Origin of the sequence: Pandoraea pneumonica (genome assembly GCF_049918595.1) — a bacterium.
Lineage (GTDB): Bacteria > Pseudomonadota > Gammaproteobacteria > Burkholderiales > Burkholderiaceae > Pandoraea > Pandoraea pneumonica_A.
Genome location: NZ_JBNCRZ010000003.1, coordinates 1 through 897,712 on the forward strand (window position 1 = coordinate 1; position 897,712 = coordinate 897,712).

Annotated in this window: 795 protein-coding genes, 10 tRNA genes, 2 other RNA genes and 3 pseudogenes; 302 read left to right on the plus strand and 508 right to left on the minus strand. The window is 62.3% G+C overall.

Annotated elements, in window-relative coordinates; translation table 11 throughout:
- Positions 1-149: 149 nt before the first annotated feature.
- The 11 genes from uraD to ACPWR9_RS12550 form a co-directional block, all read right to left on the minus strand.
- Entirely contained in the window at positions 150-665 is a 516-nt protein-coding gene (gene uraD, locus ACPWR9_RS12500; RefSeq protein ID WP_426298037.1) for a 2-oxo-4-hydroxy-4-carboxy-5-ureidoimidazoline decarboxylase, read from the minus strand.
- A 119-nt stretch (positions 666-784) separates the two neighbouring features.
- A complete protein-coding gene (gene puuE / locus ACPWR9_RS12505; RefSeq protein ID WP_426298039.1) occupies positions 785-1,741 on the minus strand; it encodes an allantoinase PuuE in 957 nt (318 codons plus the stop codon).
- A 326-nt stretch (positions 1,742-2,067) separates the two neighbouring features.
- A complete protein-coding gene (gene ldcA, locus ACPWR9_RS12510; protein ID WP_426298041.1) occupies positions 2,068-3,000 on the minus strand; it encodes a muramoyltetrapeptide carboxypeptidase in 933 nt (310 codons plus the stop codon).
- On the minus strand, positions 2,997-3,617 hold the full coding sequence (gene tadA / locus ACPWR9_RS12515) for a tRNA adenosine(34) deaminase TadA (RefSeq protein WP_426298043.1): 621 nt from the start codon (positions 3,615-3,617) through the stop codon (positions 2,997-2,999). The genes ldcA and tadA overlap by 4 nt, the downstream gene beginning before the upstream one ends.
- A gap of 113 nt (positions 3,618-3,730) precedes the next feature.
- Positions 3,731-5,038 (minus strand): MFS transporter, encoded by a 1,308-nt coding sequence (locus ACPWR9_RS12520; protein WP_426298045.1) that lies wholly within the window; start codon positions 5,036-5,038, stop codon positions 3,731-3,733.
- Between the two features lie 108 nt (positions 5,039-5,146).
- On the minus strand, positions 5,147-5,950 hold the full coding sequence (gene dkgB, locus ACPWR9_RS12525) for a 2,5-didehydrogluconate reductase DkgB (protein ID WP_426298047.1): 804 nt from the start codon (positions 5,948-5,950) through the stop codon (positions 5,147-5,149).
- Between the two features lie 208 nt (positions 5,951-6,158).
- The gene (locus ACPWR9_RS12530; protein WP_150678391.1) at positions 6,159-6,818 is read right to left on the minus strand and encodes a GntR family transcriptional regulator; all 660 of its coding nucleotides are present in this window, start codon (positions 6,816-6,818) and stop codon (positions 6,159-6,161) included.
- Between the two features lie 142 nt (positions 6,819-6,960).
- The gene (locus ACPWR9_RS12535) at positions 6,961-7,845 is read right to left on the minus strand and encodes a hypothetical protein (RefSeq protein ID WP_426298049.1); all 885 of its coding nucleotides are present in this window, start codon (positions 7,843-7,845) and stop codon (positions 6,961-6,963) included.
- A gap of 138 nt (positions 7,846-7,983) precedes the next feature.
- Positions 7,984-8,598: an LON peptidase substrate-binding domain-containing protein gene (locus ACPWR9_RS12540; protein WP_426298051.1), complete on the minus strand. Its 615-nt coding sequence runs from the start codon at positions 8,596-8,598 to the stop codon at positions 7,984-7,986.
- Positions 8,599-8,617: 19 nt separating this feature from the next.
- Complete coding sequence (locus tag ACPWR9_RS12545; RefSeq protein WP_426298053.1) at positions 8,618-9,556, minus strand: LysR family transcriptional regulator; 939 nt, start codon at positions 9,554-9,556, stop codon at positions 8,618-8,620.
- A gap of 122 nt (positions 9,557-9,678) precedes the next feature.
- Entirely contained in the window at positions 9,679-9,837 is a 159-nt protein-coding gene (locus ACPWR9_RS12550) for a hypothetical protein (protein WP_426312004.1), read from the minus strand.
- On the opposite strand from ACPWR9_RS12550, the gene ACPWR9_RS12555 reads away from it, so the two are divergent.
- Positions 9,827-10,960, plus strand: coding sequence for an MFS transporter (locus ACPWR9_RS12555; protein WP_426312003.1), 1,134 nt, complete (start codon positions 9,827-9,829; stop codon positions 10,958-10,960). The genes ACPWR9_RS12550 and ACPWR9_RS12555 overlap by 11 nt on opposite strands.
- On the opposite strand, the gene ACPWR9_RS12560 is transcribed toward ACPWR9_RS12555, so the two are convergent.
- The 8 genes from ACPWR9_RS12560 to ACPWR9_RS12595 all read right to left on the minus strand — a co-directional run bounded on the left by ACPWR9_RS12560 (position 10,950) and on the right by ACPWR9_RS12595 (position 18,397).
- The gene (locus tag ACPWR9_RS12560; protein WP_426298057.1) at positions 10,950-11,429 is read right to left on the minus strand and encodes a VOC family protein; all 480 of its coding nucleotides are present in this window, start codon (positions 11,427-11,429) and stop codon (positions 10,950-10,952) included. The two genes, ACPWR9_RS12555 and ACPWR9_RS12560, sit on opposite strands and share 11 nt — an antisense overlap.
- Positions 11,430-11,438: 9 nt before the next feature.
- A complete protein-coding gene (locus ACPWR9_RS12565) occupies positions 11,439-11,900 on the minus strand; it encodes a hypothetical protein (protein ID WP_426298059.1) in 462 nt (153 codons plus the stop codon).
- A gap of 32 nt (positions 11,901-11,932) precedes the next feature.
- A complete protein-coding gene (locus tag ACPWR9_RS12570; protein ID WP_426298061.1) occupies positions 11,933-13,360 on the minus strand; it encodes an efflux transporter outer membrane subunit in 1,428 nt (475 codons plus the stop codon).
- A 3-nt stretch (positions 13,361-13,363) separates the two neighbouring features.
- Positions 13,364-14,293 (minus strand): biotin/lipoyl-binding protein, encoded by a 930-nt coding sequence (locus ACPWR9_RS12575; protein WP_426298063.1) that lies wholly within the window; start codon positions 14,291-14,293, stop codon positions 13,364-13,366.
- Entirely contained in the window at positions 14,286-14,480 is a 195-nt protein-coding gene (locus tag ACPWR9_RS12580) for a DUF1656 domain-containing protein (RefSeq protein WP_426298065.1), read from the minus strand. Before ACPWR9_RS12580 ends, ACPWR9_RS12575 begins: the two co-directional genes overlap by 8 nt.
- Entirely contained in the window at positions 14,470-16,389 is a 1,920-nt protein-coding gene (locus tag ACPWR9_RS12585) for an FUSC family protein (protein ID WP_426298067.1), read from the minus strand. Before ACPWR9_RS12585 ends, ACPWR9_RS12580 begins: the two co-directional genes overlap by 11 nt.
- A gap of 106 nt (positions 16,390-16,495) precedes the next feature.
- A complete protein-coding gene (locus tag ACPWR9_RS12590) occupies positions 16,496-17,410 on the minus strand; it encodes a LysR family transcriptional regulator (protein WP_426298069.1) in 915 nt (304 codons plus the stop codon).
- A gap of 36 nt (positions 17,411-17,446) precedes the next feature.
- Positions 17,447-18,397 (minus strand): LysR substrate-binding domain-containing protein, encoded by a 951-nt coding sequence (locus ACPWR9_RS12595; RefSeq protein ID WP_426298071.1) that lies wholly within the window; start codon positions 18,395-18,397, stop codon positions 17,447-17,449.
- A gap of 136 nt (positions 18,398-18,533) precedes the next feature.
- Between ACPWR9_RS12595 and ACPWR9_RS12600 the strand changes: the two genes are divergently transcribed.
- The gene (locus ACPWR9_RS12600; RefSeq protein ID WP_426298073.1) at positions 18,534-19,238 is read left to right on the plus strand and encodes an SDR family oxidoreductase; all 705 of its coding nucleotides are present in this window, start codon (positions 18,534-18,536) and stop codon (positions 19,236-19,238) included.
- On the opposite strand, the gene ACPWR9_RS12605 is transcribed toward ACPWR9_RS12600, so the two are convergent.
- A complete protein-coding gene (locus ACPWR9_RS12605) occupies positions 19,235-19,912 on the minus strand; it encodes a GntR family transcriptional regulator (RefSeq protein WP_426299328.1) in 678 nt (225 codons plus the stop codon). The two genes, ACPWR9_RS12600 and ACPWR9_RS12605, sit on opposite strands and share 4 nt — an antisense overlap.
- A 196-nt stretch (positions 19,913-20,108) precedes the next feature.
- Between ACPWR9_RS12605 and ACPWR9_RS12610 the strand changes: the two genes are divergently transcribed.
- The 6 genes from ACPWR9_RS12610 (at position 20,109) to ACPWR9_RS12635 (ending at position 26,290) form a co-directional block, all read left to right on the plus strand.
- A complete protein-coding gene (locus ACPWR9_RS12610) occupies positions 20,109-20,876 on the plus strand; it encodes an alpha/beta fold hydrolase (protein ID WP_426298075.1) in 768 nt (255 codons plus the stop codon).
- Complete coding sequence (locus ACPWR9_RS12615; protein ID WP_426298077.1) at positions 20,873-22,138, plus strand: iron-containing alcohol dehydrogenase; 1,266 nt, start codon at positions 20,873-20,875, stop codon at positions 22,136-22,138. Before ACPWR9_RS12610 ends, ACPWR9_RS12615 begins: the two co-directional genes overlap by 4 nt.
- 148 nt (positions 22,139-22,286) lie before the next feature.
- Positions 22,287-23,669, plus strand: a complete 1,383-nt coding sequence (locus ACPWR9_RS12620) for an MFS transporter (RefSeq protein WP_426298079.1) — start codon at positions 22,287-22,289, stop codon at positions 23,667-23,669.
- Between the two features lie 146 nt (positions 23,670-23,815).
- The gene (locus ACPWR9_RS12625) at positions 23,816-24,625 is read left to right on the plus strand and encodes a fatty acid hydroxylase family protein (protein WP_426298081.1); all 810 of its coding nucleotides are present in this window, start codon (positions 23,816-23,818) and stop codon (positions 24,623-24,625) included.
- A gap of 53 nt (positions 24,626-24,678) precedes the next feature.
- Positions 24,679-25,623 carry an alpha/beta hydrolase gene (locus tag ACPWR9_RS12630; RefSeq protein WP_426298083.1) on the plus strand — a complete coding sequence of 315 codons (945 nt, stop codon included), beginning with the start codon at positions 24,679-24,681 and terminating at the stop codon, positions 25,621-25,623.
- Between the two features lie 52 nt (positions 25,624-25,675).
- On the plus strand, positions 25,676-26,290 hold the full coding sequence (locus ACPWR9_RS12635; protein WP_426298085.1) for a 3'-5' exonuclease: 615 nt from the start codon (positions 25,676-25,678) through the stop codon (positions 26,288-26,290).
- A gap of 91 nt (positions 26,291-26,381) precedes the next feature.
- Here the strand turns inward: ACPWR9_RS12635 and guaA are convergent, their stop codons facing one another.
- Genes guaA through guaB form a run of 3 tightly spaced genes read right to left on the minus strand, consistent with a single transcriptional unit; the run spans position 26,382 to position 30,114 of the window.
- Positions 26,382-27,965: a glutamine-hydrolyzing GMP synthase gene (gene guaA, locus ACPWR9_RS12640; protein WP_426298087.1), complete on the minus strand. Its 1,584-nt coding sequence runs from the start codon at positions 27,963-27,965 to the stop codon at positions 26,382-26,384.
- Positions 27,940-28,647 (minus strand): hypothetical protein, encoded by a 708-nt coding sequence (locus tag ACPWR9_RS12645; protein ID WP_426298089.1) that lies wholly within the window; start codon positions 28,645-28,647, stop codon positions 27,940-27,942. Before ACPWR9_RS12645 ends, guaA begins: the two co-directional genes overlap by 26 nt.
- A 6-nt stretch (positions 28,648-28,653) precedes the next feature.
- A complete protein-coding gene (guaB, locus tag ACPWR9_RS12650; RefSeq protein WP_150678408.1) occupies positions 28,654-30,114 on the minus strand; it encodes an IMP dehydrogenase in 1,461 nt (486 codons plus the stop codon).
- 191 nt (positions 30,115-30,305) lie between these two features.
- Between guaB and ACPWR9_RS12655 the strand changes: the two genes are divergently transcribed.
- A complete protein-coding gene (locus tag ACPWR9_RS12655) occupies positions 30,306-31,235 on the plus strand; it encodes a DMT family transporter (protein WP_426298091.1) in 930 nt (309 codons plus the stop codon).
- A 17-nt stretch (positions 31,236-31,252) separates the two neighbouring features.
- On the opposite strand, the gene ACPWR9_RS12660 is transcribed toward ACPWR9_RS12655, so the two are convergent.
- The gene (locus tag ACPWR9_RS12660; protein WP_426298093.1) at positions 31,253-31,588 is read right to left on the minus strand and encodes an RnfH family protein; all 336 of its coding nucleotides are present in this window, start codon (positions 31,586-31,588) and stop codon (positions 31,253-31,255) included.
- Positions 31,578-32,012, minus strand: a complete 435-nt coding sequence (locus ACPWR9_RS12665; protein WP_426298095.1) for a type II toxin-antitoxin system RatA family toxin — start codon at positions 32,010-32,012, stop codon at positions 31,578-31,580. The genes ACPWR9_RS12660 and ACPWR9_RS12665 overlap by 11 nt, the downstream gene beginning before the upstream one ends.
- A 153-nt stretch (positions 32,013-32,165) precedes the next feature.
- Here ACPWR9_RS12665 and smpB point away from each other — a divergent pair.
- Positions 32,166-32,627: pseudogene (smpB, locus tag ACPWR9_RS12670) on the plus strand (SsrA-binding protein SmpB); the annotation flags it as partial.
- 128 nt (positions 32,628-32,755) lie between these two features.
- Here the strand turns inward: smpB and ACPWR9_RS12675 are convergent.
- The 3 genes from ACPWR9_RS12675 to ppsA all read right to left on the minus strand — a co-directional run bounded on the left by ACPWR9_RS12675 (position 32,756) and on the right by ppsA (position 36,867).
- Positions 32,756-33,772, minus strand: coding sequence for an SPFH domain-containing protein (locus tag ACPWR9_RS12675; RefSeq protein WP_426298097.1), 1,017 nt, complete (start codon positions 33,770-33,772; stop codon positions 32,756-32,758).
- A gap of 123 nt (positions 33,773-33,895) precedes the next feature.
- Positions 33,896-34,330: an NfeD family protein gene (locus ACPWR9_RS12680; protein ID WP_150678414.1), complete on the minus strand. Its 435-nt coding sequence runs from the start codon at positions 34,328-34,330 to the stop codon at positions 33,896-33,898.
- 146 nt (positions 34,331-34,476) lie between these two features.
- Positions 34,477-36,867, minus strand: a complete 2,391-nt coding sequence (gene ppsA, locus ACPWR9_RS12685; RefSeq protein WP_426298099.1) for a phosphoenolpyruvate synthase — start codon at positions 36,865-36,867, stop codon at positions 34,477-34,479.
- A 265-nt stretch (positions 36,868-37,132) separates the two neighbouring features.
- On the opposite strand from ppsA, the gene ppsR reads away from it, so the two are divergent.
- Complete coding sequence (ppsR, locus tag ACPWR9_RS12690) at positions 37,133-38,032, plus strand: posphoenolpyruvate synthetase regulatory kinase/phosphorylase PpsR (RefSeq protein WP_426298101.1); 900 nt, start codon at positions 37,133-37,135, stop codon at positions 38,030-38,032.
- Between the two features lie 123 nt (positions 38,033-38,155).
- On the opposite strand, the gene ACPWR9_RS12695 is transcribed toward ppsR, so the two are convergent.
- The 16 genes from ACPWR9_RS12695 to rpsB all read right to left on the minus strand — a co-directional run bounded on the left by ACPWR9_RS12695 (position 38,156) and on the right by rpsB (position 53,781).
- Complete coding sequence (locus tag ACPWR9_RS12695; RefSeq protein WP_426298103.1) at positions 38,156-38,935, minus strand: TrmH family RNA methyltransferase; 780 nt, start codon at positions 38,933-38,935, stop codon at positions 38,156-38,158.
- Positions 38,932-39,567 carry a ribonuclease HII gene (gene rnhB, locus ACPWR9_RS12700; RefSeq protein WP_426299330.1) on the minus strand — a complete coding sequence of 212 codons (636 nt, stop codon included), beginning with the start codon at positions 39,565-39,567 and terminating at the stop codon, positions 38,932-38,934. The genes ACPWR9_RS12695 and rnhB overlap by 4 nt, the downstream gene beginning before the upstream one ends.
- A 122-nt stretch (positions 39,568-39,689) precedes the next feature.
- The gene (lpxB, locus tag ACPWR9_RS12705) at positions 39,690-40,865 is read right to left on the minus strand and encodes a lipid-A-disaccharide synthase (protein WP_426298105.1); all 1,176 of its coding nucleotides are present in this window, start codon (positions 40,863-40,865) and stop codon (positions 39,690-39,692) included.
- Between the two features lie 3 nt (positions 40,866-40,868).
- The gene (gene lpxA, locus ACPWR9_RS12710; protein WP_426298107.1) at positions 40,869-41,684 is read right to left on the minus strand and encodes an acyl-ACP--UDP-N-acetylglucosamine O-acyltransferase; all 816 of its coding nucleotides are present in this window, start codon (positions 41,682-41,684) and stop codon (positions 40,869-40,871) included.
- A 17-nt stretch (positions 41,685-41,701) separates the two neighbouring features.
- Entirely contained in the window at positions 41,702-42,175 is a 474-nt protein-coding gene (fabZ, locus tag ACPWR9_RS12715; protein WP_426298109.1) for a 3-hydroxyacyl-ACP dehydratase FabZ, read from the minus strand.
- Complete coding sequence (lpxD, locus tag ACPWR9_RS12720; RefSeq protein ID WP_426298110.1) at positions 42,172-43,230, minus strand: UDP-3-O-(3-hydroxymyristoyl)glucosamine N-acyltransferase; 1,059 nt, start codon at positions 43,228-43,230, stop codon at positions 42,172-42,174. Before lpxD ends, fabZ begins: the two co-directional genes overlap by 4 nt.
- Positions 43,231-43,244: 14 nt before the next feature.
- Positions 43,245-43,781: an OmpH family outer membrane protein gene (locus ACPWR9_RS12725; protein ID WP_426298112.1), complete on the minus strand. Its 537-nt coding sequence runs from the start codon at positions 43,779-43,781 to the stop codon at positions 43,245-43,247.
- 52 nt (positions 43,782-43,833) lie between these two features.
- On the minus strand, positions 43,834-46,137 hold the full coding sequence (gene bamA / locus ACPWR9_RS12730) for an outer membrane protein assembly factor BamA (protein ID WP_426298114.1): 2,304 nt from the start codon (positions 46,135-46,137) through the stop codon (positions 43,834-43,836).
- Positions 46,138-46,225: 88 nt separating this feature from the next.
- Positions 46,226-47,629 carry an RIP metalloprotease RseP gene (gene rseP / locus ACPWR9_RS12735; protein WP_426298116.1) on the minus strand — a complete coding sequence of 468 codons (1,404 nt, stop codon included), beginning with the start codon at positions 47,627-47,629 and terminating at the stop codon, positions 46,226-46,228.
- Between the two features lie 47 nt (positions 47,630-47,676).
- Positions 47,677-48,876, minus strand: coding sequence for a 1-deoxy-D-xylulose-5-phosphate reductoisomerase (gene ispC / locus ACPWR9_RS12740; protein WP_426298118.1), 1,200 nt, complete (start codon positions 48,874-48,876; stop codon positions 47,677-47,679).
- 2 nt (positions 48,877-48,878) lie between these two features.
- Entirely contained in the window at positions 48,879-49,688 is an 810-nt protein-coding gene (locus ACPWR9_RS12745; RefSeq protein ID WP_426298120.1) for a phosphatidate cytidylyltransferase, read from the minus strand.
- Positions 49,688-50,470, minus strand: coding sequence for a polyprenyl diphosphate synthase (gene uppS, locus ACPWR9_RS12750; RefSeq protein ID WP_426298122.1), 783 nt, complete (start codon positions 50,468-50,470; stop codon positions 49,688-49,690). Before uppS ends, ACPWR9_RS12745 begins: the two co-directional genes overlap by 1 nt.
- Positions 50,471-50,535: 65 nt before the next feature.
- Positions 50,536-51,096, minus strand: a complete 561-nt coding sequence (gene frr, locus ACPWR9_RS12755) for a ribosome recycling factor (RefSeq protein WP_426298124.1) — start codon at positions 51,094-51,096, stop codon at positions 50,536-50,538.
- Between the two features lie 89 nt (positions 51,097-51,185).
- Positions 51,186-51,899: a UMP kinase gene (gene pyrH, locus ACPWR9_RS12760; RefSeq protein WP_150678428.1), complete on the minus strand. Its 714-nt coding sequence runs from the start codon at positions 51,897-51,899 to the stop codon at positions 51,186-51,188.
- Positions 51,900-51,997: 98 nt separating this feature from the next.
- On the minus strand, positions 51,998-52,879 hold the full coding sequence (tsf, locus tag ACPWR9_RS12765; RefSeq protein WP_426298126.1) for a translation elongation factor Ts: 882 nt from the start codon (positions 52,877-52,879) through the stop codon (positions 51,998-52,000).
- A 152-nt stretch (positions 52,880-53,031) separates the two neighbouring features.
- On the minus strand, positions 53,032-53,781 hold the full coding sequence (rpsB, locus tag ACPWR9_RS12770; RefSeq protein ID WP_426298127.1) for a 30S ribosomal protein S2: 750 nt from the start codon (positions 53,779-53,781) through the stop codon (positions 53,032-53,034).
- Between the two features lie 564 nt (positions 53,782-54,345).
- Here rpsB and map point away from each other — a divergent pair.
- The 3 genes from map (at position 54,346) to ACPWR9_RS12785 (ending at position 59,578) form a co-directional block, all read left to right on the plus strand.
- Complete coding sequence (gene map, locus ACPWR9_RS12775; protein WP_150678431.1) at positions 54,346-55,173, plus strand: type I methionyl aminopeptidase; 828 nt, start codon at positions 54,346-54,348, stop codon at positions 55,171-55,173.
- Positions 55,174-55,247: 74 nt separating this feature from the next.
- A complete protein-coding gene (locus ACPWR9_RS12780) occupies positions 55,248-57,830 on the plus strand; it encodes a [protein-PII] uridylyltransferase (RefSeq protein ID WP_426298129.1) in 2,583 nt (860 codons plus the stop codon).
- A complete protein-coding gene (locus ACPWR9_RS12785) occupies positions 57,827-59,578 on the plus strand; it encodes a pseudouridine synthase (protein ID WP_426298131.1) in 1,752 nt (583 codons plus the stop codon). The genes ACPWR9_RS12780 and ACPWR9_RS12785 overlap by 4 nt, the downstream gene beginning before the upstream one ends.
- A gap of 102 nt (positions 59,579-59,680) precedes the next feature.
- Here ACPWR9_RS12785 and def read toward each other — a convergent pair whose 3' ends face one another.
- The 5 genes from def to ACPWR9_RS12810 all read right to left on the minus strand — a co-directional run bounded on the left by def (position 59,681) and on the right by ACPWR9_RS12810 (position 68,844).
- A complete protein-coding gene (gene def / locus ACPWR9_RS12790; protein ID WP_426298132.1) occupies positions 59,681-60,214 on the minus strand; it encodes a peptide deformylase in 534 nt (177 codons plus the stop codon).
- A 16-nt stretch (positions 60,215-60,230) separates the two neighbouring features.
- Positions 60,231-62,354, minus strand: coding sequence for an NAD-dependent DNA ligase LigA (ligA, locus tag ACPWR9_RS12795; protein WP_426298134.1), 2,124 nt, complete (start codon positions 62,352-62,354; stop codon positions 60,231-60,233).
- A gap of 269 nt (positions 62,355-62,623) precedes the next feature.
- A complete protein-coding gene (locus tag ACPWR9_RS12800; protein WP_426298136.1) occupies positions 62,624-64,147 on the minus strand; it encodes a cell division protein ZipA C-terminal FtsZ-binding domain-containing protein in 1,524 nt (507 codons plus the stop codon).
- Positions 64,148-64,186: 39 nt separating this feature from the next.
- Positions 64,187-67,702 carry a chromosome segregation protein SMC gene (smc, locus tag ACPWR9_RS12805; RefSeq protein WP_426298138.1) on the minus strand — a complete coding sequence of 1,172 codons (3,516 nt, stop codon included), beginning with the start codon at positions 67,700-67,702 and terminating at the stop codon, positions 64,187-64,189.
- 155 nt (positions 67,703-67,857) lie between these two features.
- Positions 67,858-68,844 carry a DMT family transporter gene (locus ACPWR9_RS12810; protein WP_426298140.1) on the minus strand — a complete coding sequence of 329 codons (987 nt, stop codon included), beginning with the start codon at positions 68,842-68,844 and terminating at the stop codon, positions 67,858-67,860.
- A gap of 309 nt (positions 68,845-69,153) precedes the next feature.
- Between ACPWR9_RS12810 and dapC the strand changes: the two genes are divergently transcribed.
- From dapC to ACPWR9_RS12845, 7 genes are all read left to right on the plus strand, one after another.
- A complete protein-coding gene (gene dapC, locus ACPWR9_RS12815; RefSeq protein ID WP_426298142.1) occupies positions 69,154-70,368 on the plus strand; it encodes a succinyldiaminopimelate transaminase in 1,215 nt (404 codons plus the stop codon).
- 25 nt (positions 70,369-70,393) lie between these two features.
- Positions 70,394-71,221: a 2,3,4,5-tetrahydropyridine-2,6-dicarboxylate N-succinyltransferase gene (gene dapD / locus ACPWR9_RS12820; protein ID WP_039374306.1), complete on the plus strand. Its 828-nt coding sequence runs from the start codon at positions 70,394-70,396 to the stop codon at positions 71,219-71,221.
- Positions 71,222-71,303: 82 nt separating this feature from the next.
- Entirely contained in the window at positions 71,304-71,651 is a 348-nt protein-coding gene (locus ACPWR9_RS12825; protein ID WP_426298145.1) for an ArsC family reductase, read from the plus strand.
- A 4-nt stretch (positions 71,652-71,655) separates the two neighbouring features.
- Positions 71,656-72,807, plus strand: a complete 1,152-nt coding sequence (dapE, locus tag ACPWR9_RS12830; RefSeq protein WP_426298147.1) for a succinyl-diaminopimelate desuccinylase — start codon at positions 71,656-71,658, stop codon at positions 72,805-72,807.
- Positions 72,808-72,823: 16 nt separating this feature from the next.
- Positions 72,824-73,723 (plus strand): 50S ribosomal protein L3 N(5)-glutamine methyltransferase, encoded by a 900-nt coding sequence (gene prmB / locus ACPWR9_RS12835; RefSeq protein ID WP_426298149.1) that lies wholly within the window; start codon positions 72,824-72,826, stop codon positions 73,721-73,723.
- Positions 73,724-73,802: 79 nt separating this feature from the next.
- On the plus strand, positions 73,803-75,230 hold the full coding sequence (gene cls / locus ACPWR9_RS12840; RefSeq protein WP_426298151.1) for a cardiolipin synthase: 1,428 nt from the start codon (positions 73,803-73,805) through the stop codon (positions 75,228-75,230).
- Positions 75,231-75,433: 203 nt separating this feature from the next.
- Positions 75,434-77,356: an ATP-binding cassette domain-containing protein gene (locus ACPWR9_RS12845; protein WP_426298153.1), complete on the plus strand. Its 1,923-nt coding sequence runs from the start codon at positions 75,434-75,436 to the stop codon at positions 77,354-77,356.
- A 157-nt stretch (positions 77,357-77,513) separates the two neighbouring features.
- Here the strand turns inward: ACPWR9_RS12845 and radA are convergent, their stop codons facing one another.
- The gene (radA, locus tag ACPWR9_RS12850) at positions 77,514-78,893 is read right to left on the minus strand and encodes a DNA repair protein RadA (RefSeq protein WP_426298155.1); all 1,380 of its coding nucleotides are present in this window, start codon (positions 78,891-78,893) and stop codon (positions 77,514-77,516) included.
- Positions 78,894-78,901: 8 nt separating this feature from the next.
- Positions 78,902-79,972 carry an alanine racemase gene (gene alr / locus ACPWR9_RS12855; protein ID WP_426298157.1) on the minus strand — a complete coding sequence of 357 codons (1,071 nt, stop codon included), beginning with the start codon at positions 79,970-79,972 and terminating at the stop codon, positions 78,902-78,904.
- Positions 79,973-80,438: 466 nt separating this feature from the next.
- Between alr and lplT the strand changes: the two genes are divergently transcribed.
- Together lplT and thiD are read left to right on the plus strand one after the other, a co-directional pair.
- Entirely contained in the window at positions 80,439-81,731 is a 1,293-nt protein-coding gene (gene lplT, locus ACPWR9_RS12860; protein WP_426298159.1) for a lysophospholipid transporter LplT, read from the plus strand.
- Between the two features lies 1 nt (position 81,732).
- Positions 81,733-82,581 (plus strand): bifunctional hydroxymethylpyrimidine kinase/phosphomethylpyrimidine kinase, encoded by an 849-nt coding sequence (thiD, locus tag ACPWR9_RS12865; RefSeq protein ID WP_426298161.1) that lies wholly within the window; start codon positions 81,733-81,735, stop codon positions 82,579-82,581.
- A 101-nt stretch (positions 82,582-82,682) separates the two neighbouring features.
- Here the strand turns inward: thiD and ACPWR9_RS12870 are convergent, their stop codons facing one another.
- From ACPWR9_RS12870 to tsaB, 4 genes are read right to left on the minus strand one after another with little or no spacing between them, the layout of a single operon-like run.
- Positions 82,683-83,816 (minus strand): DUF1853 family protein, encoded by a 1,134-nt coding sequence (locus tag ACPWR9_RS12870; protein WP_426298163.1) that lies wholly within the window; start codon positions 83,814-83,816, stop codon positions 82,683-82,685.
- A complete protein-coding gene (locus ACPWR9_RS12875) occupies positions 83,777-84,853 on the minus strand; it encodes a uracil-DNA glycosylase (protein WP_426298165.1) in 1,077 nt (358 codons plus the stop codon). Before ACPWR9_RS12875 ends, ACPWR9_RS12870 begins: the two co-directional genes overlap by 40 nt.
- Entirely contained in the window at positions 84,840-85,319 is a 480-nt protein-coding gene (gene rimI, locus ACPWR9_RS12880; RefSeq protein ID WP_426298167.1) for a ribosomal protein S18-alanine N-acetyltransferase, read from the minus strand. The genes ACPWR9_RS12875 and rimI overlap by 14 nt, the downstream gene beginning before the upstream one ends.
- Complete coding sequence (gene tsaB / locus ACPWR9_RS12885) at positions 85,319-86,080, minus strand: tRNA (adenosine(37)-N6)-threonylcarbamoyltransferase complex dimerization subunit type 1 TsaB (protein WP_426298169.1); 762 nt, start codon at positions 86,078-86,080, stop codon at positions 85,319-85,321. Before tsaB ends, rimI begins: the two co-directional genes overlap by 1 nt.
- A gap of 437 nt (positions 86,081-86,517) precedes the next feature.
- Between tsaB and ACPWR9_RS12890 the strand changes: the two genes are divergently transcribed.
- The gene (locus tag ACPWR9_RS12890; RefSeq protein ID WP_426299332.1) at positions 86,518-88,359 is read left to right on the plus strand and encodes a DEAD/DEAH box helicase; all 1,842 of its coding nucleotides are present in this window, start codon (positions 86,518-86,520) and stop codon (positions 88,357-88,359) included.
- Between the two features lie 189 nt (positions 88,360-88,548).
- Here the strand turns inward: ACPWR9_RS12890 and ACPWR9_RS12895 are convergent, their stop codons facing one another.
- On the minus strand, positions 88,549-89,421 hold the full coding sequence (locus ACPWR9_RS12895; RefSeq protein WP_426298171.1) for a hypothetical protein: 873 nt from the start codon (positions 89,419-89,421) through the stop codon (positions 88,549-88,551).
- 207 nt (positions 89,422-89,628) lie between these two features.
- Here ACPWR9_RS12895 and ACPWR9_RS12900 point away from each other — a divergent pair, with 207 nt between their 5' ends.
- Positions 89,629-89,841 (plus strand): hypothetical protein, encoded by a 213-nt coding sequence (locus tag ACPWR9_RS12900; RefSeq protein WP_426298173.1) that lies wholly within the window; start codon positions 89,629-89,631, stop codon positions 89,839-89,841.
- A gap of 216 nt (positions 89,842-90,057) precedes the next feature.
- Here the strand turns inward: ACPWR9_RS12900 and ACPWR9_RS12905 are convergent, their stop codons facing one another.
- The 5 genes from ACPWR9_RS12905 to ACPWR9_RS12925 all read right to left on the minus strand — a co-directional run bounded on the left by ACPWR9_RS12905 (position 90,058) and on the right by ACPWR9_RS12925 (position 95,965).
- Positions 90,058-90,720: a hypothetical protein gene (locus tag ACPWR9_RS12905; RefSeq protein ID WP_426298175.1), complete on the minus strand. Its 663-nt coding sequence runs from the start codon at positions 90,718-90,720 to the stop codon at positions 90,058-90,060.
- A gap of 132 nt (positions 90,721-90,852) precedes the next feature.
- Entirely contained in the window at positions 90,853-91,782 is a 930-nt protein-coding gene (gene pip / locus ACPWR9_RS12910) for a prolyl aminopeptidase (RefSeq protein WP_426299334.1), read from the minus strand.
- A gap of 196 nt (positions 91,783-91,978) precedes the next feature.
- Positions 91,979-93,340, minus strand: coding sequence for a hypothetical protein (locus ACPWR9_RS12915; RefSeq protein WP_426298177.1), 1,362 nt, complete (start codon positions 93,338-93,340; stop codon positions 91,979-91,981).
- Positions 93,341-93,548: 208 nt separating this feature from the next.
- The gene (gene aceB, locus ACPWR9_RS12920) at positions 93,549-95,147 is read right to left on the minus strand and encodes a malate synthase A (RefSeq protein WP_426298179.1); all 1,599 of its coding nucleotides are present in this window, start codon (positions 95,145-95,147) and stop codon (positions 93,549-93,551) included.
- 110 nt (positions 95,148-95,257) lie between these two features.
- Positions 95,258-95,965, minus strand: coding sequence for a haloacid dehalogenase type II (locus ACPWR9_RS12925; protein ID WP_426298181.1), 708 nt, complete (start codon positions 95,963-95,965; stop codon positions 95,258-95,260).
- A gap of 104 nt (positions 95,966-96,069) precedes the next feature.
- Between ACPWR9_RS12925 and ACPWR9_RS12930 the strand changes: the two genes are divergently transcribed.
- Both ACPWR9_RS12930 and ACPWR9_RS12935 read left to right on the plus strand, forming a co-directional pair.
- Entirely contained in the window at positions 96,070-97,020 is a 951-nt protein-coding gene (locus ACPWR9_RS12930) for a LysR family transcriptional regulator (RefSeq protein WP_426298183.1), read from the plus strand.
- A gap of 210 nt (positions 97,021-97,230) precedes the next feature.
- The gene (locus ACPWR9_RS12935) at positions 97,231-97,665 is read left to right on the plus strand and encodes a universal stress protein (RefSeq protein WP_426299336.1); all 435 of its coding nucleotides are present in this window, start codon (positions 97,231-97,233) and stop codon (positions 97,663-97,665) included.
- Between the two features lie 130 nt (positions 97,666-97,795).
- Here ACPWR9_RS12935 and ACPWR9_RS12940 read toward each other — a convergent pair whose 3' ends face one another.
- Complete coding sequence (locus tag ACPWR9_RS12940; protein ID WP_426298185.1) at positions 97,796-98,668, minus strand: pirin family protein; 873 nt, start codon at positions 98,666-98,668, stop codon at positions 97,796-97,798.
- Between the two features lie 100 nt (positions 98,669-98,768).
- Here ACPWR9_RS12940 and ACPWR9_RS12945 point away from each other — a divergent pair, with 100 nt between their 5' ends.
- From ACPWR9_RS12945 to ACPWR9_RS12965, 5 genes are all read left to right on the plus strand, one after another.
- Positions 98,769-99,677: a LysR family transcriptional regulator gene (locus tag ACPWR9_RS12945; protein WP_426299338.1), complete on the plus strand. Its 909-nt coding sequence runs from the start codon at positions 98,769-98,771 to the stop codon at positions 99,675-99,677.
- A gap of 113 nt (positions 99,678-99,790) precedes the next feature.
- Complete coding sequence (gene wrbA, locus ACPWR9_RS12950; protein WP_426298187.1) at positions 99,791-100,390, plus strand: NAD(P)H:quinone oxidoreductase; 600 nt, start codon at positions 99,791-99,793, stop codon at positions 100,388-100,390.
- 117 nt (positions 100,391-100,507) lie between these two features.
- Positions 100,508-101,284 (plus strand): SDR family NAD(P)-dependent oxidoreductase, encoded by a 777-nt coding sequence (locus tag ACPWR9_RS12955; protein ID WP_426298189.1) that lies wholly within the window; start codon positions 100,508-100,510, stop codon positions 101,282-101,284.
- Between the two features lie 34 nt (positions 101,285-101,318).
- The gene (locus tag ACPWR9_RS12960; RefSeq protein ID WP_426298191.1) at positions 101,319-101,747 is read left to right on the plus strand and encodes an ester cyclase; all 429 of its coding nucleotides are present in this window, start codon (positions 101,319-101,321) and stop codon (positions 101,745-101,747) included.
- A 98-nt stretch (positions 101,748-101,845) separates the two neighbouring features.
- Positions 101,846-102,799, plus strand: a complete 954-nt coding sequence (locus tag ACPWR9_RS12965; RefSeq protein WP_426298193.1) for a quinone oxidoreductase family protein — start codon at positions 101,846-101,848, stop codon at positions 102,797-102,799.
- A 277-nt stretch (positions 102,800-103,076) separates the two neighbouring features.
- Here the strand turns inward: ACPWR9_RS12965 and aceA are convergent, their stop codons facing one another.
- The 4 genes from aceA to rraA all read right to left on the minus strand — a co-directional run bounded on the left by aceA (position 103,077) and on the right by rraA (position 106,794).
- Positions 103,077-104,399: an isocitrate lyase gene (gene aceA / locus ACPWR9_RS12970; protein ID WP_426298195.1), complete on the minus strand. Its 1,323-nt coding sequence runs from the start codon at positions 104,397-104,399 to the stop codon at positions 103,077-103,079.
- Between the two features lie 366 nt (positions 104,400-104,765).
- Positions 104,766-105,677 carry a DMT family transporter gene (locus tag ACPWR9_RS12975; protein WP_426298197.1) on the minus strand — a complete coding sequence of 304 codons (912 nt, stop codon included), beginning with the start codon at positions 105,675-105,677 and terminating at the stop codon, positions 104,766-104,768.
- A gap of 158 nt (positions 105,678-105,835) precedes the next feature.
- Complete coding sequence (locus ACPWR9_RS12980; RefSeq protein WP_426298198.1) at positions 105,836-106,303, minus strand: gamma-glutamylcyclotransferase family protein; 468 nt, start codon at positions 106,301-106,303, stop codon at positions 105,836-105,838.
- Complete coding sequence (gene rraA, locus ACPWR9_RS12985; protein WP_426298200.1) at positions 106,300-106,794, minus strand: ribonuclease E activity regulator RraA; 495 nt, start codon at positions 106,792-106,794, stop codon at positions 106,300-106,302. Before rraA ends, ACPWR9_RS12980 begins: the two co-directional genes overlap by 4 nt.
- Positions 106,795-107,035: 241 nt before the next feature.
- On the opposite strand from rraA, the gene ACPWR9_RS12990 reads away from it, so the two are divergent.
- Positions 107,036-107,926 (plus strand): AraC family transcriptional regulator, encoded by an 891-nt coding sequence (locus ACPWR9_RS12990; protein ID WP_426298202.1) that lies wholly within the window; start codon positions 107,036-107,038, stop codon positions 107,924-107,926.
- On the opposite strand, the gene ACPWR9_RS12995 is transcribed toward ACPWR9_RS12990, so the two are convergent.
- The 4 genes from ACPWR9_RS12995 to clpB form a co-directional block, all read right to left on the minus strand.
- A complete protein-coding gene (locus ACPWR9_RS12995; RefSeq protein ID WP_426298205.1) occupies positions 107,889-108,797 on the minus strand; it encodes a LytR/AlgR family response regulator transcription factor in 909 nt (302 codons plus the stop codon). The genes ACPWR9_RS12990 and ACPWR9_RS12995 overlap by 38 nt on opposite strands.
- A gap of 27 nt (positions 108,798-108,824) precedes the next feature.
- Entirely contained in the window at positions 108,825-109,988 is a 1,164-nt protein-coding gene (locus ACPWR9_RS13000) for a sensor histidine kinase (RefSeq protein WP_426298207.1), read from the minus strand.
- Positions 109,989-109,996: 8 nt separating this feature from the next.
- The gene (locus ACPWR9_RS13005) at positions 109,997-110,428 is read right to left on the minus strand and encodes a DUF2306 domain-containing protein (protein ID WP_426298209.1); all 432 of its coding nucleotides are present in this window, start codon (positions 110,426-110,428) and stop codon (positions 109,997-109,999) included.
- A gap of 313 nt (positions 110,429-110,741) precedes the next feature.
- Positions 110,742-113,369, minus strand: coding sequence for an ATP-dependent chaperone ClpB (gene clpB / locus ACPWR9_RS13010; RefSeq protein WP_426298211.1), 2,628 nt, complete (start codon positions 113,367-113,369; stop codon positions 110,742-110,744).
- 221 nt (positions 113,370-113,590) lie between these two features.
- Here clpB and ACPWR9_RS13015 point away from each other — a divergent pair, with 221 nt between their 5' ends.
- On the plus strand, positions 113,591-114,175 hold the full coding sequence (locus tag ACPWR9_RS13015) for a group III truncated hemoglobin (protein WP_426298213.1): 585 nt from the start codon (positions 113,591-113,593) through the stop codon (positions 114,173-114,175).
- Positions 114,176-114,220: 45 nt separating this feature from the next.
- Here the strand turns inward: ACPWR9_RS13015 and moaE are convergent, their stop codons facing one another.
- The 6 genes from moaE to ACPWR9_RS13045 are packed head-to-tail and all read right to left on the minus strand — an operon-like array spanning position 114,221 to position 120,407.
- Complete coding sequence (gene moaE, locus ACPWR9_RS13020; protein WP_426298215.1) at positions 114,221-114,721, minus strand: molybdopterin synthase catalytic subunit MoaE; 501 nt, start codon at positions 114,719-114,721, stop codon at positions 114,221-114,223.
- Positions 114,722-114,778: 57 nt separating this feature from the next.
- Positions 114,779-115,036: a molybdopterin converting factor subunit 1 gene (gene moaD / locus ACPWR9_RS13025; RefSeq protein WP_426298217.1), complete on the minus strand. Its 258-nt coding sequence runs from the start codon at positions 115,034-115,036 to the stop codon at positions 114,779-114,781.
- A gap of 44 nt (positions 115,037-115,080) precedes the next feature.
- A complete protein-coding gene (gene glp / locus ACPWR9_RS13030; RefSeq protein ID WP_426298219.1) occupies positions 115,081-116,307 on the minus strand; it encodes a gephyrin-like molybdotransferase Glp in 1,227 nt (408 codons plus the stop codon).
- A 6-nt stretch (positions 116,308-116,313) separates the two neighbouring features.
- The gene (gene thrC, locus ACPWR9_RS13035) at positions 116,314-117,777 is read right to left on the minus strand and encodes a threonine synthase (RefSeq protein WP_426298221.1); all 1,464 of its coding nucleotides are present in this window, start codon (positions 117,775-117,777) and stop codon (positions 116,314-116,316) included.
- Between the two features lie 55 nt (positions 117,778-117,832).
- Positions 117,833-119,143 carry a homoserine dehydrogenase gene (locus ACPWR9_RS13040; RefSeq protein ID WP_426298223.1) on the minus strand — a complete coding sequence of 437 codons (1,311 nt, stop codon included), beginning with the start codon at positions 119,141-119,143 and terminating at the stop codon, positions 117,833-117,835.
- A 37-nt stretch (positions 119,144-119,180) separates the two neighbouring features.
- Positions 119,181-120,407 (minus strand): pyridoxal phosphate-dependent aminotransferase, encoded by a 1,227-nt coding sequence (locus ACPWR9_RS13045; protein ID WP_426298225.1) that lies wholly within the window; start codon positions 120,405-120,407, stop codon positions 119,181-119,183.
- A 362-nt stretch (positions 120,408-120,769) separates the two neighbouring features.
- On the opposite strand from ACPWR9_RS13045, the gene ACPWR9_RS13050 reads away from it, so the two are divergent.
- From ACPWR9_RS13050 to ACPWR9_RS13100, 11 genes are all read left to right on the plus strand, one after another.
- Positions 120,770-121,156, plus strand: a complete 387-nt coding sequence (locus ACPWR9_RS13050; protein WP_426298227.1) for an Mth938-like domain-containing protein — start codon at positions 120,770-120,772, stop codon at positions 121,154-121,156.
- 47 nt (positions 121,157-121,203) lie between these two features.
- Positions 121,204-122,916, plus strand: coding sequence for a glycosyltransferase family 39 protein (locus ACPWR9_RS13055; protein ID WP_426299340.1), 1,713 nt, complete (start codon positions 121,204-121,206; stop codon positions 122,914-122,916).
- Positions 122,917-123,172: 256 nt separating this feature from the next.
- Positions 123,173-123,544, plus strand: coding sequence for an SMR family transporter (locus tag ACPWR9_RS13060; RefSeq protein ID WP_426298229.1), 372 nt, complete (start codon positions 123,173-123,175; stop codon positions 123,542-123,544).
- Positions 123,545-123,580: 36 nt separating this feature from the next.
- Complete coding sequence (locus tag ACPWR9_RS13065) at positions 123,581-124,747, plus strand: DegT/DnrJ/EryC1/StrS family aminotransferase (protein ID WP_426298231.1); 1,167 nt, start codon at positions 123,581-123,583, stop codon at positions 124,745-124,747.
- On the plus strand, positions 124,744-125,823 hold the full coding sequence (locus tag ACPWR9_RS13070; RefSeq protein WP_426298233.1) for a glycosyltransferase: 1,080 nt from the start codon (positions 124,744-124,746) through the stop codon (positions 125,821-125,823). Before ACPWR9_RS13065 ends, ACPWR9_RS13070 begins: the two co-directional genes overlap by 4 nt.
- A 16-nt stretch (positions 125,824-125,839) precedes the next feature.
- Positions 125,840-126,745, plus strand: coding sequence for a formyltransferase (locus tag ACPWR9_RS13075; protein WP_426298235.1), 906 nt, complete (start codon positions 125,840-125,842; stop codon positions 126,743-126,745).
- A 7-nt stretch (positions 126,746-126,752) separates the two neighbouring features.
- A complete protein-coding gene (locus tag ACPWR9_RS13080; RefSeq protein WP_426298237.1) occupies positions 126,753-127,796 on the plus strand; it encodes a bifunctional UDP-4-keto-pentose/UDP-xylose synthase in 1,044 nt (347 codons plus the stop codon).
- 166 nt (positions 127,797-127,962) lie between these two features.
- Positions 127,963-128,868, plus strand: coding sequence for a polysaccharide deacetylase family protein (locus tag ACPWR9_RS13085; protein ID WP_426298239.1), 906 nt, complete (start codon positions 127,963-127,965; stop codon positions 128,866-128,868).
- A gap of 54 nt (positions 128,869-128,922) precedes the next feature.
- Positions 128,923-129,384 (plus strand): peroxiredoxin, encoded by a 462-nt coding sequence (locus ACPWR9_RS13090; protein WP_426298241.1) that lies wholly within the window; start codon positions 128,923-128,925, stop codon positions 129,382-129,384.
- Between the two features lie 343 nt (positions 129,385-129,727).
- Positions 129,728-131,464: a PhoH family protein gene (locus tag ACPWR9_RS13095; RefSeq protein WP_426298243.1), complete on the plus strand. Its 1,737-nt coding sequence runs from the start codon at positions 129,728-129,730 to the stop codon at positions 131,462-131,464.
- A 206-nt stretch (positions 131,465-131,670) separates the two neighbouring features.
- Positions 131,671-132,492: an NlpC/P60 family protein gene (locus ACPWR9_RS13100; RefSeq protein ID WP_426298245.1), complete on the plus strand. Its 822-nt coding sequence runs from the start codon at positions 131,671-131,673 to the stop codon at positions 132,490-132,492.
- Between the two features lie 316 nt (positions 132,493-132,808).
- On the opposite strand, the gene ACPWR9_RS13105 is transcribed toward ACPWR9_RS13100, so the two are convergent.
- The 8 genes from ACPWR9_RS13105 to ACPWR9_RS13140 form a co-directional block, all read right to left on the minus strand.
- A complete protein-coding gene (locus ACPWR9_RS13105; RefSeq protein WP_150678489.1) occupies positions 132,809-133,819 on the minus strand; it encodes an inorganic phosphate transporter in 1,011 nt (336 codons plus the stop codon).
- Between the two features lie 13 nt (positions 133,820-133,832).
- Positions 133,833-134,459 (minus strand): DUF47 domain-containing protein, encoded by a 627-nt coding sequence (locus tag ACPWR9_RS13110; RefSeq protein ID WP_150678490.1) that lies wholly within the window; start codon positions 134,457-134,459, stop codon positions 133,833-133,835.
- A 113-nt stretch (positions 134,460-134,572) separates the two neighbouring features.
- Positions 134,573-135,940 (minus strand): replicative DNA helicase, encoded by a 1,368-nt coding sequence (locus ACPWR9_RS13115; protein ID WP_150678491.1) that lies wholly within the window; start codon positions 135,938-135,940, stop codon positions 134,573-134,575.
- A gap of 278 nt (positions 135,941-136,218) precedes the next feature.
- Complete coding sequence (gene rplI, locus ACPWR9_RS13120) at positions 136,219-136,671, minus strand: 50S ribosomal protein L9 (protein WP_426298247.1); 453 nt, start codon at positions 136,669-136,671, stop codon at positions 136,219-136,221.
- A 27-nt stretch (positions 136,672-136,698) separates the two neighbouring features.
- Complete coding sequence (rpsR, locus tag ACPWR9_RS13125) at positions 136,699-136,980, minus strand: 30S ribosomal protein S18 (protein WP_010803800.1); 282 nt, start codon at positions 136,978-136,980, stop codon at positions 136,699-136,701.
- Positions 136,981-136,982: 2 nt separating this feature from the next.
- Complete coding sequence (gene priB, locus ACPWR9_RS13130; RefSeq protein ID WP_426298249.1) at positions 136,983-137,285, minus strand: primosomal replication protein N; 303 nt, start codon at positions 137,283-137,285, stop codon at positions 136,983-136,985.
- Between the two features lie 46 nt (positions 137,286-137,331).
- Entirely contained in the window at positions 137,332-137,709 is a 378-nt protein-coding gene (gene rpsF / locus ACPWR9_RS13135; RefSeq protein WP_150678494.1) for a 30S ribosomal protein S6, read from the minus strand.
- A gap of 114 nt (positions 137,710-137,823) precedes the next feature.
- Positions 137,824-138,735 carry a LysR substrate-binding domain-containing protein gene (locus tag ACPWR9_RS13140; RefSeq protein ID WP_426298251.1) on the minus strand — a complete coding sequence of 304 codons (912 nt, stop codon included), beginning with the start codon at positions 138,733-138,735 and terminating at the stop codon, positions 137,824-137,826.
- 121 nt (positions 138,736-138,856) lie between these two features.
- Between ACPWR9_RS13140 and gcl the strand changes: the two genes are divergently transcribed.
- From gcl to glxR, 3 genes are all read left to right on the plus strand, one after another.
- Positions 138,857-140,626 carry a glyoxylate carboligase gene (gene gcl, locus ACPWR9_RS13145; protein WP_426298253.1) on the plus strand — a complete coding sequence of 590 codons (1,770 nt, stop codon included), beginning with the start codon at positions 138,857-138,859 and terminating at the stop codon, positions 140,624-140,626.
- Positions 140,627-140,786: 160 nt separating this feature from the next.
- The gene (gene hyi, locus ACPWR9_RS13150; protein WP_150678498.1) at positions 140,787-141,578 is read left to right on the plus strand and encodes a hydroxypyruvate isomerase; all 792 of its coding nucleotides are present in this window, start codon (positions 140,787-140,789) and stop codon (positions 141,576-141,578) included.
- 176 nt (positions 141,579-141,754) lie between these two features.
- Entirely contained in the window at positions 141,755-142,732 is a 978-nt protein-coding gene (glxR, locus tag ACPWR9_RS13155) for a 2-hydroxy-3-oxopropionate reductase (RefSeq protein ID WP_426298255.1), read from the plus strand.
- A 235-nt stretch (positions 142,733-142,967) separates the two neighbouring features.
- On the opposite strand, the gene ACPWR9_RS13160 is transcribed toward glxR, so the two are convergent.
- The 6 genes from ACPWR9_RS13160 to ACPWR9_RS13185 all read right to left on the minus strand — a co-directional run bounded on the left by ACPWR9_RS13160 (position 142,968) and on the right by ACPWR9_RS13185 (position 149,089).
- The gene (locus tag ACPWR9_RS13160; RefSeq protein ID WP_426298257.1) at positions 142,968-144,008 is read right to left on the minus strand and encodes an asparaginase; all 1,041 of its coding nucleotides are present in this window, start codon (positions 144,006-144,008) and stop codon (positions 142,968-142,970) included.
- A 101-nt stretch (positions 144,009-144,109) separates the two neighbouring features.
- The gene (locus ACPWR9_RS13165; protein ID WP_058379051.1) at positions 144,110-145,048 is read right to left on the minus strand and encodes a CysB family HTH-type transcriptional regulator; all 939 of its coding nucleotides are present in this window, start codon (positions 145,046-145,048) and stop codon (positions 144,110-144,112) included.
- Between the two features lie 92 nt (positions 145,049-145,140).
- Positions 145,141-146,217 carry a sulfate/molybdate ABC transporter ATP-binding protein gene (locus ACPWR9_RS13170; protein WP_426298259.1) on the minus strand — a complete coding sequence of 359 codons (1,077 nt, stop codon included), beginning with the start codon at positions 146,215-146,217 and terminating at the stop codon, positions 145,141-145,143.
- A gap of 18 nt (positions 146,218-146,235) precedes the next feature.
- Positions 146,236-147,141: a sulfate ABC transporter permease subunit CysW gene (cysW, locus tag ACPWR9_RS13175; RefSeq protein ID WP_426298261.1), complete on the minus strand. Its 906-nt coding sequence runs from the start codon at positions 147,139-147,141 to the stop codon at positions 146,236-146,238.
- A 20-nt stretch (positions 147,142-147,161) separates the two neighbouring features.
- Positions 147,162-148,025 carry a sulfate ABC transporter permease subunit CysT gene (gene cysT, locus ACPWR9_RS13180; protein ID WP_426298263.1) on the minus strand — a complete coding sequence of 288 codons (864 nt, stop codon included), beginning with the start codon at positions 148,023-148,025 and terminating at the stop codon, positions 147,162-147,164.
- A 32-nt stretch (positions 148,026-148,057) separates the two neighbouring features.
- On the minus strand, positions 148,058-149,089 hold the full coding sequence (locus tag ACPWR9_RS13185) for a sulfate ABC transporter substrate-binding protein (RefSeq protein WP_426298265.1): 1,032 nt from the start codon (positions 149,087-149,089) through the stop codon (positions 148,058-148,060).
- Between the two features lie 258 nt (positions 149,090-149,347).
- Between ACPWR9_RS13185 and lexA the strand changes: the two genes are divergently transcribed.
- Both lexA and ACPWR9_RS13195 read left to right on the plus strand, forming a co-directional pair.
- On the plus strand, positions 149,348-150,001 hold the full coding sequence (lexA, locus tag ACPWR9_RS13190) for a transcriptional repressor LexA (RefSeq protein ID WP_426298267.1): 654 nt from the start codon (positions 149,348-149,350) through the stop codon (positions 149,999-150,001).
- A gap of 172 nt (positions 150,002-150,173) precedes the next feature.
- On the plus strand, positions 150,174-150,584 hold the full coding sequence (locus ACPWR9_RS13195) for a hypothetical protein (protein ID WP_426298269.1): 411 nt from the start codon (positions 150,174-150,176) through the stop codon (positions 150,582-150,584).
- 97 nt (positions 150,585-150,681) lie between these two features.
- Here the strand turns inward: ACPWR9_RS13195 and ACPWR9_RS13200 are convergent, their stop codons facing one another.
- On the minus strand, positions 150,682-151,803 hold the full coding sequence (locus ACPWR9_RS13200) for an enoyl-CoA hydratase/isomerase family protein (protein WP_426298271.1): 1,122 nt from the start codon (positions 151,801-151,803) through the stop codon (positions 150,682-150,684).
- Between the two features lie 150 nt (positions 151,804-151,953).
- Positions 151,954-153,777 carry a translational GTPase TypA gene (gene typA, locus ACPWR9_RS13205; protein ID WP_426298273.1) on the minus strand — a complete coding sequence of 608 codons (1,824 nt, stop codon included), beginning with the start codon at positions 153,775-153,777 and terminating at the stop codon, positions 151,954-151,956.
- Positions 153,778-154,050: 273 nt separating this feature from the next.
- On the opposite strand from typA, the gene ACPWR9_RS13210 reads away from it, so the two are divergent.
- The 6 genes from ACPWR9_RS13210 (at position 154,051) to ACPWR9_RS13235 (ending at position 160,494) form a co-directional block, all read left to right on the plus strand.
- Positions 154,051-154,584, plus strand: coding sequence for a MarR family winged helix-turn-helix transcriptional regulator (locus ACPWR9_RS13210; RefSeq protein WP_426298275.1), 534 nt, complete (start codon positions 154,051-154,053; stop codon positions 154,582-154,584).
- A 110-nt stretch (positions 154,585-154,694) separates the two neighbouring features.
- Positions 154,695-156,215 carry an efflux transporter outer membrane subunit gene (locus tag ACPWR9_RS13215; protein ID WP_426298277.1) on the plus strand — a complete coding sequence of 507 codons (1,521 nt, stop codon included), beginning with the start codon at positions 154,695-154,697 and terminating at the stop codon, positions 156,213-156,215.
- Positions 156,216-156,306: 91 nt separating this feature from the next.
- Positions 156,307-157,542 (plus strand): HlyD family efflux transporter periplasmic adaptor subunit, encoded by a 1,236-nt coding sequence (locus ACPWR9_RS13220; protein ID WP_426298279.1) that lies wholly within the window; start codon positions 156,307-156,309, stop codon positions 157,540-157,542.
- A gap of 37 nt (positions 157,543-157,579) precedes the next feature.
- Positions 157,580-159,130, plus strand: a complete 1,551-nt coding sequence (locus tag ACPWR9_RS13225; RefSeq protein WP_426298281.1) for a DHA2 family efflux MFS transporter permease subunit — start codon at positions 157,580-157,582, stop codon at positions 159,128-159,130.
- Positions 159,131-159,360: 230 nt separating this feature from the next.
- The gene (locus ACPWR9_RS13230) at positions 159,361-159,855 is read left to right on the plus strand and encodes an acyl-CoA thioesterase (RefSeq protein ID WP_426298283.1); all 495 of its coding nucleotides are present in this window, start codon (positions 159,361-159,363) and stop codon (positions 159,853-159,855) included.
- A 426-nt stretch (positions 159,856-160,281) separates the two neighbouring features.
- Entirely contained in the window at positions 160,282-160,494 is a 213-nt protein-coding gene (locus tag ACPWR9_RS13235) for a cold-shock protein (RefSeq protein ID WP_426298285.1), read from the plus strand.
- A gap of 324 nt (positions 160,495-160,818) precedes the next feature.
- On the opposite strand, the gene truB is transcribed toward ACPWR9_RS13235, so the two are convergent.
- From truB to scpB, 7 genes are all read right to left on the minus strand, one after another.
- Positions 160,819-161,808 carry a tRNA pseudouridine(55) synthase TruB gene (gene truB, locus ACPWR9_RS13240; RefSeq protein ID WP_426298287.1) on the minus strand — a complete coding sequence of 330 codons (990 nt, stop codon included), beginning with the start codon at positions 161,806-161,808 and terminating at the stop codon, positions 160,819-160,821.
- A gap of 171 nt (positions 161,809-161,979) precedes the next feature.
- Complete coding sequence (rbfA, locus tag ACPWR9_RS13245) at positions 161,980-162,426, minus strand: 30S ribosome-binding factor RbfA (protein ID WP_150678517.1); 447 nt, start codon at positions 162,424-162,426, stop codon at positions 161,980-161,982.
- A gap of 83 nt (positions 162,427-162,509) precedes the next feature.
- Positions 162,510-165,482, minus strand: coding sequence for a translation initiation factor IF-2 (infB, locus tag ACPWR9_RS13250; RefSeq protein WP_426298289.1), 2,973 nt, complete (start codon positions 165,480-165,482; stop codon positions 162,510-162,512).
- 80 nt (positions 165,483-165,562) lie between these two features.
- Entirely contained in the window at positions 165,563-167,038 is a 1,476-nt protein-coding gene (nusA, locus tag ACPWR9_RS13255) for a transcription termination factor NusA (RefSeq protein ID WP_150678519.1), read from the minus strand.
- Entirely contained in the window at positions 167,035-167,493 is a 459-nt protein-coding gene (gene rimP, locus ACPWR9_RS13260) for a ribosome maturation factor RimP (RefSeq protein WP_150678520.1), read from the minus strand. Before rimP ends, nusA begins: the two co-directional genes overlap by 4 nt.
- Positions 167,494-167,846: 353 nt before the next feature.
- Positions 167,847-169,643 carry a pseudouridine synthase gene (locus ACPWR9_RS13265; RefSeq protein ID WP_426299342.1) on the minus strand — a complete coding sequence of 599 codons (1,797 nt, stop codon included), beginning with the start codon at positions 169,641-169,643 and terminating at the stop codon, positions 167,847-167,849.
- Positions 169,644-169,821: 178 nt separating this feature from the next.
- Positions 169,822-170,919 (minus strand): SMC-Scp complex subunit ScpB, encoded by a 1,098-nt coding sequence (gene scpB / locus ACPWR9_RS13270; protein ID WP_426298291.1) that lies wholly within the window; start codon positions 170,917-170,919, stop codon positions 169,822-169,824.
- Between the two features lie 495 nt (positions 170,920-171,414).
- Between scpB and fnr the strand changes: the two genes are divergently transcribed.
- On the plus strand, positions 171,415-172,143 hold the full coding sequence (fnr, locus tag ACPWR9_RS13275; RefSeq protein WP_426298293.1) for a fumarate/nitrate reduction transcriptional regulator Fnr: 729 nt from the start codon (positions 171,415-171,417) through the stop codon (positions 172,141-172,143).
- A 249-nt stretch (positions 172,144-172,392) separates the two neighbouring features.
- Positions 172,393-172,827: a YybH family protein gene (locus ACPWR9_RS13280; protein WP_426298295.1), complete on the plus strand. Its 435-nt coding sequence runs from the start codon at positions 172,393-172,395 to the stop codon at positions 172,825-172,827.
- Between the two features lie 3 nt (positions 172,828-172,830).
- Here the strand turns inward: ACPWR9_RS13280 and ACPWR9_RS13285 are convergent, their stop codons facing one another.
- Positions 172,831-173,754 carry a LysR family transcriptional regulator gene (locus tag ACPWR9_RS13285; protein ID WP_426298297.1) on the minus strand — a complete coding sequence of 308 codons (924 nt, stop codon included), beginning with the start codon at positions 173,752-173,754 and terminating at the stop codon, positions 172,831-172,833.
- A gap of 135 nt (positions 173,755-173,889) precedes the next feature.
- Here ACPWR9_RS13285 and ACPWR9_RS13290 point away from each other — a divergent pair, with 135 nt between their 5' ends.
- Complete coding sequence (locus ACPWR9_RS13290; RefSeq protein ID WP_426298299.1) at positions 173,890-174,906, plus strand: zinc-binding alcohol dehydrogenase family protein; 1,017 nt, start codon at positions 173,890-173,892, stop codon at positions 174,904-174,906.
- 37 nt (positions 174,907-174,943) lie between these two features.
- Here ACPWR9_RS13290 and ACPWR9_RS13295 read toward each other — a convergent pair whose 3' ends face one another.
- From ACPWR9_RS13295 to hrpA, 5 genes are all read right to left on the minus strand, one after another.
- Complete coding sequence (locus tag ACPWR9_RS13295; protein ID WP_426298301.1) at positions 174,944-175,783, minus strand: competence/damage-inducible protein A; 840 nt, start codon at positions 175,781-175,783, stop codon at positions 174,944-174,946.
- 204 nt (positions 175,784-175,987) lie between these two features.
- Positions 175,988-176,917, minus strand: a complete 930-nt coding sequence (locus ACPWR9_RS13300; protein WP_426298303.1) for an EI24 domain-containing protein — start codon at positions 176,915-176,917, stop codon at positions 175,988-175,990.
- Positions 176,914-177,963, minus strand: coding sequence for a sterol desaturase family protein (locus ACPWR9_RS13305; RefSeq protein ID WP_426298305.1), 1,050 nt, complete (start codon positions 177,961-177,963; stop codon positions 176,914-176,916). Before ACPWR9_RS13305 ends, ACPWR9_RS13300 begins: the two co-directional genes overlap by 4 nt.
- Positions 177,964-178,026: 63 nt before the next feature.
- Entirely contained in the window at positions 178,027-179,037 is a 1,011-nt protein-coding gene (locus tag ACPWR9_RS13310) for a beta-propeller fold lactonase family protein (protein ID WP_426298308.1), read from the minus strand.
- A 213-nt stretch (positions 179,038-179,250) separates the two neighbouring features.
- The gene (gene hrpA, locus ACPWR9_RS13315; RefSeq protein WP_426298310.1) at positions 179,251-183,357 is read right to left on the minus strand and encodes an ATP-dependent RNA helicase HrpA; all 4,107 of its coding nucleotides are present in this window, start codon (positions 183,355-183,357) and stop codon (positions 179,251-179,253) included.
- Between the two features lie 44 nt (positions 183,358-183,401).
- Here hrpA and argA point away from each other — a divergent pair, with 44 nt between their 5' ends.
- The gene (gene argA / locus ACPWR9_RS13320; protein ID WP_426298312.1) at positions 183,402-184,751 is read left to right on the plus strand and encodes an amino-acid N-acetyltransferase; all 1,350 of its coding nucleotides are present in this window, start codon (positions 183,402-183,404) and stop codon (positions 184,749-184,751) included.
- 174 nt (positions 184,752-184,925) lie between these two features.
- A complete protein-coding gene (locus tag ACPWR9_RS13325) occupies positions 184,926-185,201 on the plus strand; it encodes an oxidative damage protection protein (RefSeq protein ID WP_150678533.1) in 276 nt (91 codons plus the stop codon).
- A 206-nt stretch (positions 185,202-185,407) separates the two neighbouring features.
- Here ACPWR9_RS13325 and ACPWR9_RS13330 read toward each other — a convergent pair whose 3' ends face one another.
- Both ACPWR9_RS13330 and rpiA read right to left on the minus strand, forming a co-directional pair.
- Positions 185,408-186,475: a serine endopeptidase gene (locus ACPWR9_RS13330; protein WP_426298314.1), complete on the minus strand. Its 1,068-nt coding sequence runs from the start codon at positions 186,473-186,475 to the stop codon at positions 185,408-185,410.
- Positions 186,476-186,497: 22 nt separating this feature from the next.
- The gene (rpiA, locus tag ACPWR9_RS13335; RefSeq protein ID WP_426298316.1) at positions 186,498-187,187 is read right to left on the minus strand and encodes a ribose-5-phosphate isomerase RpiA; all 690 of its coding nucleotides are present in this window, start codon (positions 187,185-187,187) and stop codon (positions 186,498-186,500) included.
- Between the two features lie 158 nt (positions 187,188-187,345).
- Here rpiA and tal point away from each other — a divergent pair, with 158 nt between their 5' ends.
- Complete coding sequence (gene tal / locus ACPWR9_RS13340) at positions 187,346-188,296, plus strand: transaldolase (protein ID WP_426298318.1); 951 nt, start codon at positions 187,346-187,348, stop codon at positions 188,294-188,296.
- Between the two features lie 132 nt (positions 188,297-188,428).
- On the opposite strand, the gene rlmB is transcribed toward tal, so the two are convergent.
- Both rlmB and rnr read right to left on the minus strand, forming a co-directional pair.
- Positions 188,429-189,199: a 23S rRNA (guanosine(2251)-2'-O)-methyltransferase RlmB gene (gene rlmB / locus ACPWR9_RS13345; protein WP_426298320.1), complete on the minus strand. Its 771-nt coding sequence runs from the start codon at positions 189,197-189,199 to the stop codon at positions 188,429-188,431.
- Positions 189,200-189,477: 278 nt separating this feature from the next.
- Positions 189,478-192,036 (minus strand): ribonuclease R, encoded by a 2,559-nt coding sequence (rnr, locus tag ACPWR9_RS13350; protein ID WP_426298323.1) that lies wholly within the window; start codon positions 192,034-192,036, stop codon positions 189,478-189,480.
- Between the two features lie 279 nt (positions 192,037-192,315).
- Here rnr and ACPWR9_RS13355 point away from each other — a divergent pair.
- Positions 192,316-192,400, plus strand: a tRNA-Leu gene (locus ACPWR9_RS13355).
- A 270-nt stretch (positions 192,401-192,670) separates the two neighbouring features.
- On the opposite strand, the gene ACPWR9_RS13360 is transcribed toward ACPWR9_RS13355, so the two are convergent.
- From ACPWR9_RS13360 to ACPWR9_RS13370, 3 genes are read right to left on the minus strand one after another with little or no spacing between them, the layout of a single operon-like run.
- Entirely contained in the window at positions 192,671-194,884 is a 2,214-nt protein-coding gene (locus ACPWR9_RS13360; protein ID WP_426298325.1) for a xanthine dehydrogenase family protein molybdopterin-binding subunit, read from the minus strand.
- The gene (locus ACPWR9_RS13365) at positions 194,881-195,918 is read right to left on the minus strand and encodes an FAD binding domain-containing protein (protein ID WP_426298327.1); all 1,038 of its coding nucleotides are present in this window, start codon (positions 195,916-195,918) and stop codon (positions 194,881-194,883) included. Before ACPWR9_RS13365 ends, ACPWR9_RS13360 begins: the two co-directional genes overlap by 4 nt.
- 5 nt (positions 195,919-195,923) lie before the next feature.
- Positions 195,924-196,472, minus strand: a complete 549-nt coding sequence (locus ACPWR9_RS13370) for a (2Fe-2S)-binding protein (RefSeq protein ID WP_426299344.1) — start codon at positions 196,470-196,472, stop codon at positions 195,924-195,926.
- Between the two features lie 560 nt (positions 196,473-197,032).
- On the opposite strand from ACPWR9_RS13370, the gene ACPWR9_RS13375 reads away from it, so the two are divergent.
- The 11 genes from ACPWR9_RS13375 (at position 197,033) to ACPWR9_RS13425 (ending at position 208,306) form a co-directional block, all read left to right on the plus strand.
- Positions 197,033-197,947, plus strand: coding sequence for a LysR substrate-binding domain-containing protein (locus ACPWR9_RS13375; protein WP_426298329.1), 915 nt, complete (start codon positions 197,033-197,035; stop codon positions 197,945-197,947).
- 138 nt (positions 197,948-198,085) lie between these two features.
- Positions 198,086-198,170 (plus strand) — tRNA-Leu (locus ACPWR9_RS13380).
- 338 nt (positions 198,171-198,508) lie between these two features.
- Entirely contained in the window at positions 198,509-199,561 is a 1,053-nt protein-coding gene (locus ACPWR9_RS13385) for an AraC family transcriptional regulator (RefSeq protein ID WP_426298330.1), read from the plus strand.
- A gap of 101 nt (positions 199,562-199,662) precedes the next feature.
- Entirely contained in the window at positions 199,663-200,229 is a 567-nt protein-coding gene (locus ACPWR9_RS13390; protein ID WP_426298332.1) for a carboxymuconolactone decarboxylase family protein, read from the plus strand.
- Positions 200,226-201,374, plus strand: a complete 1,149-nt coding sequence (locus ACPWR9_RS13395) for an acyl-CoA dehydrogenase family protein (RefSeq protein ID WP_426298334.1) — start codon at positions 200,226-200,228, stop codon at positions 201,372-201,374. Before ACPWR9_RS13390 ends, ACPWR9_RS13395 begins: the two co-directional genes overlap by 4 nt.
- Complete coding sequence (locus tag ACPWR9_RS13400; protein WP_426298336.1) at positions 201,371-202,351, plus strand: ABC transporter ATP-binding protein; 981 nt, start codon at positions 201,371-201,373, stop codon at positions 202,349-202,351. The genes ACPWR9_RS13395 and ACPWR9_RS13400 overlap by 4 nt, the downstream gene beginning before the upstream one ends.
- Before the next feature lie 3 nt (positions 202,352-202,354).
- Positions 202,355-203,539, plus strand: coding sequence for an ABC transporter substrate-binding protein (locus ACPWR9_RS13405; RefSeq protein WP_426298338.1), 1,185 nt, complete (start codon positions 202,355-202,357; stop codon positions 203,537-203,539).
- Between the two features lie 109 nt (positions 203,540-203,648).
- Positions 203,649-204,428, plus strand: a complete 780-nt coding sequence (locus tag ACPWR9_RS13410; RefSeq protein ID WP_426299346.1) for an ABC transporter permease — start codon at positions 203,649-203,651, stop codon at positions 204,426-204,428.
- Positions 204,429-204,608: 180 nt separating this feature from the next.
- Positions 204,609-205,187: a TetR/AcrR family transcriptional regulator gene (locus ACPWR9_RS13415; RefSeq protein ID WP_426298340.1), complete on the plus strand. Its 579-nt coding sequence runs from the start codon at positions 204,609-204,611 to the stop codon at positions 205,185-205,187.
- A 314-nt stretch (positions 205,188-205,501) separates the two neighbouring features.
- On the plus strand, positions 205,502-207,487 hold the full coding sequence (locus ACPWR9_RS13420; protein WP_426298342.1) for a tyrosine-protein phosphatase: 1,986 nt from the start codon (positions 205,502-205,504) through the stop codon (positions 207,485-207,487).
- 96 nt (positions 207,488-207,583) lie between these two features.
- Positions 207,584-208,306 carry a pseudouridine synthase gene (locus ACPWR9_RS13425; protein ID WP_426299348.1) on the plus strand — a complete coding sequence of 241 codons (723 nt, stop codon included), beginning with the start codon at positions 207,584-207,586 and terminating at the stop codon, positions 208,304-208,306.
- 113 nt (positions 208,307-208,419) lie between these two features.
- Here the strand turns inward: ACPWR9_RS13425 and ACPWR9_RS13430 are convergent, their stop codons facing one another.
- The 6 genes from ACPWR9_RS13430 to ACPWR9_RS13455 form a co-directional block, all read right to left on the minus strand.
- Positions 208,420-209,424: a 23S rRNA (adenine(2030)-N(6))-methyltransferase RlmJ gene (locus tag ACPWR9_RS13430; RefSeq protein WP_426298344.1), complete on the minus strand. Its 1,005-nt coding sequence runs from the start codon at positions 209,422-209,424 to the stop codon at positions 208,420-208,422.
- Between the two features lie 48 nt (positions 209,425-209,472).
- Complete coding sequence (locus ACPWR9_RS13435; RefSeq protein ID WP_426298346.1) at positions 209,473-210,072, minus strand: DNA-3-methyladenine glycosylase I; 600 nt, start codon at positions 210,070-210,072, stop codon at positions 209,473-209,475.
- Between the two features lie 171 nt (positions 210,073-210,243).
- A complete protein-coding gene (locus ACPWR9_RS13440; protein ID WP_426299350.1) occupies positions 210,244-211,005 on the minus strand; it encodes an SDR family NAD(P)-dependent oxidoreductase in 762 nt (253 codons plus the stop codon).
- 25 nt (positions 211,006-211,030) lie between these two features.
- Positions 211,031-211,891, minus strand: coding sequence for a fumarylacetoacetate hydrolase family protein (locus ACPWR9_RS13445; protein WP_426298348.1), 861 nt, complete (start codon positions 211,889-211,891; stop codon positions 211,031-211,033).
- A 46-nt stretch (positions 211,892-211,937) separates the two neighbouring features.
- Positions 211,938-212,693 (minus strand): SDR family oxidoreductase, encoded by a 756-nt coding sequence (locus ACPWR9_RS13450; RefSeq protein ID WP_426298350.1) that lies wholly within the window; start codon positions 212,691-212,693, stop codon positions 211,938-211,940.
- Positions 212,671-213,429, minus strand: coding sequence for a FadR/GntR family transcriptional regulator (locus ACPWR9_RS13455; protein WP_426298352.1), 759 nt, complete (start codon positions 213,427-213,429; stop codon positions 212,671-212,673). The genes ACPWR9_RS13450 and ACPWR9_RS13455 overlap by 23 nt, the downstream gene beginning before the upstream one ends.
- A 325-nt stretch (positions 213,430-213,754) precedes the next feature.
- Between ACPWR9_RS13455 and ACPWR9_RS13460 the strand changes: the two genes are divergently transcribed.
- Positions 213,755-214,837, plus strand: a complete 1,083-nt coding sequence (locus tag ACPWR9_RS13460; protein WP_150678556.1) for a calcium:proton antiporter — start codon at positions 213,755-213,757, stop codon at positions 214,835-214,837.
- 71 nt (positions 214,838-214,908) lie between these two features.
- Here the strand turns inward: ACPWR9_RS13460 and ACPWR9_RS13465 are convergent, their stop codons facing one another.
- Together ACPWR9_RS13465 and ACPWR9_RS13470 are read right to left on the minus strand one after the other, a co-directional pair.
- The gene (locus ACPWR9_RS13465; protein WP_426298354.1) at positions 214,909-215,148 is read right to left on the minus strand and encodes a hypothetical protein; all 240 of its coding nucleotides are present in this window, start codon (positions 215,146-215,148) and stop codon (positions 214,909-214,911) included.
- A gap of 85 nt (positions 215,149-215,233) precedes the next feature.
- Entirely contained in the window at positions 215,234-215,488 is a 255-nt protein-coding gene (locus ACPWR9_RS13470; protein ID WP_426298356.1) for a hypothetical protein, read from the minus strand.
- Positions 215,489-215,594: 106 nt separating this feature from the next.
- Here ACPWR9_RS13470 and ACPWR9_RS13475 point away from each other — a divergent pair, with 106 nt between their 5' ends.
- Together ACPWR9_RS13475 and xth are read left to right on the plus strand one after the other, a co-directional pair.
- Positions 215,595-216,314: a riboflavin synthase subunit alpha gene (locus ACPWR9_RS13475; protein WP_426298358.1), complete on the plus strand. Its 720-nt coding sequence runs from the start codon at positions 215,595-215,597 to the stop codon at positions 216,312-216,314.
- Between the two features lie 47 nt (positions 216,315-216,361).
- Complete coding sequence (gene xth, locus ACPWR9_RS13480) at positions 216,362-217,141, plus strand: exodeoxyribonuclease III (RefSeq protein ID WP_426298360.1); 780 nt, start codon at positions 216,362-216,364, stop codon at positions 217,139-217,141.
- Between the two features lie 101 nt (positions 217,142-217,242).
- On the opposite strand, the gene ACPWR9_RS13485 is transcribed toward xth, so the two are convergent.
- From ACPWR9_RS13485 to glnA, 6 genes are all read right to left on the minus strand, one after another.
- A complete protein-coding gene (locus ACPWR9_RS13485) occupies positions 217,243-218,235 on the minus strand; it encodes a flagellar brake protein (protein WP_426298362.1) in 993 nt (330 codons plus the stop codon).
- Between the two features lie 236 nt (positions 218,236-218,471).
- Positions 218,472-221,267 carry a pentapeptide repeat-containing protein gene (locus ACPWR9_RS13490; RefSeq protein WP_426298364.1) on the minus strand — a complete coding sequence of 932 codons (2,796 nt, stop codon included), beginning with the start codon at positions 221,265-221,267 and terminating at the stop codon, positions 218,472-218,474.
- Positions 221,268-221,415: 148 nt separating this feature from the next.
- Complete coding sequence (gene rfbD, locus ACPWR9_RS13495) at positions 221,416-222,297, minus strand: dTDP-4-dehydrorhamnose reductase (protein ID WP_426298366.1); 882 nt, start codon at positions 222,295-222,297, stop codon at positions 221,416-221,418.
- Positions 222,298-222,395: 98 nt separating this feature from the next.
- Positions 222,396-223,979 (minus strand): nitrogen regulation protein NR(I), encoded by a 1,584-nt coding sequence (ntrC, locus tag ACPWR9_RS13500; RefSeq protein ID WP_426298368.1) that lies wholly within the window; start codon positions 223,977-223,979, stop codon positions 222,396-222,398.
- A 62-nt stretch (positions 223,980-224,041) separates the two neighbouring features.
- The gene (gene glnL, locus ACPWR9_RS13505) at positions 224,042-225,136 is read right to left on the minus strand and encodes a nitrogen regulation protein NR(II) (protein ID WP_426299352.1); all 1,095 of its coding nucleotides are present in this window, start codon (positions 225,134-225,136) and stop codon (positions 224,042-224,044) included.
- 265 nt (positions 225,137-225,401) lie between these two features.
- Positions 225,402-226,817, minus strand: coding sequence for a type I glutamate--ammonia ligase (glnA, locus tag ACPWR9_RS13510; RefSeq protein WP_150678565.1), 1,416 nt, complete (start codon positions 226,815-226,817; stop codon positions 225,402-225,404).
- A gap of 486 nt (positions 226,818-227,303) precedes the next feature.
- On the opposite strand from glnA, the gene ACPWR9_RS13515 reads away from it, so the two are divergent.
- The 7 genes from ACPWR9_RS13515 to ACPWR9_RS13545 all read left to right on the plus strand — a co-directional run bounded on the left by ACPWR9_RS13515 (position 227,304) and on the right by ACPWR9_RS13545 (position 230,261).
- Positions 227,304-227,771, plus strand: a complete 468-nt coding sequence (locus tag ACPWR9_RS13515) for a rhodanese-like domain-containing protein (RefSeq protein WP_426298370.1) — start codon at positions 227,304-227,306, stop codon at positions 227,769-227,771.
- A 58-nt stretch (positions 227,772-227,829) separates the two neighbouring features.
- Positions 227,830-228,447 (plus strand): LysE family translocator, encoded by a 618-nt coding sequence (locus tag ACPWR9_RS13520; RefSeq protein WP_426298372.1) that lies wholly within the window; start codon positions 227,830-227,832, stop codon positions 228,445-228,447.
- Positions 228,448-228,952: 505 nt separating this feature from the next.
- Positions 228,953-229,192, plus strand: coding sequence for a DNA-binding protein (locus ACPWR9_RS13525; RefSeq protein WP_150678568.1), 240 nt, complete (start codon positions 228,953-228,955; stop codon positions 229,190-229,192).
- A 205-nt stretch (positions 229,193-229,397) separates the two neighbouring features.
- Entirely contained in the window at positions 229,398-229,583 is a 186-nt protein-coding gene (locus ACPWR9_RS13530; protein WP_150678569.1) for a hypothetical protein, read from the plus strand.
- A 72-nt stretch (positions 229,584-229,655) separates the two neighbouring features.
- Positions 229,656-229,731, plus strand: a tRNA-Lys gene (locus tag ACPWR9_RS13535).
- A gap of 64 nt (positions 229,732-229,795) precedes the next feature.
- Positions 229,796-229,871: transfer RNA gene (locus tag ACPWR9_RS13540), tRNA-Lys, on the plus strand.
- A 201-nt stretch (positions 229,872-230,072) separates the two neighbouring features.
- A complete protein-coding gene (locus ACPWR9_RS13545; RefSeq protein WP_426298374.1) occupies positions 230,073-230,261 on the plus strand; it encodes a glycine zipper 2TM domain-containing protein in 189 nt (62 codons plus the stop codon).
- 276 nt (positions 230,262-230,537) lie between these two features.
- Here ACPWR9_RS13545 and ACPWR9_RS13550 read toward each other — a convergent pair whose 3' ends face one another.
- Positions 230,538-230,915, minus strand: a complete 378-nt coding sequence (locus ACPWR9_RS13550) for a hypothetical protein (protein WP_426298376.1) — start codon at positions 230,913-230,915, stop codon at positions 230,538-230,540.
- Between the two features lie 316 nt (positions 230,916-231,231).
- On the opposite strand from ACPWR9_RS13550, the gene ACPWR9_RS13555 reads away from it, so the two are divergent.
- From ACPWR9_RS13555 to fusA, 4 genes are all read left to right on the plus strand, one after another.
- The gene (locus ACPWR9_RS13555) at positions 231,232-231,501 is read left to right on the plus strand and encodes a MoaD/ThiS family protein (RefSeq protein ID WP_426298378.1); all 270 of its coding nucleotides are present in this window, start codon (positions 231,232-231,234) and stop codon (positions 231,499-231,501) included.
- Positions 231,502-231,565: 64 nt separating this feature from the next.
- Complete coding sequence (locus ACPWR9_RS13560; protein ID WP_426298380.1) at positions 231,566-232,675, plus strand: WD40/YVTN/BNR-like repeat-containing protein; 1,110 nt, start codon at positions 231,566-231,568, stop codon at positions 232,673-232,675.
- Positions 232,676-232,971: 296 nt separating this feature from the next.
- Positions 232,972-234,621, plus strand: coding sequence for a methyl-accepting chemotaxis protein (locus ACPWR9_RS13565; protein WP_426298382.1), 1,650 nt, complete (start codon positions 232,972-232,974; stop codon positions 234,619-234,621).
- A 206-nt stretch (positions 234,622-234,827) separates the two neighbouring features.
- A complete protein-coding gene (gene fusA, locus ACPWR9_RS13570) occupies positions 234,828-236,927 on the plus strand; it encodes an elongation factor G (protein ID WP_426298384.1) in 2,100 nt (699 codons plus the stop codon).
- Between the two features lie 74 nt (positions 236,928-237,001).
- Here fusA and ACPWR9_RS13575 read toward each other — a convergent pair whose 3' ends face one another.
- A complete protein-coding gene (locus ACPWR9_RS13575) occupies positions 237,002-238,354 on the minus strand; it encodes a hypothetical protein (protein WP_426332241.1) in 1,353 nt (450 codons plus the stop codon).
- A 245-nt stretch (positions 238,355-238,599) separates the two neighbouring features.
- Between ACPWR9_RS13575 and pdxY the strand changes: the two genes are divergently transcribed.
- Positions 238,600-239,457 carry a pyridoxal kinase PdxY gene (pdxY, locus tag ACPWR9_RS13580; protein ID WP_426298388.1) on the plus strand — a complete coding sequence of 286 codons (858 nt, stop codon included), beginning with the start codon at positions 238,600-238,602 and terminating at the stop codon, positions 239,455-239,457.
- An 82-nt stretch (positions 239,458-239,539) separates the two neighbouring features.
- Here the strand turns inward: pdxY and fghA are convergent, their stop codons facing one another.
- On the minus strand, positions 239,540-240,394 hold the full coding sequence (gene fghA / locus ACPWR9_RS13585; RefSeq protein ID WP_426298390.1) for an S-formylglutathione hydrolase: 855 nt from the start codon (positions 240,392-240,394) through the stop codon (positions 239,540-239,542).
- Positions 240,395-240,659: 265 nt separating this feature from the next.
- Here fghA and ACPWR9_RS13590 point away from each other — a divergent pair, with 265 nt between their 5' ends.
- The 8 genes from ACPWR9_RS13590 to ACPWR9_RS13625 all read left to right on the plus strand — a co-directional run bounded on the left by ACPWR9_RS13590 (position 240,660) and on the right by ACPWR9_RS13625 (position 246,762).
- Positions 240,660-241,502, plus strand: a complete 843-nt coding sequence (locus tag ACPWR9_RS13590; protein WP_426298392.1) for a winged helix-turn-helix domain-containing protein — start codon at positions 240,660-240,662, stop codon at positions 241,500-241,502.
- 86 nt (positions 241,503-241,588) lie between these two features.
- Positions 241,589-243,193: a glycoside hydrolase family 18 protein gene (locus ACPWR9_RS13595; protein WP_426298394.1), complete on the plus strand. Its 1,605-nt coding sequence runs from the start codon at positions 241,589-241,591 to the stop codon at positions 243,191-243,193.
- 2 nt (positions 243,194-243,195) lie between these two features.
- The gene (locus tag ACPWR9_RS13600; RefSeq protein ID WP_426298396.1) at positions 243,196-243,372 is read left to right on the plus strand and encodes a hypothetical protein; all 177 of its coding nucleotides are present in this window, start codon (positions 243,196-243,198) and stop codon (positions 243,370-243,372) included.
- A gap of 436 nt (positions 243,373-243,808) precedes the next feature.
- Positions 243,809-244,015 (plus strand): hypothetical protein, encoded by a 207-nt coding sequence (locus tag ACPWR9_RS13605; protein WP_426298398.1) that lies wholly within the window; start codon positions 243,809-243,811, stop codon positions 244,013-244,015.
- Positions 244,016-244,174: 159 nt separating this feature from the next.
- Positions 244,175-244,363 carry a hypothetical protein gene (locus ACPWR9_RS13610; RefSeq protein ID WP_426298399.1) on the plus strand — a complete coding sequence of 63 codons (189 nt, stop codon included), beginning with the start codon at positions 244,175-244,177 and terminating at the stop codon, positions 244,361-244,363.
- A gap of 295 nt (positions 244,364-244,658) precedes the next feature.
- Positions 244,659-244,952, plus strand: coding sequence for a hypothetical protein (locus tag ACPWR9_RS13615; RefSeq protein WP_426298401.1), 294 nt, complete (start codon positions 244,659-244,661; stop codon positions 244,950-244,952).
- A 125-nt stretch (positions 244,953-245,077) separates the two neighbouring features.
- Entirely contained in the window at positions 245,078-245,812 is a 735-nt protein-coding gene (locus ACPWR9_RS13620) for a GntR family transcriptional regulator (protein WP_426298403.1), read from the plus strand.
- 2 nt (positions 245,813-245,814) lie between these two features.
- On the plus strand, positions 245,815-246,762 hold the full coding sequence (locus ACPWR9_RS13625) for an AEC family transporter (RefSeq protein WP_426298405.1): 948 nt from the start codon (positions 245,815-245,817) through the stop codon (positions 246,760-246,762).
- A gap of 10 nt (positions 246,763-246,772) precedes the next feature.
- Here ACPWR9_RS13625 and ACPWR9_RS13630 read toward each other — a convergent pair whose 3' ends face one another.
- Entirely contained in the window at positions 246,773-247,750 is a 978-nt protein-coding gene (locus tag ACPWR9_RS13630) for an Lrp/AsnC family transcriptional regulator (protein WP_426298407.1), read from the minus strand.
- A 108-nt stretch (positions 247,751-247,858) separates the two neighbouring features.
- Here ACPWR9_RS13630 and ACPWR9_RS13635 point away from each other — a divergent pair, with 108 nt between their 5' ends.
- Both ACPWR9_RS13635 and ACPWR9_RS13640 read left to right on the plus strand, forming a co-directional pair.
- A complete protein-coding gene (locus tag ACPWR9_RS13635; RefSeq protein WP_426298409.1) occupies positions 247,859-249,151 on the plus strand; it encodes an MFS transporter in 1,293 nt (430 codons plus the stop codon).
- A 57-nt stretch (positions 249,152-249,208) separates the two neighbouring features.
- On the plus strand, positions 249,209-250,669 hold the full coding sequence (locus ACPWR9_RS13640) for an amidase (RefSeq protein WP_426298411.1): 1,461 nt from the start codon (positions 249,209-249,211) through the stop codon (positions 250,667-250,669).
- A gap of 16 nt (positions 250,670-250,685) precedes the next feature.
- On the opposite strand, the gene ACPWR9_RS13645 is transcribed toward ACPWR9_RS13640, so the two are convergent.
- Positions 250,686-251,768 carry a DUF484 family protein gene (locus ACPWR9_RS13645; RefSeq protein WP_426298413.1) on the minus strand — a complete coding sequence of 361 codons (1,083 nt, stop codon included), beginning with the start codon at positions 251,766-251,768 and terminating at the stop codon, positions 250,686-250,688.
- 349 nt (positions 251,769-252,117) lie between these two features.
- Here ACPWR9_RS13645 and ACPWR9_RS13650 point away from each other — a divergent pair, with 349 nt between their 5' ends.
- The 4 genes from ACPWR9_RS13650 to ACPWR9_RS13665 all read left to right on the plus strand — a co-directional run bounded on the left by ACPWR9_RS13650 (position 252,118) and on the right by ACPWR9_RS13665 (position 255,112).
- Positions 252,118-252,675, plus strand: a complete 558-nt coding sequence (locus ACPWR9_RS13650) for a hypothetical protein (RefSeq protein WP_426298415.1) — start codon at positions 252,118-252,120, stop codon at positions 252,673-252,675.
- A 212-nt stretch (positions 252,676-252,887) separates the two neighbouring features.
- Positions 252,888-253,421: a GNAT family N-acetyltransferase gene (locus ACPWR9_RS13655; RefSeq protein ID WP_426298417.1), complete on the plus strand. Its 534-nt coding sequence runs from the start codon at positions 252,888-252,890 to the stop codon at positions 253,419-253,421.
- A 319-nt stretch (positions 253,422-253,740) separates the two neighbouring features.
- Positions 253,741-253,944, plus strand: coding sequence for a cold-shock protein (locus tag ACPWR9_RS13660; RefSeq protein ID WP_010807210.1), 204 nt, complete (start codon positions 253,741-253,743; stop codon positions 253,942-253,944).
- 151 nt (positions 253,945-254,095) lie between these two features.
- Positions 254,096-255,112 (plus strand): glutathione S-transferase family protein, encoded by a 1,017-nt coding sequence (locus ACPWR9_RS13665; RefSeq protein WP_426298419.1) that lies wholly within the window; start codon positions 254,096-254,098, stop codon positions 255,110-255,112.
- 3 nt (positions 255,113-255,115) lie between these two features.
- Here the strand turns inward: ACPWR9_RS13665 and purT are convergent, their stop codons facing one another.
- Positions 255,116-256,318 (minus strand): formate-dependent phosphoribosylglycinamide formyltransferase, encoded by a 1,203-nt coding sequence (gene purT, locus ACPWR9_RS13670; RefSeq protein WP_426298421.1) that lies wholly within the window; start codon positions 256,316-256,318, stop codon positions 255,116-255,118.
- Positions 256,319-256,512: 194 nt separating this feature from the next.
- Positions 256,513-257,238, minus strand: coding sequence for a TetR/AcrR family transcriptional regulator (locus ACPWR9_RS13675; protein ID WP_426298423.1), 726 nt, complete (start codon positions 257,236-257,238; stop codon positions 256,513-256,515).
- Positions 257,239-257,396: 158 nt separating this feature from the next.
- Here ACPWR9_RS13675 and ACPWR9_RS13680 point away from each other — a divergent pair, with 158 nt between their 5' ends.
- The 4 genes from ACPWR9_RS13680 (at position 257,397) to ACPWR9_RS13695 (ending at position 262,766) form a co-directional block, all read left to right on the plus strand.
- Positions 257,397-258,332 carry an SDR family NAD(P)-dependent oxidoreductase gene (locus ACPWR9_RS13680; protein WP_426298425.1) on the plus strand — a complete coding sequence of 312 codons (936 nt, stop codon included), beginning with the start codon at positions 257,397-257,399 and terminating at the stop codon, positions 258,330-258,332.
- Positions 258,329-259,903, plus strand: coding sequence for a flavin-containing monooxygenase (locus ACPWR9_RS13685; RefSeq protein ID WP_426298427.1), 1,575 nt, complete (start codon positions 258,329-258,331; stop codon positions 259,901-259,903). Before ACPWR9_RS13680 ends, ACPWR9_RS13685 begins: the two co-directional genes overlap by 4 nt.
- Before the next feature lie 26 nt (positions 259,904-259,929).
- On the plus strand, positions 259,930-260,946 hold the full coding sequence (locus ACPWR9_RS13690) for an alpha/beta fold hydrolase (RefSeq protein WP_426298429.1): 1,017 nt from the start codon (positions 259,930-259,932) through the stop codon (positions 260,944-260,946).
- Positions 260,947-261,074: 128 nt separating this feature from the next.
- Complete coding sequence (locus ACPWR9_RS13695) at positions 261,075-262,766, plus strand: MBL fold metallo-hydrolase (protein WP_426298430.1); 1,692 nt, start codon at positions 261,075-261,077, stop codon at positions 262,764-262,766.
- 32 nt (positions 262,767-262,798) lie between these two features.
- Here the strand turns inward: ACPWR9_RS13695 and ACPWR9_RS13700 are convergent, their stop codons facing one another.
- Both ACPWR9_RS13700 and ACPWR9_RS13705 read right to left on the minus strand, forming a co-directional pair.
- Positions 262,799-263,044 (minus strand): hypothetical protein, encoded by a 246-nt coding sequence (locus ACPWR9_RS13700; RefSeq protein ID WP_426298432.1) that lies wholly within the window; start codon positions 263,042-263,044, stop codon positions 262,799-262,801.
- 73 nt (positions 263,045-263,117) lie between these two features.
- Entirely contained in the window at positions 263,118-263,375 is a 258-nt protein-coding gene (locus ACPWR9_RS13705; RefSeq protein ID WP_426298434.1) for a DUF1488 family protein, read from the minus strand.
- 476 nt (positions 263,376-263,851) lie between these two features.
- On the opposite strand from ACPWR9_RS13705, the gene ACPWR9_RS13710 reads away from it, so the two are divergent.
- Both ACPWR9_RS13710 and ACPWR9_RS13715 read left to right on the plus strand, forming a co-directional pair.
- Positions 263,852-265,093, plus strand: a complete 1,242-nt coding sequence (locus tag ACPWR9_RS13710; protein WP_426298436.1) for a hypothetical protein — start codon at positions 263,852-263,854, stop codon at positions 265,091-265,093.
- A 149-nt stretch (positions 265,094-265,242) separates the two neighbouring features.
- The gene (locus ACPWR9_RS13715; RefSeq protein WP_426298438.1) at positions 265,243-266,406 is read left to right on the plus strand and encodes a hypothetical protein; all 1,164 of its coding nucleotides are present in this window, start codon (positions 265,243-265,245) and stop codon (positions 266,404-266,406) included.
- 252 nt (positions 266,407-266,658) lie between these two features.
- On the opposite strand, the gene ACPWR9_RS13720 is transcribed toward ACPWR9_RS13715, so the two are convergent.
- Together ACPWR9_RS13720 and dusA are read right to left on the minus strand one after the other, a co-directional pair.
- A tRNA-His gene (locus tag ACPWR9_RS13720) sits at positions 266,659-266,734 on the minus strand.
- Between the two features lie 183 nt (positions 266,735-266,917).
- Complete coding sequence (dusA, locus tag ACPWR9_RS13725; protein WP_426298440.1) at positions 266,918-267,955, minus strand: tRNA dihydrouridine(20/20a) synthase DusA; 1,038 nt, start codon at positions 267,953-267,955, stop codon at positions 266,918-266,920.
- 240 nt (positions 267,956-268,195) lie between these two features.
- Here dusA and ACPWR9_RS13730 point away from each other — a divergent pair, with 240 nt between their 5' ends.
- A complete protein-coding gene (locus ACPWR9_RS13730) occupies positions 268,196-269,080 on the plus strand; it encodes an EamA family transporter (protein ID WP_426298442.1) in 885 nt (294 codons plus the stop codon).
- Here ACPWR9_RS13730 and ACPWR9_RS13735 read toward each other — a convergent pair.
- Together ACPWR9_RS13735 and ACPWR9_RS13740 are read right to left on the minus strand one after the other, a co-directional pair.
- Positions 269,049-269,513: a GNAT family N-acetyltransferase gene (locus ACPWR9_RS13735; protein ID WP_426298444.1), complete on the minus strand. Its 465-nt coding sequence runs from the start codon at positions 269,511-269,513 to the stop codon at positions 269,049-269,051. The two genes, ACPWR9_RS13730 and ACPWR9_RS13735, sit on opposite strands and share 32 nt — an antisense overlap.
- Positions 269,514-269,621: 108 nt before the next feature.
- Positions 269,622-269,698 (minus strand) — tRNA-Met (locus ACPWR9_RS13740).
- Positions 269,699-269,897: 199 nt separating this feature from the next.
- Between ACPWR9_RS13740 and ACPWR9_RS13745 the strand changes: the two genes are divergently transcribed.
- The 6 genes from ACPWR9_RS13745 (at position 269,898) to ACPWR9_RS13770 (ending at position 274,937) form a co-directional block, all read left to right on the plus strand.
- On the plus strand, positions 269,898-270,512 hold the full coding sequence (locus ACPWR9_RS13745; protein WP_246182470.1) for an NUDIX hydrolase: 615 nt from the start codon (positions 269,898-269,900) through the stop codon (positions 270,510-270,512).
- Positions 270,513-270,542: 30 nt separating this feature from the next.
- Complete coding sequence (gene aat, locus ACPWR9_RS13750; RefSeq protein ID WP_426298446.1) at positions 270,543-271,307, plus strand: leucyl/phenylalanyl-tRNA--protein transferase; 765 nt, start codon at positions 270,543-270,545, stop codon at positions 271,305-271,307.
- On the plus strand, positions 271,304-272,116 hold the full coding sequence (locus tag ACPWR9_RS13755; protein WP_426298448.1) for an arginyltransferase: 813 nt from the start codon (positions 271,304-271,306) through the stop codon (positions 272,114-272,116). The genes aat and ACPWR9_RS13755 overlap by 4 nt, the downstream gene beginning before the upstream one ends.
- A gap of 112 nt (positions 272,117-272,228) precedes the next feature.
- On the plus strand, positions 272,229-273,257 hold the full coding sequence (locus tag ACPWR9_RS13760; protein WP_426298450.1) for a quinone-dependent dihydroorotate dehydrogenase: 1,029 nt from the start codon (positions 272,229-272,231) through the stop codon (positions 273,255-273,257).
- A gap of 86 nt (positions 273,258-273,343) precedes the next feature.
- On the plus strand, positions 273,344-274,141 hold the full coding sequence (locus tag ACPWR9_RS13765) for a transporter substrate-binding domain-containing protein (protein WP_426298452.1): 798 nt from the start codon (positions 273,344-273,346) through the stop codon (positions 274,139-274,141).
- Positions 274,142-274,277: 136 nt separating this feature from the next.
- Positions 274,278-274,937, plus strand: a complete 660-nt coding sequence (locus tag ACPWR9_RS13770) for an amino acid ABC transporter permease (RefSeq protein ID WP_150678606.1) — start codon at positions 274,278-274,280, stop codon at positions 274,935-274,937.
- 7 nt (positions 274,938-274,944) lie between these two features.
- Here the strand turns inward: ACPWR9_RS13770 and ACPWR9_RS13775 are convergent, their stop codons facing one another.
- From ACPWR9_RS13775 to ACPWR9_RS13790, 4 genes are all read right to left on the minus strand, one after another.
- Complete coding sequence (locus ACPWR9_RS13775) at positions 274,945-276,354, minus strand: lactate utilization protein B (RefSeq protein WP_426298454.1); 1,410 nt, start codon at positions 276,352-276,354, stop codon at positions 274,945-274,947.
- 82 nt (positions 276,355-276,436) lie between these two features.
- Positions 276,437-277,162, minus strand: a complete 726-nt coding sequence (locus tag ACPWR9_RS13780) for a (Fe-S)-binding protein (RefSeq protein WP_426298456.1) — start codon at positions 277,160-277,162, stop codon at positions 276,437-276,439.
- Positions 277,163-277,255: 93 nt separating this feature from the next.
- Entirely contained in the window at positions 277,256-278,539 is a 1,284-nt protein-coding gene (locus ACPWR9_RS13785; RefSeq protein ID WP_426312000.1) for a hypothetical protein, read from the minus strand.
- Between the two features lie 202 nt (positions 278,540-278,741).
- A complete protein-coding gene (locus ACPWR9_RS13790) occupies positions 278,742-279,554 on the minus strand; it encodes a hypothetical protein (RefSeq protein ID WP_426298460.1) in 813 nt (270 codons plus the stop codon).
- Positions 279,555-279,659: 105 nt separating this feature from the next.
- Between ACPWR9_RS13790 and ACPWR9_RS13795 the strand changes: the two genes are divergently transcribed.
- Positions 279,660-280,487: an IclR family transcriptional regulator gene (locus ACPWR9_RS13795; protein WP_426298462.1), complete on the plus strand. Its 828-nt coding sequence runs from the start codon at positions 279,660-279,662 to the stop codon at positions 280,485-280,487.
- On the opposite strand, the gene ACPWR9_RS13800 is transcribed toward ACPWR9_RS13795, so the two are convergent.
- The 5 genes from ACPWR9_RS13800 to ACPWR9_RS13820 form a co-directional block, all read right to left on the minus strand.
- Positions 280,488-281,012, minus strand: coding sequence for a hypothetical protein (locus tag ACPWR9_RS13800; protein ID WP_426311999.1), 525 nt, complete (start codon positions 281,010-281,012; stop codon positions 280,488-280,490). It abuts the gene before it with no gap.
- A 468-nt stretch (positions 281,013-281,480) separates the two neighbouring features.
- Complete coding sequence (gene pbpG / locus ACPWR9_RS13805) at positions 281,481-282,749, minus strand: D-alanyl-D-alanine endopeptidase (protein ID WP_426298466.1); 1,269 nt, start codon at positions 282,747-282,749, stop codon at positions 281,481-281,483.
- 188 nt (positions 282,750-282,937) lie between these two features.
- Positions 282,938-283,786, minus strand: a complete 849-nt coding sequence (locus ACPWR9_RS13810) for a nitroreductase (protein WP_426298468.1) — start codon at positions 283,784-283,786, stop codon at positions 282,938-282,940.
- A 19-nt stretch (positions 283,787-283,805) separates the two neighbouring features.
- Complete coding sequence (locus tag ACPWR9_RS13815; RefSeq protein WP_426298470.1) at positions 283,806-284,843, minus strand: DMT family transporter; 1,038 nt, start codon at positions 284,841-284,843, stop codon at positions 283,806-283,808.
- A gap of 125 nt (positions 284,844-284,968) precedes the next feature.
- On the minus strand, positions 284,969-285,910 hold the full coding sequence (locus tag ACPWR9_RS13820) for a histone deacetylase family protein (RefSeq protein WP_426298472.1): 942 nt from the start codon (positions 285,908-285,910) through the stop codon (positions 284,969-284,971).
- A gap of 483 nt (positions 285,911-286,393) precedes the next feature.
- Here ACPWR9_RS13820 and ACPWR9_RS13825 point away from each other — a divergent pair, with 483 nt between their 5' ends.
- Entirely contained in the window at positions 286,394-286,954 is a 561-nt protein-coding gene (locus tag ACPWR9_RS13825; protein WP_150678617.1) for a phasin family protein, read from the plus strand.
- A 289-nt stretch (positions 286,955-287,243) separates the two neighbouring features.
- Here the strand turns inward: ACPWR9_RS13825 and lpdA are convergent, their stop codons facing one another.
- The 4 genes from lpdA to aceE all read right to left on the minus strand — a co-directional run bounded on the left by lpdA (position 287,244) and on the right by aceE (position 294,168).
- Complete coding sequence (lpdA, locus tag ACPWR9_RS13830) at positions 287,244-289,025, minus strand: dihydrolipoyl dehydrogenase (RefSeq protein WP_426298474.1); 1,782 nt, start codon at positions 289,023-289,025, stop codon at positions 287,244-287,246.
- Between the two features lie 20 nt (positions 289,026-289,045).
- On the minus strand, positions 289,046-289,627 hold the full coding sequence (locus ACPWR9_RS13835; RefSeq protein WP_150678619.1) for an MFS transporter: 582 nt from the start codon (positions 289,625-289,627) through the stop codon (positions 289,046-289,048).
- Positions 289,628-289,688: 61 nt separating this feature from the next.
- On the minus strand, positions 289,689-291,383 hold the full coding sequence (gene aceF / locus ACPWR9_RS13840) for a dihydrolipoyllysine-residue acetyltransferase (RefSeq protein ID WP_426298476.1): 1,695 nt from the start codon (positions 291,381-291,383) through the stop codon (positions 289,689-289,691).
- Positions 291,384-291,480: 97 nt separating this feature from the next.
- A complete protein-coding gene (aceE, locus tag ACPWR9_RS13845; protein WP_426298478.1) occupies positions 291,481-294,168 on the minus strand; it encodes a pyruvate dehydrogenase (acetyl-transferring), homodimeric type in 2,688 nt (895 codons plus the stop codon).
- A 342-nt stretch (positions 294,169-294,510) separates the two neighbouring features.
- Between aceE and ACPWR9_RS13850 the strand changes: the two genes are divergently transcribed.
- From ACPWR9_RS13850 to ACPWR9_RS13865, 4 genes are all read left to right on the plus strand, one after another.
- Positions 294,511-296,994: a PAS domain-containing sensor histidine kinase gene (locus ACPWR9_RS13850; protein WP_426298480.1), complete on the plus strand. Its 2,484-nt coding sequence runs from the start codon at positions 294,511-294,513 to the stop codon at positions 296,992-296,994.
- On the plus strand, positions 296,991-297,617 hold the full coding sequence (locus tag ACPWR9_RS13855; protein ID WP_426298482.1) for a response regulator transcription factor: 627 nt from the start codon (positions 296,991-296,993) through the stop codon (positions 297,615-297,617). Before ACPWR9_RS13850 ends, ACPWR9_RS13855 begins: the two co-directional genes overlap by 4 nt.
- Before the next feature lie 268 nt (positions 297,618-297,885).
- A complete protein-coding gene (gene folD, locus ACPWR9_RS13860) occupies positions 297,886-298,740 on the plus strand; it encodes a bifunctional methylenetetrahydrofolate dehydrogenase/methenyltetrahydrofolate cyclohydrolase FolD (RefSeq protein ID WP_426298484.1) in 855 nt (284 codons plus the stop codon).
- Positions 298,741-298,957: 217 nt separating this feature from the next.
- The gene (locus tag ACPWR9_RS13865) at positions 298,958-301,036 is read left to right on the plus strand and encodes a M3 family metallopeptidase (RefSeq protein WP_426298486.1); all 2,079 of its coding nucleotides are present in this window, start codon (positions 298,958-298,960) and stop codon (positions 301,034-301,036) included.
- 169 nt (positions 301,037-301,205) lie between these two features.
- Here the strand turns inward: ACPWR9_RS13865 and ACPWR9_RS13870 are convergent, their stop codons facing one another.
- The 17 genes and pseudogenes from ACPWR9_RS13870 to ndk all read right to left on the minus strand — a co-directional run bounded on the left by ACPWR9_RS13870 (position 301,206) and on the right by ndk (position 318,654).
- Positions 301,206-301,841 (minus strand): DUF4189 domain-containing protein, encoded by a 636-nt coding sequence (locus ACPWR9_RS13870; RefSeq protein ID WP_426311998.1) that lies wholly within the window; start codon positions 301,839-301,841, stop codon positions 301,206-301,208.
- A gap of 216 nt (positions 301,842-302,057) precedes the next feature.
- Complete coding sequence (locus ACPWR9_RS13875) at positions 302,058-302,594, minus strand: phosphoribosyltransferase (protein ID WP_039374700.1); 537 nt, start codon at positions 302,592-302,594, stop codon at positions 302,058-302,060.
- Between the two features lie 27 nt (positions 302,595-302,621).
- Positions 302,622-303,962: an adenylosuccinate synthase gene (locus tag ACPWR9_RS13880; RefSeq protein ID WP_426298490.1), complete on the minus strand. Its 1,341-nt coding sequence runs from the start codon at positions 303,960-303,962 to the stop codon at positions 302,622-302,624.
- 74 nt (positions 303,963-304,036) lie between these two features.
- On the minus strand, positions 304,037-305,197 hold the full coding sequence (locus ACPWR9_RS13885; RefSeq protein WP_426298492.1) for an ATP phosphoribosyltransferase regulatory subunit: 1,161 nt from the start codon (positions 305,195-305,197) through the stop codon (positions 304,037-304,039).
- A gap of 39 nt (positions 305,198-305,236) precedes the next feature.
- Positions 305,237-305,428 (minus strand): DUF2065 domain-containing protein, encoded by a 192-nt coding sequence (locus tag ACPWR9_RS13890; protein WP_058379249.1) that lies wholly within the window; start codon positions 305,426-305,428, stop codon positions 305,237-305,239.
- Between the two features lie 72 nt (positions 305,429-305,500).
- Positions 305,501-306,400 carry a protease modulator HflC gene (gene hflC / locus ACPWR9_RS13895; RefSeq protein ID WP_150678628.1) on the minus strand — a complete coding sequence of 300 codons (900 nt, stop codon included), beginning with the start codon at positions 306,398-306,400 and terminating at the stop codon, positions 305,501-305,503.
- A 12-nt stretch (positions 306,401-306,412) separates the two neighbouring features.
- Entirely contained in the window at positions 306,413-307,768 is a 1,356-nt protein-coding gene (hflK, locus tag ACPWR9_RS13900; RefSeq protein WP_426298494.1) for an FtsH protease activity modulator HflK, read from the minus strand.
- A gap of 310 nt (positions 307,769-308,078) precedes the next feature.
- A pseudogene (gene hflX, locus ACPWR9_RS13905) lies at positions 308,079-309,158 on the minus strand (GTPase HflX); the annotation flags it as partial.
- A gap of 100 nt (positions 309,159-309,258) precedes the next feature.
- Positions 309,259-309,495, minus strand: a complete 237-nt coding sequence (gene hfq, locus ACPWR9_RS13910; RefSeq protein ID WP_010807283.1) for an RNA chaperone Hfq — start codon at positions 309,493-309,495, stop codon at positions 309,259-309,261.
- Between the two features lie 126 nt (positions 309,496-309,621).
- A complete protein-coding gene (gene der, locus ACPWR9_RS13915; protein ID WP_426298496.1) occupies positions 309,622-310,959 on the minus strand; it encodes a ribosome biogenesis GTPase Der in 1,338 nt (445 codons plus the stop codon).
- Positions 310,960-311,035: 76 nt separating this feature from the next.
- Positions 311,036-312,223, minus strand: coding sequence for an outer membrane protein assembly factor BamB (gene bamB, locus ACPWR9_RS13920; protein ID WP_426299354.1), 1,188 nt, complete (start codon positions 312,221-312,223; stop codon positions 311,036-311,038).
- Between the two features lie 85 nt (positions 312,224-312,308).
- Positions 312,309-312,938 carry a YfgM family protein gene (locus ACPWR9_RS13925; protein ID WP_426298498.1) on the minus strand — a complete coding sequence of 210 codons (630 nt, stop codon included), beginning with the start codon at positions 312,936-312,938 and terminating at the stop codon, positions 312,309-312,311.
- Between the two features lie 32 nt (positions 312,939-312,970).
- Positions 312,971-314,347, minus strand: a complete 1,377-nt coding sequence (gene hisS / locus ACPWR9_RS13930) for a histidine--tRNA ligase (protein WP_426298500.1) — start codon at positions 314,345-314,347, stop codon at positions 312,971-312,973.
- A 60-nt stretch (positions 314,348-314,407) separates the two neighbouring features.
- Positions 314,408-315,688 (minus strand): flavodoxin-dependent (E)-4-hydroxy-3-methylbut-2-enyl-diphosphate synthase, encoded by a 1,281-nt coding sequence (gene ispG / locus ACPWR9_RS13935; protein WP_150678635.1) that lies wholly within the window; start codon positions 315,686-315,688, stop codon positions 314,408-314,410.
- An 18-nt stretch (positions 315,689-315,706) separates the two neighbouring features.
- The gene (locus ACPWR9_RS13940; RefSeq protein ID WP_426298502.1) at positions 315,707-316,786 is read right to left on the minus strand and encodes a helix-turn-helix domain-containing protein; all 1,080 of its coding nucleotides are present in this window, start codon (positions 316,784-316,786) and stop codon (positions 315,707-315,709) included.
- 261 nt (positions 316,787-317,047) lie between these two features.
- Positions 317,048-318,169 (minus strand): 23S rRNA (adenine(2503)-C(2))-methyltransferase RlmN, encoded by a 1,122-nt coding sequence (gene rlmN, locus ACPWR9_RS13945; RefSeq protein WP_150678637.1) that lies wholly within the window; start codon positions 318,167-318,169, stop codon positions 317,048-317,050.
- A gap of 59 nt (positions 318,170-318,228) precedes the next feature.
- Positions 318,229-318,654, minus strand: coding sequence for a nucleoside-diphosphate kinase (gene ndk, locus ACPWR9_RS13950; protein WP_150678638.1), 426 nt, complete (start codon positions 318,652-318,654; stop codon positions 318,229-318,231).
- Between the two features lie 409 nt (positions 318,655-319,063).
- On the opposite strand from ndk, the gene ACPWR9_RS13955 reads away from it, so the two are divergent.
- Positions 319,064-319,762, plus strand: coding sequence for a Bax inhibitor-1/YccA family protein (locus ACPWR9_RS13955; protein ID WP_426298504.1), 699 nt, complete (start codon positions 319,064-319,066; stop codon positions 319,760-319,762).
- Between the two features lie 131 nt (positions 319,763-319,893).
- Here ACPWR9_RS13955 and rlmD read toward each other — a convergent pair whose 3' ends face one another.
- The 11 genes from rlmD to ACPWR9_RS14010 all read right to left on the minus strand — a co-directional run bounded on the left by rlmD (position 319,894) and on the right by ACPWR9_RS14010 (position 331,530).
- Positions 319,894-321,429 (minus strand): 23S rRNA (uracil(1939)-C(5))-methyltransferase RlmD, encoded by a 1,536-nt coding sequence (rlmD, locus tag ACPWR9_RS13960; RefSeq protein ID WP_426298506.1) that lies wholly within the window; start codon positions 321,427-321,429, stop codon positions 319,894-319,896.
- A 111-nt stretch (positions 321,430-321,540) separates the two neighbouring features.
- Entirely contained in the window at positions 321,541-322,317 is a 777-nt protein-coding gene (locus tag ACPWR9_RS13965; protein ID WP_426298508.1) for a 3'-5' exonuclease, read from the minus strand.
- A 138-nt stretch (positions 322,318-322,455) separates the two neighbouring features.
- The gene (gene rpoS, locus ACPWR9_RS13970; RefSeq protein ID WP_426298510.1) at positions 322,456-323,559 is read right to left on the minus strand and encodes an RNA polymerase sigma factor RpoS; all 1,104 of its coding nucleotides are present in this window, start codon (positions 323,557-323,559) and stop codon (positions 322,456-322,458) included.
- A gap of 15 nt (positions 323,560-323,574) precedes the next feature.
- Positions 323,575-324,363, minus strand: a complete 789-nt coding sequence (locus tag ACPWR9_RS13975; protein ID WP_426299356.1) for a peptidoglycan DD-metalloendopeptidase family protein — start codon at positions 324,361-324,363, stop codon at positions 323,575-323,577.
- A gap of 85 nt (positions 324,364-324,448) precedes the next feature.
- A complete protein-coding gene (locus tag ACPWR9_RS13980) occupies positions 324,449-325,549 on the minus strand; it encodes a protein-L-isoaspartate(D-aspartate) O-methyltransferase (RefSeq protein WP_426298512.1) in 1,101 nt (366 codons plus the stop codon).
- A 41-nt stretch (positions 325,550-325,590) separates the two neighbouring features.
- Positions 325,591-326,352 carry a 5'/3'-nucleotidase SurE gene (gene surE, locus ACPWR9_RS13985; RefSeq protein WP_150678643.1) on the minus strand — a complete coding sequence of 254 codons (762 nt, stop codon included), beginning with the start codon at positions 326,350-326,352 and terminating at the stop codon, positions 325,591-325,593.
- A gap of 106 nt (positions 326,353-326,458) precedes the next feature.
- Positions 326,459-327,277 (minus strand): ABC transporter permease, encoded by an 819-nt coding sequence (locus ACPWR9_RS13990; RefSeq protein ID WP_150678644.1) that lies wholly within the window; start codon positions 327,275-327,277, stop codon positions 326,459-326,461.
- 140 nt (positions 327,278-327,417) lie between these two features.
- On the minus strand, positions 327,418-328,230 hold the full coding sequence (locus ACPWR9_RS13995) for an ABC transporter ATP-binding protein (protein ID WP_426299358.1): 813 nt from the start codon (positions 328,228-328,230) through the stop codon (positions 327,418-327,420).
- Positions 328,230-329,261 carry an ABC transporter substrate-binding protein gene (locus tag ACPWR9_RS14000; protein ID WP_150678645.1) on the minus strand — a complete coding sequence of 344 codons (1,032 nt, stop codon included), beginning with the start codon at positions 329,259-329,261 and terminating at the stop codon, positions 328,230-328,232. Before ACPWR9_RS14000 ends, ACPWR9_RS13995 begins: the two co-directional genes overlap by 1 nt.
- Positions 329,262-329,332: 71 nt before the next feature.
- Positions 329,333-330,664 (minus strand): CaiB/BaiF CoA transferase family protein, encoded by a 1,332-nt coding sequence (locus ACPWR9_RS14005; RefSeq protein WP_426298514.1) that lies wholly within the window; start codon positions 330,662-330,664, stop codon positions 329,333-329,335.
- Between the two features lie 140 nt (positions 330,665-330,804).
- Entirely contained in the window at positions 330,805-331,530 is a 726-nt protein-coding gene (locus ACPWR9_RS14010) for a response regulator transcription factor (protein WP_426298516.1), read from the minus strand.
- A gap of 406 nt (positions 331,531-331,936) precedes the next feature.
- On the opposite strand from ACPWR9_RS14010, the gene ACPWR9_RS14015 reads away from it, so the two are divergent.
- The gene (locus ACPWR9_RS14015) at positions 331,937-332,332 is read left to right on the plus strand and encodes a hypothetical protein (RefSeq protein ID WP_426298518.1); all 396 of its coding nucleotides are present in this window, start codon (positions 331,937-331,939) and stop codon (positions 332,330-332,332) included.
- 90 nt (positions 332,333-332,422) lie between these two features.
- Here the strand turns inward: ACPWR9_RS14015 and ACPWR9_RS14020 are convergent, their stop codons facing one another.
- From ACPWR9_RS14020 to ffs, 12 genes are all read right to left on the minus strand, one after another.
- Positions 332,423-333,754, minus strand: a complete 1,332-nt coding sequence (locus ACPWR9_RS14020; RefSeq protein ID WP_426298520.1) for a hypothetical protein — start codon at positions 333,752-333,754, stop codon at positions 332,423-332,425.
- 377 nt (positions 333,755-334,131) lie between these two features.
- Positions 334,132-334,899 carry a hypothetical protein gene (locus tag ACPWR9_RS14025; RefSeq protein WP_426298522.1) on the minus strand — a complete coding sequence of 256 codons (768 nt, stop codon included), beginning with the start codon at positions 334,897-334,899 and terminating at the stop codon, positions 334,132-334,134.
- A gap of 12 nt (positions 334,900-334,911) precedes the next feature.
- Positions 334,912-335,622, minus strand: a complete 711-nt coding sequence (locus tag ACPWR9_RS14030; protein ID WP_426298524.1) for a C39 family peptidase — start codon at positions 335,620-335,622, stop codon at positions 334,912-334,914.
- 52 nt (positions 335,623-335,674) lie between these two features.
- On the minus strand, positions 335,675-337,054 hold the full coding sequence (locus ACPWR9_RS14035) for a cell wall anchor protein (protein ID WP_426298526.1): 1,380 nt from the start codon (positions 337,052-337,054) through the stop codon (positions 335,675-335,677).
- Positions 337,055-337,084: 30 nt separating this feature from the next.
- A complete protein-coding gene (locus ACPWR9_RS14040) occupies positions 337,085-337,735 on the minus strand; it encodes a hypothetical protein (protein ID WP_426298528.1) in 651 nt (216 codons plus the stop codon).
- On the minus strand, positions 337,732-338,232 hold the full coding sequence (locus ACPWR9_RS14045) for a hypothetical protein (RefSeq protein ID WP_426298530.1): 501 nt from the start codon (positions 338,230-338,232) through the stop codon (positions 337,732-337,734). Before ACPWR9_RS14045 ends, ACPWR9_RS14040 begins: the two co-directional genes overlap by 4 nt.
- A 5-nt stretch (positions 338,233-338,237) precedes the next feature.
- Positions 338,238-338,882: a hypothetical protein gene (locus ACPWR9_RS14050; RefSeq protein WP_426298532.1), complete on the minus strand. Its 645-nt coding sequence runs from the start codon at positions 338,880-338,882 to the stop codon at positions 338,238-338,240.
- An 811-nt stretch (positions 338,883-339,693) separates the two neighbouring features.
- Complete coding sequence (locus ACPWR9_RS14055; protein WP_426298534.1) at positions 339,694-341,055, minus strand: sigma 54-interacting transcriptional regulator; 1,362 nt, start codon at positions 341,053-341,055, stop codon at positions 339,694-339,696.
- Between the two features lie 249 nt (positions 341,056-341,304).
- On the minus strand, positions 341,305-341,901 hold the full coding sequence (gene recR / locus ACPWR9_RS14060) for a recombination mediator RecR (RefSeq protein WP_150678654.1): 597 nt from the start codon (positions 341,899-341,901) through the stop codon (positions 341,305-341,307).
- A gap of 47 nt (positions 341,902-341,948) precedes the next feature.
- Positions 341,949-342,275, minus strand: coding sequence for a YbaB/EbfC family nucleoid-associated protein (locus tag ACPWR9_RS14065; protein WP_150678655.1), 327 nt, complete (start codon positions 342,273-342,275; stop codon positions 341,949-341,951).
- Between the two features lie 97 nt (positions 342,276-342,372).
- Positions 342,373-344,289, minus strand: a complete 1,917-nt coding sequence (dnaX, locus tag ACPWR9_RS14070; RefSeq protein ID WP_426298536.1) for a DNA polymerase III subunit gamma/tau — start codon at positions 344,287-344,289, stop codon at positions 342,373-342,375.
- A 322-nt stretch (positions 344,290-344,611) separates the two neighbouring features.
- Positions 344,612-344,710, minus strand: an RNA gene (gene ffs, locus ACPWR9_RS14075) — signal recognition particle sRNA small type.
- A gap of 305 nt (positions 344,711-345,015) precedes the next feature.
- On the opposite strand from ffs, the gene trxA reads away from it, so the two are divergent.
- From trxA to ACPWR9_RS14090, 3 genes are all read left to right on the plus strand, one after another.
- Positions 345,016-345,342, plus strand: a complete 327-nt coding sequence (trxA, locus tag ACPWR9_RS14080; RefSeq protein ID WP_426298538.1) for a thioredoxin TrxA — start codon at positions 345,016-345,018, stop codon at positions 345,340-345,342.
- 193 nt (positions 345,343-345,535) lie between these two features.
- Positions 345,536-346,798: a transcription termination factor Rho gene (gene rho, locus ACPWR9_RS14085; protein ID WP_042115527.1), complete on the plus strand. Its 1,263-nt coding sequence runs from the start codon at positions 345,536-345,538 to the stop codon at positions 346,796-346,798.
- 153 nt (positions 346,799-346,951) lie between these two features.
- Positions 346,952-347,986, plus strand: coding sequence for a tetratricopeptide repeat protein (locus tag ACPWR9_RS14090; RefSeq protein ID WP_426298539.1), 1,035 nt, complete (start codon positions 346,952-346,954; stop codon positions 347,984-347,986).
- A 109-nt stretch (positions 347,987-348,095) separates the two neighbouring features.
- Here ACPWR9_RS14090 and ACPWR9_RS14095 read toward each other — a convergent pair whose 3' ends face one another.
- Positions 348,096-349,151, minus strand: coding sequence for a Fe(3+) ABC transporter substrate-binding protein (locus ACPWR9_RS14095; protein WP_426298541.1), 1,056 nt, complete (start codon positions 349,149-349,151; stop codon positions 348,096-348,098).
- 384 nt (positions 349,152-349,535) lie between these two features.
- On the opposite strand from ACPWR9_RS14095, the gene ACPWR9_RS14100 reads away from it, so the two are divergent.
- Positions 349,536-350,591: a patatin-like phospholipase family protein gene (locus ACPWR9_RS14100; RefSeq protein ID WP_426299360.1), complete on the plus strand. Its 1,056-nt coding sequence runs from the start codon at positions 349,536-349,538 to the stop codon at positions 350,589-350,591.
- Positions 350,592-350,724: 133 nt separating this feature from the next.
- On the opposite strand, the gene ACPWR9_RS14105 is transcribed toward ACPWR9_RS14100, so the two are convergent.
- The 5 genes from ACPWR9_RS14105 to ACPWR9_RS14125 all read right to left on the minus strand — a co-directional run bounded on the left by ACPWR9_RS14105 (position 350,725) and on the right by ACPWR9_RS14125 (position 357,506).
- Positions 350,725-351,459: a C40 family peptidase gene (locus ACPWR9_RS14105; protein WP_426298543.1), complete on the minus strand. Its 735-nt coding sequence runs from the start codon at positions 351,457-351,459 to the stop codon at positions 350,725-350,727.
- 309 nt (positions 351,460-351,768) lie between these two features.
- The gene (locus tag ACPWR9_RS14110) at positions 351,769-353,364 is read right to left on the minus strand and encodes an ABC transporter ATP-binding protein (RefSeq protein WP_426298545.1); all 1,596 of its coding nucleotides are present in this window, start codon (positions 353,362-353,364) and stop codon (positions 351,769-351,771) included.
- The gene (locus tag ACPWR9_RS14115; RefSeq protein WP_426299362.1) at positions 353,361-354,446 is read right to left on the minus strand and encodes an ABC transporter permease; all 1,086 of its coding nucleotides are present in this window, start codon (positions 354,444-354,446) and stop codon (positions 353,361-353,363) included. Before ACPWR9_RS14115 ends, ACPWR9_RS14110 begins: the two co-directional genes overlap by 4 nt.
- Before the next feature lie 37 nt (positions 354,447-354,483).
- Positions 354,484-355,539, minus strand: a complete 1,056-nt coding sequence (locus ACPWR9_RS14120; RefSeq protein ID WP_426298546.1) for a microcin C ABC transporter permease YejB — start codon at positions 355,537-355,539, stop codon at positions 354,484-354,486.
- A 32-nt stretch (positions 355,540-355,571) separates the two neighbouring features.
- Positions 355,572-357,506 (minus strand): extracellular solute-binding protein, encoded by a 1,935-nt coding sequence (locus ACPWR9_RS14125; protein WP_426298547.1) that lies wholly within the window; start codon positions 357,504-357,506, stop codon positions 355,572-355,574.
- Between the two features lie 330 nt (positions 357,507-357,836).
- Here ACPWR9_RS14125 and ACPWR9_RS14130 point away from each other — a divergent pair.
- Positions 357,837-358,547, plus strand: a pseudogene (locus ACPWR9_RS14130) (aspartyl/asparaginyl beta-hydroxylase domain-containing protein); the annotation flags it as partial.
- A 322-nt stretch (positions 358,548-358,869) separates the two neighbouring features.
- Here the strand turns inward: ACPWR9_RS14130 and ACPWR9_RS14135 are convergent.
- The 8 genes from ACPWR9_RS14135 to cysS all read right to left on the minus strand — a co-directional run bounded on the left by ACPWR9_RS14135 (position 358,870) and on the right by cysS (position 367,928).
- Complete coding sequence (locus ACPWR9_RS14135) at positions 358,870-360,102, minus strand: MFS transporter (protein ID WP_174987747.1); 1,233 nt, start codon at positions 360,100-360,102, stop codon at positions 358,870-358,872.
- Between the two features lie 131 nt (positions 360,103-360,233).
- Positions 360,234-360,575 carry an FKBP-type peptidyl-prolyl cis-trans isomerase gene (locus ACPWR9_RS14140; RefSeq protein WP_150678665.1) on the minus strand — a complete coding sequence of 114 codons (342 nt, stop codon included), beginning with the start codon at positions 360,573-360,575 and terminating at the stop codon, positions 360,234-360,236.
- Positions 360,576-360,698: 123 nt separating this feature from the next.
- Positions 360,699-360,792 (minus strand) — tRNA-Ser (locus tag ACPWR9_RS14145).
- A gap of 313 nt (positions 360,793-361,105) precedes the next feature.
- Positions 361,106-362,356, minus strand: coding sequence for an aspartate kinase (locus tag ACPWR9_RS14150; RefSeq protein WP_426298549.1), 1,251 nt, complete (start codon positions 362,354-362,356; stop codon positions 361,106-361,108).
- A 335-nt stretch (positions 362,357-362,691) separates the two neighbouring features.
- Entirely contained in the window at positions 362,692-364,071 is a 1,380-nt protein-coding gene (gene tilS / locus ACPWR9_RS14155; protein WP_426298551.1) for a tRNA lysidine(34) synthetase TilS, read from the minus strand.
- A gap of 148 nt (positions 364,072-364,219) precedes the next feature.
- Positions 364,220-365,188, minus strand: a complete 969-nt coding sequence (locus tag ACPWR9_RS14160) for an acetyl-CoA carboxylase carboxyltransferase subunit alpha (protein WP_150678668.1) — start codon at positions 365,186-365,188, stop codon at positions 364,220-364,222.
- A gap of 154 nt (positions 365,189-365,342) precedes the next feature.
- A complete protein-coding gene (locus ACPWR9_RS14165; RefSeq protein ID WP_426298553.1) occupies positions 365,343-366,500 on the minus strand; it encodes a hypothetical protein in 1,158 nt (385 codons plus the stop codon).
- Positions 366,501-366,524: 24 nt separating this feature from the next.
- The gene (gene cysS / locus ACPWR9_RS14170) at positions 366,525-367,928 is read right to left on the minus strand and encodes a cysteine--tRNA ligase (RefSeq protein WP_426298555.1); all 1,404 of its coding nucleotides are present in this window, start codon (positions 367,926-367,928) and stop codon (positions 366,525-366,527) included.
- Positions 367,929-368,249: 321 nt separating this feature from the next.
- Here cysS and ACPWR9_RS14175 point away from each other — a divergent pair, with 321 nt between their 5' ends.
- From ACPWR9_RS14175 to ACPWR9_RS14190, 4 genes are all read left to right on the plus strand, one after another.
- Positions 368,250-368,915 carry a tetratricopeptide repeat protein gene (locus tag ACPWR9_RS14175; protein WP_426298557.1) on the plus strand — a complete coding sequence of 222 codons (666 nt, stop codon included), beginning with the start codon at positions 368,250-368,252 and terminating at the stop codon, positions 368,913-368,915.
- A gap of 53 nt (positions 368,916-368,968) precedes the next feature.
- The gene (locus tag ACPWR9_RS14180) at positions 368,969-369,571 is read left to right on the plus strand and encodes a peptidylprolyl isomerase (protein ID WP_426298559.1); all 603 of its coding nucleotides are present in this window, start codon (positions 368,969-368,971) and stop codon (positions 369,569-369,571) included.
- A gap of 56 nt (positions 369,572-369,627) precedes the next feature.
- Positions 369,628-370,122: a peptidylprolyl isomerase gene (locus ACPWR9_RS14185; protein WP_150678673.1), complete on the plus strand. Its 495-nt coding sequence runs from the start codon at positions 369,628-369,630 to the stop codon at positions 370,120-370,122.
- Between the two features lie 64 nt (positions 370,123-370,186).
- Entirely contained in the window at positions 370,187-370,990 is an 804-nt protein-coding gene (locus tag ACPWR9_RS14190) for a UDP-2,3-diacylglucosamine diphosphatase (protein WP_426298561.1), read from the plus strand.
- A gap of 4 nt (positions 370,991-370,994) precedes the next feature.
- On the opposite strand, the gene cysE is transcribed toward ACPWR9_RS14190, so the two are convergent.
- Positions 370,995-371,774, minus strand: a complete 780-nt coding sequence (gene cysE / locus ACPWR9_RS14195) for a serine O-acetyltransferase (RefSeq protein ID WP_426298563.1) — start codon at positions 371,772-371,774, stop codon at positions 370,995-370,997.
- A 376-nt stretch (positions 371,775-372,150) separates the two neighbouring features.
- Positions 372,151-372,984, minus strand: coding sequence for an RNA methyltransferase (locus tag ACPWR9_RS14200; RefSeq protein WP_426298565.1), 834 nt, complete (start codon positions 372,982-372,984; stop codon positions 372,151-372,153).
- Positions 372,985-373,283: 299 nt separating this feature from the next.
- Here ACPWR9_RS14200 and ACPWR9_RS14205 point away from each other — a divergent pair, with 299 nt between their 5' ends.
- Positions 373,284-374,150 (plus strand): inositol monophosphatase family protein, encoded by an 867-nt coding sequence (locus tag ACPWR9_RS14205; protein ID WP_426298567.1) that lies wholly within the window; start codon positions 373,284-373,286, stop codon positions 374,148-374,150.
- A gap of 123 nt (positions 374,151-374,273) precedes the next feature.
- Here ACPWR9_RS14205 and gltX read toward each other — a convergent pair whose 3' ends face one another.
- The 6 genes from gltX to ssuE all read right to left on the minus strand — a co-directional run bounded on the left by gltX (position 374,274) and on the right by ssuE (position 379,736).
- Positions 374,274-375,665, minus strand: a complete 1,392-nt coding sequence (gltX, locus tag ACPWR9_RS14210) for a glutamate--tRNA ligase (protein WP_426298569.1) — start codon at positions 375,663-375,665, stop codon at positions 374,274-374,276.
- Positions 375,666-375,864: 199 nt separating this feature from the next.
- Complete coding sequence (locus ACPWR9_RS14215) at positions 375,865-376,080, minus strand: TOBE domain-containing protein (RefSeq protein WP_010807342.1); 216 nt, start codon at positions 376,078-376,080, stop codon at positions 375,865-375,867.
- A gap of 32 nt (positions 376,081-376,112) precedes the next feature.
- Entirely contained in the window at positions 376,113-377,036 is a 924-nt protein-coding gene (locus ACPWR9_RS14220; protein ID WP_426298571.1) for an ATP-binding cassette domain-containing protein, read from the minus strand.
- Positions 377,033-377,887: an aliphatic sulfonate ABC transporter permease SsuC gene (gene ssuC, locus ACPWR9_RS14225; protein WP_426298573.1), complete on the minus strand. Its 855-nt coding sequence runs from the start codon at positions 377,885-377,887 to the stop codon at positions 377,033-377,035. Before ssuC ends, ACPWR9_RS14220 begins: the two co-directional genes overlap by 4 nt.
- Positions 377,888-377,956: 69 nt before the next feature.
- On the minus strand, positions 377,957-379,126 hold the full coding sequence (ssuD, locus tag ACPWR9_RS14230) for an FMNH2-dependent alkanesulfonate monooxygenase (protein ID WP_426298575.1): 1,170 nt from the start codon (positions 379,124-379,126) through the stop codon (positions 377,957-377,959).
- Positions 379,127-379,142: 16 nt separating this feature from the next.
- A complete protein-coding gene (gene ssuE, locus ACPWR9_RS14235; protein ID WP_426298577.1) occupies positions 379,143-379,736 on the minus strand; it encodes an NADPH-dependent FMN reductase in 594 nt (197 codons plus the stop codon).
- Positions 379,737-379,948: 212 nt separating this feature from the next.
- Between ssuE and ACPWR9_RS14240 the strand changes: the two genes are divergently transcribed.
- Entirely contained in the window at positions 379,949-380,734 is a 786-nt protein-coding gene (locus ACPWR9_RS14240) for an AraC family transcriptional regulator (protein WP_426298579.1), read from the plus strand.
- 119 nt (positions 380,735-380,853) lie between these two features.
- A complete protein-coding gene (locus ACPWR9_RS14245; protein ID WP_426298581.1) occupies positions 380,854-381,192 on the plus strand; it encodes a tRNA-binding protein in 339 nt (112 codons plus the stop codon).
- Between the two features lie 9 nt (positions 381,193-381,201).
- On the opposite strand, the gene ACPWR9_RS14250 is transcribed toward ACPWR9_RS14245, so the two are convergent.
- Entirely contained in the window at positions 381,202-381,774 is a 573-nt protein-coding gene (locus ACPWR9_RS14250; RefSeq protein WP_426298583.1) for a peptide deformylase, read from the minus strand.
- A 248-nt stretch (positions 381,775-382,022) separates the two neighbouring features.
- Between ACPWR9_RS14250 and ACPWR9_RS14255 the strand changes: the two genes are divergently transcribed.
- Positions 382,023-383,663 carry a phosphoethanolamine transferase gene (locus ACPWR9_RS14255; RefSeq protein ID WP_426298585.1) on the plus strand — a complete coding sequence of 547 codons (1,641 nt, stop codon included), beginning with the start codon at positions 382,023-382,025 and terminating at the stop codon, positions 383,661-383,663.
- A 193-nt stretch (positions 383,664-383,856) separates the two neighbouring features.
- Complete coding sequence (locus ACPWR9_RS14260) at positions 383,857-385,104, plus strand: MFS transporter (RefSeq protein WP_426298587.1); 1,248 nt, start codon at positions 383,857-383,859, stop codon at positions 385,102-385,104.
- A gap of 142 nt (positions 385,105-385,246) precedes the next feature.
- Here the strand turns inward: ACPWR9_RS14260 and ACPWR9_RS14265 are convergent, their stop codons facing one another.
- The gene (locus ACPWR9_RS14265; protein WP_150678689.1) at positions 385,247-386,680 is read right to left on the minus strand and encodes an NAD-dependent succinate-semialdehyde dehydrogenase; all 1,434 of its coding nucleotides are present in this window, start codon (positions 386,678-386,680) and stop codon (positions 385,247-385,249) included.
- 183 nt (positions 386,681-386,863) lie between these two features.
- Here ACPWR9_RS14265 and ACPWR9_RS14270 point away from each other — a divergent pair, with 183 nt between their 5' ends.
- The gene (locus tag ACPWR9_RS14270; RefSeq protein ID WP_426298589.1) at positions 386,864-388,099 is read left to right on the plus strand and encodes a hypothetical protein; all 1,236 of its coding nucleotides are present in this window, start codon (positions 386,864-386,866) and stop codon (positions 388,097-388,099) included.
- Positions 388,100-388,248: 149 nt separating this feature from the next.
- Here ACPWR9_RS14270 and hisC read toward each other — a convergent pair whose 3' ends face one another.
- From hisC to ACPWR9_RS14395, 25 genes are all read right to left on the minus strand, one after another.
- The gene (hisC, locus tag ACPWR9_RS14275; RefSeq protein ID WP_426298591.1) at positions 388,249-389,319 is read right to left on the minus strand and encodes a histidinol-phosphate transaminase; all 1,071 of its coding nucleotides are present in this window, start codon (positions 389,317-389,319) and stop codon (positions 388,249-388,251) included.
- A gap of 16 nt (positions 389,320-389,335) precedes the next feature.
- A complete protein-coding gene (locus ACPWR9_RS14280) occupies positions 389,336-390,532 on the minus strand; it encodes an O-succinylhomoserine sulfhydrylase (RefSeq protein ID WP_426298593.1) in 1,197 nt (398 codons plus the stop codon).
- Positions 390,533-390,726: 194 nt separating this feature from the next.
- The gene (gene purF / locus ACPWR9_RS14285; protein ID WP_426298595.1) at positions 390,727-392,259 is read right to left on the minus strand and encodes an amidophosphoribosyltransferase; all 1,533 of its coding nucleotides are present in this window, start codon (positions 392,257-392,259) and stop codon (positions 390,727-390,729) included.
- A gap of 59 nt (positions 392,260-392,318) precedes the next feature.
- Positions 392,319-393,044 carry a CvpA family protein gene (locus tag ACPWR9_RS14290; RefSeq protein WP_426298597.1) on the minus strand — a complete coding sequence of 242 codons (726 nt, stop codon included), beginning with the start codon at positions 393,042-393,044 and terminating at the stop codon, positions 392,319-392,321.
- 1 nt (position 393,045) lies between these two features.
- Positions 393,046-394,098, minus strand: a complete 1,053-nt coding sequence (locus ACPWR9_RS14295) for an SPOR domain-containing protein (RefSeq protein WP_426298599.1) — start codon at positions 394,096-394,098, stop codon at positions 393,046-393,048.
- Between the two features lie 63 nt (positions 394,099-394,161).
- Positions 394,162-395,460, minus strand: a complete 1,299-nt coding sequence (folC, locus tag ACPWR9_RS14300) for a bifunctional tetrahydrofolate synthase/dihydrofolate synthase (RefSeq protein ID WP_426298601.1) — start codon at positions 395,458-395,460, stop codon at positions 394,162-394,164.
- A 217-nt stretch (positions 395,461-395,677) separates the two neighbouring features.
- Complete coding sequence (accD, locus tag ACPWR9_RS14305; protein WP_150678697.1) at positions 395,678-396,553, minus strand: acetyl-CoA carboxylase, carboxyltransferase subunit beta; 876 nt, start codon at positions 396,551-396,553, stop codon at positions 395,678-395,680.
- 101 nt (positions 396,554-396,654) lie between these two features.
- On the minus strand, positions 396,655-397,479 hold the full coding sequence (trpA, locus tag ACPWR9_RS14310) for a tryptophan synthase subunit alpha (protein ID WP_426298603.1): 825 nt from the start codon (positions 397,477-397,479) through the stop codon (positions 396,655-396,657).
- The gene (locus tag ACPWR9_RS14315) at positions 397,433-398,266 is read right to left on the minus strand and encodes a DNA-methyltransferase (protein WP_150679201.1); all 834 of its coding nucleotides are present in this window, start codon (positions 398,264-398,266) and stop codon (positions 397,433-397,435) included. The genes trpA and ACPWR9_RS14315 overlap by 47 nt, the downstream gene beginning before the upstream one ends.
- Before the next feature lie 175 nt (positions 398,267-398,441).
- Entirely contained in the window at positions 398,442-399,641 is a 1,200-nt protein-coding gene (gene trpB / locus ACPWR9_RS14320) for a tryptophan synthase subunit beta (protein ID WP_150678699.1), read from the minus strand.
- A 57-nt stretch (positions 399,642-399,698) separates the two neighbouring features.
- Positions 399,699-400,355, minus strand: coding sequence for a phosphoribosylanthranilate isomerase (locus ACPWR9_RS14325; protein WP_426298605.1), 657 nt, complete (start codon positions 400,353-400,355; stop codon positions 399,699-399,701).
- Positions 400,352-401,164 (minus strand): tRNA pseudouridine(38-40) synthase TruA, encoded by an 813-nt coding sequence (truA, locus tag ACPWR9_RS14330; protein ID WP_426298607.1) that lies wholly within the window; start codon positions 401,162-401,164, stop codon positions 400,352-400,354. Before truA ends, ACPWR9_RS14325 begins: the two co-directional genes overlap by 4 nt.
- 192 nt (positions 401,165-401,356) lie before the next feature.
- Positions 401,357-404,419: a FimV/HubP family polar landmark protein gene (locus ACPWR9_RS14335; protein ID WP_426298609.1), complete on the minus strand. Its 3,063-nt coding sequence runs from the start codon at positions 404,417-404,419 to the stop codon at positions 401,357-401,359.
- A gap of 222 nt (positions 404,420-404,641) precedes the next feature.
- On the minus strand, positions 404,642-405,772 hold the full coding sequence (gene asd, locus ACPWR9_RS14340) for an aspartate-semialdehyde dehydrogenase (protein WP_426298611.1): 1,131 nt from the start codon (positions 405,770-405,772) through the stop codon (positions 404,642-404,644).
- 60 nt (positions 405,773-405,832) lie between these two features.
- Positions 405,833-406,900: a 3-isopropylmalate dehydrogenase gene (gene leuB, locus ACPWR9_RS14345; RefSeq protein ID WP_426298613.1), complete on the minus strand. Its 1,068-nt coding sequence runs from the start codon at positions 406,898-406,900 to the stop codon at positions 405,833-405,835.
- 24 nt (positions 406,901-406,924) lie between these two features.
- On the minus strand, positions 406,925-407,575 hold the full coding sequence (leuD, locus tag ACPWR9_RS14350; RefSeq protein WP_426298615.1) for a 3-isopropylmalate dehydratase small subunit: 651 nt from the start codon (positions 407,573-407,575) through the stop codon (positions 406,925-406,927).
- A 133-nt stretch (positions 407,576-407,708) separates the two neighbouring features.
- The gene (locus ACPWR9_RS14355) at positions 407,709-407,837 is read right to left on the minus strand and encodes an entericidin A/B family lipoprotein (protein WP_023596599.1); all 129 of its coding nucleotides are present in this window, start codon (positions 407,835-407,837) and stop codon (positions 407,709-407,711) included.
- Positions 407,838-407,892: 55 nt separating this feature from the next.
- A complete protein-coding gene (gene leuC / locus ACPWR9_RS14360; protein ID WP_426298617.1) occupies positions 407,893-409,302 on the minus strand; it encodes a 3-isopropylmalate dehydratase large subunit in 1,410 nt (469 codons plus the stop codon).
- A 279-nt stretch (positions 409,303-409,581) separates the two neighbouring features.
- Entirely contained in the window at positions 409,582-410,883 is a 1,302-nt protein-coding gene (gene gltA, locus ACPWR9_RS14365) for a citrate synthase (RefSeq protein WP_426298619.1), read from the minus strand.
- A gap of 29 nt (positions 410,884-410,912) precedes the next feature.
- Positions 410,913-411,185 (minus strand): succinate dehydrogenase assembly factor 2, encoded by a 273-nt coding sequence (locus ACPWR9_RS14370; RefSeq protein WP_058379326.1) that lies wholly within the window; start codon positions 411,183-411,185, stop codon positions 410,913-410,915.
- A 9-nt stretch (positions 411,186-411,194) separates the two neighbouring features.
- Positions 411,195-411,899 (minus strand): succinate dehydrogenase iron-sulfur subunit, encoded by a 705-nt coding sequence (locus ACPWR9_RS14375; RefSeq protein WP_064675097.1) that lies wholly within the window; start codon positions 411,897-411,899, stop codon positions 411,195-411,197.
- A gap of 12 nt (positions 411,900-411,911) precedes the next feature.
- Positions 411,912-413,687 (minus strand): succinate dehydrogenase flavoprotein subunit, encoded by a 1,776-nt coding sequence (gene sdhA, locus ACPWR9_RS14380; RefSeq protein ID WP_150678708.1) that lies wholly within the window; start codon positions 413,685-413,687, stop codon positions 411,912-411,914.
- A 3-nt stretch (positions 413,688-413,690) separates the two neighbouring features.
- Positions 413,691-414,056, minus strand: coding sequence for a succinate dehydrogenase, hydrophobic membrane anchor protein (gene sdhD / locus ACPWR9_RS14385; RefSeq protein ID WP_150678709.1), 366 nt, complete (start codon positions 414,054-414,056; stop codon positions 413,691-413,693).
- Between the two features lies 1 nt (position 414,057).
- Positions 414,058-414,471: a succinate dehydrogenase, cytochrome b556 subunit gene (gene sdhC, locus ACPWR9_RS14390; protein WP_426298621.1), complete on the minus strand. Its 414-nt coding sequence runs from the start codon at positions 414,469-414,471 to the stop codon at positions 414,058-414,060.
- 186 nt (positions 414,472-414,657) lie between these two features.
- Positions 414,658-415,500 carry a GntR family transcriptional regulator gene (locus tag ACPWR9_RS14395; protein ID WP_426298623.1) on the minus strand — a complete coding sequence of 281 codons (843 nt, stop codon included), beginning with the start codon at positions 415,498-415,500 and terminating at the stop codon, positions 414,658-414,660.
- 341 nt (positions 415,501-415,841) lie between these two features.
- Here ACPWR9_RS14395 and ACPWR9_RS14400 point away from each other — a divergent pair, with 341 nt between their 5' ends.
- From ACPWR9_RS14400 to ACPWR9_RS14425, 6 genes are all read left to right on the plus strand, one after another.
- Positions 415,842-416,825 (plus strand): malate dehydrogenase, encoded by a 984-nt coding sequence (locus ACPWR9_RS14400; protein WP_039368527.1) that lies wholly within the window; start codon positions 415,842-415,844, stop codon positions 416,823-416,825.
- Positions 416,826-417,372: 547 nt separating this feature from the next.
- Complete coding sequence (locus ACPWR9_RS14405) at positions 417,373-417,849, plus strand: hypothetical protein (protein WP_426298625.1); 477 nt, start codon at positions 417,373-417,375, stop codon at positions 417,847-417,849.
- 176 nt (positions 417,850-418,025) lie between these two features.
- The gene (acnA, locus tag ACPWR9_RS14410; RefSeq protein ID WP_426298627.1) at positions 418,026-420,734 is read left to right on the plus strand and encodes an aconitate hydratase AcnA; all 2,709 of its coding nucleotides are present in this window, start codon (positions 418,026-418,028) and stop codon (positions 420,732-420,734) included.
- A gap of 178 nt (positions 420,735-420,912) precedes the next feature.
- Positions 420,913-422,400 (plus strand): AlkA N-terminal domain-containing protein, encoded by a 1,488-nt coding sequence (locus tag ACPWR9_RS14415; protein WP_426298629.1) that lies wholly within the window; start codon positions 420,913-420,915, stop codon positions 422,398-422,400.
- Entirely contained in the window at positions 422,397-422,972 is a 576-nt protein-coding gene (locus ACPWR9_RS14420; RefSeq protein ID WP_426298631.1) for a methylated-DNA--[protein]-cysteine S-methyltransferase, read from the plus strand. The genes ACPWR9_RS14415 and ACPWR9_RS14420 overlap by 4 nt, the downstream gene beginning before the upstream one ends.
- A gap of 75 nt (positions 422,973-423,047) precedes the next feature.
- Positions 423,048-424,226, plus strand: coding sequence for a DUF2863 family protein (locus ACPWR9_RS14425; RefSeq protein WP_426298632.1), 1,179 nt, complete (start codon positions 423,048-423,050; stop codon positions 424,224-424,226).
- Between the two features lie 109 nt (positions 424,227-424,335).
- On the opposite strand, the gene trmB is transcribed toward ACPWR9_RS14425, so the two are convergent.
- Positions 424,336-425,037 carry a tRNA (guanine(46)-N(7))-methyltransferase TrmB gene (gene trmB / locus ACPWR9_RS14430; RefSeq protein ID WP_426298634.1) on the minus strand — a complete coding sequence of 234 codons (702 nt, stop codon included), beginning with the start codon at positions 425,035-425,037 and terminating at the stop codon, positions 424,336-424,338.
- Positions 425,038-425,124: 87 nt separating this feature from the next.
- Positions 425,125-425,505 carry a hypothetical protein gene (locus tag ACPWR9_RS14435; RefSeq protein ID WP_426298636.1) on the minus strand — a complete coding sequence of 127 codons (381 nt, stop codon included), beginning with the start codon at positions 425,503-425,505 and terminating at the stop codon, positions 425,125-425,127.
- A 102-nt stretch (positions 425,506-425,607) separates the two neighbouring features.
- On the opposite strand from ACPWR9_RS14435, the gene ACPWR9_RS14440 reads away from it, so the two are divergent.
- Positions 425,608-426,231: a BspC domain-containing protein gene (locus ACPWR9_RS14440; protein ID WP_426298638.1), complete on the plus strand. Its 624-nt coding sequence runs from the start codon at positions 425,608-425,610 to the stop codon at positions 426,229-426,231.
- A gap of 38 nt (positions 426,232-426,269) precedes the next feature.
- On the opposite strand, the gene ACPWR9_RS14445 is transcribed toward ACPWR9_RS14440, so the two are convergent.
- A complete protein-coding gene (locus ACPWR9_RS14445) occupies positions 426,270-427,427 on the minus strand; it encodes a M14 family metallopeptidase (protein WP_426298640.1) in 1,158 nt (385 codons plus the stop codon).
- A 66-nt stretch (positions 427,428-427,493) separates the two neighbouring features.
- Positions 427,494-428,273 carry a peroxide stress protein YaaA gene (yaaA, locus tag ACPWR9_RS14450; RefSeq protein WP_426298642.1) on the minus strand — a complete coding sequence of 260 codons (780 nt, stop codon included), beginning with the start codon at positions 428,271-428,273 and terminating at the stop codon, positions 427,494-427,496.
- 46 nt (positions 428,274-428,319) lie between these two features.
- On the opposite strand from yaaA, the gene ACPWR9_RS14455 reads away from it, so the two are divergent.
- Complete coding sequence (locus ACPWR9_RS14455; protein WP_426298643.1) at positions 428,320-428,832, plus strand: putative toxin-antitoxin system toxin component, PIN family; 513 nt, start codon at positions 428,320-428,322, stop codon at positions 428,830-428,832.
- Between the two features lie 99 nt (positions 428,833-428,931).
- A complete protein-coding gene (locus ACPWR9_RS14460; protein WP_426298645.1) occupies positions 428,932-430,122 on the plus strand; it encodes a pyridoxal phosphate-dependent aminotransferase in 1,191 nt (396 codons plus the stop codon).
- Between the two features lie 65 nt (positions 430,123-430,187).
- Here the strand turns inward: ACPWR9_RS14460 and ACPWR9_RS14465 are convergent, their stop codons facing one another.
- On the minus strand, positions 430,188-430,847 hold the full coding sequence (locus ACPWR9_RS14465; RefSeq protein ID WP_426298647.1) for a glutathione S-transferase: 660 nt from the start codon (positions 430,845-430,847) through the stop codon (positions 430,188-430,190).
- A 103-nt stretch (positions 430,848-430,950) separates the two neighbouring features.
- A complete protein-coding gene (locus ACPWR9_RS14470) occupies positions 430,951-431,853 on the minus strand; it encodes a LysR family transcriptional regulator (RefSeq protein ID WP_426298649.1) in 903 nt (300 codons plus the stop codon).
- A gap of 183 nt (positions 431,854-432,036) precedes the next feature.
- Here ACPWR9_RS14470 and ACPWR9_RS14475 point away from each other — a divergent pair, with 183 nt between their 5' ends.
- The 9 genes from ACPWR9_RS14475 (at position 432,037) to ACPWR9_RS14515 (ending at position 441,494) form a co-directional block, all read left to right on the plus strand.
- Positions 432,037-433,062, plus strand: coding sequence for a zinc-dependent alcohol dehydrogenase family protein (locus tag ACPWR9_RS14475; protein ID WP_426298651.1), 1,026 nt, complete (start codon positions 432,037-432,039; stop codon positions 433,060-433,062).
- On the plus strand, positions 433,059-434,255 hold the full coding sequence (locus tag ACPWR9_RS14480; RefSeq protein WP_426298653.1) for an MFS transporter: 1,197 nt from the start codon (positions 433,059-433,061) through the stop codon (positions 434,253-434,255). The genes ACPWR9_RS14475 and ACPWR9_RS14480 overlap by 4 nt, the downstream gene beginning before the upstream one ends.
- Before the next feature lie 250 nt (positions 434,256-434,505).
- Positions 434,506-436,062 (plus strand): 3-hydroxyacyl-CoA dehydrogenase, encoded by a 1,557-nt coding sequence (locus tag ACPWR9_RS14485; RefSeq protein ID WP_426298655.1) that lies wholly within the window; start codon positions 434,506-434,508, stop codon positions 436,060-436,062.
- 16 nt (positions 436,063-436,078) lie between these two features.
- The gene (locus ACPWR9_RS14490; RefSeq protein WP_426298657.1) at positions 436,079-436,858 is read left to right on the plus strand and encodes an oxepin-CoA hydrolase, alternative type; all 780 of its coding nucleotides are present in this window, start codon (positions 436,079-436,081) and stop codon (positions 436,856-436,858) included.
- Positions 436,859-436,926: 68 nt separating this feature from the next.
- The gene (locus tag ACPWR9_RS14495; protein WP_426298659.1) at positions 436,927-437,682 is read left to right on the plus strand and encodes a histidine phosphatase family protein; all 756 of its coding nucleotides are present in this window, start codon (positions 436,927-436,929) and stop codon (positions 437,680-437,682) included.
- A 45-nt stretch (positions 437,683-437,727) separates the two neighbouring features.
- Positions 437,728-438,813 carry a phosphotransferase gene (locus ACPWR9_RS14500; protein ID WP_426298661.1) on the plus strand — a complete coding sequence of 362 codons (1,086 nt, stop codon included), beginning with the start codon at positions 437,728-437,730 and terminating at the stop codon, positions 438,811-438,813.
- Positions 438,814-438,840: 27 nt separating this feature from the next.
- Complete coding sequence (locus ACPWR9_RS14505; protein WP_426298663.1) at positions 438,841-440,064, plus strand: acyl-CoA dehydrogenase family protein; 1,224 nt, start codon at positions 438,841-438,843, stop codon at positions 440,062-440,064.
- A gap of 159 nt (positions 440,065-440,223) precedes the next feature.
- On the plus strand, positions 440,224-440,916 hold the full coding sequence (locus tag ACPWR9_RS14510) for a glutathione binding-like protein (RefSeq protein ID WP_426298665.1): 693 nt from the start codon (positions 440,224-440,226) through the stop codon (positions 440,914-440,916).
- Between the two features lie 242 nt (positions 440,917-441,158).
- Entirely contained in the window at positions 441,159-441,494 is a 336-nt protein-coding gene (locus tag ACPWR9_RS14515; protein WP_426298667.1) for a YegP family protein, read from the plus strand.
- Between the two features lie 60 nt (positions 441,495-441,554).
- Here ACPWR9_RS14515 and ACPWR9_RS14520 read toward each other — a convergent pair whose 3' ends face one another.
- The 5 genes from ACPWR9_RS14520 to ACPWR9_RS14540 all read right to left on the minus strand — a co-directional run bounded on the left by ACPWR9_RS14520 (position 441,555) and on the right by ACPWR9_RS14540 (position 450,116).
- On the minus strand, positions 441,555-442,517 hold the full coding sequence (locus ACPWR9_RS14520; protein WP_426298669.1) for a hypothetical protein: 963 nt from the start codon (positions 442,515-442,517) through the stop codon (positions 441,555-441,557).
- On the minus strand, positions 442,514-443,605 hold the full coding sequence (locus ACPWR9_RS14525; protein ID WP_426298671.1) for a hypothetical protein: 1,092 nt from the start codon (positions 443,603-443,605) through the stop codon (positions 442,514-442,516). Before ACPWR9_RS14525 ends, ACPWR9_RS14520 begins: the two co-directional genes overlap by 4 nt.
- A gap of 37 nt (positions 443,606-443,642) precedes the next feature.
- A complete protein-coding gene (locus tag ACPWR9_RS14530) occupies positions 443,643-448,544 on the minus strand; it encodes an RHS repeat domain-containing protein (protein ID WP_426298673.1) in 4,902 nt (1,633 codons plus the stop codon).
- Positions 448,545-448,577: 33 nt separating this feature from the next.
- Entirely contained in the window at positions 448,578-449,537 is a 960-nt protein-coding gene (locus ACPWR9_RS14535) for a hypothetical protein (RefSeq protein WP_426298675.1), read from the minus strand.
- 123 nt (positions 449,538-449,660) lie between these two features.
- Positions 449,661-450,116 (minus strand): MaoC family dehydratase, encoded by a 456-nt coding sequence (locus ACPWR9_RS14540; protein ID WP_426298677.1) that lies wholly within the window; start codon positions 450,114-450,116, stop codon positions 449,661-449,663.
- Between the two features lie 375 nt (positions 450,117-450,491).
- On the opposite strand from ACPWR9_RS14540, the gene ACPWR9_RS14545 reads away from it, so the two are divergent.
- Positions 450,492-454,952 (plus strand): dermonecrotic toxin domain-containing protein, encoded by a 4,461-nt coding sequence (locus tag ACPWR9_RS14545; RefSeq protein ID WP_426298679.1) that lies wholly within the window; start codon positions 450,492-450,494, stop codon positions 454,950-454,952.
- A 15-nt stretch (positions 454,953-454,967) separates the two neighbouring features.
- On the opposite strand, the gene ACPWR9_RS14550 is transcribed toward ACPWR9_RS14545, so the two are convergent.
- The 23 genes from ACPWR9_RS14550 to ACPWR9_RS14660 form a co-directional block, all read right to left on the minus strand.
- Positions 454,968-455,456, minus strand: coding sequence for a DUF1178 family protein (locus tag ACPWR9_RS14550; protein ID WP_426298681.1), 489 nt, complete (start codon positions 455,454-455,456; stop codon positions 454,968-454,970).
- A gap of 19 nt (positions 455,457-455,475) precedes the next feature.
- Complete coding sequence (locus tag ACPWR9_RS14555; protein ID WP_426298683.1) at positions 455,476-456,069, minus strand: NUDIX domain-containing protein; 594 nt, start codon at positions 456,067-456,069, stop codon at positions 455,476-455,478.
- 96 nt (positions 456,070-456,165) lie between these two features.
- The gene (locus tag ACPWR9_RS14560) at positions 456,166-456,477 is read right to left on the minus strand and encodes a DUF2818 family protein (RefSeq protein ID WP_150678741.1); all 312 of its coding nucleotides are present in this window, start codon (positions 456,475-456,477) and stop codon (positions 456,166-456,168) included.
- A gap of 114 nt (positions 456,478-456,591) precedes the next feature.
- Positions 456,592-458,061, minus strand: a complete 1,470-nt coding sequence (gene nuoN / locus ACPWR9_RS14565; protein WP_150678742.1) for an NADH-quinone oxidoreductase subunit NuoN — start codon at positions 458,059-458,061, stop codon at positions 456,592-456,594.
- Between the two features lie 20 nt (positions 458,062-458,081).
- Positions 458,082-459,563: an NADH-quinone oxidoreductase subunit M gene (locus ACPWR9_RS14570; protein WP_150678743.1), complete on the minus strand. Its 1,482-nt coding sequence runs from the start codon at positions 459,561-459,563 to the stop codon at positions 458,082-458,084.
- A gap of 18 nt (positions 459,564-459,581) precedes the next feature.
- The gene (gene nuoL / locus ACPWR9_RS14575; RefSeq protein WP_150678744.1) at positions 459,582-461,630 is read right to left on the minus strand and encodes an NADH-quinone oxidoreductase subunit L; all 2,049 of its coding nucleotides are present in this window, start codon (positions 461,628-461,630) and stop codon (positions 459,582-459,584) included.
- Positions 461,631-461,647: 17 nt separating this feature from the next.
- Complete coding sequence (nuoK, locus tag ACPWR9_RS14580) at positions 461,648-461,959, minus strand: NADH-quinone oxidoreductase subunit NuoK (protein ID WP_023596640.1); 312 nt, start codon at positions 461,957-461,959, stop codon at positions 461,648-461,650.
- 9 nt (positions 461,960-461,968) lie between these two features.
- Entirely contained in the window at positions 461,969-462,604 is a 636-nt protein-coding gene (locus tag ACPWR9_RS14585) for an NADH-quinone oxidoreductase subunit J (RefSeq protein WP_426298685.1), read from the minus strand.
- 78 nt (positions 462,605-462,682) lie between these two features.
- A complete protein-coding gene (gene nuoI / locus ACPWR9_RS14590) occupies positions 462,683-463,174 on the minus strand; it encodes an NADH-quinone oxidoreductase subunit NuoI (protein ID WP_039399235.1) in 492 nt (163 codons plus the stop codon).
- Between the two features lie 23 nt (positions 463,175-463,197).
- Complete coding sequence (gene nuoH / locus ACPWR9_RS14595; protein ID WP_058379365.1) at positions 463,198-464,262, minus strand: NADH-quinone oxidoreductase subunit NuoH; 1,065 nt, start codon at positions 464,260-464,262, stop codon at positions 463,198-463,200.
- Complete coding sequence (gene nuoG, locus ACPWR9_RS14600) at positions 464,263-466,575, minus strand: NADH-quinone oxidoreductase subunit NuoG (protein WP_426298687.1); 2,313 nt, start codon at positions 466,573-466,575, stop codon at positions 464,263-464,265. It abuts the gene before it with no gap.
- Positions 466,576-466,604: 29 nt separating this feature from the next.
- Positions 466,605-467,897: an NADH-quinone oxidoreductase subunit NuoF gene (nuoF, locus tag ACPWR9_RS14605; protein ID WP_426298689.1), complete on the minus strand. Its 1,293-nt coding sequence runs from the start codon at positions 467,895-467,897 to the stop codon at positions 466,605-466,607.
- Positions 467,894-468,394, minus strand: a complete 501-nt coding sequence (gene nuoE / locus ACPWR9_RS14610; protein WP_150678748.1) for an NADH-quinone oxidoreductase subunit NuoE — start codon at positions 468,392-468,394, stop codon at positions 467,894-467,896. Before nuoE ends, nuoF begins: the two co-directional genes overlap by 4 nt.
- A gap of 175 nt (positions 468,395-468,569) precedes the next feature.
- Positions 468,570-469,823, minus strand: a complete 1,254-nt coding sequence (locus ACPWR9_RS14615) for an NADH-quinone oxidoreductase subunit D (RefSeq protein ID WP_150678749.1) — start codon at positions 469,821-469,823, stop codon at positions 468,570-468,572.
- A gap of 9 nt (positions 469,824-469,832) precedes the next feature.
- Positions 469,833-470,432: an NADH-quinone oxidoreductase subunit C gene (locus ACPWR9_RS14620; RefSeq protein ID WP_150678750.1), complete on the minus strand. Its 600-nt coding sequence runs from the start codon at positions 470,430-470,432 to the stop codon at positions 469,833-469,835.
- Between the two features lie 11 nt (positions 470,433-470,443).
- Positions 470,444-470,923 (minus strand): NuoB/complex I 20 kDa subunit family protein, encoded by a 480-nt coding sequence (locus tag ACPWR9_RS14625; protein ID WP_010807413.1) that lies wholly within the window; start codon positions 470,921-470,923, stop codon positions 470,444-470,446.
- Positions 470,924-470,969: 46 nt separating this feature from the next.
- Positions 470,970-471,329, minus strand: coding sequence for an NADH-quinone oxidoreductase subunit A (locus ACPWR9_RS14630; protein WP_058379371.1), 360 nt, complete (start codon positions 471,327-471,329; stop codon positions 470,970-470,972).
- A gap of 130 nt (positions 471,330-471,459) precedes the next feature.
- A tRNA-Leu gene (locus ACPWR9_RS14635) sits at positions 471,460-471,544 on the minus strand.
- Positions 471,545-471,686: 142 nt separating this feature from the next.
- The gene (secG, locus tag ACPWR9_RS14640; protein ID WP_426298691.1) at positions 471,687-472,055 is read right to left on the minus strand and encodes a preprotein translocase subunit SecG; all 369 of its coding nucleotides are present in this window, start codon (positions 472,053-472,055) and stop codon (positions 471,687-471,689) included.
- Between the two features lie 89 nt (positions 472,056-472,144).
- Positions 472,145-472,912, minus strand: coding sequence for a triose-phosphate isomerase (gene tpiA, locus ACPWR9_RS14645; RefSeq protein WP_426299364.1), 768 nt, complete (start codon positions 472,910-472,912; stop codon positions 472,145-472,147).
- A gap of 176 nt (positions 472,913-473,088) precedes the next feature.
- The gene (locus ACPWR9_RS14650) at positions 473,089-474,093 is read right to left on the minus strand and encodes an NAD(P)H-quinone oxidoreductase (RefSeq protein ID WP_426298693.1); all 1,005 of its coding nucleotides are present in this window, start codon (positions 474,091-474,093) and stop codon (positions 473,089-473,091) included.
- A gap of 394 nt (positions 474,094-474,487) precedes the next feature.
- Complete coding sequence (locus tag ACPWR9_RS14655) at positions 474,488-474,859, minus strand: response regulator transcription factor (protein WP_426298695.1); 372 nt, start codon at positions 474,857-474,859, stop codon at positions 474,488-474,490.
- A 338-nt stretch (positions 474,860-475,197) separates the two neighbouring features.
- Complete coding sequence (locus ACPWR9_RS14660) at positions 475,198-477,171, minus strand: diguanylate cyclase domain-containing protein (RefSeq protein ID WP_426298697.1); 1,974 nt, start codon at positions 477,169-477,171, stop codon at positions 475,198-475,200.
- 290 nt (positions 477,172-477,461) lie between these two features.
- Between ACPWR9_RS14660 and mutS the strand changes: the two genes are divergently transcribed.
- Together mutS and ACPWR9_RS14670 are read left to right on the plus strand one after the other, a co-directional pair.
- Positions 477,462-480,194, plus strand: coding sequence for a DNA mismatch repair protein MutS (mutS, locus tag ACPWR9_RS14665; RefSeq protein ID WP_426298699.1), 2,733 nt, complete (start codon positions 477,462-477,464; stop codon positions 480,192-480,194).
- A gap of 122 nt (positions 480,195-480,316) precedes the next feature.
- Complete coding sequence (locus tag ACPWR9_RS14670) at positions 480,317-481,708, plus strand: hypothetical protein (protein WP_426298701.1); 1,392 nt, start codon at positions 480,317-480,319, stop codon at positions 481,706-481,708.
- A gap of 163 nt (positions 481,709-481,871) precedes the next feature.
- On the opposite strand, the gene ACPWR9_RS14675 is transcribed toward ACPWR9_RS14670, so the two are convergent.
- Positions 481,872-482,399: an FKBP-type peptidyl-prolyl cis-trans isomerase gene (locus ACPWR9_RS14675; RefSeq protein ID WP_426298703.1), complete on the minus strand. Its 528-nt coding sequence runs from the start codon at positions 482,397-482,399 to the stop codon at positions 481,872-481,874.
- A 187-nt stretch (positions 482,400-482,586) separates the two neighbouring features.
- Between ACPWR9_RS14675 and ACPWR9_RS14680 the strand changes: the two genes are divergently transcribed.
- Complete coding sequence (locus tag ACPWR9_RS14680) at positions 482,587-483,807, plus strand: JmjC domain-containing protein (RefSeq protein ID WP_426298705.1); 1,221 nt, start codon at positions 482,587-482,589, stop codon at positions 483,805-483,807.
- A gap of 178 nt (positions 483,808-483,985) precedes the next feature.
- A complete protein-coding gene (locus tag ACPWR9_RS14685; protein WP_426298707.1) occupies positions 483,986-484,249 on the plus strand; it encodes a hypothetical protein in 264 nt (87 codons plus the stop codon).
- A gap of 138 nt (positions 484,250-484,387) precedes the next feature.
- On the opposite strand, the gene ACPWR9_RS14690 is transcribed toward ACPWR9_RS14685, so the two are convergent.
- From ACPWR9_RS14690 to ACPWR9_RS14735, 10 genes are all read right to left on the minus strand, one after another.
- Complete coding sequence (locus ACPWR9_RS14690) at positions 484,388-485,185, minus strand: MBL fold metallo-hydrolase (protein ID WP_426298709.1); 798 nt, start codon at positions 485,183-485,185, stop codon at positions 484,388-484,390.
- An 8-nt stretch (positions 485,186-485,193) separates the two neighbouring features.
- A complete protein-coding gene (bamC, locus tag ACPWR9_RS14695) occupies positions 485,194-486,342 on the minus strand; it encodes an outer membrane protein assembly factor BamC (protein ID WP_426298711.1) in 1,149 nt (382 codons plus the stop codon).
- Positions 486,343-486,394: 52 nt separating this feature from the next.
- A complete protein-coding gene (gene dapA / locus ACPWR9_RS14700; protein ID WP_426298713.1) occupies positions 486,395-487,312 on the minus strand; it encodes a 4-hydroxy-tetrahydrodipicolinate synthase in 918 nt (305 codons plus the stop codon).
- Positions 487,313-487,354: 42 nt separating this feature from the next.
- Positions 487,355-487,933 (minus strand): class I SAM-dependent methyltransferase, encoded by a 579-nt coding sequence (locus ACPWR9_RS14705; RefSeq protein WP_426298715.1) that lies wholly within the window; start codon positions 487,931-487,933, stop codon positions 487,355-487,357.
- Positions 487,930-489,132 carry a tryptophan--tRNA ligase gene (locus tag ACPWR9_RS14710; RefSeq protein WP_426298717.1) on the minus strand — a complete coding sequence of 401 codons (1,203 nt, stop codon included), beginning with the start codon at positions 489,130-489,132 and terminating at the stop codon, positions 487,930-487,932. The genes ACPWR9_RS14705 and ACPWR9_RS14710 overlap by 4 nt, the downstream gene beginning before the upstream one ends.
- Before the next feature lie 107 nt (positions 489,133-489,239).
- Positions 489,240-489,905, minus strand: a complete 666-nt coding sequence (locus ACPWR9_RS14715; protein WP_150678763.1) for a site-2 protease family protein — start codon at positions 489,903-489,905, stop codon at positions 489,240-489,242.
- 106 nt (positions 489,906-490,011) lie between these two features.
- The gene (locus ACPWR9_RS14720; protein WP_426298719.1) at positions 490,012-490,638 is read right to left on the minus strand and encodes an L-threonylcarbamoyladenylate synthase; all 627 of its coding nucleotides are present in this window, start codon (positions 490,636-490,638) and stop codon (positions 490,012-490,014) included.
- 12 nt (positions 490,639-490,650) lie between these two features.
- Entirely contained in the window at positions 490,651-491,484 is an 834-nt protein-coding gene (locus ACPWR9_RS14725; RefSeq protein ID WP_426298721.1) for a 3',5'-nucleoside bisphosphate phosphatase, read from the minus strand.
- A 133-nt stretch (positions 491,485-491,617) separates the two neighbouring features.
- Complete coding sequence (locus ACPWR9_RS14730; RefSeq protein WP_426298723.1) at positions 491,618-492,517, minus strand: alpha/beta fold hydrolase; 900 nt, start codon at positions 492,515-492,517, stop codon at positions 491,618-491,620.
- Between the two features lie 74 nt (positions 492,518-492,591).
- Complete coding sequence (locus ACPWR9_RS14735; protein ID WP_426298725.1) at positions 492,592-493,575, minus strand: DUF455 family protein; 984 nt, start codon at positions 493,573-493,575, stop codon at positions 492,592-492,594.
- A 49-nt stretch (positions 493,576-493,624) separates the two neighbouring features.
- Here ACPWR9_RS14735 and ACPWR9_RS14740 point away from each other — a divergent pair, with 49 nt between their 5' ends.
- From ACPWR9_RS14740 to ACPWR9_RS14750, 3 genes are all read left to right on the plus strand, one after another.
- The gene (locus ACPWR9_RS14740) at positions 493,625-494,149 is read left to right on the plus strand and encodes a gamma carbonic anhydrase family protein (RefSeq protein ID WP_150678768.1); all 525 of its coding nucleotides are present in this window, start codon (positions 493,625-493,627) and stop codon (positions 494,147-494,149) included.
- 174 nt (positions 494,150-494,323) lie between these two features.
- Positions 494,324-495,259, plus strand: coding sequence for an Hsp33 family molecular chaperone HslO (hslO, locus tag ACPWR9_RS14745; protein ID WP_426298727.1), 936 nt, complete (start codon positions 494,324-494,326; stop codon positions 495,257-495,259).
- 71 nt (positions 495,260-495,330) lie between these two features.
- A complete protein-coding gene (locus tag ACPWR9_RS14750) occupies positions 495,331-495,735 on the plus strand; it encodes a hypothetical protein (protein WP_426298729.1) in 405 nt (134 codons plus the stop codon).
- 142 nt (positions 495,736-495,877) lie between these two features.
- Here ACPWR9_RS14750 and ftsB read toward each other — a convergent pair whose 3' ends face one another.
- The 9 genes from ftsB to ACPWR9_RS14795 form a co-directional block, all read right to left on the minus strand.
- Positions 495,878-496,294 (minus strand): cell division protein FtsB, encoded by a 417-nt coding sequence (ftsB, locus tag ACPWR9_RS14755; RefSeq protein ID WP_370865841.1) that lies wholly within the window; start codon positions 496,292-496,294, stop codon positions 495,878-495,880.
- A gap of 71 nt (positions 496,295-496,365) precedes the next feature.
- Positions 496,366-497,649, minus strand: coding sequence for a phosphopyruvate hydratase (gene eno, locus ACPWR9_RS14760; RefSeq protein WP_150678771.1), 1,284 nt, complete (start codon positions 497,647-497,649; stop codon positions 496,366-496,368).
- Between the two features lie 389 nt (positions 497,650-498,038).
- Positions 498,039-498,893 (minus strand): 3-deoxy-8-phosphooctulonate synthase, encoded by an 855-nt coding sequence (kdsA, locus tag ACPWR9_RS14765; protein ID WP_426298731.1) that lies wholly within the window; start codon positions 498,891-498,893, stop codon positions 498,039-498,041.
- Between the two features lie 35 nt (positions 498,894-498,928).
- A complete protein-coding gene (locus ACPWR9_RS14770) occupies positions 498,929-500,587 on the minus strand; it encodes a CTP synthase (protein ID WP_426298733.1) in 1,659 nt (552 codons plus the stop codon).
- Between the two features lie 135 nt (positions 500,588-500,722).
- Positions 500,723-501,553 carry an alpha/beta fold hydrolase gene (locus ACPWR9_RS14775; RefSeq protein WP_426298735.1) on the minus strand — a complete coding sequence of 277 codons (831 nt, stop codon included), beginning with the start codon at positions 501,551-501,553 and terminating at the stop codon, positions 500,723-500,725.
- A gap of 94 nt (positions 501,554-501,647) precedes the next feature.
- Positions 501,648-504,338 carry a DNA internalization-related competence protein ComEC/Rec2 gene (locus ACPWR9_RS14780; protein WP_426298737.1) on the minus strand — a complete coding sequence of 897 codons (2,691 nt, stop codon included), beginning with the start codon at positions 504,336-504,338 and terminating at the stop codon, positions 501,648-501,650.
- Positions 504,339-504,391: 53 nt separating this feature from the next.
- The gene (locus tag ACPWR9_RS14785) at positions 504,392-505,222 is read right to left on the minus strand and encodes a TatD family hydrolase (protein WP_426298739.1); all 831 of its coding nucleotides are present in this window, start codon (positions 505,220-505,222) and stop codon (positions 504,392-504,394) included.
- Positions 505,223-505,474: 252 nt separating this feature from the next.
- Positions 505,475-506,203: a lipoprotein-releasing ABC transporter ATP-binding protein LolD gene (gene lolD / locus ACPWR9_RS14790; RefSeq protein ID WP_426298741.1), complete on the minus strand. Its 729-nt coding sequence runs from the start codon at positions 506,201-506,203 to the stop codon at positions 505,475-505,477.
- Positions 506,196-507,449 (minus strand): lipoprotein-releasing ABC transporter permease subunit, encoded by a 1,254-nt coding sequence (locus ACPWR9_RS14795; RefSeq protein WP_426298743.1) that lies wholly within the window; start codon positions 507,447-507,449, stop codon positions 506,196-506,198. Before ACPWR9_RS14795 ends, lolD begins: the two co-directional genes overlap by 8 nt.
- Positions 507,450-507,644: 195 nt before the next feature.
- Between ACPWR9_RS14795 and ACPWR9_RS14800 the strand changes: the two genes are divergently transcribed.
- Together ACPWR9_RS14800 and recJ are read left to right on the plus strand one after the other, a co-directional pair.
- On the plus strand, positions 507,645-508,724 hold the full coding sequence (locus ACPWR9_RS14800) for a regulator (RefSeq protein WP_426298745.1): 1,080 nt from the start codon (positions 507,645-507,647) through the stop codon (positions 508,722-508,724).
- The gene (gene recJ, locus ACPWR9_RS14805; RefSeq protein ID WP_426298747.1) at positions 508,721-510,418 is read left to right on the plus strand and encodes a single-stranded-DNA-specific exonuclease RecJ; all 1,698 of its coding nucleotides are present in this window, start codon (positions 508,721-508,723) and stop codon (positions 510,416-510,418) included. Before ACPWR9_RS14800 ends, recJ begins: the two co-directional genes overlap by 4 nt.
- A 57-nt stretch (positions 510,419-510,475) precedes the next feature.
- Here the strand turns inward: recJ and ACPWR9_RS14810 are convergent, their stop codons facing one another.
- The 5 genes from ACPWR9_RS14810 to ACPWR9_RS14830 form a co-directional block, all read right to left on the minus strand.
- Entirely contained in the window at positions 510,476-510,928 is a 453-nt protein-coding gene (locus tag ACPWR9_RS14810; protein WP_426298749.1) for a hypothetical protein, read from the minus strand.
- A complete protein-coding gene (locus tag ACPWR9_RS14815; protein ID WP_426298751.1) occupies positions 510,918-511,514 on the minus strand; it encodes a hypothetical protein in 597 nt (198 codons plus the stop codon). Before ACPWR9_RS14815 ends, ACPWR9_RS14810 begins: the two co-directional genes overlap by 11 nt.
- Positions 511,515-511,551: 37 nt before the next feature.
- Positions 511,552-513,723, minus strand: a complete 2,172-nt coding sequence (locus ACPWR9_RS14820; RefSeq protein WP_426298753.1) for a TonB-dependent siderophore receptor — start codon at positions 513,721-513,723, stop codon at positions 511,552-511,554.
- A gap of 139 nt (positions 513,724-513,862) precedes the next feature.
- Positions 513,863-514,819 (minus strand): helix-turn-helix domain-containing protein, encoded by a 957-nt coding sequence (locus ACPWR9_RS14825; RefSeq protein ID WP_426298755.1) that lies wholly within the window; start codon positions 514,817-514,819, stop codon positions 513,863-513,865.
- Between the two features lie 119 nt (positions 514,820-514,938).
- A complete protein-coding gene (locus tag ACPWR9_RS14830; RefSeq protein WP_426298757.1) occupies positions 514,939-515,835 on the minus strand; it encodes a LysR family transcriptional regulator in 897 nt (298 codons plus the stop codon).
- 239 nt (positions 515,836-516,074) lie between these two features.
- On the opposite strand from ACPWR9_RS14830, the gene ACPWR9_RS14835 reads away from it, so the two are divergent.
- The 4 genes from ACPWR9_RS14835 to lysS all read left to right on the plus strand — a co-directional run bounded on the left by ACPWR9_RS14835 (position 516,075) and on the right by lysS (position 519,633).
- On the plus strand, positions 516,075-516,296 hold the full coding sequence (locus tag ACPWR9_RS14835) for a hypothetical protein (RefSeq protein WP_426298759.1): 222 nt from the start codon (positions 516,075-516,077) through the stop codon (positions 516,294-516,296).
- A gap of 194 nt (positions 516,297-516,490) precedes the next feature.
- A protein-coding gene (gene prfB / locus ACPWR9_RS14840; RefSeq protein WP_426298761.1) for a peptide chain release factor 2 occupies positions 516,491-517,595 on the plus strand; the annotation gives its coding sequence in 2 pieces (ribosomal slippage) (positions 516,491-516,562 and positions 516,564-517,595; 1,104 coding nt in all).
- Between the two features lie 3 nt (positions 517,596-517,598).
- Positions 517,599-518,078 (plus strand): Ivy family c-type lysozyme inhibitor, encoded by a 480-nt coding sequence (locus ACPWR9_RS14845; RefSeq protein ID WP_426298763.1) that lies wholly within the window; start codon positions 517,599-517,601, stop codon positions 518,076-518,078.
- A gap of 16 nt (positions 518,079-518,094) precedes the next feature.
- Positions 518,095-519,633 (plus strand): lysine--tRNA ligase, encoded by a 1,539-nt coding sequence (lysS, locus tag ACPWR9_RS14850; RefSeq protein ID WP_426298765.1) that lies wholly within the window; start codon positions 518,095-518,097, stop codon positions 519,631-519,633.
- Between the two features lie 78 nt (positions 519,634-519,711).
- Here the strand turns inward: lysS and ACPWR9_RS14855 are convergent, their stop codons facing one another.
- A complete protein-coding gene (locus ACPWR9_RS14855) occupies positions 519,712-520,791 on the minus strand; it encodes a hypothetical protein (RefSeq protein WP_426298767.1) in 1,080 nt (359 codons plus the stop codon).
- A gap of 120 nt (positions 520,792-520,911) precedes the next feature.
- On the minus strand, positions 520,912-521,523 hold the full coding sequence (locus ACPWR9_RS14860) for a hypothetical protein (RefSeq protein WP_426298769.1): 612 nt from the start codon (positions 521,521-521,523) through the stop codon (positions 520,912-520,914).
- Between the two features lie 339 nt (positions 521,524-521,862).
- Here ACPWR9_RS14860 and ACPWR9_RS14865 point away from each other — a divergent pair, with 339 nt between their 5' ends.
- Positions 521,863-522,558, plus strand: a complete 696-nt coding sequence (locus ACPWR9_RS14865; RefSeq protein ID WP_426298771.1) for a glycine zipper 2TM domain-containing protein — start codon at positions 521,863-521,865, stop codon at positions 522,556-522,558.
- Between the two features lie 144 nt (positions 522,559-522,702).
- Here ACPWR9_RS14865 and iscX read toward each other — a convergent pair whose 3' ends face one another.
- The 12 genes from iscX to uvrB all read right to left on the minus strand — a co-directional run bounded on the left by iscX (position 522,703) and on the right by uvrB (position 533,639).
- Positions 522,703-522,897, minus strand: a complete 195-nt coding sequence (iscX, locus tag ACPWR9_RS14870; protein WP_150678792.1) for a Fe-S cluster assembly protein IscX — start codon at positions 522,895-522,897, stop codon at positions 522,703-522,705.
- A gap of 59 nt (positions 522,898-522,956) precedes the next feature.
- The gene (fdx, locus tag ACPWR9_RS14875; RefSeq protein ID WP_150678793.1) at positions 522,957-523,298 is read right to left on the minus strand and encodes an ISC system 2Fe-2S type ferredoxin; all 342 of its coding nucleotides are present in this window, start codon (positions 523,296-523,298) and stop codon (positions 522,957-522,959) included.
- A gap of 23 nt (positions 523,299-523,321) precedes the next feature.
- Complete coding sequence (hscA, locus tag ACPWR9_RS14880; protein ID WP_426298773.1) at positions 523,322-525,199, minus strand: Fe-S protein assembly chaperone HscA; 1,878 nt, start codon at positions 525,197-525,199, stop codon at positions 523,322-523,324.
- 87 nt (positions 525,200-525,286) lie between these two features.
- Positions 525,287-525,817, minus strand: a complete 531-nt coding sequence (hscB, locus tag ACPWR9_RS14885) for a Fe-S protein assembly co-chaperone HscB (RefSeq protein ID WP_426298775.1) — start codon at positions 525,815-525,817, stop codon at positions 525,287-525,289.
- Between the two features lie 107 nt (positions 525,818-525,924).
- Complete coding sequence (locus ACPWR9_RS14890; protein WP_426298777.1) at positions 525,925-526,194, minus strand: DUF3565 domain-containing protein; 270 nt, start codon at positions 526,192-526,194, stop codon at positions 525,925-525,927.
- Positions 526,160-526,483 (minus strand): iron-sulfur cluster assembly protein IscA, encoded by a 324-nt coding sequence (iscA, locus tag ACPWR9_RS14895; RefSeq protein WP_058379415.1) that lies wholly within the window; start codon positions 526,481-526,483, stop codon positions 526,160-526,162. The genes ACPWR9_RS14890 and iscA overlap by 35 nt, the downstream gene beginning before the upstream one ends.
- 37 nt (positions 526,484-526,520) lie before the next feature.
- Positions 526,521-526,928, minus strand: a complete 408-nt coding sequence (gene iscU / locus ACPWR9_RS14900) for a Fe-S cluster assembly scaffold IscU (RefSeq protein WP_426298779.1) — start codon at positions 526,926-526,928, stop codon at positions 526,521-526,523.
- Between the two features lie 18 nt (positions 526,929-526,946).
- The gene (locus ACPWR9_RS14905) at positions 526,947-528,170 is read right to left on the minus strand and encodes an IscS subfamily cysteine desulfurase (protein ID WP_150678799.1); all 1,224 of its coding nucleotides are present in this window, start codon (positions 528,168-528,170) and stop codon (positions 526,947-526,949) included.
- Between the two features lie 31 nt (positions 528,171-528,201).
- A complete protein-coding gene (iscR, locus tag ACPWR9_RS14910) occupies positions 528,202-528,726 on the minus strand; it encodes a Fe-S cluster assembly transcriptional regulator IscR (RefSeq protein ID WP_058379418.1) in 525 nt (174 codons plus the stop codon).
- A gap of 116 nt (positions 528,727-528,842) precedes the next feature.
- On the minus strand, positions 528,843-530,942 hold the full coding sequence (locus ACPWR9_RS14915) for a site-specific recombinase (protein ID WP_426298781.1): 2,100 nt from the start codon (positions 530,940-530,942) through the stop codon (positions 528,843-528,845).
- A gap of 98 nt (positions 530,943-531,040) precedes the next feature.
- The gene (locus ACPWR9_RS14920; protein ID WP_426298783.1) at positions 531,041-531,517 is read right to left on the minus strand and encodes a low molecular weight protein-tyrosine-phosphatase; all 477 of its coding nucleotides are present in this window, start codon (positions 531,515-531,517) and stop codon (positions 531,041-531,043) included.
- A gap of 34 nt (positions 531,518-531,551) precedes the next feature.
- Positions 531,552-533,639: an excinuclease ABC subunit UvrB gene (uvrB, locus tag ACPWR9_RS14925; RefSeq protein ID WP_426299366.1), complete on the minus strand. Its 2,088-nt coding sequence runs from the start codon at positions 533,637-533,639 to the stop codon at positions 531,552-531,554.
- 339 nt (positions 533,640-533,978) lie between these two features.
- Here uvrB and ACPWR9_RS14930 point away from each other — a divergent pair, with 339 nt between their 5' ends.
- Both ACPWR9_RS14930 and ACPWR9_RS14935 read left to right on the plus strand, forming a co-directional pair.
- On the plus strand, positions 533,979-535,178 hold the full coding sequence (locus ACPWR9_RS14930; protein WP_426298785.1) for an amino acid aminotransferase: 1,200 nt from the start codon (positions 533,979-533,981) through the stop codon (positions 535,176-535,178).
- A gap of 221 nt (positions 535,179-535,399) precedes the next feature.
- Positions 535,400-536,641: a polyhydroxyalkanoate depolymerase gene (locus ACPWR9_RS14935; protein ID WP_426298787.1), complete on the plus strand. Its 1,242-nt coding sequence runs from the start codon at positions 535,400-535,402 to the stop codon at positions 536,639-536,641.
- Between the two features lie 104 nt (positions 536,642-536,745).
- Here ACPWR9_RS14935 and ACPWR9_RS14940 read toward each other — a convergent pair whose 3' ends face one another.
- A complete protein-coding gene (locus ACPWR9_RS14940) occupies positions 536,746-537,384 on the minus strand; it encodes a TetR/AcrR family transcriptional regulator (protein ID WP_150678804.1) in 639 nt (212 codons plus the stop codon).
- Between the two features lie 102 nt (positions 537,385-537,486).
- Here ACPWR9_RS14940 and rsxB point away from each other — a divergent pair, with 102 nt between their 5' ends.
- Together rsxB and nth are read left to right on the plus strand one after the other, a co-directional pair.
- A complete protein-coding gene (gene rsxB / locus ACPWR9_RS14945) occupies positions 537,487-538,389 on the plus strand; it encodes an electron transport complex subunit RsxB (protein ID WP_426298789.1) in 903 nt (300 codons plus the stop codon).
- A gap of 81 nt (positions 538,390-538,470) precedes the next feature.
- Positions 538,471-539,115 (plus strand): endonuclease III, encoded by a 645-nt coding sequence (gene nth, locus ACPWR9_RS14950; RefSeq protein WP_426298791.1) that lies wholly within the window; start codon positions 538,471-538,473, stop codon positions 539,113-539,115.
- A 105-nt stretch (positions 539,116-539,220) separates the two neighbouring features.
- Here nth and ACPWR9_RS14955 read toward each other — a convergent pair whose 3' ends face one another.
- Both ACPWR9_RS14955 and ACPWR9_RS14960 read right to left on the minus strand, forming a co-directional pair.
- Positions 539,221-539,814 (minus strand): malonic semialdehyde reductase, encoded by a 594-nt coding sequence (locus tag ACPWR9_RS14955; protein WP_426298793.1) that lies wholly within the window; start codon positions 539,812-539,814, stop codon positions 539,221-539,223.
- A 152-nt stretch (positions 539,815-539,966) separates the two neighbouring features.
- Complete coding sequence (locus tag ACPWR9_RS14960; RefSeq protein ID WP_426299368.1) at positions 539,967-540,875, minus strand: DMT family transporter; 909 nt, start codon at positions 540,873-540,875, stop codon at positions 539,967-539,969.
- Positions 540,876-540,964: 89 nt separating this feature from the next.
- Between ACPWR9_RS14960 and ACPWR9_RS14965 the strand changes: the two genes are divergently transcribed.
- Positions 540,965-541,396, plus strand: coding sequence for a DUF1841 family protein (locus tag ACPWR9_RS14965; RefSeq protein WP_426298795.1), 432 nt, complete (start codon positions 540,965-540,967; stop codon positions 541,394-541,396).
- Positions 541,397-541,584: 188 nt separating this feature from the next.
- Here ACPWR9_RS14965 and ACPWR9_RS14970 read toward each other — a convergent pair whose 3' ends face one another.
- Together ACPWR9_RS14970 and ACPWR9_RS14975 are read right to left on the minus strand one after the other, a co-directional pair.
- Complete coding sequence (locus ACPWR9_RS14970) at positions 541,585-541,986, minus strand: c-type cytochrome (protein ID WP_426299370.1); 402 nt, start codon at positions 541,984-541,986, stop codon at positions 541,585-541,587.
- Positions 541,987-542,023: 37 nt separating this feature from the next.
- Positions 542,024-542,380 carry a c-type cytochrome gene (locus ACPWR9_RS14975; RefSeq protein ID WP_150678810.1) on the minus strand — a complete coding sequence of 119 codons (357 nt, stop codon included), beginning with the start codon at positions 542,378-542,380 and terminating at the stop codon, positions 542,024-542,026.
- Positions 542,381-542,662: 282 nt separating this feature from the next.
- On the opposite strand from ACPWR9_RS14975, the gene ACPWR9_RS14980 reads away from it, so the two are divergent.
- The 4 genes from ACPWR9_RS14980 (at position 542,663) to ACPWR9_RS14995 (ending at position 546,400) form a co-directional block, all read left to right on the plus strand.
- Positions 542,663-543,505, plus strand: a complete 843-nt coding sequence (locus ACPWR9_RS14980; RefSeq protein WP_426298797.1) for an AAA family ATPase — start codon at positions 542,663-542,665, stop codon at positions 543,503-543,505.
- Positions 543,506-543,518: 13 nt separating this feature from the next.
- Complete coding sequence (locus ACPWR9_RS14985) at positions 543,519-544,694, plus strand: vWA domain-containing protein (protein ID WP_426298799.1); 1,176 nt, start codon at positions 543,519-543,521, stop codon at positions 544,692-544,694.
- A gap of 53 nt (positions 544,695-544,747) precedes the next feature.
- Entirely contained in the window at positions 544,748-545,944 is a 1,197-nt protein-coding gene (locus tag ACPWR9_RS14990; protein ID WP_426298801.1) for a benzoate/H(+) symporter BenE family transporter, read from the plus strand.
- A 114-nt stretch (positions 545,945-546,058) separates the two neighbouring features.
- The gene (locus tag ACPWR9_RS14995; RefSeq protein ID WP_426299372.1) at positions 546,059-546,400 is read left to right on the plus strand and encodes a DUF2322 family protein; all 342 of its coding nucleotides are present in this window, start codon (positions 546,059-546,061) and stop codon (positions 546,398-546,400) included.
- Positions 546,401-546,538: 138 nt separating this feature from the next.
- On the opposite strand, the gene ACPWR9_RS15000 is transcribed toward ACPWR9_RS14995, so the two are convergent.
- The 5 genes from ACPWR9_RS15000 to ACPWR9_RS15020 all read right to left on the minus strand — a co-directional run bounded on the left by ACPWR9_RS15000 (position 546,539) and on the right by ACPWR9_RS15020 (position 552,305).
- The gene (locus ACPWR9_RS15000) at positions 546,539-547,369 is read right to left on the minus strand and encodes a spermidine synthase (protein ID WP_426298803.1); all 831 of its coding nucleotides are present in this window, start codon (positions 547,367-547,369) and stop codon (positions 546,539-546,541) included.
- 78 nt (positions 547,370-547,447) lie between these two features.
- Complete coding sequence (locus ACPWR9_RS15005; protein ID WP_426298805.1) at positions 547,448-547,972, minus strand: DNA-deoxyinosine glycosylase; 525 nt, start codon at positions 547,970-547,972, stop codon at positions 547,448-547,450.
- Between the two features lie 7 nt (positions 547,973-547,979).
- On the minus strand, positions 547,980-548,594 hold the full coding sequence (locus ACPWR9_RS15010; RefSeq protein WP_426298807.1) for a chorismate--pyruvate lyase family protein: 615 nt from the start codon (positions 548,592-548,594) through the stop codon (positions 547,980-547,982).
- A 192-nt stretch (positions 548,595-548,786) separates the two neighbouring features.
- The gene (gene htpG / locus ACPWR9_RS15015; RefSeq protein ID WP_426298809.1) at positions 548,787-550,673 is read right to left on the minus strand and encodes a molecular chaperone HtpG; all 1,887 of its coding nucleotides are present in this window, start codon (positions 550,671-550,673) and stop codon (positions 548,787-548,789) included.
- 204 nt (positions 550,674-550,877) lie between these two features.
- Positions 550,878-552,305 carry a PLP-dependent aminotransferase family protein gene (locus ACPWR9_RS15020; RefSeq protein ID WP_426299374.1) on the minus strand — a complete coding sequence of 476 codons (1,428 nt, stop codon included), beginning with the start codon at positions 552,303-552,305 and terminating at the stop codon, positions 550,878-550,880.
- Between the two features lie 276 nt (positions 552,306-552,581).
- Between ACPWR9_RS15020 and ACPWR9_RS15025 the strand changes: the two genes are divergently transcribed.
- The 5 genes from ACPWR9_RS15025 (at position 552,582) to ACPWR9_RS15045 (ending at position 556,617) form a co-directional block, all read left to right on the plus strand.
- Positions 552,582-552,920: a DUF2917 domain-containing protein gene (locus tag ACPWR9_RS15025; RefSeq protein WP_426298811.1), complete on the plus strand. Its 339-nt coding sequence runs from the start codon at positions 552,582-552,584 to the stop codon at positions 552,918-552,920.
- Between the two features lie 166 nt (positions 552,921-553,086).
- Complete coding sequence (locus ACPWR9_RS15030; protein WP_426298813.1) at positions 553,087-553,785, plus strand: VOC family protein; 699 nt, start codon at positions 553,087-553,089, stop codon at positions 553,783-553,785.
- 73 nt (positions 553,786-553,858) lie between these two features.
- The gene (locus tag ACPWR9_RS15035) at positions 553,859-554,755 is read left to right on the plus strand and encodes a DMT family transporter (protein WP_426298815.1); all 897 of its coding nucleotides are present in this window, start codon (positions 553,859-553,861) and stop codon (positions 554,753-554,755) included.
- A gap of 156 nt (positions 554,756-554,911) precedes the next feature.
- The gene (locus ACPWR9_RS15040) at positions 554,912-556,102 is read left to right on the plus strand and encodes a PLP-dependent aminotransferase family protein (protein ID WP_426298816.1); all 1,191 of its coding nucleotides are present in this window, start codon (positions 554,912-554,914) and stop codon (positions 556,100-556,102) included.
- A gap of 59 nt (positions 556,103-556,161) precedes the next feature.
- On the plus strand, positions 556,162-556,617 hold the full coding sequence (locus ACPWR9_RS15045; protein ID WP_150678823.1) for a RidA family protein: 456 nt from the start codon (positions 556,162-556,164) through the stop codon (positions 556,615-556,617).
- Positions 556,618-556,756: 139 nt separating this feature from the next.
- On the opposite strand, the gene ACPWR9_RS15050 is transcribed toward ACPWR9_RS15045, so the two are convergent.
- Entirely contained in the window at positions 556,757-558,022 is a 1,266-nt protein-coding gene (locus ACPWR9_RS15050) for an MFS transporter (RefSeq protein WP_426298818.1), read from the minus strand.
- 121 nt (positions 558,023-558,143) lie between these two features.
- Between ACPWR9_RS15050 and ACPWR9_RS15055 the strand changes: the two genes are divergently transcribed.
- Positions 558,144-559,085, plus strand: coding sequence for a LysR substrate-binding domain-containing protein (locus tag ACPWR9_RS15055; RefSeq protein WP_426298820.1), 942 nt, complete (start codon positions 558,144-558,146; stop codon positions 559,083-559,085).
- Positions 559,086-559,130: 45 nt separating this feature from the next.
- Here the strand turns inward: ACPWR9_RS15055 and ACPWR9_RS15060 are convergent, their stop codons facing one another.
- The 9 genes from ACPWR9_RS15060 to ACPWR9_RS15100 form a co-directional block, all read right to left on the minus strand.
- Positions 559,131-559,583 carry a CopD family protein gene (locus ACPWR9_RS15060; RefSeq protein ID WP_426298822.1) on the minus strand — a complete coding sequence of 151 codons (453 nt, stop codon included), beginning with the start codon at positions 559,581-559,583 and terminating at the stop codon, positions 559,131-559,133.
- Between the two features lie 12 nt (positions 559,584-559,595).
- Positions 559,596-561,932, minus strand: coding sequence for a DNA topoisomerase IV subunit A (gene parC / locus ACPWR9_RS15065; protein ID WP_426298824.1), 2,337 nt, complete (start codon positions 561,930-561,932; stop codon positions 559,596-559,598).
- Between the two features lie 289 nt (positions 561,933-562,221).
- Positions 562,222-563,166, minus strand: a complete 945-nt coding sequence (locus tag ACPWR9_RS15070) for a lytic transglycosylase domain-containing protein (protein WP_426298826.1) — start codon at positions 563,164-563,166, stop codon at positions 562,222-562,224.
- Positions 563,147-563,611 (minus strand): DUF4399 domain-containing protein, encoded by a 465-nt coding sequence (locus tag ACPWR9_RS15075; RefSeq protein ID WP_174987772.1) that lies wholly within the window; start codon positions 563,609-563,611, stop codon positions 563,147-563,149. The genes ACPWR9_RS15070 and ACPWR9_RS15075 overlap by 20 nt, the downstream gene beginning before the upstream one ends.
- A gap of 110 nt (positions 563,612-563,721) precedes the next feature.
- Positions 563,722-565,701 (minus strand): DNA topoisomerase IV subunit B, encoded by a 1,980-nt coding sequence (locus tag ACPWR9_RS15080; protein ID WP_426298828.1) that lies wholly within the window; start codon positions 565,699-565,701, stop codon positions 563,722-563,724.
- Positions 565,702-565,953: 252 nt separating this feature from the next.
- Complete coding sequence (locus tag ACPWR9_RS15085; protein WP_426298830.1) at positions 565,954-567,885, minus strand: ATP-binding cassette domain-containing protein; 1,932 nt, start codon at positions 567,883-567,885, stop codon at positions 565,954-565,956.
- Positions 567,886-567,977: 92 nt separating this feature from the next.
- Positions 567,978-568,451 carry a GNAT family N-acetyltransferase gene (locus tag ACPWR9_RS15090; protein WP_426298832.1) on the minus strand — a complete coding sequence of 158 codons (474 nt, stop codon included), beginning with the start codon at positions 568,449-568,451 and terminating at the stop codon, positions 567,978-567,980.
- 91 nt (positions 568,452-568,542) lie between these two features.
- Complete coding sequence (locus ACPWR9_RS15095) at positions 568,543-568,776, minus strand: hypothetical protein (protein WP_150678831.1); 234 nt, start codon at positions 568,774-568,776, stop codon at positions 568,543-568,545.
- Between the two features lie 495 nt (positions 568,777-569,271).
- The gene (locus ACPWR9_RS15100; protein WP_150678832.1) at positions 569,272-569,787 is read right to left on the minus strand and encodes a hypothetical protein; all 516 of its coding nucleotides are present in this window, start codon (positions 569,785-569,787) and stop codon (positions 569,272-569,274) included.
- Positions 569,788-569,923: 136 nt separating this feature from the next.
- On the opposite strand from ACPWR9_RS15100, the gene ACPWR9_RS15105 reads away from it, so the two are divergent.
- The 3 genes from ACPWR9_RS15105 to ACPWR9_RS15115 all read left to right on the plus strand — a co-directional run bounded on the left by ACPWR9_RS15105 (position 569,924) and on the right by ACPWR9_RS15115 (position 573,232).
- The gene (locus tag ACPWR9_RS15105; protein WP_150678833.1) at positions 569,924-570,103 is read left to right on the plus strand and encodes a hypothetical protein; all 180 of its coding nucleotides are present in this window, start codon (positions 569,924-569,926) and stop codon (positions 570,101-570,103) included.
- A 187-nt stretch (positions 570,104-570,290) separates the two neighbouring features.
- Positions 570,291-572,009 (plus strand): glutamine--tRNA ligase/YqeY domain fusion protein, encoded by a 1,719-nt coding sequence (locus tag ACPWR9_RS15110; RefSeq protein ID WP_426298834.1) that lies wholly within the window; start codon positions 570,291-570,293, stop codon positions 572,007-572,009.
- 347 nt (positions 572,010-572,356) lie between these two features.
- Positions 572,357-573,232: an urea transporter gene (locus ACPWR9_RS15115; RefSeq protein ID WP_426298836.1), complete on the plus strand. Its 876-nt coding sequence runs from the start codon at positions 572,357-572,359 to the stop codon at positions 573,230-573,232.
- Between the two features lie 304 nt (positions 573,233-573,536).
- Here ACPWR9_RS15115 and ACPWR9_RS15120 read toward each other — a convergent pair whose 3' ends face one another.
- Positions 573,537-574,991 carry a cryptochrome/photolyase family protein gene (locus tag ACPWR9_RS15120; RefSeq protein WP_426298838.1) on the minus strand — a complete coding sequence of 485 codons (1,455 nt, stop codon included), beginning with the start codon at positions 574,989-574,991 and terminating at the stop codon, positions 573,537-573,539.
- A 101-nt stretch (positions 574,992-575,092) separates the two neighbouring features.
- Here ACPWR9_RS15120 and ACPWR9_RS15125 point away from each other — a divergent pair, with 101 nt between their 5' ends.
- Entirely contained in the window at positions 575,093-575,584 is a 492-nt protein-coding gene (locus ACPWR9_RS15125; protein WP_426298840.1) for a hypothetical protein, read from the plus strand.
- A gap of 223 nt (positions 575,585-575,807) precedes the next feature.
- On the opposite strand, the gene ACPWR9_RS15130 is transcribed toward ACPWR9_RS15125, so the two are convergent.
- The 10 genes from ACPWR9_RS15130 to ACPWR9_RS15175 all read right to left on the minus strand — a co-directional run bounded on the left by ACPWR9_RS15130 (position 575,808) and on the right by ACPWR9_RS15175 (position 587,571).
- Positions 575,808-576,317 (minus strand): MgtC/SapB family protein, encoded by a 510-nt coding sequence (locus tag ACPWR9_RS15130; protein WP_426298842.1) that lies wholly within the window; start codon positions 576,315-576,317, stop codon positions 575,808-575,810.
- Between the two features lie 116 nt (positions 576,318-576,433).
- Positions 576,434-577,552, minus strand: a complete 1,119-nt coding sequence (dinB, locus tag ACPWR9_RS15135; RefSeq protein WP_426298844.1) for a DNA polymerase IV — start codon at positions 577,550-577,552, stop codon at positions 576,434-576,436.
- Positions 577,553-577,609: 57 nt separating this feature from the next.
- Positions 577,610-578,368, minus strand: coding sequence for a hypothetical protein (locus ACPWR9_RS15140; protein WP_426298846.1), 759 nt, complete (start codon positions 578,366-578,368; stop codon positions 577,610-577,612).
- 136 nt (positions 578,369-578,504) lie between these two features.
- Complete coding sequence (locus tag ACPWR9_RS15145; RefSeq protein WP_426298848.1) at positions 578,505-579,542, minus strand: CaiB/BaiF CoA transferase family protein; 1,038 nt, start codon at positions 579,540-579,542, stop codon at positions 578,505-578,507.
- Between the two features lie 83 nt (positions 579,543-579,625).
- Positions 579,626-580,948 carry a CaiB/BaiF CoA transferase family protein gene (locus ACPWR9_RS15150; protein ID WP_426298850.1) on the minus strand — a complete coding sequence of 441 codons (1,323 nt, stop codon included), beginning with the start codon at positions 580,946-580,948 and terminating at the stop codon, positions 579,626-579,628.
- A 52-nt stretch (positions 580,949-581,000) separates the two neighbouring features.
- Positions 581,001-583,058, minus strand: coding sequence for an aconitase family protein (locus tag ACPWR9_RS15155; protein WP_426298852.1), 2,058 nt, complete (start codon positions 583,056-583,058; stop codon positions 581,001-581,003).
- Positions 583,059-583,209: 151 nt separating this feature from the next.
- A complete protein-coding gene (locus ACPWR9_RS15160) occupies positions 583,210-584,286 on the minus strand; it encodes an ABC transporter substrate-binding protein (protein WP_426298854.1) in 1,077 nt (358 codons plus the stop codon).
- A 133-nt stretch (positions 584,287-584,419) separates the two neighbouring features.
- A complete protein-coding gene (locus tag ACPWR9_RS15165; protein ID WP_426298856.1) occupies positions 584,420-585,340 on the minus strand; it encodes a LysR family transcriptional regulator in 921 nt (306 codons plus the stop codon).
- A 298-nt stretch (positions 585,341-585,638) separates the two neighbouring features.
- Positions 585,639-585,767 (minus strand): hypothetical protein, encoded by a 129-nt coding sequence (locus ACPWR9_RS15170; protein WP_426298858.1) that lies wholly within the window; start codon positions 585,765-585,767, stop codon positions 585,639-585,641.
- A gap of 97 nt (positions 585,768-585,864) precedes the next feature.
- The gene (locus tag ACPWR9_RS15175; protein WP_426298860.1) at positions 585,865-587,571 is read right to left on the minus strand and encodes an ABC transporter permease; all 1,707 of its coding nucleotides are present in this window, start codon (positions 587,569-587,571) and stop codon (positions 585,865-585,867) included.
- 296 nt (positions 587,572-587,867) lie between these two features.
- Between ACPWR9_RS15175 and ACPWR9_RS15180 the strand changes: the two genes are divergently transcribed.
- Genes ACPWR9_RS15180 through ACPWR9_RS15190 form a run of 3 tightly spaced genes read left to right on the plus strand, consistent with a single transcriptional unit; the run spans position 587,868 to position 590,349 of the window.
- Positions 587,868-589,046 carry an ABC transporter ATP-binding protein gene (locus tag ACPWR9_RS15180; protein ID WP_426298862.1) on the plus strand — a complete coding sequence of 393 codons (1,179 nt, stop codon included), beginning with the start codon at positions 587,868-587,870 and terminating at the stop codon, positions 589,044-589,046.
- 23 nt (positions 589,047-589,069) lie between these two features.
- Complete coding sequence (locus ACPWR9_RS15185; protein WP_150678848.1) at positions 589,070-589,864, plus strand: thymidylate synthase; 795 nt, start codon at positions 589,070-589,072, stop codon at positions 589,862-589,864.
- Entirely contained in the window at positions 589,861-590,349 is a 489-nt protein-coding gene (locus tag ACPWR9_RS15190) for a dihydrofolate reductase (RefSeq protein ID WP_426298864.1), read from the plus strand. Before ACPWR9_RS15185 ends, ACPWR9_RS15190 begins: the two co-directional genes overlap by 4 nt.
- Positions 590,350-590,386: 37 nt before the next feature.
- Here the strand turns inward: ACPWR9_RS15190 and ACPWR9_RS15195 are convergent, their stop codons facing one another.
- Positions 590,387-591,823 (minus strand): sensor domain-containing diguanylate cyclase, encoded by a 1,437-nt coding sequence (locus tag ACPWR9_RS15195; protein ID WP_426298866.1) that lies wholly within the window; start codon positions 591,821-591,823, stop codon positions 590,387-590,389.
- Positions 591,824-592,345: 522 nt separating this feature from the next.
- Here ACPWR9_RS15195 and ACPWR9_RS15200 point away from each other — a divergent pair.
- Positions 592,346-593,077 (plus strand): PAS domain-containing protein, encoded by a 732-nt coding sequence (locus tag ACPWR9_RS15200; RefSeq protein WP_426298868.1) that lies wholly within the window; start codon positions 592,346-592,348, stop codon positions 593,075-593,077.
- A gap of 104 nt (positions 593,078-593,181) precedes the next feature.
- Here ACPWR9_RS15200 and ACPWR9_RS15205 read toward each other — a convergent pair whose 3' ends face one another.
- The 6 genes from ACPWR9_RS15205 to pmbA form a co-directional block, all read right to left on the minus strand.
- The gene (locus tag ACPWR9_RS15205) at positions 593,182-593,895 is read right to left on the minus strand and encodes an ABC transporter ATP-binding protein (RefSeq protein WP_426298870.1); all 714 of its coding nucleotides are present in this window, start codon (positions 593,893-593,895) and stop codon (positions 593,182-593,184) included.
- A complete protein-coding gene (locus ACPWR9_RS15210) occupies positions 593,892-594,692 on the minus strand; it encodes an ABC transporter ATP-binding protein (protein ID WP_426298872.1) in 801 nt (266 codons plus the stop codon). Before ACPWR9_RS15210 ends, ACPWR9_RS15205 begins: the two co-directional genes overlap by 4 nt.
- A gap of 18 nt (positions 594,693-594,710) precedes the next feature.
- Positions 594,711-595,586: a branched-chain amino acid ABC transporter permease gene (locus ACPWR9_RS15215; RefSeq protein WP_426298874.1), complete on the minus strand. Its 876-nt coding sequence runs from the start codon at positions 595,584-595,586 to the stop codon at positions 594,711-594,713.
- Between the two features lie 13 nt (positions 595,587-595,599).
- Complete coding sequence (locus tag ACPWR9_RS15220; RefSeq protein ID WP_150678854.1) at positions 595,600-596,481, minus strand: branched-chain amino acid ABC transporter permease; 882 nt, start codon at positions 596,479-596,481, stop codon at positions 595,600-595,602.
- 130 nt (positions 596,482-596,611) lie between these two features.
- The gene (locus ACPWR9_RS15225; protein WP_426298876.1) at positions 596,612-597,763 is read right to left on the minus strand and encodes an ABC transporter substrate-binding protein; all 1,152 of its coding nucleotides are present in this window, start codon (positions 597,761-597,763) and stop codon (positions 596,612-596,614) included.
- 218 nt (positions 597,764-597,981) lie between these two features.
- Entirely contained in the window at positions 597,982-599,340 is a 1,359-nt protein-coding gene (pmbA, locus tag ACPWR9_RS15230) for a metalloprotease PmbA (RefSeq protein WP_426298878.1), read from the minus strand.
- A gap of 115 nt (positions 599,341-599,455) precedes the next feature.
- Between pmbA and yjgA the strand changes: the two genes are divergently transcribed.
- Both yjgA and mog read left to right on the plus strand, forming a co-directional pair.
- Positions 599,456-600,064 carry a ribosome biogenesis factor YjgA gene (gene yjgA, locus ACPWR9_RS15235; RefSeq protein WP_426298880.1) on the plus strand — a complete coding sequence of 203 codons (609 nt, stop codon included), beginning with the start codon at positions 599,456-599,458 and terminating at the stop codon, positions 600,062-600,064.
- Positions 600,061-600,681, plus strand: a complete 621-nt coding sequence (mog, locus tag ACPWR9_RS15240) for a molybdopterin adenylyltransferase (protein WP_426298882.1) — start codon at positions 600,061-600,063, stop codon at positions 600,679-600,681. The genes yjgA and mog overlap by 4 nt, the downstream gene beginning before the upstream one ends.
- A 122-nt stretch (positions 600,682-600,803) precedes the next feature.
- On the opposite strand, the gene orn is transcribed toward mog, so the two are convergent.
- A complete protein-coding gene (gene orn / locus ACPWR9_RS15245) occupies positions 600,804-601,424 on the minus strand; it encodes an oligoribonuclease (protein WP_426298884.1) in 621 nt (206 codons plus the stop codon).
- A 102-nt stretch (positions 601,425-601,526) separates the two neighbouring features.
- On the opposite strand from orn, the gene ACPWR9_RS15250 reads away from it, so the two are divergent.
- A complete protein-coding gene (locus ACPWR9_RS15250) occupies positions 601,527-602,774 on the plus strand; it encodes a M48 family metallopeptidase (protein ID WP_426298886.1) in 1,248 nt (415 codons plus the stop codon).
- On the plus strand, positions 602,771-603,712 hold the full coding sequence (gene rsgA, locus ACPWR9_RS15255) for a ribosome small subunit-dependent GTPase A (RefSeq protein ID WP_426298888.1): 942 nt from the start codon (positions 602,771-602,773) through the stop codon (positions 603,710-603,712). The genes ACPWR9_RS15250 and rsgA overlap by 4 nt, the downstream gene beginning before the upstream one ends.
- A 95-nt stretch (positions 603,713-603,807) precedes the next feature.
- Here the strand turns inward: rsgA and ACPWR9_RS15260 are convergent, their stop codons facing one another.
- From ACPWR9_RS15260 to rpsP, 6 genes are all read right to left on the minus strand, one after another.
- Entirely contained in the window at positions 603,808-604,746 is a 939-nt protein-coding gene (locus ACPWR9_RS15260; RefSeq protein WP_426299376.1) for a CobD/CbiB family protein, read from the minus strand.
- 134 nt (positions 604,747-604,880) lie between these two features.
- Positions 604,881-605,396 carry a CoA pyrophosphatase gene (locus tag ACPWR9_RS15265; protein WP_426298890.1) on the minus strand — a complete coding sequence of 172 codons (516 nt, stop codon included), beginning with the start codon at positions 605,394-605,396 and terminating at the stop codon, positions 604,881-604,883.
- Positions 605,397-605,778: 382 nt separating this feature from the next.
- The gene (gene rplS, locus ACPWR9_RS15270) at positions 605,779-606,165 is read right to left on the minus strand and encodes a 50S ribosomal protein L19 (protein WP_150678862.1); all 387 of its coding nucleotides are present in this window, start codon (positions 606,163-606,165) and stop codon (positions 605,779-605,781) included.
- Positions 606,166-606,266: 101 nt separating this feature from the next.
- Complete coding sequence (trmD, locus tag ACPWR9_RS15275) at positions 606,267-607,037, minus strand: tRNA (guanosine(37)-N1)-methyltransferase TrmD (RefSeq protein WP_426298892.1); 771 nt, start codon at positions 607,035-607,037, stop codon at positions 606,267-606,269.
- 61 nt (positions 607,038-607,098) lie between these two features.
- A complete protein-coding gene (gene rimM / locus ACPWR9_RS15280) occupies positions 607,099-607,749 on the minus strand; it encodes a ribosome maturation factor RimM (protein WP_426298894.1) in 651 nt (216 codons plus the stop codon).
- 127 nt (positions 607,750-607,876) lie between these two features.
- Positions 607,877-608,128, minus strand: coding sequence for a 30S ribosomal protein S16 (rpsP, locus tag ACPWR9_RS15285; protein WP_058379480.1), 252 nt, complete (start codon positions 608,126-608,128; stop codon positions 607,877-607,879).
- A gap of 198 nt (positions 608,129-608,326) precedes the next feature.
- Between rpsP and ACPWR9_RS15290 the strand changes: the two genes are divergently transcribed.
- The 5 genes from ACPWR9_RS15290 (at position 608,327) to ACPWR9_RS15310 (ending at position 613,382) form a co-directional block, all read left to right on the plus strand.
- Complete coding sequence (locus ACPWR9_RS15290) at positions 608,327-609,532, plus strand: PQQ-dependent sugar dehydrogenase (RefSeq protein WP_426298896.1); 1,206 nt, start codon at positions 608,327-608,329, stop codon at positions 609,530-609,532.
- Positions 609,533-609,726: 194 nt separating this feature from the next.
- On the plus strand, positions 609,727-610,539 hold the full coding sequence (locus ACPWR9_RS15295; RefSeq protein WP_426298898.1) for a DUF4377 domain-containing protein: 813 nt from the start codon (positions 609,727-609,729) through the stop codon (positions 610,537-610,539).
- A 9-nt stretch (positions 610,540-610,548) separates the two neighbouring features.
- Positions 610,549-610,998 carry a hypothetical protein gene (locus ACPWR9_RS15300; RefSeq protein ID WP_426298900.1) on the plus strand — a complete coding sequence of 150 codons (450 nt, stop codon included), beginning with the start codon at positions 610,549-610,551 and terminating at the stop codon, positions 610,996-610,998.
- A gap of 75 nt (positions 610,999-611,073) precedes the next feature.
- A complete protein-coding gene (locus ACPWR9_RS15305) occupies positions 611,074-612,006 on the plus strand; it encodes a Rossmann-like and DUF2520 domain-containing protein (protein ID WP_426298902.1) in 933 nt (310 codons plus the stop codon).
- A 194-nt stretch (positions 612,007-612,200) separates the two neighbouring features.
- A complete protein-coding gene (locus ACPWR9_RS15310; RefSeq protein ID WP_426298904.1) occupies positions 612,201-613,382 on the plus strand; it encodes a PA0069 family radical SAM protein in 1,182 nt (393 codons plus the stop codon).
- 19 nt (positions 613,383-613,401) lie between these two features.
- Here the strand turns inward: ACPWR9_RS15310 and ACPWR9_RS15315 are convergent, their stop codons facing one another.
- Positions 613,402-613,890: an Lrp/AsnC ligand binding domain-containing protein gene (locus tag ACPWR9_RS15315; protein ID WP_150678868.1), complete on the minus strand. Its 489-nt coding sequence runs from the start codon at positions 613,888-613,890 to the stop codon at positions 613,402-613,404.
- 104 nt (positions 613,891-613,994) lie between these two features.
- Here ACPWR9_RS15315 and ACPWR9_RS15320 point away from each other — a divergent pair, with 104 nt between their 5' ends.
- Together ACPWR9_RS15320 and ald are read left to right on the plus strand one after the other, a co-directional pair.
- Entirely contained in the window at positions 613,995-615,281 is a 1,287-nt protein-coding gene (locus tag ACPWR9_RS15320; RefSeq protein ID WP_426298906.1) for a D-amino acid dehydrogenase, read from the plus strand.
- 164 nt (positions 615,282-615,445) lie between these two features.
- On the plus strand, positions 615,446-616,579 hold the full coding sequence (gene ald, locus ACPWR9_RS15325; protein WP_426298908.1) for an alanine dehydrogenase: 1,134 nt from the start codon (positions 615,446-615,448) through the stop codon (positions 616,577-616,579).
- A gap of 105 nt (positions 616,580-616,684) precedes the next feature.
- Here the strand turns inward: ald and ACPWR9_RS15330 are convergent, their stop codons facing one another.
- Both ACPWR9_RS15330 and ACPWR9_RS15335 read right to left on the minus strand, forming a co-directional pair.
- Positions 616,685-619,819: an efflux RND transporter permease subunit gene (locus tag ACPWR9_RS15330; protein ID WP_426298910.1), complete on the minus strand. Its 3,135-nt coding sequence runs from the start codon at positions 619,817-619,819 to the stop codon at positions 616,685-616,687.
- 3 nt (positions 619,820-619,822) lie between these two features.
- Positions 619,823-621,103: an efflux RND transporter periplasmic adaptor subunit gene (locus ACPWR9_RS15335; protein WP_426298912.1), complete on the minus strand. Its 1,281-nt coding sequence runs from the start codon at positions 621,101-621,103 to the stop codon at positions 619,823-619,825.
- 529 nt (positions 621,104-621,632) lie between these two features.
- Here ACPWR9_RS15335 and ubiG point away from each other — a divergent pair.
- From ubiG to ssrA, 4 genes are all read left to right on the plus strand, one after another.
- Entirely contained in the window at positions 621,633-622,328 is a 696-nt protein-coding gene (gene ubiG / locus ACPWR9_RS15340; RefSeq protein ID WP_426298914.1) for a bifunctional 2-polyprenyl-6-hydroxyphenol methylase/3-demethylubiquinol 3-O-methyltransferase UbiG, read from the plus strand.
- Position 622,329: 1 nt separating this feature from the next.
- Positions 622,330-623,088: a phosphoglycolate phosphatase gene (gene gph, locus ACPWR9_RS15345; RefSeq protein WP_426298916.1), complete on the plus strand. Its 759-nt coding sequence runs from the start codon at positions 622,330-622,332 to the stop codon at positions 623,086-623,088.
- Between the two features lie 121 nt (positions 623,089-623,209).
- On the plus strand, positions 623,210-627,223 hold the full coding sequence (locus tag ACPWR9_RS15350) for a DUF748 domain-containing protein (RefSeq protein ID WP_426298918.1): 4,014 nt from the start codon (positions 623,210-623,212) through the stop codon (positions 627,221-627,223).
- Between the two features lie 30 nt (positions 627,224-627,253).
- Positions 627,254-627,612: a transfer-messenger RNA gene (ssrA, locus tag ACPWR9_RS15355) on the plus strand.
- A 99-nt stretch (positions 627,613-627,711) separates the two neighbouring features.
- Here the strand turns inward: ssrA and ACPWR9_RS15360 are convergent.
- From ACPWR9_RS15360 to ACPWR9_RS15370, 3 genes are all read right to left on the minus strand, one after another.
- Entirely contained in the window at positions 627,712-628,290 is a 579-nt protein-coding gene (locus ACPWR9_RS15360; RefSeq protein ID WP_426298920.1) for a hypothetical protein, read from the minus strand.
- A 304-nt stretch (positions 628,291-628,594) separates the two neighbouring features.
- Positions 628,595-629,674, minus strand: a complete 1,080-nt coding sequence (locus ACPWR9_RS15365) for a linear amide C-N hydrolase (protein ID WP_426298922.1) — start codon at positions 629,672-629,674, stop codon at positions 628,595-628,597.
- A 101-nt stretch (positions 629,675-629,775) separates the two neighbouring features.
- On the minus strand, positions 629,776-630,375 hold the full coding sequence (locus tag ACPWR9_RS15370; RefSeq protein WP_426298924.1) for a LysE family translocator: 600 nt from the start codon (positions 630,373-630,375) through the stop codon (positions 629,776-629,778).
- A gap of 325 nt (positions 630,376-630,700) precedes the next feature.
- On the opposite strand from ACPWR9_RS15370, the gene ACPWR9_RS15375 reads away from it, so the two are divergent.
- The 3 genes from ACPWR9_RS15375 (at position 630,701) to ACPWR9_RS15385 (ending at position 634,034) form a co-directional block, all read left to right on the plus strand.
- Positions 630,701-631,618 (plus strand): LysR substrate-binding domain-containing protein, encoded by a 918-nt coding sequence (locus tag ACPWR9_RS15375; protein WP_426298926.1) that lies wholly within the window; start codon positions 630,701-630,703, stop codon positions 631,616-631,618.
- An 83-nt stretch (positions 631,619-631,701) separates the two neighbouring features.
- Complete coding sequence (locus tag ACPWR9_RS15380; protein ID WP_426298928.1) at positions 631,702-632,985, plus strand: MFS transporter; 1,284 nt, start codon at positions 631,702-631,704, stop codon at positions 632,983-632,985.
- 176 nt (positions 632,986-633,161) lie between these two features.
- The gene (locus tag ACPWR9_RS15385; protein ID WP_426298930.1) at positions 633,162-634,034 is read left to right on the plus strand and encodes an alpha/beta fold hydrolase; all 873 of its coding nucleotides are present in this window, start codon (positions 633,162-633,164) and stop codon (positions 634,032-634,034) included.
- 57 nt (positions 634,035-634,091) lie between these two features.
- Here the strand turns inward: ACPWR9_RS15385 and ACPWR9_RS15390 are convergent, their stop codons facing one another.
- The 7 genes from ACPWR9_RS15390 to ACPWR9_RS15420 all read right to left on the minus strand — a co-directional run bounded on the left by ACPWR9_RS15390 (position 634,092) and on the right by ACPWR9_RS15420 (position 643,208).
- Positions 634,092-634,559, minus strand: a complete 468-nt coding sequence (locus ACPWR9_RS15390; protein ID WP_426298932.1) for a hypothetical protein — start codon at positions 634,557-634,559, stop codon at positions 634,092-634,094.
- A 160-nt stretch (positions 634,560-634,719) separates the two neighbouring features.
- A complete protein-coding gene (locus ACPWR9_RS15395; RefSeq protein WP_426298934.1) occupies positions 634,720-636,120 on the minus strand; it encodes a c-type cytochrome in 1,401 nt (466 codons plus the stop codon).
- Positions 636,121-636,131: 11 nt separating this feature from the next.
- Positions 636,132-637,907 (minus strand): GMC family oxidoreductase, encoded by a 1,776-nt coding sequence (locus tag ACPWR9_RS15400; RefSeq protein ID WP_426298936.1) that lies wholly within the window; start codon positions 637,905-637,907, stop codon positions 636,132-636,134.
- 3 nt (positions 637,908-637,910) lie between these two features.
- On the minus strand, positions 637,911-638,633 hold the full coding sequence (locus ACPWR9_RS15405; RefSeq protein WP_426298938.1) for a gluconate 2-dehydrogenase subunit 3 family protein: 723 nt from the start codon (positions 638,631-638,633) through the stop codon (positions 637,911-637,913).
- A 367-nt stretch (positions 638,634-639,000) separates the two neighbouring features.
- A complete protein-coding gene (locus tag ACPWR9_RS15410) occupies positions 639,001-639,711 on the minus strand; it encodes a hypothetical protein (protein ID WP_426298940.1) in 711 nt (236 codons plus the stop codon).
- Between the two features lie 385 nt (positions 639,712-640,096).
- Positions 640,097-641,875: a hypothetical protein gene (locus ACPWR9_RS15415; RefSeq protein WP_426298941.1), complete on the minus strand. Its 1,779-nt coding sequence runs from the start codon at positions 641,873-641,875 to the stop codon at positions 640,097-640,099.
- Positions 641,876-642,293: 418 nt separating this feature from the next.
- Complete coding sequence (locus tag ACPWR9_RS15420) at positions 642,294-643,208, minus strand: helix-turn-helix domain-containing protein (protein ID WP_426298943.1); 915 nt, start codon at positions 643,206-643,208, stop codon at positions 642,294-642,296.
- 273 nt (positions 643,209-643,481) lie between these two features.
- Here ACPWR9_RS15420 and ACPWR9_RS15425 point away from each other — a divergent pair, with 273 nt between their 5' ends.
- The 6 genes from ACPWR9_RS15425 to ACPWR9_RS15450 all read left to right on the plus strand — a co-directional run bounded on the left by ACPWR9_RS15425 (position 643,482) and on the right by ACPWR9_RS15450 (position 649,674).
- Positions 643,482-644,537: a porin gene (locus ACPWR9_RS15425; RefSeq protein ID WP_426298945.1), complete on the plus strand. Its 1,056-nt coding sequence runs from the start codon at positions 643,482-643,484 to the stop codon at positions 644,535-644,537.
- A 160-nt stretch (positions 644,538-644,697) separates the two neighbouring features.
- The gene (locus ACPWR9_RS15430; RefSeq protein WP_426298947.1) at positions 644,698-645,021 is read left to right on the plus strand and encodes a hypothetical protein; all 324 of its coding nucleotides are present in this window, start codon (positions 644,698-644,700) and stop codon (positions 645,019-645,021) included.
- 130 nt (positions 645,022-645,151) lie between these two features.
- On the plus strand, positions 645,152-646,411 hold the full coding sequence (locus tag ACPWR9_RS15435) for an MFS transporter (RefSeq protein WP_426298949.1): 1,260 nt from the start codon (positions 645,152-645,154) through the stop codon (positions 646,409-646,411).
- Positions 646,408-647,262 (plus strand): dihydroorotate dehydrogenase electron transfer subunit, encoded by an 855-nt coding sequence (locus ACPWR9_RS15440; RefSeq protein ID WP_426298951.1) that lies wholly within the window; start codon positions 646,408-646,410, stop codon positions 647,260-647,262. Before ACPWR9_RS15435 ends, ACPWR9_RS15440 begins: the two co-directional genes overlap by 4 nt.
- A gap of 61 nt (positions 647,263-647,323) precedes the next feature.
- Positions 647,324-648,265, plus strand: coding sequence for a dihydroorotate dehydrogenase (locus ACPWR9_RS15445; protein ID WP_426299378.1), 942 nt, complete (start codon positions 647,324-647,326; stop codon positions 648,263-648,265).
- Between the two features lie 119 nt (positions 648,266-648,384).
- Positions 648,385-649,674, plus strand: a complete 1,290-nt coding sequence (locus ACPWR9_RS15450) for a hydantoinase/carbamoylase family amidase (protein WP_426298953.1) — start codon at positions 648,385-648,387, stop codon at positions 649,672-649,674.
- 60 nt (positions 649,675-649,734) lie between these two features.
- Here ACPWR9_RS15450 and ACPWR9_RS15455 read toward each other — a convergent pair whose 3' ends face one another.
- From ACPWR9_RS15455 to ACPWR9_RS15465, 3 genes are all read right to left on the minus strand, one after another.
- A complete protein-coding gene (locus ACPWR9_RS15455; protein WP_426298955.1) occupies positions 649,735-651,186 on the minus strand; it encodes a M20 family metallopeptidase in 1,452 nt (483 codons plus the stop codon).
- 181 nt (positions 651,187-651,367) lie between these two features.
- Positions 651,368-651,772 carry a hypothetical protein gene (locus ACPWR9_RS15460; RefSeq protein ID WP_426298957.1) on the minus strand — a complete coding sequence of 135 codons (405 nt, stop codon included), beginning with the start codon at positions 651,770-651,772 and terminating at the stop codon, positions 651,368-651,370.
- Positions 651,772-651,939, minus strand: coding sequence for a hypothetical protein (locus ACPWR9_RS15465; protein ID WP_157125820.1), 168 nt, complete (start codon positions 651,937-651,939; stop codon positions 651,772-651,774). The genes ACPWR9_RS15460 and ACPWR9_RS15465 overlap by 1 nt, the downstream gene beginning before the upstream one ends.
- Positions 651,940-652,079: 140 nt before the next feature.
- Between ACPWR9_RS15465 and ACPWR9_RS15470 the strand changes: the two genes are divergently transcribed.
- Positions 652,080-652,331, plus strand: coding sequence for a hypothetical protein (locus ACPWR9_RS15470; RefSeq protein WP_426298959.1), 252 nt, complete (start codon positions 652,080-652,082; stop codon positions 652,329-652,331).
- A 768-nt stretch (positions 652,332-653,099) separates the two neighbouring features.
- Here ACPWR9_RS15470 and ACPWR9_RS15475 read toward each other — a convergent pair.
- From ACPWR9_RS15475 to ACPWR9_RS15500, 6 genes are all read right to left on the minus strand, one after another.
- Positions 653,100-653,381, minus strand: a complete 282-nt coding sequence (locus ACPWR9_RS15475; protein ID WP_426298961.1) for a hypothetical protein — start codon at positions 653,379-653,381, stop codon at positions 653,100-653,102.
- Positions 653,382-653,411: 30 nt separating this feature from the next.
- On the minus strand, positions 653,412-654,380 hold the full coding sequence (locus tag ACPWR9_RS15480) for a DNA/RNA non-specific endonuclease (protein WP_426298963.1): 969 nt from the start codon (positions 654,378-654,380) through the stop codon (positions 653,412-653,414).
- A gap of 49 nt (positions 654,381-654,429) precedes the next feature.
- On the minus strand, positions 654,430-654,588 hold the full coding sequence (locus ACPWR9_RS15485; protein WP_426298965.1) for a hypothetical protein: 159 nt from the start codon (positions 654,586-654,588) through the stop codon (positions 654,430-654,432).
- 119 nt (positions 654,589-654,707) lie between these two features.
- A complete protein-coding gene (locus tag ACPWR9_RS15490) occupies positions 654,708-655,352 on the minus strand; it encodes an FMN-binding negative transcriptional regulator (protein ID WP_426298967.1) in 645 nt (214 codons plus the stop codon).
- Positions 655,353-655,467: 115 nt separating this feature from the next.
- On the minus strand, positions 655,468-655,965 hold the full coding sequence (locus ACPWR9_RS15495) for a DUF2501 domain-containing protein (RefSeq protein ID WP_426298969.1): 498 nt from the start codon (positions 655,963-655,965) through the stop codon (positions 655,468-655,470).
- A 124-nt stretch (positions 655,966-656,089) separates the two neighbouring features.
- On the minus strand, positions 656,090-657,727 hold the full coding sequence (locus ACPWR9_RS15500) for a restriction endonuclease (protein WP_426298971.1): 1,638 nt from the start codon (positions 657,725-657,727) through the stop codon (positions 656,090-656,092).
- Between the two features lie 351 nt (positions 657,728-658,078).
- Between ACPWR9_RS15500 and ACPWR9_RS15505 the strand changes: the two genes are divergently transcribed.
- The 5 genes from ACPWR9_RS15505 (at position 658,079) to ACPWR9_RS15525 (ending at position 661,762) form a co-directional block, all read left to right on the plus strand.
- A complete protein-coding gene (locus tag ACPWR9_RS15505; RefSeq protein ID WP_426298973.1) occupies positions 658,079-658,795 on the plus strand; it encodes a phosphatase PAP2 family protein in 717 nt (238 codons plus the stop codon).
- A 163-nt stretch (positions 658,796-658,958) separates the two neighbouring features.
- Positions 658,959-659,711, plus strand: a complete 753-nt coding sequence (locus tag ACPWR9_RS15510) for a sulfite exporter TauE/SafE family protein (RefSeq protein ID WP_426298975.1) — start codon at positions 658,959-658,961, stop codon at positions 659,709-659,711.
- Between the two features lie 69 nt (positions 659,712-659,780).
- Positions 659,781-660,431 (plus strand): phosphoribosyltransferase, encoded by a 651-nt coding sequence (locus tag ACPWR9_RS15515; protein ID WP_426298977.1) that lies wholly within the window; start codon positions 659,781-659,783, stop codon positions 660,429-660,431.
- A gap of 175 nt (positions 660,432-660,606) precedes the next feature.
- Positions 660,607-661,137 carry a glycine cleavage system protein R gene (locus ACPWR9_RS15520; RefSeq protein WP_426298979.1) on the plus strand — a complete coding sequence of 177 codons (531 nt, stop codon included), beginning with the start codon at positions 660,607-660,609 and terminating at the stop codon, positions 661,135-661,137.
- 10 nt (positions 661,138-661,147) lie between these two features.
- The gene (locus ACPWR9_RS15525; protein ID WP_426298981.1) at positions 661,148-661,762 is read left to right on the plus strand and encodes an SRPBCC family protein; all 615 of its coding nucleotides are present in this window, start codon (positions 661,148-661,150) and stop codon (positions 661,760-661,762) included.
- Here ACPWR9_RS15525 and ACPWR9_RS15530 read toward each other — a convergent pair whose 3' ends face one another.
- Both ACPWR9_RS15530 and ACPWR9_RS15535 read right to left on the minus strand, forming a co-directional pair.
- A complete protein-coding gene (locus tag ACPWR9_RS15530; protein WP_150678903.1) occupies positions 661,763-662,521 on the minus strand; it encodes an IclR family transcriptional regulator in 759 nt (252 codons plus the stop codon).
- Positions 662,522-662,700: 179 nt separating this feature from the next.
- On the minus strand, positions 662,701-663,618 hold the full coding sequence (locus tag ACPWR9_RS15535) for an NAD(P)-dependent oxidoreductase (protein WP_426298983.1): 918 nt from the start codon (positions 663,616-663,618) through the stop codon (positions 662,701-662,703).
- A gap of 300 nt (positions 663,619-663,918) precedes the next feature.
- Here ACPWR9_RS15535 and ybgC point away from each other — a divergent pair, with 300 nt between their 5' ends.
- The 9 genes from ybgC (at position 663,919) to ACPWR9_RS15580 (ending at position 670,932) form a co-directional block, all read left to right on the plus strand.
- Complete coding sequence (ybgC, locus tag ACPWR9_RS15540; RefSeq protein ID WP_426298985.1) at positions 663,919-664,410, plus strand: tol-pal system-associated acyl-CoA thioesterase; 492 nt, start codon at positions 663,919-663,921, stop codon at positions 664,408-664,410.
- Between the two features lie 39 nt (positions 664,411-664,449).
- Positions 664,450-665,124 (plus strand): protein TolQ, encoded by a 675-nt coding sequence (tolQ, locus tag ACPWR9_RS15545; RefSeq protein WP_426298987.1) that lies wholly within the window; start codon positions 664,450-664,452, stop codon positions 665,122-665,124.
- Positions 665,125-665,145: 21 nt separating this feature from the next.
- Positions 665,146-665,580 (plus strand): protein TolR, encoded by a 435-nt coding sequence (gene tolR, locus ACPWR9_RS15550; RefSeq protein ID WP_046291400.1) that lies wholly within the window; start codon positions 665,146-665,148, stop codon positions 665,578-665,580.
- Entirely contained in the window at positions 665,577-666,620 is a 1,044-nt protein-coding gene (gene tolA, locus ACPWR9_RS15555; protein ID WP_426298988.1) for a cell envelope integrity protein TolA, read from the plus strand. Before tolR ends, tolA begins: the two co-directional genes overlap by 4 nt.
- A 102-nt stretch (positions 666,621-666,722) precedes the next feature.
- A complete protein-coding gene (gene tolB, locus ACPWR9_RS15560; protein WP_426298990.1) occupies positions 666,723-668,015 on the plus strand; it encodes a Tol-Pal system beta propeller repeat protein TolB in 1,293 nt (430 codons plus the stop codon).
- A gap of 30 nt (positions 668,016-668,045) precedes the next feature.
- Positions 668,046-668,546, plus strand: a complete 501-nt coding sequence (locus ACPWR9_RS15565) for an OmpA family protein (protein ID WP_150678909.1) — start codon at positions 668,046-668,048, stop codon at positions 668,544-668,546.
- Positions 668,547-668,556: 10 nt separating this feature from the next.
- Positions 668,557-669,300, plus strand: coding sequence for a tol-pal system protein YbgF (ybgF, locus tag ACPWR9_RS15570; RefSeq protein WP_174987791.1), 744 nt, complete (start codon positions 668,557-668,559; stop codon positions 669,298-669,300).
- Between the two features lie 335 nt (positions 669,301-669,635).
- The gene (locus ACPWR9_RS15575) at positions 669,636-670,751 is read left to right on the plus strand and encodes a YeeE/YedE family protein (protein ID WP_426298992.1); all 1,116 of its coding nucleotides are present in this window, start codon (positions 669,636-669,638) and stop codon (positions 670,749-670,751) included.
- 105 nt (positions 670,752-670,856) lie between these two features.
- Positions 670,857-670,932, plus strand: a tRNA-Lys gene (locus ACPWR9_RS15580).
- 85 nt (positions 670,933-671,017) lie between these two features.
- Here the strand turns inward: ACPWR9_RS15580 and ACPWR9_RS15585 are convergent.
- The 4 genes from ACPWR9_RS15585 to ACPWR9_RS15600 are packed head-to-tail and all read right to left on the minus strand — an operon-like array spanning position 671,018 to position 675,602.
- Positions 671,018-671,980 (minus strand): Csu type fimbrial protein, encoded by a 963-nt coding sequence (locus ACPWR9_RS15585; RefSeq protein ID WP_426298994.1) that lies wholly within the window; start codon positions 671,978-671,980, stop codon positions 671,018-671,020.
- Complete coding sequence (locus tag ACPWR9_RS15590; RefSeq protein ID WP_426298996.1) at positions 671,977-674,325, minus strand: fimbria/pilus outer membrane usher protein; 2,349 nt, start codon at positions 674,323-674,325, stop codon at positions 671,977-671,979. Before ACPWR9_RS15590 ends, ACPWR9_RS15585 begins: the two co-directional genes overlap by 4 nt.
- Positions 674,312-675,061 carry a fimbrial biogenesis chaperone gene (locus ACPWR9_RS15595; RefSeq protein WP_426298998.1) on the minus strand — a complete coding sequence of 250 codons (750 nt, stop codon included), beginning with the start codon at positions 675,059-675,061 and terminating at the stop codon, positions 674,312-674,314. Before ACPWR9_RS15595 ends, ACPWR9_RS15590 begins: the two co-directional genes overlap by 14 nt.
- Positions 675,062-675,074: 13 nt before the next feature.
- Positions 675,075-675,602: a Csu type fimbrial protein gene (locus ACPWR9_RS15600; RefSeq protein WP_426299000.1), complete on the minus strand. Its 528-nt coding sequence runs from the start codon at positions 675,600-675,602 to the stop codon at positions 675,075-675,077.
- A gap of 352 nt (positions 675,603-675,954) precedes the next feature.
- Here ACPWR9_RS15600 and ACPWR9_RS15605 point away from each other — a divergent pair, with 352 nt between their 5' ends.
- On the plus strand, positions 675,955-676,674 hold the full coding sequence (locus ACPWR9_RS15605; RefSeq protein ID WP_426299002.1) for a hypothetical protein: 720 nt from the start codon (positions 675,955-675,957) through the stop codon (positions 676,672-676,674).
- Positions 676,675-676,741: 67 nt separating this feature from the next.
- On the opposite strand, the gene ACPWR9_RS15610 is transcribed toward ACPWR9_RS15605, so the two are convergent.
- From ACPWR9_RS15610 to ACPWR9_RS15630, 5 genes are all read right to left on the minus strand, one after another.
- Positions 676,742-678,307, minus strand: coding sequence for a complex I subunit 4 family protein (locus ACPWR9_RS15610; protein WP_426299004.1), 1,566 nt, complete (start codon positions 678,305-678,307; stop codon positions 676,742-676,744).
- A gap of 461 nt (positions 678,308-678,768) precedes the next feature.
- Complete coding sequence (locus ACPWR9_RS15615) at positions 678,769-679,389, minus strand: flavin reductase family protein (RefSeq protein ID WP_426299006.1); 621 nt, start codon at positions 679,387-679,389, stop codon at positions 678,769-678,771.
- Positions 679,390-679,456: 67 nt separating this feature from the next.
- Positions 679,457-680,407, minus strand: a complete 951-nt coding sequence (locus ACPWR9_RS15620; RefSeq protein ID WP_426299008.1) for a glycerophosphodiester phosphodiesterase — start codon at positions 680,405-680,407, stop codon at positions 679,457-679,459.
- A gap of 13 nt (positions 680,408-680,420) precedes the next feature.
- A complete protein-coding gene (locus tag ACPWR9_RS15625) occupies positions 680,421-681,995 on the minus strand; it encodes a hypothetical protein (RefSeq protein ID WP_426299010.1) in 1,575 nt (524 codons plus the stop codon).
- A 2-nt stretch (positions 681,996-681,997) separates the two neighbouring features.
- Entirely contained in the window at positions 681,998-682,900 is a 903-nt protein-coding gene (locus tag ACPWR9_RS15630) for a hypothetical protein (protein ID WP_426299012.1), read from the minus strand.
- A gap of 430 nt (positions 682,901-683,330) precedes the next feature.
- Between ACPWR9_RS15630 and ACPWR9_RS15635 the strand changes: the two genes are divergently transcribed.
- The 3 genes from ACPWR9_RS15635 (at position 683,331) to ACPWR9_RS15645 (ending at position 686,944) form a co-directional block, all read left to right on the plus strand.
- Entirely contained in the window at positions 683,331-684,695 is a 1,365-nt protein-coding gene (locus tag ACPWR9_RS15635; RefSeq protein WP_426299014.1) for a caspase family protein, read from the plus strand.
- Between the two features lie 164 nt (positions 684,696-684,859).
- A complete protein-coding gene (locus ACPWR9_RS15640) occupies positions 684,860-685,513 on the plus strand; it encodes a DsbA family oxidoreductase (protein WP_426299016.1) in 654 nt (217 codons plus the stop codon).
- A gap of 6 nt (positions 685,514-685,519) precedes the next feature.
- The gene (locus tag ACPWR9_RS15645; protein WP_426299018.1) at positions 685,520-686,944 is read left to right on the plus strand and encodes an MFS transporter; all 1,425 of its coding nucleotides are present in this window, start codon (positions 685,520-685,522) and stop codon (positions 686,942-686,944) included.
- 79 nt (positions 686,945-687,023) lie between these two features.
- On the opposite strand, the gene ACPWR9_RS15650 is transcribed toward ACPWR9_RS15645, so the two are convergent.
- Entirely contained in the window at positions 687,024-687,659 is a 636-nt protein-coding gene (locus ACPWR9_RS15650) for a DJ-1/PfpI family protein (RefSeq protein WP_426299020.1), read from the minus strand.
- 89 nt (positions 687,660-687,748) lie between these two features.
- On the opposite strand from ACPWR9_RS15650, the gene ACPWR9_RS15655 reads away from it, so the two are divergent.
- Positions 687,749-689,080: a PLP-dependent aminotransferase family protein gene (locus tag ACPWR9_RS15655; RefSeq protein ID WP_426299022.1), complete on the plus strand. Its 1,332-nt coding sequence runs from the start codon at positions 687,749-687,751 to the stop codon at positions 689,078-689,080.
- A 60-nt stretch (positions 689,081-689,140) separates the two neighbouring features.
- Here the strand turns inward: ACPWR9_RS15655 and ACPWR9_RS15660 are convergent, their stop codons facing one another.
- Complete coding sequence (locus ACPWR9_RS15660; RefSeq protein ID WP_426299024.1) at positions 689,141-689,902, minus strand: YdcF family protein; 762 nt, start codon at positions 689,900-689,902, stop codon at positions 689,141-689,143.
- Between the two features lie 115 nt (positions 689,903-690,017).
- On the opposite strand from ACPWR9_RS15660, the gene ACPWR9_RS15665 reads away from it, so the two are divergent.
- Complete coding sequence (locus ACPWR9_RS15665; RefSeq protein ID WP_426299026.1) at positions 690,018-690,371, plus strand: VOC family protein; 354 nt, start codon at positions 690,018-690,020, stop codon at positions 690,369-690,371.
- Positions 690,372-690,373: 2 nt separating this feature from the next.
- Here ACPWR9_RS15665 and ACPWR9_RS15670 read toward each other — a convergent pair whose 3' ends face one another.
- Positions 690,374-690,892: a lipocalin-like domain-containing protein gene (locus ACPWR9_RS15670; RefSeq protein WP_426299028.1), complete on the minus strand. Its 519-nt coding sequence runs from the start codon at positions 690,890-690,892 to the stop codon at positions 690,374-690,376.
- 137 nt (positions 690,893-691,029) lie between these two features.
- Between ACPWR9_RS15670 and ACPWR9_RS15675 the strand changes: the two genes are divergently transcribed.
- On the plus strand, positions 691,030-691,926 hold the full coding sequence (locus ACPWR9_RS15675) for a LysR substrate-binding domain-containing protein (RefSeq protein WP_426299030.1): 897 nt from the start codon (positions 691,030-691,032) through the stop codon (positions 691,924-691,926).
- Between the two features lie 332 nt (positions 691,927-692,258).
- Here ACPWR9_RS15675 and ACPWR9_RS15680 read toward each other — a convergent pair whose 3' ends face one another.
- The 5 genes from ACPWR9_RS15680 to ACPWR9_RS15700 form a co-directional block, all read right to left on the minus strand.
- Positions 692,259-694,199: a hypothetical protein gene (locus tag ACPWR9_RS15680; protein ID WP_426299032.1), complete on the minus strand. Its 1,941-nt coding sequence runs from the start codon at positions 694,197-694,199 to the stop codon at positions 692,259-692,261.
- A gap of 519 nt (positions 694,200-694,718) precedes the next feature.
- On the minus strand, positions 694,719-695,705 hold the full coding sequence (locus ACPWR9_RS15685) for a hypothetical protein (RefSeq protein WP_426299034.1): 987 nt from the start codon (positions 695,703-695,705) through the stop codon (positions 694,719-694,721).
- Positions 695,696-697,303: a hypothetical protein gene (locus ACPWR9_RS15690; protein ID WP_426299036.1), complete on the minus strand. Its 1,608-nt coding sequence runs from the start codon at positions 697,301-697,303 to the stop codon at positions 695,696-695,698. Before ACPWR9_RS15690 ends, ACPWR9_RS15685 begins: the two co-directional genes overlap by 10 nt.
- A 22-nt stretch (positions 697,304-697,325) precedes the next feature.
- On the minus strand, positions 697,326-698,684 hold the full coding sequence (locus ACPWR9_RS15695; protein ID WP_426299380.1) for a TnsD family Tn7-like transposition protein: 1,359 nt from the start codon (positions 698,682-698,684) through the stop codon (positions 697,326-697,328).
- A 56-nt stretch (positions 698,685-698,740) separates the two neighbouring features.
- Positions 698,741-700,147: a hypothetical protein gene (locus ACPWR9_RS15700; RefSeq protein WP_426299038.1), complete on the minus strand. Its 1,407-nt coding sequence runs from the start codon at positions 700,145-700,147 to the stop codon at positions 698,741-698,743.
- 871 nt (positions 700,148-701,018) lie between these two features.
- On the opposite strand from ACPWR9_RS15700, the gene ACPWR9_RS15705 reads away from it, so the two are divergent.
- Positions 701,019-701,534, plus strand: coding sequence for a DUF6471 domain-containing protein (locus ACPWR9_RS15705; RefSeq protein ID WP_426299040.1), 516 nt, complete (start codon positions 701,019-701,021; stop codon positions 701,532-701,534).
- A 553-nt stretch (positions 701,535-702,087) separates the two neighbouring features.
- Here the strand turns inward: ACPWR9_RS15705 and ACPWR9_RS15710 are convergent.
- Positions 702,088-703,473 carry a PD-(D/E)XK nuclease family protein gene (locus ACPWR9_RS15710; RefSeq protein WP_426299042.1) on the minus strand — a complete coding sequence of 462 codons (1,386 nt, stop codon included), beginning with the start codon at positions 703,471-703,473 and terminating at the stop codon, positions 702,088-702,090.
- A gap of 394 nt (positions 703,474-703,867) precedes the next feature.
- A complete protein-coding gene (locus tag ACPWR9_RS15715; RefSeq protein ID WP_426299044.1) occupies positions 703,868-704,059 on the minus strand; it encodes a YqaE/Pmp3 family membrane protein in 192 nt (63 codons plus the stop codon).
- Between the two features lie 213 nt (positions 704,060-704,272).
- Between ACPWR9_RS15715 and ACPWR9_RS15720 the strand changes: the two genes are divergently transcribed.
- Entirely contained in the window at positions 704,273-704,953 is a 681-nt protein-coding gene (locus ACPWR9_RS15720; RefSeq protein WP_426299046.1) for an HNH endonuclease, read from the plus strand.
- Positions 704,954-705,456: 503 nt separating this feature from the next.
- Complete coding sequence (locus ACPWR9_RS15725) at positions 705,457-706,191, plus strand: hypothetical protein (protein WP_426299048.1); 735 nt, start codon at positions 705,457-705,459, stop codon at positions 706,189-706,191.
- Positions 706,192-706,475: 284 nt separating this feature from the next.
- Here the strand turns inward: ACPWR9_RS15725 and tcmP are convergent, their stop codons facing one another.
- On the minus strand, positions 706,476-707,315 hold the full coding sequence (tcmP, locus tag ACPWR9_RS15730) for a three-Cys-motif partner protein TcmP (protein ID WP_426299050.1): 840 nt from the start codon (positions 707,313-707,315) through the stop codon (positions 706,476-706,478).
- A 117-nt stretch (positions 707,316-707,432) separates the two neighbouring features.
- Between tcmP and ACPWR9_RS15735 the strand changes: the two genes are divergently transcribed.
- Positions 707,433-708,698: a three-Cys-motif partner protein TcmP gene (locus ACPWR9_RS15735; RefSeq protein WP_426299052.1), complete on the plus strand. Its 1,266-nt coding sequence runs from the start codon at positions 707,433-707,435 to the stop codon at positions 708,696-708,698.
- Here the strand turns inward: ACPWR9_RS15735 and ACPWR9_RS15740 are convergent.
- From ACPWR9_RS15740 to ACPWR9_RS15755, 4 genes are all read right to left on the minus strand, one after another.
- Entirely contained in the window at positions 708,691-709,503 is an 813-nt protein-coding gene (locus ACPWR9_RS15740) for a DUF5131 family protein (protein WP_426299054.1), read from the minus strand. The two genes, ACPWR9_RS15735 and ACPWR9_RS15740, sit on opposite strands and share 8 nt — an antisense overlap.
- Before the next feature lie 317 nt (positions 709,504-709,820).
- Entirely contained in the window at positions 709,821-710,363 is a 543-nt protein-coding gene (locus tag ACPWR9_RS15745) for a gamma-glutamylcyclotransferase family protein (protein WP_426299056.1), read from the minus strand.
- 99 nt (positions 710,364-710,462) lie between these two features.
- Positions 710,463-710,921 carry an arsenic resistance N-acetyltransferase ArsN2 gene (arsN2, locus tag ACPWR9_RS15750; protein WP_426299057.1) on the minus strand — a complete coding sequence of 153 codons (459 nt, stop codon included), beginning with the start codon at positions 710,919-710,921 and terminating at the stop codon, positions 710,463-710,465.
- Between the two features lie 6 nt (positions 710,922-710,927).
- Positions 710,928-712,229: an MFS transporter gene (locus ACPWR9_RS15755; RefSeq protein ID WP_426299058.1), complete on the minus strand. Its 1,302-nt coding sequence runs from the start codon at positions 712,227-712,229 to the stop codon at positions 710,928-710,930.
- Positions 712,230-712,374: 145 nt separating this feature from the next.
- Between ACPWR9_RS15755 and arsH the strand changes: the two genes are divergently transcribed.
- Genes arsH through ACPWR9_RS15770 form a run of 3 tightly spaced genes read left to right on the plus strand, consistent with a single transcriptional unit; the run spans position 712,375 to position 713,943 of the window.
- The gene (gene arsH, locus ACPWR9_RS15760) at positions 712,375-713,145 is read left to right on the plus strand and encodes an arsenical resistance protein ArsH (protein ID WP_426299060.1); all 771 of its coding nucleotides are present in this window, start codon (positions 712,375-712,377) and stop codon (positions 713,143-713,145) included.
- A 3-nt stretch (positions 713,146-713,148) separates the two neighbouring features.
- A complete protein-coding gene (locus tag ACPWR9_RS15765; RefSeq protein WP_426299062.1) occupies positions 713,149-713,478 on the plus strand; it encodes an ArsR/SmtB family transcription factor in 330 nt (109 codons plus the stop codon).
- The gene (locus tag ACPWR9_RS15770) at positions 713,479-713,943 is read left to right on the plus strand and encodes an ArsI/CadI family heavy metal resistance metalloenzyme (RefSeq protein WP_426299064.1); all 465 of its coding nucleotides are present in this window, start codon (positions 713,479-713,481) and stop codon (positions 713,941-713,943) included.
- A 79-nt stretch (positions 713,944-714,022) separates the two neighbouring features.
- Here ACPWR9_RS15770 and ACPWR9_RS15775 read toward each other — a convergent pair whose 3' ends face one another.
- The gene (locus ACPWR9_RS15775) at positions 714,023-714,364 is read right to left on the minus strand and encodes an ArsR/SmtB family transcription factor (protein ID WP_426299066.1); all 342 of its coding nucleotides are present in this window, start codon (positions 714,362-714,364) and stop codon (positions 714,023-714,025) included.
- Positions 714,365-714,596: 232 nt separating this feature from the next.
- On the opposite strand from ACPWR9_RS15775, the gene ACPWR9_RS15780 reads away from it, so the two are divergent.
- The gene (locus ACPWR9_RS15780; RefSeq protein ID WP_025249482.1) at positions 714,597-715,112 is read left to right on the plus strand and encodes an arsenate reductase ArsC; all 516 of its coding nucleotides are present in this window, start codon (positions 714,597-714,599) and stop codon (positions 715,110-715,112) included.
- A 2-nt stretch (positions 715,113-715,114) separates the two neighbouring features.
- Positions 715,115-716,188 carry an ACR3 family arsenite efflux transporter gene (gene arsB / locus ACPWR9_RS15785; RefSeq protein WP_150568097.1) on the plus strand — a complete coding sequence of 358 codons (1,074 nt, stop codon included), beginning with the start codon at positions 715,115-715,117 and terminating at the stop codon, positions 716,186-716,188.
- Positions 716,189-716,222: 34 nt separating this feature from the next.
- Here the strand turns inward: arsB and ACPWR9_RS15790 are convergent, their stop codons facing one another.
- From ACPWR9_RS15790 to ACPWR9_RS15800, 3 genes are read right to left on the minus strand one after another with little or no spacing between them, the layout of a single operon-like run.
- Complete coding sequence (locus tag ACPWR9_RS15790; protein WP_426299068.1) at positions 716,223-717,584, minus strand: sigma-54-dependent transcriptional regulator; 1,362 nt, start codon at positions 717,582-717,584, stop codon at positions 716,223-716,225.
- Positions 717,581-719,044 (minus strand): sensor histidine kinase, encoded by a 1,464-nt coding sequence (locus tag ACPWR9_RS15795; protein WP_426299070.1) that lies wholly within the window; start codon positions 719,042-719,044, stop codon positions 717,581-717,583. The genes ACPWR9_RS15790 and ACPWR9_RS15795 overlap by 4 nt, the downstream gene beginning before the upstream one ends.
- Positions 719,045-719,051: 7 nt before the next feature.
- Positions 719,052-719,942 (minus strand): PhnD/SsuA/transferrin family substrate-binding protein, encoded by an 891-nt coding sequence (locus ACPWR9_RS15800; RefSeq protein ID WP_426299072.1) that lies wholly within the window; start codon positions 719,940-719,942, stop codon positions 719,052-719,054.
- Positions 719,943-720,108: 166 nt separating this feature from the next.
- On the opposite strand from ACPWR9_RS15800, the gene ACPWR9_RS15805 reads away from it, so the two are divergent.
- The 4 genes from ACPWR9_RS15805 to ACPWR9_RS15820 all read left to right on the plus strand — a co-directional run bounded on the left by ACPWR9_RS15805 (position 720,109) and on the right by ACPWR9_RS15820 (position 723,516).
- Positions 720,109-720,633 carry an arsenate reductase (azurin) small subunit gene (locus ACPWR9_RS15805; protein WP_025249487.1) on the plus strand — a complete coding sequence of 175 codons (525 nt, stop codon included), beginning with the start codon at positions 720,109-720,111 and terminating at the stop codon, positions 720,631-720,633.
- A 10-nt stretch (positions 720,634-720,643) separates the two neighbouring features.
- On the plus strand, positions 720,644-723,121 hold the full coding sequence (locus ACPWR9_RS15810; protein WP_426299074.1) for an arsenate reductase (azurin) large subunit: 2,478 nt from the start codon (positions 720,644-720,646) through the stop codon (positions 723,119-723,121).
- Between the two features lie 65 nt (positions 723,122-723,186).
- Positions 723,187-723,357 (plus strand): c-type cytochrome, encoded by a 171-nt coding sequence (locus ACPWR9_RS15815; protein WP_426299076.1) that lies wholly within the window; start codon positions 723,187-723,189, stop codon positions 723,355-723,357.
- Between the two features lie 18 nt (positions 723,358-723,375).
- Complete coding sequence (locus ACPWR9_RS15820; protein WP_426299078.1) at positions 723,376-723,516, plus strand: c-type cytochrome; 141 nt, start codon at positions 723,376-723,378, stop codon at positions 723,514-723,516.
- 18 nt (positions 723,517-723,534) lie between these two features.
- Here ACPWR9_RS15820 and arsC read toward each other — a convergent pair whose 3' ends face one another.
- The 5 genes from arsC to glmS all read right to left on the minus strand — a co-directional run bounded on the left by arsC (position 723,535) and on the right by glmS (position 730,203).
- On the minus strand, positions 723,535-723,963 hold the full coding sequence (arsC, locus tag ACPWR9_RS15825) for an arsenate reductase (glutaredoxin) (RefSeq protein WP_426299080.1): 429 nt from the start codon (positions 723,961-723,963) through the stop codon (positions 723,535-723,537).
- Entirely contained in the window at positions 723,960-725,042 is a 1,083-nt protein-coding gene (locus tag ACPWR9_RS15830; protein ID WP_426299082.1) for an ArsO family NAD(P)H-dependent flavin-containing monooxygenase, read from the minus strand. Before ACPWR9_RS15830 ends, arsC begins: the two co-directional genes overlap by 4 nt.
- 229 nt (positions 725,043-725,271) lie before the next feature.
- Positions 725,272-726,765 (minus strand): AAA family ATPase, encoded by a 1,494-nt coding sequence (locus ACPWR9_RS15835; RefSeq protein ID WP_426299084.1) that lies wholly within the window; start codon positions 726,763-726,765, stop codon positions 725,272-725,274.
- A 325-nt stretch (positions 726,766-727,090) separates the two neighbouring features.
- On the minus strand, positions 727,091-727,762 hold the full coding sequence (locus tag ACPWR9_RS15840; protein ID WP_426299086.1) for a hypothetical protein: 672 nt from the start codon (positions 727,760-727,762) through the stop codon (positions 727,091-727,093).
- Between the two features lie 611 nt (positions 727,763-728,373).
- Positions 728,374-730,203: a glutamine--fructose-6-phosphate transaminase (isomerizing) gene (glmS, locus tag ACPWR9_RS15845; RefSeq protein ID WP_426299088.1), complete on the minus strand. Its 1,830-nt coding sequence runs from the start codon at positions 730,201-730,203 to the stop codon at positions 728,374-728,376.
- Between the two features lie 159 nt (positions 730,204-730,362).
- Here glmS and ACPWR9_RS15850 point away from each other — a divergent pair, with 159 nt between their 5' ends.
- The 4 genes from ACPWR9_RS15850 (at position 730,363) to ACPWR9_RS15865 (ending at position 734,153) form a co-directional block, all read left to right on the plus strand.
- Complete coding sequence (locus ACPWR9_RS15850; RefSeq protein WP_426299090.1) at positions 730,363-730,848, plus strand: Lrp/AsnC family transcriptional regulator; 486 nt, start codon at positions 730,363-730,365, stop codon at positions 730,846-730,848.
- Positions 730,849-730,968: 120 nt separating this feature from the next.
- Positions 730,969-731,724 (plus strand): DeoR/GlpR family DNA-binding transcription regulator, encoded by a 756-nt coding sequence (locus ACPWR9_RS15855; RefSeq protein WP_426299092.1) that lies wholly within the window; start codon positions 730,969-730,971, stop codon positions 731,722-731,724.
- Between the two features lie 46 nt (positions 731,725-731,770).
- On the plus strand, positions 731,771-732,724 hold the full coding sequence (locus ACPWR9_RS15860) for a glycerophosphodiester phosphodiesterase family protein (RefSeq protein WP_426299094.1): 954 nt from the start codon (positions 731,771-731,773) through the stop codon (positions 732,722-732,724).
- A 172-nt stretch (positions 732,725-732,896) separates the two neighbouring features.
- A complete protein-coding gene (locus ACPWR9_RS15865; RefSeq protein WP_426299096.1) occupies positions 732,897-734,153 on the plus strand; it encodes a porin in 1,257 nt (418 codons plus the stop codon).
- A gap of 56 nt (positions 734,154-734,209) precedes the next feature.
- On the opposite strand, the gene ACPWR9_RS15870 is transcribed toward ACPWR9_RS15865, so the two are convergent.
- From ACPWR9_RS15870 to leuC (ACPWR9_RS15895), 6 genes are all read right to left on the minus strand, one after another.
- Entirely contained in the window at positions 734,210-735,100 is an 891-nt protein-coding gene (locus ACPWR9_RS15870) for a cupin domain-containing protein (protein WP_426299098.1), read from the minus strand.
- A 95-nt stretch (positions 735,101-735,195) separates the two neighbouring features.
- A complete protein-coding gene (locus ACPWR9_RS15875) occupies positions 735,196-735,504 on the minus strand; it encodes a DUF4148 domain-containing protein (RefSeq protein ID WP_426299100.1) in 309 nt (102 codons plus the stop codon).
- A 306-nt stretch (positions 735,505-735,810) separates the two neighbouring features.
- Entirely contained in the window at positions 735,811-736,296 is a 486-nt protein-coding gene (locus ACPWR9_RS15880; protein ID WP_426299101.1) for an Rrf2 family transcriptional regulator, read from the minus strand.
- Between the two features lie 109 nt (positions 736,297-736,405).
- Positions 736,406-737,746 (minus strand): 2-hydroxycarboxylate transporter family protein, encoded by a 1,341-nt coding sequence (locus ACPWR9_RS15885; protein ID WP_426299102.1) that lies wholly within the window; start codon positions 737,744-737,746, stop codon positions 736,406-736,408.
- A gap of 112 nt (positions 737,747-737,858) precedes the next feature.
- The gene (gene leuD / locus ACPWR9_RS15890) at positions 737,859-738,506 is read right to left on the minus strand and encodes a 3-isopropylmalate dehydratase small subunit (RefSeq protein WP_426299103.1); all 648 of its coding nucleotides are present in this window, start codon (positions 738,504-738,506) and stop codon (positions 737,859-737,861) included.
- Positions 738,493-739,911, minus strand: coding sequence for a 3-isopropylmalate dehydratase large subunit (gene leuC, locus ACPWR9_RS15895; RefSeq protein ID WP_426299104.1), 1,419 nt, complete (start codon positions 739,909-739,911; stop codon positions 738,493-738,495). The genes leuD (ACPWR9_RS15890) and leuC (ACPWR9_RS15895) overlap by 14 nt, the downstream gene beginning before the upstream one ends.
- 126 nt (positions 739,912-740,037) lie before the next feature.
- On the opposite strand from leuC (ACPWR9_RS15895), the gene ACPWR9_RS15900 reads away from it, so the two are divergent.
- Positions 740,038-740,949, plus strand: coding sequence for a LysR family transcriptional regulator (locus ACPWR9_RS15900; protein WP_426299105.1), 912 nt, complete (start codon positions 740,038-740,040; stop codon positions 740,947-740,949).
- A gap of 12 nt (positions 740,950-740,961) precedes the next feature.
- On the opposite strand, the gene ACPWR9_RS15905 is transcribed toward ACPWR9_RS15900, so the two are convergent.
- The 8 genes from ACPWR9_RS15905 to ACPWR9_RS15940 all read right to left on the minus strand — a co-directional run bounded on the left by ACPWR9_RS15905 (position 740,962) and on the right by ACPWR9_RS15940 (position 750,321).
- Positions 740,962-742,605, minus strand: a complete 1,644-nt coding sequence (locus ACPWR9_RS15905) for a sulfite reductase subunit alpha (protein ID WP_426299107.1) — start codon at positions 742,603-742,605, stop codon at positions 740,962-740,964.
- Entirely contained in the window at positions 742,602-743,666 is a 1,065-nt protein-coding gene (locus tag ACPWR9_RS15910; RefSeq protein WP_426299108.1) for an FAD:protein FMN transferase, read from the minus strand. Before ACPWR9_RS15910 ends, ACPWR9_RS15905 begins: the two co-directional genes overlap by 4 nt.
- A 3-nt stretch (positions 743,667-743,669) precedes the next feature.
- Positions 743,670-744,491, minus strand: a complete 822-nt coding sequence (locus tag ACPWR9_RS15915; RefSeq protein ID WP_426299110.1) for a DUF4198 domain-containing protein — start codon at positions 744,489-744,491, stop codon at positions 743,670-743,672.
- Between the two features lie 99 nt (positions 744,492-744,590).
- On the minus strand, positions 744,591-745,115 hold the full coding sequence (locus tag ACPWR9_RS15920) for a DUF2271 domain-containing protein (protein WP_426299112.1): 525 nt from the start codon (positions 745,113-745,115) through the stop codon (positions 744,591-744,593).
- 97 nt (positions 745,116-745,212) lie between these two features.
- Positions 745,213-745,848, minus strand: a complete 636-nt coding sequence (locus ACPWR9_RS15925) for a PepSY-associated TM helix domain-containing protein (RefSeq protein WP_426299114.1) — start codon at positions 745,846-745,848, stop codon at positions 745,213-745,215.
- A gap of 262 nt (positions 745,849-746,110) precedes the next feature.
- Positions 746,111-746,845 (minus strand): transporter, encoded by a 735-nt coding sequence (locus ACPWR9_RS15930; RefSeq protein WP_426299115.1) that lies wholly within the window; start codon positions 746,843-746,845, stop codon positions 746,111-746,113.
- Positions 746,846-746,877: 32 nt separating this feature from the next.
- On the minus strand, positions 746,878-749,643 hold the full coding sequence (gene mgtA, locus ACPWR9_RS15935) for a magnesium-translocating P-type ATPase (protein WP_426299117.1): 2,766 nt from the start codon (positions 749,641-749,643) through the stop codon (positions 746,878-746,880).
- 315 nt (positions 749,644-749,958) lie between these two features.
- The gene (locus ACPWR9_RS15940; protein ID WP_426299119.1) at positions 749,959-750,321 is read right to left on the minus strand and encodes a hypothetical protein; all 363 of its coding nucleotides are present in this window, start codon (positions 750,319-750,321) and stop codon (positions 749,959-749,961) included.
- 609 nt (positions 750,322-750,930) lie between these two features.
- On the opposite strand from ACPWR9_RS15940, the gene ACPWR9_RS15945 reads away from it, so the two are divergent.
- The 7 genes from ACPWR9_RS15945 to ACPWR9_RS15975 all read left to right on the plus strand — a co-directional run bounded on the left by ACPWR9_RS15945 (position 750,931) and on the right by ACPWR9_RS15975 (position 758,191).
- Positions 750,931-751,452 carry a sigma-70 family RNA polymerase sigma factor gene (locus ACPWR9_RS15945; protein ID WP_426299382.1) on the plus strand — a complete coding sequence of 174 codons (522 nt, stop codon included), beginning with the start codon at positions 750,931-750,933 and terminating at the stop codon, positions 751,450-751,452.
- Positions 751,453-751,459: 7 nt separating this feature from the next.
- Positions 751,460-752,479, plus strand: coding sequence for a FecR domain-containing protein (locus ACPWR9_RS15950; protein ID WP_426299121.1), 1,020 nt, complete (start codon positions 751,460-751,462; stop codon positions 752,477-752,479).
- Positions 752,480-752,654: 175 nt separating this feature from the next.
- Positions 752,655-755,108, plus strand: a complete 2,454-nt coding sequence (locus tag ACPWR9_RS15955) for a TonB-dependent siderophore receptor (protein ID WP_426299123.1) — start codon at positions 752,655-752,657, stop codon at positions 755,106-755,108.
- A gap of 46 nt (positions 755,109-755,154) precedes the next feature.
- The gene (locus ACPWR9_RS15960) at positions 755,155-755,901 is read left to right on the plus strand and encodes a DUF4198 domain-containing protein (protein WP_426299124.1); all 747 of its coding nucleotides are present in this window, start codon (positions 755,155-755,157) and stop codon (positions 755,899-755,901) included.
- Positions 755,902-755,913: 12 nt separating this feature from the next.
- Positions 755,914-756,243, plus strand: a complete 330-nt coding sequence (locus ACPWR9_RS15965) for a DUF3649 domain-containing protein (RefSeq protein ID WP_426299126.1) — start codon at positions 755,914-755,916, stop codon at positions 756,241-756,243.
- Between the two features lie 47 nt (positions 756,244-756,290).
- Positions 756,291-757,910, plus strand: a complete 1,620-nt coding sequence (locus ACPWR9_RS15970; protein WP_426299128.1) for a PepSY-associated TM helix domain-containing protein — start codon at positions 756,291-756,293, stop codon at positions 757,908-757,910.
- A complete protein-coding gene (locus tag ACPWR9_RS15975; RefSeq protein ID WP_426299130.1) occupies positions 757,910-758,191 on the plus strand; it encodes a DUF3325 domain-containing protein in 282 nt (93 codons plus the stop codon). The genes ACPWR9_RS15970 and ACPWR9_RS15975 overlap by 1 nt, the downstream gene beginning before the upstream one ends.
- 35 nt (positions 758,192-758,226) lie before the next feature.
- Here the strand turns inward: ACPWR9_RS15975 and ribA are convergent, their stop codons facing one another.
- Entirely contained in the window at positions 758,227-758,874 is a 648-nt protein-coding gene (gene ribA, locus ACPWR9_RS15980; RefSeq protein WP_426299131.1) for a GTP cyclohydrolase II, read from the minus strand.
- A gap of 142 nt (positions 758,875-759,016) precedes the next feature.
- The gene (locus ACPWR9_RS15985; RefSeq protein WP_426299133.1) at positions 759,017-761,095 is read right to left on the minus strand and encodes a TonB-dependent siderophore receptor; all 2,079 of its coding nucleotides are present in this window, start codon (positions 761,093-761,095) and stop codon (positions 759,017-759,019) included.
- A gap of 394 nt (positions 761,096-761,489) precedes the next feature.
- On the opposite strand from ACPWR9_RS15985, the gene ACPWR9_RS15990 reads away from it, so the two are divergent.
- Positions 761,490-762,275, plus strand: coding sequence for an AraC family transcriptional regulator (locus ACPWR9_RS15990; protein WP_426299135.1), 786 nt, complete (start codon positions 761,490-761,492; stop codon positions 762,273-762,275).
- A gap of 25 nt (positions 762,276-762,300) precedes the next feature.
- Here ACPWR9_RS15990 and ACPWR9_RS15995 read toward each other — a convergent pair whose 3' ends face one another.
- From ACPWR9_RS15995 to ACPWR9_RS16015, 5 genes are read right to left on the minus strand one after another with little or no spacing between them, the layout of a single operon-like run.
- Positions 762,301-763,083: an ATP-binding cassette domain-containing protein gene (locus tag ACPWR9_RS15995; RefSeq protein WP_426299137.1), complete on the minus strand. Its 783-nt coding sequence runs from the start codon at positions 763,081-763,083 to the stop codon at positions 762,301-762,303.
- Positions 763,084-763,089: 6 nt separating this feature from the next.
- Entirely contained in the window at positions 763,090-764,751 is a 1,662-nt protein-coding gene (locus ACPWR9_RS16000) for a cyclic peptide export ABC transporter (protein WP_426299139.1), read from the minus strand.
- A 43-nt stretch (positions 764,752-764,794) separates the two neighbouring features.
- On the minus strand, positions 764,795-766,882 hold the full coding sequence (gene fhuB, locus ACPWR9_RS16005; RefSeq protein ID WP_426299141.1) for a Fe(3+)-hydroxamate ABC transporter permease FhuB: 2,088 nt from the start codon (positions 766,880-766,882) through the stop codon (positions 764,795-764,797).
- Positions 766,879-767,820, minus strand: a complete 942-nt coding sequence (locus tag ACPWR9_RS16010; protein WP_426299143.1) for an iron-siderophore ABC transporter substrate-binding protein — start codon at positions 767,818-767,820, stop codon at positions 766,879-766,881. The genes fhuB and ACPWR9_RS16010 overlap by 4 nt, the downstream gene beginning before the upstream one ends.
- Entirely contained in the window at positions 767,814-769,979 is a 2,166-nt protein-coding gene (locus tag ACPWR9_RS16015) for a TonB-dependent siderophore receptor (RefSeq protein WP_426299145.1), read from the minus strand. The genes ACPWR9_RS16010 and ACPWR9_RS16015 overlap by 7 nt, the downstream gene beginning before the upstream one ends.
- Before the next feature lie 299 nt (positions 769,980-770,278).
- Between ACPWR9_RS16015 and ACPWR9_RS16020 the strand changes: the two genes are divergently transcribed.
- Positions 770,279-771,070 carry an AraC family transcriptional regulator gene (locus ACPWR9_RS16020; protein WP_426299148.1) on the plus strand — a complete coding sequence of 264 codons (792 nt, stop codon included), beginning with the start codon at positions 770,279-770,281 and terminating at the stop codon, positions 771,068-771,070.
- Between the two features lie 16 nt (positions 771,071-771,086).
- Here ACPWR9_RS16020 and ACPWR9_RS16025 read toward each other — a convergent pair whose 3' ends face one another.
- The 3 genes from ACPWR9_RS16025 to ACPWR9_RS16035 form a co-directional block, all read right to left on the minus strand.
- Positions 771,087-772,181, minus strand: a complete 1,095-nt coding sequence (locus ACPWR9_RS16025; protein ID WP_426299150.1) for a GntG family PLP-dependent aldolase — start codon at positions 772,179-772,181, stop codon at positions 771,087-771,089.
- Positions 772,178-773,488 carry a dicarboxylate/amino acid:cation symporter gene (locus ACPWR9_RS16030; RefSeq protein WP_426299152.1) on the minus strand — a complete coding sequence of 437 codons (1,311 nt, stop codon included), beginning with the start codon at positions 773,486-773,488 and terminating at the stop codon, positions 772,178-772,180. The genes ACPWR9_RS16025 and ACPWR9_RS16030 overlap by 4 nt, the downstream gene beginning before the upstream one ends.
- An 82-nt stretch (positions 773,489-773,570) precedes the next feature.
- Positions 773,571-774,257: a GntR family transcriptional regulator gene (locus ACPWR9_RS16035; RefSeq protein ID WP_426299154.1), complete on the minus strand. Its 687-nt coding sequence runs from the start codon at positions 774,255-774,257 to the stop codon at positions 773,571-773,573.
- Between the two features lie 902 nt (positions 774,258-775,159).
- Between ACPWR9_RS16035 and ACPWR9_RS16040 the strand changes: the two genes are divergently transcribed.
- From ACPWR9_RS16040 to ACPWR9_RS16055, 4 genes are all read left to right on the plus strand, one after another.
- Positions 775,160-776,323, plus strand: a complete 1,164-nt coding sequence (locus ACPWR9_RS16040) for an efflux RND transporter periplasmic adaptor subunit (protein WP_426299156.1) — start codon at positions 775,160-775,162, stop codon at positions 776,321-776,323.
- The gene (locus tag ACPWR9_RS16045) at positions 776,316-779,423 is read left to right on the plus strand and encodes an efflux RND transporter permease subunit (RefSeq protein WP_426299158.1); all 3,108 of its coding nucleotides are present in this window, start codon (positions 776,316-776,318) and stop codon (positions 779,421-779,423) included. The genes ACPWR9_RS16040 and ACPWR9_RS16045 overlap by 8 nt, the downstream gene beginning before the upstream one ends.
- An 88-nt stretch (positions 779,424-779,511) precedes the next feature.
- The gene (locus ACPWR9_RS16050) at positions 779,512-781,011 is read left to right on the plus strand and encodes an efflux transporter outer membrane subunit (RefSeq protein ID WP_426299159.1); all 1,500 of its coding nucleotides are present in this window, start codon (positions 779,512-779,514) and stop codon (positions 781,009-781,011) included.
- A gap of 180 nt (positions 781,012-781,191) precedes the next feature.
- Positions 781,192-781,836 (plus strand): LysE family translocator, encoded by a 645-nt coding sequence (locus ACPWR9_RS16055; RefSeq protein WP_426299161.1) that lies wholly within the window; start codon positions 781,192-781,194, stop codon positions 781,834-781,836.
- Between the two features lie 32 nt (positions 781,837-781,868).
- On the opposite strand, the gene ACPWR9_RS16060 is transcribed toward ACPWR9_RS16055, so the two are convergent.
- From ACPWR9_RS16060 to ACPWR9_RS16085, 6 genes are all read right to left on the minus strand, one after another.
- On the minus strand, positions 781,869-783,005 hold the full coding sequence (locus ACPWR9_RS16060) for a porin (RefSeq protein ID WP_426299163.1): 1,137 nt from the start codon (positions 783,003-783,005) through the stop codon (positions 781,869-781,871).
- Positions 783,006-783,145: 140 nt separating this feature from the next.
- Positions 783,146-784,309, minus strand: a complete 1,164-nt coding sequence (locus tag ACPWR9_RS16065; protein WP_426299165.1) for a hypothetical protein — start codon at positions 784,307-784,309, stop codon at positions 783,146-783,148.
- Positions 784,299-785,639 carry an MFS transporter gene (locus ACPWR9_RS16070; RefSeq protein WP_426299167.1) on the minus strand — a complete coding sequence of 447 codons (1,341 nt, stop codon included), beginning with the start codon at positions 785,637-785,639 and terminating at the stop codon, positions 784,299-784,301. The genes ACPWR9_RS16065 and ACPWR9_RS16070 overlap by 11 nt, the downstream gene beginning before the upstream one ends.
- Positions 785,640-785,746: 107 nt before the next feature.
- Positions 785,747-786,913, minus strand: coding sequence for a DUF5624 domain-containing protein (locus ACPWR9_RS16075; RefSeq protein ID WP_426299169.1), 1,167 nt, complete (start codon positions 786,911-786,913; stop codon positions 785,747-785,749).
- Between the two features lie 19 nt (positions 786,914-786,932).
- Positions 786,933-787,823, minus strand: coding sequence for an amidohydrolase family protein (locus ACPWR9_RS16080; protein ID WP_426299171.1), 891 nt, complete (start codon positions 787,821-787,823; stop codon positions 786,933-786,935).
- 66 nt (positions 787,824-787,889) lie between these two features.
- Positions 787,890-788,678 carry an HpcH/HpaI aldolase family protein gene (locus ACPWR9_RS16085; protein ID WP_426299173.1) on the minus strand — a complete coding sequence of 263 codons (789 nt, stop codon included), beginning with the start codon at positions 788,676-788,678 and terminating at the stop codon, positions 787,890-787,892.
- 133 nt (positions 788,679-788,811) lie between these two features.
- Here ACPWR9_RS16085 and ACPWR9_RS16090 point away from each other — a divergent pair, with 133 nt between their 5' ends.
- The 3 genes from ACPWR9_RS16090 to ACPWR9_RS16100 all read left to right on the plus strand — a co-directional run bounded on the left by ACPWR9_RS16090 (position 788,812) and on the right by ACPWR9_RS16100 (position 791,927).
- Entirely contained in the window at positions 788,812-789,768 is a 957-nt protein-coding gene (locus tag ACPWR9_RS16090; RefSeq protein ID WP_426299175.1) for a LysR family transcriptional regulator, read from the plus strand.
- 66 nt (positions 789,769-789,834) lie between these two features.
- Complete coding sequence (locus ACPWR9_RS16095; protein ID WP_426299177.1) at positions 789,835-790,512, plus strand: heavy metal response regulator transcription factor; 678 nt, start codon at positions 789,835-789,837, stop codon at positions 790,510-790,512.
- Positions 790,512-791,927: a heavy metal sensor histidine kinase gene (locus ACPWR9_RS16100; RefSeq protein WP_426299179.1), complete on the plus strand. Its 1,416-nt coding sequence runs from the start codon at positions 790,512-790,514 to the stop codon at positions 791,925-791,927. Before ACPWR9_RS16095 ends, ACPWR9_RS16100 begins: the two co-directional genes overlap by 1 nt.
- Here ACPWR9_RS16100 and ACPWR9_RS16105 read toward each other — a convergent pair.
- The 3 genes from ACPWR9_RS16105 to ACPWR9_RS16115 are packed head-to-tail and all read right to left on the minus strand — an operon-like array spanning position 791,902 to position 797,988.
- Positions 791,902-793,404: an efflux transporter outer membrane subunit gene (locus ACPWR9_RS16105; protein WP_426299181.1), complete on the minus strand. Its 1,503-nt coding sequence runs from the start codon at positions 793,402-793,404 to the stop codon at positions 791,902-791,904. The genes ACPWR9_RS16100 and ACPWR9_RS16105 overlap by 26 nt on opposite strands.
- A 12-nt stretch (positions 793,405-793,416) precedes the next feature.
- The gene (locus tag ACPWR9_RS16110) at positions 793,417-794,760 is read right to left on the minus strand and encodes an efflux RND transporter periplasmic adaptor subunit (RefSeq protein ID WP_426299183.1); all 1,344 of its coding nucleotides are present in this window, start codon (positions 794,758-794,760) and stop codon (positions 793,417-793,419) included.
- A 9-nt stretch (positions 794,761-794,769) separates the two neighbouring features.
- A complete protein-coding gene (locus ACPWR9_RS16115) occupies positions 794,770-797,988 on the minus strand; it encodes an efflux RND transporter permease subunit (protein WP_426299185.1) in 3,219 nt (1,072 codons plus the stop codon).
- A 302-nt stretch (positions 797,989-798,290) separates the two neighbouring features.
- On the opposite strand from ACPWR9_RS16115, the gene ACPWR9_RS16120 reads away from it, so the two are divergent.
- The gene (locus ACPWR9_RS16120; RefSeq protein WP_426299187.1) at positions 798,291-798,617 is read left to right on the plus strand and encodes a DUF4148 domain-containing protein; all 327 of its coding nucleotides are present in this window, start codon (positions 798,291-798,293) and stop codon (positions 798,615-798,617) included.
- Positions 798,618-798,639: 22 nt separating this feature from the next.
- On the opposite strand, the gene ACPWR9_RS16125 is transcribed toward ACPWR9_RS16120, so the two are convergent.
- The 7 genes from ACPWR9_RS16125 to fdnG form a co-directional block, all read right to left on the minus strand.
- A tRNA-Sec gene (locus ACPWR9_RS16125) sits at positions 798,640-798,735 on the minus strand.
- 84 nt (positions 798,736-798,819) lie between these two features.
- Positions 798,820-800,730, minus strand: coding sequence for a selenocysteine-specific translation elongation factor (gene selB, locus ACPWR9_RS16130; RefSeq protein ID WP_426299189.1), 1,911 nt, complete (start codon positions 800,728-800,730; stop codon positions 798,820-798,822).
- Positions 800,727-802,157 carry an L-seryl-tRNA(Sec) selenium transferase gene (gene selA / locus ACPWR9_RS16135; RefSeq protein ID WP_426299191.1) on the minus strand — a complete coding sequence of 477 codons (1,431 nt, stop codon included), beginning with the start codon at positions 802,155-802,157 and terminating at the stop codon, positions 800,727-800,729. The genes selB and selA overlap by 4 nt, the downstream gene beginning before the upstream one ends.
- Positions 802,158-802,161: 4 nt before the next feature.
- Positions 802,162-803,214, minus strand: coding sequence for a formate dehydrogenase accessory protein FdhE (fdhE, locus tag ACPWR9_RS16140; protein ID WP_426299384.1), 1,053 nt, complete (start codon positions 803,212-803,214; stop codon positions 802,162-802,164).
- A gap of 51 nt (positions 803,215-803,265) precedes the next feature.
- Entirely contained in the window at positions 803,266-803,904 is a 639-nt protein-coding gene (locus tag ACPWR9_RS16145) for a formate dehydrogenase subunit gamma (protein ID WP_150678992.1), read from the minus strand.
- Positions 803,905-803,906: 2 nt separating this feature from the next.
- A complete protein-coding gene (fdxH, locus tag ACPWR9_RS16150) occupies positions 803,907-804,851 on the minus strand; it encodes a formate dehydrogenase subunit beta (protein ID WP_150678993.1) in 945 nt (314 codons plus the stop codon).
- A gap of 10 nt (positions 804,852-804,861) precedes the next feature.
- Entirely contained in the window at positions 804,862-807,930 is a 3,069-nt protein-coding gene (fdnG, locus tag ACPWR9_RS16155; RefSeq protein WP_426299193.1) for a formate dehydrogenase-N subunit alpha, read from the minus strand.
- 186 nt (positions 807,931-808,116) lie between these two features.
- On the opposite strand from fdnG, the gene ACPWR9_RS16160 reads away from it, so the two are divergent.
- From ACPWR9_RS16160 to ACPWR9_RS16175, 4 genes are read left to right on the plus strand one after another with little or no spacing between them, the layout of a single operon-like run.
- Positions 808,117-808,800, plus strand: a complete 684-nt coding sequence (locus ACPWR9_RS16160) for a paraquat-inducible protein A (protein WP_426311991.1) — start codon at positions 808,117-808,119, stop codon at positions 808,798-808,800.
- Positions 808,797-809,441, plus strand: a complete 645-nt coding sequence (locus tag ACPWR9_RS16165; protein WP_426299197.1) for a paraquat-inducible protein A — start codon at positions 808,797-808,799, stop codon at positions 809,439-809,441. Before ACPWR9_RS16160 ends, ACPWR9_RS16165 begins: the two co-directional genes overlap by 4 nt.
- The gene (locus ACPWR9_RS16170; protein WP_426299199.1) at positions 809,434-811,104 is read left to right on the plus strand and encodes an intermembrane transport protein PqiB; all 1,671 of its coding nucleotides are present in this window, start codon (positions 809,434-809,436) and stop codon (positions 811,102-811,104) included. The genes ACPWR9_RS16165 and ACPWR9_RS16170 overlap by 8 nt, the downstream gene beginning before the upstream one ends.
- On the plus strand, positions 811,101-811,802 hold the full coding sequence (locus tag ACPWR9_RS16175; protein ID WP_426299201.1) for a PqiC family protein: 702 nt from the start codon (positions 811,101-811,103) through the stop codon (positions 811,800-811,802). Before ACPWR9_RS16170 ends, ACPWR9_RS16175 begins: the two co-directional genes overlap by 4 nt.
- Before the next feature lie 10 nt (positions 811,803-811,812).
- Here ACPWR9_RS16175 and ACPWR9_RS16180 read toward each other — a convergent pair whose 3' ends face one another.
- On the minus strand, positions 811,813-812,766 hold the full coding sequence (locus tag ACPWR9_RS16180; RefSeq protein ID WP_426299203.1) for a succinylglutamate desuccinylase: 954 nt from the start codon (positions 812,764-812,766) through the stop codon (positions 811,813-811,815).
- Between the two features lie 217 nt (positions 812,767-812,983).
- Between ACPWR9_RS16180 and ACPWR9_RS16185 the strand changes: the two genes are divergently transcribed.
- Positions 812,984-814,231: an ABC transporter substrate-binding protein gene (locus ACPWR9_RS16185; protein WP_426299205.1), complete on the plus strand. Its 1,248-nt coding sequence runs from the start codon at positions 812,984-812,986 to the stop codon at positions 814,229-814,231.
- Between the two features lie 24 nt (positions 814,232-814,255).
- On the opposite strand, the gene mdtD is transcribed toward ACPWR9_RS16185, so the two are convergent.
- The 5 genes from mdtD to ACPWR9_RS16210 all read right to left on the minus strand — a co-directional run bounded on the left by mdtD (position 814,256) and on the right by ACPWR9_RS16210 (position 820,899).
- Complete coding sequence (gene mdtD, locus ACPWR9_RS16190; protein WP_426299207.1) at positions 814,256-815,668, minus strand: multidrug transporter subunit MdtD; 1,413 nt, start codon at positions 815,666-815,668, stop codon at positions 814,256-814,258.
- A 125-nt stretch (positions 815,669-815,793) separates the two neighbouring features.
- Positions 815,794-816,396 carry a hypothetical protein gene (locus ACPWR9_RS16195; protein WP_426299209.1) on the minus strand — a complete coding sequence of 201 codons (603 nt, stop codon included), beginning with the start codon at positions 816,394-816,396 and terminating at the stop codon, positions 815,794-815,796.
- 202 nt (positions 816,397-816,598) lie between these two features.
- Positions 816,599-818,461, minus strand: a complete 1,863-nt coding sequence (locus ACPWR9_RS16200) for a glycoside hydrolase family 15 protein (RefSeq protein WP_426299211.1) — start codon at positions 818,459-818,461, stop codon at positions 816,599-816,601.
- Positions 818,462-818,879: 418 nt separating this feature from the next.
- On the minus strand, positions 818,880-820,118 hold the full coding sequence (locus tag ACPWR9_RS16205; protein WP_426299213.1) for a CaiB/BaiF CoA transferase family protein: 1,239 nt from the start codon (positions 820,116-820,118) through the stop codon (positions 818,880-818,882).
- Between the two features lies 1 nt (position 820,119).
- Positions 820,120-820,899 (minus strand): enoyl-CoA hydratase/isomerase family protein, encoded by a 780-nt coding sequence (locus ACPWR9_RS16210; protein WP_426299215.1) that lies wholly within the window; start codon positions 820,897-820,899, stop codon positions 820,120-820,122.
- Between the two features lie 209 nt (positions 820,900-821,108).
- On the opposite strand from ACPWR9_RS16210, the gene ACPWR9_RS16215 reads away from it, so the two are divergent.
- The gene (locus tag ACPWR9_RS16215; RefSeq protein WP_426299217.1) at positions 821,109-821,783 is read left to right on the plus strand and encodes a GntR family transcriptional regulator; all 675 of its coding nucleotides are present in this window, start codon (positions 821,109-821,111) and stop codon (positions 821,781-821,783) included.
- Positions 821,784-821,813: 30 nt separating this feature from the next.
- Here ACPWR9_RS16215 and ACPWR9_RS16220 read toward each other — a convergent pair whose 3' ends face one another.
- Positions 821,814-822,554 carry a GntR family transcriptional regulator gene (locus tag ACPWR9_RS16220; protein ID WP_426299219.1) on the minus strand — a complete coding sequence of 247 codons (741 nt, stop codon included), beginning with the start codon at positions 822,552-822,554 and terminating at the stop codon, positions 821,814-821,816.
- Positions 822,555-822,889: 335 nt separating this feature from the next.
- Here ACPWR9_RS16220 and ACPWR9_RS16225 point away from each other — a divergent pair, with 335 nt between their 5' ends.
- Positions 822,890-823,648 (plus strand): 2-keto-4-pentenoate hydratase, encoded by a 759-nt coding sequence (locus ACPWR9_RS16225; protein WP_426299221.1) that lies wholly within the window; start codon positions 822,890-822,892, stop codon positions 823,646-823,648.
- Positions 823,649-823,668: 20 nt separating this feature from the next.
- Here the strand turns inward: ACPWR9_RS16225 and ACPWR9_RS16230 are convergent, their stop codons facing one another.
- The 4 genes from ACPWR9_RS16230 to ACPWR9_RS16245 all read right to left on the minus strand — a co-directional run bounded on the left by ACPWR9_RS16230 (position 823,669) and on the right by ACPWR9_RS16245 (position 828,035).
- Positions 823,669-824,910 carry an MFS transporter gene (locus ACPWR9_RS16230; protein WP_426299223.1) on the minus strand — a complete coding sequence of 414 codons (1,242 nt, stop codon included), beginning with the start codon at positions 824,908-824,910 and terminating at the stop codon, positions 823,669-823,671.
- Between the two features lie 293 nt (positions 824,911-825,203).
- A complete protein-coding gene (locus ACPWR9_RS16235) occupies positions 825,204-826,649 on the minus strand; it encodes an NAD(P)/FAD-dependent oxidoreductase (protein WP_426299225.1) in 1,446 nt (481 codons plus the stop codon).
- On the minus strand, positions 826,646-826,954 hold the full coding sequence (locus tag ACPWR9_RS16240; RefSeq protein WP_426299227.1) for a (2Fe-2S)-binding protein: 309 nt from the start codon (positions 826,952-826,954) through the stop codon (positions 826,646-826,648). The genes ACPWR9_RS16235 and ACPWR9_RS16240 overlap by 4 nt, the downstream gene beginning before the upstream one ends.
- Entirely contained in the window at positions 826,932-828,035 is a 1,104-nt protein-coding gene (locus tag ACPWR9_RS16245; RefSeq protein ID WP_426299229.1) for an NAD(P)/FAD-dependent oxidoreductase, read from the minus strand. Before ACPWR9_RS16245 ends, ACPWR9_RS16240 begins: the two co-directional genes overlap by 23 nt.
- 191 nt (positions 828,036-828,226) lie before the next feature.
- Here ACPWR9_RS16245 and ACPWR9_RS16250 point away from each other — a divergent pair, with 191 nt between their 5' ends.
- On the plus strand, positions 828,227-829,177 hold the full coding sequence (locus tag ACPWR9_RS16250) for a LysR substrate-binding domain-containing protein (RefSeq protein ID WP_426299231.1): 951 nt from the start codon (positions 828,227-828,229) through the stop codon (positions 829,175-829,177).
- A gap of 122 nt (positions 829,178-829,299) precedes the next feature.
- On the opposite strand, the gene ACPWR9_RS16255 is transcribed toward ACPWR9_RS16250, so the two are convergent.
- The 5 genes from ACPWR9_RS16255 to ACPWR9_RS16275 all read right to left on the minus strand — a co-directional run bounded on the left by ACPWR9_RS16255 (position 829,300) and on the right by ACPWR9_RS16275 (position 833,703).
- Complete coding sequence (locus ACPWR9_RS16255) at positions 829,300-830,268, minus strand: LysR substrate-binding domain-containing protein (RefSeq protein WP_426299233.1); 969 nt, start codon at positions 830,266-830,268, stop codon at positions 829,300-829,302.
- Positions 830,269-830,358: 90 nt separating this feature from the next.
- A complete protein-coding gene (locus ACPWR9_RS16260; protein WP_150679012.1) occupies positions 830,359-831,798 on the minus strand; it encodes an NAD(P)(+) transhydrogenase (Re/Si-specific) subunit beta in 1,440 nt (479 codons plus the stop codon).
- Position 831,799: 1 nt separating this feature from the next.
- Entirely contained in the window at positions 831,800-832,138 is a 339-nt protein-coding gene (locus ACPWR9_RS16265) for an NAD(P) transhydrogenase subunit alpha (protein WP_150679013.1), read from the minus strand.
- Positions 832,139-832,155: 17 nt separating this feature from the next.
- The gene (locus ACPWR9_RS16270) at positions 832,156-833,286 is read right to left on the minus strand and encodes an NAD(P) transhydrogenase subunit alpha (protein WP_426311990.1); all 1,131 of its coding nucleotides are present in this window, start codon (positions 833,284-833,286) and stop codon (positions 832,156-832,158) included.
- Positions 833,287-833,328: 42 nt separating this feature from the next.
- On the minus strand, positions 833,329-833,703 hold the full coding sequence (locus tag ACPWR9_RS16275) for a hypothetical protein (protein WP_150679015.1): 375 nt from the start codon (positions 833,701-833,703) through the stop codon (positions 833,329-833,331).
- 196 nt (positions 833,704-833,899) lie between these two features.
- On the opposite strand from ACPWR9_RS16275, the gene ACPWR9_RS16280 reads away from it, so the two are divergent.
- A complete protein-coding gene (locus tag ACPWR9_RS16280; protein ID WP_426299237.1) occupies positions 833,900-834,877 on the plus strand; it encodes a LysR family transcriptional regulator in 978 nt (325 codons plus the stop codon).
- A gap of 130 nt (positions 834,878-835,007) precedes the next feature.
- Here ACPWR9_RS16280 and ACPWR9_RS16285 read toward each other — a convergent pair whose 3' ends face one another.
- The 7 genes from ACPWR9_RS16285 to oxlT all read right to left on the minus strand — a co-directional run bounded on the left by ACPWR9_RS16285 (position 835,008) and on the right by oxlT (position 842,817).
- Entirely contained in the window at positions 835,008-835,778 is a 771-nt protein-coding gene (locus ACPWR9_RS16285) for a fumarylacetoacetate hydrolase family protein (RefSeq protein WP_426299239.1), read from the minus strand.
- 79 nt (positions 835,779-835,857) lie between these two features.
- The gene (frc, locus tag ACPWR9_RS16290) at positions 835,858-837,105 is read right to left on the minus strand and encodes a formyl-CoA transferase (protein WP_426299241.1); all 1,248 of its coding nucleotides are present in this window, start codon (positions 837,103-837,105) and stop codon (positions 835,858-835,860) included.
- A gap of 15 nt (positions 837,106-837,120) precedes the next feature.
- Positions 837,121-837,258, minus strand: coding sequence for a hypothetical protein (locus ACPWR9_RS16295; protein ID WP_426299243.1), 138 nt, complete (start codon positions 837,256-837,258; stop codon positions 837,121-837,123).
- A 392-nt stretch (positions 837,259-837,650) separates the two neighbouring features.
- Positions 837,651-838,100 carry a PAS domain-containing protein gene (locus ACPWR9_RS16300; RefSeq protein ID WP_426299245.1) on the minus strand — a complete coding sequence of 150 codons (450 nt, stop codon included), beginning with the start codon at positions 838,098-838,100 and terminating at the stop codon, positions 837,651-837,653.
- Between the two features lie 156 nt (positions 838,101-838,256).
- Positions 838,257-839,507, minus strand: a complete 1,251-nt coding sequence (gene frc / locus ACPWR9_RS16305) for a formyl-CoA transferase (RefSeq protein ID WP_426299247.1) — start codon at positions 839,505-839,507, stop codon at positions 838,257-838,259.
- 25 nt (positions 839,508-839,532) lie between these two features.
- Complete coding sequence (gene oxc / locus ACPWR9_RS16310) at positions 839,533-841,323, minus strand: oxalyl-CoA decarboxylase (RefSeq protein ID WP_426299249.1); 1,791 nt, start codon at positions 841,321-841,323, stop codon at positions 839,533-839,535.
- A gap of 147 nt (positions 841,324-841,470) precedes the next feature.
- Positions 841,471-842,817, minus strand: a complete 1,347-nt coding sequence (gene oxlT / locus ACPWR9_RS16315; protein WP_426299250.1) for an oxalate/formate MFS antiporter — start codon at positions 842,815-842,817, stop codon at positions 841,471-841,473.
- Positions 842,818-843,548: 731 nt separating this feature from the next.
- Between oxlT and ACPWR9_RS16320 the strand changes: the two genes are divergently transcribed.
- The 7 genes from ACPWR9_RS16320 to ACPWR9_RS16350 all read left to right on the plus strand — a co-directional run bounded on the left by ACPWR9_RS16320 (position 843,549) and on the right by ACPWR9_RS16350 (position 852,028).
- Complete coding sequence (locus ACPWR9_RS16320; RefSeq protein WP_426299251.1) at positions 843,549-844,562, plus strand: 2-dehydropantoate 2-reductase; 1,014 nt, start codon at positions 843,549-843,551, stop codon at positions 844,560-844,562.
- 521 nt (positions 844,563-845,083) lie between these two features.
- Positions 845,084-845,302, plus strand: a complete 219-nt coding sequence (locus tag ACPWR9_RS16325; RefSeq protein WP_150679023.1) for a hypothetical protein — start codon at positions 845,084-845,086, stop codon at positions 845,300-845,302.
- A 29-nt stretch (positions 845,303-845,331) separates the two neighbouring features.
- Complete coding sequence (locus ACPWR9_RS16330; protein WP_150679024.1) at positions 845,332-846,045, plus strand: GntR family transcriptional regulator; 714 nt, start codon at positions 845,332-845,334, stop codon at positions 846,043-846,045.
- Between the two features lie 612 nt (positions 846,046-846,657).
- Complete coding sequence (locus ACPWR9_RS16335) at positions 846,658-847,125, plus strand: formate dehydrogenase subunit gamma (RefSeq protein WP_426299252.1); 468 nt, start codon at positions 846,658-846,660, stop codon at positions 847,123-847,125.
- The gene (locus tag ACPWR9_RS16340; RefSeq protein ID WP_426299254.1) at positions 847,122-848,723 is read left to right on the plus strand and encodes a formate dehydrogenase beta subunit; all 1,602 of its coding nucleotides are present in this window, start codon (positions 847,122-847,124) and stop codon (positions 848,721-848,723) included. Before ACPWR9_RS16335 ends, ACPWR9_RS16340 begins: the two co-directional genes overlap by 4 nt.
- A gap of 13 nt (positions 848,724-848,736) precedes the next feature.
- Positions 848,737-851,601, plus strand: a complete 2,865-nt coding sequence (gene fdhF, locus ACPWR9_RS16345; RefSeq protein ID WP_426299256.1) for a formate dehydrogenase subunit alpha — start codon at positions 848,737-848,739, stop codon at positions 851,599-851,601.
- A gap of 193 nt (positions 851,602-851,794) precedes the next feature.
- Positions 851,795-852,028, plus strand: a complete 234-nt coding sequence (locus ACPWR9_RS16350; protein WP_150679028.1) for a formate dehydrogenase subunit delta — start codon at positions 851,795-851,797, stop codon at positions 852,026-852,028.
- 7 nt (positions 852,029-852,035) lie between these two features.
- On the opposite strand, the gene ACPWR9_RS16355 is transcribed toward ACPWR9_RS16350, so the two are convergent.
- A complete protein-coding gene (locus ACPWR9_RS16355) occupies positions 852,036-852,884 on the minus strand; it encodes an EamA family transporter (RefSeq protein WP_426299258.1) in 849 nt (282 codons plus the stop codon).
- Positions 852,885-853,088: 204 nt separating this feature from the next.
- Positions 853,089-853,586 (minus strand): hypothetical protein, encoded by a 498-nt coding sequence (locus tag ACPWR9_RS16360; RefSeq protein WP_426299260.1) that lies wholly within the window; start codon positions 853,584-853,586, stop codon positions 853,089-853,091.
- Between the two features lie 314 nt (positions 853,587-853,900).
- On the opposite strand from ACPWR9_RS16360, the gene ACPWR9_RS16365 reads away from it, so the two are divergent.
- Positions 853,901-854,494 carry a DNA-binding protein gene (locus ACPWR9_RS16365; RefSeq protein ID WP_426299262.1) on the plus strand — a complete coding sequence of 198 codons (594 nt, stop codon included), beginning with the start codon at positions 853,901-853,903 and terminating at the stop codon, positions 854,492-854,494.
- Here the strand turns inward: ACPWR9_RS16365 and ACPWR9_RS16370 are convergent.
- From ACPWR9_RS16370 to ACPWR9_RS16390, 5 genes are all read right to left on the minus strand, one after another.
- Positions 854,478-855,779, minus strand: a complete 1,302-nt coding sequence (locus ACPWR9_RS16370; RefSeq protein ID WP_426299264.1) for a ShlB/FhaC/HecB family hemolysin secretion/activation protein — start codon at positions 855,777-855,779, stop codon at positions 854,478-854,480. The two genes, ACPWR9_RS16365 and ACPWR9_RS16370, sit on opposite strands and share 17 nt — an antisense overlap.
- A gap of 552 nt (positions 855,780-856,331) precedes the next feature.
- Positions 856,332-857,954 carry a bifunctional aspartate transaminase/aspartate 4-decarboxylase gene (locus ACPWR9_RS16375; protein WP_426299266.1) on the minus strand — a complete coding sequence of 541 codons (1,623 nt, stop codon included), beginning with the start codon at positions 857,952-857,954 and terminating at the stop codon, positions 856,332-856,334.
- 104 nt (positions 857,955-858,058) lie between these two features.
- Complete coding sequence (aspT, locus tag ACPWR9_RS16380) at positions 858,059-859,744, minus strand: aspartate-alanine antiporter (RefSeq protein WP_426299267.1); 1,686 nt, start codon at positions 859,742-859,744, stop codon at positions 858,059-858,061.
- Positions 859,745-859,807: 63 nt separating this feature from the next.
- Positions 859,808-861,496 (minus strand): aspartate-alanine antiporter, encoded by a 1,689-nt coding sequence (aspT, locus tag ACPWR9_RS16385; protein ID WP_426299269.1) that lies wholly within the window; start codon positions 861,494-861,496, stop codon positions 859,808-859,810.
- A 776-nt stretch (positions 861,497-862,272) separates the two neighbouring features.
- Positions 862,273-862,641: a YXWGXW repeat-containing protein gene (locus tag ACPWR9_RS16390; protein ID WP_426299271.1), complete on the minus strand. Its 369-nt coding sequence runs from the start codon at positions 862,639-862,641 to the stop codon at positions 862,273-862,275.
- Between the two features lie 146 nt (positions 862,642-862,787).
- On the opposite strand from ACPWR9_RS16390, the gene ACPWR9_RS16395 reads away from it, so the two are divergent.
- Entirely contained in the window at positions 862,788-864,128 is a 1,341-nt protein-coding gene (locus ACPWR9_RS16395) for an MATE family efflux transporter (RefSeq protein ID WP_426299273.1), read from the plus strand.
- On the opposite strand, the gene hisN is transcribed toward ACPWR9_RS16395, so the two are convergent.
- Positions 864,116-864,931, minus strand: a complete 816-nt coding sequence (hisN, locus tag ACPWR9_RS16400; protein ID WP_426299275.1) for a histidinol-phosphatase — start codon at positions 864,929-864,931, stop codon at positions 864,116-864,118. The two genes, ACPWR9_RS16395 and hisN, sit on opposite strands and share 13 nt — an antisense overlap.
- A 233-nt stretch (positions 864,932-865,164) precedes the next feature.
- Between hisN and rarD the strand changes: the two genes are divergently transcribed.
- The 3 genes from rarD (at position 865,165) to ACPWR9_RS16415 (ending at position 867,052) form a co-directional block, all read left to right on the plus strand.
- Positions 865,165-866,085 carry an EamA family transporter RarD gene (gene rarD / locus ACPWR9_RS16405; RefSeq protein ID WP_426299277.1) on the plus strand — a complete coding sequence of 307 codons (921 nt, stop codon included), beginning with the start codon at positions 865,165-865,167 and terminating at the stop codon, positions 866,083-866,085.
- Between the two features lie 46 nt (positions 866,086-866,131).
- On the plus strand, positions 866,132-866,386 hold the full coding sequence (locus ACPWR9_RS16410; protein ID WP_426299279.1) for a hypothetical protein: 255 nt from the start codon (positions 866,132-866,134) through the stop codon (positions 866,384-866,386).
- Positions 866,387-866,590: 204 nt separating this feature from the next.
- Entirely contained in the window at positions 866,591-867,052 is a 462-nt protein-coding gene (locus ACPWR9_RS16415) for a universal stress protein (RefSeq protein WP_150679040.1), read from the plus strand.
- A gap of 72 nt (positions 867,053-867,124) precedes the next feature.
- Here ACPWR9_RS16415 and ACPWR9_RS16420 read toward each other — a convergent pair whose 3' ends face one another.
- The 14 genes from ACPWR9_RS16420 to ACPWR9_RS16485 form a co-directional block, all read right to left on the minus strand.
- Positions 867,125-868,018, minus strand: coding sequence for a carbohydrate ABC transporter permease (locus ACPWR9_RS16420; RefSeq protein ID WP_426299281.1), 894 nt, complete (start codon positions 868,016-868,018; stop codon positions 867,125-867,127).
- Positions 868,015-868,890, minus strand: coding sequence for a carbohydrate ABC transporter permease (locus ACPWR9_RS16425; RefSeq protein ID WP_150679041.1), 876 nt, complete (start codon positions 868,888-868,890; stop codon positions 868,015-868,017). Before ACPWR9_RS16425 ends, ACPWR9_RS16420 begins: the two co-directional genes overlap by 4 nt.
- 147 nt (positions 868,891-869,037) lie before the next feature.
- The gene (locus tag ACPWR9_RS16430; protein WP_426299283.1) at positions 869,038-870,351 is read right to left on the minus strand and encodes an ABC transporter substrate-binding protein; all 1,314 of its coding nucleotides are present in this window, start codon (positions 870,349-870,351) and stop codon (positions 869,038-869,040) included.
- 59 nt (positions 870,352-870,410) lie between these two features.
- A complete protein-coding gene (locus tag ACPWR9_RS16435; protein ID WP_426299285.1) occupies positions 870,411-871,610 on the minus strand; it encodes an ABC transporter ATP-binding protein in 1,200 nt (399 codons plus the stop codon).
- Between the two features lie 187 nt (positions 871,611-871,797).
- On the minus strand, positions 871,798-872,667 hold the full coding sequence (locus ACPWR9_RS16440; RefSeq protein ID WP_426299287.1) for an alpha/beta hydrolase: 870 nt from the start codon (positions 872,665-872,667) through the stop codon (positions 871,798-871,800).
- A gap of 2 nt (positions 872,668-872,669) precedes the next feature.
- Positions 872,670-873,551, minus strand: coding sequence for a DUF4118 domain-containing protein (locus ACPWR9_RS16445; protein WP_426299289.1), 882 nt, complete (start codon positions 873,549-873,551; stop codon positions 872,670-872,672).
- Between the two features lie 149 nt (positions 873,552-873,700).
- Positions 873,701-874,519: a M55 family metallopeptidase gene (locus tag ACPWR9_RS16450; protein WP_426299291.1), complete on the minus strand. Its 819-nt coding sequence runs from the start codon at positions 874,517-874,519 to the stop codon at positions 873,701-873,703.
- A gap of 62 nt (positions 874,520-874,581) precedes the next feature.
- Positions 874,582-875,703 carry a P1 family peptidase gene (locus ACPWR9_RS16455; protein ID WP_426299292.1) on the minus strand — a complete coding sequence of 374 codons (1,122 nt, stop codon included), beginning with the start codon at positions 875,701-875,703 and terminating at the stop codon, positions 874,582-874,584.
- A 19-nt stretch (positions 875,704-875,722) separates the two neighbouring features.
- Complete coding sequence (gene gsiD / locus ACPWR9_RS16460; RefSeq protein WP_426299294.1) at positions 875,723-876,628, minus strand: glutathione ABC transporter permease GsiD; 906 nt, start codon at positions 876,626-876,628, stop codon at positions 875,723-875,725.
- 10 nt (positions 876,629-876,638) lie between these two features.
- Positions 876,639-877,559, minus strand: a complete 921-nt coding sequence (gsiC, locus tag ACPWR9_RS16465; protein ID WP_426299296.1) for a glutathione ABC transporter permease GsiC — start codon at positions 877,557-877,559, stop codon at positions 876,639-876,641.
- 136 nt (positions 877,560-877,695) lie between these two features.
- Positions 877,696-879,255, minus strand: a complete 1,560-nt coding sequence (gene gsiB / locus ACPWR9_RS16470; protein WP_426299298.1) for a glutathione ABC transporter substrate-binding protein GsiB — start codon at positions 879,253-879,255, stop codon at positions 877,696-877,698.
- A gap of 22 nt (positions 879,256-879,277) precedes the next feature.
- On the minus strand, positions 879,278-881,164 hold the full coding sequence (locus ACPWR9_RS16475; RefSeq protein ID WP_426299300.1) for a dipeptide ABC transporter ATP-binding protein: 1,887 nt from the start codon (positions 881,162-881,164) through the stop codon (positions 879,278-879,280).
- A 65-nt stretch (positions 881,165-881,229) separates the two neighbouring features.
- Entirely contained in the window at positions 881,230-882,210 is a 981-nt protein-coding gene (locus ACPWR9_RS16480) for an isoaspartyl peptidase/L-asparaginase family protein (protein WP_426299302.1), read from the minus strand.
- Complete coding sequence (locus tag ACPWR9_RS16485) at positions 882,207-883,388, minus strand: MurR/RpiR family transcriptional regulator (RefSeq protein ID WP_426299304.1); 1,182 nt, start codon at positions 883,386-883,388, stop codon at positions 882,207-882,209. Before ACPWR9_RS16485 ends, ACPWR9_RS16480 begins: the two co-directional genes overlap by 4 nt.
- Before the next feature lie 649 nt (positions 883,389-884,037).
- On the opposite strand from ACPWR9_RS16485, the gene ACPWR9_RS16490 reads away from it, so the two are divergent.
- Entirely contained in the window at positions 884,038-884,331 is a 294-nt protein-coding gene (locus ACPWR9_RS16490; protein ID WP_426299306.1) for a hypothetical protein, read from the plus strand.
- 57 nt (positions 884,332-884,388) lie between these two features.
- On the opposite strand, the gene ACPWR9_RS16495 is transcribed toward ACPWR9_RS16490, so the two are convergent.
- The 3 genes from ACPWR9_RS16495 to ACPWR9_RS16505 form a co-directional block, all read right to left on the minus strand.
- Entirely contained in the window at positions 884,389-884,946 is a 558-nt protein-coding gene (locus ACPWR9_RS16495) for a YggT family protein (RefSeq protein WP_426299308.1), read from the minus strand.
- Between the two features lie 64 nt (positions 884,947-885,010).
- Positions 885,011-886,147 carry an enoyl-CoA hydratase/isomerase family protein gene (locus ACPWR9_RS16500; protein WP_426299310.1) on the minus strand — a complete coding sequence of 379 codons (1,137 nt, stop codon included), beginning with the start codon at positions 886,145-886,147 and terminating at the stop codon, positions 885,011-885,013.
- A gap of 93 nt (positions 886,148-886,240) precedes the next feature.
- A complete protein-coding gene (locus ACPWR9_RS16505) occupies positions 886,241-887,374 on the minus strand; it encodes an acyl-CoA dehydrogenase family protein (RefSeq protein WP_426299312.1) in 1,134 nt (377 codons plus the stop codon).
- A 448-nt stretch (positions 887,375-887,822) separates the two neighbouring features.
- On the opposite strand from ACPWR9_RS16505, the gene ACPWR9_RS16510 reads away from it, so the two are divergent.
- From ACPWR9_RS16510 to ACPWR9_RS16520, 3 genes are all read left to right on the plus strand, one after another.
- Positions 887,823-889,484, plus strand: a complete 1,662-nt coding sequence (locus ACPWR9_RS16510; protein WP_426299314.1) for an acyl-CoA synthetase — start codon at positions 887,823-887,825, stop codon at positions 889,482-889,484.
- A gap of 74 nt (positions 889,485-889,558) precedes the next feature.
- Positions 889,559-890,326 carry an SDR family NAD(P)-dependent oxidoreductase gene (locus ACPWR9_RS16515; RefSeq protein WP_426299316.1) on the plus strand — a complete coding sequence of 256 codons (768 nt, stop codon included), beginning with the start codon at positions 889,559-889,561 and terminating at the stop codon, positions 890,324-890,326.
- Between the two features lie 130 nt (positions 890,327-890,456).
- The gene (locus tag ACPWR9_RS16520) at positions 890,457-891,467 is read left to right on the plus strand and encodes an AraC family transcriptional regulator (protein ID WP_426299318.1); all 1,011 of its coding nucleotides are present in this window, start codon (positions 890,457-890,459) and stop codon (positions 891,465-891,467) included.
- A gap of 88 nt (positions 891,468-891,555) precedes the next feature.
- Here the strand turns inward: ACPWR9_RS16520 and ACPWR9_RS16525 are convergent, their stop codons facing one another.
- The 3 genes from ACPWR9_RS16525 to ACPWR9_RS16535 form a co-directional block, all read right to left on the minus strand.
- Complete coding sequence (locus ACPWR9_RS16525) at positions 891,556-892,917, minus strand: MFS transporter (protein ID WP_426299320.1); 1,362 nt, start codon at positions 892,915-892,917, stop codon at positions 891,556-891,558.
- A 15-nt stretch (positions 892,918-892,932) separates the two neighbouring features.
- Complete coding sequence (locus tag ACPWR9_RS16530) at positions 892,933-894,015, minus strand: porin (RefSeq protein WP_426299322.1); 1,083 nt, start codon at positions 894,013-894,015, stop codon at positions 892,933-892,935.
- A gap of 373 nt (positions 894,016-894,388) precedes the next feature.
- A complete protein-coding gene (locus tag ACPWR9_RS16535; RefSeq protein ID WP_426299324.1) occupies positions 894,389-895,192 on the minus strand; it encodes an IclR family transcriptional regulator in 804 nt (267 codons plus the stop codon).
- A 725-nt stretch (positions 895,193-895,917) separates the two neighbouring features.
- Between ACPWR9_RS16535 and ACPWR9_RS16540 the strand changes: the two genes are divergently transcribed.
- Entirely contained in the window at positions 895,918-896,313 is a 396-nt protein-coding gene (locus ACPWR9_RS16540; RefSeq protein ID WP_024788698.1) for a transposase, read from the plus strand.
- A gap of 189 nt (positions 896,314-896,502) precedes the next feature.
- Here the strand turns inward: ACPWR9_RS16540 and ACPWR9_RS16545 are convergent, their stop codons facing one another.
- Positions 896,503-897,606, minus strand: a complete 1,104-nt coding sequence (locus ACPWR9_RS16545) for an NAD(P)/FAD-dependent oxidoreductase (protein WP_426299326.1) — start codon at positions 897,604-897,606, stop codon at positions 896,503-896,505.
- Positions 897,607-897,712 lie beyond the last annotated feature (106 nt).

The window sequence follows — 897,712 nt, forward strand, 5'->3', positions numbered from 1 at the left end:
CCCAGACGCGGATCGGCCAGATTGACGTAACGGCGCACGAATTCCGGTGCGTTCGGATCTTGCGGGACGAGGGCCATGCCAACTCCTAAATGCTTTGTAGTGTCTGAAACTGTCTTGCTAATGCTTGCGAATGCTCGCTGCCCGGTAGCTTAGTCGCTCACCAGATCCTGCAAGCGGAAACCGGCGATGCGGAAAATCTGACGCAGGCACTCTTCGATTTCGTCAGCACGGCTGTTTTGCAGACGCGTGCTGAAGTTCTCGATGATGCTCATGCGGGTATGGCCACGCACCGCGAGGATGTACGGGAAACCAAACTTGGCCTTGTAGTCGTCGTTCAGCTTCGTGAGCTGCGCAAACTCTTCGGCGCTGCATTGATCCAGACCGGCACCGGCCTGCTCGCGCGTCGACTCTGCCGTCAGCTCGCCACGCACGGCGGCTTTGCCAGCCAATTCCGGGTGGGCACGGATCAGGTCGAGCTGCGGGCCTTCGCCCGCATCGATGACGGCTTGGCACATGGCGTCGTGCAAGGCAGCGACGGTGGCAAACGGACGGTCTTCCCAAGCGGCTTCGGCCACCCACGGGGAATGTTCGAAAATGCCGTCGAGCGCCGCGATAAATTCGGCACGCGGCAAGTCCGACAACGCGGCAACGGTACGTTGGGTCATAGGCAACGGGGCGTTCATTAACTGCTCTCCTGGAGAACAAGGGTGGCGCCCCGCCGCGCTTGTCTTGCGCAGCCCGATGACGCCTATCGGTTCTAGATTAGATGTTTAACGATGTGTGTTTAAGCCGCGACGAACGGGTGGCGCTCCTGCCAGTGGCGCGCCACGTCGATACGACGGCACACCCACACCCGGTCATGCTTCTCGATGTGATCGAGGAATCGCTGCAACGCAGCAAAACGCCCGGGGCGGCCCAGCAAACGGCAGTGCATCCCGATCGACAGCATCTTCGGTGCCTCGTCGCCCTCGGCGTACAGCACGTCGAACGCGTCGCGCAGGTAATGGAAGAAGTGGTCGGCCGTGTTGAAACCCTGCGGCGCGGCAAAGCGCATGTCGTTGGTGTCGAGCGTGTACGGCACGACCAGATGCGGCTTCACTTCGCCGCTGCTCGTCTCGACCTTCGTCCAGAACGGCAAGTCGTCGCCGTAGTTGTCCGAGTCGTAGACGAAACCGCCCTGCTCGACCACCAGCCGGCGCGTGTTGGGGCTGTCGCGGCCGGTGTACCAGCCGAGCGGCGCGCTGCCGGTCATCTCTTTGAAGATCTCGATGGCGATGCGCATGTGTTCGCGCTCGGTCGCCTCGTCCATGTTCTGGTAGTGAATCCAGCGCCAGCCGTGGCACGCAATCTCGTGCCCCAGTTCCTGAAACGCCGCCGTCACTTCGGGGTGACGCTGCATGGCCATCGCGACGCCGAACACGGTGAGCGGCAGCCCACGGCGCTCGAACTCGCGCAGAATGCGCCACACACCGGCACGCGAGCCGTACTCGTAAATGGACTCCATGCTCATGTGACGGGCTTCGTACGCCGCCGCGCCAATGATCTCGGAGAGGAACTGCTCGGACGCACGGTCACCGTGCAACACGCAGTTCTCGCCACCTTCTTCGTAGTTCAGAACGAACTGCACGGCGATGCGCGCACGGCCCGGCCAATCGGCAAACGGCACGTGGCGGCCATAGCCGATCAGGTCGCGGGGATAATCCTTGGAACTTGCGGTAGTGCTGGCAGGGCTGCTGGCCATGATGTCTTGGCATCCTTGTGACGGCGAAACGATCGAAGCAGTGTAGCCAAATCCACTCCGGCAAAACATAGCCGTACACAGATATTCAAGCTGCGCCGTGACATATAGTCGCGGGCCGCCGCCCGCGCCCAGACCGCCGCCACACGCCCCCGCGAGCCCGGTAAGTGGCCTTCCACCCGCGAGCAATCTCCCGCCATCTGGTGGCGATCACCCTCGCAAATCGCAGAATTCGCCACCGATCTGCACGAAACGCAAAAAACAACGCCGGACCGAAAAATCGGCCCGGCGTGCTTTGTAAAGCGTTGGTGTCGCGGTGTTCCCGGCCCTCACACCGCCTTATAGGGATATCCCGTAAGCGTGAGCGTGACGTGCTCGCCCGCGGTCTGCAACCGCGCTTGACCACCCACGGGCAGGGTCAGCTTGTCGGGGCAATGACCGAACGGCAGCCCGGTGACGATAGGAATGCCGATGACCTTGCGCATGCTGGCGATCATGGTGTCCATGTCGTAACCGTTGTCGTAATCGCTCACGCGGTACTCGGAAAAATCGCCCAGCACGAGCGCGCGCTGACGCCCGAGAATGCCCGTCTGATGCAGTTGGTACAACATGCGCTCGACCCGGTACGGCGGTTCGTTCACATCTTCGACAAACAGCACGCCGCCGTCGATTTCCGGCAAATATGGGGTGCCAATCAAGCTGCATACCATCGCCAGATTGCCGCCCCACAAGGTGCCCGCCACGTCGATATCGCCTGCACCGCCATCGCCGGTCCATTCAGCAACGTGCTGCGGTGCGCTAAGAATCGACTGGAAATGACTTAGCGTGAAGTCGCTCAGGGTCTCGGCGCCGAAGTCGGCCGTGAGCATCGGGCCGGAGAACGTCGTCAGATGCGCGCACGCCAACAAGGCAAGTTGCAACGCCGTGAAATCGCTGTGGCCCACGATAGCCGCCGGCGTGCCGGACAAGCGCCGATGCAGACCCTCGTAGTCGAGTTGATCCAGCAAATGCACCGCGCCGTAGCCGCCGCGCACGGCCAGAATGACGTCCGGCACCGGATGGTCGCGACGTGCGAGCGTGTTGAGCTCGGCAATGCGCTCGGCATCGGTGCCCGCAAAACGCAGATACTGGCGCGCCAGCGCCTCGCGGTTGCCCACGGTATAGCCAAGGCGCTCGAGCGTTTCGACACCGCGTGCAGCCACGTCAAGACTGGCCGGATAACCGGAAGGGGCAATCAGTTCAAGCAGCTTCGTCTGGGTCAATTGGGTTGTCCCGGGATAGGCGTTGGGGGAATGTCTGATGGGATGTCGGCGGCGTCAGTCGCTGCCGCAGCAAGCCGCCGTGCCCGCGCTGCTGCACGCCGTTCGCTGAAGAAGCGCTGCAAAATGCCGACGCACTCGTCGCGCCGCACACCGCCGATGACTTCGGCATGGTGATTGAGCCGCGGTTCCGCAAACAGGTCGACCACGCTGCCGCACGCGCCCGTCTTCGGGTCGGCGGCACCGTACACGACACGTTTGATGCGCGCATGCATGATCGCCCCCGCGCACATTACGCAAGGCTCGAGCGTGACGTACAACTCGCATTCGGGGAGACGGTAGTTGCCCAGCGCTTGCGCAGCAGCGCGCAAGGCCTGCATTTCGGCATGGGCCGACGGATCATGGCCGCCCACCGGGCAGTTGTGCCCAACAGCCACGACTTGCCCGTCGCAAATGACGACCGCCCCCACGGGCACTTCGCCCTGCAACATAGCGGCGCGCGCCTGTTCGAGCGCCAGCCCCATATAGGTGGCATCGGCACTCGATTCAGGTGTGCTTTGGGTGGTCGGGGCGGGGGGCACGCCGGGACTGTCGTCCGAGGCGGGTAAATCTCGATTCATGTCACGCTGACGGAGAGCCGCTGCACACCGTCCAGCCCCTTCGGCCAGACGCCGCGCAGCGCAATGGGCCGCTTTGGCAATGCGATATTCTCGCACAGCGCCCCGTCAGGACGTCACGCCATTGCCGCGTTGGTCGCGCCGCGTTTGCGATACAGCACGAGGGTCGCGATCAGACCGCACACGGCCGCGAAGGTCATCCACCAGCCGGGCGCGGCCTTGTTGCCGGTCAGGCCGATCAATCCCGTGGCCACGGCAGGCGTGAAGCCGCCGAACAACGCCGTCGCCAGACTGTAGGCGAGCGAGAAGCCCGCCGTGCGCACGTCCACCGGCATGATCTCGGTCAGCGCCACCACCATGGCCCCGTTGTAGCTCGCATAGAGGAAGGACAGCCACAACTCGACGAGAAGCATCTTGTTGAACGTCGGCTGCACCACCAGCCACGCCATCGCCGGATACGCCGTGAGGATGGTCAGCACGGTGAACACGATCAGCAACGGCCGCCGCCCGATTCGGTCGGACAGCGCGCCCATGATCGGCAGCCAGATGAAGTTCGAGACGCCCACACAGAACGTGACGACCAGCGCATCGGTCGTCGAGAGCTTCAGAACAGACTTGCCGAAGGTCGGTGTGTAGACGGTGATGAGGTAGAACGACACGGTGGTCATCGCCACGAGCATCGTGCCCGCGACGACCAGCCCCCAGTTCTCCAGCATCGAGCGGAAGATCTCGCGCGTGCTCGGGCGATGCTTGCGCGCCAGAAACGCTTCGGTTTCCTGCAACGAACGGCGAATGTAGAACAGCACCGGCACGATCATGCAGCCGATGAAGAACGGAATACGCCAGCCCCAATCGGCCACTTGCCCCGGCGTCAGCCACTTGTTGAGCAAGTACCCGAGCAGCGCCGCCACGATAATCGCGACCTGCTGACTCGCCGACTGCCAGCTCACATAGAAACCCTTGTGTCCCGGCGTCGCCATCTCGGACAGGTAGACGGACACGCCGCCCAGTTCCACCCCAGCCGAGAACCCCTGCAACAACCGACCGATGAGCACAAGCAACGGGGCTGCGTAACCGATCGTCGCAAAACCGGGCACGAACGCGATCAGGATGGTCCCCATCGCCATCACCGACAAGGTGACGATCAGCCCGCGCCGCCGCCCGATGCGGTCGACATACGCCCCGAGAATGATGGCGCCCAACGGCCGCATCAGGAACCCTGCGCCGAACGTCATAAACGTCAGCATCAACGAGGCGAACTCGTCGCCCGATGGGAAGAACGTCGCGGAAATATGGGTGGCGTAGAAGCCGAACAGGAAGAAGTCGAACATCTCCATGAAATTGCCACTCGTGACGCGAATCACAGTGGCAAATTTCGACGGAGGCGGTTGCGACACAGCAGAATTTGCGGGATGGGCAGCCATGATGCGTACACCTCTGTCGGGGACGATGTCACTCAAGATAGCACTTGAAGCGACACTTGACATCATGGCTTTCACTTCGCCCGCCACGCGCTTGTTACACGGTGTTGCTTAGTCCCAAGCCGGGGCCAGCGAGGCCGGGTTGGCCTGACGGTCGTTGCGGTCGAGCGTGGCGATTTGCTGCATGTCGTCATCGCTCAGATGCAGTGCGCGCGCCTTCATGTTGCTGGCCAGATTCTCGCGCTTCGTCGACGACGGAATGACGGCATAGCCCTGCTGCATCGCCCACGCCAGCGCGACTTGCGCCGTCGTTGCGCCATGCGCCTCGGCAATCTTCACCAGCACCGGATCGTTCAGCACTTTGCCGTAAGCCAGCGTCATGTACGACGTCACCGGCACACCCTGCGAGCGGGCGAATTCAGCCAGCTTGCGGTTTTGCAGATACGGGCTCAACTCGATCTGGTTGGTCGCCAATTGGCCCGGACCGGCAATCGCGATCGCCTGTTGCAGCAACGCAATGGTGAAGTTGGACACGCCGATGGCCTTGGTCAGCCCCTGCTTGCGTGCTTCGATCAACGCGCCGAGATACTCGTCCATCGGCACGGCGTTGGCCGGCGACGGCCAGTGGATCAGCGTCAGATCGACACTGTCGGTTCCGAGCTTCGACAGGCTGTCTTTGAGACTCGGAATCAGCTTGTCTTGGGAAAAGTTGTCGACCCAGATTTTGGTCGTGAGATAGAGATCGTCGCGCTTGACGTTCGATGCCGCCAACGCACGGCCAATATCGGCCTCGTTCTCGTAAATCTGCGCGGTATCGATGGCGCGATAGCCCAGATCCAGTGCGTTGGTGACGGTATCGAAAACGGTTTGGCCCTTGAGACGGAAAGTCCCGAGACCGAAAGCGGGCAGCGTCATGAGTGGTAGCTCCTGTCAGAACGTCGCGCCGGAAAAATCAACGACGGTTGAATGGCGCGACGCGAAAACGACAGTGTGGCCCAATCCGTCAGCCACCAAAAGTCCTCGCCGCCGCACAAGATTCGTGACGCCGATTCACAAATCTGCGGGACTTAGGATGTTGCGTTCAGGAATGATGCGAGGCCGGGCTAGCGGCAACTAACGCTAACTAAGCGAGGAAACTCACGTCCTCGCGCGCCATCGCTTTGATTTCATTGCGCGTCGCGAGAATGTGCGCTTCGAGCAACGCCACGACGCCGTTGACATCGCGACGGCGGCAGGCCGCGAGGATTTCGTAGTGATCCTGCTGCGGCTTCTCTTTGCCGGTGGCCTGCGACATCGCGAGATGCGAGTGCCGCTCGGTGTTGAGGCAGTACTCTTCGATGAGCATGCGCAGACGGCGATTGTTGGCCGGTGCACACAGCGCGAGATGGAAACGCCGGTTGTACTCGGCCCATTCCGACACGACTTCCGACGCGGCGTAATCCGTGAGGATCTGCTCCATCACCTGAAAATCGCGCTCGGCCATGTTCGGTACCGCGAGCTTTGCCGCGTGGCATTCGAGCGCCACCCGGATGTCGAGCAACTCGCACAGCTGCTCGAGATTCATGCTCGCAACCGTCGCGCCACGGTTGAGATGGTGCGTGACCAGCCCTTCCGCCTCTAGCTGGCGCAACGCTTCGCGCACGGGCACCCGGCTCGCGTGGAATCGCTCGGCTAACGCTTCTTGCCGCAGTTGGTAGCCGCCCGGGAGCACGCCGCTCAAGATCTCGTCTCGGAGCGTGTCGCGGATAGCCTGATGAAGTGCTTGGGGACCGGGGGTTCGCATGGCGCGATTAAAGCATTTTCCGACGGAGTTTGCGATTCTGGACCCCATCACGCTTTATTGGATCCAATATACGAAACTATATTTTTATCGATATATATCGCATGCCCGGGCGATCAAATGCCCCGGAGCATGCGGGTCAAGCTCACTTCCCGGCGCGTGCTTCCGCGAGCGCGATGGTCAGATGCGCCACCTTCTTTTTCAGCGCATCGCGCTCGGCGGTCATCGCCTTGAGTTCCTTCGCCAGACGCGTCATCTCGTCCGGATACTGCGACGGGTCGAGGCTGGTGTCCCACGGCGGCGTGCCGTCGTCTTCCATCTCGGTCTCGTCTTCGTCCTTCTTCTTACGCGGCTTGACCGGGCGCGCCTCGCGCACCTGACGCGCCAGCTCGCGCAGCTCTTGCTTGCCTGCGACGACAGCTGCAACCTGCGCCGCCTGCGGCAGCGTGGAGACGGCGGCCGCGGCATTGATCGACACTTCACCGCGCTTGACCGCGTCGACCAGTTCCGGCGCTGCGGCGTTGTGAATCTGTTCGATCTGGCCCAGCGTGTTGCTCGACAGCTTCGCGGCACGCGCAAGCGCTGCACGCGTCAGCGCCATCGTGTGGGCGGGAATCAGCGAATTCGACGCTGCTGCGGCGTCCTGATCGCCGCCAGCCGCAGGTGCGCTCGCCGGGGCTTCATCGGCGGTGGCGATGGCAGCGGTGCGCGCTTCGAGAATGGTCTTCTTGCGCAGCGCCAGCACGCCGCGCTGGTAATCCGACACGCTGCGGCGGCCCAGATGGTTATCGATCATCCACAGGCGCACATCGTCCATCGACTGAAACGACGGGTTTTGCGTCGTGCGGAATTCGATGTTGTGCTTGCTGCAAATTTCGTAGCGGTTGTGGCCGTCGACGAGGACATCGCCCCACAGGACGAGCGCATCGCGGCACCCTTCGGCCAGCAGGCTCTGTTCGAGCGCTGCGTACTCGTCCGCGGTGAGCGGATCGATGTACGCCTTGAGTTCTTGGTTGATCTGGACTGTCATGGATTGTCGTTACGGTCGCGCCGCGCAGAGGTCGCCCTGGGGTCGTCACAAGGCGAAGCGGCACGTGAGAGGAAACTTGGCAGGCGGCATTATCGCCGATCTACCGGCGGGCAGACCGAAGAGAATGCCGTGAACGTGTCAGGACAACACGCCGTGATCGGTCAGAAACGCCTGAATACGGGCCAGACGCGCGATCGGATCGTCGATGCCGAGCAGTGTCTCTTTTTCGTGCGCGGGCAACGGCAGCAACTCTGCCCAGCGGTCCGCCACCCAGCCGCATTCGTCCAACCGGTACGGCGGTGCGAGCGGCAGCTTGGCGGCGCGGGCCGGATCGCGCTGCAACCCGGAAATCAGCTTACCGAGCGTGTCGGCACTGACTTGCAAGGTATCGGGAATGGCGATGGCGGCATCGTCGGGCAGCATCTCGGCCTCGCCCATCCACAAGCCATACTTGGCCAGTTCGACAGATGAGAGCCGGAATTTCGTGGTCCCCCGGCAGACCAGTTCGAGCAGCGCCGGCATCGGTGCGCGCCAGTCGTCGATGCGCGCCATGGTGCCGATCATCGCCGGTTCCTCGTCAGCGTCCGGCAGGCGCACTTCGCTGCCCTGTCGCAACACGACGACCCCGAACTCGGTGCCATCGGCGAGGCACCGTTTGATCATGTCGAGATAGCGCACCTCGAAGATGCGCAGATGCAGCACCCCAGCAGGAAACAGGGCGTTGCCGAGCGGAAAAAGGGGGATTTTTGCCATGGCATATGATGACATGAAGTCAGACTTGGCAGCGGTCGACATTCGGCCAGCGCGCCGTCTCTTGAGCGAACCGTTCCACCAGAAAATCGAGCAGTGCGCGCACGCGCGGCACCATGTAGCGCGTGCGATGCCGCACCGCGTAGACGCCCGGCTCCTTCGCAATGTAGTCGGCGAGCAGAATCTTCAGCCGCCCGGCGCGCACGTCGTCGGCGGCGTCCCATAGCGTCTTGCGCACGATGCCTTTCCCATCCAACGCCCAACGTCGGGCCAGCATGCCGTCGTTCGTCTCCCACGCCTGCGCCATCGGCACCGTGAACTGCCACGTCGCTTCGTGCTTGCGGAAGTGGAATTCGTTGAGCGGCCCGGACGATGTCACCAGCACGATGAACTGATGCTCGGCCAACGCTTCAGGCGTGTGCGGCTCACCGTACCGAGCCAGATATTCGGGCGACGCGCATAGCACGCGGCACATCGGCGCGAGACGCCGTGCCACCAATGCGCCATCGTCAGGTTCGCTAAAGCGGATTGCGAGATCGACGTCGTCCTGCACGAGATGGGATATCGAATCGGTCAGGGTCATCGACAGCCGAACGTCAGGATGGCGCGCCGTGAATTCGTCGAGCCACGGCGTGAGCGTATGCAGCCCGAAGTCCGTCGACGCCGACAACCGGATCTTGCCGCGAATGGCTGCACACCCCGCTTGCAGCGCCGCCTCGCCGTCGTCGATCGCCTGTAACGCCACGAGGCAATGCGAGAGATAGACGCGCCCCTCGTCCGTGAGACGCAACTGACGCGTGGTGCGCACGAACAACCGCGTCTGTAGCGACGCTTCGAGCTTCATCAGCCGCGCGCTCGCCGCCGCGGGCGAGAGCCCCAGCTTGCGACCCGCCGCTGACAGACTCCCAAGTGAGGCGGCTGTCGTGAATAGGCGCATATCGCCCAGCTTGTCGGTGGCCATCGGCCCTCATCGCTCCATTTATCGACTAAATTTGAAAGTCATTCAATTTTTCAACGAATTATCAAATATAGCGTGGGTTGGCAGACTTCGTCGTGTTGTCCCTACAGGGGACGTGACGATGTTCAACGAATGACGATGCCCTCCTCCACAGCTTCCGCTTCCGCCTCCGCAACTTGTCCATCTAATCCCAGCGTGTCGCCCGGCCAGTCGCCGCAAGCGTCAACCAGCGTCGCCGACGACGCGACGCCGTGGGCCTCGATGGTGGCGCTAATGCTCGCCACCTTCATCGCCGCTGCCAACGAGACGGTGCCCGCGGGCTTGCTGCCGCAGTTGGCAGAAGGCTTCCAAGTCTCCGAAGCGTGGGCCGGTCAGTGGGTGACGCTTTGCGCCCTCGGGGCGGGCCTCGGTGCCGTCCCGCTCACGATGCTGCTCCAGCGCTGGCCGCGCCGCCGCGTGCTGAATACGGCCTTGTTTGGCTTCTTCCTCTGCAATTTGGTGACGGCGCTCTCCAGCCATTTCCTGATCACGCTCGGCGCACGCTTCGTTGTCGGGCTAGCGATCGGTCTGGCGTGGAGCGAGATCGCCACCTATGCACGCCGCCTCGTGCCGCCTGCGCGTCAGGGACGAGCGTTGGCCATTGCCATGCTCGGCGTGCCGTTGGCGCTAGCCCTGGGTGTGCCGATGGCCACATGGCTCGGGCATCTGATCGGCTGGCGCTGGGTGTTCGGCGGCCTGTCGGCGGTCGCGTTGGTCTTGATGGGATGGGTGCAACTCATCGTGCCCGACGTTCTCGCGCAGGCGACTGGATCGCGTGCCAGCATCGGCCATGTGCTGCGATTGCCGGGAGTGCGGTCGGTGTTGGCCGTGGTGATGCTGTGGGTCATCGCGCACTACACGCTCTACACCTATATCGCGCCGTTTCTCGCGTCGGTCGGCATGGACGATCGGCTGGCGACCGTGTTATCGACGTTCGGCGTGTGCACGCTCGTCGGACTGTGGGGCGTGGGGATATGGGTGGATCGCTGGCTGCGCCAACTGGTGCTGGTAGCGCTGGGGACGTTTGCGCTGGTGATCGTCGCGTTCAGCGGCTGGGGCGCGTCGTGGCCGGTGCTCTGCGTCGGCGCCGTGTTCTGGGGTTTGAGCTTCAGCGGTGCCCCGACGTTGCTGCAAACGGCGCTCGGCGATGCGGCGGGCGAACACGAGCACGTGGCGCAGTCGATGCTGGTGACCGTGTTCAATCTCTCATTCGCGGTGAGCGGCATACTCGGCGGTGCCCTACTCGAAACGCTCGGGGCAACGGCCATGCCGTGGGTGTTGCTCGGTTTGGTGATAGCGGCTTGGCTAGTCGCCTTCACGGCCCGACGGCATGGCTTCGCGCAACGAGGCCGGCGCGTCAGTCCGTAGCGGCGACGGCACGCTCAAGCGCGGCGATATCGATCTTCTGCATGGTCATCATGGCTTCCATGGCCCGGCGTCCCGCGACGGGATCGCTGCCGCCGATGAGATCGAGCAGGCGCTTGGGCGTGATTTGCCACGAGAAACCCCAACGGTCTTTGCACCAGCCGCAGTCCATCGCCGCACCGCCGTTGCCGATGATGGCGTTCCAATAGCGATCGGTTTCCTCCTGATCGCCGGTCTCCACCATGAAGCTCACGGCCTCGTTCGGCTTAAAGTTCGGCCCGCCGTTCAGCCCGATGAATCGGCGGCCCACCACGGTAAAGTCGACGGTCAACTCCGGCCCGACGCCCACGCCCGGGATAGGCGAAACGTGCCGGGCATCGACGCGGCTGTCGGGAAACGTGGCGGCATAGAATTCAGCGGCCTCGCGGGCCTGCCCCTGATCGAACCAAAGCATTGTGACGAGCTGTGTCATGCCTATCTCCTATTCGAATGGTGCTGCGCGCACATCATAGTCCCCGTCGTTGTCGCCGGTCTTTGGCAATCCCAAACTTCCGATCAGCCTGCGCACCAACGCGATGGCCTCCTCGCGCGTGGCGACCGCCTCGTGCGGGATGCCGAACGCTTTCACGGCCGTCTCGCCCATCACCTTGACCATGGCGCGCTGCGCGTCGTCGGGTTCGATGCTCACGAGCGCCTTGCAGACCTCGGCCAGCGCCGCCTTATTGTGCTTGAGCCAGACCGCGCGTTGCTTGCGGTCTTCGTGCGATTCGTCCGTCCTTAGCTGATCGTAGACCACCACGAACGGCTCGCCGTGATTGACCAACGCCACCATTTCCGCCCCCCACTGACGGGCATACCCAGGGCCAGCGGCCCGTTGATTGAATACGACATAGGGCAACGCGCTAACGTCGTGAACCGTGAATATCTTGGGATCGAGCGTCATAAAAACTTCTCCTGTTTAACTGACTCACTGACTTAACCATTCGCCCACCCTGCGCCGAGCGATTTGTATAACGCGATGGCGCTGCGCACTTCCGCCCCCTGACTCAACGCGAGCGCGTCGCGTGCGTGGTTAGCCGTGCGTTGCGCAGTAAGCACGGGCAAATAGCCGCTCAAGCCGCGTCGATACAACCGCGTCGCCCGGTCGAGCGCGAGCTGACTGTCTTGCACGGCTGCCGTCAATGCAATCTGCCGCGCCCGTTCGCTGTTTAGTCCGGTCAGCGCATCTTCCACATCGCGCAAGGCTAGGCGCACATCGCGCTCGTAGGCCAACCGTGCTGCATCGGTCTGCGCTTGTGCCAGCGTCACACCCGCACGTGCACTACCGCCGTCGTAGAGCGTCTGACTCGCTTGCAGACCCACTGACCACGCGAGACTCGCGCCTGAGAACAGGTCACGAATCAGGCTGGCCGTGGTGCCCAGACTCAGCGGAATGTTGAAGCGAGGAAAGCGCGCCGCTTCCGCCACGCCGATGCGTGCCGTTGCCGCCGCGAGCCTGCGCTCGGCAGCACGTACATCGGGGCGCTGCCGCATCACCTCCGACGGCATCGACAACGGCAACGAAGGCGCGACGGGCAACGGCGACGACGGCTGCGCCAGCGATTCGCGCCAGTCGCCAGAGAACCCGCCGGTCAGTACACCGATGGCATGACCTAGCCGCGCCACTTCCGCTTCGAGCTGCGGCGGCAACGCTTGCGCCGTCTCTCGCTCTGCCCGCGCCTGCGCGACATCGGCGGATGTGCCCAGCCCTTGCGCGAGCGCCCGCTCCGCCAAACGCTCGCCCTCTAACAGATTGCGAATGTTCGCTTGTGCGATATCCCGCCGCGCCTGTGCGGTGCGCAACATCGCGTAATCGTCGGCCAATTCGGCAAGCAAACTGACCTGCACGGCGTGCGCGTCGTCAGCCACCGCCTCGATATGAGCGTCGGCCGCCTCAACCGCACGTTGTGTGCCGCCGAAGATGTCCAACTCCCAACTGGCGTCAAATCCTGCGCGCCACGTACGCGACTCGCCGATGCCGGGCGGCCAGTCGAGCCGTTCACTTGAACGCAGTGCTTGTCCCACGCCGCCAACCGAGACGCTTGGCCCCAGCCCGGCCGCGATCTGCACGCGCTCGGCCCTCGCTTGCGTCAAACGCGAGCGGGCAATGGCGAGGTCTTGATTACGTGCGAGCGCCGCGTCGACCAACCGATCGAGCACGGGATCGTTGAAGGACCGCCACCACGTGCGCAACGTCAGCTGCTGCGCGGTGTCGCTGGCGGCGTGCGCATTCGGCGCTTCGTGCCATTGCGACGGCACGTCGATAGGCGGCGTCCGATAGTCCGGACCGAGTGTCGTACAGCCGCTGACCAATAAGGCGAGCGATGCGGCGAGGACCGACTTCGAATGAAGGGCGGATGCCATGGCTTACATCCACCGCATCAGCAAACTGGCCAGCCGCCCTTTCGGCGCGTCGCCCTGCCCCGTCGGGCCAACGTCCACACTGCACGTCATGCCTGCGGCCAGCACGATCCCCGGCGGTACGTGGTCGATGGCGACGCGCACGGGAATGCGTTGCGCGAGACGTATCCAAGTGAAGGATGGCTCGACGCTTGGCAGCCCCTGCGCATCGGCATGTTCGTTGAGATCGGTGATACCGCGCCCGATGCTCGCCACATGGCCGTCGATCCGATCGTCGAATCCCATCAACTTGACGCGTGCCGGTGCGCCCTCGCGAATACCGTGAAGCTTCGTTTCTTCGAAGTAACCGGTAATCCAGAAGCTGTGCGAATCGAGCAAGGCGATGTTGGCGTGTCCGGCGAGTGCGTAGTCGCCCGGACGCAGCCGCAGGTGCGTGACATAGCCGTCGACGGGCGCACGCAACTCGGTGCGCGCAAGATCGAGACGCGCCACATCGAGCGCGACCTGTGCCCGGCGTTGCTCCGCCAAGGCGATGGCGACGGCCTGCCCGGCGCGCTGAATTTCCTCGCCCGGCACCAGATCGTCCATGCCGCGACGGCGCTGCGCATCCTGACGCTTTTGCTGCAACATCGCACTCGCCGCACTTAGCTGCGCTTCGGCTTGTGCGAGCGCCAGTTGAAAACGTTCGGGATCGACGCGGTACAACACGTCGCCGCGCCGCACGAACTGATTGTCGCTAACGGCCACGTCTTTCACCGTGCCGGAAATTTCAGGCGCAATGCGCACTACTTCGGCACTGACGCGGCCGTCGCGCGTCCACGGTGCGAGCACGTACGCGCGCCAAAGCGTCACGACAAGCACTACTGCAAGACCAAGAACCAAAAGTGTGCCCGCCGCTTTTGCGACCGGCCGGAACCACAGCGCACGATTAGACATAAAGCATCAAGACAGAAACCAGACAAAGAGAAAGGGCGAACTCGAAGAGCGCCGGATGCCACACACGCCGAAGCACTCCCGTGCGCGCGAGGACATAGCGCACGCCCAGAAACATCGGCACAGCGACGCAGGCATAGACGAAGAACGGGGGCAAATAGATGCCCGCGACGGCAACTTCAGAGCGCATGAGAACGAACCGGTGAAGCCGGTGATGAGGGGAAGAAATAATCGGCGTGCGCGTCGAGCAAGTCGGCGATGTCGGTCCGGGCGGCGATGACGCGCGGCGATTCACCTTCGTCATGCCGGGACCACGCGTGCAATCGCAACACGGCTCGGCCGAGGTGCAGGCTGGCGAGTGCGTGCGAAATTTCGCGCTCCATCGCCTCGGGCTGCAACTTAAGCAGCGCGCCCAGTTGCGCGATTCGGTGCTGCTGCCGCCATTGCCAAGCACGTGCGTTGATCGAGCGGCGACGCTTGCCCGGCTTGGCGCGCAACAAGCGCATGGCATCGTCGCGAATGCGCGCACGCAGGCGGGCAATTTCCTTCGACAATTGGCGCGGCAAGAACAACCGGAAGCCCGTCCACGCGAACAGTGTCCCAAGTACCCACGCCATCGACCAGTTCAGGAAGAGCGCGAGGTTGTAGTGCATTGGGTTGTCGGCCCCGGTCAGCGTATTGAAGCCGACCAGATACGCGAGTGCGGCGAGCCCATGCTGCGGCATCGTCGTCGCGACGATGCCCGGCAACCAGAACAGCGCAAGGACGATCAGCAACAACGGTAGACCGACGATGTGCGGCATCACGACGAATGCACAGACGAAGGCCATCGGCACGGCAATCACGGTGCCCTTGAAGAATTGGAACGCCCCGGCCGCCGGATTCGGGGCCGTCGCGAGCAGTGCGCAATACGGCGCGACGATCAACAGCATCATGTCGCCGTGCGGCCAGCCGGTCACGATCCAGAAAGCGCCCGTGCAGACGAGGGTGAGCATGGCCCGCAAGCCGTTTTGCCACGCTGCACGAATATCGCGATGGAAATGCACGGGCGGCACGGGTGTCGATGTCATGCCGGGACGCGGCCGATGTAGCGACGCCACGCCATCCAACGCCGCGAGATAGTCGTCGAGTTGTTCGATTAGACGGTCGATGGCGATGTGGGCCGCGGGAGACACCAATCGCATCTCGTTCGATTTTGCGTCGCGCAACGCAATCAGACCGTCGCGTGCGTTTTTCAGGATGACTACAGCACGCGGCACGCCGGAGGCACCTTCGGCGACCGCCTGCCCGGCCTCACGCCACGTGGTAGCGAGCTTCGGCATAAGCGCTTGCGCGCCTGACACCCCGCCCACCAACGTCGCGAAGAGCGACGCCATCGCATGGCGCACCGCACTTGCACGATGCGACAGGTCAGACGATTCGGCCTTACCCAGTGCGAGCAAATCGTCGACGCCGTAGATCTCGGCGATGAGTTGCCGCCGTGTGGCCAACGCTCGGACCGATGGCGTTGCTTCGCGCATGTCGGTTGCGATAGTGCCGTCAGCGCCGTGTTGATTGGCAACGGCATCGGCAACCTGCGCGGCCAGCCGCCCGAGCATGGCTTCAAGCTTGCTGCGCACGCTGCGACGACTAAACAGCGCCGACACCAACCCCAGACTGACAACGCCGATCATCACGGTCGAGCCGCGGCCAATGACATGCTCGAAGGTCAGTTGTGGGTGCCCAAGCGCGCCGAACGTTGCCAGCCCGACCGTATAACCCGCGACGACGACGCCCGATGCGCGGAAGTGTCGCAACAGCGTCATGCCCGCCACACACAGCCCGAGCCAGAGGCCGAAGCCCAACAGAAACAACCACGGCATCTGACCGAATGCACTCATCAGCAGCACCGAGACGACCATGCCGCCGAGGGTGCCAAGCACGCGCCATGTGCCCTTGCCGATCACCGCCCCCTGAATCGGATGGATGACGAGCAACACCGTCGATGCCGCCGAATATGGCATCTCCAGTTCCAACGCGTAAGCGACGATCAGCGCAAGCCATGCCGCAAGGATGCAACGCAGGACATAGGTGGCGCGAGGCGATGACGCGGATTGCACGATGACCCTTTACCGAAGTGATGTTGATCACCACTGTAGGGGCCGTCGCGATGCTGCGAAAAGTGACTTGATTGGAATTGAGGCGTGCGTCTGACGCAATGATCGATCAGTGACCCGCGGGCGCGGGCGCGCACAACTCGCGAATCGTGCGTCGCAGCCATTGATGCGCCGGGTCCGCCTGAAAACGCGGATGCCAAGCCTGCGTGAGCACCACCGTCTCAAGCGGCACGGGCAGATCGAACGTGCGAATGCGCATGCCTGCTGCGATGGCGCTTTGCGCCAGATCTGACGGCAGTGCGAGCAACAGGTCCGAGTCCTGCAAGGCAAATAGCGCAGTGAACGGCGTCGACACGACCAGCGCTACGTGACGGCGAAGCCCCAACCCATCGAGTGCGGTATCGATCGGCCCGGCGAACTTGCCGCGTCGCGACACGCCGATATGTCCCCATCGGGTGATGCGCTCGGGCGTGATGTCCTCGTTGAAGATCGGATGGTCGTCACGCGCGATGCCGACAAAGCGCGTCGTGAAGAGCGACTGCACGCGAATCTCCGGGCCGAGTTGGCGCGATGCGCTGATGAAAAGATCGATGCGGCCACTTCGAAGCGCTTCGTCGTCGATATCGTCTTCCTCCGGGGCGAAACGCAGCATCGCGCGTGGCATCTCGTTGGCCATGGCTTCGAGTAGCCGTCCGGAATGCAGACCGACGAAGATATCGTTGGCGCGCACGTTGAAGCGCCGCTCCAGCGTCTTCAGATCGACTTCGGCACTGGGCGACAGCACTTGCGTGGCCTGCTCGACCGCACTGCGCACCTGCTCGCGTAGCGCGAGTGCGCGAGGCGTCGGCACAAGCTTGCGACCCGCCTGCACAAATACCGGATCGCCGAGCGTCTCGCGAATACGGCTGAGCGTTCGACTCATCGCTGGCGGGCTTAAATGCATACGCCGAGCGGCGCCGACAACGCTCCCCTCCTCCAACAGAACGTCGAGAGCGTGAAGCAAATTCAGATCGGGATACGCCATGGCAAGTCGGAGTCGTTGATTGCGTCTGGCGAAATGCTAACCCGTCATGCGTGCTTGCTGCAAAAGCCAATCGCGCACGTTTGCGACTTGCCCGGCATGCCGCTGCCGACGTGGCGACACGATGTAGAAGCCAGCGCCGGTGCGCAGTTCGGTGTCAAAGAGGCGCACGAGACGGCCCGCGTCTACGTCGGATGCGATGAAGTCCGTGTGCGCCAGCGCGAGACCTTGCCCGGCGACGGCGGCGTCGATGGCAAGGGCCGTTTGGTTGAAGCGGATGTTTTTGGCGGCGGCTAACAGTAACGGCGTCGAAGTGCGTGATGACGGTGACGATGATGATGATGATGATGAGGGCGTATTCGGCATCGCTCGTTCGAGGAACTGCGGCCACGCGTTGTGGGCATCGTGCAGCAACGCATGCCCATGAAGCGTACCAGTCGCCGCAGGATGGCCTGTCGCAGCAATCAGTTGGGGGCTGGCGACGGCGACCTGCACTTCTTCGAACAACAACTCTGCGCTAACCCCGCCACCAAACGGCGGTCGGCCGTAGCGCACGGCGAGATCGACCGCATCGGCCTGAAAATGCGATAACCGGTCGGTCGCGAGAATGCGCAGATCGATATCGGGATGCGTTGCCAAAAACGCGGGAAGCCTCGGAATCAGCCATTTGGCTGCAAAGGTCGGCGTGACGCTGATCGTCAGACGAAGCGGCTCGGGACGTAACGCCTGCGTGGCTTCCGTGAGCAGTTCGAAGGCGCGGCGCACGCTGCCCGCATAACGCCTGCCGTTCTCGGTGAGCGAGAGCGTGCGCGGATGGCGCTCAAACAGCTTCATGCCGAGTTCAGCTTCAAGGCCCCGGATCTGCTGCGCGACCGCGCCCTGCGTCACCCCGAGTTCCTCGGCCGCCACCCGAAAGTTCAAATGACGACTCGCGGCCTCGAAAGCCCGCAGCGCATTGAGTGACGGGAGACGGCCAAAAGCTTCGGACATGGTGTAGTTTTTCTACTGGATCAAGCGTTGAAATCTGGTGCATCGACTAGGGCGGACGATGTTACGCTTTCACCCATGATTTTCGAGAGTCGGCGTGCCATTGTGGCAGTCGCTGGCGTATCAGGAGGATATCAGGATGACTGTAGAAAAAGTGGCGTTGGTGACAGCGGGTGGCAGCGGCATGGGCGCGGCGGCGGCACGGCGCTTGGCAGCAGACGGTTACAAGGTCGGCATTCTGTCGTCGTCGGGTAAGGGCGAAGCGCTGGCCGCCGAGTTGGGCGGCGTGGGCGTAACGGGATCGAATCAGTCGGTGGAGTCGCTCCAGCAACTGGTCGACGCGGTTGTGTCGCGCTGGGGCCGCATCGACGTGCTGGTCGATAGCGCCGGACATGGTCCGCGCGCGCCGATTCTCGAGATCAGCGACGAGGACTGGCATCGCGGCATGGATACGTACCTGATGAACGTGATTCGTCCGACGCGACTGGTGACACCGATCATGCAAAGCCAACGCTCGGGCACGATCATCAATATTTCGACGGCGTGGGCATTCGAGCCAAGCGACATGTTCCCGACCTCGGCCGTGTTTCGCGCGGGTCTCGCGTCGTTCACGAAGCTGTTTGCCGACAAGTACGCGAAGGACAACGTGCGGATGAACAATATCCTGCCCGGCTGGATCGACAGCTTGCCGCAGCAAGACACCCGTCGCGACAGCGTGCCGATGCAGCGTTACGGCAAAGCCGAGGAGATTGCCGCAACGGTGGCGTTCCTTGCATCGGAAGGCGGGGGCTACATCACGGGCCAAAACATTCGCGTCGACGGCGGTTTGACGCGCTCGGTTTAAGCGCGGTCGCCTAACACAGTCGCGCGGGTAAATTCCTCGATGTTGTCCAACAGCGCATCGAGTCCGTCGCCCGCGCGCTTCACTTCGCCAGCAGCAATCGCGTCAGCCACTTCGGCATGCAGCCGCGCCATCGTCGGCAAGTCGGCGGCTTCCTTGTAGTGGTAGTACCAGAAGCGCCGCGACAAGCCGTGCATCAAGCGCATTGCGCCTTCGGCAAACTCGTTACGCGCGGCCACCAGACACAACTCATTGAATTCACGGTCGGCACGGATGAACTCCACATCCTTGCCGGTGCGTGCCGCGCTCTTGAATTCCTTGGCGAGACGCGCGAAATGTTCACGCTGCTCAGCGGTGGACTTCTTCGCCGCGCTGCGGGCAATGAGCCGCTCCACTTCACGTCGCGTCTCCAGCAAGCGCAGTTGCTTAGCCACGTCCATCGTCGGTACGAGCAACCCGCGCTGCGGCAGCACGACGATCAAATGCTCGCGGGCTAATCGCTGAATCGCCTCACGAATGGGCGTACGGCCAAAGCCCGTCATCTCGCTTAACTGCAACTCCGACATCGTCGAGCCTGGAGCCAGGCGCAGCGTCACGATGGCTTCTTCAATCCACTCGTACGCCATATCGACCATGCGTCCGCGCGGGATGGCATCGACTCGGTCGTTTGCGGCCATCGCTTCCGATTTTTCCGCGCGTTGCGTCGCTTTCTTTGTGGCCATTGGGTCAAAGCCGAAAGGAAATATTAATTGTATATCACCTGCTTTCCGCGCCCTCGCCTCCGGGCTTTCCCGGGGGTTACATGACCGAGGCAGTTGATCTAATATGCCGTTACTAACCAACTAATATATTAGTTAACCCCAAGGATCTGCGATGGACATTAGGTGCATTGGCAAGCCCGACGGTTTTCCGGTGATTGCGCTGCACGGAATTCAAGGCACCAGCGACGCGTGGGTGCCGGTGGCGACCGCGCTTGGTGACGCGTATCGGTTCCTCATGCCCAACATGCCCGGTCGCGGCGACGCGCCCTATCCGGTCTCTGCGCAGGCATGCAGCGCGGCGGTGTTCGCGCACCTCGCCAGCGAGGTCATTGAGCAAGAAGTCGGTGACCGTCCCTATGCGCTGGCCGGTTGGAGCATGGGCGTGTCGGTGATTCTCGAATTGATGGCGCAGTTGGCGAACGGCACCGCGCGTCATACGCCGCCAGTGGCCGTGATGCTGATCTCCGGGACAGCCCAATTGAATGAGGTGGCGTGGTTCAAAGCGTCCGAGCCCACGGCGCTGCTCGAAGAAATCGCCCAACGCGAAGTTCGTTTGGGGCTCAAGCAAGCCGCGCATCCGCAGGTCGTTGCGTGGACTTGGGGCGCGTTGAAACCCGTCTCACACCTTACGAACTTGGTGCACGTCACGATGCCCGCCCTTATCGTCCACGGCAGCGACGACGAGGACTGTCCCGTCGCACATGCACGTCGCATGCGCGACGGTATCCGCAACGCGGCGCTGCATGTGATCCCTGGCGCGGGCCACTCCCTCCTGTCACAGAACACGCAAGACGTCGGCGCGACGATGCGAGCCTTTCTGACACAGCACTGCACGCCGTCGACACCGGCCGCCCCTGTTCATCACGAGATCCCCTTATGAGAATCGACGACTGCATCCACTTTTGCGTGCCATCCCGGCTCATCATCGAGTTGGGCTATCGCCACAAGCTTCCCCAGCTTTTGCAAAGTCTGGGTTATCGGCGCGGACTGCTCGTCACCGATAGCTTCTTCGCAGAGCAGACGCCATGGGTTCGTGACTACGTGGCCGAGTGCAAGCGCCTAGGCGTTCACGTCGACGTCTATGCGGGCGGTCGGCCCGACCCCACCACCGACCTCTGCGACCGCGCCACCACCGAGCTGCGCGGCACGTTGGGCGTTCTGCTGCCGGACCACATCGTCTCGCTAGGCGGCGGCAGCAACATCGATCTGGCCAAGGCGCTGTGCGTCACGCTCCCGCAAGGCCGTCCCGTTCGCGACTTCGCGGCCGGCGTGACGAGCGACGCGGCGGTCATCGACCACATCTCGGTGCCGACTACCGCTGGCACCGGTTCGGAGTTGACGCCGGGCACCATCTTGTTCGATCCGGCGAGCGGGATAAAAACCGCTGTGATGGACAACCGCTTGCGTCCGGTCATCGCCGTCGTCGACCCTGAACTCACCTTCACCTGTCCGCCGAAGGTGACGGCCGAGTCCGGCATCGACGCGCTGACGCACGCACTCGAATCGTTCGTCACCCTCGACTCCAGCCAATTCGACCGGGGCGGCAGCATCGACCCCGGCTACAGCGGCCGCAGCAGCCTGACCATGCTCTTCGCCCGTGAATCGATTCGACTCGCGGCGATGTATCTGCTGCGCTGCTATCGCAACGGCAGCGACGTCGAAGCGCGCGTCGGCATGTGCTACGCCAGCGTCTATGCGGCCATGTCGTATGGCAGTGCTGGGCTTAACGCCGTCCACGGCATTGCGTACGGCGTCGCCGCGCTGACGCACCAGTCGCACGGCGCCACCAATGCCGTTGTGTTGCCGTACGTCGTCGATGCCCTGCGCGAGTCGCGCCACACCGAGTTGCTCGAAGTCGCGCGTCTGTTCGGCATCGATGCCGACGACGACGCGCAGGCCGTTCGCGCGCTGCCGCATACGCTGCGCGAGCTCGTAGGCCAGTTGGGCATCCCCACCGATCTGCATGCGTTCGGCATCGCCCGGACGTCACTGAAAGATTTGCTCACCGACTCGCTTGGCGTGACCCGGTTGGCGAAAGCATTCCCCGTAGGGAATATCGAAGCGTGCTATGCGCAGATCATCGACAACGCATGGCAAGGAGCGCTTCGAGACGAGAAGGCAGAGAGACTGACGGCCGCCTGATCGCGTCGGATCACATCGATCCGACGCGATCGCCACCGCGCCCGCAAAGACACAACACCTTACCGGTCCGGAATCACCGGCCACTTTGCGTCTCGATGCCTAATATGTTAGATGCCTATTAGAAGTTTGCATTGGAGGAGACACCCCCATGGAAATGTCGACAGCCGCGTCGCGGCTAGGTGTTGACGTCGTCGCGCGTCTTGAGCGATTACCGATGACCCGTTATCAACGAACCCTGTTCTCGATCATCGCCACGGCTTGGTTTTTCGACTCGATGGATCTCGGGTTGATGACGTTCGTTCTCGGTTCGATTAAAGCGGAATTTGGTTTGTCTGCATCACAAGCCGGGCTGCTCGCCAGTTCGAGTTTTCTCGGCATGTTTGTCGGTGCCGCAACCGCGGGTTTGCTGGCCGACAAGTTCGGGCGAAAGCCGATCTTTCAGATCAGCATGATCTTCTGGGGCTTCGGCAGCCTGATGTGCGGCTTTGCGCACAACGTCGAGTCGCTGATGCTGTATCGCGTGGTGCTTGGCTTCGGCATGGGGATGGAGTTCCCCATCGGTCTGTCGATGGTCTCGGAAATTGTGCCGGCGAAGAGCCGGGGCAAGTACGTGGCCATTCTCGAGGGCTTCTGGCCGATTGGCTTTATTGCAGCGGGTGCGTTCTCGTACTTCATGCTGCCCGTGATCGGCTGGCGCGGCATTTTCATTGCGCTGGCGATTCCCGCCGTGTTCGTGTTCGTCATCCGGCGCATGGTGCCGGAGTCGCCGCGCTGGCTGGAGGACACCGGGCGAATGAAGGATGCGGCGGACGTCATGGACCATATCGAAGCCAAGGTGGAAAACGCCTACGGCCGCAAGTTGCCTGAGCCAGTCAAAACGACGGGCGCACCTCGTGTTTCGTCGGATCGTAAGGCGCTTTTCGCCGAGATTTGGCGCGGGGTCTATGCGAAACGGACGGTCATGCTCTGGACCACGTGGTTCTTTGCACTGCTGGGCTACTACGGCTTGACGACATGGCTGGGCGCGTTGCTGCAACAAGCGGGTTACGAGATCACCAAATCGGTGCTCTACACCGTCTATATCTCGCTGGCCGGAATTCCGGGGTTCCTCTTTTCAGCGTGGCTGCTCGAGAAGTGGGGGCGCAAGCCGACGTGCGCGCTGATGCTGCTCGGCAGTGCCGTCGCGGCGTATCTGTACGGTCAGGCGGCGGGGACCAAGGCCCCTATCGAACAGTTGATCGTGACGGGTCTGATGATGCAGTTCTTCCTGTTCGGCATGTGGTCGGTGTTGTACGCCTACACGCCGGAGCTCTACCCAACGCGCATGCGCGCCACGGGGTCCGGCTTCGCCTCGTCCATCGGACGCGTTGGCTCACTTGCTGGCCCCTTCGCCATCGGCGTGCTGCTGCCGACATGGGGTCAGACAGGCGTGTTCACGATGGGCGCCCTCTCCTTCGTCGTTGCCGCACTCGCCGTGTTGCTGCTCGGTGTGGAAACGAAGGGGCGTTCGCTGGAGGATGTGTCGCACTAAGCCATCGCATTGCAAGATGGCTGCCGGCGGGAGCCCTGCTCTCGTCGGCGAAACGCCCTTGGTGTGGTTGATTTTTTTCTTTCCCAAACTAATATATTAGTTGTGTATTTGTAAATTTCTCATCGATCAAATGCAGGAGATTTGCCATGATTACCGAGCGCCAATTGAAGTTCAGAGAGCAGTACAAATCCGATATCAGTCCGATGTACAACGGGCTGTTACATATCGTTGTGATGTATGTCGTGGCCGTTGGCGCGGTGTGTTACGCGGTGAGCCGGTTGCAGCATCCGACGTGGGAATGGTTGCTGATCGTGCCGGTGTTTCTGGCGGGCAATTTTGTCGAGTGGTTCATGCATCGTTTCGTGATGCATCGCCGGGTGGACGTCTGGGGGCTGCGCGAGATTTACAACCGGCATACGCGTCAGCATCACCAGTACTTCACCGATCAGTTGTCGACGATCGACACGACGCGTGAATTCCGGATCGTGTTCTTTCCGTGGCGTGTGCTGATGACGCTGGGTGTCGGGGGCGGCGTGTTTGGCTACATCACCTCGCTGGTGCTGAACACGAACGCGGGATGGATGGTGTTTCTGACGATGGTTGGGCAGTACGTGATTTATGAGACGTTCCATTACTGCTGCCACTGCCATGAGAACTGGTTCGTGCGCAATATGCCGTTTATCAATACGATTCGTCGCCATCATACGGCTCACCACAACATGGGCATCATGATGAAGTACAACATGAACCTGACGTTTCCGATTGCCGACTGGTATATGGGCAGCAGCGATTTGCGGCGCGGTTTGATCGGTCATTTGTTCAACGGGTATAGCGAGAAGCACATTAAAGCCGAGCTTAAGCCGATCATCGCGAAGTTCCGGGACGATCATTCTCGCGTGACGCTCGACGGTCCGATCCTCACGGACGAAGAGCGCCGCGCGATGACGGCGATCTGAGTGTCGCGGCTTTGATAGAATCTGCCGCACACTACGCGCGATGAGAGACCTTCATGATCGACCGACGCCAGTTTGTCCGCTATGGGTTAGGCGCCATGGCCGCAGCATCGATGTCCCCGTTCGCCAATGCACAAGACGCGGATAAGAAGGTCTTTCTCGATTACACGCAAAAGCAATTGGATGACGCCTACACGCAGACCGTGTGGGCGCCCAACGCCAAGCAGGTCATCGACGGGTACACGCGCACCAGCGAGGAAGTGCGTCAGAAGTTGCCGCCGACGACGTATGCCTATGGTGGCAAGGCGTCGGAGAATCTCGACGTGTTTGCACCGCAGGGCGCGCGCAATTTGCCGGTCATGGTGTTTATTCACGGTGGCGCGTGGCAAATGCTCTCCAAGGACGATAGCTCCGGCCCCGCGCCGACGTTTGTTGGTGCGGGCGCGATTTATGTCGCCATCAATTTCGACAACATGCCGGGCAACACGCTACCGGGTATGGTCGATCAGTGTCGTCGAGCGCTCGCTTGGGTCGGTGCCAATGCGAGGCGCTTTGGCGGCGACCCTGAGCGCATTTATGCCTCGGGGCATTCGTCGGGCGGGCATCTCACGGCGGTAATGCTGACGACTGACTGGAAGGCCCATGGTGCGCCGGCGCAGTTGCTCAAGGGCGGCGTGGTGCTGAGTGGGATGGGCGATCTCGCGCCAGTGGTGCAGTCGGTGCGCGGGTCGTATGTGAAGCTGAGTGCTGCGCAGGTGATTGAATTCAGTCCGATCAAGCAGTTGGACAAAACGAATTGTCCGGCGTTGGTGGCTTGGGGGACGTTGGAGAGCCCTGAATTTAAGCGCCAGAATCGGGAGTTGGCCGATGCGTTGGCCGGGCACGCGCGTCTCGCGGGGGTGTTTCAGGTGAGAGGCGCGAATCACTTTGAAGTGGTCAACGAGTTGAATCGGCCGGATTCCGAGTTGTCGCGAGCGACATTGGCGTTGATGAATATTTGACTCGGCGTTCGGCCGGGTGATTGGTAATTCCTGATTCCAGATTGAGAGACGGATGCAGACAGTTGCAGTGCTTGACTTCGAAACCACCGGCTTGTCGCCCACGCAAGGCGACCGGGCGACCGAAATTGCGGTGGTGTTGTGGCGTGATGGCCAAATCGTCGACCGCTATCAGAGCTTGATGAACGCGGGACGGCGAATTCCTTCGGATGTGGTGGCGCTCACGGGCATCACGAACGAGATGATTGCGTCGGCTCCGTCTGTTTCGAAGGTGATGCGTGAGGCGGCGGCGTTCGTGGGCAACTGCCCTGTCGTGGCGCACAACGCGGGCTTCGATAAGCGGTTTTGGCAGGCGGAGTTGGCGCTGCTCGGGGAATCGGCGAATCACGCGTTTGCCTGCACGATGCTCACAGCGCGCCGGATTTATCCGCACGCGCCGAATCACCGGCTTTCGAACTTGGCCGCGATGCTGCAATTGCCCCAAACCGGACGTGCCCACCGCGCGATGGTCGACGCGGAGATGACGACGCATCTTTGGCATCGGATGCAGAGCGATATCGCTCGCATGTATGGGCTGGCGCATGTGGATCATGCGTTGATTTCGCGCGTGCAAGTGACCAGTAAGGATAAGGTGGCCGTGATGTTGAGGGGGTTGGCGGCGGGGGGCTGACGATTAGCGCGAGCGTGGCGGTTTGCATGCCTCCCAGAAAGAAAAACGGCTTGGCAGATGCCAAGCCGTTTTTTTATTCACCGCGGGAGTGTTATTCCCACTCAATCGTCGCAGGCGGCTTACCGGAGATGTCATAGACAACCCGGTTCAAACCACGCACTTCATTGATGATGCGGTTCGACACCTTGCCGAGCAACTCATGCGGCAGATGTGCCCAATGAGCCGTCATGAAGTCTTGCGTCTGCACCGCGCGCAGTGCCACAACCCACTCGTACGTGCGGCCATCGCCCATCACGCCCACGCTCTTGACCGGCAGGAACACCGCGAACGCCTGGCTCGTCAGTTCATACCAAGTCTTGCCGCTGTTCGGCTCGACCGTGTTACGCAGTTCTTCAATGAAGATCGCATCCGCACGGCGCAGCAATTCGGCGTACTCGAACTTCACTTCGCCCAGAATACGAACGCCCAGACCCGGGCCCGGGAACGGATGGCGATACACCATATCGTGCGGCAGACCCAGCGCCACGCCCAACTCGCGCACTTCGTCCTTGAACAGGTCGCGCAGCGGCTCCAGCAGCTTCAGACCCAGCGTCTCCGGCAGACCACCCACGTTGTGGTGGCTCTTGATCGTCGTCGCCTTCTTCGTCTTCGCACCGCCCGACTCGATCACGTCCGGATAGATCGTGCCCTGCGCCAGCCACTTCGCATTCTTCAGCTTCTTCGCTTCCGCCTGGAACACTTCCACGAACTCGCGGCCGATGATCTTGCGCTTCTGCTCCGGATCGGTCACGCCCTTCAGGTGACCCATGAACTGCTCCGACGCGTCCACGTGCACCACCTTCGCGTGCAGACGGCCCTGGAACATCTCCATCACCATCTGGCCTTCGTTCAGACGCAGCAGACCGTGATCGACGAACACGCACGTCAACTGATCGCCAATCGCACGGTGAATCAGCGCCGCCGCGACGCTCGAATCGACGCCGCCCGACAACCCCAGAATCACTTCCTCATCGCCCACCTGCTCACGAATGGCCTTCACAGCCTCTTCGATGTGGTCGCGCATGATCCAGTCCGGCTTCGCACCCGCGATCTGAAGCACGAAGCGCTCCAGCAACTCGCGGCCCTTCACGGTGTGCGTGACTTCCGGGTGGAACTGCACGGCGTAGTAGTTGCGCGACACGTCGGCAATACCCGCGATCGGGCAGCTCGGCGTCGATGCCATCAACTCGAAGCCCGGCGGCAGCGCCGTGACCTTGTCGCCGTGGCTCATCCACACCTTGAGCATGCCGTGGCCTTCGGCCGTACGGAAATCCTCAATGCCTTCGAGCAGCGGCGTATGCGCATGCGCACGCACTTCGGCATAACCGAATTCGCGATGATCGCTCGCCTCGACCTGACCGCCCAACTGCACCGTCATCGCGAACATGCCGTAGCAAATGCCCAGCACCGGCACGCCCAGATCCCAAACGGCCTGCGGGGCACGCAGATCCTGATCTTCGTACGTGCTCGCGTGGCTGCCCGACAGAATGACCGCCTTCGGATTGAATTCACGAATGAATTCGTCCGTAACGTCGTTCGGGTGAATCTCGCAGTAGACGTGCGCTTCGCGAACGCGGCGTCCGATGAGCTGGGTGACTTGCGAGCCGAAGTCAAGAATGAGGATTTTGTCGTGCATCGTGAGGTACGGATGAAGTGGATTCGTTGGACGTCGGCGCCGTGGCGGAAGGCACGGGCGTGACAATGCCGGTGGCACCTACAGGCGCGACCGGCGTGGCGGGTGCGGAGCCGCCGCGAGGCGCCTCCATGCGCGGCTCAGCGCGCGTGCCTCGAGCCTCATCGGCCCGGGCATCGGGGTAGTCGTATTGAGCAGGGCCGCGGGCATCGCGCGAATCACGTCGCGCGCCGTCGGTCACGACGCCGCCACGCACCTGCTCTGTAGACTGCTGTGCCGCCTTCACACGCTCTTTCGTGCGTACGCTGGAGGCCAGCTTAACGAGAATTGCGCCAATCACCAGCAACACGCCCCCCAGCGCCGGCATCAACAACTTGCCGCCACCGGTGACGGGCAATTGCCCGGAAATCAGCCAGCCCAGCACGAACGCACCGATGACCCAGTTGATATGCCCCGTCACTTTCGCAACGGTGGCCGTCAACTGGCCATTCACGGTGGCGTGCCATTGCAGCCAGGCCACACCGATGAACGCCACGCCAAGCGCCTGCGCATAAAGCACAGGCGATGGCGCAGGCACCTCGATGGCTGCATACAGCGAGGACCAGAACGACGCGATCAATAGCACGCCAAGTGCCAGATTCAACGCCGCATCGAGGAACAGTACCGTACGCAACATGGCCTTCATGGGCAATTACTCCACGTGGTAGTTGGGGGCTTCCTTCATGATCTGAACATCGTGAACATGCGACTCGCGCATGCCGGCCGACGTGATTTCCACAAACTCAGCACGGTTGTGCAGGTCTTCGATCGACGGGCAACCCAGATACCCCATCGACGAGCGGATACCGCCGGTCAACTGGTGAATGATCGCCAGCACACTACCCTTATACGCCACACGGCCCTCGATGCCTTCCGGCACGAGCTTGTCGGCGTTGTTGGCCGGGTCCTGGAAGTAACGGTCAGCCGCGCCATCCTTCATCGCGCCCACCGAACCCATGCCGCGGTAGCTCTTGTACGAACGGCCCTGATACAGGAACACTTCTCCCGGCGCTTCTTCCGTGCCGGAGAACATGCTGCCCATCATCACGGTATGCGCACCCGCTGCCAATGCCTTGGCGATGTCACCCGAGTAACGGATACCGCCGTCCGCGATCAGCGGCACGCCGGTGTCCTTCAGGGCTTCAGCCACATTGGCAATTGCGGTGATCTGCGGCACGCCAACGCCTGCCACGATACGCGTCGTGCAAATCGAACCCGGGCCGATACCGACCTTGACGGCGTCTGCGCCGTGCTCAACCAGCGCCAGCGCGGCGCTCGCCGTGGCGATGTTGCCGCCGACGACTTCAATTTGCGGGAAATGCTTCTTGACCCATTGCACGCGGTCCAACACGCCCTGGCTGTGGCCGTGAGCCGTGTCCACCACGATGACGTCCACGCCAGCCGCGACGAGCAGCTCGACGCGCTCTTCGTTGTCTGCGCCAACGCCGACTGCCGCGCCAACGCGCAGCTTGCCGTGTTCATCTTTGTTCGCGAGCGGGTGTTCGGTTGCCTTGGTAATGTCCTTGACGGTCATCAGGCCGCGCAGCTCGAACGCATCGTTCACAACCAGCACGCGCTCAAGGCGGTGGCTGTGCATCAGATGTTCGGCATCGGCCGGCGATGCGCCTTCAGGCACCGTGATCAGCTTGTCCTTGGGCGTCATGATCGCGCGCACCGGCTCGTCCAGGCGCTTCTCAAAACGCAAGTCGCGGTTGGTGACGATACCGATGAGTTGTGCGCCTTCGACAACCGGGAAGCCGGAAATGCCATGCTGGGCCGACAGCGCCATCACGTCGCGCACCTTCATGTGCGGCGGAATCGTGATCGGGTCGCGCACCACGCCAGACTCGAAGCGCTTGACCTTGGCGACTTCGCGCGCCTGCTCGGCCGGCTTCAGATTCTTGTGAATAATACCGATACCACCCTGCTGCGCCATGGCAATGGCCAGACGCGCCTCGGTCACCGTATCCATGGCGGCCGACAGCAAAGGCATATTCAAGGTGATGTTGCGCGTGAGCTTGGTTTTCAGGCTGGTGTCGCGCGGGAGAACGGCGGAGTACGCCGGGACGAGGAGCACGTCATCGAAAGTGAGTGCTTTTTGGATCAGACGCATGGCAAATCCTATAGGCGCAAAACCGAATTATACAGAAATCGCGCGCGGGATGGCACGTCTACCCCATATGTCAAGGGGCTTTTTCCCCGATCAAATGCCGGCGCCCGCCGACTGCCGGATTCCACAATCGGCGCCCAATGGCCCCATGCTATTCTTGCGCCCTCTCAGATGGTGCGAATCACGCGAATTTCATGGGCCAAGGCATTTCTTTCGGACTGGCGGCAGGCGCCCTGTGGGGACTGGTCTTTCTCGCCCCCCGCCTGCTTCCCGGCTTCTCCCCGCTGGAATTGTCGGCCGCGCGCTATGTGCTCTACGGCCTCGTGTCGGCGCTGCTGCTCGCCCCGCTCTGGGCGCGCCTGCGACATTCGGTCACGGGCAACGACTGGCGGGCGCTCTTCCGCCTGAGTTTGGTCGGAAATCTGATTTATTACCTGTTTCTGGCCGGCGCCGTGCAAATGGCGGGGATCGCCCCGGCCTCGCTGATCGTCGGCGTGCTGCCCGTGACCGTGACGCTGGTCGGCAGCCGCGACCACGGCGCCCTGCCCCTGTCGCGGCTGGCCGGCCCGCTAGCGCTGGTGGCCGCCGGCATCGTTTGCATCAATGTGGATGTGTTTGCGCATGCCTCGGCCAGCGGTGGTGACTGGCGGCTCACGCTACTCGGCATTGTCTGCGCGGTTGGCGCGCTAGTGAGTTGGACGTGGTACGCCGTCGCGAACGCACGCTATCTGGCGCGTTTCGGGCATTTCACCAGTCAGGAATGGTCTCTGCTCACGGGGGTAGCCACCGGCGTGCTGGCGCTGGTGCTGGCCGTGCCTGCGGTACTGCTGCCGCACCCGGTGGCCGCCGACGTGCCGCGCGACTGGCAAATGTTCATCATCGTGAACATTGCCGTGGCGATCGGTGCATCGACCATCGGGAATGCCTTCTGGAATGCCGCCAGCCGGCGCCTGCCCTTAACGCTGTCAGGCCAGATGATCGTGTTTGAAACGCTGTTTGCGTTGGTCTACGGGTTCATCTATGAGCACCGGCTGCCGCGTCTGCTGGAATTGGCGGCCGTTATTTTGCTGCTGGCTGGGGTGAGTGCCTCGGTGCGGTTGCACGCTCGGGGCTCTGCACACTGAGGCGATGCGGCAGTAACTTAGCTGCCGCGCCGGCTGCCAAGCCACTTCTGGCCTTCCCGGCTGCCTTCGTTGCGGACTTTATCGACGCGCCGCTGACGAGCGAGCTTCGGATCGGCTTTGAGCGGACGGTAGATTTCCACGCGATCCCCAGCGTGCACCTCGGCATCGAGCGCGCGCACCTTGCCGAACACCCCCGCTTTCATGCGGGAGAGATCCAATTCGGGGAATTTTTGCAGCAGGCCACTGCGCTCGATGGCCTCGCCCACCGTCGCGCCCTGCGGCAACGTCAGCACGACAATCGTCTGCGCATTGGGCAGCGCATAGCAAACTTCGATGGAGAGCTCAGCGGACATACACCGCCTCCGCGCGTTTGACGAAAGCGTCGACGAAGGTGTTCGCGATATGGCTGAAGACGGGACCGATGACCTTTTCGAGCAGAAAATTCGCAAACTCGTAGTGCAAACCGAACTCGATCTTGCAGGCGTTCTCGCGCAACGGCGTGAACTTCCACGTCCCATGAAAACGCTTGAAAGGTCCCTCGACGAAGGTCATCTGAATGGAGTGCGGACGCTCTTGAATATTGCGCGTCGCAAAGGAATGCTTGAGTCCCTTGAAGTCGATGATCAGCGATGCCTCCATGCTGTGCTCGTCCTGATGCCGAATGTCGACACCGCCGCACCAAGGCAGAAATTTGGGGTAATCGGCGACATTGGTCACCAGATCGTACATTTGCTCGGCAGAGAAATGCACGAGAACGGTTTTGCTGACTTCGGCCATCGTCTGTCGGGCAAGGTGTGCGTTTGCGCGTAAGCGTATCGATCGGAATTGATACGTATGCGTCGTGGGCCGCCCCTCGCCGAGACTCTTTGTTAAAATCGCTATTTTACCCGAGCCCGACTCACCGAGTCCGACCAAGTTACCCGCCAAGGATCCATGAGCATCATTGACAACAAGAAAGCCTTCTTCGACTACTTCATCGAGGAGCGATACGAAGCCGGGATCGTGCTCGAAGGATGGGAAGTCAAGGCGATTCGCGCCGGGCGGGCGCAGATCAAGGAAGGCTACGTCGTCGTCAAACACGGCGAAATCTTTTTGATCGGGGCCAACATCAGCCCGTTACAGACGGCGTCCACGCACATCAAGCCCGACCCGGTTCGCACACGCAAACTGCTGCTCAAGGCCGATGAAATCAAGAAACTCATCGGTAAAGTCGAGCAGCGCGGCTACACGCTCGTGCCCCTGAACTTTCACTACAGCAAAGGTCTCGTGAAATGCGAGATCGGTCTGGGCAAGGGCAAGAAGCAGCACGACAAGCGCGAGACTGAAAAGCAGCGCGACTGGGATCGCGAGAAAGCCCGCCTGATGCGCACGCCCACGCCCACACGCGACTAAGCAAGACCCTGCACACCCTTCTGCGAAAACATCCGCACCAAAGAAAAACGGCCCCTAGGGGCCGTTTTCATTTTCACTCGCACGCCTGTGTTGACACATGGGAGCGCACTAGCATGCGCACGCGCAAATCAGCGGCGAACGCTCGAACCACCGCCAAAGCCGGTAACGCCGCCCGCACCGCCCGAACCGCTAGCGCCACCACTGCCGCCCGAGCCGCCGGTCGTACCACCTTCGGTGCCTCGCACGATCTTGAGCGCCGACGCGATCATGCCGCTCATATCGGTGAGGTTGCCCGGCACGATCAACGTGTTGTTGGTCTTGGCGAGCTTGCTGAAGGCATCGACATACTGTTCAGCCACCTTGAGGTTCACCGCCTCCATACCGCCCTGCGTTTGAATGGCCGTCGCAATCTTGTGGATCGCCTCGGCATTGGCTTCCGCCACCGCGAGAATCGCCGACGCTTCACCCTGCGCCTGATTGATTGCCGCCTGCCGCTCGCCTTCCGACTTCTGAATTGCGGCTTCCCGCGCACCCGAAGCGAGATTGATCTGCTCCTGCTTCTTACCTTCCGACGCCGCAATCAGCGCACGCTTTTCGCGCTCTGCGGTAATTTGCGCCTGCATCGCATGCAGAATTTCCTTAGGCGGAGTGAGATCTTTGATCTCGTAACGCAACACCTTCACACCCCAGTTCGACGCCGCCTCATCGAGCGCATTGACCACGCTGTGATTGATGTACTCGCGCTCTTCGAACGTCTTGTCGAGTTCGAGCTTGCCGACCACGCTACGCAACGTCGTCTGTGCCAGCTGCGTGATGGCGACGATAAAGTTGCTCGAACCGTACGAGGCCTTCATCGGATCCGTCACCTGAAAGTACAAAATGCCGTCGACCTGCAACTGCGTATTGTCCTTGGTGATACAAATCTGGCTCGGCACATCGAGCGGAATTTCCTTGAGCAAATGTTTGTAAGCCACGCGATCGACGAACGGCACGACGATCGACAAACCCGGCGTGAGAGTGGCGTGATACTTCCCGAGACGCTCGACCACCCATGCGTGCTGCTGCGGCACGATCTTGATCGAGCGCGCCGCGATGATGACCGCAATGATGAACAGAATGAACGCGACGTTGGATAGAGCGAACATGGTTTCCCCTGAAGCGCCGGCGGACACTGCCGGCTAGTTCCCCGTTACCCGTAAATACGGGGCGTGTATCGTACCGGTCAACGCGGCGTTTGCCGCCGCGCGCCAGCAAATCAACGATTTTTCCTACGCGACCTCGTGCACGACGAACAACCGGCTGCCACGCACCTCGCGAATCACGAACCAACCCGCGCTCGCCGCTTCGCCCGGCAACAATTCGACATCCCACTCCGCGCCACGGTATTTCGTACGCGCACTGCCGTCGGCCTGCCAGGCTTCGACATGCAGCCGCTGCCCGATATCCAAATTCGCATTCGGATCGGCCGTCACATCGACCTTGATACGGCGACGCCCAAACTTGCTACGCCGCAACAGCCAGACCGCCACCGCCGCGACCACTGCGGCCGCGACCAGTTGCCCCGGCCAACTCACCCCCAGTAGCGCCGCGATGCCGCCAGCGAACATGCCAAGCGCAACCATCAACAGATAGAACGTGCCGCTGGCAAGCTCCAGTACCACCGTCAATCCGGCAACGCCGAACCACAGCCAAGCCTGCTCCATTGTTATTCCCCAAAAAGCAAAAACCCCGGTGTATTACCGGGGTTTATAGCATGAAACCGTGGCAATCAGCGCACGCGTCCCATGGGGCTCGCAAGCTTTGGGAGCCGTCCGACGCGAGCGCCGGACGCTACCCAATGCATCCGAGATTACTTAGCCAGCTTGGCGAGTTGCTGCCACGTCTCGACAACCGTATCCGGGTTGAGCGACATCGACGCAATGCCTTCCTTCGCCAGCCATTCGGCCAGATCCGGATGGTCCGACGGGCCCTGACCGCAAATGCCGACGTACTTGCCCTTGGCCAGACAGGCCTTGATCGCACGGCTCAGCATGAAGCGCACGGCCGGATCGCGTTCGTCGAAATCCTTGGCCAGCAATTCCATACCCGAGTCGCGGTCCAGACCCAGCGTGAGCTGCGTCAAGTCGTTCGAACCGATCGAGAAGCCGTCGAAGAACTCGAGGAACTCGTCGGCCAGAATGGCGTTCGACGGCACTTCGCACATCATCACCAGCTTCAGACCGTTCTCACCACGCTTCAGACCGAAGTCGGCCAGCATGCCCACCACGCGCTCGGCCTGGGCCAGCGTACGCACGAACGGCACCATGATTTCGACGTTCGTCAGGCCCATTTCGTCGCGAACGCGCTTGAGTGCACGGCACTCCATCTCGAACGCTTCGGCGAAGTCTTCCGAGATGTAACGCGAGGCGCCACGGAAACCCAGCATCGGGTTTTCTTCATCCGGCTCGTAACGCGAACCGCCGATGAGCTTCTTGTACTCGTTGGACTTGAAGTCCGACAGACGCACGATCACGCTCTTCGGGTAGAACGCCGCCGCGATGGTAGCAATGCCTTCAGCCAGCTTGTCGACGTAGAACGCCTTCGGCGACGCGTGACCGCGAGCCACCGACTCGACTGCCTTCTTCAGGTCCGCGTCGATGTTCGGGTACTCGAGAATCGCGCGCGGGTGCACACCGATGTTGTTGTTGATGATGAATTCCAGACGGGCCAGACCCACGCCTTCGTTCGGCAGTTGCGCGAAGTCGAATGCGAGTTGCGGGTTGCCGACGTTCATCATGATCTTCACCGGGATCTTCGGCATTTCGCCGCGCTGGATCTCGGTCACTTCGGTCTCGAGCAGACCGTCGTAGATCTTGCCTTCGTCGCCCTCGGCACACGACACCGTCACCAGTGCGCCGTCCTTGAGCACGTCGGTCGCGTCGCCGCAGCCGACCACGGCCGGCACGCCCAGCTCACGCGCGATAATCGCGGCGTGGCACGTACGGCCACCACGGTTCGTCACGATCGCAGCAGCGCGCTTCATGACCGGCTCCCAGTTCGGGTCGGTCATGTCGGCCACGAGCACGTCGCCCGGCTGCACACGTTCCATCTCGCTCGGATCCATGATCACGCGCACAGGACCGGCGCCGATCTTCTGACCGATGGCGCGACCCGTGGTCAGCACCGGGGCGTCGCCCTTAAGCTTGAAGCGCTGTTCGACCTTGCCGGCCGCCTGGCTCTTCACGGTTTCCGGACGCGCTTGCAGGATGTAGATCTTGCCATCCTTGCCGTCCTTGCCCCACTCGATGTCCATCGGACGACCGTAGTGCTTCTCGATGATCAGCGCGTACTTGGCCAGCTCGGCGCAATCGTCGTCGGTGATCGAGTAGCGGTTACGCAGTTCCATCGGCACGTCGACGGTCTTCACACGGCCCGGTTCGCCCGGTTGCGTGAATTCCATCTTCAGGAGCTTCGAGCCCAGCGTGCGGCGGATGATCGGGTACTTACCAGCCTTAAGCGTCGGCTTGAAGACGTAGAACTCGTCCGGATTCACGGCGCCCTGCACCACCGTCTCGCCCAGGCCATAGCTCGACGTGATGAACACGACGTCCTGGAAGCCCGATTCGGTATCGATGGTGAACATCACGCCCGATGCGCCGCTGTCCGAGCGGACCATGCGCTGCACGCCAGCCGACAGTGCGACTTCAGCGTGGGTGAAGCCCTTGTGCACGCGGTACGAAATCGCGCGGTCGTTGTAGAGCGACGCGAACACGTGCTTCATGCGATCGAGCACTTGATCGATGCCAACCACGTTCAGGTAGCTTTCTTGCTGACCGGCGAACGAGGCGTCGGGCAAGTCTTCAGCGGTGGCCGACGAACGCACGGCGAACGACGCGTCCGGCTGATCGGCCGTGATGCGTGCGAATTGTTCGCGGATGTCTTTTTCGAGCTGCGGTTGCAGCGGCGCGTCGACGATCCATTGACGGATGTCGGCACCGGCTTCTGCGAGCGCCTTGACGTTATCGACGTCCAGACCCTCGAGACGCTTGGCGACGCGCTCGGTCAGATTGTTGTGTTGGAGGAACTCGCGGAAAGCGAAGGCGGTCGTGGCGAAACCACCCGGCACGCGCACGCCGGCGCTGGCCAGTTGGCTGATCATTTCACCAAGCGATGCATTCTTGCCGCCGACCGATTCGACATCGGTCATGCGCAGATGCTCAAACGGCACCACGTAGGCGCCGTCGTGTGCTGCGTTAGTCATAAAAGCCCCTAAGGTAAGAAAAAAAATTCTCGGCGAATCGGCTGGGACTAACATCGGCCGACTGACCTGTTGGATAAGAAATCGCGCCGTGGCGATGTCGAGGACCAGGGGCTAGCTCCCCAACAACTTGCCCAAGCCCCCCGAACTTCCCGGAGCGCCGCATCGGGCGGGCTTCTGACGGGAGTTCGCGCGATGGCCGCGCAATTGCTTATCCAACAAGTTGCCGCTATTCTACCGTGCAATGCACCAATTTGCGATTCTGCGCATGAGCGAAGCCTCTACTCCCCCGAATTCCCCCGCAAGCCCCGCCGTTGCTGCCGATACGACTGCCGCAGCGGCCAAACCCGTGAACGTGCGTCCGGTCTTTATCGTGTCGGATGGCACGGGCATTACGGCGGAAACCTTCGCGCATTCGATTCTTGCGCAGTTCGAGATGCGTTTTCGTCAGATTCGCGTCCCGTTCGTGGATTCCGTCGATAAAGCCTATGAAACGGCGCAACGGATCAATGAAATGTATCGGGTCGACAATGTTCGTCCGATTATTTTCAGCACGCTGGTCGATGCACGTGCCAATGAGATTCTGCGCAGCACGCAGGGCGTGATTCTCGACATGTTCCAGACGTTCATCGAGCCGCTCGAACACGAGCTCGGCCTGAAGTCGATGCATGCCATCGGCCGCGTGCACCAGAACGCGGACAGCGAGGCGTACAAGAACCGGATCGAAGCGGTGAATTTCTCGCTGGCGCACGACGACGGGCAGTCGAACAAGAACTTGAAGAGCGCCGACGTGATCCTCGTGGGCGTGTCGCGCAGCGGCAAGACGCCGACGACGCTGTATCTCGCCATGCAATACGGCGTGAAGGCGGCCAACTACCCGCTCATTCCCGAAGACTTCGAGCGCGAAAAACTGCCCTCCACGCTCGACCAGTTCAAGGACAAGATTTTCGGTCTGTCGATCGACCCGCAACGCCTGTCGGAGATTCGTAACGAGCGCCGTCCCGGCAGCAAGTACGCATCGCTGGAAAACTGCCGTTACGAGGTCAATGAAGCGGAAGCGATGATGCGTCGTGAAGGCATCAAATGGCTGTCGTCGACGCACAAGTCGATTGAAGAAATCGCGACCACGATCCTTCAGGAAATCAAGCTGGAACGCGACGTGTATTGATGGGTCGTCGCAGCCAAGCACGAAAAAGGGACGCTCAGTGAAATACTGGCGTCCCTTAGTTTTTGGCAGCGTGACTCTCGTCGACCTGCTCGCGGCGCGCACGCGCGCGCCACACGCCTCGGATTAATCCAACCGCTGACGCACCGCCTCGAAAAGGCAGATGGCAGCGCACGCGGCCACATTCAGCGACTCCATGCCGCCCGGCTGAGGAATACGCACCGGCGTCTGCACCCGCGAAAGCCAATGCGGCGACACGCCCGCCCCTTCATTGCCGAAAATCCACGCCACCGGCTGGCGTAAATCTTCCTGATAGAGCGACGTCTTCGCTTGCAGGCTCGTAGCCAGTAACGGCACGGCCAGCCGCGGTGCCAGCGAGTCGGGCGTGCAGTGTTCAACAATATTCAGCGAGAAATGCGCGCCCATCCCGGCACGCAGCACCTTGCTCGACCACGCCAGCGCCGTACCCGACATGCAATACACGTCGCGCACCCCTGCGGCGGCTGCGCTGCGCAGAATCGAGCCGACGTTTCCGGCGTCCTGCACGGCGTCGAGAATCACGCAGTCCGTCGTTTGCGACGCCGGTAGATGGCCGCTCGGCATCTCGACGACGAACAACAGCGGCACACCGTTGACGAGTGTCGAGAGCGGTTCGAACAACGCATGCGGCAGACACACGCGGCGATCGGGCTCGACACGCGCCCAAATCGCGGCAACTTCGTCGTTATCGAGCGCCTCTTCTGCCGCCACGCAAACGAGCGGCTGCCCCAGCGCGCCGAGATAGGCATCGGCCAGATGCACGCCTTCGAGCAGCGTCTGCCCAAGCTTGCGGCGTTGCTGGTTCGACTGCGCAAGCTGCTTGAGCCGCTTGTAGAACGGGTTGTCTTTGGAGCTGATTAGTTTCATGACGGACGGGCCGCGCGTGACACCGTGAGCGTGCCGAACAATTCGTACGCTTCACGTACCGGCGCGAACGATTGGCGGTGATGCGGGCTGGGCCCGTGCGTGCGCAAGGCTTCGAGGTGGCGCGGCGTGCCGTATCCTGCATGCACGTCGAAGCCGTACTGTGGAAACTCCTCATGCAACGCCACCAGTTGACGGTCGCGCGTGACCTTCGCAAGAATCGACGCCGCAGAAATGGCGGGCACTTTGTCGTCGCCCTTGACGATCGCTTCGGCTCGCATCGGCAAGACCGGACAACGATTGCCATCGATCAGCGCCAGCGTCGGCACGCGCGGCAAGCCATTCACCGCGCGCTGCATCGCGAGCATGGTCGCGTGCAGGATGTTCAACGAGTCGATCTCGGCGACGCTGGCTTCGGCGATGTAATACGCCAGCGCACACTCGACGATTTCTTCGTACAGCGCTTCACGACGCTTGGCGGTGAGCTTCTTCGAATCGGCCAGCCCCTTGATCGGACGCGACGGATCGAGAATCACAGCAGCAGTCACCACCGGCCCCGCGAGCGGACCGCGCCCCACTTCATCGACACCACAAGTCAGGTCTTCGGCCACATCGGCAAACAAGTCGAATGCCATTTGCGGCAACGCGGCCTTTGGCGCACGCGCACGCGGCTTGGCAGCCGGTGACGACCCTTCGACCGCCCCCTGTCCCTGCGTGGCGCCACGGCGGGTGCTGCGCACCTTGACGACGTCGTCGCTCATAGCCGCCCCTTCTCGCGCAACACGCGCTCGATCACTTCCGCCGCGCGCTCGGCCGTGTTCTGGCGCAATTGCTCGTGAATTTTGGTAAAACGCGCCTGCAACGACTCGCGCAACTCGGGATCGGTCAATTGCTTCCACACAGCATCAGCCAACGCCTCCGGCGTAGCGAAATGCTGCAACAACTCCGGCACGACGAACTCGCCGGACAGAATGTTGGGTAAGCCCACATACGGCAGATAGCCCTGACGCTTCATGATCTGCGCCGTAAGCCAAGGCACCTTGTACGAAATCACCATCGGCTTCTTGTACAGCGCCGCTTCGAGCGTTGCCGTCCCACTGGCGAGCAACACACTGTCCGACGCTTCGAGCGCCAGCGGCGCCTTGCCATCGACCACCGTGAGATTCAAATCGCTGTGCGCGTCCAAGATCGGCTGCATCATCGTGCGCAGGCGCGGTGTCGCCGCAGGTAGCACGAAGCGAATCGACGGATCACGCTGGGCCAGCAAGCGCATCGCCGCGAAGAACACCGGCGTGAGCCGCTGCACTTCGGAAGTCCGGCTGCCGGGCAGAATTGCGACGACCGGCGCATCGCCGCTCAGACCCAGCTTGGCGCGTGCGCCCGCCACGTCGGGCACCATCGGAATTTTGTCGGCCATCGGGTGGCCGACGAAGGTCGCATCGATGCCCGCGCGGTGGTAAATCTCCGGCTCGAACGGAAACAGGCAAAGCATGTGATCGACCGCACGCTTGATCTTCTTGATGCGGCCACCGCGCCAAGCCCAGATCGACGGGCTCACGAAGTGAATGGTCGGCACGCCCGCTTCGCGCAGCTTGATTTCGAGATCGAAGTTGAAATCCGGCGCGTCGAAACCGACGAACGCCATCGGCTTCTCTGCGAGCCAATGCTCGCGAAGCTGCTTACGGATCGAGAGAATTTCGCGCAGATGTTTGATGACTTCCACATAGCCCATGACCGACAGCTTGTCGATCGGCCAATAGGCGTTGAAGCCCTCTTCGGCCATATGCGGGCCACCGACACCCGCATATGCGATGTCGGCGGGAAGACTCTGCTTGAGACCGGCAAGCACGTTGCCGGCAATGAGATCGCCAGACAACTCCCCGGCCACCATCGCCAGGGTTCGCTGGCCGGTACCGGGAAGGGTCGGCGGCATAGGTCAGCGCACGATACCGCGCGTGCTCGTATTGAGGAAGTCCAGCAGTGCGAGCACCGAGCTGTGCACGTCAGCCGCTTCGGTGGCGGGCGCAGCCGCCGTGTTGGCGTTGTCGAATGCTTCGATCTGCGCCTTGGCTTCGTCGAGCGTCAGGCCGCTCTTGTAGAGCAGCTTGTACGCATCGCGCAACGCCTTGATCGCATCGGCGGAGAAACCGCGGCGACGCAACCCTTCGACGTTGATGCCGTAAGGCACCGCACGATCGCCGGAGGCAATCACGAACGGCGGCACGTCCTGCACGAGGACCGACGCGCCACCGACCATCGAATGCGCACCGATGCGCACGAACTGATGCACACCGGTCATGCCGCCAATGATGGCCCAATCGCCAACATGCACGTGCCCTGCCAATTGCGCATTGCTCGAGAACACCGTGTGATCGGCCACATGGCAATCGTGCGCGATATGCACGTAAGCCATGATCCAGTTGTCGTTACCGACGCTGGTCAGGCCGCCGTCCTGCACCGTACCGGTGTGGATGGTGGTGAACTCGCGGATCGTGTTGCGATCGCCGATGATGAGCTTGGTCGGCTCACCGGCGTACTTCATGTCCTGCGGGGTACCGCCGATCGACGCAAACGGGCCGATCTTGTTGCCCTCGCCCAGCGTCGTGTGACCGTCGACAACCGTGTGCGACAGGATCTGCGACCCTGCGCCGATCGTCACGTTCGGACCGACAATCGCATACGGACCGACGACGACGTCGTCAGCCAGTTGCGCCTTGGGATCGACAACCGCGGTGGAATGAATATTCGTCATGGACGTCTCGGTTCCGGTTATTCGCCGTTCTTCTTGACCATGCACGTAAACTCGGCTTCCGCTGCCACTGCACCGTCCACGAGCGCTTGGCCCTTGAACCAGTAGATGGAGCGTTTGTGCTTCACGAATTCGACGTCGAGGATGAGCTGGTCACCCGGTTCGACCGGACGCCGGAAGCGAACGTTCTCGATGCCCACGAAATAGTAGAGCGTGTTCTCGTCATGCACGGCTTCTTCCGAGAACGTGAGCAACGCGGCGGCCTGCGCCAGCGCTTCGACGATCAACACGCCCGGCATCACAGGACGCTGCGGATAGTGCCCCGTGAAGTACGGCTCGTTGATCGTGACGTTCTTGATGACCTTGATGTTCTTGTGCGGCTCGAGAGCGATCACGCGGTCCACCATCAGCATCGGATACCGATGGGGCAACAACTTCATGATCTTATGGATGTCGAGCTTGCTGACGTCGATATTGGTATTGGTCTCGCTCATTTGTCTTGCAGGTCCTTGACCTTCGCTTCAAGTTGACGCACGCGGTCGCGCATCTTGTCCAGATTGCGCATGATCGCCGCGTTTTTATTCCATTCGGCGTTCGGAATTGCCGGAAATGCGCTGGTATAAGTGCCCGGGCCCGGAATCGACTTCGACACGCCCGACTTGGCCGTAACGATGACTTTGTCGCCGATCGTCACGTGACCCGCGACGCCCACGGCCCCGCCCAGCATGCAGAATTTACCGATGGTACTGCTGCCGGCGATGCCCGTGCACGCGGCGATGACGGTATAGGCACCGACGCGCACGTTATGCGCGATCTGCACCTGATTGTCGATCTTGCAACCGCGCTCGATCACCGTATCGGCCATGGCCCCACGGTCGATCGAGGTCGATGCGCCGATTTCGACGTCGTCTTCGATCACTGCACGGCCCACTTGCGGAATCTTCACCCATTCACCACCCGCGGCGGAGAAGTCGGGGGCAAAACCAAAGCCGTCCGAACCGATCACCGCGCCTGCGTGAATGACGCAACGCGCGCCGATTACGCTCGTGTGATACAGCGTGGCGTTCGGGTAGACGAGCACGTCGTCACCCAGCGTCGTGCCACGGCCGACGAACACGTTCGCCACCAGGCGCACACGCTCGCCGAGACGCGCCCCGGCTTCGATCACCACGTTCGGCCCGATCACGCACGATGCGGGTACCACCGCCGACGGGTCGACCACGGCGCTCGGGTGAATACCCGTTGCCGGTGCCGGCGCCGCCGCATCCGCAAACATCTGCGCAACGCGCGCGAAGTAGGCGTAAGGGTTGGGCGCAATGATCCACGCACGGCCGTCGTGCGACGGCAGTTTGTCGAAATCGGCTTGGGAGAGAATGACAGCCGCCGCGCCCGAATCGGGCACTTCGGCGAGATATTTCGGATTGGACAGAAACGCGAGGTCGCGCGCGCCGGCACGATCGAGCGGCGCCAGACCTGCGACGGCCACCTCGCCGTCACCGACGAGATTGCCGCCGAAGCGGGCAACCAACTGAGCGAGCGTGACCGACATGGAGCGCGCGCCCGTCACTTGCCGCCGGTGCTGCTACCCGAACTTGCGTTCAGCGTCTTGAGCACCTTGTCAGTGATATCGATTCGCGGGCTCACGTAGACCGCTTCCTGCACGATCAGATCGTATTTTTCCGTCTCGGCAATCTGCTTGATCACACGATTTGCACGATCGAGCACCGCAGCGAGTTCTTCGTTACGGCGCTGGTTCAGATCTTCACGGAATTCGCGCTGCTTGCGCTGGAATTCCGTGTCGGCCGCAGCCAGATCGCGTTGACGCTTGGCACGCTCGGCGTCGGACAACGTGGCGTTGTCCTTGTCGAGCTTGTCCGACATCGCCTTGAGGCGTGCTGCCATGGCCTGAAGGTCCTGATCCCGCTTGGAGAACTCGGCTTCGAGCTTGGCTTGTGCGGCCTTGGCCGGTGCCGAATCGCGCAAAATGCGATCCGAATTGACAGCGGCGATGCGCGCATCCTGGGCCGACGCGGCAAATGCCGCTCCGGCCAGCAACGCCGCGGCCACGCCGCGCAGGCAATGCTTACGGATACCGTTCAATGTATTACCCCTTACAACGATGAAACCTTCGGAACCGGTCGATGTGCCGTCGTTAGAACGACGTACCGACCTGGAACTGGAATTTCTGATACTGGTCGCCCGTCTTCTTGACGAGCGGGAAGCCCATCGAGAGCTTGAGCGGGCCGATCGGCGAAATCCACGACAACCCGAAACCGTAAGAATAGCGCAGGTTATTGAGGGTAATCGCCTGGCCGTTATCGAACACGTTACCGCCGTCGAAGAACGTGAAGATCCGCAGCGTGCGGTCATAGCCGGTGCCCGGCAGCGGGAACGTCAGTTCGATGTTACCGATCAGCTTCGAGGCGCCGCCCAGCGGTTCGCCGTTCGTGTCCTTCGGACCCAGCGAGCTCGGCTCATAACCACGCACCGAGCCGATACCGCCCGCGAAGTAGTTCTTGAAAATCGGGAACGGCTGACCGCCCATCCCGTGGCCGTAGCCCACTTCGCCGTTCAGTGCCAGCGTGAAGCCGCGGCTGACCGGGTAGTAGTACTGGTGCTGATAGTACGCACGGAAGTACTTGGTCGTCCCGATCGGCGTACCGATTTCGATGTTGGCCTGTTGATAGTGACCGCGATTCGGAATCAACGCGCTGTCACGCGAATCGCGCGACCAACCCACCGTCAGCGGGTAGTTGTTGCTGACGTAACCGAACTGGTTCGCGTAATCGATGTAGCGCTGCGGCGTCGTGCCATCGCTCGTCAGATGCAGACGCGTCTGTTCGAAGCCGATACCGAAGAACACCGTGTCGACTTCCGAGAACGGCACGCCGAACTTCAAGTTACCGCCCAGCGTGTTGATACGGAAATCGGAATCGCTCGTCAGCAGCAGCGGCTGATACGTACGGTAGTACACGTCGGTAATACGGCTCACGCCGTCGACGGTGAAGTACGGATCGACCTGCGTCACAGCCAACGTACGGTACGTCTTACCCGTGTTCACGTTCACCGACAGCGAGGTACCCGAACCGAACACGTTGTCCTGGCTGATACCGGCTTGCAACACCACCTTATCGGTCGACGAGAAGCCCGCACCGATGTTGATCGTGCCCGTCGGCTTTTCTTCCACCTTCACTTGAAGGTCGACCTGGTCGTTCGATCCGGCCACCGGCTCGGTCGTCACGTTCACGTCGGTGAAGTAGCCCAGACGGTTGATACGGTCTTGCGAGAGCTTCAGACGGTCGGCGTCGTACCACGAGCTTTCCAACTGGCGCATTTCGCGACGAATCACTTCGTCACGCGTGCGCGAGTTGCCCACGATGTTGATCTTGCGCACGTACACACGGCGGCCCGGATCGATCGTCAGCGTCAGCGCCACGGTGTGATTGTTGCGGTCGATGGTCGGCTGGGCATTCACGTTGGCAAACGCGAAACCGTAGTTACCGAGCAGGTCCGAAATCGCCTTCGTGCTCGCTTGCAGCTTGGCAGCCGAGAACGTGTCGCCGGCCTTGAGCTGGATGAGCTTCTGGATGTCGTCTTGCTTACCGAGCATTTCGCCCGACAGCTTGACGTCCGACACCTTGTACGGCTCGCCTTCGTGCAGATTGATGGTCAGGAACATCTCGTCCTTATCCGGCGTAATCGAGACGTCGGTGGAGTCGATATTGAATTCCAGATAGCCACGGTTCAGGTAGAACGAACGGAGTTTTTCCAGATCGCCCGTGAGCTTGTCTTTCGAGTACAGATCGTTCTTGGAGTACCAGGACAGCCAGTTCGGCGTGCCCAGTTCCATCTCGGCGGTCAGGTCCGACGACGAGAATGCCTTGTTGCCCACGAAGTTGATCTGCTGGATCGTCGCCTTGGGGCCTTCGGTCACGGCAAACTGAATACCCACGCGGTTACGTTCGAGCGGCGTGATCGTCGTCTTCACGTCGGCGGCGTAGTAACCACGCGTGAGGTATTGACGCTTGAGTTCCTGCTCCGACTTGTCGAGCAAGTTGCGGTCGAAGGTGCGGCCTTCGGTCAGGCCGACCGAGCGCAATGCCTTCTTCAAACCGTCTTTGTCGAATTCCTTGATACCGAGGAAGTCGATGGTCGCGATCGCGGGGCGCTCGTTGACGTGCACCACCAGCACGCTGCCTTGCGCTTCAACGCTCACGTCCGAGAACAGGCCCGTGGCATAAAGGGCACGAATTGCTTCGGTGCCCTTATCATCGTTGAACTTGTCGCCCGGCTTGACCGGCAAGTAAGAGAACACGGTGCCGGGTTCAATACGCTGCAAGCCCTCCACTCGGATATCCTTGACCACGAACGGCTCGACGGCGCGTGCCAGGAAACTGTGTGCCGCCAGAACCGCAATCACCAGGGTCTTCGGAACAAGGTGGTATTTATTCGACAACTTGCTTCCCCAAGAAACAATTGAATCGTAAAAAACTCGGATTTGCCTGCGACCGGCAGGCACGTGACGCTGTCAGGGTCGAATCACCCTAATGCAACAACTTTGACAGGTCATTGAAAAGTGCTACGGCAGAGAGCGCAAGGATGCAAACGATGCCCACTCGTTGCAGCGCGCCCTGCCACCGCTCGGAGACTGCCCGACCGGTAATCGCTTCGACCGCATAATATAACAGATAGCCACCGTCCAAAACCGGAATCGGTAGCAGATTCAATACGCCCAGGCTAATGCTGACAAGGGCCAGAAAGGCGACGAAATAATCGAGGCCGAGTCGAGCCGAACGACCCGCATAGTCGGCAATCGTGACCGGACCGCTCAAATTCTTGAGCGAAGCCTGCCCCGTGATCATCTTGCCGAACATCCGCACGCTAAACGCCGTGACGTCCCAGGTACGCTGCGCACCCCGCCCGATCGCCTCGAACAAGCCATATCGCACCGTCACGGTGTCGACCTGGCTGGCCAGCGCCGCACCGATCTTGCCCACGCGTGCGGCCGTTGCACCACCGCCCGCCGATTCGGCATCGACCTCGGCACTCGGGGTCAGCGTGACGTCTTGCGCCGCGCCGTTACGGCGAATGGTCAACGTCAGCGGCTTGCCAGGATGCGCACGCACAGCGTCGACCAGCGCCTTCGCGGAGACCACCGGACGCCCATCCACTGCCGTTATCTCATCGCCCACACGCAAACCGGCCTTACCGGCGGCGCCATCGGGCAGCAACTGCCCCACCTTGACGCGCGCCGAAGGCACCAGCCCGAGACGCTGCATGAAATCTTGTTCGCTGTCGGCATCGAAATGCTGTCCGGCAGCATCCAGCGTGTATTCGGCCCGACCATCACGTGTGCGCGCTACCAGGGTGACGCGCTGACCGTCGATCATCGGATCGACCAGACGCCAGCGCAGGTCCTCCCACGAGCGCACGGGGCTTTCGTCGCCGACCGCTTCGTCCGGACTATTGCCGTTCTCGCGCACGCCGGTAATGAGTTCTCCACCCGCCAGACCGGCACGCGCCGCCAGCGTGCCCGCTGCCGGGGCGGCGATGCGCGCGACAGGCTCCGTCACGCCGGCGAGATTCAGCCCGGTGTAAAGCGCAATGGCAAGGAGGAAATTGGCGATCGGCCCCGCCGCCACAATGGCGAAGCGCTTGTAGACCGACTGACGATTGAAAGCGCGCGCCCGGTCTTCGGGGGCCACCACCTGCGTCTCGTCGCGCTCGTCGAGCATGCGCACATAACCGCCGAGGGGCAGCGCGCACAGGGTCCACTCGGTGCGGTCGCGCCCCATCGTCCATTTGACGAGCGGCGCACCGAAGCCCACCGAGAAGCGCAGTACCTTCACACCGCACCAACGCGCTACCGTGTAATGGCCCAACTCATGGAAAACCACCAGCACACCAATGGCGACGGCGAAGGCGAGCAACGTGGTGAGCAGAGTCATGGGCGAATTCGGGCCGCGGTGGCGTTACGACAACATAGAAGACAGCGTCACGACGACGCCGGGGCCGGCAGCTTGGCCACGTAGGCCGTGGCCAGTTCGCGCGCGCGGCGGTCGGCTTCGAGCACGACGTCGAGCGACGATGCTTCGCCCACGGCCTCGCTCTCGAGCACGTGCTCGACGACCTGCGAGATCGCAGTGAAGCGAATACGGCGCTCGAGGAACGCCGCCACGGCAATTTCGTTTGCCGCATTGAGCAACGCACCGGCAGTGCCACCACGATGCAGCGTTTCGAACGCGAGGCGCAAGCACGGGAAGCGGCGCAGATCAGGCGCTTCGAACGTAAGCTTGCCAATATCGGCGAGATTCAGGCCCGCCACACCCGACGTCACGCGATCCGGGAATGCCAGCGCGTGAGCGATCGGCGTGCGCATGTCGGGGTTGCCGAGTTGCGCAAGCGTCGAGCCGTCGGTGTAGGTGACCATCGAGTGAATCACGCTTTGCGGATGAATCAGCACTTCAATACGCTCAGGCGGCATATTGAACAACCAGTGCGCCTCGATCACTTCGAGGCCTTTATTCATCATGCTCGCCGAGTCCACCGAGATCTTCCGGCCCATGACCCAGTTCGGATGTGCACAAGCTTCATCAGGCGTCACATTTTCGAGCGACGCCAGCTCGCGCTCGCGGAACGGACCGCCCGATGCCGTCAGCACCAGCTTCTCGACACCGCGCGTCGAAATGCGGTTCTCGCCGGCGACTTGCGGCAGACATTGGAAGATGGCGTTGTGTTCGCTGTCGAGCGGCAGCAGCGTGGCCCCGGCGCGCTCGGCCGTGGCCATGAAAAGCGCGCCCGACAACACGAGCGATTCTTTATTCGCCAGCAGGATACGCTTACCGGCGCGGGCGGCAGCCAGCGTCGATTGCAGACCGGCGGCACCTACGATCGCAGCAACAACCATCGTCGCTTCGCCCGCTTCTGCAACATCGATCAGCGCTTGCGGACCATAGGTCACTTCGATCTTCAGCCCGGCGTCTGCCAGACGCGCCGCCAGTTGACGGGCACCATCGGCATCGGCCACCACTGCGACTTGCGGGCGGTGCGCGACGCACTGCTCGAACAGGCGCTCAAGGTTGCGGTGCGCGGTGAGCGCGTAGACAGAGAAACGATCGGGATGACGCCCCACGACATCGAGCGTACTGACGCCGATGGAACCGGTGGAGCCGAGAATGACGAGACGTTGCGACATGATCAGACGAAGAGCAGAGCCAGTGGCAGCACCGGCAGCAAGGCATCGATACGATCGAGCACGCCACCGTGGCCGGGCAGCAGCGCGCTGGAATCCTTCACGCCGGCTTGCCGTTTGAGTTGAGATTCGAACAGGTCACCGACGACCGAGAAGGCCACCAGCACTGTGAGCGTGATCACGCCAAGCGCAATGCCGAGCGTGTTAGCCAGATGCGAAACGATCGTCGGCGCCTGAAGGCCGCTCGCGAGCACTGCACCTGCCACAACGAGCACCAGCAACCAGCCGCCGATGGCCCCTTCCCACGATTTACCCGGACTGATCGACGGTGCCAGCTTGCGGCGACCGAACGCACGCCCGGCGAAGTACGCGCCAGTATCGGCAAGCCAAACAATGACGAGCACCGACAACAGGAACGCCACGCCCTGCTCCCGCGCCAGACACAGCGCCTGCCAGGCGGCAATCAGCAACACCGGGCCAGCCACCAGCAGCAAGCCGCGCCAGAAGCCCTTGGTCGCTGGCTTGCGCATCAGTGTGTAGGGACCGGCGAGCACCCAGAAAATGGCAGCCGGCTTGAGCCAGATATGTGTCAGTGTCCAACCGCCCGCCCACGTCATGCCCACACCGAGCAGTGCGAGCGCGCCGTAGAACACTGCGCCCGTGCCGTTCAGACCGACCAGACGGCCCCACTCCCAACCCGCCGCAGCGACGATCACGGCGGCGAGCAAAGCGAACTGCGCCGGCGTACCGACGAAGATCACAGGCAGAAGAATGGCGAGAAGTACGACAGCGGTAATAACGCGTGTCTTGAGCATCAGGCGGATTGTCCCGAGGGGTTCTGGACTTGCGCGCTGGTACGGCCAAATCGGCGCTCGCGTTGCTGAAACTCGGCAACCGCGCGCTTGAGCGTATCGGCGTTGAAGTCCGGCCAGAATTCTTCGGTGAAATACAGTTCAGTGTACGCCAGTTGCCAAAGCAGAAAATTACTGACGCGCTGATCGCCGCCGGTGCGGATAAACAGATCCGGTTCCGGCGCATAAGCCATGCTCAGATAAGGCGCGAGGTCGTCTTCGGAAAACGACGTCTCGAGCCCCGCGGCCCCACCTTGCGCCACACGTGCGGCGGCAAGCTTCTGCGCGGCTTGCAGAATGTCCCACCGGCCGCCGTAATTGGCAGCAATGGTGAGCGTGAGACCTTTATTGTCTTTCGTGCGTGCTTCGGCACGGCGCACCAGTTCCTGGATACGCGGCTCGAAAGCTTCGAGCGCCCCGATCACGCGAAGACGAATGCCGTTGCTGTGCAATTTGCCCACTTCACGCTCCAGCGCGAGGATGAACAACTGCATCAACGTCGTGACCTCGTCCTGCGGACGGCGCCAGTTCTCGGAACTGAACGCGAACAGCGTCAGGTACTCGACACCGAGTTCGGCGCAGGCCGTGACGGCCTCGCGCACGGCATCGACGCCGCGCTTGTGCCCTGCAACGCGCGGCAATTTACGACTGGTAGCCCAACGCCCGTTGCCATCCATGACGATGGCAACGTGGCGCGGAATACTTGCTGTTTCAGGAACAGTAAGCGAGGAGCTGAGAAAACCCATTGAGATACGGCGCGGGAGTCAGGGCGTGAAGTCGACGAGGAATCAAACGGCGAGTGCTTGCGCACTCATACCGTCATGATCTCGGCGTCCTTCTTTTGCACCAGCTCGTCGATCTCGACGACGGCTTTGTCGGTCAGCTTTTGAACGACATCGTTGCCACGGCGCTCGTCGTCTTCCGACGCGTCCTTTTCCTTGACCAGCTTCTTGAGTTGCTCGTTGGCGTCGCGGCGCAGGTTACGCACGGCAACCTTGGCGTTCTCGCCTTCCGACTTGACCAGCTTGGTCAGTTCACGACGACGCTCTTCAGTCAGCATGGGCATCGGCACGCGAATCAGTTCGCCTTGCGTGGCCGGGTTCAGGCCGAGATCCGCGTCGCGAATCGCCTTTTCCACCACGGCAACCATCTTCTTTTCCCACGGCTGCACGCCGATCGTCCGGCCGTCGACCAGCGTCACGTTGGCCACTTGCGAGATGGGCACCATCGAACCGTAGTAGTCGACCTGCACGTGGTCGAGCAGACCGGTATGCGCGCGTCCGGTACGAATCTTCGCGAGGTTACCCTTGAACGATTCGATCGAGCTCTGCATCTTCTGCTCGGCATTCTTCGTGATGTCAGCAACGGTCATGACAACCTCCAAACCTAGAATTGATACGCAAACAAACGTAAATGATACGGCGTCGGCGCGCCAATGCGCGCGGACGCCGCAATTTGAACTTAAACGTGGACGAGCGTTCCCTCGTCTTCGCCGAGGATGACGTGCTTGAGCGCGCCCGGCTTCACGATCGAGAAAACGCGCACCGGCATCTTCTGATCGCGGCACAGCGCGAAAGCCGTCGCGTCCATGACCTGCAAGTTCTTCGAGATAGCTTCATCGAAGCTGATGGTCGAGTACTTGACGGCGTCCGGATCCTTCTTCGGATCGGCCGAGTACACGCCATCGACCTTCGTGGCCTTGAGCACGACTTCGGCACCCACTTCCGAACCGCGCAGCGCAGCGGCCGTGTCGGTCGTGAAGAACGGGTTGCCCGTGCCGGCGGCGAAGATCACGACTTTACCTTCTTCCAACTGACGGATCGCGCGCGGGCGAATGTACGGCTCGACGACCTGGTCCATACGCAGCGCGGACTGCACACGCGCTTCGATACCGGCGTGACGCATCGCGTCTTGCAACGCCAGGGCGTTCATCATGGTCGCCAGCATGCCCATGTAATCGGCCGTTGCGCGGTCCATCCCGGCGGCACCGCCTGCCACGCCACGGAAAATGTTACCGCCGCCGATCACGACAGCCAGTTGTACGCCAAGGCGAACGACTTCGGCGATATCGGCGACCATGCGTTCGATGGTTGCACGATTGATGCCGAACGCATCGTCACCCATGAGGGCTTCACCAGAGAGCTTGAGAAGTACGCGTTTATAAGGAGTAGACATGGCGGTCCCTAAGAAGTCTGGTCTGGCACTGTGAGGGTATTCTGGATGAAACAACGGGGACGGCACCGCCGCCCCCGAATACTACGGTACTGCGCGAATTACGACTGCTTAGCGGCGGCCACTTGCGCTGCCACTTCGGCGGCGAAGTCGTCTTGCTTCTTCTCGATGCCTTCGCCGACCACGAACATGGTGAAGCCCTTGATCGTGGTGTTGTTGGCCTTGAGCATTTGCTCGACGGTCGACTTGTCGTCCTTCACGTAAGCCTGGTTCAGCAGCGTGACTTCCTTCAGGAACTTCTGAACGCTGCCTTCCACCATCTTCGCGACGATTTCAGCCGGCTTGCCCGATTCGGCAGCCTTTTGCGAAGCGACGCTGCGCTCCTTCTCGATCAGCTCAGCCGACACTTGATCTGCCGACACCGACACCGGCTTCATGGCGGCAATGTGCATTGCCACGTTCTTGCCCACTTCTGCGTCGGCGCCTTCGAACTCGACGACCACGCCGATACGCGTGCCGTGCAGGTACGCGGCCAGCTTGCCAGCCGTTTCGTAGCGTTGGAAGCGGCGGATCGTCATGTTCTCGCCGATCTTGCCGATCAGGTCCGTGCGCACTTGCTCAACGGTCTTGCCGTCGAGCGGCAGAGCGGCCAGCGCAGCCACGTCGGCCGGGTTGTTCTCAGCGACGAGCTTAGCCACATCGTTCGAGAACTTCAGGAAGTCGTCGTTCTTCGAAACGAAGTCGGTTTCGCAGTTGATTTCAACCACGGCACCCTTGCCGCCATCGATGTAGGTAGCGATGACGCCTTCGGCCGTGATACGGCTGGCGGCCTTGCTGGCCTTGCTACCCAGCTTGACGCGCAAGATTTCTTCAGCGCGTTCCATGTTGCCATCGGCTTCGGTCAGCGCCTTCTTGCATTCCATCATCGGCGCATCGGTCTTGGCGCGCAGTTCGCCCACCATCGCTGCAGTAATTGCCGGCATATCGTTACTCCTGTATATCGAATCAGTCGGGCGGATGGCACCCAGGCGGCCGCACTGCCCTGCCCAGGCGCCCCGCGCACCCGACGCGGGGAAATCGGACTAAAAAAAAGGGGCGCCACAAGCAGCCCCTTTTGTTACGCAGCGGTGGCCGCTTACGCCTCTTCGTTCACTTCGACGAACTCGTCGCCATCGCCGCGCACGGCTTCAACGACTTCCTTGACGGCGTTTGCACGGCCTTCGAGGATCGCGTCAGCAACGCCTTGCACGTACAGTTCGACAGCCTTGCTCGAGTCGTCGTTACCCGGGATGATGTAATCCACACCTTCCGGCGAGTGGTTCGTATCGACCACGGCGATGACCGGAATACCCAGCTTGTTGGCTTCGGTGATGGCAATCTTGTGGTAACCGACGTCGACCACGAAGATGGCGTCGGGCATACCGCCCATTTCCTTCACGCCGCCGATCGACTTTTGCAGCTTGGCCATTTCGCGATCGAACAGCAGCGCTTCCTTCTTGCTCATGCGCTCTTGTTCGCCGGCTTCCAGAGCCTGCTCCATGTCCTTCAGCTTCTTGATCGACGACTTCAGGGTCTTGAAGTTCGTCAGCATGCCACCCAGCCAACGGTTGTTGACGAACGGCTGGCCAGCGCGGCCTGCGGCTTCTGCCACGATTTCACGCGCTTGACGCTTGGTGCCCACGAAGAGGATCGTGCCGCGGTTTGCAGCCAGTTGGCGCACATACTTCAGCGCGTCCTGGTACATCGGCAACGTCTTTTCGAGGTTGATGATGTGGATCTTGTTGCGATGGCCGAAGATGTAGGGGGCCATCTTGGGGTTCCAGAAACGGGTTTGGTGACCAAAGTGGACGCCCGCTTCCAGCATCTGACGCATAGTGACAGACATGTGATTCTCCGTAAGGGTTGGGTCTTAGACCGGCTGCCGTACCCGTTTCGTCAGACTGCCATACAGCTTTGCATGACCCGTCTGCGAAGTTCGAGCACCCTGGGTGCGCCGGCCCGCGATTTCAAAGTTTTCTAAGCCGATGACAAATTTTGCCACCCGGCAGCCCATCGGAAGCAGCGCGAATCAAACGATTTGCACCACCACGGGGCAGAAAATACCCCAAAAACCCGACGGAAGCCATTGAATTCCAAGGGAAAACCCTTGGGTTTATTGACAATTCGTCCTCGACTTAGCCCGAGATTATAGCATCGCACTGGGCTGGTACTCAAGCGACGCGTGAACTTCCCGTGACATGCCGTAAATCCCCGGTTTGCGCGGCTTTCCGGAGCGTTCGGAACACTGACACACACCACCTGATACGCCACCCGGCAAGCTAACGCTCGCTTGAGGAAGAACCGGCCGGAAATCCACGCTGCACGGGGCGATCACCGGCAAAAGCGGGGGCGAAAACAATAGGTTGGTGCGATAATGCGCCATTGTTCCAGCGATTTGTCCGATTCCCTAATGGCCATCACCATCAAGAATGCCCACGACGTCGAAATGATGCGCGTTGCCTGCCGTCTGGCAAGCGAAGTGCTCGACTTCATTACGCCGCACGTGCGTGCCGGCGTCACCACCGGTGAGCTCGACCGCCTGTGCCATGAGTACATGGTCAAAGAGCAAGGCACCGTACCCGCGCCGCTCAATTATCAGCCGCCGGGCTACCCCCCCTACCCCAAAGCCACCTGCATCTCGGTCAACGACGTGATCTGTCACGGCATTCCGGGTGACAAGGCGCTCAAGAACGGCGACGCGCTCAACATCGACATCACCGTCATCAAGGACGGCTATTTTGGCGATACGAGCCGCATGTTCATCGTCGGCGACGGCACCATTCTCGCCAAGCGGCTGGCCCAAGTGACTTACGAATGCATGTGGCTCGGCATCAACCAGGTGCGCCCGGGCGCGCGCCTCGGCGATATCGGCCACGCCATTCAGACGCACGCCGAAGCCCAGGGTTACAGCGTCGTGCGCGAATATTGCGGCCATGGCATCGGCCAGGTGTTTCACGAAGATCCGCAGATCCTGCACTATGGCCGCCCTGGCACCGGGCTGGAGTTGCAGGCCGGGATGATTTTCACGATTGAGCCGATGATCAACGCGGGCAAGCGCGAAATTCGCACGATGCCCGATCAATGGACGGTGAAAACGCGCGATCGCAGCCTGTCGGCGCAATGGGAGCACACGTTGTTGGTCACGGAAACGGGTCATGAAGTGCTCACGCATTCGGCCCTGACGCCGCCCCCGCCACCGGGTTCGGCGTATCTGGCGTCGTTCGCCGCCGCCGCTTGAGTTTATGTCCGGCCGCCCTCCCCCCAAGGCGGCCGCCCAGCCTGACCCTGTCTTTCCACGCCTAGGAAGCCGCCATGCACGCGCGCGCGCACGCCCCTTCTCCGCTACGTCAGGCCCTCAAAGAACGTAAGGCCGAACTCGTCGAACGCTTTGCCACGCACGGCAAAATCGACGTGCTGCTGCACGGCCTCTGTCACGCCGTCGATCAGGCCATGCGCGAAGCGTGGGCCAGTTGCGCGATGCCGGACGATCTCGCGCTCGTCGCCGTGGGCGGCTATGGGCGCGGCGAGTTGTATCCGTATTCCGACGTCGACATCCTCGTGTTGCATCGCCACGCCGACTGCAATGGCGATGGCGAAGGCACGGCGCTGACTTCGCACGTCGAGCCGTTCATCGGTTTTTTGTGGGACATCGGGCTGGAAATCGGCTCGTCAGTGCGCACCGTCGACGAGTGCATCGCGGAAGCGCATGCGGATGTCACCGTGCAGACCAGCCTGCTCGAAGCGCGGCTGCTCACGGGCAACCCGGCACTCTTCGAGGAATTCGAGCAACGCTTCTCCGCCGATCTCGACCCGCGCGCGTTCTTCCGCAGCAAGCAGTTGGAAATTCGACAGCGTCACGCGAAGTATCAAGACACGCCGTACAGTCTGGAGCCGAATTGCAAGGAAAGCCCGGGCGGCCTGCGCGACTTGCAAGTGATCCTCTGGATGACCAAGGCCGCCGGACTCGGCAATAGCTGGTCGGAGCTTTTTGCCCGCGATCTGCTGACCGACCGTGAACTCAAGGAATTGCGCCGTAACGAGCAGTTCCTCAAGGGCTTGCGTGCGCGCCTGCATCTGCTCGCGCGCCGCCGTCAGGACGTGCTCGTCTTCGACATGCAAACGCCGCTCTCGCAAAGTCTCGGCTTCGAAGCCACCAGTACCAAGCGGGCGAGCGAGCAACTCATGCGCCGTTATTACTGGGCGGCCAAGGCGGTCTCGCAGCTCAATACGGTGCTGCTGCTCAATGTCGAAGCACGGCTATTCCCGCAGAGCAGCGGCATTACGCGCGTGATCAACGAGCGCTTCGTCGAGAAGCAAGGGATGATCGAGATCGTCGACGACGAGCTTTACACACGTCATCCGAACGCGATTCTCGAAACGTTCCTGCTCTATGAGCAAGTCATCGGCGTGAAAGGTTTATCAGCGCGCACGCTCCGGGCGCTTTACAATGCGCGCGAGTTGATGAATGCCCATTGGCGGGCCGATCCGGAAAATCGCCGCACGTTTCTCGCGATTCTCCAGCAGCCACAGGGCATTACGCATGCGCTGCGGCTGATGAATCAGACCAGCGTATTGGGACGCTATCTGATCAATTTCCGCCGCGTGGTCGGTCAGATGCAGCACGACCTGTACCACGTGTACACCGTCGATCAGCACATTCTGATGGTCGTGCGGAATATGCGCCGCTTTGCGGTCGCTGAACATGCGCACGAATACCCCTTCTGTAGCCAGTTGATTGCCAATTTCGACCGGCCGTGGGTGCTGACCATCGCCGCGCTCTTTCACGATATTGCGAAAGGCCGCGGCGGCGATCACTCCACGCTGGGCATGGTCGATGCGCGACGTTTTTGCACCCGTCACGGTATCGACAAGGAAGACACCGAACTGATCGTCTGGCTCGTAGGCGAGCACTTGACGATGAGCACGGTGGCGCAAAAGCAGGACACGACGGACCCCGAGGTGATTCGCCGCTTTGCGGAGAAAGTGGGCAACGAGCGGCGTCTCACGGCGTTGTATCTGCTCACCGTGGCCGATATTCGCGGCACCAGCCCGAAGGTGTGGAACGCCTGGAAGGGCAAGCTGCTCGAAGACTTGTACCGCCTGACGTTGCAAGTGCTGGGTGGCGCGAATCCCGACCCGCATGCGCAGTTGAAGACACGCAAGGAGGAAGCCCTCGGCCTTCTGCGGCTTTACACGGTACCCGAGCGCGCGCAAGAGGCGCTCTGGAATACGCTGGACGTGGCGTACTTCCTGCGCAACGACCCGGCTGACGTGGCTTGGCAGACGCGGCATTTGTGGCGCCATGTCGCGAGCGACGCATCGATCGTCAAGGCGCGCCCGTCGCCGATTGGCGAGGGCTTGCAGGTGATGGTGTATGTGCGAGATCAGGTCGATCTGTTCGCGCGCATTTGCGGCTACTTCGAGCGCAAGGGCTTGTCGATTCTGGACGCGAAGGTGCACACGACGAGTCACGGTTTCGCACTCGATAGTTTCTTGCTGACGGACCCGGGTCTGGACACGAGCTATCGCGACATCATCAGTCTGGTGGAAAGCGAGTTGGTGGCATTGCTCACGCGTGCCGAACCGCTCGCCGAGCCGAGCAAGGGCCGTTTGCCGCGCCGTTCGCGCAGCTTCCCGGTCACCCCGCGCGTCGATCTGCGACCGGACGATCGCGGTCAGTATTACCTGCTGTCGGTGTCGGCCAACGACCGCACCGGTTTGCTCTACGCGGTTGCCCGCGTGCTCGCGCGTCACGGCGTGAGTGTGCGCACCGCCCGCATTAATACCCTCGGCGAGCGTGTCGAAGACACGTTCCTGCTCGATGGCAGCCGTTTGCAGGACAATCGTCTGCAAATTGCCGTCGAGACCGAATTACTAGAAGCACTGGAACCATGAGCGATACCCCGCGCGCCAAACTCGGCGCCAAGCACCCCCGAACTCTCGACAAGACGCGCTCCCCCGTGCGCTCTTCAGGCGCACTGCGCCGCCCGACCAAAGCCGTCCCGGCGTCGCAGCTCGCCGGCAGCGGCGTGAAGAAGAAGCCGACTGGGCCGCGGCCTTCCCGCCCGCGTCCGGCAGGCGACGATTTCACGCAGGCCACTGGCGGCGCACGTCGTCCGGCGGGTCCGGCAGGTGCAGGTGCGGGTGCACCGCGCAAGCCAGCGGGGACCGGTGCGCCGTTTGAAAAGCGCCCTTACGGTGAGCGTCCTCCGGCACGCGGTCAGCGCGAACGCGTGGCTGGTGCCCGTCCGGCACGTTTTGACGATGAGCGCCCGCGCCGGTTCGATGAAGACCGTCCGCGCCGCGCTCCGGAAGGCGGTGGCCGTGGCGATCAAGGCCGTCCGTTCAATCGTGGTGCCGATGACCGCGCACCGCGACGTTTCGACGAGAACCGTGCACCGCGACGCTTCGATGAGAACCGTGCGCCGCGACGCTTCGACGAAGATCGTCCGCGCCGCGCTCCGGAAGGCGGTGGCCGTGGCGATCAGGCACGTCCGTTTAATCGTGGTGCCGACGACCGCGCACCGCGACGCTTCGACGAGAACCGTGCGCCGCGACGCTTCGACGAAGACCGTCCGCGCCGCGCCCCCGAAGGCGGTGGCCGTGGCGATCAGGCACGTCCGTTCAATCGTGGTGCCGATGACCGCGCACCGCGACGCTTCGATGAGAACCGTGCGCCGCGACGCTTCGACGAAGATCGTCCGCGCCGCGCCCCCGAAGGCGGTGGCCGTGGCGATCAGGCACGTCCGTTCAATCGCGGCGCCGAAGGTGCACCGCGTGGCCGTTTTGCCAATGACGACCGTGGCGCCCGCCCGGCGCGTGCCACACGTCCGACGCGCGTCGAGCGCGATGACGACGACGATATCAAGGTCCATCACGACGCCGCAGGCTCGCTGCGTCTGTCCAAGCGCATGTCGGAACTCGGCTTGTGCTCGCGCCGCGAAGCCGACGAGTGGATCGCCAAGGGCTGGGTCCGTGTCGACGGCAAGGTCATCACCGAACTGGGCACCCGCATTCTGCCCACGCAGGAAGTGACCGTCGTGCAAGCCGCCCGCAAGGAACAGGCCAATCGCGTGACCATCATCATCCACAAGCCGGTGGGCTATGTCTCGGGTCAGGCAGAAGACGGCTACGAGCCAGCGATCGTGCTGGTCAATCGCGAAAACCACTGGTCGGAAGACGACGCCGGTGTGCGCTTCTCGCCGTCGCATCTGCGCAGTCTCGCTCCGGCGGGCCGTCTGGATATCGATTCGACCGGCCTGCTCGTGCTCACGCAGGACGGCCGCGTCGCCAAGCAACTGATCGGCGAAGACTCGGACATCGAGAAGGAATACCTCGTGCGTGTGTCGTTCAACGAACACGAGCAAAACGTGCAGGCGCATTTCCCCGAGCATCGTCTGGCGCTGCTGCGCCACGGTCTCGAACTCGACGAGCAGCCGCTCAAGCCCGCGCAGGTCGAATGGCAGAACCCGGAGCAACTGCGTTTCGTGCTCAAGGAAGGCAAGAAGCGTCAGATTCGCCGCATGTGCGAATTGGTCGGTCTGCACGTGACCGGCCTCAAGCGCGTGCGCATGGGCCGCATCACGCTGGGCAATCTGCCCGCGGGTCAGTGGCGCTATCTGCGTCCCGGCGAAGAGTTCTGATATCGCACTCGCGAGATCGGTAACGTCCAATGAAAAAGCCCGCTTCTCGGAAGCGGGCTTTTTTTATCCTGCGACTTATGCCGATCGTCGCATCGTCACCGATCAGTCGTCGCTTTGCGGATCGAGACCGGGGAAGAGAATCTCGGTGAAACCGAACTTGCTGAAGTCGGTAATGCGCATCGGATAGAGCTTGCCGATCAGGTGATCGCACTCGTGTTGCACCACGCGGGCATGAAAGCCCTCAGCGATGCGGTCGATGCTCTTGCCGTACTGATCGAAGCCTTCGTAACGCAGCATCGAGTAGCGGCTGACCATGCCGCGCAGTCCGGGCACCGACAGGCACCCTTCCCAGCCTTCCTCCATATCCTGCGTGAGCGGCGTAATTACCGGATTGATCAACACCGTCTCGGGCACTTCCGGCGCATCGGGATAGCGTTCGTTGTGTTCGAAGCCGAAGATCACCACCTGCAAGTCCACGCCGATCTGCGGCGCGGCGAGTCCGGCGCCATTCGCGTGCCTCATGGTGTCGAACATATCGGCCACCAGTTCATGCAACTCCGGTGTATCGAAGTGCTCGACCGACTTGGCGATGCGCAGCAGCCGCGGGTCGCCCATTTTCAGAATGTCGCGAATCATCGATTGGGTCCTCACATCAAAGCGCGGCCAACATGGTCCGCATAGCGTCCTCATCGAGCACCGGGACGCCCAGCGCCTCGGCTTTCGCCAGCTTGCTGCCGGCTTCCGCCCCCGCGACCAGATAATCGGTCTTCGCCGAGACAGAACCCGCCACCTTCGCGCCCTTCTCTTCGAGCATCGCCTTCGCCTCGTCGCGCGAGAGCGTGGGCAACGTGCCCGTGAGCACGAACGTCTTGCCTGCCAGCGGCAACGGGGCCACTGCCGCCGGTTCGGACTCCGGCCAGGTCACGCCTGCCGCGCGCAATTGTTCGATCACCTCGACATTATGCGGCTCGGCAAAAAAATTGGCGATGGACTGGGCCACAATCGGTCCGACGTCCGGCACGGCCAGCAGTTCCTCGGCATTCGCCGCCATCACGTTATCGAGCTTGCCGAAGTGACGTGCCAGATCCTTGGCCGTGGCCTCGCCCACATGGCGAATCCCCAGCGCGAAGATGAAGCGGGCGAGCGTCGTATGGCGCGCCTTTTCCAGCGATGCCACCAGATTGGCGGCCGACTTGTCGGCCATCCGGTCGAGCGCCGCCAGCTTCGCCACACCGAGCTTGAACAGATCGGCCGGGGTGCGAATGATTTGCTGATCGACCAATTGCTCGACGAGCTTATCACCCAGCCCTTCGACGTCGAGCGCGCGGCGCTGTGCAAAGTGCAGCAGCGCCTGCTTGCGCTGTGCCGCGCAAATCAATCCACCCGTGCAGCGCGCGATGACTTCATCGGGCAGCTTTTCAATGGCAGACCCGCATACCGGACACTCGGTCGGCATGACGAACGCGCGAGCGTCTGCCGGACGACGCTCGAGCACCGAACCGACGACTTCGGGAATCACGTCGCCCGCGCGGCGCACGATGACCGTATCGCCGATCATCACGTCTTTGCGGCGAATTTCGTCTTCGTTGTGCAGCGTGGCATTGGTGACAGTCGCGCCACCGACGAACACCGGCGCGAGACGCGCCACCGGCGTAATCGCACCGGTGCGCCCCACTTGCACCTCGATATCGAGCAGCGTCGTGAGCGCCTCTTGTGCCGGGAATTTATGCGCGAGCGCAAAGCGCGGTGCGCGTGAGACGAAGCCCAGACGGTCTTGCTCGTCGCGACGATTTACCTTGTAGACCACGCCATCGATGTCGTACGGCAGCGACTCACGCGTCTCGCCCACGGCCTTGTAGAACGCCAGCAGCCCCGCCGCCCCGCGCACGACCTCGCGACGGTCGTTCACCGGGATACCCAGTGCGTCGTACCAGTCGAGCAGCGCCGAGTGCGTCTCGGGCATCGGCACACCCACGAGTTCGCCCACGCCATAGGCGAAAAACGACAACGGCCGTTTCGCCGTGATCTTGGAATCCAACTGGCGCAAGCTGCCTGCCGCGGCGTTGCGCGGATTAACGAAGACTTTCTCGCCTGCCGCTTCCTGTGCCCGATTGAGCTTGTCGAAGTCGGCGCGGAACATCAGTACCTCGCCCCGCACTTCCAGCACCTCGGGCGGGTTGTCGGTGGCCAAGCTGAGCGGAATCTTTTTGACCGTGCGGATATTGGCCGTAACGTCCTCACCGGTCGTGCCATCACCGCGCGTGGCAGCTTGCACGAGCACGCCGTGCTCGTAGCGCAGGGCAATCGCCAGACCGTCGAATTTCAGTTCGGCGGCATATTCCACCGGCTCAGCGCCGTCGCCGAACAAATCGCCAGTGGGCGCAGCCCCGGGGGCGCGCAAACCGTCGGCCACCCGGCGATCGAACGCCTCGATGTCCTCATCGCTGAAACCGTTGTTCAGCGAGAGCATTGGCACGCGGTGCGCCACCGGCGCGAAACCTTCGACGGCCTTGCCGCCCACGCGTTGTGTCGGCGAGTCGGAACGCTGCAAGTCGGGAAACGCCGTTTCCAACGCAACGAGTTCGCCAAAGAGGCGATCGTATTCGGCGTCGGGAACAATCGGGGCGTCGTCTTCGTAATAGGCGCGGTTGAGCCGCATCAACTCGGCGCGCAGCGTGGCGGCGCGCTCGGCCGCCTCGGTAGCATTGGCGACATTCACAGGGCTGGCGGCCGTAGCGGCGCTCGCGCCCTGGCCCGGAGCAGAAGTTTGGGACATGCGTGGGAACTCGGGATTCGAGAAGTCAGAACATTATGCCTTCGACGCACCCGGCATGGCGCGCTCGAAGGTTCGGTAAAACTGGGAAAGTCCGGGCCAAACGACAGGAAAGCCACGGGAAGAAAAAACGCCGTTCACCCGACGGTGAGCGGCGTGCATCGAATGCTGCGCTGCGCGAAGGCTCGCAAGTTCAGCCAATGAAAGCGTGGCAGCGCGGCTGCCCCGCCGGCTCGCCGCATCCGCGAGCCCGCCGGGCAACCCCGTCCCGCTTATTGGCTAAACAAGCGGCGCGTCACCGGCGAGCCTGCCGGCAGACCGCGCGCTTCCAGACGCTCGTAAAGCTTGAGCAGCTGTTTGTCGACGTTTTGCAGTGCGGCATCGGACAGCGGACGGCGTTGATCGTCCACCACTCGCCCGCCAATGCGCTGACCGACCGAGCGTGCGTAGTCGCACATCAGACGGAACGGCAGCAGGTCTTCGTCGGCCACCGGCACGTCGAGCAGCATGGTGATCAGATCGCCGCCCTTGTACGTGAGGTCATCGCGCAGGAAGTTGGTGTCGCCGAATTGCAGCATGAACACCGGATTCTGGCGCGTATCGAGCTTCACGAAGCGCATGCCGTCGCGCGAGAGCAGCAGGCCGTCTTGCGTGGCCACTGCTTGTACGTAGTTGGCCGACCAAGGTGCGCCGTCCGAGAGCACGTTCACCGACAGTTGCGCATCGCATTGCGCCGCAAAACTATCGAGCTCACGCCCGCGCGCCACCGTCTCCATCATGTCGGGTAGTTCCGGCAAGGCATCGACGGCGTCGGCCAGCGTCTGCACGAGATTCGAAAACTCGGAGAACTCGACTTCGTTGAGCGGGCCAGCGCGATTAGCCAATTGCACGGCCATGCGCAGTTGGTGATAGCGCCCGCCGGTGCGGATCGGCTCCCACGGCGACTGCTCGTCGGCGCGGCCTTCGATATTGACCGGCTTGCCGCCTGCACGGCGCATGCGCACGGTCAGCGGCATCAGGCGCTCAGCGGCAATGACGTTCGCCAGCGGCAACTCGACAACGCAATCGATGCGCTCGTCGATCACCGGCGGCGGGCCGCTCGGTGCAGCCGGACGTGTGGCAACCGCGGTCTCGGCAGACGCTTGCGGAGCGCTCGGCGCCGCGGCGGCAACCGGTGCCGCTTGCGATGCATGCACGACCGTGTCCTGCGCACCTGCCGCTGCGGCGACGGCGCCTGCGGCGGCTGCGTCTACGGTGTCGTCCGCGGCGAGCTCGGCGTCCACACGCGCCACCATGCTGGCGGTCGCGGCTTGTTGTGCGTCTTCGACTTGGGCCGCATGCACTGCCGCAGCTTGCGCAGAAGCTTCGGCCGAGGCTTCCACCGCCGTATCCGTATGCGCTTCAGCAGTGCCGAATGTCGGCTCTACCGGTGCACCGGCTTGCTGGGCAGCCTCCTGCGCAGCGCGCTTGCGTGCGGCAGGCGGCTCGTCCCAGGCGTCTTCGTTGATGGCAAAGGCATCTTGCACCGAGGTGCTGGCCGCCGTGGCGGGCCCAAGCGTGGGTTCACGGCGCTCACCGGATTGCGGCACGCGCGGCGGCGAGAGCGTCGGTTCGATGAACGGACGCTCGTCATCCGGATCGGGCACGCCAGCGGTAGCGTCGATACCCGCCCCGTCGACCGGCATGCGACGCGGAATGCGCCGGCGGGCTTTGCTGCCCTGCCACGCGTTATAAGCCACAACCCCCAGTAGTACCACTACCCCTGCGGCAATCAAGCTAAGCTGCAGTTCATTCATGCGCGGCGTTCCTCTCTCTTCTCCATCGTGGGCATGGGGTCAGGCTAATTCGGCCAGATTGATCGCGGATTCCATGTCCACCGCCACAATCCGCGACACCCCTTGTTCCTGCATGGTGACGCCGATGAGTTGATTGGCCATTTCCATCGCGATCTTGTTGTGTGAAATAAAGACGAATTGGGTACGGTCCGACATGCGCGCCACCATCTTGGCGTAACGCTCGGTGTTCGCGTCGTCCAGCGGCGCGTCCACCTCGTCGAGCAAGCAGAACGGTGCCGGGTTCAACTGGAACATGCCGAACACGAGCGCGATGGCGGTCAGTGCTTTCTCTCCACCAGACAGCAAGTGAATCGTAGAGTTCTTCTTGCCCGGCGGTTGTGCCATCACCTGCACACCGGCGTCGAGAATTTCGTCGCCGGTCATGATGAGCTTGGCCTGTCCGCCGCCGAACAGCATCGGGAACAGTTCGCCGAAATGCTTGTTCACTTCGTCGAACGTGCCTTGCAGCAGCACACGCGTTTCTTCGTCGATCTTGCGAATCGCGCCTTCAAGCGTTTCGATGGCGTCGTTCAAATCTGCCGATTGCGCATCGAGAAAGACCTTGCGCTCGCGCGCCGTTTCCAACTCTTCCAACGCGGCCATGTTCACCGGACCCAGCGCGTTGATCGCGTTGTTGATGCGGGTGACTTCGCCTTGCAGATACGACGCCTTCATGTCCGGCGTGAGCTTGGCTGAGAGCGCTTCCTCGTCGACTTCGGCGTTAGCGAGTTGCTCCACGAACTGCTCGCCGTTCAGGCGCGCAGCTTGTTCCTTCAACTGCAACTCGGTAATGCGATCGCGCAACGGCTGCAAGCCGCGTTCGGCGGCTAACCGCTCCTCGTCGCTCTGGCGCAACTTCTGCGTGAGGGCGTCGAGTTCGATGCGCGCGGCACCCAGAATCTCTTCCTTCTCGGCGCGCAATTCCAGCGCGTCTTGGAGGCCGTTCTCGGCGGTCTGCTCGGTGATCTGCGCAAGTTCGGCCTGCGCCTGCTCGATCGACACCACCAGACGGTCGGCCTGTTCGAGCGCCGTCTGAATGCTGCGGCGATGCTCGTCGATCTTATTGACGATGCCCTTCTGACCGAACGCCGCCTCTTGCGCCAGACGCTCCATCTCGCGGGCACGGTTGCGTGCGTCCGAGAGCTGGCTATCGAGCGATTCGAATTCGAGTTGGCCGTCTTCGAAGGTCGCCTGCAATTCGGCCAGACGTGCGTCGTTTTGTTCGAAATTGGCTTCCGACTCGACACGCAGCGCGCGCTGTTCTTCGATTTGCGCCGCAATTTCACGCAGCTCTTCGTCGATCTGCGTGCTACGGGCGTTGAAGCGCTCGTAGGCTTGCGTGAGCTTGAGCACGTCGAGTTGCAACGCGTGCACGCGCTGCGTCGCGCGTTCGGCACGGCCGCGCACATCGGTCAGTGCCTGTGCGGCCTGACTGTAGGCGGCTTCGGTGCGCACGGCAGCCGACTTGGCTTCGTCGGAGAGCAGTACCTGCGCACGCAGTTGCTTGCCGAGGTTTTCGATTTCTTGCTGACGGGCGAGCAGACCGGCTTGTTCCGAGTCTGCCGCGTACAACTGCACGCCAACGCGCGTGACCTGATGGCCCGCTTTGACGACGAGCGACGTGCCTTCCGGCAACTGCGCACGCAACGTCATTGCCTGCGTGAGATCGTCCGCGACGAAGACGTGACCCAGCCACTCCTGCAAAACGGCACGCAGGCCCGGATCGTCGATGCGCAGCAGCGAGAGCAATGGCCGTAGCGAGGCCGGCGCGTCGAGCGGACGCGCAGCCGGGGGCGGCGAGTAGAACGCCAGCTTGGCCGGGGGTGCATCGCTGGCAAATGCCTTCACCCAATCGAGATTACTGATCTCAAGGGCGGCCAGACGCTCGCGCAAGACCGATTCGAGCGCGTTTTCCCAGCCCGGCTCGATATGCAGCTTCTTCCACAGACGCGGCAGTTGCGCCAGCTCGTGCTTGTCGAGCCACGGCTGCACTTTGCCTTCGGTCTGCACGCTTTCTTGCAGTTGCTTGAGCGCGGTAAGGCGCGCTTCCAACTGCGCGATGGTCGCGGCTTCTGACTGCACGCGCGCCTGCGCTTCGCTACGCTCGGCTTCGAGACGCGGCAGACGCTCTTGTGCTTCGGCCAGCTCGGCCTGCGCGTCTTCGAGCATCGCCTGATGTTCGGCCAGATCGGCGCGTTGCATCTCGAGTTCGGCTTCGTCTGGCTTGTCGAGCCCGCGCGCTTCACCCTGCAAACGCTCCTGGCGCTGTTGCAATTGCTGCAACGCCTGATCGGCATTGCGCTGATGCGCCGCTTCGAGCTTCAGGCTCTGTTCGACTTGCGCGATTTCGCTGCGCTGTTCGTTGAGCAGATTCTGCGCATCACGCCAACCGCTCTCCAGTGCCGGAAGTGCGTCGTTCTGATCGGCTGCCTGATCCTGCGCCGTCGCGGCGCGCTCTTCGGCAATGATGAGTTCTTCTTCGGCCAGCGCCAGCGCTTCTTCCGATTGCGACGAGCGAGCCTGCCACTGTTCGCGCTGCGAGGTGAGCGCCGCCAGTTGCGCCTGCACGCGATTGCGCGACTCGACGACGTAGCGGATCTCGGCCTCGAGACGGCTCACTTCCGAGTTCGCCTCGTACATGGCGCTCTGGGCAGCCTGCACGGCGTCGGTCGCGGTGTAGTGCGCGGCGCGCAGCGTTTCGAGGTCGGATTCCGACCCACGCAGCCGCGCCATTTGCGCTTCGAGATCGACTTGCGCCGATTCGATCGCGCGCTGTTGGCGCTCTTGCTCGCTCTGCGCTTCGTTCTTGCGCAGCAGCCACAGCAGTTGCTGCTTTTCTTCGCCGTCGCGATGCAGGTCTTTGAATCTATTGGCGACGACCGCCTGCGATTCGAGCTTTTCGAGATTGGTGCCGAGTTCGCGCAGGATGTCTTCCACGCGCGTCAGGTTCTCGCGCGTATCTTGCAGGCGGTTCTCGGTCTCGCGGCGGCGTTCCTTGTACTTCGACACCCCGGCAGCTTCTTCGAGGAACACGCGCAGCTCTTCGGGCTTGGCCTCGATGATGCGCGAGATCATCCCCTGCCCGATGATGGCGTAAGCACGCGGCCCGAGGCCGGTACCGAGGAAGATGTCCTGAATGTCGCGGCGACGTGCCGGGAGATTGTTGATGTAGTAGCTAGAGGTGCCATCGCGCGTGAGCACGCGCTTGACGGCGATTTCGGCGTATTGGCTCCACTGCCCGGCTGCGCGCCCGGCGCTGTTGTCGAACACGAGTTCGACGCTGGCGCGGCTCGCCTGCTTGCGGGCGGTCGACCCATTGAAAATCACGTCCTGCATCGATTCGCCGCGCAGCTCGGAGGCGCGCGACTCGCCGAGCACCCAGCGCACGGCATCGATGATGTTGGATTTGCCGCACCCGTTCGGGCCGACGATCCCGACCAGTTGGCCGGGAACCGCGAAGTTCGTCGGATCGACGAAGGATTTGAAGCCAGCGAGTTTGATGGAAGTCAGACGCACGGCAGGTTCGCTTTATCGGTCATTGAATGATGGGAAAGACACAGACGCGTTTAGCTGGTCCTGTCGGGCCTCGCGCACGCTGGCGTGCACGGGCCGCTCACACCGGCAATGACTCGACAACGACGCCCGTCACACCGGTATGACATGGGTACGCATCATACCATCGCATCCTCGGCCGTCGTGGATTTACAACGCTTGGATTCGGGCAAAATTCCGGACAGGATACCGGCGGCCACGATGCACAATCCGCCTGCGATTTCACGGGTTCCAAGCCCTTCGCTGGCCAGCCACCATGACGAGATCGCCGCGACCACAATTTCGAACAGCATGATGAGCGCGGCTTGATTGGCAGGCACCCGCGCCAGCCCGAATTGCACGATGACGTTCGAGATAGCGATGGTGCAACCCAGTGCAATCGCCACCGCCGCCGTGGTCGGACTCGACGTCAGCGCCGAGAGCGCTGCCGCGCCCGACGTGATGCCCCCGTCGAACGGCAACACCAGCAGGCCGCCGATCAGGCACCCTAGATAGAGGGTCCAACTGCGCATTTCCGGCTTGACGTCGGGAAGTTCGAGGCTCACCCGCCGCAACAGCACGTTATTGAGCGCAAACGCCGCCCCCGCGATCATCCCGGCCCATTCGCCCGGGTTATTGGGCACCGGCCAGCCCAGTTCCGGCGACCAGAGCATGAGCCCCGCCCCGCCGAGCGCCAGCGCGATTAAGCCCGCACCGCGCAGCCCCACGCGCTCGCCGAGCAGCCAGTTCGCGAAAAGCGCCGTCCATACGGGGGTCAGATAGAAAAGCAGCAACACGCGCATGACATGGCCGTGCGTGGTGCCCCAGACAAAGGCGACGTTGGTGAGACCGCCTGCGAAGGCCACCCCCGCGAGCAGCCACGACCAACGCAGCGTGCCCAGCGAGCGGCGATAGACCAGCGAAAGCAGTAATAAAGCGATGGTGGCCGTGCAGGCTTGGGCTGGCACTGCCGCGACGCCCCACTGGGCGAGAACGCGGTAAGGGAACCAGGCGAGGCCCCAGACGGAAGATCCAATGAGGATAGCCAAAGCGGGGGCCGCCCGCGCGCGCAGCGTGGCGCCGGACAAAGCGTCCGGGCCTGGCGCGCCGTTGCCGGCTACGGTCATACTTGCTCCTGAAAAACCTGAGATACTCCGCAGACTTGCCCCACTGGCGCCTCGGAGTGTGCTGAATTAAGCAGCGGTTCGCGTTTTGTGCGCGCCGTGACGGTATAATTTTCGCTTTACCGATCTTGCCATTCTTGGGCGCGTCCGGGAACCCCTTCGTGTGATGTGGCCTATACACCGGCGCGCTACCCTTTGCCGGGCCGCGCGTGTCAACATCCGATGTTCCCCCGGCACGAATCCTGCACCGGATGCGCCGAAACCTCGCGAAAGCGCCTCGCGAGCCCTAGCCCTGAGTCTGTTTGAATTCTCGTGAACCCATTACTCGACAAGCTCCAGCCCTATCCCTTTGAACGCCTGAAAGCGCTCGTGGCCGATGTCACGCCCGCTGCCGCGTACAAGGCCATCAGCTTCGGTATCGGGGAGCCCAAGCACCCCACGCCGCAGTTCATCAAGGAAGCCCTGATCGAAGGGCTGGGCGGTCTCTCGAACTACCCGGCCACGGCCGGTGGCGAGCCGCTGCGCGCCTCCATCGCCGCATGGCTGGAGCGCCGCTACGCGCTGCCGAACGTGAACCCGGCCACCGAAGTGCTGCCGGTCACCGGTTCGCGCGAAGCGCTGTTCTCGTTCGCCCAAGCGGTGGTCGACGGCAGCAAGCCCGGTGCACGCGTGCTGTGCCCGAACCCGTTCTATCAAATCTATGAGGGTGCGACGCTGCTCGCCGGCGCCACGCCCTATTACGCCGACAGCGATCCGGCACGCAACTTCGCCCCCGACTACGACGCCGTCCCGGCGGACGTGTGGCGCGACGTGCAGCTCGTATACCTGTGCTCGCCGGGCAACCCGACGGGTGCTGTGCTCAATCTGGCCGACTGGAAGCGTTTGTTCGAACTCTCGGACCAGTACGGTTTCGTGATCGCCTCCGACGAGTGCTACTCCGAAATCTATTTCGACGAAGAGCGCGCGCCGCTGGGCGGCCTGGCCGCGGCACATCAACTGGGCCGCGGTTTCGAGCGCTTGGTGGTGTTCTCGAGCCTGTCGAAGCGCTCGAACGTGCCGGGCATGCGCTCGGGGTTCGTGGCGGGCGACGCCGCCATTCTCAAGAAATTCCTGCTGTACCGCACCTATCACGGCTGTGCCATGAGCCCGGCGGTGCAAGCCGCGAGCATTGCCGCGTGGAACGACGAAGCGCACGTGCGCCTGAACCGCAGCAAGTACCTGAAGAAATTCCAGACGGTCACGCCGATGCTCGCTGAAGTGCTCGACGTGCGCCTGCCCGACGCCGGTTTCTACTTGTGGGCCAAGGTCGACGAGAAAACCGGCCTGTCGGATACAGAATTCACGCGCCAGTTGCTGGCGCAATACAATGTCGCCGTACTGCCTGGATCGTACCTGGGTCGCGCGGCACACGGCGCCAATCCGGCCGAGAACTATATCCGTATCGCCCTCGTGGCCGATGTGGACGAATGCACTGAAGGCGCACAGCGCATCGTGCAGTTCTGCCAGTCGCTCAGCCAATCCCGTTAATCACTTTTAGCCTCACATTCTCGCCATGTCGCAACAACTGCAAACCATCATCGACCAAGCCTGGGAAAACCGTGCCGAGATCTCGGCCAAGTCGGCACCCGCCGACGTGCGTGAGGCGGTCGCTCACGTCATCGCCGAACTGGACAAGGGCGCCCTGCGCGTGGCCCAGAAGCAAGACGGCCAGTGGATCGTGAACCAGTGGATCAAGAAGGCCGTGCTGCTGTCGTTCCGTCTGGAAGACAACGCCGTGATGCCGGCGGGCGGTTTCAGCCAGTTCTACGACAAGGTGCCGAGCAAGTTCGCCAACTACACCGCTGAAGACTTCGCCCGTGGCGGCTTCCGCGTGGTGCCGCCGGCTGTCGCCCGCCGCGGTTCGTTCATCGGCAAGAACGTGGTGCTGATGCCGTCGTACACCAACATCGGCGCGTACGTCGACGAAGGCACGATGGTCGACACGTGGGCCACCGTCGGCTCGTGCGCCCAGATCGGCAAGAACGTTCACCTGTCGGGCGGCGTCGGCATCGGCGGCGTGCTCGAGCCGCTGCAAGCCAACCCGGTCATCATCGAAGACAACTGCTTCATCGGCGCGCGCTCGGAAGTGGTCGAAGGCGTGATCGTGGAAGAGAACTCGGTCATTTCGATGGGCGTGTATCTGGGTCAGTCGACCAAGATTTACGATCGCGAAACGGGTGAAGTGCATTACGGCCGCGTGCCGGCCGGTTCGGTCGTCGTGCCGGGCAACCTGCCGTCGAAGGATGGCAAGTACAGCCTGTACTGCGCCGTGATCGTGAAGAAGGTCGACGCGCAGACGCGTGCCAAGACCGCCATCAACGATCTGCTGCGCGGCGAGTAAGTCCCCTCACCTGCGAGGCGGGTCGGATCGAAACGATTCCCGATCGCCTTGCAGGAGATATCGATATCAGGAGTTTCAGGCGATGACGGCAGTGCTGTACGGCATTCCCAACTGCGATACCGTGAAGAAAGCGCGCACGTGGCTCGACGAGCATAACGTGGCGTACGACTTTCACGACTTCAAGAAGGCGGGCGTGTCCGACGCACTGCTCGGCACTTGGCTGGCCCAGGTGCCGCTCGCCACGTTGCTCAACCGCAAGGGCACGACGTGGCGCAAGCTCACGCCCGAGCAACAGGCCGCGGCCGCCGAAGCACCGGCGGCCCGCGCGCTGATGATCGAAAACCCGTCGCTCATCAAACGCCCCGTGCTGGTGGCCGACGGCAAGGTTTCAGTGGGCTTCACGCCCGACAGTTACGCTTCACGATTCTGATTTCATGACTTCCTTCCAAGGCGCCACGCTGGCGCTTACCGAGCAACTGATCGCCCGTCACTCGGTGACGCCCGAAGACCGCGATTGCCAGAGCATTCTGGCGCGCCGCCTTGAGGCGATCGGCTTCGCGTGCGAGACCATCGCGTCGAACGGCGTGACGAACCTGTGGGCCGTCAAGCGCGGCACGCGCGGCACCGACGGCAAGCTGCTCGTGTTCGCAGGCCACACCGACGTCGTGCCGACCGGCCCGGTCGAGCAATGGCATTCGGACCCGTTCGCCCCCACGCATCGCGATGGCATGCTCTACGGGCGCGGTGCGGCCGACATGAAGACCTCGCTCGCTGCGTTCGTGGTCGCTTCGGAAGAGTTTGTCGCCCAACATCCGGACCACACTGGCGCTATCGGCTTTCTGCTGACGAGCGACGAAGAAGGCCCGGCAACCGACGGCACCGTCAAGGTCGTCGAAGCCTTGCAAGCCCGTGGCGAACGCCTGGATTACTGCGTGGTCGGTGAGCCGACGTCGAGCCAGAAGCTCGGCGATATGGTCAAGAATGGCCGTCGCGGCTCGATGTCCGGCAAGTTGATCGTCAAGGGCGTGCAGGGTCACATTGCCTACCCGCACCTGGCCAAGAACCCGACGCATTTGTTTGCCCCGGCGCTGGCCGAGCTGACCGAGACCGTCTGGGACAACGGCAACGAGTACTTCCCGCCGACCACCTGGCAGATTTCGAACATCCACGCAGGCACCGGCGCTACGAACGTGATTCCGGGCGAGTTGATGGTGATGTTCAACTTCCGCTTCTCGACCGCCAGCACGTCCGATGGGCTGCAAAAGCGCGTGCACGAGTTGCTCGACCGTCACGGCCTGACGTACACCATCGATTGGTCGATTAGCGGTCAGCCGTTCCTCACGCCGCGTGGCGACCTCTCCGATGCGCTTGCGGGCGCCATCCGTGAAGAAACCGGGCTTGAGACCGAGCTCTCGACCACGGGCGGCACGTCCGATGGCCGATTCATCGCGCGCATTTGCCCGCAGGTCATCGAGTTCGGGCCGTGCAACGCCAGCATTCACAAGATTGACGAACACATTGCCGTGGCCGACATCGAACCGCTCAAGAACATCTATCGTGGTGTGCTGGCGCGTTTGATTGCCTGACGTTATCGGAGCCGCCATGAGCACTCAACAAGCCCCACACCCGTTCAAGACTCTGCGCGATCTGCTGCGCTACGCCGTGTCGCGTTTCACCGAAGCCGAGCTGGCTTTCGGTCACGGCACCGCCACCGCTTACGACGAAGCCGCGTATCTGTTGCTGCACACACTGCATCTGCCGATCGACACGCTCGATCCGTTCCTCGATGCGCGCTTGCTGCCCGAAGAAATCGAACGCGCGCTGTCGGTGATCAATCGCCGCGCAGGTGAGCGCGTGCCTGCGTCGTACATCACGAACGAAGCGTGGATGCATGGGCATCGTTTCTATGTCGATGAACGTGTCATCGTGCCGCGTTCGTTTGTCGGCGAACTGCTCGAAGACGCGTTGCATCCGTGGGTCGACCACGCCGAAGACGTGAACGATGTGCTGGAACTGTGCACCGGCTCCGGCTGCCTTGCGATTCTGGCTGCCGAGACGTTCCCCGCGGCACAGATCGATGCCGTCGATATTTCGCCGGACGCCATCGACGTCGCGAAGATCAACGTTGCCGATTACGCACTCGACGACCGCGTCTCGTTGCATCTGGGCGATCTTTACGCGCCGCTGCCGAAGGGCAAGCGCTATGAAGTCATCCTGACCAACCCGCCCTACGTCAACGAAGGGTCGATGCAGGTCTTGCCAGCGGAGTACCTCCACGAGCCGCGTCTTGCGCTGGCCGGGGGCGACGACGGTATGGACGTGGTTCGCCGCATCATCGCGGGTGCGCGCGAGCATCTGACTGACGATGGCGTGCTGATCGTGGAGATCGGCAACGAGCGCCACTTCGTTGAAGCGGCCTTCCCCGACCTGCCGATGACCTGGCTCGCCACGAGCGCGGGTGACGATATGGTGTTCCTCGTGCAGGCAGCCGACCTGCCTTAAATCGCCAAGATCGCGCGGCCCGGGTACACTCGGGTTCCCGAGTCCGCGCGACTCCCGGTTTGGAGGAAGGCAGTCGGTCATGACGTTCAATTGGCTCGATGTCGGCTTTGCCGTCGCCTGTCTGCATGCACTCGGCGTAGTGGCAGCCATTCACGCCGTTCTGACGGTACGCACCTCGCAGGGTGCCGTGGCATGGGCGGTCTCGCTCGTGACGATGCCGTACCTCACGCTGATCCCCTATTTGTTTCTCGGCCGCTCGAAGTTCATCGGCTATGTCGAAGCCCGCCGCGCGCGTAACGAAGTCCTGCAATCGCGCATGGGCGAGACAGAACGCACCGGCGAGCCACCGGTGGCCGTCGAAGCGCATCCGGAATATCGCGCGCTGACCTCCATCACGGGCATGTCGTTCGTCGCGGGCAATCGTGTGCGGTTGCTGGTGAATGGACGCGCCACCTTCGACGCCATCTTCGCCGCCATCGATCGCGCGCGCGATTACGTGATCGTGCAGTTCTTCATCGTGAAGGACGATGCCCTCGGACGCGCCCTCGCCGCCCGCCTGCTTGCCCGCGCCGCGACCGGCGTCAAAGTCTATTTCCTCTACGACCGTATCGGCAGTCATGATTTGCCGCGCAGCTATTGCGAGAAGCTGCGTAGCGGCGGCGTCGAAGTGCATGAGTTTGCCGCCGCCAAACGCGGCATCTTCGTGAACCGCTTCCAGTTGAACTTCCGTAATCACCGCAAGATCGTGGTGATCGACGGCAACGAAGCGTTCATCGGCGGGCACAACGTCGGCGTGGAGTATCTCGGCGAGAAGCCGCCGTTGGCACCGTGGCGCGATACGCATATTTCGGTGCGCGGACCAGCAGTGGTCGGCATTCAACGGGCGTTTGCCGAAGACTGGCACTGGAGCACCGGCAATGTGCCCGAACTCCACCGGCAACCCGCTGCGTCAGGCGAGGACATGCACTGCCAGGTGGTGCCGAGCGGGCCAGCCGACCGCTTGGAAACGTCGTCGCTGTTCTTCGTGACGTTAATCAACGCCGCACAGCATCGCGTTTGGCTCACGACGCCCTACTTCGTCCCCGACGAAGCGGTGTTCTCGGCGCTGCGGCTTGCGGTGCTGCGCGGCGTCGACGTGCGCATTCTGATTCCCGATCGCGCCGATCACCGCGTGGTGTTCGAGGCGACGACGTCATATGCGTTCGAAGCGGCGCGCAGCGGCATCAACGTCTATCGCTACCACGGCGGCTTTATTCATCAGAAGGTCGTGCTGATCGACGACAGCGCCGCCGCCGTAGGCAGCGCCAACCTCGATAACCGTTCGTTCCGGCTGAATTTCGAACTCATGCTGTTGACGGTAGATCGAGGCTTTGCCGACGACGTCGCTTACATGCTCACGCACGACTTCGAACAGTCGACGCTGCTCGACAAGGACGATTTCCGGAAGATTCCGAAATGGCGTCAGATTGTCATGCGCGTGGCGCGCCTTTTTGCCCCGATCCTTTGATCGGCCGATCATCGGGAGGGCAAGTCGGATGCAGCTTCCAATGGGCGTTTCCGCCGGGCATCCCCGCACAACGCCCTCATCAAATCCCCCAACAAACGCCGCACCCACCCCACACCCGGTAAAATGGCGGCTTCGTTGCGCCTGACTCGGCGTCGCTTGCTACGTTTTTCGCCCTTTTTCCTGATTTCGCCTCCCCTTTCGCTGTGATCCGATTCGAACACCTCACCCTCGCGCGCGGCACCAAGCAGCTTTTCGAAGACATTTCCGTCACGCTCAATCCGGGCGAGCGTGTCGGCCTCGTCGGGGCTAACGGCGCGGGTAAGTCGACCCTGTTCGCCCTGCTGCGCGGTCAATTGCATGCCGACGGCGGCGACGTCTTCATCCCGGGGGCGTGGCGTATCGCGCACGTGATGCAGGAGACGCCCGCCGTCGATCGCACCGCGCTCGACTACGTGCTCGACGGCGACACGCGTTTGCGCGACATCGAAGCCCGCATTGCACAGGCCGAAGCCGCCCACGACGGTCACGCACAGGCCGAAGCGCACACCGCGTTTGCCGACGCCGACGGCTATACCGCCCCGGCACGCGGCGAAGCGCTGCTACTCGGCTTAGGTTTCACACTCGCGCAGACGCAACTCCCCGTCGCCAGCTTCTCCGGCGGCTGGCGCATGCGCTTGAATTTGGCACAGGCGCTCATGTGCCCGTCCGACCTGCTGCTGCTCGACGAGCCGACGAACCACTTGGACCTCGACGCCATCGTCTGGCTCGAAGACTGGCTCAAGCGCTACCCGGGCACGCTCGTCGTGATCTCGCACGATCGCGAATTTCTCGACGAAGTCTGTAACGTCACGCTCCATATCGAGAATCAGCAGATCAAGCGCTACGGCGGCAACTACAGCCAATTCGAAATCACGCGCGGCCAGCAACTCGCGCTGCAACAGAACGCGTTCGATAAGCAGCAGAAGACGATTGCTCACCTCGAATCGTTCATTACGCGCTTCAAGGCCAAGGCAACCAAGGCGCGTCAGGCACAAAGCCGTATGAAGGCACTCGAAAAAATGGAACGCATCGCGCCCGCGCACGTGGCGTCGCCGTTCACATTCGAGTTCCGCTCGGCCGACAGCGCCCCGAACCCGATGCTCGTGCTCGAGTCCGTGCGCTGCGGCTATCACCTCGAAGACGGCAGCGAGACGGTGATCCTGCCGCGCGTGACGATGTCGGTGCAGAACGAGCAACGCATCGGCTTGCTCGGCGCGAACGGTCAAGGTAAGTCGACACTGATTAAGACGCTCGCGGGCACACTCGCAGCGCTCGCGGGTGACGTGAAGACCGGCAAAGGTTTGCAGATCGGCTACTTTGCACAGCATCAGGTCGAGACGTTGCGTCACGACGATTCACCGTTGCAGCACTTGCAGCGACTCGCGCCGGACACGCGCGAGCAAGAGCTGCGTGACTTTCTCGGTGGCTTTAACTTCCGTGGGGAGATGGCGACGTCGTCGATTGCGCCGTTCTCCGGCGGAGAGAAGGCGCGACTCGCGCTCGCCCTCATCATCTGGCAGAAGCCGAACCTGCTGCTGCTCGACGAACCGACGAACCACTTGGATCTCGAAACGCGTCACGCGCTCACGATGGCGTTGGCCCAGTTCGACGGCACGCTGATTCTCGTCTCGCACGACCGGCATCTGTTGCGCGCGACGACCGATCAGTTCCTGCTCGTGGCCGGTGGCGAGGTCAAGCCCTTCGACGGGGATCTGGACGATTACCGTGACTGGCTGCTGCAACACGCAGCGGATCAACGCACGGCCGCACGCGAGGGTGCGGACACCGACGACAACGGTGTGAACCGCAAGGACCAGAAGCGCGCCGAAGCGCAAGAACGCCAGCGTCTGTCGCAGTTGCGCAAGCCGCTGCAACGAAAGATCGAAAAGCTGGAGCAGTCCATGGCCAAGCTTTCGGACGAGAAGGCTCGACTCGACGCCATCCTCGCCGACAGCAGCACCTACGAAGACGCCAACAAGGCGCTGCTCACCGACAGCCTCAAGCAACAAGTCGACGTCACGGCAAAGCTCTCGGACATCGAAGCCGAATGGCTCGAGGCGCAGGAAGCGATGGAGCAGATCGTCTGATGACGAGAAACCAACTGCCGTTGAAGACGCAGTAACGAACGCAGTAACGAAAAAGGCCTGGTCAGTTTTCACTGATCGGGCCTTTTCCATATTGGGTCGACGAGGAACGTCCGCGCTGCATCAACGCCGCATTAGCGCGCGGCCGAAAACGCTTGAATCACAACCCCGCCACAACGGAAATCGCCTGCTCAAGTCGATCGACAGCATGCACTTCGAGTCCGTCGATCGGTTGCTTGGGCGCGTTGGCCTTCGGAATGATGGCGATCGAAAAACCAAGCTTGGCGGCTTCCTTCAAGCGATCTTGCCCGCGCGGACTCGGTCGAATCTCACCTGCCAGCCCCACCTCGCCAAACGCGACGATGCCACGCGGCAGCGGCTTGTTGCGCAGCGATGAATGAATCGCGAGCAACACGGCCAAATCGGCCGCCGGTTCGGTGATCTTCACACCGCCCACGGCGTTCAGGAACACGTCCTGATCGAAGCACGCAATGCCCGCGTGACGGTGCATCACCGCCAGCAGCATCGCCAACCGGTTCTGCTCCAGCCCCACCGCGAGACGCCGCGGATTCGGCACCTGCGCCGTATCGACCAACGCCTGCACTTCGACCAGCAACGGCCGGGTACCCTCTTGCGTCACTAACACGCACGAGCCCGGCACCGATTGTTCATGCTGCGACAGGAACAAGGCCGACGGATTCGCCACGCCGCGCAGCCCCTTCTCCGTCATCGCGAACACGCCGAGTTCGTTCACGGCACCGAAGCGGTTCTTAAACGCCCGCACCAGCCGATACGACGAATGAGTGTCGCCTTCGAAATACAGCACCGTGTCGACAATGTGCTCAAGCACGCGCGGCCCGGCAAGACTGCCTTCTTTCGTCACGTGACCCACCATGATGACGGTCACGCCACTCTGTTTGGCACAGCGCGTCAGTTGCGCCGCACACTCGCGCACCTGCGCGACAGACCCAGGTGCCGAGCTAAGCGCTTCGGAATACACCGTCTGGATCGAGTCGATGACGACCACGTCGGGCTTTTCCGACTCGATGGCACCCAGAATCTTTTCCAACTGAATCTCGGCGAGCAAATCCAGCTCGCCCCCGCCACCGCCCTCACCGGCCGCGCCCAATCCGAGTCGCTGCGCTCGCAACGCGATTTGCGCGCCCGACTCTTCACCACTCACGTAAAGCGCGCGGCGCTCGCGCGACAGATGCGCCAGCGATTGCAGCAACAGCGTCGACTTGCCGATGCCCGGGTCGCCACCAATCAGCACGACACCGCCGGCCACCAGCCCGCCGCCGAGCACTCGGTCGAATTCGCTCACGCCGCTCGAAAAGCGGGGAACGTCAGACGCCTCGATCTCCGCGAGTTTGCGAATCGGCGTGCTCTTGGCCAGCGATTGATAGCGGTGACCGCTGTTCGTCTCCGGCACGGACTCGACGAGCGTATTCCAGCCATTGCAATTCGGGCACTGGCCAGCCCACTTCGGGGTCTGGCCACCGCATTCGGTACAGATATAGACAGTCTTGGGTTTCGCCATGCGCTCGCTCAGTTCGCGTGCACAGGCACGCGGCGCGCCACGGCGCACATCAACTCGTAGCCAAGCGTGCCAGCGGACGCGGCGACCTCGTCGATGCAAAGGCCACGGCCCCACAACGTCACCGTTGTGCCGACGCGTGCCTGCGGCACAGGCGTCAGGTCGACCGCCAGCATGTCCATCGACACGCGTCCGACGACGCGCGTACGCACACCATCCACCAGCACCGGCGTGCCCGACGGCGCCACGCGCGGATACCCGTCGGCGTAACCGCAAGCCACCGTGCCGACGCGCATCGGCGTTTCCGCCGTAAAGAGACTGCCGTAACCCACCGTGCCGCCCGCGGGCACCTCTTGAATTCCGATCAGTTCCGATTCAAGCGTCATGGTCGGTTGCAGGCCGAGCTCCGACGCGGGGACTTCCAACCCCTTCGGCGACGAGCCGTACAACATGATGCCGGGGCGTACCCACGCGGCATGCGTCTGCGGATGAAAGAGCGTCGCGGCGGAATTGGCGAGACTGCGCTCACCGGGCACGTCGCGGGCACCGCGCTCGAACGCTTCCATTTGGTGCTCGATGCCGCGAGGACCATCGGCGTCCGAAAAGTGCGTCATCAGCACGATCTGGCTCACGCCGGGAATCGCGCGTGCACGCTCCCACGCCGCGCGATAGCGCTCGGGGGCGAAACCCAGGCGATTCATGCCCGAATTCATCTTCAGTTGCACGTTGAGCGGCTTGGTGAGACGCGTGGTCTCGAGCATGCGCAGCTGGTCGTCGCTGTGCACGGTGGTCGTCAGACCGTACTTATCGACGATGGCCAGGTCGGATGGGGTGAAAAACCCTTCGAGCAGCAAGATCGGACCGGCCCAGCCGAGTTCGCGCACGCGCACGGCTTCTTCAAGGTCGAGCAAGCCGAAGCCGTCGGCATCGCGCAACCCGGGATAGGCATTTTCAATGCCGTGCCCGTAAGCATTGGCCTTGACCACGGCCCAGACCTTGGCGTTGGGGGCGTGGCGACGGGCGACATCGAGATTGTGGGCAAGCGCTGCGGTATGAATCGAGACTTTAATCGGACGAGGCATGGCAGGATTGAGAACAGAAGAGAAGCGCCACCGGGACACAGTTTCAGAACCGACTCAGGCACGGGTTCAAACACCTTGCATTGACATGCCCGGCGCGAATTGGTGCGATTTTGCGCGACGAGATGTGAAGCATAGTGAACCACATGGTTTCAGGCATGCCTGAAGGTGCCGGTGGCATAACGCATCGGCATATTTTCGTGTTATAAAGCCGTGCGCACAACTTGTTTTGCCGAAATCTTTATCCCGACAACAATATCGGTCGAAGACCGAGGGCGACCGGGCGCCCGACACGGGGGCTTCAAGGCCGAATATACGGCCCATTAGCGACATATGCATGCTTGATGCGCGCAGATACCCCTGTGTTTAAGCCCGGTTTCATCCCGTTTGGGTGCCCGACGCGGGCACCGCGGATTCCGACAACCGAGACACGCAAGTTTTACGCCGCACGGGATCGACTCAAGTACCGATGAAGAAAGGCTTTTACACCATCATGGCCGCGCAGTTTTTTTCGTCGCTGGCCGACAATGCATTGCTTATCGCGGCAATCGCACTTCTGAAAGATCTGCATTCCCCGCAGTGGATGACTCCGCTGCTCAAACTCTTCTTCGTTCTCTCGTACGTCATTCTGGCAGCCTACGTCGGCGCTTTTGCGGATTCCATGCCCAAAGGCCGCGTCATGTTCATCAGCAATTCGATCAAAGTGGTCGGCTGCATGATGATGCTGTTCGGATCGCACCCGCTCATTGCCTACGGTGTCGTCGGCTTCGGTGCAGCGGCGTACTCCCCCGCGAAGTACGGCATTCTCACGGAGCTGTTACCGGCAGAACGATTGGTCGCAGCCAACGGCTGGATCGAAGGGCTCACCGTCAGCTCGATCATTCTCGGCACGGTGTTAGGCGGCGCGCTTATCAGCCCCCACGTATCCGACTGGATTCTGCATCGCACGCCTGAGGTCATCAGTTCGCCTGCCATGGCGGCGATGGTCATCATCATGGGCATCTACGTGATCGCCGCCTTGTTCAACCTGCGCATTCCCGATACCGGCGCCCGTTATGCGCGCCAGGAACGCAACCCGATCAAGCTCGTTTCCGATTTCGCCGACTGCTTCGTCACGCTGTGGCGCGACAAGCTGGGCCAAATCTCGCTGGCCGTGACCACGCTCTTCTGGGGCGCCGGTGCGACGCTGCAATTCATCGTGCTGCGCTGGGCGGAAAAAGCCCTTGGCATGACCCTATCGGAAGGTGCCATCCTGCAAGCCGTGTCCGCCGTGGGCGTGGCGATCGGCGCTATCGTCGCGGCCTCGCGCATCCCGCTCAAGCGCTCGCTGTCGGTTTTGCCGGTGGGTATCGCCATGGGGATCGCCGTGATGGCGATGGCCTTCTTCTCGAAAGATCTGCTGCCCTTCGGTCAACACTGGAAGGTGCCGCTGTATCTGATCATCGCGTACATCTTCCTGATCATCGTCGGCGCGCTCGCAGGCTTTTTCGTGGTGCCGATGAACGCACTGCTGCAACACCGGGGTCACGTGCTGCTCTCCGCCGGACACTCGATTGCCGTGCAGAACTTCAACGAGAATCTGTCGGTGCTGATCATGCTGTGCCTGTATGCGCTGCTGATCTGGTGCAACGTGCCGGTAGGCATTGTCATCGTTCTCTTCGGCTTGTTCGTCTCGGGCACCATGTGGCTCGTCATGAAGCGCCATCAGGCCAATCAGCGCGAGTTCGATTCGCTCTCGCTCATTGGCGAAGTCAAGCATTGATATGAATTCGCAATCGTCGTTCCAGGCCGCCGGCACGCCCGGCGCCGTCCCCATCGCGCTGACCATCGCCGGCTCGGATTCGAGCGGCGGTGCTGGCATTCAGGCCGACCTCAAGACGTTCTCGGCGCTCGGTGCATACGGGGCGAGTGTCATCACGGCACTCACCGCCCAGAACACGCGCGGCGTGACGGATATTCATACGCCGCCCGCGAGTTTTGTCACTGCACAAATGGATGCTGTGTTTCAGGATCTGGACGTGGATGCCGTCAAGCTCGGCATGCTGGCGAACGCCGATGTCGTGCGCGCAGTGGCTGCCGGGTTGCGTCAGTACCGCCCGCGCTTTGTCATTCTCGACACGGTGATGATTTCGAAGAGCGGCCACGCGCTGCTGCAACCGGATGCCGTCGCCGCACTGCGTGATGAACTGTTGCCGCTGGCCGATCTGATTACGCCGAACTTGCCGGAAGCTGCCGCATTACTGGGCGTCGCTGCGGCCACGAACGAAGACGAGATGGAACAGCAGGCGCAGGCGTTGCGCGCGCTGGGCGCTCGGAATGTGTTGGTCAAAGGCGGTCATCTCGTCGGGGATCAGAGCCCGGACTGGCTCGTGAGTGCGGAAGGTGTCGAACGCTTCAATGCGCCGCGCATCGCCGCCCACAATACGCACGGCACGGGCTGCACGTTGTCGGCGGCATTGGCCGCGTTACGGCCGCGCCGCAGCGATTGGTCGAGCACCGTGCGCGATGCGAAGGCTTATCTGAATGGCGCACTCGCCGCGAGCGACGAACTGCACATCGGTCACGGCATCGGGCCGGTGCACCACTTCCACGCCGTCTGGCCGAAGGCGTAAGCCTCGCAATCCCGGCATCGGAACAACCACGTCATTGCGCCGACCTCATGGTGTAAGGGCCGTGGCGTTAGGGCTGTGGCGTCGGCATCATCTCGCCGACGTCATAACGACGGCGCGCCATCATTGGCGCTTTCTGCCAATGCCCGACGTGCTGCCGCCTCGGCCCTACCCGCCAACTCCTCAATGCGATGCCGCGCACGTGGCGCCCAGTAGTCGGGCACGATGAAGCCGCGCTCGCGCTCGATCCAATCGCCCTGCGCCGATACCGGACGCGTGAGCGACACAATCAACAACGGCTCGGCCACCCCACGCTCACGCCAGTGCGTCTCGATGCGCTCGCGCATGGCCGAAAGCGAAAACACCGCATGCTCGCTAACGCGCGCCGGGGCCAACCAGCGCGCGCGCGGCAGAATCGCCCACGCCTCGTCACCCAGCCCATCGCTCGCCGATGGCTTCGCCTGCATCGACGGGCTAGCCTGCGCCTGCACCCACCACTCGTCGAGCGTCGCCCACCAGCCGCGCCCGTGCGTTTCCGCAGCCACCTGAGGCAACGCGGCGGGCTGCGTAAGCGGATGAAACAACCAGCCTTTGAGATACACCTGCGGCAACCACGGCCCAGCGGCGGGCAGTGCACTGCGCACCGCCTCGAACGTCGTCAGCCGTAGCTGATGGCCCAACAACCGCGCCACCTTGTCGGCGAGACTGTCGGCCAGATTCGGCCCGAGCCAGTGGAATTGGAGAGAACGGTCGTCCAGCGGCGGCACCTGAGCCACTGGGCCCGCAGGCGGAACGAAAAGGTAGAGTTTGACGGCCAGTTCCCAATGCAACAATTGGCGGTCGGCGCGCCGCTCCAGCAGGAAGTCGCACTCTCCGAGCGTCATGTTGCCGCGCCGAACGTCTCGCACCTGGAGACCGGCGGCAAGCAATTCGAGCGAGGGACTGTGCAGCAACGCGAAATGCAGCAGTTGTTCGGCATAGCGCCCCAGCCGATTGCTTTCACCTTGCTGCACGATGAATTCGCGCAACGGCGCCGCGTCGGCATCGCACGCGAGCAGCCAGTCGTGCAGAGCCGCGGTGGCATCCTGTCCGGCGTCGAGATGCGCCAGCGCTGCCGGGAAACGTGCAGCGCTGAGCAAATCGTCGGACAACAGCAACCACGCAAGGTCCCGTACCGGCGACTCGCGCAGCGTTGCGATCAGTTCGCGATAGGCTTGTTGGCCGGAGTCGATTCGCACACCGCCTCGTAGGTGGCCCGCGCCAGGCACCAATCCGTCCAGGCTTTGGCCTTGTCGGGCAGACTGCGTAACAGATAGGCCGGATGGTACGTCACGATCACCGGCACGCCTTCATACTCGTGCACCCGCCCACGCAGGCTCGCAATACTGGCCTGCGTACGCAAGATGCTCTGCGCCGCGAAGCGCCCCATCACCACAATCACGCGAGGCTTGAGTAGCGCGACCTGACGCTTGAGATACGGCTCGCAGCTCGCCACCTCATCGGCTTCAGGGTCACGGTTGCCAGGCGGACGGCACTTGAGCACATTGGCGATATACACGTTCTCGCCACGCTTGAGCGCCGACGCACGCAACATGTTGTCGAGCAGCTTGCCCGCCTGCCCCACGAACGGCTCGCCCTGCAAGTCTTCCTGCTGACCAGGCGCTTCGCCCACTAGCAGCCAGTCGGCCTCTCGATCGCCCACACCGAACACGGTTTGCGTGCGCTTTTCGCACAGTCCGCACAAACGGCAGTTGGCGACGCGCTCGGTCAGCGCGTCCCAATCGAGCGTCTCGACGGCGGGCAACGTGGGACGCTTCGGGGCATCCGCTGCTGAGTCATCACGCACGATCGACCACAACGCCGCATCGGCGGCAGCATCGCCGTCGCCGTAACCCTCGCTGTCGAGCCACATCGGAATATCATCGGGCGGCAGGTCGTTGGCCTTGCCTGCTGTGACCGGGCTCGGCGTCGCCGGACGTGGGTTCGCGGCACACGCCACGGGCGGCGATTCGCGATATTCGGACGCAACACGTGCAGACACCTCGGGCGCGGCAGTCCGCGCTGCCGGACGGGCTACCGCAGGGACCGTTTCCACGGAAGCGGGCACATCCCAAGGCGGCAGATCGTCAGCATTCGCAGCAACCGCTTGCGCAACCTCCAGCGTGGCAACGTCGCCCTGCTCCGCACTGACCGCCGCCGCAGCAGCCGCCGCACCGTGCGACATCCAAACCGGCCAGAGGCCAAACTCTTCCAGAATTGCTTTAGGCCACGGCACGATCGGTCTCCCACGACAGGCGCATCACAATGGCGTCTTCGCGACGCCCGCTAGCCGGATAGTATCCTTTACGTCGGCCGATCTGCTCGAAGCCAAAACGCTCGTAAATGCGCAGTGCCCGCGAATTAGACGGGCGCACTTCCAGCAAAACACCACCCATGCCCTGTTCGCGCGACGTGCGTACGATTTCTTCGAGTAACACCACACCCAAACCGTTGCCCTGCATTTCGGGCACCACACAAACATTGAGCAGGTGCGTCTCGTCGACCACCGGCATCAACAGGAAGTAGCCCAGCAGTGTGCCGTCGACGGCGCGCAAACACACGCCTTGATGGCCCGCATCGAGTGAATCGGCGAAGTTCTGCCGCGTCCACGGAAACGGATACGCCCGCACCTCGACCGCGATGACTTCATCGAGGTCGGCCAGCGTCATCGGCGAGAAATGATTCGGGCCAGTCTGGCGCATCAGGACGCCTCCTTGCCACCGGCCTGTGCCGCCGCCTGTTTGATGGCTTCACGCTCGGCCGTTGTCTGCGCCACTTTGTTGCGGATGTAGACCGGCATGGCCTGATCGGCCGGAATCGCTTCGCCACGGGCAAAGGCGCGTGCAGCCAGCGTCGCGACAAAGCGCGCGCGGGGCATCGCGTCGACCAGCACGGCTTGCGCTTGCTGCGCGGCGATCAGGCGCTCACCGAACGCCACCGCTGCGTTGCCGGCCACGACGAACGGCGTATCGGGCGCACGTACCAATTCGGCAGCATCAAGCGACGGTGCTTGCGATTCGCGCCAGTCACCGCTGGCGGCATCCCAAACGTAATCAGCCCAATAGGCCTCGTTCATCCGGGCATCGAGCGCAACGAGCACGCGCTGCGTGTCGACGCGCGCCGCGCGGGCCGCTTCGGCGCAGGCGAGCAGCGTGCCGACCGGCACCACCGGCAAACCGGCACCGAAGGCCAGCCCTTGGGCAACGCCGCAAGCGGTACGCAAGCCGGTGAACGAGCCGGGGCCGGCGCCAAAAGCGATGGCGTCGCAGTCAGCAAGGGCGAGACCGGCCTCGCGCAAAACGTCGCGCGCGGCGGGAAGAATATGGGTACTGGAGACAGGACCGGTGTCGAGGTGACGCTCGACGACGAGCGCCGGGGCGTTGCTGACGGGGTCATGGCGATACACGGCAACCGAACAGAACTCGGTCGAAGTATCGAGGGCAAGAAGCGTAATCGAAGGCATGGCGCTATTGTAATCGGGCGCACCGCGAGGCACCTAGCGGATCGACGCAAGAAGCCCGCGGCCCACCCGCCCCCGCCGCAAACCCATACCAGGCGGGGCTTTTTCACCCCGTGTAAATGCCAACGTGCATTTCCCAAAAATATCAGGTATAATTCGCGCTTCGCTTTTCGGGGCACCATGTTGTACCCCATCAAGTGACGAAAACCGCGTTTTGCCCCAATCCTGTGATAAGCCGTTGTAGTAGTTCTTGCCGGTACTGGCGTTCTTAACCGAACGACCCGCCACCGTCCCCTGGCTTACGATACGGATTTCGATCCGCTTTCTGCCCCATCCGCGATTTGCTTCCTGCTTGCGACGAATTGGGTTTGCCGATTGGCGCCAACGCCCCAACGTAACCCTATCAATCCGCAAGAGGATTCATGGAACAGACATCCAAGATGTCTGCGCTCGCGCAGACCTATTTCCCTTCGTCCGAAGAAAACGCAATCGACGCCGCACCGCAAGTTGCAGCCGTGGTTGCTGACGGCCCCACGTTCGCCGAACTCGGCCTGAACGAAGCCATTCTCTCGGCACTCAACACCGCCGGTTACACCAGCCCGACCCCCGTGCAGCAGCGTGCGATTCCCGCCGCGCTCGCCGGTCGCGACCTGCTGGTCTCGAGCCCGACCGGCTCGGGCAAGACCGCCGCTTTCATGTTGCCCGCCATTCACCGCTTTGCCGAAATGCAAGCCAGCGGCGATCTGGGCAACCGTGCCCCGGCAGCGCATCCGCGCAACACGCCGGCAGCCCCGGGCGAAAAGCCCCGTAAGGGCCAACGTATTCGTCGCGTCGCTGCGCAACCGCTGCTGCTCGTGCTCACGCCGACGCGTGAACTGGCTCAGCAGGTTTCGACTGCCGCCGACACGTACGGCAAGCAACTGCGCCGTCTGCGCACGGTGAGCATTCTGGGCGGTATGCCCTACCCGCGTCAGCTCGAAATGCTGGCCAAGCAGCCCGAAATCATCGTGGCAACGCCGGGCCGTCTGCTCGACCACATCTCCAGCGGCAAGATCGATCTGTCGCAGCTGATGATGCTCGTGCTCGACGAAGCTGACCGCATGCTCGACATGGGCTTCATCGACGACATTCAGACGATTGTCGACGCGACGCCGGAAACGCGTCAGACGCTGCTGTTCTCGGCAACGATCGACGGCCGCCTGAGCGAAATCACGCGTCGTCTGCTGCGCGATCCGGAAACCATCGAGATCACGCGTAGCAACGACCAGCGCACCAACGAAAACATCGAACAGATGCTGCACTACGTGGACGACCGCTCGCACAAGGATCGTCTGCTCACGCACCTGCTCGGCAACGACTCGCTCGACCAAGCCATCGTGTTCACGTCGACCAAGCGCGACGCCGACCTGCTGGCCGATCAACTCGAGCAAGCCGGTTTCGACAGCGCCGCCCTGCACGGTGACATGCCGCAAGGCGTGCGTAACCGTACGCTGCGCGCCCTGCGCGAGCGCAAGGTGCGCGTGCTGGTCGCGACCGACGTTGCCGCGCGCGGCATCGACGTGCCGGGTATCACGCACGTGTTCAACTACGATCTGCCGAAGTTCGCCGAAGACTACGTGCACCGCATTGGCCGTACGGGCCGTGCCGGTCGCCGTGGTGTTGCCGTGAGCCTCGCAGCACACGCCGAAGTCGGCGCCGTGCGTCGTATCGAGCGTTACACGCGTCAACCGCTGCCGGTCAATGTCGTGGTCGGCTTCGAGCCGCGCCGCGCAGCACCGAAGGCTGGTGCTGGCACCGGTGGCAAGCGCCCGGGTCAAGGCCGTGGCGGTCCGCGTCATGGTCAAGGCGGTGGCGGCGGCCGTTGGAGCAACAACGGTCCGCGTCAAGGCGGCAACGGTGGTGGCGGTTATCAAGGCGGCCAGCGCTTCGGCGCAGGCAAGCCGGCCGGCGGCACTTTCGAGCGCCGTGAGAATAGTGGCTACCAAGGCGGCGGTTACCAAGGCGGTTACCAAAGCGCCGGCGGTGAAGGCGGTAACGGTGGCAATGGCGGCTTCTCGAACGGCAGCGGCACCGACCGTTTCGAGCGTCGCGCACCGCGTCCGTTCGAAGGTAACCGTCAAGGTCAAGACCGTGGCGCCCGTTCGTTCGAAGGCAGCGGCGGCGGCTACCGTCAAGACCGTGGCACGCGCAGCTTCGACGCCCCGCGTCAAGATCGCGGCGGCTTCGGCGGCGGCAATCGTAACGGCGGCAACGGCGGCGGCTTCAAGCGTCGCGGCGACTAAAGCGAAGGCCCCGAGGCGTCAGTCAGATCGATTGACGCCGCGAGCCACGCAGTCGCGCTCGCCCGAGCGTTAAAGCATTGAGCAACACCCCGGTAAGGTGAGACTTCGGTCTCACCTCCGGGGTGTTGTCTTATGGGGCGGCGGAATGGCTCGATGATGGCGTATTAGTGCTCGCGCGAACCCCGATGTTTAGGCGGCATCCGTCGATAGCAACGCACGCATCATGTCGACGCCCCGCACGATATCGCCCTCACGCAGGCCGTCCTCGCGCGACGGGTGCAGGTTCTCTCGCTGCAAGCGGTTTGCGGTCTCTTCCGTAATCAGGTCATAAACCGCGTCCACGCCCACACCGCAGTCGGCTCGCCTGAGCAGACACCACCGGACACGCTTGCCCGTCTCAAACCGCTCGAACGACACGCAGTCGCGCGAGAACTTGAAGTAGACGGTCCCCATCGGCGTCTTCATGCCAGACGTTTTCATGGGAATGAGCTTGGCGGCAATCTCGGATTCGAACGCCCGCCACAGCACACCGTCTGCGCGAGGTTGCAATGACTTGGGCCCGAATGCCGCGCCCGCTTCGATATCGCTCGTGTGTCCTTGCGGCGAGTATCTGTCGACATACGCGCGGAACTCACTAACTTTGCGGCGAATTTCAGCAGCCCGCGAGACCCGGCCATCCTTCTCGCAATCCTCGGCATATTGCGCACACGTCGCAATAACGTCCGAACCGCCGCCTGTCGCCGCAAAAACGTCCCGTGACGCGGCCAGACACCGAAGCACTGCCGTCTGCCGGTCGGCATCGGCAAACCCTTCGATCGCACTCGTATAGCGATCCGCGGCGATATCAGAATGCCCCGCTGTGGCGTACGCATACGCATCCTTTTCGTGGCCACGCGCCAGCCCCTCCAGATCGACGCGCGAAAGCGAACGATAGGTCGACGTCACCCAATCGCGGATCGACGCGCCAGCCGTGTGCCTGCCGCGAAGCAACCCTTGATACTCATGCTGGGTGATGGCCGCCTCTGCGGCGCCGAGACACTCCGGCATCAACGGTAGGCGCAAGCCGGTTCCCGGGATACTTACGGTGATCAGTCCGCAGGGAAACACCCGTGGCAGCAGTTCGAGAGGCACATCTGTTGGTGGACTCAACATGGCGGACCGAACGTCCGCATTTAGTTTTCTCAGCAGGAAAAAACTGCTCGCGCCGACCTGAAGCGGATAGTCCCCCGATTCGCGCAAGTGCTGTCGGCCGAGCGGCGTTGAGGCAATGTGGCACCGGGCAAGCGCCTCCAAGATCGTGCGCTTCTGCGCGCCATTCGTGAAAAGATCGGCAGCACAATCTCGCAGGCCCATATGGGTGAGATCGCGTCGGAACCGGTCAATTGCCGCGCCGATGCGGAACGCGTTATCGGGATGCTCCCGCATGACCAAATCGAGCGCCTCGACATTCTTGCGCAACGCGTCGGCGCGCGATTCCGTTAGTGCGCCTCCCGGATACCCCTGCACCGGAAGGCCCCTCGAATGAATGGGCAGCATGGACGAACCTCGGGTCTGTCATCGCGATGCGGCAAGTGTCGCGCCGGGCCACCGCCCCAACATTTCAAGAAGCGCCGATTCGCGTCACGACAAATTCCCGATTCGACTATCAGATCGCGACGACGGCGTACTCGCCCCGAAATCGCCGAGCCGCATCTGTCCTCATGGCCGCAAGATTGCGTCGACCCACGCACAGTCCGCAGCCCCCTCACTCCCCCGTCGGGCCGACAGCAACTGGTGGATCGATTTGCCGTCGGCGTAAGGCGTGTGCATCAGCCATCCGTACTCGGACTCGCTCAACGCACCGTCGCCATCGCCAAAGCACTCTGGCATCAGCGGCAGACGCAGGTCGACCCCAGGCACCCACAACTGAATCGGCGGGCCCGACGAAGTTAGCGTCAACGGCGCCTCGGGCGAACCCGTAGGCATCGGCATCAACATGGCCGAACGCACGTGCGGCAGGAGTTTAGACAGCAGGTACAGGCTGCTTGCCCCCGTCTTTAGCGGATATTCCCCTGTCTCGGCCAAATACTTTCGCCCCGACTCGTACGAGGCGATATGGCATCGCGCAAGCGCCTTGAGAATCGCCCGCTTCCGACAGCCGTTGATGAAAATATCTTTGACGCGATCCCACAGCCCCATGTCGGTAACGCAACTTCGGAATCGCTCGAGTGCCTCCCGCGTCGCCACAACATTCTGCGGATGTTCGAATAGGGCTCGATCGAGCGCACAGGCACCTTCGCGAATCGCTTCGGCACGCGCGTGACTGAGTTGTTGCGACGGGTATCCGTGCAACGGAAGGGAAATCGACTGAATCGATGACATGACGAACGCCTCTGAAAATCGGCTACGGAGAAGCGGCGACGCGCGTCAACACGTCGCCGCTCTGCCGACTATCGCGCCCGAAGCCGCGCAGCTATTTCAGAAATCGCCAAGGTCGCAAGGGACGGCGCCCAACTACGCGAACCGATCCGTCGCTTCGATCAGCCAGTGCAGGATCGTCGGTTCGTTGAACGCATGGCCCGCATCGGGCGCCCAATAGAAATCGGCTTCGGGCCATGCCTTGTGCAACTCCCATGCGGTGCGCGCAGGCGTCGCCACATCGTAGCGGCCCTGCACGATCACACCGGGGATGTCGCGCAATCGCCAGGCTTCATCGATCAATTGATTCGGCTTGAGAAAACCGTCGTGCACGAAGTAGTGGTTTTCGATGCGGGCAAACGCGATGGCGTAGTGCGGATCGCCAAACGCCTCCGTGAGCGCGGCGTCGTGCAGCAGCGTAATCGTGCTGCCCTCCCAGATGCTCCATGCCCTCGCCGCTTCGATCTTCGCAACCTCGTCGCTGCCGGTCAGCCGTTTGCGATAGGCGCGCATCAGGTCACCGCGCTCTTCGAGCGGAATCGGTGCGAGAAAGGCATCCCACCGGTCGGGGAACAGCCACGACGCGCCCTCTTGGTAATACCAATGCAGCTCCTCGCGACGCACGGTAAAAATGCCGCGCACGATCAGCTCGCTCACGCGGGTGGGATGGGCCTGCGCATACGCCAGCGCCAGCGTGCTGCCCCATGAACCACCCAGCACCTGCCAACGGTCGTAGCCGAACGTCTCGCGCAACCGTTCGATGTCGCGCATGAGGTCCCAGGTGGTGTTGTGATCGAGACTCGCGTGCGGCAACGAGCGACCGCAACCACGCTGATCGAACAGGGTGACGCAATACTTGTTCGGATCGAACAAGCGCCGCTGGTCGGGCGTACACCCCCCGCCTGGGCCGCCGTGGAGGAACACGACAGGCTTGCCACGCGGGTTGCCGCACTGTTCCCAGTAAATCTGGTGGCCGTCACCCACATCGAGCATGCCGCTCGCGAACGGGGCAATCGGCGGATACATCTGGCGCAGGCGTTCGGGGCGTGCTTCCACCACATTGCCGACACGGCGCTCAGTGGGCGACGTCGCCGCCGTCACGGCATGCGGGTCGCGGCGTGCATCGAATGGGGCGTCATCGGGAAAATCGGCTGGCATCGGCGTCCTCGCTTCCATCGTTCATGGTCAGAATGGCGATGTTCAGTGTAGCGCGGCAACTTCATCAAGACAAAGCGCGACCCAAGGGAGGCAACTCTTGCTCGCAGCCCACGAGCAAATCGAGCGCGGCGGTACCGCGAACGATGTCGCCGATGTCCAACGGGTCGCGCCGCATCGGATGCATCCCGCGTCGTTCGAGTTGTCGAGCCGTGTCCTCGGTGATCAAGTCGTAGGTTCGTTTACCGTCGTGTGCCCCTCGTAATAGCAGACACCAGCGCTCGCCTTCTCCGGCATCGAATTCCATCGCGGAAATCGGGTCCGACATGTCGTCCATGAAGACGGTATTCGTCGTAGCCGCGAGCCCGGTCGATGCCAGCGCATCGCGATTGCGGCGGATGGCCGCGTCGAACGCGGCGGCGACAGCATCGGCGTTGTCGAAGTTGTCTTGGCGCAGCCCCACTCTGCCTAAACGATCGTCGGCACGCGCGCGAAACGCGTTGGCCATCGCGGATGCCCCCGCTTGTTCGTAAAGATCCGCAACGCAGACAGAAAGAATCCCCGCCATGGCGTACAGCCCCTTCAGGTCGCACGCGCTCGCGGTCCCGGCGATCTGCCTTGCGATCCCGTGACAATCCGACCCAGAAGGAAAACACTCGCACGCGCGGATCAAGCACCGCGTAGCGGCGACATATTGACGACCTCGCGCGTGATGCAACACTGCCTTGAAGTACTCCGTCGCCGCATCCTCGTTACGTCCGCCCATCACGTAGGCATCCGCCAAAATCTCGTCTTGCTTGGCGGTGTATGCGCACGCGCCCTCGTTCAAGGCCGCCTCCTTGCGCAAGATCGTTTCACGTAACGTCAGCCCGTCCCCTGCTTCGAGGTTCATGAGCTGATTCGCCTCGTGTTCGCTCAACGCGCCTTCGGCAGTGGAGAAACAACGGGGGAGTAGCGGCACGCGCAAGGGCGTCCCCGGAATGCCGACAACCACGGTGGACAGACCCGACACCGCCGGTGTGCTGTCGGGCGACCATGCCAGTAAGCTGGCACGCGCCGCAGGCGTGAGGCGTTGCAATAGATACAGACTTTGGTCGCTCACCTTGACGGGGAAATAGCCCTTGTTGTGCAAGTATCGGCGGCCGTATTTGTAAGTCGCCACGTGGCACCGTGCAACGGCTTTCAGCGTCTCGCGTTTCTGCGAGCCACTTTGAAATGCATCCATCAGACGATCCCAGAACCCCATGCGGGTGACGTCGTCGATAAATTTTTCGCAGTGATATTCGAAGTGCCCATCGACTTGCGCACTCTGCATCGCAGCGTCGAGCGCTTCGACATGTCTGGCAATGAGTTGCGCGCGTTGATCGCTGATTTGCAGGGCGGGCGGTACCACAGGCGAACGCGTTGCGGCGTCGATGAAATTACTCATAGGCAATCTGTCGAGTTGTGCTGAACCAGTGCGGGGAATTGGAGGCTGACGTGGCCAGCCCAAACTCCCAAATTCTCAGCGCCATGACAACTCGTTGAATTTCAGGATTCGCCCAAGCAAAACACGAAATCAGCCGTGCCAAATGCAAAGCGGGACGATATTGCCATCGCCCCGCTTGCTATACCGCATACCGCTTACTGCTTACCGCTCAGACTTCTTCGTAAAGCGGCAACGTCAGGAAGTCGACGAAGTCTTCGCTCGTGCTCATCTGCTCGAAGATCACGGCCGCACGGTCGTACGACGGCGCCACTTGCCCGACCAGTTCCTTCACGTTGGCGAGCTCTTGCGGGATCAGGTCGCGCACCAACTCGGCTGTGACCTTGCGGCCATCGTCGAGTTTGCCCTTCGGCGAGCGAATCCATTGCCACACTTGCGAACGCGAGATCTCGGCCGTGGCCGCATCTTCCATCAGGTTGTGAATCGGCACGCAACCGTTGCCGTCAAGCCATGCGCCCAGATAGTGGATGCCGACGTTGATGTTGTTGCGCAGGCCCGCTTCGGTGATCGGCGCTTCCGGCTTGAATTCGAGCAGATCGCGGCCCTTGACCTTCACATCGTCGCGTTGCTTGTCGATCTGGTTCGGACGATCGCCGAGCACCTTCACGAATTCTTCCATGGCCACCGGCACGAGACCCGGGTGGGCTACCCAGCCACCGTCGTAGCCATCGGTCGCATCGCGCGCCTTGTCGCTGCGAATGCCAGCCATCGCCTTCTCGTTGGCTTCCGGGTCGTGCTTGATCGGAATCAGCGCGCTCATGCCGCCGATCGCCGGCGCGTTGCGGCGATGGCACGTCTTGAGCAGCAACAGCGCGTAGGCGCGCATAAACGGCACCGTCATGTTGATGCGGCTGCGATCGGCCAGACAGAAGTCGGCGTCGACCTTGAACTTCTTGATGCACGAGAAGATGTAGTCCCAACGCCCTGCGTTCAGGCCCGAGCTATGTTCGCGCAGCTCGTACAGGATTTCGTCCATTTCGAAGGCGGCGAGAATTGTCTCGACGAGCACCGTCGCCTTGATCGTGCCTTGTGCCACGCCGAGTTCGTTTTGCGCCAGCACGAACACGTCGTTCCACAGACGCGCTTCGAGATGGCTCTCCAGCTTCGGCAGGTAGTAGTACGGGCCAAAGCCGCGCTCGAGCGATGCCTTCGCGTTATGGAAGAAATGTAGGCCGAAGTCGAACAAGCTGCCCGACATGCGCACCCCGTCGACCGTCACATGCTTCTCGTCGAGATGCCAGCCGCGCGGACGCACGATCAGCGTGGCGACCTTGTCGCCCAGCTTGTAGTGCTTGCCGTTCTGTTCGAGGCTGATCTCGCCGCGCACCGCATCGCGCACGTTGATGTGGCCTTGCAACTGGTTGTGCCAGTTCGGCGTGTTCGAGTCCTCGAAGTCGGTCATGTAGCTGTCCGCCCCCGAGTTCAGCGCGTTGATGATCATCTTGCGCTCGACCGGGCCGGTGATTTCCACACGGCGGCACTGGAGTGCAGCGGGCAGCGGCGCAATACGCCAGTCGGCGTCGCGAATGGCCTGCGTTTGCGGCAGGAAATCGGGCACTTCACCCGCGTCAAGACGTGCTGCGCGTTCGATGCGCGCAGCCAGCAGTTGTTGACGGCGCGGCTCAAACGCACGGTGCAGTTTGGCGATGAACGCGAGCGCCTCGGGGGTCAGGATCGCTTCGTATTCGGGACGAACATCGGTGTTAGCGTCGACATGCAATTGCATGCCGGGGGGCAACGTCAGGGACATCAGGGATCTCCAGCTAGCTCGATTTATATAAGGGCGTGCGCCGCAAGGAAAAACATCAGGGGCTTTGCACAGATGGCTTAACGCTATGCCGTTTTCTACGGCTATGCGCGTTAAGCGCGCCCGCCCGTCAGTGTCTCGACGAAACGCTGCAAGTCGCGCATATCGCGCCCCATCCCTTGCGGCGTCACGCCGAGTTGTTCGACCGGCAGCCCGGCACGGTTGACCCAAAACGTCGGGTAGCCGAACCAGGTGGCACCGGCCGCGTCCCAGCCATTGCTGGAGACGAAAACGATGGACTCGACCGGCATACCGAATGCGGTCGGGCCAAGTTGATAGGCCTCGGGGGCCGTTTTGTATTTGCGTACCGCGTCGACCGACAGCACGTGATCGAACAGGTCTTTGATGCCCGCGCTCTTCAGGCCAATGTCGAGCATCTGCGGGTTGCCGTTGGAGAGCACGCCCAGCTTGAGGCCCATCGCGCGCAAGGCGCGCAGCGCAGGCGGGTTCTCGGGGAACACGGACAAGCAGGTGTACTCGTCCATCAAACGCTTCTCCGCCGACGGCGTGAGCGTGAGGTTCAGACGGGCCGCGGCATAACGCAGCGCGTCGGCAGTGATGTCCCAGAACGGACGGTAACGTTCGCCCTGCGGGCCCGAGAGCGTACGCAATTGCGTGTACTCGATTTGCTTCGTACGCCACAGTTCGGCGAGTGCCGCCCCGCTACCAGGAAATTGCTGCTCGGCCGCCGCCGCGACGGAATAAACGTCGAACAACGTGCCGTAAGCGTCGAAGATCACTGCCTGAATACGGGAAGCCATAGGAATCACCTGTCTTTGCGGGGTCGATTGTATTATTCATACCGAACGTCATAAAAGAGCCAAAAAATCACTTTATCTTTGACTTTTTAGTACATAATCGCCGCGTGGACCGCTTCAAACAAATCGAAACCTTCGTCGCCGTGGCCGCCAAAGGCAGCCTGTCAGCGGCTGCCGCCATGGAAGGCGTGGCCCCGGCCGTCATCGGCCGGCGAATCGACGCGCTCGAAACCCGCTTAGGTGTGAAGCTGCTCGTGCGCACCACGCGGCGCGTGACACTCACCTTCGAAGGGTCGGCCTTTCTCGAAGACTGCCAGCGCATCCTGCATGAGATGCACAACGCGGAAAGCGCGGTCTCGGCCGGTGGCGTCAAAGCCAGCGGGCATTTGCGCCTGTCGGCACCCGCAGGCTTCGGCCGCCGTCACGTGGCGCCGTTGCTGCCAGTATTCATCGAATCGCATCCCGACGTGACGGTGACGCTCGATCTGTCCGACCGGCTCGTCGATCTGGTCAACGAGGGCTTCGACTGTGCGATTCGGCTAGGCGAGTTGCCCGATTCCAGTCTGGTGTCGCTACGCCTTGGCGAGAATCGCCGTGTCTGCGTCGCCGCGCCCGCCTATTTGGCCAACCGCGGCACCCCCGAATCGCTCGAATCGCTCGCCCGACATAACTGCCTCGCGTTCGGCTCGACGGCCAACCAGCAACGCGGCTGGACCTTTTCACAAGACGGCAAGGTCGTCACCATCCGCGTGAACGGCACGATGGAATGCACCGACGGCGCGGTGCTGCACGACTGGTGTCTCGACGGCTATGGCCTCGCTTGGCGCTCTTGGTGGGAGGTCGGCGACGACATTCGCGCGGGCCGACTAGTGACCGTGCTCGACGCGTTCGCCGCGCCTCCCATCGGCATTCACGCCGTGTTTCCGCAGCGCCGCCACTTGCCGCTACGCGTGCGGCTGTTCATCGATCACCTCAAGCATCACTACAGTAGTCCGACGTACTGGCAAGACGAGCGCGTCGATTCGACGCATGTGACAGACGGAACGTTCGTGACTTGAAGGGCGTCCGACGCATAGGGGGGTAGCATCGGGTTTGCCCCCGTTGTTGCGCCGCGCCAAAGCCATAGAATCGAAGCGAAGGGTCCATCGGGGATGTCGGTTTGGGCGAGTTGCCTCACCGGACGAGCCGACGGACTGGGTGCAAGACCGTAAGACCTGCGCGAGCCTGTGAACGCGTGTTCAGCAACGCCAACTGCGGGAGGTCATATGTTGTTTACCCACATCCTCATTCCGACCGACGGCTCGGAGCTATCCCAAAAAGCCGTCAACGGCGGACTCGAACTGGCACGCGCCCTCGGCGCGAGAGTGACCGGCTATTGTTGTCTCGCCGAATATCCCTACTCCCCTTTTAGCGAATACGTCCTCGAAGCGCCCGCGACGTTCAGCGAGCGCATTGCGGAAGAGGCGTGCTCGCATCTCGACAAGCTAGCCGAATCGGCCGCCGCTGCCGGTGTGCCGTTCCATCGCGACACTTCGACTTTCCCTGCCCCGTACCTCGGCATCATCGACGCCGCCGAGCGCCATGGCTGCGACGTCATCTTGATGGCATCGCACGGCAGGCGCGGGCTCTCGAGCCTGCTGCTCGGCAGCGAGACGCAACGCGTGCTCGTGCACTCGAAGATTCCCGTCATCATCTATCGCTGACGCCGCGCGCAGGCAATCACGCGGGCGATGGCATCGGGTGCCACATTGAATGCGTGGCATACCCAAAGAAAAACGGCTGCGACAATCGCAGCCGTTTTTACGTTGCGGGGCTTGGTCCCGATCCGCGCTTTCAGCGCACTCGACCGCGGGCGCGAAGTTGCTCGCCGATCCGCGCAATTTCCTGTTCACCGACGCGAAGCGCCGCGCGGCTGGTGTGCACGGAGTAATTGCCAAGCACCAACGGATGCGGATGCCGGACCGCGGTGCCGATCACGAATTCGGTCGGGCCTTGCGCGACCACGTCGATCGCGGCATCGCTCTCGTTGAGCACTGCAAGTTCGTTAGCGATACGCTCGCCACCAAGGTGTAGCGCGCCTTCGCTCACGTGCAGCCAACCCACCTCGTGCCCCGCTTCCGGCGTCAGCCGCCAGCTTTCGCCATCGCTCAGGCTCACGTGCAGGAACAGCAGGTTTTCAGGCGCGAGCACCTGACTTTGGACACCCGCGTAATTGCCGAGAATCAAACGTGCTGGTCCCGACTGCGGCACGGCGTCGGGTGGCAAATACTGACTTTGCGCGGGCGCATGCTCCAACGCTTCGGGCAAGGCCACCCACAACTGGTAGCCGCGAAAACGCCCGGCACCGTTCGGCGCGCCGTCGTGCCAGACGCCTAGCCCTGCGCGCATCCACTCGACGCTACCCGCCTCAAGCACGCCCGAGGCCCCGGTCGTGTCCTCGTAGCGCAGCGCACCGGAGAGCAGTACGGTCGTCGTGGCAATGCCCGAGTGCGGATGCATCGGAAACATGGAGCCGCCCGTAGCCTGAAAGTCGAAGTGATCCAGAAACACAAAAGGCTTGACCTGATGCCCGATGTCGCCGGGACTGAAGATGCGCGTCACCGGACCATGGCGGTGTCCGGCCGCACGTTGCACTACATAACGCTGAGCACCCTGGGGTGCGGTCACTGGACGCTTGGCATGCAGTGACGAAGTGAGGATGTCCATCGAGTTCGTTCCGTCAGAAGAGGTAAGTGCAACTCTAGGAACTGGACATCTAGCTGAGAAGCCTATATTTTTCGATGGAATCCATCTGTGGGAGCGATACATGCTCGACGGCATATCGTTGGACCAGCTTCGAACCTTCATCGCGGCGGCCGAAGAAGGCAGTTTTTCTGCTGCGGGCCGCAAGCTGCGCCGGGCCCAGTCCGTCGTCAGCCAGACCATGGCCAATCTCGAAGCCCAGTTGCGCGTGACGCTCTTCGATCGCAGCGCGCGCTACCCGGTGCTGACCGACGAAGGTAAGGCACTGTTGGGCGAAGCCAAGCACGTGGTGAACGGCATGGACGCCTTCAAGGCACGTGCTCGCACATTATCCGAAGGGCTGGAACCCGAGCTGTCGGTGGCCGTCGACGTGATGTACCCCATGGCGTCGCTGACCGATGCCGTCGGCGCTTTTCGCGAGGCTTTTCCGACGACACCGCTGCGCATGTATGTGGAGGCACTGGGTGCTGTGGTGCAGCCGGTAATGGACGGCGCGTGCCGTATCGGCGTGATCGGCTCCATGCCGGTGATACCCGATGGATTGAACGCCGAAAGACTGCCGGAAGTGCCGATGGTCACTGTGGTGGCCCCCTCGCATCCGCTGGCCGAAAACCAAGGCATCCTGCCGACCGCCGTGCTTGAGAAACATGTGCAGTTGGTACTGACCGATCGCACAACATTGACCGCAGGCAGCAATTTTGGCGTGTTCTCGCCGCTGATCTGGCGGCTCGCCGACCTCGGTGCGAAACATGCTTTTCTCAAGGCTGGCTTTGGCTGGGGGCACATGCCACTGGCGATGGTCGCGCCAGATCTGGAGGCCGGTCGATTGGTCCGCATCCGTCTGGAAATTCATCAACCGGCGATCCCCGTCATCGCCATGTACGCCGTCTACCGCAAGGACGAACCACCCGGACCCGCCGGACGGTGGTTTATCGACCGGCTGCAACAGTTCACATCGAACGCGACGAACTAGTATCGCTCCACTCGATGGATTCCATCGAAACAAACAGGCTACCGCGATAGATCAACGGCTCCTAATCTTCGGTTCAGGCAACACACCGCGTTGTCCACCCCAAGGAGCCTTAAATGACCAAAGTCCTCGTTCTCTACTACTCGTCCTACGGCCACATCGAGCAAATGGCCGAGGCCATCGCCGAAGGCGCCCGTAGCACCGGCGCTCAGGTCGACATCAAGCGTGTCCCCGAAACCGTGCCGGCAGAGGTCGCAAAGAACGCGCACTTCAAGCTCGACCAAACCGCGCCGGTCGCCACCGTGGCCGATCTCGAACACTACGACGCCATCGTCGTCGGCACCGGTACGCGCTTCGGCCGCATGTCGTCGCAGATGGCCGCCTTCCTCGATCAGGCCGGTGGGTTGTGGGCACGCGGCGCACTCAACGGCAAAGTCGGCGCGGCCTTCAGTTCATCGGCCACGCAGCACGGCGGCCAGGAGACCACGCTGTTCTCGATCATCACCAACCTGCTGCACTTCGGCATGACCATCGTCGGGCTGCCGTATAGCCACCAAGGTCAGATGAGCGTCGCCGAGATCGTCGGTGGCGCCCCCTACGGTGCGACCACTGTGGCTGGCGGCGACGGTTCGCGTCAGCCTTCCGAGATCGATCTGGCCGGCGCACGCCACCAAGGCGAACTGGTCGCCAAGACGGCCGCCAAGCTGTTCGGCTAAGGCTTCGTTCCGGCTGGGGTTCACCTCAGCCGCTTCCAACACTTCCCACGCATCACACGTTTTCATCCCGGGCTGCGGCCCGGGCGGGGCGCACTCGTCCCGTCTCTGGAGAACACCATGAGCCTCAAGGATTTCACTGACAAAGTCGTCCTGGTCACCGGTGCCGGTTCCGGCATTGGCCGCGAAGCCGCACGCACCTTTGCCGATCGTGGCGCATTGGTCTACCTGGCGGACCTCGATGCCCATGGCCTCGCAGAGACGAAGGACCTGATCGCCGAACTCGGCGGCAAGGCGCAGGCGGTACGTCTCGACGTGTCGGCCGAAAGCGAGATCGCCGCACTGATCGAGCGCATCGCCAAGGAAGCCGGACGCCTCGATGCCGCCTTCAACAACGCAGGCATCTCGGGTCAGGCCCACCGGATCGAAGACTATCCGACGGCCGATTTCGACCGCGTGATCGCGATCAATCTGCGCAGCGTGTTTCTGGGAATGAAGTACGAACTGCCGTTGCTCAAACGCGGCGCAGGCGGTGCCATCGTCAACACCGCGTCCGTCGCGGCCCTAACCGGGCCGGGCGGCATGAGCGCCTACGCGGCGTCCAAGCACGGAGTACACGGTCTGACCCGGGTCGCCGCGATGGAAAACGCTGCGCACGGCGTACGCGTCAATGCGCTCGCCCCCGGCTGGACCGAAACCCCCATGGTCGTGGCGGCCAGCGCCCAGAACCCGGGCTTCGCCCAACTGGCGACGACGGCCATCCCTGCCAAGCGCGGCGCTCACCCCGGCGAAATTGCCGCGGCAGCCGTCTGGCTCGCTTCCGATGCCGCTAGCTATGTCATGGGCCAGATGCTGGTCGTCGACGGCGGCATGACGATCGGCGGCTTCGAACTCTGAATGCCTTTACCTACGACTGCTTAAGGAGAATTCCATGTCTCAGATCCATGTCAGCGAAGCCGCCAAGGCCGTGATTCGCCGCAACACCAACGAGGTGCAAGGCGGTGGCAACTGGGCGCTGTTCGACGAGCTGTTCGCCGACGATTTCGTCGACCACACACCGCAGCCCAACAGCGGCGCCGATAAGGCAGGCGTGCTGGGCCTGTACCGCAAATTACGTGAAGCATTCCCCGACTTTCGCGCCGTTATCCACTGGCAGCGCGCCGACGGCGACGTGGTGACGACTTACAAGACTTACTACGGCACGCACCAAGGCGACTTTCTCGGCTTGGCCCCCACGGGCAAGGCCATTCACTTCGAAACCGTGGATGCCATGCGTGTGCAGAACGGCAAGATCACCGAGCACTGGGGCGTGGCCAATCTGTACTCGGCACTCCAGCAACTGAATGCACTGCCGCGCTAAGGAGCTCGTCATGAACACCAACATCCTGCAAGACAAGGTCGACGGCGGCCTGCTGTCGGTCATCTGAAGTCCCCCACTCTCTTTCAAGGTCACGCATCATGAACACCACCATCCGCTTCCATCAGTACGGCGCCCCCTCGGTGCTTCAGGTCGAGAACGACCCCATCGGCACGCCCAACGCGGGCGAAGTTCGCCTTCGTCACGAGGCCATCGGCGTGAATTTCATCGACACGGCGTTTCGCCAGGGCATCTTTCCGGTGCCGCTGCCGTCGGTGCCGGGCGTCGAAGGCGTCGGCATTGTCGAGGCACTGGGTGCAGGCGTCGCCGGCGTCGAAGTGGGTCAGCGCATGGCCTACTATCTCGCGCCGGGCAGCTATACACAGCAGCGTCTGATTGCGGCTGAACATCTGATACCGGTGCCGGACGACCTGTCCGCCGAGACAGTGGCCTCATTGCTGACGAAAGGTCTGACTGCCTGGGCTGGCTTGAACGGTTACCACACCTTGCAGGCCGGGCAGACGGTGCTGATTCAGGGCGCCTCCAGCAGCGTCGGCAATCTGCTGGCTCGCTGGGCGAAGGCGCGCGGCGCGATCGTGATCGGCACAGCGGGATCGCCGGAGAAGCTCGCGGCGCTCGCCCCGGTGATCGATCATGTGCTGCCGTCAGGGGCGTTCGATCTGGCGGCTCAAGTGAAGCGCCTTGCCCCGCAGGGCGTCGATGTCGTCTACGAGTTCGTCGGCAAAGCGACGTTCTCGGCCTCGCTGGCCGCGGTACGCGATGGCGGCACCATCGTCACGATCGGGGCCGCCTCGGGCGCGCCGGACGTCGATGAAGCCGAGGTTGCCCGCCGCCGGATCCGCATGGTCGGCGGCCCGATGGCCAACCACCTGGGCGGGCGCGTCAATGAAGCGGCAGCCGCCGTATTCGATGCCTACCGGCAAGGCGTGTTCGGTGTCGTCACGGCGACCCGCTATGCGCTCAAGGACGCGGCGCAGGTTCACACAGACATCGCCGCTCGCGCGAAGACGGGCTCACTGGTGCTGATACCGTAACGCGGTCGGTATCGGGGCAACGTCGCGGCAACGCGGGCCGAGGTCGCGTATTGCATGAAAAAAGGCCCGTGAGCGGGATAAGCTCACGGGCCTCTTCTCGTCTGGCGTGCACTGCAACCCTGACGACGACGGGACACGCCGTCAGGGCCGCCCCGGCCGGATAGACCGGGATGTGCGATTAAAGCGCGGTCGAAGCGCGGCAGCGTTCCACTCACGGTGATGTGCCCCCACGACGCATCACCGCAGGCGGGCGCCGCTGCGCCCTCCCTCAGCCCGATTAGGCTGCCTTGACCTGCGCCTTCTTTTCGTCGAAGAACTGTTCGTCCTCCGTCGAACCCTTCAGGGCCGTGGTCGATGCGTCGCGCTCGATGGTCTGCGTGACGGCGTCGAAGTAGCCCGTACCCACTTCACGCTGGTGCTTGACTGCCGTGAAGCCCTTGTCCGCAGCGGCGAATTCCGCTTCCTGCAACTCGACGAAAGCGCTCATCTGACGACGGGCGTAGCCGTGAGCCAGATTGAACATCGAGTAGTTCAGGCTGTGGAAGCCAGCCAGCGTGATGAACTGGAACTTGTAACCCATGGCACCGAGTTCCTTCTGGAACTTGGCGATGGTCGCGTCGTCGAGGTTCTTCTTCCAGTTGAACGACGGCGAGCAGTTGTACGAAAGCATCTTGCCCGGGAAGTGCTTGTGAATACCCTCGGCAAACTGCTTCGCGAACTCGAGATCCGGCTTGCCGGTTTCGCACCACACCAGATCGACATACGGGGCGTAGGCCAGACCGCGCGAGATAGCCTGATCGAGACCGTTACGCGTACGGTAGAAGCCTTCGACCGTGCGCTCGCCGGTGCAGAACGGCTGGTCGATCGGATCGACGTCAGCGGTAATCAGGTCAGCGGCTTCCGCGTCGGTACGGGCGATGAGCACCGTCGGCACGCCCAACACGTCGGCGGCGAGACGCGCTGCCACCAGCTTGGCGACGGCTTCGCGCGTCGGCACGAGCACCTTGCCGCCCATGTGACCGCACTTCTTCACCGAAGCGAGTTGGTCTTCGAAGTGAACGCCTGCGGCGCCGGCTTCGATCATCGACTTCATCAGTTCGAATGCGTTGAGCACGCCGCCGAAACCGGCTTCGGCATCGGCCACGATCGGGGCGAAGTAGTCGATATAGCCTTCATCGCCCGGGTTCTTGCCTTCTTGCCATTGAATCTGGTCGGCACGCGTGAAGGTGTTGTTGATGCGGCGCACGACTTGCGGCACCGAGTTGGCCGGGTACAGCGACTGATCGGGATACATTTCGCCAGCGAGGTTGGCGTCGCCTGCGACTTGCCAGCCCGACAGGTAAATGGCCTGAAGACCGGCCTTGACCTGTTGCATGGCTTGGTTGCCCGTCAGCGCGCCCAGGGCGTTCACGAACGGTGGCTCGTTGATCTGGGTCCACAGACGCTCGGCACCGCGACGGGCCAGCGTTTGCTCCGGCTGGATCGAACCACGCAGACGCACCACGTCTTCCGCCGTGTAGCCACGCTTGACGCCTGCCCAGCGCGGATTGTTCGCCCAGTCTTGCTCGAGTTGCTTCACTTGTTCTTGACGCGTCGTCATGGTGATCTCTCCTGGTTTCTCAATACAAATAAAAGAGGGGTATCTCTTTGCTGCCCTATTTCCGTTCGGTCGCCGCCACTGGCAGTTACCGCTTTTTGCGTCTCCGGATCGGCAGGTCTTGTATAAGAGTTTAGGGATTCTTCACGCATCGCAACAGAACGAATACGGCACTCATCGCATATTTTTAATTTATATAAATCAAATAGATAACTAAATATTTTTGCGATATGAAACGATGTTTTCCTTCCTGAAATCATCCCGTTGTGCCAAGCAGCGCAAATTTTTACGCACCGCAACCACATTCCACATCATGAAAAAAGGCCGGTAACGCGAGTTACCGGCCCAGATGATCCAGCGATGCGGGCGTCAGGACGTTGCGCGACTTGCTGCCGGGACGGCCTTGGGCGGCTTGCAAACGAGCCACACGGCCAACGCAATGAAGCAGCCGCCGACGAGGTGGGCATAGGTCACCGCTTCGTTCAAAAACAATGCGCCCCACAGCACGCCGAACGGCGGAATCAGGAATGTGACGGTGAGCGAGCGCAAGGGCCCGAGATCGGCAATCAGACGGAAGAACAGCATATAGGCGAGTGCACTACAGACGAAGCCCAGCGCTGCCATCGCAGCCCAGACACCCCCCGTCGCTGGCCCCGGCATACCGGTGGTGGCCGAGACATAGCCGAAGAACGGCAGCAGCACGATGGCAGCACCCAACTGGCTGCCGAACGCCACGAGCTTGGCGTCGAGGCCGCCACGGTCTGTGATCCAGCGCCGCGTGAGATATCCGGCGAGTCCGTAGCACGACGTGGCGACGAGGCACGCGAGTGCGCCCATCACGACCGGTCCGGACATCTCCACCGGCCCGGTGCGGGTGAGTACCGCCACACCGATCAGGCCGAGCAATACGCCAAGCCCTTTCGCGCCGGTAAGTCGCTCGCGGAAGAACACCACGCCAATGAGCACGCCCATCAGCGGCGTGGTGGCATTGAGGATCGAGGAGTAACCGGCGGGCAACACACGCGCTGCCAGACAGTACATGACGAACGGAATGCCGGAGTTGATGACGCCGAGCAGCATCGACGCCCCGAGCAGCCCCTTGAATTGCCAGCGCACGCGAAGCACCAGCAGGATGACGGCCAGCCCCAGCGCGCCGAGCGCAACGCGGAAGAACGCCGTCGGCAGCGGCCCGAGTGCGGGCACGATGATGCGCATGAAAAGGAAACTCGCGCCCCAGATGGCGGAGAGCGTCAGCAAACGGGCAATGTCGGACGAACGCATAGTGTGAGAAGCAGCTTCAGAGCCGCCGATGTCTATCAGAGTGCGTGCATGCTCCCACAACGCTCCGCGCTTGGCTGGTCATAATCGGACATGGCGGCACAGGCACGCTGGCCGACGTCATGAAACGATGAGGCGCGGTTTGTGCGACATCCCCGTCGTCAGGCCGCGCTAGTTGTCTTCGACTTCCGGTAGTCCACCCAATCGCCACCGGCAATGCGAGGCAGGCCCGCAACGGCTGCCTCGTTCACGGGATAGACGATGCAGTTGTACGTCTGCCCGTCGCAAGCCACCTCGTGCAGTTCCCGTACAAATAGACCCGCTTCCCCCGGATAGACTTCTTCGATCTCGTCGAGCACGGCGACTAGCGCCGCCGGAATGCGGTAGATATCGCCAATGGTTAGCTCGTCCGCGTTCGCCGACAAGACCATGCCCGGGTAACGCCCGAAGTCGTATAGCCGCCCACCCAGCACCGACGTGCCCACATACGCAGGCGCAGGCAACTGGTGACGCTCGGCAGCCCGCATCATGTCGTTGATCTCGCCCGCGCGCAGCGTGCCGTAGACGAAGGCATAGATCGCCGCGTCGTCGCCTGCACTGGCGGCTTGGTGCGTGGCTCGTGTCGTCATACCAGCGGCTCCGTGGAGACGAGAATGCCGTCGATATCGCTGTAGATCCACTCGCCAGGACGCACCAACTCGCCCGCGATATCGACGATGAGATCCGTCTGCCCCGCGCCGAGCTTCACGCTCTTACGCGGATTCGTCGCCAATGCCCGCACGCCGATGGCGCACGCTTCAAGCTCTTCGGTGTCGCGCACCGCGCCGTTCACCACGATGCCCGCCCAGCCGTGCTGCTCGCCCAACTGCGCGAGATTGCCGCCCACGAGCGCGCAGCGCAGCGAGCCACCGCCATCGACGACCAGCACCCGGCCGTTGCCCGGCGTCTCGAGCGCCGCACGTACCAGCGAGTTGTCTTCGAAGACTTTTAGCGTCGCCGCAGGCCCCGCAAAGCGGCGGGCTTTCCCGAGCAACAGGAAGCCGGGTTGCAGCACGCGCAGGCGGCCGTCGGCGAGCGCATCTTCATGGGCATCACACAAATCGCAAGTGGCGAAATTCATGGCAAATTTCCGATTCGAGAGGGCTTGAGGTAGCGAAAGGGGGCTTAGGAGGTCGATTGCGCGCGCCGCACGACAGTCCCGTCATCGGCGCAAACGCACACTGGCATCGATCATAGCGCCTCGGCCAATCGGAAAGCCAATGTGCCGATGCCGCATTCGTGGTTTACCTCGACGTGGCTTCTGCCGACACGGCCGGACGGCTGAATTACACTTACGGGACACGAATTGTCGCGCTTACGCCATGCCGAGTTCTCTGCGATTTCCGACCGATCTGCCTGACGCGACGCCCGTGGCGGCGTCCGCCATGCCCGGCTCCCCGGCGAAGCACGTCGTGCCGCCCGAGTTCGCCCCGACGCCCGAGCGTCCGGTGCGGCTGCGCGCGCGGCCCATTCCCGACAACATGTACGTGCCTGATCACCAGCATGCGTGGGCACAGGTGGCCTACACGCCGCGTGGCGTCATTCAGATTGCCGTCTCTGATGCCGCATGGATTGTGCCGCCCTCGCGCGCTATCTGGATTCCGCCCGATGTCGAGCACAGTTTGCAGGTCAACGAGCCGTCCTACCTGCGCACGCTCTACGTGCATCGCGACTTCATTCCGACCGGGCTCGATCATTGCCGCGTGGTGGAAGTCTCGGCACTGCTGCGCGAGTTGATCGCTGCAATCGACGTGCCCGAAGCGGAGCTCGACGCGCCGCGGGAGCAACTGCTCGGCGGCTTGATTCTCGATGAATTGCGACGCGCCTCGCCGCTCCCGCTAGAGGTGCCGCTGCCGCGCGACAAGCGCCTGCTGACGCTGTGCAACGCGATGCTGACCGACCCCGCGCGTGCATGGACGCTCGACCAATGGGCCCGTTACGCCGGTGCCAGTCCGCGCACAATCGGTCGTTTGTTCCGGCAGGAGCTGAATATGAGTTTCGTGCAGTGGCGCCAACAGGTGATTCTGGCGCAGGCCATTCCGCTCGCCTCGAAGGGCTACCCGCTCGCGCGCATCGCACGCGAGCTAGGGTATCGCAGCCAGAGCGCATTCTCGGCCATGTTCAAGCGCACCTTCGGGCGCACCCCGAGCGAGTTCTTCGCCACGACACCGGACGCTACATCTGCCGGAACAGGTGCGCGTACTGACGACTGACCGCGACGCGATCCTTGCGCCGCTTCAGCTTGAGCGTGAGGCGACCAAGCGGCGTGTGCTGCGCGCTCACCACTTCGGCAACGTTGACGACGGTACTACGGTGCACCTGCCAGAAACGCGACGGATCGAGTTGCGGTAGCAATTCGCGCAGACTCGTGCGGATCAGCAAATCGCCATCGGTTGTGGCCACGACTACGTACTTGTCAGCCGCTTCGAAGAAACACACCTCCTCCACCGGCACGATACGAATCTCGTCGCCTACCGACGCACGCACGAAGCGCAGGTATTCGCCGGTCGAAGACAACGGCGCCGGTGGCGCGTCAGTCGTCGTATCCGTTGCATCCGCTGTATTCGTCTCGGGCGTTCGATGGGTGCCGTTGGCCCCGTTGGTTAGCTGGGCACCGCGCGCCCCGGTCGCGCCTGCGCCCTGCCCGGCCTCCTCTTCCAGATGCGTGCGAAGCGTGGCGAGCAACTGCGAGAGCGTGTCGTTTTTCGGCGCGGCGAGCCGTTCGCGCAACCGGGCAACGGTACGCGCGAGACGATCGGGTTCCACCGGCTTGAGCAAATAGTCGATGGCCGCCGCGTCGAAAGCATCCAATGCGAAACGATCGAACGCGGTGACGAAAACGATTTGCGGCGCACGCGTGAGTCGAGCGCAGGCACGTGCCACGTCGAGCCCCGTCGCGCCGGGCATCGCGATATCGAGGAACACCACGTCCGGTTGTTCCTGTGCAATGGCGGCAATGGCCGACGTGCCGTCGGGCGCGACCGGCAACACGTGCAAGTCGGGCCACGCCTGCGCGAGCATGGCACGCAAGGCGTCGGCAAGTAACGGCTCGTCTTCGGCAATCAAGGCGACGGGGGATGTCATGCACTCCACTCTCGGGAAACCAAAAATCTATGCCGTTGCCGGCCCGGATCTCTCCACGGGCAAGCGTAACGTTGCGACCACACCTTGCGGCACGCCCTCGGCGAGCGTGAGACGCGCGGCGTCGCCATAGAGCACACGCAGGCGCTCTCGAATATTCGTCAAACCGATGCCGTGGCCCGAGGCCTCGGACGGGACAGGCGACGCAGGTGCGGCGGACGTGTGGCGAAATCCTGCGCCATCGTCGATCACCTGCAACACCACAAACTGTGTACCTGTCTCATCCACTTCACCATGCGCACTCACCCGCACGGTGCCCCCTTGGCTGCGCGGCTCTATGCCATGTTTGATCGCGTTTTCGACCAGCGGCTGTACCAGCATCGGCGGCATCTCCAGCGCGCGGCAATCGTCGGGCAGATCGAGCGAGTAACGCAGACGCTCGCCAAAACGCACTTGCTGGATAGCAAGCAACGCGTCGAGCAACGCGAACTCGTCGGCCAGCGAAATCGTCTCGGCACGCGTGGCGGCCAGCGAGGCGCGCAGAAATCGATTCAGATGCCCGAGCAATACCCGCGCACGCACCGGGTCGCTGGCAATCAACGAATCGAGATTGGCCAGCACGTTAAACAGAAAATGCGGTTCGAGTTGTGCCTGCAACGTCTGCAACTGGGCACGCACGAGTTGCTTCTCTGCCGCCGATTCGCGCAGTGCTTGCTGTGCCGCCGCGGCACGCAACTGAGCGAGCCGCGCACGCGACCAGCCGTGATACGTGCCGATGCCCGTCGACAGCAACGCGATGAGCAAAACAATCGGCGTAGTGTGTCCATTCAACGGGCGCCACAAGGTCATCGGCAGCCCCAGCAACAGCGTGCCCAACGTGATGCCACCCACCAGCCCGGCCGAACAACCGAACGCCACCAGCAGCAGGAACGGCACAATCGGTGGCTCACCACTGCGCCAGAGGGCACGGCGTCCGCCATCGATCAACACGGTGATGGCGATACCGATGCACTGACTGAAAACGAAGTTCTGCCACAACGTGCCGCCGAACCCGATTAGCTTGAGTATCAGGGCGATCGCCGTGTTGAAGAGCACGACGCCCACCAGTTCGCGAAGAAACGTCGCCCAAAGCCCGCGCGTCGCTTTGACGGGGGCCGGCGGTGCTGTCTCGACGGGCTGCGGTTGTCTCATCATCGTTGTCATTATCGTGTGCCCTCCCCGCCTGCCGTGCCCTGCCGCATCGCGACGGACACCTCGCCGTGCGCCCAATGAGCAAGTGTCTCATTGAGCACTCTGCCCGGCAGGGCCACCGCCGCAACGCCCGCGACGATCAGGCCGACATACAGTCCCACCATGCTGCGCCGGTGCGATGCCACGTTGCCGCGGCGAATCGCCACGATGGCGAGCACCAGACTCACCAGCACCCACACCGCCAACGCATGCAGCCACGACAGGTGCCCCGGGTTCAACTCGCGAATGCCGAAGCTCGACAGTGCCGTTACCGCCATCGTCACCGCCCACGTGCGGCCCATCCAGCGATGACGCGGCGTGCCCCGCCGTGCCATCAATATCGCAATCCCCAACATGACGGCTGCAATCGCCGCCGCGAGGTGAATTACCACTATCGTTGTCATCGCATCCTCTCGTCGTGTTCACTCATGACGCAACGATAGGAATGTGTTGCAGATGATGCACTTGCCTTGCGATGAACGATAGATCGTGTGTCGCGAACGGTAATTCAGCAGCGCGAACGTCACGCGCTTAGCCGGTCGCGCATTCTCGCCGAGGATTGTGACACGACGATGCCATGCGCGAGCACACTCGTCGCCGAGCCGCACCGGCTGGCCTTCCGACGGTATCGCACGACGAAAGGCGAAAAAAAAGCGCGGCCGAAGCCGCGCTTTGCTACCTGCCGGGGCCAACCCGCCGCCCCGCGAAACCTGCGACTTATTCCGCCGCGGCTTCCGTTTCCTTGCTCACCTGCGAGGACGTTGCCCCATCGAAGGTAAACCGCCCGTTGTGCCAATCGACCGGAATCGTGTCCTTCGGCCCGAACTTGCCCGCCAGCACCAGCTTGGCGACCGGGTTCTCGATCTCCTGCTGGATCGCCCGCTTGAGCGGCCGTGCCCCGAACACCGGGTCGAAGCCCTCGCGCGCCACGTGCATCAACGCGGCCTTGGTGACATCGAGCTGCATGTCGAGCTTGGCCAGACGCTGGCGCAGGATCTCGATCTGAATCGACGCGATCGACTCGATATGCTTCTGATCGAGCCCGTGGAACACCACGACTTCGTCGATCCGGTTCAGGAACTCCGGACGGAAGTGTTCCTTGATCTCGGTCCACACCGCATCCTTGATGCGATCCTGCGGCTCGCCGACCATCGACTGAATCATCGACGACCCAAGGTTCGACGTCATCACGATCACGGTGTTCTTGAAGTCCACCGTGCGGCCTTGACCATCGGTCATGCGGCCATCGTCGAGCACTTGCAGCAGCACGTTGAAGACATCCGGGTGTGCCTTCTCGACTTCGTCGAGCAGGATCACGCTGTACGGCTTGCGACGCACGGCCTCGGTCAGATAACCGCCTTCCTCATACCCCACGTAACCCGGCGGCGCGCCGATTAGACGGGCCACGCTGTGCTTCTCCATGAACTCGCTCATGTCGATACGGATCAAGTGATCTTCCGAATCGAACAGGAACATCGCGAGCGCCTTGCACAGCTCGGTCTTGCCCACGCCGGTCGGGCCGAGGAACAGGAACGAACCATACGGACGGTTCGGATCGGCCAGCCCCGCACGCGAGCGGCGGATGGCATCGGCCACAGCGGTAATCGCCTCGTCCTGCCCCACCACGCGCTCGTGCAGCTTGGCTTCCATGTTGAGCAGCTTTTCGCGCTCGCCCTGCATCATCTTCGAGACCGGAATGCCGGTAGCACGCGAAATCACTTCCGCGATTTCTTCCGTGCCCACTTGCGTTCGCAACAGGCGCGGGTGCGCTTGCTGTCCCGCCGCTTCGGCAGCCGCCGCATCTTTCAACTGCGCTTCGAGTTGCGGCAACTTGCCGTATTGCAACTCCGCCACCTTGTCGAGCTTGCCTTCGCGTTGCAGCTTGGCAATCTCGGCGCGCACACGGTCGATCTCTTCCTTGACCTGCGCGCTGCCCTGCACGGCGGCTTTCTCGGCCGTCCAGATTTCTTCCAGGTCGGCGTACTCGCGCTCCAGACGCGAGATCTCTTCTTCGATCAGCGCCAGACGCTTTTGCGATGCTTCGTCGGTCTCTTTCTTGATGGCTTCGCGTTCGATCTTCAACTGAATCAGTCGACGGTCGAGCTTGTCCATCACTTCCGGCTTCGAGTCGATTTCCATCTTGATCTTCGACGCGGCTTCATCGATCAGGTCGATGGCCTTGTCCGGCAGGAAGCGATCGGTGATGTAGCGCTGGCTCAGTTCAGCCGCCGCGACAATCGCCGGGTCGGTAATTTCCACACCGTGGTGCAGTTCGTACTTTTCCTGCAAACCGCGCAGGATAGCGATAGTCGCCTCGACGCTCGGCTCTTCAACCAGCACCTTCTGGAAACGGCGCTCCAGAGCGGCGTCTTTCTCGATGTACTTGCGATATTCGTCGAGCGTGGTCGCGCCGATGCAATGCAACTCGCCACGGGCGAGCGCCGGCTTGAGCATGTTGCCCGCGTCCATCGCGCCTTCGGCCTTGCCTGCACCGACCATCGTGTGAATTTCGTCGATGAACAGAATCGTGCGGCCTTCGTCCTTGGCGATATCGTTCAGTACGCCTTTCAGACGCTCTTCGAATTCGCCACGGAATTTCGCACCGGCGAGCAGCCCCGCCATGTCGAGTGCAAGCACGCGCTTGTTCTTGAGCGACTCGGGCACTTCGCCGTTGACGATACGTTGCGCGAGACCTTCCACAATGGCGGTCTTGCCCACGCCCGGCTCGCCGATGAGCACCGGGTTGTTCTTCGTGCGGCGTTGCAGAATCTGGATCGTGCGACGAATTTCGTCGTCGCGACCGATCACCGGATCGAGCTTGCCGAGCGCGGCGCGCTCCGTCAGATCGAGCGTGTATTTCTTGAGGGCTTCACGTTGGCTCTCGGCATCTTGGCTATTGACCGACTCGCCGCCACGTACGCCGACAATCGCGGCTTCCAGCGCTTTGCGCGTGAGGCCACGGGCGCGGGCGATCTTGCCCGTCTCGCCTTTATCGTCGGCCAGTGCCAGCAGGAACATTTCGCTGGCGATGTAGCTGTCGCCATGCTTTTGCGCTTCCTTGTCGGCCTGATTGAGCAGGCCCGCGAGTTCGCGGCTGACCTGCACGTTACCGTCGGTGCCTTGCACCTGCGGCAGCTTCGAGAGGGCCGTCTCGATGTCGTGGCCCAACGGCTGAACCTGCACGCCCGCGCGTTGCAGCAGCGAGCGTGCAGCGCCTTCGGGTTGTGCGATGAGCGCTGCCAGCAAGTGCAGCGGCTCGATATATTGCTGGTCGCGACCGACGGCCATGCTTTGGGCATCAGCCAGCGCTTCCAGGAACTGCGTGGTGAATTTGTCTTGTCGCATCGGGTGCTCCGGTAAGAAAACTTTCTGGATCGGATGTGCGGACAATCCCCTAAGGTTTCAAGGGCATTTGCGCTTAATGGTTGACATTTCGCGCGAGGCCGTGAGGCGGCCGGAGGTACGGGGGAAATGCGGCTGTCGAACGATGGTTGGCACGATGGATAGCAGACCCAGGACGCGCCCGACGTTGAGGGTCATAATAGCTATTTTTAGCACGCCGCACCATGAGTCAACGCCACCGCCAGACGCCCGGAATACCGAAAGGACATCGTGCCGATCACGCGGCATCGGGCGGCCCGTCTGCGCCCGGCATGGCCGCCGATATTGCACTGGAAAATCGTCTCGGCGCCATCACCGAATTGCCGGTCAAACGCTTCGCGCAAGTGGACGAAGCGGCCGTGCAACTGCTGGTTCACACGTTCTACGGACGCATTCGCGACGACGATCTGCTCGGCCCGGTATTTCGACAGGCGCTTGAAGGCCGCTGGGACCTGCACCTCGACAAGATGGTCGCGTTCTGGAGCAGCATCGTGCTCGGTGCCAAGCGTTATCGCGGCAATGTGACGCAGGCGCATCAGCCCTTCGGCCACCTCACCGGCGAACACTTCAGCCGCTGGCTGGTGCTCTTCTTCGATACGCTCGATACCCTCTTCGAACCGGAAGCAGCCTTCGCCTTCGCGGAACCCGCGATTCGGATCGCGGAGAGCCTGCAACTGAACTTGTTCGGATGGGAGTACGCGTTGCCACCGGCGCAGCGCGCGTTGCTGGAAAGCGTGAAGCGAGCACGGCCTGCACGGCCGCACGATTGAGACATCGGCAAAATTAGCTGGATTTCGCCGAAGTTTGATGAATATTTAGGCGGTTTTGCCGGATTTGACCGACGTATTCGGCGCATCAGCTTGATCGACAGCCCAACGCTCACGCGCCGCCGTATCGGTCTCGCGCGCATCGACCCAGCGCTCGCCTTGCGGGGTCGTTTCCTTCTTCCAGAACGGCGCTTCGGTCTTCAGGTAGTCCATGATGAATTCGCACGCCGCGAACGCATCGCCCCGATGCGCCGAAGTCACCGCCACCAGTACGATCTGATCGCCCGGCCCCAAGTCGCCATAGCGATGAATGACCAGCGCGTCGAATAGGCGCCACCGCTCGCTCGCCTGCGCCACGATGCTTTCCAGCGCCTTTTCCGTCATGCCTGGATAGTGCTCGAGCGTCATGCGCGAGACATCCTTGCCATCGTTCAGATCGCGCACGGTACCCACGAAGCTCGCGACCGCCCCCACGCGCAGGTCGCCCTCACGCAGCTGGCGAATTTCGGTCGACAGGTCGAAATCTTCGGTCTGAACGCGAATCGGCATACTCGGCTCTCGATAAGTCTGGCGGCGTTGGGTTGCGTCTGGTGCAGCGGCGGGCGATCAGCCGCCCGTCACTGGCGGGAAGAAGGCGACTTCGCAGCCATCGGTTAGGCGCGTGGACGCTGGCACCATCGTGTGATTCAGCGCCATGCGCAGCAGGCGCTGCTCACCCAGCGTCTCGGCCCAGAGCGGCCCGCGTGTGCACAGCCACTGGCGCACGTCTCCCACCGTGGTAACCCCGTTGGGCACTTCCACGTGTTCCTCGGCCACCTTGAGGGCCTCGCGAACGCTGGCGAAAAAGCGAAGATCGATCTGCATAGCGGGTAGTGCCTGCCGCGCGTTTGGCACAGCAAGCCTGTCTCTCAATATAGAAGGTCGGAAAACGGCAGGAACGCCACCGTCTGCCCCGCCTCGATGCGATGCCCGGGCGGGTTGTCGATCAGGCCATCGCCCCAGACCGTCGACGTCAGCACCGCCGAACTTTGGTTCGGGAACGCCTCCAGACCGCCGTTGGCATTCAGGCGCGCACGCACGAACTCGTTGCGACGGTCGGCCTTCGTCTGGGTGAAGTCGGCACGCATGGCGATACGGCGCGGCGTCACGTCCTGCACGCCTTGCAAGCGCAGGATGAACGGACGCACGAACAGCAGGAACGTGACGAAGCTCGACACCGGGTTGCCCGGCAGGCCGATGAAATGCGCAGCGTCTCCCGCGATGGCGCTGTTGGCGGCGCGATTGACCTCGCCATAAGCGAGCGGCTTGCCCGGCTTCAGGGCGATCTGCCAGAGGTTCAGACGGCCTTCCGCTTCCACGGCGGGTTTGACGTGATCTTCTTCGCCCACGGACACTCCGCCCGACGTGATGATCAGGTCGTTGCCGCGCGCGGCGTCGCGCAAAATGGCGCGCGTGGCGGCCAGATTGTCGGGCACGATGCCATAGTCAGTCATCTCGCAGCCAAGGTTTTCCAGCAAGCTGCGCAAGACGAAGCGGTTGGAGTTGTAGATGCTCCCGGCGCGCAACGTCTCGCCCGGCATCGTCAACTCGTCGCCCGTGAAGAACACGGCCACGCGCAGGCGGCGTGCCACCTGAAGCTTCGCGATACCGACCGATGCTGCCAGCCCCAGTGACTGCGCCCGCAGACGCGTGCCTGCGGCCAGCACGACGCTATCGCGGCGAATATCGGCACCTTGCCGGTTGATGAACTCGCTATCCGCGGGCGCGTGACGAATCACCACCGTGCCATCGTCGCGCGCTTCGCACTGCTCTTGCATCACGATGACATCGGCGCCCGCAGGCACCGGTGCGCCGGTAAAAATGCGGGCGGCGGTGCCAGCGGCCAGCGGTTCCGGTGCATGGCCTGCCGGAATGCGTTGCGAGACCGGCAACGTGGTCTCGGCCCCCGTCAGGTCGGCGCGGCGAACGGCATAACCGTCCATCGCGCTGGTGTCCATCGGCGGCACGTCGAGCGTGGCGATCACGTCAGCCGCCAGCACGCGGCCGTTGGCGGCGAGCGTGTCGACGGTTTCCGTTTGCCCGAGCGGACGGGCGGCCGCCAGAACGGCGTCAAGCGCTTCTTGTGTACTCAGCATGGCGGGTTACAGGCCGGTATGTTCCGCAATATAGGCCTTCACGCGGGCGACGTCGTTCTTCACCGTCTCCACACGCTGCGGCAGCGATTCGAGCTGCTCGAAACCTGCCGGACGCGGCGGTTCCCGATGCAGTGCTTCGCGAATCGTCTCGGCGAACTTGGCCGGTTGAGCCGTCTCGAGCACCACCATCGGCACGCCCGGTTCCAGTGCCTCGCGCGCCACCTTCACGCCGTCGGCCGTATGGGTGTCGATCACCACGTCGTAGCGCTTGGCCACGTCCTGGATGGTCGCCACGCGGTCGGCATGGGTGCTGCGGCCCGACACGAAGCCGAACTGCGCCACGCGTGCAAACGCGTCGGTGCCCGAGAGGTCGAAACCGCCCTGCTCCACCTTGGCGAGCAGCGCCGCCGTGGCCGGCGCATCGCGGCCGAGCAAATCGAACAGGAAGCGCTCGAAATTCGACGCCTTCGAGATGTCCATGCTCGGGCTGCTGGTGTGGAACGTCTCGGCCGACTTGCGCACACGGTAGTTGCCGGTGCGGAAGAATTCGTCGAGCACGTCGTTTTCGTTGGTCGCCACGACGAGCTTGCGAATCGGCAGGCCCATCATGCGCGCGATGTGACCCGCGCAGACGTTGCCGAAGTTGCCCGACGGCACGGTGAACGACACTTCGCCGTCCTGGCCCGACTTGCCGCCCGTGGCCGCGAAGTAGCCCTTGAAGTAGTAGACGACCTGCGCCACGACGCGGGCCCAGTTGATCGAATTGACCGTACCGATCTTGTAGCGCGCCTTGTACGCGTGATCGTTCGACACTGCCTTGACGATGTCCTGACAGTCGTCGAACACGCCTTCGACCGCGAGGTTGAAGATGTTCGGATCTTGCAGGCTGTACATCTGCGCCGTCTGGAACGCGCTCATCTTGCCCGCCGGAGAGAGCATGAAGACACGAATACCTTCCTTGCCGCGCATGGCGTATTCGGCGGCACTGCCGGTGTCGCCCGACGTTGCACCCAGAATGTTCAGCGCGTCGCCGTGCTGCGCCAGCGCGTACTCGAACAAGTTGCCAAGCAGTTGCATGGCCATGTCCTTGAACGCGAGCGTCGGACCGTTGGAGAGCGCCAGCAGCGAGAGTTGCGTGCCGTTCTCTTCACCCAGCGGCAGCAGCGGCGTGATCTCGGCCGCGTCTTCGCCCGGGCGCACGTTGCGGTACACCTCGGCGGTGTAGGTGCGGCGCGTCAGGTCGGTCAGCACTTCGACCGGGATGTCGCCGGCAAACTTGGCCAGCACTTTGGCGGCCAGGTCGGCGTACGACAGTTGGCGCCAGGCGCGCAGTTCGTCTGCCGTGACTTGCGGATATTCCGTGGGCAGATAGAGGCCGCCGTCCGGCGCCAGCCCGCCCAGCAGAATGCTGGAAAACGATTGCGGCTCGCCCGAAGTCAGGCCCGCGCCGCGCGTGGAGATGTATTTCATGTCAGTCGTTGTCCTGTGCGGTGTCCAGTGGTGTTGTGTCGCTTGCGAGCGACGCTCAGCTCAGCGACTCCATACGGATACGCGTGACCTTCGAGAGCACGGTGCCCATCGCTTCGATCTTCGCGATGGCAGCGTTGATGTGCTTCTCTTGCGTCACATGCGTCAGGATGATGATGTCGGTCTGGTGTTCGCCCTCGCGCGATTCCTTTTGCAGCAGCGCGTCGATCGAGATATCCAGATCCGCCAGAATGCGCGTGAGTTCGGCCATCACACCGGCACGATCGACCACGCGCAGGCGCAGGTAGTAGCTGGTGGTGACTTCGTCGATCGGCAACACCGGCGTGTTCGACAGCGCATCGTGCTGGAACGCCAGATGCGGCACGCGATGCTCCGGGTCGGCCGTTTGCAGACGCGTCACGTCGACGATATCGGCCACCACGGCCGAGGCGGTCGGCTCAGCGCCCGCACCCTTGCCGTAATACAGCGTGGCGCCCACGGCGTCGCCCTGCACCAGCACGGCGTTCATCGCACCTTCCACGTTGGCGATCAGGCGCTTGCCCGGAATCAGCGTCGGATGCACGCGCAGTTCGATACCGGCTTCCGTGCGGCGCGTAATGCCGAGCAGCTTGATGCGATAACCAAGTTCTTCTGCGTACTTGATGTCGATGGCAGCCAGCTTGGTGATGCCTTCGATGTAGGCGCGGTCGAACTGCACCGGCACGCCGAATGCGATGGCGCTCATCAGCGTGAGCTTGTGCGCGGCGTCCACACCTTCGATATCGAACGTCGGATCGGCTTCTGCATAGCCCAGACGCTGGGCGTCGGCCAATGCCACGTCGAAGTCGATGCCCTTGTCGCGCATCTCCGAGAGGATGAAGTTCGTGGTGCCGTTGATGATGCCGGCCACCCACTGGATGCGGTTGGCTGACAGGCCTTCGCGCAGTGCCTTGATGATCGGAATGCCACCGGCGACGGCGGCTTCGAACGCGACCATCACGTTGGCTTTGCGTGCGGCGGCGAAAATTTCGTTGCCGTAGACCGCAAGCAGCGCCTTGTTGGCCGTGACCACGTGCTTGCCGTTCTCGATCGCCTTGAGCACCAGTTCCTTGGTGAGGTCGTACCCGCCGATGGTCTCGACGACCACGTCGATGGCCGGATCGTTGACCACTTCGAACGGATCGCCCGTCACAACCGCTGCGTTACCCACGAGCCCCTTGGCACGTTCGACGTTGCGCACGGCGATCTTTGTGATCTCGATGCCCCGGCCCGCGCGCCGTTGAATTTCTTCCTGGTTACGAGCCAGTACCTGGAAGGCGCCGTAGCCTACCGTGCCAAGGCCGAGCAGGCCCAATTTGATCGGTTTCATGCAAATTTACTCAAAAGTCGAAATCGGTTGGCGCGCATCACTTGCCGTGGCGACGGCGATAACCGTCCAGGAAGCGGGCAATGCGACTGATGGCGTCTTCCAGGTCGCCCTCGTGAGGCAGGAACACTACGCGGAAATGGTCGGGATGCATCCAGTTGAAGCCACTGCCCTGCACCAGCAGGACCTTTTCTTCGAGCAGCAACTGGAGGATGAACTCCTGATCGTTGGCGATGGGGTACACCGCCGGATCGAGGCGCGGGAACAGATACAGCGCCGCCTTGGGCTTCACGCAGGTCACACCGGGAATGGCGGTGAGCATGCGGTGGGCGATTTCGCGCTGCTCGTACAGGCGGCCGCCCGGCACGATCAGGTCTTTGATGCTTTGATAGCCGCCTAGCGCCGTCTGAATGGCGTACTGGCCCGGCACGTTCGGGCACAGGCGCATCGACGCGAGGATGTTGAGCCCCTCGATGTAGTCGCGCGCCGGACGCTTGTCGCCGGACACGATCATCCAGCCCGCGCGGTAACCGCACGCGCGATAGCTCTTCGACAGGCCGTTGAACGTAATGGTGAGGACGTCTTCCGAGAGAGACGCCAGCGAGGTGTGTTCTGCGCCGTCGTAGATGATCTTGTCGTAGATCTCGTCGGCGTAGATGATCAGCTTGTGCTCGCGCGCCAGAGCGACGATTTCTTTGAGTACTTCGTCGGTATAGAGCGCGCCGGTCGGATTGTTCGGGTTGATGACGACGATCGCGCGCGTGTTCGGCGTGATCTTCTTGCGAATGTCGGCCAGATCCGGCTGCCAGTCGGCTTGCTCGTCGCAGACATAGTGCACGGGCGTGCCGCCGGACAGACTCACAGCAGCCGTCCACAGCGGATAGTCGGGCGCGGGCACCAGCACTTCGTCGCCGTCGTTGAGCAGCGCCTGCATGGCCATGACGATGAGCTCCGACGCCCCGTTGCCGAGGTAGATGTCGTCGAGCTGCACATCCTTGATGGCCTTTTGCTGGGCGTAATGCATGATCGCCTTGCGGGCCGCGAAGACGCCGCGCGAATCGGAGTAACCGGCCGAGTTCGGCAGGTTGCGGATCATGTCCTGCACGATCTCGTCGGGCGGCTCGAAACCGAACGGCGCCAGATTGCCGATGTTCAGCTTGATGATGCGATGACCTTCGTCTTCCATGCGCTTGGCATGTTCAAGCACGGGCCCACGAATGTCGTAGCAGACATTCTGCAATTTCTGCGATTTGAGGATCGGTTTCACGGCGGTCGTTATTCTTGACGAGCGGCTGGCAGGCCGGCATCGGGCGCAACGCTGGGACCGCAGGCGGGATTTGAGCGGACCGGCGATCCTCGGGCAAAATGCCCGATGTCTCCGGTTCCGGTGTCGCAAATGCCGCACTGCAACGGTTTGCCGTGCTGCGTACGGCAAAAAGCTATAATTTAGCCAATTATGACAGAGTTCGGCAATGCATCATTGACGGTTTCCGCTACGCGAGGCAAGATGCCCGACCGCGCCGCGCGCTCCCTATGCGCTCCATACATCGGGCGAGCCGCTGCCGCTCTGTTTTCATTGCACCGCTATCCCGTCTCCATCCGACTCGATCCGGTAGGGAATCTCCGAAAGTGAAACTGCACCAAGACCCCTCGCAAGCCTTGAACACGGTGACCGGCTACGGACCCGGCTACATCGAAATCAATAAGACGCGCTTCAACCACAGCGTGATCGTCGCGCCCGAGGGCGAGATTCAGGCCTGGCCTGTTTCGACGTTCGAGACGCTCGAGCCCTCGCATTTCGAAGCCTTGCGCGCCCTCGACCCGGAAGTGGTGATTTTCGGCAGCGGCGAGCGGCTGCGCTTCGCTCACCCGCGTCTCACCGCCTCGTTGACCAGCACGCGTATCGGCGTCGATTCGATGGACACGCAAGCGGCCTGCCGCACCTACAACATTCTGATGAGCGAAGGCCGACGCGTCGTGCTGGTCGTGCTCATCGAAAACGGAACGCCTGAGTGAACCGCCGCGCCGCCGCCAACACCGCCGCCAAGAACGGAAGCGCAGGCTTGCCTGCCGCCGACGCTTCAACATCTCCCCTTCCCGCGCCTTACCCGTTATCGCCTGCCGCCTTCTGGCTGCTGCTCGTGGGCTTCGCCCTCGTGTGGTTCGGCATGCTCGACTATCGCCATCTCATCGCCAGCGACGAAGGCCGATATGCGGAAATGGCGCGCGAAATGTGGACGACGGGCGACTGGATCACGCCGCGCTACAACGGCTACAAGTATTTCGAGAAGCCGCCGCTGCAAACCTGGATGAACGCGCTGACGTTTGCGGCATTCGGTCTCGGTGAATGGCAAGCGCGCCTGTGGACGGCGTTGACCGGCTTTGCCGGCGTGCTGATGGTGGGCTTTACCGGACGACGACTGTTCAACGCACGCGTGGGCCTGTTTGCCGCCGCCGCCCTTGCGAGCGCGCCGCTGTGGGCCCTGCTCGGGCACTTCAACGTGCTGGACATGGGGCTGTCGTTCTTCATGGGTCTGTCGCTGTGCGCGCTGCTGCTCGCCCAACGCCCCGGACTGGACCGCTCGGCCGTGCGCGGCTGGATGTGGCTGTGCTGGGCGGCAATGGCGCTCGCCGTGCTCAGCAAGGGACTCGTGGGTATCGTGCTGCCGGGCGCCGTGCTGGTGCTCTACACCTTGATCGCCCGCGACTGGGCGTTGTGGCGCCGCCTGTATCTCGGCAGCGGGCTGATCGTATTCCTGATCATCGCTGCGCCGTGGTTCGTGCTAGTTCAGATGCGCAACCCCGAGTTCTTCGACTTCTTCTTCATCAACGAACACTTCCGGCGTTTCGCCGAGGAAGGCCACAATCGCGACGGCGCACTCTGGTACTTCGTCCCGGTGTTTCTCGTGGGCTTCCTGCCGTGGCTGTCGGTACTACCCGGCACCGTGCGCGCCACGTGGCGCATGCCGCGTCAGCCCAACGGCTTCGCGCCCGCCGTGCTGCTGTGGACGTGGGCCATCTTCATCTTCGTGTTCTTCAGCGTCTCGCACTCGAAGCTGATTTCGTACCTGCTGCCCATCGCCCCGGCCATGGCGCTGCTGTTCGGCCTGTATCTCGCGCAGATGCGGCGCGATGCCCTGCGACTGCATCTGGCCGGGTATGCCGTGTTTCTGATTGCTGCACTCGTCATGGTGGCGATCTTCGTCGGCCGTGCCGGCAGCGTGCGCAACCCGAACGAGTTGTACAAAGCCTTCCAGATCTGGCTCTATTTCGCATTGGGCGCCGGACTGGTCGGCACGTTACTCGCCTGGCGCATGGCGCGCCACAGTGCCCGCCGGGCGCTGATCATGTTCGCCACCGCCATGTTGCTGCTGACCACCATCGGCGGCATGGGCCACGAGGTGTTCGGACGGCAAAGTTCGGGGGTACTGCTGGTGCCGGCGGTGAAGGCCGAAATGCAGCGACTCGGGCCGGGCGTGCCGTTTTACTCGGTGAACGTGCTCGACCACACCATGCCGTTTTATCTCGGCACGGACATGATCATGGTGCAACACCCGGACGAGCTGGAATTCGGCGTGAAACAGGAGCCGCAGAAGTGGCTGCCGACGCTGGCCGACTTTTATACGCGCTGGCGGGCCGATCCGAAGGCACTCGCACTGGTCGATCCGGACACGTTTGCCAAGCTCGAAGCCGAGCATTTGCCGATGCGTGTCATCGCCCGTGACGCCCGGCGCGTTGTAATTAGCAAACCACAGCCGCAAGACAACGTAAAATAGCGCCTTTATCGTGCGTTTCAAGCGCCGGTTCGAATGCCGGGCGCAGCGCTCGTCAGTGTGTCGTCTGCAAGCAGAAGCCGTTGGGACGGGGTTCGCGGGGAACCCGTCCTGCAATGCAGGTCTGACACGCGACCAGAACTATCGAATTCGACAGGGGTGTTACCAAAGCGGTGCCAGGCGTGTGCGCGTCAGCGCGGCCTAAGCACCAGCCAAGGAACGCCGTCCATAATTATTCACAAACGTTCACAAACGTTCCATGAATCTCGCTACGTTTTCCCTTATTCTCACGGGCGTGCTGCTCAACGCGTGCGCCCAGTTGTTGCTCAAAGCTGGCGCCAATTCGATCGGCGCACTGGAATTCACCCGCGCGAACATCGTGCCCATCGGCATCAAGCTCGCCACGCAGGTGCCGATCATGGGCGGCCTGGTGTGCTATGCCATCAGCGTCGTCGTGTGGATTCTGGCGCTCTCGCGCGTCGAAGTCTCGATTGCCTATCCGATGCTCTCGCTCGGCTACGTGGTGAACGCGTTTGCCGCGTGGTACTTGTTCGGCGAAACCCTGTCGATGCAGCGTATGGTCGCCATCGGCATCATTCTGGTCGGTGTTTATATTCTTGCGCGCAGCTAAGCTCTGCGCCGCTTACCTGAGGCCTTGTCAAAAATCATGAGCGAATCGGCGCCCCCCCAGTCCAACCTACCGTTCCTGCCGTTCACCCGGCCGACCATCGACGACGCGACCATCGCGGGCGTCGCCGATGTGCTTCGCTCGGGCTGGATCACCTCGGGCCCGCAAGTGCAGGCCTTCGAGAAGGCATTGTCCGAATATTTCGGTGGGCGCCCCGTGCGCACGTTCAATTCGGGGACTGCCACGCTGGAGATCGGCCTGCGCATCGCCGGCGTGCAAAGCGGCGATGAAGTCATCACCACGCCGCTGTCGTGGGTAGCCACGGCTAACGTCATCCTCGAAGTGGGTGCCACACCCGTGTTCGTCGATGTCGATCCGGCCACGCGCAATATCGATCTCGACCTGCTCGAGAAGGCGATCACGCCGAAGACGCGCGCGATCATCCCCGTCTACCTCGCCGGCTTGCCGGTCGATATGGACCGCCTGTACGACATCGCTCGCCGCCACAACCTGCGCGTGATCGAAGATGCCGCGCAAGCCATGGGCTCGACGTGGCATGGCAAACGCATCGGCGCCATCGGCGATCTGGTGTCGTTCAGCTTCCATCCGAACAAGAACCTGACGTCCATCGAAGGCGGCGCCCTCGTGTTCAACAACGAGGAAGAAGCGCGTCTGGCCGAGAAGTATCGTCTGCAAGGCGTGACGCGTATCGGCATGGACGGCATGGATGTCGACGTGCTTGGCGGCAAATTCAATCTGACGGACGTGGCAGCACGCGTCGGCCTGGGTCAAATGCCGCAGCTGGCCGGATTCAATCAGCGCCGCACCGAACTGGCCCGCTTGTATTTCGACGGCCTCGCCACCGGTGCCGCCGCAACGCTGGGCCTGGGTCTTCCGCCCAAGGACTTCGAAAACTCGAACTGGCACATGTTCCAGATCGAACTGCCGCTCGATCGTCTGACGATCTCGCGCGCCGAGTTCATGGAAAAGCTCAAAGCGGCGGGCATCGGCAGCGGCGTACACTATCCCGCAATTCACCTGTTTACAATGTATCGGGCACTGGGGCATCACGAAGGGCAATATCCGCAGACGGAACGTCTGGGCCGCTCGCTCCTCACGCTGCCGCTGTTCCCTGCCATGACGAACGACGACGTCGCGCGTGTTTGCGCGGCCGTCAACGCCATTAGCGCCAATCATCAAAAATGACTCATCCACAACTCTCCGTCGTCATCCCGGTTTATAACGAAGAGGCCGGTCTCGCCGCCCTCTTCACGCGGCTTTATCCGGCGCTCGACAAACTGGGACTGGCCTACGAAGTGGTGTTCGTCAACGACGGCAGCCGCGATCGCTCGGCCGCCATTCTTGCCGAACAGTACCGCGCACGCCCGGATGTGACGCGCGTCGTGCTGTTCAACGGCAACTATGGTCAGCACATGGCCATTCTGGCGGGCTTCGAACACACGCGCGGCGAATGGGTCATCACGCTCGACGCCGACCTCCAGAATCCGCCGGAAGAAATCGGCAAGCTGGTCGCGCAACTCGCCGCCGGTCACGATTACGTGGGCACGATTCGCATGAATCGTCAGGACACGTGGTTCCGCCGCAATGCCTCGCGACTGATGAACCGTTTGCGCGAACGTATTACGCGCATTCGCATGACCGATCAGGGTTGCATGCTGCGCGGCTATAGCCGCCACATTGTTGATACGGTCAATCAGTGCCGCGAGATCAATACGTTCATCCCGGCGCTCGCTTATACGTTTGCGCAGAATCCGATCGAAGTCGACGTCGCTCACGAGGAACGCTTCGCTGGTGAGTCGAAGTACTCGCTCTATAGCCTGATTCGTCTGAACTTCGATCTGGTCACCGGCTTCTCCGTCGTGCCGCTGCAATGGCTCTCGGGCGTGGGCATTTCGCTGTCCGCCGCGTCGGGCGTCTTGTTCATCGTGCTGATGGCGCGTCGCTTCCTGTTCGGCTCGGAAGTCCAGGGCGTGTTCACGCTGTTCGCTGTCACGTTCTGCCTGCTGGGCGTGATTCTGTTCGGCATGGGACTGCTCGGCGAGTACATTGGCCGCATTTATCAGCAAGTGCGCCAACGTCCGCGCTATCTGGTGCAGGCCGTACTGCAAGAGTCGGGCCGCAATACCGGGTCGGCAGCACTGACGAACAGTGCGGCGACTGGCGCAACGGAGCTGAGCCCCAATGCGGCATCCGCCGAGGGCAACGCTCCGGCGCAGGATGTCGAATCGGGTGGCACCGCGCCTCGCGCGGGCGCACGTTAAGGGCCCCGCACACCTCATGAGTTCCAAAGCTGTTGTATTCGCGTATCACAACGTCGGCGTGCGCTGCCTGCAAGTGCTGCTCGCACGGGGCGTCGACGTCGCCCTGGTGGTGACCCATCAGGACAACCCGAACGAGAACATCTGGTTCGGCAGCGTGGCCTCGGTGGCCGCCGAACATGGCATCCCGGTCATCACGCCCGACGATCCGGCAGATCCGGCGCTTGCCGCCAAGATCGCCGACGTCGCGCCGGATTTCATCTTCTCGTTCTATTACCGCCACATGATCCCGGTGCCGGTGCTGGAGATCGCCCGCCACGGCGCGTTCAATATGCACGGCTCACTGCTGCCCAAGTACCGCGGACGCGTGCCGGTGAATTGGGCGGTTTTGAAGGGCGAAACGGAAACGGGCGCCACGTTGCACGAAATGGCGCTCAAGCCGGACGCTGGCGCGATCATCGACCAGACGTCGGTGCCGATCCTGCCAGACGACACGGCCGGGGAAGTCTTCGAGAAAGTCACGGTCGCCGCCGAGCAGACGCTCTGGCGCTGCCTGCCTGGCCTGCTGGCGGGTACCGCGCCGCGTCACGCCAACAATTTGGCCGAAGGCAGCTACTTTGGCGGTCGCAAGCCGGAAGACGGTCGTATCGACTGGACGAAGCCTGCGATCGAGGTGTACAACCTGATTCGCGCGGTCGCGCCACCGTATCCGGGGGCATTCACCGACACGGCCGGGCGCCGTTGGGTGGTCACGCGGGCTCGCCCGGCACGGGGATCCACTCCCGCCGGTTTGCCCTGCGGACTACAAGTAGTGGATAATGCGCTCCTTGGCGTTTGCGGCGACGGAAATGCCCTCGTCATTCATGAACTAATGCTGGACGGCGCGGTTGTTACGCCGGCACAGTTTTCCCAGCTCAATCACTGACCGTAATATGAAAAAAGTCCTGATTCTCGGTGTCAACGGGTTCATCGGCCACCATCTGTCGAAACGCATCCTGGAGACGACCGACTGGGAAGTTTATGGCATGGACATGCTCACAGACCGCCTCGGCGATCTGATCAACCATGAGCGCATGCACTTCTTCGAAGGCGACATCACGATCAACAAGGAATGGGTCGAGTACCACATTCGCAAGTGCGACGTGATCCTCCCGCTGGTGGCCATCGCCACGCCGGCCACGTACGTGAAGGCCCCGCTGCGCGTGTTCGAGCTCGACTTCGAAGCGAACCTGCCGATCGTGCGCTCGGCCGTAAAGTACGGCAAGCATCTGGTGTTCCCGTCGACCTCCGAGGTCTACGGCATGTGCACCGACGGTGAATTCGATCCGGAAAACTCGCCGCTGATCTACGGCCCGATCAACAAGCCGCGTTGGATCTACGCCTGCTCGAAGCAGCTCATGGATCGTGTGATCTGGGGCTACGGCATGCAGGAGGGCCTGAACTTCTCGCTGTTCCGCCCGTTCAACTGGATCGGCGCTGGCCTGGACTCGATCTACACGCCGAAGGAAGGTTCGTCGCGCGTGGTCACGCAGTTCCTGGGTCACATCGCCCGTGGCGAGAACATCAGCCTGGTCGACGGCGGCAGCCAGAAGCGCGCGTTCACGGACATCGATGACGGTATCGACGCGCTCGTGCGCATCATCGACAACAAGAACAACGTTGCCAGCGGCAAGATCTACAACATCGGCAACCCGAAGAACAACTTCTCGGTGCGCGAACTGGCCAACATGATGCTCAAGCTGGCCAGCGAATTCCCCGAGTACGCCGAGACGGCCAAGAAGGTGCAAATCGTCGAAACGTCGTCGGACGCCTACTACGGCAACGGCTACCAAGACGTACAGAATCGTGTGCCGAAGATCGAAAACACGATGCAAGAACTGGGCTGGGCACCGACCACGACGATGGACGACGCCCTGCGCAAAATCTTCGAAGCGTATCGCGGCCACGTTGCCGAAGCTCGCCGTCTGGTCGAGTAAGCTTCAGACCCGCCACCCCACGGTCGCGGGTCTCGTTGCATGAATCGCACTGCACGCCCGGTGCGCCCCCTGGCGCATCGGGCGTTTTTGACTCGGCATCTCCCGCATCCGAGGCATCTGCAAATCAGGCACGTCGCGTGCCGCGATGCCTAACAAGAGGACGGCCATGGCCAAGATTGTCCTGAAAATCGACGTCGACACCCTGCGTGGCACCCGCGAAGGCGTGCCCAACCTGCTCGCCGCGCTCGCGGAACATCAGGCGCAGGCCACCTTCCTTTTCAGCCTGGGCCCCGACCATACCGGCTGGGCACTCAAACGCGTTTTCCGCCCCGGCTTTCTGAAGAAGGTCTCGCGCACATCGGTCGTCGAACACTACGGGTTCAAAACGCTGATGTACGGCACGTTGCTGCCCGGCCCGGATATCGGCCTGCGCGCTGCGGACGTGATGCGCACCGTGCAGGCGGCAGGTCACGAGACCGGCATCCACACGTGGGACCACACGTACTGGCAAGACAACGTGCGCGGGCGCGATGCCGAATGGACGCAGCGTCAGATGTCGCAGGCCCATGCCCGCTTTGCACAGATTTTCGGCGCACCGCCCGTGACGCACGGCGCGGCAGGCTGGCAGATGAATAATCACGCGTTTCGTCAGATCGATGCCTGGGGCATGAAGTACTCGTCCGACGGACGTGGTCAAGCACCGCACTACCCGATCGTCGACGGGGTTCGCCTGAACCACGTGCAACTGCCGACGACGTTGCCGACGGTCGACGAATTGCTCGGCGTGGACGACCGGGACGCGAACGCCGTGGCGGAGCATCTGCTTGCCCTGACTCGCGATCCAGCGCAAGATCACGTGTTCACGTTGCACGCAGAACTTGAAGGCCAGAAGCTCGCTCCACTGTTCCGCCAGGTGCTGTCCGGATGGCGTCGTCAGGGGCACGATCTGGTGACCATGGGCCAGTATTACGAGTCGCTCGATCTCGCCAGCCTGCCGGCACATCCGGTGGTGTGGGGCGAAATTCAGGGCCGCTCGGGCGATTTGATTCTCGAGGGACAGGCCGCCGCCTGAACCTGCCCTTCGCTTCCCTATTCCGGCTTTGAACGGCCACCCAAGGAGACCATAGTGACGGTAGCCATCGACACCCTCGTGCCCGACTTCACCGCACCGGCCACCGGCGGCGACTTTTCCCTTAAGGCCCATCGCGGCCAGAAAGTGGTGATCTATTTCTATCCGAAAGACAACACGCCCGGCTGCACCACCGAGGGCATGAACTTTCGCGATAGCTACGCCCAGTTTCAGGCGGCCGGTGCGCAGATTATCGGCGTGTCGCGCGACAGTCTTCGCTCGCATGAAAACTTCCAGCGCAAGCTCGAACTGCCCTTCCCGCTGATCTCCGATAGCGACGAAGCCGTGTGCAAGTTGTTCGGTGTCATCAAGCTGAAAAAACTGTATGGCAAAGAACACTTAGGCATCGAGCGCAGCACCTTCGTGATCGACGAAAAAGGTGTGCTTCGACTCGAATGGCGCGGAGTGCGCGTACCCGAACACGTGAGCGAAGTGCTCGCTGCCGTGCAAGCGCTTTGAGCCCATTTTGAGCCTCCACGGAACACCGGCCGGGCGCTGACAGACAGCGTTCGGGCGGTGGGAATGTTGGCGTCCGAGCGCTATTCGCACACGTGTTGCCAAAGCACCGATTGTGCCCGCCAGTGAGGTCATTCGGCGCTATACAAGCACGGTCAGAGACGTTATAGTCGGTCGTAATGATCAAGCGCATTGAACGAGACTATTGCAGGCGTCGCCACGGCGGCGCCTTCAGCCAAGCCGCCTCTCCGGTGCGTCCGGGCAGGCGGCTTTTTTGTTGCCGGGATGTGATGTATTGCGGTCTGTCCCGGCCGAGTAGTGTTGTGTTTTCTTGAACGGGAAATCTATGCCATTGCCATCGGCGCCGACCAAACCGGGCACGCTGCTTGCCCCGGAACAATTCCCCACTCGCCTCAAACCTTCGCGCACGGAGGCCAAGAAACCGATCCCCTCATCTGAACAACACGCACTGGGCGAAGCGTCTGGTGCGGCTGGCACGACCGAATTGAAGGTCGTCCCCAACCCCTCGTCCGTGGCGCAGACTGCACCTCAGTCGCCACCCGTTGCACGTTCGCCGCGCTCGGCCCCGGCTGCCGATCCGTCCGGCGCGACCACACCGCTCAAGGCGGTGAAGTCGCCTGCCCCGGCGGGTGGCACCAAACGCGCGCGTGGGAAAGATCAGGAACCGGCCAAGCTCTTCGTGCTCGACACGAATGTGCTCATGCACGACCCGAGCAGCCTGTTCCGCTTCGAAGAGCACGACGTCTATCTGCCGATGATGACGTTGGAAGAGCTCGACAATCACAAGAAGGGCATGTCGGAAGTGGCGCGCAATGCGCGTCAGGTGAGCCGCACGCTCGACGGGTTGGTCGCCGAGAGCGGCTCGAAGTCGATGTCCGAGGGCATTCCGCTCTCTCGCCTTGGCAACAAGGATGCGACGGGCCGCCTGTACTTCCAGACCGACCTGCCCGAGCCGCCGCCGCTCGAAGGCCTGCCGCAAGGCAAGGCCGACAACCAGATTCTGGGTGTCGTGCGCGCGTTGCAGGACAAGTTCCGCGATCGTCAGGTCGTGCTGGTATCCAAAGACATCAACATGCGCGTCAAGGCGCATGCGCTCGGCTTGCCGGCGGAGGATTACTTCAACGACAAGGTGCTCGAGGACAGCGATCTGCTCTACTCGGGCGTGATGGCCCTGCCGCCGGACTTCTGGACGAAGCACGGCAAGGGCATGGAAAGCTGGCAGGACAACCGCACGGGCACCACGTTCTATCGCATCACCGGACCGTCGTGCGCGAGCTTCCTCATCAACCAGTTCGTGTATCTGGAGACGAACAACGGCGAAGCGCCGTTCTACGCTCAGGTGCGCGAGATCAACGGCAAGACGGCGCTGTTGCAGACGTTGCGCGACTACGGCCACCACAAGAACAACGTGTGGGGCATTACGGCACGCAATCGCGAGCAGAATTTCGCGCTGAATCTGCTGATGAACCCCGAAGTGGATTTCATTACGCTGCTGGGTCAGGCCGGTACCGGCAAGACGCTGCTGGCACTCGCCGCCGGTCTGGCACAGACGCTCGACGAGAAGCGCTACAACGAGATCATCATCACGCGTGCTACGGTGCCCGTCGGTGAAGATATCGGCTTCCTGCCGGGCACCGAGGAAGAGAAGATGCAGCCGTGGATGGGCGCATTCGACGACAACCTCGAAGTGCTGCAAAAGACCGATGATTCGGCCGGCGAATGGGGCCGTGCCGCCACGCAAGAATTGATTCGCTCGCGACTCAAGGTCAAGAGCATGAACTTCATGCGCGGCCGTACGTTCGTGAACAAGTTCGTCATCATCGACGAGGCGCAGAATTTGACGCCGAAGCAGATGAAGACGCTGGTCACGCGTGCAGGTCCCGGCACCAAGCTGATTTGTCTGGGCAACATCGCGCAGATCGACACGCCCTACCTGACCGAAGGCAGCTCAGGGCTGACCTACGTCGTGGATCGCTTCAAGGGCTGGGGACACAGCGGTCACGTGACCCTCGCACGCGGCGAACGCTCGCGACTGGCCGATTACGCGGCGGAAATTCTCTGACGCAGACGGCCTTTCGTTCGCCATGAAAACGGCACCTCCGGGTGCCGTTTTTTTATCGGTACGGACAACGGAAAATCGTGTGTTCATGGCGCTTGCGCGACAGAATCGTCCAAGAATCGCCCAATTTGTGACCCCGAAGCCACAAAAAGTCCGGATTCCGGCACTTTTGCCATGCATTCGCCCGGTAAGCGTCGTAAACTCGGCGCATGCGAATCCAGCGCCCCTTCCGCACCCATCGCTCCATCGCCGCAGACTCGGCATCGCCGCGTCGGTCGTGGGTGTCGTGGCGTTGCGTCACAGCGCTGAGCGTCACGCTACTCGTCGCCGCCTGCTCCTCTGGCCCGAGCGTTCGCCCGAGCAGCAATGCCAACTTTGGCAATCGTACGATGGGCCCTGAGCGCAGCGCGGGGCAAGAGGAAATCACGATCGAGGCGATGAGTCTGGTCGGCATCCCCTACCGTTACGGTGGCAATACCCCCGATTCTGGCTTCGATTGCAGCGGCTTGGTCCGCTATGTGGTCGCGCGTGCCGCTGGGGTGAATCTGCCGCGCACGACGGCCGATATGAGCAGTATCGGCACGCCGCTCGAGCGCGATGATCTCGCGTCTGGCGACCTCATCTTCTTCAATACGACGGGACGCGCCCACTCGCATGTGGGCATCTACGTCGGTCAGGGAAAATTCGTGCACGCGCCGAATACGGGCGGCACGGTGCGTCTGGAGAGCTTGTATATCCCGTATTGGGCACGCCGCATCGATGGTGTGCGGCGCGTGGCAGCCAATAAGGCTCCGGCTGGCAATACGACCTACGTGAACCGTTCGGCACCGGACACCGTGGCATCGCAAGCGCCGGTTGCCGCACCGCTGCCGGTGGTGCCGATGAATACCGCACCGAACCGGCCGCTCACGACGGCAACACCCTCGCCGCTCGACCCACAAGGCGCGTCACCAGACCGCACCGCGAACCTCACGACGCCGCCCGCTCAGGACGACGATCCCATCGCCCGTTTCGCCAACAGCTCGATGTAATCGCCGCGCGGGGAATTAGTGCAAATGCGCAAGCAGTGCCGCAGCCCCGCCGACATTAATCGCGACACCCATCAAGGTTGTCATCGGGCGAATGCGCAGCGAACGTTGGATCATCGTGGTCATGGTGGTCTCCTCAGGCATTCGATAAAACACTATGAACAAATGATAATCAATCGCAATTAACTATTGAAATTGATTGTCCCGATGACTTCGATAGCGCATCGCAATCCCAGCACCCAACAAAAAAGCGGCCGAAGCCGCTTTTTTGTTTTGCAGAAATCGATGCCGACCGCTCAGCCCGCATCGATATCCATCATCACAGAATCTGCTTACCGACCCACCAGGCGATAGCTGCGATAAACGCCGATGCCGGAATGGTCAGCACCCACGCCCAGACGATGTTGCCTGCGACACCCCAGCGCACGGCCGAGAGCTTGCGCGTGGCACCCACGCCGACGATGGCGCCGGTAATCGTGTGCGTCGTCGAGACCGGCACGCCGAGCCACGAGGCGAAGAACAGCGTGAACGCCCCGCCCGTCTCGGCACAGAAACCGCCGACCGGCTTGAGCTTCGTGATCTTCTGACCCATCGTGCGCACAATGCGCCAGCCACCGAACATGGTGCCCAGACCGATGGCCAGATAGCAGCCGACGATCACCCACAGTGGCGGTTCAGCGGCTTCCTGCGGCCACATGCCCGCGGCGATCAGCAGCATCCAGATAATGCCGATAGTCTTCTGCGCATCGTTACCGCCGTGCCCGAGGCTATACATACCGGCCGAAACCAGTTGCAAGCGACGGAACCAGCGGTCCACACGTGCGGGCGGCGTTCGGAAAAACAGCCACGACACGAGCAGCATGAAGAACGAGCCGAGCACGAAGCCCAGCAGCGGCGACACGAAGATGAATGCGACCGTTTGCAGCAAACCGCTCGCAACCAGCGAACCGGTGCCCGCCTTAGCGACTGCCGCACCGACCAGACCACCGATCAGGGCGTGCGAGGAGCTCGACGGAATGCCGTAGTACCAGGTAATAACGTTCCAGGCGATCGCCCCGACCAGCGCACCGAAGATCACGTAGTGATCGACGATCTCCGGGTGGACGGTGCCCTTGCCCACCGTCGCCGCGACTTTCAGGTGAAAGACGAACAGCGCGATGATGTTGAACATGGCGGCGAATGCCACCGCTTGGTGCGGCTTGAGGACGCCCGTCGAGACCACAGTCGCGATCGAGTTGGCGGCGTCGTGAAAGCCGTTCATGAAGTCGAACAAAAGCGCCAGCGCGATCAATAGTCCGACCAGCCAAAGGCTGATGTGCAGCGTTGCCATCAATCGTCTCCGCTCAGGCGTTTTCCAACACAATGCCTTCGATGATGTTGGCAACGTCTTCGCACTTGTCGGTCACCGACTCGAGCAATTCCGACACAGCCTTCTGCTTGATCAGCTCTTTCACGTCGGCCTCTTCGCGGAACAGCTTCGAGAGCGAGCCGCGCAACAGGCGGTCGGCTTCCGATTCCAGGCCATCGATTTCTTCGCAGAACTTCAGGATGTCGCGTGCGCGATCCATGTCATTGAGCAGCGCCACGGCGCTTTGCACGCGCTCGCAGCACTTCACGCAGATCTCGCCGAGCTGACGCGCCTCCGTGGGCACGCTCTTGATGTCGTACATCCAGACAGCGGTCGCCACGTCTTCCATCAGATCCAGGATGTCATCCATGGTGCTGATCAGCTTATGGATCTCATCGCGATCAAAAGGCGTGATGAACGTCTTGTGCATCAGGTCGATGGTCTCGTGCGTGATGCGATCCGCTTTCTTCTCGCTGTTCTGCACGGCGACGGTGCGTGACTCTGCGTTTGGCAGGTCGTTGAGCATGGCGGCAAGTTCGCGACTGCCGGCAATCATGCACTCCGCGTGCTGGTTGAACAGGTCAAAGAACTTGCCCTCGGTGGGCATGAAGCGACCGAACATTATTGGAAAACTCCGGGTATTGAGAGGGGACTGGTCGACACAAAAACGTCACATTCTACCCTGTTGCGGGCGTGCGCCACCGCACGCCTTCTCAAACAGGCAGTAATTTCGCGTCAGTATTGGGGGCCGGCCAGATTGTCGAACTTGGTATACGCACCGATAAACGCCAGACGAACCGCACCGATAGGACCATTACGCTGCTTCGCGATAATGATTTCGGCGGTGCCCTTGTCAGGGGTATCGGGGTTGTACACCTCGTCGCGATAGATAAACAGAATGATGTCGGCATCCTGTTCGATTGCACCCGATTCACGCAGGTCGGACATGACTGGGCGCTTGTTCGGGCGTTGTTCGAGACTTCGGTTGAGCTGCGAAAGCGCAATGACGGGCACGTTGAGCTCTTTGGCGAGGCCCTTGAGCGAACGCGAAATTTCGGAAATTTCGGTCGCCCGGTTCTCACCGCCGCCCGAGCCGCTCATGAGCTGCAAGTAATCGATGATGATCAGGCCGAGCTTGCCGCACTGACGGGCCAAACGTCGCGCACGCGCACGCAATTCCATCGGGTTAAGTGCAGGCGTTTCGTCGACGAACAGTTGCGTCTCGTTCATCTTCTGCATCGCGTGCGTGAGCTTCGGCCAGTCTTCATCGACCAGCTTGCCGGTACGCAAACGATGCTGATCGAGACGCCCCACCGAACCCAGCATACGCATCGCCAACTGCGTACCCGGCATTTCCATCGAGAACACCGCGACGGGCAACCCTTCTTCCACCGCGATATGCTCGCCGATGTTCATCGAGAAGGTCGTTTTACCCATCGACGGACGGCCGGCCACGATGATCAGATCGCCGCCGTTGAAACCCGAGGTCATGCGATCGAGGTCGACGAAACCGGTCGGAATACCGGTAATGTCGCTGCCGCCTTCGCGGTGATACAGCTCGTCGATGCGCTCCACCACTTGCGTGAGCAGCGGTTGCAGTTCGAGAAAGCCGGTCGCGCTACGCGAGCCCTCTTCGGCGATGGCGAAGACTTTCGCCTCGGCCTCGTCGAGCATTTGCCGCACTTCCTTGCCTTGCGGATTGAAAGCGTCCGACGCGATCTCGTCGGCCACCGTCACCAGCTTGCGCAGCACCGCACGGTCGCGCACGATTTCCGCGTAACGACGAATGTTCGCCGCGCTCGGCGTGTTCTGCGCCAGGGCATTCAGGTACGCCAAACCACCCACGTCCTCGCCTTTGCCAGCGGTCGTGAGCGATTCGAAAACGGTAATGACGTCGGCAGGACGGTCACCGGCAATGAGCCGACCGATGTGCTGATAAATCAGCCGGTGGTCATAGCGGTAGAAATCCCATTCGGAGAGGAAGTCGCCGATGCGATCCCAGGCGCCGTTATCGAGCAGCAACCCGCCGAGAACGGATTGTTCCGCCTCGATGGAGTGCGGGGGCACCTTCAGGGAGTCGAGCTGGGGATCGGGCGCGTTCATGCCGGGCATTATACCGTGGTCACGCGATCCGCCACCGTCGCGATCCTGACCGGAAAAGTCTCGCTTGCGCGACGATTTTCCCGAACGTGATTTGTCCAGCAGTTTCCCGGGAGGCAGCATAAGTCGGCGCTATTGAACGTAACGAACGTGGAAGAGAATGCGCAACCGGAAGGCGGTCGGCGGTGGGGAGGAGGCAAAACAAGCAGACATAAAAAAACGGAAGCCGGCGGACCGGCTTCCGTCTTTTACACGCGTCGGGAAGCTGACGCGAATACGACTTAGGCGTGCTCGCCCAGGACCGAGATGGTCACATCGACGACGACGTCGGTGTGCAGCGCGACCTGAACCGGGAAGTCACCCACGGTCTTCAGCGGGCCATTCGGCAGACGCACTTGCATCTTCTCGACCTTGAAACCTTGGGTACCCAGGGCTTCAGCGATGTCGAAGTTGGTGACCGAACCGAACAGACGGCCGTCAACACCAGCCTTCTGCGAGATTTGCACGGCCAGACCGCTCAGCTTTTCGCCTTCGGCTTGTGCAGCAGCCAGCTTGTCGGCGGCAGCCTTTTCCAGTTCGGCGCGGCGAACTTCGAATTCGGCGATCGCGTCCTTCGTGGCACGGCGGGCCTTCTTGTTCGGGATCAGGAAGTTACGTGCGAAACCGTCCTTGACCTTCACGATGTCGCCCAGGTTACCCAGATTGACGACCTTTTCCAGCAGAATCACTTGCATTATCTATTCTCCTTCGTCGACTGGCGATTAAGCACCGTGCAGATCGGTGTACGGCAGCAGCGCCAGGAAACGCGCGCGCTTGATAGCCGTATCGAGCTGGCGCTGGTAGTGCGCCTTGGTGCCCGTCAGGCGAGCCGGGGTGATCTTGCCGTTGTCGCCGATGAAGTCCTTCAGCGTTTCGACATCCTTGTAATCGATCTGCTCGACACCGGCAACGGTGAAGCGGCAGAACTTCTTGCGCTTGAACAGCGGGTTTTGCTGTTGACGGCGACGATCAAACTTCTTGTTTTTACCGTTAGGACGCGGCATGTTCAACAATCCTTTTCAAACTCTTGCAATGCTGTGATGTGAAACACCAGGGTTCGGCTATTGCGATGCTTCTTGGCGAGAAACCCAGCCCACTGAGCCGGCTTCTCAAGTCCCAACGCCATTACTTTGGCACTGATGGGACCGATCGCAACTGCCGGAATCGAGAACTCGACCTGGCGGGCAACGCCCGCTTCTTCGGTGGTTCCCGCATGGGCCAAGGTGACGTCGATCACGGGAAGCCCGGCTGGGGTATAGCGCAGCGTGCCGGTTTCGACAATGCTGGCTTCTAGCCGTAAGCGATTCACGCGGTCGATCTCTCCAATGGCGCCCTGATGCGTTCCGGTGCGCTAATTACGAAGCGGCAGCTTCCGTGGCGGGCGTCGCGGCAGCCTTCTTGGCTTCTTCGCGGGCCACTTCCTTCATCATCGGCGACGGGGCGGTCTCGGCCTTCTTCATGCGAACCACGAGGTGGCGCAGAACGGCGTCGTTGAACTTGAACGCGTGTTCCAGTTCGTCCAGGGTGTCCTGGTCGCACTCGATGTTCAGGCAAACGTAGTGAGCCTTAGCCAGCTTCTCGATCATGTAAGCCAGTTGACGACGGCCCCAGTCTTCGACGCGATGGATCTGACCATTCTTGGCCGTCACCATGCCGCGATAGCGTTCGATCATCGCAGGCACTTGCTCGCTCTGATCGGGGTGAACAATAAATACGACTTCATAGTGACGCATATGTAGCTCCTTTTGGAAATAGCCGCCTGAGCGTCAGATCAGTGCAGCAAGGTTGCAGAACTCGCGATTATAGCCGCTTTTCCGGCCACGCTCAAGAATATCCCCCCGGGCGCCCTACTCGTGCTCCAACCAGTAGTTCGGCCGGGCAAACACCTGGCGCAGGTGGTCGATGAATAGCCGCACGCGCGCAGGCTGAAAACGTTGCTGCGGATAGACCGCGAGAATGTCGTAATCGGGCAGTGCATACTCGTCGAGCACCGTTTCCAGCTCGCCCGAGAGCAATTCACGCTGAATTTCCCACGTCGAGCGCCAGCCCAGCCCCAACCCTTCAAGCGCCCAGCGGTGCAGCAACTCGCCATCATTACAGTCGAGATTGCCGTTCACCCGAGTGGTGACCAGCTTGCCCTGCCGCTTGAAATACCAGCCGCGCTGCTGGCCGCCTTGCAGGTTGAAGGCAAGACAATTGTGCTTGGACAAATCTTCCAGTGTCTTAGGCCGCCCGTGCCGCGCAAAGTAAGCGGGGGTGCCGCAGACCACGCGTCGGTTCTGGGCCAGCTTCACCGCCACGAAATTCGGGTCGACCGAGCCCCCGATCCGGATGCCCATGTCGTAGCCCTCACGCACGATGTCCACCACGCGATCGGTCAAATTGAAGGAAATCTGCACTTCCGGGTGCTGGCGCAGGAACGCAGGCGCGTGCGGCGCCACATGTTTACGTCCGAACGCGGCAGGTGCCGAAACGATCAGGTGACCCGACACCGCATGCCGCCCGGCGCTGATCTCGTTCTCGGCCATGTCCCAGTCGCCCAGCAACTGCTTGCAGCGCTCCAGAAAAGCGCCGCCCTCCTCCGAGAGCGCCAGCCGCCGCGTGGACCGGTACATCAGCTTGATCCCCAAGCGCTTTTCCAGCGCATCGATGCGCCGCCCGAGAATCACGGGCGACACCCCCTCCTTGAGCGCGGCCGCCGCCAAACTGCCCGCTTCGGCGACCTGCACAAAGGTCTCGATCTGCTTGTAACGGTCCATCCCGCCTCCATTCGATACTTTTTGTTTTTAAAAAAACGATCTTTTGTGATCTTATCAAACAAATCGTACCGGCTTAAAGTGGCTTCCAACATCGTTACCGATTACACATTGGAGGAGTCACATGGCCAAGATGACCGCCGTAGAGGCCGCCGTTCGGGTTCTGGAGAAAGAAGGCATCACCACCGCGTTCGGCGTGCCCGGCGCTGCCATCAACCCGTTCTATTCGGCCCTGCGCAAGGCAGGCAGCGTCGAGCACGTGCTCGCGCGCCACGTCGAAGGCGCTTCGCACATGGCCGAAGGCTACACCCGTGCCGAAGCCGGCAATATCGGCGTGTGTATCGGCACGTCGGGCCCGGCAGGCACCGACATGATCACGGGCCTGTACTCGGCCCAAGCCGATTCGATCCCTATTCTGTGCATTACGGGTCAAGCCCCGCGCGCCCGTCTGTACAAGGAAGATTTCCAGGCCGTCGATATCGAATCGATCGCCAAGCCGGTGACCAAGTGGGCCGTGACCGTGCGTGAGCCGGCCCTCGTGCCGCGCGTGTTCCAGCAAGCTTTCCACCTGATGCGCTCGGGCCGCCCGGGTCCGGTGCTCATCGACCTGCCGTTCGACGTGCAAGTCGCCGAAATCGAATTCGATCCCGACACGTACGAGCCGCTGCCGGTCTACAAGCCCGCAGCCACGCGTGCCCAAGCCGAAAAGGCGATTCAGATGCTGCTCGCTTCCGAGCGTCCGCTGATCGTCTCGGGTGGCGGCGTGATCAACGCCGACGCCGCCGACCTGCTCGTCGAGTTCGCCGAAACGGTCAACGTGCCGGTCGTGCCGACGCTCATGGGCTGGGGCACCATCGCCGACGATCACCCGCTCATGGCCGGTATGGTCGGCCTGCAAACGTCGCACCGCTTCGGCAACGCGACGATGCTCGCCTCCGACTTCGTGATGGGTATCGGCAATCGCTGGGCCAACCGCCACACCGGTAGCGTCGATGTCTTCACCAAGGGCCGCAAGTTCGTGCACGTCGACATCGAGCCGACGCAAATCGGCCGCGTGTTCGGCCCGGACTACGGCATCGTCTCCGACGCCAAGGCTGCCCTCACGCTGTTCGTCGAAGTGGCCAAGGAACTGAAGGCTGCCGGCCGTCTGCCGGACCGCTCGCAGTGGGTTGCCGATTGCCAGAAGCGCAAGCGCACCATGCTGCGCCGTAGCGACTTCGATCAGGTGCCTATCAAGCCGCAACGCGTGTATCAGGAAATGAATGCGTTCTTTGGCCGCGACGTGCGTTACGTCTCGACCATCGGCCTGTCGCAAATTGCCGCTGCGCAGTTCCTGCACGTGAACAAGCCGCGTCACTGGGTCAACTGCGGTCAAGCCGGCCCGCTGGGCTGGACCGTGCCGGCAGCGATCGGTGTGAAGGTTGCATCGCCGTCGTCGGACGTGGTGGCCATCTCGGGTGACTACGACTTCCAGTTCATGATCGAAGAACTGGCCGTCGCCGCGCAGTTCAAGGTGCCGTACATCCACGTCGTGGTGAACAACTCGTATCTTGGTCTGATCCGTCAGGCGCAGCGCAACTTCGACATGGACTACTGCGTGCAGCTCGCGTTCGAAAACGTGAACTCGCCGGAAGTGAACGGCTACGGCGTCGATCACGTGAAGGTTGCCGAAGGTCTGGGCGTGAAGGCGATCCGCGTGCATCAGCCGAACGACATCCAGCCGGCGTTCGAACAAGCGCGCAAGCTGATGGCCGAATTCTCGGTGCCGGTGATCGTGGAAGTGATTCTCGAGCGCGTGACCAACATTGCGATGGGCACCGAAATCAACAACGTCAATGAGTTCGAAGAAATCATCGACGTCGTGGAAGAAGACAACAGCGCAGTGACGGCGTAAGCCGCCCTCCTGTGACCGTTTGCGGGGCGCGTGCGTCCCCTCCGATGAGACCTAGACCCCCTTGTCGGCCCAGCACGCGCTCCGCAACCTAGCAGTACCCGCTTCACCCTGATTTGCATCGTCGAAACCACCCCCTATAAGAAAGAGAGGAGTCAGCGCAATGACGAAATTTGCCGCCAATCTGACCATGCTGTTCAACGAGGTGCCGTTCCTCGACCGCTTCAAGGCGGCCGCCGCAGCGGGCTTTCGCGGCGTGGAGTTCCTGTTCCCGTACGCTTTCCATCGCGACCAGATCGCCGACAAGCTCAATCAGTATCAGCTCGATCTGGTGCTGCACAACCTGCCCGCCGGTAACTGGGAAGCAGGCGAGCGCGGCATCGCCATCTTCCCCGAGCGCGTGGCCGAGTTCCGCGACGGTGTGGGCGAAGCCATCACCTATGCCAAGGCGCTGGGTGTGAAGCAATTGAACTGCCTCGTGGGCAAGCAAGGCGCGGATCTGTCGACCGACGCCGCCCGCGAGACGCTCGTCGGCAACCTGCGTTTTGCCGCCGATGCGCTCAAGGCCGAAGGCATCCGCCTGCTGGTCGAGCCGATCAACACGTACGACATCCCGGGCTTCTTCGTGAACCGCACGAAGCAGGCGCTGGAGATCTTCGACGACGTGGGCTCGGACAACCTGTTCTTGCAGTACGACATCTATCACATGCAACGCATGGAGGGTGAGCTCGCCAAGACCATCGAGACGAATCTGGCGCGCATCGCTCACGTGCAGCTGGCCGACAACCCGGGCCGCAACGAGCCGGGCACGGGCGAAATCAACTACGCCTACCTGTTCGCCCTGCTCGATCGCATCGGCTACACCGGCTGGATCGGCTGCGAATACAAGCCCGCAACCACCACGACCGACGGTCTGGGCTGGTTCAAGGCGGCGGGTCTGCGCGAGGCGGCATAAGCGGCTGCATAAGCGGCGGCATTAGCCACGCAGGTTCACCTGAGCATGTAACAACGCGTCTGCCGTCTCCCCCGGCGGCAGGCACAGAACGACGGCGCACGCCGCGCACACGTCAACGCGACCTGTGGCGCGCGCCGGCTGACCGGGTTTCGACGAGGAAGGGCCCCGCCGGCCGCATGCAGGGGGCATGCGGCCGGAGCACGGGGGCACGATTGCCCGTCTCGCGCACCGGCAGCGACCACATTCAAACTTTGGCAACAAGGAGTCTCGAAATGGCACAACTCGGTTTCATTGGTCTGGGCATCATGGGCGCGCCGATGGCGAAGCATCTGCAAAACGCCGGTCACAAGCTGTTCTTGTACGAGCGCCGCACGCCCCCGCAAGACCTGATCGACGGTCAGGCCACGTGCTGCACGTCGGCCAAGGAAGTGGCCAAGCGCGCCGACATCATTTTCGTGATGGTGCCGGACACCCCGGACGTCGGTGCCGTGCTGTTCGGTGAAGACGGTCTGGCTGAAGGCCTCTCGGCTGGCAAGATCGTGGTCGACATGAGCTCGATCTCGCCGATCGAAACGAAGGAATACGCCAAGAAGATCAAGGCACTGGGCTGCGAATACCTCGACGCCCCGGTCTCGGGCGGCGAAGTCGGCGCCAAGGCCGCATCGCTGTCGATCATGGTCGGTGGCTCGCAAGCCGCGTTCGACGACGTGAAGCCGTTCTTCGAACTGATGGGCAAGAACATCACGCTCGTCGGCGAAAGCGGTGCTGGTCAGACTTGCAAGGTGGCTAACCAGATCGTCGTAGCGCTGACCATCGAAGCTGTGGGCGAAGCCCTGCTGTTCGCCTCGAAGGCCGGTGCCGACCCCGCCAAGGTGCGTGAAGCGCTGATGGGTGGCTTCGCATCGTCGCGCATTCTGGAAGTGCACGGCGAGCGCATGGTCAAGCGCAACTTCGAGCCGGGCTTCCGTATCTCGCTGCACCAGAAGGACTTGAACCTCGCGCTGCAAAGCGCCAAGGCGCTGGGCGTGTCGCTGCCGAACACGGCGACGTGCCAAGAGTTGTTCAACGCTTGTGCCGCCAACGGCGGTTCGAGCTGGGATCACTCGGGCATGGTGCGCGCGCTGGAACTGCTCTCCAACCACACAGTTGCCTGATCGTTTCAAAGGGTTTTCTCGCGCCCTGCCCCAAGTGGGGCGCGAGCTACCGCGTAGTTCGCGAGAAGATGAAGAAGCGGCAGACAATCAGCCGCCAGTATGACCAGTAGAGGGGAGGCGAATGCGTCACACCACGCGAGTGGCGCATCGCTAAAACGGTAACGGCGCGAGTCGAATGACTAGCGCCGTATTTTTTTGCCTGCGAGATGCGTCCGCGGGGCCGCCCCCGCTTCGATCAATACTCGTCGAACAAGCTCTGCATGCGATCGCGTTGCACGCCCGCTTGCAAGGCCAGCATCAGCAGCACACGGGCCTTGTACGGATGCAGATTGCCTGCGCTCACAAAACCGTATTGATCGTCGGGTGCTGCACCGTTATGCATCACGTGGCCACTGCCTACCCGCGCGGCACGCACCACCGCTACGCCACGTTGCACGGCCTCAGCCAGCGACTGTTGCAGCAGCGAATGCAGCGAGCCGTTGCCCGTGCCAGCCACCACGATGCCCTGCACGCCCGCTTCGACTAACGCGTCGACGGCAATGCGCGACACGCCCGCATAGCTCGACACCACTTCCACCGCGGGCAGTTCGCCCGACAACCCGACAAACTCGCTCTCGACCGTGTGGTATTGCAGCGGCGCACGTTGGAACGCGACGCGCTCATCCTGCACCCAGCCGAGCACACCGATTTCCGGCGACTGGAAGGCATCCACGGCGTACGTGCTGGTCTTGATGACGTCGCGCGCGCAGTGAATCTGATTGTTGATCGCCACCAGCACGCCACGGCCCGCCGAAATCGGATCGGTAGCCACACGCACGGCGTTGAGCAGATTGAGCGGCCCATCGGCGGACAGCGCCGTTGCCGGACGCATGGCGGCCGTAATGACGACCGGCTTGCGGCTGTTGACTGTCAGGTGAAGGTAATACGCCGTCTCTTCGAGCGTATCGGTGCCGTGCGTAATGACGGCGCCCGCCACGTCGGGCTGCGAGAGCAAGGCGTTCAGGCGTGCGGCAAGTTTCTGCCACAGCGAACAACTCATGTCCTTGCTATCGATCTGCGCGACTTGCTCGGCGTGAATATGCGCAATGCTGCCCAGCGCCGGTACGGCCGCGAGCAGGTCTTGTACACCGAGCGCTCCGGCCTGATAACCGGCCGTACGCGTCGCGTCGGCAGCACTTCCGGCAATCGTGCCGCCCGTCGCGAGCAGCACAATGCGCGGCAATTCGCCGGCAGACACGGTGTAGTGAGGGGTCGGATTGAAAGAAGTCAAAGTCATGCCAGCGATTGTATCCAATACTGCCCCGGTTCCCAATCGCTGAACATCGATCCGGCCGCGCGCCCCAGCGCACGGCGCGCGCGGGCCGGGGAATTTTGATCTCAGGCTGCAAATTCCAGCGCTTCGCGCAGTTGCGTCGAGATTTCCTGCTCCTTGAGCGCCGGTGCCAGCATCTCGATAAACCGATACGCATACGAGCGCAGGAACGCGCCGCGGCGCAGGCCGATACGCGTGGTGCTCGGCTCGAATGCATTATCGAGTTCGAGCACGGCCAGATCCTGATCCTTACGCGGATCGACGGCCATCGCGGCCACGATGCCGATGCCCAGCCCGATTTCGACGTAGGTCTTGATGACGTCGGTATCGAGCGCGGTCAGCACGATATCCGGCACCAGTCCCTGATCGGCGAACGCCTTGTCCACGTGCGAGCGCCCCGTGAAATCGCCGTCGTACGTGATGATCGGGTACTCGGCGATATCGGCTAACGTGACGCTCTCCCGGCCGACTAGTGGGTGGTCTTTCGGCACCACGGCCACGTGATGCCACGAGTAGCACGGGAACGTCACGATATCGGGGAACCGATCGAGCGCTTCGGTCGTAATGCCGATATCCGCTTCGCCATCGATGACCATCTGCGCGATCTGACGCGGGCTGCCCTGGCGCAGCGCCAGATGCACCTTCGGATACACGCTCGTGAACTGCTTGATGACCTGCGGCAGGGCGTAGCGGGCTTGCGTGTGGGTCGTCGCGACGACGAGGTGACCGCTGTCCTGATCGGCGAACTGACGTGCCACGCGGCGCAGGTTCTCCGCGTCGAGCAGCATGCGCTCGATCAGTTGCAACACGGCCTTGCCCGGCTCGGTCAGGCCCGTGAGACGCTTGCCGCGGCGCACGAAGACGTCGACGCCGAGTTCATCCTCAAGGTCCTTGATCTGCTTACTCACGCCCGACTGCGAGGTGTACAGCGCGCTCGCCGCTTCGGTCAAATTCAGGTTCTGCCGTACGGCTTCGCGCACGTAGCGCAATTGCTGGAAATTCATGGTGTGACTCCGCCCTATCGCTTGTTTGTTACGTCTGTCTAATTTGTCTTGTACGGCTTATCGATTTTTTGTCTGCTGTCCCAGGGTAACGCTCACGCCTGTGCCGAGAACACACGCAACTGACGCGGCACGGCGCGCAGCGGCTCACCCGCCGTCGCACCCAACGCTTGCCACCCCGAGCGCGTCAGTTCGGCTTCCCATACGGCATCGCCCGGTGCGGCCAATTCCACGCGCACGGTGCCGCCCAACGGGATAGCGCGGCGCACCGACACGTCGATGCCCGGGCCGCCGTCGTGCGCTGGCAGCAGCGTGAGATCGTGCGGACGAACATAGGCGATGGCGCGGCCGTCTTGCGGCAGCGCGGGCAGGTCGTCACGCGCCACCGTCACGCGATAGGCCCCGGCATCGGCGATGAAGTCGTGCGTCTGCAACTGGCCCGACAAGCGGTTGGCTGCGCCGAGGAATTCGTAGACGAAGGCGCTCTCGGGCGTGTCGTACACGTCTTGCGGCGCACCGATCTGCTCGACCTTGCCCCGGTTCATCAGCACGATGCGGTCGGCCACTTCCAGCGCCTCTTCCTGATCGTGCGTGACAAAAATCGTGGTGATATGCAGCTCGTCGTGCAGGCGGCGCAACCAGCTACGCAGTTCCTTGCGCACCTTGGCGTCGAGCGCACCGAATGGCTCGTCGAGCAACAGTACCTTCGGCTCGACCGCCAGCGCGCGCGCCAGCGCAATACGCTGACGCTGCCCACCCGACAGTTCAGCCGGATAGTGATCGGCCAGCCAGTCGAGTTGCACGAGACCGAGCAACTCGTGCACCTTGTTGCGAATCTGCGCATCCGAGAGGCGCTCGCGGCGCGACTTCACACGCAGGCCAAACGCCACGTTCTCGAACACCGTCATGTGACGGAACAGTGCGTAATGCTGGAAGACGAAGCCGACCTGACGCTCGCGGGTGCCCACGCTCGCGACATCCTCGCCGTTGAGCACGACGCGCCCGGCATCGGCGAACTCGAGACCGGCCACGATGCGCAGCAATGTGGTCTTGCCGCAACCGGACGGCCCGAGCAACGCCACCAGCTCGCCCGTGGGAAATTCGAGACTCACGTCGTCGAGCGCCGCGAAATCGCCGAATCGCTTCGAAACCTGTTGGACTTGAATGCTCATCTGTCTTGCTCCTCGATGTTAGGTTTCGGTCGCCTCGATACGGCGGGCCGCTTTGTCTTGTGCCAGCTTGCGCTCGGCCCACAGCTTCAGGCCCAGCGTAGCGAGCGCCAGCAACGCGAGAATCGATGCCGCCGCGAATGCGCCTACCGTGTGGTAATCGTTGTATTCGATCTCCACATGCAGCGGCAGCGTGTTCGTCTCGCCGCGAATGTGGCCCGAGACCACCGACACCGCGCCAAACTCGCCCATGGCCCGCGCATTACACAGAATCACGCCGTACAACAGGCCCCATTTGATCTTCGGCAGCGTCACACGCGTGAACACTTGCCAGCCGCTCGCCCCCAGCACCCGGGCGGCCTCTTCTTCTTCGCTGCCCTGCGCCTGCATCAGCGGAATCAACTCGCGAGCGACGAACGGGAACGTGACGAACACCGTCGCCAGCACCAGCCCCGGCAACGCAAACACGATGCGCAGATTGTTGGCATCGAGCCAGTCCCACAGCGGCCCCTGACGGCCAAAAATCAGCAGGAACGTCAGACCTGCGATCACCGGCGAGACCGAGAACGGCAAGTCGATGAGCGTGGTCAGCACGCTCTTGCCCTTGAAGTCGAAGCGCGCGATGGCCCACGAAGCCGCCACACCGAACACCACATTCAGCGGCACGGCAATCAAGGCAATCAACAACGTGAGACGGATGGCCGACAACGCGTCGTCGTTGCTCAATCCTTCCCAATAAGCACCGATGCCCTTGCCCAGCGCGGTGACGAACACCGACGCGAGCGGCAATACGAGAAACAACGCGAAAAACAGCAGCGCCAGGCCGATCAACACCACCTTGACGAGCCGGGGCTCGTCGGTCGGATCGGAACTACGCACTTTCGGCACCTGCACCGCAGCGGCCGGGAGAGTTAGCGAATCGGACATGATCGAATCTTTCTCTGGAATCACACGCCGCTGGCGCGTCGGCCCGAATGACGGCGTTGCAGCCACCATTGCAGGGTATTGATGAGGAGCAGCAGCACGAACGAGATCACCAGCATCACCACGGCCAGTGCCGCCGCGCCTGCGTAATCGAACTGTTCGAGCTTGGTGACGATCAGCAGCGAGGTGATTTCCGAGACCATCGGAATGTTGCCCGCGATAAAGATGACCGAACCGTACTCGCCGACCGCACGCGCAAACGCCAATGCGAAGCCGGTCAGCAGCGCCGGCAGCACCGCCGGCAGAATCACATGACGCACGGTCTGCCAGCGCGACGCGCCGAGGCAGGCCGCCGCCTCTTCCTGCTCGCGCTCGAATTCTTCAAGCACCGGTTGCAGCGTGCGCACGACGAACGGCAAGCCGATGAACGTCAGCGCGACAAAGATGCCGAGCGGTGTGAACGCAATCTTGATGCCCAGCGGCTCGAACCAGCGACCGACCCAACCATTCGGTGCGTAGATGGCGGCGAGCACAATGCCTGCGACCGACGTCGGCAACGCGAACGGCAAGTCGACGAGCGCATCGACAATGCGTTTGCCGGGGAACGTATAGCGCACCAGCACCCACGCCAGAATGAAACCGAACAACGCATTCAGGAGTGCCGCCGCCAGCGAGATGCCGAACGTGAGGCGGTACGACGCCAGTACGCGCGGCGAACTCACGGCGGTGACAAAACTCGCCCAATCGAGCGAACTTGCCTTGATGAAGACCATCAGCAACGGCACCAGCACGACCAGACTCAGGTACGCCACGGTGTAGCCCATCGTCAGGCCGAAGCCCGGCAATGCACTCGGCTTACGCCAGATTGGAAACAGTGCGGTACTCATGCGATGGTCCCCTTCCTTCCTTTTTTCTGGAATTACTTCTTGGTGTAGATCTGATCGAAGATGCCGCCGTCGGCGAAGTGCTTGGCTTGCGTCTTGGTCCAGCCACCGAGGTCGGCGTCAACCGTGTACAGCTTGAGCTTCGGATACTGCGACTCGTACTTCTTGGCGATTTCCGGCGAACGCGGACGGTAGAAGTGCTTCGCGGCAATCTCCTGCCCTTGCGGCGAGTACAGCCATTGCAGGTAGGCTTCGGCGACCTTGCGCGTGCCATGCTTGTCGACGTTCTTGTCGACCACGGCCACCGGCGGCTCGGTCAGAATCGACGACGACGGCACCACGATGTCGAACTTGTCCGGACCCAGGTCCTTCACCGAGAGCAGCGCTTCGTTTTCCCATGCGATCAGCACATCGCCGATACCGCGCTCGACGAACGTGGTGGTCGCACCGCGTGCGCCCGAGTCGAGCACGCCGACGTTCTTATAGATCGCCTTGACGAAGTCTTGCGCCTTCTGCTCGTTGCCGCCCGGTGCCTTGAGCGCGAAGAGCCATGCCGCGAGGTAGTTCCAGCGGGCACCGGCCGAGGTCTTCGGGTTCGGCGTCACGACGCTGATGCCCGGCTTGGCCAGATCGTCCCAGTCTTTGATGTGCTTCGGGTTGCCCTTGCGCACGAGCAGCACGATGGTCGACGTGTACGGCGTCGCGTTATCGGGCAGGCGCTTTTGCCAGTCTTTGTTCACGAGACCGGCTTGGGCCAGTTCATCGATGTCGGCGGAAATACCGAGCGTGACCACGTCGGCCGGGGCGCCGTCGAGCACCGTGCGGGCTTGCTTGCCCGAACCGCCGTGCGAGGCCTTGAGCGTGACCGTGTCACCCGTGGTTTGTTTGTAGTGGGCTTCGAACGCCTTGTTGTAATCGGCGTAAAGCTCTCGCGTCGGGTCGTACGACACGTTGAGCAGCGAAAAACTAGCCGCTTGGGCTTGCACCGTCATGCCGACGGTCAGTGCAATGGCGCCCAGTGCGGTCGCCAGCTTCTTAGCTTTCCATCCCCGTGCTGCAATGCTCATGACTTTCGCTCCTTTTTTGCTTGCGTGTGGTAGGAGGCCAGTCTAGGGCGGCGGCTTAATAATTAAAAATAATCTTTTTGCTTTTGTTTATACTGGAATAAGGATTAGAGATTTTGTGCTGAGGGGCGGAGAGGCCCGGCAGAGGTCGAGAATTCGGGCGTTTCGCGGCGAATCTCATGGAGTGCATGAAGTTTTCGCTTGCGTTTTTGGAAACACTGTACAAAAATACAGCCACCTGTGCTTCCATACAGTGATGCCATGATCAAACTTACCGCACGTCAACAGCAGGTCTACGAACTGGTTCGCCAGGCAATTGAACGCACCGGCTTTCCGCCGACCCGTGCCGAAATTGCTGCCGAGCTGGGCTTCTCTTCGGCGAATGCCGCCGAAGAACATCTGCGGGCGCTGGCGCGCAAGGGGGTGATCGAACTGGCCGCCGGGCAATCGCGCGGCATCCGCCTCAAGCGTCTCGATGAGGCAGGCGGCGCCCACCAGTTCACGCTGCCGCATATGGGGTTGATGCAACTGTCGCTGCCGCTCGTCGGGCGTGTGGCCGCAGGCAGCCCGATTCTGGCGCAGGAGCATATCGAGCGCAATTTCCAGTGCGATCCGAACATGTTCGCGCGCCAGCCTGACTATCTGCTGAAGGTGCGCGGTATGTCGATGCGCGACGCCGGCATTCTCGATGGCGACTTGCTCGCGGTGCAGAAAGCCGCCGATGCGCGCGAAGGACAAATTGTCGTGGCCCGTATCGGCGACGACGTGACGGTCAAGCGCTTCCACCGCGTGAAGGGTGGCGTCGAATTGATTGCCGAGAACCCCGACTTCGAGAACATCAATGTCAATGAAGGCAGTGGTGACTTTGCGCTGGAAGGGATTGCGGTCGGTCTGATCCGCAATAACGATCTCTAAGCGCAAGCTAACGCGCGCAATGCGGTAGTCACGCGCGCGATTTCCTGACGATCAAGTAATGCTGGTTTGCGCCGGGCTGGGTCCGGCGCCCGTGCCCTGCTGCGCCTGCGATTTGTGAAGCGATGCGACAGGACACCTCTCTCCGACCCATATTGGAAGAAGGAAACGCATCATGGCTCGACTCTTTGGTTTGCTGCGCACGTCCCTCGGTCAACCGCGCATTCGCACGGCTTCGACGCAAGCACGTCTTTCTGCGGTGTACGGCTTGTCGGCCCTGTCCGGACCGTTCGCGGCCGCACCGGCGATCGCTCGCTCGTACACCGTGCCTGAGCGCAACCGTAGCACCGCCCTGCCCCGCGCCATCGCTTCGGCCGTCACCTCGGCAGCCCGTCGCGCGTGCCCGTCGGCGAAAGCCGTCAAGGCATCGCGCAATGTCCGCGAATTGCAAACACGACGCGACGCGCATGACGACGTGCGTGTGTATCGCGACGTGTCGCACATCGTGATGGTCGGCAGCATCGCCGACATCTGCCGAAAACTCGACGAGGCCGTCGGCGAGCGATTCTGTCAGGCAGCGGTGTAAGCAGAGCAAACGGTCGGCAGCGACAAGCGGCGTGAATGCATGCCGCCCGTCGGGCGCCTCATCATTCAGGCGCGCGACGTGTCGATGGCTTCGACGTTCACTCACCCAACATTGCTAACGGATGATCGGCGGCGCGACGTTCGCCATCGAAGAACCGTGCGACATCGGCCGATTTGACCGCCTCGATGTTGGCGTGCTGCCAGCGCGGCGCGTGATCCTTATCGATGACGAGTGCACGAATGCCCTCGACACCTTCGGCGCCGGTACGTCCGTCGAGATTAAAGACGCAGCGCATCATCAGCCATTCTTCGCGCAGGTCGTCGGCGAGCGACAGTTTGCGCGCACGTCGCACTTGCTCAAGCGTGACACACACCATCAGCGGTGAACGCTTGTTACGCAGCAGATCTTCCGTTTCCTGCGCCCAACCGGCGTATTCGCAGCGCGCTTCGCGTGCCAACGAATGCAGGATTGCCGGAACATCGCCATGACCGAAGTGCGTATCGATGACATCGCGCAGCGCTGCGAGTTTGCCTGCGGCAAGGCCCGCAGGCGGCGAGCTTTCGCGCACGAAATTGCGGGCAGCAGCGAGTACCGCATCGCTGTCCTGCCAATCGCCGGTGGCCAGCAATTCGCGTAACGCGGGCAGCGACGCACGCGGAATCACGCCATCGGCCAAGCCGATCTCACAGGCGTCGACAGCACCAAACACGGTGCCCGTCATCCCGAGATACTCGCCCAGGTGACCCGCGAGATTCGCGAGGAAGAAACCGCCGCCGACATCGGGGAATAGGCCGATGGCCGTCTCCGGCATCGCCATGCGCGTGGCTTCCGTGACGATGCGCAGGGCAGCGCCTTGCGAAATGCCCATTCCGCCGCCCATCACCACACCATCCATCAGCGCAATGTAAGGCTTCGGATACGTGGCAATCGTGTAGTTCAGCGCGTATTCGTCGGTGAAGAAATCCACGATGGCTGCCTTACGCACACCACCTTCACTCACGGCCTCGTAGAAATAGCGAATATCGCCACCCGCGCACAAGCCCTTCTCGCCTTCCCCCTGTAAGACAACACCTAGCACTTGCGGATCGTCGCGCCACGTCTGCAATGCACTTGCGATCGCACGAATCATGTCGTGCGAGAGCGCATTGAGCGCCTTCGGGCGAGCGAGGGTGATAAAGCCGATACGGCCACGAACTTCGGTGCGAACAAATTCGGTCATGTCTGGCAGATGGGTATTGAGTCAGAAGGTATTGAGTCGAACGGGAAGCACAATAAAAAAGCCGGCGCTAGGCACCGGCTTTCTTTCCAACAAACTGGCATCGTCATCGCGACCGGGAAGCCCAATCGCCTGCCGAGCCTATCGCCGGGCTTACGACGCTTCGCGCGAAGCGCGCTTGCGCTCATGCTCGATCAGGTGACGCTTGCGCAGGCGAATCGTCTGCGGCGTGACTTCGACCAGTTCGTCGTCGTCGATGAATTCCACGGCGTATTCGAGGCTCATCGCGATCGGCGGCACCAGGCGCACGGCTTCGTCGGTACCCGACGCACGCACGTTCGTGAGCTGCTTGCCCTTGATCGGGTTGACCACGAGGTCGTTATCGCGGCTGTGGATACCGATGATCATGCCTTCATACAGGGCATCACCCGGCTTCACGAACATGCGACCACGATCCTGCAGCTTCCACAGTGCGTAGGCCACAGCATCGCCGTTGTCCTGCGAGATCAGCACGCCGTTACGACGCTCACCCAGCGAACCATCCTTGACCGGTGCGTAAGCATCGAAGATGTGGCTCATCAGGCCCGTACCACGGGTCATCGACAGGAAGTCGCCCTGGAAGCCGATCAGGCCGCGAGCCGGAATGCGGTATTCAAGGCGCGTACGGCCACGACCGTCCGACACCATGTCCAGCATTTCGCCCTTGCGACGACCGATTTCTTCCATGACACCGCCCTGGTGTTCGTCTTCCAGGTCGATGGTCAGCATTTCGTACGGCTCGTGCTTCACGCCGTCGATTTCCTTGATCACCACGCGCGGACGCGACACGGCCAGTTCATAGCCCTCGCGACGCATGTTCTCGATCAGAATCGTCAGGTGCAGTTCGCCACGGCCCGACACTTCGAAGATCGAGTCGCTGTCGGTGTCCTTCACACGCAGCGCCACGTTGTGATTCAGTTCCTTGTCCAGACGGTCGCGGATCTGACGGCTCGTCACGAACTTGCCTTCACGGCCGGCGAGCGGCGACGTGTTCACGCAGAAGTTCATCGTGAGCGTCGGCTCGTCGACGGTCAGCAGCGGCAGCGCTTCGGGCGTATCCGCGTCGCAGATGGTCACGCCGATGCCCACGTCTTCAATACCGTTGATCAGCACGATGTCGCCGGCTTCGGCGCCTTCGTCCGACATCACGCGCTCCAGACCCTTGAAGGTCAGCACCTGATTGATCTTGCGCTTGAGAATTTCGCCGTTCGGGCCCGAGCGCATCACCACTTGCTGGCCCGGCTTGACGCGGCCACGCGTGATACGGCCAATACCGATACGGCCGACGAACGTCGAGTAGTCGAGCGAGCTGATTTGCAGTTGCAGCGGGGCTTCCGGGTCAGCGTCACGAACCGGCACGTGTTCGAGAATGGCGTCGAACAGCGGCTTCATCGTGCCTTCGCGCACATCCGAATCCAGGCTGGCAAAGCCGTTCAGGGCCGACGCGTAGACGACCGGGAAGTCGAGCTGTTCGTTGGTGGCGCCGAGCTTGTCCATCAGGTCGAACGTCTGGTCGATGACCCAATCCGGACGGGCGCCCGGGCGGTCGATCTTGTTGACCACGACGATCGGCTTCAGACCGAGGCCCAGGGCCTTGCGGGTCACGAAACGGGTTTGCGGCATCGGGCCTTCGACGGCGTCGACGACCAGCAAAACGCTGTCGACCATCGAAAGCACACGCTCCACTTCACCGCCGAAGTCCGCGTGTCCCGGGGTATCGACGATGTTGATGTGCGTGCCTTCGTATTCGACGGCGCAGTTTTTGGCGAGGATCGTGATGCCGCGCTCTTTTTCGATGTCGTTCGAGTCCATCACGCGTTCAGCGATTTGCTGGTTTTCGCGGAAGGTGCCCGACTGGCGCAGCAGTTGGTCGACGAGCGTGGTTTTGCCGTGGTCGACGTGCGCGATGATGGCGATATTACGGAGAGCGCGGGTCATGAAAGGTGCTCGAAAAAAGCCTTTGGAGAATCCGCGATTCTACCACTTGCGCATGTCGCACGTCATGGCATTTCTGCGATGCAACAACGGCTTGCAGCATTGACACGCCTTCGTCACGAATTTTCACCACCCATCGACCTTCCGTCGCGCACCAATTAGAAGCATCAATCTAATGGCACGTGAAATATTTGCCTAGTCAACTATTGCATTGCCTTGATTTTTATTAAGTGGACGCTATAATCGTGACAAGTCAATTATTGCAGCATCACGAAAATGGCCGAACCGCCCGCCACTATCTCCGATACGCAGCCCGATACGCCGCCGCCCGCGAACAGCGACGCGGTGAGCGTCGTCGGCCCTGCCGACCCGCCCCGCAACGGCTACAACATCGACGACTCTCTCGGATACTTAGTAGCGCGCGTGCGTCAACTGATCATGGCCGAGCTGACGAAGGAAACCTCGCAGTACGGGCTGACCAGCACGCAGGCCACCATGCTGTACAAGGTGGCCACGGGCAAAAGTAAGACGGCGGCCGATCTCGCGCGCGACTACTGTATAGATGCGAGCGCCGTGACCCGGCTGCTCGACCGGCTCGAAGCGCATGGTTTGCTCGTGCGCGAGCGCAGCAAGTCCGACCGTCGCACGGTGGACTTGAGTGCCACCGAGGCGGGCAACGCGATGGCCGACCGCATGCCGGACATTTTTGTGCGTGCCGCCGATCACCTGATGCTTGGCTTCTCCGTCGAAGAAGTGGGCTTTCTGAAGAGCCTCCTGCGGCGCGTCATTGCCAATGGAGAGAGCGGATAACCGCCGGAACCCCTCAAAAAAACCTTGCCATGTCCACTATTGCACGGACTCGCAAGTGCCCGATTCCCCGATTATTGTCAGTAGAAGACTTCACTCGTAAAGGTTTTGCGATGAAAGCGGCCTCACCGTTCCTCCCGCGCCAGCGGGCCCGCTCAGCTATCTCCGCCCTGTGTTTGGCGGCAGTGACGCTGGGATTTGCCGGATGCGCGAATTTCGCCGGTATTCATAGCGACAAGCAGATCACCACCCCCGACCAGTACCAGACCCAGCGCAGTCTGCCCGCCGAGGGCGGACAGTGGCCGGGCACTGACTGGGCCGCGCGTTTTGGCGATCCGCAGCTCGTCTCGCTCATTAACGAAGCCCTCGCGACCAACCCCGATCTGGCCGCCGCGGCTGCCCGTCTGAAGGCCGCGCAGGCTCAGACCGAAGGCGCCGCCGCTGCGTTGCTGCCATCGGTTGGCTTCTCGGGCGACATTTATCGCGAGAAATTCACCGAAAACACCATTTATCCGCCGGGCTACGGCGGTACTTGGTTTACGCAGGGCGACCTGACGGCGTCGTTGTCGTGGGAACTCGATCTGTGGGGCAAGAACCGTTCGGCACGTGAACAGGCGACCAATGCCGAGCGCGCCGAGGAAGCCGAAGATCAAGAAGTGCGTCTCGCGCTCTCGACCGCGGTAGCCCGCTCGTACAACCAGCTCGCGCAGCAATACGCCCTGCACGACGTGCTCGAGCGCATCGGCAAGCAGCGCCAGAACCTTGGCAAGCTCACGAACGATCGCGTTCGTGCCGGTCTCGACACGCAAGTCGAGCAGAAGCAGGCCGAGAGCAACACCGCCGACATCCAGACGCAACTCGCGCAGCTCGACGGTCAGATTCTCATCACGCGCCACCAACTGGGTGTGCTGCTTGGCAAGGGCCCGGATCGCGGGCTGGAAATCGAACGTCCGAAGCTTGCGCAACTGCCGACGCCTGCCCTGCCCGACAACCTGCCGCTAGCTCTCCTCGGCCGCCGTCCCGATGTGGTGTCGGCACGCTGGGGCGTCGAGTCGCAGTTGAAGGGCGTGGACGTTGCCAAAGCGCGCTTCTATCCGGACGTGAACCTCAATGCCGCGTTTGGCTTCTCGACCTTCGGGCTGGGCAAGCTGATCGATCCGTCGAGCCAGAACATTCAGGCTGGTCCGGTGATTTCGCTGCCGATTTTCGACGGTGGCCGTCTGCGCGCCAATCTCAAGGGTCAATACGCCGCGTACGAAAGCGCCGTGGCGAACTACGACTCCACGCTGAACAAGGCACTTGGCGACATCGCCGATCGCATGTCGTCGATCCGTTCTGCCGACAAGCAGATGGTGTCGCAGCGCGTGGCACAGGACGCCGCACAGCGTGCTTACGATCTGGCCATCGACCGTTACAAAGCGGGCCTTACGCCGCAGCTGACGGTGTTGACGGCAGAGTCGTCGCTGCTGGCACAAGAACAGACCCGCGTGAGCATCGAAGGCACGCGCCGCGACCAGCAGATTGGCCTGATCAAGGCGCTGGGCGGCGGTTTCGATGCACAGGCGGCCGGTCTTGTCGTTGGGCAGGAACGCCCGGCCAAGGCCGAGGGCGATGCACCGACGCAGACCCACTGACGCCGGCAAGACTGCCCGAAACAAAGCACGCACAAGACACACAAGACATCACGTCAAAAAAGCACATTGAGAGATTAGTACGGAGCGAATGATGAGCGAGAACCAACAACAAGCGCCTGCTGCACCGGCTCAGAGCAACGGCAAGCGCCGCCGCATGATGCTGACGCTGACGGCCGTGATTGCCATTGCGGCCATCGGCTACGGCGCCTACTACGCGCTTTACGCGCGTTATTACGAAGACACGGACGATGCGTACGTGGCGGGTAACGTGGTGCAGATCACGCCGCAGGTGGCCGGTACGGTCACGGGCGTGAAGGTCGACGACACGCAAATGGTCAAGGCGGGTCAGCCCCTGGTCACGCTCGACCAGACCGATGCTCGCGTGGCTTTGCTGAAGTCCGAAGCGAATCTGGCGCAGACCGTGCGTCAGGTCCGCACGTATTTCGTGAACAACGACGCCTACGCGGCGACCGTCTCGATGCGCGAGTCGGATCTGGCCAAGGCACAGGCCGACGTGAAGCGTCGCGAGATGGCGATCGGTTCGGGCGCCGTGTCGCGCGAAGAACTGGCGCACGCCCAAGATGCCGTGAAGTCGGCCCAAGCCGCGCTTGAACAAGCCCGTGCGCAATTGGTGTCGAACAAGGCGCTGACCGACAAGACCTCGGTCACCACGCATCCGAACGTGCAGCAAGCCGCAGCGCAAGTGCGTGCGGCTTATCTCGACTACGCACGTACGTCGATCCCCGCGCCGGTGGATGGTTTTGTGGCCAAGCGTTCGGTGCAAGTTGGCCAGCGTGTGGCGACGGGTGCGCCGTTGATGGCACTGGTGCCGCTCAACGAAGTCTGGGTCGATGCCAACTTCAAGGAAGTGCAGATTGCGCATATGCGCGTGGGTCAGCCGGTGACGCTCACGGCCGACGTCTACGGCTCGGCAGTCGAGTACAAGGGCACGGTTGCGGGCTTCTCGGCGGGTACGGGCAGCGCCTTCTCGCTGTTGCCGGCGCAGAACGCCACGGGTAACTGGATCAAGGTGGTGCAACGTCTGCCGGTGCGTATTGCGCTGGACGCGAAGCAGTTGCAAGACCATCCGCTGCGTGTTGGCCTGTCGATGCAAGTGAAGGTCAACGTGCGCAACACCGATGGCAAGGAGTTGGGTGAAGCGCCGACGTTGCCGGTGTATTCGACCGACGTGTACGACAAGGTCGGTCACGACGCCGACGACATCGTGGCAAAGATCATTACCGAGAACGCTGGCGCGGCGGCGGGTTCGGGCGCGGCCGGTGCCAACGACACGCGCAATCAACCCGCTCGCGCGCGTCCCCTGTAAATCGGAGGGGGGTGCCCCCCACCCCCTTTGACATCTCATGGCAACTCAAAACGCTCCTGGCCCCCTGTCGGGGGGCCAGCTGGTACTCGGCACCATCGCGCTGTCGCTCGCCACGTTCATGAACGTGCTCGACACGTCGATTGCCAATGTGTCCATCCCTGCCATTTCCGGCGACCTCGGTGTGTCGTCGAGTCAGGGCACGTGGGTGATTACGTCGTTCGCAGTCGCCAACGCCATTTCGGTGCCGTTGACGGGCTGGCTCACCGAGCGCTTCGGCGCGGTGCGTCTGTTCATCACCTCGATTCTGTTGTTCGTGCTGGCGTCGTGGCTGTGCGGTATGGCGCCGACGCTTGAAATTCTGCTCGCGGCACGTGTGTTGCAGGGCGCAGTGGCTGGCCCGATGATTCCGTTGTCGCAGTCGCTGCTGCTCTCGAGCTATCCACCGGCGAAGAGTTCGATGGCCCTTGCGTTATGGGGGATGACGACGCTCGTCGCCCCCGTGATGGGGCCGATTCTCGGTGGCTGGATCTCGGATAACTACCACTGGCCGTGGATTTTCTACATCAACATTCCGGTGGGTATCGCCGCTGCGTATGTGACGTGGATGATCTACAAGAAACGTGAAACGCCGACGCAGCGCAAGCCGATCGACAAGATTGGGCTGTCGTTGCTGGTGATCTGGGTCGGTTCGTTGCAGGTGATGCTCGATAAGGGCAAGGAACTGGATTGGTTCAACTCGGGCACGATTGTCGCGCTAGCGCTGGTGGCCTTGGTGGCGTTCTGCTTCTTCGTCATCTGGGAGATCACCGAGAAGCATCCGGTGGTGGACTTGACGCTGTTCAAGCGGGTCAACTTCACAGGCGGCGTGGTGGCGATTTCGGTCGGCTACGGCTTGTTCTTCGGGAACTTGGTGATTTTGCCGCAGTGGTTGCAAATCTATCTCGGCTATACGGCGACGGAAGCTGGGCTGGTGATGGCGCCGGTGGGGTTATTCGCGATCATCTTGTCGCCGATTATTGGCAAGACGCTGCCCAAGCTCGATGCTCGCTGGGTGGTGACGGTGTCGTTCCTGCTGTTCGCGCTGGTGTTCGTCATGCGTTCGCACTTCAACACGTTGGTGGATACGCGCACGCTGATGATTCCGACGTTCTTGCAGGGCGTGCCGATGTCGATGTTCTTCATCCCGCTCACGGCCATCATCTTGTCGGGGCTGCCGGCGCACCGTATTCCGGCGGCGGCGGGGTTGTCGAACTTCGTGCGAATTACGTGCGGCGCGGTCGGGACATCGATTGCGACCACGGTGTGGGATAACCGCATCACGCTGCACCATGCGCAGTTGACGGAGCATCTGACGCCGTACGACACGACGTTCAACGATTCAGTGCAGACGTTGAATCAGCTTGGCATGTCGACGCCGCAGGCCCACGGCTACATCGATCGCATCGTGACGCAGCAGTCGGCGATGCTCGGCGCGAACGACATCTTCTGGATCTCGGCGCTGCTGTTCGTGCTGATGATTGCGATGGTGTGGATCACGCGCCCGATTCGTGGCGGCGGCGGTGGCGATGCTGCGGCAGGGGCGCACTAACGGTCCCAGCGGGAAACCTTCTTCCCCCCGAGTGTCCGGCCCTGCTCTGTACTACCGGACACTTCTTTGAACCCCGCTGACGTTAGCGGGGTTTTTTTCCGTCTGACGAAAACGTGGCAGGCTGGCGCGCGTTTTTTGCATTCGCAGTATCATCGCTTTCTCAGTCGGCGCGAACGTCCTGAAATGGGCGACACCCGACGGGTCATTTCCCCAGCAAAATCCGCACAATCATGAATACGCCGCAAAACCAGAGCGACCGCTCCGAGATCACTTTCCGTTTCCTGGCCGAACCGGCTGCCGTTAATTTTGGCGGCAAGGTGCACGGGGGCTCGCTGATGAAATGGATTGACGAAGTGGCCTACGCTTGCGCTGCTACGTGGTCCGGCCGCTATTGCGTGACGGTTAGCGTCGGCAATATTCACTTCCACCGCCCGATTCTCGTCGGCAACCTCGTGGAACTGCGCGCGCGTATCGTCGCTACCGGGCGTACCAGTATGCATATCCATGTTTCGGTGCACGCCGGCGATCCGAAATGGGGTGAATTGCGCCAAACCACCGACTGTTTGATGGTCTTCGTCGCTGTCGACGAGAGCAATCACCCGGTTAGCGTGCCTTCTTTCGAGCCGAAGACGGATGAGCAGAAGGCGCTCGCTAAGTACGCAATGGACGTTAAGGCTGCGTTGGGCGCTATCGATGCCATGAAGCCTGAGAACGTTACGAGCTAATTCCCGCATCGCTCATTCCGGCGCCTGACCCTGGCAAACGCCTGCGGTCGGCCGCCGCGCCGTCACCCCGTTTTCGTCGCTCCACGAAATTCGCTTTGGAAAACGGGGTAACGGCCCGTCGGCTCGTCCCCCCCATCCGTCCGTCGCAACCCTCGTCATACCCGCTTCACCACCCTCCCCAACTCCCCCGTCCACGTCGACACCCCCTCCTCCAACGCCACCGGGACTCGCTAACCATCCCCCACGTGCTTCGCATCTGCTGGGGGACGGTCATCGAGTCCCCTGTCACCCCCGTAGTCGCTCTCTACGCCCGGTTTAGCCACGCTTGGTGGCTGCGGCACGCGCCCGCCTGTCAACCTTGACAGTTTCGAGACGCGGGGCGTGGTGCTTCAATCGCAATTGGGGCAATTGTCATAGGAGTGAGAAATGGCACAAGGCAAAGTCAAATATTTTGATGGCGGCAAGGGGTATGGCTTCATCACGCCGGACGATGGAAGTCAGGGCGTCTTTTTCCACTTTTCCGCGATTGTCAGCGAAGGGGAAAAATCACTCGCCGATAACACGCCCGTGGAATATCAAGTGTCGCGGACGCCAAAGGGCTTACAGGCGCAAATGGTTCGAGCACTAGGCCCATCCTGACCCCGGGGGCGTGGGGGCTCAGAGAATTGCCACTGAGATAACGAGGGTCACGGCGCCCGTCCCCAGCAGATGCGAAGCACGTGGGGATGGGTGACGGGGCACTCAGCGTTGGAGTCGGCGGTGTCGACGAGATGGAAAGTGGTGCGGGGGCAGGAGCGGTGGAGGTGGGGGGGTGGTGTCGACGGAGTGCGGGAGGATGACGAGCCGTCGGGACGACTCCCCGTTTTCCAAAGCGAATTTCGTGGAGCGACGAAAACGGGGAGTTGTTCCGGCGGCCGACCGCAGGCGATGGCGAGGGTCAGGCGCCGGAAGCAATGAAGCGCGTTATTGAGTCTTCAGCAGACGTTGTGGAGTAAGCAGCGCCTCGCTATCCAAACGAGCCACGCCGAGCAATCGAGCAGCGACTTCGCCGGAAGCTTCCGCATAGACCTTCACTTCGATGCCGCCGTCATGGGCCGATGCGCACGTGCGCAGCGTTTGCGGGCAACGGGCTTCATCGAGCCGCAACCGCTGACCGTGGCCGAAGCGTGTGGCGAGCGTATCGTCGAGCCACACGGTCGGCAGCGTCTTGAGCAGCGCGTCGACCGGTGCGAGCTTTTCCACGCGTTGGGGTTGGTCGATCGCGCTGAGGTCTTCCAGCGTTACTGCGCCGTCGAGCGTGAGCGGGCCAACCGCCGTGCGCCGCAGCGCACGCAAATGGGCACCACAGCCGAGCGCTTCACCGATATCTTCCGCCAGCGTACGCACGTACGTGCCTTTGCTGCACGTCACGCGGAACGTGAATTCCGGCGCATCAGGCAGCGAGCAATCCAGCAGTTCCAGCGAATGAATCGTGATATCACGCGCTTCGCGTTCCACCGTCTGCCCAGCACGCGCGTACTCGTACAGCGGTTTCCCGTCGCGTTTGAGCGCCGAATACATCGGCGGCACCTGCGAAATCGGCCCGGTGAATTGCGGCAGCACCGCGCGAATGGCGGCTTCATCGACCGTCACGTCACGCGTTTGCAGCACCTCGCCTTCCGCGTCGCCCGTCGTCGTCGTCTCGCCAAGGCGCACACGCGCCTCGTACGTCTTATCGGCTTCGAGCAGATCCTGTGAAAACTTGGTCGCCTCACCGAAACACAGTGGCAGCAAACCCGTCGCCAACGGATCAAGCGTGCCGGTGTGGCCAGCCTTCAACGCTTGCAGCAAACGCTTTGCCTTGATGAGTGCATCGTTAGAAGACAGGCCCAACGGCTTGTCCAATAGCAACACGCCATCCAGCGCGAATCGGGGAAGTTTTTGGCGGGGTGCCTGCGAACGCGGGTCCGTCATGGTGCGGGAGTGCTTGAGAGTGTCGTGGAGAGTCGTCCGCCTCGCTGCGCTTCGAGTGTCAGCAGGCACAGCGGACTAGCGGACATTGCGAGCATGGCGAACATAGCGAACGTTGGGCACCGCCGGACCGATTTGCAACGGTCCGGCGTGCAGCGTCGTTCGACCGGCCGCTTACTTGCGGTCGTCGTGCTTGTCTTGTTCGGCGTCGTCGCCGGCGTCGCTTTCATCGCTGCCACCTTCGGCGTCAGCTTCTTCCTTCGCGCGCGTGGCGTTCGCGGTATCGATGAGGCGCGACATTTCGATCGCACGTTCGATCGATTGGTCGAAATGGAAATGCAGCGTCGGCACCGTGTGAATGTGCAGCCGCTTAAACAGCATATTGCGCAGGAAACCGGCCGCTTCGTTGAGCGCTTCGCCCGTTTGCTTGGGGTCGCCCGTGAGCGTGGTGTAGTACACCTTCGCGTGTGCGTAATCGGGCGTGACTTCCACGCTTTGCAGCGTCACCAGACCGATACGCGGGTCTTTCACTTCACGCTGAATCAGCTCCGACAAGTCGCGCTGAATCTGATCGTTGATGCGCAGATTGCGACCGCCCGGAATGTTACGTTTCTTTGCCATGACTCACTCGCTAGTAATGCAATGGCCCACCCCACCGGTTTCCCGGCTTGGTGGGCCATTCCACATCCGTTGTACGTTGCGTATTACAGCGAACGCGCAACTTCCGTGATTTCGAACGCTTCCAGTTGGTCGCCTTCCTGGATGTCGTTGAAGTTCTTCACCGACAGACCGCACTCGAAGCCCTGCTTGACTTCCTTGACGTCGTCCTTGAAGCGCTTGAGCGAATCCAGCTCGCCCGTGAAGATGACCACGTTCTCGCGCAGCACTCGCACATGCGACGAGCGCTTGACGAAACCGTCGAGCACCATACAACCGGCAACCGTACCCACCTTCGGCACGCGGAACGTCTGGCGCACTTCGACCATACCGGTGATTTCTTCCTTCTTCTCCGGGGCCAACATGCCCGACATTGCCGCCTTCACCTCATCCACTGCGTCATAGATGATGTTGTAGTAACGAATGTCGATACCGTTCGATTCGGCCAGCTTGCGAGCCAGTGCATCGGCACGCGTGTTGAAGCCGATGATGACCGCCTTCGAAGCCGTCGCCAAGTTGACGTCGCTTTCGCTGATGCCACCCACCGCTGCGTGCACGATCTGCACACGCACTTCCGGCGTCGAGAGCTTGTTGAGCGACTGGGCCAAGGCTTCCTGCGAACCCTGCACGTCTGCCTTGATGATGAGGGGCAGCGTCTTGACTTCGCCTTCGGCCATTTGCTCGAACATGTTCTCGAGCTTCGCGGCTTGTTGCTTGGCCAGCTTCACATCGCGGAACTTGCCCTGACGGAACAAGGCGATTTCACGTGCCTTGCGCTCGTCCTGCACCACCAGCACTTCTTCACCAGCACCCGGCACTTCCGACAGACCCTGAATTTCCACAGGGATCGACGGACCGGCTTCCTTCGCGTTCTTACCCGTTTCGTCGAGCATGGCGCGCACGCGGCCATAAGCCTGACCAGCCAGCACCATGTCGCCACGCTTGAGCGTGCCCGACTGCACCAGGATCGTCGCGACCGGACCCTTACCCTTATCGAGCTTGGCTTCGATCACGATACCCTTCGCCGGTGCATCTTCCGGTGCCTTCAGTTCCAGCACTTCAGCCTGCAACAGCACGTTCTCGAGCAGATCGTCGATACCCGTACCCGTCTTGGCCGACACCGGCACGAACGGCGAATCGCCACCGTACTCTTCCGGCACCACACCCTCGGCCACGAGTTCCTGCTTCACGCGGTCGGCGTTAGCTTCCGGCTTATCGATCTTGTTGATCGCCACCACGATCGGCACACCGGCCGACTTCGCGTGAGCGATAGCTTCCTTCGTCTGCGGCATCACGCCGTCGTCGGCCGCCACCACCAGAATCACGATGTCCGTTGCCTGCGCACCGCGAGCACGCATGGCCGTGAAGGCCTCGTGACCCGGGGTGTCGAGGAACGTCACCGTACCGCGCGGCGTTTCAACGTGATACGCACCAATGTGCTGCGTAATACCACCGGCTTCGCCCGACGCCACCTTGGCGCGACGGATGTAGTCCAGCAGCGACGTCTTACCGTGGTCGACGTGACCCATCACCGTCACCACCGGCGGACGCGGCAGGGCTTCGGCAACCGAAGCTTCATTGCCCAGGTCCAGCAGCGTTTCCGGATCGTCCAGCTTCGCAGCGATCGCGCGGTGGCCAAGTTCTTCCACCACGATCATCGCCGTTTCCTGATCGAGCACCTGATTGATGGTCACCATCTGGCCCATCTTCATCATCAACTTGATGACTTCAGCAGCCTTGACCGACATCTTGTGCGCCAGATCGGCAACGCTAATCGTTTCCGGCACGTGCACGTCGCGCACGATCGGCTCGCTCGGCGCCTGGAACTGATTGTCCTGCGCATGACGGTCGCCACGACGGCCGCCACGGCCACCGCCACGCCAACCATCCGAACCACCGCTCGTGTCGCCGCGCGTCTTCATACCACCGCGCTTGTTGCGGTTGTCGGCATCCTTCTGCCATGCGCCCGGCTTCTTGTCCTTCTTGTCCGCATTGGCGGTCGTCGAAGGCGCTGCCGTCGTTGCCGGCTTCTTGTCTGCCGGCTTGGCCGACGTCGAACCTTCCGGCCGCGCAGGCTTGTGCAGCGTGCCCTTGGCTTCCGGCTTGGCCGCCACCGGTGCAGGCGCAGCCGCCGGTGCCGGCTCCGGTGCCTTCAGCACGCGGCGCGGTGCATTCATCATTTCGCGAATGGCGCGAGCTTCCGCTTCCGCTGCCGCACGACGCTTGCGAATCGCTTCCTCTTCGGCACGCGCCTTGTCAGCCGCAGCACTCGCCTTTTCGGCCGCCGCACGCGCTTCTTCGCTGGCCTTGCGGGCCTGCTCGCGCTCGGCGTCCGCTTTGGCGGTCGCAGCCTTCTCGGCTTGCTGAGCAGCTTCTTGCTTCGCCTGCTCGGCCTTTTCGGTCTCGGCTTGCGCAGCCTTGTCGGCTTCGACATCGACCTTAGCCTCTGCCTTCGCTTCCAACTTGGCTTGCGCTTCCGCCGCAGCCTTCGCAGCCGCAGCAGCACGCTCCGCTTCTTCGCGGGCACGACGCTCAGCCGCTTCCTTCTCTTCACGCTCGCGGCGCTCGGCCTCTTCGCGTTCGAGTTGTTCCTGGCGCAGCTTCAGCTCCGCAGCCTCGGCGGCAAGACGCTCCGCCTCACGGCGTGCGTCTTCCTCGCGCTGGCGCAACGCTTCGTCTTCGGCCGAAGCCGCAGCGTTCTCACCGCCTTCTGCGACGTCGTCGCGCTTGACGAAAGTACGCTTCTTGCGGACTTCAACTTGAATCGTCCGCGCCTTACCGGTCGCGTCGGCTTGCTTGATTTCCGAGGTCTGGCGACGCGTCAGAGTGATCTTCTTTTTGTCGCCGTCGCCAGCGCCGTGCGATCGGCGCAGGTGCTCCAGCAAACGGGCCTTGTCGGCTTCCGTTACCGAATCGTCGGCGCTGAGTTTGTCCACACCGGCGGCTTTGAGTTGCTCCAGCAACACGCCGGCCGGCATTTTCAGTTCTTCAGCAAATTGGGCTACGTTGATGCTCGCCATTCAAACCTCTTCAAGCAAGGCCACGCGCCTTGCGGTTAACTTCAAAGTTCACTGTTCCATATGCATGCCGGGGCAGGTCATCATTGGAACCAGTGCTCTCGCGCTTTCATGATCAAAGCCTTCGCAGCTTCCTCGTCGACACCGGTCATTTCGGTCAGTTCGTCGACGGCCAGCTCGGCCAGATCATCGCGCGTCTGAATTTCATGCTCGGCCAGCTTGGCCAGCAACTCGGGCGTCATGCCGTCGAGGCTCTTCAGGTCGAGCGCAACGCCCTCAACCTTCTCCTCGGTGGCAATCGCCTGCGTCAGCAGTGCGTCACGCGCACGATTGCGCAACTCATGCACCGTGTCTTCATCGAAAGCTTCGATCTCGAGCATTTCGTTGAGCGGCACGTAGGCGATCTCTTCCAGACTCGAGAAACCTTCCTCGATCAGGATGTCCGCCACTTCCTCGTCCACATCGAGACGCTGCATGAACAACGTGCGCAACGTGCCGCGCTCTTCGTTCTGCTTCTCGGCCGATTCGTCCGGCGTCATGATGTTGATCTGCCAGCCGGTCAGTTCCGACGCCAGACGCACGTTCTGACCGCTGCGACCAATCGCCACCGCCAGTTCGTTCTCGTCGACGACCACGTCCATGCTGTGCTTCTCTTCGTCAACGACGATCGACTGCACTGCCGCCGGTGCCAGCGCACCGATCACGAATTGCGCCGGGTCTTCCGACCACAGCACGATATCGACGTTTTCACCACCCAGCTCGTTACGCACGGCCTGCACACGCGTTCCGCGGATACCCACGCACGTACCGATCGGGTCGATACGCTTGTCGTAGGCCACCACGGCGATCTTCGCGCGCACACCCGGGTCACGGGCGGCCGACTTGATCTCGAGCAGGCCCTGCTCGATCTCCGGCACTTCCATGCCGAACAACTCGATCAGGAATTCCGGTGCGGTGCGCGAGAGTTCAATCTGCGGGCCACGCGCCGTACGATCGACCTTCACGATGTACGCGCGAACGCGGTCACCGATACGGAGGTTTTCTTTCGGAATCAGTTGATCGCGACGCAGCAGCGCTTCCACACGGCCCGACTCGACGATCAGGTTGCCCTTGTCGAGACGCTTGACCGTGCCGGTCATGATCTTTTCGCCACGCTCGAGGAAGTCCGACAGAATCTGCTCGCGCTCGGCATCGCGAATGCGTTGCAGAATCACTTGCTTGGCCGCTTGCGCGCCGATACGGCCGAATTCGACCGATTCCACCGGCTCTTCGATGAACTCGCCGAGTTCGATCGAGGCGTTTTCTTCTTTGGCTTCGAACAGCAGAATCTGCTTGTCCGGCTCTTGCAGGCCGGCTTCGTCGGGCACTACCAGCCAACGACGGAAGCTCTCGTGCTCGCCCGACTCACGGTCGATGTGCACGCGAATGTCGACGTCTTCGGTGTAGCGCTTCTTGGTGGCCGAAGCCAATGCCGCTTCCAGCGCGCCGAACACGACATCCTTGTCGACGTTCTTTTCGCGCGCGAGCGCATCGACCAACAGCAATACTTCGCGACTCATCGTTTGCGACTCCTAAAATCAATCTGCGGCACAAGGCGCGCACGGTCAATATCCGCGAGGGTGAATTCGAGCAGCGCCGGGCCGCCCTTGCCTTCGAACTCGAGGCTCAGATTTTCGCCTTGCGGCGCCTGCAAGATGCCGCGGAACTGCTTACGGCCTTCAAGCGGCACACGCAACGTGAGACTCACTTCCGCACCGGCAAAACGCTCGAAGTCGCGCAGCTTTCGCAGCGGACGATCCAGCCCCGGCGACGACACTTCAAGTCGGTCGTAGTTGACGTTCTCGACCATCAACACGTGCGAGAGCTGACGGCTTACCGTCTCGCAGTCATCGATCGCGATGCCCTCCGGCTTGTCGATATAAACGCGCAGCAAACCGCCGCCGGCGCGCTCAAGATCGACCAGCTCGTAACCCAGGCCTTCGACCGTGGTCTCGATCAGTTCTGGCAATTGCAACTTTGCTCACCCTAGAAAAACTCGCGCGCATCAGCGCCCGACATGTCTGCGCGCCCCGCATGGGACGCCGCACGATACCTGCCTCGACCGTCAGGGCCGGCGTGCCTGTGTCGACACACCCACTCCCAAACGCGGCGGCATCGGCCGCGCAAAACGCTCGCGGCAAAAAAAAATGGGCGAAACGCCCATTTCTTACGTCCTCATTGCGCATGAGGTGCGCGCCGCAACAGAAAGTCCGACGCGCTAACCAGCTTATTCACTGATTTTATATGGTTTTCGGCCATTTTGCAACGCTTGGCGCGGCAAATGCCCGCTGGACGGGCATCTGCGCAACGCCGCTGCAACGCAATATATCAGCGCGAGCGGTTGCCACCACGGTTGCCCCGGTTGCCGCCCGAATTGCCCTGACCAGCACCGCCACCGCCACCCGATCGATTGCCGCCGCGACTGCGATTGCCGTTGGCGTTGCCACCATTGCCACCGCCACCGTTGCCGCCACGCGATTGGCCGCCAAAGCCGCCACCGCCCGCGGAATTCCCGCCGCGCGACTGACCACCAAAGCCACCACCGCCCGTCGAATTCCCGCCACCGAAGCGACGGCCTTCGCCACGCGGCGAGCCCGTCGGGCTCGGGAAACCGCCGCTCGGGCCGACAAATGCCGTCAGCGGATTGGCGCGCGGACGACGCGACTGGCCGTAACCTTGCTCCTTGCCGAACACACCCAATGCGGTTTGCATCGGATCCGGCTGGCGACGCGGCTCTTTCGGCGCACCGGCCTTACCGCCACGCGTACCCTTGCCACCCTTCTCCGCCTCGCTAGCGCCCGGCATCTTCATGCCGACTGCTGCGAAGAGCGAGCGCACTTGTGCGTCGTCCAACTCTTCGTAACGGCCGCGCTTGAGGCCGCGCGGCAGCGTGAGCGGGCCATAACGCGTACGGATCAGACGGCTCACCATCAGGCCCGCCGCGTCGAACATACGACGCACTTCGCGGTTACGCCCTTCGGTCAGCGCCACGTGATACCAGTGATTCGAGCCTTCGCCGCCGCCGTCCTGCAAGCGCAGGAAGTTGGCCTGACCGTCGTCGAGTTCGATACCGCGCAGCAATTGCTGACGCGAAGACTCGCTCAACTGACCGACCGTACGCACGGCATATTCACGCTCGATGCCATAACGCGGATGCATGAATCGGTTAGCCAGATCGCCCGACGTCGTCAGGATCAGCAACCCTTCCGTATTGAAGTCGAGACGGCCCACGGCCAGCCACTTTGCCGTCTTCATCGGCGGCAGACGGTCGAACACCGACGCACGACCTTCCGGATCGGCATGGCTGACGATTTCGCCAGACGGCTTGTGATACAGCAGCACGCGCGGGGGCTTGCTGGTGATCCGGCGCTTGACGAGCTTGCCGTTGATACGCACCTGATCGGTCGGCAGAATGCGCTGACCGATGTGCGCCGGTTCGGCATTCACCGACACGCGCCCAGCAAGAATCAGTTCTTCCATCTCGCGGCGCGAGCCCATGCCTGCCTCGGCGAGCACTTTATGCAGCTTGGGCGCTTCATCGTCCGGCGAGAGCACACGGCGATCGGCCGGCTTGCGCGCACCGCGCTTGGCCCCAGCCTTGTCACCTTCCGCATCTTCGTTGTCGAAACCGCCCGACGTCACGAACGAGAACAGATCGTCGTCGCCGCCCTTGGCACCACGCGGGCCGCCACCAGCGCCACCCGGCGCCTTGCGGCCGCGCCCCTTGCTGGCGCCTTGACCTTTGCCTGCGCTCGCGCCGTTGCCGGACGCTTTGGCACCCGCACCGTTGCCCGCGCCGTCGGCCGGGGCGCCCTGCGCACCTTGCCCCGCGCCTTCGCGCTTTGCAGCGCGCGGTTTGCGGGTGCCGGTGCGGCCACGGCCTTGTGCTGCGATTGGGCTCTCGGCTGTCGCCTCTTGACCTTGCGTCACGTCGGCATGCGGCGCGTCGGCCGGCGCAGCATCGCCCGGACCGCCTTCGTCACCTTCTCGCTTGGCTTGCTGGGCCGCACGACGGCGGGCGATCAGACTACGCGGACCACGGCGCAAACCACGGCGCGACGCCTTATCATCGCCGCCCTCGCCTTCCGGCGCGCGTGCATCGGCACCGGCATCGCGTGCGTGCAGGTCCTGGGATTCTTCGTTTTGTTTCAACACAACCTCATTGGAAAACGGGATCGTGGCGGGCAGGCAAGTGTCGCTGCCCTGATCCGTGTTCGCACCATGAATGCGCGGCAAACTGATGCCGCGGCTTCGTTTTTGTCGCTAACGGCCCTGTGCGAACCCGGCGCAATGCGCCGGAGCCTCAGGTACCGGTGACGAGATTCTTGTCGTCCCCGCCGTTCTCGTCGTCGTCCTCGTCCGAACCGGGCAAGGGCTGCCCGGCTTCGGCTTCGTTCGCCGCCGTGTCGGCAGCGTGCGGGGTCACTTCCTGCGATGCCGTCGCGGCGGGATCGTCCGCCTGCGTCGTCACGTGCTGCATATCTTGCGGCGGATCGTCGTCGACCGGGGCCACAGGTTCCGATTCTTCGGAATATTCCTCGTTCTGTTCGATGGCCGAGTCTGCAACATCGACCTGCTCACTGACGCGCGTCACGTCCGGGAGTTCCGTCGACGTCGACAATCCACTGTCTTCGCCTTCGGCGATCACCGCGTCGAGCAGTGCGTCGTCGGCGAATGCCAGTGCGGCATCGGACACCGGCCGCTGATCTTCCGGCACGCCCTGCGCGAGCGGAAGGTCGTCGGCACGTGCTTGCGCCAAACGTGCCAACGCGTCGGCGTCCGCGACCGGCACATCGTCCGATATCGCTTCGTCGTTGCTTTCTTCGCCCTCGGCGCGTTCGCCGAATTCGATGTTCTGCTGTGCGAGCAAGTCGATCTGCGCCTGCGCCGCCGGGTCTTCCAGCGGCGGCAGCGCGTCGAGCGCCCGCAAGCCGAGGTCGTCAAGGAAGTCTTTGGTCGTCGCGTACAAGCCGGGGCGTCCCGGCACATCGCGATGACCGATCACTTCAATCCAACCACGGTCTTCCAACTGCTTGATGATCTGCGTATTGACCGTCACGCCGCGAATCTCTTCGATATCGCCACGCGTGACCGGTTGACGGTATGCAATGATCGCCAGCGTCTCCATCACAGCGCGCGAGTACTTCGGCGGCTTTTCCGGATTGAGGCGATCGAGATATTCACGCATGCGCGGACGGCTCTGGAAACGCCAGCCGGTGGCCAGCGCCACCAATTCCACACCTCGGCCATCCCATTGCACGCGGATTTCCTCGAGCAGCGCGCGCACCGTATCGCCAGACACGGTGTCATTGAAAAGCTTGCGCAGATCGCCGACCTTAAGCGGCTCCTGCGCGCAAATCAACGCGGTCTCGAGGACGAGTTTCGCCTCTTGGGTATTCATGTGCGACTAAGCAGACCGGGGGCTTGGCGACCCGGTATCAGGAATAAATGGATGCTTGGAACACGAGAAACGGTCGTAGATCGAAAAAACAACCGCTTCGCATAAGCGCGCGCCCTTTTGTGTTCGGTCGTAGTGACGGCGGCGCGACCTGGATGCTTCGAAACGACCTGCCGGGAAAACGCCCAGGCCGATAGTGCGGCGAGACGGACGTCCGGTATGTGCGCAATTATTACTGAAACCCTGTCGCCCGTAAAGCGTCGTCGATATCTCACTGTCCCGCGCCCGCCTTTGTGGGGCGGGACAATCGCGCCTGCGCCCCGCCAACGCACTCGCCGCCCGCCTGCGGCGTCATGTCGCAGCCGAGCCACGTCTTACCCGATGCAGCCCCTCAAACAAGCGTTCTGCACCCCTCCCGAGTCCGACAGGCAGCCCCGGCGCCTGAAACGACGGGTGGACGCACCATGGTAAACTTCTGAAATAACTTCAAGGGCTTCCATGACCACCGAGATCGGACGCATTCCAGTCGCTCAGCCCCGTTGTTCCACGTGCTCGCTGGGGCAGTTTTGCCTGCCCGTCGGCATTCCGGCACCCGAACTGGAACGACTGGATGCACTCGTGAGCGAGCGCCGTCGCCTCAAAAAGGGCGAAGTGCTCTATCACGCCAACGATACGCTTAACGCCGTCTACGGCATTCGTTTCGGCTCCCTCAAGAGCTGCGTCACCGCGCCTGACGGGCGTGAACAGGTCGTCGGCTTCCACCTGCAAGGCGAACTCATCGGCCTCGACGCCATCGCCGACAACCATCACCCGAGCACCGCCGTCGCCCTCGAAGACAGCGAACTGTGCATCGCCCGCTTCGGCGAGTTGGAAACGCTCTCGCGTCAGGTGCCTTCACTGCAACGGCAAATGCACCGCCTGATGAGCCAGGAAATCCGTAACGAACACCAGCAACTGCTTGCGTTGGGCACCATGCGTGCCGAGGAGCGTTTGGCTGTGTTCCTGCTCAACCTCTCGGAGCGCCTGGCCGCACGCGGCTACGCTGCCAACGAGTTCGTGCTGCGTATGAGCCGCGAAGAGATCGGCAGCTTCCTTGGCCTCAAGCTCGAAACTGTAAGCCGGCTGTTCTCCCGCTTTGCCCAGAACGGCATGATCGAAATCCGCCAGCGCCACGTCAAAATCATCGACGCCACGGCTCTGCACACGCTGGCCGGCGCCCCCTGCTAACCGCTGCGTTTTTCGCCTACCCCGGCGCACAACCTGCGCATAACCCATAAGCTACCGGCCGCACGACTCGCTTGCCTTGCGCCAGATCAAGAGTCGCGCGGCACCGGTACACCGCTCGCGGCTGGCGAAACCATGGCCTGCCGCCGGTCGCGCAAGCGTTCGACAAGCTCGGGCAAACCCTCCATAATCTGCGCGTTCGCCGGGCTGCCACCTGTGGTCCGGCGCATCACACCGACGGAGGCCGCCGTTATGCCCGCAGCCATATATCTGAGTCCGGAAGATGCCGAGCACGCCTACTACGAGGCGCTTCGTGCCGGTGACATCGATATCGTGATGGACGTGTGGTCGGAGGACGAGGAGATCGTCTGCATTCATCCGGCCGGGCCACGCCATGTGGGCCCCGCGGCCGTGCGCGCTAGTTGGCGGCAGATTCTGGGCAAAGGCGGCCTGCAAGTGGCCGTCAGTCATCTTCAGGTCGCACACAATCCGTTGTGCGCCGTTCATAACGTGCTCGAACAGATTCTGGTGGAGACGCACCCGGAAGCGCGCTACGCGTTCGTGCTGGCCACCAACGTCTATCTCAAGGAAGCGGACGGCTGGCGGTTAGTGCTTCACCACGCGAGCCCCGCCATCGGCCACGAAGACACCCGCCCGCAATCGCAACATTCGCATCGCCTGCACTGAGCGTCACACGGCGGGCCTATCACCCTCGGCGGCATCCCAATACGGCTCCGGCCCGAAGCGGGCCTGCAAGAAGTCGATGAACGCATGCGTTTTCGGCGGCACGAACGCGCGGCTCGGATAGACCGCCCAGATCGCAATATCGTCGGCCAGCGGATACGCCGAGAGCACCTCCACCAACTCGCCACTGCGCAAGTACGCCCCGATATCCCACGTCGATTTGGGGGCAATGCCCAGCCCGGCGACGACGGCATCGCGCAGCACTTCACCGTTATCGGACGACAAGCGTCCGCTTACCCGCACGCTCAATGCGCCCCCAGACGTCATAAACCGCCAGTCGCGCTGATCGCCCAACGTCAGGCAATCGTGACCGGCCAGTTCGGCTGGATGCTTCGGCATGCCGTGGGCGTCGAGATAGGCCGGTGACGCACACAAGACGCGGCGATTCGGGGCAAGCTTGCGCGCCACCAACGTCGAGTCACGCAATGCGCCCACGCGAATCGCCAGATCTACGCCCTCTTCGATCAGATCGACGACACGGTCGGTCAACCGGAAATCCAAAGAGATGCCTGGGTACTGCGCGAGAAATGTGGGCAGCGCCGGCGATACGTGCTGTCGGCCGAATGACGACGAACACGACACCCGCAAGCGCCCTTGCGGTGCTGCCAGCCCCTGCCCGACCGACGCCAGCGCTTGTGCCTCGGCCATCAGCAACGCCTGCGCTTGCACGAGAAAAATGTCGCCTTCCTGCGTAAGCGCCACGCGGCGCGTCGTACGATGAAGCAGACGCGCACCGAGCACCGATTCAAGTTGAGCGAGACGTGTACTGGCCGCTGCGGGCGACATCCCCCGCTCGCGCCCGGCCGCCGACACATTCCCCAGCGCTGCCACGCGAACGAACAACGCCACCGTCTCGAGGTCCAACGACATTCATCGCCTTTTCAAAAAAATCTTTTCCGCATTATGCGGATTATCAAAGAAATCGGCCAGTCGTAATCTCTCGTCATCATGTCAGGCGCTGGATGGCAACCCGCATAGCGCCGAGCCCTTTCAAGGAGAAACCAGATGAAAGCTGTCGGATTAACCCGTTATTTGCCGATCGACGATCCCAAATCGCTCGAAGATGTCGACCTGCCCACGCCGACCCCGGAGGGACGCGACGTGTTGGTCAAAGTTGAGGCCATTTCCGTGAATCCGGTCGACACCAAGGTACGTGCACCGAAAGACCGGATCGAAGACTCACCCCGCGTGCTCGGCTGGGACGCCGCGGGCACGGTCGCCGCGGTCGGACCGGAAGTGACGCTCTTCAAGGTGGGCGACCCCGTCTACTACGCAGGCAGCATCACCCGCCCCGGCGCAAACAGTCAGTTCCATTTGGTGGACGAGCGCATCGTCGGCCACATGCCGGCGTCGCTCGACTTCGCGAACGCCGCCGCCCTGCCGCTGACGACGATCACCGCATGGGAAGCCTTATTCGACCGCCTGGGCATCGCACCGGACGGCAGCGACGAAGGCAAATCGATTCTGATCGTCGGCGGTGCGGGGGGTGTCGGGTCGATTGCGATTCAATTGGCGCGACGTCTCGCGCGGCTCAACATCGTGGCGACCGCATCACGCCCCGAGTCGGCGGACTGGTGCCGCCAGTTGGGTGCGCAGCACGTGATTAGCCACTACCAGGACATCCCGTCGCAACTCGAAGCGCTCGGCCTGCGGCATGTGGATTTCGTGCTGTGCCTGAACGACACTGACGCACACTTCCCGGCGATGGCGGAAGCCGTGGCACCGCAAGGCAAGATTTGCTCGATCGTGGAGAACGCGGGGCCGCTGGAGATTGGCTTGCTCAAGAGCAAGAGCGCCACGTTCGTGTGGGAGTTCATGTTCACGCGGGCGATGTTCGAGACGCCCGACATGATTGCGCAACACAAGCTGCTCACCGAAGTGGCGCGGCTGGTCGATGCAGGCACGCTGCGCACGACGGTCGGCGAGGTCATCGGCCCGATTAATGCCGTGAACCTGCGTCGCGCACATGCGCAACTCGAAGGTGGGCGCACCATCGGCAAGCTGGTGCTTGCCGGGTTCTAACAACATTCGCAGAACGGCGCGCCCTTCGTGGCGCGCCTTACTTCGTCTCAGGCACCGTCCCTTCAGGCAACGCCACCGCTTCGGCCGGATGAATGATCTCGCCGCCTAGCGCGTTCACTCCCGCCACCAGCCGCTCGAACGCCGCCCCGACCTGCGCCGGATCGCCTTTCACGCCCAGATCGATGTGACGACGTGCATAGACAGCCCCGCGCTCTGCATCGCCCACGCTCGGCAGGCTGAACACCTTGATACCGTCATATTCGGCTTCGATGGCTTCCATCAACGGCGTCAGCGTCGACTCCGCCAGCCCGAATACCAACACCGAGCGCTCGGCGTGCCGGGTGAGATGGTGCAAGTCGGCGTAATAGGTGTCGAGCACCCACGCCATCATCGGCCAAGCCATCACCGGGAAGCCCGGCATGAAGTGATGCTGCTCGACCGAGAAGCCGGGAATCTTGTTGTACGGATTCGGCAGAATGCGCGCGCCGACCGGAAACTCGCCCATCTTCAGGCGATGGCGGTTATCGGGGTTTGCCATATCCGCCTGCCCATTGGGACTCGTGTCCGCGATGCGCTCCATGATGAGCGCCTCGGCCTCGGGCGTAAGCGCCAGCGGCACATTGAGCGCCGCCGCCGCGCACTGACGCGTGTGGTCGTCAGGCGTCGCACCGATGCCGCCGGTCACGAACACGATGTCGTCGCTGGCCAACGTACGGCGCAGGGTGGCGGTAATGCGTTCGGGATCGTCGCCCACGTATTCGGCCCAGCCCAGTTGCATGCCGCGCTCGGTCAGCAACTCGATGATCTTGGGCAGGTGTTTGTCGTGGCGACGACCGGAGAGAATTTCGTCGCCGATGATGATGATGCCGACCGCCATGATGCGTCCTTTGTCTTGTCTTGCCGACGCGCCCGCGTTGCTCGTGTTGCCCGAGGCATCGCGCCGTCAGCGCTTGGGGGAAGGTCTTGAATTCGGTTCGCGGCCGCCCGGCACACCGGTTGGCCGCAGATCAACGATTGTGCCACTTTCGTGGTCATTCGCCACACTTTGAGGCCCGCGCGTTCACCGGCGAACCGAGACAGTTCAGTGGCTACCGGGCGGCGGCAACAACGGCGGCACGCCCGATTGCGCGGCACGGGTGGCGTCGCCGCTTTCCGGTGCCGGACTCGTCGCCGAAGGCAGCACGGTCGCGTCGAGCGTCGGCTCGTGGCGGCCCGCCTCTTCGATACGCAAGCGCGACAGGGCACGCAGGCAGTAATGCGCAAACCACAACGCCGAGAACACGAAAATCACCACGTACAACCAGATCGCCACCAAGGCGATGACCGGGAACAGCACGATCATGATGACCGACGAAACCCACAACAGCGTGGGCAGCGACCCCAGCAACCCGGTCGCCACGCCGATCACCAGTAGCGGCAGACGTCGTTCGCGCACGATGCGCTTACGCTCCTCGGCACTCGCGTGATACGCCAGCGCGTCGTAGGTCATCACCCGATACGTGAGCCAGCCCCACAACAGCGGCGGCACGATGGCAAAGAACGGCGGCACCAGCCACAGTGGCAATGTCACGAGCGCGGCGATCAGAAAAATCACCGTCGCCCCCAGCGACTGGCCGAGACTGCCCCAGAACGAGCCGCCCTTGCGTGCTTCCAGATGAATGAAGTGCCGACGCGACAAATGTCGCAGCACCGCAGGCATCGACCACCCGGCGATCAGCAGCAACGCGGTCACGACAATGAGTGGCACGAGCAGCGCCACGAGAATGAACGGCGCGAGCGCCATGCGCACACTATCGACACCGAAGTAGCCGAAGAACCGGTAAATCCAGTGTGTGAATTCCCACTGTTCGAGCCAGAGCCGCAGAAAGTCGGTAAACGGCTCCCAGCCGAACCAGATCACCGCGCCCCAAATCAGGCCGGAGACGAAGAAAGGCATGGCAGTGAGCCACAACATGCGCGGGTGCAACAGGCTCACGAGCGCGCGGCCAAGCGCGCGAAGAATATCGTTCATGCAGATTCAGTGCGGTCAGTACGAGAAGCCGGGGGACGGTCGTTGGGTCGCTTGGGTTGGTTAGGTCGATGCAATTTCAAACTCACCGCCAGGCGTTTGAGCCCCAGCCATTGCTGAGCCCAGAACCCCTCGCCATAGTCGGTCGAGCGGCCAGCGGGAGGCGGGAGTTGATCGCGAATACCGGTCGCCACGCTGGCAGTGGAAAAATCTGCGGTGCGAAACACCATATCCCACCACGGGAACAGCACACCGAAATTGCAGCCGCGATGGCGCCCTTCGTGCCCTGCCCCAATGGCGTGATGGCGTCGATGAAACGTCGGGCTCACCAGCAGCCGTTCGCCCAGCCAACCGAAGCGCAACCGCGTATTGGCGTGTTGCAGACTTTGCAGCCATTCCGACACCGCCACGAGCAGCACGAACTGCACCGGACTCACGCCAATCAGAATGGCGATCATCGCAAAAAACGCCGCCTTGATGAGATCGTCGAGCAGATGGTTTCGGTTGTCGGTCCACAGCGACATTTGCCGCTGACTGTGATGCACGGCGTGCAGTGCCCACCACCAGCGGAACGTGTGCCCCCAGCGGTGATACCAGTAACCGGCGAAATCGAGAATCACCAGATAGATCACGAAGCTCGCGAACGCGTTGTCCGTCACGCCCGGCCAAACATCTTCCAGATTCAGATTGACGAAGCCCATCAGGCGCAGCCACGACTGCAAGGCGTCGAACAACGGGCGGAACGCGAAGAAGAACACCAGATTGAACAAACCCAGCCGGTGCACGAGCGTGTAGATCACGTCGACGCGCACCGCTCGACGCTCACGCCACGCTTCGGCGGGCGCAATGGCTTCGAGCGGGCGCAGCAGCACCAGCATGAGTACGATCTGGAGTACGCCGATGAGGAAAAACTGCACGGCGTCGTAAGCGTCGTCGGCGAACGACATCAGCCCGGTGGCGAACAGCACGGGCTGCACGATGCGGGTGTAGATCTCGGTCTGCGCCGCCGAGAAGGCGGCGTAGAAACCGTCGACCAGCGATTCGAACATGGAGCGGGGCCGGGTGTCGTGGCGACACCCGGTCAGAGAAGCCTTAGCGGCAATGCCCCGATGTTACAGCACCGGCGCGCGGTCGTAGAAATAGATCCCGTGTGGCGAACGGCCGACCGGAATCGTGTTGATCAGCTTGCGCGACGCCAGATCGATAATGCCGACCTTGCGCGCCCAGCGGAACGTCACCCACAGCGTCTTGCGATCGGCCGAGAGTTCCATATCGTCAGGCCCCGGCAGCAGACCGGTGATGTTGCCCACATTGGTGAGCGCATCCTGATCGATGATGCTGATCGTGCTCGAGACACGGTTCGAAATCAGCACGTGTTTGCCGTCGGCGAGCGAGCGGAAGTTGTGCGCGCCCTTGCCCGTCGGAATCGTCTTCACGACCTTCTGGTTGCGCCAGTCGACCACGGCGGCGTAATCGGCGCCCGTCATCCCGACCAACAGATACTTATCGCCGGGCGTGAGCCACACACCGGCCGGGCTGTCGCCGACCTTCATCTTCCAGAGCACTTTCTGGGTGGCCAGATCGATCGCGGCCACTTCGTTCGACTCTTGCAGCGAGATAAACACGATCTTGCTGTCTTGCGTGAACACGAGGTGGCTCGGCATCTTCTTGAGCGGAATGCGCGAGGCCACGCTCAGATTCTTGCCGTCGAATTTGTAGACGTCGACGCGATCCAGACGCAGACCGTTAGCAACGAACCACTTCTTGTCCGGCGAAAAGCCGATTTGATACGGATCTTCGATGTTCTCGATCTTGCGTTGAATCTGGCCGGTTTTCGGATCGAGGAACACGAGGTTGTTGCCCACCGAATTCGCCACGATCAGCGACTGATTGTCGGGGGTGGCCATCAAGTGATGCGGCTCTTTACCGACCGGGAACGTCTGGATGACCGTCTGGCTGGCCTTGTCGATCAGGCTGACACTGGCGTCGCCGGAATTGAGCACCACCACGACGCCGCCGGGTGCAGCGGCGGGCGCCGCCGGGGCAGCCACGGCAGTCGGTGCGGCCAGCGCCGTCAAGCCGAAGGAAGCAGCCAAACTGGCGGCGATCAGGAATTTACGCATTGCGAAATCTCTCGGGGAAAAAGTCACAGCGGGTTACAGCGGGTCACAGCGAGGTCAGCGCAAGACTGCGGCGGTGTCGCGAAAAAGTTTCGCTATTGTAGGCTGGGAAATCGCCCACGGGCGCGCCTCGGCGGTGCTTTTTTGATCTGGCGAAACGCTATCGCGCCGGTTTCTGATGTAGCGCAAACCGGCGCGATGCGTGTTCGACCCACTTTATCGCTGCAACGCCTCCCAGACCTTATGCAGCCGCTTGACCGACACGGGCATGGGCGTGCGCAACTCCTGCGCGAAGAGCGACACACGCAGCTCTTCGAGCAGCCAGCGGAACTCGTCGAGTCGTGCGTCACCGTGGTCGCGGCGTTGCGACGTCGCCCGTTGCCAGTTTTGCAGCAGCGGCCCCAGTTCGCTCATCGCACGGGCATCGCGCGTCGGATCGGCTTTGAGCTTATCGATGCGCGCCGCCATCGCCTTCAAATAGCGGGGGAAGTGCGCCAGTTGCGCGTACGGCGTATCGATCAGGAACCGCTTGCCGACCAGCCGCTGCAACTGCGCCGTGAGGTCGGCGTACGGCTGCGCAAACGGTTTCGCCTGCGCGAGCTTCTTCTGCAAGGCCGCATATTCGGCAAGAATCTGCCCTGCCAGTCGCGCGATCTCCTGCGCGAGCAACGTGAGGCGGCCGCGCCCCTCGTCCTTACGCGCGACAAACGATGCGTTATCGCTCGGCCACGGCATTTGCAGACAGGCACGCTCCAATGCGAGGTCGACGATCTGGTCGCGCAACTCCTCCTGCGTGCCCAGATTCATGTACTGCATCGCCATCTGTTGCAGGCCCGGGATGTTCTTCTCGAGATACTTCACCTGCTCGCGCAACTGAATGGCGAACAGGCGCCGCAAGCCGGCACGGTGCTGACGCTGCGCCTCGTCGGGGTCGTCGAAGACTTCCAGATCGCAGTGATCGCCGCGATCGACCAATGCCGGGTAGCCGAACAGTGTCTGGCCGCCACGGCGGATTTCGAGCATCTCCGGCAATTCGCCGAAGCTCCACGTCGTGAGGTTGTCGTAACGGCCCGGCTCCACGGCAACGCCGCCTGCACTCGGTTGCACACCCGAGCGTTTCGCGTTGGCGGCGCCCTTCGCGCCAACCGCCGCGCCCGAAATGTCGCCCTTGCCAGCTTGCCCTGCCGACTGACGTCCGGCGCCCTGCCCGCCGTCGGCCACCACCCCCGTCGGCGTTGCGCCGCTCTTCGCCGCGAGCTCTTGGAACGTGCGTTGCGCCTGCTGTCCCAGTTCCGCGCGCAACTGGGCGAGGTTGCGGCCCATGCCGAGTTGCCGCCCGTGCTCGTCGATGATCTTGAAGTTCATCGTCAAGTGCGCGGGCAACATCTCCAGCTTGAAATCGCTGGGCTTGAGCATGACGCCAGTCTGCTCGCGCGCATCGGCCATCACGGCGTCGAGCAAAGCGCCCTGCCCGAACGTCGCGCGATCGACAAAACCGGCGGCATATTCCGGCAACGGCACGAAGTGACGCCGCAACTTCTGCGGCAGCGACTTCATCATCAGGTGGGTCTTTTCCTTGAGCATGCCCGGCACGAGCCATTCGCAACGGCGCGCATCGACCTGATTGAGCGCGTAGAGCGGCACGGCAAGCGTCACACCGTCACGCGGCGAACCCGGCTCGAAGTGGTACGTCAACGCCATCTCGATACCGGCAATGGTCGTTTTCTTCGGGAACAAGTCGGTGGTGACGCCCGCCGCTTCGTGACGCATCAGGTCGTCGCGCACCAGATACAGCAGCTTCGGCGTGCCTTTCACCGTCTCGCGATACCAATGCTCGAAGCTGATGCCGTCGTAGAGCCCTTCCGGCACGTGGGCGTCGTAGAACGCGTAAATCAGCTCGTCGTCGACCAGCACGTCTTGCCGACGTGACTTGTGTTCGAGTTGCTCGATGTCGGCGATCAGCTTGCGGTTGTGCGCGTAGAACGGCAGCTTGGTTTCCCATTCGCCTTCGACGAGCGCGCTGCGCAGGAAAATCTCACGGGCGCGACGCGGATCGCGTGGGCCGAAATTCATGCGGCGGCGTGCGTAAATCGTCAGGCCGTACAGCGTGCCGCGCTCGAACGCGGTGACCTGAGCGGCCTTCTTCTCCCAGTGCGCGTCGGACAGCGACGTCTTCACCAGATGCTTACCGACGCGCTCGATCCACTCCGGCTCGATGCGCGCAATGCAGCGCGCGTACAGGCGGCTGGTCTCGACGAGTTCACCGGCCATCACCCAGCGGCCCGCCTTCTTCACCAGCGACGACCCCGGCCAAATATGGAACTTGATACCGTGGGCGCCGAGGAAATGCGGATCGTCGTCGGCCTTGCAGCCGATGTTGCCGAGCAGCCCCGCGAGCAGCGCGAGGTGCACTTGCTCGTAAGTCGCTTCCGACTCGTTGATGCGCCAGCCTTGCTCACGCACCACGGTGAGCAACTGGCTGTGCACGTCGCGCCATTCGCGCAGTCGCAACTGCGAGAGGAAATTCTCGCGGCACGCTTGCGCGAGCAACTTGTTCGACTTCTTGTGCGCAATCGCTTCTTCGAACCAGCGCCAGATCTTGATCCACGAGAGGAATTCAGACTTCTCGTCGGCGAATTTTCGATGGGCGTTGTCGGCGGCGTCTTGTGCCTCGATCGGCCGGTCGCGCGGGTCTTGCACGGCCAGACCGGCCGCGATGATGAGCACTTCGCGCAGCGATTGTTGATCGCGGGCGGCAAGAATCATGCGGCCGACGCGCGGGTCGAGCGGCAGACGTGCCAGTTCACGCCCGAGCGGCGTGAGTTGATTGGTGTCGTCGACCGCGCCCAGTTCGTTGAGCAACTGGTAGCCGTCGGCAATGGCACGGCCCGGCGGCGGCTCGATGAACGGAAATTCTTCGACCTTGGCCAGACGCAGCGATTGCATGCGCAGAATCACCGCCGCCAGCGACGAGCGCAGAATTTCCGGATCGGTAAAGCGTGCACGCGATTGGAAGTCCGCTTCGTCGTACAAGCGGATGCATATGCCATCGGCCACACGGCCGCAACGTCCGGCGCGCTGATTGGCGGCCGCCTGCGAGATCGATTCGATCTGAAGCTGTTCGACTTTGTTGCGGTACGAGTAGCGTTTCACGCGCGCGGTACCGGCATCGACCACGTAGCGAATGCCCGGCACCGTGAGCGACGTTTCTGCCACGTTGGTGGCCAGCACGATCCGCCGGGCGTTCGACGCCTTGAACACGCGCTCCTGATCGGTCGCCGAGAGCCGTGCGAAGAGCGGCAGAATTTCGGTGTGCGGCGGGTGGTGCTTGCGCAGCGCCTCGGCCGCCTCGCGAATCTCGCGCTCGCCGGGCAGGAACACGAGCACGTCGCCCGAGCCTTCGCGGCAGAGTTCGTCGACGGCATCGACGATGCCATCCATCAAATCGCGATCCCGGTCGCGGGCACTGGCACGGCTACCCTCACGGCCTTCTGCATTGGCGATGCGCGCGTCGTCCTGAATCGGGCGGTAGCGCACTTCCACCGGATACAGACGGCCGCTCACTTCGATCACCGGCGCGGGGCGCACTTCGTCGCCGTCCGTCGTGCCAAAGTGACGGGCGAAGCGGTCGGCGTCGATCGTGGCCGACGTGATGATCACCTTCAGGTCGGGGCGGCGCGGCAGCAGTTGCTTGAGGTAGCCGAGCAGGAAGTCGATGTTCAGACTGCGCTCGTGTGCCTCGTCGATGATGATGGTGTCGTACGCACGCAACAACGGGTCGGTCTGCGTCTCGGCCAGCAGAATACCGTCGGTCATCAATTTGACCGACGCGCCGTTCGAGAGCGTGTCATTGAAGCGCACTTTGAAGCCGACGATTTCGCCCAGCGGCGTGTTCAGTTCGTCGGCGATTCGGCGTGCGGTGGCCGAGGCCGCGATACGGCGCGGCTGCGTGTGGCCAATCAGGCCGGTGCCGCCAGCGCCCAGCCCGCGACCGAGCGCGAGACAGATCTTGGGCAGTTGGGTGGTCTTGCCCGAGCCGGTTTCGCCACTGACGATGACGACCTGATGGCCCGCAATCGCGCGGGCGATCTCTTCGCGGCGCCCGGATACGGGCAGCGCCTCGGGGAATTGAATCTCGGGGACACGGTTGGCGGCGGCCTGCTTGGCGGCCAGCCGTTCGGCCTCACGTTTAGCATCACGCTCGGCCCGCTGGGCGGCCGTCATGCGGCGCTCGCCGGCATTCTCGCGTACGCGTTTAGGTCCCGCAGCCGTCACTGTCGGCTTCGGGGGCTCAGATTGTCGATTTCGTTCATCACTTGCCATGGGCGCGCATTATATAATCTGCGCATGTTTGCGCACGTACACCCATGCTGACCGAACCCGATCCCGCCCTACAAGACGAAGAGACCGCCCACCAAGCCCAGTTTGTGGACTGGCTGCGATCGGTCGCCCCCTATATTCACGCGTTTCGCGACAAGACCTTTGTGGTCGCCTTTGGTGGCGAACTGGTCGCGGCCGGCGGGCTCGACACCCTGATTCAGGACGTCGCGCTCTTGTGTGCCATGGGCATGCATATCGTGCTGGTGCACGGCTCGCGACCGCAGGTCGAAGAGCAGATGCGCCTGCGACATATCGAATCGCACTTTGCCCAGCAATTGCGCATTACCGACGCGGCCGCGCTCGAAGCGGTCAAGGAAGCGGCCGGTGAACTGCGTCTGGATATCGAAGCGTCGATCAGCCAAGGGCTGCCGAATACGCCGATGGGCAATGCGCGCATCAGCGTGGTGTCGGGTAATTTTGTGACGGCACGCCCGGTGGGTATCGTCGACGGGGTGGATTTCCAGCACACCGGCGTGGTGCGCAAGGTGGATGCCGAATCGATTCGCCTGTCGCTGGCCAACGGGAAGATTGTGCTGCTCTCGCCGCTCGGCTTCTCGCCGACGGGGCAGTCGTTCAATCTGACGATGGAAGATGTGGCGTCGTCGGCTGCGATCGCATTGCGGGCGGACAAGCTGATTTTCATCACCGAGACGCCGGGCATTCTCAACGAATACAACGAGTTGCAGCGCGAACTGACGCTCGAAGACGCGCAGCGCATGCAGTCGCAAGGCGCGATCGACCGCGACTCGGCCTTCTATCTGAAGTACGCGACGCGCGCCTGCCGCGCGGGCGTAGGCCGCGCGCACATCGTGCCGTTCGCACTCGACGGCAGCATGCTGCTCGAACTGTTCTCGCACGATGGCGTGGGCACCATGATCTCTTACGAGAATCTGGAAAGCCTGCGTGAAGCGACGGTTGACGACGTCGGCGGGATCTTGCAGCTCATCGAACCGCTCGAATCGGACGGCACGCTGGTGCGCCGCGGTCGCCACCAACTCGAACGCGATATCGATCACTTCTCGGTCATCGAGCACGATGGACGCCTGTTCGGCTGCGCCGCGCTCTACCCCTATCCGAGCGAGCGCATCGGCGAGATGGCCTGCCTCACGGTGGACCCCGAGGCACAAGGCTCCGGCGATGGCGAGCGACTGCTCAAGCATATCGAGCAACGCGCCCGTGCTCGCGGACTGGAACGCCTGTTCGTGCTCACGACGCGCACGGAACACTGGTTCCTCAAACGCGGCTTCGTCAAAGCAGGCGTCGACGATCTGCCCGCCGACCGCCGCCGACTCTATAACTGGCAGCGCCGCTCGCTGGTGCTGATCAAGAAACTGTAACGACACCGGGGATCGGGCGCGTGACTTGAGATCGATATGGCATCGACATCTTGAGTCTCACACGCCCTGCCCCCATATCCGGATATCGGCCACGACACGCTGCGTCTCGATTTCATTACGCTCTCGCGTGGCCGTTCTTTTCACGCCATACCCAAGACTACGAAGGAGTTCCCCATGGCTCGCATGATCCAATGCGTCAAACTCGGCAAGGAAGCCGAAGGTCTCGATTTCCCGCCGATGCCCGGCGAACTGGGCAAACGCCTCTGGGAAAGCGTCTCGAAAGAAGCCTGGGCCGGTTGGCTTAAGCAACAAACCATGCTCATCAACGAAAACCGCCTGAACATGGCCGACCCACGTGCGCGCCAATATCTCGTGAAGCAAACCGAGAAGTACTTCTTCGGTGAAGGCGCTGACGTGGCTCAAGGCTATGTGCCGCCGCCTTCGGAGTAATCTTCCGCCTCTCACTGAAACCTCCCCCCGGAACGGACCGGGGCCCCTTTTCGGGGCTCAGACATAGACCCAACTCGCACCAAAAAGGCGCCCCGGTCCGTCCCCGCATCTGCCCGTTGATCCCCACGGTTCACGCGCTCATGCGAAAAAGGCACACGATTTCTTTCATCGTGTGCCTTTTTCTTTTTTTGCTTCGCGTCTTTGCTTTACGCCGGGGCCGGGCCGCCTTCCGTCATCGCATTCTTCGCCGGCGTCCCACAGTGGTGACAGTAATGCGCGAATGCATTCTTTCTCGTCTTACACATGCCACAGTGATCGAAAAGGCAAATGCCACAGTGCATGCAGAAGTCGCGCTCCGGATCATCCAACTTCACCGGACGCTCACACCCCGGACACACCGCCTTCGATATCCGCGCCTGCGCCAAATCGTACGACAACGCCTTCCTGCGCTCCTGATCCGGTAACTGCTCCTCCGCCTTCTGACGCGCCAAATACCGTTGCAACGACACTATCGCGTAACGACCCACCAACACCGTCAGTACGATCCCCACCAAGTAACGCACATAACCACCATAATCCGGCAGATACGGCACCAACTCGACGAAGAACGCGAACAGCGCGAAGAAGATGAAGCCCCACACGAACGGCCACCACGTGCTCTTACGCTGACGCACGAACAACCATCCACCAATCGCCAGCAACGGCAACGTGATCGCTAAGCGAATGCCGAAGACCTTCAAGTCCTGCGATCGCTGCACCGCCGCCAACTGTTCACTCGCCGCGGCGTTGAGCGCGAAGCGCGCTGTGCGTGCCGACTCGACCGACCTCGATGCTTCGAGTTGCTTGTTTTCGAGCGTATCGACCTGCGTCTGTGCGTCGCGCTCGGCTGACTTCAGCGTGTCGAGCGCCCGCGTGCGCGTGACAAGCTCGGCATCCTGACTTGCCTGCGCCGTCGCCGTGCGCGTTGCCACCCAGTCGTTAAACGACTCGCGTGCGTTGCGATACGCCGTGCTGCGCGCCTTCAGTTGCAGACGCGCCGTCTCCAACTGACTCTGGATGTCCTCGGCCTGCGATTGCGCCTGCTTGATGGCGGCGTCCGCACGCGCGGCCTGCGCCGGGTCGATGAACGAATCGAGCGTTGGGGCCGGGGCCACGCCCGGCAACTTGTCGACGACAAGACCGCCAAGGCCAATCAGAAAAGCCGCGAACAACACGGCGATCAGCCACAACCCACGGCGGAACCAGGTTTCGGGAAGACGACGCGATTGAGCCATCCTGCCCTCCAGGGCGAGTGAGTTACTTGTAATCGATGGTTTCGACGCCCTCGGGCGTGCCCATCAGCGTAAGGTCTGCACCGCGCTGCGCAAACAAGCCCACCGTCACCACGCCCGGCAGTTGGTTGATCTGTGTTTCGAACGCCACCGGATCGAGGATTTGCAAACCGTGTACGTCGAGAATTGCGCAACCGTTGTCGGTGACATAAGGGCTTCCATCGGCACGCACACGCGCTTGCGGCTTGCCGCCCATCGCGGTGAGGGCACGTGCGACACTCGCTTGCGCCATTGGGATGACTTCGACCGGCAGCGGGAACACGCCAAGCACAGCGACGAGCTTCGAGGCATCGACGACGCAAACGAATTCCTTGGCGACCGAGGCGACGATCTTCTCGCGCGTCAGCGCACCGCCGCCACCCTTGATCATGTGACCCAAGGCGTTGATTTCGTCAGCACCGTCGACATACACGGGCAGGCTGTCGATCTGGTTCAGGTCGAACACTTCGATGCCATGCTTGCGCAGACGCTCCGTGCTGGCTTCGGAACTGGACACCGCGCCGCGATAGCGGCCCTTGTGGGCGGCGAGCGCATCGATAAAGCAATTGGCCGTGGACCCGGTGCCCACGCCGATCACGCTGCCCTCGGGCACGTGTTGGTTCACATAGTCGGCAGCTGCCTGGCCGACCAAGCGTTTGAGTTCGTCTTGGGTCATGGGGAATTCCGGCAAAGTTTGGTAAAGTCGGAAGTTTACCGGAGTCGGGCGTGCCGCGTCGTTTTTCGTCGCGCAGCACGCCAGCCGTCCCGCGCCGACCGCCTGCCACGCGGGGCGGCATCATGTCACGCAGTGCATTACTCGTAAGGCCCGCTACCATGAATCAGCTCGACCAGCTCAAGCGCAGCACCATCGTCGTTGCCGACACCGGCGACTTCCAGGCCATGGATGCCTACAAGCCGCAGGACGCGACCACCAATCCGTCACTGATTCTCGGCGCCGTCCAGAAAGACGCCTACAAACCGATTCTCACCCGCGTGGTCGGCGAGCATCGCGCCGAAACCACCGACGAAATCATCGACCGCCTGTTGATTGCCTTCGGCCGCGAAATTCTCGACATCGTGCCGGGACGTGTCTCCACCGAAGTCGATGCGCGTCTCTCGTTCGACACGGCGGGCACCGTCGCCCGCGCCCGCAAGATCATCGCGATGTACGAAGCCGAAGGCATCGAGCGCAATCGCGTACTCATCAAGATCGCGTCGACGTGGGAAGGTATTCGTGCGGCGGAAATTCTTCAGCGCGACAACATTCGCTGCAACATGACGCTGCTGTTCTCGCTCGTACAGGCCGCCGCCTGTGCTGAAGCTGGCGCGCAACTGATTTCGCCGTTCGTCGGACGGATTTACGACTGGTACAAGAAGAGCGCCGGGGCCAAGTGGGATGAAGCCGCGAATGCTGGCGATAACGATCCGGGCGTGCAATCCGTGGCCGCGATCTATCGCTACTACAAGCACTTCGGCTACGACACGGAAGTCATGGGTGCGAGCTTCCGCTCGACCGGCCAAATCCTGGCACTGGCGGGATGCGATCTGCTCACCATCAGCCCGGCCCTGCTCGAACAACTGCACACGACCGAAGGCGAAGCCCCGCGCAAGCTCGACGTCAAAGAGGCACGCGCCGCGACGGTGGAGCGCGTGAAGACGGACGAGCCGTCGTTCCGCTTCCAACTCAACGACGATGCCATGGCGACCGAGAAACTCGCGGAAGGCATCCGCGCGTTCGCAGCCGATGCCGTCAAGCTTGAAGCGCTGATCGAAGCGGCGCGATAAGCGACTGAGGCGACCAAAACCACCGAGTCGAACCAAGCCATCTAAGCGAACGTCGAATCGGATGAAAAGCAAAAAGCCGGCTGCGATGCCGGCTTTTTGCTTTGGCTGCCACGCGAAACGTGGCGGCGAGACTTACTTCGCTTTGACGGCAACCTTACGTTGGCGCACGGCTTCGTAGAGGCAAACGGCGCTGGCCACCGAGACGTTCAGGCTTTCGCAGCCGCCCGCCATCGGAATGCTCATCAGCATGTCGCAGTTTTCGCCCACGAGGCGACGCATACCCTCGCCTTCCGCGCCCATCACGATGGCCATCGGGCCGGTGAGCTTCGTGCCGTAGATATCGGCCGGTGCATCGTCGGACGTGCCGACCACCCAGATGCCGCGCTCCTTGAGCTCGCGCAGCGTGCGCGACAGGTTCGTCACCATGATGTACGGCACCGTCTCGGCGGCACCGCTGGCCACCTTGGCGACCGTCGCGTTCAAACCGACAGCGCGGTCCTTCGGCGCGATCACCGCGTGTGCACCGGCACCGTCGGCCACGCGCAAGCACGCGCCGAGGTTATGCGGGTCGGTGACGCCGTCGAGCACCAGCAGCAGCGGATCGCCGGAGATACCGTCGAGCAGTTCGTCGAGGTTCAGGGCGAGCGAGACTTCCTGTGCGCGGGCGACCACACCTTGGTGGCGGGACGAGCCGGCCATGCCGTCGAGGCGTTTGCCGTCGGCCTGCACGACTTTGATCTTCACGCCGGGCACGCCCTTGGCCGATTCGACGGCTTTCAGGAAGTCCGTCATACGGCGATCGCGGCGGGTCGGGTCGTAATAAATTTCTTCGATGCTGCTCGCATCGTGGCGCAGGCGGGCGGTCACGGCGTGGAAGCCGAACAGCATTTTCAATTGACTCATTTCACATCCTCAAAATAGCGTGTGCCGAGGCAAGCCCCGTACAAAGTACGACGGCGGCGGCACCCTCATCAGGTGTCCGCCGCCGCAGCCCTACGCGGTCTTCAGCGTTGCCTTGCGTAGACCGGCAGTCGGCACGAGGCGCACATCTTACTGCAAACCTTGCCTCGCCCCGGCTTTCCGGTGCGCATTGCACCAGAAAACCGTGTGCTTGAGCACACCTAACCGCGACTAGCGACGCTTAACCACACCTACCCACGCCCAATCACGATTTGCGACGATTAACGGCGCGGTTTCTTCGCCGGGCCGCCGGTGCGCTTGGACGAGGCCGTCTTGCCGCCGGAGCGCTTGACGGGTGGTGTCGCGCCGCGTTCCGCGCGTGCCGCCTTCACCTTTGCCGTCTTCGGCTTGGCGGGGTGTTTGCCTGCCGGTGCCGGTTGCACGCCGTTGAGCAGCGCACCGCCCTTGGGCAGTTGGCGAATCGACGGCCCTGCGCCCGCCCCTGCCGTGCCGGCAACGCCGGGGGCACCGGCTGCCGGTGCTGGCACGGGGGCGCCACCGCGTTCCGTACGGCCCGAGGTTTTCGCGAGGCTGCGGGCATTCGGTTCGCGCACCAAACGGAAGTCGATCTTGCGCGCATCGAGGTCGACACGGCTGACTTGCACACGCACGCGATCGGTCAGGCGATAGCGAATACCGGTGCGTTCGCCGCGCAACTCGTGGCGCACTTCATCGAACTGGAAGTAATCGCTGCCCAGTTCCGTCACGTGCACGAGGCCTTCGATGAAGAGGTCGTCGAGTTGCACGAAGATGCCGAACGACGTCACAGCGCTGACCGTGCCGCCGTATTCCTCGCCGAGCTTGTCGCGCATGAAGTAGCACTTGAGCCAGGCTTCCACGTCGCGCGAGGCTTCGTCGGCGCGGCGCTCGTTGGCCGAGCAATGCAAGCCGAGTTCTTCCCAGACGGCATCGCGCTTCTTGGCCGAGGGCGACTTCTTGTTCTTCGCGGCCTCGTCTTCCTTTTGCAGCTTGCGGGCGTGCGGCGAGACGCCGGTGGTCATGTCCACGCCAGACGGAATCTCGGGCTCGTACTTCCGACCGGCGAGCACTGCCTTGATCGCGCGGTGCGTGAGCAAGTCCGGGTAGCGGCGAATTGGGCTCGTGAAGTGGGTATAAGCCGGATACGCGAGGCCGAAGTGGCCGATGTTATCGGGGCTATAGACCGCTTGTTGCATCGAGCGCAGCAGCATCGTCTGGAGCATCGGGGCGTCGGGACGCGATTCGATTTGCGTCATCAGCTCCGAGTAATCCGACGTTGCGGGTTCATCGCCGCCGCCGAGCGTGAGGCCGAGCGTTTTGAGGAACGTGCGCAGCACCAGCAGCTTTTCGCCCTTCGGGCCTGCGTGGATGCGATAGAGGCCGGGTTGCTTATGGCGCTTGAGGAAGTCGGCGGCGCAGACGTTGGCTGTCAGCATGCATTCTTCGATCAGGCGGTGCGCGTCGTTGCGGGTACGCGGCAGGATCTGTTCGATCTTGCCTTGCGCGTTGCAGACGATGTAGGTCTCGGTCGAATCGAACTCGATGGCGCCGCGCGACTTGCGCGCTTTGGCGAGCACCTTGTACAGCTCGTAGAGATTTTGCAGGTGTGGCAGCAGTGCGGCGCGGCGTTGGGCTTCGGGGCCTTTCGTGTTGCCGAGGACGGCGGCGACTTCCGTGTACGTGAGTCGCGCGGCCGAGTGGATCACGGCTGGGTAGAACTGGTAGGCCTTCACGTCGCCTGACGGTGTGACGATCGCATCGCAGACGAGGACACAGCGGTCGACATCGGGGTTCAGCGAGCACAGGCCGTTCGAGAGTTTCTCGGGCAGCATCGGGATGACGCGGCGCGGGAAGTAGACCGAGGTACTGCGCGTGAGGGCGTCGGCGTCGAGCGGGCCACCGGAGGTGACGTAGTGCGAGACGTCGGCGATGGCGACGATGAGGCGGAAGCCATTGGCGCGGCCGATCTTGACGGGTTCGCAGTAGACCGCGTCGTCGAAATCGCGGGCGTCTTCGCCGTCGATCGTGACGAGAGGGACATCGCGCAGGTCGACGCGATGGCGCAGGTCGGGGGCGCGGACTTCGTCGGGAAGTGCACCGGCGGCGGCGAGGGCTTCGGGGGAAAACTGGTGGGGCACGCCGTACTTACGCACGGCGATTTCGATTTCCATGCCGGGGTCGTCGATATCGCCGAGGACTTCCGAGACGCGGCCGATGGGCTGGCTGTAGCGGCTGGGGTAGTCGGTGAGTTCGACCGAGACCACTTGACCGACTTTGGCTTTCCCTTGCGAGCGGGGTGGGATGAGGATGTCGTGCCCGATGCGTTTATCTTCGGGGGCGACGACCATCACACCGTTTTCGTTGAGGAGGCGGCCGATGACGTGGGTATTGGCACGGGAGACGACTTCGACGATATGGCCCTCGGGGCGACCGCGGCGGTCATAGCCGGCGACGCGCAGGAGGACGCGATCGTTGTGCATGACCTTCTTCATCTCCTCGTTCGGGAGATAGAGGTCATCGCCATCGTCGTCGCGCACGGCGAAGCCGTAGCCATCGCGGTGGCCGATGACACGGCCGGCGATGAAATTCGAGGGGTGTGTCAGTTGATAGTAGCCACGGCGATCGAGACGAATTTGGTCATCGCGTTCCATGGCGGCGAGGCGTTTGAAGAAGCCTTCGCGTTCTTGCTTTTTGATCGCCAGAGATTCGGCGATATCGTTGGCGGACAGCGCGGAATCGGCGGTGCGCAGTACACCGAGGATTTCTTCGCGGCTCGGAATCGGATAGGGATATTTGCTCAAAGGTCGGTAGCGTTACTGTGCCGGTTGAGTCCGGCCGAGCGGCGCACCATGCGCCCGACGGTCCGTGGTGTTGTGCGAGTGCCTGGAGGGGCGTCGACAACAAGGTCAATCATACGGCAAAGCTTGCGAAATCCGCCACCTGTGCGGATTTTGGGGTTGGCTTGGGGTGTGTGGGGGTGATTTGAAATTTTTTTGTGCGCAGGTGTTGACAGTGATGGAGTGGATACGCATAATCTCACTTCTTCGCAGCGAGCAAGTAATAACGAGTGAGCTGGCGATGCCCAGATGGCGGAATTGGTAGACGCACTAGTTTCAGGTACTAGCGGGTAACACCGTGGAGGTTCGAGTCCTCTTCTGGGCACCAAGACAAAGAAAAAGCCGGTGATCGAAAGATCACCGGCTTTTTGTTTTTCTCCGCCCAGAAAGCAATGTGCCAGTGCACATTGCGTGGGGACTCGAAAGGCATCGCTTGCAAGCGATGCCGGGGTCGCGCGGAGTGTGACCGAGTCCTCGCGGCGCCGGAGGTGCCGTATGGGCGGTGGGGGTGGTGGTGCGCGTGGGCGAGGATTAGCGGTTTGGTTTGGTTTGGTTTGGTTTGGTTTGGTTTGGTTTGGGTTTGAGTTGAGAAAAAAAATCAAACCCTCATCACCTTCTCGATCGTAATCGGCAGGTCTCTCACGCGTTTCCCGGTAGCGTGATAAACCGCATTAGCCACAGCGGCGGCCAGCCCGGTAATTCCAATTTCCCCGATCCCACGGACGCCAAACTCATTGAGAGCCAGATCGGGGTAGTCGAGGAGGATGACATCGATATCGGGTTGATCCGCGTGAACGGGCACGAGGTATTCGGCGAAGCTGTTGTTGGCGGGGAGACCTGAGTGGGGGTCGTAGTCGGTGGCTTCGAAGAGGGCCATGCCGATGCCCATGACGATGGCGCCTTCGACTTGGTTTCTGGCCGTAAGCGGGTTAACAATTTTCCCCACGTCGATCGCACTCACCACGCGCGAAACGCGCAAATGCGAGATAGCTGGATCAAATCGCACTTCGACAAAATGTGCGCCGAAGCTACGAAACGAAACCTTGCCTTCCGGGGCACCTCCGGTGGCGCCGTCTCCGATAGCGAGTCCGAGTTTTAGCTCCCGGAGCGCGTCACCGAACGGCACTTTCTTTCCTTGATAAACGAGTGCGCCGTCCGCAAACTTCACATCCTCAGCATTAGCGCCGTTCAAAGCCCCCTTCCCTGCCACTGCATACGAGACCAATTGTGAGATAGCGTTTCGCGTAGCCACCGCAATGGCTGGCATCACACTGGCCGTCGCCCAAGACCCACCTGACAACGGCGCCGCAGGCATAGCCGAGTCCGCCAACCGCACATCGATCTTTTCCACGCCGACGCCGGTCAAATCTGCCACGGTCTGCGCGACCACTGTATAAGTTCCGGTGCCGATATCCTGCACCGCGCACGTGACTTCAACGGTCCCATCGGCCCGCAGCATCACACGCGCACGCGCCGGAGTGCGCATGGCATCCCAGCTGCACGCAGCCATGCCCATACCGACAACCTCATCCCCATCGCGCATGCTTCCCACACGCGAATCGCGCCGCGCCCATCCAAACTTATCCGCGCCTTGCAGAATCGCTTCACGCAGGTGATTGCTCGACCAGGGCAAATTAGCGCTTTCATCGCGTGTCGAGATATTCCGCAGCCGAAATTCGAGCGGATCAACCCCAGCCGCCAGCGCCATCTCATCCACGGCGGACTCCAGCGCGAACAATCCGGGCGCAGCGCCGGGCGCGCGCATCGAGGTGGGCGCCCCTTGATGCACGCGTGTCGTTCTATGACTCACTAAAACATTCGCGCAACCGTAAAGACTCTTCGACATGCCACCGCAGTTCTCGGTGAAGTTATCGACAAACGCTTGTGTAGAAATCGATTCATGCCTAAGCGAAACCAGCTTGCCTTGCGCGTCCGTGGCGAGACGCAACCGCTGCTCGGTTTGTGGCCGATGCCCGGTCGTCGTAAACATCTGCGCTCGAGGCACCAACAGTTTCACGGGTCGCCCAACTTCGCGCGACACGGCCGCCGCCGCAATCGAATGCGGCCAAATAAACAACTTCGAACCGAAGCCGGAGCCAATAAACGGCGCTTCCACCACCACGTGTTCCGGATCCAACCCAAACACGCGCGCAATCGAATTCCGATGCACCGTCACCCCTTGCGTCGCTTCATAGAGATGCAAGCCCCCATCCCGCCATTGGGCGGTAGTGGCGTGCATTTCCATGGGGTTATGGGTTTCCACGGGCGTGCGATACACCGCGTCTACGCGATGCACGCCTTGCTCGAACGCCGCCGCTGCGTCACCGCGTTGGTGCCCTCGCCCGCCGTCTTGGGTGCCATTGCGAGCGACGCCTTGTTCGAGGCTGGTCAACGGCGCTTCCTTCGCGTAGTCCACATGCACGCGATATGCCGCTTCACGTGCGTGTTCAAACGAATCGGCCACGACTAGCGCCACGAACTGCCCGGCGTAATAGACCTTATCGTCTTCGAACGGCAGCCGATGCTCATCCGTAATCGATGCTTCGAGAATCGCGTTGAAGCCACCGCCGCGCTGCGGCACGCGAAATAGCGCCGGAAAGTGATCGTGATGAAAGATATCGATGACGCCGGGCACACGCTGTGCGTCGCGCGTATCCACGTTGCGGATCGTGCCGCGCGCGACGGTAGAAAACACGCCATACGCGTAGCAAAGTCCGGGTGGGTGCCAATCGGCGGCGTAGTGCGCCGCACCCGTCACTTTCTTGCGTCCGTCGATGCGGCGGATGGGCTGACCGATATTGGGTGTCGTCATACCGTGCCTCCTGCGGCGAGTCGCGAGAGATTTCTCACGATGGCCTGTTCGCAAAGCGCGATCTTGAAGCCGTTCTGCCCATAGTCGTGCGCACCGTCGAGCGCTGCTACGGCGGCACGCTGCCACACATCCAACGAGGCGGGTGACACCACAGCCCCGCGAAGCACCTGTTCTGCCTTCATCGCGCGCCATGGCTTCGTCGCCACGCCGCCGAGTGCTACACGTGCCTCGCGCACCGTACTGCCATCGAGCGACAAAATCACAGCGCACGACGCCAGCGCAAACTGATAAGAAGCGCGGTCACGGCGCTTGAGATACCCGCTGCGCGCATTTGCGAGCGGTGCATCCAGCGTGACGTGCGTGATGATCTCGTCGTCGGCGAGTGCATGTTCGCGCCAGGGCGTACTGCCGGGTAGCAGGTGAAAATCGGCAAACGCGATATCACGCGCTCCCTTGGCGCCTTGCACATGCACTGTCGCGCCGATGGCTGCCATGGCGACGCACATGTCCGACGGGTGCGCGGCGATGCACTGCGCGCTGCCACCGAGCACGGCGTGCAGGCTTCGATGATGTCCGCCGATGGCGGCGCATCCCGAGCCCGGCTCTCGTTTGTTGCACGGCGATACGCCATCACGGAAATAGCCGCATCGCACACGTTGCATCACGTTGCCCGCCGTCGTCGCCTTGTTACGCAATGCAGTGCTTGCGCCGCTGAGCAGCGCTTGCGAGAGCACGGGGTAATCGCGCACGACCGTCGGGTCGTACGCGAGTGTCGTGTTCGTGACTAGCGCGCCGATGCGCAGCCGACCGTCCGGCAGACGGTCGATGCGATCCATACCGAGTCGATGAATATCGATGACGCGGGCGGGCCTCATCACATCGAGCTTGACGAGATCGAGCAGCGTCGTGCCACCGGCGAGATACACGCCCTCACCCACCCGCATCGCTGCGTTTTGGTCGGTGGTATGGGCCGTCGCATGAACACTGATAGCTTGCTCGACGCTTTGTGGCCGGATGAATTCGAACTGGCGCATGGTGATTAGCCTCCCATGCGCGAGCGCGCATCCTGAATCGCAGCGAGGATGTTGCGGTAGGCACCGCAGCGGCAGATGTTGCCGCTCATCGCTTCGCGCACCGCGGCGTCGTCGCGGCCGATACGTTTGTCCGCGAGTACCGCGACTGCGCTCATGATCTGTCCTGACGTGCAGTAGCCGCATTGATAGGCGTCGTGCTCCCAGAACGCCGCTTGCACCGGATGCGGCGTGTCGCCGCGCGCGAGGCCCTCGATGGTGGTGAGCGCATCGCCCTCGTGCATCAAGGCGAGCGACAGGCACGAGTTAATCGAGACGCCGTTCACATGCACCGTACACGCGCCGCACTGACCGTGATCGCAGCCCTTCTTCGTGCCGGTGAGTTGCAACTGATCGCGTAGCACATCGAGCAGGATCGCATTTGAAGCCACGCGCAACGTGCGCCGCTGACCATTCACTGTGAGCGTCAAAGGTTCGCCCTGTGCGGTGGCGGTTTCGCCTGCACTCGCGGCAGCGCGTTCGTTCGCCGTTTGCGTCTGCGCTTGCGCACCGGGCAGCCATGCAGCGCTGGCACTGGCGAGGCTCGACGCGCCAAGCGATTTTAGAAAACGGCGTCGTCCGTTGGGGTCAGTGACTGCGGCGGCGGCGTGGGCGGCGGCAGTGGGCGGTGATGGCGGATGTGTCGAGGGCGGGGGTGGCGACAGTGCGGACTCACGATCGGCGTGAGCGCCGTTGGCGTGGCTGGCACATGACGAGTGGCAAGCATGTTCCTTCATCGAGAAGCCTCCTTTGAGGGCAACCGTTGAGGGCGGCGGTGGGGGGCGCCGCGAATCCATTCGAGCACTATAGAGAAAGGCTGTGTGACTTGCAGGCGTCAGGAAACGGTCAGTCTGGTGCCATCTAGCACAACCCCGAGCCTTGGGGCGCTCGAATGGGAGGTGTCCATGCGTGCGAGATGTCGCGTTTCTGTCACTCTCTTCGTAGAGCGTCCGCTCCAAACCCGGTAATTCTGTAGAATTTAGCTCATAAAAAATTGAATATTGTTCAACGAACGCTTAACTCGTTGCACATGCTCAACGTTTCTGGTTTTGGTTACTTGATCCTTGTTGGGAATGACATGCCTGCATTTACTCGTGGCGAGCTTGCCGATTTGAACGTTTTTGTGACTATCTGCCGTCGGCAGAGTTTCCGGGAGGCCGCCACGGAGTTGGGCGTGACCACATCGGCGTTGAGTCATGCCATGCGCAATCTTGAGGCGCGATTGGGTGTGAAGTTGCTCAATCGCACGAGCCGTTCCGTTTCGCCGACGGCGGCGGGTGCTGCGTTGGCGAAGGAATTGGAGCAGGGTCTTGAGCAGATTGCGTCGGCGATTGGTGCGTTGGATCGATATCGTGCGTCGCCGGCGGGGCGATTGCGATTGAACGTGCCGCGTGATGCGGCGCGTTTGTTGTTGGACCCGATCTTGCCGCGTTTTGTGTCGGCGTATCCCGATATCGAATTAGACATCACGGTGGATGACCGGATGCTCGACATTGTGGCGGAGGGATTCGATGCGGGCATGCGTTATGGCGACACGGTGCCGGGCGACATGATTGCGACGCCGTTGACGCCCTCGCTGAAGTGGATTGTGGTGGCCTCGCCTGCTTACCTTGCGCGTCATGGGCGCCCGAAAGTGCCGCAGGATTTGTTGACGCACAATTGCATTCGGATGCGTTTGGGTGACAACACGTTGTACAAGTGGGAGTTGGGGAATGGGTCGAATGCTCTTGAACTTGATGTGCCTGGGGCGTTGAGCATTAACGAGACCGATGGTGTGGTGGCGGCGGCGTTGGGTGGTTTGGGGTTGGGATATGTGTTGGAGCAGAACGTGAGGGCCGAGTTAGCGGCGGGCACGTTGGAGGCGGTGTTGAGTGATTGGGCGGTGGATGGTCCGCCGTTGTCGATGTACTACCCGAGTCGGCGTCAGACGTTGCCGGGGTTGCGGCATTTGATCGACATGATTCGGTCGGAGCATATGGGTCGGGCGGCTTGATGATTGATTTATGAGGGGAGTTAAAGAAGTGGGTGGTGATTGATGACTTTTTCATTAAAACCTGTTGACAGCATGTAACGCTCTCGGCATAATCTCACTTCTTCGCAGCGAGCAAGTAACAACGAGTGAGCTGACGATGCCCAGATGGCGGAATTGGTAGACGCACTAGTTTCAGGTACTAGCGGGTAACACCGTGGAGGTTCGAGTCCTCTTCTGGGCACCAAGACAAAGAAAAAGCCGGTGATCGAAAGATCACCGGCTTTTTGTTTTTCTCCGCCCAGAAAGCAATGTGCCAGTGCACATTGCGTGGGGACTCGAAAGGCATCGCTTGCAAGCGATGCCGGGGTCGCGCGGAGTGTGACCGAGTCCTCGCGGCGCCGGGGGCGCCGTATGGGCGGTGGGGGTGGCGATGCGCGTGGGCCAGAACGCTCGGTGTTGAATGAAGCGCGAGAAAAGCAAAGCCCCCCCACATCCGTCATAAGCATCCAACAAAAAAATAGTTGTCGGCGGTGATGTGAGTGGGGAGCATGGGGTTTTTGCCTGCGTTGAGAGTGGTACGTCATGCGAGCGTCGACGGTAGTGGAAGAGAGTGTGAATCCGGACCGGGTAGCGGATTGGTTGTTATCGGGGTTGGAGTTAAAGAGCACGTTATTCCATGTGGGTGAGTATTGTGGGGAGTACCAGGCGAGCACGGCGGGTCGGCAGCGGGCGAGTTTCCATGTGGTGTTGGGGGGCGGTTGTTATTTGCACGTGGGTGCCGATGGCGCAAACGCATCTCGATCGATCTGGTTGAACGAGGGTGATGCGGTTTTCTTGTTAACGGACATCGCGCATTGCTTATCGCCGCATGCACTGCCGCCATCAGACTTATCCGCCAAAAAAGGCGAGATGACGCCACTAGCATCACAGCAGCATCACGCCCCCAACACCCGCCCTACCCAATCCGTTGCCCTGGCTTGCGGCTTTTTCGAATTCCGCACGGATCTCGACGGTTTGGTGTTAGGCATGTTGCCGAACCCGATCATCGCGCGGCGTGACAGTGGTCGCCATGACGGCCTGACGCAGGTGTTCACGTTGCTCCAAGCCGAAGCACGCCGTCCGGGCGACACGCCATCCCCACTCCTTGCGCGCCTGACCGATTTACTTTTTTACTATGCGTTGCGCGAAGCCGTGCATGCCGAGGACTTTGCGCCGGGCGTGTGGCGGTTGATGCGGCGTGACGTGTTCGGCCGTTTGGCGGCGGCGATTATCGAGTCACCGGGTGAGCGTTGGACGACCGACACGATGGCTGACTTCGTACACATGTCGCGGGCACGATTCTGCAAACAGTTTGCGGAAATCGGTGGGCAGCCGCCGGCGCAATTCGTGACGTTGGTGCGCATGAAAACGGCTGCGGCATTGTTACGCGCGGGGGCGACTTTACCTGAAGTAGCCGAGCAAGTCGGCTATCAATCCGAGTCTGCGTTTGCGCAGGCGTTTAAGCGGGTGACGGGCATCCAACCGGGGGTTTGGCGTCGACAAGCGAATCCGGAGCGCCACGCAGCCGCGCCTTCACCGCTCGCCTCTCCCGCGTCCTCCGCCGAGGCAACCGTCACACATTACGCGTTACACTGACGCGCCCGCCTAAGACAAATCCGCAGTATTTCCAGACGTGCGCGCATTGAGTGCCTGAGCGAGCCTCTGCACAATGGGGGCTCGACTGTGAGGAGCCCGATATGAGCCGACTGCCATTGCATACCCTTGAGACCGCCCCGGAGGCGAGCCGCCCGTTTCTGGAGAAATCGCTTGCGGCGAACGGTTTTCTGCCGAACTTGGTGGCATCGTTGGCCAATGCGCCAACAGCGCTCGAGACTTATCTGACGGTGGGTGGAATCAACGGCCGTGCGAGCCTGACGTTGGCCGAGCGTGAAGTGGTGCAGATCACGGCGGCTGGCATTCACGGCTGCGGTTTCTGCGTGGCGGGCCACACAGCGGTGGCGCTTAAAAAGGCCCAACTTCCTGAAACACTCGTCAACGAGATTCGCGATCAAGAGACGCTGTCCGACGCGAAGCTCGACGCTGTCGCCGTCTTTACGCGCGCCGTCATCGCGACGCGCGGGGCGGTTTCCGACGCCGAGTTCGCCGCGTTCAAGGCGGCAGGATACGACGATGCAGCCGCTCTCGAAGTGGTGCTGGGCGTGTCGCTCGCGACGTTGTGCAACTTCGCGAACAATCTCTCGCAAAACGAATTGAATCCGCAACTGGCGGCGTATCGTTGGGCGCCGAAGGATCAGGCGGCATGAGCACGCTCGCCGCATGGCTCGACACCCACGCCGAAACGCTCGATACGGATGCCACGTTAAGCGCCGAGGTTGTGCCGCAACTGGCGCAGGCGGGCGTACTGCGTGTTGGCGTGCCCACGGACTTGGGTGGGGTTGGCGGCACGATTGTCGACGCCATCGACGCGGTTGCCGACGTCGCGGCGCATTCGTTCGCGGCAGCGTTCGTGTTGTGGGGTCAGCGCACATTCATCGAATATCTGCTGCAAAGTCCGAATCGCGGCTTGCGTGAGCGTTTGCTGCCTGCGTTGCTCACCGGCGAGCTTGCCGGAGCGACGGGGTTGTCGAACGCGATGAAGTATCTGTCAGCGATTGAACCGCTGCAAATTCGCGCGACTGAGCGTGCCGATGCTGGCACGACACCGGCGTGGCATGTCAGCGGCGGCTTGCCGTGGATCACGAACCTGCGCAAACAGGGCTTCGTTGCAGCCGCAGCCGTCGATCACAACGCGGGCGGTCCGCCGTCGATCTTCGCGATTGCCCACGATGCACCGGGCGTCACACGTAGCGATGACCTCGACCTGATCGGCTTGCGGGGCACGAACACTGCGGCGCTGCAAATGGCCGACACGCCGCTCGACGACAACGACCGCATTACCGACGATGCGCCTGCGTGGCTCGTGCGTGTGCGTCCCGCGTTCCTCGGCTTGCAATGCGGCATGTCGCTGGGTCTTGCTCGTCGCAGCCTCGCTGGCACCCACGACGGCGGCCCGGGTGCGCGTGCGGCGGTGGCAGACGAAGTCGGGGCACTCGCCGAACAACTCGACGCACTTGCCAAGCGGCTGAAAGCGGGCGTCGCGGAAGGTGAGTTCGTTGCGGCACCGGCAAAGCTTTTCGAACTGCGCATCGCACTCGCTGGCGTCGTTCACGATGCCGCGACGCTGGAAGTACAAACCGGTGGCGGGCGTGGTTATTTGCGCGGGCTGTCTGGCGTAGCACGTCGCCAGCGTGAAGCGGCTTTCGTGCCCATCGTCACGCCGAGTCTCGTGCAATTGAAAAACCAGTTGGCGGCACAGCGCGCTGCGTCCGCAACGCCACAACAGGCCCAACAGGCGCAACAGGCACATCAAGCAGCCGCAGCCCCCTCGAGGACCGGAACCGCGTCATGACCCAACCCACGGCGACGCAACGCGCGCATTCCGACACGTTCATCGCCCCGGCGCACGAGCATGACTCGCGCGCCGCATTGCCGTCCTCGACGGCAACAGCCGCGCCTTTCCTCACACTGCGCAATATCGGACTGGCTTACGGGCCGCGAGAGATCCTGCGGGGCGTGGATTTGCATGTGGCCCCGGGAGAGCTCGTGTCCGTGCTCGGCCCAAGTGGCTCGGGCAAGTCGACATTGCTACGTATCGCGGCTGGATTGCTGGCACCGAGCGCCGGCACGGTCGACGCCGACGGCACGCCGCTCGCTGGCCCCCGCCCCGACATTGCCCTCGCCTTTCAAGACCCTTGTCTGCTGCCGTGGCTATCGGTCGAACGCAATGTGGCGTTCGGCCTCACGTTTGCCCGGCAGCCCAAGCTCTCTCGCGATACCCGTCGTGCGCGCATCGATGCGGCACTCACCGAAGTCGGGCTGGCCCACGCGCATCATCTGCATCCGCGACAGCTTTCCGGCGGTATGGCACAGCGCGTTGCACTGGCCCGCTGTCTTGCACGTCAACCGCGCGCGCTGTTGCTCGACGAGCCGTTTGGCGCGCTCGATGAAGTCACTCGCGCCGACATGCAACGTCTGCTCGTGACCGTGGTGCGCGATACCGGCGCTGCGACGGTGTTGGTGACGCACGATATCGACGAGGCGCTGCTTGTCTCCGATCGCATCGTGCTGCTGGGCAATCAAGGCCGCACGCTGGCGCAATGGCACGTTGATATTCCCGCGCCGCGTGAGTCGCACGTCGAAGCGCTGGGTGCGCTACGCATCGAAATTCTGCAAGCCCTGCAACGCGCGATGTCGCGCGACATGAGCCACGCATCCGACACGAACAACACAACCAACACGACCGGCAAGATCGACACGGCGGGCCTATCAAACACCCGCTCGCCGTCACCGGCCAACCACACCGACCAGACCTACGGGGATCGCTAACCCATGTGCCAAATTTCCCGCCGCGAATGGCTCAAGCTCGCTTCGATGATGACCGTGGCAGGTGCTGCACCGCTGCTGGCTTCGGCCGCCGCGCGCGCCGCCGCCGAACCGGACGCACCGCTGCGCATCGGTTATCTGCCGATCACCGACGCCACGCCACTGCTCGTCGCGCACAACAACGGCTACTTCGAGCAGGCCGGTATCAAGGCGGAAAAACCAACGCTGCTGCGTAGCTGGGCGCAGTTGATCGAGGCCTTCTTGTCCGGACAGGTCAACGTCGTGCACTTGCTCTCGCCGATGACGGTCTGGGCACGTTACGGCAGTCAGGCACAGGCCAAGGTCGTGGCGTGGAACCACGTCAATGGCAGCGCGATCACGGTGACCAACGACATCAATAAGGTAAGCGATCTGGGCGGCAAGACGGTGGCTGTGCCGTTCTGGTATTCGATTCACAACGTGGTGCTGCAAGGCTTGCTCGCGGCGAACGGGTTGACGCCGGTGCTCAAGAAGTCGGGCGCGCCGGCGGCTAACGAAGTCAATCTGATCGTGATGGCCCCCTCGGATATGCCACCGGCGCTCGCCGCCAAGCAAATTGCCGGGTATATCGTCGCGGAGCCATTCAATGCCGCCGCCGAAAACCTCAAGGTCGGCAAGGTGCTGCGCTTCACCGGCGATGTGTGGAAGAACCATGCCTGCTGCGTGGTCACGATGCACGAACGCGATCTGAGCGCACGCCCCGAATGGACGCAAAAGGTCGTCGACGCCATCGTGAAGGCGCAAGCATGGACGCGTGCCCATCCGGAGGACGCGGCCCGTCTGCTCTCGAAGGAAGGCGAGAATCGGTACACGCCGCATCCGTTCCAAGTGTTGCAGCGCGTGCTGGCCCCCGCAGCCTCGGAGCAAGGCCGCTATCTGGCCGATAAGGCGATCATGCATGCCGACTGGCACGAGAAGCGCATCGACTTCCAGCCGTATCCGTATCCCAGCTACACCGAGGCGCTAGTGCGCCATATGCAGAAAACACAGGTGGAAGGCAATGCGCAATTCCTCGCCAAGCTCGATCCGGCGTTCGTAGCGCGCGATCTCGTCGACGATCGCTTCGTTAAGAAGAGCATTGCGGCCGCAGGCGGCATGAAGGCGTTTGGGCTGCCGGAAGGCTTTACGCGTCAGGAGGTGATCGTTGTCTGACCTGTTGTCCGCCAAGGCAGGCGCGGCACCCGCTGTGCCGGGCGCCCAGATTCCGCCGAATGCGCAAGGTCCGCATGGTGCGAATCCTGCGGCGAGCCCCAGTGGTGCAGTGGGTGCAAGCCCTGCTCCCGCCGGACGCCGCGTATGGCTCGGCCTCGCGGGTCTGGCAGGCATCGTCGTGCTCTGGTGGCTCGGCATTGCGCTGCTGACGACACCGGGTTCGCTGGCCGCGCAGTTCTCGCCTGCGGCCGCCCTGAACGCCCTGCCCGATCTGTTTCGCGACGAGCAACTGAGCCTGCATATTCTGGCGAGTCTGCGGCGTATCGGCGTCGGACTCGCATGGGCATTGGTGCTAGGTGTGCCGCTTGGCTTTCTGATCGGACGCATCCGGTGGCTCGACGCAACGCTCACCCCGTCGCTGCAATTCTTACGCATGGTGTCACCACTGTCGTGGATGCCGATCGCCGTGATGTCGCTCGGCGTGGGCGACCCGGCGGTGTACTTTCTGCTCGCGTTCGCCGCGCTGTGGCCGCTGGTGATGAGCACCGCCGCCGGTGTCGCGCAGATCGACCGGCGCTGGGTGCAACTTGGGGAAAGTCTCGCGGCGACACGCTGGGAAATGCTCTGGCACGTGTATGTCCCGGGCATTGCCGCCCATGTCCTGACGGGCGTGCGCCTGGCCATCGGCATTCTGTGGATTGTGCTGGTGCCCGCCGAAATGCTGGGCGTGAATGCCGGACTGGGTTATCTGATTCTCGACACGCGTGACCGGCTGGCGTATTCGGAACTGACGGCGGTCATTCTCGTCATTGGCGTACTGGGCTTCGCCCTCGACTGGGCGGCGCGCTTCATTTACCGGCGTTTTAGTGGCACGGTCGCCGACGAGTGACCAGACGCACGCCGGGTGCTTTTTCTTGAATGCAGACGGCAGACTCGGGTACCCTTGGGCGTCCCGAATCTCTGCCGCGCTGAACGCGTCTTCCCGCCTGTGTCCGACGCCACACCTGCCGCCCCCCGAACGACTGCCGACGATACGCTGAGTCCCAAGACTCAGCGCACGCGTGCGCGTTTGTTCGAAGCAACCGCGCAGATCATTAGCGCGGAAGGCTACGCGGCATGGAGCGAAGACCGGCTCTGCGCACAGTGCGAATGCAGTCGCGGCACGCTGCGCTACCAGTTTCCACAAGGCAAGTACGATCTGTTTCCCGCCTTCGTGTCGTTCGCACTCAATCAAGACGCGGGCGTCATGCAGGCCATGAAACGCCTTTCCGCTAAAGAGCGCCTGTACCTGGTGATCGCGAGCCTGCGCTATCGACCGCCCTCGCCCACCACCGTCGCCATGCTCGAAATTTGGATGGCATCTCGCGGCGACGCTCGCCTGCAATCGGCGATTCAACCGTTTTTCGATGGCGCCGATGGTCAGGTACTCGGTATGCCCGACGGGGAGCGCGATCCGGAAGTGCTGGCGCTCTTCAACCTGCTGGTCGGGGCTAGCCTGAGCAGCATCCGGCGCGACTTCGACGCCATAGCCCTCGGCGCCTCGCTCGACTGGCTACTCAGCCATCTGCCGGTTCCTCCGAGCGTGACCGCCATGCTCGACACCCTCCTCAACGCTCGCGCTAATCAGCGATTCGATAGCGGGCAGTAATTTCCGCCTCCCGCAACACCTCCCTCCCAGACGGACCGGGGCCCCTTTTCGGGGCTCAGACATAGACCCAACTCGCGTCAAAAAGGGGCCCCGATCCGTCCCCGCTAATGCCCTTCGTACTCCACACATAACCTCGCGCGCATTTTGCCGCGCTCGGTTCGCTTTGCGACGAAACATACAAGTTCGTACGTTTTCATAAAACATACATTTACGTATGTTTTTATTGCGCCCGCCTGCCCCTGCGTCTTTCGCCGTCTTTCTTCGGCTTCGATCTCCGGCAGGTCGTCAATTTTTTCATCGGGCACACCTAAAACATGCATAAGAATCTTCGCGCCATCGCGCTCGCCGCCTCGCTCTGCACCCTCGCCAGCGCCGCCGCATACGCCGATGCCTCGTATCCGATCACCACGCCACGACTCGCTTCGGTCGACAACTTCCGCGATGTCGCAGGACTCGCCGCCTCCCTCGGCGGTACCGGCACCAGCAATGCCGTCGCCAACAACGGTGTCATGCGCACCGGTGTCTTCTATCGCGCCAATGCACTCTCCAGTCTCTCGTCCTCGGATAGCGCCACGCTTAGCTCACTCGGCATCACCCAAATCGTCGACCTTCGCACGGCCAGTGAAATTGCCACTAGCCCCGACAAAGCCGTGGCAGGCGCAACCTATCGCAATATCGATATCCTCGGTAACGCCAACGTCACCGGCAGCGCCACCTCACTCACCTCGGTCGCCGCCGTCAACACCTACATGACCGGGATGTACCAAAGCTTCGTCACCGACGCCTCGGTACGCAGTCAGTTCAAGTCCCTCCTGCTCGATCTGGCCAGCGCCAACGGCGCCGTGCTCTTTCACTGCACCTCTGGCAAAGACCGCACCGGCTGGACTTCCGCCATTCTCGAAAGCATTGCCGGGGTGTCGTCCAACCAAATCATGACCGACTACCTCGCGACGAATACCTACTCAGCCGCGACCATCGCCGGCATGAAGCAAGCCATCCTCGCGCAATACACGCCCACGCTCGGCGCCGCAGGCGCACAACAAATGGCCAATACCTACGGCGCGCTCATGGGAGTGTCGTCCGGCTGGCTGCAAGCCTCGCTCGACTCGGTCGTCAGCCAATACGGCTCGATGCAGAACTATCTGATGCAAGGCCTCGGACTCACCCAAGCCGACATCTATGTGCTGCGCGCAAAAATGGTCTACTACAACGCACTGCCAGGCCAAGCCGCGCTCACCGGCAACGCCGCGCTCGGCGCCGCCCTGTTGGTCAACCTTCAAAACAGCCCGCTCTCGGGGCACTACACGGCCTTCAACAACTATCTGCAATCGGCGATCGACGCTGGCACCCTCGGCGGTGTCGCCAATCGCATCGGCGGACAAGTGCACGCCGACGCCGTGGCCTACCTGCTCACACAACCCCTTGCCGTGGAATCGGCCATGCGCGGCCATACGGCAACGCCATTCGGTGCGCCTGCGCCGGACCCGGTGTGGGTGTCGGTCTGGACGAACACCTCCCGTGCTAGTGGCTCGGCTGGCAGCGCGAGCAGCAAGAGTCGCGAGAACGGGGTGATGGTCGGCATTACGCAGCCGCTCACACCGCAGTTGAGTGTGTATGGTGCAATCGGGAACGAGAATCAACGGCCCGAAGCCGCTGACGCGACCGCTACGCTCAACAGCATGCAATTGGTCGCGGGGGCACGTTACGCTTTTGCACCGGAGAAAAACAGCCTGTTCGTCGACGGCATGCTCATGGGCAGCCGCGGCAACTACGACAGCACGCGCGGGCTCGGCAATGGATTGGGCACGGCCACCGGGTCGAGCAAGAGCTGGCTGTACAGCGCCATCGGTATGGTCGGGAAGTCGTTCGACGTGCCGGGCCTGACGCTCACGCCGCAAATCGGTCTGCGCTACACGCAGGCCAATCTGTCCGGCTTCGAGGAAACTGGCAGCGAACTCGCCCTCAATATGCAAGGCAACAGGCAGCATGCGCTCGCCGCGCGCGCCCGCGTCGATCTCAACTTTCAAGATCGCAGCCTCGGCGCATGGACGATTCGCCCAGTGCTGACGCTCGGCGTCGAACAGACGCTCAACTCGGCAGCCGTGAGCAGTTTCGGTACGCTTCAGGGGTATGGCATCAGTCAGACGGCGGCATACAACTCTCGTCTGTTCGGTTCGGCCGAACTCAGCCTGCAAGCCACGCGCGGTCCAGTGACCGCCGAGCTGCGCGGCGCCGTCGGTGGCGGCGAGCGCGGTGCGACTTCGCTCGCGGGCTTTGCCTCGTTGAAGTACACGTTCTGACATCCGTGGCCAAGGGCGAACAGCCGGGCCGGACCATCGTGCGTTCAGGCCGCTACAATAGCGGCCTGAATTCATGACGCCGACGGAGAACGCATCATCGAGCTAGAACGTATTTTGCAATCGCAGGGCTTCGGCAGTCGCAAGATGTGCCGCAAGCTCGTGGCCACCGGCGCCTTCGCCATCGACGGTGTGGTGCACGACAACCCGCGCGAGTCGATCGACCCGCTCGGCCTGCACTTCACGCTGGACGGCGAACCGTGGGAGTACCGCGAGCACGTCTATGTGCTGCTCAACAAACCCGCCGGTTTCGAATGCTCGACCAGCCCCACGCACCACGAAGGCGTGCATTCGCTGCTGCCCCTGCCGTTGGCGGTACGTGGCGTGCAACCCGCCGGACGCCTCGATCAGGACACCACGGGCATGCTGCTCCTCTCGGATGACGGCCCCTTCCTGCACGCGATGATGTCGCCACGCCGGCACGTGCCCAAGCGCTACATCGCGACGACGAAACACCCTGTCACGGACGAGATGCTGCAAGCGTTGCGCGATGGCGTGCTGCTGCGCGATGAGACGGAAACGTTGGCCGCGACCGACGTGATGAGTCCCTCATCGCACGAGATCGCGCTCACGATCACACAAGGCAAGTACCACCAAGTCAAACGCATGGTGGCTGCGGCAGGCAATCGTGTAGAAGGGCTGGTCAGAACCGCTATCGGCGGCCTGCCGATGGGTACGCTCGCCGAAGGAGAATGGCGCTACCTCTCGCCAGATGAATTGCTGTCGCTGCCGTACGACGTGCCAGCGAAAGATCAGCGGTAGGTCAGCGGAAGAAAAGGCGCCAGCGAGCGATGGATATCGCCGCGCAGTGTCCGCGCGGCGAATGTACGACGGAGTGGCGGGGTGACTTATGCGGCGATGTCACCACGCCGACATTACCGGCCGCCGCGTCGCGGTCCCGGCGTGCGGCCACCACCGGGACGCGTCGGCGTTGCTGACTCCGGGGTCGAGGTGCGTGCCATGGACGATGCCGACGGCCGCGATGCACCGCCACGCGGCTGGGTCACCCGGTGGCTGTCGTCTTCGAGCAAGAACTGCGCCCCCTTGTCCTGCCCCAACGCCTTCGTGAGATACGGCATCGTCGTCTTCAGCGTTTCGTACAGCTGATACGGCGGGTTCACGATAAACATGCCGCTGCCGTGCAATCCCAAGCCACCCGGCACCGGATTGCACACGGTCAACGCCACGTGCACCCAGCTCTTGATCGGCTGACCATTGATCGTCAAGCGCTTCATGCGCTCAGGCAGTTGCCCCGCCTCACGACGTTGCACCAGCGGATACCACACCGCATACATCCCGGTCGGGAAACGGTCGAGCCCTTCCTGCACCGTTTGCGTCGTGCGCGTGTAATCGCGCTTGTCTTCATACGACGGATCGATCAGCGTGAAACCGCGACGCGATGCCGGCGGCAAAATCGTCTTGAGCCCCGCAAACCCGTCCGCACCGAAAATCATCGTGCGACGTGCGACTTCACGCCCCTGTGCTTCAAAGTTCTCGCGCAATACTTCCTGCTCAGTCGGGTGCGCCTCGAACAGACGCAAACGATCGCGATCGCCCAACAGTTGCAGCGCGAAATACGGCGAGCCCGGGTAGTAGCGCAAATTGCCATCCGGATTGAACTCGCGCACCAGCGCTACATAGTCGGCCAGTGCCGGCGGCAGGTCGGTGCGGTCCCACAGACGGCTAATGCCCGTGTGATACTCACCCGTCTTGTCGGCCCACTTGCCGTCAAGCGCATAGCCACCCGCGCCAGCGTGCGTGTCGATATACCAGAACGCCGTGTCTTTCTGGCGCATGTAATCGATACATTCGACGGCGATGAAGTGTTTCAGTACGTCGGCGTGATTGCCGGCGTGGAAGGCATGGCGGTAGCTGAACATTAGGCAGTTCCTGATTCGTCAGGCGCGATTGTAGCCGACGCGGGGGCCTCAGGCGCGTTTGCGCGACTTTTGACCGTCCTTGGCAAGCGCTTTGACCACCTTGTGGCGCGGGCACGCGACGAGATGGTCGTTGATCAGGCCCGCCGCCTGCATGAACGAATAACAGATGGTCGAACCAACGAAAGTGAACCCCGCCTTCTTGAGCGCCTTACTCATCGCGTCGGACACCGCCGTGCTCGCAGGCACCTCGCCCAGCGACTTCCACTGGTTCTGTAACGGCTCGCCACCCACGAACTGCCAGACGAAATCGGCGAATCGCGTGCCCGCCGCTTCCATCGCCAGATAGGCCCGCGCGCCCTTGATGACGCCATTCACCTTCAAACGGTTGCGCACAATGCCCGCGTCGGCCATCAGCCGTTCCACATCCTGCTCATCGTAGGCCGCGATGCGCACGGGATCGAAACCGTCGAACGCCTTGCGATAGTTATCGCGCTTCTTGAGAATCGTCGACCACGACAACCCCGCCTGCGCGCCTTCGAGCATCAGCAATTCGAACAACGCACGCGAATCGCGCAACGGCACGCCCCACTCTTCGTCGTGATACTGCCGGTACTGCTCGAAGCCCTCGCTCCACGGACATCGTTCCATTTGCCCCTCGTGTCGTTGCAGCCCACGCACCATCGTGTCGCGGGCGAATTCATCGGAATGGGGCAAGTGTGCCAGCATTTGCCGAGGATGCGTACTGCGCGTGTCGTCACGCGCATCGCTTTCGGTGTGGCGATGATGGCGGCTCGGAAATGTCCGAGCCGCGGTGACCGATCAGAGCATCAATTGCCCGCCGTTGACCTCGATGATCTGGCCCGTCACATAGCTCGCCAGCGTTTCCGACGCCAGATAGAGGAACGCGCCCGAGCACTCGTCGGGGGCGCCCAAACGCCCCATCGGAATGCTCTGACGGAACGCTTCGATCTGCGCCTCGGTGCTGAACTGCTCGTGAAACGGCGTCATGATCACGCCCGGCGACACGGCATTCACGCGAATGCGATCGGGCATCAACTCCTTGGCCATCCCGCGCGTCAGCGTACTCACGAAACCCTTGGCCGCCGCATAGATCAGCGCCCCCGGACCGCCGCCATGGCGCGCCGCAATCGACGTCACGTTGACGATGGCCCCGCCACCCTGCTTGCGCATGGCAGGCACCACCGCGCGCGAAAATGCCACCACCGAGCGGGCGTTGACGTTGAGCACATCGTCGAAATAATCGTCGGTCACTTCGGTGAACGGCGTGCGCTTGACCAGACTGCCCGCGTTGTTGATCAGCACGTCGATGCGCCCGAAGCCGTCGAGCACATGCGCCACTGCCGCATCGATAGCACCGGTGTCAGCCACGTCGGCGGCCACGGTCATCGCTTTGACGCCATACGCGCGCACTGCCTCCGCAACCGCCTCAGCCTTCTCACGCGAACGGTTGTAATGCACGGCGACATGCGCACCCTGCGCGGCAAACGCCGTTGCGGCGGCCGCGCCAATGCCCGTGCTCGCCCCGGTAATCAGCACGAATTTGCCCTTCAGATCTTCCATCTCGAATCCCTCCAGTCCAGTGGGTTCAGTCGAGCCAGCGCGTGTCGTACGCATAGACATGCTGCTCCTGCTCGCCCAGCCCCTCGATACCCAGACGCATCACATCGCCCGCTTTCAGATACACCGGCGGCTTCTGCCCCATGCCCACGCCCGGGGGCGTGCCCGTCGTGATCAGATCGCCCGGCTTGAGCGTCGCGAACTGGCTCATGTAGTGCACGAGATACGCGACGTTGAAGATCATCGTCGACGTGTGACCGGTCTGGCGGCGCACGCCGTTCACGTCGAGCCACATGCCGAGTTGCTGCGGATCGCGAATCTCGTCGGTCGTCACCAGCCACGGACCGACCGGGCCGAAGGTGTCGAAGCCCTTGCCCTTGTCCCACGTGCCACCGCGCTCGATCTGATACTCGCGCTCGGAGACGTCGTTCACGATGCAATAGCCCGCCACGTAATCGAGCGCCTTGTCGAGCGGCACATAACGCGCTGTCGTCCCGATGACGAAGCCAAGTTCGACCTCCCAGTCGCCTTTGACCGAGTCCTTCGGCAGCACCACAGGGTCGTTAGGCCCATTCAGGCAGTTGTCCCACTTGGTGAAGAGCACCGGCTCGGCAGGGGCCGCTAGCCCGGCTTCGGCGGCGTGGTCGCTGTAATTCAGGCCGACGGCGAGAAACTTGCCGAGCCCGGCGAACGGCACACCCAGACGCCCCGGGGCCGCCACGATCGGCAGCGATTCGATGTCGAGCGCCCGCAGCGCCGCCAACCCTTCCGGACTCAGCGTTTCGGGGGTGATGTCGGTCAGCACGTTCGACAGATCGCGCACCTTGCCGGCAGCATCGAGCAGGCCGGGCTTTTCCTGGCCCTTCGGGCCGTAACGCAGCAGTTTCAAAGCAGTTCTCCCAAGAGAAGCAGAGTGGAGCCGTGGTGGCGTCCGGTCAGTTCGACCAGCCGCCGTCGATCACATGAATCGCGCCGGTGGTAAAGGCGGATTCGTCAGAACCCAGATAAACAGCGAGCAAAGCGATTTCGTTAGGCGAGCCCACACGCCCCATCGGCTGACGCGCGACGAACTGCGCACGCACCGCCGCTTCGCTCGTGCCCGCCGTGTCGGCTTGCGTTGCGATGCGCTGGCGCAGGGATGGCGACTCGACCGTGCCCGGACAAATAGCGTTGCAGCGAATGCCGCGCGCCACAAAGTCGGCAGCGACGGATTTCGTCAGTCCGATCACCGCCGCCTTGCTCGCGCCGTACACGCAGCGATTGGCCACCCCCTTCACGCTCGACGCCGCGGACGACATGTTGATGATCGCGCCACCTCCGGCCGCCAGCATCGCGGGCAGAAAAGCACGTGTGGTGCGGTACATGCTCTTGACGTTCAGATCGAACGAGAAGTCCCACGCCGCGTCGTCGCATTCCAGAATCGAGCCGTGATGTACGAAGCCAGCACAGTTGAACAACACGTCGATGCGCCCCAGTTCACCCGCTAACGCCGTGACGGCAGCCGCATCGGTGACATCGAGCGCACGGCGCTCGAGGCTCGGATGATCGTCGAGCGCACGCAGCGCATCGGCGTTCAGATCCGTCGCGATGACCCGCGCCCCTTCGCGCAAGTACGCCTCGACGCTTGCACGTCCAATGCCCTGCGCTGCGGCGGTAATCAGCGCGGTCTTACCCGCGAGTCGGCCTGCCATCGGTGTCTCCTTGTTGATCGCCATCGTCGCGGCTGTCGGTGGTCGCAATGCGGCCTGCGTAGGCGTCGCGCACACGGCACAGATGGCGGCGCATCGCCTCGGCTGCCCGAGCGGGGTCGCGGGCCTGCAAGGCCGCCATGATGTCGCGGTGATCCTGCAAGCTGCGCGCCAGCACGCCGTCGACTTGCGACGTGACGCGCCGACTCTTCTTGCCGAGCAAATAGAGGCTGTTGGCGATGCTTTGCAGGAACGGGTTATCGCATGCATCGATGATCGTCTCGTGAAACGCCATGTCGGCGGCCGAGAAGGTCTCGGGGTCGCCAAGCAGCGCTTGCTCGTCCTCGACCAGCGCATGCAAGCGGGCAAGTTCGGCGTCGCTGATCTGACTGGCCGCCAGCGCCGCTACCCCCGCCTCGATGACCAGCCGCGCGTCGAACAGCGCTTCCAGCGTGCCCGCGTTGAGTTCGATGACCATGCCCAACGGTTCGAGCAGTTCGCGTGTTTCGAGCGTGCCGACGAAGGTCCCTTCCCCCTGCCGAATGCGTAACAGACCCAGCAGCGCGAGACCGCGAATCGCCTCGCGCACCGCCGGTCGGCCAACGCCGAGCATCGCGGCGAGCTCGCGCTCGGGCGGCAACTGCTCGCCGGGCTTGAGACGCCCGGAGCGAATCATCGTGAGCAGCTGCTGCGCGACCTGCTCCGAGACGGAGACCTGCACGATGGGATCGAAGGACATGAAGAGATTCGTTCAGTGGTAAGACCAATGAACGTAAAAATACGGCTGACACGCATGGGATGTCAACTCGCTATCAAAAGTTGTTCATCCTATGGAATTTCTCGCTGGTTTCGTACTCCGAGTCAAAAGCATGGTTGGCCGCAAATCGTTTGGCCATGCGCGTTTCGCGTCGAACGTCCGTTCGGCCGGTGGAAGTTCTCGAACTCGCCCTTTCTGTTGTCTGGGTGTCGCTTTTCTGCGACCATGATTCGCCGCCCCGGGGTTCCTGCCGGGGCAACGTTCCCGCCATATCCCTCGAATCCCCCGAATTCTGGAGTCTCCGACGATGTCCTCCTCAAAGACCGCCAAGCTGGGCCACTGGACGATGTACATGCCGATTGTGGCCGTTCTCGTATGGGCTGTTGCCGGCCTCATGCCCTACGGTGTCTCGCTCACGGTATGCGCCATCGCGCTTGCTGGCGCCGTGTTCTCCGCCGTGCATCACGCCGAAACCGTGGCCCACAAGGTGGGCGAGCCGTTCGGCACGCTGGTGCTTGCCGTGGCCGTGACCATCATCGAAGTCGCACTGATCGTCTCGGTGATGCTCTCCAGCGGCCCGGATAAAGCGGGGCTGGCGCGCGATACGGTGTTCGCGGCCATCATGATCGTGTCGACCGGGATCGTGGGTCTGTGTCTGCTCTTTGGTGGCGTACGCCATCACACACAGGGCTTTCATGTGGAAGGGGCAAGCGCAGCCCTCGCCGTGTTGTGCGCGCTGTCGGTACTCACGCTGGTGCTGCCGAACTACACCAGCTCGGTGATCGGCCCGGGCCTCACGGCGTCGCAGTTGGCCTTCGAGGGCATGATCTCGCTGGTGCTTTATATGGTGTTCGTGTTCGTGCAAACGGTGAGCCATCGCGACTACTTCCTCGCGAAAGCGCCGAGTGAAGAAGTGCACGTGCCGCCGCCCTCGCGCCGCACCGCCGTGTTGAGCCTGGGGCTGTTGGTCGTCGGATTGCTCGCCGTCGTTGGTTTGGCGAAGAAGCTGTCGCCCGCCGTCGAGCAGGCGGTGGCCGAAGCCGGTGCGCCGAAAGCGGTGGTGGGGATTGTGATTGCCGCGCTGGTGCTGTTGCCCGAAGGGCTGGCGGCATTGCGGGCGGCTCGCGCCAACAAGCTTCAGACGAGCTTGAATCTGGCGCTTGGCTCCGCGCTCGCCAGTATCGGCCTGACGATTCCTACGGTGGCCGCTGTCTCGTTGTTCCTCGATCAGCAAATCGAGCTGGGCCTGGCGCCCAAGGAGACGGTGCTGCTGGCGGTCACGCTGCTGGTGAGTGTGATCTCGCTCGGCACGGGCCGCACAACAGTGCTGCAAGGTGCCGTGCACCTCGTGCTGTTCGCGGCCTTCCTGTTTTTGGCGATCGTGCCGTAATCGCGTGCCGTACGTAGCGTGCGGCGTATTCGTGTGAACCGAGGGCTTCTGCGCCCTCAGTCCTTGGGAATTTACGCTTTCTTCGACGCGCCCTTGGCGGGTGCTGCATTGCCAGCGTCCCCGCCAGCCTCACTCCCGTCCGCTTCCGTCTGTGTCGGCGCCTTGCCCAGCAACGAGCCGAGCAGCTTGCTGCCAGCGGCATTGCGCTTGCCTTGCGTGCCGACGCCATTGCCCGTGGGCGGGCCACGGCGCACGCCGGAGTTGATCTTGAGGCCTTGTTGCTTAGCGAGGTCGAATTTTTTCAGCGTCATGATGATGTCCTTGTGACCTTCTCTTCAAAGGCCTGTGCAGCTTTGCGCAGGGCGCTCAGCGATCTTCAGAGAACCTCAGAGATCCTCATAGATCAATACCGAGCGCGCCCTCGTCTGCGAGCGTCTTTGCCAATGCATGGGCGGCTTCGAGTGCGTCGCCGGCCCAGCGATACGTATCGGGCGTCGTGTGGGTTTGCGGCGGATCGAACGACTCGATCACGTCGTCCACGTCGCGCCAGCCGGTGAAATGCACCACGCCCTGGAACTGCCCGTCAGGCAAGGGCGCGGTTTCCGCCCAGTAGTAAAAATCGCCCGCCAGCAGGCAGCCTTCGAAACCCATGTCGATCCCGCAAAAAGGCGGCATCGTAGCACGATGCGCGGCATACCGTCGTCAGGCAGTAGAATACTGCGGCATAGCAACCCTCGACTCTCATACCGATATCACGATGTTCACTGGAATTGTTCAAGGCACGGCCACGTTGTCGTCCATCGAAGATCGCGACGGCATGCGCACCCTCGCGCTGGCGTTTCCCGACGGTTTCTGCGAAGACCTCACGCTGGGCGCCAGCGTCTCGGTCGACGGCGTGTGCCTCACCGTCACGCAACTGCTCTCCCCCGACGCCGCGTCGTTCGACATCATTTTGCAAAGCCTGAACGTCACCACACTCGGCAGCTTCGGTGTGGGTTCACAGGTCAACGTCGAGCGCGCCGCGAAAGACGGCGCTGAAATCGGCGGCCACCTGCTCTCGGGGCATGTCGACTTTTCGACAGAGATTCTGAGCGTGCGCACGTCCGACACGAATCGCGTGCTTCGCATTGCGATTCCGGAAGCGTTCCGCAAATACGTGTTCGCGAAGGGCTATATCGCGATCAACGGCGCGAGCCTCACGGTCTCGGAAGTCAATCGGCAGGAAGGCTGGTTCGAAGTCTGGTTGATCCCGGAAACGCGCCGTATGACGACGTTCGAAGCGAAGCTCGACGGCGCGCGCGTGAATATCGAAATCGAGCGCAGCACGCAGGTGGTGGTCGACACCGTGCGCGAAGCCGTGCAGGAAAGCCTCGGCCGCTTGCAGCCGGTACTCGAAGCCCTGCTCAAAGAGAAAGGACTGTCGCTCGACGATTTCGTGTCGGTGCCGAAATTGCCCGCCTCGGATACCAAGGCTTAAGGCTACGCACCGCCATCTGAAAGCCCCAGACACCCCCAAGGACATTCATGCAATTAGCCACCTGGAACGTCAACTCGCTCAAGGTCCGCGTGGGCCACGTGCAAGACTGGCTGCGCAGCAACCCGGTCGACGTGCTCTGCTTGCAAGAGCTCAAGCTCACCGACGAGAACTTTCCGATCGCGGAAATTGCCTCGCTGGGCTACACCTCGCACTTCACCGGACAGAAAACGTATAACGGCGTCGCGTTGCTGGTGAATCACGCCAAGGTCGGCGAAGCCACCGATATTGTGATGAACCTGCCGAACTTTGCCGACGAGCAACGCCGCCTCATCGCGGCGACCGTCGGTGGCGTGCGCGTGGTTTGCGGTTACTTCCCGAACGGTCAGGCCGTAGGCTCCGACAAGTTCGAGTACAAGCTCAACTGGCTCGATGCCCTCACCCATTGGCTGTCCGACGAGCTGGTGCGCCATCCGCAACTCGCCCTGCTCGGCGACTACAACATCGCCCCGGAAGACCGCGATGTGCACGACCCGGCGAAGTGGGTTGGACAGAACCTCGTATCGCCACAGGAGCGTCAGGCGTTTGCCCGCCTGCAAGGGCTCGGTTTGCGCGACACGTTCCGCATGTTCGATCAGCCGGAAAAGTCGTTTAGCTGGTGGGATTACCGCATGGGCGCGTTTCGCCGCAACGCGGGTCTGCGTATCGACCACATTCTCGTGACCGCGCCGCTAGCCGAACGCTGCACGGGCTGCGAAATCGATCGCGAGCCGCGCACGTGGGAACAACCGTCGGACCACACGCCCGTCGTCGCGACGTTCAAGGACTGAACGTTTCGCTCGCGATAAACGAAAACAGCACCGGAAACCGGTGCTGTTTTTTTATGGCCGTGACGTTGGGCTGAGCGCGCGTCATCGCCACGCCCAGCGCACTAATGCGTCGCGCGCGGGTCCGTCAAACGCGATTCATACACGAAGCAGCGAATGGCCGCCTTGTTGCGCGCATCCATCTGCATAAACTCCAGCCCGTAAGTCCACGTCCCGTCGGCACGCGGCCCTTCGGCACCTCGCACCGCCGCCATGCCGAGAATGGGCACGACATCAGCCCCGATCGGCACCCGGAACTGCAACGCGACGTGCGCACACCCCTCTGGCAGCGCCGTCTTGGCGACGATGCCCGCGCCGTCGGCGCTGATGTCGCGCACGAGCACTAGCCACTCGGGCGTGTCCTGCGGCTCGGCCAGCATGCGCGTGAACGATGCGCGCGATGTTTCGTCGAGCGGCGACAGGCGCGCCACCAAACGTGTGTCGACGCGCGGCGTGCGCCGCACTGGCGTCTCGCGTACCTGCGACGGCCGTGACAGCACCACGTAATCGAACGGGCCATGATGCACGCTATGCACTTCGCAGGTGAACTCGTACAAGTTGTCGCCGGGAAAGGTCCAGAGTGCGAGCTTGTCGCCCGCCGCGACCGGCAGCCGCGTTTCCCCCGCCGAGGGCGGCGTCATGATCAACATGCCGTTCGGTGCACGGCCGATCAACCGCGCGCGCACCCGCGTGGTCTCGGCGTCTGGCGCGACGCGCACCTGCAACCAGGCGCCGATCGGCAACGGCACGGGCAAGCCGTGCAGATACACCGTGGAAGCGCTGGACGTGGCCGTATCGAGCGGCGACGCAGAATTGGCCGCTTCGGTGCGTCCCGCCGCCTCACCCGTACTTGCCCCTTCGGGCAACGGGCGGTGCGGCGCAAACATGGTGAACAGCCAGTCGAGATCGGCCTCTGACGGCAAACGCTCGCCAGCCGCCAGTAATGGCGTGCCGTCGGCGTCGAACAAAGGCCAGGAGAGTGGAACATGTGCGTCAAGCTCGCGGCGATTGACCGCCACGAACCCCGGATAGCCTGACGCAATACAAGTCGAATGCATGATGCCTGGGAGGGTTTCTAACCCCTTGAGAGCCTGGGAACAAGGCGTTGGCCTTCCCCGCATGCCGGTGCGCGGGGTTGCGTCTTGGGCAGCCCTCTTCGTACCGTTATCCGTGGCCAACACCCCACAAATGTCGCCAACCTACACAAACGCCGCGCCTCCGGCCGGCCGGAAGCGCCGCCCTTGCGGACGGCGCCTTGCGCGTTCATCTTTGTACCACGAAAGCGGACGAATCCTTACGGTCCATTATCGGGCGAAGATGGCGTCATTTCGGTCGCGTCACCCATGTTCGCGGCAGGCATCAGCGCCGCAGTATCGGCGGAAGTCAGGGGAAGATTGGCAGCCCAGAACCACGGCAGCGTCTCGGCAAATAGGGCCACAAGCGCCGAATCGTCGTGAACAGTAGGACTGGCCATCCAACCTGCCAGCCCCCCTGCCAGTGTCGCGGCGTCACAAGCGGGGTCTGCAAGACATGACCGCAGGATTCGACTCTGCGGCAACGCTCGCCATACGGGCTCGCCGCTCAAAGCGTCGTTGAATGCGGCGAGTGCGTAATGTTTGAGCAAATCGGCCAACGGGCCAGGCACCGCCTGCGCAACTTGTGCCTCTGGCTGCACCGCCAGCCACGTCAGTCCCGCAGCAATCGCCAGCAGTCGCTGACGTTGCCGTGCCTGCATCGCTCGCCGGGATTCGGGATCCATCCGGTCTGCGGACAGCGTTGCCGCCGCCGTCTCCCGAAAAACTTCGTCGATATCCTGATGCGCTAACCGGCGCAATCGCTCGCTGTCCGAATGGGCCGCGAGCGCAACCAAAGCGTCGACGCGATCTCTGGTCGGCACACCGTCAGTGTGTGAGTGTTGGCGTTCGCAGGACGGGATGTCGCTATGCAGCATGGCATTGACCGCATCCCCGCCCGCGTCGCCCAACCAACGGCTAAGTAACCGCACGAATTCGTCCAGTCGACGCTCGGTCGGCCAGACCTCACGAAGGCACCCGAAGTCTCGAATCAGTGCGTGAAGTTGCGACATCTCGCCCGCGCGATACTGGTTGTCGATATCGCCGTCATTGACAACGACGCGAACACCCATCCATTGCCAACCGGCACCCGTGAAGTCTGCGATATGCCGAGCATCGTCGATCTCGTGAGTGGCGTCGTCGAGACAGATCTTCAACAGATGCCTCGGCAAGCGAGCGGCGACGCATCCATCAGCGCTAACCAAAACGAAGTGCTTCGGACCAAAGGCATCCGTGCCATCGTCGGACAATGCACTATGCAGATGCGCAGGCAATGTGTCATGCCATGCCTTGCGTAGCGCTTGCACCTGCGCATCGGTGACACCGCCCAAGCCCGATCCCGCCCAATAGAGCGTCTGACATACCGCACCGGCGAGCGGCCAGACAGCCTCGGGCGAATGCGCAAGGCAACGCGCCTCCAACGTTTGAACAAGCGACGGCACAATCCACGCTGCCTGCACGCGGGTCAACGGCACGCCCGTCAAATCGTCGATCGCCCTCGACAGCCACTGTTCTCGCAGCGCGCTGAAACCGTCGAGCATGCCCACGCCGCCGACACCGGGCTCCGCTGCCAGCAGACGGCCCAGCCATTCACTCTGTTGTACATCGATACGTAGGTTGGACAACGACGGTACCTGCGCCGACGTTGCATCACGCCGTAACGGCATCGACCCCGAACGCACTGCCAACGCGCGCAGCACCTGCCCAAAGACGTCGGCTCGCACCGCCGGCTGCTCAATCGGCAGCGTCATCCACGATTGCACGACATCAGCCAGCGCATCGGACGGCAACGACCGCAGCCACGCTGCGTCCAGTCGGATTCGCGCGCCTTGCCATTGCGTGCCGCCCAACTGACAAGCCGCGCCAAGGCGCAGCCGCTTCAAGCTTGCGCCACCGAAATGGGCCTCTCGCAAATCGCAAGCGACGAACGTCGCCCCGTCGAACTTGGCTTCGCGTGCATTCATGCGCGTGAGTTCGCAGTGCTGCATGACGACGCGCCGCATGTCGGCACCCGCAACACAAACAGCTTTCATCGTCACGCGCTCCCAATGCGAATTCGCGGCCTTCGCTCCGGTCAGGCGCATCGCATCGGCACGGCATTCGAAGAAGCTCGCGTGCCGCAAACGGCTACGCCGCATCGACGCATCATCGAGATGGTTGTGGGCAAACGCGACCGAATCGCAATCGGCATCACTGAAGTCCGCACCGGGCATGACAGCGAATCGGAAGTCGGCCCCTTGCGCCCGCACGTTCGCTAGCCTCGCGCCACTTAGATCGGCCCCATGAAACGAGGCACCGCGCAAATCGGCGCGCTCGAAATCGGCGCCAACGTTGCGTGTACGGTCGAGCTTCGCGCCGTTGAGGTCCGCACCGCCCCACCACACACCGTCGAAGCAGCCATGACTGAACCACGCCCCGGCGGCCTGCACGCCCCGCAAGTCCGCCATCGGCACCGACAGGTCGGGCAAGTCGGCATTGCGCAGATTCGTCATCGTCAACGCGACACTTAAGACAGCGGGTGGCCACTCGCGCACAGGCGTCCCCTCGCAGCTCGACGTGTCGAATCCACTGACCTCCGCCGCGGGCAGCCAGTGCCACTGCGCCAGCTTCGTTGTCGCAGTCACGTCCGGTGAACCCTCGCACCACTGAATCAGCGCCCGCAACACGCGCGAGACGTTGCCATCGGGCACCAGATGCGCGAAGCGTAACCGCCACGCGGTGGTCAGTGCCGCCTCATCCAACGGCAGCGCACCTTGCGATAGGCACCCGCCCGGCAGTTCCGCCGATCCCCGCGAGTTAAACGGTTGATCCGATGCTTCGGTATCGTGCGCAAGCACGTGCATCAACCACGCGACCTGCTGCCCGAGCACACGGCGTTCGTCAGCCCCGGCGCGCAGAATCAGCCACCGCAACGCCTCAGGCGGTGCCGCGCTCAATTGCTCAAGCTCGTGGTAGGAAAGTGCAGTGCCGGTCGGCACGCTCGGCGCACGGTTCGGCGCGGTGGTAAGCAGGACCATGTGTGGCTCCTCGTCGCATCCGCTGACGCGTGACGCGAATAAAAAGCGACCATGGTGCCCAAGGAAAACCCAGCAACGCGCTGGGTAAATTCTGAATTAGCAATCCATCACGCGGCGTGCGGCTTTGGCGTGACAGTGGCGAGAGCCATCAGCCGAGGCAGAGCGTCAGCGCATCTCGCCAATCCGGCGCGCGTACGCCGAACGTGCGCGCGAGCTTGTCATTGTCGAGTACCGAATACGCCGGACGCTTGGCCGGCAGCGGATACGCCGAAGTGGGAATCGGCACCACATTCGGACGCTTCTCCACCGCGCTCAGTTCGAGAATCGCCTCGGTGAAGCCATGCCACGTCGTCTGCCCTGCCGCCGTCAGGTGGTACACCCCGCTGCGCTCGCGCCAGAAGTCGGCATCAAAACCTGCTTCGCTCGTGCCCTGCGCCAGCGTCTGCGCCGTGAGCTCTGCAATCGTGCGGCACCACGTCGGCGCACCATGCTGATCGGCCACGATACGCAACTCGTCACGCTCGCGTGCCAGACGTTGCACGGTCAGCAGGAAATTGGCCCCGCGCGTGCCATAGACCCAGCTCGTACGCAGCACAAGGTGATTGGCACCGCTCGCGGCAATGGCCGTTTCACCGGCCAGCTTGGTGCGGCCGTAGGCATTCTGCGGATTGGTGGGCTCGTCTTCGCGATACGGCGCCGTACTCGTGCCGTCGAAAACGTAGTCGGTGGAATAGTGAACGACGAGTGCGCCGAGGCGCTTCGCCTGCTCGGCCATCACGCCGGGCACGACAGCATTGACTTGAAACGCTGCCGCCTCTTCGGTCTCCGCCCGATCGACGGCCGTATAGGCAGCCGGATTGACGATCAGATCGGGGGAAAAATCGCGGATCGTACGCACCACGCTATCGGTGTCGAGCAGGTCCATCTCGCTGCGCGACGGTGCGTAGACATCGCCCATGCCTTGCAGGCAACGCGCCAACTCCCAGCCCACCTGTCCCGTGGCGCCTGTCAGCAGGATCCGTCTTGTCATGATGCGACTCCCTTGTCTCATGTCTCAGTTCAGTCGGACCGTCCAGTCCGATTGAATCGGCGACATCGGTGAAACAGGGGAGCCTACCGTGATTACCTTCAGGTTTCCAGTCCCAGCTCCTGAATCTTACGGGTAATGGTGTTGCGCCCGATCCCCAGACGGCTCGCTGCTTCGACTTTCCGGCCACGCGTGAAGTCCAGGGCTTCGTTGATCAGCGCGGTCTCGAAGCGGCGTGTCAACTGGTCCATGACGTCGGGCGACGCCGAGCGCAACAGACGGGCCACTTCGCGCCGCAGGATGGGCTCCCAGCTTTCCGCGCCCATCGCATCGCCCGGGACTTGCGGGACGCTCGCGCCGTTTTGCGATACCCCCGCGCCACCGTTCGCGCCCGAGATGCCTGGCATTCCATTCGCCCCGGTGTAGCCCGCCGCACCACCGGCAGATGCACTCACCGAAGCGCCTGCGGGCGTTGCCGCCGCTGCGGCATAAGCGGGCACCGGCGCACCGGACCCGCCAACCGACGCGGGCGCCAGCGTCTGAAATTCCGGCGGCAAATCCTTGATCTCGACGGTCTGCGCCGGTGCCATCACGGTCAACCAGTTGCTCAGGTTCTCCAACTGACGCACGTTGCCCGGGAACGGGAAACGCGTCAGGTGATTGAGCGCCGCCTCGCTGATGCGCTTGGTCTCCACGCCCAGATCGCGCGCACTCTTTTGCAAGAAGTGACGCACCAGCAGCGGAATGTCTTCGTTGCGCTCACGCAGCGACGGCAAGCGCAGACGAATCACGTTGAGGCGGTGATACAAGTCTTCGCGGAACAGCCCCTGACGCACACGATCTTCCAAGTTCTGGTGCGTCGCGGCGATCACGCGCACGTTCGCCTTGATCGGGCTGTGTCCGCCCACACGGTAGTAATTGCCGTCCGAGAGCACACGCAACAAGCGCGTTTGCAGATCGAGCGGCATGTCGCCGATTTCATCCAGAAACAGCGTACCGTTCTCGGCTTGCTCGAAGCGCCCGCGGCGGGTCGCCTGCGCCCCGGTGAAGGCCCCTCGTTCGTGTCCGAACAGCTCGGACTCCAGAAGATCCTTCGGAATCGCGGCGGTATTGAGCGCGATGAACGGGCCCGATGCGCGCGGCGAATGCCGATGCAACGCACGGGCGACCAATTCCTTGCCCGAGCCCGATTCGCCGGTGATGAGTACCGTCGCGCTCGAGTGCGACAAGCGGCCGATGGCGCGGAACACGTCCTGCATGGCGCTGGCCTGGCCGAGAATCTCGGGCTCTTCGGTAATGCGCTCGTCGTCGGTTGCTTCGCGCAAGCTCTCTTCAACGGCGCGCAGAATCAGTTCAACCGCGCGATCCACGTCGAACGGCTTGGCGAGATATTCGAACGCCCCGCCTTGAAACGCGGCAACGGCGCTGTCGAGATCCGAGAACGCCGTCATGATGATGACCGGCAGGCCCGGGTGGCGTTGTTTCGCCATTTGCAAAAGCTCGAGCCCGGAACCGCCCGCCATGCGGATGTCCGAGACCAGCACTTGCGGCGAGTCGAGTTCGAGGGCAGCGCTGGCTTCGCGCGGGCCCGTAAAGCTGCGCACCGGCAAGTTGGCGCGCGAGAGCGCCTTCTCCAGCACCCATCGAATCGATTGGTCGTCGTCTACTATCCAGATCGGCTTCATTGTTCACCGTGTAACGTCTATGCCCGGCCGCAGGTGCTACGGCCGACGGCGTGAGGGCCGCATCAGCCCAGGGGCAGCAGGATTCGGAAATCCGTCCGTCCGGGCCGGCTTTCGCATTCGATCAGACCGTCGTGACGCTGTACGAACGACTGCGCCAGTGTGAGTCCCAGACCACTTCCCCCTTCGCGCCCGGAGACGAGCGGATAGAAGATGCGGTCACGAATGTCGGCGGGAATGCCAGGCCCGTTATCGATCACATGCAATTCCAATGCCAGCTTGTGCAAACGTTTGGCAATCGTGATCTTTCTTGCCACGCGCGTGCGTAAAACGATGCGTGCGTCACCGCGTGCAATCTGCTCGCGCAACGCTTCGGCGCCATTGCGCACGATGTTCAACAGCGCCTGAATGAGCTGCTCTTTGTCGCCGCGAAAATCCGGCAGGCTGACGTCGTAATCTCGCTCGATCGACAGCCCCTGCGGGAACTCGGCCAATACCACCGAGCGCACGCGCTCGCACACTTCGTGGATGTTCACGTCGGTGGCGATATACGGATGGCGGTGGGGCTCGAGCAGCCGGTCGACCAGCGTTTGCAACCGGTCGGACTCCTTGATGATGACTTGCGTGTACTCACGCAATTCGCGCTGTTCCAGCTCGAACTCCAGCAACTGCGCCGCACCGCGAATGCCGCCGAGCGGATTCTTGATTTCGTGGGCCAGATTGCGGATCAACTGCTTGTTCATCAACGCCTGGTCGATGATGCGTTCTTCGCGTTCGTTCTTGAGCTTCTGCTCGTTCTCGATCAATTCGACGATCACGAAATCGGGCGCAGCTTCCGGCGCTGCCACGATCGCATGCGTATGCAATGGCTCCTGCGCGGTGCGTTCAAGCACCAAATCGAGGCGCGTCGTCTGAAAGTGATTGGCGATCAGTTCGACCATCGTCGACGCGAGCACGTCGCCGTTGGTGAACACGTCGTTCCATGTCATCTGCGAAAGCGATCGGCGCGAGAGCGCCAGCAGCGCTTCGGCAGCCGGGTTGGCGAACACCACCCGCAGCGTGTGCTTCTCCAGCACCAGCAACACCGTCGGCAACGCTTCGAGGCCGGGCAGAATGCCGGTCGCCATCAGCTTCGCTTCCCACGGATCGACACTCGTCATCTGCGCGAGCAACGCATCGGCTGTCGCATCGGCGGGTACGGCTGTCGGTGGGGTCTCGCCCTTCGGCCGGGCTCCGGCACGCACAGTTTTCATCAAGGATCGAGGCGATAAGTTCATGGTGAAGTACCGGGTGACTGGCTGCGCCGGTCACGGCACGCAGGGATAAAAAAGGGGGACGGCCGCGGCCATCCCCCCTGGCTTGCAAGCATGACGGTCGGCCGCTGGCGTTCCGTCATGCCGGCGCATTCCCTGCGCAGCGCTTCGATTACAGCGAGTAGTACATTTCGAACTCGAGCGGATGCGTGGTCATCGCGATGCGACGCGCTTCATCCGACTTCAGTGCGATGTACGAATCGAGCATGCCGTCCGTGAACACGCCACCACGGGTCAGGAACTCGCGGTCTTCGTTCAGGTACTCCAGCGCTTGTTCGAGGCTCGAGCACACGGTCGGGATCTTTGCATCCTCTTCCGGCGGCAGGTCGTACAGGTTCTTGTCGGCAGCTTCGCCCGGGTGGATCTTGTTCTGCACGCCATCCAGACCGGCCATCAGCATGGCCGAGAAGGCCAGGTACGGGTTAGCCATCGGGTCCGGGAAGCGCGCTTCGATGCGGCGGCCCTTCGGGTTGGCAACGTACGGAATACGGATCGAGGCCGAACGGTTACGGGCCGAGTAGGCCAGCTTCACCGGGGCTTCGAAGTGCGGCACGAGGCGCTTGTACGAGTTCGTCGACGGGTTGACGATGGCGTTCAGGGCGCGGGCGTGCTTGATGATGCCGCCGATGTAGTACAGCGCGAATTCCGACAGACCGCCGTAGCCGTTACCGGCGAACAGGTTCTGACCATCCTTCCAGATCGACTGGTGGATGTGCATGCCCGAACCGTTGTCGCCAACGATCGGCTTCGGCATGAACGTGGCCGTCTTGCCGTAGCTGTGTGCCACGTTTTGCACGACGTACTTCAGGATCTGCGTCCAGTCGGCGCGTTGCACCAGCGTCGAGAACTTGGTACCGATTTCGTTCTGGCCTTGGCCAGCGACTTCGTGGTGATGCACTTCAACCGGCACGCCGAGTTGTTCGAGCAACAGGCACATTTCCGAGCGCATGTCTTGGAACGTGTCGACCGGTGCGACCGGGAAGTAGCCGCCCTTCGTGCCCGGACGGTGGCCGGTGTTGCCGCCTTCGAAGTCCTTCGACGACGACCACGGTGCTTCTTCCGAGTTGACGCGCACGAACGTGCCCGACATGTCGGTGCCCCACTGGACCGAGTCGAAAATGAAGAATTCCGGCTCCGGACCGAAGAAGGCGGTGTCGCCCAGGCCCGTGCTCTTCAGGTAGGCTTCAGCGCGCTTGGCGATCGAGCGCGGGTCGCGGTCGTAGCCCTTGCCGTCGGCCGGCTCAACCACGTCGCAGGTCAGCACCAGCGTGCTTTCTTCATAGAACGGGTCGATGTAAGCCGTGTTGGCGTCCGGCACCAGCAGCATGTCCGAGGCTTCGATACCCTTCCAGCCGGCAATCGACGAACCGTCGAAAGCGTGACCGCTCTCGAACTTATCGGCGTCGAAGTGCGACACCGGCACCGAGACGTGTTGTTCTTTGCCGCGCGTGTCGGTAAAGCGGAAGTCGACGAACTTGACATCTTCTTCCTTCACCAGGTTCAACACATCTGCCACTGATTTGCTCATGCTATCTCCCGAAAGATTCAATCTGGCGCTGCCGGCGCTAGTCACCAGCGTCGCCGCACCCTCTTAACGAACTCCGTGTTCGGATTCACCAGTGATTAGCACGAAGCGTGCCAGCCACCTATCCTGCTATCGCCGCTTACCCGTCCCATCCTTATCTCCCTCTGATTTCTAAGGAAATAATTCGCTGGATGCCCTCGCGAGAAGAATTCCCGTTCCCGGGCAGCGATTCTCCGCTTTGGTGCCGCTTTGGTGCATCACGCACCAAAACAACACCAAATTGGTGCATTGCCGGATTATGCACCTTTTAGGTGCCACTTGCCGGTTGGCGGCGATCCAGAATTGTGCATCGGATTGCACCGCCTGTGCGCCTGAAAGCTGCGCAGGGTTAGCGTTACCTCGGATCCTGCGAACGCGATCAAGCACGCCTCCCAGGCAAAGTGCACGCTAGAATGAGAGTCAACCTTCGACCAACGAGATCACAGCAATATGACAAGCGCGAACGCCATTCTCGAACAAGCCGCCCAACGCCGTGCCACCGGCCAACTCGCCTACTCGGGCGCCGTGACGCCGGAAGAGGCGCTGGCCTTGCTGCAAGCCGATCCGAATGTCCGCCTGATCGACGTGCGCACGCGCGCGGAACTCGACTGGGTCGGCCGCCCGCAAGTGCCGGATGGTCAGTACGTCAACGTGGAATGGGTGCGCTACCCGGGTGGCGTGCCAAACGAGCAGTTCCTCGAACAACTCGCTTCGCAGGCCGCCAGCAAGGACACGCCGCTGCTCTTCCTGTGCCGCAGCGCTGCGCGCTCGAAGGCCGCCGCTAAAGTTGCCTATGAAGCCGGCTATACGAAGTCGTTCGACATTCTCGAAGGCTTCGAAGGCGACAAGGACAGCGCCGGCCACCGCAAGCATGTGAGCGGCTGGTGCTTCCGCGGCTTGCCGTGGCTGGGCGCATAAGCACGCCCTAACACGCTATTCATCGAACTACGGTCTATCGTACCGAGGAGACGCCAGCATGGACTGGACGCATTTGCTGACCTTCGCACTCGCGTTGTTTGTGGGTGCAGGAACCCCGGGGCCGGGCATCGCCGCCATCGTGGCGCGCGTCCTCGGACGTGGCATGCAAGGCGCCATCGCCTTTTCGGCTGGCGTGGCAATTGGCGATGTGGTGTGGCTCACGCTGGCCGTGTTGGGTGTCGCGGCGCTGGCTCACACATTCTCTGGCGTGTTTCTGGCGATCAAATACGCGGGGGCGGCTTACTTGCTCTATCTCGCGTGGAAGATGTGGCACGCCCCGGCAGTCCCGCCTGCGGAGCCGATGGCGAATGCGCCGCGCGAGAAATCGTGGCGGCTCTTTCTTGGGGGCTTGTCGGTCACGCTGGGCAACCCGAAAGTGGTCGTGTTCTATTTCGCGCTACTGCCTAACTTGCTCGATCTGCAACGCATCACGGCGCTCGGGTATTTCGAAGTTGTGGGCGTTACGCTCTCAGTGCTGTCCATCGTGTTCGGCAGCTACATCCTGCTCGCGGCACGGGCGCGCCGCCTACTCAGTTCTGCACGTGCCGTGCGCCGTCTGAACCGGGCCACCGGCACGGTCATGGCGGGCGCCGCTGTGGCCATCGCCACGCGATAAGTTCTAAAAACGCGTCGCGCATTGTTGCGTCAGACGTAAGGGTGCATTTGCTCAATCGCCGTTTCTCTGGCGTGACAAGACGCCTAGACTCGTCTTCATTGGTAGCGATCGGCCCTCGTCGCGCTGCGGCTTCCCTCAGTTTTACTGCGGCAGCGCGACTCGACGCACGCAAGCCGGATGGCATCTCCGGTTTGCGCTGCGTCACCTCTTCTACGTCATTCCGATATCACCGCGATATCTCTGCCGTATGGTCCGTCGACAGGCGCGCGCCGATGCGTGAGCGGTCATCGTCAAGCCATTCTGGCCAGTCCACTTCCCCTCTGGCCGGGGCAGGCGCCGACGATGTCCTCGGGTGCGTCTCCTGTCGCCATGCGTTCCCCGCTATTGCATGGGAGGCATGGGACTTTCGCCCGTTCCCCGCCCAGGGAGCGGGCTTTTTTCGTTGAGGCACGTGCCCTGCGTGCTACCATGCAGCCGTTTCAATTTGCATAGACAGGATCATCCGGTGAGTCAGATCGAATTCGATATCGAGTGGACCGAGCGCGCAGCGAAAAAGGCCGAGCGGATCATCAAGAAGGACACGCCTATCGCGTTGCCGCCGATCGAATGCATGCCTGCCGAAGGCGACGTGTTGTTCCTCGGCCAGGGCGACAAGAAGCAGCCGTTCGTGGTGGTGGAGCGTCAGTACCATCACGAAGGCGAAGATGCATGGACGATCGTCCTGATTCTGGATCTGCCGGAGTAAGGATTTGCGACGGCCAGGCGACGCTTGATAACGCTAACGAGTGCTTCACTAGTGCTTATTAACGCTTAGTCGCGCAGCACCGAACGCATCGCACGCGGCGCGGCCACTGGGGAAATCCCGGTTGCCGCGCCGCTTTGCTTGGGGCGGACCATTTTCTATACTCGAATCGCGTCTTATGTGCGTGATATCGGCAGGGAGATGGACCATGATCATGCCCCACCTTTCCAATGCGCAGCTCGTGACCATGTTCGCCATTGCGGTGTTCGGTGCCATTGTCGTTGGCGCGATGCCGTGCAAGGGCGCCGTTCGAATGTGCTGGCGCTCGCTGCTGGTCGTGGTGGGTGCGGTACTCGCCGTGTTGGCGTTTGAACTCGTGCCACTGCTCGCCTGAGACCTTTTTTGCGGATTTTCATCATTAAGGGTTGACCCCATGCGGAAGAGCCGATAATATCTCGGTCTCGTTGGGGCGTTAGCTCAGTTGGTAGAGCAGCGGACTCTTAATCCGTAGGTCGAGTGTTCGAGTCACTCACGCCCCACCATCGCAAAGCCGAAAGGCACCGAGAAAGGCTGCCACTTGCAGCCTTTTTTGTTCCCGGTAACACCGGGGCGTTAGCTCAGTTGGTAGAGCAGCGGACTCTTAATCCGTAGGTCGAGTGTTCGAGTCACTCACGCCCCACCAGATACCCTTCAAGGGCCGCACGTTGTGCGGCCCTTGTCGTTTCTGCTGACGCAATCCCCCCTCCCTGTCGTCCAATTCCTACAGTCGATTCAGTTCCGACCGATAGTGCACGCACGATGCGCCCACTAAGCTGGATTCATACCGCCGCGCGCCACGTGATGCACCTGGTACTCGGCTGACACTCGCTACCGGAGAGACATCATGAAAACGGCGAAGTCGATACTCGTTCTAGCCACCGCGCTCGTCATGGGCGCGTCCATCGTCGGTTGCACACTCGGCGGGGCCGCAGCGGGCGGCGTGATCGGCCACGAAGCCACTGGCGGCAGCACCGCAGGCACGATCGGCGGCGCCGTGGTCGGCGGCGTGATCGGTCACGAACTGGGTAAGTAACTGGTTCAACGACCGGTGAAAATCGGTCGCAATGGCTCATATTTACATGACGTCGAGTCCGATAAAGTGAATCCCGTGAATAGTTCACGCACAAGCCGCGTCTGTGTCGCACGCACTACCAGGTCGATTCTCCGCCCACCGCAATCATCGCAAAGCCTCACCTGACAAGCCCTCGCGGGCCGAGGTCGCGTGCGCCATGCTCCGTTCGTGTGCGCTAGCTGGCTCGTCAGTGAATAGTTCGTGAATAGTTCAGACGGGCGTATGCGTGACCGCATGTCAGCTCGCAAACACCTCGCCGGGCGCTCTCGTGTTCCAGCGCCCTCCACTCCCCACAATGAACAACGCCCCGTTGTCGGCGCAGCCGTACATCACCAGGGCATCGCCCGCGAGTGTCGCCGTGACCGCGCGCGCCTCCTCCACGCTGTCGAAGCGTTTGGCCTGTGAGGTGCACGTCGCATAGTGCCGCCCGCCACCGGGCAAGCGTCCATCCTGCCGGCCAATGAACGCCGCCTGCCGCGCGATCCAGACAAAATGCCCCTCGCATTTCGCCACCGCCGGCGGGCGCTTGACCGTCGAATCCTCCGTCTGCGACGGCTGCCCCGCCCGGTGCAAACGCAATTGCCGACGCACCGCCGCATCCGACCAACGACCCATCCCAATATCCTTTGCTCTGCTCTTTGCCATGATTTTTACCCCCGTTTTTTGCCTGCGGCACTGCGCTCGCGGGCACTCCGATAATGGTGAACAATAATGCGGTGAATGGGGTTGGGGAGTGTCCGATATGCGATGCCGCGCCCCGGGGCCACGCTTCACGCGCACTGAAACTCACGGGTCGTTAACCAAAGGATGCGCAAAGGGGGCACCGGCACGACGGTCAACAGCGCTATTCCCCTGTATTTACAACGCAGCCTTCGCGCAACAGCACCGCAATACACACTTCGAATCGACGCTGCGTTGTCTACACTGAGACATGGCAACCGTCACGTTCGCCCCCGCCATCCAACGTCATGTTCCCGTCGACGACCAACGCGTCGACGGCGCGAGCGTGCAGACCGTACTCGCTGCGTGCATGGCACGTGCCCCCGAATTGCGCGGCTACCTCTTCAACGATCAGGGCCGACTGCGCGCACACGTCGCCGTCTTTGTCGACGGCCATCTCATCAAGGACCGCCATCACCTGAGCGACGCTCTCGGCGCGCAAAGCCGCGTGTACGTCGCGCAAGCCCTTTCCGGTGGATGAACGAAGGCAGGCGAACAGGCCGATGCGCCGATGAACGAACTGCGCACGGTCGAGGAGGAACATCGTGAACAACGACACCCGACCCGTGCTGCGGGTCGCCACCCGCAAGGGATTATTTACGTGGCACCGCGAGGCAACTGGCTGGCAGTTGGCATCGAATACGCCAGCGTTTCCCGGCGAGCCGGTGACCATGGTGCTGCACGACGCACGCGACGGCACCGACTACGCTGCGCTCAATCTCGGCCACTTCGGCGTCAAGCTCTGGCGCAAGGCGGCCGACGCCAGCGAGTGGTCGGAACTGGCACCGCCCGCCTTCCCGAAAGCGAACGGCGCAGACACCGTCCCCAACCATCAAGCCCCCAGCGTCGAACTCCTCTGGACGTTAGAAGCCGCTGGCCCCGACGCGCCCGGCGTGCTTTGGGCCGGAACGATTCCGGGCGGCCTCTTCCGGTCTCCCGATCGCGGCGAGCACTGGCACCTGGTGCAAAGCCTGTGGGATCGCCCCGAGCGCGCCGAATGGATGGGTGGCGGCTACGATCACCCCGGCCTGCACTCCATTTGCATCGATCCGCACGACAGCCGCCACGTTATCGTCGCGATCTCGACCGGCGGCGTCTGGCGCACCCGCGACGACGGCGCCACGTGGTCGCTGGCAGCCACCGGCATGGAAGCCGATTACATGCCGCCGGAACGCCGACTCGATCCGAACGCACAGGACGTACACCGTCTCGTACAGTGCCGCGCCGCCCCCAACGCCTTATGGGCGCAACATCACAACGGCATCTTTCGCAGCCTCGACTTCGGCACGCAATGGCGCCGCATTCATGCCCTGCCCTCGAGTTTCGGTTTCGCCGCCGCAGTCGATCCGCATGACCCTGACACCGCGTGGTTCGTGCCAGCGCAACGCGACGCCTGCCGCATCCCCGTCGACGCCTGCCTCGTCGTCACGCGCACGCGTGATGGCGGCGAGACCTTCACATCCCTTGCTCACGGTCTGCCCGAGACACCGTCTTACGACTTGATCTACCGACACGGCCTCGATGTCGATGCCTCCGGACGCACGCTCGCGATGGGCTCGACCACAGGGGCGCTTTGGATCAGCGAGGACGCCGGCGATCACTGGCGCGTATTAAGCACTCACCTACCTCCGATCTACGCCGTCCGATTTGGGTAAGTTTTTAGCCAAATTCATGTCGGCGTTTACCCCGTTCGTTTGTCAGACACCTTCAGAGAGTCGTATTTCACGTCGTATACGAAGGTAGACGGACTGGCTTCCCTTGAATCCCCCCGTCACGCGTCGCCGGACATGTCACACGTGTCGTTCCCGGCGCGTGAGCCAATGCCGCGTCGTGCCTTATCCCTTGTATCGACGCGTGCTGCGGCAGCCCGGCGACCACTCCTCGCAACGTCGGAAACGTCACGTCACCCGTGTCGTTCCGGCTCCACATCCCTAGAACGGAGTCACTCCCTATGCGAATCGCCGACCTGAAAATCCGGACCCGACTGGCTATCGGCTTCGGCACCCTACTGGTGCTGTTGCTCGCCATGCTGGTCATCGCGCTAGTGCGTTTCGTGGCCATTGAACGCGCCAACGAAATGCTGCTGACCAGCGCCTGGTCCAAGGCCGACGCCGCCCACACCATCGACGCCATGGTGCGCGGCAACGGACGCCGTATGCTCGAAGTCATCGCCACACCCGACGCTGCGCAACGCAAGACCTACAACGAGCGCATCGACGTGAACCTCGCGCGTACGGCAGACGCCTTGCAGGTACTCGACAAGTACGTCACGAGCGAAGACGGCAAGAAACTGCTTGTCAGCATTCGCCAGCACAACGAGGCATTTCAGAAGGCCCGCGCTTCGGTGATCGCCCAGTTGAGCGCCGACCAGCGAGAAGCCGCACTCGGCACCGTCGAACGCGAGGCATTGCCCGCGCTCGACGCGATGCAGGCCGAAGCGGTCGACCTCGTGAAACTCCAGCAGAAGATCGTCGACGAGACCGGCGCCGCGACTAGCGCCGATATCGTCTTCGCGAAGTGGCTACTTGCGGCGATCGGCGCCGTGGCCGCCGTCGTAGGGATCGGGGCCGCGTGGTCGGTCACCCGCAGCGTCACGCGTCCGATCGCGCGCGCCGTGCAAATTGCCGAGCGCGTGGCACAAGGCGACCTCACGAGCCGCATCGATGTCACGAGCCGCGACGAGACCGGCCAACTGATGGCCGCCCTCAAACACATGAATGAAAGTCTTGATCAGATCGTGCGGCGCGTGCGCACCGGCACGGCAGCGATTGCTTCGGCTTCCGGTGAATTGCTGGCGGGCAATACCGATCTGTCGGCGCGCACCGAAGAGCAAGCCGCCTCGCTCGAAGAAACCGCGTCGTCGATGGAGCAGTTGACCGCGACCGTCAAACAAAACGCGGACAACGCACGCCAAGCCAGCCAATTGGCAGCGAACGCATCGGAGATCGCTGGCGAAGGCGGCCGCGTGGTGGAGCGTGCCGTGTCGTCGATGCAGGAAATCGCGGCCAGCTCGTCGAAGATTAACGACATCATCGGTGTGATCGACGGCATCGCATTTCAGACGAACATCCTCGCGCTCAACGCTGCGGTGGAAGCGGCACGCGCCGGCGAACAAGGCCGCGGCTTCGCCGTCGTCGCCGGTGAAGTGCGCACCCTTGCCCAACGCAGCGCCGCCGCTGCCAAGGAAATCAAGGGGCTGATCGAGACGTCGGTCGGCAAGGTCGAAGACGGCTCGTCACAAGTGCGCGATGCGGGCCGCACCATGACCGACATCGTGCAGGCCGTGCAACGCGTGACCGACATCATGGGAGAAATTTCGGCGGCCTCGGCAGAGCAATCGGGTGGCATCGAGCAGGTGAATACTGCCGTGATGCAAATGGATCAGGTCACGCAGCAAAATGCCGCGCTCGTTGAACAAGCCACCGCAGCCGCAGGTTCGCTGGAAGATCAGGCACGTCACCTGCGCGAAGCCGTCGCCGTGTTTCAGTTGCCAGACGGACACACGATGAGCACGTTGCACGACGACGACGCACTGGCACCCGCCGCCAATGCGCCGCGCGGTGCCGTGCTCGCGTTCTCACGTGAGCGTCATATCGCCTGACCGAGTCCGCGCGACTGACTCGCCGCACCTGATATCGGGCGATCCGCTGCCCCCGTCGAACGGGTGACGTCGACGGCGGGCAGGCTGCCGCAAAGCCCCGTGGCTGCTCGTCTTCGGGGCAATGTCACTGCCTGCGCGGCAACGCAACATTGGAGTATGATGGCTGCTGCTATGCTTTTCCCACCGTCTGGCAAAAGAGGTGCATTGTGGCCCGAGAAACCCCCATCGAGCGCTATCGCAACATTGGCATTAGCGCTCACATCGACGCTGGCAAGACGACGACGACCGAGCGGATCCTGTTCTACACGGGCGTCAATCACAAGCTCGGCGAAGTTCACGAAGGCGCTGCCACGATGGACTGGATGGAGCAGGAACAGGAACGCGGCATCACGATCACGTCGGCCGCGACGACCTGCTTCTGGACCGGCATGGCCGGTAACTATCCGCGTCACCGCATCAATATCATCGACACCCCCGGACACGTCGACTTCACCATTGAAGTCGAGCGTTCCATGCGCGTGCTCGATGGCGCCTGCATGGTCTACGACTCCGTCGGCGGCGTGCAGCCGCAATCGGAAACGGTCTGGCGTCAGGCCAACAAGTACAAAGTGCCGCGCATCGCGTTCGTCAACAAAATGGACCGCATCGGCGCCGACTTCTTCCGCGTCTACAAACAGATTCACGAACGCCTGCGCGGCAACGCCGTGCCGATCCAGATTCCGATCGGTGCGGAAGACGGCTTTCAGGGTGTGGTCGATCTCGTGAAGATGAAAGGCATCGTCTGGGACGAAGCGTCCAAGGGCGTGAAGTTCGACTACATCGACATTCCGGCGAATTTGAAAGAGAGCGCGCAGGAATGGCACGACAAGATGGTCGAAGCCGCCGCCGAAGCCGACGAAGCGCTGCTTGAGAAATACCTCGGCGGCGACACGCTCACCGAAGACGAAATCAAAGCCGGCCTGCGCAAGCGCACGGTCGCGGGCGAAATCGTCCCGATGCTGTGCGGCACCGCCTTCAAGAACAAGGGCGTGCAAGCCATGCTCGACGCCGTGATCGACTACCTGCCCTCGCCGGTCGATGTGCCCGCTATTGCCGGTCACGACGAAGACGACAAGGTGATCGAGCGCCACCCGGCCGACGACGAAAAGTTCTCGGCACTCGCGTTCAAGATCATGACCGACCCGTTCGTGGGCCAATTGATCTTCTTCCGCGTGTATTCGGGCGTGATCGAGTCGGGCGCGACCGTCTACAACCCGACCAAGAGCAAGAAGGAACGCATGGGGCGCATTCTTCAAATGCACGCCAACCAGCGTATCGAGCTCAAGGAAGTGCGCGCGGGCGATATCGCCGCCGCCGTCGGCTTGAAGGAAGCGACCACCGGCGACACATTGTGCGACCCGGACGCCATCATCATCCTCGAGAAGATGGAATTCCCCGAGCCAGTGATTTCGCAGGCGGTCGAGCCGAAGACGAAGGTCGATCAGGAAAAGATGGGCCTCGCGCTCAATCGTCTCGCGCAGGAAGATCCGTCGTTCCGCGTGCAGACCGATGAAGAATCGGGGCAGACGATCATCTCGGGCATGGGCGAGCTGCACCTCGAAATTCTCGTCGACCGGATGCGCCGCGAGTTCGGCGTGGAAGCCACCGTCGGTAAGCCGCAGGTGGCGTATCGCGAAACGGTTCGCAACAAAGTCGAAGATGTGCAGGGCAAGTTCGTCAAGCAGTCGGGCGGTCGCGGCCAGTACGGCGACGTGGTCATCACGCTCGAACCGGACAAGGAAAAGCTGTACGAATTCGTCGACGCCATCAAGGGCGGTGTGGTGCCGCGCGAGTACATCCCGGCCGTGGACAAGGGCATTCGCGAGACGCTTACCAACGGGGTGATCGCCGGGTATCCGGTCGTCAACGTGAAGGTCACGCTCACGTTCGGCTCGTACCACGACGTGGACTCCAACGAAAACGCGTTCCGCATGGCCGGATCGATGGCCTTCAAGGAAGCGATGCGACGTGCCGGGCCAGTGCTGCTCGAACCGATGATGGCCGTGGAAGTCGAGACGCCCGAAGAGTTCATGGGCAACGTGATGGGCGATTTGTCGAGCCGTCGCGGCATGTTGCAAGGCATGGACGATATCGCCGGTGGCGGCGGCAAGCTGGTGCGTGCCGAAGTGCCGCTCTCGGAGATGTTCGGTTACTCGACGTCGCTGCGCTCGCTCACGCAAGGCCGTGCGACGTACACAATGGAGTTCAAGCAATACGCCGAAGCGCCGAGAAACGTGGCCGAAGCCATTATTTCGGCCAAGAAATAAGCGGCGCAAGCGAGCAGCTGCTAACGCCCGCCGCCGGATCGTGCAACGTCACGACATCCGGCGGCGGGCGTTTTTCATTTTGCCGAGCGTGCCAGTACTCCGATTGCCAGATCGGCGATAGCGTCGCGCCGATCGTTCGCCGAATCCACGGCCGCCAGCTGCTTGTCGAACGCAAAGTAATAGGCCATCAACGGTGCGTATTTGGGCCGCGCTTCGACCCCCATATCGATGCCATCCTCATGTGCCTTCATCAGATCGACCATCGTGCGAATACCCGGCACCCAGTCGTACAGCACATTGGTGACCAGGTGCGGACCGCATAGCTCGCTCAGCGCACGCGTAAGCCACACCTCCGGCGCCTGCGTCGGCGCCTCCAGCCACTCCCGATAACGCGGATGCGCATCGACGTCGGTCATGTGCTTCCACTTTCGCCACATGGTGTCGTTGATCTCCGCCATCACCGGATTGCCTGGCAGCGACGCCATGATGCCGACATGCAAGGGGCTGTACTGATGCTCCAGTGGCGGCACGATAAACCCACTCACCGCGACGTCGGCCAACGCAAGTGCGTCGGGCAGCGTGGGGGGACCGAATCTGAGTTTGTCGCGCGGATCAAAAAGAATGCCACCCAGCGAATGCAGTAGGCGATATCGGATCGCGTCATGCGGAGCGCTCCAGTACTTCGCCGCAGACAGATCGCGAAACATGGCGAACGACGGCGAGGCTGCGTAGGTGCGGAAAAATGGCTCGTCGGCAAGTACCTTAGCCGTGACGTTCGGCAGGTGGTCGAGTTGCTCATGTAGCGACGGGGCTTGCTTCCGCGTTTTCAGCACGTGAATCTGTACGGCGTAGGCGGGAGTTGCCTTCTCGAACCGACGCCCCCACCACGCAAGATTGCCAAAAATTCCCGTCGATAGCTTGCCGCCAAGCCACACGGCATGGGCCACGCGCGGCAACGACGTGCGTACGTTTGCGGGGGGCACAGGCGGGGCGTATGCCGCGAAACGATACCCCAGGTCTTTCAGTCGGCATTGCTGCTGGGCAGCGCTTAATACCGGGTCGGTGGCCGGTGTCGGGGGAGCGCGCTTGAACCAAACCTCTTTGTTCTCGTTGCTCCGGAAATACTGCCGGGTGCCATTTCGCAGCATGCCGTACCAGACGTTGTAAGTCAGGTCGAGGCGCACCGGCACTTCGTCGCCTTCGAAATCAATCGTGAAAACGAAGGCATCCGGCTCCGCCACCGCCTTGGTCGCCTCGCGTTCATCCGCGAGACGTTGCTCCATGGCCATGCGCGTGAGTGTCTCTGGGGATTGCGGGGTATCCGGCACATCGCTTGTCCATCCATCATTTGAGGTCGATGCGACGTTGACCATGTCGTCGAAATCTTCGGCCAACGAGCTAGCCACCGATGATGGCGTGAGAGGCATAGCCGACTGAGTCGCGGAGGAAGTGGCTGACGAGCGGACGTTCGAGGTAGAGGGCAGCATGACGGTGAATGCGCAAGCGTAATCGGGACGACAAGCCTAGTCCGTTGTCGCTCGCCGGCTTTTGCAGGCCGCCCACCGCCCTCAGCATTGCGCCCCGACGATGCGCGGTGCTACGCTGACTGCTTGTTACCTATTACGTCACGCGCTTTGCGTGACTTCAGGTCACGCCTACCCGCTTCGTCACCATGAAAAATATCCTCAGCATCCAGTCGCATGTCGTCTTCGGCCATGCAGGCAACAGCGCCGCCGAATTTCCGATGCGACGCCTCGGCGTGAATGTCTGGCCGATCAACACGGTGCAGTTTTCGAATCACACGCAGTACGGCAAGTGGACAGGGCAAGCGCTGCCGAGCGAGGAAATTCTGCGGCTGGTCGATGGAATTGCCGATATCGGCGAGTTGGCCAATTGCGATGCCGTGCTCTCGGGCTATCTCGGCGCGCCTGAGCAGGCAGGCTTCGTGCTGGAGGCGGTACGCCGTGTCAAACAAGCCAATCCGGCGGCGATCTATTTGTGCGACCCCGTCATGGGGCATCCGGAGAAAGGATGTCAGGTGAAGCCGGGCATCGAACAGTTTCTGGTCGAGCACATGCCGGAAGTCGCCGACATCATGGCGCCGAATCATCTCGAATTGGAGAAGCTCTCACAGCATCCAATCGATACCCTCGACGACGCCGTGGCCGCGTGCCGCGCGCTACTCGCACGCGGGCCGAAGATGGTGCTGGTCAAGCACCTGGAATACGTTGGCAAGCCTGCGGACCGGTTCGACATGCTGGTCGTCACGGCCGATGAAGCATGGCTCGGCTCGCGGCCGCTCTACCCGTTCTCTCGCTATCCCGTGGGCGTGGGTGATCTGACCTCGGGCATCTTCCTCGCACGTTTGCTCAAGGGCGATACGGTGCGTGCGGCGTTCGAACACACGCTCGCCGCAGTCGATGCGGTGCTCTCGGTCACGCATCTCGCTGGCCGCTACGAGCTGGAAATCGTGCGGGCGCAAGACGAGATCGTGAACCCGCCACGTCACTACGAAGCGCGAGCGGTGTAAGTTTCCGCGACGCGTGGTAGGCGTCGCGGCTCCGTGCATACGGCGTACTGACGTTGCGCTTGTCAGGCCGGCTCGACGCCCATCAATATGCGCGCAAATGCTCCGCGTGGTGCGTCAGGTGGTCCGCCATGAAAGTCTGGATGAAGTAGTAGCCGTGGTCGTATCCGTTGTGGCGGCGCAGGTTCAGCGGCTGCCCTGCCTCGCGGCAGGCGCGCTCGAAGATATCCGGATGCAGTTGCGCTTCGAGGAATTGGTCGTTCAACCCTTGATCGATCAGAATGCCGCCCGGGAACACCGCTTTGCCTGCCTTCGCCACCAATTCGCTGGCGTCGTACTGACGCCATGCTTCACGGTCGCTGCCCAGATACCCCGTGAACGCCTTCTCGCCCCACGGGCAATGCATCGGGGCGGCAATGGGCGCAAACGCCGACACCGAGTGGAATTTGTCGGGGTTACGCAACGCGATCGTCAACGCGCCGTGACCGCCCATCGAATGCCCGAAGATGCCCACGCGGCTGGCATCGATCGGTAGCGTCTGGGTCACCACGTCATACAACTCGTCGACGATATAGCTGTACATGCGGTAGTGCGTCGACCACGGCGCCTGCGTCGCATCGAGATAAAAACCGGCCCCGACACCGAAGTCCCACGCATCCGTCTCACTCGGCACGCCCGCGCCACGCGGACTCGTGTCAGGCGTAATCAGCGCCACGCCATGTTCGGCGGCAAGCCACTGCGCGCCGCCCTTGATCATGAACGTCTCTTCCGTACACGTGAGCCCCGCGAGATAAAACAGCGCCGGCACGGCACGGCCGTCGCGGGCTTGCGGCGGCAGAAATACCGAGAAGCGCATCGGCAGCCCGATGGCAGTGGAGGCATGGCGGTAAAAGCGCTGGGCGCCGCCGAAGCAACGGTGTTCGGCAATGAGTTCGAGCATGACGAGTTCCGGGAGTCGATGAAGCGTCGCCGCTTGGCGAGTGACGAGTATCTTACCGCGCGGCAGTGACACATGACGATGCACGTCGACACGCGACATGACCAAGGCACGCAAGACACGTGGCCCGCGCACCTATGCCGCGCTTGTATCGCGCGTGCGTCTCGCGTGCCGCCGCTTGATACGGCTTGTTGCGGCCTTTTGCCTTGTGACAGGCGATCGCGCGTCGCTACGGTGAGCCTCCCTTTCTCGTCACCAGGAGCGCCTCATGCCGATGTCATCGTTCGATCTCGACGAAGTCACCAATCTCGTGCAGCGTCATGGCGTTGCTGCCCGGCTGTCCGAGCAGGAAAAGCGCCTGCTCGTGCTCCTCGCCGCCCATGCAGGGACTGCGCTCGACAAACGTGTGCTGATGGAGGCGCTATGGGGACGCCGGGCGCAATGGATGGAAGACGCCGCCATCGTGCAACTGGTGTCGCGCTTGCGCCGCTCGCTCGCCCCGCTCGGCTTGCAACGCGCCATCGTCACCGTGGCGCGTATCGGGTATCGATTCGATCCGCCTGCACACGAAGCGTCAACTGCCCCCGCCGTAGATAGCCGGTTGTCGCGCGGAGATGCGGCGGCGGGTGTTCACTTAGCGGACGCCAGCGCGCCGTCGCCGCACGACGCTATGCCACTGCACAGCGTGGCGCGTGAAGGTCATGGGGAAGTGTGCCGCAACGGCATCGTCGTTCGCATTCCGCAGATCGAGTACCGGTTACTGCTCGCCCTGCTCTCGCCGCCGCATGTGGCCCATGACAAACGTACGTTGATCGCACGCCTTTGGCCCGAACGCCCCGATCAGGACGACACCAACCTCATGCAGGTGGTCTCGCGTCTGCGCCGCAAGCTCATCCCGCTCGATCTGCATCGCCACATCGTGACCGTGCCGCGCATGGGGTATCGCTTTGCGCCCGTCGACGCGGGGATGGCCCCATCGGTCGAACCATGCGAAGGCCCGGGTGAATCGTCTCGCACGGGGTGCTGCCATCGACACTGGCGACACCTGTGCGCTCGCGTCAAACACGCGCTGACATGGCTGACACGGCGTTTGCGCTGGTCTCGATATTGAGCGTGCCCGAGTCTGAATACGCCGAAGCCGACGCGGCGAGCGCCGCCCGGCGACGGCCATTTCCGTTCACTCTCAGGAGCCTCAGCATGACCGATACGAATCGCAAGACCGCAGCCGCGTTGACTAGCACCACGCCTGCCACCACGCCCGCGAACGCGCTCGCCGACACCGCCGCTTCCGTACTCGTCTATCCGAGCGACCCGTTCAACGGCGCCTCGGAAACCACGTACGCACAAAACGGCTTCGACCCGGGCACCAGCACAACCCAACTGTCGTACACGTCGGCGCGTGTCACACGGCCCGCCTACAACCGCTATGCCAAGAACGCGTTTCAAGTGTCTGGCTACTACACCGACTGGTCGCAATACGACGGACGGCTCGATGGCGACTTCAGCAACGACGCGGCCGGGCGTGGTGTCGATCTCATGCTGCTCGATCCCTTCGCCTACGACCGGTTGATCATCGGCTTTGCTGGCATCGTCGGCGATCAGGGGGAGAAGGCGCAGACGATTGCGCGCGCGGCCACCGACTTTCAACGCAACACCGATCAGGCCACGTTCGTCGACAGTTGGGGCGACGTGCTCTCGTATCGCAACTGCGGCTTTACCGGCTGGGTGAGCAATGACGTCATGCCGATGTTTCAGCAGTCGCGCGCCCAAGGTGTGTTGGGTGGCCTGCGGCTGCTGCACGCGAAAAATCCGGCGCTCAAACTCGCCATCGCCATCGGCGGCTGGACGATGAGTCAAGCGTTTCACGGTGTGGCGGGTAGCGCAGCACGTCGCAAGACGTTTTGCGCAAGCGTGGTCGACTTGCTCAAGCGCTTTCCGATGTTCGGCGAGATCAATCTCGATTGGGAATACCCGGGTGCGCCCGCCGACGACGGCAACACTTATGACGACACCGACGGCCCCAACTACGCCGCGCTCGTCAGCGACCTCAAGAAAGCGCTGTTGGCCGCGGGCCGTAAAGACGTGGAGATCTCGATCGCGGCCTCGGCGAACGTCGCCGACATGGCGAAAGCCAATCTGCCGGGGCTCGTCGCGGCCGGCGTCACGCGCATCAATTTGATGACTTACGACTTTTTCGGCACGCCGTGGGCCCCGGCGCTCGCCCATCACACCAATCTGCACGACACCGACCCGAGCGCGCCCGGTACGTTCTCCATCGACCGGGCGGTGAACTGGCTGCGCCAGGCAGGCGTGCCGCTGTCGATGGTGCACATCGGCTACGCCGGTTACAGCCGCAATGCCTGTCAGGCCCAGATCGCCAGCGTGGCGCCGCTCTCGGGCACCTACACGCCGGGCAGCGACATCACCACCGGTACGTTCGAGTCGGGCACGACGGAATACTTCGACATGCTGTTCAACTATCTCGATCTCGAAGGTGGAGCCGCCCGAAACGGCTTCGCGTTGTACACGGATACGGTGGCCGATGCCGACTTCCTCTATCACCCGGCCAGTCACCTGTTTCTCTCGCTCGATACGCCGCGCACCGTCAAGGCCAAAGGCGATTACGTGAAGCGCAACGGGCTGGGCGGCCTGTTCACGTGGACCATCGATCAGGACAACGGGGTGCTGGCCAACGCCGCGCACGAGGGGCTGGGGCAGAAGGCGATGGTCGCGAACGTGGATATGCAGCCGTTCTATGTCAGCGGCAAGACCACGCTCGACGATGCGTCCGAAGGGAGCTGACCATGGGATTTCTCATCGCAAGGCTGTTGGAACCGTCGACTTGGGCCGGGCTCACGGGGTTGGCGGTCTCGCTCGGCACGTCGCCGGACATGATGCATGAGATCGCTCAGGCGGGGGCGGCACTGGCGTCGCTGGCCGCCATGGCGCTGCCGGAGAGCGCGAAACGCCGCGCTTCATAAGAAGGCAAACCCCGGTGGCACCCGGCACTTTGGGTGTCGCCGGGGTGTGACAACAAAAAACTTGTCACGATTTCTAAACTTTTGGCGGCGCGCGTCGCTATACGCTACAGGGCCCCGGCATTGCGACACGTCGTGGCAATAACGCCGACGTGCAGGGATATCGCAAGAAACGTTTTCTGATCCGCCGGGAATGTTGTCATAATCGGCCGCTAAGATGCGCCTCGCATCGCGAAAACGCAGGACGTGCACCGAGCCCCGGCCAGAAACGCAGTCGATACCGTCAGTGGCAACAGAAGCAGTCTCGCTGTCAGCAGTGCCAGAACCAGAGGTCGCAAGAAGATCGCAGGCAGGATGCCCGTCACGGCCGCCCGCCACAGACGATCCGAGCGATCGATAACACCGACCAGATGCAATACAGGTTTCACCCGGGGGCCTTATGAAACTGATCCTGCTGGCGCTTGCCGCCTCGCTATTTACGCTCGTGATGATGGTGCAGGCACGCAGCGAGGCGAGCGATACACCGATCTCCGCCGTGCGCGCACAACCGGCCGGTATCAACGTCAACGACCACACCCCCACCCGCAAAGACATGGCGCTCTGGAACGCACGCCGCAAGATGCACGCGGTGCGCCAGGAAGACTGAGCGCGCGATTGGCGCCGTTTCGCGGCGCCTAGCACCACCGACCACTGCGCGTCACGCGCGCGCGGTCTCGCCGAAGCAACATGCTGCGGCGCACCAAACTTGGGCATCCTTGTCAGCCGTCCTATAGTGGAATGGCCTTCAGGCGAGGAGACAAGAACGATGCCCACATTCCACTTCAATCTTTACGACCTGACGCTGTTCCTGCCCATGGCGGTCGCCGGTGCCCTGCTCGTCGGCGGCATCCCCGTCACGACGCGGGCCACACGGTATGGCCTGCGCGCGGTCGGTGCCGTCGTCGGGGCGCTCGTCGGAATGCTTGTCGTACAGGCGCTGCCAGTACTCGTGTAGCCCGCGGCAGTTGAGCGCATAGTTCGGCAAGTCCGGTAGCGGTCGTCGCTACCGGGGGTGGTTTCGTCGCTAACGATTTTCGATAGCTCATCGGAAAGCGTGACCGTCGCGGTCATGGCTTTGTCATTCCCGGCGACTACGCTGTGTTTGGCAACTCCGGTTGCGCTGTCACCCCTCTCTGTTGCGCCGCCGACCCGCTCGGCGGCTTTTTTTTGCCATCGAAAACCCACACGCATCGCCTACAATCACCGGAAGCGTCACATACAGTGCGCGCTTTGAAAGAGGAGGCTTTCGCATGTCCGACGCGTTCTCCCACGCCTTTGCCGTCGTCGTCAATCAGTACCGCTCACCGCGTCAGTACACCGTTTCGGTCGAGCGCGCGAGCGAGATGATCGCCAAGAATATCGGCCTGTTTTCCGACGGGTTCGCGGGCGAAGCCCACCTGATCGTCGGCCTGTTCGAGCGCGAAGCCGATGCCTGGGCACTCGCCCGCCGCTTGCAACGCACCCGTACGACCATGCAGGCGCTGCTGCAAACGCCCGCTCACGTCACCCCCATCGCCCCGCCCGAATTGGACCCCAGCGAGTAACTGTCGCGCCCCGTCGTCGCCCATCAGCGCGATAAATCGTCACCCAGCGTTCGCCCAACGGCGTAGAATTCGGAATTCCAGATATCACGAGAGCGTCGACTTCCCCGTCGGCACCGGATTCCCTCATGTCGAACGCCCCATCCGCCGCGTCGCTCACCGACGCGCACGGCCCGCTCGCCCCGCTGGCCAGCAGCCCCGTGCTAATCGATCAGGTCTACTCGCGCCTGCGCGATGCGATTGCCGATCTCACGCTGCCGCCCGGTGAACGTATCCGGCAGGCGGAATTGGCGGACTCGCTGGGGGTGTCGCGTCAGCCGGTGAGTCACGCGCTGCAACTGCTCAAGCGCGACGGTCTGGTCTGTGACAGCGGACGACAAGGGTTGGAAGTGGCGCCTATCGACGCCACGCATCTGCGCCAGCTGTATCAGGTGCGAACGGCGCTCGACGGTCTGGCAGCACGATTGGCCGCCACTCGCATGGCCGACGGCACGCTCGGCGCGCACGAATTGCAACGGCTGCGCGACGCCGTCGACACCGGTTTGAGCCTCACGCACGGCGCGCCGGTCGCTCGGCAAGTGCGGGTCGAGGTCGCGTTTCATACGGCGCTGCACGACGCGTCGGGTAACCCGCTGATCGCGCAGACGGTCGCGCCGCAGTGGCCGCACATCATGCGCGCGATGGCGGCAACGCTCGGGGCGATGCCGATGCAGGAAGTCGTCTGGCATGAGCATGGAGAAATCGTCGCGCGCATTGCTGCGGGCGATGCTGCGGGTGCCGAAGCGGCAGCCCGCGAACACACGGAAGCCGACGGCGGCAACGCGCGGCGCGAGTGGTTGATCCGACTCGCGGAGCAACACTGATCATGCAAGCCGTTATCTCCGCAGCGCTGCCCGTTTTCGGGCTGATCTTCGTCGGTTATCTCTGCGCCCGCCGGGCATGGCTCGGGGCGTCGGCGCTCGACGCGCTGAATCGTTTTGTCGTCTATCTCGCGCTGCCTGCCGTACTGTTTCAGTCGATGGCGCAGATCACTTGGGCGGAACTGGTGAACCCGGGCTTTCTGGGCGCGTTTGGCGGTGGCATGGCCGCGACGTTTGCCCTGTCGTTCGTACTTGATCGGACGGTGCGCGGACGCCTGACCGACGCGAGTATCGAAGGCATGGGCGCGGCGTATCCCAACGCCGGATTCATGGGGTTGCCGTTGTGCCTGGTCGCGTTCGGTCCGGCGAGCGTGCCTGCCGTCGTGGTGGCCATGTTGTTGACGGCCACCGTGCTGTTCGCCATTTCGATTGCCATCATCGAAACCGACTTGCAGACCACGCCGTCCTGGCGTCGGACAGCGGGCTTCGTTGCCCGCGCGTTGATCCGCAATCCGCTGGTGGTGTCGCCCTTTGTCGGTATGGCGTTTGCTGCCGCAGGCATCGCGCTACCCGCCCCCGTCCTGCATTTCACGACGTTGCTCGGCGGCGCCGCAAGCCCATGCGCGCTGGTCGCCATCGGCATGTTTCTCGCGCAGAACTCAGGCGGCGCCCGTGAGCCGCGCGTGGCGCGTGCCGTGGGGCGTCTGGTCGGACTCAAGCTGGTGTTTCAACCGGCGATCACGGCGTTTCTGGCATTTCGCGTCTTCGACCTGCCAGCGATCTGGGCGCACAGTGCGTTGTTGCTCTCGGCGCTGCCGATTGGCACCGGCCCCTTCATGCTCGCGCAACTCTACGGGCGCGAAGCCGCCGTGGCTTCGCGCGCCATCCTGATCTCGACGGTGCTGTCTGTCGTCACCGTGTCGCTGTTGATCGGCTGGTTCAGCGTGCGCTGACCGACTCCCCTTATTCCACCCGCAACCCGTGACGCAAGCGCCCTGCGCGCTTGTAAGCCTTCACCACCGTGCTGACATCGCACGACAGCACGCCATCGAGCGCGCCGATGCGCTCGGTCGATACGGCCCACAGGTCTTGGATGTCGTGGCACAGCACGTGCCAAAACAGCTGCGTCTGACCACTGGTGCCGAACAAGCAGCGCGTGTGCTTGTCCTGCGCCAATGCCATCGCGATGCTGTCGGCTTGGCCGGGACGCGTCTGCACCGACAAAATTGCCTCGACGCCATACCCGACGAGCGACGGCTCGAGCTCGACGCGGAAGGTCAGCACGTGGCGCTCCACCAAACCGGTAATCAGTCGCTGCACCTTCGGCTCACTCACGCCGCAGGCTTCCGCCAGCACGCCCAAGCTGGCCCGGCCGTCGGAGGCCAGCACCGCAAGCAGTCGCGCCTCGTCGGCACCCAGCACATACCGGCCATCGCCCGGCGACACCGGCTCGGCAGGCACCGAGCCGTCAATGCGCCAACGGCTCGCGCGCCGGAACGAACGCAGCACGATGCGCGACTCCACCTGCCGTAGCCCCGGTACCTGCGGCAGCACCCGCACCACCAGATCCGACAACTGGTCCTGCGTCTGCGTATTGATCTCGGCGAACAAGCCCGACGCCCCGGTCGTCGCCAGTACCACCTGCGTCTGCGGCAAACCCGCCAAATGACTAGCGACCTGCTGCTCTTTGCCGTTTTCCACCTGCAACCAAGCATGCAACACCGGGCCACTGCCAGCCGCCACGGGGTCCAGTTCGCCGATCACCTTGGCATACCCCCCTTCCATCAACCGCTGCAACCGGCGTGACAGCGTGCGCTCCGGTACGTCGCACGCGGAACTCAGATCGCGCCACGTCCCGCGAGGGTTGACCTGCAATGCCGCCAGACAAGCCAGATCGACGGCATCGATCTCGACATTCCCTTCCTCTGCTAAAGACTCCACACAATTGTCCATATTCGATGTAGCATTCAACTCAAATGTCGATATTCAACGTATTTTGGCATTAACAAGACAAAATTCAACAACCAATCAGAGACAAGGGCTCCTTCCATGACCCAAGCAACCTCGATGGCTCCCCCGGCGCGGGCTGAGGCATCCAATGCACGCAAAATCGCCGCTGGCAGCATCGGCAACGCCGTGGAATGGTTCGACTGGACCATCTACGCGTCTTTCGCGGTGTTCTTTTCCGGGCAATTTTTCCCGAAGACCGACGAGACGGCCTCGCTGCTGGCAACCTTCGCCATTTTCGCCGTTGGCTTCTTCATGCGCCCCATCGGCGGCTGGGCGCTAGGCATTTTCTCGGACCGCTACGGTCGCAAGGCTGCGCTTGCCGCCACCATTCTAATGATGGCTGGCGGTTCGCTGATCATTGGCGTCACGCCCACCTACGAATCTATCGGTCTGGCCGCACCTGTCCTGTTGGTGATCGCGCGACTGATCCAAGGCCTGTCGCTGGGCGGCGAGTACGCCTCGGCGTCGACCTTCCTGGCCGAGATGGCGCCCAACCATCGCCGCGGCTTCTTCTCCAGTTTCGCGTTCTTCAGCTCGGCCGCCGGCATTCTCATCGCCTCGGCCATCGGCTGGGCACTCACCACCTATCTCTCAACCGAGCAGATGAAGGAGTTCGGCTGGCGCATCCCCTTCCTGCTGGGCGCGCTGGGTGGCGTGGCTGGTATGTGGCTGCGCACCTCGATTCCTGAGACCGAAGCCTCGGCAGAGCAGCTCAAGCAACAGCCCGTCAAGCAGCCGCTGCGCACGCTGCTGCGCGAGTACCCGCGCGAGACGCTGCGCATCGTCGGCTTCTCCGTGCTGACCACGTTCGCGTTCTATCTGTTTGTCGCCTATGTGCCGACCTATGCGATCCGCGCGTTGCACGCCGACTCCAAGATCGCCTTCGGTGCCAACACCATCGCGATGATCGTGTTCATGCTGCTGCATCCGCTGCTCGGCATGCTCTCCGACCGCATCGGCCGCAAACCGCAGCTCATCGTGTTTGCTGCGGGTTACCTGCTGTTCTTCTACCCCGTCATCACCAGCATGCAGCCGACGTTCGCGTCGATCCTGGCGGTGGAGTTGTTCGGCCTGGTGTTGTACGCACTTTATACGTCGATTGCGCCCGCCATCATGTCTGAGCAGTTCCCGACCCGCGTGCGCGCCGTCGGTATCGGCGCACCGTACAACTTCATGGTGGCCCTGCTCGGCGGTACGACGCCGTACCTGCTGACCTGGCTGCAAAGCATCGGCCAAGAGCGCTGGTTCTTCTACTACGTGCTGGCAGGCGCCGTCATCACGCTGCTCACCTTCATCCGTATGCCGGAAACCAATGGCCGCCCGTTGAAGTAACGTAACGCCAGCTTTTCGCCCGCCGCCCGCGTTGCCTGGGCGGCGGGCTCCGATTTCATGCCAATTGCTATGCGCGAATTCTCCGCTCCCCTTCATTTCCAAAGCGCGCTGTCGATCGCCAGTCAAATCGCCAGCGGACAGATCAGTTCGCGTCAAGTTACCCAGCACTTCCTCGATCGCATCGCCCGCGCTCACGCACTCAACGCCTTCACGGAAGTTTTCATCGAGCAAGCGCTGACGCAAGCCGACGCTGCCGATGCCGCGCTGCGCCCCGGTGGCGCAGGTCCGGCCAGCGCACTGCATGGCGTGCCGGTAGCGATCAAAGACAGTATCGAAGTGGCTAGCAGCACTGCCTCCGCCGGCTCACTCAGCCGATTGGCCATCACAAGCGACAGCACCGCCACCGCCGTGCAGCGCATGCGCGCCGCCGGTATGGTCGTTCTGGGCAAGACGCATATGACCGAGTTCGCCTTCGGTCTGGCCGGACAAAATCCCACGCGCGGCACCCCATGGAACCCGTGGGACGCCACACAGCATCGCGCGCCGGGCGGCTCATCGTCGGGTTGCGGCACCGCCGTCGCGGCCGGACTCGCACCGATTGCCATCGGCGGCGACACGGGCGGCTCGGTGCGCGCCCCCGCCGCGCTGAATCATCTGGTTGGCTTCAAGCCCTCCAGCGGCGTCATCAGCGGCGCGGGCGTCGTGCCGCTCGCACCGACGCTGGACGTGCTCGGACCGATCACGCGCAGCGTCGCCGATGCGCATGCGCTCACCGCCCTCCTGGCCGGTGCCGATGCCGCCGATACGTTGACACAGCAGATTCCCCCCACCATCAGCGCGGGCCTGCGCGACGCACTGCCTATCGTCACGCCGCACACGCAGCCGTTGCTGCATGTCCTTGATCCGCACGCCTTCCCCGCTACGCTATCGGCGGGTGCACAGCGCGTCTGGGACGATGCGCTCGCGCGCGTGGCCGCCGCCGGGTGGACACTGCGGCGCTGGACGCCATCTGCGGAACTGGATATCGGCGAGCTCTCCGAAGCGAACTCGGTGATCCTCGGCTACGAAGGTTTTCAGTTGCACGGCCATCTGGCAGCAGACGCCACGCAGCCGCTATGGGACGTGGTACGCCAACGTATCCTGGCTGGCGGCAAAATCTCTCGCGCCGAGTACGAACAGGCCGTTGCCCGACGTGCGGGAGTGGCCGCTGCGTTCACCGAGGCTATCGGTCTCGAAGGTGCGTTGCTGTTACCCGCGACCGGCCACGGTGCCCTGCCACTGGATCCGGCCGACAGTGCCCACGTCAGCATCGGCCGCTTCTGCCGCGCGGGTAACTTTCTGGGTACGCCCGCTATCGCGCTGCCCGCTGGCTTCGACGACAGCGGCATGCCCGTCGGCGTGCAACTGATGGCACCGCCGCTGGCGGATCGTCAGTTGTTGGCCATCGCCGCCGCGCTCGCGCCAGCACTACAGGCCCCAGGGCCGGTCACGCCGGATCTGAGGCACTGGGGTTTGTAACGAGCAAAGGGAAGATTTAACGAAGACTCGCGGGCGCCGCCACCATCACGCGATCACGGCCGGCACGTTTCGCGGCATAGAGCGCAGCGTCGGCCGCGCCCAGCAAACGCATCGGCAGCGCCTCCGGGTCGGCGCTATCGCGCGGGTCGATGCTGGCGAGTCCGATGGAAATCGTGAGCGGCACCAGCACCCCATCGTCGTCGGGCACCTCTAGGCGCGACACCGCGCGCCGCACGCGCTCCGCCACCGTCCCCGCCCAATTCTGCTCGGTCTGCACAAGCAACGCGGCGAACTCTTCTCCGCCATAGCGCGCGAGCGTGTCGGTCACGCGTAATTGCGCCCGCATGCATGCGCTCGCCGCGCGCAACGCGCGGTCGCCGGTGGCATGGCCATGACTGTCGTTCACACGCTTGAAGTGGTCGATGTCGATCAACAGACACGCGAGCGGTGCCCCGTAACGTACGCCGCGCACCACCTCTTCACGCAAGCGCTGATCGAAGTAGCGGCGATTCGACAAACCGGTCAACGGATCGGTCAGACCGATACGCTTGAGCCGTTCGCGATTCCACATATTCTCGAGACACACCGCGACGACCGCACCAAAGCGCTCAAGAAAATCGGTCGCCATGTCGGGGGCGAAGCGCTTCGCGTCGCGGCTGCCCAAGGCGATGACACCGATGTACCGGCCGTTACGCGAGAGCGGAATGACCACGGCACTGGCCGGTGCACGCGCACCGAAGAGCGCGGCATGACGCTCGCGCGGGGCACCGATCCAGAGGCGTCCGTCGCCGCAGATCGCGGCGAAGGTGCCGGCATCTGCCGCAATGCACAGTCCGGAGTCGAGGGCGCGCAAGCCTTCTGCCGTATCGATGAGATCGCGTAGGGTGTCGTCGATCTCCGCGAGCATCAGACGCACGCCCGAGAGGTCGAAATCGTGACGCAGCCGATTGAGCACCACCTCCAGAAACTGCCCGAAGTCGGGCGCTCCCATCAGCGCCAGCTCGATGTCCTGAAAACGTTTTAGCGAACGCTCATTGCGCTGCACAGTCGCTAGCAGCGCTTGCAGTGCATCGGGCGTTGGTGCCTGGTTGGTTGCCACTTGTGGTCTCGAAAGACGCGCGGCACTTCGCGGCCGCGTAGCGTGATTGCCCGGATTTGATCTCGGCATTGTGCCGGGCATTGAGGCCTTTAACGGCACTCACCTGTGAAATTTGAGGGCTTCAGGTATGAATTTTGCCGCCCGCAAATTAAGTCGTGGCGCGGTTTTCGCACACCCCTAGGGAAAGTACCTACACCGCAAGTCGCCCATGTGGCAGCGCACAATATTTCTGTTCAACACAGCGCACGCCACACTCGCGCCAACCTGGACGGCCGACCGACCATCTCGACAACGCATTTTAGCCGCCCTACAATCGCGCCCGCTCGAAACAATATCCACGGAGACACTGTTGTTCACGTCCTACCTGCGCGCCTCGCGCAAGGCGCTCGCCGCCGCCCTTTCGTTTGCCGCGCTTGCGGTATCTGTCATCGCTCCCCATACCGCACTTGCTGCCGACGCCGCGCCCCGGCATCACAACGGTAAGACCGCCAATTCAGCCAAAGCAGGCAAGCCTTTAAAGACCGCCAAAGCCGGAAAGACCACAAAGGCAACCAAAGCCAGCCATGCCAGTGCAGCAAAGGCGACACCGCATCGCAAAGGCCGCGCCAAAGCGCCCGCCAAGCAAGTGTCGACCAAGCCGCACGGCGCGAAACCCCACGCTTCGATGAAGACGGCCAGTGCACGCAACACCAAAGGACGCGCCTCGCACGGTGCCGTTGGAAAATCGCAGACGCGCGCGAGCGCCAACCGCGGCGGGAAGCGCACGAAAGTCGCGGCTGCGGGGAATGCCACGAAGCGCACCAAAGGGGCAAAGATCGTCAAGACGCACCATCCGTTGCCCGCCAAAACCACGCACCGGCAACGCGCCACATTTGCCAGTCACCGGCATGCGCAAACGCAAAGCTGACGCGCTATAGTGATCGGGCGGTGACGCCATGGGTAGACGCCACCCTCTCATTTTCGTGAGGCTGCACAGGGTGGTGACATGTCCATGACATTGCGGCGCATGCGCATACGCGTTGTGCCGGCGCGACAACTGAATTATTTCGCTTCGTTGTTTTGCCGCGAACGTCATTCTTGTTTTGCGGCACTCGACTCTCGCCGAGCGGGAAGTTTGGCATGAGCGACGCTCGGATTCTGTGCGCCACACCGTCGGACGTCGATGCCATTGCGGCATTGCATGCGCATAGCTGGCGTGCCACTTATGCCGACACGCTGCCCGCCGGTCCGCTACTCGCCCATTTCAAATGCGAGCACGCGTCGCTCTGGCGGACACGCCTTTCCCGTGCCGACGATCCCGCGCTGCGCATCTGGAAAGCCTGCCCCGGTATGGACGACGGCTCGCTCGCGGGCTTTATCTGCGCGCTGTCGGGCGCCGACGGCATTCTGGTCGACAACCTCCACGTCGCCGCGCCGTGGCAAGGTCGGGGCATCGGTCAGGCGTTGTTCATGCGGGTTCGAGACTGGGCGGGGGCGCTAGATCCGAATGCACCGCTCTATCTTTGGGTGCTCGCGCAGAACACGCGAGCACGCCGGTTTTATGAACGGCTGGGCGGCTTGCCCGGACCGGTTCACCCGATCGCCGTCTCCCCCGGTATTGAAGTCCCTGCGTTGCGGTATGTCTGGGCACCGTGGAAAGCATCCGAAAGATGAATAGATAAGCTGGATGCATAAAGCCGGCGCATGCATAGACAGGTTTGCGTGCACTAACCGGTCGTCCGGTTGTGCCTAAAACATGTCGCACTGCAACGAAAAGTGGCCCGAAAGTGGCATGGATCAACAATCTAAAAGTTTCCCTGCTTGACACCCCCACCTTTCCCGTAAAAAAACGGGTGCATGAACGTTGTATGGCGAGTCTTGTGTTCATCTAATGTCGCCCTCTGCGTCACCTCGGTTGTACCTGATCAGCTTTAATGTCATGCGCTCGCTGAGCTTCTCGCTCGCTCATTTGAAAACTTTAAGGATTTAAGAAATGGCAACTGGTACCGTCAAGTGGTTTAACGACGCCAAGGGTTTTGGTTTTATTACGCCGGACGAAGGTGGTGAAGATCTCTTCGCGCACTTCTCGGAAATCCAATCGAAGGGCTTCAAGTCCCTGCAAGAAAACCAAAAGGTCAGCTTCGAAGTGAAGATGGGACCGAAGGGCCGTCAAGCCAGCAACATCCAGCCGCTGTAAGCGACTGACCATGTGCTGAGCGATCGCTAACACGATCGACGCGCCTCGGGCAGCACTTCACCGTCTGCCCGAACTGAAAACCCCGCTCCGGCGGGGTTTTTTCGTTATACAGCTATGCTGTGGGCTTCCCCCTTTGCATTGGAGGTATCGAATGGGCTTACTCGTCGACGGCAAGTGGCACACCGACTGGTACGACACGCGCGCGACCGGCGGACGCTTCGAGCGCCGCCCCACCACCTTCCGGCATTGGGTCACCGCAGACGGCACGCCCGGTCCAAGCGCCGAGGGTCACAACGACAGCGAGCGCATCGGTTTTAAGGCCGAGCGCGGACGCTATGTGCTGTATGTGAGCTACGCGTGCCCGTGGGCGCATCGCACGTTGATCATGCGCGCGTTAAAAGGCTTGGAAAACATGATTCCCGTGGCCGTCGTGAACTGGCTGATGCTCGACGACGGCTGGACCTTTGCCGCGGGCCCTGGCGTGACGGACGACCCCGTGAATCACGCTGAATTTCTGCGCGATGTCTATCTCGCTGCCGACGCGCACTTCTCCGGCCGCGTGACCGTGCCCGTGCTGTGGGACACCGCGACCAACACCATCGTGAACAACGAGTCGTCGGAAATTCTGCGCATATTCAACAGCGCGTTCGACGCCCTTGGCGCGACACCGGGCGACTACTATCCCGCAGCGTTGCGCGACGAGATCGACGCCCTCAATACGCGCATCTACGACACCGTGAACAACGGCGTCTATAAGGCTGGGTTCGCCACCACGCAAGCCGCCTACGAAGAGGCCGTGGCGCCGCTCTTCGCGACGCTCGACATGTTGGAGGAACGGCTCGCCACCCGCCGGTTCCTGACCGGTGAGCGCATGACGGAAGCCGATATCCGGTTGTTCACCACGCTCATCCGCTTCGACGCGGTCTACGTGGGGCACTTCAAGTGCAACCTGCGCCGCATTGCGGACTATCCGAATCTATCGGGCTATACGCGCGACATCTACCAACAACCGGGTGTGGCGGCGACGGTCGACTTCGCGCACATCAAGCGGCATTACTACGAGAGCCATCGGACGATCAATCCAACTGGGATCGTACCGATGGGACCGTTACAGGATTTCAGCGCCCCGCACGACCGCGCGCAAATGATCACGTTGCAGGGGCTATGACGCTCAGACCGCGCGAGGTTTCACGCGGCTGGCAGCCTCCAGCGCATTGGCACGCGCCACGTCGAGATCGTCGTCGTAGGCCAGCGCGACACCCATACGGCGCTTGACGAAGCTCTCGGGTTTGCCGAACAGGCGAATGTCCGTCTGCGGCACTTGCAGCGCGTGATCCACACCGTCGAAGACGATACCGGTGGCGTCGACACCGCCATAAATCACTGCGCTTGCGCCCGGCGTCTTCAGTGTGGTGTTGACCGGCAAGCCGAGAATAGCACGGGCATGCAGTTCGAACTCGTTCTGCCACTGCGTGATCATCGTCACCATGCCCGTGTCATGCGGACGCGGACTCACTTCGCTGAACCACACCTCGTCGCCCTTCACGAACAACTCCACGCCGAAGATGCCCTGCCCGCCCAAATTCTGCGTGACTTCACGGGCGATCAGGCGCGCGCGCTCAAGCGCATTCACCGGCATGGGATGCGGCTGCCAGCTCTCGACGTAATCGCCGCTCACTTGCTTGTGCCCAATCGGTGCGCAGAAGTGCGTTTCGACCTGACCGTCCGCACCACGCGCGCGCACGGTGAGCAACGTGATTTCGTAATCGAAGTCGATGAAGCCTTCGACGATGATGCGGCCATGACTCACACGGCCACCGGCCATGGCGTAATCCCACGCGGCCTTCACGTCATCGGGGCCGTCGATCTTGCTCTGCCCCTTGCCCGAACTGCTCATCACCGGCTTGACCACGCACGGGTAGCCAATGCCACCGTCGATGGCTGCCTGCAACTGTTCGAGCGTGTCGCAGAACTGGTACGGGCTGGTCGGCAGGCCGAGCGTTTCGGCAGCCAAACGGCGAATCCCTTCGCGATCCATCGTCAGGCGTGCCGCGCGTGCCGTGGGCACGACGTGGACGACGCCATCGGCTTCGAGCGCTTCGAGCATCGGCGTGGCGATGGCCTCGATTTCCGGCACGACGAGATCCGGCTTTTCGGCCAGGATGAGCGCCTTGAGTTGTTCCGGATCGGTCATTGCAATGGTGCGGGCGTGATGCGCGACCTGCTGGCCGGGCGCGTTCTCGTAGCGATCGACGGCGATCGTTTCGACGCCAAGGCGCTGCAACGCGATCAACACTTCGCGTCCGAGTTCGCCAGCGCCCAACAACATGACTTTCGTCGCGCTCGGCGACAGCGGGGTTCCGATGGTGGTCATTTTCGACCCTTGGAGAGTGAGGAAAGAGGCGCGCGTTGCTGCACGCAAGTGCACGCAGGCACACATGCACCTGCGCAAAACGCGAAAGACGTATTGTAGCGAGCGCCGCCCTATCGGGGCCACTGCAATACTTCCCCCGTGGACACACGCCTTTGGCCGGGGAACAGGCGCCCGGCATTAGCGGGAACAGGCGCCTAGGCCAGCGCCCCACGCAACACGCGGCGGCAGCACGCGACCATGCGGGCTTCCGTGTCTTGATAGCCAGTGAGCACCCATGCCGTGCCAGCATTCGTCATGGCGCCCACTAGCGCCAGCCCGACAATTCGCGCGTCGGCCGCAGCGTCCTCGGTTGTCGGCGGCGGCGCGTCGGCCATGCCGACAATCAGTCGCGCAAATTCAAAAATGTATCGCTGATAAGTCGAGTCGGTCTCAGGGCTCACGCCCATCACCTCCAGCAACAACACGCGCGCTGCGTGCGGGTGACGCAAGAACGTGAAGAACGCGTGCAAGCCCGCATCGAGGCGCGCATCGAGCGTTGGCTCGGCCGTGGCGACAGCCGCTTGCAGTTGACCAAGCAGCGTCTGCGCATGATGGGCATACGTCGCGCGCAGCAGATGCTCCATGGTGTCGAAGGCGGCATAGAAATACCGGTCGTTGAGCTTCGCCAGACGGCACACCGAGCGCACGGTCGCGCGCCGGAATCCGACCGTACCGAAAACCTCGGTACCTGCGTCGATGAGCGCCGTTCGCCGGGCCGCTTCACGCTGCGCCTGCCCCACGCCGCCATAGCGACGGCCCCGCGACGCGGGTGCCACCGTGTCGTCACCTGTGGCCGACGGCGAGCCGTCAGCGAGCGCATCGGTCGCCTGAGCGTCCGTCGCTATCGATTCGAGTCCTTGTTCCATTTCGCTATTTGACATCACGAGAGCGGAAAACTAAAGTGGTGACACACAACACCAAATTATACGCAACGCGATATGAGTGACATAGGGCATCCACGGGTGACCTAAAGACGACACGAAGCTGGCGAAAATCAGCCCGCATGGCGCTCAGTCACGACATCGTTGGGAGACATCGCATGAAGACGTTCACCGATAAGGTGGCGGCCATCACCGGTGCAGGCTCCGGCATGGGTCGCTCGCTGGCGCTTGAACTCGCTCGTCGCGGGGCGCACCTCGCGTTATCCGATATCGACGACGCCAGCGTGGCGCACACCGCCGAGGCCTGTCGCGCCTTCGGCGTTCGTGTGAGCGCCCGGCGGCTTGACGTGTCCGACCGTGTCGCCGTCTTCGCGTGGGCCAGAGAAACGGCGCAGGTCCACGGCAAGGTCAACTTCATCTTCAACAACGCTGGCGTCTCCCTTTCCGTGCCGGTTGCCACCGCGCGACTCGAAGACGTCGAGTGGCTGATGAACATCAATTTCTGGGGTGTGGTGCACGGCACGCAGGCCTTCCTGCCCTATCTCACGGCCTCGGGCGATGGCCAGGTCGTCAACACGTCGAGCTTGTTCGGCATTGTCGCCATGCCGACTCAGTCGGCCTACAACGCCAGCAAGTTCGCCGTGCGCGGCTTCACCGAAGCGCTGCGCATGGAACTCGATCTGGCTGGCTCGCCGGTGAGCGCAACGTGTATTCACCCGGGCGGCGTTGCGACGAATATCGTGCACACGTCGCGCATCGACGACAGCATCTCCGCGCTCACCGGGATGGACGCCCAAACGCATCGTCGCCGCGCCAACAAGCTGATCGACGTGACGAGCGCCGATGCAGCCGCCAAACAAATTCTCGCGGGGGTGGCGCGCAACGCCCGGCGTGTACTCGTGGGGGCGGACGCGCGCCGCGTGGATAAGCTGGCGCGCTTGTTCGGCGCGAGCTATCAAGCGCTGGTCGTCTGGTTCTATCGACGCACGGCCGTCGCGCGCAAAACCAAGCCCTCACCTGCGACCTCACCGCACGCTGCAACAACGTCACCCGCTCACCCGTCGCAAGACACGCCGCCAGGGAACCTGCCATGACCGCCCCCCGTCATCCGACCGATATCGCCAGCGTGGCCACCGATCTCGATGTCATCGTCGTGGGTGCCGGCATCTCGGGCATCTCGGCGGCGCACTATCTGCGCGAGCGTTGCCCCGGTACGCGCTTCGCCATGCTCGAAGCCCGGCAATCGCTGGGCGGCACGTGGGACTTATTCCGTTACCCCGGCGTGCGCTCCGACTCCGACATGTTCACGCTCGGCTTCAGCTTTCGGCCATGGAACAGCAATCAGGCCATCGCCGACGGCAGCAAGATTCTCGACTACCTGAAGGACACCGCGCATGCGGAAGGGCTCGACGGGTTGATCCGCTACGGTCACAAACTGCGCGAAGCGCGATGGGATTCGTCGATCGCCCGCTGGACGCTCGACATCGAGCGCACGCATCCCGATGGCCGACAGGAAACGCAACAGCTCACCTGCCGCTTCCTCTTCATGTGCAGCGGCTACTACGCGTACGACGCCGGTCACTCACCGGCATGGCCCGGCATGGAAACCTTCGCGGGCAAGCTCGTGCATCCACAACACTGGCCAGCCAATCTCGACTATCGCGACAAACGCGTGGTGATCATCGGCAGTGGTGCCACCGCCGTGACATTGCTGCCGAACATGGCGCCGAGCGCCGCGCACGTCACCATGCTGCAACGCTCGCCAAGTTACATCCTCTCGATGCCCTCACGTGACGGCGTGGCCGAGCGGCTGCGCGCGCTGCTGCCCGCCGGGCTAGCGCATCGCATCGTGCGGATGAAGAACGTATTGGTGACGCTCGGTTTTTACAACGCCGCGCGACGCTGGCCCAACGCGATCCGCCGCGTGTTGATCGGTCGCGCCGCACGTCAGGCGCAGGGACATGTGGACGTCGCACGCGATCTCTCGCCACGATATAACCCGTGGGATCAGCGGCTATGTCTGGCCCCGGGCGGCGATATCTTCAAAGCGCTACGCAGCGGCCGTGCCTCGATCGTCACCGATGAAATCGCGGCGTTCACGCCGACCGGGCTAACGCTCAAGAGCGGCAAGACACTCGATGCCGACATCGTCGTGACGGCAACCGGCCTGCGTGTGCAACTCATGGGCGGCGCGCGATTGTTCGTCGACGGTCAGCCTGTCGCACTGGCGGACACTGTCGCCTACAAGGGCATGATGTACAGCGGCGTGCCGAATCTGGCGTCGATCTTCGGCTATACGAACGCATCGTGGACGCTCAAGGCTGAATTGATCGCACAGTACGTCTGTCGTCTCGTCAATCACATGAACGCCCATGGCTACGACACCTGTGTGCCGCAGCTTCGGCCGCATGAGCACGCAGAATTACCGGCCATCGGGCTCACTTCTGGCTACATTCAGCGCGCCGCCGGCGAGTTGCCTAAGCAAGGCGGGCGCAAGCCGTGGGTGTTTTATCAAAGCTACTTTCGCGATGTGCGACTCATGCGCTGGGGCCGTGTCGACGATGGCGCCATGCGCTTCGAGCGGCGCGCCACGCGCGAGGTCGAGGCGCAGCCGACGGCCCAAACGGTGGAAACGCTCAGTGCCGCCAAGGTGGCTGCTCGCTAACGGAACGCGGAACGCGGAACGACATCATGCTTATCGTTTATTTGCTCGCTTGTCTCGTCATCGCCTTTGCGGTCGTCGTGCTGGTGCTGGTGCGCTTCACACAGCGCGTTGCTCGGCGTGCGGAAGCCGCCGTGCCGCCCGACGGTCAGTTTCTGGAGATCGATGGCGAACGGTTGCATTACGTCGACTTCGGCCATGGTCCTGCCGTCGTATTCGTCCATGGCTTGTGCGGCCAGTTGCGCAACTTCGCGTACTTGCCGCTCACTGAGATGGCACACACCCATCGCGTGGTTCTGATCGACCGGCCGGGTTCCGGTTACTCGACACGCGCGCCCGAACGCGACGGCAGTATTGCGGCGCAGGCCGCCACTGTTGCCAAATTAATCGAGACGCTGGGGGTTGAGCACCCGCTCGTCGTCGGACACTCGCTCGGTGGTGCCGTCGCGTTGACGCTGGCACTGAACCACAGCGAGCGAGTCGGCGCGCTCGCATTGATCGCACCACTGACGCAACCGGTATCCGAGCCGCCCAAGGCGTTCCGCGCGCTAGCCGTGCGCAGTGCCTGGTGGCGTCGGTGGATCGGCCGCACACTCGCCGTGCCAGTCGGCATGATGACCGGCCGCACGACGCTCACCTACGTCTTCGGGCCTGAAGATGCGCCGAAAGACTTCCTGATCCGTGGGGGTGGCGTGCTGGGTTTTCGACCGGGCAACTTCTACGCGGCATCGGTCGATATGCTGGCCGCCGAGCGCGATATGCCCGGCATCGCCGCTCGCTATGGTGCGCTCAGCGTGCCGGTGGACGTGCTGTACGGACGCGGCGATCGGATTCTCAATTACCGCGTGCATGGCGAAGGACTGCCGCGCCAGTACGCTGGGGCAACACTGACGCTCGTCGACGGCGGGCACATGCTGCCGGTGACGCAACCCGAGACGACCATGCACTGGCTGCGAGCGGTTGCCGCCCGTGCACACGGTGAGATGCACGCCCCCGATGCGACGTCGATGACGGTGTCGACGCACGCGGCCAACGACGCGGCATGAGCGGCCACCCTGGCCGCAAAGCCCATTGAATCGACGCGAAACGAGACGCACCGGCGCAGGTGCGTCGACGCATCCGATGGCACACTAGGGGCTTCGCGATTCTGCCTGGCCTTCGCGCCGGCAACGCCATGTCCGACTTTGCCGATTCACGCTCGCCCTCGCCCGCCTTGCGCATGGCCGCCAGCCTCGTCGTGCTGCGCGCACGGCCAAGCGGCATGGAAGTCTTGCTGTTACGCCGTGCCGTACGGGCCAACGACTTTAGTTCCGACGCCTATGTTTTTCCCGGCGGCGTGGTCGACGCGGCCGACCGGCAAGCGCACGGCGCGTGCCATGGGCTGACGGATGCCGAAGCGAGCGAGCGGTTGCACTTGCCCGAAGGCGGTCTCGATTACTACATTGCTGCGATTCGGGAATGCTTCGAAGAAACCGGGGTCTTGTTCGCCGACAACGCGAAACCGCTCGTCGGCACACCGGTCGATAGCGACACGTTGACGGCAGTACGCACGCAACGTAAAGCGCTGCACGACGCCACCACCGACCTCACGTCGCTCTGCCAACGTTTCGCCATCCGTTTGGCCCCAGCACGGCTCCACTATCTGAGCCATTGGGTGACGCCGCTCGCGCTGCCCAAGCGCTTCGACACACGCTTTTTCCTTGCGGTGTTACCCGACGGTCAACAAGCCGAAGTCGATCAGGTGGAGACCGCTGCGCATCGCTGGATGCGCCCCGCTTATGCCCTCGCTCACGCTGAGCAGTTACGCCTGTTGCCGCCGACGCGCAAGATTTTGCAATGGCTCGAATCGGTGCAGGACGTAGACGCGGCTGTGACCGCCGCACAGGCACTCACGGACGTGCCGCGCATTCAGCCGCGACTGGCCAACGGCAAACGCGGCCGGTGGCCTGTCACGCCCGACGAACCCGCGTGGGCGGAGCTGTCGCTGACCGATCCGCTGGAACAGGGCACCGGCAGCTACGACATCGTGCCGGGACGCGTCGTGACGCTGATGCCGGGCGTACTGCGCGTGAGCGCGCCCAACCCCGGCATGATGACCGGCCCGGGCACGAATACGTATCTGATCGGCAGCGGTTCGGACAGCGGCTGGGCCGTGATCGATCCGGGGCCCGACGATCCGTCGCACATCGATGCGATTTTGCAAGCGGTGCCGGGAGACATCCGGCAGATTTTCGTCACGCACACACATCGCGATCACTCTCCGGCAGCACGCACGCTGGCGGCGCGTACCGGCGCGACGACCTATGGCATGCCGGCGCAACACGAACAAGGGCAAGACCTGACGTTCGTGCCGGATGTGGTGCTCTCGGATGGTGACGCGGTTGTGTTACCCGATGGCCGAACCCTGCGAGCGATTCATACGCCGGGACACGCGTCGAACCACGTCTGCTATGCACTCGACGGGACAGGCATCGTGTTCACGGGCGATCACGTCATGCAAGGATCGACGGTCGTCATCAACCCGCCCGACGGGCACATGGCGACGTATCTCGCGTCACTGGAAAAGTTGGCGCGATATGCCCCGGAGTGGTTGGCGCCCGGGCATGGCTTTGTGATGGATCAGCCGGCACAGCGCATTGCGCGACTCGTGGCCCATCGGCTTCGGCGCGAAGCCCGCGTGCTGGACGCCCTCCTGCGGCACGGCCCTGCCTCGCTCGAGACGCTCACGCCGATCGTATACGACGACGTATCCGTTGCACGTCATGCGGTTGCGCAACGTTCGCTGCGCGCGCATCTCGAGAAACTGGAAGAAGAGCGGCGGGTGTTGCGCCGGAGCGACGGCCTCTGGTCGGCAAGTCGAGTCTGAAAATTACCGAGTGAGACCGGATCGGTGGTGAGTCAGTCGCCGTCGCCGAGTAGTTCGTCGACAATGCGTTCCCCGGCTTTGCGGCCGGCCATTTCCGCGTCGACGCGATTGTCCCGGTGCCCGTCAGGCGAGCGGACTTCGGGCCCCTCCGGCTTACCATGCCGCGAGACTTGCACCAAATAATCCCACGGCCCGGCGTATTCGTTCTGAAATGCCCGAACGCGAATCGCATAGCCTGCGCGGTACTCGTACACCTGCTCATGGGAGGCATAGCTCATGACAGACTCCGGTTCGAAAGCCGTGATGAAAAGTGGCCGTGTTGGAAAGCGGCCCTAGTGAAAAGCGTGCCGGTCAGGCGATGGCACGCAACAGAACAGGCTCGGATGACGCACCGTCGGCAATGGCACTGGCGGCACGGGCGACGATGGCGTCTTCGTTTTCCATGAATTGATCGAAGAGCGCTTCACCGGTGGCATGAATGCCGGCGAGCTGGTTCAGCGCTTCGCCCTCGATCACACACGTCCAGACCCTGCCGTCAACGCTCACATAGAAACGTACGGACCGGTCCTCATCGAAAAGCCCGATGCCGCCGTGCAAAGTCGCTTCCATTGCTTTTCTCCGTCATTTGGAGGATGTCCGATCGCCAATTTCCGACAAAAATCCTATCACTTTCGGAGTGGGCTCGTATTTTTACCCCTGTCAAAACTGGCAGCATAAAAAAACCCGCCTGAGTCAGGCGGGCTGAGAAAACCGGAACGCATGGGGCACCATAACCATCCCGGGAAGACAGGGTCATGAAAACATGACGAGTCCATTATGCGGCGGGCTGCCACGAGCGGCGAAGCCTTTGAGGCAAGGAGTTAGATCTAGATCAAGTTCGATGTGTGTTCTCGATGGCGGCATCGACGTTTCGCGCGCTGCCACAAATGCCGCAGAGCCGTCATCGCGAACAGCGGCCAAATATGGACAATTTATGAAAGTGCAGTGCGTTTTTTCGTTTCGGTCTCCACATTTACTCGAGGTAGTTAATCTGTTAATGTGCCCACCGAGTAAGAAAAATTCGTACGAAGTCAAGAGATTCCAAAATGAATGCGAACTTTCACAACGGGGAAGCTGACGAGCCGTTGATCCCGAACTGGGCATACCGACTCGCAGCGAGATGGAAGCTGTTTGTTCTTTTGACCATTGCGCTCGCGGCACTCATCTATGTAGCGATCCATGGATTCGCATACAAATACGAGAGCAAAGGTTTCGTATTGCTTCGTCGCGACGTATCGCTTTACAACGCACAGCGCCAAGCGTTCTACGATGGCGCATTGTTGCGCCATTATCTGGCGAGCAAAAACAAGCTCGATACGCCGGAGGGAAAGTTTCTCTCACAATCCCTCGACAGCGGGTTCATTAACAAGCACCTTACGTTGTCGATGCCCTACGGTAAGGACGACGCACGTTACGTCGGCGACAAAGACCGTTCGGCACTGATCTCCACGGGCCTTGATCTGACGATGCAGAGCCGTACTTCTGGCGAACAAGCGGCAGCACGGATGCAATTGCTGGCCGGCTTCGTCGTCGATGCGATGCTCAAGCAAACGTTGACATCGGAACTGCGCAACAAGCTCATGGCAGCACGCAGCCAGAAACAGTCGCTCGACAATCAGTTGATCGACTCGGAACTGAATTTGCGCGACATGACCACTCGCCTGAACGAACTGCGCCAGATCGCAAGTCGATATCCTGAAGCCGCCAAGATGAACGAACGCCAGTTGCTGACGACGTCAGGCGACTCGGGGCGATTCCTGTCGCCGATGGCGCAGATGATCGGACTGGAATCGGACATTGCATCGCAAAAGACAGCGCTTGATCGACTCAAGCGTCAAGAAAAGCAGAACAACGTTCTGTTGCAATTCTACGAAGACCTGTTCGCCAAATTGCCTGCCGATCCGACGGGAGAACAGCTGCTCAATACCTATGTTGGCGCTATCAACAAGTACTTCGCCAACCTCAGCCCCACGGACGATGTTCGGCGCGAAGTTTACAACGGCCAATTGCTCGTGGTACTGGGCATGCGCTCCCAAGGGCTAGACGCCCCCCGATTTACCTCGGGGCCCACCCTGCCTTCCCGAATGCAAGGTCCGTCGACCATGATCTTGATGTTCGCGGCAGCAGCAATTGCCGCAGTCATTGCGGCGCTCATCGCCCTTGCTTACGATTTCATTGTCGTCGCCAAGGCGGCACGACGAGCTGAGCAAGTGCTGCCGGATGTCGTCCCGCCAACGGTCACCGAGATGCCCCACCGGGAACCACCTCGCGAAGCGCGACGCGCCTAAACGAAACAAATTGAAAAAGCCGCTCCATTGAGCGGCTTTTTTGTGCATCCTTCGTTTATGGAAGCTGCACCACGGTCATTTTGCTCTGATATCCTTGGCGGCTTTCGCATATCGACACCACACTATTGCGTCGGCATCAGGAATCAAAGATGGTGAAATTGGCTGGGCACGCGTACGCTCTCGAGGGATCTCTCGGGATGATTTTATATGAACGCATCAAGCGATATTGGGCATTCTGGTTGGCTTTCGCCGTTGTGATTCCTATCGCACTGTTCGTTTCCATGAGCTCGCTGCTCTATCATTTCGAAAGTCAGGGCTTATTACTGGTCAAACAAAATCTGACCCAGTACAAGGCAGAAAGTCCCGCTTTTTACGACGACGCGTTGCTTAGACAGTATCTAAGCGTCAATAAAGCTATCGATACGCCGGCGGGCAAATTCCTCACGAATGCGGTGAATGAGCGTTTTCTCAACAAACAGATATCGCTCGTCATGCCATACGGCAAAAACGACCTCGCATTTCTCAATTTGAAGGACAACGAGAATCTGACATCGGTTGGCCTTGATTTGACGATACCAAGCCGGACATCCGGCAGCGATGCCGCGACCCGACTGCGATTGCTTGCCGGCTTCCTGACGGATACGATGCTTCGCCAAACGCTTACGAACGACGTACGGCATGCCAATATGCTCGCACTCGAAGAGAAGCAAACGCTGGACAATTTACTCATCCAGAACGGCGTTAAACGTGCCGACCTAACCAATTTGCTGGCCCGCACGAAGGATATTGCCTCGCGCTATCCCGACTCAGCGAAGATGGAACAGCGTCAGTTGTTAAGTACGGACGGCGCGGCGTCGGCACGTTTTCTGGCCCCTATGTCGCAGATGATCGGCATCGAGTCCGACATCGCGTCGAACCGAGCAGACGCCGAGCGCCTAAACCGCCGCATTGCGCAAAATGCGATCGCTCTTCGCTTCTATGATGCGTTTAACGCGAAGGTAACGCCTACGCTGACGGGTAGCCAATTGCTTCAAGCCTATCTCGATTCGCTTAAAGGCTTCTTTGGCGAGGGTGAAATTGCGGACGACCTCACCCGAGAAGTGCGCAACAAGCTAATGCTGCCGGTACAACGCATTAATGCCCAGAACGTCGACGCGCCGCGTTTTTCCTCGGGTCCGACAACACCGACGAATCCCTCCGGCCCGTCACGCGTAGTGTTGCTAGCACTTGCGACCATTGCCGGCCTGTTGTTCGCTACCGCCCTGGTGTTGCTGATCGACCTCGCACGGCAACGTAAAATTCACGCGGCATAATTTTTCCGCCTGCGAACGAAGACGCCACGGACCTGCCGATTCACCGGCGCGTTCGTGGCGTTTTGCTTTTAGAGTCCATACCTACGCGCATCACGCGAAAGCACAATATCGAGGATGACGCGAAGCGACCAATGCACGAAACCACGTCGATGACGATCGAGCGCTCGATGACGTGTCGCAATTCAAAAAATGGGGAGGACTACAGAAGAACTAGGAACTACTGATGGCGGCAAAATTCCGCGAAGGGGATTTTGGGGTGACCGATGGGACTCGAACCCACGACGACTGGAATCACAATCCAGGACTCTACCAACTGAGCTACGGCCACCGCCGTGATCAACAACATGACTTGCTTGCTGAACAGAAACAAGATTATAGCGACGTTATTAGCGCGTTGCCAAGCACTTTTTTCACTTCTTTTAAATATTTCTCGGCCCACGCGCGCGATCGATGCGCGCCACCCGCTTCTCGCGCGGCGATGACCCGCCGCGCATCCCAGCCATCGATGAAGTTACGCCGACGCTAGCGACGACACTTCGCGCTGCTCATCCGCGTCGCTACGATCGCGATCCATCAATGCACCTGCGCGAAGTTGCGCACGCGCCTCTTCGAAGGCGCCGATACCAGCCTTGAGTCGCTTCGGATCCGAGAGCACCCGACGCCATCCGCGCGCGCCCGGTACGCCACGATACAACCCCAGAGCGTGACGCGTGATGGCGCCGAGATAGTGCCCTTTCGCGACTTGCGCCGCAGCGTATTCGATCAGTGCGTCTTCCACAGCTTCGCGCAACTTTACGGGTGCGCTATCGCCATAGAAACGCGCGTCGACTTCAGCCAGCACATAGGGGTTGTGATACGCCTCGCGGCCAAGCATCACGCCGTCGACATGCTGTAGATGGAGCGCGACTTCGTCGAGCGTCTTCACGCCGCCGTTGATCAAGATCTCAAGTTCCGGAAACGACTGCTTAAGCCGGTACGCGTAGTCGTATTTGAGCGGAGGAATCTCGCGATTCTCTTTCGGGCTCAGCCCTTTGAGAATGGCATTGCGCGCGTGAACGATGAACGTGCTGCACCCCGCCTGCGCGATCTTGCCGACGAAGTCTTCCACGAACGAGAATGACTCGACGTCGTCGATACCAATACGATGCTTGACCGTCACGGGTACCTGCACCACGTCGCGCATGGCCTTCACACAATCGGCCACCAGTTCCGGTTCCGCCATCAGACAGGCACCGAATGCGCCACGCTGCACCCGCTCCGACGGGCAACCGCAATTCAGGTTGATTTCGTCGTATCCCCACTGCTCGCCCAGCTTTGCCGCGCGAGCGAGATCCTGCGGCTCACTGCCGCCGAGCTGCAAGGCCACCGGATGTTCGATGGCATCGAAATCCAGATGTCGCGCGACATCGCCGTGCAGCAATGCACCGGTGGTCACCATCTCGGTATAGAGCCACGTGTGACGCGAGAGCTGGCGATGGAAGACCCGGCAATTCGAATCGGTCCAATCCATCATCGGCGCCACAGAAACGCGGCGGGCAGGCAAGTTCATGCAAATTCCTCGGTAATTCTTATGTGATCTTTCGAACAGCTAACGCCGTCGCACACTGGCGAGCGGCGTCCTTTGCAATACAAGACACGAAGTATACGTCATGCGATTCGGCCTCGCCGGCAGCGGTCCTGGGGTGCCCAGCGGGCTTGGCGATACTTTTCGCACGACAGCGTTGACGCTCGGGGAGTACACTTTCGCCTTCGCCGATGCCGTAAAAAACAAGCACAAGGAGATGCCGCCATGGCCCCGAAGGATCTGTTGCAGGCACTGATCGTCGTTCTTGCCTGGGGCGTGAACTTCGTGGTGATCAAAGTCGGCCTGCACGGCGTGCCGCCGATGCTGCTCGGCGCCCTGCGCTTTTTGCTGGCGGCCTTTCCGGCCATCTTTTTCGTCAAGCGGCCAAACGTGCCGTGGCGTTGGCTGATCGCTTACGGCGTGACGATTTCGTTCGGCCAATTCGCACTGTTGTTTACCGCGATGTACGTCGGCATGCCCGCGGGCCTCGCCTCGCTCGTGCTTCAGGCACAGGCCTTCTTCACGCTAGGGCTGGCCGTCATGTGCCTGGGCGAACGGTTTCGCGCGCAGAACGTCGTTGGTCTGCTCATCGCCGCCGCAGGACTGGCCATCATCGGCGCACAAGGTGGCGGCGCGATGACGCTCCTCGGCTTTGTCCTCACGCTATGCGCGTCGCTCAGTTGGGCCACCGGCAATATCGTGACCAAGAAAATCGGTCAGGTGGATCTCGTCGGACTCGTCGTGTGGGCAAGTCTGATCCCGCCGATTCCGTTTGCGCTGCTGTCTTACTGGTTTGAAGGCCCGGCGCAAATCAGCGCTTCACTGTCGCATATCTCGGGCGCCTCCCTCTTCGCGATCGCCTATCTCGCCTTTATCGCCACCCTGGTGGGCTACAGCCTGTGGGGCCGCCTGATGACGCGATACCCGGCCAGTCAGGTCGCACCGTTCTCCCTGCTCGTGCCAATCATCGGCCTCGCCTCGGCGGCACTGCTACTTGACGAGCAACTCACCACACCGCAAATCGCAGGGGCCGCACTGGTGATGGCCGGTCTTGCCGTCAACGTATTCGGCGCGAAAATCAAACAACGCCTGATGCCGTCTTCGCAGTAGCCAAACGCATATGTAATAGCGGGAACGGACGGCCCTGCCCGTCGAGTGCCGAGCGGCCGATCACTTCAAAGCCCTCACGCTGATAGAACGCCAGCGCCTGAGGGTTTTGTTCGTTGACGTCGACGCTCACGCAGTCGAGTTCGCGCACCGCATACGCCAGCAATGCCGCGCCGATACCTTGTCGGCGCGCCTCCGGGGCGACAAACAACATTTCCACATTACCCTGCGCAACGCCGAGAAAGCCGCGAATTGCACCGGCGTCGTCACGAAACACACGCAGCGTCACCGCCGCCAGATAGTCCTCGCGAATGCGCGGACGTAGCCACGCAATATCGGCGTCGCTCAGAAAATCGTGCGTCGCCCGCACGGACGCCTCCCACAACTCGGTGATGGCGTCGAATTCGGTTTCGTTGGTGGTGAAGATGCCTGACATGAGAGACCCAGATCGGATATCGCTTGCGTTGACGTTGAATGCGCGTGGCGCGCGATGGAGGCAAAACGCAAAAAGCCTGATTTCTTGTGGAAATCAGGCTTTTTAATTTGGTTGCGGGGACAGGATTTGAACCTGTGACCTTCGGGTTATGAGCCCGACGAGCTGCCAGACTGCTCCACCCCGCGTCTGAAGAAATAAATTATATGACAATCGCCATCGCAGTGCAACAAATGCTTCGGATTATTTTTTGGGGCGCGTCGTCATCGCTTCGACATGCCGCGCGCTTCCTATATAGAACGGGTTATCCCGCAACGCCGTATGCGTCACCGCACAGCGCGCGCCGCCGATGATACACTCGCAGCAACCATGAACCGACGCCCTCCCATCCAATTCTGTTCCGCCTGCGGCCATCCGGTCGAGTTGCGCATTCCGCCCGGTGACAACCGTGAGCGGCACGTGTGCGTGAACTGCGGCACGATCCATTATCAGAACCCCCGCAACGTGCTCGGCACGGTGCCGGTTTGGGGCGATCAAGTGTTGCTCTGCAAGCGCGCGATCGAACCTCGCCTGGGTTACTGGACACTGCCCGCCGGTTTCATGGAAATGGGTGAGACGACCTCACAAGCGGCTGCGCGCGAAACGCTCGAAGAAGCCGGTGCCGTCGTCGACGTCGGCGCGCTCTTCTCGCTGCTCAACGTCCCGCACGTCAATCAGATTCATATCTTCTACCTGGCCCAGATGCGCGAGCCGCAATTTGCCGCTGGCGAAGAGAGCCTGGAAGTCGCCCTGTTCTCCGAAGACGAGATCCCTTGGGACGACATCGCCTTCCCGACGGTGGCCAAGACGCTACGCTTCTTCTTTGAAGATCGTCGTGCAGGGGCGTTTGGCGTGCACATGGAGGCCACCACGGCCGAAGGTGTGCCCGGCGTCCCGGTCCCCGCGCTGCCCGTCAATACGGCGCACACCGAGGACATCCTCACACCGATGTTGCGCGGCTAAGCGCGTCACATCGCGCCCCGCCGCCCCGACATGGTTGTCTGGCTCGAAGCTACCGATCCGTTCCCCCCGGCCGACAATGCGCTCCCCGCATCCAGCGAAGCGCCCGGCCTGTTGGCCGCCGGCCTCGACCTCTCGCCGCAGCGGCTACTCGCCGCCTACCGCCAAGGCATCTTCCCGTGGTACTCACAAGGCCAGCCCGTGCTGTGGTGGAGCCCTGACCCACGGATGGTGCTTCGCCCCGAGCACTTCGTCGTCAGTCACAACTTCCGCAAATTGTTGCGCCGCGTGCTGCGCGAAGACGCCTGGGAAATCCGTCTCGATGCCGATTTTCCCGCCGTCATGCGCGCTTGCGCAGATGCGCCGCGTCGAGGTCAGGACGGTACATGGATCACACCGGCCATCGTCGCCGCTTATCGCGCCTTGCATGACGCCGGCCTGGCCCACAGCGTCGAGACTTGGTACGAAGGTGAGCGCGTCGGCGGCCTTTATGGCGTGGCGCTCGGGCGCATGTTTTACGGCGAATCGATGTTCGCCAAACGCACCGATGCCTCGAAAATCGCGCTGGCCGCGCTCGTCTCCTTTGCACGCACACACGCAATAGAGGTGATAGACTGCCAGCAAAGTACCGCCCACTTGGCGTCACTCGGCGGCGGCGAGATCTCCCGCCACGCGTTTCTGACCCACGTGCAAAAGGCGGTCGCGGCCCCCGCGCCGGTCTGGCATCTCGACAAGCAGATCCTCACCGGCCTGGCCTACGGTAACGCAGCAGATAAGGCTCACGAGGTTTCGCAGTGACCCATCCCAACGAACTGCCGCTCTCCCCGCTGTCTGCCCTCCAGTTCTACGCAACAGCCCCCTATCCCTGTAGCTATCTCGATAACCACACGGCGCGCTCGCAAGTTGCCACGCCGAGTCACCTGATCAATTCCGACGTCTACAGCGAACTCGTTCGCGCAGGCTTTCGTCGCAGCGGCGTGTTCACTTACCGCCCTTATTGCGATGGTTGCCGCGCCTGTGTTCCCGTGCGCGTACCGATTGACCGGTTCGGGCCGAACCGTACGCAGCGCCGCATCTGGCGACGTCACGCGGGCCTCGCGGTCAATGTGTCGGGCCTGCATTACACCGAAGAGCACTACCAACTCTACATGCGCTACCAGTCGCGGCGTCACGCCGGTGGCGGCATGGACCACGACAGCCGCGAACAGTACGAACAGTTCTTGCTGCAAAGCCGCGTGAATTCGCGGTTGGTCGAATTCCGCGAGCCACCGGGTCATCAAGGCGCAGGCACCCTGCGCATGATCAGCATGGTCGACATCCTGAGCGACGGCCTGTCGTCGGTCTACACGTTCTTCGACCCCGATGTCGAAGGCGCATCCTACGGCACGTACAACATCCTCTGGCAGATCGAACAGGCGCGCGCGCTCGGGCTGCCCCATGTCTATCTGGGGTACTGGATTCAGGCGAGCCGGAAGATGGTCTACAAGGCGAATTTCCGCCCGCTGCAAGGGCTGATCGACGGGCAATGGCAAGACATGCCCGACGCCCTGCTCGACGCCGCTGGCGAGCCCGTGCCCCCCCCAGTGCAACGCCACGAGCCCGACTAAGCCATGTGCGCTCGTTAGCACCCCGGACGTACGCAGAGCGTAGAAAAAGACGCGTTCTGCGTCCGGGATACCGGTAAAATGGCGGCTTTCCGATTCTGCCGAACCCGACATCGTGCTTGCGCCCCTCTATCCCCTGGCTCGTCGCGCCCTGTTCTGCCTCGATGCCGAACAAGCCCACCATCTGACGCTGGCAACCCTTCGCGGCGCCGCTTCGCTCGGCCTTGCCGGACTCGTCGGCCAGTCGCTGCCGGAAGATCCGCGCACGGTGATGGGCATCCGCTTCCCGAACCCTGTGGGTTTGGCCGCCGGTCTCGATAAGGACGGCAGTTGCATCGACGGTTTGGCTGCGCTCGGTTTCGGTTTCGTGGAAGTGGGCACGGTCACGCCGCGTCCGCAGGCCGGCAACCCGAAGCCCCGCATCTTCCGTCTGCCGCAAGCCGAAGCGATCATCAACCGCATGGGCTTCAACAACGGCGGCGTCGAACAGTTTCTGCAAAACGTGCAGTCGGCACGCTACAAAGGCCCGCTCGGGCTGAACATCGGCAAGAACGCCGATACGCCGATCGAGCGCGCCGTCGACGACTACCTGATCTGCCTCGAGAAGGTCTACCCGTACGCCACCTACGTCACGGTCAATATCTCGTCGCCCAACACGAAGAACCTGCGCCAACTGCAAGGCGGCGACGAGCTCGACGCGTTGCTCGGCAAGCTCAAGGAAAAGCAGAGCGCGTTGTCCGATCGGCATGGTAAGTACGTTCCGATCGCCCTCAAGATCGCGCCGGATCTCGACGACGAGCAGATCAAGGTCATTGCCGGTACGCTCACGCGCCACGGGTTCGACGGTGTTATTGCCACCAACACCACACTCTCGCGCGAAGCCGTCGCCGGTCAGCCGAATGCCAACGAAACCGGCGGGCTGTCGGGACGTCCGGTGTTCGACGCATCGAACCGTGTGATCCGCGCGCTGGCGAAGGAATTGGGCGGCGCACTGCCGATCATCGGCGTGGGCGGCATTCTCTCGGGCGCCGACGCACGTGCGAAGCTCGACGCCGGCGCGAGCCTGGTTCAGGTGTATAGCGGATTGATTTACCGCGGCCCCGAGCTAGTGCGAGAATGCGTGCAAGCGTTGCGACCGGCCTGATCTGTCATCAGCTTGTTCAGGCTGGACCGAGCGAGTCGATCTCGCTGGCAAGCGGCGCGCTTTCATTCGACGGAGAACTCATCACTATGAAAACCTGGCTCAAGACGTTGTGCCTCGTGCCGCTGGCCGCTGCCGCCCTTGTGGGCACGTCCGCCGCGCGCGCTGCCGATTTGCTCGACACCGTGAAGTCGGCCGGTGTGTTGAAGATCGGTATCGAGGGCACCTACCCGCCGTTCAACTATCGCGGCACGAACGGTGACTTGGAAGGTTTCGACGTCGACGTCGCCAAAGCCGTGGCCGCCAAGCTCGGCGTGAAGCCGGTGTTCGTGACGACCGAATGGAGCGGCATCATCGGCGGGCTCGTCTCGGGCAAGTTCGACGTCATCGTCAATCAGGTCGCGATTACCGACGAGCGCAAGAAGTCGGTCGACTTCAGCCAGCCGTATGTGTATTCCGCCGCGCAACTGATTCAGCGCAAAGACGACAAGCGCGAATTCAAATCGCTTGACGATCTCAAGGGCAAGAAACTCGGCGTAAGCCTGGGCAGCAACTACAACACGCTGGCCAAGTCGGTGCCGGGCATCGACGTGCGTACGTACCCGGGTGCACCTGAATATCTGCGTGATCTGGCTTCGCAGCGTATCGACGCCGCGCTCAACGACCGTCTGATGCTCGCGTATCTGATCAAGACATCGAATCTGCCGCTGCGCCCGGGCGCGGTCTTGCAGGGCGCCAACGAGTCGGTGGGCATTCCGTTCCGTAAGGGCAATCCGCAATTTGCGAAGGCCATCGACGACGCGCTCACGCAGATGAAACAGGACGGCTCGCTCGCCAAGCTCTCGCAACAGTGGTTCGGCGAAGACACCTCGAAGCCGGCGAAGTAATCGAGTCACGCTGAAAAACATAACAGCGCGCCTGCCGACAACACCGCAGAGCGCATAAACACGGCCGACGCCACGCAGACTTGCGGGCGTCGGCCTTTGCCGTTTAGCACGATCTAAAACGATCTATCCCCCCGCCATGGATCCATTCGAACTCGCCGCACAATCCCTGCCCGTGCTGTTGCAGGGCACCGTCCTCACGATCAAGTTCGCCGTGATGTCGATGGTGTTCGGTCTGGCGCTGGGCATCGTCGTCGCGATCATGGGGATCGGCAAGATCCGCGTGTTCCGCGCCCTGGCCCGCGGATACGTCAGCATCATGCGCGGCACGCCGCTGCTGGTGCAGATCTTCGTGATCTATTACGGCTTGCCCAGTGTCGGCATTTCGCTTGAGCCCACACCGGCCGGTGTGCTGACGCTCAGCCTTAACGTGGGCGCCTATCTGTCCGAGAGCATGCGCGGCGCGCTCGAAGGCATGCCGCGCGGTCAGTGGCTCGCGTCGTACAGTCTCGGGTTGTCGTACTGGCAGACGTTGCGCTACGTGATCGGCCCGCAAGCATTGCGCATGGCGGTGCCGAGCCTCGGCAACAGTCTCATCAGCCTGATCAAAGACACGTCGCTCGTCTCGGTGATTACCGTGACCGAGTTGCTACGCTCGGCGCAGGAAGTGATCGCGTCGACGTATCAGCCGCTGCCCCTCTATCTCGCGTGTGCGGCGATTTATTGGGTGCTGTCGACGGGGCTTTCCGCATTGCAGCGCCGCATCGAGAAGCGTTTGGCGCTACCTTCGCGGCATTGAGGCAAATTTAGCGCGGCGCGCGACGCTCGCGATACATCGCGCGGAATGTCTTTCCGCTCGGCGCAGGCATCTCGCGCGTGTTGGTCCAGCCACCGGCGAACGGCAGCTTCGAAATGCTGCCGCGATCACGCCCCATGCGACCCAGCACCCACGTACCCAGCCCCGACAGCGCCGAGTACAAACGCGGACGCCGCGCCGCGAAGCCCCACGCGGCAAGCGCCGCCCGTTCCTGCCACGGACGCAGGCCACGATCGACCTGACGTTCGCGCAGCTTGCGCAGCAAGTCCGAAATCGGAATGCCCACCGGGCACACGCGATTGCATTCGCCACACAATGTCGCTGCTTGCGGCAAGTCGAGCGTCTTTTCCAACCCGACATAACTCGGCGTCAGCACCGAACCCATCGGCCCCGGATAAACCCAGCCGTAGGCATGTCCGCCAATCTTCTGATACACCGGGCAGTGATTCATGCAAGCGCCGCAGCGGATACAGCGCAACATTTCCTGAAACGCGCCGCCGATCAAGCCAGTACGGCCGCCGTCGACGAGCACGAAATACATGTGATCGGGGCCATCGACTTCGCCCGCGGCACGCGTGCCGGTCAGCAGCGAGAAATAGTTCGACGTGCCCTGCCCCGTCGCCGAGCGCGGCAACAGGCGCATAGCAGTGGCCAAGTCTTCGAGCGTCGGCAACACCTTCTCAATGCCGGTCACCGCCACGTGCACGCGCGGCATGATCGTGCACATGCCCTCGTTGCCTTCGTTGGTCACCACGGCAACCGAGCCGGTCTCGGCGATGAGGAAGTTACCGCCGGTCACGCCCATATCCGCCGACAGAAACTGCGGGCGCAGCATCTCGCGCGCCTCGCGCGTCATCGCCGGAATCTCGGTCAGGCGCGGCTTCTGATGCACACGCGCGAACAGATCGGCGACCTCGTCTTTATCTTTGTGCACCACCGGCGCGATGATGTGCGACGGCGGCTCGTTATCGTTGATCTGGAGGATGTATTCGCCCAGATCGGTCTCCACCGACTGCACGCCCATGTCGGCGAGCACCTTGTTGAGCTGAAGCTCCTCGGTGACCATCGACTTCGACTTGATCACCTTCTTCACGTCATGCTTGCGCGCGATCTCGGCAATCAGGCGCGCCGCGTCTTGCGTCGACTCGGCGAAGAGGACCGTCGCACCCCGGCGCGTGGCTTCGCGCTCGAACATGGCCAGCCAGACATCGAGGTTCTCGAGGCCGCGGTTACGCCGCTCCTTGAGCGCCTCGCGCGTCGCATCGAAATCGATCTCTTCGATGGCGGTCGCGCGTGCCGTGACGAACTTGGTCGAGAGCTTTTTGAGATTGGCCTGGAGACGCTGATCGGCGAGCTTCTGCCCCGCACGCGCCTTGAATTGCATCGATTGAACTTGCATCGCGGCTCACGAGAAATGATGAGCGCACCCGCGCGCAACGGCGGCGCAGGTGGGCGGAAAAGTCGGAAAACGCACCGTGTGCTCAGGCATCGCCAGCGAGCACTTGTGCGATATGCAGCACGCGCGTCTTGGTGTCGCCGGTGCGGCGCAGGCGGCCTTCGATATTGAGCATGCAGCCCAGATCGCCAAGTACCACCGCAGGTGCACCAGAGGCCGCAATATTGGCGCACTTTTCATCGACGATGGCCGTGGAGATGTCGCCGTACTTGAGCGCGAAGGTGCCACCGAAGCCACAGCAGGCCTGGCAGTCTTTCATCTCGTTCACCTTGACGCCCGGCATCTTGGCGAGCAGCGCACGCGGTTGGGTTTTGACACCGAGCTCACGCAGGCCCGAGCACGAGTCGTGATAGGTCACGACACCATTGAAGTCACCAGGAACCGTCTCGACATGCAGCACGTTCACCAGAAAATCGGTGAGCTCATACACGCGCGGGCGCAGGCGCTCGTAGCGGCCCATGAGTTCGGGATCGTCGGCGAAGAGGTCGCCGTAGTGCGCTTTGACCATGCCGCCGCACGAGCCCGAAGGCACGACGACGTAGTCGAAGCTTTCGAATTCATCGAGGAATTTCTGAGCGAGATCGCGGGCGATGGCGCGCTCGCCGGAGTTGTAGCCCGGTTGACCGCAGCAGGTCTGGGAGTCGGGGATGATGACTTCGCAGCCGGCGGTCTCGAGCAGCTTGAGCGTCGAGAAACCGATCTCCGGACGCATCAGGTCGATCAGACACGTGACAAAGAGTCCGACGCGCATGGGGAATCCTCTTCTGGGAATAATGCGCCATTATAGGCCGCTGGGCCGCGACGGCCCAGCGTGGATTCCCGCATGCGGCGCATAGCCGTGGCGTCAGGCGAAGCGGCTGGCGTCGGGGGTGAAATAACCGAGGGATTGCGTCCGAAGCAGCGGTGCCGGAGGCGGCTTCGGCGGCGAGCCCGCCGGTGTCGACGCACCACTTGATGACCCACTCGACGATGCGCTTGATGCCGCGCTCGACGACGCCCCGTTAGACGTCGCAGGATAAACGCCCGTGGCTATCGCAACCCGCCGCAGTTCAGCGGTAAGGTCGTCGAGCTTGTCGTTCGCAACTTGCAGCCCGCCCTGCAGCCCTTCCTGCCCCTGTTTCAGTACTTCTTGCCCCTGTTTCAGCGCGTCCTGACCCTCCCTAATGCGCGCCGTCAATCGTAGATGCGCCAAACTAACGTCTGTCTTCATTGCGTCTCCTTCAAGTTTGATGAATTTCTCGGTTGCGTCCAGCAAGGTCTCTACGCATTTCCAGCTTCGCTCACGATCAAAACCGCGAATGCTTACCAGACTTACCGCCCGAAGCAACAACGTCATCGTGAATGCTAGAAACGCGATGCCACCCGTCGAAACGCCCAACGCGATTGCGCCAATGATGGCCGCGGCAAGGTAGAGGCCGCCCGAGATGAGTAAGCGTCTTCCGTAATGCTTCTTCTCAGGCCAGACCTGTGCGCGGGCCCGATCAATCGCTTGATTTGCCAAATGGCCGAATTGCTCGCTGGCTTCGACTAGCCGGCAAATCTGCTCGTCAGTTTCAGCGCGGTACGTCTCTTGTTCGTACGCGCCTGCCTTCTCCGGACCGTCGCCCGGCGGGCACAGCGACTTGAGCTGTTCGTTCGCGACCATCAATTGCCGGCCCTGCTCTAGTGCTTCTAAAAAGTGATCCAGAATTAGCGTGAATCGCTTGGCCGACGGCGTCAGTTTCTCAATATCCTTTTCGGTGAGTTGATAGCCGACCATATAGTGCGGCCACCACTTATCCTGCATCTTCAAATAGCGCCAGAACCCGTCCCACATACCGCCTTTCAGATATCCCGATGTCGACTTCTTGAACATCTTTTCGAACTTCGTCTCCAGGGCAACGATATATTCCTGGTCGACGTTCGGGGCACACCGTGTATTTTTCAGCGCTTCGAATTTCGCGGAAATCACTGCACGTTTCTCGGCAATCGACTTCGCCGTGCTTGCCGTTATCGGCCCCCTTCGATGAACGGTCATCGCCTGCTTATAGGTTGGCAGTGCGTCCTTCTGGTGTCCCTCCTTTTCGAAAACACTCCATGGCTCCAACGCCCGCATCGTGACGCCAGGGTGACTCGCCAGGTACGCCATGACAGCTCTCCTCCGTTGTGATGCATCGGCACCGGCAAGCGTCTGCACTTCGTCGCAGCCACTGAGCGCCGTGCGTGAAATGGGGAACTGAATCGTAGCGAGGGACGGTATCAATCTCTTTCGGATTGCGTCGGCAGGTTCCATGGAATCGACGCACTCCCCGCTACGGTGGCTCAACGCATCCAGAGCGGTATCGATTCGCCTAGAGGTCCACTCCCACGCGCGACTGCCACTCGGCGAACCGCGCATCTTCGCGAATACGCTCCATCGCGGCAGCACTTTGATCGCATATCGCCGCCAATTGCCTGTGTGCGTTTGCGATGCCCCGGAACGATGCCGAATGCCGCTCGCCCCCGTCCCGCTGCCCTGCGGCAAACGCAATCAGCATGGCCTGACGGGCCATGTTGACGCCGTCGATTGCCGCATGCTGAGCGATCCACTCGCCGCTGCGCGCAGGTATCAGGAAATCATTGGGTGCCCAACGCCAGTCGAGACCGCGGCATTGCAGGCCGTAACGCAAGCCGTGGGTCGATGTCTGCATGCAGACGAGTTCGTCGAACAGTGCTTTGGCCGTGCGCGTGAGGTGGCGCTTGCGGTCGAACTGATCACGCACGGTCGGCGTCTTAGCCCCGAGCAGCTTGTCGAGGAACCTCGAGGTGCAATCCTTGGTTTCGCCCAAACGGCAAACTTCGGCATCCACCGTATTGAGCAAAGCCGTGACCGAGCTGACTTGCGGTGCGTGATGCCCGTTCCATCGGCTGGATGGCGCCACTTGACGCATCACTTCTTGGAGATCGTCTTCGAGCAGACGCCGGGCATCCCGAATGGTCTTCGGCACACGTACCGGAAACGGCACCGGCACATCGCGCCGCCCCGCCTGAAGACACTTTCGAACGTCTCTGGCAAAGGCGGCGCCGCGCAGCCCCTGTCCCGCCACTGGCGCCCCGATCGCAGTGCACCACGTACCTGTGCGCGGCCGCTGGCGGCTCGCCTGAAGGGCGTTCATTGCTTCCATCCCATCTTCTCCTTCTGCGATTCGCAAGATTCCTCTACGGGAAGTCCTGCGAATTTTTCACCATATGATATAGAATCGACGCTATACGAAACTCGGCCCTACCCAATGAAAGACGACAGCACGCAAGGCGCGGAGTCGCGCACGTCCATTCAGGTAATCGAGCGCATGATGCGACTGCTCGATGCGCTGGCCGGACATGCCGACCCCGTCAGTCTCAAGGAGTTGGCGCAGTCCACCGAACTCCATCCTTCCACTGCACACCGCATCCTCAACGACATGGTGGCTTGCCGCTTCGTCGACCGCTGCGACCCGGGCACTTACCGGCTCGGCATGCGCTTGCTCGAACTCGGCAATCTCGTCAAAGCACGCCTCTCGGTACGCGATGCCGCCCTCTCGCCGATGCGCGGCTTGCACCGCATCACCGGGCAAACGGTCAACTTGTCGGTACGCCAAGGCGACGAAATCGTCTACATCGAACGCGCCTATAGCGAGCGCTCTGGCATGCAAGTCGTGCGCGCCATCGGCGGTCATGCGCCCTTGCATCTGACGTCGGTCGGCAAGCTGTTTCTGGCGGCCGACGAAGCGGCACGCGTGCGCGCTTATGCAACGCGCACCGGTTTGTCCGGGCACACGCGCAACAGCATCACCGACTTGCAAAAGCTCGAACGCGAACTGAGCCACGTGCGCAAATCGGGCTATGCCCGCGATAACGAAGAACTCGAACTCGGCGTGCGCTGTATTGCGGCGGGCATTTACGACGACAGCGGCAAGCTCGTGGCTGGACTGTCGCTCTCGGCGCCCGCGGATCGTCTTCAAGACGCGTGGCTCGCCAACCTGAACGAAACGGCACTGCTGATCTCGGCGTCGCTGGGCTTTCACGTGCCCACGCCGGACGCTGGCCATATGGCGTCGCACGGGGTCACGGCCGAGTAATTACAGCCGCGGCGTATTCGGCGGGGCGGATGGCTGGCAGTACGGCGGTGCTGCGCAAGCGGGAGCGTCGTCTGTCTGCATATCGTCCGGCGAATATGGCGGCGGCGCCTCGGACGGCGTCACCGTTGCCATCCCCGATGTCGACGCCGTCGTGCCACCAGGTATCCTCGCCACTTGTGATGTGATCATCGCCAGGTCATTTGCCAGCATTGCATAGGCTTGCGCGAAGATCTCGTTATCACGCTCGAAAATACGTGCTGCCGTCGACATCGCGACGTTTACCCGATGGGTCTTCGCCCGCGACAGAATTTCTCCGCTGCGGCCATCGATTTCAAGCAGACATTTGTGAAGTCTGTGCGCGGACGGGGTCAGGTTCGACGGGTTCGCCACATCCCACTGGCCTCGCACCGACCGCTTGAATCCATTACCGCGTATGCCACGCCCCAGGCTGAAGTCGCTGCGCCGTCTCGCCTGCCCGACGAACCGGTCGACACACGCCTGAAAGTCGTCGATTTCGCCCGCCATGTGCGAGAACGTCGCACCGCCTGCCGCGTCGATCGCGCACTGCCTCGCGTGCTTTAGATTCGCTTCGATGTGCGCATAGATTTGCCCCATGCTTCGCGACCGAGGTGCCGTCGGGTGAGCGTACTGCCTACCGATCTGGCGCTCATCGGCGAGCACCATCGCGTTGATTCTTCCAATATTCATATCGCCTCCGCATTCCCATTTCGTCGTCGTTGCTGAGCGTCGGCTCAACAGCGTTGTCGACGCCGTCCAACTGCCAGCCGGAAGGTTAGACGGCCATACGCCATACGCTTTGACAATCGGGCGTCGACTTACGTGAGATGAGGCTGCGCATCGGAAATCAGGTGTCCGAAGTGTTATCTGACGAACCCAAAAACAAAAGGCGCTCCCGGGGGAGCGCCTTTTTGGATCGCTGCGCGCGCGAGGCGCGTCGGCGAAATTTAACTTACTGCGATGCCTTGCGGTGACTTACAGCGCATGTGCGCCGTTCGTTGCCACTTGTGCGGTCGGGGTGTTGCCCGCCGTGCGTTGCGGCGTCGTGCCGCCACCTTCAAGCAACCACTTGCGAACGCGCGTGGCGTCGGCGAAGCGCGAATACTTGCCGGTGGAGTCCAGCAGAATCATGATGACCGGCCGACCATCGACGTTCGCCTGCATCACGAGGCACTGACCCGCTTCGTTGATGTAGCCCGTCTTTTGCAGGCCGATTTCCCAGCCCGGATGACCGATCAAATGGTTCGTGCTCGCGTAATGCAACTCACGACGGCCAGTGTTGACGTCGTAGTTGGTATCGGTCGAGAAGCGACGAATCATCGGGTACTGATAAGCGGCCTTGACCATCTTCACGAGGTCACGCGCGCTCGATACGTTCTGGCTCGACAACCCGGTCGGGTCATTGAAGTGCGTATCGTTCATGCCGAGTTCTTTGGCCTTGCGATTCATCGCGGCCAGGAACGCCGGACGTCCGCCCGGGAAGTAGCGCGAGAGCGCCGCTGCCGCACGGTTTTCCGACGACATCAGCGCGATGTGCAGCATGTCTTCACGCGACAGGCGCGAGCCCACCGACAGGCGCGACCCCGTACCCTTCTCGTAGTCGCGATCTTCGTCGGTCACTTCCATCGGCTCCGTCATCGGGATACCGGCGTCGAGCGACACCATGGCCGTCATCAGCTTCGAGATCGAAGCGATCGGCAGCACGGCTTGGGAATTCTTGTCGAACAGCGACTCGCCGGTACGCTCGTCGATCACATAAGCCACGGACGAACGCAGCGCGAGCGCGTCAGGCGTTTCATGCAGACCGAAAGCACGGCCGGTCGAGAGACGCTCCGGGGCTTGCGGGGCAAAGTTGACGGTGCGATACGACGTCACGACATGACGCTTGCCGTTCTTGAAAACGACACGTTTGACGGCAACGCGCTTCGCCGCAGGTCCGTCGTCGTCGACAGCTGCGAGCTTGCGTGCTTTACCGCCGGCTTTCGTCGCGCTTTTCGTATCGCGCGAGGCCGTGGTAGCGACGGCGCGTTTCGCGCTGACTTTGGTGGTGGATTTTGCGACGGGCTTAGCGTTCGCGCAGGCGCGCTTCTGAGCCGCAGTCTTGGCAGTCTTGGGCGAGCATTCGCTCGTCTTACCGGCTGCGTGGACAACGGCCGGCGCACCGGCAGCGAGCGAGATCGCCACGACGGCAGCACCCCAGAGGCGGGCGCGGCACAAACGTGCAAGGGTGGTGATCGCGTACATAGATTGGGGGTAGCGAAAGGTTGGCAGGCAACGAGTTTGGGAGAAGTTTAGTAACTTCCCAAAAAATAAGCAATATGAATGACTTAGCTGAAATACTTAAACCGGCATCTGGCAGTTTTGTGCACCGCAACCAGGCAAATGCAACACTCGCCACAAAATGCCAAAAAACTCCAAAATCTTGATATACGTTAATTCAAAAAGTGCGCCCAATCGTCGAGTGGCGCACGCTCGGTGACGAGCTGATTCTCGGCCGCGGCCGGATCGGCATAACCCAACGCCATGCCACAGACCACCATGCGAGATTCCGGCAAGCGCAACACCTCGGCAATCACGCGCGGGTACACGGCAAACGCCGCCTGCGCACACGTGTCGAGCCCGCGCGCCCGCGCTGCGACCATGATGCTTTGCAGGAACATGCCGTAGTCCAGCCAACTCCCCTGCTCCAGATGCCGGTCGATCGTGAAGATCAGCCCCACCGGTGCATCGAAGAAGCGGAAGTTGCGGCCATGCTGACCATGCATGCGCTCCTTGTCCTCACGCCCGATCCCGAGCAAACCATACAAGTCCCACCCCACCTTGCGACGCCGCGCCTGATACGGCTCGGTCCATTCGCGCGGGTAGTACGCATATTCTTCCTCGTGCATCACGCGCTGCGCTGGATCGTTGAACGTGTCGAGCAGGCGCGTGGTGAGCGCGGTCAGCGAATTTCCCGTCAGCACATAGGTTTGCCACGGCTGGATATTGCTGCCGGACGGCGCACGCGACGCCACCGAAAGCATGTCGGCCACCGTCTGCTGCGGCACCGGCGTGGGTAGGAACGCGCGAATCGACCGGCGACTACGAATCGCCTCGTCGACATGTTCCACGCGCAGACCCGTCAAGCCGTTGACAAGCGTTGGGGGCGTACTTTCCCCAAGGCCGTCTGTCACGCCCGCCCCATCGGGCATTCGGTCGTTCGTGTGCGATTTGGCTGCGGTATGCGCTTGCGCCGTTTGTCCGTTCTGCGGGCCCGCCCCGTGCGGATGGTCATGTTTCATAGCGTCTTCTACGTAACTTTTACGAATGGGTTTTGTCGGCGTGAGGTGTGGCTGACGATGTGCGTTTTGCCGATGTGGATGGAGACGCCGATCCCGAAGCCGAACGCCGGTCGCTGCGCTCGATCACCAGCGCGACACCCAGCGCGGCCACCACCATCCCCGCTGCGCTCAGCGGCGAGAGCGTCTCGCCAAACAGCAACCAGGCCATGACCGCCGTGGTCGGTGGCGTCAGATACATGAGGCTCGACACTTTGGTGGCGGCACCATGCCGGATCAACAAGAACAAGAGCGAGATGGCACCGATCGAGAGTGCCAAAATCGACCACGTCAGCGCGCCGAGCATTTCGGCGTTCCATCGCACTTGCATGGTTTCGAGCCACCAGGCGGCGGGCAACGTCACCGCGAAAGCGGCACCGAACTGTACGATCGTGCCGACGCGTAAATCGAAGTGTGCGCAGAAGCGCTTTTGATAAAGCGTGCCCGCGGTGATAGCCACCAGACTCAGCACGCACAATGCAATCGCCCCCATGCCGACGCCGCGCACGCCAACTTTGTTGGCGACGACCAGCCCGACACCGACAAACCCGCACAACAGACCCAGCCATTGACGCCGCGACACCGGCTCGCCGATGAGTCTCGCGAACAGTGCGGTGAGCAATGGCTGAATGCCGACGATCAAAGCCGCCAACCCGGCGGGCACCCCATGCTTGATCGCTGCCCAGACGCCACCTAGATAAACCGCCTGAATGAGAATGCCAGACACGGCGAGGTGACCGTAGAGCGCCCAATCCACCGGCCCCTTGCCCTCTCGCGAACCGATCCCATTGGCGCCGTTACCCCCGGCGCCCCCAGTGGCCCCACGGGCCGCATTGGTCGCATTGCCGCTATCGACGTTGCGGCGCGGCCACGGCGTGCCGGTCAGCAGCGCAATGGGCAGCATCACCACGAGCGTGCCGCCGTAACGAAGCGCGAGAAACGTCAACGGTTCGGCATTTGGCATGCCGTATTTGGCGACGATGAAGCCTGTGCTCCATATGAGAACGAACCACCACGGCATGGCGGCAGACCAGATCGACGCACGTCCGCTTGCAGGGGATACCGGTGTCGCCGGGTGAGTGGTTGGGCGCTTTGCTTGGCTCGTTGAATTGGCGGCGGTAGACACAGCCCCCTCAGTCCGATCGGTCATGCGAGGATGCTCTGCATCGTGACTTCCTGAAGTCGACGGCCGGTTCGTTGGAATTGGCTGGCCAGTCGAAGTGTCGCAAAGTGTGCAGCGACGGTTTGATCGATGTCGCGCCCGTAGCCACCCGCCATCGCAATGGCCACCGGCAGCCCGCGCTCCACGCAAGCCGTGAGCACTTTGCGATCGCGCGCCAGCAAGCCATCGTGCGTGAGCGATAGACGGCCAAGCCGATCGTTTTCCAAGGGGTCGGCGCCGGCGAGATAAATCACAAGCGACGGGGTGAACTGCGCGAATAGGTCTGTCAATGCGTGCCCGAGGGCGATCAGATAGTCGTCGTCGCCGCACTGGTCGGGCAGTGCGATATCGAGATCGCCGCGCGCCTTGTGAAACGGATAATTGTGTTCGCCATGCATCGATAGCGTGAAGACGCTGGCGTCATGTTCGAAGATCGCCGCCGTGCCATTGCCCTGATGCACATCGAGATCGATGATGGCCACGCGCGTCCCGGCGCCGAGCTCGGCCTGCATCGCGCGTGCCGCCACCGCCGCGTCGTTGAATACACAGAACCCTTCGCCGCGGTCGGCGTACGCGTGATGCGTGCCGCCAGCCAGGTTGGCGGCCACGCCATCGACCAGCGCCGCCCGGCATGCGGCCACGGTCGCGCCCGCAGAACGTCGCGAGCGCTCGACCATCTGTGTCGACCAGGGGAACCCGATGTCGCGCTGTTCCTTAGTGTCGAGTGCGCCCGCACTCACGCGAGCCACGTAATCGGCCGAATGGACTCGTCGCAGCATCGTGTCGTCGGCAGGCAACGCTTCCGCCAAGGTCACCTGCGGTAGCTCGGCCGCCACCCTTTCGCGCAACCGCGCGTACTTTTCCATGGGGAACCGGTGCCCGGGGGGGAGAGGCAGGACGAAATGGTCGCTGTAAAACGCTTGCATCGACACGATTGGCCGGCGGACGCGGCACGCAAAAGGCGTTGAACGACATCGGCACCGACGTGCGGTCCGCCGCCGCCGATTAGAAAAACCCTTCGGATTTACGCTGCGAGTCACCGCTCCGCCAGTGCCGGAACCCGACGATAGTACCACCGGCGCGTCAGGTTCGCCGCGCCCCCAATCGGTGCAAAGCCGCACCAATCAAGGCTTTCCGGGGAGGTGTGAGAATTCGCCGCAGCGCGGTGTCACGCATTGTTCACACACGCCTCAACCTTTTGATTTTGTAAGCTTTTGTTGAATTGCTGCGGCGCACAAAAAAGACTTGACAGCGACAAAAATATCTCTACACTTGCAATTGTGCGATGCAACAAAGAACATCGCACTCACCGAAAGGCCCCAACCGTGTTTTCACCGAAATAAGGTGAGAACCAACAAGCGAACACGGAGTGGGTCGATATGTTGTGTATGACACCATAGGAGAACGCCATGTCGTTTCTGACCCCCGAGCAACTCGCTGCCGCCCATAAGGCCAACCTTGAAACCCTGTTTGGCCTGACCAACAAAGCCTTTGAAGGCGTTGAAAAGCTCGTCGAACTGAACCTGCAAGCTGTGAAAGCATCGCTCGCAGAATCCGCATCGACCGCGCAAAAGGCTTTCGCTGTGAAGGACGCGCAGGAACTGCTCGCTCTGCAAGCTAACCTCGTCCAACCGGCTGCCGAAAAGGCACTCGCTTACGGCCGTCACCTGTATGAAATCGCTTCGTCGACGCAAGCCGAAGTGACCAAGGTGGCCGAAGCCCAACTGGCTGAGAGCTCGCAGAATGTGCAAGCGCTGTTCGACAACCTGGCCAAGAACGCACCGGCCGGTTCCGAGTCGGCCGTTGCACTCGCCAAGTCGGCCCTGTCCGCTGCCAACAGCGCATTCGACAGCGTGCAAAAGGCGACCAAGCAAGCCGTTGAAATCGCTGAAACGAACTTCGCTGCTGCGACCAACGTTGCGACCAAGGCTGCTGCTCAAGCCTCGCGCGCCGCAACCGCCAAGAAGTAATCGTCTGCGTCCTGTTTGCTTCACGAGGGGCGCTTGAGAATTGATCGCGGTAGTCCCGTTGGATGCCGCGACACCAGTTGTCTCCTCGGTACCGCAGGTACCTTTCGAACCCGGCCCCGCGCCGGGTTTTCTTTTTGGGGTGCTACCCGCCGCTGCCGCCCTGCCCCTCCCAAAAAACAAAACCGCCATCCCGTGAGGGAGTGGCGGTTTTGCGTTGAAGCTTCAACCCGGGCACCTGAACGTCGAATGCCGCTCGAATGCTTCTTCGGTTACCTCTTATGCCGTTGCGTTACTTCTTGCGCGCCGGCGGCACGTCGGTGCAAACACCTTCGTAGATCTCTGCGGCCATACCGACCGATTCCGACAGCGTCGGGTGCGGGTGAATCGTCTTGCCGATGTCCACCGCGTCAGCCCCCATCTCGACCGCCAGACAGATTTCGCCGATCAGGTCACCCGCGTGCGTGCCAACGATAGCACCGCCCACGATGCGGTGCGTCTCTTCGTCGAACAGCACCTTGGTGAAACCTTCATCGCGTCCGTTAGCGATAGCACGACCCGAAGCGGCCCACGGGAACACGGCCTTGCCGTATTTCACGCCTTCGGCCTTCAACTGGTCTTCGGTCTTACCGGCCCAAGCCACTTCCGGATCGGTGTAGGCCACCGACGGAATCTGAATCGCATCGAAGTAAGCCTTCTCGCCCGCGGCCGCTTCCGCGGCAACGTGCGCTTCGTGCACGGCCTTGTGCGCGAGCATCGGCTGACCGACGATATCGCCGATAGCGAAGATGTTCGGCACATTCGTGCGCATCTGCTTGTCGACCGAAATGAAACCGCGATCGCCCACTACCACGCCCGCCTTCTCGGCACCGATCTTCTTGCCGTTCGGGCTACGGCCCACGGCGACCAACACCAGATCGTAACGTTGCGGTTCAGCCGGTGCCGCTTCGCCTTCGAACTTGACGTAAATGCCGTCGTCCTTGGCTTCCGCACCCACCGTCTTGGTCTTGAGCATGACGCGGCCAAAACGCTTGGCATTCATCTTCTCCCAGACCTTGACCAGATCGCGATCGGCGCCTTGCATCAGTCCGTCGAGCATTTCGACGACATCGATTTCGGTGCCGAGCGCGCTATACACCGTCGCCATTTCCAGGCCGATGATGCCGCCGCCGATGACCAGCATCTTCTTCGGCAACTGGCGCAGTTCGAGTGCGCCCGTCGAGTCGACGATACGCGGATCTTCCGGCAGGAAAGGCAGCTTCACGGCCTGCGAGCCGGCGGCGATGATCGCCTGAGCGAACTTCACCACGCGCTTGCTGCCGTCTTCGGCGACCACTTCGATGTGGTTCGGATCGAGGAAGGTGCCCACACCGCGCACGACTTCGACCTTACGCATCTTGGCCATGCCGGCCAGACCGCCCGTCAGCTTGCCGACCACGCTGTCCTTGTACGCACGCAGCTTGTCGAGATCGACTTCCGGCTTGGCGAACGAGATGCCATGGTGACCCAGCGACTGCGCTTCTTCGAGCACGGCGGCCGTGTGCAGCAGTGCCTTCGACGGAATGCAACCCACGTTCAGACACACGCCACCCAGCGTTGCATAGCGTTCGACGAGCACGGTCTTGCGGCCCATGTCGGCCGAACGGAAGGCGGCCGAGTACCCACCCGGGCCAGCGCCCAGCACGAGCACTTCGCATTCGGTGTCGGCACCGCCGCTATGCGTGGCAGCCGCCGGCGCCGGCGCTGCCGGGGTGGCAGGTGCCGATGCCTGTGCAGGCTTGGCGGGTGCGGGGGCCGCAGCCGGCGCGGCGGGTGCAGCGGCTTTCGCGGCACCGGCGTCGTCGGCTTCGACGATGGCGATCAGCGTGCCTTGGCTCGCTTTGTCGCCCACTTTGATCTTCACTTCCTTGACCGTGCCCGAGACTTCCGAGGGCACTTCCATGGAGGCCTTGTCGGACTCCAGCGTAATGAGCGACGCATCCTTAGCGATCTTATCGCCGGGCTTGATCATCACTTCGATGACATCCACGCCCTCTGCGCCGATATCCGGCACCTTGACTTCAATGAGACTCATGCGGGGTCTCCCTGTCGCATTTATGACTTGATGGTGGTATCGATCGGAAACGTGTGCACCTGAAACGGACCCGCGGAGCTCTTGTCGAATTCCGCACCCGCTTTGACGCCGGCCTCGGCGATGGCGCTTGCGCTCAGATCCTGATCGTAGAGGGCATACATGGCACCGAGGGCAAAATTGCGCCCCGATCCGATGCCCCAGAACCGATCGAAAACAAACACTTCCCGGTAGGAATAAACGCCGTAAATGCCGGTCGGATTCGCAATCACACAGGTGATCTGCGACGACTCGTACGGATCGTCTTCTTCCTCCTTCGTATTGAGGAAATACTCTTCCTTGAGCTTCTGATGGACGCGGCAGAACGTACGGAACACTTCGTCGCGCGAGTGCAGACGGCACTCGTCGCTCATGCCCGACAGAATGGCTCGCATGACCGGAAAATGCGCCGTCGTACCGGCCAACCCGATATACGAATCGCCCACGAGAAACACCTTGCGGTTCTCCTCGTAGGACTGCGACAGTCGCGTGTCGCCGAACGTCACGAGCGAATCGGCGGCAATCGCGATCTCGCCCGCTTTCTTGACGACTACCACGGTGGTCATGGTGCCCCTCCTCGTCCGCAGCTACCGGCCGATGCTAGCGCGCGGCCGGTAGCGTGCGCCATTACAGCATTGCGCGACGGAAGTCCGCCAGCAGTTGGCCCAGGTAGGCGTTGAAGCGAGCCGCTTCGGCGCCGTCGATCACGCGGTGATCGTAGGACAGCGACAGCGGCAGCGTCAGTTGCGGCAGGAATTGTTGCTTGCGCTCATCCCACACCGGCTTCTGATACGAACGCGACAGACCCAAAATGGCCACTTCCGGCGCATTGATGATCGGCGTGAACGTGGTGCCGCCGATACCGCCGAGCGACGAGATCGAGAAGCAACCGCCTTGCATCTGATCCGGCTTGAGCTTGCCTTCGCGGGCAAGCTTGGCCAGGTCCGACGTCTCGCGTGCGATTTCGAACACACCCTTCTTGTCGGCATCGCGCACCACCGGCACGACCAGGCCGTTCGGCGTGTCAGCGGCGAAGCCCACATGGAAGTACTGCTTGAAGACGAGGTTGTCGCCGTCGAGGCTAGCGTTGAACGTCGGGAATTTCTTCAGGGCCATCACGACGGCCTTGATCACGAACGCGAGCATCGTCACTTTGACGCCGGCCTTTTCGTTTTCCTTGTTCAACTGCACGCGGAAGGCTTCGAGTTCAGTGATGTCCGCTTCGTCGTTGTTCGTGACGTGCGGGATCATGACCCAGTTGCGATGCAGGTTCGCACCCGAAATCTTCTTGATGCGCGAGAGTGCCTTCGGTTCGACCGGACCGAACTTCGAGAAGTCGATCTTCGGCCACGGCAGCAGATTCAGTTCGCCACCACCGGCGGGTGCAGCGCCACCAGTTGCCGGACGATTGCCACCGGCCAGCGCGCTCTTGATGAAGTTGCGCACGTCGTCGACGGTCACACGGCCCTTCGGCCCCGTTCCCTTGACTTGCGTGACTTCCACGCCCAGTTCGCGCGCAAACTTGCGCACCGACGGGCTAGCGTGGCTAATCGGTTGATTACCCGTCGGGGCTGCGGCGACCGGCGCAGGGGCCGGTGCGGCGGCAGGCGCCGGTGCCGGAGCAGCGGGCGCTGCGGCAGGCGCCGGGGCAGCGGCTTGCGGTGCAGGTGCAGGAGCCGTGGCGGCCTTGGCCGGTGCAGCAGCGGCACCTTCGAGCACCACGATCAACGAACCTTCGGAGACCTTGTCACCGACATTGACCTTGATTTCCTTGACGACGCCAGCGGCCGGGCTCGGCACATCCATCGAGGCCTTGTCCGATTCCAGCGTAACGAGCGACTGCTCGGCCGTCACGGTGTCGCCCACCTTGACCAGCACTTCGATCACGGGCACATCGTCGTAGCCGCCGATATCCGGCACCTTCACATCGATCTTGCTCGTGCCACCAGCGGCAGCAGGTGCGGCGGGCGCCGGTGCAGCAGCCGGAGCTGCTGGCGCTGTCGGTGCAGCGGCGGCTTGCGGCGCGGCAGCAGGGGCAGCGGCCGGGGCAGCCGCACCGTTGGCTTGTGCGCCCGAGCCATTCACGGTCTCGAGCGTCAGAATCAGCGAACCTTCCGACACTTCATCGCCGACCTTCAGGCTCAGTGCCTTGATAACGCCGGCAGCCGGGCTCGGCACGTCCATCGTGGCCTTGTCCGACTCCAGGGTGATCAGCGCCTGTTCGGCGTCGATCTTGTCACCCGCTTTGACCAGCACGTCGATGACGGGCAAGTCTTTGAAGTCACCGATGTCCGGGACTTTCACTTCGATCACTTGACTCATTTTCCACAGTCTCCTCGAGGCTGCGCTTGCCGTGCGGCGCGCATCCACCAACCGCTGGGGGGCGGTTGGCGGACGCGGCTGCCGCGCGAAGCGGCCTTTAGACGGTCATCGGGTTGGGTTTATTCGGATCCAGGTTGTACTTGGCAATCGCTTCGGCAACCTTGCTTGCCGGCAGCGTGCCTTCGTCGGCCAGCGCCTTGAGCGCAGCGACCGTCACCCAGTTACGATCCACCTCGAAGAAGTGACGCAGCTTCTCACGCGTATCCGAACGGCCATAGCCGTCGGTACCGAGCACCACGTAACGACCGCGCACGAACGGACGAATCTGATCAGCGTACGTACGGATGTAGTCGGTCGATGCAATGACCGGGCCACGCGTATCGTTCAGGCACTTCTCGACGTGCGACAGACGCGGCGTCTCGGTCGGGTGCAGAAGATTGTAGCGTGCGACGTCATTGCCTTCGCGCGACAGCTCCGTGAAGCTCGGGCAGCTCCACAGATCCGATTCGACGCCCCAGTCGTTCTTGAGCATCTCGGCCGCAGCGATCACTTCATTGAAGATCGTGCCCGAACCCAACAGCTGCACTCGCGGTGCCTTCTTGTTGTCTTCGCCGCGACGGAACGCGTACATCCCCTTCAGGATGTCTTGCTCAACGCCTTCCGGCATGGCCGGGTGCGCGTAGTTCTCGTTCATCACGGTCAGGTAGTAGTACACGTCTTCCTGATCCTGCACCATGCGGCGCAGACCGTCTTGAACGATCACAGCCAGTTCGAAGGCGAACGTCGGATCGTACGGCAGGCAGTTCGGAATCGACGATGCCCACAGCAGCGAGTGACCGTCTTCGTGTTGCAGACCTTCACCGTTGAGCGTGGTACGACCGGCGGTACCGCCAACCAGGAAGCCGCGGGCGCGCATGTCGCCAGCCGCCCAGGCCAGATCGCCAATGCGCTGGAAGCCGAACATCGAGTAGAAGATGTAGAACGGGATCATCGTTTCGCCGTGCGTCGAGTACGACGTGGCTGCGGCGATCCAATCGCACATACCGCCCGCTTCGTTGATGCCTTCTTGCAGAATCTGACCGTTCTCAGATTCCTTGTAGAACATCAATTGGTCCTGATCTTGCGGGATGTAACGCTGACCAACTTGGCTCCAGATACCGATCTGGCGGAACAGGCCTTCCATACCGAAGGTACGCGACTCGTCCGGCACGATCGGCACGATACGCTGACCCAGCGCCTTGTCCTTGAGCAGCACATTCAGAATGCGCACGAAGGCCATCGTCGTCGAGATTTCACGGCCTTCGGCAGTCGCCTTGAGCAGTGCATCGAAAGCGCTCAGAGCCGGCACCGGCAGCGAAGCGGCCTTGGTACGGCGCTGCGGCAGGTAGCCACCGAGTTCCATACGGCGAGCGCGCATGTACTCGAGTTCCTTCGAACCTTCTTCGAACTTGACGTACGGCACATCAGCAATTTCGTCGTCGGTCAGCGGCAGCTTGAACTGGTCGCGGAATTTCTTGAGCGACTCCACCGGCATCTTCTTTTGCTGGTGGGTGATGTTCATGGCCTGACCGGCTTCGCCCATGCCATAGCCCTTGATGGTCTTGGCCAGGATGACGGTCGGTTGACCCTTGTGCTGCGTTGCCGATTGGTACGCTGCGTAGATCTTGTGCGGATCGTGGCCGCCGCGATTGAGCGCCCAGATATCTTCGTCGGAGTAGTCGGCCACCATGGCCTTCAGCTCAGGCGTATTGAAGAAGTTCTCGCGCACATAGGCGCCGTCCTTCGACTTGTACGTCTGATACTCGCCGTCCACGCATTCCATCATGCGCTTCATCAACAGGCCCTTCTTGTCGCGCGCAAGGAGTGCATCCCAGCGGCTGCCCCAGATGACCTTGATGACGTTCCAACCGGCACCGCGGAATTCCGATTCGAGTTCCTGAATGATCTTGCCGTTACCGCGCACCGGGCCGTCCAGGCGCTGCAGGTTGCAGTTGATCACGAACACGAGGTTGTCGAGGTGTTCGCGTCCGGCCATACCGATGGCGCCCAGCGACTCCGGTTCATCCGTTTCGCCATCGCCCAGGAACGCCCAGACCTTACGGCCCTCGGTCTGCACGACGTTGCGCGACTCGAGGTACTTCATGAAGCGAGCTTGATAGATCGCCATGATCGGGCCCAGACCCATCGACACCGTCGGGAACTGCCAGAAATCCGGCATCAGCCACGGGTGCGGGTACGACGACAGACCGCCGCCATCGACTTCCTGACGGAAGTTCTCGAGCTGGCTCATTTCCAGACGGCCCAACAAGTACGCGCGGCTATAAACGCCCGGCGACGAGTGGCCCTGCACGAACACCAGGTCGCCGCCGTGCTTGTCGGACGGGGCGTGCCAGAAGTGGTTGAAACCGACGTCGTACAGCGTCGCGGCCGAGGCGAACGAGGCGATGTGGCCGCCGACGTTCGTGTCCTTGCCGGCACGCAGCACCATCGCGATCGCATTCCAGCGAGTGTACGAGCGAATCTTGTGCTCGATCTCCTGATCGCCCGGGATACGGGCCTGCTGGTCGACGGGGATGGTGTTGATGTAGGGGGTATTGGCCGAGAACGGGAGATGTTCGCCATTGATACGGGCGAATTCAATCAACTTCTCGAGCAGGTAGTGGGCGCGCTCCGGGCCTTCGGCAGCCAGCACGCCTTCGAGCGAGGCCAGCCATTCTTGCGTTTCTTGGGGATCGGCGTCCGCAGGGGACACGATCTTCAGGGCTTCTTCAGGTACGGCGGACATGGTGTCTCCTTGTCTGTCGTTAGCGGGTTGGCGTAACGGTTGATACCCGCTTCATGGACGGGCCCACCGGCATTTTTACCGGGGCATTGTACGAAGGATATTCCTGCCTTCGCAAGCGAAATTTCAGATTACGATAGTAAATTTCATAGTGCGAAATTCTGTTGCAGTGCACATAAAATCAAGGGCTTGGAGACGACATCTCAACACGGTTTGATCGCGTACCGATCGGTCTCAATTGCGTTTTAAGCGGGCGTCTTACCGAAAAGGTCGGACGCTTCCGAAAAGCAGAGCATGAAAGGCTAAAGCAGCGGGAAAGCGGCCGGCCTGCGCTACAATCTCGCCATGCTTTCGCCACGCCTCGCCAACTCCGCCCCACCGTCCCGGACCGCCGCCACGCCTGCCCGCTCTAACCGCTGGCTGCAAGGGTTCGCGGAGTCGCACTACTACTTGCTGGTGCCGCTGGTCTCCATTGTGATCTTCCTCGTCGTCATGAGCTTGATCCTGTGGAGCCTGAATCGCCGCGAGACGGAACAGCAGCAGGACACGCTGTATCGCAACGTCGCATGGGCACAGCAACAGATCCGCCTGAACATGCTGGCCATTCAGGATCAGATCAGTTCCCTCGCCCGCGATACTGCGGCCAAGCCTCAAGACATCGCACACTTCCAGAACACGGCCAGTGAGCTGATGCAAAATCATGCGGACATCGTCTTCATGAACTGGCTTGATGCCGCACAACGGCCGAAGTGGGCAGTGCCTGCCGATTCGCCGTTTGCGTCGCGCTTGCAGGGCTCCGCGCAACACCCCATGGAAGACGAGCTCCTCGTGGCGTTTCGTGCGGCACGCGACTCCCGACGATCGGCCTATTCCACGTTGATCTATGACGCCTCGGGAGCGAGCTATATCGTCGTCCAAGTCCCGGTGCTGCGCGAGCGCGAGTTTCTCGGCACCATCAGCGCGGTGTATTCCGTCGAAGGGTTGCTGATTCACGAGCTGCCACAAGAGCTCGGCGACAAATTCAAAGTGTCGTTCATCGACACACACAATAACGAATTGGCGACCACGTCGACACGCCCACCATTGCCGCGCGACGTCTCATACGAACTCCTGCTCGACCCGCCCGGCCACAGCCTGGCTGTGCGCATCTATTCGTATCCAGCCGTCGGCAACTTCGTCAATAACACGCTGGTCTGGTTGATTGCCGGGCTGTCATGCTTCGTGCTGTGGAGCCTTTGGAGTCTCTGGCGGCATACGCGCCAGCGTTTCGAAGCCCAGCAAGCGCTGTTCAATGAAACGTCGTTCCGCCGGGCGATGGAAAACTCCATCGTGATCGGGATGCGCGTGCTCGACCTGCAAGGCCACATTACCTATGTGAATCCGGCGTTTTGCCGTATGACGGGCTGGGACGAGCCCGATCTCATGAACCGCGCGCCGCCCTACCCCTACTGGCCGAAGGACGACATCCACGAGATGCAGCGCCGCATCGACATGACGCTGCGCGGCAAGGCCCCGTCGCACGGGTTCGAAATTCGCGTGCAGCGCAAGGACGGCACGATCTTCTATGCCCGGATGTTCGTCTCGCCGCTCGTCGATGCGCATGGCCGCCAAACCGGCTGGATGTCCTCGTTGACCGATATCAGCGAGCCGAAACGCGCACGCGAAGAACTCGCCGCGGCGCACGAGCGCTTCACCACCGTGCTGGAAAGTCTCGACGCCTCGGTGTCGGTGCTCGCGGTCGACAAGGCAGAGCTGCTGTTCGCCAACCGCTACTATCGCCAGTTGTTCGGCACACGCCCGGAAGGTCACCTCGAACTCTCCGGTGGCGGTGAGCTGTCGCCGACCTCGCTCGACCATATCGACATGGTCGACGCGTTCGCCGGGTTGCCGGCCGCATCGCTGACCGATACCGCAGCAGAAACGCAAGAAATCTATCTGCCCACGCATCAGAAGTGGTTCGAAGTTCGGCGCCAATACATCCAGTGGGTGGACGGTCACCTGGCGCAATTGCAGGTCGCCACCGATATTACGGCACGTCGGCACGCAGAAGAATTGGCACGGCAAGAGGAAGAGCGGTTACAGTTCACGGGCCGTCTGACGACGATGGGCGAAATGGCCTCGTCGCTCGCGCACGAATTGAACCAGCCCCTCGCCGCGATCAACAACTACTGTATGGGAACGGCCGCGCTGGTGCGCGCGGGGCGTACATCGCCTGAAACGTTGCTGCCCGCACTGGAAAAAACGTCGCAACAGGCCGTTCGCGCGGGCATGATCATCAAACGCATTCGCGCGTTCGTGAAACGTAGCGAGCCGAAGCGTCAGCCGTCATCTATTTATGAGATCGTGGCGGACGCTGTCGGACTGGCCGAAATCGAGGCACGTAAGCGCCGCGTGCGCATCGTGACCGAACTACCGGCAGGACTGCCACAGATTTACGTCGATCCGGTGCTGATCGAGCAGGTGCTGGTGAACCTGCTGAAGAACGCGGCCGAAGCGATGCACGGCTACACGCCGCCGCCCGGCCAACGACGCGACCTCACGGTGCGCTTGCATGTCGAGCGACGCGACAAGTCGATTGAATTTCAGGTGTCCGACCACGGCCCAGGCGTGGACGAAGCCACCATCGAACGGTTGTTTGAACCGTTCTTCAGTACAAAGTCGGACGGCATGGGCATGGGCCTGAACATCTGCCGCTCCATCATCGAATCGCATCACGGCCGTCTGTGGGTAGAAAACAATGAAGTCGACGGCGTGCGGAATGGTTGTACTTTTTGTATTCTGTTACCGTTAGAAAGCGATACGACATCCGGATCCGGGGGAGGACTATGACGACACCAAACACCAATATCGATCAAGAAACTGTCTTTGTTGTCGATGACGACGAGGCAGTGCGCGATTCGTTGCGCTGGCTACTTGAAGCCAATGGTTACCACGTTCGCGGCTTCGAGAGCGCCGAGCAATTTATTGCGCACTACGACAAACGTCAGGTGAGCTGCTTGATTCTCGACGTGCGCATGCCCGGCATGAGCGGTCTGGAGTTGCAGGAGCAGTTAATCGCTCAGAAGATCAATATCCCGACGATCTTCGTGACCGGCCATGGCGATGTGCCGATGGCCGTCAACACGATGAAGAAAGGCGCGATGGACTTCATCGAAAAGCCTTTCGACGAAGCGGAACTGCGGGCATTGGTGGAGCGCATGCTCTCGAAGGCCCGACAGGATGCCAGCAGCCAACGCGAGCAACAACAAGCCGAGGAACTGCTCGCACGTCTCACTGGCCGTGAGCAACAAGTGCTGGAAAGGATTATCGCCGGCCGCCTGAACAAGCAGATTGCCGACGATCTGGGCATCAGTATCAAGACGGTCGAGGCCCACCGGGCCAACATCATGGAGAAGCTTAACGTCAACACAGTCGCCGACCTGCTGCGTCTCGCCTTGTCCAAACGTTCGTAAGTCTCATCCGATGACAGCCTGCTGGAACCGGCAAATCTGCCGGAACTGGCAGGCCAGCACTGACAACCACCTTGCATTCCCCCAGAGTCGGCGCCTCGCCGGCTCACGCAAGGTGGCTTCTCCCACCACTTCCCGCCACGTCCCGCGCTTCCGGCACTTCCAGCGCGCCGCTATAATACGGTCTTTGCCGTCGACCACCCGCCTGGTTGACGCTGCCGTATCCGGCCTCTCGGGCCAGCCCCCTTCCTTCACACGATATCCACGCACCATGACCGCCACCCTCATCGACGGCAACGCCCTCGCCAAACGCATTCGCGCCGAAGTTGCTACGCGCGCTGCTGCCCTCACCGCCCGCGGCCATCAGCCCGGCCTTGCCGTGATTTTGGTCGGCGAAGATCAGGCCAGCCAGGTCTACGTGCGTAACAAGGTCAAGGCTTGCGAAGACAACGGCCTGTACTCGTCGCTCGACCGCTATCCGGCCGACCTGACCGAAATCGCCCTGCTCGCCCGCATCGACGAACTCAATCGCGATCCGAAAATCAACGGCATTCTGGTGCAATTGCCGTTGCCTAAGCATATCGACAGCCACAAGGTGCTCGAAGCCATCGCCCCGGAAAAGGATGTGGATGGTTTCCATGTCTCGAACGCTGGCGCGCTGATGACCGGTGCGCCGCTATTCCGTCCCTGCACGCCGTATGGGTGCATGAAGATGCTCGAATCGGTCGATTTCCCGTTGCGTGGCGCCGTTGCCGTCGTGATCGGGGCGTCGAACATCGTGGGCAAGCCGATGGCCATGATGCTGCTGCAAGCCGGCGCAACCGTCACCATTTGCAACAGCAAAACCAAAGATCTCGCCGCACACACCCGGAACGCCGACGTGATCGTTGCCGCCGTCGGCAAGCGCAATATCGTGACCGCCGATATGGTCAAGCCGGGTGCCGCTGTGATCGACGTGGGGATGAATCGCGATGACGCCGGCAAGCTGTGCGGCGACGTCGACTTCAATGGCGTCAAGGATGTCGCCGGGTACATCACGCCAGTGCCGGGCGGTGTCGGCCCGATGACCATCACCATGCTGCTGGTCAACACGATCGAAGCCGCCGAGCGCACACTGGGCGCCTGAGGCACCCCCGCCCTCGCAAGCTTGAGGGAAAACGCGGCAGGCGGGTCACCGCCTGCCGCGTTTCTTTTTGACGCCCGGTCCGCAATCACACCGAATCCCGCCCCCACTGCTTGCCGCCATGGCAATCCCCAATCGTTTCGGTTGAAAAAAACGACTGGAAAAATCGCAGGGATGCCCCCACACTCTTCGTAAGCCCCTTCAAGTGGACATCGATCGCATGAACAAGCCGCAAACCAATCCCCTGCTTGATACCGAAGGACTCCCCCGCTTCGCCGATATTCGCCCCGAGCACGTGACGCCTGCCGTCGACGTTCTGCTCGAGCAGGCGCGTGCTGCGGTGGACCGGGCGGCGGATCCGTCGACACCCGCCACCTGGGCCAACATTCTTGACGCCGTGGAAGACGGCACGGAAGGCCTTGGCCGCGCGTGGGAAATCGTCGGGCACCTGAATGCCGTGGCCGATACGCCCGAACTGCGGGCCGCTTACAGCGATAACCTGCCACGCGTTACCGAATTCTCCGCGAGTGTCGGTCAGAATCTCGCCTTGTTCGACAAGTACAAGGCCATCGCCACCGGCCCGGAATTTGCCGGTCTGACGACGGCGCGCAAGAAGATTCTCGACAACGAGATGCGCGGTTTCCGTCTCGGCGGCGCCGAACTGCCCGAGGATCAAAAGCCGCGTTTCGCCGAGATTCAAGAAGAACAAGCGCATCTCGGCAAAGCGTTTTCCGATCACGTCCTCGACGCGACCAACAAGTTCTCGCTGGTGATCACCGACGAGAAGGAAATCGCGGGCGTCCCCGAAGACGACAAAGCAGCGGCTCGTGCCGCTGCCGAGCGCGACGGCGTCGAAGGCTGGAAATTCACGCTGCATTTCCCCTCTTATTTCCCGGTGCTGCAATACGCAGACAACCGCGCGCTGCGCGAAAAGCTCTATCGCGCGAACGTGACACGTGCGTCGGAACTCGGCCCGCAATATGGCAATGGCGAAGCCGATTGGGATAACACCAAGATCGTCGTCGAGCAGTTGGCCCTGCGCCGCGAAGAAGCGCAGATGCTGGGCTTCAAGAACTATGCAGAAGTGTCGCTCGAGCCGAAGATGGCCGAATCACCGGCACAGGTGCTGGAATTCCTTGAAGACTTGGCCAAACGCGCTCGTCCGTACGCCGAAAAAGATTGGGCTGAATTGCAGGACTTCGCCGCCAAGTCGCTCGGCATCGACAAGCTCGAACCGTGGGACACGGCATACGCCTCAGAAAAGCTGCGCCAACAGCGCTACGCGTTCTCCGAGACGGAAGTCCGTCAGTATTTCCCGTTGCCGAAAGTGCTCGATGGTCTCTTCCGCGTGGCGGGAACGCTGTTTGGCGTGACGATTCGCCCGCAGGATGCCGAAACATGGCACCCGGATGTCCGCTTCTTCCGCATCGAGCGCGATGGTGAACTGGTCGCTCAGTTCTACATGGATCTGTTTGCTCGTGAAGGCAAACGCGGTGGCGCATGGATGGACAGCGCACGCACGCGCAAACGCCTGCACGACGGCAAGCTCCAAACGCCTGTGGCGTACCTCGTTTGCAACTTCCCGGCACCGGTTGGCGATAAGCCTGCACTGCTGCCGCATGACGACGTCATCACGCTGTTCCACGAGTTCGGGCACGGCCTGCACCACATGCTCACGCAAGTGGAAGATGCGGGCGTGGCAGGCATTAACGGCGTGGAATGGGATGCGGTCGAATTGCCGTCGCAGTTCATGGAGAACTTCTGCTGGGAATGGGACGTGCTCGAGCACATGACTGCGCACGTCGACACCGGCGCACCGCTGCCGCGTGCATTGTTCGACAAGATGGTCGCTGCGCGCAATTTCCAGAGCGGGCTGATGATGTTGCGTCAGTTGGTGTTCTCGGACTTCGACATGCACCTGCACTACGACTTCGACCCGCGCGGTTCCGAGTCGGTGCTCGAAGTCTCGCGTCGCATCAACGATCGCCTGCACGTGACCCCGCAAGCGGAGATTTCGCGCTGGCCGAACACGTTCAGCCACATCTTTGCTGGCGGTTACGCAGCGGGATACTACAGCTATAAGTGGGCGGAAGTTCTCTCAGCGGACGTCTACGCGGCATTCGAGGAAGCCGCGAAGGTCAGCGGCACCGTGCTCGACACCGCGACGGGGACACGCTACCGCGACGAGATTCTCGCCGTGGGTGGCAGCCGCGAAGCGATGGAATCGTTCATCGCCTTCCGTGGCCGTGCGCCGCAAGTCGATGCGCTGCTGCGACACAGCGGCATGTCGGCGAATTGATTGGATGTGCCTAGGACCGGGCTTGTACGTGCCGGACTAGCCAACCTCCGGGCAGCCATCACTGCGCAGTAGGCAGGGGACCATTGGCCTGTAGGAAGGCAACTTGCAAGCACCACGGGCCGGATATTCCGGCCCGTTTCATTTGCACGAGTGACGTCTGATAAACCGCTCAACTGTCGTCGTCACAGCCGTTCGGACGCCACACATAGCTGTTAGTCTCGCGATCCAGACATCGCGCCGCTTGAAAGCGCACCGTACAGCCATTCTCGTACGTCCGCACGCAATCGCCGTTGGTGCAGCGTGTCTGCATACGCACCACTTGCCCGGTAGGAATTCGACATTGCGGCTGGGGGGCCTGCGCCGCCTGCGGGGGCGGCGGCCGCTTTCCGGGCCGCTGGCCGCTGTCGTACCAGACTTGCGCGGTGTTGATTTCGCACTCGCCCCCGCGTTGGCAGACCACGAAGGCATCCTGCACAGCAGCCGCCTCTTCGTCGCCGAGCGCCACACCAATCTCACCGTTAGACGCATGCACGACCGACCAATAGGCGGGTCCATTGCCAGCCATGATGATTTCGCAATGCCCACCGCGGCGGCTGCCACCGAACTGACTGCGGCACTTACTCAACGCCGCCAGCTTGGCCTTCGCCATCGACGTCTGGTTACCCACGAACACATAACGAAACGTTCCGCCCGATCGGATGCCTGCCACGGCAGCCGCAGCAAAGCTCTGTGTGCTGGCAAATGCCATCACACAGCCCAGTATCGCGAGACTGATCAAGGAAAGGAAACGAAGCCGTATCGTCATGACGGTGCCGCTCGCACGGCGTCTGCGTGGACCGAATAGCGTCATGAGACCACATCGCTCTGTACGACGATGCGGCGAGTAGAAGGGAGTTTTGTCGCCGTTTTTCGCGTTTTCAAACGAAAACAGGCGGCGCACTCGTGAGTGCCACCGCCTGCTTTACGAGGGGCTAGCCTCGCCGGGTTCGCCGCACGGCGATCCCATTACACGTTCAAACGCTCAGGTGCCGCGCTTGATCCACGCCGACAAATTGTGCGGACGCAGCGTGTCGTACTCTTCGAACGGCTGGTGAATCCACGGGTTCGTTGCCAGAAAATCGACGGCGTAGTCCGGGGCCACCTTCGAACAGGCCTTGTGCCAAAGCACGGCCGAACGAACGTCGGTCACCTTCGGGAAGCGCTCCTTCAGGTGCTTGCCCACGCGCTCGAGCGTCACGCCCGAATCGACCAGATCGTCGACCAGCAGCACGCGGCCTTCCAGCTCGCCGCGGGTGATGGTGATGTACTGAGCAATGTCGAGATCGCCGCGAACGGTGCCTTCGGCCTCACGATACGAGCTCGTCGCCAGAATCGCGAGGGGCACGTCGTAGATGCGTGCGAGCTGATCGCCCACACGCAAGCCACCACGGGCCAGACACAGGATCTTGTCGAATTTCCAGTTGGACTCATAGACCTTGAGCGCCAGGCGCTCGATCAGTCGATGGTATTCGTCCCACGAAACCCAGAGGTTCTTATCGTCGTTTTGGGGCAGATTCATGGTGTGCCTTGCCAATCCTACGAGGTCTCAGTTCTTGAACGGGTGACGCAGGAGAATGGTCTCCTCGCGATCCGGACCGGTCGACACCATATCGATCGGAATACCGCTCACTTCTTCGATGCGCTTCAGATAGTTCTGCGCTTCTACCGGCAGTTGATCCCACGACTTCACGCCGAACGTGCTTTGCGTCCAGCCCGGGAAATCTTCGTAGATCGGCTCGCAACGGGCCACATCCACGGCACCGCGCGGCAGGATATCGACCGTCTTGCCGTCGATCTTGTAACCCACGCACAGGCGCACTGTGTCGAGATTGTCGAGCACGTCGAGCTTGGTCATGCACAGACCGGTCACACCGTTGATCTGGATCGAACGCTTAAGCGCAGCGGCATCCATCCAACCAGTACGGCGCGGACGGCCGGTCACCGAACCGAATTCCTTGCCAACCGTTGCCAGTTGCAGGCCGATGGCTTCCTGACGAGCGGGGTTATCCGCGTCGTACAGTTCGCTCGGGAACGGACCTGCGCCAACGCGCGTGCAATAAGCTTTGGTGATACCAAGCACGTAATGCAGTTGCTGCGGACCCACGCCAGCACCCGCCGAGGCAGCACCTGCCACGCAGTTGCTGCTGGTGACGAACGGGTACGTGCCATGATCGATGTCGAGCAGCGTGCCCTGCGCGCCTTCGAACAGCAGCTTCTGACCTTCGCGGTTCGCGGCGTAGAGCATTTGCGACACGTCGGCGATCATCGGACGCAGACGGTCGGCATAGCTCAGCATCGTATCCAGCGTTTCCTGGAAGTCGACGGCCTTCGCGCCCAGATATTGGGTCAGAACGAAGTTGTGATAATCGAGGTTTTCGCGCAGACGGGCGGCGAACGTTTCCGGATCGAACAGATCTTGCACGCGCAGAGCACGGCGGCCGACCTTGTCTTCGTACGCCGGGCCAATGCCGCGGCCGGTCGTGCCGATCTTGCCGGCGCCACGACGCGCTTCGCGCGCCTGGTCGATGGCCACGTGGTACGGGAGGATCAGGGTACAGGCTTCGGAAATGCGCAGACGGCCGCAGACATTCAGGCCAGCGCCTTCGAGCTCTTCGATTTCCTTGAACAGGGCTTCGGGCGAGAGCACCACACCGTTGCCGATGTAGCAGGTGACGCCTTCATGCATGATGCCCGACGGGATCAGGCGCAGAATCGTCTTCTTGCCGCCAATGATGAGCGTATGTCCGGCGTTATGGCCCCCTTGGAAACGCACCACGCCTTGCGCGTGATCGGTCAGCCAATCGACGACCTTACCCTTCCCTTCGTCGCCCCACTGGGTTCCGATAACGACGACATTGCGTCCCTGATTCAAAGCATTGCCGGACATAACAATAGTTGGTTTGGTTAAAAACGTATTCTACCCGTGTTGGGGTACGCTAGTGCCGCTTTTTTCAGCGGATTTCACCGAGGCGTCACAACCCACTGGCCATCTTTCTCGACGAGAACGCGGTCGCCCGTGAACTCCTCGAAGTCTTGATCGTGGCCCGGCAGCATGCGGATGACCACTTCACCGGCGTCGCGCAGGCTCTCGATCTTGGCGCGAAGCCCCGGCACATCGTCCGCGGGCGCCAAAATCGCGTTACTACGCGCTTCCACCGGCGAAATTGCCGCCAATTCACGCAAATCGAGCGAAAAACCGGTTGCCGGACGGTCGCGGCCGAACGCCTGACCAACTTTGTCATAACGGCCGCCGCGCGCAATCGCATTCGGGATACCGTCGACGTACGCCGCGAACATCACGCCGCTGTGGTACTGGTAACCGCGCAAATCGGCCAGATCGATCGACAACGCTGCCTCTCCATCCTTGCTCTGCGACGCCGCCAGATAGGCCAGATCGTCCAGGGCAGCCTTCACGCCCGGCAGGTCGGGCAGCGCCTTACGCGCCCGCGCCAACGTCTCATTGGGCTCGCCGTACAACGTAGTCAACGCCAACAAGGCCTCGCGCACGTGCGCGGGCAAGTCCTTCGTCAGCGCCTGAAGTTGCGGCACATCCTTAGTGGCCAGCGCCCCGAACAACTCGCTCTCCATCGCCTCGGCCACCGGCACGCCTTCGATCAGCGCTTCGAGCACGCCCGCATGGCAAAGATCGATACGAATCTGCTTAAGCCCCGCCAGACGCAGGCAGAACAGCAGGAGCTCCTGAATCTCGAGATCCGCTTCCAACCCACCATGACCGAAGATTTCCGCACCAATCTGGAACGGCTCACGGGTGGCAAGCAGGTTACGAGGACGCGTGAACAGCACACTGCCGGCGTAGCACAGGCGCGTCACGCCCTTGCGATTGAGCAAGTGCGCGTCGATACGGGCAATCTGCGGCGTGATGTCGGCACGCAGGCCCATCGTGCGGCCCGAGAGCTGATCGACCAGCTTGAACGTGCGCAGATCGAGGTCGTGACCGGTGCCGGTGAGCAGCGATTCGACGTACTCGAGCATCGGCGGCATCACGAGCTCATAGCCGTAGGTGCGGAAACGATCGAGCATGAGCCGGCGCAGATCTTCGATCTTGCGCGCCTCGGACGGCAACACGTCGGCGATATTTTCAGGGAGTAGCCAATTCGGCATGGGTATTTCGGTATTCAGACGGCGCGCAAAGCGCACCTTTTAGTGATCGGCCAGCAGCATCAGAATCAGCCCCAGCGACACGGCGGCCAGGCCGAAGAATCGGATCTGGCCGGACGGCATTTCCGTTATTTTACGAAAACTTTGTCGCCACCGGTCCGGGGCGACGAACGGAAACAAGCCCTCGACAATCAGCATGAGGGCCAAAGCGAGAATGAGGGTGCTGCTGGTCACAGGGGGACTCGGCCAAAATGCCACCGCCCGCGGTTGACGCGGGCGGTGACGGCTACTCGGGTGTCAAGGGGGCTATTTTCCCGCTTTTCCGGCTGACGCGCCAGCACCGCCCGAACTCCGCATGAAACGGAAGAAATCGCTGTTCGGATCGGCAATGATCACGTCCTTCTTGTCGCGGAAGGTCGCCTTGTAAGCCTCGAGGCTTTGGTAGAACTGGGCAAACTGCGGATCGCGGCCAAACGCCTGAGCATAGATGTTGGCGGCGGCGGCATCGCCCTCGCCCTTCACTTGCTGTGCCTTGGCGTAGGCTTCGGCCACCACGACATCGCGTTGACGATCGGCATCGGCGCGAATCTGCTCGGCTTCCGCAGCACCGGTCGAACGCAGTTCGTTCGCCACGCGCTTACGCTCGGCAGCCATCCGGCTATACACCGAATCGCTGATGCCGGCCGCCAGATCGACACGACGCATACGCACGTCGACGATCTCGATACCCACTTGCGCGGCGTCCTCACCAACCTTCTGCTTCACCCACTGCATGACCTGTTCACGCTGCGACGACACGACTTCGGTCACCGTGCGCTTCGTGAAGGCCTCTTGCAGCGCCGAGCGGATCTGCTGCGTCAAACGATCTTGCGCCAGACGGTTATCGCCCTTGAAGCTCACATAGAACTTGCGCGGATCGACAATGCGCCACTTCACGTACGAGTCGACGATCAGGTTCTTCTTCTCGGCCGTGATGAAGCGCTCCGGCTCCGGGTTGTCGATGGTCATGATGCGCTTGTCCAGATACAGCACAGTCTGGAGCGGCGGCGGCAACTTGAACTTCAGGCCCGGCTGGCCGTAGACATCTTTAATTTCGCCGAGCGAAAACACGACGGCATAACGACGCTGATCCACCACGAACATGGTCGAGGCGAGCACGATCAACAGGACGATCAGCGCGACAATAATGGTTCCAATACGGTTCATGCGCTTATCCCCTTAGCGTGAATCGCGGTCGCGGTTGCGCAGTGCCGCGCGCGATCGATCATGGTCGACATCCGTGGCATCGTCGGCAGCCGCCGAGCCCGTCGCAGCGTTCGTTCCTGCACCGGAAGCCGGCGCAGGCGTCGAGGCATCGCTGCGTGTGCGATCCATGATCTTGTCCAACGGCAAATACAGCAGGCTGTTGTTCTTCGAGTCCACCATGATCTTCGTGGTGCGCGAGTAGATCTGCTGCATCGTATCGAGATACATGCGCTCGCGAATCACGCCAGGTGCCTTTGCATAGGCTTCCTGCACCGACTTGAAGCGATCGGCATCACCTTGCGCCTGCGACACGACGCGCGCCTTGTAACCGGCCGCCTCTTCCGTCAGACGCGATGCCGTACCCTTGGCACGCGGAATCACGTCGTTGGCGTAGGCCTGTGCTTCGTTCTTGGAGCGCTCCAGATCCTGACCGGCCTTCACGGCGTCATCGAACGCGGCTTGCACCTGCTCAGGCGGCTGCACGCTTTGCATCGTCACGCTCGTGACGAGAATGCCCGTTTTGTAGCCATCCAGAATGCGCTGGATCGACGTGACCAATTCGTTGGCGATTTCTTCGCGGCCCGAATAGAGCACGAAGTCCATCTTGTTCTTGCCCACGATTTCGCGCACGGCGGTCTGTGCGGCAAGATTCACCGACGATTCGGCGTCCACGTTATTGAACAGGAACTCGGTCGCGTCCTTGATCCGGTACTGCACGGCGAAGCGCACGTCGATGATGTTTTCATCACCGGTGAGCATCGACGAGTCCTTCAGACCGGTATCGCGAACCGTGCTCGAACGGCCGATTTCGACCGAACGAATCTGCGACATGTTCACGATCTCGACCGCCTGAATCGGATACGGCAGGCGCCACTGAATACCCGACGTCGTCGTGTATTTGTACTTACCGAATTGCGTGACGACGCCGACCTGACCTTCCTGCACGATGAACACGCCCGTGGCGAGCCAGATCAGGAAAGCGATGGCGACCACGATACCCACACCAATGCCCGAGCCGCGCGAGCCGCCCGAGTAGTTGTTGGTACCACCGCCATTGCCGCCGCCACCGTTCTTACGACCGAAAATGCGGTTCAGACGGCGATTGAAGTCACGCCACAGTTCGTCAAGATCGGGCGGGCCGTCCTGCTGCGGACCTTGCGGTCCACGCTGCGGCTCTTTCTGATCTTGAGAATTCGGATTATTCGAACGGTCGGGCCGATTCGGCTCCTGATTGCCGGACGGCGTATCACCGCCGCCGTCCCGCCCCCAGCGCGGGTCGTTCAGGGAGAAAGTCAAGCCAACTCGTCGCATCAAAGCTCTTGGAAGCATAGGTAGAAGCGTGGTGACTGAAGCGGTCTTGGCGTTGCGACCGGCGCGCCGCGTTTCGGAGCGCGCATGTTGCCGGTTCGCGCGTGGTTCCCGAATCTGGTTTGCCGATCGGCGGCCTTGCCCGGCCTCCGTCTAGTCTCTTGCCAGTTCGTCGCTCGTTTCAAGCTGCGCTGCCAGTGTTCCCCGCGGCAGCCTCACCCTCACGGTGCGACGTCTCGTGTTATCTGTCTTCTGCGCGCGGCACATCTTCCCAACGGTCGATGAGCCGGACATCGGGCGCTTCGTGCTGCGATTGTAACCCAGCAGTGCCGGCCACAACCGCCTCGGTAATGGCCTCGCGCAGCAGATCGAGGCCTTGACCGGCACGCGCGCTCAAAAACACGCGCGTGATGCGTCCGGTCTCGTCCCGTTCGATTCTCGGTCCTTGGGCGGCCAGTTCCGGCACCGCGTCGATCTTGTTCCAGACCAGAATCTGCGGGATGTTCGCCGCATCGATCTCCGCCAGTACGGCGTTGACCTCGGCCATCTGCTCCTTGCGCACCTGACTCGAGGCATCCACCACATGCAGCAGCATGTCGGCGTGTACCGTCTCCTCAAGCGTCGCCCGGAATGCCGCCACCAACTGGTGAGGCAACTCGCGGATGAATCCGACAGTATCCGATAGCACGATGTTCCCGACGTCGCCCAGATAAACGCGACGCGACGTCGTGTCGAGGGTCGCGAAAAGCTGGTCAGCCGCGTAGGCATTGGCCTTGGTCATCGCGTTGAACAGCGTGGATTTTCCCGCGTTCGTGTATCCGACGAGTGAAATCGACATCGTGCCGCTGCGCTGACGCGCCCGGCGCTGCGTATCGTGCTGACGCTTGAGCCGCTCAAGACGGATGCCCAGTGACTTCACGCGCTCGCCGAGCAGACGGCGGTCGGTCTCGAGCTGCGTCTCGCCAGGCCCGCGCAGGCCGATACCGCCCTTTTGACGCTCCAGGTGGGTCCAGGCGCGCACGAGGCGCGTGGACAGGTACTGCAATTGCGCGAGCTCGACCTGCAACTTGCCTTCGTGACTCTTCGCGCGTTGGGCGAAGATGTCGAGAATCAGGCTAGTGCGATCGACGACGCGAGTTTGCAGCAGGTGTTCGAGGTTACGCTGCTGACCCGGGGTCAGGGCGTGATTGAAAATGACCAGATCGACGTCGTACTCGGCGATCGCGGCGCGCAGTTCTTCTGCTTTACCGCTGCCGATAAACAACTTGGCATCGGGGCTATGGCGACGACCGGTAATGCTCACGACAGGCTTAGCGCCTGCGGATTTCGTCAGAAGGTCAAGTTCTTGGAGGCTGGCTTCGAAATCGAGCTTGCCGAAATCGATGCCGACGAGGGCGGCGTTTGTGGTCAAACTACGCAGGGGATGGGTTTCGTGACTGTTGGACAAGAGGCGGGATGGCGGGAAGAGAAATTCGCCCGGCCGGAGAAACTCCCGGTCGGGCGAGCCTGAATCAGGACTGCTCGGCTTCCGGATGGAAATTCACCGGACGCGCAGGCACGACCGTCGAAATGGCGTGCTTATAAACCATTTGGGTGACCGTGTTACGCAGCAGGACGACATACTGGTCAAACGACTCGATGTTTCCCTGCAGCTTGATACCGTTGACCAGATAGATCGAGACGGGAACATGCTCCTTACGCAAGGCGTTCAGAAACGGGTCTTGTAGAAGTTGCCCTTTGTTGCTCATAAGTTACTCCATTGTATTTTTAGCAAATGACCGTACGCCAGGGCGTGTGCGCGCTTCCCACCCTGACTCCCACACTATAGCCGATTTTGCTAGCGTCGCCAGCAAAACCCCGCCCCAGGCGGGCTTTCACTCGCCCTTGGCGTAAGGGTTCGCGCTGTTCCGGAACTCTATGCGTAATGGAGTCCCCTTCAACTTAAAAGTTTCGCGGAAACGGTTCTCTAAGTAACGGCGATAGCTGTCGGTCACACCATCCAGATTGTTCCCGTGGATGACGATGATCGGCGGGTTCGAGCCCCCTTGGTGCGCGTAGCGCAGCTTGGGACGCGAGAAGCCTGAACGGCGCGGCTGCTGGTGCTCCACGGCCTCTTCGAGGGCACGCGTGAGCTTCGGCGTGGGCAGCTTGCTCATCGCCGCTGCGTATGCCTCGTCCACCGAGCGCATCAACGCACCGATGCCGGTCGCACGCACGGCGGAAATGAAGTGGAAGCTGGCGAAGCCGAGGAATTTGAGCTTACGCTCCAATTCCTGTTTGGTTTGGTCGCGCGTGTATTCGTCGAGACCATCCCATTTGTTCACACCCACCACGAGTGCACGGCCCGATTCGACGATGAAGCCTGCGATGTGCGCATCCTGATCCGAGATGTCCTGACGGGCATCGAGCATCAGAATCACCACATTCGCGTCGGCGATCGATTGCAGCGTTTTCACAACCGAGAACTTCTCGACGGCTTCGAACACCTTGCCGCGACGACGCAGACCCGCCGTGTCGATCAGCGTGTAGTTCTTACCTTGCCGTTCGAACTCGATGTGAATCGAATCGCGCGTGGTCCCCGGCATATCGAACGCGATCACGCGCTCTTCGCCGAGCAGCGTGTTCACGAGCGTCGATTTGCCGACGTTCGGACGGCCGACGATCGCGATCTTCACACGGCCATCGCCCTTCTCTTCGGTTTCGTTCTCGTCCTGATTGGCGTAGAACGGCGCAATCGCCTCGTCGATGACTTCTCTGACGCCATCGCCGTGGGCCGCCGAAATCGCCAGCGGATCGCCCAGACCGAGTTCGTAGAAATCGTTGGCGACCGTGGTGTACTTCATGCCCTCGGCCTTGTTGACCACGAGCATGATCTTGCGACCGGTCTTGCGCAGATACTCGGCAATGATCTGGTCTTGCGGCGTGAGACCCTGGCGGCCGTCGACGATGTAGATCACCACATCGGCTTCGACCACGGCCTGGCGCGTCTGCTTGGCCATCTCATGGAAGATGCCGTCTTTGGCGACCGGTTCGAAACCGCCGGTATCGATGACCAGATACGGATGCTCGCCAACACGCCCCTCGCCATAGTGACGGTCGCGCGTGAGCCCGGGCATGTCGGCGACGAGTGCGTCGCGCGAGCGGGTCAAACGGTTGAATAGCGTCGATTTGCCGACGTTGGGGCGCCCTACGAGCGCGATCACGGGTTTCATGAATAAGCCCTAAAAACGAATACGGCCGGCGCGCTGCCGGCCGTTCCCGGAAAATGCCCGGGTGCTGCCGAACCGGTTACTCCGGACGGAAGCCGTAGATGTTGCCGTCGCGCGTTTGCACCACCAGCGTTTGGCCGGCGAGTACCGGCTGTGCGCTGATTGCGCCGCTAAGCTTCACGCGGGCGAGAATATCGCCGTTGTCACGCGACAGGAAATGCAGATAACCCTGCTTGTCGCCTACCACCACCACACGGCCAAGGGCCAGCGGTGCCGACAGGTCACGATACTTGAGTTTGTCGTTCTGCCACAGTGTACTGCCATCGGCCGCATTGAACGCGTAGACGGCACCATCGGTATTGACCGCTGCCACCACACGCTCGTCCTGCGTCACGCCGTTCGGCGACGAGAAGTCGCGTGCCCACAGACCGTTGCCGGTCTGCACGTCCGCGCAGCCCACACGACCCTGGAACGTCGCGCCGCACACCTGACGGCCGAACACGACCGGCGCGCCCGTCACGTCGTTCACACGCTCGACTTCGGTCACACCCTTCGGATACGACAGCGGCGTCACCCACAGCGGGTTGCCGGTGTTGGCGTCGAGCGCCACCATCTTGCCGCCCGGGAAGCCGGTCACCACAGCACGATCGCCCAGGAACGTCATCCCCGTGCCGGTACGCAGCGTCAGCGTCGACGTCGGCTGCGAGTATGACCAACGCACCGAACCGGTGCCCGAGTCGAACGCCGTCACGCGATTGTTGATCGCACGCACGACCACCAGACCGCGGCCGACCAGCGGCGTGGTCAGCACTTCGCTGCCCGCGTTGGCCTTCCACGACTGCTTGCCATCGTGATCGAACGCGATGACGTCACCCTTCTGCGTGGCGACAACCGTCGTCTCGCCATCGCTACCCGGGCCCGCCGTGATGCTGGTATCGGCCTTCGCCGACCAGGTGGAAGCGCCGGTGTCGGCAGCCACACGCACGATGCTGCCATTGGCACCTGCCACAAACACGGCATTACCGACGGCCACCGGAGCGAAGCTGTACGCCCCCGCCTTGCCCACGCTCGCCGTCCAGATCTGTTTGACGGTCAACGCCTGCTTGATCTCCGTGAGCGGCGTCGGCTCATGCGCCGGCTTGCTGCCGAAGAGTCCGCAACCACCCAGCGTGCCGAGCACCGCGAGCGTCAGCACGGCGCTGCCCGCGCGCTGGAAAAGGCCACGGCGCGCCGCATCGGACTGCGACTCAGCCTGCGTGTTCGACATCGATCGACGGAAGTCGTTAAGGATCATCATGTACCCGGTTATGCGTTATGGGAGGGTAATACTGCCAATGAAAAACCGGCGCGCCTCAAGCCCCCAGCGCGTCGAGCTTGAACTGCACGAACTGGCGCATGCCCGAATCCTGCTTGTCGAGCTTGTCGAGTGCCAGCTTGTAAGCGGTGCGTGCGTCGGCCACCTTGCTTTGCGCTACGAGCACATCGCCACGACGATCGGCAAACAGCCCCTCATACGGTGCAGGCGGGCTGTCGAGCATTTTCAACGCTTCGTCGTAGGCCTTCTCGTCGAGCAACACACCGGCCAGACGCAGCTTGGCCAGTTGCTTGTACTCGTCGTCCTTCGCGTTCGACACGGCCCATTGCAGCTGTGCCTTCGCACCCGCCACGTCGCCCGCATCCGAGAGCGACTTGGCAGCCAGCAGCGCCGTCATTTGCGCGTACGGCGTGCCGCCGAACTTGCCTTCCATATCCGACGCGATGCGGGTGACTCTCGCCTTATCCTTCGCGTCGATGGCCGTGGCCAGTTCGCCGTACAGCACGCCCGCCTCGACCGTCTGCTTGCGCTCGTAATAGCGCCACAGATTCCAGCCGCCATAGGCCAGCATGATGACGACCAGCGTCCAGACAACGTAATTGCCATACTGCTTCCACCAGGCCTTTACGTTCTCGATCTGTTCCTGTTCCTCGTGATAGCTGCTCATTCGCCGGGGCTCTCCGTGTCTGGCGTCTTGGATTAGTGAATCGTTTCGTTGCCTGCGCCATCGCTGGCCAGACTTTCGTTCACGCTTTCGTCGGCACTCGCGACGATGGCGTCGATCAAGTGCTCGGCGAGACCATCGAACGGCACGCTCGTCTGATTGTTCGACGCATCGGCCGCACGCAGGTGTTTCACCACCACCGTGCCCGAGGCCACTTCGTTCTCACCGACGATGATCGCGAAGCTCGCGCCGCTCGCGTCCGCACGCTTCATCTGCGACTTGAAGCTGCTGCCCTTACCGTCCGGGCTGCAATGGAACACGACGTTCAGGCCAGCATCGCGCATGCGCTCCGCGGCGATCATGGCCGGTGCCACCGCGGCTTCGCCCTGGTGCACCACATACACGTCTGCACCTTCGGCTTGCGGCACGAGATCGTCTTCACGCAGCAGTTCGAGAATGCGCTCCACGCCCATCGCCCAACCGCATGCCGGTGTCGCGTCGCCGCCCAGTTGCTCGATGAGCGGATCGTAACGTCCGCCACCTGCCACCGTGCCTTGCGCGCCGAGCTTATCGGTCACCCACTCGAACACCGTCAGATTGTAGTAGTCGAGACCACGTACCAGACGGGGGTTGATAGTGAACGGAATGTTGTTCGCCTTGAGCAACGACTGCACGCCTTCGAAATGCTTGATCGAGTCTTCGCCGAGGTAGTCGATCAGCTTCGGTGCGGCTTCGACCATCGCTTGCATCGCCGGGTTCTTCGTATCGAGTACGCGCAGCGGGTTGGTGTAAAGACGGCGCTTGCCATCTTCATCGAGCAGATCGACGTGCTTCTCGAGGTAGGCGATCAGGTCGGCGCGGTGACGCGCACGCTCTTCGCCCTGCCCCAGCGAATTGAGTTGCAGATGAATGCCGGTCAGGCCGAGATCATCCCACAGGCGCTGGCACATCAGAATGATTTCGACGTCCGCATCCGGGCCAGCGAGACCGAGCGCTTCCACGCCCACCTGGTGGAACTGGCGATAGCGGCCGCGTTGCGGCTTTTCGTGACGGAACATCGGGCCGAAGTACCACAGGCGCTTCGGGCCGCTGTACAGCAAATTGTGTTCGAGCGTCGCGCGCACGGCAGCAGCCGTGCCTTCCGGGCGCATCGTCAGTTGCTCGCCGTTGAGCGAATCGGTGAAGCTGTACATCTCTTTCTCGACGATATCGGTCACTTCGCCGATGCCGCGTGTGAAGAGTTGCGTGTGCTCGATGATCGGCGTACGGATCTGCTGATAGCCGTACGCGCGCAACATCGCGCGCACCGATTCTTCAAAGAACTCCCACAGGGCTTCATCCTGCGGAAGAATGTCGTTCATGCCCTTCACGCCAGCCAGCTTGGCGAGGCGCTTCTTCTTTTCTTCAGTCATATTCTCTTTGTCCTGCCCGCTCGATCTCGTGTCGTTCGATGTCGCTTGATATCGCTCGACTTAGGCGGCAACGGTGCCTTCGGTCTGCGCGTAGCGGGTCTTCACATAGTCGTCGACGATCTGCTGGAATTCTTCCGCGATATGGTCGCCGCGCAGCGTACGAACCTTCTCGCCATCGACGAACACCGGAGCCGCCGGCGACTCACCCGAACCCGGCAAGCTGATGCCGATGTTCGCGTGCTTCGATTCGCCCGGGCCGTTCACGATGCAACCCATGACGGCGACGTTCATATTCTCGACGCCCGGATATTGAGCCTTCCACACCGGCATTTGTTCACGCAGATACGTCTGAATCTTCGAGGCCAACTCTTGGAACACCGTGCTCGTGGTACGGCCGCAACCCGGGCAAGCGATGACCATCGGCGCGAACGCGCGCAGGCCCATCGTTTGCAGGATTTCCTGCGCCACCACCACTTCGCCCGTACGCGCACCGCCCGGTTCCGGGGTGAGCGAAATACGGATCGTGTCGCCAATGCCTTCTTGCAGCAGCACCGACAATGCCGCCGTCGATGCCACGATACCCTTCGAGCCCATGCCCGCTTCGGTCAAGCCCAAATGCAACGCGTAGTCGCAACGCTTGGCCAGTTCGCGGTACACGGCGATCAGGTCCTGCACCGCGCTGACCTTGCACGACAACAGAATCTTGTCCGCCGACAGACCCACGCGTTGCGCCAGTTCAGCCGATTCGAGTGCCGACGTGATGAGCGCTTCGTACATCACGCTCTGCGCTTCCCACGGGGTCGCGCGTGCGGCGTTCTCGTCCATGATGCGGGCGAGCAGCGACTGGTCGAGACTGCCCCAGTTCACGCCGATACGCACCGGCTTGTCGTACTTGCAAGCCGCTTCGATCATCTGTGCGAATTGCGTGTCGCGCTTCGCGCCCTGACCGACGTTGCCCGGGTTGATACGGTACTTCGACAGCGCTTCGGCGCACGCCGGATAGTCGTTGAGCAGCTTGTGGCCGTTGTAGTGGAAATCGCCCACCAGCGGCACCATCACGCCCATGCGATCGAGCTGATCGCGAATCGCCGGCACGGCCGCGGCAGCTTCCGGCGTGTTGACGGTGATTCGCACCAATTCGGAACCCGCTTGCGCCAGTTCCTTCACTTGAATGGCCGTGCCGATCGCGTCTGCGGTGTCGGTGTTGGTCATCGATTGCACGCGGATCGGCGAGTCGCCGCCGACCGTCACGAGCTGGCCGCCCCAGCGAATCGCGACTTTACGCGACTGACGGCGCGGGGCCGGACCGCCAATGATCGGCATGCATTCTACAGAAGCCATGATTACCCTCTTTCGGTCTTACTGGAGCGTCAGACGCGCCACGTTGCCCGCATTACGGGACTTGATCTCGACCGGTTGACCGTTGAACTCCAGCGACTCGACGCCCGCGACGTTACCCACAACGATCTTGAGCGGCGCATCGCCCGTAATTTCCTGTTCCGCACCTGCACGCATCAACTGGGAGAACAGCACTTTGCCGTCCTTCGACTTCACTTCGATCCAGCTGTCTGCTTTCAGGCGCAACGCAATCTTGCCATTACCCGGCGTACCCGCGCTTGCCGCCGATGCCGCAGAAGCGACCGGCGCAGGCGTCATGGCGGCCTTGGCCGCCGAAGCACCGGCTGCGAGACCCGCCACCACATGGGTCGGATCGGCAGCGGCGATCAAGCCGGCACCGGCGGTCGCAGAGCTAGCCGTCGCAGTGTTGACGGTATTTTCGGTATTGCCGATATTGGCGGCGGTGTTCACGGTGTTGCCACCATCAGCGCCCGGCGGCGTGCCGTTCGCATCGGCCACGACGGGCTGGCTGGCCGGCTCAGCCGCTTCCGCACCTTGTGCTGTCGCAGCACTCGCCAGATCGGCGGGCTCGGTCGCACCGCGCGTCGGCTTGTGGGCATTGCCGAAGTACCACGCGGCACCGGCAATCACCACGAGCGCTGCCAGCGCCCAAGGCCACTTGGCTTGCGACGCGGCGACCGGCGAGCGAAAGCGCACCGGGCTCTTCGGAATACTGGGTTGGCCGGTCGGCGCCTGCGGAATGTCGATCGGTGCAGCGCGGCCAAAACGGCGCAGCGGCTCGATCATCGGCTCCGGGTCACCCCCGAGCATGCGCGCGTAGCTGCGCACGACCCCTTGAATAAACGGCATTTCCGGCAAGGCATCCCACTGGCCGGACTCCAGACGTTGCAGCTTCTGCACCGAGACTTTCAGGCGCGCCGACACATCTTCAATCGACATCCCGCGCTTCTCGCGCAAGGCAGCCAGTTGCGCACCCACCTGCGCGCCCAGTTCAGCCAATCCGACGGCCGATCCCGACGGCAATCCCTGGCCCTGAGCCCCGGTTTGCCCGCCTGCGTCCGCCTGATTCTGGTTATCCATCGATACGCCCCCGTTCGTAAGCAGCCGCGCGCCGCGGCTGAGGATATGCTGACGACAACCCCATCACGTCACCCACCTTGCGCGCGGCGTGAAGATCTGCGCGACGCTTCGGACGATTCGGTGTGGAACTGACGAAATCGCGCGAGGCATCGTCGATGCCCCGCGCGAGGAATGCTGTAGTGCGTGACTGATTCGCCGAGCGGCATGGCACGCGCCGGGCCGACGGCCCTGGCCACGGTCCGCGCCCGCCCATGCGCAACCTCATACGGTACGCACCTCGACCGCGATTTTCCCGAACTTGCCGCGCTGTGCGAGCCGCGTGCGATCCTGCACTTCGCCGGCGAGCTGACCACACGCCGCGTCGATGTCATCGCCGCGCGTCTTGCGCACGGTCGTGACGAGGCCTGCGTCGAGCAGGATTTGCGCAAACCGCTTGATTTGCGGGTCCTTCGAGCGCAGCAGGCCGGATTCGGGAAACGGATTGAACGGAATCAGATTGAACTTGCACGGCACGTCGCGCGTAAGGGCGACGAGCTCGCGCGCATGCGCTTCAGTGTCATTCACACCGTCGAGCATGCAGTACTCGAACGTGATGAAATCGCGCGGCGCCACTTCGAGGTAACGCTCGCACGCGCCCATCAGTTCGCGTAGCGGATATTTCTTGTTGAGCGGCACGAGCACATCGCGCAGCGCATCGTTCGGTGCGTGCAGCGAGACGGCCAGCGCCACGGGCAGTTCCTTGCCCAGGCGATCCATCATCGGCACCACGCCGGACGTCGACAACGTCACGCGGCGACGCGACAGCCCGTAGGCGTTGTCGTCGAGCATGAGGCGCATAGCGCCCACTACGTTTTCGAAATTGAGCAGCGGCTCGCCCATGCCCATCATCACCACGTTGGTGATGACACGCTCGTTCTTGCCTTCGCGCCCGAGATCGCGGCGCAACGCAAATTCGGCCATCCACAACTGGCCGATGATCTCGCCGAGCGAGAGATTGCGGGAGAAACCCTGCTTGCCGGTCGAACAGAACCGGCAGTTGACAGCGCAGCCCGCCTGCGATGAAACGCAAAGCGTGCCGCGCGTCTCCTCAGGGATGTAGACGGTCTCAACGGCATTGCCGTTGCCCACGTCCAGCAGCCATTTGCGCGTCCCATCGGTCGACACGTGGTCGGTGATGATCGCCGGTGCCGCGATCGTTGCACGGGTGTGCAACTTCTCGCGCAGCGACTTGGCCAGATCGGTCATACCGTCGAAATCGGCGGCCCCGTTCTGGTGGATCCAACGCTGGAGCTGGCGCGCACGGAACGGCTTTTCACCGAGCGTGCCGCAATAGGCGGCCAGACCGTCCGGATCGTAATCAAGCAGATTCGTAAGGTTGGTCATGGCCTTGGTCCCTCAACATCCCTTCGGTATCTTCCTGCGATTGAGCGGCTAAACGCGCATTAGCGCGCGTAGACGTTCAAACCGGCGAAGAAGAACGAAACTTCGACAGCGGCCGTTTCGGCAGCGTCCGAACCGTGAACAGCGTTCGCATCGATGCTGTCGGCGAAATCGGCGCGAATCGTGCCCTTCTCTGCCTTCTTCGGATCGGTGGCGCCCATCAGATCGCGGTTCTTAGCGATAGCGTTTTCGCCTTCGAGCACTTGGATCATGACCGGACCCGAGATCATGAAGTCGACCAGATCCTTGAAGAACGGACGTTCCTTGTGAACACCGTAGAACTGTTCGGCTTCAGCACGCGACAGTTGCACGAGCTTGGCAGCAACGATCTTCAGGCCCGCGCCTTCGAAACGGCTGTAAATCTGGCCGATAACGTTCTTGGCAACGGCATCGGGCTTGATAATCGAAAGAGTGCGTTCGACTGCCATGAAAAACTCCAAAAAATTAAGCAGTTATATAACCAACATGAACCCGTAATTGTAGCACGAAGGCTGTTATGATGGTGATGGAACCTACAGTGCGCGCACCGCTCAAACGCAGGACGGCCGGGACTGTCCGGCTTGTCGGCGAGATTTGCGCGGCATCAGGATTACCCCACCTTCCCGCCATGGAAAGGTTGACGGCATCCAGCCAGCTTGAATTTTCGGGCATTCGCCCAAACATTCGGAGCATCTTCTGAGCGCATTCCGGGACATCTTTCGATATCCTGTGACATCGACGACAAGCCAGACCAACGGCTGCGGGGGATACACCGGCACACGCCGGTCATCGTAAAAAGCGTCACAAGACGTCTGCCGGCCCCGCTGGCGGACACAATGACCACGGAGAACACCAACTATGAACCAGGATTTCCAACGTTTCGGCTACGGCGGACAAGGCGCGACGACCGTACAAGTGCGCAACAAAGTGCTGCGCAATACGTATTGGCTGCTCGCGCTGTCGATGCTGCCGACGATTGCGGGAGCCTGGCTGGGCGTGACCTACGGCTTCGCGCTGTTCGCGGGCAGCCCGATGGTCAGCGTCATTGCCTTCCTTGCGATCGCTTTCGGCTTCATGTTCGCCATCGAGCGCTTCAAGAATAGCGGCGTCGGCGTGGCCCTCTTGCTAGGCTTCACGTTCTTCATGGGGCTGATGCTCACGCGCCTGCTGAGCTTCGTTCTGGGCTTCTCGAACGGCGCATCGCTCATCATGCTGGCGTTCGGCGGCACCGCCGTCATCTTCGGCGTGATGGCCACCGTCGCCACGGTCAGCAAGCGCGACTTCAGCGGCCTGGGCAAGTGGCTGTTCATGGGCGTGCTGGTGATTATCGTCGCCTCGATCGCCAATATCTGGCTGCAACTGCCGGCGCTGATGCTGACGGTCTCGGTGCTCGCTATCGCGATCTTCTCGGCTTACATCCTGTTCGACGTGCAGCGCGTCGTGAACGGCGGCGAGACGAACTACGTCACGGCCACGCTCGCGATCTACCTCGACCTGTACAACATCTTCACCAACCTGCTCGCCATCCTCGGCGTGCTGGGCGGCAACCGCAACTAATCAGGCACGACGGGCGCTCGCCCGTCGCTGCCTCAGCGGCATAAAAAAGCCAGTCCCTCGGGACTGGCTTTTTCTTTGGCGTTGGCCCGGCGTTGATTGGGCCTGACTAAGACTTCGAGGGCATTACGCAATTACGCACCTTCGTGAATCACGCCCTCACCATCCGCAACGCCCGCGATAGCTTCCACGCCTTCGTCCGCCTCTGCGGCGGACGCCGCCGGATCTTCCTCCGACACGCGCACACGCGGCACCCACGGCTGACCGATGCTCTCGTGCTCGAAGACGGCCATCGACTCCACATGCGAAGTATGCGGAAACATGTTCACCACACCGGCCTGCGTCAGGCGATAACCCGCTTCGTGCACCAATAGTCCCGCGTCACGCGCCAGCGTTGCAGGGCTGCAAGACACGTAGACGATGCGCTTCGGCAAGCCCTCGTAACCCTGCTGCGCAAGTTCGGCCAACGCCTTCGATACCGCAAGCGCGCCTTCGCGTGGCGGGTCGATCAGATACCGGTCGAACGGCCCCAGCGCCCGAATATCGTCCGCCGTGATATCGAACAAGTTGCGGCATGCAAATTCCGTGTGTTCGGCGACCCCATTGCGCTGGGCATTGGCCAGCGCACGCTCGGTGAGCGCCGTGCTGCCTTCGATCCCCATGACCGTGCCGGCACGTCGCGCCAGCGGCAGCGTGAAGTTGCCCAGACCACAGAACAGATCGAGCACACGCTCCGTCGATTCCGGCGCCAGCAATCGCAGCGCACGATGCACGAGCACTCGATTGATTTGATGATTGACCTGCGTGAAGTCCGTCGGCTTGAACGGCATCCGGATCTGATATTCCGGCAGCGTGTAGTGCAGCTCGGGCTCCAGCGGATAGAACGGCACGGCGGTGTCGGGCCCCTTCGGCTGCACCCAGAATTGCACATGGTTCGCGTCGGCAAACGTGCGCAGAATCGCTTCGTCTTCCGGTGTGAGCGGCTCGAGAATTCGCAGCACCAATGCCGTCACGTCGGCACCGATGGCCAATTCGATCTGCGGCAAACGCTCACGGATCGACAACGACTCAACCAAGCGGCGCAGCGGCACGAGCATGTCGGAGATATGGCGCGGCAGCACTTCGCACGAATCCATATCGGCGACATAGCTGCTCTTACGCTCATGGAAACCGATCAGCACGCCGCCCTTCTTCGGCACGTAGCGCACCGTCAAACGTGCACGGAAGCGGTAGCCCCAGTCCGGCCCTTGAATCGGACGCAGCAACGTCTCGGCTTTGACCTTGCCCAGACGCGCGAGGTTATCTTCGAGCACGCGCTGCTTGATCGCGATCTGCGCGCGCGGCTCCAGATGCTGCATCGAGCAGCCGCCGCACTTGCCGAAATGCGGACACTGCGGCTTGGCCCGCATCGGGCTGGCGCGCAGGACTTCGATCGTTTCGGCTTGCTCGAACTTGGGCTTGCGGCGATAGCTCAGGTACTTGACGCGCTCTCCGGGCAACGCGCCCTCGACGAAGATCACCTTGCCGGGTTTGTATTCCGGCGTGTCCGGCTCGCCTTCGGGTGCTGTGCGGCCGACGCCGCGCGCCTCCATGTCGAGCGATTCGATATCGAGAATGCCGGGCTCGGCACTCGGCCGGCCACGCGAGGAGTTTCGGGAGGAGCGGGTCACGTCTTTGTTCTCATATGCGACAGCAAACCCGGCATTTTAATCGATTCGCGCCCGCCGTACGCAGGCGCACGCCTTCATTTGCCGCGCATCGATTGCCGCACCCGCGTTGGCTTACACCCAAGCGTCGAGATATTCCTTCCAGTGCGGCGCCGTCTCATCGCCCAGCGAGCGCTTCACGAACTCGATTTCCTGATCGTATTCCGCTTGGCGCAAGCCACCGCGCATCAATTGATAGCGGCAATAGACGAGATACGTGTTCACTACATCGGTCTCGCAATAATTGCGGATCTCTTCGAGCTTGCCGTCGCGGTACGCGTCCCACACCTTGCTGCCGTCCATGCCCAGCTTGCCGGGGAACCCGCACAACTTCGCCAGATCGTCGAGCGGCGCGTTGGCGCGCGCCTGATACATCGCCAGCAGATCCATCAGGTCGAGGTGACGCTGGTGGTAGCGGCTGATGTAGTTATTCCATTTGAATTCGCGGTCGTCTTCGCCCATGTCCCAATAGCGCGGCGCGGCCACGCCATGAATCATCGCGCGGTAGTGCAATACGGGCAGATCGAAGCCGCCGCCGTTCCACGACACCAGTTGCGGCGCGTACTTCTCGATGGTGCGATAAAAGCCCGAGACGAGCGCCGCCTCGCCATCTTCGAGCGAGCCGAGCGACTTCACACGGAAACCGTCACGGTCGCGGAACACGCACGAAATCGCGGCAATCCGGTGCAGGTGCAATGGTAAAAAGTCGTGACCGACCTTTTCGCGGCGTGCGGCGAATGCGGCTTCGGCCACGGCGTCGTCGGACAGCCCGGCGTACGCCGGCTCTAGGCGGCGCAAACCATCAACGTCGGGAATCGTTTCAATGTCGAAAACGAGTACGGGAGAGGCCATGATGAAAATCGGGAAAAGGAGAGAAAAAGCGGGCGGACGCTCGGATCACAGAGACCGTAGAAGTCACACAGGCCGCAGACGTCACACAGGCCGGAAAGCGCCGACGGGCCCTCTGCTTGCGCCATGCGCACAGACGACTCAGAGCACCGCGTCCTTGCGCACGCCGTTCGAGGCGAAGTAACGCTTGAGCTTGACGAGCGCCTCCTGCTGAATCTGGCGCACGCGCTCACGGGTGAGCCCCATTTCGTCGGCAAGCTCTTCGAGCGTGGCAGGCTCGACCCGATTGAGGCCGAAGCGGCGCTCGATCACATAGCGATGCTTGGTCGACAACCGCGAGAGCCACAGCCGCATGAGATCCTCGAGCTCACGATGCTGCACTTCCTGCTCGGGCGCTTGACTGTGATCGTCGGAGAGCAAATCTAGAAGGCTGCTGCCCGGGTCGATCTCGAGCGGCGCATCGAGCGAAGCCACATGCTCGTTGAGCGCCAGAATGTCGGTAATTTCGTCGGGCGTCTTGCCGGTCAAATCGGCGATGTCTTCGATACTCGCATCACGCTGCTCCCCGCCATCGACATACGCCGCGCTCTTCTCGAGATGGCGCTTCGCGCGCAACACCTGATTGAGTTCGCGGATCACGTGCACCGGCAGCCGCACCGTACGCGCCTGATTCATGATGGCGCGCTCGATGCTCTGGCGAATCCACCACGTGGCGTAGGTCGAGAAACGGAAGCCGCGGCCCGGATCGAACTTTTCGATCGCATGCATGAGTCCGAGGTTGCCCTCTTCGATGAGATCGAGCAACGGGACACCGCGATTGAGATAGCCCTTGGCGATGCTCACGACGAGGCGCAGATTGCGCTCGATCATCACCTGACGCGCAGCAAACTCACCGGCCTGCGCACGCGTCGAGTAATCGAGCTCCTCGGCGGGCGTGAGCAGCGGCTTGACGCTGATGCGATTGAGATAGTGCTGAACGGTATCGGCAGTGAGTTCGGCCTGAAGTACCGTGCCGAAGTCGTCGGCTTCGGCAGCTTTGCGCTTGCGTCCGCCCGACGAACCTTCACTGCCCGCCTCGCCGCCATCTTCATCGGATGACGAGGCGTCATCCTCCTCCGCCTCGCGCTCGTCGAAAGCGTCGTCCACGTCCTCGTCCTGCCGGGATTGCCGATCGTCGACTTCCTGATCGGGCTCCGGGGCAGCGAGGTCTTCCTCTTGCGAAGTACGACGCTTTCTCTTGAGCATTCGACCCTGCCTTGTTTATTGAGGCGGCAAATACTTCATCGGATCCACAGGTTTGCCATCACGGCGAACCTCGAAGTGCAACATGACACGATCGGCGTCGGAATTACCCATTTCGGCAATTTTCTGACCGCGCGTGACGCTGTCGCCTTCTTTGACCAACAGTGTGCGGTTGTGCGCATACGCCGTCAAGAAGGTCGAGTCGTGCTTGATGATCACGAGGTTGCCGTAACCGCGCAGACCGGCACCCGAGTACACCACCTTACCCGCACCGGCAGCGAACACCGGGTCACCGGCATTGCCTGCGATGTTCAGCCCCTTGTTCTTCGAGTCGTCGAAGCGGCCGACCACACTGCCCTTCGCCGGCCACGACAGCGCCAAGTCACCGCTCGACACCGCGCTCGGCGCAGCCGTTGCGGCAGAGGTGGTCGGCGGCGGCACCACCGCAGGCGGCACCGAGGCCGGGTTCGGGCTCGTAGTCGTCGGCATACCGCCATTCGACGCGATCGGTGCCGGCAGCGGCGTACCCGTGTCGCCCGCAGGCGGCTTCACACGCAAGACCTGACCGACTTCGATCTGGTCCGGGTTTTGAATGTTGTTCCAGCGCGCGATGTCGCGATAGTTCTGACCGTTCTCCAGTGCGATCCGATAGAGCCGATCGCCCGGTTTGACGCGATAAAAGCCCGGCGGCACCGGGGTGTTGTCGATGACGGGAGCCCCCGTCACGCTGCTATCGGTCGTCGTACCGCCTACGGTACGGTCGACGACCGGTGCGCCCACCTGTCGCGATGCGCATGCGGCCAGCATGCTCAGCAACAGAACACTGGCGACGCGTTGTTGAATACCCGCTCGCAAATTCACTCAATTCCTCCGCAGAATAGGCCCGACGGGCTTAGATGATGCCCGATTTTAAGGGGACGAATAACACCCTATCAAGTTGCGTCTCGCGCCACTGGCGCGCACCGACACGCTCGATGAGGGTCAAAATCTGTTGCTCGCCGCCCACCGGGGCGACAAGACGTGCACCGACGGCAAGCTGATCGAGCAGCGCATCCGGGATCTCGAGTCCGGCGGCGGCGATCACAATGCCATCGAAGGGCGCGACGGCTGGCAGACCGAGCCGTCCATCGCCGTAATGCAGCCGAATGTTCGGCACACGCAACGGCCTGAGGTTGGCCTTTGCCCGTTCATGTAACGGACGAACCCGCTCGATCGAATACACATCGCGCGCCACACAAGACAGCACGGCGGCCTGATAGCCACAGCCTGTACCGATCTCCAGCACTTTCTCCAGCGGACGACCGCTGGCGAGCAGTAGCTCGATCATGCGCCCGACCACCGATGGCTTCGAGATCGTCTGGCCATGGCCGATCGGCAGCGCGGCGTCTTCATAGGCCTGATTCGCCAAGCCCGCATCGACAAACCCGTGACGCGGCACCGTTGCGAGCGCCGCCAGCACACCCGCGTGTTTGACGCCCGATGCGGCAACGCGTTCAGCCATGCGCACGCGCACGCGCTCGGACGTGAGCCCGATACCATCGGGCGACGGCACCGGCGTCGGCTTGGCGTGACGACCGGTGTTGCCTGTCGAAGCTTTTGTGGACGCGCCGTGGAGCGCGCCCTTTGTGTTGGATGCGCTGGGTACGCTCGACACCGGCTTCGGCTTCGTATGGGGCGTCAGCCCCTGCCGCGCCGTGCCATGCAGACTCGTTGCCGGACCATGGCCAGGCCGCAGCGCCCCGACCGGACGTGCCGACGCGCCTGCCATCGGCGTGGCCGCCGGGCGTAGCCCGTTATGTTGATTCGTTGCGTGACCTGCCGACGACGTCTTCCCTGCCCCTTTCGTCCCACTTGCCCCATTCGCCCCGTGCGCACCAGAGGTTCCCTGTGTGGGCGTCGGGTTCGCACGCGTCATCGCGGCAGGCGGAGCACCGGCGGGGCTTGCCCGCGATGCCTTGTCGAGCACCGGCGCCTTGCGTTGGCGACGGGTCATGACTTCGGACAAAGGAAGAGGAAAACGTTTCGGCGGTGTTGTCATCGTTGGGCCACCCCTGCGCTGGCCAGCCAGTCATGCACGACACCGAGCCGTGCGTTATGCGTGAGATCCAGTTGCAAGGGGGTGACCGAGACGTAATCGTGCGCCACGGCGTGAAAATCGGTGCCTTCGCTGCTGTCGCGCGCGTCGCCGGCAGGCCCGATCCAGTAAATGGTTTCGCCGCGCGGGCTTTCCTGACGGATCACCGGCTGCGACTGATGCCGCTTGCCCAGACGCGTCGCTTGCGCGCCCTTGAGCTTGTCGTACGGCAAATTGGGAATATTGACGTTGAGCAGGAACGGCGCACCGAGCGGCCTTTCCATATAGCGCTCGATCACGTCGCGCGCCACCCGTGCGGCGCTATCGAGGTGATCCCAGCCCTTGTTGACCTGAGAGAAGGCGAACGACGGAATGCCGAAGAGGAACCCTTCGGTCGCCGCCGCGACAGTGCCGGAATACAGCGTGTCTTCGCCCATGTTCTGGCCGTTGTTGATGCCAGAGACCACAATGTCGGGACGCTCGTCGAGCAGGCCGGTCAGCGCCACGTGAACGCAGTCGGTCGGTGTGCCGTTGATGAACGTGAACCCGTTGCTGCCCTTGAACACGGACAGCGGGCGTTGGAGGGTCAGAGAATTGGACGCACCGCTACAGTTCTGTTCGGGCGCCACCACGGTAATGTCGCCAAGCGGGGCCAGCGCTTCGTAAAGCGCGGCCAGGCCTGGCGCCTGATACCCATCGTCGTTGCTGAGCAGGATTCGCATGTGGGCAATTGTAACCGAGGAAAGCCCCCCGGATATGACGCTCACGAGGTGTCAGACACAGGGGAGCCGCAGCCGCCAGCCCTGCCGTGTCGCGCCCCGTCGCCCATTACATCTTCTCGGTTTCCCCTGCCTGCGGCTGCCAGACGAGCAGTCGCTTCTCTACCACGCCGACCAGCCCGTCGAGCACGAGCGCAAAGGCCGTGAGGATCAACACACCGGCAATCACGGCATTGATGTCGAACGTACCTTCGGCTTGCAGAATCAGGTAACCGACGCCGCGTGCCGACCCCAGATACTCACCCACCACGGCACCGACGAACGCCAGCCCCACCGAATTGTGCAAGCTGGAAAACACCCAACTCGTCGCGCTCGGCAGATACACGCGACGCAGCAACTGCCGCTGATTCGCGCCGAGCATGCGCGCATTGGCGAGCACGACCGGGCTGACTTCCTTCACGCCCTGATAAACGTTGAAGAACACGATGAAGAACACCAGCGTGACGCCCAGCGCCACCTTCGACCAAATGCCGAGCCCGAACCACACCCCGAAGATCGGCGCGAGAATCACGCGCGGCATCGAGTTGGCGGCCTTGATGTACGGATCGAGCAACGCCCCGGCGCTCGGCGAGAGCGCGAGCCACAGCCCGACCGCGAGCCCCGCCACCGTACCGATGGCAAACGCCAGTACGGTCTCGAGCAAGGTCACCCCGAGGTGCAGATAAATTTCTCCGGTGGCGAACCACTGCCAGATTTGCCACAGCACCTTCTGCGGTTCCCCGAAGAAGAAGGCGGCCTTGTCGGGACTATCGAAATAAAACGCGGGCAGCAGCGTGGGGCTGGTCAGCACGTACCAGACCAGAAAACTCACTACCAGCAGCAGCCATTGCCACAACCGCAAATGACGCATGATCGAACGATTACGCATGACGAACGAATTCCGGGAATATCAGACGAGCCAATCAAACAAGCCAAAGCCGTCGGGCAAATCGAACCAATCCAGCCAGTCGAACCATGGCGCCCAGCCACAGGCGACGCTCACAAAGTTCAAGATTTGCCCCATGACGCTCAGACGGCCTTGAGCTGTTGGGCGTAACCCTTCAACACCTCTTCGCGCAACACATCCCATATCTGGGCGTGCAGCTCGGTAAAGCGCGGATGATTCCGAATCTCCGCCACATCGCGCGGACGCGGCAGGTCGATACGAAACTCCCCGATCGGATGGGTGCCCGGCCCAGCAGCCAACACCACCACGCGGTCGGACAAGGCAATCGCTTCGTCCAGATCGTGGGTAATGAAGAGCACTGCCTTACGCTTGGCCGCCCACAGTTCGAGCAGCTCGTTCTCCATCAACTGACGCGTCTGAATGTCGAGCGCCGAGAACGGCTCGTCCATCAGAATGATGTCGGGATCGAGAATCAGTGTCTGCGCCATGGCCACACGCTTGCGCATGCCGCCCGAGAGTTGGTGCGGGTAGCGATCGCCAAACCCGCCCAGCCCCACGCGCTTGAGCCATTCGTGACCGCGCGCTTTCGCTTCCTCGGGCGCGACGCCGCGAAACTCGAGGCCCGCCGTCACGTTGTCGATCGCGTTGCGCCAGGGCATCAGCGCTTCGGCCTGAAACATATAGCCCGCGCGCGAGTTGATTCCCTTCAACGGTTCGCCGAACACCTTCACCGTGCCCGACGACGGCATCAGCAACCCTGCCGCCACATTGAGCAGCGTCGACTTGCCGCAACCGGTCGGGCCGACGACCGACACGAACTCGCCCGGCGCAATGTCGAGCGAGGTGTCGGCCACGGCCGTGTAACGCTGACTCCGATCGTCGCGTGCGACGAACGTGCAGGTAATGCTGTCGAAACTCAGAGCCGGCGAAGTCATCATTTGTACTTGGCGTCGGCCTTCTTCGTGAACTCGTTCGTGAACGTCTTGGACAGATCGATCGTCTTGCCCTTGACCGTCTCGTCGAACGCCTGCAACGTGCGCAGCGCCGTGGCGGGACCGTCGGCCGGGATGATGCCGTCCGGCGAGATGGCTTCCTTCACACGGCCCCAGGCGTCGAGGTACAGCGCGCGATCGCCGAGCAGGTAGGCTTCGGGCACCGTCTTGATGAGATCCGACGGACCGGCCGTTTGCAACCAGCGCAGCGCGCGCACCATCGCGTTGGTGAGGGCTTGCGTGGTATTCGGATTTTTCTGGATGAACGACTCGTTCGTATAGAGGCAGCCTGCCGGCATATTGCCGCCGAACACCGACACCGTTTCCTTGAGCGTGCGCGTATCCGAGATCACGCGGATCTCCTTATCGCGCTCGAGCATCGTGATCACCGGGTCGAGGTTGACGATGGCGTCGATGTTGCCCGAGCGGATCGCGGCCAGCGCACCCGAGGACGCCCCGACACCGACGAACGACACTTCATTGGGTTTCACGCCCCCCTTCGCCAGCACGAAGTTCGCCATGATGTTGGTCGACGAACCCGGCGCGGTCACGCCGATTTTCTTGCCGCGCAGGTCCGCCAGCGACTTGTAGTTCGGCATCGTCTTGTTCGACACGCCGAACACGATCTGCGGCGCACGGCCTTGCAGCACGAACGCGCGGATGAACTGATTTTTGGCTTGCAACAGAATCGTGTGCTCGTAGGCACCCGAGACGACATCGGCACTGCCGCCGACGAGCGCTTGCAGCGCTTTCGAGCCACCGGCGAAGTCGGAGATTTCGACGTCGAGCCCTTCATCCTTGAAGTAGTTCAGACGCTCGGCAATGGTGAGCGGCAGGTAGTAGAACAGGTTCTTGCCGCCGACCGCGATGGCGATCTTGGTCTTCTCGAGTTTGGCTTGTGCGAAGCCCGGGCGAATGCCTGCGCTCAGCAGACCGGTGGCGGCCAGAGCCGACACGAACTGACGTCGTTGCATAGGGTTTTGTCTCCGTGGTTACAGCGTGCTTTCTTTATTTCGACATGCGTAGGGCTTGTTCCAACTCAGCCCTAAATAATCTTGTTCTCGCGCAGCCGTTTGATTTGCTCGGCATCATAACCCAGTTGCCCCAGCACCTCGTCCGTGTGGGCGCCGAGTTCCGGGCCGAGCCATTGCGTCTCGCCCGGGGTCTCGGAGAGCTTGGGCGTGATGTTCGGCAAATCGATCGGCGTGCCGTCAGGGAACTTGAAACGCTGGATCATCTGGCGGGCGGCAAATTGGGGATCCTCAAACATGTCCGCCACCGTGTAGATACGGCTCGCGGGCACATCGGCCCCTTGCAGCACGGTGAGCGCTTCGTCGATGGGACGCGCACGGGTCCAATTGCCAATCGCATCGTCGATTTCCTGCGTGCGTGGCACGCGTCCGTCGTTGTGCGCGAGGCCCGGGTCTTCCGCGAGATCGGCGCGTCCGATGGCCTGCATTAGCCGCTTGAAAATCGGATCGCTGTTGCCGCCCACGACGATCATGCCGTCGGCGCACGGATACGTGTTCGACGGCACGATGCCCGGCAGCGACGCCCCGGTACGCTCGCGCACCATACCGGCAACGCTGTACTCGGGCACCACACTCTCCATCAGGTTGAACACTGCTTCGTACAGCGCGACATCGACCACTTGCCCTCGCCCGCCATTCACGTTGCGATGATGCAGCGCCATCATCGCGCCGATGACGCCGTGCAACGCGGCGATCGAATCGCCGATCGAGATGCCGATACGCGGCGGCGGCAGATCGGGATAGCCCGTGATGTGCCGCAAGCCCCCCATCGATTCGGCGATCGCGCCAAACCCCGGGCGATCACGATAAGGGCCGGTCTGTCCGTAGCCCGAAAGACGCACCATCACCAGTCCCGGGTTGTCGGCGGAAAGCTGTTCGTAACCGAGCCCGAAGCGCTCGAGCAGCCCGGGGCGGAAATTCTCCACCACGATGTCGGCCTGCGCCGCGAGCTTGCGCACGATCTCCTGCCCTTCCGGCGACTTGAGATTGATCGTCACCGACTTCTTGTTGCGTGCCTGCACCGCCCACCAGAGCGACGTGCCGCCCGCATCGGGATGCAGCTTGCGCCACTTGCGCAACGGGTCGCCGTGCTCCGGGTCTTCGATCTTGATGACTTCGGCACCGAACTCGCCAAGCATGCGCGCCGCGAACGGCCCGGCGATGAGCGTGCCCAGTTCGAGCACCTTCACCCCGGCGAGCGCACCTTTGCCAGGCAAGCCTGTGGCAGCGGGAGTGGGTGCGGAAGGGGTTTGGGGGGAAGTCGTGGCGGCCTGAGCGGCCTGTGGCGACACGGAAGCTTCGAACGGCTTGGACAACGTGGACTCCTGTGCTTCGTCGACGGACATCACCGTCAATTCAAGGTTGCCGATGTTTGCAAACGAACGCCTATGGTAATGCGAGTGCACGCCCTCGGCCATTCGTACGAGTACTATTGCGCCGAAATGATGTTTTGCCGTGCGAAATAGCAAGCGTTACGACGCGCCGCTCACGTCTCGAAGAGATGCCGGGCGCCCCGCTGAGCGGCGATGTAGATAGCTTCCCCGCGATTGCGGGCGCCGAGACGCCGATAGAGCGCCGAGACGTGCGTCTTGGCGGTGCCCTCGGAGATCACCAGTTGCTGGCAAATCGTCTTGATCGAGAGGCCGCGCGAGAGCAACGCGAGAATTTCGTACTGCCGCTGCGAGATGCCGAGCAACGCCGACTCGGCCAGTTGGGTCGCTTTGTCGCCGCCCAACGGAAACACCGGCATGCGCGAGAGCGGCAGCGCTTCGCCCAGCGCCTCCTGGCGCCAAAGCACCAGCAACGCCGAAAGCGCTTCTTCAGGCACATAACGCCCGCCGGAAAACGCCACGTCGAAGACCGAGCGAATCCGGGCGAGCGAATTCGGCCACGGCAGGCAAGCCGTCACACCGGCCTGCAACCAGCGAATGATTTCATCGGGAAAACCCGCGTCGCCCACGACGATCACCGGCACCGGCGGCGTGCATTCGCTTGCCATGGCACACAAGGTGTCGACGACCGGCGTGCGTGCCACCAACTCATCGAGAACGAGTGCGCGCCGCGACGGCAGTTCGCGCAGCCAAAGCCAGTCCTGTCCCGTGACGTCGTCAACGTGACGCAGTACCGGTAGCGTCGCGTTCGCTTCGGTATGCAACGCGACTTGCAGGCCGCTCAGCCAGGTGGCAGCCTCACCCACGACCAGCACACGCATGGTTTCCCCTGTCGATACGGCCGCCCCCTGAGCCGCCGTTCCCCGTACTTGCTAATTTTGTGACGCCCGTCGTGTTGTCATGTTGTCGACGGACTGCGGCCACCCAATGCGCAGTGCCGTCAGCCCAAAAACCGAAGAAGTCTTCGGTCTTGCGCTATCCGGTTGTACGTTCGACGCGTCACCTCGTTGTCCGACCAGTTTATGCGCGAAGCCCGCGCAACGGCGAGCCCGCGGGCCTGTGACGCCCACCGTTGTTGCCTTTGCGCGACAAACCGCAATTTGCGTAAATTAATTACTCAAACGAACGAAATCAAGCTATTACTTTTTTCCCCTTTCCTTTCTCAAAACGCGCCATAAAATACAGCCAATGTCGCGAGAACAGCATGCGGAGGCCGGGGGGCACGCCATGTCACACAACTTCGTCAACACGACGCGTACTGCCATGTTCTGCGTGGCCGTCGCGTGCTTCGCTGCACCGGTCTACGCCGATTCATTCGACGTTAGCGTGGTACCGGTTGCGGTGAGCGATGCACTACTCAACAGCACTCGCGCGACCAACGCGCAGCGCACGCTCGTCGTCACCAACTTGCCGGGCGCCGCTCCTTCGGCGATCGCCCCGCTCACCACGACCACCGTCGCAAACAACGTGCGCCTGTGGGATGAAGTGATCCCGCCCGCACCGTCGCCCAAACCCACACAAGCGTCGACGTCGATGCCGCGTACCGTGGTCGCCAGTTCCCAAAGCAATTTGCAATCCACCAGTCTGAATGTCGGCGCCAGTTCGTCGCGCATGCCGCGCTAACCGAGCACGCGAACTGCGCAAGCGACGTCCTCAGACCATCCCTTTCAACAACAAGGCCCGGCCAATTCGGCCGGGCCTTTTGTTATGCGATCAGAACGTGTACGGGAACCGCACACCGATCACATAGTTCGGGGCATCCGGCGACATACCGGCGTTGACGTACCCGTTGATCGTCCAGTGCTTGTCGATCGCGTAGTTGATCCCGAAGTTAAGCGACGCGGCGTTGGTGTTGCTGCCCGCCACCGTCGTCCAGCTCGAGCCCGGCGACTGCGTCTTCGTCGCGCGCGAAATGGCGGTCGAGTACGAAATCGAGAGGGCCGTCTTGTCGTTGAGCGCGAGGGCCATCCCGGCACCCACCTGAATGATGTCGCCCAGCTTGACCTTCGCCGGTGACACCGTGCCTTCGATGGTCGAGATGTCGTCGAACGAACGGGCCACGTTGTAGGTGTACGCCACGTTCGCAAACAACACGATCGGATCGTAGGTGCGCAGGAACGACAACCCGGCCGTGAACGCCCAAATGCCGTTACCCGTCGGCAGACGCGACGGCGTCGTCAAGTTGTTGTTGGTCGGGTCGGGTGTACCGAGCTTGATACCGAACGGCGACGTGCCGGTCGGTGCCGTCACCCGCAACGACGCAACGATGTCAGGCCAGTTCTGCGACTCCTTGACGAGTTGGTAATACAGCGCGGCATTCACGTCGCCGATGTTTGCCGAGTTCTTGCTGATGTCGCTGATCGACGATGCCGCACCGCCCACCCCACCCGCGATGAAGTCGGAGTTGCGATACAGATACGGCACGTCGAACGCCACGCTCATCCGGTCGCTGATGCCGTAGCGCGTGTTGACGTCGAACGTCCACACGTTGGCCTTGGTTTCGCCGAGGTTCAACTGACCGAGAAAGATCGCATCGAGTGCAAGGAAGCCACTCAGCACCAGTTGCCGGCGATCGTAGTAGCTGTAGCTGATACCGGCGTCGATGGTGAGCTTGTGATCGAAGAGCGGCGCGTGCTGCGCTTGCACGACGGCCTCTTCGGCCGGTGTGCGTTGCGAGTCGCTCTCGCTCTTTTGCATCTGCTGCGTTTCGCCGATCGGCGTGGCGCTCGTGGGGCCTGCCGCCCCTGCCGAGCCGCCTGCCGGCGTGCCTGCCGAGCCGGCGGCGGAGCCGTCACCGGGTGAGACTTGCGCGATCTGCGCGGTATCCCAGGCCGTGAGCCCGCGTCCGCGTTGCGCCATCTCGATGTCGGTCAGGCGTTGCTTCAGAGAAGAAATTTCCCGCTGCTGCCGGTCGACCATATCCATCAACATCTGAATACGATTGTCCGGCGATGGGTCCGTATGCTCCTGAGCCTGGGCCGATAGCGTGAAAAGCAGTACACCCCAAGTAATGGCGGCAACGGGAAAAAAACGGTGGTTCTTCATGATCCCCCCCGGGTGAAAGTGCGGCGAGCGCCATGCGACGGCGTGCCGCGCGCAATCCAACAAACACGTGTTACCGAACGACGGTTGTCCTAGCTGCTCGACTGCGGAGCGACGCATGCAGGTTGTTTTGCCTTGGTTGCCAACCCTGCTGACGTCACCCTCTTGTTCGCCACGCACCTCTGTACCCGTTACATCCGTAACACCCGTTACGCCCACCGCAGACACCATCGCGAATGCGTATCGTTTGCCGGATTCAAGTACGACGCGGCGTTGCCCCTTTGGTTATCATTGCGCCCGCTAACCGACACCGGGCGCTGCTGGCTTCGCGTGGCTGCGGCCGTACTGCTGTGCCGCCCCAGCCACGCGAGCCGTGGGTTTCAGTGACGCACGACGACCATGTTCGCCATTGCGTTCTGAATGCCGAGCTGTCGAAGGGCGTTCGACGTCAGCGGATTCGATTGCAGATTCAATTGCAGCGTGTTCATCACTTGCTGCGCGTTCCCTGCGACTTGTACGACCTGCATGATCTGATTCATCGCCCCACCAGCACCGCCTGCCACGCTCTGGCCGAGGTTGCCGTTGGGCGTATTCAATGCAATTTGCATGCCTGCGGACGTGATCGCCACGCTCGCGCTCAAATTGCCTACGGTGGTCTGCGAGTTGGTCTGACCTTGTGCGCTGGTGGGCACCAGCGTGGTCAGCGACACGCCGGGTGCGTACTGAATCGTGGCGGTATTGAGCGCGTTATTCGCGTTACCCGCCACTTGCGAGACTTGCGCCACGCCGTTGACCAGCACGCTGGCGGCACCCGCCACAGCCTGCGTAATCGGGGTGGTGGCATTCACCAGACCGGGGATGATGCCGGTCGCGGCAGCGGTCTGGACTTGGTAGCCGTTGTTGTTGGCGTTCTGGTTCACACCGAGCACGCCGGTGGCCGCGAGACTGGCCCCGGTCGGCATTTGCCATTGCGACTGCATCACGAGCTGAAAGCCGGTGATCATGTTCTGCTGTGCGTATTTGCCGGTGGCTTGTGCGAGCACGTCGTCACCGACGGCCTGCCAGCTATCGGGCACCACGCCCGACGCGAATGCCGGCACGGCACTCACAACGAACGGGATGGCCAGCATCGGGACGTAACGGTTCATGATGTTCTGGTCTCAAAACAGGTTCGACCGGATGATGCCGAAGTCCACCATCGGGGTCGCTGTCGTCCCGGTCGCCAAGGCGTTGTCACGCAACTTGATCGCCAGAGACTCGTTTCCTTTGAGTAGCGGAGAATCCTCCAGAAACGGCTTGCCGATCACCGCCAATACCAAGCCATTCCACTGCTTGGCAAAATCGGCCTGCTCGATAATTCGGTTGCCCAATGCGGGGTCGGACACGAAGATGCGCCCTTCTCTTGCCGCCTTGATGAGCACGAAGTGCTGATAACCGTTGACATCGATGAGCGCGATGACCGGGATCTTCAGGTCATACAGCGCGTTGATGTCCACCTTGAAGCCACGCCCCTCGAGTCCGAGTGTCTCGACAAACTTTTTCATGTCGAGCATCGAGAACCCATTCTTGATGACGGTCTCCGGATTCGAGAAGGCCATCATTCGCTTGATCATTTCCGGCTCGGGGATATCGATCCCGTAGCCGTATCGCAGCAGTGTGGCGAGCGCTGCGGAGCCACAACTGAAGTCGTATTCCTGCTGGACCAGATTCACGTAGTGCATCGATTTGAACGAGCGCATCTTCTTGACCGCCGGTACACCAGTCGAAGAATCCAGGTTCACCGATGCATACTGCGCGTGCCCGGCCACGCTTGCGCACGCCAGAGCGCAAACAGTAGCGATCCGTACTACGGCACGACGCGCATCATTCATGACACACCTCATGAAAAAACCGGTCCGGGAAACCCCGGACCGGTTATGCACTTCACTTGATTGCCGAGATTGCGAGGCTGTTGCTCTGGACGTTGCCGATACCCGATGCCACGTTCACACCGATGTTGCCGGTGGCGCCAGCCAGGGCACCTGCGCCCAGCGATGCCGTCGCGATGAAGTTGCCCGAGGCCTTCATGCCGGCCGTTTGGTCGGTTTGCGCCGTCGAGTTAGCTGCACCACCCGTGTACCAGCCGTTTGCCCCTTGCGAGACAGCGGCGGCCAGGCCGTTTTGCTGCACGTTGCCGATACCCGATGCCACGTTCACACCGACGTTGCCGCTCGCACCGGCAAGGGCACCATCACCCACGCTGGCGTTCACATAGTATTGCGAGAGGCTGGCCGAACCCTTCGACGACTGGTTCGCAAACACCTGAGCCGAGGCATACACCGGCTGAGCGTTGAGCGAGGCGATCGCGACGTTGTTTGCCTGCGCGTTGTCGGCACCTGCGGCCACGTTCACGCCGATGTTGCCGTTCGCACCGGCCAACGCACCGTTACCCAGCGTGGCACCCATCGTCTGGTACACAGCCGTGTTGGTATGGAACGTGATCGCGCCCTTTTCCCAAGTGGTGGCCATCGTGTAGGTGTTCGAGAAACCCCACAGCGCCCCGGCGACAATCGATGCCGAGTTCGTCGACGCGCTGCCCTCATCGACATTCGCATGGAACGCCGCGTCGAAGCTCTTTTGGGTATTCAGGAAACCACCGGCGAGGAAGCCTGCGGCCGACTGCGACTGCTGACCGTAAGCGTAGCCGCCCCATGCCGAACCTTGACCGGCACCCGCATTACCAACGATGTAGCCGCCATACAGTGCGAGGCCACCCGGCAGCGGAATAATGCCGCCACCGATGATGCCGCCAGCGGCAGCAATGTTGGAATACTGATACCCGCCGCCAGCGATGAAGCCGCCCGAGCCAGAGCTCGACTGACCAGCGATATAACCAGCGCCGGCCTGGAACGAGCTGTTCGTGTTCAGGTGGCCGTTCGCACTTGCGTTGACCCACGAGTCGGTGTTGTTGAACGTCTTCGTGGTCACACCGCCGATAAGGTAGGCACCGCCAGTGTCAGACACCGTGGTGGTCTTCGAGTCGACGCCGTACGTCACATGACCCGTCGTGTAGTTACCAAGCAGCGGGCCTGTCAGGTTGACGTGGTGTGCATCTACAGTTTGGCTGCTTTGGACGACAGCGTTACCGGTGTTATCCACCGTGACGCAGCCGCGAATGCCGACCAGTCCGAAAATGCCGACCAGGTTAAGCACGTTGGTTTCGTTGCCGACGAACGAGAAGCTGTACTGCTCATGATGGGGTGACGCCATGGCGGTACCCGTTGCTACCAGCAGTGCAGCTGCTGCAATGGCTTTCGTTTTCATGACCATCTCCTTGACGAGAGAGTTACCCAGTTAAAAAGATGTGCCCGCCGGGGGACGGAGCACAAAAACATTTGCGGTTACATTGCCTATCCCAGCCGACTGGTTCACTTGCACCACCCCGCTCGCGCCCCGGAAAGCGTCACCTGAAATCGACGCCGTACGGAACTGATCGTTGAGGTTGTCGTGCCCAGCCGGGCCACCCTTGGAGATCGCAGCGGATAGTGCCGTATCCGATACGCTCGCCACTCCAGTCGCATCGCCCATCACAATGACTGTGGCGTTGCGTTGAAGATTGCCGGCACCGCTCGTCTGGTTCACCTGCACCAGTCCGGACGCGCCTGAAAATGCGTTGCCTTGAATTGCTGCACTCGCCGCACCTGTGGTGCTCGTGACGACCGCAGCCTGATTGGTACTCGTGCCGCCCACAGTGACCGAGCCACCGTTGACGATCGCCGCGCTGTTGGCCTGCGCGTTATTGAGGCCAGCCGCCTGATTCAACGTCAGTGCGCCCGTTGCCCCGACCGCCACACCGTTCTCGATGGTCGCGCTCGTGCCAGCGAGCTGGCCATTCACGATCCATACGTCCTCGGCGGATACTCCTGCGGCGAAACCGGTTGCCGACAACATGGCGACGGCCAGACAAGCGACGTGCAGACGGCGGAGATTGCGGTAGGCGCTCATTTCGCGGCTCCCGCAGCACCCAAGCTCATGAGCGGTGCCAAGGCCGAGTTGATGACCGACGGCACGAGCGTGCCGATGCTGCCCACCACCCCCGCCCCGCCGCCAACGGCACCGCCGACGCTTGACGCGTTGAGTGCGCTGCCGCCGCTGGCATTACCGACCAGAACACCCATGACGGGATTGATACCTGCTTGCACCGAACCGGAAATCAACCCGGCCGAACCACGGCCCGTCAATTCGTTGTCCGTGACCTGGTTGACGGCGCCCATCGCAGAACTGAACGGCCCCATCGGGAATGCGGGCACCGATACAGCAATCGGGTTTTCCACGCGCGGCAACCCGCGGCCGACGTATTCCGGCCCGATGTTGCGCTCGACCACGATGTCGCCAGGGGCCGCCGGTTCAGCGCGTGCCGTGGCAGGAAGCAGTGCCGGGGCGAGTGCCACGAGCACCGTGGCGAACCCGCTGGCAGCTTGCATCGCTGAAATGTTGATCATGTCGTTCACCGGGTGGTGTAGGTCACGCGAGTGACCTGAACGTTGTTCACACCGTTCGACAGTTGCTGCGGACGCGGCGTCGGCGTCACAGCGCCGGGCAGTTCGTCCCACAGCGTCACGCCATTGGCGAGCGTCATGCCGGGTGACTTGACCATCGTGCCGCCCTGCAAATTGCGGCCGCGTTGGTTGCCGAGTTGTTCGTCGTCGATGCGCGCGGCGGCAAGCGGTACCTTGCTCAGTACAGCATCGTTGCTGCTGTTCGTGCTGCTGCTCGTGCTGCTATTCGCACTGGTGTCGTCGCTGCTGGCGACGGCGGCCGCTTCCGTGCCCGATCCGGCGACCGATGCGTTGGCCACGTCATTGGTGCTGGCGTCGGCCGGCGCTTGCATGGCAATCGGTGCAGCAGGCAGTGCCACGTCAGCATCGCTGATCGGTGCTGCCGTCATCATGGGCGTCGAGAGCGTCATCGACTGCGGCACCATGGAGCCGGTGAGCATCGCAATCTGCATGAGCGAAGCGCGCAGTGCGGGTACCGCATCCTGCGCCTGCGCCGGTGCAGCGCACAGACCGAGTGTCACGACGATGGCAGCGCCCACGGCGCTGGCGCCTTGTCGTACTCGGTATTGCATTTCGGTGGTGAGAATTCGCATCGCTGTGCCCTCCTTGCCCGGGTCTATAAAGCGACTTCCGTGCCACAACATCCAAGTGCTTGAAAACATGAGGACTTTTATTTTGGGGGTGCACGCCCGGCGGGTGCGTTGTCCGAAAACGTTTCAGCATTGATACGTGCGGGGGTTCCAGCCACTTTTGTCACGCTTGTGGCGTCGTCGGCAGACGTTCCGAACCGCGAGGGATGTCGGCGTCGTCAACGACGTCTTTCGGAAATGCCCTATCCACAAGGGTCTCGCGTGACAGATTTGCGGCAGAATCTGCCCGCCCCACGTAAACGACATGCCATCGCCACAAGCGGCGCCTTGCAACAGGAAGCCCGCGCAAGCCCCGGATGTTTCATCTTTGATGAGTTCGCGGGACAACCCGTAGTACCCAAATGCGCGAAAACTTCGTACCCCTCTCGACATGACCGGTACGTGACGGTGTTGTGACGGCAACCACCGTCCGCGCACGAGCGCCGCAACGCTCGATGGTTTGCGTTTCGAGACAACGCAATGCGTACGGCGGCAGACGCGACAAAGCCCGCCCAATGGGCCTCTGGCGGCACAACGTGTTTGGCGATGGCAAGAGTCTCGAACGGCGAATACGCGTCGAGCGCAGGGGAAAATACGCGGGGAAAATGCGGCCGATAGTCAGACGATCGAGACATCTCGCCAGACAGTGGCGGCGAGAATTTTTGACCACGAGGGTCGAGCGCGTATGCCGTTAGCGCGGTCATATTCAGGAGCCCAAAAAGAAACGACCGCCCTGCTCATCACAGGACGGTCGCCCTCTCTTCGCCAGAAGATATCAGGCCGGCACGCCCGATTCGTCACCACGCAATCCATATCGGCACATCAGCCGATATAGGGTAATTCGTGAAATTCCCAGCTCCGCTGCCACATCGGTCAGACGATGGCAGTGGCGTAACAGCGCCTGCTCGATGGCAATTCGTTCGGCCTCCGTACGAATTTCTTCGAGCGTGCGAACCAGCGTCGGCACCCACGGCAACAGGTCGAGATCCTTCGCCGAAATCATCCGGCTGTCCGCCATCACGATGGCACGGCGAACGCGGTTGATGAGTTCCCGGACATTGCCGGGCCAGTGGTATTCGTACATCGCTTGCACCGCGCACTGTGTGAAGCCGCGAATCTTGCGATGGTTATCGCCTTTGAAGCGTTGCAGCACGTGGTGAGCCAGAATCTCGATGTCCTGTCCGCGCGCGCGCAGCGGCGGTTCGTCGACGCGCAGCACGCACAGGCGGTGATACAGGTCGACGCGGAAGCGGCCGTCTTTCACGGCCTCTTCGAGATCGACGTGCGTGGCCGAAATCACGCGCACGTTCACCGGAATGACATCGTGGCCGCCCAGACGCTCGATGGCGCCCTGTTGCAGAAAGCGCAGCAGGCTGGCCTGGCTCTCGATCGGCAGATCGCCAATTTCGTCGAGGAACAACGTGCCGCCGTTAGCGGCTTCCACCCGGCCGATCTTGCGAGCGTTGGCCCCTGTGAACGCGCCGCGCTCGTAGCCGAACAGTTCGGATTGCATCAGGTGCGGCGGAATGGCGCCGCAATTGATCGCGACGAACGGCCCCTTGGCACGCAAGGAGCGCTCGTGAATCGCCACCGCGCTCAGTTCCTTGCCGGTACCCGACTCGCCCGAGATGAACACCGGCGCGTCGGTATTGGCCACTTTGCGGATCGTGCGGAAGAGCAGTTGCATCGCCTCGCAGGTGCCGACCATCTCCTGATCGCCACCGACTTGCGGCGTGAAGATGACGGGGACCTCGGAGAGCGAAGCCATGCCCCACGCGTGACCGATCGAATGTGCGAGCTGATCGTTCGTGCATGGAACATTCACATAATCGAAGCAATAGTCGCGAATCAGCCGACGCACCGACGTGGCCGTCAACTGTTGCGGATTCGTCGCAGCAACCCAGCCGACGGTCGCCGGCTGCATGCAGGACTCGAACGCGCCCATCTCGCGGTCGCTATAACCGCTCGCCAGGTCGATGAGTGCTGCGCTGGTGACCCCGGGATTGAGAATGCGAGTGACGTCGCTGGCGCTCTTGGCCGGCACAACTTGCCAGCCCTGCTCCCCCAAAAACGACAGCAAGCCGTCGTTGTGCTTTCGGGAAGCGTAAATCAGGGTGCGCCCGGTATCGTTAGCCATACCTTAACTCCCTGCCTAAGCAGTGCCTGCGCGAGGTGACCGGGTTATCCGCCGGCTTGACGCAACAGGTATACGGCCCCACGCCGCTTGGGAGTTATGGTCTTCCCCGTGTTTGCTGGGTCCCCTAGTCGGCAGGTTCAGTCTAGAAGGTAGGTATAGGCCCAGAAATAGCGAGAAACAGCTAATCCGATTGGATGAGAGGAGCAGTACCTACGCGCAAACACCGCGGGCGTCACGCCCGCGTCATGCTCAGAGCGTATGTCTGTCGAGCACCGCTCGGGCGATGGTGCCGGCGTCTACGTACTCCAACTCGCCCCCGACGGGCACGCCGCGAGCGAGTCGGCTAACGCGCAGTCCACGGGCCTTGAGCATCTGCCCGAGGTAGTGCGCGGTGGCCTCGCCTTCGTTGGTGAAGTTGGTGGCCAGCACCACTTCTTTGACCACGCCGTCGGTGGCGCGGCGAATCAACTGCTCGAAGTGGATTTCGCCTGGGCCCACGCCGTCGAGCGGCGAGAGATGGCCCATGAGCACGAAGTACAGACCCTTGAAGGTCATCGTCTGCTCGAGCATGTTCTGGTCGGCGGGGGTTTCCACCACACAGAGCAGGCTCGTGTCGCGCTCGGGGTCGAGGCACGTCTCGCAGATTTCCACTTCGGTAAAGGTGTTGCAGCGCGCGCAATGGCGAATCTGCTCCGACGCTTGCACCAGCGCCTCACCCAGCCGCACGGCACCCTGACGGTCGCGTTGCAGCAGATGGTAAGCAATGCGTTGGGCGGACTTCGGCCCGACACCCGGCAACGCGCGCAGGGCGTCGACGAGTTCTTGCAGGCTCGATAGCTGGCGCATGTGTCGTCTTTCCTTCTTTATTTCCTAAAACCGTCGGACGATGGGGCTCAGAACGGCAGCTTGAAGCCCGGCGGCAGCGGCAGACCGGCGGTCATGCCGCCCATCTTTTCCTGCGCGGTGGCTTCGGCCTTGCGCACGGCATCGTTGAACGCCGCTGCAACGAGGTCTTCGAGCATGTCCTTGTCGTCCGCGAGCAGGCTCGGGTCGATGGTCACGCGACGCACGTCGTTCTTGCACGTCATCACCACCTTCACCAGACCGGCGCCCGACTGACCCTCGACTTCGATCTGGGCCAGTTGCTCCTGCATCTTCTTCATGTTTTCTTGCATTTGCTGAGCTTGTTTCATCAAGCCCGCGATATTTCCTTTCAGCATCTTGACTCCTGAGTCATGCGCACCGGGGCGCGTAGGGGCAAATAGAGAGATATTGGATGTACAGCGAATCGCGTCGACTGCGAGAGTACGTACCCAGTTATTGTACCGGGCGAATGCTATTCGGCACGATTTGCGCGCCGAAATCGTCGATGAGTTCTCGCACCAGCGGATCGTCGGCAATGGCCTGCTCGGCCGCACGTTGACGGGCGGCGGCGGCCTCTGCGGCGAGCGACGCGGCAGTGATCCCGACCTGCCCCAGTTCGACGTGTACCTGAACCTCCCCGCCGAAGTGCTCGTTCAGCACCTGCCGCAGTTTGTCGGCAGTTGCCGAGTCGGCCAGTTGACGCAGCGGCACGCGCAAATGCAAGGCACGGCCTGCGACTTCGGTCAGTTCGCTCTGATACGCCAGTTCTCGGGCCAAACCGCGGGCGGGCAATTCGGCCGCCAGTGCCGGCCACTCACCGGTGAAAACCGGGGCGTTGCCGTCAGCTTCACGATAGACACAAGCGCGAGGGGCTGGCGCGGGAGTGGCGGCGGTCGAGGTGGAAGCCGGGGCAGTCCCCGCAGGCTCGGGCTCCGGATCGGCACCCGCCGGGGCATCGTCTGCCGGACGCGAGGCATTGCGGCCTGCCGCCGAACCCGTGCCACTAGCACCGCCCGACGTCCGTCCGCCAGCGCCCTTACGACCGGCGTTGAGTGCGGCCAGTGCGGCGCGCGCGGGCGACATGGGTGCGCCTGCGCCATCGGTCGGCGCACTCGCGCGCGCCGCCGGGGCACGGCGGGCCTCCGGTTGCGCGGCAGGTGCTGCCGGGGCTGCCGAGCGCATCGGTTCGGAAGGCGCCGCAGCAGCGCGCGCCGGAGCGGCAGCCGAGGCCACTGCACGCGACGCGGTCTGCGGCGTAGGCGGCTCGGCGAGCGTGCCGCCAGCGAGCAGCGGCGTGAACGCCGCCATGCGCAGCAGCGCCATCGAGAAACCGGTGTATTCGTCGGGGGCAAGCCCCAGTTCGCCGCGTGCACGCGTCGCGATCTGGTAATAAAGCTGAACGGCTTCCGGTGAAATAGCTTCGGCAAGTCGGCGCACATCGGCGGCTTCGGGCCAGTCGTCCGAGACGGCTTCCGGCGCGAACTGCGCGAGTGCGATCTTATGCAACAGACTGCCCAGATCTTGCAAACCGGCGGCGAACGAAAAACTGCGTTCGGCCATCTCGTCGGCCACAGCGATCAGATCGGTGCGCGAGCCGTCTTTCAGGGCGTCGAGCAGGCGCACGAGCACGCTCTGATCGATCGCGCCGAGCATGCCGCGCACGGCGACTTCCGTGATCGGCCCGGCGGCATAAGCGATGGCCTGATCGGTCAGCGAGAGCGCGTCACGCATACTGCCGCTTGCGGCTTTGGCGAGCAACCGCAGTGCCTGCGGCTCGTTGTCGATGCCTTCTTCGCCAAGAATGTTCGTGAGATGCGACACGATGTGTCCGGCCGGCATCTGCTTCAAATTGAATTGCAGGCAGCGCGAGAGCACGGTGACCGGAATCTTCTGAGGATCGGTCGTCGCGAGAATGAATTTGACGTGGGCGGGCGGCTCTTCCAGCGTCTTGAGCATCGCATTGAACGCGTGGCCGGTGAGCATGTGCACTTCGTCGATCATGTAGACCTTGAAGCGTGCGTCCGCCGGTGCGTAGACCGCTTTTTCGAGCAGCGATGTCATTTCGTCGACACCGCGGTTCGAGGCCGCATCCATTTCCACGTAGTCGACGAAGCGCCCTTCGTCGATGGCACGGCAGGCCCGGCATACGCCGCAGGGCTCAGCCGTGATGCCCGTCTCGCAATTGAGCGCCTTGGCCAAAATGCGCGAGAGCGTTGTTTTGCCCACACCGCGCGTGCCGGTAAACAGATAGGCGTGATGCAGGCGCTGTTGCTCGAGCGCGTGCGTCAACGCACGCACGACATGCTCCTGGCCCACCAGGGTCGAGAAGCCTTTGGGGCGCCATTTGCGCGCGAGTACTTGATAGGTCATGCCAAATTGTAACAGTTCGGCGTTACGCATCCGCACCGTCGAGCGTCGTCCGATCAGGCGTCGATTCCGCCCGGAACATCGCTTCGCTGCGCGATGAAATGCGCAGGCTATCGGTGCGATAGAAAAAAATGTTGCGCGATTCTACCGCGCCACTCTTCCCCACGCGAGACGCGTGAAAAGACAATCGCATCGATAGCCGACATGCATGACCGCAAGCCTGTCAGCAAACGCAAACAACGACGCAATGCCGTAATGCCATTGAAATCTTAGGGAGAGAATGGTGCGCAGAACGCGCTGAGAACTTCGACAAAACAAGGAGGTAGGTGACGAGCCTGACCCTCGGCACTGGTAGAAAACGGCTGTGGCTGCTTCGTTCCCGACCTGACCAGATTGGCCGCGCCACCATGCGAGGAGGCCCGTCAGGAAAAGATTCTACCAGAGTCGACGCGCCAACAGAAGCGCTATTCTCGCGGGATTGCCTGCGCCGTGCCCCTGGCGGGGGTGTTTGCCTTATGGGGCGGTGCGCGCAAGCGTTGGCGATTTCCGTTAATATGACCGCAAACTGCAATGACGCGTCCTATTGAATCACGCTATTGCAGCCTCCATATGGAGAATGCACGCCCGGACACGAGGCCGAGCGACATCTCCGGCGCAGGCGAAAACGAAGTGGAAATGCATCGTTTTCGCCAAGCGTTTCCGAATAGCTAGACGAGGCGTAAAACACTCATGAGCGAAAACATCAAACACATTTCCGACAGCAGCTTCGAAGCGGATGTCATCAATTCCGACAAGCCGGTGCTGCTCGACTTCTGGGCAGAATGGTGCGGTCCTTGCAAGATGATCGCCCCGATCCTGGAAGAAGTGGCCAAGGAATACGGCGACAAGGTGCAGATCGCCAAGCTCGACGTGGATAACAACCAAGCGACGCCGGGCAAGTTCGGCATCCGCGGTATCCCGACGCTGATTCTGTTCAAGAACGGCGCTGTGGCTGGCCAGAAGGTCGGCGCGCTGTCGAAGTCGCAACTGACGGCGTTCCTCGACGGCCACCTGTAATCGCAGGCCGATGGCAGCAGGTGCCGGGGCCTTTGTCGCCACAGAGCGACACCCCGGCACCAGGCAGACGGCGCCACGCTTGCGCCGCGCGCTGCTTGCTATATAATCCGCCAGAAAGCATCCCAAAGTTCTTCGAGCGTTCGCTCACTTTTCCCTGATCCTTCACTTGTCGTCCAACGGACGGCACCTCCGTATGCATTTATCCGAACTAAAGTCCCAGCACGTCTCCGAGCTGCTAGAAATGGCGAACGGTCTCGAAATCGAGAACGCCAACCGCCTTCGCAAGCAGGAGCTGATGTTCGCCATTCTGAAGAAGCGCGCAAAGACCGGCGAAACCATCTATGGCGACGGTACGCTCGAAGTGCTGCCGGACGGCTTCGGTTTCCTTCGCTCGCCTGAAACGTCGTATCTGGCCAGCACGGACGATATCTATATCAGCCCGTCGCAGATCCGCCGCTTCAACCTGCATACCGGCGACACGATCGAAGGGGAAGTGCGCACGCCGAAGGACGGCGAACGCTATTTCGCGCTCGTGAAGGTGGACAAGGTCAACGACCACCCGCCCGAGGCCTCGAAACATAAGATCATGTTCGAGAACCTCACGCCGCTGCACCCGAACAAGCCGCTGCTGCTCGAGCGCGATATTCGCGGTGAAGAGAACGTGACGGGCCGCATCATCGACATGATTGCCCCGATCGGTAAGGGCCAGCGCGGTCTGCTCGTGGCCTCGCCGAAGTCGGGTAAGACCGTGATGCTGCAACACATTGCACACGCGATTGCCACCAACCACCCGGAAGCCAAGCTCTTCGTGCTGCTCATCGACGAGCGCCCGGAAGAAGTGACCGAAATGCAGCGCTCGGTGAAGGGCGAAGTGATCGCTTCGACGTTCGACGAACCTGCCACGCGTCACGTGCAGGTCGCTGAAATGGTGATCGAGAAGGCCAAGCGCCTGATCGAAATGAAGCAGGACGTGATCATTCTGCTCGACTCGATCACGCGTCTGGCACGCGCCTATAACACCGTGATCCCGGCATCGGGCAAGGTGCTGACCGGCGGTGTGGATGCCAACGCGCTGCAACGTCCGAAGCGTTTCTTCGGCGCAGCCCGTAACGTCGAAGAAGGTGGCTCGCTCACGATCATCGCCACGGCACTGATCGAAACCGGCAGCCGCATGGACGACGTGATCTACGAAGAATTCAAGGGCACGGGCAATATGGAAGTGCACCTCGAGCGTCGTCTCGCGGAAAAGCGCGTCTACCCGTCGATCAACCTGAACAAGTCCGGCACGCGTCGCGAAGAGCTGCTGATCAAGCCCGAGATCCTGCAAAAGATCTGGGTGCTGCGCAAGCTGATCTACGACATGGACGAGGCCGAAGCAATGGAATTCCTGCTTGGCAAGATCAAGCAGACGAAGAACAACGCCGAGTTCTTCGACCTGATGCGCCGCGGCGGTTAATCCTCCCCCGCGCATCACGTAAAAAAGCCGCGACACCGGTCGCGGCTTTTTTTTCGCTCTGCCATTCCGCGACCTCCCCGACACGCTTCGGGCTGTCACGGAGCCTGTTATAAGATGGGGCGCCATCCCCCTCGCCCCCACGGAGAATCTGCCATGTCTGACCAAGACGATCTGTCGAACGACCTGATAGCCGAAGCGGCTAACCACCTTGAGGCCGGGGACCCCGAGTCTGCACTGGAAATCGGCAAACGGCTCGAATCGATGAAGCAGCTCAGCGGCTACGAGATTCAGGCAGCCGCGTATGCCGAAATGGACGAGATGGAACAAGCGGTGACCGTGCTCGAAGCCGGCGTTGCCCAAGCCGAAGCCGGTACCCCGAACGTCTGGCGCCTGTGGCAACTGCTTGGCAATTACCGCGCCGACCTCGACCGATTCCCCGCCGCGTTCGAAGCCTACGACGCAGCTGGCAACACCGCCCCCGACGAAGACATCGTCATCATCGACTTCAACCACGCCAACGCCCTGTCGCGCAACGGCGACCGTGAGGCGGCGCATCAACGTCTCGACCGGGTCTTCGAGAGCCCGTATCTGGCGCATAACGGCCATGCCTTCGTCGAAGCTGCCATCGCATTGCGCATGCATCTGTTCAATGCGCAGGGTGATGCCAAGGCGGCGATCGATACCTTCAACGCCCTACACAACGCCGAAGGCGAGGAAGAAGGCAGCAACGAGTCGATGGCGGATGTCTACGCGGAACTGTCGCTCGCCTACAAGCAGTCGGGCGACGACGCCAAGGCGCTGGCCACCGCGTTGGACGCCGTGCAGCTCTACAAGTGGAGCGAGCTTGTTCTGTGGTCGTTGCGCGCCGCGCGTGGCGAGCAATCGGACACTGCCAAGACCATGCACCTGATCGTCGAAGGCCAATGGTACGAGCCGCTCGAAGATGAAGATCCCGACGGCCCGGCACCGGAGTTCGTCACCACGTACGACGTGGTTGCCGAAAACGAGGAAGACGCCTTGCGCCTGATCGCCGAGTGCGAGCCGCCGCAAGTGCGCGCTTCGCTGCGCATCGTCGAGACGCACCCGCTCGACCCTGACGACGAATCGCAGACGCCTTACAAGGGTGTCTACGCGACCGGTGACTATCACATGTACCAACCGGGCGACGACGACGAAGAAGTCGACTAAGCACTCGCATCGCGTCACACCGACACGCCATAAACAAAGGGCGCCGGATCATCCGGCGCCCTTTGTCCATGCCGACTTCGCGACGCGTCAACCACGCCGCGCCGTCGCTTTACTTATAGCCTGCGCGATCGAGAATGCGCTGGGCTTCCGGCAGGTTCTTCGCGATGGTGCCGATGGGCACCGCTTCGGCCTTGAAGTCGCCGAGTGACGCCAGCGCCGGGTTATCGACCTTCGTCGTCGGCACGGCCGGCCACTCATTGTTGCCGTTGGCGAAGTACTGCTGCGCTTCGTCGCTGGCGAGGTATTCCAGGAATTTCACGGCGTTATCGCGGTTCGGCGCGTGCTTCGCGACGCCTGCCCCGGCGACGTTCACGTGCGTGCCCTGCCCGGCCTGATCCGGCCACAGGAAACCGACCTTCGACATCAGCGCCTTGTCTTCCGGCTTATCCGAGCGCGCCATGCGCACGTAGTAATACGAGTTGGCCAGCGCGACGCCGCATTCCCCCGTGGCAACAGCCTTGATCTGATCGGTATCGCCGCCGCGCGGTGCACGGGCGAAGTTCGCGACCATGCCTTCCGCCCACTTCGTCGTCGCCGCCGCACCGTCACGCGCGATCAGCGCACCGACCAGCGACAACATGTACGGGTGCGAGCCCGAGCGCGTGCATACCTGCCCCTTGTGCTTCGGATCGGCGAGCGATTCATACGACGCCACCGTCTTCGGGTCGACCTTGTCCTTGTTGTAGACGATCACGCGAGCGCGCGTCGAGAAGCCATACCAATCGGTGCCCTTGTTCGTGCTGGCGGCATGCAGCTTGGCGGGAATGCGTGCGTCGAGCGTGGCGGACTTCACCGGCTGGAAGAGGCCTGCCTCGTCAGCCTTGGCAAGACGGGCAGCGTCGACCATCAGAATGACGTCGGCGGGGCTCTTCGCGCCCTCGCCCTTCAGGCGCTCCAGCAATGCCGCATCATCAGCCTCGATGCGATTGATCTTGATGCCGGTTTGCTTGGTGAACGTGCCGTAGAGCTGTTCATCGGTCTGGTAGTGACGTGCCGAGTACAGATTTAGCACCTTGTCGGTATCGGCCTGTGCGCCGAATGCCGCGGTCATCGCGGCGCCGAGCACCGTCAGTCGCGTCAGTTTGCCGATCGTCGTCGCCTTCATGGGCAGTTCCCCCGGAGAAATAGTGAGCGTGGAATGTGATTCGAATCGATCAAAACCGCCACAGACGGTTTTGCACAAAGGAACAGGATAATGAAATATTGATTTCAAAGCAAATGATTCTCATTCGCATTTGTTTCGATGTTCACCAACTCCGAAGTGAAATCGTGCGGACTGGGCAGCGCAGGGGAGGATGAAACAGGTGGGGAATGTGATGTGTTGCGCCAGATAAGACGGTCGCTGTGAGAGAAGGTTCCATAACGCCTTGATCGCACCACCGGAAAGTCAACGCACGTCGAGTTTCCCCACCAAAAGTGAACCGAACGGTACTCGCGAGGCTCCAATCGCCGTAAAATTGCGCGTCGGCGCACTCGCCGCCGTACGCGCCTGTCCTGCCCTGTTGGAGTTCTCCCCTTGTTGCCGTTGTTTCACACCCTGCGCCGTGTGCGCCCCACGCTTGCAGCATTGGCCGTGGCCGCCGTGTTGGCCGGTTGCGCCAGCGCCCCGTCCGTCGATGTCAGTGCCAACGGTGGCAATGCCCCGGCGACGCCCACCACACCGACGCCACCGCTCGCCCAGACCCCCACAACGCCCACCGCGCCGATCGCGCCGCCTAAGGTCGTGCGTCCGCTGAAGATCGGTCTCGCACTCGGTGGTGGCGCTGCACGCGGCTTCGCACATGTGGGCGTGATCAAGGCATTGGAAGCCCGCGGCATTCACGCCGACATCGTCGTCGGCACGAGCGCGGGCAGTGTCGTGGGCGCGATGTACGCCTCGGGCCTGAACGGCTTCCAGCTCAACCGCCTGGCGTCGACCATGGACGAAGCCTCGATCAGCGACTGGACGATGCCGTTCCGCTCGCGCGGCATGTTGCGTGGCGAGGCGCTCCAGTCGTACGTCAACAAGATTCTCAAGGACCGTCCGATCGAACAGATGCCGCGTCAGCTCGGCATCGTGGCGACCGACCTGCAAAGCGGTGCGCCGATCCTGTTCCGCCGTGGCAACACCGGCCAAGCCGTGCGCGCCTCCAGCAGCGTGCCGGGCGTGTTCGAACCCGTGCATATCGGCAACCGCGATTACGTCGATGGTGGCCTCGTCGCCCCGGTCCCGGCCGAGTACGCGCGCCAGATGGGTGCCGACTTCGTGATTGCCGTGGACATCTCGGCCAATCCGACCGTGCAAGCCACGCAAGGCCAGTTCGACATCCTGATGCAGACGTTCACGATCATGGGCCAGTCGATCAAGCAGTACGAGTTGGAGAAGAACGCCGACGTGGTCATTCGCCCGTCGCTGGCCAAGATGGGTGCATCGGACTTCCAGGGCCGCAACCGCGCCATTCTGGCGGGCGAGGAAGCCGTCTCGCAGATGTGGCCGCAGATCCAGCGCAAGATTGCCGAAGCGCAGGCGCAAGCCGCCAACGGCACCCAGCAAGCCGCACGCTGATCGCTGCGGCGCGGGCGGGCCTCAACCCGCCTGCGCCACCCACGCCAAGCGCGCCGGAAATAAAAAATGCCGCCTTCGAAGGGCGGCATTTCTTTTTGCTGCACCACCTGTCACGCAGACAGGCAGGCAGAACTTACATCGGGTGATCGTTCTTGAAGATCTGCTCGACGCGCGACAGATCCGCGCTGGCCTTGAGCGTCTCGACGCGACGCGCGCCGTTGTAGCGGGCCGACCAATACGATTCGCTCAACGTTTCCACCCGAATCTTGCCGCCGGTGGCCGGGGCATGCACGAACTTGTCGCCGCCAATATAGATACCGACGTGCGAGAAGCTGCGGCGCATGGTGTTGAAGAACACCAGATCACCCGGCTTCAAGTCGGTCTTGGCAATGCGCTCACCGACCTGGCTCATTTCTTCCGAGCGGCGCGGCAGCATGAAATTGAGGGTGTCCTGGAACACGTAGCGCACGAAGCCGCTGCAATCGAGACCGCTATCCGGCGTGTTGCCACCGTACTTATAACGAACGCCGATGTAGTTCAGCGCGCCGAGTACGACGTCCGATGCCTTGTCCGTCACATTCGAGAGCAGCTTCTGGGCGCGTTGCACACGCGACTCTTCCACGGCGGCCATCGGCACATCGCTGCCGGAAATGGCCGACATCGACGCAGCGGAGTTGCTCGTCGAAGCCGATTGGGAAGCTTGGGAATTTTGCGAAGCGGCCTGAATGGCAGCAGCGGCGGCACGGGCGGCGGCGGAAGGACCGTTGTTGTAGTCGTCAGCCTTTGCCGTCAACGAGGCGGTGACGAGCCCAGCGGCAGTGAACGCGAGAAGGAGTGTCTTGCGGGTGCGCTTAGGTTTCGTCTGCATTGGTCGCCGGGTTGAGGGTGTCGGAAGGCCGATGTGTCGCTCTTTCAAGTGCAACTTCGTTGGTGCTGAGTCGCATACCTCGGAGTCACCTTCGCTTCGGCTTGCCGCTTCCGCTTACGTTAACTCGTTGAATATTCAACTTAATTGGTACGCGATAGTAATGTGAACGTCACACGATGTCAAAAGGTAATAGAAAAAAACAATCAGTTCAATGAAAAAATTTTCATTAACAATCAAGCCCTTGTGATTTAGCCGACGTTTCGTGACGTTGGCCGATGTTTCGCCGCCGTGTCACGCCAGATCGCCTCACTACAACATGGCAGCCGCGACCAGTTCCCGGGTGTAATCGTTTTGCGGATCAAAAAATACTGATTCCGTATCGCCCTGCTCCACCAGATGCCCATCTTTGAACACCAACACCCGATGCGCCATGGCGCGCATGACCGCCAGATCGTGGCTGATAAAGAGGTAGCTCAGGTTGTACTTCACCTGAAGTTGAGCGAGCAGATGGAGCACCTGCTGCTGAATTGACACGTCGAGGGCACTGGTCGGCTCGTCGAGCACAAGAATCTGCGGATCGACGACCAACGCCCGCGCAATGGCAATGCGTTGCCGTTGGCCGCCCGAGAACTCATGCGGATAACGTGACATGGCACGCGAATCGATGCCCACCTCACGCAGCACATCGGCGACCCGCGCACGGCGATCCGCTTCCGATTGTTGCGGCCGATGCAGCGCCAACCCTTCGCCGACGATCTCTTCGATGGTCATGCGCGGCGACAGTGATCCGTACGGGTCCTGAAACACGATCTGCATATGCGAGCGCAACGTGCGCTGTGCTGTGCCGCGATAACTGGCCAGCGGCTCGCCGAGAAATTCGATCTGTCCCGCGCTTGCGCGCTGCAAGCCTAGCAGCGCCATCGCCAGCGTCGACTTGCCTGACCCCGACTCGCCCACCACGCCCAGCGTCTCGCCCTGCCGCAGCGATAGATCCACCGGATGCACGGCACGGAATGCCCCGCGCTTGAACCAGCCACGCATGCCCGGTTGCGCTATCGAATAATCGACCGTCACGCCCTTCGCTTCGAGCAACACCGGCGCAATCGGCAGCACCGGATGAATCTCGCGCTGCGGGCGGCTGTTAATCAGTTTCTGCGTGTACGGATGCTGCGGCTGCGAGAACAGCGTCTCCGTGTCGGCACACTCCACGAGCACGCCCTTTTCCATCACCGCCACACGCTCGGCAAATCGGCGCACCAGATTCAAATCGTGCGTGATGAGCAGCACCGCCATACCGCGCTTCTCGGCGGCGTCGCGCTGCAACTCCAGCAGCAGCTCCATGATCTGCGCGCGGATGGTGACATCGAGCGCCGTCGTCGGCTCGTCGGCGAGCAGCAGCTTCGGATGACACGCCAGCGCCATCGCGATCATCGCGCGCTGACGCTGACCGCCCGACAGCTCATGGGGAAAGTGCGACACGCGGCGTTCCGGCTCGGGAATGCCCGTGCGGCGCAGCAGCGCAATGGCGCGTGCCTTGGCATCCTTCGGCGACAAACCTTCGTGCAACTCCAGCGCCTCGGCAATCTGCTCGCCGATCGGATAGAGCGGATTGAGCGCGGTCATCGGCTCCTGAAAGATCATCGCGACGTCGTTACCGCGCAGCGCACGCATCTCGCGCTCGCGCAATGAGGCGAGATCCACGCCATCGAGCAGAATCTTTCCTTCCATCTGCGCATCCTGCAACAGCCGCAGAATCGCCAGCGCCGTCACGCTCTTGCCCGAACCCGACTCACCCACGAGGGCCACACGCTCGCCGCGCCCAATGGCAAGGCTCAGGTCCTTCACCACCTCGGTGTCGCCAAAGCGCACCGACAGGTTTTCGATACTCAGCAGGGGCGCGCTCACATTACCCCCCCGGCAGCGGCCTGTTTGTCGGCCACGCGCGTGTCGAGCGCGTTACGCAACGCATCGCCCATGAACGTGAGCAACAACAGCGTGAGCACAAGCACGACGAACGTTGCGAGCGAGATCCACCACGCATCGAGATTCGCCTTGCCCTGACTCAGCAGCTCACCGAGGCTCGGCGTCGGCGGCGGCACCCCAAGCCCGAGGAAATCCAGACTGGTCAGCGCGAGAATCGCCCCGCTCATGCGGAACGGCAAAAACGTGATGACTGGCGTCATGCTGTTCGGTAGCACGTGCCGCCGGATGATCTGCCAGTTCGACAGCCCCATCGCCCGCGCCGCGCGCACGTAATCGAGTTGTCGATTGCGTAGAAACTCGGCGCGCACGTAATCCGATAGCCCGATCCAACCGAACAGCGACAGCAGCACGAAGAGCAGCCACAACTGCGGCTCGAAGATCGACGCGAAGATGATGAGCAGATACAGCTCCGGCAGCGAGCCCCAGATTTCGATGAGTCGTTGCAGCGTCAGATCGATGCGTCCGCCATAAAAGCCCTGCACTGCCCCCGCCAAAATGCCGAGCAACGTGCCCGAGATGGTGAGCGCCAGCGCAAACACCACCGACAACCGGAAGCCATAGAGCAGCCGCGCGAACACGTCGCGCCCGCGATCGTCCGTGCCGAGCCAGTTCTCCGACGACGGCGGCGCCGGGTTAGGCACCTTCGCGAAGTAGTTGATGGTGTCGTAGCTGTAGCGCACCGGCGGATAGATCGCGAAATTGTCGCCCGAGCGAATGCGCTTTTCGATGAACGGATCGAGGTAGTCGGTCGGTGTGGGGAAGTCGCCGCCGAAGGTCAGTTCGGGATACGTCTTCACCAGCGGGAAATACCACTGCCCCTCGTAGCGCACGACCCACGGCTTGTCGTTGCAAAGCACTTCGGCAAACAGGCTGATGCCGAACAGCACGACGAACGCGACGAGGCTCCAGTAGCCCAGCCGTTCGCTGCGAAAGCGCCGCCAGACGCGCCAGCGTGGCGAGTAGGCACGACTTGATGGGTAAGCGGGGGCCGCAGCAGGCGGCAGCGACGGACGCGGCGATGGCGTGTCGGATCGGTTCACGTCAATGCTCCAGTCGGTCGAATTGAATGCGCGGATCGACCAGCACGTAGCACAGGTCGGAGATGAGTTTGGTCACGAGTCCGATCAGTGTGAACAGATAGAGCGAGCCGAGTACGACCGGATAATCGCGGCGCTGCACCGACTCGAACGACAGCCGCCCCAGCCCGTCGAGCGAAAACAGCGTCTCGATAAGCAGACTGCCTGCGAAGAACGCCCCGATAAACGCCGCAGGAAAGCCGGTAATCAGCGGAATGAGTGCATTGCGGAACACGTGCTTGAACAGCACCTTGCGCTCGGAGAGCCCTTTCGCACGCGCGGTCAGCACGTACTGTTTGCGGATTTCGTCGAGGAACGCGTTCTTGGTGAGCATGGTCACGACGGCAAAACTGCCCACGACCGACGCCGTCACCGGCAGCGTGATGTGCCACAGATAGTCGGTAATCTTCGCGGGCCACGACAGCTCGCTCCAGTTATCGGAGACCAGTTCACGCAGCGGAAACACTTGCCAGAACGTGCCGCCGCCGAACAACACGAGCAACAGCACACCCAGCACGAAGCCCGGGATCGCGTAGCCCACGAGCACAACCAGACTGGTCAGCGTGTCGAAGCGCGAGCCGTTGCCCACCGCCTTGGCGATGCCCAACGGCACCGATATCAGATACGTCAGAAAGAACGTCCATAGCCCGAGCGAGATCGACACCGGCAGCTTCGAGACGATCAGCGACCACACGCTTTGATGATGGAAGTAGCTCTGACCGAGATCGAACTGCGCGAAGCGCTTGAGCATGAGCCAGTAGCGCTCCATCGGCGTTTTGTCGAAGCCGTAGAGCGCCTTGATCTGCGCGAGCTGTTGCGCATCGACGCCATTGCGCCCGCGATAGTTGTTGCCACTGCCCCCGCCGCTCGCTTCACCGCCACCGCCGCGATGCTTGATTTCGAGCAGCACTTGTTCGACAGGACCACCGGGCACGAACTGGATCACGACGAACGTCAGCGTGATCACGCCGAGCAACGTCGGAATCATGATGAGCAGGCGCTTGAGGATGTAGGACCACATAGTGGGAGACAGCTCCTGTAAGTACCCGGCGTTCAGTCGCGGCCAGCCGGCGCGCGTGGATCGGTGGCCGCTTTCTGCGCGCCCACGCGCGAATCCCACCACATCGCGATGAGCCAGCCATCGGCGGTGTAGTACAGCGGCAGCGTGTCGGGAAAGCGCAGGTAGCTCTTGTACGCCATGCGATGCGTCGACGAGAACCAGTGCGGAATGATGTAGTAGCCGTGCGAGAGCACACGGTCGAGTGCGCGGGCGGCAGCTTCGAGGTCTTCGTAGGTGTGCGCACGTACGAGTGCTGCAACCAACGCGTCGACGGCCGGGTCTTTCAGCCCGATGACGTTGTCCGAGCCTTCGACGCTCGCGGACTGACTGCCGAAGCGATCGATCAACTCCGTGCCCGGAATTTGCGAGTCGGGAAAACGCAGCGAAATCATGTCGAAATCGAACGTCTCGATGCGCTTCTGATAGAGCGCGAAGTCGCTCGTGCGGAAATTCAGCGTGATGCCGAGCTTGGCCAGATTGCGCGCATACGCCGTCGCGACCGGCCCCATCGAACCGCCATCGTCGATGAACTCGAAAACGAAAGGCTCACCCTTGGCATTGCGCAATGCGCCGTCGCGATAGGTCCAACCGGCTTGGGCGAGCAATTCGCGCGCCTGACGCAAGTTCTCACGCAGGCTCGCGGGTGGCGTGGTGGTTGGCTGCACGACCATCGGGCCGAACACGGCCGGGTCGAGCTTGGCGCGCAGCGGTGCCAGCAGCTTCAACTCATCCGGCGTGGGCATGCCACGCGCCGCGAGATCGCTATTGGTGAAGTAGCTATAAATGCGCTGGTACTGGTCGTAAAACAGCTGACGATTGAGCCACTCGAAGTCGAGCGCCAGATCGAGGGCGCGACGCACGCGCACATCCTGAAACATCGGGCGGCGCGTGTTGAGAATGAAACCCTGCATGCCCGCGGCGTTGTGATGGCCGAACTCGCGCTTGACCAACTCGCCGCTCTTGAAGCGCTTGCCGACGTAGCTGCGCACCCAACTGCGCGCGCGATACTCGGTGATGGCATCGAACTCGCCCGCCTTGAAGCCTTCGAGACGCACGATGTCGTCGGTGTAGAGCTTGTAGACGATGCGATCGAAGTTGAAGGTGCCGCGCCGCACTGGCAGGTTATCGCCCCAGTAATGCGGATCGCGTTTGAACGTGATGCGGCGCCCGCCGTCGTACGACTCGATCAGATACGGGCCGCTGCCGATCGGCGTGTCGAAGGTCAGCGCATCGAACGGCTTACGCTTGCCGTCAGGGCCGACGCCCCACTTCGGCGAGAACACCGGCACGCCCGCCACCAGCAGCGGCAAGTCGGGGCTCATGCGGCGAAAGTCGAAGCGCACGCGGCTTTTGTCGAGCGCTGTCACGCCCTTCACGTCGGAGAGCATCACCTTGAAGCCGGGTGCTGCTTGCGGGCTGATGAGCGTATCGAACGAATACTTGACGTCCTGCGCCGTGACGGGATCACCGTTGCTGAAGCGCGCTGCCGGGTTCAGATGGAACGTGACCGACATGCCATCGGGGGCGACGGCAATGTCGTCCGCGAGCAGCCCGTAGACCGTCGCCGGCTCGTCGCCACTGCCGATGCCCAGCGTCTCGAACATGAGACTGGCAACACCCGCTGGGGCCGAACCGCGCAGCGTGAACGGATTGAATTTATCGAAGCTGGTGCGCCGGTCGGGGTTGGCCAGCGTGAGCGTGCCGCCGCGCGGGGCGTCGGGGTTGACATAATCGAAGTGCGTGAAGCCCTGCGGGTACTTCGGCTCGCCGTATTGCGCGATGGCGTATTTGGCGTGGGCGGCGGGGCTCAGGCCGAAACTCATTAACAACGCGATCACAACCGCAGCAAAAAACGCTTTGAGAGTCACGGGTCGCCGAGGCAATACATCGTCGGCCGTGCGTGGATGCTGAGTCGTTCGCGCGTTCATGCGTCTCCTGTCATCGTCGATGCGACATGGCGTGCACCCACTTATCCGGGGCGTGACACACCTGCCCCCTCCCCTTCGATCCATCGGCATCGTGAGGCGTGTGGCATGCACACAAGCGCCTTTGTGCCGTAACCTCCCGTAACGCGTCTGTCGCAGGGATTTCCCCGCGAGGCTTGGCGATAGGGCCGGACCGCGCGACAATTGTACCCAAAAGCCCGGTAAGTATGCCGCTATCCGAGACACATATGCGCCGGACAGGTTCCCCCGTTTCCGCCCTGGAGGCCGCCGTTGAGTGCCACACGATCGCCTGTGCAGAACCCCAACCGTACCCTGCCGCGCTGGCTTGCCAAGTTTTTTTTCCAGTGTGTTGAAGCCGCGCAACGCCGCATTGCCCGAGGCTCACTGGTCGGTGACCGGCCCATCTTCGACAACGCGCTGTTCCCGTGGGTGGGCGCACTCGAAGCGCAGGCGCCTGCAATCACCAAGGAACTCGAAGCGGTGCTCGCCACCCCGGGACGTCTGCCTGCCTTCCATGAGATCTCGCCGGACGTTGCCACCATCACGCAAGACCACCAGTGGCAGACCTTCGTGTTTCTCGGCTACGGCATGCGTGCCGAACGGAACCTTGCACGGTGCCCTGCCACGGCGGCGGCACTCGACGGCATCCCGGGCCTGCGCACCGCGTTCTTCTCGATCCTCTCGCCGGGCAAGCAAATCCCTTTGCACAGCGGCCCCTATAACGGCGTGCTGCGGCTTCACCTTGCCCTCAAGGTGCCGCGTGAGCGCGAGCAGTGTTGGATCGAAGTGAATGGGCAGCGCTACGTGTGGCAGGCGAATCGCGCAGTGATCTTCGACGACGCTTATCCGCATGAGGTGCACAACGACACCGACGAGACGCGCGTGGTGCTGTTCGTGGATTTCGAGCGCCCCTGCAAGGTGCCGGTGTCGTGGCTCAACCGCCTGCTGCTCGCCTTTGCACCGCTCACACCCGAGTTGCAGCAAGCCAAGACGAATCACGAGAAGTGGGAACGTGATTACTACGCGGACGGCGCGCCGGTGGGTGGCGGTAGCAGCCCTGCGGAAGCGGCGCCTGCTATGGCCCCAGCGCCCGCTGCGGCGAGCGCACTGGCACCCGGCGCGACACCTCCCCCTGCCAACAAACCGCGCACAGCGCCTGCGAATGACGCCGACGCGCAACATGCGGAACACGCCGAGGCTTCGAGTAACGAGCGGACGCACGGGTAGCCGTCTGGAATCGCGCGCCGAGCGCCGATAAAAAAACGCCAGCGAAATTGCTTTCGCTGGCGTTTTGTTTTTGCGACATCGATGCAGTAACGTCATCGCATGCCTGCCGTGCTTCCGATTACGTCTGACGTCCCGGTTGCGCGAGCACGTCTTGCGCGGGCGGCGGCACGAAGTTCGCGGCCAACACTGCCACTAGTGCAGCGGCCATCATCGCACCAATGCCGAGTGCCGCATCACCGAAGTGCAGATACGCCACCTTCATGGCTTCGATCACGATCACGGCGGCCACGATCGTAATCATGCTGAGCATGCCCGCGACCGTTGCGCGATTCGGGCTATCCACGGCAAACAGCGACTGCCGATAGACCACGCCGTAGCTCATGCCCATGCCGAACGCGTGCAACGACGTCCCGACGAGCAGCGCCGGATATCCGGGCGCGAGAATGGCGGTGCCCACGAGCGACACTGCGGCACCGATCAGCATCGCAGCAACGCCGGTGGCGAGAAGACGGCCATTCGACCAGCGCCCCACCTGACGCGCGAGCAACACGTTGCCAAGAATCAGCGCCGCGAACACCGGCACCTGCAACATCGCGTAGTGCATCTGCGATAACCCGGCGCGTTCGATCAGGAACACCGGCCCCAGCGCAATCCACGAGAGCAGCGGCGTGATCGCCACCCCCGTGAGCACCGCACCGCGCCAGAATCGCGCGCTCGAGAGCGGCAGCTTGTAACCGGCCCACAGCGTCTTGGCGTTGAGCGAGTTACGGTCGAAGCGCGAGAGCTCCGGCATCGTGCGATACAGCCCGATGAACGACGCCACCGCCACCAGCGCAATCAGCCAGAAGATGCTGCGCCACGGCCAGAACGACACGACGGCCGCGCCCGCGAGCGGACCGAACAACGGCGAGAGCAGCGACACGTTGGCCATCAGCGCCATCACACGCACGGCCGTCTTCTCTTCGAACGCTTCATGCACGGTCGGATAGCCTACGGTCAGCACAAAGCAGCAGCCCATGCCTTGCAGGAAACGCAGCGCGATGAACTGCGGCATGCTTTGCACGAAGTGCATCGCAAAACACGCGAGCACGAACATCGTGAGACCCGAGAGCAAAACGCGTCGGCGTCCGAAGCGATCGGAAAGTGGGCCGAGCAGCCATTGCAAGCTGGCGTTGCCGAGCATAGCGGCGGTCAGCGCCAAGGTGGTCATTTCCGCCGACGCACCGAATTCGCGCGTCACCAGCGGCATGCCGGGCATGATCATGTCGTTCGAGATATAGACCGCGAACTCGAAGAGCACCAGCGAGAAGGGAAACCAGAATCGTGAAACAGGAGTTGCTGAGTGAGACACCTCGTAAGGCTCCTTTGTGTGTCCAACGCTCATGACGATGGCACACGTAAAAGACAACACCCCCGGCGCCTGCGAGGCACCGGGGGTGTCTGTGACATCGACCGTATCGGTCAGATACGGCGTTCGATGGTTCAGACGTCCAACAGTTCAACCTCGAAGACCAGCGTCGCGTTCGGCGGAATCACACCGCCGGCGCCGCGTGCGCCGTAGCCCAGTTCGGCCGGAATAATGAGCTTGCGCTTGCCGCCGACCTTCATGCCGGCGACGCCTTCATCCCAACCGCGAATGACCATGCCGCCGCCCAGCACGAAGGCGAACGGGTCGTTACGGTCTTTGCTGGAATCGAACTTCTTGCCGTCGGTAAGCCAGCCGGTGTAGTGAACGGTCACGGTCTGGCCAGGGGTAGCTTCTGCACCGTCGCCCACTTGGAGGTCGTCGTATTGCAGGCCGGAATCGGTAGTGATGATCGACATCGTGGTTCTCGCTCGAAGAGGGGGGAAGAAATCGACGCGCGAGGTATCGCCAACGCGCGAACTCGGGAAAGAAAAAACCCCCGGCTCTCCGCGAAGAGCCGGGGGTGTTCCGCCAAGGCGACTTGGCGGAGACGGAGGGATTCGAACCCTCGATCCAGGTTTTGGCCCAGATGCTCCCTTAGCAGGGGAGTGCCTTCGACCTCTCGGCCACGTCTCCCAAACTTGTCGTCACATCAGGGAGGTGATGTAACGAAGGCGTGATATTACCTAGTGTTCCGCGTGCCGTCAAACATTATGCGCATCAAAATCCAACTTTTTTTGCGCACCTGTCATGCTTTCGCCACGTACGGGGAGTTTTCCCCGCATCACGACACCGCAATGTCGTTTCGCGCCGCATCCGGCTCACCAAAATCCGACGCGATTTTTTACTGCCGATTCAAACACTTCGCGATACGGCGAGTGCGTCGATGTCACTCGCCCTATCGAATAACGCACACGTCACGCGCCTAAGCGAGCGACGTGCTGACGACTTACGCCTGATCGAGTTCGAAAGCCTTGTGCAGCGCGCGCACGGCGAGCTCCATGTACTTTTCGTCGATCAGCACCGAGATCTTGATTTCCGAGGTGGAGATCATCTGGATGTTGATACCCTCTTCCGACAACGTGCGGAATGCCTTGCTGGCGATACCGACGTGCGAGCGCATACCCACGCCCACGATCGAGACCTTCGAGACCTTCGGGTCGCCCGACACCTCTGCGGCGCCGATGTGGCCTTGCACGTCGTTTTGCAGCAGCGACATGGCGCGCTGGAAGTCACCGCGCGGCACCGTGAACGTGAAGTCGGTCTTGCCGTCCACGCTCTGGTTCTGGATGATCATGTCGACATCGATGTTCGCGTCGGCGATCGGGCCGAGGATCTGGTAAGCGATGCCCGGGCGGTCCGGCACGCCACGCACGGTGATCTTGGCCTCGTCGCGCTGAAATGCGATACCCGAAATGATGGCCTTTTCCATTTGTTCGTCTTCCTCAAAAGTAATCAGCGTGCCCGAGCGCGCTTCTTCGTCGAGCGCAATCATCGGATCCGTCAAGCTCGAGAGCACGCGAGTCTTGACTTGGTACTTGCCGGCGAATTCCACCGAGCGGATCTGCAACACCTTCGAGCCGAGGCTGGCCATTTCCAGCATCTCTTCGAAGGTCACCTTGTCGAGGCGGCGCGCTTCGTCGACCACACGCGGGTCGGTCGTGTACACGCCGTCCACGTCGGTGTAGATCAGGCACTCGTCAGCCTTCAGGGCGGCTGCCACGGCCACGGCCGAGGTATCCGAGCCGCCACGGCCCAGCGTGGTCACATTGCCGTTCGGGTCGACGCCCTGGAAGCCGGTAATCACCACCACGCGGCCGGCGTTCAGATCGGCCATCACGCGAGCGTCGTCGATTTCCGAGATGCGGGCTTTGGTGTGTGCGCTGTCGGTCTTGATCGGTACTTGCCAGCCGGCGTAGCTCACGGCGTCGACGCCCTGCTCTTTGAGGGCAATCGCCAGCAGGCCAACGCTCACTTGCTCGCCTGTGGCGGCAATCGCGTCGAGTTCGCGCGGATCCGGTTCGGCCGAAATCTCTTTGGCCAGACCCAACAGACGATTGGTTTCGCCGGACATTGCCGACGGCACCACCACCATCTTGTGACCGGCCTTATGCCATTTGGCCACGCGCTTGGCGACATTCTTGATGCGCTCCACCGAGCCCATCGACGTGCCGCCGTATTTGTGTACGATCAGAGCCATAACATTGCTAACACATTGATTTAAAACCGTTTATGAATCCTGCGCGGATACCTTGGAAGAGGTATCGATGACGTTTCGATTCGCGGAACTTTTGATTATCGCACGAATGTATCGCGCATGAGCCGGTTTGGCGCAGATTGCACCGTCAAGCGCCTCATGTGCCGCATCCGGCAGCAGATTGTGCCGCCAATTACGGGCGTTGCGATGGGATATGCCGTACAGACGGATCAAGGGCGGAGATAACGGCACGTGTGGTAGGTGGGGCGAGGACGCACTCGACGTCAGCGAGTACGAGTTTGTGCGCCAGCACTACGGCGCGCAGACGTCGAAGCGACTCACGCCTCGTCGCGCCACGTCATTCGCCAGCGCGGACCATCGGCACACAAGGCCGCGCCATCGATGCCAAGACGTGGCACGAACACGATATGCGATCCCTGCCAGATGATCGGCACATGGCGTTGCCACGCGGGCACGCCTTTGTTCTGATACCAATGCTTGAGCGAACGCGAATGTCCATCACGACGTTCGCGCCAGCGCTCGCCGCCTGCCCGCTCGCGGGCGATTAGCGGTTGCTTGCGCAACACCGCTTCGGGGATGCCCACGATGCCCGCCATGCCGCCCGCATCGGCATCGATCACCGGCGCAAACACCACACTGCCCTGCCATTGCGGCAGCGACCAGATGCGCTCACCCGACCAATGCAGCGCGACGTCGTCGGCCGCATAGTCGTCATCGGCCGCGTCGTACACCGGCGTCCATTGCAGAACATCGCGATACAGACGCAACACCGCATCGCCGTGCGGCAACGTGAGCGACGCATCGGCGTGCGCATCGCGAATCTGCCGCACCCACTCGTCGAGCCGAGCCTCTGACGGCGCAGCAAGCCCTTCGCGGGTGGCCCAATAGCGCAGCAGATTTGCCAGACGCGCCACATCGAGCCCTTGCAATCGACTGCGCTGCAAACCCGCCCCCGCGACATGCGCCGCGTCGAAATCGATTTGCGCCAGTTGATCGAGCAGCGACTGCGCTTGTGCCGCGTGGCGGGCGAACCGCGCAAGCGTCTCGCGATACGCCGGGACATGCGCGGCAATGGCGGGCATGACGTCGTGACGCAGCGCATTGCGCAGGTACTGGCGGTCCTGATTCGAGGGATCTTCCACCCAAGACAACGACCGCGCCTTCGCGTAGGCCTGCATCGTCTCGCGCGACACATCGAGCAGCGGGCGAAGCAGCATAACGTGCGAAGCCACGGGTAGCGCACCCGCTGAAGCCATCGCGGCAACGCCAGGCAGTCCGGCGCCGCGCAGCATTTGCAGCAACACCGTTTCGGCCTGATCGTTCGCATGATGCGCGGTAAGCAGTGCGTCAATGCCGTGCGCCGCACAGCACTCGGCCAGCGCCGCGTAGCGCGCGGCGCGTGCCGCACCTTCTATCCCCTGACGGGCATCACGAGGCACTTCGACGTGACGCGCCTCGAACACAAAACCGCGCAGACGCGCTTCCCGCTCGCAGGTTGCGAGCCACTCGTCTGCGTGTTCGGAAAGTCCGTGATGGATGTGGATAGCGAGCGGCTGCGCCACCGGCTCACCGGCATCACGCCGCGCTTGCACCCAATGCGCGAGCGCGTCGAGCAGCACGATCGAATCGAGGCCGCCGCTCAGGGCTAACGCAAGCCGTGGCGCGGCGAGATCGGACAGCGCGAAAGCGTGCGCCAACGCGACGCGCAAAGCGACGTCTACATGAACAACTGCCGCGTCGCATCGGGCAGATGCGAACGCGGCAGCGGTGTGCGGCGAGGAGGACACGGGCGGTGTAGCGCCAGGCGTCATCGCCACCAGCGGTGACGATGCGCCGGGCGACGTCTTACTTGGCGCCGGCTTCCTTGAATTTGCCATAGCCCATCATGCGCTCGAAGCGGCGTTCGAGCAGTTCCTTGTGGCTCATGCCCTGGAACTGGCGCAACGAATCGGCCAGCGCACGCTTGAGCATGCCCGCCATGCCGAGCGGGTCGCGATGCGCGCCGCCGAGCGGTTCGTTGATGATCTTGTCGATCAGGCCGAGTGCCTTCAGGCGGTGAGCCGTCAGACCCAGCGCTTCGGCGGCTTCCGGCGCCTTGGCCGCGCTCTTCCACAGAATGGACGCGCAACCTTCCGGCGAAATTACCGAATACGTCGAGAATTGCAGCATCGAGACCGAGTCGGCCACGGCAATCGCCAGTGCACCGCCCGAGCCGCCTTCACCGATGATCGTGGTAATGATCGGCGTCTTGAGCTCGGCCATCACAAACAGGTTGTGACCGATGGCTTCCGACTGACCGCGCTCTTCGGCATCGATACCCGGGTAAGCGCCCGGCGTGTCGACAAACGTGAACAGCGGCAGACCGAACTTCTCGGCCATCTTCATCAAACGCATGGCCTTGCGATAACCCTCGGGGCGAGGCATACCGAAGTTGCGCATGGCGCGCTCCTTGGTGTCGCGGCCCTTCTGGTGACCGATGACCATACACGCCTGCCCGTTGAAGCGGGCCATGCCGCCGACAATGGCGTGGTCGTCCGAGAACGTCCGGTCGCCATGCAGCTCATGAAAGTCGGTGAAGATGTCGCGCACATAGTCGAGCGTGTAAGGACGCTGCGGGTGACGCGAGATTTGCGAAACCTGCCAAGGCGACAGGTTCGTGTAGATGTCCTTGGTGAGCTGCTGGCTCTTCTTAGAGAGGCGCTCGATCTCTTCGGAAATATCGACGGCAGAATCGTCTTGCACGAAGCGCAATTCTTCAATCTTCGCTTCGAGTTCGGCGATCGGCTGTTCAAAATCCAAAAAGGTGTTCTTCATCAGGTTTCCCCGGAAATGCGGCAGCGTATTGTACCGCCGGCGACGATTACCCGGCCAAGATAGACAACTTTCATCATTTCTTGGCCAACAATAGACACCGGCAATGACTAATGAGACGGAATTGGACGCGGATTATACGTCCTAAGCGGAACAATCAGTATTCGACGGGCACCGGTTCGAGACTTCGCCACATGTACCAAGTGGCCACCGAGCGCCAGGGCTCCCAATTGGCGGCCACTTCGCGGGCTTCGCTGCGGGTGACCGGCTCGCCGCTGAAGTAGTTGACGCTGATGGCGTTGATGAGCCCGACGTCGTCGAGCGGCAGCACATCGGGGCGCAACAGGTTGAACATCAGGAACATCTCGGCCGTCCAGCGGCCGATGCCGCGAATGCCGGTCAGCTCGGCGATCACGGCCTCGTCGTCCATGCTCGCCCACGCATCGACGTGCAATGCGCCCGACTTGAAGTGGGTGGCCAGATCGAGAATGTACTCGGCCTTGCGGCGCGACAGCCCGCAACCGGCGAGCGCGTCGTGCCCAGCCTTGATGAACTGCACCGGCGTGAGCTTCGGGCAGATGGCGACCACGCGGTCCCACACGGCTTGCGCCGCTTTCACCGAAATTTGCTGGCCGACGATCGAGCGCGCGAGCGTGACGAACGGCTCGCCGCGGCCGGTCAAATGCGCCGGGCCGAACTGAGGAATGAGTTTCTTGAGGATGCGATCGCGTCGCATCAGATCGGCGCAAGCCTGATCCCAGAAGTCGGGACGCGTCGCACCGGGGGCCACCGGCAGCGGCACCACACCGGTGACGGCCTGCTCCACCACATCGGTTTCGATACGGGCGATTTCCGGCGTGACGATACGCGTTTCGCCGTCGCGCTTGGCGATCACGCGGCGCGTGGTAGCGGCGCCAGCAGCACCATTGCCCTTCGCTGCCGAACCGACGGCACGCGTCGACTTAGCGGGCGATGCAGGTTTTGCAGGCTTGCTGGAGGTATCGGCGTTGGCCGTCTTGACCGGCACCTTGCGAGCGGTACCCGCAACGGCCTTCGTCGGTTTCTTGAGCTTCTCGGCAGTCGCCGCCGCACCATTACCACTGCTGGCGCGTTTAGTCGTGACCACGCCAGACTTACCCGCCGTGGTCTTCGCGCCCGCCTTGCCATCGACCTTGCGCGCCTTGCCGTCCGCCTTCGTCACCTTGGCGGGCGCAGCACCGGCGCGCTTGGCCGCGGGCCGGGTGGCCTTCGCGGCGCGCCCGGTCGTGGCGGTTTGGGTCGCAGCCTTCGTGGCTACGGATTTACGAGTCACCATGAGATTCGCCTCGATACGCCGCGCTCAGGCACGACGCCATTCGGTGGCGCCTCCGGGACGATCTTCCAGCACGATGCCTTCGGCCAGCAACTCGGCACGAATGCGATCGGCTTCTGCGAAATTTCGATCGCGCTTAGCCTGAGCCCGCGCTTCGATGCGCGCCTCGACCGATGCACGCAGTGCATCCGCATCACCCGCCTCGTCGGCACCCGCCGCCCCTTGCAGGAACGTCTGCGGATCGCGTTCGAGCAAACCGAGCGTACCGGCCAGCCCGAGCATTTGACGCACGAGCACCGGATCGCGCTGCTTGTTGATTTCGCCAGCGAGTTCGAACAGCACCGAAATAGCGATAGGCGTATTGAAATCGTCGTTCATCGCCGCGGCAAAGCGCTGCGCAAACGGTTCATTCCAATCGAGCGGCGCACCGTCGCCGCGCGCATCCTTGAGCGCGGTGTACAAGCGCGTCAAGCCGCTGCGGGCATCGTCCAGATGCGCATCGCTGTAATTGAGCGGGCTGCGATACTGCGCGCGCAGGATAAAGAAGCGCACGACTTCTGCATCGAACTTCGCCAGCACTTCACGAATGGTGAAGAAGTTGCCGAGCGACTTGGACATCTTCTCGTCGTCCACGCGCACGAAACCGTTGTGCAGCCAGTAGTTCACAAACGTCTCGCCGGTCGCCGCTTCGCTCTGAGCGATTTCGTTTTCGTGGTGCGGGAATTGCAAGTCCGCGCCACCGCCGTGAATGTCAAACCGACTGCCGAGCAGGTCGCAGCTCATGGCCGAGCATTCGATGTGCCAGCCCGGACGGCCGGCACCCCACGGCGAAGCCCACTTCGATTCGTCGGGCTCGGTGTCTTTCGCGCGCTTCCACAACACGAAGTCGAGCGGATCTTGCTTGGCGGTGTTCGCCGCAACGCGCTCGCCCGCACGCAGGTCTTCGATCGACTTGCCCGAAAGCTGACCGTAGTTCGCGAACTTGCGCACGGCATAGTTCACGTCGCCGTCCTCGGCCTGGTAGGCATAACCGTTGCTTTGCAGCATGCCGATCATGTTGACCATCTGCGGAATGTAGTCGGTCGCGCGCGGCTCGTGATCGGGGCGCTGCACACCGAGGGCGTCGGCATCTTCATGCATCGCCGCAATGAAACGCGTGGTCAGCTCGCGCATCGTTTCGCCGTTCTCGACGGCACGCTTGATGATCTTGTCGTCGACGTCGGTGATGTTGCGAACATAGGTCACGCGGTAGCCGAGCGTGCGCAGCCACCGTTGCACCATGTCGAACACCACCATCACGCGCGCATGGCCGATGTGACAGTAGTCGTACACGGTCATACCGCAAACATACATGCGGACTTCGCCGGGAACGAGGGGCACGAACGGCTGTTTGTCTCGCGCGAGCGAGTTGTAGACGCGGAGTGAATCCATAGATAAGTGCTTGACCGGGCGAGACAGCGCCGGGCGCTGCGACGATGCCTCCGGGCACGTTTCGACACGTGCGGGCGGGAGCGACATCGCGAGGCGGGCTGCGCGCCGTGCGGTAGAAAAAACGAACCTGCGAACCGTATCAGCCGCCATCGGAACAAATGGCGCAGGCCGGGCGCAGGTGTTTTGTTAGAATGCGGCCGAGTATAGCATCTCTTGCGCACCTCTCAGGTATCCCAAGCACCCACCATGACGCAACGAAGCCGGTCCCTTTCGCGCAATGCAACGCGCCTTCTTTCCCGCCTGCGCGCGAGCGCTCTCACCATGAATGCTGCCCGTCGTCATGCCCACGCCCTCACGCTCGCGGGCGTGACGCTCGGCGTCGCCAGCGCCCTGTTTGCGCTGCCTGCCGGCGCACAAGCCATCATCGATCCGCCGCCGCCCGCGCCGCTGCAAACGCCGCAACAGGCCAGCGAATCGGCCATCAACAAGCTCGTCGAAGCGCGTAAGTTCAACGACGCCCTCGCGAAGAGCGACGAGCACCTCAAGCAATATCCGCGCGACGCACAAGTGCGCTTCACGCGTGGACGCATCCTCATGGAAATGGGCCGCACGCCGGAGGCCATCGACGCCTTCACCGCGCTCACCCAAGACTTCCCGGAACTGCCGGAGCCGTACAACAATCTCGCTGCGCTGTATGCGCAAACGGGCGAGTACGACAAGGCACGTGCCGCGCTCGAAAGCGCGATCCGCAACAACCCGAGCTTCGCAGTAGCGTATTCGAACCTCGGCGACGTCTACGCCAAGCTCGCGCAGCAGGCTTATCAGAAGGCACTCAAGATTTCGCCGACGGCACGCGTCTCGGCCCGCGAGAAGGTACTCGCCGACATGCTGGCACCGCAACGTGCCGCGCCGGTCGCGCAAACGCCCTCGCCCGCGAAGCCTAGCGACGACGCCGCGCTGAAGAATGTCGGCAAGTCGGGCAACTGATTGCCGCTCGCGTAGTCACAGACACCCATAGACTCATAGCCCAGGAGACCCGCATGTCCCTTCCGAATCGTCTGCGCCGCGCACTGCTCGGCGGTGCCGTCGCCGCGGCCGCCCTCACCGGCACCATGGCCAGCTTGCCGGCGCTCGCGCAAAACGTGCAGCCGCAGGTGCAATTCAAGACGTCGGCCGGCAACTTCACGGTCGAGCTCAATCCGAAGGCAGCCCCGAAGACGGTCGACAACTTCCTGCAATACGTCAACAGCGGCTTCTACAACGGTACGGTCTTCCACCGTGTCATTCCCGGCTTCATGATCCAGGGCGGCGGGTTCGACAAGGATATGAACGAAAAGACCACGCGCGCGCCGATTCCTATCGAATCGCAAAACGGCCTGAAGAATCTGAAAGGCACCATCGCCATGGCCCGCACGTCGAATCCGAATTCGGCAACTGCGCAATTTTTCGTGAATGTGTCGGATAATTCGTCACTGGACTACCCCAGCCCGGACGGCTATGGTTACGCAGTGTTCGGCAAGGTGGTCGCCGGCATGGACACCGTGGAAAAGATCAAAGGTGTTCCCACGACCCGCAAAGGCATGTACGCGGACGTGCCCGTCACGCCCGTCGTGATCGAATCGGCCAGCGTCGTCAAGCGTTAAGCACGGCACTGAACTCCTCCGGCCCGCCGGGACCATTTCATCAGAAGGAAAGCATCATGGTTGAACTGCAAACGAATCACGGCGTCATTCGCATCGAACTCGACGAAGCCAAAGCACCGAAGACGGTCAAGAACTTCCTCGAATACGTCGAAAAAGGTTTCTACGACAACACGGTGTTCCACCGTGTCATCAACGGCTTCATGGTTCAAGGCGGCGGCTTCGAGCCGGGCATGAAGCAAAAGGCCACTGCCACCCCGATCGAGAACGAAGCCAACAACGGCCTGAAGAACGACAAGTACACGCTGGCCATGGCCCGCACGAACGATCCGCACTCGGCCACGGCTCAGTTCTTCATCAACGTGAACGACAACGACTTCCTGAACCACAGCGCACCGACCCCGTCGGGCTGGGGCTATGCCGTGTTCGGCAAGGTCGTCGAAGGTCAGGACATCGTTGACCAGATCAAGGGCGTGAAGACCGGTTCGCGCGGCATGCACCAAGACGTGCCGGTCGACGACGTCATCATCGAAAAGGCTGTGATCGTCGCGTAAGCGCCCATCTCGTCACCGACGACACTCGATGCCTGTATCGACTGCGCGGTGCCCGCAATGTCCCGTGACACCACGGGGCGACGGGCCCGCGCTTTTCATTTCCGATCTTCACCTCGCGCCGGCCCTGCCGCGCACGGTGCAAGTTTTCGAAGACTTCCTGCGCGGTCCTGCGCGTGAAGCGTCCGTCCTCTTTATCCTTGGCGACCTGTTCGAATACTGGGTCGGCGACGACATGCTCGATGTCGACAAGGATGCCCCCGCCCATCACACCGGCACCCCCGATACGGAACCCCTCGGCGCGTTCGCTCGCCGCATGACGGCTGCCATCGCGGAACTCTCGGCGAGCGGTGTGCCCGTGGCGATCATGCGTGGCAATCGCGACTTCCTGCTAGGCAAGCGCTTCGCGCGCGCGGCAGGCGCGATCATGCTCGACGATCCGTGTGTGTTTTCGTTTCTGGGGCAGGCACTCGTACTCAGCCACGGCGATCAGTTGTGCACCGACGACGTGGGCTATCAGCGCTTCCGCCGTGTCGCCCATTCGCCGCTGGGCAAGGCGTTCTTTCTCGCGTTGCCGCTGCGCCTACGCATGGCGATTGCCGATCGAATCCGACGCCGCAGTGCTGCCAAAGGTGCACATCGCATGGCGTACGCCGACGCGAATGCCCAGGCGATCGCCGCGCTCCTCGACGCCGCAGGCGAGCGCGCGCTCGTGCACGGCCACACGCATCGCCCTGCGCGACACGCCGATGGCCGACGCGTGCGCTGGGTGCTACCCGATTGGGAATTCGATATCGAACCGCCGCGCGGCGGTTATCTGCAATGGGATGCGCACGGGTTGCGTGCGATCGATCTCGTGACGTCGGCTTAAAGACCTACATATCCTGAATTTCGCGGCCGAGCTTGCGTAGTTCGGCGGTATCGATCTTGCTCGCGCCGAGCGCTTCGAGATGTGCACCGAGTTGATTCAGCGCCGCGACCATCACGTCGATTTTGTGCGCCTGATCGGTCGCATTCTCGATGAGTCCGTGAATGGCGAGCGATACCGGATCGTCCGCGTTGGGCGTGATGCCGTAGGCCGAGAATTCCTGCTTACGGCCATTGCCAGTCGGTTTGCCTTCGACGTTTTCACGCGGCGCGTCGGGACGAATGATGCGCGCCGGATTGCCCACCGCGGTGCCGCCTGCCGGTACCGGCTTGACCACCACGGCGTTCGAGCCGATCTTCGCCCCCTCGCCCACCGTGAAGCCGCCGAGCACCTTCGCGCCGGCCCCCACGATGACGCCTGCCTCGAGCGTCGGGTGACGCTTCGCGCCGCGCGAGAGCGAGGTGCCGCCGAGCGTCACGCCCTGATAAATCGTGCAGTCGTCGCCGATGATCGCGGTCTCGCCAATCACGACACCCATGCCGTGATCGATGAACACACGTCGGCCCAGTGTCGCGCCCGGGTGAATTTCAATGCCCGTGAGAAAGCGGGCGTAATGCGAAACGAAGCGCCCGAGCCACTTGAAGCCCGACGTCCAGCATTGATTGGCGACGCGATGGAGCATCACCGCGTGCAGGCCGGGATAGCAGGTGAAGACTTCCCAGTTGCTACGGGCAGCGGGGTCCTTTTGCCGAATAGCGGCAATATCTTCGCGAAGACGGGTCAACATGAGCCTGATTTCGATCCTATAGTGCGCGTCCTGCCGTCTTGGGGCAGGATCGTGCGAATTCACCGGGGAGCGTGCCGACGGGGGTCAGCAGACATTGCGAGGCGCGAGGGGCGCGAGAGCAACACATGAGATGTGCCGGTTCGCGCCACGCCGCTAAGCGAGGGCGTGCGTTAACAGTGCACGTGATAAGGCAGGGAAGCGGCGCAACGCTCGCGCAATCGGTTCATATTCGCGAAGGGCTAATAAGCTTGTGACTGAGAATTGTATGGGGTTTTCACAATGCGTGCAGACGCCCGGAAAATGACCGGACACGCGGTAAGGGCATCGCTTGCCCTCCGCTTCCCCCGCCTCAGCCTCCCTCTCAGCCCGCCTGCGATCAACGCCGGATCTTGCGCTCGAGAATATGCTTCGAGATGCCGCGCAGAATATTGACCTCTTCGCGCTCCAGATGACTCTTGGCGAACAGGCGACGCAGGCGCGTCATGAGCTTCTTAGGGTTCTCGGGATCGAGATAATCGAGATCGACGAGTGCGCGCTCCAAATGGGCGAGCATGCCTTCCACGTCGTCGCGCGTGGCAAGGTGATCGTGCGGCGCACTGCTCGCAGGCGCCGATGCCCCTGCCGCCAACGCCGCCACGGCCGCCACGGCCGAATCCGCCGCACCGCCGCGTTCCACACCCAGACACGCCATGCGCACTTCGTAGGCGATCAGTTGCACGGCTTGCGACAAATTGAGCGAGCTGTAAACCGGGTTCGCGGGAATATGCACGAGGGCATTGCAGCGCTCGACGTCCGTGTTCGATAACCCCGTGCGTTCGCTGCCGAACACAAATGCGACCGCCTCGCCCTGCCCCGCGTGCTGCACGGCGAGCGCAGCGCTCTCGCGCGGCTCGGCGTTGGGCGGGCCATATTCGCGCGTTCGCGCCGAGAGTGCGACCGCCCAGCTCACGCCTTGCAACGCGGCATCGAGATCCGGCACCACGCGTGCATTCGCCAACACATCATCCGCCCCGCTAGCCAGCGCCACCGCTTCCGGGTCACGCAGCACATCAGCGCCCGCACGTGGCGCGGCCAGCACCAACTGACCGAAGCCCATCGTCTTGATCGCGCGCGCGGCCGAGCCGACATTGCCCGGATGGCTCGTCTCGTTGAGCACAAAACGCACTTGATCGAACAGCGACGGTGAGGCGGGAGCAGCAGACTGGGACATGAGCGGATGGCAGGAGTTGGAGTGGTGTTCTTGGCGGAATACAACGCAGGCCGCTATTTTGCCCTGATTCGACGGGCTCGTGGCGCCGAATAAGGGTCAGAAGGAACGTGTAATGCAGCGCGAGCGGCCGATTTTTGCTAAAATGCGCGTTTTCGTCCCTGCAATCGAGCCGCTAAGTTAACTGCGGCACTTGCCGGGCATCGCTCTTGCCCAATTCGTTCGCTTTGTCTGCCATGCCTGCCAACCGGCCCAGAGGGGGTCGTGTTCGACGTGGGCCGTGGCCTTAACAGGAATCTGTCATGCAGCATTCGCAGCATCCCATGCTCAATATTGCGGTGAAGGCCGCCCGCGCCGCCGGTAAGATCATCAACCGCGCGTCTCTCGACCTCGACACCGTCAAGGTCAGCAAGAAGCAGCACAACGACTTCGTGACGGAAGTGGACAAAGCGGCAGAGCAAGCGATCATCGACGTCCTCCTGCAAGCCTATCCGGACCACGCCATCCTCGCCGAAGAATCGGGCGAAGAACACGGCAAATCGGGCTCCGAATTCCAATGGATCATCGATCCGCTCGACGGCACCACCAACTTCATCCACGGCATGCCGTACTACTGCACGTCGATCGCGCTCGCCCATAAGGGCATCGTGACGCAAGCAGTGATTTACGATCCGACGCGCAACGAACTGTTCACGGCCTCGCGTGGCCGTGGCGCGTACATCGACGGCAAGCGCATCCGCGTGTCGCGCCGCGACCGTCTGGCCGATGGCCTGATCGGCACGGGCTTCCCGTTCCGCGATCTGCAAGGCGTGGAAAACTACCTCAAGATGTTCGGCACGATGACCGAGCATTGCGCCGGTATCCGCCGTCCGGGCGCTGCTGCCCTCGATCTGGCCTACGTTGCCGCTGGCCGCATGGACGGCTTCTTCGAGCAAGGTCTGAACCCGTGGGATATGGCCGCAGGCAGCCTGCTGGTGAGCGAAGCCGGTGGTCTCGTGGGCAACTACACGGGCGAGTCGGACTTCCTGTTCGAAGGCGAAATTCTTGCAGGCAACCCGAAGATCTACGCGCAAATGGTCAAGCTGCTCGAAGGCTATTCGCGCACCAAGCGCGTCGCCGCGCCGGCCAAGGCTAGCGCCGCCGCTTCGGAAGCGAACCCGCAAGCGTAAGTTTCGCTGCGCCACCTGCCATCCCTCGCGATGGCAGGCACAAAAAACCCCGGCGATGCCAAAGCATCCCGGGGTTTTTTGTTGTCCTGCGAGCGCTATCGCGCGATGCGCTCGCCGGGCTCGTCAGGCACCCAAACGGGCCAGCACCGCATCGCGGCCCAGCAGTTCGAGCACCGCGTCGATTGCCGGGGTGTGCGTCGTGCCCACCACCAGCAAGCGCACCGGCATCGCCAGTTGCGGCATCTTCATGCCGTGCTGTGCGAGCGTGGCCTTGAACGCGGGCGAAATGGCTTCCTTCTTCCATTCCGGCAACGCAGCCAGTGCCGCCGCCAGATCCTTCACGGCCGCGCGTGCGGTATCCGTCAGATGTTGCGCAACGTCTTCGGCGCTCGGCTGCGGATGACGATAGAACATCTCGGCGCTCGCTGCGATGTCCTTGATCGTGTTTGCGCGGTCCTTGAACAGACCCACCACACCGGCCAGCGACGGGCCGCCTTCGACCGTCACGCCTGCCTTCTGGAGGAACGGCTCGGTCAACCCGGCCAGACGCTCGTTATCGGCTTGCTTGAGGTACTGATTGTTCAACCACAGCAGCTTTTCCGGATTGTGCTGTGCGGGCGACTTGCCCAGATGGTCCAGATCGAACCACGTCACGAACTGCTCGCGCGAGAACACTTCTGCGTCGCCGTGGGCCCAGCCCAGACGCGCCAGATAGTTCACCACCGCCTCGGGCAAGAAACCCTCTTCGCGGTACTGCACCACGCTCATCGCGCCATTACGCTTGCTCATCTTCTCGCCCTGGTCGTTGAGCACCGTGGGCAAGTGCGCGTAGATCGGTGGCTTTTTGCCGAGCGCTTCGAAGATGTTGATCTGACGTGGCGTGTTGTTCACGTGATCGTCGCCGCGAATGACGTGCGTGATGTCCATGTCGATATCGTCGACGACCACGCAGAAGTTATACGTCGGCGTGCCGTCGGGGCGCGCGATCACGAGATCGTCGAGCTCTTCATTCGAAATTTCGATGCGGCCCTTGACGGCGTCTTCCCAGACCACGCTGCCCGCAAGCGGGTTCTTGAAGCGCAGCACCGGCTGCACGCCAGCGGGCGGCTCGGGCAGCACCTTGCCCGGCTCAGGACGCCAGCGGCCGTCGTAACGCGGCTTTTCGCCGCGCTCACGCTGCTGTTCGCGCAGCGCATCGAGTTCTTCCATGCTCATGTAGCACGGGTAGACGTAACCGGCGTCCTTCATCTGTTGCAGCACTTCGCGATAGCGATCCATGCGCTCCATCTGATAGAACGGGCCCTCGTCGTAGTCGAGGCCGAGCCATTCCATGCCTTCGAGAATGACCTGCACGGCTTCCGGCGTGGAGCGTTCGAGATCGGTGTCTTCGATACGCAGCACGAAAGCACCGTGGTTGTGACGCGCAAAGGCCCACGGGTAGAGAGCGGAACGGATGTTGCCCAGATGGATGAATCCGGTCGGGCTAGGCGCAAATCGGGTGCGGACAGTGGTCATGGTTTGGCTTCGGTGCATCGCGTCGGCAACAAATAAAAACGCCCGCAGCGGTAGGTCTCGCGCAGGCGGATCGCCGACATTCGGAAGCCGTCATTATATCAGCCGAGTGCGTGCATTCGCGGCACAGTCCGAGCCGGGCATCGGAAATTCCCAGCCCCGGCGTCGGACCTCATCCGGCAAGCCATGCCGGACGGCGGCCTCAGAGCTTGGCGAGCGACACTTCGGTGGCTTTCACCAGCGCCACGACTTCAGAGCCGACGTCCAGACGCAACTCGTCGATGGAGCGCGTCGTGATGACCGACGTCACGATGCCGCTCGGCGTTTCGACGTCGACTTCGGAGAGCACGGGACCGCGCAGAATTTCGCGAATACGGCCTTTGAACTGGTTACGGACGTTGATGGCGGTGATACCCATGGTGAACTCCTGCGTTCAGTAAGTGGTGTAGCTCAGACTGCCCAACGCACCGTTGCGGCGGGCCAACTGGGTTCAGGGGCGGCCGCTGGCGGCGTGCCGTTCGATTCGGTTTGCAGCACGCGGTCGAGCACCTGCGCCTCAAGCTGCGCGAAGTCCACACTGCCGCGAGCGCGCGGGCGAGCCAGTGTGACCGGCTGATTCAAGCCCAAACGGCCCTGCTCGATCAGCACGACGCGATCGGCCAGCGCCACGGCTTCCTGCACATCGTGTGTGACCAGCAGCGCCGTGAAGCCATGAGCGCGCCACAGCCGTTCGATCAGCGCATGCATTTCGATACGCGTGAGGGCGTCGAGCGCGCCGAGCGGCTCATCGAGCAGCAACAGATCGGGTTGATGCACGAGCGCACGGGCGAGTGCCACACGCTGACGCTGACCACCGGAAAGCTGGCTCGGCCAGTCGTTGGCGCGCTCGGCGAGCCCCACTTCACGCAAGACTTCCAACGCCTGCGGATAGGCCGACTTGGGCAACCCGATGGCCACGTTCTGCAACACCGTGCGCCAAGGCAGCAGGCGCGCGTCTTGAAACATGATGCGTGTGGACACTTGACTCGACGTCGCACCGAGCGCATGCCCATCGAGCGCGATGGTGCCCGCATCAGGGGCTTCGAGCCCGGCGATCAGACGCAGCAGCGTCGACTTGCCGCAACCGCTGCGCCCCACAATCGCCGCAAAGCCACCGCGCGGAATGTTCAGCGAGAAATCGCTGAGCACCGAGCGCGCGCCGTAGTGCTTGTTCACACCGTCGATGCGCAAACCGGACGACACCACACTGTCGTTCGCCTGACGTACGACTTTCAGATTGGTCCCCGCGTTGGCAGACGTCACCGCGCGTTGTTCGGCGGTCCACTCCGCTTCGATGTCGGCGCCCGCGACGGGGGCCAGTTGTTGTGCGCTCATGCAGCGGTTCCTCGTTGAAAGGCCGGGTGCCAGCGCAACCAGCGAAACTCCAGTTCCTTGGCCAGCACATCGGCCAGTTTGCCCAGCAGCGCGTAGAGCAGAATGCCCACCAGCACGATGTCGGTCTGCAAGAACTCACGGGCGTTCATCGTCAGATAGCCGATGCCCGACTGCGCCGAAATGGTTTCTGCCACGATCAGCGTCACCCACATCAGGCCCAGCGAGAAGCGCACGCCGACCAGAATCGACGGCAATGCTCCCGGCAAAATCACATCGCGATACAGCGCCCAGCCGCGCAAACCGTAACTACGTGCCATCTCGACGAGTTGCCCGTCGACGGCGCGAATGCCTGCATAGGTGTTCAGATACATGGGGAAGAACACGCCGATCGAGACAAGGAACAGCTTGGCCTTCTCGTCAATGCCGAACCACAGAATCACCAGAGGAATGAGTGCCAGATGCGGGATATTGCGCAGCATCTGGAACGACGAATCCAGTGCAGTCTCCGCGACTCGCGACAGGCCCGTGAGCATGCCGAGCAGCAGACCCAGGCCACCGCCGATCACAAAGCCGAGCACCGCGCGGCCCGTCGACACCCCGATGTCGCGCCAGATTTGTCCGCTCACGGCGAGTTGCCACGCGGCGTCGACCACAGCGGAAGGCGCGGGCAAGACGCGGGTTGAGAGCCAGCCCGCTTCGGCGGCAATTTGCCAGACCGTGACGAGCACGATGGGTACCAGCCACGGCGCGAGGCGACGGGCGCTCACGCGCCAGAGGCGCTGCCACGCGCCGGACTCGGCCCCGGTTGCCCCAACCGCTGTCGAGGCGGGGGCCAATGTTGATTGCGTCATGTGAATTTCTCCCAGGGCGTGCGGGCCGATTCGGTCCAGCGCAGCCCGCTTAATCTCGCTTAATCCTGCTTAATCCCGATGGGCCGATTGACCTTTCGATGCCTGCGGCAAGATGCTGTTGGCCATCACTTCACCGACCGGGCCGCCGAGTTCCACGTTGCCCAACTTGTCGCGCAACTCGCGCGGCAGATGCGGGAAGACCAGTTCGGCAAAGCGGTACGCTTCTTCCAGATGCGGATAGCCCGACAAGATGAACGTATCGATGCCCAGCGCTGCGTACTCGCGCAGCCGTTCGGCAACGGTCGGCCCGTCGCCCACGAGCGCCGTACCCGCACCGCTGCGCACGAGCCCCACACCCGCCCAAAGATTCGGTGCGATCACGAGCTTGTCGCGGCGTCCACCATGCAGCGCCGCCATGCGCCGCTGCCCTTCCGAATCCATCTTGGCGAACTGCGTCTGCACACGCGCAATCGTGTCGTCGTCGAGCTTGCTGATCAGCGCATCTGCCGCGCGCCATGCTTCCTCTTCGGTCTCGCGCACGATCACGTGCAAGCGCAGCCCGAAGCGCAGCGTGCGACCGAGCTTGGCGGCGCGCGCACGCACGTCGGCAATCTTCTCGGCCACATCGGCCACCGGCTCGCCCCACGTGAGATAGACGTCGAGTTGCTCAGCGGCGATCTGACGCGCCGCCTCCGACGAGCCACCGAAGTACAGCGGCGGATACGGCTTTTGCACCGGCGGGTACAACAGCTTGGCGTCCTTCGCGCGCAGATGTTCGCCTTCGAAATCGACGGTCTCGCCGGTGTGCGACTTCTCGATGAGGTCGCGCCAGATTTTCAGAAACTCGTCGGTGACTTCGTAACGTTCAGCGTGATCGGCGAAGAAACCGTCGCCTTCGAGCTCACCGGCGTCGCCCCCTGTCACCACGTTGATCAACAGCCTGCCCCCCGACAAGCGGTCGAACGTGGAAGCCATACGCGCCGTCAGCGCGGGCGAGGCAATGCCCGGGCGAATGGCAACGAGAAACTTCAGCCGCTTGGTCGCGCCGATGAGGCTCGACGCGGTCACCCATGCGTCTTCGCACGAGCGGCCCGTGGGCAGCAGCACGCCCTCGTAACCCAACGAATCGACGGCGCTCGCAATCTGGCGCGCGTAGTCGAAATCAAAAACGCGGCCGCCATCGGACGTGCCGAGATAACGCGTGTCGCCGTGTGTCGGAATGAACCAAAAGACTTGCATCGCAACGGCTCCCGACTCAAGCGGCGAGCGTGACGCGCGCGGCACCGGCGCGTGCCTGGTGAGCGGGCCACTGACGAATGACTTCGCGCTCGTGCAGCCATTGCGAGAGCTGATCGACGGTCGCGCCGAGCCGTTCGGCAACGGCCGCGTCGAGCGTTGCGCCCTCTTCCTTCGGCACTTGCTGATCGACGGCAAACACGCCACGCAGAATGTGCTGTGCGCCGAGTGCCGAGAGCACCGGCTTCAACGCGTAGTCGAGCGCGAGCAAGTGAGCCGGGCTGCCGCCCGTGGCGAACGGGGCCACAAGTTTGCCTGCCAGACCATCTTGCGGCAGCACATCGAGAAACGCTTTGAGCAGGCCGCTGTACGCCGCCTTGTAGACGGGCGTCGCAACGATGACCGCTTGTGCACCGGCCACTTGCGCGAGCGCATGGCGCAGGTCGTCGTGCGTGGTATCGGCGGCGAGCAGTGCGGCGGGCGAGAGCGCCCGGATGTCGATGCGACGCACGGCGATGCCGGCGGCGGTCAGATCGGATTCGATAAAGCGCAGCAACCGTGCGCTGCGCGAGGCGGCCGACGGGCTGCCGGAGATCGTGACGGCGTATGTCATACTTCCCTGCCAAAGACGGGTGTCTGCGCAGATCGACGCGCCGCTCACCCTGAGGATTCGAAGCACACCGGCGCCTTCACGCCGATGCGGGCCGGAACGCCCCGACCACTGGAGAATCAGTGTAGCGACGCGGCCCGCGCGCCCGAACCAATGAATCCGGGATAGCTTTGCGCGTTTTTTCATAACCTGTAGTCATGCACTTTGCGCGCCTTATGCACAGCGCCATCCTAGAGCTCCGCGAATACCATCCGACCGACAGCACCCATACGCACGACTTTCATCAGGTCGTGATCGGGTATTCGGGGCGGATGGCGATTGCGCTCGACGGCGAGCAATCGCAGTACGGGCGCGTCGGGGCGCGCAATGGCGTGGTGATTCCCGCAGGCGTGCGGCATGACTATCGGGGCGACGGGCCGAACTGCCAGGTCGTACTCGATGTACCGGCGTCGCTGGCCGCCACGACGCGCAGCGAACGCGCGTTCGATCACGAAACGTTCTTCGCCCTCGACGCGCCGATGCTGGCGTTGGTCGGAGAAGTCTCCGCCTATGTATCGGCACAGGCGGCATCGCATCACGATCACGCCCCGGCACTCAGCGCCAACGATCCGGGGGTGCGTGAAATGCTCGCGGCACTTACGGCGAAGCTGGCACCGGCGCGGCCTGCGCTACGCACGCTGAAGCTCGATCTCGCTGCCGTCGATGCGCAGCTACGCGCCGATCTGGCCGCACCACTCGACACGGCGACGCTGGCGCGTGAAGCGGGCATGAGCGTGCGGCATTTCCACGATTGCTTTGTGGCGATGACGGGCGAGACGCCTCATCGACATTTGATGCGTCTGCGGCTCGCGCGCGCGGCCGCATTGCTATGCACCGGTGACGCCCCGCTCGCCGAGATCGCACTGGACGTCGGTTTCAACGATCAGAGCGCGCTCACGCATGCCTTCCGCCAGCACTACGGCCAGACGCCTGCCGCATGGCGGCGTGAGCGCATCGGCTGACACCGCGCCACGTTGCCGCGGTACCGCCACATCGCACCGCCTGCCTGCCGTTTTTCACAATCTCCGCAAGCCTTCGGCGCGTTACGCTCACGCTTGTCTAACAACACGGGGAGCAAAGCATGGCCGAGACCATCGAGTGGCAGGATTTCGAGAAGATCGAATTGCGCGTGGGCACGATCGTCGCCGCGCGCGTCAATGAAAAGGCGAAGAAGCCCGCTTACGTGTTGGAAGTCGATTTGGGCGAACTTGGCGTAAAGACGTCGAGCGCACAGATTACTGTGCACTACTCGCCTGCGTCGCTCGTCGGCCGACAGGTGCTGTGCGTGTGTAACTTCGCACCGAAGCGCATCGCGGGTATCGCCTCCGAAGTGCTGGTCACCGGGTTTGCCGATGAGCGTGGCGCGATCGTGCTCGCTGGCGTGGAGCGTGCCGTCCCCAACGGCGCACGTCTGCACTGACCCACTGCATCAACCCTCTGCTTCAACCCACTGCATCAACCAAGGCTGGGGAAAGTAGTCGACCTGCTGCGCGAATGCCGTTCGATTCGCTTCGAACTCACTGCGAGGCACGACGGCGTTCTCCCCCACTGCACGATCGAACGACAACTTGCCGTCGAGATGATCGATCTCATGCTGCAACAGTTCGGCTTCTGCCAGCGGAAGTTCTGCCTTCAGGTGCACGTGCCCCGACAGATCGACGCATCGCACGGAAATCGACGCGTAGCGCGCGACTCTCACCAGCGTGTCGGGAAAGCACATGCAGTCGTCCCAGAGCGTGACGCGCTCGGCGCTCGTCCACACGATTTCCGGATTGACGATGACGTCCGGCCAGCCCGGCACGGCGAGCGCAATCATGCGGCGGTCGATGCCGATTTGCGGTGCGGCAATCGCCCGACCGAAACCGTGCGCCGCGCGAAACGCCGCGAGCGCCTCCAGCAGATCGGCAGCATCGCGCCGCACCGACGGATCGCCCACGTCCAGCACCGGCTCTGCCACCTGACGCAGCGACGGCGCTCCCACACGTAAGATTTCGCGCTTCATTCCTGACCACCCCGGGTCCACAACTACCGATTAAACGAATCCAAAGATTGTAAGGATGTACCGCGAAATGCAATTTCGTTTGCGACGGCTTCACGTCAACGATCTTTCATCGTGCGGGTGCCGTCCGATCAAGACATGAGCAAACGCCCAAAACCACCAATAACGACTTTCATTCGCCTAAATAAGTCGCACTTTTCCGGGTCTCACCAGTCGAAACGTCCGCAAAAAACGTGCGGCGGAGACAACGATTGAGATCCTTATTGCATCGGCTTTACCTCGGACTGGGTGGTCTGGCGGCCTTCTGGGCACTCGGCATGCTGAGCGCGAGCGAATTCGGCAAGAGCGCCGCCCTCATGGCGACGGCCCTGCCCGGCCTTGCGGGCCTTTGCCTGCTGTTGCGTGCCCGGCCGGTGTGGTTAAGCGCCACGACGCTCAGCGTCATCGCGGTGTTCTTCCTCGACGCGGCGACCAAGGGCTTCCTGCGCGACTACTTCGGGCTGCGCCCCAACCACTTGCTGGTGCTTCAAGCGGTCTTCAATACCAATCCGTCGGAAACCGGTGAGTTCTTCCGTCATAACTGGCGCGACGTCTTCGAAGCCAGCGCCGCCTTCGCTGTGCTGTTGGGCGCCGTGGTGTTCGGCGAACGGCGTCTCGCACGTGCCGAGGCCGCGCAACCGCCCGCCCCGATGCGCCGCGCAGGCAAAACGGCCGTCGTGACACTGCTCACCGCCTTCCTCGCACTGCACTTCAACGCGACGATGGCCAAAGAAAATCCGCTGCTCTACTGGCCGATGCGCTATCTCGACTACAAAGGGCAAGCCGATCACGCCGCCCAACTCCAACGCGATCTCGAACGCAATATGGCGCAACGCGCCGACTGGCGCGTGGCGTATCGTGGCCCGGACAAGAACACTGTCGTTTGGGTGATCGGCGAGAGCCTGAACCGCAACAACATGTCGCTCTACGGCTACGCCCGCAACACCACCCCCATGCTCGACTCGCTGCGCAGCGATCTCACGGTGTTTCGTGACGTGGTGTCGTCCGAGCCTGCGACGATGTCGTCGCTCATGAAGATGCTCACGCCCGCCAGCCTGGACGACCCCGAGGCTTGGACACGCCAGCCCGACGTCGTGATGCTCGCGAAGGAGGCAGGCTACCGTACGTTCTGGATTTCGAATCAGGTGCCCAACGACGGCTGGCTGGGGTTGGTCGCCAATCGCGCCGACGAGCAAGTGTTCATCAACAAGGGATATGGGCGTGGCGAGAACAACATCGATGGCAATCTGCTCCCGGCGTTCGATGCCGCGCTCGCGAGCGATGCGCCGAAAAAGCTGATCGTTGTGCATTTGCTCGGTGCACATCCAACTTACGACATGCGCTATCCGGAAGACTTCGCGCGGTTCGACAATACCGACGATGCAGTGATGGCGTCGCTCGCCGCCCAAGGCCGGTCGCAGTGGGTGCGTCACCTGCGCAACGATTACGACAACGCCATCGCTTACAACGATTTCGTCGTCTCGAATTTGATCCGCAAAACCATGGCAAACAATGCGCAAACGGACGCAAGCCTGCTGTTCAGTTCCGATCATGCGCAAGAAGTCGGGCACACGCGTAATCACGCCGGACAGTCCGCTGCCGATGCGTCCGGCTACGAGATTCCGATGGTCGTGTGGTCACGCAACGGCGAGCGGCATACCGACACGCAGGCCTTAACCGCGCTCGAAGCCCGCCCCTACCAGACCGACCGGCTCGAACACACGCTGCTCGGCATGCTCGCCATCGACACACCGTACTACAACGCTTCCGACGATCTGCTTAGCCCGGCGTTCGCGCCGCGCGTGCGTCGTATCAACGGGCAGGCGTACACGTGGGATCAGCAAAACGGATAGGCACGCCGCCCGAATTCAATCGCAAGAAACGGATCGTTTGCGCACGACTCGCCATCTAGACTCCCCTCGTCAGTCCAACGTCTAGGGGATCGGTATGGCTGGGGAGTTTGCGCGGGGTCCGAAAGCACCACTCGTCACATCATCTGTTACACCTCCTGTTACACCACCTGCTACGCCACCTGTAGCATCGCTCGTGACATCGCTGTCACACGCGAATCTGGCGGCGCAGTTCAGCGAACAGATGACGCTGGCCGTCATTCCGATCGTTGCCGTCATCGCGCTCGGCGCGTCAGCCGAGCAAACCGCTTCGCTGCAAGCGGCCACCACACTCCCCTTCCTCCTGCTGTCGTTGCCCGCGGGCGTGTTGGCGGACCGCTACCGCCGCAAGCCCCTGATGATCGCTACCGAGTTGCTGCGTGCGCTCGCGCTGCTCGGCTTGTTTGCGCTATTTCGCGCCCATCTGCTGACGTTGCCTGCGTTAGGCATGCTGGGCTTTGCGATGGCGACCGGCACGGTGGTGTTCGGTGCCGCCGCCCCATCGTTAGTCGCTGCGCTCATCGATCCGGCAGACTTGCTCACGGCAAACCGACGGTTAGAGATTGCGCGCAGCATCGCTTTCACGGCAGGCCCTGCACTCGGTGGCATCTTGGCGGGCTGGGCCTCGGGCACGCTCGCGTTCGCGGCGGCATTCGCGCTCTCGCTTGCGAGCGTCTATTGCATGACGCGCTTGCCCGCCGAAGCGCCACGCGCGGTGTCGAAACGGCACTTCCTGAATGAACTGGCCGAAGGTGTGCGCTTCATTGCACGCAGCCCTTATCTACGACCCATCGTCGCGACCGCGTTTGTTTTCAACACGTCGTGGTATCTGCTGCTCGCGATCTTCGCGTACTACGCGATTCACTCGCTCGCGTTCACGGCACAAGCGGTCGGCATTGCGCTCGGGGTCTATGGATTCGGCATGGTTTGCGGGGCATTCGGTTACCGGCGCGTGGCGAAGCGACTGACTTTCGGCCGTCAAATCGTACTCGGCCCGGCCTGTGCCGCGCTCGCGTCGCTGCTGATGGTGGCGACGTGGCAACTGTCCGGCGGCTTCGCGACCTACGCGTTGGTGTTTACCGCGTTCTTTCTGTTCGGCTTCGGGCCGATTGTGTGGACGATCTCCACGACGTCGCTGCGTCAGGTCGTGACACCCGGTGGTTTGATTGCCCGTGTGTCGGCGGTGACGATGACGGCCACCGCAGGAGCGCGTCCGTTCGGGGCATTTCTTGGGGCATGGCTGGCGGCATCGCTCGGCACGCGCTATTGCCTTGCCGCGATGGCCATCGGCTTCGCCGTGCAACTCTGCATCATCCTGTTCTCTCCAGCGTCGCGGCTGTCGACCATCGATGCCGTGCCATCGCACGTCGGTGGTGCAGCCGAATCCGCCGCATCGACAACGTGATGCGCTTCACGTGGGTCGCGCAGCGGACTCGGCCGCATCGACGATGTGATCCGCTACACGTGATGCGAAATGAAGAAAGCCGACGCAGTTACCTGCGTCGGCTTTCGTTCTTGCTACCGTCTTTGCGACCGAGTGTCTCGAATCAGACGTCGAGACGCGTGACGAACTTCGGTTGCAGATACGCCTCGAGCGCTTCCGGGCCGCCTTCCGAACCGTAGCCGCTGTCCTTCACGCCGCCGAACGGTACTTCCGGCAGGGCGAGGCCTGAATGGTTGATCGTCAGCATGCCGCTTTCCACGCGCGTGGACAGGCGCTGTGCCGTGCCTGCGGACGTGGTGTAAGCGTAAGCCGCCAGACCATACGGCAGACGGTTGGCTTCGGCGATGGCTTCCTCTTCCGTGTCGAACGGATTGATGATCGCGACCGGGCCGAACGGCTCGTCGTGCATGATCTTCGCGGTGAGCGGCACGTTGCACAGCACCGTCGGCGCGTAGAAATGACCGCCTTCGGCAGCGCGCTTGCCACCGGTCTTCAGCACGGCGCCGTTGGCCACGGCATCGTCGACGATGGCGCTGATGGCTTCGAAACGCTTGCCGTTCACGAGCGGGCCCATCGTCGTTTCCGGGTCGAGACCGTTACCCACGCGAATCGATTCGGCAGCCTTCACGAAGGCGTCGACGAACTGGTCGTACACGCCACGTTGCACCAGGAAACGCGTCGGTGCGATACACACCTGACCGGCGTTGCGGAACTTGCCACCGGCGAGATTGCGCACGGCTGCGGCGATATCGGCATCGTTGAAGATCAGCGCCGGGGCATGGCCGCCGAGTTCCATCGTCACACGCTTCATGTGCAGACCGGCCATGGCGGCCAGTTGCTTGCCCACCGGGGTGGAGCCCGTGAACGACACCTTGCGGATTGTCGGATGGGGAATCAGGTACGAAGAAATCTCGGCCGGCACGCCGTACACGAGGTTCAGCACGCCGTCGGGCAGACCGGCGTCGGCGAATGCGCGAATCAGCGCAGCGGGCGACGCCGGGGTTTCTTCCGGTGCCTTGACGATCACCGAGCAACCGGCAGCCAGCGCAGCGGAGACCTTGCGCACGACTTGATTGACCGGGAAGTTCCACGGCGTGAAGGCGGCGATAGCGCCCACCGGCGACTGGATCACCAGTTGGGTGACGTTCGGCACACGTGCCGGGACGAGGCGGCCGTAGGCACGCTTACCTTCTTCGGCGAAGAATTCGATGATGTCGGCGGCGGAGAGCACTTCGCCCTTGGCTTCACCGATGGGCTTGCCCTGCTCCAGCGTCATTTGGCGGGCGATGTCACCCACGCGCTCGCGCAGCAGGCCGGCGGCCTTGCGCATGAGCTTGGCGCGCTCGAACGGGGCGATTTCGCGCCATTTGGCGAAACCGGCTTCGGCGGCGGCGAGCGCGGCGTCCAGATCCGGCTGCGTGGCGCGGGCCACGGTGCCGATGGTCTCACCGGTGGCCGGGTTTTCGATCGGCAGCGTCAGACCTTCGACGCCCGCTTTCCACTGCCCATTGATGAAAAGTTCTACGTTGTGCGACATGCGACGTCTCCGATGACTTCAGGGGGAATCCCGCAAGCATAGCGTAGTCTCGTGGAGTGCGTCGGCGCGCCGAAATGTCATCGCGTTCGTGTGGGCTCGTTGGGATGGTGCCTGTCAACGTTGACAGTTGTTGCGCCCCCACCGTGCGTGGAGACTCCCCTCATCAACACGGAGGTGATCATCATGAACCAGACTTTGCGCGCGGGTGATATCGACCCGTCTTTCGGTAGCGGCGGGTATGTCAATGTCACCGAACTACTTGGCGTGTCGGCACTACGCCCGGATCAAAAAATCGTGACCGTCGCAACCCTCTGGGAAGGGATCGGCGTTCAGGTCTATCGCAACTTACCGGACGGCACCCCGGACCCCCTGTTCGGTGCCGACGGAAAGCTGATTCCTTTCCCGCACACGGGGGTGTCGTTTTACAACGTGACGGGCTGCGCACTCCAGTCCGACGGCAAGATCATCGTGTTCGGCCATCTGCACGGCCCGGGCAATTCTCGCAAGATCCTGCTCGCGAGGCTGCACGAAGCCGGTGAGGTCGACACGTCGTTCGGCAACGCCGGCTACACGCTGGTCCGTTTGGAGGACACTTCCACCGATGAGGCGCAGAGTGTGGCTGTCCTGCCAGACGATCGCATCGTCATGAGTGTGTGGGGCGATATCCAGTCAGGCATCGGTTACGGTGCGCTCGTTCAGCTTGCCGCAGATGGCACATTCGACCCCTCGTTCGGCAAGGTCGGCATCTCTCTGGACGTTCCGCCGCAAGTGCATTTCCTCAGCATCTCGCCCCAGCGCGACGGCACGTTGCTGTTATGTGGCTATGCAGGGGGCGACTCCCGAACCATGCAACCTGTGGCGTCTCGCTACGACCGTGGAGGCAAACCGCTCCCTTCGTTTGGTGACAACGGACATCGCTTCTTCGATTATCTGGAAGCGTATCCGGGCACGTCGTTCTGGCAGGCCCTCTCACTGATGACGTTATCCGATGGAAAGTTGCTCATGGCCGGGCTAGTCGCGCCACCCGTGCGCAACGCGACGACCTGGCTAACGCGTCTTCAGGCGGACGGCGCGACCGACATGGCGTTCAACGACGGCAAACTCGTCATCACAACAACGGGCTACATGGAAGATAAACTCATCCTCCAGGCTGACGGCAAGATCGTCATGCAGGGCGAGGTCGTCGCCGGAACCCAGTCCGTCATTGAACGACGCATGCCCGACGGGTCTCGTGATCCGACGTTTGGCGATGGTGGCTTTGTTTTCATCGACTCGCCCGCGGACTCATTCATCAGTAGCGGTGCTAGCGCAATGCTGCAAACCGACGGCAAGCTGCTGCTGTGCTTGCGGGTCGGCAAAACTGACATCGGCGCGCCTGAGGGATTCGTCGGGATGCTACTGACTCGATATCTGCTGTAGGCCGCCGACCCAACTACGGCGGCGCCGAGCCAAAAACTTCGCGTTTTGACGCCGAACGACATACATCACAAAGGGCCGGTATCCCTGCGACACGTGCAACGCGTCGCCGAATACCGGCCCTTTCAACCTGCCAACAACGCTCAGTCCGCTCAGCCCGCCAGAATTTCCTTCAATGCGTCGGTAAACGTCTCGCACTCAGCGTCGGTGCCCACCGTAATACGTAAGAACTGCGCTACGCGCGCGCTCTTGAAGTGGCGAACGATGATCGAGCGCTCGCGCAACGACGACGCCAGTTGCGCTGCATCGTGCGACGGGTGCCGAGCGAAAACGAAGTTTGCCTTCGACGGCAGCACTTCGAAGCCCAATACCGTCATACGCGCGACCAACGCCTCGCGGCTCGAAATCACCGCCTGGCGCGTCTGCTCGAAGTACGCCTCGTCCTCGATCGCCGCCACACCAGCGGCTTGCGCCAACCGATCCAACGGATACGAGTTGAAGCTGTTCTTCACACGCTCCAACGCTTCGATCAGATCCGGATGCCCAATGGCAAAGCCAAGCCGCAGCCCTGCCAGCGAGCGCGATTTCGACAGCGTTTGCACCACCAGCAGATTCGGATACTTCGCAATCAGCCCCGCCGCCGTCTCGCCGCCGAAGTCGATATACGCCTCGTCGATCACGACGACCGAATCCGCATTCGCGGCCAGCACACGTTCGATCTCACCCAAGGCCAATGCGCGGCCCGTCGGCGCGTTTGGATTCGGGAAGATGATGCCGCCGTTCGGCTTGCAATAATCCTCAGCGCGAATCTCGAAGGTGTCCGACAGCGGCACGGTCTCGAAGGCCACGCCATACAGCCCGCAATACACCGGGTAAAAGCTGTACGTGATATCCGGATACAGAATCGGCTTGTCGTGCTTGAGCAACCCCTGAAACACGTTGGCGAGCACTTCGTCCGAGCCATTGCCCACGTGGACGTTGGCAACTTCCAGCCCGAAACGCGTCGCGATGGCCTGCTTGAAACGGCGCGCATCCGGGTCCGGATACAGCTTCAGCGCGTTGGCATCGCTGCCGAGCGCATCGCGAATGGCGGCGAGCACGCGCGGCGACGGGCCGTACGGGTTCTCGTTGGTATTGAGCTTGATGAGCCGCTGCATCTGCGGCTGCTCACCCGGCACATAGGGCGTCAGATCGGCAACGCCCGCGCTCCAGAATCGACTCATATCCACAGCGCTCCGCTTATTGCGCGTTCGGCGCGAAGCCGCGTGCCAAGTCGGCCTGAATATCGTCCGGCGATTCGAGACCCACGGCCAGGCGAATCAGCCCTTCCGTGATGCCCGCTGCGGCACGCGCTTCCGGCGTGATACGGCCGTGCGTCGTGCTGGCCGGATGCGTGATCGTCGTACGCGTATCGCCCAGATTGCCGGTGATCGACAGCACCTTCGTGTTGTCGATCACGCGCCACGCATTCTCGCGCTGCTCGGCAGGTGTCGCGCCCTTCAATTCGAAGGCGACGATGGCACCACCCGCTTTCTGCTGGCGCTTCGCCAGTTCGTATTGCGGATGCGACGGCAGGCCCGGGTAGAACACGCGCGCCACCTGCGGCTGCTGCTCCAGCCACTGCGCCACCGTGAGCGCGCTGGCCGACTGACGCTCCATACGCAGCGACAGCGTTTCCATGCCCTTCAGAATCACCCACGCATTAAAGGCGGAGAGCGTCGGGCCGGCGCTGCGCACGAACGGGAACACTTTGCCCATGATGAATTCTTTCGTGCCGACGATCGCACCGCCCAGTACGCGGCCCTGACCGTCGAGATACTTGGTCGCCGAGTGCACAACCACGTCCGCACCGAATTCGATCGGACGCTGCAAGGCCGGCGAACAGAAACAGTTGTCGACCACGAACAGCGCGCCCGCTTCCTTCGCGATCTTGCCGATGGCGGCGATGTCGGCAATATCGGTGAGCGGGTTCGATGGGGTTTCGAGGAAGAACATCTTCGTGTTCGGCTTGATCGCGGCGCGCCAGGCGTCGAGATCGGTCGGGTCGACGAAGGTCGTCTCCACGCCGAAACGGCTGAAGATCGACGAGAACACGTTCAGCGTGGAACCGAAGATGCTTTGCGAGCTGATGAGGTGATCGCCCGCCGAGAGGGCCGTCATCACGACCGAGACAATGGCCGCCATACCCGAAGCGGTGGCCATGCAGGCCTCGCCGCCTTCGAGTGCGGCCAGACGGTCCTGAAACATCGATACCGTCGGGTTGGTGAAGCGCGAGTACGTGAAGCCCTCTTCCGAGTGCGCGAAGCGCTCGGCGGCTTCGGCCGCACTCTTGAATACGAAGCTCGAGGTCAGGTACAGCGCCTCGGAATGCTCACCAAACTCGGAGCGCTGCGTGCCCGCGCGCACCGCCAGGGTATCGAAATCGAAGGAGTCCATCGTGTGTCTCGTTTCAAAAAAGAAAAAGCCCGTTTCGCTTGTCAGCAAAACGGGCTCGAAATCCATCTGTCTAGGCCTCGCTTTAGCTGTTTCGGGGATGTTCCCCCACGTCCGCAAGCTGAAATCAAATCGACGTGAGATGCAGTGTAGCACGTTGGGCGGCACCGAGGAAAATCCCCCGCGCCACCCTCGCCTTACAGGCCGAGTTGCGCGCCGCGCGGCTCGTTTTCGTCGCCTTCGCCACCATCACCGGCATCGCGTTCAACCGGTGCCTTCGGCGCCTTGCGCTGCTGCTCCAGACGGTTCAAGTACTCCGGCGTGATGTCGCCCGTGATGTAGTTGCCGTCGAAACACGACGCATCGAAATCGGTCAGCGCCGGGTTGATGTCCTTCACGGCGGACTTCATGTCCTCGACGTCCTGATAAATCAGCTCGTCGGCACCGATGATGCGCGCCACTTCTTCGTCGCTGCGATCGTGGGCGACCAGTTCGCTACGCGTGGGCATGTCGATGCCGTACACGTTCGGGAATTTCACAGGCGGTGCAGCCGACGCGAAGATCACCTTGCGGGCGCCGGCGTCGCGCGCCATCTGCACGATTTCCTGACTGGTCGTGCCGCGCACGATCGAGTCGTCGACGATCAGCACATTCTTGTCTTTGAATTCAACGCGCATGGCGTTGAGCTTCTGACGCACCGATTTCTTGCGCATCGCCTGACCGGGCATGATGAACGTGCGGCCGACGTAGCGGTTCTTGAAGAACCCTTCGCGATAGTTCAAACCCAGACGCTTGGCGACCTGCATGGCCGCCGGTCGGCTGGAGTCCGGAATCGGCATGACAACGTCGATGTCCTTGTAGTCGATCTCGCGGCGAATCTTTTCGGCCAGATAGTCGCCCATGCGCAGACGCGCATCGTAGACCGCCACGCCATCGAGCACCGAGTCCGGACGCGCCAGATACACGAGCTCGAAAATGCACGGATGCATCGAAGTCGCTTCGGCGCATTGCTGCGACGTCAGCTCGCCATCGTTGCTGATGAAGATCGCTTCGCCCGGCTTGACGTCGCGCTCGAACGCGAAGCCCATGCCTTCAAGTGCCACCGATTCCGATGCCACCATCCACTCCGTGCCGTTCGGGCCTTCGAAGCGGCCGATGCACAGCGGACGGATACCGTTCGGGTCACGGAACGCGAGCAAACCGAAGCCGGAGATGATCGAGACAATCGCGTACGAACCGCGCAAACGGCGATGCACGCCACGCACCGCTTCGAACAGCGACGGCACGCTCAAGCCTTCGAGCGAGCTTTGCTGCAACTCGTGCGCAAGCACGTTGAGCAGCACTTCAGAGTCGGAGGTGGTGTTGATGTGACGGCGGTCGATGCGGAACATCTCGTCCTTGAGCTGTTCCCAGTTCGTCAGGTTGCCGTTGTGCGCGAGCACGATGCCGTAGGGGGCATTGACGTAGAACGGTTGCGCTTGTGCGGCGCTCGACGAGCCGGCCGTCGGGTAGCGCACCTGGCCAATGCCCACGTGACCCGGCAAATCGCGCATGTTGCGCGTGCGGAACACGTCGCGCACCATGCCGTTGCCCTTGTGCATGTAGAACGACTGGCCGTCCGTCGTCGCGATACCGGCGGCGTCCTGGCCGCGATGCTGCAAGAGCAGCAAGCTATCGTAGATGAACTGGTTGACGGGGGACTTGGAGACTACACCGACGATGCCACACATGGCATAAATCCTTCAAAAAACATCGAAATCTGCGTCAAACGAACGGACCGTATTATCCGTCATTCGGTAACCTTGTGCAGGCCAGTGGATGGCGCGGCCGATCCGCCGCTGCGCATGCCCCACCCCTGCTGTATCCCATCGCTCACGCCCGTGCCCGCCGTGCCAGTGCCTGGCGCGCCGAGCATCTCCTGCATCCGGCGGCTGGGTTCCAATTGTGGCAAGGGGATCGGCGTCCCCAGCGAATTCACGCTCGGCACCGCCTCTTCGGGCTTATGAAGGTAGTGCTGCACCGGTTCGGGCAGGTACGGCATCAGGCGCTCGAGCCCCGCTTCGACCCACGGGCGCACCATCGATTGCTGCCACGCCGGTTGCTGCGGCAATGCCGTCAATCTGGCGGCGACTAGCAGCAACATCAAGAGCAACATGCCGCGAACAATACCGAACAACATGCCTAAACCGCGATCGGCCGGGCGCAGCCCGATCAAATCGGTCATCCGCCCCACCAGCGCGCTGACAATACCGGCACCGAACACAACGGCGACGAGCACCACCAGGAAACCGAGCGCGCCTTGCGTCATCTCGCCGCCCGGCAGGTCGGCGGGCAGCCAGTGCGCCACGGTCGGACCGAAGGCGCGCGCCACGAAGAACGCCACCACCCAGCCCACCAGATTGAACAACTCGCGCACCAGGCCGCGCAGCATGCCCAGCACCATCGAGCCGAGCAGAATGGCGATGGCTGCGTAATCCACTACGGTCAACAGACCGCCCTGCGTGAAATTACCCAACTCAACCCGCCTCGGCGACCATGGCCGTCAGACCGGCGTCACGAATCTTCTTGCTTGCCGCTTCGGCGCTGTTCTTGTCGTGGAACGGGCCTGCACGCAACAGGTACAGTTCGCGTCCGTCGACGTTGCCCTTCACCATGTAGCTCGGCACGTTCACGAGCTTGAGCTTGACGAGCCATGCCTGCGCGCGGTCTTGCGTCGAAAACGCACCGATGCGCACCAAATACTTGCCATTGCCCGCAGGTGCGGCCGCTTTGGTCTGGGTGTCGTGATTGGCTGCCGGTTTGGCAGCGTTGTTGTTCTGCGCGAACTGGGCGATCGGGTCGGCCGCGTTCGGGTCAGGCTTGTTGGCTGCCTTGGGCGCCTCATGCGATTCGCCAGGCTTGGCCGCAGGCTTCGCTTCGGCGTGCTGCTCAGGCTTCTTCACCTCGGGCTTCACTTCCGGCTTGGTCTCGGGCTTGGCTTGTGCGACAGGCGGCGTGACAGGTACCACCGAGGCCGCCGGGGCGGGTGACGACGGCGGCACGCCCGTCGGTGCCGGGGGCACCGCAGCCGCGGTCGACTGTGCCGAAGACGGCTTGTTCGTGCCAGTTGCGCTGTTCGAATTGCTCGAACCGCTATTCGCGAGCGAATTGCTGTCGACGGTTTCTTCGCCCTTGTCGAGCGACGCATCGGTCGACGTTGCCGCGGCTTGCGGCTTCACGCGCACGGGCGGCGAATTGGCATCTTTACCGGGAATCTGAATCGCGATGTCGTCGGCAGCCGGTTTGGGTTCGGGCGCCAGCACCATCGGCAGGATGATGACGGCCGCGAGCACCAACGCAAGCGCGCCCACCAGACGGCGGCGCGCGCGTTGCTTCTCGGGCAGCAGCGGGTCGAGTTGCTCGTGCTCGCTGTATTCGCCCCCTCCCGCCGTACGGCTGCCGGTGCGGCCGCTTTTGCGGCTACCGCGCTTCGGGGAAACGGCTTCGGCGTCTTTCTTGCGGAAGGAAAACAATCCCATAGGCCCTTGGCTCAGGTCGTAACTCGCGTCGTTGGACTGATCATCGCGCATCTGGTGCATCCTGCGCATGACATTTCTCGTAAGAAAATGTCACGGCGATGACACCGTCAGGCGTCAGTGGCGCTGCAATTTGCGGTGCGACATCACACCCGCCACCGTAAAGAACGATCCAAAAACCACAATTCTATCATTCTCCCCGCACTGCTCGAGCGCGGCGGCATAGGCTTTCTCAGGGGATTCGAAGGTTTCGACCGAATGATCGGCATCTTCGACAAACCCCACCGCCCGCAGCTTCTCTTCAAGCACCTGCGCACTCGCTGCACGCGGGGTCGGCAAGCCGCACAGACGCCAGTGATCGACCTTGTCGACCAGATGCCGCAGCACGCCTTCGATATCCTTGTCGGCCATCGCGCCGAACACGGCGTAGGTGTACGGAAAGAACCCCATGCCATCGAGGTTGTGCCCCAGTGCGGCTGCCGCATGCGGGTTGTGCGCAACATCGAGCACCACGGCCGGACGCCCCGGCAGCACCTGAAAACGTCCCGGCAATTCGACCGACGCGAGTCCCAGACGAATGTCTTGTGCCGACACCGGCAGCTCGGCACGCATCGATTCGAGCGCCGCCAATGCAGCCGATGCGTTGAGCAACTGATTGGCACCGCGCAGCGCCGGATACGCCAGCGCCGGGCGTCGCATATTGCGCCCTGCGTAGCTCCACTGCTGCTTGTCGCCCTGATAATTGAAGTCGCGCCCGAATTGCCACAGATCGGCACCGATGCGCTCCGCTTCCGCGGCCAGCGTGGCAGGCGGCATCGGATCGCCGCAAACGGCCGGTTTGCCTGCGCGGAAGATACCGGCCTTTTCGATCGCGATCGCTTCGCGGGTGTTGCCCAGATATTCGGCGTGATCGATATCGATGCTCGTGATGACGGCGCAATCGGCATCGATGATGTTCACGGCGTCGAGGCGACCACCCAGCCCCACTTCGAGAATCACCGCATCGAGTCCGGCCGTCGCGAACATTTGCATGATCGCGAGCGTGGTGAATTCGAAATACGTGAGCGAAACCGGTTCGTCGAAGCTATTGCGAGCGCGCTCCACCGCTTCGAAATGCGGCAGCAGCGTCGCGTCGTCGACGATCTCGCCGTTGATGCGCGCGCGCTCGTTGAAGGTGAGCAAGTGCGGCGACGTGTGGCACCCGACGCGGTAACCCGCCGAGAGCAGAATCGCTTCGAGAATGGCGCAGGTCGAGCCTTTACCGTTCGTGCCGCCCACGGTGAAGACAGGACAAGGAAATTTCAGACCGAGGGCCTCTTTCACGCGCCCGATGCGCGTGAGCCCCATGTCGATGCCCACAGGGTGAGCGGTTTCCAGATGGGCGAGCCAGGCGTCGAGAGTGGAGTATGTCGGCATGAATGTGCGGGCAGAAAAACAAAACGCGGACGAAACGTCCGCGCTTGCGATCCTGCGAAGTAATGCATGAGGCGCTAAGTGACACTTTGCGTGGCACCGCGTGGCGTGGCGCCATTTTACGCCGATGCGCGCGCCTTTGGGGCGGCTTACCGCTCATCGGCGCGTCATGGCGCAGCGCTGCATGCTTGGTCACAGGCAGCGCTGCCATCGGTGCGCCTCAGGCGACGGCGTCAGCCGGCTGGCACTGCATCAGTGCGATCAGGCGTGCGATTTCTTCGCGCATCTTGCGACGGTCGACGATCATGTCGATCGCGCCCTTTTGCAGCAGGAACTCCGAACGCTGGAAGCCTTCCGGCAGCTTCTCGCGCACGGTTTGCTCGATCACGCGCGGACCGGCGAAGCCGATCAGTGCCTTCGGCTCGGCGATGACCACGTCGCCGAGGAACGCGAAGCTTGCCGACACGCCACCCGTGGTCGGGTCGGTCAGCACCGAGATGTACGGCAGCTTGGCATTGGCCAGCTTCGTGAGCATCGCGGTCGTCTTGGCCATCTGCATGAGCGAGAGCAGGCTTTCCTGCATACGCGCACCGCCCGAAGCGGCAATGCTGATGAACGGCACACCTTGCTCCAGCGCGTTTTGCGCGCCGCGTGCGAAGCGCTCGCCGACCACCGAGCCCATCGTGCCCGCCATGAAGGCGAACTCGAAGCAAGCGACCACGACCGGCAGCGTGTGGATCGCACCGCCCATCACCACCATGGCGTCGGTTTCACCCGTGTCGTCCATGGCTTCCTTGATACGGTCCGGGTACTTGCGGCTGTCCTTGAACTTCAGCGGGTCGACCGGCACGATTTCCTGACCCAGCTCGTAGCGGCCTTCCGGATCGAGCAGCGCGTCAAGACGGGCGCGTGCGCCGATGCGCATGTGATGGTCGCACTTCGGGCAGACATGCAGATTGGCTTCCACGTCGTTGCGATACAGCACAGCCTCGCACGACGGGCACTTGATCCACAGCCCTTCCGGGATGCTCTTGTTGCGCTGCGTCGGATCGGTTTGCTTGATCTTCGGGGGCAGCAGCTTATCGAGCCAGCTCATAGTTTCTCCTTGGCAAACGCCCGCCCCAACAGGGACGGGCGTCTCAGCGGTCTGACGACCGTTTCAATTCAGCGTTTCACCGGCACACGCCAGCAGCGTATTTACGCTGCTTTCAGGCCCTCGTCGAGCGCCTGGCGGATTTCGCCGACGAATTCAGCCAGCGATTTTACCGCGTTCTGGCCCTCCAGATCACGCGGCGTGTTTTCCAGCCGTTGCACGATGGCACTGCCGATCACCACAGCATCGGCCACGCTGGCAATTGTGCGGGCCGTTTCAGCGTCGCGAATGCCGAAACCCACGCCCACCGGCAGCGGTGCCACCGCCTTGATTTCGGGGATTTTCGACGCCACGCTGCCCAGATCGATGCTCGCCGCACCCGTCACGCCCTTGAGCGAGACGTAGTACAGATAGCCGCTCGCCTGCTTGGCCACGGCGGCAATGCGCGCGTCGGTCGACGTCGGGGCGAGCAGGAAGATCGGATCGATCTTGCGCGCACGCATGGCACCGGCGTATTCCTCGGCTTCCTCGGGCGGGTAGTCGACGACGAGCACGCCATCCACGCCAGCGGCTGCCGCACGTTCGGCAAACGCTTCGAGGCCCATGGCTTCGATCGGATTGGCATAGCCCATCAGCACAACGGGGGTGTGGTCGTTGGTCTGGCGGAAGGCGGCCACGTAGCCGAGCACTTCGGCCAGGCTCACGCCACGCGCGAGCGCGCGCTCGGAGGCGCGTTGAATCACGGGGCCGTCGGCCATCGGGTCGGAGAACGGCACGCCGAGTTCGATGACGTCGGCGCCGTTATCGGCCAGTGCATGCATCAGTTTGACCGTCCAGCCCGGCTCGGGGTCGCCGGCGGTGATGAACGGAATGAGGCCCTTCTTACCCTGCGCTTGCAAGGCTTGGAACGTCGCTTGAATGCGGGACATGATCGGAAAGTCTCTGAAGTCGTTGGTTAGCGAGCGCGTGGTAGTGCGCGTTCAGCTCGTAGCCGACAAAACGCCGGCCGTGCAGCGCGCAGGCCACGGCAGTCGTGCCGCTGCCCATGAACGGGTCGAGCACGAGACCGCCGGGCGGGCAACTCGCCAGCACCATGCGCTCGATGATATGCAGCGGTTTCTGCGTCGGATGATCGACGCGTTCGGGGTCTTGCCGGTGCAATCGCGAGATGGACCACAGATCCTTCGGGTTGTAACCGAGTTCCAGCCACTTGCTGCCCTCGAAGATACGGCGCGAGCGCGCCTTCTTCGTGGCGGCGTCGTACGGCACGCGCACGGCATCGAGGTCGAAGTAATAGTCCTTCGAAATCGCGAAAAAGCCGATGTTGTCGTGCACCGACGAAAACCGCCGCGTGCTGCCGCCCATGCTCGGTACGCGGCGATCCCAGATGATCTCGTTGATCATCAGCATGCGCTGCTTGAGGAACACGAACAGCTCGGGCGCGTATTGCCACGTGCAGAACAGATACAGCGAGCCGCGCGGCGCGAGTTTCGGAATCGCCGCTTCGAGCCAGCCGTACGTCCAGCCGAGGAAGTCCTCGCCCGAACGCTTGTCGGAATCGTTGCCGTAATCCTTGCCGAGCCCATACGGCGGGTCGGCCAGAATCAGGTCGACGGACCCGTCGGCCAGTTCATGCACGTGTTGCAGGAAGTCGGCATGACGCAACGCAATGTCGCCCGGCGCCCAGCGTGCACGAAGCTCGCCGGCCGCCTCCATAGCTTCGAGACGCGCAGCCGCGGCTTCGGTGGCATCAACAGGACGAGCGGGACGCGCAGTCCCGAGGACGTCATTTTGTGCCTCGCCCTGAGCGATGGTCTCTTGCGGCGGCGCGTTGCGGTCGGTCATGCGGGTTCTGGTTACCTGTCGGATCGGTGGAGTCTCGCGGCGCCGCTTAGGCGTCGCTGGCCGGTTTGGCCAATGCCATCACGGTGTGCATATCCTTGTCGCCCCGGCCGGAGAGATTGACCAGAACGATCTGGTCTTTGCTCAGCGTGGGGGCCAGCTTGCATGCATATGCGAGGGCGTGGCTCGACTCCAATGCCGGGATGATGCCTTCGATCCGGCAGCAGTCATGGAACGCCTTGAGGGCTTCGTTATCGGTGATGCCCACGTATTCGGCGCGGTGGATATCGTGCAGCCAAGCGTGCTCGGGGCCGACGCCCGGGTAATCCAGACCGGCCGAGATCGAATGCGTCTCGGTGATCTGGCCGTTGGCGTCTTGCAGCAGATACGTGCGGTTGCCGTGCAGCACGCCGGGCGTGCCGCCGATGATCGATGCGGCATGACGGCCGGTCTCGATCCCGTCGCCCGCCGCTTCCACGCCCACGAGCTTCACATCGGGCAGGTCGATATACGGGTAGAAGATGCCCATGGCGTTCGAGCCGCCACCGACGCAAGCCAGCACGTAGTCCGGCTGACGGCCGGCGAGCTCGGGCATCTGCACCTTGCATTCGTCGCCGATCACGCGCTGGAAGTCGCGCACGAGCATCGGGTACGGGTGCGGGCCAGCCACGGTGCCGATGATGTAGAACGTGCTTTCGACGTTCGTCACCCAGTCGCGCATGGCTTCGTTCAAAGCATCTTTGAGTGTCTTCGAACCGGATTCCACCGGCACGACGGTCGCGCCCAGCAGTTGCATGCGATACACGTTGGCGGCCTGACGCTTGACGTCTTCCGCGCCCATGTACACCACGCATTCCATGCCGAAACGGGCGGCGATGGTGGCCGTAGCGACGCCGTGCTGACCGGCACCGGTCTCGGCGATCACGCGGCGCTTGCCCATGCGTCGGGCGAGCAACGCCTGACCGATCACGTTGTTCACCTTGTGCGCGCCGGTGTGGTTCAGGTCTTCACGCTTCAGATAGACCTGTGCACCGCCCAGCTCGCTGCTCCAGCGCTTGGCGTGATAAATCGGCGACGGACGGCCGACGTAGTGCTTCAGTTCGTAATTGAATTCTTCGAGGAAGGCGGGATCGTGCTGGTACTTGGCGTACGCCTCACGCAGCTCGTCGAGCGCGTGAATCAGCGTCTCGGCCACAAACACACCGCCGTATTGGCCGAAATGGCCACGGGCATCGGGTAAATCGTACATGGTCGTCACTCTTCGCAGAACCGGGTGCGCGCCCCTTGCGGGCGCTCCGGCAGGTTGCTATTCGGCGTCGGCAGCACGCACTGCGTGCACGAACGCCGTCATACGGGCGGGATCCTTCACGCCCCGCGACGCTTCTACACCGCTCGACACGTCGACGGCGTACGGCGTCACTAGGCGGATTGCCTCAGCAACGTTGTGTGCGTTCAAGCCACCACTCAAAACGGCCCGACGCGCGATGTCTTTTGGAATAAGTGACCAATCGAAAACCTTTCCCCCGCCCCCGTAGCCCTCCACGAGGGCGTCGAGCAAGATACCTTGCGCGGTGGCGTATGCGTTTGCGAATTGTAGCAAATCGCTACCGCTTTTCGTCTCCGGGCCGATACGCATAGCGCGCGTGTACGGACGATGCCCGGCGGCGGCCGACAACGCCTCGCAAACTTCCGGGCTCTCGTCGCCATGAAACTGCAACGTGGTGAGCGGCACCGCCTCGACGGTACGTGCCACTTCATCCGCCGTAGCGTTCACGAACAACCCCACCACGCTCACGTACGGCGGCACGCGCCGTGCTAATTCGGCAGCACGGGCAAGGTCCACATAGCGCGGGCTCGGCGGGTAAAACACAAGGCCGATCGCGTCGACGCCGAGCGCGACCGCGTGGTCGACGTCCGCCGGTTGCGAAAGGCCGCAAATCTTGATTCGGGTACGGGATGTCATGAAGGAGTTCCGTCTTGCGCCCAAGGCATCGGGAAAGGCCATGCGGCCCAATTGGGTTCGGGCACCGAGAAGCGCTCAGGATACCCCACGCGCGCGAGATACAAGCCATCCGGCATGAACGTCGGCGCGGCCTGACGGCGGTCGCGGCTCTCGAGCACCTCGGCCATCCAGTTCGCCGACTGACGGCCGCGGCCAATCGCCACCAGACATCCCATGATGTTGCGCACCATGTGATGCAGGAAAGCGCTCGCGCGGAACCGGAACACGAAGAAATTCCCCTGCTGCTCGATATCGATGGCGTACAGATGCTTCACCGGCGTTTTGGCCTGACATTCGGACGAGCGGAACGCCGAGAAGTCGTGCTCGCCCACCAGCGCCTGACCGGCCGTACGCATCGCGTCAAGGTCGAGCGGCGTGTGCAGCCAGCCGCAGCGACCTTCGAGCAGCGGTGCGCGCACCGGATGCGAGTAAAGCACGTAGAAGTACGTGCGCTCGAAGGCGGTAAAGCGGGCGTGGAAGTCGTCGGGCATCGCTTGCGCCCACTGCACGGCCACCGTTTTCGGCAAAAACGCGTTCACGCCGCGTACCCACGAGAACATGGCACGGTCGAGATCGGTGTCGAAGTGCACCACTTGCCCGATGCCGTGCACGCCCGTATCCGTGCGCCCAGCCACGGTCGTCGGTAGCGCCACCCCGCCGAACTCGCGCAAGGCGGCTTCGAGCGCCTGCTGCACGGTATTGCCGTGCGGCTGCGATTGCCAGCCGGAGAACGCCGTCCCGTCGTAATGGATGCCCAGTGCGATTCGCATATCTGATGCCTGATCTGCTGCCAGATCTGTTGCTGAAGCGTGCCGAAACGGCACGCCTGCCTGAAAAGAAAAACGGGCGCCCAACCAACGAGCGCCCCAAACTACGGTCAACCTGCGGTGTGTTCGCCGGCCAGTGCCGGCATCACGATGTCGTGCTCGCGGCGCGTCTCATCGGAGATAGCGCCGCCTTCATTACTTGCCCAACTCGGCCAAACGGGTGCGTGCCACCGACTGCTGCGCAGCGTCACCTCCGGCGATCACTTCTTCGAGCAACTCGCGCGCGCCTTCGTCGTCGCCAATCGTCTGGTAAGCCGCCGCCAATTCGAGTTTCGTATGGAACTCGTCGGGCACGTCCAGTTCGGCCAGTTGCGATGGGTTGGCGATGGGCACGGCGGCCGGTGCGGCCGTCGGTGCCGACGCCGATGTTGCCGCGGCAGCAGCGACGGCGGCTTCGAATTCGTCAGCCACCGGCGCTTCCATTTTCGTCTCCACCTGCTCGAGCGGCGGCGTTTGCGGCAGCGCTTGCGGCGCCGCGTGCGGCGCGTAGCCCGTCGATGGTGTCGGCTGTGCGAAGGCGTCGTGCTCGACCAGCGCTTCGTCGCCCGTGGCAGCGGGCAACGTCGGCGCGCTGACAAATGCCGGAGCGATGGTCGTCGCCGAAGCGTCGTCACCCTTCAAGTCGAGACTGAAATCCGACAGATCGAACGACAGCGGCTTGAGCGACGGCGCATCGTGCGCGGCATCGGTGTAGCCACGCGAAGCTTCGGGCGTGGCCGCCGCCTGAAGCGCCGCATCGAAATCGGCGTCACTCAGTTCACCATCGTCAGCATCGAAGTCGCCCTGATCGCCAGACGGCGCATGGATATTCGCCTCACCTTCCTGCGGTGCCATCGTGAACTGCACCGACCCGATACCGCGCGAGAGGGAAGGCAGCGCGTCGCTCGCAATCGTGCCGACGTGCGCGGGCTGGCCCGGCAACCCGAGATCCAGATCGCCCAGCATGCCTGCCACGCCATTTTGCGGCACGGCTTCGGCATCGGTTGCGCCTTCCGCCTCGATGGCCGGTTCAACAGGCGCATGCGCGCCAGCGTGTGCCGCTGCAGCAACGCCGCCTACGGCAGCCGCTGCGCCCAGCGTTTCGAGCGCCGACAGGCTGGCGTCAGCCTTCTCGTCGTTCGTGGTCGTTGCCGCAGGCACTTCACCCGCCTGCTCGGCAAACGCGTCGTCCCAGTTGATTTCCGGCTCGCTGGTGGCCTCAACCACGGGCGCCGTGGGTTCGGGTTCGCTGGCAGTTTCAACTGCCGTCGGCGCATCGACGGACGCTTCGTGCGCGGTATGCGCCAATTCGTCCGTCAGATGTTCTTGCTCGGCATCCCACTCGCCGGGCAGCGCGGCACCGGCGACGGTAGCGTCGGCATGCTCGGCTTCCAGCTCGGCAACGCCTTCCGCGGGCTCAGCCCACGTGTCGTCGGCTGTCGGGTGTAAATGTTCGTCGGCTTCGGCCTGATGCGCGGCATACATGGCTGCGGCGCCCGCAGCGCCAGCCGCTACGGCGGCGCCCGTGGCAACACCAACGGCCGTCGACCCGCCTTGCGACAACTGCGGCTCCGCGCCCGGCTGCCCTTGCGGACCATCGTGCGGCGTACCGCGTCCGTCATGACCATCGTCGTACGGACCGTCCTGACCGACCGGCGGCTCGGCTCGGCGGCGGCGCATCATCCACCACAGGCCCAGCAACACCACCAGAATGCCCGCGCCCGGTAACACATACGGGTTGTCGCGCACGGCACGCCAGTTCATCGCGGCGTTCGGCGTCGGCTTGGTTTCGGCAGCGGCTGCGCTGGCGGCTTGCGTCGCGGACGCTGCCGCTTCGCTGGCGACCACGGCTTGCGCGGCAGCGTCGGAGGCCGTCGCCGCTTGGGCTTGTGCGTCCGATGCACTGCCCGCAGCAGCGGCCGATGCCGCATCAGCGCCTGATGCCGTCGCAGCCGCCCCTGCGGCCTGATTCGCCGCATTAGCGGCCGGTTTCGCCCCCTTGGCGGTGGCGGTGTCGCGCCCCTTGGCGGTATTCGCTGGCTTGTCTTGTGCGCTCGCCCCGGAAGCGGCGGCGGCTTGCTCCTCCAGATTGGCGACCGCTTGATTCTTCATCGCCAACAACTTCTGGAGATCTGCTACGTTCTTCTGCAACTCATTCACCCTGCCCTGAGCCTCGGTCTGCGCCTTGCCCTGAGCGATTTGTTCTTCTTCGCCGTTGCCAGCCTTGCCGGCACCGCGCCCCTTACCGGGTCGCGACAGCTTCAATTCATCACGCGCGGCGGGGGCCGCAGCCTGTGGCGCTTTCCCCGCTTCAATCGCACCCTGCGCACTGCGGCTATTGGCCGGTGCGGTTTGCTGAGCCGTCGATTCGGCCAGCCGCGCGCGATACGCATCAAACTGTTCCCGCGCCGCCGACACGAACTTGCGTGCCTGCGCTGGCGGGACTTCCTGAACTTGTGCATCGGTCGGTCGCGCGAGCGTCGCGCCCTGACGCAACCGATTGGGATCGTTGCCGATAAACGCCGAGCGGTTCGACTCGAACAACGCCGTCATCATCTGCGCGAGCGTCGTGCCGCCCTCGCCGCCGGTGAATTCACGAGCGATCGACGACAGCGAATCGCCGCGCTCCACCGTCCGTGCGCCTTCACCTGAGGTGTTCGACGCGCCCGCCGGTTTGGCGTTAGCCGCATTGGCTGCGCGCGCAGGCGTGCCGCCCGCCGATTTCCCCGCCCCGGCCGAACCCGACGCACCGCTCTGCTCCGCTTGCGCGGGCGCAGCCGTGGGTGCAGGTGCACTCGACGGTGCCGCCGCGGGCACAACGGCCTGCGGCTGTGCAGCAGTGGCTTCGGGAATCGCCGAGAGGGTCACGGCATTGGACTGTCGGCCAGTGCGCCATTCGAGCACCAGCAACAAATCGAGGAACGAGGTATTGATCGGCTCGGCCGAATCGACATGTACGAGGTACGTGCCGCTATAACCCGGCTCGCGACCGCCCGTCGGAGAGACGGAGACGGAAAGCTTCTCGAGCGTCGGGTCGTAGCGCAGCCCGGCTTGTCGGAACGCATCGCGTCCGGCCAGCTTCACTGACAAACCATCTGCCTCAGCCTGCGAAACATTCCCCAGCACGATCACCGCTCGCAGCGGTTGCCCGGCGGCGGAGCGCACTTGTTGCGGACCGAACTCGGCCGCGCCGGCGTTGAGGAGCCCGAGGCTCCACAAGACGGCCGCCGCCGCAGTCAATCGAAACGATTTGCGGGACGTAGTGGACGAGTGGGACGAGGTTGCGCGCTTGCCGATGGAGTATTTCCGCACTGTGTCTTATCAAGCCTGTCAGCGTGTTTGTCACTGGCCGCCCCGCAAGCTGCAAGGGGCGCCTCCCAAAGCGCGGACGGCGGCCTCGCGGGCCGCCGTTCTTCACGCCTTACCGATGCTCTGTAACGCTCAAGCGTCCAGCAGGATCCGCAGCATACGACGCAGCGGTTCTGCCGCACCCCACAGGAGCTGATCGCCCACCGTGAAGGCCGACAAATACTCCGGACCCATCGACATCTTGCGCAGGCGGCCGACCGGAATCGACATCGTGCCGGTCACGGCCGCAGGCGTCAAATCCTTCATCGACGCTTCGCGGGTGTTCGGCACGACCTTCACCCAGTCGTTCGCCTGACCGATGATGTCGGTCAGTTCATCTAACGGCACATCCTTCGTAAGCTTGATGGTCAGTGCCTGGCTGTGGCAACGCATCGCACCGATACGCACGCACAGGCCGTCGACCGGAATTTCACGCGTGCCCGGGAAGCCGTCGCCAAGACCCAGAATCTTGTTGGTCTCGGCACCGCCCTTCCACTCTTCCTTCGACTGACCGTTGCCCAGATCTTTGTCGATCCAAGGAATCAGGTTGCCGCCCAGCGGCACGCCAAATTGCTTGGTTTCGTCGGCCGTCAGGGCGTGCTGCTTCGCCAGCACCTTACGGTCGATTTCGAGAATGGCCGCATGCGGATCGTCGAGCAGCGACTTGACTTCGGCGTTGATGCTGCCGAATTGCGTGAGCAGCTCGCGCATGTGTTGCGCACCGCCACCCGACGCTGCCTGATACGTCATCGACGTCAGCCAGTCGACCAGACCGTGCTGGAACAGGCCACCCAGGCCCATCAGCATGCAGCTCACCGTGCAGTTGCCGCCGATGAAGTTCTTGGTGCCCTTGGTGAGCGAATTCTTGATCACGTCGAGATTGACCGGATCGAGCACGATGATGGCATCGTCCTTCATGCGCAGCGTCGACGCCGCGTCGATCCAATAGCCGTTCCAACCCGCAGCGCGCAGCTTCGGGAAGATCTCTGTTGTGTAATCACCGCCCTGGCAGGTAATGATGATGTCGCATTTTTTCAGCTCGTCGACATCATTGGCGTCTTTCAGCGAAGTCTCGTTCTTCGCCATCGACGGGGCTTTGCCGCCCGCGTTGCTGGTGCTGAAAAACACCGGCTCGATCAAAGCAAAGTCGTTCTCCTGTTGCATGCGCTGCATCAGGACCGAACCGACCATGCCCCGCCAACCTACCAGACCTACGGTTTTCATTTATCCACTCTCTTATCGTTGCAATTGCGCCGAGGGGCGTCTCACGACGCCCCGTCAACGTTATAGCGCGGCAACTACCGCCGCGCCCATTTCGCGCGTACCGACCTTGGTCGCGCCCTCCTGCCAGATATCGGGCGTGCGCAACCCTTGCGCCAGCACCTTCTTCACTGCGGTCTCCACGCGGTCGGCCTGTTCAGCCTTACCCAACGTGTAGCGCAGCATCATGGCAGCCGACAGGATCGTGGCCAACGGATTGGCCACACCCTTGCCGGCGATGTCGGGAGCCGAACCGTGCGACGGCTCGTACAACCCCTTGTTATTGGCATCCAGCGATGCCGACGGCAGCATACCGATCGAACCGGTCAGCATCGCCGCTTCGTCCGACAGGATATCGCCGAACATGTTACCCGTCACCACCACGTCGAAGTTCTTCGGTGCCTTGACCAGTTGCATGGCGGCGTTGTCGACGTACATATGCGACAACTCGACTTCCGGGTACTGCTTCGCCACTTCGATCATCGTGTCGCGCCAGAGCTGCGACGTCTCGAGCACGTTGGCCTTGTCGACCGAGCACAAACGCTTGTCGCGCTTGGCCGCCGCCTGAAACGCGACGTGCGCGATGCGCTCCACTTCCGGCACGCTATAGCGCATGGTATCAAAACCTTCGCGCGCACCTTCGAAAGCGCCATCCGGCGATTGGCGGAAACCCTTCGGCTGACCGAAGTAGATATCGCCGTTCAGCTCGCGAATGATCAGGATATCGAGACCTGCCACGATTTCCGGCTTCAGGCTCGATGCGTCGGCCAGTTCCTTGTACAGAATGGCCGGACGGAAGTTGGCGAACAGCTGCAAATGCTTGCGCAGGCCCAGAATCGCTTGCTCGGGGCGCAGTGCACGCTCCAGCGAATCATACTTCCAGTCGCCCACGGCGCCAAACAGGATGGCGTCCGCTTCTTTGGCCAGCTTGAGCGTGGCTTCCGGCAGCGGGTGGCCCGACGCCTCGTAACCGGCACCGCCAACGGGCGCTTCTTCCAACTCGAACGTCTCGCCAAGTGCATTCAGCACGTTGACGGCTTCCTTCACGATTTCCGGACCAATGCCGTCACCCGGCAACACTGCGATTTTCATGCGATCTCCTAGGGGGTGCGGGGCTCAGCCCGGCAGGCGAGTCGAGAGCCACGGCTGCTTGGCAAGCCGCTCGGCTTCATACGCGCGAATCTTGTCGGCGTGACGCAGCGTCAGGCCGATGTCGTCGAAACCGTTCATCAGGCAGTACTTGCGGAACGGTGCGATATCGAATTCGTAACCACGGCCATCGGGCGTGATCACCGCCTGCTTGTCGAGGTCGATGGTCAACTGATAGCCGGTAAATGCGGCCGTCTCGTTGAACAGGTGATCGACCTGCAACTCGGACAGCGCGATCGGCAGCAGCCCATTCTTGTAGCAGTTGTTGAAGAAGATATCGGCGAAGCTCGACGCAATCACGGCGCGAAAGCCGTATTGCTGCAAGGCCCACGGGGCGTGCTCACGCGAGCTGCCGCAGCCGAAGTTCTTGCGTGCAAGCAGAATCGTCGAGCCTTGGTAGCGCGGCTGATTCAGCACGAAGTTCGTGTTAAGCGGACGCGTGCTGCAATCCTGCCCCGGCTCACCCACATCGAGATAACGCCATTCGTCGAACAGGTTCTGGCCAAAGCCCGTGCGCTTGATCGACTTCAAAAATTGCTTGGGGATGATCGCGTCGGTATCGACGTTCTCGCGATCGAGCGGTGCCACCAACCCCGTATGGACGGTAAATTTTTCCATCACAAACCACCTGATTCAATCAGTTCGGCGGTAGCGGCACCTGCGCAGTTGAGTGCAGGGTAATGGCCGCTAACGCCGGAATCTCAAAGGTGCCCGCCACGGGATCGAAACCCGCGCGACGCGCACCGTCGCATCACTTCTTCGCCGCGTTCTCGAGCGCCGAGCCAGCCGCCTGCGTATCTTTGCCCAGGCCGGCCATCGTGTTGCAACCCGCAACACCCAGCAGCAGCACCGCACCGATCAGCATCCACAGTTTCTTCATGGTTTTATCTCTTTAAAAGAAAGTGTCAAACGACGGATAAATCGATGCTCTGCCCTTAAACCAGGCGGCGCACGTCGACGAAATGACCTTCGATGGCAGCCGCTGCCGCCATGGCCGGGCTCACCAGGTGCGTACGACCACCTGCGCCCTGACGGCCTTCGAAGTTACGATTCGAGGTCGATGCGCAACGCTCGCCCGGCTCCAGACGGTCGGCGTTCATCGCCAGACACATCGAGCAACCCGGCTCGCGCCATTCGAAGCCGGCGGCCTTGAAGACCTGATCCAGCCCTTCCTGTTCGGCTTGATGCTTCACCAGACCGGAGCCCGGCACCACCATCGCCAGACGCACGTTCGATGCCACACGGCGGCCCAGCTTCTTCACCACGTAGGCCGCAGCGCGAATGTCTTCGATGCGCGAGTTGGTGCACGAACCGATGAACACCTTGTCGACGTTGATGCTCGACATCGGCGTATCCGGCGTGAGCGCCATGTACTCGAGCGCGCGCTCCATGGCGCTGCGCTTGACCGGGTCTTTTTCCTTCTCCGGGTCCGGCACGCGGTCGTCGATGCTGACCACCATTTCCGGCGACGTGCCCCAGCTCACTTGCGGGCGGAGGTCGGCGGCATTGATCTCGACAACGTGATCGAACTTCGCACCCGGGTCGGTGTGGAACGTGCGCCAGTAGGCTTCAGCCTGCTGGAATTCCACGCCGCTCGGCGAGAACGGACGGCCCTTCACGTAGTTGATCGTCGTGTCGTCCACGCCGACCAGACCGGCGCGGGCGCCGGCTTCGATCGCCATATTGCACACGGTCATACGGCCTTCCATCGTCAGCGAGCGAATGGCCGAACCCGCGAACTCGATCGTGTAGCCAGTGCCGCCTGCGGTACCGATCTTGCCGATCACGGCGAGCACGATGTCCTTGGCGGAACAGCCGCGCGGCAGCGTGCCTTCGACCTTCACGAGCATGTTCTTGCTCTTCTTCATGAGCAGCGTCTGCGTGGCGAGCGTGTGCTCGACTTCCGACGTGCCGATGCCGAAGGCCAGCGCCCCGAAGGCGCCATGCGTCGACGTGTGCGAGTCGCCGCACACCACCGTCATGCCGGGCAGCGTGGCGCCCTGCTCAGGGCCGATCACGTGCACGATGCCCTGACGGAGATCGTTCATCTTGAATTGGGTAATGCCGAAGCTGTCGCAATTGCTATCGAGCGTGTCGACTTGCAAACGCGAAATCGGGTCGGCGATGCCTTGCGTGCGGTCGGTGGTCGGCACGTTGTGGTCGGAGACCGCAAGGTTGGCCGAGAGACGCCAGACCGGACGCTGCGCGAGTTTTAGCCCCTCGAACGCCTGCGGACTGGTCACCTCATGCAGCAGGTGACGGTCGATGTAGAGCACCGTGGTGCCATCGTCCTCGGTATGCACGACGTGTGCATCCCACAACTTGTCATACAGCGTCTGGGCCATGATAAAAACGCGGGGCGAAATATCGTTCTGGGAACAAAAATCGTTCTGGGAACTTTTGATTATGCCATAGCGCTTTCGCGCCGGCGGAATACGAAATCCCCGGGAAACCGGGCGGTAAACGCACGATCAACCGGGGATTTGTGCGAATCACGGCAGCGTGTGCCGTGGATTCGAATATAGCGCAACGAGGGCTCGTTGCGGGCCGCACCGCCTTGCCGTTTCGGCAAGGTTGCGGTGCCGGCACGGCAAGCGGGGGCCGTGCCGGAGGCTTCGACGCGCTTAGCGCTTGTCGATGGCCACGACTTCGCGCGGCGTGTGGCCGATGAACAGCTGACGCGGACGGCCAATCTTCTGGTCCGGCTCGCCGATCATCTCGTTCCACTGCGCGATCCAGCCCACGGTACGGGCCAGCGCGAAGATGCAGGTGAACATCGACGTCGGGATACCCAGTGCGCGTTGAACGATACCCGAGTAGAAGTCGACGTTCGGGTACAGCTTGCGCGACACGAAGTATTCGTCTTCCAGGGCGATCTTTTCGAGCTGCATGGCCAGCTTGAACAGCGGATCGTCGTGCAGGCCCAGTTCGTTGAGCACTTCGTAGCACGTTTCGCGCATCAGCTTGGCACGCGGATCGTAGTTCTTGTACACGCGGTGACCGAAGCCCATCAGCTTGACGCCCGAGTTCTTGTCCTTCACTTGCTTGATGAACTCAGGAATCTTGTCCGGCGAACCGATCTGCTCGAGCATGTTGAGCGCGGCTTCGTTCGCACCACCGTGCGCCGGGCCCCACAGACAGGCGATACCGGCAGCGATACAGGCGAACGGGTTAGCGCCCGACGAACCGGCCAGACGCACGGTCGAGGTCGAAGCGTTTTGTTCGTGATCGGCGTGCAGGATCAGGATACGGTCGAGGGCGCGCACCAGCACGTCGTTGACCTTGTACTCTTCGCACGGGTTCGCGAACATCATGCGCATGAAGTTCGCGCTGTACGACAGGTCGTTGCGCGGGTACACGAACGGCTGACCGATGCTGTACTTGTACGCCATGGCGACGAGCGTCGGCAGCTTGGCGATCAAGCGAATCGCCGAGACTTCGCGGTGATTCGGGTTATTGATGTCCAGCGAGTCGTGGTAGAACGCCGACAGGGCGCCGACCGAACCGGTCAGCACAGCCATCGGGTGCGCGTCACGGCGGAAGCCACGGAAGAAGAAATTCATCTGCTCGTGAACCATCGTGTGACGGGTCACGGTCTCGACGAACTCGGCCTTCTGTTGCGCGCTCGGCAGTTCGCCCTTGAGCAACAGGTACGAGGTCTCGAGGAAGTCGCAGTTGGTGGCCAACTGTTCGATCGGGTAGCCGCGGTACAGCAGCTCGCCCTTGTCGCCATCGATGTAAGTGATGGCGGAATTGCACGACGCCGTCGACATAAAGCCCGGGTCATACGTGAATTTGCCGGTCTGGCCGTACAGCTTACGGATGTCGATCACATCCGGACCCATCGTACCCTTATAAATCGGCAGCTCTACGCTGGGCGATTCATCGGAGAAAGATAGGGTGGCTTTAACATCAGACGGAGTCATATCGCTTCCTCAAAAAAATACTTAAACCCCTACACGGCACGCAGAAGCGCCAGCAGGCGCTGCACGTCCGGCCCGTCCAGATCCGCCTCGGGCTCTTTACGCGCTAGCAGCAGATCCATCAAATCGTTGTCGCTCAAATCGAGCAGCCTGGTCAGGGCGCCGACGTCCTCATCGGTCATCGAGGCTTCGTACTTGGCGAAGAACCGTTCGAGGATGAGGTCGTTTTCCAGCAAGCCGCGACGTGCCCGCCAACGCAGGCGGGCACGCTTGACCGGATCAGACTGGTGAGTAGTGTCCGGCATGATCAATGATTAGACGGCGCGACGCACCATCAACTCCTTGATCTTACCGATGGCCTTCGTCGGGTTCAGACCCTTCGGGCACACGTCCACACAGTTCATGATGGTGTGGCAGCGGAACAGTCGGTACGGGTCTTCCAGGTTGTCCAGACGCTCGCTCGTCGCCGTATCGCGGCTATCCGCGATGAAGCGATACGCTTGCAGCAGGCCAGCCGGGCCGACGAACTTGTCCGGGTTCCACCAGAAGCTCGGGCACGACGTCGAGCACGATGCGCACAGAATACACTCGTACAAGCCATCGAGCTCATCACGCTGTTCGGGCGACTGAAGGCGCTCCTTCTCCGGTGCCGGCTCGGGGTTGATCAGGTACGGCTTGATCGAGTGGTACTGGTTGAAGAAGTGCGTCATGTCGACGATCAGGTCGCGAATGACGGGCAGGCCCGGCAGCGGCTTCAGAACGATCTTGTTCGGCAGATCCTTCATGTTGGTCAGGCAGGCCAGACCATTCTTGCCGTTGATGTTCATCGCGTCCGAACCGCACACGCCTTCACGGCACGAGCGGCGGAAGGCGATGCCTTCATCGATCTTCTTGAGCTTGACCAATGCGTCGAGCAGCATGCGCTCGTGACCGTCGAGTTCGACCTCGTAGGTCTGCATGTACGGTGCGGCGTCCTTGTCCGGATCGTAGCGGTAGACTTCGAAAATGCGTTTCATGATCTTGCGAATCCCTTAGAACGTCCGCGCCTTGGGCGGAACCGAGTCGACGGTCAGCGGCTTGAGTTGCACCGGCTTGTAATCCAGACGATTGCCTTCGCTGAAGAACAGCGAGTGGCGCATCCAGTTAGCGTCGTCGCGTTCCGGATAATCGCTGTGCGCGTGTGCGCCACGGCTTTCCTTACGGGCTTCGGCTGCGATCATGGTGGCCTTGGCCACTTCGATCAGGTTGTCGACTTCCAGCGCTTCCATACGCGCCGTGTTGAACACCTTCGACTTGTCCTTCAGGTGGACGTGCGAGACGCGCTCGGCCACTTGCAGAATCTCGCCCACACCTTCCTTGAGCAGGTCGGCGGTACGGAACACGCCAGCGTGCTTCTGCATGGTCGCGCGGATGTCGTTGGCGATGTCTTGTGCGTACTCGCCCGAGCTCGAGCCATCGAGACGGCCCAGACGTGCCAAGGCGTTCTCGCCGGCGTCGGCGGGCAGCGGCTTGTGGTCGCCGTGATTCTTCACGAAGTCGACGATGTGGTTACCGGCCGCACGGCCGAACACCACCAGGTCGAGCAGCGAGTTCGTGCCCAGACGGTTTGCACCGTGGACCGACACGCACGAGCATTCGCCCACAGCGTAGAAGCCGTTGACCGGCACCGAGCTGCCTTCCTTCTGCACCACGACCTGGCCGTGGTAGTTCGTCGGAATACCACCCATCTGATAGTGGATGGTCGGCACGACCGGGATCGGTTCCTTGATCGCGTCGACGTTGGCGAACTTCAGCGCGATTTCGCGGATCGACGGCAGACGCTTCATGATCGTCTCGGCACCGATGTGCGAGAGGTCGAGCAGCACGTAGTCGCCGTTCGGGCCGCAACCACGGCCTTCCTTGATTTCCTGGTCCATCGAACGCGACACGAAGTCACGCGGCGCCAGGTCCTTCAGCGTCGGGGCATAGCGTTCCATGAAACGCTCGCCGTTCGAGTTGCGCAGAATACCGCCTTCGCCGCGCACACCTTCGGTAATCAGCACGCCCGCGCCGGCCACGCCGGTCGGGTGGAATTGCCAGAATTCCATGTCTTCGAGCGGAATGCCCGCACGCGCTGCCATCCCCAGACCGTCGCCGGTGTTGATGAACGCGTTGGTCGAGGCGGCGTACACACGGCCGGCACCGCCGGTCGCGAACAACGTGCACTTGGCTTCGAGCAGGTAGACTTCGCCGGTTTCGAGTTCCAATGCCGACACGCCGAGGACATCGCCCTCTTCGTTACGGATCAGATCGAGCGCCATCCACTCTACGAAGAAGTGGGTCTTGGCGGCGACGTTTTGCTGATACAGCGTGTGCAGCAGCGCGTGACCAGTACGGTCGGCAGCTGCGCAAGCGCGCTGAACCGGCTTCTCGCCGTAGTTGGCCGTGTGGCCGCCGAACGGGCGCTGATAAATCGTGCCATCCGGGTTACGGTCGAACGGCATGCCGAAGTGTTCGAGCTCGTACACGGCGTTCGGTGCCTGACGGCACATGAACTCGATCGCATCTTGGTCGCCGAGCCAGTCGGAGCCCTTGATGGTGTCGTAGAAGTGGTAGTGCCAGTTGTCTTCGCTCATGTTGCCGAGCGAAGCGCCGATGCCGCCCTGGGCAGCAACGGTATGCGAACGGGTGGGGAACACCTTGGACAGCACGGCCACCGACAGACCGGCCTTGGCCAGTTGCAGCGACGCACGCATGCCCGAACCACCTGCGCCCACGATGACAACGTCAAAGCGGCGGCGCGGCAGCGAATTTTTAATTGCAGCCATTCTTTACACTCTCCACAGAATCTGCGCGGCGTAGCCGGCACAAGCCAGCAGCCAGACGATCGTCAGCGCGTACAGCGCCAGTCGCACACCGACCGGCTTGACGTAGTCCATCCACACGTCGCGCACACCGACCCACGCGTGATAGAACAGCGCGAGCAGCGTAACGAACGTGGCCAGCTTCATCCACTGATGCGAGAAGATGCCAGCCCAGCCTTCGTAGGAGAAATCCTTGGCGAGGAAGAACCACACCAGCAGGATCACGGTGTACACGGCCATGATGACCGCGGTCATGCGCTGCGCAATCCAGTCGCGCAGCCCGTAGTGGGCGCCGACGACCAGGCGCTTGGAACCGATATTGTTCTGTGCCATCTTAGAACGCTCCGAACAGCTTGAGGGCGACGGCCAGCGTCAGCACGAGCGACACGACCATCACGACCACGGCCGAGTTCTTGCCGCCTTCTTTGCTCACGGCGTCGTGGTTGAAGTCCATGCGCAGGTGGCGCACGCCAGCACAGAAGTGCTGCAAGAAGCCCCACGACAGCGCAAGGATGACGAGCTTGGCAAACCAGTTGGAGGCGATGCTTCGCAGAACGTCGAAGCTGAGTTCCGATGTCAGGCTCTGTTCGAACAAATACAGTGCGAACGGCAACAACAGGAACAAGATCACACCGCTAATACGGTGCAGGATAGACACGATACCAGCCAGCGGGAGACGGTACGTGACAATCTGTCCGATACCGATATTCCTGTAGACTGGCCGCTCTTTTTTTACCACTTCAGCCATGCTAGACCCCATGTAGTTACATCAGCCCCGGATTTTAGCGCCGTTTCTAGTGCGTTGCACCATCACGGTTCCCAATGACCCGGAAATTCCCTGCCAACGGCGCACGACACGCCGCCCCTCATGCCTCCGGCCATCGGGCATTCGCCGGCCACGACGCCAGCCAATCCCCTCGACCGCCCTACCCTCTCAACTTAATTCGTTCTGGTAATGATGTTCCGTGGTGACATACCAACCCCGGCGCACTTCCACCGGTTTGTCTCCGTAAGTGTAGGAGACGCGCTCCACACTCAACAGCGGGAATCCCTTCGGCACCTTGAGCAGATCCGCCGTCATGTCGTCTGCGGCCACGGCGCGGACTTTTTCCACGGCGCGAATCATGCGCGTACCGAATTCGTCTTCGAAGAGCCCGTACATCGGCCCCTTGTATTCATTGAGCTTCTCCGCCGTCAGGCCGCGAAACAGCGTGCCCGGCAACCAGATTTCGTCGAGCACCGTGGGACGGTCCGAGAAATCCATCATGCGGCGGATCAGAATCACCCCATCCCCGGCGCGCAGTTCCAATTGGCGCGCAATCTCCGCCGGTGCGCGCATACGGCGGCACTCGATCAGACGACTGGGAGGATGGTGTTGTTCGCCCGAATCGGGCGCGAGACGCAGAAACCGGAATTGCACCCGGTCTTCATGGTGAGTCGCGACAAACGTGCCGCGGCCCTGACGGCGCACGAGCAGGTTTTCGGCCGAAAGCTCATCGATGGCTTTACGTACCGTGCCCTGACTGACCTTGTAACGGCCAGCCAAGTCGACTTCACTGGGAATGATTTCGCCGGGCTTCCATTCGCCGGCTTGCAGGCTCTGTGTAATGAGCCCTTTGATCTGCTGGTACAGCGGACTGAACGTGGGCGACGCGCTTGCCGCAGCCACGCCCGACGGGCCCTGAGGTGCCGGTGCGCCGTCACGCGCGCTGTCCGGCCGCTGCGGGGCATCGACAGGCGGCGTGGTGTTGGATGTGTCGCGAACGTTCGCATTCATGGCGGGGATTTGACCACAAATCAAGACCTTCGTCCATCGAATAACAGCAATAATCCTATGTCTTATATAAGACATAAGATAGAGTTGACATTCAGTGTGGCGACTCCTACACTGGCGCGGGCTAATAGGGGCCTGCGCAGCCGCAGCCCGGCTATCTTATAAGAGAGTCCGGCGCTTCGCACAAATCGCTGGCAGCACACCCCGCAGCCCGCAAGCTTCCGTAGGTCAAGGAATTTTAGAAGCTTCATGTGACGCCGCGCTGTCAGCCTGGCAAAAAGCCACCCGGACGGCGAGCTTATCTTGAGCTTCGCAGGAATTTGTACACGTCTGGAGAGATTCTCATGGCAAAACCCGCAATGCGTGTCGCCGTCACCGGCGCCGCTGGCCAAATCGGCTACTCCCTGCTGTTCCGCATCGCCAATGGCGACATGCTCGGCAAGGATCAGCCCGTCATCCTGCAACTGCTCGACCTCCCGCAAGCTCAAGCCGCCGTTAAGGGCGTCGTGATGGAGCTCGAAGACTGCGCATTCCCGCTGCTCGCCGGCGTGGTGGTGACCGACGATCCGAAGGTCGCCTTCAAGGATGCCGACGTCGCGCTGCTGGTCGGTGCCCGTCCGCGCTCGAAGGGCATGGAACGCAAGGACCTGCTCGAAGCCAACGGCGCTATTTTCACGGTGCAAGGCAAGGCCCTGGACGAAGTCGCCAAGCGTGACGTCAAGGTGCTCGTGGTCGGCAACCCGGCCAACACGAATGCTTACATCGCCATGAAGTCGGCTCCGAATCTGCCGAAGGAAAACTTCACCGCGATGCTGCGTCTGGACCACAACCGTGCCCTGTCGCAAATCGCCGCCAAGACCGGCAAGCCGGTCGCCAGCATCGAAAAGCTGGCCGTGTGGGGCAACCACTCGCCGACGATGTACGCCGACTACCGTTTCGCCACGATCGACGGCCAGAACGTTAAGTCGCTGATCAACGACGACGTGTGGAACAACGACGTGTTCCTGCCGACCGTCGGCAAGCGCGGCGCCGCCATCATCGAAGCTCGTGGTCTGTCGTCGGCTGCTTCGGCTGCCAACGCTGCCATCGACCACATCCATGACTGGGTGCTGGGCACGAACGGCAAGTGGGTCACGATGGGTATCCCGTCGGACGGCTCGTACGGTATTCCGGAAGACGTCATCTACGGCGTGCCGGTCACCTGCGAAAACGGCAAGTACAAGCGTGTGGAAGGCCTCGAAATCGACGCCTACTCGCGCGAAAAGATGAACATCACGCTCAACGAGTTGGAAGAAGAGCGTGCTGGCGTAGCACATCTGCTGGGCTAATCCCCTCGGAGACCTCGGCCCCAAGCGCTGCCACAAGCATCGCGGGGGGCCGAAACAGCGCCGGCGGCACACCCCCATGTCGGCGCTACCCTTCCGATTGAAGGATTTTTCCCGAATCGGATAAGCATAAGAACACCCGCAGTCACGACGTTTCGCGTATCTTCACGCCCATCCCCTGGCGTACGAGATCAGCGACTCAGAGAGCGAATTTTTGGCCAAGCGAATGCAAATCCTCAAAGCCGCCGCAAGCCTGCCGCACCCGACCCCGGGCGCCGGTATGCCGATGGCAGCACTGGATTCCGGCAGTTCCCCCGCTTCCCCCGCTTCCTCCGCCTCCCAGCGTTCGTTTCGCCAAGCATCCCGCCCGCTTCACACCCCGCAGGCCCATTCCGCACCGCAACACCAACATCAGCGACGCCGGTCCACACCGCCGCCGCCCACAGCGTTTGCCCGCGCGGAAATGAAAAAATTTGTATGGTGACGCCGAACTACGCAGACTTCGTACGATAATCTGCGCTTTCGATTTCTTACCGACTGGAGACTCACCATGAAGAAGCTTTGCCTGACCGCGCTGGTCGCCCTGTGTTCCGCAGCCATGGTGCCGGCGGCGTTTGCTGCCGATGCGTCGACCACGACGACTAAGAAGGCCGCTCCGAAGAAGAAAGCCCCGGCCAAGAAGAAAGCCGCTGTCGCCGCGGCACCGGCGCAACCGGACGAAGGTTCGGAACTCTGGAGCTGCAAAGAGAACAACAAGCTGTACATCAAGGGCGACATGAAGCGCGACCAGATTCTGACGATGTTCTGGGAAGGCCGGAATTACAAGCTGCCGCGCCAAGCGACGACGACGGGCGCCGACCGCTTCTTCGACGCAGCGAGCGGCCTCGACCTGGTCGTGATTCCGACCAAGGCGATGCTGTTCACGCACCGCGATGGCGGCAGCCGTCTGGCTGACGAATGCATGACGCAAGCGATGTCGGATCAGAACAAGCTGGCCCCGACGCAGTCGGTCGAACTGCTGAAGTAAGACGTCTCGGCACAAGAGACGCATGCGGCACCAGCCCCTTTCCTGTTGCACCGCAATTGAGAAGTACCGGCGCGAGCGCGAATTCACAGCATTCACAGTCCTGAATTCGCACGACGCCGGCCCCCACTAAAAGCATCAACACCGCTTCGTTTTTCTGTATCACTCAAGGAAAGATCATGGCCCACAACCTCCACAAAACGCTTAAAGAGTTCAAGCTCAGCGGCGACAAGAAAGGCAAGTTCTACTCGCTGCCCCAACTGGGCAAAGCCCTGGGTGTGAACGTCGAACGCCTGCCGGTGTCGATCCGTATCGTGCTCGAGTCGGTGCTGCGCAACTGCGACGGCAAGAAAGTGACGGAAGAGCACGTCAAGCAGCTCGCCAACTGGAAGCCGAATGCCGATCGCGTCGACGAAATTCCGTTCGTCGTGGCGCGCGTCGTGCTGCAAGACTTCACCGGCGTGCCGCTGCTGGCCGACCTGGCCGCCATGCGTAACGTTGCCGAGCGTCAGGGCAAGAACCCGAAGCGTATCGAGCCGCTGGTGCCGGTCGATCTGGTGGTCGACCACTCGGTGCAAATCGATCATTTCCGCGAGAAGAAAGCGCTCGATCTGAACATGAAACTGGAATTCCAGCGCAACAACGAGCGCTACCAGTTCATGAAGTGGGGGATGCAGGCGTTCGACACGTTCGGCGTCGTGCAGCCGGGCTACGGCATCGTGCACCAGGTGAACCTGGAGTATCTGGCACGTGGCGTGCACAAGAAGGACAACGTGTTCTATCCGGATACCCTCGTCGGTACCGATAGCCACACGACCATGATCAACGGTATTGGCGTGGTGGGCTGGGGCGTGGGCGGTATCGAAGCCGAAGCTGGCATGCTCGGCCAGCCGGTGTATTTCCTGACCCCGGACGTCGTTGGCGTGGAGCTGACGGGCCGCCTGCGCGAAGGCGTGACGGCAACCGACCTGGTGCTCACGATCACCGAAATGCTGCGTCGCGAGAAGGTCGTCGGCAAGTTCGTCGAGTTCTTCGGCGAAGGCACGGCCAGCCTGGCGCTGCCGGACCGCGCCACCATCGCCAACATGGCTCCGGAATACGGCGCCACGATGGGCTTCTTCCCGGTCGACGAAAAGACGATCGACTACTTCCAGGGCACGGGCCGCACGAAGGCCGAGATCGACGCCTTCGCGTCGTACTTCAAGGCCCAGAAGCTGTTCGGCATTCCCAAGACCAACGAAATCGATTACACGAAGACGCTCACGCTGGATCTGGGCTCGGTAGCCCCGTCGCTGGCAGGTCCGAAGCGTCCGCAAGACCGTATCGAAATCGGTCACGTGAAGTCGACGTTCGCCGATCTGTTCACGAAGCCGACCGCAGAAAACGGCTTCAACAAGACCACCGAACAACTGGAAACGACGTACCAGACGGCCAGCGGCATCGACGTGAAGAACGGCGACGTGCTGATTGCCGCCATTACGTCGTGCACGAACACGTCGAACCCGAGCGTGCTGCTCGCCGCCGGCCTGCTGGCCAAGAAGGCCGTGGAAGCTGGCCTGAAGGTCGCACCGCACATCAAGACGTCGCTCGCCCCGGGAAGCCGCGTGGTGACCGAGTACCTCGAAGCGGCTGGCCTGCTGCCGTACCTCGAGAAGCTGGGCTTCGGCGTGACCGCTTACGGTTGCACGACCTGTATCGGTAACGCTGGCGATCTGACGGCCGAACTCAACGAGACGATCACGAAGAACGACATGGTCGCGTCGGCCGTGCTCTCGGGCAACCGTAACTTCGAAGCACGTATTCACCCGAACATTCGTGCCAACTTCCTGGCCTCGCCGCCGCTGGTCGTCGCTTACGCGATTGCCGGTAACGTGACGCGCGACCTGATGACCGAGCCGGTTGGCAAGGGCAAGGGTGGTCGCGAGATCTTCCTGGGCGACATCTGGCCGACCAGCGAAGAAATCCACAAGCTGATGAAGTTCGCGATGAACGCCAAGGTCTTCAAGGCCAACTACGACTCGGTGAAGGAACCGAGCCCGCTGTGGGCGAAGATCAAGGGCTCGAAGGGCGAGGTCTACAACTGGCCGGCTTCGACGTACATCGCCGAGCCGCCGTTCTTCGACGGTTTCGCCATGGAGCCGAACGCCGACATCAAGCCGGTGAACGGTGCGCGCGCCCTGGGCGTGTTTGGTGACTCGGTCACGACCGACCACATCAGCCCGGCCGGTTCGATCAAGGAAACGTCGCCGGCTGGCAAGTGGCTGCTGGAGAACGGCGTGCTGAAGGCCGACTTCAACAGCTACGGTTCACGTCGCGGCAATCACGAAGTGATGATGCGCGGCACGTTCGCCAACGTGCGTATCAAGAACCTGATGATTCCGGCCAAGGAAGACGGTTCGCGCGTCGAAGGCGGCCTGACGATTCACCAGCCGAGCGGCGAACAGCTGTCGATTTACGACGCCGCCATGAAGTACGTGGCCGAAGGCACCCCGACGGTCGTGTTCGGTGGCGAAGAGTACGGCACGGGCTCGTCGCGTGACTGGGCAGCCAAGGGCACGCAACTGCTGGGCGTGAAGGCTGTGATCGCGCGCTCGTTCGAACGTATCCACCGCTCGAACCTGGTCGGCATGGGCGTGCTGCCCCTGCAATTCAAGGGCTCGGACAGCGCACAATCGCTCGGCATCACTGGCGACGAAACGTTCGATATCGAAGGGCTGACCGCCGATATCAAGCCGCAACAAGACGTCACGCTGGTCATCCATCGCAAGAACGGCGAAACGCAGAAGGTGGAAGCCCTGCTGCGTATCGACACGCCGATCGAAGTGGATTACTACAAGCACGGCGGTATCCTGCCGTTCGTGCTGCGTCAGTTGCTCGCGGCAGCGTAAGTCGTTACAGCAACGCGCAAACGATGTGCTGACGGGTGACGCTTCGGTGTTACCTATCGGATGACAAGACCCGGCTTCGGCCGGGTTTTGTCGTTTTGGCTGTCATGTCCGAAAATGACTAGCGACGGGCGGGCCTCGCGCGTAAAGTGACAGCCATACTTTCGCTGCTCCCCCGACCATGACGCTCGATCCCGAAGTCTGTTACAAAGCCGTCTCGGCCCGCGATCGCCGTTTCGACGGGTGGTTTTTCGTCGGCGTGTCCTCGACCGGCATCTACTGCCGCCCGGTGTGCAATGTGCGCACACCGCGCTTCGAGAACTGCTCGTTCTATGGCAGCGCGGCCGCGGCCGAAAAAGCGGGGTACCGCCCCTGCCTGAAATGCCGCCCCGAACTTGCCCCGGGTGTCGCCCGCTTCGACGCCACGCGCGAACTCGCCGATGCGGCCGCCGCGATGATCGACGAAGGCTTTCTGAATAGCGCCGATCTCCCTGCCCTCGCCGCGCGCATCGGCATCACCGAGCGCCACCTGCGCCGCATCTTTGCCGATGAATTCGGCGTGTCGCCCGTCGAATACGCGCAAACGCAACGCCTGCTACTCGCCAAGCGCCTGCTGACGGATACCGCGCTGCCCGTCACTGAAGTGGCGCTTGCCGCCGGTTTTGGCAGCGTCAGACGCTTTAACGGTCTCTTCAAGACCCGCTACGGCTTCGCCCCGGGACGCCTGCGCCTGAACGCCCGCCACGCCGCCATCCCCGATGGCGACCTCGTTTTCCAACTCGCCTATCGCCCGCCCTTCGCCTGGGACGCCCTGCTCGACTTTCTCGGCAACCGCGCCATCGAGGGTGTGGAACTACGCGAAGGCGACACCTACATGCGCACGTTGCGCATCGAGCGCGAAGACGGTCAGACGCTTGTCGGCTGGTGCCAAATCAGGCCGTTGCCGGATCGGCATGCGCTTCAGGTAACGCTGCCCCCATCGCTGGCGGGCTGCGTCCCGCAAGTGCTTGGCAAGCTGCGCCACCTGTTCGATCTCGGCGCCCGCCCCGATGTGATCGACGCGCATCTCGGCACCCTCGCCACCGCGACGCCTGGCCTGCGCGTGCCCGGTGCGGTCGACGGCTTCGAAATTGCGGTGCGCGCCATCGTCGGCCAGCAAATCACGGTCAAAGGGGCGCGGCGCCTGCTGGGACGGCTGGCACAACGCTTCGGCACGCCATTGGCAACGCCAGTCCACGGTTTGACGCACACGTTCCCGAGCGCCGCGCAAATGCTTGCGGTCCCTGTCGACTCACTCGGGGAAGCCGGTATCATTCGCAGTCGTATCGCCGCTATTCACGGTGTGGCGCGCGCCATCGTCGAGGACGGCCTCCGTCTGGACCCGCTCGCACCACCCGAGGCCACGGTGGCGGCCTTGCTCGCCATCAAGGGCATCGGCCCATGGACCGCGCAGTACATCGCGATGCGCGCGCTCGGCTCACCGGACGCCATGCCTGTCGACGATCTCGTGCTGCGCCAAGCGTTGGGCGTGCCCGATGGACGCGCCGTCGAGGCGCGCGCCGCCCAATGGGCGCCGTGGCGGGCCTACGCGGCGCTGCACGTCTGGCGCGCCGCAGCGCAAGCACCGGCAGGGTTGCCGGTTGTCTCATTGCAGGAGGTTTGTGTATGACACGCGTGACTACGCTTTACGAAGCGCTCTACGACAGCCCGCTCGGCGAGATGCTGCTCGTCTCGAATGGGGACGCCCTTACCGGGGTCTATTTCTCGCGTCAAAAGTACTGCCCGGACGACGACGCCCAGCGCCGCGACGGAGAGGACATCGCCGTGCTCAACGATGCCAAGCAGCAACTCGACGAGTACTTTCACGACGGTCGCCGTGCGTTCGAACTCGCGCTCGCCCCCGAAGGCACGCCGTTTCAGCAAAGTGTCTGGGCCGAGTTGTGCCGCATTCCGTTCGGCGAGACGCGCAGCTACGGCGACCTTGCTCACGCCCTCGGCGACGCGAACAAATCGCGCGCCGTGGGGGCCGCCAACGGCCGCAACCCGATCACGATCATCGTGCCTTGCCACCGCGTCATCGGTGCGGACGGCACGCTCACCGGCTACGCCAGCGGCGTCGAGCGCAAACTCGCCCTGCTGTCCCTCGAAGGCGCAGCGCTCGCCGCGGTCGACACCAAACGCAGCGCCGCCACCGCCCGCACGCGGCTTTCCGCCCCGGCGAATCTCGCTTTCGACTTCTGAGGTGCAACTGTCCCCTCAATCGCGTTGCCGCATGCCGTACAATCGTGAGTTCATGTGTTTCTGCTTCGCTCGACTATGCGCTCACGCACCGCCAAAAGACTGACTCCCGACGCCGAAAAGCTGGTCGGCCACGCGCTCGCGCTCGCCGCCTCGGGCAGCCGTATCGAAGACCGCTTTTGGGAAGCCCAACTCGACACGCTGCTCACGCGCGTGCTGCGCACCGGCAACCAACCGGCCATCGATGCCGCGCTCGACCATCTGCAAGCCAATCACAGCGAAGCCTACGGTGCACTCGCCGATCTGATCGAATCGCAAAGCGAATCGGCCGAACCGGACGCCGAAGGCCAGACTTGGGACGGCCTGCTCGTCGCCATCCCGATTCTCGCGTGGACGCGTTATGCGATTCCCTCGGGCCCGGTGAAAGACGACGCGCTGATGCCCATTCGCGCGCATCTGCACGCCCACGTGCTAGCCGATTCGGCCCGCGTGGCGATCTCGCCGTATCTCTACAGCATCGACCAACTGCCGCGCACGCACTGCGAGTCGTGGAAGGTCACGCAGCAACTCGTGCGCGCCGCCGTCGACAATGCGGAAGTGAAGCACCCCGGCAACGACCTGCCGGAAACAGCCCCGATCCTCGCCGACCCGCGTTTCCTGCTCGCTGCCGTCGTCGTGCCGAAGGGCGCGCCGATGTTCCGCTGGCAAGAGGAAGACGCGCGTCATGCCGAACGTGGTCAATGCCAAGAAGCATGGACGGCGCAAGGCGGCCCGAATCTGAACGCCCTTCTACCCGGCTGCGAGATCGAATGCCTGCTGCCTGACGCGTATTACGCCAGTTGCCGCGAGGCTGACGAGCGCATTCGTCCGCACACGATTCGCACGGCGCTGCGCTATCTCGAAGACGTGCTCACCCTCACGCCGACCGAGCTGCGTGCCGTGGTCGCGGGCTTCGGCGAGCAAAACATCGACGAGTACCGCATCGGCTTCACGCAACGTGGCAGCAACGATGTGATCTATGGCGTGGTGTGGCCGCTGTACGGACGCGAAAACGGCGAAGTCGAAGGCGGCGCACTCGATGAAGTGACCGACCTGCTCAAGGCCTGCGGCGTGACGGAAATTCGCAAGCATCCGGGCCGCTTCGATCCCGAGTATTGCGACGACTGCGGCGTGCCGTTGTACCCGGACCCCGTCGGCGAGATCGTTCACGCCGAAATGCCGGAAGACGCCGAGCCGAGCCGACCGCACTTCCACTAAGCGAGTGTCGGGCGTCGATGACGCCCACCTCGGATGGCAAAACAAAGGCCATGCGCTTATCACGCATGGCCTTTGTCATTGCAGCGGCTCGTTGTGGTGCTCGCTGTCGCTAGTCCTGCTTCTCGTCGCGCTCGCCCGCACTTGGTAGCGTCACCACACAGCGATGCAACGAGTGCCCGGACGCGAGGTACTTACGCTCGAACGGCGTGACCGGCGTTTCAGGCATCCAAACCTCGACGGCGGGCTTCACGCCGCTGAGCCATTCGACGGCCAGCGCAAACTCCTCGACGTAGACGTTCCAGTTACTGCGGCACTCCAACACGCCGCCGAGCGCGACAATCGTCGGGAACACCGCATGCCCCTGCCAGCGGCGCGATAACTGTCCGATCTTCGGCCACGGGTTCGGATAAAAAATGTAGTGACGCGCCGGATGAATGTCCGCGTCGAGCAACTGACGCCAGAAATCGACGAGGTCGGCGCGCACCCACACAAAATTCTCGGGCCACGTATCGCCCCACCAATCTTTGCCGCGCACGATGCGGCTCTCCGACTGATCGATGCCGATGACGAAGTGATCGGGGAATTGCGTTGCGAGATGCAGCGTGCTCTCGCCTACACCGCACCCTGCATCGATGATGAGTGGCGGCGAACCTGCCGTGCGCCAGACAGCGATTGCCTTGTCGAACGCCGCCGCACTGTAGGCAGCGAGCGGCTTGCGAAAGGTCGCGTCGCGATGTCGTGCCACGAGCTCAGTGAGCTTGTCGTGCGGGCCGGGCTGTGCGCTGGCGACGATGCGAGAGTTAGCAAACATACGAAGAAAAGCGAGAAGTGAAAGCGCACGCAAGCCATGCGTTGCAATAAAACGGGCGCGCCAAGTGGTAACAAAACGTGTCCGTCACTACCGAACATCGATATCGCGGCACAGCACAAAACGCGAAATACACGCGGAAAAACCGCCGGTATTCGAGCGATCGCGCGGCGTGCATCGATGCCACAATCGCGGTCCTTTGCGAAAACACGCGGTCGAGATCATGGCAGCACGACGACGCATCGGCATCGCAAGCTGCACGGCAAATTTGGCGAAGACCAAGCGCGATATGGCCTGCATTGTAGCGCGGCGTAACTTTCTGGAATCGATGGCACACGCTGGCGCGCCCGTCTTTAGGGCGTCAGCGACATTTTTTCGGTTAAGATTGAACTCGCTTTCGCCGTTGTCTTTCAAATAGCGGCTTAGCCTCTTCGCGAGCGTTGCGCCTATAGAGCTCAGGTCATGAGTCATCGCGCGTACGCATTGCTCCGCAGCAACATGCCAGAGCATTGCCGCCGTACTTCTGTGTTCGCGTCAGTTTGCGCCCAAGCGCCCCCGAGAATACATCTAGCAATGTCGAATCGATTTTTTCAACGCGCCGCAGGCGTGGTTTTGCGAGCCGTGCGCCAAGTCGCCGGTCTGGCAGCCATTGCTGCGCCGCTGTGTCTGTCGGCCCTGCCGGCACCGGCACAAGCCTTCACGCTCGAACAGCACCGTGCGCTGGTCGAGCAATTCGTCAACACCCGTCACGCCGATCCGCTGGTGGCCGATTGTGCTGCGCACGCGAGCTTCGTCGTCGCGACGCTGCCCGGTTACGAGAGTGTGGAATATGGCGACACGGCGCTCGATCCCGAGCACGCAAAGGTCGAGCCCTGGACCGGCCCGTTCGACGATCGCAAGCAACGCGTGGACGTCACGCAGATGGTGCAGCTCGACGGCGTCGGCAAGCGCACCAACGGTCAGACGGACAACATCCACATTCGCTGTGGCTATGCCGATGGCCGCATGATGGGCTTCGACTACACGTCGCCGCTGCCGCAGGTCGAACAACCGGTCAAGCGTGCCACGCGCAACACGCGAGGCAAAGCGGCACACGCCACCGGTAAGTCGACCACGAAGAAGAGTGCTACGAGCAAGTCGTCGGCGAAGTCGAGCAGCACCAAGAAAAGCACGACGACCAAGAAAGCGACGAACTGACGGTAAGTGACGGTGCATGCACCGTCACTTACGCCGCTTCACTGCACCTGCGTTTTGTCTGCCCGCATCTGCCACTCGATAGCGGCAAGCATCGACGCGCCCAGCGAAGCGCTACGCGCACCGTTCCAGCCGACGTTCGCATCGGGGCGGTTCGCGTTGTCCTTGAACGGCATTTCCAGCGTCAGCGACAGGCAATCGAAGCGCCGCGCAATCCACTTCGACGCCAGCTTGAGCGACTCCGCCGCGTGCTTGCCCGGCGGATAGCCGAACTTGTCCTGAAAGTCGAGACTCGCCGCTTTGAAGCGGTCGATGAACGCACGCTCACGCGCCAACAGTGCGTCGCTCGCCCCTTCCACGCCCTCGTTGCCCGCCACGAACACGTACGGCAGCGCTTCGTCGCCGTGAATGTCGAAGAACATGTCGCAGCCTGCCGCCTCGATGGCCGCGCGCACATGAAACACTTCCGGGCTGCGCGCGAGATCCGGTTCGAGCCACTCGCGATTCAGGTTCGCGCCGGCGGCATTCGTGCGCAGATTGCCGCGCGCCGAACCGTCGGGGTTCATGTTCGGCACGATATGGAACACAGCGTCGTTAAGCAGCGCCGCCGCCAGCGGATCGCCCGCCCAATCTCCCGCGCCCAACAGGCGGCGCAGCAGCCCTTCCACAAACCACTCGGCCATCGTCTCGCCGGGATGCTGGCGCGCGATGACCCAGATATTGCGCTTGCCTGCGCCCGGCTCGCCCACGGTCAGCACCGTCATATCGCGGCCGTCGACCGTCGCGCCGATCGAGTGCGAACGCACGCGCGGCGAATTCTGCGCCGTACCCAGCAATGCCAGATGGCGCTCCTCGTTGTACGGCTCGAAATACGCCAGATACACGCTGTCGTGCGACGGCGTGAACGACACCGTCATCACACGGCCGTCGTACGTCGTCGGCACGCGGAACCAGTTCACGCGGTCGTACGACGCCACGGCGCGATAGTCCTGCCAGCCGCGCGGATACGACGTTTCGCTCGCGTTATCGAATACGATCCGGCAAGCCGTGTTCGCCACGCCTTGCACACGAAAGTGGAACCACTGCGAAAACTCGGCCGCATTGTCTTGCGGAATGCGCACGTGAATGTCGTCGGCGCGCTCGGCGCTCACCACGTGGATGGCACCACTGTCGAACGTGCTGCTGATGAATACGGTCATGACTCGCCTCACTGGCTGCAAATGAAAAACCCCGGGACAGGGCCCGGGGCTAAATGTTGGTGTGTGTCAGGCCACGCGACGGCGGAACACCCACAGCGCGTCGTTCGACACGCTGTCGTCGAACGCATAACCCTCGGTGTCGAACGCCTTCAACTGCTGCACGTCGGTGACGTTGCGCTCGATGGCATAACGCGCCATCAACCCGCGCGCCCGCTTGGCGTAGAAGCTGATGATCTTGTACTTGCCGCTCTTCCAGTCTTCGAAAACCGGCGTGATGACCGGTGCGGCCACGAGCCGGCGCTTGATCACCTTGAAATACTCTTCCGACGCCAGATTCACCAGCACACGGCGCGTTTCCGGATGCTCGGTGAGCGACGCGTTGATCGTCTGCGTCACGCGCTCGCCCCAGAAGGCATAAAGATCGCGCCCGCGCTTGTTGGCAAACCGCGTGCCCATCTCGAGACGATACGGTTGCAGCAGATCGAGCGGGCGCAATACGCCATAGAGCCCCGAGAGGATGCGCAGGTGCCGCTGGGCGAACTCGAGTTGAGGCGCACTGAGGGTGCGCGCCGACAAGCCTTCGTAGACATCGCCATTGAAGGCGAGCACGGCTTGCTTGGCATTGGAAGTATCGAAGCGAGGGGTCCAGTCGGCGTAGCGCGTGGCGTTGAGCGCGGCGAGCTGGTCCGAAATGCTCATGAGCGAGCCGACTTGTGCTGGGCTCAGTTCGCGCAGGCCCTCGATCAGTTCGGCGGCTTCGTCGACGAATTGCGGCACGGTGTGCGTGTTCACGTGCGGGGGTGTTTCGTAGTCGAGCGATTTGGCCGGCGAGAGAACAATTATCATATGGGGTGCAGCGTTCCTGCGAAAACGAAAACCGTCATTCTATCCAATGCTTCAAAACGCTGTTGCCACGCCCGCTGAGCGGGCCTTCGCCGAACACCTCGATACGCTGGCTACGCCGCCGCGCGTGGTCTTCGACACCAATGTCTGGATCGACTTGCTCGTGTTCGATGACCCGGTGGCGCGCCCCGTGCGCGACGCCCTGCTCGAAAAGCGTCTGACGGCCCTCATGGCGCAACGCTGCCGCGACGAGCTGGCCGTGGTGCTCACTTACCCGCAATTCGTCTCGCGCGCTGTCGATAACGACGCCGCGCTGGCATGGGTCGACGCCCACACGCAGCGCATCGTCGTGCCCGACGACGCCCCGCCGCCCGCGCAACTGCCGCTGTGCCGCGACCGCGACGATCAGAAGTTTCTCGAAGCCGCCCGTGACGGCCATGCGCACTGGCTGGTGAGCAAAGACAAGGCCGTGCTCAAGCTGCGCAGCCGGGTCGCCCGCCAGTTCGGCTTTCGCATCGTGACAGCGAGCGCTTTCGTCTCGCTGCTCGTGGAAGGTCGGTAGGCCGCTAGGACGCAAAACCCTGCGCCTCCGGCACACCGCACGCTGCGGCGGTAAAATGACCGCCATCGTCCAATCCGACTCTGCCTTAGCCTCGCCTCAATGAACGCGCCCCATATTGCTACTGCCGCCCCGGCCCCGTTGGCCGCGCCCGCGCTCGCTTCCCGCCTGCCGAACGTCGGCACCACCATCTTCACCGTGATGTCGGCCCTCGCCGCCGAGAAGCAGGCCGTCAACCTCGGCCAGGGCTTCCCCGATTTCGAGTGCGATCCGAAGATTGTCGACGCGGTCTCGCGGGCCATGCGCGACGGCCACAATCAGTACCCGCCGATGGCCGGTGTACCGGCACTGCGTCAGGCCATCGCGGCCAAGATCGGCCAGTTGTACGGCCAGCACTACGACTGGAACACCGAGATCACCGTGACGGCTGGCGCCACGCAGGCACTGCTCACGACCATTTTGGCGACCGTGCATCCGGGCGATGAAGTCATCGTGTTCGAGCCGACGTACGACAGCTATGTCCCGTCCATCGAACTCGCAGGCGGCAAACCGGTGTTCATCACACTTGAAGCGCCCGATTTCAGCATTCCGTTCGACAAGCTCGCAGCGGCCATTACGCCGCGCACGCGCCTGATTCTGTTCAACACGCCGCACAATCCCAGCGGCACGGTGTGGCACGAGAAGGATCTCGCGAAGCTTGCCGAGATCGTGGCTGGCACCGACATCCTGCTGCTCTCGGACGAGGTCTACGAGCACATGGTGTACGACGGCAAGCGTCATGAGAGCGTGGCGCGGCATCCGGAACTGGCGCGCCGCAGCTTCATCGTGTCGAGCTTCGGTAAGACGTATCACGTCACTGGCTGGAAGGTTGGGTTCGTCGCGGCTCCCGCGTCGCTCATGGCCGAGTTCCGCAAGGTGCACCAGTTCAACGTGTTCACGGTGAATACGCCGATGCAGGTCGGTCTTGCCGACTACATGCGCGATCCGGCGCCGTATCTCGAACTCGCGGGCTTCTACCAAAAGAAGCGCGACCTGTTCCGTGAAGGCTTGGCCAACACGCGCTTCAAGCTGCTGCCCTGCGAGGGCACGTATTTCCAGTGTGTGGATTACGGCGCGATCAGCGATATGAGCGAAGCCGACTTCGCGCTGTGGCTCACGGGCGAAATTGGCGTGGCGGCGATTCCGGTCTCGGCGTTCTATCACGCGCCGCATGAATCGGGTGTGGTGCGTTTCTGCTTCGCCAAGCAAGACGACACACTGCGCGAAGCACTGGCACGTCTGGCAAAGATCTAACGAATTGGGGCTGCCGTTGGGGCTGTTAAATGCAGCCCCAGCGACAGCCCCAATCGCCAATCACATTACGCTTCCGACTTTTTGGCCTGCTGCGCTTGCTGATAGGCCTTCATCTCGGCACGCGTGCGTTGGAACGACTCGCGCTCCGCCAGCAGCTTGCCGTACGCCTTCCAATCGACACCGGCGGCTTGCAGGAAGTCTTCACCGAAGACAGCTTGCGTCGCCATGCCGATGATCGGCAGGTGAATCCCAGCGGCCACATCGGCCATCGTGAACTTATCGCCCGCCACGTACGGGGCGAACTTCGCAATACGCTTGAACGCGACGATATTGCGACGAAGCAGCTTCTCGGTACGCGTGCGCGTGCCTTCCGAAGCGGTGCCGCCAAAGAACGCCTGTCCGTAGACCTCACGCGTGACCAGTTCCAGATGCAGCTCGAGCATCGTGATCAGCTCGCGCTCCTTGGCTTGCTGCCACGGGTCTTTCGAGAACAGCGCGGGCGTCGGGTGCGTGACTTCGATGTAATCGCAAATCACCTGCGACTCGGCGAGATATCCGCCTTCGGTTTGCAGATACGGCACCTTGCCCAGCGGCGAGCATTGCAGCAGCGGCTCGTCCTGACTCGGGATGGATTCAGATTCTTCGAAGGGCACGCCCTTCTCGTACAGCACGACCTTGACCTTGTTGTAGTAATTGCTGATCGGAAATCCGTACAACTTCAACATGATGTCTCCCATGGTGTGTTCTCCGAAGCGCAGTGTAAGGCCTCGCACCGCCGTTCGCGACGAATGTCGTTCGACGAACGTCTCGAAAATCGCGGCGATGGCCTCAAGCGTCCTGTGCCGGAAAGACCCGCTCGCGCATGAAATCGATGAACACGCGCAGCTTGGCCGGCACGTGACCGCCTGAAGGCCACATGATGTGAAACGGGATACCGGTCTGCGTGCATTGCGGCAACACCTGCACCAACTGGCCGGTGCGCAAATAGCCGCGAATCGAAAAGTCCGGCAGGTACGCGATGCCCACGCCTTGCAACGCGAACGCGATGCGCGCTTCGAGGTTGTTGCAAACCACCGCCGTCGATAGCGGAAAGCCTGCGGCATCGTCGTCCTCACCGCTTTCACCTAACGGCCATACCTGAAGCTTGCCCGTGTTCGGATAGCGAAACTGAATGCAGGCGTGCTGCCCAAGATCGCCGATCATGCGTGGTGTGCCGCATCGCGCGAAATAGTCGGGCGCACCGACCAGCAGCATCGATAGCTCACCGAAACGTCGTGCGCTCAGACGCGAGTCCGGCGCATCGCCCGTGCGAATCACCGCGTCGAAACCTTCTTCGATGATGTCGACACGGCGATCGGTGAATTCGAGTTCGAGATCGACCTCCGGGTAGGCGAGCTTGAATTGCCCCATCGCCGTGAGGAACGGCTCGCCCACGAGCGGCACGCTCAACCGCAGTCGTCCGCGGGGCGTGAGATTGACTTGCGACAGTTCCGCCTGCGCCGCCTCCAGCTCGGCCAGAATGCGCCGCCCGCGCGCCAGAAACAGCCCGCCTTCCGCCGTGAGCGTCAGGCTGCGCGTACTGCGATGAAACAGCCGCACGCCCAGTTGGTCCTCCAGCGCACTCACCCGCTTGCCCACCGCCGACGCCGAAATACCCAGCACCCGCCCAGCCGCCACGAAACTGCCCGTCTCGGCGACCTGCACGAAAACATTCACTGCTGCGCTTTCCATTCGCTGCCTCGCTCACTGCCTGCCACTCGCCCGCCCGATCGCTCGCTCACCCGCCGACTCGACCTCATTGCGGAACAATTTCTCCGCATAGACCGGAACTCTACCCCACTTACTCTTCAATCAGCCAATCCCTAGGATCGAGGCTCCTCTTTCTCACGAATGCCAGACATTCGCAGGTGCGCCATGATCCGTACGTTCCAACGCTGGGAAATGCCGTCGCTCGGCCTCGATAACCTCGCTTTGCAGGAGGTCGAACTCCCCACGCCCGGCCCGGGTGAAATCGTCATTGAAGTCGAAGCCGTCTCGCTCAACTACCGCGACGCCGAAGTTGCCGAGTCGGGCATGGGCAACGCCTTGAGCTTTCCGTTCACGCCGGCTTCCGACATGGCTGGCCGGGTCGTCGCGCTCGGCGACGGCGTCACGCGGTTCACCACCGGCGAGCGCGTGATCGCCACCTATATGCCCGGCTGGGTCGACGGCGCGCCGCGCACGTGGACCGACGCGCCCACCCGTGGCGGCCCCCTGCCCGGCGTGCTGGCCCAATACGTCGTCACACAGGCCGACGGCTGCGTGCTCGCCCCCGCGAGCTTGAGCGCCGCCGAGGCCAGCACGTTGCCCGTCGCCGCCCTCACGGCGTGGATGGCCCTGATCGAACTCGGCCACCTGCACGCCGGGCAGACCGTCGTGGTGCAAGGCACCGGCGGCGTATCGCTGTTCGCGGTGCAGTTGGCCGCCGCCCATGGCGCGCGCGTGATCGTCACGAGCGGCAGCGACGAGAAGATTGCCGGTGCGCTCACGCTTGGCGCGACGCACGGCATCCATCGCCACACCACCCCCGACTGGCAGAACGCCGTACTCGATCTGACGGACGGACGCGGCGCCGACCACATTCTCGAGATGACTGGCGGCGAGAACATCGAGCGCTCGCTTCAGGCAGTGAAGCAAGGCGGGCGCATTTCCGTGATCGGCCTGCTCGACGCGGATCGCATCAGCCTGCGAATTCTGTCGCTGCTGGCGAGCCGAGCATCGATTGTGGGCATCGCTGTCGGCCCTCGCCGCGCGTTGGAAGACCTCGTGCGCGCCGTCGATCTGCTGGGCATCAAGCCGGTGATCGACGCCGTGTACCCGTTCTCGCAAGTGCCGCAAGCGTTCGCGCATTTGCAGCGTGGCGCGTTCGGTAAGGTCGTCGTGGAGGTGAAGCCAGCATGACGACCCTCGTCAAATCGGCCGCCGCCATGCCCGCCATCATGCTCGGCCTGTTCGGCCTCTATACGCTGGAATTCGGCGTGGTCGGCATCCTGCCGATGATCGTCGAGCGCTTTGGCATCACCGTCTCGCAAGCGGGCTGGCTGATGGCGGTATTCGCGTTGGTCGTCGCCACGCTCGGTCCGGTGCTGGTGTTGATCGCCTCGCGTTACGACCGTAAAAAGGTGCTGGTCTTCGCCCTCTTCGGCTTTGCGGTGTGCAGCGCGCTGGCAGCTTACGCGCCGAATTTCCCGAGTCTGATGGCGCTACGCGTGATCCCCGCGATGCTGCATCCGGTCTTTTTGTCGGCGGCGTTCACGGCGGCGGCCTCGCTCTACCCAAAGGCGCAGCGCGCGCATGCGATCTCGCTCGCGTTCGTGGGCACGTCGATGGGCCTCGTCCTCGGTGTCCCAGCGACCACCTGGGTAGCCGATCACCTGTCGTACGAAGCCTCGTTCCTCTTCTGCACGGCGCTGACCGGCCTCTCTGGCGTGGGTTTGTGGGCGATGCTGCCGTCGCAAGGCAAACCCGTCGCCCTCGGCTTCGGCCATCAACTCAGCGTGCTGCGCAAACCGGTGTTGTGGCTGACGATCGCCGCGACCATCACGGTCTTCACGGCGATGTTCTCGGTCTACAGCTACGCCGCCGAATATCTCAAGCGCGAGACGGGCATGGACCCCACCACGATCAGCCTGATCCTCGTGATCTTCGGCGTCGGGGGCGTGGCAGGGAATCTCTACGCAGGGCGCTTGCTGGCGCGCAACCTGGTGCGAACCACGTTCCTGCACCCGATCGCACTGGGTATCGCGTACGGCGTGCTGTACTACGGCGGCAGCGCCAATGTCGCGAGCATGGCGGTCATCGCGGTGCTGTGGGGTGCCGCACACACGAGCGGGCTGCTGGTCACGCAAATGTGGCTCACCGCCACCACGGCAGAAGCGCCGGAGTTCGGCACCAGCCTCTTCGTGTCGGCGGCCAACGGCGGCGTGGTGCTCGGCTCGGCGCTCGGCGGCGTGTTCATCGACCATCTCGGCATTGCCGGGGTGATCGGCTGCGGCGTGCTGTTCTGCGTGCTGTCGGTGGTCGTGATCGGCGCCACGGCTTGGATGTACCGCGAAACGCCGCTGCGGATCGGTGCGGTGGGCGCGGCGCATTAAGCCCCCCTTTGCCGCCGACCGCTGCGCGGAACAACGGCTGGCAGTGACCGCGAGATAGGCGACAATAGCGGCAACGCGATTCGGGCATCGGTTTGCATCGTCCGGCATTCGGCAGGAAATTCATTTCCCGACCGACCGGTCGGACGATAGAATGTCGAGCGATGTCCGCGCAGCGGGCTTGCGTGACCTCACGGGGTCGCCGGGCCACGCGCCGCAGGCCGATAATTCCACCTATCTCGAGACACTCCGAATGACTGCATCCTCCTCCCTGGACACGGCGAACGCGGTGGCCAAGTCCATCGACACGCTGGGTATCGTTGGCGCGGGCGCCATGGGCCGTGGCATCGCCCAGATCGCCGCACAGGCCGGTCTGCGTGTGAAGCTCTACGACACCAACGCGAAGGCCGTACAGGCCGCGCTAGACACCTTGCGCGAGACCCTCGACAAGCTGGCGGCCAAAGGGAAGATCGACGCGGCAGCGGTCGACGCGACGATGGGCCGTTTGCACGCCTGTGCCGCGCTGGAGGATCTGGCCGATTGCGACCTCGTGATCGAAGCCATCATCGAGAAGCTGGAGATCAAGCGCGACCTGTTCCGTTCGCTCGAAGCCATCGTGTCGCCCGACGCGATCCTCGCGTCGAACACGTCGTCGCTGTCCATCACCGCCATTGCCGCCGCTTGCGAGCGCCCGGCGCGCGTGGCCGGTTATCACTTCTTCAACCCCGTGCCACTCATGAAGGTGGTGGAAGTCATCGACGGCCTGCGCACCGCGCCGGAAGTCGGCGACGCCCTGCTCGCCCTGGGCCAGCGCATGGGCCACACGGCCGTGCGTTGCAAGGACATGCCGGGTTTCATCGTCAACCACGCCGGCCGTGGCATGAACACCGAAGGCCTGCGCGTCGCCAGCGAAGGCATCGCGAGCTTTGCCGATATCGACCGCATCCTGCGCGAGCAAGCCGGTTTCCGTCTGGGCACGTTCGAACTGCTCGACCTCACTGCACTCGACGTCTCCCACCCGGTGATGGAATCGATCTATCACCAGTTCTACGAAGAAGCCCGCTTCCGTCCGTCGCCGATCACCGCCGTGCGTTTCGCGGGTGGCCTGCTCGGACGCAAGGTCGGTGAAGGCTTCTACCGTTATGTCGACGGCAAGCAGCAAGTCCCCGCGGAAACCCCGGCCCCGTCCACGCTGCCCGCGACCGTCTGGGTCAGCCGTGCCGACACGCGCGGCTTTGCTGCTGTCGTGGAATTGCTGGGTGCTACGGGCGTCACCATCGAAAACGGCGATAAGCCGTCGGATACGGCCCTGATCGTCGTCACGCCACTCGGCCTCGACGCCACCACCTGCGCGGTCGAGCAAGGGCTCGACGCCACTCGCACGGTCGCCGTCGATACATTGCTGCCGCTCGCCGGTGCCAAGCGCCACACGCTGATGACCACGCCGGTCACCACGCCCGAAGCGCGCGACGCCGCACACGCGTTGTTCGCCCAAGGCGGCACGCCGGTGACGGTGATTCGCGACTCGGCAGGCTTCGTGGCCCAACGCGTGATTGCGACCATCGTGAACATCGGTGCCGACATCGCGCAACAACGCATCGCCACGCCGGGCGACATCGACCGCGCCGTCACCCTCGGCCTCGGTTACGCGAAGGGCCCGCTCGCACTGGGCGACGCCGTCGGCGCACGCCAGTTGCTCACCGTGCTGCGCAATCTGCAATCGTTCTACGGCGACCAACGCTACCGTCCGTCGCCGTGGCTCACGCGTCGCGCGCAGCTCGGCGTGTCGCTGCTCACCGAAGAACAGTGATCCGGAGGCCCTGACCATGAGCGCCGAACTGCTTGCCGAACGCGTCGACCAGACGCTGGTTCTCACGTTGTCCAACCCGGGTGCACGCAACGCGCTGCACCCGGACATGTACGCCGCAGGCGTCGAAGCCCTCGCCACCGCCGAGCGCGATCCGTCGATTCGCGCGGTCGTGCTCACCGGTGCCGACAACTTCTTCTGCGCGGGCGGCAACCTGAACCGTCTGCTGGAGAACCGTCAGAATGATCCGTCCGTGCAAGCGGCCAGCATCGACGCATTGGCCGAATGGATCGAAGCGCTGCGCTCGTGCCCGAAGCCGATCATCGCCGCGGTCGAAGGCGCCGCGGCGGGTGCGGGCTTTTCGCTGGCATTGGCTTGCGATCTGCTCGTCGCTGCGGACAACGCCAAGTTCGTGATGGCTTACGTCAAAGTGGGCCTTACGCCCGACGGCGGCGGCTCGTGGTTCCTTTCGCAAGCGCTGCCCCGCCCGCTCGCCACCGAGATTTTGCTCGAAGGCAAACCGGTCGCCGCCAGCCGGCTGGCTGCCGCGGGCCTCGTCAATCGCGTGGTCGCGCCGGGACAGGCACGCGCCGAAGCGCTCAACTGGGCGACCGATCTTGCGCAGTTATCTCCCAATGCCGTGGGCCGCATCAAGTCGCTGATCGACAGCGGCGCGAGCGAGACGCTCACGTCGCAGTTGGGTGCCGAGCGCGATAACTTCGTCGCGTCGCTGCATCACGCCGATGGGTTGGAAGGCATCACCGCGTTTCTCGAGAAGCGGCCTGCAACTTACCGATAGACTGTCGGTCATTGCCCTGGGGCCTGTTCCACTGAGCGCCCCTAACGCACGCTTCGGAGACAGTACGCATGAGCACGATTGGACGCCTCGGGCCCGACACCGGCCCACTCGAATTCACCCCGCCGAACCGCCGCCGCATCTATCTGATGCGTCACGGCGACGTGACGTACTTCGACGACAGCGGCAAACCCATCGACGCCGACACGGTGCCACTCAACGAGAATGGCCGCGCGCAGGCAAGCGCCGCCGGACGCGCGTTTGCGGCGGAGAATATTCGCTTCGATCGCGTCATCGTCAGTGGCCTGCCGCGCACGCGCGAGACTGCGCAGCGTGTGTTGGCCGAGACCGGACAGCCAATCGATATCGAAACGTGGACTTGCTGGCAGGAGATTCGCTCAGGCAGTCTTGCGGACTTGCCGCCGAGCGAAATCGCACAAGCGTTCCTCGGCGCCTTCGACGGCCTGGTGGCTGAAGACACGCGCTTCATGAATGGTGAGTCGGTGCGCGAACTGCTCGACCGCGTGGTACCTCCGCTCGCCGAGCTGCGTGCCGACAAGTCGTGGGACACCGTGCTGCTCGTGCTGCACGGTGGCGTGAACCGCGCGATTCTCTCGCACGCGATGCATCCTCTGGGGCGTCTCTTCATCGGTCAGTTGGCGCAGACGCCCGCATGCATCAATGCACTCGATGTCGGCGACAAGCCCGAAGACTGGGTCGTGCGCCTGATGAATTTCGCGCCGCCGCAGCCGCTGCATCGCGATAACCGGTTGACCGTCATGGAGAAAATCTTCGCGTCGTTTATTCGTTCGCGTCAGCCGAAGTAAGCACAGTCGCCGTCCCACCGTCGCACCGGAAATGCAGGAGACAGCATGGCCGAGGAGCTTGCGCAGGACTTTTCCGCTTTCGCCGGCGAGCGTTCGCTCGGCGATTCCCCGCCGTTCGACGCCGATGCACTGGCGCAGTGGCTCACTGCCCACATCGACGGTTACGCCGGGCCGCTGCGCATCGCGCAATTCAACGGCGGCCAATCCAATCCCACTTATCGGCTAAGCACCCCCGGTGCGGAATACGTGCTTCGCACCAAACCCGCACCCGCCGAAAAATTGCTGCCGTCGGCCCACGCGATCGAGCGTGAGTACCGCGTCATGCATGCGCTGGCGCAGACCGACGTTCCCGTCGCGCGCATGCTTGGCTTGTGCGAAGACGAGCGCGTCATCGGTCTCGCGTTCTACGTGATGGCCTATGTGCCCGGGCGCGTGCTGTGGGACCCGGCACTACCCGGCATGTCAGCGTCAGAACGCGGTGCGATCTACGACGAAATGAATCGCGTGATATCCGCGCTGCATCGCGTCGACTACCGCGCCATCGGGCTGGACACCTACGGCAAGCCCGGCGACTACATCGCGCGGCAAATCGCACGCTGGAGCAAGCAATACAGGGCTTCCGAGACCGAGCCGATCGAAGCGATGGATCGTCTGATCGAATGGTTGCCCGCCCATGTGCCGACCGGCGACCCCGAGCGCACGACCGTCGTGCACGGCGACTTCCGGCTCGACAATCTGATCTTCCATCCGAGCGAGCCGCGCGTACTCGCCGTGCTCGATTGGGAGTTATCGACGCTGGGCGACCCGCTCGCCGACTTCAGCTACCACTGCATGGCATGGCACGTCAGCCCGGGTGTGTTTCGCGGCATCGCGGGGCTCGACTGGGCCGCGTTGGGCATCCCCGGCGAACGCGACTACGTGGCCCGTTACAGCGAGCGCACAGGCATCGCACGCCCGGCGCAATGGCACTTCTATCTCGCGTACAACATGTTCCGTATTGCGGCGATTCTGCAAGGCATCATGAAGCGCGTCGCCGACGGCACGGCCGCGAGCCAGCAAGCACTCGATGCAGGCAAGCGCGCTCGGCCAATGGCCGAACTCGCGTGGCAATACGCACAGAAAAGCGATTGACGAGACCACTGGAGCACAGCCCATCTCATGGATTTCAGCTATAGCCCGAAAGTCGAAGCGCTGCGCGCGCGCCTGAGCGCCTTTTTCGACGAACACATCTTCCCCAACGAACGCCGCTATCTCGAAGAGATCGAGATCGCTCGCCGCCAGGGCGATGCGTGGCAACCCTCGCAGGTCATCGAGCGCCTGAAACCGCTCGCGCAACAGGCTGACTTGTGGAACCTGTTCTTACCCGACTCGGGGCGCGGCGCAGGGCTCACCAACGTGGAATACGCGCCGCTGTGCGAAATCATGGGCCAAGTGCCGTGGGCGCCGGAAGTCTTCAATTGCAACGCGCCCGACACCGGCAACATGGAGACGCTGGAGCGTTACGCCACCGACGCGCAAAAGGCACAGTGGCTCGAACCGCTCTTGCGCGGCGAAATCCGCTCGGCGTTTCTGATGACCGAACCCGATGTGGCATCGTCGGATGCCACCAACGTGCAATGCAGTATCCGGCGCGACGGCGACGACTACGTCGTCAATGGCCATAAGTGGTGGTCGACGGGGGCGGGCGACCCGCGTTGCGCGCTTTACATCGTGATGGGCAAGACCGACCCCGAGGCGCCGAAGCATGCCCAGCAGTCGATGATTCTGATACCGGCGGATACGAAAGGCATCTCGCGCGTGCGCCCGCTCACGGTCTTCGGCTACGACGACGCCCCGCACGGCCACATGGACATCGTGCTCGACGACGTGCGTGTTCCTGCGAGCAGCATGCTGCTCGGCGAAGGACGTGGCTTCGAGATCGCGCAGGGCCGCCTCGGCCCGGGCCGCATTCACCACTGCATGCGGCTGATCGGGCTGGCCGAACGTGCGCTCGCGCAGATGTGCCAGCGCACCCTTTCGCGCGAGGCCTTCGGCAAGCCGATTGCCGCACAAGGTGTCACACGCGAGCGCATTGCCGAAGCCCGCTGCCTGATCGAGCAAGCACGCTTGCTCACGCTCAAGGCGGCGTACATGATGGACACGGTCGGCAACAAGGCCGCACGGGCGGAGATCGCGATGATCAAGGTGGTGGCGCCCAATATGGCGTGCCAGGTGATCGACTGGGCCATTCAGGCCCACGGTGCGGCAGGCTTGTCGGGGGATTTCCCGCTAGCGTATGCGTACGCGAGCGCCCGCACACTGCGCTTCGCCGATGGCCCCGACGAGGTGCACCGCGACGCCATCGCCAAGCTGGAACTGGCACGGCACACGGCACGAGGCTGAGCGCGCGTGGGCACGGGCGGGCCGGTCGGCGGCAGGCCCGCGCGTTCTGTGGTGTAATTTCCGGGTTTTGTCACCCCAATTACCCCTTTTCGTCACCGTGCCGAGCGCATGTGCTGTGTCGATGCGCTTCCGACGCCCTTTGATTTCGAGGAGCTGCAATTGATTCAGGTCTATTCGTGGGCCACGCCCAACGGTCATAAAGTCCACATCATGCTGGAGGAATGCGGGCTGCCCTACCACGCCCACGCGGTCGATATCGGCGCGGGCGACCAGTTCAAGGAATCCTTCCTCGCCATTTCGCCGAACAACAAGATCCCGGCCATCGTCGACGAGGAAGGCCCGGACGGCAAACCGATCTCGCTGTTCGAGTCGGGGGCAATTCTGCTGTATCTCGCGGGGAAAACCGGCCGCTTCCTGCCCGCGAACGTACGCGGCAAGTACGAAACGCTCGAATGGCTGATGTTCCAGATGGGCGGCGTGGGGCCGATGCTCGGTCAGGCGCACCATTTCCGTATTTACGCACCCGAGAAGATCGACTACGCCATCAAGCGTTACACCAACGAAGCGCGGCGTCTGTATGGCGTGCTCGATAAGCGTCTGGCCGATCACCCGTACGTGGCCGCCGACGAGTACACCATTGCCGACATCGCGATTTGGCCGTGGCTGCGCTCGTGGAAGAATCAGGGCGTGGAGCTCTCTGACTTCCCGAACGTGCAGCGCTGGTTCGAAGCCATCGAGGCGCGTCCGGCCGTGCAGCGCGGCATCAAGGTGCTGGCCGACGCCCGCAAGCCGTTGCAGGACGACAAGGCGCGCGAGATGCTGTTCGGCGCGACACAGTACGCGCGGCGCTGACCGTTGTCGATAAGTGCCACAGGCCCCGGCGCGGGGCCTGTGGCGCGACAAGTCGTTTACACTTCGAAACAAGGTTGACGAATCGTGAGGTATCGCCAAGGCGACGGCGGTGCTAATCTAGCGAAAATTTCCCGATGTTTGCTTGAAATGAGCGGCGCCGGGTGCTGTTCTTCTGTGGTGGTTTTCAGTTCGTAATTCGCATTGCCCGCCGTTGGCTTTTGGAAGATCCGGGAGATCCACATATGTCAGGCAAATTCGAACTCAAGCGCAGTCCCAACGGTGAATTTCACTTTCACCTGCTGGCCGACAGCGGCCATATCATCCTGTCTTCCGAAACCTATAAGGCGCGCGCCTCGGCGCAGAACGGCATCGAGTCCGTGCGCAAGAATTCCGGCGAAGACCATCGTTTCGAGCGCAAAACGTCCACCTCCGGGCGCCCCTACTTCGTACTGAAGGCGCGCAACGGCGAAATCATCGGGCAAAGCCAGATGTTCTCGTCCGCCGAGCAAATGGAAGACGGCATCACGCAGGTCAAGCGCGATGCCCCGGCGGCTTCGGTGAGCGATTTGTCGCATTGATGTCGAGCGCAATCGCGGAGGCCCCGGTCGTCACCGAGGCACTCCCCCGCACGCGTCGCATCACTTTTTCTGCGCTTTGGTGGTGAGTTCTATCGACCATTTGTCGGCACCGACAGGGTCGTCGGTACCACAGGTCGTCACAACAATGCCCCCCTCGACGTGGGTGACCGCCCAGACACACATACTCCAGCTACCCAATTGCCCGTTTCTGGCCAGGTAGCGCAAAGGTTCTCCTATGGCTTCCGGTCTGGGCAGCAGATCCACGAACCAAGGCGAGGTGTCCGACGAGAACGCATATCGCATGAACGGGATGAAATTCTTCTCACGAGGCACCCACGCGGCATACATGGTGCGTTCCGCGTCATTTTTCTCGAAGAACATCTGATAGGCGTTGCCATCGGCGCACGCCGCCAACCTCATGCGATTGCCCATTGCAGGATTGCCTGTCAGGCACATATCGGGATATGCCCGAGAGCGAATTCGGAAAGGCCCATCGGGCAGCAGCATCGACACTTTCACGCACGACACCTTGTCCACAAGCTGACCGCTCCGATATCCGTCGGCAATCAGCACATCGTTGCCCGCGCCATCGGTCAGTCGCGTGCCCACCGATTTGCCCATGCTCTGCTCGACACTCGTGCTGGCCACACTCCCGATCGGCCCGGCACCGTTCTTGAACGACACCACGTAATTGGCATGAGGCTCCGAGCCGTTGCACGACGGTGCATCGTGGAATTCGATCGCCATGCCTTCGTGGGCACCGGTGATCTCGAAGGTGTAGTACTTGTCGTTGTCGCAGTTACTCGTGTCCTTGAAATTGATCGTGCCGCCGTCGTACAGCGAGAAAGAACACTTTTGGTCGCCGTTTTTGTTGTGCATCGTAATCGTCGGCAGCGCGTAGTTCGTCGGCTGTGTACTGTTCGTCGACTGCACCACCGACTGACATGCGCCGAGCAATCCAACGCTGACAATCAGCAAACCCTTCAACGCGCGCCAAAGGCCGTATCGCATGGTACTGGTCATGATGCCTCTCCCTTGCCCGTGTCTTGCGCGGGATTGATGACTTCGAACGACAGCCACGATGCGTTCTGTCGACCGCCTTCGTGAAACCCGATCTCGTATTGGATAAACAACCGCGAGCCATGCTTGAGCGGCTTGAGCCATGAGGCAGGCACCGTCGTGAAGACCCCTTGCGCAGCCTCCGTCGAGGTGACGCGATGTGCGGTGCGCATGTGGTGCAGGTATTCCCCCGACTGCCCCGCGCGCTCCCCATCGCACCAAAACCAGAGCTGCTGCCCCTCAAAGGCCAGATGCCAGCGCGGCAGATCGACGCGCATGCCGTTGGGTAATTTGTCTGGCTCGATACGATCGCTACCGGCGAGGTCGGGCAATTGCGGCGTGGACATGTCGAGCAAATCGAAGGGTGTCACGACGAGCAACAACGCCTGCGAATCCGTAAAGTCGCCGCCACGATCCACCGTGTAAGCCACGTTGACTGTTGTCCCCACGTTCGCCGCCACCAAAAACGGCGCAATCTCGAACGACAGGAAATCGGGCACCGTAGTGGGCACCGTCTGCCACGCCGTGTCGATGCTGCCCGCACCGCTCGTGCCGTGCCAGTGCACCTGCACGCGTTGCCCCGCACGCATGCCGCCGTAACGCACGTGCACCGCCGTGCCACTCAATGCGTTGATCGGGTTAAGCCGTCCGTCCGGTGCGTCGGACACCAATGGCGGCACCAAGTCCAGCGGCGGCAATAGCACCACCTGAATCGTCTTGTCGATCGAGATGCCGATCACGGTACCGTCGACCTTCTCGCACCGGTAAGCGAAGTTATGCTCGCCTTCGGACAACGCACGCAATACGTCTCCCGGAAAGTGCACGGGGATGGGGATGTTGACCTTGTCGTCCTCCGTCAACACGCGCGCCATCGACGGCACATCGTGCCCGTCGATCATGAAAAACAGACCGTCGCCAGGTTCCGAGTTTTGTGGGAACACCCGAATCCGAGCGGGCACCTTATTGTCGTTGGCAGCGAGATACGCCTCGCTCACGCCATTGGCTTCGACCTCCTCGTCGAACAGCAATGGGAAAAATGTGGCTTGCGTCATAAGAACTCACCTCCCGAAGCGCATGGCAAGTACCCCGTCAGTACATAAACTCGACAGGGACCTCCGCATGGTCGCCGAACGTCCGAATCCCCGACGCCGCACCGGGTACGGTTTCCGCATTGGCCGGCGCCCCACCGGTGCGCACACCGGGCTCAACGCTGGACAGGCCGACGGGTAACGCGCTGGTGACACTGTCGACGAAACGCGGCCACGTTGAACTGATCTTTCGGGACCGTGCCATCGGTGTAGTCCGGTCCAACGTCCGGGGGCTGTGGCCACGCGTGGCATCCAGCGAATTCGCGCGGCCGCGTCCAATATCGGATGCCTTGCGCACCCGACGGAGTGCGAGCGGGGTCGCCCTGCCCTGCGCCGACATCGAACTGCCACGCCGGCTCGCGTTCTGGCTTGCTCTAGTTACGGCACCGGCATCCAACCTTGTTTTGGTCAGCGCTCGATACGTACGGAGCACCCCTTTCCAGCCTGCCGCCATCGACCCCAGCGTCAAGATGCCGCCCGCGAAGGCGAGCTTCGCCGCCGTTTCATGATCGCCCGTCGATCGGACCCCGACCGAGGTAGTCGCCGCGAGCGACCCCATCGCGCCTAACGTGACTTTGGCCGCTGCGTACACGGCGGTGGCGACGGTCGTCCCCTTGGCCACGGCCAGCGCAGTCGCACTTCCCGCAGCCACCAATCCCATCTGCCCCAGCGCCGCCTTCGCCGTCACGGCAAGCGCAATGCCCACGCCGGTGAGGCCGCCCGCCGTCATCACGCTGACGGTGATCGCCGCCACTGAGACGGCAACGCTCGCCACAATGCTCAACCAACTGGCAAGGTGACCGCTGGGGTCTGTCGCATTGACCGGATCGATGCGCGCATACGGATTGATGCCTCCCCCATCGAACGGCGAATAAGTGTCGGGCACGAGGAACCGCGCCAACACCGGCGAATACATCCGCGCATTGCCCAGCCATAGCCATTGCGTCGCCGGATCGAGCGTCTCGCCATCGAAGGCGGGCACGCCGTCGAGCGCAGCATTCGTCTCGCGAAACCCCGAGGGGGAATAGACCACCACGCGCGCTGCCTGCGCATCGTAGGTTTGCATCACGCTCGCTTTTTGATCGACGGCGTAGACCCGCAACGCGCCAGACTGATCGATGTCACCCGCGCCGCCGCCGAGATATACACGCGACAGCGCGCCGCGAATCTCCGTGACCAGCCGGTTCTCGCGAAACACGCGCTCACGGGGTGGCTGCCCCGTCGGTATCACGAGGCATTGCTCGTCGAGCCCGTTGTAACGGTAGGTGGCAAGCGCCGTGTCACCGCGCGATACCGAGAGCACCTGATCGAACGCGTTGTACTGCACGCGGTAGCCGCTCTCTGCCACGACCATCCGACCGGCGTCGTCGTACTCGAATGTCTGCACACCGTCTGCCGCGCCGTAGCCTTCGTACACGAGCGACGTGAGTTGGGTCAGGTCATCGGCGTTTTCGTAGTGATACTCGGCGACACCGGTAGGCGCGCTGGGGCCCTGATGCCACGTCATGACCCGCGTGACGTTGTCGAGCACATCGTAATCCCACTGCTGGAGTTCAATTCGCCGTGACGGGTCGTGGGGATCGTGAGGCGCTGTCTCTGCGCCGACTGCGGAGTACAAGATCAACCGTCCGCGCGCGTCGTATTCGAAGTGCTCGACCAGCATCGGCTGCGCACCGAGCTTGCGCTCACGCATGGAGATCAGGTCCAAACCGTCGTACTGGTGCCCGATGGAAAACGCCGGATGCCCGGGGGCCACATATTCGCGCAAGGTTTCACGGCCCGCGTCGTCGTACGTGAACGTCGTGGTCAACTTGCGTTGGCCCGCCTGCGTCACCCATTGCTCACCGACGCGGCCCAGCGCGTCGTAAATCATCTCGACGGTGACATCGCCACAATGCACGGTGTCAAGGCGGCCGGTGTCGGGCTCGTATTCATACTTATGCTCGCGCCCGGTCACGTCGGTGTAAGTCAGCGGCGCGCCCTGTACCGACCAGGTATGGGATGCGCTGCGCGAGGTATCGCCTTCGCGCCATGTCTCGCTGAGCAGGTTCCCCGCGGCGTACCGCATACAGGAATAGTCGCTTTCCGGCTGCCCGGTCGTCTGCCTGCGTGCGTGCAACAACAGCCCAGAGTGCTCGTCGTAACCGTAGTCGGTGAGCACCCCGCCGTTGGCACGGCTCTTCACGTTCGACGGCAGCGACGGGTTGACCTCATACGTCACGACCTCGCCACCGGGAATGTGCGCCTCGCGGGGTTGGGTGCGATCGGCATCGAATTCCCACGTCGTCGTGCGGCCCCCGATCGTCTGCGAATGCACGCGCATCAGACCGTCGAACTCTCGCTGTCCCAGATCGATACCGTTCACGCGAATCGAGGCGACCTCCTCGCTGTCGGCATGCGGCGCATAGCCGGTCTCGATCACATCGCGCGTCGACAACGTGGTCTGCACCACGCGATCGGCGAAATCGTAGGTGTACTCAGTGCGGCGCGCACGCGTATCGGTCTCGCTTGCCAACCTCCCGAGTCCGTCATAGGTGTAGGCCGTGCGGCTGATCAACTTCCCGTCCACCGTGTGGCGCTCTTCCCAATCCGCCGCTTCGAAACGATTCATCTGTCTCGTCACGCGAGCGCTGCGCGTCTCGCCCGCCGACGTCCAGCGCGTCTGGACCCGCGTAATCGGATCGAACTCGGTATGCTCGATCAACGCGCCCGGGCCTTCCACCGCCACCTGCTGTTCCCAGTTGTCGTAGTGGAAAAGCGTCTCTACGGCGACAAGCTGCGTGTCGTGCAGATCGCTCCGCACCTCGCGCTGCGCACGACCTAACGCGTCGTAGTCGATACGGCGCACTTCGACGTGCGCCCCCTGCGCCACATCGGGGGCCTTGCGCGTCTCGCGCACCAACTGGCCGGTGCCCTCGAAATGCTGCGTGACGACGACCCCCGACGCGGTCGTGGTCGTCTGACTCACGTCGCCACCGGTCTGTCCTGCGAGCGAAAACGTGTGCTTGAGCGTGGTGGTGTATGCGCTCTCGCCGGACTTCGGCGTGATGGTCTCCTCGACCACGCGGCCGAGCGCATCGCGCACGAACGTCACGATTTCGTCGCCGTTCTCGCGCTGCGTTTCCTGTCCGGAAATCACCGATTCGTGCCGGGTCGCGTGACTGACGGTGTCGTCGAAATCCGTATAGGTCGACTCGTCGGTGATCAGAGTGCCGTCGTTGACGTCGTAAGCGAATTCCGTCGTGATGCTTCGCCCACCCATGGTCTCGACCTGCTGCCATAAGCGGCCGTGCAGCAGCAGCGAAAGCACGTTGTCCTCGTACTCGTACGTGATCGTCTTCTGCACGCCATCAGGCGTTTCGAGCGTTTGCTGACTGCATTCGAGATAGCCCGGCGCAGACGGTGCCATCGAAGGCAACAAGGCATATCGGTAGCGGGTGGTAACGACCTCAGCCTTCGTGTTCGTCTTTCGCTCGATCACCGCCGACGGCACCATGACCGTCGTCTTCACGGTACGGGGTGTGGTCCATATCGGGTCGGGAGGGCAGCCGTCCTCGCCTGCCGGTGCGTAATAGGTGGTGCGCTCTGCAATACCGTCCGGCCCCATTTCCTCGGTCGTATTGCCCCACGCGTCATAGGTGTACGTGGTGACGTCGTCGCGCGACACACCACCGCGGCGATAACGCACGGTGCGCTGCTTGATCAGGCCGACGATGGCGGGCTGCTCGTACCAAGTCTTGCCCGGCTCGTCGTGGAAATCGGACAAGCGGCTCTGTTCGCAATCGCCTTCGGTGCGGCGCTCGATACGCGTGGCGTGGAAGCGATCGTATTCGCGGTAAATCGCAACTTGCGCGCGCCCGTCGGCATCGAGCTTCGATTCCGTACTCGAATAGCGATAGTCGTGCGTGACCTTGTACAGCGCGTCGAACGCGTCCTCCCAGTCGACACCGGCCTCGAACCCCAGAAAGTTGTGTGTCGAGTAGGTGTAGGTCGTCACGCGGTGCGGTTGCCCCGCCCCCGGATCCATCACATGGCGCACGACGTAAGGCAGCCGCTCCGGCTCCGTGTCGGGGAGTTCGCCAAGACGCAGTGGAAACGAGTGTCCCCTTTCTTCATAGACGATGGTCTCGACACTGCCTGTCGGCGAACTCACCTCGGTGAGCATCGCGAGATCGGCGCCGGTGAAGCGGCTATAGCGAAACCGCCATGCCACTTGTCCGGGTATCGGCAGTTCAATCGCCGTCACCAGATCGCCGGAGAGCAGCATCCGAAAGTCGATGGCGTTGTCGCCGGGTCCGGCCACCGTAATCGTGGCCGCCTGCAAAGTACGGCTGGCGCGCAGCAATTCTCGCTGCTCATGATCGGCAATCGACACCAGCATGGGATGCCCTTCGAAATGCTCCCATGCCAGATGGATCGAGCGGCCCTGCGGCGAGATGATTTCAATCGGGACATAAGGCGATAGCGGTTGGCTGTCGAACCGTTGCAACCGCTCGCGGCGGCCCGAGCGGTAGGTGATCGTGACGACGTCGCCCGATTTCTGGGCAACGAACGTCGGGAGCTTCATGTCAGGAAACTCGATCCGATTGTCGTAAATGATCGCCAGTTGCGTCTCTCCGTCGGCCAGCGACAGGCGCTTCGCATCGGGACTCAGTCGGCTCATCCCCCATGACCAGCCTCGCCCCAGGCCCACGTCGGCGTTTTGCAAGGCATCGAAGCTTAGCGACAACGCAAGGTCCGGCCCGGTCAGCGCATTCATCGCCAGTTTGGGCAACGAAACCCGCATGTGGTAGGTGCCGGTGCGAGGATCGACCCCCTTATCGAGATAACTCAGAAAGCTCTGCGCACCCGAGTAAAGTGCGCCGCCATCGGCCTGCGACCGTTCTTGCCGCGTGTCTGTCATCGCGCCCCCCTGTTGTTGTGGGTCAGAAGGCAGTCAGGCTTGACTGAGCGTCAGCGCATCGCACGCGGGGGTGATCGCGACGCGCACGCGATAAGGCGTACCGTACTGGTCGCGCAACAGGTAGGTGCAGCCTTGACCATTCGCACCGGCCTGGTACGGGCCAAGACTATTGTTCGACACGAACGCGATGGCACCGCATGCGTAACGCGGCCAGTCGTTCTTCGAGACCCGATAGTTGCCTGTGAATTGCTCTTGGGAATAGATGAATGGCGATGTCGGCTGAGGGTCGTCGGGCGGCACGGCGTAGCCGCAGAACGCACCGCTTTGCGAGTTAGGGCTAAGCCATTTGAACGTGCTGGCAAAGCTTGTGGGGGCGACCTCCATGGTTTTGATCCCCTGACGTGCCCCGCTCGGCAACACGATACCCAGGTAGTAGATCGTCACATCGACGTTTGCACCGATGCTGAACTTGTATGACTGCTCCCAGTCTTGATTCCACGCCGAAAAAGGCGGGTTGGCCGGCGCGACGGGAATAAGGTCAATCTTGCCGTCGGCGCTGTTGACTTCTGCCGAGAAGAACTCTCGGTTGTTTTCCAACTTAATGCGCCCACCGATGGTTTTGCGTGCATTGGCGGAGTCGGCCGTCTGCACGTAATAGTGTTGGAATTCGGTGTTCTTGGCGTGCCCATGCTCGATTTCCAACCCGGGAGCATAGAAGTCGTAATTGTTCCGCTCGACCGTACAGCCCCAAGTGCCTTGCGGCACGGGAACATTCTGCGCCCCCTCCTCGATGACAGGGATCAACTGCTTCGTGTTGGCATCGAGGACGGTGAGCGTATCGAGTTCGTCGCGCGACAGCTGCGCGTCGGAGACGATCTCGAAATCGAGCTTGATCTGGCAGAGTCCGTTGTTGTAGGTCCGCTCCGACCCGGAGGCAATCCTGACCTTGAACACGGTGATGTTCGTCGCACGCCCTTCCGACTTCGTATCCATGACGCACCTCGCCTGGTTGGCAACATGCGGCCCATGTTACGAGCGTCGGCAAACGGCACAACTGTCAACGTTGACAGGTCACCCGCGTCTGGCGGGTCTGGGGGGCTGCCTCGTCCGGCCGAATCAGTTCCCCCGCTTCAGATACATCCCCGTGCCGCGGAACCGGCACACTTCCTCGCCGTGCTGATTGGTTGCCGTCCACAGCTGACGCACGATGCCACGGTCGGGTTTGCTCTTGGATGCGCGCACTTCCAGCGTGCTGCTCGTCACGTTGATCGTGTCGCCCGGGCGCACCGGTGCGAGCCATTCAATTTGCTCCACGCCGGGTGAGCCCATGCTCGACGAGCGCACGAGCAGCTTATCCACGTTGAGCCGCATCATGATGCTGCATGTGTGCCAGCCGCTCGCCACCAATCCGCCGAAATGGGACGCACGCCCAGCCGCTTCGTCGACGTGAAACGGCTGCGGGTCGAACTGACGCGCGAAATGCACGATCTCGTCGGCAGAAAACGTGTACGTCCCGAGATCGAACGTATCGCCGACGGAAAAGTCCTCGAAATAGTATTCAAGTGTCGCCATGACAGTCTCCTTTTCGTGAGTGCAGATAAGCGAAATCGCGTGGCAGCGCAGTGCCGGAAAAGGCCACTTTACACCGTTACCGGGCGCCTACCCGATGGCGCGATGAGCGCTTTCCGATAGCGGGTATTGTTTCCTCGCCCGCACCATCGATCCACCACCTCGCCGCCCCGTCATTTCGCCTCTCACCGCTTCCGCCGCCAAGTTATGATTAGTAATACTAATTTAATTGCAACGCAATCGACGTCGTCTCCAGCACCTATCGCTCCGCCCGTCCCACAACTCGCACTACCCGCTACGGCGCCGGCCGATTACCCGACGTTCCAGACGTTGCTCGCCAAGCTGTCCCCCCAAGATGCGACCGCATGGGCCGCAAGCATGGAACAGGCTTGCGTTGCCCATCCGGAACTTCGCGTCAGTCTGCTTCTCACGCTCACCCGCACGCCGCTCGCCGAAGTTGCCGAATTCTTGAGCATGGAAAACGACCCCATCGTTCAGGCGCTCAACGACCGCGCCGATCTCGCAGACGGCATTCTCGACTCGTTGGCGCGCGCGCTGGCGGAACGCCGTCCGTACGAGACATTGGCGGAGATCTTCGCGCGTGTCGCCGCCCCGCAAAACTTGCGCAGCATTCGACGCTCGCAAGCGCGGTCTGAAGCGCTCATCGTCGGCAGTCTCGAAGACACGCCACGGGAGACAGGCAGCGATTGGAAGCAACGCGTGAAGCATGCCTTCATGTGGCTGTGGTTGTCAGGCTCCGGTCACGATCCTTGGCGTGAAGACCGTGATTACGAGGCGATCGCCCGTGCGCTGGCAGACGACGTAACGTCGGGTCCGAAACATCCGGCGTGGCGCAAACACGGTCTCGTCGGCACATTGACGGGCCTCCTCTACGCGCTTGGGGGTACGTCGCGTCGCGACGCGCCTGCGCAAGTTTCGCGAAGCGATGACATCGGCCGAGCCATCGGCGCTTGCCTCGATTCCGTTGTCGCAGGCGTTGCAGAGGCGATCAATGCGCCTTTGTGGGCCGATCCGTTGGCCTTCCCGGCGGCAGAGGGCTTGGTGGCGAAACCGGCAGTCACCTTGGCACAGGTATTGCCCCGCGAGCGCCGGGAAGTGAGCGCTGCCCCCCCAGCCCTGCGTTCGCCGTTGGCATCGTCGACCACGAGCCAACGGCTGACGGATCTCGCCATTGCACAGACGGACAGACACCGGACTCAGCAGGAAATCAGCACATTTGTCGCCCCGATCACGGACTGGCGCCAGCGCGTCAAGGCCGAACTCGTCAAAGCCGTTGCAGACCGCGGCGCTCCCTTCGATTCGGATCGGTGGTTTCTGAACCGGTTCAAGTACTTCACGCATCCGAGCACCCTGGCGCCCGGCCAATGGCGGCGCACTGGCTTCGTAGCATCGAAGACACTGACCGACGCCGGTGTCGAGCGTTTGGCCGCGGGAGGAACGCTGCCCGGCGCCGAAGCCGAGTACGGCATCTATCGGCTCAACGCGCCCGACCACTCTCCCTATCTGCCATCGGACGAATTGGCATCACTGAGCGTGACGCAATTCGTAGACGACATGCAGGTCAGCCGTGAGCGGCTGCTCGACACGCTCAAAGGGCTTGCCTCTCCTGATCGGCACACCGCGTCTGAAGTGACGCTGTATAGCCATTGGAGAAACATGCTCGACGAGGACTCGAAGCTGCTTTTCGCTGCCGGTCAGCTCTCGCGCACGGGATTGATCCTGGCACAACTCGTCATCTTTGCCCCGAGCGCCGCCCTGCGCGCGTCATCCGATACCGATATGGTCGACATTCAGGGCTACCGGTTCGATGTCGGCGTGCCCGGACAGCAAGGAACAATGCAGCCCGGTGGCATGTTCGCGGTATCGCAAACGTCCCGCAATACGACGGGTGCCAGTGGCCGGTTGATCGTGTACGTCGCAGGCAGTTCGGCACCGATCAAGGAATACATATCGCTGGAAAGTCTGACGAACGATCTGTTACGCGGCAACGAATCGATCCTCTATAACGAGCTGGTGCAGCGGTTGCCGTTGACTGTCTCGCAGCGTTGCGTGAACGGCGCGATGTGCACAATTAGCTTCACGGAGACCGGCGACGATCTGATTCAGATGTCGCTCAACGCCGCCTTCGGTATCATGCATCGCGAAGCGACGGAGGCGGGCGGCGAAGTGCTCAGCGACGATCGGGGTCAAACGTGGACGCACTGGCTGGCCGGTGCGTCCTCGGCAGCCTTCGAAAGCGAACTCGCGGCGTCCCCGGCCAAAGGATATTCGGACGCCCTCCCCACCGAGCAGCGGTTGCGCATTCGCTTTAGCACCGCACAACAGGTCCGGGATGTGGTGGATCTGCGCACCACCATTGCCGGGGCGCTGCCTGACGTCATGCACGGCGCGGCGCGATATGTCGCGCAGACGATCAAAGACGCCACCGGTGTGACGCTCGACCCGGCAACGGTATATATCCATGTCTACAAGATACGGGAGCATGCGGGGCCGCTCGGCAACCCGTCGTGGCAGCCCGTGCAAGCGTGCGGGACGATGACGCTGACTCAGCTCGTCATCGATATCGCCGAAGGTAAGCGGCCGATCGTATTTCCCCCAAACACGGACGGCATCTTCTCGCTCGATGACAACCCGGTCGGCGCGCGTTCGCTCACGCTGGGCAATCTGACACCGGCGCAGTTGCTCTTGCGCATCGACGCCGAGGCGTTCGTCGCCGAGCAAACCCGGGCACTCGATACGTTCTGGACTGCGCGTCAGCACGACGTACGGACGGTGCTGAAGGCATCGTTCATCATCGATGCCTTCACGCAGTTTCACGCCGTCATATTAGGCCGCGAGGGGGCAGACATCGCGCGCCAGATTGCGCGAATGCCGAACCTTGAAACGCTCGACCTGGACCACTTGTCGGAGAGCTTCACGCCCGACGGTGCCACGGTGGTTGCCGCATGGTTACGTGTCGGCTCGGCGGTATCCGACATTCAGGAATTTACCGACAAGCAGACGGGCTGGATCCTAATTTGGTCGCCGCGTTTGCTGAACACGAATCTCAAAGCGTTTGCGAATCGGCGGCAACTCAACGATTGGCTGAGGCAGCAAGCCCTCACGCCGGAAGGACGCGCGCGCCTGCTGAGTTGCTTCTCACGTGCGGATCGTCAGGGCGAAAACGGCACGACGCTCGTAAGCCTATTGACGCTCGCGGGTTCCAACTCGCCGCTGGCGCACCTTATCTCTCGTAGCGTGCCCATCGCTGGAGATCCCTTCACGGAATTTGTCCGCGTGTTTCGTCAGCGCACGAGTGAAGAGATCATCCACCCCGTGACCGCCGTCGAGGAAGCACCGATCACCCGGCTGTTGCACACGCTCGCAGGCATCAACTGGTTGACCGGGCTCGGGGCTGCGTTTCGCATGCCGGTGCCCGGTCTGATGCCGGTGAATTTGGCGTTGTCGGGCATCAACGTTGTGTTTGGGGGGGCCGCAGCCTTACTGGGTGACGAGTCCGCCAGCTCGGCGGGATGGGCGTCGCTGCTGACCGGCATCGCCGGTGGCATTCCCATCGGCTGCTATTACCGAGCGAGTACCGTTGTACAACAAGAGTTGTTGCCATTCGTCGACCGCACGCCGCTCGCGCGGCTCAAGCGCCTGATGCCGAACTTGTATCGCGGAGAAACAGGGTTGGTGGTCACCTCGGGAGATACGCGATTCGCTATCGAGTACTACCCCACCGAGAAGACTTGGCGACTGACCGACCCCACCGGCGTTGCCAAGCCGGGGCCGACGATCTCGCAAACCTTCGGCTACGAGTGGGTGTTCGAGTCGGACGTCATGGTCTCGGAGACCGAGCCAGCCATGATGACTTCGGTCTTTCACGAAAATGTCAGCCGCGAATTCGTCGATGTGCAATATCGCGCCAGATGCGCGGCGTTGGCCAACTCCGCCGACGCCGCCGAGCGCACGGCATACATGGCGGGCAAGCAGGAGGCCAGCGCCAGCGCGTTGAAATGGGACGCGACGTACCGTCCCGCCGATTTGCTCAAGCTCGATTTGATCAGCCTGGACCCGAGCGATGCGAAGCTGGCGGGCATTCTGGCCCGTAGAGTCGAAGACGCTCTGCGCTTCGAAGCCTCGCAGCGAGCCGCCGTCAATGCTCGCCTCGTCGCCGAGCAAGTCCGGTCTGCCGGGGGAAAATTCGAAACCTTCACGCAAACGGCCTATATCAACAGCAACGCCGACGGTCATACGGGCTTTTGCCTGCCCATGACGCGTGCCGTGACCGCCGCGCTGCACATGGGCAAGGAAGACGCGCTCATCGGCAACATTCTGGGCGCGATCGACGCGCCGAAATCCGAAGCCGCCAACAAACTTCGCGACAGCCTCGTTGCGCTGCATTCCAACGTCGCCGCGCGAAAGCTCGAAATTCCGCTTCGCGGGGTGCGACTGACCGACAACGCGATGACCCTCGACGAGCTGTATCGACTCTTTACCTCGGAGCACACCGGCATGCAGTCGTATCTGATCAAAACGCGCGCGCATGCTATGTCGGTCACGCTCGGGAGCAGTGCGTCGTGGTTCTACGACGCCAATTTCGGATTGGCGAAATTCGGAACGTCACAGGCGCTCGCCTCGGCGTTCGTTCAGCACTTGGAGAACGGGGGACTTGGCAGTCTTTATCAGGCTTACGGCAGCCGGAACAACATGCTCTTTCTGGTCGATAAGCTACAGACGCACCTGATGCGCCACATCGAACTGAAACCGGGTGTGTTCGTGAACGATATGCTCGAGCCGATGTTCAAGACCGGCGTGCCACCCGCCAGCGTATGAGTCGTCAAGAAACCGCTATTGCAGCGTTTCCTTCGCCCCTTCGGGCATCGGCAGTGCCATGACGTCGATGCCTTCCTCGGCCAGCGCCTCGGTTTCTTCGCGCGAGGCGATGCCCCGAATATTGCGTTCGGGGGCTTCCTGATAGTGAATCTTGCGGGCTTCTTCGGCGAAATTCTTGCCGACGTCTTCCGTGTTGGCGATGACGTGGCGCACTGCCTTCATCCACAGCGATTGGATCTGCCGTTGGGCTTCAGCGACTTCCGGCGGCAGTGGCGTGTCGCGCTTTGCCGCCGGTGCGGCGGCCGCCGTGTTCGATGCGGTATCGCGTCCCGTCGCACCGGACAGGTTCAGGCGCGGCGCCGACGGCACGCGCACGATGCCCGTGTCGCCGCAAACCGGACAGGCGACCAGCCCCCGGGCTTGCTGCGACAGGTAATCGTCCTCCGAGCCGAACCAGCCCTCGAAGGTGTGCTCGTGCGCACAACGCAAATCAAAAACCTTCATGACGCGATACCCCAACCGTTCAACGCAGCGGCGAACGCTCGTTCGGCTGCCAGACGCCGGATATTACCTTTTCCAGCCAGAACGCGCCGATAACCGATTTCACATCCGTGATACGGCCATCGCGCACCCATTGCAGCAACTCGGTCGCGGGCATCTTGAACACGTCGAGAAACTCCCCGTCGTCGAGCTTCTGCTCGCCCAGCGTCAGGTCACGTGCGAGCCAGATATCGATGAACTCGGTCGAATACGAAATCACCGGGTGGATGCGCGTCAGGTAATCCCAACGCTCGGCGTGATAACCGGTTTCCTCAAGCAACTCGCGCTTGCCGCAGGCCAACCCGCCTTCGGCTTCGTCGAGCTTGCCCGCGGGCAGTTCCGTCATCACGCGACGCAGCGGATAGCGGTACTGACGCTCCATGAGCACTTGCCCGTCTTCGAACAACGGAATCACCATCACCGCGCCCGGATGCGTGGTGTATTCGCGCACGGCCGTCTTGCCGTCGGGCAGACGCACGTTGTCGCGCATGATAGTCAGGAATGCGCCCTCGTAGACGGTGTCGCTCGTGATCTGCGTCTCTACAAGGTGCTGATCGTCAATTTGACGTTGAGTCATGAAACCCCCATGGCCACACAAAAATCTTACAAAACCATCCAAAACCATCCAAAACAAAACGCCGCCCAGCGGGCGGCGTCTCGGGAAGCCAACATCTCAGGCGGCAGCCGCCGGTCGATGTCGCCACAAATACCGGTAGACGAACCCCGGAAACGCGAACACGACGAACAAACTCGCCGTCACCGCATAAAACTCCCAGCCCTGCGCGAACACGTTGCCGATGCTCTTCTCGATCAGATAACCGAGCGCGCCGACCACGAAGTACGCGACCACCATCTCCAGCAACCGCAGCCATAGCGACTTCACCGGTGCCTTGCGGGCCAGAATGCCGAACAGGCGCTGGTTCACGAACGGCAGGTTCGCGCCCAGCACAGCCAGCAGAATGACAAGTGTACCGCCTGCTGTCATGCCCATTGTTCTCGTCTCCGTAATTCTGGCTTTATTCGTCAGAAGGGGCCGGTCATGCCATGCATGCCCTGCCCCATTCGTCTTACGTCTTGCTTTCCGACTTGCTGGCTAGCGTTAGCTTGCCAAAGTCAGCTTAATCGTGCGCAGGCACCAGTCCATCAGCGGGCCGGGCATCAAGCCCAGATACACCAGCACCAGACCGTTGAGCGACAGCACCAGACGCATCGTACCGCTGCCTTCCAACGCGTTGCTGTCTTCCGGCTTGTCGAAGTACATCAGCTTCACGACACGCAGGTAGTAGAACGCACCGATCAGCGACGCGATCACGGCAACCACAGCCAGCCAGACCATACCGGCGTTCACGACAGCTTGCAGCACGGCCAGCTTCGCATAGAAGCCTGCCAGCGGCGGAATACCAGCCAGCGAGAACATCAGCATCAGCATGACGAAGGCAAACCACGGGCTACGCTGGTTCAGACCCTTCAGATCCGACAGGTTTTCAGCTTCGAAACCCTTGCGCGAGAGCAGCAGCACGATACCGAACGTGCCCAGCGTCGTCAGCAGGTAGATCACGCTGTAGAACAGCGACGAACCGTACGCATCGGCGATACCGTCGATCTTGCCGCCCACCACGCCCGAGAGCATGCCCAGCAGCACGAAGCCCATGTGCGAGATCGTCGAGTACGCCAGCAGACGCTTGACGTTGGTCTGCACGATAGCCGTCAGGTTACCGATCACCAGCGAGAGCACCGCCAGAATGATCAGCATCTGTTGCCAGTCGATCGCCAGCGGCAGCATGCCTTCGACGAGCAAACGCAGCAGCAGTGCAAAGGCACCCAGCTTCGGTGCGCCGCCGATGAGCAGCGTGACCGGCGTCGGTGCGCCTTGATAGACGTCAGGCACCCACATGTGGAACGGCGCAGCGCCCAGCTTGAAGGCCAGACCGGCGACGATGAACACCACACCGAACACCAGCACGATCTTGTTGACCGCACCCGAGGCGATGACTTCGAAGACCTTGGCCAGTTCGAGCGAGCCGGTCGCGCCGTACATCATCGACATGCCGTACAGCAGGAAGCCCGAAGCGAGCGCACCCAGCACGTAGTACTTCATGGCCGACTCGGTCGCATTCGTCGAATCGCGCCACACGGCAGCAAGGGCGTACAGCGACAGCGACATCAGTTCCAGACCCAGATACAGCGTCAGGAAGTTGTTGCCGGAAATCATCACAGACAGGCCCAGCAGCGAGAACAGGCTGAGGATGTAGAAGTCGCCACGCGCAAGACCGCGCGCTTCGAGGTACTTCTGGCCGTAGACGAACGTCATGAACGTCGCCAAACCGCCGAAGGCCTTGAGCAGGTTCGACATCGGGTCGGCAACGAACACATTGCCGAACAGGTAGTGCGACGCCGGATCGCTAGCGTTGCACGCCCACAGCACGGACACGACCGCGGTCGTGATCAGTGCCAGCACGTAGTTCAGCTTGCGCGTTTGGCCGAGGAACGCGTCGCACATCATGATCACGAGGATCATGAGCAGCAGGATGGCCTCCGGCAACGCAGGCAGCAGATTAATGTTTTGCATGATCTAGATTTCCTCCCCGATTACGGCAGCTTGGTCTGCGCCACGTGGGCGAGGAGGTTAACCACGGAGGTGTGCATCAGGTCCGTGAAAGGCTTCGGATAGATACCCATGAACAGCGTGAGTGCAGCCAACACGGCCAGCATGAAGAACTCGCGCTTGTTGATATCGATCAGCTCGCGCACGTGGTCGTTGGCAATCGCACCGAAGATCACGCGCTTGTACATCCACAGCGAATAGGCCGCACCGGTAATCAGCGAAGTCGCTGCGAGCAGACCCACCCAGAAGTTCAGCTTCACGGCGCCCAGAATCACCAGGAATTCACCCACGAAGCCCGACGTCGCCGGCAGACCGCTGTTCGCCATCGCGAACAACATGAAGAACGCGGCAAACTTCGGCATCGTGTTCACCACACCGCCGTAGTCGGCGATGTTGCGCGAGTGCATGCGGTCGTACAGCACACCGATACACAGGAACATCGCGCCCGACACGAAGCCGTGCGAGATCATCTGCACCAGTGCGCCTTGCATGCCGATTTCGCTGAACATGAAGAAGCCGAGGATCGCGAAGCCCATGTGAGCAATCGACGAATAGGCCACCAGTTTCTTCATGTCGGTCTGCACCAGAGCCACGAGGCCGATGTAGACGACAGCGATCAGCGCCAGCGTGATCATGAAACCCGACAGATAGTGGCTAGCGTCCGGAGCGATCGGCAGCGAGAAGCGCAGGAAACCGTACGCACCCAGCTTCAGCATGATCGCGGCCAGCACGACCGAACCGCCGGTCGGGGCTTCCACGTGGGCGTCCGGCAGCCAGGTATGCACCGGCCACATCGGCACCTTCACCGCGAATGCCATGAAGAACGCCACGAACAACAGTATCTGCACGTTCATCGGAATCTTCGCCGCGTACCAGTCGGTCAGCGTGAACGAGCCCGTTGCGTTGTACAGGTAAATCAGCGCGACCAGCATCAACAGCGAGCCGAGCAGCGTGTACAGGAAGAACTTGAACGCTGCGTACACACGGTTCGGACCACCCCACACACCGATGATCAAATACATCGGGATCAGCGTGGCTTCGAAGAACACGTAGAACAGCAGGCCGTCTTGCGCCGAGAACACGCCGATCATCAGACCGGAGAGGATCAGGAACGCGGCCATGTACTGCGACACGCGCTCAGTGATCACTTCCCAGCCCGCGATCACCACGATCACCGTGATCAGCGCGGTCAGCACCACCAGCCACAACGAGATACCGTCGATGCCGAGGAAGTAGTTGATGTGAAAGCGTGCGATCCAGCTCGTCTTTTCGACGTATTGGAAGGCCGACGTGTTGGCGTCGAAATTCGAGATCAGCGGCAGCGTGACCAGGAAGCTCACCAGCGAACCGATGAGCGCCAGCACGCGTGCGCCCGTCGGGTTACGGTCATTCCCCACCGCGAGGACAACGATCCCCGACAAAATGGGCAGCCAAATGGCCAGACTCAGAAGCGGTAGCGATTGCATTGTTATTGGCTCCCCCTTTTACTTGCCGTTCAACGTCACAAACAGCGTCAGGAGCCCGAGCATGCCGATGATCATGGCGAACGCGTAGTGATAGATGTAACCCGATTGCATGAAGCGGATGACGCCGGCGAACCAGCCCACCAGACGCGCGCTGCCGTTGACGACGGCGCCGTCGATCAGGCCTTGGTCGCCCGCCTTCCACAGGCCGCGGCCAATCTTCAGCGCGCCCTTGGCGAAGACCACTTCATTGATCTTGTCCATGTAGTACTTGTTGTCGAGCAGGTTGTAGATGCCCGAGAAGCGGCTCTTCAACGCGGCCGGAATATCCGGGCGCTTGAGGTAGAAGAACGCGGCCAGCAAGATACCCAGTGCCGACAGTGCGATCGGCAGCGTGCCGAACGAGTGCAGCGCCATGGCGACCCAGCCGTGGAATTCCTGACCCAGTTCTTCCATCGCCGGGTGATTCTCGCCGATGAAGATGACGTCCTTGAATGCCACGCCTTGCTTGAAGAACGAGCCGAACAGCATCGGAGCGATCGCGATGGCACCGATGATCACCGACGGAATCGCCAGCAGGATCAGCGGAATCGTCACAACGGCCGGCGATTCGTGCGGCTTCTGGCCCGGGGCCAGACCGTGGTGCTCGCCATGATCGTCTTCTTCGTCCGCGTGGTGGGCGTCGTGATGGTCATGATGTGCCTGACCGAAACGCTCCTTGCCGTGGAAGACGAGGAAGTACATACGGAACGAGTAGAACGCGGTCACGAAGACGCTGGCAACCACGGCGAAGTACGCGAAGCCCGAACCCGGCAGATGCGAGGCGGCAACGGCTTCGATGATCGAGTCCTTCGAATAGAAACCGGCGAAGAACGGCGTACCGATGAGTGCGAGCGAACCGAGCAGCGACGTGATCCAGGTGATCGGCATGTACTTCCACAGGCCACCCATGTTGCGCATGTCCTGATCGTGGTGCATGCCCATGATGACCGAGCCGGCACCGAGGAACAGCAGTGCCTTGAAGAACGCGTGCGTCATCAGGTGGAAGATAGCGACCGGGTAGGCCGACACGCCGAGCGCGACCGTCATGTAACCGAGCTGCGAGAGCGTCGAGTAGGCCACGACTCGCTTGATGTCGTTCTGGATCATGCCCAGGAAGCCCATGAACAACGCCGTGATCGCACCGATGATCGTGATGAATGACAGTGCGGTGTCCGAGAGTTCGAACAGCGGCGACATGCGGCTCACCATGAAGATACCGGCGGTCACCATCGTGGCCGCGTGGATCAGTGCCGAAATCGGGGTCGGGCCTTCCATCGAGTCGGGCAGCCAGACGTGCAGCGGGAACTGTGCCGACTTACCCATGGCGCCGATGAACAGGCAGATACAGGCCACGGTAATCAGACGCCAGTCGGTGCCCGGGAACGACAGGGCCGCGACATCGTTCGCCTTGGCGAAAACTTCGCTGTAGTTCAGCGTGCCCGTGAAGGCCAGCAGCAGACCGATACCGAGCAGGAAACCGAAGTCACCCACGCGATTGACCAGGAACGCCTTCATGTTGGCGTAGATGGCCGTCGGACGCGTGTACCAGAAACCGATCAGCAGGTACGAGACCAGGCCCACCGCTTCCCAGCCGAAGAACAGTTGCAGGAAGTTGTTGCTCATGACGAGCATCAACATCGAGAACGTGAACAGCGAGATGTACGAGAAGAAACGTTGATAGCCGGGGTCTTCCGCCATGTAGCCGATGGTGTAGATGTGCACCATGAGCGAAACGGAGGTGACCACGCACATCATCGTGACGGTGAGCGTGTCGATCAGGAAGCCGATCTCGAGCTTGAGGTCGCCGATGCGTGCCCATTCGTAGACGGTAGCGTTGAAGCTCGCGCCGTTCATGACGTCGAGGAACGTCATGACCGAAAGGATAAACGCGACCAGCACGCCAAGGATCGTGACCGTGTGCGCGCCCGCGCGTCCGACTTGCTTGCCGAACAGACCGGCGATCACGGACCCGGCCAGCGGCGCCAGCGGGATCGCGAGCAACAGTGTGGGATTCAGTGTGGATGCCATAACAGCGTTCGCTTTTATTAACCCTTGAGGCGGTCGAGATCTTCGACGTTGACCGTTTCGAGCTTACGGAACAACGTGACCAGAATGGCCAGGCCAATCGCAGCTTCTGCGGCGGCCACCGTAAGGATGAAGAACACGAATACCTGACCGGCAATGTCGCCCAGGTAATGCGAGAACGCGACGAAGTTCAGATTGACCGCGAGCAACATCAGCTCGATGGCCATCAGCAGCACGATCACATTTCTGCGGTTGAGGAAAATACCGGTAATGCTGATCGCGAAGAGAATCGCGCCCAACACCAGGTAATGCGCTAGCGACAACGACATCATGCTGGCTCCTTATTCCGCCGCCGGCGTGTCGGCGCCGGTGGACTGCTGCCGGGCTTCGGCGGGCATCGACACCAGACGCACGCGGTCGTGTTTCTTCACGCGCACCTGCTTGCTCGGGTCGGTCTGTTTGTGGTCCTTACGGGTACGCATCGTGAGCGCAATCGCTGCGACCACGGCCACCAGCAGGATCAGACCTGCCACTTCGAAGGCAAAGATATAGTCGGTGTACAGCGCAATGCCCAAGGCCTTGGTGTTCGGCACGTCAGGTGCCGAGACTGCCTTGACCGGCGCACGCGTGGCACCGTAGCCGCGCATGAGCACCAGTGCCGCTTCGACGATCATGATCGCGCCGACGGTGCTCGCCAGCGGAATGAACTTGCCGAAACCGCGTCGCAGTTCGTCGAGATTGATGTCGATCATCATCACCACGAACAAGAACAGCACCATCACCGCGCCGACGTACACGAGCACCAGCATGATCGCGAGGAACTCAGCCTCGAGAAGCATCCAGATCGCAGCAGCGTTGAAGAATGCCAGCACCAGGAACAGTGCCGACTGCACGGGGTTGCGCGAGGTCACGACCTTCAGACCCGAGACCACGAGGATCAGCGCAAACACGTAGAAAAGTAAGGTTGTGAATTCCATAATCACCGGAGTGTCGCCAAATTAGCCAACGTCAATGCCGCACCGGGCGCGCCGCCGAGCGTCGCGCCCTGCCCCGCTTTAACGGTACGGCGCATCGGCCGCCTTGGCCGCCGCGATTTCGTTTTCGTAACGATCGCCCACCGCGAGCAACATCTCTTTGGTGAAGTACAGATCGCCACGCTTCTCGCCGTGATACTCGAGAATGTGCGTCTCGACGATCGAGTCCACCGGGCAGCTTTCTTCGCAGAAGCCGCAGAAGATGCACTTGGTCAGATCGATGTCATAGCGCGTGGTACGACGCGTATTGTCTTCACGCACGTCCGATTCGATCGTGATGGCCATTGCCGGGCACACCGCTTCGCACAACTTGCATGCGATGCAGCGTTCTTCGCCGTTCGGGTAGCGGCGCAGTGCATGCAGACCGCGAAAACGCGGCGACAGCGGCGTCTTCTCTTCCGGAAACTGCACCGTCACCTTACGTGCGAACGTGTAGCGCCCTGTGAGCGCCATGCCCTTGAGCAGTTCCAACAACAGGAAACTGCCGAAAAAGTCTTTGATTGCCCTTACCATGGGATTCCTCTACTCCGTTCGCCTCAGCCCCAGATGTTCCAGGGGGACATGATCCAGACACCCACCACGATCACCCAGACAATCGTCAGCGGCAGGAAAACCTTCCAGCCCAGACGCATGATCTGGTCGTAGCGGTAGCGCGGGAACGTCGCACGCACCCAAATGAACACCGACAGCAGCAGGAACACCTTAAACGCCAGCCAGAACACACCCGGGATGAACGACAGGAAGCCGAACGGCGCACTCCAGCCACCCAGGAACAGCACCGAGGCCAACGCCGAGATGATGATCATGTTGATGTACTCGGCCAGGAAGAAGAGCGCGAAGCCCATGCCCGAGTATTCGATCATGTGACCGGCCACAATTTCCGATTCGCCTTCCACCACGTCGAACGGGTGGCGGTTCGTTTCCGCGATACCCGAGACGAAGTACACGACGAACATCGGCAGCAGCGGCAGCCAGTTCCACGACAACAGGTTCACGCCCATGCTGGCGAACATGCCGTGCTCTTGCGAGCGCACGATGTCCGACAGATTCAGCGAGCCAGCCGTCATCAGCACGCACACCAGCGCAAAGCCCATCGCGATTTCATACGAAATCATCTGAGCCGACGCGCGCATGGCGCCGAGGAACGCGTATTTCGAGTTCGATGCCCAACCGGCCAGAATCACGCCGTACACACCGATCGACGAAATCGCCATCGCGTACAGCAAACCGGCGTTCACGTCGGCGAGCACTGCGCCCGGCTGGAACGGGATCACCGCCCAGATGGCGAAGGCCGGCAGCACGGCCATCACCGGAGCGATGGCGTAAATGCCCTTGCTGACCTGCGTCGGCGTGATCACTTCCTTGAGCAGAAGCTTCAACACGTCGGCGATCGGCTGCAACAGACCGGCCGGACCCACGCGGTTCGGACCGAGACGCACGTGCATCCAGCCGATGAGCTTGCGCTCCCACAGAATCAGGTACGCCACGCACAGCAGCAGGATGACGGCCACGACGAGGATGCGCACCAGCGCCCACACCGTCGGCCACGCCACGCCCAGCAATTGCGTGCCGTATTGATTGATGACTTCGTTCAGGCTCATTTACGCCTTCTCCACCGAAATTTCACCGAACATCGCGCCAAGCGCAGCGGACGCCGGCGTGGCAGCCGGGACGCGCACCACGTTGGCCGGCAACGTTTCCGAGCGAGCCGCAGGCAGCGTGACCACAGCATCGCCCTGGCGAACACGCACGGCGTCGCCAGCAGCGAGGCCCAGGCTGTCGAACAGTGCCGCCGGCAGCGTCGCACGCAGCGAAGCCTTGGCGTCGTTGGTCAGTTGCAGCGACGGCGCGCGGCGCACCAGCGCGTCGGCCGAGTAGATCGGCACATCGGCCAGACGTTGCAGACCCTGTGCCGCCGCCTTCGGCGCAGCCAGCGTTGCCGTGGCGCGGTTGTCGAGCGAGGCGGCCGAGAAACCGGCGAGCGCTTCGGCACGCACTTGTTCCACGGTGTCTTGTTCGAAACCTTGCAGCTTGAGCAGGTTGCCCAGCACGCGCAGCACCTTCCAGCCCGGACGCGTTTCGCCCAGCGCGCGCACCACACCATTGAAGTGTTGCGGCAGACCTTCGGCGTTGACGAACGTACCCGCCGTTTCCGTGAACGGAGCGATCGGCAGCAGCACGTCGGCGTATTCGAGACCGTGTTTGAACGGCGAGAGCGAAACGACCATCTTCGCGCCGCTCAGTGCCGTGAGTGCTTGCTTCGCGTCGGCCGAGTCGAACTCGGGTTCGGCGTTGAGCAGCACGTAAGCCTGACGCGGTTGCGCGAACAATGCCGCAGCGCCCTTCGCGTTGGTGGCCTTCACTGCGTAGCCGCCAACCGTGTTGGCGCCTTCGGTCAGGAAGCCCAGCGTGGCGCCCGTGATGTCAGCGATCACTTGCGCGATGGCGTGCAGTTGAGCGAATTCCGGATGCTGAACGACGGCGTTGCCCAGCAGAATCGCACGACGCTCGCCGTTGATCAGCGATGCGGCGATCGCCTTGGCAGCGTCGCTGGCGGTGACACCAGCCAGTGCTGCCGGTGCGGCAACGCCCTTGGCAGCGGCAGCCGCCGCGGCGATGCCGGCCAGTTCGTTCACCCATGCGCCCGGTGCAGCGATGATCTTGTTCGCGAGCTTCACGAGCAGATCGTCGTCCGAGCCATGCAGCAGGTTCAGTTGACCACCGGCCTTCACCGCCGTACGCAGACGCGAGGCAAACAGCGGATGATCCTTACGCAGGAACGATCCGACGACCAGCGTGCTTTGCAGCTTGTCGAGGTCCGTGATCGGCAGGCCGAGCCACGGGGCACCCTTCGTACCGCCCGACACGTCCGTCTGACGCAGGCGGAAGTCGACGTTGTCGCTGCCCAGTGCGCGCACGAACTTTTGCAGCAGGTGCAGCTCTTCGACGGTGGCGTGCGGCGAGGCCAGACCGGCAACGGCGTCCGCGCCGAAGTCGCGAATGATGTCCGTCAGGCCGTGGCCGACGTACTCAAGCGCCGTCTGCCAGTCGACTTCGTGCCACTCGCCGCCTTGCTTGAGCATCGGCTTGGTGAGGCGCTCGTCGCTGTTCAGACCTTCGTACGAGAAACGATCCTTGTCCGAGATCCAGCATTCGTTGACCGCTTCGTTTTCGAGCGGCACCACGCGCATGACCTTGTTGTTCTTCACTTGCACCACGAGGTTCGCGCCCACGCCATCGTGAGGGCTCACCGACTTGCGGCGCGACAGTTCCCACGTACGGGCGCTGTAACGGAACGGCTTCGACGTCAGCGCGCCCACCGGGCACAGGTCGATCATGTTGCCGGACAGTTCGGAGTCGACCGTCTTGCCGACGAACGACGTAATTTCCGAGTGCTCACCTCGGCCCAGCATGCCGAATTCCATCACCCCGGCCACTTCCTGACCGAAGCGCACGCAGCGCGTGCAGTGGATGCAACGCGACATTTCTTCCATCGAGATCAGCGGGCCCACATTCTTGTGGAACACCACACGCTTCTCTTCCTGGTAGCGCGATGCCGACTTGCCGTAACCGACCGCCAAGTCCTGAAGTTGGCACTCACCGCCCTGATCGCAGATCGGGCAGTCGAGCGGGTGATTGATCAGCAGGAACTCCATCACCGATTGCTGTGCCTTCACAGCCTTCTCGGAGTTGGTGCGCACGATCATGCCGTTGGCGACAGGCGTAGCGCAGGCCGGCACGGCCTTCGGGGCCTTTTCGACCTCGACCAGGCACATACGGCAGTTCGCTGCGATCGACAATTTCTTGTGATAGCAGAAGTGGGGAATATAGGTGCCGTTCTTCTTGGCAGCCTGGATCACCATGCTGCCTTCGGGCACCTCGACCTTTTGGCCGTCAATTTCGATTTCAACCATAGCGGTTCAATGCCAAGCGTCAAAAGGGATTAGTGAGCGCCGACCAAGCAATGCTTGTGCTCGACGTGGTAGGCGAACTCGTCCCAGAAGTGTTTGAGCATGCCGCGCACCGGCATCGCTGCGGCATCGCCCAGCGCGCAAATGGTACGGCCCATGATGTTCTCGGCCACCGAGTTGAGCAGGTCGAGGTCTTCCTTGCGGCCCTCGCCATGCTCGATACGATTGACCACGCGCCACAGCCAGCCAGTACCTTCACGGCACGGCGTGCACTGACCGCACGATTCTTCGTAGTAGAAGTACGACAGACGCAACAGCGAGCGCACCATGCAGCGCGTCTCGTCCATCACGATCACGGCACCCGAGCCCAGCATCGAGCCAGCCTTGGCGATGCTGTCGTAGTCCATGGTCGTTTCCATCATCAGACCAGCGGGCACCACCGGGGCGGACGAACCACCCGGAATGACTGCCTTCAGCTTCTTGCCGCCACGCATGCCACCGGCCAGTTCGAGCAATTCGCCGAACGGCGTACCCAGCGGCACTTCGTAGTTACCCGGCAGTTCGACGTCGCCCGATACCGAGAAAATCTTGGTGCCGCCGTTGTTCGGCTTGCCCATTTCCAGGTATTGCTGCGGACCGGTCGCCAGCAGGAACGGCACGGCGGCGAACGTTTCGGTGTTGTTAATCGTGGTCGGCTTGCCGTACAGACCGAAGCTCGCCGGGAACGGCGGCTTGAAGCGCGGCTGGCCCTTCTTGCCTTCGAGCGATTCGAGCAGCGCGGTTTCTTCGCCGCAGATGTACGCACCATAGCCATGGTGACCGTGCAGCTCGAACGAGAAGTCCGTGCCGAGAATGTTGTCGCCCAGGAACCCGGCGGCGCGCGCTTCTTCCAGCGCCTCTTCGAAGCGTTCGTACACTTCGTAGATTTCACCGTGGATGTAGTTGTAGCCGACCGTGATGCCCATGGCGAAACCGCCGATGGCCATGCCTTCGATCAAAGCGTGCGGGTTGTAGCGCAGGATGTCGCGATCCTTGAACGTACCCGGTTCGCCTTCGTCCGAATTGCAGACGAGATACTTTTGGCCCGGGAACGCGCGCGGCATGAAGCTCCACTTCAGACCGGTCGGGAAGCCTGCGCCTCCGCGGCCACGCAGGCCCGAAGCCTTCACGTCGGCGATCACCTGCTCGGGCGTGAGGCCTTCTTTCAGAATACGCGTGAGCTGCTGGTAACCACCGCGCTTGACGTAATCTTCCAGATGCCAGTTATCGCCGTTGAGGCCCGCGAGAATCAGCGGTTTGATGTGACGGTTGTGCAGCGACGTCATGCTTTCTCTCCGTCTGCGGCCTTGGCCTTGAGCTCATCGATGAGCGCGTCGACCTTCTCTTCGCTCATGAAGCCGCACATGCGGTGATTGTTCACCAGCATCACGGGGGCATCGCCGCAAGCGCCCATGCACTCACCTTCCTTGACCGTGAAGAGACCGTCAGGCGTGATGTCGTTGTATTCGACACCCAGCTTTTCCTTCAGGTACTTCGCCATCTCTTCGCCACGCGTGAGCTGGCAAGGCAGGTTCGTGCACACGGTCAACTTGAACTTGCCCACCGGGCTCGTGTTGAACATGGTGTAGAAGGTTGCGACCTCTTGCACCGCGACTGCGGGCATCTCGAGGTAGTCCGCCACGAATTGCATCACTTCGGGCGACAACCAGCCTTTCTCGACCTGCGCTACGGCAAGTGCGTGCATCACCGCCGACTGTTTCTGGTCGGCAGGGTATTTGGCAACGGCACGGTCGATTTTCTTCAGGGCTTCGGGAGAAAGCATTTCCGATCCGACTGTTCTCTAAAACGTTATCCCCGCTCGTGCCAGCACTGGCGAACCGATCATCTCGGTCGCCTGCGACTCACAGGCACGGCAACTAGGAACGGCAACGGTATCGACCTGCGAAACCCTGCCGAAATAAAACCGGCGGGCGCCCCCGGGGGCGCCCGCTGCGCGTTTAGCGATCGATCTCGCCGAACACGATGTCCTGGGTACCGATGATCGCCACAGCATCGGCAATCATGTGACCCTTGGCCATCTCGTCGAGCGCAGAAAGGTGGGCAAAGCCCGGCGCACGAATCTTCAAGCGGTACGGCTTGTTAGCGCCGTCCGACACCAGATAGATGCCGAACTCGCCCTTCGGGTGCTCGATCGCGGCATACGTCTCGCCGGCCGGCACGTGGAAGCCTTCGGTGAAGAGCTTGAAGTGGTGAATCAGCTCTTCCATGTTCGACTTCATTTCAACGCGCGACGGCGGTGCCACCTTGTGGTTATCCGTGATCACCGGACCCGGATTCTCACGCAGCCACTTCACGCATTGACGCACCAGACTCGCCGACTGGCGCATTTCTTCCACGCGCACCAGATAGCGGTCGTAGCAATCGCCTTCCTTGCCCACCGGGATATCGAACTCGAGGCGGTCGTACACTTCGTACGGCTGCTTCTTGCGCAAGTCCCAGGCAATGCCCGAACCACGCAACATCGCGCCCGAGAAGCCGAGCTGCAATGCACGCTCCGGCGACACCACACCGATACCGACCAGACGCTGTTTCCAGATCCGGTTGTCGGTGAGCAGCGTTTCGTACTCGTCGACGCACTTCGGGAAGCGAATCGCGAAATCTTCGATGAAGTCGAGCAGCGAACCTTCGCGCGCTTCGTTCATCTTCTTGATGGCACGTTCGTTGTGGAACTTCGATGCGCGGTACTGCGGCATCGTGTCCGGCAGATCGCGGTACACGCCGCCCGGACGGTAGTAAGCCGCGTGCATGCGTGCACCCGAGACGGCTTCGTACACGTCGAACAGGTCTTCGCGCTCACGGAAGGCGTACAGGAACACCGCCATCGCGCCCACGTCGAGTGCGTGGGAACCAATCCACATCAAGTGATTCAGAATCCGCGTGATTTCGTCGAACATCACGCGGATGTATTGTGCGCGAATCGGCACATCGACGCCGATCAGCTTTTCGATCGCCATCACGTACGCGTGCTCGTTGCACATCATCGAGACGTAGTCCAGACGATCCATGTACGGCACGGATTGCAGGAACGTCTTCGACTCGGCGAGCTTTTCGGTCGCGCGGTGCAGCAGGCCGATGTGCGGATCGGCGCGCTGGATCACTTCGCCGTCCAGCTCGAGCACCAGGCGCAGCACGCCGTGCGCTGCCGGGTGCTGCGGACCGAAGTTCAGTGTGTAGTTCTTGATGTCTGCCACAAGGCCACCTTAATGTTTCAGACCGGCGTAATGCTCTTCGCGGATGATGCGCGGCGTAATTTCGCGCGGCTCGATCGTCACCGGTTGATAGATCACGCGCTTCTGCTCGGGGTCGTAACGCATCTCGACGTAACCCGACGTCGGGAAGTCCTTGCGGAACGGGTGACCGATGAAACCGTAGTCCGTCAGAATGCGGCGCAGATCCGGATGGCCTTCGAACACGATGCCGACCAGATCGAAAGCTTCGCGCTCGAACCAGTTCGCCGAGCTCCACACGTCGATCAGCGAGGCCACGACCGGCAGGTCGTCGTCCGTCGCGAACACGCGCACGCGCAGACGCCAGTTGAACGAGATCGAGAGGAGATGCGAGACAGCAGCGTAACGCGGGCCGTCGTAGGCGCCGTCGCCGTAGGCCGAGTAATCCAGGCCGGCAACGTCCATCAGCTGTTCGAACTTGAGCTCGGGGTGATCGCGCAGCGTGCGCGCCACTTCGAGATAGTCGCTCGCCTTGACCGTCAACGTGAGTTCGTCAAGGGCTTCCACCAACTGCTCGGCACGGGTGCCAAGCACGTTTTGCAGGGTGGTCTTGAGTTTTTCTAGTGTAGACATGGGCGGTGGCGTTATTTGCGAGCGATCGTCGCAGTCCGCTTGATCTTTGACTGCAACTGGATGATGCCGTAGACCAGCGCCTCGGCCGTCGGCGGACAGCCCGGCACGTAGACGTCGACCGGCACGATGCGATCGCAACCGCGCACCACCGAATACGAATAGTGATAGTAGCCGCCGCCGTTGGCGCACGACCCCATCGAGATCACCCAGCGCGGCTCGGCCATTTGGTCGTAGACCTTACGCAGCGCAGGCGCCATCTTGTTACACAGCGTGCCGGCGACGATCATCACGTCCGACTGACGCGGGCTCGGGCGAAACACCACGCCAAACCGGTCAAGATCGTAACGCGCTGCGCCCGCGTGCATCATTTCGACGGCACAACAAGCGAGACCGAACGTCATCGGCCACAGCGAACCCGTGCGCGTCCAATTGATGAGTTTGTCAGCCGTGGTGGTGACGAACCCTTCGCGCAAAACCCCTTCGATGCTCATATGCTTACCCTGAATCCTTCTGCAATGCTGCTGTCAATCGTCGGCCTTATTCCCAGTCGAGCGCACCGCGCTTCCACAGGAACACGAAACCGATCAGCAGTTCAAGCAGGAAACCCATCATGGAGATAAAGCCCACCCAGCCGATATCGCGCAGAGCTACGCCCCACGGAAACAGGAATGCCGTTTCGAGATCGAACAGGATGAAAAGGATGGCGACGAGATAGTAGCGCACATCGAACTTCATGCGCGCGTCTTCGAATGCTTCGAAGCCACACTCGTACGGAGAGAGTTTTTCGCTGTCGGGTTTGTTGGGGCCGAGGAATTTACCGACGCCAATCAGTACCGCCCCAAGACCGCCACCTACCAGAAGAAACAGCAGGACGGGATAATAGGTTCCGAGGTTCAACTCTACCCTCTTTCGGTTAGTTCAAAGAACCGCTCTCGTCGATGGTGTGGGGACCGGAAAGCGGATGAACGGTGAGCACAAAATAAAATGCCAGCCAAAGCATAAACGCAAGGCTGGCATCGTAGAACTGTGGTGCCGACGGCGAGACTCGAACTCGCACAGCTTTCGCCACTACCCCCTCAAGATAGCGTGTCTACCAATTTCACCACGTCGGCATTCATAGTCTGCAATCCGCTGTCACTTACGAATCGCTTCAAGACCGCTATAGTAGCGCCCTTCGGCATTTTGTTCAATGCACAAATCGAATTTTTTTCGATTTTCTTTACAGCTTATTACTTGTCACAAACGACTTGCTAATTACTTGGGCACGTCTTGCGGATTCGCCACCGAAGCCGGTGCCGGAACGCTCGATGCACCTGCTGCCGAAGCCGCGACCGGCGCGGTCGCTGCGGGCAAATTACCAAGGACACCGATATTTGCCTTCGGCTTGTACGAACCCATGTACGTGAGGCCCAGCGTCGTCACGAAGAACACGGCAGCCAAAGCACCCGTCGTGCGCGACAGGAAGTTGGCGGAACCCGAAGCACCGAACAGGCTGCCCGACGAACCGCTGCCGAATGCCGCGCCCATGTCGGCACCCTTACCATGCTGCAACAACACCAGACCGATGATGCCCAGCGCGGAAAGCACCTGCACCACGACCAAAAACGTCTTAAACAACCCCATCTCATCACCCGTATAGAAGAATCTGTTTTGCGTCGCAATTGCTGCGACGCATCATGACTATTTCGTGCCATTACAAAATGGCACCGGCATTAGCGCGGCAAACCCGCCTCGCAAATCGCCAGAAAATCAGCAGCTTTCAACGCCGCGCCGCCGATCAGACCACCATCGACGTCGGGCATCGCAAACAGTTCGACCGCATTGTCCGGCTTCACACTGCCGCCGTACAACACCGCCACATCCGCTGCGGCCTCGCCCTTCGCGCGCAGCAGCGTGCGCAAATGCGCATGCACTTCCTGCGCCTCGGCCGATGTTGCCGTCTTGCCGGTGCCGATCGCCCAGACCGGCTCGTAAGCCACAACAATCTTCACCGCTTGTTCGAGCGTCAGTGCCGCCAGCACCGTTTCGAGTTGACGCGTCACCACAGCCGTCGTGTCGCCCGCCTCGCGCTCGGCGAGCGTCTCGCCAACGCAAACGATCGGCGTCATACCAGCGTCGAGCACGCGCAGCGTCTTGGCAGCCACACCCGCGTCCGTCTCGCCATGGTACTGGCGACGCTCCGAGTGCCCCACGATCACGAACTGCGCGCCGAACTCGGCAATCATCGGTGCGGCCACTTCACCCGTGAACGCACCGTTCACATGCGCGGATACCTCTTGCGCGCCATAACCCAGCGCCTGCCCCGAGAGGCGCGCCTGGCATTGCGCGAGATAGGGGAACGGCACGCACACCGCGGCGGTGACGCCCGGCGCACTCAGCACCGGCGAAGCCAGCAGACCACCCAACAGGGCCTCATTGCCGGCCAGACTGCCGTGCAGTTTCCAATTGCCCACGACGAGCTTGCCAGCCTTACGGCTGATAGTGCGAGCCGAAGCTGCGATAGCAGATGTCACGCCTTCTCCCCCATGCTTATAGACGAAAAACCTCTCATTCTAGTGCGTCTGGGCTATGGGGGTCAATTTCGCCGGATGACGAGCGAGAAAATCCGCATGAAATGGGGCTTTCACGCGAATTTCACCCGCCCCACCTGCTTGGCTTACCAGGTCAGTACGATCTTGCCGACGTGGGTGCTGGTTTCCATCAGGGCATGCGCCTTGTCCGCCTGCTCGGCCGGGAACGTCTGGTAAATGACCGGGCGAATCTTACCTGCGGCGAACAACGGCCAGACCTTTTCGTGCAGCTTTTGCGCAATCGCAGCCTTAAAGGCCACAGAGCGCGGACGCAGCGTCGAACCGGTGACCGTCAGGCGACGACGCAGCAGCGCGCCCATGTCGAGCGTGGCCTTGCTGCCGCCGAGCAGCGCGATGATCGCGATGCGGCCGTCGAACGCCAATGCCTGCACTTCGCGCGGCAAATAATCGCCGCCTACCATGTCGAGCACCACGTCGACGCCGCGGTCCTTGGTGAGTTCTTTCGTGACGGCGACAAAGTCTTCCGTCTTGTAATTGATACCGCGCTCGGCCCCGAGCGCCTCGCAGGCGCGCGCCTTGTCGTCGGAACCTGCGGTCGCAAACACGCGGTGGCCCAGCGCCACGCCCAGTTGAATCGCCGTCACGCCAATGCCGCTAGTGCCACCCTGCACGAGCAGGGTTTCTTTCTCGCCCGCCTCGGTGTCGCCCAAATGTGCGCGATCAAACACGTTGCTCCACACGGTGAAGAACGTTTCCGGCAGGGATGCGGCCTCCACATCGGACAACCCTTCCGGCACCGGCAGGCACTGTGCGAGCGGTGCGGCGCAGTACTCGGCGTACCCGCCGCCCTGAACCAAGGCGCAGACGCGCGAGCCAATCTTCAGGCCCCAGCGATTGTCGGCGCCATCGAGCGAGCCTTCGACGATCTCGCCAGCCACTTCGAGACCGGGAAGATCGGAGGCACCCGGCGGCACCGGGTACTGGCCAATACGTTGCAGCACGTCGGGACGGTTCACGCCCGACGCCTTCACCTTGATGAGCACCTCACCCGGCTTGAGTTCGGGTTTGGCGCGCTCGGTCAACTTGAGCACTTCAGGGGCGCCGTATTGCGTGATCTCGATGGCCTTCATGTGTCTGTCCTTGGTAAGTGCCGGTGCGCGCCGCTGTGAGCGGCCACGCACCATCAGTCAAATAGGTTCGAGCCGGTACCTTATCACCGACGGCAACTTCGCGTCGGACGACGCCATACGCTCAGCAGTATTCGAGACGAGGCGGATGCAGCGACGAACGAGTGTGCGCGCAAGTTCAGCGAGGAAGATGGGAGACGAGCAGCGTGGTTCGCCAGATGACGCGCGGCGGATACGCTTAGCTCAGGTGTGACTGGCGCGTCGCAGACGATCGCGAAGATCGTTTGCAACGCGCCGGGTTAGCTCCGAATGGCGCGCTCGCGTACCGTCACAACTTCGATACGCCGGCGCACTCCATATTGTCGACGGGTGCAGGTCGACGGGTGCCGACAACGGCTCAGGCAGCGCCCTCCGTCCCTTCATCGACCAGCCCGTGCCGCACGGCGTAGCCGATCAGTTCTGCGCAATCTCCGAGCGCGAGTTTGTGCAGAATTTGCATGACATGTGACGTGACTGTGCGCTCACTCAGGTGCAGCGCGTGAGCCACTTCATTGACGGCCAAGCCGTCGACCAACATGTGAAACACTTCGTTTTCGCGAACGGACAGGCTCTCGTGTCTTGTCTCGTTCCCGTTGGCATCCGCGTCTGGCCGCGTGCGCGGTCTGCGATGCGATGTCCGCGGCGGTTCACGGCGCGACCCCGCTTCGCGCCACCCTGCGTCAGAAGCCGCCCGCGTGACTACCCGGCTTCGTCCGCCCTCGAGTTTCATGCTTGCCTCCTGGTCGATCACTTCCCCACGCCCGGACCGTCTGTCGCAGTCCGCTACAAACGGATGGCGTCGCCCATTGTGCGTCAGACAATTTATGTTCGTAACTACAGCGAAGCTGATCGCAACTGCGGTATCGATTGGCCGCGACTAACGCCGTGCGCGACAAGACAAAGGGATGACAGAGACAACTCGCACGGCGACTCACCTCCCCGGTGAGCGCTGACTTACCGTGATCGGTGAGACATCGGAAGGCGCACTGCGCGCTCCCAACATCGGTGCAAATTCAATGCACGCGCCGTACGAATACCGTGTGAATTCCGAATGACTTTGCCGCCGACTCAGAGCGAGCGCACCGATGCACCATCACTGAACATGAAGCGCCCGCGACCGCCGTGCTTCGCTTCGTAGAGCGCGCGGTCGGCCTCCTGAAAGAGCATGTCCGGCGTCTTGTCCTCGCCGCAAGCCACCATCGCCACGCCGACGCAAGCACCCACTCCCACATCGCCCACCGAGAGTGCCATCGGACGCGAGGCCACTTCGAGCACCGCCTTCGCAGCGCGCTCGACGTCGCGTATGTCGTGGATGTCACGCATGATGAGTGCAAACTCGTCGCCGCCGAAGCGCGCAATGTCGTCGCTCTCGCGCACGCAAGCGACCAGCCGCTTGGCCAACCGCCGGAGCAGTTCGTCACCGAGTGCGTGCCCCCACGTGTCATTGACGAGCTTGAACCGGTCGAGATCGACGAACAACAGCGCCTGCGCCCCTGCCCCCTCGCGCGCTCGGCGCACCGTCGCCGCCAGCGCCTGATCGAAGCCCTTGCGATTGAGCAGCCCGGTCAGGTGATCGGTGTGCGACTCGCGCCGCCAGCGTCGTTCGTTCGAGCGCTCGATGGTGATATCGCGCACGAAAACGTGCACGCCCACGAGCACATCGTTGGCCGTCCACTCCGGCTGATAGCTCACCTCGAAGCAGCGGTACTCGTTGTTCTCGCCGAAATCCCAGACGAACGTGGCCGCCTCGCCCGCATAGGCGCGCGCAAGATACGGCGCGAACTCGCGGTAGAGCAATGCGCCGAGTAATTCTTGCGCTGTCGCCCCGAGAATTTGTTCACGCGAGCGGCGCAACCGAACTTCGCACGCCCGATTCACGAAGGCGAAGCGTTCCTCGCCATCGAGAAACGCCACCAAAAACGGGACTCGGTCGGCAATTTCCTGCATGCGGCGCACATTGGCGCGTGCCGCTTCGCGCGACGACTCCAGCGCGTCGGTGCGATCGCCCAGCCGCTCCATCATTTCGCGGAAGGCGTTCGCGAGCGCGCCGATCTCGTCGGCGCGTTGCACCGGCAACGACTGAATCGCCCGCAGGTCGCTCGCACTTCGCTCCACGAGTTCGCGCAAGGTATCGACCGGGCGCAGCATCCGGCGTGCCACCCACCACATGACAAGCGCCGCAATGGCAATGGCCCCAATGGCCAGCATCACTACGCGCCGGCGCACACGCGCGAGCGGATCGAAAGCTTCGGCGCCCGGCAGCACGGCGACGAGCGACCACCCGGTCGTCGCCATGGTCGTGCGCGCCACGAGTGGATGCATATGCACGAGTTCGTTAGCGCCCGCGTCACGCACGCCGCACAGCGTTTGCGTAGGGCCAACGGCACTGAGAATCTTGGTGACGTCAGCCTGAATCACGTAGCGGGCCGGTGTTTCGTTCGTAATCAGGCAATAGCGGCCAGTGTCACCCACCGCGTTACTCGCCAGATCGACGATGAAGTTTTGCCGCAACAAATTGACCGCGCCGCCCACCACGGCCGTGAGCCGCCCGTTGGCATCGCGCACGGGAACGGCAAGCACCACGCCCGGCGAGCGCGTGATTTTGCCCGCGATCAAACCAGAGATCGCCTGCGGGGCGCCACCGATCAGCGCCTTGAAGTAGTCGCGGTCCGCGATGTTGATCGGGGCGGCGGGAAACGTCGAGTCGTAGATCAAGCGGCCGTCGGGCGCGGCCACGAACAAGGTATTGAACGTTTCGGGCATCGACACCGAGGCATTGGCGAACGCGTCGAGCTGCGCGGGCGTCATCTCGTACGGATTGCCGAGGTGACGGGATATGCGATGCAACGCGAGATACTTCGCGCGCACTTTGTCGTCGAGCTGATCGGCCACGAGCTTGACCTGATTGTCGAGCTGGGCCTGCAATGAGCTTCGCAACTCTCCGTAGACGAAAAATTCAATGCCGACGGCAACGCCGACGATCAATATCATCGAGACGAGCGCCGTCGTGGCCGCAACCCGTCCCTTCAACGTCTTCACCATACCGACCCGTGCGAGAGTAGCTTGTCTTGCTTCTGGTAATTTTTTGCGAGAGCTTACCACCCGAAACGGCACGGTTTTGGGAAACTTGAGAGAAATTCGTTGCCTTCGTGTAACAGTCTCATCGACGCCCAAAGAAGACATTGAGAGTCTGATCGCCACGTGCGAGCGCGAACCCGTCGTAAAATTGCGCATCCAACGCGCCAGAATGGTGCGCCGTGTGGTGTGCCTAACGCTGGCGCATCGCCCCAGCCTGACCCCGAATTCAGTCGCATCGACCCGATTTTTCTTTCATGACGAGCACCCAAGTTCAAGCCACTCCTGCCCCCGCTGCCGCGCCCGCGCCAGCGATGACGCCGATGATGCAGCAGTACAGCCGCATCAAGGCCGAGCATCCGAACATGCTTGTCTTCTATCGCATGGGCGATTTCTACGAGCTGTTTCACGACGACGCGGCCAAAGCGGCGCGTCTGCTCGACCTGACGCTGACCGCGCGCGGCCAGTCGGGCGGGCAGCCGATTCGCATGGCGGGCGTGCCGCATCACGCCGTGGAGCAATATCTCGGCAAGCTGGTGAAGCTCGGCGAATCGGTCGCCATTTGCGAACAGATTGGCGACCCGGCGACGTCCAAGGGCCCTGTCGAGCGCAAGGTCGTGCGCATCGTCACGCCGGGCACGCTTACCGATGCTGCCCTGCTCAGCGACAAACTCGATCAATACCTGCTGGCCGTGCAGATGCCCGCCCCCGCCAATGCGCGGCGCGCGAGCGAGCGCGTGGCCGGGCTGGCGTGGTTGTCGCTCGCCAGCGGCGAGTTGCGCCTGATGGAAGTGGCCGCCGACAAACTCACCCGTGAACTCGAACGCATTCGCCCGGCCGAGACGCTCGTGCCCGACAGCGCCGCCGAGACTTTCGCAGGCCTGTCGCTCGGCACCACCACCCGCGTGCCGGACTGGCACTTCGATACCGCGGCCGGCACTCAGCGCCTGCGCGATCAGCTTGGCGTGGCGAGCCTCACGGCGTTCGGTTGCGATGGGCTGAATCCCGCGCTCGGTGCAGCAGGTGCGTTGCTGCAATACGCCGCAGCCACGCAAGGCCAATCGCTGCGCCATGTGCAAAATCTGAACGTAGAACGAGAAGCCGCCTATATTGGCCTCGACGCGGCCACCCGGCGCAACCTCGAACTGACCGAGACGCTGCGCGGCACCGAATCGCCCACCCTGCTCTCGCTGCTCGACACCTGCGGCACCACGATGGGCAGCCGCCTCATGCGCCACTGGCTGCATCATCCGATGCGCGATCAGCAAGTGCCGCAAGCGCGCCAGCAAGCCATCGCGACGCTGCTCGAAGGCCCCGGCGCGTGGCGCGCCCTCTCTGGCGAGTTGCGTCACGTGGCCGACGTCGAGCGCATTACGGCTCGTCTCGCACTACTCACGGCGCGCCCGCGTGACCTGTCGAGTCTGCGCGACGCGATGCGCCGCTTGCCTGAGTTGCATGTCACGCTGCGCGCGGTCGAAGAACGCTCGCCGTTGCTCGCCATGCTGCATGAAGACCTGGCCATTCCCGACGCGTCGCTCGCGCTGCTCACGAGCGCTATCGCGGAAGAACCGGCCGCCATGTTGCGCGATGGGGGCGTCATCGCGCGCGGTCACGATGCCGATCTCGACGAACTGCGCGACATCTCGGAGAACTGCGGCCAGTTTCTGGTGGATCTCGAAGCACGTGAGCGTGCGCGCACCGGCATCAACAACCTGCGCGTCGAGTTCAACAAAGTGCATGGCTTCTATATCGAAGTCACGCGCGGCCAGACCGACAAGGTGCCCGACGACTACCGCCGCCGTCAGACGCTCAAGAATGCCGAGCGCTACATCACGCCGGAACTGAAGACCTTCGAAGACAAGGCGCTGTCGGCGCAAGAGCGCTCACTCGCGCGCGAGAAATTCCTTTACGAAGCGCTGTTGCAGCAACTGCTGCCGCACATCGCCGAGTTCAAGCGAATTGCGCAGGCGCTGGCACAACTCGACGTGCTCGCCTCCCTCGCCGAGCGCGCCGAAACGCTGGGCTGGGTCAAACCCGAGCTGATTGCCGAACGTGTCGTCGACATCCGCGGCGGCCGCCATCCGGTAGTCGAACAGCAGGTCGAGCGCTTCATCGCGAACGACTGCTCGCTTGGAGACGCCCGCCGCCTGCTGCTCATCACGGGCCCGAACATGGGCGGTAAGTCGACGTTCATGCGTCAGACGGCACTCATTGCACTGCTCGCCTATGTGGGTTGTTATGTGCCCGCAGAAGCCGTGCGACTCGGGCCGCTCGACGCGATCTTCACGCGTATCGGCGCGTCGGACGATCTTGCTGGCGGACGTTCCACGTTCATGGTGGAGATGACCGAATCGGCCGCGATTCTGCACACGGCCACCGATCAGAGTCTCGTGCTGATGGACGAAATCGGGCGCGGCACGTCGACGTTCGACGGTCTCGCGCTCGCGTGGGCCATCGCGCGCCATCTGCTCGGTCACAACCGCTCGTACACGCTGTTCGCTACGCACTACTTCGAGTTGACGCAACTACCCGACGAATTCCCGCAATGCGCGAACGTGCATCTGTCGGCGGTCGAACACGGTGAAGGCATCGTGTTCCTGCACGCGGTTCAAGATGGCCCCGCCAGCCAGAGCTACGGCCTTCAAGTCGCGCAACTCGCGGGCGTGCCGATGCCGGTGATTCGCGCGGCGCGCAAGCATCTCGCATTGCTCGAACAGCAAGCACTCGATCCGGCGGCACCGCAACTTGATTTGTTCGCACCGCGCGCGGTCGTCGAGAACGACCTGGACAGCGAGCACGACGAGGGCGATGAAACCGATTCGCACGGACGTCAAAGCACGCAGCACGCTGCGGCTCCCGCGCTCGATCCGGCGGCTGAAGCCGCGCTGGCGCGCCTGGCCGACATCGACCCCGACGATCTGCGCCCGCGTGAAGCGCTCGATCTGTTGTACGAGCTGCGCGGCCTGCTTTCCGGTCGCACATCGAACTGATAGGCGACGAGACACGCGAACTCATACGCGACTGAAAAGCGACTGATAAGCGACCGTCAAGCGCCTGATAAGCCGCCCGATCAGCCCCCCAATACGCCAACCGAGACCGATAACGCGCCACCATGCCGAGCCGCCGCCACCTGAGCACGCATCACATCGCACGCTTCGCCAGCACTTGGCGAGTGTGCGTTGCGCTCGCGGCGCTCGCGCTTGTGACGGGGCCAGCGCCGACCACCGCGGCAACGTCCGCGAATGGGGCAACGCAGACGGCTGCGCAGAGCAACCGCGCTCGCGCGGCGGCGAAGCCTGCACAGAAAGCACCCGCCAAGCTCCCGTCGTTCGAGTTCGCCGTGTTGGGCAACACGCCATTCGGGAACACGGAAGTACCGGTCTTGCGCAACGTGCTGGCGACGATCGGCGATGGGTCGGCGGCATTCGTCGTGCATGCGGGCAACTTCAAGGGACCGACCGAGTCCTGCCGCGATGACCTCATCACCGAGCGAATCGGCCTGCTCAGTAGCTCTCCCAAGCCCCTCATTTATGTGCCGGGCGCGAACGACTGGGCGGACTGCCAGCGCGCCACGGACGGCAGCTACAACCCGGTCGAACGGCTCGACTTTCTGCGCGACCGCGCCTTCGGCAATGACGACGTCCTCGGGCCGGGCCCTATCGGACATGCGCAGTTCGATCTCACGCGTCAAAGCGACATGGCGCGTTTTCGGCAGTATCACGAGAACGTGCGGTGGTTCTATCGCGGCGTTGTCTTCGTCGGACTGAATTTACCGGGGAACAACAACAATTACCGCTCGGCAGGCGGGCGCAACGGTGAGTTCGAAGATCGCGTAATTGCGACGCGCGTTTGGTTGCAGCACGCGCTTGTCTACGCGCAGCAGAAGGACGCGATCGGCATGGTGATCGTCGCGCAAGCCGACCCGGAATTCGAACCGGCGCGCAGCGGTGGCTTACGAGGGATGTTCTCCGAGCGCGGCGAGCGACGCGGTGTGGACGGGTACAAGGACTTCCGCGTGCAGTTGCAAAAGCTGGCCAGTCGGTTCAAGGCGCCGATACTGCTGATCGATAGCGGCAAGACGATGCACCAATCACAGCCGCTGCGCGACGTACATGGCGCCGTGGTCAAGTCGTTCACACAGGTGAGTACCTATGGCGCACCGACGGTCAATCGATGGGTACGCGTGCGAGTAGAACCGGGTGCGACGCAGGTCTTCAACGTCGAAGGCGTGCTACTACCGGCCAATAGCACAGCAGGCAGTGCACAGAAGACGATTAGCCCGGCCGCGCCGCGCGGTCTCAACCCCACGCCCGAGAATGGCGTGGGTGGCGAAGGGATGGGCGCCTATGGTGCGCCCTACTCCACGCTTTACCCGGCATCCGGGGCCGCGATCAACAGCTCGGATCCGAATCAAGGCGTCATGCCGATCGGACCGTCGCTCATGCCCGGCGACAAGCCCGCTACGCCCGGCACCGGCACACGCACACCCGCACGCGACGATTGAATTTCAGAAAGCGCACAAACGAAACTTTCACGAATCGAAACGAAAAACGCCGGACACGGCGCACTGCGTTAGCAGTGCACCGGTCCGGCGAATTCGTTCTGGCGACTCGCGCTCGTCTTCGTCGCTGGCTCCCCGTTAGTGGGGGGCTTGCGACGCAGCAAGCTTAATGCAGCGTGGGGGCGTCGTCTTCGTCTTCGTCGACGATCTCGAGACCCGTTGCGCCGTGCGCATGCTGGTGCTCGATTTCTTCTTCCGTCGCGGCGCGCACGTCGGTCACCTTCAGATCGAAGCGCAATGCCATGCCGGCCAGCGGGTGATTGCCGTCGAGCACGACCTTGTCGTCGGCCACGTCGGTCACCGTGTAGATGAACGTGTCACCTTCTTCGTCGCCGTCTTCCGGCGTGCCTTCGAACTGCATGCCGACTTCGAGCGGTTCCGGGAAACGGCCGCGTTCTTCGACCTTGATCAGCTCGGGATCGTAGTCGCCGAAAGCATCGGCAGGTTCCAGTTGCAGTTGCGTGGCATAGCCGACGTCCTGACCATCGAGCGCTTCCTCGATCTTGGGGAACGTGCCATCATAGCCGCCGTGCAGATAAACCATCGGCTCGGCGCCGCTTTCTTCAATCAGGTTGCCCTGAGCGTCCGACAACGAGTACGTCACCGATACGACAGTATTCTTTTCGATCTTCATCAAACTCTCCGAAAAACAGCCCGCATTATACGCGGACCCGCGTGAGCGCGGCCTGACGGTGAATTGACAACCGATTGACAGGGGTTTGCGCCCCGCCGGCGTTGCCGCATTGCCGATTGACCCGCACTGCACGAACACCGCATATTGCGCCGACGGCATCTCGACCCGACGCACCAACGACATACGCATGACGACTTCCAAGCCCACATCGACACTGCTCGGCGGCCTCACCCCAGACGCTTTCATGAAGCGCTACTGGCACAAGCGCCCGCTGCTCATCCGGCAAGCCATCCCCGGCTTCACCGCACCGCTCTCGCGCGACGAACTGTTCGCACTCGCCGCGCAGGACGATGTCGAGTCGCGACTGGTGAGCGTCGCTCGCAAGCGCTGGCAACTCGATCACGGCCCGTTCGACGTGGAGGATCTGCCGCCGCTCACGCGCAAGCAATGGACGCTGCTGGTGCAAGGCGTCAATCTGCACGCGAGCGCCGTCGATTCGCTCATGCAACAGTTTCGCTTCATTCCCGACGCTCGTCTCGACGACGTGATGATCAGCTACGCGACCGACGGCGGCGGCGTGGGTCCGCACCTCGATTCGTACGACGTGTTCCTGCTGCAAGCGCATGGCAAGCGCCGCTGGCGCATCGGACCGCAGCGCGACACCACGTGGCAGGAAGGCGTGCCGCTGCGCATCCTCAAGCATTTCGAAGCCGAAGAAGAATGGGTGCTGGAACCCGGTGACATGCTGTACCTGCCACCCGGCTATGCGCACGACGGTGTCGCCGAGGGCGAATGCATGACCTATTCGATCGGTTTTCGCGCGCCGCTCGAACAGGAACTGCTTCAAAACTTCCTGTATCACCTCGCGGAAAATGCGCCGGAATTGCCGTTTTCCCGCCATTTCGCTGGCCGATACGCCGACCCGCATCAACTTGCGGTGAAGCACCCCGCTGCGTTGCCCGATGCGATGATCGACACCCTCGTCTCGCAGCTCGAGAAAGTGCGCTGGGGAAAAAAGGAAGTGGAAGATTTTCTCGGCCGCTGGCTCAGCGAACCGAAATCGCACGTGTTTTTCGATGCGCCCGATGCCCCGTTATCGCCAGCACGCTTCGCACGCGAGGCCGCTGCGCGGGGTGTTGCGCTCGCTTCGAAGACGCAATTGTTGTATCGACGCAACCGATACTACGTCAATGGTGAGCCGCTCGAAGCCCCCGTCAGTACGCGATCGACGTTGCGAAAACTGGCGGATCACCGCGCGTTGAACGCGAACGAATGTGCGAATTTCGACCAAAATGACCAAGAAATTGCCGAAATTCTGTACGATTGGTACGCCTCGGGCTGGTTACTTCTTGGGCCAGAAACGACTAACGTGCGAAAGTTGCGCACGGTAAGGAAAAAAGCGGGGTAAATGCGCGAGATAGACGTGACGCGTTGGGGAAAACCCAATATAATTTCTCGCCAAGCAGCTTGCATGACCAAGGGTAATCCTTAATTGCCATGTCTCGCAATCGGCTTTGCGCTGGCAAGAGCGTATTACCGTAACTAATTATTCATTCGCTTGTCTTCTACCATAAAAGGACGTGATCATGAAGAAGTCTCTCCTCGTCGCTTCGTTGTTGGCTGCTATGGCCCTGACCGCCTGCGGCAAGAAGGAAGAAGCCGCTGCTCCGGCTGCTGACGCCGCTGCTGCTTCGGCTGCTACGGCTGCTTCGGACGCCGCTTCGGCTGCTGGCGCTGCTGCTGACTCGGCTGCTTCGGCTGCTGGTGCTGCTGCTGACACGGCCGCTTCGGCTGCTGGTGCTGCTGCTGACGCCGTTGCTTCGGCTGCTGACGCTGCTGCTAGCAAGTAATCTCTCGCTGCCGCGAGGCAGTTGAGCGAAAAAAAGCCGGTCTCTCGACCGGCTTTTTTATTGCCTTGATGATTTATCCGATCGCCCTTCCCGACTCGACAGATGTGCGTGATTAACGCGCACGATTCACACGCGCCATTAGCACGTCAACCAGTCGAACCCACCCGCTTGCGTCGCCACCAGAATTTCGGTCGCAGCCGCACCGATGACCGCCGACATCGCTGCCATCGCCAATTCAGGCGTATTGTTCTGCTCGCTCAGGTGAGCGCAAATCACACGCTGCAATTTCACCCGGTCAATCGCCGCCAGAATCTCTGCCGCCGTATCGTTGGCCAAATGCCCGTACGTGCCGCCGATGCGTGCTTTCAATGACGCGGGATACTTGCTGTTCGCCAACATCTCGCGATCGTGATTGCACTCGAGCACGAGTGCGTCGCAACCGCCTAGCGTCGCAATCAGATGCGCCGTGGCACACCCGGCATCCGTGAGCACACCAAGACGGCGCGCGCCGTCGGAGAACACGAATTGCAGCGGCTCACGCGCGTCGTGAGGCACCGTGTAGGGCGCGAGCTCAATGCCGCCTACCGCCACACGCTCGTCGGACCGGCACCAGCGCACGAGCGCCAGCGCATCGTCACTGTCGCCTTTGCGCGCGGCATGGGCCTTGACGGCCTGCCCCGTGCCCCAGCTCATGATGAGCGGGATGCGATGCTTGCGAGAGAGGGAAAGTGCACTACCGATGTGATCGGCATGTTCATGCGTGATCACGATGGCATCGAGTGAAGCCACGTCGACCGAGCGTGCCAGCAGGCGCCGCTCGATCTCTCGCATCGAGAATCCGCAATCGAGGAGGATACGTGTGGTGGAGGCGCCTTCCGACGCCTCCACCAGCAGGGCATTACCTTCGCTGCCGCTGCCCAGACTGGCGAACCGCACGCCCCGCCTTAACGGAGCTGGTTGCCGATCACGCTGATGATCGTCTGCGCGATCTGCGAGTTGTCGACGTTACCCTTGTCGTCGAGCACTTGCACGCGGGTCTGGCTGTCGCCGCGGCCTTGCACGTTCACGCTGTACTTCTTGGCCTTCTTGCTGTCCTGCACTTCCTTCGCATGGAACAGGCTGTAGAAGAAGCCGTTCTCCTTCGCCAGCGATGCCGGATCGACATAGCTCACGAAATACAGGCCCTTGGCGCGATCGCGATCGTCCACGGTGAAGTTACCGCGGTCGAGTGCAACGCCCACACGACGCCATGCACGGTCGAACGGCTCGTTGATGTCGAGGTAGGCGGCGTCAGCCGTCTTCACGACCTGGCTGGCCGGCGCACCCGATTGAGCGTTGTCGACTTGCGCCTTCGCCTGTTCAGTTTGCGCGCCGAAACGCTGCATCATCTTCGTCAGGAAAATCGCCTCGAGACCCGGATCGTTCGGCGCCGGCTCCCACTTAGTCGTGTCCTTCTGCGAGTTCGTGAACACTTCCACCATGCGACGGTGCGTGATGTAGATGTCCGTGCCACCGTTCGGATCACGTTCCACACGGGTGCGGAAACGATCGCGCTCGCCCGTCGAATACAGGCCGTCGAGCACCTTGCCGAGCAGGTCGCGGATGATGTCCTGATTGAGCTTGGCGCGGTTCTCGGCCCAGTCCGTTTCCATCACGCCGGTATCCGGCGAATCGATGGTCAGCACAAAGCCGTTTTCTTGCCAGAATTCACGCAGCGTCGGCCACAGATCGGCCGGGGCCTTCTGAATCACCAACCAGCGCTGGTTGCCGTCGCGCACGACCTTCATGCCCGGCACGTCAGGCAGCACGGTGTCGTTGGCAGTCGGGTTGGCCGCTACGACCTTCTGCTGCGTTTCGTAGTTCGACAGCGTGGCGGTACCGGTCGGCGACACGTACTTGCGATCGTTAGCCTGAACATTCGTCAGATCCGGCGGAACGTCGAGCGAGGGGCCGACCTTGGAGCTCTTGTAATCCACCTTATCCGAAGACAGGGCGCTGGAGAGCGAACTGCAACCGGCAACGAGGGCCAACGAGGCGATAGCGGCCCATGCCAGCACGGGACGAGCTACGGAAATACTGACGATTCGTTTCATGAGTCGCAAAAAAAGGGGTGGGCAATCGATCCCGGGAGCCACAACGAAAAACTTAAACGACGGCGATGTTTGCCGCCTTCAGGGCACCCAGCACCGTTTCCTGATACGCCTGCGCGAGCGGCGTGAGCGGCAGGCGAATGCCCGACGCGATCATACCCATCTTTTGCAGTGCCCATTTCACGGGGATCGGATTGGCTTCGACGAACATTGCGCGGTGCAGTTCGAACAGTTCGAATTGCAGTTCCCGCGCCTTGGCCACGTTGCCGGCCAGCGCAGCCGCGCACAGCTCGTGCATTGCACGCGGTGCTACGTTGGCGGTGACCGAGATATTACCCTGACCGCCCATGAGCATAAGCGCCACGGCCGTCAGGTCGTCGCCGCTATACACGGCGAAGCTCTTCGGGGCGCGCCGGATCAGGTCGATACCGCGATCCAGGTTGCCCGTGGCGTCTTTCACGCCAACGATGCCAGGCACTTGCGCCAGACGCAGCAGCGTGTCGTTGCTGGCGTCTGCCACGGTACGGCCGGGCACATTATAGAGGATGACCGGCAGCTCAACGGCTTCGGCAATGGCCTTGAAATGCTGGTACTGGCCTTCTTGCGTCGGCTTGTTGTAGTACGGCACGACTTGCAGCGAAGCATCGGCACCGACCGACTTGGCATGCTTGGTCAGTTCGATGGCTTCAGCCGTCGAATTTCCGCCCGTCCCGGCGATCACCGGCACTTTACGGCCGCGCGACTGACCGGCTTCGGCCGTTTGCTGCACGGCGATTTCGATCAGTTCGCAATGCTCTTCGACAGTGACCGTCGGTGATTCGCCCGACGTGCCGACGATCACGATACCGTCGGTGCCTTCATCGACGTGCCAGTTAATCAGGTTGCGCAGCGCTTCGCGGTCAAGGCTGCCATCTTCGGCCATCGGCGTGACGATCGCGACGATACTGCCTTGAATCGGTGTTTGGGTAGTCATGGTTTATCGAACAATTCAGCGATAAGGGTGGATTGTAGCGGATTACGCCGTCGCCTCGTACAGCGCGGCACTCCCGGGGTTTTCCCCGGGGGCCGCACGCGTCGCGCACAAACGCTGCACGCAGGCCGCACGCGGTGCTGCTAGCGTGACATCCTCATAGGCCGCCACGCGCAGATTCGCCGTGCGGGCCACGTCGAGCAACTCGCCCGGCGCCAATAAAAACAAGGGATTGGACGGCTTCCCGAACCTTTCGTTTCCCTGCGCGAAGGTTTCGTAAAGCAGCACCCCGCCCGGCGCCACACACGCCGCAATGCGCGCCAGCAACGGACGGTACAGATAATTCGTGACGACTACGACGTCGAACTGCGCATCGTCCGGCAACGGCCACGCAGCCGCTTCGAGATCAGCCTGACACGTCGTGACCCCAGGCAAGGTGGCCAAGGTGGCAAGCGCCTCGGCATCGCGATCGACGGCGGTCACTTGTGCGCCCTGCTCGGCAAGCCAGCGCGTGTGACGGCCGTAACCGCAGGCAATATCCAGCGCGCGTGCGTCCGGGCGGACCAGATGCGCCCAACGCGCCACCCAAGGCGACGGTGCGCCCGTGCCATGCAGCGCCGTCATGAATATTGCAGCCCCATGGCCTCGCGCACATCGCGCATGATTTCTTGCGCAGACTTGCGGGCCTTCTCGCAGCCATCGGCGACGATAGCGCGCAGCAGCGACGGATCGTCCATGTATTTCTGCGCACGTTCGAGCATCGGCTGCTGTTCGCGCAAAATGCCCTCAATGACCGGCTGCTTGCACTCGAGACAGCCGATACCAGCGCTGCGGCAGCCCTTCTGCACCCAGTCGCGCGTATCGTCGTCGCTATACACCTGATGCAGCTGCCACACCGGGCACTTCTCCGGGTCGCCCGGATCGGTGCGACGCACGCGCGCCGGATCGGTCGGCATCGTGCGAACTTTCTTCGTAATCGACTCTGCATCTTCACGCAGTCCGATCGTGTTGTTGTACGACTTGGACATCTTCTGGCCATCGAGCCCCGGCATGCGCGACGCCGGGGTGAGCATCGCCTGCGGCTCGACGAGAATCAGCTTGCGGGCGCCTTCGAGATAGCCGAAGAGACGCTCACGATCGCCCATCGACAACGACTGCGATTCCGAGAGCATGGCGCGCGCCTGCTCCAGCGCTTCGTCGTCGCCCTGCTCCTGATACGCGGTACGCAGTTCGAGATAGAGCTTCGCGCGCTTGCTGCCCAACTTGCGTGAGGCGGAAAGGGCCTTCTCTTCGAAGCCCGTTTCGCGACCGTACAGATAGTTGAAACGCCGCGCGATTTCACGCGTCATTTCGACGTGCGGCACTTGGTCTTCGCCCACCGGCACATGCAGTGCGCGATAGAGCAGAATATCGGCCGCCATCAGTACCGGATAGCCGAGAAAGCCGTATGTCGACAAGTCCTTCTCGCGCAGCTTCTCGATCTGCTCTTTATACGTCGGCACACGTTCGAGCCAACCCAGCGGCGTGCTCATGCCGATCAGCAAGGCCAGCTCGGCGTGCTCGGGCACTTTGCTCTGGATGAACAGCGTTGCCTGATTCGGATCGATACCGGCCGCGAGCCAATCGATCAGCACGTCCCACACGTTCTGTTCGATGACCTCGGGCGTTTCGTAATGCGTGGTGAGCGCGTGCCAATCGACCACGCAGAAGTAGCACGGGTACTCCGACTGGAGTTGAATCCAGTTCTTGAGCACACCGTGATAGTGGCCGAGGTGCAAACGACCGGTCGGTCGCATGCCGGAGAAAACGCGTTCGGGGTACATAGGGTCTGGTTATGTTTTGTGGTTCTGTGTAGCTACGGTGCGGCGCTTAACTGCACGCTCAGGCACGCTCGGGGCGCTATCCGCGCCATCTCTACCGCGATCGAAGGTTACGACACCAGCGAGAGCAGCGGCGTGAGCATCCACACGATGACATCGCGGCCCCATTGAATCAGCGGCCAAAGCCATACACGGCCAAGGACGCCGCTCACCACGAGCGCCATCACGATGAAGAAGCCGTAAGGCTCCAGACGCGACAGCGTGTAAGCCGCGCGCGCCGGCAGCAACGAGACGAGCACGCGTCCACCGTCGAGCGGCGGAATCGGGAACAGATTGAACATGCACATCACCAGGTTCACCAGCAAACCGGCCTGCGCCATCATCATGAAGAACGGCTCGTGCACACCGGCAAGCTGCAAGCCCACGCCGAAAAGTGCCCACAAAATGGCCTGTGCGAAGTTGCACAGCGGGCCGGCCAGTGCTACCCAAATCGTATCGACGCGCGGATTACGCAAGCTGCTGAACGCCACCGGCACCGGTTTGGCGTAACCGAACAGAAACGCGCCGCTCGTCATGAAGTAGAGCGCGAGCGGCACGAGAATGGTGCCGATCGGGTCGATGTGTTTGATGGGATTGAGCGTGACGCGCCCCATCAGAAAGGCCGTGGGGTCGCCGAAATACTTCGCGACATAGCCGTGGGCCGCCTCGTGCAACGTAATCGCAAAGAGGACGGGGAGCGCGTAGACCGCAACGGTCTGGATCAGGTCTGCATTCATAGCCGGCTATTGTAGCAAGCCGACTCGCGCGCCAGTATTACCGAATATTGCACCGGGCTGGCGCGACGTCAGCGGAATTTCGGGTGCGTGATCGCGTCAGCCCCGATCACGACAAGCCAAACGGTGCCAACGGGCCGCGCCCGCGCCGCACGACTTCGGGCGGCGTGACGCTCAGGTCCACCACCGTCGATGGTTCTTTCGGACAAGCCCCGCCGTCGATCACGAGATCAAGCTGCTTTTCGAGCCGTTCGCGAATCTCTTCCGGGTCGTTCAACGGCTCGGTTTCACCCGGCAGAATCAGCGTCGTGGCGAGCAGCGGTTGGCCCAGTTCTTCAAGCAATGCGAGTGTAATGGCGTGATCGGGCACGCGCAGGCCGATCGTCTTACGCGACGGATGCGAGAGCCTGCGCGGCACCTCTTTCGTCGCTTCGAGAATAAATACGTACGGCCCGGGCGTCGTGGTCTTGATCAGCCGGTATTGACGGTTGTCGACGATCGCGAACTCCGCCAATTCGGACAAATCACGCACGAGCAGCGAAAGCATCTGCTTTTCGTCGAGTCCGCGAATGCGGCGCAAGCGATCGACCGCTTGCTTGTCGTCGATGTGACAGGCAATCGCATAGCTCGAATCGGTCGGCAGGGCCACGATGCCGCCCTTGTCGATGATCTGGACGGCTTGCTTGATCAGGCGGGGTTGCGGGTTTTCCGGATGGATCTGGAAGAATTGCGACATAGCGTCGTAAATTTACTGCCAGCGGCTCCAGACGGGCACAAGATCGTCGGGCAACGGTGGCAGTTTGCCGAGTAGCGCACGGCTCTCGGTCGGCCCATGGAAATCCGAGCCACGCGAGGCCAGAAAGCCGTACTGACGCGCGACATCGGCATACTCTCGATACTGATCCGGCGTATGGCTGCCGGTCACCACTTCAATCCCTTCACCGCCCAGTTCGCGAAACTGATCGAACAGTGCGCCGAATTCGACCGGCGTGAACTTGTAGCGCCCCGGGTGCGCGATCACGGCAATGCCCCCCGCCCCACGAATCCACTTCACCGAATCTTGCAACGTCGCCCAGCGATGCGGCACGTAACCCGGGCGGCCTTCGGAAAGGTAGCGCGTGAAGACGTCGGACACCGACGCACACTTGCCGATTTCCACCAGATAGCGCGCGAAGTGCGTGCGCGAAATCAAGTCAGGGTTGCCGACAAAGCGCAGTGCGCCTTCGTAAGCGTCGGGAATTCCGGCTTGCGCCAGTTGCTCGCTCATCAGTTGCGCACGCGCGGCACGACCGCCGCGCGTCGCCGCGAGCCCTTGGACCAGCGTGGCGTCGTCGGGGTCGATATTCAGCCCCACGATATGCACGGTGCGATTCGCCCACGTGATCGAAATTTCCACACCGCTGACGTAACGCATGCCCAATGCTTGCGCCGCTGCGCGGGCTTCGCGCTGGCCGCCGATTTCATCGTGATCGGTGAGCGCCCACAGGTCGACACCGGCGTCGGCCGCGACTTGCGCCACTTCAGACGGCGTAAGCGTGCCGTCCGACACTTTGGAATGACAATGAAGATCTGCGTTGAACATGATGTGCCGCCAGGCGATGACGCGTCACGCGCACCGGTTGGCGCGCGTGACGTCGTAAGACGCTTTCATTCTACCGCTCAAGTGGACGCGATGCGAGTTGCCCTGTGGTTTTGACGCGGCACCCGCGCGCGGCCTACGCGGCAGTGTCGCGGCAAAAGTCGTCGATCAGTTTCGCGACGACTTCGGGTTGGTCGTGATGGAGCATGTGGCCCGCATCGTCGACGAAGGCCTCCGTCAGATTCGGAAAGACCTCGAATCGCGCGCGGAAAACCTCCGTGCCCTGCGCCCCCACGAAGTGCCGCAGCACTTCTGAATCGGTGGCCTCGACATGCAGCACCGGTGCGCTTACGTTGCCCCACACCGCCATCGCTTCTTCCAGCCGATAGGGATACGGGTTCGTGATCTTGTGTGCGGCATCGGCCAGCAGGTGCCACTGTCCGTCGCGTTCCTGACGTGCCCAGCGCTGCGCCAGCCACTCGGCACGCGCCGGCGCCAGCCGCGGATTGGTCTTGCGAAGGCGTTCTGCCACGTCGGCCTGTGTGGCATACGGGCGCAACGTCGGCGGCGTTTGCAGATCGTCCAGCCAACGGCCTAGCTGACGAATCGCCGCCAACGGCGATGACGGCGGCAACCCGAAGCCTTCCAGATTCACCAGTCTGCGCACGCGCGCCGGACGCACCCCGGCATAAAGACACGCCACATTGCCGCCCATGCTGTGGCCGATCAGATTGATGGCTTCACCGGGTTCGGTGTAGACGTCGATCAGCGCTTCGAGGTCGGCGAGATAGTCGGGAAACCAGTAGCTGGCGCTGCGGCCGTCGGCGACTGGCCAATCCGTCAGGCCGAATCCGCGCCAATCCGGTGCCAGCAGATGCCAACGCTGCGCGAGCGACTCGGCGACGAACTGGAACGACGCGGACACATCCATCCAGCCGTGCAACAGAAACAGCTTCGGCGCGCCGGGCGTGCCCCACTGCCGAACGTGGTGGCGCAAGCCGCGCACGGTGAGAAACTCGGATCGCGAATCGGTCATGACAACGCCAGTTAGTGAAGATCGAAACGATTAGGAATGACCGAGTATATCGGTGTCAAAACTCGGGTGCTGCGTCACCCGCCCGCTTGCAATGCCGCCAACTCGTCATCGTCGAACCCCGCAGCGCGGCGTGCCTCGATGTTGAACGGCCCGCGCAAGCGCGGCGCGCCGTATTTGACTGCCAACCGGGCGTAAGTCTCGACGGGTTCGCACCCGGCACGCTCGCACCCCCAGCGGAACCAGCGGTTGCCAATGGCCACATGCCCGATTTCGTCGCGCAGGATGATATCGAGAATGGCGGCCCCGGCCTTGTCGCCTGCGCTGGCCAGCTTGGCGCGGATCGGCGGGCTCGCGTCCAGCCCGCGGGCCTCCAGCGTGCGCGGCACCAGCGCAAGGCGCGCCAGCCAGTCGCCCGAGGTTTTGCGCGCCATCACCCACAGGCCGTCATGCGCCGTGAAGCAGCCATAGTGATATTCGTCGCCCAGCGTGGTGAGGTGTTCGACCAGCAGCGAGAAGTGATAGGCCTCTTCGGCGGCCACCAGCAGCCAGTCGTCGTAGTACGCCTGCGGCAGCCCGTCGAAGCGCCATACGGCGTCGAGCGCCAGATTGATCGCGTTGAATTCGATGTGCGTGAGCGCGTGAAGCAGCGCGGCGCGGCCCGCGACGGACGTTACCGCGCGGTGCTCGACCTCCCGGGGCGAGACGAGTCGCGGCTCGGCCGGACGGCCCGGAATGCCCGGCTCGTCCGTGTCTTTGGACTCACCTGAAGCATCGAGCGCCCCTGCTGACGGCGTCGCTGCCGGTGTCGATGCAGGTGTTGCTACCGATGTTGCTACCGGTGTTGCTACCAACTGCCGCTCCGGATGCCACACGGCGGTCCCGCCGAGCACCGACTCACGCAAGGCGATCACGCCCGCCGCCTTCACGAACGGATCGCATTGCCGCAATAGCACTAGTGCGCGCTCCCGAGCACACGCGGCCTCGTCAGTGTCGAGAAAATCGGGGGAATTGTCGCGGCCAGGACGGCTGCCGCCGGACGCAGGAGTGAAATCGGGCATGACGTTACAATAGCAATTTCGTCGATTTTAACCGCGAACCAAAGCCGCCATGCCGATCTATAAACTTGGAGACAAGACCCCGCAGATCCACGAGAGTGCTTTCGTGGCAGACACCGCAACGATCATCGGCGAGGTGGTCCTTGCCGAGAACAGCAGCGTCTGGCCGGGGGTTGCCATTCGTGGCGACAACGAACCGATTCGCGTGGGTGTGGGCACCAACGTTCAGGAAGGCGCCGTGCTGCATGCCGATCCGGGCTTTCCGCTCACGCTGGCCGAAGGGGTCAGCGTCGGCCATCAGGCGATGTTGCACGGCTGCACGGTCGGCGAGAATTCGCTCATCGGCATTCAGGCCGTGCTGCTCAATGGCGCGGTCATCGGCCGCGACAGCCTGGTCGGCGCCGGTGCGCTGGTGACCGAACGCAAAACGTTTCCGGACCGCTCGCTGATCCTCGGCGTGCCCGCCAAGGTGGTGCGCGAGCTGACCGACGAAGAAGTGGCCAATCTCAAGCGCAACGCGCAGACGTACGCGTCGCGCCGGCAGGTGTTCAAGGAACAGCTGGTACGCATCGGCTAAGCCGGTAACCGGGAGCGTAGCCCGCGCCGACAGACCCCGGCGCTGGAAACGTGCCCAAGTGTTGAAAATGCGGCGCGTGCCCCCAAATAACGCAGCATCCACGTCAAACGCCGACCTAGTACGCGCCTCCGAGCGCGATTCGTCGGCGTTGCCGCATTTTTCAGGAATTCGACCGTGTCCGATCAGCTTCAAAAATTCATGTTCGACGCCGCCCCCGTGCGCGGCGAATACGTTAGCCTCGACGCCACCTGGCGTGCGGTGCTCGAACGTCACGACTACCCGACCCCGATTCGCCACCTGCTGGGCGAAATGATGGCCGCGGCCGCCCTGCTGACCGCGAACGTCAAGTTCGATGGCGCCCTCATTCTGCAATTGCACGGCGACGGTCCGCTCACCATGCTCGTGGTCGAATGCAACGCCGACCTGACAATGCGCGCGACCGCCAAATACAGCGGCGACATTCCGGACGACGCCTCGCTCAAGGCGCTCGCCAACGTGAATGGGCAAGCCCGCTTTGCGATCACGCTGGACCCGCGCGTGAAGCAACCGGGACAGCAGCCGTATCAAGGCGTCGTGCCGCTCTCGGACGAACATGGTCCGTTGCCCGACATCGCTTCGGTGCTCGAGCATTACATGCATCATTCCGAGCAGCTCGATACGCGCCTGTGGCTCGCGAGCGACGAAAACCACGCGGTGGGCATCCTGCTGCAAAAGCTGCCGGGACACGGCGGCACGGCAGGCACCGGCGCAGAACTTGCGCCTGAGGTCGATGAGGACATGTGGAATCGCGCGTGCCAGTTGGGCAACACGCTCAAACGCGACGAAATGCTCTCGACGGATCGTGAAACGATGTTGCAACGTCTCTTCTGGGAAGAGTCCGTGCGCGTGTTCGAGCCGATCGCCACGTCGTTTCGCTGCAGTTGCTCGCGCGAGCGCGTCGCCAACATGCTGCGCACGCTCGGCGAAGCGGAAGTGATGAGCGTGTTCGACGAACGTCCGAACGTGGAGGTCGCCTGCGAGTTCTGCCGCCAGACGTATCACTTCGACAAAGTGGACGCCGCGCAGTTGTTCTCGGAACAGCCGCACTCGGCCCCTTCGCAACATCATTGAACGTGATGACTGCGCGTTCGCCTGCGATTCGGTTCTCGCCAGCCAACTCGTCGACTGATTCCGCGGCTGACGTGTCATCGGCTCGCTTCGCATCGGCTCGGCGGATCGCCGTCGCAGCAGGCGCTTGCGTCTTACTGCTGACGGCGGGCTGCGCGCAATGGCAATTGCCGCCGCCCGATGCCCCGCCCGCCCGTTTGCCGGAATCGCAGACGCGTCCGCCCGAGCTCTCCGAGGCGCAGCAACAGGACCTGACACGCCTGAACAAGCGCATTTACGACGAGCAGGAACGTGAAATCGAGCGCGAACGGCTTCAGCGCGCGATCGACAATGCGATGCGCAGCTACGCGAGCAATGCGTATTTCTACAGCGGCTGGGGCGGTCCGGGATGGTACGGACCCGGCTGGTACGGGCCGGGCGGATATGGCCCAGGCTGGTATGGCCCGCGCACGACGGTGGGGTTCGGCTTCGGCTTTTGAGGCTCGGACGTTGAATTCGGCCCACTTACCGACGCCCCGGATCGGGGCTGCGACAGCACCAACAAAAAAGACGCTCCAAGGAGCGTCTTTTTTATCTGCGGCACGGCTTTCGTCTGGCCAATCCCGCCAAGACGGGCAACGATCAGTGATGCTGCGCCTTCTTCCCCTTCGCCTGCGAGGGGGGCGTAGCCGCTGGCGGCTTATCGCCCACGGTCTTGTGAGCGGGTTCGTTCGACGACACGAGGGGCGCATCGGCGCCCGAGGCGGCTTGCGGGCCGCCGCTGCCGTCGGGGGCAACGAATTGCACGAACACTTCGCCGTCCTTGACCATGCCCAGCTCGAAACGAGCGCGTTCCTCGATCGCCGACGTGCCTTCCTGCAAATCTTGCACTTCGCCGGCAAGCCGATCGTTACGTTCTTTCAACTGCTCGTTCTTCTGCTGTTCGGCGCTCAGTTGGTCGCGCAGTTCGTGCACATATAACCAACCACCGTGGCCGAACCAGAGCGGGTACTGAATGACTGCTAGCAGCAGCACCAGCACCAAGGTCACCATTCGCATGCTTTCGCCTGGCAGGAAATCCGGGAACCGAGCCCCGAGCGAACTCGAAGCTCACTTCCCGGGAATCGGGATTAGCGCAGATTGTAGAACGTTTCCTTGCCCGGGTACGTTGCGATATCGCCGAGATCTTCTTCGATACGAAGCAGCTGGTTGTACTTGGCAATACGGTCGCTACGCGAGAGCGAACCGGTCTTGATCTGACCAGCGTTCGTGCCCACGGCGATGTCGGCAATCGTCGAGTCTTCGGTTTCGCCCGAACGGTGCGACACCACGGCCGTGTAACCGGCGCGCTTGGCCATTTCGATGGCAGCAAACGTCTCGGTCAGCGTACCGATCTGGTTGATCTTGATCAGGATCGAGTTGGCCACGCCTTGCTCGATACCTTGCTTCAGAATCTTGGTGTTGGTCACGAACAGATCGTCGCCGACCAGTTGCACCTTCTTGCCAAGTTTGTCGGTCAGCACCTTCCAGCCGGCCCAGTCGTCTTCCGACATGCCGTCTTCGATCGACACGATCGGGAACTTGTCGCACAGCGCAGCCAGGTAGTCGGCGAACTCTTCCGAGGTCAGCGACAGGCCTTCGCCGGCCAGTTCGTACTTGCCGTTCTTGTAGAACTCGGTCGAGGCGCAGTCCAGTGCCAGCACCACGTCGTCGCCCAGGCGGTAACCGGCCTTCTCGACGGCTTGCTGAATGGTGTTCAGGCACTCTTCGTTCGACGCGAAGTTCGGTGCGAAGCCGCCTTCATCGCCCACGGCCGTGCTCATGCCCTTCTCGGCAATGATTTTCTTGAGTGCGTGGAAGATTTCCGCGCCGCAACGCAGGGCTTCACGGAAGCTGGTCTGGCTGACCGGCATCACCATGAATTCCTGAATATCCAGGCTGTTGTTGGCGTGTGCGCCACCGTTGACGATGTTCATCATCGGCACCGGCATTTGCATCGCGCCCGAACCGCCGAAGTAGCGATACAGCGGCAGACCGGCTTCTTCAGCAGCGGCCTTGGCGACGGCCATCGACACGGCCAGCATGGCGTTCGCGCCGAGGCGCGACTTGTTGTCCGTGCCGTCCAGCTCGATCAGGGTCTTGTCCAGGAAGGCCTGTTCGGCGGCATCCAGGCCCATGATCGCTTCCGAAATCTCGGTATTGATGTGCTCGACAGCCTTCTGCACACCCTTGCCAAGATAACGGCTGCTATCGCCGTCACGCAGTTCGATCGCTTCGCGCGAGCCGGTCGACGCGCCCGACGGCACCGCAGCGCGGCCCATCACACCCGACTCCAGCAGCACGTCGCACTCGACCGTCGGGTTGCCACGCGAGTCCAGCACTTCGCGCCCGATGATATCTACGATTGCACTCATGAATTCCTCAATATCTGAAAGACAAAAACGCTAAAAGGAACCTGCATTGCGCCGCAGCCCGTCATGCCAGCCCCACGCCGGGCGCGAATCGGCGCGCCGAATCCTGACGTGGGCACCGATGCGGCGCTTGCGCGCGCACCGGATGGGCAAACCATAAACGGGGGAACAACGGCGCCTCGAAATGAGGCACGGCGGCCTGTTGGGTGACATCGATGTCGGTGCGCTCGGCGTACGGCACGCGGGCATCTCCTTGGGGCTCGCCCCGCGGCGGGCACATTGTCCCGCTGCGCGACAAGCTTAACGACTCGACGCCAGGCTGCCAAGGCGTCGCACCGCTATACCCGTCCTGTGGGCGGACTGATAGTGCCCCCAGAACGGTGTGTCTCATTTCAATTGAAATTATTTTCCAGAAACTCGCCCTGCTTCACAGCCGCGTCAATCGTCTTGAGCGTCGTGAGCAGTTCGCGCATGCGCGCGAGCGGCACGGCGTTGGGGCCGTCCGAGAGCGCCGTTGCCGGATTCGGGTGCGTCTCCATGAACAGACCCGACACGCCCACGGCCACAGCCGCACGCGAGAGCACCGGCACGAATTCGCGTTGGCCGCCCGAGCTAGTGCCCTGCCCGCCCGGCAATTGCACCGAGTGGGTGGCGTCGAACACGACCGGCGCGCCGGTCTCGCGCATGATCGCCAGCGAGCGCATGTCCGAGACCAGATTGTTGTAGCCAAACGAGACCCCGCGCTCGCAAGCCATGAACACGTCGTCGGGCAGACCGGCTTCGCGCGCAGCGTCGCGGGCCTTGTCGATGACGTTGATCATGTCGTGCGGGGCGAGAAACTGCCCCTTCTTGATGTTCACCGGCTTGCCCGATTGGGCGCACGCACGGATGAAATCGGTCTGGCGGCACAGGAACGCCGGCGTTTGCAGCACGTCGACGATCGGGGCGGCAATCGCCACATCCTCTTCGGTGTGCACGTCGGTGAGCACCGGCACGCCAAGCTGGCGGCGCACTTCTTCGAGGATCTTCAGACCGGCTTCGCGGCCGGGGCCGCGATACGACTTGCCCGAACTACGATTCGCCTTGTCGAACGACGATTTGTAAATAAACGGGATGCCCAGCGCGCCCGTAATTTCCTTGAGCTGACCGGCGACGTCGATCGTCATTTGCTCCGATTCGACGACGCAGGTACCTGCAATCAGGAAAAACGGCTGGTTCAGGCCAACCTCGAAACCGCACAGCTTCATGGGAACTCCTTGTTTCTCGCCCGCAGCGTTCAGCCTTAGGCCGCCTTCTTGCGCGACTGCTGACCCGCCAGCGCCGCCTCGACATACGCCTTGAACAGCGGATGGCCGTCACGCGGCGTCGAGGTGAACTCCGGGTGGAACTGCACGCCCACGAACCACGGGTGCACCTGCTGCGGCAATTCCATCATTTCCGGCAGGTTTTCCGTCGGCGTACGTGCCGAGATCACCATACCAGCGGCTTCGAGCTGCGGCACATAGTGATTGTTGACTTCGTAACGGTGGCGGTGACGCTCGTTGACCGTCTCGCCGTAGATGCGCGACGCCAGCGTTTCGTGCTTGACCGGCACGCGTTGCGAACCGAGGCGCATCGTGCCGCCCAGATCCGAATCTTCCGAGCGCTGCTCGACCTTACCGTCGCGGTCTTGCCACTCGGTGATGAGGGCCACGACCGGGTGCGGCGAGGACGGATCGAATTCCGTGCTGTTGGCGCCGCCCAGCTTGGCGACGTCACGCGCAAATTCGATCACGGCGAGCTGCATGCCCAGGCAGATGCCCAGGTACGGCACGCGGTTTTCGCGAGCGAAGCGAATCGCCTTGATCTTGCCTTCGGTACCGCGACGGCCGAAACCGCCCGGCACGAGGATGGCGTCCAGATGCTTGAGGGCATCGGTGCCGTCCTTCTCGACTTGCTCGGAGTCGATGTACTCGATGTTCACGCGCGTTTCCGTGTGGATCGCGGCGTGACGCAGCGCTTCGATGAGCGACTTGTACGATTCGGTCAGATCGACGTACTTGCCGACCATGCCGATGGTGACTTCGTGCTTCGGATTCTCGACGGCCTGCACCAGACGGGTCCACATGGACAGGTCGGCCGGCTTCGCTTCGATCTTCAGTTCGTCGCAGATGATCTTGTCCATGCCCTGGTCATGGAGCATCTGCGGAATCTTGTAAATCGTGTCGACGTCCCACACCGAAATCACGGCGTCTTGCGGGATATTCGCGAACAGCGAAATCTTGGCGCACTCGTCGTCCGGAATCTGACGGTCGGCGCGGCACAGCAGCACGTTCGGCATAATGCCGATCTCGCGCAGCTTCTGCACGCTGTGTTGCGTCGGTTTGGTCTTGAGTTCGCCGGCCGTTGCGATGTACGGCACGAGCGTCAGGTGCACGAAGGCCACGCTGTTGCGGCCCAGGCGCAGGTTCATCTGACGTGCGGCTTCGAGGAACGGCAGCGACTCGATGTCGCCGACCGTGCCGCCGATTTCGACGATGGCGACGTCCGGATGGCCGTCCCATGCCGAGCGCGCACCGCGTTCGACGAACGCCTGAATCTCGTTGGTGATGTGCGGAATGACCTGAACGGTCTTGCCGAGGTATTCACCGCGGCGTTCTTTACGGATCACCGACTCATAGATCTGGCCGGTCGTAAAGTTGTTCGCCTTGCGCATCTTGGCGCTGATGAAGCGCTCGTAATGGCCAAGGTCGAGGTCGGTTTCTGCGCCGTCCTCGGTAACGAACACCTCACCATGTTGAAACGGGCTCATCGTGCCCGGATCGACGTTGATGTAGGGGTCAAGCTTGAGGAGGGTGACTTTTAGGCCACGCGATTCGAGAATCGCGGCCAGAGATGCGGCAGCAATTCCCTTACCAAGAGAGGAAACCACGCCGCCCGTGACAAAAACGAATTTGGTCATCGCAGTAATTGCTCGCGGGAAAGCCGGATTATACCCGAAAGCAGCCCTGCCCTCGACGTGCCCGACGGCAAATATTGGCCTTGACAGGTGTCGCGTGCGCGGTTCCCAGCAAGGCTGACGCGGTTTCCGGGCGAATCAGGCGGCGAGTGGCCTGCGATGTCCGCCGCGCAACTCCGTGAGCATGTCTCGCACTGCCGCCGCCGTCTCCAGCGGACGCTCCATCGGGAAGAGATGCGTGCCGTGGACATAGCGCAAATGCGTGCCCACGATCTGCCGCGTCGCGCTCATCCCGGCCTGCCGCAGCTCGCGCGATTCAGTGCCGGCGAGAAACCCTACGGGCACCGGCACACCGCGCATCGCTCGCACGGCCAGCAGCGGCGGCAGCGTCAGATAGATCCGGTATTCGATTTCACGCGCGAACGCCAGCCGCCGGGCCTCGCCTTCGCCGGTCGGCAGCGTGCCGCAGTCGATGTAGTCGCGCAGCACGTCCTGATCCCAACTGGCAAACACCGGCTTGTTGGCAAAGTGTTGCCATGCCGACTCCCAGTCGGGCCAGCGGTCGCGCCGCTTCTTGGTCACGCCCGCAGGCGACATGCGCTCGTATAGCCCGGTCAGCAGGCCAAGCCGCAGCATCTGGGTGCGCCAGCCCGGCGTGACGATCGGCGAGTCGATCATGACCACGCCGCGCACGCATTGCGGTGCTTTGAGCGCCGCCATCAGGCTAAGGAAACCACCGAGCGAATGGCCGACGAGCCACACTGGTTCGCCGTGATATTGGCGCGTGAGGGTATCGACGAGTTCATTGCGCAGGTAGCGCCACCCCGGTGTGACCGGGTAGCGGGGATCGTGACCGATGCGGTCGATGGCGCGCACGTCGTATTCGTCGGCCAGTGCGCCGAGCATCTTGCGATAGACGCCAGCCGGAAAGCCGTTGCCGTGCGAAAAATGGATGATGTCTCTTGTCATGGAATTCGTTGTCGTGGCGCACGCCGGCGCAATTCAGCGCGATTTCTAGTATTTCGAGTCTTTCGCGCCCAGTGGCCGCGCTCGCCGGACCATTCTAGCGAACCGCCCGCCCAGCACCCGTAGAGGTTTCCGTCGAATTGACCGGGCCGTTGCGCTTGTCGGTAATGGGGTCGGGGGCAAACCAATACCGCCGATGGGCGTCGCGGTAGGCCGAAGCCTCTATGCCCCGAGGCGAAAACGAGAACCGCACCGCACCGTGCCGGACGCTTTGCCAAATGCGTACGCCCGACGCCGCGCCCTCGCGATAACCTGCGACGACTGCCGGGCGCGGGTGCCCGAAGCGGTTGCGATATCCCGCTTGAAACACGACGTGGCGAGGCGCCACCGCACGCACGAACGCGGGCGAAGACGACGTCAAACTGCCGTGATGCGGCGCGAGCAGCACATCGGCACGCAACACGTCGGGTCGAAATCGCTTCAGCATGCGTTGCTCTTGCGGGGCTTCGGCATCGGCGGCGAGCAACGCGCTGTGACGGCCGTTGGCGATGCGCAGCACGCAACTGAGGCCATTCGGGCCAACGCGCCCCGCCCACCCGGCACGCAGCGTCGCCGGATCGGGATGCAGAAACTGAAACGTCACGCCGCCCCACGTCCACTGCTGCCCGGCGCGACAGGTGCGATGCGAGCGTGCGGCAAGCCGCACCGGGTGCGCGCTCGGTAGCGACGAAAGCAACTGCGCAGTGGGATACGCCTTGAGTACGCTGCGTGCCCCGCCGTAGTGATCGTCGTGCGCGTGACTGACGACGACCGCATCAAGCCGTGCAATACCTTGCGCGCGCAGATACGGCACCACGACGTACTGCCCCGCATCCGCACGCGCGCCCAGTGGCGGACCGGTATCAAAGAGCAGTGTGTGTGCCGCGGTTTCAACGAGAACGGCATTGCCCTGTCCGATATCGAGCATCGTCACGCGAAAATCGCCTTCAGCCGGGCGTTGCGGCGACGAGAGCAACGCGGGCCACAGTAGCGCGAATCCTGTGAGTCGCACCGTCACGAACCTTGCCACGGTACGGCACATCACACCGGATACGGGGCATAGGCTCGCCACGACACCCGTGACGGCCAACGCAATCGTCCAGCTCGGCGCAATCCCCGGACGCCACACCGCCCACGGCCACTGGGACAGCATGCGCAGACCCTCCGCCAGCCAGACCACGGTGGCGTGCGCCACGGCCAGCGCGGGTTGCGCCAGCCAAGTCGGCAACAGCAAGCTCAACAGTGCCAGTGGCGTCACGATCAACGTCATGACGGGTATTGCGACGGCGTTGGCGAGCGGCCCTAACAACGGCACGGTGCCGAACCATGCCAGCGTCAGCGGCACCATCCCCAGCGTGATCGCGTATTGCGCTCGGGCCGCTTGCCCTAGCCGCGTCAGAAGCCCTTGTCGCCAGCGACTGATCGCGTGCTGGTCGAAGCGATCGACGACGTCGGCCGACGCCACACCCTCTGGCCCAAGTTCCGGCGCCCGTTCGCGCGTCATGGGCTTGCGCGCCCGTCCTGCAAGCACCAGCACCGAAACTGCGCCAAAAGACAGCCACAGGCCGGGCGTCACGACCGACCAAGGGTCCAACGCCACGATGACCGCAAGCGCCCATGCCAGCGCGTACGACGGCGCCGCGAAACGCCCACTCGACAGCGCGAGCACCAGAATTGCCACCATGCCGACCGCGCGGCGAGCGGGCACGCCCCACCCCGCAATCGCACCGTAGACCACCGCCGCCAGCAATCCTGCGACAGCCGCCGCCTTAGGGGCAGGCCACCAAAGCGGCAGTCCGATGGACAAGCCGAATGAGTGGCACCAAAGCATCCCGGCCAGCGACGCCAGCGCCCCCGCGACCAGCGACACATGGAGCCCCGAGATTGCCAACAGATGACTCACCCCGGTGTCCGCAAATACCTGCCAGTCGTCCTGCGCAATATCGCCGCGCTCGCCAAGCGCCAACGCCATCAGCACGCCGCCGTAACGCGCATTGGGCGCCAGCGCCGCGCGGAAGTCGTCGCGCAATCGCTCTCGCCATGCCGCCAGCCGATAGCCAGTGACAGGACCGGCGTCGAGTCGACGAGCGACAGAGGTGCGAGTGTTCGCCCCACGACCTGCGTTCGTCCGAACGTATCCCGTTGCACGAATCCCCTGCGAGAACGCGGCAAACTCCGCGTCGAACCCATACCAATTCGCAAATCCGCGCGGCACACGCAGCCGGACAGGTAAACGCCAGCGCTCCCCCGCCCGAGGAACAAGCCGGCCGCCGTCTGCCGAGCGGCCCGGCCAAACCAATCGGATGTGGCGCGGCACGCTTGCCTTCATGTTGGCGTCCGGATGCGTATCCGGATGCCGGTCGGGGTCCGGGGCCGGGGAATTGCGTTTAACGCTTGCCGCGTCTACATCGAAAACAAACCGAAGACCATCACCGGTACTCACGGGTAATCCGGCAACCACGCCCGTCAGGATGACGTCACGCCCCTCCATCGCAAGCGGCAGCGCGTCGTCAAGTCGCTCGGCAGCACGATGCGCCGCCCATGTATAGCCGAGTACGCCCGCCAATACCGCGAATACGATGCGGATACATACCCGCCGCGCCAAGCATCGCCACCGCAGAAATGCCCACACGCCGACCACAATCAGCCCACCGCACGCGACGACGCTAGCCCCGATCAGCCACCGCGTTGCGGGCAACTCGGCCGATTGTTGCAGCCACCAGATGCCTGCAACCCAAGCGAGCAGCACGGTCCTCACGACGCCACCGCGTCATGGCAAAAGATCCGCACGACGACAGCGCGTCAGTGGAGAAGCGAATCCAATCCGACGCCTGTGCCCGGCAACATCGCCATCGCACCGGCCAGTCGAGGTAGCACACGCCAGGCATTGGCAGATGTGGCCTGCGACAACACTTCGGGCGACACACCACGCAGTTCGGCCAACACCTGCGCAATACGCGGCAACTCGACCGGGCTGTTGCGTTGTTTGTATCGCCATTCGGGTGCGATATCGGGCGCGTCGGTTTCCAGCACGAGTGCGTCGATCGACAAATCCACGGCCAGCCGCCGAATTTGCAGTGCCCGGTCGAACGTCATTTGCCCGCCGAAGCCAAGACAGAACCCACGCTCGATGAACATATCCGCCTGTTGACGGCTGCCGTTGAACGCATGCGCAATGCCGCCACGCGGCGTAAAGATGCGTAACTGTTTGAGTAGCGCGTCTTGCGAGCGGCGCACGTGCAAGATCACAGGCAAATCAAAGTCGCGCGCGATCTTCAGTTGTTCAACGTAGAAGAACTGCTGCCGCTCGGGGTCGAGCGTTTTGACGAAGAAATCGAGGCCGATCTCGCCGATGCCGACAAAGCGCGGATCGCCCATGGCGCGCTCGACGGCACGGCGCAGTGTCGCGATGTCCTCGTCCTTCGCACGCGGCGTGTATAGCGGATGGATGCCGAGCGCGTAAGCGCCGCCGGGCATCGCGCAGGCTGCGGCGCGCGCCGCGTCGAACGTCGCGCATTCGACGGCGGGCACGACAAGCCCGCGCACGCCAGCGGCTTGCGCGTCGGCAATAACGGAGTCACGGTCGGCGTCGAATTCACCGGCGTCGAGATGGCAATGGGTATCGATCCACATGGTCAGGTGTCCTTGAGCGCTAATTCTACGGGGCGATGACAAGGCTCGCACGCCCGGCATCGCATGACCATCGGACGGCATCGCCTCTACCCCTCGGAATCGGCTGAATATCGGCTGAATTCGCCGTGTTCGCGCCGCCAACAAAACAAAACGCCGGGGTCTCCCCCGGCGTTTTATCGACTGCTGACGCCATTCGGATGGCGAATCCCGCGAACCCCTCCGTGCAGGTGCGCAGATTCGCCCCCCCCTGACTCAAGCGGGCTCAAGCACCCCATCCCGCAACCGCAACGCGCGGTCGCAGCGGCGTGCCAGATCGATATCGTGCGTCACGATCACGAAGCTGGTCTTGAGCGTCTCGGAGAGTTCGAGCATCAGCGAGAACACGGTCTCGGCGGTGTGGCCGTCGAGGTTACCGGTCGGCTCATCGGCCAGCACGCATGCCGGTTGCGTCACCAGCGCGCGCGCCATGGCCACGCGCTGACGCTCGCCGCCCGACAATTCGCCCGGCCGATGCTTCACGCGCGAGCCCAGCCCCACACGCTCCAGCGTCGCTTGCGCGACCGCGCGCGCCTGCTCGGTCGGCATCCGGCGAATGCGCAGCGGCATCGCCACGTTATCGAGTGCCGAAAACTCCGCCAACAGATGGTGGAACTGATACACGAACCCGAGCGACTGATTGCGCTGGTTGGTCTTATCGCGCTCGTTCAACGAAGAAAACGGCTTACCGAGCAGCGACACCTCGCCACGCGACGGGTCGTCCAGTCCGCCCAGCACGTGCAGCAGCGTGCTCTTGCCCGAGCCCGACGCCCCCACGATCGCCACCTTCTCACCGGCAGCGATATCGAGGCTGGCACCGTTCAGCACCGTCACATTCAGTTCGCCCTGCTTGAACGTCTTATGCAGATCACGCGCGCGCAGCACCGGGCCGTCGTAGGTGAAATTCGGCGGGTTCACCGCCGTTGCCACAGTAGCTTTACTCATAGCGCAGGGCCTCCGCCGGTTTGACGCGCGAGGCACGCCAGCTCGGATAGATCGTCGCCAGTGCCGAGAGAATGAAGGAAATCACGCCGATGCGAATCACGTCGGACGATTGCAGATCCGAAGGCAGTTCGTTGATGAAATAGATCGATTGCGGCAGGAAGTGAATGCCCAGCATGCGTTCAATGAACGGCACGATGACGCCGATGTTCACCGAGATGAAGCAGCCCAGCCCAATCCCCAGCAACGCGCCGATAAATCCGATGGTCACGCCCTGCACGATGAAGATCTTCATGATCGAGCGCGGTTGCGCGCCCAACGTGCGCAGAATCGCGATGTCGGCGTACTTATCAGTCACCGTCATCACGAGCGACGACACCAGATTGAACGCCGCCACCGCAATGATCAGCGTCAAGATGATGAACATCATGCGCTTCTCGGTCTGCACGGCGATGAACCAGTTCTTGTTCTGCTGCGTCCAGTCTCGCACCCACATATTGCCGGTGAGCGATTTAGCGAGTTCACGCGCCACGATCGGCGCCTGCTCCATATCCTGAATCTTCAACCGCACGCCGGTCGGCCCGTCGAGGCGGAACAACGTCTCGGCGTCTTGCAGGTCGATCAGCGCCAGCGAACTGTCGTATTCGTAATGCCCTGCCGTGAAGATCGCGACCACGGTGAATTGCTTCACCCGCGGCAGCACCCCAGCCGGGGTAATCGTGCCCTGCGGGGCCACGAGCGTGATCTTGTCGCCGACGATCACCCCCAACCCGCGCGCCAGCTCGCTGCCCAGCACGATGCCGAAGCTGCCCGGCGTCAGGTTGGCGAGCGTGCCCCCGGTAATCTGCTTGCCGAGGTCGGACACCTTGGCTTCTTCACTCGGCACGATGCCGCGCAACACCACGCCGCGAACGTTGTCGTCGCGCGTGAGCATGGCCTGTTCGCCCACGTACGGGGCAGCGGCGATCACGTTCTTGTTCTGTAATGCCTCGGCGGCGGTGCGATGCCAGTCAGGCAAGTTGCCGTCGACGGCAAACACTTCGATGTGCGCCAGCACGGAGAGCATGCGGTCGCGCACTTCCTTCTGGAAACCGTTCATCACCGAGAGCACCACAATGAGCGCCGCCACGCCCAGCGCAATGCCGGCCATGGAAATGAACGAAATAAAGGAAATGAAACCGTTGCCTGAGGATCGCTTGCCGGTGCGCGTGTAGCGCCAGCCGATCTGCCATTCGTATGGGAATTTCAAACGGATTCCTGATTCTTGATTAGGATCGATCAGAGCGTGCCGCGCCGTGCGGCGCCGGTTCCCGTGCGCGTCGTCCCTTGCCGCACAAGGGGTGCCCGGCGCCTAACCGGCGGCACAGCGGGGTGGCACGTTCCGTACCTGACGTCAGGGTCACCCAACTGCCAGCGCGAAGTTTGCCATACAATTCGCCTCGACATGGATACACCTGCCCTGCACTTTCTTCTGCCGTTCGCGCTGCCCGCGTCGGCCCACTTGCCTGCCTTGCTGGCTGGATTGGAGTTGCCTGCGCTCGAAAAGTTGCTCGCGCGCGGCGTCCCGTCGGCACAGGACATCCCCGAAGACCCCTTCGTCCCGACGCTCCCGCACGAGCGCTGGCTGGCGGACGCTTTTGGCCTGCCCGGCGTACCCGCCCGGGCACCGCTCGCGCCCTTCATGCTGCTCGAAGACAGCGGCTCGCTCGACACCCGGATGTGGTACTGCGCCCAACCCGCGCATATCCACATCGCCACGGACCATCTGGTGCTGACCGACCCCGCCGAGCTGGAACTGAGCGCCGAGGAATCGGCCGCGCTGTTTGCCACCGCGCACGCGTTGTTGGCCGAGGAAGGCGGCGAGCTGATCGCGCCGCGCCCTGACCGCTGGTACCTGAGCGCCCCGGTGCTGGGCGACTTGCTGACCGCTTCGCCCGCGCGTGCTGCCGGTCGCAACGTCGATATCTGGTTGCCGCAGGGCAAAGCCGAACTGACATGGCGCAAGTGGCAAAACGAAGTGCAGATGGCCTGGTACGACCATCCGGCCAATCAAGCCCGCGAAGCGCGCCGTCTGCCGCCGGTCAATGCCATTTGGCTGTACGCCGGTGGTCAGCGCATTGCGGCGCCGCGTCTGAACCGGCCGTGCGTCACGGTGCTGGCCGACGCGCCTGCGACGCGCGGACTGGCCCGCCATCTTCAGATTTCACTTCACGACACCGCTGCGGGGCTTCAGGCCGCGAACGGCCGCACGCTTGTCCAGATCGACACCCTGACGTCCCATTTTCTGATGGAAGATTGGGCCCGCTGGCGCGACGCACTCGTCGAGATCGACCGCACGTGGCTTGCGCCCGCGCTCGAACGGCTGGCCAAGGGCAACGCCCGCGAAGTCAGCCTGACGCTTTGCGGCGACAGCCACAGCGTGACGATCCTCTCGCGCAGCGGCGACTTGCGTAAGTTCTGGCGCCGTCAGCCGCTCGCCACGCGTCTGGTGCCGTTCGCCCGTCTCGGCGAGGAAGTGGCATGACCGATATCGTCACCCGCGTCGTCGACGACGGCATTGCCGACACCCTTGCCCGCGACGGTGTACACCCGGTACTCGCTCGCTTGTTCGCCTCGCGCGGTGTGGCCGCCAGCGAGGAAACCGAAACGGCACTCGCCCGGCTCGTCCCGCCGACACAACTCAAAGGGGCGCAAGACGCCGCCGTGTTTCTCGCAGACGCCATCGCCGCGGGCAAACAAATGCTCGTCGTGGCGGATTACGACTGCGATGGCGCCACCGCTTGCGCCGTGGCCGTGCGCGGCCTGCGCATGTTCGGCGCCAAGGTCGAGTATCTGGTGCCGAACCGGTTCGAATACGGCTACGGCCTGACACCGGAAATCGTGGCGCTCGCAGCCCGTGGCAAGTTGGGGCCACCCGACGTGCTGATTACCGTCGACAACGGCATCGCCAGTCTCGACGGCGTGGCGGCGGCACAGGCGCTGGGCATCGAAGTCGTGGTCACCGATCACCACTTGCCCGGCAACGAGTTGCCTAACGCGCGTTGCATCGTCAATCCGAACCAACCGGGCTGCGAATTCCCGAGCAAGAATCTGGCGGGCGTCGGCGTGATGTTCTACGTGCTGCTAGCGTTGCGCGCCGAATTGCGCCAGCGCGGCGCGTTCGACAACAAAGAGCAGCCGCGGCTGGATACGTTGCTCGATCTCGTCGCGCTCGGCACCGTCGCCGACGTGGTCAAGCTCGACACCAACAACCGGATTCTGGTCGCGCAAGGCCTCTCGCGCATGCGCGCGGGCCGTATGCACCCGGGCATCAATGCGCTGTTTCGCGCGGCGGCCCGCAATGCCCGTCAGGCAGGCAGCTTCGATCTGGGCTTCGGCCTTGGCCCGCGCCTGAACGCGGCCGGACGCCTCGCCGATATGTCACTCGGCATCGAATGCTTGCTGACCGATGACGACGCGCGCGCGTGGACCCTCGCACAAGAGCTCGATGCGATGAACCGCGAGCGCCGGGAAATCGAAGCCGGGATGCAGCAGGAGGCGCTCGCCGATCTCGCACGCTTCGATCCGCGTGCCGCGACCACCCTGTGTGCGTTCAACGAAACGTGGCATCAGGGTGTGATCGGCATCGTTGCCGCGCGTCTTAAAGAGAAGTTCTACCGCCCAACGATCGTATTTGCGCCGGGCGACGATGGACAGATCAAGGGCTCCGGCCGCTCGATTCCGGGGTTCCATCTGCGCGATGCGCTCGACCTCGTGACCAAGCGTGAACCCGGTCTGATTGCCAAGTTCGGCGGCCACGCGATGGCAGCCGGGCTGACGATTGCAGCGGACGATCTGGCGCGCTTCCAAGCGGCGTTTGAAGCCGTCGGACAGGAATGGCTCGACGAGAAGACGCTCTCGCGCGTGATCGAAACCGATGGCGATATCGGCGACGAATGCTTCGTGCCGCCGTTCGTGGCCCTGCTCGATGCGCAGGTGTGGGGACAAGGCTTCCCGCCGCCGGTGTTTTCGGGCGAGTTCGAAGTGCTCTCGCAGGCGATTCTCAAAGACAAGCATCTGAAGCTGCAACTCGGCCGCGGACGCATGCGCTTTAACGCCATCTGGTTCAACCATGCCGACACGCTGCCGAGCCGCGCACGCTTCGCCTACCGGCTGGCTGCCGACACGTTCAACGGCGTATCGCGCGTACAGATGATCGTGGAGCACGCGCAGGCGTGAAGCCGATTGGCGTGTGCGTGAGCGACTCAAGCGCACGCCGATCCGCCGTCAGCACCATCACTCGAACGGCTGTGCCGAGCGTCGCGTGCGCCCTGTGGGTGTGACGAACGCCAGCACCGCCGGGACGAGCACTCGCACCCGGTGCCAGCAGCGCGAGGGCACCACGGCGAGCCGGGGCGCAGCAATCTCCAAGGTGCGCGTGACCCCCGCGAGATCGACGTAATCGATCGCCAACGTGCCACGCGCCACCATCAGCAGTTCATCGCCCGCTTCGTGACATTCCCACACATCGGCGTGCACCGCCGCATTGTCGGGCGCCTCGAACATCCCGATCATGCGGCGCGCGCCGCGGCGCGCGCCGCTGCGTGTCGCCATCATGGCTAGCATGTCGTCCTCATAGAGACCGAGCAGCGCGTCTCGCCCTGTGCCGCAGGCCCACGGCAATCGCGCCCCTAACACGCGCTCGCCTTCGTCGCCATCGCCCATGCTGTCGATGGCGTCATTGCCCATGACCCGCCTCCCCGGCGGCGGCAAACGACACCTTCGCCGACACATGACGCGGCCCCATCACGCGCTGCCCCGTCAGCACAATCGTGCGCATCGCTTCGGCCCAGCCTTGCATTGAGGCCAGCGCGACCTCCGCGTGCACGAGACTCGTACCGACCGAACTCGCACGCTTGGGCGCCTTGCCCGCAGGCCACGCACGACGCAGTTCGTCGTCGACCGGCGTGTCGTGAAAGCCGCCGCTCATCGTGATATCGAAAGCGAGCGTCGACAGCTTGCCGCGACCGACATCACCCGCGTCACCCATGCAATAGGCCATGCCAGATACGCCAAAGCGATGCTCGCCCTCGGACACGATGCCAGTCACTTGAAAGACTCGCGACGATGCGCCGTCGCGCGAGGCAAGCACAAGTTCGATCGGCAGCGGCCCCTCGCCTTCCAGTTGGTAGGTGCCACGCAACGTCGTGGTCATGACCGGCGGCGCGGCACAGATCGATACCGCTTGGGCAGCCGCGAGCATCGAGGTACCTGCCAGCGTCGCCGTCAGCAATACGCCTGCCGTGCGTCGAATGATGTGAAGGGATGTGCTCATAAATTTGCGTCCTTTTTTCAAAGTGCCGTGGGAGCGATCAATAGTCCGTGCGCAGCGTCAGCATCACACTGCGCGGATTGCCGTAGTGGTTGTTCCAGCTCGCGTTCGACAGGCTTTGGTAGTAGCGCCGGTCGAACACGTTGTTGAGATTGAGCGACGCGCTGACATGCTTGTTGTAGCGATACCCCGCGCGCAAATTGAGCGTCGCGTAGCCGCCCTGACGCAGCACGATGCCGTTGGACGTGGCCGACGTTTCGCTCTGCACATCCACGCCACCGCCCACGCTCCAGCGACGCCCGTCGAACGGCAGCTGGTAGTTAGTCCACACACGCAGCAGATGGCGTGGCGCGAAGTCGGCGAACGATTGCCCCTGCATCGTGGCGTCGGTGAGGTACCGGGTCGTGTTGAACGTGTAGCCCGCGAACACGTTCCACGCGTCGGTGATCTGCCCGCTTGCCTGCATTTCCACGCCTTGGCTCTGCACTTCGCCCGAGGCGATGTAGCGGCACGTCGTGCCCACGCACGGCACACTCGGATCGGTCTGCGCGCGGTTCTTCTGACGAATGCGGAACACGGCCAGCGACACATCCATCGCGCCGTCTAGCAACTGCCCCTTCACCCCCGCCTCATAGCTCGCACCAGTGATCGGTTTGAGCAAGTTGTTGCCCGCGTCGAGCACGGTCTGCGGCTGGAATATATCGGCGTAGCTCGCGTACAGCGACCACTGATCGTTCAGATCGAACACCAGCCCGCCGTAAGGCGTTGCCTTCGCTCCCGTGGGGTAGCTGCTCGCTGGCGCGTGCTGATCCCACCACGACACGCGGGCGCCGAGTATCAGCGTGAGCGGTTGCGCGAGACGGATGCGCCCCATCGCATAGGCGCCGTTCTGCACCGTACGCGTTGGCGTGACGCTCGAGAACGGGCCGGTCGCGGGCTCGGGAATCGCGTTCGGGTCCCAGCGATAGATATCGACGGGCTTGCCGTTCACCGACGGCATCAATGCAGCGCTACGCTGCTGCGTGGTCGCTTCGAGCCGCTGCAATCCGAACAGCAAATGGTGCTCGCGACCGAACACCTTCACCGGGCCGTCGACCTGCAAGTCCACGCCAGTTTGTGTGTTGTCGAAGCGATAAGCCGCGCCGGTCAATTGACTGCCCGCACCGGTCGCCGGATTGATGGCACCGAAGGCGACGCCGTACTTCAGATCGCCGCCTGCATCGAGATAGTTCGCTGAAAGCTTGGCTGCCCAACCGCTGCCGAGTTGCTGCTCCAACGTGCCGAAAACGCGCGTCTCGGTCCAGTCGAAGGTGTCCCACGACGAGCCGAGGAAAATCGAGCGCGGCAGGTTCAGATCACCGCCCTGTGTCGAGAACGGCACGCCTGCAAGGTTCGGCGTCGACGTAGTGCGTTGATGCTGCACACCGACGCGCAATAGCGTGGACGACGTGAGGTCGGCTTCTGCCACGCCATAGACCGTGGTGGCGTGCTGCTTGCCGAAGTCGTAATACATGCGCTGCCTGTCGTCGGAGACGGCGACACGCGCGCGCAGCGAGCCACTTTCATTGAGGGGACCGCCGATGTCCGCCGCTTCTCGATAGCGATCCCAACTGCCCAGCGTGACCGATGCCGACGCGGCAAACGTTTTGCCCGGCCGCTTGTGCACAAGGTTCACCAACCCACCCGGGTTGCCCGTGCCGTGAAAGAGGCCCGTCGAGCCGCGGATGATTTCTACGCGCTCGTAAGGCGTCATGTCCTGCGGCCCAGCAGCGGTGTTCGCCATCAGCACGGGCACGCCGTCTTGCTCGAAGGCATCGAGTTTGAAACCGCGCGAGTAGAACGCGGTGGTCAGCAGCACATACGGCTGCACGGTGATGCCGGGCACTTGTTGCAGCACGTCCTCGATGGCGTGCGCGCCCTGCTGCTCCATGAGCTTTTCGTCGACGACGGTCACCGTTTGCGGCAAGTCGCGCACCGACGGCGCGAGCTTGCCGAGTACGGAGCCTTGTGCTGCGGCATCGCGTGTCGCCGTCGCGTTGACCTGCGTCGTCGGCAGCGCGGTAGTGTCAGCCACCTCCTCCGCTATCGCCGGCATCGCGCTCGCGCCCATCACGACCGCCATGGCCGCCATGGCCGCCATCGCGACGGCACGCCACACCCCGGGCGCCACCGTCGGCATTTCTCTGAAACCACTTGGAATAATCGAAGACATCAGCAGCACACCAACGAGATGAAGAATCAATCCCGCTATCGTGCCGACGCGTCGACACCTGCACTCGCGCTTGCATCACCAACGCTGGCGATGGCGTCACGAATGCGTTTGAATCGTGTGCTGAAGCTGTGCCGATCCGTTACGCGCCTTCGCGTGTCAGCGTATTGGGCAACACACCGAAACGCGTACGAAAGGCCTTTGAGAAATGCGAGTCGGTGTAACCGCATTGCCACGCGGCCTCGCTCACGCTGATGCGATGCGCGCTGAGGAGTTCGAACGCTTTCGTCAGTCGGCGCTCGCGCACGTAGCCATGCACCGTCGTGCCGAATTGCTCGCGAAACCCATCGCACAATTTGTTCACGTTGATGCCGACGGTACGCGCGAGTTGCGGCAGCGGGGGCGGTATTTGCAACTGCTCGTCGAGGAGGTCGCGCGCGGCGAATAGCGCTTTACGAAGCGTGGCTTCACGCGCGGACGCACGGTTGCCCGAGACTGTGACCGTGTCCGGTGTGCACGCGGCACACCGAGCCAACGCTTCGAAGGTTTGCCCAACCAGTGCCAATCGCTGCCACGGCGCGTCGGCGTCGGGCGACACAGCGGCGCCCCCCATCGCACCGGTCTGAGGCGACGATGCCGTCGCGCTCGCCCAGCGCCACTCGTCGGCACTCATGGCGCGGGTCAGAATGGCGCTGTCAGCCGCCCATTCGCCCGTCGCACCAGTGTCGCGCCAACGATGCGTCAGGGCCGTGGCATCGAGCCCACAGGTAGCGCGCAGATACGCCTCGGACAAACGCACGCTGCAATACCGCAAGGCGGCCGAGTGACGGTATTCGTTGTCGATATCGAACGACGCGGCACCAAAGCAGACGCTGACGCTCGCCGCCCCTGCCGTGAGCAGCGGTTCGCCGCACGCCCCCCATTGCAACGTGCCATCGAGCAGAAACACGATCTTGATGTCTCCCGCCGTGAGCGATTCGCGCACCGACTCCCCCGCACATGCATGCTGGACGCCCTGCGCCATCGACAGGCCGTCGACATCGAACGTGCGACGCCACGGTTTCGATACTCCGTGGCCAGCGGTTAAGGCTCGCGACATTGCTATTCCGCTATCAAATGTTAATGAGACACATTATCATTTGATAGCGAAGCTTAGGCAATGGCTGCCAAACGCTTTCGCGTGCGATGAGACCTAGGTGCCCGCCAACTCGGCAACTGTCAGACCACCGGCGCCTCGGCCACATACTCCCGCATCACGCGCAGGAACGCTTCACGTGCCGGATGCACATCGACGCCGCGATGCCGCACGAAGAAGTTCGGCACAGCGGCCAGGTCATCGAGCGCGTGGCCCACGATGGCCGCTTCCTGCCGATAGCGCAGGTACACGCCGCGCGGCACGAGCGAGTAGCCGACGCCCGCCCCTACACACGCCACGATCGTCGCGTAGCTGCCGTAGCTCAGAATGCGCCCCGGCGTGACGGTGTTGGCCGCGAGCCATTGCTCCATCGTGGCGCGATACGGGCACCCCGGCGGCCACATCAACAGCGTGGCGCCCGCCAGATCCGACGCTTCGTGCACTGTGTCAGCGCGCGCGGGGGCGACCAGCACGATCGGCTCGCGATAGATTTCGTCGGCCACGACCAATGCCTGCGCCTGCGCTTCCAGACACGCCGTGCCCGCAATAAGCGCCGCATCCACCCGGCCATGCTGAATTTCGTCGAGCAAGTTGAGCGAGGTGTCCGTCACCAGATTGAGCCGCACCTTTGGGTAAGCGGCGTGAAAGCGTGCTAACACCGCCGGCAAGCGCGAGGTCGCCGACGATTCGATCGCGCCCAGCGAAAAATCGCCTGCCGGTTCGCTCAGGGGGTTCAGCGCGGCGCTCGCCTCGCGCGAGAGCGCCAGAATTCGGTCGGCATACCCCAGCAGGGTGCGCCCGCTCGGCGTGAGTTGCAGACGCCGCCCCTGCCGGTGGAACAGCTTTACGCCCACGGTGTGTTCAAGCGAACGGATGCGGGCCGTGACGTTCGACTGCACGCAATGCAGCGCTTCGGCCGCGCCCAGCACACTGCCCTCGTCGACAATGGCCTTGAAGGTCTGAAGTTGCAGAAAATCCATGGACGTCTCCCGGCCCCCCGGGGCGCGAAAACAGCAAAGCAAGAGCGTATCGATGAAGCGAATTGACGAAGCTTAAGCGAGTCGCAACGACACTTCAATAATAGTGAACAAAATCGCCTCAACATTTCACTTTTTTAGTGCACGGGAAACGCATACAGTTCGGGTTATCCCTAGTGCGACGTCTGCCAAGGCATCCCGCCCGCCGCCAGAACGCCGCCGCTCCCGAAGGAAGTCACATCATGTTCCGCCCTCTGTCCGCCGCTGCTAACGTCAACACCTTCGCTCCGGTGGTTGCTGCGCCGGTCACGCCGCTCGGTCTGTTTTTCCGTGCCATGGATCAATGGCGCGCGCATTACGAACAGTCGCTGCAAGCGGAAGCCCTCGCCGCGTTCGACGACACGTCGCTTGCCGATGCCGGTTATGCCCGCGACGCTTTCGGCCTGCGTCATCGCGCGCGCTAAGCTGCGTTAGGCCACATTAGGCCGCACAAGGCCGCGTTAGGCCGCGTTAGGTCGCGTTTAGCCGCGCTAAGCGGTTGCCAGCACGTTGTCGTGAAGGCAGTCGGATTCCACCGAAAGTCGCCAAAAGGCCCCGGATTGGGGCCTTCGCTGCGTTATAATCGCGGTTTTCACCGAATTCGCACCTGTCACCACACATGGAAGCCGAACGCCTTAACGCACTTGAATCCCTCCTCGCCGACCTGCGCACCCGCGTCGGCGAGCTCAGGGGGTATCTTTGACTTCGATGTCAAGCAAGCTCGCCTGACTGAAGTCAACAAAGAACTCGAAGACCCGAACATCTGGAACGATTCCAAGCGTGCGCAAGCACTGGGCAAGGAAAAGAAAGCGCTCGATAGCATCGTCACCAACCTGACCGAGCTCGACACTGGCCTTTCCGATACGCAGGAATTGTTCGACATGGCCCGCGAAGAGGGCGATGAAGATTCGCTGCTGGCGCTCGAGAGCGACACGCAAGGTCTCGCCGCCCGCGTGGGCGACATGGAGTTCCGCCGGATGTTCAACAACCCGGCCGACCCGAACAACTGCTTCATCGATATCCAAGCCGGTGCCGGCGGCACCGAGGCCAACGATTGGGCCGGCATGCTGCTGCGCCAATATCTGCGCTATTGCGAACGCAAGGGCTTCAAGGCCGAAGTGCTCGAAGTGTCGGACGGTGACGTCGCGGGCATCAAGAGCGCCTCGCTCAAGGTCACGGGCGACTACGCTTACGGCTATCTGCGCACGGAAACCGGTGTGCACCGCTTGGTGCGCAAGTCGCCGTTCGACTCGTCGGGCGGCCGCCATACGTCGTTCGCGAGCTTGTTCGTGTACCCGGAAGTCGATGATTCGATCGAGATCGATATCAACCCGGCCGACGTGCGTACCGACACGTATCGCGCGTCCGGCGCAGGCGGTCAGCACATCAACAAGACCGACTCCGCCGTGCGTCTGACGCACATCCCGACCGGCATCGTCGTGGCCTGCCAGAACGATCGTTCGCAGCACCGCAACCGCGCCGAAGCGTGGGACATGCTCCGCTCGCGTCTGTTCGAACACGAGATGCGCAAGCGTCGTGCCGAACAAGACAAGCTCGAGTCGAGCAAGACCGATGTGGGCTGGGGCCATCAGATTCGCTCGTACGTGCTCGACCAGTCGCGCGTCAAGGACCTGCGCACCAGCGTGGAAACCGGCAATACCGGCAAGGTGCTCGACGGCGATCTGGACGACTTCATCTCCGCGAGTCTCAAGCAGGGAGTGTAAGGAATGGCGTTTGTCCGCACGCTAGCCGTGTGGGTGGTGGGCGCGTTGTGTTTGCAACGCGCCGCCATGGCGGGCCCGGCGAGTACGCCGGGTGCGCCGGGTCCAAGCCCCGACACGGGGCCGTATCTGCACGAATTACTCAAACGCCCGGATTTTTCGGGCGCTTATACGCGCATCGTGGCGCCGCGCAACCTGCCGTCGTGGGTGCGCCAGGGCGGCACGTCGACGCCGTCGCAACGCGTGAGCGTGGCGGGCAAGCCGTGGCTGCTCGTGCAAAGCTGCAAGCCGCACGATTGCCCGAGCGAGTATGTCCATATTTTGTATGAACCGCGCTCGCAGTCGATCGCGGCGTTGTTTGTGCGAGACCCGAGTGCCGCGGCGAACGCCAGCGTGCATCAGGATCGCACTGAACTGATCTGGCTGGGCTCACCCGACGGCTCGCTCAAGAACGCCCTGCTCCACACACTGCGCTTTACTGAATAACCTCATCGTTCGCACCATGACCGATCAAAACACTCCGGCCCAAGACCAGGCCAACGACGCCGCGCAAGACGACAACAAGCTCATCGCGGAGCGTCGCGAGAAACTTCAGGCACTGCGTGCCGAGGGCGTCGCCTTCCCGAACGATTTCCGTCCCGAGCAGCACGCCGGCGACTTGCAGACGCGTTATGCCGACGTGCAGAACGAAGCGCTCGAAGCCGAACCGGTGCCTGTGTCGGTGGCCGGTCGCATGATGCTCAAGCGCGTGATGGGCAAGGCAGCGTTCGCCACCGTGCAAGACGGCAGCGGTCAGATTCAGTTCTTCATCAGCCGCGACGACGTGGGTGTCGATTCGATGACCGCCTTCAAGGGCTGGGACATCGGTGACATCATCGCCGCCACCGGCACCCTGTTCCGCACCCGCACCGGCGAACTGTCGGTCAAGGTCAAGGAACTGCGACTGCTCGCCAAGGCGCTGCGTCCGCTGCCCGATAAGTTCCACGGCCTGTCGGATCAGGAAACGAAGTACCGTCAGCGTTACGTCGACCTGATTACCTCGCCGGAAACGCGCAACACGTTCCGTGCACGTGCCAAGGCCATCGCGTCGATTCGCCAGTACATGACCGATGCCGAGTTCATGGAAGTCGAAACGCCGATGCTGCACCCGATTCCGGGCGGTGCCGCGGCCAAGCCGTTCATCACGCACCACAACGCGCTGGATATGCAGATGTATCTGCGTATCGCGCCGGAACTGTATTTGAAGCGCCTGATCGTCGGCGGCTTCGAGCGGGTGTTCGAGATCAACCGTAACTTCCGCAACGAAGGCGTGTCGCCGCGCCACAATCCGGAATTCACGATGATGGAGTTCTACGCAGCCTATACGGATTACCGTTGGCTGATGGACTTCACCGAGTCGCTGATTCGCCGCGCCGCCGTCGACGCGCTCGGCACCGCGACCATCCAGTATCAAGGCCGTGAGTTGGATCTGGCCAAGCCGTTCCATCGCCTGACGATCGTCCAAGCGATTCGCAAGTACGCGCCGGAGTACACCGACGCGCAACTGGCCGATATCGAATTTGTGCGTGGTGCACTGGTGAAGTTCGGCGTGAAGGTCGATGCACCGCAGTTCAAGCATGCCGGTCTGGGCGCACTGCAACTGGCGCTGTTCGAAGAAACGGCAGAAAGCCAGTTGTGGGAGCCGACGTTCATCATCGACTACCCGGTGGAAGTATCGCCGCTCGCACGCGCATCGGACACGGTGCCGGGCATCACCGAGCGCTTCGAGCTGTTCATGACGGGCCGCGAAATCGCCAACGGCTTCTCGGAGTTGAACGATCCGGAAGATCAAGCCGCGCGCTTCCGTGCGCAGGTGGATCAGAAGGACGCGGGCGATGAAGAAGCCATGTACTACGACGCCGATTACATCCGCGCGCTCGAGTACGGGATGCCCCCGACGGGCGGCTGCGGTATCGGCATCGATCGCCTGATCATGTTGCTCACCGACAGCCCGAACATCCGCGACGTGCTGCTGTTCCCGCACCTGCGCCGCGAAGACTAAGCGTCGCGAACGCTTGTCCGATCGGTACGTGAAAATGCCGCAGCGATAAAAGCTGCGGCATTTTTTTTATGGCTCGGCTCAGGACGGGAAATTGTTGATCGGCACCTCGGTGCCGTTCGAGGCGATGATCGTCGACGTGACAGATCCCGTCGTATTCCCCGCTGTGGGAGGCGTCGTGGATGTTGTGGTGCGCTCCCGGCACGCATTGCGATGCCATGTCAGCGCATCATGCCCGGGGCGGCGAGCATACGCCGAGCGCCACCAGTCGCCAGTGCAGCGACGATCGAAGTCCGACGTCTCGATGGTCGGCACCGGTGTCCCACCCTCGCCTGCTCGCGCCTCGGTTCGAGTCACGTTGGTTAGGCAGTTCGAGAATCCGGCGGCATGGCTATGTAACGATAGAATCCGCGCGACGCCGCTTGCAGTGATGATCTTGGACGGCTCCACAGGCAAGCGACTGATGATGTCCCGGCCTGCCGCACGGAATAACGCCGGATTCGGATCGTCGTGCCACGACCCTTCGTCGACGTCCGCCAGACGGCGCCATAGCGGCATCAATGCCCACCAGCCAAGGTCATACTCCAACGCCGCCATCGTCCCCGGCTGATAACCGTCGCGTCGCATGTAGATCGAAGGAATGGACAGCGACTCGGCTGTGTGAAACTCACTATCTACGCCGACGTCGAGCACCGATCCGGTCCCGCCGTCGTTCCCGCCCGACGTCTGCGAGCCGGCCGCCGCACCGATACCCAGACAGGCCATTCGCTGTTCCAGCGCGTCAACGAGTTGCTGGCCATCGATACCGTTGGGACACCCGTCCGCTGGCGCCAGCACGTCAAGCAGTTCGACCCAGAACGCCCCCGCCTTGTGATCGGAGAGAAAGCCGATGCGATCCGGCTCGGTATGCAAATGCTTGATCGTACGGCCCTCAGACTGCACGTCCGCCGGGGCTTGCATGGGCAACGAGGGCGCGCAGTCTTCACGGCGAAATCCACGCTCGTCAGGCGCGCCCGGTGCCACGAGCACATCGGTCAGATCGTCGGCAAAGACGACGCGTGGCGCTTCGGACATCGCCACCCACGCGCCAGTGATTGCCGTCGTCAATGGCACCGCAGACAGCGACGGTGCTGACATTCCGAAAGGGGTCAGAGCAGGCATGCGTTCTCTCCTGTAACGGCATCGAATTGTGCCGCCAAGGAGTCTAGATTTCTGCGCACTCCGCGTTATCGCGTAACTGACCGGCGCTACGCGAAACGAGAACGCCGCCGCTGCCGACGCTCAGAAAGCCGGTCGGCCGCGATACGCGGACGGCCATGCGCCGTCGAGCCGCAACCACGTGCGCGAAATCGGATGAATCGAGCCATTCGACGCTTCTTCGACCAACTGACGCAGCGCAAGCGACGAGAGCGTTTTTTCGTCGGTTGGAAACGCGACGAGGAACGTCCGGTTGACCGCCACGGCGGCGAATTCGCTCACGCCGAAGTGCGCCTTCATCGACTCATAGAGATTGCCCAGCACCAGCGCACCGGCCGGCGCCATCCAGTTGCCGCGCGAGCCGCCGAAATGCGTGCCGTCGTCGAGACACGCAATGCCGAAATCGAAGTGGCGCGCGTTCCACGCGCGCGACAGGTTGCTGGCTGCATGCGCAAACGCGTCTTCGAACGTCATGTTCGCCGCCGCCAAATCGTGCCCTTGCAAACGGCGAAGCCCCTGCGGGCTATCCATCACCAGCGTGAGAAAAACGTCGTCGGAAAACGGTTCGCTGACGTCGCCGTTCGGGTCGCAGGCATCCACCCACGCGCCCGGCACGACATACGGATAGAGGTGAAGGTGATTCGCGCTATCGAGCGGCGTTTCCAGCAGTGGCAAGGTGTCGAAGGTATCGGTCATGGGTCGCGTCGAGATCTGTTTCATTTGTTAGGACGTTCGGGCACACGACAAGTGCCGCAACTGGGACACATCCGAAAAATCCTTTTCATTTCATTCACTTACACCATCAACTACGCACCATGCAGGCGGCCCGGCACGCGAAACATCTTACATCGCGTTACAAAAAGAAACGGTTGCCGCGCTTGCCGTGACGGACACTTCTCGCATGCGAGATCACTCGATGCGCACCGTGAACGCTAACACGGTGTCATCCGGATGCAGCGGATTCCGATGCATCTGCCGACTGAGAAAGGTCTGGATAGAACGGTGACTCGCCAACCGCACGATGGAGAAAACAACATGGATAACGATCTGCAACCGCGTCGCATGCATCCGCTGATCGCTGCTGCCGCTGGCAGCATCGTGGTCGTCAGCTTGCTCGGTGTCGCCGCCATTACGGGTGTGCTGCCTTCGGCCAAGAGCACCAACGGCCCCGCGCCGACGAGCGACAACTCGCAATATGCGCTGACGCCGCCGCAAACGCAGCCCACCGCTGCCCAGCAAGCGCAGCAATCGCAGCAAGCCCAACAACAGCAACAACAGGCGCAGCAGGCCGAATACGCGCAGCAGCAAGCCGCACAGCGCGCCCCCGCCCCGTCGCCGTCGCAGCCGGCTTATGCGCAGCAATCGGCGCCCCCGGCACAGCAACAGGCCGCCACGTGCTCGACGTGCGGGACCGTGCAATCGGTCCAGCCGATCCGTACGCAAGGTCACGCAACGGGTCTTGGTGCCGTCGGCGGTGCCGTCGCAGGCGGCTTGATCGGTAACCAGTTCGGCGCCGGGAACGGCCGTACCGCCATGACGGTGGTGGGCGCGCTCGGCGGCGGTCTGGCAGGTAACGAAGTCGAGAAGAACGTGCGCTCGGATACGGTCTACCGTGTCTACGTTCGTATGGACACCGGCAAGACCCGTTACTGGACGTATCAGCAAGCCCCGGGCGTGCAGCCGGGCGACCGCGTGCGTCTGGAGAACAACGGACTGGTACGTGCCGGTTAATGCTGCTGGCTAAGCTTCAATGCCGTTGCGGCGCCCTTCAGGAAGGTACCGCCTCGGCATCCTCGCTAGCGTGACTACACTTCGCAGAAACACAAAAGCCGCTCATTCGAGCGGCTTTTGTTTTAACAGCGACGTCGGCAACGATCAGCGCGCTTCGTCGATCCACGCCATCTGAATCGCTTCGAGTACCTTCTCGCCAGCGCGGTCGGGCGAATCGTCGAAACCGTCGAGCGCCATCACCCACTGGTGCAGATCGGTGAAGCGCACGTATTGCGGGTCGACGTCGGGATGCGTGTCGGTGAGCGCAATCGCGATGTCCTGAATGTCAGTCCATTTCATGGGGGAAGCTCCTCGTTCTTGTGTCGAATCTCACGAAGGCGGCGCGTTGGAGCGCTCGCTTAGTGATTTTCCTTGGCGTGGTTGATCGTGTACTTCGGAATTTCGACCACCAGGTCGGTATCTTCCGGCATGCGCGTCTGGCACGACAAGCGCGACGTCGGCTCCAAGCCCCACGCCTTGTCCAGCAGATCCTCTTCCTCGTCTTCCGCCGATTCCAGCGACTCGAAGCCCTCGCGCACGATCACGTGGCAAGTGGTGCACGCACACGACTTTTCGCAGGCGTGTTCGATTTCGATGTCGTTGGCGAGCAGCGCGTCGCACACGGTGGTGCCCGGTGCAACCTCCAGCACGGCGCCCTCGGGGCACAGTTCTTCGTGAGGCAATACGACGATTTGTGGCATGGCTTGCAGTTTCCGTGTGTGTCTTACAGTTTGTCGATGTCCGCCACGCGCCGACCGGCCAGCGCTGCGCGGATGCTCTTGTCCATGCGACGCGCGGCAAAGGCGTCGGTCGCCTGCGACAGTGTCTCGGTCGCCGTCTTGATCGCGATCTGATCGTCGCCTGCCGCCGTCTGGCGCAGGTCGGCCAGCAGGCCATCGATTTGGGCGCGCTCGTCGGCATCGAGCAATTCGGGGTCGGCGGCCAGGGCGCTGTCGATCGCGACGAGCAAGCGCTCGGCTTCCACCTGCTGCTCGCGCAAGGCGCGGGCACGCATGTCGACTTCTGCCGAGCCGAAGCTGTCTTGCAGCATGCGCGCAATATCCTCGTCAGCCAGACCGTAGGACGGCTTCACTTCGATCGATGCCGCCACGCCCGAATGCATTTCCTGCGCGGCCACCGACAGCAAACCGTCGGCGTCGACTTGATACGTCACGCGAATGCGTGCGGCACCGGCCGTCATCGGCGGAATACCGCGCAGTTCGAAGCGGGCGAGCGAGCGGCAATCGGCCGCCAGCTCACGCTCGCCTTGCAGCACGTGAATCGCCATGGCCGTCTGGCCATCCTTGAACGTGGTGAATTCTTGCGCGCGTGCGACCGGAATCGTGGCGTTACGCGGGATGATCTTCTCGACCAGACCGCCCATCGTCTCGACGCCGAGTGAGAGCGGAATCACGTCGAGCAGCAGCCACTCGTCGCCTTCTGCCTGATTGCCAGCGAGCATGTTGGCTTGCACGGCGGCGCCGAGTGCCACGACTTGATCCGGGTCGAGATCGACCAGCGGTTCGCGATCGAAGAACGTTGCCACGGCAGCGCGCACTTGCGGCATGCGCGTTGCGCCGCCCACGAGCACCACGCCCTTGACGTCTTCCGGGCCCATGCCCGCATCGCGCAGCGCCTTGCGCATCGGACCGATCGTGCGCTGCACGAGCGATGCACCCAGTTCGGTGAATTGTTCCCGCGTGAGCTTCAGGGCGATCTGGCGCTCACCGGACAGCGTCAATGCGATATCGGCCACGTCTGCGTCGGTTAGCGCTTCTTTCGCCGTGCGAGCGTGATCGAGCAACGCGCGCACATCTTGCGGGGTCAGCGAACCGGCTTCGATGCCTGCGGCACCGACAGCCCAACGGTAGATCGCCTGATCGAAGTCGTCGCCGCCGAGGGCCGAATCGCCACCGGCTGCCAACACTTCGAACACGCCCTTCGTCAGACGCAGAATCGAGATATCGAACGTACCGCCGCCCAGATCGTAGACGGCGTAGAGGCCTTCGGCTGCGTTGTCCAGACCGTACGCAATCGCGGCGGCCGTCGGCTCGTTGAGCAGGCGCAATACGTTCAGACCGGCCAAACGTGCGGCGTCCTTAGTGGCCTGACGCTGTGCGTCGTCGAAATAGGCGGGCACGGTAATCACGGCGCCGACCAGGTCGTCGCCCAGCGTGTCTTCCGCACGTTGACGCAGCGTGGCGAGAATCTCGGCCGACACTTCGACCGGGCTCTTCACACCGCCCGCGGTGTTCATTTGCACCATGCCGGGTGCATCGACGAAGTCGTACGGTGCGTTGTCGGCGTGCGCCACATCGGCCAGGCCCCGGCCCATGAAGCGTTTGACGGAAACGATAGTGTTACGCGGATCGGTCGCTGCAGCCGCCTTGGCGTCGTAGCCGATTTGGGTGCGGGGGCCGCCGAGGTAACGCACGACGGACGGCAGCAAGACGCGGCCCTGATCGTCGGGCAGCACTTCAGCGACACCGCTGCGCACAGCGGCCACGAGGGAATGTGTGGTGCCGAGATCGATGCCCACGGCGAGTCGCCGCTGGTGCGGCGCGGGGGACATGCCGGGTTCGGAAATTTGCAGAAGGGCCATGGCTTTGCAATGCGGGCGGCGCGCGTGGCGCGCTCGCCCTGTTCTCAAGCGGTTCTCAGAATCATGTGACGGCGCCGCACCGGGCCGTCACGCGTTTTCCAGCATTTCGATGCGCTGCGCGATATCTTCCTCGGCGCGCGCAATAAACATCAGTTGCCGTACGGCTTCGGCCGCAGGCTGCCAGGCGGCACTGTCGAGCCAGTCGCCGAGCCTGGCCAATCGGGTACGCCGGTCGTCGCGCAGCGACTTTGCCAACGCGTCGAGCGCGCCGACATTGCGGGCGGCGACGGCGTCGTCAATGGCTTCGCGCCATTCCATTTGCTGCATCAGGAAATCGGGGGCCATCGCGGTGTTGTTCTCCGCGCCCACGTCGATGCCCTGTAAGGTCAACAAATAGGTGCCGCGCTGCAACGGATCGCGCAGCGTACGATAAGCGGCATTGGCCTGCGCAGCCCACTGCATGGCGACTCGGCGCTCGGCGTCGCTCGCGTTGGCGAAGCGATCGGGATGCACGCGCGACTGCACCGCCCGGTAGGCGGTCTCGAGTGCCTCGATGTCCAGCGCGAAGCGCTGCGGCAACTCGAACAGCGTGAAATAGTTGTCAGTCAATGCACTCATCGCACACTCAACGCCCGCCCCTTGCATCAGGGTCAGGCCGTAAAAAAAGCGGCTCGCGCCGCCTTGTTGCCTACGCTACTACCGCTCCGGCTCGCCGAAGCGCTCGCTCAAGTTGCCGACGGCGGACTGTCCAGTGTGTCGGGCGGTTCACCGCGTTGGCACTTGCGACACGTCAGCACGCTGCCGATCATCGCGTCGCGTCCTGCTGCGCTTTGCGTCCATGTCCGGATCTGCCACGGAGGCAAATGCCGGACATGTTGCCCGTGGCCACACGCCAGCCGGGCAACCCACTGGCCTTCGTCGTCTTGACGAAAGCCGGTGATCACGCGTGCCGGCGCGTCCTCAGACGCGGAACGACTCGCCGCAGCCGCACTCATCCTTGACGTTCGGGTTGTTGAAGCGGAACCCTTCGTTCAGACCTTCGCGCGCGAAATCCAATTCGGTGCCGTCGATATACGGCAGACTCTTCGGATCGATGATCACCTTCACGCCATGGCTCTCGAAGACGGTGTCTTCGGTTTCCACGTCGTCGGCATACTCCAGCTTGTAGGCCAGGCCCGAGCAACCGGTCGTCTTCACGCCCAGCCGCAGGCCCACGCCCTTGCCGCGCCGCGTCAGATAACGCGAAACGTGCTGCGCAGCCTTCTCGGTCAATGTGACAGCCATCTTTGCCTGTTCCTTATTAAGACTGAATGCGACGGTCTTAGGCTGCCTTGGCAGCTTCGGCCGTCTCGCCGTGCTTCTGCTTGTAGTCGGCCACGGCCGCCTTGATGGCGTCTTCGGCCAGAATCGAGCAGTGAATCTTCACCGGCGGCAGGGCCAGTTCTTGCGCGATTTGCGTGTTCTTGATGTCGAGCGCCTGATCCAGCGTCTTGCCCTTGACCCACTCGGTCACCAGCGACGACGAGGCGATCGCCGAACCGCAGCCGTAGGTCTTGAACTTGGCGTCTTCGATCACGCCCGCTTCGTTCACGCGAATTTGCAGCTTCATCACGTCGCCGCAAGCCGGTGCACCGACCATGCCGGTACCCACCGCGTCGTCACCCTTGTCGAACGAGCCGACATTACGCGGGTTTTCGTAGTGATCCAGAACTTCTTTGCTGTAAGACATGGCTAACTCCTTGAATGCTCAGTGTGCGGCCCACTGGATCGAGCTGATGTCGATCCCGTCCTTGTACATTTCCCACAGCGGCGACAGATCGCGCAGCTTGCCGATCTTGCCCTTGAGCAGTTCGATCACGTAATCGACTTCCTGCTCGGTCGTGAAACGACCCACCGTGAAGCGAATCGAGCTGTGCGCCAGTTCATCGTTACGACCCAGCGCGCGCAGCACGTACGAAGGCTCGAGCGAGGCCGACGTGCACGCCGAACCCGACGACACCGCCACATCCTTGATCGCCATGATGAGCGACTCGCCTTCGACAAAATTGAAGCTGATGTTCAGGTTGTGCGGCACACGTTGTTCCATGTCGCCGTTCACATAAACCTCTTCCATTTCCGTCAGACCGCGCAGCAGACGATCGCGCAGCATGCGCACGCGCTCGTTCTCCGTGGCCATTTCTTCACGCGCCAGGCGGAACGCCTCGCCCATGCCCACGATCTGGTGCGTCGCCAGCGTGCCCGAACGCATACCGCGTTCATGACCGCCGCCGTGAATCTGGGCTTCGATACGCACGCGCGGCTTGCGACGCACATACAGCGCGCCGATACCCTTCGGGCCGTACGTCTTGTGCGCCGAGAACGCCATCAGGTCGACTTTGAGCTTGCTCAGATCGATGGGCATCTTGCCCGTCGCTTGTGCGGCGTCGACGTGGAAAATGATGCCCTTTTCGCGGCAGATTTCACCGATCGTCTCGATGTCCTGAATCACGCCGATTTCGTTGTTCACGGCCATGACCGACACGAGAATCGTGTCCGGGCGCAGTGCCGCCTTGAACACGTCGAGGTCGAGCAGACCGTCGTCCTTGACGTCCAGATACGTGACTTCGAAGCCCTCGCGTTCCAGCTCACGCATGGTGTCGAGCACAGCCTTGTGCTCGGTCTTCAGCGTGATCAGGTGCTTGCCCTTGCCTTGATAGAAGTGCGCGGCACCCTTGATGGCGAGGTTGTCCGACTCGGTAGCGCCCGACGTCCAGATGATCTCGCGCGGGTCGGCACCCACGAGCTTCGCGACTTCCTCGCGTGCCTCTTCTACAGCCTGCTCGGCGGCCCAGCCGAACGAGTGGCTGCGCGAGGCCGGGTTGCCGAACTGCTCGCGCAGGTACGGCAGCATCTTGTCCACAACACGCGGGTCGATCGGCGTGGTGGCGCTGTAATCCATGTAAATGGGGAGGTTGAGGGTGTCGTTTTTCATGGGGTGCTCCAGGATCGTGCCGTGGCGCCTGTTATGAACGGGCCATATCGAAGACCGAATTGGGAATGCGCGTGGCGATGGTCTGGCTGGTGCCGGGCTCGCGCGTGTCGCGCAGCACGGCCTGTTGGGCCTGCTTGCTGCGCTGCTGCTCGACCAAGTCGCGCAGTGAAACGGAATCAAGATACTCGACCATCTTCTGGTTGAGCGTCGCCCACAACTCGTGCGTCATGCAATGACCGCGATGGCCGTCCTGGCCCTTCTCGCAATTGCCCTTGCTACCGCACTGCGTGGCGTCGAGCGGTTCGTCGACCGCAATGATGATGTCAGCGACCGTCACCTCTTCCGCGCGGCGCGCCAAGCTGTAACCGCCACCCGGACCGCGCACGCTTTCCACGATTTCGTGGCGGCGCAGCTTCCCGAACAACTGTTCCAGATAAGAGAGGGAAATTCGCTGACGCTGACTAATGCCCGCAAGCGTCACGGGACCCGCGTCCTGGCGCATGGCCAGGTCGATCATCGCCGTAACGGCGAAACGGCCTTTCGTGGTAAGTCTCATGATGATGCAGGGGATTAATCTCGACTATTTTCGTCAAGTATAAATACCCCACGAAATTAGTCAACTACTTCTGGCCCATTTTTTGCGGAAGTTCCCTCGTCCGTTTGTGAAAAATCTCATTTTTCGGGACGAGCTTCGGGACTCGCGGTGCGTAGCGGAAACAACAGCACCAGTGGATTGCGCAGCACGGCACGCCAGATGGCGCGGTGGATTTGCCGACGGTCGCCCAATCGCAGTGGACGCGATCGGAGCGCCATGTGGAATGCTAACGCAAAACTGACACCGACGTTGAGCAGGGCCATCGACCCAACCCCTGCCACGGCGAGCCAAAGGGCCGAGTCGTGCAGTACCGGCAGGCCCAATACCCCAATAGACGTCGCAATGGCCCCGGTCGAGAGCGTCACGTGGCGCACTTCGAACGGCAGCGCGAACGCCGTCAGAATCGCGGGCACCAACCCGAGCATGAAACCCAGCGTCAGATTGCCGAGCACCGGCGCAATATGACGACGGCCCCAGTCCGCCAGACGCGCCGCACCATTGCGGCCGAACACGAACCGCAGACGACGGTTATAGGCCAGCACATCGCCAATGCCGTGTAGCGCGAACCAGTTGTCCGCCCAGCCTGAAATCAGACTGGAACACCACAGCAGCACCCCTGTCATCGCGGCGAAGAGCGGGGTCACGCCAAGAATCGAGAACGAATCCAGCGTCGCATGCGCCTTCTCCGGCGGAATCGTATTCACGCCCAGCGCCGCCGACACGCCCCATTGCACGAGCAGACAGAACGGAAACACCATCGCCAGATTGCCGAAAATGGCCGCCGCCTGCGTTCGCACCAGCGCGATCACTTCGCCCACGAAGGCGTCCATGCCCGCCGGGGTGTCCACGTCGTCGAGCTTGCTGGCGATGGCGGGTGCCGTCATCGCGGGTTGCTTGGTCGCCAATGTGAAATGGCAGAAGTGCATGAACAGGAAGCACAACGCGTAGTTCGCACCCGCGAGAAAGCCTTCGACGATGGTCGGCAGGTGCGCGCTCGTGATCAGAAACTTCACGTAGACCGTCACCACAGTGACCAGCCCGCCGCCGCACGCCATCTTGAGCATCGACAGATACTCGCTGCGATTGCGCGCGATGTAATGCTCGCCCGTCTCGGCGCTGCGCTCGACCACCTTGCGTGCCAACAAACCGAACGATGTGCGCGCCAGTTCGCCCACGCTCTGGCTCGCGCGATTCGCGCGCACCAGATCCGCCACCAATCGCACACGCGCCGTCGCGTGATCGCTATCGACGAGCCACGCTTCGAGCAGGCGCTCAAGTCGGCGAATACGCGCCTTCGCCCGCTCCACCTGAAACACGATGTCGACGCTCACGCCGTTCTCGTCCAGATGGGTGTACACCTGACGCGCCGCGCGACCGCAATCGTCGAGCAACGCGCGAAACAGGTTGATCTCCTGCACGAAGCGCTGGCTCGGCGGTGCCCCCGGGACGAACTCGCGCCCGGCGTCCTCCAGCCCTTGCATGGCACGCCCAAGGCGGTAGAACGGCGACTCCGTCACACGCGGATACGTGAGACGCGAACGCACCGCCTGCGACAACCCGGTCGACGCAATCTGATCGACCAGATGGTGCATGGCCGCGAGCAGGTCTTCGGCGAACGGATTCCAGTCGGTGTCTTCGTCGTCGGCTTCACCGTAATGCAGCAGCGCGATGAGGTCGGTGAGCAATGCGGGTGGCATGTCGCCGATCCAGTCGGCCGCATCGCCATCGGGGAACATCAGCGAGCAAAGTGCCGACAGATCGCGGCGCGTAGGCGGCGGCGGAATCAGCGCTTTCTCGATGCGCTCGGCCAGCGCGCCCCAGAACCCGGGCCGCACCGGCATGCCGGTATCGCACAGCAAGGAGATTGCGTCGCTGTCGTTAATGACGCTACGCAGCGTGCGCGCGACAGGCAAACGCCAATCGGGGTTGCGATCGAGCATTTGCAGCAGATAGCGCAGGCGGGTGTGCGGCCGATAGCGGGCGGCCTCCCCTTCGCCACGCGATTCGTTGGCGAGCGCGCCGCGCTTTTGCACCCAATGCGCCAACTCGATGAGCCATTGATTGCGTACCGCCAACGGTGCCGTCGGATCGGCGTGGGCAAGCAGTTCGTCGAGTTGATGGCCCGCGTGGCGCGAGGCACGCCATTTGCGCCAGTAGGACGTGAGGGTGTTGAGCATCTTTCAGGGAAATTCATGCCGACGTGAGGCGGCGATGGCCCGAATGATAGCTGCTCGCGAAGCGCCACGCCTGCAAAAGCGTGACGCCGCGGGCCGAGTCAGCCCGCTTCGCGCAGGCGGGCGAGCAGTCCGTCGAGTCCGTCTTCGACGTAATCGAGCACGGTTTCGAAGCCCCGTTCGCCACCGTAGTACGGGTCAGGCACTTCGGTCGCGTCGTGACGGGTGGCGAAGTCCATGAGCCGCACGATCTTGTGACGATACTGGGCCGGACACTGCGCCGTGAGGTCAGCGACGTTGGCGTCGTCCATCGCGACGATCCACGTGAAGCGCTTGAAGTCGTCCGCTTCGACACGGCGTGCACGCAGCGCGCTCAGGTCGTAACCACGGCGAGCGGCAGCGGCCTGCGTCCGCGCGTCGGGCGCATGGCCGATGTGATAGCTGTGCGTGCCCGCGGAATCGACCGTCACCACGTCGCTCAATCCGGCCTCGGCGAGACGATGGCGAAAAATGCCATCCGCGCTCGGCGAGCGGCAAATGTTACCCATACATACGAAGAGCACTGACGTCGGTTTCATCGCTACCTGACTCCTTCCAAGACGGCCAAGCCGCTCAAAGCTTCGGCCCCAATTCCGCTTCGCTCGCGCCGTCCGTGCCGAACACCAGTGCCTTGACGTGCAGCAGTTGATCGCGCACCTTCGCCGCCTTCTCGAATTCGAGGTTGCGGGCGTGCTCCTGCATCTGCTTTTCGAGCTTCTTGATTTCGCGCGCGAGCTGCTTCTCGGACATGTCCTGGTAGTGCGCCTGCTCCTTCGCCTCGGCCAGTTCCGCCTTGGCATCTTGCGGGTCGTACACGCCGTCGATGATGTCCTTGATGCGCTTCTTCACGCCCACCGGCACGATGCCGTTCGCTTCGTTGTGCGCCATTTGTTTGGCACGACGACGTTCGGTCTCGCTAATCGCGCGCTTCATCGAATCGGTCATCTTGTCGCCATACAGAATGGCGGTGCCGTTCACGTTACGCGCCGCGCGCCCGATCGTCTGAATCAACGACCGCTCGGCCCGCAAGAAGCCTTCCTTATCCGCATCGAGAATCGCCACGAGCGAGACTTCGGGAATATCGAGCCCCTCGCGCAGCAAGTTGATCCCGACCAGCACGTCGAACGCGCCGAGTCGAAGATCGCGAATGATTTCCACGCGCTCGACGGTATCGATGTCGCTGTGCAGATAGCGCACCTTCACGCCGTTATCCGACAGATAGTCGGTCAACTGCTCGGCCATGCGCTTGGTCAGCGTGGTTACCAGCACCCGCTCGCCGACGGCCACCCGCTTGTTGATCTCAGAGAGCACATCGTCCACCTGCGTACGCGCCGGGCGCACATCGATGGTCGGATCGATCAGCCCCGTGGGGCGCACCACCTGCTCCACCACCTGCCCCGATCGCTTGCCTTCATAGTCGGCAGGTGTGGCGGAGACGAAAATCGCCTGCCGCATCTTGCGTTCGTATTCGGCGAATTTGAGCGGCCGGTTATCCAACGCCGACGGCAGCCGGAACCCGTAATTGACGAGGTTTTCCTTACGTGCCCGGTCACCGTTGTACATGCCGTTGAACTGGCCGATCAGCACGTGCGACTCGTCGAGGAACATGAGCGCGTCGGGCGGCAGGTAGTCGACCAGTGTCGGCGGCGGCTCGCCGGGCGCGGCCCCCGAGAGATGGCGCGAGTAGTTCTCAATGCCCTTGCAGAAGCCCAGCTCCTGCAACATCTCCAGATCGAAACGTGTGCGCTGCTCCAGCCGCTGCGCCTCGACGAGTTTCCCTTCCTTGTAGAAGAAGTCGAGCCGCTCGCGCAATTCAGCCTTAATCGTCTCGATCGCGCGCAGTACGGTGTCGCGCGGCGTCACATAGTGCGACGACGGATACACCGTGAAGCGCGGCACCTTCTGACGCACCCGGCCCGTGAGCGGGTCGAACAGTTGCAACGTATCGACCTCGTCGTCGAACAACTCCACACGCAGCGCTAATTCGGCGTGTTCTGCCGGGAAGATATCGATGGTGTCGCCGCGCACGCGGAACGTGCCGCGCCCGAAGTCGGTTTCGTTGCGCGTGTATTGCATCGCAATCAGACGCGCGATGACGTCGCGCTGCCCGATCTTGTCGCCCTGACGCACCGTCAGAATCATCTGATGGTATTCAGTCGGGTTACCGATACCGTAGATCGCCGAGACGGTGGCCACGATCACCACATCACGCCGCTCCAGCAGGCTCTTGGTCGCCGAGAGCCGCATCTGCTCGATGTGCTCGTTGACCGACGAATCCTTCTCGATGAAGAGATCGCGCTGCGGCACGTACGCTTCCGGCTGGTAGTAGTCGTAGTACGAGACGAAGTACTCCACGGCGTTGCGCGGGAAGAATTCGCGGAATTCCGAGTAAAGCTGTGCCGCGAGCGTCTTGTTCGGCGCGAAGACGATCGCCGGGCGCCCCATGCGCGCGATGACGTTGGCCATCGTGAACGTTTTGCCCGAGCCGGTCACACCGAGCAGGGTCTGAAACGCGAGTCCGTCGTCGATGCCTTCGGTGAGTTGGGTAATCGCCGCGGGCTGGTCGCCAGCCGCGGGGAATGGACAGTAAAGCTGGTAGGGAGAATCCGGGAACGTCAGGAACTTGCTTTCGTCGAGGACGTTGTCAGCCGCAGGGATCATGGCGGGGGTGCGAGCCTGAGAGACGGAATCTGCCATTCTAGCGCGTCAGGCAATTCCTAGAGTCCGATGGGTAACAAGGCAGGCATCCGGGTGCCGGGCGGATCCGGGAGTGTGGCGGACTGTGGCGGGGAATCGTCGCACGGCACGGCGGCGCGATGGAGGTCCGGCTGATTTCTCGCCAATTTCTGGCATAAATTGGCAGTTTTCGTGCCGAAATGCCATCTATTCCTGCTGCGCGGCCCGGAGTTAACCACAAGCGCGGGTATTCTTCGTTAAAATAGCCCGTTGCGCCTGACACTTTTGCGCCGCATTTTTCCACTACTGCCTCGAGCCGTCGAAATGACTCTCTTCTCCGCTGTCGAACTCGCCCCGCGCGACCCTATTCTTGGTCTGAACGAAGCCTTCAACGCCGATCACCGCACCGATAAGGTGAACCTGGGCGTGGGCGTGTATTTCAATGCGCAAGGCAAGTTGCCCCTGCTCAAGGCTGTGAAGGCAGCGGAAGAACAACGTGTGGCCGCCGGTCTGCCGCGCGGTTACCTGCCGATCGAAGGCATCGCCGCCTACGACAAGGCCGTGCAAGAAATGCTGTTCGGCAAAGAATCGCCCGTCCTGACCGAAGGCCGCGTGATCACGGCCCAAGCCCTGGGCGGCACCGGCGCACTGAAGATCGGCGCCGACTTCTTGAAGCAACTGAACCCGAACGCCACGGTCGCCATCAGCGACCCGAGCTGGGAAAACCACCGCGCCCTGTTCACGCAAGCCGGTTTTAACGTCGTTTCGTATCCGTACTACGAAGCCGAAACGCACGGCGTGAACCTCTCGGGCATGCTCGACATGCTGGGCAAAGAGCCGGAAGGCACGGTCGTCGTGCTGCACGCTTGCTGCCACAACCCGACCGGCGTCGATCTGACGATGGATCAGTGGGCGCAAGTCGTGGAAGTCGTGAAGGCCCGCAAGCTGGTGCCGTTCCTCGACATCGCTTACCAAGGCTTCGGTGACGGCATCGACGCCGACGCCGCCGTGGTGCGCCTGTTCGCCGCCTCGAACCTGAACTTCTTCGTGTCGAGCTCGTTCTCGAAGTCGTTCTCGCTGTACGGCGAACGCGTGGGTGCCCTGTCGATCGTGACCAGCAGCAAGGACGAATCGACCCGCGTGCTCTCGCAGCTCAAGCGCGTGATCCGCACCAACTACTCCAACCCGCCGACGCATGGCGGCTCGGTGGTCGCCGCTGTCCTGAGCAACCCGGAACTGCGCGCGCTGTGGGAAGAAGAACTGGCCGAGATGCGTGAACGCATCCGCGCCATGCGTCTGGCACTGGTCGAGAAGCTCCGCGCCCACGGCGTGGAACGCGATTTCTCGTTCGTGATCAAGCAACGCGGCATGTTCTCGTACTCGGGCCTCACCGCCGATCAGGTCGAGCGTCTGCGCGAAGAGTTCGGCATCTATGCCGTGAGCACGGGCCGCATTTGCGTGGCCGCGCTCAACGATCAGAACATCGATCACGTGGCATCGGCGATCGCCCAAGTGCTGCGCTAAGCACCCGCGTTATCGGCCAATGAGAAAGCCCGCCTCACCGGCGGGCTTTTTTTCGCCCGGCTTTTGTTGCGCCGCAGCAACGATAGTTAATAACAATGACTCGAATAAGCTAAAACTATCGGCCTGATGCGGAAATGCCATATATCAGGGTTATGCTGCGTTGCACAGCCGCGATAAACGGTTGCATAATTGCCCCCATCACTCGCCTCAGGGCACACAACATGCTGTATCAGATTCACGAGTACAACCGCGCGTGGTTGAACCCCCTCACCACGTGGGCCAAAGCGGCCGCTACCACTTTCGTCAACCCGGGTAGCCTGCTCGCCATGATGCCCGGCGCGCCCCGCATTGCCGCCGGCTACGAGCTGCTCTACCGGCTCGGCAAAGACTACGAAAAACCCGAATTCAATATCAAGGCCGTCGAAGTCGACGGGCACAACATCCCGGTCGTGGAAATGACTGCGATGGAAAAGCCCTTCTGCCGCCTGCTGCGCTTCAAGCGCTATGCGGACGATGCCAGCGCCGTCGGCCAGCTCAAGGACGACCCGGTCGTGCTCGTGGTCGCGCCGCTCTCGGGCCATCACGCCACGCTGCTGCGCGACACGGTGACGACGCTGCTCAAAGACCACAAGGTCTACATCACCGACTGGGTCGATGCGCGCATGGTCCCGCTCGAAGACGGTGCGTTCCATCTCGACGACTACGTGGCCTACATTCAGGAATTCATCCGCCATATCGGCGCTGAGAACCTGCATGTGATTTCGGTGTGCCAGCCGACCGTGCCGGTGCTCGGCGCGATCTCGCTCATGGCGTCGAACGGCGAGAAAACGCCCAAGACCATGACGATGATGGGTGGCCCGATCGACGCGCGTAAGAGCCCGACGTCGGTCAACTCGCTCGCCACGAACAAGTCGTACGAGTGGTTCGAGAATCACGTGATTCACGCGGTACCGGCCAATTACCCCGGCTCGGGCCGCCTCGTCTACCCGGGCTTCCTGCAACACGCCGGGTTTGTGGCGATGAATCCGGACCGTCATCTGAAGTCGCACTGGGACTTCTACCTCGACCTGATGCGCGGCGACAACGACGACGCCGACTCGCATCGCCGCTTCTACGACGAGTACAACGCCGTGCTCGACATGGCTGCCGAGTACTACCTCGACACCATCAAGACGGTGTTCCAGGACTTCAGTCTGGCAAGCGGCACGTGGGATGTGGCCGGTGAGCGCGTGCGTCCGCAGGACATCAAGACGACAGCCCTCTTCACCATCGAAGGCGAGTTGGACGACATTTCGGGCAGCGGCCAAACACAAGCTGCGCACGAGCTGTGCACGGGCATTCCGGCCAAGCGTCGCGCCCACTTCACGGCGCCGAACTGCGGCCACTACGGGATCTTCTCGGGCAGCCGCTGGCGTAACGTGATCTATCCGCAGATTCGCGACTTCATCGCCAAAAACAACTGATCGGATCACCCGTTCGGTCGTTGCTGACGAAACAAAAAACCGCCGCGTGAGCCTCAGCCCACGCGGCGGTTTTTCTTTGCTCGACGATGCGATGCGCGACAGCCTTATCGCGTGCGCAACGAATCCATCAGCACCTGCGTGTTGAATGCCGAATACGTCTTGCGCGTGTCATCGGCCATCACGTCGCGGCCCATCACGATGGACAGCGTGTGGCGGTTCGACATCACGTAGTAGCCCATCGCCGAGATCGTCACGTACAGATTCACCGGGTCGATGCCCGTGCGAATCTCACCGCTGACCTCGCCACGCTTGAGCGTCTGCGCGAGCAATTCCACAATTGGCGACACCTGCTGACGAATTTCGGTCGATTGACGCATCGACTTCGCTTCGTGCAAGTTTTCGTTGTTGATAAGTTGGATGAGCGCCGGATGATCGGCGTAGTAGTCCCACACGAAGTGAGCCAACGCCGCGACCGCGTCGAGCGGGGGTAGCGCGTCGAGCTTGAGCGCGTGTTCCGCGCGGTTGAATTCTCCGTAGACTTCTTCGAGCACGGCCAGATAGAGCTGGTCCTTATTGCCGAAGTAGTAATAGAGCATACGTTCATTGATGTCCGCTCGGCGCGCAATACTGTCCACCCGCGCGCCGCTCGAACCCCGTTCGGCAAACTCCTCGATCGCTGCCGCCAGAATTCGCTGGCGGGTACGCTCGGGGTCCCGTTTGATCTTGGTTTCAGGCGTCGTCATGATCGGCCGGTCGTTCTCAACGGGCGGAATTATGGCACAACGGTTTCAGTGTTTCCGCAAAATGCAGGATAATTCGTTTTTCGCCGAATCCCCCACAAAGACGTGTCCGAAGTCAGCGCGCTCGCGCAGCGCATCGATGCCCTATTGCCCCAGACGCAGTGCACCAAGTGCGGTTACGCCGGTTGCCGGCCATATGCCGACGCCATCGCCAGCGGGCAAGCCAGCTATAACCAGTGTCCGCCGGGCGGTGCCGAGGGCGTCGCACGTCTGGCGAAGCTGCTCGGCCGTCCGGTCATTCCCCTCAACCCCGAGAACGGCGTCGAACGCCCGCGCCCGCGTGCCGTCATCGACGAATCGCTGTGCATCGGCTGCACGCTGTGTTTGCAAGCCTGTCCGGTCGACGCCATCGTCGGCGCGGCCAAGCTGATGCATACCGTGATTGAAGACCGCTGCACGGGCTGCGATCTGTGCGTGCCGCCCTGCCCGGTCGATTGCATCGAGATGGTGCCGGTCACCGGCGAGCACACCGGCTGGGACGCCTGGTCGCAAACGCAAGCCGACGAGGCCCGGGTGCACTTCGAGGGGCATCAGGCCCGGATCGCCAAGGATAAGGCCGAACGCGAAGCACGACTGGCGGCACGCGCCGCGCGCGTCGCGCCAGTCGCACCGGCTGCGCCATCCGCTGCCGCTGCCACGGAGGCGGCGACAGAGGCCACCCCAGCAGCACCCCAGGGCGACACCGCGACCACCCCTGCGAGCGCTACACCACCGGCAGGCGATGAAGCTGCTGCCGCCGCAGCCCGCAAGCAGGCGATTATCCAAGCCGCACTAGAGCGCGCCCGCCAGAAGAAGGCCGCGCTTGCCGCGCAGGGTTTGGGCCCGAAGAACACCGAAAACGTCTCGGCCGAAGTGCAGGCGCAGATCGACGAGGCGGAAGCGCGTCGCAAGCGGCTGAATTTGTCCGGCTCGACGGACGAGAAAGGCCCCCCGCCGGGCAAACCGTAACCGCCGGGGCGACGAAGCCTTCGAAGCTCCCGAACCTCCCCGATAACACGCTAACCCGCCGTCCCCGCCGACGCCGCCAACATGAACGACGCCAAACGCCGAGCCCTGTTCGAGACGTTGCAGCAACTCAATCCGAACCCAACGACGGAGCTTGAGTACACGTCGCCCTTCGAGTTGCTCATTGCCGTGCTGCTCTCAGCGCAGGCGACCGACGTTTCCGTCAACAAGGCGACCCGCAAGCTGTACGCCGTGGCGAACACGCCCGCGAAAATGCTGGCGCTTGGCGAGGCGGGCGTGTCGGATTACATCAAGACGATCGGCCTATACCGCACTAAAGCGAAGAATGTGATCGCCACGTGCAAGCTGCTACTCGACGAGCACGGCGGCGAAGTCCCCCGCTCGCGCGAGGCGCTTGAAGCGCTGCCGGGCGTGGGCCGAAAGACGGCGAACGTGGTACTCAACACGGCCTTCGGCGAAGACACGATTGCAGTCGACACGCACATCTTCCGCGTCGCGAACCGCACCGGGCTAGCCCCGGGCAAAGATCCGCTGGCGGTCGAACTGGCGCTGGAGCGCGTGACGCCACGCGAATTCAAGCACGACGCGCACCACTGGCTGATTCTGCACGGCCGCTATGTCTGCAAGGCCCGCAAGCCCGAGTGCTGGCACTGCGCCATCGAGCCGCTGTGCGACTTCCGACCGAAGACGCCCGCACCGAAACACTGACGCGATCGGCATCCGCCATGAAAAACGGGCGCTCCCCTCGCAGGGAGCGCCCGTTTTGCTTTGACCTTCGTCACGCGTGCCAGCCAGGCCAGCACAACATGAGCGTCAGATGATGCGAGCCGCTTCGTCGAACGACAAACGCGGGTTGCGCGGGAACAGCTTGGCGTGATCGCCGTAGCCCAGATTACAGATGAAGTTCACGCGCCAGTCGGTGCCAGCGAAGAACGTGTCGTTGACCTTCTGGCCATCGAAACCGGCCATCGGGCCGCAGTCGAGGCCCAGTGCGCGCGCGGCGAGAATGAAGTAGCCGCCTTGCAGCGAGCTGTTCATGTGCGCGGCACCGGCGGCCTTGGCGGCGTCGCCCGAGAACATCGGCACCATCTTTTCAGCACCGTTCGGGAACAGCTTCGGCAGGTGTTCGTAGAACTTCAGATCGAACGCGATGATCGCCGTGACGGGCGCATTGCGCGTCTTTTCGACGTTACCCGGTGCCATGCATTCCAGCAGCTTGGCCTTCGCTTCGGCGCTCTTGACGAACACGATGCGTGCGGGCGTCGTGTTTGCCGACGTCGGACCCCATTTCACGAGGTCGTACAGCTCACGCAGCGTTTCGTCGCTGACCGGCTTTTGCAGCCACTCGTTGTGGGTGCGGGCGTCGGTGAACAGTTGGGCGATGGATTCTTTGGCAATGGTGCTCATGGCGAATGATCTCGGTGATGATACGGAAGCGATACGGATGCGCGTAATGAAGCCTGTAGCAAAGCGTGCAGCGAACGGCGATTGTACCGTCGCGCGGGGATAGTCGCTGGCGGGGCAAAAATCGCCGTCCCGGCCAGCGTCCTCAAGCGAAGTCAGGCACTTGCCGGTGTGCCGCGCGCCGACAGCCACAGCACGCCAGCCAGAATCAGCGCTCCGCCGCCCAACTGCGCGACGGTGAGCGTTTCGCCTAGCAGCATGGCCGCGAGCAACACGGTGACGACGGGTTCCAGCGTCGAGAGCATGGAGGCGCGTCCCGCACCGAGCCGTTGCAGACCGGCGAAGAACGTCAGGATGGCGATGACGGTGGAGCACACCGCAATCGCCACCAGCGCCGCCCAGCCGCCCGTATTCGCGGGCCAGTGCAGCGACAGCCCCTGCCCGGCGCGGATCAGCGCCATGGCACTGAACGAGACCGTGGCGGCCAGACACACGAGGGTCGCCGTCGCGCGGGCATCCACACCGCGCGTGAGCTTCGCGCCGACCACGATGTAGCACGAGTAGATCAACGCCGAGCCCACCGCCAACGCCATGCCAAGCGGCTGCCCGTGCCCGCCGCCCACGGTAAGCGCGGTGCCGAGCGAACACAGCAGCAACGCGCCGAGCTTCACGGGTGTCAGGCGTTCATGCAGGAAAATCGCTGCCAGCACCGTCACGAACACCGGATAGAGATAAAGCAGCAGCGCGACGAGCGAGGCCTGTGCATATTGCAGCGCGCCGAAGTAGCACAGCGACTGCCCCACGTAACCGATGCCGCCCATCAGCGCGATGCCCAGCGATTGCTTGCGCGAGGGGAACGCTACGCGCTGCACGCGGCACCAGCCGAGCAGCAGCAGCGACGCCAGCACGAACCGGAACAGCAGCATGGCGAAAATATCGGCACCGGACGCGCTAGCCGCACGCGCGAAGATCGCCATCGCACCGAATGCCGAGGCCGACACGGCGATCAACGTAATACCGCCCCAGGCCGATGGCGGACGGGCGTTCTGGGCGGCGGCAGGCATGGCGGAGGAATGGGGGCTGCGCGACATGATTAAGCGAATTGAGCGACAATACGGCCTGTTTGGCGTCACGAGAACCCCACGGAGTCCCCATGTTCAATCCCAGCCGCGATGAAGTGCGGCAATTCTTCTGCACCACTTGGCAAAAGCAACGCGGCGGCAGCATTCTCACACCGCTCGAAACCATTGCCGCCGACTGGATCAACGAACATCCGGAATACCACGACGCCCTCGCCGACACCGAAGAAGCGAGCGCGCGCGATTACTCGCCCGAAGCCGGTCAGACCAATCCGTTCCTGCATTTGTCGATGCACCTGGCCATCAGCGAGCAAGTCTCCATCGACCAGCCGCCCGGCATTCGCGCCGCTTACGAGCGGCTCACCAACCGGCTCGACTCACCGCACGAAGCGCAGCATCGCATCATGGACTGTCTCGGACAAACGCTGTGGGAAGCCCAGCGCAGCGGCCAGCCGCCCGATTCCGACGCCTATCTGCAACGCATCGAGCAGCAAGCGTCGCGTTAAGCGACGGCTCGGCCCTTAGCGCCCCGCATCAGCCACACCGCGCCGGTTGCGACAAGAACGAAGAAAACGACGGTTGCCATCACGCAACCGTCGTTTTTTGCTTTCTACCGCGGCTTGCCATCGCGCGCCGCCGATCACGGCCGCGCACTGAGGGTCTACCGCGTATTTCTGCCGCGTATTGCCGCCGCTTACTTCTTGGTCACCAGATCGCCCGGCAGTGATTCGATATACGCGGCCATGTCCTTCAGCTCTTGCGACGTGAACGGACGCGGCTTGCCGTCCTTGCCGATCGTCGCCGGGTTCGACATCACCTGCGTCTTCATGATGGCGTTGCTACGCCCGAAGACGAGGCTCTGTTCGTTCTGATACGCGCGCAGCGCGTTGTAGACATAGTCGGCGTACTGACCGGCCAGCTTCGGATATTCCGGGCTGATCGGTGCATTCAGGTTCGCGCCGTGACAGCTCACGCACATGCCCTTGTCGACGAGTGCTTTGCCGTTGGCGATATTGCCCGCAGCGTGAGCGGTGCCGGCAACGCCGGCGAGCGTGGCGCCAAGCGCCAGGGACGCCGCGAGAGCGGCCTTTGCCATCGATTGCTTCATCGTGTTCTCCTCAGCCACGCACGTTTTACTTCTGGGGATTGACCGGCGTCGACGCCGTTTGCGCCGCGTAGTACGCGGCAATGTCGACGATGTCCTGCTCGGTCAACGTGGCTGCGATGCCATGCATCGTCTGGAACTTGCGATCGCCCTTGGCGTACTCCTTCAGGGCGTTTTCGATGTACTTCGCATTCTGTCCGCCGATCCGGGGCACGTGATACACCTCCGGAAACGCGGTCCGATAATCGGGAATGCCGTGGCAGCCAATACACATGGCGACCTTGTCCTTTGCCGCCTCGGGATTGGGCTTGAGTTCGGCCGCATGGATCGCGGTGAGCGACGTGCTGCCGAGCGCCAGCGCCATCATCGTGAGGAACTTTTTCATGGTCTTCTTGGGAACGTTTTTGGTTGGAATACCGGCCCGCAACACGCAGGTCGTCGTCCTGACTCCAAGGCCGGCGACCCGTGAAAAAAGCAATCGATTGTAACCCACACCCCCTGATGCGCAAACTCGGGGCTGACCCGCACAGTTCTCCGAAGTTTTTTCGCAACCCCTTGATGCGGCGGAACAATTTCACACCGCGAGCGAGCCGTATGCGCATTGTCTTATACTGAAGTTTTTCCCCTGCCCGGCCGGTTGGCCGGCTGTTTGCGGACGGCTCAGACAATGCGCTTCGAAGGCTCTTCCCAATACGTCGCCACCGACGATCTCAAACTCGCGGTCAATGCGGCGGCCACGCTGCAACGTCCCCTGCTCATCAAAGGCGAACCCGGTACCGGCAAAACCATGCTGGCCGAGGAAGTCGCCGCGGCGCTCGACATGCCGCTGCTGCAATGGCATGTGAAGTCGACCACCAAGGCACAGCAAGGTCTCTACGAGTACGACGCCGTCTCGCGTCTGCGCGATTCGCAGCTGGGCGACGAGCGCGTGCGCGACATCGCCAATTACATCGTCAAGGGCGTACTCTGGCAGGCCTTCGAGGCCGAGCAGCAGACCGTGCTGCTCATCGATGAAATCGACAAGGCCGACATCGAATTCCCGAACGACTTGCTGCGCGAACTCGACCGGATGGAGTTCTACGTCTACGAGACGCGTCAACTCGTCAAGGCGCGTCATCGCCCACTGGTCATCATCACGTCGAACAACGAGAAGGAATTGCCCGACGCGTTCCTGCGCCGCTGCTTCTTCCACTACATCAAGTTCCCCGATCCGTCGACGATGCAGTCGATCATCGACGTGCACTTCCCGAACATCCGCCACGAACTGGTGAACGCCGCGATGGCGACCTTCTTCGAAGTGCGCGAGATTCCCGGCCTGAAGAAGAAACCGTCGACCTCGGAACTGATCGACTGGCTCAAGCTGCTGATGGCCGAAGAGATCGGCCCTGAGGCGTTGCGCAGTGCCGACAACAAGCTGGCCATTCCGCCGCTCGCGGGCGCGCTGCTCAAGAACGAACAGGACATGCATCTGTTCGAGCGCCTCGTCTTCATGAACCGCGCCAACCGGTAAGCGCGCCAACGTCATGCTGATCGACTTCTTTTACACCCTGCGAGCGGCCAAGCTGCCCGTCTCGGTCAAGGAATACCTGACGCTGCTCGAAGCGCTGCAACGTCAGGTCATCGCGCCCTCGCTCGACGAGTTCTACTATCTCGCGCGGCTCTCGCTCGTGAAGGACGAGAAGCATTACGACAAGTTCGATCAGGCGTTCGGCGCGTACTTCAAGGGCGTGCAGCAAATTGTCGACGCCTCCGGTGAAGTGCCGCTCGACTGGCTCAAGAAGCGCATGGAGCGCGAGTTGTCGCCCGAAGACAAGGCGCGCATTCAGGCGCTGGGTGGCCTCGATAAGCTCATGGAGCGCCTCAAGCAACTATTCGACGAGCAGAAAGGTCGTCATGAAGGCGGCAGCAAGTGGATCGGCACGGGCGGCACGTCGCCATTCGGCAATGGCGGCTTCAACCCGGAAGGCATCCGCATCGGCGGCGAGAGCAACGGCAATCGCACGGCGGTGAAGGTGTGGGATCAGCGCAGCTACCGCGACTACGACGACACGGTCGAGCTCGGCACCCGCAACATCAAAGTCGCGCTGCGCCGCTTGCGCAAGTTCGCACGCGAAGGGGCGGCCGAAGAGCTCGATCTCGACGACACGATTCGCGCGACCGCTGCCAACGCGGGCTGGCTCGACTTGAAGCTCGTGCCCGAGCGCCACAACAATGTGAAGGTGTTGATGCTGCTCGACGTGGGCGGCTCGATGGACGACCACATCGCGCGTACGGAAGAGCTGTTCTCTGCGGCAAAATCCGAATTCAAGCACCTTGAGTTCTATTACTTCCACAACTGCGTCTACGACTATTTGTGGCGGCAGAACCGTCGGCGTCACAACGAGCGCTTCGACACGTGGGACGTGCTGCGCAAGTACCCGCCCGACTACAAACTCATCTTCGTGGGCGACGCGACGATGAGTCCGTACGAAGTGCTGCAACCGGGCGGTTCGGTGGAATACAACAACAAGGAAGCGGGTGCGGTGTGGCTGCGCCGCTTCATCGATCGCTTCCCCAAGCATGCATGGCTCAACCCCGAGCCCGAAGCGCTATGGCAATATCGGCAATCGATTTCGGTGATTCGCCAGCTCTTCGCTAACCGGATGTACCCGATTACGCTGGCTGGCCTCGAGACCGCCATGCGCACGCTCAGCAAGTAAGACCGGCCGCGCTGCGCGCCCACAAGAATAGACAAAGACGAGACACCCTTCCCATGACGTCCAGCACCCCTGCGCTGCCCCCATTGCGGCCTCTGGCAGACACGTCGCCCTCAGCCATCGTGGCTGGCTTCGTGGCGATGATGACCGGCTACACGAGTTCGCTTGTGTTGATGTTTCAGGCGGGCCAGGCCGCGCATCTCTCTGCGGCGCAAATTTCGTCGTGGATCTGGGCGCTGTCGATCGGCATGGGCGTGACCACCATCGGCCTGTCGCTGCGCTACCGCACGCCGGTCGTCATTGCGTGGTCGACGCCGGGCGCGGCACTCCTCATTACCTCGCTGCCGGGCGTGCCCTATAGCGAAGCCATCGGGGCGTTCATCGTCTGCAACGCGCTCATTGCGATCTGCGGGCTGACGGGCGGCTTCGAGACGATCATGCGGCGCGTGCCGCCTGCCCTCGCCTCCGCGCTGCTCGCGGGCATTCTATTTCGCATCGGGCTGGAGATCTTCGTCGCAGCACAGCACCAGACGGCACTCGTGCTCGCCATGTTCTTCACGTATCTGATCGTCAAACGCATCGCATCGCGTTATGCGATTCTGCTGGCGCTCATCGTTGGGACAGCGGTCGCGGGCGGGCTGGGCTTGCTCGACTTCAGCCACTTCAACATTGCGCTCGCAAAACCGGTCTGGACGACGCCGTCGTTCTCGCTCGCCGCCACCATCAGCATTGCCATTCCGTTGTTCGTCGTGGCGATGGCGTCGCAGAATGTGCCGGGGCTGGCCGTGTTGCGCGCCGACGGCTACAAGGTACCCGCCTCGCCGCTGATCTCGACGACGGGCATCACGTCGGTGCTGCTCGCGCCGTTCGGTTCGCACGGCATTCATCTGGCGGCGATTACGGCGGCCATTTGCACCGGGCGCGAAGCGCACGAAGATCCGAACAAGCGCTACACGGCAGCGGTCTGGAGCGGTGTGTTTTATCTGATCGCGGGCACCTTCGGCGCAACGATTGCCGCGCTGTTTGCCGCCTTCCCGAAGGCACTGGTGGTGTCGATCGCCGCCCTCGCGCTGTTCGGCTCGATAATGAACGGGCTGGCCAATGCGATGAGCGACACGAAGCAGCGCGAAGCGGCATTGATCACGTTCATGGTGACGGCGTCAGGCCTTACGCTGCTCTCCATCGGCTCGGCCTTCTGGGGCTTGATCGCTGGCGTGGTCACGCTCGCGATTCTCCAATGGCGACGCGACTGAGTCCGTACGCGCCCCTATCCATGCGGGGCGAAATGAGGGCATCGAAGTGATACCCGAAGTGATACCATTTCGCCCGCCACGCATTTCAATTTCAGGAGTAGCAAGACAATGGCAGTGATCGAACCGACCCCGGTCTTCAAGGAAAACCTCGCGCTGATGACCGCGAACGGCATCACCATCGACGGCATTGCGCGCATCGAACTGCGCGACGCCAGCGGTGGCGTCGTGGCCACCATCGAGAACGCACCGGGCAAGCAAGGCTCGCTCGCGGTGTATCACTATCTGAAGCAAGCCTTCGGTACGCTCGACGCCAAAGCGGCGGAGCACGGCCTGGCCGTGTTCGCCGAGCACACCGCCGATGCGCGCAACCGTCCGGGTGCGCACCCGAACGTCGACCGACTGCTGGCCATCGTGGCCGGTGGCGACGCGCTGACCATCGACGAGATCGCTGCCTGACGCTGATTCGGTTGATGCCGTAGATGCGACTGACGCGGCTAACGCGCTCATTCGCCTCACGCGTTTCTCGCGGCACCATGAAAAAACGCCAGCCTTTCGGCTGGCGTTTTTGCATCTGGCAACGTGTGCGACGTGACGTTAGATCGTCAGCACCGGACCGCCATCGCCATTGGCCGAGCGCAGTTGCTTGACCCAGCGCTTTGCAGGCAAGCCCGTGGCGGCTTCCACCACCTTGGCGCGCGCTTCCACGTCCTTCCACTCCACCGACAGCAGCGGGCCGTTGAAGGCCAGCACGATGACGTTGCCGTCATGCACTTCCGGGAATTCGATCACGCGATTGTCGAATGCCTGACGCAGGCGGCGGATGTTCTTCGGATAGCTGTCGTGATCGCCGAACAGGTTCATCGTGAGCATGCCCGGCGCGGTGAGCGCAGCACGGCAAGCCTTGTAGAACGCAGGCGTGTCGTGCACGGGGCCACGTGCCGTCGCGTCGTACAGATCGACTTGCAGCACATCGACGGTGCCTTGATTCGCGGCGTCGGTGACGAAGTCCCATGCGTCGGCTTCGATCACTTTGAGACGGCGCGAGTCGCTCGGCAGGCTGAACATCGTGCGCGCGGCCACCACCACGGCGGGGTTCAGTTCCACGGCAGTGACTTGCGTGCGCGGGAAATGCTGCGCCGAGAACTTCGTGATCGAGCCCGTGCCCAGACCCAGTTGCACCACATGCTTCGGGGCGCGCATGAACAACAACCACGCCATCATCTGCTGCGCGTATTCCAGCTCGATACGATCGGGCTTGGACAGACGCATCGCACCTTGCACCCACTCCGTGCCGAAATGCAGGTAACGCACGCCACCCTGTTCAGAAAAAGTCACCGGCGCAAAACGCGGCGTGTAACGACGGGCGGGGCGATCTTCTGCGACGAACGCTTCGGCTTCGATGGATTTGCGTTTGATGAGGGTCATGAGTCCTTCGGGGAGATTCGGGAAATTCCGATGGGTTCGCATTGTACCGGGTTCGTGCGGCACAACTCGGCACGCGACTTAAGCGAGCGGTGTCGTCGAAACGAAATCGCGTAGCGCGAGCCACGCGTCGCGCTTGGTCGCATAGGGAATCGTGTACGCCGGACTGCTTGAAGGCAGCAGCACGACGGGTATCGTCAAGCCGCCCTGCGCCAGCGCACGCTGGCCGATACGTGCCGCCGTGCCACCGTTGAATGCAACCGCGCGCAGCGACGGCAACGTCGCCATCAATCCAACAAGATCGCTGCCCGCGTCCAAGCGAATATTGCTATCGAGACTGCCTTCACGATGCGCTTGCGCCACCACATCCCACAAGCCGATGCCATGCGCACGCACCGTCGCGAGTCGCGCAGCGTAGTCCAGCGTGGGCAGCGGCTCGCCGATCACTTCACCGACGAGATGCCAGAACCGGTTTTGCGGATGGGCGTAGTACTGCTGATGCGCCAGCGACACCTCACCGGGCAGGCTGCCGAGGATAAGCACGCGCGTGTTGGCATCCACCACCGGCGGGAAGTTGCGCTTGAGATCGGGGGACGTAGTGGACATGAATCGCTCAGACGGCGGCGTGCGTCGAAGACGCCGACGACGCGAGATGCGACGCTTGCAGCCGGCGCCAGAAGCGCGGCAGAAACGCCTCGGTGACAAGCAACGGCGCCCCATGACGCAGAAACACCGAGCGACGCGCCCACAAGCGCGCACGCGGTGTGAGACCAATCAGCGGGTCGCGCGCATCGTGTCGCGCCCGTGCATGCAGCAAGTGACTCGGCCCTAACGGACGCGAGACCAGCACGGAGCGCGTCACCGTCGGGTCGTGATACAGCAGATCGGCCAGCGGCCGCGTACGCAGACGTCGCATCGCTTGCCAAACCGAGCGGCTGTGCACCAGCGGCGTGACGCTGTGCGCGACCACGACGGGCTCGTCGTCGACCAGCAAAATGACATCGCGCGCCCACATCGGCGTGCGCAACGGTACGCCGATGGCGCGGCATTGATCGGCGTCGGCGGGCATCACGCGCTCGGCGACGACGCGCACGCTCACGCGGCCAAGCGTCGACAAGTGACGCGTGAGCGCACCACCCCGGGTCAACCAGTCCTTATGACGGCGAGAGAGCGCCGGCGACGGGACAGCCTGCCAGTGCCGCCCGCTTACATCGAATCGGAAAGTCATGGCTCGGAATTATAAAGGGGCGACACCCGACGCGCGCGCCAACCATGCACCACTTGTGCCCCACGTTCTCGCCCAGCGCCAAATGCAAAAAGCCCGGCACCTTTCGATACCGGGCTTTGCTTCGATCGCTATCGCGCATCTATCGCACGTCTATCGCGTATCGATCGCTTCCCTACCGCGATATCGCCGCCATCAGCGTGCCGCCAGCAACAACGCGTTAGTGCGCTTCACGAACGCTGCCGGGTCTTCCAGGCTGCCGCCTTCGGCGAGCATGGCTTGGTCGAACAGCAGTTGCGTCCAGTCGGACAGATCGGCGCTCTCGGCGCTCAGACGCTTAATCAGCGCATGTTCCGGGTTGATCTCCAGAATCGGGCGGAATTCCGGCATCTTCTGCCCGGCCGCCTTCATCAGACGCTGCAACGTGCCGCTCATGTCCTGCTCGTCCGAGACGAGGCACGACGGCGAATCGGTCAGGCGGAACGTCACACGCACGTCCTTCGCCTTCTCGCCCAGCACGTCCTTCATCTTCTCGAGGAGCGGCTTGAGTTCGTCGCTGGTCTTCTCTTGCGCGGCCTTTTCGCCAGCGTCTTCGAGCGCGCCCAGATCCAGATCGCCACGGGCCACGCTCACCAGCGCACGGCCATCGAAATCATGCAGATACGACAGCAGCCACTCGTCCACGCGGTCGGTCAGCAGCAGCACTTCCACGCCCTTCTTGCGGAAGACTTCCAGATGCGGGCTGTGGCTCGCGGCCACCCAGCTCTCTGCCGTGACGTAATAAATTTTGTCCTGACCTTCCTTCATACGGCCGATGTAATCGGCCAACGACACGTTCTGTTCCGCCGAATCGCTATGCGTGCTGGCAAAGCGCAGCAGCTTGGCGATGCGCTCGCGATTGGCGTGATCTTCGCCGACGCCTTCCTTGAGCACCTGACCGAACGCACCCCAGAACTGCGTGTACTTGTCCTGCTGGTTTTCCGCCAAATCTTCGAGCAGGCCGAGCACGCGCTTGGCGCAGCCTTCGCGAATCGCCTTCACGTCGCGGCTTTCCTGCAAGATTTCGCGCGACACGTTCAGCGGCAAGTCGGCCGAATCGACCACCCCGCGCACGAAGCGCAGATAGTTCGGCAACAGTTGCTCGGCGTCGTCCATGATGAACACGCGCTTCACGTAGAGCTTAAGACCGCCCTGCGAATTACGGTCCCAAAGGTCGTACGGCGCATGCCCCGGCACATACAGCAGTTGCGTATATTCGCTACGCCCTTCCACACGGTTGTGCGTCCAGGCGAGCGGCGCCTGCATGTCGTGCGCAATGTGTTGATAGAACTGCGTGTACTGCTCGTCGGTAATTTCGCTCTTGCTGCGGGTCCACAGCGCGCTGGCCTGATTGACCGTCTCGTCGGTCTCGGCGGGCACCATGGCCTGCTTCTCTTCGTCCCACGTCTCGCCGCGCATCACGATCGGCAGCGAGATGTGATCGGAATACTTGCGGATGATCGATTGCAGTTGCCACGACGACAGCAGCTCGTCTTCGCCTTCGCGCAGGTGCAGCGTAATGGCGGTACCGCGCGGGGCACGCTCGATCGTCTCGACCGAGAAGTCGCCTTCACCGGCCGACGACCAACGCACGCCTTCCGATGCGGGCAAGCCGGCACGGCGCGATTCGACCGTCATGCGGTCGGCGACGATGAAGCCCGAGTAGAAGCCCACGCCGAACTGGCCGATGAGCGCCGCATCCTTCTGCTGATCGCCCGACAGGCGCGAGAAGAATTCCTTGGTGCCCGACTTGGCGATCGTACCGAGATGGGCGATGGCCTCATCGCGGCTCATGCCGATACCGTTGTCTTCGATGGTGAGGGTGCGGGCGTCCTTGTCGAACGACACGCGAATCTTGAGTTCCGGGTCCTGCTCATACAGCGCGCCGTCGTTGATCGCTTCGAAGCGCAGCTTGTCGGCGGCATCGGAAGCGTTGGAGATCAATTCGCGCAGGAAGATTTCCTTGTTGCTGTACAGCGAATGAATCATCAGTTGCAGAAGTTGCTTAACTTCTGCCTGAAAGCTCATGGTTTCTTGCGCCATGGTCGGGAACCCTCGTGAAACGGTGAGATGAATGGAAATTCGACGCTGTCCGCGGTCCGGCGCACTTGCGCACGCGCTGCCACTCTCGCGGTACAGCTCGGAACATAGGGACGGCCGGCCTTCATTTCAAGGCCGGCGGGAGGGTTATTTTGTGGAGAATTGTGCGAAGTTGGCCGAATTTGCGGCGCAGTGGGCAAACGCCCATCAGGCCGCGAGTTCCAGTTGCCGCGATAGGAAGGCGAGCATCGACGGGTCGCTCGAGCATGCGACGTTCATCCGCATCCACGTACTCGGGGCCTGACGCGGCGAGAACAGCGCCCCCGGCGCAAACAGGAAGCCCGCCTCGTGGCCAGCGGCTGCCACCGCGCTAGTGTCGACGCCGGTATTCGCCCAGAAGAACATGCCCGACGTCGGATCGCCGAACATGCGCAGGCCGATGTGTTCCAGACGCCGCCGCGCGCCATCGCGCACCTCGTCGAGCCGCGAACGCAGGCGCTCAACGTGACGGCGATAGTGGCCTTCGGTCAGCGCCTTGTACACGATGCGTTCATTGATCTCCGGCGTCGTCGACCCGGCGAGCATCTTGTAATCAACAAAGGTCTTTGCCAGTTCAGGCGAGCCCGCCACGAATGCCACACGCAGATTCGCCGCGAGTGTCTTCGAGAAGCTGCCGAGATAGATCACACGCTTTAACTGATCGAGACTCGCCAGACGCGCGACCTGCTGATGCGGCGGGCACAGATCGCAGTAGATATCGTCCTCGAGCACCATGAAGTCGTACTGCTCTGCGAGCCGCAGAATCTGGAACGCACGCGCGGGCGTTAGCGACGTACCCGTGGGGTTCTGCAAGATGGAATTAATGATCAGCATCTTGGGGCGATGCTGCTGCACTAGCCGTTCGAGCGCCTGCACATCGATGCCCTCTGGCGTGTACGGCACGCCGATGGGTGTCACGCCCTGCGACGCGCTGCGCCCGAACATCACGAACCACGCGGGGTCGCCGACCAAGACGGTGTCGCCAGCCCGGACGTACAGTTTCAACAGAAAGTCGACGGCCTGCGTAATGCCTGAAGTCAACACGATCTGATCGGGGCGCGCACCGATTTCCAGCTCGGCGAGTTGCGTCTGCAATTGCACGCGTAGCGGCAAAAACCCATGCGGACTTCCGCTCTGCAAGAGATACATCGTCGATTGGCGGCTCATCGAGCGAATGGCCGACGTCATCATGTCGGCGTCGAGCCAACTCGGCGGCAAATAGCCCATGCCGGGGCCGCGTTCGGGTGCCACGGTGTGGAGCATGCTGCGCACGAGCCAGGGCACGTCAATCGGCCCCTTCGCGATCATCGGCGCGCTGGCGTTTTGCTGCGCCATCACAGGCCGCTCGCGCACATAGAAGCCCGAGCCTCGGCGGGCTTCAAGATACCCCTGCGCGACCAGCCGCTCGTAGGCTTCGACCACCGAGAAGCGCGACACGCGCTTGTCTTCCGCGAGCGATCGAATCGACGGCATGCGCATGCCCGGCAGGAACACACGCTCCTCGATACGAAGACTTGCCCAATGCACGAGCTGGTCGACGAGTGTCATGCGCGCCGTATCGAGCGCGGCGTTGTCCGCCAGTGCCAGCGGAGAAATGCGGTTCGTTGTCATCGTCTTTCCACCTTGTCGGGATGGCTGGCGTAGCCGGTTGTGCCGGCGCCAGCGCTTGCGAAGCGTCGGGTGTTTGTCCCTCGCACTGGCGGCTGACCACCGCCCGTACCGAAAGTGTCTGCTTCGCATCACTCATGGGACGCCACTCTACGCTAGCCAATTTCCCTGTCAATCCCGAACTGTACAGTCAATTACCTGAATATCTGTACCGGTACTGTACCGGAGTTAACCGATAAAGTGTCCACTCAACTGGAGACCGCTATGCGTGAAATCCGACTCTTCGAGCTGGACGGGGACCAAACCGTGTTCTGGCAGAACGAAACGCCGCAGACGCTGCAAGTGTTGCAGGGCCTGCTTTGGCTGACGGTGGAAAACGAGAGCGTTGACCACTGGCTGCGTGCGGGCGAGAGCTTCGAGATGCGAGCGGGTCAACGAATTTGGCTTGGCACCTGGAAGGACGGCGCCCGCCTGCGTGTGAGCCAGCCGACGATGTCGCTGGCCGCCCTGCCGGGGCACCGCGCCCCGCGTCGATTGGGCTGGCGCCTGCTGTGGCGCGACGTGTCGGCACGGGTGGCTGGACGTACGCTATCGCGCGGGTAAGCGGCCGTTCGTGCGATCGGCCGGGTGTCTGAAAGTGGGCACGCGGCCGATTTGGATAAGGACACGCTGCATGAGCATCCACGCGGAGTAAGCTTACGGTTTTGCCGCGCGACACACCGACCAATCCGAGTATCCGTGTGCGCCATTGCCCGAGCCGAATCAGAACATGAGTGTTTCCAACTTCCCGCACCACGCCTTGAAACTCGACCATCTCGTCGTCGCTGCCGACACGCTCGATGCCGGTGAAGCCCACGTCATCGAACAATTGGGCCTCACCGACATCGTGCCGCAGCGCGGCGGCAAGCATGCGCGCATGGGCACGCACAACAGCCTGCTGGGCCTGTGGGGCGGCACGTATCTGGAAATCATCGCGATCGATCCGGACGCCCCGGCACCGGGTCGCGCACGCTGGTTCGGTCTGGACGACGAGGCCGTGCGCACCCGCGTGGCACGGGGTCCGTATCTGGCACATTGGGTGGCGCGCGTCGAACGTCCGCGCTCGCTGCCCCGCTGGCAAGCGCAGTATCCGCAGCGACTGGCCCCCGTCATCGCCATGCAGCGCGGCGCGCTGACGTGGCAGATCGGCGTGCCCGACGACGGCAGCCTGCCCGCGTGGCAAGGCGCGGGGCAGGGGCTGTTGCCGACGCTGATCCAGTGGGATACGCCGCAGCACCCAGCCGATGCCTTGCCCGAGACCGGCTGCGCAGTGACGTCGTTGCGCGGCTTTCACCCGCAGGCGGCGGCGATTGCCGATCAATTGCAATGGCTTGGCGCCAGCGCACTGGTCAATGTAGAGGCGACGCTGGTCGAACCGACCCTCGTTGCTGAATTTGAAACCCCGAACGGTCCGCGCACGTTGCGTTAGACCCTCCCCCGCGAGCGCCCGGCACAACGCATGGCGGGCGGCGACACGATAAAGAAACACTAGAGGCGACACCATGAATTCCCGCGAATCACGAGGCATGCTGCTCGGACTGATCGGCGTCCTCATCTTCAGCCTGACGTTGCCGATGACGCGCATCGTCGTGGCCGAAGTCAACCCGCTGCTCAACGGCCTGGGACGCGCGTTGGTGGCGGCGATCTTCGCGGGGGCGCTGCTGTGGTGGCGTCGTGAGCCGTGGCCGACCATGCGTCAGCTCAAGAGCCTCGCGATCACCTCGCTTGGCGTCATCATTGCTTTCCCGGTGTTCTCTGCATGGGCCATGAAGACGATCCCCGCCTCGCACGGCGCCGTCGTCAACGGCCTGCAACCGTTCTTCGTCGCGATCTACGCCTATTGGCTGGGCGGTGAACGTCCGTCGCGCGGCTTCTGGGTGTGCGCGCTGGCTGGCAGCGTGCTGGTGATTGCCTTCGCACTGCGTGCAGGCGGCGGCACCCTGCACGCCGCCGACGGCTTGATGCTGCTCGCCGTGGTCATCGGTGCCCTCGGTTATGCCGAAGGCGGCAAGCTGGCGCGCGAAATGGGTGGCTGGCAGGTGATCTGCTGGGCGCTCGTCGTCAGCGCTCCCGTGCTGGCGCTGCCGGTCGGTTGGCTGGCCTGGCACCAGCCGTGGCCGGTGAGCGCACGGGCGTGGGGTGCCTTCGCCTACGTCACGCTGTTCTCGCAATTCATCGGCTTCTTCGCGTGGTACGCCGGTCTGGCCATGGGCGGAATCGCACGCGTCGGCCAAGTACAATTGCTACAAATTTTCTTTACGATTGCGCTGTCCGCCCTCTTTTTCGGCGAACAGGTCGACACGGTGACATGGCTCTTCGCCGCTGGCGTCGTCCTGACCATTGCACTCGGCAAGAACATGAAGATCGGCGCCTCGCGACTCACGGGCAAACCGGTCTGAAGGCACTGCCCGGCGCCTGCGATCCCTGCGCCGGACACTGCCTGCCCCCTCGGGCGCGCCCATGCTGCTAAGCGACCGGCATCTACGCGCCCTGACACTCGCGGCCTGCCCGACTCCCCGACATCCGGGTGGCCGCCTTATCGAAGCGAGACCATCATGCATGATTGGCAATATTCCGAACGTGCCCGCAACCTGACCAGCTCGGCGATCCGTGAAATTCTGAAAGTCACCGAGCGCCCCGAAGTCATTTCGTTCGCTGGCGGCCTGCCCTCGCCCGCCACGTTCCCGGTCGCCGAAATGCGCGCCGCCGCCGAGCGCGTACTGACCGAGTCGCCGCAAGCCGCCCTGCAATACAGCGCCACCGAAGGCTATGCGCCACTGCGCGAATGGATTGCCAAGCGTTATTCGCGCGACGGTCTCACGGTCAAGCCGGAGAACGTGCTGATTACCACCGGTTCGCAACAAGGCCTCGACCTGATCGGCAAAGTCTTCATCGACGAAGGCAGCCGCGTGATCGTCGAAGCGCCGAGCTATCTGGGTGCGTTGCAATCGTTCTCGCTGTTCGCGCCCCAGTACGTACCGGTGCCGACGGATGAACACGGCCTGCTGCCCGACGCGCTGACGCCCGAACTCGTGAGCGGCGCACGCTTCCTGTACGCGATGCCGAACTTCCAGAACCCGACCGGCCGCCGCCTGCCGCTCGCGCGCCGCCAGGCGCTCGCGGAAGTCGCCAAGCGCGAAGGCTTCGCCATCATCGAAGACGACCCGTACGGCGAACTCGACTACGAAGGCCAGCGTCTGCCGAGCCTCATGTCGCTCGCGCCCGATCACGTGCTGTACATGGGCTCGTTCTCGAAAGTGCTCGCACCGGGGTTGCGTCTGGGCTTCATCATCGGCCCGCAACCGGTCATCGCCAAGCTGGTGCAGGCCAAGCAGGCCGCCGACTTGCACACGCCGAGCCTGACGCAGCGCATCGCTTACGAAGTGGTCAAGGACGGGTTCCTTGAAACGCATATCCCGTCGATCCGCACGCTCTACGCGGCGCAGGCCAAGGCCATGCTGACCTCGCTTGAGAAGCACATGCCGAACGGTGCCAACTGGACGACGCCGGCGGGAGGCATGTTCATCTGGTTGACATTGCCCGCGGGCATCGACACCATGCAGTTGCTGGAAAAAGCGATCGCGCAGAATGTGGCGTTCGTGCCGGGCGCGCCGTTCTATGTCGGCACCCCGCAGTCGAATACGTTGCGCCTGTCGTTCGTGACCGTGCCGCCCGAGAAAATCGAAGTGGGTGTCGCACGGCTGGGCGCACTGATCGCCGAAGCGTTGACGCGCCGCGCGGCCTGAGCCGGTCGCCGCCCTTTCAACGACTCTTCTGTTTCAATGACTTTGCAAGGAAGCCGTACATGTCCGTCTACGACAAACTGAAGCAACTGGGTATCGAACTGCCGACCGCCGGTGCACCGGCGGCCGCTTATGTGATGAGCGCGCAAACGGGTAACACCGTGTTCCTCTCCGGCCACCTGCCGAAGAAAGACGGCAAGATCTGGACCGGCAAGCTCGGTCAAGACGTGAGCGTCGAAGACGGCAAGGCCGCTGCGCGCGCCGTCGCCATCGAACTGATCGCCACACTGCACGCCCACACCGGCGACCTGAACAAGGTTAAGCGTGTCGTGAAGCTGATGAGCCTCGTGAACTCGACGCAGGAATTCACCGATCAGCATCTGGTGACGAACGGCGCATCGGAACTGATTGCCGAAGTGTTCGGCGACGCGGGCAAGCATGCACGCTCGGCCTTCGGCGTGGCGCAAATTCCGCTGGGCGCTTGCGTCGAGATCGAACTGATTGCCGAAGTGGCCTGATCGGTTTCACAGGTATCGGCTGACGCGATGACGATGGCATCAATGGCGTCATCGGCGTCAGAAGCAAAACAGGCACCCTCGGGTGCCTGTTTTTTTATGGACGCTCGCGGTGCGAAGCGCTACCGCGAAGCTCGGGAGATCACACCGGCTTGGTATTGCCGTAGGTCCGGCGCATCGCAATCGCCACACCCAGCGAGATGATGACTGCCACACTGAGCAGCGCCACAACACCATGCCAGCCATGCGCGCGCAGCATCACGCCCGAGTAGCTGCCGAGCAGGCTCGAGCCGATGTAGTAGAAGAACAGATACAGCGCGGAAGCAATCGCACGCCCTTCGGTCGCACGCCGTCCGACCCAGCTACTCGCCACCGTGTGGGCACCGAAAAAGCCGAACGTGAAGATCGCCAAACCGATCACCACGCCCAGCACCTTCGGGGCCAGCATCACCAGCAAGCCGACGAAGGCGAGCGCCACCAGCGCCCACAGCAGGCGCGCACGGCCCAAACGATCGGACAACGGCCCGGCGATGAACGACCCCACTACGCCGATCAGATACATCGCGAAAATCGCGCCGATGGCGGCATGCGGCAGTTGGAACGGCGCGGCGGCCAGATGAAAACCGAGATAGTTGTACACGCTCACGAAGCTGCCCATCATCAGCCCCGCAAACAGATAGAGCCCGAGCAGTGCCGGATCGCCCAAATGGCGGCGTGCGTGACCCAGAGCCTCGCGCACCGTCATATGGCGCGGCGTGAAACGGCGCGAATGCGGCAGACTGCGCGCAAACTCCAGCCCCATCGCCAAACACACCAGACCGATCACCGCGACCGACACGCGCCACGAGAACATATCGGCGACAAACGCCGACAGCACGCGCCCCGCCATGCCACCGAGGATATTGCCGCCGATGTACAACCCCATCGACATCCCCAGTGAGCGTTGATCGATCTCTTCGCTGAGATACGCCATCGCAATGGCGGGCAACCCCGACAACGCCAGCCCCTTGAGCGCGGCGAGAATCACGATGGTTTCAAAGTTGGTTGAGAACGCGCTGGCAAGCGTCAGTACCGACGAACTGAGCAGCGCAATCGTCATCATGCGTTTGCGGCTCACACGATCGGCCGCCACGCACGTCACGAGCAAACCGAGCGCCATCATCATCGTGGCAGCCGATACCGACCAACTCGCCTGCGCCGGGGTGATACCAAACGTCGTGGTAAGCAGCGGCAGCAGCGACTGCATGCAATACAACTGCGCGAACGTCGAAAAACCACCAAAGAAGAGTGCGCGGCTGATCACCGCATATTCGGGCGTGCCACGCGCCACGCCCGCAGGCAACTTGGGGGCAGCCGCCTGCGCCGGCGCAGCGCCGTTGGACAAAGGAAGGGAGTTCGTAGAAGCCATGATGCTGGCTCACCCGGAGGGAGCCAATTTAGGAGGGGTATAGCGCGATGATAGGTTTGCGCTTACCCCATGTCCAATATATATTTAAGCGTCGTTTCTATATATAAAAAAGATCAATCATATGGAACTGCGTCATCTGCGCTACTTCGTGACCGTCGCCGAAGAACTCCATTTCAGCCGGGCCGCCGCCCGGCTCAACATCGGCCAGCCGCCGTTGTCGATGCAGATCCGAGCGTTGGAAGACGAGTTGGGTGTGACCCTGTTCGAGCGCTCTCAGCGCCGTGTTTTTCTAACGACGGCGGGCCGCACGTTTCTCGTACGGGCACGGCAAATTCTGGCGGATGCGGACGCCGCGCGACAGGAAGTTCAGCAGATCGCAGGGGTCGATGCGGGCGAGTTACGGATTGCGTTCACCACGTCCGCGCCAATGACCAATTTGATGAAGCGAGTGCTGACCAGTTATCGGCAGCAATATCCCCGCGTCACGCTCACGCTGAGCGAATCGCCATCCGAGCGCCAGCTCGATGCGCTGGGCGAGCGCACGTTGGATATCGGGCTATTACGCCGTGCCGACGACGCCACGGCGGTCGCGGGGCTCAGTTTCGAAACGCTCGTGGACGAAGCCTTGGTGGTGGTGATGCATCAGGGGCACGCGCTGGCGGGACGCGCGAGCATCTCGATGGCCGATCTCGCGGGAGAAGCGTTCATCATGCACCCACCCGATGTGGGGACGGCCGTGGATGGGAAGATTCGGAAGATGTGCGAGCGCGCGGGCTTTACCCCACGCGTGGTGCAAGAAGCCCGCGAGTCGACGACGATCGTCGCACTCGCGGCCAGTGGCCTCGGCGTCGCGGTGTTACCCGCGGCGGTGCGCTGTATTCAGATCGAAGGGGCGCGCTTCATGGCGTTGACGGAAGCCGACGCCCATACCCCGTTGCTGCTCGCCAAGCGTCGCGACGACGCCAGCCCGTTAGTGCAAGCGTTCGTCGCGATGTGCCATGACGTGGCGGGACTTCAGGCGAGCGGCGCCGCAGACGCTCCCGCCCTTCGCACAACCACGTAGCGCTCAAGCCACGACGGTTCTGGCGAAATCACCCCCACTTGGGACTCACCCGCGCAGCGACGCGGCCAGGCCGATCACCACAACCCCCAACACGAGATTGAGGATCACGAGACGGCGCACGCCATTCACGGCCGCTGCGCCATCGGGCCACGACTGCGCTTGCACCGCGCGTTGCAGCCGCGGGAACAGCGCGAAGCGGATGTGGCCATACACCAGCATCATCAGCACGCCAATGCCAGCCATCGCATGCACCGGCCAACGGGCATGCAATCCCCCCATGCCGAGCATCATGTGGCCGCCCGAGAGCAAAATCAGCACGATGGCCACACCGACCCAAGTGAGAAACTTCGAGAGCGCCGCCTCCCACAACGGCAGGCGCTGCTGCGGCGGCAAGTCCAGCGACGCCGGACGCAGACACGCCAGCGCGAAGAACATCCCGCCGACCCACACCGCAACGCTCACCAGATGCAGGAACAGACTAAAGGCATAAACGCTCATGCGTGACTCCCGTCAGGATGCCGAAGGCGCGGCCGGCAACACCGGATCCAGCGAACGCGCCGTAAAGGTCGAGAATTTCACCGCAGGCGCACGCCCCTTGCGGGCACGTTTGCCGATGTTCGGCGCCAGCGCAGCGCCCGAAAGCGTCTCGGACTGCTCCTTGCCACCCCGCACGATGCCGTGAACCACCACACCTGCCTCGCTAATCGCCACCGCCGACACCAGCGTTTGCTTAGCATCGAGACCGATGAGCGTCACACCACGGCCACCGCCCGAAAGCGACTTCATTTCATCCATGCCGAACACGAGCAGGCGGCCATCGCTCGACAGACACGCCACGGCACTCGCCCCCGCCAAGATCCGCTGTGGCGGCAACGGTTCGGCCCCATCGTCGATCGTCATGAACGATTTGCCCGCCTTCAGACGGCTCACCATATCGCCGAGCTTCGTCGAGAACCCGAAGCCGTTCGTCGTCGCCAGCAACAGTTGCTGATCTGCCGACGCAGCGAAGTAGTGCAACAGTCGCGAACCCGATTCGAGTTCGATCAACGAGGTGAGCGGCACACCGTCGCCACGCCCGCCCGGCAACTGTGTCACGGATACGGAATACACCCGGCCGTTGCTGCCCCACGCGATAAACGGATCGACCGTGCGGCATTCGAACGTGCCATAGAGCGAGTCGCCTTGCTTGAACGCAAAGCCTTGCGCGTCGAGCCCATGGCCCTTAAGCGCACGCACCCAGCCCTTCGCCGACACGACGACCGTCACCGGTTCGTCGACCACACGGGCCTCGGCCACGGCGCGCTTCTCTTCCTGAATTAGCGTGCGGCGCTCGTCGCCGAACTGCTTCGCGTCGGTTTCGATCTCCTTGATAATCAGGCGCTTCATCGCGCTATCGTTCGCCAGCAAGTCTTCCAGCTTCGACTTCTCGTCACGCAGCGACGCGAGTTCCTGCTCGATCTTGATCGATTCCATGCGCGCCAACTGGCGCAAACGGATTTCGAGAATGTCGTCGGCCTGACGCTCGCTCAGATTGAACGTGCTCATCAGCGCGGCCTTCGGCTCGTCCGACTCGCGGATGATCCGAATGACCTCGTCGATATTCAGGAAGACGGCCATGCGGCCTTCGAGAATATGAATGCGGTCGTCCACCTTACCCAGACGATGGCGCGAGCGGCGCGTGACCGTCTCGAACCGGAAGCCGATCCACTCGGTGATGATGTCGCGCAGCGACTTCTGGCCCGGACGGCCGTCGGCCCCGACCATCACCAGATTGACCGATGCGCTCGACTCCAGACTCGTGTGCGCGAGCAGCATCGTGATGAATTCTTGCTGATCGATACGGCTCGACTTCGGCTCGAAGACCAGACGCACGGGGGCGTCCTTGCCCGACTCGTCGCGCACGGCATCGAGCATTGCGAGCACCGATTGTTTGAGGTTCTGCTGCTCCGGCGTGAGCGACTTCTTGCCGAGCTTCACCTTCGGGTTGGTGATTTCCTCGATTTCTTCGAGCACCTTCTGACCCGACGTGTTGGGCGGCAGTTCGTACACCACCGCCTGCCACTGGCCGCGCGCCATCTCTTCGATCTTCCAGCGCGCACGCACTTTCAGACTGCCACGCCCACTCTCGTAGGCCGCGCGAATTTCCGCCGGACTGGAGATCAGTTGACCGCCGCCAGGGAAATCGGGCCCCTGCACGTGCGTCATCAACTCGGCGTCGTCGAGCTTGGGGTTGCGAATCAGCGCGACCGCAGCGGAGGCGACTTCACGCAGATTGTGTGAAGGAATTTCCGTCGCCAGACCCACGGCAATACCCGACGCGCCGTTGAGCAGCACGAACGGCAGGCGAGCGGGCAGCAGTCGCGGCTCTTCGGTCGAACCGTCGTAGTTCGGCACGAAGTCCACCGTACCCGCATCGATTTCGTCGAGCAGCAAACGGGCGATCGGCGTGAGGCGCGCTTCGGTGTATCGCATGGCGGCGGCACCGTCACCGTCGCGCGAACCGAAGTTGCCCTGACCATCGATGAGCGGATAGCGCATCGAGAAATTCTGTGCGAGGCGAACCAGCGCGTCGTACGCGGACTGGTCGCCGTGCGGGTGAAACTTACCCAGGACGTCGCCCACCACGCGGGCCGACTTCACGGGCTTCGCATCGGAGGCGAGGCCCATCTCGTTCATCGCGAACAGGATGCGGCGTTGCACCGGCTTCTGACCGTCGCATACATCGGGCAGCGCACGGCCTTTCACCACACTGATGGCGTAGTCGAGATAAGCACGTTCGGCGTAGGCGCCGAGCGTCAGCGTGTCGTCATCGGACGGGGTCGAAAAGAGATCTTCTACTTGTTCCATAAAACCTGTGGGTTTGCTGCGAACGTTTGGCGAGGGTTCGGTTACACGTTGACCGCAAGATCATACCAAGCTCACTGGCACATTTCGGCAAAAACGCCACCGAATGACAAAGCAAGCCTGCGAATTAGGTGCCACGGCCGTGGTAGTTGCCGATTGGCGGTCTGCGTTTCGGACGAATCCGACTAACACCGATCGCAAATCGCCAGGGAGATGTTCGGAAAAAACTGAGTCAACTTGAGATGTGGCCGCACCCGGCGGCCGAGCGATGCATCCGTCCAACCGGGTGACGTTAGTCCGTCGTCGGCACCGATGGAATGGTGGGTGCTGTGACCTGAGCGTTCGGCATAGTAGCAGGCACGACCGGCAACCCCTGCGGCGCGCCCAAAATCACGTGGATACGGCCATCGCGCGACCCGCTGATATTGGCGCGCCCGCCCGGGATGCCGGTCTTTAACGTGCCACCGGCGAGTGCAGGTGCCTCGGGATTGAAGCGCCGATACAGTTCGAGCACGGCTGCCACGTACCCCTGCGTCTCGGCGTAAGGCGGAATCTGATCGGCGTGGCGTGCGACCGCGCCCTCGCCCGCGTTGTACGACGCGAGCACCAGTTCCAGCCGATCGGGATAACGTGCCTGCAAATCGCGCAAGTAGCGAGCACCGGTGAGGACATTCGTGCGCGGGTCGGCGAGCTTGTCGGCAACCGATCGGGTTGCGTCGGCGCGCACGCCGTACCGCTCGCCCGTGGTGGGCATGACTTGCATGAGTCCGACAGCGCCCTTCGGCGACACGGCGCTGCTGTCGAAACCCGATTCCGCAGCGATCACCGCTTTGAGCAACGCAGCGTCGACGTGATACCGCTCGGCCGCCTGTGCGATGACCGGGGCAAGCTGTTTCAAGTTGGGATGACGTGCGAGTGCGTCGTAGAGACGCGAACGGTCGGCACCGCTCACGATGCCGCTCTGTGCGACGCCTTGTGCAATGCGCAGATCGGCGTTGGCCCCGGAACTGACGACCAGACGAAAGCGTGAATCGAGCTTACGGGCGGCCAGATGCGCCACACCATTCTCGTCGACGTAGCCGTACAAGTCGGCGTGGGCGAGCGGCGCGGCCGTCAGCAGAACAGCTGCCAGCACGCGCCCTGCGAGGGGCCGCAGAGAGAACCATCGGCGCACTGCGTTGACGTTCGCTGTCACGCCGTGCGCCATCGAGCGAAAACTATTGTTGACCTTTGACATGCACCTTGATCGTCTGGCTCATGGCCGGACCGTACGACTGATGCGCCCCGTTGGCGAATTGCATCGTCAACGTATGATCGCCGGGCGTCAGATTGACCGTCGTCTCGGTCTGGCCTTTGCCGAAATGCAGGTGCGCGTCGTCGGTAGGCACGACCTGACCTGCGGGAACCGGATCGCCGTCGATGATGAGGTGGTGATGGCCGGTGTTAGGCGACATATCGCCCGCCGGTTTGATCGCCATCCCTTCGACGCCGAACTTGACCACGACCGGGTTGGTCACCGTCGCGCCGTCTTTCGGCGTAACGAAAAAGACACGTGCTGCCGGTGCCGCTGGCGCCGGCTGCGCCGATTGCGCGTAGGCTGCGGCGCTGGCGCCCAGCAGTGGGCTCACAAGCAACATCGGCACGACCATGCGACGCATGCTGACAGGCATAGAACGCAACATAACGTGACTCCCGGTGGGGTGAAAGGTGGATTATCCCACTATGTGGGCACTCACGCTGATCGGGCCGTCTGGCCCATTCAGCATGCGCGGACTACCGTCAAAACCGACCGTCAGATGTCGGCTTCGACCTCATTGCCCTTGGCCTCGAGCCAGCTACGGCGTTGTGCCGCCTCGCCCTTGCCCATGAGCATGTTCATGCGCGACACCGTTGCGTCGAAGTCGAGCGTGCCCAACGCCACCGGGCTCAGACGCCGCGTGTCGGGGTTCATCGTGGTTTCCCACAACTGCTCGGCACTCATCTCGCCCAGCCCCTTGAAGCGGCTGATCGACCATGCGGTTTCCTTCACGCCGTCCTTGCGCAGCTTGTCGAGGATGGCTTCGAGTTCGCCTTCATCGAGTGCATAGAGCTTCTGCGCCGGCTTCTTGCCACGGGCCGGAGCGTCGACACGATACAGCGGCGGACGCGCCACGTACACGTGCCCCGTCGCAATCAGTTGCGGGAAGTGACGGAAGAACAACGTGAGCAGCAGCACCTGAATGTGCGAGCCGTCGACGTCGGCATCGGACAAGATACAAATCTTGCCGTAACGCAGATTCGACAGATCTGGCGTGTCGTTCGGGCCGTGCGGATCGACACCGATCGCTACCGCGATATCGTGCACTTCGTTGTTCGCGAAGAGACGATCGCGCTCGGTCTCCCACGTATTGAGCACCTTGCCGCGCAACGGCAAAATCGCTTGGAATTCCTTGTCGCGCCCCATCTTCGCCGAACCGCCGGCCGAGTCGCCCTCGACCAGAAACAGTTCATTGCGCGTGATGTCTTCGGTTTCGCAATCGGTCAGCTTGCCGGGCAACACGGCCACGCCGGAGCTCTTCTTCTTCTCGATCTTCTGACCAGCGCGCGTGCGTGCCTGCGCCTGACGAATCACCAACTCGGCGAGCTTCTTGCCGTGCTCGACGTGATGGTTGAGCCACAACTCCAGCGCAGGACGCGTGAACGACGACACGAGACGCACAGCGTCGCGGCTGTTCAAACGCTCCTTGATCTGGCCTTGGAACTGCGGATCGAGCACCTTGGCCGAGAGCACGAACGACACACGCGAGAAGACGTCTTCGGGCAGCAGCTTCACGCCCTTGGGCTGAAGGTTATGCAATTCGATGAAGCCGCGCACCGCTTGAAACAGGCCTTCGCGAAGACCCGATTCATGGGTACCGCCAGCGGGCGTCGGAATCAGGTTGACGTACGACTCGCGCACCGGCGCACCATCTTCGGTCCACGCCACGACCCACGCTGCGCCCTCGCCTTCCGCAAAGCTGTCTTCGCTGCCGTCGGCGAAACGTTCGCCTTCGAACAACGGAATCAGCGGCTCGGCACCGTTGAGCGATTCGACGAGATAGCCGCGCAAGCCCTGCTCGTAAAACCACGTCTGCTCGTCGCCGTTCTTCTCCTGACGCAGCGTGACGCGCACGCCGGGCAGCAGCACGGCCTTCGAGCGCAGCAGGCGTTGCAGTTCGCTGAGCGGCAACGTCGGGCTATCGAAGTACTTCGTATCCGGCCAAACGGTTACCCGCGTACCGCTCTTCTTTTCGCCGCGCTGCGACGGGCGCGAATGCAGTGCAACGCTGACGTTGCCGCCATCGGCAAATTCGAGATCGGAGACCTGACCGTCGCGCCACACAGTGACCGCGAGTCGCGTAGCCAGTGCGTTCGTCACCGAGACGCCCACACCGTGCAGGCCGCCCGAGAACGTATAAGCGCCACCGGCGGCCTTATCGAACTTGCCGCCCGCATGCAGACGCGTAAAGACAATCTCGACGACCGGCACACCCTCTTCCGGGTGAATACCGACGGGAATGCCACGGCCGTCGTCTTCGACGCTGACCGAACCATCCTTGTGCAGCGTCACGAGAATTTGTTTACCGAAGCCACCCAACGCCTCATCCGAAGCGTTGTCGATGACTTCCTGAATCACGTGCAGCGGATTCTCGGTACGGGTGTACATGCCCGGGCGCTGCTTGACCGGCTCAAGTCCTTTCAGAACCTTGATGGAAGCTTCGCTGTATTGGGCAGGCGTGTTTTTTTTCGACATAGCGTGACTGAATTGGGGTACGGCACCCGGCGCTTATCCACACAAGCTGTGGACAACCACGGGGAAAACCCATTAACACATGAGAAAAGTGACGCTGGATCAACGACTTGCATTGCCGCGCCCACTTATTAGGCAGCCAACCGGTGAGGCGCGCCTCAAAAGTACAGGGCCGCGTCCAATGGATCGCGGCCTATTGTACTGTCACTCGTAACGCGTCAGCGTGACGAGTGACTCGGCAGAGGATTCGAACGCTCAGGCGCCCTCGCCACGCTGTTTGGCTTCAAGCACTTCCCAGCGTTCGAGCGCTTCGAGCAACTCCAGTTCAATCGCTTCGCAACGTTCGGACAGCGCCGCCCCCGCAGCCGGATCTTTCACAAAGACCGAGCCCTCTTCGAGCTTGGCAGTGGCATCCTTCTGCTCGGCTTCGAGTGCGGCAATGCGCTCGGGCAGACCGTCGAGTTCACGCTGTTCCTTGTAGCTCAGCTTCACCTTGCGGTTGGTGCTGCGCTTGGCCGCAGCCGCTGCGTCTTTCGACGTGTCTTCCACCGGCGAGCGTTGTGCGGCCAGCGCCAGCGAGCGCTCACGCTGCACCTGCCAGTCGGTGAAGCCGCCGACGTATTCGCGCCAGTTGCCATCGCCTTCGGCCGCGATCACGGATGTCACGACGTTGTCGAGGAAGGTCCGGTCGTGGCTCACGAGGAACACGGTGCCGCTGTATTCCTCGAGCAATTCTTCGAGCAGTTCGAGCGTCGGAATATCGAGGTCGTTAGTCGGCTCGTCGAGCACCAGCACGTTGGCCGGACGCGCGAACAAGCGCGCGAGCAACAGACGATTGCGTTCGCCGCCGGAGAGCGATTTCACCGGCGAGCGGGCACGCTCAGGCGAAAACAAGAAGTCGCCCAAGTAGCTCATCACGTGCTTGCGGGCGCCGTTGATCTCAATCCACTCGCTGCCCGGGCTGATCGTGTCGAGCAGGCTCTTTTCCTGATCGAGTTGCGCGCGCATCTGATCGAAGTACGCAACCTGAAGGTTCGTACCGACGCGAATCTCGCCGCTGTCCGGCGTGATCTCGCCAAGAATCAGTTTGAGCATCGTCGTCTTGCCCGCGCCGTTCGGCCCGACCAGACCGACCTTATCGCCGCGCATGAGCGTCGCCGTGAAGTCGCGCACGATCGCGCGGCCGCCGTACGACTTGGACACGTTGGTCAGTTCCGCCACGATCTTGCCGGACTTGTCGGCCTGTCCGACTTCCATGCGCACGTTGCCTTGCGTCTCACGACGCCCGGCACGCTCCGAGCGCATCGCTTTGAGTCGCTCGATACGCGACACGCTACGCGTGCGACGGGCTTCGACGCCCTTGCGAATCCATACTTCCTCTTGCGCGAGCAGCTTGTCGAACTTGTCGTTCTCGACGCGCTCGACTTCGAGCTGTGCGGCCTTACGTTCTTGATATTGCGTGAAGTTGCCCGGATACGAGAGCAAGCGGCCACGATCGAGTTCAACGATGCGCGTGGCCACGCGATCCAGAAAGCTTCGATCGTGGGTGATGAACAGCAGCGCACCGCGAAAGCCGATCAGCAACTCTTCCAGCCAGCGAATCGCGTCGAAGTCCAAGTGGTTGGTCGGTTCGTCGAGCAGCAGCACGTCGGGCTTGGCGACCCACGCCTGCGCGAGCGACACGCGCTTTTGCATCCCGCCCGAGAGCGCACCGACGCGAGCATGTCCGTCGAGGCCGAGCTGCGCGATAGTCGTTTCCACACGCGTCTTGAGCTGCCACGCATCGGCCGCATCGAGCGACGATTGCAATGCCATCAAGTGCGCGAGCAGTGCGTCGTGCTCGTCCCCTTCAGGCACATCTGCCAGCGCTTCAGCGGTGCGTTCGTAGTCCGAGAGCAGGCTATGCATGTCGCCAAGACCGAGCGCCACAGCATCGAACACCGACTGCTGCGCGTCGAACTCGGGTTCCTGCGGTACGTAGACCGTGTGAAGCGTGCCTTGGCGGGCGACCAGACCGTCGTCGGGCGCGGTGAGCCCTGCCACGATCTTGAGCAACGACGACTTGCCGGCGCCGTTACGGCCAATCAGACCAACGCGCTCCCCCGCTTCGAGCGAGAAATCGGCATTGTCGAGCAATGCGACGTGACCGAACGCCAATTGGGCGCCGGTAATGGAATACAAAGCCATGTGTCGGGAAACGGGTGAACTGCGATGGAGGATATTGTAGTGCCGGGCGCGAACGCCCGGCCCCAGTGTGAGTTCGACGGCGACGGTGCCGCTTAGTGCGATGCGCGCGCCGGTGCGCGCAGCATCTCGATATGCATAATGCCGTCTTCGTCGTAAGGCTCGCTCGACTTCACGAAGCCGAACTCGCCGTAAAACTTTTCCAGATGCGCTTGCGCGCCAATGCGTAGCGGCGCCTCGGGCCATTGCACTTCGGCGATGGCGATAGCCCGGGCAAGCATGACGCGCCCAAGCCCCGTGCCACGATGCGACGCTGCCGTGATCACACGGCCGATCGACGCTTCGTCGTAAGCAAGTCCCGGCGGCAGCAAGCGCAAATAGGCAGCAATTTGCGGCTGTTCGTCGGCATCGCGCACTTGCGCAATCAAATGCAGGCTATGAATGTCGCGTCCGTCGATGTCCTGATACGGGCAGTTCTGCTCGACCACGAATACCGCGTTCCGTGCGGCCAACACGCGGTAAAGCAGTGTGCTGCCTAGCTCGTCGAACGACTTGCACATCCATTCCATTGCCGACTCTCCAGCCTTGCTTTGCGAAAGCCGGGACTATAGCACCGTCGCAGCGCGGCGATGCCGTCGGTCACACATGGGGTGGGAAGTTTTACTGATAGTAGACGATGCCCTGCTCGATGTCGGCGCGCGCATTGCGCTCTGCGTCGTCGAGGGCATTGCCTTGTGTGGCGAAGCCGTAAGCGGTCTGCACTTGATAGGCGCCGACTTTTTCCATGCCATGCCCGGTCGGGCGATGAATCTCGTAGAACGCGTCCCAGCGGGCGTTGTCACGCTCCACGGCACGGATGCTGTACTGGAATTCTTGGTATTGCGTTGTTTTCATTTTGGTTTCCTTCTTACTGCAAAAAATATGACTGATAACTAATCCCTCTCGAATCGGCTTACGGTGATGAGAGTGCAAACTCGCACAAATGTTTCCGTGAAGTGCACGCAGCCTAATGGTCGAATGTGACAAACACGCGACATTTCCGTGACTGACATGTCACGGTAGATGCAGATAGACCGGTTCCTGCGTCCTGCGGACGAAGCAACCTGTAACACTTCCTATTTCGGGGATCGAAGCCTGCTATCCCTCCAGGGACAGCGGCTGAAACGTCAAATCTGACACACCTGACGTTCAAGTTGGCATGTAACGGACTGGGAACACGCGACACATCTGTGTAGTGATTATCGTGTCGCGGACCTGCCGTTGCCGGGCGTCGCCCGGCATCTCATGCCACTGGAGACTGCATCGGCACGTCCGAAATTGACGGACGGATAAATGCAGATGGCGAATAATAGCAGGTTTTTTGTGGCAGCGCACAAATGTTAGTGCGCGCTACGGTGTGGCTTCCCGATCGTCGATTTTCGCCAGCACCCAATACATATAGCCCGCGAACGCCCCGAAGACCACGTGCCCCACCACCATCATCCAGGTGCGTGACTCGATGAACCACGGGAACAGCTGCGTCATCACGTAGAAATTGACGACATAGACCACCAGACCGAACACGCCCCCGGCGATGGCAACCGTGGGTACGTCGGAATCGAGCCGAAACGGCGCGATGATGGCGCCGAGCACCACCCCGAGCACTACCCCGATGGCCGCGTGCACCATCAGTGCCATGGCGACGATGGAGACGTCGAACGTGGGCGGCAGCGACAGGATGCCAGGGCCGAGCACGATGGCAGCCACCATACGCGGCGGCACCCATGGGCTCTGGCCGGTGACCAGTAAGACCATGAGCATTTCGACGGCGGAGAAGAAAGCGCAGGCCACGAAGCCGGCGACCGCCGCAGCGGCCCAGTCGGGCGACCGGTGGGTATAGCGGTGCGAATGGAGGTGCAGTTCCATGATGTCCTCCCAGAAGGACCGCCAGCGGGGCCGGCAGTGTTTTCAGGATAGGACAATCTCGGCGTAATGTCGGGGCCAGCCGCTATATACTTGGCCTCACACCCGCCTCCGGCGGGGACTCTCGGGGAGATATCGTATGTCCCTTATCGGCTTGCTTGTCGGACTCGTGCTGCTTGGCATTCCCATCTGGCGCATCCTGACCCGGCTCGGCTTCTCACCGTGGCTCACGGTGCTGGCCTTCATCCCGGTCGTCAACATCATTTCCCTCTGGTTGCTCTCTTACGCCAACTGGCCCGGCCAGCGCTCGTCCCCCTGACACACCTTCGCCGGGTTCGGCACGCTGAACCGGGCCCGATCGTGTCCGAACTGCCGCACAAGCGGCAGTTCTTTTTACGAATGGCTGCACTGCGCTGGCAAATAGCGCGCATCACGTGAGTCGACGCTCGCCCGTGGTGCAGTGCGGTACGGTAGAATATTCGGCAAATTCCGAACACTGGACTGGCATGAGCACAGAGCTGACCGCGGCATCCAATTTCATCCGCAACATCATTGACGAAGACAACCGCTCGGGCAAATGGGGCCAGCGCGTCGAGACGCGCTTCCCGCCGGAGCCCAACGGCTACCTTCACATCGGTCACGCCAAAGCGATTTGCGTGAACTTCGGCATGGCGCGCGACTACGATGGCGTGTGCCATCTGCGCTTTGACGACACCAACCCCGAGAAGGAAGAAACCGAATACGTCGACTCCATCATCGAGATGGTGAAGTGGCTCGGCTTCAGCTACGACACGCCGGGCAAAGAGCACCTCTACTTCGCCAGCGACTACTTTGAGAAGTTGTATCAGGGCGCAGAGATTCTGATCCAGCGCGGCAAGGCCTACGTCGACAGCCAGAGCTTCGAAGACATGCGCGCCAATCGCGGCTCGCTGACCGAGCCGGGCAAAGATTCGCCGTTCCGCAATCGCACCGTCGAAGAGAACCTCGATCTGTTCCGCCGCATGCGTGCGGGCGAGTTCGCCGACGGCACGCACGTGCTGCGCGCCAAGATCGATATGTCGTCGCCGAACATCAACCTGCGCGATCCGGCCATCTACCGTATTCGTCACGCGCATCACCATCGTACGGGCGACGCCTGGTGCATCTATCCGATGTACACCTACGCGCACCCGCTCGAAGATGCCATCGAGAACATCACGCACAGCCTGTGCACGCTGGAGTTCGAAGACCAGCGTCCGTTCTACGACTGGGTGCTTGCCGAGCTGGCCGACGCGGGCATGTTCACGCGTCCGATGCCGCAACAGATCGAATTCGCCCGTCTGCAACTGACCTACGCGATCACCAGCAAGCGCAAACTGCGTCAACTGGTCGACGAAAAGCACGTCGACGGCTGGGACGATCCGCGCATGCCGACACTGGTCGGCCTGCGCCGTCGTGGCTTCTCGCCGGAAAGCCTGCAATTGTTCTGCGATCGCATCGGCGTGGCCAAGTCGGCTTCGTGGATCGACATGAGCATTCTCGAAGGTGCCCTGCGGGACGACCTCGATCCGAAGGCCCCGCGCGCGACGGCGGTGCTCGACCCGCTCAAGCTCATCATCGACAACTATCCGGAAGGCCAGCAGGAAGACTGCCACGCCCCGGTGCATCCGCACTTCCCGGAACGCGGCATGCGCACGTTCCCGATCTCGCGCGAGCTGTGGATTGAACGCGAAGATTTCCAGGCCGAGCCGGTCAAGGGCTTCTTCCGCTTGTTCCCGGGCAATAAGGTGCGTCTGCGTTACGGCTATGTCGTGGAGTGCACGGGCTTCGATACCGACGCCGACGGCAACGTGACGGCCGTGCATTGCAATTACTTTGAAGACAGCCGTTCGGGCACGCCGGGCGCTGACAACTACAAGGTCAAGGGCAATATCCACTGGGTAAGCGCGCTGCATGCACTGGCTGCGGAAGTGCGCATCTACGACCGTCTGTTCCTCGATCCGCATCCGGATGCTGGCGAGAAGAACTTCCTCGACGCGTTGAACCCGAACGCCAAGCGCGTGACGCAAGCCTACGTTGAACCGGGCCTGCTCAACTTCGCTCCCGAAGACCGTGTGCAATTCGAGCGCCATGGCTACTTCGTGGCCGATCGTCACGACTCGGTCCCGGGCAAACCGGTGTTCAACCGTATCGTGTCGCTCAAGGACAACTGGGCAGCCAAGCCCGCCAAGGGCGGCGGCAAGTAAGTTCGCCCAAGGCCTGCTGGCCTCACGTATCAAGCAAAACCCGCGTCGCTGTACGCGGGTTTTGTGTTTTTGGCAGCTCGGGGCGGTAGCTTTGGCGTCGCCCTAATCCCCTCGGCGGTACGCCTGATACGGACTATAACGAGCGCACACGCCCATAAGCGTAGGTTCGGCGTAAGCTCGCGCCAATTGTCCATTGCCTGTGGCATCGAATACTGATCGGCAGCGGATATCGCCCAGACCGTCTGGCTCCTGATCGCTCGAACTGCCGCCCCATGCCTGCGCCCCATTCGTCGTCACTTCCACCACTTCCGCCCCCGATACCTACGCCGCCACTGTCGGCGGGGGCCGTGCCTGCCTTCGCGCCGTACCGCTGGTTGAAGGACGAGCTGCGCAGTGTGACGGCGCATTTCGCGCAGATCTATTTCATTCCCTCGGCCGGTATCGGCTTGCTGTTACTCGCCGTGCTATGGCTCGCCGATCGTCCTGCGGCCCTCATGGGGCTGGCCGCGAGCATCGGTGCATCGTTGATCGCGCTGGTGCTGCGCCTGCCGCGCGAGGCCAGGCGAAATGGCCTATTCGGCTACAACGGTGCATTGACGGGCATCGCCTTCGGGGCGCTGTGGCAACCCGATATCGCGCTCGCGGTTTGGCTCTCGGTGTGCGTTTGCCTGACCGTCATCGCGTCGGCTGAACTCGCCCGCCGCGCGTTGCCGGCCCTCACCGGTCCGTTCGTCGGCGTAATGGCGCTTTCGTGGGCGATGCAGCCGTGGCTTGGGCTGTTGCCACGCACCGGCGCGCTCGCATGCGATGCGGGCACGCCGGGTTTCGTGTTCTGTTCGGTGGGACAAGTCGTTTTCGTCGGCCCGCTCGTGCTCGGCTTGCTGACCTGGTACGTCCTGGCCTTGTGGAATGCCCGCGCAACCGTCTGGGCGCTGGCCGCAGGTATTGCGACATGGCTGGGTATCGCCTTGTTGGCGCAGCACTGGCCCGCGCTGGCGGTACAAGCGGGGGGGATCGGGGTAAATGGCTTTCTGGCGGCCCTCGGCCTTGGTGTTTTCCAACGTCGCCCTGCCGTGCGACTGGCAGGTGCAGTGCTCGCCGGGCTGATTTGCGTGGGGCTAGGCAGTCTGCTCGCACCGATTGGCTGGCCGTACTTCACGCTGCCGTTCAACCTCGCGGTCTGGGCGCTGCTCGTGCTTACGCGCAACGCCAATCCGCGATGAACAAAAAAAAGCCCGAAACCATCAGGTTTCGGGCACTCGCTTGTCGCTAACCCCGTGATTCGAAGCTGCCGTCTGAGCGGCAAAGGTGTTTAGCTTCCCCGTAGTGTGGTTTTGGCCTGCCCTCGCTCGTATGTCGAGCACTTCCATCGGTCTTGCTCTGCTTCCTCCCTGACACCGGCGGCGATGATCCACGCCCCCCGACGTGACCTCCGCTACCGCTGCCCAGACCTCTTTCGTGTCTTACCTCTATCAACGGATGAACGCGAAGAAAGTTGACCGGGGTATACACCGATATATATGCAGGTTAGCCTTTCACCACCGCATAACGGGCAAGCGTTTCCTTGCGCGCGACATCGTGCGCCACCCGTGGCTGCGGGTAATCGCGGCCAAGTTCGATGTCGGCTTGCGCCAGCACTTCTGCGCCAGCGCGCCAAGGCGCATGCAACGCTTTGTCAGGTAAATCGGCCAGCTCAGGCACGTATTTCCTGATAAATCGCCCCTGCGGATCGAACTTCTCCGACTGCGTGACCGGATTGAAAATGCGGAAATACGGCTGCGCGTCACAGCCCGTCGAAGCCGCCCATTGCCAGCCGCCATTGTTCGCGGCCAGATCGAAATCGTTGAGCGCCATCGCGAAATACGCCTCGCCGCGTCGCCAGTCGATACCCAGATCCTTCACCAAAAAACTGGCCGTCACCATGCGCAGGCGGTTATGCATGTAACCCGTCTGATTGATCTGACGCATCGCCGCATCTACCAACGGATATCCCGTACGACCCTCGCACCATGCCCTGAAGTCCGCATCGGCGGCCGCACCGCTCGCCCACTGAATCGCGTCGTAGGCGGGCTTGAACGCTTGGCCGACAACGTGCGGATGGTGATGCAGGATCATGAAATAGAACTCGCGCCAGATCAGTTCGCTCAGCCATGTCTGCGCACCAGCGCCTGCATCGCCGCCGCGCAGCATGACCGCGTGCGCTTCACGGGCGAGCGTGCGGATGGAGATCGTGCCGAAGCGCAAATGAACGGACAGGTAACTCGGCCCGCGCACTGCCGGATAGTCGCGGCGCTCGTGGTAATGCGCCATGCGCGGCAGGAAATCGTCGAGCAATTGCTTTGCCCCGGCTTCACCGGCCGGAATCGCCATGCGGCGCTCGGCGGGAACATCGAAGCCCAGCGCGGCCAGCGACGGTACGGCGATGGCGACGTTATCCGGCACCGCCAAGCGTTTCATGTCGCCACGACGCCCATGCGGCGCCAGATCGACAGGCCGCACCTGCTTGAGCCACGCGCGCTGGTACGGAGTGAAAACGCTGTACGGCTCGCTTTGCGCGGTCAGCACCTCGTTCATCTCGAAGATGACCTGATCTTTCACCGGTTCGAACGCGATGCCTGCCTCGTCGAGCGAGTGGCTCACCGCACGGTCGCGCGCCACGGCATCCGGCTCGTAATCGCGTCCCGCGAAGACGGTTTCCACGCCTAGCGACTGTGCCAACGCGGGGATCAGGTCGACCGGGTCGCCATGAAGCACGATCAGTGCTCCGCCCGCGGCCTTCAGGTCATGCGCCAGCGCTGTGACGCTCTCGTGAATAAACGCGACCCGGCGGTCATCGCGAGGCAGCACCGACAGAATCGTCGTATCGAACACGAACACGGTATAGACGTGTTCGCATGTCGCCAAGGCTTGCGCCAGCGTCGCATTGTCGGTGCAGCGCAAATCGCGGCGCAGCCACACCAGTCCCTTTTGAAATTCGCTCATGTCAGATCGGCGCGACACTCTCGTGCCGGTATCGGTTTGGTCCGTCAAATCCCGTACCATAGCGGCATCGCAGACTTTATGCCATCGGCGTCGATTACCTCATGACTCGGACGTTTCCGACTTTGGCCAGCGCACTCGCAGGCCGGTTCATTGCCTTGCCGCGCACGCTCTCTCGTTCCCTCAAGCTGACCCTCGCCGTTACCGCCGCCGCGCTCGTCGCCGGCTGCGCTGCCCCGTCAAAACCGCCGTCGGCCGCACCGAAAGCCACGCAAACGGCACCGGACGCCGCGACGTTGCGCGATCGGCATCTCGCCGCCGCCAACGCGGCCGCCGATCAGTACCGAACCTGCCTGTATGGGCACGTCGCGCGATACGTCAATCTCGTGCCCGATCCGGTACGGCTCGCCGACGAAGCCGCCACCGAATGCGCCCCCATCACCGAGCGATTCCGGCGCGAACGACAGGCCGCTATCGTGACTTACACGAGCGCGGCCGACGCGGCGCAGCAAGCCGACGCCGCCACGGCCACACTACAGGCCGACGGCCAGCGTGTTGCCCGCGCCCGCGCCACTGAGTTGCGCGCGCTTCAGTAAGCGTTCTCCCGAGCGTGCTTTCCCTAATCGGGCAAGCCCCGATTGGCGAAAGTTACTCGGTTGACCAAAATGAAATCGCCCTCTTACGTCCTTTTGGGGGTACTGCGACAACGTCATTTGCCCGCTTCGGCGGGCATTTTTCTTCGGTATCCGCAGGAATTTGCCCGCTATATCCGGGGCAAGGAGGGTGCGATGTGCCTCTTCAGCGTACCGCAAGTCGATGTCACTTGTCGTCGGGCCCACGCGGCGCCGACGCGTCCCCGGCAGTCGTTTCAGGCGACCGATCGTCGTGGCCCAGCCAGCGGTGTGCGAGGGCTTCGATACGCCCGCCGACCGCCAGCACGATAAGCAGCAGCACCATCGCAACGAGTGCGATGTGCCAGCGGCCCAACCCGCAAATGATGCCGATGCCCGTCGTACTCCAGAGCGCTGCCGCGGTGGTGAAGCCATGGACGTTGGCGCTGCGGCCCGAGCGCACGATGCAGCCTGCGCCAAGAAAGCCGATGCCCGCCACAATACCCTGCACCACGCGCCCCACCGACGACGCATCGGTGGCGACGTCCGAGCCGGGGAACGGCACGACGGCCAGCACGAACAGCGCTGAGCCGAATGAGACGATGGCGAGCGTGCGCAATCCGACCGATTTGTGATGCAAGTTGCGGTTGAGGCCGACCAGCCCGCCCAACAGCAATGCGGCGGTGAGCCGCAGCGTCACTTCGACGATCTCCGTCATCGCTTACCTCCCTGAGTCCCTGAGCGCGTTTGTGTGCGTGATGCCGCATTATGGCGCGCTTAAGCGAGATTGGTCTGATTCAAGCGCACGCAGAGCCCCCCGCAAAGCACTCGGACTCAGGCGTCCGCTGTCTGCCCGGCTGGGACGGCAGCGGGAAAGTCGTCCCAATCGTCGAACAGCCGCAACTGGCGCGCCGCCTGCGCCTCAAGCATCCGTACGCCAACGCCCATCAATCGCACCGGGCGGCGTCGACGACCGACGGCTTCGGCCAGCAACTCGCGGCATTGCGCCGCGTCCACGCCGAGCGCCCCGGCTTCGGCTGTCGTACGGGAGAAGTCTGCGAAACGTACTTTGACGAAGACTTTGGCAATGGCCACCGGCTCGCCTCGCCGCGCCCGCGCGATGCGTTCGTGCAATTGCTGAATCAGCGGTTCGAGCGCCGCCTCGCAATCGGCGAGCGTGCGCAGATCGCGCGTGTACGTCGTTTCCACGCTGATCGATTTGCGCTCGCGATCCGGGGTGACTTCGCGCGTGTCGATGCCTCGGCAACGCTCATACAGGCGCTGCCCGAACACGCCGAAACGTTCGGTCAGTTCAGTGAGCGTATGACTGCGCAAGTCGCCGCAGGCGTCCACACCGAGCGCACGCAGTTTCTCCGCCGTGACTTTGCCCACGCCGAACAAACGCTCGACCGGCAGGACGGCCACGAACGCGTCGACCTCTGCCGGACGCACCACGAACATGCCATCCGGCTTACGCCAGTCGCTGGCGATCTTCGCGATGAACTTGTTTGGCGCGACCCCGGCGGACACCGTCAGCCCGACGTCGGCAGCGATGCGTGCACGGATCTCACGGGCGATCAGCGTGGCTGACCCATCGCAGTGCTCGCTATGTGTGACATCCAGATAAGCCTCGTCGAGCGAAAGCGGCTCGACCAGATCGGTGTAGTCGCGATAGATCGCCATGATGCGTTGCGACGCTTCCCGATATCGCTCCATCTTGGGGGGAATAATGCGCAGATCGGGGCAAAGTTTGACGGCCTGTCCCGACGGCATGGCCGAACGCACGCCGAATGCGCGTGCTTCGTAGTTGCAGGTCGCAATCACACCACGCTGATCGGGTTGTCCGCCAACGGCCAATGGGATGCCACGCAACGACGGATCGTCACGCATCTCGACCGAGGCGTAAAAGCAATCGGCGTCGCAGTGGATAATCTTGCGCGTGAGAGGTGGCATAGGTAGTGGCGAAAACACTGTGCAAATATACAGCATTTGCCCATGAATCGCAGCCGCCTACTTCACTGGCAGGAACTGAAGAAACTGCGCACCGAGCAGGTTCTGGACATAGCCGATGCCTGCCCGGCGATACTTCTCGTCGAGCATCTCGGCGAGCAGATCGAGGCGGCCGACAATTTTTCCGAATTCACGCTCGAAGCTCACGTTGCGCACGTCGGCCATTTCGTTGGCCAGTAGCAGCGGCCGTCCGGCGACGTCTCGGCGGCTCGCGAGCAGCCATGCAGCGATCTCGACGTTGCGCGCGGCGTTATAGATGCGTTGCGCGTCGAGCCCATCACTCAGATAAAACACCGTCGTGCCGCCATGCGCGGTGATGATCGTGTCGGACAAACTGAAAATAAACGCCGCCACCCGGTCACCATCGAACGTGGGATCGAGCGAACGCGACAGCGCCCTGACGTCGCGCAAGTCTTTCAACTCTGGCAATGTTCGGCGCCCCTCAACGGCTGCACGCAGTTGTGCCACGGCTTGTGCCTGCGTCGTCGCCCCGCTTTTACGCCACTCGCGGGGATTGCGCTTGTAAAGCTTGTCCGCCAGCAGATAGAGACTTTCGAGATTCGCGCGCATGCCAAGCGTGGCCATGCGATTGATATCCGTCTGCGCCAAATCGGCCGTCGTCATCGACGTGGAACGCACTTTTCCATGATCGACCGGCGCGTCCTGATATGACGCACAGGCGCCGCACAGCAGGGTCATCGCGAGAATACCGGTCAGGCATGCGGACTTCGGTACAGGCTTCAGTGCGGATCGCGTCATAGGCGGGTGGATATCGGCAACCGACGACTCTACGTGATCAACGCGCATTGTTGCGAATCGACGAGACGGAATTTTGTGACATTCGGTAACGCCATTGCCCTTGTCAGACGCGGCACGCAGCGCATCGGTCTGTGCCTCACGCCCGCAACACCTCACACACATCAGCAAACAACGGATGCCCCATCGCCTCTTCTAGTCGAAGCACTGGCGTGACGCAGCAATCGGCATTGGCAAATCGCGCCGTCCAATCGGCTTGCGACGCGCTCGCGAACACCGCCGCCAACTCGGCCTGTAGCGCACGGGCATCGTCGCCGCACACAGGTCGTCCAAGCATCCAGTGCCGGTCCTTCCAGTCCGGGCGATCCAACACATCGCACAACGTTTGCCAGAACTTGAGTTCGAGCGCACCCACCGCCATGTACCGCCCATCCTGCGTGCGATACACCTGATAGCAGGGCACTCCGCCGTTGAGCAAGTCTTCTCCGGCCCTTGCGGCACGTCCTTGCCGATGCATCGCGACAGCCGGGACCAGATTCGCGCGAAAGACTTCATGCGTCATCGACACATCGAGCCAGCGCCCGCGTCCCGTGCGTTGCGCCGCAAACAGCCCAGCAAGCACCGCCTCGACGCACGCCTGCGCGCCGCCGAACAAATCGCCAATCTGGAAATTCGGCACAATCGGCGCGTCCGCCGCATCGCAGAGCTGGTCTAGCACGCCTGCGTAGCCGATGTAGTTGATGTCGTGACCGGCCGCTTGCGAGAGCGGCCCTTGCTGCCCGTAGCCGCTGATCGATGCCATCACAAGCGACGGTCGGTGCTGTACCAGCGTGTCGAAGCCGAACCCGAGCCGCGCCATCACGCCCGGACGAAAGCCTTCGAGCAACACATCAGCACGCGCCACGTAGGCGAGAAACGTCTCACGATCATCCGCCTGCTTGAGATCGAGCCGCTCCACTGATTTCCCACGATTGAGCAGACGCCAGAACGCACTCGGCGGCGCCTCCCCTTCGCGCAACATCATTTCGCGCGCATAGTCGCCCGCGCCGGTGTCTTCAATCTTGATGACGTGCGCCCCCATCTCTGCGAGACGCAGACCGGCCAGCGGGCCTGGGAGCAAACGGGTGAGATCCAGTACGGTGACGCCGGCAAGCGGCGCGTCTTGCGATGCAGTCATGGGGTAGCGACGGTAGGGTTATCGAAATGCGACTGCCTGCTACCGTATCGCGCCTTGCCCCATGCCCGCAACCAGACGAACCCTCATTCGCCTTCGGATCTGTCTGAATCGGTACGACTGCCGCCCACCGTCGACGGCACACCACCGACGCCGTTCGCGCCAGATCCCGTCGATGCCGGCGCTGCCTCGTCGCCTTCCGGCACACCGGACGGCCATGCGATCACCCCCTCGGCCAGCAAGCGCGCGATTTGCACATCGCGATAACCGATCTCGCGCAGAATCTCGCCGGTATGCTCACCCACCGTCGGCAGCGGCATACGCGCGGGCAGCCGCTGCCCGGCCATGGTGATGGGCAGCAACGGTACTTCGGTGTGTTCCCCTTCGTCCGTGACCAGATCGCCAAGTCCCCCGCTCGCCTGTAAGTGCGGGTCGTCGAACAACGACTGCGGCGTGACGATCGATGCGAACGGCAGGCCATGACGCTCGAACGCGGCCGACAGATAGTCGGCGTCATAGCCCTGCACCATCTCACGCAGCAACGGCATCAACCAGTCGCGCGCGAGTACGCGGTCGTTGTTGGTCGCAAGCCGGGCATCGTCGGCCAGATCCTGACGTCCGAACACGTCGCAAAAAATACGCCACTGGGTATCGCTCACCACCGCCAGAAATATCTGCACACCGTCACGTGCCGTGAACACGTCGTAAATACCCCACGCCGACACACGCGCGGGCATCGGTGCAGGGGCCACGCCCGTCACGGCGTACTGCTGCATATGCTGGGCCGCGAGCAACACGCAATTCTCAAACAGCGCGCCCTGCACCTCCTGCCCGCGCCCCGTGCTCTTGCGCTCGTACAGTGCCGCCATTGCGGCCAGTGCCCCGAACACTCCGCCCATGATGTCGTTGACCGACGTGCCAGCACGCAACGGCTGCCCCGGCGGGCCGGTCATATACGCCAGCCCGGCCATCATCTGCACGACTTCATCGAGTGCCGTGCGCGTGGCATACGGCCCCGGCAGAAACCCCTTGAGCGAGACATAGACGAGTGCCGGATTCAGCCGGGCGAGCGTCGCGTAGTCGAGGCCGATCTGACGCATGCGTCCCGGCTTGAAGTTCTCGGTCAGCACATCGGCCGTGCCGACGAGGCGCAGCATCAACTCCCGTCCTTCCGGGCGCGTGACATCCACAGCCAAACTGCGTTTATTGCGATTGAACGTGCGGAAGAACCCCGCACCGGTGCCGAGCAACCGCCGGGTGGCGTCGCCGCCTACCGGCTCGACTTTGATGACATCGGCCCCGAGATCGCCCAGCACCATGCCGCACGTCGGCCCCATCACCATATGAGAGAACTCCACCACGCGGATGCCCTGTAGCGGCATTGGCGTCGCGCGAACTGCGTCCTGCATGTGCTGCCTCCTCTGCTGCCCCGCACATCGCCGACGGTGTGCGACGCAATGTCTAGCGCGCGGGTAAGTGCCCGAGCGCCGGATGGTTCGACGCGAGACGTGACGGCGGTGCGCCGCGTGCGTCGCGCTGCAATTGATCGAAGCCGACGATGTAACCGGCCAGCGCACTCGCCGCCACCGTCGCGGGGCTACCGAGCCACATCTGTCCCGGGCCGGAACGCCCCGGGAAATTCCGGTTCTGCGCGCTGATCACCACGTCACTCGCGGAACTGGACGCCCCCGGCCCCGCGTTCACACACGCCCCACAGCCCGGCGCCAGCAACGTGACACCCGCCGCTTCGAACACCTCGGTATAGCCCTGCGACTCGCACCACGCACGCACGTCCTCGCTGCCGTACTGCAAGTAGAAGCGCACGCCGTCGGCCACATGCATGCCGCGCGCCAGCCCCCATGCCAGCACGTCGTGACACGCACGCAGATCGTCGCGTTTGCTGCCGGTGCACGAACCGCCATACGCGATATCGATACGCACCGGCGCTGCCAACGAGGCAAGTGCCACGCCATTGCCCGGGTCGCCGGGGCTGGCCACCATCGCGCCGACGCGGGCACAGTCGATCTCGATCACATGCGCATACGAGGCTTGCGCGTCGTTCGTCATCCACGGCTCGAGCGTCATTTGCACGCCGCGACGCTCGTGCAGATAGCGCACGGTCTCGGCATCGGGCACCACAATGCCGGTCAGCCCACCGATCTCGGCCACCATATTGGTTAGCGTGGCCCGCTCGTCGGTCGATAGATGCGCCACCGCTTCACCAGCGAATTCGATGATCTGGCCGATGGCGCGGCCGTCGCGGATGTAGGGCAAATGCAGCACGTGCAGCGCGAGGTCTTTCGCGCTCACGCCTGCTGGTAACTTCGCGCGGAGTTGCACAAGGCATGTGCCCGGCACCGCCAGACGCGCGTCGCCGGTCAGCCACGCGTTGGCCATCTCGGTCGCGCCGACGCCGAAAGCAAACGCCCCGATTGCGCCGCAGTGCGGCGTGTGCGAATCGGTGCCGACGACCACCTGTCCCGGCAACGCATAACGCTCCAGCATCACCGCATGGCAGATCCCTTCCGAGCCGCCGCCCGGAATGCGGCCATGCAAGCGCAATCCATGGCGCGCGCAGAACTCGCGCTGGACCACGCCGAGTTGATGCGCCGCTTCGATCAGGGCAGGCGATCGGCCGCTGCCGGTCGTGGCATCGAGATGCGTTAAGTGATCTTCGAAACAGAGAATCGATGAGGGGTCGTGCAGCGGCGGCATGGCGTCGGCCACGTCATCTGTTTCACCCGCGGCGTCACCCGCAGCGTCGAACGCGTGATGCAGAAAGCTCACCGCCATGGGCGTGACGTATTCGTGGGAAAAACGCCAATCGGCTGGCACGAACACCGCGTCGCCCGCCCGCACACGGGGCACGCCCAACGCACGCGCGATGATCTTCTCCCCGTAGGTCATCGGGCCGGCAGCGTGCTTGGGGCGCGGCGGCACCACTTCCGATGCCAAACGCCGACGTGTGTAGCCGAACAACCCGCCGCTGCGCACGATGGCTTCGCCAAGCGCATCGCAGTCTTCGAGAAAGGCCTCGACGGGGACGTCCTCGCCTGCGAGTAGGCGCTCGACGACGTATTGATCCGTCGACATCAGCAGCCCGAGGTTCTGGCAGTTCTGCGCGTAGATACGCTCGAAACTATCGGCCACGACAATGCGGATGCCCGCGCACCATTCGGCAAACGGACTCGCTTCACGCGACGACCCCTTGCCCCGCCGCATTCCCGACGCCGACAAGGCAAAGCCGCCCGAGCGCACCGCCTTCGGTGTGACGGGAAACACGCCCGCCGGATCGCCATCGACGGCACTGCATCGCAATCCGACATAAACGTAATCGCCTAACGTGTCGTCGAACGTGAGGCAGGCCCACGCTGGCGTCATCTCGTCAGTCGATATCTGGTCGCGCAGTGTGCCTGCGTCCGCGCGCGTGAGATTCTCGCCAGCCAGTTGCCGCGTCATGGCCTCGACGCTGTCGCTCAGCCAAAGCACGCGTCCACTCAGTCGCACAGTGGTTTGCATTTGATCGCTCCTGGAATGGTCCCGCATCGGGTCATCCGTTCGGATCGCAAGTTCCGTGCCCAAAAAGGCGCACGGAGACGTAGCGGCGGCTGAATTTCGAGGGCATGACGTCTAAACACGCGTTTGTGGGCGTACGGGTCGGCGTACTGGTTTAGGGGTACTGGCGATTGGCCTGCGTGGCGAAGGTATTCGTCCACGTGTCGCCGAGGCGAATCTGTGCAGGCTTCACCTCCGGCGTGAACGACGCGAGCGCGCGCAGCGCCGTCGCCGGACCGTCCGGCGGCATCATGCCGTCAGGGGAAAATGCTTCTCGGCAGTTGGCAAACGCCTTCAGGTACAGCGTCTTGTCACCCAGCAGATACGGTTCCGGCACCGTCTTGAGCAGCTCGGCCGCCGAGGCGTGTTGCAGCCACTTATCGGCGCGCACGATGGCGTTGGCGAGCGCCTGCACGGTGCGTGGGTTCTTCTGGATAAAGCTCTGCGGCGCGTACATCACGGCGGCGGGCATCGGGCCACCGAACATGGCGCGCGTACCCGCCTGCGTACGCGTATCGATGAGCACCTTGATATCACCCGACTCCTGAAGCAGCGTCATCATCGGGTCGACGTTGGACACCGCGTCGACCTGCCCGCCGCGCGCGGCAGCCACCACCGTAGCGTTGGTGCCGACACCGACAATGGACACGTCTGACGGTTTAAGACCGGCTTTCGCAAGGGCCACATTCACCAGCATGTGAGTGCTGGAGCCGGGGGCGCTCACACCGATGCGCATGCCCTTCAGGTCTTTGACGGACTTCACGTCGTTGCTGTGGCTTTTCACCACGCCGAGCACCAGTTGCGGCGCGGCGCCAAGCACAACGAACGATTGGTACGTCAGCCCTTTGGTTTGCATCAGCAGGGTGTGTTCGAAAGCGCCCGTGCCAATGTCGGCACTGCCACCGACCACGGCTTGCAGGGCTTTCGAGCCGCCTGCGAAGTCGTCGATCGTGACGTCGAGCCCTTCGTCCTTGAAGTAGCCGAGTTGTTCGGCGATGGTCAGCGGCAAGTAATACAGCCCGGGCTTGCCGCCGACGGCGATGGTGATCTTGGGTTTTTCCAGCGGTTGGGCGGGGGCGGCGCGGGCCGGGCCACTCAGGCTCAAGGCCACGAATCCGAGCGCCATGAGCGCAAGTACGAGGATCAGACGGCCCAATACATCGCGCACGCGGCGCGCTTCACTTTGTGTCATCGCGGGTCTCCTCCCGTTGGGTCGGGATGCAGGCGCGCTCCGGCTCGTCGGCCAGAATCGCTATCGGCTCCCAGAGCATCCGCCGCCGCCGGGGCGGCGACAAGTTGTGTTTCGGCATGCCAGACATCGCCGTTCACGATGCCTCGGTGTTCCCGCGCGCACACAAGTGGTCCACCAGCATGCGCGAGGCCACCGGCAACGCGTCGTAACGCCGTACGCACACGATGAGCCGCCGTTGCGCCCAACTGTCCGTGAGCGGCACAACACGCAGCGCCTCGCCATCGGTCACCTGCGAATAGATACCCACGGCTTCGCGCGGCGCCACGGCCAGGCCGAGGTTCGCGCGCACCATGCGGCACACGGCTTCGAACGTCGAGACGTGAATGCGGAATTTGACGGTCTTGCCCTGCTCGGCCGCGAGGCGGCGCAAGACGGTGTACATGGCGCTGTCGGGATGCACGCCGATGTGGTCGAAATCGAGTGTGTCGGTGAAGGCCAGCTCGGTGGCGCCGGCGAGCGAGTGTTCGCGGTGCAGCACGGCGACGATCTGGTCGTGACGATAGGGAAAGACTTCGACGTCGCGGGTGTCCACCGCGTCCCAGCAGATGCCGATATCGGTCGCGCCTTCGGCCACGCCGCGCACCACTTGGGCGCTCGTGTGCTCTTCGAGATCGACTTTCACGCCCTCGTGGCGTCGCAGGAAAGCGCCGAGCTCGTCGGGCAGCGTCTCGACGATCGACGACACGTTGGCAAAGATGCGGATGTGGCCGCGCACGCCGCTGGTGTATTCCGAGAGATCGCCCTGCATCTTCTCGAGACTGCGCAGGACGTTGCGGGCATGGTGGAGCAGCGCTTCGCCGGCCGGCGTTGCGCGCACGCCCCACTTATGACGTTGCAGCAGCGCGGAGCCCACCAGCGACTCGAGGTCGTTGATACGCTTGCTGACTGCCGATGGGGCAATGAATTCGCGCTCTGCGGCGCGCGCAATGCTGCTTTCCTCGCAAACGGCAACGAATAGACGCAGCGATACCAGATCGATCCGCCAAAGCGCCATGCCAGTCTCCCGAAGGCACTGCATTGACCGCGATTGTGCGACGTGAGGGGTAAAAATGCCACTTCGGCACCCGATCCCCCGGATCTACAGCACATGAAAACAACACGCTAACGAAACCACTGCGCCGTGCGCCGCTCGCCCATCGTGGGCGGATTGCGGACGGATTACGGGTCAGCTGGGGGGATGGAAGGTACGCCTACATGGCGCGAAACTGACATCGGCTGCAACAGGTTGCGACAGTCCGCCGGACGTCTTGCGTCCGTCTCGATAAGCCGGTGCCGGTCCCTCCCAGGTGCCGCTACCGCATCGCCCCTGCCACCAGTACGGCACTCCAGCCGCCGTCTGCGGTATTGAACGATGCCTCAGGCGGCGGTGCCGACGCCATGGCCATGAACAGCCAACATTTGCAAATGACGATCGCAATCATTTTGTTGACGCTCAATATCCCCGGTAACGTTGCCGGGTCTGATTCGACTATAGTGCGGCGCTATCGCAGGGGCAACCGATAAACGTTTCAGTATTTTTCAGGCGCGCCGGGCGATCGCGCGCGCAAGCACCAGCACGGGCAGCAAACCGACGGCGACAAGGGTCAGCGCGGGGACGGCCGCCTCGGCCAGCCGTTCGTCGGCGGCCAGGTGGCTGGTGACCACAGCGAGCGTATCCATATTGAAGGGACGTAGCGCAAGGGTGGCCGGCAGCTCCTTCATTACGTCGACGAAGACGAGCAACGCTGCCGTCATCACGCTGCCGCGCAACAGCGGCAGATGCACGCGCCGCAGCATGGCCCAGCCGCCCACGCCGAGACTGCGCGAACTGGCGTCTAGGTTGGGCGAAATTCTGGCGAAACCTGCCTCCACACTTTGCAGCGCCGCGGGCAGGAAGCGCACGAGATAGGCATAGATCAGTACGCCCGCCGTGCCTGCCAGCACGAGGCCGTCGGCGCCGAACAAATCACCGAGCCAGGTGTCGAGGCGCAGCACCGGCGTCAGGATGCCGAGCGCGATCACGGCCCCCGGAATCGCATAGCCCACGCCGACGAGGCGCACGGCGGCACGCGTGGCGCGGCCCGGGGCCTGCCGCTGTGCGTAGCCGAGCACGACGGCGAACACGCTAGCCACCAGCGCCGCGGCCCCGGCGAGCCGCACGGTGTTGTAGACCCATTCGCCGTAGCGCGACCACGGCACCTGATCGAGTTCGGAGACCGCCAGGCGCAGCATGATGAGTGCGGGGATCACGAAGCCGATCAGGAGCGGCAGCACGCACACGAGCGTCGCCAGCCAAGCGCGGGGGCCTTTTAGCGTCGTGCGTCGCGTGGTGGCCGGTGCCCGACCGGGCGCGCCGTAATAGCGCAAGCGAGCACGACCGCGCGCTTCGAGGGTCAGCAGCACCAGCACAGCCGCCAGCAGACACACCGAAAGCTGCGCGGCGGCGACCCGATCCCCCATCGACAGCCACGCCCGGTAGATGCCCGTCGTAAACGTCGGCACGCCGAAGTAGGCGACGGCACCGTAATCGGCGAGCGTCTCCATCAGCACGAGGGCGACGGCGGCGACCAGCGCAGGACGAGCTAACGGTAGCGCCACGCGCCAGAACGCCTGCCACGGCGTGCAGCCCAATGTGCGCGCCGCCTCGAAGAAGCGTTGGCTATGTTCGAGAAAAGCGGTACGGGCGAGCAGATAGACGTAGGGAAAGAACGCCCCGGTAAAGACCCAAGCCGCGCCGTACCAGGAGCGAATTTCCGGGAACGCGGTCAGCCGGTCGACACCCAGCACCCGCCGCAATGCGCTTTGCACCGGGCCAGAGAACTGGAGGAAATCGGTATAGGCGTAAGCGGTGACATAGGCAGGCATCGCGAGCGGCAGAATCAGCGCCCACGCCAGCACACGCCGCCCTGGGAACGCGTAATTCACAACGAGCCAGGCACTTGCGACGCCCATCACCAGCACGCCGAATGCCACGGCGAGTGAAATTCGCAGCGAGTTCAGCGCGTACTCGGGCAGGACAGTGTCGAGCATGTGCACGAGAATGGCACGCGTGTCGGCGTCCCCGGCGCCCAAGGCGGCCACAATGCCGAACATCGGCACCAGCACGATCAGCGCGGGCAGCCATGCGGCAAGTCGCCACAGCCATAGCCGATGGCGCTGGCGAAGGCGGGCGGCTGGCGTTACGGCGCGTCCCGTGCTCGTCGGAACAAGGTCGGAAGCGGCGCTCGGCGGGGGCGTCGAAGGCATCGAGGGAATCGAAATCGGTGGTCGGCAGACGGATCAATCGGCAGGCGGCGTGCGCCGGAAACATCCGGCAAACACCCCGCGAGGGAACCGGAAGACGTTCTCCGGTCTAAACGTGCTGTAAATTATACGCATTCGCAATCGCGTCTCTGACGCACGGGGTATCGGAAAGTGCCCGGCTCGCCGATTTTTCCTGCCGACTTTTCCAGCCACTTCGGCACCGAGTGCCCCTGACAGCCCCTGACAACCCTAACCTCCCCTGAGCTCCCCCTCACCGCCCCGTTACCTTACCGCCCCCCATGTCCCTGCCCTACCTGCTGCTCGACCACATCACCGTCACGTACGACACCGCTGGCCACGCTCACACGGCGGTGCGCGATCTGTCGCTGTCGCTCGCGCGCGGCGAAATCGGCTGTCTGCTAGGGCCTTCGGGTTGCGGCAAGACGACGGTACTGCGCGCGGTGTGCGGCTTCGAGCCGTTGGGTGGCGGGCGCATCGTGCTCGATGGCCACGAGGTCGCCAACGCCCAAAGCAGCGAGCCGCCTGAACGGCGTCACGTCGGCGTGGTGTTTCAGGATTACGCGCTGTTTCCGCATCTGAACGTGGCGCAGAACATCGGCTTCGGGCTAGGGCGCATGCCGCGCAGCGAACGGAATTCGCGTGTGGAAGACCTCGCCGAGCGTGTCGGCTTGGCGGGCGCGCTGCGCAAGTATCCACATGAACTCTCCGGCGGGCAGCAGCAGCGCGTGGCGCTGGCGCGGGCACTCGCGCCGTCCCCCGCGCTGTTGCTGCTAGACGAGCCGTTCTCGAATCTGGATCTCGACCTACGTGAGCGCCTCGCGGTGGAAGTGCGCGAGATTATTCAGGCCAGCGGTGCGACCGCCATTCTTGTGACGCACGATCAACACGAAGCCTTCGCCATGGCCGACCGCATTGGCGTGATGCATGCCGGAGCGATTGCCCAATGGTCGCCCGCCCGCGAGTTGTGGCAGACGCCGGCGAACCGCGTCGTCGCCGATTTCATCGGCCGGGGTGCGTTGGTGCCGGGGACGTTCCGGGTGAATGCTGCCGTGAGCGGTGGTGGCGGTGGTGACGATGAGCGCATTGGCGGTGGGGCGAATCACGGCGGCAACATCGCCCTCGAGCTCGGGGAAATCTCGGCGTCGCCCGCGCTGGCCGCCCAACTGCTGCGCGCGGCTTCGGGCGAAATGCCCTTTGGTGTCGACGTGTTGCTACGTGCCGACGACATCACGCACGATCCAGCCAGCCCGTTTGAAGCCACACTGGTGCGGCGGGCGTTTCGGGGCAGCGATCAGCTCTACACGCTGCGGCTTGCGTCAGGCCACGAGATCATTGCTCGCGTCGACGGCGAATTGACGCATGAAACGGGCGAGCGCGTGGGCCTGCGGCTGACGGTTCGGCATCCGGTCGCCTTTGCGGCGGGCACTTCTCGGACGCCGTCACCCGGAGGCTGGTAAAATCCGCCAAAACGGATGGACTTATGAAACAGTACCTCGACTTCATGCGCCATGTGCTCGACCATGGCACCGAAAAGACCGACCGCACCGGCACGGGCACGCGCTCGGTCTTCGGTTATCAGATGCGCTTCGACCTGCAAGCGGGTTTTCCGCTCGTCACGACCAAGAAGGTGCACACCAAGTCCATCGTGCACGAACTGCTGTGGTTCCTTCAGGGCAGCACGAACGTGCGCTACCTTCAGGAAAACGGCGTGTCGATCTGGAACGAATGGGCCGATGCGGACGGCGAACTCGGCCCGGTGTACGGTGCCCAATGGCGCTCGTGGCCCACGCCCGACGGCAGCCATATCGACCAGATTTCCCAGCTCGTCGACCAGATTCGCAAGAACCCCGACTCCCGCCGCCTGATCGTCTCGGCCTGGAACGTGAGCGAGATTCCGCGCATGGCGCTGCCGCCCTGCCACGCGTTCTTCCAGTTCTACGTGGCCGACGGCAAGCTCTCGTGCCAGTTGTATCAGCGCAGCGCCGATATCTTCCTCGGCGTGCCGTTCAACATCGCGAGCTACGCGTTGCTCACGCACATGATGGCGCAGCAAACCGGGCTGGAAGTCGGCGACTTCATCTGGACCGGCGGCGACTGCCATCTGTACAACAACCACCTCGAACAAGTGCAAACGCAGCTCGCGCGCGAGCCGTTCCCGCTGCCGAAGCTCGAAATCTCGCGCAAGCCGGACTCCATCTTCGATTACCGCTACGAGGATTTCCATATCGTCGGGTACGAAGCGCATCCGCATATCAAGGCTCCCGTCGCCGTATGACCCTGTTGACACTCGTGGTTGCCCGCGCCGAGAACGGCGTCATCGGGCGTGACAATCAATTGCCGTGGCGTTTGCCCGAAGACCTCGCGCATTTCAAACGCACCACGCTCGGCAAGCCGGTCGTGATGGGCCGCAAGACGTACGATTCGATCGGCCGTCCGCTGCCCGGGCGCCGAAACATCGTGGTCTCGCGCAATGCCGAGTTGAAAATCGAAGGCTGTGAAGTGGCGGGGTCGTTGATCGACGCCATGCGGTTGTGCGTCGGCGTCGAAGAGATTTGTCTGATTGGCGGTGCACAGTTGTATGCGGAAGCGTTGCCGAGCGCAGACAAGGTGATCGTCACGGAAATCGCGAAGGCTTTCGAAGGCGACGCTCACTTCCCGTCATTGCCTGCCGCGCAGTGGCGCGAAGCCGCTCGCGAAACGCACCACTCGCCTGCACCGAACGACTTCGATTACGCGTTCGTGACTTACGAGCGCATCTGATCCTGCCTAGTGTTTGGCATCAGTTTCGCTTCAGCCATCACGCGCTAAGATTGCCGCGCGGCGCGTCGATGGCTTCGCTCGGTTTCCCCGCATACCCATCGATCCGAACCGCGACATGAATGCGGTCACGCCCGAGGCGCTTGGCCGCGTAGAGCGCTTCATCGGCTAGCGCGATCAGCCGCTCTGGCGTGTCGCTGGCGTCCCCCGCCGCTGGCACGTGCGTCGCGCATCCGACACTCACCGTCACGTAGCCCATCGGGCCCGGCCCCGGCCGCGCCAGCGCCCGCACGCTTTCCGTGACGCGCGTCGCCACAAACTGCGCACCTTTCACTTCGGTGTCAGGCAACACGATCACGAATTCCTCACCACCGTAGCGCGCCACCAGATCGGTTGGCCGATGTGTGGCGCGCATCAATGCCACCGCCACGTTCTCCAGACACTCGTCGCCGATAGGATGACCGTACAGATCGTTGTATTTCTTGAAGTGATCGACGTCGACCATCAGCAACGACAATGGCCGCGCCGTGCGGCGAGCCAGTTCGAAATCGTGGGGAAAGCGCTCGTTGAAATAGCGCCGGTTGAAGATGCCCGTCAGCGCGTCGCGATTGCTGTACTCGATCAGCCGCAGGTGCGCACGCGTGAGCTCGCGATAGAGCCGTGTGACCTCCCAAACCAGCACACACACGAGCAGCCCCGGTGCCGACATGCTGAACAAACGCGCCAGATACCAGCCGAGCGAGAACCGCACTGTGCTCATCAGACTGAGCAGCGTGTCGGTGACACAAGCGAGCACGGCCAGTGCCACCCAGACATCGAGCGCGGTACGCAGCCGACCGAGTGACAGCACGCCACCGAGCGCGACGAGATTGAGCAGTAACAAGACAACCGCGGCACCGCTATCGGAGAAGTCACCCGGCGCGGTTGCCGGAGCCAGCGCGGGCGGCAATGGCACGGCGAGCGCCGTCAGGCAAAGCAGCGCGGCAACGATGAGCGGCAGGCCGACAAACATCCACGTCGCCCTGCCCGGCGGCGGCAACTGCGTGACCGACTGCGGTGTGAACAGGCGCCGCGCGATCATCGCGACGAGTACCAAAATCGGGAAACCCGCGTGCCAGAAGACCCAGATCCAGCCAGAGGTGCTCGGGCGTGCGCCGAACAAGCCTTCTGGCGAAAACAGCCCCGGAAAGGTCAGCAGTTGCATGGCAACCGTGAGCGCGGCAAAGGCATAGGCACCGGCCAGCAGGCCGTAGACCGGTAACCGGCTGACTTGAAACTGGCCGACCAGAAGAAACGCGACGATGGTCGCTGTGGTGAAGACGGTCAGGCCGCACATCGGCAGAAAAGGGGCGACCGGCGGCAAGGGCGACGTCGCCTGCGGTGCCGCCAGCACGAGTGCACAGAGTATGAGGAGCGCCAGGCAGCCAGCGAACGCTAGTTGCGTCCGCGACGCGCGCTCCATCAGGAAGCCGTCCATGAGAGTCCCTTCCGCCCTTGCATGCGTCGTTTGCGAATCGGCTGGGATTGGCCGCCGCAACACGTGTTCGAGAGATCCCGTCTCGCCGGGCAAGACCGAATCTACGCAGCATGCACCAATTCCGGTTGGCTGCCAATTGGTCAAGCTTACGGGCGGTTAGGCGGCGTGGTGTGGGAGCGGGACTGCATCTCGTGGCTCCCTGCGCATGACCACGGTAATGCGAGAAGTGAGCTCCCGCGGTTCACCGCACCCGTTACGGACGATGTGATGAACCAACAATACGTAGCAAATACGGTGCGCGAATCTCGCATAGGATGCGGCACAGGCAAGTGCTGTAGTTGAGGAAGCATCCGAAATGATGAGTCTCCGGCCCTCACGAAACGCCATTGGGCCGTCAAGTCTGTCGGTGGTTTAGGCGGGATTGAGTCGCGACCGCTAGCGAACCGCAGCGGTGCGACGGCGGGAAAAGCGGTTCAATCGAACACCGCTAGAACACCCGCCGCCATTTCGGAGGACGATGACATGCCAGTGGAAATACCCGCCGAACTTCGACAATTCTTCGACGACACCCCCGGCTGCTGGGGATGCAAAGACGAGAACTCTTCGTTCCTGTACGCCAACGCGGCGTATGGCAGGCTCATCGGCCTTGACTCGCATCTTGATGCCGTGGGGCGGACGGACTTCGACATGCCCGGTAAAACGGTCGAGTGCGCCGCGCAATTTCAAGCGCAAGATCGTGAGGTCGTTCGCACCCGCAGCGCACTACGTATCTTCGACTGGCATCCGTATCGAGACGGAAACTGGCAAGCCCACATCTTTACCAAGAGTCCATTGGTGAGCGCCGGAGGCGACGTCGTCGGCACGATATTTCACGGCGAGGATCTGTCTCAATTCCCCGACTGTCCCCGGCTGGGAGCCCTCTTATCTCGCAGACACGGCGATCGAAATCGTGGTCGTCTCGACCAACAAGCGAGCTATCTCGTCGACACGTGCAATGCCACTGCACCGACAATAAGCCCTCGGTTACGTGAAGTTTTGTTTTTTACCGTACGAGGATGGAGCGCAAAAATGATCGCCCAAGTGCTTGGGCTGTCGTCGAGAACCGTAGAAGCCCATATCGAAGCGCTGCGGCAGGCATTCAATGTCAAGCATCGATCGCAATTAATCGAAGCCGCCATCGCTGCCGGTCAGTTCAACGTGATTCCCGCTTCGCTATTTAATCGTCAGCTATCGCTCATCCTGAGCGCAGCTTAGGAAAAGTGTCACGCACCCACCGTGCCGCACAAAACAAAACGGCACTGACCGATGACCGGGTCAGTGCCGTTTCGCTGTTACCGGCTTAGCCTGAGGTTCTGGCCTCAACCGCCCAGATACGCCTCCAACACGCGCGGGTTGTTGAGCAGATTCCGGCCGGTGTCGTCGAGCACGACCTTGCCGGTCTCGAGCACGTAGCCGTGTTGCGCGATCTTCAGTGCCTGACGCACGTTCTGCTCCACGAGGAAGATCGTCAGCCCATCGGCATTGATCTCCTTGAGCGTGTTGAAAATGCCCTGCACGATGATCGGCGCCAAGCCCATCGACGGCTCGTCGAGCAACAGCAAACGCGGACGCGCCATCAACGCTCGGCCGATCGCCAACATCTGCTGCTCGCCGCCCGACAAGTTACCGGCCATCTGCTCAAGACGTTCGGACAGTCGCGGGAATCGCTCCAGCACGCGGTCGAGGTCCGCCTTGATGTTCTGGCGGTCGCGACGCGTGTACGCCCCGAGTTCGAGGTTCTCGCGCACCGACATCGTCGTGAGCGTGGCACGCCCTTCCGCCACCTGCACCAGCCCGCGTTGCACGATCTTGTTCGGCGCGAGACCGCCAATGTCCTCGCCTTCGAACAGAATCGTGCCCGACTGCTTCTTGATAAGCCCGGACAGCGCCAGCAAGGTCGTCGACTTGCCCGCCCCGTTGGCGCCCACGAGCGACGTAATCTCGTGCTCGCGCAACGCGAAATCGACACCCTTCACGGCCTCGATATGCCCATAGGCCACTTTCAGGCCCTTCACTTCGAGCAATGCGCTCATACCTTGTCCTCCCCGCTGGCCGCCAGCGCGGCGATATCCTCATCGTCATCGCGGCCCAGATAGGCCTCGATCACCTGCGGGTTGTTCTTGATTTCGTCCGGGTTGCCTTCGGCGATGATCCGGCCGAAGTTCAGCACAGCAATGCGCTCGCACAGGCCCATCACGAAGCGCATGTCGTGTTCGATCATGAAGATCGTGTAACCGCGCGCTTTGATGTTCTCGATCTCGCTCATGAGATCGACCTTCTCACCCGTGTTCATGCCTGCCACCGGCTCGTCGAGGAGCAACAACTTCGGCTCCGTCGCCAGTGCCCGCGCGAGTTCGAGCTTGCGCTGATCGCCGTACGATAAGTTGTCGGCAATGTCGTACGCCTTGTGATCGAGCTTCACCCACGAGAGCAACTCGTGCGCACGTTCACGCGAGCGCTTCTCCATGTCGCGAAAGCCCGGCAGCGAGAGCAACAACCCGGCCGGCCCGTACGTCAAATGGCGATGCATCCCCACCACCACGTTCTCGATCAGCGTCATCTCCTTGAAGATGCGAATGTTCTGGAACGTGCGGGCGATGCCGCGCTGCGTGATCTTGTGCGGCTTCTCGCCCACCAGACTCTTGCCGTCGAACGTGATACTGCCGCCCGTGGGCGCCAGCAGGCCGGTGATCAGGTTGAACACCGTCGTCTTACCGGCGCCGTTCGGGCCGATCAGCCCGAAGATGGTGCCCTGCGGCACCTCGATATTGACGTCCTGCAACACGTGCAGACCGCCGAATCGCTTGGAAATATTAGTCAGCTTGAGCATGTCGTGTCCCCTGTCCGGTTACGTGGAAGAGGCCGAACGCGTCTTGCCGGAGCGGAACCACCGGCGAAAACGTGCGGGGTCCCAGATGCCCTTGGGCAGGAACAACACGATGAGCACCAGAATCAGGCCGTTGACCACCAGACGGAAATCGTTGAACGCGCGCAGCATTTCCGGCAACAGCGTCAGAATCGTGCTGCCGAGCACCGGGCCCACCAGACCGTTGATGCCGCCAAGAATCGCCATCGTCAGGATCTCGACGCCGCGGTCGAAGCCGTACTCGTTCGGGCCGATGAAGAACGTCAGATGTGCATTAAGCGCGCCAGCCAGACCGGCCAGCACCGCGCCCAGCACGAACGCCAGCATCTTGTAACCGGTGACGTTGATACCCATGAGGCCCGCCGCCGTCTCGTCTTCCTTGATGGCTTCGAACGCACGGCCGATCTTGGAACGACGCAGGCGCCACAGCACGGCCAGCGTAATCACCACGGCGCCCGCCACATGCCACCACTGCGTGAGTTGCGGAATGCCGTTCAGGCCCAGTGCGCCACCGGTGAGGTCTTCGGTGTTCAGGATCAGCACACGCACGACTTCACCGAAGCCCAGCGTAGCCATTGCCAGATACACGCCCGACAGACGCAGCGTCGGCTTGCCGATGATGAACGCGACGAGCGCCGGTGCCGCCATGCCGCCGGCGAGCGACACCGCAAACGGCATCTCGTAGTTCATCGTCAGCAAAGCTGCCGTGTAAGCGCCAATGCCCATGAATGCGGCGTTGGCCATCGCGAGCATGCCGCACGAAAGCGTGAGGTAAATCGACAGCGCCAGCAGCGCATTGGTGCCCAACGTCAGCACCAAATTGCTGTACACCGCCCAGAAATTATTGAACCAGTCCATTGCGCCCCCGTAATTACGCTTTGCGTTCGAGCACTTTGCCGAACAACCCCTGCGGACGCACCAGCAGGATCAGGAACAACAAGCCGAACGCCACGGCGTCGCGCATGTTCGAGCCGATGTAGGCCACCGACATCACTTCAGCGAAGCCCAGGAACAGCCCGCCGATCATCGCGCCACGAATGTCGCCCATGCCGCCCAGAATGATGACCGCGATGCCCTTATGCAGCATCGGCTGGCCCATCAGCGGGAACACGGCGTTCGAGTACAAACCGATCAACACACCCGCCATCCCGCCGAGCCCGGCGGCAGCGAACGACGTGGCCAGAAACAAGCCTTCGACGTTGATGCCCAGCAGGTAAGCAGCCTTCGGCGACTCGGCGATCGCGCGCAATGCGCGGCCCAATTGCGTCTTCTTGATGGTGGCGATAAGCAGCGCCATCAGGGCGAACGACACGAAGATGATCACCAGCTCCAGCACGGTCATGTGCACGCCGGCCACCGTGAGGGTGTCCTGCGGGACCAACTCGTACGGGAAGCGCAGGTTCTCTGCCCCGAAAATGCCCTGAATACCGTTGTTGAGCAGAATGCCCACGCCGATCGTGGCGATCATCGGAATCAGGTGAGGCGCACCGCGTTTGCGCAACGGTTTGAGCACCAGCACGTCGATGAGCAGGCCGAGCAAACCGCTGACGATCACTGCCGTGATGATGGCCGCCCACAGCGGCAGATGCAGACGTGCGACAGCCTGAAGGGCGGCGTATGCGCCGACCATGAAGACCGCGCCGTGCGAGAGATTGATGACGCCGAGAATGCCGAACACGAGTGTGAACCCGAGCGCGAACAAGGCGTACACGCACCCGAGGGAGAGCGCGTTGACGAGTTGCTGTTCCAGCATGGTGTGTATTCCAGCCTGAGGGACGAAGACGCGTGCCGTGAGGGGGCGCGGCATGCGCCAGAAACGCCGATGGGCGTAGCGCCTTTCGGCCCTACGCCCATGCGGACTTCTTCAAGTACTGCCGGGCTGCTTACTTCTCGATGACGTACTTGCCACCCTTCGTCACGCTGACGATAGGCGCTTGCTTGGCGTCATAGCCGGCCGGCTTGCCGTTCTTGCCCATGGCCTGACGGAACGCGAAAGCGCCGGTCGCACCATCATGCGTCACGCTCGGCAGCGCATCGCGCAGTGCCTTACGGTCGGCGTCCAGATTGCCCGAGATCTTCACGTTCTTGAGCGCGCCAGCGGCGATGTACATCGCGTCGTAGGCTTGCGCAGCGAACTGATCCGGCGACACCGAGTACTTCGCCTTGTAAGCGGCGATGAACTTGGTGTTGGCCGGCGTGTTGTTCTCGATCGACCACGGGCTACCCACCCACAGGCCATCCGAGCTGCCCTTGGCCAGATCGAACACCTTGACCGAGTTCATGCCGTTGCCGCCGATGAACGGCACGTTAATACCCAGTTGACGGGCTTGCACCATGATCGGCGCGCCTTCGGCGATCAGTGCCGACAGCACGATAGCGTCCGGGTTGCTCGCCTTGATCTTCGTGAGCTGAGCCTTGAAGTCCACGTCGCCCTTGGCAAACGTTTCGGTCGTCGTGACCGGAATCTTCAGGTCTTCCAGCGCCTTCTTGAAGTTGTCGTAGCCGCTCTTGGTGAACACGTCGTCGTTGCCGTAAAGCACCGCGACCTTCTTGATGCCCGTGTGCTTGGCCGCGACCTTGATGGTCTCCGGCAGCACGTCGGCTTCGGTCACCGAGTTACGGAAGATGTAGTCACCGATCGACGTGATGCCGTCAGCCGTATTCGACGTGCCGAAAGCCACCGTCTTGCCAGCTTGTGCGATCGGATCGGCAGCTTGTGCCGAGTTCGACAGCGTGGGGCCGAACACCATCAGCACCTTGTCCTGGAAGATCAACTTCTTGAAAACGTTGATCGCTTCTTCCTTCTTGCCCTGCTCGTCTTCGACTTGCAGCACAAGCTTGTTGCCGTTCACGCCGCCAGCGGCATTGATCTCGTCAGCCGCGAGCTGGAAACCGTTCTTGATGGCTGCGCCATACTGCGCAGCGCCGCCCGACAGCGCCTCGGCCACGCCGATTTTCAGATCGGCTGCGTGGGCCGCAGCCACCATCCCCGTGGCGACGAGTGCGGCCAGCAACTTGGTCATGGTGCTTTTCATGAGTGCTCTTCCTCCAATACCTAGTCTCTAGTTATGAGAAGGCGCGCCTTGTGAGCGCGCCCATTACCCTAACTACCGTATCCGTTCTTAAACCGTGGTTTAAGAAAACCCCTAAGGATAACGCAAACTATCGCGAACGGGCATGGCAATTGGGCTTTTGCCCCGCTCTGGCGCATAAATGCAACGCGTTTGTGGCGCCAGAATGAGATTTCGCAGCATCAATGACCAGCAATGGTCATTTGTTCAATCAGGATTGACCCGACCTCTTTGGTGCCGCGCACGAGCGTGTCGGCACCGATGGCGACGATCTGGTGGAACATGTCGTTCAGGTTGCCGGCCAGCGTGATTTCCTCGACCGGATACTGAATTTCGCCATTTTCGACCCAGAACCCCGACGCGCCGCGCGAGTAATCGCCGGTCACGTAATTCACGCCCTGCCCCATCAACTCGGTGACGAGAAGACCTGTGCCGAGCTTACGGAGCATGACGCGGAAATCGTCGGTCGGCGCGGTGAGCTTGCTGTACATGCGCAGGTTATGCGAGCCGCCGGCGTTACCCGTCGTCTGCATGCCGAGCTTGCGGGCCGAGTACGTCGAGAGGAAGTAGCCCTGCACCACGCCATCGGTGACCACGTCGCGGGCACGGGTCTTCACGCCTTCTTCGTCGTAAGGTGCGCTGCCCATGGCACGCGGCACATGCGGATCTTCGTGAATGCCCACGTGGTCGGCAAATACGGGCTTGCCCAGCGTATCCACGAGGAACGTGGCCTTGCGATACAACGCACCGCCGCTCACGCCCTGCACAAACGCACCCAGCAAACCGGCGGCGAGCGGTGCTTCGAACAGCACCGCGCATTTGCGCGTCGAGAGCTTGCGAGCGTGCAGGCGGGCCAGAGCACGCTCTGCGGCATAGCGTCCCACGGCTTCCGGCGATGCCAGGTCTTCCGCGGCGCGCTTGGACGTGTACCAGTCGTCGCGCTGCATATGGCTGCCCGAGCCAGCGATCGGCGAAACCGACAGGTAGTGGCGCGAATACGGATAACCGGACAGGAAGCCGCGCGTCGTGCCGAGCATGAACTGCGAATGCTGGGCCGAAACGCTTGCACCTTCGGAGTTCTTGATCAGCGGGCTGACGTCGAGCGCGCTCTTTTCGGCTCGACGCGCGAGCTCGACCGCGTCGTCGGCCGTGATGCGCCACGGGTGGAACAGCGACAGGTCTTGCGGGTTCGTCTCAAGCAGTTCCGTCTCGGCGAGGCCGGCGCAGTCGTCCTCGGCAGTGAAGCGGGCGATGTTGAAAGCGGCGTCGACGGTATCGTGCAGGGCTTTGCGCGAGAAATCCGACGTGCTGGCGTTGCCACGGCGCTGACCGATGAACACCGAGACGCCGACAAGTTTGTCGCGGTTACGCTCGATGGTCTCGACCTTGCCGCGCCGCACCGAGACCGACAGGCCGTCGCCCTCGGAGATTTCGGCAGCCGCGTCGGTAGCGCCGAGCGAACGGGCGTATTGCAGTACGTCGCTGACGATTTCCTTGAGTTGGTCCTGGGTATGCGTGAAATGCTGGGTCGCTTGGGACATCGGCGCGATTGGGTCAGTGGCTAAATAGGAACCGCCATCTTAGCGCGACTTGCGCGCCGTCGTATGCGGTGGCTGCAACTATTTGGACGGCGTGCGCCGCGTTACAATAGCGCCCATGACGCAAATTCCCCGCAATAACCACACCGCCGAACCCGAGTCTCTCTACGATGGCCCGAGTAAATCCCAGCGCAAGCGCGAGTCGCACGCGTTGCAGGATCTAGGCGCTGAACTGGTCAACCTGTCCAAGGACGCGCTGGCGCGTGTCCCCATGTCCGAAAAACTCGATCAAGCCGTGCGCGACTGCCGCAAGATCACCGCGCACGAAGGCCGCCGCCGCCAAATGCAGTACGTCGGCAAGGTCATGCGCTCGCTCGACGAGTCGGAAGTCGAGGCGATTCAACGCGCCCTCGACGTGATCAAAGGGGTCTCGAAGGCCGAAACCGCCAAGCTGCACGCCCTGGAGCGCTGGCGCGACCGCCTGATCGCCAAGGACGAGGCCTTGACGGAACTGCTCGCGCAGCACCCCGAAGTCGACGGCCAGCATCTTCGCACCCTCATTCGTAATGCGCGCCGCGAGCAAGCCGCCCAGAAGCCGCCCAAGGCATTCCGTGAGCTGTTTCAGGCGCTCAAGGATCTGCTGGGCACCGGCTCGACAAACGACGAAAAGTCGGACGATGCCGAAGACGATCTGCCGGAATTCCCGGTGCGTGAGGACGATCGATGATCGCGCGTGCGCATCCGGACGAATTGCGCGTCGGGCTCGTCTCAATTAGCGACCGTGCCAGCCAGGGCACCTATGAAGATCAGGGCATCCCGGCGTTGCAGGCTTGGCTCGGCAGCGCTCTGACATCCCCGTGGGTCGCGGAAACTCGCCTGATTCCCGACGATGCGCAAGGCATCACCGCCACGTTGATCGAACTCGTCGACACGATGCAGTGCGATCTGGTGCTCACCACTGGGGGTACCGGCCCGGCACGGCGCGATGTGACGCCCGAAGCCACATTGCAGGCCGGCACGAAGGAAATGCCGGGGTTCGGCGAGCAGATGCGCCAGATCAGCCTGCGCTTTGTGCCGACCGCGATTCTGTCGCGTCAAGTTGCCGTGATTCGTGAAACGCCAGCCCACGCCGCGCTGATCATCAATCTGCCGGGGCAACCGAAGTCGATCAAAGAAACGCTAGAAGGACTGCGCGATGCCGACGGCAAGTCGGTCGTGCCAGGCATTTTTGCCGCAGTGCCCTACTGCATCGACCTGATCGGCGGGCCGTATATCGAAACCGACGACGCGGTATGCAAGGCGTTCCGCCCGAAATCGGCGATTCGTGCGCCGAAGCCCGCGTGAGATAAGACTCACGGGCCATACGGCAATGCGCGAGCGTTGTTCGCCGCTTCGTAACCTCCAATGAAAAACGCCAGCATTTTGCTGGCGTTTTCGTTTGGCTGACTGGCTTTGCCCTGTCAGATTCAGGCGGCGTCGCTGCCCGGCACCGTCGTTTTCAGGAAGTGCTCACGGTAGTACACGAGTTCGTCGATCGATTCGTGAATGTCGGCCAGCGCCGTATGCGCAGCGCGCTTGCTGAAGCCCTTGTAGACCGTCGGCTCCCAGCGGCGGCACAACTCCTTGAGCGTGCTGACGTCGAGATTGCGGTAATGGAAGAAGGCTTCCAGCTTGGGCATGTAACGCGCCATGAAGCGGCGGTCCTGACAAATCGAGTTGCCGCACATCGGCGACTTGTTGGGCGGGACGTACTGCGACAGGAACTCGATCAGTTGCGTCTCGGCCGACGCTTCGTCGACCGTCGATGCCTTCACGCGATCGATCAGCCCGGAGCGACCGTGGGTGCCCTTGTTCCAGTCGTCCATGCCGTCGAGCACGGCATCGGACTGATGGATCGCGAAAACCGGACCTTCGATGCGACGCGTCAGGGCCGAATCGGTCACGACAACGGCAACTTCGATGATTCGGTCGCTATCGGGCTGCAAACCGGTCATTTCCATATCGAGCCAGACCAGATTGAACTCGGCACGCGCGAGCGTCGTTTCGCCTTCGGCAGATGCGGAATTTTGGGATGGAATGGCAGACATGATCGGAAGACTCTGTAAAACGCGTCGGTAGGCGACCGGTAAGGCGCCTGGCCGGTCGAAAGAACTTATAATTCTCGCATACTTCAGATTCCTCTTAGGCGCATGTTCACTTATCTCTTCGTGATCTTCCTGCTGGCCATGGTCATGACCAAGCTGTGGCTGGCGGCCCGCCAGATCCGCCACGTGGTCGCCCATCGTGCGGCTGTCCCCGAGCGTTTCGCCGGCACGATCACGCTGACCGATCACCAGCGCGCGGCCGACTACACAGTGGCTCGCACCCGGCTCGGCATGGCCGAAATCTTCGCGCAGGCGGTACTGCTCGTCGCCCTCACCCTGCTGGGCGGCCTGAATCTCCTGCACATCGGCATCAGCGAATGGCTTGGCGAAGGCTATCTCGCCCAGATCGCGCTGATCGGCGCCGTGCTGCTCATCTCCGGGCTCGTCGATCTGCCGTTCACGTACGTGCGGCAGTTCGTGATCGAGCAACGGTTCGGGTTCAATCGCATGTCGATCGGGCTGTTCATCGTCGACTTGATTAAAGGCACCGCCGTGGGGATCGTGCTCGGCCTGCCGCTGCTGTTTGTCGTCCTGTGGCTCATGGAGCGCGCCGGGCCGTTGTGGTGGCTCTACACGTGGGTGGTGTGGGTGGCTTTCAATTTGTTCGTGCAATTCATCTTCCCGCACGTCATCGCACCGATGTTCAACAAGTTCGAGCCGCTCGCCGATGCCTCGCTGGCTCAGCGCATCGAAGGACTGATGCAGCGCTGCGGCTTCGCTGCACGCGGCCTGTTCGTCATGGATGGCTCGAAGCGCTCGGCCCACGGCAACGCCTATTTCAGCGGATTTGGGCGCGCGAAGCGCATCGTCTTCTTCGACACGCTGATCGAGCGCCTGTCGCCGGAAGAAATCGAAGCGGTCCTTGCCCATGAGCTGGGGCATTTCAAGCGCCGCCATATCACCAAGCGTCTCGCGGTCGCGTTCGCACTTTCGCTCGCGTTCCTGGCCCTGCTGGGCTGGCTTGCGGGCCGTACCTGGTTCTACACGGAGCTCGGCGTGCTCCCGTCGATGACGGGCAGCAACAATGCACTGGCGCTGGTGCTGTTCTTCCTGGTGCTGCCGGTCTTTGGTTTCTTCGCCAGCCCGCTGAGCAGCCTCACATCGCGCAAGCACGAGTTCGAAGCTGATGCCTTTGCCGCCAGCCAAACGCAGGCGAGCGACCTCGTGAATGCGCTGGTGAAGCTGTATCAGGACAATGCGTCGACGCTTACACCCGACCCTGTCTACACCGCGTTCTACTACTCGCACCCGCCCGCCTCGCAGCGCATCGACCGACTGCTGGGGCACGCATGAAGCGCGGTTCAAAAGTGAAGGCGGCACCGGTCGCCACGCCAGCAGAAGCACGTCGTCTCGGTCGAGTTGCCGCGGCGCATGGGCGGCACTACGTGGTGGAAGCCGACGACGGCGAAACCGTACTGTGCTTCCCACGAGGCAAGAAAAGCGAGATTGCCGTGGGCGACGAAGTTGCCTGGGCACGTACGGGCGATCAGGGCGTGATCGAGGAGATCCTGCCGCGCCGTAACCTGCTGTATCGGTCGGACCAGTTCAAGAGCAAGCTGTTCGCGTCGAACATCGATCAGTTGGTGATCATGCTCGGGACCGAACCGTACTTCAGTGAAGATTTGCTGGGCCGGGCGCTCGTCGCGGCCGAGGCGAATGACCTGCACCCAATCGTCGTGCTCAACAAGACGGACGTCGTCGCTGCCCTGCCGGCCGCGCGAGAACGTCTGGCGCCGTATCGGGCGTTGGGCTACGAAGTGTTGGAACTGTCGGTGCGCGCCGATCCGGAAGCGGCAAAGGCCATGCTGCTGCCGCGACTGGCCCATAAGGCGTCGCTTCTACTCGGGCAGTCGGGAATGGGGAAATCGAGTCTCGTGAACCTGCTCGTGCCCGATGCAGACGCCGCGACGCGTGAGATCTCCACCGTGTTGAACTCCGGCAAGCACACGACGACGTTCACTCGCATCTTCCATCTGCCCGAGGGTGGCTTGTTGATCGACTCACCGGGGTTCCAGGAATTCGGCCTGCACCACCTCAAGGAAGGCGTGCTGGAGCGTGCATTCCCCGAATTCCGTCCGCTACTCACCGGTTGCCGGTTCTACAACTGTCACCACCTGAAAGAGCCGGGTTGCGCCATTCTCGAGGCCGTGGCCGACGGACGAATCTCCGAGCAACGCCATGCGCTCTACGCGCAACTGGTGCACGAATCGGAGCAGGAAATTCCATACTGATCCGGGATCGAACATACCGATTCGAGAGGCCTGTAGCGCTTGAACCAATGAAAAACCCCGCTTCCGCGGGGTTTTTCGTATCGTTCGACCGGGCATCAACCGAGCCAGACGGCCAGTGTCAGCAACAAGAGCAGCAGCATCCAGAGCAACACCGCACGCCACACCAGGCCCACTGCTGCCTGAAGCGTGCGCGGCGTGCACTCACCGCCCACCGGCAGCACAGCATCGTCACCTTGATTGAGCGCATCGACGCTCGAGACTTCCGCCAACGGCCCGGTCAGTCGTGCGCCCAAAGCGCCGCTACCGGCGGCCAACAAGATGCCTTCGTTTTCATTCGGCCACTGTTTGGCGTAGTGGCGCCAAGCGTAGATCGCGTCTTCGAAATTGCCCACGATCGCGAAGCCGACGGCCGTCATGCGAGCAGGCAGCCAGTCGATGACATAGAACGCTTTGCGTGCAAACGAACCGAATGCCGGGCTGCGATCAGGCGCAGGCTCCGTCCATCGACGCGACAGATATTCCGCAAGACGATAAAGCACGGCACCCGCTGGACCGATGGGAATCAAGAACCAGAAGAAAACGCCGAATACGTGACGATGTGAAGCGATCACGGCGTGCAACAGCGTGTGTCGCACGATCTCGTCGACCGGCATGTCGACCGTGTCGATACCGATCCACTGACGGAGAATCTCACGCGCTTCGTTGACGTTGTCGTTGTTGAGCGCAACGTGAATGTCGGTGAAGTAATGGCTGAACTGCCGGAATCCCATCGTCAGATAGACGATCAACACGTTCCACGCAAAGCCCAGCAAGATATTTACCCGCATGAGGAGGTAATAGACCACCCCGACCGCCAATACGAACGGCACGACGACGACCAGCCATGCCAGCACGCCATGCCGCGGCTGCCCCGCATCGAACGACTGGGAAGTGTGGGTCGCGTGGGAGCGGATGAGGTTGTAGATCGGGTTTTGCGTGGAGAGCGCACGCACCTGCTCGAGGATCAGCGCGAGGAGTACCGAAAAGAATGTCATGCGTGCGATCGGGTCACCGGACGGAATGATGTAACGATAGCACAGCTTCTCGCGAATGCCCGTGCCATGCGCCTTCGCGACGCGTGCAATGCCGATTTCGCGCACACAAATTGCGCGACCTTGGGGCGAGCGCGTCAGGCCCGCAACAGTTGGTAGAAGTTGCGCAGCATGCCGGCCGTCGCCCCCCAGATGAAATACTCTCCACCGGCCGGTCTCGGATACGGCATTGCGTAAAAGCGGCGCTCGCCGACCTGATAGTTGAACACCCGAATCTGGTGATGCGCCGGGTTCATCAAAAAGTCGAGCGGGACTTCGAAGATCTCGTCGACTTCACCTGCATCGGCGACGAGTTCGACGGGCGGCCTAACCAGCCCCACCACCGGGGCGACTCGGAAACCCGTGCCGGTTACATAGTCCGGCAGGCGACCAATGACTTCGACCGCACCGGAGTCGAGCCCAATCTCTTCACGCGATTCGCGCAATGCGGTCGCGATCGGCGTCGGATCGTCGGGCTCGCGACTTCCACCGGGGAAACTCACCTGCCCTGCGTGCGTGCTGAGATGTTGTGTGCGCTGCGTGAGCAGCACCGTCGTGCCGTGCGGGCGCATCACCAGCGGGACGAGAACGGCAGCCGCGCGAGGGGTGAACAACGGGGGAGAGACTACTTCTATGGCCCCCGCGTCTGGCGTCCAAATCGGTGGGCGAGCGAGACGATCGCGGAGTGCCATGGGGGTCAGCCGTTCCGCCGGCACCGCGGGCTCACCCTCGCCCGTCGAGACGATGGGTAACGCTTCGGGATGCAGGATCAGAGGTGGCGCCACGTAGGCCTTTGCACGAAGGATAACTTTGCTATTTTACCGGGGAAGCGTCGACCTCGTATGCGGGAAGAAAAACCCACTTCACACGGCAATTCAAACGATGGTCGTTTGATACAACACCGGCCCATACGAAAAAAGCACCCCGAGGGGTGCTTTTTCCATGCGGCTTTTGCTATGCCCGGCCACGAGGTCGCCAGGCATGGCAGCGTCCGACTTACTCGGCAGCGACGGTCTTGCTCTTGTACGTGAGCTTTTCCTTGATACGTGCCGACTTGCCCGAACGCTCACGCAGGTAGTACAGCTTGGCGCGACGAACGTCACCACGACGCTTGACTTCGATGCTGGCGATCAGCGGCGAGTACGTCTGGAACGTACGCTCAACGCCTTCACCCGACGAAATCTTGCGCACGATGAACGCCGAGTTCAGGCCACGGTTACGCTTGGCGATCACGACGCCTTCGTAAGCCTGCACACGCTTGCGGGTACCTTCAACCACGTTCACGTTAACGATCACGGTGTCGCCCGGGGCGAATTCGGGGATCGTCTTGCTCGTGGTCAAACGCGCGATTTCTTCTTGCTCGATCTGTGCGATCAGATTCATTGACTACTCCTTGTGCCATCGTATCGGCGTTCTACCGGCATGCCGGCCCCGACAGAGGATGGGTTCAAACCGAATGCCGCCCCCATGGCGACACCCGTTGCCTACTTCGCCGACGAATCGGCGGCTAGGCTTGCCAACCATGCCTCATCGGCACGGCTGAGCAATCCGTTGGCACGCGCGCTCACGATCATGTCGGGGCGTTTGCGCCAGGTATTGGTCAACGCCTCGCGGCGCCGCCACTTTTCAATCTCGGCGTGGTGCCCGCCCAACAGCACGTCGGGCACGCGCACACCTTCGTATTCTTCCGGCCGCGTGTAATGCGGGCAGTCGAGCAAACCATTCACAAAGCTGTCTTGCTCGGCCGACTGCGAATCGTTCAGCACACCCGGCAGTAGCCGAATCAGCGAATCCATGAGTGCCATCGCGGGCAATTCGCCGCCTGACAACACAAAATCGCCAACGCTGACTTCCTCGTCCACGACACGATCGACCAGACGCTGATCGATAGCCTCGTAACGCCCACACAGCAGAATCAGGCCCTGCTCCTGCTCGCGCAATTCGGTCACCCGGCGATGGGTCAGCGGCTTGCCTTGCGGCGACATCAACAACACACGTCCACGCGCTACACCAGCTTGCGCTTGCGCAGCTTTCGCCGCAGCGATCGCATCTTCGAGCGGCTTGGCGAGCATGACCATGCCCGGCCCACCGCCATACGGGCGATCGTCGATCGTACGGTAGTTGTTGTGCGTGAAATCACGAGGATTCCAAAACCGCAGGTCGTAACGCGACTGCTTGAGTGCCCGGCTGGTTACGCCCCAGTCGGTCAGTGCCCGAAACATCTCGGGAAATAGCGTGACGACGTCAAACTGCATCAGGCCGGTTCCGTCCAGAGGTGCCCGGGCCATTTCTGCCGCGGGCGGTCATTCGGTCATCTCAGTAATCGAGACCCCAATCAGCCACAATGCGCCCCGCCTCGGTATCGACGGTCTGCACATACTGGCCAACGAAGGGAATCAGGCGCTCGGCGGTCTTCGCCGGTTTGCCATCAGCCGCCGGCACTTCGTAGGCCACTCGCAACACGGTATGCACCCCGTTGTCGAGCAAACCGACGACCTTGCCGAGCGATTCGTCCTGGAGATTCGTTACCTGAGCGCCGATGAGGTCGACCCAGTAAAACTCGTCTTCGTCAGCCGTTGGAAACGCACTACGCGGCACCCAAACTTGCAACCCTTTGAGCGCTTCGGCGGCCGTGCGACTGTCGCTACCACGCAATTGCGCGACGACGGTGCCGGAGTGTCCCCGGCTTTGCAGCACTTTCGCCTTGGTGAAAGTCGAGTCGCCGGGGCGCTGAAGATACCAGCTATCGGCAGACAGCAAACCACCACCGTCGCCCCCGTGCGGTTGCACCTTGATCCAGCCGCGAATGCCGTACGCGTCACCGATATAGCCGAGTTCGACGAGATCGTCGGGCACTTCGGTGACAGGCGCGAGCACCTGCGCCGCGCTCGTGCCAGCGGCACCTCGCGCGTCAGCACCGATTTTCAGCGGTACCCGCGCACGTGCGGGTCGAGCGTTACGAACCATGCCAATCCAACGTTGAGACGAACACACGGCGCTGCCTGCTCCAGATCACTCCGGAACAGGCAGCGCCGTTCAATTCTTATGCCATCGGAAACCCGACAGCAATGCGTACTGCTTGATCAGCAAAAGCTTAGGCAGCAGCCTTCGGAGCTTGCTTGATCAGGCGAGCCACGGTCGGCGACAGTTGTGCGCCAACGCCTTGCCAGTAGGTCAGACGGTCTTGAGCGATACGCAGACCTTCCGTGCCTTCAGCGGCGACCGGGTTGTAGAAGCCAATACGCTCGATAAAGCGGCCATCGCGGCGATTGCGCGAATCGGTAGCAACGATGTTGTAGAACGGGCGCTTCTTCGCGCCGCCGCGAGCCAGGCGGATAACGACCATAATAAATCCTTGAATCCAGAAGTGTTCGGACAGAAAACGCGTGATTATAGCGCAAAAACCTCGTCAAAACAAACACATCCCGTGAAGCCGTCGAGATCGCGCTGCGGCCCGCCCCCATTGCCCCGGGCGCACGACACCGCCGAAGCGCCCCGCCGCTGGTCTACAATGCTCGCATCCTGTGCGAGAAGCGAGTCCGGCATGCGACGATTTTCCGATGGATGGCAGCACGCGCTGTGGCGAACGCGGCCAGCAAGGCCCGCCCCGGCGCACTTCCGATTCAGCCCGCTCGCACGGCGCTTGCTCTACCTGCTGACCAGCCTCCTGGCACTCGCCCCCAGCTTCACCCAGGCGCGCGACGCGTTGCCTATCGAGCGACTCGTGCTCCCCCCGGGCTTCTACGTCGAAGTCCTCTCCGATCAAGTCCCCGGTGCGCGCGGCATGGTCCTCGGCCCCAAGGGCACGCTGTTTGTCGGCAGCCGCGGCGAAGGGAACGTCTACGCGATCACCCTTGATCCCTCGCGGGCCTACGCGGCAAAAGTGCGAACCGTGGCGTCGGGTCTGAATATGCCCGTCGGCGTCGCCATGCGCGACGGCGCCCTATATATATCAGCGGTGTCTCGCATTCTGCGGCTCGACAATATCGAAGACCGGCTCGACAACCCCGGCCAGCCGGCCGTCGTCTACGCCAAACTCCCGACGGAGACCCACCATGGCTGGCGCTACATTGCGTTCGGCCCGGATCAGCGCCTCTATGTCGGTGTCGGTGCGCCCTGCAACGTGTGCAAGCGCGACGAAAACCGGTACGCCATGATCGGCAGCATGAAGCCGGACGGCAGCGACTGGCGCACCGTCGCGCGCGGTGTACGCAACACCGTCGGCTTCGATTGGCAGCCGGGCACGAATACGTTGTGGTTTACCGACAACGGCCGCGACATGATGGGCGATGACGTGCCTGACGACAAACTCAACCGACTCACGCGCACGGGCGAACACTTCGGTTTCCCTTACTGTCATGCAGGCAACGTCCCCGACCCCGAGTTCGGCCGCGAAAAATCCTGCACCGCGTTCACACCACCGATGGCCAAGCTCGGCGCTCACGTGGCCGCACTCGGCATGCACTTCTATACAGGCAAGCAATTCCCGGAGGAATATCGCGGCAACATCTTCATTGCCGAGCACGGCTCTTGGAATCGATCGCGCAAAGTCGGATATCGCGTCGTCCGGGTCGTACTTGACGCTAAGAACAGCGTAGTCAAACAAGAAGTCTTCGCACAGGGCTGGCTCGGCGCCGACGAATCCGTCTGGGGCCGCCCCGTCGATCTGCTGACGCTACCCGACGGTTCGCTACTTATCAGTGACGACTATGCCGGCGCCATCTACCGCATTACGTATCGCAAACCGTAAGGACTCGCGATGACGACTCGAACACCCCCGTCCCGCACGCTCACAGCCCGCCAGTTGCCAGGGAAGGAACTGACTCGGCTTCCTATCGGTCAACATCCCACGGTATTCACGGCACCGCCCGGGCGTATTACTACCTGCCCCGCGTGACATTTCCGCCGTCCCTGCCCTCTCCCTCACTCCGCTGACACAAGATCATGACCCAACGCCTACCCTCCTCGTTTGCCTCGTATCTCGCGATGTTGCTCGTGCCCGCCGCGCTGCTCGCCGGTTGTGCGGCGCCGTCCGGCGGCGGCGCCAACCCTTCGGCGGCCACCGATAGCAACGCACCGGCTGCCGCGACCACACCGGCCGATATCCTCGGCACCTGGCAGTTGGTCCGCTGGGAAGGCGCCGGCGATATTCCGAGCCTGCCCGAAGGACGTGTGGTCAATCTGACGTTCAACGACAAGGGGGCCTTCTCCGGCACCGGTGGCTGCAACCGAATTTTCGGCCAGTACACGGTCGGTCCGGCGAACGGACAAGTTAGCCTGCAAGCCCCGGCGTCCACGCGCATGGCGTGCCCCGACTCGATGGCGTTCGAAGATCGTTATCTCAAGACGCTGCCGCGCGTGTCGCGCTTCGAGCGCCGTGACACGCAACTGATTCTGACCGCACCGGGCGGCGAGACGCTGACGTATGCCTCGCAGACTTTGCTCAATCGTCCAATTGCCGGCGGCAGCGGCACGACTGCAACGAGCAAAACGGAAGATCGTGTGCTCGATGTCGACTCGCAAATGGCCGATTGTGTGGGCGTCGGTCCTCGCAAGTGCCTGCGCGTGCGTAACGCTGACGATTCGGGCAAAGCCCCGTGGGAGCTCTGGTACGCGCACATCGATGGCTTCGACTGGAAGCCCGGCGTAGAATACCGCGTGAAAATTCACGGCGAGCCTGTCGACAACCCGCCCGCCGACGCTTCGAGCATGCGGTGGACGCTGGTCGAAGTTATTCGTCAAACGCCCACCCGATAATCGTCCCTGATGAGCGCTCTCACCCACAAATCCAAGACTCTGACCGCCGGCCTGGCGATGCTGTTCGGTACACTCGGCCTGCATCGCTTCTATCTTTACGGTTTGCGCGACCCGTTCGGGTGGGCACACATCGTGGGCTCGGCCTGCGGCGTCGCCGGTTGGGGGCTGTTGGTGACGAGCGAACTCAGTTCTACGTCGGGCTGGGTGCTGACGATTCTGGGCGCGATTTCGCTGTTCTCGGCGTTTCTCGCCGCCATCGTCTATGGCCTTCGCCCTGACGAGCGTTGGGACCAGCAGTTCAATCCGGGAGCCACGAATCGTTCGCGCTCGGGCTGGACTGCCGTGATTATCGTGAGCGTGTCGCTCTTCGTCGGCGCCATGCTCATGATGGTCGGCTTCGCCGTCGCGTTTCAGACTTACTTCGAAACGCACGACACGCCGAATCGCCTGTCGCAGTAACGACATCCTTCTCGGCGCGATTGCACTGTGAATTGCGCCGAGAACCCCGCTGTCAGTGCCACCCCGAGCCTCGCCGTGAACCCTCCTCTCCCAAACGATCGACGTCCGACGCTGGGCTTTATCGGCGCGGGGCGTGTCGCCACGGCGTTGTCGGTTGCGGCAACGCGCGCCGGATACCGCGTCACCGCCGTCGCTAGCCGTAAGCGCCAAACCGCCCAAACCCTCGCCGCTCAAGTCCCTCAGTGCAACGCCATTGCCGCGACGGAAGCCAGTGATGCGAACGCCGTTTTCGACCACGCCGACCTGGTCTTCCTGACCGTGCCCGACGATGCGCTTGCGGCATGTGCGGAACATCTTTCGCCTTCGGCGTCCCAAGCACTGGTGCATTGCAGCGGCGCATCGGAAGTCGAGCTGCTTCGACCGGCGACTAAACATGGCGCGCAAATCGGCGGCTTCCATCCGCTGTTCCTCTTTGCTGGCCTCACCGACGACGCCACTCGCATGGCCGGCAGCGCCATCACCATCGAAGCGGAGCCTACGCTGGCGCTGACGCTGCGCACGCTGACCAGCGCCATTGGCTGCCGCCCGCTGGAAATACCGGCTGGCGAGCGCATGCGATATCACGCCGGTGCCAATTACGCGGCGAGCTTTCTGCTTTGTGCGCTGGAAGAAGCGACTGAACTTTGGCGCGCTATCGGCATGCCCGAGAGCGATGCCAAAGAAGCCATGTGGCCGCTGGTCATGGGCACGCTCAATGCCGCACGCGAGCGCGGACTCGCGGGTGCGCTCGCGGGGCCGGTATCGCGTGGCGACGCCGGTATCGTCACCCGTCACACCGAAGCCCTCGCGAATATGGGCGGCAATCATGCCACCTTGTACGCGCTGCTGACGCTGCGAGCGATCCGCCTCGCCCGGCAACGCCCGAACGCCGACGATGCGGCGCTCGACGCTATCGCCCGCGCTATCGCCCCTTACGTGCCACCGGTAGCTCCCAACGACACGCCGTAACCGCTGCAAGAGATTCATCCAGTCACAGCACACCCGCATCCAAACACCCCAAGCCCCCAATAACGCTCCACCGCACCCACTGCCGGTCATCTTTGCGTCTCCGTCAAATACTGTATAAAAACACAGTATAATGACAAGCATTCCCCGTGGATGTCCCTCAACGGGTATCCGGACTGCAAGCAAGGAGACCAGCCATGGCTTCGTCATTCGCGCCGCCCCCGTCCCGTCGTGGCCGAGGCGCCGTTGCCAACCTGGAGTCACGCTTTTCCGAGTTTCGCCGCGAAGTCGACGAAACCCGTCACGAATCGGACATCGCCCACGAAACAGAGGTCAAGTTCGTTACGCAAGTGGCGTTGGAAACGGCGCGCACGATCATCTCGCGGAACACCTCGTCCGACATCCCGTTCGACCGCTCCATCAATCCGTATCGCGGCTGCGAGCACGGCTGCACTTACTGCTTCGCGCGCCCGACCCACGCCTATCTCGGGCTCTCGCCGGGGCTCGACTTCGAAACCCGTCTGTATGCCAAGACCAACGCCGCCGAACGGCTTGATGCCGAACTGCGCAAACGGGGTTACCAGCCCGCGCTGCTAGCCTTGGGTGCGAACACCGATCCCTATCAGCCGATCGAGCGTGAGTATGGAATTACGCGCAGCGTGCTTGAAGTGCTTGAACGGTTCGGGCACCCGGTAGGCATTACGACAAAATCGGCGCTGGTGACGCGCGATATCGACATCCTGTCGCGCATGGCACAGCGTGGGCTCGCGCGCGTATTCATTTCAGTGGGAACGCTCGACGCGGAAATCGCCCGCAAGATGGAGCCCCGCGCCAACACACCGCCCAAGCGCATCGAAGCCATTCACAAGCTTACGCAGGCGGGCATTCCTACGGGGGTGATCGTCGCGCCGATTGTGCCAGCGCTGACCGATTTCGATATCGAACGAGTATTGACGACGGCGGCACAGGCCGGTGCCACATATGCGTCTTATACGATGCTGCGCTTGCCGCGCGAAGTGCACGACGTCTTCGTCGAATGGCTGGAAATGCATTACCCGATGCGCGCCCGACACGTGATGAGCCTGATCGAGCAGGTTCGCGACGGCAAACACAACAGCGCCGAGTTCGGCACGAGAATGCGCGGGACCGGGCTGCATGCCGAACTTATCCGGCAGCGTTTTTTGCTGGCGGCCCGCAAACTGGGGCTCAATCAGGCCCGCCCGCCGCTTCGCAACGACCATTTCAGGGTGCCCGATCGCCCGGAAACGCCGCAGGGCTCCCCCGGTGGCTCGCACCAACAAAACCGAGCACGGCAGACCGGGGCGGGCGCAGTCGACAGCACAACTGGCAAAGTCGATCCACAGATGCCACTTTTTTAAGCAGATCGCGCCCTCAGTCTCACTCTTCGACGTAGACCGTCAGCGTCTCTTTGATTTCTTCCATCACGACGTAACTCTTGGACTGCACGGCGCCCGGCAGTTGCAACAGGATGTCGCCCAGCAGCTTCCGGTACTCGGACATCTCGCGGATACGCGCCTTGATGAGATAGTCGAAGTCGCCCGAGATGAGATGGCACTCCATCACCTCGGGAATTCGCAGCACCTCGCGGCGGAACTGATCGAACATGTTCCCCGACTTGTGGTCGAGCGTGATCTCCACGAACACGAGGAGTGCCGCGCCCAGCGCCGCCGGATTCACACGCGCGAAGTAGCCCATGATCACCCCGTCGCGCTCCATGCGTTTCACGCGTTCAATACACGGCGTGATCGACAGCCCGACCTGCTCCGACAGGTCTTTCATCGACATTCGGCCGTCTTGCTGAAGCAACGTGAGGATGCGCCGGTCGAGCCGATCCAGCGTCCGAATCGATTGCTGCTGCACTCTCATGATTTTTTCCTGAATTCGACTGATATTCATTAACTAAACCTAGCAATCCGAGAATAGCATGCCAATAAATACTGCATAACTACGGATTTACAGGAGTCCACGCAATGAAGGTCATCGTTCTCGGCAGCGGCGTCATCGGCGTTACCAGCGCCTACTACCTGGCAAAGGCCGGGCACGACGTCACGGTGCTCGACCGCCAGGCTGGTCCGGCACTCGAGACCAGCTTCGGCAACGCCGGCCAGATTTCGCCGGGCTACGCGTCGCCGTGGGCCGCGCCGGGTATTCCGACCAAGGCCATCAAGTGGCTGTTCCAGAAGCATGCGCCGTTGGCTATTCGTCCGGACGGCTCGCTCACGCAGCTCAAGTGGCTCTATCAAATGCTGCGCAACTGCACGCCGGAGCGTTACACCGTCAACAAGGAACGCATGGTGCGCATCGCGGAATACAGCCGCGACTGCTTCCGCGCCCTGCGCGCCGAGACGGGCATCGCCTATGAAGGCCGTCAGGCGGGCACTCTGCAACTGTTCCGTACCGAAGAGCAACTGGCCAACGCCGCTCGCGACATTGCCGTGCTTGAAGAAGCCGGCGTGCCGTTCGAACTGCTCGACCGCACCGCGCTGGCGAGCGCCGAACCGGCCCTGGCTGCCGTCGCACACAAGCTCACCGGCGGCCTGCGCCTGCCGAACGACGAGACGGGTGATTGCCAACTCTTCACCACGCGTCTCGCCGCAATGGCCGAAGCGCTGGGTGTGAAGTTCCGCTACGACATGCCGATCGACGGCCTGCAAGTGGTCGGCGACAAGATTGAAGGCGTCGTCTGCGCCGGCATGATGCAGCGCGCCGACGCCTACGTGGTGGCCCTCGGCTCCTTCTCGACGCCGTTCCTGCGTGGCATCGTCGACATTCCGGTCTACCCGCTCAAGGGTTACTCGATCACGGTGCCGATCGTCGACGCCGCACGCGCCCCGGTCTCGACCGTGCTCGACGAGACCTACAAGATCGCCGTTACGCGTTTCGACGATCGCATTCGCGTCGGTGGCATGGCCGAAGTCGTCGGCTACAACAAGGCCCTCAACCCGGCACGCCGCGCCACGCTCGAAATGGTTGTGAACGACCTGTACCCCGGTGCGGGCAATACGGCGGAAGCGTCGTTCTGGACCGGGCTGCGCCCGATGACGCCGGACGGCACGCCGATTGTCGGTGCCACGGCACTGCGCAACCTGTTCCTGAATACGGGTCACGGCACGCTGGGCTGGACAATGTCCTGCGGCTCCGGCCAGTTGCTGGCCGATCTGATGTCGGGCCGCCGACCGGCCATTCTGTCCGACGATCTGTCGGTGGCGCGCTACAGTGGCGCCCCGGATGCGCAGGCCCAACCGGCCTTCGCCTGATACATCGAACGGCACCTTCGGGTGCCGTTTTTGTTTGGGGACTCACATCGACGCGAGCGGTGTGAGCAACGAGATGAGACGCAGCACACGAATGCCGCGCCCGCCCCGCCTGATGACTGGTTCGATAGCGTTTTTTGCCGTCACATCACAACAGGAGACACATCATGAGAATCGGCGTACCGAAGGAGATCAAGAACCACGAATACCGCGTAGGCATGACGCCCGCAGCCGTACGCGAAGTGGTGGCACGCGGGCACGAGGTCTGGATCGAAGCGCAAGCCGGTGCTGGCATCGGCATGGACGACACGGTCTATACCGCCGCAGGCGCCCGCATCGCCGCCAATGCTGCCGAAGTCTTCGACCGCGCCGAGTTGATCGTCAAGGTCAAGGAACCCCAAGCGGTCGAACGCGCGCGTCTGCGCCCCCATCACACGTTATTCACTTATCTGCACCTCGCGCCCGACCCGGAACAGACCCGCGATCTCATCAAGAGCGGCGCCACCTGCATCGCCTATGAGACCGTGACATCGGCCACAGGCGGGCTGCCATTGCTAGCGCCGATGTCCGAAGTCGCTGGACGCATGTCGATTCAGGCGGGTGCGACGGCACTTGAAAAAGCCCATGGCGGTCTTGGCTTGCTGCTCTCGGGTGTGCCCGGCGTGGAAGCGGGCAAGGTCCTGATTCTCGGCGGCGGCGTGGTCGGCACCAACGCGGCGACAGTCGCTGTCGGCATCGGCGCGCAGGTGACGATCATCGACAAATCGGTCGATGCGCTGCGCCGCCTCAGCGCCCAGTTCGGCGGACGCGTGCAAACGGTCTACTCGACGCAGCACGCGATCGAGCAACATCTGCGCGAAGCCGATCTCGTCATCGGCGGCGTGTTGATTCCGGGGGCGGCGGCACCGAAGCTCATCACCCGCGAGATGCTCGGGATCATGCGTAAGGGCGCCGTCATCGTGGACGTGGCCATCGATCAGGGCGGCTGTTGCGAGACATCGCATCCGACGACGCATGCCGATCCGGTCTATGTCGTGGATGGCGTTGTGCACTACTGCGTCGCCAACATGCCGGGGGGCGTGCCGCGCACATCGACCTTCGCGCTCAACAACGTCACGTTGCCGTTTATCTTGCAGTTGGCGGAACACGGTCCGGTGGCGGCGATGCGCGCCGACGCGCATCTTCTCGCCGGGCTGAATGTCGCGCGCGGCATGGTGACGAATCGTGGCGTCGCCGAAGCGCTTGGCCTGCCGTATCACGATCCGCATGCCGTATTGGCCAATCTATCAGCCGCTGCCTAAAGCGCTAGCGGGACACCACTGAGCCGCCAGGAAGACATCAAGGAAGCATCTAGGGTCCGAATATCCCTATTCGGGCCCAACTTTCCCTCACGCAACCCAGCCCCATCAGGACGCACCGCCCTCGCCCTTCGCCTCCTTGCGACGTCGATACCACTGACTCGCCCTGTCGAGATAGAGATACACCACGGGCGTCGTGAAGAGCGTCAGCGCTTGCGAGAGCAGCAAGCCGCCGACCATCGCGTACCCCAGCGGACGCCGCAACTCCGACCCCGCCCCTGTGCCAAGCATCAACGGCAGGCCCGCGAGCAACGCACACATCGTCGTCATCATGATCGGACGAAAACGCAGAAGACACGCCTGATAGATCGACTCCTCGGGCGAGAGCCCGCGCTCACGTTCCGCCGTCAGCGCGAAGTCGACCATCATGATCCCGTTCTTCTTGACGATCCCGATCAGCAAAATGATGCCGATCAGCGCAATCACGCTCAAATCGTGTCCGCCGATCATCAGGATCAGCAACGCGCCCACACCTGCCGAAGGCAATGTGGACAGAATCGTGAGCGGATGGATATAACTCTCGTATAGCAATCCGAGCACGATATACACCGCGACCAGCGCCGCCAGAATCAGGTAGGGCTGCGTCGCGAGCGAATCGCGAAACGCCTGCGCCGTGCCCTGGAACGTGCCATTGAGCGAGAGCGGCAGATTCATCTCGGCCTGCGTGCGCCGAATCGCGTCGACGGCCTCGCCGAGCGACACCCCCGGTGCCAAGTTGAACGACAGCGTCACCGCCGGAAACTGGCTCTGGTGGCTGATCAACAGGTAATTGGTCTTGCTGCGATCCACGTGGACGAACGTCGAGAGCGGCACACGCTGGCCGGTGATCGGCGAGGTGAGATAGAGCTTGTCGAGTAACGCCGGGTCGGCCTGCAACGCGGGCGTGACTTCCATGATCACGTGATAGCTGTTGATCTGCGTGAAGTACTGCGCGATCTGACGCTGCCCGATGGCGTCGTACAGCGTGGCCTCGATGACCGCCGGTGAAATACCGAAACTCGACGCGCGATCCCGATCGATGGTCAGTGTCGCCGTGGGCGCGTTGCTTTGCTGGTCCGTCGCGAGGTCGGTGAGCTGCGGCAGCTTACGCAAACGCTCGAGCAACCGCGGCGCATAGATGTTCAGTTCGTTGATATCGGCATCGGTCAGCGTGTATTGATACTGCGTGCGCGCCAGTCGGCCACCGACGTTGATGTCCTGCCCCGCTTGCAGGAACAAATTGATCCCTTCGAGTTGCGCAAGCTTCGGTCGAAGACGCGCAATCACCTGATCGGCGGAAAGCGTGCGTCCGGCCGACTTCGGTTTGAGGTTGATGTAGAAATTCGCCGTATTGGCCGTGGTGTTGCCGGTGTTGGCGACGAAGCTCAACACGTCCGGGTCTTGGCGCACCACGTCGGCCACGCGCACTACGCGCTGACTCATCAACTGGAACGAGGTGTCCTGCGACGACTCGGCGAAGCCGAACACGAAACCGGTGTCCTGCTGCGGAAAGAAACCCTTCGGAATCACCACGTACAACAGCGCGGTCAATGCGACGGTCGCGATGAACACAAGCAGCGTGACGAATTGGTGCTCAAGCACGACGTGCAAGCCGCGACGATAGCTCTCCTGCATGTGCGAGAAACCCGTCTCGAACCATGCGTACAGACGGCCGTGCTGCTCTTTCGACGCGTCGCGCAAGAACCGCGAACAGAGCATCGGCGTAAGCGTGAGCGAGACGATCACCGAAATGGCGATGGTCAGCGTCACGGTAATCGCAAACTCCCGGAACAGCCGCCCGACGATGCCGCCCATCAGCAGTAGCGGGATGAACACCGCCACCAGCGACACCGAAATCGACACGATGGTGAAACCGATTTCGGCCGCGCCGCGATAGGCCGCTTCCATCGGCGCCATGCCCTCTTCGACGTGGCGATAAATGTTCTCGAGCATCACGATCGCATCGTCCACGACGAACCCGACCGAGATCGTGAGCGCCATGAGCGAGAGGTTATCGAGACTGAAGCCGATGCCGTACATCACTGCGGCGGTGCCCATCATCGCGAGCGGCACCGTCACGGCGGGAATCAGGGTCGCGGGCAAGTTCCTCAAGAACAGGAAGATCACCAGCACAACGAGCACCCCCGTGAGCACCAACGTGAACTCCACGTCCTCGACCGATGCCCGGATCGTCTGCGTGCGGTCGGTCAGCACATTGACCTCGACCGCTGGCGGAATCGACGCCTGCAAGCGCGGCAGTGCCGCCTTGATGCGCTCGACAGTGGCAATCACGTTGGCGCCCGGCTGCTTGGTCACGGCGAGAAATACCGAGCGTCCGCTCTTGAGCGGCTCGCTCTCCGGCATGGCCGCGCCACGGTAGGCCCAGCCGGCGAAGCGGGCATTTTCCGGCCCGGCTACGGCCTGTCCTAAATCGCGCACGCGCACCGGGGCACCGTTGCGATAGGCAACGATCACATCGTTCCAACGCACGGGATCGAGCAACTGGCCGTTGTCGTAGACCGTCACACTCTGACGCGGCCCGTCGAAGCTGCCTTTCGGTGTGTTGACCGTCGCGCTGGCCAGCGCGCCGCGTACGGTTTCGAGATCCAAGCCGAGTGCGGCGACCTTGTCGGGATCGAGCTGCACGCGAATGGCGGGTTTCTGCGTCCCGCCAATGTTCACCAACCCAACGCCGTCGATTTGCGAGATCTGCTGCGCAAGAATGTTGTCGGCGTAGTCGTTCACGACGGTGAGCGGCAAGGTATCCGACTTGACCGACATCAGCATGATGGGCGAGTCGGCGGGGTTGACCTTGCGATAGGTCGGCGGACTGGGCAGATTGCTCGGCAACTGGCCACCGGCGGCATTGATGGCCGCCTGCACGTCCACGGCTGCTGCGTCGATATTGCGATTCAGGTCGAATTGCAGCGTGATCGATGTGGCGCCGAGAGCGCTCGTCGACGTCATCTGCGTGAGCCCTGCGATCAGCGAGAACTGCCGCTCCAGCGGAGTCGCCACGTTCGACGCCATGGTCGATGGGTCGGCACCGGGCAATGTCACGGACACCTGAATGGTCGGGAAATCGACCTGCGGCAACGGCGCGACCGGCAATAGCGGCCAGGCGGCCACACCGACGAGAAACAGCGCCGCCGCCAGCAACGACGTGCCGATCGGGCGCTTGATAAAGGCAGCGGAAATGGACATGGGCTAGTGGGCCGCCGGTGCACCGCTGGCCGAATTGGCGGGTGTTGCAGCACTCCCGGACGCCCCGCCGGGCTGAGCGGCTGGCGCGGCTGCGCCCCCCGTCGCCCCACGGGCTTCCATCACCGCCACGCCGGGACGCAACTTGAGCTGCCCCTCCACGACCACGCGCGCCCCCGGTGCCAAACCGCTCTCGATAACGGTGCGATTTCCCTGCGTGATGCCCACCTTCACGGGTTGCACGACCGCGCGGCCGTCGCTGCCCACCACATATACATAGGTGCCGTTCGGCCCGCTTTGCACCACAGAAGTGTCGAGCGCGATCGCCTGCGTCATGACCCCCAGCGTGAGCCGGGCATTGACGTACTGCCCGGGCCACAGGCGATGATCGGCGTTAGCGAACGTTGCTTTCAACTGCACCGTGCCGCTCGTGTTGTCGATCTGGTTATTGATCAGCGTGAGCTTGCCCGATGCCAGCTTCTCGGTGCCGGTACGCGGAAAGACGTCGACCACCAGCCCCTGATTTCCGGCGGTTTGCATAGCGGCATTTACGCGTCCGACGGCCTCCTCCGGCAGCGTGAACAGCACGGTGATCGGATCGATCTGATTGACGATGACGATACCGTTGGCGTCTGCGGCGTGCACGATGTTGCCAACATCGACCAGCCGCACGCCGGTACGCCCCGTGACGGGTGAGCGAATCGTCGTGTAGTCGAGTTGCACGGCGGCGTAGTCGATCTGCGCCTGATCGGTCATGACGGCCGCTTCCAGTTGCTTGACGAGCGCGGCCTGCGTGTCGGCCTGTTGTTGTGGCGACGCGCCTTGTGCGGCCAAGGTTTGGTAACGCTTGAGGTCGACACGTGCGTTGACCAGTTGGGCCTGGTCGCGCGCCTTGGTGGCCCGTGCCTGTTCCAACTGGGCGCGATAAGGACGTGGATCGATTTGCACGAGCAAGTCGCCCGCTTTGACGTCCTGCCCTTCGTTGAACGCAATGCGCTCGATCTGCCCGTCGACCCGCACGCGCACGGTCACCGACGTGGTGGCCTGCACCGTGCCAATCCCCAAAACGTAGCGCGGCAGATCGCGCGCCGTCGCAATGGTCGTAATCACAGCAACGGGCGGAGGCGGTGGTGCGGCAGGTGGCTTGCGATTCGCTATCCACCGCCAGATCAGGAGTGCGGCGATCACCAGCAGCACCAGCGCGAGCCAGCGCCAACGGCGTGAGCGCCGGTGCGGCCCGGGGGGCGGAGCGGCAGCGGCGCTGTCTTGCGCCGTGGATTGCGTCATGGCGCCTCCCTGGGGAGTCCGATCCAAAACGGCCGGGCGTTTGCCCTGCTGCGGGTCCGGCGATCTGGCGACCTCGCCGCCCCAAAGGCAAACACGAATCGTTCACCGGGCACTCGGTGAGACGTGCTCCCGAGTGTGTCGTATCTGCCGGTAGCTCGCAGTCCGCATTTTCCCTGCCCGGACAGGCTTGCCAGACGGCGGCCACGTCCCGGTCAGATTGACGCCATGGTGCCGTCATCCGCGACGCACAGCGAGTGGCGAAGCATCAAAACGCCCGTTTAACATCGGTCCGACCGGAACGCCGGAAGTCGCAGACGGCCTGCTGCCCCCTCTCATACCCCCCATCCGCACATAGGGCTGCCGGGTGCGCCGCAAAGTCGCGCCACGCCTTGCGCTTTGGACATGGGCGCACTCACTTCGTTATACTTGCCCCATCTCGACGGCACCCGCCGGCCCCTGCCCGGTCGCTGGGTATGCGCCGCCGCCCGGCATCCTGCCTGCGCAAGCCGTCAACGTCTGTGACCTATCGATGAACGCCGACCCCCAAGAACTCAACAAATTCAGTGAACTGGCCCACCGCTGGTGGGATCCGCACAGCGAATTCAAGCCGTTGCACGAAATCAATCCGTTGCGCCTCGACTGGATCGAGCAGCACGTGCCGCTGCAAGGCAAGCGTGTGCTCGACGTCGGCTGCGGCGGCGGCATCCTGACCGAATCGATGGCGCGTCAGGGCGCACGCGTCAAGGGTATCGACCTGTCGACGAAAGCCCTCGGCGTGGCCGATCTTCATAGCCTCGAAGCCGGCCTGCCGATCGAATATGAAGAGATTGCCGCTGAAGCCCTTGCCGCGCGCGAAGCCGGCACGTACGACGTGGTGACCTGCATGGAAATGCTCGAACACGTGCCCTCGCCGGCCTCGATCGTCGCGGCCTGCGCCACGCTCGTCAAACCGGGTGGCCATGTGTTCTTCTCCACGCTGAACCGCAATCCGAAGGCGTGGTTGCTGGCCGTGGTCGGCGCGGAATACATATTGCGCATGCTGCCGCGCGGCACGCACGACTACGCCAAGTTCATTCGCCCGTCGGAGCTCGCCTCGTACACGCGAGCGAGCGGTTTGTCCGTGCGCGATATGCGCGGCCTGACGTACAACCCGCTCAACAAGCGCTACGCGATCAATCGCGATACCGACGTCAACTATATGATCGCTTGCACGCGCGATGCCTGATATGTTCGCCCCCCCTGAGCGCAACGCCCTCGCCGCCAACGCCGCCAACGCCGCCAACGCCGACAACATCGGTGACGTCGCCTCGCGCCTGCTCGGCGGCGATGTGCGTGCGGTGCTGTTCGATCTCGACGGTACGCTCGCCGACACGGCGCCGGACCTCGTCGCTGCCGTCAACAAGGTGCGCACCGATCGCGGCTTGCCGCCGGGACCGTACGAGTCGCTGCGCCTGCAAGCGTCGCATGGCGCGCGCGGCTTGATCGGCAGTGCGTTCGGTGTCACACCGGACGACGCCGCGTTCCCTGCCCTGCGCGACGCCTTCCTCGCCAACTACGAAGCCGCGTTGTGCGTGCAAAGCCGCCTGTTCGATGGCGTACCCGAATTGCTCGCGGCATTGACCAAGAATGGTATTCCCTGGGGTATCGTCACGAATAAAGCGGCCTGGCTGACCAACCCGCTCGTCAAGTTGCTGGGACTGACCGAGACGGCCGCCTGCGTCGTGTCGGGCGATACCACGCCGCATAGCAAGCCGCATCCGGCACCGTTGCTCTACGCCGCTGAATGCATCGGCATTGCACCGGCGCACATCGTGTACGTCGGCGACGACCTGCGCGATATTCAGGCAGGCAAGGCGGCCGGCATGGCGACGATTGCAGCGGCCTATGGTTATTGCGGCGACACCCTCGCACCTGCCGAATGGCAGGCCGATGCTGTCGTCGAACGCGCGGGCGCGATCGCCCCGCTGGTGATGTCTCTGGCCTGACAGGCCAAGCGCGTCATCTGCCGGACCGGGGGCGCTGCCGCAGCACGCCCGGTCCGGGTCTATTCCGCCGCGCACAACGGTGGCGCGGCGTGTGCTTCACTGGCTGCTTACGGGAGACCGCATGGCCGAGCAAGCGAACGATCGCAAACCTTCTCCAGATACCCCCCCGGGCAACAATCGCCTGCAACAGGGACTCGCGCGCGCGCAAGCGCTCGGCCGCGATCCCAACGTGCGACGACGCGCGCGCAAGACCGGGCTGTGGACCGTCGGCGTGCTGGCCGTTTTTGGCGTCGTGGGTTATTTCACCGTCCCCGCGGTACTCAAGCATTACGCCGTCGAGAAGCTGTCTACGTATCTCGAACGACCGGTGAGCGTCGGCGACGTCAGTTTCAATCCGTACACGCTGCGCCTCGATCTCCATCAGGTACACATCGGTGACAAGACACCGGGGCAACCGTTCGTGGATGTCGGACTGTTGCGCGTGAACGCGTCGTGGGGCTCGGTGTTCCGCCTCGCGCCCATCGTCGACGAACTGTATGTCGATACGCCGGTCGTCAACATCGTGCGTACCGCGCCGCAGCGCTTCAATTTCTCGGACATCATCGATAAGGCGACGTCCGGTCCGCCGTCGCCGGAGCCGTCCAAACCGGCGCGCTTTGCGCTGAACAACGTGCAGGTCAAGAACGGCACGATCCGGTTCGACGATACCGTGCAAAACGAGAAGCACGTTGTCGACAACTTGCAGGTCGGCGTGCCGTTCATCGCGAACCTGCCCGCCGACACCGACATCTTTGTTCAGCCGTTGTTACAGGCATCGATCGACGGCTCGCCGCTCAATATCTCCGGCCAGACGAAGCCTTTTGCCGATTCGCTCGAATCGACGGTCGATATCAAGCTCGATCGGCTCGATGTGCCCAAGTATCTCGGGTACTCGCCCATGACGGTGCCTGCGAAGATCAAGAGCGCCGCCGTGAGCACCGACCTGAAGCTGCGCTTTACCCGCGATAAGGATGGCAGCAACCACGTCGGGCTGACGGGCACGGCCACGCTGGCCGATGCGGTTGTGGTCGAGCCCGATGGCTCGCCCATCGTCGCTGTCAAACAGGTGGACGTGAAACTCGGCAAGGTCGAACCGCTAGACAACGTCTATCACATCGACAGCGTGCGAATCGACGGGCTCGATCAGCAAGTGACGATGCAAAAGGACGGCACGCTGAACGTGGAAAAGGCGTTGTCGCCGCAGCGCACGGCCATCAAGGCCGTTGGCCGGGCGGTTGGCGAAGCGGCGGCCTCTCCGCAGGCGAGCGAAGCTGCCAAGTCGGCACCGAAGGTAGCGGCCGAGCAAACCGCGCAAGCCGCCACACCGGCGTCGGCTGCCGAGGCCGCGCAGGCGAAGGCAGCCGCGGCGGCACAGCCGACACCGCTCGACTTGCAGGTGGGCGAAGTTGCCATCGTCAACAGTAAGGTGCGCTTCACCGACGCGCGTGGGGCAAAACCCGCGAGTGTCGCGTTGGAGAACATTCAAATTGGCGTGAAGCAGTTCTCGACGCTCGGCAAGGCGCCTGCGACGTATGACGCGTCCATCGGCGTGCAGAGCGGTGGCACGCTGAAGGCGCAAGGACAATTCAGTCTCCCCGCATATAACGCCAGCGGCGATCTGGATGCCGAATCGATCGCTCTCGCCCCGTTGCTCCCGTTCGCCCAAGGCGCACTGGCGGGCGATTTGAAGAGCGGTACCGTCGGACTACAGGCGAAATTCAGTGCCGCATTCGCACCGGACAAGCAGCCGAACGTTCAGATTGCGCCGGCCACGGCGACGCTCGACAAAATCGAGTGGCTCACCGGCATCAAAGGCGACGCTCCACTCAAACTCGCCCACGCGCAAGCCAAGCTCTCGCGCTTCGATCTCGGTGCACAGCAGGCGGTACTCGATGAATTGACGGTCACGGGGTTGGACGTTGCAGCGCGCCGCGACAAGGACGGCAAGATCAATCTGCTGGCGCTCACGGGCAACGGCCAACCGAAATCTGCCGCTGCGGCCAGCGGGGCCGGACGCGGCGTCAATGCACGCGTGGGGACGGAGCGCGGCCGTCACACGTCGGCGAAATCGGCACCGTCGAAAACGGCGCAAGCTGGCGGCTGGCAGTGGCAGGTTGGCAAGGTCTCGGTCGAGAATGCGAGCATTGCGTTGGAAGACCGTGCGGTCAAAGGCCGCCCGATCAGCGCGAAGTTCGCACCGCTCAACGTTCGGGTAGAGGGCGCGTCGCAGGACATGGGCAAGCCGTTGAAGCTTGAGGTCAACGGCACGCTGAACAAGAAGGGCTCGCTCAATGCGACCGGCAGCATCACGCCGCAGCCCATTTCTGGCGATCTTCAGATCAAGACGCAGCAACTCGATTTGGCGGCGTTCGACTCGTACATCAGCGACGAGTTGAATGCGAGCATCGCGAGCGCCCTGCTCTCGAGCAACGGCCGCGCCACGTTTGCAATGAAGGGCGAGACGCCGCAAGCCACCTACCGCGGCGATGCGACGTTGGGCAACGTCCGTCTGCTCGACAAGGTGACGGCGGACGATTTCATGCGTTGGAATGCGCTGTCGGTTCAGCAAATCAACATGGCCGTGGGCAGCGGCAAGCCCAACGTGCAATTGGGTAGCGTGGCGTTGTCGCGCTTCTATGCGCGTCTGATCATCAATGCCAACGGGCGGCTGAATCTGGCCGACGTGGTCGGCAACAAGGAAACCGCGCCGCGCTCGCTTACGCGGGCTAATACCGGCGTACCGCTCGACGGCAGCTCGGCGAGCGACGCGGCGGCCAAACCGCCGCTGGACGCTGCGGCATCGGCGGTCGAGGCGGGTCAATCGACCGAGGTCGAAAAGAAGGAGCAGAAGCCAGGTGAGACGACCGCCGAGCGCGGGCCGGGCTATGGCACGGGCAAGGCGTTGCCGGCAGACGTTCACATCGGGCGGATTACGTTGCAAGGTGGCAACATCAACTTCACCGATAACTTCGTCAAGCCGAACTACACGGCCAACTTGACGGATATCGGCGGGCGCATCGGTGCCTTCGGCACGGCGACGACCGAGCCTGCCGATGTGGCGTTGCAGGGCAAGGTCAACCGCAATTCACCGATCGACATCTCGGGCAAGATCAATCCGCTGGCGCCGATGGCGTTTGTCGATGTGAGCGCGAAGGCCGATGGTATCGAGTTGACCAATCTCACGCCGTACTCCACCAAGTACGCGGGGTATCCGATCGAGAAAGGCAAGCTCACGGTGGATGTGCACTACTCGCTCGATCAGGCCAAGCTGACCGCTAACAATCACATCTTCATCGACCAGTTGACGTTCGGCGACCGTGTGGAGAGTCCGACGGCCACGAACTTGCCGGTGCGGTTAGCCGTCTCGTTGTTGAAGAACTCGCGCGGCGAGATCGACGTGAACATTCCGATTTCCGGTTCCCTCGAAGATCCGCAATTCAGCCTGGGCGGGGTGATTTTCCGAGCGTTCGTGAACCTGATCGTCAAGGCGGCGACGGCGCCGTTCAGCCTGCTGGCTTCGGCGTTTGGCGGTGGGGATCAGGAACTGGGATATGTGGAATTTGCCCCGGGCAGCGCACGTCTGACGCCAGAAGACGAGAAGCGGCTCGACACATTGGTCAAGGCATTGAAGGATCGTCCGTCGCTCAAGCTCGATATTGTGGGCCGCGTCGATCCGGCGAAGGATACGGACGGGTTGCGTGAAGTGGCTGTCGATCGTGCTGTCAAGGCGCAGAAGGTCAAGTCGATGGTGGGTCGCGGCGAGAGCATCGATGTCGACAGCGTGAAGGTAAGTCCGGAGGAGCGCAGCAAGTACCTGACGGCAGCCTACAAGGCGGCGGACTTTGCGAAGCCGCGCAACATGATCGGTTTTTCGAAGTCGTTGCCTGACGACGAAATGGAGAAGCTCATGGAGACGAACGTCAAAGTGGGCGACGACGATCTGAGGGCGCTGGCCGAACGGCGTGCACAGCGGGTACGCACGTGGCTCGACGGCAAGATCGAGTCGGACCGGATGTTCGTGGTGGCGCCCAAGCTCAGTGCCGATGGCATTAAGGACAAGGGGGCGACGACGCGGGTCGACTTCGCACTCAAGTAGGGCATTTGTGTCATAATCCGCTTTACCACTGGGGCCGACATGGTTTCGACGTGGGTAGCGAAGCGATTCAGGGCATACCGAGGACCCGTCACCTCGTTAATCAATGGGAAAATTAGTAACTGCAAACGATAACTCGTACGCACTGGCTGCCTAAGGGCGCCTGCCTCGCACTAGCTCTCTGACGGGCTAGGGTAGCAATACCTCGCGAGGTCATTTACGTCAGATAATCTCCGGTGGTGCCATGGCGCTGGAGCCGAAAATTAAGTGGATCGCTGTTGCGTAGCGTGTTCGTCCGCGACAAAACAGTTAAATCAAATGACTGAACTAAGTATGTAGAACTGGTCGTAGAGTGCTTGCGGACGCGGGTTCGATCCCCGCCGGCTCCACCAACACATAGGACATCGACGGCAACGGATGATGTTCGGATCGATTGAAAAACGGACCCTCGGGTCCGTTTTTTTATGTCTTCGATATGTCGCGTTAGTCAGTTATCCACGCTGCTGAACGATGAAGAGCGTGACGGCCACCAACGCTGGGCAGACCGTCAGCAACGTGCCGATAATCCAGCGCGTTTGCGACATCATCATCTGGCTCATTGCCTGAAATCCGGTATGCATCTCGGAGCGCAACGCCTTGGACTCAGCGTGCATTTCCGAACGCACGGTTTTGAACTCGGCGTGGACGGCCTTGAACTCGGTGCGCATTTCAACGCGAACCGATTGCAGCCCCGCATGCATCTCGGCCCGAACGGCCTTAAACTCGCCATGCATCTCGGAGTGCACGGCCGCGAACCCACCATTCATCTCGCTACGCACGGCCGCGAACCCACCATTCATCTCGCTACGCACGGCCGCGAACTCACCATGCATCTCGGAGCGCAACGCCTTGGACTCAGCGTGCATCTCGACGCGCACCGCCTTGAACTCGCTATGCATGTCACTGCGAAGCGAGCCAACCTGGTCATGGATCTCGACACGCACCGAGCCGATCTCCCGCTCGAGATCAGATTTCGTACATAACGTCGGCAGCACTGCCTCGATGCGTGCCACTCGTTTGGCTAAGGTCATTGGTGCATTTCCTCTCGCCCCGCCGCCTCCGCACTCATTGTCGCGCAGCGACATTCGGAAAAGAGGAAGGGGGAGTTTACGGAGTGTTCCCATCATTATTTCGATTCCGGCCAGTACAGCCTTCGCTCGCCTCGATATCTGGATACCGTGAATATCAACCCGTCAGCCTTCTAGGAAAGGCGTTTGCAGCACATTCGCCTAACCACCGACTGGCGGCGTTTCAATACCGTATCGCAGAAAAACACAGCGTTGCAGATGCGTACCACGCCTTCCACACCCCAACCGCCCCTCCCTCACCCGCCCCTCAGTGCGTCTTCCCCGAATTCAGCCCAAGAAATGGAAACGGTGGCGACGCCTTGAAATCCCCAGACACCTCGCCGTTGAACGTGTTGCGTTGATCGCGGCCAAGGTCGAGCTTGCGAACCTGTGCCCCAACGGAGAAGTCGAGCTTCTTCAGGTCCACCCAGAACGTGTTCGGCGTCAGTGCCGATTCGAAGAAGTACAACATGCGCTTGTGATCGACCACCGTGCGCCAACGTGTCGATGAAATATTCGGCTCGCCCGGCGTCGTGATGCCATAGGGCACCGACGCATTGCGAATCACGCTGAATACACTCGCCAGCGCCTCCACGGGATCTTCGTTCTTGGGAATCGCGTTGATGTAGAACGACGCACGCGCAAACCGATCCGCCGAACGATTCGTCCCCGGCAAGAATGTGGTGCCCCCGATCTGCGTCCAGTATTGGTTGAGCGCCAATTGTTCGTCGAACGTCGGAGAGTTCGTCATGACCTGAAACCGACGGCCGTGGTGAATCACCTGCTGCCCGTTGATGTACTCGACGATGGCGCTGTCACCCGACGCGTCCGACATCGACAGATGCAATGTCGTGAGCCGCTGCTCCCCTGGCACGTTGTCCGTCACGATCGTGAAGGGCTCCTTCTCGAGCGCCGTCACTGCCTCGTCCACCGTCGCGAAATTGTCGAGCACATACTGCGCCCACGCCGCAATCGTCAGTCCCGGGCGCGAGTCCCTATCGAACCTCGGATATTGCGACTCCACCAACCAAAGTAACTGTGCCGACAACCCCTTCTCGTTGACACCATCGGTCGTCGACACGTCGTAGCCGGTGGCCACGACACTGCCGTATTTCGCCGTCCAGCGAATCGAGTTGGGGCCTGCCTCGCCGTTTCTCTCAATGCCGCGCGGCAAGACATAGAGATTGGTCGCGACGTCGAGCTTCCAGTCCATGGAGCGCGCCGTAATGACGTCGTCGTTGGCGCCCAAATAAACCACGCGAGTGCAGGCCAGAGACGAGAGCGGCGCCAGCGCGAGCATCGCGGCGGCAACAAAACAAGGCAGAGATTTGGCAAGCCTACGGGACATGACGGCACCTCACGTTCGCGCGAAGAGAACAGAAGCCGTCAGTATAACGACGCAGTTTTCACGAGACGCAAGCGCAAACCAAAGCCCCACCGCGCGTCGAATCAATCCACCAGAATCGGATACAGAGACGCCACCAGCAACGCCGCGGCCACACCGTTGAAAATTCTCACCGAGCGGGCATCGGTCAACACACGGCGCATGGCGACACCGAACCCGGCCCATAGGCCAATGCACGGCGCGCCCAAGATGCCGTAGATCACCGCGAGCATCACCACGTCCGGCAGATTCGAACTGTTGGGCAAATAGGTACTGATCGCGCCCACCGCCATGACCCAGGCTTTCGGGTTGACCCACTGAAAGGCCGCGGCCCCCAGAAAACCCATCGGCCGTGCGCGCTCGCGACGCTCGTCGTCCATCGGACCGGAGCGTGCCAGATGCCAAGCCAGCCACAGCAAATAGGCGGCGCCGACATACTTCAGCACCGAATGAATGACGGGAAACTTTACGAAGACCGAATGCAAACCCGTGCCCGTAAGGAACACCATGAACGCAAAGCCACACGCAATACCGGCCAGATGCGGCAGCGTGCGCAGAAAGCCGTAGTTCAGGCCCGAAGCCAGCACCATCATGTTGTTGGGGCCGGGCGTCACTAGCGTGATGACCGCGAAAGCACAGAAGGCCAGCAGTTGTTCAGTCGTCATAATCGAATACGGTTTGGTGCGGGACTGGCGCGCAATGGGCGTGGGACAAGCGCGCGTCGCCATCGATAGCGGAGAGACAGCATAGGCAGTGCGTCGCAGGGAATCCCGGTACAGTTCGCCAAAATCGGACAGGCCTGTACTGGCTGCCAACCATAACAATTCGATCCCGCGCCCCGCGTCGCACTCGCTGCCCCTGTTGCGCCCATGGGTTGATCACACAAACCGCGCGGCGTCATGCGAAAATCGTCGCCATCCGAAGCTCATCGAAGGTCCAGCCCAAGCGCGCCATATCCTTGCGCACACGGGCCGATGAAAGACGCCACCCATGCCGCCTCGCCTGCCCCCGCTCTCCGCCTTGCGTTTGTTCGAAGCCGCCGGACGCCATCAAAGCTTCAAGCGCGCCGCCGCCGAACTGCATCTCACGCCTAGCGCAGTGAGCCATGGCATCGTCGGGTTGGAGCAGACACTCGGCATCGCGCTCTTCACGCGCTCGCCGCAGGGGCTCTCGCTTACGCCAGAAGGTGTCGACTATCTGGCCTATGTCACCGAGGCGTTCTCCTTGCTCATGACCGGCACGCGACGCCTGCCGACGCGAGACACCGCACGTGCCATCGCCCTCACCTGCGCACCGACGCTTGCCTCACGCTGGTTGCTGCCGCGCCTGCATCGCTTCACCCAACGCATGCCCGATGTCGACGTCACACTCGACACGTCGCGACGACAAGTCGGCTTCCCCACCGACGGCTTCGATTTCGCCATTCGCTTGTCGCGCGCACCGGTCGCTGGCGATACTTGGCACCGGTTGTTCGGCGAGCAGTTTCTTCCGGTATGTAGCCCGGCCTATCGCGCCGAGCACGCGGATGCGCACGGCAAGATCGACCTACAAGCTGTCACCCGCATTCACGTGGGCAGCGCCAGCGAAGACTGGCAAGGATGGATCGAAGGCGCAGGCATCGACGATTTCGACGCGCGCGGGGGCTTGAGCTTCGACAGCATCCAGATGGCATTCGAGGCCGCCATCATGGGTCTTGGCGTCGTCATCGGCCGACGCCCGCTGGTCGACGAATACCTGACGAGCGGCGCGCTCGTGCCGGCCCACGACATCACCACAACCTCGCAAGGGGCCTACTGGCTGATTTGCGCCGACGATATCGAACCGCACCCAGCGTGCGTGGCATTTCGCGACTGGGTGATCGCAGAGGCAACGCACGCAGCGAAATCGTCCGAATCCTCCCTCAAGTGAATTAAATTCACTCGCAGCTTCGCATTACTCCTTTGCCAGACGGTGATCCGATTGCGAAACTATGGTGAGGAGGATTCACCACAATGACACAGTCAGCAACCTCATCGCCCTCACTGCAAGGCCGCGTCACCCTCATCATTCTGGCTGGAGCGCTCGTGCTGAGCGCCGCCATGGGGACTCGGCAGACGTTCGGCCTCTTCATCAATCCGTTCTCTTATGACCGTGGCGTGCCCGTCACGCTGGTCGCTTTCGCCATCGCACTCCATAACCTCGTGTGGGGCTTTGCGCAGCCGTTCGCGGGTGCGATGGCCGACCGTCACGGGCCCGCGCCGGTGGTGGCCTTCGGTGCCTTCGCCTTCGCTGGTGGACTTGCCATGGCGGCCCTGGCACCGTCGGGCGTGTGGCTGGTGATCGGACTCGGCGTGTTGGTCGGGCTGGGTATCAGTTGCACGACATTCGGCGTCGTCCTGCCTGCCGTAAGCCGTGCCGTAGCGCCCGAAAAACGCACCATGGCAATGGGGCTCGTCAGCGCAGGCGGCTCGCTCGGACAAGTGGCGCTAGTGCCCGTCGCACAAGGCCTGCGTCAGACATTCGGTGTATCGACATCGCTGTTCGTACTCGCGTTGATTCTCTGCTGCGCCGCACCGCTCGGCCTCTTCATGACGCTGAACCGGCGCAAGGCATCGACGGCGACGGCGTCGCCCGCCACCCCGACCGCCAGCCAGCACAACGACGGTGAACACGTCTCCCTGCGCGACGTCCTTCACCAGGCCCGCAGCCATCGTGGCTTTCAGTTGCTCACGCTCGGCTTCTTCACCTGCGGCTTCCAACTCGCCTTCATCGCCACCCACCTGCCCGGCTACCTGCTGATGTGCCACATGCCGATCGGGCTCGGCGCCACCGCACTCGCCCTGATCGGCCTGTTCAACATGCTAGGCAGTTGGGCTTGCGGCTGGCTTGGCGGACGCTATCGACAGCATCACGTGCTCGGCTGGTTGTACCTGATTCGAGGCGCTGCCATCGCCTTGTTCTTCCTGTTACCGAAGTCCGATACGAGCGTCGTGATTTTCGCTGCGGTGATGGGCCTGACATGGCTGGGCACCGTGCCGCTCACGAGTGGTCTGGTCGCGAAGGTGTTCGGCGCGCGCCACCTGGGCACGCTCTTCGGTGTGTGCTTCATGAGCCATCAGGTCGGCTCGTTCCTCGGCGCGTGGCTCGGTGGGTACGTGCTGGATGTCACCGGCTCGTACAACCTCATCTGGGCGGCCACGGCGATTCTCGGCGCCGTGGCCGCGGCGCTGCACTTCCCGATCGACGACGCGAGCGTCGTACCGCCCGTGCGCCAGCCGATACCAGCGGGCGCGTAACTTCCACGGGGCTGCGCACCGGGACGGCTCCCCCCGACGGCACACGCCCGCTTACGTGTGCCGGGGCCGTCCCGGCGGCAGGCGGGCATTACCTCCGAGGTAATCGACCGTGCGCATGCCGCCCGAGACAATGGCTTCACGTTCTGCCGGATTCCCCGGCCTTGTGGAGCCTCACCATGTTGACCCGCCTCTCGCTGACTTCGAACACGCCCACCGCATCGATCACGTCCACCGGCTACGTCGCTGGCAGCGACGGCACCGCCCTCTTCTGCCGCGACTGGGGGCATGGCAAGCCGGTCGTATTTCTCTCGGGATGGACACTTGCCAGCGACATCTGGGCCTATCAGATGACGGCACTGGCCAACGATGGCTTTCGCTGCGTCGCCTACGACCGGCGCGCACACGGACGCTCGGCCGACACAGGTCGCGGCTACGACTACGACACGCTTGCCGACGATCTCCACGCCGTATTGGAAACCCTCGATCTGACCGGCGTCACACTCGTCGGGCATTCGTTTGGCGGAGGCGAAATCGTGCGCTATCTCTCGCGTCACGGCACGAAGCGCGTCTCGCGCATCGTCTTCGTGTCTCCCGCTGCAACGCCGTATCTAGTCAAGACAGCCGACAACCCGACCGGCGTCGACCCGCAACTTTTCTACGATTCGCTCGACGAAATGCTGACCTCGTTTCCCGACTGGATCGAACGGCGCGCCGCCCCGTATTTCGCGCCGGGCACGTCGGAGGCCGTCATTCGATGGACGTCGGACCTGATGTTGCGCACGTCGCTCGATGCCGCGGCTGCACTCAATCGCGTGCAGACCTCGACCGATTTCCGGCCGGAGATGGCTGCGCTCGATATTCCGGCACTGGTGTTACATGGGGATTGCGACGCGAGTGCGCCGCTGGAAGTCACTGGCCGTCCGACCGCAGACGCCATTGCCGGGGCGGTCCTCAAGGTCTACGAAGGCGGCACGCATGGCATGTACTTCAACGAAGCCGCGCGCCTCACGCGCGACATTCGCGCCTTTGCGAACGGCCATACGGCATGACGGCACATCGCGGAGCACACCACGAAAACGGTGCGCTCCGAAGCTCAGACGATGGGACTACAGCCGATGAGAATTCGCCAGTCGAAAGATCTTCGTCCATCGTTGCGCGAGCGCACGAGTCGCCATGGGCACGACCCAGCGCGACTGCGCGTTATGGGCGAGTTCGAGCACTAACGTCCAGCGCCCGTTCTCCGTCACCGGATGCGCGGACGTCACATCGGAGAACACGAAGCGCGAGCTGTTCGCGCCAACGCGAATCGTGCCCATCTTGCGATCGGCGTCGAGCTTGAGCGCGCCCCACTCCCCCTCGATGCTCACGACACGCTCGCCACTGCGCCGCACACCATGCACTGCGCGATAGCGACGTACGGCATCGACGACGAGCCAGACGACGATCAACACGCACACCGCAATCGTGACCACTGCCGCCAGCGTACCGAAGCGCATGGCGACCTCGCCATACAAACGCACCGCCCCGTAGACGATGCCCGCCAACACCACGAGCCCTAAAAGAATGAACGGCACGACAACCTCCTGCACACCACAACATGGGTTCGCGCCCGTAGCAACAGCGCGATAAAAAAGCCCTGCCGACATCACTGCCCGGCAGGGCTACATTTCACCACAGGCGCATGGCACTCGCCCGCGAAGGCAAGCACCACAGCGCCGTTACCTCATCGCCACATCAACGCGTGGGCTGCGGTGCGGCCCCCACGTCCTTACGCACCTTGGCCACTTGCGCCGCCGTCACGGCCGGTGCCGTATTGCCCCAGCTCGTGCGCACGAACGTCAGCACATCGGCCACGTCCTGATCTGTCAGACGATCGTCGAAGCCCGGCATTGCGTAGTGCGTCGGTGCCGACTTCGTCGACGGCATTTCGGCACCGCGCAGCACGATATGAATGAGCGATGTCGGATCGGCCGAGTTCACGGTCGAACTGAGTGCCAGCGTCGGGAAGGTCTGCGAGTAGCCCTTACCCGTGCTGCGGTGACATGCCGCGCAGTTATCGATGAACGTCAGCGCCCCGTTGCTCTTGTCGGACCCTGCGCGCAATGCCTTGGCCGCCGTCTCGTCGTACGCGAGCGCCTTGGCGTTCGGATCGACGGGCTTGAGCGTCTTCAGGTATTTCGCGATGGCCGAGAGGTCGTCGTCGCTCATGTACTGCGCGCTGTGCTGCACCACGTCCGTCATGCCGCCGAAGGCTGCGGAATGATCGTTGCGCCCGCCCTTGAGGAACGCCGTGATATCGCCTTCGCTCCAGTTGCCCAGACCGTCGGTCACATCGCCGCGCAGGTTCTTCGCGAGGAAGTTATCGACCACCCCGCCCGAGAGGAACGCGGTGCTGTCGTCGGTCAGCGCCTTCTCCTGCAACGCTACGCCACGCGGTGTGTGACACGCACTGCAATGGCCCAACCCTTCGACGAGATAGCGCCCGCGCGAAATCGGGTCGTTATCGGTCGATGCAGCGTCGGCCACCACCGCGGGCGCAAACATCTTGCGCCAGATCGACAACGGCCAGCGCATCGACATCGGCCACGGAATGTCCGTCGCCTTGTTCGCCTGCGCAACCGGCTGCACACCCGCCATGAAGTACGCGTAGAGCGCCTTCACATCTGCCGGACGCACCTTCGCGTACGACGTGTACGGCATGGCGGGATACAGCGTCGAGCCGTTCTTCGCAATGCCGTGACGCACGGCTTGGTCGAAGTCTTCGAGGCTGTAGTTGCCGATGCCGGTGTCTTTGTCCGGCGTGATGTTGGTCGAGTAGATCGTGCCGATCGGCGACGCGATCGGTAACCCGCCCGCAAACGGCTTGCCCTTCGGCGCGGTGTGACACGCCGCGCAATCGCCCACGCGTGCCAGATACTCGCCTTGCTTGATGAGCTGGGCCTGCGGGTCGTTGGCGGCAGGTGCCGCAGCCGACGCCGTAGGTGCCGCCGGCGCGGGTGCGTTGGTGGAAGCCGGCGCCGACGCGGGCGCAGCAACTTCCTGTGCCCACGCGTCGAGAGCTACCAGTGCACCGAGGGTCAGCGAGCCGACGCCGAGTACCAAGGCAGAGCGCTTGAACATGGATTTTCGGATCATGGTCGCTCTCCTCAGGCCTGCACCAGCGGGCCGGCGTTCTTGAGGTACTGCTCGCGAATCGCCTTCGCAGACCAGTACGCCAGCGCCGCCACCACGCCCGTCGGGTTATAGCCCATGTTCTGCGGGAATGCAGAAGCCCCCATGACGAACACGTTCGACACGTCCCAGCTTTGCAGATACCGGTTCACCACGCTGTTCGACGGGTTCGTCCCCATGATCGCGCCGCCGGTCGTGTGCGTGCTCTGGTAGACACGCGTGTCGTAGCGGCTACCCTTCTTGCGGATCGCCCGGAACACCTTCTCTGGGTTCATCGCGCGGCCCACTTCCTCCATGCGGTCGCCCATGTAGCCGAGCATGTTGTACTCGTTGTCATGCCAGTCGAAGGTCATGCGCAACAGCGGAATGCCGTAGGCGTCCTTATATGTCGGGTCGAGATCGAGATAAGCATCTTGATACGACATGACCGAGCCCGAAATGCCGATGGTCATGTAGCGCTGATACGCGTCTGCAATACCGGCCTTCCACTTGCTGCCCCATGCCGGGGTGCCCGGCACGGTCGGCGTCATCTTGATCGGACGCCCGCCGTATCGGATGTGACGAATACTCGCGCCGCCGAGGAAGCCCAGCGGCCCGTGATCGAACTGGTCGCCGTTGAGGTCGTCCATCGACACCCCGCCCGCGCCCGTACCGACAAACGGGTTCAACTGCGTGCCCTTGGGCAGCAGCACGTTGACCGCGCCGTTCATCTGATACGCGTAGTTCTTGCCGACCACGCCTTCGCCCGTCTTCGGATCGTAAGGCTTGCCGATACCGGAGAGCAGCAGCAGGCGCACGTTGTGCATCTGATACGCGGCCATGATCACGATGTCGGCCGGTTGCTCGACTTCGCGGCCTTGCGCGTCGATATACGTCACGCCCGTGGCCTTCTTGCCGTCGCTATCGAGATTGACCTTGGTGACGTACGAGTGCGTACGCAATTCGAAATTCGGCTTCTTGAGCAGCACCGGCAGGATGGTGGTCTGCGGCGAGGCCTTCGAATACATGTAGCAGCCGTAGTTCTCGCAGAAGCCGCAGAAGTTGCACGGCCCGAGACGCACGCCGTACGGGTTGGTGTAAGGCTGCGACGTATTGGCCGCGGGCGCCGGGTACGGATTGAAACCGACATCACGCGCGGCCTTCTCGAACAGCGTCGCGCCGTAGGTGTTTTGCAGCGGCGGCGTCGGAAACTCGCTGGAGCGCGCGCCTTCGCGCGGGTTACCGCCGGGGACGATCTTGCCGTTCAGGTTACCGGCCTTGCCCGACGTGCCGAACACTTTCTCGGCAAAGTCGAAATGCGGCTCCAGTTCTTCATAGCTCACGCCGAAGTCCTGAATCGTCATGCCCTCGGGGATGAACTTCTTGCCGTAGCGCTCTTCGTAATGGCTGCGCAGCTTGAGCTCTTCGGGAAGGATGCGGTAATGCATGCCGTTCCAGTGAAAGCCCGCACCGCCTACGCCATTGCCCAGCAGGAACGAACCGTTCTGCCGATACGGCACGGCCAGATCGTCCGGTGCATGGCGAATCGTGACGGTCTCGCGGGCCAGTTCTTGAAACAGCTTGCCGCGCACCGAGTATTCGAGCTCGTCGATGACCTTCGGGTACTGCGCGTCGGTGGGTGTATCGCGCATTGCGCCGCGCTCGAGCGCGACGACATTCAGCCCGGCGTCGGTGAGTTCCTGACCGAGGATCGCCCCGGTCCAGCCGAAGCCCACGATGACGGCGTCGACCTTATCTTTCTTGATCGCCATGGCTTAACCCCGCTTTCCGGAAATCGACACAGGCCCGTACGGGTACTTGACGTTGGGTTGGTCGGCCCAGTCCATGAAGTCGGCACGCGCGCCGGGAAAGCCCACGAGCTTCCAGCCCACCATGTCTTTATTGCCGCCGTGAATCGGATCGGCCAGAAAGCCTTCCTTCGTGTTGGCCAGCAGATACGAGAAGAAGGTGCGCGCGGGCACGCTGTCGAACTCGACCTTGGCGTGTTCCATATCGCCGAGCACGGTTTCCTGGGTGGCGTGATCGAGGTCCGCGAACGCCTTGTTGTACTGCTTCTTGCAGTACGCGTCGCACGCGGCGATGCCGTGGCGATAGATATCGCGCGGGGCAAGACTCAGTTGATAGCCCAACTCGGGCGGCTGGTCCGTGTGGAACGGGCCCTGCATATACCAGAGCTTGCCGTGGCCGAACGGCGTTTCCATCTGACGATCGATGAACTGAGGCACATCGGCTTGCAATGCGCCGGGCCCGAGATCGTCGGCGGGAATCAGGCGATCGACCGCGGCGCTGACGAAGCGCCATTCGTCGGCGGTGAAGTACTTGGGCTCGTAGGGAGTGTTCGAAGCAGCGGGCGTAGCAGGCTTGTCGCTGCTACAGGCGGACTGAGTGAGCGTCGCACCGGTGGCGAGTGTCGTGGCAGGCACGATCGCCAGCACCTGGCGCAAGAAGCGCCGGCGCGGTTCCTTGTCCTGTGACATGGAGTTCTCCGTTTTTGTGGGGACGAATCACGCATGACAGTCAAGCGGTGGCTCGCCATGCGTGAAGAAAACCTGACAGGCTATTCACCTCGCGTAGCGCTTATGACGCGGGTCATTCTACCCACAAGCTACGTACATGGCAAAGCAAGAGACTATTGCGCAAAACGCGCAACATATTGATTAGAAAGGCTTGCAAATAATTAAAATATTTACTATTACGCGCGAGGGACGTGTTTCGAGACACAAAACATGCGGCATCCAAACACATGGCAGTGTCGCAAAAATGACGACGCGCACCGCAATGGGTGCGCGTTGTTCAATGTGTCCGACGGAAACGAAACGTCCAATCCTTCAGTGTCGAACGCGACTATGTGCGGTCCCAAGCCTGCATGACGTGGTCATGTTCGATGGCTCCCCGCTTTCCGAGCGCGCGAATGTGCTCTGTGACTTGGACCAGTTGCTCATTTAACGTTTGCAATCGCTCCGCGCAGAAGCAGCCCGCCTCGGCTGCTTGCGAACCGGATCCCCTCTCTTGCCTGGGCGCACCGTCGAAACCGAGCGCCTTCAAGTGCCCCAGCGTTACCGGTGCATCCGGCCTCATCCCAACAAGCACCGCCAGATGTTCCGCCTGCGCGCGAGCCGCTTTCTTCCCGAAGAACAGTGAGTGACTTGTCGCCGGTTTTAGGAAGTAATCCGAACCTTCCTTAACGATTCGTAGCGGCGTGTTCTCGCCATAGCCATGGGTGGGTTGCTGTACCGAAGCCCGAACCCCCTTGAGCGCAGCAATCTGAGCCGTAATTGCTGCGGCCGAATCGACCAACGCTTGCCGCGTGTGTGTGGCCATTTTGCTGGCAAGCCGCAAGGACGGCGCACGGTGGAAATGGGCGGCACTCGCTGCCGACGCCCCGGTGAATTCGGCGAGAAAGCGGTAAATTTCCCTCACCTGCCTTTCGAGTCCGTCGCCGACTACCGAACCATTGCGGCACGACAACATCGCTTGAGACTTGGTATCCGGAAGTGCCTCCCCTTCTTGCGTCGCCCGCCGCCTCTCGACGCTATCCGTCGCTTGTTGCTTCACCGCGTACGCCCAGGACACTGACCAAGGTGACGCACGCGCGGCATCTGACTTCCCCGTGAGAATACGGTCGGCAAGTCTCAGACAGCTGGCACTGGGCCTCACGCCACAAAAATCTGCCGCGAACGGCGAAATACTCTCGGGCCGCCGCCCCCCATCGTCGCGTGACACGTCCCGAGACCTCACGCCCAAACCCTGCATCGTTCCCCAGTTCCCACCCATATCGAACCTCTCCGTCCGGGCAAGCCGACGGGCTTGCCATCTCGCGCAAGGCTATGTCGATACTCGGGATTGAAGTTTGGAAAACGGGGCATCCGTTGCGAAGATGCCCCGCAAGGGGTCATTGCCTAAGGGCAGCGACACGTCGCCTCGTGAGGCGACGGCTGGCTCACAAGCGGGCGGAAGGCCACAGCTTCGCAAACTCCTCGTGGCTCAACTTCGCTTTGCACTCGTCGAACGCACTCCACAACATGCGCGCCGGGTCGATTTTTTCGGCAGCGCGCAACATGATTTGGTCTAACTCGACCATCGAAACGTCACGTTCGAGCGCACGTTCGGCGTCAAATTGCATATCGAGCCACATCATGTCCTGGCCACATTGGAATATACGATCGCTCGCGTCGCACTTGGCGAAGTGTTCGTTTGTCCACAAATCGAGCGCCGTCAGTCTGCTCAGCAACGCGTAGACGACTGCGTCGCTCGGTTGGTAGTGCGTCTGGATCGCAGTTGCGAACGCACCGCACGGCGCCTTATCTGTGGCCATCGCGTTGCACTCGACCGCGGTGTGCGCAACATCGCGCAACCGAGTTTTGGTGTCTCTTGCAACATCGCCGCCTGGGGGACAGTATCTGCGTGCCGTCTCGGTGGCCTTATCGCGGACCCCCTTAGTTTTCCAACTGGCCGATAAGCGCTCGCAAAGCCAGTTGATCGACGACGTGTCCAGTGCAAGCCTGTGCGACACATCGGGCACGACGGGTGGAGCCACATCGTCTTCGGTCGGTACCGGCGAGGTAGGCAACGGCGGCGCATCATCGGTCGGTACTGGCGAGGTAGGCAGCGGCGGCGCATCATCGGTCGGCAAGCGCGATAGGGACATTGCCGGCGGTGGTGGCGGCGGTGATTTGGGGCGTGTTACCGCTTTGGAAACCTCGGGACGCCGAGGCGCCGATTCAACGTCCGGCGCTCCCATGCGAGGCAGACCGAAGGCAATGGTCTGTCTGCGCGCCTCTCTCCTCACAGCCGGAGCACTCTCGACACTATCGTCCGGACGGTCCAAGTCATTTTCATCGACGTCGCGAACCGTAAGCCCGTGCCCGTAGGACTCACAATCACCGCGCGATGACGATGGGACCTCAATTTCGTCATCCTCCATCAACGCGTCATCTGGTATCAGATTGGGCCCGCACGGGACAGTCTTTCCCTTGTGCATGTCTTCGATGACTTCGAGGATCTGATATATCTCGTCGCGCCATCCCACCAACGCTCCCTCCCGGGCCTGCACCCATTGCGGGCCGTTGCCGTCACCGCCGCAGAAGCCTCGGTCACGCAGAACGTCGAGTGTGACGCTCGTCGATGCTGGCAAGCCAAGCAATAACGCCAGACTGGCGGTCTCCACGCGTGCGCGCTTTTTCTTGTCCGCGAACAACGAGTGAGTCTCAGCGGGTTTGAGCAAATATCTGTCGCCCCGCCGGGCCAATCGCAACGGCACTTGCGCGCCACAACTTAGCCGTTCCGGTTGCGCTTCGGCAGCCAACTCGTTGAGTAGTCGCACCTCCGACAGCTCTCGATTGAGCAGTGCTAACCGGCTGCGCGCCGCGATCTCTGTCAAATGCAGCGCCTCATCGCGCACATCGGTCAAATGATCTCGCATTTGCGCGAAATAGGAAGCGTCCACCCCACCTTGCTCGTCGCTCTCCAGTTCGCCCACCGCACCGACCGAACCCGACAATGCTCGAATCGCACTCAACTGGGTGATAAGCGCTTTCACGGGAAATTCGCGCGCATGACACGCCGATGGCGGCGATCCGGCACGAGCATCGATCAACGTCGCAAACCGTTTGCCCTCGAATGCCATCACCGAGGTCTCGTTACCGATAAACGCCTCACGCCACGCGCCTAGTTGGTCACGAATCATCGCCGGCACGTCGTCGGCGACTTTCATGTCCATGGCATGGACTTGTCGGCTGGCGTTCTGGTTGGCCCACTCACGAAAATGAAACACACACATCGCCGTCCGGCATTCGACAGGTTCGGGACGGATAAGTCGCCCACGCCTTGCGATGCTTCGATACGTGTTGAACGACGCTAGTCAGGTCGGTATCCAGCGAACGCGGGCTATCGTCGCGCATTGCGATGCTAGTGATAAGCGGTGACGATACGCGTCGAACGCCAGCACCCGTGATGTGATCCCCCATACCATTCATCTCCTCGTTTCAGGCCGAAGGGCCGTCATGGCACGGGAGACTAAATGTCTTCGTAAGTGCGGGATATCGTCTCAGGACACGGACTTTTGTATTACGAAAGCCCGGGAGGCAATGATTAGGAAAAGTACGGCGACGCGTAGATACGCCGCCGGGTGAGATCAATCAAAAACGCGCGAGCAACTGACTCAACAACGCCGCCCCTTCTTTGCCCTTGGCGGAATCGGCCCAAAGCCGATCGATCATTGCCCGGTACATCCCCACGCCGTCGGGCGACGTGGTAATCGTCGCGATACCGGTGCGCAAGTTCGGCAACTCACCCAGCCGGAACGGCGAAACCGCGACATACGCCTCGCCTTCCGCCTCAAAAATCTGAAACGACTCGTTGGGCATGTTGTCGCTCACGATGCCGATCTGCACGCCCGACGTATCCGCTTCGAGAAACTCGATGATGCGTGTGACCTCACGACGCGCCGCCATCTTGCGCTCAAGCTGTACGCCCGGGGGCAAACCCAACCGCCCGACCAGCCCGTGATGCAGAAACTGCTCGATCTGGCGCAACCCGATCAGGCTGGTGACCGCCAGACGATGCCGCGAGAAGCTCGCCTTGCGCTCTTGCAGAATGCCCAGCACCCGATCGATCGTCGTCGCCCAGTGCTTGTCGGCCAGTCGCGGAGGAATGCTCTCTTCGAGCATATGGCGCAGCCACACGTCGTAGTCGCTCGACGTCAGCAGAAACGAAATCGGGTCGAAGTGCGCGACGATGCGCTCCGAGCGGCCTTCCAACTGTCGCATGCGCTCGAAGTAGCTCACGGCCGAGTCGTGATACTCCACCTCGACACCCAGCAGGTTCGCCAGCGATACGCCCAACAACGCCGCGAGCCGCTCCAACGTGTCGATCTTGACGATCTCACCACGCTCAAGCTTGTAGATAGCCGCACGCGAAATATCGAGTCGCTCGGCCACGTCTTCACTGCGCAGTTCGGCGGCCAGCCGGTAGGCGCGCAGGCGCTCGCCAATCGCTCGAAAATTGAAGCGCGCGCCTCGTGGCGCCCGGGATGTCGTCGCGGTTCGGTTCAAATCTCCCCCTGTTGGAATTCGTCGCTGCCGCCGGCGCGCTCGCGCCTTGCGACATCGTGCCGGGATTATACCGACGGCACCGCAGCGACCTATCGCCACTTTATTTTTCCGATTGTCTATTTTTTTAGACATCGGCACGATGCCGTGCAGGTCTGCCCCACACCACGGGAATGGCCGGCACGAATCGAGGTTCAGGGCAATTTTGGGGATGACCGGGCGCGCCGGCAGTGATAGCCTGCGCGCCGTCCAGAAATTTGTACACATAACGAGGGAATGATGAAAACCTGGCACAAGGTGGCTGGCGCCGCCGCATTGGGCGCAGCAACGCTCGCGACGACGGCCCATGCGCAATCGAGCGTGAGCTTCTACGGTCTGGCCGACGCCTATGTCGGCTCGGTGAAGAACCCCGGCGGTCAAGCCGCGGTCGTGCAGCAAGGCGGCGGTATGACCACGTCGTACTGGGGCATGGCAGGCACGGAAGATCTCGGTGGCGGCAACAGCGCGCTGTTCGTGCTCGAGAGCTATTTCCAGCCGAACAACGGCACCTACGGCCGTTTCGCCGGAGACAGCTTCTTCTCGCGCAACGCCTACGTCGGCCTGTCGAACACCACGGCTGGCACGCTGCGAATCGGGCGCATCACCACGCCGCTGTATCTGGCGACCATTCAGTTCAACCCGTTCAACAACTCGTACACGTTCTCGCCGATGATCTTCCACACCTACAAGGGTCTGGGGACACAAGGCGTGGTGGGCGACTCGGCGTGGAACAACGCCATTGCCTACACGTCGCCGAGTTATGCCGGTCTGGCTGGCACGTTGATCTACGCGACGGGAAATAGCGCGACCGACCATAGCGCCAAGAAGTGGGGCGCCGCGCTCACCTACGGCAACGGCCCGTTCGGCGTGGCGGTGAACTATCAGTACGTGAATTTCAGCAACGCGCCGGGTGACTTCGGCACGCAATTGCCGGGCGTGACGGGACTGACGAACCAGAACACGGCGCAAATCGGCCTCTCTTACGACTTCGCCGTCGTGAAGCTGTTCGCGCAGTACATGCTCGTCGCCAGTCAGGCCACGAGCGGCAACTTCCACAGCAACACGGGACAGTTCGGTGCCTCCGTGCCGCTCGGTCGCGGCAGCGTGCTGGCGTCGGTGGCTTATACCGGCTCGAACGGCTCGGGCGACAATCAGCGCCGCACCACGTGGGCACTCGGCTACGACTACCCGCTCTCCAAGCGCACCGACATCTACGCCGCGTACAAGTACGACCACATGAGCGACTTGTCGACCGGCCAAACCTACGGCGCCGGTCTGCGCATGAAGTTCTAAGACTCACCGGGTGTGCCCCCGCACACCCGAAAACCGCGACGGCGGCCCCCATCTATCGCCGTCGCGTTGCCACTCGTATCAGGGTTTGACCCAATAATTTTCACCTTGCCGGACCTTTGGGGTTCGTTTAGTCTAAATATTTAGACAAATGGAGCGCACGATGGATCTGAAGCTTGCTTGTGCCTGGTTGCAGCGCGACACGGTCGGCCTGTCCGACATCGAAGACTTTGCCGCGCGTTGCCTGAATGCATCGCGTACCTCCACGCGGGAATCGGCCGCACTGCTGTTGCTTGCCCAAGCGGCGCAGGCCTTTGCAGAGCGGCAGTCCGGCATTGCTACCAACGGCGAGACTTTCCACGCGTTTCTCACGCGTAGCAAAACCTACGCGACGATGCTGCGCGATGCCGCCGAGTCGTCCGACGCGCAGTTTCTCGCCACGCTCAACGAGTTCGCCGCGCAGTTCACAAGCGACGTCTATGTGTGAGTTGACGCGTTTTTTTCTCTCGTCAGTCTAAATATTTAGACAATTTAACGATAAACGGCGATAGCGGTGGCGGCGCGGCCTCGTGCTCGCAGGCGCATTCGATCACTCGCCGCCCCCACAGGACACGACCATGGAAGTCAACCTGAACACCCCGAGCGCGCAGCGCACGGCTGCCGCGTCGTCCGACGCCGTGACGCCTTACGCGTGGAAAGCGCTCGCCGGTTCCGCCATTGGCTACGCCATGGACGGGTTCGACCTGCTGATTCTCGGCTTCATGCTGCCAGCGATCAGCGTCGGTCTGTCGCTCACACCGGGACAGGCAGGTGCGCTCGTCACGTGGACGCTGATCGGCGCGGTCGCGGGCGGCATTATTTTCGGCGCGCTCTCCGATCGCTATGGCCGGGTGCGCATGCTGACGTGGACGATCCTGTTGTTTGCCGTCTTCACCGGACTGTGCGCGTTCGCGCAGGGCTTCTGGGACTTGCTCGCGTATCGCACCATCGCAGGTATCGGCCTAGGTGGTGAATTCGGTATCGGTATGGCACTCGCCGCCGAAGCGTGGCCTGCCGCGAAGCGCGCGCGCGTGTCGTCGTATGTCGCGCTCGGCTGGCAAACGGGCGTGCTCGCCGCCGCCCTGCTCACCCCGATGTTGCTGACTCACATCGGCTGGCGCGGCATGTTCCTCGTCGGCGTGCTGCCCGCGCTCGTCGCCTGGGTGCTGCGCAACAAGCTTCACGAACCGGAAGTCTTCGTACGCCGTACCCACAACGCGGCGGGTGCCAATCGATCGAACGCCTTCCGTCTGCTGGTGAAAGATGCGCGCACCACGCGTGTGAGTCTGGGCATCGTGATCCTCTGCTCGGTCCAGAACTTCGGCTACTACGGGATCATGATCTGGCTGCCGACGTTCCTCTCGCAGAAGCTTGGCTTCTCGCTCACGAAGTCGGGGCTGTGGACCGCGGCCACTGTCGTCGGGATGATGTTCGGCGTGTGGGCTTTCGGCCAACTGGCCGATCGCATCGGACGCCGTCCGACGTTCCTGCTCTATCAGGCCGGTGCTGTCGTGATGGTGCTCGTCTACGCCCAGTTGACCGATCCGACCGTGATGCTGTTCGCCGGGGCGCTCATGGGCATGTTCGTCAATGGCATGGTCGGCGGCTACGGCACGTTGATGTCGGAGGCCTATCCGACCGCCGCGCGCGCCACCGCACAGAACGTGTTGTGGAACATCGGGCGTGCCATCGGCGGCCTCGGTCCCCTCGTCGTCGGCGCGCTCGCCGTGCGCTACTCCTTCCAGATCGCTATCGCCCTGCTCGCGAGCCTCTACGTGCTCGACATGCTCGCCACGCGCTTTCTGATTCCCGAACTCAAGGGCACCGAACTCGAATGATTCTCGACGCACCCTGCCACGCCCCCACCGTGGCCACGCATCACTGCCGCGTGCTCACGCATCGCGCGGTCAATGCCCGTTACCGCTATCTGCAACTGCAAGCCGATGCGCCGCTCGCACACACGACGCGCCCCGGTCAGTTCTATCAACTCAAGTGTCCGGTAACGGATCACGAAGCGCCGTTTCTGCTGCGCCCGATGAGCGTGTACGGCACCGGCCCCGAACCCGGTGTCATTGAATTTCTCTACAACGTCACCGGTGTCGGCACACGCGCCCTCGCCTCGCTGGCCGAAGGTGCAACGCTCGACATCGTCGGCCCGCTCGGCAACACGTTCACGCTCGACACGCGCTGGCAACGGGTGATGGTCGTCGCACGCGGCGTCGGACTGGCCACGATGGCACCGCTCGTGCAACGCGCGGCTGCCGCGGGCATCCGTCTCACCGTGGTGATGTCGGCACGCAGCGAAGCCGACCTCATGCGTGACGAATTCCTGCGCACCGACATGGCCCGTGAACTGGCCGACGTGCATTGTGTTTTCGATAGCGACGGGTCGTCTTCCGTTGAAGCCGTCGAAACCCGCGTGCGCGCCCTGCTTGCCGCAGCCCCGCACGACGCCGTCTACACGTGCGGCTCGCACCGACTCCTGATGCTCTTGCAACGCGTGGTCGCCGAGCATCCGCAGGTGGTCGCAGAAGTGGCGATGGAGCAACGCATGGCGTGCGGCATGGGCGTTTGCCTGTCGTGCGTTCGCTTGTTCGATTGCGACGGCGATAAACAATTTTTGCGCGTGTGCCGTGAAGGCCCCGTGTTTCCGATTCGCGATGTCATCGGGGAGGTGGACTTTGGCTGATCTTCACTTGCAGGCGCTTCGCTTGCGCGATGGTGGCGAGCGCACCCTCGACGTACCCGATCTGAGCGTTCGCATCGGCGCGCTGACGTTGCGCAATCCGGTCATGCCCGCGTCAGGCTGCTTCGCCATCGAATACCGTGAGGCGCTCGATCTCAACCGGCTCGGCGCATTGGTCATCAAGAGCGTATCGCCCGCCACGCGCGCTGGAAACCCGACGCCGCGCGTCGCAGAAACGCCCGGCGGCATGCTCAATTCCATTGGCATTCCCAGCAAGGGGCTCGACGCCTATCTGCGCGACGTGCTGCCGCCGTACACGCAATTCGACACACCGGTGGTCGTGTCTGTCTCGGCCGACACTGCCGAATCGTTCGCCGACGCCTGCGAGCGGTTGTCGTTGCCGGAGGTCGCTGCCATCGAAGCCAACATCTCGTGCCCGAATCTCGAAGCCGACGGCATGGCCTTCGCGATGCTGCCCGAGACGACCTATAAAGCCGTGAGCGCGATCCGCCGTCGCACGAAGCATCCGCTGTGGGTGAAGCTCACACCGAACGCCGGACAGATCGCGCCGATTGCGCGTGCTGCGGAAGATGCCGGTGCCGACGCCATCGTCATGGGCAACACCGTGCTGGGTATGGCCATCGACGTGCACACCCGCCGCCCCAAACTCGGCAACGTGATGGGGGGGTTGTCGGGCCCGGCGATCAAACCGCTCGCCGTGCGGCTCGTGCACCAATGTCACCGCGCAGTGCGCATTCCGATCATCGGTTGCGGCGGCATCGAGACGGCTGACGATGCCGTCGAATTCATGCTCGCCGGGGCCACCGCTGTGCAAGTGGGCACGGCCTCGTTCCGCGATCCTGCCGCAATGGGCCACATCGTCGACGGCCTCGCGGCCTATTGCACGCGCCACGAGATCGACAAGCTCGCGTCACTGACGGGCGCAGTGGCGCTCGACGCCCAGCTCACCGACCGGTGGTTGCGCTTCGCCCAGCAGTCCGGGTGATGGGGAGCCGTTGCGCTCGTCTTTGCCACACGTCGTGAAGACGAGCACGGTTCGCAGGCAGTGAATACCGCCTGCGAACCACCCTTCCCCTCGTTTATGTCTTTGCAGAAAACACGCTCATGAGTATTACCGCGCTGGCCTCGCTGGCCGATCAACTTTTCCACGACCTGCGCCGCCTCGGCGACGACGGTGTCGGCGTCTCCCGCGACAGCTATGGCGCAGGCGAGAACGCGGCCGCGTCGTATCTGACTGAATGGGCCGGTCATCAGGGACTCACCGTCACGCGCGACCGCGCGGCCAATTTGGTGTTTTCGCTACCCGATGCGCCGGGGCAGTCGGGGCTGTCGGGGCTGTCGGGTGGGCCCGATAACACACCAGCAACATGGATCGGTTCACACCTCGACTCCGTGCCACAGGGCGGCAACTACGACGGTATGGCTGGCATCGTCGCGGGCTTGCTGTGTCTTGTCGAACAGCAACGCAGCGGCCGTCACAGCGCGACACCGGTGCGTGTGCTCGCGCTGCGCGGTGAAGAGAGTGCATGGTTTGGCAAGGCGTACATGGGGTCAAGTGCGCTGTTCGGCAAACTGAACGACGCCGATCTCGCGATGCCGCATCGCACGCACGGCCGCGCACTTGGCGAGTGCATGGCCGAGGCGGGTGCCGATATCGACGCCATTCGTGAAGGGGCGATGCTCTTTGACGCATCGCGCGCCAAGGCGTGGTTGGAGCTGCACATCGAGCAAGGTCCGGTGATGATCGCCCGCGAGATGCCGGTGGCCATCGTGCCGGGCATTCGCGGCAACGTGCGTCACAACCGAGTGTCGTGCGTGGGCGAAGCCGGCCACTCCGGTGCCGTGCCGCGCTGGCTGCGCCACGATGCCATGTTTGCCGTGGCCGATCTCATCACGCGACTCGACGAACATTGGCGTGCGCTGCTCGAGCGCGGCATCGATCTCGTAGTCACCACAGGCATCGTAGGCACCGACCCCGCCGAGCATGCGATCTCGCGCATTCCGGGGCGCGTCGATTTCAGTCTCGAAGTACGCAGCCAGAGCGCCGATACGCTCGACGTTTTTTACGAGTTGATGCGCACCGAGTGCCGGGCCATCGAGCGCGATCGCGGTGTGCAGTTCGTGTTCGATCGGCGGCTAGCTTCGGCACCGGCGATCATGGATGCGCACGTGTCATCGTTGCTCGTTGACGCCTGCCGCTCGCTCGATCTACCGCAAGAGCGTGTGCCGAGCGGCGCCGGTCACGACGCCGCAATCTTCGCCAACGCGGGCATTCCAAGCGGGATGGTATTCGTGCGCAATGCCAACGGCTCGCACAATCCGCATGAGGCCATGGATATCGACGACTTCATGCGCGGCGTGCAGGTACTCGAAGCGGTGACGCACCGTCTGTAAAAACGAAAGGGCCGCGATCGTTTCGATGCGGCCCTCACGGTCATTCGAATTGCAGAGATATTACGGCGCCAGCGCGATCACCTCGGCAACGGCAGACGTCAGCTTCTTCGCATAGGGGACATGCAGGAATTCGTTCGGTCCGTGCGCATTCGACTTCGGACCGAGCACGCCGCACACCATGAACTGCGCGCTCGGGAACCCGGCTTGCAGCGTGTTCATCAGCGGAATCGTGCCGCCCTGCCCGATGAATGCCACGTCGGCACCATAGTGGCGTTGCGACGCCGTATTGAGCGCCGACGACAACCAAGGGGCCACTTCCGGGGCATCCCAGCCGGATGCCGAGGCGTCGGCCTTGAACGTCACCTTCGCGTTGTACGGCGGATCGAGTTCGAGCAGCGACTTGAGCTCGTCGACAGCCTGCGCAGCATCGATGAGCGGCGGCAAGCGCAGCGAGAGCTTGAAAGCCGTGCGCGGACGCAGCACGTTGCCCGCATCGGCCAGCGCTGGCAGACCGGCAGCGCCAGTGACTGACAGCGACGGGCGCCACGTCGAATTCAGGAGCGCTTCCTTCGGATCGGTCGTGGTCGGCAGCACCGACAGGCCGTCTTGACCGCAGGCCCACGGCATCTTCTTCCAGACGTCGTCGCCAAGAATCGCGGCGGTGGCTTCTGCTTCCTTCAAGCGTTGCAACGGAATCGGGCTATGAAAGCCTTTGGGTAACACGTTGCCGCTGCCCGCGTCTTCCAGACGCTCAAACAACTGGCGCATGATCCGGAAGCTCGACGGCGCAATGCCGCCGTAACCGCCGGAGTGAATGCCTTCGTCGAGCACCTGCACTTCCAGACTGCCCGAGATCATGCCGCGCAGCGACGTGGTCAGCCACAACTGGTCGTAGTTGCCAGCGCCCGAATCCAGGCAGACGACGAGGCTCACTTTGCCCAGGCGTTCACGCAGCGCGTCGACGTAAGGCAGCAAATCGTAACTGCCCGACTCTTCGCATGTTTCGACGAGGCCGACGCAACGCGGACGTTCCACGCCTTGGGCGTCGAGGGCGGCGAGTGCCGTCACGCTGGCATAGATCGCGTAGCCGTCGTCGGCGCCGCCGCGGCCGTAGAGCTTGCCGTCTTCGAACTTCGGCGTCCACGGGCCGAGGTCTTTACGCCAGCCGTCGAATTCCGGCTGCTTGTCCAGATGGCCGTACAGCACGATCGTTTCGTCGCTGCCCGAGCGCGTCGCGGGGGCTTCGAAGAAGATCACCGGCGTGCGGCCTTCGAGGCGAATCACTTCGAGCTTGAGTCCCTTGACCGGCTGACGCTCGGCCCACTGCGCGGCGTCGCGCACCACACGGTCGATATAACCATTGCGCGCCCAGTCGGCGTCGAAGCCCGGGCTTTTGGCAGGTACAGCGATGTAATCGGTCAGCGCGTGAAGAATTTCATCATTCCATTTGCGTTCGACGAATTCGCGCAAAGCGGCCGTGTCGAGCGACGGCGAGGTGACGGTATCGTTCATGGGGGTCCTCGGAGGGGGTCCTTGGCGGATCGAGTATTTCGGCGCTGATGCGCTGGCGCGTCAGCGTCGCTCGCAAGCGAGCGGCATGGCGTCATGATAGCCATTCCCGGCGGATGTGGCGACCGGTCGAACGGATGCCCCGCCCCCGCCGCAAAGCGGCGCAGCGGCAGTCGGCCGACAATCAGTTGCCGGTGCCCGGTGGCCCGAAGTGGAAGACGATCTCCCCGGCAGCACCGGTGGCTTTCACGCACGTCGCCACTTCGGTTGCCTGTCCGGCGACATCGATCGAATGCTCGGTGTCCGCACTATTGCAGCGCCAACTGTAGGTGATAGGCCGCTGGCAGCGGTTCTTCACTTCGTAGCGATAGTGGGAGACGTCGGCAGGCAGCGCACGAACATTGCCGCACGCTTGCCCGGAGGTATCGACGGGCTCGGCGACCAGACCCGGTGAAGCGGACTGAGCGGACTGTGCAGCCGGTGCCGGTGGCGACTGAGGTTGTTGCGCGTACACCGACGCGCCCGCCGTGGCGGCGAGCAGCGCCAGCATCCCCGTAGTCAGTGTGTGGTGAAAACGGCCGGCAGGCATCAGATCCAGCGCCACGCGATGGCGACAGCGCCCACCGCGACAGCGACCGAAATAGCGATACCGAACCATGCCAACTGCGCTCGCCGTGCCCGGCGGCGGCTCGATTCCGAAGTGTCGTAAAAACGACCCAATCCGCCCGAATACAACTTTTCCCAGCGAATTTCCATGGCGCACCTCACAAATCAAACAAACCGGCCCGCAATGCCTTATCTTTTCTTCTTTATCGAAAGTTTAGAGACGCAAGGCAATTCGGACAAATCCTCAGAACGAACTACCTTGAATTCCTACACGCCGACTTCGTCTCAAGATGGCACTATTCTTGCGGAATTGCAATAGCGTCGACTTACAGGATGCCGCGCCAAAACTGCGTCAGGCGACGTTTATCGCGATGCGTGAAAACGCGCTTCACGCCGCATTGCAATGGTTTTCAATGGATTTTTTGCCGATTTCCCGACATTTGGCGATGGCGGTAGCGCTCGAACGCTTCGACACTTTAAACATCTGTAACAAAACGTGTCGAACCGCACGAACGTTCGCTTATCTCAGCGCCGCCGATTGAGCCCAATCGGGACGCAATAACGCCGCCCGCACTAACGTGGGAATTCAAATCAGATGGGGAAAGCAACGATGCGCGGCAGGCCGTCGGAAGGCGGTGCCGCGCGCGAAAGGAAGATTGGGGACTTAGCGCCCTAGGAAGGCCGCGCCGATCGACAGAAGAACGAATCCACCCACACTACAGGCGATCGCTACCGCCAGAAGGCGTTGAAAGAGTTGCTCGCGCTCAGTGGCGCTGCGATTCGAACGGGGTTGAATGTGGTGAACAGAACCCCATCCACTCGAATACACTTTTTTCCAACGGATGTGCATAGATAACCTCGCGTTGTTTAGTGCTCGTGGCCTTTCCCGTCACCGACTCCCTGATATCGGAATCGACGGGACGCAGGGCTAGTATGCGCTTCGCAAGAAAGCCGTAAACCCCTTATCGGTGTTGCGTCGCCACAAGAGAATCAGCGACGCCAAGTGATTTTCGAGACGAATTAAGACCTCGCCAAAAAGCGAATGGGTGACGTGAATCGAGATTTTTGACGGGGAGTGTCAATGCGACACTTTGTCGCAGGTGCGACAAGTTGTCGCGCAACCCGCATGAATGGTGAAACGACGAGAAATGACAGGGGTGCGCGCGTTCGACCGGATACGCGGTTTGCCGCACGATGGAATGCGTCGCACGGCGAAGGTTGCGGCAGATGACCCAGCAAGGCGAATCATCTAGTGCGCCGCAACATCGAATGTTTGAATAAAGTGCCAACCCCGGGTAAATCCGGAGCGATCACTCCGCGAACGGGTTCTTCACCTGCCGTGGGGCGATGTCCTTCTCAGGCTCGGCCTGTTGCGGCAACGTGCCGGATGACAGCGCGTCGACGACGGCGTCGAGTACGGTCTTCAGGGCCAGCGCCTGCCGAAGCCCTTCGGCATCGCGGCGCAGCGTCAGGCTTCCAAAGATAGCAACGTGATCCGTGTGATTTTCCACGTTCAACTCACCCAGCGAAAGGGCGTCGGCGTCGTTGGCGAACGGGGCAAAGGTCGTGGCGGCCGGGGACGATGCGGTCATCGAAGACTCCTGTGTCGGGGGAAACATCGGTTAGCGAATGATCGTGCGCAAAAAGTCGAGCACCGTTTGCGCCTCGCGGTAGGTCGGCACCTCAGGGTCGCGCTTGCGCTTGCTGCCGCCCGCTGCCTTGGGCGCGGGCAGACGCATTGCCGTGGCTTTCACCGAGGCGGGCATGCCGGGAAAGAAGTCGATCCCGGCCAGCTTCTCGAGTTCTGCCACGCTCACCACCGAATAGTCGCCTGTTGCCTCGTTGGCGACAAGGTACGCGCCCGCTTGCTTGCGTTTCGGGTCGTACACCACCTTAAAGAGCTGCGTGGGCACCATCACCCGGTTGCCGATCTGTGTGATCGATTGCCCTTTGAAGAGGGGCCCGGTGATGACGAATAACTCTCCCCGATCGCGGGCCAGCGTGCGCACACTCGACTCGATGCCCGCCCAGAGATAGCGATTGTTCTCGCTGTTCTGCGGCACCATGTTCGAGAGCGAGAAGCTTTCCGATTGCGCCCGCGCATCGGGCATGTCCGCCGACGGCGCCATGTGCCCACGGTCGTATCCCGAGCGCACGTAATCGCGCAACTCCGCCCGCTCGCTGGCGGGCAAATTCGACTCGGCATGGAAGCTGTTGACGCGGGTCATCTCGCGCGCATCAGCGAGCCGGTCGCGTGTGAGATGTTCAGCCGACCAGAGCGGCGTGCGCGTCACGCCGGAGTGCATCACACCGAACGCGCTGAAGCACACCTCGCGCGCGGCACGTGTCATCGATGCGTTGGTGATATCGGGGGCGGTGCCTGCGAAGTAATGATCGCCACATGCGCTGGCCGCGGCGAATGCGTTGCCTGAGACGACCACGAGGCCAACGGCGGCAACGCGAGAAATCAGGTGGGAAATTTGGAGAGTGACAGCACAACGAGGGCTGACTGCGAGTGTTGCCAATTGCCGGGCCATCGCGCGCAAGCGAGTTGCGCGCACTGCGGTGGCCGTCCGTTCAGACTGCTTCATCGCACTGCTTACGGTAAGACTTGGGGGTGCGATTGTAGCGGATGAACCGCTATTCAGGGACCACGTTTCCCACGCCGTACGCGGCGCATTGCAAGGTCTGATCGGGGGCGAGGTTGCCGCACTCGTCGGCTTGCGCGCTCGGCACGTCCGCCTGTTCCAGTAGGAACAAGCAGAGCAACAGCGCAAGCATGGCGAGCAACGTTTTCATCGCGGCACCTGAGTCGGGATGCCGCATTGTATGCGGGGACGCCTACGGCAAACCTGTCTGAAACCCGCGAAATTGTTTCGTTTCGTTACGGTGAGGCGCCTCGTTGGGCGCCATCGTGATCAGGTTTTTGGCACGTCGCCGCGCTGTGCCACCAAGGTGGCCATCGGCTCGCTCAACGGCCCTTGAGCGCGAAGCCCTTCGACCACACCGATGCGGTCAGCCATGGCCCGGTTTTGCGTCGCTTTGAATTTGCCTTCGATGCGGCGAATCGGAATTTCCACGCCGACGATGGCGCGCACCATGCCGTCGATAAAGTCAGCCGGCGCGTCTTCGACGGCCCACGGCGCAAGTCTGCCCTGCTCTTGCGACGTCGTCAGATCGCCGACCAGACGACGCACCCACGCCGCGTCGTCGATCAGGCGCGGCTTGCCCCACACGTGCACCGCCGCGTAATTCCACGTCGGCACTACCTTGCCATGCTCGGCCTTGGCCGCGTACCACGAGGGCGTGATGTAAGCCTGCGCACCGGTGAACGCCACGAGGCAGTCGTCGACGTCCTTCAACGCCGGACCGTGCGGATTCGCGCGCGCCAAATGCGCGCGCAGCGTGCCGAACTCGCCTTCGTCGGGATACATCAGGAACGGGATCGGATCAGCCACCAGCCCGAGCGCGCCAGCGCTCACGAGCAGGCCAAGCGGATTGGCGCGAATGAAATCGTGCAGCACCTCGGGACGATCGTCGGCAAAGGCAGTAGGCAAATACATCGAAGACTCCGGACTCAGGCGGTGGGGATGGAATGACGCCTAGCGTACGCCTAGGCGTGGCCCCTCGCAAAGACCCAGTTTCAATGAATTTTTTGGTACCACTCAGCGCACGTGGTCAGAGGAAGGACTTGGCTTGATCGAGCACCTTGTCGCAGACCTGGCGCGTGAGTTGCTCCTTGAGTCCGCCGCCGTTCAGGTCGACCGTCTTACCGTCCGGTGACGAAAGCAGCCCCTTGGCGCCATCGAGATAGCCGGGACTAGCGGCCGCCGAGCCCGACTGCGTGCCGATCTTACCGAGCAGCTTGTCTTTGACGTCCGTGGCCGAGCTCAGATTCGCGCCATTGAGGTAGTTGTTCTTGATGCAGAACTGCAAGACGCCAGTGGCATTGCCGATGCTGCCGGAGGTTAGCGAGCTCGCCGAGCCCATTCCGCCCAGACTGCCGGCAAGGCCGCCAGCGTTGGACCCGCTGGACCCGCCGCCGATGGCGTTCTTCAGGGCGTCGAGTTGCGCATGCGCCAGCGTGGGGGCGCCGAGTGCCAGCACCAGTGAGAGTGCCGTGCCCAAATTGCTCACCGTGCGCTGGCCTGACAGGCGTTTCGTGCGTCGCGACATACGAACCTCCGTATTGAGTTTGGGGTTTGCCTTGGGAAAGACCGATCCACTATAGCAGGCAGGTCTTTCCCCAATGCTCTCCCATCCCAACGGTTCGTCGCCTGACATGCGCGCGCCGGAATGCCTACACAGACGCTGCGGTAGCCCCAGGCGCTCCGACTGCGCCAACCCCTTCTGGCGATACCGGGGCCGCCACACTGGCATCGACGCCCGCGTTTTCCTTGAGCTGGAACACCAGGTGCTGGCCGCCGAGCAATTCGATGCGCCGGTCGCGTGCGAACTCCACTACACCGTCCTCGAATTCGCCCGTGGTAATCAACATGCCACGCGCCGCACCGATCTGCTGCATTTCCGCGAGCATCGTGCGCGCCGCGCCCAAGCCCAAATGCGGCGTATTGCGATGGATGTGCACCACCACATCGCCACCGAAGATCGGGTGCGGATCCCAGGCGCGGCAGGTCAGCATGCCGTCTTCCGTGGGCAGCAGGGGCGGACCTTCGAAGCCATGCGAGCGCAGCAGGTGGAACATCACCTGCGTGAAGTCCTTGTCGGTGAGCGTCATGAGATTGAAGCGACGATCGACGGCGACATCCGCGTCGGTGATGACCTGCGTCATATCGACACCGGCCACCGGCGTGACGGCCTGCAACGCTTCGGGGCGTGGCGACACGCGCGCACCGATCGTCGCGAGATGCGTGACGGCATCGCCCTCGGCGAGCACCAGCGCCGCGAAGTCGGCGCGCGACACATGCACGCTTGCGAGACACAGGCGATCGTCGCCCCCATTGACATAGAGGTTCAAGACGATCGCATTCACGTGCCGCAACGGGTCGGCGGCGAAAAGCTCGTAGAGCGAGCGCAGCAGCATCTGGCGCAGCGCATTCGCGTACACCTGCGCGCGCATCGCATCGCCGGCGGGCATGCCTTGAATCGCTTTTTCGATGGTGTCGTAGCGATAGTCGAGCGCGATGGGGACTGCGGCGTCAAGCGTTGGCACATCGACGCCGATCGCGAGCAACTTGAGATTCTCGACGTAGTGAGCGGCGAGCGTTTGATGAAACGCGTCCGGATACGGGCTGCGGCTCAGCACGATGCGCGCGTAGCCGGTGACGGCTGCCGCCTCACCGCGCAACAACGCGCCTTCGAAATCCGCGACCGCCGCGTTCTGGCGCGAGGCTTCCGCACGAGCGGCCTCGGTGGCCTTTTGCTGCGCGATTTGCAGAATCATCGAGCCTTGCGTGCGACGGATCTTCGACGCTTCGTATTCGCGCTCGGCATGGACGAACTCGCTACGCGCCTTCGACACGGCTTGCTCGTAGCGCGCCGACGCACCCGGCATGGCGAGCGCCAATCGGCCCGGCTTCTCCGGGGCAAACGTCTCCCATTCGGGTTTGGCAAGAATCTTCGGCAGATGACGGGTGTCGAGCACCGGCGGCGTATTGCGCGCACGCAGGTCGGCGGGTGGGATGCGCAGGTCGCGCGCAAGCCCATCGGCCAGCAGGCGCTCCAGACGCGCGATCTCAAACTTGGCCCGCGCAGCCTGTGCGCTCGCTTCGGCTTGCTGCCAGGCCAGGTGCAGCCGCTCTCGCGCCGCGGCATCGGCAGCGGGTGCTTCGTCAAACGCGCGCTGCGCCTGCTCGGCGGCCCGCACTTCCGTCAGACCTCGCATTTGCGACTGAGCATGCTGCTGCTCACGCGTATGCGCGGCGCGCCAAAACTCGCGCGCCAGACGGTCGATGATGCTATTGAATCCCCGAATCACTGCTGCCCCCGCATGCGTTATTGATTTTGTTTTGACTGGCGAACTGCTCACACAAAAGCGATGGATCTGAATTTCCGGCGCCGCAGCGTCTTAGCGCTTCGTGGTCGACTTCATGGCCCCGCGCCATGCAGGGGACGATTGTAGGACGATGGACGTCAATCCCGCAAAAAATCTTTCCGTTCCTTGCCGCGAGAGCATGTCATGCGCGCAACGTCGGCGTACTGATCGTCATCAAATCGCCACGCCGCTGCCTCAGGCTTGCGCCCACGCTCGCCCTCACCCCACGCATTCACGACTACCATGTCGCCATCGCACGATGGTGTCGCTGCCCAGCTTTTCCGAACTTGCGTCATGACCGAACTCACCCCCACCCCATCTTCCCTGCCGCCATCTGGTGCCCCTGTCACGTCCGGCGCCCCGCGCGTTTGTCTTCGCGCGGCGTGGATCAGCGCGCTGGGCTGCCTGCTACTCGCACTTGCCGCCATTGCATGGTTCGACCGGCCGATTGCCGACTTCGCGCATCTGCACACGCAAGGTACGCCGTGGATACAGCACGTCGCGGAATTGCCTGCGCCGCTGTTCGTGGTGGGATGGCCGGTGTTCTTCGTGCTCGGCGCGGCGCTGCTGTGGCGACGCACATTGCCCGATTGGCTGATCACGCTCTGGCTCGCCGGAGGTGCCTTGGGCGTGGCGGTTTATGCCAAGGCCGGGTTGAAGCACATTTTCGGACGCACATGGCCCGACACGTGGACGCACAACAACCCGTCCTATCTGCGCGACGGCGTGTTCGAATTTCGCCTCTTCGCCGGGGACGGTGCGGCGTACGCCTCGTTTCCGTCCGGCCACCTGACGGTCATGCTCACCTTCGCGACGGTCGTCGCCTTGCGCCACCGCGCGATGCGCTGGCCGTGCGCGCTTGCCGTCGCAGCAACGGCGTTCGGCCAAATTGCGTCCGACTATCACTGGACGAGCGATGCGCTCGCCGGTGCCGCGCTTGGCATTAGCGTGGGCACCGCCGTCGTTGCCGTCTGGGAACGGCTGGCACCGCGCCTGCCAGGCAATCGCTAACACGCCACCTAGCGAGCCGTCGCGGCGCACACCAACGCCCGCACGCGCTCAGCCCGAGCGGATTTCGCGAATCGGCGAGATCGCCGCATAATGCCGCCTTTATCTGCCGTCCTGATCTGCCGCAAGGCCCGGCCAGTGCGGCGGCATTGCGTGCCCCCGATTCATGACCTTCGATCCCGTTCTTCCGCTGATTATCGGCGCGTGCGTGGCTGGCTTCGTGCAAGGCCTGTCCGGCTTTGCGTTCGGCTTGGTCGCACTGTCCTTCTGGGCGTGGTCGCTCCCGCCCACGCTCGCGGGCCCGCTCGTCGCCTTCTGCTCGCTCATCGGCCAAATTCTCGGACTGCGTGCCGTGCGCCGCAGCGTGCCGCTCGACCGGCTGGCACCGTTCGTGATTTGCGGCCTCGTCGGGGTGCCCGTCGGCGTATGGATTCTTCGCTATCTCGACCCTGTGTGGTTTCGTGCAGGTATCGGCGCGATTCTCGTTGTGTACTGCACGATCCTGCTGCTCTCGGCCCACCTGCCCCGCATCACGCACGGCGGCCGTGCGGCCGATGGCGTGGTGGGTTTTATCGGCGGACTGATGGGCGGTATTGGCGGGCTCGTCGGCGTGGTGCCCACGTTGTGGTGCACGCTGCGCGGGTGGGACAAAGACTTGCAGCGCGCCGTCATGCAGCTCTTCTTCATCGCGATGCACACGCTCACGATGATCATGTACACCGTGCACGGCGTGATTACCGCGAAGACACTGCATCTCTTCGCGATTGCCGTGCCATCAATGATCTTGCCGACACTGGCTGGCGCGTGGGCCTATAAATTCCTCTCGGATCACGCGTTTCGCCGCATGGTGCTCGCGTTGCTGGCCTGCTCGGGCGTGACGCTGCTCGTCGGCACCGTCCCCGAATTGCTCGCGCGCTAAACAAGCATCAGCATGCGGCGTTAGGATGACAGGATTCCCCTTCCTGCCGGGCTTGCCCCCGCCGCCGTCATGCCGTTCCTCGATCGCGCCGCCGCTGGCAATGCCCTCGCCGAAACCCTCGCCTCGCACGAGGTACTCGCGCAATGCGCACCGCCGCTCGTGCTGGCAATTCCGCGTGGCGGGGTGCCCGTTGCGCTCCCCATCGCCAGACACCTGAGCGGCACGCTCGACGTGCTGCTCGCCCACAAACTCGGCGCCCCGCATCAGAGCGAACTCGCGGTGGGTGCCGTCGATGAATTCGGCGGTATTTTTCTGGCGGACCACGCGTTGTCGCTGGGCGCGACCGGCACCTACCTCGCCCGCGAGACAGCACGCCAGCGCGCGCTGTTGCAGCAACGGCGGCAAGCCTATACACCGGGGCGCGGAGCGCCTCAGGTGGCGGGCTTGCCCGTGGTGGTTGTCGACGACGGCATTGCGACAGGCGCGACCATGATTGCCGCATTGCGCGCTCTGCGACGTCTGGGTGCCGGGCCACTCGTCGCTTGCGCTCCGGTCGGCGCGCGCGATGCCGTGGCACGTTTAGCGCCGCTCGCCGATGCGGTCGTCTGTCTGGAGATGCCGCAACCGTTCTATGCCGTCAGCATCGCGTACAGCGATTTCGCACAAACCGACGACGCTACCGTCATCGCGTTGTTGCGCATGGCCGAAGCCGGTCCATAGCTGCACGAAGGCACCGAGACAACGACGCGACCTCGCGCGCTGCTTAGGCGTAGCGGCGAGCCGGGCGATTGCACTACACTTGAGCCTTGCACGCCAACCGGTCGCAGTGAAGGTGCTTGCGCCACAGCGAGCGCCGCCGATGCTTCCTGCCTCTTCAGATTCGACGGAGCCTGACATGACGACGTCCCTGATTCTCAACGTGATCGGCCCGGACCGCCCGGGGCTGGTCAACGCCATCGCCGATCGTGCATCCGCCGCGGGTGCCAACTGGCTCGAAAGCCGCCTCGCCAATCTGGCTGGTCAATTCGCCGGCATCGTCCATCTTCAGGTACCGGACGAGCGCGTCGCTACCCTCACACAAGCCTTGCAGGGCCTCGAGACGCACGGGCTGCGCGTGTCGGTCACGCACGCCCAAAGCGCCGCCGCCGATCCCGCCGCGCGTTTGCTGCAACTCGATCTCGTCGGTCAGGATCACCCTGGCATCGTCAAAGAAATTTCGCACGTTCTCTTCGCACGCGGCATCAGCATCGATGAACTCGACACCGAGTGTGTCGAAGGCTCGATGTCCGGCGGCACGCTGTTTCGTGCCACGGCACGCCTGCGCGTACCGGCCAACGTCTCGACCGACGCGCTGCGTCAGGTGCTCGAAGGCCTGGCCAACGACCTCATGGTCGATGTCGAACTAGATTCGCCCGCCGGTGCCTGAGCGCGCGCCGATGAAGCGAGCCTTCCTGTTCGTCCTCGCCGCCGTCGCCATCATTGCCGTTCTCTCGCTCGCCCCGCTGCCGTTCGAGCGCGAGACCCATGTGGTGAACGTGATCACCCTGCGCCAGCCGCCGCAGGCCGTCTATAACTACGTGACCACCGCCGCCAACTGGCCGAAGTGGCATCCGGCGTCGCTAGCCGTGGAAGGCGCGACCGAGCATCCGCTCGGACTGGGTGACGAAGTCGCGGAAGAATTCCGTCTCGCGGGTCGTCACGGGATCATTCACTGGAAAGTGGTCGAGGCGCAGGCGCCGTCCACATGGCGCATCGAAGGCGAAGTCAATCGCCGCCCGTCCGGCGAAGTGCGATACAAGCTCACGCCGGAAGGCACCGGGACCCGCTTCGAACGCGATTTCATCTATCGCACACCGAACCTGTTGTTCCTGGTGCTCGACCCGATCTTCATCGGACCGCGCGTTCGGGCGGAATCGGCGCAAGGGGCGACGCAGTTGACACAGATCTTCGATGCGATGGCCTCGTCGGCACCGGTGGCAACGTCTGCCACACCAGCGCACACCCCGGAATCGGTCGACAGCGCATCCGCCGCAGGCGCGGCGAAGCCCTGATTACTCGTTGAACGTGGCGGCCATCGTCTCGGCGGCGGCCTGAAGTTCCGGCAGATAGGTCATCAGCTTGTCGAGTGTCGAATGTTCGGCGCTCGCCTGCACCGCAATGGCCGCGCACGCCCGATTGCGATCGAGCATGACGGGCACCGCCACGGCGATCATGCCCGGCACATGTTCTTCGTTGTTCGTGCCGACACGGCGTTTGCGCGTTTCCGCCAATTCCGCGCGCAAATCTTCGAGATCGGTAATCGTGTTCTCTGCGCGCGGGCGCAACGGAAGATGCGCGATCAGCTTCTCGCGCCGCGCGCGGGGCAGAAACGCCAACAGCAGCTTGCCGCTCGCCGTGCAGTGCAACGGCACCCGCGACCCGGGTGAGAGCTTGAGCTGGCGCGACCATTCGGTCTCCACACGATCGAGATACACCAGATCGTCCCCCGAGAGCATCGACAGGTTGCAGGTCTCGCCGAGCTTATCCACCAATTGCTGAAGAATGGCGTGCCGCGCAGCCGCCGGGCCAGCGTGCATCAGCGCATTGACCGCCAGGGCGCGCACACGCGACGACGGCTCGTAATGGCGGCTGCCCGCCTCGCGCGTGACGAGCCATGCGGCTTCCAACTGTTTGAGAATGCGATGGACGGTCTGCTTGGGCAGACCGATGGCGGCGACGATCTCCGCCAATGTCATGGGCGCGCCTGCGGCGCAGAGAATTTCGAGAATGCGGAATGCGCGGACGGCCGCGGCGTTCGACTGGTTACTCATGCCGGTTTTTTAGGATCTTTGTCAGTGTCGTTATGAATCGCGGCGGTCTCCTCCCGCACGACACTGGCTTGCACCTACCTACCGCGCTGGCCGTCGCCGTGCCGTCGCACCACGACGTCCCGTTTTCCGCATTCTAGTGCCAACCGCTACCGGCTGACGATAGGAGATAAACCCGGAGTTCAGGCTTTGCCCGAGAGCACGCGCAGCCGGTGGATCAGACTGGACGTGTCCCAGCGGCGGCCGCCCAAGGCTTGCACGTCGCCATAAAACTGATCCACGAGTGCGGTGACCGGCAGCGAAACACCTTGACGCTGGGCTTCCGCCAGACAAAGCCCGAGGTCCTTGCGCATCCAGTCCACGGCAAAACCGTAGTCGAACTTACCGTCGATCATCGTCTGGCCACGGTTATCCATCTGCCAGCTCGCCGCCGCGCCCTTGTTGATGACGTCGAGCACGAGCTTCATGTCGAGACCGGCTTGCTGGCCGAAGTTGATCGCCTCGGACAAGCCCTGCACGAGACCGGCGATGCAAATCTGATTGACCATCTTGGCGAGTTGCCCCGCGCCCGCCTCTCCGATGCGGGTGACGGCACGACCATAGGCGCGAAGCGTGTCGGCGACCTGATCGAACGCGTCGGCATCGCCACCGCACATGATGGTCAGCGCGCCGTTCTTGGCACCCGCTTCGCCGCCCGAGACCGGGGCGTCGACGAAGTGCAGGCCCTTCTCGCGCGCCACGGCGTAGAGTTCGCGGGCCACGTCGGCCGAAGCCGTCGTATGGTCGACGAACACCGCCCCCGCCTTCATCCCGGCAAAGGCGCCCTGCGCGCCGAGGACGACGCTGCGCAGATCGTCGTCGTTGCCCACGCAGGCGGCGACGATGTCGGCATCGCGGACCGCTTCAGCCGGGGTGGCGGCATGACCACCGCCATATTCCTTCGCCCACTGTTGCGCCTTAGCCGCCGTGCGGTTGTAGACGGTGACGGTGTGACCGGCACGTTGCAGATGACCAGCCATGGGGTAACCCATGACGCCCAGTCCGAGAAAAGCAATACGAACAGTTTTGGCGGCGGGAGCTTGCGTTTCGGGGGAAGTCACTTCGAAGGGCCTCGCAGGTAGTTTTATAGAACGAAAACCGGCGGCGTCACGATGCATGCGTGCGCGCGCCGGATTCTCTCGAATATCAGGGGGCTTGCGAGCCGTCATTATAGGGACGCCCCGAGCGCTCACGCCAGAGACACTCCCACCTCTGCCGCCCGGTACACGGGGCATTGCGCTGATTTCGCCCCACTTTGGTGCGTCCGTGCGGCGGCAAAAATCCATCGTTGAAGCACGGTTGTTGCGCGTAGTTGAAAAATTCTGTTTCCGTGACTGGCGTTGTTGCCGCGTTCCGATACAATGCGCGGCATGGCTGATTTTGATACCAGTTGGTCAATCCGCGTTTACTACGAGGACACCGACGCCGGTGGCGTCGTCTTCTACGCCAACTACCTTAAATTCTTTGAACGGGCCCGCACCGAGTGGCTCCGTTCGCTCGGCATCGAACAACTCCAACTGGCCCGCGACACCGGCATGATCTTCATCGTGCGCTCGACTGCGCTCGACTACCTGAGCCCCGCCCGGCTGGACGATCTCGTGATCGTCAAAAGCCGGATCGAGCATCTCGGCGGCGCGAGTGTCGACTTTCTTCAAGAAGCCTGGCGCGATGCGCCCGACGGCAGCAGCGAACTGTTGGCGCGCGGCAGCATCAAAATCGGCTGCGTGTCGGCCGATACGTTGCGCCCCGGCAGAATTCCGGCGAACGTGCGGCTCGCCATGCAATCGGCCATTGCCGCCAACAAGTCCGTCAGTGCAACTGCCCACGCCGGGAGCGGCGCGGCGGCCGCCTGATCCCAGGGACAAGAATTCCGGTCAGTCAATAACCAAACCATGCCCGATCAAGACCTTTCCATCATTTCGCTGGTCATGCACGCCAGCGTGCTCGCACAGGCCGTGATGGCCCTGCTGTTGCTGCTCTCGCTGATGTCGTGGACGCACATCTTCCGCAAAATCTTCGCGATTCGCCGGGCGCGCGCCCAGACCGAGCGCTTCGAGCGCGACTTCTGGTCGGGCGGCGATTTGCAGGCGCTCTATCAGAGCGCGCTCAACAACCGCCATCAGACCGGTGCGCTCGAGCGCATCTTCGAATCGGGCATGCGCGAATACATGAAGGCGAGCGAGAAAGGCCTGAACGATCCGCACGCCATTCTCGACGGTGCCCGTCGTGCGATGCGCGCTTCCTTTCAACGTGAAATGGACTCGCTCGAGAACAATTTGCCGTTTCTCGCGTCGGTCGGCTCGGTGAGCCCGTACATTGGTCTGTTCGGTACGGTGTGGGGTATCATGAACGCTTTCCGCGGCCTGTCGAACGTACAACAAGCGACGCTCGCCAATGTGGCGCCGGGTATCGCGGAAGCGCTGGTGGCAACGGCCATCGGCCTGTTCGCCGCTATCCCTGCCGTGGTTGCCTATAACCGCTTCGCCACCGACATCGACCGGCTGTCGATCCGCTTCGAAAGCTTCATCGAAGAGTTCTCCAACATCCTGCAACGGCAGATTCACTAAGCACTCCGGGAGCGCCGAGACATGGCAGGTTCTATGCGCAACGCTCGCCGCGGCCGTCGCGCCATGGCAGACATCAACGTCGTACCGTACATCGACGTGATGCTGGTGCTGCTCGTCATTTTCATGGTGGCAGCCCCATTGGTGGCACCGTCGATCGTCAATTTGCCCAGCGTGGCCAACGCGAGCCCGCAGCAACAAACGCCGCCGGTCGTCGTCAATATCGAAGCCGACAATCGCATGCTGGTTCGCTATAAGGATGGTGAAAATACGATCGAGCAGCGCATGAGCGCTGGCGATCTGACCGGGTTCCTGCAAGGCCGTCAGGCTGCCAACCCGGATCAGCCGGTTGTCATCGCCGCCGACAAGTCGGTGCGCTATGAAATCGTCATGAACGTGATGTCCGATCTGAAGGCCCAGGGTGTCAAGCGCGTGGGCCTGCTCGTCAAGCAGAAATGAGCCGCACCGTAGCCCGACCCGACCGCCCCATTGGACCGCGCAAAGATGAGCGCGGCACGGGGCGGGCATTCCTCCTCGCGCTGTTCATGCACGCGTTGCTGTTCGCGCTGCTCTTCTATGGCATGCGCTGGCAGAACAGCTCGCCTGCGGGTTCCGAAGCCGAATTGTGGACACCGACCGAAGTCGCTACGCCGACACCGCCGGTGGTAGCCCCGCCGCCGACGCCGGCACCGCCGGCAATCGCCACGCCCACGCCGCCGCAGGAAGACGCCGACATCGCCCTCCAGCAGAAAAAGCGCAAGCAAGAGCAAGAGGCCGCCGAACAGGCGCGTCTGCTCGAAGCGCAGCAGGAAAAGGCGCGTCAGGAAGCCCTCAAGCAAAAGCAGTTGGCTGACCAGCAAGCGGCCGCCGATCTCGCACGCAAGAAGGCCGCGGCCGATGAAGCCGCGCGTCAGCAAAAGCTTGCCGATCAAAAGAAAGCCGACGACCAGAAGCGCCAGAAGGAAGAGGACGCGAAGAAGGCCGAGCAATTGAAGCAGCAGCAACTCGCCGAAGAACAGAAGAAGGCCGACGCCGAGAAGAAGGCGGCGGAAGATAAGGCCGCCAAGGCCAAGGCCGCTCAACAAGCCGCCGCGCAAAAGGCCGCCGACGCGGCGCGCGAGCAGCGTCTCGCATCGCTGCGCGGGATGGCGACCGGTACGCCGGGCGCCAACGGCAATGGTCTGGGCACACAAGCAGGCGGCACGGGCGCCGGTGGCGGCGGTACGGGCGCGGCCGGCTATGCCGAACGCGTGCGCGCCAAGGTGATGCCGAATATTGCCTATGCGGGCGATACGACGGGCAATCCGCAGGCCATCGTCGCGGTGCGCATTGCACCGGACGGCAGCATTCTGTCGATGCAGTTGACGAAGTCGAGCGGCAATCCGGCGTGGGACGCCGCCGCGATGGCCGCCATCAAGAAATCAGACCCCTTGCCGCGCGGTGTCGACGGCAAAGCCCCGCCCCCGACGCTTGATATTCACCTCCGTCCAAAGGGCTGAGGAATGTTGTCAACCGGGAACGAAAACCGAGCGAAGCAAGTCCATTTTCATCAGGATGTGGTAGAAATGGCCCTTGCACCGCGTAACTGACTAATCGAACGCATGCGAATTTCCAGTCAATATGCATGGCGTGCGCTGGTAGCCACCTGGCTCACCGCGGCTTGCACGATCGCCCATGCGCAGACCCCGCTCACTGTCGAGATCAATGGTGTCGGTACCAACCGCTACCCGATCGCCGTGTCGAACTTCAAGGGCACCGCGCCCACGGACATCGTGTCCGTCGTCAAGGCCGACTTGAGCAACAGCGGTCGCTTCAATCAGATCGATACGGGCGGCGCCACGGTTGGCGTGGACGATTCGGTCGATCTCGGCACGTGGCGCGCCAAGGGGGCGAATGCCTTCGTCTCGGGCACCATCACCCCGGCAGGGGGTGGCAACTTCCAGGTCAGCTTCCGTCTGTACGACGCCGTGAACGGCCAGCCGCTCGGCGGGCTCGCCCTCACCTCGTCGGCCGCGAACCTGCGCCTGACCGCACACAAGATTGCCGACTATATTTATCAAAAGCTGCTCGGCGATCGCGGCGTGTTTGCGACGCGCCTGTCGTACGTGCTGCATACGGGCTCGAACTACCAGCTCCAGATTTCGGATTCCGACGGTCAGGACGCGCGCGTTGCCCTCAACAGCCGCGAACCGATCATCTCGCCGGCCTGGTCGCCGGACGGCACCAAGGTGGCCTACGTCTCCTTCGAGAAGCGTAAGCCGGTGGTGTACATCCACGACCTGCCGACGGGCCGCCGTGCTGTGCTGGCCAACGAGAAGGGCAACAACTCGGCACCGTCGTGGTCGCCGGACGGCAGCAAGCTCGCCGTGGCGCTCTCGCGCGATGGCAACACGCAGATCTATCAGGTCAACGCCAATGGCGGGGGCCTCAAGCGTCTGTCGCGCAGCGGCGCGATCGACACGGAACCGCAGTATTCGCCGGATGGCAAATGGATCTACTTCACGAGCGATCGTGGGGGTGGTCCGCAAATCTATAAGATGCCGGCCGGTGGCGAAGGTGAAGGCGCTGCACAGCGCGTGACCTTCAAGGGGAGTTACAACGTCAGCCCGCGAATCAGTCCCGACGGCAAGTTGCTCGCGTTTATCGCGCGTCAGGGTGGCGGATTCAAGCTGAGCGTGCAGGATATGAGTACTGGCGATGTTACGGCTCTGACCGACACCAGCCACGACGAGTCACCGAGCTTTGCCGCGAACGGCAAGTACATTCTTTATGCAACGCAGTCCGGGGGCCGAAAGGTTCTCGCGGCAGTCTCGGTGGACGGGCAAACCCGGCAGATTCTTCAGGTTCGGGGAGGGGAAGTTCGCGAACCCTCCTGGGGCCCTTTTATGCAATAACATCAACAGCAACATCCAACGGAGGCTCATATGAGTTCCCTGCTTCGTAATATCCTCGCCATCTCTTCGCTGGCCGCTCTGGCCGCTTGCTCGTCGGGTGTGAAGCTCGACGACCAAGCTAACGCCAACAAGGGTCAAACCACCACGGACGCCCGTGCTGTCGCCCCCGTCGACGCATCGGCTGACGAGCTGAACAACCCGAACGGCCCGCTCGCCAAGCGCAGCGTGTACTTCGGCTTCGACCAGTACAACGTCGACGCTCAGTACACCCCGCTGCTCCAGGCACACGCCAACTTCCTGAACAAGTACTCGCAACGTCACGTGCTGGTTCAGGGCAACACCGACCCGCGCGGCACGAGCGAGTACAACCTGGCCCTGGGTCAGAAGCGTGCTGAATCGGTCGTGAAGGCCATGTCGGCACTGGGCGCCAACACCAGCCAGATGGAAGCCGTTTCGCTGGGCAAGGAAAAGGCTACCGGTACTGACGAAGCTGGTTGGGCGCAAGACCGTCGCGCCGATCTGGCTTATTGATTGAATCGCCATGACGTCTCGTTTGCTTAAAAACCTGATCTGTGCGGCGACGCTTGGCACCACGCTGCTGAGTCCGCTCGCGCATGCCGGATTGTTCGACGACGACGAGGCGCGCAAAGCGATCCTCGATATCCGCAGCCGTCTGGATTCGGACAAGCAGCGGATCGAGGGGCTCACGCGCAACGTGCTGGATTTGAACAACCAGATCCAGCAGTTGCAGCGTGATCTGGCCGACCAGCGCGGCCAGAACGAAGATCTGAAAAACCAGCTTGCGAACCTGCAACAAAGTCAGAAGGACTTCTATAACGACCTCGATGGTCGTTTGAAGAAATTCGAACCGCAGCAGATGACCGTCGGCGGCGTGACAGGCACCGTCCAACCGGGCGAGAAAGATGTCTTTGACGCCGCGCTGACGAAATTCCGCAATGGTGACTACAAGGGTGCGCAAACGGCATTCCGGACCTTCTCAGCCAAGTATCCCGACAGCCCGTATCAGCCCGAAGCACAGTTCTGGCTTGGCAATGCGCAGTACGCCAATAAAGATCTGAAGGGCTCGACTGCGACGCTGCAAGGAGTCGTGGCGAAGTACCCGACGAGTCCGAAGGCGGCCGAATCGATGCTGGCAATTGCCAGTAATCAGGCCGAATCCGGGCAGACGGCAGCAGCTAAAAAAACGTTGCAAGATTTGGTGGCTAAGTACCCGGACAGCGAATCGGCAGCGGAGGCCAAAAAGCGTGCGGCCAAGCTGAAGTAAGACGCCCCGCGGGAAGTTGCGCGAACCTGCTTCCCGTGTCAGGTCACTCGTCAAAACGTATGACGCCGCCTTTGGGCGGCGTTGTCGTTTCTGGCGCGTGTATCTCCTCGTTTCACAGCACAGCACGCGCGCTCAAGTAGAATACGGACTTTCCAAGCGTAAGAGGCGCGGCGTCTCAGGGGATGCGCACAGGCAAACGGCCTGCGCGATATGACGACCGCACCCGCGACGGGCAAACACGTTTCGTGTGCTGCACGTCAGATAACAACAATGCCGGTTGCGCCCCGCAGCTCGCGACAATGCTTTGAACGGCCTGGCACGGCCGGTCTCGCCTCATGACAGACGTCGATCTCACCGCCCTCTCCCACACCGTTGTGTGGCTCACCTTCGGCCTGGCCTTCGTGTTCGGTGCCGTCCTGCAACGCACCCACTTCTGCACGATGGGCGCGCTCTCCGACATCGTGAACATCGGCGACTGGAACCGCATGCGCATGTGGTGGCTGGCCATCGGCGTGGCGACCATCGGCACCGGCGTACTGGCGTCTCTTGGCATCATCGATCCGATCAAGGCGATCTACACGACCCCGCGCTTCACCTGGCTTTCGTACATCGTCGGCGGCTGGTTGTTCGGCTTCGGCATGGTGCTGGCGTCCGGCTGCGGCAGCAAGACGCTTGTGCGCATCGGTGGTGGCAATCTCAAGTCGCTGCTCGTGTTCGTGATGATCGGTTTGTCCGCCTACATGACGCTCAAGGGACTGTTTGCCGTGTGGCGTGTTGCCGCGCTCGACAGCGTGCAAACGACGTTCGCCACCTCGCAAGATCTGCCCACGTTGCTGGGCGGTATGTTCGGCGGTGACTTGCATCGTGCGCAACTCGTGCTGGGCCTCGTGATCGGTGGCGCGTTCGTCGTTGCCGCCCTCGCCCGCCGCGAGTTCTGGACCGTCGACAATTTGTTGGGCGGCCTGGTGGTGGGCGCGATCATCGTGGCGCTGTGGTACGTCTCAGGCAAAGTCGGTTACGTTGCCGAGAATCCGAACACGTTGGAAGAGAGCTTCGTCGCCACCAACTCCGGCAAGATGGAAGCCCTGTCGTTTGTCTCGCCGCTCGCCTATACGCTGTACTGGCTCATGATGTGGAGCGACACGAGCAACGTGATCACGCTGGGCATTGCGAGTGTGTTGGGCGTGATCGTCGGGTCGTTCGCATATGCGCTGGTGTCGCGCACTTTCCGCTGGGAAGGTTTTCACGGCACCGAGGACACGGCGAATCACATGGTCGGCGGCGTGTTGATGGGTTTTGGCGGCGTGACGGCGCTGGGTTGCACGGTTGGCCAGGGGTTGTCGGGCGTGTCGACGTTGGCGCTCGGATCGTTCGTGGCGATCGTGGCGATTCTCGTGGGCGGCATCTGCGCGTTCAAATACCAAATGTGGCGTATTGAGCGCAGCGTTTGAGGGAATTCCGCACAGTATGCGAGTAATCGTGCACGAACTGACACATTCGCATCACACAAGTATTGACACTATAGCGATGTCGTCGCTATAATCTTTTTCTTCGTTGGGTCGTTAGCTCAGTTGGTAGAGCAGCGGACTTTTAATCCGTTGGTCGCAGGTTCGAGTCCCGCACGGCCTACCAAACGAATTCGAGGGGTTGCGAGAAATCGCAACCCCTTTTTGTTTTGTCTCACGGCCTGAAGTCTTTACGGCGTTCGACAAACGCATCAAAACAGAATCGTCGCCGTAATCGTGTCCTTATACGTATCCGGCGCAGGCGTAGACGGCTGCGGCAGGATACGACCGTAGATGGGAATGCTCGCCACGATCCCGGTCCCCGTCCCCTGATACACCGACGTCCCTCCCGTGCCATCTCCCCAAGCAGTGGCATACGTCGAATTCGTATAGAGCTGATACGGTATCGTCGCGCCCAGCGCCTGCCCCTTCAGCGTTCGCGCCCCCACCTGCCCGCTCACGCCACTGCTCAACAAAATTTGATACGCGTCATTGTTGGTGCACTGCACGTTCAGTGCACCTTGCGCGGTCAGTGTGCTACTCAGTGTCGAAGACGGCCCGAACGTGAGGCCCGTCGCATTGATCGTGCAGTTATTCGTCACAGTGACGTTGACGGTAAACGCGCTTGTTGTCCCATTCGTAAATCCCGCTGTGCCACACGCTGGCGCAGCCACCAAATAGAACTGATAAGACAGCGTGACGTTGTTCGCGGGATAAGTTGTCGAGTAGACCGTGTCACTACTTTGGACTGTCGGCACTGTCGTCTGATTGGCAGCAATTTTTGCGTAGATGTTGATATCGGTGCTGCCCGTGTAGCCAAGTATCGAATTGCTGAACGTCGTCGACAAGGCGCTGGCTGGCGTAATCCCCCACGGTATGGCGTTGCCGCTGTCGGTGTACAAGTCGTACGCAATCGTATTGCCGCTGTTGGACAACGAACGCGGCGACGACGCCGAGAAGTTCAGACAGATCTTCACATTCGGCACCAGATTGATTAACGCCCACGTGCACGTCACCTTCACCGTGCCAGTCGCCGTCAGTGCAGCACCTGTGATCGGACTGAACGTTGCGAACGCCACGCTCGGCGGCCCCAGCGAGCACGTCTGTGCTTGCGCCGCTCGCGTCACGAACAACGACGTCAAAACCAGAATCGAGAGCAGGACAAAGCGCTTCATCGGACTCGCCTCGGCAACATCGGGGGCGCCACTGTCTGAGGTGTGCACACGAGCGGTCCAATGCGCGCCATCGCCCCCTGCGCAACCGGATCGTAGGCGAACGTCAGTTCACACGCGCCTTTCTCCTGCGACACCACCAGCGTGTTCTCGGACTGCAACCCGTCGATGAAGGCCAGCCCATCGTAGCCAACGATGGTTTGCTCGCCTGTCTCGCGGTGCGTCACACTCGCCCCCGCCTGTAACGGCGAGCCGTCAGGGTTCACCAACGTGATGAGCGCTGCACGGTAGCGATGCACCGGGAACGTGACCAACACCCCGGCGCCCGCTTCCGGGACCACCGTGCGCGACGCGGGCGAGATCGACAGATCTGCGGGCATGTCGGTCGCGTCCACGGTAAGTCGATTGACTTGGTAACCGTTGAGATCCGGAATCACAAGATGGCCACTGCCGTCGGTGCGCCCGACCGGCAATTGCTCGCGCAGAACAGGCACGTTGGCATCGGCATCTGTCTTGACCAGTGCAAAGCTGTCGTAGATGCGTCTCGCCGGATGGACGCCACCGTCCATCGCAACGAGCGCCCCGGTCAGCCCGACACCCACGCGCGACTGCCGGTCATAGGTCTGCGCCAGCACCGACGCTTGACCATAGCGCCCCAGATATTGCGCTTGCGCCTGCCCGATGCGCACGCTGTCGTTGACACCGCCCAGCACGTTCCATCCCCAGCCGCCGCCGTAGTCGGCAGTACGCGTGGCGCTGGCGAGCGCCTGCGTCGTGTTCTGTTGCCGCGACCACGACACGGCCCCCACGGTATTCGGCCCCATGGTGAAGCTGAACATCGCGAACACGCCGTAGCTACGTCGGTTGGCCATATCCTGAAATGCCCCCACGTTGAGTGAGCCCGCCGAGCGCACCGGCCACGAGACGTTGGCGGACAGCACCCGCGACGTCGGGAAATCGGCGCCAGCCATGCCGATGTAGCTCAGCGACAGCGTTCGATTTCCCCAGAACGGCGTGGACACCGTGACGCGATCCATCGTGCTCGGCACGGCAGAGCCGCCCAGTGTGGCCAGATCGCGAAAGTCCCCGATCGTGCGCTGAAACAACGAATCGAACGAGAAGTTGCGCGACAGATACTGATAGCCGACACCGATCTGCGCGCCATCGCGTCTCCCCGTCGACCCCGACAACGATCCACTCACCACGCCGTAACCGGACAACGACACCAAGGCACCGACACCGGCATTCACGAGTCCCGACGAACCTTCGGCGTGATACTCAGTGGTCAATCGATCAGAAATACCGTAGCGGTACGCCGCCGACGCGGCAACACGATGCTCATAACCCCACGAACGAACGCCATAGTCGGCGCGTGGCACGCCCGCCTCGAACGAGTAGCTCGACAGGCCCGCTGCCAGCATGCGGGTGTCGATGTACAACGGCACGTTAATGACGCTCTCACGCCCGAGCGCATCGCGCGTGACGACCGCCGCCTGAAGATTGCCAATCAGCCCCGGCGTCTCGCGAATCACGAACGGCCCGGCGGGCACGTCACCGCCGAAACGCCGAATGCCGTCGAGATAAACGTCGACAGACGACGGTACCGCCGCCGACCCGCCGAGCGACGGCACGGGAAAGGTGACGAGGTCCGGCCGCAGCGCGAAGTTCTTGCGCCACTGCACACCGGCGATACGGATCGAGCGGGACCAAGCGAGCGAACCGGAAATCGTGTCGCCGAGTTGTAAGGTCGTCATCTCGGCGGGATTGTCGTGACGCCAGAAGGTGTCGTAACGCACATACGCCTGACTGCCCGGCCAGGAATCGAACACACCGGTCTGACTGAAGACGCCGCCCTGATGAAAGAATCGCAATTCCGTCCAACTCGACGCGCGCGTCATTCGATCACGCTCGATCAGCGCGTCGTAATTGAGCAGGAATCCATTCGACGTCATCGCATTCGCAGCGCGCGGTGTGACGCGGCCGATCTGGAACGGCACCCGTAATGTATCGGGCACAGCGATGTCGATGCTCTGCCGCGACGCGTCGTAGCGGTACTGAACGCCGCGGATCGTATCGAGTGGCACCTGCGTGTCGCCGGTAATCTTGAGTTGGCTGACATCGATACCCAGCGACTGTAAATCGTCGGCGGCCGCGCTGAAGCGTCCGTCACGCATGAGGAAGTGAGCAATGGCACCGGTGGCGGCCCCGTTGACCGACACGTCGAGGTAGTAGTCGCTCACCAAGCCCTCGGCCGCCGACGGATGCTCGACAGGTGCCAGCGCGCCGGCAAACAGGCTCGCCACCCAAAGCGCGCTCGCACCGTGACGGGCGCGCTCACGGCCCGGCATCGATATTGACGACGGCGCGCGTGGGAACCGTGTTGATCGTGGTGTCGATCGTCAGAGGCGAAGCCGGTGCTTTACCAACAGGCCAAGTGAGCTTGAACATACGCCGCTGCCCCGCAAGCGCGTAGCCAAGCAAGCCATTGGTCACGGGATGGGATTTGCCTGCGGCGTCGACAAGGCTGGTCGCACCGATTTGCGCACGGTTGCCGCCTAGATTCTGCGCATCCAGATACCAATCGTCGCCAAGGCGCTTCAACGTGAACTGTAGTTGCGGCTTCGGGAGTGTCGTTGCCGGAACGACGAACACGGGAATCGAGTAGCGCATGCGGATCGAGATACCGCTCGGCGTCGGCCTACCGGGCTCAGGTAGTTCATCGACGAGCAAACGGTAGGTCTGTTCGGCGGCGGGTGGCGCGTTGGACACGCGCACGAGACGGATGATCTGAGAACCGTTCCCCTCGATGCGCAGAATCGGCGGGCTGGCCGCGATGGCATCCGTAGGGGTGAGCTTGTCCTCCCCCGCTTCCTGCGTCCATGCGTAAATCCGGACCTGACCGAAGACGGGTGTGTCCCCCGGATTGCTCAACGTCAGTCCGATGGCGTTCTGCTTGGCCGAAAACTCCACATTGACCGGGGAAATCTGCAACGTGGCCGCCCCGGCGGACAGGCAGAGCAAGGCAGCGATACCGCCGCCAACGCACATGGCGCACCGCTCCGCCCACAGGCGGAATCGTCTCATCGGCCGCGCCCCGCTAGAAATAGACGGTCGCGGTGATTACCGACGTATAGGTGTCCGGCTGCGGGATCGCCCCCGCCGAGACAGGCAACTGACCGTAAACGGTGAATGCCTGCGCAACGCCGTTACCTGTCCCCGACTGTGTGTTGGTCCCTTGCGTCGTCCCCCAGACCGTGCCGTGCGCTGAATCCTGATAGAGCCCGTAGCTGATGGTCGCCGTATTGCCACTCGCGGTCCCCGACATGACGCGCGCGCTCACGGTCGATCCCGTGCCGGAGCCGGCGCTCAACCCGAGGTTATAAGGGGTGGTGTTCGTACAGGTCACGGAGACCTGAGATGTGGTCGTCTGCACCGTCGACAGATTGGACAGCGACCCAAAGCTCATGGGTGTGGCAGTCACCGTGCAGCCCGCCGTGATGACCAACGTGACGGTGAACGTAGCGGTACTCGTGCCGTTGCTGTAGACGGCCGCTTGTGCGGGGAGTGGCGGCACCAACAACAAGCTCGCCACGAGGAGGGTAATGCGCGCAGCTGGTTTATTCATCGTCGGTTTCTCGCAAAACGTCGGAAGGAACTAGCGGGCACCAGGCAATGCCGCTGCCGTTGCCGCACACCATTTGTCACACAAAGTACATCGCACTACGTAACACATAGTGTACATCGCAGTACTTAGCTTGTGTCACAGAGTCGTTTCGTCGATGTGGTAGTGGGAATTTCGCATTCGAGACGCCCGTTTGAAATTCATCCTCCAGGGGGTTCGTGACACTAAAGATTTCAAATTTTCTGCCGAAATACTGCTTTGGCTTCAAACGACGCACGGCGCATGCCGGCGTGTGTCGCACGGGGAAACGGGTACGGGGAGTCACCCCGACGAATCAATGCTGCGGAGAAAATGCATGTCGGTAAGAGTTGTACTGGGGGTTCTGATGGGCGCGGCTGCCATCCATTCGGCGAGTGCTGCCGATCAAGCGAACTGGATCACCGCCGCGGAGTCGCCCGGCTACGTTTGGCAGGCGAAAAAGGGTAGCGGCAGTCTCATGAACGTGGATGGCAAGAAGGGGACCGGTTACTCCTTCTTGTATCAGGTGAAGAACAAGTCGAATAACACCTACGAATACGGTCAGGCGTTCGTCATGCTGGAGTCGTGCAAGAAGGGCTTCGGCTACGTGTACTACAACGGCATGGAAGCCCAATTCCGCGGCAAAGATGCCTATGTGCGTTTCGGCCCCACTGTGGCCGACAATCTCGGCAGCCTGGCTTGCATGAGTTGGGACGAGGACACCGGCAAGGTGTCGCGACAAGACAAAGAGAACGTCTGGGAGCAGGCGGCGAAGGCAGCGCAAACGGGCAATCGCTACATGCTCAAGACCGACACCGTGCAGCGCCGCAATTTCAAGGGCAAGCCGTCGATCTCTGCGTTGTCCCGGTTCGATAACGTCGGCAAGAACACCTTCTCGTATAGCGAATACGTGATCGCGGTCGCCGACTGCCAGAAAGGGTACGGCACCATTTACGAGCTGAACTTCGATGGCGCAGTCATCGATAAATCAGACGTTGCGCTCGACGGTAATTCGGTGATCTCCACCTTCTCGGGCGCCCTCTGCAACAAGCTGTAAGCCCGCAGAAAGTCAAAAAAATGGGCGCCTCTGAGCGCCCATTTTTTCATTCGACAACCGCCACGCCTCAAGCGTCCGGCTGCACACCCTTCACCGTCACGGCAGCGTGCCCGGCGGTGTCGCCATGGCGACGCCCCGCGACTTCGCTGCTACCCGGATCGTTCGGGGCCAGGCGGTGCTGCTCGATGCCCTGCACGACCTGAATGGCCGTCGCATCGATGCCGTCCGTGAGCGGCTTCGGGTCGAGACCGATGGCGAGCACCATCACCGCCATGGCACCCAGCAGCGCAAACTCGCGACGGCTCACGTCCCCCAGCGATGCCACCGCCTTATTGCCGACACGCCCGAAAATCACACGCTTATACATCCACAGCGTGTAGGCCGCGCTAAGCACCAGCGTGAGCGACGCCAGCGCACCGATCCAGAAGTTGGCCTTGATCGCCGCCATCAACACCAGGAACTCGCCGACAAAACCCGACGTCCCCGGCATGCCGACATTGGCCATCGAGAACAACATCGCGAACGCAGCAAAGCGCGGCATCGTAGCGGCCACGCCACCATAAGCGTCGATCGACGAACTGCCAGTGCGGTCATACAGCATACCCGTACACAGCAGCATCGCGCCCGAGACGATGCCGTACGAAATCATCTGCATCACCGCACCGTCCGTGCCCATCTCCGAGAACAGAAACAAGCCGAGCGTCACCAGCCCCATGTGCGCCACTGCCGAATAAGCCAGCAGCTTGCGCAAGTCCGTCTGCACCAGGGCCACCAGACTCGCGTAGATCACCGCGACGAGCGAGAGCACCACCATCACCGACGCGACGAAATGACTGGCATCCGGCAACAGCGGCAAATTAAAGCGCAACAGCCCGTAGCCCCCCATCTTCAGCATACCGAGCATGACGGCAGCGCCAGTCGGGCCATCGAGGTGAACGTCCGGCAGCCACGTATGCACCGGCCACATCGGCACCTTCACCGAGAACGCACCGAGAAACCCGATAAACAACATGACTTGCACGGCCAGCGGCAGATGCAGCTCATGCCAACGCGCAAGGTCGAAGCTCTGCGTCTGCATGTACAGATACAGCATCGAGAGCAGCATCATCAGCGAGCCGGTCAGCGAGAAGAAGAAAAACTTCACGGCGGCGCGCGTGCGATTGGCGCGTCCGTACACGCCGATGAGCAGATACAGCGGCAACAGCGTCGCTTCGAAAAACACGAAGAACAACATGCCGTCTTGCGCCGTGAACACGCCCTGCATCAGGCCGGAGAGCACGAGGAAGCTGCCGAAGTACGAGCTCATGCGCGTGCTCACCGCGCGCCACGACGCCAGCACCACGATGATGGTTGTCACACCGGTCAGCGCGACGAGCCAGAGCGAGAGGCCATCGACGCCCACGTGCCAGGACGCATCGAACGAGGCGATCCAGCGAAAGCGCTCGACGAACTGCATATCGGCCACACGGGTGTGAAACCCACGCACCAGTGGAATGATCGGCAAGGCGGACACGACGGCGGCCGCGAGCGAGGTCCAGCGAACCGCGTTGGGATGACGGTCCTGTCCGAGCAGCATGATGAGCGCACCGGCCAGAATGGGGGTCCAGATAAGAAGCGACAGGATAGGAAACATTGGGGGGAGAGTCCTGATGTGCTGCAACAAAAACAGAGAGCCGAAGCTCTCCATCGACGCAGCCAGGCACGAACCTACCCCGCACGCTTCGCATGAAACGAAGCACGCAAATCAAGGCAATTCAATGCCCGCAGGAGGGGACGCCGGCCGCAGCGGCGTCAATGAAGGTCGCAAGCATACGCGGCTAGAAAACATTTTGCACCGCAGCAAATTTTACAAATGATTGCGAACGATATTTCCGACCGGTCGGTCGGCGAAAGGACGAATGCGCGAAGCCCCGCCCGGCAATGTCCACCGGTGGACACTTGCGAACGGATGACGATGTCAATCGCGTGGCGCGTCGATTTCGTCAATAACGCATTGCGGAAAATGCGGACACTGGGCGAGACGGGCGCGTGAGCGCCCACCTGCCATGACTGGAAACTGCGCTGGAAACTGCCCGAGAAACTGCGAAGGAGGTCTTACAGCTTAGGCCGGCGCAGATCGAACATCGGGCCAATTTCGGCGTAGTCGCCGAGATAGCCGGCACGCATGACCGGATGTGCCTTGAACGTATCGAAGGTGCCGTCCTCGCGCAGGAATTCACGGCGGATATGCACGCCGACTACCTGCCCGAGCGCCAGCCAGTTGTTCATCGGCTTGCCGTCGAGGTCTTGCAGGCGCACCACTTGCAACAGCTTGCATTCGAGCGACGCGGGCGACTCCGCCACATGGGGCACCGACACGTTGACGCCCGGCGCCTTGGTGAGTCCGGCCAGTTCGAACTCATCGACTTCGTGCGGCACCGGCGCCGACGTCTTGTTCATCTTCTCGACGAGCGACTTGCTCGTGAGATTCCAGACGAATTCGCGCGTCGCTTCGATATTGGCGATGGAATCTTTGAAGCCTTCGCTACAGAAACCGATGATCGGCGGGAACGTCGCAAACGCGCCGAAGAAGCTGTACGGCGCGAGATTGACGCTGCCTTGTGCGTCGCGGCTGGAAATCCAGCCGATCACGCGCGGCGCCACAATCGCCTTGAACGGATCGTGGGACAACCCGTGGCCTTTGGCCGGGTCGTAGAAATGAACGTCGTCAGACATGAGCGGGAAGAGTAGAGGCAATGACCCGACGATGCTAACGCATCCCGCCCGTTCCCGCTGATGCGTTTCAACGCTGCCCGATCACCTGCGTCACCCGGCGGCAGAAGGCTTGGGCATCGCCGTCGATCACCGCACCGCTGGGCAGCTTGCCCGTGCGCGCCTTGGCATGTCCGATCGCTTCGGCGAGCGCCTCATCGCCCTGCACGGCATAAGCAAATACGGCCAACCGAGTCTCGGCGGCGTCATCGAGCAAATACGGATTCGCGTCCATCGTGCGCGCGTCGACGTGCACGCCCGCAGGCAAGCCGAGCTGCGCGACGAGATGATCCATCCATGCACGATTGAGTACCGGCGCCTTCGCATGTTTCGCGACGAATTTCGTGAGCTTGTTCGAGCCTACGGCTTCGGCGTTACGCCCATCGAACACGATCAGCCCCATATACCCTTGCCGGTCTGCCGTGCGGGCGCAGCGCAGATTCTGCAACAGCCCGGACGTGAGAAACCAATTGCCGTGGGGCACGCCCTGTTTCATCTGCGCGACCAGCCCTTGAATCGGCGTGCAGTTGCTGACCACTTCCTTGATCTCGGCATTTAGCGTCTTGCCGGGGAAGGTGTTGGCAATGGCGAGCACGTCAGAGAGGAACGGCGGCGGCTCGTTGGTGGGGCGGCCGTTGAGCGTCATGCGCGCGCTGCGCCAGTCGGCCTGCGTGAGCTGCGAGACCGGGCGCGGCGCACCGGCGAGTACCGAGCGGCCCGTCTGCATGTCGTGATGCAGCACCCATGTGCCATCACTCAGTTGCTGCATGTCGGTCTCGACACCGTCCCACGCACCGGCATAACCCGTCTGCAAGGCACGGGCGGAATTCTCCGGCGCGGTGACCGAGCCGCGATGTGCATGAATTTGCATGCCCAGACACGCGGCCGACACCGGCCCAACCATGGCGAACGTGCCGAAGGTGACCGCAAGCGCCGCCGCAGCAATGCGCCGCACACGCGGCAAAACGAAGGGTTTCATCATCACGTGTGCGTCCTTACATCGACTTCTTTGCCGTGGCAGCCTGCGGGTCATAGCCGTATTTGAAGCCCATCAGCACGTCTTGCCGAATCGCTTCGTTGAGCGGATACCCGTATCCCTGCCCCACCACCACGACGTGAGCGATGTTGGTAAGCAAATGACCGCCCGTCGTGCCACCGCTCGACCACGCCATCATCTGGTGGAACAGATCGCTGCGCGTGATCGCGTTCGACGAGAACGAGAACGCGGCCCACACGCCAATCAACCCCGAGAACAACACCACGAGCGTCGCGCGCGATGCGCGCTTGCTCAGCTTCCCGTCGTCACCGGCACGCGAGAGCATCACGCCCTTCGCCGAGAGGAACAGCAATTTCGAGAAGTGCCCGATGGCGCCCAGCAGCGAGAAGAACAACGCCACCGCAGGCACGATTGCCGCGCGCGTGGCATCGAGGCCTTCCTTGGCCCACTTGCCGCCGTCGGCGTAGTCGCTGGCCGGCGCGTCGAGCTGCACCATCATCTTGCGGGTTTCTTCATCGACGGCCTGATCGAACAATTGCTCGAACGACGCCGCACTCGTGTAGCTCGCCTGCACGACGGCCGTCGCGGGCAAGTGCATTTCTTCGCGCAGCTTGTTCTGCACACCACGGCGCGCCACAAAAGCCTCATACGACAAGCCCGGCGGAATCGTCTCGCCGCCCACTTCCACCGACTGCACACGACGTGCCGCTTGCTGGCGGTACTTCACGCCTACCGCGCGATAGAAGTTGACCATGTCGTCCGGACGCCAGTTCGAAGGCAGCGCAGGCAGATCGCGCCGCACACTCGCCGACACCTTGCCGCGCGCGTAGAACGGCACCGTCTCCGGCTGCCAGCCGCGACGGCTCAAGCGCGAGCGATAGTCGTTCCACGCCTTTTGCTGCTCCTGCAACAGATCGGGGTCGCCATCCGAAATCACGGCCGCGTATTTGTTCCAGTCCTTGCGCAACCGCTTCATGCCGTCGGTGTACTTGTCGTAGTACGACTGCACCCCGCCCATCTCGCGGCGCACCTTGTCGCGCACAAGCGTGGTCTTGACGGCGCGCGTCTTCTCGTCGAGACGCTCGACGGAGACTGCCATTACCGGGAATAGCGCGAGAAACGCCTTGCCTTCCGGACGCGCGAATCCGCCGTCGCCCACACCGAGACCATCGAGTTGCAAGCGACCATCGACTAGCGAGCGCTGCATCAGCACGGTGTTCGCCGCCGTACGACGGAACTGCGCGTCGCGTGTGTTCACCAGCACGTCGACCAGCGTCTTGATCGCGAGGAAGACCACCACGATCGTCACGGCACACGCGATCACGACGGTGCGATACGACGGCTTGCCCTGCCCGCCTTTGGCACGGCGCGTGAGCATGAGCTGCAACACCACGAGCGCCGCCGCAATGCCCGAGAGCGTACGGCCGAAGTACTCGATGTGATGCACGTCGTCGGGCGTTGCCGCCCCGCCCACCACGTCGAGCAACCGCCCGTTGAAGCCCAGTTCGAAAATCAGATACACCACGGTGACGGCGATCAGAAACGCCGTCTGCTTGAGCAAAGTATTGCGCACGATCAGTTCCGAAGGTCGACGCGAACGGGTTTGACTTCTTCAGTGGCGAACGAAAGCGAGTTCGACGTGACGGGTCCGGCGGGCGGCGCCGGAATGGTGCGGCCTCCCGACGAACTGCTCGGCGGCGAATTGCTCGCTGTCGTTGGTGCGGCGGGTGCGGTCGGCGCTGGCGCCTGCGTCGGTGCGGGCGTCTTCTGACGGCGCTTCGGCGGGTTCGATGCGGCCGGACGCGTCGCATTGGTATTGGCGTTTTGCGGCGGCAGCGGCGCGAAGCGGTTAGCGTCGGCCGGATCGTCGATGGCCTTGAGCGATCCATCGGCGAACGGCTTGCGGCGAATATCGACACCCGGCGGCACCGGAATCGCCGACTGAAGCAGGCGGCTATCCATATACGTGTGGCGCACGAGGCGGCCATTGCCGGGGAAATCGAACACGAGTGCGCGGCCGTTGTCGACCAGGTCGGCACGCGGCCGATCCTGACAATTGCCGAAGGTCCAGCCGAGCACATCGCTGCCCTGAATGGCGTACAGCACGTATTTGAACGGGCAGTTGTTCTCTTGCGTTTCGAACACCACAACAGAGCGGTCGCCGATCGTCTCCGAGCGCACGAGCCTCGCAGTCATCGCGTTGCCTAACGGCAGCACGCGCATGTAGCGTTCGAGCTTGACGGTGTACTTGCCGTTGCTACGTCGCAACACCCCTTCGGAGCCATCGGCGAGTTTGAACGTGTCGACGGTCGTGCCAAAAACACTGGCCTCGTCGAACCCGTACGTCATGTTGCCGTTTTGATTGCGGGTGACGGCGCAGCCGCCCAACCCCAGAGAAATCGCCACGGCGCCAAGGGCCATGACGCGAGCACGCCGCATCGCGACGAGGGCGTGCCACCCGCCTGCAAGTCGATTCATTCTTGTTATCTGGTCGTCTTTTTCTGTGTGCCAGATCCCCACGCAGTGCGATGCCATTCGAGATCGAACCTTGCGAACGCCATGAACGTCTCGAAATGTCGCCACCTGTCGTGCGAATCCTCCCCGGCAGGATATCGATGACCGCGCCATGACGTCGTTCCGTCACGACGTCGCACGCTTCGGCATCCTGAGCGGCGCATTCTCGCATAAATGATCGCGCCGCAGCATGACGAAACCGACCAGCGCGCGCGAGCCCATGCCCGCGAGGGATCGTACCGGTGTCTGCGACATGCAACATCTGTCAGAAAGTACAGGTAGGCGTGCGCGCGATTTCGTGATTGCATACCGCGTTTGTATGGGTATCCTCATGCACTCGCTGCGGATGTCTCGCCTCACCAGGTTTCGTTGCTTCACCCATTAGCTACACACCATGACGCCTGCTTCACTGCTCCGTTGGTTGTTCGCCCTCCTCTGTGCGATGACGCTCGCAACGGCGTCGAGCGCCGCCCCGGCTTCCGCCCCTGCTCCCGCGCGCAAGGTGGCGCTCGTCGTCGGCAACAGCGGGTACGACGGCGGCGACAGGCTCGTCTCGCCCGCAGGCGACGCCAAACTCATCGGTGAAGCATTCCGCCAGCTCGGCTTCGAGACGAAGGTTGCACAAGACCTCACGCTGGAAGAATTCAACGCGTCGACCGACTGGCTCGCCCAGCGCGCACGTGGCGCACAGGTGGCCGTGCTCTATTACGCCGGTCACGGTTTCGAGTCGGGCGGGGACAACTTTCTCGTGCCCGTGCACGCGGGGGTGCCGGTGGCCGCCATGACTCGCAAGCTCTTGCTTGAGCGCGCCTCGCGTTTGGCCGCCGTGCGCATGAAGGTGATGGCGTCGTCGCCCGCGTCGTTTATCGCGTTGATCGATGCTTGCCGGGTGCCGTCGCGCGGCGCGACCGGCCCGGGGCTCAAACCCGAGAAAGTCGGTCAGGGCGAGCTGATCGCCTTCTCGACGGCCGATCAGGCCGCGGCTTACGACTCGATGCGCACGTTCGGCCAAGCCATCGACAACAGCCCGTTCGCCTACTACCTCGCCATGAACGTGAAGGCCCCGGGTGCCACGATCAAGCACGCCCTCGAACTCACGCAGCAACAAGTGACCGAGCTCACCGGCGGCCATCAACGCCCGTGGATTGCCAGCGGCCTGATTGGCGACGTACCGCTCGCGGCGCAATATCTCGTGGCTTCTAACCCGGTGACTGCACATAGCGTGCCGCAGGCGGCCACCGTGCGCGGTGCACCGAATAGCGTTGGTGGTCCGTCCAACGACGGCACGCAAGTCCAGCGCGCCAACGCATGGGACGACGCCGAGTACCGACTGACCACCGCGGCACAGCGCGCCGATCGCAACGACATCGTCACCCTGCGCGCCCGCAAGGCCGATCCGGCCGCCCTCACCACGCTGGGCATGATTTACGAGGAAGGCTATGGCGTCCCGGCGGACCGCAAGTCGGCCATGACGTTCTACCGCCGCGCGGCGGACATGGGCTATCCGATCGCCCAGACGCTATTGGGCGAAGCCTACTTTGAAGGCAAAGCCGTGCAGCGCGACTATGCGGAGGCGGAAAAGTGGTTTGCCCGGGCCGCGTCGCAGGACTACACGCGCGCACGGCTCGATCTTGCCCACGTGCGTGCGATACGCGGACAAGGGGCTGGCGGGGGGATGCAGAACTGGGGCGACGCGGCCAAGATCATGATCGAGTCGCTCAACCGCCAACAGCAGCGGATGGTGCCGCCCAAACCGTAAGCCGACGGGCGTCGCGCTGCGCGCCCTGTTTCGCACCGCGAACCCGCGTTACGGCGCGCGGCACGTCCCGGCGCGATCCGGCGATTTGTGCGACGATTGCGATGTTGCGTCGCGCCAAGGCGGCGCGTTTTTCATTGCACGCGCCGCCACGGCGCGCTCAGCCCATGCCAGCCACCCTCAATATCGACTTTGTCTCCGACGTCGCGTGCCCCTGGTGCGCCATCGGCCTTGCCTCCCTGAAGACCGCCCTCGGCCGTCTGGGCGACGAGGTCAACGTCGACCTCCACTTCAGCCCGTTCGAGCTCAACCCCGATATGCCGGTTGAAGGCGTAGCGCTGGCCGACTACATGTCGCGCAAGTACGGTCTGTCGCCCGAGCAACTCGCGCAGAACCAAGCCAACATCAGTGCACGGGCACAGGCAGAAGGCTTTCCGATGCGCATGGATTTGCGCACGCACGCCTACAACACGTTCGATGCGCACCGTTTGCTGCACTGGGCCCAAACCGTCGGTAACGACAAGCAGCTCGCGCTCAAGGAAGCCTTGTTCCGTGCGTACTTTGCCGACGGCAAACGCACGAGCGACCCGGAAGTGCTGATCGAAGCCGTGACGCTGGCCGGGCTCGACCCCGCCCGCGCGCGCGAGATTCTCTCGACGGACGAATACGCCGAGCAAGTGCGGGCGCTGGAGCGCCACTATCAGAACTTGGGCATCCGTTCGGTGCCTGCGATCATCTTCAACAATCGCCATCTCGTGAGCGGCGGTCAGCCGCCGGAAGTGTTCGAACAGGCCATCCGCCAAATTCTGGCCGAGGGCTGATCCGTCATGTCATCGCTGCCCCCTGCCGCCGACACTTCGGCGGCGAGCGCCCGCACAGCGCCTGCTGTCACCGGCGCTGCCCAGACGCACGAACCACCGACCACCGGCCGCGGCCTGGCCATGACGGCGATTTTGCTCGCCGTCTCGCTGGCCAGTCTCGACACCGCCATCTGCAACACGGCGTTGCCGCAGATGGCCATCGATCTGAACACCACGCCGTCGGCCTCCGTATGGATCGTCAACGCTTATCAGTTGGCGATGGTGGCGACGTTGCTGCCGTTCGCGTCGCTGGGCGAGCGCGTCGGCCACAAGCGTGTGTTCATGGCCGGCGTCGCGGTCTTTCTGATTTCGTCGGTGCTGTGCGCGCTGTCGCCGTCGCTCGGCTTTCTTGCTGGCGCGCGCGTCTTGCAAGGCATCGGTGCAGCGGCGGTGATGAGCGTGAACATCGCGCTCATCCGATTCCTGTATCCGCCGCATCAACTCGGGCGTGGTGTGGGGCTGAACGCGCTCATCGTGGGGATCTCGTTCGCCATCGGGCCGACCATCGCGTCGCTGGTGTTGTCGGTCGGCAACTGGCCGTGGCTGTTCCTGATCAACGTGCCGACGGGCCTGCTCGCGCTCGCGTTCGGGCGTCGCAATCTGCCGGACACGCCGCGTAGCGAACATAAGCCGGACATGGTTGCGGCACTGCTCAACGTCGTCACGTTCTCTCTGCTGATCTTCGCATTGGGACAAAGCGCGCAACAGGCTGACTGGCGTCTGACGCTGGCCTGTTTCGCGGGTGCCGTGCTCTGCGGCTGGGCGTTGATTCGTCGCGAGCGCGGCCATCGTGCGCCGATGCTGCCGGTCGATTTGCTGCGCTTGCCCGCGTTTGCACTGTCGACCGTGACGGCCATTTGCGCGTTCGCGACGCAGGGGCTAGGGCTGGTGTCGCTGCCGTTCTATTTCGAGAACGTCTTGCATCGCAGCCCGATCGAGACTGGCTTTCTGATGACGCCGTGGCCGTTCTTCGTCGCAGCCATTGCGCCGGTGGCGGGCCGACTGTCGGATCGGTATCCGGCCGGTGCGCTGGGGGCCATCGGTCTCGCGATGCTGAGCGCTGGCATGACGTTGCTCGCCTTGATGCCAGCACATGCCGAGGTCTGGGACATCAGCTGGCGCATGGCCTTGTGCGGTCTGGGTTTCGGGTTCTTCCAATCGCCTAACCTCAAGGCGTTCATGCACAGCGCACCGCCCGAGCGTAGCGGCGGCGCGAGCGGCATGGTCGGCACGTCGCGATTGCTCGGCCAAGCCACAGGTGCGGCACTCGTCGCGCTCGCCTTCGGACTCGTTGGTACGCACGGCTCCACGCTGGCCCTCGCGTGGGGTGCCGCGTTCTCTGCGGCGGGGTGCATCGCAAGCGGTTTGCGTCTGGTGCGCCGCACCGCCTGAGTTGTTGCTTGCCTAAAATGCACGCGGCGCTTAGGTAGCGCCCGTGCAGTCCTCCCTCAGCGCGAATGCCATTAGCCGATCAGGCCACCCGCGTCATTTCGGGTGTGTCCGTCAGATACGGCGTGATGTTTGCCATCGCGCGCGTAACGTATTCAGTTTTCTCGCCCACCGGCGCCACGTAATGGATGGCGCTGCGCGCCGCTTCGAAGCCCTCCAGACGGGCAATGCACCAAGCCGCCAGATACTGCGAGGCGAGACATCCACCGGAAGTTGCGACGTTGCCCTTCGCCGTGAATGGACGCTCCAGCACTTGGACGCCCGCCTCCTGCACCCATGGTTTCGTCGTGAGATCGGTGCACGCCGCCACGCCGTCCAACAGCCCCAGCTTGGCGAGCACGAGCGTCCCCGAACACTGCGCCCCGATCAACTGACGCGCCGGATCGAGCTTCAAACGCGACATCAGCGCCGCATCGGCGACCACATCGCGGGTGAGCATGCCGCTGCCCACCAGCACGGCGTCGGCCTCGCAGGCTTCCTCCAGCGACGCCTGCGCTTCGATCACTACCCCGTTCATCGAACGCACCTTCGGCGTCGGGCTCGCAATCGACACACGCCATCCCAGCCGTTTCACGCGGTTGAGAATGCCAAGGGCGATGAGCGAGTCGAGTTCGTTGAAACCTTCAAAAGTCAGAATGGCGACGTGGGTGGGACGCATGGGGGGCCTCGGTAGTGACGACGTTGTATTGCGGCATCGTAGAACCGATAATCATGACAATCAAATAATTGTCATGGATACACTTTCCCATGCCGCAATCGCGCTACAAGGCGTTGGTCGATCGACTGGCCGACGACATTCGCACCCAACGCCTGCGCCCGGGCACGCGTCTGCCCACGCACCGTGAGCTCGCGGCGCGCGAGGGATTGGCGCTCGTCACCGCGACGCGGGTCTATGCGGAATTACAAGCGATGGGCTTGGTGAGCGGCGAGGCCGGACGCGGCACTTTCGTGCGCGAGGCGTTACCAAGTGCGCAAGGCAGCTACCTGTATGGCTGGAGTACCGAACGTGTCGATCTGAGCTTCAATGCCCCGACGTTGCCGGAGCAAGCGGGCCTGTTGCGCACGGCGTTGCGCCAGTTGGCGGCTGGCGGCGACGTGGACGCGCTGTTGCGATATCAACCGCATAGCGGGCGCGAGCATGAACGGGAGATCGTGGCGCGTCATGTGGGTCAGCGTGGCATTAGCGCCTCGCCGGAATCCGTTTTGGTCGTGAGTGGCGGGCAACATGGTTTGGCGACCACGACACTGGCGCTGCTTGAACCCGGCGACGTTGTTGCGGTGGACGCCCTCACCTATCCCGGGTTCAAGCTGGTGGCGGAAGCTTGCCGATTGGAGCTAGCGCCCATTCCCGCCGCGGGCCATGGCCCGGATCTCGACGCCTTGGCAGCGTTGTGCAGACAACGTCGTGTGCGCGCGGTGTACACCATGCCGACGCTGCACAACCCATTGGGCTGGGTGACGAGCGCAGCGCGGCGCGAGGCCTTAGTCGCTATCGCTCGGCAACACGATTTGATGTTGATCGAAGATGCGGCGTATGCGTATCTCGCCGACGATGCGCCACCGCCGTTGGCCGCGCTCGCGCCGGAAAGAACGGTCTACGTCTCGAGCTTTTCCAAGAGTGTGGCGACGGGGCTTCGCGTTGGCTTTCTCATCGCGCCCGTGGCGTGGGTGCCGAAGCTCGAACGCACCATTCGCGCGACCACGTGGAATACCCCTGCGATGATGACCGCCATCGCGTGCGCGTGGGCCGAAGACGGCACGGTGACGCGATTGGAAGCTGAGAAGCGACGAGATGCCGCGATGCGCCAGTCACTCGCGGCTGATTTGCTGGGCGATCTAACGCGCGTGGGCCATCCGGCCTCGTACTTCGTCTGGCTACCGCTGCCGAACGAAGTGCGGGCCGACACCATCGCCACGGCGCTCATGCATGAGAACATCGCGGTCTCGACCGCGGAGCCGTTTGCGACGTCGCCGCAGATGCCCCACGCGATTCGCCTCGCGCTAGGCTCCGTCGCAATTCCGGCGTTATCGCAGGCGTTGCAAACGGTGGCTCGCGTGATTGCGGATCACACGTATTGATCTCTCACGCGCAGTCCCCAGTCCCGAGTCCCGAGTCGCAGCGGTGCAATCGCGCCGACATCAAGCTTGTCCGGGTTGCGTGCGCTCCGGGTTCCAGCCCAACGCGTTGTAGGCGTGATAGCGCGCGATGCCGATGTATTCATGCAGCGCAAGATCGGTGAGCGTGAAGTTGTAAGCCGTTGGCATGAGCGACGAGGTGGCTTGCAGATAATCACCGCGCACCAGCGTCGCCTTCACACCGAAGTGCGAGAAGTAGAGCGCCCCGCGTTCCAGGTGAAAACCGGACGAGACGATCACGACGCGATCCGCGCCAAACGCCTTCAGCAGATCGGCAGTGAACTGGGCGTTCTGCCAAGTGTTCATGCTCTTCGGTTCCTGCCGGATATCGGCCACGGGAATGCCCATTCGAATGAGGGCGTCTTGATACACGGCCGCTTCCGACTGGCCAGTCTTTCTCGCATCGCCGCCGCTCACGAGAATCACGCAATTCGGTTTGGCTTGCCGACACGCATGATATTGCTCGACGGCCGCCACGAAGCGGGGGTACGAAAACGACCCTGGCTCCACGCCATCGACCCCGGCAACCCGTTGCGTTCCCGCCCCTAACAGCACGATGACATTGTGCTCACCCCAAGCCATCGCTGGCTTAGCGGCATAACGCGATTGCAACGAGCCGAGCATCCACTTCGGCACCACGCCGCCCCCTATCGCAAGGAAGAGGATGGCGCACGCGGCAAATAGCGTTACGCTGGTACGCCGCCACTTGATCGCTCGCAAGAAATACGCGAGTGCTGCAATTACCATCAGTACGGCCAACGTCATACAGCTCCTCGGTGTGGGTAGCGCTTCGGCAAAGGGCTACGTTGTACCGCATCGAGATGAAATCGGCATGAATTCCCCTGCCGCTTTGGGTAGAGGAATTGGAAAAAGGACAACTATGGGCATTCGAGGCAAAGACCGACAAATCGACAACATCGAGTTCAACGTCGGCGACATTGAACGAAGCAAGCGTTTCTACGGCAGCGTATTCGATTGGACATTCACCGACTACGGACCGGCGTACACCGAGTTCACCGATGGCCGCCTCACCGGTGGCTTCACGACTGGCGAAGCGGTCCGCCCCGGTGGTCCGTTGGTTATTCTCTACGCCGACGACCTCGCGCAGACCCAGCAGCGCATTGAAGCCGCGGGTGCCGCGATCAGCCGCGCGGTATTCGAATTTCCGGGTGGACGGCGCTTCCATTTCCTCGACCCGGATGGTTACGAACTTGCGGTGTGGTCGGCGACGTAAGCCTAGTCGAGGCGTTGCCACACCGAAATCGGCACATCGCCATTCGGGCGGGGTGTGACGCGATAGCTCAACTCGCGGCCTTTGAGTGCGTAATTGCGCATCTGCTGCTCCCCCTCCCAGTTGGGAAACGAAGCGTTTTGAATATGAAAGGTCAGCGTTCCCGCAGCCGGGTCGATGCTGAGCGTGCCGAAGTGTGTACTGGAGCCCATGACGGCGGACTTGTACTCGTCGGGCGTCGCGGCACTCTTGTCGCCTGACGCAAATTTGGCCCGTTCCGACTTGAAGATTTGTAGCGAGTAGTGACCTTCGGCGTCGATGAACAGCACGCCCTTCGGAGCCGCCCCGTAGTCGCGGGTACGCGTACCGTCGGGGTGCTGAACATCGGCGGCGACTAGTGTCCAAGTCCCGGCGAGCGAGCGCCCCGCTGCTGCGGAGTCCGCCGGAACCGCGTGCGACGTCACCGCGCAGGCGGCGAGGAAGGTCCCCAAGATTCCCTGTTTAAAAATCGTCTGCCCATTCATACCGTGTTCGCCTCGCTAATGCGGTTCGTGGATTGAGAATTCGTGCGAATCGAGCTGAATCGCTGACATCGATACTAAAGATATGAATGTTCAGTGGATGCGATAATTCGCCATCGACACTTCAGAATTACTGAATCATGTCTGTACCCAATCTCGATATGGATGCGTTGCGCACGCTGTTTATTGCGCAACAACTTGGCAGTTTGAATCGCGCGGCTGAGCGGATTGGCCGGTCGCAATCGGCGGTGAGTCAGCAAATGCGCAAGCTCGAGGAACAAGTCGGCATGGCGTTGTTTCGCAGGCAGGGGCGCGGCGTGGTGCTGACGGAGTCGGGTGAACTGATTCTTTCCTACGCGCATCGCATTTTGGATCTCAACGACGAAGCGGTGCACGCGGTGCGCGGCGCGTCGATCGAAGGCATCGTGCGCTTCGGTTTGCCGGGAGATTTTGCGGAGAGTTGGCTGCCCAAGGCGTTGGGACAGTTCAAGAAAACCCATCCGGGCGTGCGCGTGGAAGTTGCGGTGGAGCGAAACGGCTTGCTGCTGGAGCGGCTAGATCGCGGAGAGCTCGACCTTGTGCTGGCGATGGGCTATGAAAATCGTGCCGACGCTGAACCGCTCGCGACGCTCCCGATGACATGGATCGGTCCAGCGGAGACAGACATTGTTCTGCACCCCGGCGCACCACTGGATTTAGCGCTCTATCACCCGCCGTGCTTCTTCCGCCGCGCAGGCATCGAAGCCCTCGACAACGCCAATATTTCGTGGCGATTGGCCTATACGACGGCCAGCCTTCAGAGTCTTTGGTCAGGGGTGGCGGCGGGTTTGGGTATCACGTTGAGAACGGCGGCTGGGCTTCCGTCGACGCTCAAACGACTGGGCAAGGAATCAGGCCTTCCTCCCCTGCCGTCAGTCGAACTCTGTCTGCACGCGGCAACGCCAGATATTCCACCAGCGTTGGCGCATCTGAAGCGCGCTGTCATCGAGAATGCGACAGGGAATCTTCTCTCACCGTCTTGTGACATCTTTCAATAGTTTTCCTTAACGCTATTAGTTTTCCTTAAGCAATTCATAAATCCCAAGGAAATCAAATCACTACATACCATCAGGCGCAAGACATGCACGCCTACGCCAAGAGAACACGTGCGTCGGCCGCGATAGCCTGATGAGCCCGCGAAGTTCTAATAGTTTTCCTTAAGCGTGCGCTCGCCGGGTTTGGCCAGGTTCAGTTTCGAAGGACGAGAGCCGAAGCTCGGGATGCGCCAGGTTCAAACAGGAACCTCAACCAGCGATATCGAGAATATGAAAGCGAGCATATAGCACCAAAAGGCACGGGCGGGCCGGCTCCGCAAACCGTGCCGCGACGACTATGAGTGACGTTGTACCGACGCGGTGAACAACTGGGATGCCAATATGCTGTCGTACTCGTCGTCGAAATCCGACTCGATGATTACGGTGCCGTCGTTTGCAAGGATGACACTTGACTGAGCGACCTCGAACGCATCGCGCGCCTCGTCCAGATTGGTGGTGTCGGCGTTAGTTGGAGCGAAGCGCCTAGCATCCTGACTTCTCTTAGCGTTCTTGCGAGCGTCGCGAACCGATTTTCCTGCGAGCACAGTTTCGGAGGTTTTGTTCGAGCGCTGATGGTGGTCATCCAACTTATCTTGCATCTTGTTGGTGACGGTGTTGACTCGGTGGCGATGCCTACCCGTCTTAACCTCATCCCTAATAGCCAGTGCGGCATCATCCCAGTTACGCAGTTCAAGCGCCTTCCAGGTTACATGTTCGACCATCAGTGCGTCTTGCGGAACAAGGCCAAGTTCACCACGGTTGCCATGATTGTCCCGCCACAAAAGCGTGTTGGCGTGAGTTCCAACTTGCTTGAATTCGATGAACATCTGTTCAGCCTTACTAGACCTGGAGCGTAGGAATTGTTCGTATTGATAATCGAGCTCATCGGACCTCCACCGCATGCGAAGCCACTGAAGCTTTCCGCCACGTACCCTGCCGGATTTCCAAGGGATAAATCTCTCCCAGGCCTCCTGCTCGGAAAGTTCCATCTTTTGGTCGCCGATGCTTCGCGTTTGGTGATAGGTCCATAGTGCAGTCGGATTGATGTCGTGGCAGCCGTTCTGACGCATGAATTCGCTGCGCAGAGTACGCCTCTTGGAAAATCGATTGACGTGTTGAATTGCCACCAGGAGCAACTCTTCCAGTTGTTCTACGGTGATTGGTTCTTCCGTCTCTGCGCGTTTTCGAAGGTCCTGCGAAAGTAGGTCCCGCTGCCGTGTGAAGCCCCCCCGCGCTTCGGCCATCAGCCGCACCATGATGCCATTCAGGCTCTCACCGGTTCCCTTCTTGTCTCCCCTAGCTGGCGGAGCGACGTACATAATTAGGTTCGACTCATTGCATGCGGCCTCCACAACTTTTTCGCTGGCACCGGCACCGTTGTCAACGAAAATGCCGTCGATAGCCCCGTGCAACAAGTCGCGCGTATCACGAAGGCCGAGCTCACGTGCCCGCCGTGTCTTGTCAACGTAAATGGATGCAATGCATCGCCTGAACGATTCATTATTTTCGCCATCCATTGCTATCTCATAGCCGACAACAGCACCAGTACGGCGTGAAACCGCGAATATGATAGTCACGAAGACGAGCTCAATCTTTCCGGCAATGAGAGCGCCCACGGGAATCTTAGCAACGAAGCCGTCAATGTCGGCGATTTCGAGATTCATGTCCAAGGTCAGATGGGTTGCCTGCTTGGACTTTGCTGACAAACACATATCCGACAGTCGGCGTCCCAATCGCCTGCTCCTAGCGTCGGTCTCCTTGATGATGTATTTGTTGACGTGGTAGTGAAACCGCGCAAAGGTTGGGATGAGGTGCGGTGGGTACTTACCGTACTGGTCGCACAACAACGCACTGTATGTGTTGATGAGCGTCTTCTGTTCTCCGACGTAGTATTTCTCAACAGCCTCGACGAATTTTTTGAAGTCCGCCGGACGGACATGAGTTTTTCGCTTCAACCGCGGCGCGCCCAAAAACTCGGTGTTGTCGTCGGCGATTTTCTCTGTCCGAGTTCTCGGACCTGGTCGCTGGATGTTCACCGCTATCCGCCGCACCCCGGGTCCGCCCTGCATTGGTGTTCGCCGAATCAATGCTCGAGCGCATCCGCCGTAGGCCCAATATCTGTGAAAGTACTCTAGGATTGTGGATTGATAGCCAGGTTTCTGGCCCATGCCCTCATAGACGTGGCGGAGCGCTTCAGACCTCGCATTTGGGCTACTCAAGATGAACGGATTGAACATGTCAGTCTCCGTTCCGTCATAGCTCACTGTGACCTCAGTGAAAGCTTTCACGATTGCCTTACGTCGGTCAATACCAACTAGACATGAGGCAGAAATTGGCGCGGACTCCCGTTGAATCTCGTCCGGCGTGAAAATGTCGGTGATGGAATAGATGTCAATCAGTGGGACGTCAGCACTGTCGATATTCCAACATTCCCAATGTCCACTCCCATAGAGCGTGCCACTTCCCAATACGAGTCGGAGGACGTAGAGGCCACGCGTATGCGCGTCCCAGTGTCCGGCTCGATAGACGAATTGCCGGTCGTCTCGCTTGCGCGCAAATAATTTGAATGGGACGAGCCCAAATGGCCAGGAGCGCCGTTGGTAGCTCTCAATAATGCGTCTAGCGAAAGCTTCATCTGTAATTACGCGAGGTGGTGGAACAATTGAAGTTCCCCGTGGTGGCCGTGGCGTGTTGTGCGAGCTCATGAGGTTTTTCCTGTAGCACGCCGGCTTAAGCAACGGCGTGTAGGAGTTTGTTTAGAATGCAAGCGGAATAGAACGCCGCGGGTGAACTCGTTTCGAATGGTCGAGGTGCACAAATCCAAACGACACGGCGGACACAAACAGATGCGTGGCAGTATTCTTGCTAATACCGAGACTCTTTGCCCGACGCTCGAGCACCGAATCCAGGCTGCCTCGAACGCTGTGGCTCATCAGGTTGTCGGCCATCCGCCGCGACTGCGAGTACAAATGGCGAACCTTCTCGCTCTTCGCCATTGACCACAGCGCCGCATAGTTCCCGAGCTCTCTTGATTCAATCGCATCAGAGCGCAGTTGTTCCCACGTAGATTCTCGGCTAGCGCCAATCGCACGCTCTCGGATTTCTCGGTCGTCATCCTTTTTTGCAGGAACGTGCCTGGCATGCTTGACGTTCACGATGTGATTACGCAACTTGCGCAAATTCGGGTTCCAATACGTGAGCATCAAATCGAGCGTCATAAGGTGATGCCTGCTCAGATTTTTGCCGGCGGCCCGGGCCCGTTGATACGCGTTTTCGTCGTAAACCGGATACTGTTCACGAACGTCGACCACGTATGGATGGAACATCAACGCGAGTTGTATTGCGAACTCACCCATGGATAGGGCGTGGAGTACGCGGTCATCTTTGAGGCTCGGAAAAACTACTCGGGTAGCAAACGAAGGTTGCCTCGCCTTCAATATCGATTCGTACGCGCGCCCCGTTTCCCATCCGTATTCATCAAAAGGCGATAGCTCCAGGCCGGGGGGCATCTCAAACGGACGTGGCAAATCGAAAATCTTGAAATCCGTCTGCTTTATTAGCTGAGCAGACTCGGGAGAGTGGCTTGCCTTCAATCGCTCGACCGCTACCGTCGGCACGACATTCGAGGACTCTCGAATGAATGGCTGACGTCGATAGCCTGATGCGCGAGGTTTACGGCGAGGTTCTTCGTATTCGTCGAAAGGCACGGCGCCCCAAGAATTCTGTTCCGCAATTACTCGCATGGCGGCCTCCTGCACTCAACGTTCGGAGGCCCATCTGACTCACCTGGCGAGTCGTCGAAAAACGCGAAGTTGAAGGGGGACGCCGCTCGAGAAACTCGTTGGTCACGCAATGTCGCGCTCCCGGATGACTGTTTTCGTCGAACGTTGCTTCTCGCCCGAATCTCGGTTGACGCTTTGGCACTCGATAGCCCCACTCGAACTCGCCATTCTTGAGCGCTCTCGACAGCTTCCGAGAGGGCCGCAACTGTCAGTGGGAAGCGATGCATTAGTCCTGTGTCTCGCGCAAGAACGGTATGCGCAAGAAGACGATTTCTGGTGATTATTCCGGGACAGGACTTCAGCCGCAATTTAATGGCTTCCTGCGTCACATGCTTCGAGATTTGCAGGTCAATTACATTGCTACGTTCCGCATCAACATCTGCAGTGGGCAATTCAACTCCGGCGGCCCTGAGCAATTCTTTGCCAGGCAAGAATCGCCTGGTGTGCCCCATTAATTTATGAAGACCGTGATGATTGAAGTGCGGAAGGCTAAGTCTCAAGGCGACGTATTCGCGCACGTTCGCTGATAAATCCGAGGTACGCTTTTTCTCGGTGTGTCGTTTCGCGATTATGCTCCGCGCCCCGGAATTTTTTTTCTTCGAAACCTTTCTATCGGCGACACGCCCAGCGCCTCCGTTTTGGATTTTGGCAACCTTCGCCTCGACGTCGCCCCAACTGTCAAAGAGAGACATCAGTAGGGCGATGCTTTGTAGCGGATTGAGGTAAACAACCGCGCCATCAAGGCGCTCCGTAGCAATTCCGGCGGTCGATACTATGCCAACCCTTTCGAGCAACCGTACCATCCGGTGCTGAGCAAAGAAATTGCGTGCGCCCCCCAAACCCTTCGCTCCGGAGTCAACAAGCCCCAATTCGCGACTGCGCTGCTGAGCGGCCTTGCCAATTGCATCGCGTGTTAAGCCACGCATGTATTCCGGGTTGAGCAGCAACTTTGCAACACGATGTAGCTCCATCTCGTGTTCTTGCTGAGATGTTGACATTCCGGAAACGTCGTCGAGCGGCGTGAGTCCGCAACCACAGTGCTGACCAGGCCAAACGAGCCTGTTGTGGTCTCCGTCAACGGCACACTCGTTGCACGCAACGGCAAGCGGTCGCTCATGCACCGAGCAAAACAATAGCCCAGGTACCATGTTGGCTCGGTTCCAAAAGGGGGTGCCGCATGACGCGATGTCAGACTGTGCGCAGTCCGGGCACATCGTGGGAAGCACTCGAAACCTGCCACCATTCGGACCATTCATCCCGAGCGGCGCCATGATTCCATGGGCATACTTGTACCGCGTGTGCCGAACAATCATGTCAGCTTGCTCGGGAGTGGTCATCCTTAACTGCAGGGGCAAGAACGTGTTGTATCCGCAGAGTTCCTCAAATGGTCCGATGATGTCTTTGAATGGCTCGATGTAACGGTCAAGTCCGCTTGGGGCGTACCATCCCCTCGTCAAAATATCGTGGTGGGCAATCGCACTGGTTCTCGAAAAATACTTCGGCAGCAACTCTTCCTTTTCAATCGGGAAATAGGCGCAGGGCAATTTGAAATTTTGCATATATTGCTGGGCACGCAGCCTGTTAGCACTTGGAATGAGCCTGAAGCGTTTCTGGGCGCAGATTTGCCAGCCGTGCAACGGTGCTTCGAGCCTGCACGAGCGTCTCCGAACCTAACGCACTTAGCGCATGCTCCGTCCTTTGCGTGACGAAAATTTGTTTCCAACCAGGGACTCGCGAATTCACCCCAGCCCCTCCGAGCTGTATACATGCTTGAACAAAGGCGTACTCACGCATTCCCAAAGCAAGTCGCATCTGGTACGCGGAAGGAAGTGGCGCTAGGCCGTTCTGCGAAGGCCGAATGTCTTCACTGATTGAATCGATTGAGCGTTCGAGAACTGGAGGTGGCGCCTTCACCTTTTTTCCTCCATGGCGTGAAATCGCTGGCACCTGGTTGCGCTTCACCCACTCCTTATCGTTTCGATACAGCCAGCTCCACTCAGCAGGCGAAAGACGACGAATTTCCGTCCGGGAAACACCCGAGCTCTTTTCACATTTCTCGAGCCACGCGAAGCGTCGCACCTCAACCTCAAGTCGATTTTTCATCGCAGAGGACGCAGGCGTCTGTGCCGAACTCACTCGCGACGGAAGCCCCTCAACTTCATTGCCGAACATCGCTAGCAGTACAACCATAGCTGGATGGACGGGTCGGTTTCGTGCTGCTTTTCTTAGAGCAGACTCAACATAGTCCCCATCTTTGGTCACATGCGTGAGGCGTGGGTCTTCGAACCCCGCCGAGAAAAAACGTTGAAAATCCCGTCGAAGACTAGCCATATTCCAGCGACCGGACTCACGTAGATAGTTACGCTCAGCGAGCACGTTCGTGATTTCCGACCAAGCGAATTTCCTATCTGTGCTGCCAGTCGAGAGCGCCGTGGCCAGACGAGCATATTCAACAGAGTTACGGCGTGCCGCATCGGAACCAGGACTTATGAGTAGCGCCTCAAGTCTGCTCCCGTCACTTGCGCACTCGAGCAACGTATCGTGATGAACACATCTCGTGACGTAATCGATGCAATGAACAATGCGGTTTGCGAATCGCCCCAGGCGACGAGAGTCGTTTTGCGCGCATTCTGGACACTGAAGTTCGGTGCGATTTCCACATTGGCAAAGCACATCGAACGTAGGACATGGCGTGCGAAATCGCCCATCGGTCAATGACTGCATGAGGGCCTCACGCGAATCTGCCGTCATGCCAATGGCGCTCCATTCGGCGAGACTGTGCGCCACCAGGACTTCCGACGGAAGGCCGTAGGAATTTTCAGTTATCGTGCAAAACTGAGTCGCTCTGCACGGTAACGAATTCGCGAGAGGACTCGCATGCCGATAGAACACCATGTAAGCTCTTTTCACGCCCCGCGAATGAGTCGTCTGAGCAACCATTTTTAGGATAGAGCAAGCGCTCTCACCCTCGGTCGCGGGAAAGAATGTGAATGTGCTCACGCCTTTGCCTCCTCGACTGCCTCGTCGGCGTGCTCGCTCGCCGGCTGAGTTTTACTGGTCTGGTCCACCTTCGGTCCCCGGACGACGCTGTGCGTATCTTTAACGAAACGCTTTTGTGAAACATCGCTGCCGTCATCGAGGCGAAGGACTGAATCCACAACAACAGAAAGCGGAAGCCAATCGCTGTACGACCTGAGACGCCCAAGAGAAAACGTGCCTCCAGCGCGTGCGCTCCGGACCGCGTCCAGCATCGGCTTTTGCAATCGAAGCGCCTCGTGCGCGTGTGCAATGAAAATGTCTCTTGATAGCTGAGGCGTAGCACCGACCGTCCAAAGCGAGGCAACGTATGCCCCGACCTTCATCGTCAGCTCAATCCGCCCTAGCGTCACAGCGTGCAGCGCGGCGGAGAACCAAGTCGGCGGTATTTTCCCGAAGCGCCAGAAGTATTTCAGCCAGACTAACTGCGCCGCGTTGTCCCAGCCGCGGGAATCGAGAGAAAACAGCTCAATGCTGGCGGAGCCTTGGGAGGTTAGCGCCGCTTCCGCATCACCCACCCCAAGAAGGCTCACTGCTGCGCCGGGTGTTCCGACGATGACGAACGGGATGCCAGTTGCTCGCGCAACTTGCCCCAGCGTCGACCACAGCTCTGCCGCCTTCGTGGCGTTGGACATCCGGTGCGATACGGGACCGACAACTACTAGGCCAACGTTCAGCGCGAGCAACACGGACTGCATTGCGGTTGCGACTCCACCGTCCCTCATGACGGGTAACACGTGTCGCAAGTCGAAGATGTGTGAGACATGGCGTACGAGCTCGCGGCCGAACGTCTCCGCGTTACCGTTTGGCGGAAATGGAACGACGATAGTGTCCATGCGCGCGAACCGAGCGCCACGCGCGTAGCCTTCAATCGGAACTTCGAACAACATGGCCTCGGTTCGAAAGACGCGCTGGCAGGCATTGATGAAAGCTCGCTGCCCAACACCATTTGGCACGACAGCAAAATGGACCTTTGTCGACACGTTCGGAAGGCACACCTCTGTGCTCAAGACGTTGTGCCCGTGCGAATCCCGTCGATAATTAATCAATCGAAACGCGTTGATGACCCTAGCCCGGTACTCGGGGGTAGACAAATCCCGCTCATTGGCACTCCCGGCCACAGACGTTGCAATGGCCCGAAACAGTTTGCGATGAGCGATTGTGGGTATCAGCAGCCGGTCGTCGACTGAAATGTCAGAACCAGGCGAAAAGTCTGGAAGGAATTGAATGGCCGCAGCTAGCTCGGTGTTCGTGTTAAACACCGGGACACGGCTAAGCGCAGGATTCTCACCAACCCCGGCGAAATATGTGATTGGAAGCGACGTCGCCTCAGGGTTTTCGTTATCGGCGGTAACTTCAGCGCTCATATCGCCCCTCCGTCGACTCCAAATTTGACAGAAGAAGGTACGCAGACGTGCGAACGTTCAGTCATGCGCGAACCTGCAACCGGGTCAGCAAAACCGGCGTGGTCAAGTTGACACGAAAGGCGACTCGGCCCGAAAAACTTGGCACCCGGGCCGGGTGCAATGAGGATGGAAAACTCAACAGACGCGAGATGAGCGCCAGCGAAGCGGTGGCTGCTGAAATGCGTGTTCATACGGTTCTCACACACAATCAAGGGACGAGTGTTCTCGCCCACGAGCCTGCAAAACGAGCAGACATGGGTTGACAACGCGAACCCAATGTGAGACCCTTCGCGCGCAAGAGATGCACGGATGGGCTCTATTGGGGACCACCGGGAAGCGGGGCAAAGGGACTGGTACTCTCTTTGCCCCGTTTTTTTATTTGTAAGCTTGGTTCACAACTACCACCTCCAGAATCTCAAATTTGGCGCACTCTAGTCTCTCGCCTAAGGGGCAACCAGGAACAGGCGCCCTTCGTGGCCACTTGACAAATGCGGCATTTAACGCTAAATTAGGCTGAACATTTTATCCTCAAACGTTTCGCACATCAACATTTGTGCGCGATTTTGTTCGTCCGTAACTTTCATCCACCACCTCCGCATCACCCACATCGTCTTTCGTGCGCATCGCCATCAGCGCGCCGGCGACTGTCACATAACTCATCCCCCGTCACCCCCAACACCCCTCGCCTCATCGCGAACCCAGAGCACAGTACAATCGCCAGACCCCCCTCTTTTCTCACGATGTACCAATTGAGATTTACAGCAGTGGGAAGATATTTTTCGGCGACTTTTACGTCAGTTTAGTTCGACATTTTCCGATTGCAAGGAGCCTTGTGAGCCAGGTCGAGACCGGTTGGGCGGATATGGCGGCGCGCGTCGTTCGCGTCATCCTCGCACGCAAGGGGATGGGGTATGCCGAATTGGCAGCAGCACTGCAATCCGTCGGCGTCATTGAGAACGAGCGCTCACTCGCGCTGCGCGTAACGCGAGGGCGAGTGAAGCTGCCGATGTTGCTCCAGATTCTGCATGTCACACACTCGACGATGCCCCGATTATGGCTCGATGCAATTGCCTACCGAGGTAGCTGGGAGTCCCGCGCCGCTTTGGCTCTGGCGGCTGAATTGTCCAGGCATCCCGCACTATCGGTCGACGACCTGACACTAAGAATGGTCGAGCTTGGCGCCAGCCTGAGTGAAAAAACCCTAGCTGCGCACATCAGCCAAGGAACCATTTCACTCCCCGAATTCCTTCAGTGCATCCTCGCGCTCGGCAGCCCAAGCCTTGACCGCTATATCGATTACGACGACCTGATTGCGACCGGCCGAGCCGCCGTCGCAGGCCGCTCGTAGCTCGAAATACGGGACCGCCGTCCACTTGCTATTCCCGCATTTTTTCCTAGAATAAAACGGACGTATTTACGTCCGATTATTTTTCACTCCAACGGCATATTCCATTGGAGATGAGATGTCTCGGGCAGCCCGTTTAGGTTAGGGCCGTGGAGGTGAGCATGCCACTATGGACGTTTGGGTCTGTCGAAGCGGAGCCTAGTGTGACGCTCGTGCAGTGGAGGATTGTTGAGGTCGACGCAGGAACACGCCACTTCGTTGGCGCTGACTCGCGAGACTTCACGGGAAGGGTCAGTTCGGCCATTGTCGAGTTCGATGTGGCATCGATGCGCGGCGTCACTCAGTCTGGTCGCGTTTATCACCTGCTTGGCAGCCCAGGAGATTCAGCGGACGCCCGTTACGTTTGGGGCCAGTGGCGTTCGATAAACGAAGTTCAAACCCACCACGATGTCACTCAAAGCGTGATTGACTCCGCCAGACGTGCGCTCACCGACGGCAAGTGAGCGCACGTCTGGATTAGACATCTGTACGCCATTCCGCACACCCGACTGAAAAGTCAACAGTCTGCAAGGACCTTCGTGAGCTTCCGACAGCGCTTACTCAACTCTCGCACTAGCGAGTGCTCGTCACAGATTGCGACATTGAATCGCCGCGTTGCTGCATCGCGATTTCGCCCATCGATGTAGTTGGCATAGCCAGACATCAAAGACTCGTGGACACTTTCCGCATACTGCTCGGCAACATCGCACTCGCAGTACACCGTCGACACACGATATTTTCCTTTTACGTCATCGCGTGCGTCAGCCACTTCGGCACTTTCACCTGCTTTAGTCTTACGACTCGGCTCGACAGAAGTGACATCAATTCGGCGAGCACGAACAACAATCGGCCACCAAGTCTTGCCGCTTCCATTGTCGTTGACGAACCTCTCCCACCGCTTGTTAAAGATGTCGATGAGGTTGTCGTTCGCATAGAACCGAAATTCCTCGCTTGGAAACTCCTTCGCCAGCTCAGCCTTCAAATACGAAAGACGACGCAGCCTCCCCACTTTTTTTATGAGCTCCGGATAGTGTTGTGCAAATAGCCACATCTGATTGTCAGGGTTCTCGCCTCCGTGCAGGAGTCGCCTTCCGTTCCCTAGCGCTTCCCGGCTCAGGTCAGCGAGACGGTCAAGTACTGGGCCATGCTGGTGGACAAGCTTCGACAGCATCTCGTCCAAATGCTTTTCCGCCGGTGACTCATATTCATCAAGTTGACCCTGACAATATGAAATCACGAGGCCCGCCGAGTGATTGCCACGCTGCATTTGCGTCTCGGCCCGCTGAGCACCACTCTCGAGCCAGCTATAGTCTAGATAGACCCAATGTTTCCACTCGTCACTTTCAACACCGATTGAGCGCCCCTTGTCGAGCGCAACAAAGGCAACAGACCATCCCTTGAACGCTCCGTTTTTGCACATCTGAAGGACGGCACTACGATACGCGGCTAATTGCGTGTCGTTGTGAATCGACTTGTATTTGTTTTCTACGACGACTAGCGTCTGGTTCTGAGGGTCGATAACCAGGATGTCAAGCCGCAGCGACTCAGTGATAGAAAACTCGCTCAATACCACCGCACCGTGAAAGCCGGACATGTTGATGCGCGCGGGCGTCCACTCAGAAAAAAACTTTCCACTTCGTGCGCTTCCGATGATGTTGGAGTTCTGCACAGACTTCCAAGTAGCGATGAGGAAGTCCTTAAGTATGGCGTCACCTTGGCCATGCCCCTCACGCGGGTTGAGTAGCCACTGCAACATCTGTGAATGCTGGAGCTCTGATGGTGTCAGGATGTCAAAAATATCATTCGCTTTTTTCAATGCCTCAATCGCACGCCCGGTGTTCGGGTCGCAGACGAAACGCTGAAAATCCTCGTACGAATACGACTCGGTCTTGCTAGCCACCATCTAATTTCCCCGTTTTTAAGTTGTGCTTTTTCCGCGACGTGCCGATGTTCCAACCGGGCGGCGCGGTCAACGCTTACCGCTCTATTTTTAGTTTGTAGCAACGGACAGGCGCCAGACGGCTGGCATTCCGAAGAACGCGTCTGATGAGTCTTCAGAAATTGCCGGTAAATGTCTCGCCTTCTGGCATGACGTCGAACTCAAACAGCATCCGAATGCGGGCGAAGATTGTAGGTAGTTCCGCCATTGTCGTGTGCCGGCAGGACACCCGCAGGATGGATATCCCGAAAAGAACACTTCCGCCAAAGGCTAATCCTTTAGTGCTAGAAGTGCTGCTCCGTTTAGCGATGGCTTACGCGCACGTCCCTTCGAGGCTCCCGCCACGCCTATAGCAAACTTAGCGTCGGCCGAGTGCTCGCTCGATTTTCTTGTCCGTCTTGTACTGACTAAGCGCATACACAGACCAAATGGCAGCAGGAATCCAACCAATGATGGTCAACTGCAGCAGGAGGCAGATGATTCCTGCAAAAGGTCGACCAATGGTGAAGAACTGAAGCCACGGCAATATTAGAGCAAGCAAAAGACGCATATAAGTCCTATATAAATTTCACAAAACCACTCATGCTATAAACATCGGAATCCACATTGCTCTATACGAGTCGGACAAGTCCATGTGGAATCCTGGCAGATTGTAAATTAGCCTTCGCTCTCTTTGAAGACCTCGGACATGCCTCGAAACCTGACTCCACCATCTGCATTTCTGCTAGCAATGAAATTGGCGCGAGCAGTTGTAGCGGACACTATGAAACAACAGCAGGCCGAGCAAGCCTTTCTTGAAGCCTATCCGCAATTGTCACCCCGCGCTGCTAGTGGCTACATCGGAAATTACGTTGCAATGCGCCGAGGCACAAAAGGAGTCGCCACCACAATCGCTGCCGGTGCGTGGAAGCTCTACCTACAGGACGTTTCACAAGAAGGTGCAGGACCGCTTTTCATCGCGCTGGATACATTCCTGGACCACATCCGCTATATCAAACAAAAAGCGAAGAGCACAGAGCCCTCGCTGCGCCTGGTGCACGACGAATTCGTTGAGGTACTGAAGGGGATGGCAGTCCACGAGGACGCTTCGGAGAATCTGGACGCCGCCATCCAGAAGTCCCTGACGTCCCCCTCACCTGAACGCATAATGCGCCTCTCCAAAGCAAACAAGCTTCCCGAACAAATCGTCGTGCTGACCCGCGCATATAGGCGGAATCCAGACGTCATCGCGGAAGTCTTGCTGCGAGCCAATGGGACATGCGAAGGCTGCGGGCAATCCGCACCGTTTCAACGCCCAAACGGGAAGCCATACCTCGAGGTTCACCATCGCAGACGCCTGGCCGACGGCGGCGAAGATACCGTCGAGAACGCGACGGCCTTGTGCCCGAACTGCCATCGCGAGCAGCACTACGGCATCAACTACGCCAGCGACACCACGAAGTGAGGGCGTGCGGCCCGCACGATGGAGGCCATTTGGCAGGCCCCCCCCCCCCAACAAGGCAAGGCTGAATAAGACACGACACCCTGAGGCAACCAATCCCTGGTCGCGTCGAACGCCGTCAGCAGCCCAACCAGCCTGGCCAGCACCAACCCCGCCTCGGACAATTCGTCATACCAACATCGCCCCCCCCCCCCACGGCCTGCCCCCCCTCTTTCCAAACCTATCTCCCGGGAGTACGGCGAGCACATTGAGGACGCCGAGCACGTTGAGTACGCTGAGCACCGCAAAATCCATCCAATCGATTGATTTTCAATACCAAATTTCAAAACAATGCGCGGAATTGTGCAAACTCATAGAGCTTAATTCAGTGAAACCAAAGAACTACAACACCTAAACTTGGGGATTCGACTATCTTAGAATTGGCAGTTTCGCGCGCAACGACTCGTTGCCCAGCCAGCACGAGTGAGCGAGACTTGGCATCATCAAATCCCAGCGGGCATTCGAAAATGGCAAACGCAAAACAAGCAACGACGCGGCGACTGAAGATGGCTGAGCGAGCTCAACAATTGCTCGAGCTACATTTCCCAGGCTTTCCGGCCGTATGGCTTTGGCAACGCAAGACGAACGACGGATTCACGACGATTCCCCGTACGCTCCCGCTGGTGATGCAAGCTATCGATGAGCAAGGCAAGGGACACCCAGCAGGACATACGCTCTTTTGTCTCTGGGTTCGCTCGCCGGACAATCCAATGCTAACCATTGAGAATCCCGCAACATTCGCTAGTGAGGCAGGGTTCTACGGTGAGCGAGCAGTCGACACGTGGCGTCGGCGCATGAAAAAGCTGCGTGAACTCAACTTCATCCGCAGCGTCAGAGGACCAACCGGAGAGTTTCATTATGTTTTGCTGCTGAATCCGAATGCCGCGGTCGAGCACATGAGGAACAACGGGCTGGTCCAGGACGGCCTGTATGGAAGATTTCGAGACCGGCTTGTAGAGGTGGGCGGATACGGAGAGCTGGAAGCACTGCGGGCATACTATGCAGCGCTGCAACCAGTCCAGCCCCCTGCGACGCAGGTCGTCAGCGTGGCCCCGCCACAGCCGCCGGTTGCCCCCAATACTGCAGGTGCTGCGCCCCAGCTGGCAGCGCAGGCGCCGGAGACTCCATTACCACTCAATCCCGCAACGGCAAACGACGCCTTGGTGGACCTTGGGTCAAACCTGGCAGAGCCTCGGGGGTAACCATGCGGGAGCAGCGCACAGAACAACGGCGGGAAAGCAGCCCATACTGCGCGTTCGAAAACGACCGCCAGCGTTTGTGGGCCCTCATATCCAGGGATATTCGGCTAGTTGTAATTGCGGTAGTCGTGTGTAGCGGCTCGCCAATAACGTGGCGCCTTTTGACGTCATTACTACGCTGACGGGCAACCTCACTTCGACAGTGAGGAAGCACGCGATACTTCGACTAAGCGGCGGTGACATCTCACCGTGGTGACAGTAGAGACCTTCATCTGCACACCCTCGAATCACATGCCCGGGAACGACTGCTGAGGCGATGCCGGTAACGCAGCGATATTCCAAAGCTTCGTAGCGAGCGGATGACGGGAAAGATGAATAAGTCGATACAGCGGCCCCTTGTTCATATTGACGAACAGCGGCTTCGATTGTGCGACTTGCATCTCGGTAAGGTCCGAGACAAGCGACTCCCAATACTCCAAATACGCACTGACCTGCTCATGCTTTGGGACCTCTTTCAGCCGCAACTTGCTTCGCCAGCCAGGCGCCGCTGCGTCCAATCGCGAACTACCCAGGTTGAAGTCGTTCCCGATGTTTCGCTGAACGTCCATCACGCTGAAGTGAATTAAAAGGTCGATATGCGGACGCTCGGCGAGTTTCCGAATAATCTCGAAGTCGAGGTGTTCGATGTTGAATGGGTCAAGGAAAGCGAAATGCAGCCCTCGAGGAAGCTTTTCGAGCACCAAATCGACAGTCTTAGACGCGCTCCCCAGGTACGCTTGCACGTGGGCGCCTGCGCCGCGCAAGCGTGCTGAGCACGCATCCACGGCTTTCGCGTCAGCATCCGCGATGAATATCTCGTTGAACGGTGTTCCGCCACGCTCTGACATTCGCCATGCAGACAGCACACCGCCATCAGATATGGCTCCCGATTCACGGTTCAAGACCCTTCCCGGACCAGAAAAAAGGTCAATAAACGAAGCATAGGGCCACTTTACCCGTGCCTGCCGAGCCGCGTCGACATAACGGGACAGCGCGACGTGCTTGGTTTCCGACCAAGGACCAACCTTCATGACCGGCAAGCCATCAGCGGGGTCGATGGCAATTTTGTCGTCGTTTTTCTTGGCCACGCTTTATCTCGTATTTTGAGGGCGCAATAGGGGACGTCAAACAGTATGCCGATATTTCGGAAGCGTTGCTAAAACCTGATAATCTTTATCGAGACCAAAGGCCCCATAAAACCAAGAATGGCTAAGACAGAAGACAAGTATTTCTGGCAGATTGGGCATCCTCCGCCATTTCTCGACCAGCACAGTGCCGTCAAGCATTCGATTGTCGAACAATATGTTCAGCACTACATCGAGACTTTGATGAGCTTGCCAACAATGCCCAAACTAACGTTGACGTTAGTAGACGGGTTTGCTGGCGGCGGGGAATATCTCAACGTCAGAGCCGAGTCCGTTAACGGCACACCATTGCTTATGATGCGCGGCGCGCATGCTGCCCGTGCCGGCGTGAACGCCGGACGGCGCACGCTGCGCGAGGTCAACGCTGAGTTTTTTTTCGTTGAGAAAAAACCGGAATCTGCGGCATACCTAGTTCAGCATCTGCAGAAGCGGCGAGCCGAAGGTGCTATCTCGCAAGAGGATTTCGCACGGGCCAAGGTGCTGAATGGGGGATTTCTCGACGAACTACCTGGAATAGTGCGGCGCATCAAAGAGCGCAAGGGCGGCAATCGGGCGATATTCTTGCTCGACCAGTACAGTTACAACGCCGTTCCGATGGATAAGCTTCGATGGCTAATGACAGAGCTGCCGAACGCGGAGGTCATCATGACCTTCAACGTGGATTCGCTCCTTACGTATATTAGTGACCGAGAGGCGAATCGAAAGGCCGTCCGGGGCATCGGCATAGAACAGTACATACCCTGGACTCAGTTGGGCCAAATCAAGGCGGAACACGGGCGAGCAGCACTCCAGCGCTATGTTGCTCACGGCATCAAGGCTGAAACAGGCGCGCCGTTCATGACGCTGTTCTTTGTCCGACCAGATTCCGCGAATCCTTGGAGTTACTGGCTCGTTCACCTGTCGCGTCAGTACAAGGCGCACGATGTAATGAAGTCCCTACACTGGGAGCATTCAAGCGAATTCGGACACGAGCTTGAGCCAGGACTTTTCATGCTTGGCTACGACCCGAAGCGGGATGAGCAATATACCGGCCAGTCCATTCTTTTCGATGCCGGGGGCGCAGAACTCTGCATCGAGACGTTGAAAGATGACCTCGGGCGGATACTGTCGGGCCGACAAGAACCGCTCACAGTTCGGCAATTGCTGACCGAACATATCTCGAACACCATCGCCGACGAAACGAGGCTGCAAATGGTCATCCGAGGTTTGCACGCCGAGGGGAATATCGTGGTGTCCAACAATCAAGACAGAAAGAGGCGGCCGTCGAAGCACTACAACGCATCTGACGTCATCGAGTACTCGCCCCAGCGGAGCTTCTTCACGTAAGCAGGATGCGGTCGGGCATGTCGTCCCAGGTCCGACCTTCAAGAAGCCGGCCATTCGCCCCCTTCGAGCGGCGAACGCCGTCGCACCCCCACGTACCCCATTGCTTGAAGAAGAACTTGACGCCCTGTTCCTCGCACTGAATCTTGACGTTCTGGACCCATTCTTCGCGCATCGGACGCGCTTTCGGTCCGGACTCCCCTCCGACGATGACCCAGTCAATATTCTCGAGATTCAAAGTTCCAATGTCCTCGAGAAGCGGCTCGACTGAAAGGAAGCGCACGCCGCCTTCTACTTCGCGCAATTCATCGATACGGGGAACACCATACTTCCGGTCTTCAACGGTCACGCCGAGCCAGGCGTTTGCAGGAATTTCTCGACGACTACAGTAGCTCGCCAAGCGTTCCGCACGCTTCGTGAGAATCTGGAAAGTATGTTGCGGACATGCTCGAATTGAGTCAAACACCTGCGTGATATAAGCATCCGGAACCGAACGGTGAAATAGGTCAGACATCGAATTGACGAAATACACCGTCGGACTCTTGCGCTTCAACGGCTCACCAAGGCGCTCCGGCAGGATATTTAACTTGAAGCCGTTCTCATAGCCCGGAGTACCCATGGCGTGCAAGCGCTTCGCCATGCCCTCGGCGTAGCAGTTCTTGCAGCCTTTGGAGATTTTCGTGCAACCCACCGTAGGGTTCCACGTGCGCTCGGTCCACTCAATCTTGCTTTGCCCACCGCTCATTGTTCGACCTCTCAATTTGATTGCGATTTTAACGGGCTTCATGCGGCCAGCACGAATAGCCATGCTTCTGTCATGTGCTGGCGGTTCCCGAATGCCGGAAAACAACGAAACACAATTGCCTTCAGTTCGGTCTTGGCAGCATAGAGTCACAACTGTACATTTATACAGTTAACAAGGAAGGAGATTATCGTGTCCTGGCTTGGACCGCGCAACAGCGACGCAAGGGCGAGCAGAACACCCCGAAGTCCGCAGTTCCGTGCGGCGCTGTGCGTTCGCACAGTGCCTATCATGCCAACGAGTTCCTACATGAAAAAAGCCAGGCAACCAGGAGAGAGTGCTCCGAAGACCAGTTCCGATGCACTTGGGCGAGGCGTCACCAGTTATTCATGTGCCCCTGACGATGACTGCAGGATGGCTCGCTCCCGATGCGCTCGCGCGTCATCTGGGTCTTTAACCCAAACCGTGTTGCGTATAAGTCGGACATGGTCTTCCGGATGGCCAGCTTCCTCGGCGCCCCTCAAGACAAACTCCCAATACCAGTCATAAGGTCGAACTCCCTTGCTTGTGTCTGTTGCCACATAGGTTAGGGCCTGGATATTGCGGTCCGACGTGATGACGTCCACATTCTGAACCTCATAACCGTTCCGAACTCCTTCCACTCGGTCAAGGTTCCTACGGTCTCCTACGTTCACAGCGAAAAGCACTCCAAATATACGGTCGTCGGGGTTTCCCGTTTCGAGGCAATCGCATTTTCCTGAGCCGTCCTTACTTACTTTATTGAACGTCAACCGCCGCCCTACGACGTAGCCAGCACACAACGCCCGCGCAGAGGGAGCGCGGGTGGGCGCAGTCAGCCGCGGCACATACATGTTCGAGCCGTAGGCGAAGTACAGAAACGTTTCGTCATCTAGTTCCAGGTGCATTGATATTCCTCATTTTTCTTGTGGCGGACGCGCCGTCCACGCCGTCTGGCCGGCGACGACGAATATATATCTAGGAATTCGGAGCACGTTAGATGAGCACTAAGGCCCGCCGTTTGCTTTGAACATGCAAGCAGCCGACGCCGGGCAAATGCTTGCGAATTGCGAGCTTCGCTGAAGCGATTCAGGCGCGGCGCTCCGGTCCACAACCACATATCCTTGGCGGGCAAAGAACTGGCTAGCAGTGGTCGTCAGCAGGTAAAGGGCATCGACGGCTTGCTCTCGAGCTCTTGCTTCCGCTGCTGCGACGAGTGCATGTCCAATCTTCATTCCCCTAGCCTCTTCCGCAACGGCAAGAGAGCGTAGCAGGCCGACTGTGCCGGAAAGCTCCAAGCCGACACTTCCTACGATGTTCCCATCGGTCGCTACGGCGACGAGAAATCCAATACCCGCTGACTCAGTAACGTCTTCCCACGGCAGCTCACACTTGGCCAGCAGCGTTCTAATCTGTGGGATTTCGTCTACGCGCGCCGGGCGAATCATGGTGCTACTGTCGTTCATCGCGAGTTACTCCGCTGAAACTGCTGACGGTGAGTGTGCGTGCTTTGGGGTATGCGCGCCACGAGCAAAATAAACGGCAAAAGCAAACGCTACTGCTGACATCAGCGAAACGGCCAGCACCACCCATTCGACTGGCAAGTAACGCTGCTGAACACTCCATATCGCCGCGGCCGAAATCGGCGCGATACCTTTCGCGATATTCGATGGCATCGACAGCAAGCCGCTAATGCCACCGTAGCCCTCAGTCCACATCAAATCTTGCACGATGGTCCCGCGCAGGATTGTCATCATGCCATTCGCACCACCGTAAAGCAGCGCGAACAGCGCGAGCGCATACGGTGACGAGCCGGCAAGCAGGAGGACAACAACGGACACCGGGAACACCGTCGTCACAATCAACCCGATGATGGACGGCTTCACGTTTCGCCCGGTGGCAAACCACGCCGCCCGGGCGATGACTTGTGCGGGGCCGATGATTGCCATTGTCGTCAGAATCACCGCATGAGAGACATGGCGCTCGACCATGAGGGGGACGAGGTGGAAGGTGAGCGCTGCGAAGGTGGCGTAGTAGGCCGTAAAGCAGGCTGCCAGCGCCCAGAACACAGGACTCTTCAGTGCGCGTTTGGTAGATGCTTTGTTCGCCTCGCGGACAAGCGCCCGTTGGTTGCTGGTTGACGCGCCGCTCGAGTGGGAGCGGATGGCAAAGAGGTGAATTGGCAACGCAATCACAAGGTTGAGCGACGCCAGCGCGACAAGCGCGCCACGCCAGCCGAACCAGTCCACAAACCCTTGGGTCAGCGGGATGAATACGGTACTGGCAAAGCCGGCAACCAGGGTGATGAGCGTAATCTTCGCGCGAAACGTTCTGGGGTAGTCGCGCGTCACGATGGCGAACACGGGGTCGTAGAGGGTTGCGGCCATTGATATGCCAAGGCCTCCCCACACCACGAAGAGCGTGACTAATGAGTGCGCTTGCGACCAGAGCAGCAGCATCGCACTCGATAGAACAGACCCCAACACCATGATGCGACGGCCGTGCCCGTGGTCAATCCACGTGCCAAGCGGAAACGCCGCGAGGCCGGATACGAGCAAGCCAAAGGAAAGTGCCGCATTCGTGTCCGTGCGAGTCCAGCCCATGGCTTGTTCCATCGGCACCACGAACAGCGAAAAACCGTAATACACAGAGCCCCACGACACCAACTGGGCCAGGGCGAGTGCCCAAGTCGCCGCTAAGCCGTTCTCCTCTTTTGTCGTGGAGGGGCTTGAGGCCGGCTGATTCAGCTGCGAACTTGATTCGTTGCGTTCCATACAGTGTTGCCCCAAGGCTTCCCATGTATTGCTTGGTCTAGAGCAGCGTCTTTCGGCGCCGGCGGAGTGCGTTTGACGATTCTACTTGCAATTCTTTGATATTTCCATAAACTTGGAAACATAGAATGTTCAACGGACCGATTCAATGACCACGCCTAACCTGAACGCAACAACTCTTCCGGCCGCAAAGACTGAATATCTCGACACGTCCATCGCGGCACGCCTTGGTATGCCGGGTGCCGAACCCGTGCGAATTCTTCTTTTGTACGGCTCACTGCGTCAGCGCTCTTACTCCCGGCTGCTCGTAGAAGAAGCCGCCCGTTTGCTCGAGCTGTTCGGTGCTGAGGCGCGCATTTTCGACCCGCGTGGCTTGCCGTATCCGGATGAGCCGGGTGTCGAAGACCATCCGAAGGTAAAGGAGTTGCGCGAGCTGTCCATCTGGTCCGAAGGCCAGGTTTGGTGCAGCCCGGAGCGTCACGGAACGGTATCTGGTGTCCTCAAGACGCAGATTGACCAGTTGCCGTTGTCGATGGGCGGGATTCGACCGACGCAAGGCCGCACGCTCGCGGTGATGCAGGTCAGTGGTGGCTCGCAGTCGTTCAACACCGTCAATCAGCTGCGACAGTTGGGGCGTTGGATGCGCATGTTCACCATCCCCAATCAGTCCTCGGTTGCGAAGGCCTACGACGAATTCGACGAGACCGGCCGTATGAAGCCGTCGCCGTACTACGACCGCGTTGTCGATGTGATGGAAGAACTCGTGAAATTCACACTGCTGCTGCGTGGACGCGCCGACTACCTTGTCGACCGATATAGCGAGCGCGCTGAAGAGGGACGTGTCCTCGACGTGAGCACGGACCTGGCATCGCTCGCAATGGGATTGAACGTGGCGCCGCAACATGAAGAGGTCGAGTAAGCCGTGGCCAATATCGACTCGAAGCGCGCCGTTACCGCACTCGCCGCACTTGCGCAGGATTCGCGGCTAGCGGCATTCCGATTGCTCGTGACCGCTGGGTCGCCTGGCATGAACGCCGGCGCGATTGCCGACGCGCTCAATATGCCGGCCCCGAGTCTGTCGTTTCACCTGAAAGAGCTGACCCATGCCGGGCTTATCGAGGGCCATTCACAGGGGAGGAATGTCATCTACCGTGCGAACTACGAAAACATGCAGGCTCTCATCGACTTTTTGCTCGAAAACTGTTGCGCCGCCGAAAAGTGTGGCAGCGCTTCCAACGTAGTGGAGACTTAAATGAAGCGATTTCACGTACATGTTGTCGTGCCTAGCCTCGACGAAAGCGTACGCTTTTACAGTGGCCTGTTCGGTGCGGAACCGACGGTGCTCAAAGGCGACTATGCCAAGTGGATGCTGGAAGACCCACGCGTCAATTTCGCGATTTCGGCCCGCGGCGGGGAGACTGGGGTGAATCACCTGGGCTTCCAAGTCGATACCGAAGACGAACTCGCCTCGCTGCGTGAGCAGGCGTTTGCCGCGAGTGTGGACATCGTCGACCAAGCCGGCGCTCAGTGCTGCTACGCCTCGTCGAACAAGTATTGGGCGAAGGACCCCGCTGGCGTGCCTTGGGAAACCTATCACACGCTGGGGACCATTCCTGTCTACGGCAGGAACAGTCAAACGGCCGAAAAGGGAGAGGCTTGCTGCATGCCGTTGACCAATAAGCCCATCGCGGATAGCGCGAAGTCCAGTTGCTGCTAAGTGTCGTGTAAACGCGAAATGGCCGCCAATTCAGGCGGCCATTTTGTTTGTGTCGTGCCTAAAGAAGCAGGCAGCGGAATCAGGCAGCGACCGTCTTCGGTTTGCACTTGACCGCTTTCTTGGGCGCGCACACCTCGGCACCCTGGCAGCAATTCTCCGTCAGGAAGTCGATGAGACTGTTCATGTGGTCGATTGCCGGTGCGTAATAGATGAATCGCCCCTCCTGGCGAGCCGTGACAAGGCCAGAGTGAGTCAACTCCTTCAAGTGGAAGGACAACGTAGCGCTCGCGAGACCGAGGGCTTCCTGAATCACACCAACGCTTAGGCCGTCCGGCGCGGCTGTGACGAGCAGGCGAAAAACCGCGAGGCGGGTAGGCTGCGCCAAGGCGGCAAGAGCTTTGACTGCGTCGTTTTCCTTCATGGTGCTTGGTCGCAATGGTTAAGCGACTATTCTAAGCCTATCGAGATGGCTTTGGCGCGCGAGCAGCAATTCCTTACTTGCGAGGGGTGTATCCCACGGTCCCACCTTGGGGGCCGGGTGTTCAGCCAGCCCCGTACCCTGCCGTCCGAAAGGCGCTTGTCGGGCATCGACATTTCGATTATATTGGAGATGTCGATTTAATTCGACCATGCCCAACAAGCGGAGAATTTTCGTGACCGAACAACGCAAATACAACGTCCTCTTCCTGTGCACGCACAACTCAGCGCGCTCGATTCTCGCAGAGGCCGCGTTGAACGCGCTGGCCGGTGACAGATTTGTCGCCTACAGTGCGGGGAGCCATCCTGGGACGGCGCCGAATCCGCACGGTATCGAGTTGCTGCGCTCGCAGGACATCTCCGTTGAAGGGCTTCGCAGCAAGAGCTGGGATGAGTTTGCCGTAGACGGCGCACCGCGCATCGATTTCATTTTCACGGTTTGCGATGACGCGGCTGGTGAAGTCTGCCCGATTTGGCCCGGTCATCCGGCCAAGGCCCACTGGGGTGTGCCAGACCCGTCGCAGGTCGAGGGTACCGAAGAGGAAAAGCGCCGGGCTTTCCTGAAGACCTTCGTGCAACTCAAAAAGCGCATCGAACTGTTCACCAACCTGTCGCTCGATAAGCTCGACCGTATGGCGGTTCAGAAGGAAATGCAGAACATCGGCACGTCGCTGCGCGAGAAAGGGGAGTAAAGATGTCGGACAGTCAAACCGTCGATACGCCGTCGGAGAAGCCTGCGGGGGGTATCGGGTTCTTTGAGCGATACCTATCCGTGTGGGTCGCCTTGTGCATCGTTGCAGGTATCGGGCTCGGCAAACTGATGCCAGGTGCCGTGCAGTCGATTTCCGCGCTTGAGGTCGCACACGTCAACCTGCCCGTGGGCATCCTCATCTGGGTGATGATTATCCCGATGCTCCTGCGAATTGACTTTGCTTCGCTGGGCAAGGTTCGCAGCCAGGTCAAGGGCATTGGCGTCACGCTCGTCATCAACTGGGCGGTGAAACCGTTCACGATGGCGTTCCTCGCCTGGGTGTTCGTGCGGCACGTGTTCGCGTCGATGTTGCCTGCTGACCAGTTGGACAGCTACGTTGCTGGCCTGATTCTTCTGGCTGCGGCACCGTGTACCGCCATGGTGTTCGTTTGGAGCCAACTGACGAAGGGTGACCCGTATTTCACACTCTCGCAGGTAGCACTTAATGACGTGATTATGGTTTTCGCGTTCGCCCCAGTCGTCGGCTTGCTGCTGGGCATCTCGAACATTACGGTTCCCTGGGACACGCTCCTGACGTCGGTGGTGCTTTACATCATCATCCCGGTCATCATTGCGCAGCTCCTTCGCAAAGTGCTGTTGGCAAATGGGGAAGCTAGTTTTCAGCGCGCACTCGCGAAGATTGGTCCGTTTTCTATCGCTGCGCTGTTGCTTACGCTGGTGCTGCTGTTTGCCTTCCAAGGTGAGCAAATCATCGAGCAGCCAGGCGTTATCGTGCTTCTCGCGGTGCCCATCCTGATTCAGGTCGTCATCAACGCGACGCTCGCATATCTTGCCAACCGCAAGCTTGGCGTATCTCATGACGTTGCCGCGCCGTCCTGTCTGATTGCAGCCTCGAACTTCTTCGAACTGGCCGTGGCGACCGCAATTAGCCTGTTTGGCCTTAAGTCAGGAGCGGCTTTGGCTACCGTCGTTGGTGTTCTGATTGAGGTGCCCCTCATGCTCGCCGTCGTGAAGGTGGTGAACTCTTCTCGGCGGTGGTACCAACGTCAGTCGTAACGTCACCCGACAGGCCGCGAATTCGCGGCCTGTTTCATTTTGATACGGCGTCGTGGGATTCGTGGCCGGCAATCTTGTAACGCCGCATCCGTTCCCACAGGCTCTTTCTCGAAATTCCAAGCGCAGACGCGGTTTCGCTGATTCGCCCACCGTGCGTGAGTAAAGCTCCCCGGATATAGAGCGTCTCGCACCGCTGAAGGTACTGCGACAACGGGGGCTCTTCGGCTTCATCAGGCGAGCCTTCATCACCTGACCCTGTCTCGGGAAAAATGTCGAGGGCCCGCAACACGGGTGAACTCGACAACAGGCAGGCACGTTCAAGCCGGTTGCGAAGCTCTCTGACGTTTCCAGGCCATTCGGCTGTCACTAACGCAGCCTCGGCGGCCGGATGCAATTCCTTGAGGGCTTCACCGTTTGCTGCCGCGTGGGCCGCAAGGAAACGACGCGCAATCCAAAGAATGTCCTCTGTCCGTTCGCGCAGCGGCGGCACCCTGAGCGTCACGACGTTGAGTCGATAGAAGATATCCTCACGGAACAGTTTCTTCTCCACGAGTTCGTGAATATCAATGTGCGTTGCGCACACCAGGCGGAAGTTGCACTCCACGATGTGCTCGCCACCTACGCGCCGGACATGTTTCTCCTGCAGCACGCGAAGCAACTTGACCTGCATGCTCAATGGCAAGTCGCCAATTTCATCGAGGAAGAGCGTTCCGCCATTTGCCTGCTCGAACAGGCCTCGCTTCTGGCGGTCGGCACCGGTGAACGCACCCTTTTCGTAGCCGAAGAACTCCGACTCCATCAATGTTTCTGGGATTGCGCCGCAATTCACCGCAACGAATGGCTCTGAATGTCCCTCGCTAGCCACGTCGTGAATGTATCGGGCAAGAACCTCCTTCCCCGCGCCGGACTCGCCATTGATGAGAATGGAGGATGCCCGTTTGGCTACCCGTGGCACGATTTCCGCAAGCTTCTGCATCGTTGCTGCGACGCCGAGTGGCCCACAATCAAGCTCCGCATGTTCGGGAATCGTCGTGGCAACTAGGTTCCGAATCTTCTCGACCAGGTTGCCGATGTCAAAGGGTTTGGTGATGTAGTCCGAGACTCCGGCTTTGAGCATCGCGACTGCACGGTCGACCGAGGCGTACGCCGTCACCAGCACGAACGGTGGAACGCTTTGCATTGACGTGACCAGACGCGAGTACAGGTCGTCGCCTGACACGTCAGGCAATCGGACGTCACTAATAACCACGGCGTAGTGCGCGTTAGGGATGGCCGCCAATGCCGCGGCGCCCATCGTGTGCCAGTCAACGGCGAACCCTTCTAGCTGGAAGCGCTCCACCATCGACTCACCCATAATCGGGTCGTCCTCAACGAGGCATATCTTCGGGGCGTTCATGACGGTTCTCCATTGCGCAACGGCAATATGACTTCGAATGTCGTGTCGGACGCATCACTCAATACCGCTATCGTTCCACCGAGCTGCGTGACTATCTGGTAGCTAACCCAAAGCCCAATACCGTACGAGCGCACGCCTCTCGGGCTTTGGCTTGGCCAGTACGGCTCAAACAGGCTCGTAACCATTTCCTCGGGAATCTGCTCGCCGGTGTTGGCTATCTCGATACGCAACGTCGACGCCTTCACGGCCGCGCGGCAGGAGACCCGTCCGTTCACAGGGACGGCCTTCATCGCATTCAAGAGCAGGTTCAGAACGAGCTGGCGAACCAGGTGGGACGGTACGTTGACGCTCTCCGTTGGGACGTGCCACTGAAGGGCTACGCGCTTGGTGAGGACCTGGGGCTGCACTAGAAGCCTTAGGTCGTCCCAATCCGACGGCGCGGTCGTCGGTGAGTCGAGACGAGCCTCGAACAGCAGGGCTCCGACCGTTGCGCGAATCTGAGCCAGGCCACGCTCCAGCAACGCCAGCGTTCGCTGCGTCAGTCCGTCTGGCTGCCCGTGCTTCCCGAGGGTGTCGACCGCGTTAATCAGTCCGCCGAGTGGATTATTGATTTCATGAGCGATACCCGCGGCAACGCGTCCCACGGCAGCCAATCGCTCGGAGACAACCATTTCGCGCTCAAGCTGGCGCTTCTCGGATAGCTCATCGAGCATGTCTCTAAAGCTGGCGGAGAGCCGACCAATCTCATCACGACCGTGTGCCACAACTTCGTCTTTGAGCACCTCGGGTTCGGTTGTGTGAACCCGGCCGAGGGCATCGGAGAGTCGATGGAGCGGCCGGGCGATACGTGCGCCCCAAAGCCAACTCAACGGAATCAGTAGCAGAAATCCGGCTGCGTTAAGCACCGCAATTCGAATAAACAGCGTGCCGAGACTGCCACGGAGCGTTCCGGTGTCGTAAGTCGCGACAACGAATCCAAGCGGCGTGTTGTCTTCTGCCAGCACAGCTCGGGCGCCGACAATAGCGTCGTGACTGAAGATGCCTGGGTATTGGAAGTAGAAGTCGAGCGGACTGGCGCGTAGTGCGGCTATGGCCGACGAGATGGCGTGCCCCATGTCGTCGGACTTCGTTAGCGTCACATATTGCCGCGGCTCACTCGCGGCATAGACCTTGCCGTTTGCATCGAAGACGACAACCGCCGTCAGCGGGTCGTCGGGTTGCTTCGCGGCGACCGGCGTGCGCACAAACTCGTAGACGCGGAAAAGGTCGTCTCTGACAAGTGATTCACGAACTGCGATGGCAGTGGCATTGGTGAGACTTCTGGCGCCATCCACAACATTGTGCCGAGCATCCGCCAGCGCCAATCCAAGCAGCACCGCCGTGACAGCACACTCGGTTAGGAAGATTGCCGCAGCGAGTGCGAGCGGAATCTTGTAGCGATAACTGACGTTCTCTAGCATCGCAGGCTCACGTCGGCATCGTGTCGGAAATCCGCACGAGGCTTCGAATGCCGTCAAACAACCGGTCGTCGCCAATGACGAAGCGGTCCAGGTTCAGGTGCTCAAGAAGCTCTCGCCCATCGGCGCTCTCCGGCATCGCGAGCAATGCCAACTGGATGCGAGCGAAGGTTTCCATCGACAGCCCCTTACGTGCCACCAGTGGAGGAAAGCCATAGGCCGGCGACTTCCATGCGACGCGAACCCCCGACACCGAATCTGGCAACTGTTTGGCCATTGTGTCGAAGACGTACCCATCGATTTCGCCAGCTGATGCGAGTCCCGTTGATACTGCTTCAGCGACTTTCCGATGTGCGAATGTGAAGAACGTGCGGCTAAAAAAGCTCCGTGGGTCGAGACTATTTCGAATCAACTCGGTGCGGGGCACCAGATATCCCGAGTTCGATTGCGGGTCGCTGTAAGCGAACACCTTCCCTCGCAACTCAGTGATGCTCGATATGTCTTGCTGGGATTTGGGAACGATGAGGTATGACTGGTAGAGCGGGCGACCCTTGTACTGCGGTATTGCGAGCAGCTTCATGCGGTCAGTGTGAGTGACATATGGGTATCCACATACCCACGCCACATCGAGCTGGTCGGCCAGAAGCATTTCGGTGATTTCACCGTAACTTCCTCGCTGAACAAACTGGACTTCTTGCTCGAGATGAGACTCCAGGTGCGCGCGCCACTTCGAGAGAAGCCGCACTTGATTGTCGAGGAAGACAGCCGTCGTTCCAAACAATACTTTTTGCTGCGGAGCAGCAAGCGCAGGGCGAATGGCTCCGCACGCGGCGAGGCCGACGCCGGCCCCAACAGCGTGAATCAACGTCCGTCGGGTGTTACTGAACGGTAACCCGGACATTGCTTTGTCCCCTCTGCGCGTTACCACCTCGAAACATATAACGATGTTTCTGGGGGCATCGAATTATTGGACCCCATGCCACGTCGGCTTCGGTCTCGTGTGGCATGGAGTTTGCCTTTCTCTTTTCGATAGTACTGGTTGCCCGAAGGGGTATCAAGGAGGAGGCATGTCCGATAAGAACTTAACGCGCCGCACATTTCTCAAGCTCAGCGGTGGGAGTGTCGCTGTAACCGCTGTAGGCATTGCACAGCCAGCATCAGCCGCCCCGGCCGCAGCGCCGGATACCAGTCATACGGTTCTTCCCTATCCGCGAAAACCCTTGGGCACTGCGGGGCAGATTGTTCAGGGCACACCGCTCCAATTCAGCTATCCCGACGCATCTTCGCCGTGTCTTGCTATCAAGCTCGGCGTCCCAGCACCTGGAGGCGTCGGGCCGAATCAGGACATCGTCGCGTACAGCATGATGTGCACACACATGGGCTGCCCCGTTGCTTACGACGCAGGGACAAACACCTTCAAGTGTGGGTGTCACTACAGCATGTTTGATGCGGAAAAAGGCGGACAAATGATTGCCGGTCAGGCGACAGAGAATCTGCCGCGCATTCATCTTTCCTACGACGAGAAGAGCGGCCGTATTACTGCCACGGGTGTTGAGGGCATGTTGTACGGCCGGCAGGCGAACGTCCTGTAACGGAGGAGTCATGGACAACAACGGTGACCGCATTACGCTGCCGCCCCCGAGCGCGCAACGTACCAACATGACTTGCCACTTCTGCATCGTGGGGTGTGGCTATCACGTCTACAAGTGGCCGGAAGGGACCGAGGGAGGTCGAGCGCCAGGAGAAAACGCGCTCGGAGTCGACTTCCGAAAACAGGTACCACCGCTATCGCTGACGCTTACGCCCGCGATGACCAACGTCGTGAGCGACGCAAACGGTGCTCGCTACAACGTCATGATTGTCCCGGACAAGGAGTGCGTGGTTAATAGCGGGCTCAGTTCTACGCGTGGCGGCAAGATGGCCATGTACATGTACAACCCGTACGGTTCCACGCGTGACCGGCTTCTCAACCCGCGCCTCTACGTCGGTGACCAGTGGGTAGACACGAATTGGGACCGGGCGATGAAGATTTATGCCGGCCTGCTCAAGCGCACTCTAGATAAAGATGGCCCAAGCGGCGTGGTGTTCTCGGCATTCGACCACGGTGGTGCCGGCGGTGGCTTTGAGAATACTTGGGCGACGGGAAAGCTGATGTTCACGGCAATTCAGACGCCGATGGTGCGCATCCACAATCGGCCGGCCTACAACTCTGAGTGCCACGCCACCCGCGAAATGGGCATTGGTGAGCTGAACAATTCCTACGAGGATGCAGAGCTCGCGGACGTCCTGATGTCGATTGGCAATAACGCATACGAGACCCAGACGAACTACTTCCTCAATCATTGGGTACTCAATCTCCAAGGTGGAACGCTCGACAAGAAGAAGCAGCATTTTGCTGGCGAAGCTACGCCTGCCACGAAGATTATTTTCGTCGACCCTCGTCGCTCGCCGACCATCGCTATCGCGGAGCAGGTCGCTGGCGCAGACAACGTGCTTCATCTGGACATCCAGCCGGGGACGGACGTTGCGCTCTTCAACGGGTTGTTCACTTACGTCGTTTCGCAGGGTTGGATTGACCGAGACTTCATCGCCCAGCACACGAACGGGTTCGATGACGCGGTGAAGACCAACCATATGTCGCTCGAGGAGGCCAGCAAGGTCACTGGTGTCTCCGTCGACAAATTGCGCAAGGCGGCAGAGTGGGCCTATAAGCCGAAGGCGTCCGGCCAATTGCCGCGCACGATGCACGCCTACGAAAAAGGAATCATCTGGGGCAACGACAACTACCTGATTCAGTCAGCGTTGGTCGACCTCGTGCTTGCGACACATAACGTCGGTCGCCGAGGCACAGGTGTGGTTCGCATGGGCGGCCACCAGGAGGGATACACGAGACCGCCTTACCCCGGAGACACGAAGATTTACATCGACCAGGAGCTCATTCACGGCAAGGGCCGCATGATGACTTGGTGGGCCTGCAACAACTTCCAAACCAGCAACAATGCCGAGGCGCTGCGCGAAGCCGTACTCAGACGCTCGCAAATTGTGAAAGAGGCAATGCAGAAGGCTCGGGGCGCGACCGATGAGCAACTTGTCGATGCCATTTTCGATGCCACCGGAAAAGGCGGCCTGTTCGTGGCTTCCGTCAACCTCTATCCGACCAAGCTTGCTGAAGCGGCCCACATCATGCTGCCAGGCGCGCACCCCGGTGAAACCAACCTCACGTCAATGAATGGCGAACGGCGCATGCGCTTGTCGCAGAAGTTCATGGACCCGCCGGGTAGCGCAATGCCCGACTCGCTTATCGCTGCTCGAATCGCCAATTCCCTGAAGAGCATGTACCAGGCCGACGGCAACTCGAAGATGGCCGCGCGCTTCGCTGGCTTCGACTGGAAGACTGAAGAGGATGCCTTCAACGACGGGTTCCGGCAGGCCGGGCAGCCAGGGGCGCCGAAGATTGATAGCCAAGGTGGTGGGACAGGTAATCTCGTGACGTATGACCGTCTGAAGGCCGCCGGAAACAATGGCGTCCAGCTGCCCGTCAAGTCGTACACCGACGGGAAGCTGGTCGGCACCGAGATGCTCTACACGGACTCCAAGTTCGACACGGCCGACGGCAAGGCGCAGTTCAAGCCGGCTCCCTGGAACGGTTTGCCGAAAACGGTGGCCCAGCAGAAGGAGAAATATCGGTTCTGGATTAACAACGGGCGGAACAACGAGGTCTGGCAAACCGCTTATCACGACCAGTACAACGAGTTTGTGCGCGGGCGATATCCGATGGCTTACCTGGAGATGAACCCTGACGATGCCAAGGGGCTGGGCGTCTCGGCCGGCGACATTGTCGAGGTCTTCAACGACTTCGGTTCCACGTACGCGATGGCGTACCCAGCTAAGGAAATCAAGCAGGACCAGACGTTCATGCTCTTTGGGTATGTCAACGGCATCCAGGGCGATGTGACGACCGATTGGACCGACCGGAACATCATTCCCTATTACAAGGGCACCTGGGCCAACGTGCGCCGCGTCGGTGCCATGGAGGATTACCAGAAAACTGTGAGTTTCAAGAGCCGACGATACGCTTGATTGCAGTCATATGCCGCCCGCCACCCCGGGCGGCATTTTTCTTTCCAACGACCATGGAGAAATTGATGAAGCGATTTCTGGGAATTCTTCTGGGCTTGACTGTTGCAGTGCCAGCTTTTGCTCAGGTCGATGCCGCCAAGGCTACGTCCATCGAGAGTAAGAACATGTGCTTCTCGTGTCACGCCGCTGACCACAAGATTGTGGGGCCTGCGTATCGCGAGGTTGCCGAGAAATAAAAAGGGGATTCTGGCGCGATGGCCAAGCTGATGAAGAAGGTCAAGCAAGGTGGCTCCGGCGTGTGGGGGCCCATGGCCATGCCGCCGAATCCTGGCATCAGTGATGTCGACCTGAAGGTTGTTCTGACGTGGATTCTTGCAGGCGCGCCACAGCAGTAACGCGCCCGGTATTTCTGATTACCCCTTGGTGACGCGGTTGCCTTCACTGTCGACGACGACTTCGCCGTCTTCCTTGGTGAAGGCACCTTTTTGCGGCGTCGGCAGGATGTCCAGAACAAGCTCAGACGGACGGCACAGTCGCACGCCGAGTTCCGTCACAACGATAGGCCGATTGATGAGGATGGGGTGCTCCATCATTGCATCCAAAAGCTGGTCGTCCGTCACGCCGTGTTCACCGAGTCCCAGTTCTGCGAAGGGCGTGCCTTTCTCGCGGACCACCTCGCGCACGGAAAGACCCGACCGCTCGATGAGGTCGACGAGCTGGTCGCGTGTCGGCGGATTCTTGAGGTACTCAATGACTTCCGGCTCGATGCCAGCGTTCTGAATCATGGCCAGCGTGTTGCGCGACGTCCCGCAATCCGGGTTGTGATAAATCGTGACCTTCATGAGCTACTCCGTTCTTGAATTGAAGCAAGGTATTCAGCAATCTGATTGGCCGTGTCCCGGGCACAACGCATCACGCCGATGAGCGTAGCTGAGGCGAAGCCTGTCCATTCGCCATAGCCGACGAGCCATAGCCTGGGTTCGCGAATAGCGTGAGTACCTTCAGTCGCTACCCGCCCGTCGCTTTCGAGCACGCCTAATCCGTCCAAATGGTCGAGCGCAGGTCGGAAGCCAGTGCACCAGATGACGGTATCCACAGGTGAGAGGGAGCCGTCCGCCCAGACCACGCCATCCGATACGAAGCGGGAGAACGGGCGAATGGAATGAAGGACGCCTCTGGACCTAGCCTCCTTCACGCTCTTCACCATCACTACGTCACCGAGGCCGCCGGTGGGTGCGGGCGCTGGCCTGCCTTCACTTTGAGCCTTCCACTTTTCGGTGGCGCGCTCGAACAGCACTCGTCCGTCGACCTCGTCTGGCAGGAAGAGAGGCTCGTCCACCGTAACCCAGGTCGCGTTACAAACTTGCGACACCTCAGCGAGTATTTGAGCCCCCGAATTGCCGCCACCGACGACAAGTACGTTCTTGCCATGTAGGTTGCCGGCATTACGGTAGTTGGCGGAGTGAAGTTGTTCACCTTCGAACAGCTCTTGCCCGGGATAGGTCGGGATGTAAGGCTTCTTCCATGTGCCGGTGGCGCTAATCACCGTTTGCGCCAACCAGTTACCGTCATTGGTCTCGACGAGCAAGCCCGTGTCGGCCTGTGCCACGGATGTCACGTGGACAGGACGTCGAATCGGAATTTGGTACCGGTGTTCGTAATCGGTCAGGTAGTGGATGACTTCGTCACGCGACGGATATTCACTCTCGCTACGCGGCATTGGCCAGCCGGGGAGCGAACTCCATTGCGCTGGCGAGAACAGTCGCAACGAATCCCATGCCTGCTGCCATGCGCCACCGGGAGACGGCTGCTCGTCCAACAGAACGTAGTTCAAACCGGCCCGGCGCAGGAAGTAGGCTGTTGCCAGTGCTGACTGGCCGCCTCCTATCACGCAAACGTCGGTTGAATGGGTTGGTTGCATCGTTAGTAAGGCCAAGTCCGAGATTCACTCAACAATTCCATAATACCGGAAATATGGTTTTATTGGTTTGGTGAAATACTCATGCAAGTCGGCAGACGAAGTTGCATTTTTCTCGGAGTAATGACTTGGCCAACCGCGGAAAAGGACAAGCGGATGGCCACGGCTCTTAGTTCTTGCCCAACCAACTTCGAAAAGGTGACCAGATGTTGAGTATGAAGATAGTGTCGGCTCATATGTTCAGTAACGCGGCCTGCCTTTCCAGCCAGATGCGGATGAGCTTTGTGTAACGCCCCCATTCGGGACTCAATGTCGCGAGCGCAATCAACGTCCTAACCGCATACACTCGGTCTTCGCCCGACGCGCGTACTACCTCGTCAATGTATCCGTGCCTTTCCGGTACGTTCACGACTTCATGAGCGAGCTGCAGCATTCTCACGTCGGCGGCAGGCACTTGAGCCGGCGTTATACCCGCGAGCATCCCGTGGAGCATTTGTTCCGGGGATGTTTTTGACGGGCTAAGGAGAGGCCGAATCACACGAAACAAATCTGCACGCTGTGCCTCTCGACGCGGCTCGGTACCTGTAAGGTGCTTTTTGATTTGCGTGCGCCGTTGGTGAGCTGTCGACGAGACGTCACCGTCCAACACGATTAGAACGTGGTCCAACGGTTCATTCGTCAGGACAAGGCCAGCCCCGAGTGGGAACGCGTTTGAGCATGGACCGTACCAACCGACGTGCACCAACGATTGAAGGCCCAACGACCGAGCCACCTCCCGAACGATGCCCTCGGCTACGTAGTCCTCCACGTATACGCGGATTGGCCGCTGGATATTCCCCGTCAGGAGTCGCAGCGCGTCGTATGAGTAACCTTTATATACCAGCGTTTGTGCGGGCGTTCGGTGTAGCGTTCGGACGGATATCGTCTCGTACATGTCCGCGATGGGAGGGAAGTGTGTCGTAAAAATCAGCTGCTTATGATTTCTTGTGCAATGTTCATTTAAAAGCTCCAAGAGCTTCTTAAGTGCATCTTGATGTAAGAACAAATCCATTTCATCTATCAAGATTAATGAATATTCATCCGCACCAAATACTGCATCGAGTATTCTAAAAACACGTTGTTCGCCGGCGCTCATTGAGAGTGCGGCATAGCTGAGTCCGCCGTTTGTTACTGCGATGGAGGGGCGGCCACCTCTTTGGTACTGTACGCTGTGATATCCAGCATAGTTTCGATTGAGAATTTGGCCCGCCGCCACACGGACGCTGTTATTCATCTCGCCGTCGCGCGCTTGCCGATGATAATGGACCATCCCATTTATGTTTAACGTTTCGACTTCGGGCACAGATTCTTGAATGGTCACGAGGCGGACTGGTCGAGCAGGTCGATTATCGTACCGAGGAGACCATCGGTCGATTTCCTTGCGATAGCGCTTGCTCAATCCGGCATGGTAGTTCCGTCCATCGCGCTCGTTGTAGTGGATGGTGAAATCACTCCCAGCCCACAGGCCATCAGTGTTTGGCTTGAAGAACAACGGGAAGCGATATCCGTCGGCCCCATTGGGTGGGGCGTAGGCGCAGGCTAATGCGTGCAGCACTGTAGATTTCCCGCTGCCGTTTGTCCCCATAATTGCGGTGAGGGCAGAATCGGTGAAGTCAATCTCGACATCCTTAAGATTTTTTAGCGTTGCAACTTCAATCTTATTTAATTTCTGTTGGCTGACGGGCATGTGTAGAGTGCTGGCAGCCAAAGGCGTGCCACGACGATAGTTTTTTGTTGAATTCAAACGTGTTTTCAACAGGAGAATACAGCAACTCGGACGACGGGCCGACAGCCAACTGTCAAATGACGCCAGCGATGAGCAACTGACTTTCACGGCGTAGTTGCCCGATTATCGAATCTTGATTTCGAAGTTTCGTGACCAACGATTAGCTACAACGAATCCAGCCGCAGTAAGAACAGAAAGAAAAACGCACCCCACTCGACTGCCACGTATTTGCGACCGGAACTCAAGATGCTCGCAGCGGCAATCGCGTCAACCACCTTCGCTATGACTAGGTGGTGATGCGAAAGGCGTTGCAGCAAAAAAACTGCGCCGACGCGAGACGATGAGCAACGTGAGCGGCAACTTGCCAGTCCGGTTGGTCATTCGGGCGAGCAGGAGTGGCGCGCGTGGTCACCGGGACGGAACCCAGAAAGCCAATACCCTCCTGGTTGCAAAATCGAAGAACAAGTCGCGCGACCAAATGTCGCCAGAGGTTCGTCGGGTGGCTAAGGGTGCTTGCGGCCCCGCCCCGTGCCGTCAATGCAACGAACAGTCTCGAACCTTCGTCCGCGAGGCGATTTCGGACTCGTAGCAACGGTGTTTTCCAATCGCAGGTTAGCCACAAGCGACTGAGCTCATCAGAATCTATGACGAGCACGGCAGCCGCCGAACCGTCCGCAGCCAGGAACCGTGTGAGCTTGAGCTTCGTGTCCGGAGCATCGGTCAGTGCAATCGCGGAGGTCGCGTATCCCGTCTCGGTCTGAAATGCGCGAGCTACATCCGACGCAAGAGGTGTGAAGCCGCGTTCGGTAACATTGTTCTCACGATGCGGCATTGCTGCCGAAGGCACCGGCAGACTATTGGCCTTAAGCAAAACCAGCCCCTGCGCAAAATTGCAGTGCCACCCTCCCCAAACGGGCTGTAGTCCACCAGCCAACACCTGGCCTTCTTCGGCATACATAGCGACCTCCACCATTCGATATTTCCATAATACTGGAAATATAGTGCAATTCAAGTTGCAAATCGTGAATGTGGCTCGATTTACGGGCTAAGTGGGGTGGGCGCTGGAAAGGCTGTTGACGTGTCTTGACGTCATTGCACCGGTGACCGCCCGACAGGAGATGGCAATGGCAAAGCTGAATACGAAATTGGCGGTAAGAGCGCTAGCCGCTCTCGCGCACGAGACTCGCCTCGAAATGTTCCGACATCTCGTGACGCGGGGCATGCCGGAATGAGTCCTGGCACCATCACTGACAAGTTGGGAATCGCTCCGCCAACGCTTTCCTTTCACCCGAAGGAGCTTGTGCATGCGGAGCTTACGGCTGATAGCGGCGCTCGGATTGTGTCGCGGACTGCTTGAGCCTCTGAATTGCCGACACCGGTGCGAGGGGGCAGCGATTTTCCCACGCCCGAGACACCTCCAGGGTGCTTCACGAAAAATTCTATTAGTTTCCCTTAAGCCCCGCCCCGCCTTGGTTTGCGGGCGGTCCGGAGGCCTTAAGGAAAACTTTTTCGGCGGGCTTTAAGCAAAACTAATAGATGTTGTCACTTGAGCAGTGCTCGCCCCCCCCTTCACTCCACCGTCACCGACTTAGCCAAATTCCTTGGCTTATCCACGTCGGTCCCTCGCGCGACGGCTGCGTGAAACGAGAGCAGTTGCATTGGGATCGTGTGGAGAATCGGCGAGAGCATGCCGTAGTGTTCGGTGAGTCGAATCACTGCGAGACCCGGTCCCGGGGTGATGCCGCAGTCCATGTCCGAGAACACGTACAGCTTGCCGTTACGCGCGGCCACCTCGTGCATGTTGGACTTGAGTTTCTCCAGCAACCGATCGTTCGGCGCCACCGCTACCACCGGCATCTGATCGCTCACCAGCGCCAGCGGCCCATGCTTCAACTCACCTGCCGCGTAGGCTTCCGCGTGGATGTACGAGATCTCCTTCATCTTCAGCGCCCCTTCCATCGCCACCGGGTAATGCATGCCGCGCCCGAGAAAGAGAATGTCCTGTCGGCGCGTGAGCTCTTCCGCCCACGCGATGATCTGCGGCTCCAGCGCCAGCACCTTGCTCATCGCCTCAGGCAAATGACGAAGCGCACGCAAATGCTGCTGCTCATCTTCCTCAGACAGACGTTGCCGCGTCTGCGCCAAAGTCAGCGCGAGTAAGAACAACGCCGCCAACTGCGTCGTGAACGCCTTTGTCGACGCCACACCAATTTCCACCCCCGCGCGAGTGAAGAACGTCAGCTCACACTCACGTGCCAACGCACTCGTCGCCACGTTGCAAATCGCCAGTGTATGCAGCATGCCCAAACGCTTCGCGACATGCACTGCCCCCAACACGTCCGCCGTCTCGCCGCTTTGCGACACGGCCACGACCAGCGTATTCGGATTGGGCACGCTTTCCCGATAGCGATACTCGCTGGCAATCTCCACGCTCACGGGAATCTGGGCCAGACTCTCGATCCAATACTTAGCCGTGAGCGCCGCATGGAAACTGCCGCCGCACGCGAGCAACAACACTGAATCCACCTTGTTGAACACCCGCCATGCGTTGTCGCCAAACAGTTCCGGCATGATCGCCGTGACGTCCTGCAACGTGTCAGCGACCGCACGCGGCTGCTCGAAAATCTCTTTCTGCATGTAATAGCGGTACGGGCCAAGATCGGCCGCACCGCTATGCGCCGCCACGGTGTTCACCGCGCGCTCGGCACGCTGCCCGGCCGCATCGACGATCCAGTAGCGATGCAATTGCACATCCACCACGTCGCCATCTTCCAGATATACGATCTGATCGGTCACGTTCGCCAACGCAATCGCATCCGATGCGAGGAAGTTCTCCCCTTCCCCCACGCCCACGATGAGCGGCATGCCGTCGCGTGCGCCGACGATTCGATGCGGCTCATCCCGACACATCACGGCGATGGCGTAGCTGCCTTGCAGGCGCGCTACGGCTTCCTTGACCGCGTCGAAGAGATCGCCGTTGTACAAGTGATCGATCAAATGAGCGATGACCTCGCTGTCGGTCTGGCTCGTGAACACGTAGCCGTGCGATTCGAGCATGGCGTGCAGCGCCTCGTGGTTCTCGATGATGCCGTTGTGCGAGAGCGCAATGCGGGCACCGTCGTCACGCGGCGAAAAATGCGGATGCGCGTTCTCGGTCACCGGCTTGCCATGCGTCGCCCAACGGGTGTGGGCAATGCCGGTGTACCCAGTCAACGCCTGGCGCGCCACCTCGGCCTGCAAGTTCGCCACACGCTCGACACTGCGCGCCCTGACCAACTGCGCATCGCTGTAGAGCGCCACGCCGCACGAGTCATAACCCCGATATTCCAGTCGCTTCAGGCCGTCGATCAGGGTCGGTACGATGTCCCGCTGCGCAACGGCACCGATAATTCCACACATGTCGCTTCTCCGAAAAATGTCGTTCAACCGCATCAGTGAAGCGATGGTAGGACCGACGATACGAAATTAATCGTCAAATTAAATACATCAATGAAATAAAATATCGCGTCATTGAAGTCATGAAATATAATTTCACATCGACTACTTCCCGGAGCCACGATGGCGGGCGTATTTCTGGATGACTTGGATCTTCGGATCTTGCGGGTGCTGCAAGAGGATTCCTCGGTGACCAACATCGCGCTGGCCGCCCAGGTGCATGCGTCGGCGCCCACCTGTTTGCGCCGTGTTCGTGCCCTGAAGGAAAGCGGCATCATCGCGCGCGAGATCGCAGTCTTGGATCGGGCCAAGCTTGGCCCGACGTTGACCGCCGTGGTCGAAGTCAGTCTGGACAGGCAGACGGCGGAAGACTTCGACGCCTTCGAAACCTTCATCTGCGCCGAACCTGCGGTGACACAGTGCTATCGCGTCTCTCCCGGCCCCGATTTCGTCGTCGTGGCGGAAGTCGCCGACATGCCCGAATACGACGAACTGGCGCGACGCCTCTTCAAAAGCTCGTCGAACATTCGCAACGTGCGCACTTTCTTCTCCACCCGTCGCGCCAAGTTCGAAGCCAACGCCCCGATACGGCTGCCGACAGAGCGCTAATGAACGGTCCTCATAGGCCAATAATGTTCATTTGAACATTGCGAGCCGTCATTTGAATGTCATGCATGGCTGTCAAGCTGGCGCCCATTCCAGAACGAATGCGCCAGCAACGCCAGCCCGATGGACCTTTCCGACCGCCAGACCCGCATCGTGTCGCTCTTTCGCCAGCATGGCGAAATGAGTGTCGATGCCCTCGCCGAACACTTCGGCGTCGCCACGCAAACGATTCGCCGCGACGTGAACACGTTGTGCGACGCCAATGTACTGCGCCGCTATCACGGCGGTGCGCGACTGCTCACACCGGGCCCGAATCAGCCGTACGAAGTGCGTCGCGTGCGCAATCTCGAAGGCAAGATCCGCATCGGACTCGCCGCCGCCGAACGCATTGCCGATGGCGCCACCGTCCTGTTGGGCATCGGCACCACGCCCGAACAAGTCGCCGTGGCGCTCGTGCATCGCAAGCGCTTGACCGTCATCACGAACAATCTGCGCGCTGCACTGGTCCTCGCGGCAAACCCTGAACATCGGGTGATCGTGCCCGGCGGCGAACTGCGCTCCCCCAATCCGGAAATTCTCGGCGACGAAGCCGATCGTTTGTTTCGCGCGTATCGCGCCGACGTCGGCGTGTACAGCGTGGGCGGCATCGACGACGACGGCGCCTTGCTAGATTACGACCGCCAAGAAGCCGCATCGCGCGAAGCCCTGCGCGAAGCGAGCCGCTATCGCATCCTCTTGGCCGACGCGTACAAGTTCACGCGCAAGCCCAACGTGCGCGGCGGACAACTCAACGAACAAGACCTCGTCATTACCGACGCCCCGTTGCCCGCCCCGCTCTGCGATCGCGTGCAAACATTCCCCGAGATTCAGGTCGTCTGACCCTTCGCCGCTCGCCAACATCGATCGCTTTCAAGAGACCGCAGTCATGCCCCTCGCCTCGTCCACCTCGCGCCTTGCGGCTGCCGCATGGATCGCCCTCGCCTGCACAGGCGGCACCCTGTTGCCCGCCACTGCCCAAGCTGCGCCACTGATCGTCGCGCACCGAGGCGGCACGGGCGACACGCCCGAAAACACCGTACAAGCCTTCACCAATGCGTTGCAGAACGGCGCGCAGGCGTTGTGGATGACCGTGCAGGTCACGCGCGACGGCGTGCCGGTGATGTACCGCCCGGCGGATCTGTCGGCGCTCACGGATGGCCGCGGCAAGCTTGCCGACATGGATTACGCCGACGTGCGCAAGCTCAACGCTGGCTACAGCTTCTCGCGCAAAGACACCAACGGACAGACGGTCTACCCGTACCGCGACCATCCGCTGCCGATTCCGACCTTGCGTGACGCACTCGCCGCAGCGCCCGCCAACGTCCCCGTACTACTCGACATGAAGCAGACGCCTGCCGCGTCGCTCGTCGAAGCCGTCATCAAGGTACTGGACGAAACGAATGCCTGGTCGCGCGTGCGCTTGTATTCGACCGAAGCCGAGGCGACCGATCGCATGCGTGCGCGTCGTCCGCAGGCGCAACTGTTCGAATCGCGCGATGCCACGCGTAACCGCCTTGTGGCCGCTGCGCTCGGCGGGCAATGCGTGACGCCGCCCGCACCGGGCACGTGGGCAGGCATCGAGTTCCACCGTCAGGTGGAAGTTATCGAACGCTTCACCCTCGGCGAAGGCGTCTCGAAGGTCGTCGCGAACTGGTGGACACCGGCGGCCGTGCAGTGCTTCAAGTCGCAAGGCAACGTGCATCTCGTCGCGTTTGGCGTGGAAACGCCGCAGGACTATGAAGCCGCTTCGCAGTTGGGCTTCGACGCGGTGATGACCGATTCGCCTGCACGCCTGCGCGCCGCACTGGCCCAACCGCAGTCCGCGAGCGCGGCGAAGTAACGCCACGCGGCCACTCGAAACAGAAACCGCCGCCGACACGGAGATATCCCACAACGGACATCTCCGCGTCATATCTTTAGGAATCCTAATTTCAAACACGACAAATCGACCCGGGAAGCGATACTCGGGCGGGGCGTCGTGACAGTACCACCACACTAGGACACACGCACACATGAAGGCTTACCCTCGCACTCCCCTCGCCCGCGCGGTTGCGCTGGCCATCGGCTGCGGCATCTCGTCGCTCGCCGCGTTTGCACCGCTCGCGCAGGCGCAATCGAACATCACGCTTTATGGCATTGTCGACGGCGGCATCGGCTACGCCAGCAATGTCGCCAGCGTTAGCCGGGCCGGTGCCGCGGGACGGCCTGCCGTCATCACTGGCGCGTCGAACACTGCATTTCAAAGCGGTACGTGGCAAGGCAGCCGCTGGGGCATGCAAGGTACGGAAGACCTTGGCGGCGGCTTGAAGGCGCTATTCCGCCTCGAGAACGGCTTCAACATCGGTAACGGCACGGCGAGCCAGAACGGTGCCGAGTTTGGCCGCCATGCTTATGTAGGCTTGCAGGACCAGAAGCTCGGTACGCTCACGATCGGCCGTCAGTACGACCCGTTGATCGATCTCGTCGGCTCGGTAGGTGGCACGGCACTCCTCTCTGGCGTAGCGGCGCATCCGGGCGACGTCGACAACCTCGATCACAGCTCGCGCGTGAACAACAGTGTGAAGTACCGCTCGCCGACGTGGTCGGGCTTCACGTTCGGTGCGATGTACGGTTTCGGCGGACAGCCGGGCACGATGGGACGTCAAAACACGTGGGGTCTGGCGGGGCAGTACGCCGGTGGCCCGCTCACGTGGGGCCTCGCGTATTCACACGCTAACAACGACAAGGCCAGCGCCACCGATACCACCATCGGCAGTTGGGCAGGTTCGTCGGAATCGGCGTTCGGCTCGTCCATCAATGCCGGGTATGCGAGCGCCAAGTCGCGCGACATCATCGCCACGGCCATGACGTATCAAATCGGCAACAACACCACGCTGGGCGCGAACTATAGCCATACGGAGTACTCGCCCGGCACGTATTCGCGCTTCACGCGAACCGCCAAGTTCGACACGGTGGGTGTGCTCGCGATGTACCGTTTCACGAACGCCTTCCGTCTGGGCGGCGGCTACAGCTTTACGAACGTGAATGCACCCGCAGCGAACACCTCGGGGGCGAAGTATCACCAGTTCAATCTGGCGGCGTTCTACAACTTGTCCAAGCGCACCGAGTTGTATGCGTTGGTCGGTTATCAGAAGGCGTCGGGCGCGACGCTTGACGCATTTGGCAACGTGATCGATGCCACGGCGTCAGTGGGCGATGCAGCCAACGGCATGTCGTCGGCCACCAACAACCAGACGATCGTGCGTCTGGGTGTGAGCCACGTGTTTTAAGTAGTGGGATGAAGCAAAGGCCATTCGCGAGCGCGAATGGCCTTTGTCTTTGGCGCTTAGGCCGCCTGCGCAGGCAGCGGCGGCACCAGTGTTACGCGCGGTGGCGGCAACATGGTCACCGCGTGCATTTGGGCGCGGAGCCAATCGCGCGGGCTGGCACCGGTCTTGCGGCGGAAAGCACGGGCCAGCGCCGAGGCGCTGTCGTACCCCACCTCGTCCGCAACACGGGCAATCGGTTGTCCATCGCGAAGGCGTTTCTGTGCGAGTCCGATGCGCCAATCGAGCAGATAGTCGGCGGGCGACTGCCCGATCACTTCCCGGAATTGCGCAGCGAAATTAGCCCGCGACATATTGGCGGTATTCGCGAGCGATTCCACCGTCCATGCATCGCCGGGTTGGTGATGAATCACGTGGAGTGCGCGCGCCAGCCGCGGATCGGCCAGCCCCGCGAGCATGCCGCGGTTGACGATGCGTTGCTCCAGCACGTGGCGAAGGAGTTGAATCACGAGCAACTCGAAGAGCCGGTCCATGACGGCGAGTCGTCCGCACTGCGAGCCGAACGCTTCGGCGAATAGCCAGTTGAGCGTGAGGTCGAGCGTGGAGAGCGACTGTGTTGGCAGCACGAGGTATTCGGGCAGCGCGGCCACCAGCGGGTTATTGTGCCCGCCGTCGAACGAGAGGGAGCCGCACACGAGCTCGGTGCGATCGCCTTCACCGGAGAGGAGTTGGTGGTGATTGCGACGGGGGAAGAAGATCAGCGAAGGCTCGACAATGTCTTGTCGAGTGCCGTCTTCCAGTACGAGCGCGACTTCGCCGGTTCGTAGCAGGTGCATGTGCCCGCCGTCGTGGGAGTCGATGCCGTAGCTGGCGATGCCGCAGAGGCCGCCGCTGTGAAACACGCCGGCGCGAACGCCGAAATTCGAGATGAGCGTAGAGAGCCGATCCATGGCGCACTCATGAAGAAGACCCAGTGCGCTGATTATGGAGGATTTGGCGAAGGCTTGCTCGGCACACGGTGACGTTACCGAGCAAGCCAGACATCTCACGCCCGGTTATCGCCCAGCGAACCGGCTTGGCCGATCTGCGAGCGGACCTGAGCACGCGAGAGACCAGCAGAGTTACGTTGTTGCAGCAGCGACGGGTAGGTTTGCAGCGATTGGTCGAGTTGGCCGGAGGCACGGGCTTGACGCAATTCATCGCGGACTTGAGCGCGCGTCAGGCCGTCGGGTGAAGCTTGTGCGACCGTGACGGAATCGCCGTTGTAGGCGGTTTGGGTGCCTTCGGCGAAGGCCGAAGCGGAAACGAGCGTTGCGGAAGCAACCAGAGCAGCAGCGAAGAGACGGGTGTTCATGGTGAGACTCCTATCGATTGGCCATTTGAGCCATGTTTTTTCCAGTCGTACCTAGGAGTTGTCTCCTGACGCGGTGTGACTGGGCACGACTCAAGATTAGGGAAATCGAGGAGGAATTTCGCGGCTGCTCGTCTGCAAGATGCGACCAATCGTCTAATTCGCGCGATAGCCATTGGCCGTCCCTATTGAGGCGATAGACGGCGTCGATGGGGCATCGCAAGACGTCGCAAATTAGTCGCGAATGCTGTGCAAAACACACGGCATTACGTCACAAAAAAGTGCAGGAGGGAGAAGCCGTCGAAACGCTCAGTCAGCGCGTTTGACCTTGATATCGCGAACCGGGATGGCGGCTGCGACAACCGCGTCACCCAGCAGACGGCGCAGGGCGGCAGGCTTGTTGACCATATCCGCCAGCGTGTAGCGGTCGAGCACCGCGAAGTAGGAACGCAACGCCTCGCCAAGCACGCCACGCAAGTTACACGCCGACGTAATCACACAGGCGTTATCGCCCTGATGAAAGCACTCCACCATGGCAAAGTCCGGCTCCATGGCGCGCACGACTTCGCCAAGTCCGATACGCTCGGGCGAGCGCCCCAGCCGAATACCGCCCGCTCGCCCACGCACCGTGTGCAAAAAGCCCAGTTGCCCGAGCTTCTGCACGATCTTGACGAGGTGATTCTTGGGAATGTCGAAGGCGTCCGCCACGGCCTGCACGTGCACCAACTCGTCGGGATGAACCGCGACGTAGATGAGCGTGCGCAAACTGTAATCGGTGTAGTCGGTCAGTCGCATGCGACGGTGGGGACACTGGGAAGCGATGTTGCGAGGCAGTTTAACATGGCCTCGCAATGCATCTTATGCCTCGATTGCCCCCACACCGGCCCGCCCTACCGCGTCCGCGTCAGTGCAGAAGCTTCATCAGAATCGTCGCCACGACGATCATCGCGGCACCGCCGATACGCGTGGAAATCTGCGCGAACGGCATCAGTCCCATGCGGTTCGACGACGACAGAATGGCCACGTCCCCCGTACCACCCAGCCCGCTGTGGCAAGCCGTAATGATGGCGGCTTCCACCGGATACATTTTGAGCCACAGGCCGACAAAAAAGCCCGAGGCGATCATCGCAAGCACCGTCACCGTCACGATCACGAAATAGGCGGGGGTGAATGCCGCGACCAGCTTGTCCCACGAGACGAACAGCGTGCCCAACCCGACCAGAATCGCGAACGTCAGGTTCGTCGACATGAATTTGTACATCTGATACGCGCCGCTTTCCATCGACGCGGGAATGGCCTTGCAAACCTTGAGCACCGCCGCTGCCACGATCATCAGCACCGGCCCCGGAATACCCGTCACAGGGGCCAGCAGCGAGCCGAGGATGTACAGCGTGCAGCCCAGCAGCAAGCCCGCGCCCATCAAACGCAAATCGAGCGGCGGATCTTCCTTTTGCAGCTTGAGCAGTTCCAGATCGTTGCCCGCACGCACCAGCATGCCGTCGCCGCTGTGTTTCGGGTAACGCTCGCCAAACCGGTTGAGCACACCGCTGGCAAGAATTGCCACCACGTTGCCGATCAGCGCCGCCGGAACCAGCGTGGCGACCAGATGCGCCTGCGACTCGCCGAGAATCTCCGAATACCCGATCGACAACGGCAGCACCCCCTCCCCGATACCCCCGCCGAGAATCGGCACGACGATATAGAAGAACGTGTGTTTAGGGTCATAACCGAAGCACAGCCCGACCAGCATGCCCGCGGCTACCGCCGTGATGGTGCCGATGAACAACGGCACGAACATCTTCAGAAAGCCCTGAATCAGCACCCGGCGATTCATGCCAAGAATGCTGCCCGCCACCAGACACGCGATGTAGAGGTACTGAAGATTGGCCGTCTTCATCGTCGTGGTGATCGCTTTGAGCGAGGCGTCGTCCATGAGCTTGTAGCCCAGCAACGCCGACGGCACGAACAAGCACAAGATCGCCGAGCCGCCGATCACGCGCAGCACCGGGATACGTCGACCTAGCTCGCCCAGTGCGGCACCAGCAAGCATCAACACGGCAAAGCCGCCGATCATGTCGTTGGGCAAACGGTTGGTCATGGCGGCGAGCACTACGACCACCGCAATGGCCGCGAACATCGGCAACGGCAGGCCACCAATCGAAAACTGCGCCAGCGCAGACAAACGGCTCGTGGGCTTGTCTTGTCCGCTCGGGTTCGCGCCAAGTTGCGCGGATGGCATCTCCATGGGGTGTCTCCTTTGAGAGGATGCGTCGAATCGATGTGTTCGACGTGTTATGCCGCCGCTCTGCCGGACTTTGCCGACTTCCGAGCGGACGGGGTTTTCGTACGTGCTACGTTTATTCCGACGCCGCCGCGCGCTGTTGCGCGGGCAAATCGATCGACATCCACGGATGCTGCGCCGCATGGCGCGCCTCGAAGGCGTCGATAGTGGCGCGCTCGGCGAGCGTCATGCCGATCATGTCCAGACCTTCGACGAACATGCGCTTTTGCCGCGCAGGCATCTCGAAGCCGAAGCGCTCGCCCGTGGCCGTGAGCACGCATTGCTGCTGCACGTCGATGGTGAGCAGGCTGTGACGCGGGTCGCTCACGATCTCGTTCAGACGCACCACGTCGGCGGGCGGCAACGTCACCAGCAACAGGCGATTGTTCTGCGCGTTGAAGTAGAAAATCTCGCCGAAGCTGGGCGCAATCACGGCGTCGATACCCGCTTGCATCAGCCCCCATACCGCGTGTTCGCGGCTCGATCCGCAGCCGAAGTTCGCTCCGGCCACCAGAATGCGAGCGCTGCGGTACGCCGGCTGATTCAACACGAATTCCGGACGCGGCTCGCCTTGCGGCGTCATGCGCAGGTCGTAGAGCACGCCACGCGCCAGCCCAGCCTTATCGATGCCGAGCAAGAACTGCTTCGGCATGATCTGGTCGGTGTCGAGGTTATCGATGGGCAGCGGCGCCCCAACGCCGCTCAACAGGTCATGACTGGCCATAGCCAAACTCCTTGCGTACGTCGACGATGCGACCGGCCAGCGCTGCGGCGGCCGCCATGGCGGGGCTCATCAGATGGGTGCGTGCACCGCGCCCCTGACGGCCTTCGAAGTTGCGATTGGTGGTCGAGGCGCAACGCTGCCCGGGGGCGAGCACGTCGTCGTTCATCGCCAGACACATCGAGCAGCCAGGCTGCCGCCACTCGAAGCCCGCATCGAGCAATACCTGCGCAATGCCTTCGGCCTCTGCCTGATCGCGCACGCGCCCGGAGCCCGGCACCACCATCGCCCGCACCGTCGGGGCCACCTTGCGACCGCGCACAACCGAGGCCACTTCGCGCAAGTCTTCGATCCGCGCATTGGTGCACGAGCCGATGAAGACGTGATCGATCGCCACCCCATCGATGGCTTGACCGGCGCTCAGGCCCATATACGCGAGCGCCTTGGTGGCACTGGCGTCGGCCTGCGCATCGGCGGACAACTCGGGAATACGCTCGCCGATCGCCACTGCCTGATCGGGACTGGTGCCCCATGTCACGAACGGCGCCACATGCGTGGCATCGAAAACGTGCTCGATATCGAACGTCGCGTCGTCGTCCGAGCGCAAAGCTCGCCACGCGCCGACAGCCGCAGCCAGCGCTTGCGCATCCATGTCACGAATGCGCGACGCGACGTAATCCAGGGTGATGTCGTCCGGCGCAATGAGGGCACCGCGTGCACCGGCTTCGACGGTCATGTTGCACAAGGTCATGCGGGCTTCGGCGCTCAGCGCGCCGATCGCCTCCCCGCTGTATTCCACCACGTAGCCGCGCGCCCCCTGCGCGCCGATGCGCGCAATGATGTGCAGCACGAGATCCTTCGCGGTCGTGCCGCCCGGCAGGGTGCCGTCAACGCGGATACGCATGTCTTGCGCGACGCGATAGACAAGCGTCTGCGTCGCGAGCACATGCTCGACTTCCGACGTGCCGATGCCGAACCCCAGCGCGCCGAGCGCACCGTAAGTGGTCGTGTGACTGTCGCCGCACAGCACGACCATGCCCGGGCGAATCAGCCCGATCTCAGGTGCGACCACGTGCTCGATACCCTGCTCGCGGTCTTGCACGTCGAACAGGTGAATGCCGTGCTTTTCGCAGTTGCGGGTGAAATTCGTGGCCTGATGCGACGCCGCTTCGATGGCAATCGTGCGGCGCGACGTCGCCACCGGGTGCGTGGGAATCACATGATCGACCACGCCCATCTGCTTCTCGGGGCAGCGTACCGGCAGTTGCTTCTCGGCCAACCCGGCAAAGGCTTGCGGGCTGGTGTACTCGTTCATGATGTGCAGGTCGGCATACAGCGCCACGTGCTGCGCATCGATCGGAAAGACCGTGTGAGCGTCCACGATCTTGCGATACATCGTTTGCCCCATGGGGCCCTCCTTGCGGGTGTCTCCTGTCACGGGCCACGCCCGTCGATTCAGTCCCGCCAGTTTAATTTCACGATGTTCGATGCATAATGCAGACTTATCTAAACCATTTGTAAATTCAACTTAACAATGAACGCCATCGCCGATCTGGAGTTCTTCGTGCGGCTGGTACGGCACGGCAGCCTGTCGTCGCTGGCCCGCGACCTCGGCGTGACACCGCCCGCCGTAAGCGCACGCCTGGCGTCGCTGGAAAAACGGCTCGGTGTGCGCTTGCTCAACCGCACCACGCGGCGCATCACGATGACCGAGGAAGGCGAGCGCTATCTGCGCGCTGGCGCGTCGCTGCTCGAGGAAGTGCAGGAACTGGAGCGCATGGTGTCGAGCAGCCGCGACGTGCCACAGGGCTTGCTCAAGGTGAACGCCACGTTTGGGTTCGGGCGGCGGCACATCGTGCCGGCACTCTCGGCGTTCCGGCAGCGTTATCCCGACGTCGAGGTGCAGTTGGAACTGACCGACCGGCCGATGAATCTCGCGGAGTCGGCGTTCGACGTGGGGATTCGACTGGGCGAATTGCCCGATTCGCGTCTCGTCGCCAAGCGGCTGGCGCATAACGAACGCTTCGTCTGCGCGTCACCGGGCTATCTCGCTGGTCGCCTGCTGCCGCGCACGCCGGAGGATTTGCGCCAGCATCTGTGCATCGTGCTGCGCGAAAACGATACGGCGTATGGCACGTGGCATTTCAACAAGGGCAAACGCCAGCAGCCCGTCAAGGTGCACGGCGCGATGAGCAGTAACGATGGGGAAGCCACGTTGAAGTGGGCGCTCGACGGGCACGGTGTGCTGATGCGCTCCGCGTGGGAGGTGCAGTCGTATATCGATGCGGGCGAACTCACTCGGCTATTGCCCGACTGGCACCTGCCCCCGGCCGACGTCTATGCGGTGTATCCGGAGCGGCTCAATCTGTCGGCCAAAGTGCGTGTGTTTGTCGATTTTCTCGAAGTCTATATGCGCGAAGTCAGCCACTGGGGAAGTCACCCGTAACCGGTGCGGTGGTCAGTAGACGTCGCGGCGATAGCGGCCTGCTTCAGTTAGCGTGTCGAGCGTAGCCGCACCCGCGGCGCCCAACGCCTCGATAAGCGCGGCGTGTACGGCAGGCGCCATGCCTTGCAAGCTCCCGCACACGTAGATCGCGGCACCGGCATCGATCCATTCGCGGATATCGGATGCGGCGTTACACACCGCGTGCTGCACGTAGCGGACATCGCCTGCATCGCGCGACCATGCGAAATCCACGCGCGTTAAGACGCCATCGCCTTGCCACTGCGCGATCTCATCGGAGAAGAATGCATCGTGGCGGGCATTGCGCTCACCAAATAGCAGCCAGTTCCGGTGCGCGCCACGCGCGGCGCGCGACTTCAGATGCGCACGCAACCCTGCCAACCCCGTGCCGTTGCCGATCAAGATGAGCGGCACGTCATCCGGTGGCGCATGGAACGCCCGATTCGCACGCACACGCAGGGCGATGGACGCACCAAGCGCCGCGTGCTGGGTGAGCCAGCCTGACGCCAAGCCGAGCCGAACGCCGTCAGGCTGTGCCGCGTCGGCGTAACGCGCCTGCCGCACGAGCAAATCGAGCTGCCCATCGGCGGGCAACGACGCAATTGAATATTCCCGATGTGGCAGCGGCACCAGCGCATCGACAAGCGCTTGCGGCGTGTGCGCGACCATCGCGCGCGCGCTCGCGGACGACGGCATGCGAGACGCTAGCGCCTGCGCGAGCATCATCGTCTCGCCATCGCATTGCACTGGCGCACTGGCCGGGAAACCGGTGTCGCGCAACCACGCGCAGACAAACGCTGACGAGTGACGTGGGCCGATTTCCACGATGTCGCCTGCTTGCCAGTCGAGCGCAGCAGCGTCGTTCTCCGGTACAAGCGACAGATGAAAAGCAGGTGCGCCAGCACTTTCCGGATTGAGCAGTCTGCGCGATTGCAAACGCCACGGTGTGTACTTCGGCGGTTCCCAATCCGCAATCTGTGCGCCGCCAGCGAGTGCCGAGAGCTGGTTCTGCCAGTGACGAATGGCACCGGCATCGCCGTTGTCGACTTCGATGGTGTCGAACAGCGCCTGTGCGCCGCTGGCATCTAGCCAGTGCGTCAGCCGATGCCCGAACGCGCAGAAATCCGCGTAGCTGCGGTCGCCCAACGCCAGCACGCCGTAGCGCAGATCAGACAATGCTTGCGGGCCGTTCATGATCTTGCGCGTGAAGCCGGAAGCGCTGTCGGGCACATCGCCCTCGCCCGTCGTGCTGACGATGAACAACGCCTGACGACAAGCCGACAACATGTCAGCACGCAACGCATCGATCGATATTGCACGCACCGCCACCCCGGCGTTGCGTAACGCCGTCACCGTATTCGCAGCCAGCAGTTCAGCGAAGCCCGTTTGACTGGCGTACACGATCAGCGTCGTGCGCTCGGGAGGTGTTTCCAAGACATTGGCGTCGAATGCCGACTGACGAGCGCGCCGTCGATGCGCGCCCATCACAGCGAGACTCCCCGCGAGATAGGCCAGCAAGACGCCCCCCGCCATCAACGGTCGAGCAGGACTCGCCCACGCCAGCGCCGCCCCAGCCACCGACGTGGCACTTAGGCCAAGCGTCGACCAATGGAACGTCGAGGACTTCGCCGCGCTCATGCGCACATCGCCTCATAGGCGGGTGTCGCCGTTTCGATGAAACCCTCGGGCACACGCATGACGAAACGCGCGGCAATGTCGCGTGATGTTGCGAGTTGCATGCCCGCCTGCGGCCCCAACACCGTGAGTGCTGTCGACCACGCGTCGGCCATCATGCACTCGCGATGCACCACGCTCACTGACGCCAGCGCATGACTCGCCGGATAACCGGTGCGCGGGTCAAGCGTGTGCGCGTAGCGCTTGAGCGGTTGCGCGGCGTCCACGAAGAAACGACGGTAATCGCCTGACGTGGCGACACTGAGCCCGTGCAGTGCGACGAGATCGTGCTCGATACCGGCGGCCTGCACATCAGGTGTTTCAAGTTCGACCCACCACGGCATGCCGTCAGGCTTCACGCCCTCGCCGCGCAACTCACCGCCGATCTCGACGAGATGGTGATGAATGCCCGCGTCAGTGAGTGCCAACGACACGGCGTCGACCGCAAACCCTTTGGCGATCGCGCACAGATCGAGCGACACGCCACCGGGTTGTTGCGCGCGCTGACCGTCCTCGTCGAGTGCGACGCGCGCCCAGCCGCATCGCTCGCGCGCGGCAATCACTTCGTCAGTGCTCGGTGCCACAGTGCGACGCGGTGCCGGGCCAAAGCCCCACAGGTCGACCAGCGGCCCCGCGCTCGGGTCGTAAGCCCCGCCGCTTTCGCGTGCGACGCGAAGCGCCGTTCGCAACACGTGAAACGCGTCATCGGGCATGGCGATCCACTGCCCTGCGCTCGCACGATTAAACGCGGTGATATCCGAGTCGTCGCGCCAATTGCTCATCTGCGCATCGACGCGTGCGAGGACGGCACGAACGCGTGCGTCGAGTTCGCTAACGTCACCGTCAGCGTCGACGTCCGCCGCCTGCACGAACGCCACCGACCATGTCGTGCCCATCGTCTGCCCGGCCAGATGGCGCAGCCGACCACCCGCGTGCGGCTGCACGCCAGTGGACGTCATCTGCAACGGCACAAGCACACGAGGTGCGTGTCGTGCATCGGCGCGGGTTTCGACGAAAGTCATCATGCCTTACTGCGGCAGCACTTCCAACGTGACGGCATAGGCTGCGCGGCGTGCTTTGGCGGGCTTGATCGTGACCTTCTCGTCACGCACGTCGGCTTCGAGCCAGTACATGCCGGGCGCAGGCCACTTCACGCTGAACTTGCCGTCGGCGTCGGTCGTCACTGCCATGTCGTTGAGCTTGTCGCGGTAGCGAATGCCACCCGGCACCACTTCCACTTTTACGTTCGCCGCAGGCTTACCGTCGTGCAACAGGCGGAAGCTAGCCGTGCTGCCTTCGACCAGATCGTTCGGGTGCGTGATCGGTGCGAGTTCGAGGCCATCGCCGGTCGTAGCCAACGCCGTCGTCGTGGGCTTGCCACGCGTGACGAACGATTCGACGCGCGACAGGCCCTCAGTCACTTGCAGGTCTTGCGCGTTAGCGGGTACTTCCTTCGCAAACGCTTCCGGCGAACCGCGCCAGCGCTTCGTCTCGTTGCCCACCTTGTAGCTAGCGCTCAGCCCGCGATTCACCACTGCGATCTTGTACGTCCCGTCTTGCGTCAGATGCACGTCGAAGACGCTGCGATAGCGCCCCGTCGACGCGTTTTCCGCCTTGGCTGGCTTGCCGTCGGGAGCGGTCACGACAAGGCCGTCCAAACGCATCGGGAAGTGCTCGAAGTAGAACAAATCGTTCGAGACGGCCGCGTCCACGCTCACCCACGGATCGTTGCCCGAGAGCACGGTAGCCGACGGCAGCAGCCATTGACGGTGCGCCTGTGCGGCGAGCGGTGCCAACGCAGCGACGGCCAGTGCGGTGACGAGAGACAGCTTCTTGAGCGAGACCTTCATGATCAACTCCTGTACAGCGATTCGGAAAAGGGAATTCGAGGGGTTCGAAACTCGGACCGTCGATGCGCTTTCGACTTCGCGACTTAACGACTTAACGACTTAGGGCTTCACGCTCAGCGACACCGCGCCGAGTTCGTGATCGCCCTTGGCTTGCGCGGTCTTCGCGTCGGCGGGCGGCCACGTGAAGGGCACGCGAATCAGTTCGCGACCACCCACTTCACGCGCGGCTTCGACCACGAGTTGGTACTCACCTGCGGCGAGCTTGCCCAGCGGGGCCTTGCCGTCGACGAAAGTCAGCGAGTGCTCACCGGGGGCCCGTGTGGCGCCCGAGACGCCGTCGGCGGGCATCGTCATGTCGCGCCCTGCTTTGCGCCACCACTGGCGCATATCCTTGAGCCACTTCGTGCCCTCGGCGTTCTTGAGCTTGCCGTCGTACCAGACCGACAGCGTGGTCACGGGCGACTGGTCCGCCTTTTCGATCCACATCGCGACGTACGGACGGTGATACTCCGCCACGTTCAGACGCGGAATTTCGACCTTGACGGTCATCTCGGCGGCCGCTGCGTTGCCCGCGAATGGTGCTGCCACCAGACCGGTCAACGTAACGGAGAGCATTCGACGCATGGCTATCCCCTATCTAACAAACTTCGGGTTGATTTCAGATTGAAGTACTAAGCGAACATGAACCGATCGCGCCATCTCAGGCCGCGATCCGGCGCTTTCAATGAATGAACAGAATGACGAGCAACAACGGCACGACCAGACCCAGCCCCACCAGCGGCCATGTCGCCATACGATTGCCCGCATGCAACTTGAGCAGGAACAATCCCGTCACGCTGAAGACGAGGCACGCAAACGCAAACACGTCGATAAACCAGCTCCACGCGTTGCCGGTATTGCGCCCCTTGTGCAGATCGTTCAGATACGACACCCACCCGCGCGTGGTCAGTTCGTACTGCGCCTCGCCGCTTTGCAGATCCACGCTCACCCACGCATCGCCGCCGGGACGCGGCAGCGCAACGTAGATCTCGTCGGCCGACCACTCGGCCTCACGCCCTTGTGCGTCGATGGCGAGCGACGTGTGCAGCCAATCGGCTAGCACCGCAGGTACCGGACTTTTGTCTTTGTGGGGCGTCTCGCCAAGCTGTGTCAGCAGTGCATCGGGCATCTGCGCTGTGCGCTTGACGACTTGCGGGTGCGCTTCGATCTGCCCCGCGTGATTGAGCGTGAAACCTGTGATCGCGAACAGCATCATGCCGAGCAGACAGATCGCCGAACTGATCCAGTGCCACTGGTGCAGGTGTTTGAGCCAGAACGCACGCCGCTGCCGGTCGGCACCGAGCCGGAGTCCGTTCATTGCGGAATTCGGAAAAACAAAGCGGGCACGGGCATCGAAGTCGTCGCAGTGTCTTGGCGCGCAATGAAGTTCGCGCCGCACTATCTCAGGGAAACTGAAAAACGCAATGATAATCGTTTGCATTTAACAAGACAATCGTCTTGATGGGAATACGACCATAGGAAAAGCCCGGGGATGACGGGTCGGTGAAGACCTGCCCTCCCCGGGCCGGTGATATGCCGCAGCGTTGGTGATGGCTGCGGTTAAGTCATGAGCTACCGATTTACCAGCGCACGGTCACCCCGGCCAGCCACGAGTAGTCATAGGTTTGCGGGTTAAGGCCGCGGCGATAGCCGACGTCCAGATCGAGCCACGGCTTCGGGCTATAGATGGCCCCGACGATCATGAACGCCGGGCTCGTCGGCTGCGCGAAATCCGGGTTTTGCGAGGTGCCGATGTCGAGCAGCAAACGGGTCGTCGGCAGCACGCGGTATAGCACGGCCCCCGACACCTTCCAGACCGCCTCGCGAGCGCCCTGCCGGTTCGGTTGATACACCGCGCCGCCGTTCACCAGAAGCGTCCAGTCGTCGATGTCGTACTGCGCGAGCAGCGTCGCCCCTGCATTCACCCGCCCCGTGCCAAGTCCACGCGAGTCGTTGCCAGTGGGCAACGTGATGTACGGCTTAAGACCGATGCTGAACGCCCCGTCGTCGTACAGACGCCACTTCGCCCCGAGTTCGAGATCGGCCACACCGGTCGCTGCGGTATCGGAGCGCTGCTGCACATGCGTGTACGGCACGTTGGCGTAGAGATCCAGCGCTTCGCCGAAGCCGCGTGTGAGCGTGCTGTTCCAGAGGAACTGGCGGCCCGTATCGGGTTGCTTCGCGGTGGCTTCGCCGTTGGTTTCGAATTGCCAGTTGCCGTCGCCTTGCGTGCCCGTGTCGTCGGTCACGAGCGGATGTGCGGCAAAGGCGCTGAGGGGACAAGCCAAAGCCAGCGAGATGAGTTGCTTCTTCATAAGTCGTTCGCTCTTAATCTGTAAAACTGGCTTTAGAACCAGCGGCCGAAGCGGCGGATGTAGATCGTCTTCACCGTCTGTGCGAGGGCGATGTAGCCCAGCATGGTCGCCGCGAGCCAGTAGAAGTACGAGCCCGGCAGGCTGACGAAGCCCAGCGTCTCAGCAAACGGCGAGTACGGCAGCCAGCAGGCGATCGCGATCGCTACAGTCGTCGAGAGCATGATCGGCAGCGCCGGCGTGCTTTGCAGGAACGGAATCTTCTGCGTGCGCAGCAGGTGCACGACGAGCGTTTGCGAGACGAGCCCTTCGATGAACCAACCCGAGTTCATGATCACTTGCCCGCCATTGCCACCATGCAGGTGATACAGCGCGCCCGCACCGAAGACGGTCCACATCAGGGCGTACGTCGTGATATCGAACACGGACGAAGTCGGTCCGATCCACAGCATGAAGCGGCGGATATTGCCCGCATCCCACTTACGCGGCTTCTTGAGGAACTCGGGGTCCATGCGGTCCCACGGCAGGAACATCTGCGAGATGTCGTACACGAGGTTCTGCACCAGCAGTTGCATCGCGAGCATCGGCTCCCACGGCAGGAACGCGCTTGCCACCAGCACCGAGAACACGTTGCCGAAGTTGGAGCTGGCCGTCATGTTCAGGTACTTGAGGATGTTGCCGAACGTCTCGCGGCCCTTGATCACACCCGCTTCAAGCACCATCAGGCTCTTTTCGAGCAGGATGATGTCGGCCGTCTCTTTCGCGATATCGGCACCCGTATCGACCGAAATCCCAACGTCGGCGTCACGCAAGGCCGGGGCGTCGTTGATACCGTCGCCGAGGAAACCCACCGTGTGACCGTTTGCCTGCAACGCCTTCACCACGCGCGCCTTGTGCAGTGGGGCCAGCTTGGCGAACACCGTCGTGTGCTCGACGACTTCGCGCAGCTTGTCGTCGTTCATCGACTCGATATCGGCCCCCAGCAACGGCGTGCCCGGCTCCAGCCTCACCTGACGGCAGACCTTCATCGTGACGATCGGGTTGTCACCCGTGAGCACCTTCACACCGACGCCATGCTCACGCAGCGCGGCAATGGCGGGCGCGGCAGAGTCTTTAGGCGGATCGAGGAACGTGAGGAAACCGCAGACCGTGAGGCCCGCTTCGTCGGACGTCTTGTATTGGGTTTTGGTCTCCCCTGCCGGGATATCGCGCGTGGCCACGACCAGCACGCGGAAGCCGTCTTCGTTATAGGCCTCGGCGCGGGCGAGCAACATGGCGCGAGCCGTGTCGTCGAGCACACGCACGCCCTGCGCAGTCTTCACATGCGTGGACACCGCCAGCATTTCTTCGACGGCGCCCTTCGTCACCATCAGATGCTCGCCACGCTCGTTGGCCACCACCACAGACAAGCGGCGGCGCACGAAGTCGAACGGCAGTTCATCGATCTTGGCAAAGGTGCGCGGCTGCACCGATTCCCCGATCTCGTTAGCGCGGCGGATGATCGCCACGTCGATCAGATTGCGCTGGCCGCTCTGGTGATAGCTGTTGAGCCACCCCAGACGCAACACGTCTTCCTGCTCGTCGCCCACCACGTCGAGATGCTGCTCGAGAATGATGCGGTCTTGCGTGAGCGTGCCGGTCTTGTCGGTACACAGCACGTCCATGGCACCGAAGTTCTGCACCGAGTTCAGACGTTTGACCACCACCTTGCGGCGTGCCATCGCCAGCGCACCGCGCGCGAGGTTGGCGCTCACGATCATCGGCAGCATTTCGGGCGTGAGACCGACCGCGACCGCCAGCGCAAACGTCAACGCGCTCATCCAGTCGCCCTTGGTCAGGCCGTTGATCATGAAGACGATGGGCACCATCACCAGCATGAAGCGGATGAGCAACCAGCTCACGCTATTTACACCGCGATCGAAGCTGGTCTCCACACGCTTGTGACTGACCACGTTCTTGGCGAGTGCGCCGAAGTACGTGTCGCCGCCCGTCGCCACGACCACGCCGATGGCCGTGCCGCTCACGACGTTAGTCCCCATGAAGCAGACGTTCGACAGATCCAGCAGGCTGGCGCCCGATTGCTGCGCGGGCTTGGCCGGTGCCGGTTCCACCGACTTTTGTGCCACGGCACCGAGCGTGTCGTACTTCTCTACCGGCAGGGCCTCACCGGTGAGCACGGCCTGACTGATAAACAGATCGCGCGATTCGATGAGTCGCAGATCGGCGGGAATCATGTCGCCCGCCTGCAACGTCACGATGTCGCCAACGACGAGTTCGCGCATGGCGACTTCGTGACGCTCCGGCTTGCCCGACGACACCACGCGGCGGCGAACGCTCGCCGTGGTGCGCACCATCGCCTTGAGCTTTTCAGCCGCACGCAGCGAACGAAACTCGGTGAAGAAGCGCAGCAAGCCGCTGATCGACACCATCGTGAGCAGGATGATGATGCTCTTGAAATCCCGGTCGTCCGGATCGGCGAAATACACGTCGGTGAAGAAGCTGATCGTGGCGAGCACGAGCAGCACCATCACGAACGGATTGTTGAAAGCCCGCAAGAGCTGCACCGTCCAATGCGGTGGCTTGTCGTGCGCGATCTCGTTGGGGCCGTAGCGCGTGTGGCGCTGACCAACTTCGGCGAGCGTCAGGCCGCGCAGGTCGGTGCCGAGGGTGTGAAGCACGTCGTGCAGCGGCTCGGTGGCGAGCTTGGCGACGGCGTCGGGGCCGGTGATGGCGCGCTCGGTGGTTGTCGGATGATCGACAAAGCCACGCTGTTTCTGGCGCGAGCGAAGGTTCTTGTTCATGACGATTTCCTGGGCGCGGCTTACGCTGGCATAGCGGCCGGCCAAGGTCGTCAGGCGCTACCGGAAGTCTCTCGACTCCCGAAAAAAGCGCGAGCGCACCCCGCCGCGCCGCGCTGCGCGCGGTCGGTGAATGATGGGTTCTGCTGAGGTAAGGCTGGGATCGCCCGCCGGAAACCCGCCCGCATCGCGCGCGGCCCCGACGGGCACTATTCGACTACTTCCGTCTTCCATATCGGACTCCTTATGATTCACGGTTCATCGGTATCGACGACACACGGCCGTCAGCGATGAACCTTATGCGATGGCAATAAACGCTTACGCGGCAGCTACGGCGCTCACCGCACCGGTTCCCGCCCGGCGGTCGGGGCGGTTGGCATCGTCAGACCAGAACACACGACGCACACTGTGTTCGCCCGACAGGCGCATGACCAATGCCGTGAGCGACGCACGCGAGGCTTGCGAGCAATCGAGCGTGACGGTGGCCGAGGCCACGTCGCGATCGCTCCAGCGCGTGATGCTCACGTGCGTGGCGCGCAGGCCAAGTGCTGTCAGATCGGTGAACATCTGCTTACGAAGCGTATTGAGGGCTTCGGCCAGGCAGACGATGGTCAGACGCGACACCGGCGTGGTGCGCGTGGGTTGGCTTTGAAAAGCCTGAAATGTTTGAAAAGCACGCATGGCTTCCTCGCATGACTGCGAACGCCAGTGCCGCAAGCGGCATGGCGAGTCGGCACGCGTGTGCGCGTCTACCGGCAATGCGAACGCAAGGCACGGCACGACAGCGCCCATCACGGGCACGACGGTGGAAATTTCTGCGGGAATGGCGCCGGAGTGATGATGCTCACGAGAACGTGGAAAGCATCGATGGCGCGTTAGACACCGCATCCTGCTTGAGGACGCGGCACAGGGAATGGCTGTGGATCCTCAGGCAATCAATCGATCAAAGATCGACTACAACTGGCATCAGAATTCACGGACAAACCCCTTGGATGAAAGACAGGGCGGATAGTAGCCGAGCCCCAAATGCACCGTCAAGCACTAATTTGTGCGTACCCCATCGCACTCCGAACTTCCCGCACAAGGCCGTGCGGCGGCCTTCCCCGCCATTTCGACAACCCTCGCTTTCCGCAAACACGCAGGGGTTATTCATTGACGAGAATTTTCCCATCTGTTATTAATAATGATTATCATTAACATTCCTTGAGCATTCGTTTCAGCTGCTGCATGACCTGCCAGTGTTCGCGCTGGTCCAGCGTGTCGTGAGTGGATCGAACATCAGGCTGGATCATGCAAACGCCGGGCACCCTCCTCCCATCCACTGTCGAGTTGCTATACAGCCACCATCACTCGTGGCTCAAGGGTTGGTTGCATCGGCGGTTAGGCAGTGCCGAACAAGCGGCCGATATTGCGCACGACACCTTCGTGCGGCTGCTCGGCAGCGAGCGCGTGCCGGCGTCGTTCGACGAACCCCGCGCGTATCTCACAACCGTTGCGCAGAACCTCGTCTCCAATCATTGGCGAAGAGAGAAACTCGAGCGCGCCTATCTCGAAGCGCTCGCACAAGCCCCGCGCGAAGTGGAATGGTCGCCCGAGACGCGGGCCATGCTGCTCGAAACCCTGATCGAACTGGATCGTCTGCTCGACGGCCTGCCCACCATCGTGCGGCAGGCTTTTTTGCGCTCGCAGCTCGACGGACAAACCCATGCGCAAGTGGCCGACGCGCTGGGCATTTCGATCCCCACGGTCAAGCGCTATCTCGCGAAGGCATTGCAGCGATGCTACTTCGCCGATCTCTCCTTTCTCGGATGATCGCCGCATGAGCGCGATGTCGTCCGCGTGGTACGAAGCCACTCGCAACGCTGCGACAGTACCCGCGCACGTTGCCGAGCGTGCCGTCGAATGGCTGATCGAATTGCAGAACGACGCGGTATCGCCGGAGGTGATCGCCGCGTGGCAGCAATGGCGTGATGCACACCCCGATCACGAACGCGCATGGAAGCGTATCGAATCGGTACGAGGCAAGCTGCAACCCCTCGCCTCGCCGGTCGAGGCGAGCATCGCGCAGGCCGCCTTGACGCCACCCGCCTCAACCGCGCGGCGACGCACCGTCAAGACACTCGCCGTCCTGCTCTTTGCGGGCGGCGGCACGTGGGGTGCCCTGCACGCCGTGCCGTGGCAGCGATGGACGGCAGACTACCGCACCAACATCGGCGAACGTCGCACGCTCGTGTTAGCCGACGGCACGCAACTGGTGATGAACACCGGCAGCGCGCTCGATATTGCATTTAACGACCATGAGCGGCGCGTCCGACTGATTGCCGGCGAAGTCCTCATCACCACCGCCGCCGATGTGCAGCAACCCGCCCGCCCGTTCCTTGTCGAGACCGCACAAGGGACGGCGCGCGCATTGGGCACCCGCTACACGGTTCGAGAATGGGATGGCGGCACGCACGTGAGCGTTTATCAAGGCGCGGTGGAAATCCGGCCAAACCGCGCGCCTTCGCGCTCACGGGTCCTGCGCGCAGGGCTGCATGCGAGCTACACCGCCGACACCATTTCGACGCCCATCGACGTACCAAGCGCCGAAGCCACATGGGCGGAAGGATTCATCGTCGCGCGCAGCATGCGTCTGGGCGACTTCGTGGCAGAACTGGCCCGTTATAGCGACAAGTCGCTCACCTGCGATCCGCGCGTGGCCGACCTGCGCGTCTCGGGCTCGTTTCCGCTCGACGACGTCGGCAAAGTGCTCGACACCCTCGGCACGACGCTGGCCGTGCGCACCGATTCGGTCACCCGCTTCTGGGGCGCCCGTGAAATCCGGCTCGTGCCCGCGTAACCCGATGACCTGCGATCACGCACATCGACGCCCGCTCGCAACATGCCGCAGCACGCTTGGGGCCAGCCGCAGCCGTCATTCGCAAAATATTTTGACCAAAGGTGATCCGTTTCGACGTTTCGCGGGTCATGGAGGACGAGCACCAACACTCTTCTTCCACACGAAAGGTCAGATCATGGGTCACGTTCGGGGACGGCAACACCAGCCGAGCCAACCACATTGGGTACTTCGACGCACACGGTTGGCGTGTGCATTAGGGCAAATCGCACTGGGGACGGCCATCGCTTCCCCCGCACTCGTCGCCTCGTTCGCAGCGCATGCGCAGTCCGCACCGGCACAAGCCGCCCGTGCCTACGACATTCCCGCTGGCACGCTCGAAGACGCCCTGAGCCGCTTCGGCCGCGACGCCGGCATCATGCTGTCGTTCAAACCTGAAGTCACCGCCGGGCGCCACAGCAGCGGCCTGAAGGGCACGTACACGCCGCGTAACGGCCTCGAAGCGTTGGTGGCAGGCACCGGGGTGGAAGTCGTCCCGCAATCGAATGGCAGCTTTCTGATCGCGCCCGCCACGCAGACCGGCGCGCTAGACGGCGCCGCCCTGCTGCCCACGACACATGTCACGGCGACCTACGACAACGGCTTGCAACCGGCCTATGCGGGCGGTCAGATCGCACGCGGCGGGAGTCTCGGCATCCTCGGTTCGTCCGATGCCATGGACGTGCCCTTCAGCACGATGAACTACACCGAGCAGATGGTGCGCGACCAGCAGGCGCGCACGCTCGCCGATGTGGTCATCAACGAATCGTCGGTGCGCATGCTCACGTCGAGCGGCGGCTTCGGCGAAGATTTCCAGATTCGCGGCTACACCGTCTCAAGCAGCGACGTGGGCCTGAACGGCCTGTACGGCATGGCGTCGGCGAGCCGTGTGCCTGCGGCCATCGTCGAGCGTGTCGAAGTGCTCAAGGGCCCGGGCACGCTGATGAACGGCATTGGCCCGAGCGGCAGCATCGGCGGCGCGATCAACGTTGTGACCAAGCGCGCGGGTACCGAACCGCTCACGCGTCTGACGACGACCTTCCAAAGCAAAGCGCAGTTGGGCGTCGAGGCCGATGTCGGCCGTCGCTTCGGCGAGCAGCAGGAATGGGGCATTCGCGTCAATGGCGTGTACCGCAATGGCAAGACGACGCTCGACGATGGGAAGCAGAACGTCGGTTTCGGCTCGGTCGGCCTCGATTACACCGGGCAGCGTCTGCGCTGGTCACTCGACGCCTACACGCAGCACGAAGGCACCGACAACTTCCGCCCGCAGACCGGCTTTCAGGCGTCGGTCACGAAGATTCCCGACGCGCCGTCCGGCTATCGCAACTTCTATCCGGGCAGCGAGTTGCATCTGCACGATTCGGCCGTCACCACGCGACTCGAATACGACGTGCTGCGCAATGTCACCGTGTGGGGCGCCGTCGGCTACCACTACGCCACCGCCTACCAGACGTTCCCGATCGGCGGTGCCGATTCGCAGGGCAACTTCAACGTGATGAACTCGTACTACGATTCATACACGCGCTCGCGCACGGCCGACGTGGGGGCGCGCGCCAACTTCAAGACGTTCGGCATCGGTCACACGGTGACCGTGCAGGCCAGCCGTCTCGAACAGGACTCGGGCAACGCGTACGTCCCGGGCACCACTTCGGTCCCGTCGAACATCTACAACCCCGTGCCGCTGCCGCCCGTCGGCGCCGCACGCACCGAGCCGAAAAAGGCGTCGGAGTCGGTGCTTACGAGTTTCGCGCTCACCGATACGTTGTCGTTCCTGAACGAACGCGTGCTGCTCACCGGTGGACTGCGTCATCAACGTGTGGCGCTCGACAACTTCAACACCACGAGCGGCGCGCTCTCGTCAAGCTACGACCAGAGCGCCATCTCGCCGCTGGCGGGCATCGTGGTCAAGCCGCTGCAAAACGTCTCCGTCTACGCGAACTTCACCTCGGGCCTCTCGCGCGGCGGCGTCGCACCGGTCGGCACGGTCAACGCCGGACAAGTGTTCCCGCCGTTCAAGTCGAAGCAGTACGAAGCGGGCGTGAAAGCCGATTGGGGCACCGTGACGACGATGATCTCGGTGTTTCAGGTTGAGCGTCCGAACGCGATCACCGATCCGACGACACGCCTCTACAGCTTCGACGGCGAACAGCGCAACCGCGGCATCGAACTGTCGGCATATGGCGAAGTTGTCAAAGGCCTGCGCCTGATGGCCAGCGCGACGTTCTACGACGCGAAGCTCACGAAGACCGCAGGCGGCACGAACGACGGCAACGACGCCAACGGCGTGCCCAAGCGCGCGTTCAATTTCGGCGTCGACTGGGACACGCCGTGGGTGCAAGGTCTCTCGCTCTCGGGCCGCATCATCAACACGTCGCGCATGTACTTCAACGCGGCCAACACGCTGGAACTGCCCGCCTGGACGCGCTACGACATCGGCGCGCGCTATCGCACCCGCATCGCTGGCAAGTCGGTCGTGTTCCGCGCCAACGTCGAGAACCTGTTCAATTCCAATTACTGGCTCATGAGCGGCACGTACGCCACCGTGGCTGCACCGCGCACAGTGCTGTTGTCTGCACAGATCGACTTCTGAGGCGCATGTCCGTCATGCATCACCTCGTTTTTATAGGGAAACCGTAATGAGAAAGACTGTTCCGCACGCTATTGCTTCGCTCGCCTTCGGTGCTCTCGCCGCGCTTTCCGGTGCCGCGCAAGCGCATCAAATCTGGATCGAACAGCCCGCCGGTCAGAACGCCGTGATCCGTTTCGGCGAGTTCGGCGAAAACCTGCGCGAAGCGTCGCCGGGTCTGCTCGATAAGTTCGTCGCACCGAGCGCGACGCTCACGTCGGCCAGCGGCACGAAAACCGTCGATGCCACGAAGTCGGCCAACGGCTTCACGCTGCCATTCAAGGCCACCGCAGGTGAAGCGCTAGTCGCCGAAGACGCGCAGTACCCGCTCTTCACTTTCAAGCGCGACGGACAGGAAGTCACCAACTGGTACCGCCCTTCGGCGCGCCTTGCGACCGACTTCGCCGCGCAGAAACCGCAGCTCGCGCTCGACCTGGTGCCCGCTGGCAAGCACGGCGAGTTCCAGTTGTTCTTCCAAGGCAAGCCGCTGGCAAAGGCCAAGGTGTCGCTGGTCACGCAATCGGGCTGGGCCAAGGAAGCCCATACCGACGCACAAGGACACGTGACGTTCGATATGCCGTGGAAAGGCGTGTATGTGGCCGAAGTCAGCCACACCGACAAGACGCCGGGTGAGCGCACGGGTGCCAAGGGTGCCGAACGCTATCAAGGCGTGAGCTACGTCACCACCACTACGTTCGTGCAAGCCGACGGTGTCGAGCCGATCCCGGCAGGCCCGGCAGCCACGCCCAACAAGTAAGCAACTCGCATCATGGCTCAGGTTCGCGGCAGTGCCGCACTCAATCGACGCGACCGATACCGTCGCGTCGGTGCACTCGTCTCACGCATCGTGGCCGCCATCTTCGGCGGCTACGCCGTAGCCGCGCTCGCCAGCGTGGCGGTCCTCGCGTTGCCGATGGATAAGCCGCAGGCAGTCATCACCGGCATGCTCGCCAGTTTCGCCATCTATGCGGGGGCGGTCGTGTGGGTGTTTGCGGTACGCAGTGCGTGGCGAGCCTGGGCCGGGCTGATTGTCGTTGCCGCACCGCTCGCGCTCGCCGCGTGGGCGGTGTCGGCGAGTCTGCATGGAGGTGCCGCGTGATGTCATCGAAAAAGACAGTAAATACCGGCCGAGGCATCCGGCAGACGATGTCCGATCTGCATACGTGGGCAGGCCTGCTGGTGGGCTGGCTGCTGTATGCGATGTTTCTCACGGGCACCGTGAGCTACTTCAAGGACGAAATTTCGCAGTGGATGCGCCCGGAAGTGCCGCATCAACAACATGCGCCCGATGTCGCTGCGGTGGCGCAGAACGTCACCGACCGGTTGTCGACGCTCGCCCCAGACAGTCCGCAATGGAGCGTGTATCTGCCGACGGCGCGCAACCCGGTCGCTAATGTGTTCTGGCGCAACGCGCCTGCGCCGAAGGCCGCGGGTGCGAACGCCGCACGCCGTTCGTTCGGCGAAGCCACCTTCGATCCCGCGACAGGGCAGACGCTCAAGGCGCGCGATACGCTCGGCGGGGAATTCTTCTACCGCTTCCACTTTCAATTCCATCCGCTGCCCGTGTTGTGGGGCCGCTGGCTCGCAGGTTTTTGCGCGATGTTCATGCTGGTGGCGATTATCAGCGGTGTGATCACGCACAAGAAGATCTTCATCGACTTCTTCACGTTCCGGTGGGGCAAGGGACAACGCTCGTGGCTCGATGCGCATAACGCGCTCTCGGTCTTCGGCCTGCCCTTCCACCTGATGATTACCTACACGGGACTCGTCACGCTCATGGCGATGTATATGCCGTGGGGCGCACAAACGGCGATCAAGACGCCGATGGAACGTGCGCAGATGAGCGCACAGCTGAGTGCGTTCCCTTCCCCGGCCAAGGCGACCGGCCAGACGGCCTCGCTGGCGCCTATCGACGCAATGGTGCGCGAGGCGCAGGCCCGCTGGGGTGCCAACGATGTCGGCCGCGTGACCGTCACACTCCCGGGCGACGCCGCAGCGCGCGTGGCCGTCACGCGAGGCGAGACGACGCGTGTGTCGATGAGTCCGCAGTACCTGCTCTTCGACGGCACGACGGGAAAGTTGCTCGAAACGCATGACTCGGTCGGCGCGGCCGCTGAGACGCGCGGCGTCATGTACGCGCTGCATCTGGGCCGCTTCAGCGATCTGCACCTGCGTTGGCTGTACTTCCTCGTGAGTCTTGGCGGAACGGCCATGGTGGGGACCGGGCTTGTGATGTGGACCGTCAAGCGCCGCACCAAGCTGCCCGACCCTACGCGCCCGCATTTCGGCTTTCATGTCGTCGAGCGCCTGAACATCGCGGCCATTGCCGGATTGTCGATTGCAATGACGGCCTTCCTGTGGGGCAACCGATTGCTACCCGTGGGCACCGCAGAGCGCAGTGCAAGCGAAGTCGATCTGTTCTATTGGGTGTGGGCGGCGACGCTGCTATACGCGCTCGTACGGCCTGCGAAACGCGCGTGGGTCGAACTGTTGTGGATCGCTGCTGCCTTGCTTGCGCTGCTGCCCATTGTGAACGCGCTGACGACGTCTCGCGGCTTATGGCACAGCCTCGGTGCGGGTGACTGGACGTTTGCCGGGGTCGATCTGATGTTGTGGGCGTTTGCCGCGATGCATGCGTGGCTTGCCGTGCGCACCGCTCGTCATCGGCCAAGGATTAAGCCCGCGCGAGCCAAGCCAGCGGCGACGTCTACTGGGAGTGGCCCGGAGGCATCGATCAACGCCAAATTGAACGAGGAGCGCGCGTAATGCATCTGCTCACGTTCTTCATTTGTCTGGCAGGATTCGCCGGGCTGGCGCTCGCCACCGAACGTCAGCAGCAAACGTGGTTCAACACCGCGCTCGCCGCGTCAAACACCCGGGCGCTACGCATCACCGGCTGGACCGCGTTGCTCGCAGCACTCGCCGTCATCGTGAGTCAACAGGGTTGGGGAATGGGACTGGTAGTCTACAGCGGCCAGACCAGCGCGGCGGCCGGTCTGGTGTATCTCGCCCTGATCGCGGCGGAGCGCCGCCGCCAGTCGCGCTGACGAGTGGCGTCAGGCATCAGGTATCACGCCCAGGCTTACTCGTTCTCTTCGAAGTAGTGCCCGAACTTGACTTGCTTGGTGCGGATATAGCGTTGGTTCTCTTCACGCACCGGCACGTCGAGCGCCACGCGTTCGCACACGGGGATGCCGTGCTTGGCTAGCGTATCGAACTTCTTCGGATTGTTGCTCATCAGGCGCACCGAATTCACACCCAGAATGCGCAGGATGGCTGCGGCCGAGTCGTACTCGCGGGCGTCGTCGGGCAGACCGAGATCGAGGTTTGCCTCGACCGTGTCGCGCCCCTGCTCTTGCAGCAGATACGCACGAATCTTGTTGCTCAGCCCGATGCCACGGCCTTCGTGGCCGCGCAGATACAGCATCACGCCGCGCCCTTCGGCCTCGATCTTGCGCATGGCGGCGTCGAGTTGTTCCCCGCAATCGCAACGGTAGGAACCGAAAACGTCGCCCGTCAGGCATTCGGAGTGCAGACGCACCAACGCGGGCGTATCGCCCGTCACATCGCCCATCACCAGCGCGAGGTGTTCGTTATCGCTGTCTTTCACACGAAACGCGTGCGACGTGAAGGTGCCGTAGCGGGTCGGCAGGGTCGCCGTCGCGACGAGCGTGACGCATTCGCCAGCGTCGTGCGCCGGGGCAGGAGTGGCAGTACCAGGGGACTTCATGATGTCGTTCAAACGGGCAGAATTCTGAGAAGCGCCGATAGGAAAAACGGGCGTGTCGCAGGAGTGTACCGCCATTTGAAAATTTCGGCCGACCGCAGCTTCGCGGCGCCGAAGCGCCGTGAGCCGGGTCATCCAGGCCTGCTCAATAGTCTGCCCGCAAGGTGAGCATGAAGTTGCGGCGCTGACCGTACTCGCCGTAGAACGTCGACGGCACCCGCGCGTAGTACTCGCGATCGAACAAATTGTTCACGTTGAACTGCGCTTCAAGGCGACGGTTAAAGCGGTAGGCCACCATGGCGTCCCACACCGCGTAGCCGCCCTGCACCGCGACAGGCGCCCGGTACGTCGCGCTTTGCACGCGCACGCCACCGCCCAGACGCAAGCCGTTGAGCATGCCGTCCGAGAACCGATATGTCGTGTACAGCTTGAACAAATGCTGCGGCTCTTCCCCGTCGAGGGTCTGACCGGCGAGTTGCGGATCGTTGTCGAAGCGCGAGTTCAGCAGCGTGTAACCGGCATAAACGTTCCAGTTACGCGTGATCTGGCCGTTCACTTCGGCTTCCCACCCTTGGCTTCGCGCCGAACCGGCGGCGACCGAGCCGGTCGGATGGAGCGGGTCGGCCACTGCGCGGTTGGTGTCCGTCATCCGGAACGCCGCCACGCTCGCATTCAGGCGGCCGTCGAGGAACGCGCCCTTCATCCCGATTTCATACTGCTGGCCTTCACGCGGCGCCAAACCCTGCCCATCGAACGTCGTGGCGGTTTGCGGCGCAAAAATCTTCGAGTAGTTGAAGTACGCGTTGATTTGCGGCGTGAGCGCCAGCACGATACCGCCGTACGGGATGAACTTGTGATTCGCACGCGACGTCGTGGTCCATGGCGTCTCGGACGGAATCAGGTTCTGGCTCTGCTGCTGATACCACGCTTCTCGCCCGCCCAGCACGACGGTCAGCGGGTCGAGCACACGAATGCGCGCCTGCCCGTACACACCGAACTGCTGCGTGCGCAGGTTGTTGCCGGAATCGAACGGAATGGTCGGCTCCACGCTCGGCGGCGCAAACACGCTGAAGTTGCCCAGACTTTCATAGCCCGACAAGCTGCGCTGCTGCGTCATCTGATAGTTCACCCCCACCAGCCATTCGTGCTTTCGCCCGAACGCCTCCACCGGCCCCGAGAGGTGTGAGTCCACACCGAACAGGTTGTTCTCCATGCGCTGCGACTGCCCGGCGTAATTAGCCGTCAACGTGACCGGGTTGATGCCCGGCCCAAGATAGGCGTACTTGCTGTTGCTCAACAAATGCCGGTAGTTGAGCGTCGTCGTCGACACGATGCCGCCGTCGAAGCGGTGCTCAAGTCGTGCGTTGGCTTCCTGCATCGCCGTCCAGCTGTAGTTCCAGTCCGGTGCGAAGTTGGAATTGACTGGCGCGTTCAGGAACTTGCCATTGAGGAGCAGCGATTGACCGTAGTCGAACGCGTCGAGGGGATTGACCTGATACGAACCCGAGAGCGAGAGCAGCGTGCGCGGGGTGAGATCGAACTCAAGCGCGCCGTAGGCGAGGAATTTTCGCTCGCTGGCCCGCGTAATCGACTTGTTGCCGGTGTCGCCCGTGAGCACCGCGCGACCGCGAACCGTGCCGCTCTCGTTGAGCGGACCGGTCACGTCGATCATCTGGCGGTAGTGCGCCCACGAACCCAGCGACGTCTCGCTGCGCACTGCGAACGTGTCGCCCGGGCGCTTGCGCACCAAATTGACGGTACCGCCCGGCTCGCCGGTACCGTCGAGCAAACCGGCCGGGCCACGGAAGACTTCTACCCGGTCGTACATCGACAAATCGAACTGCGGCTGGTATTGAATGCCGCTCAGAATCGACACACCGTCGAATTCAACGCCGACGTTGTAACCGCGCGCATTGAAGTAGTACGTGCCGTCGCCGTAGTTCACGGCGGTGATGCCGGTGGTGTATTGCAAGGCGTCCGCCACCGAGGTCATGGCCTGATCGTCCATGCGTGCGCGGGTCACGACCGACACCGAATTCGGAATGTCTTTGAGCGCCTGCGGCGTCTTGCCGATCGTCGTCTGCGACGTGCCGTACGAATTCGAACCTTCGGTTTGCGCATCGCGTTGCACGGTGACGGTCGTTGCAGGCAACGCCGCATCTCCGCCTGGCGCCGTCACAGCGGCGGTCTGCGCCTGTGCGGCGGCAGCCGTGAGCATCAGCATGGCGAACGCCACGGGCGTGTATCGAAATACGCGGTGCGACGCTCCTTCTGGTGCACCGTCAAACAAGCGGCCCCGAGCCGCACGGCGAGACTTGTAATTCTGATTCGTTTGCATCGTTGACAACACTTCCCCTTGTTACCGGCCTCGGCCGGCTGATCGATGATTCGTGACGCTGGGTGTTTTGTAGTGACGGTGGCGCCAGCCTTGACGTGAAAATCCCGCTACACTGGCGGAAATATCGCAAATGAGACTCATTACTAAATTTGCGTGTTATCCGGCGCAACACATTGATGGCTATGGAGAATATCGGGTTCGGAAAACGCAAGGACGACAATAAATGTCGATTTTTTGACATTCCACGTCTGATTGGCGACACCCGAAAACGGCAACCGGCATGAACGATTTTTTACGCAAGCGATTCCCCGATTCGGTGCGCCCGTTGCCTCGCGATGTCTACGCGCAGGTCATGAACGCTCGCCATGGCGAGCGGCTCGTCTGGCATCGCCATCGGCATGGTCAACTGGTGTTTCCGTTACGGGGTGTCGTTCGTGCCCTCACCCCACAGGCGATCTGGACGCTGCCGCCCACGCGCGCGTTGTGGCTGCCCTCGGATGTGGAACATGAGTTGCACGCCGTCGGCGAGACGCAAATGTGCAGCGTCTACGTCGAGCCGAAGCAGTTCCCATGGCCGTGGACACGTCCGCATGTGATCGTCGCCACGCCGCTCATCAGGGAGTTGGCTGCGACAGTGAGCCGCGACGGGGACAGCTATGGCCCCACGAGCCGCGCGGCGTTGTCGGTGCCGCCACTAATGGGCGTGCTGCGCGCAGCAACGGCGATGCCCGAGCGCGGCGTGCCGGTGCCGCGCGATGCACGCCTGCAAGCCATTTGCGAACATTTGATGAACGATCCCGGCAGCAAACTGACACTCGACTTTTGGGGCGAACAATTCGGGGTGAGCGCGCGCACGCTGGCGCGCCACTTTCAAGCGGAGACGGACATGACGTTCGTCACATGGCGCCAGCATCTGCGTGTCGCAGAAGCCATTTCGCAACTGTCGCAAGGCGCGTCGGTGGCCGCGACGGCAGACGCGTTCGGCTACGCCAGCGCGAGTGCCTTCATCGTCATGTTCAAACAAATTACGGGGCATACCCCGCAGCGCTATCTGGCCGATGCCTGAACGCGTCGGCCTGCCGTTACGACATTCAGCGCGCGTAGCTCACCGGCATCCCGCCATCCGGATTCGGTAGCACGCCCATCGGCACCCCGTAGATGGTTTGCAACGTCGCGGGCGACATGAGTTCCGCGGGCGTGCCTCGCGCAATCGGCTTGCCTTGTTTGAGCGCGAGCAGCGAATCGCAAAAACGCGCGGCCATGTTCACGTCGTGCAACACGATCACTACGCCCAGCCCATGCGCGTCGGCGAGTTCGCGCACCAGCTTGAGCACATCAAGTTGATGCGATACGTCGAGCGCCGACGTCGGCTCATCGAGCAACAAACACTGCGCTTGCTGTGCCACGAGCATGGCCAGCCACACGCGCTGACGTTCCCCGCCCGAGAGCGATTCCACGAGCCGGTCGGCAAACATCGCGACGTCGGTCTGCGCCATGGCGTTGTGCACGGCCTCGTGATCTTTGGCGTCGAACCGCCCGAGCGCGCCATGCCACGGGTAGCGACCCAGCGCGACGAGTTCGGTCACGGTCATTCCCGCTGCCGCAGGCGGTTGCTGCGGCAGGTACGCCACACGCCGGGCAAACTCGCGCGTGCCCCACGACGCCAGCGCGCGGCCTTCGAAGCGGATTTCTCCACCTGTCGGCGAGTGCTGCCGTGCCAGCAGTTTGATCAGGCTGGACTTGCCCGAGCCGTTATGGCCAATCAGCCCATGCACTTGCCCACCGGCAAGTTGCAGCGTGAGCGGCGCGAGCAGCGTGCGGCCTTCGACCGCGAAAGCGACCTCATGCAGGTCGAACATCGGTGTGTGCGTCATAAACATTCAGGAGGGAGTGCCTGCGGTGCCCGAGTCCGCGCCATCGGTCACAGAAGGTGACTGGGGCACACGCAGCCGACCGTAGTCGAGTTGGATGAGACGATCGGCGAGATCGAAGTACCGGTCGTCGTGCGTGATGACAAGCACCGTCTTGCCGCGCGCTTTGAGCGCGGGCAGCATCTGCCGGTAGAAAACGTCCTTGAAGAGCGGGTCCTGATCGGCCGCCCATTCGTCGAAGACATAGAACGGGCGGTCTTCCAGATACGCCACGAGCAGCGCCAGCCGCTTGCGCTGCCCTTGTGAGAGGTCGAGTGTCGAGAAGCGGCCGTCTTCGATCGTGACTTTATGATCGAGTTGCAGCGCCTTTAGCAGCGCGCTCGCTTGTTCGTCCAGCCCATCGGCAGGCAAGCCGAGCAGGTGTTCGAACAGGAAGAAGTCGCTGAACACCACCGAGAACCGTTGGCGATAGCGATCGCGCCCGGCTTCGTCCACGGGTTCGCCGTCCACCGTGATGTAGCCCTGTTCGGGCACATAGAGGCCGACGATCAGCTTGGCGAGCGTAGTCTTGCCGCTGCCATTGCCACCGACGAGATAGACCAACTCACCGGGGCGGAACGTCAGGCTGATAGGCCCCAGCGTGAACATCTCGTTCTCTTGCTCGCGGTAGTAGCGATGCGTCACGCCTTCGAGCGCAATCTCGTGGAACGTCGGCGTATCGGCCGCCGACACCGGCGGCAGCAATTCGCGCGGCAGTTCGCTCTCGACTTGAGCAATGCGCTCGAACGCCACGCGTGCCGTGCCCAGCGCAGGCAACGACGAGAGCACGCCTTCGATCGGCATGATCATGTACAGAAACACAAGCGCGTAGCCTGACACCACCGCGGGGGGCAAATCGACGTGGCGCAGCACCACAAACAGCGTCAGGCCGATAAACGCGAACAGAATGAAGCTGCCCCAACTCGCCGCAGCGGCATACAGCACGTACCCGCGCGTGCGCTGCACCCGCACCGCTTCTACGTTCTCGGCGAGCCGTTCTTCAATGAACGCCTCACGGCGGCCGCGATGCAGCTTCAGTTCCTTTGCACCGTCGAAGAGCGCGCGGAAGTCCTTCACCAGCGACTCTTCTCGCTTGCGCGACCCGCGCAAATGCAGCAACGCGCGGGTGTTGGCCATCCGAAAGCCTGCCGCACCGATCAGAATCGTTACGACTGCAAACACCAGAATCTGCCACGACAGATAGCCGAGGTACACGAGGCAGCCCGCAATCACCGCGCCCTGCATCGCCAGCACCGGTAGGCTCACGAACAACACCACGACGGCGTCGAGATCCTGTGTGAGCACAGCCAGTGCGCGCGCAATCCCGTGCCGCTCCAAGCTCGCATAAGGCGCGCCGCCAATACGGCGCAGCACCTGCATGCGTAGCGTCGCCTTGGCCCGTTGGCCCAGCGACATGAAGAGCGTTTGCGAAAGTGCACGCGTCACCAGCACGAGCAGGCCAAGGCCGAGAAATTGCAGGCCCAGCGTGCCCAATTGCTCACGCGACGCCGTCAGCGCCTGATTGATGAGCGCGACAAGGCCAGCGTTGCCGAAGCCGCTCACGAGACTGCCGATGAATGCGATGGACAGCGGCCATCGGCTGGTTCGCACAAGTTGCCAAAACAAGGACATAGGAGGAGGACCTCTCACTTTTCTTATGTAATTTGTGGGGACTTCATGCCACCTGACGACGCAGGTGCCATAGCAAATAGGGCGCGCCGATCAGCATGGCGAGCACGCCCGCAGGCAACTGCTGCGGGAACATCAGATTCCGGCCGAGCCAATCGGCCACCACCATGAGCAATGCACCGGCCACGCCCGCCGCCACGGCCTGCGAGCGCGCTTTGCCGAACCCCGCCAGCCGTGCCAAATGCGGTGCGAGCAGTCCGACGAACGACAGCGGGCCGATCACCAGTGTCGCCACCGCGCTAAGCGCCGCCGCGAGACACCAGAGCCACAAGCGCGTGCGGCGCACGTCCACGCCCACCGCGCGCGCCGTGGCGTCGCCCATCGGCAGCAGATCGAGCCAGCGCGCTGCGAGGCAAGTGAGCACCAAGCCGACCAGCGACGCGACGATGGCACCGATCGCAACGCCCTGCCCCACGAGGTAAGTCAGACCGAGCATCAGCGAGCGCAGCAGGAACGCATTGGCATTGCCGCTCGCCGTCGCAAGTGCCACGAGCGACTGCGCCATCCCGGAGATGGCGACGCCAGCCAGCAACATGCGTGTCGGCGAGAAGCCGCCACGTCTCGCGAGCGCGAGCATGACGAAGAGACTGATTGCCGCGCCCGCAAATGCCGAACCGAACAGCAGCGACGCGCTTGGGGCCAGCACCGTCCACGTCACGGCCAGAATGCCCAGCATCGCCCCGCCGCTCACGCCGAGCAGTTCGGGGCTGGCCATTGGGTTGGCGCTCACACGCTGCAACAGCGTGCCCGCCAATGCCAGCGCAAGACCGGCCGCCGCAGACGCCATCATGCGCGGCACGCGCCACGGCCAGACATCCGCCCACTGCGCAGCATTGGCCCATTGCCAGCCGTCGAGCGTGCGTCCGAAATGCACCGTCGCCCAGACGATGCAAGCGCCGCCGATCAGCGACGCGGCCAACCAGCGCCACGGATGATGGGCGCGCGCCGGCGGCGCAACGTCGGTTGCCGCGATCTCGCCAGCGCGCGTGCGGCGCAGCAGCCACAGCAGCAACGGCCCGCCGAAAAGCGCCGCCGCCGCGCCCGTCGGAATGACGGCGCCGTCGAGCAGTGGCAGACACTGCACCACCTGATCGGTGAACATCAACATCAACGCGCCGATCAAGGGTGCCCAGCGCAATTGATCGCTCAGGCGGCGCGCCCCGGCCAGCCGTACCAACTGCGGCCCGGCGAGTCCCACGAAGCCGATGACGCCCACGGTGCTCACGATGCATGCCGAGAGCACCACCGCCACGCCGAGTCCCGCCGAACGGATCCACGCCACGCGTGCACCGAGTTGCCCGGCGCTGCGATCGTCGAGCGCGAAGAGCGTGAGCGGGCGCAGCAATAGCCACGCCGCCACCGCACCGATCGCCACGCGTGGCACCAGCCACAATGTGTCGTGCCAGCCGTTCTGCACCATCGACCCGGCGCCCCATGCGAACACGCCGACGAGCGCGCGTTCGTGCGTCATCGACAGCATGATCGACAGCCCGCTGAAGTACAGGTTGACGACCATCCCCGCGAGAATGACCGGGATCGCCGCGAACCGGCTGCGCCAAGTGAGCGCCATCACGATCACGATGGCGAGCGCTGCACCACCAAAGGCCACCCCGGCGCGCCACGTCAGCGCGAGCCACGGCGCCCAGATAGCTGCGGCCGACAGCGTGAGTGAAGCGCCTGAAGCGACCCCAAGCGTGAGCGGCTCGGCCAGCGGATTGCGCAACACTTGCTGGAACATCACGCCAGCAAGCGCAAGCCCGCCACCCGCGACAGCCGCCATCGTCAAACGAGGCAGCCACGCGTAGCTCGCGAGCAAGCCCGACATAGCGGCCGACGACGACTGCCCGGCGGCCTCAACGGCCGCCGTGCCGTGCGCGAGCGCCTGCCAGACGACGGCAGCAAACGTCGCCCCGTCGGTCCCGGCCGGGCGCAGCGACGAGAACGTCCAGATCATTAGCGCCAATGTCGGCACGCCGATGACGGCGGCAAGCCGCCATAGATGACGCTCGGTGCCTGTCTGATCGCTCCCTTGTGCACCGGTGATCAGTCCGCGGGAAGTATTCGGCGCACTCATGCGGCACCTCCCGTCAAAGACTGCGTGAGCACTTGCGCAAGCCGTAACGCCGTGGGTGTGCCACCCGTCGGCAGCATCATCGGCAGACGGCTGACGCGTTGTCCTCGCACGAACGGCAACGCCTGCCATAACGGGCTGCCCTCCAGCAGCGTCTCCACCATGGGCGATGTGCCAATGAGCATGGCGCGCGCCGACGGCATGCCGCCGAGTTGGGTGTAATCCACCTGCGCCATACCTTCGCCATCGCTCGGGCGCTGCCAGGCGTTCGTGAGGCCGAGTGCGCCCAACGTGCCGCCGAAAACGCTTTCGCGGCCGAAGACGGCACTCAATCGCGTATCGAGCGGAGACATCAGATAAATGGGGCGCTGGGCCGCATCACGCTGCACGATGCGTTCGCGAAATTTCGCGAGCGACGCGTCGGTCTCGGCAATCAACTGCGCCGCCTGCCGCGCACGCCCAAGGGCCTCGCCCAGCGCCAGTGCTCGGCGGCACGCAAGCTTGTAGCCATCTTCGTGCGGCGTGGGCGGCGGCGCCATGAACAGCGGCGCGATACGTGCGAGGTTCTCGCGTAACGGTGCGTGTGCGGGCGTGATGACGATCAGATCCGGACGCAGCGCCTGCACCACTTCGAAACTGGGCTGGAACAGCAGTCCGACATCCACCACGCTCGACGGCATCTCAGGCGTGCCCGCCAGCGCGCGGTACCACGGCGGGCGCGACACCCCCACGGGCACCACACCGAGCGCGAGCACTTGTGCGGCCAATCCCCAATCCATCACCACCACGCGGGGCATTTTCTCTGCACCGGCTGCCGGTGCCGTCGCGGCATGCGCCATCGACGGCACGAGAAGTGGCGCAACCACCGGCATCAGCACACCAACGCCAAACGCCGCCAAGAGGCGGCGTCGAGCGGCAAACGACTTTCGTTGCATCACCATTGATAACGGGCAGTCCCTAAGACAGTTCTCGTCGCACCCCAGTAACAGAGGAACGAGTTCGTGCAATACGAGATGTATTCACGGTTAAACAAGTTGCTGACGTTCACGGCAAAGCGCCACTGCTGCCAGTCGTAATGCACGGCGGCATCGACGAGCGTGCGGCCAGGCACTTCGAACGAGTTCGCGGCATCGCCCGCCGACGAACTCATGTACCGGACACCGGCACCGAAGCCGAGATTGCGCAGCGGACCTTCGTGCATCGTGTAGTCGGCCCAAAGCGCCACGTTGTTACGCGGAGCGACTTGCGGACGCTTGCCCTGCGCGGTCGTGCTTTGCAGATTCACCTGATTCAAATACGTGTACGACGCGATCACCATGAGGTCGCGCGTGAGATTGGCGCGCGCTTCGGCTTCGATGCCGCGCGAGCGAATCTCGCCCGTCTGCGTCGGGAACTGCGGATGCGCCGGGTCGACCACGCTCACGTTTTCTTGACGCAAGTCGAATGCCGACAAGCGGAACGACGCGTTGTACTGCTTCGGCTGGTAACGCACGCCGATCTCATATTGCTTGCCTTGCGTGGGGTTCAGCGGCGCGCCGGAGAACGTCAAGCCAAGCACCGGCGCAAACGACTTCGCGTAGCTGACATACGGCGCGACGCCGTTGTCGAATGCGTACGCCAGCCCGGCGCGCCACGTGAACGCGTGGTTATCGGCCTCGCTCTTCGCGCCGTTCACAACCGAGCGCGTCGTCGCCCAGTCTTCGCGCATGCCCAGCGTGAGCACCCAGCGCTGATAGCGCAGTTCGTCCTGTGCGTAGAGCCCGGCCTGTGCGAGCGAGACGTCGAGACGCGTGTCAGCGGACACACCGGTGAGCGACGCGTAGTTCGGGTTGAACAGATCGAGTTGCCCCGCGAGCGCACCGCCGTAGTTGTCGCCTTCGAGCACGCGTCGATAATCGAAGCCGAACAGCATCGTGTGCTCGATCGGGCCGGTTGCAAACTTCGCCTGCGCGTTCGTATCGATCTGCCACTGGCTCACGTGCTCGTGATCGGTGTTGCCCCACATGTAGACCGTGCGCTGGTCCGCGTTGAAGCCGCTCGTGACCGACGTCTGGTAATAGTTCTGATCGATATGCAGATAGCGCGCGTTCTGCGAAATGCGCCACGTATCGTTCAGTTGTTTCGCGAACTGATAGCCGAACCAGTACTGCGTGCGCTGCATGCCGTCGCGGTTCGGATCGCCGAAGTATTGATCCGGGCCGAGACGCCCGTTCGGGTTCGCGAACAGCGTGCCGCTCGCGGGCACCGGGTTGAACAGGCCACCTGCCGGGTCGCGCTGATAACCGCCAAGTAGCGTGAACGACGTGTCGCGATCGGGTTTGAAGGTGATCGACGGGGCAATGGCCAGACGCTCGTCCTTAATGGCGCTGACCTGCGTTTTGGCATCGCGTGCCAGACCGACGACGCGATACAACACGGTGCCGTCGGCATTGACCGGGCCGCTCAGATCGAAGCCAGCCTGATAAGTGTTGTGATTGCCGATTTGCAGCGTGATCTCGTGCTGCGCCTGTTCCGTCGGCAGCTTGCTGGTGTAGTTGACGAGACCACCCGGGTTGCCCTGCCCATAGAGCACGGACGACGGCCCGAACATCACGTCGATGCGATCGAGCAGATACGGGTCGACGCGTGCCGTGGCAAAGCGCGGCGACTGGAAAAGCGCCAGCCCGTCGAGATACGCATCGATATCGAAACCGCGGGCGCGCAGTTGGTCGAAGCGCACGTCGGTGCCGTCTTGTGTGTACACGCCGGTGGTGTAGCGCAGCGCCTGATCGACGGTGATCGCACCCTGATCGTCCATCTGCTGGCGCGTGACCGTAGAGGTGGCTTGCGGCTGCGTGAGCGTATCGGCATCGGTCTTCGTTGCCGTGCGCATGCGCTTGGCGACATAGCCGCGCCCCGGGCCAGTAGCGCTCTCCGTGAGCGACGTGTCGGTGACTTGCGTCGCGGGCAATGCCGCGGCTGCCTGCGCCGATGCGCTGGCGCCGGTCACGTTACCTGCACTCGTCCCTGCGCTCGAATCGCCCGCGCCCGTTGCCGCTGACATCACATCAGCCGCCCAACTTGGCTGTCCGAACACTGCACTGCCAATCACCAGTGCCATGGTGGTCAAGCGTCGGGCATTGGCCCGCTTCCCCGTATTGTTCTGATTCACTTTGCCGATCTTCCCGCGTCAGAGCCATTCCGCTCGAATGAATTTAAATAAATGAGACGCATTACTATTATCACTCGTATCCGTCCCTAAACCGCCATGGCTATTGGTAGAATACCGGGGAACTTTTTGCTGTGAATCACAAAAAATGTTGAGAAAAGGACATTTTTTGTCCGTTTCTCTAAGCTTTGGCTGGCTGGCCCGTCTTGCGGCGGTACCCGGTCAGGTCGACGGCCTGTTGGGAAGACGCCATGAAGGAATTGCTACTCCGCCGCTATCCGCAAACGCGCCGGCATTTGTCGCGCGATGTCACGCTCAATGGCGTGGAGTGCGAGGACGGCGAGCGTCAGCCGTGGCATCAGCATCAGCACGGGCACGTGGTGATGGCATTGCGCGGTGTGGTTCGGGTGCTTACGCCTGCCCACACGTGGACACTGCCTGCGTCGCGCGCACTGTGGCTGCCGCCGAATACGCCGCATGAATTACACGCCGTGGGACGCATGCAGTTCTGCACGATCAGCATCGAGCCGGGTTCGGTGTCGTGGCTATGGCCTAACGCGCTGGTGCTGACTGTCGGGCCGCTGCTACGCGAACTGGCTGACGACATGCTCGCCGATGGCATGCACTACGCGCCGGACAGCCGCACGGCCCTCTCGGTGCCGCTGCTGCTTCGACTGCTGCGCGAAGCCGCTGCGCCCGGCGAGCACGGCTTGCCTCTGCCGAGTTCACCCAAGCTGCTCGCGATCTGCGAACACATGATGATGGCCCCGTCGACGGACTATTCGCTGGAGCGCTGGGGGGAAGAGATGGGGGCGAGCGGCAAGACACTCGCTCGCCGCTTCAAAGATGAGACCGGCATGACCTTTGGCCGGTGGTGTCAGCACATGCGCGCCTCGGAGGCGATTACCCGACTCGCGCTCGGCGCGTCGGTCGGCGATGTGGCGCTCGCGCTCGGCTATCAAAGCCCGAGCGCGTTTATCGTCATGTTCAAGCGTCTGTTCGGGCGCGCGCCGCAACAATATCTGGCGATGGCTGAACGGTGACGCGTAGCGCCAACGCCTAGTGCGCGCCGATCAGCGGCGCTGCCTTCGCTGCGAACGCATCGCGAATCGACGCGATGGCGGCAATGGTCTCGTCGATGTCGTCGTCTCCGATATGGCGATGCGTGACCAGCCGCAGCATCGACTGCCCGCTCGCACGCGCCAGAATGCCGTATTCGGCAAGCGCCGCCTCCCACGCACGCGGATCGTTCTCGCGTTGCTCGCCAACACGAAGCCGCACGATATTGCTACGCGAGGCCACCGAATCCACTAGCAGCGGATCGATCTCCGCAAGACCGGCCCACAGTCGCTGTGCACGCTGATTGTCGTCGGCCAGACGCGCAACCATCGTCTCCATCGCGACCTTGCCCGCTGCGGCCATAATGCCCGCCTGCCGCAGCCCGCCCCCGACCATGCGCCGGAACGTACGCGCCTGTTCGATCAACGCGTGCGAACCCACGAGCATCGCCCCCATCGGCGCAGACAATCCCTTCGACAGACAGAACGTCAGGCTCTCGCAATGCGTGGCAATCGCCGCCGCATCGACACCGAGCGCCGCCGCCGCGTTGAACACGCGTGCGCCGTCCAGATGCACGGGCACACCCGCACGCGACGCCAGCGAATGCACGTCGGCCAGATAGGCCAGCGACGGCACGTAGCCGCCAGAGTGGTTATGTGTCGACTCCACGCCGACCATCGCCGTGGGCTGCCCATAACGGGAAAAGCCGGGGCGCAGTGCCCCGGCGAGTGCATCGAGATCCATTTCACCGCGCACCGACGGCACGGTGACCGGGTACAGATGCGCTAAGCGCGACATGCCCCCGGCCTCCGATTTCGCCATGTGCGCTTGTGCGTCGATCACCGCTTCGCCGCCGCGTGTGGCGTGGCAGAGCGAGGCGATCAAGTTACCCATCGTGCCGGAGACGACGAACATCGCCTCCTCCTTGCCCGTGGCCACTGCTGCGAGATGTTCAAGGGCTCGGACGGTGGGGTCGCCTTCAAGCGTGTCGTCGCCGAGCGAGGCGGTTTGCATCGCCTCCCACATCAGCGCCGTCGGTCGTGTCACGGTGTCGCTGCGTAAATCGACGACGTGTTCGGTATTACGTTGGGTCATGCAGGAAACTCCTGACCGTGCGCATGGCTGCCCGCTTGGGGCGACTGGCCGGCGTTCGATTCGGCGAGCGCCGCTTGCACAGCCTCGGGCGACTCGTACGGAATACCGGCCAGCTTCATCACGAGCTTGATCGCTACGGTGTTGCTGAAAACGTTGATGGCGGTGCGGCCCATGTCGAGGAAGGCATCGACACCGGCGATGATCGCGAGCGCTTCGATCGGCACGCCAATCGTGGTGAGCACCATCGCGATGGCGACGAGACCACCCGACGGCACGTTGGCGCTGCCTTTGCTGGCCAGCGTGGTCACCAGCACGATCGACAGCAGCGTGGGCATGTCGAGCGGCACGTGATACGCATCGGCCAGAAAGCCCACAGCCAAAGCGAAGTACATGATCGAGCCGTCGCGATTGAACGCGTAGCCGAGCGGCAGCACCACGGAAGCGATGGCCTTGGGCACGCCCATGGCGATGAGCTTCTCCATGTGCAGCGGCAACGTGGCTTCGCTGGAGCGCGTGGCGAACGCGAGAATGACCGGCTCGCTGATCGCACGTGTCGTTGCCAGCGGCTTCTCGCCAATCGCCTTGAGCAGAATCCAGAACAGCACCAGCAACACGCCGAGCCCCAGATACATCGTGCCCACGAGCTTGACCAGCGCCAGAATCGTGCCGACACCTTGCGTCGCGAAGAGCCACGCGATGATCGCGAAAATGGCGATCGGCGAGAGCGAGATGATCCAGTCGGTGAGCTTGAACACCGCGCCCATCAGCGCGTCGAGCACGCCGACCAGCGGCTTGGCGCGCTCGCCGATCGCGGAGAGTGCCATGCCGAGCAGCACCGCGAATACCAGCACCGGCAGCAAATTACTGCCGCTCATGGCCGCGAAGATGTTCGACGGAATCATGTCGAGGAAGAACTTTGTCCAGTCGACCGACGCCGCAATCGGCTTGGCCGATGCGTGCGCGGCGGCAAGGTTCGCGCCGAGGCCTGGATGAAAGATGGCGTTGAGCCCCAGACCGATCACGATCGACACGAGCGTCGCGACGAAGAAGTAAATCATGCTGATGGCCGACACGCGCCCCAATGCACGCGCGTTGTGCCCCATCTGGTAAATGCCCAGCGTGATCGCAGTGAACACGAGCGGCACCACGATCATCTTCACGGCTTGCACGAACGCGGTGCCCACAGGCATCAGCTTCGTGGCAAGCGCGGGCGCGACCATGCCGCAGCCGACACCGAGGGCCAGACCGATCAGCATCTGGACGGGTAGAGGGATAAGACGTTTCTTGCTGGCAGAACGGGACGACATGACGGCTATCTCCGAGAAATGACGTGACGGCGTGGCAGGCGCGGTCGATACAAGCAGTGCGAATTCGGTCGGTCAGCGCCGTTCAGCGCGCTGCACCGGGCGACCCGGCGGGAACGAGTGCCTGCAAACGCGACTGCATGGCGTGGGTGAGGTGATCCCAGACACAACGCTGGGCCTCCTCGGGACGCCCCGCGGCGATGGCGTCGAAGATCGCGAGGTGTTCGCGAACCGCGGCGCGCGTGCGCTCGGCGTCGTAATGCGGAATACGTTGCAGCGCCAGACCGTTTTGGGTGCGCAACGCGTGATAGGTCTCGACCAGGCGCACGTTGTCGGCGGCAGCGAACATCGCTTCGTGGAACTGCCAGCCCACACGTTGCGTGATGTCGACGTCCAGCGGCACGGCTTCCTCCTGGGCATCGAGCGCGCGTAAGCGCTTGGCCACCTCTTCCAGCGCCGGGGTCACGCCCTTCTGCGCGGCGAGCCATGCCGCCATGCCTTCGAGCGCTAGGCGCACTTCGTGAATCTCGCTCAGGTCACGCACTGACAGTTGGCGCACGAAGGTGCCGCGCATCGGCACGATCTCAAGCAGGCCGTCGTTGGCGAGCGCCCGGATGGCTTCACGCACTGGCGTGCGGCTAATACCGAAGCGCTCGGACAGCGCCCGTTCGGAAAGCGCTTCACCGGCGCGAATCTCGCCGGAAACGATCAGGGCACGAATGGCGTTGTAGGCCGAATCGCTCAGGGCTGGGGTGCGTTGGGTCTGGTTCATAACTGGTATACCAGCAAAAAACAATTTGTCGGTCAACGCGAAAATCTGTCGGCGAGTGGGTTTTGCGGGTAAACGATGAGAGGCGTGGGACGTCGGGGACGACACCCCCATTCACACTCAATTCAGCAAACGATTAAATTACGAATGATTAATGGATGGCACAGCCAATTCCCTATGCAGCCGCAATTCTCTCAATACCGAATCACCCTCAGTTTTATTCACCAAAACCAGAAGAAATCACATCAGAAACAGGTGAAGTAATTGCTTGACGCATGCAATTGACGCGCGTACGATCCGCGACGAATCAATCATCAGGGGACACCCCAATTGGACAGTTGTAGTTGCCCGTTACCGCTTGAACGGTAGATCCCGGCCCGACGTCCGTCCCTTTTTGGTCGCCGTCTCGCCGGAGTGCGAGAGGTGCACCATCTCTGTGTTTAGCTGATCTATTCCGGAAACCTTTCCGGATTCGCGAACCAGATTCCCGCCTTTCCTGAATCGTCATGCGCATGAAGCCTAGCTTGCCTTCACAGGCGCAGCGGCATTCGCGCGTGACTGCCGTGAACGTTTGCATGCTGCTGCCCTGACGTGAGTCGCGGCAGCACACGGCGTACGTTCGTTCTCGCTCGCGAGCCTCTGCTGCTGTGCAACGGTTCCTTAGCCTAAGGAGAAATCGATGCCCGACCCTGACAGTTGCTTATGTCGGTCGCATGTCATTGACACATACGCACTTCAAATTACTTTTAAGCCGTTAATTCCAACGAATTACCGGCAGGTATTGCGTCGCGTGGCGAATAGCGTTTTACGTTGCCGGATTAAATTCCGACCGACGTGACCCGGCTCGTCTTTATACGTGAGCGCAATGCCATTGCCTCCCTCACGTGTAAAAAGAGATTCGGGAAATGAACAAAATCCATCTATCGGGCGCGAACAAGCGGATCGCCCTCGCGGGCTTCGGCGTGATCGCCACACTCGCCCTCTCGGTCGAAGCCGTACGCTGGATGTCGACCACCAGCCACGCTTCCGTCAAGCCAGACGCTGCCGAGCACGCCATCGTGCTGCGCGAAGGCGACAAATACATCGTGCCGCCCGACTCGGCGTTGCGCTCGCGTCTGGCCGTGGCCGCCGTCGGCCTGCGCGACGAGCCACGTCTGGTGCAACTGCCCGCCACCGTCGAAGCCGACCCCGCCCGCACGGCCAACATCCTGCCGCCGGTTGCCGGACGTATCGTCGAGCTCAAGGTGCATCTGGGCGATCACGTCGAAAAGGGTCAGCCGCTGCTGACCATCGACTCGGGCGACCTTGCACAAGCATGGTCCGACAACGACAAGGCACGCGACGCGCTCAATCATGCAGGCACCACGCTCAAGCGCGTGCAGGGCCTGCGCGAGGCCGGTGCCGGTGCGGCCAAAGACCTCGAACAAGCGCAAAGCGATTACACGCAGGCGCAAGCCGAGCTCACCCGCTCCGAGACGCGCCTGCGCGGCATCGGCGCCGACGCCCGCACTCGCGGCCGTCAGCTCACGCTGGTCGCGCCCTATTCCGGCACGATCACGGCGCTGTCGACGTCGCAAGGCGCCTACGCCAACGATCTGACCGCTTCGCTCATGACCGTCTCGAATCTCGATGCTGTCTGGGTGACGGCGAATGCCCCCGAGAGCAATGTGGCGCTGATCGCCAAGGACCAGCCGGTCGACGTGGTCTTTCAGGCGTATCCGGGCCAGACCTGGCACGGCAAGGTGAGCTTCGTGAGCGAAGTGCTCGACCCGGATACCCGCCGCGCCAAGGTCCGGATTGCCTTCCCGAATACCGACGGCCGTCTGAAGCCCAACATGTTTGCGACCGCCACGTTTGCCGTGCCGCAGCAGCGCTCGGTGTTCGTACCGAACTCGGCGCTGATCATGAACAACGACAGCACGGTGGTGTGGGTGGAAGTGGCCCCGTGGACCTTCGTCAAGCGCACGGTGCAGCCGGGTTACGGCGAGCCGGACGGCGCACGCGTCGGCGCCGGGCTGACGCTGGGCGATCGCATCGTCGTCAAGGGCGGAGTGCTTCTCAATGATTAACCGCCTCATTACCTTCTGCCTGCGCAAGCGGGTCGTCATCTGGGTGGTGGCGCTGCTCGTGGCCGCATTCGGCTGGTATAGCTGGACGCAGATGGCCGTCGAAGCCTACCCCGATATCGGCGATGTGACCGCACAGGTCACCACCCAAGCCCCCGGCCTCGCTGCCGAGGAAATCGAACAACAAATTACCGTGCCGCTCGAGCGCGCGCTGGGCGGCACGCCCGGTGTCGTGTCGATGCGCTCGTCGTCCACGTTCGGCCTGTCGCTCATCACGCTCGTGTTTAAAGACGGCGTCGAAGACTACTGGGCGCGCCAGCGTATTAACGACCGTATTGCGGGTGTCACGCTGCCCACTGGCATTACGCCGGGGCTCGACCCGGTGACCGGCCCGGCGGGCGAAATCTATCGCTACACGCTGGAGTCGGATACCAAGAACCTGATGGAGTTGTCCGAGCTTCAGCGCTGGGTTGTGATCCCCGCACTGCAACAGGTAGCGGGTGTGGTGAACGTCGATAACTTCGGCGGCTTCACCATGCAGTACCAGTTGGAACTCGACCCGGTGCAGTTGCAACGCTACGGCATTGGCCTTGGCGACGTCACCACCGCGATCAACAACAACAGCGCCAACGCGGGTGGCAGCCGTATCTCGCGCGGCGAGCAGGGCTATGTGATTCGCGGCATCGGCATGGTGCATTCGCTCGACGACCTCGGCAACATCGTGGTCACTCAGCGCAATGGCGTACCCGTGCTGGTGAAGGATCTGGGGCGCCTGACGTACAGCCATCAGGAGCGCGAAGGCATTCTCGGCAAGGATCACAACCCGGACACCATCGAAGGCATCGTCGAGATGCTCAAGTACCAGAACCCGTCGGAAACGCTCAAGGGCGTGCATGCCAAGGTGGAGGAACTGCGCAAGCAGCTTGAGCCGCAAGGCGTGCGCATCGTGCCGTACATCGACCGCGACGATCTGGTGCAGAACACCATTCACAAGGTGTCGCACACGGTTGCCGAAGGCGTCGGGCTGGTGTGTATCGTGCTGATTCTGTTCCTCGGCAGCCCGCGCAGTGCGCTGATTGCCGCCGTGACGATTCCGCTCGCGCTCGTCGCGGTGTTCATCATGATGCACTTCACGAACATGCCAGCGAACCTGTTCTCGCTGGGGGCCATCGACTTCGGCATCATCGTCGACGGGGCCATTGTCGTGACCGAAGCGATCTTGCGACGGCGCGAAGCGGCGCCCGAAGCCGCACTCACCGAAGGCGATGTGCTGAGCGCGACCACGCAGGTGGCTCGTCCGATTCTGTTCGCCACGTTGATCATCATCACGGCCTACCTGCCGCTGTTCGCCTTCGAGCGTGCGGAAGCGAAGCTGTTCTCGCCGATGGCTTACACGGTGGCTTACGCGCTGGCCGGTGCGCTGCTGTGCACGTTCATGCTGATTCCGGGGCTGGCGTACGTGGCTTTGCGCAAACCGCGCAAGGTCTTCCACAACGTGCCGCTTCAGCGCGCACAAGCGGGCTTCCAGCGCTGGCTCGACAAGCTGCTTAACGCGCCGCGTATGGCGATCTCGATTGGCGTGTTTGCCTTGGCAGCGGTCGTTGCACTCGGCGCCACGACGGCACGCGAGTTCTTGCCCGACCTGGACGAAGGGTCGCTGTGGCTGCAAGTGCAATTGCCGTCGGGTCTCTCGCTCGACAAGGCAAGCGAGATGGCGAGCGAGTTGCGCGGGGTGCTGCTGAGCTTCCCCGAAGTGTCGTATGCCGTCACGCAGTTGGGGCGCAGCGATAGTCAGGCAGACCCGTGGACGCCGTCGCACATCGAAGCGCCGGTTGGTCTCAAGCCGTATGACACGTGGCCTCGCGGCGAGACGAAGGCCGAATTCGTGCAGAAGCTCAACGATCGCCTCAAGCAGATTCCGGGCATGTCGGTAGGCATTAGCCAGCCGATCATCGACGGGATCAACGATGCCGTGGGCGGTGCCCACAGCCCGCTCGTCATCCGTATCGTCGGCGACGATTTCAAGGAATTGCGTCGTATCGGCACGGAGGTCGTGGGTGTGCTCAAGCAAGTGCCGGGTACGGCCGACGCGTCGATCTTCGAAGAGCCGCCGATCCCGCAAATCGTGGTGAACGTGAACCGGGCCGCCGCCGCACGCTATGGCATCAACGTGGCGGACGTCACGAACCTGATTCAGACCGCCATTGGCGGCGCGTCGGTGAGCCAGGTCTACGTGGGCGACCGGCAGTACAACGTGACGGTGCGTTTCCCGCCGAACACGCGCAATAGCCCGGAAACGTTGGGCAATCTGTTCGTGAACGCCCCGGGCGGCGCGCAAATTCCGTTGTCGGCGCTCGCCAACATTCGCTACCAGAGCGGCGAGGCGACGATCACGCACGACATGAGCAAGCGTGAGCTGATCGTGCGCATCGACTATGCGGGGCGTGGGTTGTCCGACTATCTCGCCGACGCCGAAAAGCGCATCGGCAGCAACGTGAAGTACGACCACAGCAAATATCAACTGGTGTGGGGCGGGCAGTTCGAGAACCAGCAGCGGGCGCAGGCGCGTCTCACGCTGATCATGGGGCTGGTGCTCGCGTTGATGCTGGTATTCCTGTTCGCGGAATTCGGCAAGCTGCGTCAGGCTGCGCTGATTCTGGGCGTGGTGCCGCTGGCGACGCTGGGTGGCCTGATTGCCCTGCGGTTGACGGGCGAAACGTTGAATGTGGCGAGTGCCGTGGGCTTCATTGCCCTGTTCGGTGTGGCGGTACAGAACGGCATCATCATGATCGCCAACATCAACCGGGTGCGCGCCGATGGGCTGGGCTTGCGTGAAGCGGTGATTGCAGGCGCTGTCGAGCGCTTCCGGCCGGTGCTGATGACCGCTACGGTCGCGACGGTGGGCATGCTGCCCGCAGCGATGGCCATCGGCGTAGGCACCGACGTTCAGCGCGCGCTGGCCACTGTCGTGGTGGGCGGGTTGATCGTCGCCACGCTGCTCACGCTGTTCATTCTGCCGACTTACTACTACGTACTCGAGCGCTATATCGAGCAACGCGCGGCCAAGCGCGCGCTCGACGCGGCCGAGCCGGCACGGGGGTAATGCGATGCATCGAGAATTTCATACCCCGGTACCCACTGCCTTGTGGCGACGCACGGCCAGCGCCGTGCGCTTCGCGGAGACTGTTGTCATGACTCATCGTTATGCCGGGGCGCGCTGCGCCGTGGCGCTGGCGGCTGCGCTGTCGATGGCCGGGTGCGCCGTCGGCCCCGATTTCAAAACGCCTGAAGCCCCCATAAATGCGGGCTACACCGTCGACGCTTTGCCTGCGGGCACGTCGACGGCGGCCACCACGGGTGGTGGGGCGCAACGCTTTGTCGCAGGGATGGATATTCCGGCGCAATGGTGGACGCTGTTCCATTCGCCCGAACTCGACGCGCTCGTGAAAGAGGCCATCGAACACAACCCCGATATGGACGCGGCACGCGCCGCGCTCAAAGCAGCGCATGAAGCGGTGCGGGTGCAGCAGGGAGACTTCTTCCCGCAGGTGAATGCCTCGTACTCGCCGACACGTCAGCAAATTGCTGCGCCGCTGGCGAGCCCTGCGGCGAGCGGTGATGATCTTTACAACCTGCACACGGCGCAAGTCTCCGTGTCGTACACGCTCGATTTGTTCGGCGCCAATCGGCGTCAAGTCGAGTCGCTCGTGGCCCAAGCCGACGCGCAACGCTTTGCTTTGGAGGCGACGTATCTGACGCTCACAAGCAACGTGGTGGCCGCTGCCATTCAGGAAGCGTCGCTGCGCGGGCAGTTGAACGCCACGCAGGAAATCGTGGCGCTGCAACAGCATTCGCTCGACTTGTTGCACAAGCAGTACGACCTTGGCCAAGTGGCGCAGGCAGACGTAGCGGCGCAGGAGGCATCGTTGGCGCAGGCGCAGGCCGCTGTGCCGCCGCTGGAGAAGCAGCTCGCGCAGCAACGCGATGCGCTGGCCCGGCTGCTCGGGCGCATGCCGAACGAGCGCATCGGCGCGCAGTTCGACTTGAGTGGCTTGCAACTGCCGGAGGCCTTGCCGGTGAGTTTGCCGTCGCAGTTGGTCGAGCAACGCCCGGACGTGCGTGCGGCGCAGGCGCAATGGCACGCTGCCGCCGCGGCGGTGGGTGTGGCCGTTGCGGCACGGTTGCCGAGCATCACGCTGAGTGCGAGTTATGGCGCGAGTGCGGAAATTGCGCGGGAGCTGTTCAGCCCGGGCACGGCGTTCTGGTCGCTGGCGGGCAGCCTGATGCAGCCAATCTTCGCGGGCGGTGCGTTGCTGCACAAGCAACGCGGGGCCGAAGCGGCGTACGAGCAAGCGGGTGCGCAGTATCGCGGGACGGTGCTCACGGCGTTCCAGAACGTGGCCGATACGCTGCACGCTTTGCGCACCGATGCGGATGCATTAGGGGCGTCACTTAACGCCGAACGTGCTGCGCAACGCAGCCTGTCGATTGCGCAGAAGCAGCTCGAATTGGGTGACATCAGCTATCTGACGTTGCTCAATGCCCAGCAGACGTATCAGCAAGCCCGTGTCGCGCTGGTACAGGCGCAAGCCAACCGCTATGCCGATACGGTGGCGCTGTTTCAAGCCGTGGGCGGCGGGTGGTGGCATCGGGACGACATGCAGGCGGGGCCCGTGGCTCCGGCAGGATGATGTGGGTTGAGGCAGGTTGAAGTGACGCACGGCGCCGGTGGGGCGTGCCGGTACCGTGCGGCTTCCGGTATCAGATTGCGTATGGGCGCATGAATAATGCCGGGTTACCGAGGGTGTTACGATGCCGGCGATTCGCGTCAAGCCCACGCAGTGCCTTAGCTTTCCCGGAAAACTACCGCAATGATCGACCTCGCCGTACTACCTTACTTCCTCGCCACTGTGGCGGTTCTCGTCGCCATTCCCGGCCCGAACACGATCTTCGTACTGACGGCCAGCGCGAGCCAGGGGTTCAGACACGGGCTGGCATCGTCCTTCGGCGTGATGCTCGCGACGATGGCGCATGTTTGCTTTGCAGCGGTCGGCCTCACAGCGCTGTTGATGGCATCGCCCACGTTGTTCACCGCGATCAAGACGTTGGGCGCAGGTTATCTGATCTATCTGGGCATTAAGGCCATTTGCAGCAAAACCACTTCTGAGAGCGGTACGTCCACGCGAGCGCCTGAGCAACCCCTCAGTGCATCGATCCGGAAAGGCTTTCTCGTCAATTTGCTGAACCCGAAGACCGGGCTGTTCGTGGCAGCGTTTCTGCCGCAGTTCGTGAATGCGGCGGCAGGTCACGTGCCGCTGCAAATCGTCACGCTGGGTGCCATTCTCGTGATGGTGGGCGGTGTGGGCGACGTGACTTGCGCCGCCCTCGCCCGCACGATCGTCAAAGCGATTGCCAAGCGAGGCTCGACGTCTGGCGTGGGCAAATACATCGCAGGCCTGCTTTACATCGGGCTCGGTGCGGCTGCGATGGTGACGTCTAACGGGACGGGGAAGTAACCGACACATCCCCTCCCCCCACGAACCGACGATCAGAACGTATGTCGCATACCGATGCGCACGGCGGTCGACGACGGCCCTTGCCCCGTGTAATTGCCGTTCACGAAAGTCGGCGCTGACCCGCCGCCAAGGAACACCGGCGCTGCGCCGCCGCCCGCATACAGCCACGTCGCTTCCGCATAGACGTCCGTGCGCTTTGACACCGCATAGTCGGCCAGCGCCGTCACGTTCTGCCACTTCTGCGAGCCCATCTTCGAATACCAGTAGCCGCCCATGAATGTCCACGCCGGTCCCCAGCGGTAGATCTGGTTAGCCTCATAGGTATTCATCAAAACGCTCTCGTTGCCGTTGCGAAAGCGCGTGCTGGTGAAGAGAAGACGCGTCGTATTCGGCCCATAGCGATAGCTTCCGCCCACACCCCAACTGGCGATGTTGTCCAACACCGCAGGCCCCGGCGGCAGATCGGGGAAGATGGTGGTCCCTGCCTGTGTGGGCGCGTTCACCCCCGAGTTGTGGGTATTGGTATAAGCCGCGCCGAGGCTCAGTCCGTCGTTTGCATACTTCGCGCCGAAAGCAATCACGCGGCCAGTCCCTGCCGACACGGTCGATGACGGCGTGGCGTACAACGCGCCAAGCGTCAGACCGGCCCAATTCGGCGACGTGTACTTGATCGCGTTATTGATGTGGAGCGTGCCCGCCAGATGGTCGAAGTCGCCCGGGTGCCACGAGTACTGCCCCGCCATCTGCCCCATCGTGAACTGGGTGAGGTTGTCCCAGAAGAAGTCGTATTGCTTGCCGAACGTTACCGTCCCCAGTGCGATGTCCTGAAGCCCCAACCACGCCTGACGGCTGAACAACACGCCGGACTGCACCATCGTCCCCGAGTACAGATTGAAGCCGTTCTCCAGCGCGAAGATGGCACGACGCCCGTCGCCAAGATCCTCGCTGCCACGCAGCCCCCAGCGGTTGGCCTGAATCGCGCCGTCGTTAGCAACGAAGGTGCCGTGACCGTTCAAATTGCTGAAGTAAGTAAGACCGGCGTCGATGATGCCGTACAGCTGCACCGAGCTTTGCGCTTGGGCATTGGAGGCCACGGCGAGTAAGGCGGGCGTGAGGAACGCCGCGAGCAGCGAGGCAAGCGGCTTACGGCGTGAAGCTAAGCGAGTCATGAGGTTTGTCTCCATATCGTATTTTTTTAGGCAAAACGAAGCCGTCACCCTCTGGCGGGGCGAGACGGGCACTACAGGTGAAGCGGAATCTTTAGAAGACGCAGGCGTCGGCTACGACAAGCAACGCCTGCGCGCACACGTCATCCGGAAAAGCGGTAGACGACAGAGTCGACGCGAAACCGCACGTCGGCATCGAGGCTGTTGGTCACCACGACGTAACGCTCGCCATCGACCTCGAAGGTCGACGCGTCGGTCCCGCCGAAGGTGTCGATCCACTCGACGGCGTCGAAGCCGTCGCCGCGCCATCGCCACAACACCGATTGCTGCACCGGCTCGGGGGCCTTCGGTGTGCCCGTGATGAAGCGCACTTGCAGCAGGTAGCGTGCCGCACCGGAACCACGCGCGGGTATCTCGCAAAGCTCCCGCCCGCCAGCGCCGTCGAGCGTCTGCGTTGCGATGAACTGCACGCCGTCGAAGCGGTAAAGCGTCGTGTGGCTGAGCAAGTTGGCATGCACGAGCCACAACGTCTCGCCATCCACAAAGAAGTGGAAAGCGCGCCCGCCCGGCTCGTCGAACGCTTGCAACGTCTCGAGCTGGCTGCCGCTCCAACGGAAGATGCGCGACCCGCTAACGTGGTCGGCATACGCCACGTAATGCTTGCCTGCATGCTCGATGTGCGCCCAGTTGTAACCCCAACGCCCGCCGGTGGCCTGAAACGCGACGAAGCGCTCGCCGTTCCAGACAAACACGCAAGACTGATCCGGGTGACGCGCCACAGGCCCCTCGACCGTGACGCCCTGCGCCAGCCCGAGGAAATGTTTGCCGTCGATTTCGAAGTGGCGCCACTGCTTACCCGCGAACACCTCGAATCGCTGATGCTCACGCCATTCACCGTCAAGGCGCTCGTAAAGCACAGCGTGGGTATTCAGGTCGTACGGTCCGCAGCCTGTGCGAATACCCACGCACGCGAGAAACTCCCGCGCGCCGATGGTGAAGTGCTCGACGTCTTCCCCACCGGGTAAGGCAATGCTTTCCTTCAGCGCGAAGGCCCCCGCTTTTGAGCCTGCCTGCCAGCGGTAGCACAGCGCATCGACTTCGCTGTCGCCGCCATTCATGTAGGGCACTTCGCCAGCGACATCTTTCGACATCTGGGCAATCGCAAGCCATTGCTCGCCGTTGCGTGCGAACGCGGCCACCGCTCTGGCAGCGCTCGTGGGCAATGTCTGCACGGGGGTGAGCAAGCGTTCAGCGCTCTGGCGATCTGCGTGCCGACTCGCAGCGTTGGCGGCAAGATCAACGGCCATGATTCACTTCTCCGTGCGGCAACTGCGTGCCATAGGTGTTGGGCGATTGCACCAGTGCCGCCGCGCCGTCATGCCCCTCGGCTTGCGCCGGGGTGCGCCAGCGGGCGATGCTCACACCCGCCGCGCCGATGAGCGCCATGCACGCCGCGATCACGAAGATTTGCGGCAACGGCATTTGACGCGCGATCAACCATCCGCCGACAGTCGGCCCGATGATGGAGCCGAGACGTCCGATAGCCATCGTTGCACCCACGCCAGCGGCGCGTACGTCGGTCGGAAACAGTCGGCTGGCAATGGCGGGAAAGGTCAATTGGCCGCCGACCAGACAAGCACCCACCGCGAAGAGCATCCCGAACGTGGCATGTCCCACACCGATCAAATTGCCCAACACCACGGTCAGTACCGCACCGCCGATGAATGAACATGCCACCGGCACGAACGGTCCGGCACGGCTCACGACCGTCGACAACACCAACGCGCCGACAATCGCACCGATGTTGAGGGTGACCGCCCCCATCGCGGCACGATCAGGCGCCACGCCGTTCAAGTGGAGCAGCGTCGGCATGAAACTCACGAGGAAGCCTGAGAGAATCATCGTCGCCAGTACGCCCACCCACAGTGCGGTGGCCGCAACGGCGCGTCCGTCGGCAAACACGCGCGGCAACATGCCGCGGCGTTGCAACACAGCCCCCGGACCCTCCCCCTTTTGCGCGCTACGCCCCGGTGCGGTGGCAGGCAGCACCCACAGCACCGGCACGATGACGAGCAGCGCAAAAGCGCCGCCCATCTGGAACACGAACGGCCAGCCGAAGCGCATCATCAGCACCGCTGAAATTGCGCCGCCCACCACTGCCCCCAGCGGGAAGCCGATAAACATCAGAATGACGAGTGCCGAGCGGCGGCGAACCGGGGCGCTTTCGGCCGTGATCGCCGTGACCGGCGGAATCGCACCGCCCATGCCCAAACCGCCGAGCAGACGCAGGATAGACAGCTCGGTGGCGGAGGTTGCCCACGCGCAAGCCAAGGTGAAGACGCCGGTCATGATGAGCGCGGCGACGAGGGTCGGGCGGCGTCCGAAGCGGTCGGCGAGCGGCCCGGCGATGAGCGAGCCAACAACCGTGCCGATGAACCCCGCGCCGAACACCCGCCCGAGCGATGCCGGATCGATATTCAATGACTTGGAAAGCAGCGGTGCGACGAAGCTGAGCATCAGCGTGTCGAAGCCGTCGATCATCGACACGGCGAAGCACACCAGCGTGATCGCGACGATGCGTCGCACCGGTAGCGCGGCGGAGGCATCGTACGGCCCCTCGTTTTGCATCAAGTTCATGGTTGTCTCCTGATGGGGCGATTGATTGTCTTTGTGAATCCGGTGGTGCCTTGGGTGGTCGACGGTGCGGCGCCCCTGCTGCCCGTCGCTGCTTCCCGATGTTGGGTTTAGCGCGTGTGCGGCGGGTAATTCACCTGCGTAAATCCGGGAATCACGGCGCGCGATGGATCGTTGTCGCATCGCGCGAGCTCATCGACGATGTAGTCCGCGACGCAATTCGAGAGCAACTGGGCCGGGTCTTCCATGATGCGGCGCAGCCGTGCGGCCATGAACTTGCGATCTTGTGCGTCGGCCAGCGGCGGCATCGCTTCGTCGGGCGATGGCGAGAACGAAAACCCCGGCGCGTGCGGGAACATCTTGCGGGCGACTTCGATGCTGGCCCGCGTGTTGTGCCACAGCTCGCGGTAGCCTGCTTCGAGCGTGCGCAGGTCGTCTGCGGTGCCGAGGTTCGCGACCGAGAAGCCCGGTGCGTGCGGGGCAACCAGTAAGCGCTCAGGCGGCAAATGCTCACCCGAGGCACGCCAGATGAGATGGCACATATTGTTCGACGACCACGTCGCCCCCGCCGTCGGACGGCCTGAGCGGCCCGAGACAATCACCATGGCGCGCGACCAGTCGAGCGATTGCGAGCGCAGCCAGTTTCCGATGCGATAGACGATGTCGAGATAGGCCAGCCCGAAGGTCGCGAACATCACGTCGTTCATCGGCACCGGCAAAGCGCTGCCGGGCTGGGCTTCGAAGTAATCGGAGACGAGGCGCTCGAACGTCAGGCGCGAAGGGTCTGCAAGTGCCCGCGTGAGCCAGTCGATGGACACGTCACACGTGTAGTCGATCAGATCGACCAGCTTGGCCTCGTTGCCGCGCAGACTCTGCACGGCAACGTCGTCGCGCCAATGCGCGAGCGTGTTGGCCGCACGCACATTTCCTGCGTGCTCGATCAGACGTTTCGCTTCAGCGCGCCAGGCGGCTGCTTCGCCGTCGCCCTGCCCGTCGTCATCCAATTCACGCAAGCGGGCAAGATAGGCGAGCGCGAGCGGCAAATGCGAGACCGCGGTCAACTCAATGAAGCCCCGCGTCGACTTGCGAAAGCTCTCGATCTGCGCGGGTGCGCCGTTGCCGGGGAACAGCGCGATATCCGAGCCAGTCGAGACCAGCAGCGGCAGCGTTGCGTCGCGCGCCGACATGGTTTTCGCCAGCCGGTTACCGAGGCTCTGCGGGTCGGAAGTGAACGCGTGAAACAGCCCGGCGAAGGCGGAATGCGGTTGATAGCTCATGAACGAACTCGGTCAAAAATCACGCGAAATCATAGAGGCGGGCCGGATTATCGACCAGAATCCGGCGGCGCGTTTCAGCATCCGTCGTCCAGTCGCCCAACAGGTTGAGCAACTCACCGGTGTCGCGCTCGCCCATCGGGATGTGTGGCCAGTCGGAACCCCAGATGACTTTATCGGGCGCCGTCTCGATGATCGCCTTGGCCATCGGCGCGACGGATGCCAGCGAACGTTGCTTGGCCACGCGATACGGTGCCGACAGTTTGAGCGTGCAGTTGCCGTCCTTGAGCAGTTGGAGCAGGCGCGTGAAGTCGTCGCTCGTCAGGCCGTCTTCCTGCGTCATGTAGCCCATGTGGTCGATCACGAACGGCGTGCGCACGTCGGCCAAAAACGGAATCAGGTTGCGCACGATCGGGCCCGGCGCGTAGAACTGAAGGTGCCAGCCGAGGCTCTCGCACAGCGACGCCATGCGGGTGATGTAGGCCTGAATCTCTTTCGTCGGTTGTTCCGCACGCGAGAACAGATCGAGACGGATGGCGCGCACCTTGGCACGATGCCAGTCGTCGAGCGTGGCGGCGGGCAGTCCTTCGTCGATCATGACCACGCCACGGGCCGCGTCGCCTGCCTTCGCCAATGCGTCGAGCAGGCAGCGGTTATCGGTGCCGTAGAAGCTCGGCTGCACGATGGCGAAGCGGCGGATCGAGAGCGCGTCCATGACGTCGCGGTACTTGTCGAGCGGACCGTCGGGCAAGGTGTACTGCGGGTTACCCACGCTCGGGTATTGGCTAAGCGACTCGAATACGTGCATATGCGCGTCGCACGCGTTCTCGGGCATCTCGAAGGTGGGACGGGTCAGCGTGCTGGCTGCACGCATCGGCGTCGATGTCAGTTGGCCTGCGTATTGGGTTGCCATGTGAATGAGTTCTGTTGGGGTCGCAAAAAATGGGGGATGTCGTGTGCGTGCGCGCTTAAGCGGGCATTAGGTGGGCATCAACGCTTCGCGGTCCGACGCTACGCGGCGGCGCATGGCATCGAGAAACAGGTCGCCGTCGATGCCGCTGAAGACGAACGGTGCGGCCCCTTCGGCGCGCAGTTGCGTTAGCGCTTCGCCTTCGGGCATGCCGCCGACGATGGCGATCTTGCCCTGCGCCCGCACGGCGGCTACGACGTGCCGACAAGCGGCTAGCACGTCGGGATGGGTCGGGTTGCCGGTGTGGCCGAGATCGGCAGACAGGTCATTACAGCCGAGCGCCACGATATCGACGCCGGGCACGGCAGCGATGGCGCCTGCGTTCTCTACGCCAGCGCGGCTCTCGATGAGCAGCTTCACGGCGGTGACCGCGTTCACACGCTGGTTCATCTCTGCGGCGGGCAGCTTTTCGTAGCCAACGTACGGCAGCGTCGCGAGTTGGGAGCGTTGACCGTGCGGCGCGAAACGGCTGCCTGTGACGATCTCGCGGGCCTGATCTGCCGACTCGATACGAGCGGCGATGATGCCGAGCGCGCCGCCATCGAGCACTCGGTTAATCATGCCGTAGTCGCGCTCGGGCACGCGTACCCACGGCATCAGGCCGTTATCGACGGCACAAAGACAAAGCTGCGAGACGGTGTCGACCGGCAGCGGGCTGTGCTCCATGTCGATCCAAACGGTGTCGTAGCCTGCGGCGCGTGCCCAGCGAACGACGTCGGTCGAGCGAGCCGCGCGCACGCCCAGTGCAAATACGGGTTGGCCAGCGCGCAGGCGCGCCATGAGTTCTGTGCTTTCCATGCTGTCTCCAAAGCCACTGTGGCTCGGTCTCGTTATTGATTTCGACACAGTATGGCCCCGCCAATAGATTTCATTTATTCTTTGAAATCACGTTAATGATTTGTAAAACAAATCAATGGATGAGCACCGGGCGATGATGAACATTCGGCATCTGGAGTACTTCGCTGTGTTGGCCGAGGAACTGCACTTCCGGCGCAGCGCCGAGCGGCTGGGCATTACGCAGGCGCCGTTGAGTCTGGCGATTCAGGCATTGGAAGAATCGTTGGGGGCGCGGCTGTTTCACCGCACGCGCCGGTCGGTGTCGCTCACCGAGGCGGGGATCGCACTGGCGGCGCAGGCACCGGCGATCCTCGCGCATATCGAACATGCGCGCGAATCGGTATGGCAAACGGTGAGTGGCGAGGTGGGACGGCTGCGGGTGGGGTTCACGAATGCGTCGTCGCTCTCGCCGGTGTTTCCACAATTGATTCACGCGTATCGCAAGCAGCGGCCGAAGGTGCAGGTTCAGTTGCACGAGTTGCCGTCGTCGCGGCAGTTGGACGCGCTGGAAGCCCGCGAGATCGACGTGGCGTTGTTGCGGCTCGATGCGCAGCAACCGGCGCCGTCGTCGTTGGTGCTCACACCGCTGGTCGTCGAGCCGTTGGTGTTGGCGATGCACGCGGGGCATCCGTTGGCGAAGGCGGCGAAGGTCAAGATTGCCGATTTGAGGGACGAAGCGTTTATCGCGTATCCGCGCTCGGCGGGCGTGGTGATGTTCGCGCAGATCAATGCGTTGTGTGCGAAACGCGGGTTCGAGCCGAAGATCGTGCAGGAGGCGCAGCAGGCATCGACGCTGATTGGCCTGACGGCGACGGGGCTGGGTGTGACCGTCGTGCCCAAGTCGCTGAACGCCATTGCCGTCCCCGGTGTGGTGTTTCGCGACTTTACGGACACCGACACCACGACGACGCTTTATATCGGGCACCGGTACGGCGATGCCAATTCCCGGGTGAAGCTGTTTGTTGAGTTGGCCGCGGCGTTGCGGGAGCCACGGGGTGAAGAGGGGACGGTGGAAAAAGTGTCTGCGCGCAGACGCAAGACGGACAGTTGACAGCGGTGACACGACGTCCACCAGAGCGCATACAATCTGGTCAGACTGACCAATGGACGTGTGGCCATGCGCATTCTCGTGATCGAAGACGAGCCGAAGACCGGCGCTTATCTCAAGAAGGGTTTCGAGGAGTCGGGCTACGTCGTTGACGTCGCCAGCGACGGCGCCGAGGGTCTGATCCTCGCCCGGGAAGCCACCTACGACGTGATCGTGCTGGATGTCATGCTGCCGGCCATGGACGGATGGGCGGTTCTCAAGACGCTTCGCATCACCCACACCACCCCGGTGCTATTCCTCACCGCTCGCGACGACATCAGCGACCGAGTCAAAGGTCTGGAGCTAGGCGGCGACGACTATCTGGTCAAGCCGTTCGCCTTCGTCGAACTGCTCGCGCGCGTGCGCACGCTGGCTCGTCGAGGGCCGCTGCGCGAGAGCGACGTACTCACGCTCGGTGATCTGGAAATCGACGTCACTCGCCGACGTGTGCGGCGCGGCACCACGCGCATCGACCTCACGCCGCGCGAATTCTCGCTCCTGCAATTGCTGGTCCGGCGTCAAGGCGAAGTCCTGACACGTACCCAGATCGCCTCCTATGTGTGGGACATGAACTTCGACAGCGATACCAACGTGGTCGAAGTCGCCGTGCGCCGTCTACGTGCCAAGGTGGACGACGAATTCCCCGTCAAAGTGATCCACACCGTACGCGGCGTGGGCTACGTTGCCGAAATCAAAGACGCCGACTGATGGCCGCGCGCTCGCTATCCACAACGCTGGCGCTCTGCTTCGCGGGCACCACGCTCGCCGTCTTTGCGCTGGTCGGTACCACGCTCTACTTCACCCTCGGGCGTGAAATTCGGGCACAGGACGATCTCGACATCGTCTTGATCGCCCGTCACACACGCCGCCTTGCCGAGGAACTGAGTTCCCCCCGCGACCTTCGCGATCACACGGTTCGCCTCACGAGCCAAGTGCTCGGCAATCCACTGCTCGCGATGGAAGTGCTCGGCGAGAACGGCACAAAACTCATCGATCACAACACGGAACGGGTGTCCGACGAGGTTTTCCCGTCACTGCCCCTCGCCTCACGCGTGGCAGCGTCACAACGCATCACCGAAGCCGACGTGCTCGAATGGCGCAACACGCGCGATGTGCCCGTTCGCGGGCTCGCCGCCGAGGCGAAACTCGCCGACGGCACGCTGGTCACTGTGGTCATCGCACGCGATATGACCGACCGGTGGCGCGTACTCGACCACTATCGCGAGCGTCTTTACGTCTACGGTTTTGCGGGCATGGTGCTCGCGTTTCTGATGAGCTGGCTGCTCGTGCGCGCCTCACTGCGTCCCTTGCGCGATCTGGATAACAGCGTGTCGACACTCAACGTCGATCAGCTCGACACATCCATTGCGGTCGACGGCGCCCCCGGCGAACTTGAAGTGCTGGTCAAATCGCTCAACGCGATGATCAAGCGCCTGCACGGCGGCTTCGAGCGTATGTCGCAGTACACCGCCGACCTCGCGCACGACATGCGCACGCCACTCGGGAATCTGCGCGGTGCGACCGAAGTGGCGCTCGCCCGGCCACGCAGCGTGCCCGAATACGAAACGCTGCTCGAATCGAACCTTGAAGAATGCGCCCGGCTGTCGCGCATGATCGAGAACGTGATCTTTCTCTCGCGTGCCGAACATCCACAGTTCATGACGACGCTCGCGGAATTCGACACCGTTGCGGCGCTTACGCAAATCGCCGATTATTTTGAAGGCCCCGCGGACGAGGTCGGTGTGCGCATCCGCGTCACGGGTGCCGGAGCGTTGCGCGCCGACAAAGAGTTGTTCCGCCGCGCCGTCAGCAACTTGCTCGCCAACGCGCTGCGATACACGCCCCGGGGCGGTGAAATCACGCTCGATGCCAATACGACGCCCGCCACCGTCGAGATTACCGTCGCCAATCCCGGCGAGCCTATTGACCCGGCCCTGCTGGAGCGCATTTTCGACCGTTTCTACCGGGCAGATGCGTCTCGCCAGAACGCCCCGCAGACCAGTGGTGCCGCCGGGCTTGGACTCGCGATCGTACGCACGATCATGACTCTGCACGGCGGCACCGTACGCGCAGAAAGCGATGCCGCCGGCACCCGCTTCATCCTTTCGTTCTCTCGTCGGTAGTCGTCGCAGCGTGGTTGCGCAACGACTCACCATCGCCGTGCAGCACGGCGCGGTCCCAGCCGCCGCCGAGCGCCTGAAGCAAATGCACGCTCGCGTCCAGCCTGCGCTGTGCAATTTGCGCCTGATTGCGTTCGTTCTGTAGCGCAATGGTCTGCGCAGTGACGACGTCGAGATAGTTCACGGCACCCGCCTGATAGCGATTCGTCGTGAGTTTGAGCGATAGCACGGCGGCACGCGTCGCGCGATCTTGGCTTTGCGCTTCCCCCGCCAAACTATTCAGCGCACTCAGGTTATCTTCCGTTTGCTGAAACGCCACGAGCACCGTCTGCCGGTAGGCAGCGACAGCGGCGTCGTATTGTGCGTTCGCACCTGCCAGCGTTGCATCGCGCCGGCCACCATCGAACAACGTGCCAGCCAGTTGCGCACCCAGCGACCAAAAAAGACTCGGTGCCGAGAGCCACGGCGCGAAGAACGTGCTTTCCAGGCCTGTCGACGCCGAGAGTGTGAGATCGGGATAAAACGCGGCATGCGCCTGCCCGATGTCGGCATTCGCCGCCGCGACACGGCGCTCAGCGGCGGCGATGTCGGGGCGACGTTCTAGCAATGCAGACGGCACACCTGTCGGAATCGTTGGTACTGCTGCGGGTGCCACATCGGGCGGCAATACGAACGACGACGCGGGTACGCCGATCAGCGTGGCGATGGCGTGCTCGAGCTGAGCACGCTGCATGCCGATGTCCTGATCCGCCGTGCGAGCGCTTTCGAGTTGCGTTTGTGCCTGCGCCACGGCCGACGCATCGATAGCGCCATCGGCCAGTTGCTGTTGAACGATGCGTAATGCCGCACCGTAGGCGGTCACCGAATCGTCGAGCAACTGCTTTTGGCGATCGAGCGAGCGCACGTCGAAATAGGCGGTGGCGAGATCGCCCGCGACCGACAGGCGCACCGCCTCGAGGTCGGCTTGGCTCGCCTGCGCGCTGTCGCGTGCCGCGACGGTGGCATCCTTGATCCGCCCGAACAAATCGGGCTCCCAACTCGCCGCAACGCCTATCGAATAATCCGGAATGGTCTTGCCTGCCAGCGCACGGTCCACCAGGCTTTGCGAGGTGCGGTAGCGTTGCGCGCCAGTGCCCGCCGTCACGCTTGGCGCATAAGCACCGCGCTGGTAGTCGACCATGGCCCGCGCCGCTTGCAGCCGTGCCACCGCCTCGCGCACCGTCTGGTTCGACACATCTACGCGGGCTTCGAGCTGATTCAAGGTCTCATCGTTGAAAACCGACCACCACGGCCCGCGAGGCTTGCCGTCTGCGGGGGCCGCGACCGACCACCCGTTGGAAGACTGTGGCGCGTTCGCGAACTGGGCAGGCACGGCCGCATCGGGCACGTGGTATGTGGGTAGGGTCGTGCAAGCGGCAAGCATCGTCGCGATGCAGGCCACGGCAATGCCGCGCATTGGGGACGTGAATCGATGGAACATGCTGGACCTCGTCTATGCCTTGCCAGCCGTCGCGGCCGATGCCGAAGCTATTTTCCCCGGCGGAGCCACCGGGACCGCCGTACGGGTAGCGCCGTCCGTGGCTGCGCCGGAGGGGTCGTTAGCGACGTGCACGCGCTGGCCATTCGTGATGGCATCGCCGGGATTTGCGATGACGCGCGTGTCGGGCGCCAAGCCCGTGGCAATCTCCACGTAAGTGCCGAAGTCCCGGCCGATGGTCACGTGCTGGAGCGCCACTTCGCCGTTCGCATCCACCAACGCAATCGTCACGCCATCGGGGCGGAACAATAGCGCGCTCACCGGCAGTTCAAGCGCGGGTGCGCTCGTGGGTAACGCGAGATGCACCTGCGCGTAGGCGCCGGGCATCAACGCCCCGTCACTGTTATCGACGTCCACCTCCACGCGCATCGTGCGGCTCACCGGGTCGATGGCATTGGCGTCACGCGCGATCGTCGCGGGGAAGCGTCGCCCTGGATATTGCTGCGTCGAGAGCCATACCGGCGTGCCCGGGGTAATGCGACTCGCATCGTCTTGCGGCACATCGACGTACACGCGCAGACGCTGGGTTTGGACGATATGGAAGAGTTCACCTGGCTTGGCGGAGAGCCCAGGTGCCCCTCCCGCCGTCACCAATGCCCCCACATCGACATTGCGTGCAGTAATGACACCGTCGAACGGTGCGCTCACATTCTGGTACGCGACCATCTCCGATAAGCGGGAGACATTGGCCTTCGCCGCCTGCAACATGGCGCGCTTCGCCGCGGCGTCGCTTGTCTTGGCATCGGCTTCTTGTTGGGCCACCGATTGCGATTGCAGCATGGTCTGCCATCGCTGCGCGGTGCTGCTGGCGAATTGGTAGTTCGCCTGTGCGGTCGATTCGTCGGCGCGCGCCTGACGCAGTTGCGCATCGAGTTCGGGGGCGTCGATTTGCGCGAGCGTCTGGCCAGCCTTCACGTGCGCCCCGATGTCGGCGTACCAATGCTGAACATAACCGCTGGTGCGCGCGTAGATGGCGGCATCCGCCCAAGGCATGACCGCCCCCGGCAGCAGCAACTCCTGCACGCTAGGCGCCCGCGAGGGCGAAACCGTCGAGACGGTGATTTCGCGCTGCGCCGTGACCTGCTCGGCTTGCGCCTGGCGGGCCGTGATGCGGGGCACGATACCCGCCCCCAAAAGCACGATGGCAACGCAGCCCAGACCGAGCCCCCAAGCGCGGTGTCTGCGGCGTTGGCGTGGCGGCAATGCCGGTACCGCGAGAGGCGGCGTTTGTGGCGATCGATCGTCTTCGCCTCGTGCCTGCACCGGGGCGAGATCTTCGGGCGGCATATCCAGTTTCATGGGAAATCCTTATTGGAGGTGAGCGGCCGAAGCGGCCGAATCAGCCGAATCAGCCGACGCATCGGTTTTGCGTGCGCCACGGCGCTTGGCCAGCACGCTGTGCACCATGCCGAAGACAACAGGCACGAACACGAGTGTCGAGAGGGTGCCGAACGCGAGTCCGCCGATCACGGCGCGACCGAGCGGTGCGTTCTGTTCGCCGCCGTCGCCCAGACCGAGTGCCATCGGCAACATGCCGATCAGCATCGCAAGCGCGGTCATCAGCACAGGACGAAAACGGTTGAAACCGGCATCGAGTGCGGCGACGAGTGGCGCCATACCGCTGGCAAGCGACTCGCGCGCCGAATTGATCACGAGAATGCTGTTGGCCGTGGCGATACCGATACACAGAATCGTGCCGGTCAGCGCAGGCACGGAGAGGGTGGTCTGTGTGACGAACAACATCCACGCGATGCCCGCCATCGACGCCGGGATACCGCTGATGATGATGAACGGGTCGACCCACGACTGGAAGTTCACGACCATCAGCAAGTACACGAGGGCCATGGCAAACACGATGCCGTAGGCCAGTCCGCTAAACGACGCATTCATCGATTGCACTTGCCCACGTATTGCGATCGACGAGCCAGCGGGCAAGTGCGCTTGGGCGGCATTGACGAGGCGGCTCACATCGGAAGCGACGCCACCCAGGTCGCGCCCCTGCGTGGAGGCGAAAATGTCGAGCACCGGCTGCACGTTGTAGTGCGAGACGACCGCCTGTTGCTCGCTGCGCGAGACCGTGCCCAGTGTGCCGAGCTGGTTCTGCGCATTACCCGACGCCGCCGGTGTCGTCACCGGCACGTTGGCGAGCGTCTGCAACGAATTGATGTTGTATTGCGGCACCATTGTCGTGAGCGGATAGCTCACGCCATTCTTGGGATCGAGCCAGAAATTGGGCGTCGTTTGCGAGCTGCCCGACAGCGCAATCAGCAAGTTCTGCGCAACATCGCGCTGCATGAGCCCCGCCTGCATGGCTTTGGTGCGATCGACGTTCACGTCCAGCGTCGGCTCATCGCCAGGTTGCTGGATGCGGGCATCGACGAGTCCGCGCACGCCTCGCATCTGCTCGAGCAACTGATTCGCCACGACTCGGTTCTGCGCGAGCTTGTTGCCAACGATCTGCACATCAATGGGCGCAGGCAAGCCGAAGTTGAGAATCTGACTGACGATATCGGCGGGCAAAAACGAGAAAGTCACCCCCGGGAACGACGCCGTAAGCACGTTGCGCAACTTCGCCACATACCCCGCCGTCGGCGCGTGATTCGGCTTGAGCGTAATGAGAACGTCTGCGTCCTCGGCACCAATCGGGTCCGACGAATCGTAGGTCAGGTTGATACCGCTCACCGGCAGACCGATGTTGTCGAGCACCAGTCCCTCCTCGGCGCTGGGAATCACCGTCTTGATCTTCGCTTCGACCTCATCGGTAATGCGCGCCGTCTCTTCGATGCGTGTGCCGGTAGGCGCGCGCAAATGCAGGCGAATCTCGCCGGAATCGATCGATGGAAAGAAGTCGCGCCCGGTGAACGGCATCAATACCAGCGAGCCAAGACAAATCGCGAGCCACACGATGACAAAGCGCCTGCGTCGCCCGATCGCCCATTGCAGCAGGTCGGCATAGCGATGACGCAGCGACTCGAACGCGGCTTCGAAGCGCGCCTGAAACCGTGCAATGCGTCCCGCAAAGCCACGACGTGCGGGGTCTTCCGGCGATTTCGCACGCAGCAGATACATCGCCAGCGTCGGAATCAACGTGCGCGAGAAGAAGTACGAGGCGCACATGGCGAAGACGACCGCCTCGGCCATCGGCACGAACAGATAGCGCGCCACGCCGGAGAGCAGGAACATCGGCACGAACACGATGCAGATGGACAGTGTCGAGACGAAGGTCGGCACCGCGATCTCGCCCGCGCCGTTGAGAATCGCGTCGTGCAATGCCGCGCCGCGCTCGAGATGATGGGTGATGTTCTCGATGGCGACGGTGGCGTCGTCGACAAGAATGCCGACCGCGAGCGCCAGACCGCCGAGCGTCATGATGTTGATCGTCTGGCCGAGCGCCGAGAGCGCAATCAATGACGTGAGTACCGAGAGCGGAATGGTGACCGCGATGATGAGCGTGGCCCGCCAACTGCCCAGAAACAGCAAGATCATGGCCGCCGTCAGACATGCGGCAATGAGGGCCTCACGCACCACGCCGGATATCGCTGATTTCACGAAGACCGACTGGTCGGACAGCGGCGTAATCTTCAATGCGCTTGGCAAGCCGGCGGCGATCTTCGGCAGCAAGTCTCTGACCTGCTGAATGATCGTGAGCGTCGAGGCGCTGCCGGTTTTCTCGACCGTGAGCAATGCGCCTCGCTGGCCATCCGCACGAACGATGTTGGTCTGCGGCGCGAAACCGTCGATGACATGGGCGACATCGCGCACGTACACCACCCCGCCCTTTTCCGTCTTGATCGGCAAGTCGTTGAGCGCCGCCACGCTCTCGGTACTTCCGTTCATCTTCACGTTGTATTCCCGGGCGCCGATCTTCGCGGTGCCGCCGGGCAGGATCAGGTTCTGCGCATTCACAGCGTTGACAACGTCGATGGGCGCAAGGCCCTTAGCCTGCAACGCCTTGGGATCGAGCTGAACCATGATCTGGCGGATTTTCCCGCCATACGGCAGCGGCACGGCAGCGCCTTGCACGGTGGCGAGCTGCGTACGGATGAAGCTGTTGCCGAGGTCGTACAGCGACTGTTCCGGCAGCGACTGACTCGACAAGCCTAGCTGGAGCACGGGCACCGTCGAGGCGCTGTACGTGATGATGTTCGGCGGCAGTGTGCCGGGCGGCATGATCCGCAGAATCGACGCCGAGTTGGAGGCCGCTTCCGCAATGGCGCGGTTGATGTCGGCGCCCGGATGGAAAAACACCTTCACGACGGACACGCCGTTCAGCGATTGCGACTCGATGTGGTCGATGTCGTCGACGTCGGTGGTCAGCGCGCGCTCGTAGTTCGAGGTGATGCGATGCGCCATGTCCTCCGCCGAGAAGCCGTTATACGTCCAAACAATGCTAACGACGGGAATATCGATGTTGGGAAAGATGTCCGTCGGCGTACGCATGATCGCGAGCGGGCCGAGGATGAAGAGCAGCACGGCGAGCACGATGAACGTGTAAGGGCGTCTGAGCGCCAGTTTGACGATCCACATGACGGAGTCCGGAGAGAAGCAGCGGCAAAGAAAACGGCATGGCCTGCTGCGCTCAATCGGTCCGACGCTCGGCGAAGGCAGGCGCACGAGATGGGAGTCAGTATGAAAACGAGGCGCTTACCTCGTGCTGACCCTTTCCTTACAGATTTGTTATCTACGCAGATAACAAACTCGTAATGCCGGAGTCACCTTCGGGTCAGGGGGGATTGACCAGAATGCAGACAACCTTCGCGGCTTTGTCGAAGGCAGGCTGAACGGCTCCACCTCCGGCGTCGGCAGCCACTTATGCAAAGGTGAATATCATGAAAGCACTCGTTTCCGCACTTCTCGTTTCCTGCGCGCTGGCTGCCCCGTTCTCCGCATTCGCCCAATCGACGGCGAACAATGCGCCGCTGACGCGCGCCGCCGTTCAGGCCGATTTGGTTCGCGTCGAGCAAGCCGGGTTCCAGCCGAGCGGCTCGCAAGCGAATTACCCGGATAACATCCAGAAGGCCGAGGCCATTGTGGCGCGGCAAAATCCGCAGCCGGACGTCGTGGGTCTGGGCAGTGCAGTCACGTCAAGCGGCGTGAGCACCGGCAATCAGGCCGTCAACAGCGCCGGTGGCCATTCGATTTATTTTGGGGATTGAGGCGATTGGATTTGCGCAGGAGTGGCGGAAAGCAGCCGGAGTCGAACCGACCTGGGAACGGCTGACGCCCCCAACCGGGTTTGAAGCCCGGCCGCATCACCGGATACGGATGCCTTCCTTCGCGCAACGAAATGACGGTGTAACGATATCGAGTCGCACTCGATAAAAACGCCACGCGGAACTTCGCGTGGCGTTTCTTTTGCTAGGCCGCGCCCCACACCACACCGGGACGCCGCACATGCGTATCGCCAACGCGGCGAGTATAGCCCGCGCGGTCGAAGAACTCCAGAATCTGAACCGCCCGCTTGCGTCCCAAACCCGTCGCATCCCGAAACGCGCCCGCTTCGATTCGCCCCTCACCCTGAGCAATCAATTCGGCCAGCGTCTGCACGCACGCGTCGTCGTAGAACAAATCTTTCACCACCTGATGCACCCGCCCCTGCCGCGCTAACTTGCGCAGCACCGCACGCACGCGCTCTTCCGGCGCATTCACGTCTCGCCCGAGATCGCGCACCCACGGCGGATCGAACCGGCCCTGTGCAATGCGCGGCAACAACGCCTCTGCTAACGCCGTCTCCTCTGCACTCATCTCCACGCGATGCGTCGGCAGATGCAACCACGCCCCCGTGCGTGTCAGCGAGCCATCCGCCACCAGCGCCTGCACGATCGCACGCCACCGGCTAGCGTCCAGCGCAGGCCACGTCATTCGGCCAAGGCGCGCAGCATCCAACCCCGGTTCGTCGGCGAGTCGCGCATGGTAATCACGCAGCGCGGCGAGCACCCTAGTGCGCAGCGCTTCCCATGCCTGCGGTGCGAACGCCAACGACTCACCTTCCACGCCGTTAAGCACCACAGCATCCGACGGCCACTGCCACTTCGCACTCGGCAAGCCCGTGAGCGCCGTCACCTGCGCGCTTGTCAGTCCGTGCGGTGACTGAGCTAGCAAACCTTCGAGTCCGTCGCCATCGAGCGTTCGTGCCATGGCATCGAGCCACGCCAAACGCGCCGCTGAACGGCGCTTTCGTTCCGGCCCGGCAGGGTCGAGCACACGACCGCCACCCACCGTTGCCGTCGCCTGCGGATTACGCACGATGAACCGATCGCCTGGCATCGTGCACACCGGCGTGTCGAACACCAACTGCACCCGCATCGTGCCGCCCGGCGCCAGTACGTCGCCATCGAGCAGTACCGTGCGCGCCTGGGTATGCGTCGTGCCGAGATGCACATGCAGTGGAAACCATTGCGTGAGCGGTGCGTTGCCGTCCAACCAGTGCAACTCGACGTCCACATGCGTCGACGGCGCAGACAACCCCGGCGCGACGATCCAGTCGCCACGGCTAATCTGATCGCGCTCGATGCCCGCCAGATTCAACGCGCAACGCTCCCCGGCTCGCCCCACCTCGACCGCACGGTTCTGCGCATGAATGCTGCGCACTCGCACCGGCAAACCCTGCGGCATCACCGTGAGCGTGTCGCCGACTTGCACAGTGCCTGCGAATGCCGTCCCCGTGACCACCGTGCCGTGACCCGCCAACGTGAACACACGATCCACAGCAAGGCGGAACAAAGCATCGTCACAACGGGCCGCATTGCCAGCCGCCTTGAGCGCCTGCGCAGCATGCGTGAGCTGCTCACGCAACACCGCGACACCCGCATCGCCCGGCGTCGTCGCCGACACCGGTACGATCTGCGCGCCCGCCAGCGGCGTGTTCGCGAGCCATTGCGTAATCTCACGCTTAACCCGGCCCAGACGCGGAATATCGACCCGATCCGCCTTCGACAAGGCCACCACGCCCTGACGCACGCCAAGCATCGTCAGGATCGCAAGATGCTCGCGCGTTTGCGGCATCACGCCATCGTCGGCGGCGATCACCAGCAACGCGAAGTCGATGCCGACCGCACCGGCCGCCATCGTGTGAATCAGTTTCTCGTGACCAGGGACGTCGATGAAGCCCAACACCTCGCCGTCAGGCAGCGGTGTGTAGGCGTAGCCCAATTCGATGGAGATGCCGCGCGCTTTTTCTTCTTTCAGACGATCGGTGTCCACGCCAGTCAACGCGCGCACCAGACTCGTCTTGCCGTGGTCGATATGACCTGCGGTGCCGACGATCATGCACGAAGCTCCGCGAATTGCAGCGTCAGACACACCTCGTCGCTCGCTTCCAGGCAGCGCAAATCAAGCCACAACGTCTGGTCGGAAATACGCCCGATCACCGGATAGGGTAGCCCGCGCAGCGCCGCTTCGAGCTTCGCCAACGCGCGCCCGCTGCCGCGCTTGCCGCCACCCGCCGGGGCAATCGCCAATCCATAACTGGGCAGTTGCTCGACAGGCAGCGCGCCGCTGCCGATCTGGCTCACCATCGGCGCCGCCGTCACCGTGTATGCATCGCCCAACGACTGCGCCAGCACCGGTGCCAATCGCTCCGCCTGCGCCGCCATCTCGGCGTGCGTACGCGTGAGCAAACGCAGCGTCGTCAGACGCTCGGGCAGATGTTCAGGATCACGATACAGACGTAGCACCGGCTCAAGCGCCGCCAGCGTGAGCTTGCCCACGCGCAACGCCCGCTTGAGCGGATGCTTCTTGATCTTGGCGATGAGGTCCTTGCGCCCGACGATCATGCCCGCCTGCGGGCCGCCAAGCAGCTTGTCGCCGGAGAACGTCACGAGATCGGCTCCGGCAGCAATCGTCTCCTGCACCGTGGTCTCGTGCGGCAGGCCCCAGCGCTCAAGCGGGGTGAGCGTGCCGCTGCCCAGATCCACCGCGACGGGAACACCGTGCGGTTTGGCGATGGCCACGACTTCCGCCACATCCACGCTCTTGGTGAAGCCCGTCACTTCGTAATTGCTGCAATGAACCTTCATCAACAGCGCCGTCTTCTCGCCAATCGCGTTGCGATAATCCGCCGCGTGCGTGCGATTGGTCGTGCCAATCTCTACGAGCTTTGCGCCCGCGTGCGTCATGATGTCCGGAATGCGAAACGCGCCGCCAATCTCAACCAGTTCACCGCGCGAGACAACGACTTCGCGCCGCTTGGCCAACGTCGCCAGCATGAGCAGCACCGCCGCCGCATTGTTGTTGACCACGGTAGCCGCTTCACCGCCGGTGAGTTCGCACAGCAACGGCGCGATGAGATCGTCGCGATCGCCGCGTCCGCCAGTGGCCAGATCGAATTCGAGATTGGCGGGCGACGTCAGCGCCTGCATGACCGCGTCGACGGCGGCCTCGGGTAGCAACGCGCGCCCAAGGTTGGTGTGCAGCACCGTGCCCGTCAGATTGAACACCGGGCGCAGCGTCGCCCGATTGCGCGATACCAACGTGCGCGTCACGCGTGCCGCAAACGCCTCCGGCGCCAACGCTTCACGCGACAACTTGCCAGCCAGCGCCTCGCTTCGGCAAGCGTCCAAATCGGCACGCAACGTCGCGGTAACTTGCGTGCGTCCATAGTCGGCGAGCGCCGCCTGAAAGTCGGGCATACCCAGCAAGCGGTCGAGCGACGGCAGGTCCGCCGCGCCCACGGGGGCCAGATCGTCCTCGGCCATGTCGTTACTCCTCAGCGCTTTGCCAGAGTAGCGGGTTGCCGTTGGCCCGCGCGTAGCCCGCTTCGCCCATCAACACGTCGAGCGCCAAGCTCGCCAAGTCGTCGGCAACCGGTTCCACGAACGGGTCTTTGTCCTGATAGAAAATTTTGCGATAGCTGTGGCAGTCGTCGCACGACTCCGCACGGCTCGGCGACGACGCCACACGCTTGGCCGCCTCGTCGAGTTTGGGGCGGCCACCCTCTGCTGCTTCCGGTGCCTTGGCGTCGAGGCCGTCGGCATCCTGCGCGGGATGTGTGGCCTGCGCGAAGAGATCCGCCTTGGCACTCGCCTCGCCTTCCTTGTCGACCACGTGATATGCCACGTGCTCGCTCGATTCGCAGTGGGTGCACTTCACGCGCACCATATGCCATTCGGTCGAACACAGACCGCACGCCAGATAACGGTAACCTTCGTGCGCGCCACCGATGCGCACGACGCTCGCCACCGGCAGCGTGCCGCAAACCGGGCAAATATTCGGCACGTCGAGCATCGGCACTTCACCGGCCTCGAACGTGCTCGCCACGCCCGTCCAAAGCACTTGCAGCGCCGCCATCAGAAACGGTGCGCTCGCCGCATCCACGCCCTTGCCGTGCCCTGCCAACAGCGACTGCGCAGCGGCATCGAGCGTGGCGGCATCGGCACTGCGAATTCGATCGAGTACGCCACGCACCGGCGCGGGCACGTCAGTTTGTGCGGCGACAGCGTCGAGCAGCGGCGTGAGCAACGTCTTCCATCGGCCGACTTCGTAACCGCCGTTGGCGGGCACCAGCGGCATGCAGTGCTGCTGCGCCTGTGCAATCAATTCAGCGGAGGGACGTTCGGCTTGGAAATTCTCGGCCTCGCGGCGTTGCGCGTCGACCAGTGCGGCCATCAGTCGCAGGTAATCACCGAGTGGATGCCCCTCAGCGAGCTGACGTAGACGCGCCGCACGCGCCGAGAACACCTCGGCGGGTTGCGGCATGCGAAGACGGGGAATGGCGGTGCGATCGAGAGATTCGATCTGTCCGGGTTGGAGGATGCGTTGCAAGGTGGCTGGCCTCGTAGGAGTGTCCAGCCACCGGGGCCGGACTTACTTGTTGAGCTGCTTGTACCAGGCGCGATGATGCTTCCACGCCCAGCCGCGCGTTACGGTGCCGCGTGTCATGGCACCCACGGACCCTTTGATCCAGATCGCCGCGTAGATGTGCGTAATGATGCCGCAAATCAACACGAATGCACACACCGCGTGCACGTCCGAAGCGAGTCGAATCACCCAGATCGGGAAGTAGAACGCGAAGTACGCGCGCCAGATCACGATGCCGGAGGCGAGCAGTCCGAGCATGCACAGCACCATCACGTAGAACAACAGCTTCTGCCCGGCGTTGTAGCGCCCGACTTCCGGCAGATTCTCTTCGCGATTGTTCAGCACATCGCCGATCTTCATCATCCACTCGCGGTCGCGCGACTCGAACTTGTTATAGCGGGCAAGCCGCAGTGCGAGCCACACAAAACCGACGAACATCACCAAACCGACGAATGGATGCAAGATGCGCGTCCACGGCCCGCCACCGAACAGATTGGTGAGCCAGAACATCGACGGATGAAACAACGCCAGCCCGGAGAGCGCGAGCAAGATGAACGTGCCCGCGACAATCCAGTGGTTGATGCGCTCTGCCGCGTTGTATCGCTGGATCAGATCGTCCTTATGTTCGCTATGTTCTTGCGACATCGTCAGACCTCCTCGTGCGTGGCAACACCCTTGCCGGGGCCATCGCCCTTGCGGGACGCATCGTACCGGCGCGCTTCCTCTTCATCCGCTTCGGTCGTTTCGTTCGGACCGGTCTTGATGTAGTGGAAGAAACCGGCAATCGCGGTGAACGCCATCGCGGCCACGCCCAGCGGTTTCGCAATGCCCTTCCAGAACGTGACCATCGGGCTGATGCGCGGGTTATCGGGCAGGCCGTGATACAGCGACGGCTTGTCGGCATGGTGCAGCACATACATCACGTGCGTGCCGCCCACACCGGCCGGATCGTACAGACCCGCGTTATCGAAGCCCCGCGACTTCAGGTCTTCGATACGCTCTTCGGCCTGATCCTTCATGGCGTCTTTGGTGCCGAACATGATCGCGCCAGTCGGACACGTCTTCACGCAGGCCGGTTCCAACCCCACGGACACGCGGTCGGAACACAGCGTGCACTTGTACGCCTTGTGATCCTTCTGCGAGATACGCGGGATATTGAACGGGCACCCGGTGATGCAGTAGCCGCAGCCGATGCAGTTCTCTTCGTGAAAATCGACGATGCCGTTGGCGTACTGCACGATCGCCCCGGGCGACGGGCAAGCCTTCAGGCAGCCCGGGTCCTCGCAGTGCATGCAGCCATCCTTGCGGATGAGCCATTCGAGGTCGCCCTTCGGGTTTTCGTACTCGGTGAAACGCATCAGCGTCCACGAGTCCGCCGACAAGTCGCGCGGGTTGTCGTACACGCCGACGTTTTCGCCGACTTCGTCGCGCAGATCGTTCCACTCCATGCACGCTGTCTGGCAAGCCTTACAGCCGATGCACTTCGAGACATCGATCAACTTCGCGACGTCGCCCGTGTGCGATTCACGCACCGAGGGCGACGGCAGCGTCGTTGCCGAGCGCCGTTTGATATCAAGTGATTGCAATGCCATGGCGCCTCCCCTATGCCTTCTCGACCTTCACCAGGAACGACTTCACTTCCGGTGTCTGCGAGTTACCGTCGCCGACGATCGGGGTGAGCGTGTTCGCAAGGAAGCCCGGTTTGGCGACCCCCTTGAAGCCCCAGTGAATCGGAATGCCCACGTGATGGACGGTTTTGCCGTCGATCTGGAGCGCCCTCAACCGCTTGGTCACTACGGCCTTGGCCTTGATGTAGCCCCGGTTGGACGACACCTTGACCGTGTCGCCCGACACCACCCCGACTTCCTTGGCCAGCCCTTCGCCAATTTCGACGAATTGCTCCGGCTGAATGATCGAGTTAAGCAGTGCGTGCTTGGTCCAGTAGTGGAAGTGCTCGGTCAGACGGTAAGTCGTCGCCACATACGGGAATTTATCGGCGGTGCCCATCGTCGCCAGGTCGTCCGGGAACACGCGTGCGCCCGGATTGCTGGTGGCCTTGGGTTGCTTCGGATGCAGCGGGTTGTAGCCCAGCGGCGTCTCGAATGGCTCGTAGTGTTCTGGGAACGGCCCTTCGGCCATGCCGCCCTTCGCGAAGAAGCGCGCCACGCCTTCAGGGTTCATGATGAACGGGCCCATGCCGCCGGCCGGATCTTCATCGACCTTGAAGTCGGGCACGTCGGCCCCCACCCACGCCTTGCCATTCCACGACACCAGCTTGTGCTTCGGGTTGAAGGGCTTGCCTGCCACGTCGGCGGAGGCGCGGTTGTAGAGAATGCGCCGGTTCGCCGGCCATGCCCACGCCCAGTTCAGCGTCTGGCCGATACCGGTCGGATCGCTGTTGTCGCGCCGCGCCATCTGGTTACCGGCCTGCGTCCACGAGCCCGCAAAGATCCAGCAGCCCGACGACGTGCTGCCGTCGTCCTTGAGCTCGGCGAAACCGGCCAGCTGTTCGCCCGCCTTGCGCGTGACCTTCGTCGGGTCTTTCGGATCGACGATGTCCTTGAGCGCTTTGCCGTTGTACTCCTTGGCAATTTCCTCGGGCGTCGGGCTTTCCGGCTGGGCATACGGCCACGACAAGTTGACGATCGGATCGGGATACTTGCCGCCCTGCGTCTTGTACAGATTGCGCAGACGCAGGAACAGGCCCGACATGATCTCGATGTCGCTACGCGCTTCGCCCGGCGGCTCGGCACCCTTCCAGTGCCACTGCAACCAGCGACCAGAGTTCACGAGCGCCCCGTCTTCTTCGGCGAAGCAAGTCGTCGGCAGACGGAACACCTCGGTCTGGATCTTGCTCGAATCGACGTTGTTGTGCTCGCCGAAGTTCTTCCAGAACTCGGACGTCTCGGTCGCGAGCGGGTCCATGATCACGAGGAACTTGAGCTGTGCGAGCGCCGAATCCCACTTGACCTTCGCCGGGGCCGCCGCAATCGGGTTGAAGCCCTGTGCGATGTAGCCGGTGATCTTGCCCTTGTTCATCAGCTCCAGCACTTGCAGCAAGTCGTACGGCTTGTCGAGCTTGGGCAGGTAGTCGTAAGCCCAGTTGTTCTCGGCGGTGGCCGCATCGCCCCACCACGCCTTCATCAAGCTGACGTGGAACTTCGGGTAGTTCTGCCAGTAGCTGAGCTGGTTCGGGCGCAGCGGTTTCTGCGTGCGTGCCGTCAGGTACGTCTCAATCGACTGCTCGGCCTGCTTGGGCAACGACATATAGCCCGGCAGCAAGTCGGTCATCAGACCGAGATCGGTCAACCCCTGAATATTGGAGTGACCGCGCAGCGCGTTCATGCCGCCGCCCACCGCACCGATATTGCCCAGCAGCAACTGCACCATGGCGCCGGTACGGATGATCTGCGAGCCGATGGAGTGTTGCGTCCACCCCAGCGCGTACAGAATCGTCATCGTGCGCGTGGGGGTCGAGCACTCGGCAATCTGCTTGAAGATGTACTCGACCTTGTCGGCTGGCGTGCCGCACACCCGCTCGACCATATCGATCGTGTAGCGCGAGTAGTGCTGCTTCATCAGTTGGAAGACCGTGCGCGGGTGTTGCAGCGTCGGGTCGGTCAGCACATAGCCGTCGGCGCCCTTCTGGTAATCCCAGGTGCTGCGGTCGTACGTGCGCTTCTCGGCGTTGTAGCCCGAGTAGATGCCGTCTTCGAACGTAAACTCGTCTTTCACCAGGAAGGTGAAGTCGGTGTAGTTCTTGACGTATTCGTGTTGAATCTTGTCGTTCGTGAGCAGGTAGTTGATCAACCCGCCGAGGAAGACGATGTCCGTGCCGGTACGAATCGGGGCGTAGTAATCCGCGACCGATGCCGAACGGTTAAAGCGTGGGTCAACGACGATCAGGCGCGCTTTGTTGTGCGCCTTCGCCTCGGTCACCCATTTGAAACCGCACGGGTGTGCCTCGGCTGCGTTGCCGCCCATGATGAGTACCAGATCCGCGTTCTTGATGTCGACCCAATGGTTCGTCATCGCTCCACGGCCAAACGTCGGGGCAAGACCTGCCACCGTCGGGCCATGTCAGACACGTGCCTGATTATCGAATCCCAGCATCCCGGTACTGCGGATGACTTTGTGTGTGAGATAGCCGACTTCGTTGCTCGACGCCGACGCGGCCAGCATGCCGGTGGTCGTCCAGCGGTTGACCGTCATGCCGTCGTCAGTTTTCTCGACGAAGTTGGCATCGCGGTCCGCCTTCATCAACTTGGCGATGCGATCGAGCGCGTCGTCCCAGGAGATGCGCTCCCACTTATCCGAGCCCGGCTTGCGGTACTCCGGATACTTGAGGCGGTTCGGGCTGTGGATGAAGTCGATCAGGCTGGCACCCTTCGGGCACAGGGTGCCGCGATTGACCGGGTGGTCGGGGTCGCCCTCGATGTGGAAAACGCTCTTCTTCGCGTTCTTGGCACCGTCGCCGTAGCTGTACATGAGAATGCCGCAAGCGACAGAACAGTACGGACAGGTGTTTCGGGTCTCGGTCGCACGCGCGAGCTTGAACTGGCGAACTTCCGCCAGCGCAGCGTCGGGCGCGAAGCCGAGCATTGCCAGACTGGACCCTGCCAGCGTTGCGCCACTCACTTTGAGGAACTGGCGCCTGGACATATTAAGCATGGGGGAATTCTCCTCAAATCTTTGGAATCTTTGCGGGAGTTTGTTGAGTATAGAGCAAAGTCTTGAACGTTTTCCGTGACTTAGCACAAACCATGCCGAAAACATTATTGCGCCGCACAACATGGGAACTTCCCCAGCAATTTGGTATTCTGAGCGTCACTTTGGTCACCGTCCCCCCGAAAGGTAATGGATACATTGCCCCCAGATGATGATGTGACGGACCTGATCGCGTGTCCCAACTGCGACACTCTGCACCGTCGCATGGATCTGCCGCCGCACGAGACCGCCCGCTGCGTGCGCTGTCACTCGGTGCTCTACCGCTCTCCCGACCTTCGCCTGTCGCGCGTACTCGCGCTCACGGTGACGTGTCTGATTGTCTTCGCCATTGCCAACGCCTTCCCCATCGTCGAGATCGAGGTGCAAGGCATCTACACCCAAACCACGCTCATCGGTGCCGCATGGGCGCTCTATCGCGAAGGCATGTGGCTCGTCGCCCTGCTCGTCTTCGCCACGACGGTCTTGTTTCCCCTGTCGCAACTGCTCGCGCTCGTGCATCTGATTTGGCCGCTCTCGATCGGCCGCCGCCCCTACGCAGTGTTCACGGTCATGCGCGCCATCGAGTTTTGCCGTCCGTGGGGGATGATCGAAGTCTTCATGCTGGGTGTGCTGGTCTCGCTAGTGAAACTCTCGGCCATGGCAAGCGTGTTGCCGGGCATTGCCCTCTGGGCCTTCTGCGCGCTCACGGTATTCCTCGCGATGGTGCTCTCTTACGATCTACGTAATCTCTGGCTGTTGATCGACCACACGCCCGACCCCGCCGTCGAGGCTGGTCGCGCCGCACGCGCCGAACGCGAGACAGCGGCCCGATGAGATACCTCACCGCAAAAGCCGCCGGGCTGGTGGCCTGCCACGTGTGCGGGCGGCTCGCACGCGAAGTGAAAACGGTGGAAAAGGAGCGCTGCCCGCGCTGCGGCGCGGTGCTGCATCAGCGCAAGGTCGACAGTCTGGTGCGGACGTGGGCCTTGTTGATTGCGGCGGCGATCCTGTACATTCCCGCCAACCTGCTGCCCATGATGCAGACGCGCTCGTTGCTCGGTAACTCCAGCGACACCATCATGAGCGGCGTGATCTATTTCTGGACCAGCGGCGAATACGATCTGGCCATCGTCGTCTTCACGGCCAGCATTCTGGTGCCCATGCTCAAGCTCATTGCGCTGTCGTTGCTGTGCTTCACCGCACAGCGCGGCGCGCGTTGGAAGCCGCATCAACGCACGAAGCTGTATCACATGGTCGAGTTCATCGGCCGGTGGTCGATGCTCGACGTTTTCGTCGTGGCGCTGATGGTCGCGCTCGTGAATATTCAATCGCTGGCCGTGATTCAGGCTGGCCCCGGCATTGTGGCTTTCGGCTCCGTCGTGGTGCTGACCATGGTGGCCTCCATGCAGTTCGACCCGCGCCTGATCTGGGACCAGATCCGCGACGACGACACCGAACAGGACGACCATGACTGACCCGAAAGACGAGAAAAACGAGAAGGACGCGAAGCCTACGCCAGCCGGGGCGGACGATCTGCCCACGCCCGCCATCGAGCGGCGCAAGCGCTGGGCACCGTCGCTCGTCTGGTTGATTCCGCTCGTGGCCGCCGTGATCGGGCTTTCGCTCGTGGCTAAAGTGCTCATCGAACGCGGCCCAACCGTCACCATCGACTTCAAGACGGCCGAAGGGCTCGAAGCCGGGAAGACCAAGGTCAAGTACAAGGAAGTCGACATCGGTACGGTCAAGAACATCGAACTGTCCGACGACCTCTCGCACGTGCGCGTGACCGTCGATCTCACCAAGAATGCCAAGCGTTTTGCCGTCAAGGATTCACGCTGGTGGGTCGTGCGTCCGCGCGTGGCGGGTGGCAGTGTCTCGGGGCTGTCGACGCTGCTCTCGGGTGCGTACATCGGCGCCGACGCTGGCAAAGCGAAAGACTCTGCCGACCACTTCGTCGGACTGGAAGTACCGCCCGTGGTGTCCAGCGGTCAGCCGGGCAAGCCGTTCATCTTGCACGCGGCCGATATCGGTTCGCTCGACATCGGCTCGCCGATCTACTTCCGCCGCATTCAAGTCGGACAAGTGGAAGCCTATTCGCTCGACCCGGACGGCAAGGGCGTGACGCTGCGCGTCTTCGTGCAAGCGCCTTACGACCAATACGTCGGCACCAACACACGCTTCTGGCATGCGAGTGGTATTGATCTGCGATTGGATTCGAGCGGCTTCCAGGTCAATACGCAGTCGCTTGCGTCTGTCGTGATCGGCGGCATCGCGTTCCAGGCACCGGCGGATGCCGGGGCTGGCGTGATGGCCAAGCCGGGTCAGGAATTCCGTCTCGCGCCCGACGAATCGACCGCCATGAAGGCCCCCGACACGCACCCGGTGCGCGTGGTGTTCCGCTTCCAGCAATCGCTGCGGGGTCTGGCCGTTGGCGCACCGATCGACTTCCGGGGCATCACGCTCGGCGAAGTCACATCTATCGGGGTGGAGTTCGATCAGGCGACCAAGCGCATCGCCATGCCGGTCACGGTGGAGTTGTATCCGGACCGCCTGCGCCGACGCGACCCGAAGAACAACTTGCCGCGCAACGAACTGGCGAGCCATCAGATTCTCAATGCATTGGTCGCGCGCGGCTTGCGCGGTCAGTTGCGCACGGGCAATCTGCTGACCGGTCAGTTGTACGTGGCGCTCGACTTCTTCCCGAACGTCTCGCCTGCTAAGGCCGAAGAGGTGGATGGCGTACTCGTGCTGCCCACCGTGCCCAACACGCTCGACCAGTTGCAGCTCCAGATTGCCGACATCGCAGGCAAGCTCGACAAGATTCCGTTCGACACCATCGGACAGAATCTCAACTCGTCGCTGGCCAAGCTCGACAAGACGCTCGACAGCGTGCAAGGGCTGTTCAAGCAACTCGATACCGAAATTGCGCCGGAAGCCAAGGCCACGCTGGGCGAAGCGAAGAAGAGCTTCGGCGCGGCCGAGCGCACGCTGTCGGAAGACGCGCCGTTGCAGCAAGACGTGCGACAGGCCATGCAAGAACTGACCAAGACGCTGCGCTCACTCAACACGCTTGCCGACTATCTGCAACAGCACCCTGAAGCGCTGGTGCGCGGCAAACCCAAGGATCCGCAACCATGACGAGACCGACCGATATGTTCCGTAGCGCCCGCAGCCGATTGGATCGCCACGCGGCGGTGCGCGCCGCCGCGCTGGCCTCGGCCAGTCTCGTGTTGGGGTTGGCGGGTTGCGCCTCGCCGCCGTCGAGCTTCTACACGCTTACCGATGCGGGGGCAGCCTCGGCGGCTGGGTCGGCGGCTGGTTCGACCAATACCAGCACTGCCGGCACGAACGCCCCAGCCACGCCTTATGCCATCGAGGTCTCCCCCGTGGCCGTGCCCGAACAGGTCGATCGCCCGCAGATCGTGGTGACCAAGGGCGGCGGGCAAGTCGATATTTTGGAAGCGTCGCGCTGGGCCGCGCCGCTCAAGAACGAGCTGACGTCGACGATCTCGCGCGGACTCACGCAGCGTCTGGGTGCGATGGATGTGTACGGATTGCCGCGCGCCGACGGCGTCACGGTGTATCGCCTATCCACCGCCGTGCAGCGTTTCGAAACGGCACCGGGACAACAGGCCGCACTCACGGCCGTCTGGACCGTGCGCCGCGTACCGGGCGATGTGGTGTTGACGTGCCGCTTCAGCGGCACGGAACCTGCGTCGGGCGGCATTCCCGAAGTCGTCGCCGCCCAGCGCAAACTCGTAGACCGGCTGACCGACGGTATCGGCCGCGCCATCGCCACCAGCGCGCAAGGGGCGACGCCCCGTTGCGACGCTTAATTCAACGCGATCAGGCGCGCTCGCGCGCCAGATACATCGCTTCTCGCCCCACGATGGGTTCACGCGTCGGCATGATGACCGTGCAGCCATCGAACGGGGCGACGATCTGCTTGTCGCCATCGGTCGCGACCAACTCATCTTTACCGAACACTTCGAAGCCGACGACGGGGCGCGAGAAACGAAACTCCGGCGTCTGCACCACGTGCGTCTCGACCAATTCGAAGCGGCGCCGTGCGCTCGGCTGAGCTTCGACGCCAGCCAATCTCTCCGCCTCCTGCGCATCGATCAGTCCGAAGTGCGCGAGGAATCGCGTCGCCGCAGCAATCGCCACTTTGGCGCTCGACGGCTTGAAGTGCTGACCGCATTCGATCACCACCGCCGCACCGGCCGTCGTTGCGGCGTCACCGAATCGGCGGAACTGGATCAACGGCGTCCCTGACCCGAGCCCCTTGGGCATGATCAGGTGCAAGCCGCAAACGTCGATCGCCTCGGCAAGCGCGGTGTTGCGTTGCGCGTCCGGGTACACCCAAAACGGCGGCACGTCGAGCGACGTCGAGTGAATGTCCAGGATGTGGTCGGCGGCGTCCATGAACGGCGCCAGTTCGCGCAGACGGCGAACCTCCGGACTATCCGACTCACCCTGCAAATACTCGTCGGACCAGATCCGGTTCAGGTTGTGAACCAGTTGCCGGCTGGCAAACGGCTGCGACTCGTCGAAGCTCTCGTACGCCTCGACGTTGGCAAACGTCAGCGTCAGCTTGCCGCGCGCCGGACGCACACCGTTATCGAGCAAATGGGTGACGGCATGCATGCCGCAGAACTCGTTGCCGTGGATGAGCGAGCTGATCAGCAAATGCGGCCCGGGCAGTCCCGAGTCGAAGTGATGAACGTAATCGGTCCCCGTGTTCCCCGCCTTGTAGGCGGAGATATCTCGATACATTGCCTTGCTGTTTTGTGTGTCCATGATGACCGGAATGCCCAACGAATCGACGGCATTATAGGGCGCGCCATGCGCTCACGGGGCGCTCGCCAGCCCGCCGAATCTTCTACGCAACGCTTAGAAAATTTACGGATTGCGCAATCGATTACGAGATGTTTAAGATATTCGAGACCGTGCCCGCAGAACGGCAGCACACCTGCGGCGCAATGGATCGACATAACTCGAATATCGGAGACAAGCCATGCCCACCCTTATCCGGCGCGCGATTGCGTGCGCCGCCTCTGCGCTCGCCTTGGGTGCTCTCGCCACCAGCTTCGCCCCGACGGCCCATGCTGCGGCCATTTCCGACGGTGTCGTCAAGATCGGTGTGCTCACCGACCTGTCGGGCGTCTCGAGCGACAACGCCGGTAAGGGCAGCGTGCTCGCCGCGACCATGGCCATCGACGACTTCGCCAAAGACCACAAGGTGCTGGGTGCGCCCATCGAACTCGTCTCGGCCGACTCGCAGGGTAAGACCGACACGGGCGCGACCATCGCGCGCGAGTGGTACGACCGCGACAAGGTCGACATGATCACCGACCTCACCTTCTCGAATGTCGCCCTCGCCGTCGACCGTATTGCCGACGAGAAGAAAAAGATCGCACTGGTCACCGGGGCCGGTTCGTCGGCCATCAGCAACGAACAGTGCACGGCACACAGCGTGCAGTGGATGTACGACACCTACGCGCTCGCCAACTCCACCTCGCAGGCGCTGCTGCGCCGCGGTCTGAAGTCGTGGTACTTCATCACCGCCGACTACGCCTTCGGTCAGGCGCTTGAGAAAGACGCGAGCGAGATTCTGGCGCGTCAGGGCGGCAAGGTCGTCGGGTCGGTCAAGCACCCGGTCAACTCACCCGATCTGTCGTCGTATCTGCTGCGCGCGCAAACCTCGGGCGCGCAGGTCATCGCGTTGGCGAACTCGGGCACCGACACGCTCAACACGGTCAAGCAGGCCTCGCAGTTCAACATGATTCAGGGCAGCAAGCAGGTCTTCACACCGCTGCTCTCGCTCATCACCGAAGTGCACGGCATGGGCCTGAAGAACGCCCAAGGCATGATTCTCACCAACGGCTTCTACTGGGATCAGGACGACCGCTCGCGCGGCTTTGCCCAGCGCTTCTATGCGCAGCACAAGAAGATGCCGACGATGATGCAAGCGGCCGTCTACTCGGCGGTGCTCAACTATCTGAAGGCGGTACAAGCCGCAGGCACCGACGACGCCGATGCCGTGATGGCGAAGCTCAAGACGATGAAGATCGACGACCCGGTGATTCGCAACGGGCAGATTCGTGCGGACGGCAAGCTCGTGCACGACATGCTGCTGGTGCAGGTCAAGACACCGGCAGAGTCGAAGTCGGACTGGGATCTGTATAAGATCCTCGAGACGATTCCGGCCGACAAGGCGTTCGCGCCGCTGGCCGAATCGAAGTGTGCGCTGGTGAAGAAGTAATTCGCTGTGCAGGCGCGGCGGCGGTTATTGCCCCGTCGCGCTGGCCACTACCGGGCGCTGCTCCTCCACGCGACGGAACACCAGTGCCGAGGCCAACGTAATCAGCCCCACGCAAACGAACGTCATCCGGAAGCCCGCAACAGTACCGCCAACGCCAAGCTCGCCCGCTTCACCGGCCAGATGACCGAACAACGCCAGTAGCTGACCGCCGATCGTCACGCCAAGCCCTAGTGCCAGCATCTGCGCCATGGAGAACAGGCCGTTACCGGCACTGGCGCGGCGCGTGCCGAGATCCTTGAGCGTCACGCTGTTCATCGCAGCGAACTGCATCGACCCCGCGCCACCGAACACGGCCAACTGCACGATGCCCAGCCACATCGGCCAGCCTGGCCCGAACAGCGCAAAGCTCGCAATCGAACCACCCACCACAGCCGTGTTGACCATCAGGAACCGTGTGTAGCCGTAGCGCTTCACGAGCGGCGTGACCATGCGTTTGACGACGATACCTGCCAGCGCCATGGGCAGCATGGTCAGCCCCGAGACCAGCGGGCTGTACCCCATCCCCACTTGCAATAACAGCGGCATGAGGAACGGCACCGCACTGCTGCCGATACGCGCGACCAGATTACCGAGCAGCCCCAGACTAAAGCTGCGCGTCTCGAAGAGTTCTAACGGAAACAGCGGTGCCGCGCGACGGCGCGCGTAAGGCCAGTAGCCCACCGTCGTCGCTACACATAGCAGCGCCAACACCACCGACGGTGCCCAACCGGCTTGCGGAAACGGATGATCCAGCGCCAGCGTGAACGACACCATCGCCACCGACAGCATCGCAAAGCCGATCCAGTCGAAGCCGGTCTGGATGACTTCTTCCTTGGCAGGCCGCGGCAGATAACGCCGCACCGCCAGACTGCCGATCACGCCGATGGGCACGTTGATCAGGAAGATCCAGTGCCACGACGACACCTCCACCAGCCAGCCGCCCAGCACCGGCCCCATCATCGGACCGACCTGCCCGGCAATCGACACGAAGGCCAGTGCGGCGAGATATTGCTCGGCGGGAAACGTGCGAAGGACAGCCAGACGCCCGATCGGCAGCAGCATCGAGCCGCCCGCCCCTTGCAACACGCGCGCGACGACCAACTGCGGCAGCGTGTGTGCCATCGCGCAGCAAATCGAGCCCAGTACGAAGAGAAGAATCGCCACGAAGTACACGCGGCGTGTGCCGAAGCGGTCGGCAAGCCAACCCGACGCGGGCGTGAGCATGGCCATCGTGAGCGAATAGGCGACGACCACGGGCTGCATGCGCAGCGGGTTCTCGCCGAGGCTCGCGGCCATGGCCGGCAGCGCCGTGTTGACGATGGTGCCGTCGAGCGCCTGCATGAAAAAGCCCGCCGCAACGATCCACAACAGGGCGGTGAGTGACTTGTCTTGCTTCATGCGGCGCGTGGGGAAGGCTGATACAGCACCCGCTAACGGGGTGCCACATCAAGAATTAAGCGAAAGCCGAATTCTATCGCGCCAAATCTTCCCGCGCACGGCGCGCGAGAGAGATGAGCAACCGGTCAGGCCGTCGTGTTCACCCGCGTGCCGGTGGTTTTGGTCGGATCCATCAGCGTCTGGATCTGCGCGCGAATCGTCATCGCTTGCGCCGAGAGGGTTTGCACCTCTGCCATCTTCTCTTCCGGCGGGATCGAATCGTTGTTGCGCACGGCTTCGAGCTGCGCCATCACCTTGGCCAGCATGTCTTTGAGCTTCTGGATGGTCTGCTCGACGATGCCGTTGGCCTGCGGGCCGCTACCGCCCGCGCTGCTCGCGGCATCGGCGCCGCCACCACCTGCCGCACCGCCCAGCGCTTTCGCAGCGTCGCTCGCTTCGCGCACCGACTTCACCATATCGGCGTCGATCTTGCGCGAACTGGTGCCGTTGTTGTTGGCATCGGGCGTGGTAGTCGTGGTCGACAGCGTTGCCGTCTGGCTGCCCTCAGCGGATTTGGCCGTCGTCTTGTCTGACGTCGTGGAAGTGGCGCCCTTCTGACCTGCGTTGCCCGCGCCCGCGGCAACCGCACCGGCCGCCTTCGCCTTGTCGGCCTGCTGTTGCTGAATGTGCGCCTGCCACACGTCGAGCAGGCTGGACGTCGAACTGTTCTTGACCGCGATGATGGTCATGGAGGGGGGGTGCTCCGCGAGAAAAGGGTTTGTAAGGTTTCGAAAGTTATTACGGCATCCTTCACGAATACCTTTAGCGATTCGCTATTTCCCTACAAGAATTGCTAGCTCGCCGCGCGCCATGCCCTGCATTCCCCATACATGATTCGGGCCCGTGCGAACACGGGCCCGTCAGGGTTATCAGCCGATGAATGGAATGGTGTCAGGCGCGAACCGCCCGATATCCCACATGCTCGTAATGGGCTTCGTCGGCGGCATCGGCGTCGTCATCGGCCCGGTCGTCTTCGGCGAGCGCTTCGAGCCGGATCGCCGCGTGCACCAGCGCGATATGCGAGAACGCCTGCGGGAAATTGCCGACCTGACGCTTGTGATGCGTGTCGTACTCCTCAGCAAGCAGCCCCACGTCGTTGCGCAGCGACAGCAGCCGTTCGAAGAGCTTGCGCGCATCGCGCTGGCGGCCGAGCATCACCAGACAATCGACCATCCAGAAGCTGCATGCGAGGAAGGCCCCCTCGCCCGCTGGCAGCCCGTCGTCGACGCGGCTGGTGCGATAGCGTTGCACCAGACCGTCGCGCATCAGTTCGCGCTCGACCGCTTCGACGGTGCCGATGACACGCGGATCGTCCGGCGCAAGGAAGCCGACCAGCGGAATCATCAAAGCGCTGGCATCCATCTCGTCGGAGCCATAGGCCTGCATGAAGGCGTTGTGCGACTTGTCGAAGCCGTGCTTGCAAACGTCGTCATGAATCTCACGACACAACTTGCGCCAGTGATCGACCGGCCCCGGCAGATGGAAACGTTCGGCCGACTTGATCGCGCGATCGAACGCCACCCACGCCATCACCTTCGAGTAAGTGAAGTGCTGACGCCCGCCGCGCACTTCCCAAATACCCTCATCTGGCTGACGCCAAACCGTTTCGAGATGCGCGACCAGTTTGGTCTGCACTTCCCACGTTGCGTCGTCCAGTTGCAGGCCGCCGAGCCGCGCCTGATGCAGCGCGTCCATGACTTCGCCGTACACGTCGAGCTGAAGCTGGCCGACTGCACCGTTACCCACTCGCACGGGCTTGGCGCCCTCATAACCGGGCAGCCAGTCGACTTCCCACTCGGGCAGCCGCCGCTCGCCCGATAGGCCATACATGATCTGCACCTGCGACGGCGCGCCCGCCACCGCACGCACGAGCCAATCGCTCCAGTCGTTCGCCTCGTTGTAATAGCCGCCCAGCATGAGCGCCTGCAAGGTGAGCGTGGCGTCCCTGAGCCAGCAATAGCGGTAGTCCCAGTTGCGCTCGCCGCCTAGCTGTTCAGGCAACGATGTCGTCGGGGCCGCCACCACGCCGCCCGTCGGGACGAACGTCAGTGCCTTGAGCGTGATGAGCGAGCGGCGGATGGCGTCGGTCCAGCGACCGTCGAGTTGGCAGCGGCCAGCCCATGTGCGCCAGTAACGCTCCGTGTCGGTGAGTGCCGCAAGCGGATCGATTTCGCGCGGGTCGGCGTGATGCGACGCCACTCGCGAGAGGACAAACGGTACCGTCTCGCCAGCCTTCACCTGGAAGTTCGCGCGCAGACTGCCAGGCACATCTTGAATGGGCACCGGCGTGCGCAAAACGACCTTGTCAGGTCCCGCGATCAAGCGCATGCCCGGACCGGTGGCGTCGTCGTCATCGAGGCGGCGCGCCCAGGGCACCGACGCCCCGTAGTCGAAGCGCAGAATCAGTTCCATCGACATGGTGATGTTGCCGTGGATGCCCTTGACCAGCCGCACTAGATCGGCCGCGCCGTCGCGCAATGGCATGAAGTCGATGATCGACACGCAGCCTTCGCACGTTTCGTAGCGCGTCTCGAGAATCAGGGTGTCGTCGTGATAGCGGCGTGTGACGGTGGCCTTGGGATCGTCGGGGGCGAGTTTCCAGTGACCGTGCTCGGGGCCGCCGAGCAGCGCCGCAAAACAGGCGGGGGAATCGAAATATGGCCAGCAGAGCCAGTCGATCGAACCGTCGCGCGCCACCAGCGCAGCGCTTCGGCAGTCGCCAATCATGGCGTAGTCTTCGATGCGTGCCGGCATGCTCACCTCGCGAACGTCGATGCGTGAAGCCCAATGGTACGCGCGTCATTCTCGCGCGACCACCCTCCTGTCATTTGGCATTGAAGTTGCGTGCCAAGTCGTATCGGCGTGCGGTGCGCACGGTCGTGAAACCGGCGGCGTGTCCTGCATAACGTCTTGGGGTGGTGCTTGCGTTCGGTCATCCCTTCCCTCCTTACGGCGTTGGCCGTGTGGTCAGGTTCGTCGGCAGCCCGTCTTGCGGCAATGCAGGCCCGCAGTGTCGGCCCGTTAAGGACCGACCGGCCCATCCGAGGGAAGTTCGGATTCATTTCCTATCCAACGCAAATTCGTTCGGCAATTCCACTTCATGAAAAAAGCGCCGGGCACCTGAGCGGTGCACGGCGCTTTCATCCTTTGCTGGAAATGCATTCCCATCACGTCAGGCTGCGGTCGCGCGCTCCGCTGCCAACGCATGAATCGCGCCTTGTGCCAGCAAATCGCGGATCTGCGCGTCGTCATACCCGTATTCCGACAGCACATCGAGCGTGTGTTCGCCCAACCTCGGTGCCGGGCCGCCGGTTTGCTTCGGCGTCTCGGAGAACCGGATCGGCAGCCCGATGCTGCGCGTGGGGCCGTCGAGCGGATGCACCGTTTCCACGACCATCTCGCGCGCCACGATTTGCGGATGCACGGCGGCTTCCGAAATCGGCAGCACCGGGCCGACGGGCAACCCTACGGCGTCGAGTCGCTCGACCCACGCTTGCGTCGTGTCACGCAGCAAATAGGCAGTGATCAGCGCCACCAGTTCTGCGCGGTGTGCCGTGCGGCCAGCGTTCGTCGCAAAACGCGGGTCGCCTGCGATCTCGGGCGCATCGAGCACTTGTAGCAGGCGCTCATAGTTAGCTTGATTCGCCGCGCCGATATTGATCCAGCCGTCCTGCGTGCGAAACGCCTGATACGGGGTGCTCGTCGGATTGGCCGAGCCCAGCTTCGGCGGATTCTCACCGCTCGCGAAGAAGTTGGCCGCCGCCCAATACATCTGCTGAAAACCGGCCTCAAGCAGCGACGTATCGACAATCTGCCCCTGCCCCGTGCGTAGCCGATGCGCATACGCCGCCGAAATACCGAGCGCCGCCAGAATGCCCGCGTTGATGTCGGCAATCGGCGAACCCGCCTTGATGGGGGCCTGCCCCGGCTCGCCGGTCACGCTCATCAGCCCCGAGAGCCCTTGCGCGATCAGGTCGAAACCGCCCTTATCGGCATACGGCCCGGTGCGCCCGTATCCGGAGATCGCGCAATAGATCAGCGCCGGATTCGCCTCGCGCAGCGTCTCGTAGCCAAGCCCGAGCTTCTCCATCGTGCCCTTACGATAGTTTTCTGTGACCACGTCGGCGGTCGCCAGCATCTTGCGCAGCACGGCTTTGCCGCCCTCGGTCTTGAGATTGAGCGCGATGCCGCGCTTGTGGCGATTGAGCATCATGAACGACGCCGATTCGCCATGCGGGAGAATCGGCGCGAAACGGCGCGCGTCGTCACCCTCCATCTTCTCGACCTTAATGACATCGGCGCCCATGTCGGCCAGCATCATGCCGCACACGGGGCCCGACATGATGTGCGACAACTCAATCACTTTCACGCCTTGCAGCGGACCGCCTTGCTTTTGAACGGTATCGGTCATCTCAGCGCCCCTCGAACACGGGGGCCGTCTTCGCGAGAAACGCGCGATAGCCCGCTTGAAAGTCTTCGGTGCCGAAGCACGCAAACCCTTCGTCGATCTGCGCGGGTGTGAGCGGTTTCCCGCCGACCAGATCTCGCACAAACCGCTTATGCCAGCGCGCCACGAGCGGGGCGCCCGCAGCGATGCGCTCAGCACTCGCGAGCGCCCCCTCGGTCACCTTTGCGTCGGCAACAACACGCGTGACGAGTCCGATGCGATGCGCTTCCTGTGCATCGAAAATCCGGCCTTCGAGCAGAATTTCGAGTGCGCGCGTCGGCCCCACCAAACGCACCAGACCCGACAACTCCGCATGCGCCATCACAAGCCCCAGCTTGTTGATCGGCGCGCCGAAGCGGCTTGACTCGCCGCAAATGCGCACGTCGCACGACGCGGCAATCTCCATGCCGCCGCCCACGCAAATGCCATGAATCATCGCCACGAGCGGCACCGGACAGTTAGCGAGCGCATCGAGCGTGCGATGCATCAGCGCGCCGTACGTGCGCGCCTGCTCGACATTGGCTCGGTCGGTTTCGAACTCGGCAATGTCGTTGCCCGGGGCGAACGACTTTTCGCCCGCACCGCGCAGCACGATGCAGCGAACGTCCGGCGTCTCGGACAGCGCGAGAATCGTGTCGCCTAGCGCCTGCCACATCGGCTTGGTCAGCGCGTTGAGCTTCTCGGGACGATTGAGCGTTACCAGCGCCACTGCGCCGCGTTGCTCGGTCAGAACGGTCGATGTCACATTGCCTCCTTCGTTCGATGGCTAGCACCCCATGTGCGTTAGCCTATTTTTTGGTATACCAATTTTCGTTAACGATAGAAGCGCCGCGACCAAATTGGCAAGTAATAACCGATCAATTCAGGGTTAACGTGCAATCATCCGTGAATGACGATTGACTGAAAGTGCCGACAGAATCAAAATTGGCATTCCATTTTGAGAACACAGGATTCATGGATACCTCAGCTTCGCTCAATGCCACCGCTTACGAGGCGCTCAAGGCGCGCATCGTTCGCGGCGACTTGCGCCCGGGCGCCCCGCTCGTCGAGCGCACGCTGTGCGACGCCTTGGCGGTATCGCGCACGCCGCTGCGCGAAGCGCTCAAGCGGCTGGCGAACGAAGGGTTGGTGGAGATATCTGAAACACGGCGCGCCCGCGTGGCACGCGTGAGTGTGGACGAGGTGGTGAACCTGCTCGCCGTGATGGCGGTGCTCGAAGGCTTGTCAGGCGAACAAGCCTGCGAGAAAGCGACCGACGCCGATTTCGACGAACTTGCCCGTCTGCAAGCGGAGATGGAAGCGGCTTACGAACGCACCGATCATGCTGCGTATTTCTCGCTCAATCAGCAAATTCACCTGAGCATCTTGCGCATCGCCGACAACGGGCCGCTTGCCGAGTACTTCCATAACCTGAACGCGCGGCTGCGCTATGTGCGCGAACGCCTGACACCGACGCCGGAGCGCTGGCGGCAGGCCGTAGACGAGCATGCGGAAATGCTGGCACTCATGCGCCGACGCGACAGCAAGCGGCTGCGCACGCTCATGGAGACGCACCTGCGCAGCAAGACCGACGCCTATGTCGCCGCGATGCTCAATGAAGGGTTGGTGAGTACTAGCCGGGCGGCTTAGACGATCGCTGCGCTGTCGCCAAATCGTCGCTCAAGCCGCCGCGCGAAGATGCGCCAGCACCACGTTGCACTTGGCCATCAGGTGTGCGCGCAGCAAGCGGCCAAGGGTCACGCCATCGCGCGCGTGCAACGCATTCAGCATGGCGTCGTGTTCTGCCATGGCACGTTCCCACTTGCCCGCGTGCAAATTCGAGCGGAACCGCAACGCCTGCAAGCGCCGGTTGACCGATTGATACATATGAACGAGTGACGGGTTGCGCGCAGCGGCATTGATGCGCTCATGAATGCGACGATTGCATTCGAAATAGCCGGGCAAATCGCCGTGCGCATGACACACGTGCATCGTTGCGTGCAGCGCCTGAATCTCGTCGATTTCCGCTTGCGTGATCCGCTCGCACGCCAACTCCCCCGCCAGCGCTTCGAGGCCGCTGAGCAGTTCGAACGCGTCGGAAATGTCGGCGGCCGAGAGCGTAACGACGCGCGCGCCTCGATTGGGCAGCAATTCGATCAAGCGCTCGACGGCGAGCGCCTTGAGCGCTTCGCGCAGCGGCGTGCGCGACACCCCGAGTTGTTCGCACAACGCGCGCTCGTTCAGATGCGCGCCCGGCGACAACACCCCTTCGGTAATCATCCTGCGCAGGCGATCGCCCACGGCGAGATGCAACGCCTGACGGCTGATCGGCGAATGCGCAGCCGCGTCCACAACGGGTGGCGGGCCATGCGGCGAGTGATCGGGGAAAATGTGCAACGCGTTCAACGGGACGGAGTGCATAGGCTCGGCAAGGTCGCTCGCTTCTGGAAGAGGGTTATCGACACCAGGGACACCGGGCACTGCTTTTTCGTAACGGGCGAAAGCGCGGGCGATAGACATCGCCGATGTGGATCGCACCACACGTGTCACGAAATATTACGAATCATTACACGACGATCGATTCTCGCAGATCGATGTCACTTTGACTACGTTGACTGTTGTTTTCACGCGGTAGACATCATGTTCGCTGCACTGCGCAATTCGCGTTGAATTATGTATACGATTCGTCTGTCTGAATCACTGCCGTTCGCGCGGCAACCGGGCATCGCCCGACCTATATCCAGGAGACTCGCTTCATGCCCGATACCCAAGCCAACGTCGAAGCCCTAGCCCAGTTGCTGGCCGACACCCGCCGCGGCGACACGCCCATCGACTCGCCCGCGGCGCAATTGCAGCCTGTCGATGCCAATGCGGCCTACGCCGTGCAACTGCGCACGCTCGATCTGCTGGGTGAAACGATTGCTGCGTGGAAAGTGGGCGCCAAGGCCCCGATGGATCTGCCGAACTGCGCACCGATTCCCGCGTCTGTCGTGAGTGAAGGCGGCGGCACGCTGGCGTTGAACGACTTCTTCCGTCCCGGTCTGGAATTGGAAGTGGCGTTTCGGCTCGCGCGCGATATCAAGCCGGGGCGCCACGACGAGCGCGACATTTTCTTGCACGTCAGCGAGACGCTCGTGACCATCGAAATCACCGACAGCCGCTACGCCGCGACCGGACTCGATTCACGCTTTGTGCTCGCCGATTTGCAGAACAACGGGGCGCTGATCCTCGGCAGTGGCCGCGACTACGCCAAGTCGCTCAATCTCGATTCGCCGAAAGTGACGTTCACGCTCGACGGCAAGAACATCGCCCCGGCGCGTACGCGCAACCCGGCAGGCGACCCGCGTGCGCTGCTCACCTGGCTTGTGAATTACAACGGCAAGCGCGGTATCACGATGCGTGCCGGTGCCGTCATCACGTGCGGCTCGTACGTGGGCATGATTCCCGCCAACAGCACCGGCGTGTTGCGCGGCACCATCGACGGGGTGGGTGAAGTCTCGGTAACGTTGGGCTAAGTCGTTTTGCGTGGCACGCGTCAATGCTGTGCGGTGCGCCCATCGGCGCCCGCCAGCATCTTGGGCGCGAGCAGCGCAATCGGCACGATGCACAGCAGCCCCGCCGCCAGCGCCACTGGCAAGCTGATGCCATGCGCAATCGCGCCGATCAACACCGGCCCCACCAGCAAACCGAGGTAAGCGAGTCGGGCCATCACGGCAATCGCTTCCGCACTCGCCATGCCAGCGCCGCGAGCGACTTCGCCCGAGGCGGCAAACATCACCGGCATCACGTTCGACAAGCCCAGCCCGGCGAGCGCAAAACCCAGCACGGCCGCGGCAGGCTCACGCCAGACCAGTGCGAGCAGCACCCCGCCGACACAAAGCAGACTACTCACGCGCAGCAGACGCGCGCCACCCATACGGGCACGGATCGGGTCGCCGCCGAAGCGTCCGCCTGCCATGCCGAGCGAAAACGCCGCATAGCCCGCACCGATCCATGCACCCTGCGCAGCGACGACTTCGCGCATGTAGACCGCCATCCAGTCGTACATCGCGCCCTCAACTACCAACCCGAGGAACGCGAGAATGCCGAAACCAGTGAGACGGCGATGCAACTTGCGGCGCGACGCGTCGTCGAGCGCGGGCGGTGGCGCAGCCTTGCGCGGTGAATCGTCCTGCGCCACCGGCGCTTCACCCGGCGCCATATCCGCCTGCATGAAGCGTGCACCGACAAGCATCACAACCGCACACGCCATCGCAGCCAAACCGATATGCCATTGCGGCGAGCCATGATGTGCGAGCCACACCCCGCCCACCAGCGCGCCCGACATCCCGCCCAGACTGAAGCAACCATGTAGCGACGCCATGATCGGCTTGCGGTAGCGCGCTTCCAGCGTGGCCGCCTGCGCGTTCACGGCAACGTCATAGGTGGCGTTCGCGGCGCCATACAAGGCGAGCCATCCGACGAGGCCCCAATAGCTCGGCATCGACAGAATGAATGCGCTCGTGATGGCGAGCGCCATGCCGGAGACGAGGCTCGCGCGCTGGCTGCCCGCGCGACCAATCCAGCGGGCCATGCGCGACATCGTGACGATGGCACCGCCCGCCACGGCGAACATCGCCACCGACAGGCTCGCGTCGTTCAGATCGAACATCGCCTTGACGGTGGGCACATGCACGCCCCACGTCGCATAGAGAAAACCGCTGCAAAACAGTAATGCCATCGTCGCCGCGCGTGCAGGCCAAAAGCCCGTGCGTGGCTTCGCAGAATCAGAAGTCATGGGAGTCTTGAAACTTGGGAGTGACGCAGCGGCAGAGCGTGCCGCGTCATAACGAGAAGAGAGATCAGCTAGCCGTCGGCACGTGGCGCGACTAGCGAATGAAGGCAATTCTAGCGCAATCGCGATGACATTGCCGTGAAGGGACCGCCATTACACCGGTGTCCGACCCATCAATGCTGCGCTGAAAAAAGCTGGCCACCGCGCCGCGCCGGTCAAGTACGCGGGCGGCAGCCAGGCAGGGGAAACGGTTTAGCGCGATGGCGACGCAAATTCAGCGCCTATTCGATGCCGGATCAACGCGGAAATTCCTTCCGCTCGCCGGGTTGTGTCGGCGCAGGCACGGCCATGGCAAGGTCGGCGAGCATTACTGGCTTGAGCGGTGCGCGAATGCGGTAGTAGCCCACATCTGCCACGTCGCGGCCATGTGCCTGCGCGAGCAGCTCCGCCACTGTCAGGCCGCACAGGCGTCCCTGACAAGGCCCCATCCCGCACCGTGAGAACGACTTCGTCTGGTTCGGCCCGACACAACCGAGCGCCGCCATTTGACGCACATCGCCCGCTGTCACCTCTTCGCATCGGCACACTACGGTGTCGTCATCGGCGGGGCGTCGCATCGCATCCGCGGGACGATAAATCGCATCGAGAAACGGCCGAATCGCCGTGTGACGCGCAAGGTCGCGGCGCAACGACAGCGCCGTTGAATCGCGACGCGAGGTATCGATACGGCCAAGCACATGCGCCGCTTGCAACGCTGCGAGCCGTCCCGACGGTTCGGCGGCACGTGCCCCCGCAATGCCACCACCATCGCCCGCGACGAAGATGCGCGGCACGCTCGTCTCACCCCACGCATCGGTGTGCGGTACCCAGCAAAGTTGCGCGTCGTTCCAAACGTGTTCGCACCCAATCGAGCGCGTGATCTGCGTGTTCGGCACCACCCCTTGATGCAGCAACACGAGCGGCGTTTCGATGCGCTTCGTTTGCCCGGCCACACGGTATTGGATAGCTTCCGCGTTATCGCCCGCTTCATTGCCCAGCACACGCAATGCTTCCACGTGCTTCACATGCGCAACGCCCGCAGCGCGAATCGCCCGCAGCAAACCAAGGCCTTTGGCGAGATACCCCGGCGCGCGCAACGCGCCGCCGAGATGACGCAAGGCGTCGCGTTTGGCTTGGCGTTGCGTCGTATCGAGAATCGCGCGAACCGGCACACCCGCACGCAGCATCTGCCATGCGAACAGATAAAGCAGCGGCCCGCAGCCCGCGAGCACAGCGCCTTCGCGCGGTGCCAGCGCTGCCGACTTGAGCAACGTTTGCGCCGCGCCCACGCTCATCACCCCCGGCAGCGTCCAGCCGGGAATCGGGAATGGACGCTCCATCGCGCCGCCCGCGAGCACAATCGCCTGCGCCTCGATCTGCCATGTCCTCGCGCCTTCGCGCGTTGCAAACACGCGGCGGTCCTGCGTGATCTGCCAGACCAGCGTGCGCGGCCAGTAGTCGATATCGGCGTCTTCGAATGCCTGCACCAGCGTACGGCCGTACAGATAGTCGCCGAGCAATGCGGGGTCCGCCAACGGCGACGCGCTCACATTGCGATAGATCTGGCCACCCGGCAGCGGGTTTTCATCGATCACCAGCGGCGTGAGGCCGCGACGCTTCGCTTCGAGGGCCGCCGCCAACCCCGCAGGGCCAGCACCAACGACCAGGAGATCAGTCTGTTTAATACGCGAATTAAGACTCATGCGACATCCCTCGCCCCGTGCATGCGCTGCACTTGCATGCCGTCTTGTACGAGCGTCATACAACCTTGTCGATTCGGCACGCCATCGATGTCGACGAGGCAGTCGAAACAAACGCCCATCAGACAATACGGCGCACGCGGCGCATGGCTCACCGGCGTCTCACGGCAGACCGTGACACCCGCAGCCAACATGGCCGCCGCCACGTTCACGCCCGCAGGCACATCAAACGGCGTGCCGTCGATGACGATGCGCACCGTCGCGCCATCACGGCGCGCGAGCGACTTAAACAGCGAATCGCTGGGCATGGAATGGCTCCAGAAGGGCAGGACGCTCGCCGCCCATGATCCACGGCACGACCGTGTCGCAGTGCGCAGCGGCCAGTGTCACGCCGCTATGACAAGTGGTGAGAAAAGCGCCCGGGCACTCACGCGACGCTTCGTAAATCGGCAGGCCGTCCGAGGTCATCACGCGCAACGCGCCCCACGCACGCACGACGCGCACATGGCGCAATCGCGGAAACGGCGAGATGGCACGACGTGCGATATCGGCAATAACGTCGGGCGTCACACCATCGTCGAAGCCGACGTCCTCGGCCGAGTCGCCCAGCATCACCGAGCCTTCGACGGTCTGCCGAACGTAGATCGTGGGATTCGACAAGAACGGGGCAACGCGCTCGGTCACGAGAATCTGCCCGCGCATCGGGCGCACCGGTGCCGACAGTCCGACCATCGGCGCAAGATCGCGATTCGCGAGCCCGGCGGCAAGCACGACACGGCCAGCATCGAGCGTGCGGCCGCCTTCGATATCCAGGTGAAATGACCCTGCACGCGGCGCGATATTCGTCACGCGGGCGTTCGGCACATACGTTCCGCCCGCCTGTGTGAACGCGGTGAACAGCGCGCGCAGCGTGTAAAGCGGGCTGACGTGACCGTCGTGCGGCGAGTAGATGGCGCCAGCCACGTGATCGCCAATCGCAGGGACGCGCTCGGCGAGGGCGTCGTGATCGAGCACGTCATAAGTTAGCGCTGGCTCGCTCGCTGCGAGTTGCTGCATGACGGCCACTTTGGCAGCCAGTTCTTCCGCAGTCTCGGCGATATTGAATCCGCCCGGGCGCTCGAAGCCGACCGAGACGCCAGTGCGCGCTTCGAGTTCGTCGGCGAACGCCTGCCAGCGGTTGGCGGAATGCAGCGACCAGCGGGCGTAGTTCGGGCAGCTCGCGCCCTTGCCTTGCACCCAGACGAGGCCGAAGTTGCCTCGCGCGGCGCGCAGTGCGTCGTCGGCACCATCGAGCACGACGACAGACTCGCCGCGCCGGGCCAGCCCGTACGCAATGGCCATGCCGACCAGCCCGCCGCCAATCACGGCAATCTCGCTTGTCTTTTGCATCGATGGAGAAGGCTCGGCGACGCAGGCAATACCGGATGTTATGGTTTGCCGCTCATGCGCTCGAGTCTTGATTCATGAGAGTCATGAAGCATCTCCCACGCGTACGCGATACGTCAAATCACATTTTGTGAGAGCGGTATTCATCGATATTATGGCGACGTCGCCGCCCGCGCCTACCTTGCCTCCCCGTCATGAAGATCCGCCAACTCGAAGCCTTTCGCGCCGTGATTCTCCGCCAGACGGTCACGCGTGCCGCGCAAATGCTGCACGTCTCGCAACCCGCCGTCACGCGCTTGCTCAACGATCTCGAAGTCGATGTCGGCTTCGCGCTCTTCGACCGGAGCAACGGACGCTTGCAGCCGACACCCGAAGCGCTCGTGCTGTTCGAAGAAGTCGAGCGTTCGTTCGCGGGGATGGAGCGCATTGCGCAGACGGCAGAGCAAATCAAGTCGCTGCGGCGCGGCTCGTTGCACATCGCAGGTGCGCCCGCCATCGCCCTCGACTTCCTGCCCATCGCCCTCACCCGCTTCTTGCGCGAGCACACGGGCATCAACACCACGCTGCTGGTGCATGCGTCGAACATCGTCGTCGATATGGTGTTGGGCCGCCGCTGCGACGTGGGTTTCATCGCGCATCCGCTCACGCATGCCGGTCTGCACGTTCAGCCGTTGTTACGCGTACCAATGCAATGCGTGCTGCCGAAGGGGCACCCGCTCGCGGCGCGCGAGGTCATCACGCCGGAAGATTTGCGCGGGGAAGCGTTCGTCTCCTTCCCCATGGAGTCGGATGGACGTCACGACATCGACCGCGTGTTTGCCGAGCACGGCGTGGATCGCGTCATGAGCGTCGAGTCGCAACTCTCCGCCGCCGTGTGCACGCTGGTCGAGCATGGCGCGGGCGTCTCGATCGTCGACGGCATCACAGCATCGTTCGCGAGGCAGCGCGTGGAAGTCAGACCGTTTGCGCCGCAAATTCTGTCGACGTTCTCCGTCGTGACGTCACTTCACCCCCCGCCATCGCAACTTGCGCAAGCCTTCGTCGAGCACGTTCGTACCACGCTCGACACGCAAGGCTTATCCACAGATTTTGTTCACAAGCCTGTGGACAACCCCACCCAAAGCCTTGGCAAATCGTTGATTTAATTAGGAATGCGGGTGGAATGCAGCGGCGCGTGCAGCCGTGGTCAGCGAAGTGTTCGCTAACTTTCGATGAATATGGCGCATGCCGGTGACAGATTCGGCACGCGCCACGCCATACAAGGCGATCAGGCCTTGCCGCTGGCGGCTTCAGCAGCGGCAGTGGCTGCGGTCACAAACGCCTGCGCGTCGCCACGCAGTTGTCCGTTGCGTTCACGCACGACGCGATGAATCAGCTCCCACATCGTTTGAGCGACGGGCGAGAGCGAACGGTTCTTGCGACGCGCCAGGACGATGGCGCGCTCGAACGCGGGCAAGAGCGGTCGCACGGCAAGCGTCGAATTCTCCGGCAACGGCAGCGCGAACGGCGGCAGGATACTGACGCCCAGCCCTTCCTGCACCATGCGGAAGATCGTGCTCACATGCCCCAGCTCCTGCGTGATGGTGCCCTGCACTTTCTGCGTGGTCAGTGCGCGATCGATCAGCGGACGGCTGCCCGAGCCCTGATTGAGCAATACCAAGTTCTCGCCCGACAACTCCGACCAGTGCACGGCCGCTTGCGTGGCGAGCGGGTGATCGTTGCGGCACACGAGGCAGAACGGCTCGCTCATGAGCAATTCGGTGTAGAGATCGTCGGCCCCTTGCGGCGCGACGACGATACCGAAGTCCACGTCGCCCGCACGCACGCTGTCGAGGACTGCGCGTTGCATCTGATCGACAAGGGCGAGCGCGATATCCGGATACGTCGCTTGCGACGCCAGCAGTACGCGCGGCATCAGCGTGGCCGAGATCGTGGGCGCTGCGCCGACGCGGACCCTGCCGGTCGTGCGCGCTTCGGCGCCATGCGTTTGCAGCAGCGCGATTTCCAGTTCGTCGAGCACGCGATCGAGGTTGCCCGCAAGCGTCACCCCGGCATCGGTGAGCGATACCTCACGCGTGGTACGGTCCACGAGCCGCAAGCCGAGTTGCGCTTCGAGTTCGTTGATGCAGCGGCTGATGGCCGGTTGAGTCAGGCCGATCTCGGCGCCCGCGCGGCTGAAGTTCTTGCTGCGCGCCACGACCATGAAGACCTTGAGTTGTCTCAGCGATACGTTCATGTGCTAGTGCCCTGCCAATAAGTAAGCCAACGAGCCACCACGGTGGCGCTGGCGCGCCGAAGAGACCGGCGCGCCCCGAGACACCTGCCGTCAGGCCGCTGCCTTGACCATCTCCTCCACGACCTTCTTCGCGTCGCCGAAGACCATCATCGTCTTATCGAGATAGAACAACTCGTTATCCAGCCCGGCGTAACCGGCGGCCATCGAGCGCTTGTTCACGATGATCGTCTTGGCCTTGTAGGCTTCAAGAATCGGCATGCCAGCGATCGGCGATTGCGGATCGTTCTTGGCCGATGGGTTCACCACGTCGTTCGCACCCAGCACCAGCACCACGTCGGTCTGACCGAATTCGCCATTGATCTCGTCCATTTCCAGCACTTGATCGTAGGGGACTTCGGCTTCGGCGAGCAGCACGTTCATGTGACCCGGCATACGGCCAGCCACCGGGTGAATGGCGTAACGCACGCTCACGCCCTTCTCCACCAGCTTGTCGGTCAGTTCCTTCAAAGCGTGTTGGGCACGGGCGACGGCCAAGCCATAACCCGGCACGATCACGATCGATTCGGCATTGCTCATGAGGAACGCTGCGTCGTCAGGCGAGCCCGACTTCACCGGGCGTTGCTGCTGTTCGCCACCTGCTGCGGCTGCACCAGCCTGCGCGCCGAAGCCGCCGAGAATCACGTTGAAGAACGAGCGATTCATGGCCTTGCACATGATGTACGACAGAATCGCGCCCGACGAACCCACCAGCGAACCCGCGATGATCAGCATCGGGTTATTCAGCGAGAAGCCGATCCCTGCGGCGGCCCAGCCCGAGTACGAGTTCAGCATCGACACCACCACCGGCATGTCGGCACCGCCAATCGGGATGATGATCAGCACGCCCAGCACGAAAGCGATGGCGGTCATGGCAACGAACGGCGTCCAGCTTTGCGTGACGAAGAACGCGCCGCCAAAGGCGAGCATTGCGATCGCCAGCGCCAGGTTCACCATGTGCTGGCCTTTGAAGACCACCGGTGCGCCTTGGAACAGGCGGAACTTGTACTTGCCCGAGAGCTTGCCGAAGGCGATGACCGATCCCGAGAACGTGATCGCGCCGACGAACGTGCCAATGAACAACTCGATGCGGTTGCCCGGCGGCAGCGGTTGGCCCGCGGCCACGATGCCGAACGCTGCCGGTTCTGCCACGGCTGCGACGGCGATACACACGGCAGCCAAACCGATCAGCGAGTGCATCGCTGCGACCAGTTCCGGCATCTTCGTCATCTCGACCTTGCGAGCGACGTAAGCACCGATACCGCCCCCAACCACGAGACCCGCGAGGATCAAGCCAAGGCCCGAGTAGTTGCCGCCCGAGAGCTTGCGCAGCTCGAAGATCAGCGCGAGCGTGGTCAGCGCGGCAATCGCCATACCGATCATGCCGAACGCGTTACCGCGTCGCGCCATGCGCGGATTCGACAGGCCCTTGAGCGCCTGAATGAAACAGATCGACGCGACCAGATACAACAGCGTCACAAGATTCATGCTCATGTCAGTGGGCTCCCTTAGCTGCCGAATCATTGGCAGCCTTAGCAGGCGCCTTGTCTTTCTTCTTGAACATCTCGAGCATGCGTTGCGTCACGAGGAAGCCCCCGAACACGTTCACAGCGGCCAACGCCACGGCAACAACGCCCATCGTCTTGCCCAGACCGCCTTCGGTCAGGCCAGCGGCGAGCATCGCGCCCACGATGACGATGGCCGAAATGGCGTTGGTCACCGCCATGAGCGGCGTGTGCAGCGCCGGTGTGACGTTCCACACCACGTGGTAGCCGACGTACACCGCCAGCACAAAGATGATCAGATTGATCACCGTGTGATTGATCATTTCCATTCTTTTGTCTCCCCCTCTTATGCGGCGCGCAGCACCTGACCGTCGCGGCACATCAGGCACGCGGCGACGATGTCGTCGTTGGTATCGATGACGAGCTTGTTTTCCTTGTCGATCACCAGCTTGAGGAAGTCGAGCACGTTGCGGGCATACAGCGCCGAGGCGTCCGCCGCGACCATGCCTGCCAAGTTCGTGTAACCCGCGATCGTCACGCCGTGCACTTTCACGATCTCGTCGGCCACCGACAGCGGGCAATTGCCGCCGCCGTTGGCACCACGCCCTGCGGCGAGGTCGATGATGACCGAGCCGGGCTTCATGGCCTTGACGGTGTCTTCGGCGATCAGCGTCGGCGCAGCGCGCCCCGGGATCAATGCAGTGGAGATGACGATGTCGGCTTGCGTGAGGCGCGTGTGCACGAGCTGCGACTGACGGGCGAGCCACGCGGCGGGCATCGGACGGGCATAGCCGCCCACGCCCTTGGCGATCTCGCGTTCTTCATCGGTTTCGAACGGCACGTCGATGAACTTCGCGCCGAGCGATTCGATCTGCTCGCGCACGGCCGGACGCACGTCCGACGCCTCGATCACCGCGCCCAGCCGCTTTGCCGTCGCGATGGCTTGCAAGCCTGCAACGCCAGCGCCCAGCACGACGAGGCGAGCCGCCTTCACCGTCCCGGCTGCCGTCATCAGCATCGGCATAAAGCGTTGATACAAATTCGCCGCAAGCATCACCGCTTTATAGCCAGCGATGTTGGCTTGCGAGGACAGTACGTCCATGCTTTGCGCCCGCGTGGTACGCGGCGCCGCTTCCAGTGCGAAGCCGATGATGCCAGCCCCCGCCATACGGGCGTTGTTCTCGGCATCGAACGGGTTGAGCATGCCGACCACCGCCGCGCCGCGCGCGATCTGTCCGACTTCGGCAATCGACGGTGCGCGTACCTTCAGGACAAGTTCCGCCCCGAACGCTTCCGCTGCGCTGCCCGTCGCGGCACCGGCTGCGACATACGCCGCATCGGGCACGCTTGCTGCATCGCCTGCGCCTCGCTCCACAGTGACGCGATGCCCTGCGCCCACCAGCTTCTTCACCGTTTCCGGTGTGGCCGCGACGCGGGTTTCGCCGCCGACCGTCTCCTTCGGAATGCCAATATGCATGGTTATTGTCTCGGGGTCTGGGCCCCTGTCGTGTTGTAAAACTCAGGCCAGCGCGGTACGCGGCGGTTGCATCGAACGTCCTTCATTGGCCGCTTCGAAGCAGCGCACCTTCGTGCAATGAATCAGATCGCACAGGAATTCCGGTTCGTAGGCACGCAGCAAGTGCGGCTGATGCCCATCGAGATACGCGCCGATCAGCAACAACTCGGCGTGACGCAGCGCTTGTGCCGACGTCCCTTCGAGATAGGCCAGCGGCAAATCGTCGTTGCCCGTCATGCGCAGCAACTTGTGGTACGTCGGATGATCCCAGTGCCAGTCGAGACCCAGCTCGACGAATGCGTTGTTGAACGCATGCAGATGGGCGTTGGCAACCGGGGCCAGGGCGGCGGGCTTGATATGCGTTTCGATGACAGACATGTTGGCGCTCTCCCAAATCAGTGATCGTCTCCAGAACACGCGGACCCGCCGGTGCCGTACGTGATGGAGGGGTTTCGTCATCCCTTCCGTCACTTGGCTGTCATGCGGGCTGCCATTGCAGATTACGCAGCCACACCTATAAAAGACAGTTAAAGTTAATTATGCAAACCATCTACGATTGCTTATACTTCATCGCATGAAAAACGCCACGCTCCGCCAGCTAAAGGTCTTCGAAGCCGTGGCGCGCCATTTGAGCTTTTCGCGCGCCGCCGAAGAACTTCATCTCACGCAACCGGCCGTCTCGACGCAGGTCAAGCAGCTCGAGACGCACGCCGGTTTGCCGTTGTTCGAACAACTCGGCAAAAAGATCTTTCTCACGCCGGCGGGCAGCGAAATGCTTCACTACAGCCGCGCCATCATTGCGCTATTCCGCGAGACCGAAGAGGCGATGGATCACCTCAAAGGCATCACCGGCGGCAAGCTCAACGTGGCCGTCATCAGCGCAGGCGACTACTTCTTTCCTCGCGTGCTCGCCGCGTTCACGGCGCAGCACCCGGGCATCACCCTGAACCTCACGGTGCATAACCGCGAAGAACTGCTGCATCAGCTCACCGAAAACCTGACCGATCTGGCGGTGATGGTGCGTCCGCCTCACGAAATCGATACGGTGAACGAGGTCTTCGCGCCCCACCCTTACGTCATCGTTGCGCCGCCCGACCATGCGCTCGCCGGGCTGCGGCAGATTCCGTTTGCACGCTTGGCTGCCGAACCGTTCATCTGTCGCGAGCGCGGCTCCGACACGTGGAACTCGATGCAGGATGCCTTCGGCCATCGCACGGCGCAGTTGCAAATCGCGATGGAGATTTCGAGCACCGAGACCATCAAGCAGGCCGTCATTGCTGGCATGGGGGTCTCGTTCCTGTCGGCGCATACCGTCGGCATGGAGCTCCAGACCGGGCATCTCGTGGTACTCGACGTGCAAGGCTTTCCGGCGTGGCAAAGCTGGTATGTCGTGCACCGTCGCAGCAAGCGGCTGCCCCCTGTCGCGCATGCGTTCCGTCAGTTCCTGCTGACCGAAGGCGCTGCACTCATCGACGGCATGATGGCTTACAAGAGCCCGCTGCCGCCGCCCGCCGTGTCGGAAATTCCGGCAGTTCGCGATGCCACTCGGTGATCTCTCGCTGATGCATGCGGCAGCCCGGCAGTTCGCAAATCAATCCTTGTGAACCACCGGACTGCCGAATGAAAAAGGGCGATCGACTCAGGCCATTGCCACCCCGGCCGACCACCGTGAAATCAGCGTATCAACCCATGCGATTGGCGAGCGTGCCCAGGCCGTCGATGCTCACTTCCACCAGTTGGCCTTCCTTCATCGAGCCCACGCCGACCGACGTCCCAACGGCGATCACATCGCCGGGCAACAACGTCATGTCCTGCGAGATGCGCGAGACTTGCTCCCACGGGTTGAAAATCATGTCTGCGAGCGGATAGCGCTGACGCTCTGCGCCATCGAGCTGCGTAATCAGTTCCGCTTCGCGCCAGTCGAAGTCCTGCGCGATCACCGGGCCGACGCAGCCGAACGTGTCGTAGCCCTTGGCGCGCGTCCACTGCGCGAAGTTCTCGTCTTCGCCGATGATTTCAGCGGCTGTAACGTCGTTGACCAGCGTGTAGCCGAGGATGTGATCGCGCGCCGCTTCCACGCTGACGTTGCTCGTGCGCTTGCCGATCACGATGCCCAACTCGCCCTCGAAGACGATCTTCCCCGCATACGCGGCGGGGCGGCGAATGACCGCGTTCGGGCCGACGAGCGTGGTCGCAGGCTTGATGAGAAAGAGCGGGTGCGAGGGCGCGGCTTTGCCGAGCTTCGCGCCGAGCGCGTGATAGTTGTTCCACAGCGCGACGATCTTGCTCGGCTCGCACGGACACAGCAGATCGACCGTGTCGCGCGCAATCGTGGCGCCCGTGGCGATCGGCTCGTCGTAGAGACTGCCGCGATGTTCGTGGATGAGGTCGCCCTTGAGCAGGCCAAAGCCGATGCGGCCGTGGGCAGTTTTGAAACGGGTCCAGAGCTTCATGCGTTTGCCATTCCGGTAACGGTCCGGCGACGCGGCACGACGGAGCGTGCGCGCGCCGGACGCGACTTCTTGAGGTCATTCACACTGCGCCGACTTCGCGCAGTGCCGCGATCTGCTGGGCGCTGTAGCCGAATTCCGAGAGCACGTCGTCGGTGTGTTCGCCAAGCAGCGGCGAGCGTTCCACGTGCGTCGGGCTGTCGGACAGCTTGATCGGGTTGCCCACCGTGAGGTACTTGCCGCGCTTCGGGTGATCCACTTCCACGATCGTGCCGGTCTCGCGCAGCGACATGTCTTCGGCGATTTCCTTCATCGAGAGAATCGGGCCACAAGGAATGTCGTACTCGTTGAGAATGTTCATGACCTCGAACTTCGTCTTGGTCATCGTCCATTGCTCGATCGTGTCGAAGATCTCGCGCAGGCGCGGCAGGCGCGCACGCGGTGTGGCGTAGTCCGGGTGTTCCACCCACTCCGGCTTGCCGATCACCTTGCAGATCGATCCCCACACCGGGGCTTGCGTGATGAAGTAGATATAGGCGTTCGGGTCCGTCTCCCAGCCCTTGCACTTGACGATCCAGCCCGGCTGCCCGCCGCCCGAGGCATTACCGGCGCGCGGCACCGCGTCACCGAACTGACCGTTCGGGTATTGCGGGTACTCCTCCATTACGTTCGTACGCTCGAGGCGTTGCTGATCGCGCAACTTCACGCGGCAGAGGTTCAACACGCCGTCTTGCATGGCCGCCAGCACGCGTTGGCCTTGGCCGGTCATCGTGCGCTGATACAGCGCCGTGACGATACCCAGCGCCAGGTGCAAGCCTGTGCCCGAGTCGCCGATTTGCGCGCCCGTCACCATCGGCGGGCCGTCGTCAAAACCGGTCGTCGAGGCGGCACCGCCCACGCACTGCGCCACGTTCTCGTAGACCTTGCAGTCTTGATACGGGCCGGGGCCGAAGCCTTTGACCGAGGCGACGATCATGCGTGGGTTCAGCGCGTGGATGTGTTCCCACGTGAAGCCCATGCGATCGAGCGCGCCGGGCGCGAAGTTTTCCACCAGCACGTCGCAATCGCGAATCATGCGCTCGAGCACCGCCTTACCTTCCGGGTGCTTCGTGTCGAGCGTGATCGAGCGCTTATTGCTGTTGAGCATCGTGAAATAGAGGCTGTCCGCGTCCGGGATGTCGCGCAATTGATCGCGCGTGACATCGCCGTGACCCGCGCGCTCGATCTTGATGACGTCGGCGCCAAACCAAGCGAGCAGCTGCGTGCAGGTCGGACCCGACTGCACGTGGGTGAAGTCGAGGATGCGCACGCCTTCGAGTGCTTTGCTCATGATCGACCTCTGTCGTTAGCGATTCATTGCCTGCGCGGCAATACCGTGCGCAGGAATGGGTCGATGGGGAGCCGCAGCGCGGCGCTGATGCATCTGGCTGCCGTCAGCGATGACGCTGGCGGTATGCGGACATGCGATGGCGATGAGTGCCATGGTTGTCTCCTCCTCGGGCTCGGCTGCAAGGGCCGTTATGTTGGTATTTGACTGTGATATACAGTATTTCATACACGATATTTTATCAACGGCTATTTTTTGCCAATGGCAGTTATTGCTTTGCGGAATAAATGGACGAATTCCCGCCAAATGCCCATGTTTAAAGGGATTTGCAGCGCAGCATTTAAAACACCTTGAGTGTTGGCTACGGGTTTACAGGCATGCCCCCTAGGCCGGGAGAGACAGATCGGGGCCCTTTCTCGAGGCGAGTTGAACACTGTCTGAGCAGCGAGAAAGGGCCCCGGTCTGTCTGGGGGGAGGTTTTAGAGGGCGAGGAAAAGCAGAACCTGCCGCGAGCGCGGCAGGCGTACATCAGGACATAACGGGCAGAATCAGGCGCGGGCGCCGGTGAGTTCACCGACTTTGGCTTCGAGCTCAGCGACGCGCTTGCGAAGTTGGCGGTCCTCTTGGAAGCGCGCAGTCTCGTCTCGGATGACGGCCACGATACCGCTCACCTGCCCTTGCGCGTCGCGCAGCAGCGCTACCGTGAACGCGATCGACATGGCGCGCCCATCCTTATGCGTCGCGGGCACTTTCAACAGATCGCTGCCGTACCTCGTCTGCCCGGTGGCCATGGTCTTCTCATAGCCTTCGTTGTGGCGATGACGAAGCCGCTCGGGAATGATGATGTCCAACGGTTGCCCGACGGCTTCACTGGCCGAGAAGCCGAACATCTTTTCCGCGCCGGCATTCCACAACGTGATGATGTTCTTCGGGTCGGCCACGACGATGGCGTCGCCTACGACCTGAACCAATTGTGCTGCGTCCACCGGTGCGCTCATGGTGTCTCCTGCTTTTTCTGTGGGGGATCAATAACTACGATTTAAACATGCAACAAAAATACATGAATCAAAAGACAATGCGGTCCCGAAAAACGACAACAGGTGCCGCACCTGATGAAGATGCGGCACCTGCGCGACTACATGCTCACTTCAAGCTCAGATGGCTTTGGCCGAATGCAGCTTGCCAATCTGGTCTTTGCTGTAGCCCAACTCTGCCAGGATCTCTTCCGTGTGCTCGCCCAGCAGCGGCGAACCGGTGATTTCCGGCTTCAGACCCGAGAACTTGATCGGGCTGCCGACCGTCAGGTACGAACCGCGTTCCTTGTGCGGCACTTCCACGATCGTGCCCGAGGCGCGCAGCGACGGATCGTCCGCGATTTCCTTCATCGACAACACCGGAGCGCACGGAATATCGAACTTGCGCAGGATATCCACCGCTTCGAACTTCGTCTTGTCGGCGAGCCACTCTTCGATCGTCTTGAAGATGTCGAAGATGTGCGGCTGGCGTGCCTGAGCCGTCGCGTAGTTCGGATCGCTGATCCACTCCGGCTTGCCCAGTGCGCGGCAGATCGGCTCCCAAGCGTGGCCTTGAATCGTGAAGTAGATGTAAGCGTTCGGGTCCGTTTCCCAGCCCTTGCACTTGAGCACCCAACCCGGCTGACCGCCACCGCCCGCGTTACCGCCACGCGGCACCACGTCGCTGAACTCGCCATGCGGGTACTGCGGATACTCTTCCAGATAGCCCACACGGTCCAGACGCTGTTGGTCGCGCAGCTTCACGCGGCACAGGTTGATCACCGAGTCTTGCATCGACACGGCCACCTTCTGACCACGGCCCGTCTGGCCGCGGCCGATCAGTGCCGTCAAGATGCCGATGGCCAGGTGCATACCCGTGTTGCTGTCGCCCAGTGCTGCGGCCGACACCGTGGGAGGACCGTCCCAGAAGCCCGTCGTCGACGCCGCACCGCCGGCGCACTGCGCCACGTTTTCGTAGACCTTCAGGTCTTCATAATGGTGGCCGTCCGAGAAGCCCTTGACCGAAGCGACGATCAGCTTCGGGTTCAATTCGTTCAGACGCTCCCACGTGAAGCCCATGCGGTCCAGCGCGCCCGGGGCGAAGTTCTCGACCAGCACGTCCGATTCGCGCACCAGCTTCTCGAGCACTTCCTTGCCTTCTTGCGTCTTCGTGTCCAGCGTCAGCGAGCGCTTGTTGCTGTTTAGCATGGTGAAGTACAGCGCGTCGGCATCCGGAATGTCGCGCAGTTGGTTGCGCGTGACGTCGCCCGAACCCGGGCGTTCCACCTTGATCACGTCCGCACCGAACCAAGCCAGCAACTGAGTGCAGGCCGGGCCGGCTTGCACGTGCGTGAAGTCGATGATCTTAATGCCTTCGAGGGGTTTGCTCATGTCATGTCTCCTTAATTGACTCGAGTTACTTTTTCATCGCCGCGCTTTGCGGATTCAGATTGGTCAGACGGCCGCTTTCCGTGCCCGCCGATTCGTCGATCACTGCATTGATGAGCGTCGGCTTGCCCGACTTAATGCCCTCTTGCAGCGCCTTGGTCAGTTCTTCCGGCGTGGTGACGTGGTAACCGATGCCACCGAAGGCTTCGATCATCTTGTCGTAGCGCGCGCCCTTGACGAACACCGTCGGTGCCACGTCCTTGCCGCCCGTCGGGTTGACGTCGGTGCCGCGATACACGCCGTTGTTGTTGAAGATGATGGTGGTCACCGGCAGGTCGTAACGGCAGATCGTCTCGAGTTCCATGCCGCTAAAACCGAACGCGCTATCGCCTTCGATCGCCACGACCGGCTTGCCGCTCGTCACCGCAGCGCCGATGGCGAAGCCCATGCCGATACCCATCACGCCCCACGTACCCGAGTCGAAGCGCTTGCGCGGCTGGTACTGGTCGATGATGCTGCGGGCGTAGTCGAGCGTGTTCGCGCCTTCGTTGACCAGATTGATATCCGGATACGCCTTGAGCACGTCGCGAATCGAGCGCAGTGCGCTGTGGAAATTCATCGGCGACGGGTTCTGGTCGAGCGTGGCCGCCATCTTGGCCAGATTCTTGTTCTTGCGTTCCGCAATCGCGCCGGTCCATTCAGCACTCGGCTTGCCGAAGTTCGCGTCGATACCGGCCACCAGTGCCGACACGCACGAACCGATGTCGCCGATCACCGGCGCGGCAATCGCCACGTTGCTGTCGATTTCCGTCGGCGAGATGTCGATCTGCACGAACTTCTTCGGAGCCGAACCCCACGTCTTACCCTTGCCGTGTGCGAGCAGCCAGTTCAGACGCGCGCCGATCAGCACCACGACGTCGGCTTCTTGCAGCACGAACGAACGTGCGGCAGCCGCCGATTGCTCGTGCGTGTCGGGCAGCAGGCCCTTAGCCATCGACATCGGCAGGTACGGAATGCCCGACTTCTCGACCAGTGCACGAATGTCGGCATCGGCCTGCGCGTAAGCGGCGCCCTTGCCCAGCAGAATCAGCGGACGCTTGGCGTTCTTGATCACGTCGAGGGCGCGCTTGACGGCGTCCGGTGCCGGGATCTGACGCGGCGCGGCGTCGATCACACGAATCAGCGAATCCTTCGCCTTCTGTGCGTCGAGCGTTTGCGCCAGCAGCTTGGCCGGCAGATCCAGATACACGCCGCCGGGACGGCCCGACACGGCGGCACGAATCGCACGCGCCACGCCCACGCCAATGTCTTCTGCATGCAGCACGCGGTAAGCGGCCTTGCAGTACGGCTTGGCAGCGTTGAGCTGATCCATCTCTTCGTAGTCACCCTGCTGCAAGTCGACGATTTCGCGCTCGCTCGAGCCGCTGATCAAAATCATCGGGAAGCAGTTGGTGGTGGCGTTCGCCAGTGCCGTCAGGCCGTTCAGGAAGCCCGGTGCGGACACCGTCAGGCAAATGCCGGGCTTCTGGGTCATGAAGCCAGCGATGGCCGCAGCATTGCCGGCGTGCTGTTCATGACGGAAACCGATAAAGCGCATGCCTTCGGCTTGTGCCAGGCGGGCCAGATCGGTAATGGGAATTCCCACCAGACCAAAGATAGTGTCGATGTCGTTCGCTTTCAGGGCATCGATGACCAGATGGAAACCATCCGTCGTTTCTGCCTCGGACACGATGTTCGCGTGTCGGCTGCTGTCTTTGAGCGTGTCGCCCGCGGTGTTGTTTTCCGCCTTGCCGACTGGCACGGTCATCGCAATGGACATAATTCTCTCCTCCAATTTTTCCGGTTTCAGTGTTGCGTCGTCTTTCGCTGACGATTACTTTAGGACTTCAATCTGTCTTGCATGCCGCGCGCGAAACCCCGTGTTTCTGGTCGCGTCGCGCGCGGCACTCCTGCCGGCGCCTGTTCCTCAGGTCGTACTGCGGGACAAGTCTGCTGGTTTGGTAATGACCGCCTCGGCGTCGCGGGCACTGCTGTCCGCATAGCGTTGGGCAAGTCGTGCGCGCATCGGCTTGAGCACGAAGAGCGCGAGTACGGCGGCGGTCGCATTCATGACGACTGCAATCATGAACACGGCATGCCAACTACCGGTTGTGGCGGTGATGACGCTGGTAAAAGGCACCAGCAACGCAGCCGTTCCCTTGGCGGTGTAAAGCATGCCGGCGTTGGTCGCGGCGTACTTCGAACCGAAGGTGTCGGCGCAAGTGGCCGGGAACAGGCTGTAGATTTCACCCCAGGCGAAGAACACGAGACCCGTGAGAATCACGAACGCGACCGGGTGCTGGCCCCAGACCGACAGTGCGTAGATACCCGCGGCTTCCATCGCGAAGGCGATGAACATCGTGTTTTCACGACCGATCTTGTCGGAGATCCAGCCGAAGATCGGACGGGTGACGCCGTTGAGCACACGGTCGATGGCCAGTGCGAAGGTCAGTGCCGGCAAGGTCAGCCCCATGAGCGAAACCGGGGTGCCGTCCAGGCCGTAGTCCTTGGCGATCGGGCCGAGCTGTGCCGTTGCCATCAGACCGCCTGCGGCCATCAGCACGAACATCAGATACATCAGCCAGAACACGGGACTGCGCATGACTTCGGTCGGCTTGGCGTCGTAGCGGCGTGCACCCGGGGCGAGCTTCTTGAGCGCCTCGAAGGCGGCCGGCGGCGAAGCCAGCGCGAGACCGAGGACCAACACGATGATGCCTTGGCCAAGACCGAACACCAGGAAGGTGTTTTCGTAGCCGCTGCTCTTGATCATGTTGGCAATCGGCACCACGGTCAGGGCAGAACCTGCACCGAAGCCTGCTGCCGTCAGCCCTGCTGCCAGCCCCCGATTCGCCGGGAACCACTTGAGCGCGTTGCCCACGCAGGTGCCATACACCGCACCAGCACCGACACCGCCCACGGCTGCCGCGAAGTACAGCATCGCGAGCGAATCGGCATAGGCGTTGAGCGCCCATGCAATACCGCAAAGCAAACCGCCACCCACCACCACGGGGCGCGGACCGAAGCGGTCGACCAGATAGCCTTCGATCGGCACGAGCCACGTTTCCGTGACCACGAAGATCGTGAATGCCACCTGAATGGCCGTGCGGCCCCAGTGATACTTCTCGTCGATCGGGTTGACGAACAGCGTCCACCCGTACTGCAAGTTGGCGATCATCGCCATACAAATCACGCCGAACACGAGCTGAACCCAAGGGCTCGCGAACACGGATGTCTTACCGTGTTGATTTGTCGTCTCCACTTGTACCTCCTCCATCGGTTTTCAGTTGTTTGACAGCTTCACAACAACAACACCTTCCGGATGGGGTCTATGCCCCCTGGGTATGCTTTTACGAGGTCTTCGCCTCGTCGACTTTGTCTCTGATGCTTGCGGATCCGCTCTCGCTCCACCGCAAATATACCGAACGAAATATACGATATATCAGATTTAAGTCAACACTAATTTATGACTTTTCTCGCTTCCCCCCTCGCGTGCCGCAGGCGTTTTCGGTCCATTGCTTCGAAAACGTCCACGGCACGCGAGGCACTGCGCTAGGTGGCGGCTAGATACAGTAAGGCAACTGTAGGCCGGAGCGCCGCAACAACGCAATGCGAAAATACTAAGGAGTTAACCTGATCCGAGAGGCACGTCAGATAAGGCGCTACAGCCTTTTATATCGGCGTCCTTGACGATTTTTAAAACGAGCACAAGGCGATATTTTTGATAGTTTTTCTCACAACGACACACCAACATGTAACGCCCCCTTCCGCTGTAACACACCGTAATAATTCACTCGGCAGTGTCTTTCGCATCGCATTCGACGTGGGTCAATGACGGTCGCGCTCACACATCGGAACGCCCCTTTTCAGGCCGACCCCGGGGAAACCATGACGCGCTCGGCTACCGGAAAGCTTGGTGCTTCCCGGCTTGTGATATACGATATACAACATTTGATATTAGAAAAATAAAGGCCAAGTTCCGATTGACCATTTGTGGAGGGAGACTTCATGAAGATTTGCATCTATGGCGCCGGTGCCATCGGCGGTTATCTCGGTGTGCAGCTTGCACACGCAGGAGCCGATGTCAGTCTGGTGGCGCGCGGCCCGCATCTCGCGGCCATGCGTGAGCACGGACTCAAGTTGTTGATCGACGGCGAAGAACGCGTCGCTCAATTGCGTTGCACGGACGATCCGCGTGAGCTCGGTCCGCAGGACTACGTCATCATCGCGCTCAAAGCGCACTCCGTGCCGTCGGTACTCGACGCCATGCAACCGCTCATCGGTCCCGACACGGCCGTGGTGACCGCCGTGAACGGCATTCCCTACTGGTACTTCTATAAGCACGGCGGTGCGCTCGAAGGCAGCACGCTCGAGAGTATCGATCCGGGCGGACGTCAGTGGCGCCAACTCGGCCCCGAGCGAGCCATCGGCTGCGTGGTCTATCCGGCCACCGAAGTCGTCGCGCCCGGCGTGATTCAGCACGTGTACGGCAACAAGTTTCCGCTCGGCGAAGCCAGCGGCGAGCGCACCGCTCGCGTGGAGGCGCTCTCGCAGATCATGACCAAGGGCGGGCTCGACGCACCGATTCGCGAAAACATTCGCGACGAGATCTGGCTCAAGCTCTGGGGCAACCTCTGCTTCAACCCGATTTCGGCGCTCACGCACGCCACGCTCGATATCATCGCCAGCGATCCGGGCACGCGCGCGATCGCTCGCGCGATGATGCTCGAAGCCAAAGCCATCGGCGACAAGCTCGGCGTGCACTTCCGCGTGGACGTCGAACGCCGTATCAATGGCGCCGGTGCGGTGGGTTCGCACAAGACGTCGATGCTTCAGGATCTGGAGCGCGGCCGGGCGATGGAAATCGATCCGCTCGTCGCCGTCGTGCAAGAGATGGGCCGCCTCGCGGCAGTGCCCACGCCAACGCTCGACGTGGTGCTCGCCCTCATTCAGCAACGTGAGTTCATGACCCAGCCCGATGCCGTCGCCGCCGCACAGGCACGACTGGCCAAGGCCGCCTGATCGCCGGATAGCGAAGGCAGTGGCAAGCTGACGCGTCGCGTCGCCGGCCACTGCCCTATCTATATAGAAGGGCAATCGCCGCCATACCCCGCCACCACGGATCGCAACCGCGCATCGTTCCCCCTGCGATGCGCCCCGATCGAGACCCGGCTTGCCGGTGAAGTCCGCAATAACGGCTGTGGTTTCGCGGCAACGCAATATCACCGTTTTCCCCCTCACCGAGGACACCTTCGAACGCGCGACTGACGATGCATCACCCGCGCGTCCCGAAATCTGTACTCTTGCACGCCAACCGGACCTTTGAGGAGACCAGCGCCGCGCATCAACCTGCTCGGCAGTATCGGAAAAAGAGACAAAATCAGGCAATCGATGGGCAGTGACACTTAGAGAACGTCCCGAAAAACGATAAATTTTGATATTCCGTATGTGGTATATCTTGAGACTTGTTGCGGCGCGACATACAATGCAAAGCAAGTTCTCCCCCACATATCGATCATCAAACGTCTTTCAGGAGTGTCATCATGTTCGTCGTTGCGCTGACTCTGCTTGCCCTCGCCGCCGCCCTTTCCGCCGGTGCCGCCATGGTTCATTTGTTTGCATCGCTGCCGGCATCGATGCTTGAGAAGGCCGAGAAGAATGGCCGCTTCGCCTACCTGGCGGAAACCACGCAGGCAAACGAATCGGGTAAACTCGTCACGAAACCGGCATCCGTCGTGGGGCAGCAAGCATTGCGCCTCTGAGGAGGCCGTAATACCTAGGAGACTATTGCATGTCCCTGATCACCCCAACTCCGGAGCGAGTGACACCACTCGCGCTGGGGCCGATCGACACCACCACGAGTTTTCGTAATCAGGCGTATGCGCGGCTCAAAAAAGCCATCGCAGACGCGGATATCTATAACCGGAAAGAAGAGATCCGCCTGGATGAGCGTCAGCTTATCCAGGAGCTCGGCGTTTCACGCACCCCGATTCGCGAAGCGATGACCCTCCTGGAACAGGAAGGTTTTCTGCGTACGGTGCCGCGCCGGGGCATTTTCATCATCCGCAAGACGAAGCGTGAAATCGTCGAGATGATTCAGATGTGGGCGGCCCTCGAAGGCATGTCCGCACGGCTGGCCACGCTGCACGCCTCGGATGAAGAGATCGCAAAGCTGCGCCATCTGTTCGATGAGTTCGTCAACGCCCCGCCGACGGATCACATCGAAGAGTATTCCGACGCGAACATCGACTTCCATCAGGCACTGATCAATCTTGGCGGCTCGCAAGCCATCGCGAACACCATCAAGAATCTGTTCATTCACGTACGTGCTATCCGTAAAGTGACGATCGCTCAGAACGACCGGGCCGCACGCTCGATTGTCGATCACCTGAAGATCATCACGGCACTCGAGAAACGCGATACGGAATTGGCTGAAAAGCTCGCGCGCGATCACACGCTCGGTCTGGCGGCATTCGTTGAAGAGCACTGCGACTTCCTCGACTAACGCGATACGTACGATACATACCGGCGGCGAATAGCCGCCAGGCGCGTCCGGCACGCCAATAAGAAAGCCAGCTGCACATCGGTGCCGCTGGCTTTTTTGTTTCCCCCATCTGTTGCCGCATACCACGGCATACTGTTCCTTCGCCTCGCCCTCCTCCCCCGCCCCTCATCCCCTTCGGGTAAACGAGCCTGCCAAACACGGTCTCAGGCTATTGCACGTATACCGTATATCATATATCGTGTTTCACATACTGATGCTTCGGCACGGATAGGACGGCCACCCCAAACCGTCTCTGATGTGACAGAGCACTGCCCGTGGAAGCGGGTATCAGGTGAAGCGCGAATTCGCGACGCCTGCGGTACCGGTTCATGATGTAAGCAACGGGCGAGAGGCCAGCTCGTGCGGCATATGGTGGGGGCTATGTGTCGCACACGCATCCGGCGTCACGCTAATCGCTAGACCCGAGCCGCGTCTTCGGATGCGTTTTTATCGGGCCTCTCGCCCCGGGGCACGCCAAGTCGGCGGGCCAAAGTTCGAAAGCGGAACGACAAAACATACCCATACCCGCAGGTGCGCCGCTCCCCACGGCGAGCCAAATAGGAGACAACTGCCATGCGCGAGGCTTATTCCGTCGCGACGGTGCAAGCGATTCTGGACGCTCATGCAGCGCAGGAAGGGCCGCTGTTGCCCATCCTCCACGACGTTCAGGAAGCCTTCGGCTACGTGCCCCCGGACGCCGTGCCCGTCATCGCCAACGCCCTCAATCTCTCGCGCGCCGAAGTGCACGGCGTGATCACGTTCTATCACCACTTCCGCACCAGTGCGCCGCCGCGCCACGTCGTGCAGATTTGTCGCGCAGAGGCGTGCCAGAGCATGGGTGCCGACGCCCTCGTGGCGCACGCCGAACGCGTGCTCGGTTGCGCGATGCACGCGCATAGCGACGACGTCGCGCTCGAGCCCGTGTATTGCCTTGGCCAGTGCGCCACGTCGCCGGCCATCACCATCGACGACAAGCTGCACGCGCGCGTCACCCCCGAGAAATTCGACCGCCTGCTCGCCCGCGCGAAGGATGCCGTATGAGCCAAGTCACCTCCCCCGCCCAAGCTAACCCGGCCGCCGTTCGGCTCTATCTGCCGCGCGACTCCGCTGCCCTCGCTCTCGGCGCCGATGAAGTGGCCGAAGCCATCGTCGCGCAAGCGGCCGCACGCGGCATCGCCATCGAGCTCGTCCGCAACGGCACGCGCGGCATGCTCTGGTTGGAGCCGCTGCTCGAAGTCGCCACGCCTGCGGGTCGCGTCGCGTATGGTCCGGTCGATGTCGACGACGTGCCGGGCTTGTTCGATGCCAATGTCATCGCAGGCGGCGATCATCCGCTGGCCCTCGGACTGACTGAAGAGATTCCGTATTTCAAGCAGCAGGAACGTCTGACCTTCGCTCGCGTGGGCATCACCGATCCCGTCTCCGTGGACGATTACATCGCACACGACGGCTATCGCGGCCTGCGCAATGCGCTCGCCATGGACGGCGCGGCCATCGTCACGCAAGTGACCGATTCCGGCCTGCGTGGACGCGGTGGTGCAGCGTTCCCGACCGGCATCAAATGGAAGACGGTGCTGAACACGCCCTCGGCACAGAAGTACATCGTCTGCAACGCCGACGAAGGCGACTCCGGCACCTTCGCCGACCGCATGCTGATGGAAGGCGACCCGCTCGTGCTCGTCGAAGGCATGACCATTGCGGGCATCGCCGTCGGCGCCACGCGCGGCTACATCTACGTGCGCAGCGAGTACCCGCACTCGATTGATGTGCTTAACGAAGCCATCGTCAACGCGAAGGCCGCCGGCTATCTCGGCGAGAACATTCTCGGCTCGGACAAGACCTTCCATCTCGAAGTGCGCAAAGCCGCAGGCGCTTACGTCTGCGGCGAAGAAACGGCGCTGCTCGAAAGCCTGGAAGGCAAACGCGGTGTCGTGCGCGCCAAGCCGCCGCTGCCCGCTATCGAAGGCCTGTTCGGTCAACCGACGGTCATCAACAACGTGATCTCGCTCGCCTCGGTGCCGATCATCATGGATCGCGGCGCCGACTTCTATAAGAACTTCGGCATGGGCCGTTCGCGCGGCACCTTGCCGATTCAGCTCGCGGGCAACATCAAGTACGGCGGCCTGATCGAGAAAGCGTTCGGCGTCACACTGCGTGAAATTCTGTACGACTTCGGTGGCGGTGCCATCACCGGCCGTCCGTTGCGCGCCGTGCAAGTCGGCGGCCCGCTCGGCTCCTACCTGCCCGAATCGCAGTGGGATACGCCGCTCGACTACGAAGCGTTTGCCGCGCTGTGGGCCGTGCTCGGCCACGGCGGCATCGTGGCTCACGACGACACGGTCGATCTCGCCAAGCTTGCACGCTACGCGATGGAGTTCTGCACCATCGAATCGTGCGGCAAGTGCACGCCGTGCCGCATCGGCTCGACGCGTGGCGTCGAAGTGATGGACCGCATCATCGACGGGCGCGATCGCCCCAAACAAATCAAGCTGCTGCGCGATCTGTGCGACACCATGCTCGCCGGCTCGCTGTGCGCGATGGGCGGCATGACGCCGTACCCCGTGCTCTCGGCACTGAACCATTTCCCCGAAGACTTCGGCGCGGCTGAAGCATCGAACCAGCCGACTAAGGCCGCCTAGGAGAGCCCTCACCATGATGGACCCGATGTTCGAAAAGGATTACGGCACGCCGCGTCGCGAGTCGGAAAAGGAAGTCACGCTGGAGATCGACGGCGAGCAGATCACTGTGCCTGCGGGCACGTCGATCATGCGTGCCGCGTCCGAAGGCGGCGTCAACGTGCCGAAGCTGTGCGCCACCGATTCGCTGGAACCGTTCGGCTCGTGCCGTCTGTGTCTGGTGGAAATCGAAGGGCGTCGCGGCTTCCCCGCGTCGTGCACCACGCCGGTCGAGCCAGGCATGAAAGTGCGCACGCAAACGCCGAAGTTGCAGGAACTGCGCAAGGGCGTGATGGAGTTGTACATCTCCGATCACCCACTCGATTGCCTGACCTGCGCCGCCAACGGCGACTGCGAATTGCAGGACATGGCGGGTGTGACGGGCCTGCGCGAAGTGCGCTACGGCTTCGACGGCGCCAATCACTTCGATACCGAGAAAGACGAAACCAACCCGTACTTCACCTACGACGCCTCGAAGTGCATCGTCTGCAACCGCTGTGTGCGCGCCTGTGAGGAAACGCAGGGCACGTTCGCGCTGACGATCTCGGGCCGCGGCTTCGAAGCGCGCGTCTCGCCGGGTCAAGACCAGCCGTTCATGGATTCGGAATGCGTGTCGTGCGGCGCCTGTGTGGCCGCCTGCCCGACCGCCACGCTGCAAGAAAAGTCCGTCATTCATCTCGGCCAAGCCGAGCACGCCAAGATCACCACCTGCGCCTATTGCGGCGTGGGCTGCTCGTTCAAGGCGGAGATGAAGGGCAACGAAGTCGTGCGCATGGTGCCGCACAAGGATGGTCAGGCCAACGAAGGCCACGCCTGCGTGAAGGGCCGCTTCGCTTGGGGCTACGCCACGCACAAGGACCGCATCCTTACGCCGAAGATCCGCAAGAAAATCACCGATCCGTGGCAGGAAGTGTCGTGGGACGAAGCCCTCGACTACGCCGCGTCGGAATTCAAGCGCATTCAGGCCAAGTACGGCCGCGACTCGATCGGCGGCCTCGTGTCGTCGCGCTGCACGAACGAAGAAGACTATCTCGTGCAGAAGCTGGTGCGCGCCGCGTTCGGCAACAACAACGTCGACACCTGCGCCCGTGTTTGCCACTCGCCGACCGGCTATGGCCTGAAAGCCACGCTGGGCGAATCGGCCGGTACGCAGACGTTCAAGTCGGTGGAACACTCCGACGTGATTCTAGTGATGGGCGCGAACCCGACCGATGGTCACCCGGTGTTCGGCTCGCGCATGAAGAAGCGTTTGCGCGAAGGTGCGAAGCTGATCGTGATCGACCCGCGCCGGATCGATCTCGTCAAGAGCCCGCACATCAACGCCGACTTCCACCTGCAACTGCGTCCGGGCACGAACGTCGCGATGGTCAACGCCCTCGCCCACGTGATCGTGACCGAAGGCCTGATGGATGAAAAATTCATCGCCGAGCGTTGCGAAGACCGTGCGTTCGCGCAGTGGCGCGACTTCATCTCGCGCGCCGAGAATTCGCCCGAAGCTACCGAAGTGCACACCGGCGTGCCGGCGCATCTGGTGCGCGGTGCGGCGCGTCTGTACGCCACGGGCGGCAACGCGGCCATCTATTACGGGCTGGGTGTCACCGAGCATGCCCAAGGTTCGACGACCGTGATCGGTATCGCCAACCTCTCGATGCTCACGGGCAACATTGGCCGTGAAGGCGTGGGCGTGAACCCGCTGCGCGGTCAGAACAACGTGCAAGGGTCGTGCGACATGGGCGCGTTCCCGCATGAACTGCCGGGCTATCGCCACGTGTCCGACGCGAGCGCTCGCGCCTTGTTCGAAGCCGAATGGGGTGTGGAGCTGCAAGCCGAACCTGGCCTGCGTATTCCGAACATGTTCGACGCCGCGCTCTCGGGCACCTTCATGGGCCTGTATTGCCAAGGCGAAGACATCGTTCAGTCCGACCCGAACACGCAGCACGTGACGCACGCACTGGAGCAAATGGAGTGCATCGTCGTGCAGGACATCTTCCTGAACGAGACGGCGAAGTACGCCCACGTGCTGCTGCCGGGTTCGTCGTTCCTGGAGAAGGACGGCACGTTCACCAACGCCGAGCGCCGTATCTCGCGCGTGCGTCAGGTCATGCCACCGCGCGGCGGCTACGCCGACTGGGAAGTGACGATTCAGCTCGCCAAACGTCTGGGCTACGAGATGAACTACTCGCACCCGTCGGAAATCATGGACGAAATTGCGCGCCTGACGCCGACGTTCACCGGCGTGAGCTACGCGAAGCTCGACGAATTGGGCAGCGTGCAGTGGCCGTGTAACGAGAACGCGCCGGAAGGCACCCCGGTCATGCACATCGACGAGTTCGTGCGCGGCAAGGGCAAGTTCCTGATTACGCAATATGTGCCGACCGACGAGAAGGTGACGCGCCGCTTCCCGCTCATCCTGACGACGGGCCGGATTCTGTCGCAGTACAACGTCGGCGCACAAACCCGTCGCACCGACAACAACCACTGGCACAGCGAAGACCGGTTGGAGCTGCATCCGCACGACGCAGAAGAGCGCGGTGTGAAGGATGGCGACTGGGTCGGTATTCAGAGCCGGGCGGGCGAGACGGTGCTGCGCGCGATCGTGAGCGATCGTATGCAGCCGGGCGTGGTGTACACGACGTTCCACTTCCCGGAGTCGGGGGCGAACGTCATCACCACCGACAACTCCGACTGGGCGACGAATTGCCCCGAGTACAAGGTGACGGCGGTGCAGGTCACGCCGGTGGCACAGCCGTCGGAATGGCAGCGCCAATACTCGGACTTCAACCGTCAGCAAGAGGCGTTCCTCGACCACTCACGTGGTGCGGCCGAGGCAAACGCAGGGTAAGGTTGGCGGAGTTGGCTAAGGTTGCGCAGGAAAAAGCGCCATCAGGACAATCCGCGTCCATCGCCGCTCGGTCGGCGGGCTTCATCGTCCAACGCCATGAGACGATGCGGCGGACGCAGGATTGTCCAGCTTCAGGCAGGCACCACGGGCACCACGGATAGATAGCGGCTTACGAGAGGGGACATAACAGATCATGGACACCGACAATCTGGTCAAGATGGCCAATCAGATCGGCGACTTCTTCGAAACGATGCCCGATCGCGATGAAGCGCTCGAGAGCATTGCCGGGCATTTGCGGCGCTTCTGGGCACCGCGCATGCGAATGACGATCCTCGAGCATCTCGAGTCGACCGACGGTCACGGCATGCGCGAGATCGTGGTAGCCGCCATTACCGCGCATCGTGCGGAGCTATGGCCGCGCGCTTAGGCGCCGCTCAAGCCCCGAGTTTGATCAATACCGCGCCGCCCACGACGAGGCTACATGCCACGAGGCGGCGCGCGTTGAGCTTCTCGCGCAAGAACAACCAGCCGAGCAGCACCGCAAAGATGGCGCTCGATTCGCGCAGCGCCGACACCACACCCATCGGCAGAAATTGCAGCGCGAAGACCACCATGCCGTAGGCGCATTGCGCGACCACACCGGCGCCGAGCGCTTCGACGACACGCCTGCGCGGCGCGAGAAACATACCGCGCCAGCCGCCACGCAATTTCCACACCCCTGCGACGAGCGGCACGCTGGCGAATAGATACGCCCACGCGATGTAGCCGAAACCATTGCCGTTGGACATCCGCACGCCGAAGCCATCCACGACGGTGTAAGCCGCGATAAATACGCCGGTGAGCAACGCGGCAGGCACGCTGTCGCCCGACAAGCGCCGCCCGCGCAACGCGAGCGTCAGAATGCCCCCGCAGATACACGCGATGCCGAGCGTCGCGCTGGTCGTCGGCCATTCACCGGCCAGCAAGAGCGCCGCGCCCGAAATCAATAATGGCGAGATACCGCGCGCAATGGGGTAGATCTGCCCGAACTCGCCCACGCGATACGCCCGAATCAGCGCGACGGTGTAGCCGACCTGTGCACACGCCGAGAGCAAGATAAGCGGCCACACCTGCATGGGCGGCAGTGGCAGCAGCACGATACCGACGACAGCCGCGAGGAGTTGCGGCACCGCCATCAGGCCGATTTGCCAGACACGGTCGGGACTTGCGTGGAGAAAGGCGTTCCAGGTGGCGTGCATCAGCGCTGAGAGCAGCACCAGGAGCACGATAGGCGTAGTGGTCATTAAGGTACTGGTTCGCGTGACGCGGGAAAAGTTGTCCACACCCTTTGTGGATAACCCACTGGATAACCTCACCCGCTCCGCTCAAATTGCCCGTGCCTAGGGGCTGTCAAGAGCCTTGCTTAAAAAACGATCAGCGAAGGAACAAATATTCGGCTTGACGGTCTGGCATCACCCTGCTCAAGCGCCGCCTCACTCGCTTGCGGCCTAATTCGCCGAATCGGACGATGCATCGGGGTCCTGCTGACCCGGCTTCTCCGGCACCGGGCTCTGCGGCACGGTGCGCAGCGCGGCCACGACACGTCCCTGCCCCATCACCGCTTCCGGCGCCTGTTGCAACGCCAGCCGATAGCGCTCGCCAAACTCTTCGTCGGCATCCCTAAATAATTTGGCCGCCATATCGGCGAGCGCGATGCCATTGGCGGCGAGCGGCGGCGTCTGTTCCTGCCACTCGTCGATCGCGACGATCAGACGCGAGAGCGGATCGAGCCATCGAAACCACGGGTCTTCCGTGAGCAACTGAACGAAGCGCCCGGTCGGCACCGCGCCGAAGACAGCCTCGTATTGTTGACGGTCGTTGGCGATCAGCACCTTGTGCTGCGCGAGCAGCGCGGTGCGCAGGTTCTGCATCGCAGTGAGCTGCGCGGCATCGGCAGGCGTGTCAGCGGGTGCGGCGGCAGGAAGAGATTGCGTCGGTTCGCTCATAGAAAAACTCGCGGCGTCAGAAAGTGTACGAAATGGAAATGGAAAGCGTCTGACATGCACTTTAGGACTTAGCCCATAGCCAACAATCCAGTAGATCACGATACTACACGCATCTCGCACACACCTCGCGAGATCAGGCTTTCACTTCCCCGTGGGAGGCCTGCTTCCTCACCCGCCCATCCGGCGGGTTTTTTTTGCCTGCGATTTGCGCGCACCTTTCTGCCCATCTTTCCGCGCACGTCTGCGCGTCTTCGCGACGCGAATTCGTTTATGATCGGCAGCGCTCAAGTCTACGCATCGTGCGCGCCTCCCCTATGACGGCTACCCCACTCCCTCAACGCTCCAAGACCATCGGCGTCATGGGTTCCGGCAAACAGCCGTGGACCGAACTCGCTGCCCCGCTGGGTCACGCCATTGCCCTGGCCGGTTATCACTTGCTCACTGGTGGCGGACAAGGTGTGATGTTTAGCGTCAGTGAAGCGTTCTGCGCAGTGCCGCAACGCGTGGGGCGCAGCATCGGTGTGGTACCGACGCAAGCCGTCGAGCGTCACGACGACGCCATCGATGGCATCGCGATCGCTCAAGCCGATGTAGGAAAAGCCTACCGTCCGCTGCCCGGCTATCCGAACCCGTTCGTCGAAATCACGATCGTGAGTCCGTTGCCGCGTCATCTTCCCGATGCGCCGCCCGGCACGCTCTCGCGCAATTCCATCAATGTGCTCTCGAGCGACGTCATCGTCGCGCTGCCCGGCAGTCATGGCACGCGCGACGAAGTCAGGCTTGCCGTGCAATACGGCAAGCCTGTGATTCTCTTCGGAGAAAGCGAGCACTTCGCGGACCTGCCTGCGACGCTCGCACGCACCACGTCGCTCGACGCGGTGATGGCGTTTATCAGAACGGCACAGTGAGCTTCGCGTCGATCGACTGGAAGCGATAAGACCAGCCCGGCGGGCCGCTCGACGACGGCATCCACGGTGCATTCAGCCGCTGCATGACCGACAGATCCAGCTTGGACGTGCCCAGATAGTGCGTGTGGCTCAGCCCCACTTCCGCGTAGCTGTCGTAGGTATGCAGCGCATTCGGGTCTTCCGTTCGGCTGCGGTTGTATCGCAGCTCGACCCCGGTCGTGCCGTTCGACGTCACATCGAACGCACGGCGCACGCGCCATTGCAGCGTCTGTGTCTGCGTGGTGCCGGTGGCAATTTGATCGGTCGCCGCGTTGGTGGTGCCCATCAGGCCCACCGTCCAGTCGGCATCGAGTGGCACCGAGTAATTGGCCGTGACGTCACGATTGGTCGCATCGCGGCGTGCGTTCTGCAAGTCCTGACTCACGGTCGTATTGAACTTGCCGTACATGCCGAGCGGATTGTTCATCAACAGATTGGCCGTGCCCTGCATCTTGCCGGTGGTCGTCATGCCGCTGTTGTTCATGCCCAGATTGAACTGATACGGCTGCTCATTGAGCACCTGCAAGCCCACGGCACCTTCACCCGGCGTCTTGCTGCGCGAGGCGATGAGCGGCAGATTCTCGTTTCGCACCACCAGCCCGCGACGCATCAGCATGCGGATATTGCGATCGGCGTAGCTCTCGCGGCGCGGCTGCCCACGCAAGCACGAAGCCTTCGCAAGGAAGGCGTTGGGCGGCTCGACATCGGGCGCAGGCGGCGGTGCAGGCGGCTCCGGTGCCACTTCGCCCGGGGCGAGCAACGCCTTCGCCAAAATGGCGGTGCCGTCGGCACTCAATTCCGGTGCGACAGCGAAATCGGCTGCGGGTAATGGGGGTGACGGGGGTGACGGGGGTGACGGGGGTGACGGGGGTGAAGGCGGCGGTGGCGGTGTTGCATCGGCCTGTGCCTGCCCATCAGGCGCCTCGGATGACGCGATGGCAGCACTGGCTGCGCCTTCCGTGCCTGCTGCCAGCGCAGCACTCGCGGCCCCTTCAGCGGCGGCAGCGACAGCCGCGCTGGCCGCCCCCGCAGGCCCTGCCGCTTCGGCGGCCTGCGCCGCGGCGGCCGCGCGCGCAGCGGCCTCACGATCGACGGTGGCAGCGACGGCATTCGGGTCGTCACCGGCAAACAAGGCGATGGGATCGGCAGAGACGCCCGGGTCTTGCACCTGTGGTTGTGGCGCGGGTTCGGGAGGCGGCACGAAATACTGAGGCGCGAGCCCGCGGTCCCACAACCCGTAGGACAACGCGTTCTGCTCAGTGAAACATGGTGGATTAGGATCCGAAAACAATGACTGTGCGTGAGCACCCGGCGATGTGACGGCGTTGAGACACGCGACCATCGTCAAGCCACTGCGCACGACCGACTTTACCGACATTCGACACCCGAAGACCCACCCCCACGCGCGCGTCGATTCGCGAGCCTCGTGCGCCGCAAACGACATCGGGGGGTGTTTAGCGACAAGCGGCCATTTTACGTCGATCGTATGACGCGCTGCCAGTCACATTCCTTGGGAACTCTTACACAGGTTTGACGCTCATATCGCGTGACTTCCCCTGTAGTGACTTCTGCCCGCCTCGTGCGGGCATTTTTATTGGCCCGGCCTATCGGGGCAACGACTCGCCAAATTAGGCAGAAATCCCACAAAGATTTCACATCATAAAAAAAGCCCGGGAAGGTGGTTCCCGGGCAATGGTCGATCGCCATGGAGGGACGATCGAGGGGGGGGGACTGCCGGTGCCGCCCCTGACGGGCGCGGCACCGTTAGCGTGGTTGGTGGTTGAGGACGCTGCGCGGCTTACTTCTTCTTGCCGCCCTTGCCTGCGCCCGAACCGCCTGCGAGATACCGTTCGTTGTACTCGTCCATGAGCTTGCGCACCGTCGCACCGATCTGGATGTAGTCCGGTTCGTTCAGGTTGGCGAGCGACACACGGCCCGACGGGTGCAACGTGCCGAAGCCACGGCCCGGCAGCAGCACGACGCCGCTTTCCTTGGCCAGACGGAACAGCACTTCCGACGGATCGATGTTCTTCATGAACCAGTCGACGAAGCCCTTGCCGTAGATCTTCGTGCCCGAGACTTCCAAGTCGAGAATGTTGTAGTAATCGACGGTGTTCGGGCCGGTCTCTTCGGTAATACCGGCAGCGCGGTACATCACAGCCTTACGGCGGCGGATGATGCGCTTGACGGCATGCTTATAGGCATCCGGTTCATCCATCAGGCAGAACAGCGAGAAGAGCGCCATCTGCACCTGCTGCGGCGTGGACAACCCGGCCGTGTGGTTCAGTGCCACGGCGCGGCTGTCGGCCACGAGGCGGTCGATGAACTTGAGCTTCTCCGGCTCCGTCGTGATCGACGAGTAGCGTGCGTTCAACCCTTCGCGCTGGGCCTTCGGCAGCTTGGCGATCTTGTCGTCGAACACGTTCTTCTCGTGCGTGGCGATCGCGCCCAGACGCCAGCCCGTGGCCCCGAAATACTTCGAGTACGAGTACACGAGAATCGTGTTGTACGGCGCGATGGCGAACAGCGAGCGGAAGTCGTCAGCGAACGTGCCGTACACGTCGTCGGTGAGGATGATCAGGTCCGGGCGCTTCTTGACGATGGCGGCCAGATGCTCGAGCGACGCATCGTCGAGCTTGACCGACGGCGGGTTGCTCGGGTTCACGAGGAAGAACGCCTTGATCTTCGGGTCAAGCAGCTTGTCGAGTTCCTTCTTCGAATACTGCCAGCCCAGTTCCGGGTCGGCGTTCAGGTTCACTTCGTGAAGCTGATAGTCGGCCAGTTCCGGAATTTCGATATAGGGCGTGAAGATCGGCATGCCGAGCGCGATGGTGTCGCCCGCTTGCAGCAGATGGTTGGTCTTGAGCGTGTTGAACAGATACGTCATCGCCGCCGTGCCGCCTTCGACCGCAAACAGGTCGAAGTTGCCGGTGAACGGGTGACGGCCGACCATCTCGCGACGCAGGTACTTGGCCGCAATCTTCTCGGTGTTCTTGAGCATGCGGTCCGGCACCGGGTAGTTACAGCCCAGAATGCCGTGCACCATTTCCGTGAGGAAGTCCTCGACGTTCAGGCCCATCTGATCGCGGATATACGAGATGGCCTTCTCGAGGAATTTCACCCCGTCGGTGTGCTGGTTTTCACGCGCAAAGTCTTGCCAGCGGGCTTCGACACCCTTACCTGGTGGAATACCGCCGACGCCTTCGGGCATGTACGTGAACTGGCGCGCGGCTTCGGACAGCGCGAACAGTCCCAACTGGAAGAAGCCGTGACGCGGTTCGAGCGCGAGAAAGTTCGGGTTGCCGCGCCCGGCATTGAGCATCGAGCGCTGAGCGCCATTCTCTTGCGCGAGTTCGATCAGCGTGTCCTTGAATTCGAACGGGCTGAGTTTGGCGAGTGCGTCGAGTTCCTTCGATTTCATAGCGTTATCTCCATGAACAACCAATTGCGATCAGACATTGACTGGCAATGACAAACGATCGGGCGAATCCATTCGCTGGCCGGGCCACATGGCCCGGTTCGGGTTTAAGCCAGCGACACCACAAGCGGTCCGAGCAGCGTGAGCAAAACGTTGGCGATGGCGTAGGTGATGGCGAACGGCACCGTCGGCACGTTGCTCTCGGCCTTGTCGAGAATCTCGCCGAAGGCCGGGTTGGCACTGCGCGAGCCCGACAACGCACCGGCCAGAATGGCCACGTTGTCGTAGCGCAGCACATAGCGCCCAAAGAGGTAGGTGAGCAACAGCGGCACGATGGTGACGATCACCCCCGCGATAAAGATCGAGACCCCGCTTTGTTGCAGCGTCTGCCATGCCTGCGCGCCAGCCGAGAGCCCCACGCAGGTGACGAATGTCGCCAGCCCCAGTTCCTTGAGCAGCGAGCTTGCCGCGAGCGGCATCGCGCCGAACGTCGGATGCTTGCCGCGCAGCCAGCCGAACACCAGCCCGGCGAGCAGTGCACCGCCGCCGCTGCCCAGCGTGAGCGGAATGCCGCCGACCTTCACCACGATGTAGCCGATCAGCAAGCCCACCACGATACCGATGCCCATGTACACGTAGTCGGTCTTGACCGAGTACGCCACCGGGTAGCCGGCTTCCTTCGCGGCGCGTTGCACGTCGCTGTCGGCACCGTACAGCGTGACCACGTCGCCGTGGTACGCGATGGTGTCGTCGAGCACCGGCACGGGTTGCCCCATCCGCGTGATCTTGGCGATGTACACACCGTGCTTGGTATCGCGCTCGACACCGGCCTTGAGCTCGCCCAGCGTCTTGCCGTTACCGCCTTTGCGTGCGAACACCACTTCCTGCAAGCGCAGCGGAATGTCGAGATCGCGTGACGGCGGCTGTTCGTCGCCGAGCAGACGCCAGGCTTCGGTCGCGGCTTCGCGACGGCCGATGAGCATCACATCGTCGCCCTTCTCGAACACCAGATCGTCGGTCGCGATGATGATCTTGCCGTTGCGGCGCAAACGCTCGATGGTCACGCCGTCGGAGAGCTCTTTCTCGACGTCGACCACGCGTTTGCCTGCGCCCGTCGTCACACGATAGACACGGCCCACCAGCGCGGGCAGCGAATCGACCTGATCGGCGTTGAGCACTTGCTGACCGCCGGTCATCGCGAGTTCGGCTTTCTTCGCATCTTCCTTGAGCGTGCGGCCCATGAGCTTGGGCACCAGCGACGCGCATACGATGATGGCGCCGAGGCTACCGAAGATGTAGGTCACCGCGTAGCCGATAGCCACTTCGGATTGCAGGCGCTTGACCTCGTCGGCCGCCAGCCCCATGCGCGAGATAGCGTCACCGGCCGTGCCGATGATGGCCGACTGCGTGAGACCGCCACCGGCCACGCCAGCCGCCAGGCCTTTGTCGAAGCCGAAGATCTTGGCGCAAATCAGCACCGTGACCAGCCCCGAGGCGGCGAGGAAGATGGCCATCGCAATTTCGCGCAGCGTTTTACGCGAGAGCGAGTTGAAGAACTGCGGGCCGCTTTCGTAACCCACGGCGTAAATGAACAGCGCGAACATGATGCTCTTGACGCCCGCGTCGACCGAGATACCGATCTGCGAGACGACCACGGCGACAAGCAGCGAGCCGCCCACACCGCCTAGCTGGAAGGAGCCGAACTTGATCGCCCCTAGCGCGTACCCGAGGGCGAGCGATAGGAAAATCGCCACCTCCGGCACATGGTTGAGAATGCTATGCACAAGATCCACGGCAAAACCTCCGTCAGGAAATGGGGGTAGGTCACGCGCGTACGGGGTGCGCGTGAACAAGTCCTAGTGCGAAAACTGATGAGCGACGAACACCACCGCCGGCCCCATCAGCGGCAACAACACGTTCGACAAGGCGTAGGTCACCGTGTACCCCACGACCGGCAACGCGCTGTCTGCCGTTTGAACCACTGCGCTGATCGCAGGCGTGCTGGCCTGTTGACCCGCGATGGCGCCGATCAGAACCGGGCCGTCGATGCGCAGCAACTTATGGCCGACCCAGAGTGAAACGAGGGCCGGGATGAGCGACACACAAATACCCACGACCGGCAGTGCAAGCCCGTGTTCGCGAAGCAGCACGGCCGCCTGCGGCCCTGCGGAAAGCCCCACGCACACGACAAACACTGCCAGCCCCAGATCCTTAAGCAACTCGTAAGCCGCCGGGGGGAACGTGCCCCACGTGGGCCGGCGCGAGAGCAGCCAACCGCTGGCAAGGCCCGTGAGCAACGCCCCGCCGCCGCTGCCGAGCGTCATCGGCACACCGCCGATACGCACCGACAAGTGACCGATGCAAAGGCCGAGAATCAGCGCCAGACCGACGAACACCAGACTCGTCTTGTTGCCGCGTGGCACTTCCTTGCCCAACACAGCACCGGCACGTTCGATGTCCTGCTCCAAGCCTTGCAGCGTGATCACGTCGCCGCGTTGCAGCGCGATCTTGCCGAGCGACGGCAACTGCATGCCCATACGCTTGACCGATTTGACGAACACGCCATGGCGCAATTCGACCGGCGCTTCGCGGCGCAGGTCGGTGACCGTGCGCCCTTCGGCTTCCTTGTTCGTCATGACGAAATCGCGCTCCACGAGCACGATCTCGTTCGTCTCGGTGCCCGCGACTTCGGGGCCGACGAGCGCATGCGCTTCGAGCATGGCGTCGCGTCGCCCGACGAGCAGCAGTTCGTCACCGACGTCGAAGGCCAGGGCCTGAGCGACCGGCACTGCGGCCGTCGCACGGCGCACGCGTTCGACGGCGACACGCCCTTCGAGAGCCGCTTCAAGGGCCGCAACGGTGAGTCCGGGGTGGGCCACGCGATAGCTGCGACCCACGATATCCGGCGCAGCAGGCGCTCCCGACTCCGCGCCGTTTTCTTCCTCCATCTCGCGTTCCAGACGCGCGCTGTCCTGCTTAAGATCGATGCCAAGCAGGCGCGGCGCGAGCAGGTTGGTGAACAGCACGATGGTGATGAGGCCGAACACGTAGGTCAGCGTGTAGGCGGTGACGACGTTAGCTTGCAGTGCCTTGAAGTCAGCGGGATCGAGGCCCAGCCGATTCAGTGCCTCGATAGCGGTACCGACCATGGCCGACTCAGTGGCTGCACCGGCCGCCAGACCGCCCGCCGTGCCCGGATCGAGCCCCAGCACCTTGACGGCGACCATCACGATGCCGAAGACGAACACCACTTCGATGATCGACAGCACGCCGAAGCGCAAGCCGCGCAGGTTCAGGTTTTCGACGAACTGCGGTCCGGCGGAGAAACCCATCGCGAAGATGAACAAGGCGAACGCAAAGTCTTTGAGCGAGCCCTCGACCATGCAGCCGGTCTGTCCGATGAGGAGTGCCACCAACAAAGCGCCGCAAACCCCACCGAGCTGAATCGGTCCGAGTTTGATGCGGCCAAGCAATTGGCCCAATACCACGCACACGAATACCGTGATCAACGGCACTGCATCAAACAACGGAACAGAACACTGCATAAATGCTCCAGCCACGTGTCACACAGTGGTGACGGGGCGTGCCGTGAAACATGGCACGAAAATGACATCAGTAGCAATTAAGGCGTTTTAAACACGCGTGTGGCAGCAACGGGCGGCCATAGACAACGGGCAACCCGATCAGATGATCGGTTTTACGTTATTCACCTGGGCGTACGTGCGCCCGGCGTGGATGTGGGGACAGGGAAAAGCAAAGTGACCAGAGCGGCACTCGGGCCGAAGCGTACGGTGTTCATAGCGGATCCCAAAACGTTGAGACAACCCGATAATCGATGACGCCCGCCTCCTCCCTCAGAAGCCCCAGGCGCTACACCATAAGCCGCATGAAACGCGCTTTAAACGCTCGCATACGATGTCTTCAGTAAGAAAAACTCGTACTGCGAGTTATTTAAATTACGCTAACTGCGACTGTTCCGCATTTCGTGGTGACGCGGTGTCGGCATAGTGTTGTTCAACGTTCCGGGCATGTCAATATGTTTTGCGTAGCGGCATGAGCTTATGCGCGTCAAGTCTGCATCGAATTAAATACATAGCATTCCTGACTAAATTTAAAAAAATCCCGGCAGCCCGTTGCCCGTATGACGTTGACGTGATTCGGAGGGAATGCGGTAAAGGCTCGCCCGCATCAATGTGACATTTGCAATCGCAAATATTCGAAGGAAAAGATGAAAAACTTTCAAGTGCTGCGGCACGATGCCGCAGTACTTTGGCCCGCCGATTTTGATAGCTGCTACTTTTAATCGCTGCGGAGAATTCGCTTACTTCGGGGCGCGAATTTCGTGAATCGTACCCGGGCCCCAGCTCGTGGGTGCCCATTTGCCGTCGCGCAGTGTCCATTCGTGCGAGGCTGTCTCTTCCCAATGCGGCGGCGTGTAACGCATGCCCGGCCGCTTGGTTTCCATATGTCCGTCGACCCAGTCATAACGACCGGCCGTCCACTGCCAATAGCCGGGCACCCAGAACTGCGCGCCGGTGGCAGCGGGCGGGTTCTCGTGGCGCGGCGGCGGCGGGCCGCGATCGACCGTCACATCGGCCAGCACGGGCAAGCTTGCCAAACTCAGCGCGGCGGCGAGTGCGCGCATCAGCATGAGGACGGAAGACGAGGGGGACAGTGACGAGAACGACATGCGTAGTCTTGGAAGTCTTGGAATGACGTGGAAAAGTGGGGTCATTGTACCGTCCGTGTCCAACGTATAATCAGCGCCATCCTAAATTCGCCGCCTCGTGCGGATTGCGACGGCACCGCCATGAACGGTAGCCGCACTCCTCCTACATGAACCCTGCCCCTGCGAGCGTCGGTCATCGGCAACTTCTCCGTCTGGCGGTGCCCATTGTGCTCGCCAACCTCACTCAGCCCCTGCTCTCAGCCGTGGACACGGCGGTCGCCGGCCATCTGCCGGGCCCCGCTTATTTGGGGGGTGTCGCGCTCGGCGCGCTGCTGCTCAATCTGATCTTCTGGGGCTTCTCGTTTCTTCGCATGGGCACCACCGGGCTGGCAGCGCAGGCCTTCGGATCACGCGACGACGTGGCCTTGCGCGACACCCTGTGCCGGGCGCTGGCGCTGGCCTTCTCGATCGGTATCGTGCTGCTGCTGTTTCGCGGGCCGCTGGTGTCGCTCGGCGTGTCGTGGCTGGGGGGCAGCGAACAAGTGCAAGCGCTCGGGCGCGAGTACGCGGGCATTCGCATCCTCGCCGCGCCGCTCGCGCTCGGCAATTACGTCGTGCTCGGCTATTTGCTCGCTTGTCAGCGCGTGCGCCAAGGGTTGATGGTGCAAGTGTTCATCAATCTGGTGAACATCGTCGCCGTGCTGGTGTTCGTGCGCGGACTGCATTGGGGCGTGGCGGGCATTGCCATCGCCACTGCGCTCGCCGACATGCTCGGCTTCGCGCTCGGCGCATGGTTGCTGTGGTTGGCGCGTACGCCGGGTCTGCCGCCGCTGCGCCTGGCCGCCCTCGTCGAGCGCAGCGCCCTTTGGCGACTGCTGCGGCTCAATCTCGACATCTTCCTGCGCACGTTGTTTTTGCAACTGGCGTTCGCGTGGTTTGCCCGTGTCGGTGCGCGCCTTGGTGATACGACACTGGCCGCGAATGCACTGCTGCTCAACTTTCAGACGTTCATGGCGTATGGCCTCGATGGCTTCGCGCACGCCGCGGAAGCGTTAGTCGGCGCGTACGTCGGCGCGCGCCAACGCGAAGCACTGCTGCACGCCATTCGCTTGTCGCTTGGCTGGGCGCTGGGGTGTGCGGTGGCGTTCGCACTCGTGTATGCCGTGGCCGGGGGCGCCATCATCGATACGCTGACGGATCAACCGGCCCTGCGGTTGACCGCACGCGAATTCCTGCCGTGGGCAGTGATCTCGCCGATTGTCGCGGTGTGGTGCTTTCAGCTCGACGGCGTGTTTATCGGCGCGACCCGCACGCGCGAATTGCTGAGTTCGTCGCTGATTGGACTCGTGGTGTTCGGTGCCGTGATGCCGCTCACGCTTGAGATGTGGGGCAATCACGGCCTTTGGTTCGCGCTGATGGCGTTTCTCGCCACACGCGGCATCGTGCTTGGTGCACTGCTGCCGCGCATCTGGCGCGGCATGCCGCGCGCCGGTCTTCAGCGCCCCTGAATGCAGGCGAGCGCTGCGGCGTGCAATTGCGCGTTGGCGGCGGCCAGTACCCGGCCTTGCGATGCCAGCGTCAACGGCTGACCGTCCCAGTCGGTGATGATGCCGCCAGCCGCCTCGATAACCGGGGCGACTGCCAGATAGTCGTACGTCTGCAAACCGGCTTCCATGACCAACTCGATATGGCCGCTCGCCAGCAGACCATAGGCGTAGCAGTCACCGCCAAAGCGACGACGACTCACGGCCGTGGTCAGCCGCTCGAATTGCGCGTACTCGGCCGCGTCGAAGATGTCGGGAGACGTGGCATACACGGTCGCCTCGGCCAACGACGTGACCGGGCTCGTGGCGCACGGATGGCCGTCAAAACGCGCCTCACGCAGACCGGCAGCGGTGTCGTTCACCCCGACCCAGCGCTCGCCAGTCGCAGGAATGTCGATCACCCCCACCACCGGGCGACCGTTGTGCAATAGCGCCAGCAACGTGCCCCAAAGCGGATGGCCGGTGATGAAGCTGCGCGTGCCGTCGATCGGATCGACCGACCAGACGTATTCCGCGTCGGGATTGAGCTTGCCGAACTCCTCGCCCCAGATGCCATGTGCCGGATAGCGCGCGGCGATCTGCTCGCGCAGGGCCGTTTCTACTTCGCGGTCGGCAATCGTCACCGGGCTTTCGTCGGCCTTGTCGTCCACCGCGAGGCGGCGGCGGAACCAGCCGAGCGAAAGCGGCCGCACGGCATCGGCCAGCGTGGCGGCGAATGCGGCGAATTCGGTGGCCGGGGTAACCGGGGTAGCGGGTGCGGACGACATGCACGGATCTCCTTGAAGGCGCAGCCCGCGAAGGCTGCAAAAAATGACAGGCCCCGGCCCCGTGCGGTCGGCACGAGCGGGCGCAACTGGCGCCTCGCGATCATACAAGCTGTCGATGACAACTCGCCGAATTCGTCGCTTATCCAGCGCAAATCGACACAAATTTGCTATGCTCGCGGCCTGACTTCCGGGGTTGCCCCGGCGCCCCCTCCCCCCGCTTCATCAGGATTCTCATGCTCTCCGGTCGCGGCGTGATGCTCTCGGTTTCAGCATCCGTCATGTTTGCCATGTTGCCTGCGCTTGTGTCGCAACTCACCCCGCTGTCCGGGCTGGACGTGTTCGCATGGCGCATCTTGCTCACACTGCCCGGCGCGCTGGTCATCGTGAGTGCGCTCAGGCGCTGGCCGGTGCTCAAGCACACAGTGGCCCACGTGCTGCATCGTCCTGCGGCCCTCGGCGCGCTGCTGGTGTGCGCGGTACTGCTGGGCGTGCAGCTCTGGCTGTTCGTCTGGGCACCGCTGCAACAGCGCATGCTCGACGCATCGCTCGGCTACTTCCTGCTGCCGCTCACGATGGTGCTCGCCGGTCGCACCGTCTACAAGGAACGCCTGACGCCCCTTCAAACGCTCGCGGTCGTTTTCGCTATCGTGGGTGTCGGTCACGAACTGTGGTCGACTCGCGCACTGTCGTGGGTCACAGCGGTCATCATGTTCGGCTATCCGCCGTACTTCATGCTGCGCCGTCAATTGCGGCTCGACGCGCTATGCGGCTTCGTGCTCGAGATGCTGATCATGGCCCCGGTTGCGGCCATGTTGCTCTGGCACGCCTGGCCGCAAAACGCGATGGTACTCGGCGAGCCCCGCTTCTGGCTCTGGCTGCCCGCACTCGGACTGCTGAGTGCCAGTGCGCTGGCGACAACCTTCGGTGCGGCACGGCTGCTGCCGATCGGGCTGTACGGCATCCTCGGTTACGTGGAGCCGGTGCTGCTCTTCGCCGTGTCGCTCTTTGTACTGGGTGAACCGTTCACTGCGCAGGGTTTGTGGACCTACGTGCCGATCTGGATCGGGGTCGCCCTCGTTGTCTTCGACAGTCTGCGCACGTTGCGACGCCAGCGTTTGAGCGCGCCTGATGGGACCCCGGTGTCCGGCGCGTGACACGGCACGCTATACTCGCGAGAGCCAGTCAGGTCAGACAAACACGATGAAAAATCTCGCCAAGATCGCCATGCTGTTGTCCTCGGGGATGCTCACACTCACGCTCTCCGCCTGCGGATCTTCCGCACCGCTGTTCACCCCGGACGGACGTCCGACCCAGCAGATTCAGTGCTCCGCCACCTCGAGCGGCGACTGCGAACAGCGCGCCCTCACCCAATGCGCGGGCAAGCCGTACGACGTGCTCACACGCGACACGAACGGCGGCGTCGCCAATCTCGTGATCGCCTGCCGGGCCAACTGAGTCGCCGCTCGACGCAGCGCCTAACGCCCGATCCCGCATTCATCCCCCTGCCGGCCTCGCACCTAGCTGTGCGCGCGCCGGCCGTTGGCATTACGATGCGTTATTGCGTGCGGTCAATTCCCCCGCATCCGGTTGGATGACTTTCCGTGCACGCGATGCGAGAATAAAGCCATCCGAATCACCAGCCCTTAAGAGGACGCCATCATGTATGACCGTATTCTGGTATCGATCGACGGTAGTACTCCCTCCAATCGCGCTATCGACGAAGCCGTCAAACTCGTCGCCCTGAGCCAAGGCAAGATTCGTCTGATATCTGTAGTTCCCTCCCTCGCCAACGCTTACGCCGCCGGTGCTTACAGCGGTTTCGTGCCGCTCGAGAGCCAGGAATCGTTCGAAAAGGAAACGAGCGAAATTCTCGCCACTGCACAAGCCGATCTGAAGAAGCGCGGTGTGGATGTCGAAACGAAGATGATTTCGCTCGACGCCGGCACCGACGAAATTGCCGACGCCGTGCTGCGTGAAGCACAAGAATGGAATGCCGACGTGATCGTGCTCGGCACCCATGGCCGCCGCGGCATCAACCGCCTGCTGCTGGGTAGCGTGGCCGAAACGCTGCTGCGCATCACCACCCTGCCGGTGCTGCTCGTCAAGGCCGCCGATAAGTAATTCGGTAGGTGCAAAGCGACGCGCAAGCCTGAGACGGCACGCCATTGCGGCGTGCCGTTTTGCTTTGTGGGCTCAGCGAATGCCCGCGCGCATGAACGACTGCACGAACTGCCGCTGAAATAGCAGAAAGGCAATAAACAGCGGCGCGGCGGTCATCAGGGTTGCCGCAGTAATTAGCGACCAGTCGATGCCCTGATCGGTCGACGAGAACACTTGCAGGCCCACGGTGAGCGGGCGCGTCTCGACCGAGTTCGTCACGATCAGCGGCCAGAGAAAATTGTTCCAGTGATGGCTGATCGATACCAGCGCATACGCCACGTACACCGGGCGCGCCAGCGGCACATACACGCGCCACAACACCTGCCACGCGTTCGCGCCTTCCACGCGCGCCGCGTCGTCGAGTTCTTTTGGCACGGTCTTGAACGCCTGACGCAGCAAGAAGATGCCGAACGCCGACGCGAAGTACGGCAGCGCGATGCCGAGAATCGAATCACGCAGTCCCATCCACGCGATCGTGCGGTAGTTCTCCACGATCAGCACATCGGGCATCACCATCAACTGCAACAGCACGATCATGAAAGCGACTTCGCTGCCACGGAACGTGAAGCGGGCGAACGCGTAGGCGGCGAGCGTGGCGAGCACCAATTGCGCCGCCAGAATCACCGTGACCAGCACGAACGTATTGATGAGGTATCGACCAAACGGCGCCGCCTGCCACGCATGCACGAAATTATCGAGCGTGAGCGGTGCCGACAGCGAGAATCGCGTGGCATAGGCCGACGGGTGAAACGCGCTCCATAGCGCATAAAGCAACGGCAACAACCAGAGCAGGCCGAGCAGCCACGCACCGGCGATATCGACAAAGCGCGTGTCGCCGGTCGCCGAAAACGCGGGCAATGCCGCACGCGGCTGTCGCCCGTTGGCGGCGGAATCGAGAGGACGCAGAGGCTGGGCAGGTGTCGTCATTGGTAGTGCGTGCGCGAATCGAGCAGACGGAATTTCACGAAGGCGACTATGGCCAGCAGGGTGAGCAACACCACGGTGAGCGCCGCCGCGTACGACGTGTCCCAGAAGCTGAACGCCACTTGATAGATGTAGTACAGCAGCAATTGCGTCGCGTTATCGGGCCCGCCGCGCGTCATCACCACGATGTGATCGACCAGCCGGAATGCATTGATCACCGCATTGATCACGACGAACACTGTCGTGGGCATGAGCAGCGGCCATTGCACACGACGGAAGAACTGCCAGCGCGACGCCCCTTCGAGCGCCGCCGCTTCGGCCAGCGTCGGCGAAATTTGTTGCAGCGCCGCCAGATAAAAGATCATGAAGAACCCAGCTTCCTTCCAGATCGTCACGATCATCAGCGCGGGGAGCGCCGTGCCGGGCTGGCCGAGCCAGTTGTAATCGCTGCCGCCGAACGCCTGCGAAATCTGCGCGATCAGCCCGTATTGCGGCGTGTAGAAGAAGAGCCAGATGTTCGCCACGGCGATCATCGGCAAGATCGCCGGGGTGAAGTACGCGAGTCGCAACAACGCGCGGCCCGGCACCTGCCGATGCACCCAAAGCGCCATCGCAATTGAGATCGCAATCGCGACCGGCACGGTCACCAGCGCGAACAGCACGTTGTTGCGCAACGCCTGCCAGAACACCGGGTCGTCGAGCAACAGTTGATAGTTCTCCGCCCCCACATACACCGACGGCGCCCCTGCACGTGCGGTCGAAAAAAAGCTATGCCACAAGGTGGCCACCGCGGGGTAGTGCGTGAAGGCGACGAGCAGCACCAGCGCCGGTAACAGCAGCAGCCAGGGCACCCACGAGGAGGAAGTACGGTTCATCGACGGTCCATCGATTCGGCACTCGGGACCGGACACCCCCGCACACCATGACTTCGATGTGCTGCCGGTGTGTCGCGGCCCCGCATTTTCAACAAGACAACTAGACGCTCAATGCATCAGCCATGCATTAGCGGGCACTCGCGAGCATTAACGCGAATACGCACGCAAGATGCGATCCGACTCGCGCTGCGCATCGTCAAGCGCCTGCTTCGGCGTCTTCGTGCCCGTGAGCGCGGCTTGCAGCGCGTCGTTGAGGGCTTTGGTCACGCGCTGATTGTCGTGCGTCGAGAACTCGGCCACGCTGCTGCCAAGCTGATCGCGCGCGACGGCCGCGGCGGGCACCTTCTGCACGTATTGCTTCATCGCCGGGGTCTCCCACGCGGCCGGCGTCACCGCCACGTAGCCCGTGTCGATACCGAACTGCGCCGCACGCTCCGGCGTGGTGGCCCACTTGATGAACGTCATCGCGGCCTGCTTCTCTTCCGGCGTGCTCTTCTTGAACACGTAGAAGTTGCCGCCGCCGGTCGGGCTGCCGCCACGCACCTTTGCGGGCATCTTGCCCACGCCGAACGGGAACGTGGCGTTGGTGCGGATATTGGTCAGGTTGCCGGTGGTCGTGTAGATGATCGCGGCCTTCTTCTCGAGGAAGTCCTTCGGCGTGGTGCCCCACTCGATCGACCCGGTCGGCATGGCCTTGTACTTGGTGGCGAGATCGACCCAGTACTGAAGCGATTCGACCGCTTGCGGCGCGTTCAGGAACGTCTTGTTGCCCGACGCGTTCATCAGCTCGATACCCGCCGGCGTAGTGAACGCCTGGAACAGCCAGTAGCCGAAGCCTGTCGACGGCACCTTGATCCCCCACTGCGTCACGTTGCCCGACGCGTCGCGCTTGGTCAGCTTCTGCGCGTAGGTGGCAAGTTCTTCCCAGTTGGCGGGCGCGCGGTCCGGATCGAGACCGGCTTCGCGGAACAGGTCCTTGTTCCAGTACATCACGATGGTCGAACGCTGGAACGGCACGCCCCACGTGTGGCCGTTGATGCGCGAGTTCATCATCAGCGCCGGGTAGAAGCCGTCGAGCCACTGCTTATCGGCCGGCGTGCTGGCGATGCTGTCGATCGGCACCACAGCGTCTTCGTCGATGAGCGTGAAGACGTCGGCGGCGGCGAGCACGGCCAGTTGCGGCGGCGTACCGGCCTTGGCAGCCGTCAGCGCCTTGACCACGGAATCTTGATAGGTCCCGGCGTAGACCGGCTTGACCTTGATGTTCGGATGATCTTTCTCGAAGTCGGCGACCAGATCGTTAATGATCTTCGTCACCGGGCCGCCGACGGCCACCGGGTAGTAGAACGTCAGTTCGACCGGCTTTTGTTGCGCCATGGCCGGGTTGGCCATGGTGCCTATCGTGCCGATCGCCAGCGCGGCACAACCTGCCGCAAACGTTTTCAGAATCGTGCGTCGCATGTCGCTTGGTTCCCCATGAAAGCGTGGTGGTGTGACTCGTTGTTTTGTGGTGCGCTCTGTCAGGCGTGTTGTATCGCCGTGGCGGTCACGGTGGCTTGCGGCATCGGCGGCACCGGTGACGTCGGGTTCGTGTCGTGCGGCGTGGCAGCGAGCGTTGCATGAACCACATCGGCGGCGTGGAGCCCCGTCACCGTGGGCAATTCCGCACGCAAGCCCGTCTCGGCATCGAACAGATGTTGTTCGGCGGCATCCCATTGCAAGCCGATCGCATCGCCCGGTGCGAATGGCCGGTGCCCCGGCACGCGGGTCGCAATCTCGCCTGCCGCGCCTAACGTGCAGGCCACCAGCGTGTCAGCCCCGAGATATTCGACAGCGCTCACCATAGCGAGCACCGCACCCACTGCCGTCGGCGGCACGGCACAAACATGTTCCGGACGCAGGCCCAGCAGTGCGCTGTCGCGCGTGCCCGCCGAGGCGAGTGCCGGGCCGGTTTGCCCTGCGGGGACCAACGCATCGCCATGACGCACCAGTTGCAGCAGTTGCATCGGCGGCGTGCCGATGAAGCTCGCGGCAAAGCGGGTAGCGGGGGCGGTGTAGAGGGTTTGCGGTGCACCCGCCTGTTCGATGCGGCCGTCGCGCAGCAGCACGACCTGGTCGGCCATGCTCATCGCTTCCGTCTGATCGTGCGTGACGTACACGAGCGTCATGCCGAGCTCTTGTTGCAGCGCGCGAATCTCGCGGCGCATTTCTTGACGTAATTGCGCGTCGAGGTTCGAAAGCGGCTCGTCCATCAGACACACCGACGTCTCGGCAATCACTGCGCGGCCCAGCGCCACACGTTGTTGCTGACCACCGGAGAGTTGCGAAGGCTTGCGATCGAGATAAGGCGCGAGGCCGAGCAGGTCGGCCACACGCGCGAGGCGTTGCGGATAGTCGCGTGCAGGCTCGCCACGTACGCGCAGGCCGAAGAGCAAGTTCTCGCGCACAGAAAGATGCGGGAACAGCGCGTACGACTGGAACACCATCGAGAGCTTGCGGCGTGCGGGCGGCAAGCCGGTGACATCAGTGCCGCCGAGCAGAATGCGCCCCGTGCTCGGCGTCTCAAGCCCGGCGATCATGCGCAGCAGCGTCGATTTACCGCAACCCGACGGGCCGAGCAGCACCACCAGCGAACCGGCCTCGGCCGAAAAACTCACATCGCGCAGGGCATGTGCATCGCCCCACTGCTTACTCACGGATTCGATGACGAGCGAAGACATGGCCAGATATGCCGCAGCCCTAACGGGCGCCGGGGAATCGTAAAACCCCGACCATAACCGGCCATCGATGGCAGTTTGATGACATGTCATAACCCTAGTATTGCCAAGGATTAGACGTGCCGAGATATCAGGGAACCGGTCAGGTGACCGGATACCCTGTCATAAACAATGGGAGAAAAGTGGCGATTTAAGCCGCAGCTTGACGGCGCTTGGCGCGCAGCAGCGCCTTGGAGATGATGCGCGTCTCGGACGAGGCGGCACCGGTGCGGCGTGCGACGGCTTCGCGGAAGAAACGGCGCGTCTCGTCGGCGACGGTCTCGCGCTCGTTGTCCATCGTGAGGATGTGATAGCTCTCGCCGAGCAGACACTTCTGCTTCACTTCCGACGACACGCCGTTGTAGACGATGCGTGCGTTGTGCGGGCTCGACGTATCGTCGTCGACTGCGTGAATGATCAGGCAATCCGCCGTCACACGATCAAGCCGTTCACGCACATGGGCCGCGAGACGGCGCGCGTGGTACAGGTGTGCGAGCGGCAGCGAGGCGGAACCAATTTCCGACGCGTCGTGCTGCGACATCGACTTGGCCACACGGGCGCGCAACGCTTCGTTCTTCAGCCCGTACGGTGCCTTCTCGTGATAGCGATAGCGGTTCCGGAACGGCGTATGGAACACCAGATCGATCAACGGGTAGTACCAAGGGATGGTCCAGCCGTCGTACACGAGCGTGACCGCAAGCAACGACAGTGCCGTGACATCCGGCTCCTCCTGCGCCACGGCAAGGCTCAGCGTGGCACCGATACACAACCCGCACAGCGACACGGTTTCGTGCGTCTCGCGCAGTTCGCGATATTTGGCCCGCGCGGCAGCTACCCACGAGCGCCAGTCGCTGCAAGGCGCGCCGAGTCCGTAGCCTTCGATGTGCGGCACCGAGACCGTATAGCCCTCGCGATGCAAAGCCCGTGCGACGGGACGCATTTCCAGCGGCGTGCTCGACAGCCCCGGCAGCAGAAGCACCGCGTGTTCGCCGCCTTTGTAAAAAATATTTTCTTGAAACATGATCAGGTTCCGCCCGAGACGACCGGCGTCTCGATGACTTCGCGTGCGTTGGCGGCAGGCGTGAACGTATGCAACGGAGTGACCGAACGCACGGCCGGCCCCGAATGCAGACGCAGGATGACGTAGGTGCCGAGGTGCGCCTGGAAGTATTGCAACTCGCAAGCAAACATCTCGTAGCCGCCATCGCGGCTCAGCATGCGCAGATTGTGTGCGCCGTGTTGCGGGCGCGGCGCGTCGGGATTGAACAACCCCGCCAGACGCTGCGCATCTTCGGGATGCAGCAATGCCCGCAGACCGTCGCGCTTCACAATCTCGGGCGTGACACCGGTCGCCTTGCGGAAATGCTCGTCGATGAATTCGTAATGCGTGGTCGGGTTCGCCAGATAAAAAATCGTATCGAGATGCTTCGTCAGATACGTCATCAGCGCGTTGCCCAACTGCACCGAGTCTGACAGCACCATGCGCTCGTTCTCGGCACGCAACAGCATCTCGTAGCGCGTTTGGGCGACTTCGGCGATCAGTTCCGCCCGGTACTGGGCGCGGCGCAGGCGTTCGATGAGCACCACCGCCAGCGGCGTGACCGTGAGGAAGCCGGTGACGATCATCACGTCGCGACGGTCGAGCATCGCGATATCGCGAAACGGCGGCACGAAGAAGAAATCGAAGATGGGGATGCTGATGACCATCGCCATGAGCGCCGGACCGAGCCCCCACACGAATTCGACGATGATGACAGCGCAAGCGAAGAAGATACCCGGCATCGAGTGATCGAGCACCGGATGCAACAGGCTGCGAAAGAGAAACGCAGCAAATACCACCATCAATGCCCCGACATAGCGCTTGGCGCCGGGCTCCGCCCAACGTCGGGCGTTTCTGATATCCATGATTCCCCGTCGGTCATGGCCGACGCTCAACAATCCACAGGTGTAACGCGGCGGGTTCACCTGTTACAAAATATTACGGATTATCGCACGTCACCCATCGGGCGTCGGCTGTCCCAAACCCTAACCCAGTGGCATGGCAACAACACCCCTTAGCGCAGCATCGACGACATCGCGGAGAGGCAGTTGAGCATGCGCACGGCAGCTTCCACCGTGGGGGCCGTGAATTGCAGTGTCACGCCGTCGACACGCTCCAGCGTGGGCCATTGGCAGAACAGATCGGCCAGCGCCGTGGTCTGGGCTTGGACACGCACCTCCACCGGCGCTTCGACCTGATAAGGATGCCATTTGCGCGGATCGGCCAACGCCTCTTTGGCCGCCTGACGAATCAGCTCGCACGACTCATGTGGGTTGAGTGTCATGCCGCTGCCCTGCCCCCAGGCCGCCTTCGTCTGCACGAAACGCACGTGGGGGAAGATCAGTTGCGTCTCGTCGCAGAACACGTCGTCGCCGCTGGCCATCACTACCGGCACACCGCGCTCGCCCGCCAGTGCCCCGTACAACCGGGCCTCGCTGGCTTCCTCACCCGCCAGCCAGACGCGCGCGAACGCAAAGCTGTTGATGGTGTGGGCAAGAATGCCCGCGCTCTGGGCTTTGCCGTGGTAACCGACCATGAAAATGGCGTCGCAGCCCGCTTCCACGCCCGCCACCATGCCCAAATAACGCGGCTTGCCCAGCACCAGACGGGCGCGCGGATCGAGTTCGTCGGGCAGCAGATTCCGAAAGCCGCCATGCGAGTCGTTGACCATCACTTCGGTCGCACCGCCTTCGAACGCGCCGATGACGGCGGCATTCGCCTCTTGCGTCATCCAACGGCGCGCACGCTCGTATTCGCCGTTCCCAGCGCGGGTTTGTTCGGGATGGAAGACGCCGGCGACGCCCTCGATATCGGTGGAGATGAGGATTCGCATGATGTCAGAAAGGTGAATTTCGAGAGCCGCGGCTCATTCGGGCAATACGAGGCCGTCGCACCTCAGAATGCCGCCCAGTCGGGCAGCACGTCGGCAAGCGCGCGGCGCACGTGTCCGTTGCGCCCAAGCACCGATTCGGCGGCAAAGAGCGCGTGCAGGATGGCCTGCTCGGTGGCGTCGGCGGTTGCCTGAAAAATGGGATCGAGCAAGTGATCGGGCACCAGTGCGGCGGGTGCGACGCGACCAAGGGCGTCATGCGCCACGGTGTAGCCGGTGGTAAAGGCCAGCGCGACGTCGCCGCTGCCGTGCCCATAAACGGACCCCGTTCGGGCCAGTCCGGCGCCCGTGCGCGTGGCGACGCGGCGCAATTGGCGCGCGTCGAGCGGTGCGTCGGTGGCGACCAGCATGATGATCGAGCCACGCTCGGGGGCCACGCTCTGCTCAGGCTGCGCCAGACGTTCGTCGAGCACCGCGCCAACGTGGTGACCGGCAATCGTCAGTTGCGATGGGCGGCCGAAGTTGGACAGCACCAGCACGCCGACGGTAAAGGTGGCACCCGCCGTCTCGATCACGCGCGACGCCGAGCCGATACCGCCCTTCAGACCGAAGCTCGACATGCCGCGCCCGGCACCGACGGCCCCTTGCGCGAACTCGGTTGAGGCATTGGCCAGCGCTTGCGCATAGTGGTCTTCGGTCACTGCGAACGCCTGCATATCGTTCAGATAGCCGTCGTTGCATTCAAACACCGCCGGGTTGAGTGACGGCGCGCCGCGCCCGATCGTCGGGTTCGCCTCGATGGCAGCACGCAACTGCCCGAGGACGACATGGCTCACGGAGAACGTATTGGTCAGGGCGATGGGCGCTTCGATCACGCCCAGCTCGTCGATCTGCATCAGACCGACGCTCTTGCCGAAGCCGTTGATGACGGCAGCCGCCGCCGGAATCTTGGCGTGGAAGGGGTCCCATGCAATGTCGGGGACCGGGCCAGGCGCCACGCCTGCGATGCCCTGCGCGGGTGTCGGGCAAACCACCGTCACCCCGGTCTGAATCGACGCCTCGGCGAGCGTGACATGCCCGACGAACACGCCGGGCACATCGGTAATGGCATCGCGCGGGCCAGCCGGCAGAAGCCCGACGTGCGGCGCGCCGAACGAAGTTTCGCGCGAGTCTGGCATCTGCGTCATGACAAGCCCTGTCGAATGCTCAGTGTCGGTCGAGTTTCGGGTCGAGCGCGTCGCGCAGGCCGTCGCCGAGCAGGTTGAACGCGAGCACGGTCAGGAAGATGGCCAGGCTCGGGAAGATTGCGATGTGCGGTGCGTTGACCATATCGGCACGCGCCTCGTTGAGCATGGCGCCCCACTCCGGCGTAGGCGGTTGCGCGCCCAGACCGAGGAACGACAGACTCGCGGCGGTGATGATCGACGTGCCGATACGCATCGAGAAGTACACCACAATCGACGACACCGTGCCCGGCAGGATGTGCCGCATGATGATCGTCCAGTCCGACGCGCCGATCGAGCGCGCGGCTTCGATGTAGGTCATGTGCTTGAGCACGAGCGTGTTGCCGCGCACCAGCCGCGCGAACGCCGGGATCGAGAAAATCGCCACGGCGACAATCACGTTGACCATGCCGTTACCCAGCACCGCCACCACGCCGATGGCCAGCAAGATGCCCGGAAATGCAAACAGCACGTCGGAGATACGCATCACGATGCGATCCCACCAGCCTTCGTAATACCCAGCCAGCAAACCGAGCACCGTGCCGATGATTGCGCCGATGGCCACCGAGCCGAAGCCCGCCGCCAACGAGATGCGCGTACCGACCAGCACGCGGCTAAAGATATCGCGCCCGAGCGAATCGACGCCGAACCAGTGTTTCGACGACGGACCGGCATTCAGTGCGTCGTAATCGAAGAAGTTCTCCGGATCGAACGGCACCAGATGCGGCGCGAGAATCGCGATGATGACGAGCAGCAGCACGAAACCACCGGCGACGAGCGCGATGTGCTGCTTCCTGAACTTGCGCCAGAACTCGCGCCACGGGGTGCGCACGCGATTGGCGTTGGCCGTAGCGGCCGGGGTTGCAGTCGTAGGTTGACCCGCGTTCATTTTGCGTGCCTCACTTGTAGCGAATGGTCGGGTTGATGACGGCGTACAGCACGTCGACCACGAGGTTGATCAGAATGAACTCGAGCGAGAACAACAGCACCAGCGCCTGAATCACGGGGTAGTCGCGCATCTCGACCGAATCGACCAGCAGGCGCCCGAGGCCCGGCCAGTTGAACACCACCTCGACGACGATCGAGCCGCCGAGCAGAAAACCGAATTGCAACCCCATCATCGTGACGACGGGAATCATGGCGTTGCGCAGCGCGTGCTTGAACACCACGCGCATCTCGTTCAGGCCCTTCGCGCGCGCCGTACGCACGAAGTCTTCATGCAGCACTTCGACGAAGGCCGAACGGGTAAAGCGAGCCATCACGGCGGCCACGGCCGCGCCCAGCGTGATCGAGGGCAGGATGTAGCTCTTCCACGAATCGGCGCCCATGGTGGGCAGCCAGCCAAGTTGCACCGAGAACACTTGCATGAGCAGCATGCCCATGGCGAACGCGGGGAACGAGATGCCCGAGACGGCGAGCGTCATACCCAACCGGTCGGGCCAGCGATTACGCCACACGGCCGATGCCACGCCGATACCCATGCCGATCACCACCGACCAGACCATGCTGATGAGCGTGAGCCACAGCGTGGGCAAGAAGCGACTACCGATCTCTTCCGACACCGGTTGCTTGCTGCGCATCGACAGGCCAAAGTCGCCGCGCACCGCGTGCGTAATGAAGTGGGTGAATTGATACAGCAGCGGCTTGTCGAGGCCGAGATCCTGACGCACCAGCGCCACGGTCGCCTCGTCTGCCTGCGGGCCGGCCGCCAGACGCGCCGGATCGCCCGGCAACATATGCACGAAGCCGAACACCAGCACCGCCACGATCAGTAGCGTGGGGATCAGGCCGAGCAGGCGTTTGAAAAAGTAATTGAGCATCGCAGTCTTGCCGAACGTCTTACCAAACCATGTCTGTCTCGCGGCGCCCGGTGGCACATGGCCCGCCGATTCGCCGGTTAGACCGCGCCGCCACTCAGCGAGCGGCGGCGCGGGTACTTCCGTCCTGCTGTACGGCTTACTTCATCGAAATATCGGTGAAGTTGAACGAGCCGTCGGGCATGGTGTACACGCCGCTCAGGTTCTTGTTACGTGCGTACAGCAGCTTTTCCGTCACGAGGAACGCCCACGGCGCATCGTTCCAGATCTTCTGTTGCGCATCGGTGTACAGCTTGGCCTTCTCGGCGCGGTCGGTCGTGAGCAGCGCCTTGTTGAAGTCGGCATCCACCGCATCGTTCTTGTAGTACGCCGTGTTGAACAGCTTCGGCGGGAACGATTCCGAGGACAGCAGCGGACGCAGCGCCCAGTCGGCTTCACCCGTCGACGACGACCAGCCCACGTAGTACATGCGCACCGGGGCCTTGTCGGGATCCGGGGCCGACTCGACCAGCTCGACACGCTGACCGGCTTCGAGCGCGCGCACTTGCGCCTTGATGCCGACCTGCGCCAATTGCTGCTGCACGAACTGGATCACCTTCTGCGCGGTGGTGAACGTGTACGCCGACCACAGGGTGGTCTCGAAACCGTTCGGGTAACCGGCTTCCTTGAGCAGTTCCTTCGCCTTGGCCGGGTTGTACGGCCACGGGCCGGTCTTCGTCGCGTAGTCCACGCCTTGCGGCACCACCCCTTCAGCCGGCGTGGCGTAGCCCGAGAAGGCCACCTTCACCAGCGCTTCCTTGTTGATGGCGTAGTTGATGGCCTGACGCACACGCACGTCGTCGAACGGCTTTTGCTTCGTGTTGAAGCTCACGTAGCGCTGAATGATCGACGGGCCGGCGATCACGTCGACCTTGCCGCTCGCCTTCAGACCGTCAGCCTGTTCGTACGGCACAGGGAAGGCAAAGCCGGCTTCGCCGGTCTGCATCACGGCAGCGCGCGTGTTGTTGTCGACCACCGGCTTGAAGGTGATCGTGTCGACCTTCGGATAGCCCTTCTTCCAGTAGCCGTCGAACTTCTTCACCTTCACGTAATCGGTGCGGTTCCATTCGACGAACTCGAACGGGCCCGTGCCGACCGGGTGCGAGGCAATGTCCTTGCCGTACTTCTTCAGGGCTTCAGGCGAGATGATCACGGCCGACGGGTGAGCCAGCGTGTTGATGAACGGCGAGAACGGCTCTTTGAGCGTGAACTTCACCGTGTGCGCATCGACCGCTTCCGTCTTGGCGATTTCCTTGTACAGGTTGTAGCGCTTGAGCTTGTTGTCCGGGTTCGTCACACGGTCGAAGTTCGCCTTCACAGCGGCGGCGTCGAAGGTCGTGCCGTCCTGGAACTTCACGCCCGACTTGAGCTTGATCGTGTAGACGAGGCCATCAGGCGAGACCGTGTAGCTATCGGCCAGCACGTTGATGAGCTTCATGTCCTTATCGAAGCCGAACATGCCTTCGTAGAACGACTTGGCGACGGCCTGCGACAGCGTGTCGTTGGCGTCGTAAGGATCCATCGTCGTGAAGGTCGATTGCACGGCCATCACGACATCCTTGGCGGCAAACGCCGGAGCTGCGCCGAGCACGGCGGACGCCACGGCGACGGACGCGAGCGCGGTTTTCCAACGAGCGCCCAGCAAAGCGGTTTTCGACATCTGGCTTTCTCCTTCTGGTTAATTAATACGCCCCCGCGACGCGATGACGCGCCACGTAATGCCCTGCGCCCACTTCCACGAGCGGCTGTACCTGCGGCTCATCGCCCACCGCACGAATCGGGCTCGGAATTTCTTCCGTGAGCAATTCGCGCTTGGCGTGACGCCGCGCCGGATCGGCAATCGGCACCGCCGACATGAGCTTCTTCGTGTACGGGTGTTGCGGATTCTCGAAGATCGCCCGGCGCGGGCCGATCTCCACGATTTGTCCGAGGAACATCACCGCCACCCGGTGGCTGATGCGCTCGACCACGGCCATATCGTGCGAGATGAACAGGAATGCGATGCCGAACTCCTTCTGCAAGTCGAGCATCAAGTTGATGATTTGCGCCTGCACAGAGACGTCGAGCGCCGAGACGGATTCGTCGGCGATCACGACCTTCGGCTTGAGTGCGAGCGCACGGGCGATGGCGATACGCTGACGCTGACCACCCGAGAACTCGTGCGGATAACGCTGCGCGTAATCGGCAGGCAGGCCCACGCGCTCGAGCAACTCGGCCACGCGCTTTTCGGCTTCGGCACCGCTAGCCACACCGTGCACGAGCAGCGGTTCCATGATCGAGAAACCGACGGTCAAGCGCGGGTCGAGGGAGGCGAACGGGTCTTGGAAAATGAACTGGATGTCGCGGCGCAGCGTCTGCAAGGCGCGCCCGGCGAGGTCTTGAATCGGCTTGCCGCCGAATTCGATGGAACCGCCCTGGCTCGCCACCAGACGCAGCAACGCACGGCCCGTCGTCGACTTGCCGCAGCCGGACTCGCCCACCAGACCCAGCGTTTCGCCGGGATACAGATCGAAGCTCACGCGCTCAACGGCATGCACACGCTGTTTCACACGGCCGAAGAAGCCCGACGGCACGTCGAAGCGCGCGACCAGATCTTTCACGCGCAGAATCGGGCCGTCTTCGGTCTTGACAGTCGGTTGCGGCGTTTCGGCAGCGGGTTTGGCTCCGGCAGGCGCGTCGTAACGCAACAGCGGGAAGCGCGCGGGCAGATCGGTGCCCTGCATCGAGCCCAGACGCGGCACGGCCGAGAGCAACGCTTGCGTGTAGCGCTCGCGCGGCGCGGTAAAGATTTCCTGCGACGGACCCGCTTCCACCTTGTCGCCACGATGCATCACGAGCACACGGTCGGCCACTTCGGCCACCACACCCATGTCGTGCGTGATGAACACCACGCCCATATGCATCTCGTCTTGCAATGCGCGAATCAGTTGCAGAATCTGCGCCTGAATCGTCACGTCGAGGGCAGTGGTCGGCTCGTCGGCAATCAGAATGCCCGGCTTGCACGACAACGCCATGGCGATCATCACGCGCTGACGCATGCCGCCCGAGAGTTGGTGCGGGAAGCGCGCCAGCACGCGGCGGGCTTCGGGAATACGCACGAGTTCGAGCATGCGCAGCGCTTCGGCACGCGCAGCGGCGTGGTCTTTGCGCTGGTGCAGACGAATCGACTCGGCGATTTGCTCGCCCACCGGAAACACCGGGTTGAGCGAGGTCATCGGCTCTTGGAAGATCATCGCCATGTCGGCACCGCGAATGGTGCGCATGGTGTGGCCGCTGGCTTTGGTCAGATCGACCAGCTTGCCGTTGCGGCGACGCATGATCATCGAGCCTTGGGTAATCTTGCCGCCGCCGTTTTCCACCAAGCGCATGGCCGCGAGCGAGGTCACGGACTTACCTGACCCGGACTCGCCGACGATGGCAAGGGTTTCGCCGCGATCGACATGGAAGGACAGGTCGCGCACCGCCGTCACCACACGCTCTGACGTGGCGAACTGCACGGTGAGGTTGTCCACGGCGAGCACGCGCTCGTCGGGCAACGAAATCGTAGGGGTTGTCTTACGCTCTGCCACGCCTGTCCTCGCTAATCTACGCTTGCTGATACGGTACTGATGGTGAATCGTTAGTGAATCGGGGATTACTCGTGGATCGCCGTCACGGGCGTCTCGCCCACGCGAGCCACGCCGCGATACATGCCTTCGGTGTTGAACGGCAGCGCGACGTTTCCTTGCGCGTCGACGGCGATCAAACCGCCTCGGCCTTGCACGCGCGGCAGACGCTCGTGAATGACGCGCTCGGCGGCGTCGGCAAGCGACAGCCCGGCATACGCCATCAACGCGCCCACTTCGTAACAAGCCACGGCGCGGATGAATGCCTCGCCCGTGCCGGTCGCCGACACGGCAGCCGTCGCATCGTTGGCGTAGCAGCCCGCGCCGATGAGCGGCGAGTCGCCGACACGGCCCACGGCCTTGTTCGTCATGCCGCCCGTCGACGTTGCCGCGGCGACGTGGCCGTGCATGTCGCAGGCGACAGCGCCCACCGTGCCGAACTTCGTGTCGGGATCGATGGGTTCATTTGAACCGCCCGAAGCATCGTTGCGCTTGAGCGGCATGTCGTGATCGAGCGCGACGGCGGCATCCGCCAGTGCACGTTGCCATTGGGCGTAACGCGCGTCGGTATGGAAGTACGCGGGGTCGACCAGCGCTGCGCCATGGGCAGCGACAAACGCTTCAGCGCCCTCGCCGACCAGCAGCACGTGCGGGCTGTGTTCCAGCACCGAGCGCGCCGCGAGAATCGGGTTGCGCACGCGGTGCACGCAGGCGATGGCACCGGCGTCGAGCGTCGTGCCGTCCATGATCGCGGCATCGAGTTCGTGCGTGCCTTCGTGCGTGAACACTGCGCCACGCCCAGCGTTAAAGCGCGGGCAATCTTCCAGTTTTCGCACCGCTTCGGTCACGGCGTCGAGCGCCGAGCCACCCGCGGCGAGTACCGCCTGTCCGGCGCGAAGCACGTCGGCCAGCGCCTCGTGATAGGCCTTGAGTTCTTCGGGCGACGTGTCGCGGCTGATGGTGCCTGCCCCGCCATGAATGGCGATGACGGCGCGTTGCGGGGTGTTCATAAGGCTTTGTCCTTTCTGTCCTGGGCGCTCGGCGAGGTCTTGGCCTGCTTGGCCTGCGCCGACGATGGCGTCGTCGATGGCGTCGAATGAGTGAGCGCAGCAGACGTTGCGGCGCTCGTCAGCGGCGATGCCGCTGCGGTAGTCGCGGGGATCGTCGCTTGCGTCGTCGCGGGATTTGTCGACGGATTTGCCGCATTCGCCGCCTGCGTCTTGCCTTGTGTCGTCACGACGCGGCCCACCAGCGGCGCGTTGGCGGGGGCGTTCGCCGGGGCATTGGCCGACGCCGCAGCCGATGCCACGGAGGCAGAGTCGAGCCACGGCAAGAGGAAATCGGTCAGTTCCGTCGCGCGGTCGACGGCATGTTTCGCACGCTGCGCGACCGCATCGCACAGGGCGTCGATCATGGCGAGCACACTCGCTTCGGAGTTGCTCGACAGGCGCGGTTTGCTGCGTACGAAGATCACGATGTCGCCCAGCGGCGCGAGCGGCGAAGTCGGGCTGTCGGTCAGCACGAGGATCGGCACACCGCGCCCGCGCAAACGGCGGCACAGCGTGATCGTGTCGGTCACGTAACGAGGGAAACCAAGCGCGATGACCAGGTCGCCTTCGCGCAGCTTGAAGAGTTGGCGCGCGGCGTGGGTGGAACCGCCGACACCGACCACGGCCTGCACGTTCTCGCAGTACGGGTCGAGACCGTGGTGCAGCAGACCGGCCAGATAACCGCTGGCGCCCAACCCCAGCACGTGGATGCGGCGCGCCTGCAAGATCGTCTCGACGGCGCGCTCGCAGGTGCTTGCGTCGAGCGTGCGGCGGGTCCAGTCAAGGTTCTCCATGGCTTGCGCGAGCGAGGCGGCCATCACATCGGCGCTGGCGCTCATTTGCGCTTTGCTCGTGCGCAGGCTTTCGATCGGTGCCAACGTTGCCTCGAAGCCGCGCACCATCGCCGCACGGCATTGCGGGTAACCGTCGAAGCCCAGCGCGCGGGCAAACCGGTTCACGGTGGCGAGCGACACGCCGACGGCGTCGGCGAATTCGTCGATGCGCATGGTCGCCGCTCGGAACGTGTTGTCCAGCACGAACGCCGCCATGCGCTGTTGCGCAGGCGTGAGTTCAGGCATGGCGCGCACGATGCGCTCGGTGAGCGGCAAATCGGCAGGCAACGAATCGGCGTCGATCATGACAAGCAGTGGTGAATCCGAGAAATCGATGTAAGCGATGTAACAAAAAGCACGTGAAAGTTAAGCGAGTCACATCACGTGCAACGAATCGATTCAGACACCGGTCTTACCGGTGACCATACGTTGACGGCGGACCTCATCCACGAAGTGGAGGAAAGTATATTTTCATCACGCCCCCGTCAAAAGAAAAAAAATTACTCAAATGGGGTGGTGTCGCTCGTGAAATTGAGGTCGATGGCCCGCAAACCCTGTCAAAACAAGGGGGAAGCTCGTCAAGCTACGCAAAAAGCGGGCATACTAGGGGAAACCCGAACGCACGAACTCGCCGGACGCTTTGCGATCCGACATCTCAATGTGTGGGCGTTGCGGCATGGCGGTCTTAGCACCGTGGCAATGTTGCGCAACATCCGGCACGAGACCACAGGCATCAGGGGGTAGGCATCGCTTATCGATGCCTATTGATTGAACTTGATTGAGTATCAGGCAGCAGAGTCACAGGACAGTCGCATGACCGCCTGGGGAGGCTAGGGTCTGTTCATCCTAAGTTGAGGCGAGTCGTAACGTCGTAACACGTAGTAACCATGACGTAGCCGTGGGCTTACATCTGCCCCGTACGCTGACGTGAAAAATCGCCTCAAGGAGTACGACCATGCTGAGCCCGCATGAAATCGCCACGTTGATCTTGGCGGCCGCATCCCTGGGACCTATCGACGCCGATGCGCTCGAACCGCCCGAACTCGCCGCGCTGGAGCAAGCGCGCCTCGTCCACGTTGCCGTCGATCAGGGACAAACCAAAGTGACTGTGACCGAAGATGGTCACCGTGTGTTGCGTCGCCTGGGGCTGGAGCCCTCGGTCGGCGAGCGTTCTGAAGCGCCGCGCATGGCAGCGCGGCGCGAGATGACGGATGGCAAGGACACTGTGGGTGAACCGCGTCCCGCTTGAAGACAGTCTGATGCCGGTCTGAAGCCGGCTTGATTCAGGTTCGATGCCGGATTGAAATCAGAGCGTTGCGAAGAGCAGGCTCAGGCGAGCGAGCACGATCAGCAGAATCTGCATCAGCAGGAACAGCGCCAGCGGCGACAGATCGAAGCCGCCGAGCTGCGGAATCACCCGACGCAGCGGGCGCAGGAGCGGATCAAGCAAGTGTTGCAGGATGGGCATGGCCATTGCGCGCGGATTCACCCACGACAGCACGGCCATCAACAACGTCATCCACATCACCAGGTTGGCGCCCCACTTGGCGACAAGCACCAGCGCCACCAGCAAGCCCCGCGGGAACACCGCGAGCGGCGACACCCCCACCACGGCAGTGATCAGCACGAGATAGACAATGGCGCTCAGCCATGCGCCGATCACGCATGCCCAATCGATGCCGCCCACGCCGGGCACGACACGCCGCAGCGGCAGCACGAGCCAATTCGTAAATTGAAAAATGCCCTGGGAGAGCGGATTGCCCGGGGGCAGTCGTGTGGCTTGCATCCACACGCGAAGCAACAACAAGGCGCCGAACAGCGAGAAAACGAGATCTAGCAGCAGACGGGCGATTTCGACGAGCATCTGGACTCCAACGGATTGAGCGGTGCCCCGCAAAACCGGCATTGTCGCACGCGTTTGCCCGAGTTCAATCGTCTTCGCCCAACGCCCGCAACGGATGTGCATCCACAAGCCACGGCGACGTGAAGAACGCATCGACCTGCGCCACCGGCACCTCGGCAATCGAGGCATAGCGCCAGCGTGGGTTTTTGTCCTTGTCGATCAGCAAGGCGCGCACCCCTTCCACGAAATCGCCCGATTCGAACGCGTGGTAACCGAGCACCAGTTCCATGCGGAAGGCATCTGCCAGATCCAGCCGACGGCCTTTCTGCAACTGCCGATCGGTCACGCACAGGCTCAGCGGCGAGCGTTGCTTCAGGAGCGCCAGTGTCCCGGCGGCCCATTGTTGACTCGCCGTGGCGGCACCGGCTTCGGCCTGCAATGACGCGAAGATGGCCGGGACATCGATGGCGCTGAAATGCCGGTCGAGCGTAGCGCGAACAGGAATCAGCGGCGCGGCATCGGTCCAAGTGCGGCCCAGCGGGAGAATCGCAGCACGCAACTGGCCCAGCGGGTCAGCCGTATCGCCTTTCGACCAGTCGAGTTGCCAAAGGGTCTCGCGCAGTCGCAACGGCGCGTCCCCTTCGAGCCAGACATCCGCCAGCCCGCAATAGAGCGCGTCGGCTGCCCCAATCGTCGATCCGACCAGTCCCAGATACCGGGCGAGCGTTGGGGCAAGATGCCCAAGGAACCAGCTAGCGCCGACATCGGGGAAGAGACCGATGCCGGTCTCCGGCATCGCGAGCCGCGTCTTGTCGGTCACGATCCGCAGCGCGGCGCCTTGCGCCACCCCCATGCCGCCGCCCATCACGATGCCGTCGAGCAACGCGAGATAGGGTTTCGGGTACCGGTGAATCAGATAGTCGAGCCGATATTCGTCGATGAAGAAGTCGCGGTGATGCGTCGCGTTGTTCAGGCGGCTGTCGTATAAGGCACGCACATCGCCGCCCGCGCAGAAGGCCTTCTCCCCCGCCCCTTCGATCAGCACGGCGCGCACGGCCGGGTCATCGGCCCAGGCGGTCAACTGCGTCCACATCGAACGCACCATGCCGTGCGTGATGGCATTCAGTGCGCGCGGACGATTCAGCGTCATCACGCCAAAACCGTTGATCACTTCGAACAACACTTCGTCTTGCGCCTCAACGGCGCCGTCATGCAAATTCACGTGCCCTCCTCGCAGTCTTGCGTCATGCGTCGCGCGCTTCACGCGGTTGCGTCTCCGTCTCCGTCTCCGTCGTTCGTGCGTGTGTGCGTGCTTTCAGTCCAGATTGCGGGCGATCACTTGGCGTTGGATTTCGCTCGTTCCTTCGTAAATCTGGGTGATGCGCGCGTCACGATAAAGTCGCTCGACCGGATAGTCCTGAAGGTAGCCATAACCGCCGTGAATCTGAATGGCGTGCGTGCACACCCATTCCGCCAGTTCCGAGGCAAAGAGCTTGGCCTGCGAAGCCTCCGACAGACACGGCAGCCCCTGTGTGCGAAGTGCGGCGGCGTGAAGAATCAGGAATCGCGCGGCGTTAATACGCGTGGTCATATCGGCAAGCATATTGGCAATGCTTTGATGTTCCCGGATCGGCTTGCCAAATTGCTGCCGCTCACCCGAGTAGCGCAGTGCCGCTTCGAATGCCGCGCGGGCGACACCCAGCGCCAGCGCCGCAATGCCGATGCGGCCACCTTCAAGATTCGACAGGGCGATCTTAAGCCCCTGCCCCGGTTCGCCGAGCATCGCATCGTCATCGACAGCGCAGTCGACCAGCGTGATCGGGCAAGTGTCCGATGCCCGGATGCCGAGTTTGTGTTCGGGCGGGCCGACTTCGAAGCCGGGGGTATTCGTCGGCACGATGAACGCCGAGATACCACGCTTGCCAGCGGCCGGATCTGTTACGGCAAAGACAATCGCCATTGCCGCGCGCTTGCCGTTCGTCACGAACTGTTTGTTGCCGTTGAGCACCCATTTGCCATCGCGGCGCTCAGCACGTGTGCGCAGGTTGTTGGCTTCGGAACCCGCCTGAGGTTCGGTCAGGCAGAAAGCGCCGATCTTGCGGCCTGCGGCCAGATCCGGCAGCCAGCGTTTGCGTTGCGCCTCGTTACCGAACTTCAGAATGGGTGCGCAACCCACCGAGTTGTGAACCGACATCATCGTCGCCGTCGATGCGCATCCCGCCGCAATCTCTTCCATCGCAAGCGCATACGCCGTGTAGTCGGTGTACGAGCCGCCGAACTCCTCGGGCACCATCATGCCCAGCAGGCCCAGCTCGCCCATCTGCGCCACCATGGCGTCGGGCAGCGCGCAGTCGCGATCCCACTGCGCGGCATTCGGCGCGAGTTGCTCACTCGAAAAACTACGCGCCATGTCGCGAATCATGCGTTGGTCTTCGGTATAGAAATCCATGCTCTGTCTCCCGCACCGTGTTTGGCAACTGGCGCTTTTTGCGATGTCGATGGGCTAAGTTTAGGGATGACGGTGCCCCGGCACCATAGCCAAAAACGGCAAATTGGCTGAGCGGAATTGCCATCGGACGCGTCCGGCACAACCCTCGGATAAACCCCTACGCCTTGCACAACGCCGTCGTTCGGGGGCCATGCGCCATCGGGCCGAACCGGCGCTTCAGTGGATAAATCCCTCACCGAATCTGACCCGTTTGGACATTGCCTGCCGCCAACGGCACGCATTACGATGAATTTCGCCATCGCCCCACGAGCACCGCACCCGATATCCAGACAGTGCCGAGGGAGGCCGATCTCACACACCGCCGCCCGCCAGCCCCGTTTTACGGGCACCGGCGCTCCCATCATAGGCGTGTTGTGACCGGCCAGCATCCGACTACAGGAGACAAGCCATGACTGCGGACTACGCCAATGCCTACGCGGCATTCGATCTCGATGCGACCGTAAAGGCCACGCTCGACGGCAATCTCGATGCCATGAACGCGTGCATCGAATGTTGCGACCGGCATGCCTTGCCCGGGCGCATCGCCTTGTTCTGGGAAGGCCGCGACGGCACGAGCCAGACGTGGACCTTCCGCCAGCTCCAGACACTCTCGGCACGCTTTGCCAATTTCCTGCGCGAGCAAGGCGTGCAACCCGGCGATCGCGTGAGCGGGTTGCTGCCGCGCACGCCCGAATTGCTCGTGACGATACTCGGCACCTGGCGCGCCGGGGCTGTCTATCAGCCACTTTTTACCGCGTTCGGACCGAAGGCCATCGAGCATCGCCTGCAAAGCGCACAAAGCAAGCTCGTGGTCACCGATGCCGCCAATCGGGCCAAGCTCGATGAAGTTGCCCAGTGTCCGCCGGTCGCCACGGTGAGCGGACCGCGCGGCCAAGGTGTGCGACGCGGTGATTTCAGCTTCTGGCACGAAGTCGAACAACACTCGGAGACGTTCGAGCCCGTCATGCGACGCGGCGACGATCCGTTCCTGATGATGTTCACGTCGGGCACGACGGGTGCCGCCAAACCGGTCATGGTGCCGCTGCGCGCCATCATGGCATTCGTCGGTTACATGCGCGACGCCGTCGACCTGCGCCCGACCGACACTTTCTGGAATATTGCCGACCCGGGCTGGGCTTACGGTCTCTACTACGCCGTGACCGGGCCGCTGGCCATGGGTATCCCGACGACGTTCTACGACGGTCCCTTCAACGTCGAGAGCACGTATCGCGTGATCCGCAAGCTTGGCATCACCAACCTTGCAGGCTCGCCCACGGCTTTCCGACTGTTGATCGCAGGTGGCGACAAAGCCGCCGCCCCCGTCAAAGGCCAGTTGCGCGCGGTGTCCAGCGCCGGGGAACCGTTGAATCCGGAAGTCATTCGCTGGTTTGGCGAACATCTCGGCGTGACGATCCACGATCACTACGGCCAGACGGAATTGGGCATGGTCGTTTGCAATCACCACGCGCTCGCGCATCCGGTGCAAGCCGGGGCGGCGGGCTTTGCGTCGCCGGGGCATCGCGTCGTGGTGCTCGACGACGACGGACACGAATGCCCCGTCGGTCAGCCTGGCGTGCTCGCCCTCGATCGCAAGCGCTCACCGCTCATGTGGTTCGGTGGCTACTGGGAGCGGGAAACGCCGTCGTTTGTCGGCGACTACTATCTCTCCGGCGACACCGTCGAGCGCAATGACGACGGCAGTATCAGCTTCGTCGGGCGCAACGACGACGTGATTACCTCAGCCGGTTATCGCATCGGTCCGTTCGACGTGGAGAGCGCACTCATCGAACACCCGGCCGTGGTCGAGACCGCCGTCGTGGGCAAACCGGATCCGGAACGTACTGAGCTGGTGAAGGCGTTCGTGGTGCTGCATCCGCAGTTCGCGCCGAGTGAAGCCCTCGCCTGCGAGTTGCAAGAGCACGTGCGACACCGGCTCTCCACGCACGCGTACCCGCGCGAAGTGGAATTCGTCAGCGAGTTGCCCAAGACGCCGAGCGGCAAGTTGCAACGCTTCATCTTGCGCAATCAGGAGGTCGCCAAGGCACAGCAGGCAGCGGCCGGTGCGGCTTGACGCTTATTCAATGTCTTGGGCCAGCGAACGACAACCTGAGCCCGACACCTATTTCTTCATAGGAATCGCAGTCAATGCAAATCAAGGATCACGTATTTCTCGTCACCGGTGCGTCGTCGGGTCTAGGGGCCGCCACCGCACGCATGTTCGTCGATGCTGGCGCCAAAGTCGTGCTGGGCGATATCAACGCCGAAGCCGGTGCTAAACAAGCCGAAGCGCTTGGCGACGCCGCGCGTTTCGTTGTCACCGACATCACGCGCGAAGACGACGTGCAGCGACTCGTCGACACGGCAACAACTGCCTTCGGTGGCTTGAACGGTGTCGTGAACTGCGCAGGGCTCGTCATCGGCGAGCGCATTCTCGGCAAACAAGGGCCGCATCGGCTCGACAGCTTCGCTCGCATCGTCAACGTCAATTTGATCGGCACGTTCAATGTGCTGCGTATCGCCGCCTCGGCGATGGCCGAAGGCAAAGCAGACGCCGAGGGTGAACGCGGTGTGATCGTCAACACCGCATCGGTCGCCGCGTTCGACGGCCAGATCGGCCAGGCAGCGTATGCCGCGTCCAAAGGCGGCGTTGCGGCCCTGACGCTGCCCGCCGCACGTGAACTGGCACGCGTCGGCGTGCGCGTGGTCACCGTTGCTCCGGGCATCTTCGAAACGCCGATGATGGCTGGCATGACGCCGGAGGTGCAAGCCGCGCTCGGCGCGTCGGTGCCGTTCCCGCCGCGTCTGGGACGCCCGTCGGAATACGCCGGACTGGTACGTCATATCGTCGAGAACACCATGCTCAACGGCGAAGTGATTCGCCTTGACGGTGCGCTGCGCATGGCACCGAAGTAAGTTCTGTTTGGCGAATTGGGCGAATTAGGACTACGCCGATCCGACTTTCGGACGGCTGTCGAAGCGACGGCGGGGGCCGCACTGCTAGAATCCCTGCGTCCCCCTGCTCCGACATCCCGGTTCGCCACGCATGGAAAAAGGCAGCATCTCGATTCACTTCGTCATTAACGCGCTGGCTCACGTCGAGCGTCTCGGCGGCAATTCTCACGCGTTGTTGCTCGCCGCCGATATCGCCCCCTCGTTGCTCGCTTACCCGCAGGCGCGTGTGCCCGCGGATCGCTACGCCCGGCTTTGGCGGCTCATCAGTATCGCGCTCGACGACGAGTTTTTCGGGCAAGATTCGCGCCGCATGAAGGTCGGCAGTTTCGCGATGCTGTGTCATAGCGTGATTGCCTGCCGCACGCTGGAGCAAGCGTTGTTGCGTGCCGCGCGCTTCATGGGACTCCTGCTCGATGACCTCGAAATGCATCTCGTGCGCGATGGCGCACTCGCCCGGCTGGAAGTCCACGAGCGCGACGACAAGAAAGCACCGCGCATCTTCGGTCATGAGACGCTGCTCATCCTGTTTTACGCGCTCACCTGCTGGTTGATTGCGCGCCGGGTATCACTGAGTACCGCGTACTTCGCGTTCGACGAGCCCGTTTATAGCGACGAGTATCGGACGATGTATTCCCCGCGACTCGTCTTCAATGCCGATCACACCGGCATCGAGTTCGATGCGGCATGTCTCGATCTGCCGGTCGTGCAGGATGAAGTCACCGTCAAAGACTTCCTGCGTGCCGCGCCGGGCAACATCATTCTCAAATACAAGAACACGAAGGGGATGGTCGCAAGGGTGCGGCGACGGCTCAAGACAATGCCGACCGATAGCTGGCCCGCATTCGAGACGCTCGCCGGTGAGTTTCACACCACGCCGTCGACGCTGCGCCGACGTCTGGAAGACGAGGGGCAGTCGTACCAATCGATCAAAGATCAGTTGCGGCGTGACCTTGCCATTCATGCGCTGTGCAATACGTCCAAGCCCATGCTCGACATTGCGCTGTCGCTGGGCTTTGCCGACCCGAGCGCATTCTTCCGCGCATTCCGCAAGTGGACTGGCGTGCGTCCGGGCGACTATCGGCGGCAGGCCGTCGAGGCATAAAAAAAGCGGTACGACCGGCAGCATTGCTGCTTTTCGTACCGCTTTGCGTTTGAGACGTCGCGCTGACGACGTCTCATCGCGACATCACTCAGGCCGCCTTCGCTTTCGCGTCAACGCGAGTCGCTGCCCCATCATCATCGTCATCCAACTCGATGCGCTTTACTTCGCCCAGCAACAGCAGGTAGCACAGCACACCAGCGATGGCGAACAAGCTAATCAGACCCAACGCCCAACCGAATGAGCCGGTCGCCTTCACGATAAAACCGATGGCGATCGGCGTGACAATGCCCGACAGGTTGCCAGCGAAGTTGACCGCGCCGCCGGTAATCCCGACCATGCCCTTCGGCGCAATGTCCGCCACCAGCGACCAAGATGCCGACGCCACGCCCTGCGCGAAAAACGCGAACGACATGATGGCGATGACCAGCCAGTTGGCATCGGTCAGCACGGTCAGGGACATCGTCGGCACGAGCAACAGCCCCGTCACGATCGGTGTTTTACGCGCCGTGCCGACTGGCACGCCACGACGCAGCAGCCAGTCCGAGAGCAAGCCCCCGCACACCACGCCAATCGATGCCGCCACGAACGGCACCGACGTCATGCCGCCCGCCTTGAGCACCGTCATCTTGCGCTCGGTGATCAGGTACGTCGGGAACCACGTCAGGAAGAAGTACAGCGACGAGAGCGACGCGAACTTGCCCACGCAAATCGCGATGATCTGACGGTTGCGGAACAACACCAGCAGCTTCTTCCACGGGAATTTCTGCGACGCCGGCCGATCGGCAGACTTCACCTCGACCAGTGCCCCGCCGCTACGAATGTGCTGCAACTCGGCCGCGTTGACCCACGAGCACTTGTCCGGATCGCGATAGCCCACAAACCAGACACCGGCCCAGACAATGCCGAGCAAACCGGTCGCGTAGAAAATCTCGCGCCAACCCCACGTGTGCGCAATCCAGAACAGCAACGGCGTCAGTGCCGCCATGCCGATGTATTGCCCCACAAGGTAGACGCTGGTGGCCACGCCCCGCTCACGCTGGGCAAACCAGATCGACACCACCCGGTTGTTGACCGGGAACGTCGGCGCTTCGGCAATGCCCACACCCAAACGCATGCCGAACAGCGTGACGAAACGCGTCGCGAAACCCTGCATAAACGTGAGTACCGACCAGCTCAAAATGGCGGCGCCGTAAATGGCCCGCGTGCCGAAACGGTCGATGACCCAGCCGCCCGGAATGTTGGCGATCACATACGTCCAGGCGTACGCCGAGAAGATGAAGCCCAACTCGACCGGACCCAGACCGAATTCCTGCTTGAGCATCGGCGCGGCGACCGACAGGTTGGCGCGATCGACATAGTTGATAACGGTGCCGACGAACACCAGAAAGAGCATCCAGTAGCGCACGCGTGACGGACGCTGCGCGGATGACGGGGACGGTGAAACTGACATGTGAATTCCCGGCAATCAGAAGCTGTGATACATGCCCAGGCGCACCAGCACCTGATCGTGGTTGCTCGACGCCCCGATCGGGTACGACGCGGCCTTATCGTTGCCATTGGCACCGATGTACGTCACCTGCGCTTGCAGTTGCGTGCGCTTCGAGAACGAGTACATATCGCCGGCTTCCACCTGGTTATAGTGCGTGTGGTTGAACGACGAGTACGAATAGCCAAGCGTGAGCGTGTTCGCATCGGTGACGCGGTACTCGGTGCCGACGTCGTAATTGAACATGTTGCCCGAGCCGCCCGCCGCGCGCACTTCGCTACGCGTATAGAGCGCATGCACGTTCCAGCGCGACGAAATACGGTACGAGGCACCGATACCGGTGTTGTTCACGGCATCCGACTTGAACACGTTCGTGGCCGAGAGGCCCGATTGCCCGAACAGCGACGTGATGCCCAGTCGCGACGAGAAGTCGAACGTGCGCTTATTGATGCTCACGTACGTAGCCGCGACCGACAACGGACCGTTGTCGTATTTCAGGTAGCCGCCCATCGTGCGGCCCAGCGCATTGCCCCCCGCAAAGCCGTACATCAGACCGCCGGTCACGCCGAGATAGCTCGCGCTATTCCACTTCACGGCATTATCGATCTGTGAAGAATTCGCCAGATTGTCGAGGTTGCCCGGGTGGTAGGCATACAGGTTGTGTTGCCAGAAACCGTTCGAATAACGGATCGACACGTCCTGCATGAAATCGGTTTGATGGCCGATCAAGACCGTGCCGTAGCGCTCGCTCGACAGGCCGACCCACGCTTGACGGTTCCACTCCACGCCGCTGTTGATCAGCGCGCCGGAGCTGGTGTTGAAGCCCTGCTCCAGTTGGAACACGGCGGCGAGTCCGCCGCCGAGATCCTCACGCCCCTTGATGCCGAAACGGTCGGGCTGGCCGATACCCGCATCCATCTTGAACAAACGACCGCCCCCCGAATTGCTCACATAGGTGAGGCCATCGTCGACGGTCCCGTAAATCTGCAACGAATTGCCGGCGGCATGGGCCGCTCCGACGCATGCCAACAGGCACGCTGCGCCGATACTGCGTCTCTTCACCTTCTACTCCTGTTCTGCTTCCTGATGCTGTCTAAGCTGTCGAGGCTGGCTGAATCTCAACCCCGTACCGATCTCGTCACCGTCAACAAGGACGTTGCAGGACGTCACGGCTGGCATCGTTATATTGTCTTACCTATGAAACAATGGTTAATAGGTGAGACAATTATGGCGAAGAGGATAAAGTGAGACAAGCAGAAAATAGGTAAGCGCTTATTGATGTTGCGCAAATGCTAATGACTAAGCCCTCGCGCGTCAGCGGGGAAAAAATTGCGCGGATGCCTGTCAGCACGTTGGCGGCCGGGCAAAACAAAGGGGCCCCGAAGGGCCCCCGATGTCATACCAAAACGCTCGCCGCTCGCACGCGGCGGCGCAGTTAGCGAACCGCCGCCAACGATTCGCCCCGGTAGTTGAGCTTGTGAGAGAGTTCGTCGGCGGCCGACACCACCTTCTCGACGATGCCGTTCTCCAGCAGATCGGCTTCCACGCGCGCCTGCGGAATCGTCACGCTGATGACCGCGGCAATCTGCCCGCGATGGTTGCGTACCGGTGCGGCAATCGTCGAAATGTTTTGCTCGAAGAACGCTTGACTCATGCTGTAGCCACGCGTGATGTCTTCCTGCACTACGCGGTACAGCGCATCGACGGTCGTCGGGGTGTGCGCCGTGTAAGCCTCGAGCTTGCGCTCGGGATACAACTGCTTGAGCGACGGCAGCGAATAGTCGCCGAGCAGAATATGCCCCACCGCTGTCGCGTGTGCCGGCAACCGCGTGCCCACGCGAACGGTGCCGAACACCAGTTCGCGGCTCGCCGCCTTCGCGACGAACACCGCATCGCGTTGATCGAGAATCAGAATGTGACTCGAGAAGCCCGTCGCGTCGCGCAACTTCTCGATCACGGGTGTGCCGAGATCGGTCAGTTCCAGCGAGTTGAGATATTCGAAGCCAAGCCGCAGTACGGCGACGCCAAGCCGGTAATGCCGGTCGTCGCCCGCTTTCTCGATGAAGCCTTCGGCCTCCAGCGTCTGGAGCAGGCGGAAGACGGTCGAGCGCGGAATGTCCAGACGTCGCGCCAGATCGGCCCCACCCAACACCGGCTCTCGCGCCGAGAAGGTCATGAGGATGCGCAGGCCACGCTCGAGGCCAGGGACGGAGTATTTGTTATCGCTGTCGTTGCTCATGCCGTTTGCGCACACTGGCGCCGACCGGCCTGCAAACTTCTCGCGCAGCCGATAGACGATATTCAGGGAAGGCGCACATTATAGGCCACGCTTCGCAGCACCGGCCATGACGGTGTGTCGAGCGAGCGCCGGGCCAGTTCTCACGACGCGAGACACCCGGTTGCGCCTGCGCTTCACGGGTTGCGCCCGTTCTCGCAGCAAGTTGCCCTTTGACGGCGCAGGCGGGCACCCTTCTTGGGCGATCCGCCTCGTCTCGGGTCCATGCACCGCAATGGGGGTAATTCCGAAGCGCGTCGACGCTCAGTTTTTGTCATCATTGCGCCTGCAAGCTTGACAAGCTGGCGCATGTGGAGCGAGACAATCTGGGCGGCACCGAGAACAACAAACGATCCGGGCCGGCCAAACGCACGTATCCCTTTTCTCCTGACGCTTTTGCGATTGCCTATCCCAATAGCCACCAGGAGCTGCGCCCACCTGCCAAGTGGGCGTTTTTTTGCTGGTCAAACGCTCCCTTCGCAGTGTGGTCCGACCCGCCCGCGGCGTTCTTCACGAGAGAACCCGATGATCTGGCATGCTTGTTGCTTGTATTTCCAGCATCGGGGATCGACGCCGCCTTGGCCGAGGTTTCGACGATAAGCACGCACCAGATTGCATCCGGTAGTGCCAGATCGCGAAGTCCGGACTCGCCCCCTGCGGCGCCTCCGTTTGTTTTGGGTCGAGGTGTTATGTTTACTGAACTGAGCGACGTTGAATGGCACGCCCTGCGTGATCTGATTTGCGACCGGCCGGTCCGTACGGAACGACGTGGTCGCCCTCAAGTCGAGCAGCGCACGCTGACCAATGCTGTCTTGTGGGTGCTGTTCACTGGCGAGAGCTGGTCCAAACTGCCGATGCAATACCCCTCCGTGCCGACTTGCCGCCGCAAGCTCAACGAATGGCGCGAATCGGGGATGCTCGATACGATTTTGAAACGCCTGCAACAATCGGGACGCGATATCAGCGCCTGTGCAGGCCAAATCAGCAAACCGGCTCGCAGCACGCCGTGCGGCGACACCGATCGTCTGCGTGGCGTGTTCTGGACGAACCCGGCCTCGTGGAAGCCCCCGGTGGCTGTGCGCTGATCACATCGATCACGCAGCCGCACGACGACTTCGATTCGACAGGAATGCCGCGCCACGCTCGCGGCACCGTCTAGCAGGAATCACGGGGTTAGCCCAAGCGCCTGTCCGGGCTAAGGGCCTTGCGCTGAAAGTGCGCGAGAAAAACGCGAGATCGCGCGAGATTGCGACCGTCTTGGCCGCGATCTCGCGTCAGAGCAGTGCGTGCACCGCGTCGGCAATGGCCAGCGATGCCGTCAATCCCGGCGACTCGATACCGAACAGGTTCACGAGGCCCGCCACGCCATGCACCGCCGGACCGTCGATACGGAAGTCCGCCGCCGGTTGCCCTGGCCCGCTAATCTTCGGTCGAATGCCCGCATAGCCCGGCTGTAATGCGCCGTCGGCCAGCGCTGGCCAATAGCGTCTAACCGCCGCGTAGAAGCCGTCGCCATCGGCCGGATTCACCGTGTAATCGATATCGTCGACCCACTGTACGTTCGGGCCGAAGCGCGCTTGTCCGCCCATATCGAGCGTCAGGTGAACGCCCAAACCGCCGGGCTCCGGCACCGGATAGATCAGGTGCGTGAACGGCGCCCGTTGCGCGCAACTGAAGTAACTGCCCTTTGCGTAATAACGTTGTGGAATATGCGCCGGGTCGAGTCCTTCGAACGTACGCGCGATATCCACCGCATACAGGCCTGCACTGTTGATCACCGAATTCGCAAGCAGTGTCGATGTCTCGCCGTCGGTCTCAACCGTGAGCTCGATGCCGTCTGCCCCGCCCACTCGCGCACCGACCACGCGCGCTTCGAAGGCGAGCATCGCCCCGGCGTTTTCCGCATCGCCCTGTAACGCCAGCATCAGGCCGTGACTATCGACGATGCCCGTTGACGGGGACAGCAATGCACCAAAGGTGTGCAATGCGGGTTCGCGCTGGGACACTTCGTCGGCCGTGAGCCATTGCAGATCGTCGACGCCGCTCGCGCGAGCGTTGGCCGCAATCGCTTCGAGTTCGCCTACCTGATGGTCGGTGGTCGCCACGATGAGCTTGCCGCAGCGGCGATGCTCGACACCGTGAGAGGCGCAGAAGTCGTAGAGCTTGTGCTTGCCCTCGACGCAGAGTTTGGCCTTGAGCGAACCGGGCGGGTAATAGATACCGCCATGGATGACTTCACTATTGCGCGAGCTCGTGCCAGTGCCGATCGCGCGCTCGGATTCGAGGATCACCACCTCGCGGCCAGCCAGGGCCATGGCGCGTGCGACGGCAAGTCCCACGACACCCGCGCCGATCACGACGCAATCGACTTTGTCCATTGATCTTCCTTGGTTGCCTTCCGATTCGCATGAGGACGCAGCGCACTGCCCGCCTCCTCATGCGAATCGGCTGCGAGGCCAGTCTTGCGACTCACCCCGCAGCACG

What these genes read in the sequence shown, in the direction of transcription:
- uraD (WP_426298037.1), bottom strand. Translation starts at nt 665, where the DNA reads ATGACCCAACGTACCGTTGCCGCGTTGTCGGACTTGCCGCGTGCCGAA.
- puuE (WP_426298039.1), bottom strand. Translation starts at nt 1,741, where the DNA reads ATGGCCAGCAGCCCTGCCAGCACTACCGCAAGTTCCAAGGATTATCCC.
- tadA (WP_426298043.1), bottom strand. Translation starts at nt 3,617, where the DNA reads ATGAATCGAGATTTACCCGCCTCGGACGACAGTCCCGGCGTGCCCCCC.
- ACPWR9_RS12520 (WP_426298045.1), bottom strand. Translation starts at nt 5,038, where the DNA reads ATGGCTGCCCATCCCGCAAATTCTGCTGTGTCGCAACCGCCTCCGTCG.
- dkgB (WP_426298047.1), bottom strand. Translation starts at nt 5,950, where the DNA reads ATGACGCTGCCCGCTTTCGGTCTCGGGACTTTCCGTCTCAAGGGCCAA.
- ACPWR9_RS12530 (WP_150678391.1), bottom strand. Translation starts at nt 6,818, where the DNA reads ATGCGAACCCCCGGTCCCCAAGCACTTCATCAGGCTATCCGCGACACG.
- ACPWR9_RS12535 (WP_426298049.1), bottom strand. Translation starts at nt 7,845, where the DNA reads ATGACAGTCCAGATCAACCAAGAACTCAAGGCGTACATCGATCCGCTC.
- ACPWR9_RS12540 (WP_426298051.1), bottom strand. Translation starts at nt 8,598, where the DNA reads ATGGCAAAAATCCCCCTTTTTCCGCTCGGCAACGCCCTGTTTCCTGCT.
- ACPWR9_RS12545 (WP_426298053.1), bottom strand. Translation starts at nt 9,556, where the DNA reads ATGGCCACCGACAAGCTGGGCGATATGCGCCTATTCACGACAGCCGCC.
- ACPWR9_RS12555 (WP_426312003.1), top strand. Translation starts at nt 9,827, where the DNA reads ATGCTCGCCACCTTCATCGCCGCTGCCAACGAGACGGTGCCCGCGGGC.
- ACPWR9_RS12560 (WP_426298057.1), bottom strand. Translation starts at nt 11,429, where the DNA reads ATGACACAGCTCGTCACAATGCTTTGGTTCGATCAGGGGCAGGCCCGC.
- ACPWR9_RS12565 (WP_426298059.1), bottom strand. Translation starts at nt 11,900, where the DNA reads ATGACGCTCGATCCCAAGATATTCACGGTTCACGACGTTAGCGCGTTG.
- ACPWR9_RS12570 (WP_426298061.1), bottom strand. Translation starts at nt 13,360, where the DNA reads ATGGCATCCGCCCTTCATTCGAAGTCGGTCCTCGCCGCATCGCTCGCC.
- ACPWR9_RS12575 (WP_426298063.1), bottom strand. Translation starts at nt 14,293, where the DNA reads ATGTCTAATCGTGCGCTGTGGTTCCGGCCGGTCGCAAAAGCGGCGGGC.
- ACPWR9_RS12580 (WP_426298065.1), bottom strand. Translation starts at nt 14,480, where the DNA reads ATGCGCTCTGAAGTTGCCGTCGCGGGCATCTATTTGCCCCCGTTCTTC.
- ACPWR9_RS12590 (WP_426298069.1), bottom strand. Translation starts at nt 17,410, where the DNA reads ATGGCGTATCCCGATCTGAATTTGCTTCACGCTCTCGACGTTCTGTTG.
- ACPWR9_RS12595 (WP_426298071.1), bottom strand. Translation starts at nt 18,397, where the DNA reads ATGTCCGAAGCTTTTGGCCGTCTCCCGTCACTCAATGCGCTGCGGGCT.
- ACPWR9_RS12600 (WP_426298073.1), top strand. Translation starts at nt 18,534, where the DNA reads ATGACTGTAGAAAAAGTGGCGTTGGTGACAGCGGGTGGCAGCGGCATG.
- ACPWR9_RS12605 (WP_426299328.1), bottom strand. Translation starts at nt 19,912, where the DNA reads ATGGCCGCAAACGACCGAGTCGATGCCATCCCGCGCGGACGCATGGTC.
- ACPWR9_RS12610 (WP_426298075.1), top strand. Translation starts at nt 20,109, where the DNA reads ATGGACATTAGGTGCATTGGCAAGCCCGACGGTTTTCCGGTGATTGCG.
- ACPWR9_RS12615 (WP_426298077.1), top strand. Translation starts at nt 20,873, where the DNA reads ATGAGAATCGACGACTGCATCCACTTTTGCGTGCCATCCCGGCTCATC.
- ACPWR9_RS12620 (WP_426298079.1), top strand. Translation starts at nt 22,287, where the DNA reads ATGGAAATGTCGACAGCCGCGTCGCGGCTAGGTGTTGACGTCGTCGCG.
- ACPWR9_RS12625 (WP_426298081.1), top strand. Translation starts at nt 23,816, where the DNA reads ATGATTACCGAGCGCCAATTGAAGTTCAGAGAGCAGTACAAATCCGAT.
- ACPWR9_RS12630 (WP_426298083.1), top strand. Translation starts at nt 24,679, where the DNA reads ATGATCGACCGACGCCAGTTTGTCCGCTATGGGTTAGGCGCCATGGCC.
- ACPWR9_RS12635 (WP_426298085.1), top strand. Translation starts at nt 25,676, where the DNA reads ATGCAGACAGTTGCAGTGCTTGACTTCGAAACCACCGGCTTGTCGCCC.
- guaA (WP_426298087.1), bottom strand. Translation starts at nt 27,965, where the DNA reads ATGCACGACAAAATCCTCATTCTTGACTTCGGCTCGCAAGTCACCCAG.
- ACPWR9_RS12645 (WP_426298089.1), bottom strand. Translation starts at nt 28,647, where the DNA reads ATGAAGGCCATGTTGCGTACGGTACTGTTCCTCGATGCGGCGTTGAAT.
- guaB (WP_150678408.1), bottom strand. Translation starts at nt 30,114, where the DNA reads ATGCGTCTGATCCAAAAAGCACTCACTTTCGATGACGTGCTCCTCGTC.
- ACPWR9_RS12655 (WP_426298091.1), top strand. Translation starts at nt 30,306, where the DNA reads ATGGGCCAAGGCATTTCTTTCGGACTGGCGGCAGGCGCCCTGTGGGGA.
- ACPWR9_RS12660 (WP_426298093.1), bottom strand. Translation starts at nt 31,588, where the DNA reads ATGTCCGCTGAGCTCTCCATCGAAGTTTGCTATGCGCTGCCCAATGCG.
- ACPWR9_RS12665 (WP_426298095.1), bottom strand. Translation starts at nt 32,012, where the DNA reads ATGGCCGAAGTCAGCAAAACCGTTCTCGTGCATTTCTCTGCCGAGCAA.
- ACPWR9_RS12675 (WP_426298097.1), bottom strand. Translation starts at nt 33,772, where the DNA reads ATGTTCGCTCTATCCAACGTCGCGTTCATTCTGTTCATCATTGCGGTC.
- ACPWR9_RS12680 (WP_150678414.1), bottom strand. Translation starts at nt 34,330, where the DNA reads ATGGAGCAGGCTTGGCTGTGGTTCGGCGTTGCCGGATTGACGGTGGTA.
- ppsA (WP_426298099.1), bottom strand. Translation starts at nt 36,867, where the DNA reads ATGACTAACGCAGCACACGACGGCGCCTACGTGGTGCCGTTTGAGCAT.
- ppsR (WP_426298101.1), top strand. Translation starts at nt 37,133, where the DNA reads ATGAGCGAAGCCTCTACTCCCCCGAATTCCCCCGCAAGCCCCGCCGTT.
- ACPWR9_RS12695 (WP_426298103.1), bottom strand. Translation starts at nt 38,935, where the DNA reads ATGAAACTAATCAGCTCCAAAGACAACCCGTTCTACAAGCGGCTCAAG.
- rnhB (WP_426299330.1), bottom strand. Translation starts at nt 39,567, where the DNA reads ATGGCATTCGACTTGTTTGCCGATGTGGCCGAAGACCTGACTTGTGGT.
- lpxB (WP_426298105.1), bottom strand. Translation starts at nt 40,865, where the DNA reads ATGCCGCCGACCCTTCCCGGTACCGGCCAGCGAACCCTGGCGATGGTG.
- lpxA (WP_426298107.1), bottom strand. Translation starts at nt 41,684, where the DNA reads ATGACGAATATTCATTCCACCGCGGTTGTCGATCCCAAGGCGCAACTG.
- fabZ (WP_426298109.1), bottom strand. Translation starts at nt 42,175, where the DNA reads ATGAGCGAGACCAATACCAATATCGACGTCAGCAAGCTCGACATCCAT.
- lpxD (WP_426298110.1), bottom strand. Translation starts at nt 43,230, where the DNA reads ATGTCGGTCACGCTCGCTCAGTTGGTTGCCCGCTTCGGCGGCAATCTC.
- rseP (WP_426298116.1), bottom strand. Translation starts at nt 47,629, where the DNA reads ATGACTCTGCTCACCACGTTGCTCGCCTTCGCCGTCGCCATTGGTGTG.
- ispC (WP_426298118.1), bottom strand. Translation starts at nt 48,876, where the DNA reads ATGTCGCAACGTCTCGTCATTCTCGGCTCCACCGGTTCCATCGGCGTC.
- ACPWR9_RS12745 (WP_426298120.1), bottom strand. Translation starts at nt 49,688, where the DNA reads ATGCTCAAGACACGCGTTATTACCGCTGTCGTACTTCTCGCCATTCTT.
- uppS (WP_426298122.1), bottom strand. Translation starts at nt 50,470, where the DNA reads ATGGGTTTTCTCAGCTCCTCGCTTACTGTTCCTGAAACAGCAAGTATT.
- frr (WP_426298124.1), bottom strand. Translation starts at nt 51,096, where the DNA reads ATGACCGTTGCTGACATCACGAAGAATGCCGAGCAGAAGATGCAGAGC.
- pyrH (WP_150678428.1), bottom strand. Translation starts at nt 51,899, where the DNA reads ATGTCTACTCCTTATAAACGCGTACTTCTCAAGCTCTCTGGTGAAGCC.
- tsf (WP_426298126.1), bottom strand. Translation starts at nt 52,879, where the DNA reads ATGCCGGCAATTACTGCAGCGATGGTGGGCGAACTGCGCGCCAAGACC.
- rpsB (WP_426298127.1), bottom strand. Translation starts at nt 53,781, where the DNA reads ATGTCTGTCACTATGCGTCAGATGCTGGAAGCGGGCGTCCACTTTGGT.
- map (WP_150678431.1), top strand. Translation starts at nt 54,346, where the DNA reads ATGGCCATCACCATCAAGAATGCCCACGACGTCGAAATGATGCGCGTT.
- ACPWR9_RS12780 (WP_426298129.1), top strand. Translation starts at nt 55,248, where the DNA reads ATGCACGCGCGCGCGCACGCCCCTTCTCCGCTACGTCAGGCCCTCAAA.
- ACPWR9_RS12785 (WP_426298131.1), top strand. Translation starts at nt 57,827, where the DNA reads ATGAGCGATACCCCGCGCGCCAAACTCGGCGCCAAGCACCCCCGAACT.
- def (WP_426298132.1), bottom strand. Translation starts at nt 60,214, where the DNA reads ATGATTCGCGACATTCTGAAAATGGGCGACCCGCGGCTGCTGCGCATC.
- ligA (WP_426298134.1), bottom strand. Translation starts at nt 62,354, where the DNA reads ATGTCCCAAACTTCTGCTCCGGGCCAGGGCGCGAGCGCCGCTACGGCC.
- ACPWR9_RS12800 (WP_426298136.1), bottom strand. Translation starts at nt 64,147, where the DNA reads ATGAATGAACTGCAGCTTAGCTTGATTGCCGCAGGGGTAGTGGTACTA.
- ACPWR9_RS12810 (WP_426298140.1), bottom strand. Translation starts at nt 68,844, where the DNA reads ATGACCGTAGCCGGCAACGGCGCGCCAGGCCCGGACGCTTTGTCCGGC.
- dapD (WP_039374306.1), top strand. Translation starts at nt 70,394, where the DNA reads ATGTCGCAACAACTGCAAACCATCATCGACCAAGCCTGGGAAAACCGT.
- ACPWR9_RS12825 (WP_426298145.1), top strand. Translation starts at nt 71,304, where the DNA reads ATGACGGCAGTGCTGTACGGCATTCCCAACTGCGATACCGTGAAGAAA.
- dapE (WP_426298147.1), top strand. Translation starts at nt 71,656, where the DNA reads ATGACTTCCTTCCAAGGCGCCACGCTGGCGCTTACCGAGCAACTGATC.
- prmB (WP_426298149.1), top strand. Translation starts at nt 72,824, where the DNA reads ATGAGCACTCAACAAGCCCCACACCCGTTCAAGACTCTGCGCGATCTG.
- cls (WP_426298151.1), top strand. Translation starts at nt 73,803, where the DNA reads ATGACGTTCAATTGGCTCGATGTCGGCTTTGCCGTCGCCTGTCTGCAT.
- radA (WP_426298155.1), bottom strand. Translation starts at nt 78,893, where the DNA reads ATGGCGAAACCCAAGACTGTCTATATCTGTACCGAATGCGGTGGCCAG.
- alr (WP_426298157.1), bottom strand. Translation starts at nt 79,972, where the DNA reads ATGCCTCGTCCGATTAAAGTCTCGATTCATACCGCAGCGCTTGCCCAC.
- lplT (WP_426298159.1), top strand. Translation starts at nt 80,439, where the DNA reads ATGAAGAAAGGCTTTTACACCATCATGGCCGCGCAGTTTTTTTCGTCG.
- thiD (WP_426298161.1), top strand. Translation starts at nt 81,733, where the DNA reads ATGAATTCGCAATCGTCGTTCCAGGCCGCCGGCACGCCCGGCGCCGTC.
- rimI (WP_426298167.1), bottom strand. Translation starts at nt 85,319, where the DNA reads ATGCGCCAGACTGGCCCGAATCATTTCTCGCCGATGACGCTGGCCGAC.
- tsaB (WP_426298169.1), bottom strand. Translation starts at nt 86,080, where the DNA reads ATGCCTTCGATTACGCTTCTTGCCCTCGATACTTCGACCGAGTTCTGT.
- ACPWR9_RS12890 (WP_426299332.1), top strand. Translation starts at nt 86,518, where the DNA reads ATGTCTGCGCTCGCGCAGACCTATTTCCCTTCGTCCGAAGAAAACGCA.
- ACPWR9_RS12905 (WP_426298175.1), bottom strand. Translation starts at nt 90,720, where the DNA reads ATGTCATCGATTCAGTCGATTTCCCTTCCGTTGCACGGATACCCGTCG.
- pip (WP_426299334.1), bottom strand. Translation starts at nt 91,782, where the DNA reads ATGTATCCGCCGATTGCCCCGTTCGCGAGCGGCATGCTCGATGTGGGT.
- ACPWR9_RS12915 (WP_426298177.1), bottom strand. Translation starts at nt 93,340, where the DNA reads ATGAGTAATTTCATCGACGCCGCAACGCGTTCGCCTGTGGTACCGCCC.
- aceB (WP_426298179.1), bottom strand. Translation starts at nt 95,147, where the DNA reads ATGTCCCTGACGTTGCCCCCCGGCATGCAATTGCATGTCGACGCTAAC.
- ACPWR9_RS12925 (WP_426298181.1), bottom strand. Translation starts at nt 95,965, where the DNA reads ATGGCTTCCCGTATTCAGGCAGTGATCTTCGACGCTTACGGCACGTTG.
- ACPWR9_RS12940 (WP_426298185.1), bottom strand. Translation starts at nt 98,668, where the DNA reads ATGGACATCCTCACTTCGTCACTGCATGCCAAGCGTCCAGTGACCGCA.
- ACPWR9_RS12945 (WP_426299338.1), top strand. Translation starts at nt 98,769, where the DNA reads ATGCTCGACGGCATATCGTTGGACCAGCTTCGAACCTTCATCGCGGCG.
- wrbA (WP_426298187.1), top strand. Translation starts at nt 99,791, where the DNA reads ATGACCAAAGTCCTCGTTCTCTACTACTCGTCCTACGGCCACATCGAG.
- ACPWR9_RS12955 (WP_426298189.1), top strand. Translation starts at nt 100,508, where the DNA reads ATGAGCCTCAAGGATTTCACTGACAAAGTCGTCCTGGTCACCGGTGCC.
- ACPWR9_RS12960 (WP_426298191.1), top strand. Translation starts at nt 101,319, where the DNA reads ATGTCTCAGATCCATGTCAGCGAAGCCGCCAAGGCCGTGATTCGCCGC.
- ACPWR9_RS12965 (WP_426298193.1), top strand. Translation starts at nt 101,846, where the DNA reads ATGAACACCACCATCCGCTTCCATCAGTACGGCGCCCCCTCGGTGCTT.
- aceA (WP_426298195.1), bottom strand. Translation starts at nt 104,399, where the DNA reads ATGACGACGCGTCAAGAACAAGTGAAGCAACTCGAGCAAGACTGGGCG.
- ACPWR9_RS12975 (WP_426298197.1), bottom strand. Translation starts at nt 105,677, where the DNA reads ATGCGTTCGTCCGACATTGCCCGTTTGCTGACGCTCTCCGCCATCTGG.
- ACPWR9_RS12980 (WP_426298198.1), bottom strand. Translation starts at nt 106,303, where the DNA reads ATGACGACACGAGCCACGCACCAAGCCGCCAGTGCAGGCGACGACGCG.
- rraA (WP_426298200.1), bottom strand. Translation starts at nt 106,794, where the DNA reads ATGAATTTCGCCACTTGCGATTTGTGTGATGCCCATGAAGATGCGCTC.
- ACPWR9_RS12990 (WP_426298202.1), top strand. Translation starts at nt 107,036, where the DNA reads ATGCCGAGTTCTCTGCGATTTCCGACCGATCTGCCTGACGCGACGCCC.
- ACPWR9_RS12995 (WP_426298205.1), bottom strand. Translation starts at nt 108,797, where the DNA reads ATGACATCCCCCGTCGCCTTGATTGCCGAAGACGAGCCGTTACTTGCC.
- ACPWR9_RS13000 (WP_426298207.1), bottom strand. Translation starts at nt 109,988, where the DNA reads ATGATGAGACAACCGCAGCCCGTCGAGACAGCACCGCCGGCCCCCGTC.
- ACPWR9_RS13005 (WP_426298209.1), bottom strand. Translation starts at nt 110,428, where the DNA reads ATGACAACGATAGTGGTAATTCACCTCGCGGCGGCGATTGCAGCCGTC.
- clpB (WP_426298211.1), bottom strand. Translation starts at nt 113,369, where the DNA reads ATGCGACAAGACAAATTCACCACGCAGTTCCTGGAAGCGCTGGCTGAT.
- ACPWR9_RS13015 (WP_426298213.1), top strand. Translation starts at nt 113,591, where the DNA reads ATGAGTCAACGCCACCGCCAGACGCCCGGAATACCGAAAGGACATCGT.
- moaE (WP_426298215.1), bottom strand. Translation starts at nt 114,721, where the DNA reads ATGCCGATTCGCGTTCAGACCGAAGATTTCGACCTGTCGACCGAAATT.
- moaD (WP_426298217.1), bottom strand. Translation starts at nt 115,036, where the DNA reads ATGCAGATCGATCTTCGCTTTTTCGCCAGCGTTCGCGAGGCCCTCAAG.
- glp (WP_426298219.1), bottom strand. Translation starts at nt 116,307, where the DNA reads ATGCTGAGTACACAAGAAGCGCTTGACGCCGTTCTGGCGGCCGCCCGT.
- thrC (WP_426298221.1), bottom strand. Translation starts at nt 117,777, where the DNA reads ATGAAATACATCTCCACGCGCGGCGCGGGCCTGACTTCGGGCGAGCCG.
- ACPWR9_RS13040 (WP_426298223.1), bottom strand. Translation starts at nt 119,143, where the DNA reads ATGAAACCGATCAAATTGGGCCTGCTCGGCCTTGGCACGGTAGGCTAC.
- ACPWR9_RS13060 (WP_426298229.1), top strand. Translation starts at nt 123,173, where the DNA reads ATGAATCTCGCTACGTTTTCCCTTATTCTCACGGGCGTGCTGCTCAAC.
- ACPWR9_RS13065 (WP_426298231.1), top strand. Translation starts at nt 123,581, where the DNA reads ATGAGCGAATCGGCGCCCCCCCAGTCCAACCTACCGTTCCTGCCGTTC.
- ACPWR9_RS13070 (WP_426298233.1), top strand. Translation starts at nt 124,744, where the DNA reads ATGACTCATCCACAACTCTCCGTCGTCATCCCGGTTTATAACGAAGAG.
- ACPWR9_RS13075 (WP_426298235.1), top strand. Translation starts at nt 125,840, where the DNA reads ATGAGTTCCAAAGCTGTTGTATTCGCGTATCACAACGTCGGCGTGCGC.
- ACPWR9_RS13080 (WP_426298237.1), top strand. Translation starts at nt 126,753, where the DNA reads ATGAAAAAAGTCCTGATTCTCGGTGTCAACGGGTTCATCGGCCACCAT.
- ACPWR9_RS13085 (WP_426298239.1), top strand. Translation starts at nt 127,963, where the DNA reads ATGGCCAAGATTGTCCTGAAAATCGACGTCGACACCCTGCGTGGCACC.
- ACPWR9_RS13095 (WP_426298243.1), top strand. Translation starts at nt 129,728, where the DNA reads ATGCCATTGCCATCGGCGCCGACCAAACCGGGCACGCTGCTTGCCCCG.
- ACPWR9_RS13100 (WP_426298245.1), top strand. Translation starts at nt 131,671, where the DNA reads ATGCGAATCCAGCGCCCCTTCCGCACCCATCGCTCCATCGCCGCAGAC.
- ACPWR9_RS13105 (WP_150678489.1), bottom strand. Translation starts at nt 133,819, where the DNA reads ATGGCAACGCTGCACATCAGCCTTTGGCTGGTCGGACTATTGATCGCG.
- ACPWR9_RS13110 (WP_150678490.1), bottom strand. Translation starts at nt 134,459, where the DNA reads ATGTTCGGTCGCTTCATGCCCACCGAGGGCAAGTTCTTTGACCTGTTC.
- ACPWR9_RS13115 (WP_150678491.1), bottom strand. Translation starts at nt 135,940, where the DNA reads ATGAACGCGCCCGATCCCCAGCTCGACTCCCTGAAGGTGCCCCCGCAC.
- rplI (WP_426298247.1), bottom strand. Translation starts at nt 136,671, where the DNA reads ATGCAAGTGATTCTGCTGGAAAAGGTCGTCAATCTGGGTAACCTGGGC.
- rpsR (WP_010803800.1), bottom strand. Translation starts at nt 136,980, where the DNA reads ATGCCGCGTCCTAACGGTAAAAACAAGAAGTTTGATCGTCGCCGTCAA.
- rpsF (WP_150678494.1), bottom strand. Translation starts at nt 137,709, where the DNA reads ATGCGTCACTATGAAGTCGTATTTATTGTTCACCCCGATCAGAGCGAG.
- ACPWR9_RS13140 (WP_426298251.1), bottom strand. Translation starts at nt 138,735, where the DNA reads ATGGACCGTTACAAGCAGATCGAGACCTTTGTGCAGGTCGCCGAAGCG.
- gcl (WP_426298253.1), top strand. Translation starts at nt 138,857, where the DNA reads ATGGCCAAGATGACCGCCGTAGAGGCCGCCGTTCGGGTTCTGGAGAAA.
- hyi (WP_150678498.1), top strand. Translation starts at nt 140,787, where the DNA reads ATGACGAAATTTGCCGCCAATCTGACCATGCTGTTCAACGAGGTGCCG.
- glxR (WP_426298255.1), top strand. Translation starts at nt 141,755, where the DNA reads ATGCAGGGGGCATGCGGCCGGAGCACGGGGGCACGATTGCCCGTCTCG.
- ACPWR9_RS13160 (WP_426298257.1), bottom strand. Translation starts at nt 144,008, where the DNA reads ATGACTTTGACTTCTTTCAATCCGACCCCTCACTACACCGTGTCTGCC.
- ACPWR9_RS13165 (WP_058379051.1), bottom strand. Translation starts at nt 145,048, where the DNA reads ATGAATTTCCAGCAATTGCGCTACGTGCGCGAAGCCGTACGGCAGAAC.
- ACPWR9_RS13170 (WP_426298259.1), bottom strand. Translation starts at nt 146,217, where the DNA reads ATGAGCATTCAAGTCCAACAGGTTTCGAAGCGATTCGGCGATTTCGCG.
- cysW (WP_426298261.1), bottom strand. Translation starts at nt 147,141, where the DNA reads ATGTCCGATTCGCTAACTCTCCCGGCCGCTGCGGTGCAGGTGCCGAAA.
- cysT (WP_426298263.1), bottom strand. Translation starts at nt 148,025, where the DNA reads ATGAGTACCGCACTGTTTCCAATCTGGCGTAAGCCGAGTGCATTGCCG.
- ACPWR9_RS13185 (WP_426298265.1), bottom strand. Translation starts at nt 149,089, where the DNA reads ATGAGCATTGCAGCACGGGGATGGAAAGCTAAGAAGCTGGCGACCGCA.
- lexA (WP_426298267.1), top strand. Translation starts at nt 149,348, where the DNA reads ATGATCAAACTTACCGCACGTCAACAGCAGGTCTACGAACTGGTTCGC.
- ACPWR9_RS13195 (WP_426298269.1), top strand. Translation starts at nt 150,174, where the DNA reads ATGGCTCGACTCTTTGGTTTGCTGCGCACGTCCCTCGGTCAACCGCGC.
- ACPWR9_RS13200 (WP_426298271.1), bottom strand. Translation starts at nt 151,803, where the DNA reads ATGACCGAATTTGTTCGCACCGAAGTTCGTGGCCGTATCGGCTTTATC.
- typA (WP_426298273.1), bottom strand. Translation starts at nt 153,777, where the DNA reads ATGACCCGCGCTCTCCGTAATATCGCCATCATCGCGCACGTCGACCAC.
- ACPWR9_RS13210 (WP_426298275.1), top strand. Translation starts at nt 154,051, where the DNA reads ATGGCCGAACCGCCCGCCACTATCTCCGATACGCAGCCCGATACGCCG.
- ACPWR9_RS13215 (WP_426298277.1), top strand. Translation starts at nt 154,695, where the DNA reads ATGAAAGCGGCCTCACCGTTCCTCCCGCGCCAGCGGGCCCGCTCAGCT.
- ACPWR9_RS13220 (WP_426298279.1), top strand. Translation starts at nt 156,307, where the DNA reads ATGAGCGAGAACCAACAACAAGCGCCTGCTGCACCGGCTCAGAGCAAC.
- ACPWR9_RS13225 (WP_426298281.1), top strand. Translation starts at nt 157,580, where the DNA reads ATGGCAACTCAAAACGCTCCTGGCCCCCTGTCGGGGGGCCAGCTGGTA.
- ACPWR9_RS13230 (WP_426298283.1), top strand. Translation starts at nt 159,361, where the DNA reads ATGAATACGCCGCAAAACCAGAGCGACCGCTCCGAGATCACTTTCCGT.
- ACPWR9_RS13235 (WP_426298285.1), top strand. Translation starts at nt 160,282, where the DNA reads ATGGCACAAGGCAAAGTCAAATATTTTGATGGCGGCAAGGGGTATGGC.
- truB (WP_426298287.1), bottom strand. Translation starts at nt 161,808, where the DNA reads ATGACGGACCCGCGTTCGCAGGCACCCCGCCAAAAACTTCCCCGATTC.
- rbfA (WP_150678517.1), bottom strand. Translation starts at nt 162,426, where the DNA reads ATGGCAAAGAAACGTAACATTCCGGGCGGTCGCAATCTGCGCATCAAC.
- infB (WP_426298289.1), bottom strand. Translation starts at nt 165,482, where the DNA reads ATGGCGAGCATCAACGTAGCCCAATTTGCTGAAGAACTGAAAATGCCG.
- nusA (WP_150678519.1), bottom strand. Translation starts at nt 167,038, where the DNA reads ATGAGTCGCGAAGTATTGCTGTTGGTCGATGCGCTCGCGCGCGAAAAG.
- scpB (WP_426298291.1), bottom strand. Translation starts at nt 170,919, where the DNA reads ATGAATACCCAAGAGGCGAAACTCGTCCTCGAGACCGCGTTGATTTGC.
- fnr (WP_426298293.1), top strand. Translation starts at nt 171,415, where the DNA reads ATGACCACCGAGATCGGACGCATTCCAGTCGCTCAGCCCCGTTGTTCC.
- ACPWR9_RS13280 (WP_426298295.1), top strand. Translation starts at nt 172,393, where the DNA reads ATGCCCGCAGCCATATATCTGAGTCCGGAAGATGCCGAGCACGCCTAC.
- ACPWR9_RS13285 (WP_426298297.1), bottom strand. Translation starts at nt 173,754, where the DNA reads ATGTCGTTGGACCTCGAGACGGTGGCGTTGTTCGTTCGCGTGGCAGCG.
- ACPWR9_RS13290 (WP_426298299.1), top strand. Translation starts at nt 173,890, where the DNA reads ATGAAAGCTGTCGGATTAACCCGTTATTTGCCGATCGACGATCCCAAA.
- ACPWR9_RS13295 (WP_426298301.1), bottom strand. Translation starts at nt 175,783, where the DNA reads ATGGCGGTCGGCATCATCATCATCGGCGACGAAATTCTCTCCGGTCGT.
- ACPWR9_RS13300 (WP_426298303.1), bottom strand. Translation starts at nt 176,917, where the DNA reads ATGAACGATATTCTTCGCGCGCTTGGCCGCGCGCTCGTGAGCCTGTTG.
- ACPWR9_RS13305 (WP_426298305.1), bottom strand. Translation starts at nt 177,963, where the DNA reads ATGTTCGAATCGCTGGTCGACGGTTTCTACGCCGCCTTCTCGGCGGCG.
- ACPWR9_RS13310 (WP_426298308.1), bottom strand. Translation starts at nt 179,037, where the DNA reads ATGCGTAAATTCCTGATCGCCGCCAGTTTGGCTGCTTCCTTCGGCTTG.
- hrpA (WP_426298310.1), bottom strand. Translation starts at nt 183,357, where the DNA reads ATGGCAAGTGATGAACGAAATCGACAATCTGAGCCCCCGAAGCCGACA.
- argA (WP_426298312.1), top strand. Translation starts at nt 183,402, where the DNA reads ATGCTGACCGAACCCGATCCCGCCCTACAAGACGAAGAGACCGCCCAC.
- ACPWR9_RS13325 (WP_150678533.1), top strand. Translation starts at nt 184,926, where the DNA reads ATGGCTCGCATGATCCAATGCGTCAAACTCGGCAAGGAAGCCGAAGGT.
- ACPWR9_RS13330 (WP_426298314.1), bottom strand. Translation starts at nt 186,475, where the DNA reads ATGGCTCAATCGCGTCGTCTTCCCGAAACCTGGTTCCGCCGTGGGTTG.
- rpiA (WP_426298316.1), bottom strand. Translation starts at nt 187,187, where the DNA reads ATGACCCAAGACGAACTCAAACGCTTGGTCGGCCAGGCAGCTGCCGAC.
- tal (WP_426298318.1), top strand. Translation starts at nt 187,346, where the DNA reads ATGAATCAGCTCGACCAGCTCAAGCGCAGCACCATCGTCGTTGCCGAC.
- rlmB (WP_426298320.1), bottom strand. Translation starts at nt 189,199, where the DNA reads ATGAGTCAATTGAAAATGCTGTTCGGCTTCCACGCCGTGACCGCCCGC.
- ACPWR9_RS13360 (WP_426298325.1), bottom strand. Translation starts at nt 194,884, where the DNA reads ATGACGACACCCAATATCGGTCAGCCCATCCGCCGCATCGACGGACGC.
- ACPWR9_RS13365 (WP_426298327.1), bottom strand. Translation starts at nt 195,918, where the DNA reads ATGCGCCAGTTCGAATTCATCCGGCCACAAAGCGTCGAGCAAGCTATC.
- ACPWR9_RS13375 (WP_426298329.1), top strand. Translation starts at nt 197,033, where the DNA reads ATGCCTGCATTTACTCGTGGCGAGCTTGCCGATTTGAACGTTTTTGTG.
- ACPWR9_RS13385 (WP_426298330.1), top strand. Translation starts at nt 198,509, where the DNA reads ATGCGAGCGTCGACGGTAGTGGAAGAGAGTGTGAATCCGGACCGGGTA.
- ACPWR9_RS13390 (WP_426298332.1), top strand. Translation starts at nt 199,663, where the DNA reads ATGAGCCGACTGCCATTGCATACCCTTGAGACCGCCCCGGAGGCGAGC.
- ACPWR9_RS13395 (WP_426298334.1), top strand. Translation starts at nt 200,226, where the DNA reads ATGAGCACGCTCGCCGCATGGCTCGACACCCACGCCGAAACGCTCGAT.
- ACPWR9_RS13400 (WP_426298336.1), top strand. Translation starts at nt 201,371, where the DNA reads ATGACCCAACCCACGGCGACGCAACGCGCGCATTCCGACACGTTCATC.
- ACPWR9_RS13405 (WP_426298338.1), top strand. Translation starts at nt 202,355, where the DNA reads ATGTGCCAAATTTCCCGCCGCGAATGGCTCAAGCTCGCTTCGATGATG.
- ACPWR9_RS13420 (WP_426298342.1), top strand. Translation starts at nt 205,502, where the DNA reads ATGCATAAGAATCTTCGCGCCATCGCGCTCGCCGCCTCGCTCTGCACC.
- ACPWR9_RS13430 (WP_426298344.1), bottom strand. Translation starts at nt 209,424, where the DNA reads ATGTTCAGCTACCGCCATGCCTTCCACGCCGGCAATCACGCCGACGTA.
- ACPWR9_RS13435 (WP_426298346.1), bottom strand. Translation starts at nt 210,072, where the DNA reads ATGGAACGATGTCCGTGGAGCGAGGGCTTCGAGCAGTACCGGCAGTAT.
- ACPWR9_RS13440 (WP_426299350.1), bottom strand. Translation starts at nt 211,005, where the DNA reads ATGGAAGATCTGAAGGGCAAATTCGTGCTGATTACCGGGGCGAGCACG.
- ACPWR9_RS13450 (WP_426298350.1), bottom strand. Translation starts at nt 212,693, where the DNA reads ATGGCAGGCCGACTCGCGGGTAAGACCGCGCTGATTACCGCCGCAGCG.
- ACPWR9_RS13455 (WP_426298352.1), bottom strand. Translation starts at nt 213,429, where the DNA reads ATGTCCTTCGATCCCATCGTGCAGGTCTCCGTCTCGGAGCAGGTCGCG.
- ACPWR9_RS13460 (WP_150678556.1), top strand. Translation starts at nt 213,755, where the DNA reads ATGTCCTCCTCAAAGACCGCCAAGCTGGGCCACTGGACGATGTACATG.
- ACPWR9_RS13465 (WP_426298354.1), bottom strand. Translation starts at nt 215,148, where the DNA reads ATGACGCTGAAAAAATTCGACCTCGCTAAGCAACAAGGCCTCAAGATC.
- ACPWR9_RS13470 (WP_426298356.1), bottom strand. Translation starts at nt 215,488, where the DNA reads ATGGGTTTCGAAGGCTGCCTGCTGGCGGGCGATTTTTACTACTGGGCG.
- ACPWR9_RS13475 (WP_426298358.1), top strand. Translation starts at nt 215,595, where the DNA reads ATGTTCACTGGAATTGTTCAAGGCACGGCCACGTTGTCGTCCATCGAA.
- xth (WP_426298360.1), top strand. Translation starts at nt 216,362, where the DNA reads ATGCAATTAGCCACCTGGAACGTCAACTCGCTCAAGGTCCGCGTGGGC.
- ACPWR9_RS13485 (WP_426298362.1), bottom strand. Translation starts at nt 218,235, where the DNA reads ATGCATTCGACTTGTATTGCGTCAGGCTATCCGGGGTTCGTGGCGGTC.
- ACPWR9_RS13490 (WP_426298364.1), bottom strand. Translation starts at nt 221,267, where the DNA reads ATGGTCCTGCTTACCACCGCGCCGAACCGTGCGCCGAGCGTGCCGACC.
- rfbD (WP_426298366.1), bottom strand. Translation starts at nt 222,297, where the DNA reads ATGACAAGACGGATCCTGCTGACAGGCGCCACGGGACAGGTGGGCTGG.
- ntrC (WP_426298368.1), bottom strand. Translation starts at nt 223,979, where the DNA reads ATGAAGCCGATCTGGATAGTAGACGACGACCAATCGATTCGATGGGTG.
- glnL (WP_426299352.1), bottom strand. Translation starts at nt 225,136, where the DNA reads ATGACGAGTGTCGATCCGTGGGAAGCGAAGCTGATGGCGACCGGCATT.
- glnA (WP_150678565.1), bottom strand. Translation starts at nt 226,817, where the DNA reads ATGAGCAAATCAGTGGCAGATGTGTTGAACCTGGTGAAGGAAGAAGAT.
- ACPWR9_RS13515 (WP_426298370.1), top strand. Translation starts at nt 227,304, where the DNA reads ATGACAAGCGCGAACGCCATTCTCGAACAAGCCGCCCAACGCCGTGCC.
- ACPWR9_RS13520 (WP_426298372.1), top strand. Translation starts at nt 227,830, where the DNA reads ATGGACTGGACGCATTTGCTGACCTTCGCACTCGCGTTGTTTGTGGGT.
- ACPWR9_RS13530 (WP_150678569.1), top strand. Translation starts at nt 229,398, where the DNA reads ATGATCATGCCCCACCTTTCCAATGCGCAGCTCGTGACCATGTTCGCC.
- ACPWR9_RS13545 (WP_426298374.1), top strand. Translation starts at nt 230,073, where the DNA reads ATGAAAACGGCGAAGTCGATACTCGTTCTAGCCACCGCGCTCGTCATG.
- ACPWR9_RS13550 (WP_426298376.1), bottom strand. Translation starts at nt 230,915, where the DNA reads ATGGGTCGTTGGTCGGATGCGGCGGTGCGTCGGCAATTGCGTTTGCAC.
- ACPWR9_RS13555 (WP_426298378.1), top strand. Translation starts at nt 231,232, where the DNA reads ATGGCAACCGTCACGTTCGCCCCCGCCATCCAACGTCATGTTCCCGTC.
- ACPWR9_RS13565 (WP_426298382.1), top strand. Translation starts at nt 232,972, where the DNA reads ATGCGAATCGCCGACCTGAAAATCCGGACCCGACTGGCTATCGGCTTC.
- ACPWR9_RS13575 (WP_426332241.1), bottom strand. Translation starts at nt 238,354, where the DNA reads ATGCCTCTCACGCCATCATCGGTGGCTAGCTCGTTGGCCGAAGATTTC.
- pdxY (WP_426298388.1), top strand. Translation starts at nt 238,600, where the DNA reads ATGAAAAATATCCTCAGCATCCAGTCGCATGTCGTCTTCGGCCATGCA.
- fghA (WP_426298390.1), bottom strand. Translation starts at nt 240,394, where the DNA reads ATGCTCGAACTCATTGCCGAACACCGTTGCTTCGGCGGCGCCCAGCGC.
- ACPWR9_RS13590 (WP_426298392.1), top strand. Translation starts at nt 240,660, where the DNA reads ATGCCGATGTCATCGTTCGATCTCGACGAAGTCACCAATCTCGTGCAG.
- ACPWR9_RS13595 (WP_426298394.1), top strand. Translation starts at nt 241,589, where the DNA reads ATGACCGATACGAATCGCAAGACCGCAGCCGCGTTGACTAGCACCACG.
- ACPWR9_RS13600 (WP_426298396.1), top strand. Translation starts at nt 243,196, where the DNA reads ATGGGATTTCTCATCGCAAGGCTGTTGGAACCGTCGACTTGGGCCGGG.
- ACPWR9_RS13605 (WP_426298398.1), top strand. Translation starts at nt 243,809, where the DNA reads ATGAAACTGATCCTGCTGGCGCTTGCCGCCTCGCTATTTACGCTCGTG.
- ACPWR9_RS13610 (WP_426298399.1), top strand. Translation starts at nt 244,175, where the DNA reads ATGCCCACATTCCACTTCAATCTTTACGACCTGACGCTGTTCCTGCCC.
- ACPWR9_RS13615 (WP_426298401.1), top strand. Translation starts at nt 244,659, where the DNA reads ATGTCCGACGCGTTCTCCCACGCCTTTGCCGTCGTCGTCAATCAGTAC.
- ACPWR9_RS13620 (WP_426298403.1), top strand. Translation starts at nt 245,078, where the DNA reads ATGTCGAACGCCCCATCCGCCGCGTCGCTCACCGACGCGCACGGCCCG.
- ACPWR9_RS13625 (WP_426298405.1), top strand. Translation starts at nt 245,815, where the DNA reads ATGCAAGCCGTTATCTCCGCAGCGCTGCCCGTTTTCGGGCTGATCTTC.
- ACPWR9_RS13635 (WP_426298409.1), top strand. Translation starts at nt 247,859, where the DNA reads ATGACCCAAGCAACCTCGATGGCTCCCCCGGCGCGGGCTGAGGCATCC.
- ACPWR9_RS13640 (WP_426298411.1), top strand. Translation starts at nt 249,209, where the DNA reads ATGCCAATTGCTATGCGCGAATTCTCCGCTCCCCTTCATTTCCAAAGC.
- ACPWR9_RS13655 (WP_426298417.1), top strand. Translation starts at nt 252,888, where the DNA reads ATGAGCGACGCTCGGATTCTGTGCGCCACACCGTCGGACGTCGATGCC.
- ACPWR9_RS13660 (WP_010807210.1), top strand. Translation starts at nt 253,741, where the DNA reads ATGGCAACTGGTACCGTCAAGTGGTTTAACGACGCCAAGGGTTTTGGT.
- ACPWR9_RS13665 (WP_426298419.1), top strand. Translation starts at nt 254,096, where the DNA reads ATGGGCTTACTCGTCGACGGCAAGTGGCACACCGACTGGTACGACACG.
- purT (WP_426298421.1), bottom strand. Translation starts at nt 256,318, where the DNA reads ATGACCACCATCGGAACCCCGCTGTCGCCGAGCGCGACGAAAGTCATG.
- ACPWR9_RS13675 (WP_426298423.1), bottom strand. Translation starts at nt 257,238, where the DNA reads ATGTCAAATAGCGAAATGGAACAAGGACTCGAATCGATAGCGACGGAC.
- ACPWR9_RS13680 (WP_426298425.1), top strand. Translation starts at nt 257,397, where the DNA reads ATGAAGACGTTCACCGATAAGGTGGCGGCCATCACCGGTGCAGGCTCC.
- ACPWR9_RS13685 (WP_426298427.1), top strand. Translation starts at nt 258,329, where the DNA reads ATGACCGCCCCCCGTCATCCGACCGATATCGCCAGCGTGGCCACCGAT.
- ACPWR9_RS13690 (WP_426298429.1), top strand. Translation starts at nt 259,930, where the DNA reads ATGCTTATCGTTTATTTGCTCGCTTGTCTCGTCATCGCCTTTGCGGTC.
- ACPWR9_RS13695 (WP_426298430.1), top strand. Translation starts at nt 261,075, where the DNA reads ATGTCCGACTTTGCCGATTCACGCTCGCCCTCGCCCGCCTTGCGCATG.
- ACPWR9_RS13700 (WP_426298432.1), bottom strand. Translation starts at nt 263,044, where the DNA reads ATGAGCTATGCCTCCCATGAGCAGGTGTACGAGTACCGCGCAGGCTAT.
- ACPWR9_RS13705 (WP_426298434.1), bottom strand. Translation starts at nt 263,375, where the DNA reads ATGGAAGCGACTTTGCACGGCGGCATCGGGCTTTTCGATGAGGACCGG.
- ACPWR9_RS13710 (WP_426298436.1), top strand. Translation starts at nt 263,852, where the DNA reads ATGAATGCGAACTTTCACAACGGGGAAGCTGACGAGCCGTTGATCCCG.
- ACPWR9_RS13715 (WP_426298438.1), top strand. Translation starts at nt 265,243, where the DNA reads ATGGTGAAATTGGCTGGGCACGCGTACGCTCTCGAGGGATCTCTCGGG.
- dusA (WP_426298440.1), bottom strand. Translation starts at nt 267,955, where the DNA reads ATGAACTTGCCTGCCCGCCGCGTTTCTGTGGCGCCGATGATGGATTGG.
- ACPWR9_RS13730 (WP_426298442.1), top strand. Translation starts at nt 268,196, where the DNA reads ATGGCCCCGAAGGATCTGTTGCAGGCACTGATCGTCGTTCTTGCCTGG.
- ACPWR9_RS13735 (WP_426298444.1), bottom strand. Translation starts at nt 269,513, where the DNA reads ATGTCAGGCATCTTCACCACCAACGAAACCGAATTCGACGCCATCACC.
- aat (WP_426298446.1), top strand. Translation starts at nt 270,543, where the DNA reads ATGGTTGTCTGGCTCGAAGCTACCGATCCGTTCCCCCCGGCCGACAAT.
- ACPWR9_RS13765 (WP_426298452.1), top strand. Translation starts at nt 273,344, where the DNA reads ATGAAAACCTGGCTCAAGACGTTGTGCCTCGTGCCGCTGGCCGCTGCC.
- ACPWR9_RS13770 (WP_150678606.1), top strand. Translation starts at nt 274,278, where the DNA reads ATGGATCCATTCGAACTCGCCGCACAATCCCTGCCCGTGCTGTTGCAG.
- ACPWR9_RS13775 (WP_426298454.1), bottom strand. Translation starts at nt 276,354, where the DNA reads ATGCAAGTTCAATCGATGCAATTCAAGGCGCGTGCGGGGCAGAAGCTC.
- ACPWR9_RS13780 (WP_426298456.1), bottom strand. Translation starts at nt 277,162, where the DNA reads ATGCGCGTCGGACTCTTTGTCACGTGTCTGATCGACCTGATGCGTCCG.
- ACPWR9_RS13785 (WP_426312000.1), bottom strand. Translation starts at nt 278,539, where the DNA reads ATGGCGTACCTGGCGAGTCACCCTGGCGTCACGATGCGGGCGTTGGAG.
- ACPWR9_RS13790 (WP_426298460.1), bottom strand. Translation starts at nt 279,554, where the DNA reads ATGGAAGCAATGAACGCCCTTCAGGCGAGCCGCCAGCGGCCGCGCACA.
- ACPWR9_RS13795 (WP_426298462.1), top strand. Translation starts at nt 279,660, where the DNA reads ATGAAAGACGACAGCACGCAAGGCGCGGAGTCGCGCACGTCCATTCAG.
- ACPWR9_RS13800 (WP_426311999.1), bottom strand. Translation starts at nt 281,012, where the DNA reads ATGGCGGGCGAAATCGACGACTTTCAGGCGTGTGTCGACCGGTTCGTC.
- pbpG (WP_426298466.1), bottom strand. Translation starts at nt 282,749, where the DNA reads ATGTACGCGATCACCACCCTTGCACGTTTGTGCCGCGCCCGCCTCTGG.
- ACPWR9_RS13810 (WP_426298468.1), bottom strand. Translation starts at nt 283,786, where the DNA reads ATGAAACATGACCATCCGCACGGGGCGGGCCCGCAGAACGGACAAACG.
- ACPWR9_RS13815 (WP_426298470.1), bottom strand. Translation starts at nt 284,843, where the DNA reads ATGCCGTGGTGGTTCGTTCTCATATGGAGCACAGGCTTCATCGTCGCC.
- ACPWR9_RS13820 (WP_426298472.1), bottom strand. Translation starts at nt 285,910, where the DNA reads ATGCAAGCGTTTTACAGCGACCATTTCGTCCTGCCTCTCCCCCCCGGG.
- ACPWR9_RS13825 (WP_150678617.1), top strand. Translation starts at nt 286,394, where the DNA reads ATGTCGTTTCTGACCCCCGAGCAACTCGCTGCCGCCCATAAGGCCAAC.
- lpdA (WP_426298474.1), bottom strand. Translation starts at nt 289,025, where the DNA reads ATGAGTCTCATTGAAGTCAAGGTGCCGGATATCGGCGCAGAGGGCGTG.
- ACPWR9_RS13835 (WP_150678619.1), bottom strand. Translation starts at nt 289,627, where the DNA reads ATGACCACCGTGGTAGTCGTCAAGAAAGCGGGCGAGATCGCGATTGCC.
- aceF (WP_426298476.1), bottom strand. Translation starts at nt 291,383, where the DNA reads ATGAGTCAAGTGATCGAAGTGAAAGTCCCGGACATCGGTGACTTCAAA.
- aceE (WP_426298478.1), bottom strand. Translation starts at nt 294,168, where the DNA reads ATGTCCGCCGTACCTGAAGAAGCCCTGAAGATCGTGTCCCCTGCGGAC.
- ACPWR9_RS13850 (WP_426298480.1), top strand. Translation starts at nt 294,511, where the DNA reads ATGCTTTCGCCACGCCTCGCCAACTCCGCCCCACCGTCCCGGACCGCC.
- ACPWR9_RS13855 (WP_426298482.1), top strand. Translation starts at nt 296,991, where the DNA reads ATGACGACACCAAACACCAATATCGATCAAGAAACTGTCTTTGTTGTC.
- folD (WP_426298484.1), top strand. Translation starts at nt 297,886, where the DNA reads ATGACCGCCACCCTCATCGACGGCAACGCCCTCGCCAAACGCATTCGC.
- ACPWR9_RS13865 (WP_426298486.1), top strand. Translation starts at nt 298,958, where the DNA reads ATGAACAAGCCGCAAACCAATCCCCTGCTTGATACCGAAGGACTCCCC.
- ACPWR9_RS13870 (WP_426311998.1), bottom strand. Translation starts at nt 301,841, where the DNA reads ATGACGATACGGCTTCGTTTCCTTTCCTTGATCAGTCTCGCGATACTG.
- ACPWR9_RS13875 (WP_039374700.1), bottom strand. Translation starts at nt 302,594, where the DNA reads ATGAATCTGCCCCAAAACGACGATAAGAACCTCTGGGTTTCGTGGGAC.
- ACPWR9_RS13880 (WP_426298490.1), bottom strand. Translation starts at nt 303,962, where the DNA reads ATGTCCGGCAATGCTTTGAATCAGGGACGCAATGTCGTCGTTATCGGA.
- ACPWR9_RS13885 (WP_426298492.1), bottom strand. Translation starts at nt 305,197, where the DNA reads ATGCCGAATTGGCTACTCCCTGAAAATATCGCCGACGTGTTGCCGTCC.
- hflC (WP_150678628.1), bottom strand. Translation starts at nt 306,400, where the DNA reads ATGAACCGTATTGGAACCATTATTGTCGCGCTGATCGTCCTGTTGATC.
- hflK (WP_426298494.1), bottom strand. Translation starts at nt 307,768, where the DNA reads ATGCTTCCAAGAGCTTTGATGCGACGAGTTGGCTTGACTTTCTCCCTG.
- hfq (WP_010807283.1), bottom strand. Translation starts at nt 309,495, where the DNA reads ATGAGCAACAAAGGGCAACTTCTACAAGACCCGTTTCTGAACGCCTTG.
- der (WP_426298496.1), bottom strand. Translation starts at nt 310,959, where the DNA reads ATGAAACCCGTGATCGCGCTCGTAGGGCGCCCCAACGTCGGCAAATCG.
- bamB (WP_426299354.1), bottom strand. Translation starts at nt 312,223, where the DNA reads ATGTCGAACACGCAGGCTGAGTCGCAGTCCGATGCGGCGCGCCGTGGC.
- ACPWR9_RS13925 (WP_426298498.1), bottom strand. Translation starts at nt 312,938, where the DNA reads ATGAGCAGCTATCACGAGGAACAGGAACAGATCGAGAACGTAAAGGCC.
- hisS (WP_426298500.1), bottom strand. Translation starts at nt 314,347, where the DNA reads ATGACTGAAGAAAAGAAGAAGCGCCTCGCCAAGCTGGCTGGCGTGAAG.
- ispG (WP_150678635.1), bottom strand. Translation starts at nt 315,688, where the DNA reads ATGGCTTCTGTAGAATGCATGCCGATCATTGGCGGTCCGGCCCCGCGC.
- ACPWR9_RS13940 (WP_426298502.1), bottom strand. Translation starts at nt 316,786, where the DNA reads ATGGATAACCAGAATCAGGCGGACGCAGGCGGGCAAACCGGGGCTCAG.
- rlmN (WP_150678637.1), bottom strand. Translation starts at nt 318,169, where the DNA reads ATGACCAACCTTACGAATCTGCTTGATTACGATCCGGACGGTCTGGCC.
- ndk (WP_150678638.1), bottom strand. Translation starts at nt 318,654, where the DNA reads ATGGCAGTCGAACGCACTCTTTCGATTATCAAGCCCGATGCCGTTGCC.
- ACPWR9_RS13955 (WP_426298504.1), top strand. Translation starts at nt 319,064, where the DNA reads ATGAACCAGGATTTCCAACGTTTCGGCTACGGCGGACAAGGCGCGACG.
- ACPWR9_RS13965 (WP_426298508.1), bottom strand. Translation starts at nt 322,317, where the DNA reads ATGGCCTCTCCCGTACTCGTTTTCGACATTGAAACGATTCCCGACGTT.
- rpoS (WP_426298510.1), bottom strand. Translation starts at nt 323,559, where the DNA reads ATGCTCAAGAGAAAGCGTCGTACTTCGCAAGAGGAAGACCTCGCTGCC.
- ACPWR9_RS13975 (WP_426299356.1), bottom strand. Translation starts at nt 324,363, where the DNA reads ATGCTGGCCGCATGCGCATCGCGACAGGTGGGCGCACCGGTCGTCGAC.
- ACPWR9_RS13980 (WP_426298512.1), bottom strand. Translation starts at nt 325,549, where the DNA reads ATGACCCGTCGCCAACGCAAGGCGCCGGTGCTCGACAAGGCATCGCGG.
- surE (WP_150678643.1), bottom strand. Translation starts at nt 326,352, where the DNA reads ATGCGAATCCTGCTCAGCAACGACGATGGGTATCAGGCGCCAGGCCTG.
- ACPWR9_RS13990 (WP_150678644.1), bottom strand. Translation starts at nt 327,277, where the DNA reads ATGCGTAATCGTTCGATCATGCGTCATTTGCGGTTGTGGCAATGGCTG.
- ACPWR9_RS13995 (WP_426299358.1), bottom strand. Translation starts at nt 328,230, where the DNA reads ATGACTTCGCCGGCTCTGAGTTTCGACAGCATTACCTGCACGTTCGTC.
- ACPWR9_RS14000 (WP_150678645.1), bottom strand. Translation starts at nt 329,261, where the DNA reads ATGCAACGACGTCAGTTCGTGTCGGCTCTGGCCGCCACCGGTCTGCTG.
- ACPWR9_RS14005 (WP_426298514.1), bottom strand. Translation starts at nt 330,664, where the DNA reads ATGTCCGTCGACGAAGCACAGGAGTCCACGTTGTCCAAGCCGTTCGAA.
- ACPWR9_RS14010 (WP_426298516.1), bottom strand. Translation starts at nt 331,530, where the DNA reads ATGCGTGTGCTGGTCGTGGGTGAGGCTGCCACCTGGCTGAGCGGCCTG.
- ACPWR9_RS14015 (WP_426298518.1), top strand. Translation starts at nt 331,937, where the DNA reads ATGTCACACAACTTCGTCAACACGACGCGTACTGCCATGTTCTGCGTG.
- ACPWR9_RS14020 (WP_426298520.1), bottom strand. Translation starts at nt 333,754, where the DNA reads ATGAAGAACCACCGTTTTTTTCCCGTTGCCGCCATTACTTGGGGTGTA.
- ACPWR9_RS14025 (WP_426298522.1), bottom strand. Translation starts at nt 334,899, where the DNA reads ATGAACCGTTACGTCCCGATGCTGGCCATCCCGTTCGTTGTGAGTGCC.
- ACPWR9_RS14030 (WP_426298524.1), bottom strand. Translation starts at nt 335,622, where the DNA reads ATGAATGATGCGCGTCGTGCCGTAGTACGGATCGCTACTGTTTGCGCT.
- ACPWR9_RS14035 (WP_426298526.1), bottom strand. Translation starts at nt 337,054, where the DNA reads ATGAAAACGAAAGCCATTGCAGCAGCTGCACTGCTGGTAGCAACGGGT.
- ACPWR9_RS14040 (WP_426298528.1), bottom strand. Translation starts at nt 337,735, where the DNA reads ATGAGCGCCTACCGCAATCTCCGCCGTCTGCACGTCGCTTGTCTGGCC.
- ACPWR9_RS14045 (WP_426298530.1), bottom strand. Translation starts at nt 338,232, where the DNA reads ATGATCAACATTTCAGCGATGCAAGCTGCCAGCGGGTTCGCCACGGTG.
- ACPWR9_RS14050 (WP_426298532.1), bottom strand. Translation starts at nt 338,882, where the DNA reads ATGCGAATTCTCACCACCGAAATGCAATACCGAGTACGACAAGGCGCC.
- ACPWR9_RS14055 (WP_426298534.1), bottom strand. Translation starts at nt 341,055, where the DNA reads ATGGCTAACGATACCGGGCGCACCCTGATTTACGCTTCCCGAAAGCAC.
- recR (WP_150678654.1), bottom strand. Translation starts at nt 341,901, where the DNA reads ATGCGCCAGCTATCGAGCCTGCAAGAACTCGTCGACGCCCTGCGCGCG.
- ACPWR9_RS14065 (WP_150678655.1), bottom strand. Translation starts at nt 342,275, where the DNA reads ATGCTGAAAGGAAATATCGCGGGCTTGATGAAACAAGCTCAGCAAATG.
- dnaX (WP_426298536.1), bottom strand. Translation starts at nt 344,289, where the DNA reads ATGACCTATCAAGTACTCGCGCGCAAATGGCGCCCCAAAGGCTTCTCG.
- trxA (WP_426298538.1), top strand. Translation starts at nt 345,016, where the DNA reads ATGAGCGAAAACATCAAACACATTTCCGACAGCAGCTTCGAAGCGGAT.
- rho (WP_042115527.1), top strand. Translation starts at nt 345,536, where the DNA reads ATGCATTTATCCGAACTAAAGTCCCAGCACGTCTCCGAGCTGCTAGAA.
- ACPWR9_RS14090 (WP_426298539.1), top strand. Translation starts at nt 346,952, where the DNA reads ATGTCTGACCAAGACGATCTGTCGAACGACCTGATAGCCGAAGCGGCT.
- ACPWR9_RS14095 (WP_426298541.1), bottom strand. Translation starts at nt 349,151, where the DNA reads ATGAAGGCGACGACGATCGGCAAACTGACGCGACTGACGGTGCTCGGC.
- ACPWR9_RS14105 (WP_426298543.1), bottom strand. Translation starts at nt 351,459, where the DNA reads ATGCAGACGAAACCTAAGCGCACCCGCAAGACACTCCTTCTCGCGTTC.
- ACPWR9_RS14120 (WP_426298546.1), bottom strand. Translation starts at nt 355,539, where the DNA reads ATGTGGTCCTACATCCTCAAGCGCCTGCTCATCATGATTCCGACGTTG.
- ACPWR9_RS14125 (WP_426298547.1), bottom strand. Translation starts at nt 357,506, where the DNA reads ATGAACGCGCGAACGACTCAGCATCCACGCACGGCCGACGATGTATTG.
- ACPWR9_RS14140 (WP_150678665.1), bottom strand. Translation starts at nt 360,575, where the DNA reads ATGTCGATCATCACTACCGATTCCGGCCTGCAATACGACGACCTCCAA.
- ACPWR9_RS14150 (WP_426298549.1), bottom strand. Translation starts at nt 362,356, where the DNA reads ATGGCTCTGATCGTACACAAATACGGCGGCACGTCGATGGGCTCGGTG.
- ACPWR9_RS14160 (WP_150678668.1), bottom strand. Translation starts at nt 365,188, where the DNA reads ATGAAGAACACCTTTTTGGATTTTGAACAGCCGATCGCCGAACTCGAA.
- ACPWR9_RS14165 (WP_426298553.1), bottom strand. Translation starts at nt 366,500, where the DNA reads ATGGTGACTCGTAAATCCGTAGCCACGAAGGCTGCGACCCAAACCGCC.
- cysS (WP_426298555.1), bottom strand. Translation starts at nt 367,928, where the DNA reads ATGGATTCACTCCGCGTCTACAACTCGCTCGCGCGAGACAAACAGCCG.
- ACPWR9_RS14175 (WP_426298557.1), top strand. Translation starts at nt 368,250, where the DNA reads ATGAATGCTGCCCGTCGTCATGCCCACGCCCTCACGCTCGCGGGCGTG.
- ACPWR9_RS14180 (WP_426298559.1), top strand. Translation starts at nt 368,969, where the DNA reads ATGTCCCTTCCGAATCGTCTGCGCCGCGCACTGCTCGGCGGTGCCGTC.
- ACPWR9_RS14185 (WP_150678673.1), top strand. Translation starts at nt 369,628, where the DNA reads ATGGTTGAACTGCAAACGAATCACGGCGTCATTCGCATCGAACTCGAC.
- cysE (WP_426298563.1), bottom strand. Translation starts at nt 371,774, where the DNA reads ATGTTGACCCGTCTTCGCGAAGATATTGCCGCTATTCGGCAAAAGGAC.
- ACPWR9_RS14200 (WP_426298565.1), bottom strand. Translation starts at nt 372,984, where the DNA reads ATGTCCCAGTCTGCTGCTCCCGCCTCACCGTCGCTGTTCGATCAAGTG.
- ACPWR9_RS14205 (WP_426298567.1), top strand. Translation starts at nt 373,284, where the DNA reads ATGCAGCATTCGCAGCATCCCATGCTCAATATTGCGGTGAAGGCCGCC.
- gltX (WP_426298569.1), bottom strand. Translation starts at nt 375,665, where the DNA reads ATGACCACTGTCCGCACCCGATTTGCGCCTAGCCCGACCGGATTCATC.
- ACPWR9_RS14215 (WP_010807342.1), bottom strand. Translation starts at nt 376,080, where the DNA reads ATGGGTATCACCGCCATCAACGTCCGTAACCAGTTCAAAGGCCGTATT.
- ACPWR9_RS14220 (WP_426298571.1), bottom strand. Translation starts at nt 377,036, where the DNA reads ATGAGCGCACAACAACTGGCCCCCGTCGCGGGCGCCGACATCGAAGCG.
- ssuC (WP_426298573.1), bottom strand. Translation starts at nt 377,887, where the DNA reads ATGACGCAATCAACATTGGCCCCCGCCTCGACAGCGGTTGGGGCAACC.
- ssuD (WP_426298575.1), bottom strand. Translation starts at nt 379,126, where the DNA reads ATGCAAGTCTTTTGGTTCATTCCGACACACGGCGACACGCGTTATCTC.
- ssuE (WP_426298577.1), bottom strand. Translation starts at nt 379,736, where the DNA reads ATGACATACGCCGTCACGATCTCCGGCAGCCCGTCGGCCGCCTCGCGC.
- ACPWR9_RS14240 (WP_426298579.1), top strand. Translation starts at nt 379,949, where the DNA reads ATGCACAGCGCCATCCTAGAGCTCCGCGAATACCATCCGACCGACAGC.
- ACPWR9_RS14245 (WP_426298581.1), top strand. Translation starts at nt 380,854, where the DNA reads ATGGCCGAGACCATCGAGTGGCAGGATTTCGAGAAGATCGAATTGCGC.
- ACPWR9_RS14250 (WP_426298583.1), bottom strand. Translation starts at nt 381,774, where the DNA reads ATGAAGCGCGAAATCTTACGTGTGGGAGCGCCGTCGCTGCGTCAGGTG.
- ACPWR9_RS14265 (WP_150678689.1), bottom strand. Translation starts at nt 386,680, where the DNA reads ATGTCGCACAACGTAGAACTTTTCATCAATGGGCAGTGGAAAGCGGGC.
- ACPWR9_RS14270 (WP_426298589.1), top strand. Translation starts at nt 386,864, where the DNA reads ATGAACCAGACTTTGCGCGCGGGTGATATCGACCCGTCTTTCGGTAGC.
- hisC (WP_426298591.1), bottom strand. Translation starts at nt 389,319, where the DNA reads ATGAGTCGATTCTGGAGCGCGGGCGTTGCCGATCTGACGCCCTATGTG.
- ACPWR9_RS14280 (WP_426298593.1), bottom strand. Translation starts at nt 390,532, where the DNA reads ATGGACTCCTTCGATTTCGATACCCTGGCGGTGCGCGCGGGCACGCAG.
- purF (WP_426298595.1), bottom strand. Translation starts at nt 392,259, where the DNA reads ATGTGTGGCATCGTCGGTGTAGTCTCCAAGTCCCCCGTCAACCAGTTC.
- ACPWR9_RS14295 (WP_426298599.1), bottom strand. Translation starts at nt 394,098, where the DNA reads ATGCGCGATGATCAGTCCAACGACGCGAGTTACGACCTGAGCCAAGGG.
- folC (WP_426298601.1), bottom strand. Translation starts at nt 395,460, where the DNA reads ATGCCGACATACTCCACTCTCGACGCCTGGCTCGCCCATCTGGAAACC.
- accD (WP_150678697.1), bottom strand. Translation starts at nt 396,553, where the DNA reads ATGAGCTGGCTCGATAAGCTGCTGCCCCCGAAGATCAAGCAAACCGAT.
- trpA (WP_426298603.1), bottom strand. Translation starts at nt 397,479, where the DNA reads ATGTCCCGCATTCAAGCGACGTTCCAAGCCTTGCAAGCGCAGGGTAAG.
- ACPWR9_RS14315 (WP_150679201.1), bottom strand. Translation starts at nt 398,266, where the DNA reads ATGGAGGCGGCCGGCGAGCTTCGTGCACGCTGGGCGCCGGGCGACATT.
- trpB (WP_150678699.1), bottom strand. Translation starts at nt 399,641, where the DNA reads ATGTACGATTTACCCGATGCCCGTGGCCATTTCGGCCAATACGGCGGT.
- ACPWR9_RS14325 (WP_426298605.1), bottom strand. Translation starts at nt 400,355, where the DNA reads ATGACATCCCGTACCCGAATCAAGATTTGCGGCCTTTCGCAACCGGCG.
- truA (WP_426298607.1), bottom strand. Translation starts at nt 401,164, where the DNA reads ATGCGAATCGCACTGGGCATCCATTACGACGGGACGGCGTTCTCCGGC.
- asd (WP_426298611.1), bottom strand. Translation starts at nt 405,772, where the DNA reads ATGAAAACCGTAGGTCTGGTAGGTTGGCGGGGCATGGTCGGTTCGGTC.
- leuB (WP_426298613.1), bottom strand. Translation starts at nt 406,900, where the DNA reads ATGAAAATCGCAGTGTTGCCGGGTGACGGCATTGGTCCGGAAATCGTG.
- leuD (WP_426298615.1), bottom strand. Translation starts at nt 407,575, where the DNA reads ATGGAAAAATTTACCGTCCATACGGGGTTGGTGGCACCGCTCGATCGC.
- ACPWR9_RS14355 (WP_023596599.1), bottom strand. Translation starts at nt 407,837, where the DNA reads ATGAAGAAACTGTGGATGCTGATCGGTGCGGTGCTGCTGCTGGGTGTT.
- leuC (WP_426298617.1), bottom strand. Translation starts at nt 409,302, where the DNA reads ATGGCCCAGACGCTGTATGACAAGTTGTGGGATGCACACGTCGTGCAT.
- gltA (WP_426298619.1), bottom strand. Translation starts at nt 410,883, where the DNA reads ATGACTCCGTCTGATGTTAAAGCCACCCTATCTTTCTCCGATGAATCG.
- ACPWR9_RS14370 (WP_058379326.1), bottom strand. Translation starts at nt 411,185, where the DNA reads ATGCCGGACACTACTCACCAGTCTGATCCGGTCAAGCGTGCCCGCCTG.
- sdhA (WP_150678708.1), bottom strand. Translation starts at nt 413,687, where the DNA reads ATGGCTGCAATTAAAAATTCGCTGCCGCGCCGCCGCTTTGACGTTGTC.
- sdhD (WP_150678709.1), bottom strand. Translation starts at nt 414,056, where the DNA reads ATGGCACAGAACAATATCGGTTCCAAGCGCCTGGTCGTCGGCGCCCAC.
- sdhC (WP_426298621.1), bottom strand. Translation starts at nt 414,471, where the DNA reads ATGGCTGAAGTGGTAAAAAAAGAGCGGCCAGTCTACAGGAATATCGGT.
- ACPWR9_RS14395 (WP_426298623.1), bottom strand. Translation starts at nt 415,500, where the DNA reads ATGAATGCGAACGTTCGCGACACATCCAACACCACGCCGCCTGTCGAT.
- ACPWR9_RS14400 (WP_039368527.1), top strand. Translation starts at nt 415,842, where the DNA reads ATGGCAAAACCCGCAATGCGTGTCGCCGTCACCGGCGCCGCTGGCCAA.
- ACPWR9_RS14405 (WP_426298625.1), top strand. Translation starts at nt 417,373, where the DNA reads ATGAAGAAGCTTTGCCTGACCGCGCTGGTCGCCCTGTGTTCCGCAGCC.
- acnA (WP_426298627.1), top strand. Translation starts at nt 418,026, where the DNA reads ATGGCCCACAACCTCCACAAAACGCTTAAAGAGTTCAAGCTCAGCGGC.
- ACPWR9_RS14415 (WP_426298629.1), top strand. Translation starts at nt 420,913, where the DNA reads ATGACGCTCGATCCCGAAGTCTGTTACAAAGCCGTCTCGGCCCGCGAT.
- ACPWR9_RS14420 (WP_426298631.1), top strand. Translation starts at nt 422,397, where the DNA reads ATGACACGCGTGACTACGCTTTACGAAGCGCTCTACGACAGCCCGCTC.
- ACPWR9_RS14425 (WP_426298632.1), top strand. Translation starts at nt 423,048, where the DNA reads ATGCGCTCACGCACCGCCAAAAGACTGACTCCCGACGCCGAAAAGCTG.
- trmB (WP_426298634.1), bottom strand. Translation starts at nt 425,037, where the DNA reads ATGTTTGCTAACTCTCGCATCGTCGCCAGCGCACAGCCCGGCCCGCAC.
- ACPWR9_RS14435 (WP_426298636.1), bottom strand. Translation starts at nt 425,505, where the DNA reads ATGACTCATGACCTGAGCTCTATAGGCGCAACGCTCGCGAAGAGGCTA.
- ACPWR9_RS14440 (WP_426298638.1), top strand. Translation starts at nt 425,608, where the DNA reads ATGTCGAATCGATTTTTTCAACGCGCCGCAGGCGTGGTTTTGCGAGCC.
- ACPWR9_RS14445 (WP_426298640.1), bottom strand. Translation starts at nt 427,427, where the DNA reads ATGACCGTATTCATCAGCAGCACGTTCGACAGTGGTGCCATCCACGTG.
- yaaA (WP_426298642.1), bottom strand. Translation starts at nt 428,273, where the DNA reads ATGATAATTGTTCTCTCGCCGGCCAAATCGCTCGACTACGAAACACCC.
- ACPWR9_RS14455 (WP_426298643.1), top strand. Translation starts at nt 428,320, where the DNA reads ATGCTTCAAAACGCTGTTGCCACGCCCGCTGAGCGGGCCTTCGCCGAA.
- ACPWR9_RS14460 (WP_426298645.1), top strand. Translation starts at nt 428,932, where the DNA reads ATGAACGCGCCCCATATTGCTACTGCCGCCCCGGCCCCGTTGGCCGCG.
- ACPWR9_RS14465 (WP_426298647.1), bottom strand. Translation starts at nt 430,847, where the DNA reads ATGTTGAAGTTGTACGGATTTCCGATCAGCAATTACTACAACAAGGTC.
- ACPWR9_RS14470 (WP_426298649.1), bottom strand. Translation starts at nt 431,853, where the DNA reads ATGGAAAGCGCAGCAGTGAATGTTTTCGTGCAGGTCGCCGAGACGGGC.
- ACPWR9_RS14475 (WP_426298651.1), top strand. Translation starts at nt 432,037, where the DNA reads ATGATCCGTACGTTCCAACGCTGGGAAATGCCGTCGCTCGGCCTCGAT.
- ACPWR9_RS14480 (WP_426298653.1), top strand. Translation starts at nt 433,059, where the DNA reads ATGACGACCCTCGTCAAATCGGCCGCCGCCATGCCCGCCATCATGCTC.
- ACPWR9_RS14485 (WP_426298655.1), top strand. Translation starts at nt 434,506, where the DNA reads ATGACTGCATCCTCCTCCCTGGACACGGCGAACGCGGTGGCCAAGTCC.
- ACPWR9_RS14490 (WP_426298657.1), top strand. Translation starts at nt 436,079, where the DNA reads ATGAGCGCCGAACTGCTTGCCGAACGCGTCGACCAGACGCTGGTTCTC.
- ACPWR9_RS14495 (WP_426298659.1), top strand. Translation starts at nt 436,927, where the DNA reads ATGAGCACGATTGGACGCCTCGGGCCCGACACCGGCCCACTCGAATTC.
- ACPWR9_RS14500 (WP_426298661.1), top strand. Translation starts at nt 437,728, where the DNA reads ATGGCCGAGGAGCTTGCGCAGGACTTTTCCGCTTTCGCCGGCGAGCGT.
- ACPWR9_RS14505 (WP_426298663.1), top strand. Translation starts at nt 438,841, where the DNA reads ATGGATTTCAGCTATAGCCCGAAAGTCGAAGCGCTGCGCGCGCGCCTG.
- ACPWR9_RS14515 (WP_426298667.1), top strand. Translation starts at nt 441,159, where the DNA reads ATGTCAGGCAAATTCGAACTCAAGCGCAGTCCCAACGGTGAATTTCAC.
- ACPWR9_RS14520 (WP_426298669.1), bottom strand. Translation starts at nt 442,517, where the DNA reads ATGACCAGTACCATGCGATACGGCCTTTGGCGCGCGTTGAAGGGTTTG.
- ACPWR9_RS14525 (WP_426298671.1), bottom strand. Translation starts at nt 443,605, where the DNA reads ATGACGCAAGCCACATTTTTCCCATTGCTGTTCGACGAGGAGGTCGAA.
- ACPWR9_RS14530 (WP_426298673.1), bottom strand. Translation starts at nt 448,544, where the DNA reads ATGACAGACACGCGGCAAGAACGGTCGCAGGCCGATGGCGGCGCACTT.
- ACPWR9_RS14535 (WP_426298675.1), bottom strand. Translation starts at nt 449,537, where the DNA reads ATGGATACGAAGTCGGAAGGGCGTGCGACGAACATCACCGTGTTCAAG.
- ACPWR9_RS14540 (WP_426298677.1), bottom strand. Translation starts at nt 450,116, where the DNA reads ATGGCGACACTTGAATACTATTTCGAGGACTTTTCCGTCGGCGATACG.
- ACPWR9_RS14545 (WP_426298679.1), top strand. Translation starts at nt 450,492, where the DNA reads ATGGAACAGGCTTGCGTTGCCCATCCGGAACTTCGCGTCAGTCTGCTT.
- ACPWR9_RS14550 (WP_426298681.1), bottom strand. Translation starts at nt 455,456, where the DNA reads ATGAAGGTTTTTGATTTGCGTTGTGCGCACGAGCACACCTTCGAGGGC.
- ACPWR9_RS14555 (WP_426298683.1), bottom strand. Translation starts at nt 456,069, where the DNA reads ATGACTCAACGTCAAATTGACGATCAGCACCTTGTAGAGACGCAGATC.
- ACPWR9_RS14560 (WP_150678741.1), bottom strand. Translation starts at nt 456,477, where the DNA reads ATGACAGCAGGCGGTACACTTGTCATTCTGCTGGCTGTGCTGGGCGCG.
- nuoN (WP_150678742.1), bottom strand. Translation starts at nt 458,061, where the DNA reads ATGCAAAACATTAATCTGCTGCCTGCGTTGCCGGAGGCCATCCTGCTG.
- ACPWR9_RS14570 (WP_150678743.1), bottom strand. Translation starts at nt 459,563, where the DNA reads ATGCAATCGCTACCGCTTCTGAGTCTGGCCATTTGGCTGCCCATTTTG.
- nuoL (WP_150678744.1), bottom strand. Translation starts at nt 461,630, where the DNA reads ATGGCATCCACACTGAATCCCACACTGTTGCTCGCGATCCCGCTGGCG.
- nuoK (WP_023596640.1), bottom strand. Translation starts at nt 461,959, where the DNA reads ATGATGTCGTTGTCGCTAGCGCATTACCTGGTGTTGGGCGCGATTCTC.
- ACPWR9_RS14585 (WP_426298685.1), bottom strand. Translation starts at nt 462,604, where the DNA reads ATGGAATTCACAACCTTACTTTTCTACGTGTTTGCGCTGATCCTCGTG.
- nuoI (WP_039399235.1), bottom strand. Translation starts at nt 463,174, where the DNA reads ATGGTAAGGGCAATCAAAGACTTTTTCGGCAGTTTCCTGTTGTTGGAA.
- nuoH (WP_058379365.1), bottom strand. Translation starts at nt 464,262, where the DNA reads ATGAGCCTGAACGAAGTCATCAATCAATACGGCACGCAATTGCTGGGC.
- nuoG (WP_426298687.1), bottom strand. Translation starts at nt 466,575, where the DNA reads ATGGTTGAAATCGAAATTGACGGCCAAAAGGTCGAGGTGCCCGAAGGC.
- nuoF (WP_426298689.1), bottom strand. Translation starts at nt 467,897, where the DNA reads ATGACGTCGCTGCACAACCGTCACATCAAACCGCTGATTCTCGCGGGC.
- nuoE (WP_150678748.1), bottom strand. Translation starts at nt 468,394, where the DNA reads ATGCTTTCTCCCGAAGCCCTGAAGAAAATCGACCGTGCCGTTGCCAAA.
- ACPWR9_RS14620 (WP_150678750.1), bottom strand. Translation starts at nt 470,432, where the DNA reads ATGTCTACACTAGAAAAACTCAAGACCACCCTGCAAAACGTGCTTGGC.
- ACPWR9_RS14625 (WP_010807413.1), bottom strand. Translation starts at nt 470,923, where the DNA reads ATGAGCATCGAAGGGGTTTTGCGCGAAGGGTTCGTCACCACCACGGCT.
- secG (WP_426298691.1), bottom strand. Translation starts at nt 472,055, where the DNA reads ATGGGGTTGTTTAAGACGTTTTTGGTCGTGGTGCAGGTGCTTTCCGCG.
- ACPWR9_RS14650 (WP_426298693.1), bottom strand. Translation starts at nt 474,093, where the DNA reads ATGAAGGCCATCGAGATCACGCAATACGGCGCCCCTGAAGTGCTCAAG.
- ACPWR9_RS14655 (WP_426298695.1), bottom strand. Translation starts at nt 474,859, where the DNA reads ATGAAACTCGAGGGCGGACGAAGCCGGGTAGTCACGCGGGCGGCTTCT.
- ACPWR9_RS14660 (WP_426298697.1), bottom strand. Translation starts at nt 477,171, where the DNA reads ATGGTGAAGACGTTGAAGGGACGGGTTGCGGCCACGACGGCGCTCGTC.
- mutS (WP_426298699.1), top strand. Translation starts at nt 477,462, where the DNA reads ATGACGAGCACCCAAGTTCAAGCCACTCCTGCCCCCGCTGCCGCGCCC.
- ACPWR9_RS14670 (WP_426298701.1), top strand. Translation starts at nt 480,317, where the DNA reads ATGCCGAGCCGCCGCCACCTGAGCACGCATCACATCGCACGCTTCGCC.
- ACPWR9_RS14675 (WP_426298703.1), bottom strand. Translation starts at nt 482,399, where the DNA reads ATGAAGATCGAAAAGAATACTGTCGTATCGGTGACGTACTCGTTGTCG.
- ACPWR9_RS14680 (WP_426298705.1), top strand. Translation starts at nt 482,587, where the DNA reads ATGACGACTTCCAAGCCCACATCGACACTGCTCGGCGGCCTCACCCCA.
- ACPWR9_RS14685 (WP_426298707.1), top strand. Translation starts at nt 483,986, where the DNA reads ATGAAGAAGTCTCTCCTCGTCGCTTCGTTGTTGGCTGCTATGGCCCTG.
- bamC (WP_426298711.1), bottom strand. Translation starts at nt 486,342, where the DNA reads ATGAAACGAATCGTCAGTATTTCCGTAGCTCGTCCCGTGCTGGCATGG.
- dapA (WP_426298713.1), bottom strand. Translation starts at nt 487,312, where the DNA reads ATGACTACCCAAACACCGATTCAAGGCAGTATCGTCGCGATCGTCACG.
- ACPWR9_RS14705 (WP_426298715.1), bottom strand. Translation starts at nt 487,933, where the DNA reads ATGACGGCGCTGCATGGCACGGGCGCACCGTCGCCTTGGGTGGCGCGT.
- ACPWR9_RS14710 (WP_426298717.1), bottom strand. Translation starts at nt 489,132, where the DNA reads ATGTACCCCGAACGCGTTTTCTCCGGCATGCGACCGACCGGTCGTTTG.
- ACPWR9_RS14715 (WP_150678763.1), bottom strand. Translation starts at nt 489,905, where the DNA reads ATGAATGCAGACCTGATCCAGACCGTTGCGGTCTACGCGCTCCCCGTC.
- ACPWR9_RS14720 (WP_426298719.1), bottom strand. Translation starts at nt 490,638, where the DNA reads ATGTCGCAATTCTTCCAGATCCATCCGGAAAACCCGCAACCCCGCCTG.
- ACPWR9_RS14725 (WP_426298721.1), bottom strand. Translation starts at nt 491,484, where the DNA reads ATGTTCAACGCAGATCTTCATTGTCATTCCAAAGTGTCGGACGGCACG.
- ACPWR9_RS14730 (WP_426298723.1), bottom strand. Translation starts at nt 492,517, where the DNA reads ATGACCGATTCGCGATCCGAGTTTCTCACCGTGCGCGGCTTGCGCCAC.
- ACPWR9_RS14735 (WP_426298725.1), bottom strand. Translation starts at nt 493,575, where the DNA reads ATGCCCGATTTCACTCCTGCGTCCGGCGGCAGCCGTCCTGGCCGCGAC.
- ACPWR9_RS14740 (WP_150678768.1), top strand. Translation starts at nt 493,625, where the DNA reads ATGCCGATCTATAAACTTGGAGACAAGACCCCGCAGATCCACGAGAGT.
- ftsB (WP_370865841.1), bottom strand. Translation starts at nt 496,294, where the DNA reads ATGCGAATGGTGACCTTGGTGCTGGTGCTGCTGCTAGCAGTCATTCAG.
- eno (WP_150678771.1), bottom strand. Translation starts at nt 497,649, where the DNA reads ATGAGTGCAATCGTAGATATCATCGGGCGCGAAGTGCTGGACTCGCGT.
- kdsA (WP_426298731.1), bottom strand. Translation starts at nt 498,893, where the DNA reads ATGAAGCTGTGCGGTTTCGAGGTTGGCCTGAACCAGCCGTTTTTCCTG.
- ACPWR9_RS14770 (WP_426298733.1), bottom strand. Translation starts at nt 500,587, where the DNA reads ATGACCAAATTCGTTTTTGTCACGGGCGGCGTGGTTTCCTCTCTTGGT.
- ACPWR9_RS14775 (WP_426298735.1), bottom strand. Translation starts at nt 501,553, where the DNA reads ATGACAAGAGACATCATCCATTTTTCGCACGGCAACGGCTTTCCGGCT.
- ACPWR9_RS14785 (WP_426298739.1), bottom strand. Translation starts at nt 505,222, where the DNA reads ATGTGGATCGATACCCATTGCCATCTCGACGCCGGTGAATTCGACGCC.
- lolD (WP_426298741.1), bottom strand. Translation starts at nt 506,203, where the DNA reads ATGAGTAAAGCTACTGTGGCAACGGCGGTGAACCCGCCGAATTTCACC.
- ACPWR9_RS14800 (WP_426298745.1), top strand. Translation starts at nt 507,645, where the DNA reads ATGGATACACCTGCCCTGCACTTTCTTCTGCCGTTCGCGCTGCCCGCG.
- recJ (WP_426298747.1), top strand. Translation starts at nt 508,721, where the DNA reads ATGACCGATATCGTCACCCGCGTCGTCGACGACGGCATTGCCGACACC.
- ACPWR9_RS14810 (WP_426298749.1), bottom strand. Translation starts at nt 510,928, where the DNA reads ATGGGCAATGACGCCATCGACAGCATGGGCGATGGCGACGAAGGCGAG.
- ACPWR9_RS14815 (WP_426298751.1), bottom strand. Translation starts at nt 511,514, where the DNA reads ATGAGCACATCCCTTCACATCATTCGACGCACGGCAGGCGTATTGCTG.
- ACPWR9_RS14820 (WP_426298753.1), bottom strand. Translation starts at nt 513,723, where the DNA reads ATGTCTTCGATTATTCCAAGTGGTTTCAGAGAAATGCCGACGGTGGCG.
- ACPWR9_RS14825 (WP_426298755.1), bottom strand. Translation starts at nt 514,819, where the DNA reads ATGTCGCGAGCCTTAACCGCTGGCCACGGAGTATCGAAACCGTGGCGT.
- ACPWR9_RS14830 (WP_426298757.1), bottom strand. Translation starts at nt 515,835, where the DNA reads ATGGATTTTCTGCAACTTCAGACCTTCAAGGCCATTGTCGACGAGGGC.
- ACPWR9_RS14835 (WP_426298759.1), top strand. Translation starts at nt 516,075, where the DNA reads ATGTTCCGCCCTCTGTCCGCCGCTGCTAACGTCAACACCTTCGCTCCG.
- ACPWR9_RS14845 (WP_426298763.1), top strand. Translation starts at nt 517,599, where the DNA reads ATGGCGTTTGTCCGCACGCTAGCCGTGTGGGTGGTGGGCGCGTTGTGT.
- lysS (WP_426298765.1), top strand. Translation starts at nt 518,095, where the DNA reads ATGACCGATCAAAACACTCCGGCCCAAGACCAGGCCAACGACGCCGCG.
- ACPWR9_RS14855 (WP_426298767.1), bottom strand. Translation starts at nt 520,791, where the DNA reads ATGCCTGCTCTGACCCCTTTCGGAATGTCAGCACCGTCGCTGTCTGCG.
- ACPWR9_RS14860 (WP_426298769.1), bottom strand. Translation starts at nt 521,523, where the DNA reads ATGACCGATACCTTCGACACCTTGCCACTGCTGGAAACGCCGCTCGAT.
- ACPWR9_RS14865 (WP_426298771.1), top strand. Translation starts at nt 521,863, where the DNA reads ATGGATAACGATCTGCAACCGCGTCGCATGCATCCGCTGATCGCTGCT.
- iscX (WP_150678792.1), bottom strand. Translation starts at nt 522,897, where the DNA reads ATGAAATGGACTGACATTCAGGACATCGCGATTGCGCTCACCGACACG.
- fdx (WP_150678793.1), bottom strand. Translation starts at nt 523,298, where the DNA reads ATGCCACAAATCGTCGTATTGCCTCACGAAGAACTGTGCCCCGAGGGC.
- hscA (WP_426298773.1), bottom strand. Translation starts at nt 525,199, where the DNA reads ATGGCCCTTCTGCAAATTTCCGAACCCGGCATGTCCCCCGCGCCGCAC.
- hscB (WP_426298775.1), bottom strand. Translation starts at nt 525,817, where the DNA reads ATGAGTGCATTGACTGACAACTATTTCACGCTGTTCGAGTTGCCGCAG.
- ACPWR9_RS14890 (WP_426298777.1), bottom strand. Translation starts at nt 526,194, where the DNA reads ATGAGTGCGGCTGCGGCGAGTCGTTCCGCGTCTGAGGACGCGCCGGCA.
- iscA (WP_058379415.1), bottom strand. Translation starts at nt 526,483, where the DNA reads ATGGCTGTCACATTGACCGAGAAGGCTGCGCAGCACGTTTCGCGTTAT.
- iscU (WP_426298779.1), bottom strand. Translation starts at nt 526,928, where the DNA reads ATGTCTTACAGCAAAGAAGTTCTGGATCACTACGAAAACCCGCGTAAT.
- ACPWR9_RS14905 (WP_150678799.1), bottom strand. Translation starts at nt 528,170, where the DNA reads ATGAAAAACGACACCCTCAACCTCCCCATTTACATGGATTACAGCGCC.
- iscR (WP_058379418.1), bottom strand. Translation starts at nt 528,726, where the DNA reads ATGAGACTTACCACGAAAGGCCGTTTCGCCGTTACGGCGATGATCGAC.
- ACPWR9_RS14915 (WP_426298781.1), bottom strand. Translation starts at nt 530,942, where the DNA reads ATGCTCAACACCCTCACGTCCTACTGGCGCAAATGGCGTGCCTCGCGC.
- ACPWR9_RS14920 (WP_426298783.1), bottom strand. Translation starts at nt 531,517, where the DNA reads ATGAAACCGACGTCAGTGCTCTTCGTATGTATGGGTAACATTTGCCGC.
- uvrB (WP_426299366.1), bottom strand. Translation starts at nt 533,639, where the DNA reads ATGATCCCTGCGGCTGACAACGTCCTCGACGAAAGCAAGTTCCTGACG.
- ACPWR9_RS14930 (WP_426298785.1), top strand. Translation starts at nt 533,979, where the DNA reads ATGACTCTCTTCTCCGCTGTCGAACTCGCCCCGCGCGACCCTATTCTT.
- ACPWR9_RS14935 (WP_426298787.1), top strand. Translation starts at nt 535,400, where the DNA reads ATGCTGTATCAGATTCACGAGTACAACCGCGCGTGGTTGAACCCCCTC.
- ACPWR9_RS14940 (WP_150678804.1), bottom strand. Translation starts at nt 537,384, where the DNA reads ATGACGACGCCTGAAACCAAGATCAAACGGGACCCCGAGCGTACCCGC.
- nth (WP_426298791.1), top strand. Translation starts at nt 538,471, where the DNA reads ATGAACGACGCCAAACGCCGAGCCCTGTTCGAGACGTTGCAGCAACTC.
- ACPWR9_RS14955 (WP_426298793.1), bottom strand. Translation starts at nt 539,814, where the DNA reads ATGAGCACCATTGCCAAAGAATCCATCGCCCAACTGTTCACCGACGCC.
- ACPWR9_RS14960 (WP_426299368.1), bottom strand. Translation starts at nt 540,875, where the DNA reads ATGCCTGCCGCCGCCCAGAACGCCCGTCCGCCATCGGCCTGGGGCGGT.
- ACPWR9_RS14965 (WP_426298795.1), top strand. Translation starts at nt 540,965, where the DNA reads ATGTTCAATCCCAGCCGCGATGAAGTGCGGCAATTCTTCTGCACCACT.
- ACPWR9_RS14970 (WP_426299370.1), bottom strand. Translation starts at nt 541,986, where the DNA reads ATGGCAAAGGCCGCTCTCGCGGCGTCCCTGGCGCTTGGCGCCACGCTC.
- ACPWR9_RS14975 (WP_150678810.1), bottom strand. Translation starts at nt 542,380, where the DNA reads ATGAAAAAGTTCCTCACGATGATGGCGCTGGCGCTCGGCAGCACGTCG.
- ACPWR9_RS14980 (WP_426298797.1), top strand. Translation starts at nt 542,663, where the DNA reads ATGCGCTTCGAAGGCTCTTCCCAATACGTCGCCACCGACGATCTCAAA.
- ACPWR9_RS14985 (WP_426298799.1), top strand. Translation starts at nt 543,519, where the DNA reads ATGCTGATCGACTTCTTTTACACCCTGCGAGCGGCCAAGCTGCCCGTC.
- ACPWR9_RS14990 (WP_426298801.1), top strand. Translation starts at nt 544,748, where the DNA reads ATGACGTCCAGCACCCCTGCGCTGCCCCCATTGCGGCCTCTGGCAGAC.
- ACPWR9_RS15000 (WP_426298803.1), bottom strand. Translation starts at nt 547,369, where the DNA reads ATGACCCTCATCAAACGCAAATCCATCGAAGCCGAAGCGTTCGTCGCA.
- ACPWR9_RS15005 (WP_426298805.1), bottom strand. Translation starts at nt 547,972, where the DNA reads ATGTCCACTACGTCCCCCGATCTCAAGCGCAACTTCCCGCCGGTGGTG.
- ACPWR9_RS15010 (WP_426298807.1), bottom strand. Translation starts at nt 548,594, where the DNA reads ATGACTTTCCGATTCGATGTAAGCGGGCGGCACTGGCAGGCTGTCCCG.
- htpG (WP_426298809.1), bottom strand. Translation starts at nt 550,673, where the DNA reads ATGGCGCAAGAAACCATGAGCTTTCAGGCAGAAGTTAAGCAACTTCTG.
- ACPWR9_RS15025 (WP_426298811.1), top strand. Translation starts at nt 552,582, where the DNA reads ATGCGTGAAATCCGACTCTTCGAGCTGGACGGGGACCAAACCGTGTTC.
- ACPWR9_RS15030 (WP_426298813.1), top strand. Translation starts at nt 553,087, where the DNA reads ATGAGTGTTTCCAACTTCCCGCACCACGCCTTGAAACTCGACCATCTC.
- ACPWR9_RS15035 (WP_426298815.1), top strand. Translation starts at nt 553,859, where the DNA reads ATGAATTCCCGCGAATCACGAGGCATGCTGCTCGGACTGATCGGCGTC.
- ACPWR9_RS15040 (WP_426298816.1), top strand. Translation starts at nt 554,912, where the DNA reads ATGCATGATTGGCAATATTCCGAACGTGCCCGCAACCTGACCAGCTCG.
- ACPWR9_RS15045 (WP_150678823.1), top strand. Translation starts at nt 556,162, where the DNA reads ATGTCCGTCTACGACAAACTGAAGCAACTGGGTATCGAACTGCCGACC.
- ACPWR9_RS15050 (WP_426298818.1), bottom strand. Translation starts at nt 558,022, where the DNA reads ATGGCTTCTACGAACTCCCTTCCTTTGTCCAACGGCGCTGCGCCGGCG.
- ACPWR9_RS15055 (WP_426298820.1), top strand. Translation starts at nt 558,144, where the DNA reads ATGGAACTGCGTCATCTGCGCTACTTCGTGACCGTCGCCGAAGAACTC.
- ACPWR9_RS15060 (WP_426298822.1), bottom strand. Translation starts at nt 559,583, where the DNA reads ATGAGCGTTTATGCCTTTAGTCTGTTCCTGCATCTGGTGAGCGTTGCG.
- parC (WP_426298824.1), bottom strand. Translation starts at nt 561,932, where the DNA reads ATGGAACAAGTAGAAGATCTCTTTTCGACCCCGTCCGATGACGACACG.
- ACPWR9_RS15070 (WP_426298826.1), bottom strand. Translation starts at nt 563,166, where the DNA reads ATGTCAAAGGTCAACAATAGTTTTCGCTCGATGGCGCACGGCGTGACA.
- ACPWR9_RS15075 (WP_174987772.1), bottom strand. Translation starts at nt 563,611, where the DNA reads ATGTTGCGTTCTATGCCTGTCAGCATGCGTCGCATGGTCGTGCCGATG.
- ACPWR9_RS15080 (WP_426298828.1), bottom strand. Translation starts at nt 565,701, where the DNA reads ATGTCGAAAAAAAACACGCCTGCCCAATACAGCGAAGCTTCCATCAAG.
- ACPWR9_RS15085 (WP_426298830.1), bottom strand. Translation starts at nt 567,885, where the DNA reads ATGGCTTTGTATTCCATTACCGGCGCCCAATTGGCGTTCGGTCACGTC.
- ACPWR9_RS15090 (WP_426298832.1), bottom strand. Translation starts at nt 568,451, where the DNA reads ATGGAATGGATGTGCAAGTCGTTCGACGAGCTAGGCAGCACACTGCTT.
- ACPWR9_RS15095 (WP_150678831.1), bottom strand. Translation starts at nt 568,776, where the DNA reads ATGAAAACAACGCAATACCAAGAATTCCAGTACAGCATCCGTGCCGTG.
- ACPWR9_RS15100 (WP_150678832.1), bottom strand. Translation starts at nt 569,787, where the DNA reads ATGGAACTGCACCTCCATTCGCACCGCTATACCCACCGGTCGCCCGAC.
- ACPWR9_RS15105 (WP_150678833.1), top strand. Translation starts at nt 569,924, where the DNA reads ATGTCCCTTATCGGCTTGCTTGTCGGACTCGTGCTGCTTGGCATTCCC.
- ACPWR9_RS15110 (WP_426298834.1), top strand. Translation starts at nt 570,291, where the DNA reads ATGAGCACAGAGCTGACCGCGGCATCCAATTTCATCCGCAACATCATT.
- ACPWR9_RS15120 (WP_426298838.1), bottom strand. Translation starts at nt 574,991, where the DNA reads ATGAGCGAATTTCAAAAGGGACTGGTGTGGCTGCGCCGCGATTTGCGC.
- ACPWR9_RS15125 (WP_426298840.1), top strand. Translation starts at nt 575,093, where the DNA reads ATGACTCGGACGTTTCCGACTTTGGCCAGCGCACTCGCAGGCCGGTTC.
- ACPWR9_RS15130 (WP_426298842.1), bottom strand. Translation starts at nt 576,317, where the DNA reads ATGACGGAGATCGTCGAAGTGACGCTGCGGCTCACCGCCGCATTGCTG.
- dinB (WP_426298844.1), bottom strand. Translation starts at nt 577,552, where the DNA reads ATGCCACCTCTCACGCGCAAGATTATCCACTGCGACGCCGATTGCTTT.
- ACPWR9_RS15140 (WP_426298846.1), bottom strand. Translation starts at nt 578,368, where the DNA reads ATGACGCGATCCGCACTGAAGCCTGTACCGAAGTCCGCATGCCTGACC.
- ACPWR9_RS15145 (WP_426298848.1), bottom strand. Translation starts at nt 579,542, where the DNA reads ATGACTGCATCGCAAGACGCGCCGCTTGCCGGCGTCACCGTACTGGAT.
- ACPWR9_RS15150 (WP_426298850.1), bottom strand. Translation starts at nt 580,948, where the DNA reads ATGCAGGACGCAGTTCGCGCGACGCCAATGCCGCTACAGGGCATCCGC.
- ACPWR9_RS15155 (WP_426298852.1), bottom strand. Translation starts at nt 583,058, where the DNA reads ATGCAAACCACTGTGCGACTGAGTGGACGCGTGCTTTGGCTGAGCGAC.
- ACPWR9_RS15160 (WP_426298854.1), bottom strand. Translation starts at nt 584,286, where the DNA reads ATGACACAAAGTGAAGCGCGCCGCGTGCGCGATGTATTGGGCCGTCTG.
- ACPWR9_RS15165 (WP_426298856.1), bottom strand. Translation starts at nt 585,340, where the DNA reads ATGGCGCTTTGGCGGATCGATCTGGTATCGCTGCGTCTATTCGTTGCC.
- ACPWR9_RS15170 (WP_426298858.1), bottom strand. Translation starts at nt 585,767, where the DNA reads ATGATTGCGATCGTCATTTGCAAATGTTGGCTGTTCATGGCCATGGCG.
- ACPWR9_RS15175 (WP_426298860.1), bottom strand. Translation starts at nt 587,571, where the DNA reads ATGCCTTCGACGCCCCCGCCGAGCGCCGCTTCCGACCTTGTTCCGACG.
- ACPWR9_RS15180 (WP_426298862.1), top strand. Translation starts at nt 587,868, where the DNA reads ATGTCCCTGCCCTACCTGCTGCTCGACCACATCACCGTCACGTACGAC.
- ACPWR9_RS15185 (WP_150678848.1), top strand. Translation starts at nt 589,070, where the DNA reads ATGAAACAGTACCTCGACTTCATGCGCCATGTGCTCGACCATGGCACC.
- ACPWR9_RS15190 (WP_426298864.1), top strand. Translation starts at nt 589,861, where the DNA reads ATGACCCTGTTGACACTCGTGGTTGCCCGCGCCGAGAACGGCGTCATC.
- ACPWR9_RS15195 (WP_426298866.1), bottom strand. Translation starts at nt 591,823, where the DNA reads ATGGACGGCTTCCTGATGGAGCGCGCGTCGCGGACGCAACTAGCGTTC.
- ACPWR9_RS15200 (WP_426298868.1), top strand. Translation starts at nt 592,346, where the DNA reads ATGCCAGTGGAAATACCCGCCGAACTTCGACAATTCTTCGACGACACC.
- ACPWR9_RS15205 (WP_426298870.1), bottom strand. Translation starts at nt 593,895, where the DNA reads ATGAGCGCATTGCTCGAAGTGAAGGGCCTGAAAGTGGCCTATGGGCAT.
- ACPWR9_RS15210 (WP_426298872.1), bottom strand. Translation starts at nt 594,692, where the DNA reads ATGCTCAAGCTGACTAATATTTCCAAGCGATTCGGCGGTCTGCACGTG.
- ACPWR9_RS15215 (WP_426298874.1), bottom strand. Translation starts at nt 595,586, where the DNA reads ATGGACTGGTTCAATAATTTCTGGGCGGTGTACAGCAATTTGGTGCTG.
- ACPWR9_RS15220 (WP_150678854.1), bottom strand. Translation starts at nt 596,481, where the DNA reads ATGCTGGAACAGCAACTCGTCAACGCGCTCTCCCTCGGGTGCGTGTAC.
- ACPWR9_RS15225 (WP_426298876.1), bottom strand. Translation starts at nt 597,763, where the DNA reads ATGAAAAGCACCATGACCAAGTTGCTGGCCGCACTCGTCGCCACGGGG.
- pmbA (WP_426298878.1), bottom strand. Translation starts at nt 599,340, where the DNA reads ATGTCCCAAGCGACCCAGCATTTCACGCATACCCAGGACCAACTCAAG.
- yjgA (WP_426298880.1), top strand. Translation starts at nt 599,456, where the DNA reads ATGACGCAAATTCCCCGCAATAACCACACCGCCGAACCCGAGTCTCTC.
- mog (WP_426298882.1), top strand. Translation starts at nt 600,061, where the DNA reads ATGATCGCGCGTGCGCATCCGGACGAATTGCGCGTCGGGCTCGTCTCA.
- orn (WP_426298884.1), bottom strand. Translation starts at nt 601,424, where the DNA reads ATGTCTGCCATTCCATCCCAAAATTCCGCATCTGCCGAAGGCGAAACG.
- ACPWR9_RS15250 (WP_426298886.1), top strand. Translation starts at nt 601,527, where the DNA reads ATGTTCACTTATCTCTTCGTGATCTTCCTGCTGGCCATGGTCATGACC.
- rsgA (WP_426298888.1), top strand. Translation starts at nt 602,771, where the DNA reads ATGAAGCGCGGTTCAAAAGTGAAGGCGGCACCGGTCGCCACGCCAGCA.
- ACPWR9_RS15260 (WP_426299376.1), bottom strand. Translation starts at nt 604,746, where the DNA reads ATGACATTCTTTTCGGTACTCCTCGCGCTGATCCTCGAGCAGGTGCGT.
- rplS (WP_150678862.1), bottom strand. Translation starts at nt 606,165, where the DNA reads ATGAATCTGATCGCACAGATCGAGCAAGAAGAAATCGCGCGTTTGACC.
- trmD (WP_426298892.1), bottom strand. Translation starts at nt 607,037, where the DNA reads ATGCAGTTTGACGTCGTCACGCTATTTCCCGAGATGTTTCGGGCACTG.
- rimM (WP_426298894.1), bottom strand. Translation starts at nt 607,749, where the DNA reads ATGGTTCGTAACGCTCGACCCGCACGTGCGCGGGTACCGCTGAAAATC.
- rpsP (WP_058379480.1), bottom strand. Translation starts at nt 608,128, where the DNA reads ATGGTCGTTATCCGCCTGGCTCGCGGCGGCGCGAAGAAGCGCCCGTTC.
- ACPWR9_RS15290 (WP_426298896.1), top strand. Translation starts at nt 608,327, where the DNA reads ATGCGACGATTTTCCGATGGATGGCAGCACGCGCTGTGGCGAACGCGG.
- ACPWR9_RS15295 (WP_426298898.1), top strand. Translation starts at nt 609,727, where the DNA reads ATGACCCAACGCCTACCCTCCTCGTTTGCCTCGTATCTCGCGATGTTG.
- ACPWR9_RS15300 (WP_426298900.1), top strand. Translation starts at nt 610,549, where the DNA reads ATGAGCGCTCTCACCCACAAATCCAAGACTCTGACCGCCGGCCTGGCG.
- ACPWR9_RS15310 (WP_426298904.1), top strand. Translation starts at nt 612,201, where the DNA reads ATGGCTTCGTCATTCGCGCCGCCCCCGTCCCGTCGTGGCCGAGGCGCC.
- ACPWR9_RS15315 (WP_150678868.1), bottom strand. Translation starts at nt 613,890, where the DNA reads ATGAGAGTGCAGCAGCAATCGATTCGGACGCTGGATCGGCTCGACCGG.
- ACPWR9_RS15320 (WP_426298906.1), top strand. Translation starts at nt 613,995, where the DNA reads ATGAAGGTCATCGTTCTCGGCAGCGGCGTCATCGGCGTTACCAGCGCC.
- ald (WP_426298908.1), top strand. Translation starts at nt 615,446, where the DNA reads ATGAGAATCGGCGTACCGAAGGAGATCAAGAACCACGAATACCGCGTA.
- ACPWR9_RS15330 (WP_426298910.1), bottom strand. Translation starts at nt 619,819, where the DNA reads ATGTCCATTTCCGCTGCCTTTATCAAGCGCCCGATCGGCACGTCGTTG.
- ACPWR9_RS15335 (WP_426298912.1), bottom strand. Translation starts at nt 621,103, where the DNA reads ATGACGCAATCCACGGCGCAAGACAGCGCCGCTGCCGCTCCGCCCCCC.
- ubiG (WP_426298914.1), top strand. Translation starts at nt 621,633, where the DNA reads ATGAACGCCGACCCCCAAGAACTCAACAAATTCAGTGAACTGGCCCAC.
- gph (WP_426298916.1), top strand. Translation starts at nt 622,330, where the DNA reads ATGTTCGCCCCCCCTGAGCGCAACGCCCTCGCCGCCAACGCCGCCAAC.
- ACPWR9_RS15350 (WP_426298918.1), top strand. Translation starts at nt 623,210, where the DNA reads ATGGCCGAGCAAGCGAACGATCGCAAACCTTCTCCAGATACCCCCCCG.
- ACPWR9_RS15360 (WP_426298920.1), bottom strand. Translation starts at nt 628,290, where the DNA reads ATGACCTTAGCCAAACGAGTGGCACGCATCGAGGCAGTGCTGCCGACG.
- ACPWR9_RS15365 (WP_426298922.1), bottom strand. Translation starts at nt 629,674, where the DNA reads ATGTCCCGTAGGCTTGCCAAATCTCTGCCTTGTTTTGTTGCCGCCGCG.
- ACPWR9_RS15370 (WP_426298924.1), bottom strand. Translation starts at nt 630,375, where the DNA reads ATGACGACTGAACAACTGCTGGCCTTCTGTGCTTTCGCGGTCATCACG.
- ACPWR9_RS15375 (WP_426298926.1), top strand. Translation starts at nt 630,701, where the DNA reads ATGCCGCCTCGCCTGCCCCCGCTCTCCGCCTTGCGTTTGTTCGAAGCC.
- ACPWR9_RS15380 (WP_426298928.1), top strand. Translation starts at nt 631,702, where the DNA reads ATGACACAGTCAGCAACCTCATCGCCCTCACTGCAAGGCCGCGTCACC.
- ACPWR9_RS15385 (WP_426298930.1), top strand. Translation starts at nt 633,162, where the DNA reads ATGTTGACCCGCCTCTCGCTGACTTCGAACACGCCCACCGCATCGATC.
- ACPWR9_RS15395 (WP_426298934.1), bottom strand. Translation starts at nt 636,120, where the DNA reads ATGATCCGAAAATCCATGTTCAAGCGCTCTGCCTTGGTACTCGGCGTC.
- ACPWR9_RS15400 (WP_426298936.1), bottom strand. Translation starts at nt 637,907, where the DNA reads ATGGCGATCAAGAAAGATAAGGTCGACGCCGTCATCGTGGGCTTCGGC.
- ACPWR9_RS15405 (WP_426298938.1), bottom strand. Translation starts at nt 638,633, where the DNA reads ATGTCACAGGACAAGGAACCGCGCCGGCGCTTCTTGCGCCAGGTGCTG.
- ACPWR9_RS15415 (WP_426298941.1), bottom strand. Translation starts at nt 641,875, where the DNA reads ATGGACATGAAAGTCGCCGACGACGTGCCGGCGATGATTCGTGACCAA.
- ACPWR9_RS15425 (WP_426298945.1), top strand. Translation starts at nt 643,482, where the DNA reads ATGATGAAAACCTGGCACAAGGTGGCTGGCGCCGCCGCATTGGGCGCA.
- ACPWR9_RS15430 (WP_426298947.1), top strand. Translation starts at nt 644,698, where the DNA reads ATGGATCTGAAGCTTGCTTGTGCCTGGTTGCAGCGCGACACGGTCGGC.
- ACPWR9_RS15435 (WP_426298949.1), top strand. Translation starts at nt 645,152, where the DNA reads ATGGAAGTCAACCTGAACACCCCGAGCGCGCAGCGCACGGCTGCCGCG.
- ACPWR9_RS15440 (WP_426298951.1), top strand. Translation starts at nt 646,408, where the DNA reads ATGATTCTCGACGCACCCTGCCACGCCCCCACCGTGGCCACGCATCAC.
- ACPWR9_RS15450 (WP_426298953.1), top strand. Translation starts at nt 648,385, where the DNA reads ATGAGTATTACCGCGCTGGCCTCGCTGGCCGATCAACTTTTCCACGAC.
- ACPWR9_RS15455 (WP_426298955.1), bottom strand. Translation starts at nt 651,186, where the DNA reads ATGAACGATACCGTCACCTCGCCGTCGCTCGACACGGCCGCTTTGCGC.
- ACPWR9_RS15460 (WP_426298957.1), bottom strand. Translation starts at nt 651,772, where the DNA reads ATGCCTGCCGGCCGTTTTCACCACACACTGACTACGGGGATGCTGGCG.
- ACPWR9_RS15465 (WP_157125820.1), bottom strand. Translation starts at nt 651,939, where the DNA reads ATGGAAATTCGCTGGGAAAAGTTGTATTCGGGCGGATTGGGTCGTTTT.
- ACPWR9_RS15470 (WP_426298959.1), top strand. Translation starts at nt 652,080, where the DNA reads ATGGCACTATTCTTGCGGAATTGCAATAGCGTCGACTTACAGGATGCC.
- ACPWR9_RS15475 (WP_426298961.1), bottom strand. Translation starts at nt 653,381, where the DNA reads ATGACCGCATCGTCCCCGGCCGCCACGACCTTTGCCCCGTTCGCCAAC.
- ACPWR9_RS15480 (WP_426298963.1), bottom strand. Translation starts at nt 654,380, where the DNA reads ATGAAGCAGTCTGAACGGACGGCCACCGCAGTGCGCGCAACTCGCTTG.
- ACPWR9_RS15485 (WP_426298965.1), bottom strand. Translation starts at nt 654,588, where the DNA reads ATGAAAACGTTGCTCGCCATGCTTGCGCTGTTGCTCTGCTTGTTCCTA.
- ACPWR9_RS15490 (WP_426298967.1), bottom strand. Translation starts at nt 655,352, where the DNA reads ATGTATTTGCCTACTGCCTTTGCCGACGATCGTCCCGAGGTGCTGCAC.
- ACPWR9_RS15495 (WP_426298969.1), bottom strand. Translation starts at nt 655,965, where the DNA reads ATGTCGCGACGCACGAAACGCCTGTCAGGCCAGCGCACGGTGAGCAAT.
- ACPWR9_RS15505 (WP_426298973.1), top strand. Translation starts at nt 658,079, where the DNA reads ATGACCGAACTCACCCCCACCCCATCTTCCCTGCCGCCATCTGGTGCC.
- ACPWR9_RS15510 (WP_426298975.1), top strand. Translation starts at nt 658,959, where the DNA reads ATGACCTTCGATCCCGTTCTTCCGCTGATTATCGGCGCGTGCGTGGCT.
- ACPWR9_RS15515 (WP_426298977.1), top strand. Translation starts at nt 659,781, where the DNA reads ATGCCGTTCCTCGATCGCGCCGCCGCTGGCAATGCCCTCGCCGAAACC.
- ACPWR9_RS15520 (WP_426298979.1), top strand. Translation starts at nt 660,607, where the DNA reads ATGACGACGTCCCTGATTCTCAACGTGATCGGCCCGGACCGCCCGGGG.
- ACPWR9_RS15525 (WP_426298981.1), top strand. Translation starts at nt 661,148, where the DNA reads ATGAAGCGAGCCTTCCTGTTCGTCCTCGCCGCCGTCGCCATCATTGCC.
- ACPWR9_RS15530 (WP_150678903.1), bottom strand. Translation starts at nt 662,521, where the DNA reads ATGAGTAACCAGTCGAACGCCGCGGCCGTCCGCGCATTCCGCATTCTC.
- ybgC (WP_426298985.1), top strand. Translation starts at nt 663,919, where the DNA reads ATGCGCGGCATGGCTGATTTTGATACCAGTTGGTCAATCCGCGTTTAC.
- tolQ (WP_426298987.1), top strand. Translation starts at nt 664,450, where the DNA reads ATGCCCGATCAAGACCTTTCCATCATTTCGCTGGTCATGCACGCCAGC.
- tolR (WP_046291400.1), top strand. Translation starts at nt 665,146, where the DNA reads ATGGCAGGTTCTATGCGCAACGCTCGCCGCGGCCGTCGCGCCATGGCA.
- tolA (WP_426298988.1), top strand. Translation starts at nt 665,577, where the DNA reads ATGAGCCGCACCGTAGCCCGACCCGACCGCCCCATTGGACCGCGCAAA.
- tolB (WP_426298990.1), top strand. Translation starts at nt 666,723, where the DNA reads ATGCGAATTTCCAGTCAATATGCATGGCGTGCGCTGGTAGCCACCTGG.
- ACPWR9_RS15565 (WP_150678909.1), top strand. Translation starts at nt 668,046, where the DNA reads ATGAGTTCCCTGCTTCGTAATATCCTCGCCATCTCTTCGCTGGCCGCT.
- ybgF (WP_174987791.1), top strand. Translation starts at nt 668,557, where the DNA reads ATGACGTCTCGTTTGCTTAAAAACCTGATCTGTGCGGCGACGCTTGGC.
- ACPWR9_RS15575 (WP_426298992.1), top strand. Translation starts at nt 669,636, where the DNA reads ATGACAGACGTCGATCTCACCGCCCTCTCCCACACCGTTGTGTGGCTC.
- ACPWR9_RS15585 (WP_426298994.1), bottom strand. Translation starts at nt 671,980, where the DNA reads ATGAAGCGCTTTGTCCTGCTCTCGATTCTGGTTTTGACGTCGTTGTTC.
- ACPWR9_RS15590 (WP_426298996.1), bottom strand. Translation starts at nt 674,325, where the DNA reads ATGCCGGGCCGTGAGCGCGCCCGTCACGGTGCGAGCGCGCTTTGGGTG.
- ACPWR9_RS15595 (WP_426298998.1), bottom strand. Translation starts at nt 675,061, where the DNA reads ATGAGACGATTCCGCCTGTGGGCGGAGCGGTGCGCCATGTGCGTTGGC.
- ACPWR9_RS15600 (WP_426299000.1), bottom strand. Translation starts at nt 675,602, where the DNA reads ATGAATAAACCAGCTGCGCGCATTACCCTCCTCGTGGCGAGCTTGTTG.
- ACPWR9_RS15605 (WP_426299002.1), top strand. Translation starts at nt 675,955, where the DNA reads ATGTCGGTAAGAGTTGTACTGGGGGTTCTGATGGGCGCGGCTGCCATC.
- ACPWR9_RS15610 (WP_426299004.1), bottom strand. Translation starts at nt 678,307, where the DNA reads ATGTTTCCTATCCTGTCGCTTCTTATCTGGACCCCCATTCTGGCCGGT.
- ACPWR9_RS15615 (WP_426299006.1), bottom strand. Translation starts at nt 679,389, where the DNA reads ATGTCTGACGACGTTCATTTCTACGACCCGGCCAAAGGCCACGGGTTG.
- ACPWR9_RS15620 (WP_426299008.1), bottom strand. Translation starts at nt 680,407, where the DNA reads ATGATGAAACCCTTCGTTTTGCCGCGTGTGCGGCGCATTGCTGCGGCG.
- ACPWR9_RS15630 (WP_426299012.1), bottom strand. Translation starts at nt 682,900, where the DNA reads ATGAATCGACTTGCAGGCGGGTGGCACGCCCTCGTCGCGATGCGGCGT.
- ACPWR9_RS15635 (WP_426299014.1), top strand. Translation starts at nt 683,331, where the DNA reads ATGACGCCTGCTTCACTGCTCCGTTGGTTGTTCGCCCTCCTCTGTGCG.
- ACPWR9_RS15640 (WP_426299016.1), top strand. Translation starts at nt 684,860, where the DNA reads ATGCCAGCCACCCTCAATATCGACTTTGTCTCCGACGTCGCGTGCCCC.
- ACPWR9_RS15645 (WP_426299018.1), top strand. Translation starts at nt 685,520, where the DNA reads ATGTCATCGCTGCCCCCTGCCGCCGACACTTCGGCGGCGAGCGCCCGC.
- ACPWR9_RS15650 (WP_426299020.1), bottom strand. Translation starts at nt 687,659, where the DNA reads ATGCGTCCCACCCACGTCGCCATTCTGACTTTTGAAGGTTTCAACGAA.
- ACPWR9_RS15655 (WP_426299022.1), top strand. Translation starts at nt 687,749, where the DNA reads ATGCCGCAATCGCGCTACAAGGCGTTGGTCGATCGACTGGCCGACGAC.
- ACPWR9_RS15660 (WP_426299024.1), bottom strand. Translation starts at nt 689,902, where the DNA reads ATGACGTTGGCCGTACTGATGGTAATTGCAGCACTCGCGTATTTCTTG.
- ACPWR9_RS15665 (WP_426299026.1), top strand. Translation starts at nt 690,018, where the DNA reads ATGGGCATTCGAGGCAAAGACCGACAAATCGACAACATCGAGTTCAAC.
- ACPWR9_RS15670 (WP_426299028.1), bottom strand. Translation starts at nt 690,892, where the DNA reads ATGAATGGGCAGACGATTTTTAAACAGGGAATCTTGGGGACCTTCCTC.
- ACPWR9_RS15675 (WP_426299030.1), top strand. Translation starts at nt 691,030, where the DNA reads ATGTCTGTACCCAATCTCGATATGGATGCGTTGCGCACGCTGTTTATT.
- ACPWR9_RS15680 (WP_426299032.1), bottom strand. Translation starts at nt 694,199, where the DNA reads ATGTTCAATCCGTTCATCTTGAGTAGCCCAAATGCGAGGTCTGAAGCG.
- ACPWR9_RS15685 (WP_426299034.1), bottom strand. Translation starts at nt 695,705, where the DNA reads ATGCGAGTAATTGCGGAACAGAATTCTTGGGGCGCCGTGCCTTTCGAC.
- ACPWR9_RS15690 (WP_426299036.1), bottom strand. Translation starts at nt 697,303, where the DNA reads ATGCAAAATTTCAAATTGCCCTGCGCCTATTTCCCGATTGAAAAGGAA.
- ACPWR9_RS15695 (WP_426299380.1), bottom strand. Translation starts at nt 698,684, where the DNA reads ATGGTTGCTCAGACGACTCATTCGCGGGGCGTGAAAAGAGCTTACATG.
- ACPWR9_RS15700 (WP_426299038.1), bottom strand. Translation starts at nt 700,147, where the DNA reads ATGAGCGCTGAAGTTACCGCCGATAACGAAAACCCTGAGGCGACGTCG.
- ACPWR9_RS15710 (WP_426299042.1), bottom strand. Translation starts at nt 703,473, where the DNA reads ATGGTGGCTAGCAAGACCGAGTCGTATTCGTACGAGGATTTTCAGCGT.
- ACPWR9_RS15715 (WP_426299044.1), bottom strand. Translation starts at nt 704,059, where the DNA reads ATGCGTCTTTTGCTTGCTCTAATATTGCCGTGGCTTCAGTTCTTCACC.
- ACPWR9_RS15720 (WP_426299046.1), top strand. Translation starts at nt 704,273, where the DNA reads ATGAAACAACAGCAGGCCGAGCAAGCCTTTCTTGAAGCCTATCCGCAA.
- ACPWR9_RS15725 (WP_426299048.1), top strand. Translation starts at nt 705,457, where the DNA reads ATGGCAAACGCAAAACAAGCAACGACGCGGCGACTGAAGATGGCTGAG.
- ACPWR9_RS15735 (WP_426299052.1), top strand. Translation starts at nt 707,433, where the DNA reads ATGGCTAAGACAGAAGACAAGTATTTCTGGCAGATTGGGCATCCTCCG.
- ACPWR9_RS15740 (WP_426299054.1), bottom strand. Translation starts at nt 709,503, where the DNA reads ATGGCTATTCGTGCTGGCCGCATGAAGCCCGTTAAAATCGCAATCAAA.
- ACPWR9_RS15745 (WP_426299056.1), bottom strand. Translation starts at nt 710,363, where the DNA reads ATGCACCTGGAACTAGATGACGAAACGTTTCTGTACTTCGCCTACGGC.
- arsN2 (WP_426299057.1), bottom strand. Translation starts at nt 710,921, where the DNA reads ATGAACGACAGTAGCACCATGATTCGCCCGGCGCGCGTAGACGAAATC.
- ACPWR9_RS15755 (WP_426299058.1), bottom strand. Translation starts at nt 712,229, where the DNA reads ATGGAACGCAACGAATCAAGTTCGCAGCTGAATCAGCCGGCCTCAAGC.
- arsH (WP_426299060.1), top strand. Translation starts at nt 712,375, where the DNA reads ATGACCACGCCTAACCTGAACGCAACAACTCTTCCGGCCGCAAAGACT.
- ACPWR9_RS15770 (WP_426299064.1), top strand. Translation starts at nt 713,479, where the DNA reads ATGAAGCGATTTCACGTACATGTTGTCGTGCCTAGCCTCGACGAAAGC.
- ACPWR9_RS15775 (WP_426299066.1), bottom strand. Translation starts at nt 714,364, where the DNA reads ATGAAGGAAAACGACGCAGTCAAAGCTCTTGCCGCCTTGGCGCAGCCT.
- arsB (WP_150568097.1), top strand. Translation starts at nt 715,115, where the DNA reads ATGTCGGACAGTCAAACCGTCGATACGCCGTCGGAGAAGCCTGCGGGG.
- ACPWR9_RS15790 (WP_426299068.1), bottom strand. Translation starts at nt 717,584, where the DNA reads ATGAACGCCCCGAAGATATGCCTCGTTGAGGACGACCCGATTATGGGT.
- ACPWR9_RS15795 (WP_426299070.1), bottom strand. Translation starts at nt 719,044, where the DNA reads ATGCTAGAGAACGTCAGTTATCGCTACAAGATTCCGCTCGCACTCGCT.
- ACPWR9_RS15800 (WP_426299072.1), bottom strand. Translation starts at nt 719,942, where the DNA reads ATGTCCGGGTTACCGTTCAGTAACACCCGACGGACGTTGATTCACGCT.
- ACPWR9_RS15805 (WP_025249487.1), top strand. Translation starts at nt 720,109, where the DNA reads ATGTCCGATAAGAACTTAACGCGCCGCACATTTCTCAAGCTCAGCGGT.
- ACPWR9_RS15810 (WP_426299074.1), top strand. Translation starts at nt 720,644, where the DNA reads ATGGACAACAACGGTGACCGCATTACGCTGCCGCCCCCGAGCGCGCAA.
- ACPWR9_RS15815 (WP_426299076.1), top strand. Translation starts at nt 723,187, where the DNA reads ATGAAGCGATTTCTGGGAATTCTTCTGGGCTTGACTGTTGCAGTGCCA.
- ACPWR9_RS15820 (WP_426299078.1), top strand. Translation starts at nt 723,376, where the DNA reads ATGGCCAAGCTGATGAAGAAGGTCAAGCAAGGTGGCTCCGGCGTGTGG.
- arsC (WP_426299080.1), bottom strand. Translation starts at nt 723,963, where the DNA reads ATGAAGGTCACGATTTATCACAACCCGGATTGCGGGACGTCGCGCAAC.
- ACPWR9_RS15830 (WP_426299082.1), bottom strand. Translation starts at nt 725,042, where the DNA reads ATGCAACCAACCCATTCAACCGACGTTTGCGTGATAGGAGGCGGCCAG.
- ACPWR9_RS15835 (WP_426299084.1), bottom strand. Translation starts at nt 726,765, where the DNA reads ATGCCCGTCAGCCAACAGAAATTAAATAAGATTGAAGTTGCAACGCTA.
- ACPWR9_RS15840 (WP_426299086.1), bottom strand. Translation starts at nt 727,762, where the DNA reads ATGTATGCCGAAGAAGGCCAGGTGTTGGCTGGTGGACTACAGCCCGTT.
- glmS (WP_426299088.1), bottom strand. Translation starts at nt 730,203, where the DNA reads ATGTGTGGAATTATCGGTGCCGTTGCGCAGCGGGACATCGTACCGACC.
- ACPWR9_RS15850 (WP_426299090.1), top strand. Translation starts at nt 730,363, where the DNA reads ATGGCGGGCGTATTTCTGGATGACTTGGATCTTCGGATCTTGCGGGTG.
- ACPWR9_RS15855 (WP_426299092.1), top strand. Translation starts at nt 730,969, where the DNA reads ATGGACCTTTCCGACCGCCAGACCCGCATCGTGTCGCTCTTTCGCCAG.
- ACPWR9_RS15860 (WP_426299094.1), top strand. Translation starts at nt 731,771, where the DNA reads ATGCCCCTCGCCTCGTCCACCTCGCGCCTTGCGGCTGCCGCATGGATC.
- ACPWR9_RS15865 (WP_426299096.1), top strand. Translation starts at nt 732,897, where the DNA reads ATGAAGGCTTACCCTCGCACTCCCCTCGCCCGCGCGGTTGCGCTGGCC.
- ACPWR9_RS15870 (WP_426299098.1), bottom strand. Translation starts at nt 735,100, where the DNA reads ATGGATCGGCTCTCTACGCTCATCTCGAATTTCGGCGTTCGCGCCGGC.
- ACPWR9_RS15875 (WP_426299100.1), bottom strand. Translation starts at nt 735,504, where the DNA reads ATGAACACCCGTCTCTTCGCTGCTGCTCTGGTTGCTTCCGCAACGCTC.
- ACPWR9_RS15880 (WP_426299101.1), bottom strand. Translation starts at nt 736,296, where the DNA reads ATGCGACTGACCGACTACACCGATTACAGTTTGCGCACGCTCATCTAC.
- ACPWR9_RS15885 (WP_426299102.1), bottom strand. Translation starts at nt 737,746, where the DNA reads ATGGAGATGCCATCCGCGCAACTTGGCGCGAACCCGAGCGGACAAGAC.
- leuD (WP_426299103.1), bottom strand. Translation starts at nt 738,506, where the DNA reads ATGGCCAGTCATGACCTGTTGAGCGGCGTTGGGGCGCCGCTGCCCATC.
- leuC (WP_426299104.1), bottom strand. Translation starts at nt 739,911, where the DNA reads ATGGGGCAAACGATGTATCGCAAGATCGTGGACGCTCACACGGTCTTT.
- ACPWR9_RS15900 (WP_426299105.1), top strand. Translation starts at nt 740,038, where the DNA reads ATGAACGCCATCGCCGATCTGGAGTTCTTCGTGCGGCTGGTACGGCAC.
- ACPWR9_RS15905 (WP_426299107.1), bottom strand. Translation starts at nt 742,605, where the DNA reads ATGAGCGCGGCGAAGTCCTCGACGTTCCATTGGTCGACGCTTGGCCTA.
- ACPWR9_RS15910 (WP_426299108.1), bottom strand. Translation starts at nt 743,666, where the DNA reads ATGATGACTTTCGTCGAAACCCGCGCCGATGCACGACACGCACCTCGT.
- ACPWR9_RS15915 (WP_426299110.1), bottom strand. Translation starts at nt 744,491, where the DNA reads ATGAAGGTCTCGCTCAAGAAGCTGTCTCTCGTCACCGCACTGGCCGTC.
- ACPWR9_RS15920 (WP_426299112.1), bottom strand. Translation starts at nt 745,115, where the DNA reads ATGCGTCGAATGCTCTCCGTTACGTTGACCGGTCTGGTGGCAGCACCA.
- ACPWR9_RS15925 (WP_426299114.1), bottom strand. Translation starts at nt 745,848, where the DNA reads ATGAACGGACTCCGGCTCGGTGCCGACCGGCAGCGGCGTGCGTTCTGG.
- ACPWR9_RS15930 (WP_426299115.1), bottom strand. Translation starts at nt 746,845, where the DNA reads ATGAAGAAGCAACTCATCTCGCTGGCTTTGGCTTGTCCCCTCAGCGCC.
- mgtA (WP_426299117.1), bottom strand. Translation starts at nt 749,643, where the DNA reads ATGAACAAGAACCTTCGCTCGCGCCAGAAACAGCGTGGCTTTGTCGAT.
- ACPWR9_RS15940 (WP_426299119.1), bottom strand. Translation starts at nt 750,321, where the DNA reads ATGCGTGCTTTTCAAACATTTCAGGCTTTTCAAAGCCAACCCACGCGC.
- ACPWR9_RS15945 (WP_426299382.1), top strand. Translation starts at nt 750,931, where the DNA reads ATGCAAACGCCGGGCACCCTCCTCCCATCCACTGTCGAGTTGCTATAC.
- ACPWR9_RS15950 (WP_426299121.1), top strand. Translation starts at nt 751,460, where the DNA reads ATGAGCGCGATGTCGTCCGCGTGGTACGAAGCCACTCGCAACGCTGCG.
- ACPWR9_RS15955 (WP_426299123.1), top strand. Translation starts at nt 752,655, where the DNA reads ATGGGTCACGTTCGGGGACGGCAACACCAGCCGAGCCAACCACATTGG.
- ACPWR9_RS15960 (WP_426299124.1), top strand. Translation starts at nt 755,155, where the DNA reads ATGAGAAAGACTGTTCCGCACGCTATTGCTTCGCTCGCCTTCGGTGCT.
- ACPWR9_RS15965 (WP_426299126.1), top strand. Translation starts at nt 755,914, where the DNA reads ATGGCTCAGGTTCGCGGCAGTGCCGCACTCAATCGACGCGACCGATAC.
- ACPWR9_RS15970 (WP_426299128.1), top strand. Translation starts at nt 756,291, where the DNA reads ATGTCCGATCTGCATACGTGGGCAGGCCTGCTGGTGGGCTGGCTGCTG.
- ACPWR9_RS15975 (WP_426299130.1), top strand. Translation starts at nt 757,910, where the DNA reads ATGCATCTGCTCACGTTCTTCATTTGTCTGGCAGGATTCGCCGGGCTG.
- ribA (WP_426299131.1), bottom strand. Translation starts at nt 758,874, where the DNA reads ATGAAGTCCCCTGGTACTGCCACTCCTGCCCCGGCGCACGACGCTGGC.
- ACPWR9_RS15985 (WP_426299133.1), bottom strand. Translation starts at nt 761,095, where the DNA reads ATGCTGATGCTCACGGCTGCCGCCGCACAGGCGCAGACCGCCGCTGTG.
- ACPWR9_RS15990 (WP_426299135.1), top strand. Translation starts at nt 761,490, where the DNA reads ATGAACGATTTTTTACGCAAGCGATTCCCCGATTCGGTGCGCCCGTTG.
- ACPWR9_RS15995 (WP_426299137.1), bottom strand. Translation starts at nt 763,083, where the DNA reads ATGACGCACACACCGATGTTCGACCTGCATGAGGTCGCTTTCGCGGTC.
- ACPWR9_RS16000 (WP_426299139.1), bottom strand. Translation starts at nt 764,751, where the DNA reads ATGTCCTTGTTTTGGCAACTTGTGCGAACCAGCCGATGGCCGCTGTCC.
- fhuB (WP_426299141.1), bottom strand. Translation starts at nt 766,882, where the DNA reads ATGAGTGCGCCGAATACTTCCCGCGGACTGATCACCGGTGCACAAGGG.
- ACPWR9_RS16010 (WP_426299143.1), bottom strand. Translation starts at nt 767,820, where the DNA reads ATGGTGATGCAACGAAAGTCGTTTGCCGCTCGACGCCGCCTCTTGGCG.
- ACPWR9_RS16015 (WP_426299145.1), bottom strand. Translation starts at nt 769,979, where the DNA reads ATGGCACTGGTGATTGGCAGTGCAGTGTTCGGACAGCCAAGTTGGGCG.
- ACPWR9_RS16020 (WP_426299148.1), top strand. Translation starts at nt 770,279, where the DNA reads ATGAAGGAATTGCTACTCCGCCGCTATCCGCAAACGCGCCGGCATTTG.
- ACPWR9_RS16025 (WP_426299150.1), bottom strand. Translation starts at nt 772,181, where the DNA reads ATGACCCAACGTAATACCGAACACGTCGTCGATTTACGCAGCGACACC.
- ACPWR9_RS16030 (WP_426299152.1), bottom strand. Translation starts at nt 773,488, where the DNA reads ATGTCGTCCCGTTCTGCCAGCAAGAAACGTCTTATCCCTCTACCCGTC.
- ACPWR9_RS16035 (WP_426299154.1), bottom strand. Translation starts at nt 774,257, where the DNA reads ATGAACCAGACCCAACGCACCCCAGCCCTGAGCGATTCGGCCTACAAC.
- ACPWR9_RS16040 (WP_426299156.1), top strand. Translation starts at nt 775,160, where the DNA reads ATGAACAAAATCCATCTATCGGGCGCGAACAAGCGGATCGCCCTCGCG.
- ACPWR9_RS16045 (WP_426299158.1), top strand. Translation starts at nt 776,316, where the DNA reads ATGATTAACCGCCTCATTACCTTCTGCCTGCGCAAGCGGGTCGTCATC.
- ACPWR9_RS16050 (WP_426299159.1), top strand. Translation starts at nt 779,512, where the DNA reads ATGACTCATCGTTATGCCGGGGCGCGCTGCGCCGTGGCGCTGGCGGCT.
- ACPWR9_RS16055 (WP_426299161.1), top strand. Translation starts at nt 781,192, where the DNA reads ATGATCGACCTCGCCGTACTACCTTACTTCCTCGCCACTGTGGCGGTT.
- ACPWR9_RS16060 (WP_426299163.1), bottom strand. Translation starts at nt 783,005, where the DNA reads ATGACTCGCTTAGCTTCACGCCGTAAGCCGCTTGCCTCGCTGCTCGCG.
- ACPWR9_RS16065 (WP_426299165.1), bottom strand. Translation starts at nt 784,309, where the DNA reads ATGGCCGTTGATCTTGCCGCCAACGCTGCGAGTCGGCACGCAGATCGC.
- ACPWR9_RS16070 (WP_426299167.1), bottom strand. Translation starts at nt 785,639, where the DNA reads ATGAACTTGATGCAAAACGAGGGGCCGTACGATGCCTCCGCCGCGCTA.
- ACPWR9_RS16075 (WP_426299169.1), bottom strand. Translation starts at nt 786,913, where the DNA reads ATGAGCTATCAACCGCATTCCGCCTTCGCCGGGCTGTTTCACGCGTTC.
- ACPWR9_RS16080 (WP_426299171.1), bottom strand. Translation starts at nt 787,823, where the DNA reads ATGGCAACCCAATACGCAGGCCAACTGACATCGACGCCGATGCGTGCA.
- ACPWR9_RS16085 (WP_426299173.1), bottom strand. Translation starts at nt 788,678, where the DNA reads ATGGAAAGCACAGAACTCATGGCGCGCCTGCGCGCTGGCCAACCCGTA.
- ACPWR9_RS16090 (WP_426299175.1), top strand. Translation starts at nt 788,812, where the DNA reads ATGATGAACATTCGGCATCTGGAGTACTTCGCTGTGTTGGCCGAGGAA.
- ACPWR9_RS16095 (WP_426299177.1), top strand. Translation starts at nt 789,835, where the DNA reads ATGCGCATTCTCGTGATCGAAGACGAGCCGAAGACCGGCGCTTATCTC.
- ACPWR9_RS16100 (WP_426299179.1), top strand. Translation starts at nt 790,512, where the DNA reads ATGGCCGCGCGCTCGCTATCCACAACGCTGGCGCTCTGCTTCGCGGGC.
- ACPWR9_RS16105 (WP_426299181.1), bottom strand. Translation starts at nt 793,404, where the DNA reads ATGTTCCATCGATTCACGTCCCCAATGCGCGGCATTGCCGTGGCCTGC.
- ACPWR9_RS16110 (WP_426299183.1), bottom strand. Translation starts at nt 794,760, where the DNA reads ATGAAACTGGATATGCCGCCCGAAGATCTCGCCCCGGTGCAGGCACGA.
- ACPWR9_RS16115 (WP_426299185.1), bottom strand. Translation starts at nt 797,988, where the DNA reads ATGTGGATCGTCAAACTGGCGCTCAGACGCCCTTACACGTTCATCGTG.
- ACPWR9_RS16120 (WP_426299187.1), top strand. Translation starts at nt 798,291, where the DNA reads ATGAAAGCACTCGTTTCCGCACTTCTCGTTTCCTGCGCGCTGGCTGCC.
- selB (WP_426299189.1), bottom strand. Translation starts at nt 800,730, where the DNA reads ATGATCGTCGGCACCGCAGGTCATATCGACCACGGCAAGACGAGTCTG.
- selA (WP_426299191.1), bottom strand. Translation starts at nt 802,157, where the DNA reads ATGGCCGAGGACGATCTGGCCCCCGTGGGCGCGGCGGACCTGCCGTCG.
- ACPWR9_RS16145 (WP_150678992.1), bottom strand. Translation starts at nt 803,904, where the DNA reads ATGTCGCAAGAACATAGCGAACATAAGGACGATCTGATCCAGCGATAC.
- fdxH (WP_150678993.1), bottom strand. Translation starts at nt 804,851, where the DNA reads ATGGCATTGCAATCACTTGATATCAAACGGCGCTCGGCAACGACGCTG.
- ACPWR9_RS16160 (WP_426311991.1), top strand. Translation starts at nt 808,117, where the DNA reads ATGGATACATTGCCCCCAGATGATGATGTGACGGACCTGATCGCGTGT.
- ACPWR9_RS16165 (WP_426299197.1), top strand. Translation starts at nt 808,797, where the DNA reads ATGAGATACCTCACCGCAAAAGCCGCCGGGCTGGTGGCCTGCCACGTG.
- ACPWR9_RS16170 (WP_426299199.1), top strand. Translation starts at nt 809,434, where the DNA reads ATGACTGACCCGAAAGACGAGAAAAACGAGAAGGACGCGAAGCCTACG.
- ACPWR9_RS16175 (WP_426299201.1), top strand. Translation starts at nt 811,101, where the DNA reads ATGACGAGACCGACCGATATGTTCCGTAGCGCCCGCAGCCGATTGGAT.
- ACPWR9_RS16180 (WP_426299203.1), bottom strand. Translation starts at nt 812,766, where the DNA reads ATGGACACACAAAACAGCAAGGCAATGTATCGAGATATCTCCGCCTAC.
- ACPWR9_RS16185 (WP_426299205.1), top strand. Translation starts at nt 812,984, where the DNA reads ATGCCCACCCTTATCCGGCGCGCGATTGCGTGCGCCGCCTCTGCGCTC.
- mdtD (WP_426299207.1), bottom strand. Translation starts at nt 815,668, where the DNA reads ATGAAGCAAGACAAGTCACTCACCGCCCTGTTGTGGATCGTTGCGGCG.
- ACPWR9_RS16195 (WP_426299209.1), bottom strand. Translation starts at nt 816,396, where the DNA reads ATGACCATCATCGCGGTCAAGAACAGTTCGACGTCCAGCCTGCTCGAC.
- ACPWR9_RS16200 (WP_426299211.1), bottom strand. Translation starts at nt 818,461, where the DNA reads ATGCCGGCACGCATCGAAGACTACGCCATGATTGGCGACTGCCGAAGC.
- ACPWR9_RS16205 (WP_426299213.1), bottom strand. Translation starts at nt 820,118, where the DNA reads ATGACCGATACCGTTCAAAAGCAAGGCGGTCCGCTGCAAGGCGTGAAA.
- ACPWR9_RS16215 (WP_426299217.1), top strand. Translation starts at nt 821,109, where the DNA reads ATGGATACCTCAGCTTCGCTCAATGCCACCGCTTACGAGGCGCTCAAG.
- ACPWR9_RS16220 (WP_426299219.1), bottom strand. Translation starts at nt 822,554, where the DNA reads ATGCACTCCGTCCCGTTGAACGCGTTGCACATTTTCCCCGATCACTCG.
- ACPWR9_RS16225 (WP_426299221.1), top strand. Translation starts at nt 822,890, where the DNA reads ATGCCCGATACCCAAGCCAACGTCGAAGCCCTAGCCCAGTTGCTGGCC.
- ACPWR9_RS16230 (WP_426299223.1), bottom strand. Translation starts at nt 824,910, where the DNA reads ATGACTTCTGATTCTGCGAAGCCACGCACGGGCTTTTGGCCTGCACGC.
- ACPWR9_RS16235 (WP_426299225.1), bottom strand. Translation starts at nt 826,649, where the DNA reads ATGAGTCTTAATTCGCGTATTAAACAGACTGATCTCCTGGTCGTTGGT.
- ACPWR9_RS16240 (WP_426299227.1), bottom strand. Translation starts at nt 826,954, where the DNA reads ATGCCCAGCGATTCGCTGTTTAAGTCGCTCGCGCGCCGTGATGGCGCG.
- ACPWR9_RS16245 (WP_426299229.1), bottom strand. Translation starts at nt 828,035, where the DNA reads ATGCAAAAGACAAGCGAGATTGCCGTGATTGGCGGCGGGCTGGTCGGC.
- ACPWR9_RS16250 (WP_426299231.1), top strand. Translation starts at nt 828,227, where the DNA reads ATGAAGATCCGCCAACTCGAAGCCTTTCGCGCCGTGATTCTCCGCCAG.
- ACPWR9_RS16255 (WP_426299233.1), bottom strand. Translation starts at nt 830,268, where the DNA reads ATGAACGTATCGCTGAGACAACTCAAGGTCTTCATGGTCGTGGCGCGC.
- ACPWR9_RS16260 (WP_150679012.1), bottom strand. Translation starts at nt 831,798, where the DNA reads ATGAGCATGAATCTTGTGACGCTGTTGTATCTGGTCGCGTCGATCTGT.
- ACPWR9_RS16265 (WP_150679013.1), bottom strand. Translation starts at nt 832,138, where the DNA reads ATGGAAATGATCAATCACACGGTGATCAATCTGATCATCTTTGTGCTG.
- ACPWR9_RS16270 (WP_426311990.1), bottom strand. Translation starts at nt 833,286, where the DNA reads ATGCATATTGGCATTCCGAAGGAGACGGTCGGCGGCGAAACCCGCGTC.
- ACPWR9_RS16275 (WP_150679015.1), bottom strand. Translation starts at nt 833,703, where the DNA reads ATGTCTGTCATCGAAACGCATATCAAGCCCGCCGCCCTGGCCCCGGTT.
- ACPWR9_RS16280 (WP_426299237.1), top strand. Translation starts at nt 833,900, where the DNA reads ATGAAAAACGCCACGCTCCGCCAGCTAAAGGTCTTCGAAGCCGTGGCG.
- ACPWR9_RS16285 (WP_426299239.1), bottom strand. Translation starts at nt 835,778, where the DNA reads ATGAAGCTCTGGACCCGTTTCAAAACTGCCCACGGCCGCATCGGCTTT.
- frc (WP_426299241.1), bottom strand. Translation starts at nt 837,105, where the DNA reads ATGAGCAAAGCACTCGAAGGCGTGCGCATCCTCGACTTCACCCACGTG.
- ACPWR9_RS16295 (WP_426299243.1), bottom strand. Translation starts at nt 837,258, where the DNA reads ATGGCACTCATCGCCATCGCATGTCCGCATACCGCCAGCGTCATCGCT.
- ACPWR9_RS16300 (WP_426299245.1), bottom strand. Translation starts at nt 838,100, where the DNA reads ATGAGCGCACCGGTGGACGCAGCACAATTGGTTCAGGTCGTAGGCGAC.
- frc (WP_426299247.1), bottom strand. Translation starts at nt 839,507, where the DNA reads ATGAGCAAACCCCTCGAAGGCATTAAGATCATCGACTTCACGCACGTG.
- oxc (WP_426299249.1), bottom strand. Translation starts at nt 841,323, where the DNA reads ATGTCCATTGCGATGACCGTGCCAGTCGGCAAGGCGGAAAACAACACC.
- oxlT (WP_426299250.1), bottom strand. Translation starts at nt 842,817, where the DNA reads ATGGAGGAGGTACAAGTGGAGACGACAAATCAACACGGTAAGACATCC.
- ACPWR9_RS16320 (WP_426299251.1), top strand. Translation starts at nt 843,549, where the DNA reads ATGAAGATTTGCATCTATGGCGCCGGTGCCATCGGCGGTTATCTCGGT.
- ACPWR9_RS16325 (WP_150679023.1), top strand. Translation starts at nt 845,084, where the DNA reads ATGTTCGTCGTTGCGCTGACTCTGCTTGCCCTCGCCGCCGCCCTTTCC.
- ACPWR9_RS16330 (WP_150679024.1), top strand. Translation starts at nt 845,332, where the DNA reads ATGTCCCTGATCACCCCAACTCCGGAGCGAGTGACACCACTCGCGCTG.
- ACPWR9_RS16335 (WP_426299252.1), top strand. Translation starts at nt 846,658, where the DNA reads ATGCGCGAGGCTTATTCCGTCGCGACGGTGCAAGCGATTCTGGACGCT.
- ACPWR9_RS16340 (WP_426299254.1), top strand. Translation starts at nt 847,122, where the DNA reads ATGAGCCAAGTCACCTCCCCCGCCCAAGCTAACCCGGCCGCCGTTCGG.
- fdhF (WP_426299256.1), top strand. Translation starts at nt 848,737, where the DNA reads ATGATGGACCCGATGTTCGAAAAGGATTACGGCACGCCGCGTCGCGAG.
- ACPWR9_RS16350 (WP_150679028.1), top strand. Translation starts at nt 851,795, where the DNA reads ATGGACACCGACAATCTGGTCAAGATGGCCAATCAGATCGGCGACTTC.
- ACPWR9_RS16355 (WP_426299258.1), bottom strand. Translation starts at nt 852,884, where the DNA reads ATGACCACTACGCCTATCGTGCTCCTGGTGCTGCTCTCAGCGCTGATG.
- ACPWR9_RS16360 (WP_426299260.1), bottom strand. Translation starts at nt 853,586, where the DNA reads ATGAGCGAACCGACGCAATCTCTTCCTGCCGCCGCACCCGCTGACACG.
- ACPWR9_RS16365 (WP_426299262.1), top strand. Translation starts at nt 853,901, where the DNA reads ATGACGGCTACCCCACTCCCTCAACGCTCCAAGACCATCGGCGTCATG.
- ACPWR9_RS16375 (WP_426299266.1), bottom strand. Translation starts at nt 857,954, where the DNA reads ATGAAATCGAAGGAACTCGACGCACTCGCCAAACTCAGCCCGTTCGAA.
- aspT (WP_426299269.1), bottom strand. Translation starts at nt 861,496, where the DNA reads ATGCAGTGTTCTGTTCCGTTGTTTGATGCAGTGCCGTTGATCACGGTA.
- ACPWR9_RS16390 (WP_426299271.1), bottom strand. Translation starts at nt 862,641, where the DNA reads ATGTCGTTCTCGTCACTGTCCCCCTCGTCTTCCGTCCTCATGCTGATG.
- ACPWR9_RS16395 (WP_426299273.1), top strand. Translation starts at nt 862,788, where the DNA reads ATGAACCCTGCCCCTGCGAGCGTCGGTCATCGGCAACTTCTCCGTCTG.
- hisN (WP_426299275.1), bottom strand. Translation starts at nt 864,931, where the DNA reads ATGTCGTCCGCACCCGCTACCCCGGTTACCCCGGCCACCGAATTCGCC.
- rarD (WP_426299277.1), top strand. Translation starts at nt 865,165, where the DNA reads ATGCTCTCCGGTCGCGGCGTGATGCTCTCGGTTTCAGCATCCGTCATG.
- ACPWR9_RS16410 (WP_426299279.1), top strand. Translation starts at nt 866,132, where the DNA reads ATGAAAAATCTCGCCAAGATCGCCATGCTGTTGTCCTCGGGGATGCTC.
- ACPWR9_RS16415 (WP_150679040.1), top strand. Translation starts at nt 866,591, where the DNA reads ATGTATGACCGTATTCTGGTATCGATCGACGGTAGTACTCCCTCCAAT.
- ACPWR9_RS16420 (WP_426299281.1), bottom strand. Translation starts at nt 868,018, where the DNA reads ATGACGACACCTGCCCAGCCTCTGCGTCCTCTCGATTCCGCCGCCAAC.
- ACPWR9_RS16425 (WP_150679041.1), bottom strand. Translation starts at nt 868,890, where the DNA reads ATGAACCGTACTTCCTCCTCGTGGGTGCCCTGGCTGCTGCTGTTACCG.
- ACPWR9_RS16430 (WP_426299283.1), bottom strand. Translation starts at nt 870,351, where the DNA reads ATGCGACGCACGATTCTGAAAACGTTTGCGGCAGGTTGTGCCGCGCTG.
- ACPWR9_RS16435 (WP_426299285.1), bottom strand. Translation starts at nt 871,610, where the DNA reads ATGTCTTCGCTCGTCATCGAATCCGTGAGTAAGCAGTGGGGCGATGCA.
- ACPWR9_RS16440 (WP_426299287.1), bottom strand. Translation starts at nt 872,667, where the DNA reads ATGTTTCAAGAAAATATTTTTTACAAAGGCGGCGAACACGCGGTGCTT.
- ACPWR9_RS16445 (WP_426299289.1), bottom strand. Translation starts at nt 873,551, where the DNA reads ATGGATATCAGAAACGCCCGACGTTGGGCGGAGCCCGGCGCCAAGCGC.
- ACPWR9_RS16450 (WP_426299291.1), bottom strand. Translation starts at nt 874,519, where the DNA reads ATGCGAATCCTCATCTCCACCGATATCGAGGGCGTCGCCGGCGTCTTC.
- ACPWR9_RS16455 (WP_426299292.1), bottom strand. Translation starts at nt 875,703, where the DNA reads ATGACGCAGATGCCAGACTCGCGCGAAACTTCGTTCGGCGCGCCGCAC.
- gsiD (WP_426299294.1), bottom strand. Translation starts at nt 876,628, where the DNA reads ATGAACGCGGGTCAACCTACGACTGCAACCCCGGCCGCTACGGCCAAC.
- gsiC (WP_426299296.1), bottom strand. Translation starts at nt 877,559, where the DNA reads ATGCTCAATTACTTTTTCAAACGCCTGCTCGGCCTGATCCCCACGCTA.
- gsiB (WP_426299298.1), bottom strand. Translation starts at nt 879,255, where the DNA reads ATGTCGAAAACCGCTTTGCTGGGCGCTCGTTGGAAAACCGCGCTCGCG.
- ACPWR9_RS16480 (WP_426299302.1), bottom strand. Translation starts at nt 882,210, where the DNA reads ATGAACACCCCGCAACGCGCCGTCATCGCCATTCATGGCGGGGCAGGC.
- ACPWR9_RS16485 (WP_426299304.1), bottom strand. Translation starts at nt 883,388, where the DNA reads ATGATCGACGCCGATTCGTTGCCTGCCGATTTGCCGCTCACCGAGCGC.
- ACPWR9_RS16490 (WP_426299306.1), top strand. Translation starts at nt 884,038, where the DNA reads ATGCTGAGCCCGCATGAAATCGCCACGTTGATCTTGGCGGCCGCATCC.
- ACPWR9_RS16495 (WP_426299308.1), bottom strand. Translation starts at nt 884,946, where the DNA reads ATGCTCGTCGAAATCGCCCGTCTGCTGCTAGATCTCGTTTTCTCGCTG.
- ACPWR9_RS16505 (WP_426299312.1), bottom strand. Translation starts at nt 887,374, where the DNA reads ATGGATTTCTATACCGAAGACCAACGCATGATTCGCGACATGGCGCGT.
- ACPWR9_RS16510 (WP_426299314.1), top strand. Translation starts at nt 887,823, where the DNA reads ATGACTGCGGACTACGCCAATGCCTACGCGGCATTCGATCTCGATGCG.
- ACPWR9_RS16515 (WP_426299316.1), top strand. Translation starts at nt 889,559, where the DNA reads ATGCAAATCAAGGATCACGTATTTCTCGTCACCGGTGCGTCGTCGGGT.
- ACPWR9_RS16520 (WP_426299318.1), top strand. Translation starts at nt 890,457, where the DNA reads ATGGAAAAAGGCAGCATCTCGATTCACTTCGTCATTAACGCGCTGGCT.
- ACPWR9_RS16525 (WP_426299320.1), bottom strand. Translation starts at nt 892,917, where the DNA reads ATGTCAGTTTCACCGTCCCCGTCATCCGCGCAGCGTCCGTCACGCGTG.
- ACPWR9_RS16535 (WP_426299324.1), bottom strand. Translation starts at nt 895,192, where the DNA reads ATGAGCAACGACAGCGATAACAAATACTCCGTCCCTGGCCTCGAGCGT.
- ACPWR9_RS16540 (WP_024788698.1), top strand. Translation starts at nt 895,918, where the DNA reads ATGTTTACTGAACTGAGCGACGTTGAATGGCACGCCCTGCGTGATCTG.
- ACPWR9_RS16545 (WP_426299326.1), bottom strand. Translation starts at nt 897,606, where the DNA reads ATGGACAAAGTCGATTGCGTCGTGATCGGCGCGGGTGTCGTGGGACTT.